Origin of the sequence: Pantoea sp. 1B4 (assembly GCF_016925765.1) — a bacterium.
GTDB lineage: Bacteria > Pseudomonadota > Gammaproteobacteria > Enterobacterales > Enterobacteriaceae > Pantoea > Pantoea agglomerans.
On record NZ_JAEUWZ010000001.1, the window covers coordinates 1,729,295 to 2,652,040 of the forward strand.

General features: G+C 54.5%; 707 protein-coding genes, 9 tRNA genes, 1 other RNA gene, 182 pseudogenes and 2 other annotated features (2 of these 901 only partly in view). Of the genes and pseudogenes, 410 read left to right on the forward strand and 489 right to left on the reverse strand.

All coding sequences use genetic code 11. The annotated features are described in order from the left end of the window. Together sufE and JNO11_RS08405 are read left to right on the forward strand one after the other, a co-directional pair. Positions 1–226 carry the 3' portion of a cysteine desulfuration protein SufE gene (sufE, locus tag JNO11_RS08400; RefSeq protein WP_010245623.1) on the forward strand. It extends 191 nt beyond the left edge of the window, so the window shows 226 of its 417 coding nt (coding positions 192–417); its start codon lies beyond the left edge, outside the window; the stop codon is at positions 224–226. Between the two features lie 57 nt (positions 227–283). After that, the gene (locus tag JNO11_RS08405) at positions 284–1,267 is read left to right on the forward strand and encodes a L,D-transpeptidase family protein (RefSeq protein WP_325177173.1); all 984 of its coding nucleotides are present in this window, start codon (positions 284–286) and stop codon (positions 1,265–1,267) included. A gap of 124 nt (positions 1,268–1,391) precedes the next feature. Here the strand turns inward: JNO11_RS08405 and JNO11_RS08410 are convergent, their stop codons facing one another. From JNO11_RS08410 to JNO11_RS08435, 6 genes and pseudogenes are all read right to left on the reverse strand, one after another. After that, a complete protein-coding gene (locus JNO11_RS08410; RefSeq protein ID WP_003853216.1) occupies positions 1,392–1,628 on the reverse strand; it encodes a major outer membrane lipoprotein in 237 nt (78 codons plus the stop codon). A 304-nt stretch (positions 1,629–1,932) separates the two neighbouring features. Further along, positions 1,933–3,346, reverse strand: a pseudogene (gene pykF / locus JNO11_RS08415) (pyruvate kinase PykF). Positions 3,347–3,690: 344 nt separating this feature from the next. Then, positions 3,691–3,768, reverse strand: a tRNA-Val gene (locus JNO11_RS08420). An 11-nt stretch (positions 3,769–3,779) separates the two neighbouring features. Beyond that, positions 3,780–3,856, reverse strand: a tRNA-Val gene (locus JNO11_RS08425). 3 nt (positions 3,857–3,859) lie between these two features. Further along, a tRNA-Val gene (locus JNO11_RS08430) sits at positions 3,860–3,937 on the reverse strand. 152 nt (positions 3,938–4,089) lie between these two features. Beyond that, on the reverse strand, positions 4,090–5,463 hold the full coding sequence (locus JNO11_RS08435; RefSeq protein ID WP_187507629.1) for an MATE family efflux transporter: 1,374 nt from the start codon (positions 5,461–5,463) through the stop codon (positions 4,090–4,092). Positions 5,464–5,665: 202 nt separating this feature from the next. Between JNO11_RS08435 and JNO11_RS08440 the strand changes: the two are divergent. Further along, a pseudogene (locus JNO11_RS08440) lies at positions 5,666–6,326 on the forward strand (riboflavin synthase). Between the two features lie 313 nt (positions 6,327–6,639). On the opposite strand, the gene cfa reads toward JNO11_RS08440, so the two are convergent. Both cfa and punC read right to left on the reverse strand, forming a co-directional pair. Further along, positions 6,640–7,812 carry a cyclopropane fatty acyl phospholipid synthase gene (cfa, locus tag JNO11_RS08445; RefSeq protein WP_325177174.1) on the reverse strand — a complete coding sequence of 391 codons (1,173 nt, stop codon included), beginning with the start codon at positions 7,810–7,812 and terminating at the stop codon, positions 6,640–6,642. A gap of 310 nt (positions 7,813–8,122) precedes the next feature. Then, on the reverse strand, positions 8,123–9,325 hold the full coding sequence (gene punC / locus JNO11_RS08450) for a purine nucleoside transporter PunC (RefSeq protein ID WP_325177175.1): 1,203 nt from the start codon (positions 9,323–9,325) through the stop codon (positions 8,123–8,125). 107 nt (positions 9,326–9,432) lie between these two features. On the opposite strand from punC, the gene punR reads away from it, so the two are divergent. Next, a complete protein-coding gene (gene punR, locus JNO11_RS08455) occupies positions 9,433–10,338 on the forward strand; it encodes a DNA-binding transcriptional activator PunR (RefSeq protein ID WP_010245598.1) in 906 nt (301 codons plus the stop codon). On the opposite strand, the gene purR is transcribed toward punR, so the two are convergent. Further along, on the reverse strand, positions 10,335–11,360 hold the full coding sequence (gene purR, locus JNO11_RS08460) for an HTH-type transcriptional repressor PurR (RefSeq protein ID WP_010245595.1): 1,026 nt from the start codon (positions 11,358–11,360) through the stop codon (positions 10,335–10,337). The two genes, punR and purR, sit on opposite strands and share 4 nt — an antisense overlap. Positions 11,361–11,641: 281 nt before the next feature. On the opposite strand from purR, the gene JNO11_RS08465 reads away from it, so the two are divergent. Then, positions 11,642–11,731, forward strand: a complete 90-nt coding sequence (locus JNO11_RS08465) for a YnhF family membrane protein (protein ID WP_010245592.1) — start codon at positions 11,642–11,644, stop codon at positions 11,729–11,731. Positions 11,732–11,778: 47 nt separating this feature from the next. Here the strand turns inward: JNO11_RS08465 and JNO11_RS08470 are convergent. Continuing rightward, a pseudogene (locus tag JNO11_RS08470) lies at positions 11,779–12,578 on the reverse strand (C40 family peptidase). A gap of 365 nt (positions 12,579–12,943) precedes the next feature. On the opposite strand from JNO11_RS08470, the gene JNO11_RS08475 reads away from it, so the two are divergent. Further along, positions 12,944–13,279, forward strand: coding sequence for a Grx4 family monothiol glutaredoxin (locus tag JNO11_RS08475; RefSeq protein ID WP_170933470.1), 336 nt, complete (start codon positions 12,944–12,946; stop codon positions 13,277–13,279). Between the two features lie 43 nt (positions 13,280–13,322). Here JNO11_RS08475 and rnt read toward each other — a convergent pair whose 3' ends face one another. The 4 genes from rnt to JNO11_RS08495 all read right to left on the reverse strand — a co-directional run bounded on the left by rnt (position 13,323) and on the right by JNO11_RS08495 (position 16,380). Next, positions 13,323–13,991, reverse strand: coding sequence for a ribonuclease T (gene rnt, locus JNO11_RS08480; protein ID WP_187510835.1), 669 nt, complete (start codon positions 13,989–13,991; stop codon positions 13,323–13,325). Positions 13,992–14,111: 120 nt separating this feature from the next. Continuing rightward, positions 14,112–14,519 carry a lactoylglutathione lyase gene (gene gloA / locus JNO11_RS08485; protein ID WP_010245580.1) on the reverse strand — a complete coding sequence of 136 codons (408 nt, stop codon included), beginning with the start codon at positions 14,517–14,519 and terminating at the stop codon, positions 14,112–14,114. A gap of 116 nt (positions 14,520–14,635) precedes the next feature. Continuing rightward, on the reverse strand, positions 14,636–15,733 hold the full coding sequence (locus JNO11_RS08490; RefSeq protein WP_010245578.1) for an alkene reductase: 1,098 nt from the start codon (positions 15,731–15,733) through the stop codon (positions 14,636–14,638). A 50-nt stretch (positions 15,734–15,783) separates the two neighbouring features. Continuing rightward, the gene (locus JNO11_RS08495) at positions 15,784–16,380 is read right to left on the reverse strand and encodes a TetR/AcrR family transcriptional regulator (RefSeq protein ID WP_010245576.1); all 597 of its coding nucleotides are present in this window, start codon (positions 16,378–16,380) and stop codon (positions 15,784–15,786) included. Positions 16,381–16,554: 174 nt separating this feature from the next. On the opposite strand from JNO11_RS08495, the gene JNO11_RS08500 reads away from it, so the two are divergent. From JNO11_RS08500 to JNO11_RS08515, 4 genes and pseudogenes are all read left to right on the forward strand, one after another. Next, on the forward strand, positions 16,555–16,794 hold the full coding sequence (locus tag JNO11_RS08500) for a DUF1289 domain-containing protein (RefSeq protein ID WP_010245573.1): 240 nt from the start codon (positions 16,555–16,557) through the stop codon (positions 16,792–16,794). A gap of 68 nt (positions 16,795–16,862) precedes the next feature. Further along, positions 16,863–17,760 (forward strand): annotated as a pseudogene (locus tag JNO11_RS08505) (aldo/keto reductase family oxidoreductase). An 84-nt stretch (positions 17,761–17,844) separates the two neighbouring features. Then, complete coding sequence (gene sodC, locus JNO11_RS08510; RefSeq protein ID WP_325177176.1) at positions 17,845–18,363, forward strand: superoxide dismutase [Cu-Zn] SodC; 519 nt, start codon at positions 17,845–17,847, stop codon at positions 18,361–18,363. A 131-nt stretch (positions 18,364–18,494) separates the two neighbouring features. Next, the gene (locus tag JNO11_RS08515; RefSeq protein ID WP_010245563.1) at positions 18,495–18,962 is read left to right on the forward strand and encodes a hypothetical protein; all 468 of its coding nucleotides are present in this window, start codon (positions 18,495–18,497) and stop codon (positions 18,960–18,962) included. On the opposite strand, the gene JNO11_RS08520 is transcribed toward JNO11_RS08515, so the two are convergent. Genes JNO11_RS08520 through JNO11_RS08530 form a run of 3 tightly spaced genes read right to left on the reverse strand, consistent with a single transcriptional unit; the run spans position 18,963 to position 22,059 of the window. Next, positions 18,963–20,963: an FUSC family protein gene (locus JNO11_RS08520; RefSeq protein ID WP_325177177.1), complete on the reverse strand. Its 2,001-nt coding sequence runs from the start codon at positions 20,961–20,963 to the stop codon at positions 18,963–18,965. Next, positions 20,960–21,817 (reverse strand): HlyD family secretion protein, encoded by an 858-nt coding sequence (locus JNO11_RS08525; RefSeq protein WP_033771647.1) that lies wholly within the window; start codon positions 21,815–21,817, stop codon positions 20,960–20,962. The genes JNO11_RS08520 and JNO11_RS08525 overlap by 4 nt, the downstream gene beginning before the upstream one ends. Before the next feature lie 5 nt (positions 21,818–21,822). Further along, positions 21,823–22,059 (reverse strand): DUF1656 domain-containing protein, encoded by a 237-nt coding sequence (locus JNO11_RS08530; protein ID WP_010245554.1) that lies wholly within the window; start codon positions 22,057–22,059, stop codon positions 21,823–21,825. Positions 22,060–22,209: 150 nt separating this feature from the next. Between JNO11_RS08530 and slyA the strand changes: the two genes are divergently transcribed. Next, positions 22,210–22,647 carry a transcriptional regulator SlyA gene (gene slyA, locus JNO11_RS08535; RefSeq protein ID WP_010245551.1) on the forward strand — a complete coding sequence of 146 codons (438 nt, stop codon included), beginning with the start codon at positions 22,210–22,212 and terminating at the stop codon, positions 22,645–22,647. A 40-nt stretch (positions 22,648–22,687) separates the two neighbouring features. Here the strand turns inward: slyA and slyB are convergent, their stop codons facing one another. Then, positions 22,688–23,155, reverse strand: coding sequence for an outer membrane lipoprotein SlyB (gene slyB, locus JNO11_RS08540; protein WP_010245548.1), 468 nt, complete (start codon positions 23,153–23,155; stop codon positions 22,688–22,690). A gap of 283 nt (positions 23,156–23,438) precedes the next feature. On the opposite strand from slyB, the gene anmK reads away from it, so the two are divergent. Beyond that, positions 23,439–24,560: an anhydro-N-acetylmuramic acid kinase gene (anmK, locus tag JNO11_RS08545; protein ID WP_122458590.1), complete on the forward strand. Its 1,122-nt coding sequence runs from the start codon at positions 23,439–23,441 to the stop codon at positions 24,558–24,560. Between the two features lie 47 nt (positions 24,561–24,607). Here the strand turns inward: anmK and JNO11_RS08550 are convergent, their stop codons facing one another. The 3 genes from JNO11_RS08550 to JNO11_RS08560 all read right to left on the reverse strand — a co-directional run bounded on the left by JNO11_RS08550 (position 24,608) and on the right by JNO11_RS08560 (position 26,904). Next, positions 24,608–24,841, reverse strand: coding sequence for a DUF4060 family protein (locus JNO11_RS08550; protein ID WP_010245542.1), 234 nt, complete (start codon positions 24,839–24,841; stop codon positions 24,608–24,610). Between the two features lie 229 nt (positions 24,842–25,070). After that, positions 25,071–26,282, reverse strand: coding sequence for a diguanylate phosphodiesterase (locus JNO11_RS08555; RefSeq protein ID WP_325177178.1), 1,212 nt, complete (start codon positions 26,280–26,282; stop codon positions 25,071–25,073). Positions 26,283–26,382: 100 nt separating this feature from the next. Then, a complete protein-coding gene (locus JNO11_RS08560; RefSeq protein ID WP_010670047.1) occupies positions 26,383–26,904 on the reverse strand; it encodes a GNAT family N-acetyltransferase in 522 nt (173 codons plus the stop codon). Positions 26,905–27,193: 289 nt separating this feature from the next. On the opposite strand from JNO11_RS08560, the gene JNO11_RS08565 reads away from it, so the two are divergent. Continuing rightward, on the forward strand, positions 27,194–27,427 hold the full coding sequence (locus JNO11_RS08565; protein ID WP_325177179.1) for a hypothetical protein: 234 nt from the start codon (positions 27,194–27,196) through the stop codon (positions 27,425–27,427). A 151-nt stretch (positions 27,428–27,578) separates the two neighbouring features. On the opposite strand, the gene JNO11_RS08570 is transcribed toward JNO11_RS08565, so the two are convergent. Together JNO11_RS08570 and JNO11_RS08575 are read right to left on the reverse strand one after the other, a co-directional pair. Further along, a complete protein-coding gene (locus tag JNO11_RS08570; RefSeq protein WP_325177180.1) occupies positions 27,579–28,727 on the reverse strand; it encodes an MFS transporter in 1,149 nt (382 codons plus the stop codon). Beyond that, the gene (locus JNO11_RS08575) at positions 28,724–29,263 is read right to left on the reverse strand and encodes a TetR/AcrR family transcriptional regulator (RefSeq protein ID WP_325177181.1); all 540 of its coding nucleotides are present in this window, start codon (positions 29,261–29,263) and stop codon (positions 28,724–28,726) included. Before JNO11_RS08575 ends, JNO11_RS08570 begins: the two co-directional genes overlap by 4 nt. Before the next feature lie 545 nt (positions 29,264–29,808). On the opposite strand from JNO11_RS08575, the gene JNO11_RS08580 reads away from it, so the two are divergent. Continuing rightward, positions 29,809–30,081 (forward strand): hypothetical protein, encoded by a 273-nt coding sequence (locus tag JNO11_RS08580; protein ID WP_010245525.1) that lies wholly within the window; start codon positions 29,809–29,811, stop codon positions 30,079–30,081. Between the two features lie 114 nt (positions 30,082–30,195). Here JNO11_RS08580 and JNO11_RS08585 read toward each other — a convergent pair whose 3' ends face one another. The 4 genes and pseudogenes from JNO11_RS08585 to treZ form a co-directional block, all read right to left on the reverse strand. Beyond that, complete coding sequence (locus JNO11_RS08585) at positions 30,196–30,960, reverse strand: SDR family oxidoreductase (protein WP_010245522.1); 765 nt, start codon at positions 30,958–30,960, stop codon at positions 30,196–30,198. A 126-nt stretch (positions 30,961–31,086) separates the two neighbouring features. Further along, positions 31,087–33,163 (reverse strand): annotated as a pseudogene (gene glgX, locus JNO11_RS08590) (glycogen debranching protein GlgX). Positions 33,164–33,221: 58 nt separating this feature from the next. Next, positions 33,222–35,750 carry a malto-oligosyltrehalose synthase gene (gene treY / locus JNO11_RS08595; protein WP_325177182.1) on the reverse strand — a complete coding sequence of 843 codons (2,529 nt, stop codon included), beginning with the start codon at positions 35,748–35,750 and terminating at the stop codon, positions 33,222–33,224. Then, positions 35,747–37,531 carry a malto-oligosyltrehalose trehalohydrolase gene (gene treZ / locus JNO11_RS08600; protein ID WP_187507619.1) on the reverse strand — a complete coding sequence of 595 codons (1,785 nt, stop codon included), beginning with the start codon at positions 37,529–37,531 and terminating at the stop codon, positions 35,747–35,749. Before treZ ends, treY begins: the two co-directional genes overlap by 4 nt. 426 nt (positions 37,532–37,957) lie before the next feature. Here treZ and JNO11_RS08605 point away from each other — a divergent pair, with 426 nt between their 5' ends. Then, positions 37,958–38,254 carry a hypothetical protein gene (locus tag JNO11_RS08605; RefSeq protein ID WP_033771662.1) on the forward strand — a complete coding sequence of 99 codons (297 nt, stop codon included), beginning with the start codon at positions 37,958–37,960 and terminating at the stop codon, positions 38,252–38,254. A 54-nt stretch (positions 38,255–38,308) separates the two neighbouring features. Here JNO11_RS08605 and JNO11_RS08610 read toward each other — a convergent pair. After that, a pseudogene (locus JNO11_RS08610) lies at positions 38,309–39,485 on the reverse strand (mechanosensitive ion channel domain-containing protein). On the opposite strand from JNO11_RS08610, the gene JNO11_RS08615 reads away from it, so the two are divergent. Then, positions 39,408–39,590 (forward strand): hypothetical protein, encoded by a 183-nt coding sequence (locus JNO11_RS08615; RefSeq protein WP_325177689.1) that lies wholly within the window; start codon positions 39,408–39,410, stop codon positions 39,588–39,590. The pseudogene JNO11_RS08610 and the gene JNO11_RS08615 sit on opposite strands and share 78 nt — an antisense overlap. Before the next feature lie 198 nt (positions 39,591–39,788). Then, positions 39,789–41,447, forward strand: coding sequence for a methyl-accepting chemotaxis protein (locus JNO11_RS08620; protein ID WP_325177183.1), 1,659 nt, complete (start codon positions 39,789–39,791; stop codon positions 41,445–41,447). A 67-nt stretch (positions 41,448–41,514) separates the two neighbouring features. Here the strand turns inward: JNO11_RS08620 and katE are convergent. Further along, positions 41,515–43,780: pseudogene (gene katE, locus JNO11_RS08625) on the reverse strand (catalase HPII). Between the two features lie 390 nt (positions 43,781–44,170). Between katE and zinT the strand changes: the two are divergent. Both zinT and JNO11_RS08635 read left to right on the forward strand, forming a co-directional pair. Next, complete coding sequence (zinT, locus tag JNO11_RS08630; protein WP_325177659.1) at positions 44,171–44,818, forward strand: metal-binding protein ZinT; 648 nt, start codon at positions 44,171–44,173, stop codon at positions 44,816–44,818. Between the two features lie 104 nt (positions 44,819–44,922). Then, positions 44,923–45,207, forward strand: a complete 285-nt coding sequence (locus tag JNO11_RS08635) for a helix-turn-helix transcriptional regulator (RefSeq protein ID WP_010245485.1) — start codon at positions 44,923–44,925, stop codon at positions 45,205–45,207. A 105-nt stretch (positions 45,208–45,312) separates the two neighbouring features. On the opposite strand, the gene JNO11_RS08640 is transcribed toward JNO11_RS08635, so the two are convergent. Next, positions 45,313–45,678, reverse strand: coding sequence for an MmcQ/YjbR family DNA-binding protein (locus tag JNO11_RS08640; RefSeq protein ID WP_010245482.1), 366 nt, complete (start codon positions 45,676–45,678; stop codon positions 45,313–45,315). A 101-nt stretch (positions 45,679–45,779) separates the two neighbouring features. Here JNO11_RS08640 and JNO11_RS08645 point away from each other — a divergent pair, with 101 nt between their 5' ends. Further along, positions 45,780–46,748 carry a UV damage endonuclease UvsE gene (locus JNO11_RS08645; RefSeq protein ID WP_325177184.1) on the forward strand — a complete coding sequence of 323 codons (969 nt, stop codon included), beginning with the start codon at positions 45,780–45,782 and terminating at the stop codon, positions 46,746–46,748. A gap of 35 nt (positions 46,749–46,783) precedes the next feature. On the opposite strand, the gene JNO11_RS08650 is transcribed toward JNO11_RS08645, so the two are convergent. The 3 genes from JNO11_RS08650 to JNO11_RS08660 all read right to left on the reverse strand — a co-directional run bounded on the left by JNO11_RS08650 (position 46,784) and on the right by JNO11_RS08660 (position 49,091). Beyond that, on the reverse strand, positions 46,784–47,647 hold the full coding sequence (locus JNO11_RS08650; RefSeq protein ID WP_325177185.1) for a glucose 1-dehydrogenase: 864 nt from the start codon (positions 47,645–47,647) through the stop codon (positions 46,784–46,786). Positions 47,648–47,694: 47 nt separating this feature from the next. Next, entirely contained in the window at positions 47,695–48,543 is an 849-nt protein-coding gene (locus JNO11_RS08655; protein ID WP_010670061.1) for a manganese catalase family protein, read from the reverse strand. Positions 48,544–48,833: 290 nt separating this feature from the next. After that, positions 48,834–49,091, reverse strand: a complete 258-nt coding sequence (locus tag JNO11_RS08660; protein WP_022625723.1) for a biofilm development regulator YmgB/AriR family protein — start codon at positions 49,089–49,091, stop codon at positions 48,834–48,836. Between the two features lie 539 nt (positions 49,092–49,630). On the opposite strand from JNO11_RS08660, the gene JNO11_RS08665 reads away from it, so the two are divergent. Next, complete coding sequence (locus JNO11_RS08665; RefSeq protein ID WP_010245468.1) at positions 49,631–49,855, forward strand: hypothetical protein; 225 nt, start codon at positions 49,631–49,633, stop codon at positions 49,853–49,855. A 109-nt stretch (positions 49,856–49,964) separates the two neighbouring features. Here JNO11_RS08665 and JNO11_RS08670 read toward each other — a convergent pair whose 3' ends face one another. Beyond that, a complete protein-coding gene (locus JNO11_RS08670; RefSeq protein WP_010670062.1) occupies positions 49,965–50,216 on the reverse strand; it encodes a hypothetical protein in 252 nt (83 codons plus the stop codon). 336 nt (positions 50,217–50,552) lie between these two features. On the opposite strand from JNO11_RS08670, the gene umuD reads away from it, so the two are divergent. The 5 genes and pseudogenes from umuD (at position 50,553) to JNO11_RS08695 (ending at position 53,759) form a co-directional block, all read left to right on the forward strand. Continuing rightward, positions 50,553–50,972 (forward strand): translesion error-prone DNA polymerase V autoproteolytic subunit, encoded by a 420-nt coding sequence (gene umuD, locus JNO11_RS08675; RefSeq protein ID WP_010245460.1) that lies wholly within the window; start codon positions 50,553–50,555, stop codon positions 50,970–50,972. A 2-nt stretch (positions 50,973–50,974) separates the two neighbouring features. Then, positions 50,975–52,244 (forward strand): annotated as a pseudogene (gene umuC / locus JNO11_RS08680) (translesion error-prone DNA polymerase V subunit UmuC). A gap of 151 nt (positions 52,245–52,395) precedes the next feature. Next, positions 52,396–52,671 carry a hypothetical protein gene (locus JNO11_RS08685; RefSeq protein ID WP_033767133.1) on the forward strand — a complete coding sequence of 92 codons (276 nt, stop codon included), beginning with the start codon at positions 52,396–52,398 and terminating at the stop codon, positions 52,669–52,671. A gap of 270 nt (positions 52,672–52,941) precedes the next feature. Continuing rightward, positions 52,942–53,473: pseudogene (locus tag JNO11_RS08690) on the forward strand (TetR/AcrR family transcriptional regulator). Positions 53,474–53,618: 145 nt separating this feature from the next. Next, the gene (locus JNO11_RS08695; protein WP_223565523.1) at positions 53,619–53,759 is read left to right on the forward strand and encodes a hypothetical protein; all 141 of its coding nucleotides are present in this window, start codon (positions 53,619–53,621) and stop codon (positions 53,757–53,759) included. A gap of 267 nt (positions 53,760–54,026) precedes the next feature. On the opposite strand, the gene JNO11_RS08700 is transcribed toward JNO11_RS08695, so the two are convergent. From JNO11_RS08700 to JNO11_RS08715, 4 genes are all read right to left on the reverse strand, one after another. Next, on the reverse strand, positions 54,027–54,299 hold the full coding sequence (locus JNO11_RS08700; protein WP_022625718.1) for a hypothetical protein: 273 nt from the start codon (positions 54,297–54,299) through the stop codon (positions 54,027–54,029). A 443-nt stretch (positions 54,300–54,742) separates the two neighbouring features. Continuing rightward, positions 54,743–54,973, reverse strand: a complete 231-nt coding sequence (locus tag JNO11_RS08705; protein ID WP_010245445.1) for a YgdI/YgdR family lipoprotein — start codon at positions 54,971–54,973, stop codon at positions 54,743–54,745. A gap of 15 nt (positions 54,974–54,988) precedes the next feature. Then, complete coding sequence (locus JNO11_RS08710) at positions 54,989–55,222, reverse strand: YgdI/YgdR family lipoprotein (RefSeq protein ID WP_039391948.1); 234 nt, start codon at positions 55,220–55,222, stop codon at positions 54,989–54,991. A gap of 373 nt (positions 55,223–55,595) precedes the next feature. Further along, a complete protein-coding gene (locus JNO11_RS08715; RefSeq protein ID WP_003848989.1) occupies positions 55,596–55,799 on the reverse strand; it encodes a hypothetical protein in 204 nt (67 codons plus the stop codon). Positions 55,800–55,988: 189 nt separating this feature from the next. Here JNO11_RS08715 and JNO11_RS08720 point away from each other — a divergent pair, with 189 nt between their 5' ends. The 4 genes from JNO11_RS08720 (at position 55,989) to pdxY (ending at position 59,318) form a co-directional block, all read left to right on the forward strand. Then, a complete protein-coding gene (locus tag JNO11_RS08720; RefSeq protein ID WP_010245432.1) occupies positions 55,989–56,303 on the forward strand; it encodes an MliC family protein in 315 nt (104 codons plus the stop codon). A 25-nt stretch (positions 56,304–56,328) separates the two neighbouring features. Beyond that, positions 56,329–56,985 carry a pyridoxamine 5'-phosphate oxidase gene (pdxH, locus tag JNO11_RS08725; protein ID WP_325177186.1) on the forward strand — a complete coding sequence of 219 codons (657 nt, stop codon included), beginning with the start codon at positions 56,329–56,331 and terminating at the stop codon, positions 56,983–56,985. Positions 56,986–57,125: 140 nt separating this feature from the next. After that, positions 57,126–58,400, forward strand: coding sequence for a tyrosine--tRNA ligase (gene tyrS, locus JNO11_RS08730; protein ID WP_010245429.1), 1,275 nt, complete (start codon positions 57,126–57,128; stop codon positions 58,398–58,400). Between the two features lie 57 nt (positions 58,401–58,457). Further along, positions 58,458–59,318: a pyridoxal kinase PdxY gene (gene pdxY / locus JNO11_RS08735; RefSeq protein WP_010245428.1), complete on the forward strand. Its 861-nt coding sequence runs from the start codon at positions 58,458–58,460 to the stop codon at positions 59,316–59,318. Between the two features lie 32 nt (positions 59,319–59,350). On the opposite strand, the gene gstA is transcribed toward pdxY, so the two are convergent. Both gstA and dtpA read right to left on the reverse strand, forming a co-directional pair. After that, positions 59,351–59,956 (reverse strand): glutathione transferase GstA, encoded by a 606-nt coding sequence (gene gstA / locus JNO11_RS08740; protein WP_033757533.1) that lies wholly within the window; start codon positions 59,954–59,956, stop codon positions 59,351–59,353. A gap of 171 nt (positions 59,957–60,127) precedes the next feature. Beyond that, positions 60,128–61,603 (reverse strand): annotated as a pseudogene (gene dtpA, locus JNO11_RS08745) (dipeptide/tripeptide permease DtpA); the annotation flags it as partial. 661 nt (positions 61,604–62,264) lie between these two features. Here dtpA and JNO11_RS08750 point away from each other — a divergent pair. Beyond that, positions 62,265–62,969, forward strand: coding sequence for a CTP synthase (locus tag JNO11_RS08750; RefSeq protein WP_325177660.1), 705 nt, complete (start codon positions 62,265–62,267; stop codon positions 62,967–62,969). Between the two features lie 39 nt (positions 62,970–63,008). Here JNO11_RS08750 and JNO11_RS08755 read toward each other — a convergent pair whose 3' ends face one another. The 13 genes and pseudogenes from JNO11_RS08755 to ydgT all read right to left on the reverse strand — a co-directional run bounded on the left by JNO11_RS08755 (position 63,009) and on the right by ydgT (position 74,273). Next, entirely contained in the window at positions 63,009–64,352 is a 1,344-nt protein-coding gene (locus JNO11_RS08755; RefSeq protein WP_033767139.1) for an enolase C-terminal domain-like protein, read from the reverse strand. After that, positions 64,330–65,673, reverse strand: a complete 1,344-nt coding sequence (locus JNO11_RS08760) for an MFS transporter (protein ID WP_033771684.1) — start codon at positions 65,671–65,673, stop codon at positions 64,330–64,332. Before JNO11_RS08760 ends, JNO11_RS08755 begins: the two co-directional genes overlap by 23 nt. A 257-nt stretch (positions 65,674–65,930) precedes the next feature. Then, the gene (locus JNO11_RS08765) at positions 65,931–66,650 is read right to left on the reverse strand and encodes an HPP family protein (protein WP_010670074.1); all 720 of its coding nucleotides are present in this window, start codon (positions 66,648–66,650) and stop codon (positions 65,931–65,933) included. A gap of 209 nt (positions 66,651–66,859) precedes the next feature. Further along, a complete protein-coding gene (gene nth / locus JNO11_RS08770) occupies positions 66,860–67,492 on the reverse strand; it encodes an endonuclease III (protein ID WP_010245402.1) in 633 nt (210 codons plus the stop codon). Beyond that, a complete protein-coding gene (locus tag JNO11_RS08775) occupies positions 67,489–68,193 on the reverse strand; it encodes an electron transport complex subunit E (RefSeq protein WP_010245400.1) in 705 nt (234 codons plus the stop codon). The genes nth and JNO11_RS08775 overlap by 4 nt, the downstream gene beginning before the upstream one ends. Beyond that, positions 68,186–68,818: an electron transport complex subunit RsxG gene (gene rsxG / locus JNO11_RS08780; protein ID WP_010245397.1), complete on the reverse strand. Its 633-nt coding sequence runs from the start codon at positions 68,816–68,818 to the stop codon at positions 68,186–68,188. Before rsxG ends, JNO11_RS08775 begins: the two co-directional genes overlap by 8 nt. Positions 68,819–68,821: 3 nt before the next feature. Continuing rightward, positions 68,822–69,826, reverse strand: coding sequence for an electron transport complex subunit RsxD (gene rsxD, locus JNO11_RS08785; RefSeq protein WP_346267496.1), 1,005 nt, complete (start codon positions 69,824–69,826; stop codon positions 68,822–68,824). Beyond that, a pseudogene (locus tag JNO11_RS24795) lies at positions 69,804–69,881 on the reverse strand (hypothetical protein); the annotation flags it as partial. The pseudogene JNO11_RS24795 and the gene rsxD, both read right to left, overlap by 23 nt. Beyond that, positions 69,882–72,229 (reverse strand): annotated as a pseudogene (gene rsxC / locus JNO11_RS08790) (electron transport complex subunit RsxC). Further along, entirely contained in the window at positions 72,222–72,800 is a 579-nt protein-coding gene (rsxB, locus tag JNO11_RS08795) for an electron transport complex subunit RsxB (RefSeq protein WP_325177187.1), read from the reverse strand. The pseudogene rsxC and the gene rsxB overlap by 8 nt, the downstream one beginning before the upstream one ends. Then, positions 72,800–73,381 (reverse strand): electron transport complex subunit RsxA, encoded by a 582-nt coding sequence (gene rsxA, locus JNO11_RS08800; RefSeq protein ID WP_003853423.1) that lies wholly within the window; start codon positions 73,379–73,381, stop codon positions 72,800–72,802. Before rsxA ends, rsxB begins: the two co-directional genes overlap by 1 nt. A gap of 123 nt (positions 73,382–73,504) precedes the next feature. Next, on the reverse strand, positions 73,505–73,948 hold the full coding sequence (locus JNO11_RS08805) for a DUF2569 domain-containing protein (protein ID WP_010245382.1): 444 nt from the start codon (positions 73,946–73,948) through the stop codon (positions 73,505–73,507). Positions 73,949–74,057: 109 nt separating this feature from the next. Beyond that, on the reverse strand, positions 74,058–74,273 hold the full coding sequence (ydgT, locus tag JNO11_RS08810) for a transcription modulator YdgT (protein WP_003853427.1): 216 nt from the start codon (positions 74,271–74,273) through the stop codon (positions 74,058–74,060). Positions 74,274–74,960: 687 nt separating this feature from the next. Between ydgT and ytfQ the strand changes: the two genes are divergently transcribed. The 4 genes from ytfQ to yjfF are packed head-to-tail and all read left to right on the forward strand — an operon-like array spanning position 74,961 to position 79,496. Then, positions 74,961–75,968, forward strand: a complete 1,008-nt coding sequence (gene ytfQ / locus JNO11_RS08815; RefSeq protein ID WP_325177188.1) for a galactofuranose ABC transporter, galactofuranose-binding protein YtfQ — start codon at positions 74,961–74,963, stop codon at positions 75,966–75,968. Positions 75,969–75,983: 15 nt separating this feature from the next. Beyond that, positions 75,984–77,504: a sugar ABC transporter ATP-binding protein gene (locus JNO11_RS08820; RefSeq protein ID WP_010245377.1), complete on the forward strand. Its 1,521-nt coding sequence runs from the start codon at positions 75,984–75,986 to the stop codon at positions 77,502–77,504. Next, positions 77,497–78,513 carry a galactofuranose ABC transporter, ATP-binding protein YtfT gene (gene ytfT / locus JNO11_RS08825; RefSeq protein WP_325177189.1) on the forward strand — a complete coding sequence of 339 codons (1,017 nt, stop codon included), beginning with the start codon at positions 77,497–77,499 and terminating at the stop codon, positions 78,511–78,513. Before JNO11_RS08820 ends, ytfT begins: the two co-directional genes overlap by 8 nt. Then, entirely contained in the window at positions 78,510–79,496 is a 987-nt protein-coding gene (gene yjfF / locus JNO11_RS08830; protein WP_010670080.1) for a galactofuranose ABC transporter, permease protein YjfF, read from the forward strand. Before ytfT ends, yjfF begins: the two co-directional genes overlap by 4 nt. 44 nt (positions 79,497–79,540) lie before the next feature. On the opposite strand, the gene JNO11_RS08835 is transcribed toward yjfF, so the two are convergent. The 3 genes from JNO11_RS08835 to JNO11_RS08845 form a co-directional block, all read right to left on the reverse strand. Continuing rightward, complete coding sequence (locus JNO11_RS08835; protein WP_122888913.1) at positions 79,541–80,008, reverse strand: GNAT family N-acetyltransferase; 468 nt, start codon at positions 80,006–80,008, stop codon at positions 79,541–79,543. Positions 80,009–81,033: 1,025 nt separating this feature from the next. Continuing rightward, positions 81,034–82,533, reverse strand: a complete 1,500-nt coding sequence (gene araA / locus JNO11_RS08840) for an L-arabinose isomerase (protein WP_325177190.1) — start codon at positions 82,531–82,533, stop codon at positions 81,034–81,036. 202 nt (positions 82,534–82,735) lie between these two features. Then, positions 82,736–84,439, reverse strand: coding sequence for a ribulokinase (locus JNO11_RS08845; protein ID WP_010670083.1), 1,704 nt, complete (start codon positions 84,437–84,439; stop codon positions 82,736–82,738). A 365-nt stretch (positions 84,440–84,804) separates the two neighbouring features. On the opposite strand from JNO11_RS08845, the gene JNO11_RS08850 reads away from it, so the two are divergent. The 5 genes from JNO11_RS08850 (at position 84,805) to JNO11_RS08870 (ending at position 90,547) form a co-directional block, all read left to right on the forward strand. Next, positions 84,805–85,788, forward strand: a complete 984-nt coding sequence (locus tag JNO11_RS08850; RefSeq protein ID WP_010670084.1) for an arabinose ABC transporter substrate-binding protein — start codon at positions 84,805–84,807, stop codon at positions 85,786–85,788. Between the two features lie 99 nt (positions 85,789–85,887). Then, positions 85,888–87,408, forward strand: coding sequence for an L-arabinose ABC transporter ATP-binding protein AraG (gene araG / locus JNO11_RS08855; RefSeq protein ID WP_010245364.1), 1,521 nt, complete (start codon positions 85,888–85,890; stop codon positions 87,406–87,408). A gap of 12 nt (positions 87,409–87,420) precedes the next feature. Continuing rightward, a complete protein-coding gene (araH, locus tag JNO11_RS08860) occupies positions 87,421–88,404 on the forward strand; it encodes an L-arabinose ABC transporter permease AraH (protein WP_010245363.1) in 984 nt (327 codons plus the stop codon). 76 nt (positions 88,405–88,480) lie between these two features. Then, positions 88,481–89,398 (forward strand): arabinose operon transcriptional regulator AraC, encoded by a 918-nt coding sequence (araC, locus tag JNO11_RS08865; protein WP_003853440.1) that lies wholly within the window; start codon positions 88,481–88,483, stop codon positions 89,396–89,398. Positions 89,399–89,500: 102 nt separating this feature from the next. Then, entirely contained in the window at positions 89,501–90,547 is a 1,047-nt protein-coding gene (locus tag JNO11_RS08870) for an oxidoreductase (RefSeq protein ID WP_325177191.1), read from the forward strand. An 82-nt stretch (positions 90,548–90,629) separates the two neighbouring features. Here the strand turns inward: JNO11_RS08870 and add are convergent, their stop codons facing one another. The 3 genes from add to malX all read right to left on the reverse strand — a co-directional run bounded on the left by add (position 90,630) and on the right by malX (position 94,547). Next, positions 90,630–91,625: an adenosine deaminase gene (add, locus tag JNO11_RS08875; protein WP_311978686.1), complete on the reverse strand. Its 996-nt coding sequence runs from the start codon at positions 91,623–91,625 to the stop codon at positions 90,630–90,632. Between the two features lie 143 nt (positions 91,626–91,768). Continuing rightward, positions 91,769–92,941, reverse strand: a complete 1,173-nt coding sequence (locus JNO11_RS08880; RefSeq protein WP_325177192.1) for a pyridoxal phosphate-dependent aminotransferase — start codon at positions 92,939–92,941, stop codon at positions 91,769–91,771. Between the two features lie 16 nt (positions 92,942–92,957). After that, complete coding sequence (gene malX / locus JNO11_RS08885) at positions 92,958–94,547, reverse strand: maltose/glucose-specific PTS transporter subunit IIBC (protein WP_325177193.1); 1,590 nt, start codon at positions 94,545–94,547, stop codon at positions 92,958–92,960. 174 nt (positions 94,548–94,721) lie between these two features. Between malX and malI the strand changes: the two genes are divergently transcribed. After that, complete coding sequence (malI, locus tag JNO11_RS08890) at positions 94,722–95,747, forward strand: Mal regulon transcriptional regulator MalI (protein ID WP_325177194.1); 1,026 nt, start codon at positions 94,722–94,724, stop codon at positions 95,745–95,747. Between the two features lie 43 nt (positions 95,748–95,790). On the opposite strand, the gene JNO11_RS08895 is transcribed toward malI, so the two are convergent. Both JNO11_RS08895 and manA read right to left on the reverse strand, forming a co-directional pair. Then, positions 95,791–97,290, reverse strand: coding sequence for a YdgA family protein (locus tag JNO11_RS08895; protein WP_010245343.1), 1,500 nt, complete (start codon positions 97,288–97,290; stop codon positions 95,791–95,793). Between the two features lie 132 nt (positions 97,291–97,422). Next, positions 97,423–98,599: pseudogene (gene manA / locus JNO11_RS08900) on the reverse strand (mannose-6-phosphate isomerase). A gap of 199 nt (positions 98,600–98,798) precedes the next feature. Between manA and fumC the strand changes: the two are divergent. Beyond that, positions 98,799–100,196 carry a class II fumarate hydratase gene (gene fumC, locus JNO11_RS08905; RefSeq protein WP_010245332.1) on the forward strand — a complete coding sequence of 466 codons (1,398 nt, stop codon included), beginning with the start codon at positions 98,799–98,801 and terminating at the stop codon, positions 100,194–100,196. 43 nt (positions 100,197–100,239) lie between these two features. On the opposite strand, the pseudogene tus reads toward fumC, so the two are convergent. Next, positions 100,240–101,170, reverse strand: a pseudogene (tus, locus tag JNO11_RS08910) (DNA replication terminus site-binding protein). A 202-nt stretch (positions 101,171–101,372) separates the two neighbouring features. On the opposite strand from tus, the pseudogene JNO11_RS08915 reads away from it, so the two are divergent. From JNO11_RS08915 to JNO11_RS08925, 3 genes and pseudogenes are all read left to right on the forward strand, one after another. Beyond that, a pseudogene (locus JNO11_RS08915) lies at positions 101,373–102,556 on the forward strand (MFS transporter). 207 nt (positions 102,557–102,763) lie between these two features. Then, positions 102,764–103,219, forward strand: a pseudogene (locus JNO11_RS08920) (Rrf2 family transcriptional regulator); the annotation flags it as partial. Positions 103,220–103,661: 442 nt separating this feature from the next. Next, complete coding sequence (locus JNO11_RS08925) at positions 103,662–104,087, forward strand: type II toxin-antitoxin system HicB family antitoxin (RefSeq protein ID WP_010245317.1); 426 nt, start codon at positions 103,662–103,664, stop codon at positions 104,085–104,087. 237 nt (positions 104,088–104,324) lie between these two features. Here the strand turns inward: JNO11_RS08925 and oqxB are convergent, their stop codons facing one another. Together oqxB and JNO11_RS08935 are read right to left on the reverse strand one after the other, a co-directional pair. Then, the gene (oqxB, locus tag JNO11_RS08930; protein ID WP_010670097.1) at positions 104,325–107,477 is read right to left on the reverse strand and encodes a multidrug efflux RND transporter permease subunit OqxB; all 3,153 of its coding nucleotides are present in this window, start codon (positions 107,475–107,477) and stop codon (positions 104,325–104,327) included. Positions 107,478–107,489: 12 nt separating this feature from the next. Then, a complete protein-coding gene (locus JNO11_RS08935) occupies positions 107,490–108,644 on the reverse strand; it encodes an efflux RND transporter periplasmic adaptor subunit (RefSeq protein WP_010245312.1) in 1,155 nt (384 codons plus the stop codon). A 302-nt stretch (positions 108,645–108,946) separates the two neighbouring features. Here JNO11_RS08935 and JNO11_RS08940 point away from each other — a divergent pair, with 302 nt between their 5' ends. The 3 genes from JNO11_RS08940 (at position 108,947) to JNO11_RS08950 (ending at position 110,075) form a co-directional block, all read left to right on the forward strand. Beyond that, the gene (locus tag JNO11_RS08940) at positions 108,947–109,288 is read left to right on the forward strand and encodes a helix-turn-helix domain-containing protein (RefSeq protein WP_009090299.1); all 342 of its coding nucleotides are present in this window, start codon (positions 108,947–108,949) and stop codon (positions 109,286–109,288) included. 86 nt (positions 109,289–109,374) lie between these two features. Continuing rightward, positions 109,375–109,809, forward strand: a complete 435-nt coding sequence (locus JNO11_RS08945) for a ribonuclease domain-containing protein (RefSeq protein ID WP_010670098.1) — start codon at positions 109,375–109,377, stop codon at positions 109,807–109,809. Positions 109,810–109,811: 2 nt separating this feature from the next. Further along, positions 109,812–110,075, forward strand: a complete 264-nt coding sequence (locus tag JNO11_RS08950) for a barstar family protein (protein ID WP_010670099.1) — start codon at positions 109,812–109,814, stop codon at positions 110,073–110,075. Here the strand turns inward: JNO11_RS08950 and JNO11_RS08955 are convergent. From JNO11_RS08955 to JNO11_RS08970, 4 genes and pseudogenes are all read right to left on the reverse strand, one after another. After that, positions 110,072–112,439, reverse strand: a pseudogene (locus JNO11_RS08955) (virulence factor SrfC family protein). The gene JNO11_RS08950 and the pseudogene JNO11_RS08955 sit on opposite strands and share 4 nt — an antisense overlap. Continuing rightward, complete coding sequence (locus tag JNO11_RS08960) at positions 112,436–115,399, reverse strand: virulence factor SrfB (protein WP_033757570.1); 2,964 nt, start codon at positions 115,397–115,399, stop codon at positions 112,436–112,438. The pseudogene JNO11_RS08955 and the gene JNO11_RS08960 overlap by 4 nt, the downstream one beginning before the upstream one ends. 2 nt (positions 115,400–115,401) lie before the next feature. Further along, positions 115,402–116,763 (reverse strand): SrfA family protein, encoded by a 1,362-nt coding sequence (locus JNO11_RS08965; RefSeq protein ID WP_325177195.1) that lies wholly within the window; start codon positions 116,761–116,763, stop codon positions 115,402–115,404. 172 nt (positions 116,764–116,935) lie between these two features. After that, a pseudogene (locus tag JNO11_RS08970) lies at positions 116,936–118,109 on the reverse strand (benzoate/H(+) symporter BenE family transporter). A 123-nt stretch (positions 118,110–118,232) separates the two neighbouring features. On the opposite strand from JNO11_RS08970, the gene JNO11_RS08975 reads away from it, so the two are divergent. From JNO11_RS08975 to JNO11_RS08985, 3 genes are all read left to right on the forward strand, one after another. Next, positions 118,233–118,790 carry a helix-turn-helix domain-containing protein gene (locus JNO11_RS08975; protein ID WP_060680161.1) on the forward strand — a complete coding sequence of 186 codons (558 nt, stop codon included), beginning with the start codon at positions 118,233–118,235 and terminating at the stop codon, positions 118,788–118,790. A gap of 66 nt (positions 118,791–118,856) precedes the next feature. Continuing rightward, positions 118,857–119,282, forward strand: a complete 426-nt coding sequence (locus tag JNO11_RS08980) for a MarR family winged helix-turn-helix transcriptional regulator (protein ID WP_010245273.1) — start codon at positions 118,857–118,859, stop codon at positions 119,280–119,282. Positions 119,283–119,297: 15 nt separating this feature from the next. After that, positions 119,298–119,858, forward strand: coding sequence for an isochorismatase family protein (locus JNO11_RS08985; protein ID WP_325177196.1), 561 nt, complete (start codon positions 119,298–119,300; stop codon positions 119,856–119,858). Between the two features lie 13 nt (positions 119,859–119,871). On the opposite strand, the gene JNO11_RS08990 is transcribed toward JNO11_RS08985, so the two are convergent. The 3 genes and pseudogenes from JNO11_RS08990 to JNO11_RS09000 all read right to left on the reverse strand — a co-directional run. Continuing rightward, the gene (locus tag JNO11_RS08990) at positions 119,872–120,213 is read right to left on the reverse strand and encodes a contact-dependent growth inhibition system immunity protein (RefSeq protein ID WP_124889951.1); all 342 of its coding nucleotides are present in this window, start codon (positions 120,211–120,213) and stop codon (positions 119,872–119,874) included. Continuing rightward, the gene (locus tag JNO11_RS08995; protein ID WP_010245254.1) at positions 120,182–121,006 is read right to left on the reverse strand and encodes an RNase A-like domain-containing protein; all 825 of its coding nucleotides are present in this window, start codon (positions 121,004–121,006) and stop codon (positions 120,182–120,184) included. Before JNO11_RS08995 ends, JNO11_RS08990 begins: the two co-directional genes overlap by 32 nt. 91 nt (positions 121,007–121,097) lie before the next feature. Then, a pseudogene (locus JNO11_RS09000) lies at positions 121,098–122,972 on the reverse strand (TonB-dependent receptor); the annotation flags it as partial. 212 nt (positions 122,973–123,184) lie between these two features. On the opposite strand from JNO11_RS09000, the gene JNO11_RS09005 reads away from it, so the two are divergent. Then, positions 123,185–124,363: a tyrosine-type recombinase/integrase gene (locus tag JNO11_RS09005; protein ID WP_325177197.1), complete on the forward strand. Its 1,179-nt coding sequence runs from the start codon at positions 123,185–123,187 to the stop codon at positions 124,361–124,363. Here JNO11_RS09005 and JNO11_RS09010 read toward each other — a convergent pair. The 9 genes and pseudogenes from JNO11_RS09010 to JNO11_RS09055 all read right to left on the reverse strand — a co-directional run bounded on the left by JNO11_RS09010 (position 124,344) and on the right by JNO11_RS09055 (position 128,971). Further along, entirely contained in the window at positions 124,344–124,535 is a 192-nt protein-coding gene (locus tag JNO11_RS09010; protein ID WP_325177198.1) for an AlpA family transcriptional regulator, read from the reverse strand. The two genes, JNO11_RS09005 and JNO11_RS09010, sit on opposite strands and share 20 nt — an antisense overlap. 789 nt (positions 124,536–125,324) lie before the next feature. Further along, the gene (locus JNO11_RS09015) at positions 125,325–125,672 is read right to left on the reverse strand and encodes a hypothetical protein (protein WP_325177199.1); all 348 of its coding nucleotides are present in this window, start codon (positions 125,670–125,672) and stop codon (positions 125,325–125,327) included. Further along, positions 125,672–125,962, reverse strand: a complete 291-nt coding sequence (locus JNO11_RS09020; protein ID WP_325177200.1) for an antitoxin PHD — start codon at positions 125,960–125,962, stop codon at positions 125,672–125,674. The genes JNO11_RS09015 and JNO11_RS09020 overlap by 1 nt, the downstream gene beginning before the upstream one ends. Continuing rightward, positions 125,962–126,628, reverse strand: a pseudogene (locus JNO11_RS09025) (hypothetical protein). The gene JNO11_RS09020 and the pseudogene JNO11_RS09025 overlap by 1 nt, the downstream one beginning before the upstream one ends. Positions 126,629–126,827: 199 nt before the next feature. Next, positions 126,828–127,139, reverse strand: coding sequence for a hypothetical protein (locus JNO11_RS09035; protein WP_325177202.1), 312 nt, complete (start codon positions 127,137–127,139; stop codon positions 126,828–126,830). Next, on the reverse strand, positions 127,136–127,525 hold the full coding sequence (locus JNO11_RS09040; RefSeq protein ID WP_325177203.1) for a hypothetical protein: 390 nt from the start codon (positions 127,523–127,525) through the stop codon (positions 127,136–127,138). The genes JNO11_RS09035 and JNO11_RS09040 overlap by 4 nt, the downstream gene beginning before the upstream one ends. Before the next feature lie 27 nt (positions 127,526–127,552). Continuing rightward, the gene (locus tag JNO11_RS09045; RefSeq protein ID WP_325177204.1) at positions 127,553–127,996 is read right to left on the reverse strand and encodes a hypothetical protein; all 444 of its coding nucleotides are present in this window, start codon (positions 127,994–127,996) and stop codon (positions 127,553–127,555) included. 11 nt (positions 127,997–128,007) lie between these two features. Beyond that, complete coding sequence (locus tag JNO11_RS09050; protein WP_033771331.1) at positions 128,008–128,172, reverse strand: DUF1317 family protein; 165 nt, start codon at positions 128,170–128,172, stop codon at positions 128,008–128,010. A 1-nt stretch (position 128,173) separates the two neighbouring features. Beyond that, positions 128,174–128,971, reverse strand: coding sequence for a hypothetical protein (locus tag JNO11_RS09055; RefSeq protein WP_325177205.1), 798 nt, complete (start codon positions 128,969–128,971; stop codon positions 128,174–128,176). Positions 128,972–130,014: 1,043 nt separating this feature from the next. Between JNO11_RS09055 and fumD the strand changes: the two genes are divergently transcribed. Further along, positions 130,015–130,218, forward strand: coding sequence for a fumarate hydratase FumD (gene fumD, locus JNO11_RS09060; protein ID WP_325177206.1), 204 nt, complete (start codon positions 130,015–130,017; stop codon positions 130,216–130,218). A 77-nt stretch (positions 130,219–130,295) separates the two neighbouring features. Here the strand turns inward: fumD and JNO11_RS09065 are convergent, their stop codons facing one another. From JNO11_RS09065 to JNO11_RS09080, 4 genes are read right to left on the reverse strand one after another with little or no spacing between them, the layout of a single operon-like run. Then, entirely contained in the window at positions 130,296–130,691 is a 396-nt protein-coding gene (locus JNO11_RS09065) for a hypothetical protein (protein ID WP_325177207.1), read from the reverse strand. Positions 130,692–130,722: 31 nt separating this feature from the next. Then, positions 130,723–131,115 (reverse strand): DUF3037 domain-containing protein, encoded by a 393-nt coding sequence (locus JNO11_RS09070; RefSeq protein WP_325177208.1) that lies wholly within the window; start codon positions 131,113–131,115, stop codon positions 130,723–130,725. Next, positions 131,112–131,936: a hypothetical protein gene (locus JNO11_RS09075; protein ID WP_325177209.1), complete on the reverse strand. Its 825-nt coding sequence runs from the start codon at positions 131,934–131,936 to the stop codon at positions 131,112–131,114. Before JNO11_RS09075 ends, JNO11_RS09070 begins: the two co-directional genes overlap by 4 nt. A gap of 32 nt (positions 131,937–131,968) precedes the next feature. After that, positions 131,969–132,616, reverse strand: a complete 648-nt coding sequence (locus tag JNO11_RS09080; RefSeq protein WP_325177662.1) for a LexA family transcriptional regulator — start codon at positions 132,614–132,616, stop codon at positions 131,969–131,971. Between the two features lie 108 nt (positions 132,617–132,724). Here JNO11_RS09080 and JNO11_RS09085 point away from each other — a divergent pair, with 108 nt between their 5' ends. The 11 genes and pseudogenes from JNO11_RS09085 (at position 132,725) to JNO11_RS09135 (ending at position 139,210) form a co-directional block, all read left to right on the forward strand. After that, complete coding sequence (locus JNO11_RS09085; RefSeq protein WP_187508842.1) at positions 132,725–132,940, forward strand: helix-turn-helix transcriptional regulator; 216 nt, start codon at positions 132,725–132,727, stop codon at positions 132,938–132,940. Positions 132,941–132,994: 54 nt separating this feature from the next. Next, the gene (locus JNO11_RS09090) at positions 132,995–133,543 is read left to right on the forward strand and encodes a YmfL family putative regulatory protein (protein ID WP_325177210.1); all 549 of its coding nucleotides are present in this window, start codon (positions 132,995–132,997) and stop codon (positions 133,541–133,543) included. 186 nt (positions 133,544–133,729) lie between these two features. Then, positions 133,730–133,912, forward strand: coding sequence for a DUF4222 domain-containing protein (locus JNO11_RS09095; RefSeq protein ID WP_325177211.1), 183 nt, complete (start codon positions 133,730–133,732; stop codon positions 133,910–133,912). After that, positions 133,902–134,795: a conserved phage C-terminal domain-containing protein gene (locus tag JNO11_RS09100; RefSeq protein WP_325177212.1), complete on the forward strand. Its 894-nt coding sequence runs from the start codon at positions 133,902–133,904 to the stop codon at positions 134,793–134,795. The genes JNO11_RS09095 and JNO11_RS09100 overlap by 11 nt, the downstream gene beginning before the upstream one ends. A gap of 13 nt (positions 134,796–134,808) precedes the next feature. Beyond that, positions 134,809–135,147, forward strand: a complete 339-nt coding sequence (locus JNO11_RS09105; RefSeq protein WP_325177213.1) for a PerC family transcriptional regulator — start codon at positions 134,809–134,811, stop codon at positions 135,145–135,147. 93 nt (positions 135,148–135,240) lie between these two features. After that, positions 135,241–135,363: a hypothetical protein gene (locus JNO11_RS09110; protein WP_254920038.1), complete on the forward strand. Its 123-nt coding sequence runs from the start codon at positions 135,241–135,243 to the stop codon at positions 135,361–135,363. Continuing rightward, positions 135,360–136,682: a chromosome partitioning protein ParB gene (locus tag JNO11_RS09115; protein ID WP_325177214.1), complete on the forward strand. Its 1,323-nt coding sequence runs from the start codon at positions 135,360–135,362 to the stop codon at positions 136,680–136,682. The genes JNO11_RS09110 and JNO11_RS09115 overlap by 4 nt, the downstream gene beginning before the upstream one ends. Further along, positions 136,679–137,434: a hypothetical protein gene (locus JNO11_RS09120; RefSeq protein ID WP_235764450.1), complete on the forward strand. Its 756-nt coding sequence runs from the start codon at positions 136,679–136,681 to the stop codon at positions 137,432–137,434. Before JNO11_RS09115 ends, JNO11_RS09120 begins: the two co-directional genes overlap by 4 nt. An 8-nt stretch (positions 137,435–137,442) precedes the next feature. Continuing rightward, complete coding sequence (locus tag JNO11_RS09125; protein ID WP_325177215.1) at positions 137,443–137,808, forward strand: RusA family crossover junction endodeoxyribonuclease; 366 nt, start codon at positions 137,443–137,445, stop codon at positions 137,806–137,808. Beyond that, positions 137,805–138,823: pseudogene (locus tag JNO11_RS09130) on the forward strand (DUF968 domain-containing protein). The gene JNO11_RS09125 and the pseudogene JNO11_RS09130 overlap by 4 nt, the downstream one beginning before the upstream one ends. A 21-nt stretch (positions 138,824–138,844) precedes the next feature. Then, on the forward strand, positions 138,845–139,210 hold the full coding sequence (locus JNO11_RS09135; protein ID WP_325177216.1) for an antiterminator Q family protein: 366 nt from the start codon (positions 138,845–138,847) through the stop codon (positions 139,208–139,210). Positions 139,211–139,231: 21 nt separating this feature from the next. Here JNO11_RS09135 and JNO11_RS09140 read toward each other — a convergent pair whose 3' ends face one another. Both JNO11_RS09140 and JNO11_RS09145 read right to left on the reverse strand, forming a co-directional pair. Next, entirely contained in the window at positions 139,232–139,807 is a 576-nt protein-coding gene (locus JNO11_RS09140; protein ID WP_325177217.1) for a hypothetical protein, read from the reverse strand. Between the two features lie 22 nt (positions 139,808–139,829). Continuing rightward, the gene (locus tag JNO11_RS09145; protein ID WP_325177218.1) at positions 139,830–140,765 is read right to left on the reverse strand and encodes a hypothetical protein; all 936 of its coding nucleotides are present in this window, start codon (positions 140,763–140,765) and stop codon (positions 139,830–139,832) included. A 476-nt stretch (positions 140,766–141,241) separates the two neighbouring features. Between JNO11_RS09145 and JNO11_RS09150 the strand changes: the two genes are divergently transcribed. The 33 genes and pseudogenes from JNO11_RS09150 to JNO11_RS09310 all read left to right on the forward strand — a co-directional run bounded on the left by JNO11_RS09150 (position 141,242) and on the right by JNO11_RS09310 (position 169,267). After that, positions 141,242–141,595: a phage holin, lambda family gene (locus tag JNO11_RS09150; RefSeq protein ID WP_094106117.1), complete on the forward strand. Its 354-nt coding sequence runs from the start codon at positions 141,242–141,244 to the stop codon at positions 141,593–141,595. Further along, positions 141,579–141,995 (forward strand): structural protein, encoded by a 417-nt coding sequence (locus JNO11_RS09155; protein ID WP_325177219.1) that lies wholly within the window; start codon positions 141,579–141,581, stop codon positions 141,993–141,995. The genes JNO11_RS09150 and JNO11_RS09155 overlap by 17 nt, the downstream gene beginning before the upstream one ends. A gap of 13 nt (positions 141,996–142,008) precedes the next feature. Next, complete coding sequence (locus JNO11_RS09160; protein WP_325177220.1) at positions 142,009–142,359, forward strand: Rz lytic protein; 351 nt, start codon at positions 142,009–142,011, stop codon at positions 142,357–142,359. A 621-nt stretch (positions 142,360–142,980) separates the two neighbouring features. Beyond that, complete coding sequence (locus JNO11_RS09165) at positions 142,981–143,178, forward strand: hypothetical protein (protein WP_325177221.1); 198 nt, start codon at positions 142,981–142,983, stop codon at positions 143,176–143,178. Positions 143,179–143,200: 22 nt separating this feature from the next. Beyond that, complete coding sequence (locus tag JNO11_RS09170) at positions 143,201–143,635, forward strand: hypothetical protein (RefSeq protein WP_325177222.1); 435 nt, start codon at positions 143,201–143,203, stop codon at positions 143,633–143,635. Between the two features lie 72 nt (positions 143,636–143,707). Then, a complete protein-coding gene (locus tag JNO11_RS09175) occupies positions 143,708–144,271 on the forward strand; it encodes a hypothetical protein (protein WP_325177223.1) in 564 nt (187 codons plus the stop codon). A gap of 138 nt (positions 144,272–144,409) precedes the next feature. Next, positions 144,410–145,867: a glycosyltransferase family 2 protein gene (locus tag JNO11_RS09180; protein ID WP_325177224.1), complete on the forward strand. Its 1,458-nt coding sequence runs from the start codon at positions 144,410–144,412 to the stop codon at positions 145,865–145,867. Between the two features lie 484 nt (positions 145,868–146,351). Beyond that, the gene (locus tag JNO11_RS09185; protein ID WP_325177225.1) at positions 146,352–146,972 is read left to right on the forward strand and encodes a hypothetical protein; all 621 of its coding nucleotides are present in this window, start codon (positions 146,352–146,354) and stop codon (positions 146,970–146,972) included. Between the two features lie 124 nt (positions 146,973–147,096). Further along, positions 147,097–147,258, forward strand: a complete 162-nt coding sequence (locus JNO11_RS09190; RefSeq protein WP_325177663.1) for an HNH endonuclease — start codon at positions 147,097–147,099, stop codon at positions 147,256–147,258. Positions 147,259–147,434: 176 nt separating this feature from the next. Then, positions 147,435–147,936: pseudogene (locus JNO11_RS09195) on the forward strand (terminase small subunit). A 2-nt stretch (positions 147,937–147,938) separates the two neighbouring features. Continuing rightward, a pseudogene (locus JNO11_RS09200) lies at positions 147,939–149,601 on the forward strand (terminase large subunit). A gap of 57 nt (positions 149,602–149,658) precedes the next feature. Further along, positions 149,659–151,597 (forward strand): annotated as a pseudogene (locus JNO11_RS09205) (phage major capsid protein). A 4-nt stretch (positions 151,598–151,601) separates the two neighbouring features. After that, positions 151,602–151,787: a hypothetical protein gene (locus tag JNO11_RS09210; protein WP_167432822.1), complete on the forward strand. Its 186-nt coding sequence runs from the start codon at positions 151,602–151,604 to the stop codon at positions 151,785–151,787. Between the two features lie 19 nt (positions 151,788–151,806). Further along, positions 151,807–152,496, forward strand: a complete 690-nt coding sequence (locus JNO11_RS09215; RefSeq protein ID WP_325177226.1) for a phage portal protein — start codon at positions 151,807–151,809, stop codon at positions 152,494–152,496. Then, on the forward strand, positions 152,453–153,166 hold the full coding sequence (locus JNO11_RS09220; RefSeq protein ID WP_325177664.1) for a phage portal protein: 714 nt from the start codon (positions 152,453–152,455) through the stop codon (positions 153,164–153,166). Before JNO11_RS09215 ends, JNO11_RS09220 begins: the two co-directional genes overlap by 44 nt. Continuing rightward, positions 153,159–154,145: a phage gp6-like head-tail connector protein gene (locus JNO11_RS09225; RefSeq protein WP_325177227.1), complete on the forward strand. Its 987-nt coding sequence runs from the start codon at positions 153,159–153,161 to the stop codon at positions 154,143–154,145. Before JNO11_RS09220 ends, JNO11_RS09225 begins: the two co-directional genes overlap by 8 nt. Continuing rightward, positions 154,145–154,474 (forward strand): head-tail connector protein, encoded by a 330-nt coding sequence (locus tag JNO11_RS09230; RefSeq protein WP_223565480.1) that lies wholly within the window; start codon positions 154,145–154,147, stop codon positions 154,472–154,474. The genes JNO11_RS09225 and JNO11_RS09230 overlap by 1 nt, the downstream gene beginning before the upstream one ends. Positions 154,475–154,481: 7 nt before the next feature. Next, positions 154,482–154,818 (forward strand): annotated as a pseudogene (locus JNO11_RS09235) (phage head closure protein). Next, the gene (locus tag JNO11_RS09240; protein WP_191939810.1) at positions 154,811–155,194 is read left to right on the forward strand and encodes a hypothetical protein; all 384 of its coding nucleotides are present in this window, start codon (positions 154,811–154,813) and stop codon (positions 155,192–155,194) included. Before JNO11_RS09235 ends, JNO11_RS09240 begins: the two are co-directional and overlap by 8 nt. A gap of 2 nt (positions 155,195–155,196) precedes the next feature. After that, positions 155,197–155,598 (forward strand): HK97-gp10 family putative phage morphogenesis protein, encoded by a 402-nt coding sequence (locus JNO11_RS09245; RefSeq protein WP_191939811.1) that lies wholly within the window; start codon positions 155,197–155,199, stop codon positions 155,596–155,598. 33 nt (positions 155,599–155,631) lie between these two features. Then, complete coding sequence (locus tag JNO11_RS09250) at positions 155,632–156,084, forward strand: major tail shaft subunit (protein WP_010245147.1); 453 nt, start codon at positions 155,632–155,634, stop codon at positions 156,082–156,084. A 56-nt stretch (positions 156,085–156,140) separates the two neighbouring features. Then, positions 156,141–156,509, forward strand: a complete 369-nt coding sequence (locus JNO11_RS09255; protein ID WP_325177228.1) for a phage tail protein — start codon at positions 156,141–156,143, stop codon at positions 156,507–156,509. 241 nt (positions 156,510–156,750) lie between these two features. Then, positions 156,751–160,098, forward strand: a complete 3,348-nt coding sequence (locus tag JNO11_RS09260; RefSeq protein ID WP_325177229.1) for a phage tail tape measure protein — start codon at positions 156,751–156,753, stop codon at positions 160,096–160,098. 2 nt (positions 160,099–160,100) lie between these two features. Next, positions 160,101–160,442 (forward strand): phage tail protein, encoded by a 342-nt coding sequence (locus JNO11_RS09265; RefSeq protein WP_191939815.1) that lies wholly within the window; start codon positions 160,101–160,103, stop codon positions 160,440–160,442. Between the two features lie 53 nt (positions 160,443–160,495). Further along, the gene (locus JNO11_RS09270) at positions 160,496–161,233 is read left to right on the forward strand and encodes a phage minor tail protein L (RefSeq protein ID WP_052271410.1); all 738 of its coding nucleotides are present in this window, start codon (positions 160,496–160,498) and stop codon (positions 161,231–161,233) included. 2 nt (positions 161,234–161,235) lie between these two features. After that, positions 161,236–161,956, forward strand: a pseudogene (locus tag JNO11_RS09275) (C40 family peptidase). Next, entirely contained in the window at positions 161,949–162,572 is a 624-nt protein-coding gene (locus JNO11_RS09280; RefSeq protein WP_325177230.1) for a tail assembly protein, read from the forward strand. The pseudogene JNO11_RS09275 and the gene JNO11_RS09280 overlap by 8 nt, the downstream one beginning before the upstream one ends. 56 nt (positions 162,573–162,628) lie before the next feature. Continuing rightward, positions 162,629–165,837 (forward strand): annotated as a pseudogene (locus JNO11_RS09285) (host specificity protein J). A gap of 311 nt (positions 165,838–166,148) precedes the next feature. Further along, positions 166,149–166,691 carry a hypothetical protein gene (locus JNO11_RS09290; protein ID WP_325177231.1) on the forward strand — a complete coding sequence of 181 codons (543 nt, stop codon included), beginning with the start codon at positions 166,149–166,151 and terminating at the stop codon, positions 166,689–166,691. A gap of 83 nt (positions 166,692–166,774) precedes the next feature. Then, a complete protein-coding gene (locus JNO11_RS09295) occupies positions 166,775–167,158 on the forward strand; it encodes a TonB family protein (protein WP_325177232.1) in 384 nt (127 codons plus the stop codon). Between the two features lie 71 nt (positions 167,159–167,229). Beyond that, positions 167,230–168,489 (forward strand): tail fiber domain-containing protein, encoded by a 1,260-nt coding sequence (locus tag JNO11_RS09300; RefSeq protein WP_325177233.1) that lies wholly within the window; start codon positions 167,230–167,232, stop codon positions 168,487–168,489. 212 nt (positions 168,490–168,701) lie between these two features. After that, on the forward strand, positions 168,702–168,989 hold the full coding sequence (locus JNO11_RS09305) for a DNA polymerase V (RefSeq protein ID WP_325177234.1): 288 nt from the start codon (positions 168,702–168,704) through the stop codon (positions 168,987–168,989). Further along, positions 168,944–169,267 (forward strand): phage repressor protein, encoded by a 324-nt coding sequence (locus JNO11_RS09310; RefSeq protein ID WP_325177235.1) that lies wholly within the window; start codon positions 168,944–168,946, stop codon positions 169,265–169,267. The genes JNO11_RS09305 and JNO11_RS09310 overlap by 46 nt, the downstream gene beginning before the upstream one ends. A gap of 30 nt (positions 169,268–169,297) precedes the next feature. Here the strand turns inward: JNO11_RS09310 and pqqA (JNO11_RS09315) are convergent, their stop codons facing one another. Together pqqA (JNO11_RS09315) and JNO11_RS09320 are read right to left on the reverse strand one after the other, a co-directional pair. Then, the gene (gene pqqA / locus JNO11_RS09315; protein WP_010245103.1) at positions 169,298–169,369 is read right to left on the reverse strand and encodes a pyrroloquinoline quinone precursor peptide PqqA; all 72 of its coding nucleotides are present in this window, start codon (positions 169,367–169,369) and stop codon (positions 169,298–169,300) included. A gap of 163 nt (positions 169,370–169,532) precedes the next feature. Further along, positions 169,533–169,796 (reverse strand): annotated as a pseudogene (locus JNO11_RS09320) (TonB-dependent siderophore receptor); the annotation flags it as partial. 68 nt (positions 169,797–169,864) lie between these two features. Between JNO11_RS09320 and JNO11_RS09325 the strand changes: the two are divergent. Both JNO11_RS09325 and JNO11_RS09330 read left to right on the forward strand, forming a co-directional pair. Continuing rightward, complete coding sequence (locus JNO11_RS09325; protein ID WP_277814418.1) at positions 169,865–170,851, forward strand: NAD(P)-dependent oxidoreductase; 987 nt, start codon at positions 169,865–169,867, stop codon at positions 170,849–170,851. Continuing rightward, positions 170,848–171,627 (forward strand): helix-turn-helix transcriptional regulator, encoded by a 780-nt coding sequence (locus JNO11_RS09330; RefSeq protein WP_033771733.1) that lies wholly within the window; start codon positions 170,848–170,850, stop codon positions 171,625–171,627. Before JNO11_RS09325 ends, JNO11_RS09330 begins: the two co-directional genes overlap by 4 nt. Here JNO11_RS09330 and leuA read toward each other — a convergent pair. Beyond that, positions 171,548–173,265, reverse strand: a pseudogene (leuA, locus tag JNO11_RS09335) (2-isopropylmalate synthase). The gene JNO11_RS09330 and the pseudogene leuA sit on opposite strands and share 80 nt — an antisense overlap. A gap of 231 nt (positions 173,266–173,496) precedes the next feature. Between leuA and JNO11_RS09340 the strand changes: the two are divergent. From JNO11_RS09340 to JNO11_RS09425, 18 genes and pseudogenes are all read left to right on the forward strand, one after another. Continuing rightward, the gene (locus JNO11_RS09340; protein WP_325177236.1) at positions 173,497–174,513 is read left to right on the forward strand and encodes a dipeptidase; all 1,017 of its coding nucleotides are present in this window, start codon (positions 173,497–173,499) and stop codon (positions 174,511–174,513) included. 143 nt (positions 174,514–174,656) lie between these two features. After that, on the forward strand, positions 174,657–174,728 hold the full coding sequence (gene pqqA, locus JNO11_RS09345) for a pyrroloquinoline quinone precursor peptide PqqA (RefSeq protein WP_010245082.1): 72 nt from the start codon (positions 174,657–174,659) through the stop codon (positions 174,726–174,728). Positions 174,729–174,782: 54 nt separating this feature from the next. Further along, positions 174,783–175,700 (forward strand): pyrroloquinoline quinone biosynthesis protein PqqB, encoded by a 918-nt coding sequence (pqqB, locus tag JNO11_RS09350; protein WP_052271963.1) that lies wholly within the window; start codon positions 174,783–174,785, stop codon positions 175,698–175,700. Between the two features lie 3 nt (positions 175,701–175,703). Beyond that, a complete protein-coding gene (gene pqqC, locus JNO11_RS09355) occupies positions 175,704–176,459 on the forward strand; it encodes a pyrroloquinoline-quinone synthase PqqC (protein WP_010245074.1) in 756 nt (251 codons plus the stop codon). Positions 176,460–176,462: 3 nt separating this feature from the next. Further along, positions 176,463–176,741, forward strand: a complete 279-nt coding sequence (pqqD, locus tag JNO11_RS09360) for a pyrroloquinoline quinone biosynthesis peptide chaperone PqqD (protein ID WP_010245072.1) — start codon at positions 176,463–176,465, stop codon at positions 176,739–176,741. Then, positions 176,728–177,871, forward strand: a pseudogene (gene pqqE / locus JNO11_RS09365) (pyrroloquinoline quinone biosynthesis protein PqqE). The gene pqqD and the pseudogene pqqE overlap by 14 nt, the downstream one beginning before the upstream one ends. After that, a complete protein-coding gene (locus JNO11_RS09370; protein WP_325177237.1) occupies positions 177,871–178,053 on the forward strand; it encodes a hypothetical protein in 183 nt (60 codons plus the stop codon). The pseudogene pqqE and the gene JNO11_RS09370 overlap by 1 nt, the downstream one beginning before the upstream one ends. Further along, positions 178,013–180,148, forward strand: a complete 2,136-nt coding sequence (gene pqqF, locus JNO11_RS09375; RefSeq protein WP_325177665.1) for a pyrroloquinoline quinone biosynthesis protein PqqF — start codon at positions 178,013–178,015, stop codon at positions 180,146–180,148. Before JNO11_RS09370 ends, pqqF begins: the two co-directional genes overlap by 41 nt. A gap of 114 nt (positions 180,149–180,262) precedes the next feature. Beyond that, positions 180,263–180,847 carry a YceI family protein gene (locus JNO11_RS09380; RefSeq protein WP_010245067.1) on the forward strand — a complete coding sequence of 195 codons (585 nt, stop codon included), beginning with the start codon at positions 180,263–180,265 and terminating at the stop codon, positions 180,845–180,847. A 458-nt stretch (positions 180,848–181,305) separates the two neighbouring features. Next, positions 181,306–182,288: pseudogene (locus JNO11_RS09385) on the forward strand (6-phosphofructokinase). A gap of 10 nt (positions 182,289–182,298) precedes the next feature. Then, positions 182,299–182,613 carry a PTS sugar transporter subunit IIB gene (locus tag JNO11_RS09390; protein ID WP_010245062.1) on the forward strand — a complete coding sequence of 105 codons (315 nt, stop codon included), beginning with the start codon at positions 182,299–182,301 and terminating at the stop codon, positions 182,611–182,613. Continuing rightward, complete coding sequence (locus JNO11_RS09395; protein WP_050679525.1) at positions 182,606–183,973, forward strand: PTS sugar transporter subunit IIC; 1,368 nt, start codon at positions 182,606–182,608, stop codon at positions 183,971–183,973. Before JNO11_RS09390 ends, JNO11_RS09395 begins: the two co-directional genes overlap by 8 nt. Then, the gene (locus JNO11_RS09400) at positions 183,960–184,802 is read left to right on the forward strand and encodes a class II fructose-bisphosphate aldolase (RefSeq protein WP_325177238.1); all 843 of its coding nucleotides are present in this window, start codon (positions 183,960–183,962) and stop codon (positions 184,800–184,802) included. Before JNO11_RS09395 ends, JNO11_RS09400 begins: the two co-directional genes overlap by 14 nt. A gap of 95 nt (positions 184,803–184,897) precedes the next feature. Beyond that, a complete protein-coding gene (locus tag JNO11_RS09405) occupies positions 184,898–185,167 on the forward strand; it encodes a hypothetical protein (RefSeq protein ID WP_010245053.1) in 270 nt (89 codons plus the stop codon). Positions 185,168–185,176: 9 nt separating this feature from the next. Then, a complete protein-coding gene (locus tag JNO11_RS09410; RefSeq protein WP_010245049.1) occupies positions 185,177–185,614 on the forward strand; it encodes a PTS sugar transporter subunit IIA in 438 nt (145 codons plus the stop codon). Beyond that, positions 185,611–186,236 (forward strand): annotated as a pseudogene (locus tag JNO11_RS09415) (AAA family ATPase). Before JNO11_RS09410 ends, JNO11_RS09415 begins: the two are co-directional and overlap by 4 nt. Beyond that, positions 186,205–186,645, forward strand: a complete 441-nt coding sequence (locus JNO11_RS09420) for a thiol-disulfide oxidoreductase DCC family protein (protein WP_033767195.1) — start codon at positions 186,205–186,207, stop codon at positions 186,643–186,645. The pseudogene JNO11_RS09415 and the gene JNO11_RS09420 overlap by 32 nt, the downstream one beginning before the upstream one ends. Before the next feature lie 114 nt (positions 186,646–186,759). Further along, positions 186,760–187,660 (forward strand): annotated as a pseudogene (locus JNO11_RS09425) (LysR family transcriptional regulator). Here the strand turns inward: JNO11_RS09425 and JNO11_RS09430 are convergent. From JNO11_RS09430 to JNO11_RS09450, 5 genes and pseudogenes are all read right to left on the reverse strand, one after another. Then, positions 187,635–188,445 (reverse strand): annotated as a pseudogene (locus tag JNO11_RS09430) (substrate-binding domain-containing protein). The pseudogenes JNO11_RS09425 and JNO11_RS09430 sit on opposite strands and share 26 nt — an antisense overlap. A 9-nt stretch (positions 188,446–188,454) precedes the next feature. Next, a pseudogene (locus tag JNO11_RS09435) lies at positions 188,455–189,763 on the reverse strand (MFS transporter). A gap of 328 nt (positions 189,764–190,091) precedes the next feature. Continuing rightward, positions 190,092–190,802 (reverse strand): winged helix-turn-helix domain-containing protein, encoded by a 711-nt coding sequence (locus JNO11_RS09440; protein WP_022625675.1) that lies wholly within the window; start codon positions 190,800–190,802, stop codon positions 190,092–190,094. A gap of 4 nt (positions 190,803–190,806) precedes the next feature. Further along, positions 190,807–191,191 (reverse strand): annotated as a pseudogene (locus JNO11_RS09445) (amino acid-binding protein). A 1-nt stretch (position 191,192) separates the two neighbouring features. After that, positions 191,193–191,506: pseudogene (locus JNO11_RS09450) on the reverse strand (antibiotic biosynthesis monooxygenase). A gap of 125 nt (positions 191,507–191,631) precedes the next feature. Between JNO11_RS09450 and JNO11_RS09455 the strand changes: the two are divergent. Further along, positions 191,632–192,527, forward strand: a pseudogene (locus tag JNO11_RS09455) (dihydrodipicolinate synthase family protein). Positions 192,528–192,546: 19 nt separating this feature from the next. Here JNO11_RS09455 and JNO11_RS09460 read toward each other — a convergent pair. The 3 genes and pseudogenes from JNO11_RS09460 to JNO11_RS09470 all read right to left on the reverse strand — a co-directional run bounded on the left by JNO11_RS09460 (position 192,547) and on the right by JNO11_RS09470 (position 194,200). Further along, positions 192,547–193,042 (reverse strand): annotated as a pseudogene (locus JNO11_RS09460) (ATP-binding protein). Positions 193,043–193,364: 322 nt separating this feature from the next. After that, a complete protein-coding gene (locus JNO11_RS09465; RefSeq protein ID WP_010245020.1) occupies positions 193,365–193,604 on the reverse strand; it encodes a hypothetical protein in 240 nt (79 codons plus the stop codon). Positions 193,605–193,870: 266 nt separating this feature from the next. Then, positions 193,871–194,200, reverse strand: a complete 330-nt coding sequence (locus JNO11_RS09470; protein ID WP_010245017.1) for a cupin domain-containing protein — start codon at positions 194,198–194,200, stop codon at positions 193,871–193,873. A gap of 139 nt (positions 194,201–194,339) precedes the next feature. Between JNO11_RS09470 and JNO11_RS09475 the strand changes: the two genes are divergently transcribed. Next, positions 194,340–194,996 (forward strand): RpiB/LacA/LacB family sugar-phosphate isomerase, encoded by a 657-nt coding sequence (locus tag JNO11_RS09475; RefSeq protein WP_325177239.1) that lies wholly within the window; start codon positions 194,340–194,342, stop codon positions 194,994–194,996. Positions 194,997–195,049: 53 nt separating this feature from the next. Here the strand turns inward: JNO11_RS09475 and JNO11_RS09480 are convergent, their stop codons facing one another. The 6 genes and pseudogenes from JNO11_RS09480 to JNO11_RS09505 form a co-directional block, all read right to left on the reverse strand. Continuing rightward, the gene (locus JNO11_RS09480; RefSeq protein ID WP_010245009.1) at positions 195,050–195,814 is read right to left on the reverse strand and encodes an ABC transporter ATP-binding protein; all 765 of its coding nucleotides are present in this window, start codon (positions 195,812–195,814) and stop codon (positions 195,050–195,052) included. 9 nt (positions 195,815–195,823) lie between these two features. Continuing rightward, positions 195,824–196,690, reverse strand: a complete 867-nt coding sequence (locus JNO11_RS09485) for an ABC transporter ATP-binding protein (protein WP_010245006.1) — start codon at positions 196,688–196,690, stop codon at positions 195,824–195,826. Continuing rightward, positions 196,662–197,567: an ABC transporter permease gene (locus tag JNO11_RS09490; RefSeq protein WP_010670128.1), complete on the reverse strand. Its 906-nt coding sequence runs from the start codon at positions 197,565–197,567 to the stop codon at positions 196,662–196,664. Before JNO11_RS09490 ends, JNO11_RS09485 begins: the two co-directional genes overlap by 29 nt. Further along, complete coding sequence (locus JNO11_RS09495; RefSeq protein ID WP_010245000.1) at positions 197,564–198,595, reverse strand: ABC transporter permease; 1,032 nt, start codon at positions 198,593–198,595, stop codon at positions 197,564–197,566. Before JNO11_RS09495 ends, JNO11_RS09490 begins: the two co-directional genes overlap by 4 nt. Further along, positions 198,592–200,223 (reverse strand): ABC transporter substrate-binding protein, encoded by a 1,632-nt coding sequence (locus tag JNO11_RS09500; protein WP_325177240.1) that lies wholly within the window; start codon positions 200,221–200,223, stop codon positions 198,592–198,594. Before JNO11_RS09500 ends, JNO11_RS09495 begins: the two co-directional genes overlap by 4 nt. 123 nt (positions 200,224–200,346) lie before the next feature. After that, positions 200,347–201,503 (reverse strand): annotated as a pseudogene (locus tag JNO11_RS09505) (mandelate racemase family protein). 346 nt (positions 201,504–201,849) lie between these two features. Between JNO11_RS09505 and JNO11_RS09510 the strand changes: the two are divergent. The 4 genes and pseudogenes from JNO11_RS09510 to JNO11_RS09525 all read left to right on the forward strand — a co-directional run bounded on the left by JNO11_RS09510 (position 201,850) and on the right by JNO11_RS09525 (position 206,113). Continuing rightward, a pseudogene (locus tag JNO11_RS09510) lies at positions 201,850–202,966 on the forward strand (ABC transporter substrate-binding protein). A gap of 165 nt (positions 202,967–203,131) precedes the next feature. Then, positions 203,132–203,539 carry a hypothetical protein gene (locus JNO11_RS09515; RefSeq protein ID WP_010244987.1) on the forward strand — a complete coding sequence of 136 codons (408 nt, stop codon included), beginning with the start codon at positions 203,132–203,134 and terminating at the stop codon, positions 203,537–203,539. 12 nt (positions 203,540–203,551) lie between these two features. Further along, a complete protein-coding gene (locus tag JNO11_RS09520) occupies positions 203,552–204,853 on the forward strand; it encodes a sorbosone dehydrogenase family protein (RefSeq protein WP_010670132.1) in 1,302 nt (433 codons plus the stop codon). Between the two features lie 627 nt (positions 204,854–205,480). Further along, a complete protein-coding gene (locus JNO11_RS09525) occupies positions 205,481–206,113 on the forward strand; it encodes a DapH/DapD/GlmU-related protein (protein ID WP_010244979.1) in 633 nt (210 codons plus the stop codon). Between the two features lie 16 nt (positions 206,114–206,129). Here the strand turns inward: JNO11_RS09525 and JNO11_RS09530 are convergent. Further along, a pseudogene (locus JNO11_RS09530) lies at positions 206,130–207,016 on the reverse strand (EamA family transporter). Further along, positions 207,013–208,224, reverse strand: a complete 1,212-nt coding sequence (locus tag JNO11_RS09535) for an MFS transporter (protein WP_325177241.1) — start codon at positions 208,222–208,224, stop codon at positions 207,013–207,015. Before JNO11_RS09535 ends, JNO11_RS09530 begins: the two are co-directional and overlap by 4 nt. A gap of 129 nt (positions 208,225–208,353) precedes the next feature. Here JNO11_RS09535 and JNO11_RS09540 point away from each other — a divergent pair, with 129 nt between their 5' ends. Together JNO11_RS09540 and JNO11_RS09545 are read left to right on the forward strand one after the other, a co-directional pair. Next, positions 208,354–208,809 (forward strand): helix-turn-helix domain-containing protein, encoded by a 456-nt coding sequence (locus JNO11_RS09540; protein WP_033767222.1) that lies wholly within the window; start codon positions 208,354–208,356, stop codon positions 208,807–208,809. 406 nt (positions 208,810–209,215) lie between these two features. Continuing rightward, positions 209,216–210,596 (forward strand): annotated as a pseudogene (locus JNO11_RS09545) (cytosine permease). Positions 210,597–210,688: 92 nt separating this feature from the next. Here the strand turns inward: JNO11_RS09545 and JNO11_RS09550 are convergent. Further along, complete coding sequence (locus tag JNO11_RS09550) at positions 210,689–212,011, reverse strand: MFS transporter (RefSeq protein ID WP_163639373.1); 1,323 nt, start codon at positions 212,009–212,011, stop codon at positions 210,689–210,691. A 191-nt stretch (positions 212,012–212,202) separates the two neighbouring features. Then, on the reverse strand, positions 212,203–213,216 hold the full coding sequence (locus JNO11_RS09555) for a GT-D fold domain-containing glycosyltransferase (RefSeq protein WP_325177242.1): 1,014 nt from the start codon (positions 213,214–213,216) through the stop codon (positions 212,203–212,205). Positions 213,217–213,884: 668 nt separating this feature from the next. Here JNO11_RS09555 and JNO11_RS09560 point away from each other — a divergent pair. The 7 genes and pseudogenes from JNO11_RS09560 to JNO11_RS09590 all read left to right on the forward strand — a co-directional run bounded on the left by JNO11_RS09560 (position 213,885) and on the right by JNO11_RS09590 (position 222,876). After that, on the forward strand, positions 213,885–216,242 hold the full coding sequence (locus tag JNO11_RS09560) for a membrane-bound PQQ-dependent dehydrogenase, glucose/quinate/shikimate family (RefSeq protein ID WP_010670139.1): 2,358 nt from the start codon (positions 213,885–213,887) through the stop codon (positions 216,240–216,242). 307 nt (positions 216,243–216,549) lie between these two features. Continuing rightward, positions 216,550–217,531, forward strand: a pseudogene (locus tag JNO11_RS09565) (TIM barrel protein). 56 nt (positions 217,532–217,587) lie between these two features. Continuing rightward, a complete protein-coding gene (locus tag JNO11_RS09570; RefSeq protein ID WP_031592324.1) occupies positions 217,588–218,628 on the forward strand; it encodes a substrate-binding domain-containing protein in 1,041 nt (346 codons plus the stop codon). 16 nt (positions 218,629–218,644) lie between these two features. Beyond that, positions 218,645–220,149 (forward strand): annotated as a pseudogene (locus JNO11_RS09575) (sugar ABC transporter ATP-binding protein). A 32-nt stretch (positions 220,150–220,181) separates the two neighbouring features. Further along, positions 220,182–221,155 (forward strand): annotated as a pseudogene (locus tag JNO11_RS09580) (ABC transporter permease). Continuing rightward, positions 221,155–222,012, forward strand: coding sequence for a MurR/RpiR family transcriptional regulator (locus JNO11_RS09585; protein ID WP_010244943.1), 858 nt, complete (start codon positions 221,155–221,157; stop codon positions 222,010–222,012). Before JNO11_RS09580 ends, JNO11_RS09585 begins: the two are co-directional and overlap by 1 nt. A 2-nt stretch (positions 222,013–222,014) precedes the next feature. Then, positions 222,015–222,876, forward strand: a pseudogene (locus JNO11_RS09590) (PfkB family carbohydrate kinase). 41 nt (positions 222,877–222,917) lie between these two features. Here the strand turns inward: JNO11_RS09590 and JNO11_RS09595 are convergent. Beyond that, a complete protein-coding gene (locus JNO11_RS09595) occupies positions 222,918–223,949 on the reverse strand; it encodes an NADP-dependent oxidoreductase (RefSeq protein ID WP_033771767.1) in 1,032 nt (343 codons plus the stop codon). 339 nt (positions 223,950–224,288) lie between these two features. On the opposite strand from JNO11_RS09595, the gene JNO11_RS09600 reads away from it, so the two are divergent. From JNO11_RS09600 to JNO11_RS09610, 3 genes and pseudogenes are all read left to right on the forward strand, one after another. Continuing rightward, a complete protein-coding gene (locus JNO11_RS09600; RefSeq protein ID WP_187507575.1) occupies positions 224,289–224,807 on the forward strand; it encodes a hypothetical protein in 519 nt (172 codons plus the stop codon). Between the two features lie 197 nt (positions 224,808–225,004). Beyond that, a pseudogene (locus JNO11_RS09605) lies at positions 225,005–225,112 on the forward strand (VOC family protein); the annotation flags it as partial. 129 nt (positions 225,113–225,241) lie between these two features. After that, positions 225,242–225,703, forward strand: a complete 462-nt coding sequence (locus JNO11_RS09610) for a glutamate racemase (RefSeq protein WP_325177243.1) — start codon at positions 225,242–225,244, stop codon at positions 225,701–225,703. Between the two features lie 53 nt (positions 225,704–225,756). Here the strand turns inward: JNO11_RS09610 and JNO11_RS09615 are convergent, their stop codons facing one another. Beyond that, the gene (locus tag JNO11_RS09615) at positions 225,757–226,506 is read right to left on the reverse strand and encodes a DeoR/GlpR family DNA-binding transcription regulator (protein ID WP_010670143.1); all 750 of its coding nucleotides are present in this window, start codon (positions 226,504–226,506) and stop codon (positions 225,757–225,759) included. Between the two features lie 82 nt (positions 226,507–226,588). Here JNO11_RS09615 and JNO11_RS09620 point away from each other — a divergent pair. Continuing rightward, positions 226,589–227,174: pseudogene (locus tag JNO11_RS09620) on the forward strand (NUDIX domain-containing protein). 45 nt (positions 227,175–227,219) lie between these two features. On the opposite strand, the gene JNO11_RS09625 reads toward JNO11_RS09620, so the two are convergent. Continuing rightward, positions 227,220–228,320, reverse strand: coding sequence for an NADH:flavin oxidoreductase/NADH oxidase (locus JNO11_RS09625; protein ID WP_031592311.1), 1,101 nt, complete (start codon positions 228,318–228,320; stop codon positions 227,220–227,222). Between the two features lie 264 nt (positions 228,321–228,584). Further along, positions 228,585–229,335 (reverse strand): annotated as a pseudogene (locus JNO11_RS09630) (SDR family oxidoreductase). Between the two features lie 153 nt (positions 229,336–229,488). On the opposite strand from JNO11_RS09630, the gene JNO11_RS09635 reads away from it, so the two are divergent. Next, positions 229,489–230,412, forward strand: a complete 924-nt coding sequence (locus JNO11_RS09635) for a LysR family transcriptional regulator (protein ID WP_010670147.1) — start codon at positions 229,489–229,491, stop codon at positions 230,410–230,412. A gap of 14 nt (positions 230,413–230,426) precedes the next feature. Here JNO11_RS09635 and uraH read toward each other — a convergent pair whose 3' ends face one another. After that, positions 230,427–230,849, reverse strand: coding sequence for a hydroxyisourate hydrolase (gene uraH, locus JNO11_RS09640; protein WP_010244915.1), 423 nt, complete (start codon positions 230,847–230,849; stop codon positions 230,427–230,429). Between the two features lie 740 nt (positions 230,850–231,589). Here uraH and JNO11_RS09645 point away from each other — a divergent pair. From JNO11_RS09645 to JNO11_RS09685, 9 genes and pseudogenes are all read left to right on the forward strand, one after another. Further along, the gene (locus tag JNO11_RS09645) at positions 231,590–232,609 is read left to right on the forward strand and encodes an alpha/beta hydrolase (RefSeq protein ID WP_325177244.1); all 1,020 of its coding nucleotides are present in this window, start codon (positions 231,590–231,592) and stop codon (positions 232,607–232,609) included. A 1,737-nt stretch (positions 232,610–234,346) separates the two neighbouring features. Next, positions 234,347–234,865 (forward strand): LuxR family transcriptional regulator, encoded by a 519-nt coding sequence (locus JNO11_RS09650; RefSeq protein WP_223565442.1) that lies wholly within the window; start codon positions 234,347–234,349, stop codon positions 234,863–234,865. 20 nt (positions 234,866–234,885) lie between these two features. Beyond that, entirely contained in the window at positions 234,886–235,431 is a 546-nt protein-coding gene (locus JNO11_RS09655; RefSeq protein WP_033767254.1) for a fimbrial protein, read from the forward strand. A gap of 57 nt (positions 235,432–235,488) precedes the next feature. Beyond that, positions 235,489–236,235 carry a fimbria/pilus periplasmic chaperone gene (locus JNO11_RS09660; RefSeq protein ID WP_010670151.1) on the forward strand — a complete coding sequence of 249 codons (747 nt, stop codon included), beginning with the start codon at positions 235,489–235,491 and terminating at the stop codon, positions 236,233–236,235. After that, positions 236,186–238,437: pseudogene (locus tag JNO11_RS09665) on the forward strand (fimbrial outer membrane usher protein); the annotation flags it as partial. The gene JNO11_RS09660 and the pseudogene JNO11_RS09665, both read left to right, overlap by 50 nt. 123 nt (positions 238,438–238,560) lie before the next feature. Continuing rightward, entirely contained in the window at positions 238,561–238,770 is a 210-nt protein-coding gene (locus JNO11_RS09670; protein WP_325177666.1) for a FimD/PapC C-terminal domain-containing protein, read from the forward strand. Positions 238,771–238,774: 4 nt separating this feature from the next. Then, entirely contained in the window at positions 238,775–240,100 is a 1,326-nt protein-coding gene (stbD, locus tag JNO11_RS09675; RefSeq protein WP_033771784.1) for a fimbrial usher protein StbD, read from the forward strand. Then, entirely contained in the window at positions 240,066–240,782 is a 717-nt protein-coding gene (locus JNO11_RS09680; protein ID WP_010244896.1) for a fimbrial assembly chaperone, read from the forward strand. Before stbD ends, JNO11_RS09680 begins: the two co-directional genes overlap by 35 nt. A gap of 224 nt (positions 240,783–241,006) precedes the next feature. Further along, positions 241,007–241,342 carry a gamma-glutamylcyclotransferase gene (locus JNO11_RS09685; RefSeq protein WP_325177245.1) on the forward strand — a complete coding sequence of 112 codons (336 nt, stop codon included), beginning with the start codon at positions 241,007–241,009 and terminating at the stop codon, positions 241,340–241,342. Positions 241,343–241,550: 208 nt separating this feature from the next. Here the strand turns inward: JNO11_RS09685 and JNO11_RS09690 are convergent, their stop codons facing one another. The 5 genes and pseudogenes from JNO11_RS09690 to hipB form a co-directional block, all read right to left on the reverse strand. After that, positions 241,551–243,596: an FUSC family protein gene (locus tag JNO11_RS09690; RefSeq protein ID WP_052271942.1), complete on the reverse strand. Its 2,046-nt coding sequence runs from the start codon at positions 243,594–243,596 to the stop codon at positions 241,551–241,553. Between the two features lie 75 nt (positions 243,597–243,671). Then, positions 243,672–245,095 (reverse strand): annotated as a pseudogene (locus JNO11_RS09695) (M24 family metallopeptidase). Positions 245,096–245,267: 172 nt separating this feature from the next. Then, complete coding sequence (locus JNO11_RS09700; protein WP_010244885.1) at positions 245,268–245,474, reverse strand: type II toxin-antitoxin system MqsA family antitoxin; 207 nt, start codon at positions 245,472–245,474, stop codon at positions 245,268–245,270. Between the two features lie 104 nt (positions 245,475–245,578). Beyond that, a complete protein-coding gene (locus JNO11_RS09705; RefSeq protein WP_325177246.1) occupies positions 245,579–246,892 on the reverse strand; it encodes a type II toxin-antitoxin system HipA family toxin in 1,314 nt (437 codons plus the stop codon). After that, positions 246,892–247,140 (reverse strand): type II toxin-antitoxin system antitoxin HipB, encoded by a 249-nt coding sequence (gene hipB / locus JNO11_RS09710; RefSeq protein ID WP_022625644.1) that lies wholly within the window; start codon positions 247,138–247,140, stop codon positions 246,892–246,894. The genes JNO11_RS09705 and hipB overlap by 1 nt, the downstream gene beginning before the upstream one ends. Before the next feature lie 180 nt (positions 247,141–247,320). Between hipB and JNO11_RS09715 the strand changes: the two are divergent. Beyond that, a pseudogene (locus tag JNO11_RS09715) lies at positions 247,321–247,760 on the forward strand (GNAT family N-acetyltransferase). 33 nt (positions 247,761–247,793) lie between these two features. On the opposite strand, the gene JNO11_RS09720 reads toward JNO11_RS09715, so the two are convergent. The 4 genes and pseudogenes from JNO11_RS09720 to JNO11_RS09735 form a co-directional block, all read right to left on the reverse strand. Further along, positions 247,794–248,588, reverse strand: coding sequence for an inositol monophosphatase family protein (locus tag JNO11_RS09720; protein WP_033757665.1), 795 nt, complete (start codon positions 248,586–248,588; stop codon positions 247,794–247,796). A gap of 23 nt (positions 248,589–248,611) precedes the next feature. Further along, positions 248,612–249,674: pseudogene (locus JNO11_RS09725) on the reverse strand (ABC transporter ATP-binding protein). Then, a complete protein-coding gene (locus tag JNO11_RS09730) occupies positions 249,671–251,896 on the reverse strand; it encodes an iron ABC transporter permease (RefSeq protein ID WP_325177247.1) in 2,226 nt (741 codons plus the stop codon). Before JNO11_RS09730 ends, JNO11_RS09725 begins: the two are co-directional and overlap by 4 nt. A gap of 87 nt (positions 251,897–251,983) precedes the next feature. Beyond that, positions 251,984–253,009, reverse strand: coding sequence for an ABC transporter substrate-binding protein (locus tag JNO11_RS09735; RefSeq protein ID WP_033757674.1), 1,026 nt, complete (start codon positions 253,007–253,009; stop codon positions 251,984–251,986). A gap of 221 nt (positions 253,010–253,230) precedes the next feature. Here JNO11_RS09735 and JNO11_RS09740 point away from each other — a divergent pair. The 3 genes and pseudogenes from JNO11_RS09740 (at position 253,231) to JNO11_RS09750 (ending at position 257,342) form a co-directional block, all read left to right on the forward strand. Next, positions 253,231–254,266, forward strand: a pseudogene (locus tag JNO11_RS09740) (LacI family DNA-binding transcriptional regulator). A 265-nt stretch (positions 254,267–254,531) separates the two neighbouring features. Further along, positions 254,532–255,425, forward strand: a complete 894-nt coding sequence (locus JNO11_RS09745; RefSeq protein ID WP_010670164.1) for an SDR family oxidoreductase — start codon at positions 254,532–254,534, stop codon at positions 255,423–255,425. Positions 255,426–255,518: 93 nt separating this feature from the next. Beyond that, positions 255,519–257,342: a glycoside hydrolase family 15 protein gene (locus JNO11_RS09750; RefSeq protein WP_033767271.1), complete on the forward strand. Its 1,824-nt coding sequence runs from the start codon at positions 255,519–255,521 to the stop codon at positions 257,340–257,342. Positions 257,343–257,382: 40 nt separating this feature from the next. Here the strand turns inward: JNO11_RS09750 and JNO11_RS09755 are convergent, their stop codons facing one another. The 5 genes from JNO11_RS09755 to JNO11_RS09775 all read right to left on the reverse strand — a co-directional run bounded on the left by JNO11_RS09755 (position 257,383) and on the right by JNO11_RS09775 (position 261,076). Then, positions 257,383–257,757: an RES family NAD+ phosphorylase gene (locus JNO11_RS09755; protein WP_325177248.1), complete on the reverse strand. Its 375-nt coding sequence runs from the start codon at positions 257,755–257,757 to the stop codon at positions 257,383–257,385. 96 nt (positions 257,758–257,853) lie between these two features. Then, on the reverse strand, positions 257,854–258,306 hold the full coding sequence (locus JNO11_RS09760) for an antitoxin Xre/MbcA/ParS toxin-binding domain-containing protein (protein ID WP_010244850.1): 453 nt from the start codon (positions 258,304–258,306) through the stop codon (positions 257,854–257,856). 89 nt (positions 258,307–258,395) lie between these two features. After that, positions 258,396–259,550 carry a class C beta-lactamase gene (gene ampC, locus JNO11_RS09765; protein ID WP_033771792.1) on the reverse strand — a complete coding sequence of 385 codons (1,155 nt, stop codon included), beginning with the start codon at positions 259,548–259,550 and terminating at the stop codon, positions 258,396–258,398. Positions 259,551–259,581: 31 nt separating this feature from the next. Further along, entirely contained in the window at positions 259,582–259,827 is a 246-nt protein-coding gene (locus tag JNO11_RS09770) for a hypothetical protein (RefSeq protein WP_099257375.1), read from the reverse strand. 67 nt (positions 259,828–259,894) lie between these two features. After that, positions 259,895–261,076, reverse strand: coding sequence for a glycosyltransferase family 4 protein (locus JNO11_RS09775; protein WP_325177249.1), 1,182 nt, complete (start codon positions 261,074–261,076; stop codon positions 259,895–259,897). A 621-nt stretch (positions 261,077–261,697) separates the two neighbouring features. Here JNO11_RS09775 and hpxO point away from each other — a divergent pair. After that, positions 261,698–262,855, forward strand: coding sequence for an FAD-dependent urate hydroxylase HpxO (hpxO, locus tag JNO11_RS09780; RefSeq protein WP_325177250.1), 1,158 nt, complete (start codon positions 261,698–261,700; stop codon positions 262,853–262,855). Positions 262,856–262,906: 51 nt separating this feature from the next. Here the strand turns inward: hpxO and dcp are convergent. The 5 genes and pseudogenes from dcp to guaD form a co-directional block, all read right to left on the reverse strand. Then, positions 262,907–264,953: pseudogene (dcp, locus tag JNO11_RS09785) on the reverse strand (peptidyl-dipeptidase Dcp). 61 nt (positions 264,954–265,014) lie between these two features. After that, positions 265,015–265,791 carry a xanthine dehydrogenase accessory protein XdhC gene (xdhC, locus tag JNO11_RS09790; RefSeq protein ID WP_010670170.1) on the reverse strand — a complete coding sequence of 259 codons (777 nt, stop codon included), beginning with the start codon at positions 265,789–265,791 and terminating at the stop codon, positions 265,015–265,017. Further along, a pseudogene (xdhB, locus tag JNO11_RS09795) lies at positions 265,778–268,146 on the reverse strand (xanthine dehydrogenase molybdopterin binding subunit). The gene xdhC and the pseudogene xdhB overlap by 14 nt, the downstream one beginning before the upstream one ends. Further along, positions 268,136–269,579 (reverse strand): annotated as a pseudogene (gene xdhA / locus JNO11_RS09800) (xanthine dehydrogenase small subunit). Before xdhA ends, xdhB begins: the two co-directional pseudogenes overlap by 11 nt. Further along, a pseudogene (guaD, locus tag JNO11_RS09805) lies at positions 269,576–270,905 on the reverse strand (guanine deaminase). Before guaD ends, xdhA begins: the two co-directional pseudogenes overlap by 4 nt. 402 nt (positions 270,906–271,307) lie before the next feature. Between guaD and ydfG the strand changes: the two are divergent. Then, positions 271,308–272,054, forward strand: coding sequence for a bifunctional NADP-dependent 3-hydroxy acid dehydrogenase/3-hydroxypropionate dehydrogenase YdfG (gene ydfG, locus JNO11_RS09810; protein ID WP_033757999.1), 747 nt, complete (start codon positions 271,308–271,310; stop codon positions 272,052–272,054). Positions 272,055–272,085: 31 nt separating this feature from the next. Here the strand turns inward: ydfG and JNO11_RS09815 are convergent, their stop codons facing one another. Next, a complete protein-coding gene (locus tag JNO11_RS09815) occupies positions 272,086–272,412 on the reverse strand; it encodes a YnfA family protein (RefSeq protein ID WP_029519067.1) in 327 nt (108 codons plus the stop codon). A gap of 280 nt (positions 272,413–272,692) precedes the next feature. Between JNO11_RS09815 and JNO11_RS09820 the strand changes: the two genes are divergently transcribed. Next, positions 272,693–273,016 (forward strand): DUF1283 family protein, encoded by a 324-nt coding sequence (locus tag JNO11_RS09820; protein ID WP_010244816.1) that lies wholly within the window; start codon positions 272,693–272,695, stop codon positions 273,014–273,016. Between the two features lie 44 nt (positions 273,017–273,060). Continuing rightward, on the forward strand, positions 273,061–273,357 hold the full coding sequence (locus JNO11_RS09825; protein ID WP_033771805.1) for a DUF1161 domain-containing protein: 297 nt from the start codon (positions 273,061–273,063) through the stop codon (positions 273,355–273,357). A gap of 39 nt (positions 273,358–273,396) precedes the next feature. Here the strand turns inward: JNO11_RS09825 and JNO11_RS09830 are convergent. Beyond that, positions 273,397–274,865, reverse strand: a pseudogene (locus JNO11_RS09830) (MDR family MFS transporter). Between the two features lie 392 nt (positions 274,866–275,257). On the opposite strand from JNO11_RS09830, the pseudogene JNO11_RS09835 reads away from it, so the two are divergent. The 4 genes and pseudogenes from JNO11_RS09835 (at position 275,258) to osmV (ending at position 278,697) form a co-directional block, all read left to right on the forward strand. Then, positions 275,258–275,975 (forward strand): annotated as a pseudogene (locus JNO11_RS09835) (ABC transporter permease). A gap of 17 nt (positions 275,976–275,992) precedes the next feature. Then, positions 275,993–276,904: a glycine betaine ABC transporter substrate-binding protein gene (locus tag JNO11_RS09840; RefSeq protein ID WP_010670177.1), complete on the forward strand. Its 912-nt coding sequence runs from the start codon at positions 275,993–275,995 to the stop codon at positions 276,902–276,904. A gap of 9 nt (positions 276,905–276,913) precedes the next feature. After that, entirely contained in the window at positions 276,914–277,561 is a 648-nt protein-coding gene (osmW, locus tag JNO11_RS09845) for an osmoprotectant ABC transporter permease OsmW (protein WP_010244802.1), read from the forward strand. Further along, positions 277,561–278,697: an osmoprotectant ABC transporter ATP-binding protein OsmV gene (gene osmV, locus JNO11_RS09850; RefSeq protein WP_010244799.1), complete on the forward strand. Its 1,137-nt coding sequence runs from the start codon at positions 277,561–277,563 to the stop codon at positions 278,695–278,697. The genes osmW and osmV overlap by 1 nt, the downstream gene beginning before the upstream one ends. A 430-nt stretch (positions 278,698–279,127) precedes the next feature. Here osmV and JNO11_RS09855 read toward each other — a convergent pair. From JNO11_RS09855 to JNO11_RS09870, 4 genes and pseudogenes are all read right to left on the reverse strand, one after another. After that, positions 279,128–280,505 (reverse strand): annotated as a pseudogene (locus JNO11_RS09855) (nucleobase:cation symporter-2 family protein). Between the two features lie 180 nt (positions 280,506–280,685). Next, complete coding sequence (bioD, locus tag JNO11_RS09860) at positions 280,686–281,384, reverse strand: dethiobiotin synthase (protein ID WP_033767301.1); 699 nt, start codon at positions 281,382–281,384, stop codon at positions 280,686–280,688. Between the two features lie 113 nt (positions 281,385–281,497). Beyond that, positions 281,498–282,716, reverse strand: a pseudogene (locus JNO11_RS09865) (ROK family transcriptional regulator). 130 nt (positions 282,717–282,846) lie between these two features. Beyond that, positions 282,847–283,741: pseudogene (locus tag JNO11_RS09870) on the reverse strand (LysR family transcriptional regulator). A 95-nt stretch (positions 283,742–283,836) separates the two neighbouring features. Between JNO11_RS09870 and JNO11_RS09875 the strand changes: the two are divergent. The 4 genes and pseudogenes from JNO11_RS09875 to JNO11_RS09890 all read left to right on the forward strand — a co-directional run bounded on the left by JNO11_RS09875 (position 283,837) and on the right by JNO11_RS09890 (position 287,533). Continuing rightward, entirely contained in the window at positions 283,837–285,090 is a 1,254-nt protein-coding gene (locus JNO11_RS09875; RefSeq protein WP_325177251.1) for an MFS transporter, read from the forward strand. A gap of 167 nt (positions 285,091–285,257) precedes the next feature. After that, a complete protein-coding gene (locus tag JNO11_RS09880; RefSeq protein ID WP_010244780.1) occupies positions 285,258–285,518 on the forward strand; it encodes a hypothetical protein in 261 nt (86 codons plus the stop codon). Between the two features lie 112 nt (positions 285,519–285,630). After that, positions 285,631–286,174 (forward strand): annotated as a pseudogene (cybB, locus tag JNO11_RS09885) (cytochrome b561). A gap of 174 nt (positions 286,175–286,348) precedes the next feature. After that, positions 286,349–287,533: a sugar transporter gene (locus JNO11_RS09890; RefSeq protein ID WP_010244774.1), complete on the forward strand. Its 1,185-nt coding sequence runs from the start codon at positions 286,349–286,351 to the stop codon at positions 287,531–287,533. A 62-nt stretch (positions 287,534–287,595) separates the two neighbouring features. On the opposite strand, the gene JNO11_RS09895 is transcribed toward JNO11_RS09890, so the two are convergent. Both JNO11_RS09895 and JNO11_RS09900 read right to left on the reverse strand, forming a co-directional pair. Beyond that, positions 287,596–287,853, reverse strand: a complete 258-nt coding sequence (locus JNO11_RS09895) for a YdgH/BhsA/McbA-like domain containing protein (RefSeq protein WP_010670183.1) — start codon at positions 287,851–287,853, stop codon at positions 287,596–287,598. Positions 287,854–287,892: 39 nt separating this feature from the next. Continuing rightward, the gene (locus JNO11_RS09900; RefSeq protein ID WP_031592385.1) at positions 287,893–288,150 is read right to left on the reverse strand and encodes a DUF1471 domain-containing protein; all 258 of its coding nucleotides are present in this window, start codon (positions 288,148–288,150) and stop codon (positions 287,893–287,895) included. A 307-nt stretch (positions 288,151–288,457) separates the two neighbouring features. On the opposite strand from JNO11_RS09900, the gene JNO11_RS09905 reads away from it, so the two are divergent. After that, positions 288,458–289,108 carry a TetR/AcrR family transcriptional regulator gene (locus tag JNO11_RS09905; RefSeq protein WP_010244765.1) on the forward strand — a complete coding sequence of 217 codons (651 nt, stop codon included), beginning with the start codon at positions 288,458–288,460 and terminating at the stop codon, positions 289,106–289,108. A gap of 47 nt (positions 289,109–289,155) precedes the next feature. Here JNO11_RS09905 and rhaM read toward each other — a convergent pair whose 3' ends face one another. The 4 genes and pseudogenes from rhaM to rhaB all read right to left on the reverse strand — a co-directional run bounded on the left by rhaM (position 289,156) and on the right by rhaB (position 293,037). Further along, complete coding sequence (gene rhaM / locus JNO11_RS09910; RefSeq protein WP_010670186.1) at positions 289,156–289,470, reverse strand: L-rhamnose mutarotase; 315 nt, start codon at positions 289,468–289,470, stop codon at positions 289,156–289,158. Beyond that, entirely contained in the window at positions 289,460–290,302 is an 843-nt protein-coding gene (rhaD, locus tag JNO11_RS09915) for a rhamnulose-1-phosphate aldolase (protein ID WP_022625622.1), read from the reverse strand. The genes rhaM and rhaD overlap by 11 nt, the downstream gene beginning before the upstream one ends. A 10-nt stretch (positions 290,303–290,312) precedes the next feature. Next, positions 290,313–291,571 (reverse strand): annotated as a pseudogene (locus tag JNO11_RS09920) (L-rhamnose isomerase). After that, positions 291,564–293,037: pseudogene (gene rhaB / locus JNO11_RS09925) on the reverse strand (rhamnulokinase). Before rhaB ends, JNO11_RS09920 begins: the two co-directional pseudogenes overlap by 8 nt. Positions 293,038–293,328: 291 nt before the next feature. On the opposite strand from rhaB, the pseudogene rhaS reads away from it, so the two are divergent. Further along, positions 293,329–294,151, forward strand: a pseudogene (rhaS, locus tag JNO11_RS09930) (HTH-type transcriptional activator RhaS). Between the two features lie 11 nt (positions 294,152–294,162). After that, a complete protein-coding gene (gene rhaR, locus JNO11_RS09935; protein ID WP_325177252.1) occupies positions 294,163–295,026 on the forward strand; it encodes an HTH-type transcriptional activator RhaR in 864 nt (287 codons plus the stop codon). A gap of 173 nt (positions 295,027–295,199) precedes the next feature. Here rhaR and rhaT read toward each other — a convergent pair whose 3' ends face one another. After that, entirely contained in the window at positions 295,200–296,234 is a 1,035-nt protein-coding gene (rhaT, locus tag JNO11_RS09940) for an L-rhamnose/proton symporter RhaT (RefSeq protein WP_325177253.1), read from the reverse strand. Positions 296,235–296,593: 359 nt separating this feature from the next. On the opposite strand from rhaT, the gene JNO11_RS09945 reads away from it, so the two are divergent. Together JNO11_RS09945 and JNO11_RS09950 are read left to right on the forward strand one after the other, a co-directional pair. Beyond that, positions 296,594–296,917 (forward strand): hypothetical protein, encoded by a 324-nt coding sequence (locus JNO11_RS09945; RefSeq protein WP_010244743.1) that lies wholly within the window; start codon positions 296,594–296,596, stop codon positions 296,915–296,917. A 43-nt stretch (positions 296,918–296,960) separates the two neighbouring features. Further along, positions 296,961–297,059, forward strand: a complete 99-nt coding sequence (locus JNO11_RS09950; RefSeq protein ID WP_008925225.1) for a YoaK family small membrane protein — start codon at positions 296,961–296,963, stop codon at positions 297,057–297,059. 3 nt (positions 297,060–297,062) lie between these two features. Here the strand turns inward: JNO11_RS09950 and JNO11_RS09955 are convergent, their stop codons facing one another. Beyond that, complete coding sequence (locus JNO11_RS09955; RefSeq protein ID WP_010244737.1) at positions 297,063–297,329, reverse strand: DksA/TraR family C4-type zinc finger protein; 267 nt, start codon at positions 297,327–297,329, stop codon at positions 297,063–297,065. A gap of 196 nt (positions 297,330–297,525) precedes the next feature. On the opposite strand from JNO11_RS09955, the gene aldA reads away from it, so the two are divergent. Then, positions 297,526–298,962 carry an aldehyde dehydrogenase gene (aldA, locus tag JNO11_RS09960; RefSeq protein ID WP_325177254.1) on the forward strand — a complete coding sequence of 479 codons (1,437 nt, stop codon included), beginning with the start codon at positions 297,526–297,528 and terminating at the stop codon, positions 298,960–298,962. A gap of 75 nt (positions 298,963–299,037) precedes the next feature. Here aldA and JNO11_RS09965 read toward each other — a convergent pair. Further along, positions 299,038–300,307 (reverse strand): annotated as a pseudogene (locus tag JNO11_RS09965) (MFS transporter). After that, complete coding sequence (locus JNO11_RS09970) at positions 300,304–301,725, reverse strand: M20 family metallopeptidase (protein WP_325177255.1); 1,422 nt, start codon at positions 301,723–301,725, stop codon at positions 300,304–300,306. The pseudogene JNO11_RS09965 and the gene JNO11_RS09970 overlap by 4 nt, the downstream one beginning before the upstream one ends. A gap of 140 nt (positions 301,726–301,865) precedes the next feature. On the opposite strand from JNO11_RS09970, the gene JNO11_RS09975 reads away from it, so the two are divergent. After that, positions 301,866–302,780 carry a LysR family transcriptional regulator gene (locus JNO11_RS09975; protein ID WP_163639317.1) on the forward strand — a complete coding sequence of 305 codons (915 nt, stop codon included), beginning with the start codon at positions 301,866–301,868 and terminating at the stop codon, positions 302,778–302,780. Positions 302,781–303,129: 349 nt separating this feature from the next. On the opposite strand, the gene JNO11_RS09980 is transcribed toward JNO11_RS09975, so the two are convergent. Beyond that, entirely contained in the window at positions 303,130–304,725 is a 1,596-nt protein-coding gene (locus JNO11_RS09980; protein ID WP_191921279.1) for an ABC transporter substrate-binding protein, read from the reverse strand. Between the two features lie 127 nt (positions 304,726–304,852). On the opposite strand from JNO11_RS09980, the gene pepT reads away from it, so the two are divergent. Next, a complete protein-coding gene (gene pepT, locus JNO11_RS09985) occupies positions 304,853–306,079 on the forward strand; it encodes a peptidase T (protein WP_325177256.1) in 1,227 nt (408 codons plus the stop codon). 36 nt (positions 306,080–306,115) lie between these two features. Here pepT and JNO11_RS09990 read toward each other — a convergent pair whose 3' ends face one another. Together JNO11_RS09990 and JNO11_RS09995 are read right to left on the reverse strand one after the other, a co-directional pair. After that, positions 306,116–306,892: a transporter substrate-binding domain-containing protein gene (locus tag JNO11_RS09990; RefSeq protein ID WP_325177257.1), complete on the reverse strand. Its 777-nt coding sequence runs from the start codon at positions 306,890–306,892 to the stop codon at positions 306,116–306,118. Positions 306,893–306,957: 65 nt separating this feature from the next. After that, positions 306,958–308,124: a methionine aminotransferase gene (locus JNO11_RS09995; RefSeq protein ID WP_010244712.1), complete on the reverse strand. Its 1,167-nt coding sequence runs from the start codon at positions 308,122–308,124 to the stop codon at positions 306,958–306,960. Between the two features lie 125 nt (positions 308,125–308,249). Here JNO11_RS09995 and JNO11_RS10000 point away from each other — a divergent pair, with 125 nt between their 5' ends. After that, the gene (locus JNO11_RS10000; protein WP_325177258.1) at positions 308,250–309,131 is read left to right on the forward strand and encodes a LysR substrate-binding domain-containing protein; all 882 of its coding nucleotides are present in this window, start codon (positions 308,250–308,252) and stop codon (positions 309,129–309,131) included. On the opposite strand, the gene JNO11_RS10005 is transcribed toward JNO11_RS10000, so the two are convergent. The 4 genes and pseudogenes from JNO11_RS10005 to JNO11_RS10020 form a co-directional block, all read right to left on the reverse strand. Continuing rightward, on the reverse strand, positions 309,089–310,753 hold the full coding sequence (locus JNO11_RS10005) for a methyl-accepting chemotaxis protein (RefSeq protein ID WP_010244706.1): 1,665 nt from the start codon (positions 310,751–310,753) through the stop codon (positions 309,089–309,091). The two genes, JNO11_RS10000 and JNO11_RS10005, sit on opposite strands and share 43 nt — an antisense overlap. A 218-nt stretch (positions 310,754–310,971) precedes the next feature. Continuing rightward, positions 310,972–312,494: pseudogene (locus tag JNO11_RS10010) on the reverse strand (carboxylesterase/lipase family protein). Positions 312,495–312,925: 431 nt separating this feature from the next. Next, positions 312,926–314,269: a VOC family protein gene (locus JNO11_RS10015; RefSeq protein ID WP_325177259.1), complete on the reverse strand. Its 1,344-nt coding sequence runs from the start codon at positions 314,267–314,269 to the stop codon at positions 312,926–312,928. Between the two features lie 67 nt (positions 314,270–314,336). After that, a pseudogene (locus tag JNO11_RS10020) lies at positions 314,337–315,672 on the reverse strand (aromatic acid/H+ symport family MFS transporter). Between the two features lie 322 nt (positions 315,673–315,994). On the opposite strand from JNO11_RS10020, the pseudogene JNO11_RS10025 reads away from it, so the two are divergent. After that, positions 315,995–316,916, forward strand: a pseudogene (locus tag JNO11_RS10025) (LysR substrate-binding domain-containing protein). Here JNO11_RS10025 and smrA read toward each other — a convergent pair. Next, positions 316,913–317,479 (reverse strand): DNA endonuclease SmrA, encoded by a 567-nt coding sequence (gene smrA / locus JNO11_RS10030; RefSeq protein WP_010244689.1) that lies wholly within the window; start codon positions 317,477–317,479, stop codon positions 316,913–316,915. The pseudogene JNO11_RS10025 and the gene smrA sit on opposite strands and share 4 nt — an antisense overlap. Before the next feature lie 317 nt (positions 317,480–317,796). Between smrA and JNO11_RS10035 the strand changes: the two genes are divergently transcribed. After that, entirely contained in the window at positions 317,797–318,549 is a 753-nt protein-coding gene (locus JNO11_RS10035; RefSeq protein WP_010244686.1) for an FNR family transcription factor, read from the forward strand. 117 nt (positions 318,550–318,666) lie between these two features. Continuing rightward, complete coding sequence (gene uspE / locus JNO11_RS10040; protein WP_010244683.1) at positions 318,667–319,623, forward strand: universal stress protein UspE; 957 nt, start codon at positions 318,667–318,669, stop codon at positions 319,621–319,623. 46 nt (positions 319,624–319,669) lie between these two features. Here the strand turns inward: uspE and pntB are convergent. Then, positions 319,670–321,059, reverse strand: a pseudogene (gene pntB / locus JNO11_RS10045) (Re/Si-specific NAD(P)(+) transhydrogenase subunit beta). A gap of 3 nt (positions 321,060–321,062) precedes the next feature. After that, complete coding sequence (pntA, locus tag JNO11_RS10050) at positions 321,063–322,595, reverse strand: Re/Si-specific NAD(P)(+) transhydrogenase subunit alpha (RefSeq protein WP_122888846.1); 1,533 nt, start codon at positions 322,593–322,595, stop codon at positions 321,063–321,065. Between the two features lie 540 nt (positions 322,596–323,135). Here pntA and ydgH point away from each other — a divergent pair. Continuing rightward, on the forward strand, positions 323,136–324,089 hold the full coding sequence (gene ydgH, locus JNO11_RS10055; RefSeq protein ID WP_010244673.1) for a DUF1471 family protein YdgH: 954 nt from the start codon (positions 323,136–323,138) through the stop codon (positions 324,087–324,089). 206 nt (positions 324,090–324,295) lie between these two features. Continuing rightward, a pseudogene (locus tag JNO11_RS10060) lies at positions 324,296–325,688 on the forward strand (basic amino acid/polyamine antiporter). 127 nt (positions 325,689–325,815) lie between these two features. On the opposite strand, the gene JNO11_RS10065 reads toward JNO11_RS10060, so the two are convergent. Then, positions 325,816–326,229 carry a hypothetical protein gene (locus JNO11_RS10065; protein ID WP_010244668.1) on the reverse strand — a complete coding sequence of 138 codons (414 nt, stop codon included), beginning with the start codon at positions 326,227–326,229 and terminating at the stop codon, positions 325,816–325,818. Between the two features lie 179 nt (positions 326,230–326,408). Between JNO11_RS10065 and rstA the strand changes: the two genes are divergently transcribed. The 5 genes and pseudogenes from rstA (at position 326,409) to JNO11_RS10090 (ending at position 331,725) form a co-directional block, all read left to right on the forward strand. Further along, a complete protein-coding gene (rstA, locus tag JNO11_RS10070) occupies positions 326,409–327,134 on the forward strand; it encodes a two-component system response regulator RstA (protein ID WP_010244666.1) in 726 nt (241 codons plus the stop codon). Further along, entirely contained in the window at positions 327,131–328,432 is a 1,302-nt protein-coding gene (gene rstB / locus JNO11_RS10075) for a two-component system sensor histidine kinase RstB (protein ID WP_325177260.1), read from the forward strand. The genes rstA and rstB overlap by 4 nt, the downstream gene beginning before the upstream one ends. A gap of 19 nt (positions 328,433–328,451) precedes the next feature. Then, positions 328,452–329,939 carry a carboxypeptidase M32 gene (locus JNO11_RS10080; RefSeq protein WP_325177261.1) on the forward strand — a complete coding sequence of 496 codons (1,488 nt, stop codon included), beginning with the start codon at positions 328,452–328,454 and terminating at the stop codon, positions 329,937–329,939. A 159-nt stretch (positions 329,940–330,098) separates the two neighbouring features. Further along, the gene (gene asr / locus JNO11_RS10085) at positions 330,099–330,353 is read left to right on the forward strand and encodes an acid resistance repetitive basic protein Asr (protein WP_325177262.1); all 255 of its coding nucleotides are present in this window, start codon (positions 330,099–330,101) and stop codon (positions 330,351–330,353) included. A gap of 561 nt (positions 330,354–330,914) precedes the next feature. Then, a pseudogene (locus JNO11_RS10090) lies at positions 330,915–331,725 on the forward strand (serine protease). 58 nt (positions 331,726–331,783) lie between these two features. Here JNO11_RS10090 and hrpA read toward each other — a convergent pair. Next, positions 331,784–335,686: an ATP-dependent RNA helicase HrpA gene (gene hrpA, locus JNO11_RS10095; protein WP_325177263.1), complete on the reverse strand. Its 3,903-nt coding sequence runs from the start codon at positions 335,684–335,686 to the stop codon at positions 331,784–331,786. A gap of 258 nt (positions 335,687–335,944) precedes the next feature. Here hrpA and azoR point away from each other — a divergent pair, with 258 nt between their 5' ends. Then, positions 335,945–336,544 carry an FMN-dependent NADH-azoreductase gene (gene azoR / locus JNO11_RS10100; protein ID WP_010244651.1) on the forward strand — a complete coding sequence of 200 codons (600 nt, stop codon included), beginning with the start codon at positions 335,945–335,947 and terminating at the stop codon, positions 336,542–336,544. Between the two features lie 64 nt (positions 336,545–336,608). On the opposite strand, the pseudogene JNO11_RS10105 reads toward azoR, so the two are convergent. From JNO11_RS10105 to JNO11_RS10115, 3 genes and pseudogenes are all read right to left on the reverse strand, one after another. Then, positions 336,609–336,948, reverse strand: a pseudogene (locus JNO11_RS10105) (YdbL family protein). A gap of 11 nt (positions 336,949–336,959) precedes the next feature. Then, entirely contained in the window at positions 336,960–337,148 is a 189-nt protein-coding gene (locus JNO11_RS10110) for a YnbE family lipoprotein (protein ID WP_009090058.1), read from the reverse strand. Then, on the reverse strand, positions 337,145–339,775 hold the full coding sequence (locus tag JNO11_RS10115; RefSeq protein WP_325177264.1) for a YdbH family protein: 2,631 nt from the start codon (positions 339,773–339,775) through the stop codon (positions 337,145–337,147). The genes JNO11_RS10110 and JNO11_RS10115 overlap by 4 nt, the downstream gene beginning before the upstream one ends. A gap of 146 nt (positions 339,776–339,921) precedes the next feature. Here JNO11_RS10115 and JNO11_RS10120 point away from each other — a divergent pair. Continuing rightward, positions 339,922–340,915 (forward strand): annotated as a pseudogene (locus JNO11_RS10120) (2-hydroxyacid dehydrogenase). Positions 340,916–340,946: 31 nt separating this feature from the next. On the opposite strand, the gene JNO11_RS10125 reads toward JNO11_RS10120, so the two are convergent. Next, positions 340,947–341,222, reverse strand: coding sequence for a DUF333 domain-containing protein (locus JNO11_RS10125; protein WP_003853763.1), 276 nt, complete (start codon positions 341,220–341,222; stop codon positions 340,947–340,949). Between the two features lie 185 nt (positions 341,223–341,407). Here JNO11_RS10125 and JNO11_RS10130 point away from each other — a divergent pair, with 185 nt between their 5' ends. The 3 genes from JNO11_RS10130 (at position 341,408) to ttcA (ending at position 344,641) form a co-directional block, all read left to right on the forward strand. Then, on the forward strand, positions 341,408–342,064 hold the full coding sequence (locus JNO11_RS10130) for an MgtC/SapB family protein (protein WP_010244641.1): 657 nt from the start codon (positions 341,408–341,410) through the stop codon (positions 342,062–342,064). A 221-nt stretch (positions 342,065–342,285) separates the two neighbouring features. Then, positions 342,286–342,546 carry a hypothetical protein gene (locus tag JNO11_RS10135; protein ID WP_325177265.1) on the forward strand — a complete coding sequence of 87 codons (261 nt, stop codon included), beginning with the start codon at positions 342,286–342,288 and terminating at the stop codon, positions 342,544–342,546. 1,159 nt (positions 342,547–343,705) lie between these two features. After that, a complete protein-coding gene (gene ttcA, locus JNO11_RS10140) occupies positions 343,706–344,641 on the forward strand; it encodes a tRNA 2-thiocytidine(32) synthetase TtcA (RefSeq protein ID WP_325177266.1) in 936 nt (311 codons plus the stop codon). A 485-nt stretch (positions 344,642–345,126) separates the two neighbouring features. Here the strand turns inward: ttcA and zntB are convergent, their stop codons facing one another. Continuing rightward, entirely contained in the window at positions 345,127–346,110 is a 984-nt protein-coding gene (gene zntB, locus JNO11_RS10150) for a zinc transporter ZntB (RefSeq protein ID WP_010244630.1), read from the reverse strand. A gap of 117 nt (positions 346,111–346,227) precedes the next feature. Continuing rightward, a complete protein-coding gene (locus tag JNO11_RS10155; protein WP_010670219.1) occupies positions 346,228–347,847 on the reverse strand; it encodes a peptide ABC transporter substrate-binding protein in 1,620 nt (539 codons plus the stop codon). A gap of 152 nt (positions 347,848–347,999) precedes the next feature. On the opposite strand from JNO11_RS10155, the gene mpaA reads away from it, so the two are divergent. Then, positions 348,000–348,707: a murein tripeptide amidase MpaA gene (mpaA, locus tag JNO11_RS10160; RefSeq protein WP_191922167.1), complete on the forward strand. Its 708-nt coding sequence runs from the start codon at positions 348,000–348,002 to the stop codon at positions 348,705–348,707. Here the strand turns inward: mpaA and ycjG are convergent. Continuing rightward, entirely contained in the window at positions 348,682–349,629 is a 948-nt protein-coding gene (gene ycjG, locus JNO11_RS10165) for an L-Ala-D/L-Glu epimerase (protein ID WP_325177267.1), read from the reverse strand. The two genes, mpaA and ycjG, sit on opposite strands and share 26 nt — an antisense overlap. A 184-nt stretch (positions 349,630–349,813) precedes the next feature. Here ycjG and tpx point away from each other — a divergent pair, with 184 nt between their 5' ends. After that, a complete protein-coding gene (tpx, locus tag JNO11_RS10170; protein WP_010244619.1) occupies positions 349,814–350,317 on the forward strand; it encodes a thiol peroxidase in 504 nt (167 codons plus the stop codon). A gap of 51 nt (positions 350,318–350,368) precedes the next feature. Here tpx and tyrR read toward each other — a convergent pair whose 3' ends face one another. After that, positions 350,369–351,934, reverse strand: coding sequence for a transcriptional regulator TyrR (tyrR, locus tag JNO11_RS10175; protein WP_031591537.1), 1,566 nt, complete (start codon positions 351,932–351,934; stop codon positions 350,369–350,371). A 229-nt stretch (positions 351,935–352,163) separates the two neighbouring features. On the opposite strand from tyrR, the gene JNO11_RS10180 reads away from it, so the two are divergent. From JNO11_RS10180 to JNO11_RS10190, 3 genes and pseudogenes are all read left to right on the forward strand, one after another. Further along, positions 352,164–352,520, forward strand: a complete 357-nt coding sequence (locus JNO11_RS10180; RefSeq protein ID WP_033769136.1) for a GtrA family protein — start codon at positions 352,164–352,166, stop codon at positions 352,518–352,520. Next, positions 352,520–353,525, forward strand: a pseudogene (locus JNO11_RS10185) (glycosyltransferase family 2 protein). Before JNO11_RS10180 ends, JNO11_RS10185 begins: the two are co-directional and overlap by 1 nt. Before the next feature lie 39 nt (positions 353,526–353,564). Next, a complete protein-coding gene (locus JNO11_RS10190) occupies positions 353,565–354,941 on the forward strand; it encodes a hypothetical protein (protein ID WP_325177268.1) in 1,377 nt (458 codons plus the stop codon). 43 nt (positions 354,942–354,984) lie between these two features. Here JNO11_RS10190 and JNO11_RS10195 read toward each other — a convergent pair whose 3' ends face one another. The 6 genes and pseudogenes from JNO11_RS10195 to pspA form a co-directional block, all read right to left on the reverse strand. Beyond that, positions 354,985–356,046, reverse strand: a complete 1,062-nt coding sequence (locus JNO11_RS10195; RefSeq protein WP_010244604.1) for a YcjF family protein — start codon at positions 356,044–356,046, stop codon at positions 354,985–354,987. After that, positions 356,043–357,441 (reverse strand): annotated as a pseudogene (locus tag JNO11_RS10200) (YcjX family protein). Before JNO11_RS10200 ends, JNO11_RS10195 begins: the two are co-directional and overlap by 4 nt. After that, a complete protein-coding gene (gene pspD, locus JNO11_RS10205; RefSeq protein WP_010670225.1) occupies positions 357,422–357,670 on the reverse strand; it encodes a phage shock protein PspD in 249 nt (82 codons plus the stop codon). The pseudogene JNO11_RS10200 and the gene pspD overlap by 20 nt, the downstream one beginning before the upstream one ends. A gap of 61 nt (positions 357,671–357,731) precedes the next feature. Beyond that, positions 357,732–358,082 carry an envelope stress response membrane protein PspC gene (gene pspC / locus JNO11_RS10210; protein WP_010244595.1) on the reverse strand — a complete coding sequence of 117 codons (351 nt, stop codon included), beginning with the start codon at positions 358,080–358,082 and terminating at the stop codon, positions 357,732–357,734. Next, the gene (gene pspB / locus JNO11_RS10215) at positions 358,079–358,306 is read right to left on the reverse strand and encodes an envelope stress response membrane protein PspB (RefSeq protein WP_010244592.1); all 228 of its coding nucleotides are present in this window, start codon (positions 358,304–358,306) and stop codon (positions 358,079–358,081) included. The genes pspC and pspB overlap by 4 nt, the downstream gene beginning before the upstream one ends. Positions 358,307–358,341: 35 nt before the next feature. Then, on the reverse strand, positions 358,342–359,007 hold the full coding sequence (gene pspA, locus JNO11_RS10220; RefSeq protein WP_010244588.1) for a phage shock protein PspA: 666 nt from the start codon (positions 359,005–359,007) through the stop codon (positions 358,342–358,344). A gap of 164 nt (positions 359,008–359,171) precedes the next feature. On the opposite strand from pspA, the pseudogene pspF reads away from it, so the two are divergent. After that, positions 359,172–360,174 (forward strand): annotated as a pseudogene (gene pspF, locus JNO11_RS10225) (phage shock protein operon transcriptional activator). Positions 360,175–360,266: 92 nt separating this feature from the next. On the opposite strand, the pseudogene JNO11_RS10230 reads toward pspF, so the two are convergent. Both JNO11_RS10230 and JNO11_RS10235 read right to left on the reverse strand, forming a co-directional pair. Further along, a pseudogene (locus tag JNO11_RS10230) lies at positions 360,267–361,504 on the reverse strand (MFS transporter). A 150-nt stretch (positions 361,505–361,654) separates the two neighbouring features. Beyond that, positions 361,655–361,840 (reverse strand): hypothetical protein, encoded by a 186-nt coding sequence (locus tag JNO11_RS10235; protein ID WP_010244578.1) that lies wholly within the window; start codon positions 361,838–361,840, stop codon positions 361,655–361,657. A 172-nt stretch (positions 361,841–362,012) separates the two neighbouring features. On the opposite strand from JNO11_RS10235, the gene sapA reads away from it, so the two are divergent. The 4 genes from sapA (at position 362,013) to JNO11_RS10255 (ending at position 366,190) form a co-directional block, all read left to right on the forward strand. Further along, entirely contained in the window at positions 362,013–363,635 is a 1,623-nt protein-coding gene (gene sapA, locus JNO11_RS10240) for an ABC transporter substrate-binding protein SapA (protein WP_325177269.1), read from the forward strand. Next, a complete protein-coding gene (sapB, locus tag JNO11_RS10245; protein WP_010244573.1) occupies positions 363,636–364,601 on the forward strand; it encodes a putrescine export ABC transporter permease SapB in 966 nt (321 codons plus the stop codon). 151 nt (positions 364,602–364,752) lie between these two features. Then, entirely contained in the window at positions 364,753–364,959 is a 207-nt protein-coding gene (locus JNO11_RS10250; protein WP_010244571.1) for a hypothetical protein, read from the forward strand. A gap of 295 nt (positions 364,960–365,254) precedes the next feature. After that, entirely contained in the window at positions 365,255–366,190 is a 936-nt protein-coding gene (locus JNO11_RS10255) for a hypothetical protein (protein ID WP_325177270.1), read from the forward strand. 231 nt (positions 366,191–366,421) lie between these two features. Here JNO11_RS10255 and JNO11_RS10260 read toward each other — a convergent pair whose 3' ends face one another. Further along, on the reverse strand, positions 366,422–366,643 hold the full coding sequence (locus JNO11_RS10260; RefSeq protein WP_325177271.1) for a helix-turn-helix transcriptional regulator: 222 nt from the start codon (positions 366,641–366,643) through the stop codon (positions 366,422–366,424). A gap of 425 nt (positions 366,644–367,068) precedes the next feature. Then, positions 367,069–367,191: a hypothetical protein gene (locus JNO11_RS10265; protein WP_257026613.1), complete on the reverse strand. Its 123-nt coding sequence runs from the start codon at positions 367,189–367,191 to the stop codon at positions 367,069–367,071. 156 nt (positions 367,192–367,347) lie between these two features. Between JNO11_RS10265 and JNO11_RS10270 the strand changes: the two genes are divergently transcribed. Next, a complete protein-coding gene (locus JNO11_RS10270) occupies positions 367,348–367,551 on the forward strand; it encodes a hypothetical protein (RefSeq protein WP_325177272.1) in 204 nt (67 codons plus the stop codon). Positions 367,552–367,619: 68 nt separating this feature from the next. On the opposite strand, the pseudogene JNO11_RS10275 reads toward JNO11_RS10270, so the two are convergent. Then, a pseudogene (locus JNO11_RS10275) lies at positions 367,620–367,900 on the reverse strand (Arm DNA-binding domain-containing protein); the annotation flags it as partial. Between the two features lie 174 nt (positions 367,901–368,074). On the opposite strand from JNO11_RS10275, the pseudogene sapC reads away from it, so the two are divergent. The 3 genes and pseudogenes from sapC to sapF all read left to right on the forward strand — a co-directional run bounded on the left by sapC (position 368,075) and on the right by sapF (position 370,767). After that, a pseudogene (sapC, locus tag JNO11_RS10280) lies at positions 368,075–368,966 on the forward strand (putrescine export ABC transporter permease SapC). Beyond that, on the forward strand, positions 368,967–369,962 hold the full coding sequence (gene sapD / locus JNO11_RS10285; RefSeq protein WP_325177273.1) for a putrescine export ABC transporter ATP-binding protein SapD: 996 nt from the start codon (positions 368,967–368,969) through the stop codon (positions 369,960–369,962). 1 nt (position 369,963) lies between these two features. Beyond that, entirely contained in the window at positions 369,964–370,767 is an 804-nt protein-coding gene (sapF, locus tag JNO11_RS10290) for a putrescine export ABC transporter ATP-binding protein SapF (protein ID WP_325177274.1), read from the forward strand. 48 nt (positions 370,768–370,815) lie between these two features. Here the strand turns inward: sapF and JNO11_RS10295 are convergent, their stop codons facing one another. Beyond that, positions 370,816–371,583, reverse strand: coding sequence for an HNH endonuclease family protein (locus JNO11_RS10295; protein WP_325177275.1), 768 nt, complete (start codon positions 371,581–371,583; stop codon positions 370,816–370,818). Between the two features lie 4 nt (positions 371,584–371,587). Next, complete coding sequence (locus JNO11_RS10300; RefSeq protein ID WP_325177276.1) at positions 371,588–372,496, reverse strand: DUF262 domain-containing protein; 909 nt, start codon at positions 372,494–372,496, stop codon at positions 371,588–371,590. A gap of 235 nt (positions 372,497–372,731) precedes the next feature. Here JNO11_RS10300 and fabI point away from each other — a divergent pair. Together fabI and JNO11_RS10310 are read left to right on the forward strand one after the other, a co-directional pair. After that, positions 372,732–373,521: pseudogene (gene fabI / locus JNO11_RS10305) on the forward strand (enoyl-ACP reductase FabI). 217 nt (positions 373,522–373,738) lie between these two features. Further along, positions 373,739–374,851 carry an oxidoreductase gene (locus tag JNO11_RS10310; RefSeq protein WP_207253766.1) on the forward strand — a complete coding sequence of 371 codons (1,113 nt, stop codon included), beginning with the start codon at positions 373,739–373,741 and terminating at the stop codon, positions 374,849–374,851. Between the two features lie 5 nt (positions 374,852–374,856). On the opposite strand, the gene JNO11_RS10315 is transcribed toward JNO11_RS10310, so the two are convergent. The 5 genes from JNO11_RS10315 to JNO11_RS10330 all read right to left on the reverse strand — a co-directional run bounded on the left by JNO11_RS10315 (position 374,857) and on the right by JNO11_RS10330 (position 380,148). Beyond that, positions 374,857–375,753 carry a LysR family transcriptional regulator gene (locus tag JNO11_RS10315; protein WP_029519092.1) on the reverse strand — a complete coding sequence of 299 codons (897 nt, stop codon included), beginning with the start codon at positions 375,751–375,753 and terminating at the stop codon, positions 374,857–374,859. A gap of 191 nt (positions 375,754–375,944) precedes the next feature. After that, positions 375,945–376,676: a YoaK family protein gene (locus JNO11_RS10320; RefSeq protein ID WP_250327539.1), complete on the reverse strand. Its 732-nt coding sequence runs from the start codon at positions 376,674–376,676 to the stop codon at positions 375,945–375,947. A gap of 151 nt (positions 376,677–376,827) precedes the next feature. Next, a complete protein-coding gene (locus JNO11_RS10325) occupies positions 376,828–378,351 on the reverse strand; it encodes a methyl-accepting chemotaxis protein (protein WP_346267497.1) in 1,524 nt (507 codons plus the stop codon). A 209-nt stretch (positions 378,352–378,560) separates the two neighbouring features. Continuing rightward, positions 378,561–378,962, reverse strand: a complete 402-nt coding sequence (locus JNO11_RS24800; RefSeq protein ID WP_346267489.1) for a glucose PTS transporter subunit EIIB — start codon at positions 378,960–378,962, stop codon at positions 378,561–378,563. After that, positions 378,853–380,148 (reverse strand): PTS transporter subunit EIIC, encoded by a 1,296-nt coding sequence (locus tag JNO11_RS10330; RefSeq protein WP_346267490.1) that lies wholly within the window; start codon positions 380,146–380,148, stop codon positions 378,853–378,855. Before JNO11_RS10330 ends, JNO11_RS24800 begins: the two co-directional genes overlap by 110 nt. A gap of 261 nt (positions 380,149–380,409) precedes the next feature. Between JNO11_RS10330 and JNO11_RS10335 the strand changes: the two are divergent. The 5 genes and pseudogenes from JNO11_RS10335 (at position 380,410) to pdeR (ending at position 389,463) form a co-directional block, all read left to right on the forward strand. Further along, a pseudogene (locus tag JNO11_RS10335) lies at positions 380,410–382,715 on the forward strand (FdhF/YdeP family oxidoreductase). Between the two features lie 111 nt (positions 382,716–382,826). Then, positions 382,827–384,761: an exoribonuclease II gene (locus tag JNO11_RS10340; RefSeq protein ID WP_172608358.1), complete on the forward strand. Its 1,935-nt coding sequence runs from the start codon at positions 382,827–382,829 to the stop codon at positions 384,759–384,761. A gap of 201 nt (positions 384,762–384,962) precedes the next feature. Beyond that, positions 384,963–387,033, forward strand: a pseudogene (locus JNO11_RS10345) (carbon starvation CstA family protein). After that, a complete protein-coding gene (locus tag JNO11_RS10350) occupies positions 387,026–387,316 on the forward strand; it encodes a CstA-like transporter-associated (seleno)protein (RefSeq protein ID WP_325177278.1) in 291 nt (96 codons plus the stop codon). Before JNO11_RS10345 ends, JNO11_RS10350 begins: the two are co-directional and overlap by 8 nt. A 160-nt stretch (positions 387,317–387,476) precedes the next feature. Next, positions 387,477–389,463: pseudogene (pdeR, locus tag JNO11_RS10355) on the forward strand (cyclic di-GMP phosphodiesterase). Positions 389,464–389,475: 12 nt separating this feature from the next. On the opposite strand, the gene JNO11_RS10360 reads toward pdeR, so the two are convergent. The 3 genes from JNO11_RS10360 to araD form a co-directional block, all read right to left on the reverse strand. Further along, entirely contained in the window at positions 389,476–390,342 is an 867-nt protein-coding gene (locus tag JNO11_RS10360; RefSeq protein ID WP_003853843.1) for a crotonase/enoyl-CoA hydratase family protein, read from the reverse strand. 144 nt (positions 390,343–390,486) lie between these two features. Beyond that, positions 390,487–391,470, reverse strand: coding sequence for a 2-keto-3-deoxygluconate transporter (gene kdgT / locus JNO11_RS10365; RefSeq protein ID WP_010244511.1), 984 nt, complete (start codon positions 391,468–391,470; stop codon positions 390,487–390,489). A 217-nt stretch (positions 391,471–391,687) separates the two neighbouring features. Next, on the reverse strand, positions 391,688–392,386 hold the full coding sequence (gene araD / locus JNO11_RS10370; RefSeq protein ID WP_010244508.1) for an L-ribulose-5-phosphate 4-epimerase: 699 nt from the start codon (positions 392,384–392,386) through the stop codon (positions 391,688–391,690). Positions 392,387–392,733: 347 nt separating this feature from the next. Between araD and osmB the strand changes: the two genes are divergently transcribed. Next, positions 392,734–392,949 (forward strand): osmotically-inducible lipoprotein OsmB, encoded by a 216-nt coding sequence (gene osmB / locus JNO11_RS10375; protein WP_003853848.1) that lies wholly within the window; start codon positions 392,734–392,736, stop codon positions 392,947–392,949. Between the two features lie 77 nt (positions 392,950–393,026). On the opposite strand, the pseudogene yciH reads toward osmB, so the two are convergent. From yciH to pgpB, 5 genes and pseudogenes are all read right to left on the reverse strand, one after another. After that, positions 393,027–393,351, reverse strand: a pseudogene (yciH, locus tag JNO11_RS10380) (stress response translation initiation inhibitor YciH). After that, positions 393,351–394,070, reverse strand: coding sequence for an orotidine-5'-phosphate decarboxylase (pyrF, locus tag JNO11_RS10385; protein ID WP_325177279.1), 720 nt, complete (start codon positions 394,068–394,070; stop codon positions 393,351–393,353). Before pyrF ends, yciH begins: the two are co-directional and overlap by 1 nt. A 198-nt stretch (positions 394,071–394,268) precedes the next feature. Next, positions 394,269–395,438, reverse strand: coding sequence for a lipopolysaccharide assembly protein LapB (lapB, locus tag JNO11_RS10390; protein WP_010244490.1), 1,170 nt, complete (start codon positions 395,436–395,438; stop codon positions 394,269–394,271). A gap of 6 nt (positions 395,439–395,444) precedes the next feature. Continuing rightward, positions 395,445–395,753, reverse strand: coding sequence for a LapA family protein (locus tag JNO11_RS10395; RefSeq protein ID WP_010670247.1), 309 nt, complete (start codon positions 395,751–395,753; stop codon positions 395,445–395,447). A 134-nt stretch (positions 395,754–395,887) separates the two neighbouring features. After that, positions 395,888–396,646, reverse strand: a complete 759-nt coding sequence (gene pgpB, locus JNO11_RS10400; RefSeq protein WP_325177280.1) for a phosphatidylglycerophosphatase B — start codon at positions 396,644–396,646, stop codon at positions 395,888–395,890. 227 nt (positions 396,647–396,873) lie between these two features. Between pgpB and ribA the strand changes: the two genes are divergently transcribed. After that, positions 396,874–397,467: a GTP cyclohydrolase II gene (gene ribA, locus JNO11_RS10405; protein WP_010244482.1), complete on the forward strand. Its 594-nt coding sequence runs from the start codon at positions 396,874–396,876 to the stop codon at positions 397,465–397,467. Positions 397,468–397,810: 343 nt separating this feature from the next. Here the strand turns inward: ribA and acnA are convergent. The 4 genes and pseudogenes from acnA to topA form a co-directional block, all read right to left on the reverse strand. Continuing rightward, positions 397,811–400,494 (reverse strand): annotated as a pseudogene (gene acnA, locus JNO11_RS10410) (aconitate hydratase AcnA). Between the two features lie 601 nt (positions 400,495–401,095). Continuing rightward, positions 401,096–401,254: a YmiA family putative membrane protein gene (locus JNO11_RS10415; protein WP_071778593.1), complete on the reverse strand. Its 159-nt coding sequence runs from the start codon at positions 401,252–401,254 to the stop codon at positions 401,096–401,098. Positions 401,255–401,753: 499 nt separating this feature from the next. Further along, positions 401,754–402,728: an HTH-type transcriptional regulator CysB gene (gene cysB / locus JNO11_RS10420; RefSeq protein ID WP_003853865.1), complete on the reverse strand. Its 975-nt coding sequence runs from the start codon at positions 402,726–402,728 to the stop codon at positions 401,754–401,756. 185 nt (positions 402,729–402,913) lie between these two features. After that, positions 402,914–405,540: pseudogene (topA, locus tag JNO11_RS10425) on the reverse strand (type I DNA topoisomerase). A 371-nt stretch (positions 405,541–405,911) separates the two neighbouring features. Between topA and JNO11_RS10430 the strand changes: the two are divergent. Beyond that, positions 405,912–406,160 (forward strand): YciN family protein, encoded by a 249-nt coding sequence (locus tag JNO11_RS10430; RefSeq protein WP_033757844.1) that lies wholly within the window; start codon positions 405,912–405,914, stop codon positions 406,158–406,160. A gap of 31 nt (positions 406,161–406,191) precedes the next feature. Here JNO11_RS10430 and sohB read toward each other — a convergent pair whose 3' ends face one another. Continuing rightward, entirely contained in the window at positions 406,192–407,238 is a 1,047-nt protein-coding gene (sohB, locus tag JNO11_RS10435) for a protease SohB (RefSeq protein WP_010244469.1), read from the reverse strand. Positions 407,239–407,411: 173 nt separating this feature from the next. Here sohB and JNO11_RS10440 point away from each other — a divergent pair, with 173 nt between their 5' ends. Both JNO11_RS10440 and cobO read left to right on the forward strand, forming a co-directional pair. After that, on the forward strand, positions 407,412–408,173 hold the full coding sequence (locus tag JNO11_RS10440; RefSeq protein ID WP_039386366.1) for a YciK family oxidoreductase: 762 nt from the start codon (positions 407,412–407,414) through the stop codon (positions 408,171–408,173). After that, positions 408,173–408,763 (forward strand): cob(I)yrinic acid a,c-diamide adenosyltransferase, encoded by a 591-nt coding sequence (gene cobO, locus JNO11_RS10445; protein ID WP_010670250.1) that lies wholly within the window; start codon positions 408,173–408,175, stop codon positions 408,761–408,763. Before JNO11_RS10440 ends, cobO begins: the two co-directional genes overlap by 1 nt. A 54-nt stretch (positions 408,764–408,817) precedes the next feature. Here cobO and rluB read toward each other — a convergent pair whose 3' ends face one another. Beyond that, positions 408,818–409,708: a 23S rRNA pseudouridine(2605) synthase RluB gene (gene rluB, locus JNO11_RS10450; RefSeq protein ID WP_010670251.1), complete on the reverse strand. Its 891-nt coding sequence runs from the start codon at positions 409,706–409,708 to the stop codon at positions 408,818–408,820. Positions 409,709–410,489: 781 nt separating this feature from the next. On the opposite strand from rluB, the gene JNO11_RS10455 reads away from it, so the two are divergent. Continuing rightward, positions 410,490–411,137, forward strand: a complete 648-nt coding sequence (locus JNO11_RS10455; protein ID WP_010244455.1) for a hypothetical protein — start codon at positions 410,490–410,492, stop codon at positions 411,135–411,137. Positions 411,138–411,147: 10 nt separating this feature from the next. Here the strand turns inward: JNO11_RS10455 and JNO11_RS10460 are convergent, their stop codons facing one another. Then, positions 411,148–411,768 carry an L-threonylcarbamoyladenylate synthase gene (locus tag JNO11_RS10460; RefSeq protein WP_003853883.1) on the reverse strand — a complete coding sequence of 207 codons (621 nt, stop codon included), beginning with the start codon at positions 411,766–411,768 and terminating at the stop codon, positions 411,148–411,150. Positions 411,769–411,780: 12 nt separating this feature from the next. Continuing rightward, on the reverse strand, positions 411,781–412,698 hold the full coding sequence (locus tag JNO11_RS10465) for a PHP domain-containing protein (RefSeq protein ID WP_325177281.1): 918 nt from the start codon (positions 412,696–412,698) through the stop codon (positions 411,781–411,783). Between the two features lie 120 nt (positions 412,699–412,818). Continuing rightward, positions 412,819–412,920, forward strand: a sequence feature (Trp leader region). A 23-nt stretch (positions 412,921–412,943) separates the two neighbouring features. Here JNO11_RS10465 and JNO11_RS10470 point away from each other — a divergent pair. The 6 genes and pseudogenes from JNO11_RS10470 to JNO11_RS10495 all read left to right on the forward strand — a co-directional run bounded on the left by JNO11_RS10470 (position 412,944) and on the right by JNO11_RS10495 (position 419,976). Beyond that, complete coding sequence (locus JNO11_RS10470) at positions 412,944–414,509, forward strand: anthranilate synthase component 1 (protein ID WP_010670253.1); 1,566 nt, start codon at positions 412,944–412,946, stop codon at positions 414,507–414,509. Then, positions 414,509–416,103 (forward strand): annotated as a pseudogene (trpD, locus tag JNO11_RS10475) (bifunctional anthranilate synthase glutamate amidotransferase component TrpG/anthranilate phosphoribosyltransferase TrpD). Before JNO11_RS10470 ends, trpD begins: the two are co-directional and overlap by 1 nt. Before the next feature lie 2 nt (positions 416,104–416,105). After that, a pseudogene (gene trpCF, locus JNO11_RS10480) lies at positions 416,106–417,469 on the forward strand (bifunctional indole-3-glycerol-phosphate synthase TrpC/phosphoribosylanthranilate isomerase TrpF). 46 nt (positions 417,470–417,515) lie between these two features. Further along, positions 417,516–418,707: pseudogene (gene trpB / locus JNO11_RS10485) on the forward strand (tryptophan synthase subunit beta). Then, positions 418,707–419,510 carry a tryptophan synthase subunit alpha gene (trpA, locus tag JNO11_RS10490; RefSeq protein WP_010670255.1) on the forward strand — a complete coding sequence of 268 codons (804 nt, stop codon included), beginning with the start codon at positions 418,707–418,709 and terminating at the stop codon, positions 419,508–419,510. The pseudogene trpB and the gene trpA overlap by 1 nt, the downstream one beginning before the upstream one ends. A 151-nt stretch (positions 419,511–419,661) precedes the next feature. Then, positions 419,662–419,976 carry a BON domain-containing protein gene (locus JNO11_RS10495; RefSeq protein ID WP_010244430.1) on the forward strand — a complete coding sequence of 105 codons (315 nt, stop codon included), beginning with the start codon at positions 419,662–419,664 and terminating at the stop codon, positions 419,974–419,976. Between the two features lie 58 nt (positions 419,977–420,034). Here JNO11_RS10495 and ompW read toward each other — a convergent pair whose 3' ends face one another. Beyond that, a complete protein-coding gene (ompW, locus tag JNO11_RS10500; protein WP_108912490.1) occupies positions 420,035–420,706 on the reverse strand; it encodes an outer membrane protein OmpW in 672 nt (223 codons plus the stop codon). A gap of 215 nt (positions 420,707–420,921) precedes the next feature. Here ompW and JNO11_RS10505 point away from each other — a divergent pair, with 215 nt between their 5' ends. From JNO11_RS10505 to yciA, 4 genes are read left to right on the forward strand one after another with little or no spacing between them, the layout of a single operon-like run. Beyond that, entirely contained in the window at positions 420,922–421,338 is a 417-nt protein-coding gene (locus tag JNO11_RS10505; RefSeq protein WP_010244424.1) for a YkgJ family cysteine cluster protein, read from the forward strand. 27 nt (positions 421,339–421,365) lie between these two features. Further along, entirely contained in the window at positions 421,366–422,100 is a 735-nt protein-coding gene (locus tag JNO11_RS10510) for a YciC family protein (RefSeq protein ID WP_010244420.1), read from the forward strand. Positions 422,101–422,151: 51 nt separating this feature from the next. Beyond that, positions 422,152–422,691, forward strand: coding sequence for a septation protein A (locus tag JNO11_RS10515; RefSeq protein ID WP_010244416.1), 540 nt, complete (start codon positions 422,152–422,154; stop codon positions 422,689–422,691). A 58-nt stretch (positions 422,692–422,749) separates the two neighbouring features. Continuing rightward, on the forward strand, positions 422,750–423,172 hold the full coding sequence (gene yciA / locus JNO11_RS10520; RefSeq protein WP_010244413.1) for an acyl-CoA thioester hydrolase YciA: 423 nt from the start codon (positions 422,750–422,752) through the stop codon (positions 423,170–423,172). Positions 423,173–423,208: 36 nt separating this feature from the next. On the opposite strand, the gene tonB is transcribed toward yciA, so the two are convergent. Beyond that, on the reverse strand, positions 423,209–423,964 hold the full coding sequence (gene tonB, locus JNO11_RS10525; RefSeq protein WP_029519522.1) for a TonB system transport protein TonB: 756 nt from the start codon (positions 423,962–423,964) through the stop codon (positions 423,209–423,211). Positions 423,965–424,161: 197 nt separating this feature from the next. Between tonB and JNO11_RS10530 the strand changes: the two genes are divergently transcribed. Together JNO11_RS10530 and JNO11_RS10535 are read left to right on the forward strand one after the other, a co-directional pair. After that, a complete protein-coding gene (locus tag JNO11_RS10530) occupies positions 424,162–424,458 on the forward strand; it encodes a YciI family protein (RefSeq protein ID WP_010244407.1) in 297 nt (98 codons plus the stop codon). Between the two features lie 19 nt (positions 424,459–424,477). Continuing rightward, positions 424,478–424,624: a hypothetical protein gene (locus tag JNO11_RS10535; RefSeq protein ID WP_325177690.1), complete on the forward strand. Its 147-nt coding sequence runs from the start codon at positions 424,478–424,480 to the stop codon at positions 424,622–424,624. 324 nt (positions 424,625–424,948) lie between these two features. Here JNO11_RS10535 and ycgZ read toward each other — a convergent pair whose 3' ends face one another. Further along, a complete protein-coding gene (gene ycgZ, locus JNO11_RS10540; protein ID WP_010244401.1) occupies positions 424,949–425,191 on the reverse strand; it encodes a regulatory protein YcgZ in 243 nt (80 codons plus the stop codon). Positions 425,192–425,640: 449 nt separating this feature from the next. Here ycgZ and JNO11_RS10545 point away from each other — a divergent pair, with 449 nt between their 5' ends. Beyond that, on the forward strand, positions 425,641–425,868 hold the full coding sequence (locus JNO11_RS10545; protein ID WP_325177282.1) for a hypothetical protein: 228 nt from the start codon (positions 425,641–425,643) through the stop codon (positions 425,866–425,868). A 54-nt stretch (positions 425,869–425,922) separates the two neighbouring features. Here the strand turns inward: JNO11_RS10545 and JNO11_RS10550 are convergent, their stop codons facing one another. Continuing rightward, positions 425,923–426,096 (reverse strand): YciY family protein, encoded by a 174-nt coding sequence (locus JNO11_RS10550; protein WP_003853917.1) that lies wholly within the window; start codon positions 426,094–426,096, stop codon positions 425,923–425,925. Between the two features lie 170 nt (positions 426,097–426,266). On the opposite strand from JNO11_RS10550, the gene cls reads away from it, so the two are divergent. Beyond that, complete coding sequence (gene cls, locus JNO11_RS10555; RefSeq protein ID WP_010244396.1) at positions 426,267–427,727, forward strand: cardiolipin synthase; 1,461 nt, start codon at positions 426,267–426,269, stop codon at positions 427,725–427,727. 45 nt (positions 427,728–427,772) lie between these two features. Next, complete coding sequence (locus JNO11_RS10560) at positions 427,773–428,096, forward strand: HI1450 family dsDNA-mimic protein (protein WP_003853921.1); 324 nt, start codon at positions 427,773–427,775, stop codon at positions 428,094–428,096. A gap of 48 nt (positions 428,097–428,144) precedes the next feature. On the opposite strand, the gene oppF is transcribed toward JNO11_RS10560, so the two are convergent. The 7 genes and pseudogenes from oppF to JNO11_RS10595 form a co-directional block, all read right to left on the reverse strand. Then, entirely contained in the window at positions 428,145–429,146 is a 1,002-nt protein-coding gene (oppF, locus tag JNO11_RS10565; RefSeq protein WP_010244389.1) for a murein tripeptide/oligopeptide ABC transporter ATP binding protein OppF, read from the reverse strand. Next, on the reverse strand, positions 429,143–430,156 hold the full coding sequence (locus JNO11_RS10570; RefSeq protein WP_010244386.1) for an ABC transporter ATP-binding protein: 1,014 nt from the start codon (positions 430,154–430,156) through the stop codon (positions 429,143–429,145). The genes oppF and JNO11_RS10570 overlap by 4 nt, the downstream gene beginning before the upstream one ends. Before the next feature lie 11 nt (positions 430,157–430,167). After that, a complete protein-coding gene (gene oppC, locus JNO11_RS10575; protein ID WP_010244382.1) occupies positions 430,168–431,076 on the reverse strand; it encodes an oligopeptide ABC transporter permease OppC in 909 nt (302 codons plus the stop codon). A 14-nt stretch (positions 431,077–431,090) separates the two neighbouring features. Further along, positions 431,091–432,012, reverse strand: a pseudogene (gene oppB, locus JNO11_RS10580) (oligopeptide ABC transporter permease OppB). A gap of 92 nt (positions 432,013–432,104) precedes the next feature. Beyond that, positions 432,105–433,745 carry an oligopeptide ABC transporter substrate-binding protein OppA gene (oppA, locus tag JNO11_RS10585; protein WP_157352322.1) on the reverse strand — a complete coding sequence of 547 codons (1,641 nt, stop codon included), beginning with the start codon at positions 433,743–433,745 and terminating at the stop codon, positions 432,105–432,107. Positions 433,746–433,901: 156 nt separating this feature from the next. After that, entirely contained in the window at positions 433,902–435,527 is a 1,626-nt protein-coding gene (locus JNO11_RS10590) for an ABC transporter substrate-binding protein (protein WP_163639287.1), read from the reverse strand. Positions 435,528–436,110: 583 nt separating this feature from the next. After that, a pseudogene (locus tag JNO11_RS10595) lies at positions 436,111–436,759 on the reverse strand (YchE family NAAT transporter). A gap of 460 nt (positions 436,760–437,219) precedes the next feature. On the opposite strand from JNO11_RS10595, the pseudogene adhE reads away from it, so the two are divergent. Beyond that, positions 437,220–439,908: pseudogene (gene adhE / locus JNO11_RS10600) on the forward strand (bifunctional acetaldehyde-CoA/alcohol dehydrogenase). Between the two features lie 68 nt (positions 439,909–439,976). Here adhE and tdk read toward each other — a convergent pair. Beyond that, positions 439,977–440,597 (reverse strand): thymidine kinase, encoded by a 621-nt coding sequence (gene tdk, locus JNO11_RS10605; RefSeq protein WP_010244362.1) that lies wholly within the window; start codon positions 440,595–440,597, stop codon positions 439,977–439,979. A 409-nt stretch (positions 440,598–441,006) separates the two neighbouring features. Between tdk and hns the strand changes: the two are divergent. Beyond that, positions 441,007–441,415: pseudogene (hns, locus tag JNO11_RS10610) on the forward strand (histone-like nucleoid-structuring protein H-NS). 87 nt (positions 441,416–441,502) lie between these two features. Here the strand turns inward: hns and JNO11_RS10615 are convergent. The 5 genes and pseudogenes from JNO11_RS10615 to rssA form a co-directional block, all read right to left on the reverse strand. After that, positions 441,503–442,511 (reverse strand): annotated as a pseudogene (locus JNO11_RS10615) (NAD-dependent epimerase). Between the two features lie 14 nt (positions 442,512–442,525). Continuing rightward, positions 442,526–443,866 carry a UDP-glucose/GDP-mannose dehydrogenase family protein gene (locus tag JNO11_RS10620; RefSeq protein WP_003852248.1) on the reverse strand — a complete coding sequence of 447 codons (1,341 nt, stop codon included), beginning with the start codon at positions 443,864–443,866 and terminating at the stop codon, positions 442,526–442,528. Between the two features lie 22 nt (positions 443,867–443,888). Next, positions 443,889–444,797 (reverse strand): UTP--glucose-1-phosphate uridylyltransferase GalU, encoded by a 909-nt coding sequence (gene galU, locus JNO11_RS10625; protein ID WP_008925296.1) that lies wholly within the window; start codon positions 444,795–444,797, stop codon positions 443,889–443,891. A gap of 193 nt (positions 444,798–444,990) precedes the next feature. Continuing rightward, positions 444,991–446,008: pseudogene (gene rssB / locus JNO11_RS10630) on the reverse strand (two-component system response regulator RssB). 99 nt (positions 446,009–446,107) lie between these two features. After that, entirely contained in the window at positions 446,108–447,013 is a 906-nt protein-coding gene (gene rssA, locus JNO11_RS10635) for a patatin-like phospholipase RssA (RefSeq protein ID WP_010244341.1), read from the reverse strand. Positions 447,014–447,109: 96 nt separating this feature from the next. Between rssA and JNO11_RS10640 the strand changes: the two are divergent. From JNO11_RS10640 to xthA, 6 genes and pseudogenes are all read left to right on the forward strand, one after another. Next, positions 447,110–447,566 (forward strand): annotated as a pseudogene (locus JNO11_RS10640) (YchJ family protein). A 56-nt stretch (positions 447,567–447,622) separates the two neighbouring features. Continuing rightward, positions 447,623–448,471 (forward strand): formyltetrahydrofolate deformylase, encoded by an 849-nt coding sequence (purU, locus tag JNO11_RS10645; RefSeq protein WP_325177283.1) that lies wholly within the window; start codon positions 447,623–447,625, stop codon positions 448,469–448,471. Between the two features lie 145 nt (positions 448,472–448,616). Then, positions 448,617–448,701 (forward strand) — tRNA-Tyr (locus JNO11_RS10650). 38 nt (positions 448,702–448,739) lie between these two features. Beyond that, positions 448,740–448,824: transfer RNA gene (locus JNO11_RS10655), tRNA-Tyr, on the forward strand. Between the two features lie 41 nt (positions 448,825–448,865). Then, a non-coding RNA gene (locus JNO11_RS10660) (RtT sRNA) lies at positions 448,866–448,993 on the forward strand. 160 nt (positions 448,994–449,153) lie between these two features. After that, entirely contained in the window at positions 449,154–449,960 is an 807-nt protein-coding gene (gene xthA, locus JNO11_RS10665) for an exodeoxyribonuclease III (protein ID WP_325177284.1), read from the forward strand. 33 nt (positions 449,961–449,993) lie between these two features. On the opposite strand, the gene JNO11_RS10670 is transcribed toward xthA, so the two are convergent. The 3 genes and pseudogenes from JNO11_RS10670 to JNO11_RS10680 form a co-directional block, all read right to left on the reverse strand. After that, positions 449,994–450,305 (reverse strand): DUF1496 domain-containing protein, encoded by a 312-nt coding sequence (locus JNO11_RS10670; RefSeq protein ID WP_010670267.1) that lies wholly within the window; start codon positions 450,303–450,305, stop codon positions 449,994–449,996. Then, positions 450,302–452,219 (reverse strand): annotated as a pseudogene (locus tag JNO11_RS10675) (DNA topoisomerase III). The gene JNO11_RS10670 and the pseudogene JNO11_RS10675 overlap by 4 nt, the downstream one beginning before the upstream one ends. A gap of 198 nt (positions 452,220–452,417) precedes the next feature. After that, a complete protein-coding gene (locus tag JNO11_RS10680) occupies positions 452,418–452,969 on the reverse strand; it encodes an NAD(P)H nitroreductase (RefSeq protein ID WP_010260634.1) in 552 nt (183 codons plus the stop codon). 173 nt (positions 452,970–453,142) lie between these two features. On the opposite strand from JNO11_RS10680, the gene sppA reads away from it, so the two are divergent. From sppA to pncA, 3 genes are all read left to right on the forward strand, one after another. Beyond that, positions 453,143–455,005 carry a signal peptide peptidase SppA gene (sppA, locus tag JNO11_RS10685; RefSeq protein ID WP_010260631.1) on the forward strand — a complete coding sequence of 621 codons (1,863 nt, stop codon included), beginning with the start codon at positions 453,143–453,145 and terminating at the stop codon, positions 455,003–455,005. 85 nt (positions 455,006–455,090) lie between these two features. Next, positions 455,091–456,104, forward strand: a complete 1,014-nt coding sequence (gene ansA / locus JNO11_RS10690) for an asparaginase (protein ID WP_010260629.1) — start codon at positions 455,091–455,093, stop codon at positions 456,102–456,104. Between the two features lie 16 nt (positions 456,105–456,120). Next, on the forward strand, positions 456,121–456,729 hold the full coding sequence (pncA, locus tag JNO11_RS10695; protein ID WP_010670268.1) for a bifunctional nicotinamidase/pyrazinamidase: 609 nt from the start codon (positions 456,121–456,123) through the stop codon (positions 456,727–456,729). 29 nt (positions 456,730–456,758) lie between these two features. Here the strand turns inward: pncA and JNO11_RS10700 are convergent, their stop codons facing one another. Next, the gene (locus JNO11_RS10700) at positions 456,759–457,040 is read right to left on the reverse strand and encodes a DUF1315 family protein (protein ID WP_003852750.1); all 282 of its coding nucleotides are present in this window, start codon (positions 457,038–457,040) and stop codon (positions 456,759–456,761) included. 5 nt (positions 457,041–457,045) lie between these two features. Beyond that, the gene (gene msrB / locus JNO11_RS10705; RefSeq protein ID WP_325177285.1) at positions 457,046–457,456 is read right to left on the reverse strand and encodes a peptide-methionine (R)-S-oxide reductase MsrB; all 411 of its coding nucleotides are present in this window, start codon (positions 457,454–457,456) and stop codon (positions 457,046–457,048) included. 341 nt (positions 457,457–457,797) lie between these two features. Here msrB and gapA point away from each other — a divergent pair, with 341 nt between their 5' ends. After that, positions 457,798–458,796: a glyceraldehyde-3-phosphate dehydrogenase gene (gene gapA, locus JNO11_RS10710; protein ID WP_003852747.1), complete on the forward strand. Its 999-nt coding sequence runs from the start codon at positions 457,798–457,800 to the stop codon at positions 458,794–458,796. A gap of 74 nt (positions 458,797–458,870) precedes the next feature. Beyond that, entirely contained in the window at positions 458,871–459,770 is a 900-nt protein-coding gene (locus JNO11_RS10715; RefSeq protein WP_325177286.1) for a D-hexose-6-phosphate mutarotase, read from the forward strand. Here JNO11_RS10715 and JNO11_RS10720 read toward each other — a convergent pair. Next, positions 459,767–460,617, reverse strand: a pseudogene (locus JNO11_RS10720) (aldo/keto reductase). The gene JNO11_RS10715 and the pseudogene JNO11_RS10720 overlap by 4 nt on opposite strands. 72 nt (positions 460,618–460,689) lie before the next feature. Beyond that, positions 460,690–461,441 (reverse strand): annotated as a pseudogene (locus JNO11_RS10725) (MipA/OmpV family protein). A 420-nt stretch (positions 461,442–461,861) separates the two neighbouring features. On the opposite strand from JNO11_RS10725, the gene yeaG reads away from it, so the two are divergent. The 6 genes from yeaG to JNO11_RS10755 all read left to right on the forward strand — a co-directional run bounded on the left by yeaG (position 461,862) and on the right by JNO11_RS10755 (position 470,614). Continuing rightward, the gene (yeaG, locus tag JNO11_RS10730) at positions 461,862–463,796 is read left to right on the forward strand and encodes a protein kinase YeaG (protein ID WP_010260606.1); all 1,935 of its coding nucleotides are present in this window, start codon (positions 461,862–461,864) and stop codon (positions 463,794–463,796) included. An 89-nt stretch (positions 463,797–463,885) separates the two neighbouring features. Then, positions 463,886–465,160 (forward strand): YeaH/YhbH family protein, encoded by a 1,275-nt coding sequence (locus JNO11_RS10735; RefSeq protein WP_010260603.1) that lies wholly within the window; start codon positions 463,886–463,888, stop codon positions 465,158–465,160. Between the two features lie 248 nt (positions 465,161–465,408). Further along, positions 465,409–467,136, forward strand: a complete 1,728-nt coding sequence (locus JNO11_RS10740; protein WP_010670274.1) for a potassium/proton antiporter — start codon at positions 465,409–465,411, stop codon at positions 467,134–467,136. A gap of 78 nt (positions 467,137–467,214) precedes the next feature. Beyond that, on the forward strand, positions 467,215–467,448 hold the full coding sequence (locus JNO11_RS10745) for a DUF1480 family protein (RefSeq protein ID WP_010260598.1): 234 nt from the start codon (positions 467,215–467,217) through the stop codon (positions 467,446–467,448). Between the two features lie 378 nt (positions 467,449–467,826). After that, complete coding sequence (gene wbaP / locus JNO11_RS10750) at positions 467,827–469,293, forward strand: undecaprenyl-phosphate galactose phosphotransferase WbaP (RefSeq protein ID WP_029519111.1); 1,467 nt, start codon at positions 467,827–467,829, stop codon at positions 469,291–469,293. 127 nt (positions 469,294–469,420) lie between these two features. Next, positions 469,421–470,614, forward strand: coding sequence for a multidrug effflux MFS transporter (locus JNO11_RS10755; RefSeq protein WP_325177287.1), 1,194 nt, complete (start codon positions 469,421–469,423; stop codon positions 470,612–470,614). On the opposite strand, the gene dadX is transcribed toward JNO11_RS10755, so the two are convergent. Then, positions 470,607–471,677 (reverse strand): catabolic alanine racemase DadX, encoded by a 1,071-nt coding sequence (dadX, locus tag JNO11_RS10760; protein WP_010670275.1) that lies wholly within the window; start codon positions 471,675–471,677, stop codon positions 470,607–470,609. The genes JNO11_RS10755 and dadX overlap by 8 nt on opposite strands. 19 nt (positions 471,678–471,696) lie before the next feature. After that, positions 471,697–472,998: a D-amino acid dehydrogenase gene (locus tag JNO11_RS10765; protein WP_010260588.1), complete on the reverse strand. Its 1,302-nt coding sequence runs from the start codon at positions 472,996–472,998 to the stop codon at positions 471,697–471,699. Between the two features lie 507 nt (positions 472,999–473,505). On the opposite strand from JNO11_RS10765, the gene JNO11_RS10770 reads away from it, so the two are divergent. Then, complete coding sequence (locus tag JNO11_RS10770) at positions 473,506–475,041, forward strand: SpoVR family protein (protein ID WP_022625556.1); 1,536 nt, start codon at positions 473,506–473,508, stop codon at positions 475,039–475,041. 41 nt (positions 475,042–475,082) lie between these two features. Here JNO11_RS10770 and fadR read toward each other — a convergent pair whose 3' ends face one another. Continuing rightward, the gene (gene fadR / locus JNO11_RS10775; protein ID WP_010670276.1) at positions 475,083–475,802 is read right to left on the reverse strand and encodes a fatty acid metabolism transcriptional regulator FadR; all 720 of its coding nucleotides are present in this window, start codon (positions 475,800–475,802) and stop codon (positions 475,083–475,085) included. A gap of 483 nt (positions 475,803–476,285) precedes the next feature. Here fadR and dsbB point away from each other — a divergent pair, with 483 nt between their 5' ends. Beyond that, positions 476,286–476,816, forward strand: coding sequence for a disulfide bond formation protein DsbB (gene dsbB / locus JNO11_RS10780; protein WP_010260580.1), 531 nt, complete (start codon positions 476,286–476,288; stop codon positions 476,814–476,816). A gap of 631 nt (positions 476,817–477,447) precedes the next feature. Here the strand turns inward: dsbB and JNO11_RS10785 are convergent. The 3 genes and pseudogenes from JNO11_RS10785 to JNO11_RS10795 all read right to left on the reverse strand — a co-directional run bounded on the left by JNO11_RS10785 (position 477,448) and on the right by JNO11_RS10795 (position 479,213). Then, positions 477,448–477,894, reverse strand: a complete 447-nt coding sequence (locus JNO11_RS10785) for a YcgN family cysteine cluster protein (RefSeq protein WP_010260578.1) — start codon at positions 477,892–477,894, stop codon at positions 477,448–477,450. Between the two features lie 65 nt (positions 477,895–477,959). Beyond that, the gene (locus tag JNO11_RS10790) at positions 477,960–478,619 is read right to left on the reverse strand and encodes a fumarylacetoacetate hydrolase family protein (RefSeq protein ID WP_033757876.1); all 660 of its coding nucleotides are present in this window, start codon (positions 478,617–478,619) and stop codon (positions 477,960–477,962) included. A gap of 317 nt (positions 478,620–478,936) precedes the next feature. Continuing rightward, positions 478,937–479,213: pseudogene (locus JNO11_RS10795) on the reverse strand (YcgL domain-containing protein). A 155-nt stretch (positions 479,214–479,368) separates the two neighbouring features. On the opposite strand from JNO11_RS10795, the gene minC reads away from it, so the two are divergent. Genes minC through minE form a run of 3 tightly spaced genes read left to right on the forward strand, consistent with a single transcriptional unit; the run spans position 479,369 to position 481,196 of the window. After that, entirely contained in the window at positions 479,369–480,076 is a 708-nt protein-coding gene (gene minC, locus JNO11_RS10800) for a septum site-determining protein MinC (protein ID WP_010260571.1), read from the forward strand. Between the two features lie 33 nt (positions 480,077–480,109). Then, complete coding sequence (minD, locus tag JNO11_RS10805) at positions 480,110–480,940, forward strand: septum site-determining protein MinD (RefSeq protein WP_325177288.1); 831 nt, start codon at positions 480,110–480,112, stop codon at positions 480,938–480,940. After that, the gene (gene minE / locus JNO11_RS10810) at positions 480,927–481,196 is read left to right on the forward strand and encodes a cell division topological specificity factor MinE (RefSeq protein ID WP_008925314.1); all 270 of its coding nucleotides are present in this window, start codon (positions 480,927–480,929) and stop codon (positions 481,194–481,196) included. The genes minD and minE overlap by 14 nt, the downstream gene beginning before the upstream one ends. 53 nt (positions 481,197–481,249) lie before the next feature. On the opposite strand, the pseudogene rnd reads toward minE, so the two are convergent. The 6 genes and pseudogenes from rnd to JNO11_RS10840 form a co-directional block, all read right to left on the reverse strand. Beyond that, a pseudogene (gene rnd, locus JNO11_RS10815) lies at positions 481,250–482,372 on the reverse strand (ribonuclease D). A gap of 98 nt (positions 482,373–482,470) precedes the next feature. Next, positions 482,471–484,149, reverse strand: a pseudogene (fadD, locus tag JNO11_RS10820) (long-chain-fatty-acid--CoA ligase FadD). Between the two features lie 209 nt (positions 484,150–484,358). Further along, a complete protein-coding gene (locus tag JNO11_RS10825) occupies positions 484,359–484,955 on the reverse strand; it encodes a Slp family lipoprotein (RefSeq protein ID WP_033779045.1) in 597 nt (198 codons plus the stop codon). 60 nt (positions 484,956–485,015) lie between these two features. Then, complete coding sequence (gene tsaB, locus JNO11_RS10830; protein WP_010260559.1) at positions 485,016–485,714, reverse strand: tRNA (adenosine(37)-N6)-threonylcarbamoyltransferase complex dimerization subunit type 1 TsaB; 699 nt, start codon at positions 485,712–485,714, stop codon at positions 485,016–485,018. A 44-nt stretch (positions 485,715–485,758) separates the two neighbouring features. Beyond that, positions 485,759–487,676, reverse strand: a pseudogene (locus tag JNO11_RS10835) (ATP-dependent DNA helicase). Positions 487,677–487,918: 242 nt separating this feature from the next. After that, positions 487,919–488,656, reverse strand: a complete 738-nt coding sequence (locus JNO11_RS10840) for a carbonic anhydrase family protein (protein ID WP_325177289.1) — start codon at positions 488,654–488,656, stop codon at positions 487,919–487,921. 1,861 nt (positions 488,657–490,517) lie between these two features. Between JNO11_RS10840 and JNO11_RS10845 the strand changes: the two genes are divergently transcribed. Further along, a complete protein-coding gene (locus tag JNO11_RS10845; RefSeq protein ID WP_325177290.1) occupies positions 490,518–490,958 on the forward strand; it encodes a hypothetical protein in 441 nt (146 codons plus the stop codon). A 622-nt stretch (positions 490,959–491,580) separates the two neighbouring features. Here the strand turns inward: JNO11_RS10845 and JNO11_RS10850 are convergent. Continuing rightward, positions 491,581–491,748, reverse strand: coding sequence for a hypothetical protein (locus tag JNO11_RS10850; RefSeq protein ID WP_167432858.1), 168 nt, complete (start codon positions 491,746–491,748; stop codon positions 491,581–491,583). Between the two features lie 350 nt (positions 491,749–492,098). On the opposite strand from JNO11_RS10850, the gene JNO11_RS10855 reads away from it, so the two are divergent. Further along, positions 492,099–492,458, forward strand: coding sequence for a hypothetical protein (locus tag JNO11_RS10855; protein ID WP_010260549.1), 360 nt, complete (start codon positions 492,099–492,101; stop codon positions 492,456–492,458). Between the two features lie 67 nt (positions 492,459–492,525). After that, on the forward strand, positions 492,526–492,870 hold the full coding sequence (locus JNO11_RS10860; protein WP_003852699.1) for a RidA family protein: 345 nt from the start codon (positions 492,526–492,528) through the stop codon (positions 492,868–492,870). Positions 492,871–492,881: 11 nt separating this feature from the next. Here the strand turns inward: JNO11_RS10860 and JNO11_RS10865 are convergent, their stop codons facing one another. Next, a complete protein-coding gene (locus JNO11_RS10865; protein ID WP_010260545.1) occupies positions 492,882–493,076 on the reverse strand; it encodes a YoaH family protein in 195 nt (64 codons plus the stop codon). A 110-nt stretch (positions 493,077–493,186) separates the two neighbouring features. On the opposite strand from JNO11_RS10865, the gene pabB reads away from it, so the two are divergent. From pabB to JNO11_RS10885, 4 genes are all read left to right on the forward strand, one after another. Further along, the gene (pabB, locus tag JNO11_RS10870) at positions 493,187–494,566 is read left to right on the forward strand and encodes an aminodeoxychorismate synthase component 1 (RefSeq protein WP_111533873.1); all 1,380 of its coding nucleotides are present in this window, start codon (positions 493,187–493,189) and stop codon (positions 494,564–494,566) included. Next, complete coding sequence (locus JNO11_RS10875; protein ID WP_022625545.1) at positions 494,550–495,113, forward strand: CoA pyrophosphatase; 564 nt, start codon at positions 494,550–494,552, stop codon at positions 495,111–495,113. The genes pabB and JNO11_RS10875 overlap by 17 nt, the downstream gene beginning before the upstream one ends. 182 nt (positions 495,114–495,295) lie before the next feature. Then, positions 495,296–496,660: an L-serine ammonia-lyase gene (locus tag JNO11_RS10880; RefSeq protein WP_010260538.1), complete on the forward strand. Its 1,365-nt coding sequence runs from the start codon at positions 495,296–495,298 to the stop codon at positions 496,658–496,660. Between the two features lie 225 nt (positions 496,661–496,885). After that, complete coding sequence (locus JNO11_RS10885) at positions 496,886–498,448, forward strand: cyclic diguanylate phosphodiesterase (protein ID WP_022625544.1); 1,563 nt, start codon at positions 496,886–496,888, stop codon at positions 498,446–498,448. A 139-nt stretch (positions 498,449–498,587) separates the two neighbouring features. On the opposite strand, the pseudogene JNO11_RS10890 reads toward JNO11_RS10885, so the two are convergent. Beyond that, positions 498,588–500,169, reverse strand: a pseudogene (locus JNO11_RS10890) (TerC family protein). Positions 500,170–500,677: 508 nt separating this feature from the next. Between JNO11_RS10890 and manX the strand changes: the two are divergent. The 4 genes and pseudogenes from manX to JNO11_RS10910 all read left to right on the forward strand — a co-directional run bounded on the left by manX (position 500,678) and on the right by JNO11_RS10910 (position 503,917). Further along, positions 500,678–501,640, forward strand: a complete 963-nt coding sequence (manX, locus tag JNO11_RS10895; RefSeq protein ID WP_163798576.1) for a PTS mannose transporter subunit IIAB — start codon at positions 500,678–500,680, stop codon at positions 501,638–501,640. A gap of 63 nt (positions 501,641–501,703) precedes the next feature. Next, the gene (locus tag JNO11_RS10900) at positions 501,704–502,504 is read left to right on the forward strand and encodes a PTS mannose/fructose/sorbose transporter subunit IIC (RefSeq protein WP_010670765.1); all 801 of its coding nucleotides are present in this window, start codon (positions 501,704–501,706) and stop codon (positions 502,502–502,504) included. Positions 502,505–502,519: 15 nt separating this feature from the next. Then, positions 502,520–503,367 (forward strand): annotated as a pseudogene (locus tag JNO11_RS10905) (PTS mannose transporter subunit IID). A gap of 91 nt (positions 503,368–503,458) precedes the next feature. Then, a complete protein-coding gene (locus JNO11_RS10910; protein WP_022625541.1) occupies positions 503,459–503,917 on the forward strand; it encodes a DUF986 family protein in 459 nt (152 codons plus the stop codon). On the opposite strand, the gene rlmA is transcribed toward JNO11_RS10910, so the two are convergent. From rlmA to JNO11_RS10930, 4 genes are all read right to left on the reverse strand, one after another. Beyond that, positions 503,914–504,723, reverse strand: coding sequence for a 23S rRNA (guanine(745)-N(1))-methyltransferase (gene rlmA, locus JNO11_RS10915; RefSeq protein ID WP_307618129.1), 810 nt, complete (start codon positions 504,721–504,723; stop codon positions 503,914–503,916). The two genes, JNO11_RS10910 and rlmA, sit on opposite strands and share 4 nt — an antisense overlap. Positions 504,724–504,860: 137 nt before the next feature. Then, on the reverse strand, positions 504,861–505,070 hold the full coding sequence (cspE, locus tag JNO11_RS10920) for a transcription antiterminator/RNA stability regulator CspE (RefSeq protein WP_003852684.1): 210 nt from the start codon (positions 505,068–505,070) through the stop codon (positions 504,861–504,863). A gap of 656 nt (positions 505,071–505,726) precedes the next feature. After that, complete coding sequence (locus tag JNO11_RS10925) at positions 505,727–506,737, reverse strand: MBL fold metallo-hydrolase (RefSeq protein ID WP_325177291.1); 1,011 nt, start codon at positions 506,735–506,737, stop codon at positions 505,727–505,729. 18 nt (positions 506,738–506,755) lie between these two features. Beyond that, the gene (locus JNO11_RS10930; RefSeq protein WP_325177292.1) at positions 506,756–507,028 is read right to left on the reverse strand and encodes a YebO family protein; all 273 of its coding nucleotides are present in this window, start codon (positions 507,026–507,028) and stop codon (positions 506,756–506,758) included. A 212-nt stretch (positions 507,029–507,240) separates the two neighbouring features. Between JNO11_RS10930 and JNO11_RS10935 the strand changes: the two genes are divergently transcribed. After that, the gene (locus tag JNO11_RS10935) at positions 507,241–507,477 is read left to right on the forward strand and encodes a YobH family protein (RefSeq protein WP_010258788.1); all 237 of its coding nucleotides are present in this window, start codon (positions 507,241–507,243) and stop codon (positions 507,475–507,477) included. A gap of 30 nt (positions 507,478–507,507) precedes the next feature. On the opposite strand, the pseudogene kdgR reads toward JNO11_RS10935, so the two are convergent. Next, a pseudogene (gene kdgR, locus JNO11_RS10940) lies at positions 507,508–508,300 on the reverse strand (DNA-binding transcriptional regulator KdgR). A gap of 187 nt (positions 508,301–508,487) precedes the next feature. Between kdgR and JNO11_RS10945 the strand changes: the two are divergent. Further along, the gene (locus JNO11_RS10945; RefSeq protein WP_022625538.1) at positions 508,488–509,858 is read left to right on the forward strand and encodes an MFS transporter; all 1,371 of its coding nucleotides are present in this window, start codon (positions 508,488–508,490) and stop codon (positions 509,856–509,858) included. 263 nt (positions 509,859–510,121) lie between these two features. Here JNO11_RS10945 and htpX read toward each other — a convergent pair whose 3' ends face one another. The 4 genes from htpX to JNO11_RS10965 form a co-directional block, all read right to left on the reverse strand. Next, entirely contained in the window at positions 510,122–511,003 is an 882-nt protein-coding gene (gene htpX / locus JNO11_RS10950; protein ID WP_003852678.1) for a protease HtpX, read from the reverse strand. A 245-nt stretch (positions 511,004–511,248) separates the two neighbouring features. Next, positions 511,249–513,288: a carboxy terminal-processing peptidase gene (gene prc / locus JNO11_RS10955; RefSeq protein ID WP_031591391.1), complete on the reverse strand. Its 2,040-nt coding sequence runs from the start codon at positions 513,286–513,288 to the stop codon at positions 511,249–511,251. Positions 513,289–513,307: 19 nt separating this feature from the next. Continuing rightward, positions 513,308–514,009, reverse strand: a complete 702-nt coding sequence (gene proQ, locus JNO11_RS10960; RefSeq protein WP_010258776.1) for an RNA chaperone ProQ — start codon at positions 514,007–514,009, stop codon at positions 513,308–513,310. A 96-nt stretch (positions 514,010–514,105) separates the two neighbouring features. Then, positions 514,106–514,606 (reverse strand): GAF domain-containing protein, encoded by a 501-nt coding sequence (locus JNO11_RS10965; protein WP_033787649.1) that lies wholly within the window; start codon positions 514,604–514,606, stop codon positions 514,106–514,108. A 214-nt stretch (positions 514,607–514,820) separates the two neighbouring features. Between JNO11_RS10965 and yebS the strand changes: the two genes are divergently transcribed. The 3 genes and pseudogenes from yebS (at position 514,821) to rsmF (ending at position 520,258) form a co-directional block, all read left to right on the forward strand. Beyond that, entirely contained in the window at positions 514,821–516,065 is a 1,245-nt protein-coding gene (yebS, locus tag JNO11_RS10970; protein ID WP_325177293.1) for a membrane integrity lipid transport subunit YebS, read from the forward strand. Then, positions 516,034–518,668: pseudogene (locus JNO11_RS10975) on the forward strand (MlaD family protein). Before yebS ends, JNO11_RS10975 begins: the two are co-directional and overlap by 32 nt. Before the next feature lie 161 nt (positions 518,669–518,829). Further along, positions 518,830–520,258, forward strand: a pseudogene (gene rsmF, locus JNO11_RS10980) (16S rRNA (cytosine(1407)-C(5))-methyltransferase RsmF). Position 520,259: 1 nt separating this feature from the next. Here the strand turns inward: rsmF and JNO11_RS10985 are convergent. From JNO11_RS10985 to JNO11_RS11000, 4 genes and pseudogenes are all read right to left on the reverse strand, one after another. Then, a pseudogene (locus JNO11_RS10985) lies at positions 520,260–520,908 on the reverse strand (metallophosphoesterase). A gap of 329 nt (positions 520,909–521,237) precedes the next feature. Next, on the reverse strand, positions 521,238–521,450 hold the full coding sequence (locus JNO11_RS10990; RefSeq protein WP_010258758.1) for a DUF1272 domain-containing protein: 213 nt from the start codon (positions 521,448–521,450) through the stop codon (positions 521,238–521,240). Positions 521,451–521,597: 147 nt separating this feature from the next. Next, positions 521,598–522,947: an MFS transporter gene (locus tag JNO11_RS10995; protein ID WP_010670774.1), complete on the reverse strand. Its 1,350-nt coding sequence runs from the start codon at positions 522,945–522,947 to the stop codon at positions 521,598–521,600. 140 nt (positions 522,948–523,087) lie between these two features. Continuing rightward, complete coding sequence (locus tag JNO11_RS11000) at positions 523,088–525,118, reverse strand: choline transporter (protein WP_052270535.1); 2,031 nt, start codon at positions 525,116–525,118, stop codon at positions 523,088–523,090. A gap of 255 nt (positions 525,119–525,373) precedes the next feature. On the opposite strand from JNO11_RS11000, the gene betI reads away from it, so the two are divergent. From betI to JNO11_RS11040, 8 genes and pseudogenes are all read left to right on the forward strand, one after another. Further along, the gene (gene betI / locus JNO11_RS11005) at positions 525,374–525,967 is read left to right on the forward strand and encodes a transcriptional regulator BetI (protein WP_010258750.1); all 594 of its coding nucleotides are present in this window, start codon (positions 525,374–525,376) and stop codon (positions 525,965–525,967) included. A gap of 14 nt (positions 525,968–525,981) precedes the next feature. Continuing rightward, a pseudogene (betB, locus tag JNO11_RS11010) lies at positions 525,982–527,455 on the forward strand (betaine-aldehyde dehydrogenase). 23 nt (positions 527,456–527,478) lie between these two features. Further along, on the forward strand, positions 527,479–529,161 hold the full coding sequence (gene betA, locus JNO11_RS11015) for a choline dehydrogenase (RefSeq protein ID WP_033779020.1): 1,683 nt from the start codon (positions 527,479–527,481) through the stop codon (positions 529,159–529,161). Positions 529,162–529,592: 431 nt separating this feature from the next. After that, positions 529,593–529,943: a multidrug/spermidine efflux SMR transporter subunit MdtJ gene (gene mdtJ / locus JNO11_RS11020; protein WP_062757815.1), complete on the forward strand. Its 351-nt coding sequence runs from the start codon at positions 529,593–529,595 to the stop codon at positions 529,941–529,943. Continuing rightward, positions 529,930–530,259, forward strand: coding sequence for a multidrug/spermidine efflux SMR transporter subunit MdtI (gene mdtI, locus JNO11_RS11025; RefSeq protein ID WP_010258739.1), 330 nt, complete (start codon positions 529,930–529,932; stop codon positions 530,257–530,259). The genes mdtJ and mdtI overlap by 14 nt, the downstream gene beginning before the upstream one ends. Before the next feature lie 200 nt (positions 530,260–530,459). Then, positions 530,460–531,602: an acyltransferase gene (locus tag JNO11_RS11030; RefSeq protein ID WP_010258734.1), complete on the forward strand. Its 1,143-nt coding sequence runs from the start codon at positions 530,460–530,462 to the stop codon at positions 531,600–531,602. A gap of 180 nt (positions 531,603–531,782) precedes the next feature. Beyond that, positions 531,783–532,043: a hypothetical protein gene (locus JNO11_RS11035; protein WP_010258727.1), complete on the forward strand. Its 261-nt coding sequence runs from the start codon at positions 531,783–531,785 to the stop codon at positions 532,041–532,043. A gap of 102 nt (positions 532,044–532,145) precedes the next feature. Then, positions 532,146–532,331 (forward strand): hypothetical protein, encoded by a 186-nt coding sequence (locus tag JNO11_RS11040; protein WP_010258724.1) that lies wholly within the window; start codon positions 532,146–532,148, stop codon positions 532,329–532,331. A 98-nt stretch (positions 532,332–532,429) separates the two neighbouring features. Here JNO11_RS11040 and JNO11_RS11045 read toward each other — a convergent pair whose 3' ends face one another. Then, positions 532,430–532,567, reverse strand: coding sequence for a hypothetical protein (locus tag JNO11_RS11045; protein WP_010258717.1), 138 nt, complete (start codon positions 532,565–532,567; stop codon positions 532,430–532,432). Positions 532,568–532,781: 214 nt separating this feature from the next. Continuing rightward, the gene (adhP, locus tag JNO11_RS11050; RefSeq protein ID WP_325177294.1) at positions 532,782–533,804 is read right to left on the reverse strand and encodes an alcohol dehydrogenase AdhP; all 1,023 of its coding nucleotides are present in this window, start codon (positions 533,802–533,804) and stop codon (positions 532,782–532,784) included. A gap of 963 nt (positions 533,805–534,767) precedes the next feature. On the opposite strand from adhP, the gene JNO11_RS11055 reads away from it, so the two are divergent. The 4 genes from JNO11_RS11055 (at position 534,768) to JNO11_RS11070 (ending at position 538,004) form a co-directional block, all read left to right on the forward strand. Beyond that, positions 534,768–535,226 carry an STM2901 family protein gene (locus tag JNO11_RS11055; RefSeq protein WP_033771981.1) on the forward strand — a complete coding sequence of 153 codons (459 nt, stop codon included), beginning with the start codon at positions 534,768–534,770 and terminating at the stop codon, positions 535,224–535,226. After that, positions 535,220–535,519, forward strand: a complete 300-nt coding sequence (locus JNO11_RS11060) for a DUF1493 family protein (protein WP_284672186.1) — start codon at positions 535,220–535,222, stop codon at positions 535,517–535,519. The genes JNO11_RS11055 and JNO11_RS11060 overlap by 7 nt, the downstream gene beginning before the upstream one ends. Positions 535,520–536,743: 1,224 nt before the next feature. Further along, a complete protein-coding gene (locus tag JNO11_RS11065; protein WP_325177295.1) occupies positions 536,744–537,664 on the forward strand; it encodes a hypothetical protein in 921 nt (306 codons plus the stop codon). A 118-nt stretch (positions 537,665–537,782) separates the two neighbouring features. Beyond that, entirely contained in the window at positions 537,783–538,004 is a 222-nt protein-coding gene (locus JNO11_RS11070; RefSeq protein ID WP_325177296.1) for a hypothetical protein, read from the forward strand. Between the two features lie 36 nt (positions 538,005–538,040). On the opposite strand, the pseudogene JNO11_RS11075 reads toward JNO11_RS11070, so the two are convergent. After that, a pseudogene (locus tag JNO11_RS11075) lies at positions 538,041–539,038 on the reverse strand (phage portal protein). Here JNO11_RS11075 and JNO11_RS11080 point away from each other — a divergent pair. Beyond that, positions 539,020–539,163, forward strand: a complete 144-nt coding sequence (locus tag JNO11_RS11080; protein WP_244637822.1) for a hypothetical protein — start codon at positions 539,020–539,022, stop codon at positions 539,161–539,163. The pseudogene JNO11_RS11075 and the gene JNO11_RS11080 sit on opposite strands and share 19 nt — an antisense overlap. Positions 539,164–539,166: 3 nt before the next feature. Further along, positions 539,167–539,589 carry a phage virion morphogenesis protein gene (locus JNO11_RS11085; protein WP_325177297.1) on the forward strand — a complete coding sequence of 141 codons (423 nt, stop codon included), beginning with the start codon at positions 539,167–539,169 and terminating at the stop codon, positions 539,587–539,589. Positions 539,590–539,593: 4 nt separating this feature from the next. On the opposite strand, the gene JNO11_RS11090 is transcribed toward JNO11_RS11085, so the two are convergent. Further along, entirely contained in the window at positions 539,594–540,898 is a 1,305-nt protein-coding gene (locus JNO11_RS11090) for a DUF3644 domain-containing protein (RefSeq protein ID WP_325177667.1), read from the reverse strand. A 28-nt stretch (positions 540,899–540,926) separates the two neighbouring features. Here JNO11_RS11090 and JNO11_RS11095 point away from each other — a divergent pair. The 4 pseudogenes from JNO11_RS11095 to JNO11_RS11105 form a co-directional block, all read left to right on the forward strand. After that, positions 540,927–541,515 (forward strand): annotated as a pseudogene (locus tag JNO11_RS11095) (phage baseplate assembly protein V). Then, positions 541,512–541,675, forward strand: a pseudogene (locus JNO11_RS11100) (baseplate assembly protein); the annotation flags it as partial. The pseudogenes JNO11_RS11095 and JNO11_RS11100, both read left to right, overlap by 4 nt. 47 nt (positions 541,676–541,722) lie before the next feature. Beyond that, positions 541,723–541,966, forward strand: a pseudogene (locus JNO11_RS24805) (hypothetical protein); the annotation flags it as partial. Beyond that, positions 541,929–542,009, forward strand: a pseudogene (locus JNO11_RS11105) (hypothetical protein); the annotation flags it as partial. The pseudogenes JNO11_RS24805 and JNO11_RS11105, both read left to right, overlap by 38 nt. Before the next feature lie 53 nt (positions 542,010–542,062). Here the strand turns inward: JNO11_RS11105 and JNO11_RS11110 are convergent. From JNO11_RS11110 to copC, 5 genes are all read right to left on the reverse strand, one after another. After that, positions 542,063–542,503, reverse strand: coding sequence for a hypothetical protein (locus JNO11_RS11110; protein WP_191916987.1), 441 nt, complete (start codon positions 542,501–542,503; stop codon positions 542,063–542,065). Positions 542,504–542,524: 21 nt separating this feature from the next. Then, a complete protein-coding gene (locus JNO11_RS11115) occupies positions 542,525–542,995 on the reverse strand; it encodes a hypothetical protein (RefSeq protein ID WP_325177298.1) in 471 nt (156 codons plus the stop codon). 765 nt (positions 542,996–543,760) lie between these two features. Next, positions 543,761–544,108, reverse strand: a complete 348-nt coding sequence (locus tag JNO11_RS11120) for a YebY family protein (RefSeq protein ID WP_201499461.1) — start codon at positions 544,106–544,108, stop codon at positions 543,761–543,763. 28 nt (positions 544,109–544,136) lie between these two features. Then, on the reverse strand, positions 544,137–545,012 hold the full coding sequence (gene copD, locus JNO11_RS11125) for a copper homeostasis membrane protein CopD (protein ID WP_325177299.1): 876 nt from the start codon (positions 545,010–545,012) through the stop codon (positions 544,137–544,139). A 5-nt stretch (positions 545,013–545,017) separates the two neighbouring features. Next, on the reverse strand, positions 545,018–545,371 hold the full coding sequence (gene copC, locus JNO11_RS11130) for a copper homeostasis periplasmic binding protein CopC (protein WP_325177300.1): 354 nt from the start codon (positions 545,369–545,371) through the stop codon (positions 545,018–545,020). A 176-nt stretch (positions 545,372–545,547) separates the two neighbouring features. Here copC and JNO11_RS11135 point away from each other — a divergent pair, with 176 nt between their 5' ends. Both JNO11_RS11135 and exoX read left to right on the forward strand, forming a co-directional pair. Continuing rightward, positions 545,548–545,781 carry a DNA polymerase III subunit theta gene (locus JNO11_RS11135; protein WP_010258692.1) on the forward strand — a complete coding sequence of 78 codons (234 nt, stop codon included), beginning with the start codon at positions 545,548–545,550 and terminating at the stop codon, positions 545,779–545,781. Then, positions 545,778–546,449 (forward strand): exodeoxyribonuclease X, encoded by a 672-nt coding sequence (exoX, locus tag JNO11_RS11140; RefSeq protein WP_325177301.1) that lies wholly within the window; start codon positions 545,778–545,780, stop codon positions 546,447–546,449. Before JNO11_RS11135 ends, exoX begins: the two co-directional genes overlap by 4 nt. On the opposite strand, the gene JNO11_RS11145 is transcribed toward exoX, so the two are convergent. Together JNO11_RS11145 and JNO11_RS11150 are read right to left on the reverse strand one after the other, a co-directional pair. After that, positions 546,443–548,506: a prolyl oligopeptidase family serine peptidase gene (locus tag JNO11_RS11145; RefSeq protein ID WP_325177302.1), complete on the reverse strand. Its 2,064-nt coding sequence runs from the start codon at positions 548,504–548,506 to the stop codon at positions 546,443–546,445. The two genes, exoX and JNO11_RS11145, sit on opposite strands and share 7 nt — an antisense overlap. 126 nt (positions 548,507–548,632) lie before the next feature. After that, positions 548,633–549,289, reverse strand: a complete 657-nt coding sequence (locus tag JNO11_RS11150; protein WP_010258682.1) for a DUF533 domain-containing protein — start codon at positions 549,287–549,289, stop codon at positions 548,633–548,635. A gap of 166 nt (positions 549,290–549,455) precedes the next feature. Here JNO11_RS11150 and purT point away from each other — a divergent pair, with 166 nt between their 5' ends. Beyond that, positions 549,456–550,634 (forward strand): formate-dependent phosphoribosylglycinamide formyltransferase, encoded by a 1,179-nt coding sequence (gene purT, locus JNO11_RS11155; RefSeq protein WP_158131629.1) that lies wholly within the window; start codon positions 549,456–549,458, stop codon positions 550,632–550,634. 34 nt (positions 550,635–550,668) lie between these two features. Here the strand turns inward: purT and JNO11_RS11160 are convergent, their stop codons facing one another. Beyond that, complete coding sequence (locus JNO11_RS11160) at positions 550,669–551,307, reverse strand: bifunctional 4-hydroxy-2-oxoglutarate aldolase/2-dehydro-3-deoxy-phosphogluconate aldolase (RefSeq protein ID WP_010258674.1); 639 nt, start codon at positions 551,305–551,307, stop codon at positions 550,669–550,671. A 213-nt stretch (positions 551,308–551,520) separates the two neighbouring features. Beyond that, positions 551,521–552,997, reverse strand: a pseudogene (zwf, locus tag JNO11_RS11165) (glucose-6-phosphate dehydrogenase). Positions 552,998–553,361: 364 nt separating this feature from the next. Here zwf and JNO11_RS11170 point away from each other — a divergent pair. The 3 genes and pseudogenes from JNO11_RS11170 (at position 553,362) to JNO11_RS11180 (ending at position 557,108) form a co-directional block, all read left to right on the forward strand. Then, positions 553,362–554,241: pseudogene (locus JNO11_RS11170) on the forward strand (MurR/RpiR family transcriptional regulator). A 107-nt stretch (positions 554,242–554,348) separates the two neighbouring features. Next, a complete protein-coding gene (pyk, locus tag JNO11_RS11175) occupies positions 554,349–555,791 on the forward strand; it encodes a pyruvate kinase (protein WP_325177303.1) in 1,443 nt (480 codons plus the stop codon). Positions 555,792–555,875: 84 nt separating this feature from the next. Beyond that, positions 555,876–557,108, forward strand: a complete 1,233-nt coding sequence (locus tag JNO11_RS11180; protein WP_033769237.1) for an MFS transporter — start codon at positions 555,876–555,878, stop codon at positions 557,106–557,108. A 121-nt stretch (positions 557,109–557,229) separates the two neighbouring features. On the opposite strand, the gene lpxM is transcribed toward JNO11_RS11180, so the two are convergent. The 3 genes from lpxM to znuA form a co-directional block, all read right to left on the reverse strand. Continuing rightward, on the reverse strand, positions 557,230–558,204 hold the full coding sequence (gene lpxM, locus JNO11_RS11185; protein WP_033771998.1) for a lauroyl-Kdo(2)-lipid IV(A) myristoyltransferase: 975 nt from the start codon (positions 558,202–558,204) through the stop codon (positions 557,230–557,232). Positions 558,205–558,329: 125 nt separating this feature from the next. Further along, positions 558,330–559,661: a murein DD-endopeptidase MepM gene (mepM, locus tag JNO11_RS11190; RefSeq protein WP_010258653.1), complete on the reverse strand. Its 1,332-nt coding sequence runs from the start codon at positions 559,659–559,661 to the stop codon at positions 558,330–558,332. A gap of 13 nt (positions 559,662–559,674) precedes the next feature. Beyond that, positions 559,675–560,622 carry a zinc ABC transporter substrate-binding protein ZnuA gene (znuA, locus tag JNO11_RS11195; RefSeq protein ID WP_010670802.1) on the reverse strand — a complete coding sequence of 316 codons (948 nt, stop codon included), beginning with the start codon at positions 560,620–560,622 and terminating at the stop codon, positions 559,675–559,677. Between the two features lie 77 nt (positions 560,623–560,699). On the opposite strand from znuA, the gene znuC reads away from it, so the two are divergent. Both znuC and znuB read left to right on the forward strand, forming a co-directional pair. After that, a complete protein-coding gene (gene znuC, locus JNO11_RS11200) occupies positions 560,700–561,455 on the forward strand; it encodes a zinc ABC transporter ATP-binding protein ZnuC (protein WP_325177304.1) in 756 nt (251 codons plus the stop codon). Beyond that, a complete protein-coding gene (gene znuB / locus JNO11_RS11205) occupies positions 561,452–562,237 on the forward strand; it encodes a zinc ABC transporter permease subunit ZnuB (protein ID WP_236351681.1) in 786 nt (261 codons plus the stop codon). Before znuC ends, znuB begins: the two co-directional genes overlap by 4 nt. Here the strand turns inward: znuB and ruvB are convergent, their stop codons facing one another. From ruvB to aspS, 6 genes and pseudogenes are all read right to left on the reverse strand, one after another. Beyond that, complete coding sequence (ruvB, locus tag JNO11_RS11210) at positions 562,238–563,242, reverse strand: Holliday junction branch migration DNA helicase RuvB (protein ID WP_236351680.1); 1,005 nt, start codon at positions 563,240–563,242, stop codon at positions 562,238–562,240. It lies immediately after the preceding gene. 8 nt (positions 563,243–563,250) lie between these two features. After that, on the reverse strand, positions 563,251–563,865 hold the full coding sequence (ruvA, locus tag JNO11_RS11215; protein WP_010670803.1) for a Holliday junction branch migration protein RuvA: 615 nt from the start codon (positions 563,863–563,865) through the stop codon (positions 563,251–563,253). Positions 563,866–563,962: 97 nt separating this feature from the next. Then, entirely contained in the window at positions 563,963–564,490 is a 528-nt protein-coding gene (ruvC, locus tag JNO11_RS11220) for a crossover junction endodeoxyribonuclease RuvC (RefSeq protein WP_003849205.1), read from the reverse strand. A gap of 37 nt (positions 564,491–564,527) precedes the next feature. Further along, positions 564,528–565,272, reverse strand: a pseudogene (locus JNO11_RS11225) (YebC/PmpR family DNA-binding transcriptional regulator). 284 nt (positions 565,273–565,556) lie between these two features. After that, positions 565,557–565,988, reverse strand: coding sequence for a dihydroneopterin triphosphate diphosphatase (gene nudB, locus JNO11_RS11230; RefSeq protein WP_031591430.1), 432 nt, complete (start codon positions 565,986–565,988; stop codon positions 565,557–565,559). Continuing rightward, complete coding sequence (gene aspS / locus JNO11_RS11235; RefSeq protein ID WP_010670804.1) at positions 565,988–567,766, reverse strand: aspartate--tRNA ligase; 1,779 nt, start codon at positions 567,764–567,766, stop codon at positions 565,988–565,990. The genes nudB and aspS overlap by 1 nt, the downstream gene beginning before the upstream one ends. A 211-nt stretch (positions 567,767–567,977) precedes the next feature. Between aspS and JNO11_RS11240 the strand changes: the two genes are divergently transcribed. The 4 genes and pseudogenes from JNO11_RS11240 (at position 567,978) to cmoB (ending at position 571,040) form a co-directional block, all read left to right on the forward strand. Further along, positions 567,978–568,799, forward strand: coding sequence for a DUF72 domain-containing protein (locus tag JNO11_RS11240; RefSeq protein WP_061703863.1), 822 nt, complete (start codon positions 567,978–567,980; stop codon positions 568,797–568,799). 69 nt (positions 568,800–568,868) lie between these two features. Next, a complete protein-coding gene (locus tag JNO11_RS11245; protein ID WP_010258617.1) occupies positions 568,869–569,264 on the forward strand; it encodes an MAPEG family protein in 396 nt (131 codons plus the stop codon). Positions 569,265–569,345: 81 nt separating this feature from the next. Then, positions 569,346–570,074 carry a carboxy-S-adenosyl-L-methionine synthase CmoA gene (gene cmoA, locus JNO11_RS11250; RefSeq protein ID WP_010258614.1) on the forward strand — a complete coding sequence of 243 codons (729 nt, stop codon included), beginning with the start codon at positions 569,346–569,348 and terminating at the stop codon, positions 570,072–570,074. Beyond that, positions 570,071–571,040, forward strand: a pseudogene (gene cmoB / locus JNO11_RS11255) (tRNA 5-methoxyuridine(34)/uridine 5-oxyacetic acid(34) synthase CmoB). Before cmoA ends, cmoB begins: the two are co-directional and overlap by 4 nt. 4 nt (positions 571,041–571,044) lie before the next feature. Here the strand turns inward: cmoB and JNO11_RS11260 are convergent. Further along, positions 571,045–571,666 (reverse strand): annotated as a pseudogene (locus tag JNO11_RS11260) (LysE family translocator). Positions 571,667–571,820: 154 nt separating this feature from the next. On the opposite strand from JNO11_RS11260, the pseudogene JNO11_RS11265 reads away from it, so the two are divergent. After that, positions 571,821–572,919 (forward strand): annotated as a pseudogene (locus JNO11_RS11265) (glycerol dehydrogenase). Between the two features lie 30 nt (positions 572,920–572,949). Here JNO11_RS11265 and JNO11_RS11270 read toward each other — a convergent pair. Both JNO11_RS11270 and cutC read right to left on the reverse strand, forming a co-directional pair. After that, complete coding sequence (locus JNO11_RS11270) at positions 572,950–573,798, reverse strand: hypothetical protein (protein ID WP_010258604.1); 849 nt, start codon at positions 573,796–573,798, stop codon at positions 572,950–572,952. Between the two features lie 423 nt (positions 573,799–574,221). Continuing rightward, positions 574,222–574,975 (reverse strand): annotated as a pseudogene (gene cutC / locus JNO11_RS11275) (copper homeostasis protein CutC). 85 nt (positions 574,976–575,060) lie between these two features. On the opposite strand from cutC, the gene JNO11_RS11280 reads away from it, so the two are divergent. Beyond that, positions 575,061–576,206, forward strand: coding sequence for a PatB family C-S lyase (locus JNO11_RS11280; protein ID WP_045139886.1), 1,146 nt, complete (start codon positions 575,061–575,063; stop codon positions 576,204–576,206). Here the strand turns inward: JNO11_RS11280 and JNO11_RS11285 are convergent. Next, positions 576,203–576,763 carry a VOC family protein gene (locus JNO11_RS11285; RefSeq protein WP_325177305.1) on the reverse strand — a complete coding sequence of 187 codons (561 nt, stop codon included), beginning with the start codon at positions 576,761–576,763 and terminating at the stop codon, positions 576,203–576,205. The two genes, JNO11_RS11280 and JNO11_RS11285, sit on opposite strands and share 4 nt — an antisense overlap. Positions 576,764–577,077: 314 nt before the next feature. Here JNO11_RS11285 and JNO11_RS11290 point away from each other — a divergent pair, with 314 nt between their 5' ends. The 6 genes and pseudogenes from JNO11_RS11290 to JNO11_RS11315 all read left to right on the forward strand — a co-directional run bounded on the left by JNO11_RS11290 (position 577,078) and on the right by JNO11_RS11315 (position 582,177). Next, positions 577,078–577,200 (forward strand): hypothetical protein, encoded by a 123-nt coding sequence (locus tag JNO11_RS11290; RefSeq protein WP_009089698.1) that lies wholly within the window; start codon positions 577,078–577,080, stop codon positions 577,198–577,200. 209 nt (positions 577,201–577,409) lie between these two features. Beyond that, positions 577,410–579,141, forward strand: a pseudogene (gene argS / locus JNO11_RS11295) (arginine--tRNA ligase). A gap of 86 nt (positions 579,142–579,227) precedes the next feature. After that, a complete protein-coding gene (locus JNO11_RS11300; protein WP_325177306.1) occupies positions 579,228–580,163 on the forward strand; it encodes a LysR family transcriptional regulator in 936 nt (311 codons plus the stop codon). A gap of 210 nt (positions 580,164–580,373) precedes the next feature. After that, on the forward strand, positions 580,374–581,372 hold the full coding sequence (locus tag JNO11_RS11305) for an aldo/keto reductase (protein ID WP_325177307.1): 999 nt from the start codon (positions 580,374–580,376) through the stop codon (positions 581,370–581,372). Positions 581,373–581,446: 74 nt separating this feature from the next. Continuing rightward, on the forward strand, positions 581,447–581,764 hold the full coding sequence (locus JNO11_RS11310; protein WP_010670815.1) for a type II toxin-antitoxin system RelE/ParE family toxin: 318 nt from the start codon (positions 581,447–581,449) through the stop codon (positions 581,762–581,764). A gap of 80 nt (positions 581,765–581,844) precedes the next feature. Beyond that, on the forward strand, positions 581,845–582,177 hold the full coding sequence (locus JNO11_RS11315) for a HigA family addiction module antitoxin (protein WP_010258577.1): 333 nt from the start codon (positions 581,845–581,847) through the stop codon (positions 582,175–582,177). 162 nt (positions 582,178–582,339) lie between these two features. On the opposite strand, the gene JNO11_RS11320 is transcribed toward JNO11_RS11315, so the two are convergent. The 18 genes and pseudogenes from JNO11_RS11320 to otsB form a co-directional block, all read right to left on the reverse strand. Then, a complete protein-coding gene (locus JNO11_RS11320; protein WP_010670816.1) occupies positions 582,340–582,732 on the reverse strand; it encodes a flagellar protein FlhE in 393 nt (130 codons plus the stop codon). Beyond that, positions 582,732–584,825, reverse strand: a complete 2,094-nt coding sequence (gene flhA / locus JNO11_RS11325; protein WP_124890046.1) for a flagellar biosynthesis protein FlhA — start codon at positions 584,823–584,825, stop codon at positions 582,732–582,734. The genes JNO11_RS11320 and flhA overlap by 1 nt, the downstream gene beginning before the upstream one ends. After that, positions 584,818–585,969, reverse strand: a complete 1,152-nt coding sequence (gene flhB / locus JNO11_RS11330; RefSeq protein ID WP_033772015.1) for a flagellar biosynthesis protein FlhB — start codon at positions 585,967–585,969, stop codon at positions 584,818–584,820. The genes flhA and flhB overlap by 8 nt, the downstream gene beginning before the upstream one ends. Positions 585,970–586,157: 188 nt before the next feature. Beyond that, on the reverse strand, positions 586,158–586,799 hold the full coding sequence (cheZ, locus tag JNO11_RS11335) for a protein phosphatase CheZ (protein ID WP_003849160.1): 642 nt from the start codon (positions 586,797–586,799) through the stop codon (positions 586,158–586,160). Positions 586,800–586,808: 9 nt separating this feature from the next. Further along, positions 586,809–587,198 carry a chemotaxis response regulator CheY gene (gene cheY, locus JNO11_RS11340; RefSeq protein ID WP_010258559.1) on the reverse strand — a complete coding sequence of 130 codons (390 nt, stop codon included), beginning with the start codon at positions 587,196–587,198 and terminating at the stop codon, positions 586,809–586,811. A gap of 39 nt (positions 587,199–587,237) precedes the next feature. Next, positions 587,238–588,288: pseudogene (locus JNO11_RS11345) on the reverse strand (chemotaxis response regulator protein-glutamate methylesterase). Continuing rightward, a complete protein-coding gene (gene cheR, locus JNO11_RS11350) occupies positions 588,288–589,160 on the reverse strand; it encodes a protein-glutamate O-methyltransferase CheR (RefSeq protein WP_010258551.1) in 873 nt (290 codons plus the stop codon). The pseudogene JNO11_RS11345 and the gene cheR overlap by 1 nt, the downstream one beginning before the upstream one ends. A gap of 80 nt (positions 589,161–589,240) precedes the next feature. After that, complete coding sequence (locus JNO11_RS11355) at positions 589,241–590,917, reverse strand: methyl-accepting chemotaxis protein (protein WP_033778982.1); 1,677 nt, start codon at positions 590,915–590,917, stop codon at positions 589,241–589,243. A 106-nt stretch (positions 590,918–591,023) separates the two neighbouring features. Beyond that, positions 591,024–592,587: pseudogene (locus JNO11_RS11360) on the reverse strand (methyl-accepting chemotaxis protein). A 194-nt stretch (positions 592,588–592,781) separates the two neighbouring features. Further along, positions 592,782–594,455, reverse strand: a complete 1,674-nt coding sequence (locus JNO11_RS11365) for a methyl-accepting chemotaxis protein (protein ID WP_010258543.1) — start codon at positions 594,453–594,455, stop codon at positions 592,782–592,784. Between the two features lie 161 nt (positions 594,456–594,616). Continuing rightward, the gene (cheW, locus tag JNO11_RS11370; RefSeq protein ID WP_010258541.1) at positions 594,617–595,114 is read right to left on the reverse strand and encodes a chemotaxis protein CheW; all 498 of its coding nucleotides are present in this window, start codon (positions 595,112–595,114) and stop codon (positions 594,617–594,619) included. A gap of 23 nt (positions 595,115–595,137) precedes the next feature. After that, positions 595,138–597,120, reverse strand: a complete 1,983-nt coding sequence (gene cheA / locus JNO11_RS11375; protein ID WP_325177668.1) for a chemotaxis protein CheA — start codon at positions 597,118–597,120, stop codon at positions 595,138–595,140. A 135-nt stretch (positions 597,121–597,255) separates the two neighbouring features. Further along, a pseudogene (gene motB, locus JNO11_RS11380) lies at positions 597,256–598,074 on the reverse strand (flagellar motor protein MotB); the annotation flags it as partial. Then, positions 598,071–598,959: pseudogene (gene motA / locus JNO11_RS11385) on the reverse strand (flagellar motor stator protein MotA). The pseudogenes motB and motA, both read right to left, overlap by 4 nt. Positions 598,960–599,091: 132 nt before the next feature. After that, a pseudogene (gene flhC / locus JNO11_RS11390) lies at positions 599,092–599,671 on the reverse strand (flagellar transcriptional regulator FlhC). Further along, the gene (gene flhD, locus JNO11_RS11395; protein WP_010258528.1) at positions 599,668–600,021 is read right to left on the reverse strand and encodes a flagellar transcriptional regulator FlhD; all 354 of its coding nucleotides are present in this window, start codon (positions 600,019–600,021) and stop codon (positions 599,668–599,670) included. The pseudogene flhC and the gene flhD overlap by 4 nt, the downstream one beginning before the upstream one ends. Before the next feature lie 1,020 nt (positions 600,022–601,041). Then, positions 601,042–602,479, reverse strand: a pseudogene (gene otsA / locus JNO11_RS11400) (alpha,alpha-trehalose-phosphate synthase). Continuing rightward, on the reverse strand, positions 602,476–603,264 hold the full coding sequence (gene otsB / locus JNO11_RS11405; protein ID WP_022625498.1) for a trehalose-phosphatase: 789 nt from the start codon (positions 603,262–603,264) through the stop codon (positions 602,476–602,478). The pseudogene otsA and the gene otsB overlap by 4 nt, the downstream one beginning before the upstream one ends. Positions 603,265–603,718: 454 nt before the next feature. On the opposite strand from otsB, the pseudogene eptA reads away from it, so the two are divergent. From eptA to JNO11_RS11435, 6 genes and pseudogenes are all read left to right on the forward strand, one after another. Continuing rightward, positions 603,719–605,348, forward strand: a pseudogene (gene eptA / locus JNO11_RS11410) (phosphoethanolamine transferase EptA). After that, positions 605,348–606,028, forward strand: a complete 681-nt coding sequence (gene pmrA / locus JNO11_RS11415; RefSeq protein ID WP_010670822.1) for a two-component system response regulator PmrA — start codon at positions 605,348–605,350, stop codon at positions 606,026–606,028. Before eptA ends, pmrA begins: the two are co-directional and overlap by 1 nt. Further along, positions 606,025–607,083 (forward strand): two-component system sensor histidine kinase PmrB, encoded by a 1,059-nt coding sequence (gene pmrB, locus JNO11_RS11420; protein WP_033772020.1) that lies wholly within the window; start codon positions 606,025–606,027, stop codon positions 607,081–607,083. Before pmrA ends, pmrB begins: the two co-directional genes overlap by 4 nt. Before the next feature lie 310 nt (positions 607,084–607,393). Next, positions 607,394–607,960 carry a flavin reductase family protein gene (locus JNO11_RS11425; protein ID WP_022625495.1) on the forward strand — a complete coding sequence of 189 codons (567 nt, stop codon included), beginning with the start codon at positions 607,394–607,396 and terminating at the stop codon, positions 607,958–607,960. A 59-nt stretch (positions 607,961–608,019) separates the two neighbouring features. Then, positions 608,020–608,553, forward strand: a complete 534-nt coding sequence (msrA, locus tag JNO11_RS11430) for a peptide-methionine (S)-S-oxide reductase MsrA (protein ID WP_031594591.1) — start codon at positions 608,020–608,022, stop codon at positions 608,551–608,553. A 264-nt stretch (positions 608,554–608,817) separates the two neighbouring features. After that, positions 608,818–608,905, forward strand: a tRNA-Ser gene (locus tag JNO11_RS11435). 170 nt (positions 608,906–609,075) lie between these two features. On the opposite strand, the gene phoH is transcribed toward JNO11_RS11435, so the two are convergent. The 5 genes and pseudogenes from phoH to putP form a co-directional block, all read right to left on the reverse strand. Beyond that, entirely contained in the window at positions 609,076–609,864 is a 789-nt protein-coding gene (phoH, locus tag JNO11_RS11440) for a phosphate starvation-inducible protein PhoH (protein ID WP_010258505.1), read from the reverse strand. Positions 609,865–610,435: 571 nt separating this feature from the next. Beyond that, positions 610,436–611,714 (reverse strand): annotated as a pseudogene (gene efeB, locus JNO11_RS11445) (iron uptake transporter deferrochelatase/peroxidase subunit). A gap of 2 nt (positions 611,715–611,716) precedes the next feature. Further along, positions 611,717–612,832, reverse strand: a complete 1,116-nt coding sequence (gene efeO / locus JNO11_RS11450; protein ID WP_010258498.1) for an iron uptake system protein EfeO — start codon at positions 612,830–612,832, stop codon at positions 611,717–611,719. 52 nt (positions 612,833–612,884) lie between these two features. After that, complete coding sequence (gene efeU / locus JNO11_RS11455) at positions 612,885–613,709, reverse strand: iron uptake transporter permease EfeU (RefSeq protein WP_031593440.1); 825 nt, start codon at positions 613,707–613,709, stop codon at positions 612,885–612,887. A gap of 190 nt (positions 613,710–613,899) precedes the next feature. Further along, positions 613,900–615,384: a sodium/proline symporter PutP gene (gene putP / locus JNO11_RS11460; RefSeq protein ID WP_010670826.1), complete on the reverse strand. Its 1,485-nt coding sequence runs from the start codon at positions 615,382–615,384 to the stop codon at positions 613,900–613,902. 451 nt (positions 615,385–615,835) lie between these two features. On the opposite strand from putP, the pseudogene putA reads away from it, so the two are divergent. Beyond that, positions 615,836–619,784 (forward strand): annotated as a pseudogene (putA, locus tag JNO11_RS11465) (trifunctional transcriptional regulator/proline dehydrogenase/L-glutamate gamma-semialdehyde dehydrogenase). A gap of 1,424 nt (positions 619,785–621,208) precedes the next feature. Here the strand turns inward: putA and JNO11_RS11470 are convergent. The 10 genes and pseudogenes from JNO11_RS11470 to JNO11_RS11515 all read right to left on the reverse strand — a co-directional run bounded on the left by JNO11_RS11470 (position 621,209) and on the right by JNO11_RS11515 (position 631,556). Beyond that, positions 621,209–622,295: pseudogene (locus JNO11_RS11470) on the reverse strand (acyltransferase family protein). Between the two features lie 464 nt (positions 622,296–622,759). Beyond that, the gene (tcyN, locus tag JNO11_RS11475; RefSeq protein ID WP_010247571.1) at positions 622,760–623,512 is read right to left on the reverse strand and encodes an L-cystine ABC transporter ATP-binding protein TcyN; all 753 of its coding nucleotides are present in this window, start codon (positions 623,510–623,512) and stop codon (positions 622,760–622,762) included. Beyond that, entirely contained in the window at positions 623,509–624,177 is a 669-nt protein-coding gene (gene tcyL, locus JNO11_RS11480) for a cystine ABC transporter permease (RefSeq protein WP_003854540.1), read from the reverse strand. Before tcyL ends, tcyN begins: the two co-directional genes overlap by 4 nt. Then, positions 624,177–624,978: pseudogene (gene tcyJ / locus JNO11_RS11485) on the reverse strand (cystine ABC transporter substrate-binding protein). The gene tcyL and the pseudogene tcyJ overlap by 1 nt, the downstream one beginning before the upstream one ends. 113 nt (positions 624,979–625,091) lie before the next feature. Then, complete coding sequence (locus tag JNO11_RS11490) at positions 625,092–626,078, reverse strand: D-cysteine desulfhydrase (RefSeq protein WP_325177308.1); 987 nt, start codon at positions 626,076–626,078, stop codon at positions 625,092–625,094. 218 nt (positions 626,079–626,296) lie between these two features. Continuing rightward, on the reverse strand, positions 626,297–626,800 hold the full coding sequence (gene fliZ / locus JNO11_RS11495; RefSeq protein WP_010247591.1) for a flagella biosynthesis regulatory protein FliZ: 504 nt from the start codon (positions 626,798–626,800) through the stop codon (positions 626,297–626,299). A gap of 50 nt (positions 626,801–626,850) precedes the next feature. Continuing rightward, a complete protein-coding gene (locus JNO11_RS11500) occupies positions 626,851–627,573 on the reverse strand; it encodes an RNA polymerase sigma factor FliA (RefSeq protein WP_003854529.1) in 723 nt (240 codons plus the stop codon). Between the two features lie 144 nt (positions 627,574–627,717). Further along, entirely contained in the window at positions 627,718–628,686 is a 969-nt protein-coding gene (locus tag JNO11_RS11505) for an HNH endonuclease signature motif containing protein (RefSeq protein ID WP_325177309.1), read from the reverse strand. A gap of 307 nt (positions 628,687–628,993) precedes the next feature. After that, positions 628,994–630,196, reverse strand: a complete 1,203-nt coding sequence (gene fliB / locus JNO11_RS11510; protein ID WP_022625487.1) for a flagellin lysine-N-methylase — start codon at positions 630,194–630,196, stop codon at positions 628,994–628,996. Between the two features lie 160 nt (positions 630,197–630,356). Then, positions 630,357–631,556, reverse strand: a complete 1,200-nt coding sequence (locus JNO11_RS11515; RefSeq protein WP_137227759.1) for a FliC/FljB family flagellin — start codon at positions 631,554–631,556, stop codon at positions 630,357–630,359. Positions 631,557–631,891: 335 nt separating this feature from the next. Here JNO11_RS11515 and fliD point away from each other — a divergent pair, with 335 nt between their 5' ends. The 4 genes and pseudogenes from fliD to amyA all read left to right on the forward strand — a co-directional run bounded on the left by fliD (position 631,892) and on the right by amyA (position 635,673). Then, the gene (gene fliD / locus JNO11_RS11520) at positions 631,892–633,304 is read left to right on the forward strand and encodes a flagellar filament capping protein FliD (RefSeq protein ID WP_325177310.1); all 1,413 of its coding nucleotides are present in this window, start codon (positions 631,892–631,894) and stop codon (positions 633,302–633,304) included. Between the two features lie 11 nt (positions 633,305–633,315). Further along, positions 633,316–633,723: a flagellar export chaperone FliS gene (gene fliS / locus JNO11_RS11525; RefSeq protein WP_022625484.1), complete on the forward strand. Its 408-nt coding sequence runs from the start codon at positions 633,316–633,318 to the stop codon at positions 633,721–633,723. Further along, positions 633,723–634,088, forward strand: coding sequence for a flagella biosynthesis regulatory protein FliT (gene fliT, locus JNO11_RS11530; protein ID WP_033758046.1), 366 nt, complete (start codon positions 633,723–633,725; stop codon positions 634,086–634,088). The genes fliS and fliT overlap by 1 nt, the downstream gene beginning before the upstream one ends. 102 nt (positions 634,089–634,190) lie before the next feature. Then, positions 634,191–635,673, forward strand: a pseudogene (gene amyA, locus JNO11_RS11535) (alpha-amylase). 100 nt (positions 635,674–635,773) lie between these two features. Here the strand turns inward: amyA and yedD are convergent. Further along, positions 635,774–636,247, reverse strand: a complete 474-nt coding sequence (gene yedD / locus JNO11_RS11540; RefSeq protein ID WP_010247616.1) for a lipoprotein YedD — start codon at positions 636,245–636,247, stop codon at positions 635,774–635,776. Positions 636,248–636,501: 254 nt separating this feature from the next. On the opposite strand from yedD, the pseudogene JNO11_RS11545 reads away from it, so the two are divergent. Further along, positions 636,502–636,826: pseudogene (locus tag JNO11_RS11545) on the forward strand (DUF6388 family protein). A 202-nt stretch (positions 636,827–637,028) separates the two neighbouring features. On the opposite strand, the gene iraP reads toward JNO11_RS11545, so the two are convergent. Beyond that, positions 637,029–637,328: an anti-adapter protein IraP gene (gene iraP / locus JNO11_RS11550; RefSeq protein ID WP_010247621.1), complete on the reverse strand. Its 300-nt coding sequence runs from the start codon at positions 637,326–637,328 to the stop codon at positions 637,029–637,031. Positions 637,329–637,502: 174 nt separating this feature from the next. Between iraP and JNO11_RS11555 the strand changes: the two genes are divergently transcribed. Further along, positions 637,503–637,742, forward strand: a complete 240-nt coding sequence (locus JNO11_RS11555; RefSeq protein ID WP_003854508.1) for a DinI-like family protein — start codon at positions 637,503–637,505, stop codon at positions 637,740–637,742. A 38-nt stretch (positions 637,743–637,780) separates the two neighbouring features. Here the strand turns inward: JNO11_RS11555 and JNO11_RS11560 are convergent, their stop codons facing one another. The 3 genes and pseudogenes from JNO11_RS11560 to JNO11_RS11570 form a co-directional block, all read right to left on the reverse strand. Then, positions 637,781–638,047 (reverse strand): hypothetical protein, encoded by a 267-nt coding sequence (locus JNO11_RS11560; RefSeq protein ID WP_010670837.1) that lies wholly within the window; start codon positions 638,045–638,047, stop codon positions 637,781–637,783. 151 nt (positions 638,048–638,198) lie between these two features. Beyond that, on the reverse strand, positions 638,199–638,540 hold the full coding sequence (locus JNO11_RS11565) for a hypothetical protein (RefSeq protein ID WP_061703843.1): 342 nt from the start codon (positions 638,538–638,540) through the stop codon (positions 638,199–638,201). After that, positions 638,527–638,911: pseudogene (locus JNO11_RS11570) on the reverse strand (hypothetical protein). Before JNO11_RS11570 ends, JNO11_RS11565 begins: the two are co-directional and overlap by 14 nt. A gap of 137 nt (positions 638,912–639,048) precedes the next feature. On the opposite strand from JNO11_RS11570, the gene JNO11_RS11575 reads away from it, so the two are divergent. Continuing rightward, the gene (locus JNO11_RS11575; protein WP_187494764.1) at positions 639,049–639,681 is read left to right on the forward strand and encodes a helix-turn-helix domain-containing protein; all 633 of its coding nucleotides are present in this window, start codon (positions 639,049–639,051) and stop codon (positions 639,679–639,681) included. Between the two features lie 65 nt (positions 639,682–639,746). Here the strand turns inward: JNO11_RS11575 and JNO11_RS11580 are convergent. Then, positions 639,747–639,996: pseudogene (locus JNO11_RS11580) on the reverse strand (hypothetical protein). A gap of 318 nt (positions 639,997–640,314) precedes the next feature. Here JNO11_RS11580 and JNO11_RS11585 point away from each other — a divergent pair. Continuing rightward, complete coding sequence (locus tag JNO11_RS11585; protein WP_010247636.1) at positions 640,315–640,515, forward strand: hypothetical protein; 201 nt, start codon at positions 640,315–640,317, stop codon at positions 640,513–640,515. Positions 640,516–640,553: 38 nt separating this feature from the next. Here JNO11_RS11585 and JNO11_RS11590 read toward each other — a convergent pair. Beyond that, positions 640,554–641,442 (reverse strand): annotated as a pseudogene (locus JNO11_RS11590) (benzoate transporter). Between the two features lie 469 nt (positions 641,443–641,911). On the opposite strand from JNO11_RS11590, the gene JNO11_RS11595 reads away from it, so the two are divergent. Continuing rightward, positions 641,912–642,268: a hypothetical protein gene (locus tag JNO11_RS11595; protein ID WP_010670841.1), complete on the forward strand. Its 357-nt coding sequence runs from the start codon at positions 641,912–641,914 to the stop codon at positions 642,266–642,268. 177 nt (positions 642,269–642,445) lie between these two features. Here JNO11_RS11595 and JNO11_RS11600 read toward each other — a convergent pair whose 3' ends face one another. Continuing rightward, on the reverse strand, positions 642,446–642,787 hold the full coding sequence (locus tag JNO11_RS11600; protein WP_010247645.1) for a hypothetical protein: 342 nt from the start codon (positions 642,785–642,787) through the stop codon (positions 642,446–642,448). 708 nt (positions 642,788–643,495) lie between these two features. Further along, positions 643,496–643,735: a hypothetical protein gene (locus tag JNO11_RS11605; protein WP_325177311.1), complete on the reverse strand. Its 240-nt coding sequence runs from the start codon at positions 643,733–643,735 to the stop codon at positions 643,496–643,498. A gap of 320 nt (positions 643,736–644,055) precedes the next feature. Between JNO11_RS11605 and JNO11_RS11610 the strand changes: the two are divergent. The 3 genes and pseudogenes from JNO11_RS11610 to JNO11_RS11620 all read left to right on the forward strand — a co-directional run bounded on the left by JNO11_RS11610 (position 644,056) and on the right by JNO11_RS11620 (position 646,852). Beyond that, positions 644,056–644,998: pseudogene (locus JNO11_RS11610) on the forward strand (glycosyltransferase). Positions 644,999–645,399: 401 nt separating this feature from the next. Continuing rightward, positions 645,400–646,014 carry a DUF2142 domain-containing protein gene (locus tag JNO11_RS11615; RefSeq protein ID WP_325177312.1) on the forward strand — a complete coding sequence of 205 codons (615 nt, stop codon included), beginning with the start codon at positions 645,400–645,402 and terminating at the stop codon, positions 646,012–646,014. An 88-nt stretch (positions 646,015–646,102) separates the two neighbouring features. Further along, positions 646,103–646,852, forward strand: a complete 750-nt coding sequence (locus JNO11_RS11620; protein WP_325177669.1) for a DUF2142 domain-containing protein — start codon at positions 646,103–646,105, stop codon at positions 646,850–646,852. Between the two features lie 389 nt (positions 646,853–647,241). Here JNO11_RS11620 and JNO11_RS11625 read toward each other — a convergent pair whose 3' ends face one another. The 6 genes and pseudogenes from JNO11_RS11625 to JNO11_RS11650 all read right to left on the reverse strand — a co-directional run. Beyond that, positions 647,242–647,682, reverse strand: a complete 441-nt coding sequence (locus tag JNO11_RS11625) for a hypothetical protein (protein WP_325177313.1) — start codon at positions 647,680–647,682, stop codon at positions 647,242–647,244. After that, positions 647,682–647,936 carry a hypothetical protein gene (locus tag JNO11_RS11630; RefSeq protein WP_325177314.1) on the reverse strand — a complete coding sequence of 85 codons (255 nt, stop codon included), beginning with the start codon at positions 647,934–647,936 and terminating at the stop codon, positions 647,682–647,684. Before JNO11_RS11630 ends, JNO11_RS11625 begins: the two co-directional genes overlap by 1 nt. A 126-nt stretch (positions 647,937–648,062) precedes the next feature. Beyond that, positions 648,063–648,353: a hypothetical protein gene (locus JNO11_RS11635; RefSeq protein WP_138919679.1), complete on the reverse strand. Its 291-nt coding sequence runs from the start codon at positions 648,351–648,353 to the stop codon at positions 648,063–648,065. A gap of 69 nt (positions 648,354–648,422) precedes the next feature. Further along, positions 648,423–648,560, reverse strand: coding sequence for a hypothetical protein (locus JNO11_RS11640; RefSeq protein ID WP_010670848.1), 138 nt, complete (start codon positions 648,558–648,560; stop codon positions 648,423–648,425). Between the two features lie 2 nt (positions 648,561–648,562). Further along, positions 648,563–649,144: a YmfQ family protein gene (locus JNO11_RS11645; protein ID WP_010670849.1), complete on the reverse strand. Its 582-nt coding sequence runs from the start codon at positions 649,142–649,144 to the stop codon at positions 648,563–648,565. Beyond that, positions 649,135–649,599 (reverse strand): annotated as a pseudogene (locus tag JNO11_RS11650) (baseplate J/gp47 family protein); the annotation flags it as partial. The gene JNO11_RS11645 and the pseudogene JNO11_RS11650, both read right to left, overlap by 10 nt. A 111-nt stretch (positions 649,600–649,710) precedes the next feature. Here JNO11_RS11650 and JNO11_RS11655 point away from each other — a divergent pair. After that, the gene (locus JNO11_RS11655) at positions 649,711–650,730 is read left to right on the forward strand and encodes a site-specific integrase (protein ID WP_325177315.1); all 1,020 of its coding nucleotides are present in this window, start codon (positions 649,711–649,713) and stop codon (positions 650,728–650,730) included. A gap of 31 nt (positions 650,731–650,761) precedes the next feature. Here JNO11_RS11655 and fliE read toward each other — a convergent pair whose 3' ends face one another. Next, positions 650,762–651,073, reverse strand: a complete 312-nt coding sequence (fliE, locus tag JNO11_RS11660; protein WP_003854485.1) for a flagellar hook-basal body complex protein FliE — start codon at positions 651,071–651,073, stop codon at positions 650,762–650,764. A 232-nt stretch (positions 651,074–651,305) separates the two neighbouring features. On the opposite strand from fliE, the gene fliF reads away from it, so the two are divergent. The 15 genes and pseudogenes from fliF (at position 651,306) to JNO11_RS11735 (ending at position 665,188) form a co-directional block, all read left to right on the forward strand. Continuing rightward, on the forward strand, positions 651,306–653,045 hold the full coding sequence (gene fliF / locus JNO11_RS11665) for a flagellar basal-body MS-ring/collar protein FliF (RefSeq protein WP_010247649.1): 1,740 nt from the start codon (positions 651,306–651,308) through the stop codon (positions 653,043–653,045). Beyond that, positions 653,042–654,034: a flagellar motor switch protein FliG gene (gene fliG, locus JNO11_RS11670; RefSeq protein ID WP_010670853.1), complete on the forward strand. Its 993-nt coding sequence runs from the start codon at positions 653,042–653,044 to the stop codon at positions 654,032–654,034. The genes fliF and fliG overlap by 4 nt, the downstream gene beginning before the upstream one ends. After that, positions 654,027–654,722, forward strand: coding sequence for a flagellar assembly protein FliH (gene fliH / locus JNO11_RS11675; protein ID WP_010247652.1), 696 nt, complete (start codon positions 654,027–654,029; stop codon positions 654,720–654,722). The genes fliG and fliH overlap by 8 nt, the downstream gene beginning before the upstream one ends. Beyond that, on the forward strand, positions 654,722–656,083 hold the full coding sequence (gene fliI / locus JNO11_RS11680; RefSeq protein WP_010247655.1) for a flagellar protein export ATPase FliI: 1,362 nt from the start codon (positions 654,722–654,724) through the stop codon (positions 656,081–656,083). Before fliH ends, fliI begins: the two co-directional genes overlap by 1 nt. A 28-nt stretch (positions 656,084–656,111) precedes the next feature. Next, on the forward strand, positions 656,112–656,555 hold the full coding sequence (gene fliJ, locus JNO11_RS11685) for a flagellar export protein FliJ (RefSeq protein ID WP_003854478.1): 444 nt from the start codon (positions 656,112–656,114) through the stop codon (positions 656,553–656,555). Further along, complete coding sequence (locus tag JNO11_RS11690; RefSeq protein WP_325177316.1) at positions 656,552–657,820, forward strand: flagellar hook-length control protein FliK; 1,269 nt, start codon at positions 656,552–656,554, stop codon at positions 657,818–657,820. Before fliJ ends, JNO11_RS11690 begins: the two co-directional genes overlap by 4 nt. Before the next feature lie 127 nt (positions 657,821–657,947). Beyond that, positions 657,948–658,438, forward strand: a pseudogene (gene fliL / locus JNO11_RS11695) (flagellar basal body-associated protein FliL). Positions 658,439–658,442: 4 nt separating this feature from the next. Further along, a complete protein-coding gene (gene fliM / locus JNO11_RS11700; protein WP_003854473.1) occupies positions 658,443–659,450 on the forward strand; it encodes a flagellar motor switch protein FliM in 1,008 nt (335 codons plus the stop codon). Continuing rightward, entirely contained in the window at positions 659,443–659,850 is a 408-nt protein-coding gene (gene fliN, locus JNO11_RS11705) for a flagellar motor switch protein FliN (protein WP_010247669.1), read from the forward strand. Before fliM ends, fliN begins: the two co-directional genes overlap by 8 nt. Before the next feature lie 11 nt (positions 659,851–659,861). Further along, positions 659,862–660,260 carry a flagellar biosynthetic protein FliO gene (gene fliO, locus JNO11_RS11710; protein ID WP_010247672.1) on the forward strand — a complete coding sequence of 133 codons (399 nt, stop codon included), beginning with the start codon at positions 659,862–659,864 and terminating at the stop codon, positions 660,258–660,260. Next, positions 660,260–660,991: a flagellar type III secretion system pore protein FliP gene (gene fliP, locus JNO11_RS11715; RefSeq protein ID WP_010247675.1), complete on the forward strand. Its 732-nt coding sequence runs from the start codon at positions 660,260–660,262 to the stop codon at positions 660,989–660,991. Before fliO ends, fliP begins: the two co-directional genes overlap by 1 nt. Positions 660,992–661,018: 27 nt before the next feature. Next, the gene (gene fliQ / locus JNO11_RS11720) at positions 661,019–661,288 is read left to right on the forward strand and encodes a flagellar biosynthesis protein FliQ (protein WP_003854466.1); all 270 of its coding nucleotides are present in this window, start codon (positions 661,019–661,021) and stop codon (positions 661,286–661,288) included. Beyond that, positions 661,288–662,074, forward strand: a pseudogene (fliR, locus tag JNO11_RS11725) (flagellar biosynthetic protein FliR). The gene fliQ and the pseudogene fliR overlap by 1 nt, the downstream one beginning before the upstream one ends. Before the next feature lie 630 nt (positions 662,075–662,704). Beyond that, a complete protein-coding gene (gene rcsA, locus JNO11_RS11730) occupies positions 662,705–663,340 on the forward strand; it encodes a transcriptional regulator RcsA (RefSeq protein WP_010247685.1) in 636 nt (211 codons plus the stop codon). 141 nt (positions 663,341–663,481) lie between these two features. Next, complete coding sequence (locus JNO11_RS11735; protein WP_325177317.1) at positions 663,482–665,188, forward strand: methyl-accepting chemotaxis protein; 1,707 nt, start codon at positions 663,482–663,484, stop codon at positions 665,186–665,188. A 109-nt stretch (positions 665,189–665,297) separates the two neighbouring features. On the opposite strand, the pseudogene dsrB reads toward JNO11_RS11735, so the two are convergent. Then, a pseudogene (gene dsrB / locus JNO11_RS11740) lies at positions 665,298–665,493 on the reverse strand (protein DsrB). Between the two features lie 62 nt (positions 665,494–665,555). Next, a complete protein-coding gene (locus tag JNO11_RS11745; protein WP_010247691.1) occupies positions 665,556–665,714 on the reverse strand; it encodes a YqaE/Pmp3 family membrane protein in 159 nt (52 codons plus the stop codon). Positions 665,715–666,030: 316 nt separating this feature from the next. On the opposite strand from JNO11_RS11745, the gene JNO11_RS11750 reads away from it, so the two are divergent. The 3 genes and pseudogenes from JNO11_RS11750 (at position 666,031) to JNO11_RS11760 (ending at position 668,659) form a co-directional block, all read left to right on the forward strand. Further along, the gene (locus JNO11_RS11750; protein ID WP_010247694.1) at positions 666,031–666,264 is read left to right on the forward strand and encodes a DUF2525 domain-containing protein; all 234 of its coding nucleotides are present in this window, start codon (positions 666,031–666,033) and stop codon (positions 666,262–666,264) included. Between the two features lie 351 nt (positions 666,265–666,615). Next, positions 666,616–667,408 (forward strand): annotated as a pseudogene (locus JNO11_RS11755) (mannosyl-3-phosphoglycerate phosphatase-related protein). Positions 667,409–667,438: 30 nt separating this feature from the next. Then, entirely contained in the window at positions 667,439–668,659 is a 1,221-nt protein-coding gene (locus JNO11_RS11760) for a glycosyl transferase (protein WP_010247700.1), read from the forward strand. A gap of 85 nt (positions 668,660–668,744) precedes the next feature. On the opposite strand, the gene JNO11_RS11765 is transcribed toward JNO11_RS11760, so the two are convergent. The 5 genes from JNO11_RS11765 to vsr form a co-directional block, all read right to left on the reverse strand. Further along, on the reverse strand, positions 668,745–668,924 hold the full coding sequence (locus JNO11_RS11765; protein ID WP_010247703.1) for a hypothetical protein: 180 nt from the start codon (positions 668,922–668,924) through the stop codon (positions 668,745–668,747). Positions 668,925–669,117: 193 nt separating this feature from the next. Continuing rightward, positions 669,118–669,249 (reverse strand): hypothetical protein, encoded by a 132-nt coding sequence (locus JNO11_RS11770; RefSeq protein ID WP_003854444.1) that lies wholly within the window; start codon positions 669,247–669,249, stop codon positions 669,118–669,120. 33 nt (positions 669,250–669,282) lie between these two features. Next, positions 669,283–670,194, reverse strand: coding sequence for a DUF808 domain-containing protein (locus tag JNO11_RS11775; protein ID WP_033758176.1), 912 nt, complete (start codon positions 670,192–670,194; stop codon positions 669,283–669,285). A 10-nt stretch (positions 670,195–670,204) separates the two neighbouring features. After that, positions 670,205–670,480: a hypothetical protein gene (locus JNO11_RS11780; protein ID WP_010247711.1), complete on the reverse strand. Its 276-nt coding sequence runs from the start codon at positions 670,478–670,480 to the stop codon at positions 670,205–670,207. 52 nt (positions 670,481–670,532) lie between these two features. Beyond that, positions 670,533–671,012 carry a DNA mismatch endonuclease Vsr gene (gene vsr / locus JNO11_RS11785; protein ID WP_010247714.1) on the reverse strand — a complete coding sequence of 160 codons (480 nt, stop codon included), beginning with the start codon at positions 671,010–671,012 and terminating at the stop codon, positions 670,533–670,535. A gap of 190 nt (positions 671,013–671,202) precedes the next feature. Between vsr and dcm the strand changes: the two genes are divergently transcribed. Beyond that, on the forward strand, positions 671,203–672,579 hold the full coding sequence (gene dcm / locus JNO11_RS11790) for a DNA (cytosine-5-)-methyltransferase (RefSeq protein ID WP_325177318.1): 1,377 nt from the start codon (positions 671,203–671,205) through the stop codon (positions 672,577–672,579). A gap of 356 nt (positions 672,580–672,935) precedes the next feature. On the opposite strand, the gene JNO11_RS11795 is transcribed toward dcm, so the two are convergent. Then, positions 672,936–673,217, reverse strand: a complete 282-nt coding sequence (locus tag JNO11_RS11795) for an Arc family DNA-binding protein (protein ID WP_010247717.1) — start codon at positions 673,215–673,217, stop codon at positions 672,936–672,938. A gap of 71 nt (positions 673,218–673,288) precedes the next feature. Beyond that, the gene (locus JNO11_RS11800) at positions 673,289–673,993 is read right to left on the reverse strand and encodes a phosphohydrolase (RefSeq protein WP_010670862.1); all 705 of its coding nucleotides are present in this window, start codon (positions 673,991–673,993) and stop codon (positions 673,289–673,291) included. A 612-nt stretch (positions 673,994–674,605) separates the two neighbouring features. Here JNO11_RS11800 and JNO11_RS11805 point away from each other — a divergent pair. The 3 genes from JNO11_RS11805 (at position 674,606) to JNO11_RS11815 (ending at position 676,417) form a co-directional block, all read left to right on the forward strand. After that, complete coding sequence (locus JNO11_RS11805) at positions 674,606–675,283, forward strand: hypothetical protein (protein WP_010247721.1); 678 nt, start codon at positions 674,606–674,608, stop codon at positions 675,281–675,283. 178 nt (positions 675,284–675,461) lie between these two features. Then, positions 675,462–676,238: a DgsA anti-repressor MtfA gene (gene mtfA, locus JNO11_RS11810; protein WP_171820333.1), complete on the forward strand. Its 777-nt coding sequence runs from the start codon at positions 675,462–675,464 to the stop codon at positions 676,236–676,238. Between the two features lie 103 nt (positions 676,239–676,341). Next, a tRNA-Asn gene (locus JNO11_RS11815) sits at positions 676,342–676,417 on the forward strand. A gap of 245 nt (positions 676,418–676,662) precedes the next feature. Here JNO11_RS11815 and JNO11_RS11820 read toward each other — a convergent pair. Continuing rightward, entirely contained in the window at positions 676,663–676,920 is a 258-nt protein-coding gene (locus JNO11_RS11820; RefSeq protein ID WP_010247725.1) for a LysM peptidoglycan-binding domain-containing protein, read from the reverse strand. A 157-nt stretch (positions 676,921–677,077) separates the two neighbouring features. Here JNO11_RS11820 and JNO11_RS11825 point away from each other — a divergent pair, with 157 nt between their 5' ends. Beyond that, complete coding sequence (locus tag JNO11_RS11825) at positions 677,078–677,338, forward strand: GlsB/YeaQ/YmgE family stress response membrane protein (protein WP_325177670.1); 261 nt, start codon at positions 677,078–677,080, stop codon at positions 677,336–677,338. A gap of 26 nt (positions 677,339–677,364) precedes the next feature. Then, a complete protein-coding gene (locus tag JNO11_RS11830) occupies positions 677,365–677,883 on the forward strand; it encodes a YidB family protein (protein WP_325177319.1) in 519 nt (172 codons plus the stop codon). Between the two features lie 322 nt (positions 677,884–678,205). On the opposite strand, the gene JNO11_RS11835 is transcribed toward JNO11_RS11830, so the two are convergent. Genes JNO11_RS11835 through JNO11_RS11845 form a run of 3 tightly spaced genes read right to left on the reverse strand, consistent with a single transcriptional unit; the run spans position 678,206 to position 680,962 of the window. Then, the gene (locus JNO11_RS11835; RefSeq protein WP_325177320.1) at positions 678,206–678,718 is read right to left on the reverse strand and encodes an O-acetyl-ADP-ribose deacetylase; all 513 of its coding nucleotides are present in this window, start codon (positions 678,716–678,718) and stop codon (positions 678,206–678,208) included. Further along, positions 678,711–678,998, reverse strand: a complete 288-nt coding sequence (locus tag JNO11_RS11840; RefSeq protein WP_325177321.1) for a hypothetical protein — start codon at positions 678,996–678,998, stop codon at positions 678,711–678,713. Before JNO11_RS11840 ends, JNO11_RS11835 begins: the two co-directional genes overlap by 8 nt. Positions 678,999–679,009: 11 nt before the next feature. After that, positions 679,010–680,962, reverse strand: coding sequence for a VENN motif pre-toxin domain-containing protein (locus tag JNO11_RS11845; protein WP_325177322.1), 1,953 nt, complete (start codon positions 680,960–680,962; stop codon positions 679,010–679,012). Between the two features lie 536 nt (positions 680,963–681,498). Here JNO11_RS11845 and JNO11_RS11850 point away from each other — a divergent pair. Further along, positions 681,499–681,729 (forward strand): SymE family type I addiction module toxin, encoded by a 231-nt coding sequence (locus JNO11_RS11850; protein ID WP_033769361.1) that lies wholly within the window; start codon positions 681,499–681,501, stop codon positions 681,727–681,729. Between the two features lie 310 nt (positions 681,730–682,039). Here JNO11_RS11850 and JNO11_RS11855 read toward each other — a convergent pair whose 3' ends face one another. From JNO11_RS11855 to JNO11_RS11915, 11 genes and pseudogenes are all read right to left on the reverse strand, one after another. Continuing rightward, entirely contained in the window at positions 682,040–682,411 is a 372-nt protein-coding gene (locus tag JNO11_RS11855) for a hypothetical protein (RefSeq protein ID WP_033758207.1), read from the reverse strand. 3 nt (positions 682,412–682,414) lie between these two features. Beyond that, on the reverse strand, positions 682,415–684,313 hold the full coding sequence (locus JNO11_RS24810) for a VENN motif pre-toxin domain-containing protein (RefSeq protein ID WP_321166638.1): 1,899 nt from the start codon (positions 684,311–684,313) through the stop codon (positions 682,415–682,417). A gap of 180 nt (positions 684,314–684,493) precedes the next feature. Beyond that, positions 684,494–684,670 (reverse strand): annotated as a pseudogene (locus JNO11_RS11865) (transposase); the annotation flags it as partial. Between the two features lie 126 nt (positions 684,671–684,796). Beyond that, complete coding sequence (locus tag JNO11_RS11870) at positions 684,797–685,000, reverse strand: hypothetical protein (RefSeq protein ID WP_325177323.1); 204 nt, start codon at positions 684,998–685,000, stop codon at positions 684,797–684,799. A gap of 56 nt (positions 685,001–685,056) precedes the next feature. Beyond that, a complete protein-coding gene (locus JNO11_RS11875) occupies positions 685,057–685,473 on the reverse strand; it encodes a polymorphic toxin type 50 domain-containing protein (RefSeq protein WP_325177324.1) in 417 nt (138 codons plus the stop codon). A gap of 289 nt (positions 685,474–685,762) precedes the next feature. Then, positions 685,763–686,296 (reverse strand): immunity 42 family protein, encoded by a 534-nt coding sequence (locus tag JNO11_RS11880; protein WP_033769365.1) that lies wholly within the window; start codon positions 686,294–686,296, stop codon positions 685,763–685,765. Positions 686,297–686,298: 2 nt separating this feature from the next. Beyond that, positions 686,299–697,786: pseudogene (locus JNO11_RS11885) on the reverse strand (hemagglutinin repeat-containing protein). A gap of 15 nt (positions 697,787–697,801) precedes the next feature. Then, positions 697,802–699,470: pseudogene (locus tag JNO11_RS11895) on the reverse strand (ShlB/FhaC/HecB family hemolysin secretion/activation protein). Between the two features lie 413 nt (positions 699,471–699,883). Beyond that, positions 699,884–700,039, reverse strand: a complete 156-nt coding sequence (locus JNO11_RS11900; RefSeq protein ID WP_010670871.1) for a hypothetical protein — start codon at positions 700,037–700,039, stop codon at positions 699,884–699,886. A 147-nt stretch (positions 700,040–700,186) separates the two neighbouring features. After that, positions 700,187–701,300 (reverse strand): annotated as a pseudogene (locus JNO11_RS11905) (beta-propeller fold lactonase family protein). Positions 701,301–701,496: 196 nt separating this feature from the next. After that, a complete protein-coding gene (locus JNO11_RS11915; protein WP_022625464.1) occupies positions 701,497–702,906 on the reverse strand; it encodes an EmmdR/YeeO family multidrug/toxin efflux MATE transporter in 1,410 nt (469 codons plus the stop codon). Between the two features lie 465 nt (positions 702,907–703,371). On the opposite strand from JNO11_RS11915, the gene JNO11_RS11920 reads away from it, so the two are divergent. Next, complete coding sequence (locus JNO11_RS11920) at positions 703,372–704,826, forward strand: AMP nucleosidase (protein WP_031591057.1); 1,455 nt, start codon at positions 703,372–703,374, stop codon at positions 704,824–704,826. Between the two features lie 104 nt (positions 704,827–704,930). On the opposite strand, the pseudogene JNO11_RS11925 reads toward JNO11_RS11920, so the two are convergent. Next, positions 704,931–706,477 (reverse strand): annotated as a pseudogene (locus JNO11_RS11925) (methyl-accepting chemotaxis protein). A gap of 1,203 nt (positions 706,478–707,680) precedes the next feature. Beyond that, positions 707,681–707,974 (reverse strand): hypothetical protein, encoded by a 294-nt coding sequence (locus JNO11_RS11930; protein ID WP_325177328.1) that lies wholly within the window; start codon positions 707,972–707,974, stop codon positions 707,681–707,683. A 294-nt stretch (positions 707,975–708,268) separates the two neighbouring features. Between JNO11_RS11930 and JNO11_RS11935 the strand changes: the two genes are divergently transcribed. Together JNO11_RS11935 and JNO11_RS11940 are read left to right on the forward strand one after the other, a co-directional pair. Beyond that, complete coding sequence (locus JNO11_RS11935) at positions 708,269–708,505, forward strand: hypothetical protein (RefSeq protein WP_325177329.1); 237 nt, start codon at positions 708,269–708,271, stop codon at positions 708,503–708,505. A 101-nt stretch (positions 708,506–708,606) separates the two neighbouring features. Beyond that, the gene (locus tag JNO11_RS11940; protein ID WP_325177330.1) at positions 708,607–708,987 is read left to right on the forward strand and encodes a hypothetical protein; all 381 of its coding nucleotides are present in this window, start codon (positions 708,607–708,609) and stop codon (positions 708,985–708,987) included. A gap of 1,576 nt (positions 708,988–710,563) precedes the next feature. Here JNO11_RS11940 and JNO11_RS11945 read toward each other — a convergent pair. Further along, on the reverse strand, positions 710,564–711,862 hold the full coding sequence (locus tag JNO11_RS11945; RefSeq protein WP_212685931.1) for an NCS2 family permease: 1,299 nt from the start codon (positions 711,860–711,862) through the stop codon (positions 710,564–710,566). 422 nt (positions 711,863–712,284) lie between these two features. Between JNO11_RS11945 and JNO11_RS11950 the strand changes: the two are divergent. Beyond that, a pseudogene (locus JNO11_RS11950) lies at positions 712,285–713,029 on the forward strand (response regulator transcription factor). Here JNO11_RS11950 and JNO11_RS11955 read toward each other — a convergent pair. The 4 genes from JNO11_RS11955 to JNO11_RS11970 form a co-directional block, all read right to left on the reverse strand. Then, complete coding sequence (locus JNO11_RS11955; RefSeq protein WP_325177331.1) at positions 713,030–713,728, reverse strand: D-lyxose/D-mannose family sugar isomerase; 699 nt, start codon at positions 713,726–713,728, stop codon at positions 713,030–713,032. It lies immediately after the preceding pseudogene. Between the two features lie 245 nt (positions 713,729–713,973). Next, positions 713,974–714,912, reverse strand: a complete 939-nt coding sequence (locus JNO11_RS11960; protein ID WP_325177332.1) for an ABC transporter substrate-binding protein — start codon at positions 714,910–714,912, stop codon at positions 713,974–713,976. Between the two features lie 90 nt (positions 714,913–715,002). After that, positions 715,003–715,983, reverse strand: a complete 981-nt coding sequence (locus JNO11_RS11965) for a ribose ABC transporter permease (protein ID WP_010670880.1) — start codon at positions 715,981–715,983, stop codon at positions 715,003–715,005. Positions 715,984–715,993: 10 nt separating this feature from the next. Then, entirely contained in the window at positions 715,994–717,508 is a 1,515-nt protein-coding gene (locus JNO11_RS11970) for a sugar ABC transporter ATP-binding protein (RefSeq protein ID WP_099257521.1), read from the reverse strand. 147 nt (positions 717,509–717,655) lie between these two features. On the opposite strand from JNO11_RS11970, the gene JNO11_RS11975 reads away from it, so the two are divergent. After that, on the forward strand, positions 717,656–720,271 hold the full coding sequence (locus JNO11_RS11975; protein WP_325177333.1) for an ATP-binding protein: 2,616 nt from the start codon (positions 717,656–717,658) through the stop codon (positions 720,269–720,271). On the opposite strand, the gene phnE (JNO11_RS11980) is transcribed toward JNO11_RS11975, so the two are convergent. The 14 genes from phnE (JNO11_RS11980) to phnF form a co-directional block, all read right to left on the reverse strand. After that, positions 720,225–721,109 carry a phosphonate ABC transporter, permease protein PhnE gene (gene phnE / locus JNO11_RS11980; RefSeq protein ID WP_010247767.1) on the reverse strand — a complete coding sequence of 295 codons (885 nt, stop codon included), beginning with the start codon at positions 721,107–721,109 and terminating at the stop codon, positions 720,225–720,227. The genes JNO11_RS11975 and phnE (JNO11_RS11980) overlap by 47 nt on opposite strands. Beyond that, positions 721,106–721,966 carry a phosphonate ABC transporter, permease protein PhnE gene (gene phnE, locus JNO11_RS11985; protein WP_010670882.1) on the reverse strand — a complete coding sequence of 287 codons (861 nt, stop codon included), beginning with the start codon at positions 721,964–721,966 and terminating at the stop codon, positions 721,106–721,108. Before phnE (JNO11_RS11985) ends, phnE (JNO11_RS11980) begins: the two co-directional genes overlap by 4 nt. A gap of 93 nt (positions 721,967–722,059) precedes the next feature. Further along, positions 722,060–722,986 carry a phosphonate ABC transporter substrate-binding protein gene (gene phnD, locus JNO11_RS11990; protein ID WP_010247773.1) on the reverse strand — a complete coding sequence of 309 codons (927 nt, stop codon included), beginning with the start codon at positions 722,984–722,986 and terminating at the stop codon, positions 722,060–722,062. Between the two features lie 26 nt (positions 722,987–723,012). Next, entirely contained in the window at positions 723,013–723,843 is an 831-nt protein-coding gene (phnC, locus tag JNO11_RS11995; RefSeq protein WP_010247776.1) for a phosphonate ABC transporter ATP-binding protein, read from the reverse strand. 78 nt (positions 723,844–723,921) lie between these two features. Further along, the gene (phnP, locus tag JNO11_RS12000; RefSeq protein WP_325177671.1) at positions 723,922–724,692 is read right to left on the reverse strand and encodes a phosphonate metabolism protein PhnP; all 771 of its coding nucleotides are present in this window, start codon (positions 724,690–724,692) and stop codon (positions 723,922–723,924) included. A 65-nt stretch (positions 724,693–724,757) separates the two neighbouring features. Then, complete coding sequence (gene phnN, locus JNO11_RS12005) at positions 724,758–725,294, reverse strand: ribose 1,5-bisphosphokinase (protein ID WP_010247782.1); 537 nt, start codon at positions 725,292–725,294, stop codon at positions 724,758–724,760. Further along, positions 725,294–726,430: an alpha-D-ribose 1-methylphosphonate 5-triphosphate diphosphatase gene (gene phnM, locus JNO11_RS12010; protein ID WP_325177334.1), complete on the reverse strand. Its 1,137-nt coding sequence runs from the start codon at positions 726,428–726,430 to the stop codon at positions 725,294–725,296. Before phnM ends, phnN begins: the two co-directional genes overlap by 1 nt. After that, a complete protein-coding gene (gene phnL, locus JNO11_RS12015) occupies positions 726,427–727,140 on the reverse strand; it encodes a phosphonate C-P lyase system protein PhnL (RefSeq protein ID WP_187492837.1) in 714 nt (237 codons plus the stop codon). The genes phnM and phnL overlap by 4 nt, the downstream gene beginning before the upstream one ends. After that, complete coding sequence (gene phnK, locus JNO11_RS12020; RefSeq protein WP_325177335.1) at positions 727,141–727,902, reverse strand: phosphonate C-P lyase system protein PhnK; 762 nt, start codon at positions 727,900–727,902, stop codon at positions 727,141–727,143. After that, on the reverse strand, positions 727,892–728,740 hold the full coding sequence (locus JNO11_RS12025; RefSeq protein WP_033767655.1) for an alpha-D-ribose 1-methylphosphonate 5-phosphate C-P-lyase PhnJ: 849 nt from the start codon (positions 728,738–728,740) through the stop codon (positions 727,892–727,894). Before JNO11_RS12025 ends, phnK begins: the two co-directional genes overlap by 11 nt. After that, entirely contained in the window at positions 728,733–729,809 is a 1,077-nt protein-coding gene (locus JNO11_RS12030; protein ID WP_325177336.1) for a carbon-phosphorus lyase complex subunit PhnI, read from the reverse strand. The genes JNO11_RS12025 and JNO11_RS12030 overlap by 8 nt, the downstream gene beginning before the upstream one ends. Then, positions 729,809–730,384 (reverse strand): phosphonate C-P lyase system protein PhnH, encoded by a 576-nt coding sequence (gene phnH / locus JNO11_RS12035; protein WP_010247799.1) that lies wholly within the window; start codon positions 730,382–730,384, stop codon positions 729,809–729,811. Before phnH ends, JNO11_RS12030 begins: the two co-directional genes overlap by 1 nt. Next, positions 730,384–730,830: a phosphonate C-P lyase system protein PhnG gene (gene phnG, locus JNO11_RS12040; protein ID WP_325177337.1), complete on the reverse strand. Its 447-nt coding sequence runs from the start codon at positions 730,828–730,830 to the stop codon at positions 730,384–730,386. Before phnG ends, phnH begins: the two co-directional genes overlap by 1 nt. Beyond that, positions 730,830–731,543, reverse strand: a complete 714-nt coding sequence (phnF, locus tag JNO11_RS12045; RefSeq protein ID WP_010247805.1) for a phosphonate metabolism transcriptional regulator PhnF — start codon at positions 731,541–731,543, stop codon at positions 730,830–730,832. The genes phnG and phnF overlap by 1 nt, the downstream gene beginning before the upstream one ends. A 228-nt stretch (positions 731,544–731,771) precedes the next feature. On the opposite strand from phnF, the gene JNO11_RS12050 reads away from it, so the two are divergent. From JNO11_RS12050 to JNO11_RS12060, 3 genes are all read left to right on the forward strand, one after another. After that, on the forward strand, positions 731,772–732,401 hold the full coding sequence (locus JNO11_RS12050; protein ID WP_187491506.1) for a Vat family streptogramin A O-acetyltransferase: 630 nt from the start codon (positions 731,772–731,774) through the stop codon (positions 732,399–732,401). 140 nt (positions 732,402–732,541) lie between these two features. Further along, positions 732,542–733,039 carry an AAA family ATPase gene (locus JNO11_RS12055; protein WP_163798670.1) on the forward strand — a complete coding sequence of 166 codons (498 nt, stop codon included), beginning with the start codon at positions 732,542–732,544 and terminating at the stop codon, positions 733,037–733,039. 579 nt (positions 733,040–733,618) lie between these two features. Further along, the gene (locus tag JNO11_RS12060) at positions 733,619–735,037 is read left to right on the forward strand and encodes a hypothetical protein (protein ID WP_325177338.1); all 1,419 of its coding nucleotides are present in this window, start codon (positions 733,619–733,621) and stop codon (positions 735,035–735,037) included. Between the two features lie 496 nt (positions 735,038–735,533). On the opposite strand, the pseudogene JNO11_RS12065 reads toward JNO11_RS12060, so the two are convergent. Continuing rightward, positions 735,534–736,627: pseudogene (locus JNO11_RS12065) on the reverse strand (mechanosensitive ion channel domain-containing protein). Positions 736,628–737,044: 417 nt separating this feature from the next. Between JNO11_RS12065 and JNO11_RS12070 the strand changes: the two are divergent. After that, a complete protein-coding gene (locus tag JNO11_RS12070) occupies positions 737,045–739,231 on the forward strand; it encodes an EAL domain-containing protein (protein WP_325177339.1) in 2,187 nt (728 codons plus the stop codon). A gap of 107 nt (positions 739,232–739,338) precedes the next feature. Here JNO11_RS12070 and JNO11_RS12075 read toward each other — a convergent pair whose 3' ends face one another. The 3 genes and pseudogenes from JNO11_RS12075 to JNO11_RS12085 form a co-directional block, all read right to left on the reverse strand. Continuing rightward, positions 739,339–740,025: an isochorismatase family cysteine hydrolase gene (locus JNO11_RS12075; RefSeq protein ID WP_311972992.1), complete on the reverse strand. Its 687-nt coding sequence runs from the start codon at positions 740,023–740,025 to the stop codon at positions 739,339–739,341. Then, positions 740,012–741,323: pseudogene (locus tag JNO11_RS12080) on the reverse strand (cytosine permease). The gene JNO11_RS12075 and the pseudogene JNO11_RS12080 overlap by 14 nt, the downstream one beginning before the upstream one ends. Beyond that, positions 741,320–742,756 carry an amidase family protein gene (locus JNO11_RS12085; protein WP_325177340.1) on the reverse strand — a complete coding sequence of 479 codons (1,437 nt, stop codon included), beginning with the start codon at positions 742,754–742,756 and terminating at the stop codon, positions 741,320–741,322. The pseudogene JNO11_RS12080 and the gene JNO11_RS12085 overlap by 4 nt, the downstream one beginning before the upstream one ends. Positions 742,757–743,323: 567 nt before the next feature. Here JNO11_RS12085 and JNO11_RS12090 point away from each other — a divergent pair. Continuing rightward, a complete protein-coding gene (locus JNO11_RS12090; protein ID WP_029519618.1) occupies positions 743,324–743,551 on the forward strand; it encodes a hypothetical protein in 228 nt (75 codons plus the stop codon). Between the two features lie 88 nt (positions 743,552–743,639). Here JNO11_RS12090 and JNO11_RS12095 read toward each other — a convergent pair whose 3' ends face one another. The 27 genes and pseudogenes from JNO11_RS12095 to JNO11_RS12220 all read right to left on the reverse strand — a co-directional run bounded on the left by JNO11_RS12095 (position 743,640) and on the right by JNO11_RS12220 (position 776,448). Then, entirely contained in the window at positions 743,640–744,482 is an 843-nt protein-coding gene (locus JNO11_RS12095; protein WP_010247836.1) for an oxidoreductase, read from the reverse strand. A gap of 98 nt (positions 744,483–744,580) precedes the next feature. Further along, a complete protein-coding gene (locus tag JNO11_RS12100; protein WP_033767679.1) occupies positions 744,581–746,362 on the reverse strand; it encodes a thiamine pyrophosphate-requiring protein in 1,782 nt (593 codons plus the stop codon). Positions 746,363–746,424: 62 nt separating this feature from the next. Next, positions 746,425–748,383 carry a hydantoinase B/oxoprolinase family protein gene (locus tag JNO11_RS12105; RefSeq protein ID WP_325177341.1) on the reverse strand — a complete coding sequence of 653 codons (1,959 nt, stop codon included), beginning with the start codon at positions 748,381–748,383 and terminating at the stop codon, positions 746,425–746,427. 1 nt (position 748,384) lies between these two features. Beyond that, positions 748,385–750,430, reverse strand: coding sequence for a hydantoinase/oxoprolinase family protein (locus tag JNO11_RS12110; protein ID WP_325177342.1), 2,046 nt, complete (start codon positions 750,428–750,430; stop codon positions 748,385–748,387). A gap of 18 nt (positions 750,431–750,448) precedes the next feature. After that, complete coding sequence (locus JNO11_RS12115; RefSeq protein ID WP_060680517.1) at positions 750,449–750,895, reverse strand: GNAT family N-acetyltransferase; 447 nt, start codon at positions 750,893–750,895, stop codon at positions 750,449–750,451. 272 nt (positions 750,896–751,167) lie between these two features. Further along, on the reverse strand, positions 751,168–751,680 hold the full coding sequence (locus JNO11_RS12120; protein WP_010247853.1) for an Lrp/AsnC family transcriptional regulator: 513 nt from the start codon (positions 751,678–751,680) through the stop codon (positions 751,168–751,170). Between the two features lie 291 nt (positions 751,681–751,971). Continuing rightward, positions 751,972–753,288: a 4-aminobutyrate--2-oxoglutarate transaminase gene (gabT, locus tag JNO11_RS12125; RefSeq protein WP_010670905.1), complete on the reverse strand. Its 1,317-nt coding sequence runs from the start codon at positions 753,286–753,288 to the stop codon at positions 751,972–751,974. Positions 753,289–753,401: 113 nt separating this feature from the next. Then, positions 753,402–754,535, reverse strand: a complete 1,134-nt coding sequence (locus tag JNO11_RS12130; RefSeq protein ID WP_129062985.1) for a M20 aminoacylase family protein — start codon at positions 754,533–754,535, stop codon at positions 753,402–753,404. A 1-nt stretch (position 754,536) separates the two neighbouring features. Beyond that, complete coding sequence (locus JNO11_RS12135; RefSeq protein ID WP_129062986.1) at positions 754,537–755,463, reverse strand: glyoxylate/hydroxypyruvate reductase A; 927 nt, start codon at positions 755,461–755,463, stop codon at positions 754,537–754,539. After that, positions 755,463–756,306 (reverse strand): annotated as a pseudogene (locus JNO11_RS12140) (GNAT family N-acetyltransferase). Before JNO11_RS12140 ends, JNO11_RS12135 begins: the two are co-directional and overlap by 1 nt. 11 nt (positions 756,307–756,317) lie before the next feature. Further along, positions 756,318–757,649 carry an FAD-binding oxidoreductase gene (locus tag JNO11_RS12145; RefSeq protein WP_325177343.1) on the reverse strand — a complete coding sequence of 444 codons (1,332 nt, stop codon included), beginning with the start codon at positions 757,647–757,649 and terminating at the stop codon, positions 756,318–756,320. A gap of 134 nt (positions 757,650–757,783) precedes the next feature. Further along, positions 757,784–759,448, reverse strand: coding sequence for an ABC transporter ATP-binding protein (locus JNO11_RS12150; RefSeq protein WP_033772136.1), 1,665 nt, complete (start codon positions 759,446–759,448; stop codon positions 757,784–757,786). After that, a complete protein-coding gene (locus tag JNO11_RS12155) occupies positions 759,445–760,296 on the reverse strand; it encodes an ABC transporter permease (protein WP_010247873.1) in 852 nt (283 codons plus the stop codon). Before JNO11_RS12155 ends, JNO11_RS12150 begins: the two co-directional genes overlap by 4 nt. Next, a complete protein-coding gene (locus JNO11_RS12160) occupies positions 760,293–761,249 on the reverse strand; it encodes an ABC transporter permease (protein WP_010247875.1) in 957 nt (318 codons plus the stop codon). The genes JNO11_RS12155 and JNO11_RS12160 overlap by 4 nt, the downstream gene beginning before the upstream one ends. A gap of 27 nt (positions 761,250–761,276) precedes the next feature. After that, positions 761,277–762,885 (reverse strand): annotated as a pseudogene (locus tag JNO11_RS12165) (ABC transporter substrate-binding protein). A gap of 82 nt (positions 762,886–762,967) precedes the next feature. Further along, positions 762,968–764,245, reverse strand: coding sequence for an FAD-binding oxidoreductase (locus JNO11_RS12170; protein ID WP_129062990.1), 1,278 nt, complete (start codon positions 764,243–764,245; stop codon positions 762,968–762,970). A gap of 10 nt (positions 764,246–764,255) precedes the next feature. Further along, entirely contained in the window at positions 764,256–764,924 is a 669-nt protein-coding gene (locus JNO11_RS12175; RefSeq protein WP_010247881.1) for a haloacid dehalogenase type II, read from the reverse strand. Positions 764,925–764,952: 28 nt separating this feature from the next. Next, positions 764,953–766,422 carry an aldehyde dehydrogenase family protein gene (locus JNO11_RS12180; RefSeq protein WP_325177344.1) on the reverse strand — a complete coding sequence of 490 codons (1,470 nt, stop codon included), beginning with the start codon at positions 766,420–766,422 and terminating at the stop codon, positions 764,953–764,955. A 445-nt stretch (positions 766,423–766,867) separates the two neighbouring features. Then, a pseudogene (locus tag JNO11_RS12185) lies at positions 766,868–768,326 on the reverse strand (NAD-dependent succinate-semialdehyde dehydrogenase). Positions 768,327–768,487: 161 nt separating this feature from the next. Further along, positions 768,488–769,447, reverse strand: coding sequence for an HTH-type transcriptional regulator Cbl (gene cbl / locus JNO11_RS12190; RefSeq protein WP_010247887.1), 960 nt, complete (start codon positions 769,445–769,447; stop codon positions 768,488–768,490). A gap of 187 nt (positions 769,448–769,634) precedes the next feature. Beyond that, positions 769,635–770,087: a hypothetical protein gene (locus tag JNO11_RS24815; protein ID WP_167423409.1), complete on the reverse strand. Its 453-nt coding sequence runs from the start codon at positions 770,085–770,087 to the stop codon at positions 769,635–769,637. Next, positions 770,076–770,432, reverse strand: a pseudogene (locus JNO11_RS12195) (tlde1 domain-containing protein); the annotation flags it as partial. The gene JNO11_RS24815 and the pseudogene JNO11_RS12195, both read right to left, overlap by 12 nt. A gap of 12 nt (positions 770,433–770,444) precedes the next feature. Continuing rightward, the gene (gene tssD / locus JNO11_RS12200; protein WP_010670916.1) at positions 770,445–770,936 is read right to left on the reverse strand and encodes a type VI secretion system tube protein TssD; all 492 of its coding nucleotides are present in this window, start codon (positions 770,934–770,936) and stop codon (positions 770,445–770,447) included. Between the two features lie 692 nt (positions 770,937–771,628). Beyond that, positions 771,629–772,546 carry a nitrogen assimilation transcriptional regulator NAC gene (gene nac, locus JNO11_RS12205; protein ID WP_010247899.1) on the reverse strand — a complete coding sequence of 306 codons (918 nt, stop codon included), beginning with the start codon at positions 772,544–772,546 and terminating at the stop codon, positions 771,629–771,631. 454 nt (positions 772,547–773,000) lie between these two features. Then, the gene (locus JNO11_RS12210; RefSeq protein WP_174819610.1) at positions 773,001–774,026 is read right to left on the reverse strand and encodes an ABC transporter permease; all 1,026 of its coding nucleotides are present in this window, start codon (positions 774,024–774,026) and stop codon (positions 773,001–773,003) included. 23 nt (positions 774,027–774,049) lie between these two features. Beyond that, positions 774,050–775,534, reverse strand: coding sequence for a sugar ABC transporter ATP-binding protein (locus JNO11_RS12215; protein WP_010247905.1), 1,485 nt, complete (start codon positions 775,532–775,534; stop codon positions 774,050–774,052). 32 nt (positions 775,535–775,566) lie between these two features. Next, positions 775,567–776,448, reverse strand: coding sequence for a sugar ABC transporter substrate-binding protein (locus JNO11_RS12220; RefSeq protein WP_325177345.1), 882 nt, complete (start codon positions 776,446–776,448; stop codon positions 775,567–775,569). Between the two features lie 548 nt (positions 776,449–776,996). Here JNO11_RS12220 and JNO11_RS12225 point away from each other — a divergent pair. Then, positions 776,997–777,072 (forward strand) — tRNA-Asn (locus JNO11_RS12225). A gap of 161 nt (positions 777,073–777,233) precedes the next feature. Next, positions 777,234–778,510: pseudogene (locus JNO11_RS12230) on the forward strand (integrase arm-type DNA-binding domain-containing protein). 429 nt (positions 778,511–778,939) lie between these two features. On the opposite strand, the gene JNO11_RS12235 reads toward JNO11_RS12230, so the two are convergent. From JNO11_RS12235 to JNO11_RS12290, 12 genes are all read right to left on the reverse strand, one after another. Then, complete coding sequence (locus JNO11_RS12235) at positions 778,940–780,130, reverse strand: MFS transporter (RefSeq protein ID WP_325177346.1); 1,191 nt, start codon at positions 780,128–780,130, stop codon at positions 778,940–778,942. 11 nt (positions 780,131–780,141) lie between these two features. Beyond that, positions 780,142–781,347 (reverse strand): aminotransferase class V-fold PLP-dependent enzyme, encoded by a 1,206-nt coding sequence (locus JNO11_RS12240; protein ID WP_187491526.1) that lies wholly within the window; start codon positions 781,345–781,347, stop codon positions 780,142–780,144. Further along, complete coding sequence (locus JNO11_RS12245) at positions 781,344–782,936, reverse strand: hypothetical protein (protein ID WP_325177347.1); 1,593 nt, start codon at positions 782,934–782,936, stop codon at positions 781,344–781,346. The genes JNO11_RS12240 and JNO11_RS12245 overlap by 4 nt, the downstream gene beginning before the upstream one ends. Positions 782,937–783,261: 325 nt before the next feature. Then, on the reverse strand, positions 783,262–783,747 hold the full coding sequence (locus tag JNO11_RS12250) for a hypothetical protein (RefSeq protein WP_325177348.1): 486 nt from the start codon (positions 783,745–783,747) through the stop codon (positions 783,262–783,264). Continuing rightward, on the reverse strand, positions 783,713–784,426 hold the full coding sequence (locus JNO11_RS12255; protein WP_325177349.1) for a hypothetical protein: 714 nt from the start codon (positions 784,424–784,426) through the stop codon (positions 783,713–783,715). The genes JNO11_RS12250 and JNO11_RS12255 overlap by 35 nt, the downstream gene beginning before the upstream one ends. After that, positions 784,423–784,782, reverse strand: coding sequence for a 3-oxoacyl-[acyl-carrier-protein] synthase III C-terminal domain-containing protein (locus JNO11_RS12260; RefSeq protein ID WP_325177350.1), 360 nt, complete (start codon positions 784,780–784,782; stop codon positions 784,423–784,425). The genes JNO11_RS12255 and JNO11_RS12260 overlap by 4 nt, the downstream gene beginning before the upstream one ends. A 281-nt stretch (positions 784,783–785,063) precedes the next feature. Then, entirely contained in the window at positions 785,064–785,390 is a 327-nt protein-coding gene (locus JNO11_RS12265) for a hypothetical protein (protein ID WP_325177351.1), read from the reverse strand. Continuing rightward, complete coding sequence (locus JNO11_RS12270) at positions 785,390–786,022, reverse strand: TauD/TfdA family dioxygenase (protein ID WP_325177352.1); 633 nt, start codon at positions 786,020–786,022, stop codon at positions 785,390–785,392. The genes JNO11_RS12265 and JNO11_RS12270 overlap by 1 nt, the downstream gene beginning before the upstream one ends. 37 nt (positions 786,023–786,059) lie before the next feature. Beyond that, complete coding sequence (locus JNO11_RS12275; protein ID WP_325177353.1) at positions 786,060–786,224, reverse strand: hypothetical protein; 165 nt, start codon at positions 786,222–786,224, stop codon at positions 786,060–786,062. A gap of 10 nt (positions 786,225–786,234) precedes the next feature. Continuing rightward, positions 786,235–787,200 (reverse strand): 5-aminolevulinate synthase, encoded by a 966-nt coding sequence (gene hemA / locus JNO11_RS12280; protein ID WP_325177354.1) that lies wholly within the window; start codon positions 787,198–787,200, stop codon positions 786,235–786,237. After that, positions 787,175–787,441: a hypothetical protein gene (locus JNO11_RS12285; RefSeq protein WP_325177355.1), complete on the reverse strand. Its 267-nt coding sequence runs from the start codon at positions 787,439–787,441 to the stop codon at positions 787,175–787,177. The genes hemA and JNO11_RS12285 overlap by 26 nt, the downstream gene beginning before the upstream one ends. Positions 787,442–787,654: 213 nt before the next feature. Next, complete coding sequence (locus JNO11_RS12290; RefSeq protein ID WP_325177356.1) at positions 787,655–788,665, reverse strand: NADP-dependent oxidoreductase; 1,011 nt, start codon at positions 788,663–788,665, stop codon at positions 787,655–787,657. A 698-nt stretch (positions 788,666–789,363) separates the two neighbouring features. Here JNO11_RS12290 and JNO11_RS12295 point away from each other — a divergent pair. The 3 genes and pseudogenes from JNO11_RS12295 to JNO11_RS12305 all read left to right on the forward strand — a co-directional run. Then, positions 789,364–790,207: pseudogene (locus JNO11_RS12295) on the forward strand (MFS transporter); the annotation flags it as partial. Positions 790,208–790,217: 10 nt separating this feature from the next. Continuing rightward, positions 790,218–790,963, forward strand: a pseudogene (gene mobC / locus JNO11_RS12300) (MobC family replication-relaxation protein). A 108-nt stretch (positions 790,964–791,071) separates the two neighbouring features. Then, positions 791,072–791,359 (forward strand): hypothetical protein, encoded by a 288-nt coding sequence (locus JNO11_RS12305; protein ID WP_325177357.1) that lies wholly within the window; start codon positions 791,072–791,074, stop codon positions 791,357–791,359. 162 nt (positions 791,360–791,521) lie between these two features. Here the strand turns inward: JNO11_RS12305 and JNO11_RS12310 are convergent. Continuing rightward, positions 791,522–792,466, reverse strand: a pseudogene (locus JNO11_RS12310) (zincin-like metallopeptidase domain-containing protein). A gap of 625 nt (positions 792,467–793,091) precedes the next feature. On the opposite strand from JNO11_RS12310, the gene JNO11_RS12315 reads away from it, so the two are divergent. From JNO11_RS12315 to JNO11_RS12330, 4 genes are all read left to right on the forward strand, one after another. Then, a complete protein-coding gene (locus JNO11_RS12315; RefSeq protein WP_325177358.1) occupies positions 793,092–794,117 on the forward strand; it encodes a hypothetical protein in 1,026 nt (341 codons plus the stop codon). A 31-nt stretch (positions 794,118–794,148) separates the two neighbouring features. Beyond that, positions 794,149–795,192 (forward strand): hypothetical protein, encoded by a 1,044-nt coding sequence (locus JNO11_RS12320; RefSeq protein ID WP_325177359.1) that lies wholly within the window; start codon positions 794,149–794,151, stop codon positions 795,190–795,192. 84 nt (positions 795,193–795,276) lie between these two features. Continuing rightward, the gene (locus JNO11_RS12325) at positions 795,277–795,984 is read left to right on the forward strand and encodes a hypothetical protein (protein WP_325177360.1); all 708 of its coding nucleotides are present in this window, start codon (positions 795,277–795,279) and stop codon (positions 795,982–795,984) included. Continuing rightward, positions 795,971–796,168 (forward strand): hypothetical protein, encoded by a 198-nt coding sequence (locus JNO11_RS12330; protein ID WP_325177361.1) that lies wholly within the window; start codon positions 795,971–795,973, stop codon positions 796,166–796,168. The genes JNO11_RS12325 and JNO11_RS12330 overlap by 14 nt, the downstream gene beginning before the upstream one ends. Positions 796,169–796,661: 493 nt before the next feature. Here JNO11_RS12330 and JNO11_RS12335 read toward each other — a convergent pair whose 3' ends face one another. From JNO11_RS12335 to JNO11_RS12385, 11 genes are all read right to left on the reverse strand, one after another. Continuing rightward, complete coding sequence (locus JNO11_RS12335; protein ID WP_325177362.1) at positions 796,662–797,252, reverse strand: hypothetical protein; 591 nt, start codon at positions 797,250–797,252, stop codon at positions 796,662–796,664. Beyond that, entirely contained in the window at positions 797,252–797,830 is a 579-nt protein-coding gene (locus JNO11_RS12340; RefSeq protein WP_325177363.1) for an AAA family ATPase, read from the reverse strand. The genes JNO11_RS12335 and JNO11_RS12340 overlap by 1 nt, the downstream gene beginning before the upstream one ends. Beyond that, complete coding sequence (locus JNO11_RS12345; RefSeq protein ID WP_325177364.1) at positions 797,739–798,797, reverse strand: hypothetical protein; 1,059 nt, start codon at positions 798,795–798,797, stop codon at positions 797,739–797,741. Before JNO11_RS12345 ends, JNO11_RS12340 begins: the two co-directional genes overlap by 92 nt. Positions 798,798–798,957: 160 nt before the next feature. Then, a complete protein-coding gene (locus JNO11_RS12350) occupies positions 798,958–799,863 on the reverse strand; it encodes an SMEK domain-containing protein (protein ID WP_103826120.1) in 906 nt (301 codons plus the stop codon). Between the two features lie 201 nt (positions 799,864–800,064). Continuing rightward, positions 800,065–800,997 (reverse strand): DUF3732 domain-containing protein, encoded by a 933-nt coding sequence (locus tag JNO11_RS12355; RefSeq protein WP_325177365.1) that lies wholly within the window; start codon positions 800,995–800,997, stop codon positions 800,065–800,067. 13 nt (positions 800,998–801,010) lie between these two features. Further along, the gene (locus JNO11_RS12360) at positions 801,011–802,048 is read right to left on the reverse strand and encodes a hypothetical protein (RefSeq protein ID WP_325177366.1); all 1,038 of its coding nucleotides are present in this window, start codon (positions 802,046–802,048) and stop codon (positions 801,011–801,013) included. Continuing rightward, positions 802,048–802,542, reverse strand: a complete 495-nt coding sequence (locus JNO11_RS12365) for a three component ABC system middle component (RefSeq protein WP_201499594.1) — start codon at positions 802,540–802,542, stop codon at positions 802,048–802,050. The genes JNO11_RS12360 and JNO11_RS12365 overlap by 1 nt, the downstream gene beginning before the upstream one ends. Before the next feature lies 1 nt (position 802,543). After that, entirely contained in the window at positions 802,544–803,305 is a 762-nt protein-coding gene (locus JNO11_RS12370) for an ABC-three component system protein (RefSeq protein ID WP_325177367.1), read from the reverse strand. Between the two features lie 804 nt (positions 803,306–804,109). Beyond that, positions 804,110–804,412, reverse strand: coding sequence for a helix-turn-helix domain-containing protein (locus JNO11_RS12375; protein ID WP_010247918.1), 303 nt, complete (start codon positions 804,410–804,412; stop codon positions 804,110–804,112). 4 nt (positions 804,413–804,416) lie between these two features. Further along, positions 804,417–804,770 carry a type II toxin-antitoxin system RelE/ParE family toxin gene (locus tag JNO11_RS12380; RefSeq protein ID WP_010670918.1) on the reverse strand — a complete coding sequence of 118 codons (354 nt, stop codon included), beginning with the start codon at positions 804,768–804,770 and terminating at the stop codon, positions 804,417–804,419. Positions 804,771–805,069: 299 nt separating this feature from the next. Beyond that, a complete protein-coding gene (locus tag JNO11_RS12385) occupies positions 805,070–806,158 on the reverse strand; it encodes a YncE family protein (RefSeq protein ID WP_029519619.1) in 1,089 nt (362 codons plus the stop codon). A gap of 512 nt (positions 806,159–806,670) precedes the next feature. Between JNO11_RS12385 and fhuE the strand changes: the two are divergent. After that, positions 806,671–808,717 (forward strand): annotated as a pseudogene (gene fhuE / locus JNO11_RS12390) (ferric-rhodotorulic acid/ferric-coprogen receptor FhuE). A gap of 76 nt (positions 808,718–808,793) precedes the next feature. Here the strand turns inward: fhuE and JNO11_RS12395 are convergent. From JNO11_RS12395 to JNO11_RS12410, 4 genes and pseudogenes are all read right to left on the reverse strand, one after another. Then, positions 808,794–809,197, reverse strand: a pseudogene (locus JNO11_RS12395) (cell envelope integrity TolA C-terminal domain-containing protein). A gap of 98 nt (positions 809,198–809,295) precedes the next feature. After that, a complete protein-coding gene (locus JNO11_RS12400) occupies positions 809,296–809,577 on the reverse strand; it encodes a hypothetical protein (protein WP_010247933.1) in 282 nt (93 codons plus the stop codon). A gap of 185 nt (positions 809,578–809,762) precedes the next feature. After that, positions 809,763–811,077 (reverse strand): annotated as a pseudogene (locus JNO11_RS12405) (LLM class flavin-dependent oxidoreductase). 47 nt (positions 811,078–811,124) lie between these two features. Further along, on the reverse strand, positions 811,125–812,195 hold the full coding sequence (locus JNO11_RS12410; protein WP_325177368.1) for an iron-containing alcohol dehydrogenase family protein: 1,071 nt from the start codon (positions 812,193–812,195) through the stop codon (positions 811,125–811,127). Between the two features lie 252 nt (positions 812,196–812,447). Here JNO11_RS12410 and JNO11_RS12415 point away from each other — a divergent pair, with 252 nt between their 5' ends. Next, positions 812,448–812,993: a GNAT family N-acetyltransferase gene (locus tag JNO11_RS12415; protein WP_325177369.1), complete on the forward strand. Its 546-nt coding sequence runs from the start codon at positions 812,448–812,450 to the stop codon at positions 812,991–812,993. A 79-nt stretch (positions 812,994–813,072) separates the two neighbouring features. After that, entirely contained in the window at positions 813,073–814,383 is a 1,311-nt protein-coding gene (locus JNO11_RS12420; RefSeq protein WP_033778862.1) for an MmgE/PrpD family protein, read from the forward strand. Here the strand turns inward: JNO11_RS12420 and JNO11_RS12425 are convergent. The 5 genes and pseudogenes from JNO11_RS12425 to JNO11_RS12445 all read right to left on the reverse strand — a co-directional run bounded on the left by JNO11_RS12425 (position 814,333) and on the right by JNO11_RS12445 (position 819,419). Further along, positions 814,333–816,676, reverse strand: a pseudogene (locus JNO11_RS12425) (molybdopterin-dependent oxidoreductase). The gene JNO11_RS12420 and the pseudogene JNO11_RS12425 sit on opposite strands and share 51 nt — an antisense overlap. A gap of 33 nt (positions 816,677–816,709) precedes the next feature. Next, positions 816,710–817,472: pseudogene (locus JNO11_RS12430) on the reverse strand (amino acid ABC transporter ATP-binding protein). After that, a pseudogene (locus JNO11_RS12435) lies at positions 817,465–818,389 on the reverse strand (amino acid ABC transporter permease). The pseudogenes JNO11_RS12430 and JNO11_RS12435 overlap by 8 nt, the downstream one beginning before the upstream one ends. Further along, the gene (locus JNO11_RS12440; protein WP_154210390.1) at positions 818,386–819,264 is read right to left on the reverse strand and encodes an ABC transporter substrate-binding protein; all 879 of its coding nucleotides are present in this window, start codon (positions 819,262–819,264) and stop codon (positions 818,386–818,388) included. The pseudogene JNO11_RS12435 and the gene JNO11_RS12440 overlap by 4 nt, the downstream one beginning before the upstream one ends. After that, positions 819,261–819,419 carry a hypothetical protein gene (locus JNO11_RS12445; RefSeq protein ID WP_325177370.1) on the reverse strand — a complete coding sequence of 53 codons (159 nt, stop codon included), beginning with the start codon at positions 819,417–819,419 and terminating at the stop codon, positions 819,261–819,263. Before JNO11_RS12445 ends, JNO11_RS12440 begins: the two co-directional genes overlap by 4 nt. Positions 819,420–819,979: 560 nt before the next feature. On the opposite strand from JNO11_RS12445, the gene JNO11_RS12450 reads away from it, so the two are divergent. After that, positions 819,980–821,902, forward strand: coding sequence for a methyl-accepting chemotaxis protein (locus JNO11_RS12450; RefSeq protein ID WP_325177371.1), 1,923 nt, complete (start codon positions 819,980–819,982; stop codon positions 821,900–821,902). A gap of 243 nt (positions 821,903–822,145) precedes the next feature. Here the strand turns inward: JNO11_RS12450 and JNO11_RS12455 are convergent, their stop codons facing one another. Then, positions 822,146–822,406: a hypothetical protein gene (locus tag JNO11_RS12455; protein WP_010247965.1), complete on the reverse strand. Its 261-nt coding sequence runs from the start codon at positions 822,404–822,406 to the stop codon at positions 822,146–822,148. A 116-nt stretch (positions 822,407–822,522) separates the two neighbouring features. Beyond that, on the reverse strand, positions 822,523–822,825 hold the full coding sequence (locus JNO11_RS12460; RefSeq protein WP_325177372.1) for a hypothetical protein: 303 nt from the start codon (positions 822,823–822,825) through the stop codon (positions 822,523–822,525). Here JNO11_RS12460 and JNO11_RS12465 point away from each other — a divergent pair. Continuing rightward, positions 822,815–823,513 carry an RluA family pseudouridine synthase gene (locus JNO11_RS12465; RefSeq protein WP_325177373.1) on the forward strand — a complete coding sequence of 233 codons (699 nt, stop codon included), beginning with the start codon at positions 822,815–822,817 and terminating at the stop codon, positions 823,511–823,513. The genes JNO11_RS12460 and JNO11_RS12465 overlap by 11 nt on opposite strands. Before the next feature lie 16 nt (positions 823,514–823,529). Here JNO11_RS12465 and JNO11_RS12470 read toward each other — a convergent pair whose 3' ends face one another. Beyond that, entirely contained in the window at positions 823,530–824,069 is a 540-nt protein-coding gene (locus tag JNO11_RS12470; protein WP_010247968.1) for a DUF2058 domain-containing protein, read from the reverse strand. A 151-nt stretch (positions 824,070–824,220) separates the two neighbouring features. Here JNO11_RS12470 and JNO11_RS12475 point away from each other — a divergent pair, with 151 nt between their 5' ends. From JNO11_RS12475 to JNO11_RS12485, 3 genes are all read left to right on the forward strand, one after another. Continuing rightward, positions 824,221–824,853, forward strand: a complete 633-nt coding sequence (locus JNO11_RS12475; RefSeq protein WP_010247970.1) for a TetR family transcriptional regulator — start codon at positions 824,221–824,223, stop codon at positions 824,851–824,853. A gap of 83 nt (positions 824,854–824,936) precedes the next feature. Next, positions 824,937–826,319: a D-arabinono-1,4-lactone oxidase gene (locus tag JNO11_RS12480; RefSeq protein WP_132500078.1), complete on the forward strand. Its 1,383-nt coding sequence runs from the start codon at positions 824,937–824,939 to the stop codon at positions 826,317–826,319. 12 nt (positions 826,320–826,331) lie between these two features. Beyond that, a complete protein-coding gene (locus JNO11_RS12485) occupies positions 826,332–827,162 on the forward strand; it encodes a glycosyltransferase family 8 protein (RefSeq protein ID WP_010247974.1) in 831 nt (276 codons plus the stop codon). Positions 827,163–827,261: 99 nt separating this feature from the next. Here JNO11_RS12485 and JNO11_RS12490 read toward each other — a convergent pair whose 3' ends face one another. Then, a complete protein-coding gene (locus JNO11_RS12490) occupies positions 827,262–828,383 on the reverse strand; it encodes a Gfo/Idh/MocA family oxidoreductase (protein WP_033758329.1) in 1,122 nt (373 codons plus the stop codon). 334 nt (positions 828,384–828,717) lie between these two features. On the opposite strand from JNO11_RS12490, the gene JNO11_RS12495 reads away from it, so the two are divergent. From JNO11_RS12495 to JNO11_RS12510, 4 genes are all read left to right on the forward strand, one after another. Further along, positions 828,718–828,793, forward strand: a tRNA-Asn gene (locus JNO11_RS12495). Between the two features lie 369 nt (positions 828,794–829,162). Beyond that, complete coding sequence (locus JNO11_RS12500; RefSeq protein WP_010247978.1) at positions 829,163–829,507, forward strand: helix-turn-helix transcriptional regulator; 345 nt, start codon at positions 829,163–829,165, stop codon at positions 829,505–829,507. After that, positions 829,492–829,803 carry a HipA N-terminal domain-containing protein gene (locus JNO11_RS12505; RefSeq protein ID WP_325177374.1) on the forward strand — a complete coding sequence of 104 codons (312 nt, stop codon included), beginning with the start codon at positions 829,492–829,494 and terminating at the stop codon, positions 829,801–829,803. Before JNO11_RS12500 ends, JNO11_RS12505 begins: the two co-directional genes overlap by 16 nt. Further along, entirely contained in the window at positions 829,800–830,822 is a 1,023-nt protein-coding gene (locus JNO11_RS12510; protein WP_325177375.1) for a HipA domain-containing protein, read from the forward strand. The genes JNO11_RS12505 and JNO11_RS12510 overlap by 4 nt, the downstream gene beginning before the upstream one ends. 126 nt (positions 830,823–830,948) lie before the next feature. Here JNO11_RS12510 and katG read toward each other — a convergent pair whose 3' ends face one another. The 4 genes and pseudogenes from katG to JNO11_RS12530 form a co-directional block, all read right to left on the reverse strand. Continuing rightward, positions 830,949–833,168 carry a catalase/peroxidase HPI gene (gene katG / locus JNO11_RS12515; RefSeq protein WP_241866648.1) on the reverse strand — a complete coding sequence of 740 codons (2,220 nt, stop codon included), beginning with the start codon at positions 833,166–833,168 and terminating at the stop codon, positions 830,949–830,951. A gap of 188 nt (positions 833,169–833,356) precedes the next feature. Then, positions 833,357–836,452 carry an efflux RND transporter permease subunit gene (locus JNO11_RS12520; protein ID WP_325177376.1) on the reverse strand — a complete coding sequence of 1,032 codons (3,096 nt, stop codon included), beginning with the start codon at positions 836,450–836,452 and terminating at the stop codon, positions 833,357–833,359. After that, positions 836,449–837,547, reverse strand: a pseudogene (locus JNO11_RS12525) (efflux RND transporter periplasmic adaptor subunit). The gene JNO11_RS12520 and the pseudogene JNO11_RS12525 overlap by 4 nt, the downstream one beginning before the upstream one ends. A 445-nt stretch (positions 837,548–837,992) precedes the next feature. Further along, positions 837,993–839,015 (reverse strand): LLM class flavin-dependent oxidoreductase, encoded by a 1,023-nt coding sequence (locus JNO11_RS12530; RefSeq protein WP_010247994.1) that lies wholly within the window; start codon positions 839,013–839,015, stop codon positions 837,993–837,995. 208 nt (positions 839,016–839,223) lie between these two features. Here JNO11_RS12530 and JNO11_RS12535 point away from each other — a divergent pair, with 208 nt between their 5' ends. The 4 genes from JNO11_RS12535 (at position 839,224) to JNO11_RS12550 (ending at position 843,243) form a co-directional block, all read left to right on the forward strand. After that, a complete protein-coding gene (locus JNO11_RS12535) occupies positions 839,224–840,186 on the forward strand; it encodes a fatty acid desaturase (protein WP_062757979.1) in 963 nt (320 codons plus the stop codon). Next, positions 840,179–840,952, forward strand: coding sequence for a PhnD/SsuA/transferrin family substrate-binding protein (locus JNO11_RS12540; protein WP_325177377.1), 774 nt, complete (start codon positions 840,179–840,181; stop codon positions 840,950–840,952). Before JNO11_RS12535 ends, JNO11_RS12540 begins: the two co-directional genes overlap by 8 nt. A gap of 185 nt (positions 840,953–841,137) precedes the next feature. Then, complete coding sequence (locus tag JNO11_RS12545; protein WP_061703791.1) at positions 841,138–842,052, forward strand: ketopantoate reductase family protein; 915 nt, start codon at positions 841,138–841,140, stop codon at positions 842,050–842,052. Between the two features lie 129 nt (positions 842,053–842,181). Then, complete coding sequence (locus JNO11_RS12550; protein WP_325177378.1) at positions 842,182–843,243, forward strand: LacI family DNA-binding transcriptional regulator; 1,062 nt, start codon at positions 842,182–842,184, stop codon at positions 843,241–843,243. Positions 843,244–843,337: 94 nt separating this feature from the next. Here JNO11_RS12550 and tmaR read toward each other — a convergent pair whose 3' ends face one another. The 3 genes and pseudogenes from tmaR to dacD form a co-directional block, all read right to left on the reverse strand. After that, entirely contained in the window at positions 843,338–843,664 is a 327-nt protein-coding gene (gene tmaR / locus JNO11_RS12555; RefSeq protein WP_004571340.1) for a PTS system regulator TmaR, read from the reverse strand. Positions 843,665–843,824: 160 nt separating this feature from the next. After that, positions 843,825–844,884 (reverse strand): annotated as a pseudogene (locus JNO11_RS12560) (FUSC family protein). Positions 844,885–845,149: 265 nt separating this feature from the next. After that, a pseudogene (gene dacD, locus JNO11_RS12565) lies at positions 845,150–846,314 on the reverse strand (serine-type D-Ala-D-Ala carboxypeptidase DacD). Positions 846,315–846,466: 152 nt separating this feature from the next. Here dacD and JNO11_RS12570 point away from each other — a divergent pair. After that, positions 846,467–846,676 (forward strand): annotated as a pseudogene (locus JNO11_RS12570) (type VI secretion system tube protein Hcp); the annotation flags it as partial. Positions 846,677–846,938: 262 nt separating this feature from the next. Then, on the forward strand, positions 846,939–848,366 hold the full coding sequence (sbcB, locus tag JNO11_RS12575) for an exodeoxyribonuclease I (protein ID WP_033758356.1): 1,428 nt from the start codon (positions 846,939–846,941) through the stop codon (positions 848,364–848,366). Between the two features lie 58 nt (positions 848,367–848,424). Here the strand turns inward: sbcB and JNO11_RS12580 are convergent, their stop codons facing one another. The 5 genes from JNO11_RS12580 to ltnD form a co-directional block, all read right to left on the reverse strand. Next, positions 848,425–849,780: a GntP family transporter gene (locus JNO11_RS12580; RefSeq protein WP_163640054.1), complete on the reverse strand. Its 1,356-nt coding sequence runs from the start codon at positions 849,778–849,780 to the stop codon at positions 848,425–848,427. A 126-nt stretch (positions 849,781–849,906) separates the two neighbouring features. Further along, positions 849,907–850,692 (reverse strand): HPr family phosphocarrier protein, encoded by a 786-nt coding sequence (locus JNO11_RS12585; RefSeq protein ID WP_325177379.1) that lies wholly within the window; start codon positions 850,690–850,692, stop codon positions 849,907–849,909. Beyond that, positions 850,692–851,336, reverse strand: coding sequence for an aldolase (locus JNO11_RS12590; RefSeq protein WP_022625000.1), 645 nt, complete (start codon positions 851,334–851,336; stop codon positions 850,692–850,694). The genes JNO11_RS12585 and JNO11_RS12590 overlap by 1 nt, the downstream gene beginning before the upstream one ends. Then, positions 851,329–852,591, reverse strand: a complete 1,263-nt coding sequence (gene otnK, locus JNO11_RS12595) for a 3-oxo-tetronate kinase (protein WP_187508317.1) — start codon at positions 852,589–852,591, stop codon at positions 851,329–851,331. The genes JNO11_RS12590 and otnK overlap by 8 nt, the downstream gene beginning before the upstream one ends. Continuing rightward, entirely contained in the window at positions 852,591–853,496 is a 906-nt protein-coding gene (gene ltnD / locus JNO11_RS12600; RefSeq protein WP_325177380.1) for an L-threonate dehydrogenase, read from the reverse strand. The genes otnK and ltnD overlap by 1 nt, the downstream gene beginning before the upstream one ends. A 267-nt stretch (positions 853,497–853,763) precedes the next feature. Here ltnD and ygbI point away from each other — a divergent pair, with 267 nt between their 5' ends. Beyond that, entirely contained in the window at positions 853,764–854,525 is a 762-nt protein-coding gene (gene ygbI, locus JNO11_RS12605) for a DNA-binding transcriptional repressor YgbI (protein WP_010670952.1), read from the forward strand. A gap of 48 nt (positions 854,526–854,573) precedes the next feature. Here ygbI and JNO11_RS12610 read toward each other — a convergent pair whose 3' ends face one another. Both JNO11_RS12610 and JNO11_RS12615 read right to left on the reverse strand, forming a co-directional pair. Continuing rightward, positions 854,574–855,932 (reverse strand): APC family permease, encoded by a 1,359-nt coding sequence (locus JNO11_RS12610; protein WP_010248042.1) that lies wholly within the window; start codon positions 855,930–855,932, stop codon positions 854,574–854,576. Positions 855,933–856,337: 405 nt separating this feature from the next. Continuing rightward, entirely contained in the window at positions 856,338–857,756 is a 1,419-nt protein-coding gene (locus tag JNO11_RS12615; RefSeq protein ID WP_325177672.1) for a glutamine synthetase family protein, read from the reverse strand. 240 nt (positions 857,757–857,996) lie between these two features. On the opposite strand from JNO11_RS12615, the pseudogene JNO11_RS12620 reads away from it, so the two are divergent. The 3 genes and pseudogenes from JNO11_RS12620 to JNO11_RS12630 all read left to right on the forward strand — a co-directional run bounded on the left by JNO11_RS12620 (position 857,997) and on the right by JNO11_RS12630 (position 860,572). Continuing rightward, a pseudogene (locus JNO11_RS12620) lies at positions 857,997–858,726 on the forward strand (gamma-glutamyl-gamma-aminobutyrate hydrolase family protein). Next, positions 858,719–859,276 carry an HTH-type transcriptional regulator PuuR gene (puuR, locus tag JNO11_RS12625; protein ID WP_010670955.1) on the forward strand — a complete coding sequence of 186 codons (558 nt, stop codon included), beginning with the start codon at positions 858,719–858,721 and terminating at the stop codon, positions 859,274–859,276. The pseudogene JNO11_RS12620 and the gene puuR overlap by 8 nt, the downstream one beginning before the upstream one ends. Positions 859,277–859,294: 18 nt before the next feature. Further along, positions 859,295–860,572 (forward strand): FAD-binding oxidoreductase, encoded by a 1,278-nt coding sequence (locus JNO11_RS12630; protein ID WP_010670956.1) that lies wholly within the window; start codon positions 859,295–859,297, stop codon positions 860,570–860,572. Positions 860,573–860,698: 126 nt separating this feature from the next. Here JNO11_RS12630 and JNO11_RS12635 read toward each other — a convergent pair whose 3' ends face one another. After that, the gene (locus JNO11_RS12635) at positions 860,699–862,099 is read right to left on the reverse strand and encodes an LTA synthase family protein (RefSeq protein ID WP_325177381.1); all 1,401 of its coding nucleotides are present in this window, start codon (positions 862,097–862,099) and stop codon (positions 860,699–860,701) included. Positions 862,100–862,525: 426 nt separating this feature from the next. Beyond that, positions 862,526–863,350, reverse strand: coding sequence for an SDR family oxidoreductase (locus JNO11_RS12640; RefSeq protein ID WP_187492805.1), 825 nt, complete (start codon positions 863,348–863,350; stop codon positions 862,526–862,528). A gap of 179 nt (positions 863,351–863,529) precedes the next feature. Here JNO11_RS12640 and hisL point away from each other — a divergent pair, with 179 nt between their 5' ends. From hisL to JNO11_RS12700, 12 genes and pseudogenes are all read left to right on the forward strand, one after another. After that, on the forward strand, positions 863,530–863,577 hold the full coding sequence (gene hisL / locus JNO11_RS12645; protein WP_100396937.1) for a his operon leader peptide: 48 nt from the start codon (positions 863,530–863,532) through the stop codon (positions 863,575–863,577). Next, positions 863,553–863,673, forward strand: a sequence feature (His leader region). Its footprint overlaps the gene before it by 25 nt. 49 nt (positions 863,674–863,722) lie before the next feature. Beyond that, positions 863,723–864,622, forward strand: a complete 900-nt coding sequence (gene hisG / locus JNO11_RS12650) for an ATP phosphoribosyltransferase (protein ID WP_004571317.1) — start codon at positions 863,723–863,725, stop codon at positions 864,620–864,622. A 3-nt stretch (positions 864,623–864,625) separates the two neighbouring features. Then, entirely contained in the window at positions 864,626–865,930 is a 1,305-nt protein-coding gene (gene hisD, locus JNO11_RS12655; protein ID WP_010670959.1) for a histidinol dehydrogenase, read from the forward strand. After that, positions 865,927–867,003: a histidinol-phosphate transaminase gene (gene hisC / locus JNO11_RS12660; RefSeq protein WP_182504321.1), complete on the forward strand. Its 1,077-nt coding sequence runs from the start codon at positions 865,927–865,929 to the stop codon at positions 867,001–867,003. The genes hisD and hisC overlap by 4 nt, the downstream gene beginning before the upstream one ends. Then, the gene (gene hisB / locus JNO11_RS12665; RefSeq protein WP_010670960.1) at positions 867,000–868,067 is read left to right on the forward strand and encodes a bifunctional histidinol-phosphatase/imidazoleglycerol-phosphate dehydratase HisB; all 1,068 of its coding nucleotides are present in this window, start codon (positions 867,000–867,002) and stop codon (positions 868,065–868,067) included. Before hisC ends, hisB begins: the two co-directional genes overlap by 4 nt. After that, entirely contained in the window at positions 868,067–868,657 is a 591-nt protein-coding gene (gene hisH, locus JNO11_RS12670; RefSeq protein ID WP_008926061.1) for an imidazole glycerol phosphate synthase subunit HisH, read from the forward strand. The genes hisB and hisH overlap by 1 nt, the downstream gene beginning before the upstream one ends. After that, positions 868,657–869,394 carry a 1-(5-phosphoribosyl)-5-[(5-phosphoribosylamino)methylideneamino]imidazole-4-carboxamide isomerase gene (gene hisA, locus JNO11_RS12675; protein WP_325177382.1) on the forward strand — a complete coding sequence of 246 codons (738 nt, stop codon included), beginning with the start codon at positions 868,657–868,659 and terminating at the stop codon, positions 869,392–869,394. Before hisH ends, hisA begins: the two co-directional genes overlap by 1 nt. Further along, positions 869,376–870,153, forward strand: a pseudogene (gene hisF, locus JNO11_RS12680) (imidazole glycerol phosphate synthase subunit HisF). Before hisA ends, hisF begins: the two are co-directional and overlap by 19 nt. Further along, on the forward strand, positions 870,147–870,758 hold the full coding sequence (hisIE, locus tag JNO11_RS12685; protein ID WP_033778806.1) for a bifunctional phosphoribosyl-AMP cyclohydrolase/phosphoribosyl-ATP diphosphatase HisIE: 612 nt from the start codon (positions 870,147–870,149) through the stop codon (positions 870,756–870,758). The pseudogene hisF and the gene hisIE overlap by 7 nt, the downstream one beginning before the upstream one ends. 114 nt (positions 870,759–870,872) lie before the next feature. Beyond that, positions 870,873–871,349 (forward strand): YbaK/prolyl-tRNA synthetase associated domain-containing protein, encoded by a 477-nt coding sequence (locus tag JNO11_RS12690; protein WP_010248074.1) that lies wholly within the window; start codon positions 870,873–870,875, stop codon positions 871,347–871,349. Positions 871,350–871,415: 66 nt separating this feature from the next. Further along, on the forward strand, positions 871,416–872,207 hold the full coding sequence (locus JNO11_RS12695; RefSeq protein WP_325177383.1) for an ABC transporter substrate-binding protein: 792 nt from the start codon (positions 871,416–871,418) through the stop codon (positions 872,205–872,207). A 106-nt stretch (positions 872,208–872,313) separates the two neighbouring features. Next, complete coding sequence (locus JNO11_RS12700) at positions 872,314–873,612, forward strand: succinylglutamate desuccinylase/aspartoacylase family protein (RefSeq protein ID WP_033758378.1); 1,299 nt, start codon at positions 872,314–872,316, stop codon at positions 873,610–873,612. A gap of 37 nt (positions 873,613–873,649) precedes the next feature. Here the strand turns inward: JNO11_RS12700 and gndA are convergent, their stop codons facing one another. From gndA to wbaP (JNO11_RS12830), 27 genes and pseudogenes are all read right to left on the reverse strand, one after another. Beyond that, on the reverse strand, positions 873,650–875,059 hold the full coding sequence (gene gndA / locus JNO11_RS12705; protein WP_010248093.1) for an NADP-dependent phosphogluconate dehydrogenase: 1,410 nt from the start codon (positions 875,057–875,059) through the stop codon (positions 873,650–873,652). Between the two features lie 142 nt (positions 875,060–875,201). Further along, complete coding sequence (locus JNO11_RS12710) at positions 875,202–875,504, reverse strand: hypothetical protein (RefSeq protein WP_325177384.1); 303 nt, start codon at positions 875,502–875,504, stop codon at positions 875,202–875,204. A 106-nt stretch (positions 875,505–875,610) separates the two neighbouring features. Continuing rightward, the gene (locus JNO11_RS12715; protein ID WP_325177385.1) at positions 875,611–875,946 is read right to left on the reverse strand and encodes a hypothetical protein; all 336 of its coding nucleotides are present in this window, start codon (positions 875,944–875,946) and stop codon (positions 875,611–875,613) included. 92 nt (positions 875,947–876,038) lie between these two features. Continuing rightward, positions 876,039–876,932 carry a glycosyltransferase family 2 protein gene (locus JNO11_RS12720; protein WP_072008753.1) on the reverse strand — a complete coding sequence of 298 codons (894 nt, stop codon included), beginning with the start codon at positions 876,930–876,932 and terminating at the stop codon, positions 876,039–876,041. A gap of 118 nt (positions 876,933–877,050) precedes the next feature. Continuing rightward, positions 877,051–879,261 (reverse strand): glycosyltransferase, encoded by a 2,211-nt coding sequence (locus JNO11_RS12725; protein ID WP_325177386.1) that lies wholly within the window; start codon positions 879,259–879,261, stop codon positions 877,051–877,053. Positions 879,262–879,346: 85 nt separating this feature from the next. Continuing rightward, on the reverse strand, positions 879,347–880,507 hold the full coding sequence (locus JNO11_RS12730; RefSeq protein WP_325177387.1) for a class I SAM-dependent methyltransferase: 1,161 nt from the start codon (positions 880,505–880,507) through the stop codon (positions 879,347–879,349). Beyond that, complete coding sequence (locus JNO11_RS12735; RefSeq protein WP_010670970.1) at positions 880,504–881,844, reverse strand: ABC transporter ATP-binding protein; 1,341 nt, start codon at positions 881,842–881,844, stop codon at positions 880,504–880,506. The genes JNO11_RS12730 and JNO11_RS12735 overlap by 4 nt, the downstream gene beginning before the upstream one ends. Further along, positions 881,834–882,298: an ABC transporter permease gene (locus tag JNO11_RS24820; RefSeq protein WP_346267491.1), complete on the reverse strand. Its 465-nt coding sequence runs from the start codon at positions 882,296–882,298 to the stop codon at positions 881,834–881,836. The genes JNO11_RS12735 and JNO11_RS24820 overlap by 11 nt, the downstream gene beginning before the upstream one ends. Continuing rightward, positions 882,219–882,653 (reverse strand): ABC transporter permease, encoded by a 435-nt coding sequence (locus tag JNO11_RS24825; RefSeq protein WP_346267492.1) that lies wholly within the window; start codon positions 882,651–882,653, stop codon positions 882,219–882,221. The genes JNO11_RS24820 and JNO11_RS24825 overlap by 80 nt, the downstream gene beginning before the upstream one ends. After that, a pseudogene (gene rfbC, locus JNO11_RS12745) lies at positions 882,650–883,196 on the reverse strand (dTDP-4-dehydrorhamnose 3,5-epimerase). The gene JNO11_RS24825 and the pseudogene rfbC overlap by 4 nt, the downstream one beginning before the upstream one ends. Then, a pseudogene (gene rfbA / locus JNO11_RS12750) lies at positions 883,196–884,078 on the reverse strand (glucose-1-phosphate thymidylyltransferase RfbA). Before rfbA ends, rfbC begins: the two co-directional pseudogenes overlap by 1 nt. A gap of 44 nt (positions 884,079–884,122) precedes the next feature. After that, positions 884,123–885,010, reverse strand: a complete 888-nt coding sequence (gene rfbD / locus JNO11_RS12755) for a dTDP-4-dehydrorhamnose reductase (RefSeq protein ID WP_159226580.1) — start codon at positions 885,008–885,010, stop codon at positions 884,123–884,125. Continuing rightward, entirely contained in the window at positions 885,010–886,089 is a 1,080-nt protein-coding gene (gene rfbB, locus JNO11_RS12760; protein ID WP_325177388.1) for a dTDP-glucose 4,6-dehydratase, read from the reverse strand. The genes rfbD and rfbB overlap by 1 nt, the downstream gene beginning before the upstream one ends. A 434-nt stretch (positions 886,090–886,523) precedes the next feature. Continuing rightward, complete coding sequence (gene galE / locus JNO11_RS12765) at positions 886,524–887,537, reverse strand: UDP-glucose 4-epimerase GalE (protein WP_010670976.1); 1,014 nt, start codon at positions 887,535–887,537, stop codon at positions 886,524–886,526. Between the two features lie 42 nt (positions 887,538–887,579). Beyond that, positions 887,580–888,482: a UTP--glucose-1-phosphate uridylyltransferase GalF gene (gene galF / locus JNO11_RS12770; protein ID WP_010248118.1), complete on the reverse strand. Its 903-nt coding sequence runs from the start codon at positions 888,480–888,482 to the stop codon at positions 887,580–887,582. 278 nt (positions 888,483–888,760) lie between these two features. After that, entirely contained in the window at positions 888,761–890,101 is a 1,341-nt protein-coding gene (locus JNO11_RS12775; protein WP_010248120.1) for a lipopolysaccharide biosynthesis protein, read from the reverse strand. Continuing rightward, positions 890,098–891,321, reverse strand: coding sequence for a glycosyltransferase (locus tag JNO11_RS12780; protein WP_010248122.1), 1,224 nt, complete (start codon positions 891,319–891,321; stop codon positions 890,098–890,100). Before JNO11_RS12780 ends, JNO11_RS12775 begins: the two co-directional genes overlap by 4 nt. A gap of 4 nt (positions 891,322–891,325) precedes the next feature. Continuing rightward, the gene (wcaK, locus tag JNO11_RS12785; RefSeq protein ID WP_010248124.1) at positions 891,326–892,588 is read right to left on the reverse strand and encodes a colanic acid biosynthesis pyruvyl transferase WcaK; all 1,263 of its coding nucleotides are present in this window, start codon (positions 892,586–892,588) and stop codon (positions 891,326–891,328) included. A gap of 159 nt (positions 892,589–892,747) precedes the next feature. Then, the gene (locus JNO11_RS12790) at positions 892,748–894,964 is read right to left on the reverse strand and encodes a phage tailspike protein (protein ID WP_010248126.1); all 2,217 of its coding nucleotides are present in this window, start codon (positions 894,962–894,964) and stop codon (positions 892,748–892,750) included. Positions 894,965–895,046: 82 nt separating this feature from the next. Continuing rightward, on the reverse strand, positions 895,047–896,081 hold the full coding sequence (locus JNO11_RS12795; protein WP_010670977.1) for a glycosyltransferase: 1,035 nt from the start codon (positions 896,079–896,081) through the stop codon (positions 895,047–895,049). A gap of 46 nt (positions 896,082–896,127) precedes the next feature. Continuing rightward, positions 896,128–896,880 (reverse strand): glycosyltransferase family 2 protein, encoded by a 753-nt coding sequence (locus JNO11_RS12800; RefSeq protein WP_010670978.1) that lies wholly within the window; start codon positions 896,878–896,880, stop codon positions 896,128–896,130. 69 nt (positions 896,881–896,949) lie between these two features. After that, positions 896,950–897,867 (reverse strand): glycosyltransferase family 2 protein, encoded by a 918-nt coding sequence (locus tag JNO11_RS12805; RefSeq protein ID WP_010248134.1) that lies wholly within the window; start codon positions 897,865–897,867, stop codon positions 896,950–896,952. 128 nt (positions 897,868–897,995) lie between these two features. Continuing rightward, positions 897,996–899,134 (reverse strand): annotated as a pseudogene (locus JNO11_RS12810) (EpsG family protein). Between the two features lie 278 nt (positions 899,135–899,412). Further along, the gene (gene wzc / locus JNO11_RS12815; protein WP_010248139.1) at positions 899,413–901,590 is read right to left on the reverse strand and encodes a tyrosine-protein kinase Wzc; all 2,178 of its coding nucleotides are present in this window, start codon (positions 901,588–901,590) and stop codon (positions 899,413–899,415) included. A gap of 12 nt (positions 901,591–901,602) precedes the next feature. Then, positions 901,603–902,037 (reverse strand): protein-tyrosine-phosphatase, encoded by a 435-nt coding sequence (locus JNO11_RS12820; RefSeq protein ID WP_010248142.1) that lies wholly within the window; start codon positions 902,035–902,037, stop codon positions 901,603–901,605. Positions 902,038–902,046: 9 nt separating this feature from the next. After that, positions 902,047–903,186, reverse strand: coding sequence for a polysaccharide export protein (locus JNO11_RS12825; protein ID WP_010248145.1), 1,140 nt, complete (start codon positions 903,184–903,186; stop codon positions 902,047–902,049). A 287-nt stretch (positions 903,187–903,473) separates the two neighbouring features. Beyond that, the gene (wbaP, locus tag JNO11_RS12830) at positions 903,474–904,907 is read right to left on the reverse strand and encodes an undecaprenyl-phosphate galactose phosphotransferase WbaP (protein WP_010248148.1); all 1,434 of its coding nucleotides are present in this window, start codon (positions 904,905–904,907) and stop codon (positions 903,474–903,476) included. Between the two features lie 795 nt (positions 904,908–905,702). Between wbaP (JNO11_RS12830) and JNO11_RS12835 the strand changes: the two genes are divergently transcribed. Continuing rightward, the gene (locus JNO11_RS12835) at positions 905,703–907,274 is read left to right on the forward strand and encodes a TerC family protein (protein ID WP_010248151.1); all 1,572 of its coding nucleotides are present in this window, start codon (positions 905,703–905,705) and stop codon (positions 907,272–907,274) included. A 30-nt stretch (positions 907,275–907,304) separates the two neighbouring features. Here JNO11_RS12835 and asmA read toward each other — a convergent pair whose 3' ends face one another. The 3 genes and pseudogenes from asmA to udk form a co-directional block, all read right to left on the reverse strand. Continuing rightward, complete coding sequence (gene asmA, locus JNO11_RS12840) at positions 907,305–909,128, reverse strand: outer membrane assembly protein AsmA (protein WP_033772204.1); 1,824 nt, start codon at positions 909,126–909,128, stop codon at positions 907,305–907,307. Positions 909,129–909,140: 12 nt separating this feature from the next. Next, a complete protein-coding gene (gene dcd / locus JNO11_RS12845) occupies positions 909,141–909,722 on the reverse strand; it encodes a dCTP deaminase (RefSeq protein WP_004571280.1) in 582 nt (193 codons plus the stop codon). Between the two features lie 81 nt (positions 909,723–909,803). After that, positions 909,804–910,447, reverse strand: a pseudogene (udk, locus tag JNO11_RS12850) (uridine kinase). A 283-nt stretch (positions 910,448–910,730) separates the two neighbouring features. Between udk and JNO11_RS12855 the strand changes: the two are divergent. The 3 genes and pseudogenes from JNO11_RS12855 (at position 910,731) to yegD (ending at position 916,272) form a co-directional block, all read left to right on the forward strand. Further along, positions 910,731–911,345, forward strand: a complete 615-nt coding sequence (locus JNO11_RS12855) for a phosphatase PAP2 family protein (RefSeq protein WP_010248160.1) — start codon at positions 910,731–910,733, stop codon at positions 911,343–911,345. A gap of 161 nt (positions 911,346–911,506) precedes the next feature. Continuing rightward, the gene (locus tag JNO11_RS12860; protein ID WP_325177389.1) at positions 911,507–914,842 is read left to right on the forward strand and encodes a diguanylate cyclase; all 3,336 of its coding nucleotides are present in this window, start codon (positions 911,507–911,509) and stop codon (positions 914,840–914,842) included. A gap of 76 nt (positions 914,843–914,918) precedes the next feature. After that, positions 914,919–916,272: pseudogene (gene yegD / locus JNO11_RS12865) on the forward strand (molecular chaperone). 374 nt (positions 916,273–916,646) lie between these two features. On the opposite strand, the gene JNO11_RS12870 reads toward yegD, so the two are convergent. Beyond that, a complete protein-coding gene (locus JNO11_RS12870; protein WP_325177390.1) occupies positions 916,647–917,990 on the reverse strand; it encodes a carbohydrate porin in 1,344 nt (447 codons plus the stop codon). 210 nt (positions 917,991–918,200) lie between these two features. After that, entirely contained in the window at positions 918,201–919,160 is a 960-nt protein-coding gene (locus JNO11_RS12875; protein WP_325177391.1) for an aldo/keto reductase, read from the reverse strand. 240 nt (positions 919,161–919,400) lie between these two features. Here JNO11_RS12875 and JNO11_RS12880 point away from each other — a divergent pair, with 240 nt between their 5' ends. Further along, positions 919,401–920,639, forward strand: coding sequence for an MdtA/MuxA family multidrug efflux RND transporter periplasmic adaptor subunit (locus tag JNO11_RS12880; RefSeq protein WP_010248177.1), 1,239 nt, complete (start codon positions 919,401–919,403; stop codon positions 920,637–920,639). Further along, positions 920,639–922,746: the 5' portion of an MdtB/MuxB family multidrug efflux RND transporter permease subunit gene (locus JNO11_RS12885; protein WP_033788263.1), read on the forward strand. It continues 1,015 nt past the right edge of the window; the window shows 2,108 of its 3,123 coding nt (coding positions 1–2,108); the start codon lies at positions 920,639–920,641; the stop codon falls past the right edge of the window. The genes JNO11_RS12880 and JNO11_RS12885 overlap by 1 nt, the downstream gene beginning before the upstream one ends.

The window sequence follows — 922,746 nt, forward strand, 5'->3', positions numbered from 1 at the left end:
TGGTTCCATTGCGTTTGAAGGCGACAGCGATGCCGCTATTGTTAAAGGTTTGATTGCTATCGTATTTAGCCTCTATCAGAACCTGCCGCCCGCCGATATCCTGGCGCTGGATGTGCGCCACTGGTTTGGCGAACTGGCACTGATGCAGCACCTGACGCCCACCCGGTCGCAGGGGCTGGAGGCGATGATTCGGTCTATTCGCCATACCGCTCAGAACCTCAGCTAAGTTACACTCCACAGACGCCATCCGGCGTCTGTTTTTTTTATCTGACGAGAAAATTGCATGAAACCTGCTTTACGTTTAGCCGGTGCATTGCTGCTGACCTGCTTTGGGCTCTCTGCACCCGCGTTCGCCACCGAATATCCGCTGCCACCACCTGACAGTCGCCTGATTGGCGAAAACGTCGTGACTCAGGTTCCTGACAATAAGCAACCTCTGGAAGCGATTGCGGCGCGCTACCAGGTCGGCCTGCTGAGCATGCTGGAGGCAAATCCCGGTACCGATCCCTGGCTGCCCAAAGCGGGCACCCAGCTGACGGTGCCGCTACAGATGATCCTGCCCGATACGCCGCGCGAAGGGATTGTGGTGAATCTGGCCGAGCTGCGTCTCTACTACTATCCCAAAGGGGAGGATAAGGTCATTGTCTATCCCATCGGCATTGGCCAGCTGGGTGCGGCCACGCCAGTGATGGTGACGCAGATCAGCCAGAAGATCCCTAATCCCACCTGGACGCCCACGGCGAACATCCGCAAACGCTACGCCAAAGAGGGCATTACGCTGCCTGGCGTGGTCCCCGCCGGACCGGATAACCCGATGGGGCAGTTTGCCATGCGTCTGGCGCGCGGCACCGGCCAGTATCTTATCCATGGCACTAATGCGAAATTCGGCATCGGCATGCGCGTCAGTTCAGGCTGCATCCGTCTGCGTTCAGAAGATATCGAAGCGCTGTTTAACTCAGCGCCGAAAGGGACGCGGGTACAGATCATCAATCAGCCGGTGAAGTACGCTGTAGAGCCGGATGGGAAACGCTACGTGGAAGTGCATCAGCCGCTGTCACGCAACGATAAGGACGATCCACAGACCATGCCGATTGCACTCACTGCCGGAGTGAAGCAGTTTATGAAAAGTGAGAAGAGTGATAGTGCCCTGATTAAAGCCAGCTTAGCGCGACGCTCAGGCATGCCTGTGCTGGTCAGCAGTGGGGAGCCGGTGCAGAGTGATACCGTGCCGCCTGCGGGGCTGGAGAGCGCATCTGTGGGGGGCTGATAGCCCGGTGACACAGGCTGAGGGCAACGCGGTTCAGCCCTGACCGGATAAGTGCCTGTGAAGGGCACTGAATTCGGAGCAAAAAAAATGGCGCCATAAAGGCGCCATTTTTAAACCAGAACTCTTACTTACGGTAAGAGTGAGCCTGGTTGTCCAGACGCTGGTTAGCGCGTGCTGCGTCATCTTTAGCAGCCTGAACGTCTGAACGCACTGCGTTCACGTCGTTGCTCAGCTGGTCAACTTTAGCGTTCAGAGTCTGAACGTCTGAAGACAGCTGGTCGATTTTAGCGTTGCTTGAGCAACCAGCCAGCATAGTTGAAGCCAGAACTACCGCGCCCAGTACCAGTTTAGTACGATTCATTATTTATACCCTCTAGATTGAGTTAATCTCCATGTAGCGTTACAAGTATTACACAAAGCTTTTTAAGTTGAGAATAAATTTTTGATGAGAAGATGCTTAAATTTGATCGTTCGCTCAAAGAAGCAGCGAATCACAGAATATGATAAAAAAATTTAGCGAAAACAGAGAGATTTAATCGGATTAACCTTAATATTAAGAGTATTTGAATAGTTATTTTCGATTGGAATTTTCTGACATTTGGTTTAAGTAGAAATAAAAAAAAGCGCCCGATAAAGGCGCTTCAAAATAATGGTCAGAGAGAGTTTTACAGAACGTGTACAGAAGCGGTGTTGGTAGTTCCGCTTGGTACTAATGCGCCTGACACCAGTACCACGACATCGCCTTTCTGGCCATAGCCACTTTCCAGCGCCGCTTCTTTACCCAGACGATAGAAATCGTCGGTTGAAGCGATCTCAGTCACCAGACGTGTCTCAATCCCTTTGCTCAGGATCAGCTGACGGGCAGTCATCGGATTGGTGGTCAGCGCCAGGATGGTCGCGTTCGGGAAATATTTACGTACGGCTTTAGCAGATTTACCCCCCTTCGGTAGCAACCACAATCAGTGGCGCTTCCAGCTTCTCAGCGGTCTCTACAGCACCACGGCAGACGGCTTCTGTGATACGCATTTTGCGGTTATCACTCTGGCTGTCGATGCGGGACTTCATCACGCGATCGGTACGCTCACAGATGGTCGCCATGATGGTGACCGACTCCAGCGGATAACGGCCTTTGGCGCTCTCACCTGACAGCATGACAGCATCGGTACCGTCAAGAATGGCGTTTGCCACGTCACCGGCTTCTGCGCGGGTAGGGCGCGGGTTCTTGATCATGGAATCGAGCATCTGGGTAGCCGTGATGACCACTTTGCGTGCTTTATTACATTTTTTGATCATCATCTTCTGCGCGAAGATCACTTCTTCAACCGGGATCTCAACGCCCAGATCGCCACGCGCAACCATGATGCCGTCTGAGGCTTCGAGGATTTCGTCGAAGTTGTTCAGGCCTTCCTGGTTTTCGATTTTGGAGATGATCTGGATATGCTCGCCGCCGTTCTGTTTCAGGTGCTCGCGAATTTCCAGCACGTCTGAACGTTTACGGATGAAAGAGGCGGCGACGAAGTCTACGCCCTGCTCACAACCAAAAATCAGGTCGCGCTTATCTTTTTCGGCCAGTGCTGGCAGCTGGATAGAGACGCCTGGCAGGTTAACGCCTTTGTTTTCGCCCAGATCGCCATTGTTCAGGACTTTACACACCACGGTATTTTCAGTGACTTCGGTCACTTCCATACCAATCAGGCCATCATCGACCAGCACCGTGTTGCCGATTTTCAGGTCAGCAGTAAAACCCGGGTAGGTCACCGCAACGCGCTCGCTGTTGCCAATCACGCTCTGGTCTGTAGTAAAGGTAAAGGTCTGACCGGCTTTCAGAGCCGCATCGTTGCCGCCTTCCAGTTTCATGGTGCGGATTTCAGGGCCTTTGGTATCCAGCAGAATAGCGGCCTGACGGCCGGTTTTTTGCATAACGGCACGCATGTTGGTGATGCGTTGGCCATGCTCAGCGTAGTCGCCGTGAGAGAAGTTAAGACGCATAACATTCATGCCAGCTTCAAGCAGCTGAGTCAGCATCTCTTCGGATTCGGTTTTCGGGCCGATTGTACAAACGATTTTAGTCTTTTTCATGACGGATTTTCTGTAAGTTGTGATGGATGAATAAGGGCGGAATCCGATGGCAGCGCATCGAAGTGAAATTTCTGATTGAGACTGAAAAGGGCAGTACTGAGTAAGAATAGGTGACGAAGGCCAGGCGTGCAGGGAAGTTGTGCGGTTACGGTTGGTAACCACCACGCTGTTGTTGCGCAAATCATTTGAGTTATCGCAGTAAGCACGTGATCGCTGAAACCTTTCAAGTAAGCAACGCGGGACAGTATAGACGCTAAGTATGCGAAAACCAATCAAAAAGCAGAAGGGGGAAGCGATGCAGATCAATAAAAGTGGAGTTGCGCAAGCTGAAGGAATTCTGAAAGTGGTGCGCTCTAATGGACTCGAACCATCGACCCCCCACCATGTCAAGGTGGTGCTCTAACCAACTGAGCTAAGAGCGCATACTGAATATTGGTGCGTCCGAGTGGACTCGAACCACCGACCCCCACCATGTCAAGGTGGTGCTCTAACCAACTGAGCTACGGACGCACTTGGTGCGCTCTAATGGACTCGAACCATCGACCCCCCACCATGTCAAGGTGGTGCTCTAACCAACTGAGCTAAGAGCGCAACATGCTGTCAGGGCGACAGCGGGGACGAATATTAACGGCAGCGTGTGAGGCTGGCAAGGGGAAAAATATTTTTTTCGCCATGACTGCACAGCAACTGTGCTAACCGTCGTTTTTTCGTCATTGCGGGCCATGAATGACCCGCCTCGAACGTTATCGCGCTGCACGCGTCAGGATAATCTCCGCCGGAGATTGCTGTAACCGTCTGATGCGCCAGATCATCATCACCGCAGCCGAGGTCAGGCCGATAATAAAGCCGCACCAGAAGCCCGCAGGTCCCATGCGCGGCACCACCCAGTCGGTCAGCGCCAGCAGATAACCGGCGGGCAGCCCCAGCAGCCAGTAAGCGATAAAGGTAATAAAGAAAATCGACCGCGTATCTTTATAACCGCGCAGGATCCCGCTGCCAATCACCTGTATCGAGTCTGAGAACTGATAAATTGCCGCCAGCAGCATCAGCTGTGCCGCCAGCGTCACCACTTCAGGGTTGTCGTTATAGAGCAGGGCAATCTGATGACGAAACGTCACGGTAAAAATGGCGGTCAGCGCCGCCATGCTGATGCCAACACCCTGGGCGGTCCAGGCCGCGACCCGGGCCTGCTCGGTGGAGCCCTGACCCAGACGATAACCGACGCGGATGGTGGTCGCGACACCCAGCGACAGCGGCAATACGAACATCAGTGAACTGAAATTGAGCGCAATCTGGTGACCGGCCACGTTAACGATGCCCAGTGGCGAAACCAGCAGGGCGACAACGGCGAACAGCGTGACCTCAAAGAAGAGTGCCAGCGCCACCGGCAATCCCAGCATCATCAGGCGGCTCAGAATCGGACGGGAAGGGGGTGACCAGCGGCTCTCCATACGGATATCGCGCATGCTACCCATCCGGCGCACCCAGAAGCGCATGCAGATAAACATCACCCAGTAGACCGAGGCGGTCGCCACGCCGCAGCCGACACCGCCCAGGGCTGGCATGCCGAAGTGGCCATAGATAAAGACATAGTTAAGCGGGATGTTGAACATCAGGCCTAAAAAGCCCAGCACCATGCCGGGTTTGGTTTTCGACAGCCCCTCGCATTGATTGCGGAGCACCTGGAAGAAGAGGTAGCCAGGCGCGCCGAACAGCAGGGCATGCAGATAGCCTTCTGCCTTCAGCGCCAGCACTGGATCAATGTCATGCATCGCCCGGATAAGATAACCGGCATGCCACAACAGCACCATAATCAGCAGGGAGACGAAAAAGGCGAGCCAGTATCCCTGGCGGATCTGTTCACCGATGCGTTCGCGGCGGCCAGAACCATTGAGTTGCGCAACGGTGGGCGTCAATGCAAGCAGAAGACCATGACCAAACAGGATGGCCGGTAGCCAGACAGAGGTGCCGACAGCAACGGCGGCCATATCCGTGGCGCTGACTGCGCCGGCCATAATGGTATCCACAAATCCCATTGCGGTTTGAGCCACCTGAGCAAGGATGACCGGAATCGCAAGGGCCAGCAATTGACGCGCTTCTGTTAAATACTTCTGCACGTTAACACCTGACTTATTGAATGAATTAAAAGGGGCAGGAAGCCCGGGGAATTTCGCGAGCTAGTGTAACTGGCGTAACAGAATTCGCCAATCTTTGTCACACAATGCGGTTTGCTCCGCTATAAAGCGGCGGGGCGGGCTGAAATCTAACAGCCGACCTGAGCTGTGATAAACTAGCGTAAACTTCGCAGAGGCAAAGACTATGTTTACCGGTATTGTGCAGGGCACCGCAGAAATCGTGTCCATTGAAGAGAAAGAACTGTTTCGCACCCACACTGTCCGCCTGCCGGAAGAGCTCTTACCGGGTCTGGCGCTGGGCGCATCCGTAGCCCATAACGGTTGCTGTTTAACCGTAACGGCAATTGAAGGCGACCGCGTCAGTTTTGATTTAATTAAAGAGACATTGCGGGTGACTAACCTTGGCGATTTACGTCAGGGCGATGTGGTCAATATTGAGCGTGCAGCGAAATTCAGCGATGAAATAGGCGGCCATCTGATGTCTGGTCATATTATGACCACCGCTGAAATTTGCAAGATTATCCAGTCAGAACATAATCGCGAAGTCTGGTTTAAAATCCAGGATGCGGCGCAGATGAAATATATTCTGCATAAAGGGTTTGTCGGCATCGACGGTATCAGCCTGACGGTAGGCGATGTGACTAAGACTAAGTTCTGCGTCTATCTGATCCCGGAAACGCTGGAGCGAACCACGCTGGGGGGCGAAGACCTTTGGCGATCGGGTGAATATTGAAATCGATCCGCACACGCAGGCAATCGTGGAGACCGTTGAGCGGGTATTAGCACAGCGCGATGCCGCGGCGGCGATGAGCATGCTGACCGGCCAGTCAACGACAGAGAGTTAATAAAAGGCGCGTAAGCACCGCAGACAGCCCAATCGGTTTTACTCTGTCAGCATTATAAAAGCGCAGGGCGCCGGGTCAGAAGAGGAAAGCGTCCCGCCGCCCGGATAAAAACGTCAGGAGCGTTTTTGAACAACGCAAAGCGTTGGCCCGGCAACGTGCGCACCTCAGGATGAGGTGCGTAATCGCGTGGGCCGGGCGTGTCAGGAATGACAGGTTTTGCGACTTTCCGATCTGACCCTGTTCCTGTCGCAACGCTCCCTGTTAAAGCAAAACGGGCCACTCTTATAAAGTCTTTGGCCGAGGCAGCGCTTTCTTAATTGCCCGCTTTTTTAACCCCTACCGCGCCACCCGTAATCCCCCCCTCAACGCCGCGACTGAACACGATCTGCCACAGCTGAATATCACGCGCCCGGAAGGCACCGGCACAGGCATTCAGATAATAGGAGAACATCCGTTTAAAGCGTTCGCCATATTTATCGGCCAGCTCTGGCCAGGCCTGCAAAAAGCGTTCATGCCAGGCCATCAGTGTTTTGTCGTAGTCTGCGCCGAAATTGTGCCAGTCTTCCAGAATAAAATGGGGCTCGCTGGCATCTGCCACATGGCGCATCGAAGGCAGGCAGCCGTTGGGGAAGATATATTTATCGATCCAGGGATCGACACTCATATCAGTTTTAATCGCGCCGATGGTGTGAAGCAGGAAAATACCGTCAGGCTTTAAATTACGATCGACCACGTCAAAATAGGTCGCATAATTTTTCGGTCCGACATGTTCAAACATACCCACCGACACAATACGATCAAACTGCTCATTCAGATCGCGATAATCCTGCAACAGAATCGTGACGTCTAATCCGCTGCAGCGCTGCTGCGCCAGTTTCTGTTGTTCGGCGGAAATCGTCACGCCATGCACTTTAACGCCATAATGACGTGCGGCAAATTCCGCGAGTCCGCCCCAGCCACAGCCGATATCCAGCAGTGACATTCCAGGTTCCAGCGCTAATTTACGGCAGATCATATCCAGCTTGGCTTCCTGCGCCGTCGCCAGTGTCGTCGCCTCTTTCCAGTAGCCACAGGAGTATTGCATATAGGGATCGAGCATCAGTGAAAAGAGATCGTTGCCCAGGTCGTAATGCTCTTTACCGACAATCCACGCCCGTTTTTTTGACTGCAGATTGGTTAAGCGTGCGGCGGCAATGCGCAGCGTATCTTTGAAGTGATGAGGCAGCTGCTGATCGAGTTTATGTTTAAGTACCTGGTGGAAGAAAATATCCAGCCGGTCACACTCCCACCATCCATCCATAAAGCTCTCACCGAGCCCAAGAGAGCCCTCCTGCAGAACACGTTTAAAAAAACCAGGATGATTAATATGAATATCCCAGGGACGTGAACCATTAATTTCGATATCCGCTTTTTCCAGCAGTTCATGAACGATGCGATACCAATGGTTTTCTTCGAGGCTCACTTCTTCTGCATAAGATGAACTCATAGATTTTCCACCACCTGTCCAATCTGAACCTGAACAAAGAGTAGCCAATTTATTCAGGCAATGAGAAACGATGCGGATGGCTCCGCAAACCGGTTATCTGTGTGATAAAGAGGACTGGAACAGCCTGCAGCAGGTCGGGTAAGGTGAGAATAACGCGCGCGAATACCGTCCCGGCAGCAGGGTGCCAATCAGATTATTACGTTATTATATTGTTGATTTATTACAGATTTGTTGACCCGGATGAGTATATGCTCACGCGGGTCAATATTCAATAACTTATTGTTAGGGCGCTAACTAAAAAGTCAGTGTGTCACTGATTATCCTGGCAGGCAGTTTGCGCAGAGGCAACAACAGTTTGTGCGCTTGCGGCACGCTGCATGGCGTAACCCATCAGCGCCAGCACAATTGTCATCGTCATCATCAGTGTGGTGGTAAATAGCGGCTGAGTTAAGCCGGCCGACACCGCCAGGCTGGCAGCGAAACAGAGTCCTAACTGCAGTGTGTTCTGCAACGCGGCGGCTTTACCGGTAGCGGTCGGGAAGGGCATCAGCGCACTGGACACCACAATCGGATAGATCGCGCCGTTAGCCAGCGCCATACCGCAGAACGGTACCATCAGACTCACCAGCGTGCTGCTGCCAGCAAGCGCAACAGCAAACAGCGCCAGAATGCTCAGGCTGTAGACGGCCAGCAGCCAGGGCAGCAACTGTGCGCCGTTAAAGCGGTTGAGCAGGGTGCGACAGCCGAAGCCGCCAATTAAAAAGGCGAGCGTCTGGGGCACATAACTCAGACCGATATCGGCGGGCGACAGACCCAGATCCGCCAGAATAAAGGGCGATCCGGTCAGCCAGGCAAAGAAGCTGGCTGAGCAGGCGGAGTAGATCAGCACGTTGCCGCTGTAGACCCGGGATTTAAGCAGCGTGAAAAAGCCGGGCTGCGCACCTTTTTCTCCCGCTGCCTTGCGCACGGTGGGCAGACGCAGCGTGGTCAGAATCAACGCCACCGCAATCAGGGTCAGCACCAGGAAAATCGAACGCCAGTGGAAGTGGCCGATCAGCCAGGCACCCAGCAGCGGAGCCAGCGCCGGAGAGAGCGCAACCAGCGGCATAATGGTGGCAAAGACTTTGTTAGCGCGCGCTGCAGGATAGCGATCCACCACCAGCGCCTGCCAGCTTACGGCAGCGGCACAGACGCCAATCGCCTGGACAAAACGCAGCGCCAGCATCAGATAGATATCATTCACCCACAGCATGCCTGCGCAGCCAGCGCCAAACATGGCCAGTCCGGACAGCAGCACCGGTTTACGACCGATGCGATCGGAAAGCGGTCCCCAGAAGAGCTGACCCACGGCGAAGCCGCCCAGGAAGAGACTCATACTGGCGCTGATCAGACCGGGTGAAGTGTTAAAGGTTTGCTGCATCGCACCAAAGGCGGGCAGGTACATATCAGTGGCTAAAAAGCCCAGCATGCTCAGCAGGGCAAGGTAGGGCATAAACCCTTTATTCGACAGCATCTGATTCTCATTTTTGCAGGATAAACGCGGCAGAGTGTAAAAGGTGCGTTTGCTGCTGTGAAACGGTAATATTTGCCGATTGCTGTTAAAATTTTTGAAGGCAGATTATGTGGTCAGAATATGCATTAGAAGTGGTTGACGCTGTCGCCCGCGGAGGGAGCTTCAGCGCCGCCGCGCAGGAGTTACATCGGGTGCCCTCTGCCATCAGCTATACGGTGCGTCAGCTGGAAAACTGGCTGGCGGTACCGCTATTTGAACGGCAGCATCGCGAAGTGGTTCTGACCCCGGCGGGTGAGCATTTTGTCCGGGAAGGGCGCAGCGTCATCAAAAAAATGCTTGCCACCCGGCGACAGTGTCAGCAACTGGCTAACGGCTGGCGCGGCCAGCTAAGCATTGCCGTTGACCGTATCGCTAAACCTCAGCGCACCCGGCAACTGGTCAAAGATTTCTATCGCCACTTTCCCGATATGGAGCTGATCATCAGCTATGAAGTCTTTAACGGCGTCTGGGATGCGCTGGCCGATGGCCGGGTGGAAGTGGCGATTGGTGCCACTCAGGCGATACCGGTGGGCGGACGTTTTGCTTTTCGGGATATGGGCACACTTAACTGGCGCTGCGTGGTTGCGCCCGACCATCCTCTGACACAGGCGAGCCAGATAGATGATGACACGCTGCGGAGCTGGCCCTCCCTGGTGCTGGAAGATACTTCTCGCGCACTGCCGCGTCGTATGACATGGACGCTGGATAACCAGCGCCGGCTGGTGGTGCCGGAGTGGCAAACCGGGCTGGAGTGCGTGCAGGCGGGATTGTGTGTGGCGATGGTGCCCGGTCACCTGGCCAGGCCACTGCTCGACAGCGGCGAGCTGGTAGAACTGACGCTGCCGGTGGCGTTTCCGGACAGTCCATGCTGCGTCAGCTGGGCAGAAGATCGCGCATCACCCGCGACAGGCTGGTTGCTCAGCTATCTGGGTGATGCGCAAACGCTTAATCAGGAGTGGTTAAGCGAGCATTAACGGCGATAGTCGCGGAACGGGCCATCGGCCACGGAACGGCGCTCAATCAGCGTGGGATGGACCTCAATCGTTTGTGACACTTCGCGCTTACTGGTAATGCGGTCCAGCAGCATTTCCAGCGCTTTCTCACCCAGCTGGGCTTTAGGCTGATGCACTGTGGTCAGGGCCGGTGCAAAATAACGGGCGTTGCGCACGTTGTCATAGCCGATCACCGAAATATCCTGGGGTACGCGCAAACCCATCTCGTCGGCGGCGCAAATCGCGCCCATCGCCATGATGTCACCGCCACAGAACACCGCCGTCGGACGCTGCTTCTGCGACAGGATCTGCTGCATCGCCTGATAGCCCGACTCCGGCTCAAAGTCACCCTGCACAATCCACTCGGCGCGTGGCTGAATACCCGCTTCTTCCATCGCCTTCAGGAAACCGGCATGACGTCCGCCACCGGTGTTACGCTCCATCTGGCCGGGGATTGCACCAATATCCCGGTGTCCGCGTTCAATCAGATAGCGTCCCGCCAGATAGCCGCCCTGAAAAGCATTATCCAGTACCGTGTCGGTGAAGTCGGCGCGCGATTCACCCCAGTCCATCACCACCATCGGGATATTGCGGTTCTCTTCCAGCATCTGCAGCAGATCGTCCGGATATTCAGAGCACATCACCAGCAGCCCATCGACGCGTTTCTGCGCCATCATGCTGAGATAGGCGCGCTGTTTTTGCAGATCGTTATGCGCATTACCCAGAATCAGCGTATAGCCTTTGTCAAAGCAGTGATTTTCAACCGCTTCGATAATTTCAGCGAAATAGGGCGCTTCGCTGGAGGTGGCAAGCAGGCCCAGCGTCTTGGTGTGGTTCACTTTCAGGCTGCGCGCCACGGCGCTCGGCGAGTAGTGCAGTTCTTTAATCGCCTGCCAGACCGCGTTGCGCGTCTCTTCAGCCACAAAGCGGGTTTTATTGATGACGTGCGAAACGGTGGTCGTTGAGACGCCAGCGCGTTTCGCCACATCTTTAATTGTTGCCATGAAAATCGGACTCCAGTGCTTATCTAACTCTATGATAAGCGTAGTGTTAAACGTTTGCGTCTGCTCAGGGTTTTTTCCGCAAAAATGCAGCTTTCCTGGCCAGGAAACAGGCCGCTGGCGGCGTAAAAGCGCCTGAAAACGTGCGCAAACGGAATCAGGGTTGCGCGCGTTGCGCAACAAAGGCGGGATTCTAACAAGGCTGAACGGATAAAACGAGATTTTTACCGGGCCCTGTGGGAAAATGCGATACCCCTACTGATTGTGTGACTAAGGAGCAAGCAATGAGTACCGATCTTAAACTGGCTTTAATGACCACCGCGGGCTGTCTGCTGATGATTGTGGCCTTTAGTTTTACCGCTATTCTGCACTAATAAAAAAAGCCGGGATTATCCCGGCTCTCTTCTGGTTGTTCTGCTGCTCAGCGTATGGTTTTCGGCGTCATCACCCGACGGGCACCAATATAGTGGCGCTGCCAGTAATCTTCTCCTAACGCGCTGATCTGAATATCTTTGCCGGTGCGTGGCGACTGGATAAACTTGCCATCACCCAGGTAAACGCCGACATGGTCCGCAGTACCGCGTCCATTGATACGGAAGAAGACCAGATCGCCTTTCTCCAGCGACTCACGCTTGATCGGGGCGGCGTCACGCAGGTGGTACATCTCGTTAGCGGTACGTGGGATCTTAAACTTCACCAGATCTTTATAGGCGTACCAGACCAGGCCGCTGCAATCGAAACCGGTATGGGGAGAGGTGCCGCCCCACTGATAGGGTTTACCCAACTGACCCATCAGCTTGGTCATCGCGGTTTCGCGGGCCTTCTGATAGCGCTGACGGTGAGATTTGCTCATCTTAATCGTGCCGGTCTCGCTGGTGGTGACCTCAGCGGTTTTCAGCAGGCGCTGATGACCATAACGTTTTTTCTCTTTGTTCTTACTGAGACGGGCGGTTTTTAGCGAGGTCTTCTTAGCAGGCGTCTGTTTCGCGGTGAGTTCGACTTTTTTCAGTTTTTTTTGTTTTTAGTTTTTGAACCGGGCTGAGGCGAGTCTTTTTCGTCACCGTTTTGACCGGGCGACGCTTGCGACCCTCATCGTCGCGCGCACTCTTTTTTCTCTGCTTTATGCGTACTGACGTTCACCGGCGCGTGAGGCGACGCAGCGGCGATGTTGAAAAACAGTTGCGCAAAGGCCAGCATGAAAAACGTAATGATTAAACGCATAGTCCGTTGATTAGTTAAGTTGTCAGGGCCACTACGCACCGCGACAAAGTTGAGATTAATCTGATCCAGGATCAGCGCCCAGGCCATTCTAGTCCAGTTCTTTTAAAAACTGTAATGCCTTTTAATATTAATCTTTGCAACCCACGCAATTGTGCTGAAAATGAACATTTTCAGCGTCTTATATCAACGAAATTATTACGAATTATTAATCTGTTACCTGCTGTTAATAATCAGGAATTCAGGTGTCCCGGAGCAGGACTTAACAATGATGGCGATTTAATCGGGCAGCGATCAAAATCTCGTTTTCAGTCACGCTGCGAAGTCGCTACAATAAACAAACACGATGTGACGAATTAAGGAAGGCAATTATGAGTACTGTAGAAAAAATTCAGCGCCAGATCGCAGAAAACCCGATCCTGCTGTACATGAAAGGTTCCCCGAAACTGCCAAGCTGCGGTTTCTCTGCACAGGCGGTGCAGGCGCTGTCAGCCTGCGGTGAGCGTTTTGCTTACGTGGATATTCTGCAGAACCCGGACATTCGTGCCGAGATGCCGAAATTCGCTAACTGGCCAACTTTCCCGCAGCTGTGGGTTGATGGCGAGCTGGTCGGTGGATGCGACATCATCGTTGAAATGTTACAGCGTGGTGAACTGCAGACGCTGATCAAAGAGACCGCAGAAAAATTTAAAGAAGCAGAATAAAAAAAGGCCGACATCACGTCGGCCTTTTTCATTGCGGCATCCCTTATGCGGATGTCGTGGCTTCTGCATCGCCTTCCGCGAAGGGCAGTGGCCAGCCGCCTAACCGTTTCCAGCGGTTCACCAGCTCGCAGAACAGCGTTGCCGTCTGCTGAGTGTCATAGAGCGCCGAATGCGCCTGCGTGCTGTCAAACTCCATTCCCGCCGCAATACAGGCTTTCGCCAGCACCGTCTGACCCAAAACCAGCCCGCTCAGGGCTGCGGTGTCAAAGGTGGCAAACGGGTGAAACGGATTGCGCTTCAGGCTGGCTCGGTCCGCCGCCGCTGACATAAAGTTCAGGTCGAAGGTGGCATTGTGCGCCACCATAATGGCGCGATTGCAGCCGCTGTCTTTAATGCCCTTGCGCACCATTTTGAAAATGGCGTGCAGCGCCTCATATTCACTGACCGCGCCGCGCAGCGGATTGCTGGGATCGATACCGGTAAAGGCCAGGGCTTCGGGATGCAGCAGCGACCCGACAAAAGGTTCGACGTTGAAATGCAGCGTCTGGTCAATCTGAATCCATCCCTCTTCATCCATTTTCAGCGTGATAGCGGCAATCTCCAGTAACGCATCGGTTTGCGCATTGAAACCCGCGGTTTCAACGTCGATCACCACCGGATAGAAGCCACGGAAACGTTGATTGAGTGCATTAGGGGAATTCGATTCAGACATCAGGATCTCGTTGCAGAAAAAGGGCAGCGCGTATTATGGCAAAAAACGGGGCCGGGTGCAGCAGATGTAGCGCAGAGAAGGGGATTCAGCCCACCCGACCGGGCAGGCTGACAGGCAGGTTTAGTTGCCGAGGCCGTTACCGGCATCTTTGTTTTCGATTAGCTCGATTTTGTATCCATCGGGATCTTCAACAAAGGCAATAATGGTGGAGCCGCCTTTAACCGGGCCAGCTTCACGCGTCACGTTGCCGCCATCTTTGCGGATACGTTCGCAGGCCGCTGCTGCGTCATCAACGCCCAGCGCAATATGACCATAGGCATCACCGAGGTCATACTTATCGACGCCCCAGTTGTAGGTCAGTTCGATCACCGCACCTTCGCTCTCGTCGGTGTAGCCAACAAATGCCAGGGTATATTTGTATTCGGTGTTTTCGCTCTGACGCAACACGCGCATGCCCAGCACACGGGTGTAGAAATCGATTGAACGTTGCAGATCGCCAACGCGCAGCATGGTATGAAGTAAACGCATAACATCCTCTTTTAAATAAAACGCCATCGCCCGATGACCCAGGCGCTAAGTATAGCGATGAAAATCGCCTTTGAATAATGGCTGCCGTCATCATCCCGGACGGCAGCCCGAACCGGTTACAGCGTCGGGTAGTCGATATAACCTTCCGCGCCGCCGCCGTAGAAGCTTTCCGGACGCTGTGGATTGAGTGGGGCGTCCTGCTGCAGACGCTCAACCAGATCCGGGTTAGCAATGTAATCGCGACCAAACGCAACCGCATCGATCAGGCCGCGACCAATCAGGTCATCCGCTTTCTCAACGGTATAGGCACCGGCACCAATGATGGCACCCGGGAAGAGATCACGCACTTTCTGACGGAAAGCGTCGGTGTAAGGCTGACCGCCGGCCCAGTCTGGCTCAGAGAGGTGCAGATAGGCGATGTTGCGTTTTGCCAGCTCGCCGATGTACCACAGCGCCGCTTCCTCTTCATCCGGGCCGTTGTCCAGATTCTGGAAGCTGCCGATAGGTGAGACGCGAATACCAATGCGATCGGCTGACCAGTTAGCGATCACCGCATCAACCACTTCCAGCGCAAAGCGGCCGCGTTTTTCGATGCTGCCGCCATATTCATCAGTACGCTGGTTTGAGCCAGGTGCCAGGAACTGGTGCATCAGGTAACCGTGCGCCGAGTGCAGCTCAAGCAGGTCAAAGTCCGCTTCACGCGCGTTGGCCGCAGCCTGACCAAAATCTGCCACAATCTGCTTAATCTCTGGCACTGTCAGCTCACGCGGCGTTGAGGTATCTTCGCGATAGACGCTACCATCTTCAGCACGCAGAGAGGTACGGGTGCCAGCGGCAATCGCCGATGGCGCAACCGGTGCTTTGCCTTCCGGCTGTACGCTGTTATGTGAGATACGACCGGTGTGCCATAACTGTACTGCGGTGTGACCGCCAGCCTGATGCACGCCTTCGTTAATCGCTTTCCACGCTGCAATCTGTGGCTGAGTATGTAAGCCTGGCGCACCGGCATAGCCTTTCGCCTGGAAAGAGATCTGGGTCGCTTCGGTGATGATCAAACCGGCGCTGGCGCGCTGGCGATAATATTCAGCCATCATCGGGGTAGGGATGTCGCCTGGCTCAATGCTGCGCAGACGGGTCAGCGGTGCCATAAATACGCGGTTTGGGACGGTAATTGCACCGACTTTTAGCGGACGAAACAGCTGGGTACTCGCCATAATAGCTCCTGATTAGTAGACCAGTCGTCTACAAACATGTTTTTTAAAAATCAGCGGCGTTCAAGCCACTGTTCGATGGTACTCAATGCCAGACGCAGTGGCTGCGCCTCGCGGGAAATTTTGCTCTGCAGGCTGGCACCCAGCCACAGCAGCGACAGCAATTCCGCCATCTGCGCGGGGGGCTGCGGCAGGCTCAGCGACTCCTGCTGCTCTGCGGCAATCAGGGTCCGGGCGTAGAGTGCCGTGATCTTTCCGGCACCCTGCTGCAATGCATCACGCATCGGCTCTGAGAGATCGCACACCTCCGCGGAGACTTTGACGCCCAGACAGCCTACGATGTGGCCCTGCTGAACAAACAGATCAACGGCAGCACGAAAGTGGTTAAGCAGACGCTCCCGCGGCGTGCCTTCGGTCTGGTTAAGCTGCAACGCCACATCCTGCAGGAAACGCGCAAAATAGCGCTCCAGTAACGCCACGCCAAACGCCTCTTTAGAACGGAAGTAGTAGTAGAAGGAGCCTTTCGGCACCGCCGCCTGCGTCAGCAGTTCGCTGAGGCCCATTCCGGTAAAGCCGCGTTGCAGACAGAGTTGCTCACCTGTCTGGAGCAGGTGTTCGCGGGTTTCGTTGCGTTGTAGCGTCTTATTCATAGCAGTGAGATTAGTAGACCAGTCGGTCTAATGCAACGCAACCCTCTCTATTTGGCACAGAGTGTTCACTCCCGAGTCAAAGAACAGGATAATTCTGACCGGGTATGGCTTACTTCCTGCGCAACCAGGCTACGCTTTTTACTGGACTGTTTATTCTGTGAATCCGGAGGCGTGGTGGCCGAGCAGCTTGAGTTTTTCCCGGTTCCCAGCCCCTGTCGCGGCATCTGCCAGACGGATGCGCGCGGCTACTGCCTGGGATGTTTACGCAGCCGCGATGAGCGGTTCAACTGGCTGCGGTTCAGCGATGCGCAAAAGCGTGAGGTCATTCGTCTTTGTCAGCAGCGGCGTCAGCGTCTGCAACGGCAACAGAAAGGTGAGGAGCCACACGCGCCACAACAGCCGGAGTTATTCTGACGACTTTGCGCTTTCCGTTATACTCTCTGACACGCTAATTTCAGCCAACGCGCAACAGGGAGAACGTCATGTTAGAACCGCAAGCCATCGCTTCACAGGGGCCCGATTTTTCACCGCTGGTCATGGGGTACTGGCGTCTGATGGAGTGGGGGGATGTCGCCACAGGAACGGGTCGCCTTTATTGAGCACCACGTGAGACTCGGCATCACCACCGTTGACCATGCGGATATCTACGGTGACTACCAGTGTGAGGCGGCGTTTGGCGAGGCACTGAAACTGGCACCCGGCTTGCGCGACCAGCTACAGATTGTCACCAAGTGCGGCATCGCCACCCGCGCCCAGCCTGAGCATCAGATAGGCCACTACATTACCGACAAACGTCATATCCTGCAGAGTGCTGAAAACTCACTGCGCCATATCCATACCGATCGTCTCGACCTGCTGCTGATCCATCGTCCCGATCCGCTGATGGAGGCTGACGAGGTGGCCGAAGCCTTTATGGCGCTGCATCACAGCGGCAAGGTTCTGCATTTTGGCGTCTCTAACTTCACACCATCACAGTTTTCCCTGCTGCAATCCCGTCTGCCGTTCTCGCTGGTGACAAATCAGCTGGAGATCTCACCCGTGCAGCAAAGTGTGCTGCTGGATGGATCGCTGGATCAGTGTCAGCAGCTGCGTATTCGTCCGATGGCCTGGTCCTGTCTGGGTGGCGGTCGCCTGTTTAACGATCCCCATTTCCAGCCGCTGCGAGACGAACTGGAAGCCGTGCGGCAGGAAACCGGTGCCACCAGCCTTGAGCAGGTGGTCTATGCCTGGATACTGATGCTGCCATCACGCCCGCTGCCAATCATCGGCTCAGGTAAAACGGCGCGGGTCAGCGAAGCCGCCGGAGCACTGAACTTATCCCTGTCGCGTCAGCAGTGGTTCCGTATTCGCAAGGCGGCGCTGGGATTTGATGTGCCCTGAAGCGTAAAACTGCGTCAATCTCCGGCAAAATAGTGCAACAGCGACCAGACTTATCTCAAACCCTGGTATGCAAATGGAGTCACCATGAAAATGAAAGTAGTTGCCCTATTCGCACTGATCGCCTGCGGCTCAGCACAGGCTGCCAGCGAGCAGGTTACGATCCATCATGTTACCGCTGAAGGGATTGGGAAATCGCTGGGCACCGTTAAGATTGACGAGACACAGTATGGTCTGCAGTTCACGCCGGATCTGCAGGGCCTTCAGCCGGGCATTCATGGTTTCCATGTTCATGCTAAAGGCAGCTGTGAACCGGGCGAGTCTGAAGGCAAAGTGGTCGCCGCCGGTGCGGCGGGTGGTCACCTTGATCCAGCCAACAGCGGCAAACATCTGGGGCCTTATGCAGAGGGGCACCTGGGCGACCTGCCCGCGGTCTATGTCGATGACAAAGGCAGCGCTACTTATCCGGTGCTGGCGCCGCGTCTGAAATCGTTAAAAGAGATCAAAGGCAAAGCGCTGATGGTGCACGTCGGCGGTGACAATCATGCTGACCATCCTAAACCGCTGGGCGGTGGCGGGGCACGCTACGCCTGCGGTGTAATCTGAGTTTCCGGGCGGCAGGCGATGGCCGCCCGCTTTTCTCCTGCCTGTTTATGAATTGTTGTACCATCCCTGACATTTCCCCCCCTATGATATTGATTCAGGTAAGAAAGCGTGATGGGGAAAGGAGCAGGAAAATGAAATTCAAGGGCGCATTACTGCTATGTCTGCTGCTGGTGGGATGCGATAAACCCAATGATACGCAACTGGTCACCGAAACCGGACGCGAACTGCAGCGCACCATCGATACCAACCCAATGCGTATCACCTGTGAAAAGATCGCGAAGGGTCGTGAATGGCTGAGCCGCAACATGGTGCGTAAGCTGGAAGCGCAGGGTTGCGATCAGGTCTTTCGCAGCGCCACCGAAACCAATTTCACGGATAGCACTATTTATCGCCGCACCATGACGATGGTGTGCGGTGGCATTCATGGTCAGAGTTTTACCGGTACCGAACTGACACGCCGGTTTATCTTCTCACCCGATGAGAAAGTGCTGGTGATTGAACCGATGACCGAAATGGATAAAACCCGCTTCGAAGGCCATAAAACGCTGCAACAGTTGCAGGATGATTTTAACCGGCAACAGCAGCAATATTGCCAGTGATCACTCCGGCACCGCCTGCTTCAGCTGTGCCAGTGAACAGCGTAACCGCCAGATAATCCCCGCCAGCTCGCTGGCCTCATTGCTTTCCAGTGCCAGTAACGCGGTGATGGTCTCCTCCAGTTCCGTCAGCATCCGATCCAGCGAGCTGTGGCGCACGCCGCGGCTGCTGATAATCTGCTGTAAGTCTTGCAGGCAGTGATCGCGAAACCCCATCAGTGCGGCTGAACCGGCGCGCCATTCACGCAGCTGCCAGACGATATGCGAGCAGTTGAGCAGCACCACGCCCCAGCGCAGTAGCCAGACGCGAGCCTGCTCATCCCGGCTGTGACTGAGCTGGCTGATACGGTGGTAAATCTGCGATTCGAAGCGGCTCTCCCTGAGCCGGGGCCGCTGCCGCAGCTGATCGAGAAACGCCAGCCGCAGCGCCCGGATATGCCGTCGGCTGCGCCGCGCATCGGAGCTGGGTCGCAGAATCTGGAACGCCAGCCAGGCGAGCAGCACCCCGCAGACTTTGGCGATGTTATCGTTAAAGAAGTCCTGATAATCCCATGTGGGCGGGTTAGTCACCGCGATAAACGAGCCCATAAAGACGATGAACTGTCCCCACATCCCGGCGCGCTGTTTCTGTTGCAGCTTAAAGAGTTGCAGCGTCACCAGCAGCGGGAACAGAAACAGCAAAAACTGCCACAGCTGACTGATCTGCACCATAAGCCCAAACTTCATCACAAAACTAAACGCAAACAGCCACAGCAGGGTCTTCAGCAGCAGCGTGACGCTGCCGCCAGGTGAAGGTGATGAAGCGTAGAGCACACAGGCTATGGCGGTTAAGGTAAGCGCGGCTGCACCTGAAGACCATTGCGTATTGATCCAGAAGGCGCAGCCCAGCACGATAACGCTGAAGGTACGCAGGGCGCTCCAGCCCGCCTCGGCGCTGTCACTGTCGCGCGCCAGCGCCGGAACCGGCGGTGGCTGAAAACGGGTGTCGGCATCGGCGCGATCCAGCAGGCGGATCCAGCGCTGCACGTTGAGGTACATCCAGCAGAAGTAGCGCAGCCGCTGACAAAAAGCGCGCTGCCGGTAGTCGCCATCCGCTGCCGGGGTCACGCTGCGCAGGATTTGTGCCAGACGATATTTATCACACGCCGGTTTCGCCAGCTCCGCCATCAGTTGTTGCAGCGCCTCAAACAGCGCCTCAGGCGCGTCGGGCCAGTTCAGCAGCATGCGTCGCAGGCTGGAGAGCACGCTGGTGAGTCGCAGCTGCTGGTGCAGCACATAGTTCAGCACGTTGTTCTGTCGGCGAAAGCGGTAGTGGCTCCAGAACGCCTGAATCCGCAGCAGATTCATGGTCAGAATCTGGCTGATGACATTTTCATGCGCGGTCCGGATGGTCTCGCTGGCTGAGGGCTGCAGCAGTAACACCGCATGTTCCAGCAGCCTGGCATGCATCTGTTTCAGTGAGGTAATCAGCGTCTCACCATCGGAGGTACTCGGCAGTACCATCATCATTAATCCGGCGCAGAGAATGCCGGAGATCACCTCGCAAACCCGTGCCTGAGCGATGGTCCATAGCGAGGTGATATCGATGATGTTAACGCTGCTAAAGGCGATGATGGCGGCGGTGTAGCCCGCCAGCGAAAAGGCGTAGGCAACATTATTCTGGTAGTGGTTCGCTATGCCGGTACAGAGCGCCAGCCAGCCGGCAATGGCAAAGGTAAACAGCCACGGCTCATTAAGCGTATGTCCGGCGATCAGCAGCGCAGCGCTGGCCCCCATCAGACTGCCAACGATGCGCCCCAGACTTTTACTGATCGCGCCGCCGACGGTGGGAAAGCTAATCACGGCAGCAGAGGTCATTGCCCAGTACGGCTCATCCAGATCCAGTGCGTAGGCGATGCTCAGCGCCAGGCACATCGCAATAGCGTTGCGCAACGCATAGCGCCACTGGCCGGCGTTCGCCTTAATCCAGGGCAGTTGATCCCAGGCCAGCCACTGAAAATTCATGGCTGGATGGTGATGGTGCAGCTGGTTCCCGCCACCAGGTCTGCATCGGCAGGAAGCGGGTCGAGACGAATACGCACCGGCACCCGCTGCGCCAGCCGCACCCAGGGCACGTTGGGTTTGATATCGGGCACCAGGCCGCTGTCGGTCTCAATGCTCTGGTCATAGATGGCGCGGCCAATGCTATCCACCTGACCCTGCAGCCGCATACCATTGCTGTAGAGCACCACCTGGGCCGCTGCGCCTGGGTGAATATGGCGCAGTTTGGTCTCTTCGAAGTAGCCCATTACGTAGTAAGAGTGGCTGTCGACCAGAGCAAACAGAGGCGAACCCGCGGTGGCATAGTTGCCGGGACGCAGCGTCAGATTGGTGATCCAGCCATCCGCCGGTGCGGTCAGCGTCGTCTGCTGCAGATTCCAGCGCGCCCGTTCCCACTCCGCCTGTGCCGCTTTGGTGCTGGCGGCCGCCGCGCCGGCGCTTAATCGCGCGGCATCAAGGTCCTCTGCGGAGATGATGTTGCGCGGCAGGCTGCTGCGACGGTTAAATTCATGCTGCGCTTTCGCGAGATCCGCCTGCGCTTTGCTGAGCTGGGCGGCGGCATTGTCGAGCGCGATCTGCCACGGCACCGGGTCGAGCGTTAACAGCTGCTGGCCCTGATGCACAAACTGATTGTCTTTGACCTTCAGTTGCGTAATTCGTCCCGACACCTGAGGCGTGATATCCACCAGCTCTGCCCGTACTTTCCCGTCACGGGTCCAGGGCGACTGCATGTAGTAGTTCCAGAGCCAGCCAGCGGCCAGCAGCGCCAGGGCAAACACGATCAGCGTGGAGAAGTATTTTACCGCGTTAAATTTCATATCGATTATCCGTGACCGATGAGCCAGAGTGCGGCGGTAACGCACAGCACAAACAGGGAGAGATCAAACAGGGTGGGATGCCAGACATCGCCGGAGTAGATCCAGCCACGCACCAGAGGGTGGATCAGCAGCCAGAAAAAGAAGCCGAGGATCACCGCTTTAAATATCGGCGGAAAAAACAGTGAGGCACCCACCACCAGATCGGTCAGCGGATTCGCACCTGAAAAAGCAGGAGTGAGCACGTGATAACATCCTTCGTTAACCCAAACGTCAGACTGAAAGCGCTGCCACGTTATCGTGGCCTGGTCCGGGATTTGTAATTTGTCCTGTAAACTCGCAGAATAGTGTAAAATCTGGCTTGATAGCTAGCAAGCTAATTATAAGGAGATGAAATGGATACGCCCCTCGGAACGGATTTATCTCGCCTGGTGCGCATCTGGCGCGCGTTGATTGATCAGCGGCTGAAGCCGCTTGAGCTGACTCAGACTCACTGGGTGACGTTGCACAATATTCATCAACTGCCGCCCGAACAGTCGCAGATTCAGTTAGCCAAGGCGATTGGTATTGAACAGCCTTCGCTGGTGCGCACGCTGGATCAGCTGGAAGAGAAAGGATTAATCACCCGTTCGACCTGCGCCAACGATCGTCGTGCCAAGCGCATTAAGCTGACGCAGCAGGCCGAGCCGATTATCGAACAGGTTGAGAGTGTGATTGATGAGACGCGGGATGACATTTTGTCCGGCATCAGTCGGGAAGAGATCAGTCAGATGGTGACGCTGATCGCCCGGCTTGAGAAAAACATTCTCGAACTTCAGCATAAAGAGAAATAAAAAAACCGACGCCCAGGCGTCGGTTTTTTTGTTAGCTTCATTAGCGAGGTGAAACCGTCACCTGGCTGCCGTTGGATGCCATCACAACACGCTGGCCAACAGAGTAACGCGTGGCGGCCTGTTTCTGAACCACCATGATGGTGTTGCCATCATCCTTACGGATTTCCAGCTCAACGCCATCGGTTTTATTGACTGCGCCCTGTACGCCCTGGCCTGCTACGCCACCCAGAACCGCACCACCGGCTGTCGCCAGGCTACGTCCGCTGCCGCCACCAATGGTGTTACCCAGGAAGCCACCCAGCACCGCACCACCGATAGCACCGATGACATTGCTCTCATCGCCGCCCTGGATTTTTACCGGACGTACTGAGACTAAGGTACCGTACGAAACGCTCTGCACCTGCTTAGCTTCACTGGCACTGTAGGTATCACCCGACAGCGTACTGGTATTGCTACAACCTGCCAGCATCACACCGGCCAGAGCGACCACAATTACACGCTTAATCATTTGAAACTCCTTTAGTCGAGAAGGTGCCACGTTTACCGCTGTATCCTGCTCACAGTATAAGACACAAACCTGGCAAATTAATCCCTGTCCGAATAAAACACGGCTGGACGAAGCATAGACTATGCAGGATCAACAATAATTCAATCGTGGATTAAAAATAGTCCCATTACGTTATCAGTCAGCACGATTGGATAAAAAAGAATTTAATCATAGAATTAGCGATCATTATTTGTCAGGCTAACCGCAGATGAATCGCACCTCCCGCCGGAAGTAAGGAATGGCTATGAAATCAGGACGCTATATTGGGGTAATGTCAGGCACCAGCCTGGATGGAGTGGATGTGGTGCTGGCTGCCATTGATGAAAATATGGTGGCGCAGCAGGCGAGCTACTGCCATCCGATGCCACCAGAACTGCGTCAGGCGATTCTGGCGATATGTCAGGGACAGTCCCTGACGCTGTCGCAGCTCGGCCAGCTTGATACCCGCCTCGGCCAGCTGTTTGCTGAAGCGGTAGTGACATTAATGAAGCGCGAATCGCTTGAAGCCAGCGATATCACGGCGATTGGCTGTCATGGTCAGACCGTCTGGCATGAGCCACAGAGTGACGCACCCAATACGCTGCAGATTGGCGATCATAATCAGATCGTGGCGGCCACCGGCGTCACCGTGGTAGGAGATTTCCGCCGCCGTGACATGGCGCTGGGCGGGCAGGGCGCGCCGCTGGTGCCTGCCTTTCATCAGGCGCTGCTGATGGATGCTTCTGAACGCCGCATGGTGCTGAATATTGGCGGCATCGCCAATCTCTCGCTGCTGATCCCAGGTCAGCCGGTACGCGGCTTCGATACCGGCCCCGGCAATATGCTACTGGACGCCTGGATCTGGCGTAATCAGGCTCAGCCGTATGACAAAGATGCGCAGTGGGCGCGCAGCGGGTCGGTGATTCCGGCACTGCTGGAGGCGCTGCTACGTGAGCCCTGGTTTGCGTTGCCGCCGCCGAAAAGCACCGGGCGCGAACATTTCAACCTCAGCTGGCTGGAGCAGCATCTGCGCTATTTCCCGGGTCTGGCTGCGCAGGATGTGCAGGCTACGCTGGTCGAGCTGACCGCCATCACCATCACGCAGCAGGTGTTACTCAATGATGGCTGCGACCGTCTGCTGGTGTGTGGCGGCGGCAGCCGCAATCCGCTGCTGATGGCACGACTGGCAGCGCATCTTCCGGGAACGGAAGTAACGACTACCGATGCGGCGGGTGTCAGTGGTGACGATATGGAGGCGCTGGCGTTTGCCTGGCTGGCTTTCCGCACGCTCTCCGGCCTGCCGGGCAATCTGCCTGCGGTGACGGGCGCACGGGAAAAAAGCGTGATTGGCGCAATCTTTCCGGCGAATTCACTCTACCGACGCTAAACGGGGAGTCGGGGGCAATCTGCCCCCCGCAGGATGACAGGTGGCCGTCAGGCGGCGCCGGAGAGATGCGTCAGGTTGCGAACGCCAGTAATCACCGAGGCAACCATGGTTTCACGTCGGGTAATCACCTCAACCTGATAAAACCGGCTGCGGTAGGCGATGGAATAGATAACGGGATGGTACTTATTACCTTCTCCGTAGCGGGAGTAGTGCGCTTCAAGCGCACGAGTCGCTGCGAGAATATGGGAGGGTTCTTTATCACCGCGGATGATTTGCTTCATTCAGTTCCTCAAATGCTGTCCCTGGAGTCACGTCGCACGCATGGCGCGTAGCGCTGGCCTAAACACTGAACATCTGACTGCTAAACATTTAATCACTGACTGGGTAATGACTGACTCTGCCGCGGGAAGATGACAGAAAGATGATCCCCCGGGGCTGTTAATTATTTAGCAGCCGCCGGGTGATCCAGCAAGGCAGGAAATTGCAAATTCATCCAAATCGCAGAGGCGGTCAGATCAGCTCCGGCCAGGCCACGGCCGCAACGCCATTGAGTACAGGTTTTGAGAACAGAAAGCCCTGAAACTGGGTCACGCCTGCCGCTTCAAGCCACATCCACTCTTCCGGCTGTTCAATACCCTCGGCGATAACACCGATCTCCAGCGAGGAGCAGCATTTCAGAATGGCATGAATGATCGCCTGCTTCGGCCCACTTTTATGCACATCAGCGATGATGGTACGGTCGATTTTAATCTTGTCGGGCTGAATGCGCGTCAGCAGCGACAGGCCGGCAAAACCGGCACCGAAATCATCCAGCGCCAGGCTGATGCCGGCCGCCTTCAGCTGCCTGATGGCGGCTTCAAAGGCCTCAGGCTGCGAGATAATTTCATTCTCGGTGAATTCAACCATGATCTGCTCTGGCACCAGTCCCTGCGCAGCAATCTCATCCAGCAAAAACGGGACGGCGTCGGGCACTTCCACCAGCGTCATCGGCAGAAGATTGATCGACAGAGTCATTCCCTCAATCCCCAGCTGCTTCGCCTGGGCGAAGGCGATCTTTTTCGACCTCAGATCGAGCTGATAGAGCTGCTCACGTGACAGTCGGGCAAAATAGTCGAGCGGCGGTTCACCCTGCGGGCCGCGCAGCAGCGCTTCCAGCGAGACGATTTCGCAGGCGAAGGGGTCAACGATCGGCTGAAAAGCAAAGCTGACCTCATCCGCAGCCACCAGCGATGCGTTGCCTTCACGCTGTTCTGACTCGTCACAGATAAACGTCCAGCCGCTGGCGGCCGGGATCTCAAAATAGTTCTCTTTTTCCCGCGCTTCGACAAAGGTGCGCAGGAACTGCAGTGCACGATCGGCATAGGTCAGCTGATACTTTGTGGTGCACTTTGCCAGCACCGCCTCCAGTACCATCTCTTTATCATGCAGCCGCAGATCGAACAGCTCCATACCGACGTGGCCAAAACGGCGTGCCGGGGCGTAATCGCGCAGCAGTTCGACCAGATTATGGTGGCGTGGATCCTGGCAAATCCGGCTGTAAACTGCATTGACCGCCGCCTCCGGACCTTCCAGCAGCTGGAAAAAATGCGTGCCATTGAATAATAAAATTCCGGTGACGCTTGAGGATTTATTGATTTTATTCGCTTTCCGCGCCAAACCATTCAGGATCTCAAGCGGCACATGTTCAGTAATGTGGCTGCGATAGATGATTGTCGACAACATAAAGGTTTCCGGAATTTTTTATTTTTTGTTATGGCACCTTACCAGAAGCTTCTTCCGGGGAAAACGAGGGCCAGTACGTCTTTCTCACTCTGATTCTGTTTTAATCAACCGGCAGCGTGGTATTGCCCGTTCCCAGAGAGCGCTGCATAAAAACGGTATCCAGCCAGCGACCCTGTTTAAAACCTACCGAGCGCAGGATACCTGTCATCTCAAAGCCTGCGGCGCGATGTACGGCAATCGAGCCCTGGTTCTCGCTGTCGCCGACGTTGGCGATCAACTGGCGGAACCCTGCCTGCTCAGCCCAGCGGATTACATGGTTTAACAGGCGCGAACCGGCTCCGCGCTTCTGAAATCCGGGATCGATATAAATTGAGTCCTCCAGCGTATGCCGGTAGGCATGGCGCGGGCGATAAGGCGTCAGATAGCAGAACCCACGTACTTCTCCGTCGCTGACAGCGATAAACCACGGCAGGCCCGCCTGCTGAATCTTCCGCATCCGCTCGCCAATCTCTGCCGCGTCGGGCGGCACTGTCTCAAATGAGCCGGTGCCGTTAAGGACATGCCAGGCGTAGATCTGCTGAATCGCCGTGATGTGGCGTTCATCTGCCTCAAAAATTTCCATTATGCGGTTTTGCCCCGAAAGTCTGCACCTGGTGGAAAAACAACGGTATAGCGGGCGATGTGAGGGCGCAATATAAATATTACGCGCTCATGAAATTTTATGAGTGCGTCATTCTCCAGGATTATTCCTGGCAGGAAGCAGATAAAAAATCACGTCGGTTTAGTGCCACTACTGAATGGTAATTAAGCCTATTCTGAAAACAGCGTCAGCCGGATGATCCGGGCCGGCGTTAAGGCTATTATCGTCGCGGTTCTGATGAGGTTGATTTATTAACTGGAGGCGCAGCGTGATGCGATTTGTTGATTTTCTGAATAGTAAGCAGGGGCTGCGTGCAGCAAGAAATCACTGCTTTGAATTAAATGGTGTGGTACTGGGCCATTTTACTGCGTTATTCCTGTATGATAACCAGATTATTTTTACCAAAGATGGTAAGCAGTGTGCTGTGCCTTATTATCTGGGTCCCGAAGAAGATTTACTTCAGCAGAAAATAAATCCACGCATTAAAAATATCCGCGCGATCTGAACGGACGCCGCGATGAGTTTATCGCTTCAGCCATAACACCTGCGTAATATTTCCTCATTCCCCGGGCGATAATATTGGCACTGTCTGGTAAATAGCATCGACGCTATTTCTAACTTCCCTGTTTTCTGCCAACCTATTCGTTTACGCCTGCTTATTTAGCCGACTCGCTGCTGTTCTGCGCGGGTGCAATAAACAGCAACAGCAGGGCGCTGACCGCAAACAGCGTCAATGCCGTACTGGCACCCAAAGAGGCGTAGAGCTGACCAAACAGCAGCGATCCCGCTACCTGGCCCACCGCCAGCATAAAGAACAGGATGCCGACGCCGGTCGCCGGATCTTCAGCAGTGGCGCGTGCGCCCCACACCAGCAGCACGCCCGATAGCGTGACGTAACCTGCGCCACAGCAGGCAACCGCGATCGCTAAGCCGGTGGATTCGCCCCGACTCCAGGCCAGCACCAGCAGTGGCACTGCCATCCCGCACAGTGAGAATCGGTATACACCCTTCAGCCCGATACGGGCAGCGACCGGCCCGGTTGCCGCACCGACGATGCCTGCGCCTCCGGCAATCAGCCAGAGTAAGCGGGCGGTCTCCTCATCAACACCGACATGCTGTCGCAGCAGCGCTGACCCAAAGCTCCACCAGGCTGCACTGACCAGACCCGAAATCAACGCAATACTCATCAGACGATGCATGGAGCGGCGATAAAGCCGCTGGTGCCAGTGACGCACTCTGGTGGGGCGGCTGGCGGCGTCACCCGATAACACGCGCATCACCGGCAGCACACAGGCCAGCGACAGCAAAGCGAACAGCAGACAGGCGGCACGCCAGCCGCCGGGCAGAACGCTCAGGATGACCACCGTCAGGATAATGCCCGCGCTGGTGCCGGCATTGATCAGGGTATTGATGCGCGGCTGACCCGCAGCAGGAATTCGATCACTGACCGCCGCCGCCAGTGCGGGTGAAGCCAGACCGGCACTCAATCCGGCAATAAAGAGTCCGGCCGCCAGCAGCAGCGTTGATGAGGCACAGGCGAGCAGCAGCAGACCCGCCGTCGCACTGAGTGAGGCCAGCAGCGCCGTCAGCCGGGTGCCATAGCGATCCGCCAGCGCGGCTGCGGTAAGAATGGTGAGGCAATATGCCACAAAGCTGCAGGCTGACAGCATACCCGCCTGCTGCGGGTTGAACGGGATCTCCGCTGAGATAGCGGGCAGCATCAATCCCCATGAGAAGCGCGCCATGCCATAGGTCACGGCGATCAGGCTGAAGCCGGTCAGCGCCAGCGCGATGGGCGATCTCATCCTGTCGCCCTGTTCTGAAGTAACTGACTGACGACCTGCGCCGCCTGTTGAGCAGCGGCGGGACCGGTAATCAGCGCCGTGGTAATGGCACCCTCAAAGAGTATCCAGATAGCATCACTCAGCGACTTATTTTCAGCACCGCGCAGATGCGTCACACAAAGGGTGATATAAGCCCGCATCGTGGCCCGGAAGGCTAGCGCCTGAGCGGCCAGTTCACTGTCCCGCTCGGCATACTCTCCCCAGGCTTTCAGAAAGAAGCAGCCACGGGCACCGTTCGCTGCCGTCCACTCGCCCAGCACCCTGAACAGATGCGCTATCGCATCAGGCTGTTGCGGTGGCAGCAGATCGGCCATAAAGCGCTGCTCGCGCGCGTCGAGTACCGCTGCGGTCAGCGCTTCGCGTGAGGCGAAGTGATGATAGAGCGTGCGGGTAGAGACGCCCGCTTCGCGACAGATATTGTCGGTGCTGGTGGCGTGGAAACCGTGGGTGTAGAAGAGCCGCTCGGCGGCCTGGATGATATCGTTTCTCTTATTCATGCTTTAAAAGTAAACCGATCGTTTTACTTTTTCAAGCCGGTCGCTGTTAATTACGCCCGCTGGTATTGATAAATCCCTGATGCCAGGGGGAGCTGGCGTTCCGCTTAAAGGCACGCTGTGCACCACTTTCACTCTTATTCAGGTTCAGTTTATCAATACTCATAAATACCCCTGCGGGGATGATATTTTTCAGCTTCTGCTCTAATCATATCTGAGTAGCGCGTCACCCCTGGCGCGCAGGTTGATTTTATAAGGTATTGTTTTTAAGGTATTTTTTTTGATTTTTGCTTTTTTTAATGATGCATTAGCAGTATAAATGTAAGCGGGGCGACAGTGAGGGTGAGGGCGTTACAGCGCGTGGAATGCCTGAAGCGACATAAGCAATGAAAAAGGGCATATTCTCAAAGTCAGCCAGACTTACGCAATAAAGTGGTTTTAGGGATAATTCTCAGTTAGTTTAATAAAGCTTCAGATTACAAAAAAAACCTCTTACGAATTTTGGTTCGTTTTTTAAGATACATACAGCAACTATCAGGATGACTACCATGCTCAAAGCCAGCTACTATTATCTGTGCCCGCGTCCCATGGGTGGGTGGATTTTACACAAAGAAGGTTGCGTTAATCTGTCAAAGAACGATAAACGCGTTTTTATTGGTTCGCTTTATACCCGCCAGCAGGCGCTGGCCGTGGCGAAAGTCCATCACGCTAATGCCATACTCTGTAATGCCTGCCTGAGCACTTTTATTTGCCCGACCAGCAGCACGGCAATTAAACCGGCACGCGCGGCAACGCCAACCCGCCATACGCCAAAACATTAATTTGTATGCAGGCAGTTATTGTTCTGCTGTGGCAGAAGGATAATAAAGGGAATTAATGCTGCGGGCCGGTTAGAATAAAAAAAGGCAGCGTAAAGACGCTGCCCTGTTCTTTATTTAAGCCTGTTTAGGCTGGCCATTTGAAGCGGTAATTCCGCCATCGACCGGCAGATTAACGCCGGTAATATAACTGGCTTCATCGCTGGCAATAAAGAGAATGGCACGGGCGATATCATCCGCTTCACCGGCCCGGCGCAGTGGAATACGGTCGTAAAAGCGCTCCAGCAGCGCCTGATCCTGTTTGGCATCTTCGGTCAGATCGGTAAAGGTAAAGCCGGGACAGATTGCATTGACTCGTACGCCATCTGCGCCGTAGTCCATCGCCAGCGCACGGGTGAAGTTGGTAATCGCCCCTTTAGCCGCGTTGTAGATGCTCATGCCCCAGTCGCCGCCTAAACCGGAAACGGAAGAGATGTTAACCACGTTGCCTTTGCTCTTTAACAGGGCAGGCATGAAATAGTGTACGCCGTGGAAAACCCCATCAAGGTCAGTTTTCATCAGGGTTTTCCATGCGTCGAGGTCGACTTCATGGATGCGGCCCTGCACGATGACGCCGGCGTTATTTACCAGTACGTCAACACGGCCATACTTCTTCAGCACGGTTTCTGACAGCTGTTTAACCTGTGCGGCTTCTGAGACGTCGCAGGCAGCCACCAGGTGATCGCCTGGCGTCATGTCGGCCAGCGTCTCTTCCAGTTTCTGCGCGGTACGGCCCACCAGCACCACTGATGCACCCTCTTCAGCGAAGCGTTTTGCGCTGGCTTCGCCAATGCCGGATCCGGCACCTGTCACAACCACAACTTTCTGCGTAAATCTGGACATTATGCCTCCTTTTCAGCATCAATTCTCACTGTTAACAACCGGTTAAGCCTGGCAGCGATCGCCAGAAACACAAGCGCAGCGCGAAATGCGCTGCGCCAGATGACTGCTTTTTAACCGGGTGAGCGGCTATGGACGTCTGAACAGGGCGAAGCTGCGTCCTTCCAGTTCAAAATCCTTCTCTTTGGTGATCACCAGACCGCGCTTCGCGGTGTCGCTGGTGGTCAGTTCCAGCACCCAGCCGCCTTCACCAAACTGCGGGATCTGGAACGGTACATTGCCTTCAAACGGATTGAACAGCATCAGGACGTCGTGCCAGATGCCTTCCTCGGTCTGGAGGTCCGGTCGGCCGATATAGACGCCCAGCGTTGATCCCTCATCCCACTGCTCAGCCTGCTGGAAGCCGCCACCGGCGTTAAACCATTTAATATCCATGCCATCACGCCAGTTTTCACGGCGCAGTAACGGCTGCTGAGCACGTAACGTCAGGATCTGGCGGGTGAACTCGCGCAGCGCCTCGGCAGATTCCGGCAGGTTATCCCAGTGTACCCAGGAGATTTCGCTGTCCTGGCAGTAGCCATTGTTGTTGCCCATCTGGCTGCGGCCAAACTCGTCGCCCGCCAGCAGCATTGGCGTACCGTGTGAGAAGATCAGCGTGGCGAGGAAGTTGCGCTTCTGACGCTCGCGCACCGCGTTGATGCCTTCATCATCGGTCGGGCCTTCAACCCCGTAGTTGTAAGAGCGGTTGTCGTTGTGGCCGTCGTTGTTGTCTTCGCCATTCTCCGCGTTATGTTTGTCGTTGTACGACACCAGATCGTTGAGGGTGAAGCCATCGTGCGCGGTGATAAAGTTGACGCTGGCCCATGGACGACGACCGTGCTGATCGTAGAGATCGCCGGAACCCAGCAGGCGGGCAGCAAAGTCTGTGGAGACGTTGTTGCCTTTCCAGTAGTCACGCACCGTATCGCGATACTGATCGTTCCATTCTGCCCAGCCTGGCGGGAAGCTGCCCACCTGATAGCCGCCCGGACCGATATCCCACGGTTCACCAATCAGCTTTTTCTGCGACAGGACCGGGTCCTGCATGATGGCATCGAAGAAGCCGCCGCGCGGGTCAAAACCATCAGGCTCGCGACCGAGAATGGTACCCAGATCGAAACGGAAGCCGTCGATATGCATTGATTCTGACCAGTAACGCAGCGAATCGAGCACCATCTGCAGCACACGCGGATGCGAGGTGTTGACGGTGTTACCGGTACCGGTGTCGTTAATGTAATAGCGATGCTGGTCTGGCAACGTACGGTAATAGGAGAAGTTATCGATGCCTTTAAACGACAGCGTTGGCCCCAGCTCATTCCCCTCGGCGGTGTGGTTGTAAACCACGTCGAGGATCACCTCAATACCGGCATCATGGAAGGCTCGCACCATATCACGGAAGCCCTGAATGCCGCGCGGCCCAAAGTAGCGGGTGGCGGGGGCAAAGAAGTTCAGCGTGTTATATCCCCAGAAGTTTTTCAGCCCTTTATCCAGCAGGTGCTGGTCATCCGGGAACCAGTGTACCGGCAGCAGTTCGACCGAGGTAATGCCCAGGCTTTTAATGTAGTCGACGGTCGATTTGTGGCTCATGCCGTCAAAGGTGCCGCGCATTTCAGGTGGCAGGGCGGTGTTGAGCTGCGTGAAGCCCTTAACGTGGGTTTCATAGATAACGGTTTTCGGCCACGGCACATTCGGGCGGTTTTTATCCTGCCAGTCGAATTCGTTGGGATCGATCACCCGGCACTTTGGCGTAAACGGCGCGCTGTCGCGGCTGTCGAAGGTCAGATCTTTATCGTCATGATAGAGATCGTAAGCGAAGTGCGCTTCGTTCCACGCGATGTCACCCGCCAGTTCACGGGCGTAGGGATCGAGCAGCAGCTTTGTTCGGGTTAAAGCGATGACCATTTTCCGGGTCATAAGGGCCATAGACGCGATAGCCATAAAGCGCGCCGGGCTGCAGGCCCGGAATATAGCCGTGCCATACTTCATGGGTATATTCCGGCAGCTCCAGACGGGCAATTTCCGTTTTACCGCTGGGATCGTACAGACAGAGTTCAACCCGCTCGGCGTGGGCGCTGAACAGGGCGAAGTTCACGCCCTGACCATCAAAGTTGGCCCCCAGTAAATGGCTGTATCCCGCCGTAATTTCAAAACGCTGACTGTTTGACATTTATGCCTCGTTATTCAATGAACAGATTGACGCGTAATAAAAAAGTTCTTTCCGGAATTCACTGTGCCACCAGCACGGCACACCACTGCGATGCCAGCCCGGTAAGCGGCAACTGGTCGCCCGCAGCCACCGTTTTACCGGTCAGCACATCCTGGTAGCGGCGCTGGCTCAGTACGGTGGGCAGCGCAATGACCGTGTCAGCCCAGCGCGCAGCGGGCGGCTGGTCGAGATTCTCCGGAAGCTGGTTAAAGACCCGGCGTGACACAACCACTATCACCGCCTGATCCTGTTTGGTGCGGGCAAAGGCCAGCACATTATTCTGCTGCTCGCCCTCTGCCGACAGTGCCAGATAGTCACCGTGGCGGAACAGGGCAGGCTGCTGCTGACGCAGCGTCAGCAGCGTCACAATCGCCTGCTGATTGACCTGACCACGCAGCCAGTGCGCCTCGCTGCCGTCGTGCTGTGGCGCGTTAAGCATCGCCGCCAGCGCGTCGAAATCGGGTTCGCGGCGGTTATCCGGATCGACCAGGCTGAAGTCCAGTGCCTCGCTGCCCTGATAAATATCGGGTACGCCAGGCGCCGTAAGCTTCACCACAGTCTGGGTCAGGCTGTTAACCAGACCGGCACGCATAAAGGGTTGCAGCGACTGGCAGAAGTCACTGAGGAAGGTGCTGTTGGCGGGCGCAAGCAGGTGACGGGCATAGTCCAGCACTGCCTCCTCATAGGCGTCGTTGTTGTCGGCCCAGTCGGTACGCAGCTTGGCTTCACGCAGCGCTTTTTCCACATAGACCACAAAGCGGGCTTCCAGCGCCGCCAGACCTTCCGCATCCTGCGGCTGCAGGGTGGTTGGCCAGACGCCCGCCAGCGCTTCATACAGCATCCACTCCACGGCCGGTTCGGGTGCCGGACCATCTTTCAGGCGTACGACCTGATCGTGGTTCATCTCCCGCCAGCGGTTGACGCATTCCGCCCAGCGTTGCGGCGCTTCGGTAAGGGTATAGAGTCGCGCACGCGCATCTTCACCGCGCTTGGTGTCGTGCGTGGAGGTGCCCGACAGCGCATCGGGTTGATGTTCGCGCCGCGCCTGCATTTCAGCGTGAAACTGATCCAGCGAGAAGTGGCGCGCCAGCGGTTCAGCGCCGACTTCATTCAGCGCCAGCGCCATGTGCTGACGGAAGAAGAGGGTATCTTCCACCGATTTCGCCATCAGCGGTCCGGTCAGCTGCTGGAAGCGGGTGCGGAATTGCGTGGCATCGTCGCGAGCGGAGTCGGCAACCTCTGCGCGCAGAATATGGGTCAGGAAATCAAGCGCCTGACTGTCGGGCGCATGGGCACTGGCTTTGACCTCGCTGACCACCTGTTGCAACAGCGCGGTGTCGGCTGGCGTCAGGCCCTGCGGCGTACCGTAGGTGCGATAGACCGGGAACGCCACCAGCAGTTCACGCAGCGCATTCTTCAGTTCCGCCTCCGGCTGTGGCGTGCCTTCTGCGTCGGCAATCTTCAGTGCCAGCTGCAGTAACCGGTTAAATTCACCGGCAAAATTGCGGTTTGCCATCAGCAGTTTGGCGGCGCGTAGCTCCGCTTTCATATCAACGGTTTTACCGATGACGGCCTGATACGCTTTGCGCAGTCCGCTCAGCTGATCGCTGTCGACCAGCAGATTGGCGAGTGCGGCCATAAATTCATATCCGGTGGTGCCGGAAACCGGCCATGCATCAGGCAGCTGTTCATTGTCACCCAGGATTTTCTCCACGGTGAGATAGCAGTCGGGACCGGCAGCCTGGCGTAACTGTTCCAGATAGCCGTGCGGATCGGCCAGGCCATCCACGTGGTCGACGCGTAGGCCCTGCACCGCACCGCTGTGAACCAGCTCCAGGATCAGCTGATGCGCGGCATCGAAGACCGTTTTGTCTTCCACGCGCACGCCTGCCAGACCGGTGACTTCAAAGAAGCGACGGTAGGAGAGATCGTTGGGCGCATCGCGCCACGACATCAGCCGCCACGGCTGCTGGTCATGCAGTTCAGCAATCTCCGCCGCGTCGCGGAGGGCGAGTACCGCTTCTTCCCGATCCTGCCAGGTCTCAGGTGCCAGCGGATAGAAATTGTCGAAGTAGGCCAGCGCCGGTTTGCCGGTCTGCGGATCGCGCTTCACGCTGATCTCGCCGTTGGCCAGCACCGCCTCAAAGGTGTCACCGAGGAACGGCAGCGTCAGGCGGCGTGACCAGTCGATATCGAAGTAATGCGCATAGCGGCTCTGTTCGCCATGCTCAATGACGTCGCGCCACCACGGGTTCTCCAGCGAGGCGGCCATATGGTTGGGCACGATGTCGAGGATCAGCCCCAGCCCGGCCGCTTTCAGCGCAGCAGCCATGCGATCAAATCCTTCACGGCCGCCAATCGACGGCTCGATCTGGTTAACGTCGGTCACGTCATAGCCGTGGGTCGATTCAGCAGTAGCGCTGAAGATCGGTGACGCGTAAAGATGGCTGATACCCAGCTGTTTCAGGTAGGGCACCAGCGCCGCCGCACGGTCAAACGTCATGCCGTTGCGGAACTGAATGCGGTACGTTGCGGTTGGAATATTCATTCTGCTTCTCTCTTAGCCAGGCGAACCACGATAGCGTTGGGAATCAGTTCGCTGGCGGCCTGCGGCCAGGCAAACAGCGTTTCGCCGGGCAGATCGGGGATCGGCTGTGTGCTGTCACCGACGTTCAGCGCCAGTGACAGCGTGCCCTGCGGGAAGTCCCAGCGCACCGCGAGGAAACCTTCCGCCGTTTTCACCACCTGACCGGCATCGCCACCGGCGGTCTGCAGCAGCGGCACGATATGTTGCTGACGCAGGGCCAGCAGCTGACGCGTCAGCGCCAGCCACTGCTGACCTTCCGGCGTTTCTGTTCGCTGCCAGTTAAGCTTCGACTGTTCAAAGGTGGTGACATCGTTGGGATCCGGCACAGTTTCGCCGTGACCGGCATGGCCTTCAAACTCTCTGGCGCGACCTTCACGCACCGCTTTGGCCAGATCGCCGTGGAAATCGGTGAAGAACAGGAACGGCCGGGTTTCGCCATACTCTTCACCCATAAACAGCAGCGGAATATGAGGCGAGACCAGTAACATCGCCAGCAGCACCTGGGTGCGCTCTGCGCCGGCCAGGCTGATGAGCCTTTCGCCCTGCGCACGGTTGCCCGTCTGGTCATGGTTCTGGATGAAGTCGACAAAGGCGACCGGCGGCTGGCTGCTGCTTTTCACGCCGCGTGGCTCGCCCGACTGCGGCGAGACTTCACCCTGATAGACAAAGCCTTCTGCCAGCGCCCGCGCTACCCGCTGTTCCGGCTGGTCGGCAAAATCCTGGTAATAGGCGTGGCTTTCACCGGTTGCCAGCACATGCACGGCGTTGTGGAAGTCATCGTTCCATTCGCCAGTAAACAGCGGAGCGTCCCCGTTTTCGTCACGCGGATGCAGGAAGGTGACGTTACGGCAATCTTCGGTGGTCAGATGAATAGGGCGATCGGTAATCGTGGCGCGGATGCGCTCAGCAATGTCAATCAGCACATGCTTGTCGCTGGGATCGTCAATCTGATCGATGGCGTCAAAGCGCAGGCCATCCAGATTAAACTCCTGCAGCCAGTAGAGCGGCGCTTCCACGATATAGCGGCGCACCGCATCAACGTCATAGGCGATACCGGCGCCCCACGGCGTCTGGCGCTCTTTGTGGAAGAAGTCTGGTGAGAGCAGCGGCAGATAGTTGCCCTCCGGGCCGAAGTGGTTCAGCACGATATCCAGCACTACCGACAGACCGTGGCCGTGTGCTGCGTCAATAAAGGCTTTAAAATCATCGGGTGTGCCGTAGGCGGCATGCGGTGCATAGAGCAGCACGCCATCGTAGCCCCAGCCGCGATTACCGCCGAACTGCGACACTGGCAGCACTTCAATCATGGTAATGCCGGTTTCAGCCAGCGTTGGCAGCTTCTCAATCGCCGCCCGGAAGGTGCCCTCAGGCGTAAAGGTGCCGATGTGCAGTTCATAGACCACCGACTCCTGCCATGGACGACCCTTCCAGCTCGTGTTCTGCCACTGATAAGCGTCAGGATCGATCACCAGCGACGGGCCATTGACCTCTGCTTTCTGAGCGCGGGCGGCGGGATCGGGCACCGCTGTACCATCGGCCAGCACATAATCATATTCGGCATTGGCTGCCACACCAGCGACCTGAGTTTCAAACCAGCCGTCAGCCTGCGGCGTCATCTCAATGTCTTTACCGGAGAGCCGCAGCGTCACGCGTTGCTGACCGGTTGCCCAGAGGCGGAAACGCACCTCGTCGCTGGCAACCCGTTCAGCGCCCCAACTTTTAAAAAAAGATTTGGATTCCATTCAGTTGCCTCATTTAGCCTGGAAATGCGCGATGGTGGCCACCGCACGAAAAGGATGTCGATGACGCAAGCGTCAAAAAATCTTAAAGCTATCAGCGAGACCAGGAGGCCAGGTGGGCTGGCGCGTCTCTTCAGTCAGAAAGCCGGACTGGTATTCAGCGTGGTGTGGCGGAAAACGGGCCGTGAGACCGCTTCCACGCGGCATACAGAGAGTAATCATAGACTAAGATGTTGCAATCGCAGGGCGGCGGGAGGTGGAGAGGCATTAATTTGCGTTAATTGCTGTGAATCTGCATCCGGCGGGGCGAAAGCAGGAACCAGGCGCAGAAAAGCCTGCCGGATGGCGCCGATTCGCTATAAGCTAATGCGCGATGGCGCAGGTCGCTCCGGATGACCTGCGGCGCTGAACACTTCAGAAGGATGTTACGTGAGGAAAAGAGTTCTGTTAGCCGCGTTGTTGTTGCTGGTCTCCGCCTGTTCTAACCGGGTCGGACACAAGCTGGACAGCAGTAATCTGCAGCAAATTCATGCCGGTCAGACGACCAAAGCCCAGCTGATCGCGCTGTTTGGTCAGCCTGACAGTGAAACACCTTACCCGGACGGGCAGCGGTTGCTGAAGTGGACCTACAGCGAGGCGCGCACCCTGAATACCACCGAAGGGCAGACGCTGACCGTGCAGATGAAAAATGACAAAGTGCTGAACTATGCGCTGAGTAAAAGTTAATGCGCTGAGCAAACGTGAATCACGGCGGCGGCAGATCGCCACCGCGTATTCTGGTTACTGCCCGCCGCTCTGCTGTGCATCCCGGCTGTCGGGGCGCGGCTGAGCCAGACGGGCAAAATCGGATCCTGCCGGATGCTGATAAATCTGCAGCTCAAAGTGGCGGGCCATCGCGTAGATATACTCAAAGATCGCTGCCTGAGTATTTTCATAATCGGCCCAGAAAATAGAGGAGGTGAAGCAGTAAATCTCCACCGGCAATCCATCCGGCGACGGTTTCAGCGGTCGCACCACGATATACATCTCTTTCTGAATGTCGTCACGCTGCGCCAGCCAGGCGGTCAGGTATTTACGGAACACCATCAGATTGGTGATACCGTTCTCCATAAACCAGCGGTCGCCCACGGCATTGATATCACGTCCATCCAGCAGCTCAGTGATCGATTCGCCAGCGAGGCGGATCTGGCTCATCGCCTGCAGCATCTCCTGATTCACAAAGGTGATCGACTTCTGATCAAGATAAAAGCTGCGCATGATGCGGCGTGCGCCCGAGGAGAACATCGCCTGCCAGTTGGTGTAGGTCTCGGTCAGGAAGTTCTTGGTCGGGATGCGCGAAATGGTGTTGTCCCAGTTGCGGATGGTGATGGTATGCAGAGCAATATCGATCACTTCACCACTGATATTTCTGTCCGGCATCTCAATCCAGTCGCCCAGTTGCAGCACATCGTTAGAGGAGAGCTGAATATTCGCCACCAGCGACAGCAGCGTATGCTGGAAAATCAGCATCAGCACCGCGGCGACCGCACCCAGCGAGGAGATGATAATCGCCGGCGACTTGTTGGACATAATCGCCAGAATCATGATCGCGGCGATAATATGCACCAGAATTTTGCCGATCTGGATATAGCCTTTGATCGAGTGATTCTTGCGTTTTGATTTGCGCGAATAGGAGTTGTTAACAATCTCCAGCACTTCGTTGAAGAAGATCGACAGATAGACAAAAAACAGGATGCCGCAGATGGTCTGAATCGCCACTTTCAGATTTTCAGGCAGGCCCGGCATAAACTGCAGGAAATTGTAGACCACAATCACCGGCACAAAATTTGACAGCTTCTGAGAGAGGCGGACATCTTTATCCAGCGGCACGCCCTTTTTTGTGGCTGCTGAAAAAGACCTTCCTGATCACTTTGACGATGAAAAATTTGCAGATCAGGTGAGTGACCATCCCGGCCATAATCAGCAGCAACAGGCTGAAGCTGATCGACAGTACCCTGTTTCCCTCAATAAAACTCATCAGACTCTGAATGTAATGCATGATAACCACGTGCAAAAAAGATAAGGGGCGAATTCAACCACAGCACGGGGACGGTTGTTAAGCGCCGAATGCGTTCAGGCTGAGCCGCACCGCTTTTTTTGCGTAACGGCGCGCTGACAGCACCCTCCATCCTGCGGATTGTTACCTTCTCTGGTGCAACACTCAGATAAACGCCGCGCTGGCCGATAACAGCTTTATCTCCTCTGATATGAGCCTGCGGACATGCTTAAAAATCTTAAAATCACTCACGGTATCGCTGCTGTTCTGGTGGTCTTTGTGACGTTACTGACCCTGACCGGATTTCTGTTCTATAACGGCGTCTCAAAAGCCGACAAAAACTTCGTGGCGGCAGAGCAGCTTACGCTGCAGCAGCAGCACCTGAGTGACGCGGTAAAAACCCTGATCAAAACCCGCGTCACCATCAACCGCGTGGCAATCCGTTTCCTGAAAAATCAGCAGGATCCAAAATCACTGGCAGCCATGGCTGCGCTGCTGGAGCAGGCTGGAAAGTCTGCTGCTGCTGCCGATGCGGACTTCAAAGCCTGGCAGGCGCTGCCGCGCAAAGAGGGCCAGGGTGAAGCCCAGGCGACGCAGGTGCAGACCGCCTACCAGCAGATGCGTGACACCATGCTGGCCTCCATTACCTTTCTGAAGCAGGGCAACTACGCGGGCTACGGCAACCTTGAAGCACAGGCGGCGCAGGACCAGCTCGACAGTGCCTATGAGGCCTGGCGTGCAGTGAACATCCAGCTGATGAAAGCGTCCTCGGAGCATAACCAGCGTAGCCTGACGGATGCGCTCTGGGCGCTGCTGACTATTGGCCTGATCACCGGCGTGATTGGGGTCGCGGTCTGGATTGGGCTGCAGAAATTGCTGATTGGCCCACTGGGCAGGCTGACCGACCATATGCGCGCCATTTCAGGCGGCGATCTGACCTCCGATATTCAGCATGAAGGCCGCAATGAGATGGGTCTGCTGATTCAGGAACTGCAGCAGATGCGCGATGCGCTGGTGGTGACCATTACCTCGGTCGATGACGCCACCCGCTCTATCTTTACCGGTGCAGCGGAAATCTCTGCGGGCAGCACCGATCTCTCTTCCCGTACCGAACAGCAGGCTGCCGCGCTGGAACAGACCGCAGCCAGTATGGAGCAGCTCACCTCAACGGTGAAACTCAATGCAGACAATGCGCAGCAGGCGACCACGGTAGCGAAAGAGGCTTCAGCCACGGCCATGCAGGGCGGTGAGACTGTCGCCCGGGTCATCGCCAATATGGATCAGATCAGCGAAAGCTCGAATCAGATTGCCGGTATCATCGCCATTATCGACAGTATTGCCTTCCAGACCAATATTCTGGCGCTGAACGCCGCCGTTGAAGCCGCGCGTGCCGGTGAACAGGGTCGTGGATTTGCAGTGGTAGCGGGTGAAGTGCGCTCGCTGGCCGGACGCAGCGCCAGCGCCGCCCAGGAGATCCGGGGACTGATCGACCGCTCAGCCGAGCGAATTAAAACCGGTGCCGGTCATGCTTCTCAGGCGGGCGTCGCGATGGAGAGCATCGTGACGTCGGTGAGTCGTGTCACGCAGCTGATCGAAGAGATTGCGGCCTCCTCGACTGAACAGACCCGTGGCATTGAGCAGGTCTGCAAAGCGGTCTCGGAAATGGATGGTGTGACGCAGCAGAACGCCGCGCTGGTGGAGGAGTCCGCGACTGCCGCCGCCTCACTGGAAGAGCAGGCGAGCTACCTGCGTAAAACGGTATCGGTATTCAAAACCGGCACTCTGCAGGTGGCGTTCTCTGCTGCGCCGGTGGCGAAAGCCCTTGCCGTGCCAAAACTTCAGCCTGCCCGCCTGGCGGACAACGATAACTGGCAGACCTTCTGATAAAAAAAACCGCCCCAAGGGCGGTTTTTTATTTTGTGACGCGGCATGCGGCATCGTGCCGCTGACATCAGGCCGGGACGGACTGTGCCTTCTGGCTGCGCGACCAGACGCGGTGCGCTTTCATCGCCTGAGTGAACTCAGACATCAGCGCGCTCTCCGCCGAGTCGCCCTGCACAATACCTTCTTCCTGATCCGCATCTTCCAGACCGAACTGCGCTTTAAAGCGGCGCGCTTCCCCCACCAGACCAATCACCTTGAGGTGCTTGTAGGCTTCCAGCAGGAAGTAACGGGCATCGCCGCTCAGCAGCAGGGCATCGATATTGCCATCCGGCACCATCACCGCATCAAAGGTCAGAGAGGGCAGACCGGCGAACGTCGCATCGACCGGCAGCACTGAACCGTCATCGGCGCGCACCTGGCCCATATGCGGAGCCAGCAGTTTGGCGTGAACACCCACCGCTTTCAGCGCCTGCAAAATCGCCAGCACATCAGCCGCCTTCACACCATCGCTGAGCAGCAGTGCGACCTGGCGACCTTTGATCTCGCCATCCGGAATGGCGTAGAGGCTCAGGCTGTCATCTTTAGTCAGGCCATTCACCGGCGCAGGCGGCTGAATGTTGAGCTGCTCATCCGTCAGAGCGAGTCCCAGGTTATCCGCTACGCCCTGCGCCAGTTTAGTATCGATGCGTGCCAGATGATCTACCACACGCTCACGGATATAAGCACGCGCCACTTTACTCAGTTCAAACGAGTAGGCACCAATGATGTGCTGCTGCTCGACTTCAGTCTGGCTCAGCCAGAACAGGCGCGGCTGCGCATAGTACTCACCAAATGAGGGGCTGCGCTCGCGCACTTTATGGCCCTCAATCCGCTCCTGATAGCTCTCGAAGCCGCCGCCTTCTGCAGCAGGTGGAGTTTCACGCGGCCAGTTATCGTTGATCGAGTTCGGCTCGTAGTTCGCCGGATTGGTGTCGATATCCTGACGATGCATGCCCTGACGCTGGAAGTTATGGTACGGGCAGGTCGGACGGTTGATCGGGATCTCATGGAAGTTCGGTCCGCCCAGACGACTGATCTGCGTATCGGTATAGGAGAACAGACGACCCTGTAACAGCGGATCGTTGGAGAAATCGAGGCCCGGCACGATATGGCCCGGGTGGAACGCCACCTGCTCGGTTTCAGCAAAGAAGTTGTCCGGGTTACGGTTAAGTACCATCTTGCCGACAATCTCAACCGGCACCAGCGCTTCCGGGATCAGCTTGGTTGCATCCAGAATATCGAAGTCAAATTTGAACTCATCCTCTTCCGGGATCAGTTGCAGGCCCAGTTCATATTCCGGGAAATCACCCGCTTCAATCGCTTCCCACAGATCGCGGCGATGGAAATCGGGATCGCGACCGGTCAGTTTCTGCGACTCGTCCCACAGCAGCGACGCTTTACCGGCCACCGGCTTCCAGTGGAAACGGACAAAGGTCGCTTTACCTTCAGCGTTAATCAGGCGGAAGGTGTGAATACCAAAACCTTCCATGGTGCGATAGCTGCGCGGAATACCCCGATCAGACATCGCCCAGATAACGTTGTGCATGGTTTCCGGCTGCAGAGAGACGTAATCCCAGAAGGTGTCATGGGCGCTCTGGCCCTGCGGGATTTCGTTATGCGGTTCCGGCTTAACGGCATGCACAAAGTCAGGGAATTTATGCGCATCCTGAATAAAGAACACCGGCGTGTTGTTGCCCACCAAGTCAAAGACACCCTCTTCGGTGTAGAACTTGGCGGCGAAACCGCGAATGTCACGCACGGTATCAGCCGATCCGGCACCGCCCTGAACTGTAGAGAAACGCACGAAAACCGGCGTGGTCTGCTCGGGATCGCTGAGGAACTGCGCTTTGGTCAAATCTTTCAGGGAGCGGTAAGGCTGAAAATAGCCATGTGCGGCTGAGCCACGGGCATGAACAATACGTTCCGGGATACGCTCATGGTCAAAGTGCGTGATTTTCTCACGCATAATAAAGTCTTCTAGCAGCGTCGGACCGCGCGAACCGGCACGCAGTGAGTTTTGATCGTTGGCGATGCGTGTGCCCTGGTTGGTGGTGAGGGCGCGGTCGGTGCCGTTTTTGCGGCTGGCTTCAAGCTGGTCAAGTTTGGCGTTGTGCGTCTGAGGCGCTTTCAGACTGCCTGGGGCGGTGGGCTGCTTGCCTGGCGGAGTCGGTTCGGCTGGGGGGCTGATGCGAACCATCTTTTGGTGCCAGTGAACCCAGACCCGGCTCTGAGGATTCCGGACCGGTGGTCGGGGCGCGCTCGCTCAGGGGTTTCTTCTCTGTTTCTTTCGACATTAATTCATGCTCCAGCTGTTATTTTACTTTCGACGACACTAAATATAGAACAACCTGAACAATACTGAGGTTAAACCGGGCATTTAACTGTGACGACTGTGCCTTTTTTTGTCCGCCAGAAAAGCGCACTTATCTCTCAATCCGGATTATCGCTTCGCTTATTCATGCCTTGTGCCGTCTGGCTTAACGGCTTGCCAGCCCGCGCCTGCTATACGGAAAGTGTGCTTTCAGAGGATGCAGAATCTGCCGCCGCAGGAGGCGCTCATTGCCTGATGCAGGGCATTAACCGATTAATAAAATTAATGCTGACGTTCGCCGCTTTCGGTTGAAATTAGAAATGTTATATCATAACATTTCATTTTGTAACGTTGACCGGGGTATCAGACTTTGATGAATCATGCAGGTAAATGGATTGGGCTACTGGGCGCACTGTTAGTCAGCCAGCCGTCGCTGGCACACGGCACGCATGCACATGGAAAACCGCTGTCAGCCCTGGAGCAGAAAGCGGCAGAAGGGGTTTTTGCTGACAGCGATGTGAAAGATCGTCCGCTCGCTGACTGGGATGGCCTGTGGCAGTCGGTTTATCCGCTGCTGCAAAGCGGGGTGCTGGACCCGGTCTGGCAGAAGAAAGCGCAGCAGGATCACAGCAAAACGGCAGAGGAGTATAAAGCATATTACCGCAAGGGCTACGCCACCGACGTCGATACCATCGGTATTGAAAATGGCGTGATGGAGTTCCACATCGGCGACCAGGTCAGCGCCTGCCACTACCGGTATGCGGGCCACAAAATCCTGACCTATACCTCAGGTAAAAAAGGGGTGCGCTACCTGTTTGAATGCCAGGACGCGGGCAGCAAAGCGCCCAAATATGTGCAGTTCAGCGACCACACCATCGGGCCGCGTAAATCTGCCCATTTCCATATCTTTATGGGCAACGATTCTCAGCAAGCCCTGCTGGCGGAGATGGATAACTGGCCGACCTATTACCCTTACCAGATGATGAACTCACAGGTCGTGGAGGAGATGCTGCACCACTGAGTGCCGTGATCGGATGACCCGCTGGTCAGGGCGGGTACAGAGCGGTTATGCTCAGTTTATCCGGTGGGATAGCCGGGCGCACCGTTTAGAGGAGATGTTAAACGATGAGTAAGAAATCAGTTGCGTGGACGACGGCCCGCAAAGAAATTTTATCTGATCCGGCTGTTCGCGAACATTACGAGGCAGAAGTTCGGGCAGAGCACTTGCGCGAGCAGTTAGCCAAATGGCGGGAAAGCGCCGGAATGACCAGCGCTCAGGTCGCGGAGGCGCTCGGTGTCAGCCCGTCGGCAGTGTCACGCACCGAGCGTCGCGCAGATAAAGCCACAGTTGAAACACTCGCCCGCTATGCCCGTGCCTGTGGCGTTGAAAATCCCCAGATCTCTCTTTGATTGAGAGATGACGGCAGGTGCCAGAACAATGCTGGCCCTGCTATTTATCTTGCCTGCTATCAAGCAAACTTTCTTTCCGGTGCACACGTATCCCCTCCACGGGTTTTATCCCACCCAGGCCGGGCGGCGCGAGGCGGGTATACCCTTAACCACACGCTGATACGAATCCTCAACCAGCTGCTGAATCAAGCCAGGCGAGAGGTCGTCACCGGGATAGGCCGTGATCCAGTGACGTTTATTCATATGATAACCGGCGGTGATCGAGGGATAGATCACCCGGTGCAGCTCCGCCTGCTGCGGTTCGCATTTCAGGGTGATAATCGGCACACCCCGTAGTTCGGTCAGCAGTAAAAACACTTTTCCACACACTTTATAGACCTGATGTTCCGGCCCGAATGGATAGCTGCATTCAGCGGCGGGCAGCCGCTCAGCCGCTTCAATGGCGATGCGCTGGATCTCATGGCCCTGCATAGTGAGTCTCCCTGTAATTATTCAGCCTGAGTCTGCGGCCCGCGACTGGCTGGTCGCCAGGGGCCTGTTACACTTCTGATAAGCATAAATCAGGAGCAGACATGAAATTAGGCTTTGCATGTAAGTATCTCAACAGCGATGGCAAACAGTTTTTCCCGCTTCGCGCCACCACCCGTAAACGGTTTCTGAGTTTATCGCACGATGAACGTCATCAGCTGATCTATGAGATTACCGTCACTAACCTCAACAATCTCTACCTGACGCTTGAGCATCTGGCCACCTTACCTGAGCCACTCAGGATGATGCGTATTGGCAGCGATCTGTTACCGCTCTATACGGTTCCCGAGGCCACGCCACTGTTCACCGAATTTCTGCCCGAACTCTATCCGCTCTTTGCCCGCTGTGGCGAGCTGGCGCGGGCGCATCACATCCGGCTCTCATTCCATCCAGGACAATATACCGTGCTCGCCTCCGATAATCCCGATGTGGTGGTGCGCGCGCTGGAGGATGTGGAGTATCACACGCTCTGCGCCTGTCTGATGGGATATGGCAAGACCTTCCAGGATTTTAAAATCAACATTCATATGAACGGCAAGGCGGGATTCGACGGTTTCAAACGGTCGTTTAATCAGCTCAGCCCGGAAGCGCGGCGGATGCTGACGGTGGAGAATGATGAGATCTCCTGCTCGCTGGATGACGTGCTGCAGGCAGCGCCGCTCTGTCCGGTGGTGCTGGATATTCACCATCACTGGGTAAAAGAGAGTGAGTTTATTCAGCCGGATGACGCGCGTGTTGCCAGAGTGATCGATTCGTGGCGCGGCGTGCGGCCGGTGCTGCACTATTCGATTTCGCAGGAGGGGATGATTCCGCAGGAGGGCTGGCCCGATCAGCAGCAGCTGGGCGTGAGCAAAAGCAAGCTGCGGGCGCACTCTGACTACTTCTTTAACCCGACGCTGAATGCATGGGCACTGTCGTTTCAGGATTTCGATATCATGTGCGAAGTGAAAATGAAGAATCTGGCGCGGGAACAACTCTACCAGTGGGGGGATAACGCAGAAGCTGATAGCTAATCCCCTGGCCGAAGCGACCAGGGAATCGGCGAACGTTAAATAATGGCCACACCGCCCGTCACGGCGATGGTCGCTCCTGAAATGTAGCTGGCTTCATCACTGCCCAGCATCACATAGGTTGCAGCCAGTTCTGCAGGCTGACCGGCACGCTGCAGCGGCACTTCGCTGCCAAAGTTCTTCACCTGTTCAACCGGCATGGTCGACGGGATCAGTGGCGTCCAGATGGGGCCAGGTGCGACCGCATTGGCACGGATACCTTTTTCAGCCAGTAAGGCTGCCAGGCCGCCAGAGAAATTAACGATGGCGGCTTTGGTGGCGGAGTAGGCGAGCAGCTTCGGTTTCGGCTGGTCAGCATTGATCGAGGCCGTATTAATGATCGATCCACCAGCAGGCATATGCCGTGTTGCCGCTTTAGTGATGTAAAAAATCGCGTAAAGGTTGGTCTTCATGGTCCGGTCAAACTCTTCGTCGCTGATCTCATCCAGCGATTCGCGCGTCATCTGATACGCCGCGTTGTTCACCAGAATATTAATCTCACCAAAGGCTTCGACGGCTTTATCGACCAGGGCGTTGCAGTGTGACGCCTCAGTAATATCGCCAGGCACCAGAACCGCTTTCTGTCCCGCTTCTTCAACCAGCCGGGCGGTATCCTGCGCATCCTCATGTTCATCAAGATAGGAGATCAGGACATCGGCCCCTTCCCGGGCAAAGGCAATGGCGACAGCCCGGCCAATGCCGGAATCGCCACCGGTAATAATGGCTTTTTTCCCCGTGAGGCGGCCGGAGCCCTGATAACTCTGCTCGCCGTGATCGGGCTGAGGCTGCATCGCCGCGGTTTTACCCGGTGGCGTTTGTTGCTGTTCGGCAAAAGGGGGTTGCGGGCGTTGAGTCGATGACATGAATATTCCTCCATAAAAATCCGTTAGCGTAAAACAACCGGTGTCAGTTAAGGCTTCGGTGACGTAATGCCGTCAATCTGCTCTGACTGCGCACCCGAACCGGGACGCGCATTGCCGAGCAGCGGCTCATCACCCAGAATCTCTGGCTGCTGTTTCGCGCTGAACTGACCATGGCCATCGTAAGCCGGGCCACTGCTCCAGCGACCTTCCGGCAGCGGTTTATCCAGCGAGGTATTCAGACAGTAGTAAGAGTGCTCCTGCGCCTCATGCTCCTGCGGGAAGCTGTTCGGGATCGGCAGCGACGCGTTCAGTCCGCCCATCTCTTCGATCACCGCCAGCCACTGCTGCTGGTGCATAGTGTCACGGGCGATCAGGAAGGAGAGGAAGTCCTTCATGCCCTTGTCTTCCGTCATGTTATAGAGGCGGGTAGCCAGTACGCGGCCCGTGGCTTCTGCGGTGACGTTAGCCAGCATATCGGCCGCCACGTTGCCGGACGCATAGATATGACTCATATCAAAAGGCATGCCGTTGGCGTTAACCGGCATCGCTGCCAGACCGGAAGAGAGGATATGGCGCGGGTTCATTCCACCCAGAATTGCATTAACTACCGGATCTTTCGCTGACGCTTCCTGGTAAGAGAGCGGGGCGCCTTCAAGGTTAAGCGCCACGGCGTAGCCCAGCATTTCGATATGGCTCAGCTCTTCGGTAGCGGTCGAGATCAGCAGATCACGAATCCGCACATCACCGCGCGCGCCCATCGCCTGGAAAAAGTATTGCATCGCTACACGAATCTCACCTTCGACGCCGCCGATGGCCTGCTGGAGCAGCATGGCAAATTCTGGATCGGGTTTCTCTACACGAACCGGGAATTGAAGTTTTGATGAATGATGAAACATGATTATTTTCCTCGTCTGTGTTTGCAGTGGATGCAGAAAAAGCCTGGACACAGATATCGGATAAATAAAGCGAAACGACAGCAATTAACCGGAATTTCAGGTTGAATAAATGGCGAAAACGGTGTTTTCCGGAGCTATATCTGGTCCGGTGGGGCAGACAATCTTAGCGGTGTGAAGGGGACAAGTGATTCAGAGCAGGAGAAATAAAAAAAAGCCCCATAACAGGGGCTGATTCCGGACGGGAAAAGCATCCATGCTAATTCGCGTTCCCTCATAACAGACACAGATTTTTAGCTGTCGCTGGTCGCCGAAGCGCGCTGCAGAACATGTTCAAGCGCCTGACGGTAGATATCCTGCTTAACCACGTCACGCTCACTCTCCAGGCGGTGAATCAGGCCCAGCACAATGTCTTTATCGGAGACATGGGTTTTCGCATGGGCGAGTTCGGCATGGACTGCGGCGATAACCTGTTTTTCAGTGGTCAGCGCTGTGCCAGAGTTCATGAAGTAATCAGAAATCTGAGACTCTGTATTCATCGTTGTTTGCATGTCAGGCCTCATAAGAAATTGGGGGAAGAACGCGTCGATTCAGATCCGGTCACCGGCTGACGCAAAAAAAAATGCATCTGAAGGTGGAAATCCACAACACCTTCAGATGCGGTGCAAAGCACCTTTCGTTACAAGTGATTTAACATCACGAGACAAAGTTATACAAGAATCGCAAAGTTGTACAATGAAATTTGACAAAATTTAACTGGTCGGTGGTGTATATAAAAAGCATGTTTAAAGTGAAAAAAGAGGTTTTCGATGGTTAATTGAATAAATACAGTGAGTTGGTGAGGTTTTCAGAGGGGTGCGATTTTCAGACCAGCAGGCTGGGGATTGTGCTGACGACACATCAACGCGTTAAAACCGCTTTTTTCCGCAGATTTCAGCCAAAGTTGTACAGGTTTCAGCGCTGGAAAAGTGGCGGGTGCGATTGTGCTGCTGCAATCCTGGCCGTCTGACAGGCCATGCCGCATAATTCACTTCCCACGCCTGATGCAGAAGGCTAAGGTTGACCCCTTATTTATCACAAGGAAATGATCATGGTTCACGACTATTTCGCAATTCCGCCTGCGGGCATGACTCAGGAACAACATAAACGTTCGGTCGCCGTGGCTGCTGCTCTGTCAGTGGCAAAGGAGTCCGTCAGCGCCTCCACCTCTGCAACCGGCTCAAAAACCGCCTGGGATCTGCAGGCCGTGGCGAATGAAGTTGCTAATCTGGCCGACGCGATTCAGGATGCGCTGGAGAGTGACAGCGAGGTTTAAACACTAACCGGTATCGTCTGACGCTGCTGCGGAGGCGGTGCAGGACAGGGCGGTGGCAGCGTTCAGGAGCCGATAAAGTCCGGCAATCGGACGCTGCCGGAAAATCCGCTTATTCCATTGCGGGTGGCTCATATTTAATATACTGACGCAGGGCATCATGGATAGCCTGGTTATTGCCCTCTTCCAGACCGCGTTCGGCATACTCTTTCGCCAGCGCCGCCAGTACATCGTCAAACTTCCCTTTGTAATTGAGATTATTCAGCGCAATTTGCTGACCGAGTATCGCTTTTAATACCGTAGTCTCAACCCTTAACTGCGCAACTGCCTCTTCCAGATGTTTGATTCGATCGTCGTCTGCCATAACCCCTCCATGCTTAAAAAAGCAGAATAACCAGCCCGCCCGTAATATTCAAACCTCTCCGAATGCCAGAGAAGCGTTGTCAGATTTTCCTTAAGTAAAAATAATCAGCCGGTGAATTTATAAGATTCTTTACTGTAAGAAGAAATCGACGATATTCCGGCGGTGCGGCGAAAGTAACCCGTTTCCGCTTACTCTGACGGCAATGCGAAAAAACGTTTAAAAAAAAGTGCATTACCATCAACCCTTTCGCTTAAAGATGTTCCATGTCACTTGATTAAAAGGGGGGATTAGCTATTACTGTGTTTATATACAGTAATCTGAAAAAGGAGCGAAATTATGGAATTCATTAAACCTGCGGACATTCGTGCCGTTATGCCTTTACCACTATATATCGAACGTGTGCCGTGCGGGTTTCCATCCCCGGCGCAGGATTATGTCGAACAACGCATTGATCTCAATGCGCTGATGGTTCAGCACCCCAGCGCCACCTATTTTGTCCGTGTCAGCGGCGAGTCAATGATTGAGGCGGGCATCAATGATGGTGACATGCTGGTGGTCGACAGTTCACTCACCGCCTCACACGGCGATATTGTGGTCGCCGCGGTGGAAGGTGAATTCACCGTTAAACGTCTCCAGCTTCATCCCTGCCTGCAACTGATGCCGATGAATACCAAATTTAAACCGATCGCTATCCAGACCGAAGATGCGCTGGAAGTGTTTGGCGTTGTGACCTTTGTTATTAAAGCGACCCACTGACCATGTTCGCGCTGGTCGATGTGAACTGCTTTTACGCGTCGTGTGAAACCGTTTTCCGGCCTGACCTTAAAGGTAAACCGGTAGTAGTGCTGTCGAACAACGACGGCTGCGTGATTGCGCGCAGCGCCGAGGCAAAGAAAGTCGGCATCAAAATGGGCGCGCCCTATTTTAAAATGCGTGAAGAACTAACGCGTCACGCGGTGCAGGTTTTCAGCTCAAATTATGCGCTCTACGCTGACATGAGCCATCGGGTGATGACCATACTGGAAGAGATGGCGCCGTCGGTGGAGATCTACTCGATCGACGAGGCCTTTATGGATCTCACCGGCGTGCAGAACTGTATGGCGCTGGAGACCTTTGGTCATCAGGTCAGAGAACGAATAGGCAAAGAGACCCATCTGACCGTGGGCGTCGGCATTGCACAGACCAAAACGCTGGCCAAGCTGGCGAATTTTGCGGCCAAAAAGTGGAGCAAAACCGGCGGCATTGTCGACCTGTCGAACCCTGAACGACAAAAAAAGCTGCTGGCGCTGATTGATGTGGCGGAAGTCTGGGGCGTGGGTCATCGGATCGGCAAACGGCTCAACGCCATGGGCGTCATGACGGCGAAAGATCTGGCCGATCAAAGCACCGAGGCCATCCGCAAACAGTTCAGCGTCGTGCTGGAGCGCACTGTCAGAGAGCTGCGTGGCGAATCCTGTCTGGAGCTGGAGTCAGTGACGCCGGTAAAACAGCAAATCATGTGTTCGCGCTCATTTGGCAGCCGTATCTCCGACTACGATCAGATGCGCGAGGCTGTCTGCGCGTATGCCGAGCGCGCGGCGGAGAAGCTGCGCCGTGAGAATCAATATTGTCGTCAGGTAGGGGTATTTGTACGCACCAGTCCGCATGCGACTGACGAACCCTTTTATGGCAATCAGTCGATGGAGCAACTGCTGATTCCGACGCAGGACACACGCGACATCATCAGAGTTGCAATGGCGTGCCTGGATAACATCTGGATTGAGGGACATCGCTATATGAAGGCCGGCATCGTGCTGGGGGGATTTTTTCAGCCAGGGCGTGGCTCAGTTTGATCTGTTTGACGAACATCAGCCACGCCGCAATAGCGAAGAGCTGATGAAGCTGATCGACACAGTCAACAAGCTCGGTAGCGGGAAGCTGTGGTTTGCCGGGCAGGGGATCAACAAAGCCTGGTCGATGAAACGCGAGATGCTGTCGCCTGCCTATACCACCCGGATAACCGATCTGCCTGTGGTTGCGCTTAAGTGAAGGCTGACCCGATGTTCCTCTGCTGCTGAAGCCGCGGCCTCTGCTAAAAGCTTTTTTTATCACGCGATTGAAGTGGCAGGAAGTTATGCTTTGCCTGACCCGATGAGTAGCTTTTCATCGGGTAATTTAAGCAAATTACCAGGTAAATATAATGGATTTCAGGCAGTTTGAAGCCAGAGTGATGCTCTGGCCCGCAATACATTTCACAGCAATCATAAAATCCCGCCATCATGACGAATATGAGATTTATGCGATCGACGATAACAGCAATATAAAAACCCGACTCTTTTTATGTTTTGCTGACAATGAAAACCACGCCAGCCTGCTTATTAAGCAATTTACGTTATGGCTGATAAAAATAAACGCGCTGAAGCGCAGCCAGCAGCGGGAAAAAGGCCGCACAGAGACAACATCCTTATCTGAATGAATCGCGTCCGGCTTGCACCGCAGACCAGACGGCGGCTGGTCAGACAGCGGCGAATCATATTAATGCGTCCGGGAAATAACGGGCCGTCTGCGCGTGACGGGCGACGGACGGCCTGGCTTGTTACCCGCGCCTGGGATAGAATCGCCACTGATTTTGACAGCAACACACCTCCTCAGGCCGGTAACAATGACCACGACAGCCACAACGTATAAAAACAAAGAGCGGGGACGCCCCAGAGAGTTCGGGATCGAACAGGCTCTGGATCACGCCATGATCGTTTTCCGGCAAAAAAGGGTATCATGCGGCCTCAATGAACGATCTGGGTGAGGCGATGCATCTCTCCGCAGGCAGCATCTATAAGGCGTTTAAAGATAAGCGCTCGCTCTTCCTGCTGGTATTCGAACGCTATCTGTTGCTGAGAAATAGTGAGTTGCACCGTCGTCTGGCACCCTGTGCCAGCGGGCGGGGGAAAATAACCGAGCTATTGCAATTCTACCTGGATTCGGCACGTGCCACAGAAGGGCGTTGCGGCTGTCTGGTCGTCTCCAGCGCGATTGCGCTGCAGACGATGGATCAGCCACTCGCGCAGCGCATTGATGAGGTCGTTCAGCGTAATCAACGCTTCCTGGTCTCGCTGCTGGAGCTGGGACAACAGGATGGATCTATCGATAACACGCTGGACAGCGAGGCGGCAGCCGGTTTAATTCTCTGTATTGCTTTTGGATTGCGGGTGGCAGGTAAGGTCAGCGATGTGACTAACGAAGAAAAGACGCTGGCGCTGGCATTGAAAGTACTGGGGTAACCAGGCAAGGCCGCTCAATCAGTAAACAGACTTCCCGGACATGGGCTTCCAGACAGAGAAATTCTGCACTTTCCTTTCCCCCCATCTGATTATGTGCCAGGCTTTCACGCTTTATCCTGTAGCGAAGAAAATTAAGGCGCGTTTCGTGAAAACCTCAATCTTACTGACACTCGTGGCAGCCATTGGCTGTTCTGTTTTTGCCGCCCGTGGTGGGTTTGAAACCACTACAGCGAAACATCCACAAACGCTGCAGGTGACTGAAAACGGGGAGCCGCTGACGCGCTGAGCGTGACGGCAGGTGGGGAGAAGCCGACGAAGGCCGGTTAACGACCAGATGGCCGGCCGATGAGTGCAGAGCAATAGCACTCATCAATCTGCGTGGAAGCCGTTTCAGGCCGACACAGGAGCCGGGTGCAGAGCGTTGCAATTCACGTTCTGGTCACGTTCTGGCCGACATGCACTATTCCACTGCCACGCAGGCCCAGCGTCTCTGGCTGTGAGGCCAGGCGCGTGCCCGGCACCCTAAAAATAAACAGCAATGACCCGCACATGACTAACGATAATCTTTAAGATTAACCGGTGCCTGTCCGGTCTCGACCAGCCAGTTTAATTCGGCACGGTCGCGCGTTGAGGATTCGATAAAACCTTTGAGCCAGTTGCGCGCATCGGCAATCTGCGTGACCCGCTCATCGTTGCGCTCCTGTTCGGCCATTTCGCTCAGCTGGCGAATCAGTGCTACCAGCGTAATCTCCTGTTCGTCAAAAGCCAGATTAATTGCAGCTTCACCAAGAATCATATGACCCGTTGTTTTGTCGTGATAAACCATCTGCACCCTCCTGATTAAGTAGCGATATAAAGAGTCTAGTTAAAGGCGCTCTGGACTAAAAGGTGGGAAACAGCAGGGAGCTATGATTAAAATTTACCGAAAATAAAGTGAACCTTTAATCGAGGCGGTAAACCACTCATATCAAAGCATAAAAACAGGCTAAGGTTTTTTGTGAGAAATAAGATGAGCTATTATGCTGGTTAAAAAAGCTGGGAGTTGCCGGAAATTCAGATAAGGGCGGAACGGCGCATTTTGTTATCAGATTATTATCTGCGTCACTATCCGCACGGTTGCCTGCCATATTATGGCCAAGCCGTAGCGGATATTTCTGATTTATAAACCACCGGGGAATAAAACCAGGACTGTGCACCACTTCGTGCCAGGCGCAGACAAAAATAAAGCCGCCCATGGGCGGCTTTATTCATTGGGTAACAGCGATCGGATTATTTCTTCGGTACTTCAGAGACCGCTTTAACGTCCGCTTTATTAATCTGCTGCTTCACGCCATTTGCATCGGTATAAGCCAGCAGGCCGGCATCCGATTCAGAAGGCTTGCCATCACTAATAATGGTGCGTCCATCGTTAGTCTGAATCGCATAACTGGTACGGGTGCAGCCGGTTAATACGGTCATACCAATCAATGCGGCGAGAGGTAAAATCAGCGCTTTTTTCATCTTATTCACCTTATATTAGTTGTCGAGTTCACTCATATTACTGATCTCATTACGATTGATCTGCTCAGTTTTTCCTGTCTGAGCATCGCGGTAAGAAACCAGACCAGTATCTGAATCAATCTGCGGTTTGCCATCGGTGACAATCGTGCGGCCATCGGTGGTCTTAATCGACTGGTTTGAGGCACAACCTGCCAGCGTACCTAAAGTGAGAGCCAGCAACGCGACGGCTGACAGGGATTTCATTTTCATTTTCATTTTTTCTGCTCCATGAAGTATATCCGAACGTTTACAGCATAGTCGGCTTTATCAGGTTTGCTGGCCCTGTCGCGTCTCGCTGCCTGTTTTTTAAACAAAACCGGAGTGTGTGGTGCTGATTAGGGGGTATGACGGCGTGAAATAGCATTTATTGCAAATGTACCCAGCCGTTCTGTGCCATTTCAGCAGAGGATGCGCTGTACCGAAATAAGATCGATGCTGATGCGGGAAATAAGCACGGCAGCCAGAGCGGATATTTCCGTAAAAGCCAGAATAGCTGTGCGGAAATAGTGAGCAATGGGGTGAATGTCTGGCGGGATTCACAGGTCCGATAACCTGAAGACTATCGGACCCGTGGAGAAGGGGATCAGAGGATGGAGTCTTCGCCCGCTTTGGCGGCCGCTTTTTCTGCTTTCATGGCGCTGACCGGGTCTGATGCGCTCAGCCAGCGGTCAAATTTCTGGTAGGTGTCGATAAAGGTTTTAAAGTAGCTGCTGGCGATGGTGGCATTCTCTTTGTGGTTCATAAACGCCACTGCCAGCTTAAATGCATCTTCGTTATCAAATTTCATGTTTGTCTTCCTCGCTTAAGATCTATAGAGCGTAGCTTGAGAACGCGGCCTGTGCATTCAGACAACCGTCTGAAAAGGCGCAATAATTCAGCCTGACTGACAGCATCTGCCAGATTGGCGTGGATTCCCACTTACTTCGCGCGCAATCCTTCTTATAATGCCAGCTTCACTCGTGAAGGAGACCCGCTTATGTTGAAAGGATTAACCGTTGCCGCGGTGCTACTGCTGTCAGGCTGTAGCCTGATGCATAAACAGCCGCCGTCGCCGCAGACCCTGCACTATCGCTGCGGAACCATGCCCCTGACCGTGACGCTGGACGAGGCGCAGCAGCAGGTCAGTTTCATCATGGATGGGCAGCCTCTGACGCTGAAGCAGACGGTATCCGCGTCCGGCGCACGCTACAGCGATAACACCTATGTGTTCTGGTCCAAAGGAAACGGCGCATTTATCGAACGTAACGATAAAATTGTCGTGAATGATTGTGAGCTGCAACCTGCCAGCTGACTTGTTATCTGAATAGGCGAGCATTATGAGCGACAGCGAAACGCTACACACCATTGCCCATCTGCGGCGTGAATATACCCGCGGTGGATTGCGTCGTAAGGATCTGCCGGACGATCCGATCGCGCTATTTGAACAGTGGCTAAGCCAGGCCTGCGAGGCAAAACTGCCCGATCCTACCGCCATGACTGTGGCAACCGTAGACGAGCAGGGCCAGCCATGGCAGCGTATCGTGCTGCTGAAGCACTACGATGCGCAGGGCATGGTGTTTTACACCAACCTCGGCAGCCGTAAGGCGCCGCAGCTGGCGCACAATCCGCGCATCTCTCTGCACTTCCCGTGGCACTATCTGGAGCGTCAGGTGATGGTGCTGGGTGAAGTGGAAAAACTGTCGCCCCTCGAGGTGCTGAAATATTTCCACAGTCGTCCGCGCGACAGTCAGATTGGTGCCTGGGTGTCGAAGCAGTCAAGCCGTATTTCGGCACGCGGTATTCTGGAAGGAAAGTTCCTGGAGCTTAAACAGAAGTTCCAGCAGGGCGAAGTGCCGCTGCCCAGCTTCTGGGGTGGCTACCGGGTGAAATTTCACACGATGGAGTTCTGGCAGGGTGGCGAACATCGTCTGCACGATCGTTTCATCTATCAGCGCGATCACGACGGCTGGAAAATCGACCGTCTGGCACCCTGAATCTGCACGATTCGCCCCTATCAGCGCTGGCACAGAAAGCGTCAGCGCTTTATGCTATAGCCCTGATTTTTTTCGATTCCGCAACTCAGCGGAAAGCTGTGTACCAGCATAGGTGCAGTCTGATCAATTTGGAGTCAGTAATGACCAGCAGTAACCTGATACAACAATTGCAGGAGAGGGGCCTAATCGCCCAGGTGACGGATGAAGACGCGTTAACAGAGAAACTGGCGCAGGGGCCAATTTCGCTCTATTGCGGCTTTGACCCCACTGCTGACAGCTTGCATTTGGGCCATCTGGTACCGCTGCTCTGCCTGAAGCGTTTTCAGGATGCCGGCCACAAGCCGGTGGCGCTGGTCGGTGGTGCAACCGGCCTGATTGGTGACCCGAGCTTCAAAGCCGCAGAGCGTAAACTTAATACCAGTGAAACCGTCAACGAATGGGTTGAAAAGATCCGCCAGCAGGTGGCGCCATTCCTCGACTTCGATTGCGGCAGCAACAGCGCCATCGCCGCCAACAACTACGACTGGTTTGGCGGCATGAACGTGCTGACCTTCCTGCGTGATATCGGCAAGCACTTCTCTGTTAACCAGATGATCAACAAAGAAGCGGTGAAGCAGCGTCTGAACCGTGACGATCAGGGCATCTCCTTTACCGAGTTCTCCTATAATCTGCTGCAGGGCTATGACTTCGCCTGTCTGAACGAGCTGCACGGTGTGTCCCTGCAGATTGGTGGTTCTGATCAGTGGGGCAACATCACTTCCGGTATCGATCTGACCCGTCGTCTGCATCAGAACCAGGTCTTTGGCCTGACCGTTCCGCTGATCACCAAGTCTGACGGCACCAAATTCGGTAAAACCGAAGGCGGCGCAGTCTGGCTGGATGCGAAGAAAACCAGCCCGTACAAGTTCTATCAGTTCTGGATCAACACCGCAGATGCTGACGTCTATCGCTTCCTGAAGTTCTTCACCTTCCTGAGCATGGAAGAGATCAACGCGCTGGAAGAAGAGGACAAAAACAGCGGCACCGCGCCACGTGCGCAGTACGTGCTGGCTGAGCAGGTGACGCGTCTGGTGCATGGCGAAGCCGGTCTGTCTGCGGCGAAACGCATTACTGCCAGCCTCTTCTCCGGATCCGTGAGCGAAATGACCGAAGCCGATTTTGAACAGCTGGCGCAGGATGGTATGCCAACTATCGTGCTGGGCGCTGACGATGATCTGCAGCAGGCGCTGGTGAAAGCAGAGCTGGTGCCGTCCCGTGGCCAGGCGCGCACCATGATCGGCTCCAATGCCGTTTCACTGAACGGTGAAAAGCAGTCCGATGCGGAGTACCGCTTCAGCGACAGTGACAAACTGTTTAACCGCTATACGCTGCTGCGTCGCGGCAAGAAACATTACTGCCTGATTAACTGGCAGTAAGATTTCAGGGCCGGTTTCCGGCCCTTTTTTTATGGCAAGGCAGGACAGGGCAAACAAGTGAAAAATATTTTAGCGATTCAGTCGCACGTTGTTTTTGGTCACGCCGGTAACGCGGCGGCTGAGTTTCCGATGCGCCGTATGGGCGCAAACGTCTGGCCGCTGAATACCGTGCAGTTTTCCAACCATACACAATATGGCCACTGGACCGGCACGGTGATGCCTGCAACGCATTTAACCGACATTGTTAAAGGCATTGCTGACATTGACCGCCTGAAGACCTGTGACGCGGTCCTGAGCGGTTATCTGGGCTCGGCAGAGCAGGGCGAGCAGATTCTGCAGATTGTCCGTCAGGTCAAAGCGGCCAACCCGAATGCCTGGTACTTCTGCGATCCGGTCATGGGCCATCCGGAGAAAGGCTGCATCGTGGCGCCGGGTGTGGCGGAGTTTCACTGTAAAATGGCGATGCCTGCCAGCGACATTATCGCTCCGAACCTGCTTGAACTGGAGATGCTGAGCGAGCGCACCGTCACAGACGTCGACGCGGCGGTAGACGCTGCGCGGGCACTGATTGCCCAGGGACCACGCGTGGTGCTGGTGAAGCATCTGGCGCGTGCGGGTCGTCGCAGCGATCGCTTTGAAATGCTGCTGGTGACGGCGGAAGATGCCTGGCACATCAGCCGTCCGCTGGTCGATTTCGGTGTCCGTCAGCCGGTCGGCGTGGGCGATCTCACCAGCGGTCTGCTGCTGGTTAATCTGTTGCACGGCAAATCATTGCAGGATGCGCTGGAGCATGTCACCGCAGCGGTATACGAGGTGATGCTGAAAACCCATCAGATGGGCGAGTATGAACTGCAGCTGGTGGCGGCACAGGATGCCATCGCCACGCCGACGCAGCACTTCGCGGCAGAAAAACTGTAACGCATCAGGGCCGGATAACCGGCCCTGTTGACTCAGGCTAAGCCTTCCGCTTTAAGCGCCGCCTGCACCGCAGGACGTTCCGCGACACGATCAAACCACGCGCCCAGCGCCGTAAAGCCGGATAAATCCAGTCCCAGCGCTTTTGCCCAGCGCGTCACCACAAACAGATAGGCATCCGCCACGCTGAAATGCAGCCCCATCAGCCACTGTTTGTCGCGCAGTGACTCATCGACATAGCGGAATTTTGCTTCCAGCTGGCTGCGGGTCTGCGCTTTCACCTCATCGGAGTAACCAGGGCGAAACAGTGGCCCAAAGCTTTTATGCAGCTCACTGCCGATGTAGCTGAGCCACTCCACGGTGTGATAACGCGTCAGGCTGCCAACCGGTGCCAGCAAATGGCGATCGGGCTTCAGATCCGCCAGGTACTGAACAATGGCGACGCCTTCCGTCAGCACAGAACCGTCGCTGAGCTGCAGCGCGGGCACCTGGCCTTTAGGATTGATTTGGCGGAAGTCATCGCCCCGTTCAGTGATTTTTGTGGCCAGATCAACACTCACCTGAGTGAAGTCGAGTCCGCATTCACGCATAACAATATGGGGTGAGAGAGAGCAGGCACCCGCTTTGCAAAACAGTTTCATGACCAGGTACTCCTTGTTGCAATGGGATCCTTGCATAGTAAAGAGTCAAAGCGGGATTACCAGTGACAAAGATCAGGGATCTGCGAAGGGCGTTGCGGCAAGCCATAAAAAAAGCCGGGCAGAGCCCGGCTTAGCTGAAGTGCAGCGTGAATTACGCCTGCACGTTATTTTTTTCGCATCAGGATCCTGCGCCATGCGGTTCAGCATCGGCGCCGTAATCAGCATCAGCAGGGCGATCACCGCCGTCACGATACCAATCTGCTGGAATACGCGGCTGTAGGTCGCCAGCGAAATCAGTGGATCGGTAACGTTTTCAGGCACGGCCATCAGGTTTGCCACTTTACCGGCAATCACCGCCGCGCCAGCGGTAGTCAGGAACCAGGAACCCATGATAAAGCCCATCAGACGCTGAGGCACCAGTTGTGCCACCATCGCCAGGCCGAGGCCAGAGATCATCAGCTCACCGATACTCTGCAGCGCATAGCTCAGGATCAGCCAGTTAACGGAAACGATACCGGCATCGCTGGCGAACTTCGCACCCACCGGCAGCACCAGGAACGCAGCGGAGCAGAGCACCATACCAAAGGCAAACTTGTGCGGCATCGGCAGTTTATCGCCCAGCTTGTTATAGAGCGCCGCCAGCAGCGGACTGGCCAGCATAATCCAGAACGGGTTCAGCGCCTGGAACTGCTCGGGAGCAAAAGTAATGCCGAGAATGGTGTGCTCAACGTTGCGGATAGCAAAGAAGTTGAGTGACGTTGGCATCTGCATATAAAGCACGAAGAACAGAATCGCTTCGACCATCAGCAGGAAGGCAACAATCATCTTACGACGTGCCGCTCCCTGCAGTGCAAAGGCCTCTTTGGCAAACACCAGCACAATACCCAGGGCAATCACCGCCAGCACCAGTCGTGCGATAGACTGGTGATGCAGCATCCAGTTGGCCAGTGCGATCAGTACGACGATGCCGACCAGCGTCATCAGCAGTTTTCCGATCTGCAACGGAGCGAAATCGGGTTTAGAACCGTAATCCTTAACCATGCGTTTGCAGAACAGGAAGTTAAACAGGGTGATGATCAGACCGATAACGCACAGTGAGAAGGCTACGCTATAACCATATTTCGCCGCTAACCACGGTGTCAGCATCATTGAGAAGAGTGAACCGATGTTGATCGACATATAGAACATGGTGAAAGCACCGTCGAGACGCGGATCATCTTTGTCATAGCAGGTAGAGAGCAGCGAAGAGGGGTTTGCCTTAAACAGGCCGCTACCCACCGCGATGGTCGCCATACCGATGTAGACAATGCTGACGTTATGACCGGAGAACGCCACCAGCGCATAGCCCAGCGCCAGCACCAGGACACCCAGCACGATGACGCGTTTGGTACCCAGCACCTTATCACCGAGCCAGCCGCCAATCGCGACCAGACCATACACCAGCGCACTGAATGAAGAGAACAGGGTAATGGAGTCTGATTCAGACAACCCCAGTTGCTTCACCAGGTAAACCGCCATAATGGCCTGCAGGCCATAGAAGCCAAAACGTTCCCATAACTCAATCGAGAAGATTAAGTAGAACGCCTTCGGCTGTTTAAACGCATTGAGACTGACAGCCTCATCAGTGTGTTTGTTTGCAGTTGACACATGTACCTCAGTTTTTTCATACCCTGTTTCGGGACAGGAATTAAGTCCGCGTCATGTGAGTTTTCCATGCGCAAGATTGTTATTAGAAGGGAAAAGCGGCGACTAATTTGGCTGATTACGGGCGGCAGGGCAAGAATTTTCTGACAACCCGCCCGACCCTGGAATGTTGGGTTAAAAAACTTATAGCAAACTGTTAATTGGTTTTTAATTTTGAGTGTAGTGAAAATAGCAGCGCATAAACGCTGGATAAGCGCCTTGCACTGGAGAGTATTAACATTAACTGCTAATGCGCGGTTAACCAGATAAATAGTTTGCTGAATGATAATCAGGCAGCACTAACGGCAGGTTGCTGATTAATTCACAGTCAATCTGCCGAATTATCGGACATTACATGCCTGGCATTGCCGCAAAAACCGTCAAATGATGATCCTGTGCACAAACAGATGATTTATTTCAGAAAGGAAAAAAAGAAACCGGTTGCGTCGTCTCGTCTGACGCGGCAGCTGAGAGTGCTCACAGGCGCTGGCAAGATAAAAATCAGCTCAGCCTGCCGGTGAAAAGCCGCCCGGGCATGTTAAAAAACCTATCAGGATAATCCGCTTTCAGCTCGCCCTCGACAGAAAATTAACATTACTGTAACCTCTCAATTTCCCCGAGAAGGATCTGTTTATGTCGTCCCCCCCTGCGCTTATCCCTGGTTGGTGACTACCGCGCCGATGCGGTTGCCCATCAGGCTATCCCCCGTGCTATTGAACGTGCTGCCCGCTGGCTGAATATCACCGCTGAAGCGGAGTGGATCGCCACTGACCGACTGGATGAGTCAGAACTGCAACTCAGCGATGCCGTCTGGGTGGTGCCAGGTAGCCCCTATCGAAATGATGCCGGCGTGTTTGACACACTCCGCTGGGTGCGTGAAACCGGAAAGCCTTTTCTTGGCTCCTGCGGTGGATTCCAGTATGCGCTGATCGAGTATGCGCGCAACGTACTGGGCTGGCAGGATGCCAGTCATGCCGAGACGGACACCGAGGGGAGGATGGTGATTGCCCCGCTGAGCTGTTCGCTGGTGGAACAGCGCGGCGCGGTGAGGTTCGGACCCGGATCACGCATTGCCAGAGCCTACGGCGTGCTGGAGAGCGATGAAGGTTATCACTGTAACTTTGGTGTTAACCCGGAATTCAGTGCAGCGCTGGGCGATAATACGCTGCGCATTACTGCCTGGGACAACGCGGGCGATGTGCGTGGCGTTGAGCTACCGGATCACCCATTCTATGTCGCGACGCTGTTTCAGTCGGAACGCGCCGCCCTGGAGGACAAAGATTCTCCGCTGGTGATTGCCTGGATGCAGGCGGCGCTGGCGCAACGCTAAACGCGATCACTCTGTGACACTGTCACAGAGTGATGCTCATCAGCGCAGCATGGCCGGACGTTTTGCGTTAAAGGACCAGTTATCGATCAGAAACTGCATGCCCAGCGCATCGTTTCGGTTTTTGTCCGGTAGGGAGTTGTAGAGCGCATGTGCCGCTTCAACCCGTTCCATATTCAGGGTAATCCCCAGCCCTGGCCCCTCTGGTAGTTCCAGATAGCCATCCCGAATCTGCGGCGCATGCTGCGTCAGCTGCTGCCCATCCTGCCAGATCCAGTGGGTATCAAAGGCGGTCAGGCGATCACCGGGTGCGGCGGCCCCCAGATGCGCCACCATCGCCAGCGACACGTCAAAGTGGTTGTTTGAGTGGCAGCCGGTGGTCAGGCCCCACTCATGGCAGAGCTGCGCCACGGTGTGTGCGTTACGCATCGTCCAGAAGTGTGGGTCGGCCAGGGGAATGTCGATGGCATTCAGCTGCAGCGCATGCTGCAACTGTCGCCAGTCATTGGCGATCATATTCGTGGCAACCGGAACGCCGGTGGCCCGCCTGAATTCTGCCAGCGTTTCCCGGCCGGAATAGCCATGCTCCGCGCCGCAGGGATCTTCCAGATAGGGAATGCGGCCCGCCAGCTGTTTGCCATAATAAATGGCCTCATCCAGCGACCAGCTGGCGTTGGGATCAACCGTTACCCGCGCCTGCGGGAAGCGCGCCAGCAGGGCATTGACCGTCTCCACTTCCACTTCGCCGTGATGTACACCGCCCTTGAGTTTGAAATCGCGGAAGCCATAGCGATCCGCTGCCGCCTCCGCCAGCCGCACCACGCCTTCCGCGTCCATCGCTTTCTCATGACGCAGTTGCAGCCAGGCATCACCACCCGCGTGGCCCGCCTGATAGTTCATGCTGGTCAGATTACGGTCGGCGATATAGAACAGATAGCCGAGGACCGGCACCCGATCGCGCTGCTTGCCGCTGGCAAGTAACTCGGCAACCGGCAGATTCAGGTGCTGTCCCAGCAGATCAAGCAGCGCCGCTTCAATCGCCGCGGTGGCGTTGTAAAACTTCTCCGGGTTCATCTGCGGAATATGAATGTCGTCGGTATGCGCGGTCTGCTGGTGTCGTGCGTCGCTGGCAAACAGCGTGGCGATGGTGGCATTCAGCCGCAGGAGTTCGCTGCCCTCAATCTGCGGACGAAAGCGCTCAAGCAGCGCCAGCGTTGAAGCGTGACAGGGACTTTCGCCGACGCCGGTACGGCCAGCCGAGTCAGTCAGGATCACCAGGATACGGGTAAAGTAGCAGTTGTGTGCGCCGCCAATGTTCAGCAGCATGCTGTCATATCCGGCGACCGGCACTACCCGCATTGTTTTAATGACTGGACTGTCTGACATGTTGATTCTCCATAGGATCGAGGGAAGGCGGGGATGGCTTGCGGCGCAGCAGCAGCCACAGTCCGGTCAGCAACGAGACGCTGGTCAGGGCATAGAGACCGCCGGTAGTGGAGCCGGTCTTCATCTCCAGATAGCCAAACACCGTCGGTGCGAAGAAGCCGCCAAGGTTGCCAACGGAATTCACCAGCGCAATGCCGGGCGCGACAATCGAGGCGGGCAGCTCTCCCTGTGGCATCGGCCAGAAAAAGGTCGCGCTGACTTTAGAGCCGATACAGGCCACGATCATCGCCAGGAAGCCAAACCACGGGGAACCCAGCGTGGCCATAAAGGTACCGCAGGCCGCGACCAGCATGGCGACACCCAGCGCTTTATCGAGCTTGTCGCGGTGGCGGTCTGAAAAACGGCTCAGCAGATTAATGGCAATAATGGCGCACAGCCAGGGCACGGCGGTGAGAATGCCGATGCCAAAACTGCTGAAGCCCTGAATGCGCTGAATAATCTGCGGCAGCCAGAACACCAGCGTATAGCCGGTCATGGTCATAGTGAAAAAGATCGCGCAGAAGAACAGCAGGCTGCGATTACGTAGCAGCGACATTTTGCCTGGCTCGCGGTTAAGCTCGTCACGCTGCGCCTCTTCATTCTGCAGCTGCTGTACCAGCGCCTGTTTCTCCGCGGCACTCAGCCAGCGCGCCTCGCCAGGTCGTGACACCAGCACCCAGGCAGCCAGAATGCCGACCAGCACCGACGCACCGCCTTCGAGAAACATCACCCACTTCCAGCCTGCAATCCCCAGGAAATTGTGCATCATCAGGATCGCGCCGGTGATGGGGCCGGAGAAGAGAAAGGCGCCAGCGGTGGCACTCAGCACCATCGCGGTGGCACGGCCGCGCCAGGCATTGGGCACCCACTGACGGAAATAGAACAGCACGCCAGGAAAGAAGCCTGCTTCCGCTACGCCAAGTAAAAAACGCAGCAGGTAAAACTGGATCGGTGAGGTGACGAAACCGGTCAGGACCACCACCAGTCCCCAGGTTATCATGATGCGCGTCAGCCAGACGCGGGCGCCGAAGCGCTTCATCATCAGGTTGCTCGGCACCTCAAACAGCGCATAGCCGATAAAAAAGAGGCCCGCGCCCAGCCCAAAGGCCGCCGCGCTGATCCCGGCATCGGTGTGCAACTCCGCTTTGATAAAGCCAATATTGGCGCGGTCGATCTGGTTAATAATCAGCATCACCACCAGCATCGGGATGATATGGGTGAAGAACTTTTTGATGGCGGAGGCGATCAGCTCATCGTGCTGCGGGGACAAGGCGCTATCCATCGGTCTTCCTCGTGAGAAACGTAAAGAAGAGCAAAGTGTAGGGCGCTGAAAAGGCCAGCTCTATGGGCATCCGCCCAGGAGCCGATGGGCGTACGGCCTGGACGGTTGTGTTATCAATATGTTACGGAGTGGCGTGGGCGAAGCGGCAGAGTAAAACTGTGGCAGCGATCAACTTCTCAGGACCAGGGTTCAGGGGAGACCTGAATGCCAGAAGTCGCGCCGACAGTGAAAGATGTGCCAGTGCGGGCAGACAGGTTTCAGCCACTGAACTGACGGCGCTGGGCAATCTCTTCAGCACGCAGCAGCAGCGCCTGCAAATCATCCTCGTCAATATCCAGCAGTTCACCGTCCTGTAAAGCCTGATGCAGATCGGCGCGCGTCAGCGGGACCGGCATGGCTACCGGATCGGGTTTAACTTCTTCCGGGGCCAGCGGATGCGGATAGCGACGACCGGCCAGATTATTAAACAGCAGAGCCAGCAGGGCCAGGGTCAGTGAATTGAGCAGGATCGGCGTCAGGACAAAGTGATATCCAAGCTGCTGCACCGAAGGGCCGCCCAGAATAGCGGTCAGCGCAACGGCACCGCCGGGCGGATGCAGACAGCGTAGCTGGAACATTAACAGGATCGCCACACAGGCTGCGACGCCACAGGCAAGGGCAGGATCCGGGATCAACTGGCTGACGGTAACGCCCGCCAGCGCTGACAGGCTGTTGCCGCCGACGATTGCCCACGGCTGAGCCAGCGGACTGGCGGGCAGACCAAAGAGTAAAACCGCCGAGGCACCGACCGGCGCGACAAACCACAGGTTCAGCTCGCCCAGCACCCAGTGGCTCAGCAGGCTGGTCAGGATCAAGCCGATACCGGCGCCCAGTCCGGCGATCACTACATGCTTTTTACTCACTGCCAGCGGATGTGGCCAGAGGCGCGCCAGAAACAGGCGCAGAGGATGGCTTCCGGCAGAAGCGCTTTTGTTCATTACTTTACTCACTGTGTCATAACATTTTCTTATCGTCAGGGGCGGCGATTCTCCATCATCAACATCAATGTAACAACCCGACAAACTGTACCGTTATTCGTACGAACAGGGAGAGCAGCGAAAAGGGGGGCTCGGGCAGGAGACGCGTTAGCAGAGGTGATCGCCGGATAATAAAAAAACCCGCCGCAGCGGGTCTTTCATCAGTGCAATCACTCGACTTTGTCGGGATACTCACAGAGATCTTCAATCAGGCAGGAGCCACAGCGGGGTTTACGCGCTACGCAGGTGTAGCGACCGTGCAGAATCAGCCAGTGATGGCAATCAACCTTATACGCCGCCGGAACCACCTTCAGCAGCTTCTGCTCCACCTCTTCCACATTCTTACCCGGCGCAAATTTCGTCCGGTTGCTGACGCGAAAAATATGGGTATCGACGGCTATCGTCGGCCAGCCAAAGGCGGTGTTGAGCACCACATTGGCGGTTTTACGGCCGACACCGGGCAGGGCTTCCAGTGCCGCACGATCTTCCGGCACTTCGCCGTTGTGCTGCTCAAGCAGAATGCGGCAGGTTTTAATCACATTTTCCGCTTTGCTGTTAAACAGGCCGATGGTTTTAATGTATTCCTTCACGCCATCCACACCCAGCGCCAGCATCGCGGCAGGCGTATTGGCCACCGGATAGAGCTTTGCGGTGGCTTTGTTCACGCTGACATCGGTCGCCTGCGCCGAGAGCAGCACCGCGATCAGCAACTCAAACGGCGTGCTGAAGTTGAGTTCGGTGGTCGGATGCGGATTATTCTGCTGCAGCCGACGGAGAATTTCGGTGCGTTTGGTCTGATTCACACCGGTTTCCCGACAGCGTCCTGAGGCGGCGCGGTTTCGGCCGCCTGAGCACGCAGTGCTGCCCGCTGTTTCATCTTCTGATCGATCAGATATTTTCCGGCCAGCATCATGCCCAGGCCGATAAAGGCGCCTGGCGGCAGCATCGCCAGCAGCATTGGCGAGTCGAAATGGACCACTTCGATACGCAGCGACTTCGCCCAGGGACCGAGCAGCTGGTCGGCACCGTTAAACAGCGTGCCACTGCCGATAATTTCGCGCAGCGATCCCAGCACCACCATGGCGCAGGTCGCGCCCATGCCGATGGCGAAGCCATCCAGCGCGGCAAGCGGGATGCTGCTTTTAGAGGCGACGGCTTCAGCACGGCCAACCACGATGCAGTTGGTCACGATCAGCGGGATAAAAATTCCCAGCGACTGATAAAGACCATAGGCATAGGCGTTGATCAGCATCTGTACGCAGCTCACCACCGAGGCGATGATCATCACATATATCGGGATACGAATTTCCGATGGCACCCAGCGGCGCGAGGCGGAAATAAAACTGTTAGTCAGGGTCAGCACCAGCGTGGTCGCCAGACCTAAACCCAGCGCGTTGGTGGCGGTTGCCGTAACCGCCAGCAGCGGACAGAGGCCCAGCAGCTGCACCAGCGCTGAGTTGTTCTTCCATAATCCACCGACCAGCAGGCTTTTAGCTTCACTCATTTGCGTCTCCACATACCGGTAACGAAGAGAGTCTCTCCGGAAGCGTTTTCATTAACAGCGCGGTGCGTTTGGTCGCATTGACCACCGCGCGTGGGGTAATGGTGGCACCGGTGAACTGATCGAATTCACCGCCATCTTTTTTAACCGCAAAAGCTTTATCCGCCGGACCATGAACCACTTTGCCATTAAAGCTGTTGATCCAGTCAGAGATACGCAGTTCGATCTTATCCCCCAGACCGGGCGTTTCGTGGTGTTCAATCACCCGCACGCCCAATACTTTACCCTGGAAATCGGCACCGACCAGCATCTGTATCGCACCAGAATAGCCGTCAGGTGCAGTCGTCTCCAGTGCAGCCGCGACCGGCTGGCCGCCTTTACGCGCCAGGAAGAGATGATGCGGCGCACTGTTGCCCAGCGCTGCATCCGTGACAACGTAACAGTCCTGCTGGATGTTGTTGTCATAAAGCTCAACAGGCACCACCTGGTCCAGCAGGTTTTTCTGCTGCAACAGGGTCTGATGTTCCACCGTCGGCTTGGTTACCGTATTTACCACTGCCGTGGCGGCGGTAGTGATCGCAGCAAAAATCGCCAGCGTAACCCCGTTTTTGCGAATCGTCTCCAGCATCGCTTAATCCTTCTGATGGCCGTAAACGCGCGGCTGGGTGTAGTAATCGATGAGCGGCACGCAGATGTTCGCCAGCAGCACTGCAAACGCTACGCCATCGGGATAACCGCCAAAACTGCGGATCAGCCAGACCAGCAGTCCAATCAGCGCGCCATACACCAGGCGGCCACGGTTGGTGGTTGAAGCGGTCACCGGATCGGTGGCAATGAAGAACGCACCCAGCATGGTGGCACCGGAGAAAAGATGAATCAGCGGGCTGTTCAGCGATTCTGGTGAGAAGAACCAGCCCAGCGTCGCGCAGAAGGCCAGTGACAGCAGCATGGCGGCAGGGACATGCCAGCGGATAGCATTTTTCCAAAGCAGGAACAGGCCGCCGGCCAGATAACCCACGTTAACCCACTGCCAGCCGAGGCCCGCCAGCACGCCGCTGTAAATCGGCTGCGCCAGCAGATGTTCAGCACTGTGCCCCGCGCGTAAACCAGTTTTAAACGTATCAAGCGGCGTCGCCTGGCTGATGCCATCAACACCCATCTGTAACTGCTGCATGGTTTCACCCGCCAGCGTGTGGCCCTGGAACACCATGCTCAGGCTGTCCATCAGCCCGGGTTTGATCGCCTGAAGCGTATCGGGCGGCAACCAGCTGGTCATCTGCACCGGGAAGGAGATGAGCAGGACCACATAGCCGACCATCGCCGGGTTAAACGGATTCTGGCCCAGTCCGCCATAGAGCTGCTTCGCAATGACGACAGCAAACAGGGTACCGATCACCACCAGCCACCACGGCGCCAGCGGCGGCAGGCTGATACCGATCAGGACGGCGGTCAGCAGCGCCGAGTTATCTGCCAGCGTGCTGGCAACGGGCGCTTTGCGCAGTCGCAGAATCGCTGCCTCTGTCAGCCAGGCGGTCAGCGTCGCCAGTAAGACCTGTAAAAAAGGTGCCGTAGCCAAAGAAATAACACTGTGCAGCAAAACCTGGCACCGCGGCCAGCACCACCAGCAGCATGATATTGCCGGTGCTGCGGCGATTATGGGTGTAAGGAGAACTTGCGATACGAAAAGCCATTTAATCCTCAAGCGTCGTAGACGACTGCGCTTTACGCGCTTTGGCACGGGCGATGGCGGCAGCAATAGCGGCCTTGCGCGCATCATCGGGTTGATTCAGTTCAGGTGCCTGTTCAGGTTCTGCATTGGCGTTGTTTGCCTGCTCCTGGGCCTGCTCCGCTTTATCCACCGCAAAATGCGCGGCGGTGGCCAGTGCTGCGGCATCACGTGAAGCGGCATCCGCCTCACTTTCCGCCTGTGCGGCTTTCTTCGCTTTGGCACGGGCGATAGCGGCCTGAACCGCGGCTTTACGCGGATCGGTCTCAGCGGCGGCGTCTGTCGCGGCTTCTGCAGTTTTGTCGCCTGCGGCCTGCGGAGCCTCAGCGGCTTCAGCGTGTGCGGCTTTCTTCGCTTTGGCACGGGCGATAGCGGCCTGAACCGCGGCTTTACGCGGATCGGTCTCAGCGGCGGCGTCTGTCGCGGCTTCTGCAGTTTTGTCGCCTGCGGCCTGTGGTGCCTCGGCGTTTTCCGCCTGTGGTGCCTCGGCGTTTTCCGCCTGTGGTGCCTCGGCGTTTTCAGCCTGTGCGGTTTTTTCGCTTTGGCGCGGGCGATAGCGGCTTCTACTGCGGCTTTACGCGGATCGACACTGGCCTCAGCCTGGTTATCCGCCGCCTCAACCGGCACTGTTTTCTTCGCTTTCGCCCGGGCAATAGCCGCTTCAACCGCCGCTTTACGCGGATCGACGGTCTGACGCGTCACCGGCTGGGTTTCAGCCTGCGCCTCGGCCTGACGCAGACGCGCCTGCGCATGGCGGGCTTCACGCTGGGCTTCAAGCGTTGCCTCATCCGGTTCGGCCGCCTGGCGGGCTTTCACCCGCGCTTTGGCCGCAGCCAGTTCGCTGGTATCGGTGCGGGCAACGCGTTGCTTCGCCTCTTCATGACGCGCTTCACGAGCCTGCTTTTCACGCTCCAGTCGCGCCTGACGGGCTTCGAAGCGTGCTTTGGCTTCCAGCGTGCGTTTCGCTTCCAGATCGATGGCGCGCAGTTCCGCTTTTTCCTGACGGTAATATTGCACCAGCGGAATATTGCTCGGGCAGACATAGGCGCAGGCACCACATTCGATGCAGTCATCAATATGGTGAGCGCGCGCTTTATCGTGATCGCCGCCCTGGCTGTACCAGTAAAGCTGCTGCGGCAGCAGTTTGGCCGGACAGGCATCGGCACAGGCTGAACAGCGAATGCAGGACTGCTCTTCGTCGTTGTTGCCCATCTCACTGGCAGACGGGGCCAGAATACAGTTGGTGATCTTCACCACCGGCACATCCAGCGATGGCAGAGTAAAGCCCATCAGCGGACCACCCATGATCACCATCTGACGCGGCGCAGGCGTGAACCCGACCTGGTGTAACAGATGGCTGATCGGGGTGCCGAGACGACTCCAGACGTTACGCGGCTGGGCGATCGCCTCGCCGGTCAGCGTCACAACGCGTTCGGTGATCGGTTCACCATTAATAATGGCCCGCTTAACCGCCCAGGCGGTGCCGACGTTCTGCATCAGCACGCCGATATCGGAGGAACGCCCGCCGTGCGGCACTTCCTTACCGGTCAGGATTCGGGTCAGCTGTTTGGCACCGCCGGAGGGATATTTGGTCGGGATGACCCGGATGTGCAGATCGCGCTCGCTACCCAGCGCCTGCTTCAGTGCGGCAATGGCTTCAGGCTTGTTATCTTCAATGCCAATCAGCACCTGTTCAGCCTGTAACACCCAGGCGAGAATACGGCTGCCTTCCAGGACTTCGGCAGCGTAGTCCTGCATCAGACGATCGTCAGCGGTGATATAAGGTTCACACTCCGCCGCGTTAATAATCAGGGTTTTAACCCCGCGCAGGCCGCCCTTCAGTTTGGTGGCGGTGGGGAAACCCGCGCCGCCGAGACCGGCGATGCCGGCGTCGTGAATGCGCTGAACAATGTCGGCGCGCGGATGCTGACGGTAGTCAGGCAGCGGATCCAGCGGCATCCAGCGGTCGTCGCCATCTGGCGTCAGGAAAATGCAAAGCTCAGAGAGACCAGAAGGGTGCGCGGTCATATGCTGACCGATATCTTCAATCACGCCGGAGGTGGGCGCATGGACTGGCAGCATGCGGCCAGTGCCAAATGTCAGAGGCTGACCGCGCAGCACTTTGTCGCCAGGCGCAACGCAGATCTCACCTTCATGTCCGATATGCTGTTTCAGCGGGATAATAAAACGGTGCGGCAACGGCAGTTCGGAGAGCGGCGTGCCGTTGGACTGGGTTTTCATTTCCGGCGGATGAATACCGCCCTGAAAATCCCAGACCTTCTCTTTTTTCAGGAAGTTAAACAGATTAAGCATGAGTTTCTACCGGGATCACCCGTAAAGGAATGGTATTTAAATCCCACTTCCAGTTAGCTGGCGTGGTGGCAACCGGACGCATTTCAATACAGTCAGTCGGGCAGGGCGCGACACAGAGATCGCAGCCGGTGCAGACATCGCTCAGCACGGTGTGCATGGCGCGGGTTGCCCCGACAATCGCATCCACCGGACAGGCCTGAATACATTTGGTGCAGCCAATGCAGTTGGCTTCATCAATAAACGCCACGGTGCGCACCGGCTCTTTCGCCGTTTCGTCGCCATCAATCGGCTGCGGTTCAACGTTAAGCAGGGCTGCCAGCTTGAGCATGGTCTGCTCACCACCTGGCGCGCATTTATTGATCGCTTCACCATTGTTACCGACCGCATCCGCATAGGGACGACAACCCGGATAGCCACACTGACCGCACTGGCTCTGCGGCAGGATGGCATCAATCTGCTCAACGATAGGATCTTCTTCGACCTCAAAGCGGCGCGAGGCGTAACCCAGCAGCGCGCCGAACACCAGGCTCAGCGCACTTAATACGGCAACAGCAATCCAGATCGCGGTCATCAGAATTTCACCAGACCGCTGAAGCCCATAAACGCCAGCGCCATCAGGCCCGCGGTAATCAGGGCGATGGAGTTGCCTTTAAACGGGGCAGGAACATTAGCCAGCACCAGCCGCTCGCGCATACCGGCGAACAGCACCATCACCAGCGAGAAGCCGATAGAGGCACTGAAACCATACAGCGCGGCCTGCATAAAGGTGTGGTTAAGGTTGACGCTCAGCAGAGGTACGCCCAGCACCGCACAGTTGGTGGTGATCAGCGGCAGAAAGATACCCAGCAGACGATAGAGCGACGGGCTGGTTTTACGCACCACCATTTCGGTGAACTGCACCACGACGGCGATCACCAGGATATAGGCCATGGTACGCAGATAGACCAGATCCAGCGGCAGCAGGATCAGATGGTTGACCAGCCATGCGCAGATCGAGGCCAGGGTAATGACGAATGTCGTGGCGAGGCCCATGCCAATCGCCGTTTCCAGTTTTTTGGAAACGCCCATAAAAGGACACAGGCCGAGAAACTTCACTAATACGAAGTTATTCACCAGCACGGTGCCAACAAAGAGAAGCAGATAATCGGTCATTTTTTCGCCTGGGAGCCAGAAAGCGGCTTATTATCATTGATAGCGCGGCGTATCTCAACACCTGCGCCATCTGCTGAGCGGCAGACCGCACTCAGAATTAAATTCCTGACATAACTCACAGCGTTATGGCGCGATAAAGGTCGTTTTTACCCGTTTTGAGCGTTTGAAGTAGGGCGCAAACACCGCAGCGGCCAGCAGCGACAGCAGTAATGTCTGGAGGGCACGGCTATCGGTAACCGGCGTAAAGGCAAAGGTTTTCAGTGCCAGCAGCACGGTAATCAGCAGCCAGAGCAGGTAGTGACGCGGCAGGCGGCGGGAGCGCTTAAAGAACAGCCAGCTGATCCAGAGACTATAGGCCCAGACCGCCACGGCGGTGAGCAGGGAAATAGCCCAGTAAGAGAAGAGTGTGCTGCCGTGAGAAAACAGCGCCACACGCCATTCCGGATTAAACAGTGGTGTCAGATACATCGCCAGCACCAGAACGGTGGTTAACAGGGTCATTATCAGCCATGCCAGCGGCAGCAAAAGCCAGCCACCAATACGCGGCGCAGCAACCTGTTCATTCATCGTGGTTATTCCTGTCTCGGAGAGTCGAAGCGCAGCAGAATAACATGTCCAGAGGGGCGCGCCCATCCGGACAAGATCAGCGGGATAAACAGCGATAATCAGCCGGAAATCAGACCACGTAGCGCCACACCGTTTTAGGGACACAGCCGAGATCATATAATCGTCCGCCAGAGACCAGTTCGGCACGTCGGTGATCGGCAGCCCGGTACATATTGATGATTTCCAGATCATTCGTCAGGGAGTAATTAAGATGATCGAAAAGCTTTTCCAGACTGTCTGAATTATTTACTTTGCGGAATTTAAGCAGGTAATCGTGCGCAGTCATCATTGCCATAACAGATAGAAGTAACAAAGGAGTGCTCAGTATAGGGGGCAAGCTTATGCTGTCCAGATCATGTGGCTTAAAAAAGGCGAAAATCAGATAAAAGCACCTTATTAGTCACTAAAACTCCATATCTGGCTTTTTTACTATTGTCTGAGCCAGCAACTCAGCGTCTCTATCTTAAACACCTCACTAAATTATTACGGACAGAACCGGCATAAAGCGTTTAAAAGCAGAGGTTAAATATTATTTTTTTCTTATTCAGCGCTGACACTACATTAGTGGCTTCTTTCTCACCCTTTTAGCCCAGGAAAATTAACCATTCTGCACTTAGTGCCAGAGAAACGTTTCGCCCCTGACTCAGGCCAGCGATCTACTGTGCGGACTATCACAAATCCCATTTTTTGTTCATCGCAGGCCGGATAACCCGTTTTGTACGCCTGGCTGTAATCGTTTCCAGTGGCAGTAAGCATAAGCGATTCTGTTTATTACAATTATTTAACGAGCAGATTTTTTCTACTCAGCCGTTTTATCCATAACTCCCTCGTCAGCCAAACCGTGTGACTACACGTAACCCCTTTAAATTGCTCTGTTTTGTGAAGTGTGTCGCCATTATGCACGCTTTTTTTAGTCCAGTCTAAGCAGGCTCTCTACCCTAAACAGCAAACGCCTTTCAGAGGATTAAAAACTATGTGGAAACGTTTACTTCTGACCACGCTGGTCAGCGCCGCGTTAACCGGCCCGGTACTCGCTGCAGATATGACGGTCGGCTTCTCGCAGGTAGGTTCGGAATCTGGCTGGCGTTCGGCGGAAACCAACGTAGCGAAAAGCGAAGCCAAAAAACGCGGAATCACCCTGAAAATCGCCGACGGACAGCAGAAACAAGAGAATCAGATCAAGGCGGTACGTTCGTTCATTGCTCAGGGCGTTGATGCCATCTTCATCGCACCGGTGGTGCAGACCGGCTGGGAGCCGGTACTGGAAGAAGCCAAAGATGCCAAAATCCCGGTTTACCTGCTGGACCGCGCCATTGTGGTAAAAGACAAATCGCTCTATCAGGCGGTGGTGACGGCTGACAACGTGCTGGAAGGCAAGCTGATTGGCGACTGGCTGGTGAAAACCGTGGGTGACAAGCAGTGTAACGTGGTGGAACTGCAGGGCACGGTGGGTGCCAGCGTGGCAATCGATCGTAAGAAAGGCTTTGCTGAAGCGATCAGCAACCATCCAAACATTAAAGTGATCCGCTCGCAGTCGGGTGACTTTACCCGCAGTAAGGGTAAAGAGGTGATGGAGAGCTTTATCAAGGCGGAGAACAACGGCAAAAACATCTGCATGGTTTACGCGCATAACGATGATATGGCGATCGGTGCCATTCAGGCGATTAAAGAAGCTGGCCTGAAACCGGGCAAAGATATTCTGACCGGCTCGATTGATGGTGTACCGGATATCTATAAAGCGATGCTGGCGGGTGAGGCTAACGCCAACGTGGAGCTGACGCCAAACATGGCTGGCCCGGCGTTTGATGCGCTGGAAAAATTCAAGAAAGATGGCACGCTGCCGCCAAAAGTGATCAAGACCGAATCTAAGCTGTTCCTGCCTGCCGACGCGCAGAAGGAGCTGGATACCAAAAAAAGGCATGGGTTACTGATTCACCGATCAGCCGCAGACCGCCTTACGGGGCGGTTTTTCATGACGTGAGGCGGAGTGAGCAGAATGACCACGCAAAATGAAACACCGCTGTTATCCATCAGCGGCGTCAGCAAAGGTTTTCCCGGCGTCAAAGCGCTGAATAATGTTTCCTTTGATATCCGTAAAGGGGAGATCATGGCGCTGCTGGGGGAGAACGGTGCCGGCAAATCCACCCTGATTAAAGTGCTGACCGGTGTTTACAGCCGTGATGCAGGGACCATCACCCTGAATGGTGAGCCGATTACGCCGCATAATACGGCGCAGGCGCAGGAGATGGGCATCGGCACCGTTTATCAGGAAGTGAATATGCTACCGAATATGTCGGTGGCAGATAACCTCTATATTGGCCGCGAACCGCGCCGCTTTGGCATGATCGACCGTCGCCGGATGGTGCGGGAAGCCGATGCGCTGATGCGGAATTATGGTTTTTCCCTCGATGTGACACGTCCGCTGGGCCACTACTCGGTGGCGATGCAGCAGATTATCGCCATCTGCCGCGCGGTCGATCTTTCCGCCCAGGTTTTGATCCTGGATGAGCCGACAGCCAGTCTGGATGCCAGCGAGGTTGAGATGCTGTTTACCCTGATGGCGCAGTTAAAAGCCAAAGGGATGAGCCTGATTTTTGTGACGCACTTTCTCGACCAGGTGTACCGCATTACTGACCGGATTACCGTGCTGCGTAACGGGCAGTTTATCGCCACCCGCGATACCGCGACGCTGCCGCAGATTGAGCTGATTAAGCTGATGCTGGGTCGCGAACTGCTGGAGACGGCGCTGCAGCGGCAGGGCAGCACGCTGCGCAGCAATCAGCCGGTGGTGTCGTTTGAGGATTACGGCAGGAAAGGCACCATCGAGCCCTTTAACCTGGAAGTTCGTCCAGGCGAAGTAGTGGGACTGGCGGGGCTGCTGGGTTCGGGCCGCACCGAAACCGCCGAGGTGTTGTTTGGTATTCGTCGTGCCGACCGAGGAACAGCGAAGATTAAAGGCAAGGTGCAGCGCATTACTAATCCGGCGAAAGCCTCACAGCTGGGCATGGGTTTTTGCCCGGAAGATCGTAAGACTGACGGGATTATCGGCGCGGCCTCGGTTCGTGAAAATATTATTCTGGCGTTGCAGGCGCAGCGCGGCTGGCTACGGCCAATTAAGAAGCGTGAGCAGCAGGCGATTGCCGATCGTTTTATCAAGAGTCTGGGTATTCGTACGCCGCATGCAGAGCAGCCTGTGGAGCTGTTATCGGGCGGCAACCAGCAGAAGGTGCTGCTGTCGCGCTGGCTGGTGACCAAACCGCAGTTTTTAATCCTCGACGAACCAACGCGCGGCATTGATGTGGGCGCGCACGCCGAGATTATCCGTTTAATTGAATCCCTGTGCGCCGATGGTCTGGCGCTGCTGGTGATCTCCTCTGAACTCGAAGAGCTGGTCGGTTATGCCGATCGGGTGTTGATTATGCGCGATCTGAAGCAGGTGGCAGAAATTCCGCTGGAGCAGCTTTCGGTAGCGTCGATCGTCAATGCTATCGCGGACGGAGGGGTAAAACATGCTTGAGTCCCCTATGACATCTGAAAAAACGCCACGTCGTAAGCTGAAACTCCCGCCAGGGATGCCGCAAATCGCCGCGCTGCTGTTGGTGCTGTTGATTGACAGTCTGGTGGCCAATAACTTTTTTGCCGTGCATCTGCAGGATGGGCGTCTGTTCGGCAGCCCGATCGATATTCTTAACCGTGCGGCACCGGTTGCCCTGCTGGCGATCGGGATGACGCTGGTGATCGCCACCGGCGGCATCGATCTTTCCGTGGGTGCGGTGATGGCGATCGCAGGCGCGACGGCTGCGACATTGACCGTAGCCGGACATGGTGTGCCGTTTATTATTCTCTGCACGCTGGGAACCGGTTTAGTCTGTGGCGTATGGAATGGCGTGCTGGTGGCGTTGCTGCGTATTCAGCCATTTGTTGCCACGCTGATTCTGATGGTCGCCGGGCGCGGAATCGCTCAGCTGATTACGCAGGGGCAGATTGTGACGTTCGACAGTGACAGTCTTGGCTGGTTTGGTAACGGCTCGCTGTGGATGTTGCCGGTCCCGGTCTGGATCACGCTGGTAGTAGCGCTGGCGGTCTGGTTGCTGACGCGCAAAACCGCGCTGGGTCTGTTTATCGAAGCCGTGGGGATTAACCTGCGCGCGGCCCGTAACGCGGGTGTGACAGGCTGGCTGGTGGTGATGTCAACCTACGCCATAAGTGGCGTTTGTGCCGCAGTTGCGGGGCTGATCGTCGCGGCGGATATTCGCGGTGCGGATGCCAATAACGCCGGATTATGGCTGGAGCTGGATGCGATTCTCGCCGTGGTGATTGGCGGTGCGTCGCTGATGGGTGGCCGCTTTAATCTGGTGTTGTCGCTGATCGGCGCGCTGATTATTCAGTCGATGAATACCGGGATTTTGCTCTCCGGCTTCCCGCCTGAGCTGAATCAGGTGGTGAAAGCGGTGGTGGTGATGTGCGTGCTGTTGCTGCAGTCACCACGGTTTATTGCGATGTTGAAACGGAGACGCCCGACATGATTAAACGTCATCTTCCGCTGATGATCACCTTGCTGGTGTTTGTGGCGGGTTACCTGTTTTGTCTGAGTCAGTTTCCGGGCTTTGCCTCCACCCGGGTAATCTGCAATATCCTGACCGATAATGCTTTCCTTGGGATTATCGCCGTCGGCATGACCTTCGTGATTTTATCGGGCGGTATCGATCTGTCGGTGGGTGCGGTGATCGCCTTTACCGGCGTGTTTCTTGCCCGGGCGATCGGTGATTTTCATATCGATCCCTTGCTGGCCTTTGCGCTGATTCTGTCGCTGGGCGCGCTGTTCGGGGCCATGATGGGCTGGCTGATCGATGCACTGAAGATTCCGGCATTTATCATTACGCTGGCGGGGATGTTTTTCCTGCGCGGATGCAGTTATCTGGTGTCGGAGAACTCAATTCCTATCGATCATCCGTTCTACAGCATGCTTTCCAGTCTGGCGTGGAAAGTGCCGGGCGGTGGGCGTCTCAGCCTGCTGGCGGTGATTATGCTGGTGGTAGTGTTTGGCGGGATTATTCTGGCGCACCGCACGCGCTTTGGTAACCGGGTTTACGCCATCGGTGGCAATATGACATCCGCCCAGCTGATGGGCGTTTCGACCCGTGCGACCACCATTAAGATTTATATGCTTTCCACCACGCTGGCGACGCTGGCCGGGATCGTGTTCTCGATTTATACCTCGGCAGGTTATGCGCTGGCAGGGCTGGGTGTGGAGCTGGATGCGATCGCGTCAGTGGTGATTGGCGGCACGCTGCTGTCGGGTGGTGTCGGTACAGTTTTGGGCACGCTGTTCGGTGTGTTGATTCAGGGGCTGATTCAGACCTGGATTAACTTCGACGGTACGCTGAGTTCCTGGTGGACCAAGATCGCCATCGGGATTCTGTTGTTCGCATTTATCGCCCTGCAGCGGTTACTGACGGTCATCTGGGATCGTCAGCAGAACGCGCCCGTTAAGCGATTACCTTCCTGAGTTCTTCAGTACTCCGGTCAATGGCGGCTCGCAGGAGCCGCCTTTTACTGCGCAAGGCGCAGCACCATGACCGTGACTTCTTCACCCGCGATTTGCCGCTGTTCCACCGCCTGCCATCCTGAACGCTGATAGTACGCCTGTTGATCGGGTGTATAGAGCCACAGTTCACCCATCTGCTGTTGTCTGGCTCGCGCAATCGCCTGCTGTATTAACGCTTTTGCCACGCCCTGACCCCGGAATGTCTTGTCCGTCACCACCTCACCAATCCAGAATTCTCGTGCCGGAATGTCATCCAGTTCATAGCGAATGACGCTACAGGTCGCGACCACCGTTTCGCCATCCGGTGTGGCAATAAGAGTAAATTCTGCCGAAGGTTTCTGATTGCGCTGTTTTAAACGCTCAAGGATGGCAGGCGGGTGAGACCATGCAGGAAGGTGTGACCATTCAGTGTGCAACAGTTGTGCGGTTTGTCCGGCGAAGCCGGGATGTTGGTTTAGCTCGGCAATGTGCATGGCGCTGGCGACCTTTGTTTTGTCAGGCTACAAGCAATACAGGCTGGTGGGGGAAAGTGCAAGTTCAAGAAAGGGTTAAGTTATAGCAAAGACTTAGGTTCTCTTTTGTATGACAGGAAAAACAATCGCTATTGGATTTAGGTGCAAGGTCAGGAAAGGTATGCCTGATCGCAAAGGATTCCCGCATCCATGCGGATCGGCCGCGCCATCCCTGGCGCGGACGCTTTGCTCTTCAGGCATATCTTTCCTTCCCGGTTGGGCTGATGCATCGCTTTAAGAAGCAGGACAGTGGATATTTCTATTGATGGTGGATTAATACAAATTGCTTTTGGCTGATGAGAAAGGTCAGGAAAGGTATGCCTGATCGCAAAGGATTCCCGCATCCATGCGGATCGGCCGCGCCCTCCCTGGCGCGGACGCTTTGCTTTTCAGGCATACCTTTCCTTCCCGGTTGGGCTGATGCATCGCTTTAAGAAGCAGGACAGTGGATATTTCTATTGATGGTGGATTAATACAAATTGCTTTTGGCTGATGAGAAAGGTCAGGAAAGGTATGCCTGATCGCAAAGGGTTCCCGCATCCATGCGGATCGGCCGCGCCATCCCTGGCGCGGACGCTTTGCTCTTCAGGCATACCTTTCCTTCCCGATTGGGCTGATGCATCGCTTTAGGAAGCAGGACAGTGGATATTTCTATTGATGGTGGATTAATACAAATTGCTGTTGGCTGATGAGAAAGGTCAGGAAAGATATGCCTGATCGCAAAGGATTCCCGCATCCATGCGGATCGGCCACGCCATCCCTGGCGCGGACGCTTTGCTTTTCAGGCATACCTTTCCTTCCCGGTTGGGCTTGATCATGGCTTTAAAAACATGCGCTGAACTATCAAAATTACGGAACGCCCGTCATTCCCGACTGAATAGCACAGTATTTATCAAAAACTGATGCCACATAATCCTGCGTCGGCCGTTTCATTAACTTACTTAAGAGCGCTGTTAATTAAAAAATTGAACAGCGCCCTTTAGTTATTAACGTTTCAAACGGTAATACGCTTCGTTCCAGCGCAGTGCGTCTTTAAACGCAGGTAAACGCGTGTGCTCATCAATCACCAGCACTTCAATGTCGTTCATCTCACCGTACAGATACATATCATCCAGCGTCAGCGCCTGGCTGAACACCGTATGGTGCGCGCCGCCGCCCAGAATCCACGCTTCGGATGCCGTTGCCAGTGACGGCTGGGCTTTCCATAGTGCGCGCGCAACCGGCAACTTCGGCAGCGGTTTCGGCTGTTCGATAGCATCCACCACGTTAACCAGCAGACGGAAACGATCACCCATATCAATTACGCTGGCGTTAATCGCGCGACCCGCTGGCGTTGAGAAAATCATGCGCGCCGGATCGGCTTTATCACCAATGCCCAGGAACTGCACATCGATCAATGGCTTCTCTTCAATGGCAATCGACGGGCAGACCTCCAGCATATGCGAGCCGAGGACCAGATCGTTACCGGGTGAGAAGTGATAGGTGTAATCCTCCATAAAGGAGGTGCCACCGTTGCGATCGCCTGCCAGCACTTTGAAAATGCGCAGCAGCGCAGCGGTCTTCCAGTCACCTTCACCTGCGAAGCCATAACCCTGACCCATCAGACGCTGAACCGCCAGGCCTGGCAACTGCGTCATGCCGTGCAGCGTCTGGAAGTTGGTGGTGAAAGCGTGGCAGCCTTCTGCTTCCAGGAAACGTTTCAGACCCAGCTCAATGCGTGCGGCATCCAGCACGTTCTGACGCTTTTCGCCGCCGGAAGCGGCAACATCGGTAAAGCGATAAAGGCTTTCATATTCATCGACCAGCGCATTCACGTCGCCATCGCTGACGCCATTGATCACCTCAACCAGATCGCCGACGCCCCAGCCATTCACCGAATAACCGAACTGAATCTGCGCGGCGACTTTATCGCCTTCGGTCACGGCCACTTCACGCATGTTGTCGCCAAAACGCGCGACTTTCAGCTGCTGACTGGCCTGTTTTGTCAGTGCTGCACGCATCCAGTTGCCGAGGCGCTGCTGGCTGGCGCTATCCTGCCAGTGACCGGTCACCACGCTGTGCTGCAGGCCCATACGTGCGCCGATGAAACCGAACTCGCGGCCGCCGTGTGCGGTCTGGTTCAGGTTCATAAAGTCCATGTCCATGCTGTCCCACGGAATCTCCGCATTGAACTGGGTATGGAATTGCAGCAGCGGCTTATTCAGCACGCTCAGGCCACCGATCCACATTTTGGCCGGGGAGAAGGTGTGCAGCCAGGTAATGATACCGACGCACTGCTTGTCATAATTGGCGTCGCGACACAGAGCCAGCGCTTCATCCGGTGACTTAACCAGCGGTTTCAGCTCCAGACGCAGCGGTAAACCGGCCTGATTTAAACCCTCGACCACCTGACGTGCATTCTGTTCAACCTGGCGTAACGTCTCCGCCCCGTAGAGGTGCTGCGTGCCGATGACAAACCACACGCTGTAGCTGTTTGACTGTTCCATAAAATCACTCCTTTACTTTGAGCCTACCTCAATAGGCTATTTTATTTGTCAGTCTGAACCTGGGCAGTGCTCACACAGGCTGCTTTAGCAACCTGAACGCCCGTCAGGGCGGCCCTGAAAGGGCGAGCGTAGCGAGTAATCCTCACGTACTCCGTGTACTACGGATTGTTCCGCGCTGTCCGTGTCCAGACTGCCTGCAACATTACGCCTGCTGAGATAGGCTCTTAGCGGAAGCGGGGCGTGCGGCGTATTGCGGTTCAGCCGCCACGCACCATTGTTGATAGCGTTGATAAAGTTGTTGATAGCGGGCGACGCGCGCCGGATCGGGCTGCAGTGTCACGGCAATCGGGCTGGCCATCACCTGCTGGGCGTCGGGAACGCTGGCGTGCACACCGGCGGCGACGGCGGCGAAAATGGCCGCACCCAGCGCACAGCACTCGTCAGAGGCGACGATATCCAGTGGGCGGTTCATCACATCGCAGCAGGCCTGCATAATCGCCGGGGATTTCCGCGCGATGCCGCCCAGGGTCAGAATGCTCTCGACCGGGATCTGCTGCTGTTCGAAGCACTCCATAATTGCGCGTGCGCCAAATGCGGTGGCGGCGACCAGACCACCAAACAGCGCGGGGGCATCGGTGCCCAGATTGAGGTCGGTAATCACCCCTTTCAGCCGCTGATTGGCATTTGGCGTGCGGCGACCGTTAAACCAGTCCAGCACCACCGGCAGATGGTCGAGCTGCGGGTTTGCGGCCCAGGCCTCGGTCAGATCTTTAATCAGACTCTTTTGCATCTCAGCCAGCTGAGGCTTCAGCTCCGGATGCTGCTGCGCCGCCAGCTGTAGTGGCCAGCCCAGTAAACGGCTGAACCAGGCGTAGATATCACCAAAGGCAGATTGACCCGCCTCCAGCCCGATAGCGCCTGGCATTACGCTGCCATCGACCTGACCACAGATGCCTTTGATGTCGCGATCGCCGACCTTTTCAGTATCCGCAATCAGGATGTCGCAGGTTGAGGTGCCAATCACTTTCACCAGGGTATAGGGTTTGGCACCGCCACCGACCGCGCCCATATGGCAGTCAAATGCGCCACCCGAGAGCGTCACGGTTTGCGTCAGACCAAGACGCTGCGCCCATTCAGGGCTAAGCGTGCCGACAGGCAGATCAGCGGTCCAGGTATCGGTAAACAGGGGAGAGTCGAGCTGTTGCGTCAACAGCGGGTCCAGCGCATTGAGAAAATCGACATCGGGCAGACCGTTCCAGTCGCCGTGCCACAGCGCCTTGTGCCCGGCCGCACAGCGGCCCCGACGCAATTTATCAGGTGCGGTGGTGCCGCTTAACAGGGCTGGCACCCAGTCGCACAGCTCGACCCAGGAGACAGCGGCGTCACGCACGGCCGCATCTTCACGCGACACGTGCAGAATCTTCGCCCAGAACCACTCTGAGGAGTAAATTCCGCCAATATAGCGGCTGTAATCCTGGAAGCGGCCGCTGTGGCACAGCTGATTGATCTCTTCCGCTTCTTCTATAGCGGTGTGATCTTTCCACAACACAAACATCGCGTTGGGGTTGTCGGCGAACTCCGGACGCAGCGCCAGCACGTTGCCGTCGCGGTCAATAGGGGCAGGGGTCGAACCGGTGCTGTCAACACCAATGCCGACCACGGCGTTGCGCTGATCTTCACTCAGTGCATTCAGCACGCCGAGCAGCGCCTGCTCCATGGCGTCGATGTAATCCTGTGGATGGTGACGAAAACGGTTAGTGTGCGGATCGCTGTATAAGCCCTGTTGCCAGCGCGGATAGCTGAACACCGCACTCTGCAGCTCTTTGCCGCTATGACAATCCACGGCCAGCGCACGCACCGAATCACTACCAAAGTCCAGCCCAAGGGTGATGGCTCCAGCACGCATCGGAATCTCCTGTAGTTAGTTAACTCCTGTATCCTGGGTTCGGCGCGCGAAATCAGTTAGTCATCGCTGGCTGACAATATGCACTTTTCTGTCATCGGCAGTGATTTTGTGATCCATTGCAAAAGTTAAGGTCCGGTTAAATTTGCTGAATATATGGATCATTTTGTCGTGATTTTAAGATGTGATACCGCTCTACATTTTTCTTCGCTAATACCGCTAAAACTAGCCCAGCGTCTGGACAGTCTGTCAGCACATGCCAGCCTAACGCACTGATTTATGGCTGTACTCACAAAACAAAACAAACTGGTAGCGTTTACACCGATTCGTTATTAGCAGCGAAAAATAACCTGGTACCGGAGAGCATCATGCATAAATTCACTAAAGCGTTCGCGGTCATCGGCCTGGCAGCGGTTATGTCACAATCCGCTATCGCCGAGACCATGAAGCTGGGATTCTTAGTCAAGCAACCAGAGGAACCCTGGTTCCAGACTGAATGGAAATTCGCCGACAAAGCGGGCAAAGATCTTGGCTTTGATGTCATTAAAATTGCCGTGCCGGATGGTGAAAAAACCCTGAATGCCATCGACAGCCTGGCGGCTAACGGCGCGAAAGGTTTTGTTATCTGTACGCCCGATCCGAAACTCGGCTCTGCCATCATGGCAAAAGCGCGTGGCTACGGTCTGAAAGTCATCGCGGTCGATGACCAGTTCGTCACCGCCAAAGGCAAACCAATGGATACCGTGCCGCTGGTGATGATGGCCGCGACCAAAATTGGTGAGCGTCAGGGTCAGGAACTCTATAAAGAGATGCAGAAACGCGGCTGGGATGTGAAAACCACCGGCGTGATGGCGATTACCGCTAACGAACTCGACACTGCTCGTCGTCGTACCGGCGGCTCCATGGACGCCATCAAAGCCGCTGGCTTCCCGGCAGCGCAGATCTACCAGGTCCCCACTAAATCTAACGACATCCCTGGCGCATTTGACGCCGGTAACTCTCTGCTGGTTCAGCATCCTGAAGTCAAACACTGGCTGATTGTCGGCATGAACGACAACACTGTGCTGGGCGGCGTGCGCGCGACCGAAGGTCAGGGCTTTAAAGCCGCTGACGTCATCGGTATCGGCATCAACGGCGTGGATGCCATCAGTGAACTGTCGAAAGAGAAAGCGACCGGCTTCTACGGATCGCTGTTGCCAAGCCCGGATATCCACGGCTACAAAAGCAGCCAGATGCTCTACAACTGGGTCAGCAAAGGTGAAGAGCCACCGAAATTCACCGAAGTTACCGATGTGGTGCTGATCACCCGTGACAACTTCAAAACTGAACTGGCGAAAAAAGGACTGATGTAACCCTGAGCCTGCCAGGCAGTTTGTCACCTGGCATCCTTAATAGCCAATTTCGCGCCGCCCGCCATAACCGGCCGGTGGCGCGAAAGAGTGAGGAAAAACATGAACACTGATTCAGCATTTCTGTCGTTTCATGGCATCAGTAAAACCTTCCCTGGCGTCAAAGCGTTGCAGGATATCTCCTTCGACTGCCGTGGCGGTGAAGTCCATGCTCTGATGGGCGAGAACGGCGCAGGCAAATCGACGCTGTTAAAAATACTCAGCGGCAGTTATCAGCCGAGCGGCGGTGAGATTCGTATTAAAGGCCAGCCGATGAGCTTTCAGCGCACCACCGATGCGCTGGACGCGGGCGTCGCCATTATTTACCAGGAACTGCATCTGGTGCCGGAAATGAGCGTGGCAGAGAACATCTATCTCGGTCAGATCCCGCACAAACATGGGCTGGTCAACCGTAAGCTGATGCGTTTTGAGGCGGGCCTGCAACTGAAAAATCTCGGCATGGATATCGATCCCGATATGCCGCTGAAATATCTGTCGCTGGGGCAGTGGCAGATGGTGGAGATTGCCAAAGCGCTGGCGCGTAACGCGCGCATTATCGCCTTTGATGAGCCAACCAGCTCCCTGTCGGCGCGTGAAATCGACAACCTGTTCCGCGTCATCCGTCAGCTCCGTGAGGAGGGCCGGGTGGTGCTCTACGTTTCACACCGCATGGAGGAGATCTTCGCCCTCAGCGATGCCATCACCGTCTTTAAAGATGGCCGCTACGTGCGGACGTTTACCGATATGGCTAACACCCATCACGACGATCTGGTGCAGGCGATGGTGGGACGAAACCTTGGTGATATCTATGGCTATTCACCGCGTGCCAAAGGCGCGGTGCGGCTGGAGCTGGACAAGGTCGAAGCGAAGGGCGTGCGGACGCCGATTTCGCTGAAAGTCCATGCCGGTGAAATCGTCGGCCTGTTTGGCCTGGTCGGTGCCGGTCGCAGTGAACTGCTGAAAGGGCTGTTTGGCGGCACGCGTCTGCGCGGCGGTCAGGTGATTCTGGACGGCAAACCGCTGCCGCTGCGGGAGCCGATCGATGCCATCCGTGCGGGCATCATGCTCTGCCCGGAAGATCGCAAAGCCGAGGGCATTATTCCGGTGCATTCGGTGCGCGACAACATCAACATCAGCGCCCGTCGTCATAACCTTACTGCGGGCTGCCTGATTAAAAACGGCTGGGAAAATAAAAATGCCGACAGCCATATCCGCTCGCTAAACATCAAAACGCCCAGCGCCGATCAGCTGATCATGAACCTTTCCGGCGGCAACCAGCAGAAGGCGATTCTGGGACGCTGGCTGTCAGAGGATATGAAGGTGATCCTGCTGGATGAGCCAACGCGCGGTATCGATGTCGGTGCCAAACATGAAATCTATAACCTGATTTATCAGCTGGCGAACCGGGGCATTGCGGTGCTGTTCGCCTCCAGCGATTTACCGGAAGTGATGGGCCTGGCCGATCGCATCGTGGTGATGCGCGAAGGTGCCATTGCCGGTGAACTGCTACACGACGACGCCACGGAACAGCAGACGCTGAGCCTGGCGATGCCCAAAACCACTCAAGCGGCCGCCGTGGCCTGACAGGAGATAATCATGGCTTCATCCACGACCTCAAATACGCCGCAGCCCGCTTCACGCGGCGGCCTGCAGTTAGGTCGCATCTGGGACAACTTCGGCATGCTGGTAGTATTTGCACTGCTGTTTATTGTCTGTGCGATCTTTGTGCCGAACTTCGGCTCGTTTATCAATATGAAAGGCTTAGGGCTGGCAATGTCGATGTCCGGCATGGTCGCCTGCGGCATGCTGTTCTGTCTGGCTTCCGGTGATTTTGACCTGTCGGTCGCTTCCGTCATCGCCTGTGCGGGTGTGGTTACCGCCGTGGTGATTAACATGACCGAAAGCCTGTGGATTGGCGTGGGTGCCGGCCTGGTTCTCGGTATGATCACCGGCTTTATCAACGGCTTTGTCATTGCCCGCCTCAAGATCAATGCGCTGATCACCACGCTGGCGACCATGCAGATTGTCCGCGGCCTGGCCTATATCTTCTCTGACGGTAAAGCGGTCGGTATCGAAGATGAGCGTTTCTTCGAACTGGGCTTTGCCAACTGGCTTGGCGTGCCCGCTCCCATCTGGCTGACTCTGGCCACCATGCTGATCTTCGGCTTCCTGCTCAACAAAACCACCTTTGGCCGTAACACCCTGGCAATTGGCGGCAATGAAGAAGCCGCACGTCTGGCCGGTGTGCCGGTGGTGCGCACCCGCATCATCATCTTTATCCTCTCCGGTCTGGTTTCAGCGGCGGCGGGCATCATTCTGGCGTCACGTATGACCAGCGGCCAGCCAATGACCTCCATCGGCTATGAGCTGGTGGTGATTTCTGCCTGCGTGCTGGGTGGCGTTTCGCTGAAGGGCGGCATCGGTAAAATCTCCTATGTGGTGGCAGGGGTGCTGATCCTCGGCACGGTAGAGAATGCGATGAATTTATTGAATATCTCGCCATTCTCACAGTATGTGGTACGCGGTCTGATACTGTTAGCTGCGGTGATTTTTGACCGTTACAAACAGAAAAAAGCCTGATTGAGCGAGCCGTTGGTCCGCAGAGGCAGAAGCCTCTGCGGGCTATCCGAACAATAACAGACTGAGTGAGGACGCTATGTATCACCGCGAATTACCGGCCGAGCAGCAAAACCCCTTGTTGCCGGGCTATTCATTCAATGCCTGGCTGGTGGCGGGGCTGACGCCGATCACCGCCGATGGTCCGCTCGATTTCTTTATCGATCGCCCGCACGGCATGAAAGGTTACATTCTGAATCTCACTATCAAAGGTAAAGGGCGGGTATTTGACGGCGAGCGGGCATTTGACTGCGAACCTGGCGAAATGCTGCTGTTTCAGCCGAAAACGGCTCACTATTATGGTCGCGCGCCGGACAGCCCGCAGTGGTTTCACCGCTGGGTCTATTTCCGTCCGCGCGCCTACTGGCACGACTGGCTACGCTGGCAGGATGAGCAGGAGGGCGTGGGACGACTGCTGCTGCCTGAATCGCTGCGCGGCGAATTTGATCGCCTGTTTGCCAGTATCGAACAGACCCACAATTCGGGCCGTCGCTTTGCAGAAGAGCTGGCGATGAACCTGCTGGAACGGCTGCTGCTGCGCGCCGTTGAAGAAGATCCACGCAGCCATCAGTTAATTCGCGATCCACGCGTGATTGAAGCCTGCCAGTACGTCACCAACCATCTCGCCAGTGAGGTTAAGATTGAAGAGGTGGCGCGCCACGTCTGTCTGTCACCGTCGCGGCTGGCGCACCTGTTCCGCGAGCAGATGGGCGTGAACCTGCTGCGCTGGCGTGAAGATCAGCGTGTAATCCGCGCGAAACTGCTGCTGCAGACCACCCAGGAGCCGATCGCCTCGGTAGGACGTGAAGTGGGCTATGACGATCAGCTCTACTTCTCGCGGGTGTTCCGCAAGCGGGTCGGCGTCAGTCCCAGCGACTTCCGCCGCCGTAATCAGGATGCGCACGACAGCCTGGCCGCTCAGACCGCCTGGCCGCTGGCGCGAAGTGCTATCTCTTAGTTTTTTCGGGGAATTCCGGCTTGTCGTCATTTGGTTAATAGTCTTAAATCAATCAGGTTATCAACTAAGAGTCTGGTCAATCAGGCTCTGAGAGGAATCCAAATGAGCGATAAATTACGTGTTGGTCTGATCGGCTACGGTTTTGCCAGTAAAACGTTTCACGCCCCGCTGATTGCGGGGACGCCGGAAGTCGAGCTGGCAGCCATTTCCAGTAGCGACGCCAGCAAAGTCCACGCCGACTGGCCCGCCGTTAAGGTAGTGGCCGACCCTCAGGCGCTGCTGGATGACCCGACGCTGCAACTGATCGTTATTCCTACCCCCAACGACACGCACTTCCCGCTGGCAAAAGCAGCGCTGAACGCCGGTAAACATGTGGTAGTCGATAAGCCGTTCACCGTGACGTTGTCACAGGCACGTGAACTGGATGCGCTGGCGAAAGCCAAAGGGCTGCTGCTGTCGGTGTTCCACAACCGCCGCTGGGACAGTGACTTCCTGACGCTGAAATCGCTGATTGAGGCCGGTACGCTGGGTGAAGTGCGCTACTTCGAATCGCACTTTGACCGCTTCCGTCTGGAAGTGCGTAATCGCTGGCGTGAAATGAAAGGCGCAGGCAGCGGAATCTGGTATGACCTGGGGCCGCATCTGCTGGACCAGGCGCTGCAGCTGTTTGGCCCGCCGGTCGCTATCACGGTTGATCTGGCCGAGATGCGTCCGGGCGCGCAGACTACCGACTACTTCCACGCGACGCTGACTTATCCGCAGCGCCGTGTCGTGCTGCACGCCAGCATGCTGGTCGCGGCAGAATCTGCCCGTTATACCGTCCACGGCACGCGCGGCAGTTACGTCAAATATGGTCTTGATCCGCAGGAAGATCGCCTGAAGTCAGGTGATTTCCCGCCGCAGGAAGACTGGGGCTATGACATGCGTGATGGCACTCTGACGCTGGTTGACGGAGATTCCCTGACCGAAACGACCCAGCTGACCCAGCCAGGCAACTATCCCGCTTACTATGCGGGCATCCGCGATGCGATTGCCGGACGTGGTAACAATCCGGTGACAGCGGAAGAGGCGATTCATGTGATGGAGCTGATCGAGTTAGGTCTGCAATCCGCCGAGAAACGCCAGACGATGTCGCTGAAGCGCGTTTAATCGGTCGGTGCTTAAAACGCAATAAGTAAAAAAGCCAAACGGGCCGGATATCCGGCCCGTTTTTTGTCCCTACGCTTCAGGATTACTGCACCCGTGCGCGAAGAGCCGCTTTCTCTGCTTCGTTAAGGAACGCAATCGTCAGACCATTTTCCTGCGCCTGACGGATCTGCGCCGCGCTCAGACCGGCAGCCGGAGCGGCGTGATGATACTCATGCGCCAGTTCAATGCCCTGAACCGCCGGATCATCCGTGTTGATCGTCGCCAGAATGCCATGCTCCAGGAAGGTCTTCAGCGGATGCTGCGCCAGTGATGGCACGGTGCTGGTCTGGATATTGGAGGTCAGGCAGGATTCAATACCAATACGGTGCTCCGCCAGGAAATCCATCAGCGCGCGATCTTCAATCGCTTTCACGCCGTGACCGATACGTTCTGCACCCAGCTCCCGAATCGCCTGCCAGATGCTCTCGGGTCCGGCTGCTTCGCCCGCATGGACGGTCACGCGGAAACCGGCATCGCGCGCCTGGGTAAAGTGGCTCAGGAACTCGCTGCCCGGGAAGCCCAGCTCATCACCCGCCAGATCGACCGCGGTGATGTGATCGCGATGGGCAAGCAAACCTTCCAGTTCGCTGAGGCAGGCATCTTCGCCAAAGGTACGGCTCATAATACCGATCAGACGCACGTCGATATCGTGCTGCTGACGGCCTGCGCGCACGCCATCAATTACCGCTTCAACCACACCGGCAATCGGCAGGTTGTGGGTCATCGCCATATAACCAGGGGAAAAACGCAGTTCAGCATAGTGAATGCCCGCGCGGGCGGCATCTTCGACATTCTCCTGCGCGATCCGGCGGCAGGCATCCAGATCACCCAGCACTTTTACACCCCAGTCGAGCTTCTGCAGGAAGCTCACCAGGTCAGGCTCATTCTGGCCGACCTGCACATGCGGACGCAGCGTCTCCAGCGTGGAAGCAGGCAGGGCGAGGTTAAACTGGCGACCTAAATCGAGAATGGTTTGTGCACGGATGTTGCCATCAAGGTGGCGGTGAATATCAGTCAGAGGAATTTTAGAATCGATCATGGCGCACTCGCTCAGTTGTCGGTGAAGTGCAGAGCATTATAAAAATATCTTGCGCAACAGCGCCAGCTATTTGCGCAACAGCTGCGCCGGATGCTGCTTAATTACGCATAACCGGCGAGCAATGGTTGCCTCGTCGGTTAATGTCAGCCCTGCAACTGATGGATCGCCGCAATCAGGCGTGAAACGCCCTCATCAACTTTGCTGCGCGGACAGCCAACGTTAAGACGCAAAAACCCTTTGCCTGCATCACCGTAGGTCGATCCGGGCATAATTGCGACCCGTTGCTGGATCAGCGCCTGTTGCAGGGCCTCTTCTGGAATGCCCAGCGGATTGATATCGAGCCAGGCGAGATAGGTCGCCTCGGGAATGTGCCAGTTCAGTGCGGGAAACTCAGCGTTAAGGCGATTGGCAACCAGTGTGAAATTATTATAAAGATAGCTGCGTAACGCATCCAGCCAGGGTGCGCCTTGTCGGTAGGCGGCAACGTGTGCCGTGACGGCCAGAACGGCCGGAGACGAAAGGCCGTCAGCATTTTTCAGCGCCTGAAACCAGGCGGCTCTGTCTGCCACATCCGGGATAATTCCCCACGCACCGGTCAGGCCTGGCACGTTGAAGCTTTTCGACGCCGAGGTAAACAGCGCCCAGTCACTGCGCGCCACGCTGGCCCACGGAGTATGGGGCTGATTACCCATAATCATATCCATATGGATTTCATCGCTGATCACCCGCACGCCGTGACGATCGCAGAGCGCCGCCATCTGTTGCAGCTCAGCTGCTGTCCACACTTTGCCGGTGGGATTGTGCGGGCTGCAGAGCAACAGGATTTTACAGCGCGGGCGCGCCAGCCGCGTCTCCAGCGCGGCCATATCACATCGCCAGCTACCGTTATCCCGCTGCAGCGGCATCTCCAGCACCAGTCGCTGATTGCCGCGTACCGTTTTATAAAAAGCATCGTAGGCGGGAGTGTGGAGCACCACTTCATCATCCGGGTTGCTCCAGCGGCGCAGCATCTGCGCCACCATATAGATCACCGAGGGTCCATAAACCAGCGTGTCAGCATCGGGCTGGTAGCCGAAACGGCTGGACATCCAGTGGCAGCAGGCGGAAAGAAAATCGTCATGCTGCCAGCGACTGTAACCCAACACGCCGTGTGCTACGCGCTGCGCCAGCGCCTGCTGAACCGCTGGCGCAGTTCTGAAGTCCATATCCGAAATGGTAAACGGCAGCAGATCGGGGACGCCAAAGCGGTCAGCCACGAAATCCCACTGGGTCGACCAGCTGCCGCGGCGATCGATGACTTCGTCAAAGTTAAACATTATCGGCTCCGGCACATCAGGCAGTGACATTCATCAGGTGTGACAGTTCATCTTTCACCGACTGCACCTGTGGACCGATAACCACCTGCAGGCTGGTCTGATTAAGATGGACCACACCTATCGCGCCGTTGGCTTTCAGCGCCGCATCATCCACTTTACTCATATCCGCCAGGGTCAGACGCAGACGCGTCAGACAATTATCCAGCGAGGTAATATTCTCCACGCCGCCAAGTGCCGCCAGAATAGCCGGTGAGTTATAGCCAGATTTGCCTTTACCGGCATTGCTGACCTGCTGCGCAACCGCACTGGCACTTTCCACTTCGCGTCCCGGTGTTTTGATATTGAAGTGCAGAATGGCGAATCGGAAAATAAGGTAGTAACCGACAAACCATATCGCTGCGACAACGGGTACCCAGTACCATTTGGTCGACAGCCCGTGCAGCACACCAAACACCACAAAGTCGATGATATTGCCGTCTGTATTGCCGATAGTGACGCCCAGTATCGCCATGATGCTGAAGCCAACGCCGGTCAGCAGGGCGTGGATCAGATAGAGGAACGGGGCGACAAACAGAAACAGGAATTCGATAGGTTCGGTGGTGCCGCCGACCACGCAGGCCACCACACCGGAGATCAACAGGCCTTTGATCTTATGACGATTCTCCGGGCGAGCGCAGTGATAGATGGCCAGGGCAGCACCTGGCAGACCACCCAGGAAGGCAGGCATTTTACCCTGTGACAGGAAGCGGGTCGCGCTTTCAGCAAAACCGTGGGTTTCCGGGCAGGCGAGCTGCGCCTGGAAAATGGTTAAGGCACCACTCACGCTCTTGCCACACACATCCAGTGTGCCGCCTGCATCGGTAAAGCGCATGATGGCGACCAGAATATGCTGCAGGCCAAACGGCAGCAGCAGACGTTCGCCGGTTCCAAAGATCATCGGGCCAAAATCACCCGCGCTGTTAATCATCCAGCCTAATCCGGTGATACCCTGCGCGAAAAAAGGCCAGATCAGCGGGACGACCAGTCCCAGTAAACCAATCACCAGCGTGGTGATAATCGGCACAAACCGGGTGCCGCCAAAGAAGGCCAGCGCATCGGGCAGTCGGATGTTATGGAAGCGCTCATGCAGCCAGAACACCACAATACCCACAATGACCGCGCCCAGAATGCCGGTATCGATCGACGGGATCCCCAGGATCGGCTGAACGTTGTTAGCTTTCAGCACGGCGGCATCGGTGGTTGGCAGAATACCGTGGATATTGAGCCAGAAGTTGATGCTGAGGTTTAGCACGGCATACCCCACAAAGCCGGCAAACGCTGCCACGCCCTTGTTCTCGCGCGCCATACCCAGCGGAATCGCAATGGCGAACATCACTGGCAGATAGCTAAAGGCGAACGATCCCAGTTTGGCCATCCAGAGAAACAGATATTGCAGCCAGGGGTGATCCAGCACAGGTAACAGGGTCAGGACATCACGACTGCTCAGCGAACTGCCAATCCCGAGCATGATGCCGCAGAAGGAAAGCAAGGCAACCGGCAGCATAAAGGTTTTCCCCAGACTCTGGAAAAATTCCCAGACGGACATTTTTTGGTGAGAGGGTGACATGAACGCTCCTGGATAAACGGACCACTGAGTGAAGTGGCGGCATGATAAAACGTTTTACCTTGATCTTATGCGCGCTGAATCACACTCTTCAGGTCATGGACGATATAATTTTGACGTCATAAGGTGTAACGTTTTACCTTGTTTTCTAATGCTGTAGTTCAGTTGAGTAATCTGATGAGTAAAATCACCATCAATGATGTTGCGGCGGCGGCGGGCGTGTCGGTGACCACGGTATCGCTGGTGTTATCCGGCAAAGGACGGATCTCTGCGGCAACCATGGCGCGCGTGAACGAGGCCATTGAGCAACTCGGTTTCGTACGTAACCGTTCGGCAACCATGCTGCGCGGGGGTGAGAGTGGCGTGATTGGCTTGATCGTCCGCGATCTCAGCCAGCCATTTTATGCCGAAATGACGGCAGGTCTGAGTGAAGCGCTGGAGAAGCAGGGCAAATTGCTGTTCCTGACGCAGAGCGGCGCCCAGGGACAGCATCTGCATCGCTGCTTTGAGTCACTGGTCGCTCAGGGAGTGGATGGCGTGGTGCTGGGAGGCGGTGCCGATAAGGCCAGCCAGATTGTGACACGGGCCAGAGAGGTGAATATGGCCTTAGTCTGTGCCGCGCGCGCCATTAGCCTGGAGGAGGTGGACGCTATCCGCCCCGATAATGCTCAGGCTGCGCGTCTGGCCACAGAATACCTGATTCGTCAGGGGCATCAGCGCATTGCCTGGCTGGGCGGTCATAGCGCATCACTGACCCGGGCAGAACGTCTTGGCGGCTACTGCGCCACCCTGCTGCAATATGGGCTGCCGTTCCGGCCGGAGTGGATTATTGAATGCGGTAACACGCAAAAAGAGGCGGCTGAAGCAGCGGTACAGCTGTTTCAGCATCATCCGCGGCTGACCGCCGTGCTGGCCTATAACGCCACTACCGCGCTGGGATGCTATTTTGGGCTGTTGCGCACCGGGCGAACATTCGCGCGGGGTGCAGTCGACAGCTATTACGATCAGCAGCTGGCTCTGATGGGCTTTGGCGATGAACCGCAGGCGGAACTGACCGATCCGCCGCTGACGTTTGTCACCAGTTCAGCCCGGGAGATTGGCCGTGTGGCAGCTGAGCGTATCCTGCAACGGATAGCGCAACCGGATGCCGCCCGGCAGAACGTGATTATGCCGCCGCAGCTGGTTATTCGCGGCTCGGCATAAAAAAAGGCGACCCGGAGGTCGCCTTTAAAAGAAGAGTAGAGAATTACTGCGGCATCCCTTCGCTGGTCGGCATACCCAGCATATAGCGGGAGAGGAACTGCTCCAGCGTCATTTTGTCGCCGTTCATGTTCACCTGACCGTTGGTATACTGCAGGCTGGTGACGATATTGTTATCCTGCTGCTGGGTCAGGCGGAACATCTGACCCATCGCCGCCAGTCCTTTCACCTGCTGATCTGCCAGCTTCTGTGCGTCATCGGCCTGATATCCTTCAGCCAGTCCCACTTTATGCATGGTTTCGGTCGCCATTGGCATATTGATGACCAGCTTGCTGTCCAGGCTCTTCAGGACCCGATCAACCATGGCACTGAGTGTCTGGGCTTCGCCGGTCACCGCAGAGGGATCGTTGAAATTAGCGTTCAGGTTAAAGGTGCTTTCACCTTTATCATTTTTCCAGCTCAGCGGGGCGATACTGATCGCAGGTGAGCCCTTCAGCAGCATCGGCAGGTTGCTCATCAGAATCTGATGCACACCCGCCTGGTAGCGGATAGGATCTTCCGCGACGCCAGGCTGGCTCAGCAGTTCCTGCATCTGCGCGTTGTAACGATCGGAGAAGGCTTTTACCGCCTGCGCATCAAACTGTGACAGTTTCATCTTCAGCGCTGCCTGACCAAAATCCTGCTTCTGCAGCTGAATGCCTTCAACTTTGTAGTCGATATTGCCGCCAATCTTACCGGCGCTGTTATCGAAAGAGGAGGTGCCTTTCATTTTGTGCAGCGTCAGGGCGTCCTGACCATTGATGCTGGCATTGACCTTCTCAATATCCACTGACTGGTCGCCAATACGTACGCCTTCCGGGCTGAGATGGGTGTTACCGCTCAGCTTCAGACCATTAATGGTGAACAGCACCGGCTGGCCCATCTCATTTTTACTGGTCAGCGCGAGGCTATCAACGTCACTGTCCAGCGACACTTTGTCGCCTTTGTTATCCGCGCTGACGTTGAAGGTGCCCCCATTGGTGGCAAGACGCTCGCCGCTTTGCGCATTCTGATAATCAACCGGCAGAACGCGCAGCGCCGTATCGGTGGCACCGCTGTAGCCGATACGGGTATCGGCATTAATCAGCGACTTGTTGCCGGTCAGCTCAAACAGCTTTTTCACCGCATCGGTGTTAGCCAGTTCGGTATGAACCGACGCCATGCTCGGGATCAGATTGAAATGCTTCAGCTGAGCAAACGGGAAAGGGCCATGATCGATGGTTTCGTTCAGGATGATGCTCTGGCCTGGTTTCAGCAGGGGATTATCTTCCGTCTGCGAGTTGGCCTGAATCACCAGATTCACTTTGCTGCTGAACACGCCGCGCTGATAGTCCTGATAGCTGATCTTCAGTCGGCTGTTAGGGGCATAAGCATTCAGCTGGGCATTGGCGTTCTGCACCAGCTCATCCCTGTGGCTTTCAATCTGCTTGCCGGTGAACCATGCCGCGCCAGTCCAGACTACGCCCAGTGCGATGATGACACCTACGGCAACATTGGTCTTTTTCATTGCTGATTCGTCCTTATCCTTGAGTCCGCTTATGCCGCAGGTTTACCCCAGCGACTGAAGAAAAACGCCCGCAGGCGTTTAAAAGCTAATAGGTTGAAATAATAGCAGTTAACAGGCACTCCGTCAGCCGCTTCACCCTAAGTCGTTAAATACCCGCGCCAGTCGGCCCGTGCCTGCGACCGTTACGGGGGGATTCGCTGGCGGCAATGAAGCAGGATTCACCTGGTTTCAGCGTCACCTGCTGCTCGCCTTTGGCGATCACCGTCTGGCCTTCGATGCAGAAAAGCAGTGCGGCGCTCTGCTGCGCCAGCGGCTGTGGCTCTGCGTTCAGGGTATGAATGGCAAAGGCAAAATCCTCCACCGGAATCGGGAAGCGCAGCGCGTTGCCCTGTTGCTCTGGCTTGGTCAGCAGGGTGCTGGCTGGCTTCTCTTCAAACTTCAGGTTCGCCATCAGCTCGGCAATATCGATATATTTCGGGGTTAACCCGGCCCGCAACACGTTATCGGAGTTTGCCATCACCTCCAGCGCCACGCCTTTCAGATAAGCGTGCGGGGTCTCCGCATAGAGGAACATCGCCTCGCCCGGTTGCAGCGTGATTACGTTCAGCAGCAGCGGCGAAAACAGGCCGCTGTCGTCAGGATACTCTGCCGCAATCATGCGAATGGTCTGCCACGGCTCACCCTGTTGTGCATCAACCGCGGATTTCAGGATGCCCAGCGCCAGCGATTTCGCCTCACCCTCCAGTGACAGCAGGGTAGAGAAGAGCGCGGCCAGCGTATCCTGATCGGGATGCTGCAGAAAATGGGCTATCTGTGGATGTGCGCCCGCAACCGGCTCCAGCAGTGAGACCATCTCCGTCAGGGTGCGAAAGCCATTCATCGCCTGGAAGGGCGTCAGCGCGAAGACCAGCTCCGGCTTGTGGTTGGCATCTTTATAATTACGCTCAGCAGCTGTCAGCGGAATACCCGCCGCATTCTCACGGGCAAAGCCCACTTCGGCCGCGCGTTTGCTGGGATGGACCTGAATCGACAGTGGCTGATCGGCAGACAACACTTTGAACAGGAAGGGCAGTTCACCAAAACGCTGTGCCACCGCTTCGCCAAGCATGGCGGCAGGCGCGGCATCAATCACGTCACGCAGCGAACGCTCGCTGCCCTGGTCAATCACGGTGGAGGGGCTTTTTGGATGTGCGCCCATCCAGAGTTCCGCCATCGGCAGCCCCTGTGGATTAGCGATTCCGTAAAGCTCAGTCAACGCAGTTTTGCTGCCCCATGCGTAGTTTTGCAGCGTATTGTTCATTTTTTGCATTGTATAACCCTTTATCACGGGAAATTATTGCCAGTATTAAAGCAGAAACTGCCGGTAAAAATACATCTCCAGCGCAAAAGGACGCTAAGCTCTGATAATGTTAAATTATTGTGTATTACTATCCTGACCGCCCGGTAGTCGATCGTAATGACGTACCGGGCGGTCATTCTTTTAAAAACCAGATGAAGGAGACGTATTCATGGCAGCCAATCGCATTGAGAAAGATTCAATGGGCCCCATCGACGTACCGGCAGACAAACTGTGGGGCGCGCAGACACAGCGCTCACTGGAACACTTCCGCATCTCAACCGAAAAAATGCCGACCGCGCTGGTGCATGCACTGGCATTGACCAAGCGCGCCGCGGCCAGCGTTAACCGCGATCTGGGACTGCTGCCCGCTGACCGCGCCGAGGCGATTGTCAGCGCGGCCGATGAGGTGCTGGCTGACAAGCATGCGGATGAATTCCCGCTGGCGATCTGGCAGACCGGTTCCGGCACCCAGACCAATATGAACATGAATGAAGTGCTGGCGAACCGCGCCAGTGAAATCCTTGGCGGAGAGCGCGGAATGGCGCGGCTGGTTCATCCCAACGACGATGTGAACAAGAGCCAGAGTTCCAACGATGTCTTCCCGACGGCGATGCACGTTGCCGCCGTTATCGCCTTGCGCGAACAGCTGATCCCTCAGATTCAGGTACTGAAAAAGACCTTAAGCCAGAAGTCCGACGCCTTCAAAGATATCGTCAAGATTGGCCGTACTCACCTGCAGGATGCCACGCCGCTGACCCTGGGCCAGGAGATTTCCGGCTGGGTGGCGATGCTGGAGCATAACCTGAAGCATATTGAGCAGAGCATTCCGCACGTGGCGGAACTGGCGCTGGGCGGCACGGCAGTAGGTACGGGCCTGAACACCCATCCGGAATATGCGGTGCGCGTGGCGAAGGCGCTGGCCGATCTCACGCAGCAGCCGTTTGTCACTGCGCCAAACAAGTTTGAGGCGCTGGCAACCTGTGATGCGCTGGTGCATGCGCATGGCGCGCTGAAAGGGCTGGCCGCCTCGCTGATGAAAATCGCGAACGACGTGCGCTGGCTCTCTTCCGGCCCGCGTTGCGGCATCGGCGAAATCGCCATCCCGGAAAATGAGCCAGGCAGCTCCATCATGCCGGGTAAAGTTAACCCGACCCAGTGCGAAGCGATGACCATGCTCTGCTGTCAGGTGATGGGTAACGATGTGGCGATCAACATGGGCGGCGCATCCGGTAACTTTGAGCTTAACGTGTTCCGTCCGATGGTAATCCATAACTTCCTGCAATCAATTCGCCTGCTGGCGGATGGCATGGACAGCTTTAATCATCACTGCGCGGTCGGCATTGAGCCGGTGCGTGAGCGCATCGATCAACTGCTTAACGAATCGCTGATGCTGGTGACGGCGCTGAATACCCATATTGGCTATGACAAAGCGGCAGAAATTGCCAAGAAGGCGCACAAAGAGGGGCTGACGCTGAAAGGCTCGGCGCTGAAGCTGGGTTATCTTACAGAAGAGGAGTTTGATGCCTGGGTTCGTCCGGAAGAGATGGTCGGCAGCATGAAGTCTTAGGGTTTGAGTGAATCAGAGGCCAGCGAATGCTGGCCTTTTTCATTTATATCGGACAATCGACCCACAGATGCAGTCTGGGGATTAAAAGATTCAGCGGTTCTGCAGCAGGTTTATAACGATGGTTAATGTTATCGGCATCGTAGTTAAGCAATTCCCCCCAGAACCGGAACCTGGCTGCGATCGCGACAGATAACCAGAATCGGTGAAGGACAGGCCAGCTGAGTTTGTTTTTGTTCATCCGCGCGCCAGACGCGTGCAACCGGCTGGACTTTCACCGGGCGCTTGATTTTCAATCGTGCCGAGGCGGGCAGGGCGCGCACGCTTGCCAGCTCCTCCTGCACTTTTTCCGCCCACTGTTCACGTGACCACGGCGCTTTTGCACGTCCCGACTTCAGGCTTTTTTCCAGCTGGGCGATTACCTCTTCGCGCTTGAGATTCTTGATAATGTGCTTGTTGGCCCAGCCGAAACGCAGGCTATCCGGTGCGCTCAGCAGGGTGATAGTGCGATAGGCATTCAGGGTAATCAGCCCGCGCAAATGCTGGTGGACGAACTCAAAACGCGCCTCACTCGGCAGGCCAGAGTCCACCGTAATCAGCTGCTCCAGCCGTGCTTTCAACTGATTGATGACGTCGACCAGCGAGCCGATCTCCGCCTCCTGCTGCGCGTCGCATTCGATACAGAGCGCGCCAGGCAAGCGCACGGCAGCCTTGGTGCTCAGCTGTTCTGACTGATGCTGCATAAACAGGCGGCAGTAGTGGTCAAGCGCCATCTTTAACGCGCTCTCCCCGAGATGCTGCTCGACGGCAATCCGGGTGATCGCTTCATGTTCGCGACCTTTAACCACCGGCGGCAGGCTGAAGACGCGGGCGATCAGCAGAGGCTGAGCTTCAATCTGCTGACGCAATTCACCCAGCGCCAGTTCCAGGTCATTTACACATTGATGCATATCAGCCACTAAGTCGTAGCGCGTCATGTTGTGCCTCCATAGTTACAACGTCCACAATGTGGCAGAAGCCTGGCGAGGATGCAAGCGTCACATAGTTACAACATACTATAAGTAGTTTACTCAAAACCGTGCGGCCTGCATAGCTGTCCAGTCAAAAGGGCATCACGCATTTTGGCTTATCGCAGAACATGTTATAAAAACGGTTCGCCTGCTAACCAGGAGATTGCCTGTGAATCAGAACAATAAACCCGGCATCGCCGCCATTATTACCCTGGGCTGGGTGCAGATCCTGTCATGGGGCGGGTCGTTCTACCTGATGGCGGTGATGGCGAATCCGATTGCGGCTGAGACAGGCTGGTCACAGCAGTGGATTTATGGCGCACTCTCGACCGGGATTCTGGTATCGGGCCTGCTGTCACCGCTGGCAGGCAGGATTATCGCCCGCACCGGTGGCCGCCTGTTGCTGGCACTAAGTGGCATGGTGATGGCGGTGGGGCTGGTGATCATGGCTTATAGCCACTCTCTGCCGCTGTTTCTGTTTGCCTGGGTAATTATTGGCATCGGTATGGCGATGGGCCTTTATGACGCACTGTTTGCCACGCTCGGCACCTGCTATGGCAGTCAGGCGCGTGCAGCGATCACCGGTATCACCCTGATATCTGGCTTCTGCACCACGCTGGTCTGGCCGGGAACGGCGTTGTTAATCCACGGATTCGGCTGGCGAAACGCGTCGCTGATAATTGCGGCACTGATGGTCGTCTGCGTGCTGCCTGCCTATCTGTTTGCCTTACCCGACAGTCACGCTAAGCGGCCGGAGAAACGACTGAGTCCGCAGCCTGGCTCGGCGGAGATTGCGCCTGCGCTGTTCTGGCTACTGTGTGCCATCTTTACCCTGGCGTCCGTGATCATGACGGCTATTTCCGTGCAGCTTATCGCCTTGCTGCAGGCGAGTGGTCATACGCTGACCTCGGCGCTGGCGATCAGCGCCGTACTTGGCCCGTGTCAGGTGGGATCCCGACTCGTCGATATCGCCTTTAAACGCAGTCATCCCATCCGTACCACCTTTTTTCCGTCGGGCTGGTGGCACTGGGCTTGCTGTTGCTGGCATTGTTTCCGCAGATGGCGTTGCTGAGCATGGTGTTGTATGGCGCAGGAAATGGCTTACGTGCCATCGTGCGCGGAACTTTACCGCTGGCGATGGTCAAACCAGAGTCCTATGCGATTGTGGTGGGTAAAATGGCCCGCCCGGCGTTGATGGGGCAGGCACTGACGCCGCTGATAGGTGGATATGTGTTTGAAAAGATGGGAGCATCGGCGACGCTGTGGTTGCTTTGCGCCCTGGCAATCTTTAACGTGGTACTGGTTATGGCGCTGAAGCAGCGATTGCCGGCGACATCGGCCACCACGGCATAACGGAACGGTTCTCCTTGCTCCGCAGGAAGAGGGCCGTTAGCAGGCTAAGCACCTTGTGCTATCGGGCCTCAGGCTTTGGTGAATACGTGCCTTGTCACCGCCGGTTTGCTTCAAAAAAGCAACAGTGTTTGTTATATTTATTGCTCATTGATTGTTCACTTATGCGGCAATAAAACAATAAGATGCACCGCAACTCAGGATAAAGAAATGCTTGATTACCGCTTCCCGACAGCTTTGCAAATGGTTCTGAGCGTAGCGATGGCGGAGCAAATGGGAAAACGCTCTACCAGCGCGATTCTGGCCTACGGGCTGGAAGCGAATCCCAGTTTCATACGAAAATTAATGGTCCCGCTGACCCGTGACGGCATTATCGTCTCCACGCTGGGCCGTACCGGTTCGATTCATCTGGGCCGTCCTGCTGCAGAAATTACTCTGCGGGATATCTATGTCTCAGTGATCGAAGACAAAAAAATCTGGGCCGCGCGTCCTGACGTCGCGCCGCGCTGTCTGGTCAGTGCCAACCTCTGCTGGTACTTCAAGTCGATAGCCGATGAAGCCGAGCAGGCGTCGCTGGATGTGCTGGCAAAACGCACCGTGGCAGACGCACTGAACGAACTGAAGAAACGCGACACCAGCAACTGCACCGCCGTGCCGGAACCTGAACCCGAAGAGATTGATGATCTCTGCAAAAAAGAGCCGCTGATTAGCGGCTTTTTTTTATGCCTGCTGGTCAGTAACTTCCTGCCTCAAATCTGCCATAAGCCAATAACTCACTTTCCTGGGGTCGGTTATCACGCTGAACCTGATAAACATTTGAAAATTCAGCATCCATCACAACATTAATGTTGTATTGATTATCACCAATGTTATTCTTGCTGTTATACACAGCGAGGGAACGCGATGAAGTACAGTGAATTCAGACGCTGGCTCATTCAGCAGGGCGCTATTTTGACTAAGCACCGCAGTGGAAGCAGCCATTTCAAGGTCTTCCTGTGCGACAGGCAATCCATTTTTCCGGATCACTGAGCAAAAGAAATGCCTGAAGGTACGCGCAGAAAAATTTTAAAAGATCTGGGCCTGTGAGCCCGATCAGAGAGGTAACTCTATGTTTAATTATGCCGTCAGATTAACTCATGACGCCAAAACCGATACCTATGAGGTCTCGTGTCGTGATTTGCCGTTACTGCATTCCGTCGGCGACACCGTTGAGGAAGCACTTGCAGAAGCCGAAGATGGACTGGTGACGGCAATCTCTCTCGAGATGGATACGCGTCGTCCGATTCCGGTTGCCAGTAAACCGCTGGAAGGAGAGTACATCGTCTCTGTGCCTGTACTGGTGGCAATGAAAGCGGCACTTTACAACGCAATGATTGAAACCGGCACCCGTAAAGTCGATCTGGCACGTCAACTGGGCGTGAATGGCCCACAGGTTGATCGACTACTGGATGTAGAGCACTCATCGAAAGTCGAAAATGTGGAGCTGGCGCTGGCTCAGCTGGGGCGCAAAGCCCGGATTGAAATTCGGACCTGATCATCTGCCCGCAAGCAGAACGCTGGAGGTCAAAGATGAATAATAATTCTGATCTGGCTAATGTCGCCGGGCAACCCGCCATGATCAATGAAACCTCGCTGAATGCGTTTATCATTGAAACGCTGAATGAAAGATTAAAGCGGCGCTAACCTGCAAGGCAGAATCTGCCGGCATCTGTGAATCACAGGCAAAAAAAGGGGGGAGATCCTATGATCGCCCCCTTTTAACTTTTACGGTTTACGCCGTCACGGACGATGCACTACCTGACCGGCGCGTCACCAGCTTGCGCAGGGCGACGTAGAACACCGGCGTCAGGAACAGGCCGAACAGCGTCACGCCGAGCATGCCGGAGAAGACCGTAATACCGGTAACGCCACGGACCTCTGCACCCGCGCCTTCACCCAGAATCAACGGTATTGTACCGGCGATAAAGGCGATGGAGGTCATTACAATCGGACGCAGACGCAGGCGACACGCTTCCAGCGCCGCTTCCACAATCCCTTTGCCCTGAATCTCCAGCTCTCGCGCAAACTCGACGATCAGAATCGCGTTCTTACAGGCCAGCCCCATCAGCACCACCAGTCCGACCTGCACGAAGACGTTGTTGTCACCGCCAGTCAGCCAGACGCCAAACAGCGCAGAGAGCATGGTCATCGGCACAATCAGGATCACCGCCAGCGGCAGCGTCCAGCTCTCATACAGCGCGGCCAGCACCAGGAACGCCAGCAACACGGCCATCGGGAAGACAATCAGCGCGGTATTGCCCTGCGTTGACTGCTGATAACTCAGATCGGTCCACTCGATGTTCATGCCGTTTGGCAATAGCTGACCGGACATCGCTTCGAGCTGACTCATCGCCTGCGCCGAGGAGAGCACGCGTGGGTCGGCATCACCAATCAAATCCGCCGCCGGATAGCCGTTATAGCGGATCACCGGGTCGGGACCGTAGGTGGTGGTAATGTTGACCATGCTGCCAATCGGCACCATCTCACCGCGATCGTTTCGGGTACGCAGGTTAGCGATATCTTCGATGCTGTCGCGGAAATCCCCGTCAGCCTGCGCCATCACCCGCCAGGTGCGGCCAAAGCGGTTAAAGTCATTCACATACGACGAGCCGAGATAGGTCTGGAGCGTGCTGAACAGCGCGGTCAGCGATACTCCCTGCGCTTTGGCTTTATCCCGGTCTACCTTCACATCAAGCTGCGGAACGTTGGCCTGATAAGAGGAGATGGGGAAGTGCATCCCTGGCGTCTGCATGATGCTGCCCGACAGCGTATTAATCGCCGTCTGCAGTGCGCCATAACCCAGACCCGCTCGGTCCTGCACATAGAGCGAATAGCCCGAGCCCTGGCCCAGCCCCAGAATCGGCGGTGGCATAATCGAGAAGCCAAAGCCCTGCTGGATTTGAGCGATCTTCGCATTGATCTCAGCGTTGATCTCCGCCGCCGTATGTTTGCGCTCATTAAACGGCTTCAGACCGAAGAACACCGTGCCGCTGTTCGGCGTATTGGTGAACTGCAGTGCATTCAGGCCGGGGAACGCGACCGCATAGGCGACGCCTTCGGTCTGCATACCGATTTCGCTCATCTTACGAATCACAGCATCCGTGCGCGCCAGAGAGGAACCTTCCGGCATCTTCACGCCACCAATCAGGTAGAGCTTATCCTGCGTCGGAATAAATCCACCCGGCACGGTGTGGAACATAAATCCGGCACCTGCCAGCAGCAGAATATAGACGCCAAACACGGCGCCACGGCGACGCAGCGTACGGCCCACCAGCGATTCATAACCATGGGCACTGCGCTGGAAGAAGCGGTTAAACGGCCGGAATAGCCAGCCAAACAGCGCATCAATGATCCGCGTCAGCCGGTCTTTCGGCGCGTGATGATCTTTCAGCAGCATCGCCGCCAGCGCAGGCGAGAGCGTCAGCGAGTTAATAGCAGAGATCACTGTAGAGATGGCAATGGTAGTGGCGAACTGCTTGTAGAACTGCCCGGTGACGCCAGAGAGAAACGCCATCGGCACAAACACCGCGCACAGCACCAGCGCAATGGCGATGATCGGCCCGGAGACCTCACGCATCGCCTGATGCGCAGCGGCGCGCGGCGACAGCCCCATCTCAATGTTACGTTCGACGTTCTCCACCACCACAATGGCGTCATCCACCACGATACCAATCGCCAGCACCAGCCCGAACAGGCTCAGCGTATTCAGCGAGAAGCCAAGCAGATAGAGCACGCTAAAGGTACCGACTATCGAAACCGGCACCGCCAGCAGGGGAATGATGGAGGCGCGCCAGGTCTGGAGGAACAGAATCACCACCAGCACGACCAGAATGACCGCTTCCAGCAGGGTCTGCACCACGGCTTTAATCGAGTCGCGGACAAACACCGTCGGATCGTAAGGCGCGGCCCATTTCACGTCATTGGGGAAGCGGGTCGCCAGCTCATCCATTTTGGCGCGAACCGCATTGGAGAGGTCGATGGCGTTGGCGCCAGGTGCCTGGAAGATGCCGATACCGACCGCATCTTTGTTATTCAGCTGCGAGCGCAGGGCATAGCTGCCCGAGCCCATCTCAATCCGCGCCACGTCACGCAGCCGCACCAGCGAACCATCTTCCGAGGTTTTCAGGATGATATCGCCAAACTGCTGCTCGCTCTCCAGTCGTCCCTGGGTGTTGATTGACAGCAGAAAATCGCTCTGTTTTTTCAGCGGCTCGGCCCCCAGCTGACCGGCAGAGACCTGCACGTTCTGCTCCTGCATCGCCGTCACTACGTCAGAGGCGGTCAGACCACGCGCCGCCACTTTATTGGGATCAAGCCAGACGCGCATCGCATACTCGCCTGCGCCGAAAATCTGGATCTGACCGACACCCGGCAGGCGGGCCAGCTCATCTTTCACCTTGAGGGTGGCGTAGTTACGCAGGTAGAGCGAATCGTAGGTATTGTTCGGTGAGAACATGTGGACGACCAGCGTCAGGGTCGGCGACATCTTCTGGGTGGTGATCCCCAGCCGACGCACATCTTCCGGCAGTCGGGCTTCCGCCTGCGCTACGCGGTTCTGCACCTGCACCTGCGCCTGATCAGGATCGGTGCCTGGACGGAAGGTGACGGTGGTCACCAGCACGCCGTCAGAACCGGCTACTGACTTCATGTACATCATGTTTTCGACGCCGTTGATTGCCTCTTCCAGCGGCGTCGCCACGGAATCCGCAATCACTTTCGGGTTAGCGCCTGGATACTCGGCGCGCACCTGTACGCTGGGTGGCACCACGTCGGGATATTCACTGACTGGCAGCAGCGGGATAGCAATCACCCCGGTCACAAAAATCAGGATCGACAGCACCGCAGCAAAAATGGGCCGGTCGATAAAAAAGCGGGAAAAGTCCATAGCGGCCTCGGGTTATTGAGCGGCTGCCGCACGCATGGCGACCGGCTGAGCAGTGACCGGCATGCCGGGCATAAATACTTTTTGCAGACCGGCGATGATGACCTTGTCGCCGGATTGCAGACCCGATTTAACGATGCGCAAACCATCCACCATCGCGCCAGGCTGGATATCGCGCCGCTGCGCTTTACCTTCGCCATCCACCACGTAGACATACTTGCGATCCTGGTCGGTCAATACCGCTTTATCATCGATCAGCACCGCCTCGAACTGCGCGCTGCCGGGCAGACGCACGCGGGCAAACAGGCCAGGCGTAAACTGACGCTGTTGATTGTCGAGCAGGGCGCGCATACGAATGGTGCCGGTGCTGGCGGTCAGCTGGTTATCCAGAAAGTCAATTTTGCCCTGGTGCGGGAAACCCTGTTCGCCGACCAGCGCAATCTCAACCGGCAGTGCATGGCGCTGCTGGCCCTGACGCGCCATCGCCTGATAGTTCAGGAAGGTGTTCTCATCGACATCGAAATAGACATACATCTGCTGCTGCGACACCAGCGTGGTTAACACACTGGCGCTGTCGCCGGCGGTCACCAGGTTACCGGCGGTGATCATCGCCCGGCTGGCGCGGCCATCAATCGGCGCGGTAACGCGAGTAAAGTCGAGGTTCAGCTGCGCCATATCGACCGCGGCCTCTGCGGCCAGCACATCCGCCTGCGCCTGGCTGGCGGCAGAACGACGCTGCTCCCACGCTTCGCGGGAAATCGCCTGCGTGCCGATCAGCTTCTCGCTGCGACCCGATTCGCTGCGGGCCAGACTCGCCTGACTGCGCGCCCGGGCCAGTTCCGCTTTGGCCTGCTCCAGCGCCGCGCGGTAACTCCGGTCATCAATGGTAAACAGTACCTGACCTTTTCTGACCTCATCGCCTTCACGATAGTTAACGGCATCAATGTAGCCAGAGACGCGCGGACGCAACTGCACGCTCTGCACCGCTTCAACCCGGCCATTGAAATTATCCCATTGACTGACCGGTTTGATCAGCACGGGTGCGGCACTCACTTCAGGCGGCGGGGGAGCGGCGTTTTGCGCCACACCTTTATCGCAGCCGCTCAGTTGCGTGATGAGCAGTACCATCCCTAAGAGGGTTAAACCCTGACGAACCCGGTTCGTAATCATTGTTGTTATTCCGCGATAGATATAAACAGGCGGCCTGCAGGCCAATATTTGCAACTTTTAAGATTGCAATTAATCGCGGTGAGTGTAGGCTTGCGTGGCTGGCAACTGCAAGAATAACAGATACACTTTATGTGCGGTTTAGGGCAGGGTGATGAAAGCCTAAACAACTTAGCTAAAACCCCACAAATAGTGCGGCATTTAATGTACTAATAAAACTTGCATTAAATGGCATAGTCAGCCACCCTTAAGTGTAACTGCAACTGATACTAATACTTTTCGCCACGGCGACAGGAGAGACTGGAATGATGAGTGATGCTTTTATTCACGATTTAATCGACTGGATTGATAACAACATCGAAGCACGTCTGGATCTGGATACCGTTTCAGAGCGCGCGGGCTACTCCAAATGGCACCTGCAGCGCATGTTTAAAGAGCACACCGGTTATCCACTGGGTGAATACATCCGGGTTAAGAAGCTGAAGAAATCAGCCGACCGCCTGACCAGCACAGATGAACCGATTCTCAATGTGGCTATCTCGTTAGGTTTCGACTCCCAGCAATCCTTTAACCGCAGCTTCAAACGCCAGTATGGCGTCGCGCCGGGTGCATGGCGTCGGCACAGCGGGGATTCGCACGCAGCATAACCTCGCCAGGGCCAGCTTGTCTGGCCCGCGCTTTTCTCTGCGCGCAAAACTGGTATCATCTGCGTCCTGTCGTCACGGATGCCATCATGTCAAAAAAACTCTGGATTGGACTTTTTCTCGTCCTCGCGGCCTGTTTCTACGGCCTTAAACCCTATCTGAATTCTGTTTCAGCCCCTGCCCAGGCCGATATCGCCACCCTGACTGACGCCCATACCGTGGCGCGCTGGGTGCTGCAGCATCAGCAACTGCCGGACTACTACCTCACCAAAAACGACGCGCGCAAGCGTGGCTGGAATCCGGCCAAAGGCAACCTGTGTGACGTGTTGCCAGGCAGAGCCATTGGCGGCGATCGCTTTACGAACCGTGAAAAGCGTCTGCCCGCGCGTGCGGGCCGTCAGTGGTATGAAGCGGATGTGAATTATCGCTGCGGGCATCGCGACGCCGATCGCCTGGTTTACTCCTCTGACGGGCTGGTGTTTCTCTCCACCGATCACTACCGCAGTTTCAGGCAGGTGCCCTGATCATGCTTAATCTGACCTTTGACCTGCGTCAGCTCACCACGCGCGCGGCGTTTTATCAGCAGTTTGCTGAGCAGAGCGGCTGTCCGCAGACCTTTGGACATAATCTGGATGCGTTATGGGACTGGCTGACGGGCGGGATGGCGCTGCCTGCGACAATGTGGTTGCAGCACTATGCCGCGCATCAGGCCGATTTAGCGCCGGTGCTGGCGCTGCTGGAAGAGGCGGCGCAGTCGCTGGAGGGCGAACTGCGCCTGATCATTGATTAAGCGCGTAGCGGCTTGAGCAGCGCAACCAGCGCTTCGCGGGCTGCCAGCGGCAGATCGCCGCCGCCGGTGTAACCATTGTTCTCAATGATGACCTGGTTCAGCCCCACCAGCCAGTCGTAGATATAGTAGGCCGTGTGGTTGGCCGGGGCGGCAGAGAGTCTGGTCAGACGCTGACCGGAACTAAAGCTGACGCTGGGAGCCGGAGGCCGCGAGAAAATCACCTGACCCCGGTTAACGCGGCTGGCAGGGCGTTCCGATTCAGGACGCTGTAAAAAACCGAGCCAGGCCACAAAATCCCCCCAGCACCGTCATTGCCCGCGTCACCTGACGATCCGCGCGTGATTCATGGCTGACGCTCTGCGTATCGGGCTCATGCAGCGCCTGCTGCAGCTTTTGCGCGATATCGGTGCGGAATCCGGCCGTGATCAGCTCTTCAACCAGCCACTCCATCGTTGGCTTATCCACGTTCAGCAACGCCAGCAGGCTGCGGTTTTCCGGCAGCTGACGCAGATGATCCAGCCACAGCAGCAGCACCTGACGCGGATACTGCTGCGCGCTCTGCAGACTCTGACGCGGCTGAACCGGCGCTTCAGCCGGGCTCTCACTGAACAGGTCAAATTCAAACCCGATGCCAAACTGATTTTCCGGTGCCTGAATACTGGCCGGTTTGCTGCCTTGTAAGGCGGACTGATTGAGCCACAGCTGACGCAGCGCCTCACGCGGCGGCTGCAGGCGTTCCAGCAGCTCGCCATGCAGGCCGGTCCGATGCTGTAAACACTTCAGTAGCGTATCGGCGATATTCTGTTTGCGTGCCGCCTGTTCCGGGCTGGCACCCGCTTCGGTCCAGGGCAATAAACGCCGCTCCACCACAGTGTGCTGAATCTGCGCCAGCTGAGCCAGCAGCATGTCGCGGCGGGCTTCCGGCTGCATCTCATCCTGCAACCAGCTCGCCATGCGGTCGACGCCCGCGCGATCCAGTGCCAGCATCGATCCCCAGTGCTGACCGGGCTGTCCCATCTGACGCTGCACCGCTTCATCTACATTGACCTGCTGATGGCGGGCATCGAAAGGGGTAATCGCCCAGATCAGACGCGGTTTCTCTGCGGATTCCTGTGCGGGCTGCTGACGCTGCCATTCGCGCAGCGTTTCGCTGGCGAGGTCGGCATCCTGACGCTGGCTGGCTGCGGTACAGACCAGCAGCAGATCAATTGCCTGACGCGCGGCGTAAAAACCGGGCAGCAGGGCTCGTTTCTGCTCCAGCAGTTGGGCACGCAGCGGATCCTGCTGCTGCAGGCGCTGACGATCTTCCTGGATTGCCGCGTCACCGGACTGGCCTGGCGCGGGCAGTTCCAGCATATCGGCATCATCATAGAGCGCGGTTCGCGGTGTGGAACTTAGCGGGACCAGCACTTCCAGCGTCAGCAGCGCCAGTAATCCCAGCGGCACGTTCTGCGCCTTACCGATGCGGTTACCATTCAGCGGGCAGACTTCCACCAGCTGCTGCTGATCCTGCTCACTGGCCGGCACAATCAGCTGCTCGGCCGGCAGCAGTGATGTGTCGGTCAGCAGGCTCAGTGGAGCAAGCACCCGGCTGCTGTTACGCAACTGGTGACGCAGATGCAGCAGGGTGCGCAGCATCTCATTCAGTTCAGGCTGACCAGGCCACAGCAGTGAAAAAAGCTGTACCCGGTCGTCAACGCTGAGCCAGGGCGCCAGCTCAACCGCCTGCGGCCAGAAATGACGATCAAGCCGCGCATCGTGGTGCGCACGGCGACGGCACCAGGACCAGAGTGTCACCAGCGCATCGCCTTCCAGACCCGCCAGCGGCGTGGCGAGGCGATGACGCTGCAGGCGCTGCAGTGCGCTGTCGATCTGTGCGGTGTCGGGCGTTGTCGCGCCGGCACAGGCGACCATCAGCCGTACGATCTCCGCTTCACTCAGCAGCATCAGTTCAACCGGCCACTCGTTTGAAAGCGGCTCGCGCTGATGGCTGAAACGGGTGGCGGTAGCAAAATCGAGGTTGCCGGGATTGATATGCTGAAACCAGTTCAGCAGTTTATCACCCATGCGGGTCACTAACTGGCCCTGTGCATCGGCCACCATTTCGTTCAGCAGCCAGGCCTTACCCGCCTGCGACTGGCCAAACAGCGCCAGCGTCACCGGACGCGCCACCTGTTGCGCCAGCGCCTGAGTCTGCACGCGCGCCTGGCGCAGTTGCAGCGTCAGGGTTTCTGCTTCCAGCGCCAGACGCGGCGACTGCTCACGGCTGCTCTCAATCCAGGCCAGACTGTTATTCAGGGCGTCCTGCAACAGGCCAAGACGTTTTGCCAGCGTTTGCGGCTGACGGGGTTTCAGGGCTTTCATCGTTTACACACGCTCCCGCTGTCAATCCAGTATTGCGCATTGGCATTGCCGGTCGCCGACAGGGTATTCAGCTTAAGACTCAACTGCTCCAGCGGCACGCGGGTGCCATCATCCAGACGGGCATCGCTCAGCACCAGACTTTCCGGGCCGGACGCGTCGGGTCCGGCTTTTACCGCCAGCCGGATGCGCAGCACGCTCTCACCGGCCACTTTACGCGCCAGGGTGGCGTCGTTCAGCGTCAGGCTATAGAGCGGCGAGGCGGGCCAGCGATCGTTATCAAGCTGGCGGAAGCCGAGACAGACGTTGCCGCGAATACGGAAACTGCGCTTTTTATCCAGCACATAGCCGGGATCGTCGAGGTCAATTTCGCTGTAGCAGAGGTTCTCGTCCGTCAGCGCCTGGTTTTCGTCGAGCATGCCAAGATAGCGAATCGTCGAGTAGGGTTCAAAATCGCCTGCGCGGAACCAGAAGCTGCTGAGGCGCAGATCCAGCGCCAGCAGGCAGAGCATCGCGCCGACCGCCGCGGTCGATTTCGGGTTGTCGATGCGGCCATGTTTGTTAAACGGATACCAGTCGCTGGTGTGATAGCCTTCCAGCGACAGTATACGGCTGCCCGGCAGCGGTTGCAGATGACGCACCAGCGCCTGAATGCCCGGGAAGCGCGACGGGCGACCGGTCAGCAGCAGCACGTCACACTGATAGAGCGACACCACTTCACACATTGAACGCAGCGCCGGGATAATCGCCATCCGGTGCTGCATAAATTCCCCGTGCAGCTGTGACAGGCTCACCACCAGCGGTACCTGCAGCAGGTCAAAGCGGCTGTTACCGCCCAGCTCGCGCTGAATCTCGCCGTTGACGAAGGCCAGTACCGCTTCGCCCGGCGGCTGATCGACCAGCTCGCCAAACAGTGCGTTGATCTCCGCGTGGCTCTCCAGCGGATCCCAGTTTTCGTAGCGTTCCAGTACCGCCTGCGCCAGCGGAATAAACAGTTGTAAGGTGATCTGCTGACGCAGCGTGGCCTGACCGTCCATGCGGCTGTCGTGACCAAACAGCTTGTTCATCAGCGGTTCCGCCAGCGTCAGGCCCGCTTTCTGCAGATGCTGCTGCAGCGCCGGTAAAATCCACAGCTGAATCACGTCCAGCAGGATATCGTCGCCCGCGACTTTAAAGCCTTCGCGGAACAGCAGTCGCGGCGTGATTTTGACGTTGTTGCCCTGACCATCATCCAGACGATACTGGGTGATGGCGAGGTCAGTAGTGCCGCCGCCGATATCAATCGAGGCGATGCGCAGGCTCTTGCCTGGCAGTTCGTCAGCATCGCGCGGGCGATCCGGACGGGCCATGCTGCTGAAAAAGTCTTCGGCGCGACCGGCAAAGTTGACCTGGGTTTCATTAAACAGCCAGACCATCTGACCACAGGTCGCTTCATCCCACTCCATCTGCACATCCGGCAGCGGTTTCGGGTTCTGACGTGGCAGTGCTGGTGAAAGGTCATCTTCGTCAGCCAGCCAGCCTTCCGCTTTCCAGACCAGCGCCAGCGCTTCCTGCATCCGGCGGCGGAAAATTTCACGCTCCGGCTTCGGCATCGCTGACGGCAGCGTCAGGATCACATGGCGCAGCTGACGCGGCGCGTGGCTCTGTGGCATCCGCTGACGCTGTGCCGCGCTGTTCATCTGCATCAGCGCCTGAGCCAGCAGCTCACACAGCATAAAGGTCATCAGCGAACTGCGGCTGTAGTGCGGAGAAAAGACCGGCAGACGATCGTCGGGTGCCAGCGTCGAGAGCGGCTGGCCTTCGTCGTTGAGCAGGGTGGTAAAGGGTGCGGCATAGGCCAGCGGTTCAGCCTGCTCGCCGGGCGTGTTAAAACGCCAGCCTGGCTGATAGCGCGCCTCATCCCACAGATAACGGCGCGGGCTGGAGAGGCCGGTGCTGCCTTCCAGTCCCACACGCTGCAGGGCCAGACGGCTCGCTTCACGGCCGACGCGCGTCAGAGAAGGCCACATAAAGGCCTGCTCACGACCGCTCTCCAGCGAGAAGTTCGCTTTGCCAAAACGGGTCTCGGCAAACTCCAGACGGCTGTCAAACAGCTCGTTGTAAACCTGATGCGGCTGCGACAGATCGCGCAGCTGCAGCTCATAGGTCTGTTTCAGGCCGTTGCTCTCTTCCGGGTGATCTTCAACCAGAATGCCGCAGGTATGGGAGTTACCGACATCCAGAATGATATCGACATTGACCGCCGGGGTCTGCAGCGTGGCGGCCTGAATATGGATCTCGCTGAGGTCGAGCTGTTCGCCCAGCAGTTCCAGCAGATTGAGGTAGTGCGCCTGATACTCAAACTCGCGCAGCGCCTGATTAATCGCCTGTTCGCGGCGATCGGAGACGCGGTCGGTAAAGGATTCGCGCAGCCAGCCGTCAACCCAGGTCAGGTCAAGAAAATCACCCAGCTCGTAGTTGTGCCAGGCGAGCGCAAAAGTCACACCGTTCTGAGCATCAGCTGGGCTGAGGCCGAGCTGTTCACCGCCATCCTGTTCCGCCACGCAGCGGGTATCAAAGGCCAGGCTGACGCGATGGGTATTGCCCGCTGCATCGGGCGCGGGCAGCGCAACCAGACGCATCCGCGCCCAGTTTTCAGGACCGCCGATAAAACGACGTCCGCTGGCACAGCGCAGCATCGGCAGCGGCAGCCAGCAGGCTGACAGCAGAGAGAGCGAGTCCGCCAGCGCGATATCAGACTCCGGGCGCACCACTTCCGCAGCGCCGCCATCTTCCGGATAGAGCAGGAACTTGCCGCTGTTGCCATCGACGTTCAGGCGCAGCAGCGGGCCGTTGGCGGTCTGGCGCACAAACTGGCGGCGCGCCGGGGTATCTGAGAGTTGCAGGCCGAAATCCAGAAACTGCACGCCGCTGTTTTCAATCAGCGAAATTTTTTGTTTGTCATCGATCAGGGGAGCCAGCATCGTTATTTACTCTCACGCTTAATCGTCATCGGGAAGACCCGGTCATCAGCATACTGCGCTTCACACACTGCGGCGCCGATACTCGCATGGCAGACCAGCAGTGGCATACGGTAGCGCGAACTGTTCTGGCACTTCGCCGTGTAGCGGCTCTCAATCACCAGGTTACCGGCGCTGGTCATGGCCGCGCTGACATCCGCTTTACAGGTAGTATTGCCCTGGGCGATCTGCACGCTGCCTTTGCCGTTTTTAAACTGGAAGCGCATTACCGGAGGCTTACCGGTTGGCGTCGGCATCTGGTCGATAGTGACACGCCAGCGGCCATCAATCACCCGTACCTGGCCATCGCGCACCGCATCCGGCGTCACGATCAGGTCATCGGGTTTGGCCGGAACCGGCGCCGTCACCGTTGTGGCAAGGGTAGCAGATGAGGTTGCCGGTGCGGTATCGGTGGTGGTGTTGGCCGGTTTCTGCGGCTGCGATTCGGGAAGTTTTTCCGGTGCTGCCTGCTCGGCAGGTGGGGTGACGGACGGTGTCGCCGCAACCGGTGTCGGAGTCGCAGCCGGGGCCGGAGTGGATACCGTCGCCGGGGCTGACGCTGGCTTAGCAGTGGCAACCGGTGTTTTTACGGGTTCTGAACGATGCAGCAACACGGCCACCGTCACGGCGGCAGCAATCGCCACCGGCGGTAACAGATACCAGACGCGGAAACGGCGGCGAGCCGCTACAGGCGTCGCCGGCTGAGCTTCAACGGGTGCTGCAACCGGCAGCGGTTCAGCCACAGGTTCAGGTTCGGGCTCAGCGATCATCACTGGTTCAGCGATGACCGGCGCCGCAGGCAGCTCAGGCAGCGGTTCAACCAGCGCCACCGGCAGGTTCTCTTCCAGCGTGTCACGCAGGCAGGCCAGCGCGTCATCGCGGCTACGCGCCTGGGCATCGACAAAGCCCCAGAAGGTGATGACCGGTTTGCCATCAACCAGATAGACATACTGCTGGTCGGGGAATTGCAGGGTTTTGCTCAGCAGCGCACCAAACAGCCGCATTGATGGATTCTCTGCCGCGCGCGCGCGCGTACTGAGATCCTGCATATCCTGCTGACAGGCGGTGAGTTGTTGCAGCGCCGCGCGACGTTCATGATCGCTGGCACCCAGCCAGGATTTCACCCGGCCGCTAAAAGGGGCATACCAGTCGAGGCGATCGCCCCGTTCATTGGCCTGAGGAATGGCCAGGCAATCTGCCAGTGCGCTCTGACGGCGCAGGCGCAGGGTTTCACGAATTTGCAATGCTGAGGCGTAGACCGGCTGGCCATTTTCACCTAACGCCAGAACTGCATCTAAATTACCGCTGCGCAGAAAAGTTTTTGCCACCTGTTGGGCCCTTATCGGTCGTTGTCTGAGGCAGAAAATCGCGTGTTATCGACGATTAGGTTGATTTTACGCGGGGCAATGACAAATCAAACGGCAGAAAAAGGGGGTAAATCCACTGTTTTTTTCACCGGCTGACGGAAAAACCACCGCTATTTCAGAGAGTATGACGCAATCAGCCGGATTTGCGCACCAGCAACAGGTGGGCGATGACGCCACCCGCCAGTCCCCAGAAGGCCGGACCAATGCCCAGCAGCGAAACGCCGGATGCGGTGATCAGAAAGGTGATCAGCGCGCTGTCGCGTTCGGCAGGCAGATCCAGTGCGCGGTGGAGGCTGCCACCCAGCGTGGCAAGGAGAGCCAGACCCGCCAGCGCCTCAATCAGCACCACAGGCAGGGCACTGAACAGCACGGCGATCAGCGCACCGGACGCGCCCGCCAGCAGATAGAAGATCCCCGCCAGCGCCGCCGCGCGCCAGCGTTGCTGAGGATTTGGGTCGACCTCATCGCTCATGCAGATGGCCGCCGTAATCGCCGCCACGCAGACCGAAAAACCCCCTAATGGCGACAGCAGCAGCGCAATTAATCCGGTCCAGCTCATCAGTGAAGAGACGGGTGGACGGTAGCCGTGCGCCTGTAGCGTGGCGATGCCGGGGGGCGTTCTGCGACGCCATCGTCACCAGGAAATAGGGCACGCCGATCCCCAGCAGCGTGGTGAGCGTAAAGTGCGGCATCACGACTTCCGGCATTGCCAGCCTAATCGGCTGCGGCGGAAAGTGGATGGCGTGCTGTGCCAGCGCGACGGCAACACCCACCAGCAGCGTGACCAGAATTGCATAGCGGGCCAGCCAGCGGCGGGCCAGCAGCCAGGCCAGGCACATGCTGCCGCACAGTACAAAGTTACTTTGCAAATCGGCAAAGGTCTGCAGCCCGAAGCGCAGCAGAATACCTGCCAGCATCGCCGCTGCCAGCGAGGCAGGAATGTAGTTCATCAGCCGGGCAAACAGGCCGGTGACGCCGCACAATACGATCAGCAGGTTGGCGAAAACAAAGACGCCTACCGCCTCATTCAGCGAAATGCCGTGAAAACTGGTCGCCAGCAGCGCAGCGCCGGGCGTTGACCAGGCAGCCAGCACCGGCATGCGGTAGCGCAGTGACAGGCTCAGCGAAGCGATCCCCTGCGCAATGCCCAGCACCGACAGCCAGCCGCCAATCTGCGCGGGCGTGGCGCCCGCCGCCTGAAACATCTGATAGATAATCGCGCCACTGCTGCTGTAGCCCACCAGCACAGCCACAAAGCCGGAAACCAGCATCGGCAGGGTAAAACGGGGAGGTTCCGCTCTCGTCATGGTCAGACTCTTTATGAGGTTGTGCGTTATAGCGCACATGGTCGCATGATGCGCTATAACGCACAAGTGTTACACTATTACCATAACGTCACTCACCAGGATGACGAGAAAGCAGGAGAAAAAATGGCGGATTTTCAGCAACACCTGAGCAGCGCGCTCAGACAGTTGCGGCAGGCCAATGGCTGGAGCCTGACGCTGACGGCGGAGCGAACCGGCGTCAGTAAAGCGATGCTGGGCCAGATTGAGCGCGGCGAATCGAGTCCCACCGTGGCGACGCTGTGGAAGATTGCCACCGGTTTCAACGTTCCTTTTTCCTTTTTTATCGACGGCAGCGTACTGCCTTCAGGCGCCGCGCCTGGATTCAGTCAGCCCAATGCCGACATGTCGGTACGGTCGCTGCTGCCTTACGATCCGCAACTGCGTTTTGATCTGCTGGCGGTGGAGCTGGCAGCGGGCGCGCAGAGTCATTCTTCGCCCCATGAAGCGGGCTGTGTGGAGCAGGTGGTGGTCATCGAGGGCGAACTATTGCTGGGCGTCGGTGACCTCTGGCGACGTCTGCTCGCCGGGGAGGCGTTCCAGTTCAGGGCCGACGTGCTGCACAGTTACCGGAACCCGCTCAGCACGCCGCTGCGCTTCCACAGTCTGATCCACTATCTGCAGCGCCCGGACGTTACAAATTGATACCTGAGCAAACTACACAGGTTACCTTCGTATCTTTATACTTTCGCTTATCGATGGAGACGGGTAATGAGCGATCTGACTGAATCCGCTGCAATGCTGCGCATGCTGGTGGGCAAGCTGGGCCGCCGGTTGCGCGAGTCAGCACCGCCTGGCGAATTAACCTGGTCGCAGGTCGCGGTGCTGGGTCATCTGGTTCGCGATGGGGCGATGACGGTAACGCAACTGGCGGCGGCCGAGGGCGTACGCACCCAGTCAATGGGCGCGACCGTCGCCGGGTTACTGGCGGCAGAACTGGTGACGGGCGAGCCGGATCCCCATGATGGCCGTAAAACCCGCTATCTTCCCACGACGTCCAGCCTGGCGGTGATTACGTCGAGTCGCGCGATGCGCGATGACTGGCTGGTCCGGACGCTGGAAGCGCGACTGAGTCCGGCAGAACAGCAGCAACTGACCGACGTTCTCCCTCTGCTGCAACGACTCACTGACTATTAAATCTGAGGATTCAACATGGCTGTAACCACACTTGATGCAAAAACTGCGCTGATTGTTATCGACCTGCAACATGGCATTGTGGCGCTGCCGCTGGTTCATGAACCGCAGCCGGTGATCGAACGCTGTGCCGGACTGGCTGAGGCGTTTCGCGCGCACGATCTGCCGGTTGTGCTGGTTAACGTGGCCGGTGGGGCGCCGGGCCGCAATGAGCAGGCACGTCACAGCGGCGAATTGCCCGCCGACTGGGCGACGCTGGTTCCGGCGATGACCCCACAGCAGAATGACCTTACGGTCACCAAGAAAACCTGGGGTGCGTTTCACGCCACGGCGTTGCACGATGAGCTGCAAAAGCGCGGCATTACTCAGGTAGTGATTTGTGGTATCGCGACCAGCATCGGCGTGGAATCCACCGCACGACAGGCGTATGAGCTGGGTTACAACGTCACGCTGGCGACCGATGCGATGACCGATCTCAACCTGGATACGCACAACAATAGCGTGAACCTGATCTTCCCGCGCCTGGGTGAAACCGGCAGCTGTGAGGATATTAAGACGCAGCTGAATTCGCGCGCATGATTGGCGTGTGACGTTAAGCGTCGGGCCACCGCGACGGTGGCCCGTTGAGGGCAGCCACAGCTCTTATCAAAAAACTGCGCCACGTTTCTCCCCAGGGGGCCGGACGAAACTCTTCACCAGCAATCGCTGACATAATGACATTCAAATCATCATCCTCATTCTGAAGCAGGATGTTTATTTCATTCCGCGCTTCGATAACAGGCATGTCATGATCAATATAGCTCTGAAGCATTTCTTCGAGGGTATTGCCAAAGTCGTCATGGTGGCAGCTTAAAAACAATCTTAACATGCCGGTTAGCGCCGGGTATTGTTTCTCGGGTTTATCACCCCATCCACGGATAAGACGTGAGAACATAGTAAGGTTTCCCGTTATAAGTTTGCTTAAGCAGCACCACTCGCACAGCGTAACAGGTTTCTTTTGCCGCTTTACCCTGCCTGAATCCATAACCCACAGCAGCCCTGCTACGATATACCAGTTCCAGAGGACTGGCGTTATTCCCCCAGTTCGCCCAATGAATGATCCGTAGTCGGTTAGCTTTCAGGGCTGAGCTGATCGCTTTTTCTGCAATCTGAACTGAATAATATGATGATACTGAGTGCATATTTGGGCTGAGGGCCAGCCTGGCGAGTAAATCATTATCAGAAATTGCGACGTGCTTAGCAATGGTGTGGCCGCCAGCCCTTACTGAGCTGACAGCCTCATGCTCAGCAATTTTAAACGTACCCGCCCGGACGTATACAACACGGGCTGCACTAACAGTAAGTCCAAAGGCAGCTGGAACACCCACATCTATGGCCAGACCGATATTCCATGCTGCTGTGTCGTCAGCGCCAAATTTCTTTGCGAGAGCAACAGCCGTCTGGTAGGTGGCAGTTCGGGTATTCTGGCCGGTCAGCACCCGGTTAGCTGCAGCATTAATGCTATCCATACTGTGAGCACCAACGACAATACATGCTGCCTTGGTTATCCCGGTGGGTTCGGGAGCCATACACAATGCGGTTGCACCAGCCAACTCCAGACTACCCATGAGCAGGTCAAGACCCCCCATAAGACGGTTGCTCATTCCCTCGGATTCAGTAACTGACTTATCGGAAAGCACCGCCGCAAGATGTACCGGAGACATTGCAATTTGTAGCTCGTTGTCCATAACAATCAATCCTTAAAAGAAATTCAATTCGCGCGCCTGATTCGCGTGTGAAGGTAATATCCGGGCCACCACAGCCGTGGCCCAAATTGTTTTAGCGGAAGGCGTAACCCAACGTTAAACCGACGCTGTAATTGCGGCCCGGCGCGGATTCGAAGTAGCGTCCATTACTCTCATTCACAATCACTGAACCCACATAGTGCCGGTCAAACAGGTTATCGACCCGGCCAAACAGATCCAGTGTCCAGTTCTCAACCAGCCACTTATAGCCACTGTTAACCGCTGCAACGGTGTAGGACGGGGTGTTCACGCTATTCTGATCTTCAGCGGCGATCTGGCTCAGATAACGCACCTCACTGCCCGCATAAAAGCCCTGTTCCGGCAGGTAACCGAGTCCGGCGTAAGCCATGTTACGGGCAATGCCAGGAATGCGGTTGCCGTCACAGCTGTCGCTGCCGCAGGCGTTAGTGCGATAGCGCGCATCCAGCAGGGTGTAGGCCATCTTCAGCCGCCAGTCCCAGGCAAACTGCTGATCCAGGCTTAACTCCAGACCGCGACGGCGGGTCTGACCGGCATTTTTATAGGTAGTGCGTCCGCCACTGCTGGCATCCGCCACAATCTCATCCTGGGTATCGATCTGGAACAACGCCGCGCTGATCAGGCCATTGCCGATGCGTTTCTTGCTGCCAATCTCCAGCGTATCGCTGGTGGCCGGTTTCAGCCCCAGATTCAGACCGGTCGCGCCGTCTGAACGGTAAGAGAGCTCATTAATGGTCGGGGTTTCAAAGCCGCGACCGGCGGAGATCCACGCGTTCCAGCCTGGGTCAAAGGCATACTTCAGTGCCGCAGCGGGCAGCCATTTGTGATAGCGCGCATCACCGCTGTCGTCGCCGTTACCGGGCTGAATATAGAAGTCATTAGAGTCAAAGTTAACGGTGCTGAACCGCACACCCGCATCCAGCGACAGCTTATCGGTCAGTTGCCAGGCGGTCTGCAGATAGGGATCGAGCGTCCACATCAGGTTGCGCTCGTTGCGGCGCAGATTGCCCTGTTCGCCCAGCTGTGTCACCCCGTTGCTGACCGTGAAGTTTTCATAGCCCTTGCGGCGCTCGGTCATGGTTTCGTAGTCGAGTCCGCCGGTCAGCGCCACCGGCATAGACAGCAGCGTGTCGCGATGGGTCCAGCGGGTATCGACGCCCTGATAGTGGCGGGTCAGGGCGATCACGCCACCGGGATGAGACGGGTTGCGCTGCACGGCTGCGGGGATCGACTGGAACTGGGTAGTTTCGCGCATGCCCGCATAGAGCATCACGCTGAGGTCGTCATTTTCACTCATCTGGCGCTGATAACGCAGGCCGCCCTGAGTCTGATCGACAGTCTTACGGGTGTTATAAAGCGGGACGTTGCTGACCACCTGACGTGGATTCTCACGCCACTGCGTCTCGGTTAAGCCGCCGGGATCCTGCGCGTCAATGTGAACGCTGTTAAACAGCAGCGTCAGGGTGCTGACATCATCAATACGCACGCCCAGTCGGGCGTTGCCAAGGTTCTTCTGCGCAGCGCTGTGATCACGATAGCCATGAGTGGTGAAGCGGGAGGCGGAGACGGTGTAGTTCACATCCCCGGCATGGCTGCCGTCACCGGTCGCGCCGCTGGCTTTGACGCTGTTTCGCCAGCTGCCGTAGCTGCCGTACCAGCTGCTGGCTTCAAGCGTGGTCGGCTGCTGACCCTGCTGAGTGGTGACATTGATCACGCCACCCGAAGCGTTGCCATACAGCGCAGAAAACGGGCCGCGCAGCACCTCGACATGATCAATCGAGCCGATATCGATATTGGAGGTCTGCGCCTGACCATCCGGCATGGTGGCCGGGATGCCATCCACATAGATGCGCAGACCGCGTACGCCGTAGGTTGAGCGGGAGCCAAAGCCACGCATCGACAGCTGCAGGTCCTGTGCGTAATTTTGCCTCTTATGTTTAGAGTTCTGGCGTTTCCGAATCTAGTGTTCATCTAAAAACAGTAGTGCTTAATAATCACCAATTATGTTCATATCTATTTGATTATAAATATATTATTTTCTCACTTAATTGCACTTGCCATCACTTCTGTACACCTATAAACATCTGTGTACAATGCCATTTAAGTACAAATTGAGTCATGAAATTTTATGGTGAGTACACAATGGCTATTAGCGATACCAAACTGCGCGGGTTACATGGCAAACCTTACAGCGGTCCAGCGGAAATAACCGATGCTGACGGATTAGGGATAAGGATAACCCCTAAAGGGATAGTCAGCTTTCAATACCGGTACAGAATAAATGGCAGACAACACAGACTTGGGATAGGCCGTTACCCCGCGGTATCTCTACGTGATGCTCGTATAAAAGTCGGTGAGTATAAATCTCTCATTGCTGAAGGGATCGATCCTAAGCATCAACTTCTTGTTAAAAAGAAGAAGCCTACCGTACATGAGTGCATCAAGTATTGGTATGACAACTATGTGCTTCAGTCACTGAGAAAAAGCACCGCTGAAGTGTACGAGCGCATAGTGCTTAATGAGATGGAAAAGTATTTTGCGGATATACCAATAGAGCACATCCCGGTCAGTGCCTGGGTAGACTTTTTCACGGAGCAAGAACAGGCAAATCCATTAAAAGCCCGTAAGCTATTGGTGCATTTGCGCGGCGCAATAGCTTGGTGCTCACGAAGACAGTTTATTGAAGACTCATCGCTTCTGAGATTGAATCCCAAAGAATTTGGCAGGAACCCTAAAACCGGCGACACGGTTCTTACCTATCGGCAGTTGGCAAAGATATGGGTTGAGAACGAAAAATCTACCGCAACGTTTTCGAGCAAAATGCTCATTAAGTCCCTCATTTTGTATGGATCACGCAATAGCGAATTGAGAGAGTCACGAAAGGAGGATTTTGATTTTGAAGAGGGTATCTGGACATTGCCCTCAGACCGTAGCAAAACAAATAAAATCATCAGGAGACCGATCTTCAAACAAGTCGAGCCACTACTCAAACAGTCAATCGATAATGGCAATGGCCTGCTGTTTCACGGTGCTTTTGAAAGGAACGTTCCGCTGAGCATTGGTTCTTCAACCAGGTATGTCCGACTTCTGCGCGATCAGGTTAATTTTGGTGATTTTACCGCTCATGACTTCCGCAGAACGATGGCTACTCGTTTGGCAGAGGAAGGGATTGCGCCCCATGTCATTGAGAAAATGCTGGGGCATGATCTTGGAGGAGTGCTTGCAGTTTATAACAAGCACGATTGGTTAGCGGAACAAAAGGTTGCTTATGAACTTTACGCTGACAAGATTTTTGAGCAGATCAAGCTGATCTCTGATTAACGCCGCCGTTTAAAATCCACTGCTCTACCTCAGCCAGTAAGTATTTTTTTGGGCGATTTCTTACTGGCTTGGGGAAGGAATGATGCATCACATAAGTCCTCATTGTTGTCCGCGAGGTAACCCCAATTTTTTGCATCGCTTCGCTTTCGAAGATCATGTCAATATTAGCCATTCTTTTTTCTCCACACATTCCTGCTGCATCAGGATTTTTCAGCCTTGATAGATTTCGGCTTAATGTAATTATTCAAAATCCGCTTAATGGCTTAGTTTTTTAGCCAGCAGATTTTATCTGATTAGAAAAAAAGTCATAAAGCCCTTTGTACTGTCCTTCTAAAACACGCTTATCTTTATCTAAAGTGTCAGCGTTACTTAAGTACTCAGTTAATTTGTCTTTGTGAATGATTTCCTCCCAAATTGAGAATGGAAGCAAATCCCACAAGTAATTTGTTAACTCGGTCTTTTGTGTAGCTAATTTCCTAAAGGTGATATACCTCAGAAAGATTGGCGGAGAGTATTTTTCGATGTATTCGCATGCTTTGCAACAGCTGGTTATCACTGTTCCGATGCTTTCCCTCGACGGATCCAATCCGTTATCCTTTGTGATATCATTGCATCTTTGGATATACAGGTTCAGTGTTTGCCTAGTATGTATGTCATAATTAAACTTGAGCGCTGCACAAGCTACAATGAAACCACATACAGCAGTTATGATAGACATGGTTTTTATAATACTGTCCATAATATTTGTGTCTGATAACATAAAAAAACTCCGATGATTAGCGATAATGGATGTTCAATGTCATTGAAGCACTCTTCCCAATAAGCTCCAAGTTAAACTATTAAGTCTAATACTGTGAACAGTATTCTCCTATCAGTGCGTTTTTGAAGGTGTTGTTGAAATATTAGCAAATATTTTCCTCCACATATTCCCGCTGCATCAGGTTTGTTTAGCCGTGACAGGTCACGGAGTATCGATATTCAATTTCAATTTATGCCAGCCGCTGGTGGCCCAGCAAGCCGCCTCACCCTTGCAAGGGCAGGACTGCACCGGAAGCTGATCGGCACACTTACCGCATTGCTGCTGTGCCAGCGCTTCAATCTGCAGCGCCAGTTCAGCGGCATCTTTGCGGATGAGCAACGCTATGTACTCGTTCAGCTCATACGGTTCACGACCGGGGCGGCGTGCGGCGCAGTTCTGCGCCAGCATCTCCAGTTCCTGACTATCCAGCGCCAGCTCCAGCTTTTTACCACCGGCAGCGGCCTGACGGGCACGCTGCGCTGCTTTGCGTTCGGCGGGTGACTTTGCCATTATTCAGCACCTCTACAAACAGGGCATGAGTTGTCAGCCATTGAATATGGAAAGCTGCTATCCAACTCATCGCACCATTGAAGATGTTCGTAACACCAGAATGGCTCCCACGGCATCCGGTAATACTTCATCTGACAAGTAATGAGGTAAGGGACTGGCAAGGGCGGCAGTTCTTCGGGATAAAGCTTGTCATTCAACTCGCGTTCTGCCCGCGCCAAAAGTTTTTTTAGAGCCTGATTATCCTTTTCCAGCTCATCAACCCTGGCTTGCAAATCTGCCTTGGTGGACATCACTCCACCTCCACGCGCTTAAACTCAATAACCCACACCCACGGGTTAGCCTGCCAGCTGTCAGCGCCGTAGATGGATTGCCAGACATGATGGAAGTGTTCATGTGGCGTGGCGCTGTACATGTAGCCGGGGATAGAGTCGTGACCGCCATTACACCCTTCAGCAAGCGCATCACTCTCGGTCATGCTATTCAACCGCTCCACACGAACGCCGGTAATCTCCAGCGTTATGCGGGAAGCCCAGCGCGGCATGTGGATAGATGGCTTCCAACATGACCGGCCATCAACGTAACCATCATCGTCCCCCCCACGTAAAACCGCCGTCAGCAGCGTAAATAGCGTGACCAGAGTAATAGCCCCTGCCGAACGGCTTCTCATGCACGGCCTTTGCCGGACGGTCAGGAGCGTAATCAATCATCAGACCATCATCATCAAATGCATGGCTAACGACAGACCACGTCTCACGCACCCACAGGCGATCACCAACTTCTCCGAACGGGCAAACCAACTCCTTACCATGCCCGTCTTCAATGCCGGATTTAACGAATGGAGAATTGCGCACTCCGGCGTGTGGCAGCACCTTCATAACCCGGCGCGTCTGGGTCTTTCTGCCGTCGAGAACTGCACGAACCATGTCGGCGTTAAAGAGGATTGGGCGCTCTTTCATGATGGCTCTCCTGCGCGGATAACTGGCTCAGCCAGGCGGAATCTTGATGGTGCCCAGTCGCACACCTCATCTGTAGGGATGTGTCCAAACATCATTGTGCAGCGGCGGCAATGAACGCAGTCACTACATGCCTTTCCTTCAGGCAGATTCATTTTGTCACTGTCATTTTTACGGCGTCGCATTGGCTCACGAGTATCCATCACTCACCATCCTTAATGGCGCGGAGCCAAATACATACTGCACCGTCTTCAGTGTCATGGATGGAGCCAACAAACCAGCCTTCACCTTCAGGGCTTTCAGGTTGCCAGGCAGAGATATCGCAACCATCTACAGTGGGGTCGATCATGTCTTCATCACGGTACTCAACCTTCCACTGCAAATCATGCTCTGAGATCCACTGATCAAACTCAGCGGTAGGGATAAATTCACGACCATCACAGAACGCCAGATAATCTGGATGAGACCAATAGCCATATTGGTCGCGTTTAACTTCTAAGGGCTTAATGCTCATTGAATCTTCTCCTTAACCAGGCATTCCAGATACAGCCCGCTGGCAATCAGACGAGCACGGCGAGCAGCTGCTTCACGGTTACGCTTCTTTGCTTCTTCGGAGCAGTCATTGCTGTGGTTGATCACCATCGGCTTAGCTTGCCCGCGAGCAACACGGCGCGGCTTTCTGGTCAGGGTGTAAGTGCGGTCAACGGAGCCACCACCCAAACTGACCTGGTCAGACGCTTTTATCTGCAGCGTTTCACCGCCATGCTGCATGGTATTAAGGATTAAGCGGTTGAACTCACGCAGGGTCATACCGAGGCGTTCCGCCAGCTCACGGCCCGTTGCCGGGCCTTTTTGATAACTGCCAGGCCAGCTTTTCGCTGAACCCGGCGTTAGGGCCATGACTGCGGCGATACTGAGCTACCTTTTTCATGACACCACCTTCAGCGTTACCGTACGTGAGCGGAGCAAATCCATTTCCATTTGGGAAATGATGTTGATCGCTTGTAAAGTTCCGGGCAGCTGCTGATTACCCATAGTTGCTACAGCCCGGCGTGCTTCACCGAGTGCTTCACCGCGCAGTGTGCAAATCCACTGGCCGCAGGCTGGCGTAGCAAGTGCTGCATTCAGGTCATCAATCAGCGTCAGGTCTGCGCCTGCAGCCTGTAGTGCTGAAATGGTATCAGGCAGCACGCTGTTGATGCGCAGAACCTCTGAAGCCATCAGGCTGGCGCGGACGGTGGCAACATCAAGACGCGTAGCCAAATCACTAACCATCTTTGCCATTTCCAGCAGAGAGGTTTCTTTACCGATGCTCCTGGCGAACTGGTGGCCAGCAGCGACGACTTCTTTATTCGATTTAGAAGAAAGCATGTTGCTGGCCCTCAGTGGATGGTGATGTTGATGGTTTTATTAAGCCGCTCAGCTTCACGCTGCGCCTTAATGGGATTACTGATTACCGAGCCATCAGGCATAATCCAGCCATTCAGGATATGGCTGTAGGGCAGGGTGATGATGCCAACGGTGATATGATCATCTGGCTTTTGCATCTCAGTAGACTCCTGGATAACAAATTTCGTCTGCATCATCAGCGTCGAGAACAAGCAGGCTGTCACCGTAGTAAAGCGCCGCTACCAGCTTTTCGAAGTCGCTACGGAACTGGTGTACCTTCTTGCCCAGCGCATCGCCCTCAAGCGCGCCAGAGAAGAGCCGCCAGACGGGCTTTCCATCGTGCAGCACATCAACCGTTTCCCGGTCTTCATAGGCCGTTTGTTTAGTAAAATACAGGTTGTTATCGAACTGGAACGCGTGGTCCTTACTTCGAGATCGGGTGCTATAGCTGCTGCTTTGCTCTGGTGCCTTCTCCAGTCCGACCATGAAGGAGCCATAGTCGCTGTAAGCCATAAGCACTGACGGGACTTCCCAGCCTTCATGCGTCGCTTCTTCCTCGTGGTCTTTGACGAACGCAGCCCATAGGTCAGATGCCTTGATGTACTGAGGCACCTCATGGGACTTCACGAACTCCAAAACGTGTTCGCGCATCGAGGTGACCAGTCGCTCAGAAACGGCGTTGCCTTCCCACGTCGCGGCCAGTTCCTTCGCCATCAGCAGGTTGTAGCGTGGTAGATCGACCAGTTCGGAGATGTTGGCAGGCAGCGCCTCTTCCAGCGCTTTCTTCACGGCTCGCGGGAACTCGCCCCAGCGGAACGTGTCTTTAATGGCTTCTTCATACAGGCTGGTGACGTGCTTGCGCACCATGTCAGCAAATTCAGGTGACTTTTCAAACTCTGAGCAGTGCGCTGCAATTGCTGTTGCCAGGCTGTTAGCTATATTGTTTTCGTTACTCATTTCTGTCTCCACACACGATTTTTTGTTGCATGAATCCCTTGCCAGTGATGGCAATAAAAAACTTTTGGGATTCGTTAAGTTGGCTGGTGGGTTACTGCAATAACCCACAGCCCGATTACTCCACACACTTGAAAGGTTGCTGCGGTGCCGGGTGCCTCCCGGTGCTCTGGTCAGACTGACAAACACCAGAGCGGAAACTCTTAGACTGTGTGCAATCTTTGTCAGTCTTCCACGCGCGCTGGCCGCATTCACCACAACAGAAATATCACTGCTAGGAAGGCGGCAGATTGGGTTATGAGTCCCGTTACCGCCCAGTGATATTGCTGTTGTGTGCCGGTCTTTCCCGGCTGTCAGTTCTTTATTGCCATCTGAACTCATCGGCCTAACGAGTTTTAACGACCTTTACCGTTTGCATAGTCTTGTCGCCGCTAATATCGGTAGCAGTACCGCTACTTGGTGGACATTTATTGAGACCGTCTTGAAGTAGTAAGCCATCCAGTCTCGTTCAAAGAACTTTCAAAAATTCTTTCAGCGAGGCTTGCTCTAATCTTTTTTAAAAAAGGCGGTTAAACAAACCTTCATGAGTAACCGCCAACACAGCAATTCCTTACTCTTAAAACGCTGGTCCGCGAACCACGTTTTCAACATCACACTGCACACTCACCACACCGGCATCACCACAACAGACAACATCACCATCTGGGAAGAGCCTCAAAAAGGTAATCAGGTCCCTGACCGTTGTGTTCGACATGTTTTTAATCATCTTCACTGTACTGCCCTCACACCACTGCAACTGCTTTAGCGAATCATCCCGAGCTTCTTACGCCTCGGGCGGCTACTTCGTGGGCGTCCTGCCTGTTCGCTGCTGATGAGTTAAATATACACATAATGTGATTTGATGGTCAATCACAAAACGTGTACATGGTATGCGGAACACAATATGTGCATGATTTTTCGTGTGATAAATTATTTTTTTCGGTGATATTTTGAGCGGGATATGATGGTCTCAGGCGGCTGTTTAATGTTTTCAGGCGGGAGTTTTCATGAGCAAACAATCAGATGAGCTTTACGACGAGATGTGCAGAGTGGTCGGTGACGTGGTTTTCACGCTTCACGATTTTGGGGTTGAGTCGAAGCAGATAGTGATAGCAGATGCACTCAGAACGGCACTGGCCTCGAAGAACCCCGCCCGGTCTGAGCTACTGGTTAAAGCAATGGAAGCTGCGGCGAGAGTACTGGATCGGTAGGCATAAAAAAAGCCCGCGCTATGGCGGACTATTGTGGCAGAGTACGCAAACTCAAAATGGCATACTAATGTAAAACGTCAGTTAAAATTTAAGCTCTTTCCAGCTGCAACGAGCATATGGTCATAGTAAGAAGCCATATCATCACTGCTTAATAAATTAAAGACGTTATCAGCATAGCCGCCAACTAAATTCAGCTGTTGAGAATGTGCCTTTTCCTGAGGGATGTCAGCTGCAAAAACTACAAAAGTTTTAACTTCGCTTTTCCAAATAGTTTTTGCTGCATTCATTGTTACAGCTTTAAATGCAGACTCACCCATCTTCTGGCGATTGTTTGAAATCCGTAAATCTAAAGTTTCGGTTAAATGATAGACCCCGTTTTTCAGCAAAAGTTCAGCATAAAGCCCTTCAGATTCAGAGAGCGGATACCCCTGCACCACCTTATGCTCACTGATGTCCTGAAGGTTTTTGCCCATAATACCTTCTTGCTCAAACCTATCTTTTAACTCAGTAATTATTCTTTTTTTGCGAAACCTCTGTTTTCCTCCTTGCACGCTCAGGAGTAATGAAAATCTTATTTAATTCATTGATTTTATTTTCATATTGGCGTTCATCCGCAGCGTTAAACGTACCAACGCTTGATAGAGTAAAGCTACCCTGAAAGAAAAGCGCCGCTTGATCAATACTCAATCCAGAAGTTAGGATTTTCTCAAGCTGCTTTTGACTATTTTCCAAAGCCTCAAGCCCAAACATGTTTGTGATAGCTTTTAACTTTGCAGGGCTATCTATAACGCGTACATCAGGTCCTGAAGGTTTCATCACAACAAGACCTACATTGATCGTCTCGGCACGCACGGGGTTGGGAGTTATTCTGATAATACTGTATTTATATGTACTCATTTCAGCACCTCCCCTTTGACTGTGTCGATTCGCTTAATTCGCCCATCACTTGACCACCAAGTCAATAGAGCATCTCTTTGAAGAGGATTTATCCATGACTCCGGCATGTCTTCGAAAATCCTCTCAACCATACTTGCACTGATTCTGGAAATCTTGTCCAATACTAACAATGCAGGCTCTATACAGGTAAAATCATTATAAGTCAACTGCTTTATCACTTTCCAGCAGTCTGTGGTGTTAAAGCCTGGAGGGATTAGAGCCGATTCAGTTTTGTTAGGCCAGCCCATGACCATGGCAGCAAGGCTGAAATCAAAAGCCTGAATAGTCAAATTCCCATATCGATTTTTTGTGTAAAGGTAGTTCCCAGTATGCCTGTCAACATTGAATACAAACTGGTCAAAGGCGTACACCGACCACACTTGCTTACGGAGGATGGATGGTCCCGACATTAACTCGACTGCAAAATCAATCTCTTCTTGTGGCTTACTAGCAGCTGCAAGATCATACCGCGAGCCAAAGAAATGCTCTTCGGTGTCTGGGTCAATCAAAACCCTACAAGTTGGGGTAGGTAGTCCGCTAAACTCTGCCAGCTTAGTGCATAACCACTCAGATGCTGGAATTTGTTTGGGATGAGGAATTCCAGACAAAGAAGACGCATCACCGTCCGAAACGCCCTTTATTGCATACTCTAATCCATCAGATGCAATGACTGTATGTCTAAGATGGGCAGTTCCCATGGCTGGCCTGTAGTCAACAATTTCAAGAGTAAAAAGAGGCTCTTGAACAGTAATGTTTTTATCAGGTTGTGAGTCTTCTTCCATTTTTACTCCACTACTTGATTATTTATATGAAATTACTGGAATGTCTCTTCAGGCCATTGAGCCTTTACTACCTTACCTATGATGCGGCAGCTGTGATCGCAGTCCAGAATTCTATAGGCAGGATTAAGCGGTACCAGGTAGCTCACTCCTGCATCCTTCTCATACTTTTTGAAAGTAACTTCAGAGTCTGCGTTCGCGGATGCCACACAGAAGTCACCCGTCTCAACAGGTTCTGCTGGGTCAATCAGGATCAGCATACCTTCCGGGAAACTTGGTCGAACGCCTTGAGGTGCAGTCATTGAGTGACCTTTAACTTCCAGCCAGAACGCTTTATCACTGGCCTTCTTAGTTGTCGGAACCCACGCCTTAGCATCTCTTGATGTGAAGCTCCCCACCTCAGAAAAGTCACCAGCCTGGACATAGGTGAACAGGGGGTATTCATACTGCCTAAAGACTGCATCGGCATCTTCACCAAACAGTATCTGTGCTGGAGATGTTCCTAAAGCAGACCCTAATAGAATGGCATCGTCAGAACTAACTTTCCTCGTTCCTGATTCATAATTCCCTAAACGTGACGGAGCTGCCCAGCCACATAATCTGGCAAGCTGCGCCTGACTCAATCCTTTGCTTTCTCTAAGGGCTTTGATCCTTTCCCCTATCAACTCATGCATTGTTTTCATCCCATCAAATTTAACACGCAGTGTGATTACTGTATCTACACGTTTTGTCATTGACTCTTAATCACGAATTGTGTGTAATTGCTTTGTGATTAACTTTTGGAGAAGCCAATGAACACTATCGCTGAGCAAAGAAAGAAGCTCGGTATTTCCCAGTCTGTTTTGGCTGATGTTATTGGCTGGGGCCAGTCGCGCGTAGCCAATTACGAGCTAAGCATCCGTAAGCCAGGCCTTGATGAGTGCCGAATGATTGTTTTAGGACTCAACAAGCTTGGAGCTAACTGCTCTCTGGACGATGTATTCCCGCCCGGCAGAGCAAAGAAATAACAGATTTTAGACGTTCCACTTTCACTTAGTAACCACAGGAAAAAGGGCTTAACCGTGGATGAGAAGCATTGGCAGGTAGAGAAGCAACCGGCATGGCTGGTGGCAGCAATCAAGAAGACTATTTCAAGTCTTCCGGGTGGGTATGCAGAAGCAGCTGAATGGCTGGGCGTGACTGAGGATGCTCTGTTCAACCGCCTGCGTACTAATGGCGATCAGATTTTCCCAATGGGCTGGGCGATGGTCCTGCAACAGGCAAGCGACACCAAGCACATCGCTAACGCGGTGTCCCGTCAGTCAAACAGCGTCAACGTTCCGCTTGTGGGCATTGAGGATGTTGATAACGCAGATATCAATCAGCGACTGATGGAGTCAGTTGAGTGGATCGGTAAGCACTCTGCCTACATTCGAAAAGCAACTGCTGACGGGGTAATTGATGCTGCGGAGCGTGAGCAGATTGAAGAGAACAGCTATCAGGTCATGGCTAAGTGGCAGGAGCATCTGACGCTTCTGTATCGCGTGTTTTGCCCGCCAGAAAAGGTGAACGCCGCAGGATTGCAGCCCGCGGCGTTCGATGCGACTAAATCAACGTGTGTGGAGAACTAATCGCGTGATCAATTTAACCAGATTATCAGGGTTACCGCAATTCCGTTGCCTCCCTTCAGCTGGTGGCCGTTTCAGCAGTGAGCCGCTGCGGTATGTGCTTAATGTACCAGGCGGCGCAGAGGAAGTTAACCACAGCTTTGTTGACTGGGCTGTGGGCGATGCTAACCAGCGAATGAAGGCGACCAAATGCGAGAACTTGACCGCATCTTCCGAGATAAGCGCGGCATCCCTGTGCGGGTCATTCGCTGGGAGCCAGAGAACGACAGGGTTATCTACCTGCGTGACAATTACGAACATGGCGAGTGCTTCAGCTCTCTCGAACGGTTCAAGCAATATTTCAGAGAGGTTGAGGTAAGTAATGAGCGTTAAATTATCTGCATTCGTCTGGGACGGCTGCGCATCATCCGGCATGAAGATCACTATGGTAGCCATCATGGCACGCCTTGCTGACTTCTCAAGCGATGAGGGCGTTTGCTGGCCGTCAATCGCTACCATTGCCCGTCAGATTGGCGCTGGCCCGAGCACTGTTCGTACCTCGATTCGCAAGCTGGAAAGTGAAGGCTGGCTGACCAGCACGTCGCGTCGCAAAGGCAACCGCAACAACTCGAACATGTATCAGCTGAACGTAAAAAAACTCCGCGAGTCGGCTGCTGCTCACCTGTCAGAATCTGAGGCGTCAGAATCTGACACATCAAAATATGACGCTTCAAAATCTGATGCACCGAATTTTGAGGCATCAAATTTTCACCCGTCAGAATCCAGCAAAAATAACAGTTTTGACCCGCCAGAATCTGGCGACGATCCGTCAGTAAATTCAAAACATGATCCATCAGATAAAAAACCCTTTTGTCAGGTTGCGTCGCAACCAGACGATGAGTGGTCAATTCTTAATCGCTCTCGTCAGGTTTTGCGTCACCTGAACAAAGTGACTGGCGCAAAACACACTGAAGCGCAGTCGTCGATGGGTCATATCAAGTCCCGCCTGAAAGACTCCTTCACGGTGGAAGAGCTTTGCCTGGTGGTGGATTACAAACACGCCCACTGGGAAGGCACTGAGGAATACCAGTACATGCGTCCCAAAACGCTGTTCATCCCCGGCAACCTGCCTGGCTATCTCCAGTCAGCTACCAAGTGGGATAAAGCTGGTCGCCCACCACGATCTGAGTGGAATGCCCTGAAGCGCAACATGCAGCGGGATATCACTGTCATTCCACAGCCTGACAGCTCAGTGCCTCATGGCTTTCGCGGTTAACAGGAAAATAATCATGATCAACCACGAATCAAAAATTCTTGAACTGATTACCTGCAATGGCCCGCTGAAGGTTCGCGAACTCTGCAAGCTCACTGGTCTGCATGAGACTTCAGTGAAGCGCTTTATCAAACCGTTGTTCACCAGAGGGCTGCTGAAGCGGGCGAGCGACTGGAGTTATTCGATTAACACTGACCCGTTACCGGCAGAGAGCGAGAAATACAGCCACATGGCGAAGCAGGCCAGCGAACTGGAGGCGAAAGGATTCTGGTTACGTGCCGCGCAGGTCTGGCGTGAAGCGATGCTGGTGGCCCGGTTCGATGCATCCCGCAACGAAGCCAAAAAAGAATTGTGACCGCTGCGCCGTGAAAGGCTCACTTAACTGTGGCAGCTACGGTGGACTCGACACCGGTCGCATCATTTCAGCCAGTGTGAACAGGGATTTGTTATGAAAGCGCACCTTAAGAGCCACTACCAACGCAATGAGATTTTCTACCAGGCCATCCGCACCGCAGCGGTGATGATTGCCGCCCTGATTATTGTCCTGACATGGGAGCTGACCACAGCATGAGCACATTAGCGCGCATTTACGACGACAAGAAAAATAGCGATACCGATATCACTACCCGCAAAACCTACCTGCTGGGCGTTGATGAGCTGTATGTCGAAACTAATTACAACATTCGTGATATCGATCAGACCCATGTCGAGGAGTTCCGCGACGCCTTTATCGCTGGTGAACATGTGCCTCCGCTGGCTGTTAAGGTCACCGAGAAGGGCATTAAGATCATCGATGGCCATCACCGCTATTACGGTGCAAAGCTGGCTCAGGAAGCGGGCTATACGCTGCGCCTTGAGTGCAAAGACTTCGTGGGGAGTGAGGCGGACAGCGTGGCGTTCATGGTCACCAGTAGCCAGGGCCGCGCCCTGTTGCCGCTGGAACGCGCAGCAGCCTATCAGCGTCTCGTTAACCAGGGCTTAGAGCCAGCTGAGATTGCCGCCAAAGTGAAACGTTCGATCACCGATGTTGAGCAACACTTGCAGCTGCTGACCGTTGGCGAACCTCTGATTGAAATGGTGAAGTCCGGTGAAGTGGCTGCAACCACAGCAGTAGCCCTGCAGCGCGAACATGGCGTGAAAGCATCATCAGTAGCACAGGAGCAGATGCAGAAGGCGAAAGCGGCAGGGAAGAAGAAGCTGACTAAGACCGATGCTATGCCGCAGTTCAGTGCTGCCCAGGCACGTAAGCTTGCAGAACTGATTGCTAAACATTCTCAGACAGAGCAGAGCGATGAAGGCGCACGCATTACGCTGACGTTTGAAACTGACCTGCAGGCCGCTGAGCTGATGGATATTATCCTGATCGCCAAAGAGCACTACGGCGTGACTCAATCAGTAAGCGAACAACCGGCCCCGGTTAAGTCAGAGAACGGCGATGGTGATGACCTGCCGCTTCTAAAACACGAAATCCTTGAGCAAAGCGGTGTTGAAGCATGGGCGTGCGTAGTTGCCGCGTTCAAAATGAAAGCTGAGTACACCTACAGCGAATCAAAGTACGCGCATACCTGGGCGGCGGACTCCGTTGAGAACCCTACCTGTGTGACAGTTCCGGCAGAGACCATTGCTAAAGCAGTGCGCCTCATCAAAGAGCATCATGACGATCTTGAACTGAAGCTGTGGGTGTCAGAGCAGTACGATGATCCAGAGCTGGCAAAGGAACAGTTGCAGCGTTTTTCAGCGGTGCTGATTGACGTTCGCCAGGACAGGCCGTGCACGGTTCAGGAGTTTATCGCGCTGGTGGAGCAGACTAGCCGTGATTGCTGGACAAATATCCGCATGCTGCGTCAGGCAATTAAAGAACTGCCCGCTCTGGCTGGGAGGGTTGCATGATCCATTACCATGGTGGACCTATAACACCTGATACATGTGCCATCAGAGCGTGGAAAGCCCGTCACGCTTTTATCTCCTTTGCTCATGCGGGCCAGATAAATCTCGCCTCCGAATGCTGTCAGTCATTTGCTCTTGATAATGGCGCATTTACTGCGTGGAAGGCAGCTGGCCGAAACAAAATCGACTGGGGTGATTACTACGAATTCGTGGCGCGCTGGAAAAATCATCCAGGTTTCGATTTTGCCATCATCCCTGATGTCATCGACGGAGGTGAGGCTGAGAACGAGGCGCTTCTTGATGAGTGGCCACACGGAGATTTCTATGGTGTACCGGTATGGCACATGAACGAGAGCGATGATCGGTTCATCCGGTTGTGCAATGAGTATCCGCGCGTAGCGATTGGTAGTTGCGGAGAGTACGACGTTAAGCGTCCGAACCTTGCTGTAGCGCGTATGAAAGACCTTATTCGTCACGTTACAGATGAGTTCGGTCAGCCCATCGCCAAGCTTCACGGCCTGCGCATGCTCAATCCTCTAATTTTCACAAAATTACCGCTGGCGAGCGCTGACAGCACTAACGTTGCCAGAAATATTGGCATCGATAAGGCATGGTCAGGAGCGTATGCCCCGGCATCAAAAGAGACTCGCGCTGCACTGATGGTCGAACGCATCGAGTCACACAACAGCCCTGGCTCACTGAATTACTGCGAGCAGCGAGACCGGTTCAACATGCAGTTTCAGCTGGCGGTGTAGGGAGAAATATGAAACTTACATTGCCTTTCCCGCCAAGCGTTAACACGTACTGGCGTAACACCAGACAGGGAGTATTGATCAGCGCCTCCGGGCGCTGTTTCCGCTCCAATGCGTTTGCCGCTGTCATGGAGCAACTTAAACGCCGACCACAGCCGATTACAGTGAATGTTGAGGTGAGTGTGCTGCTGTTCCCGCCAGACAAGCGCCAGCGTGACCTTGATAACTACCTCAAAGCATTATTCGACAGCCTCACGCATGCCGGTGTTTGGAGCGACGACAGTCAGATAAAGCGATTCTCGGTAGAGTGGGGCGCAACGACGAAGAAGGGCAAGGCCGAAGTAACGATCACGCCTTTTGAAGTGGTGGCCGCATGAGAGCATTACTTACGCCAGAGGTAGCACCGCGCACCGGGATTGTGTTGTTGAAGCCAGGACCAGACCTGTTGAAGCTGTTTAAGGGAAGGGTGGTGATCAGCACACCGACAATGGATATGGCAGACCTGCCATCAGGGCGGCTTAATGACGGCACCCAGCTGTTACTTGATGAGCCCTCACTGATTCCCTTCTTCAGTCACGAACGCGTGATAAAGGCCGCTGGTGGACCGAATGCGCTGGCATCCTTCGTCCAGTCCTTCGGGTGCTGCCAGTGGGAGCAGTTGGGAGTGTGGCATCACCATGAATTCACAGTGTCAGAAATCGAAAACGGCCTGGTTTCTCTTTGCTATAGCCACGATAATGAGTTCAGGGAAAACGGCGTACCCGGTAGCCTGGAGAATATCGCCAAAGGTAACACCGCACTCTGGATAATCAGGGCGGCATGCAGCCAGATGGCGCTAAACGGTGACCATCAACTGGCCCTGCCGGAACTGTGCTGGTGGGCAACCTTGAATGATGTGATTGACCTGATACCAGAGGCACCGGCCCGGCGCGTTCTGCGTATGCCGAAAGAGACTATCCAGAGCGGCGAGCTTAAAGAGGCCCGTATTGTTCCTGCGCGACCGGCGCGTGAGGTGATCCAGGATGCTGCTGAGTTGGTCAAAAAAGATAATCGACCTGCGCACCGACCCTGAATCACCAGAATCCTTCATGAAGCGCCCCAAGCGAAAGCGCTGGGAAAGTGAGAAATACACACGATGGATAAAGTCGCAGAAGTGCGCATGTTGCGGTGTGAAGGCTGACGATCCTCATCACATCATCGGGCATGGACAAGGGGGGAATGGGAACAAAGGCGCATGATTTATTTGTGATACCGCTATGCAGAGCGCATCACGATGAACTGCACCGGGATATGAAAGCGTTTGAAGCGAAATACGGCAGTCAGATAGAGCTGCTGTTCAGGTTCCTTGATTTCGCGATTGCAGTCGGCGTGATCGGGACAGACAAAAAATAAAGTGTGTGGAGAGGATTAAATATGCGTGACATGTCACAAGTGTTAGATGGGTGGGGCGCGTGGGCTGCTGCTGAAAGTAGCGGTGTTGATTGGCAACCTATTGCCGCAGGGTTTAAAGGATTGATCCCACATGGTAAATGCTCAAGAAATCCATGTTGTGATGATGATGGTTTAATTATTGACGGATGCATAGCTCGGTTAAAAAAGTACAAACCAGAAGAGTACGAATTATTAGTCGCTCACTATGTGATGGGCATATCTCTACGCGCCATCGCCAGAAAAAGAAAATGTTCAGATGGAACAATTAGGAAAGAATTACAAACCGCAGAAGGTTTTGTTGGTGGGTGCTTGGCGATGCTTGATATAACATTCAATGTTGATATTTAATAAAATAAAAGACTAGCTTTGCTAGTCTTTGTTATCATCTGGAATGTTCAGCTTGGCTTTCTCTTCATGCATTTTATCTATCATGAAAAACATACCTAAAGCGGTTGTTGAAAGAATGTTCCCAACTATAGTTAGATAAATAAATATACAGGCGTTTTTAAACCACCCTATAGATGACAAGTGCATTTCCTTAATGCTAGAGCTCGTAAGCTGGATAGCGCCGCCAAGAAAATACATAGCTATACTAATAAAAGCTAAGTATCCAAAGAGATATGTTAGGAATTTTCGACGTGTTAGGTTTTTTCCCCTTAATTTTGGCGGCACTCCTGTCATCACATCATCCATGCCTGGCTTTTGAAATGTTGCCACTGCAGCCATTGAGGCAATGTAAAATCCAGATAATATCTGTAAAATCCCATTAACCAAAGAAACTAAACTATCCTTACCAATGAAAGATATATGCTTAGGCAACAAGTTTATTATCACAACAATTATTCCGGCCGTGAACAATGGTATAACAAAATCAAACCACCTCTTTTCGTTATGAGAGATGTTTAAGTAATCTATCGGCGTCATTACCTTATTGAAAATTGACATCAGATGCCTCCTTTGACGCGTTTTATTTTATCATAAAGGCTAGCATTTTCTTTACTAACTCACTGTGCTGCGCATCCTGGCAGACATTGATAGCTGTGCCAAGAATAGCTTTATCTCGCTGTGCTAACTGTGCTGTCGCTAACTCTTTCAGGCTTCGCTCCGGTGATAAACTGAAACTATCTGTGCCAGTACGCCTGTTTGCGTCTTTATAAGTGATACGCATCGTACCATAACCCATGCCTCGTAACTTATCGTAGGCTTTCTTAACCGCCTGAACAGCTTTTTCACCACGTTTGAACTTCGTGCTGATCTTCAAAATTTCCTCTTCAACTTCAATAAGGCCCTCTTCATCAAGAGCGTTTTTTGAAGCTTTTCTTGAGGCTACTATGCCTGATAGATAACCTGTGGCAAGTGTCTTCTCAAGGGTAGAAGAAGCATGAAAGCTCAAATCTACAATGGGTCTGCATTTCAGATCATTTTTTCCATCGGGTTTTTGATATGTAAAACCACAATCTTTAAAGAAAAACGTCAGAGCCTGCGATAGCAGAGCGCGAGTGATTCCCGGCACTTCCTCAATTACAGCGGCATAAGTGTAAGGGAAAGCTTCGTTGCGAGTAGTTTTCTCAATAAGTACATGAGCTGTAGCTCCGAGTCCTTCATCGGCTGCTTTTTTTGCAATGCGGCTAACACCGGTTTTTAGATTTGCAAAAGCTGGGTCCGAGGCTTCACGGTTAGCATATTGAAACAGCAAACAATAGTGTGTGGTCTGTTCGTCAAGGTTAAGAAGCCGAATGACAGATTGGCCTTTGTTGACCTCATAATGAGCATTACCTTCTTTCAAAAGCTTTCGTAATGTAGGAATGCAATTTCTAAGAAGCATGATTGGTGCATCTTTAGGAAATGGTTCCAGATCTAAATCACACTTGATGATAAAACGTTCGTTGTCACCTAAAAGCATCGACTTTCCTTGATTTGCTTAGCTTGGGACCATCTAGAATGGGGGGGCCCAGATGCCAGATTATTCTTATTTTTACTACTTTAAAATATTAGTAACGCGTACGCAAAAACTATTGTAGTGTGATAAGAGTGGTTTCTACGTAGCACTACTTATCATCTTAAAGTCAGTTCCAAATGTGGATGCCAAAGCGCCTCGGGCCTTACCAGCCTAGAGGCGTTTTTTATTTCAAATATACCCTTTAGGGGATGGCGATTTGCCTATCCCTTTCAGGGGATAAAAATTAACCCTGTTGCCGACGGGCAAGGTACTTACCGCAGTAGCGTCAGGGTTTCAATTACAAAGGGGTCGCCTTAGAGCGGCCCTTTTTCGTTTTTGCGCACACCAATCAGTCTCCACACACACTTTTGACGCCGTGGTGCTGCGCATCTCATTTAACGACAGTCAGCCGCCATCATCCCGGTGGCGGGAATCAGAGCATGCCTCCAGAAAAAGACCCGGGCTTTTGGGCCACAGTGCTGCTGTGGCTGTATGCCCACAAAACAGAATGGGGATATGCCGGGGTAGCAGGCATGTTTTCACTATTACGCAGTGCCTATGCAAAAAGCCCGTGGAGTAAGCGGGTTCTCGACGCTGTCTCCTGCAGCGCGCTGGCGTTCTTTGCTGGCCCGACGCTGCAGGTGATGGGCGCTTTATTTAACTGGAACATCCCCGACGCTGCTGCGCAGGTATTCGCGGTTTACATCGGGTATGTAGGCAATGACTACATCAGCGAAAGGCTTCGCAGGCTGATAGAGAGAAAGGCAGGGGAAACCAATGAAGGTCAGCAATAAATCACGCGGAATCCGCAATAATAATCCTGGCAACATCCGCTGGGGCGATGAGTGGCAGGGACTGGTGCCGCAGACGCAGCGCACTGATAAATCTTTTTGCCAGTTCATTAGTCCGGAGTACGGCATCAGGGCGATGATTATCATTCTGCGTAACTACCAGAGCAAATATGGCCTGAAAACTATTACGGGCATTGTGAAGCGCTGGGCTCCGCCTAACGAGAATGACACCCAGGCTTATATCCGCAGTGTGGCAACGGCTACCGGCACTGATGCTGATAAGCCAATCGACCTGACTGACAGCCGCAAGCTGTTTCCGCTCCTGCAGGCCATCATCAGGCATGAGAATGGCAGTCAGCCCTACGGATTAGATGTATTCATTCGGGCGCTCGACCTCGTCTGATAAAGGAGGCCGCATGGCTGCTATCCAGTTCATCAAAAACTATTCACATCTGCTGGTTATCGCAATTATCTGCGTTTGCCTGTGGATGCTGAATGCCCGCAGCGCGCAACTTGAGGCAACCAATCAGCGCCTGGAGAAGCTGGCGAATAGCAAAGACGAGCAAATTAATGACCTGCGCTCCAAGAACGATGGCCTGGCATCAAGCGTCACTGAGCTGGTAACAGCCGTTAAGCAGCAGAACGTTGTGATGAGTCAGGTCACAGAGCAGCGTGCCGTAACAGCCCAGCAGAACCGGAAACTACAGAATGAAATTAAGCGTTACCTTGCGGCGGACAAGTGTGCTGTTGCTCCTGTTCCCCCCTGATGCTGCTGACAGGCTGCGCGACGCAGCAAAAGCCGCTGGTGGAGTACCGGACAGTAAAACAGCCTCAGCTAAACCTTCCGGCTGAACTGACCAGCCAGATTGATGTTCCAGCCCCATCACAGTATATGACGTTCGGTGACAGCGTAAGCCTCAACGCTGAGTTATATGGCGCTCTGGGGCAGTGCAACATTGACCGCGCTGCCATCCGGCACATAGAAAGCATTCGTCAGTGAAGAAGTGATAATGATCAAATTTTCTTAAGAATAAACTCAGCAGATATTGTGGTGGCGTTAATATGAGCAGGCTGAATTCTCAGCATACCTCATGGGATAGATAGATGGGCCACTACTATTATGTTAATAAAAATGCACAAACCAATGGCGATCATGAAGTACACGTAAGCAGCTGTGACAGATTGCCTGAGGAAAGGAATCGACTCTACCTCGGAATTTTCGAGACCTGCTCACCAGCAGTGAGAGAGGCTAAGAAAACTTATTCTCGATCTAATGGATGTTATTACTGCAGTCGGCCCTGCCATACGTCATGACGTCATAGCAATAAAACACCTCAAGGTCGCCATCGGCGGCCTTTTTTTTATCCCCAAGAAGCAGGAGAAAAAGAATGCTGACAGTAAAGGTTATGTCGCCCGGCGGCGGTGAGGAGATTCACTCTGGTCCGAGCGTCGGGTTCAACCCGGCGCAACAAAGCATCGCGGTGTCCGGTATGGACAGTAACGTTTTCCTTCAGGAGGGTGAGGTTGCTTATGTTATGAATGAGAACGGAAAGACCATCTCTCATTATGAGCATCGGCTTCAGTAACCATCACAAGGCGCATTTGCGAGTGCGCCTGATGATGTCAATCCTGACACCCCCTTTCTCTCTGATAACTTTTGGGCCTATAGTTAAGGAATGTAATGTTTTTTTTGAGGTTTCCGTGGGCGAACAGTTTGATAGTGAACCATATTTGCTTGAAATCAGAAAGTTAGCTGCAAGTTGCCAGCAGGGTGAGCCTTTTATGAGCGTAAAGGTTAAGGTGGAAACTATTGTCGTTTCTTATAAGAAAAAAATAGGAAGCGAAGCAGAGGTGCAGGTTGCAAAGTGGACAGAGCTTTTCAATAGGCTTGGTGATTACCTGAATAACAATGCTGCTCCTGAATGGGTCAGTGTTATCCGCTATGCGCGTAAAATTATTAATTATAAAAAGCACAATGCGATTTTCCGTATGCGACAACTATCTGAACCTGAATCAAGTCTCCCAACAAGGGATAACGTTTAGCAACGCTGTGAAGCGTTGCGACACTGCTAAAACATGCATGATAATGACCTCTTCAACAAACGGAGGTGTCATTTGGAATGGTTCGATAAAAATGCCACAGCACTAATCTCAGCCGGTGCTGCACTGCTTTCTGCATTACTAGCTGGAGGGTTTGCCCTTCTTGGCGCATGGCTAAACAACAGGCAGAACAATCAAAGTCTAAAACTGAAAATTGAGCATGAAAAAATTAAGGAAAGCAGAGGTATTCTGTTAGAGAAGGGTGAGGAGGCTTTCTCCTGTGCTACCAGATGGGCAAGCAACAGCAGAGAACAATTGACTGCTCATATGCGCTATATGTTAGGTAGTATTAGTTTGGAAGAGCGGGATGCGTTGATTAAAGCATGCTCTGACACAGATGCCTTTTATCGATTGCATGTTCTTATACCTATATATTTCCCTCAATTGCATGAAATGCTTAGCCTGTGCGGAAGAAAATTACAAAAAGCAAACCAGATTGCTAATGGATTTGACCCCGATCTGTCCGATATTGATATAGACCGACCGGCTCTTGCTGAAGCTCGCAACCAGTATCGCGAGAGTATAGCCTTATTCAAAATCAAACTTCAGGAAGAGTTAGTCAGTAAAATTAATCAATAACCGCCCAACGGGCGGTTTTATTTTGTGCTGAAAAGTGCATTCAGTGAGTTCACCTTTCAGCATAAACACAATGAATCATCGGTTGGCGTTATCGTCATTGCCGAGGGTTATATCTATCTAACCAGCAGGAAATGCTAAATGGAAGTAGTGATTAACGGTGTTCGATACGCACCAGTAACTGATCGCGCTTCAAATATCGGCATAGCAATAAGCACCCATAATCGCCATGACGTGTTATCCCGAGCCATTGAGCATCAGCTTAAATATCTTCCTGCCGGTGCGCTGGTGGTTGTTATTGATGATGGTTCAGCCAAACCGGTTGTGGTGCCGGAAGGCGTCAGAGTGATTCGACATGAAACCTCACGCGGCATTGTGGCCGCTAAGAACGCCAGCCTTGAGGCGCTGATTGATGCTGGTTGTGAGCATCTTTTTCTGTGGGATGACGATGCCTGGCCCATTGCTGGTGGCTGGGAGCACGCCTACATCGAATCACCTGAGCCGCATCTGGCTTACCAGTTTCAGGACTTTGCAACCGGGCAGAAGCTTAACGATATAGCGGTACTCTACCGGGATGATAAGCACGTCGCGTACACCGGCCAGCGCGGCGTGATGCTTTATTACCATCGCAGCGCGATTGAGAAGGTTGGCGGTTTCGATCCCATCTACCAGCGTGGCATGTACGAGCACTCTGATTTAGCGCTGCGCATCCACAATGCCGGGTTAACGAGCTGGGCGTTCGCTGATGTCGTCGGTTCTGAAAAACTTATTTACTCGCTCGATGAGCACCAGGCCGTTGAGCGGTCAGTTCCTAAGCCTGACCGTGAAGCACAGGTTAAGCGCAATGTGACCATTCACAATGAGCGCCGCAACAGCGGCTATACCGGCTACGCCGAATACCGGCAGCAGCGCAATGTGGTGATTACTACACTACTGACCAGCCAGCCTGACCCGCAGCGCATCACCAAAATGAAAGCATCGCCTGACCTGCTGGCTACGTGGGCCGCTTCGGTAAAAGGTGGTGACGCGGTTGTGCTGGCCGATGAGCTGACTACCGCACCTGCAGGGGCTTCGCTGGTAGCCGTACCTGATGTGAAAATGAACGTCTATTTCCGGCGCTGGCTGCATATCTGGCAGCACCTTCGCAATCACCCTGAATATCACTTCGTCTGGTGTACCGATGGCACTGACGTTGAGATGCTGCGCGAGCCATGGGCAGAGATGCAGCCAGGCCGACTGTATGTCGGTTCGGAGCCAAAGACTTACGCTGACGCATGGGCTTCTGCCAACCACACAGAACGCCCATACGCTGAGTTCATTGCCGCACATCTCAATGACCTGATGCTTAACGCTGGCCTGCTTGGTGGCACGCGTGAGGATGTCATGGCATACGCGCATGCGATCATCCGTATCTGGTACCGCACTGAGTCGAACAGATTCTGGGGCAAAGAGAAGGGTAAGCCATGTGTAGGCGATATGATCGCATTCGGCATCGTTGGTTATCAGCAGCGCGACAAGCTGGTTACCGGCCCGCGAGTACATACCGTGTTCAAAACTGATGGCGTCGGTAAAGAATTCGCGTACTGGCGGCACAAGTGAGCATGCTGAAATTCGGGTAACTAATGAGCATTAATCTTCCTATACCTTACCGTGTGGCTGGAAAGCGGCGACCACAGAGGTCGCCATTGCGCAAGAATTAATCTATAGCTGAGAGCGGTCTAAAACTGCGCTCTTAATCAGTGAGTCACACAATTCCATCGCAGCAAGTAGCTGATGTTGTATATGAGACGGTTGCTTAGGTATTCGTATATCAACCCATAAGTTCATAAGGTTCCTAGAAAATTTAGAGAATTCTTCCTCGCGCATTGTTTTTAGCAGCGCTCGAATGATTGCATCATGCGCTGTAAGTTGAACACAATTAAAGTTTAGCTTATCCATTTTTAGTCCTTACTAGAGGTAATCAGCGTCCCTCATATGCTTTATGCGACCGTTCTCCATACACTGACGGGCTGAATAATCAAGATAACCTTAAGTGTCCATCAGCAACATCCTGATATTCGATCAGTACTTCGAAGGCATACGCATGAGCGAAGAAATCAAAAGCGTTGTTGTCGGTCATCACTCCCGCCGCGACATGGCTATGTGCCTGGCTGAACAACTGGACGCTAACCTTCTGATTGACGAAGAGGGCAATGGCGCGAACTGGAATCATCGGCGCGCTATCGAGTGGGCCAGCCAGCAGCAATGCCGGGTAGTGATACTTGAGGATGATGCGGTTCTGGTTAACGGCTTCACTGAGAAGGTAACAGCCTGGCTGTGCCGGTTCCCCGATGACCTGCTGTCTTTCTATCTCGGCACCGGCAGGCCACCTCAGTATCAGCTTGAAGTAGCGACAAAGCTTATTGACAGCGACCAGCGCCAGACTGATTACATCACCATGAGTAGGCTGATTCACGGCGTCTGTTACAGCGTGCCAACACATAAGCTTCAGCAGATGTTAAGCCGATGGAATCACCGGTCACCTGCTGACTATGCAGTTGGTGATGCATGTGGTGGCTCGGTCATCTATCCGTGTTACTCGCTGGTGGATCATCTGGATAGCAATACTGTCGAAAGACACCCTGATAACACACCGCGTACAGAGCGCCGCAGAGCATGGCGGCTGGATTTAAAGGAACATCATGGCACGACTGACAACGCTTAAGCCTCGGCTCTCAGTTGACCGCACGCAACGCGTGAGGACTGCAACCGTAGCTGAGACGCGCATCACTGGCTGGAAGCTGCAGGCACGTCGTAAGCGACTATGGTCTGCCAACCCATGCTGCGCGATGTGTGGACGCCTGACTGAGTATCCTCACGGCTTCGAGCTGGATCATAAGATTGCTTTGCATCAGGGTGGTGAAGACGCCGATGCCAACTGTCAAATCCTTTGCTGTGGTGCTGATGGGTGCCACCGCAAGAAGACCAATGACGACATGAAAGGCAATTGATAACAATTATCACTCAGCCTGACTGGTAGTTGCATTTGCAATCATTTCAATGGGAATGATATCGGTTATCATCTGAGGGTGGGTGGGGGGGGAGTCCAAAAGATTCAGGACGATTCTCTACGAAACCTCGCCCCCCTCTCACGCACAGAAAATATCCCCTTTTGGAGGGTGTAAACATGTTAACAGCCCAGAAGCGAAAATTCGCGCTGGCGCTGATTTCCGGTATGTCGAAAAAAGATGCGGCTATAAAGGCTGGGTATTCCGCAAACTCCGCACGCTCCAAGGGTTCGCAGCTTGCTAAAGACCCGGAAGTCATCGCTTTTATGAGCCGCAAAAAAGAATGAAAAAGTTGAAGTTGACGACGTGCCAACGCATGGGAAAAAAGTTAATACCCCAGCGATAAACACGCCACTGAATCCTGATCCCGAGCCAGTGCCGGAAATTGTCCGGGCGGCTGGTGAGTATGATGACCCGCTTGAGTTTCTGAAGTCGGTTATGAATGACCGTGCTGAGGATATTGATACCCGCAAAGATGCCGCAAAGGCGATGCTCCCCTACCTACATAGCAAAAAAGGTGAGGGCGGCAAGAAGGATGCGAAGCAGGCTGCTGCTAAGGCGGTTGCCAGCAAGTTCATGGGCATGGCTCCGCCACAGCTGATTGTGAATAACGGGAGATAAAGATGCCTGAATGGTCCACCGCATGCGCTGACTGGGCCAGCAGGCTCATTAACCGTGAGTCAATAATTCCGCCGCCTATTTTCAGAGATTCTGGTGAGCACGCACTGTCTATCTTTAAAGAACTCAGGGTAACTGACCTGCCTGGAAAGCCGACATTTGGCGAGTGTTCAGAACAGTGGGTGTTTGATTTTGTGCTGGCAATATTCGGCGGCTATGACCAGCAAACCGGCAATCAGATGATCCGGGAGTATGGTCTTCTCATCAGCAAGAAGAACACGAAATCAACTATTGCTGCCGGGATTATGCTGACCGCGCTGATTATCTGCTGGCGTGCTGATGAAGAGCATCTGATTCTGGCACCGACAAAAGAGGTTGCCGACAACTGCTTTAAACCAGCTGCCAGCATGGTCCGTGAAGATGAAGAGCTCTCAGCACTTTTTCACGTTCAGGATCACATTCGCACCATTACCCATCGGGTTAATCGCAACAGCCTGAAGGTCGTGGCTGCTGACAGCGATACGGTGTCGGGCAAAAAAGGCCGGTCGAATTCTGGTGGAGGAATTGTGGCTGTTTGGCAAAAATGCCAAAGCGGATGCGATGTTTATTGAGGCGCTGGGCGGGCAGGTGTCGCGTAATGAAGGCTGGGTGATTTACCTGACCACGCAGAGCGATGAGCCGCCTGCAGGTGTCTTCAAAAAGAAACTGGATTACTGGCGTAACGTCCGTGACGGGATCATAAAGGATGGCAAAACGCTCGGCATCCTTTATGAGTTCCCGCCTGAAATGGTGGAAAATGAAGGTTTCCGCAACCCGGATAACTTTTATATCACCAACCCGAACATGGGCCGCTCTGTCAGTAAAGAGTGGCTTGATGATGAGTATCTTAAGCGGTCGCAGGAAGATGAAGGCAGCCTGAGAAAGTTTCTCGCCAAACATCTGAACGTTGAAATCGGCATGAATCTCCGTAACGACCGCTGGGCCGGTGCAGAGTTCTGGGAAACGCAGTCTGATCCGTCTGTGACATTCAAACAGATTTTAACCCGGTGCGAAGTTATCACTGTCGGCATTGATGGGGGCGGGCTGGATGACCTTCTGGGGCTTTCTGTGGCCGGTCGCGATAAGAAAACCCGCGACTGGCTCACCTGGTCTCATGCCTGGTGCCATGAAAAGATGCTGGAGCGCCGCAAAAGCGAAGAAAGCAAACTGCGTGACTTTGAAAAGCAGGGCGATCTTACCATCGTGAAAAGAGTTGGTGATGATGCGGATGAAGTTGCGATGTATGTATCGCAGATTTACGAAGCAGGCCTGCTGGATAAGGTAGGTATGGACCCGGCAGGGATCGGGGTGCTGTTGGATACGCTGATTGATGCAGGAATACCGCAGGATTCAGTTGTGGGTGTCAGTCAGGGCTGGCGGCTGGGCGGCGCATGTAAGACTACTGAGCGCAAACTGGCAGAGGGTGCTCTGAAGCATGCACCTCAGCCTCTGATGAACTGGTGCGTTGGTAACGCCAAAGTTGTCATCAGCGGCAATGCACCACTGGTAACCAAGGGTGCCAGCGGCGTCGGTAAAATCGACCCGCTGATGGCTCTCTTTAATGCCATATATCTGATGGCGCTGAATCCGGCTGCTACCAAAAAAGAATACAGCGTGTTTTTCATTTAGAAATTCCGCTTTCAACGACCCGCTCCGGCGGGTTTTTTCGTTTCTGGAGAAAGGGAAATGAAGAATCAGCACGCCGTCAGCCTTCTGAAGGTAAAGGCGGTCAATGAGGATACGCGGGAAATCACCGGCATCGCGACAACGCCGTCACCGGATCGGTATGGCGACATTGTGATGCCCGAGGGCGCAAAGTTTCAGTTACCCATCCCGCTGCTCTGGCAGCATGACCATCAGTCTCCCATCGGCCAGGTGACCAGCGCCAAGGTTACCGCTGAGGGTATCGAAATCAAAGCCACACTGGCGCAGGCAGATGCACCCAGTCAGCTCGCGGCACGACTTGAAGAAGCATGGCAGAGCATCCGGCTTGGCCTTGTAAAAGGATTGTCGATCGGCTTCCGGCCTATTGAATACGCCTACATCGACGAAGGCGGCATCCGGTTCACGAAGTGGGAGTGGTACGAACTCTCTGTCGTAACGGTGCCGGCCAATGCCGAAGGCACGATCCAGACCGTTAAATCCATCGATGAGAAGCTGCGGGCCGCGTCAGGCGTAGTGCAGAACGACTCGAAAAAAATAAAACCCGCTGGCGCTACAGCAGTTAAAAATTCTCAGACTAAAGGAACCAAGATGAACATTGCCGAGATGATTAAAACTTTCGAAACCAAGCGCGCTACGCTCGATGCTGAGCGTCAAAATGTTATGTCAAAAGCCTTCGATGAAGGCCGCACGCTTGATGCGGAAGAAGAAGATAAGTATGACGAAGTGAGTACGGAAATTAAATCCGTTGATGCGCACCTGGCTCGCCTTCGTGACATGGAATCGACTAAAGCCGCGACCGCTCAACCGGTTCAGAAAGCAGCAGGTGGTACGGTGGTAAACACTGTTGATAACCGCGCTCCTGCGGTGATCCATGTTGAGAAGCCGCTGGAAAAAGGGATCGCTTTTGCGCGTTTCGCCAAGTCACTGGCCGCTGCAAATGGCAGCCGTACCGAAGCGCTGGAGATCGCAAAGCGTCAGTATCCGCGAGATGCCAAGCTTCACCACGTTCTGAAAGCTGCTGTAGGTGCAGGTACCACAACTGATCCGCAGTGGGCTGGCAGCCTGGTGGAGTATCAGGAGTACGCTCAGGACTTCGTCGAATTCCTGCGGCCACAGACCATTATCGGCCGCTTTGGTCAGGGGGGATATTCCTGCACTGCGTCAGGTTCCGTTCAACATCCGCATTCCGGCTCAGACTTCTGGCGGCTCTGCGAACTGGGTTGGTCAGGGTAAAGCTAAACCCCTGACTAAATTCGATTTTGAATCAATCACCTTTGGCTTCTCCAAAGTCGCTGCCATTGCTGTGCTGACTGATGAGCTGATCCGCTTCTCTAATCCTGCCGCTGATGCACTGGTGCGCAACAGCCTGGCTGAAGCGGTCATCGCCCGACTGGATGCTGACTTTGTCAATCCGGCAAAAGCAGAAGTCGCTAACGTGTCTCCGGCCTCTATCACCAATGGCGCGCAGCAAATTCCAAGTGCAGGCAACCCTGACACCGACAGTACTAACGCATTTCAGGTGTTTATCGATGCGGGTCTGCAACCGACCGGTGGCGTATGGCTGATGTCCAGCACTACAGCGCTGGCGCTGTCAAAACGTAAAAATGCGCTGGGCCAGAGAGAGTATCCGGACATGACCATGTTTGGCGGTACTTTCGAAGGTCTGCCGGCCATCGTCTCTCAGTATGTAGGTAATCTTCTGGTGCTGGTTAACGCGCCGGATATCTACCTGGCAGATGATGGTGGCGTTGCGGTTGATATGTCCCGTGAGGCATCCCTTGAAATGGAGAGCGAACCTACCGGCGACAGCATCACGCCGAATCCGACTGAAATGGTTTCCATGTTCCAGACCAACAGCGTGGCAATCCGCGCCGAACGCTGGATCAACTGGAAGCGTCGCCGTACTGCGGCGGTGGCGGTGATTACCGGTGTTAATTACAGCGCTAACGCTGGCAGCTAAGGAGATGCGGGGAGAAATCCCCGCTCTTTTCTCTATGAAACAGGTTCGTTATCTCAAAAACACCCACGATGCACATGCGGGTGAGAAACGCTTTCTGCGTGACGATCACGCTGAGGTTCTCCGCTTAACCGGCCATGTTGAATTTATCGATATTGTCGAGAAAAAGGCAAAGAGCCAGAAAAAGAATTAACGCTCAGGAGAAGCAGCCAATGTTCGGTTTCCGCAAAAAACCAAAGGAAGAAAAGGCGCTTCAGGCTGCTAATGGTGGCTGGTGGCGAAGGATTTTTGAGTCATTTTCCGGCGCATGGCAGCGAAATATAGAAGTAGACAGTACAACAGTGCTGGCTTACCACGCGGTCTTCACCTGTATTTCTCTGATTGCCGCAGATATCGCGAAAATGCCGATATTGCTTAAAAAGAAACTGAGCAGCGGTATCTGGATGGATCACAGCGATGCGAAAATTTCCCCGTTGCTGAGAAAGCCAAACAGCTTTCAGACACGCATGCAGTTCTTCGAGTGCTGGATGAATTCAAAGCTTTCTGATGGCAACACCTATGTGTTGAAGTTGCGTGATGTCAGCGGGAACGTTAAGCAACTGCGCGTGCTGGACCCAAACAAAGTTACGCCTTACGTGACCGATGATGGAGAAATTTTCTATCAGGTCAGGCCGGATAATATTCACGGGCTGGAGCAGCAGGTAATGGTGCCGGCACGGGAAATTATTCACGATCGGTTCAACTGCTTTTTCCATCCTCTTTGCGGACTGTCACCCATTTATGCCTGTGGGCTGACAGCAATGCAGGGCGATGCAATCCTGACAAACTCCGCAAATCATTTTAAAAACGGCGGAAAACCTGGAGGCGTTATTAAAGTTCCGGGGGGCGGTCGATGCAGATAAAGCACGGGAAATAAAACAGAACTGGGACGAGGGTTATTCCGGCGAAAATGCCGGAAGAACAGCATTGCTAGCTGATAATGCATCATTTGAAGTTATTGCTATGACAGCCGTAGATGCTCAGATGGTGGAGCAGTTAAAACTGACTGCTGAAATCATCTGCTCAACATTCCACGTCCCGATTTATAAGGTCAACACGGCATCAACACCGTCCTATAACAATATTGAAGCTCTCGACCAGGGGTATTACTCGCAGTGTCTCCAGACACACATTGAAGGTATTGAACTTCTTCTGGATGAGGCATTAGAACTGGACGCGCAGACCGGGGTGGAATTCGACCTGAATACACTGATCCGCATGGACACTGAAGGGCGTTACAAAACCTACAGCGAAGGCATCGGTGCTGGTTTCCTCACCCCCAATCAGGCACGCAAAAGCGAAAATATGCCGCCTGTTGAAGGTGGCGATACACCATATCTGCAGCAGCAGAACTTTGCGCTGTCAGCTTTAGCCAGAAGGGACGCCAGTGACGATCCGTTTGGCACTCAATCCAAATCTGAAGCGGCCACCACGCCGACACCACCTGTTGACGATGAAAGGAGCAAAGCTCTTACTGAGCATGAGCATTTCATGGTCAAGGCAATGCTGAAAGGACTGCTTACCCATGAATGAACGTGACATGTCACTGCTTAAGGCTGTCAGCGAAGCAGTAAAAGAACAGCTGTTTGCAGTGCAAAAACGCTATGAAACCGCGCTGACGGAACAGGCAGAAGAAATTAACAGGCTTAAATCTCAGGTCGAAGAGTATCAACAGTCAGTACCGGATGAGCAGGCTATTGCCGATTTAGTACTGGCGAAGATTTCTGTTCCTGCCGCGCCGGCACTGCCGGATATCGCGCAGATGGTGAAAGATGAGGTGGCTGAGATTCCGGTGCCGGAATCGCCAGTTCTGCCTGATATTGACGGCATGATACAACGGGCCGTTTCTGCCATTGTGGTGCCGCAACCCGAGCCGCTGCCGGATATCATGCAGATGGTGAAAGATGCGGTGGCTGAGATTCCGGTGCCGGAATCGCCAGTTCTGCCTGATATTGACGGCATGATACAACGGGCCGTTTCTGCCATTGAAATGCCGCAACCCGAGCCGCTGCCGGATATCGCGCAGATGGTGAAAGATGCGGTGGCTAAAATACCTAAGCCGGAAGATGGTGAGCCTGGCGAAGATGGAAAAGACGCGCTTCAGATTGAAATTATGCCGCATATCGATGCTGAGAAATCATACCCGCGTGGCACCTATGCTATTCATCATGGCGGCCTGTGGCGATCATTCCAGAAAACAACGGGTATGAATGGCTGGGAGTGCCTGGTGGACGGTATCAGCGACATTGATATCACTCAGGCCGAAGAGCGTCAATTCACTGTCACCGCGGTGAAATCAAGCGGTGAGAAAACAGAGAAAAAGTTCAGCGTGCCAGTAATGATCTACCGCGACATTTTCAAAGAGGGTGAGAAGTATTACCCAGGTGACAGCGTTACTTGGGGTGGATCGGTCTGGTACTGCCATCAGGAAACAGGCGATAAGCCTGGTGAAGATGGATCAAAAGGCTGGAAATTAGCTGTTAAGCGCGGTCGTGATGCGAGGGCTAAGTAATGCTGGAATTTGTGACGCTCAGCGAAGCCAAAGAGCATCTTCGTATTGACACGGATGATGGTGATTCAGACCTGCAGTTAAAAATTTACTCTGCGAGTGCGGCCGTACTGGATTACATACAGGGGAGCCGTGACAAAGTTGTCGGCGAAGATGGCAAAATCATTGATGCCGCACCTGAACTTCAGCGCGTAAAACAGGCAACCCTGATTCTGGTTGGCATTATGGATCGCGTTCGTGGCGGAGAGGAAGAAAGTCAGTATCGGCAGGGCCATTTACCTTTCTCTGTGACAAGTCTGATTTACTCTCTTCGCTCACCAACTATTTGCTGAGGTGCTTATGAGTGGCTTAAAAGCCGGTGAGCTTAATCAACGCATCAAGGTTCAACGTACTGAGTCAGAGCGCGGGCCGCTGGGTGAAGTGTTACCGGGGCAAGTTGTAATCAGCTCGCCATTTATATGGGCTAAAGCTGAAAACATATCAAACCGCAAAATACGCAGTATGGATCAGCAGCAGATTGTGGAGACATGGCAATTCACCATCCGGCCACGCAGTGATGTTCAGACGGACTGGAAAATAAGCTGGGGGGAATGAGATTTACACAATCAGGGCTGTTGACCGCAGCAGTCGGGATCGTGCTGTCATCACAGCTGAAAGGGATGTGCGTCATGATTGAATCAGGCATCTATAAATCCCTTCAGTCACTTTCCGAACTGGACGTCTATCCACTTCTGATTCCTGACACTGAGCAACAAGGGATTACCTATCAGCGTATTTCCGATCCCGAGATTGAAAGCGGTCTTGTCAGAACATCGCTGGTGGCGGGTCGATTCCAGATTTCCTTTGTGAAAGTCTCTGACTACTCGGGCCTGCTGGCGCTAGATGCCCAACTCTGGCAGATGTGGAAGGGCATCCGGCATGGTGATATTGGCGGCTATCCGGTTCAGTACGTTGAACGCGGTTCGCTACAACAGGATAAATCCACGCTGCCCAACAACGCAGTGCAGTACCGCCTGACCAGAGATTTTATTATCTACTTCAGTGAGGTCTGAGCATGCTGAGAATGGAAGTTACAGGTCTTGATGAGCTTGAGCGCCAGCTGATTGCCTTGGGTGAAAAAGCCGGAACAAAGGTGTTACGTGAAGCTGGCCGGGCAGCTCTCCAGGTGGTTGAGCAGGATATGAAAGAGCATGCGGGTTATGACGAGTCAGCGAAAGGGCCGCACATGCGTGACTCTATCAAAATCCGTTCAACAACCCGGACTAAAGGTAACGCCGTTGTCGTGCTGCGGGTCGGTCCGAGTAAACAGCATTACATCAAGGCACTGGCTCAGGAGTTCGGTACGGTTAAGCAGATTCCTGATCCCTTCATTCGCCCGGCGCTGGATTACAACAAATCCCGCGTTCTCCGAATCCTCGCGGTAGAAATACGGGACCGCATTCAAAACAACGGGTAGCAGCCGCTACCAACTTCAAAGAGAGAGAAAGTCATGGCTGATAAAACTTCGCCAGAATACGCGATGCTGCCTGCAGGAACCGTAGTGAAATGGGGGCCATCCGGTGCCGCTGTCTCAGCGATGAAGCCGCTGATTAACTGTAAGGCGCTGGGCGCTACCGGCCAGACCGGCAGCTTCGTGGATTGCACCACGCTGATTGATAAGAGCAAACAGTTTATTTCTGACCTGCCGGAAGGTCCGGAAAAATCGCTGGGCTTTGTCGACGATCCATCCAACACAGATTTTGCCGCCTTCCTCAATGCTGCGCAAAACCGCCAGACCGTTCAGTTCTACGTTGAACTGCCGAATGGTCGTACCGCCAACATGGTACTGGCGCTGTCCGGCTGGCAGATGAATGAAATCACTGCGCCAGCCAGTGAGGTGATTCAGATTACCGTTCAGGGTAAACAGAACAATATCGAGTGGGGCGTAGTCGCAGGCTCCTGATTTCCATCAGCCACGCCGCCTGAATGGCGGCTTTTACAACCTTACGGGATCAAATAATGTCCGAGAAAAAATTCAGTGCGGCCACGTTAAAGTCAGTTCTGCTACAGCCTAAGTCTACCGCCATCAAAACAGAGCTGCTGGGCGCTCAGGTATACATCCGCCGCCGTACTGCTGGTGAGCTTATCCGCTATGAGGAAGAGATGGATGCGGCGCAGGCGACCGGCAATGTGCGTGCAATTTCAGAAATGAGCGTCCAGCTGGTTCTCGACAGCCTGGTTAATCCTGATGGTTCAGCCATCAAGCCTGAACTGCTTCCGACTGCAGCAGAGCTGCTGGACGCTCACGATAATCCGGCGCTGATGGCCGCTATTGAGCGCGTCAAAACGCATGCCATTGGTAAACTGGACGCCGCCGAAAAAAACTGACCGGCTCGTCATGGCTGCAGCTGATCTTCTGGCTGGCTGACAGGTGGGGTGAGCCTGACCCGTCAGTCATAGCCGCATTACCGTGCGATACGCTGAACCACTGGCGAGCTTACTTTCTTCAGCAGGGCATCCTGACCCGCTCCGAACCCCAATCCCCAAACACCGCAAACGACACCAGGCCGAGCACGCCCACGCACAGCGTGGATCAGCAGTGTGACGCCGTAATGAGGGCGTTAATGTAATGGCTGACGTAGCATCGCTGGCGGTAGGGTTACACCTCAACGCCGCAAATTTTAAAAGCCAGCTCGTCAGTGCCTACGGCGATGCCGGTAAACAGTCCCGCCAGTTCAACAGGCAGGCGCAGGACGATGCGAAAAAAACGGAAGATGCTTACGGGCGCGTAAATTCTGCCGTTCGCGGACTGGCCGGGCGGATCGCCGGGCTGGCTGGCGTAGGGCTGTCTCTGGGTACCATTATCCAGACTTCGCGGCAGTATTCCCAGGCGCTGTCTGACCTGTCATCCATCACCGGCGCAACCGGCAATAAGCTGCGTGATCTGGATGCGGCTGCGCAGCAGATGGGGCGCACTACCGAATACAGCGCCAGCCAGGCTGTTGAGGCGCTGAAACTGATGGCGTCAGCGAAACCGGAGCTGCTTGATACGGCTGACGGACTGCAAAAGGCGACCAACAGCGCACTGCTGCTGGCACAGGCGGGCGCCAGCACGCTGCCCGACGCCACCAGAACACTGGCGCTGTCACTGAACCAGTTCGGTGCCGGTGCTGAACAGGCCGACCGTTATATTAACGTCCTGGCAGCCGGTGCAAAATTTGGCGCTTCCGAAATTAACGATACCGCCGCCGCGATTAAAAATGGTGGCGTGGCCGCCGCACAGGCCGGTATCGGATTTGAAACGCTGAATGCCGCCATTCAGGTGCTGGCATCGCGTGAAGTCAAAGGGGGTGAAGCGGGTACCGCGCTGCGCAACATCATCCTCAGCCTTGAAAAAGGCACAGATAAAACCCTCAAGCCGTCCGTTGTAGGTCTCAGCAAGGCGCTGGAAAATCTGGCCGGGAAAAACCTGTCTACCGCGCAGGCTGTAAAACTGTTTGGCGTGGAAAATATCAACGCCGCGTCAATCCTGACGGGCAATCGCGGCAAAATTGATGAGCTGACCAAATCCCTGACAGGAACTCAGACGGCGCATGAACAGGCAGCAGTAAGGGTGAACAACCTGAACGGCGATCTGATGGGGCTGACCAGTGCTTTTGAAGGGCTGATCATCAAAGTGGGTCAGTCTGGCAGCGGGCCTCTGCGTTCCGGCATCCAGGCGATTTCTCAAGGCATCAATACGCTTTCCGATAACTTTAACGCCGTTGCCTCTGTCGCGCTTTACACGCTTATTCCCGTTCTCTCTACAAAGCTCACCGCGGGGCTGAGGGAAAACATCTCAGGCTGGGCGGCGAACGAAGCCGCAGTCCGAAAGAATGCTTTGCAGCAGGCCGAGACGGCGAAGCAGACCATTGCCGCTGCACAGGCTACGCGCCAGCAGGCACAGGAAGAGGCCCGCTATCTGGGTACGCGCACAGCGGCAAACGCCGCAGCGGGTATCAATGTTGGCTATCAGGAAGAGCAGGTTGCGCTGAGCCGCACTATCCGTGAATCCAGAATTGCGGAAACAGCAGCAACGGAGAGACTGGCGGCGGCTAATGCACAGTTGTCTGTCACTGCCCGCGCTGCCTCTGTTGCATCCGGTCTGGCGCGTGGCGCGCTGTCGCTTATAGGTGGCCCGGTGGGTGCGGCGATGCTTGCCGGTTCCGCGCTGCTTTATTTCCATGAGCAGGCAAAGCAGGCGCGTCAGTCTGCACTCGATCTCAGGGGTGCTGTGGTTGAAACCACCGCCGCTCTGATGCAGCTTTCGGACAAGCAGCTTTCAGTAAAACAGCTCGATCTGCAGGACCAGTATGAAAATCAGGTCACGCAGAGAAACCAGCTGATTAAGGAAATTCAGGACGCTGACAGCCGTATGGACAGCCTGAAGGGGTTTGATCCCTTCGGTCAGCTTGCCGGTGTTGAGAAAGGGAAGACCCGCGCAGAAGCCGACCTTGAATCCGTGAACGGCGGTCTGAAAACGCTTAAAGACAATATGGAGAACGTCGACAAAGCGCGGTTCCTGGTGAAAACGGGCATTGCTGATTCTGCTAAAAACCTCAAAAGCGACGTGCAGGCTGCAACAGCGGCAGCAGCTGAGGCCGGTAAAGTCGCATCGCCGTGGGGCGGAGAGGACCCGGCTAAGGCTGACAAGAAAGGCGCTCAGGCGCTGAAGCAGTTTACTGCGCTGCGTAACGAGATTGAGCAGGCGCACGCCTCAAGCCTGGAAAAAATCAATCTTCAGGAAAAGGTATCGCAGGAAAAAATCCTGAAGGATGCCAAAGCTGCTGGTGTGAGTCAGGCGGAGGTGCAGCGCGTATTGACCCTGAATGCGGCTAATTATCAGCGCCAGCGTCAGGAACTGGCCGAGCAGTACTCACCGGCTAAAGCCATTATCAGTCAGGAGTCCGAAGCCAGCCGCAACCTGAAAGATCTGTATGACGCCCGCCTGGTCACTGAGCAGGAGTACCAGTCAGCCCGCATTACGATGGCAAATGATTCTGCTCAGAAGATGATTCAGGCGCAGGCCAGCCAGGCGGCTGCGCCAAAGCTCAACATAGCCGGAGAAGTTGATCCGGTTGCGCAGCTTCAGAATCAGCTGGTGCAGCAGCAGAGCCTTTATACCGCTTACTATGAAAATAGCAGGCTGAATAAGGATCAGTACGAAGCGCTGATGCAGAAGTCATCACGGGATTCCGCAGACGCTCAGTATCAGGCTGCGCTCAATCTGTATGCCGGGCAGAGCACACTGAATAAAGGGATCGTGAGCCTGGCGGAAACGGCTGCGGAGAGAACGACTAACTCCCTGACCGGTTTGCTTACCGGCACCCAGTCTTTCCGGGAAAGCATTTCAAATCTGTTTGCCTCGCTGGCACAGAGCGTTATCAAAAGCCTGATTGAAATGACCGCGCAGGCACTGCTGACTAAAACAGTGCTGTCATCCTTTATGAGTTTTGGCGGTGCTGCAGTCGGAGCAGTGGGAGCCGGTGCCGCTGCTTCTGCCGGGAGTACCGGCGCAATGGGCATGAGTACCAGCTTTCAGGCATACGATGGCGGCGGATTCACCGGGACCGGTGGCAAATATGACCCGGCTGGCGTGGTTCACAAGGGTGAGTTCGTCTTTACCAAAGAGGCCACCGAGCGTATTGGCGTTGAAAATCTTTACGGGATGATGCGCGGGTATGCCAGCGGCGGGCTGGTCGACGCCCCCATGGAGCGACCCGCTGCGCTGCCCGGCAGTGGCCGCGTGGGTGGCAATACCATTATTCAGGTAGATGCCCCGGTAACGATCATGCAGGAAAGCGGGGCCGGTGACGCATCCGCTACGGGAACCTCGGCGGCTGCCTCACAGCTCAAATCTATCGTTCAGCAGACGATAACGGACAGGCTGAAGAAGGAAATTTCACCGGGCGGCATTCTTTATAGCGGTCGGAGCTGATTATGGCGACAGATACATTTACCTGGGCGACACGCATTCAGGCGAGCGAACAGCTCAGCGTTTCCACCATTCAGGCGCAGTACGGCGATGGTTACAAACAGGTTGCCGGGAAAGGGATCAACGATGCTGCTGAAAGCTGGTCGCTGAGCTGTAACGGTCAGGTCCCCGTTATGGCGTCTGTCCGGGCGTTCCTGAAAACCCACGTCACCACCTCATTCTGGTGGACAAATCCATGGGGCGAGAAAAAACTGTATCGGGTGAAAGCAGATTCGATTAATCCGAAGTTTATCAACGGCGGATTTGCCGAGATCAGTTTTACCTTCGAACAGGCTTTCGCACCGTGACATGTCACGACAGCAACAGGGCGCTTATGCGCCCTTTTTTTATTGGGTGAAAAATGAGTTTCAATCAGGACATTCAGGCGCTGGAGCCGGGGAGTCTGGTCCAGCTGATTGAGATTGACGGTACAGCTTTCGGGCTTGATACCGTGCTGCGCTTTCATGCGTATAACCTGCCGACCGAAGGCTGGCAGTCTTTTGCAGCGGAAAACCTGCCATCAATCATCTGGCAGGGCAATGAGTACGATCCGCACCCGTATGAGTTGACCGGCATGGAGATGAGCAGCACAGGGTCACAGCCGACGCCAAAGCTTTCAGTCGGCAACGTAGGCAACTATGTCACGGCGCTCTGCCTGCAGTTTGACGACATGGTGAAGGCGAAGGTGCGTATCCACACCACGCTGGCAAAGTATCTCGATGCGGCAAACTGGACGGCGGGCAACCCGAACGCTAATCCGCAGGAGGAACGCGTTCAGCTGTTCTACGTGAACGCTAAAACGTCTGAAACGCGCACACAGGTGGATTTTGAACTCTGTTCACCGTTTGACATTCAGAGCCTGCAACTGCCATCGCGCCAGATTACGCCGGTATGCACCTGGTGCATGCGTGGCTGGTATCGCACCGGCACCGGATGTGATTACGCGGGCAACCGGTACTTTGCGAAAGATGGCACGCCCACGAATGACCCGTCTAAAGATGTTTGTGGCGGCCGCCTGGCTGACTGTAAGGCCCGGTTTGGTGAAGACCAGCCGCTGCCATTCGGCGGGTTCCCGGCTGCAAACCTTCAGGGCAAATAACCATGCGTAAAAAAATTCTTGAGGCGATACGTGAACACGTCGCTGCTGAATACCCGAAAGAGGCCTGCGGTCTGGTCATTCAGTCTGGCCGGACCCAGACCTACGTCCCCTGCAGGAATATCGCTGATTCGCCGACTGAGCATTTCACGCTGTCGCCGGAGGATAAGCGGGCAGCGGAAGCGCAGGGTGACATTCTGATGGTCATCCATTCTCACCCGGACGTGCCGCAGCTTATCCCGTCAGAACGTGATCGGGTTCAGTGCGACTTTTCCGGCGTGGAGTGGGGGGGTCATGTCGTGGCCGGATGGCGACTTCTGCACTATCAGCCCGCGTACCGACCGCGACTATACAGGCCGCCCCTGGCTGATTGGCGGTAATGACTGCTGGACACTCATCATGGACTACTACCAGCGTGAGCACGGCATCATCCTGAAAAACTGGTCTGTTGATTATGAGTGGTGGGTGGACGGCAAAGAAAACCTGTATGACGACAACTGGCAGTCGGAGGGGTTTGTGGAGGTTGAACCAGCGGAAATGCGTGAGGGCGACATGATCATGATGCGCATCAGCGCCCCGGTAACGAACCACGCCGCAATTTATCTGGGCAACAATATCATTCTTCACCACAATGCCGGGAGCCTGTCTACGCGGGTGCCTTACGGCGAATACTGGCGTAACCGTACCGTGCGCATCGTGCGCCGAAAGGAGCTGATGGATGCTTAAAACCATGCGACTTAAAGGCCGGATGGCAAAAATGTTTGGTCAGGCTCACCAGTTTCACGTCGCTGATTTGCGGGAGCTGCTGCGTGCGATGTGCTCCCAGGTGCCGGGGTTCAAAAAGTATGTATCGAATGCGCATCTTAACGGGGTTCGCTTTGCCTTTTTCAGCGGCAAAGACAACATCGGCCTGCAGGAATTCAATATGTCTTCAGCCGCGACTGAGTTTGAAATGGAGCCGGTTCTGGAAGGTTCTAAGCGGGGCGGCACGCTGCAGATAATTATCGGAGCCGTTGCCATTGTGGCCGCGTTCTTCACAGCGGGTGCGTCACTGGCTGCATATGGTGCGGCTATCGGTACCACGACCGCAGTTGGCCTGGCGACTACAGCACTGACCAGTATCGGTATCAGCATGCTGCTGGGCGGTGTCGTACAGATGCTGACGCCGCAACCTAAGCTCAACGTGGGTGCGTCATCCAGCACGGACAATAAGCCGAACTATGCGTTCGGTGCGCCGGTGAATACCGTTGCCATGGGCTACCCCGTTCCTGTTCTTTACGGGACGCGTGAAATTGGCGGTGCGATCATCAGCGCAGGTAGCTTTACCAGCGATCAGCAGTAGCAAAACACAGTTAATTCAACAGGCCACCTCCGGGTGGCTTTTTTTATGGGTGAAATATGCGACTTCTCGAAGGTGCCGTGATTCAGGGCAGTAAGGGTGGAGGCGGTGGCAGCGCTCATACTCCGGTTGAACAGCCAGACGATCTGCTGTCTATCGCAAAATTAAAAATGCTGCTGGCTATCTCAGAGGGTGAGATTCAGGGTGATTTAACCGCGCAGCAGATTTACCTGAACGACACTCAGCTGGCGAACGAAGACGGCACCTACAACTTCACCGGCGTAGTGTGGGACTGGCGTAAGGGTACGCAGGACCAGACCTATATTCAGGGCATGCCTGAAGTCGATAATGAGCTTTCTGTTGGTGTTACAGTAACTCAGGCCATCGCCTGGACCCGCCAGTTTTCCAATCTGACTCTGGATGCCATTCGCATTAAGCTGAGCCTGCCGGTGCAGTATCAGTACAAAGACAACGGCGACATGGTTGGTACCGTAACGCAGTATGCCATTGATCTCTCAACTGACGGCGGTTCATGGGTCACGGTGGTGGACGGAAGGTTTGACGGTAAAACCACGTCTGAATATCAGCGCGATCATCGCATCGACTTACCTAAAGCCACTTCCGGCTGGTCAGTCAGGGTGCGTCGCATTACCGCTGATTCCTCTTCCTCAAAGCTGATTAACGCTTTCAAAGTTTTTTCGTTCGCAGAGGTCATCGACAGCAAACTGCGCTACCCCAATACCGCGCTGCTGTATATCGAGGTTGATGCCAGTCAGTTCAGCGGTCAGGCACCAAAAGTAACGTGCAAGCCAAAAGGGCGGCTGGTTCGCGTTCCGACAACCTATGACCCTGTTTCACGCACCTATGCCGGTACCTGGCAGGGTGATTTTAAATATGCCTACACCGATAACCCGGCGTGGATTTTTTATGATCTGGTGCTGGATAAAATATTCGGCATGGGGACGCGTGTTGATGCCACTATGATCGACAAGTGGGAACTTTACAGCATCGCACAGTACTGCGATCAGATGGTGCCTGACGGTGCTGGCGGCACGGAGCCGCGCTTTACCTGTAACGTCTTCATCCAGAGCCAGCAGGATGCTTATACGGTCCTGAAAGACATTGCGGCGATATTCCGTGGTATCACGTTCTGGGGCAACAGCCAGATTTTTGTGAATGCTGACGTGCCGCAGGTTGATTCAGATGGCAACGTAGACGTTGATTTTGTTTACCACGCCGCGAACGTCATTGATGGTCTGTTCACCTATGCGGGGGGGCAGCTATAAAAATCGGTATTCATCGTGCCAGGTAAGCTGGTCTGATCCGATTAATCACTACTCCGACACTGTAGAGGGTGTTTACGATTCTGATCTGGTGCAGCGATATGATGTGCGAGAGATGAGCCTCACGGCCATCGGCTGCACGTCACAGAGTGAGGCGCATCGGCGCGGGCGCTGGGCTATTCTCTCCAATGCCAAAGATGGCACCGTTTCATTTGGCGTCGGCCTGGATGGTTATATTCCGATCCCCGCTGAAATCATCGGTGTGGCTGACCCATTCAGGTCGGGCAAGCAGAATGGCGGCCGCATCAGTTCTGTCAACGGGCTGCGCGTTACTCTTGACCGTCCTGTTGATTACGCAGCCGGTGATCGGCTGGTAGTGAACCTGCCAGATGGTACCGCGCAGACCCGAACGATTGGCAGTATCAGCGCGGATAAGAAAACGGTCAGCGTTAACACCTCCTTCCGTATCACGCCGGTGGCGGGTGCGGTATGGGCTATCGACAGCAATAATCTGGCAATTCAGTATTTCCGTGTGACCTCAGTAGCCGGGAACGATGACGGTACGTTTACCATCACCGGCGTGCAGCACGATCCGAATAAGTACCGCTACATTGACGATGGCGTGCGCATTGAGCCAGCCCCAATTACGGTTACGCCAATCAGCGTTCTGAAAGCGCCGGCCAACATAAAGATCAGTGAGGTCAGCTTTGTTGAGCAGGGCCTTTCTGTCTCCTCGATGCAGGTCACATGGGATCGTGTAGAGGGTGCTATCAGCTACGTGGCTCAGTGGCGAAAAGACAAAGGCGACTGGGTCAACGTCAGCCAGACCAGCGCACAGGGTTTCAGCATTCAGGGTATCTATACCGGCGTTTATGATGTGCGGGTACGCGGCGTTAACGCGGCGGAGGTTTCCTCTCCGTGGGGTTATGCCGATTCAACCTCTCTCAGTGGCAAAGCAGGTAAGCCAGGCACGCCCGTTAACCTGAAAGCAACGGATAACGTGGTGTGGGCGATTGATGTGACGTGGGCCTTTCCGGATGGATCAGGCGATACCTCATATACAGAAGTTCAGGTGGCCACTACGCCGGACGGGCAAAACCCCCCAGTTCCTTGCTTATGTTCCTTATCCCGGCGTCAGCTATCAGCACGGTCCTATGCCCGCTGGCGTTCGCCGCTGGTATCGCGCCCGGCTGGTGGACCGTATCGGCAATACAGGCGACTGGACGACGTATGTTGAGGGCGCAAGCAGCGTAGATGCAACCGCGTTACTGGGCGACATTACCGAACAGGTTCTTAAAACTGATGCCGGTAAGCAGCTTATAGCCAAAGTTGATACCAACATCGATGCCATGCTTCAGAACGCGCTCAACCTCGACGCAAATGTTGATCACCAGATGGCTGAGTCTGGTAAAAACCGTGCTGATATCCTGACGGTCAAACAAACAATCGCCACAAACGATCAGGCTTATGCGCAGAAGTTTGAACAGGTGCAGGCCACAGTTGACCAGAATACTGCCGCAGTTCAGCAGACATCTACCGCGCTGGCCGATACCAACGGCAAGCTGTCAGCACAGTACTCTGTCAAAGTGGCCGTAGACAGCAACGGGCGTCAGTATGCTGCAGGTATGGGTATTGGAGTCGAGAACAGCCCTGCAGGTATGCAGACGCAGGTGCTGTTCCTGGCTGATCGGTTCGCTGTGATGTCACAGGTTGGAGCAACGCCGAAAACTTTCTTTGCCATTCAGAACGGCCAGACCATTATCAACTCTGCCTTTATTGGTGATGCGACAATTACGAGCGCGATGATCGCTGCATACATCCAGTCAACGAACTACGTACCAAATGCTGCTGGCTGGCGACTTGGTAAAGATGGGACTTTTGAGCGGAACGCAGCAAACGGCTCGGGAAGAGTAATCGATACTGGCACGTTGCGGCAGGTATATGACGCAAATGGCACATTACGGATCAGAGACGGTCTTTGGTAAGGAGGTTATATGGCCGGGGGGCTTCAATGCTGGGACGCAACCGGAAAGCTGATCGTCGATATTGGAGACTATAACACTCGGTATCTCGGCAGAACGACTGTCACTATGGCTGCGAATACCAATCAAGTGACTGGTTCATTCGGAGGGCTGACGACATCAGGATCATTTGTGGTTGTCGTTTCTGCCTCAAGTTCTGTTTATTTCACACCCTCTAACTTTGCTGCTCGTGCATACGATGGGGGTTATCGAATCTTTAAACTCTCAGCATATACCGCTGCCGTTACCTTAACTTTGGACATGTACGCATTCATATGAGTGGATATCAGGTATGGAACTCGGCGGGGGCCCTTGTAATCGATTCTGATTTTAAGGGAACCTATTATCAGGACGCGGTTAATTATGCGGGCATCACAGATATCGGTTACTACGATATCTCATGTCAATTGGGAAACTCAACTGACATGGGACACGTAAGCGCCAGCGTTCCACTTGATGATAGCCTGCGATGGTTTAAACCAAATAATAACGCGAAAATGTTTTTCACCGGCCCAGACTGGATGACTGCCAATGCTGGTTCAATGGCGCGCACACGGAGCGACATGCCTGTAGAAAGCGGCTACAGAGATGTATTCAACTCAGCGGGACAGCTTGTCTGGTCTGCAGTGATGGCTGCAAAAATACCACGCATACTGGGATTCTTTGATGTGCCAGCAAACTTTGACTTAGATAACACGGTTTACTCCCAATACATAGGGACCAATACTTGGTTTCTTATTAGTTCGGTTCCTGGTGGAAACATTTCTGACGATGGCTCAGTGACCGGTTTTTCAGGCCCTTTTTTTCAAATTTATTAACGGGACTTTGCAATGTCAGTGGGTGAACAAGAATCAGCAGGCTTGGGCCAATACACTAAAACCATACGGAATGCGCATCCCGTATGGGATACTTTCAAATCTTAGTTAAAAGTATTGATCTACACGATAATTTTTATGACTTGATATTACTTCAATATAGCGGTGATATGCTTCAGATTATGGAGGCATTTATGCGAAAATATATAACGGCTTTGCTCTTTTTTCTTTCAACGGTCGTACACGCAGAAAATAAAATTACTTATCCTGAAAGGGCCGAAATGCTTCGGATCGGTGGTGAGATTAATGTGGCCTATGACATATCCCGTGAAGGAAAAACTGAAAACATCAGGATCATAAGCGTTAATCCCAAATATGTTTTTGACCGTGATGTTAAAAAACAAATAGCAACATGGAATTACCCCAAGAATGACCCGCAAAAAAGATGTTGTTTTGAGAGTCGTTTTTAAAGCGAATTGACGCAATCTAAGTCATGAGAACTCGGCCATTGTGCCGGGTTTTTTATTTTCAGGAGAGCTATATGCCAGCGGGCACTATCGCATTAACCAATAACTCCACAGCTGTTACTGGTACAGGTACTAATTTCTCAACAGAGTTGAAGGCTAACGATTTCCTGGTAGCAATTGTTGGCGGCGTGACTTATACGCTCGGCGTGCAGTCAGTCAATTCGACCACAGGCCTCACGCTGATCACTGCTTACAATGGACCCACAGCAACAGGTGTGGCGTGGACAGCCGTGCCTAATGCGGCGCTGGTTGGGATTACGGCTCAGGTTGCGGCTGACGTTGCCAAAGCCATTCGCGGGCTCAACCTTGATAAAGCTAACTGGCAGCAGGTATACAGTGCATCAGGAAACATTACCGTCACCCTTCCGGATGGCAGTCAATACAGTGGACCGTCATGGAATATCGTTGCCGGATCAGTTACTGGAAAGATGGATAAAAGCCAGAACCTGAATGACGTTGCTGATAAGGCAACAGCTCGCACGAATTTAGGTCTTAAGAACTCAGCCACAAAGGATGTCGGCACCGCGTCAGGCACAGTTGCGGCTGGTGATGATTCCAGGCTAGGTACGGTAGATGGAAAGTCTGGCGGTACTATCACGGGGTCTATTCTCACCTCGAATGGAGGCATCAGAACAGCGGGAAGTACCCCAGCTTTAAGTAACACCAACACATTCGGCTGGGTATCGGGGATGCTGGATATTGTAAATAATCCCGGAGCATCAGAGGGTGCCGCAAAAATTCAGTTACGCATGGTCAATAATTCCAACAGCGGTAATCTTGCAGTTTTCACCCTGCTAAATAGCGGGGTTGGCCTTGCCCCTGGTGGGTGGCAAACAGGTTCAGATGAAAGGATCAAAGAGAATATTCAGGACATTGACCCAGATGAGGCTTTGCAGGCCGTGCTCAACCTTCGACATGTGACATTTAAAATGAGAGACACCCCTGACGGAGTCGGGGGTTGGAGGAAGGGCGGCAGAAGTGCAGGTTATTTAGCTCAGGATTTGGAGAAATATCTTCCAGAGGCAGTTACCACTTCTAAAACGCCAAAAACATTTGATGATGAAGGTAATCAGACTGGTTTTCCTTATCAGTGCCAAGCTGATGATGGTTCCATTCTGGAAATTGAAGATATGAAAAGCGTAGACCCAGGTAAGGCTGCGGCAGCACTTAATGGCGCATCAATCAAGGCCCTGTATCGCATGCTTGATAAGCAAGCAGAAATCATTACGGAACTGCAGAGCCGCATGAAAGCCATTGACGGTCTGGATGCGTAAAAAAAGCCCCGGCGACGGGGCAGAGTTTACCGCGCCTGTCTCAGCGGGCTGCGGGTCTGATTTGAGATTAGTCACTCACCATTTCCATCGCCAATCAAAAACCCCTTACCCCTCAACCTCTTTACAAATATGTGAACTGGTCCGCCTTGATCAAAAGTATCGATCGATATTACTGTTTATCCATACAGTATTTATCAGAGGGGGGATTAATTATGCCGCGCGACTATGAAATCAAACATGCATTTATGAACGCTATGAGGCGAGAGCCGGGGCAAGGCGTTATTGTAACTACTCAGGAGTTTGTCCATCAGCTGGAGTTACTTAACTGGCATTTCAGCCTGCGGGAGGCTAACCAGTGGATAAAGTTCAACACGGTAACGTTCCGCGACGCCTCGACTCAGGAGGGTGAAGCGAAAACTTACAAGCAATTCAACCCGAACGGGGGGAATCTAAAATGGGTTTTCCATCACCGGCAAATGATTACGTTGAAGGCCGCATAGACCTGAACAAACTGCTGATGCCTCACCCGGCCCACATGCTGATGATTGAGACACCGGCCGGATTCGCTATTGTGGACAGAACAGCCAAGGGGCAGACAGGCGATAAAGTTGCATTCCAGCTCGCAGACTATTCGCAACTGGGAAGATTGTTCAGAACGGGGATCATTACTTCTGATGGTGAAACAATCGACGGAGAGGGGCTGGAAGGGATTATCGTGCTGGGGAAGGTCACGGCCGAGATCATTGCTGTATATGAGTCCTGTAGGCCGACCATCTAAAAAATGCCCGCACATTTGCGGGCATCTTCATTAACGGTTAGAAATGTACAAAGTCACTTCTAGACCTAAGCGCATATCAATAAATGCTGGCTTCTTCCACATAGCAATTCCCTCCTAAAAGTAAAATACCACCCAATTATACTTCAAAAATCAAAAATAAATTGAGTACATAAATGAGTACAATCTTTTTCATGACTCATTCTGGGATATCCAGACAAATATAAAGATAACATAGAATTATCCATGATTTTTAAAGGTGAAGTACATAGCTTTGCCTGTTCTGGATCTGCAGACCCGGCACGCTGCTGAGGTTTTCCGACAGGTTAACGCGCGGCGCTGCCTGGCGCATATCGTCGCCACTGACCACGCTCAGGGCCGCAGGCGTATCGAGTTCGTTAAGGCCCGTTTCCGGCGGTGCGGCCGTGACGACCAGGGTATTGTCATTATCCGCCGCCGCCACCAGCAGCGGCAGCGGCAAAATGGCAGGCAACATCAACAGCGTCGCCTGGCGCAGAGAGATTATTTTCATTATATGTGGCCTGAAAAAAGAGAGGATATGAACCAGGTGGAACAATTTCCGCATATGGTAAGGGTTTGATGCGCTGGGGTACATCGTTTCGGGCTGGATTTTTTCTCTGTTTACCGCCAGGCTGGAATCCATCTTTTGCAGTGATCAGGCGTCCGATTCACCCGGATGCAGACAAAAAACTCACGGGAGTCAGCATGAAACAACCTGAAGTGGCGGTTCTGGGATTAGGCGCAATGGGGCACGCATTTGCCGCCAACCTGCTGAAAAAAGGCTTTCACGTTCATGGCTGGAACCGCACCCGCGCGCGCGGCGAAGATCTGCTGGATGCGGGTTTGCAGCTGGCTGACTCGCCAGCTGAGGCGGTGCGTAAAGCAGATGTCGTGATCGCCATGCTGTCTGATGGCGACACCACTGAGCAGGTGCTGCATCAGGTCCAGGAGGCGTTTAAGCAGGGCGCAACGCTCTGCCAGATGGGCACCATCGGCGTAGAAAAAACCGACGCGCTGATCGCCTTTTTCGCAGAAAAACGCCCCGATTTGTTACTGATCGACGCGCCAGTCTCCGGCACCAAAGCACCAGCAGAGAATGCGCAGATTCTGGTGCTGGCCAGCGGCGATCAGAGCCGGGCGCAGGCGGCAGAAGCGGTGTTTGCTGCCATTAGTAAAGGTACCCAGTGGCTGGGTGAGGCGGGAAAAAGCACCCGGATGAAGCTGGTCATCAACAGCTGGCTGATTGGCATGATGCAAAGCCTGGCGGAGAGTACCCGGCTGGCAGAGCAGTTCGACTTTTCCACCGACGATCTCTGGCAGGTGCTGGAGGGCGGTCCGCTGGCCGCACCGTATGCAAAAATGAAGCTCGGGATGATCGCCAGCGACGACTTCACGCCGCAGATGCATCTGGTCTGGGCGCTGAAAGATGCCCGCCTGGCGCTGGATGCCGCAGAGACGCCGCTGCCGGCGCTGGAGAATATCGCACAACTCTGGCAGCAGGCGGTGGAGGCCGGACACGGTGAAGAGGATCTGGCGGTGATCTACCGCTACCTGAAGGCGCAATGAGTCAGCAGCATTTTGACTTCAGCACGCGTCCGCTGGTGCCGCTGGCGCACGATTACCTGCACGGTGCCAGCGAACCCTGGCACCAGCACGCCTGTGCCCAGCTGATCCACACCCTGAGCGGCGTGGTACGGGTGGAGACGGAGTATGGCAGCTGGATTGTGCCGCCGAGTCGCGGCGTCTGGCTGCCCGCATTTACCCGTCATGCGCTGCAGATTACCGGCAGTGTGGCGGCGCGCACGCTGTTTATCGATCCGCTGGCGCGCGCCGATCTGCCCGCCAGTTGTCAGGTGGTGCAAATCTCACCGCTGCTGCGCGAACTGATTGTCACGGCGCTGAGCCTGCCAGAGCGTTACGCCGCAGGCAGTCGGGCCGAGCGGGTGATGGAGTTGATTCTGGATGAAATCCGCGGCATGGACGTGCTGCCCTTTGCGCTGCCGACGCCCGACAGCCCCCGTTTACAGGCGCTGTGCGAGCTGATTCAGCAGACGCCCGGTGAGAGCTGGACGCTGCTGCGCGCCAGCGCCTACCTGAATGTCTCGGGCCGCACTCTGGCCCGCCATTTTATGCGCGAAACCGGCCTGCAGTTCAGCGACTGGGTGCGGCGTGCCCGACTGGCTATCGCCCTGACGCGACTGGCTCAGGGCGACTCCGTGCTGCGGGTGGCGCTGGAACTGGGCTATGAAAGCCCCAGCGCGTTTAGTGCGATGTTTCGTCGTCTGCTGGGCGTCTCTCCGACTGACTATTTTCCGCCTGCAGAAACTGGCCTGCCGCGCTGAGCAGCGCCTGCAGGGCGGCGCGGGCGGTGTCATTGTCGATACTCACTCCCCAGGCTCGCGCGCCACGGGCATCCACGCAGCTGATATAGGCCACCGAGCGGCTGTCACTGCGTCGTCCCAGCGTATGCTCGTGATAGTCCTCAATGGTCAGATGCAGATCAAACGCGCTGCGCAGGGCATTGACCGCCGCCGACAGCCAGCCGTTGCCGCTGCCGGTCAGCATCAGCGATTGCGTCTGATACACCACGCTGGCGCTAATCTGCGTCTGCCCGCCGCTGTCACTCTGGCTGTCAGCCCGCTGTAATGCCACCGCGGGCTGCGTTACGCCATACTGGCGGCAGAAGAGCTGCCACAGCGCGTAGTGCGTCATCTCTCCGCCGTGCCGGTCAGTCTCCTGCTGAACACAGCGGCTGAAATCCTGCTGCAGCGCTCGCGGCATTTGTAACCCGTGATTCTGCTCCAGCAGCCAGGCGGCCCCGCTTTTTCCCGACTGGCTGTTAACGCGGATCACCGCCTCATAGCTGCAGCCAATGTCGGCCGGGTCCAGCGGCAGGTAAGGCATCTGCCACTCTGTTTCCTGCTGTTCGGCGCGGATGGCAAACCCTTTTTTTAATTGCATCCTGATGAGAACCAGAGAAGGCGGTGAAGACCAGCTCGCCCGCATAGGGATGGCGCGGATGAACCGGCAGCTGGTTGCAGCGGGTTACCACTTCAATCACCTCATGCATCTGGCTGAAATCGAGCCGGGGCGAAACGCCCTGGGTATAGAGATTCAGCGCCAGCGTCACCAGATCCACATTGCCGGTGCGTTCACCGTTACCAAACAGACAGCCCTCGACCCGGTCAGCGCCCGCCAGCAGCGCCAGTTCTGCGCAGGCGACGCCGGTGCCGCGATCGTTGTGCGGATGCACGCTGATGCAGACGGCATCACGGCGGCTGAAGTGACGGCAGAAATACTCAATCTGATCGGCATAAACGTTAGGGGTGTTCACCTCCACCGTGGCGGGAAGGTTAATGATCATCGGGCGCTGCGCGTCCGGTTGCCAGACATCGGCCACCGCCTCGCAGATCTCCAGCACAAACTCCGGCTCGGTAAAGCAGAAGGTCTCTGGCGAATATTCAAAGGTCCATTGAGTTTCCGGCTGGGCCTCGCATTCGGCGCGGATCTGCCGTGCACCAGCGGTGGCCAGCGCCACGATTTCCGCTTTGCTCTGTTTAAATACCCGCTCGCGAAACAGCGGCGCGGTGGCGTTATAGAGATGTACGATGGCGCGCGGCACACCCTGCAGCGCCACAAACGTGCGGGCAATCAGGTCCTCACGCGCCTGAGTCAGCACCTGTAACGTCACATCCTCCGGGATACGCTGCTGCTCAATCAGGTCACGGACGAAATCGAAATCCGTCTGCGACGCAGAGGGAAAGGCGACCTCAATCTCCCGGAACCCGCAGCGCAGCAGCAGATCCCAGAAGGCCATTTTGCGTTCCCGATCCATCGGTTCTGCCAGCGCCTGATTGCCGTCACGCAAATCGGTGGAGAGCCAGCGCGGCGCCTGGGTCAGCTGGCGTGAGGGCCACTGGCGATCGGGCAGGGTGATCAGCGGGGGAGGGACGATATTTATCAGCGGGTCGGGTCAGCATAAGAGTCTCCTGTGGTTTTTTTACCAGTCTGCCGACACGCCTCCGGGTCCGCGCGCGCAGGGCTGACAACCTGACGCGCAAAAGTGACAATACCCAGCATGACCAGCATGACCAGCATGACCAGCATGACCAGCATGACCTGCATGACCTGCGTGGCCCTGCGTGCGCTCTGGTTTGGTGAATCCGCCGGGCAGGGTTAGCATGGTCGCCTGTTTATTTGGGTGGACTCTTATGCTGATTTTCGACGGTCACAACGATCTGTTGCTTAACCTCTGGCTGCATCATCGTGATGCGCCCGCGCAGGCGTTTTATCAGGGGATTGAACGGGGCCACCTCGATTTTCCGCGCATTCAGCAGGGCGGGCTCGGCGGCGGGCTGTTTGCAATCTTTGTGCCTCCGCAGGAGTACATTGCCCGCACCGTTCCGGCACGTGCCGACGAGCCGTTTCAACCGCTTCAGATCATGTGGCAACAGCTTGAGATCCTGCAGCAGCTGGCTGATGCGTCAGGCGGGCGGGCGCGACTCTGCCGCAGTCATGACGAAATTGCCGCCTGCCGCGCCGCAGGCGTACTGGCGATGGTGGCACACATCGAAGGTGCTGATGCGCTGGATGAGGAGGGCGAGCAACTGCACGCCTTCTGGCAGGCGGGGGTGCGCAGCATCGGGCCATTCTGGAATCTGGCCAGCCGCTTTGGTGAAGGCGTCAGCGGCACCTTTCCTGGCTCGCCCGACACCGGGCCAGGCCTGACCCGCGCCGGAGAAAGGCTGATTCAGCAGGCGAGTGAGCTGAAGATGATGATTGACGTGTCGCATATGAACGCAAAAGCCTTTTGGGACACCGCCCGGCTCTCCAGCGCGCCGCTGGTCGCCAGCCACTCCAACGCGCATGCTCTCTGTCCTCAGCCGCGTAATCTGACGGATGACCAGCTGGTGGCGATCCGCGACAGCGGCGGTCTGGCCGGCATTAATTTCGGCAACGCTTTTCTGCGCGCCGACGGTAAACGCGACGCTGACACGCCATTAACAGAAATTGTTAAGCATTGTGATCACTTGTTGAAGATAATGGGCAGCGACCATGTAGCCTTTGGCTCTGATTTCGACGGGATTACCCCACCGGCTGCGCTGGGCGATGTCAGCGGATTGCCGCGATTGCTCGCCGCTTTTCAGGAAGCGGGCTATGATCAGACACTGACAGAGAAACTGGCATGGGGAAACTGGCAGCGGGTTTTACATCTGACCGGGCTGTGATAACAATTTCCTGATGTTCCGGGCTTGATCCCGACGCGCCATTGGCGCAACATCTGCCTGGAAATTGTGACGGCGGTCTCATTCAATGCCGGTCACACTGATTTCAGGCAGCTCATTTACTGTTAACCAAGAGGAAGTAACTCATGTGGAAAAAACCAACTTTCGTTGATATGCGTCTCGGTCTGGAAGTGACTCTCTACATCTCCAACCGTTAATCGTTCTGCCCGCCCTCTGAGCGGGCATTTTTTTTCAACTTCTGGTTTTCCTCTATGTTTATCAAAATCCTCGGTTCAGCCGCGGGCGGCGGGTTTCCGCAGTGGAACTGTAACTGCGCCAACTGCCACGGCGTGCGTAACGGCACGATCCAGGCCCAGGCACGCACGCAATCGTCGATTATCCTCAGCGATAACGGCGAAGATTGGGTGTTATGCAACGCTTCACCCGACATCAGCCAGCAGATCCTGCACACGCCCGAACTGACCCGCAAAGGGGTGTTACGCGGCACGGCGATCGGCGCGATTATCCTTACCGACAGCCAGATCGATCACACCACCGGGCTGCTGAGCCTGCGTGAGGGCTGTCCGCATCAGGTGTGGTGTACGGCGGAAGTGCATGGTGACCTCAGCACCGGCTTCCCGATATTTCCTATGCTCACCCACTGGAATGGAGGCTTACAGCACCGTCCCATTGCGCCACTGACGCCGTTCAGCGTCGATGTTTGTGGTGATCTACAGTTCACCGCGATTCCGATTATCAGTAATGCACCGCCTTACTCGCCGTATCGCGACCGGCCGCTGCCGGGCCATAACGTGGCGCTGTTTATTGAAAACCGCGCGAATGGCCAGACGCTGCTCTACGCGCCAGGCCTGGGCGAGCCGGATGCGGTGATCCTGCCGTGGCTGCAAAAAGCGGATTGCCTGCTGATTGATGGCACCGTCTGGCAGGATGATGAGCTGCTGACTACTGGCGTGGGTCATAACACCGGCAAGGCGATGGGCCATCTGGCGCTGGCGGAAGAGCAGGGGCTGATGGCACTGCTGGCGTCGCTGCCGGCAAAACGCAAAATTCTGATCCACATTAACAACACCAATCCGATCCTTAACGAGCAGTCACCGCAGCGTCAGTTTCTGACGGAGCAGGGAATAGAGGTGAGCTGGGACGGAATGGCGATCCACCTTCAGGGCTAAAACATGCAGATCACTGACACGCTGTCGCCGCAGGCTTTTGAACAGGCCCTGCGCGACAAAGGCGCTTACTACCATATCCATCACCCGTATCACATCGCGATGCATAACGGTCAGGCCACGCGCGAGCAGATTCAGGGCTGGGTGGCGAATCGTTTCTATTACCAGACCACCATTCCCCTGAAAGATGCGGCGATCATGGCCAACTGCCCCGATCCGGCTACCCGCCGTAAGTGGGTGCAGCGCATCCTCGACCACGACGGCAGCAACGGCGAAGAGGGCGGCATTGAGGCCTGGCTGCGGCTGGGCGAGGCGGTCGGGCTGACGCGCGAAGAACTACTTTCAGAGCAGCATGTGCTGCCGGGCGTGCGGTTTGCGGTGGATGCTTATATTAACTTTGCCCGCCGTGCCAACTGGCAGGAGGCGGCCTGCAGCTCACTCACCGAGCTGTTCGCCCCGCAGATCCACCAGTCACGGCTCGACAGCTGGCCGCAGCACTATCCGTGGATCAAAGAAGAGGGCTATTTCTACTTCCGCAGTCGCCTGGGTCAGGCGAACCGCGATGTGGAACATGGCCTGGCGCTGGCGCTGGAATATTTCACCACCGCTGAGACGCAGAACCGCATGCTGGAAATTTTGCAGTTTAAGCTCGATATTTTATGGAGCATGCTGGACGCCATGACCATGGCATACGAGCTGAAACGTCCGCCTTATCACACCGTGACTGATAAAGCGGCGTGGCACACCACCCGACTGGTATAACAGATGAATGAAAACTCGATTGCCGCGTTTCGTCGCGGCTACCGCATGCAGTGGGAAGCCGCCCAGGATACCCATGTGGTGCTCTATCCCGAAGGCATGGCGAAGCTGAACGAAACCGCCGCCGCCATCCTTGAACTGGTGGATGGCAAGCAGGATATCGCCGCGATTATCGCAACGCTGGATAGCCGTTTTCCGGAAGCGGGCGGCGTGGGTGCAGACGTTTTAGAGTTCCTGCAATCAGCCTATGAACAGAAGTGGATACAGTTCCGTGACCCCGCATAAACCTGACGTGAATCCGCCGCTCTGGCTGCTGGCCGAGCTGACCTATCGCTGTCCGCTGCAGTGTCCCTACTGCTCTAACCCGCTGGATTTCGCCCAGCAGGAGAAGGAGCTGACCACCGAGCAGTGGATTGAGGTGTTTCGTCAGGCGCGGGCGATGGGCAGCGTGCAGCTCGGATTCTCGGGCGGCGAGCCGCTGGTCCGTAAAGATCTGCCGGAGCTCATCAAAGCGGCGCGCGATCTCGGCTTCTACACCAACCTGATCACCTCGGGCATCGGCCTGACGGAGAAGAAGCTGGATGCGTTCAGCGAGGCGGGGCTGGATCATATCCAGATCAGCTTCCAGGCGAGTGACGAAACCCTGAATGCGGCGCTGGCCGGTTCGAAAAAAGCGTTTCAGCAGAAGCTGGAGATGGCGAAAGCGGTGAAAGCCCACGGCTATCCGATGGTGCTGAACTTTGTACTGCATCGCCATAACATCGACCAGATCGACAGGATCATCGATCTCTGCATTGAGCTGGAAGCGGATGACGTAGAACTGGCGACCTGTCAGTTCTACGGCTGGGCGCAGCTTAACCGTGAAGGCCTGCTGCCCACCCGCGAGCAAATCGCCCGCGCAGAGGCGGTGGTGAAAACCTACCGCGAGCGGATGAGCACCACCGGCAATCTGACCAATCTGCTGTTTGTGACGCCAGACTACTACGAAGAGCGCCCTAAACCCTGCATGGGTGGCTGGGGTGCCATCTTCCTTAGCGTTACGCCAGAGGGCACCGCGCTGCCGTGTCACAGTGCGCGTCAGCTCCCCGGTAGAATTTCCTTCAGTGCTGACGCAAAGTCTGGACGATATCTGGTATAACTCATTCGGCTTCAACCGTTATCGCGGTTTTGACTGGATGCCAGAGCCGTGCCGCTCCTGTGATGAGAAAGAGAAAGATTTTGGCGGCTGTCGCTGTCAGGCTTACATGCTGACCGGCAATGCCGACAACACCGATCCGGTCTGCAGCAAATCACCGCATCACGGCAAAATCCTTGACGCCCGGCGTGAGGCGGATTGCAGCGACATTAAAATTGGTCAGCTGCAGTTCCGTAACCGCAGCAACTCACAACTGATCTATAAAACACGGAACCTCTGATGAAAACGCGTTGCCTGGAGATAAACGGTCTGACGGTTGAACTGGTGCATCAGCCCGATGCCAGCCAGGCCGCCGCCCTGATTCAGGTGGGCGCGGGGGAGTCACGACGAACCCGATCGCTGGCCCGGACTGGCGCATCTGCTGGAACATCTGCTGTTCACCGGCAGCACCGGCTGGCCTGATGAGGGCCGGTTGATGAGCTGGATTCAGACGCAGGGTGGCAGGGTTAACGCCACCACGCTGGCCCGGCGCAGCGCGTTCTTTTTTGAGGTCACGCCGTCGCTGCTGGCTGACGGGCTGGCGCGGCTGCAGGATATGGTCTGCCATCCGCTGCTTGATAATCAGGCAATCGGTCAGGAAGTGGCGGTGATTGATGCGGAATATCAGCTATTGCAGCGTCATCAGCCGTCACGCATTGAAGCGGCACTGCTGCACGCCGCCGCGTCACCTGCGGAATTCCACCGGTTCCATATTGGCAGCCGGGCGAGTTTTGGCGATGAGCTCTCTGCACTGCAGCGGGCGTTGCGCCAGTTCCACCAGCGCTACTACTTCGCCAGCAATATGCGGCTCTGGCTGCAGGGGCCACACTCACTGGATGAGCTGGAACAGCTGGCGCGTAACGTTGCTGCCGCGCTGCCCTCCGGTCAGTGGCGACAGGATCTGCCACCGCCGCAGCTGACCAGCGATACCTGCTGGCAGCTGGCAGAGACCGCACCTGGGGCGCTATGGCGCAGCTGGATACTGGGTAACAGTGACGGTGTCACGTTATGGCGTGAATTTCTGCTGGATGAAGCACCCGGATCGCTGCTGGCTACCCTTCGTGAGCAGGGGCTGGCAGAGTCGCTGGAGCTGAAGTGGATCTATCAGGCGGGAGGCGCGCTCTGGCTGGCGCTGGGCGTTGAAACGCATCAACCCGAAACCGTTAATGTCTTGATCGACCGTTATCTGGAGGCACTGCGCCAGACGAATAAGCCACAACATCAACACTATCACCAGCTGGCAAAGCAGCGATTCGTGACGCTGTCACCGATGGAGCAGTTACGCCAGCGCGCAATCGGCTTTGCGCCAGATGAAGCCGTGCCTGCGTTACAGCCCCTGCTGGCGCATCTCACCGACACGCCGGGCACGCTGCTGTTCTGCACGTCGCACCCGGCTGAGGAAACCCTTCAGACGCAGGGATTCAGCCTTGCGCTGACCGCCTGGCAGCCAGCCCCGTCTGAGGCGCTACCTCCGGCGCATTTCACATTCTATCCGTTCGAGACCGCCTTAACGTCTGAGCCGCTGCCCGCACAGGCGGTGGCATTGCCGCATCATCAGCCTGATGACCTGCAGGCGACGCTGATCCTGCGACCAGAGTTCTGGTCAACGTTCACCGAAGCGGCAGGCGAAGCGCTGGGGCGGCGGTTACGTCCGCTGTTTGCCGCGTTGCGTCATCAGGGCGGCAACGGCAGCTGGCAGGAAGTGGAGGGCGTGTGGCAACTGACGCTACAACTGACGCCGGATGAGGCGGTGGCTGACCGGGCGCTGAGCCAGATTGTCGCCGCACTGACGCTGCCGGTTGAGGCGGCGCAGCCTTCTTCGGGGGAAAGCATCGCGATTCGTGCACTGCTGCGGCAGTTGCCTTATCAGCTGGCCGCCACTATTACGCCACATTGCTGGCGGGCGGCGCTGAAAGGCGGCAACGCGGCACTGCATTCACTGATTGCCCGGCGGCTGAGCGCACTGTCGCTGCCGGTTAACCCTGACACGCCGCCAAAGCGCATGACGACGCAAACCGGTATGACGCGCCTGCCACACAGCAGCGCGGACAATGCTCTGCTGCTGTTTATCCCGCTGCATCGTCCTGAACAGCTGGCGGCGCTACGCGCGCTGGCGCTGATCTACGAGCCGCGCTTTTTCCAGCGCTATCGCGTTGAGCAGCCTATCGGTTATGTGGTCAGCAGCCGCTATATGCGCTGTGCCGATGAAGATGGGGTGCTGTTTGCGCTGCAGTCGCCCGATTACAGCGCGCTGTCACTGCTGCGCTACTGCCGCAACTTCCTGCGGTCACTGAACGAGACGCTGGCGGGTTACGATCTGGCGGCACTGAAAGCGCGTCTTCTGAGCCGGGAAGTGGATCAGCCACTGGCGTGCTTACGCGCAGAAAATGGCCTGGCAGAACCGGATGCGGCGCAGATTGAGGCGCTGACACTTGCGGATCTGCAACAGCTTCACCGCACGCTGATTCAGGATCGCCGCCGCTGGCGGGTGCTGTTCACCGGCGGTGAAAATGTGTAGCGCCCGGTATAAAGTTGCTGAATTTATTTGAAAATTACCGACAAATCTCTTCACTGTCTATTCCGGGCGAACTGGACCACACTCAATTCACTTTGTCCGCATAAGGAATTGACCGTGAAAAACTTCAAACGTATTGCACTGCCCCTGTTAGCCGCTGCCACCCTCTACGCCCCGTTGTCTCAGGCTGAGGCGATGCACTACCAGCTGAATCCTGAGCATACGTCGGTAATTGTTGCCTGGAACCACTTCGGCTTCTCAAACCCTACCGCTGATATCCCTGATGCAACCGGTAACCTGGTGTTTGATAAAGATCATCCAGAGGCATCACGTGTTGACGTGACCCTGCCAGTCAGCAAAATCGACAGCCACGTGGCTGCGCTGACCAAAGAATTCAAAGGCGCTGAGTACTTCGACACCGCTAAATATCCGACTGCGACCTTCCACAGCACCAAAGTGGTGGCGAAGGGCGACAACAAATTTGATGTTGAAGGCAACCTGACCCTGAAAGGAATCACCAAGCCAGTTACGCTGCACGCGACGCTGAACAAGCAGGGCGAGCATCCGATGGTGAAAAAGCAGGCGATTGGTTTTGATGCCACCGGCACCATCAAGCGTTCTGACTTTAAGCTGGACAAATATGTCCCAGCGGTAAGCGACGAGGTCACTCTGACTCTGTCTACTGAAGCCTACGCCAAGTAAGCTTTTTGGGACGTAGCGGCTTGCTGCTACGCCCCTTATTCGTTTTTTCTGCGCCTTCTTCCCCTCTGAAATCTATTCTGCCCGCCTGTTTATCTGCCATAAAATAATCCGGATATCTCCTCATCAACTATTTTCTGAACGCTTTATCTGGCCCGGAACCGGGAAAAATGAGGCGAAAGTCACAAATTTGCAACAGCACGGAATAAGCCACTCTGTGCCGCTGTGTGGCGAAATAAAATTCAGATGTCTTCTGAAATAACTCATTGATTTATATCGTTTCACTCTAATCGGCCTTCCCGCGAATAGTGTGATTTTGATCTCAAAAACCGCCGTTCAGACACGCCTGTCAATAACTCCGCCCAAAAAATACCGCTCGTAACTGTGATCTCCTCTGCAAATAGCAACCCCACGAACCGGAAGAATGGCCCTCAGCAGCTTAAGACAGCGAGGTGAGGGAAATGCGAATTGGAATGGTGATCAGTGGCGGTGATGTAACCGGCATTAATAATTTTGTCTTCCAGTTAGGGCGTCTGACGCAGGCGGAGATCGTGATATTTGATGGTGGCATTCCCGGCCTGCTGGCAAATAACCATCGTGATATCAGCCAGCGTGATCTGCTCGACTTTGCCATCGCCTCAATTCCGGTTATGCAATCGGGACGCACGCAAAAGAAACTGGTGCGCAGCGAATATGAATGTATTGCCCGCCAGCTGAAAAGCGCCCGTATTGAAGTGTTAATTATGGCGGGCGGTGACGGGTCGCTGCAATTTCTCCATACCCTGTCGGAGTCTGGCGTTAATTGTTTCGGCGTCGGCATGACCATCGATAATGATGTCTTCGGCAGTGATTACACCCTGGGTTTTTCCACCGCCTGCGAGCAGGTATTAAAAGAGGTCGCGAAACTGCGGAATACCGGGCGCGCCTTACCTGGCCGGGTATTTATGCTGGAGTTACTCGGTGGTTACTGCGGCGAATTAACCCTGCAGTCGGCGATTAAATCCAACGCGGACATTGCGCTGATCCCGGAGTGCCAGATTCCTTTGCCACAGCTGGCGCAGCGTATCACCCGGCGACTGGCAGAACAGAACAGCGTGATCATTCTCTGTTCAGAAGGCTACACCCGCGAATATTCGCCTGGTTTTCAGGGGGGGCTATCGACACCTTAATCAAACAGCTTGAGCCGCTTATTGGCGTACGCGTCCGTAAAACTATCCTCGGTTACGGGCTGCGGAATGGTGATCCCACCTGCGAAGAGATTTATCAGGGCACCATTATGGCCAGTGAAGTGGTGCGTTGTATTCAGTCAGGCATGCGGAATAAAGCGGTCATTATTAACGGCAGCAATAAACCGATTCCGATTGATTTAATAAGCATGCAAAAACGCCTGGTCGATATTGACGGGCACCATTACAAACTCGCTAAACAACTCAATATATTGTGAGGAGAAAACCATGCTGAAAATATTATGTGTCTGTGGTTGTGGCTTAGGATCCAGTTTTGCGATTGAGATGAGCGCAAAAGCGGTTTTAAAAAAACTGGAGATTGAGGCCGATATCGATCACACCACCATTTCAGAAGCGAATGCCTTTAAGTCGGACATGATTCTGACGCAAAAAGCCTTTGCCGATGTGTTAAATGCCGACGCCAGTCCGGAACAGATTAAGCGGGTCATTATTCTTAACCGGCTCACCGATAAAGCGGAAATAGAGCAGAAGATCCTGGCCTTTTTAAAAGAACGCAACGTAAAGGTCGCCGCCCATGAATAGTGTGATCGACTTCCTGGTAAAAGATCTGCTGGGGCAGGCGTCTATTCTGATCGCCTTTATTGCCCTGATCGGTCTGCTGCTGCAAAAGAAATCCGCAGGCAAGGTGGTGGAAGGCACCTTTAAAACCCTGCTCGGCTTTTTAATTATGATGGCGGGTATCAATATTATTGTGGGAACCCTGACGTTCCTCAATACCATTTTTACCCACGGCTTTGGCATGCGCGGCTATATCACCGATGTTGCCGCCATTGCCGGGCTGGCTAACCGTGAGCTGGGGTCTGAAGTGGCACTGACGCTGCTGGTGATCTTTATCGTCAATATCATTATCGCGCGACTGACGCCCTTTAAGTACATCTTCCTGACCGGCCAGGCCCTGCTGTGGATGGCGACGATTGGCGCGGTGATTGGCTACAAAGCGGGGCTGACCGGTCTGCCGCTGATCCTGACCGGCGGTATCTTTGGCGGGGTCATGGCCGTGGTGATGCCTGCGCTGGCGCAGCCGGTGGTACGACGTATTACCGATTCAGACGACGTTGCCCTGGGTCACTTCTGCACCATTGGTTATCTGGTCACGGCGGCGGTCGCCAAAGTGGTCGGCAAAGGATCGCGATCCACTGAAGATCTGAAGCTGCCCGATAACTTCAAGTTTCTGCAGGATACCTATCTGTCGATGGCGCTGGTGATGGTGCCGATGTACCTGATCCCCGCCGTGGCGGCCGGTCCGGCGTTTATCGCCCAGTACAGCAACGGCATGAACTACCTGATGTACGCCTTTATGCAGTCGATTCAGTTCGTGGCCGGAGTCTTTGTGCTCTACAGCGGCGTTCGTCTATTGCTGAACGAGCTGGTGCCTGCCTTCCGCGGTATCGCCATGCGTGTCGTGCCGGATGCCAAACCGGCGCTGGACTGCCCGGTGATGTTTCCCTATGCCCCGAACGCGGTGATTGTTGGCTTTCTCGCCACCACGCTCGGCTCAATTGTCGGCATGCTCGTCTTCCCGATGTTTGGTCTGGCGATGATCCTGCCTGGCCTGCTGACCAACTTCTTTGCCGGTGGCACCGCCGGGGTATTTGGTAATGCCATGGGCGGACGGCGCGGCGCGATGATCGGCGGCTTCGTCCACGGCCTCTTTATCACCATTCTTCCCGCCATCCTGGTGCCGATGCTGGAGAGCTATGGCTTCACCGGTGTGACCTTCAGTGACTCAGATGTCATCAGTACCGGCCTGGTGCTCGGCCACGCCTTCCAGAATAACTGGCTGTTCGTTGCTCTGTTTATTGCCTTTGTTACCGCGCTTGCCTGGTTTGTTAATGGCAAATCCACAAAACCTCAAGAGGAAAAAATCCATGAAACTTTATAACTTCGCCGATCTGTTACAGCTGGCTAAACAGCGCGACTTTAAAGCGGTGGGTTCTTTTAATCTTCACTGCCTGGAGATGCTGCCCGCCTATTTTAGAGCGGCAGAGAAAACCAATAGTCCGTTAATGATTCAGATCTCCACCGGTACGGCGAAATATCTCGGCCATAAATTACTGGTCGATGCCATTAAATCGCTGTCAGAGAGTATGAATGTCCCGACCTGTCTGCATCTCGATCACTGTTCCGATTTAGCGGCGATTCAGACCGCGATTGATGCCGGATTCAGTTCCGTGATGTATGACGGGTCCCATCTGTCAATTGAGGAGAATATTGCCAATACCCGCCGGGTGATTGATATGGCGCGTCCGCACAATGTTTCGGTAGAAGCGGAGCTGGGCGCGATTGGCGGCTCGGAAGATGGTAAATGCGTGGAAATGGAGGCGATTGCGTTTACGCCGGTGGAAGATGCGCGCCGCTTTGTCGAAGAGACCGGCGTCGATATGCTGGCGATCTCCATCGGCACCGTGCATGGACTTTACACCGGCAAAGCGCATATTCAGCATCAGCGGCTGGCAGATATCACGGCGGCAACCCACACGCCACTGGTGCTGCACGGCGGCACCGGCGTCAGCGATGAAGATATGCGGCTGGCGGTCAGCAGCGGTATTGAGAAGGTCAATGTCGGCACTGAAATGAATGTTCAGTGGGTGGCGCAGTGCAAATCGACCTTTGAAAAAGGCAAGGTCAATGACAGCGTGCGTAATTTTCTGGTGCCGGCCAATGATGCGGTAACCAGTGTGCTGGTAGAGAAGATGCAATTATTCCGGTAATCGCCCGTTTCGCCATCACCGGCTTATTGCGTCAAACCTTTTATAATTACCTATTAATCTGAGCCACCCCGACATGCTACGGGGCAGGAGAGCCTATGTTTGGATTCTTAAAAAAGTCTCCGGCTGTGGAACAACCCAGCGAGCAGCAGCAGGATCATCTGGCGGAATTAAGTCGCGAGAAAATAACGCAACTGGAGCAGCAGCTGGCTATTAATCCGCGTGATGGCGAAACGCAAAAACAATTAATGCTGGAATATAACCGGGCATTAAGCTTATTTGCGAAAAGCCGTCGCTATCGCAATGAAATTGATGCGCTGTTTGTCAAAATCGATGAATTACGCAATGTGGTTCGCCAGTCGATTTAAGGAGAGCTGATGACGATTAAGCAGTTATTGCAAGAGGCAAACGCTATTCAGATTGGTATCGACGCCACGGACTGGCGTCAGGTTATCGCGCTGGCTGCCGAACCCCTGGTCAGTGGCGGCTATCTCGATGCTTCTTATCCTGATGCGGTCATTGCCAATACGCTGGCCCATGGCGCTTACTACGTGTTTGAAGAGGGGATCGCCATTCCCCATGCGCGACCGGACGCAGGGGTGATCCGCGACTGTTTCAGTATGATTCTGTTGAATGAGCCGATCTCGTTTGAGGGCAGTGATAAAGCGGACATTGTGATTATGTTTGGCGCGCGTGACAGCAATGCGCATATAGAAGAGGGGATCCGCGCGATTGTGTCGCTGCTGGAGGATGAGGAGACGCTGGTCCGGTTACGTCAGGCCAGCAGTGTCGCGGAGGTCATCGATATCTTATGACGCAAAACATCCCCCCCCAAACGCGTGGTGCTGGTTAACGGTATTCCGGCATCGGGTAAAAGCACCCTGACGCGCGTGCTGTCACAACAGTTTGGCTGGCCGGTGCTGACGCTCGACAGCCTGAAAGAGCCGTTTATGCACGCTTTTGCGCCGGTCGATCGCCAGCGTAACCGGCAACTGGGCTGCGCGGCCTATCAGGCGATCTGGAACATCGTCGCGCAGGCACCCGCCAGTCAGATCTGGCTGATCGACGCCTGGTTTGGGTTCCAGCCCCGTACGCTGCTGGAGCAGGGACTGAAACAGGCGGGCGTGGAGGAGGCGCTGGAGCTGTGGCTGAAGATTGAACCGGAAGCGGCGGTGGCGCGCTACCAGGCGCGGCTGTCGCAGCGGCTGCCGGGCCATCCGGGGGGCTGAGTATCTGCCGGAACTGCGCCAGCTGGCACAACAGGCCACTCCGATGGCGCTGGGCCAGGTGTATGAGGTTGATGCCTGCGCCCAGGATCACGCTGCCGTCATTCACTGGCTGCAGCAGCAACTGACCAGAACCCGCTACACTTCAGTTCATCATCAGAGGAGTGAGGAGTTGCAGGATGTCGTCGCCCCCTTATCTGCAAACCGGTGAAAGCGCCGTGCTCTACGACGGTGTCTGTAAGCTGTGCAACGGCTGGGTTCAGTTCCTGCTGCGTCACCATCTGGCGCGGCAGGTCCGTTTTGCCTCAGTGCAGAGCGAGCAGGGCAAAGCGCTGCTGCGCTGGGCCGGACTGCCGGAAGAGAACATCAGCACCATTGTCTACATTGCCGATAACCAGCACTGGCTGCGGGCACAAGCAGTGTTCCGCGTGATGCAGCACCTGCCGGCCCCGTGGCGCGGGCTGGCGGTGCTGCGCCACTTTCCCGACGCGATCAGTAACTTTGCCTACGACCGTATCGCGTTAAACCGCTATAAGCTGTTTGGGCGTTACAGCGCCCAGCATGCTATCCAACCCGATTATCCCGGACGTTTTCTGCATCAGGTTGATACAGCTCACTAATCTTTAACAGCCAGTCGCAGGTGGCAATGAGATCAATGAGAACAATGATGTTATTGTTATGTCCACCGAATGTTAGATAAATGTGATGCTTTCAGGAAGCGGTAAGAGGGATGTATGCCGGTTAATTTCGATCTCAACGATCTCTATGCGTTTCGCGCGCTGGTGGAGTTTGGAAATTTTCGCCTGGCGGCGGAATCGATCTGTCTCTCACAGTCGGCGCTGAGCCGCCGGATAGATAAGCTGGAAACCTCGCTGGGGATCAAACTGTTTGAGCGTACCACGCGCCGCGTCACGCTGACGCTGAAGGGGCATGCGTTTGCTCAGCGCTCGGATAAGTTGCTGGCTGATTTTGAGGAGGTCATGGCCGATCTCAGTGAGGTGAGCTTAGCCCGCACGGGACTGATTACCGTAGCCTGCGTGCCGTCAGCCGCCTACTATTTTATGCCCAACATTATCCGGCTGTTTCAGGCGCGCTATCCCCGCGTACGAGTCAAACTGATCGACAGCAGTGCGGCTAACGTTTATGACGCGGTGATTGGCGGTCAGGCCGACTTTGGCATCAGTTTTTCCAGCCGCTCGCAGCCGGATGTGCATTTCCAGCCGCTGATGGATGATCCCTACGTGGCGGCCTGTCGGCGTGACCATCCTATAGCTGGCAAAAAAGAGTCTGAGCTGGCAGGCGTTTTATCAGTATGAATGGGTCGGGCTGGATAAAACCTCCGGCAATCGCAACCTGCTGGATCAGGCGCTGCAGGCGATCATGCCGGAGAAACCCTGTATCTGTGAAACCCGGCACGTCACCACCATGCTGGGGATGGTTGAGGCGGGGCTGGGCATTGCTGCCGTCCCCGCCATGTCGATGCCTGGCTACGATCACGCCCTGCTGATGGCGGTTCCATTGACCGATCCGCAGGTGAAACGCACCGTGGGTCTGCTACGTAAAAATGGCCGGACGCTGTCGCACATTGCGGGCGAACTGGAGAACCTGATTATTGAACAGTATCAGCGTCTCTGACCGGTTTAGACGCTTTCACGGTGTGCAGTCCGCTGGCGTGCACTGTCTGTTGTACCTCAGAGGAGGCGAGCCAGCGCAGCAGCTTTAGCCGCCTCATCCGGCTGCGCTGACTTGCGCACCACGGCACCTGCGAAGCGGGTGGTGTATTGCAGCTTGTCCGGCAGTTCGCCAATAAAAGTGACGCCCGGCACCGGCAGCAGCTCACTGACCTGCTGAAAGCCGATAGCGTATTTACCGGCCGCGACCTCTGAGGCCACCGGGATGCGCTCAACCTTCACCGCTTTCCCCTTAACCTGATCTTCAATGCCCAGGCGGCTGAACAGCTGGCTGCTGACATACTTACCGCTGGCGCTGTCAGAATAGGCGATGGAGCTGGCGTTCAGCAGAGCAGTTCGCAGCGCGCTTTCGCTGCCGATCTTAACCGGCGTGGCACCCTGTCTGATCACCGCGCCGATGCGGGAGTCCGCCAGCTCAACCCGTGAACCCGGCAGCGTCTCGCCCTGTTTTTGCAGATCGCTTAGCGCATCGCCGACCATAATCACCACATCGGCCGGTTCACCGCGCGCCAGTCGGGCCGGAATCGCCTGCGGGGTTTTGCCCATAGACGGACCGGCGACGGTGTTGATAGTGATCCCTTCACGCTGGGCGAAGCGGGGCGAGAGCATATCCCACGCGGCTTTAAACCCGCCGGAGATCATCACCGTCAGCTCTTTCGCCTGCGCCGTGGCGCTGCCCGCAACGCTAAACAGCAGGGCAGCGTACAGCGATATCGTTTTCAGTTTCATCTTCATTCCTCAGCTAACGGTTTCATGGGCAGGTGATACGGCACTGCGTGTACGACGATAGAGATAAAGTGTTGCCCCCCAGGGCGCAGACTGCTGCAAAACTCATCCAGTAGCCTGGCGAGGCTTTATCGCCGGTCATCTCAATCAGGCCGGTTGACATCACCGGCGTAAACCCGCCAAACAGCGCAGTTGCCAGGCTATAGGCCAGCGAGAAGCCCGCCACGCGCACTTCCGCTGGCATGATTTCGGTCAGCGCCGGGATCATCGCGCCGTTGTAGAGACCATAGATCATTGAAAGCCACAGCAGCACGCCCAGCATCATCGAGAAGCCCGGTGCGGCGGCCAGCATGCTCAGAGCCGGATAGGTGGTGACGATCGCCAACAGGGTCATGGCAACCAGCACAGGCTTGCGGCCAAAGCGGTCGGAGATCGCGCCGCCAATCGGCAGCCAGATAAAGTTCGACACCGCCACCAGCAACGTCACCAGCAGGCTGTCAGAGGCGCTGAGCAGCAGCACTTTCTTGCCAAAGGTCGGCGCGTAAACCGTAATCAGGTAAAACGCAGTCGTGGTCATCGCTACCATCAGCATGCCGGCAATCACCACCTGCCAGTTGGCGAGCAGGATGCGGAACACCTGCTTCACATCTGGATGGCTGCGACGGTTGTTGAACTCCTGGGTCTCTTCCAGCTTGCGACGCAGCACGAAAATAAACGGCACAATCAGGCAGCCAAACAGGAACGGAATGCGCCAGCCCCATTCACGGATGGCACTCTCTTCCAGCACCGCATTGAGGATAAAGCCCATCGCCGCCGCCACCATAATCGCGACCTGCTGACTGCCCGACTGCCAGCTGGTGTAGAAGCCCTTGCGGCCTGGTGTGGCGATCTCTGCCAGATAGACCGACACGCCGCCCAGCTCCGCACCGGCGGAGAAGCCCTGCAGCAGCCGACCGATCAGCACCAGCAGCGGCGCCCACAGCCCAATACTCTGATAAGAGGGGATCAGCACGATCATAAAGGTGCCGGCCGCCATGATGGAGAGCGTGACGATCAGCCCTTTACGACGGCCAACCTTATCAATGTACGCGCCCAGCACTACCGCGCCAATCGGGCGCATCAGGAAGCCTGCGCCAAACACGGCAAAGGTCATCATCAGTGAGGCGAACTCACTGCTGGCCGGGAAAAAAGTATGGGCGATATAGGTGGCATAGAAACCGAACAGGAAGAAGTCGAACTGTTCGAGAAAGTTGCCTGAGGTAACACGGAATATTGCGCCAATCCTGGCGCGGTGAGTCATGGGTGAGGTTGTCTGCATCAGTAGCTCCAGTAAGGTATGACGCTTTTTGCCGCGCCTGTCACTGAAGAGTGGATCAGCGCCCGGCGCTAAATAAGTGCAAAAAAGGGCATCGATTAATGTGCCAGCCGCATGATTGCCAGGCGTTATCACTTAAAGTGTTTCGCATTCAACAGGTTAAATGGCGGGATGGTTTTTTTGTGCCTGTTAGTGAGCCTGAGAGGAGTTTGCGGAAATGTGACAGATTTCATAAGCGTGTTGCAGGCGAATAGGGGGGAATCTGGCTTGTCTGAGGCCATCAGCGCAGAGTCTGGCGGCAACAAAAAAGGTTCAGAACGCAGGCAGCAAGGCGTCAGGGAAAGGTTATGCCAAAAATCTGATGTAAATGTCGGACGCCCGCTACGGTAAAAACCACTTCACGGTAGCCAGGCTGCCGGGTTAGCCAGCCTTGCGTTTCAAAGGCACTCAGCAGCGCTGCACCCGCGTAGCCGCCGAGATGGAACCGGCGCTCACTCCAGTCGAGACAGCCACAGCAGGCTCTGCGGCGTCCGGGCTGCGACAGATCAATCTGCAACGCCGCAAACTGCTGCAGACCCAACAGGGTGACAGCGCTGCCTTCCGGCGTGATCCAGCCCTGTTGCGCCATTACGGCATAAATCTGTACCGCAATATCACCGGCCAGATGGTCGTAACAGGTGCGGGCGGTGCGAAGCGATGTTGGGGTGGTGCTCGCCGGCGCGGCAATCCGTCGCCAGGACACGCCCATCATGTTCTCAATCAGCGTAGCGATGTCACTGCCGGTCAGTCGGTAATAACGGTGACGCCCCTGCGCCACGCAGACGATCAAGCCGCTGGTGATCAACCGGTTCAGATGGGCGCTGGCGGTTGAGGGCGCCACGTCGGTGACGGCACTGAGTTCGGTGGCGGTCCAGGCGCGTCCATCCATCAGCGCGGACAGCATCTTCACCCGTGACGGATCGGCCATTGCGGCGGCGACGCCCACAATCGCATTCTCAAGTGCTTCGCTATCGTCAGGTGCGTTATGCGGTTGTGGAGTTGCCATCAGATTACAGTGCCCATTCTGTGGTCAGCCCGGCGGCTGATCGATTGTTATCGGTAATCAGGATCAGCTGGTTAGCGTGATCGCTGTATTGCACCAGGATGTTGATTCCGGCATCGGCAAGGCGTGCAGTGATCGCCCCCAGCTCGCCGGGACGCTGTTGCGGTAACCTGCGAATAAGTGGAACGTTAACTGCCTCGACGGCGATCCCCCCCGGCTTCCAGCACGGCCCGCGCCCGTTCGCCTTCCTCAACCAGAAAATGAGCGTGGCTCTGCTCACCAAAGGAGAACAGGCCGCCGCCTTCCAGGCCAATCCCATGACGGCCCAGCAGCGTGGTGAGCCGGGAAAGTGTGCCTGGACTATTTTGCAGGATGACATGAATATCGAACATGTTAATTTACTCCCTGTTGTGAGGCATATTCTCTGATCAGCGTGACGATGCGAAGACGGTAACCGGCAAAAAGGGTCTCGCGGCCTTCACGCTGTGCGGCCTGGTGACAGAGGTTGCGCTTCCAGGCCAGCACCGATTCTTCATCGCGCCACCAGGAGAGCGAGAGAATTTTTTCTCATCGGTCAGGCTTTGAAAGCGCTCAAGAGAGATAAACCCGCTGTTTTGCATCAGCAGCGGTTTAAGGTCGGCAGCCAGTTGCAGGTAACGCATCTGGTGTTCGGGTCGGGCTTCGGCTTCAAATAGTAGGGCAATCATCGCTATTCTCCTTTGGGTGATAGCGCAAAAATAGCGGGCGGGGCGGGTTGATGCTTCGGCCGGTAACGAAATATGGCTGCAGGGGCGACCTCCAGCCGGTGCAATCTTGTAATGGAGCAGATGATATGTTCAGCGGACTCAGTGCGTTCCCCCCTTACTCCCTTTGCGGCAGGCAAGCCCGATGAAGCGGCTTTTTTTGCGGCTGCTGCGCAGGCTGACTGATGCAAAAGTCGATTCCCTTGGCGTGCTGGGGTCCACCGGCAGCTACGCCTATCTCACCCGCGCGCAGCGCAGGCGCATCGCAGGACTGGCGGTGGAACATGCAGAGTCGATTCCGGTGATGATCTGCATTGGTGCGGTGGGCACTGACGAGGTGCTGTCGCTGGCGGAGGACGCGCAACAGGCGGGCGCGGCCGCGTTACTGCTGCCGCCGCTGGGTTATCAGACGTTGAATGAAGATGAGGTGTTCACGCTTTTCGAGACCGTGACGCGACACGCCTCGGTGCCAGTCTGTATCTATGACAATCCCGGCACCACCCATTTTACGTTTTCCGATGCGCTGCTGAGCCGGATCGCCGCACTTTCCGGTGTCGGGTCAGTGAAAATTCCTGGTGTACCGGCGGAGCAATCTGCGGCTAACGATCGCCTCGCTCAGCTGCGCGGCACGCTGCCAGATTCCGTGTCGATTGGCGTCAGCGGCGATGCTTCTGCCGCCAACGGGCTGATTGCGGGCTGTGATGGCTGGTATTCGGTGTGCGGCGGACTGTTTCCGCGCGTTGCAAAAGCGATGACCGAAGCGGCGGCCGCAGGCGACCATCAGAGCGTCAGGGCGCAGTCCGATCGCCTGCAGCCGTTATGGGCGCTGTTCCGCCAGCATGGCGGCAGTTTCCGGGTGATCAGCGCCGCGGCGGGGCTGCTGGGACTGACCGAACGCGACTGCCTGCCGCGCCCGCTGCAGCCGCTCTCCGATGCGCACTGCCAGCAGATTGCTGACGTGCTCGCGGCACTCGACCTCTCTTAAGATCCCGCGCCAGAAGGCATTAACCGTGGCGCACCAGGTTAAAGCCTTCTTCCTCCTGCGGCGCTTCGAAATAGCGGGTAATCAGCGCGAACTGCTCGTCCGTTGCGGCAAAGGCGTGTTCGCCGCCCTGATTTCGGGCGTGCAGGCGCGATTTACACAGCGCATCCGGTACGTCCAGATAATGCAGACGATGGTCGGCAGAGGATGCCTTAATCACCGACATCATCCAGTCGCGATTCGCCCGGGTGTTGGCAGGAAAATCGAGCACCACCGACACCCCTGCGTTAAGCAGCGCGACCAGATGAGGCGTCATCGCCTTTCTGAGTTTTGCCGCATAGCGCACGTAATCGGCCACCGACTGCATCTCGTCCTGATAAAGCGCGGCGAGCCACTGATCCTCGCTGATCACCACGCAACCGGGGGGCGGCACTCAGCTTCGCCGCCAGCGTCGATTTCCCGGAGGCAATTTTTCCACACAGCAGATGCAGCGTGGCGGGGGCAAAAGTCATGGTCATATCACTCCTGTGTCAGCCTGATAGTGAACCGCGCGCATTACGCGAAGGGAAAGTAAAGCAGGTCTCGCCGAAGCGGGATTCAGGCTAACAAAACAGGGGAGAGATAAGCAATGAGAGGCAAAAAGTTGCTGGTGAGTAAAACCCGGTTTACCGCGCGTAACAGTCTCTGCTGCTGCGGGCGTTACTGCATTCAGAAAAAACCGCGGCTTTCGCTGGGCATGTTGACACGCCTGAACGGGGAAGTGCGGTCAGGCGTTGAGTGCAATATCAGATACGCTTTCAGAAAGGGGGGGAATTGGCGCTGAACAGCTGGCAACTGACTTCATTTTTGTGCCATCAGCAACGTCAGCAGTTCGCGGCAGCATGCCTCTTCTTCTGCACTGTCTGCGGATGCCAGATGGCGCAGCAGTTCCATACAGCTTTTTTCCTTGCCCGCTTCCAGTAACTCTTCGATCAGAAAGTTGAGTTTGTCCTGTTCAGACACGGCAAAGGATGAACTAAACTCATTTTTGACCGGGCCACTGTGATTCACCGGCAACGTGAGGGTGTTTTGCATTGGCATAGTATTGTCCTGTTTCGGGTTAAAAAATGTTCGGCGATTGCTATTAAACTTATACAACGATCCGGAATTTGTACAGGAATCTGCCCGATTGATTTTCAGGACGAAGCTAAGCGCAGCGCGGTTGCGGCGTAAATGTCAGCTAATCATTAAGTTAGCGGGAGAAGGAATTTCAGAAAAATTCTGCGGGCCTGAAGCAGGATGCGGAGACGGGAAAAACCAGGTCAGTCCTGCGTCAGGTCAGCAGGCGGCCCACCGGGCCGCATGCACTATTTAGCGGTCAGGAAATCTTCGCGCTGCGGTGTAAACGTATCCAGTAATGTGCCCGCCTCAAGACAGACACAGCCATGAACCACATTGGGCGCTTTATAGAGCGTATCTCCTGCGCCCACCTCACGCGTTTCACCATTGATGGTGAAGGCAAAACGTCCGCTCAGCACATAGGTCAGCTGCTCGTGGGGATGGTGATGCAGCGGGCCGACAGCCTCTTTCTCAAAAATCACTTCTACCGCCATCATGGTGCCGCCGTACGCCAGCACGCGGCGGGTCACGCCGTTGCCCAGATCTTCCAGTGGTCGCTCTTTATGGTAGATAAACATCGCAATCCTCCTGCGGTTGCCCCTGCTGCGGTGACCGTTTTGTGATGGATCTCACAGCACTCGGGTGAATTAGTTTATGCACTTTAGTGGTTTTTCACTAAAATGAAACGGTGTTTCAATTAATTTATAAGGGTAGATCATGAAAATCGCGTTAATGATGGAAAACAGCCAGGCCGCTAAAAACGTTACCGTGCTGAAAGAACTGGAAGGCGTCGCACAGCCACTGGGCCATCAGGTCTTCAACGTCGGTATGAGCGATGAGCAGGATCACCACCTGACCTATATTCACCTCGGCATTCAGGCCAGCGTGTTGCTCAACAGCCAGGCTGTGGATTTCGTGGTCGCGGGTTGCGGCACCGGGCAGGGCGCGCTGATGTCGCTTAACATTCACCCGGGCGTCGTCTGCGGCTACTGTATCGATCCGGCGGATGCCTACCTGTTTGCCCAGATCAACAACGGTAATGCCTTATCTCTGCCGTTCGCCAAAGGCTTTGGCTGGGGCGCTGAACTTAACCTGCGCTTTATCTTTGAAAAAGCCTTCACCGGCGAGAAGGGCAATGGCTATCCGCCAGAGCGTAAAGAGCCGCAGGTGCGTAATGCCGGTCTGCTGAATCAGGTCAAAGCTGCCGTGATCAAAGAAAACTACCTCGACACGCTGCGCGCCATCGACCCTGAACTGGTGCGTACTGCCGTTAGTGGCCCACGCTTCCAGCAGTGTCTGTTTGAGCATGGCAAAAATCAGGAAATCGTCGCTTTTTTTGCGTCAGCTGACCCACTAACGCATCCGGGGTCATAAGGCCGGTCTGACCGGCCTTTTTTTATTCTCTCTTTCCCGACATCAGCTGAACGTCAGCTCTGCTGCGCCAGCGCCGGATTGTAATGACGACTCGCCTCTACCAGCATCCGGGTGTAGGGCATCGCGGCGCGGTCGGCCACCAGCGTCGGCACATCCAGCGTCTCCAGCACCTTGCCCTGTTGCATAACCGCCACGCGATGGCAGAGGTGCGCCACCACGCCGAGATCGTGCGTCACCATCAGATAGGTCAGGTTCTCCTGCTGCTGCAGATCGCTGAGCAGATTGAGGATCTCCGCCTGCACCGAAACATCCAGCGCGGAGGTCGGCTCATCCAGCAGCAGCACGCGCGGCTCTAAAATCAGCGCCCGGGCAATCGCCACGCGCTGACGCTGACCACCGGAAAGCTGGTGCGGATAACGCGTCTGCCAGGCACGATTCAGCCCGACCTTATCCAGCATTGCCACGACGCGCTGCTGGCGCTGCCCGATACCCTGAATCTGTAATGGCTCTTCAAGAATATCGCCCAGTGTGTGACGCGGATGCAGCGAGCCATAAGGGTCCTGAAACACCATCTGCACCTGACGGCAGCGCGCCCGATCGATGCGGTGCGCCAGCGGCTGGCCATCAATGGTCAGCTCTCCCTGCCAGTGATTAAACAGGCCCGCCAGACACTTCAGCACCGTGGTTTTGCCCGAGCCCGACTCACCGACCAGTCCGAAGATTTCACCCTGTTTAACCTGCAGGCTGACGTCGAACAGCACCTGATTACGGCGACCCTCTTCACCGAAACTCAGGTTGAGATTTTTTACCTCAATCATCGTAACTCCTTAGTCAGTTAGCCAGCTGGCGTGACGTTGTAACACCGGCAGACGGGTGCGCCGCCGATCAAGGTCGGGCAGTGCTGCCAGCAGTCCCTGGGTGTAGGGATGCTGCGCGCGGTCAAGCTCGCTGGCGGCCAGCGACTCCACCACGCGCCCGGCATACATCACCAGCACCCGATCGCAAAAGCTGCGCACCAGATTGATATCGTGACTGATAAAAATCAGTCCCAGACCGCGCGCTTTCACCAGATCATCCAGCAGCGCCAGCACCTGCAGGCGAACCGAGACATCCAGCGCAGAGGTGGGCTCATCGGCTATCACCAGTTCCGGCTCGGTGATCAGCATCATGGCGATCATCACGCGCTGCCCCTGACCGCCGGAAATCTCATGGGGATAGAGCTGATATACCCGTTCAGGATCGCGGATCTGCACCTCCTCCAGCATCGCCAGCGCCCGCTGACGTGCCGCCGATTTCTGGCCGCGATGGTGACTGCGCCAGGCTTCGGCAATCTGCTCGCCAACCCGGATCACCGGATTCAGTGAATATTTCGGGTCCTGCATAATCATCGAGATGCGTTTGCCACGAATGGCGCGCATCTCTGCCGGGCTGGCGTGCAGCAGGTCGATATCGCCAAACTGCATCCGGCTCGCCTCAATGCGCGCCTTAGCCGGATGCAGCTGCAGCAGGGCGCGACCCACGGTCGATTTACCGGAGCCGGACTCACCGACAATCGCCAGCTTCTCCTGACCGAGTTGAAAGGAGACGCCACGCACCGCCGGGGTTATCTGGCGTCCGTTAACAAAGTTCACGTGCAAATCGCGCACGTCGAGCAACGGCGAGGCGTTACTCACTGCGGGGATCGAGCAGGTCACGTAGGCCATCTCCTAAGAAGTTAAATGCCAGGCTATTAATCAGGATCGCCAGACCGGGAACGGTCACCACCCACCAGCACTCCAGCATGTAGGTGCGGCCACTGGCGATCATCGCGCCCCATTCCGGATCCGGCGGCTGCGCGCCCAGCCCGAGAAACCCCAGCCCGGCGGCGGTGAGGATAATGCCCGCCATATTCATGGTGATGCGGATAATTACCGACGGCAGGCAGAGCGGAATAATGTGCTTCCAGAGCACCCGCAACGGCGACGCGCCCTGTAAGCGCACCGCCGAGATAAAGTCCGCCTGACGCAGCGACAGCGTTTCAGCGCGGGCCAGACGGGCTATGGGTGGCCAGGCAGTGAGCGTAATCGCGATCACCACATGCTCCAGACCCGGCCCCAGCGCGGCAACAAAGGCCAGCGCCAGTACCAGGCTCGGGAAGGAGATAAAGATATCGGTGACGCGCATCAGCACGCCGTCGACTTTGCCGCCAAAATAACCGGCGGTGACGCCCAGCAGCAGGCCCAGCGGCCCGACGGTGACCGATACCAGCAGCACGATGTAGAGCGTGATGCGTGCGCCCCACACCAGACGACTGAAGATATCCCGGCCAAACTCGTCGGTGCCGAACCAGTGGGCCGCGCCGGGGGGCGTCAGCGCATTGTTCAGATCCTGAACCAGCGGGTGATACGGCGCGATCCAGGGCGCGAACAGCGCCACGATGCAGAGCACCAGCACTATGCCACCACCAATCGCGGTCAGGGGATTACAGGCCATGCGCCAGAGGAAATAGCCGCAGCGGGCAGCAAAACGCTGACAGCGCACCAGCCGCTCACGGGAATGACTCACAGACGCAGCGTCAAAAGAGATCGTCATACTTTGGTCCTCGGATCGAACACCTGATAGAGCAGGTCGGAGATCAGGTTAAGCAGCACAAAAATCAGGCCCACCACCAGCACACAGCCCATCACCGCATTCATATCGCCCAGCATCAGGCTGCCGGTGAGGTAGGAGCCAAAGCCGGGCCAGGAGAAGACGGTTTCAATCAGCACCGCGCCCTCCAGCAGCGAGCCATAGGCCAGCGCCACCACGGTCAGCAGCTGCACCAGGATATTGCGGAAGGCGTGCTGCCAGATCACCTGCCATTCAGTCAGGCCTTTGACCCGCGCGGTCAGAATGAACTCCTGCGACAGCTGCGCGAGCATAAAGCTGCGCGTCATGCGGCTGATATAGGCCATGGAGTGAAAGCCGAGCAGCGAGGCGGGCAGCACCAGATGATTCAGCGCATTCCAGAACACCTGGCTGTTGCCCGCCAGCAGGGCGTCAATCAGCATAAAGCCGGTGCGACGTGGCACGATGCCATCCAGGCTGAAGTCCACCCGACCTGCGCCGCCGACCCAGCCGAGATGGGCATAGAACAGCAGCAGGCCAATCATGCCGACCCAGAAGATTGGGGTGGAGTAACCGGCCAGGCTGAGCATCCGCACCACATAGTCGATGACGCTGTTGCGACGCGCCGCCGCCAGCACACCCAGCGGCACGCCCAGTCCTGCGCCAATCACAATCGCCAGCGTGGCCAGCTCTACGGTTGCCGGAAAGACGCGCACAATGTCATGCACCACCGGCTGACCGGTGAGCAGCGCATGGCCGAGATCGCCATGCAGCAGCGCGTTAAGGTAGATGCCAAACTGCACCCACAGCGGTTTATCAAAGCCGAGCTGGTGATAAACCTGCTGATAGGTGGCCTGATCGGCATCGGGGCCGACAATCGCCAGCACCGGATCCAGCGGCATTACCCGGCCAATAAAAAAGGTCAGCAGCAGCAGGCCGAACAGGGTAATCACTACCTGCACCGCACGATGGCTGATGCGGCGGCACTGAGTTCGGGTCAGGGTCAGGATCATAGGGCGCCTCCCGCTTTGGCTTCAGGGGTTTTCCAGACATCGCGGAGGAAGGTGGTCGCTGAGGGATGCGGCTGATAAGCCTGCACCCGGTTGCTGACCACTACGGAGTCGAGCATTTGTGAAATCGGCATCAGTGCAGGCACCAGCTGGTCATAGCGCTGCTGGATGGCGTAATAGGCCTGCTGCTGGCGGGTCTTGTCGCGCTCCACCAGCGCCTGATCGATCATGCTGTTGAGCTGTGCGTCGTAGAAACCGGTGCGCCAGCCCTGGAAGTTGGTCAGCCGGGCGCTGTCAGCATTATTCGGGTTATAGACCAGCGCACGCAGGCTGGAGTGGGGATGCGGCTCCACGCCGCTGCCACCGCGCCCGACCAGCAGACTGAACTGGCGATCGCGCATCGCGCCATAGATCTGGTTACCGGTGCCGGTGATGATTTTTGCGCGGATCCCGCCCTGGAGCAGCGTCGACTGAACCGCGATGGCGATGTTCAGAAATGGCTGATCGGCCAGCACCCGCAGCGTGGTGTCGAATCCATCCGGATAACCCGCTTCAGCCAGCAGTGCGCGGGCGCGCGGCACATCGAGCCGGTAACCGGGATCGGGCAGCGTGGCGGGCATGCCAGCCTGAATCGGGCGCTGATGCAGCTCGCCATAGCCGGTCATCAGGCTTTTATTGATGCCCTGATAATCGACCAGGTAGCGTACCGCCTCCCGCACTTTGATATTGTCGAAGTGCGGATCTTTCATGCTCATCGCCAGGTAGTAGATCGTTCCTTTTCTTACCGCATCAATGGTGAGGTCGGGGTCGTGCCGCAGGGCGCGCACGTCGGGGATCGCCATGTTGCTGGCGATATCCAGATCGCCTTTCTCCATCATCAGCCGCAGGGTCTGCGACTCCTGCAGATGGCGGAACACCACCCGCGACATCTTCGCCTCGCCGCGCCAGTAATCGGCCGCACGACTCATGCGCAGCACATCTTTTGCCTGCCATACATCCAGCCGGAACGGGCCGGAGCCCGCTTCATGGGTGGTGAGCCAGCGGTTGCCCCAGTCGCCATCCACCTCATGCTGCTGCACGGTTTTGCTGTCCAGCACCACCATGCTGCCCAGCGCCGCCAGCGAGTAGATTACCAGTTGCGGATCGTTAGGCTTCGGCAGGGTGATCACCAGCGTGCGGTCGTCGGGTGCGGTAATCATCTGGGCTACGTTGTCGCGGCTGAAGCCGTACGATTTCCACACCGACGCCTGCGCCAGGTTCAGATGCAGCACCCGCCGCATCGACCAGACCGCATCGGCGCTGGTGAGCGGATTGCCGGAGTGAAACCTGACGTTGTCGCGCAGGTGAAAAGTCAGGGTGCGGTTATCCGGACTGACTGACCAGCGTTCCGCCAGCGCCGGGCGCACCTCGGTGAGTTGCTGCGGGTTCAGCTCGACCAGTCCGTCATAGAGATTCACGACAATGCCGACCACCTCGTTGCCGGTCATAGCAGCCGGATCCAGGGTGAGCAGGTTATTCATATTCATGCCGACGATCAGCTGGTCATCCGGGGTCTTTGCCTGGATTGACGCGCTGCCCGTCAGCACCAGCAGCGTGATCAGCCACGCGCCACATCGTTGTGTCAGGGTCATAGGTAAAGTCCAGCAGGTCAGAGGTTTTCCCGTTTACGACTCTGCCTGCTGCTGACCACCGGGATGGCAGGCAGCAGGCGGGCGACGGGGTTATTATTGTTTGCCGTACTTCGGTAGTGCGATTTACCAGCGGTTCAGCGTGTGCGTCTCAATCCAGCTGAAGTTAATATCCTCACCCAGCCCGCTGCGGGTGGGCAGGGTGACAAATCCCTGATCGTCCATCGGGTCGATCAGGCTGTTGAGGTAGGCGGGCGGTGTTTCATAATCCAGGAAGGGATGCAGCAGGCCGCGCTCATACCAGCGACAGTTACGGATCGCCCCGACCACCGCCAGGCTGGCCGCACCGTTGCCGTGCACTTCGCAATCCATGCCAAAGGCTTCAGCCAGATTCGCCACTTTCAGGGTGGGCGAGATGCCGCCTACGCCGTTGGCACCGGCTCGCAGAATGTCGCAGGCTCCGGCACGCACCCAGTCGGCGCGGCTGTGATGTTTACCGCCCAGGCTCTCCGGACCAAGCACGTCGATAGAGAGGTTTTCGGCCAGCCAGGCGTAAGAGGCCATGCTCTCTTCCTCCATCGGCTCCTCGAACCAGGCGAAATTAAGCTTTTCCAGCGCCTTGCCGATGGTCAGCGCGTCACTGCGGCTGTACCAGTGGTAGCCATCCAGCATCAGCGCGATATCGGGGCCCACCGCTTCACGCACCGCCGCGCAGGCTTTGATATCCATCGCCGGGCTGGGGGGCGAAGGAGACCGGCGGCATCCAGGTATGTAGCTTGATCGCCTGATATCCGCGCGCCACCAGCTTTTCCGCGAACTGCGCATACTCATCCGGCGTTGATAATCCACCGCTCAGCTCATCACCACACATGGTGCTGCCGTAAGCCGGGATCTTCTCGCGATAGCCGCCCAGCAGTTTATGGACAGGCTGTTTCAGCTTCCGTCCAATCAGATCCCACAATGCCTGCTCCACAGCGGAGAGCGCCCGCTCGGTGAGCTGATGGGCGCTGCCGCGTTGCCAGTGCACCAGATCCTGCCAAAGACGCTCCCGGTCAAAGGCGTTCTGACCGATCAGCACTTTGCGGAAAAAGGCATTAACCACATGGGATCGCACCACTTCCGGCGGCGCAAAGGCGTAACCACAGTCGCCTTCCTCGCTGGTCAGGGTCAGTAGCGCCATCTGCGCATCATTTTCCGGGCCAGGGTGGGAGTGCCCGGCGCTGTCGGCGCAACGCTGGGTGGGATAGGTAAAAAAGGGTGACATCAATGGCGCTGATCTTCACGGTTAAGCTCCTGTGGCAGTCTGTCCTGATGAATTATTAAAACGCTGTTTCATTTTCAATCTAGCCTTCACAATTCATTAACGCATTAGCCAAAACGATACGATTAATGGCTAATATGTGTGCAACTGCCCAGGGTGTTGTGAACATATTCACGAAAGCTGACCGTTTTGTGAGCAGCGACACGCTGCGCTTTTTCCTCTTAAGGGATCTCTTTGAGCGAAACTCCGCCAGTTAACCCCGCCGCAAAAAACATTTAACCGGATGACTTCCCCTGACCCCTGTTTTAGGTGATAGTAACGCCGCTTTACATTAATAATTCTCATTATCATTTGTGCGGGTTTTTACAATGAAAAAATGGTTTTTAGCGCTGGGGCTGCTCACGCTGGCAGGGACGGCTTCGGCCAAATTGATTACCGATGTCGCAGGCCGTCAGGTCGAGGTGCCGCAGGAGGCAAAACGCATCATTCTGGGTGAGGGCCGTCAGATGTATCTGCTGGCGGCATTTGATACTGATGCCCCATTTAAACGGGTGATTGGCTGGCGTGACGACTTCCCGAAAGCGGACTGGGACGGTTATCAGGCTTACGAAAAACGCTATCCGGAAATTAAAAAAATTACCGACCTTTGGCGGGGCGAAAGATGGCACTTTCAACGTCGAGCAGGCGTTAACCCTGAAGCCCGATCTGGTGCTGATGAATCTGGAATCCAAAGCCGCCACCGATGAAGGCAAGCTGATTGAAAAACTGCAGGCAGTAGGCGTGCCGGTGGTGTTTATCGATTTCCGCGAAGCGCCGATGGTGAATGCGGAGAAAAGTATCCGCATCATGGGCGAACTGGTGAACAAACCGGCGCGTGCCCAGGAAATTATCACCTTCCGCCAGCAGCAGATTGACCTTGTCACCTCGCGTCTGAAGAACTTTACCGGCTACCGCCCGAAAGTGATGATTGACCGTGCAGGCGGCTACAGCGACGAGTGCTGCATGTCGTTTGGCAATGAAAACTTTGGTCAGATGGTCGAGATTGCGGGCGGTCGTAACATCGCTAAAGATCTGATCCCTGGCACCTTCGGCACCGTTAACCCGGAACAGATTATCGCCAGCCAGCCGGATGTGGTGGTGGTGACCGGCGCTAACTGGAAGAATTACAATACCGTGGGCAAATGGGTCGGCGTCGGTCCGGGTGCCAATGTCACCGAGGCTACCGCGCGTCTTAAGGGGCTGATGATGCGCGATGCTTTTAAAACCCTGCCGGTGGCGCACAACGGCAATGTCCACGCCATCTGGCATCAGTTCTACGACAGCCCTTACCAGTTTGTGGCTATCCAGGCGCTGGCGAAATGGCTGCATCCCGATCTGTTTGCCGATCTGGATCCGGACGCCACCTTCCGCACGTTCCACGAGAAGTTCCTGCCGCTGCCTTATCAGCCAGGATACTGGGTCACTTTACCCGCTGATAAACCCTGACTGACCGGCGATGACAGGGACGTCATCCGCCTGATTTGCAATTCCTCCCGAATAAACCCTCTGTTTCTCTTCAGATTTACTAATCTTTTACAGGCGCGGAGTCAGTTGCTCTGAGCAGCGCGACGTCTGACGCGGTCCGCATTCACGTTAAAAATGGAGAGAAACATGCGCAATACCCTGGGAAGATCGGCCTTTGCCGTGACGCTGTACGCTCTGCTGGAGCCGGTGCCGCTGGGCTTTTTTGTCGCGGCCTGGCTGTTCGATATTCTCTATAGCCAGACCTTTGTGCTGTTCTGGACGGATGCCGCAGGCTGGCTGATTGCGCTGGGACTGATACTGGCGATTGTGCCGCGACTCATCGCGCTGGTTTATCTGTTCCGCGGCAGTGACAGTGCGGAAAAGAGTCATTTCTGGCTCTGGCTGGTGGCGATTGTGATCGCTATCGTCAATGCGTTTATTCACAGCCGTGATGCCGCCGCTGTCATCCCGCTGGGCGTGACGCTTTCGACGCTGGTGGTAGCGCTGCTGCTGCTGGCGAATGTGCAACTTGCGTTACGTCAGCGTAGCGCTTAAGGAGGAGCCACCATGAAGATACCGCATAAAACGTTGCTCGCGCTTACCCTGACAGCACTGCTGGCAGGCTGTGATGATGGTGCGCTGGTCGATCCGCAGAAGCAGATCGGACCGAATCCTGAACTGCCGCAGGCACAGAACTTCTTTATGCCGCCGATGCAGGTGCCGGAAGGCACGCCATGGAAAGCGGGCGAAATGCCAAAAGTGGCTGACGGGCTGAAAATCGAAAAGATCGCTGACAATCTGCAGCATCCGCGTCAGGTTTATGTGCTGCCGAATAACGATGTGCTGGTGGCGGAATCCAACGGCCCGGCCAAACCCACCACCCGGCCTAAACAGCTGATTATGGGCATTGTGCAGAAAGCGTCAGGTAAGGGCGGCGCTGGCGGCAACCGGATTACGCTGCTGCGCAACGTCAATGGCAAATGGGAGCAGCACCGCTTTATTGAGAATCTGCACTCGCCGTTTGGTATGCAGCTGATTGGCAATACCCTTTACGTCGCGAATGCTGACAGCCTGGTGAAGTTCCCCTATCGCGAAGGGGAGACGGAGATCCGCACCGCGCCTGAAGAGGTGACGGAACTGCCGGGTGGGCCGATTAACCACCACTGGACCAAAGCGCTGTTGGCCAGCCCCGATGGCAGCAAGCTCTATGTGGGTGTCGGCTCCAACAGTAACGTCACCGAGAACGGCATTGGCGCAGAGTATCGCCGCGCCGCGGTGCTGGAAGTGGACGCGGCCAGCGGTGCCAGCCGGATCTACGCCAGCGGATTGCGCAATCCGACCGGCTTACAGTGGGAACCGCAGAGCGGAAAACTGTGGGCCATCGTCAACGAGCGTGATGAAATCGGCTCCGATCTGGTGCCTGACTACATGACCTCAGTGCAGGACAAAGGCTTCTATGGCTGGCCCTACAGCTACTTTGGTCAGCATGTGGATACCCGTGCCGAACCGCAGCGTCCCGATCTGGTTGAGAAAGCGATTAAGCCTGATTATGCCCTGAGTTCGCATGTCGCTCCGCTGGGGCTGCTGTTCTACGGCGCAGATAACATGCCGCAATACCAGGGCGGTGCGTTTATCAGTGAACATGGCAGCTGGAACCGTACGCCGCTGAATGGCTACAAAGTGGTGTGGGTGAAATTTGAAAACGGCAAGCCGGTGGGTCAGCCGCAGACGGTGGTCTCGGGCTTCCTGACGGACGACGAAAAGCAGGTGCGTGGATTACCGGTCGGCCTGGCCAGCGACAAACAGGGCGGTGTCCTGATTGCTGACGATGCGGGTAATACCGTGTGGCGAATCAGCGCCGCGAAGTAAGCATTGCGCTGCTTTTTTAAGCAGAAAGCAGGCATAAAAAAAAGGATTTGGCATTTCGCCAAATCCTTTATTTTTTGTTCGCTACCCGGCTGGTAACCGCGCTGCGAACGAGGTGCTCAGCACTCTCCACAAACAAGATTGTAAAATGTGCGGCTAAGGATTTCAAGTTTCGCCAAAATGCTGTATGTTTATACAGGTGTTGAGTGTTGAGCATCGCCTCATTGTCGACTGGCCGCTCCCGGGGGCACGGTTTTAAAATCCCGGCAGGCATCAGGTGGTGCTGGCCTGTGGCTTTAACCATGAGTGCCGCTCAGCTCTCTCCACAAAGATGTGCTTAGGCGCCCGGCGGGTAGAGTCAAAGCCCTGGTTGCCGAACAGCGCGCTCCTGTAAAAGGAGAAGGAAAGTGATGGAACTGACTAAGCTGATTCTGGATCTTATCCGGGTCATCTTGCAGATCATCGTTGCCCTTATGCAACTGACCGGTCACGCAGGTTAACCGGAACTTGAAACAAGGCGGAGCTAACCACTCCGCCTTTTTTCTTTGTCAATTCTCTGTCATCGGAGGCGGGTAAGGTGGTGCGGCAAAGCACGCCGCCGGGGCGCTGCTTATCCAGACCGGGAGTTTTATGTCCATTGCCGCCGTTATGCCCGCCCGATTAGCGCACACCTGGATTGATGAGAGTGTGAAGATGCGCGAAACCACTGTGGGTCAGCAGTGTGAGATCCTGGCGCACAGCACGCTGGAATATAGCGAGCTGGGTGACTTCTCCTATGTCGGTGAACACTGCTGCCTGGCCGATACCCAGGTGGGGCGCTTCTGCGCCATTGCTAATCAGGTACGCATTGGCGCGCCGAATCATCCCATGGACCGCGCCTCCCAGCATCGCTTTACCTACTGCCCGGAGTATTACCACCCCGACGCCCGGCGCGATCAGGGCTTCTTTTCCGCCCGTCGCGCCGATCGGGTGATAATCGGTCACGATGTGTGGATAGGTCACGGCGTAATTGTGCTGCCTGGCGTCACCATTGGTGATGGTGCGGTGCTGGCTGCGGGTGCAGTCGTGACGAAAAACGTCGCGCCCTACAGCGTCGTGGGCGGTGTTCCGGCCAGGCCACTGCGGGTGCGCTTTACACCGGCTATCGCCGCCCGTCTCCAGCGCATTGCCTGGTGGAACTGGCCGCTGGAGAAACTGCTGGCGAATCTGCCCGATTTTCAGCACGGTGACATCGAAGCGTTCTGCCAGCGGCACGGTGCATAGCCACCCCACGGCGCCGTCAGCCGGTTTGTACGCCGAAATAGCGCACAACCCGCTGGCCATAGAGCCCGACGGCCAGTCCGGCGACGATCAGCAGCAGCGCGGCGATTTTCTGAGGTGAAACCGTTTCGCCAAATATCGCCACTGAACCCAGGATGCCGAACACCGGTACCAGCAGCGACAGTGGCGCGACCGTTGAAACCGGATAGTGTTTCAGCAGCCAGTTCCACACCCAGTAGCCCAGCAGGGTATTGGGATAGACCTGAAACAGTATCGACAACACCGCCTTCACATCCAGCTGAGTGAAGAGTGCGTGATAGCCCGCGCTGCCATTGACCAGCCCGTCCAGCAGGAAGAGTGGAATGGGTGCAAAGGCGCTCGACCAGACCAGAAAAGCAAAAACCTGCCGGGTGCCCGCTTTTTTTATTGATGATATTGGCAATACTCCATGCGACCGCGCCTGCCAGCACCAGCAGCATGCCGGAAAACGTCACCGAACCATCGGTAATGAAAAAAATGCTCAGCAGACCGGCGCAGGCCAGCGCACAACCGGCGATCTGATAGCGGCTGAGACGCTCTTTAAATACCCAGCCACCGAGCAGCAGCGTGAAGAAGGCGCTGAACTGCAGCAGCAGCGAGGCGATGCCCGCCGACAGTCCGGTTTTAATCCCCAGATTCACCAGACCCCACAGGCCAATCCCGAAGACCAGGCCATAGCTGATCAGGTAGCGCCACGGCACGTCCGGTTTCTTAATAAAGAACAACGCTGGCAGGGCGCAGAGCGTAAAGCGGATACCTGCCAGGATAAACGGGTCGACCGCCTGCAGGCCGAGCTTGATAACTGAAAAGTTAACCCCCCCAGATGGCGGTGATCATGACGGCGAGCAGCAGATGCGTTAATTTCATGAGTGACGAACTCCTGACCAGCACAGCAAGGCAGAGGCACTGACCGCTGCACCGGCATAGCAGACAGCCTGCCATCCCCAGTGTGTATAAAGCTGAGTGGCGGCGATGGCCCCCAGCGCACTGCCCAGCGAGTAAAAGCACATATAGGCACCCACCAGACGACTTGCCGCCTCGGGTCGGGCGGCCACGATCAGGCTCTGATTAATCACATGTACCGTCTGGACGGCGAAATCGAGCAGGATCACCCCGAAAATCAGCAACAGTAACGAGGTGTGAAGCGCAGCTATCGGCAGCCAGGAGAAGGTCAGCAACGCCAGGGCTAAGCCGGTGGCACGCTGCCCCAGGCCCAGGTCAGCCCATGCGCCTGCTCTGGAGGCCGCCAGCGCACCGGCAAGTCCGGCCAGGCCGAACATCCCGGTCTGGGTGTGTGACAGTGACAGGGCGGTAAGTGGCAGTACCATCGAAGACCAGAGCATACTGAAGGCTGCAAAAATCAGCAGCGCCAGGATCCCTCGTCTGCGCAGCTGCGGTTCCGTGAGGAAGAGACGGAAAACGGACAGTAAGAGGTGAGGATAAGATGTGCGCCGCGTCTGACCTGCTGTGGCGGGCAGCACTTTCGCCAGGATGAGCGAGATCAGGAGTAACAGGCAGGCAGCCGTCAGATAGACCGCCCGCCAGCCCGCCAGGTCAGCAATCATCCCGGAAACAAACCGCGCCAGCAGGATGCCGATCACGATGCCACTGGTCACGCTACCCACCACCTGTCCGCGCTGTTCTGGCGATGCCAGCATGGCGGCCCACGCCACCATTAGCTGCGTGACCACCGCCATTAATCCCACCAACAGCATTGCGCAGAGCAGCGTCATCAGGTCTGGCGCAACCGCAGCAGTGATTAACGCCAGCACGGAAAGCAGCAACTGGGTAATCACCAGTTTTTTGCGGTTCACGCAGTCGCCCAGCGGCACCAGAAAGATCAGCCCGAGGGCGTAGCCGCTCTGCGTGGCCGTTACCACTGTGCCAATGGTGCCGGTGGAAACCTGCAGGCTGGCGGCTATCGATTCCAGTAGAGGCTGTGCTGAGTAAACATTGGCGACCGCCAGCGCAGAGGTGAGTGAGAACAAAAAGATCATCCGGGACGAGAGCACCGGGATCGCGGCTGGGGGCGAATCGGCTTCAGGATCACGCGCCTTGCCAATCGTACAGGTCATGTTGCTTTCCTTTCTGGTTTTTATTTGAAACTGGATTGGCGATATCTTTAACCGGGATGGTTTTTTTTTGCAACTTCTTTTCGGAGTGGCTAAACTGCCATCATGAGAAAGGCAGCGTGAGAGAAGAGCATGGCTAAGCAGGAATCCCTGAGAACCAGCGAGTGTCCGGTCGCCAGAACCCTGGAGTCGATAGGTGAGCGCTGGTGCATGATGATCGTGCGTGAAGCCTTTGATGACGTCCGCAGATTCAGTGACTTCCAGCGGAATTTGGGGCTGGCGAAAAATATCCTGGCGTCACGCCTGAAGCAGCTGGTGGAGATAGGGGTGTTTGAGATTGCGCCTGCCTCCGACGGCAGCGCCTACAGCGAATATGTCCTGACCGAAAGAGGCCGTTCGCTGTTTCCGGTTGTGGTCGCGATGCGCCAGTGGGGCGAGCGTTACCTGTTTGAGAAGGGCGAAACCCACTCCGTGCTGCTGGATAATGCGGAAGGAAAGCCGCTGCCACGCCTGGAGGTTATCTCTTCACAGGGGCAAAAACTGGAACCGGCCGACTGTCATCGTCAGCGGGTGGTGGCTGAAGGGTAACCGTCAGGGTTTTTCCTCTTCCGCACACTCTGAGACTGGCAGGCCTGACATCGTACGCGTTACCCGATCATCGCTGTCGCCTGTAGCGGTGATCGACCAAAATACCTCACTCCCGTTTTACGCCCCGCCGTAAGGGCGTTATCCCCGGAAACAGGTCCCCGCGCTTCCTCATCCTTTCCTGCCCCGCATCATGACCGGCCTGTCGATATCATCACATTTTCCAATGACCGGTTGCCTTGTAACTTCCCGATGCGCATGACAGTATCGCTGCTTGTATAGACATGTGCTCTCAACCCTGGATTGGGCAAATCACGCTTTCAGTCAACACGTCTCTCACTGTTCCAGCGAGGAATCTATGTCGGTCAAATCATCTGTATCAGATTATTCAGGCTCAGAGAAACAGGGCCTGTCAGAAACCCGCTCCATTGATTACATCCCGTTGGGTGAACGTCATGGTCATCCCTTTAACCAGTTTACGCTCTGGTTTGGTGGCAATCTGCAAATCACGGCTATTGTCACGGGTGCGCTGGCCGTGGTGCTGGGTGGAGACGTCGTGTGGTCTCTTATCGGCTTACTGGTGGGGCAGATTCTGGGTGCAGCGATCATGTCTTTGCATGCGATCCAGGGCCCGCGCCTGGGTTTACCGCAGATGATCACCAGCCGTATGCAGTTTGGCGTGTTTGGTGCTGTTATTCCTCTGGTGCTGGTGTGCATTATGTATGTGGGATTTTCAGCCAGCGGGACAGTATTAGCCGGGCAGGCGCTGGCTAAACTTATCCATGTCAGTCATTCAACCGGGATGATCCTGTTCAGCACCCTCATCGTGATCATTGCGGTGCTGGGCTATCGCGTGATTCATCAACTGGGCAAGCTGGCGAGCGTCATTGGCGTTTTAGCCTTTGCTTATCTGTTTATCACGCTGTTCTCTGCGCATGACTTATCAGCCGTGTGGCAGAATCAGCACTTTACCCCGGCAAATTTCCTGCTGGCGGTCTCCCTGTCTTCATCCTGGCAAATTGCCTTCTGTCCCTATGTCTCTGACTATTCACGCTATCTGCCAGCTGATGCCTCTGCGAAGAAACTCTTCAGTTCAGTCTTTTTTGGCACCGTACTTGGCACGCAGGCGTCAATGACGCTGGGGGGTGATTGTCGCTGCCATTGCCGGAAGTGCGTTTGCAGGCAATGAGGTCGGTTACATCGTGAGCATGGGTAGCACGGCGACTATGGCCATGGTGATTTATTTCGCCATTTGCTTTGGAAAAATCACGTTTACCACGCTGAACGCCTACGGCAGTTTTATGTCACTGACCACCATTGTCTCTGGTTTCCGTCAGCAAACCACGCTGAGTCAGGGTGGGCGCATTCTGTTTGTGGTGCTTATGGTTACGCTGGCCTGCGTCATTGCTCTGCTCAGTGAACCGGCCTTTCTGAAATCCTTCACCCACTTCCTGCTGTTTCTGCTGGCTTTCTTTGTGCCGTGGAGCGCGATCAGCCTGACCGATTTCTATCTGATCACCAGGGGCAGGGTTGATGTCCCGGCACTGTCGCAGCCGGACGGACGCTATGGACGCTGGAACCTGGCCGGTATTACCGTCTATTTTCTGGGCGTGCTGGTGCAACTGCCGTTTATCGATAATCCGCTGCACCATGGATCGCTGACCTGGATTTTTGCCGGTAATGATGTCTCGTGGATCATCGGCTGGTTTGCGACGGCACTGTTATGGCTGATCGCCAGCCGCTGGGATCGTCGGGGCATCCCCGAACAGTCAATTTATCCCGCCCAATAACAAGGTCAGGCCGCCTGAGCGGCTGCCTTTCAGGGAGTGTCACTCTTCGCGGGTGTGTGAACACCCGCGTGTCAGGAAATCCTCTTTTAAGATCAGGCGGCAGAAACGTCCGCTGCGCCGGTCTGCGCCTCGGCCACCAGCGGCTTCTCCGGTTGCAGCAGTGTCATTGCCAGCATACTGCCAAAGGCGATCAGTGCGGTGACGGTAAACATCGCGTTATAGCCGTAATATTCCGCCAGCCAGCCGCAGAGCATCGGAGAGATAATCGCTGCCAGATTGGCTATCGCCAGCGTCATGCCGCTGTAGGTACCCACCGACGCTTTAGGGGTGACATCAATCACCACCGACCAGTAGACATTGTTTACCAGTGCATTCAGCGCATTGCCCAGGGTCATCAGTGCAATAATCCCGGCAGCCGACTGCACATAGGGGATCGCCATAAAGCAGCAGGCGGTGCCGCACAGCGTGACGGCGGCAAACAGATTGCGCGCCAGACGCAGATTACGGAAGCGAGCCAGCAGGGCATCGGCAATGCGACCGCCCAGCAGCACCGTGATACAGGCGCCGCTCCACGGGATCATCGCGACGTACCACAGTGAGTGCAGGTCGTAATGGAAATTATCCTGCAGATATTTCGGCATCCAGGTCACCAGGGTAAAGGTGATGTAGAGGAATGAGAAGTAGCCCAGCGCGTTGCAGACCAGGGTGCGGCTGGTAAAGAAGCGCCACCAGGGCAGTGGTACGCTGTCGCCCGCGCTGCGGCGCTGACCGGTCTGGATAAGCTGACGTTCTGCGGCATTGGTATTTGGACTTTTCTCCGGGCTGTCGCTGAAGGTGCGGGCAAACAGCGCCATCGCCAGCAGGGAGAAAACACCGAGCAGGATAAACATCATGCGCCAGTCATGGGTCAGCAGCAGCAGGCCCACCGCAATCGGGGCGGTCAGCAGCGCGCCAACCTGGGTCGAGAGCAGGCCGATGCCCAGCGCAAAGCCGCGCTCATTATCGGGTGCCCAGTGAGCAATCGCCTTGTTCATCAGCGCATAGGCCGGGCCTTCGGAAAAACCAAACATGATGCGCAGGGCAGCAAAGCCCATAATGGCGGATCCGCCAAACAGCGCCATGCCCAGTTCCCCCGCCCAGGCGGTGGCGATCTCCAGCAGCGACCAGAGTACGCCTGCCAGCAGCCAGACTTTTTTCGTGCCGATACGGTCGGCAAGAAAGCCGCCACACAGCGAACCAAACAGATAGCCAAAGCCAAAGTAGCCCAGCACGGCACCGAGCTGGACTTTGCTGAAGTGATACTCCGCCGCAATAGCGTTGGCCGCAAACGACAGGGCGCCGCGATCGATGTAGTTGATCAGGGCGATCAGGAACAGCAGTGAAAATATGGTGTAACGGTAACGGCTGGTTGTCATCTCACTTCTCCTGATTAAATGTCTCAGGAGAGCAGAAGCAAAATTGATGCCGGAAAGGGCATTTATCCGGCAAACCGCGGACAAGCACAGAATTCGGGCCACTGAGCCCGCCCCGAAGGGGGTTAACTGATCCCGCTAATAATTCGCCTGCGCATCAATGCGGTGCAGCCGCTGCCTGTCGGTGGTGAGGCTCAGGCGGCGTTATGATGGTTGGGGCTGACGTGTGGCAGCGGGATAACCACGGCTTGCGTGACTGCTTCTGTATCAGCCGTCCCGGCCTGGGGTATTTCGCCAACGTGTAGTAAAATCTGCTGCTGATAAGTCGCATCTGCCACCGTAGTCTGTTCACTCAGCAGTACGCCAGCCTCATTGACGTTTTTTCCGTCCACTTTTATTTTACTGGTGGCACTGGCCAGCATCCACTCATATTCAATATCGACGTGGCCGCTATCAATACAGCGGATACCGTGCTGACTTAAATCATATGCCAGCACGGTTGCGGTCGGCCCTAATGAAATCAAGACCAGGTCAAAGTTGACGGCATTCTTTAAAACGGTATCAAACAGACGATCATAGACGGAAAAGGCATTACGGTTCAGCGTCGTAATACGTTTCACTTCGCTGGCTCCCTCCAGTAAATCATTGCCTAATCCCAGACGCGTGCCGCTGCCTTCCACAATTAATACCCGGCGGCCCTGATAGAGCTGTTTAAACTTATCAAATATCGTCCGGGATAATTGCTTGCCTTTATAATCGTGATAGGGACGGGTCACCGAGGTATTTCCATAGTGGTACTGTTTATTCAGCAGGCCCTCATAATATTTAAAATAAAATGATTTATGGAAGAACCAGAACAGGGCCGACCCGCCCCGCATATTACGGGTGGTACGAAAGGCATCCGGCAGACAGATCAGACAGTTCGGGTTGGCTCCTGAATCCTGCTGCAGCAAGGCTTTGAGCCGTGCAGAGAGATTCGGGTCAAATGGCTGAAAACCGATATTTTTATACCAGGTCATTTCCAGTTCACCGTCGCCATAACGGGCCAGAGATAATTGTGGGTTACGTAATAACAGATCGACAGTCTCTTCTATCGACATGACGGAATAACGCTTTACCCGTGCCTGCGCAGCAGGATAGCGAATGGCAGCATTAAGAAACTTAAAAGGGAAACGAAACTTGCGATAAATAGCATGAAGTGCGGTCATAGTTAACCTGCCTGGTTTATTGCTGCCAGAAAAATCCCGCCTGCTGGCCGGATAAACGAATATAAGAGAGCTGATATATATCACAGATAAAATAAGCGTCATGCTACGGAATATCTGAAATCGTTTTCATCGGCAAAATCCCTTTGTTCATTAATCTATTTCCTGAGTGTTATTTTTCAGGAAAATAATAAAAAACGCGTTCAGGCTGGCACAATTAAATCATTTAAACAGCAGCGACACCGCACCAGCGTTGATGAAGCCGCCAATAATAACAGCAGGGCAGTAACATTCCCGATTTCAGCAATAAGAGTTATTTCAGAGCAGAGTTAATAAACCATTATGATTATTTGACTCTGAAAAACTTTCGTCGGGCACACTTTAGCTGGCGTTACAGAAGGGCGGCTTGTCTGTTAATTAATCGCCTTTGAACAAAAGGTGCGGTCGTTAGCAGCCTATGGTTAATTTTTTGTGATGGATATCCCGTAATCAGCCCTTCAGAAAGTAAAAAAAGCGGCCTGACCGCATTAACAGGTGACATTTATAATAAATATTTCTAATGATTAACGCTTATACACGTTTTTACATATTTCGTGCGTAAGTTAAAATCTCGTTGAATTTATGTTTCCAGCTTAACCTTTCAATTGCCGCTAATGACCCGAGGATGGATCATGATCAATAAAATAACCAGTATAATCATGGTGATATTTGCTATCGCCCTGATTTACATGGGAGGACAACTCCTGCTTGCAGGAGGCAGCGCGTTCTATGCGCTGATGGGCGTGGGCGTTCTGCTCAGCGCGATTCTGCTGTTGATGAACAAACGCAGTGCGCTGACGCTTTATGCGCTGCTGATGTGGATCACTCTGTTCTGGACTATCTGGGAAGTGGGCTTCGACAAATGGCAGTGGATCCCGCGCGGCGACCTGTTTGGCGTGCTGGGTCTCTGGCTGGCGCTGCCGTGGGTGGTGCGTCCGCTCTATCAGGGGCAGCGTCGTTTCCATCCTTTCCTCGGGGGTTCCGTCGTCCTGATGGTGCTGCTGGTCATCGGTCTCTGCTTCTACGATCCGCTGCCGCAGCAGGGCGCCATTAATACGCCGCGCAACGCCTCTGCGACCGGCGGTGCCGCTGAAGAGTGGAGCGCCTATGGCGGAACCACAGATGGCCAGCGCTTTTCGGCGCTGAAGCAGATCACTAAAGATAACGTGAAAGATCTTGAAGTGGCCTGGACCTATCACACCGGCGACCTGCGTCAGGGTGATGATGCGACCGAATACACCTTTGAAGCGACACCGCTGAAAGCCAACGGCATGCTCTACTTCTGTACGCCGCACAACGAAGTCCATGCTCTTGACCCGGAAACCGGTGCGGTGAAGTGGAAAACGACGCCGGATAAAAACCGCTCTTATCTGCAGCAGCACCAGACCTGTCGTGGCGTGAGCTACTTCGATGCCGGTCAGCAGGCGCAGGCGCAGACGGGCGCATCGCCGGCCATCTGCCGCAAGCGTATCTTCAATGCCACCACCGATGCCCGCCTGCTGGCGCTGGATGCCGATACCGGTAAAGCCTGTGCTGACTTTGGTGACAACGGTGTGGTGAATCTGCGCGCCAACATGGGCGAGGTGCGTCCGCACGCGCTGATGCAGACTGCCGCGCCACTGGTGGCGGGCAACCTGGTGATTGTCGGCGGTTCGGTGATGGATAACGGCTTCAACAGCGGTAACCCATCAGGTGTGATCCGTGCCTATGATGCCGTCAGCGGTCGTCTGGTGTGGAACTTCGATCCGGCTAACCCGGATAACACCGCACCGGTCGCTGAAGGGGCAACCTATCCGCAGGATACCCCGGTCGCCTGGGCCACCCTGAGCGCCGATCTGAAAAACGGCCTGGTCTATGTGCCGTTTGGTAACGCCTCGCCGGATGAAGTGGGACTTGAACGCGATCCCGCCAGCAACACTGAAAAATTCCGTGATGCGCTGGTGGCACTGGATCTGAAAACCGGTGCGTTCAAATGGCGCTATCAGAGTTCAAACCATGACCTCTGGGATCGTGATAACCCGTCACAGCCGTCGCTGGTGGACATCAACTATCAGGGCAAACCGCAACCGGCGGTGATCCTGCCGACCAAAACCGGCAACCTGTTTGTGCTGAACCGCCTGACCGGCGAACCGGTTTATCCGGTAGAGCAGGTTAAGGTCTCCACGGATGGCATTAAAGGCGAGCAGTATGCGGCGACCCAGCCAGTCTCCAGCCTGAACTTCATTCCGCAGCCGCTGACTGAGAAGTCAATGTGGGGCATTACGCCGTTTGACCAGATGGCCTGCCGCACCACGTTCCGTGAGTTGCGCTATGACGGTAACCCGTGGACGCCACCAACGGAGAAAGGCTCGCTGATCTTCCCGGGCAACATCGGGGTGTTTAACTGGGGTTCAGTAGCGGTTGATCCACAGCGTCAGATGCTGATTGCGGCACCGGTACGCCTGGCTTACAAATACAACCTCATCAGACGCACGCCGGAAACCGAAACCCAGCGTACCTTCACCAAAGATGGTACGCCGTACTGGAATGAGAACTTCCACGGTGACTACGCTATCCACATCCAGCAGATGGCGTCGGGTCTGGGTATTCCCTGCATCGCGCCACCGTGGGGACGGATGGTCGGTGTGGATCTGACCACCGGCAAAACCGAATGGCTGCGTCGCGTCGGCACCACCAAAAACCTCAAGACCAGCTTCCTGCCTGGCCGCTTCCCGCTCGGTTTCCCGATGGGAATGGTGGCGCACGGCGGACCGCTGCTGACGGCGGGTGATCTGGTGTTCCATGGCGCAACGGCAGATAACTTCTTCCGTGCTTACGACAGCACCACCGGCGAACTGCTGTGGCAGACTGAACTGAGTGCCGGAGCGCAGGCCACGCCATCCACCTTTATGGGCAAAGATGGCAAGCAGTATGTGGTGATTGCCGCGGGCGGCCACGGCTCGCTCGGTACCACGGCGGGCGACAGCGTTGTCGCTTTCCGTCTGAAGTGATTTTTTAAAAAACCGACCCGCTGAGCGCCGCCCTGGCGCTCAGCTTTTTTTGCGCTTCTGCCTGTCAGATCTCACGCACGGCTTCGCGCGACAACCTGTTGTATTTCATCTAAATTCTTTCATCTCCGCATTCATAGCATCTGATAACGCATCGAAACCATTTCGTGACAGCGCTCCCGCTTTAACGATTTCTCCTGCCTGACAGACTTGCGCATTAAGCCGCGAGGCGTAGATTAATATATGACTTCACAATTAATCGTGAATACGAAAAGTACTTCACAATACGCACTCTGAAGGATTGATGCTCATGTCGGAACTGAAATTTGCTACCCGTCTTAACTCTTTCGCCTCGGGGGGCGCACCTCTACTGGCCCGATCAGCAGGGCAAGCCCTCTGTGCTGCAGATGGTTGCCCGTGCAGGCAAGGTCAAAGGCTTAACGCATCTCGACCTCAACTTTCCGCAACATCTCACCAGCGATATCCCCACACTGCGCCAGGCGATCAGTGATGCGGGTCTGGCCGTTAACGGTATGCAGATGCGCTGGGACGCGCCGCAGTTCAAAATCGGCGCGTTTACCCATCCCGACGCGAAAGTGCGTCGCGAAGCGATTGAGCTGACCAAGCGCGGCATTGACGCGGGTCGGGAATTTGGTTCACGGCTGATGACGCTGTGGATGGGGCAGGACGGTTTCGATTACTGCTTCCAGGCGGACTATAAGAAGATCTGGGAGGATGCGGTCAGCGCCGTACGTGAAGTGGCGGAGTATGCACCGGACGTTGACGTCAGCATCGAATATAAACCCAATGAGCCACGCGCCTACAGCATCTTTCCCAACGCCACCACCTGTCTGCTGGCCGTGGAAGAGGCGGGCTGCGCCAACCTGGGGATCACCCTGGATTTTGCTCATGTACTGTTTGCCAATGAGATCCCGGCTTACGCCGCCGCTATGGTGGCGCGCCGCTCACGGCTGCTGGGGCTGGACCTTAACGACGGCTGGGGCAAGCGTGATGACGGCCTGATGGTCGGCTCAGTCAACCCTCGCGCCACGCTGGAGTTTCTCTGGCAGATGCAGCGTGATGGTTATCGCGGTGCCTACTACTTCGATACCTTCCCGGATGCCAGCGGTCTTGACCCGATCCGTGAGGCAGAAAGCAATATTGCGACCGTGACCCGTCTGCTGAGGCTGTGTGACCAGCTGCACGACAACGCGGCGTTACTGGCGGCCATCGGGCGTCAGGATGCGGTGGCCTCTCAGCAGATCGTCAATGACATCATGCTGGCCCGCTGACAGCCGATTAATCATAAAAACATCACACCTCTACCCAACACCCTGAGAATAAAAAAATGAAAAAACGCCTGCTTGCTCTTATCGCCTCCTCACTGCTCTGCAGCACGGTTTATGCGGCAGAACTGGCACCGCTGCAATCCGATACTGAACCGGATCGCACCGACTGGACCCAGCTCGACACCAAATATGGCGCACTGCCAAAAGTCGATAAGTCGCTGAAGATTGGCGGGGTATCGAAAACCCTGACCAATGAGTACTGGCGCTCACTCGGCCAGGGCTACCAGAACGCGGCGAAAAAGTATGGTTTCACTGTCGCTTATCAGGCGGCGGCCAATGAAGATGATCAGCTCGGTCAGCTCTCCATTGCGGAAACCCTGATCTCGCAGGGCTTTAACGGCCTGCTGGTTTCGCCGCAGACCGATATCAACCTGGAGCCTGCACTGGAGAGTGCCAACAGTAAAAATATCCCGGTGGTGAACGTTAATGATGCGGTAATGCCGAATGCGCGCTACTACGTCGGCAACGTCCAGAAAGACAATGGCGTGCGGGTAGCGAAATGGTTTATTCAGCACCATCCGCAGGGCGGCAAAGTGGCGGTGATTGAAGGGCAGCCAGGGGTTTATGCCGCCGGACAGCGCACCCGTGGCTTTAAAGAGACGCTGGACAGCGCCGGTAAGTTCACCATCGTGGCCAGCGTACCCGCTAACTGGAGTCGTGAGCAGGCCTTTAACGCCGCATCGACCATTCTGCAGCAGCATCCTGATTTGATCGGCTTCTACGCCAACAACGACACCATGGCGCTGGGCGTGGTGGAGGCGGTACGCGCGCAGAACAAAGCGTCACAGGTGGCCATCTTTGGCACTGACGGTATTTCCGATGCCTACGCCTCGATTAAGCGCGGCGAGCTGACCGGCACGGTCGACAGTTTCCCGGTGCTGACCGGTGAAGTGGCGATGGACGTCATTATCCGGCTGATCAATGGACAGAAACTGTCGCGCGTTGTCTCGACACCCCAGGCGCTGATCACCAAAGAGAATGTCGAAGCGTTCTCAACCAAAGACAACAACCGGTTGCGTCAGCTGCTGGCTCAACAATAAGTCAGCGGGAGCGGGTATGGAACAGTTTCGCTTAATGATGCGTGGCATCAGCAAAAGTTACGGTAACGCCGCCGCGCTGCAGGATGTCGATTTCTCAGTGCGGCCCGGCGAGGTGCACGCGCTGATTGGGGAAAATGGCGCGGGTAAGTCGACGCTGCTGAATATCCTCTCCGGCGTTCGCGGCGCGGACAGCGGAGAGATCAGCGTCAATGGAAACCGGGTGCAGATCCGCAGTCCGCTCAGCGCCCGTCAGGCCGGGATCGCGATGATCCACCAGGAGTTACAGCATGTGCCTGAGCTTTCCGTGGCGCAGAACATGTTTCTGGGTCGCCCGCTGACCCGCGCCGGGGGGCTGGTGGGTGGATAAAAAAGGCCCAGCTGGCGCGGGCCACCCTGATTCTGAAGACGCTGGATCCCACTATCGATCCCGATACGCCGATCAGGAACCTCAAGGTATCGCAGCAGCAGATCGTTGAGATTGCCCGGGCGCTGCTGGATGACGCCAAAATCATTGCCATGGATGAACCGACCTCCAGCCTGACGCCACGCGAATTTGACCGGCTGGCGGAGCTGATTGGCGATCTGAAGTCGACCGGCGTCTCGCTGATCTATGTCTCGCACAAGATGAATGAGATTTTCCGGGTCTGCGACCGCGCCACCATTATGCGTGACGGAAAGCAGGTTGGGGTGGTCAATATCAGTGATGAGGATGAGGAGAGCATCGTCGCCAAAATGGTCGGACGGAAGATCGACAAGCTTGACCATCAGGCCTTTGTCACCGATCGCGAAGTGCTGCGGGTAGAGGATCTGACGCGTGGCAATGAGGTGGTGGCGGCAAACTTCAGCGTTCGTGCGGGCGAAGTGCTGGGCATTGCCGGACTGGTCGGCGCGGGGCGCACCGAACTGCTGAAGCTGATTGCCGGTATCGACAGGCGCACCCGTGGCACGGTGAGCGTCAACGGTGCCGCGGTGAAGAACCACAACGTGCGTGCGGCGATCAAAGCGGGCATTGGCCTGGTACCTGAAGACCGCAAAAAAGAGGGCATTATCAAAGAGCGGGCGGTGAAGATGAATATGGCGCTGCCATCGATGCACCGCTTCACGTCGGCGGGGCTGATGAACCAGGCCAGGCTGGACCGCGAGGCGCTGAAGGTCATGGGCGACCTGAAACTGCGCCCGCTCGACATTGAGAAAACCATCGGCACGCTGAGTGGCGGCAATCAGCAAAAAGTGATCATCGGCCGCTGGGTTGCGGCGGATGCCAATGTGTTTCTGTTTGATGAGCCGACGCGCGGTATCGATATTGGTGCCAAGTCTGAAATCTATCACCTGATTGAAAAACTGGCCCAGGCGGGCAAAGCCATTGTGGTGGTGTCGTCAGAAATGACCGAGATCATGCGCATCTCCGATCGGGTGCTGGTGATGCGCGAGGGCCGGATAACCAAAGAGTTAACCGGCAGCGCGATCACCGAAGAGAACATTGCCCGTTATGCCATCAAAGATATCGACCAGACCGCCTGACCGCTTACCTGACACTATTTAAGGTTATAACTATGACAACTCAGACATCTACCGGGCCGGGTACCCGACCTGCGCTGCGGCTTAAATTTAATCTGCGTGATGCCGGTACCTTAATTGGCTTACTGATTATCGTGGTGACATTTTCGTTTCTGTCGCCGGTCTTTTTCACCCTGCCTAATCTGCTGAATATTCTGCAGCAGTCCTCAATCAACGCCCTGATCGCACTGGGCATGACGCTGGTGATTATCTCCGGCGGGATTGACCTCTCGGTCGGTCCCACGGCGGCGCTCTCTGCGGTGCTGGGTGCAACCCTGATGGCATCGGGCGTGCCGGTGCCGCTGGCGATCCTCGCGACGCTGGGTGTGGGCGCGATGTGCGGGCTGTTCAGCGGCACGCTGATCGCCTATGCCGGGCTGCAGCCGTTTATTGTCACGCTGGGCGGCCTGTCGCTGTTCCGGGCGATTGCGCTGATCTACACCGGCGGCAATCCCATCTTTGGTATTCCGCTGGAATTTCGCAGCCTGATCAACAGTACGCTTTTCGGTATCCCCACGCCGATTGTGATTGTGGCGGTGATTGCACTGCTGCTGTGGACGGTGATGAATAAGACCCCGCTGGGGGGAATATATTCTGGCGATTGGCGGCAATGAAGAGGCGGCGCGGGTCGCGGGTGTGCCGGTTAAGCGCACCAAGGTCACGGTCTATATCTTCTCCGGCCTGCTTGCCTCACTGGCCTCGCTGATTCTGATTGGTCGTCTGGGGGGCTGCCGAACCGACCATCGGCAACCTGTGGGAACTGGATGCGATTGCGGCGGCGGCCATTGGCGGTGCGTCGTTAATGGGCGGCAAGGGGAGTATCTTCGGAACGCTGATCGGCGTGGTTATCCTCGGTGCGTTACGTAATGGCTTGACCTTACTGAACATTCAGGCCTTTTACCAATTGCTCGCTACCGGCCTTATTATTATCATAGCGATGTTGATTGACCGGGCGACCCGAGGCAAGTAATGAAGCAAGATCCGCGAGCCATTGGCGCTCAGATTCGTATGCGTTTGCCCCAGCTGACGCCGTTAGAACGTCGGGTAGCTGAGGCGATAATTGCCCGAACCGACATTACCGAGCAATCCTCATTAAAGGAGATTGCGCGGGAGAATAATGTCTCTGAAGCGATGATCGTTAAGATTACCAAAAAACTTAACTTCACCGGCTTCAGGCATTTCAGAAGTGGCCTGATCTATTACAACCAGTCTGAAGTGGCAGGGCTGCATGCGGAAATTGAGCCGGATGATTCGTCGGAGCAGTTGCTGGCCAAAGTTTTCAGAACCTCTATCCAGGCGATTGAAGAGACCTTATCGATTCTGGATGTTTCTGAATTCAATCGTGCGGCGGACATTATCTTTAAAGCGCGTCATATCGATCTTTACGCCGTGGGCGGCTCTGCCGCCGTGGCGCGGGACCTGTCACACAAGATGCTGAAGATTGGCATTAAGTCGACAGCCTATGACGACGCCCACATCATGCTGATGTCAGCCGCCGTGTTATCTGATGACGATGTGGTTATCGCCATCAGCCATTCGGGTGCTACGCGTGCGGTGAACGATCCGGTCAGACTGGCGGGGAGGAATGGCGCGAAAGTTATCGCCATTACCAACTACGCCGAATCCCCGATCGCGAAGAGTGCGCATGTGGTCCTCAATTCAACCTCTCAGGGATCGCATCTGCTGGGTGAAAACGCCGCGTCACGCATCGCCCAGCTCAATATTCTGGATGCGCTGTTTGTCGCTATCGCCAAGAAAGATCTGAAGCGGGCGGAGAAGAACCTGATGAAAACCCAGCATGCGGTTCAGGATCTGCGGGAATTCTAGCTATGAGCAAAATTGCAGTCACCGGCAGTCTTCACTACGACATTATGCTGGATGCACACCATCGCCCGGAAAAAGGCGAAACGGTGATGGGCAGCGCCTGTCACTATAAGTTTGGTGGCAAGGGGGGGAATCAGGCCGTCGCAGCGGCACGCGCGGGTGCCGCTGTGCGCTTCGCCGGTTCAGTGGGGTGCGATCAGCAGGGGCAATTCCTGCTGGATCATCTGCAGCAGGCCGGGGTCGATTGCACCGCCGTCAGCATCATTGATGCGCTTCCCTCCGGGATGAGCGTGGCGATTACCGATGCCGAAGGAGATTACGGTGCGGTGGTGGTCTCCAATGCTAATCAGCAGATCCCGCTGGAGAACTTTGAGCAGCCCGGCTTCTGGCAGGAGGTGTCGCTGCTGGTGCTGCAAAATGAAGTCCCGGAAGCGGTGAACCTCTGTGCGGCCCGGGCAGCACAGCAGCGGGGGGATTACGGTCTGCGTCAATGCCGCGCCCGCCCGGCCGTTGTCAGCCGCGTTTGAAAACTGTATCGATCTGCTGGTGGTGAACGCCATTGAAGCGCGCGATATGTGCGGGATTAGCGTGCAGGATCTGACGTCGGCGCGCTCAGCGGCAGAATCGCTGGCCAGCCGGTTTGCCAGAGTGGTGGTTACCGCTGGTGAACATGGTGTGGCTTACAGCGAGGCGGGAGAGACGCATACACTGGCTGCGCAGAAGGTGACACTGGTAAGCACCCACGGTGCCGGGGATTGTTTTGTCGGCGTGTTGTGTCAGCGCCTGAGTAGCGGGGTAACGCTGGCAGAAGCGGTGAGTGCGGCAAATAGTGCCGCTGCCGAACACGTTTCCCGGCAGCCGCACTGATTAATGGCGTGCCACGTCAGTGACGCGGCACGCTAACGTCATCAGGCGCCGACGTTCACCACGGTTTTACCGAAGTTTTTGCCATTCAGCATATCGATAAACGCCTGTGGCGCGTTCTCTAATCCTTCAATCATGTGCTCGCGATAGTGGATTTTTTTGTTCTCCACCAGCGGACGCATCGCCTCCAGGAATTCAGGGTAACGGTCACCATAATCCTGGAAGATGATAAAGCCCTGCATACGGATACGGCGTTTCAGAATGCCCGCCATGATCAGAGAGGTTCTGTCCGGGCCTTGCGGCAGCTCACGCTGGCTGTAAGCCGAGACCAGACCACAGACCGGCACGCGCGCAGCGGTGTTCAGCAGCGGGAACACGGCATCAAACACTTTGCCGCCGACGTTTTCGAAGTAGATATCGATGCCATCCGGGCAGGCATTTTTCAGCTGCTCTTCAAAGTCGGCGCTGTGGTGATCGAGGCAGGCATCAAAGCCCAGCGTATCGACGGCGTAACGGCATTTCTCTTCACCGCCCGCCACACCAACGACACGGCAGCCTTTCTGTTTACCCAGCTGGCCGACCGTTGCGCCCACCGGACCGGTTGCGGCGGCAACGACCAGGGTTTCACCCGCTTTCGGCTGACCAATATCCATCAGACCCATATAGGCGGTAAAGCCTGGCATACCGAGAATACCCAGCGCCCATGAGGGATGAGGCAGATCGTTGCCCAGCTTCGCAATCTCTTTGCCATCGGAGACGGCATATTCCTGCCAGCCGCTCTGCGCCAGCACCCAGTCACCGGTCTTAAAGTCGCTGTTTTTCGAGTCGGCGACCTGACAGACGGTGCCGCCCACCATCGGCTGATCCAGCTCTGCCGGCGCGGCGTAGGATTTACCCTCGTCCATCCGCCCACGCATGTAGGGGTCAAGCGAGAGATAGATGGTTTTCAGCAGTACTTCACCCTCTTTGATTTCCGGGACGGGCTGCGCCACATGGCGGAAATTCTCTTTGGTCGGCTCACCGTGTGGGCGTGAAGCCAGTAACCAGGCATGGTTCTGGGTTGCTTGTTCAGTCATATTGTCATCCTTTTATAGCCGGGCAATGCTCAGGGCATCACCATATGAATACCGGGAAAGTGTAGATGACAGCGGCGGGAATGCGTTTAGCGCTGTGAGCGGTAAACTGATTTACCGATAACAGGGCATAGGGTGCTAACCACGGGGACACAGCGGATGCAGGACCATTCGCGTCATGGATTCAGTCTGATGGCTGTTCACATCCGCTTGCAAAAAACGGGCAGGCGAGTCAACAGCAGTGCGGCATGACACGCATCCTGGTCAGAGGGAGGCGACGAATCAGCATAAGTTTGTGACTTGATGATAAAGTAAGTGACCAGTTAAACTTAAGTTACTGATATGCCTTTATACCTTTCAAAAAACTTTCTTGAGTTTCCACACGGCGCGTTGACTGCGCACCGTTTTGATTTCCGTATCGAGCAACATGATTTCGTGATGCTGTTTTCTGAAGTGATAGTGAACGATCCTGATTATCATGCATATCGAAGCGAGGAGGTCGGATTTAACATCCCTCCGGCTTGTTATGACGTTAAGTTTGATCGGCTTGAAAACTTCAACAGCGGCAATTTCTACACACCGCCTCCTGCGGAACTGCGTTCACGTAAACGGCGTTTTGCAGATGAACTGGCTGAAGCTCTTGAAACTATCATTATGCTTCACCATAAGGCTTACAGGGCCAGGGCATATTTTGCTATTGCCGAAACAGAGAAGCTAAAACGCTTCTATGACCGGGTTTTACAGCATCCGCCCCGTGATGTAATATATGAAGTGAATACCGCCATAGGCGAAGGAGGAAGAGGTTATGTACTCAAAACACGATATTTCAACCCTGAAAAAAATGACAGTTGCAGAGCGTAAAGCGGAAGCAATGCGTCAGCTCAAAGAATCTTTTGATCTTGCGGAGCGCTCAGGCACCGTGCGTTCACGCGAAGCAAAGGCTGGTTGACTGTCAGCTTCCTCCAAAACCCGCTAAGGCGGGTTTTTTTATGCCTTTAATCTGTATCAGGGTTCTACAAAAGCAACACCGAAAGAGTTAATGGCTCCATGGATGACAGAGGATTCCTGCATTGAATCCTTACTGGGATCAACGGGGCGTGACATTTATCGACAGGGATGGTTATCGTGTTGTTATCCAGCATGCAGCCTGGCAATCCGCACATTGACCATGCCCATTCAGTGAACCGGAGCTCACCCTGAACATTCTTTGTTTTCACACCGCGGCCAGTAATATCGCGATATTTGATGATGCCGCCAGCGCACTGGCGCGTGACAATCCGCCGCTGAATCATCTGGTGATGCCTGCGCTGCTGGCAGAAGCGGAACGCAGCGGCGGGATGACGACTGCGTTACGCCGCCGTATTGCCCAAATGATTGAAACGTTGCTGCCGCAGTTCGATGCGGTGCTGATCACCTGCTCGACGCTGGGGCCGGTTGCCGGTGATTTCAGCGCGCAGGATCGGGTCATGCGCACCGACGAAATGCTAGCGGAGGCACTGCAGCGTCAGGCAGGGCGCAAGGTTGCGCTCTGTGCGGCAGAATCAACGCTGGCGGCGACGCGGGCACTTTTCTGCCAGCCCGGCAGCCAGGTGGAGGTCGTGCTGGTGGAGGGAGCGTGGACGGCGTTTAAAGCGGGGGGAGACAACACGCTATTTTGCATTGATTGCAGCAGCAGCAGAGCAGGCTTATCAGCAGGGAGCCGTTGCGGTGGCCCTGGCGCAAAGCTCAATGACGCCCGTAGCACAGCAGTTTCCTGACACACAGCGACCATTGACCGGTCCGCATCTTGCGCTGCAGGCCTGCTACGAACTCAGATGACCGTCACACCTTGCTGGCTCAGCGCCTGTCGCAACGCCTCGTCCGGCTGCGTTTCCACGACCAGCGTGCTGGCCAGCGACAGGTCGCCTATGGCAAATGCCGAGGCGGAGTTCAGCTTTTCCGCTGACGCCAGCACCACGGTTTCCGCTGCGCGTCCTGCCAGCGCACGCTTGACCGTCGCCTCTTCGAAATTACCGGTGGTCAGGCCCGCCGCAGGATGCACGCCGGTGACGCCCATAAAAAAGAGATCGGCATTGATGCGGTTGATCGACTCCAGCATCGCTGCGCCCACCGTCACCACTGAATGTTTATAGAGCTGCCCGCCAATCAGTATGATCTCCACGAGTGGATGATCGGCTAACGCCAGCGCCACGCTGGGACTGTGCGTGACCGCGGTAAAGCTCAGCGTGGCGGGTAACAGTCGCACCAGTTCCGCGCTGGTGGTCCCGCCATCAATCAGTACGATCTGCCCCGGCTGAATCAGCGAAACGGCTTTTTGCGCAATAACCTGTTTGGAAGCAGTCTGCACGCTTTTGCGTGTTTCAAAGGTGGCCAGCGCAGCGGAAACCGGCAGCGCGCCGCCATGTACCCGCTGCAACAATCCTTCAGCCGCCAGTTCACGCAGGTCGCGGCGGATAGAGTCTTCGGAGAGGCCAAAGCGCTGGCTGAGATCGCGCGACTGCACCTGTTTTTCCTGGGCGAGCAGGGCGAGAATCGTCTGTTTTCGCTGGCTGGATAGCATGACTGGCCTTTGCATGTTTTTTCTTGAAGTTGCACGATTGTGCATGATAGCGTGATGGCTGTCTACTATCCTGGAGAGCATCATGCAGCAGAACCATCCCCGCGTGCGCATCATCAATGAGCAGTTGCTGTCAGACAACTGGTATACCCTGAAGAAATATACGTTCTCGCTGCTGCGCCGTGATGGTCGCTGGCAGGAGCAGAGCCGTGAAGCCTATGACCGCGGTAATGGCGCAGTGATCCTGCTCTACAACCGTGACAAACGTACGGTGGTACTGACCCGTCAGTTTCGCTTTCCGATTTTCCTGAACGGACATGATGGCTTTCTGATTGAAGCGGCCGCCGGTTTGCTGGATAACGCCTCGCCGGAAGCGCGTATTGTTGCCGAAGCCGAAGAGGAAACCGGTTTTCGTGTCAGCCATGTGCAGAAGGTGTTTGAAGCCTTTATGAGCCCCGGTTCGGTTACTGAAAAACTCTACTTTTTTTATTGCCGAGTATGGCGATCGGCAGCGTAGCGGTGAAGGCGGCGGAATAGCGGAAGAGGGTGAGGATATTGAGGTGCTTGAGATCGGTTCCGACCAGGCGTTACAGGCGATTGACCAGGGTGAGATTGTGGATGCCAAGACCATCATGCTGCTGCAGCATCTGCGGCTGAAAGGCGTTTTATAAGAGAAAATGGGCAGACCGCCGTTAATGCGGTCTGCCCGTTAAAGCTTACTGATCCTGGGTCAGGATGCCTTTTACATCGTGCGGTTCAGAACGCAGATACTGTGGCGGAACCTGGACTTTACCATCCAGCGCAGCGGCTGCGTGCCACGGCCAGCGCGGATCGTAGAGAATACCGCGCGCCAGCGCCACCAGATCAGCTTCACCCTGTTGCAGCAGATCTTCTGCCTGCTGCGGCTCAGTGATTAAGCCGACCGCAATCACCGGAATCGACACCTGCTCACGAATATCGCGGGCGAACGGCACCTGATAGTTGGGTCCGACGCTGATTTTCTGGTCTTCTGACAAACCACCACTTGAGACATGAATATAAGCACTGTTCAGCGCTTCCAGCTCACGCGAAAAGGCGATTGACTGATTGATCTCCCAGCCGCCTTCGACCCAGTCAGTGGCAGAAATGCGCACGCCTACCGGCACGGAAGCGGGTACGGCATCGCGAACGGCTTTGAAGACTTCCAGTGGGAAGCGCATACGGTTTTCCAGCGAGCCGCCATATTCATCACTGCGCTGATTCGACAGCGGCGACAGGAACTGATGCAGCAGGTAGCCGTGTGCGGCATGCACTTCGATGAGCTGAATTCCCAGACGCACCGCACGCAGGGCGCTGTCGACAAAGGCCTGTTTTACCCGCGCCAGATCGTCAGTGTTCATGGCAACCGGTTTCACTTCATCCGCGCTGTAGCTCAGTGCGGACGGAGCCACGGTTTGCCAGCCGCCGGCTTCAGGCGCAATCTGCTTACCGCCTTCCCAGGGTACGGCACACGACGCTTTGCGTCCCGCATGGCCCAGCTGAATACCAACCGGAATAGAGGAGTAGCGGCGGACATCTTCCAGAACCGTTTTCAGCGCAGCTTCATTATCATCATTCCACAAACCGAGATCGCCTGGGGAGATGCGACCAATATCCTCTACGGCGGTGGCTTCAATAATCATCAGACCTGCACCGGAAAAGGCCAGCTGGCCAAGATGGATACGGTGCCAGGCGGTCGCATTGCCCGCCTCAGCGGAGTACTGGCACATCGGCGCAATCACAATGCGGTTATCCAGCGTAAGTTCGCCCAGCGAGACAGTGGAAAAAAGTTGGCTCATGTTATCTCCATGGTTTTTATGACTGACGTGACAGGCAATAACTATAGCGGGGGGATTTGCCAGGCGGGTGTTTCTTCAACGTGACATTTTATGACGGCGTGCCGTATTCAGGTTACAGATCAACGCAGCCTGATGTCTCAGGCAGGCATTGATACGTTAACGGTTCAGCCTGGCGCGCTTTGCTGCTCACGCCCGGCGAACCGGGATTTTACGTAACGGGTAAGGACAATCACCAGGGGCTGATTTTCAGCTACAGGGTGAGTCTCAGACCTGTGCCATTCCGCCATCAACAAACAGTTCTGCCGCATTGATAAAGCTGGCGGCATCCGAGGCGAGAAACGCAACGGTGCGGGCAACCTCCTGCGGTTCACCCAGGCGGCCAAGCGGTATTTGTGCTGCCAGCGCATCAAACAAGCCCTGACGCTGATCTTCACTGACCAGATCACCCAGCCCAGGCGTACGGACAGGGCCGGGGCTCACGACATTGACCCGGATTCCGCGATCTTTCAGATCCAGCGCCCACGAACGGGCAAAATTGCGCACTGCCGCTTTACTGGCGCTGTAGACGCTAAAAGCCGCAGTACCCTGCGCTCCGGCAGTCGATCCGGTCAGAATTACCGATGCGCCATCAACCAGCAGAGGCAGGGCTTTCTGGACGGTAAACAGCACGCCGCGTACGTTAGTGCCAAAGATACGATCAAAATGCTCTTCAGTAATCGCCCCCCAGCGGCAGCATGTCGCCGCCCCCGGCGTTGGCAAAGAGAATATCGAGGCGTCCCGCCTGCGCTGCAATTCTCGAGTAAACCTCATCGAGATCGTGCAGTTGTGAGGCGTCTGCGCGGATGCCGCTGACGGTTCCGCCGATTTCAGCGACGGCGGCATCCAGCTCCGCCTGACGACGGCCGGTTATAAAAACCTGTGCGCCCTGTGCCGCCAGCTCCCGGGCGGTGGCCAGGCCAATTCCGCTTGTTCCGCCCGTAACCAGTGCAATTTTTCCTGCGAGTGATGCGTTCATAAGTTCTTCTCCGGATAGTCTCTTAGACAGTTTGGGTTATTCCCGGTCAGCGGGGCTGCCGGACTGATTGCTACTGTAAGAGAGGAGGATTAGCGGATAAATCCGCTAAAATGAAAATGACTATCCACATGGGTGGATAATAGGGGGGATAGAATGGATCAGCTGCTGGCGATAAAAGCCTTTTCACGGGTGGTGGAAAGCGGCAGTTTTACCCGGGCGGCGGACTCGCTGAATATGCCGAAGGCGACGCTGAGTAAGCTGGTTCAGGAGCTGGAGGCGCATCTTTCCGTCAGGCTACTGCAGCGCACCACCCGACGCGTGACCGTCACCGCAGAAGGGCGTGAATACTATGAGAAAGCGCTGCGCATCCTGCACGATCTCGAAGATATTGATGCCTGTTTCAATTCACTGCGCAGTAAGCCGCGTGGGCAGTTACGCATCGATGTCGGCGGATCTACCGCCAGGGACGTTCTGATTCCGCTGCTGCCCGATTTCTTTGCCCGCTATCCTGATATTACGCTGGATCTGGGCGTATCCGATCGCCCGGTCAATCTTATTAGCGACAACGTTGATTGTGTGATCCGCGGCGGTCCGCTGGTCGATTCCTCACTGATTGCCCGCCTGATAGGGCACGCTACGCTCATTACCTGCGCGACACCCGCCTACCTTAAAGCGTTTGGTGTGCCCGCCTATCCTGATGAACTGCGCAACGGACACCGGCTGGTGAGTTATCTCTCGCCGCAAACCGGCAAGCCATTTCCGCTTCGGTTCGAACGTCAGGGAGAGAAAATTGAGATCACCAGTGCGCATCGCATAGGCGTCAATGAAAGCAACGCGCATCTGGCCGCGGGACTGGCAGGGCTTGGGATCATTCAGACATTTAATTATTCGCTGTCGTCGATTCTGCGGCAGGGAGAAATGGTTGAGATCCTGCACGACTGGCGTCCGGCGGGTTATCCGTTTCATCTGGTTTATCCGCAAAACCGGCACGTAACGCAACGGCTACGGGTATTTATCGACTGGCTGGTGGAGTGCTTTCCGGCGCGGGTAGCGGGAGAGGGGAAATCCGGCACCTGAGTGCCGGATCGGGATCAGTTGCCGCGATAGGTAGAGTAACCAAACGGGCTCAGCAGCAACGGGATATGGTAGTGCTCACCGCTGGCTTCCATATTGAACTCAACCGGGATCTCCGGGAAGAAGGTTTTCTGGTTGTTCTTCTTATAGAAGTCACCGGTTTTAAACACCACGCGGTAGCTACCCGCACTGGCTGTTTTGTCCTGCGGGAACAGGGCGCTGATGCGACCATTGTTATCGGTGACGCCTGACGCCAGTTTCACCCAGTTATCCTGCTGCTTCTGATCCAGTTCAACTTCGATGCCTGCCGTTGGCTGGCCAGTTTGCAGGTTAAGAACGTGCACGCTCAGTGGGTTTTTAGCGGTAGCAGGCTGAGCAGCGATAGCGGATGCGCCAGAGGTCATCAGTAATGTTGCGATCAAGGCATATGAAGTTTTCATCAATGTTTCCTTTATTGATTGTCTGAAGTCGGGTGACAGTGCAGAGAGAGTAATGCGCCTGAGGGCAAAGAGATATTTAGCCGCAGGAAATGTGAAATTTCTGAGAAAGAAGAAAAATTCTTTAGTTACATCATACAAAATCTCTGCTTAATCACAGTCCATCACCTGTGCAGTCATAGCTAATCAGGGAACAGAAGCACCAGATGAAATCCTCTCTGAATTCAGCAATAAAACAAAGCCTGGCCCCTGGCGGGCAACGTAGCGATAGCAATCCTCTGATCTATCCACAGAATCGTCTCGTCAGTTATCAACTGCCGTATATGTGTCGACTCGCGGGCGGGCTGTTTTCTGGCGCGAATGGCGTGAGAAAGTGAATCCGGCACACCTGATCAGCGAGCCGGATTCGTAAAAAAAGTCTGACCGTGACAGGGTGTGTAACCGAACGGACTCAGCAGCGGCAGCGGGATAGGGTAGCGAGCACCGTTGGCGTCCATGCTGAACTTAACCAGAAAAAAACTCTATGCTTTTAACTTTTTCAGGTGCTCAGGCGTCGTGCTTAATTGCTGAAAATAGGTACAGATAGCAGCAAAGTAGTCTGTTAATGACGAAAATAGTCAGAGAGGGTAAAAGCATGATATAAATAGTGTGCTATTTAGTAGTTTACAATCCAGGTTCGCCGTGTCATTGTCCTGCCAACCAGATAGCACACTACTTAATAGCAAGTTAATTGGAACCCTGTGATGAAAATGAAACTGATCGCCAGTGCATTATTGTTAGCCAGCCAGATGAGTACCGCGTTTGCTGCACCCACTGAAAACAGTCCGCAACCGACCGCAGACGTGGCCGCTTTCCTGAAGGCGCTCAACAGCGGTAGTGGTAAACCGATTGAGCAACTCTCCGTCAAAGATGCCCGAGCGGTGTTGACGGGGGCGCAGAAGGGCGCAGAACTGCCGCCGGCACAGATTTCACAGAAGATCATCACCGTACAGGGCAAGCCTCTGACGCTGACCATCGTTAAGCCCGAGCATGCCAGCAGCACCTTGCCGGTGTTTATGTTCTTCCACGGCGGTGGCTGGGTGCTGGGCGATTTTCCGACCCATGAGCGACTGGTACGTGACATGGTGAATGCATCCGGCGCTGCTGCGGTATTTGTCAATTATCAACCATCGCCAGAAGCCCATTTCCCGGTGGCAATTACTCAGGCTTATGACGCCACTAAATGGGTCGCCGAACATGGCGCTGAAATTGGCGTTGACGGAAAACGTCTGGCGCTGGTTGGTAATAGCGTTGGCGGTAACATGGTGGCGGCGGTTGCCTTGCAGGCGAAGCAGTTTAAAACTCCGGCCATCCGTTATGATGTGATGCTGTGGCCGGTTACCGATGCGCGTTTCGATACCGCGTCGTATGATCAATTTGCTGACGGACATTTCCTGACGAAGAACATGATGAAGTGGTTCTGGGATAACTATACCGTTTCGGACAAAGATCGTAATAACATCCTGGCATCACCGTTGCGTGCCACCACTGAACAGCTGAAGGGGCTGCCGCCAACATTGATTCAGACTGCAGAGCTGGATGTGTTACGTGATGAAGGTGAAGCGTTCGGTCGTAAGCTGGATGCAGCAGGCGTGCCGGTTACCGTAACGCGCTACAATGGCATGATTCATGATTACGGTTTGCTGAACGCGTTAAGTCAGGAACCCACGGTCAGAACAGCTATTAATCAGGCGGGTGAAGAGTTGCGTTCGCATCTCAAATAACGGACCGGTCATGAAACCAACCCCGGACCGAATCGTCGTTCGGGGTTTTTCTGACGGTGAGTTTGAAGGGATTAGTGAAAGCGCAGGGCAGTGCGATTGCCGGAACACCAGGAAAGAACGGAGCAGTATCGAAGCGATAAGTGCGCTGTTAGTATCTCATTTAACATAATATACATTATGCGCATATTGATTATGATCGGGAGCGTGATGCTCTATTGTATGGTCTGCTCACCATTTTGGGCTGATCCTGACTGTTTTACTCTTTACAGCAAAATCTGTCAGAAACGATCACAATGTCTGCCTGACCTTGTTACTGTCGCTTATTCTGTTCCGAAACTGAAATAATGTGATGCTACGTTATTCAGCATGGCTTTCCCTGCGGGACATCTTCTTCAGCGACTCTACACGCTATCATCTCATCAACAAACCTGATATCGGAGATTTGCAGCCGGACGCTGCAATGACGACTTCGCCCTTTGCGGCTGGCTGGATGCACTGCTGCGCATTCTGACCGTTTCTCTGCTCAGGTGCTTTGCACAACTTAAGCAGTGACGTCGCTACGTGAAAATTAGCGCATTCATCAGGGCTGTCGGCCACAAAAATGCTGTAGAGGCGTCTATGTGCATCACCGCTTTATGTTCATCCTCGTTGTCTGCCTTGCGTACCATTAAATTGTCGTAAACGCGTCCACGTGTAACTACGCTTTCTTCACTCTGTTCCTTGCCAGGTTAATCCTGTAATGATCAAGAAAGCCTGAGTCAGCTTTCTGCTGGCTGTCTGGTCAGCCGGACTCATACCGGCTATTCGCATTGCGATTGCAAGGCAGTCACCGCAGCGCAGTGATGCTTTTGCCCTGAGCATTGAAAATAAGAGTCAGTGACATCCGGTCGTTTTCAGCACTATCAGCGACACGCAAAATGAGGTGTAACGTCCCTGCTCTGTCCTGTCATCCAATAACTATCTCGTATAATCTGACAAAAAAGCAGAACGTAAATTTCGCACAGCAAGAATGATTCTTCGTATACAAAATCTGAATGATAACGCCCGGGAAAGAAATAAATATAGATCTCTTTTCTTTTAATGACACTGACCAAAATAGTGATGCTTCCATGCACTAAATAACTGATTTAGATCAATATTTATAGTAAGTGCGTCAATTAACATCTTTGTTACCAGGAGTATTCTTAATAAAATGGGATGTGAACTATAAATATCGTCGCTAATTTTTTTATAAAAGCCATTTAAAATGCAGATCGTTTCAATGAAGTAAGGGAGAAAGCAATAATAGAGTCAGTAAAAAAGTCATTTATCAATGCCATCTTAGTGGCCGCTATATACAAAATTGATCACTGAACAAAATTCGCTCATATTTAGCATTGAGTGCGGAATTTTTATTGATCAAAGTGGCGTTATTTGCGAAATATTCCTAACGGACGTAAAAAAATCCTGGTCTTTCAGCACTGCTGAGGGCGTCGTCGCCCTTTTTGTCCCGAATTTTCAACAAATATTACTCCCGCCCGTGGAGGTGACCCCTTAAGAAAAATCCGAATGAAGAAAATAGCGGATAATTTTCATCGCCTTGAAACGCGGAGATTTTTATCGATAAAATAATCACAACTCTCGCAACAACGCCAAAATATTATGATAAAGATAACCAGAGAGGAAATTCGCTGCGCCAGTTGTAAATATGGCTGTGATCTCACCCATCGCGCTTCAGACATTTATAACAGATGTCCGTTGCAAAAAATTACCACCTGGCCTGGAGGGAATCATTTTTTCTCTTCATCCATACTCAGCATGGTCGCTGGAAAATATGAGAGCCTCTTTTGCAGAGGATGTGTATTCGTTGACTTCTCCAGGGAAAATGTCAGGTATTTTACCAATAGCAACTGGATTGAGTATTTGAAACATACGGGATTAATGCTGATTATCGTCAGTGATCGCCATATGGAGCCGCTTGCGGCGTACTGGCAAAAAGAGGACCTGCGTATACAAACTGTGATTTATGCCGATTTGTCCCTGGATGAGATAAACAGACAAATCCAGGGCTGTTATTTCGGTTTAAAAGGCGAGGTCAGGAAAAAAGTGAATGCACTTAAACAGGATGAAGTTCGGTTCCTTGATCTGGCGATGAACGGACTGTCACTACCGATTATTGCCAGAGAAATGGGAGTTGAAGTCAAGCGTGTTTATAACATCAAAGATGCCATTCGCCGGAAAATGGGCATCAGCCTCAATCAGTTATTTTCCGCATAATTATGATAAAGGAGTATTAAATGAACACCAAATTCAGAACGCTTAATCTTGCTGTGTTAATCAGTGCCGGGCTGGTGTCAGCCAGCGTGTTTGCAGCTTCAGATAACACCATCAACTTTCAGGGAGAAGTGACCACTGAAACCTGTTCTGTTTCCGTAAATGGCAACAATGCGTCCCCTGTCGTGCTGCTGCCAACGGTCAGTACTACGGACCTTGCTGCCTCTGGTGCAACTGCGGGTGATACCACCTTCACCGTGGGCGTTAGCGGCTGCGCCGGGGACAGTACCTCGGCCACCAAAATCTCGACGGTGTTTGTGGGGAATAACGTTAGCGCTGCCGGTAATTTATCTAACACCGGAACCGCAAAAAATGTTGAGGTACAAATCCTCGATCCGAAAGATGCGGTGGTTAATCTGACCAGTGGTTATACCGGCAGCGGTGATCTGACACTGCAGACCGGTGAAACTTCTGGCTCTGCCACCTACTCTGCCCGTTATTACGCATCAGGCACGCCAACGGCGGGTACCGTTACCGCATCACTGCAATATGCCGTGACTTACCAGTAATATTTTTCGTGCGTATCTGGATAGCCAGATACGCACGCCACGCTTGAGATATCCGACATGTATTCGCGCATTATGCTGTTCCCATTAAAAATGGTAATACTGATTTTTTTGATGACGTTTATTTCGGATAACGTCCAGGCAAGCGTCACTATTCTTGGCAGCCGAATTATTTATCCGGGTAATGCTCTCTCCGTCGATGTTCAGTTAAAGAACAACGATAATATTCCTTATGTCATTCAGGCCTGGCTTGATAATGGCAATATGGATTCGCAACCTGGCGATAAGAGTGACGTGCCTTTTATTATCACGCCACCGCTGTTTCGGATCCAGCCTCTGACCGGCCAGGTTTTAAGAATCCGATTCATACCTAATGTCTCATTACCACAGGATCGCGAGACGATTTACTGGTTCAACTCCCTGCAGATCCCCCCCGGTAATATTCAGGCGGAATCAGGCCGTAACAGTATTGTTTTAATGTTACGTAACCGCATGAAACTCTTTTATCGTCCTAAAGCGATTGGTCAGCCGGTTAATGTTTTCGACGGTGTAAAAGTAACGATGCAAAAAGAGGGGGTTGAAATCAACAACACTCAACCCTGGTATCTCTCACTTACAGAGGTTGCAATAAAAACAGCAGGCAAAAAAACAGCCTGCGAAGCCGAAATGATTGCACCCTTTGCCAAAAAAATAGTCAGGTGTAAACCGGCAACGCACTCTTTATCAGCTAATAGCGTGATTTCTCTTTCAGCAATGAATGACCAGGGAGCTAAAGTCAGTGAAGACTATCCGATTGCAGGCAGGTAATATCCGCATCTTTTTTTTGCCTCTCTGTGCATCATTTACTTTTTCAACGTATGGACACGCTGATGAGTACTATTTCGATCCTTCGCTGTTTAAAGGTTCCGCCTTTGGCCAGAATATTGATCAGTTTAACCATCAGACTATCGCCCCCGGCAACTATTATGTCGATATCTATGTTAACAATAAGCTGGTTAAAAGCGGCGTCACCCTGAACTTTCTGTCAGCAGAGAAAGGTCAGCCGATAGAACCTTGTCTCCCGCTGACGGTGGCTGAATCATTAAGCCTTAAGTCACTGAATAAATCCTCAGCCAGCGAGGGCTGTCAGCCCTTGCGTCACTGGTCATCAGCGGCCCGCTGGCAATTTGATCAGGCTTCACTGCGGCTGCAGTTCACCATTCCGGATGCGGAGTTAATTCATCTGCCCAGGGGAAATATTCCCGTCGCCGAATGGGATAAAGGGATCTCCGCCCTTTTCATCCGGCATAACACCAATTATAGCTGGACGGAAAATACCGCTTCCGGTTACAGATACCAGTATCTCTGGAGTGGCATCACGGCGGGCACTAATATTGATAACTGGCAGCTGCGCCATCAGGGCAATCTGCGGTTTATCGACAATAACGTTACCGGCAGCGATGTTCGCTACACAACGGTCAGAACCTGGCTTCAGCGCCCCATTGAACCGCTGAACAGTCTGCTGACACTGGGCGACAGCTATACAGAAAGTTCGCAGTTTGGCAGCCTTTCTTATAATGGCATTAAGCTCACTACCGATGAAAGGATGCGTCCGCAAAGCCGGCGTGGTTATGCGCCCGAAATTCGCGGTGTGGCCTCCTCCAGTGCCCGGGTTATCGTCAGGCAGCTGAATCGCGTTATTTATGAGACCAGCGTGGCGCCTGGTCCCTTCGTGATCAACGATTTGTACAATACCCGTAGCCAGGGCGATCTCGATGTTGAGATTATTGAAGCCAATGGCAAAACGTCCTCGTTTACCGTTCCTTATGCCTCTGTGCCTGATTCGGTCAGGCCAGGAAACTGGCATTACTCGGTTGCACTGGGTCGGGTACGGCAATTCTACTCAGTTAATAACACCTTCTTCGAAGGGCTGTTGCAGCGCGGTATCAGTAACCGACTGACCGCTACGGCAGGATCGCGGCTGGCTCAGGACTATCAGGCCTGGCTGCTTGGCGGTGTCTGGACTTCGGCAGCGGGCGCAGTGGGATTAAACACCACCTTTTCTGATGCAAAGGTCGCACAGAACAGAAATGCCTCGGGATGGCGCGCCGAGCTGAGCTACAGCAAAACCTTTGCTACCGGCACCAACCTGGTCCTGGCCGCCTATCGTTACTCAACCAGCGGTTATCGCGACCTGCAGGATGTGCTGGGCGTTCGGCGCCAGCAGGACAATGGCATCAGTTACTATTCAGATACGCTGCATCAGCGTAATAATTTTTCTGTGACCCTGAGTCAGTCAATGGCCGATTATGGCTTAATCAGCCTGAGCGGCAGCACGGCGGATTACTATAATAACCGGTCACGTATTACTCAGCTTCAGTTAGGTTACAGCAACAGCTGGAATAACATCAGTTACAGTCTCAACGTTGCCCGTCAGCGTACGACCTGGGATTATGATCGTTTCGGGCTGAACCTGGACGATGGTGATAACGCATACCGCGAGAAATATACCGAAAATACCGTTTCACTGAATGTCTCGGTTCCGCTGAACTGGGGCAATCACACTACCTCAGTGGCCTATAACTACAACCAGTCTAAAGAAACGCGCAATTCGACGCTCTCACTGACCGGTTCATCTGGCGAGAACAATCAGCGATCCTGGTCCCTGTATGGCGGAACCGAAAATACGCAAAGTAACAGCGGCCACCGTGTCTCGTTCGGCGGAAATATTCAGCAGAATACGCGCGCAGGCGCGGTCAGAGCGAATTATGGTCAGGGGGGGATAATTATCGCCAGGCTGGATTAGGGCTTTCTGGTACGTTGCTGATTCATCGCGGCGGCGTCACCGCCGGACCTTATACCAGCGACACTTTTGCGCTTATCCATGCGGATGGTGCCCAGGGCGCCAGCGTACGCAATGGTCAGGGTGCCGTCATTGATCATTTTGGTTACGCTATCCTGCCGTCGCTGACGCCATATCAGGCCAACACCGTCAGCCTTGATACACGCTATATGAATGCTGATGCCGAATTAAGCGGTGGAAGCCAGCGCGTTGTGCCCTATGCCGGTTCCGTTACCCGAATTAATTTTGCCACGCTGCAGGGTAAGGCCGTCTTAATCGCGCTCAAAAATGAAGATCATGAAATCCCGCCAATGGGCACCGAGGTCCGTGATGCTGATAATACCGTGATAGGTATTGTGGGCCAGGGTGGTCAATTATATGCACGTGTACCGCATGACTCTGGAACCTTAAAGGTAAACTGGGAATATAAGGGCAATAAAACATGTTTTGTTAATTATCAAATAACCGGTCGCGTGAATGAGAATATTGTTCGCCTGGATGCTGTCTGCCATAAGGGTTAATCGTGTGAGAATCGAAAAATATTTCCTGTATATCTTATTATTGCTGTTCAATGTGCCCGCCTGGGCTAATTGCAGTGTTGTTACCGCCACATCCTCGTTGTCTCAAAGCGCGATTGCAGCAGGCTATACCGCCGCCTACTGGACCGGCGCTTGCGACACCTGCTCAGGGAATGTGGGCCTGCCATCTGTGATCAGCATCAATAGCGGAAAGACCTTCCAGCCCTCTGGCACACTGCTGGCCAGCTCGGTAGGCAGCTTTCTGTCATCGGCCAGCAATGTTTCCTACTCAGCTAACCAGATTCTTTACCGCTGCGCCGTGGCAGATGCAGACAGTTTGTATGAGATGTATGCCACCAATGGCGACAGCCCCTATGCCGGTCAATATATTACCTCTGAAGTGGACGGCGCCTATTATGATGTCGCTGCAAATGTTGCCGTCAGGCTAACTAACCTGACAACCGGCGAATATTACAGTCGCTACTGGAAAGCCCGACAGCTGACAGCCAGTGACTGGTATTCTGATGGCACCTATATTTATATTCCGGCCAGTGCTTTCAGCAATGTGCTGTATGAAATGTTTAAAATAGACTCTACGCGCTATTACGCCAGCAACAGCAATCGCTATGTGGACAACTGGACACAACCTCGCGGATATATTGCTTTTAAAGGACCCGGGTTGGATACCAATAATCTGAAAGTGGGCCAGGATAGTCTCTCTTACTGGTATGGTTTTTACCGTAACTGGCCCGCTGCCTGGAGCACCTTCTCAAATGTCACCTATGTGCGTGGCGCGCTATGCGAAGTCCAGGATTATCCTTCGGTGGTGCTGCTGCCTACCGTAAGCGTGAATACCCTTGCCGCGGGCGGGAAAAGTCAGGCTCCTTTTACTATCACTATCCAGTGCGAGTCCGGTGCCATCTCCGGCACCAGTACATCGACGATCACGTCAGCAAATGTCGCTATGGGCTTTCTCGTTAACCAGTCAAATGCGGTAACGCAGGCAAGAAATCTGGGGCTGACTACAGCTGGCGGCGGGTTAACCTGGCTGCTGGATACCCACTATGGTAGCAGCGCTGCCGCCTCCGGCGTCGGTATAAAAATTTATGACAGTCATAATATGGCGCTCAATTTACTGCCTGACAGAACAGTGACGGGCACGGGCAACAGCCGTGGCTGGTATGCCTATAAAGATTTAACGTCGCAAATCTCCTCAGGAGGCGCTGATATTTACAGTGGTGATTTCACCGCCTCTCTTGAAGCGCTCAGCGGGCAAACTATTACAGCAGGAACAGTCAATGCGCAGTTACAGGTTGTGGTCAGTTTTCAGTAACGTCGTTGTGTTATCTGGCGTCCTGCTCTCATTCAGCGTCTGGGCGGTGGTCAATGTGGATAAAACCCGGATCGTTTTCAATCAATCGGATCTGAGCCAGTCTGTTAACGTCGTCAACAGCGGCGGAAACGAAACGTATTTGCAAATCTGGACAGATGACGGTGACCTGACTCTCTCACCCGACGCCAGCATCACGCCCGTCATAGTCATACCGCCGGTGGTAAAAATGTATCCGGGAGAAATGCGATCGTTGCGTCTGGTACTCACTTCACGTCAGGCGCTGCCCGCGGACAAAGAGAGCCTCTACTGGTTAAATATTTATCAGATCCCTGCGCTGAAAAAAGAGCTTAACGCGGCTGAACGTAAAGTGGTGTTACCGCTGCGAATCCGGCTAAAAATCTTTATACGGCCTGAGGGACTAAACGCCCCGCTGACCACCGATCCGGAAAAGCTCCGTTTCGCGGTAAAGGGAAATAAAATCGCCATAACCAACCCTACTCCCTGGTTCATGAGCATGAATGTCTATTCTGAAGGTCAGCCATCAATAAAAAATCTCACTCTTGCCCCACAATCTGATGCTTACATTGACAGTCACACTCCGCCTAAACCCGGTGAGTCAGTGAGTTATGCGGTGATCAATGACCAGGGGATTCCGGTTAACTACACGACAACCTTGAAGTAACCGGACGGGAGTGCCCTCTGCCGACAGGCAGAGGGCACATAAATCTGACCTTTTGCGGCAGTCCAGGGCGTCGCTACATGAATTCTGCGCATCTGATGGGGCTGGCAGTACGCAGAATTTACCTACGCATGGCGTTTTGAGAGGTTCAAGAGGCAGTTCCGCAAGACAATCCATTTTAGCCGCGCTAGAGTTGCTGGCTTCCACTGTTTCAACGACGAGAAAAAATGAAACGCTTATTTGTCTATGGCACGCTCTGTCCGGGACGCGAGAATGCCCATATCCTGGAAAATATTGGCGGAGAATGGCTGGCCGGTTCGGTGAACGGTACCTTCTATCAGCGCGGCTGGGGCGCAGCGGCTGATTTTCCGGGCATCGTTCTGGATGAGCATGGGCCCGACGTGCCGGGTTATCTGTTTCTCTCCGACCAGCTGGACGCCCACTGGCCGATGCTGGATGCGTTTGAAGATGGCTACGATCGCGTTGAGGTTCGCGTTTCTGCCGAGGATAATCGGCAATACAGTGCGTGGATTTATCAGCTTCAGACGCAGGAAAGCCGCTGAGCTATTACCGCTGAACTTTTCCTGCAGTGAGATGCGCGCGCTCTGCTCTTATTGTCTGCTGACTCCATCTTCCTGTCAGACAATATATGCGGGCACGCTGCCTGATTTTTAATTTAATTAAGATCTAATGTATGATGTAACTAAAATGAGGTCGTCCGCTCTGGTCCCGGCAAGCGCTCTCTTAGCCAGCCAGCCCTGTTATACCGGGTTAATCTGGCCAGCGCTGATGTGGAAACAGTGATACCCGAATATTAAACAGATGGATTAAGGGCGCAACAGCCACACTCTCCTCTCGGGCGATCGGCTCCAGTCTTAGCAGCAACAGATCCAGCTCATCCAGCAGATCCTGATGTGGCGCTAACTGCAGCGACTTCATCTTGCGCTTCAGGTATAGCGCCAGTTCGTGAAACATCTGACCACTATCAATCTGATGACTCTCCAGCACCTCACGATAACGTGCGTAGAAGTCATAACAGTTGGCGCCCAGCCAGGTTTCAGTAATCAGATACCCCCCCACCACGATATCCGGCACCGGATCGAGCCTTTTACGCGGCAGAATGATATTCACCCGGTCGAGCATCCGCGCAATAAATTGCTGCCGTGACAGTAGCGTGGCGGAATTGCGCTCCACCATTTTAATAAACCCTAACAGATCGCGCAGCCCTCGTTGCACCGCTCTTCTGGCTATCCATGACGGCCGTTTGTTGCGGATCAACGCCGTCAGCACTACCGCAAACATAATCCCCACCATCGAGGAGATGGCCGCATTCAGCGTGACGATCAGATTCGGGACATAGTGATGGCTTAAGCCGATAAAACCGGGGATCTGGATGGCGACACTCAGCCCTACCAGATTGGTCGCCGGATTGGCAATCACCAGGCTCAGCAGCATCAGACCGGGCAGCAGTATGATCATCAGCGCCTGTAAGGTATTGGCCTGCGGGATCAGAAAAGCGATGTAGAACAGGCTGACCACCAGCGCAATCATCACCCCTTTCACGAACAGCTTCATCGGCGTTACCGGGGAATCGACACCAGCAAAAAATGAACTGATGATCGCCGCCATTAGAGGTGCATTCGCCCCATCGGCCCAGCCGCTGCCGATCCAGAACAGGCTGGAGAGGAAGGTCGCCAGAAATGCCGTCAGCGCGGACAGCCGTAACAGTCCCTTGTCGATATGCCGGTGTTCCCGGATATTGCGGATCGCCGCCCCATCCCCGTGGCTGTAGAGATCCCCTGCGCGCGCACTGACATTCTCATAAGCATCGGCAATGCGCACAAAGTTAGCCAGCCGCTCAAGCAGACCAATCAGCAGCAGGCTCTCTTCGGTTGCCAGCAGCCCGGCCCGCCATTCGTGCTCCAGGGTTGCCTGACTGGCAGCAATCGCTTCACGCAGTCCGGCAATATCGTTAATCCGATCGTGATGCAGCCACAACAGAAACTGCTGAAACACGTCGGTGACGCACGGCGGAAAACGAATATTGAGTTCGGCCAGCACACCCAGCCGTGATTCAATCGCCGTCAGTGTCGGCAGCAGATAAGTCAGATGCTGATACTGTACGCTGACCAGACGGATGACATTACGCGCCGCTTCGCCCTCATAGACGCAGTGGGTCAGCAGCGTTTCAACATTCAACGGATATCCCGCCATCTGAATCAGGATATCTTCGCGCTCCAGCGATTTGTTCTTTGCCATTCCGCTGATCAGTTCATCACAGAGTTTGCGCGCGTTCTGAAACCAGAGATTAACGCTCTGCCCCAGCAGATGATGCATCGAAACCGGAAACACCAGCCGGTGAACCAGCGTGCTGCAAAGGATGCCCAGCGTAATCTCCTCAATACGTGAAACTACGGTGTTGATGATTGCCAACGGTGACTCAACGTCTGGAAATCCCATAATCGCTGCGCTGTAGCCAGCCAGCATAAAGATATAGCTCTTCGGCGTGCGGTCATGCAGAGAGAGCCAGAGGCAAACCGTTACCCACAGCGATACGCACAGGCTGAACAACACTGGCGACTGCACCGTTTCGGGGTAGATCAGCAGAATAAAGATGCCGCCCAGCAGCGTGCCCAGCAGGCGAAACAGCGATTTCGAGACGGTCGATGCTGCATAGAGTTGCGAGGTGACAAATACCGTGGTGAGCGCCCAGGCGGGTTTTTCGAAGTTAAGAACGAGCGCCACAGAGAGTGCGATAAACGCGGCAAAGGAGGTTTTGCAGGCAAACAAAACCGCGTTTTTGGTAAACCATTTCATCGAATGAGAGCAACCAGGAACTTTCTGAGGCGCGTATCCTGACAGATGCGCCTGCGTTTTACTCTCAGTTAAATTTTACAAATTATTACCAGCCGCATCAGGCCGGTTAAGCCCCTGCTGGCGCACCAGCGCACGGCGCTTATCCAGTAAAAAAAGGGCGCAGATAGCCTACCGTGTTCGAGAGCAAAATCACCTCTTCGGCAAGCTCAATCTTCAGCACGTCTGTCAGGTACGCTTTGCGCTGAGTCATTCGCTGCCAGAGATCGGGAAAACGACGCGCCAGCTCATCACGCAATGCCGCGTCCGCCAGTGCGACCGTATCCTCGATACTGCAGCCGCCATAACCCGGCACCGACGGGATAATATCGATCTGCAGCAGCATACCGCTTTTCAGGGTCACGGCTGAATCGGGATAGATGGGCGAGCTTAGCCACTCCTCGTCAGCCACCAGATGCCCCGGATTAAGATGCCAGCCATACTGCGCTTTCGGCAGCACCGTTTCGATAAGCGAATAGAGTTCGCCGCCGGTGATCCCGATCCGCAACTGCTCCAGCCAGCTGACCACCGCATGATAATAGGGGATCGCCAGCCGGGTCAGCCAGTCGGAGACGTTACACTGTAACTCAGAGGCTTCACTGACCACGTAAGCCGAGCGGCTGGTCAGCCCGCCTTTGTAGCCGGTGGTAAGAGAAAGCTTATCACCACGCGCAATCCGTTTATCAGACGGATAGAGCCGGGCCTGGGCGAAACGATCGCCGGTCGCGGCAATCGTCACCACCGTGTTTGGCTGCCCTTCTGCGTTCAGACGTGCGCCTAACGCCTTCTCTGTGACGCCCGGCGCTATGCTATCCAGCGCAGCCAGCATCGCGGTTGAAGCAAGATTAGCCCCCGCCTCATAAAACGCCACTTCATCGGCGCCGTTAACGCAGCGTGCACCGTTGTCAGGCGAGATAAACAATCCGGTGGCGTTTACCAGTTGCGCATCGCCGCCCGCTGCCTGCGCCGCCGAGGCATAGATGAACTGCGGCAGATCAAACATCCCTTGCTCCCTGCCGGTAAATAACTTCCAGCCCACCAGCCCGGTGCGTTCGCCTGCTACAATCCCTGCCTCTGCTAACAGCTGATCCAGGGGCTGCTCCCCCGCGCATAGGCTGGTTGGGCAGAGAAAAGACCGCCGCATGCAGACAGCGTCCCGGATTGCGGGCAAACGGCACCAGCTTGAGGTTCTCATTACCCATGATATAGGTGAGCTCGCCCTGCTGAGTCACCACCAGCAGCGCCTCCTCGAAGCGCGGAATGAATCCCGCCAGATATTCAAAATTGCTGCCGTGCTCTTTGTCGGCATAGATAATCAGTTGCACAATCTGCTGCTGTTCCATCCGCTCAATAATGGCGGCCAGACGGCGATGCAGTGTTTCATCAGACATCACAGGGCTGGCAGCACCGGGAAATGCCGGCGGTGACGGGATTGTTTCCAGGGCATAGCGATTGGCATCCATAACGCACTCCAGTGGCCAGATTGACGCGGTTTGATTTCCGTTACCAGGGTAAACCTGAGGTTTAACCTGTAGGGTGCCACAATCACACAACTTACTCGTTGCGTGTTATCAAAAGAGGGACATCCCCCCTGTAACAGAAACAAAGAAGCCCGCGCTAAGCGGGCTCTCTGTGTTATTTGATGGGCACGCCTGCATTCTCCAGCGCTTCAGCCTTTTCGGGATACAACTCCGACGTTCCGGCATTCATAATCACCGCTCCACAGCGGATGCAGTGATCGCCCTTCACATCTGGCACAACGTCCTCCGGATTACCCGTATTAAGACTGACGTCGCGCGTGGCGTACACAAACGCCTCTCCTTCACATCCCGGACACTTCATACCATGACTCTCCTGTTAAGCCTGTCAGATAAGCATAGCCGACAGGCTTTTAGCCATACACAGGAGGAGAGGTTTTTCAGGATATTGCCAGCTCATAAGCGCCATCACTCTTTGTGCCGCAGCCGCTCCAGCATAATGAGTGAATGACTGAAGATGGCGTCGGCGATGTGCTGCGGGAAATCGGGCGGCAAGGCATCGCGCACCGAGACCACTGCCTGGGGAAAGGCCTTAATAAAGAAGTCGAAGATCTGCTGCAAACTGTCACGATCAAAACTGACGCTTTTTGCCGTGGCGATAAAATGGCGCGGGAAGATTTTGTCGATCTCTGTCTTCTTCCCCTTAGTGGCACGCAGACCCATCGCCAGTTTCAGCGCTCGCTTGTTCAGACCGGTGCCGCCCAGTACCGGATAAGCGGAGATCACATCATAAAAGGGAGTCAGTCGATAACTGCCGCCGCGCTCAATAAACAGTGAGAAGTTCTTGGCGTGACCGTCGGTTGCGCCAATCAGCCACTGAAACACCTGGAACATCATAAAGCGATAGCGATCTTCGATGGCGTTGCTCGATCCCATCAGTATCTGCATGATTTCCGCAATACCCGGCCCGCCATCCGAATCATATTTGGTTGAAGATGGCAGTCCCAGCGCCTGACAGAAATCCTCCTGCGGCAGGCGAATCAACCGGGTTTTATCGCGTGACCAGCGGCGGTCGAAACGTTCTACCGCCAGGGCGCGCATCTGTCCGGCACGAATAATCGTTGCCTGCGGCACGTCGATACCGAGTGCACGGGCCAGCGCCAGACAGAGATACTCATTCTCCACACTTTCTCGCATATCCAGCGTCGCGGCCGGCTGTTTAATCTCTCCGATCGGCAGCTTAATGATGTGCGAGGTGGGCGTGGCACCGGCAGGAATGCTCCAGCCTTCATCGGTCAGCAGCAGTGCGGTTTTCTCCTGCGCTCCCGCGACCGAGATACGGAAATCGGTCTCTTCACGCAGCATCCCCAGCGGGATATCTGACTGATAGGCCGACAGCACGCTTTCGAGCCGGGTTTCATCCAGCACTTCATAGCGGGCCTGCAGTGCGGGCAGTGGCATATCGGGCGGCAGCAGCATAGTCGCCCCGACGCTGTCACGTCCCACTTCCTGCAACAGATCAAACGGCTGACGGGATTTAATCTGGTAACGTGCCACAATTCTGTCGCGAATCAACGGGCTATCCGGCAGCAGGTTATCGAAGAAGTTAATCACGGCGTGTGAGGTGAGAGCCTTAACCTGCAACGGCATCGAAAGTGACAGCGGCCTGGAGAGCGGATTACTCAGCCAGCCGGTATCATACTGAAACTCATGAGCGCCGTTTCGCTGCCGGGTGAGTACGCCTACCCGCTCGCCGTTCATCCACGCAATCAGCCTTTCCATTACCACTCATCCTCATCATGCAGCTGAGGCGCACTGGCCTCCTCTTTCTCCTGAACTTCCAGACTCAGCTCCAGCGACTGTAACAGCTTAAACAGCGTTGCCAGCGAGGTACTGTCAGGGGCATTTTCAAAGTGAGAGATGGTGGCCTGTTTCAGGCCGACCTTTTTCGCCAGTTCACTCTGGGTCCAGCCATTGCGCTGACGAATGAGCTTTAGCCGGTTTGCCAGCTGTAGCGGGCTGTATATCATGGGGTGACTCCTTCTGGATCACAGGCTGTAAGCATAGCGCAGCCGTGTTATCCCCGATAGGGTATAAAATGTCATTTATCCGCTAAAGGGGATAATAATTACTTTATACCCCATAGCGGATAATCGCACAATTATCCTTTGCAGGGGATAAACAGGAACCACGATTAAAAGAGGACGAGGATGAGCACATTTACCCTTACCCATCAGGTCAACGACGACGATCGGGAAGAGTTGCTGGCAGGACTGGGGGGCTTACAACCGGCAATTTATCAGCCGCGATAACTGGGGACCGCTGTCGGTTTCTCACAGGGACGAACAGGGAACGTTGCGCGGGGGGAGTGATCGCCGCACGCAAAGGAAACTGGCTCTGTATCGATTATCTCTGGGTGGACGAAACGCTCCGTGGCAGTGGTCTGGGCAGCGCACTGCTGGAAGCCGCAGAGCAGGAGGCGGTAAAGATGGGATGTCTCTATGCGCTGGTGGATACCTTTAGTTTTCAGGCCCTGCCGTTTTATCAGAAACAGGGTTATCAGCCGCAGATGTCCCTGCCCGATTTTCCGCAAACCGGTATGCAGCGTCATTATCTGACCAAAACGCTACGGCCAAAAGCATCACGCTGACCACAGTACAGTCAGCGTGACAGGGTCACATAATTATAAACCGGCAATGCGCCGCAGATCTGCTTCGGCACCCGGAGCCACAGCCAGGACCTGCGCGCCTTTAGTAATGCGATCGCCTTCGGTGTTAAACGGGTGGTACCAGCCGCCCGCCTCTTTCACCAGGCAGTAACCCGCCAGGCAATCCCAGGCGTGCATATAGGGTTCGTAATAACCCACGACCCGACCGGCGGCAACCCAGGCCAGCATCAGTGCGCCGGAACCAATGCGGATAAAGTTACCGCCTGCCGACAGCAGCGCTGCCACAATCTCGCCTACCTGCTGCGGGCTGACATAACTGTTGGCACCAAAACCGGTAACGTGGTTTTGCAGCGTGCGTGTGGGATCGACCTGCAGACGATGACCGTTGAGCGTCGCGCCCTGCCCCAGTGCCGCCACGTAGCACTCCTGATAGGTCGGCGCGAAAATCACCCCGATGACCGGCACATCGCCGCGCAGTACCGCGACGGAAACACACCAGCTCGGCATCCCATTGAGAAACGGGCTGGTGCCATCGATCGGATCAACCACCCAGGTGTAGTCAGACTCTCCCGCCTGCAGTCCCGACTCCTCACCCAGAAAGCCATCATCGGGAAACGCATCCCGTATACGGCTGGCGATCAGCTGCTCCACTTCACGGTCGGCAATCGACACCACATCCTGCAAATCGTACTTGGTCTCCACCACCAGCGTCTCGCGACGGTTGAAGTAAGATAACGCCGTCGCGCCACCTTCACGGGCAACGGCTTCCGCTAAAGCCAGACGCGCCATTATTTCATCATGCGATTCCATGCGAACTCCTTGAGTTAGTCAGATTAACGGGCAATCAGGGCAAGGCCCTGCGGCTTGAAGTTGACGCCGACCATGGCGGCGAGCGGCAGACGCTGTTCCATCTGCGGATCGATAATGAACAGTGCGCCCAGTTCGGTGGCAACTTCATATTCGATATGGTCGCCCAGCCAGGTGCTGTGAATGACCTCCCCCTGCAGCGCCCCCTGACCGTCGCCGGACAACGTAATAAACTGTGGTCGCACCGCCAGCTGAGCACTGCCGGTTTTTGCTCCGGCACCTCGCACCCGGAAGCGCTGATTACCCAGGCGGACCAGCGCGTCATCCGCATCCGCCTCTTCCACTTCACAGGGCAGAATATTCGCCTCCCCCATAAAGTCCGCGATAAAGACCGAATTGGGCGAATGGTAAAGCGTCTCCGGCGCACCCTGCTGGGCAATATCCCCCCTCTTTCATGACAACAATCTTATCGGAGACCGCCAGCGCCTCCTCCTGGTCATGGGTCACATAAACCGCCGTAAACCCAAGCCGCTGCTGCAGATCGCGGATGTCGGTGCGCACCCGACGGCGCAGACGCTCATCAAGGTTCGATAGCGGCTCATCAAGCAGCAGCACCTGCGGTTCCAGCACCAGCGCGCGGGCGACCGCAATACGCTGCTGCTGTCCGCCAGAAAGCTCCGACGGCAGCCGCTGCCCCTGACTCTCCAGACCCACCAGCTTCAGCCCCTCGCGCGCCCTGTCCTGCGCCTCGCGTTTGTTCATGCCCGAGGAAAGCAGCCCGTAGAGAATATTGTCGATGGCGTTCATATGGGGAAACAGCGCGTAGGACTGAAACACCATCGCCACGTCGCGCTCGTTGGCGGGCAGATGGGTGACATCTTTGCCGCCAATCAGAATCCGCCCTGCGGTGGGATGCTCCAGCCCGGCCAGCAGTCGCAGCGTGGTGGTCTTGCCGCAGCCGGATGGCCCGAGCAGCGTCACCAGCGTACCCGGATCTACGGTGAGCGACAGATCCGGCACGGCAGTAAAACCGGCAAAACGCTTTGCGACATGTTCAAACACCACCGATCCGGCGTTAATGGTCGTCATACGGCTCTCTCCTGAGTCAGAGTGGATGCAGAGGGTGCGGCAATAATCACCGCCGGTTGGGTTGCACGACGCAGGCGACGTTCGCCCACCAGCAACTGGAAGAGGCCAATGATCAGCAGCATCACCACGATCAATACCGAGGAGTAGGCAATCGCCACGCCATACTCACCGTTCTCCACCAGCCCGACAATGTACGAGGTCGCCATGTTGTACTGGGCGCTGACCAGGAAAATCACCGCGCTGATAGAGGTAATGGCCCGCACAAAGGCGTACACCAGCGCGGCGCTGATGGCCGGTTTCAGCAGCGGCAGCACCACTTTGCGCAGGGTACGGAAACTGTTTGCGCCCAGCGTCAGTGAAGCTTCATCCAGGCTTTTATCCAGCTGGCTCATCGCCGCAATACCGCCACGCACGCCGACCGGCATATTACGGAAGACAAAGCAGGCGATCAGGATCATCGCGGTACCGATGATCTCCAGCGGCGGCAGGTTATACGCCATCACATAGCTCACACCAATCACCGTGCCGGGAATGGCAAAGCTCAGCATCAGCATGAACTCAAAGGTCTGACGACCGGCAAACTTCTGTCGCACAATCAGCCAGGCGGTCAGCAGTCCGACAATGGCCGTGAGGGGCGCGGCGATCAGGGCGATCTCCAGCGTGGTCCAGAAAGAGCTCCAGGCAACGCCGCTCCAGACCAGTTGCCCCTGATTAACGCTGACGTTAAAGGCGCGAATGTAGTGATCCAGCGTCAGGTCGTTATTCAGCCCCCAGGACTGCACAAAGCCGCCAATCATGATCATGCCGTAGATCACCAGGGTGAACAGACCCCAGGGTATCACCATGCCATAGACGCTGTAGCGCACCGGACGCGGCAGCATCACATGACGGCCGCCATCGCCTTTGCCGGTGACAGTGGCGAAGCTTTTGCCGGAGAGCCAGACGCGCTGCACCAGAAAAGCGGCCAGGGTGAAGCCCAGCAGGATCATCGCCAGCACCGCCGCGCGACTCGGGTCGTTCTGTGCGCCGACCACGGAGAAGAAGATCTCCGTCGACAGCACGCCGTGACTGCCGCCCAGCACCATCGGGTTACCGAAATCGGCCATGCTTTCGATAAAGCTGATTAAGAAGGCGTTGGCCAGCCCCGGCGCCATCAGCGGCAGCGAGATGCGGGAGAAAGTGCGCCAGCGGCTGGCACGCAGGGTCTGTGACGCCTCTTCCAGTGACGGACTGACGCCCTCGACCACCCCAATCAGCACCAGAAAGGCGATGGGGGTAAAGGAGAGTACCTGGGCAATCCAGATGCCGGTCATGCCATAGAGCCAGCGGCCCGGCTCGATGCCGAACAGCGTCGCCAGCGATTCGGTGACCACGCCGGAGCGGCCAAACAGCAGGATCAGCGCCAGACCGATGACAAACGGCGGCGTGATAATTGGCAGAATGGTCAGCATCCGCAGCGCTTTTTTAAACGGCAGCGAGGTGCGCGTCGCCGCCAGTGCAAACGCCAGTCCCAGCAGCGTAGCGCCACTGGCCGTCATCAGCGCCAGTCCCAGCGTGCGCCAGGCGGTGCCGCAGGTGCCACCGGTAAAACAGCCGAGGCTCCAGATGGCGGGATCCTGCATATTGGCAATCAGTCCGTCAGGTTTAAAACTGCCATCAATATCCTGCACCGAGGCGACAAACAGGCTCAGCACCGGATAGAGCACAAAGGTCGTGACCAGCGCCACCAGCAGCACAATCGACGCCACCACAAAGGCATCGCCTCTCAGCACGCCGCGCTCCGCCAGGGCAAAGGCGAAAATCAGCAAAAATATGGTCAGCAGCAGCAGCGCGCCCGCACCCATCGCCGGTTGCCCCTGCGCCAGCGGGCCGGTGAGGTTCTCCAGCCATAACCAGTTCCAGCCACTGAAACCGATGGCATGCCCTTCCAGCACCAGAAACAGAATGCCGCAGGTGCTGAACAGCAGCAGCAGCGTGCTGCGGGTGCGGCCCGGGGGCAGAAAGGCGCTGCCAGCACAGAGCAGCCACAGCGCCACGGCGATGCCCAGCCAGCTGTGTAACGCGAGCTGCCCCAGCGCAGGCGCATTGTTCTCATCACCCCATAAGCTGAACAGCCAGTCACCCGAGAAGAAGCCCTGCTCCAGGCTATACCAGGGCAGCAGCGTCAGCGCGATGGCGCCCGCCAGCAGCGCGCCGGTTAAGCGACGATTGTGCGCATTCATAAATCACCTCGATCAGGAAGCGGACATCAGGCTTACGCCACCGCGGTCTGGCACAGACCCGGCTCAGGTGGCCGGGGCGTACCACCGTTATTGTGCGCTGGCACCAATCTCTTTATCCCAGCGGCCCAGCAGCGCTTTGCGTTTTGCTGAGTCGCCATAGGTTTTAAAGTCATAATCGATCAGCCTGATGTTCTCGAAGCGCGGTGCATATTCAGAGATCTCCGCCTTGCGGTTAGAGGGCAGCTGGAACGATTTCGCCTCTTTCATATGCGACTGTGCTTCAGCGCTAAGCGCCCAGTCATACCAGGCTTTGGCATTGGCCAGGTTTCGTGCCCCTTTGATGATCGACATCGAACCAATCTCATAGCCAGTGCCTTCACAGGGCGCGACGGGCTTAATCGGGAAGCCATCCACTTCCATCGCGACGGCATCATGCATAAAGACAATGCCGATGGTGGTTTCACCGCGCGCGGCGGCTTTGACCGGAGCAGAGCCGGACTTGGTATATTGCGAGATGTTGGCGTTGAGCTTCTTCAGGTAGTCAAAGGCTTTGTCTTCGCCCATGATCTGCACCAGCGTCGCCAGGGTGTTATAGGCCGTGCCGGAAGAGTTGGGATTGGCGATCTGAATCTCGCCTTTAAAGCCAGGGTCGAGTAAATCCGCCCAGCAGGCAGGCACTTTCTGCTTTTTCTCCGCCAGCAGTCTGGTGTTATAGCCCCAGCCCAGCGCACCGGCATAAACGCCCACGGTGCGATAACCGGAGATCTCCGCCACTTTTTGTGACCAGGGCTGTTGCTGATCGAGCAGTGGCGATTTATAGGCCTGGGTCAGCCCCTCTTCGGCGGCCTGCATATGCGGATCGCCGGTACCGGCCCACCAGATATCGGTACGGGGATTGCGTGCCTCGCTGCGGATACGGGCATAGGCTTCACCGGCAGAGAGCCGCACCATGCTGAGTTTAATATCGGGATGGGACTGGCTGAACAGCGTGGTCATCTGTTCGCACACCACCACATCGGCTGAGCAGATCATATTAAGATTGCCCGCCGCCGAGGCAGCAAACGGCACTATAGGGCAGACGATTACAGCAGCGAGCAGAGAGGAATAACGCATGGTGTTCTCCTGGGCTGGATGACGCAGGCGCGCCAGCTTTTGCACATGTGTGCAAACATATGTGCAGATTAGTACGGCGGCCCTGCTGCAGTGTCAATTTAGTTGTTAAGCAATTGTCAGTCGCTGTCACAAATTTGAAACCTTTCGCCCATCTGTATTTTTTGCACAGCCTTGCAACTTCAGGCAAACTCAGTGCAGACAATGTCAGGCGAGGAGAGAACATGCAGCAGCTAAAGGCGGTGGTGAGTGCGCAGGATGTGGCTGACCGGGCGGGCGTCTCCCGCTCAGCAGTCTCCCGCACCTTTACACCGGGGGGCCAGCGTGTCAGATGCTACCCGTCAGCGGGTGATGAAAGCGGCGGAGGAACTGGGCTATCACGTCAATCATCTGGCGCGCGGCCTGGTGCGCAACCGCAGCGGCATCGTCTGCTTAATTGCCTCCGAGGTTGACACGCCCTACCGTGCCAGCCTGGTGCGCTGGATGACCCAGTATCTGCAGGAAGCGGGAAAAGTGGCGATGCTGATTAACACTGACCGATCCGATGCGCGCGTTTCCGCCGCGCTGCAGCAGGCGATTAATTTTCGCGCCGACGCATCGATTATTCTCTCCGGCATGCCGGACAGCGGTATCACCCGGCTCTGCTACAAACATGGTCAGCATCTGGTGCTGATTAACCGCGACGAATCCCTGCCCGGCACGCTCAGTATCAACCTCGACTCCCGCCCCGCCGCAGAAATGGCGGTTAACGCGTTTGTGCGGGCGGGATGCAGCCGCATCGCCTTTGTCAATTCGCTGGCGGGAACGCCGAGTCTGCTGAAGCGCGAAGCGGATTTTCTGGCCGCCGCGCAGAAAGTGGGCGTCACGGTCCAGGTGGAGCGGTTCGGCACCACCTCTTACGAAAGCGGCCAGATTCTGGCCCAGCGTCTGCTGACGCGTAAAGTTCGCCCTGATGCGGTGTACTGTGCCACCGACCTGCTCGCCTGCGGCTTTATGGATGAGGCGCGTCACCGCTTTGCGCTGCGTATTCCGGACGATCTCTGCATCATCGGACACGATAATATCGCGCAGTCGGGCTGGGCCTCTTACAACCTCACGACTTTTGCACAGCCGGTGGAGCAATTCGCCCGCGACGCCATTGCCTGGCTGATAGAGACGGAAGCGCAACCGGAGACACTGATGCCAAAAAATGAACAGCAGCAGGAGCGGAGAATATATCCGGTAGATGTGGTCTGGCGCGGTTCGGTACGCGGCGGTTAACCGCCCTTTTTTTATTTTCTTCCGCTATGTAATTACGTCCTGAAATAATCCACAACCGATCTTACGCTTCGCTTTAAATATCCCGCCCCTGCACTGAAAAATAATCGGACGCTACTGCACAGTGTTCCGATTTTCTGTCTACGCTTTATCTGCATTATTAAGTTCTTCTGGTTTTAACTGCTCAATGAATCAGCAGTCAGATGTGACAAATATCACATTTGTGCCAGGCTTAATGTCTCAGATAACTCTGTTCAAGGAGCATACAATGGCTACACCAACTAACAAGACGCTCGATCTGGATCAATTTCCTAAACCTCCTTTTGAGGATCAGCCACAACAGGCGCCAGGCCTGGCCAGCAAAATGATCCCGGTTCCCGACCACGGTGAAACCAGCTATCGCGGCACGGGCCGACTGACCGGCCGCAAGGCGCTGATCACCGGCGGTGACTCCGGTATTGGCCGCGCGGTGGCTATCGCTTATGCCCGTGAAGGCGCAGATGTGGTGATTAACTACCTGCCGGAAGAACAGCCCGACGCCGATGAAGTGATTAAATTAATCGAAGCGGAAGGCCGTAAAGTTTTTGCTATTCCGGGCGACATTCGTTCTGAAGAATTCTGTCAGCAGCTGGTCAAAGAGGCAGCCGATAAATTAGGTGGCCTGGATATTCTGGTTAATAACGCCGGTCGTCAGCAATTTAATGAGTCCATCCGGACCCTGAGTACGGAAGATTTTGACGCGACGTTTAAAACCAACGTTTATGCGATGTTCTGGATCACCAAAGCGGCGCTGGAATATCTGCCACGCGGTGCGTCCATTATTAATACCTCGTCCGTACAGGCGTTTAAACCCAGCGATATTCTGCTCGACTATGCGCAGACCAAAGCGGCCATCGTCGCCTTTACCAAATCCCTGGCGAAGCAGCTGGGCGGCGACGGTATCCGGGTTAATGCCGTTGCACCAGGGCCGTACTGGACCGTGCTGCAATCCAGCGGCGGACAGCCGATGGAGAAAGTGAAGCAGTTTGGCGCCGACTCACCGATGGGCCGTCCGGGCCAGCCGGTTGAGATCGCCCCACTCTACGTTACCCTGGCTTCAACCGAGAGCAGTTACTCCTCCGGGCAGGTCTGGTGTTCTGATGGCGGCACCGGTACGCTGTAATCTCACTCAGGTGGCCGCATAATGCGGCCATTTTTTTGTCCCGCTTTTGCCCCGCTTAAGAAACCTCGCCACCGTGATATAAGGAAGCAGATTATGGAAAACCCTATCTTTCATTCGCCGGTCAGAAAAGAGGGCTTTGCGGGCCTGGGTGACTATGCCGCCATTGGTGAAGGCCGTTCAGTCGCGCTGATTGCGCCGGACGGTTCAATTGACTGGTGGTGTGCGCCCAATCTCGACGCAAAGCCCCTGTTTGATCGCCTGCTTGATGCCGGACTCGGTGGCTACTTCCAGATTGTCCCGCGTGCGCCTTATCAGGTCTCACGCCGCTACCGCGATAACAGCAATGTGCTGGAGACCCGCTTCGAAACCCGTGACGGTACCGTGCTGCTGACCGAATCGATTAACAGCACGCTGGCGGGCCGTCTGCCCTGGTGCGAACTGGCTCGCCGCATAGAGGGTGTCAGCGGTGAAGTGGAATTAGCAATCACCCTGCGCTTCGGCACCGCCGCCGAAACCCGTTCACCGTGGGTGGCCGATAATGAGAAAGGCAAGGTGTTTCACATCGCGGAGATCATGGCGATGTTGCGCACCAGTGAAGATATTCAGATCACAGAGCTGGATGACGAGCAGGTCTGCGCTACGCTGCGTACCTATGCCGGTTCCCGCTCGCTCTGCGCGCTGCTGGTGACCGAGAAAGAGCCGCTGGCGGTGCCGCCGCTGGAGGCTATCGATCAGCGGATTGAAACCAGCCACACCGGCTGGACCAGCTGGGTGGAGAGCCTGAGTTATGAGGGCCGCTACCCGACGCTGGTGAAGCGCTCAGCCCTGTCGCTGAAGTTTCTCTGGTACTCTCCGACCGGCGCACTGGCTGCTGCTGCCACCACCTCCCTGCCGGAGGGGATCGGCGGCGAAAAAAATTATGATTACCGCTACGCCTGGGTGCGCGATGCCTGCCTGATTATTAAAGCCTTCGTCTATCTCGGGGCGCTGGAAGATTGTAAGGCGGCCTTTTCCTGGCTGTCGCAGACTATCATGCGCCATGGCGTCAGGCTGCGCGCCTGCTATGCCCTGAATGGTGATGAAGTCCCCGCCGAGCGTTATCCGCCGCTGAGCGGCTATCAGAACTCTCAGCCGGTGCGGGTCGGCAATAATGCCCGCGACCAGCTGCAGCTCAGTATGTATGGCGACATGCTGGTGACAGCCCAGCATTTTATCGAGGCGGGACACGTGCTGGATATCACCACCTCGCGCATGCTGGGCGAGCTGGCGAACTGCTGCGCCGATCACTGGCGGCAGAAGGATTGCGGCATCTGGGAGCTGCCGGAGTTGCAACACTACACCCACTCCAAAATGGCCTGCTGGATGGCGCTGGATCGGGCGGTGGCGCTGGCAGAAAGCCAGCATATCGAACCGACCTGGCTGGGACGCTGGCAGCGGGAACGTGACCGTATCCGCGACTGGATTGAGTCTCACTGCTGGTCAGAGCAACAGCAGGCTTATCTCTTTTACGCCGGCAGTGACGATCGCCTCGACGCGTCGCTGGCGCTGGTTCACAGCTACGGCAACGCGGTCAATCCGCAGCGGATGCTCTCGACCTACCGTGCTATCCGGCAAAAACTGGGTGACGGCAGCGCCATGCTCTATCGCTACAGCGGGGTAAGAGAAGAAGAGAGTACCTTTCTCGCCTGCGCCTTCTGGCTGGTGGAAGCCTGGGCAGAGATGGGTGAGGCGGATGAGGCAGAACAGGCGATGCAGGAGATCCTGGCTACACTGAACGGCCACGGTAATGTCGATATCTTCAATGAGATGTATGACGTCCGCAGCCAGAGCTGGCGCGGCAATATGCCACAGGGGCTGAGTCATCTGGCGCTGATCTGCGCGGCGCAGGCGCTATCGGAATCGCAGGCGCCTGCGTGATGTGAGATGTTGCGGTGAGAAAAGTGGCGAATCCGGCGCCCTATTGCAGCCTGAAACGCGGATCGAAGAAAAATGGCTCTACCACCACCTTACTGATGATGCCAGCCGCTGCCGGATGACGGGGATTGAACAGTGCATTCCACTCACCGGTCAGCGTGCTCGGCACCTTCAGCACCAGGCCGTTATCCGGGCTGGCAAGCCAGTCGTCACCAATTTGCCGCGTGGACGATGGCGCAGGATCGGCCTGCCAGTCATCGGGTAGTGCCTCCAGCGAGAGCTCGGTAATCAGCGATTCAGGGACGCTAATCGACAGCATTGAGTAGTCGTGTGACAGATCCTGAATGGTGAGATGAACCAGCGCCTCAAGTACACAGAGCGCCCGGCTTGATCCCATATAGACACAGACCGTTCCCACGGAATTCCAGCGCCCCCCCGTAAGTGCGGGCACCAAAACCATCAAAGGCGGTTATCGCATACTCACTCTTCACCAGGCGAAAGAAACGTACTGCCATCAGGTAATCACGCCATGCTCAAGCTGGCCAATCAGGTTAATCACCGCTTCTGCACCCGCCACCGTGGTGGTCATCTCCGCCGGTTTCTTACCGCCCAGCGCTTTGGCGGGCGTTTCCAGCCACTGCACCAGACGCTGCCTGTCGTCGCGGAACAGTTTACTGGCGGCAGAGAGGACGCGGATCAGCATGTAGATCCGTCCGCTCTGATCGGGCGAAAAGGTCTGCTGCGGATCTTTAACTTTGCGGTTGTAGGTGGTGCGATCAATGCCCGCCAGACGGCACAGCCAGCCCTCGTCAAAGGTGGACAACGACGCCGTGCGTTTCAGCACGCCGCTGCTGAACCCTACCGCAATACGCTGGTGCGCATCAGGCAGTGTTTCCGGCAGATTCAGGGCATGCAGCAGCGAATTGTCGCGACGATGCTGAGCGGGTGTGTAGATGGCGATAGACATAGCAGCCTCCTGTTCATTTGATTTTTATTTTAGCGCAAATGAACAGGCGGTGCCAGCTTTACCCCGTCGCTGAGCAAGCGTGATGCCTGTTACTCAGGCTTCTCCTGCTGTAACGCCTGCAGAATCTGCCACGCCGCCTTTATACGCAGCGGATTAGGGTAATTCTTGTTGGCGAGTATCACGACGCCGCTGTTCCTCTCAGGAATAAAGGCGATATAGGCACCAAATCCATTGGTTGCACCGGTTTTATGCACCCAGCTGGCGCTCTGCGACGGCCCGACCGGATTGAGCAGCGTTGCCGGGCGGGGTTGCAGCGCAACACCATTATCGCTGTCGCCCATCAGCGTGTCGGCAGTCACCGGCCAGTCGTAGATCTCCCAGCCCAGTCCCTGAAACAGAGTGCCGACTTTGAAGTAGCGCGCCTGCGCGGTGCGAATGGCATTACGCAGCACGGCATTCCCCGAAGAGAGGCGGTTAGGATCCACATTTGCCTGCATAAAGGTGAGCATGTCACGCGCGGTGGATTTAACGCCGTAGGCTTCTGCATCCAGCATGCCAGGTGAAACCCGTACCGGCTGGCCATTTTTATAGCCCCAGGCGTAGTCCAGCATCATCGAGGGCGGCACGGTGATATAGGTGCGCGTCAGACGCAGTGGCTGAAACACATTTCGCGCCATCGCCTGCTCATAATCGCCCTTTACCATCAGCGAACCAAACAGACCGATGCTGGCGTTAGAGTACTGCCGCAGCGTGCCGGGCGCTGACTCTGGCTGCCATTCCTGATAGAAACGCAGCAGCGAAGCCTGATCGGTGACATCATCCGGCAACTGTAGAGGCAAGCCGCCCGCGGTATAGGTCGCCAGATGCAGCATCCGCACCGGACGCCACTGCTCACCGGTCAGCTGCGGCCAGTACTTCTGCACCGGATCGTTAAGGCGTATTTCGCCGTTGCGGATCATGACGCCAGCCAGGGTGCCGGTAAAGGTTTTGCTCACTGAACCCAGCTCAAACAGCGTGTTTTCCGTGACCCGGCGGCGTGATTCGAGATCGGCCACGCCGAAGTTCACAAACTGCGCCCGGCCTTTGTAAAGCACCGCCACCGACATGCCGGGGATCTCCTGCTGCTCCATCAGCGGTTCGATCGCGGCTTTAACCAGAGAAGTAACCTGCTGTGAAGAGAGATCGGCGGCGACACAGCTGGCAGAAAGAGAGAATAACGCGAGATAAAACAAAGACTTTTTCATTGGCAACTAAGGGATTCTTCACTGAATTAAATTATTTACACTGGTCGGCACAGGCCTGCACGCACATCTGAGCCTGAGAACTGCAGCCACCGTTGTCCCGGGTGTTGCAGTGCGATTGTTCTGTGTAGCAGTTGGTCTGACAGGCGGAGACATCGCAGCGGGCAGCGACGGGCGTCAGCTGTGCCAGGGGCGCGCGGGCCGGAAAAAGCAGTGCGGGCTGAGCGAAGGCGCTGCTGCCCAGTAATCCGGACAGCAGCAGGCTGATGATCATTTTCATAAGAGTTCTCCAGAGGGACGCTGCACTAAGTATGGCCAGTCTGGCGCGCCCCGTCAGAGAAATCTAATCAAATTGAGACCACAGGGGGATGTTGAGTGACATTAATCACGCCACGGCTGTAGATATCGTTGAGCCGGGCAATGTAACGCTGGGTGTCATGCTGATCTTTGATGCGCAGAATCGCCGCCTCACCTTTCTCCTGCAGCATCTCAGGACGTTCGATAATAGCGAGCAGTATCGATTTCAGCCCCTCCACCAGCGACTGGCGTAGCTGCGTTTTCTGCTCTGGCGAGGTAATACTGTATTCACGGTCAGCGTTCAGCGGACTCGCAATCACCCAGCCTGCACTGGCGGGATTAATCTCTGGCAACGCGCGCACGTTGCTGGTGATTACCGGGCAGCCGTTAGCCTGCATCTCCAGTACCGAGAAACCGTACGTCTCCTGCCAGGTCGGTAGCAGTCCGGCATCGCTCTGGCCGAACAGCTGCATCAGGGCGCCGTTATCCATCTGTGCATGATGCGTGAAGCAGCGATAGCGTTTGATGCGGTTCTCAATGCCACTATAGAACGTCTCATCATCCTGGAACTGGCGGTGCGCCACGTTACGACGCTTGGCGAGATCGCCAATCAGCTGCACATCCAGCTGCGACTCTTCCAGTTTGCGCTCTTCAATCAGCTCACTGATCGCCAGCACAACTTCAGCCCCGCCTTTGCGGTAGAACTCGTTACCGGCAAAGGTCAGTTTCAGAATACCGGGCTGACGCGGCGTTTTCTGCTGGACAAACAGCTTCTGCGGCGGATGCAGCACCAGGGTTTTACGGCGGATTTGCTGGGCAATATCCGGCCTGAACAGTTTCATCTGAATGTTCAGGGTGGCATCTGAGATGGCAATCAACCCCAGGCAGTTATCTTTTAACAGATAAGGAATGAGGCGTTTCAGCTCGGGGTTGTCCTGCTTGGCGACGCCCGCCACCGGCAGCACACGCGGCAGCTCCGTTTCAAACGACGCGACCCACTTCTGATGGGTTATCGCCACTTCATTGAACAGATGCAGGATGTCAGCCCGCGATGCCCCTGAAAAAGGCACAGGCTGAAAGACAAAGGTTTTATTTTTTTTGAGCAATCGGGTTCGTAGCGGATTAATAAAGTAGAACAGATTGCTCTTTTTCAGATTGATATATTCGTTATCCGGATTAACTAAGATATTACGCTGCTCCGGATACTGGTTATTCGTGATTCCAATTTTCATGTTCGCCTTCCAGAGTCCTTGTGTCCGGAGTGATCTATATCACGTGATCGTGACTGGCGGGTCTGAGCAATATCCTAAAAGCCCGTAATGACGCGGCATGAACGCTTTTGCTAATGATTGCGCACGGTGCTAAAACAGACACAGTTGTGTCTGGTTATGAATTTGCATTTTTTATTAACAGGTGTGTTTAACTGTGTCAGGCTAACCCCTTATTGAATATAACGATTATTTTCCGGGAAATATTCGCGCCAGTTGTTATGTAAATGTTTAATTAATTGTCAGGAATATTAGCGAAGCGGATGAGGATTTTAGTTAATAACTTTTAAAGTAATAAGAATGACCATGCTAAAAAGTACCTGGCGCGTTCCACTGGCTGATGATTAACACAAACACAGACGGGCGTTAATGAAACAAATGATGCAGCACGGTTATATCCGCACCCTTTTTTGCACGCCTGTTTGCCACAATTCAGTGCAACAGTTTAAGAGGATGGCGGGTGCCATGCGCCTCAAATAATGCATTAAGCCTATGATTTACATAATTATTTAAATAAGGCACCCTACAGCCCCCCTCTCTGGTACAAAAGTTGCAGGAAGTGACGTATGCAGACAGGAGAGCATTATGAAAGCAATCGTGATTGGTGGCGGTATAGGCGGCATGAGTAGTGCCATTGCGCTGGAGAAATCCGGAATTGACGTTGAGGTCTTTGAAGCCATAAAGGAGATGAAGCCCGTCGGCGCGGCGATTTCCATCTGGCCCAACGGTGTTAAATGCCTGAATGCGCTGGGCATGAAAACCGCGCTGCGTGAGCTGGGCGGGAACATGGCCTATATGGCCTATCACGATGGCACCACCGGCGCGCCCCTGACCCGCTTCAGTATGGCGCCGCTGGTGCAGCAGGTTGGCGAATATCCCTGTCCGGTGGCGCGGGCAGAACTGCAGGCGATGCTGATTGATACCTTCGGGCGTGAACGGGTGCAGTTTGGTAAGCGGGTGATCCAGGTCGAGCAGACCGGCAGTGGCGTGATTGCCACCTTTTCCGACAACACTCAGGCCACCGGCGATTTCCTGATTGCCGCCGATGGCACCCATTCGGTGATCCGCGAGTATGTGCTGGAGCAGAAGCTGGAACGACGTTACGCCGGTTACGTTAACTGGAATGGCCTGGTCACTATAGATGAGAGGATTGCGCCCGCCGATCAGTGGACCACCTTTGTCGGTGACGGCAAGCGGGTGTCGCTGATGCCGGTCAGCGGCAATCGATTCTACTTCTTCTTTGATGTGCCGCTGCCGAAAGGGCTGCCGCAGGATCGCAGCACGGTGAAAGCGGACTTAACCGGCTATTTTAAGGGCTGGGCGGAGCCGGTACAGCAGCTGATCGCGGCAATCAATCCTGACACCACCAATCGGGTTGAGATCCACGACATCGAACCTTTCAGCCGCTTTGTTAAAGGACGTGTGGCCCTGCTGGGCGATGCCGCCCACAGCACCACGCCCGATATCGGCCAGGGCGGCTGCGCGGCGATGGAAGATGCCGTGGTACTGGCCTCGACGCTGGCTTCTCATTCACTGGGTATTGAAGATGCACTGCTGCGCTATCAGGCGCGACGGGTTGAACGGGTAAAAGATCTGGTGCTAAAAGCGCGCAAACGCTGTGACGTCACCCATGCGCGCGATCCGGCAATCACGGAAGAATGGTATGACTCTCTGAAAAGCGAAACCGGTGAACGGGTGCTGGCCGGAATGTGCGAAACCATTGAAGGTGGCCCGCTGGGCTAACACGAATAAAACCGGGCTGTCAGCGCGACCAGCGCGTGACAGCCCGTTCTGCTATGAATCCGCCAGACCACGATTTTTCAGCATGGGCTCCAGCTGCGGAGGCCCGCCCCGCCAGCTTTCATACAGTGTTTTGAGATCGCTGCTGTTCCCCCCGGGACAGAATTTTCTGTCGGAAGAGGTCGCCGTTCTCGCGCGTCAGTCCGCCCTGTTCCGCAAACCACTGATAGCCATCGTCGGCGAGCATCTGCGTCCAGATATAGGCGTAATAACCTGCAGCATAGCCACCGCCCCAGATGTGCTGGAAATAGCTGGAACGATAGCGCGGCGGCACCGCCGTCAGCGCCAGATTATCGCTCTGTAACGCCTGCTGCTCGAATCCCTCCACGCTTTGCGGCGCGGAATCACGGTTAAGGCTGTGCCAGTGCAGATCCAGCAGCGCGGCAGCCAGCAGCTCGCTCATCTCGTAGCCTTTGTTGAACGTGGCGGCCCGGACGATTTTTTCATGCAGCTCAGCGGGCATCAGCGCCTGAGTCTGATAGTGGCGAGCGTAGTTGCGGAACACCGCTGGCTCGCTGGCCCAGTGCTCGTTGATCTGCGAAGGAAACTCAACGAAATCGCGCGGGGTTTCCGTTCCCGACAGGCTCGGATAGCGCTGGCTGGCAAACAGACCGTGCAGCGTGTGGCCGAACTCGTGAAACATCGTGATGACGTCGTCCCAGCTCAGCAGCGCCGGTTCACCGGCTGGCGGTTTGGTGTAGTTACAGACGTTGTAGATCACCGGTTTGCTGTCGAGCAGCGTGGACTGGTTGACTAAGTTGCTCATCCAGGCGCCGCCGCCTTTGCTGTCGCGCTTAAAGAAGTCGGTGTAAAACAGCGCCAGCGGGGTCTCATCGGCGTCAAAAATCTCATAGACCTGGACGTCGGGATGGTAAACCGGCAGATCCTGTCGCGGCGTGAAACGGATGCCATAGAGCTGCGTCGCCGCCCAGAACACGCCATTCTGCAGCACCGAATTCAGTTCAAAGTAGGGCTTAATCTGGCTCTCATCCAGATCGTAACGGGCACGCCGCACCTGTTCGGCATAAAAACGCCAGTCCCAGGCCTGCAGGGTAAAATCGCCCTGCTGCTGATCGATAGTCTGCTGGATTGCCGCCGCTTCACGCTCCGCACGACCGCGCGCGGCAGGCACGATGTTATGCATAAACGCCAGCGCCGCCTTAGGCGTTTTGGCCATCTGATCCTGTAGCTTCCACTCGGCATAGCTGGCAAATCCCAGCAGCCGCGCCTGCTCGGCCCTGACCTGCGCCAGACGTAACACCAGCTCGCGGGTGTCGTTCTCATCGCCTTTTTCAGTGCGCGTCACGCCCGCCTTAAACAGCGCTTCACGGGTTGCGCGATCGGCCAGGCTCTGTAGTGCGGGTTGCTGGGTGGTGTTTTGCAGCACCAGCAGCCAGTGCTTTTCCAGTCCGCGTGCCTGCGCTTCCGCCTGCGCCACCGCCAGATCGGCCGGTGAGAGTCCCGCCAGCTTCTGCAGATCATCGACGACCAGCCCGCCCGCTTTAGTGGCGGCCAGCAATTTGTTGGTGAAGCGGGTACCGAGGCGGGCCGCTTCCTGATTCAGTGTCTTGAGCTGCTGTTTCTGCGCTTCCGGCAGATTAGCCCCCGCCAGTTGAAAGCGCTGCCAGATCACCTCGACCAGCCGTTTTGATTCGGCATCCAGTTTAGCGCGCTGCAGATAGACCGCATCGAGCCGCGAAAACAGCGGGCGGTTAAGCATGATGTCATCGTTGAGCGCGGTGAGCTGAGGCGCAATTTCCTCATCCACCTGCTGCAGATACGAGCTGGTATGCGCCGAGGTCATGGCACTGAACACCAGATTCACCCGGTTGAGCAGCTGTCCGCTCCTCTCCAGCGCCTCATAAGTGTTGAAAAAGCTGGGCGTGTCGCTGTTCAGTGCGATCGCCTCGATCTCCTGACGCTTCTCCTCAATGCCCGCCTGCAGCGCGGGCAGAAAATCCTGCTCCTCAATCTGGTCAAAAGGAGGAGTCTGGTAAGGCAGTGTGCTGACGCTAAAGAAGGGATTCTGACGGGCGTTCATGGTTCGCTCCTGGTGGGCATCGCAAAGTCTTATCCTGACAGGTTGCCGCGAAAGCGACAACTCAGGCGACGTGCTGCTGATAAACGCTGATGATTTCACCGGCAATCGCCACCGCAATCTCGGCGGGCAGCTTGCCTTTGACGTCCGGCAGGCCAATCGGACAGCGCAGGCGCGCCAGCGGTTCGTTCGCCACACCCTTGCCCGCCAGCCTGTAGCGGAAACGCTGGTTTTTCGTTTCAGAACCGATCACCCCGGCATAGCGGAAATCGCCGCGCTTCAGCACCGCCTCGCACAGTTCGAAGTCGAGGGGATGATGATGGGTCATGATGATGAAGTAGCTGCCTGCGGGTGCCTGTGCTACGCAGTCGAGCGGATCGTCCGGCTGCAGCGTCACCACGCCAGCCGGAACGTGGCTGAACTGCGCCGGGCGACTGTCGATCCAGTTTATGTGACAGGGTAACGTTGACAGCAGATTGACCAGCGCCTGTCCCACATGGCCTGCGCCAAAAAGGTAGATCTCCGGCTGCGCCTGCAGCAGCGGCTCAAACAGCAGCGTGGTTTTGCCGCCGCAGCACTGTCCGAGCCGCGCGCCAAGGCTGAAATCCTCGGTGTGTGGCGCAGTCGCCCCGCTCTGCAGCATCGCCCTGGCCTGGGCGATGCACTCAAACTCAAGATGACCGCCACCGATGGTGAGATAACTCTCCTGCTGCGTCACCACCATTTTGCTGCCGCTGTCGCGCGGCACCGAACCATGCTCACTGAGCACGGTGATTAATACGCAGCTCTGACGTTTTTCACGCAACTGATGCAGCACGCCAATCCAGTCATGATAAATCATCAACCCCTCCCGCCAGGCGCTGCACGCCCCAGAATATGCGCTCCGGCGTGGCGGGCGCGTCCAGCAGTGGGTGCTGCCGGTAATCGGAGACGCTGGCGACCGCATCCTGCAGGGCACACCAGGCGGCGATGCCCAGCATAAACGGCGGTTCACCAACGGCCTTGGAGTGGAACACCGTGTCTTTAGGGTTTTTGCGGTTCTCCAGCAGCGTGACCCGCAGGTCCGCCGGAACGTCGCTGATGGCAGGAATTTTGTAGCTCGCCGGGCCATCGGTCAGCAGCTGGCCTTTATCACTCCACACCAGCTCTTCGCAGGTGAGCCAGCCGACGCCCTGTACAAAGCCTCCTTCAACCTGGCCGATGTCGATGGCCGGATTCAGCGACGCCCCGACGTCATGCAGAATGTCGGCGCGCAGCAGGCGGGATTCACCGGTTAAGGTATCAATCACCACTTCACAGCAGGCTGCACCGTAAGCGTAGTAATAGAACGGCGTCCCGCGTCCCGCGACCCGGTCGTAATGAATCCCCGGCACGCGGTAGTAGCCGGTGGCGGAGAGCGGCACCTGATTCAGCCACGCCAGCTTCGCGACCTCGGCGAAGGTGTAATGTTTATCCCCGGCGCGCACGACCCCGTTGCGGAAGCTCACTGCCGCCGCGTCGCACTGGTGTAGCTCGCAGAGCATGGCGGTCATGCGATCGCGCAGGATCTCAGCACCATTCTGGGCCGCTTTGCCATTGAGGTCAGCCCCGCTGGAGGCCGCGGTTGGCGAGGTGTTGGGCACTTTGCCGGTGTCGGTAGCGGTGATCTGAATTTTATCGATCTCAATCTGCAGCACTTCGGCGACAATCTGAATCACCTTGGTGTTCAGGCCCTGGCCCATCTCGGTGCCGCCGTGGTTAAGCTGCACCGTGCCGTCGGTGTAGATCAGAATCAGCGCCCCCCGCCTGATTGAGAAAGCTGGAGGTAAAGGAGATGCCGAATTTTACCGGCGTCAGCGCCAGACCGCGTTTCAGCAGCGGACTGCGGGCATTAAACGCCTTAATCTCCGCGCGGCGAGCCTGATAGTCGCTGCTCTGCTCCAGCTGTTCGGTAATCTCATCCAGCAGGTTATCCTCTACCTGCTGGTGATAATGAGTGATGTTGCGATCCTGCTTGCCATAGTAGTTACGCTTGCGCAGCGCCAGCGGATCCAGCCCGCGCTCACGGGCGATGTGATCCATGATCTGTTCAATCGCCACCATACCCTGCGGCCCGCCAAAACCCCGATAGGCGGTGTTCGAGGCGGTGTTCGTGCGGCAGCGATAGCCGGTTACCCGTGCATCCCCGAGATAATAGGCGTTATCGGCGTGGAACATGGCACGATCGACAATCGATCCGCTAAGATCCAGCGAATAACCGCAGTTTCCGGCCAGATCGATTTTGATGCCGCACAGACGCCCATCCTCTTCAACGCCCGCTTCGTAGCGCACAAAGAACGGATGGCGTTTGCCGGTGACGCGCATATCGTCGCGACGTGAAAGCCGCATCTTCGCCGCCCGGCCGGTCTGGCGCGCCACGATTGCACAGAGACAGGCGACACCGGCCGCCTGCGTCTCTTTACCACCAAAGCCACCGCCCATCCGGCGCATATCTATCGTCACCTGATTCAGGCTGATGCCCATTACTTCCGCCACCAGTTTCTGCACTTCGGTGGGGTTCTGGGTTGAGGAGAAGACCTGCAACTGCTGATCTTCACCGGGAATAACCATTGCCGTCTGGGTTTCCAGATAGAAATGCTCCTGGCCGCCAATGTGAAACGCCCCACTGACCCGGTGCGGCGCACGCGCCAGGGCCGCTTCCACATCACCGCGCTGGTGAATGTGAGGTTCCTGCACAAAGCTGCCCTGTGCCAGCGCCTGTTCCACATCCAGCAGCGGTTCCAGCACCTCATATTCAATTACCGCAGCGGCCGCGCCAAGACGCGCAGCCTCGGGGGGATTCCGCCGCCACCGCGATCACGATCTGTCCCAGATACTCTACTTTGTCATGGGCCAGCAGCGGGTCGCCCGGCTCCAGCGGCCCGACATCATTGATGCCCGGCACATCCTGCCAGGTCAGGACGCTGACGACGCCGGGAACGGCATAACAGGGCTGAACATCAATATGCAGGATGCGCGCATGAGCATACTCACTCAAGCGCGGACAGAGATGCAGCAGACCCGGCAGCTCCGGCTTATCGTCGATAAAACGCGCCTCGCCGGAGACATGTTTTTCCGCGCTCTCATGGCGGTTACTGCGACCGACGCCGCTCTGTAAATCAGCGGCATACTGCGCCTTAATGACCTCTTCGTTGAGTTCAGGACGGTTATGAGACATAGCGGGCCACCTCGATACAGGTTATTTCGCCGTTGTGGCGATGCCAGTAGCGTCGCAGTAGGTTGCGTGCGACCTGCAGACGATAGTCACTGCTGGCGCGGAAATCGGAGAGCGGCTGGAAATCCTCTGCCAGCGCCGCGGCTGCGCGTGACACTGTCACGGCATTCAGCGGCTGACCGATGAATGCCTGTTCACAGTGACGGGCACGCTGCGGTGTTGCCGCCATGCCGCCAAAGGCGATGCGGGCACTGCTGACTACGCCCTGTTCAATCTGCAGATTAAAAGCGGCGAACACGGCGGAGATATCATCGTCCAGCCGTTTGGACACTTTCCAGGCCACAAAATCAGGTGACACCGTCACTTTATCGATGCGAATGGCGCGAATAAACTCCCCTTTTTCGAGCCGGGTCTGGCGATAGCCGGTAAAGAACTGATCCAGCGGCAGGCTGCGCTGCTGCTCACCGCGCTGTAACAACAGGCTGGCGTTCAGGGCCAGCAGCACCGGCGAGGCGTCGCCAATGGGGGGAAGCGTTGCCGATGTTGCCGCCTAATGTGCCCTGCAGACGGATTTGCAGCGAGGCAAAGCGTTGCAGCATCTCGCTGACGCCGGGAATGCGGCTGGCAAGAAATTCGCTGACCTGCTGCAGCGAAGCCCCTGCGCCCAGCAGGTAGTGGTCATCAAATTCGCTGCAGACTTTGAGCGCGGCAACCTGCTCCAGCGCAATCAGCAACGGTATTCTTTTATGCTGCTGGGTAATCTGCAGGCTGAGATCGGTGCCACCGGCAATCAGCCTCGCCTCGGGATGTGCCAGATAGATCGCCGCCAGCTGAGCCGGGGTTTTGGGCAGGAAGCAACGGCGGCCCTCACCCCCTAATTCCTGCATCTCCGGGGCTGCCAGCGCCTCAAGCCGCTGCACGGTTGCGGCGGCACCTTGATCGAACTGGTCTGTCACCGGCTGCGAGCAGAGCTGTTCGGCGGCGGCCATAATCGGCCGGTAACCGGTACAGCGGCAGAGGTTGCCCGCCAGCGCAGTTTCCGCCTGATGGCGATCCCAGCCCGAAGCGGTTTTTTGCAGGCTGAACAGCGACATCACAAAGCCCGGCGTGCAGAATCCGCATTGCGAACCGTGGCAGTCGACCATCGCCTGCTGCGCCGGATGCAGTGCGCGGCCGTGACGCAGATCCTCAACCGTAATCAGCTGCTTGCCCTGTAACGCGGAGACCAGCGTCAGGCAGCTGTTGACCGTTTCATACTGCATTGTTCCCCCGACGGCTTTGCCCAGGGTCACACTGCAGGCGCCACAGTCGCCAGATGCACAGCCCTCTTTGGTGCCAGGGCGTTGCTGACGGGTGCGCAGGTAGTTGAGCACCGTGAGGTTGGGGTCGAGCGCGTCCTCGCTGACCAGCTGGTTATTTAACAGAAACTGGATCATGCGGCTTGCTCCTGTGCGTCGCGCTGCCAGACCGGACGACCGGCTACCCAGGTCTGGGCAATATTGCGGTCGTCGCCGAGCGTCATTAATACAAACAGTTTTTCCCAGATATCTTTGCTGTTGCCGATGCGCAGTTGCTGCAGGGCAGAAACCGCCGGGTCCAGCACCACAAAGTCTGCTTCTTTACCGATGTTGAAATTTCCGATCACGTGGTCGAGATCCAGCGCGCGCGCCCCGCCCAGCGTGGCGTGATAAAAGGCTTCGGCCGCGCTGAGCCGGTAGTGCTGCAGCTGGCCCACCTTGTAGGCTTCGCCCAGGGTCTGCAGCATATTAAAGGTGGTGCCCGCCCCGACATCGGTGCCGATCCCCACTTTTACCCCCCTGCTGCCAGCTGCGTTTCAGGTTAAACAGGCCGCTGCCGAGAAACAGGTTTGAGGTGGGACAGAAAGCAATGGATGAATCGGTATCGTGCAGACACTGCCATTCGTTCTCTTCCAGATGCAGACAGTGAGCAAAGACGCTGCGGCGGCCGGTCAGCTGGTGATGATGATAAACATCCAGATAGCCTTCACGCTCCGGGAACAGTTCTTTGACCCAGGCGACCTCCTGCGGGTTTTCGCTGAGATGGGTATGCAGCCAGGTATCCGGGAACTCCTGACGCAGCTGCTGCACTTTTTCCAGCAGCTGTGGGGATGAGGTCGGCGCAAAGCGCGGCGTCAGGGCGTAGCTCAGGCGTCCGCGCTGGTGCCAGCGCTCAATCAGCGCCCGGGTCTGCTGGTAGCTCTGTTCAGGGGTTTCGATCAGGTTGTCGGGCGCATTGCGATCCATCATCACTTTCCCGGCAATCAGCCGCATGTTCAGCGCTTCGGCGGCGCTGAACAGCGCCTCCACCGATTGCGGATGGACGGTACCAAACACCAGCGCGCTGGTGGTGCCGTTGGAAAGCAGCTGATGCAGGAAGAAGGCGGACATCCGCGCAGCATGATCGGGACAGTGATACTGCGCTTCAACCGGGAAGGTGTAGTGATTCAGCCACTCCAGCAGCTGCTCGCCAAATGCGCCAATCATCTCTGTCTGCGGATAGTGAATGTGGGTATCGACAAAGCCCGGCACGATCAGTCTGCCGCGCAGGTCGATGACCGGATGCCCCGCCAGCATCGCCTCGCTATTCTCCCAGCTATCCAGCCCCACTACGCATCCATCACGCAGCAGCAGCACCGCATCCTCAAGATAGCGGGCCTGGCCGGCCAGGTCGTCGGGACGATCCACCACGCCGGTAAAGTCAAAGAAGCTGGCGCGTATCGCCGTGTCGGTTGCTGAAAGCATGGGTAGTCCTTTCTGAAAGCGCGATGTTATATCTGCAGATGATTATCTGAATAATCCTTTGCAACCTGCGTGCCAGAATTGAAATAGAATAAATTCTTTAAATATCAGTTAAATAAGCTAAACAGAGGGAAGTTGCGCAACAAACAAGGACTGAGATGGCGTAGCAACCGTTTGCGGAACGGATGCAAACGGTTGCTACGCAATATTGCGCGCCCTGGTCATTTTGAGTATGGCCGGTTACCCGCAAACCTGCCCTTTAACGGTGCAATCTGCCCTGAAAAGGCGCAGCTGGCTACCCGTTAAAATCCGTTTACAGGTCAGGCAGTTTTTCCACGCGCAGAAGCGGAAATGAAATGCTATGGTGAAGCCATCGACTCTGAAAATGGCATAAGGAACAGTGAGATGATTATTTTTGTCACCGGTGCGACCGCCGGTTTTGGTCAAAGCATCACCCGTCGCTTTATTGAGAATGGTCATAAAGTGATTGCCACTGGACGACGGGCTGAACGTTTAAAAGCGCTGAAGGAAGAACTGGGCGAGAATATTTATACGGTACAGCTCGATGTGCGTAACCGTGCCGCCATCGAAGAGGCGGTGGCGCAGTTACCGGCGGAATGGCGCAATATCGACGTGCTGGTCAACAACGCCGGTCTGGCGCTGGGCGTCGAACCGGCGCACAAAGCCAACGTCGAAGACTGGGAAAACATGATCGACACCAACACCAAAGGCCTGGTCTATATGACCCGCGCCCTGCTGCCACAGATGGTGGAGCGTGATGTCGGTCATATCATTAATATCGGATCGATTGCCGGCAGCTGGCCCTATGCCGGCGGCAACGTCTACGGCGCCACCAAAGCCTTTGTGCGCCAGTTCAGCCTGAATCTGCGAACCGATTTACACGGCACCGCGCTGCGCGTGACCGACATTGAACCGGGTCTGGTCGGCGGCACAGAGTTTTCCAACGTGCGCTTTAAGGGCGATGATGACAAGGCGGGTCAGGTCTACGAAGGGGCTACCGCCTTAACGCCGGAAGATGTGACAGAAGCCGTATACTGGGTGGCCACACTGCCTAAACATGTCAACATCAATAGCCTTGAGATGATGCCGGTCAGCCAGACGCTGGCGGGGCTGAAAGTGCATAAACCTTAACTCCCTGCAGCGCCAGCCCTCACGGCTGGCGTTACCCGCGCCCCCAACCCATGACGATAATCAGCATGCCGCTGAATGCGATCAGAGCCCCGCTCCAGTCCCACACACTTAACTTCACGCCATCCACCACCCGCAACCAGAGCAGCGCGGTAAGCACATAGACGCCACCGTAGGCGGCATAAACCCGTCCGCTGGCCGCGGGATGCAGCGTCAGCAGCCAGACAAACAGCGCCAGACTTGCTGCCGCAGGGAGTAGCAACCAGACTGAGCCGCCTTTTTTCAGCCATAACCACGGCAGAAAGCAGCCGGTAATCTCCGCCAGCGCGGTAATAAAAAACAGCACGGCGGTTTTAATCAGCATCCTTACCTCTCCTTAACGTAAACAAACGACTCACTGCTGGTGAGCAAAGAAACGGCGATGATATACTAAGAGCCAGGCCCATCAGGCTGTTTTATTTGTCCGTCTGAACCTGGGCAGTGCTCATCCTCCTCACGTACACCCTGTACGCGCCGGTTGTCATGCGCTGTCTGTGTCCAGACTGTCTGCCTCAATGACCCCTGATGAGCCAGGCTCTAAGCATGCCCGCTGCAACCGCTGTCGTGGATGGCGATGTTTGCGTCAACTAAAGGATAGTGTGATGAAAAAAATGATCCCTGCCGTGCTGATGGTTCTCCTCTCCACTGCGGCATTCACTGCCACTGCGAATACTAATCGTCTGATTATCGAAGATGGCAGTTCCGCGCTGAGCAATGAAGCGGCGCGCCAGGATAAAGAGCAATGGAATGACACGCGCATGCTGCGCAACAAAGTGAACACCCGCGTCGAAAAAGAGTTTGATAAAACCGATCGTGCGTTTGATACCCGCGACAAGTGCGAGCAGAGCCTCAATCTCAACGCCTACTGGGAGCCCAACACCCTGCGTTGTCTGGATCGCCGTTCCGGTCGCCCGGTAGCGCCGTAAATTTGAGCTATAGTAATGACGACGACTAACATAAGGAAGACGTGATGAAGCTACAGAGGGTTTTGTTAAGCGCGGCGTTATTTGCTCTGCCGCTAATGGCGCAGGCATCCTGTGAATCGGTAAAAACCGAAATCAGCCAGAAAATTATTCAGAACGGTGTGCCTGAGTCGGGTTTTAGTCTCGACATCGTCGCCAACGATCAGGTTGATCAGGCGGGTGGCCAGGTCGTCGGACATTGTGAGAACGACACACAAAAAATTGTTTATAAGCGCTCAGGCAGTGACAACGAAGCCAGCGTACCTGCCAGTGCCGGCAGTTCGCAGGACTCATCTGCCCAGTAGTTCTGTTCAAATCAGGGCGACATCCTGTCGCCCTGCCTGTTAGTCCGCCTGTTCCGGCCGCTGACGCGGCATCATCCATGCCACACCCACCGCAAACAGCGCAATCACCAGTGCCACCACGAACACCCAGTGCAGTGAGACGGCAATCGACCCTACCATCTGCTGCAGGGTTTCCGGCTGTAACTGCTGACGACTGGGTTCGGACATAATCTTCTGCACCGGATCCTCGACCTGCGGCAAACGCCACTGCAGATTGAGATTCAGCACCGCGCCCATGATCGCCGTCCCTACCGCCGACCCGATCATCCGGCTGAACATAATTGAAGCGGTACAGATGCCGCGAATCTGGTAATCCGCCTGATTTTGCACTGAAACCAGGAACGTGGTGCTGGTCATTCCCATGCCGGTACCGATCAGAAACGCCGTAAAGCCCGCCTGATAGAGTGAGCTTGCGGGCTGTAAAAACAGCAGCAAGGCACTGCCGGTCACCAGCAACAGCGCCCCAAGCTGGGCGGTGAAGCGGTAGGAGGTGTGCAGCATCAGTCTGCCGCTGAGGGTGCTGGCCAGCGGCCAGCCAATCGACATCATCGCCAGCACACTCCCCGCCTGTAACGGTGAACCGCCGCTGATCCCCTGAATCCAGGTGGGCAAAAAAGGCGCTGATGCCCATCATGGCCGCCCCGATGATGAAGTTGCCCGCATTGCCCGCCACGATAAGCCGGCTGCGCCAGATTATCAGCGGAAACAGCGGTGCCGCTGAATTCAGCTCGTGGCGTCTGAGCTGCCAGCCAGCGAACAGTGAGAAGAGCAGAAACGGCACCAGCCAGACGCCCAGCTGTTCCGCCTGCAACAGCGCAATCAGCAAGGCCGTCACGCAGAGCATCAGCCAGCCGCTGCCCGCCAGGTTCAGCGGCTGCGATTTCTCCTCCTTCTGGTGCGACGGTAGCCAGCGCCACAGCATCAGCATGCTGATCAGGCCGATGGGCAGATTGACCCAGAAAATCACCGACCAGCTAAAGTGCTGTACCAGCCACGCGCCGGTCAGCGGCCCCACTATCGCCGCTACACCCCAGACGCTGGAGAGCCAGCCCTGCACGCTGGCGCGTTCACGCGGCGAATAGATATCCGCCACGATGGTGGAGCTGAGGGGCATGATCGCCCCCCGCCCCCAGGCCCTGAAACGCCCGGAACAGGATCAGCCAGGTCATGGTATGGGCAAAGCCACACAGCACCGACCCCACCAGGAAAATCGACGTGCCGACAAAAAACATCGTTTTGCGACCCACCATATCCGCCAGCCGCCCATAGAGCGGCACGCTGACCGCCTGGGTCAGCAGATAGATCGAGAAGACCCAGCCAAACTGCGAAAAACCGCCGAGGTCAGCAATGATGGTGGGCATCGCGGTGGCCACAATAGTGACTTCAATGGCCGCCATAAACATCGCCAGCATGCAGGCGATTAAGATCCAGTGGCGATGTCCGGTCCGGAGTTGTGCGCTTTCAGTCATAGGGTTCCTTTTTTAATCTGCAAGGCTAGCTGAAAAACAGACAATGCAGTTTCCCGCGCGTGCGCATTTTCTGCGCCATCTGTGACAGTGTCACCAGAAGTCGATGAAAATTTTTTATTGTCGCATTAGCCCAGCGGCTACGCGGCTTTAACACCATTTTAACCTGTTTCTATCTCTCTGATTTGTGGCTTAAAAGCTGGCTTGTGCAATAAAGGGCTGCTATAGCATTACACCATCTTATTCAGTATTCACTGAAAAAGAGTGGGTAAACAGTCATTTTATCTACATTTTATCGCAGTTTCGGTATTGGGCGCGGCGGCATTTTTTGCCGTACCTGTCGGGCTGTTTATGGTTGTTATAACAATTGAGATCGTAATCAGGGAGATTCTCCGATGCAAAATGCTTCACTGGCCCGACGCGCCGGTCTGGCACTGCTTGCAGTGGTCGCGGTGATCGCGGTGCTGATCTGGGGCCTTGGCTGGGATCAGCTGGTCGCACGTAAAGTCGATCTGCTTTATCTCGGGCAACAACACCTCTTCTTAGTCTTCTGGTCAATGCTGTTCGCTTTGCTGGTCGGTATCCCCAGCGGCATCCTGCTAAGTCGCCCGTTTGCACGTCGCTGGGCAGAGTACGTGATGCAGATTTTCAATGTCGGTAACACCCTGCCACCACTGGCGGTACTGGCTCTGGCGATGGTTATTATCGGGATTGGCGACCGTCCGGCGCTGATTGCGCTGTTTCTGGCTTCGCTGCTGCCTATTGTCCGCAACACCTTCTCTGGTCTGAGCGCAGTTCCCCCCGTCGCTGATTGAGGCGGCCAACGGCATCGGCATGACCAAATGGCAGCGTCTGCGTCAGGTAGAGCTGCCGAATGCCTTGCCGGTCATCCTCTCTGGCGTGCGCATCGCCACCGCCATCAATGTCGGCACCGCCCCACTGGCGTTCCTGATTGGCGCCAGCAGCTTTGGCGAGCTGATCTTCCCGGGCATCTATCTGAATGACTTTCCGACGCTGATACTCGGCGCCGTCGCCACTGCACTGGTGGCACTGGTACTGGATATGATGCTGGCCGCGCTGGGCCGCTTTCTGAGTCCGCACGCTGCGGCCTGACCACAAGGAGCTTTGCAATGCTAACGCGTTGGATTAAGAAAAGCGTTGTCGCGCTGACCGCGACACTGCTGTTAAGCCAGACGGCACAGGCTGCTGCACCGCTGGTGATGGCGACCAAAAGTTTTACCGAGCAGCATATCCTGTCAGCAATGACGGTGCTCTGGCTGCAGAAGAAAGGCTTCGAGGTGGTGCCTAAACGCAATATCGCCACCACCATTGGCCGTAATGCGCTGCTGAATAAGCAGATTGATATGGTCTGGGAATATACCGGCACCTCGCTGATCATCTTTAACCATATCAACCAGCCGATGTCTTCACAGCAGGCGTATGAGACGGTGAAAAAGCTGGATGCCAGACTGGGGCTGGTCTGGCTTAACCCGGCACCAATGAACAACACCTATGCCTTTGCCATGACCCGTGAACGGGCCGAAAAAGAGGGCATCAGCACCATGTCGCAGCTGGTTGCGAAGATTGAGCAGGTGCGTAAAACCGACCCGGATCATAACTGGCGACTGGGCCTGGACCTGGAGTTCTCGGGTCGTTCAGACGGCATGAAGCCGCTGCAGAAAACCTACAACCTGACGCTGGATCGCCCGCAGATCCGCCAGATGGACCCCGGTCTGGTCTATAACGCGATTCGCGACGGATTCGTGGATGCCGGTCTGATCTACACCACCGATGGCCGGGTTAAGGGCTTCAACATGAAAGTACTGGAGGATGATAAGCACTTCTTCCCAAGCTACAACGTGACGCCGGTTGTGCGTCAGGATGTGCTGGCGAGTCATCCGGGGCTGGATACCGCGCTTAATCAGCTTTCTGCGCAAATCACCGATGAGGCGATAACGGAGCTGAACAAGCGGGTCGATATCGATCATCAGTCACCGGAAACCGTGGCGCGTGATTTCCTTAAATCCAAAAACATGCTGTAAGGAGGCACTGTGGATACCCTTCACTACATCATGGATAACTGGAGCACCCTGCTCACCTTAAGCTGGCAGCACAGCTGGCTGGTACTGGTCGCGGTCGGACTGGCAATTGTGATTGGCGTGCCGCTTGGCATTCTGATCGTGCGTGTAAGATGGCTGGCAACGCCGATTCTCGGTATCGCCACCGTGGTGCTGACTATTCCCACCATTGCGCTGTTTGGTCTGATGATCCCGCTGTTTTCACTCATCGGTCAGGGCATTGGCGCGCTGCCGGCGATTACCGCCGTGTTCCTCTACTCGCTGCTGCCGATTGTGCGCAACACCCACACCGCGCTGGAGAATCTGCCGGACGGTCTGCGAGAAGCGGGCCGTGGTATCGGCATGACGTTCTGGCAGCGCCTGCGCTGGGTTGAAATCCCGATGGCGCTGCCGGTGATCTTCGGTGGCATCCGTACCGCCGTGGTGATGAACGTTGGCGTCATGGCGATTGCCGCCGTGATTGGCGCGGGCGGTCTGGGCCAGCTGCTGCTGGATGGTATCAGCGGCAGTGATATTCGTATGTTGATTGCCGGGGCATTGATGATCTGTCTGCTGGCTATTTTTCTTGACTGGCTGCTGCACCGTTTGCAGCAGGCGCTGACTCCAAAGGGGATTCGATAATGATTACGCTGGAAAACCTGACGAAAACCTTTACCCAGAAAAACGGCACGACCAATAAAGCCGTCGATAACGTCAGCCTGCACGTGCCAGCCGGTGAGATGTGCGTGCTGCTGGGACCGTCGGGCTGCGGGAAAACCACCACGCTGAAGATGATTAACCGCCTGATTCCCGCCACCAGTGGCCGGATCCTGATTAATGGCGAAGATACCAGTACACAGGACACCACCACCCTGCGCCGCAACATTGGCTATGTTATCCAGCAGATTGGTCTGTTTCCCAACATGACCATCGAGGAGAACATTACCGTGGTGCCACGCATGCTGGGCTGGAACAAAAAGCAGTGCCACGAGCGGGCTACCGAGCTGATGAGCATGGTAGCGCTGGATCCCACCAAATTCCTGCATCGCTATCCGCGAGAGATGTCCGGCGGTCAGCAGCAGCGTATCGGGGTGATTCGTGCCCTGGCGGCGGATCCACCGGTGCTTCTGATGGATGAGCCGTTTGGCGCCGTTGACCCGATTAACCGCGAAGTGATCCAGAACGAGTTTCTCGACATGCAGCGTCAGCTGAAAAAAACCGTGATGCTGGTGAGCCACGATATTGACGAGGCACTGAAGCTCGGCGATCGCATTGCGGTATTTGGTCAGGGTAAAATCGTGCAGTGCGCCAGCCCGGATGAACTGCTGGCGACCCCTGCCAATGAGTTCGTCGGCTCGTTTGTGGGTCAGGACCGTACGCTTAAGCGCCTGTTACTGGTGCAGGCGGGCGATGTGACTGACCAGCAGCCGACCATCACCGTCCGCCGCTCTACTCCGCTGGAAGAAGCCTTTGGCACCATGGATGAGAACGATATGCGGTCGATTACCGTGGTCGATGAGGATGGCAAACCGCTGGGCTTCGTGAAGCGTCGCGAGGCGCGTAACGTCAGTGGCCGCTGTGAAGAGCGACTGCACACCTTTAAGGTCACCGGTAAAGCGGAAGAGAACCTGCGCGTGGTGCTGTCAAAACTCTATGAGCACAACACGGTCTGGATGCCGATTGTCGATGAAGAGGGTCGCTACAGCGGTGAGATTTCGCAGGATTATATTGCGGATTACCTCAGTTCTGGTCGTACCCGCCGTCGTCTGAATCCATAATTTCGTCACCTAAATGGGTCTTACCGGCCCATTAAAACAGCAGATATAAGCAGATATACCCAAGCCTGGGTAAATCAGACAGCAACAAACAAGCTTAACGCGCAGGGAACCGGGTCAGAGGAGGAAAGCGTCCCGCGCCAGGACGGCGCGGGCCGAGCGTGCCACGGATGGCGGCTTTTGCGACTTTCCGATCTGACCCTGTTCCCTTCGCAGACTCCATCTTAAAGCCAGTTAAGTCACGGCCTGTCCTGTCTGTCAATTCAGGTAGTAGCTCAGGGAGCATACGCCTGTAGCAAAGACGCAAAAGATGCCATCCATGGCATGCTCAGCGCGGCCCATCCCTGGTCCGCGATGCTTTGATACAGGCATATGCTCCCATCGCTTTGGATTTTTGAGCCGTATGTGAGAGATACATCGGCTCTTCTGCTTTTTAGCTCTCCGTCAGCGTTTCCGCCTCCACCTCTGCCACCACAGGCGCCTCGTCCGGCAGCACCATGTTCAGCACAATCGCCAGAATACCGCCGGTCGTCACCGCATGACCAAACAGACTGTTAATCAGCGGCGGGAACTGCTTCAGCACATCCGGCACCGCCTCCACGCCCAGACCAATACCAAAAGCGATCGCCACAATCAGCATCTCGCGGCGACCCAGCGGCGTCTGGGTCATCACACGGATGCCCGCAGCAACCACGCTGCCAAACATCACGATTGTCGCCCCGCCCAGCACCGGCGGCGGGATCTGCTGCAACAGGGAGCCAATAAAGGGAAACAGCCCCAGCAGCGCCAGCATGATTCCCAGCAGCATACCGACGTAACGGCTGGCGACGCCGGTCATCTGGATAACGCCATTGTTCTGCGCAAACGTGGTGTTGGGAAAGGCGGAGAAGACCGCTGCCAGCACACAGCTCAGGCCGTCGGCGACAATGCCACCCTGCAACCGCTGCTGAAAAGGTTTGCCGGTGATCGGCTGCTGTGAAATCAGGCAGTTAGCGGTAAGGTCACCGACGGCTTCAATTACCGCGATCACTGACACCAGCGCGATCGGCAGGAAAATGGTCCAGTCAAAGGCAAAACCAAACCGGAAGAACGCGGGCAGCACCAGCCAGTTGCTCTCCGGCGCAACATTAAGTTGCAGATGACCGGTCAAGGCCGCGGCAACGCATCCCACCGCGATTCCGGCCACCACCGCCACCAGTCGCGCCCAGCGATTTCGCGAGCGGTTCAGCGCCACGATCACCAGCAACGTCAGCGCCCCCCAGCGCCAGATTTCCCGGCGATCCAAAATCTGTGGCGTTGTGCCCGCCCGCCCAGTCGGTAATGCTGACTTTTATCAGGCTGATGCCAATCAGGGTGATCACCGTGCCGGTCACCACCGGCGTCAGAACTTTGCGCAGCGAGCCAACGCAGCGGCTGATCAGAATCGGAATCAACGCCGCCACCAGGTTACAGCCAAACAGCATCGCCATAATCTCTTCCGGCGAACCACCGCGCCCTTTCACCATCAGACCACCCGAGAGGATCACCCCCAGAAACGCGAAGCTGGTGCCCTGCAGACAGATCATGCCCGCCCCGATGCCATAAAAGCGTCTGGCCTGCATAAACGTGCCTAAGCCGGAAACGAACAATGACATGCTGATCAGATAAGGAATATAGGCCTGCAACCCCAGAACGGAGCCAATAATCAGCGGCGGCGTGATGATTCCCACCACGCTGGCCAGCAGATGTTGCAGTGCGGCGAAAAACGCCGGGGCGGGGCCGATGCGGGCTTCAAGCCCATATAACAAACCTTTCTCGTGCGAGTGCGACATGATGGGGCTCCAGCTCAGTGTGATAAGCGGAGTTAATGCATTTTCTGCGCCATGACGCCACGATTTCGCGATATCCGAGCCAGGTCTTTCAATTCTAAATGGAAATAGTTAAAGACAGCCGACAACAAGCCTGAAACTTTAGGCTCATTGCCGACTCAGATGACTTAGTTTGTTTCATAATCAGGCGATCTTTGCACTCACAGCGTGCAGATTGTTCTGCTCCAGCAGAGAAATATCGATGTAAGGCGTCAAATCACGCTGTTCTGCACGCGGCAGATAAGGCAGCTCGCCCAGCAGCGGCGCACTAATTTTTTCACGCAGAATCTCAATAATATCGCTGTACTGCGCCAGTCCCGGATTGATGCGATTGGCCACCCAGCCCACCAGTGGCAGTCCATCCTGCGCTATCGCTTCTGCTGTTAACAGGGCGTGACTGATACAGCCCGACTGGATACCGACCACCAGCACCACCGGCAGCTGCTGCTCAACGACCCAGCAGGAGAGCGGACGTCCATCGTTCATCAGGCTGCGCCAGCCGCCGGTGCCCTCCACGACCACGCGATCGGCCTGCTGCGTCAGGCTGCTTAAGCCCTGTGTCAGCAATGCGTAATCAATGATCTGGCTCGGATGGGTGCAGATCTCCTCTTCCTGAAAGGCCAGCGGATTGATCGCCTGATAGGGTAAATCGATAGATGAAGCGCTTTGCAGAACCTGTGCATCTTTGTTACGCAGGCCGTCAGCGGTTTTGACCGCGCAGCGCGCGACGGGCTTGTAGCCGACGGCACTGAGCCTGGCCTGGATAAAACTTTGTAACAGGGCGCGTGACACCACCGTTTTGCCCACTGCGGTGTCAGTGCCGGTAACAAATAGTCTATTCACTCAACTTCTCCTCTCGAACCGTTGCGGTTAATCGGTGATTAACCTTGCTGCGAACCGGCATTTTAAGGAATGGAGGATGAGAACAGATTGCGTTAGCGCAAGATTAGGCCCGCTTAACCTTGCAACAGTTTCACTAACAGGTGTCCGTTATAGAGCGCGTCTTTGATCAGGGCTGCGCCGCCTAACGTTCCCGGTTCGCTAAATTCGGTAGGTGCCAGCTGGATACTCGCACTGTAGGCCGGGAGTGATTGCTGCAGAATGGTGTTGCTCACGGCCGGAAACAGCACATCCGCGGCGGCATTAAGGGGGGGAACCGATAAGAATATGTTGAGGATTGAAGATGTTGACCATCATCGCCAGAATCCGGCCAACATGATGACCCACGCTGGCGATGGTGTCGCGCGCCAGACGGTCGCCAGACTGCGCCGCCGCGCACAGCGACTCAAGCGTCAGCGGCTGATTATTGAGCAGGCTGTCGGGCTGGGCCGGCAGACGCTGCGCCGCCAGCGCCAGCAGACTGCCGGTGCTGGCCACGGTCTCCAGACAGCCATGATTACCGCAGTAGCACTGCTGGCCATACGGGTCGATCTGAGTATGCCCGATCTCGACCAGCGCCCTGCCACTTTTATGCAGCAGCTGACCGCCACTGATCACCCCGGCTCCCACGGTTTCATCAATCACAATCTGAATCACATCCTGCGCCCCACGTGAGGCACCAAACAGCGACTCCGCCAGCGTCCAGGCTGAAATATCGTGCTGCACAAACACCGGTAAGCCGGTTCGCGCCGCCAGCGCATCGCCCAGCGGCATATCGCGCACCTCATAACCCGGTAGCCGATGCACCACACCTGACGCGGCGTTGATCAGCCCTGGCAATGTAATGGCAATGGCCGTAAGACGTTCCAGTTTCTTCTGATGACGAATAAAGAAGGCATCAACCTGTTCAATCAGCGCGGTAAGTAACGGCTGAGCAGACTCATCAGGCAGCGGCAGGCTCTCTTCCACCAGTTCCTTGCTGCTGAGATCGCGCAGCGTAAACGTCATGGCGCCGCGATGCAGGCGAATAGCCAGATAGTGCCAGGCGTCGGTATCCAGTATCAGGCCTATCGCCGGACGACCACGACTGCCGGGATCCTGAAACTCGGTCTCCTGCACTAAATGTGCGTCCAGCATTTCACGCACAATTTTGGTAATGCTGGCCGGAGCAAGCTGGGCACGGCGGGAAAGTTCGATACGCGAAATGGGACCATAACGGTCAATTAATCGATATACGACACCTGCATTAGTCTGCTTGATCTGGTCAATGTGGCCAGGTTGACTGTCCGGATTCACAACCCTGCTCCCGGTTATTTTCGCGCTTCTAAATAAACATGCGCCATGGTGAGCCAGATCCGGCGACAGCGTCAAATATTTGATTAGAAATGTGATTTATCGCACAGATTGATGCGGTGTTGCCCGCGCATCAGGGCCGGTTTCGCCGCAGCAACGCCATCATGTTTTCCATCTGCGCATTTATTTCGCGTCCGGCTGACCAGACCAGCCACAGCTCTGAAATGGCATCCTCTTCCGTTAAGGGCAACCAGACCAGATCGGCCAGCCGCGCCCGTCGAAATGAGGCAGGCAGAATGGAGACGCCTAACCCGGTTGCCACCAGCCCCAGTATGGTCATCGCCTCACCCACTTCCTGAGTAATAAAGGGCTTGATATGGTAGCGGTGCAGCAGCGCCAGAATATCGCTGTAGAGCGCGGTTCCGCCCTGAGGATCAAAGAAGACAAAGGGTTCCGCCGCCAGGGCAGTGACAGAGATTTTATCGGCGTCAGCCAGCGGATGCGCCTTATGCACCACGGCATAAAGCGGCTCACTCAGCAGCAGCTGATGACGCAGATCGGCGGGAAGTGGCGTGTTGCGCATCACGCCAAGATCGAGCCGTCCATCATGAAGCGGTGCCAGCTGCTGGCGGGTATTAATCTCCTGCATCTGAATATGTACCTGCGGCCAGCGCTGACGAAACCGGAATAGCGCGTCAGAGACCACGGCGGTAAACGGGGCCGAGGAGGTAAAGCCAATCCGCAGCTCCCCCCTCTTCACCACGATGCAGGCGGGCGGCGCGATCGGCCGCCTGCTCGACCTGCAACAGAATCGCGCGGGCGTCACTCAGCAGTTGCTGTCCGGCAGCGGTAAGCTGCACGCTGCGGTTAGTGCGATTGAACAGCCTTGCGCCCGTTTCTGTTTCCAGCTGAATAATCTGCTGGCTGAGCGGCGGCTGAGAAATGTTCAGTCGCTGGGCCGCCCGCCCGAAATGTAATTCTTCCGCCACTGCAACAAAGTAGCGCAGATGACGCAGTTCGATATTCATATCTTAAACGTCTCATTTGAGATTATTAATATATTAGACATCATAATGCCGCTTTCCTAAGCTGACGACAGGTTTTCTAAATTTGAGGAAGATGTGTGAGTCGCTCAACACATGCTGTCACAGTGGATGAGAAGGCGGTCTCTGCGCCGCCAGAGTCAGTTGCCGCTTCAGGTCATATCCGCCGGGATTCGCCACAGTTTATGCGCGTGACGCTGGCGCTTTTCTCCGCCGGGCTGGCGACCTTTGCCCTGCTCTACTGTGTGCAGCCGATTCTGCCGGTGCTGTCACAGCAGTTTGGTATCTCTCCGGCAACCAGCAGCCTGTCGCTCTCCATCTCGACCGGCCTGATGGCGCTGGGCCTGCTGGTCACCGGGCCGCTCTCTGATGCTATCGGTCGTAAATCGGTGATGGTCACAGCCCTGATGCTGGCCGCCATCTGCACGCTGATCTCGGCTACCATGACCAGCTGGCACGGCATTCTGATTATGCGGGCGCTGATGGGATTGTCGCTGAGTGGCGTGGCGGCGGTCGGCATGACCTACCTCAGCGAGGAGATGGATGCACGGGTCGTCGCCTTTTCCATGGGGTTATATATCAGCGGTAACTCGATAGGCGGGATGAGCGGTCGACTGCTGAGCGGCGTATTGACTGACCTCTTCTCATGGCGACTCGCCGTGGCGGTGATCGGCTGTTTTTCGCTGGCCTCGGCGCTGATGTTCTGGAAAATCCTGCCTGCGTCGCGCCATTTCCGGCCCATTACGCTGCGTCCGCGTAATCTGCTGATTAACTTCCGGCTGCACTGGCGCGATCCGGGCCTGCCCTGGCTGTTTGCCGAAGGATTCCTGCTGATGGGAGCCTTTGTCACCCTGTTTAACTATATTGGCTACCGTTTACTGGATGCGCCCTGGCATCTCAGCCAGGCCGTGGTCGGACTGTTATCAGTGGTCTACCTCACCGGCTCATGGAGTTCGCCTAAGGCGGGCGCGCTGACCAACCGGTTGGGTCGGGGACCGGTGATGCTGGGTGCTACCGCCATCATGCTGCTGGGTTTGCTGATTACCGCCTTCAACTCCCTCTGGCTGATCCTGCCTGGGATGATGCTGTTCACCGCCGGTTTTTTTGCCGCCCACGCGGTCGCCAGCGGCTGGATTGGCCCCCGGGCGCGCCGGGCACGAGGCCAGGCCTCTTCGCTCTATCTGTTCAGCTACTACGTGGGTTCCAGCGTCGCGGGTACGCTGGGTGGCGTGTTCTGGCATAACTTTGGCTGGAGCGGGATTACGCTGTTTATCAGCGTGCTGCTGATCCTGGCGTTACTGGTTGCCTGGCGTCTGCACAGTAAAAAACTCTGAGAACGTCTTCTCATGCCAGGCCTGGCTTCTCCTGCGGGCCTGGCGGTTTATCACAATAAACGCGCTATTCAGAGCCACAGCAAACAAAATGCAGGTTTCCCGCTATAATCGTTTTTATTGTAATAATTCATCTGCTTTGCCTTTTAACACGGCAACAAGGAACGCCTGTGGCTCTCTACTACTACGTCAATAAACAATCAGGATATAACAATAATCATGTGGTTCATGCCGCAGGCTGCCCCCATCTTCCCGACATCGATAACCGTATGTTTCTGGGCAGTTTTTACCATGTGAATGCCGCCATCCTGCAGGCTAAAAAATATTATGCTGGCGCAATCGGCTGTGAAAACTGTTGTCCTCTCAAAAATGTTGACCAGCAGGCCACCCAGCTCAGCGTGGCCCTGAAGCACACCCCGGCTTCGCGTTAATCTGATCCACCTGGTAAGGGGGGAAAAATTTTTCCCGCTGCGCTAATTTGTTAAGAATTACCGCTGTTTTCCGTTATGTTAATCTTCCTGATTCTCTTTAATGGAATGCACAATGCGGGATAAGTTTGCGCGCGCTCAGATAGCCCTTCACTGGCTCACCTTTTTTACTGGTGGTGACGGCCTACGCCACCATTGAACTGCGCGGTTTTGCACAGCGCGGATCCTGGCAGGGTTATGCCATGATCATTACCCATTTCAGCGCCGGCGCGACCATCCTGGTATTGATGCTTGCCCGCCTCTTTTTACGCACACGGCATCGCACACCGCCCATTACTCCCGCTCCGCCGCGCTGGCAAACCGGGCTGGCACATCTGACTCATACCCTGCTCTATACCCTGTTTATCACTCTGCCGATCCTCGGCCTGACATCGCGTTATCTTAAAGGTCGGGAATGGTGGCTGTTTGGCATCAGCATGCCGGTCGCGCCTGAACCTGACTTTGATATGGCGGATATGCTGATTGGCTGGCATGAAACCCTGGCACCGCTGGGTTACTGGCTTATCGGACTGCATGCTGCTGCCGCACTGTTCCATCACTATCTGCTTAAAGACAATACTCTGCTGCGAATGATGCCCGCCCGGCGTCGCGGTCAATAACCTCAGGCTATCGCCCTGTGATGGGGCGATAAAAAAATTTCAGCATTAAAAGGCGTTTATAAGGTTTCTCTTCCCGCTTTATTCACTACAATGGTCAGTAATTTGTGACGCAGGTCACTTTCGCTGGATGTTTCTGCCGCATCCGATTCGCTGTACTGACTGACTTGACTCCTCATGCAACCAACTACTGTTTCACGTAAAACTGCCTGGCTACGCGTGGTATTGCTGGCCATCGCCGCCTTTGTATTTAATACCACCGAATTTGTGCCGGTTGGCCTGTTGTCTGACATCGCTGCTGACTTTTCAATGCAGACGGCTGACGTCGGGATCATGCTGACCATCTATGCCTGGGTGGTCGCACTGCTCTCACTGCCGCTGATGCTGCTGACCCGCAATATTGAGCGACGACTGCTGCTGGGTGTGTTGTTCCTGATCTTTATCGTCAGCCACGTACTTTCTACCGTTGCCTGGGATTTCCGGTCGCTGATGGTGTCACGCGTGGGTATCGCCCTGTCTCACGCGGTGTTCTGGTCGATCACCGCCTCGCTGGCGATTCGCGTCGCTCCGGCCGGTAAGAAAACTCAGGCGCTAAGTATGCTGGCAACCGGTACCGCGCTGGCGATGGTGCTGGGCGTGCCGATTGGCCGCGTGGTGGGTCAGTATCTTGGCTGGCGTACGACCTTCGGCGCGATTGGCCTTTCGGCACTGGTGCTGATGATTATGCTGGTGCGCATCCTGCCGCGTCTGCCGAGTGAACATACCGGCTCGCTGAGCAGTGTGCCGATGCTGTTTCGCCGTCCGGCGCTGGTCAGCATGTATCTGCTGGTGACGCTGGTCGTTACCGCGCATTACACCGCTTACAGCTATATCGAGCCCTTTATGCAAACCGTGGCCCATTCCAGTGGCAACTTCACTACCCTGCTACTGCTGCTGTTTGGCTCTGCGGGCATTGTGGGTAGCGTACTGTTCAGCACACTCGGTAATAAGTTTCCCTCCGGACTGCTGATTGCGGCCATCGCGCTGATCACCCTGTGCATGGGCCTGCTGATTTTTGCTGCCGTTCGCCCTGCGGCTATCTCAACGCTGTGCGTTGTCTGGGGAATGGCGATGATGATGATCGGACTGGGTATGCAGGTGCGGGTGTTGTCGCTGGCACCGGATGCCACGGATGTGGCGATGTCGCTGATGTCCGGTATCTACAATATCGGTATCGGCGCGGGTGCGCTGCTGGGTAATCAGGTCAGCCTGCATCTGAGCATGGCGGAAGTCGGCAATGTCGGCGGGATGATTGGCCTTGTGGCGTTACTCTGGTGTGTTTATATCTTCCGTCGTTATCCACAGTTACGCAGTAACGGATAATAAAAAAAGGCTTCAGATAAGCGGGTTATCTGAAGCCTGTTCAGGGTTATTTACCGATCACTTTATCTATAAAGAACGGCTGTGCCATGCAGGTTGTTGCTGCCAGAGGTCGAAGTGATGCGGAAAGACTTTGCTCCTGCATCGCTGGCCTTTTCTGACAGCTGCTGCTCCAGCGAAAGCAGATTAGTACTGCCCGTTGCGCTGATAACACCGATTTTTTGCTGATCCAGCGGTGTGCTGCTGACCTGCTGGGCCGCTACGCTGGCAAATGACAGACCACTTAGCACAGCCGCCACGACCATCATATTGATACTTTTCATAACGAACCCCTTCTCACTTATTCTGTTGAAAAACAAAAATTACTGATAAATCACAGCCGTGCCGTGCAGTTTGTTCTGGCCGCTGGTTGAGGTGATGCGGAACGATTTCGCACCCGCTTCATCCGCTTTAGCACTCAGCTGCGCTTCAACAGAAGACAGATTGGTGCCGCCCAGTACAGAGATGGTGCCAACTGGCTGCTGATTAACAGGTTCGCTGGTCACCAGGTCAGCGGCAGATGCGCCAAAAGTCAGAGTAGTCAGTGCCAGCGCTGCCAGGGTGGTTTTGATGTTTTTCATAATAATCTCTCTATTCAATATTGAAATTCGGTTGGTCTGAATGGGTTGTCACTATTTAATTAATGACCGTTAAACAAATGATAGACCCCGATACGGTTTGTCGTCAACATTTATTTAATGAGCGTTATTTTATTCGGTAAGTGGCGTGATTATGGGCTTCAGCCTCTTTTCTGACTTAACCTAAGGGGCTGTAATAATGCGCTGGCGCACAAAATGGCAACCCCTGCCGGCGACATCCACGCCAGGCCTTGCACATTTTTATAATGATCGGTAATTTAATAGGGTGTTTTACTGTCAGTGAGGATGTATGAGTCAGGTTCAGGATTGCGATGTAAAGAAATGCCGCGGCCGACCAAAAGTGTTCGATCGCGAAGCAGCGCTCGATAAAGCTCTGACCCTGTTCTGGACGCACGGTTACGAGGGAACTTCTCTTGCCGATCTGGTGGCCGCAACCGGCGCGAAAGCGCCAACCCTCTACGCCGAGTTTGTTAATAAAGAGGGGTTGTTTCGCGCGGCGATGGAGCGCTATGTGGAGAAGTTCAGTGCATGGCGTGAAGCGGCATTGGGCGATGACCAGTTACCGGTGGATCGGGCTATTGAAGCCTATTTCCGCGCCACCGCGGCCTGTTTTACCGAACGCGACTCTCCCGGCGGCTGTTTCTTTATCTGCACCTCGACCGCCCTGTCGGCGGCTTCAGCAGAGATTGCCACCATGCTGCAACAGCAGCATCAGTCGCAGGAGCATGTGTTAAAAGATTTTCTGCTGGCGCGTCAGCAGCGTGGCGAACTGAGTGCGTCAGTAAACATTCCCGCGCTGTCACGTTATCTGAGTTGTATGCTGCAGGGCATGTCGGTGCGAGCGCGTGAAGGCGTTGAGCGTGACGATCTGGAGAGCATTATTGATACGCTGATGGCGATGTGGCCGACACTCACCGGCCTGTGTCAGGCTAAGCGTTAAAAATATCAGGGCGGCGATGCCGCCCTTTTCATCTTTTATTCCCGATTTTATTCCAGAAAGAAAACCGGTTTTAACGGCTCACTGATCGGGCTGTTATCTGCATTAGACGGCATCAGATCTTTCATTGATGCCCACCAGCGCTGACAGACCTCCGTTTCCGCCACCGCGTTCCAGCGCTCCTCAGATTCAATCTCAACACTGGCGAACAGCAGATGCCGCTCGGCGTCCAGCCAGATGGCATAGTTGTGCGCGCCGTGCGCTTTCAGGGTTTCGGCCAGTTCTGGCCAGATCGGTGAGTGCCGACGCTCATACTCTGCATGGCAATAAGGATTCACCTGCATCACAAAGGCTTTACGCAGCATTAGCAGGCCCTGCATCCAGCGCCGGTTGCCACGGCTTCACACCAAAGCGCTCACCCAATGCAACCAGCTGTTCTGTGGTGATACTCTGACGAATACCGCCCATCGACAGCACTTTGACGATCACTTCTGACGATTTCTCCGCCGTATCAATCAGACCAAAAGTCTCATCGAGTGTCGGGCCCGTGCCAAAGACACCGTGGAATGGCCACATCACAAGGGTATGTGACTGCATCTGTCCGGCGGTCGCGGTGCCGATTTCATCGGTGCCGGGTACCATCCAGGGTAAAACACCCACACCGTCCGGGAACACCACCAGACATTCGGTACTCCCTTCCCACAGCAGGCGGGTAAAGCGGGCGGAATCCATCTCAACTACATAGCTTAAGGCCATAAAGTTGGTAGCGTGACAGTGCATGATCACCCGGTCTGCACCCTTGCTGACCGCTTTACGCACCGCGTGAGACTGAAAGTGTGACGCCAGCTCGGAGGTGGGCAAACCGCCATTCGACAGGCCCCAGTGAATTTTATAAGAGAGCCCTTTGTCATCGACCTGCAGCAGTGCCAGACAATCCGCCGGATCAAGCTGGACATTACGCATGAATTTTCCTGACCCGGTCACCAGAAACCAGTCGTTCGCCAGCGCCGGCGCGGGTTGTGTCAGCTCAATACAGCGCGGTTGCAGGCAGAAATCAGCGGCAAAAGGTTTAACCTCCTCTTCCAGCAGACGCAGGCTGACGTTGCCGCCATTACGTTCGTCCCAGCCCTTCAGCCACATATCGCTGGTTGCTTTGACCATTCCCTTAACAAACCCGGAAGAAAGAATGCTTTGCATAGTGAAATCCTTAACGTTGGCTCAAAATCTGTTGTTCATAATGGCGGACGTCGCCTAACCAGCTGGCATCAGCCGGGACGTCATGGCGCAGGCACCAGGCTTCCCATACCGCCTGCCACGGCAATGATTTTTGCTCTTCCAGCAGCGTCAGCCGCGCGGTGTAATCGCCCTCGTTCTCGGCCTGGCGCAGACGGTCGGTTGGCTCCAGCAGAGCACGCAGCAGCGCTTTTTTTGGTGTTACGGGTGCCGATAACCCAGGCGGCAATCCGGTTGATAGAGGCGTCGAAGAAATCGAGTCCGATATGCACTTTGTCGAACAGCTGATGGCGGACGATCTCACTGGCGATCGCCTGAGTTTCATCATCCAGCAGCACCACATGGTCGCTGTCCCAGCGCACCGGGCGGCTGACGTGCAGCAGCAGACGCGGTACATAGAGCATCGCGGCGGAAATTTTGTCGGAGATCACTTCGGTGGGATGGAAATGTCCTGCATCCAGGCATAGTGCCGTCTGGCGGCTGGCGGCGTAACCAAGATAAAACTCATTGGAGCCCACGGTGTAGCTCTCTGCGCCAATGCCAAACAGCTTGCTCTCAACCGCGTCGATATGGTGCTGCGGATTCAGTTTTTCTGAGATGACCTCATCCAGTGCGCTCATCAGACGCTGACGCGGGGCCAGGCGATCCACGGTAATATCTTTCATGCCGTCCGGCACCCAGATATTCATCACTGACGGCGTGCCAAGCTGCTCACCAAACGAAGCGGAGATGCGGCGACTCGCTTTACAGTGATCGATCCAGAACTGACGCACGGTTTTATCACTGTGCGACAGCGTAAAACCGTCGGCACTCATCGGATGCGAGAAGCAGCTGGGGTTAAAATCCAGCCCTAAGTTGTGCTCTTTCGCCCAGGCGACCCAGTTGGCGAAATGGGCAGGTTCAATGGCATCCCGATCGACTGGCTTGTCACTTTCCAGATAGATAGCGTGCAGGTTCAGACGTTTTGCGCCTGGGATCAGAGACATCGCCTTGTCGATATCGCTGCGTAATTCACTGGCATTGCGTGCCCGCCCCGGATAGTTGCCGGTCGCCTGGATGCCACCAGTCAATGCGCCCTGTGGGTTCTCAAAGCCCCGGACATCGTCCCCCCTGCCAGCAGTGCATCGAGACAGGAATGCTGTCCAGCTGGCGAATGGCCTGTTCAACATCAACTCCATTGTCAGCGTAGCGTTGTTTAGCCAGTTCAAAAGCCTGTTCAATCTGCTTAGTCATAAGCGGGTTCCTTAGCGGGTTGACTCAGCGTCGCGAAGCGTGCCTGACTGGCACTGAAGACGCTGTGAGTTTGCGGTTCGAATTTTTCCAGTGGGAAGTTGTTGATGACGCTGCAGCGGAAATCAGCCACATCGATCAGTTCGCCAAGCGCAATCAGCTGGCAACCGACGTTACCCAGCGTGGAGGCTTCAACCGGACCTGCCAGTACCGGAATCTGGCAGGCATCGGCACAGAGCTGGTTAAGAAAACGGTTCTGGCTGCCGCCCCCCTACCACGTGCAGCTGGCTGAAAGGTTTGCCTCGCAGCTCTGCCAGCTCCTGGATCACCTCGCGATAGAGCAGTGCCAGGCTGTCAAATATGCAGCGGGCCAGCGCGGCGGCAGATTGTGGCACCGGCATTCCCTGCTCTGCGCAGGCGTTCTGAATCTCGTTAACCATGCTGTCGGGATTGATGAAGCGCGCATCGTTGGGACTAATCAGTGAAACACAGGCGGGCTGGCGGGCCGTCTGATCAATCAGTGCGCTGAGATCGTCAATCTGAAGTTCGCCGCAGATGCGCTGCAACAGCCATAAGCCCATGATATTTTTCAGTACGCGGTAGCCTTCTGCGCCGCCCTCATTGGTGATATTGGCGCGTAACGCGGCATCGCAGGCATAAGGCTGCAAACTTTCAAAGCCCATCAGCGACCAGGTTCCGGAACTGAGATAGGCCGCATCGTCCTGCATCAGCGGCGTTGCCAGAACCGCGCTGGCGGTGTCGTGGGTGGCGACGGCAATCACCGGGACCGGGACACCCGCGCTATTGACCCAGTGGCCGACGATGTTGCCCGATGCCTGCGGCTGACCGAACCATTCAGGAGCAACGCCCGCCCAGGCGAGCAGCTCACGATCCCATTCGCCGCTGTGAATATTGAGCATTTGCGTGGTGGTGGCGTTGGTGTATTCCCAGTTGAGATTACCGGTCAGGCGATAATGCAGATAGTCCGGCATCATCAGCGCATGCGCCACGCGGGCCTGCCAGTCGGGCTGCTGCTGATGCAGGGCGCGCATCTGATAGAGCGTATTGAATGGCAGAAACTGAATGCCGGTTCGGGCGTAGATGGCACTGCGGCTCAGTTCGTGCTGCGCCTGCTCCATCAGGCCGTGGGTGCGCGCATCGCGGTAGCTGACCGCCTCACCCACCGGCTCGCCCTCTGCATCCAGCAGCACCATATCAACGCCCCAGGTGTCGATACCGATACTGTCTGGCACAATCTTCTCTTCATCTAACTGAGCCAGCCCGGCGCGTATCTCCTGCTCAAGCATCGTCAGATCCCAGCAGTCATAACCGGCACGACGCTGGCGCTTATTTTTAAAGCGCCGGACCTCACGAAGCGCGAGCTGGCGCTGCGCAGCATCCCAGCTTGCGAGCATGACCCGCCCGCTGGATGCCCCGAGATCAATAGCAACAATGTTTCTCCTGGTCATGGCGACTTTTCCCTGTGATTGAGTGGTCACAGAGTAAAAACCTGGCCGGTTAAAGACCTTCCCCGGAGTGCCAGCGGCTGATAAGCCCTGGCAGACTTGCAAAGAACTTCGTGAGAGAGATCACAGAGGCGAAAGGCGGGAGGATGTGACCCCTGCCGCAAATCTGTTAACTGCTGAGGATTTCTTGAAAAATCAGCATGATTCCTGCTGAGTCAGGCTGAAAATTCAAGGTAAGGTTAGAGCGTGCTGATTAGACTGCGTTACGGTTTTGTTAAGCAGCGAGAGATGACCATGACCATATTGCACAGTGCGGATTTTTTCCCCGAAGGCGATTACGCCATTGCGATTGAACCCCGCGTACCCCAGGCCGCCTTCCCGGAACATCATCATGATTTCCATGAAATTGTGCTGGTTGAGCAAGGCTCTGGCATTCATGTGTTTAATGGTCAGCCACAAACGCTGTGCGCCGGTTGCGTCTGCTTTGTGCGCGATCACGATCGTCATCTTTATGAGCAGACCGACAACCTTTGCCTGACCAACGTGCTTTATCGCAGCCCCGGCGCGTTTCGCTTTCTCTCCGGGTTACAGGCTTTACTGCCCTGCGATCAGGACGGGCAATATGCTTCCCACTGGCGCATCAATCAAAAGGTGATGACGCAGGCGCTGAGTGTGGCGGCGCAGATGCAGCCGGATGATACCTGGTCGATGGAAAAACAGGCGCGTCAGGAACAGCTCTTTTTTACAGTTGCTGGTGCTGTTGCGTGAGGCGTGCATTGATGGACAGAGTCAGGATCAGGAGGCGCGGCTGCATCGTCTGCTCGACTGGCTGGGTGAGCATTACAGTGATGAGATTATCTGGGATGAACTGGCTGACCGCTTCTCCCTGTCGCTGCGTACCCTGCATCGGCAAATGAAGCAGCAAACCGGCAGCACGCCGCAGCGCTACCTGAACCGTGTGCGGCTGTTGCAGGCCCGTCATCTGCTGCGTCACAGTGATATGCGAATTACCGATATCGCCTTCCAGTGTGGATTTGGTGACAGCAACCATTTCTCAACCCTGTTCAGGCGCGAATTTGGCTGCGCACCGCGAGCGGAGCGCCAGCAGATGATGTAAAGGAGCCAATCATGGCGTTGATACTCAGTCGGGATGACTATTTTCCCGCCACTACTCTACCGGTGGCGGTCGCCGAAAGGATGCCACAACTCTCTTTCCCGCCGCATCGACACGAGTTCAGTGAAATCGTGATTGTCTGGCGCGGCAATGGCCTGCACGTCCTCAACGATCGGCCCTGGCTGATTACCTGTGGCGACGTTTTTTATATCCGCGACAGTGACTGCCACAGCTACGACAGCGTTAACGATCTGGTGCTGGATAATATCCTCTACTGTCGTGATCGCTTTGGTCTTGCTCTTGACTGGAATCAGCTGCTGCCGCAACAGGGCCCGGATGCGCCTGGCGGCTGGCGGCTGACCACGCGAGGGATGGCGCTGGCCCGTGGGGTGATCAGCCAGCTGGAGCGTGAAAGCCGAAAAAGCGATCCCCTGTCAGTTCAGCTCTCGGAGGCGCTGTTTTTACAGCTGGCGCTGATTCTGCGCCGCCACGGCTACGCGGCCGACCGCCCCTGGGCGTTGCCGGAGGGCGAACAGCTCGATCTGCTGATGTCAGTGTTGCAGGGTGCGATTGCCCGCCCCTTTGATCTCGCGGAGTTTTGTCAGCAGAACCAGCTCAGCGAACGGGCGCTGAGGCAGCTTTTCCGTCAGCAGACCGGGATGACCATCGGTCATTACCTGCGTCAGCTACAGCTCTGTCAGGCAAAATATCTGCTGCGCACCCAGGATTGTCTGATAAGTGAGGTTGCTGCCCGCTGCGGCTTTGATGACAGTAACTATTTTTCGGTGGTCTTCACCCGTGACACCGGGTTGCCTCCCAGCGCCTGGCGACAGCAATTTATCGCGCCACGCCAGGCGCTGAAAAGTGCCGAGTCTTAATAAAACGGGCCTGCATAGCAGGCCCGTTGAGGTAACAGAGAAAAGCTGTTCCACATTGCCGGGAAACAGTGCCTGCGAATTAAACTAATGTGTTGTTGTAAGTAAAACCCCGACGGAGTGAGCCATCAGTCTGGCAGGCCCCGCCTGCATAAAGACAGAGTCACTATTCGCGATCAGGCCGCCATGCCAAGTCCCACAATATTGGCGGCAATGATAATCACCACACAGCCGATTGATAACACGCTTACCGGGCGGCGTCCCGCAGACTTCCACTCCTTCAGCAGCAGCCCCACCAGACCACCACACAGGACGTATAGACTCATGTGCAGCATCCAGCTGACATAGTCATACTGCGCCGGGATTCTGGCATGGCCCCAGGCATAGAAGAAGAACTGCAGATACCACATGGTGCCGCCGAGCACCGCAAAAGCGGTATTGGTAATCAGCAGCGACTTCCCGACCGAGAAGTCTTTACGCACCGACAGCTCTGGCCGGGTGGCCAGCCGCCAGAAACAGAAGGCCAGATTAACCAGAGCCCCGCCGCCCATAATGATCACGTAGCTGGGCAGAGCTACATACAGCGGATCGATGCCAAGATTAGCGGCGGCCTGATGCATGGGCTTAGCCGCATCCATGGCAAAGGACATACCCGCCGAGAAGATGCCGCACATCACCGCCAGCACCAGTCCTTTTCTGAGATTAAACTCTTCTGCGTTAATCCCCAGCGCCCGCTCTTTTAACAGCCCGGCACGCGACACAATCCCGACGCCAATCAGTGCCACCAGTACGCCCAGCAGGGTTAACCGGCCACCCGCCGACGCGAAGAGCTCACCAAAGCGCCCCTGCAGAAGCGGTGTCATCAGCGTGCCGACCACCAGGGTAATGCCAATCGCGATACCGATCCCCATCGACATGCCGAGATAACGCATGGTCAGGCCGTAGTTGATATTGCCTATGCCCCACATCGCGCCAAACAGAAATACCGGTGTCAGCTGGGACAGCGAGAAGCTGCTGTAATAGGCCATAAAATCTGGCAGTAAAATGGCACTTACCGCCCACGGCAGGATCAGCCACGACATCAGGCCACCGATCGACCACATGGTTTCCCATGACCATCTTTTCACCTGTTTAAAAGGCGCGTAGAAACACGCGGCGCTGGCAGCTCCGACAAAATGCCAGAAGATACCCGCAATAATGGCACTGTTCATTGTTATTCCCCGGTTAGGTTGAGGCCTGTCGGAAACCTGTCTGCTTCCGCTCAGCAGGCAGTCTACGTTCAGCAGGAATTCCTCAGCCTTTGGATAAATGCCGGAAGCCACAGTGAAGTGGCAATATTTACCCGTTGTGCCCATCAGGGATCACAATTTCACCGTTGTCAGAAAACCGGACGATTAGTTAAGTAAGTAACTTATTATTCAATGTTTTTTTCATTTTTGCTGTGTGGCGCAGCACAATTCTGATCTGACTGCCATTCACAAGGGAAGGTTGGCAAATGTGCAAAGAAGCCTTTCATTAACGCGGGCAAGGTCGTATAAACTGGGGAAAATTGATCGGATCAGGGAATGGGATGACGACAAAGTGGTTAACGCTGTTTCTTTCGCAGTCAGTCAGCCAGGTAATGCTGGATGATCTGCGCGCGATATTACCTGCAGATGCGATAAAGGTGTTTGTGAATGGCCTGGATGAAACCCACTATGCCACCCTTGAGTGTGTGCAGGCGGATCAGCATTGCGCCCTGATCGCCTCAGCGATAGTGGTCTGGCGTCAGCTCGGGCATGTTCACCATATTCTCTATAAAAAAGGTGAGGTGTTGCGGGAGGAAAATGATGCAACGCAGTTCCAGCTGTTCACTCTGCTGAAAACCCACCGCGCCGTATTGCAGATCTCATGATAAGATCGCAGCCCCTGAAATCGCTGTTTGCAGCAGGTAAATTATGAGAATTGGAATTCTGTTTCCGATCGCCATCATTGTGGCGGGCGTGGGCTTTCTGGCGTGGTTTATTGGCAGTGGCCTGGCGATGCCAGGCTCCTGAGGGTCAGCGCAACTGACTGTCTTTACTGCCCCGACGGTTATATAAACTGCTGGTCTGCTGCTGCTTGTCGATTTTTTCCTGACACGCCACACAATAGTGCACGCCTTTAAGCGCCTGACGACGCGCTTCGGGGATCGGCTCGCCGCAGAGCTCACATTCGGTGGCGCTTTCGCCCTGTCCAATCGACTGTCTTACCCGCTCAATGCCGTCATTGACGGTGCTATCGATCTGTTCCTGTACTGCGCCTTCTGACGCCCATCCATTTGCCATGATTTAACCCCTTTATTACCACTTCACTCCTTTAAATCTACAACATATTGACGTTTTTGCCGCAGAACTCACCGATATCTGTGATTGGCTGCCAAGCGCAACCGGCAGCTGGCAATCAGCTAAAGGTAGCCCTGAGCAATCTGTTTCACCCTGCTATCACATTACTGCAACGTATCGATAGCGGAGAGCTAAGCGAATGACAACACATCATCAACATTACATTAATGGCGAATTTGTAGCCCACCAGGGTGACCGGTGGATTGAAGTGATCAATCCGTCCACGGAGGCGTTGCTGTCCCGTATTCCCCAGGGCAGTCGTCAGGATGCCAGCCTTGCCATCAGCGCCGCAGAAGTGGCTCAGCCTGGATGGGAAGCGCTGCCTGCAGTAGAGCGCGGCGTCTGGCTGCACAAAATTGCCACCGCCATCCGCCAGCGTGAGCCTGAACTGACGGCAACCATTGTGGCTGAGGGTGGAAAAACCCAGGGGCTGGCGAAGACCGAAGTGATGTTCACCGCCGACTACCTCGATTACATGGCGGAGTGGGCGCGGCGCTATGAAGGTGAGATCATCAACAGTGACCGCCCCAACGAAAACATCTTCCTGTTTAAAAAAGCGATCGGCGTCACTACCGGAATACTGCCGTGGAATTTCCCCTTCTTCCTCATTGCCCGCAAAGCGGCACCGGCCCTGATCACCGGAAACACCATCGTGATCAAACCCAGTGAGCTGACACCGAATAATGCGGCACTTTTTGCCGACATCATACAAACGCTGGGCCTGCCTGCTGGCGTCATTAACTTTGTTTATGGTCTGGGACCGGAAGTAGGACAGGAGCTGGCGGCAAATCCCGGGGTCGGTCTGGTGAGTCTGACCGGCAGCGTTGGTGCGGGCATTGCCACCATGGAAGCCGCGGCTAAAAATGTCACCAAAGTGTCGCTGGAACTGGGTGGCAAAGCCCCCGCCATCGTGATGGATGATGCCGACCTCGAGCTGGCTGTGCGGGCGGTCGTCAGCTCGCGGATCATTAACAGCGGCCAGGTCTGCAATTGCGTGGAGCGGCTCTATGTGCAGGAAGGCATTTACGATCGTTTTATCAGCGCGCTGACCGCCGCGTTTCAGCAGGTGACATTTGGCGATCCGGCCGAACGTAACGATATCGATATGGGTCCGCTGATTAATGCCGCAGCACGGGATCGGGTGGAGCAGAAGGTGGCAGAGGCCGTCGCCGCAGGGGCGAAAGTGGTGCTGGGCGGCAAGCGCGCCGGAGACAGAGGCTTCTTTTTCCAGCCCACCTTGCTGACTGATGTGCGCCAGGAGATGGCGATTATGCAGGAGGAGATTTTTGGCCCGGTTCTGCCGGTGATAAGTTTTAAAACGCTGGATGAGGCGATTAAGCTGGCCAACGACTGCGAATATGGGCTGACCTCCTCGATTTATACGCAGAATCTGAATACCACCATGACCGCGCTGCGAAAGCTGAAGTTCGGCGAAACCTACGTTAACCGTGAAAACTTCGAAGCGATGCAGGGATTTCATGCCGGGTGGCGTAAATCGGGTGTCGGTGGTGCCGATGGAAAACATGGTCTGGAGGAGTATCTGCAGACCCATGTTGCCTATTTACAGTTCAGTTAAGCACTGGCTCGATCTTACCCCCTCCCGTACCTGACGTTGTCAGTACCAGAGTGGGCCAGTAATCGGCCCATTCTGTTATGCCACCCGCTTACTGCAGCGCAGCAGCGCGATACCACTCAACACCGCCACGGCCATCAGGTAGTATCCAGGCGCCAGACTACTGCCGGTGGCGGCAATCAGCATGCTGCAAATCAGCGGCGCAAACCCGCCAAATACCGTCACGGCCACGTTGTAGCTGATCGCCATGCCGCTGGCGCGCGTGGTCGCCGGGAAGAGATCGGCCATCACCGACGGCACCGTGGAGAAATAGACCGACTTGAGTAGCGCCATCCACGCCACCAGCAGGATCAGCGTGGTGGGCGTAGTGTGATCGACCATCCATTTGAAGGCGGGATAGATGGTGACCATCAACAGCAGCAGCGATCCCCACATCAGCGGCAATCGGCCAATCCGCTCCGCCCACAATCCCATTATGGGCGTCACCACCGTCAGGATAATCCCTGCGACCAGCGTGGCGGTAAAGGCTACCGACCCCGGCAGATGCAGCGTTTTGGTGGCGTAGGTCGGAATGTAATTGAGCATGTAGTTGACCGCGGTCGAGATCACCATCACCCCAATCGCCAGGGTGATCAGCGCTTTCTGCCGCCCGAACAGCGTTTTCAGCGGTGCGGCTTCCTTCTCCTGCGTCGCAAAGCTGGCGGGCTCCTGCACGTGACGGCGAATGTAGATCCCCAGCGGCCCAATCAGTAAGCCGAAGGCAAACGGGATACGCCAGCCCCACGCCTGAATCTCACTTTCGCTCAGCCAGTGTGTCATCCCGAGGCCGAACGCCGATGCCATCAGAGTACTGGCGCCCTGTGTGGCGAACTGCCAGCTGGCGATAAAGGCTTTGCGCTCGGGAAAGTGCTCTACCAGGAAAGCGGTCGAACTGCCAAATTCGCCTCCAGCAGAGAAGCCCTGAATCAGACGCGCCAGGATAATCAGCAGCGGCGCCGCCAGACCAATAGTGGCGTAACCCGGCATAAAGGTAATGATCGCCCCACCCAGCATCATCAGATTGATTGAGAGCAGCAGCGCTTTTTTTACGGCCATGACGGTCGGCATAGTTGCCCAGCACGATGGCACCCAGCGGACGGATCAGGAACGAGATGCCGAAGCTGCCGAAGGTCAGCAGCAGCGACACCGACGGATCGCTGACCGGAAAGAAGACGTGCGCGATGTAGCTGGCGAAGAAGCCATACACCGCGATGTCGAACCACTCCAGCGCGTTACCAATGCAGGTAGCGAACAGCGTTTTGTGCAGGCTCGGTTTCACCTGCGGAGTACTCTGCGCGATGCTGCTCATTGTTCACCTCTCCGCCACTGATGGTGGCGCGACATCAGTTGTTCGCCCTCTTCACCCAGTTGCCAGAAAAGGCGGGTCATGATCGCCAGCCCTTCACGTGCAACAGAGGTGAGCATGTGTTCGTTAACGCCGTGCTGGCCGCAGGCCGGATAGGAATGGGGCACCCACAGCGTCGGAAGGCCGAGGATATCGGCAAATACCTCATTGGGCAGTGAACCGCCGAGATTGGGCAACAGCGCCGGTTTTTTACCGCTGCTGCGGGCCAGCGTGTCCAGCGCCCAGGCCACCAGCGGATCCTGCGGATCGAGTCGCGTCGCAGGAGAACCGCGCATAAACTCCACGCTGACGTTATCGAAGCCGTGCTGATGCAGGTGACTGTCGACATGCCGGACCAGATTTTCCCAGTCGGTGCCGACCACAAATCGCAGCTGACACACTGCCGTGGCGCTGCCGGGGATGGCGTTCATCGGGCGCGCCGGGTTACCGGTTTCAAACGCCAGCACCTCCAGCGTGTTCCAGCCATAAAGACGCTCCGCAGGCGTCAGGCCAGGTTCTCCCCAGCCGTCGGCCAGCGCCGGATCGCCCGGCATTCCGCCCACCTCAATATCACTGAGGATGGCGCGCACCGCATCGGTCAGGGAGTCCGGTTTCAGCGCGGCGACCTGCAAAACACCCTTTGCATTCACCAGGCAGGCGAGCGCATTCGCCAGCTGGGTGCCGGGATTACTCAGCAGTCCGCCCCAGTTGCCGGAGTGATAGGCGTTGTCGCGCGCCCTGATAGTCAGACGAAAGTTCGCCGCGCCACGCGAACCCAGGAACAGTGTCGGCCGCACCGCGTTCAGTCGCGGGCCATCAGAGGCGATAAAGAGGTCGGCCTGTAACAGCGCCCGCTGCTGCTGACAAATCTCCGCCAGCCCCGGTGAACTGATCTCTTCACCCATTTCAAACAAAATTTTGCAGTTGAAGCCCAGTGCGCCACCGCGTGCCTGCCACACCTGCTCCAGCGCCGCGAGATTGATGCAGTGCTGGCCTTTGTTGTCCGCACTGCCGCGCCCATACAGGCGGTCATCTTCAGCCGTGAGTTGCCACGGTGATAAACCGTCGCGCCAGTTCTCATCGTCGCCGAACACCACATCGCCGTGGCCATAGCAGAGCAGCGTCGGTCTGGAGGGATCTTCAATGAGTGTGGCGATCAGAAACGGCGGGCTGCAGGGCTGCGGATTCTCAAACGGGTGCAGCGTAAAGCCCATCGCCGCCAGCTGCGGGCCGATCTCCTGCTGCAGATAGTTCTCAAGCTCCACCTGCCTGCTGGCGTGCTGGCTTTCGGTCACGCAGGAAATTCGTCGTGCCAGCAGCTGCTGAAACTCGCCACTGTCGAAATAGTGCATCGCCTGGTCAACGGTCTGTTGCTCTGTCATGTTTGCCCTGTCTGTTCTTTTTATCGTGCTTTATCTTTGACAAACTTCTCTCTTTGCCACAATTATTAATTTATCGAGTGAGCCTTGCTTTTAAAGCAAGCCACGCCTGCCCTTTTATGATGCGTTTTGCCGGAGTGACCATGTTAAGCAGTGAGATCCGCTATTTCCTGGCGGTCGTACAGTGCGGATCGCTCAGCGCCGCCAGCGAGCAACTCTTTGTGGCGGTGTCGGCGATTAGTCGCCAGATCCAGCGCCTGGAAACGCAGGTGGGTGTGCCGCTGTTTGAGCGGCATGCACGCGGCATGGTATTGAACGAAGCCGGTGAAATATTCGCGCATCATGTGCGCAAGAGTCAGCTCGATATGGAATATGCGCTGGCGGAGATTAAAGGGCTGAAAGCAATACGGCGCAGCCTGATCCGCATTGCCTGCACCGACGGAATGGCGTTCAGTCTGCTGCCGGGTCTGCTGGCGGAGTTTCGTCAGGCCAATCCCGGCGTGCTGTTTGCGCTTAATGTGACGCACTCGCAGGGCGTGGCGGCATGCGTCAGAGCTGGGGAATGCGATGTTGCGCTGCAGTTCAGTCTGCAACCGGAGCGCAGCGTTGAGGTGCTCGGCTCGTGGCCGGCGCCGGTGTTACTGGCGATGCATCAGTCACATCCGCTGGCGTCGCGTCAGGTGACGCTGGCCGATCTGCATGGCTGGCCGCTGGCGTTGCCAGGTCAGCATACTACCGTGCGGCAGTTGTTTGACCTCTCCTGTCAGATGAACGACTGCGTGGTCGAGCCGGTGCTGACCTGCGACTATTTCGCTACGCTCTACCACTTTTTGCTGCATACCCCGCAGGCAGTAACCATTTGCAGTGCGTTTACCCTGTTGTTTGAGCGCGACACGCAAAATCTGGTGTTGCGTTCGATGGGGGTGGATCAGCTGAGTCAGCGAACGTTGCAGCTTCAGACGGTGTCCGGCCGCCAGCGGAATGCGGCGCTGACGCTGTTTCTGCAGTTTTTGCAGGAGCGGTTGACGGAGATGGATCAGCAGGTGAGGATGGGATGAGAGGTACAGGCTTAAAGGAGTTTGGTTGTTAAAGTCTGCGCTGGATGGCTGTCAGATAGTGCTGGCTTAGGGAACACGACCCGATCGGAAAGTCGCAAAAGCCGACCTCCATGGCATGCCCGGCCCACGCGATTACGCACCTCATCCCTGAGGTGCGCCTGTAGCCGGGCCAACGCTTTGCGTTGTTCAAAAACGCTCCCGGCGTTTTTATCCGGGCGGCGGGACGCTTTCCTCCTCTGCTCGTGTTCCCTTCGCGTTGAGCTTTATCATTGCGGTCATATAAACCCTGACTTTAGTGCATAAGCTTAGCCCCACTCGGAAGTGGGGCTCTGGTTTTAGCGGCAATCACTTACTGCTTAATATCAACCTGATAGAAGATGTGTTTGCCGAACGGATCGACCTGATAGCCGCTGACCGATTTGCGCACCGGCTCAAAGATGGTGGAGTGCGCAATCATCACCGCAGGCATCTGGTCATGCATCATCTGCTGTGCCTGCAGATAGAGCGCGGTGCGTTTGCCCTGATCCGGCTCGGCGCGGGCTTCGGTGATTAACTTCTCGAACGGCTGATAGCACCATTTTGAGGAGTTGGAACCGCCCTGTGCAGAGGTACAGCTGTAAAGCGGGCCAAAGAAGTTGTCCGGATCGCCGGTGGCGGTGGTCCAGCCCATCAGCGCCGCCTGATGCTCGCCGCTGCGCACGCGTTTCAGGTATTCGCCCCACTCATAGCTGACGATATTGGCTTTGATGCCCACTTTAGCCCAGTCCGACTGAATCATCTCCGCCATGCGGCGCGCATTCGGGTTGTAAGGCCGCTGAACCGGCATCGCCCAGAGCGCAATTTCGGTACCCGGTTTCACACCCGCCTGTTGCAGCAGGGCTTTGGCCTTCTCTGGATCGTAGTCGTAATCTTTAAGATCTTTGTCGGCGCTCCAGACGCCCGGTGGCAGGATATTTTTCGCAACCGTGCCGGTGCCTTTAAAAATCGCATCAATGATCGCCGGTTTGTTGATCGCCATCGCCAGCGCCTGGCGCACTTTGACGTTATCGGTTGGCGCCTTAGTGGTGTTAAACGCCAGGAAGCCGGTATTCAGACCCGCCTTCTGTTCCAGGGTGATATCCGGGTTAGCGCGCATCTTTTCAAGATCGGCGGGATTAGGGAATGGCATTACCTGACACTCATTCTTCTCCAGCTTGGCATAACGCACGGAGGCATCCGGCGTGATGCTGAACACCAGCCGATCGAGTTTCGCCTTGCCCTGCCAGTAGTCCGGGAACGCTTTGTAGAGAATGCGGGAATCTTTCTGATACTGCACCAGCTCAAACGGGCCGGTGCCGATCGGGTTCATATCGACCTTCTCCGGCGTCCCCGCTTTCAGCATCGCGTCTGCATATTCCGCCGAGTGGATCGAGGCGAAGTACCAGGCGAGATCGGCAAGGAACGGCGCTTCCGGATGGGACAGCGTAAAACGTACGGTGTGGTCATCGACCCGGTCAATACTTTTAATCAGCGTGGAGAGCTCCAGGCTTTCGAAGTTGGAATAGGTGCCGCCAGAGACATTGTGGTAGGGATTTTTCGGGTCCATCTGGCGCATAAACGAGAAGATCACATCGTCGGCGTTGAAGTCGCGGCTGGGTTTGAAGGCTTTATTGCTCTGAAACTTCACGTTCTTGCGCAGATAGAAGGTGTAAACCGTGCCATCCGGGTTGATTTCCCAGCGTTCCGCCAGGCTGGGCACCAGATTGGTGGTGCCGGGCGTAAAGTCCACCAGCCGGTTAAAGACCGGCACCGCACTGGCGTCAACGCTGGTCCCGGAGGTATAGAGCTGCGGGTTAAAGTTCTCTGGCGATCCCTCAGAACAGAAGACCAGCGTTTTGGCGTTAACGCTGCCAGCCAGCGCTATCCCAGCCGTAACAAGCGCTAAGGTGGCTATCTTGATTTTCATTATTATCCTCGCTTTGTATTGACTTCCGGTGATCACAATATCTAAATGAATCATTCAGATGCTTCATTGATAGCACGATTCGGCACCATAACGAACCCCGCTGGTGGCTGACTAATAAGGAATAGTGATGACAGACAAACTTGAGTCGCAGCTCACAGACCGTTTTTTCCGTTACCTCGCCATCAGCAGTCAGAGCGATGCCAAATCCACCACCCTGCCCAGCACGCCGAGCCAGCACGCCATGGCGGAACTGCTGGCGGATGAGCTGCGCGCGTCAGGGCTGGATGAGGTGGTGATTGATGAACATGCCACGGTGACGGCGGTGAAACGCGGCAACCGGCCTGACGCGCCGCGCATCGGGTTTATTACGCATATCGATACCGTTGATGTCGGTTTGTCGCCCGATATCCACCCGCAGATCCTCACCTGGCAGGGCGAAGATCTCTGTCTGAATGCAGAGCAGGATATCTGGCTGCGCCGCGATGAACATCCGGAGATCGCGCCCTACGTCGGTCAGCAGGTGATCTTCAGCGACGGCACCAGCGTGCTGGGCGCGGACAACAAAGCGGCGGTCACCGTGGTGATGACGCTGATGCAGAACCTTAACGGCGACCACGGCGACATCGTGGTGGCCTTTGTGCCGGACGAAGAGATTGGGCTGCGCGGCGCGAAAGCGCTGGATCTGGAAACGCGCTTTAATGTTGATTTCGCCTGGACCATCGACTGCTGCGAACTGGGCGAAGTGGTGTATGAAAACTTCAATGCTGCCGCTGCAGAAATTGTGTTTACCGGTGTACCCGCCCATCCGATGTCGGGCAAAGGGGTGCTGGTCAATCCGCTGCTGATGGCGCATGACTATATCAGCCTGTTTGATCGGCAGCAGACCCCGGAGCATACCGAAGGCCGTGAAGGCTATATCTGGTTCAATGAGATTCAGGCCAACGCCAGCAAGGCGACGCTGAAGGCCTCAATCCGTGATTTTGATCTGACCAGCTTTGCGGCACGTAAGCAGCAGTTGCAGCAGGCAGCAGAGGATCTGGCGGCGCGTTACCCCACCGGCAAGGTGAGCGTGGGTATCAGCGATACTTACAGCAATATCAGCAATGCCCTGAGTGAAGATCGTCGGGCGATTGACCTGATCTTCAGTGCCTTTGCCGCGCTGGAGATTGAGCCGAAGGTGATTCCGATGCGTGGCGGTACAGACGGTGCCGCGCTGTCAGCCAAAGGTCTGCTGACGCCGAACTTCTTTACCGGCGCGCACAACTTCCATTCACGCTTCGAATTTCTGCCGGTAACGTCGTTTGTGAAGTCCTATCAGGTGGCGGAAAAACTCTGTTATCTGGCGGCGGAATAAGCGGAGGAATCGGGCGCAGAACGCGCCCGATTGCGATTATGGCTTCGCGCTGACATCAATGCCTGGGAAATATTTTTCAGCCAGCTTTTTGATGGTGCCATCGCCCTGCACTTTAGCAATCGCCGCATCCAGTGACTGCTTCAGCTGCGCGTCATCTTTGCGCAGGCCGTAGCCGATGCCTGAACCAAGAATCGCGTCATCTTCGACTGGCTTGCCAACAAACCCAAAGCCTTTGCCCTGCGGTTTATCGAGGAAGCCAGACTGACCGGCAGCGGACATCACCAGTGTGCCATCCAGACGGCCCGCGACCATGTCGTTGTAAACCTGGTTTTGATCCTGATACGAGGTCACGGTCACACCCTGCGGCTCCCAGTGCTTCTTCGCATAGGTTTCCTGGATGGATCCCTGTAATACACCGATGTTCTTGCCCTTCAGACCTTCGGCAGTCGGTGCCAGATTTTCACCGGTCTTCGCCACTAACATGGTCGGAATACGGTAGATCGGCTGCGTAAACGCAATGCTTCTGGCGCGCGCTTCGGTGATGTTCATCGCCGAGTTAATGGCGTCGAACTTTTTCGCCTGCAGTGCCGGGATCAGCGCATCAAAGCTGCTCTCAACCCATTGGCAGCTGAAGTTGCCCGCCTTACAGATGGCATTGCCCAGCTCGATATCAAAGCCTTCCAGTTCCCCTTTAGCATTGCGGCTTTCAAAAGGCGGATATTGTGACTCCACGCCGTAGCGTAAATCCTGTGCCAGTGCCTGTACCGATGTCATCATGCCCAGAGCGAGAAAAAGCGCGTTCAGTTTCTTCATTATGTTATTTACCCCGAAAAGTCCTGGTTACCTGTTCCCCGAGCTGCCTCACGCGGTGGCGTGAATCAGTGAGAAAAAGCACATAGCGCAGCCGCGCCAGCCTCAAGTGTCGCCTCGTCTTTAGCAAAAGAGAGCCGAATCAGTTTGTTATCTGTGCCATCCATATAAAACGCCGACAGCGGTATGGTCGCCACACCGTGATCGACGATAAGACGTTTTACCATTTCACTGTCCGGTTCGTCACTGAAATGTCCATAGCTGGCGAGCATAAAGAACGAACCAGCACTCGGCAGCAGCCGGAACGGGGAGTTCTGCATCAGGGCAATCAGCCGATCGCGCTTCTGCTGATAGAAGGCACTGAGCGACAGATAGTTCTCTGGCGTCTGCAGATAGTGTGCGAAACCGACCTGCATCGGTGTATCGGCGGCGTACATCATAAACTGATGCACTTTCACCAGCTCAGTCATCAGCTCTGCCGGTGCCAGACAGTAGCCTACCCGCCAGCCGGTGACGTGGAAGGTTTTGCCAAACGAAGAGACAATGACGCTGCGGGCTGCCAGCTCCGGATGCGTCGCCATCCCACAATGCGGTCGCCCATCAAACAGAATATGCTCGTAAACCTCATCGGAGAGCACCACGATATCGGTGTTGCGGATTAAGGCTGCCAGCTGATTCAGGTCGTCGGGGGTCAGCACCTGCGCGCTGGGGTTATGCGGCGTATTAATAATGATCATCCGGGTGCGCGGCGTGATTGCTGCCCGCAACTGATCCCAGTCGATAGCAAATGACGGCACCTGCAACTTCAGGCCAATCGGTTTACCGCCCTGCAACCGCACCACCGGCGCGTAGCTGTCAAACGCCGGTTCAAAGAAGATCACCTCATCGCCCTGATGAACCAGCGCGGTAATCGCCATATAGAGCCCCTGGCTGGCGCTGCCGGTGATCAGCACTTCACTGGCGGCATCATATTGTTGTCCATAGAGCGCCTGCACTTTGCTGGCAAGCGCGTCGCGTAAGGCGGGCAAGCCCATCATGGCGGCATACTGATTATGTCCTTCCTGCATCGCGCGGCTGACTGAGTCGACCAGCGCCGGATCACAGGGGAAATTGGGCGCGCCCTGCGACAGGTTAATCGCCTGATGCTGCGCCGAAAGCTGGCCAATCACGCTGAAAATAGTGGTGCCGACGTCCGGCAATTTTGAGTGGATAGCGACAGGCGTTTTCAGGGACATACTCTCTCCGTCAGGGGCTTAACCGCTCAGATGCGGTAAATAGCTATTCAACGGGCTGCGACTTGAGTCGGCAAGCGAAATGTCGTCATAATAGCCATGACAAAAATGCATAGCTGAGGTTCACCGTGTCACGCTTATCGCTGCCGCTTAATGCCATTCACGCCTTTCTGGTGACCGCCCGACATCTCAATCTGACCCACGCTGCCCGCGAACTTTGCCTGACGCAGGGCGCCGTCAGTCGTAAGATTGCCGCCCTGGAGCAGTGGCTGGGCGTGACGCTGTTTGACCGCCACGCGCGCGGTCTGCGCCTGACCCCTCAGGGCGCGGCGCTGCTGCCCGACTTACAGCAGGGTTTTGAGCTGATGGTTAAGGCCAGCGAGAAGGTCCGCCGTAGTCAGGTCAGCATTCGCCTGAAAGCGCCAACCTGTGCAATGCGCTGGCTGGTGCCCCGGCTGATGGCGCTGGAGCATCAGCGACCTGAACTGCATGTAGCTCTGACCACCACGCTGGATCATGCCGCGCAGCTGGAGAACTTCGATGTGGCGATTGTCTATGGTAAGCCGCACCCTGACGGAATTTGCCTGTTCAGTGAGTCGCTGACGCCAGTGATGGCAGCCGATCAACCCCGCCCGGACTCCCCGGCGGCACTGGCCACAATGACCTTTTTGCATCCGACGGCAGATACGCGTGACTGGCAGTGCTGGCTGCAGGCGCAGCAGGTGACACTGAACATGAAGCGGAACCAGCATTTTGCCACCATGGACTTAGCGATCAGTGCAGCGATTCAGGGGTTTGGTGTGGCGATGGCCGACAGCAATCTGGTGGAGAGTGATATAGCCAGCGGCAGGCTGATTAAGCCGTTCGCTGGCGAGGCAAAAACCGGTGCGGTTTACAGTTTACTGAAACGGCCCGCGCAGGATGCGCCACCGTTCCTGGCGGAGCTGGTGGCGTGGCTGTGCAGGGATCAGAAGGTGACCCAGTCGCCGTTATCCGCCGGTTTAGCCTGAGGCGCATTCAGCACGGTTGCTTTCGGCGCGGCAGGTTTATTCGTGATGACCGGTGCGGTCTGGCGGTTGCTGGAGAGACGGAACTTCGACACAGAAGCCTGCAGCGCTTCCGTCTGCAATGCCAGTGCGCTCGCCGCGGCAGAAACCTCTTCAACCAGTGAGGCGTTCTGCTGGGTCACGCTATCCATTTCGGTTACCGCAGCACCCACCTGAGAGATGCCTTTGCTCTGCTCTTCTGAGGCGGAAGCAATCTGTTTCATGATCGCATCAACATCCTGCACCGATTTCAGAATATTGTTCATGGTGCCGCCGGTGGTGCTGACCAGCTCGGCGCCTTTACCTACACGCTGAACCGAATCTTCAATCAGCGTCGCAATCTCTTTCGCGGCATTGGCGCTGCGCTGTGCAAGGTTACGCACTTCAGAGGCAACGACCGCAAAACCCCGCCCCTGTTCGCCAGCACGTGCCGCTTCGACGGCGGCGTTCAGCGCCAGAATATTGGTCTGGAAAGCGATGCCGTTGATCACGTTAGTGATTTCAGCGATTTTCTTCGAGCTGCCTGAGATGCCATCCATAGTGCTGACGACTTCACTGACCAGCTGACCGCCACGTTGTGCCGTGGTGGTGGCGGTTTCTGCCAGCAGGCTGGCCTGGCGGGCATTATCGGCGTTGAATTTTACCGTGGCCGTCAACTGCTCCATGCTGGCCGCAGTCTGTTCGAGCGCAGCGGCCTGCTCTTCGGTACGTGAAGAGAGGTCGTTGTTACCGGCAGAAATCTCTGCGGCACCGCGCGAGATATTCTCAGTGCCGCTGCGAATGGCGCTGACCGCTTCACGCAGGCTATCCTGCATGGCGCTCAGCAGCGGCACCAGTTTACCGACGCAGTTGCGTCCGAAATCGGATACCGGCTGACTCAGGTCGCCCGTGGCAATTACCGCGAAGTGGGTACGAATACTTTCCAGCGGACGGACCAGCATCGCCACCAGATAGCGGTCGGTAAACAGCAGAATAAACAGGCCGATAATTACCGTGATGGTAATAATCGTTTTGGTCATCGCGGTGAGGTGATCCACTTCAACCCGGGTTGCATCCAGCTTTTCAGCTGCGCCCTGGCTGAATTTCTCTGCGCTGATGCCAAAGGCACGACTGAGTGGGGGCGTGACATTATTTGCCTGCTGACGATAAGCATCAGGCGAGGCCTGACGGGCCAGCTGCAATTGTGGCGTAACGCCCGCATCCAGCAGCTTTTGCCAGCTCTGAATCACCCCATCCACGACATCCGGGTTCATCGGGCCGGGTGCCAGTTGTTTAAAGCGCGCCAGTTGCTGGGTCATGCTGTCCAGCGCCTGCTGCACCGGAGCATAAGCCTCATCGTTCAGGGTCTGACCTGCGGCTTTGCTTTCCATCACGCGGGATAAGCGCGTGATAACACGAAAATATTGATCGTTGCCTTTGCTCAGCACCGTCATTTGCTCAACCAGATGACGGTCCACATCATTCCCTTCGCTGAGCGCGCCAAGAGAGTGAATGCTATACAGCCCGACGCCGCTCCACAGTAAACAAAACAGTCCCAGAATAGAGAGCATCACTGCGCGAATGGTAAAATTTTTGAGCATTCCCATACCAAAATCCTATACACGTTGACCCGCAAGCGTCGGGCATAGGAGGTTTATCGGCATGCGATTGTGAAGATGTAACTGTTTTGTTACCTAATATTTTACAGCGTCCCTAAGGCAAATTTCACTTTATAGCCTTTTTTATTCAGCAGGTTAACCTTTAAAAAGCAGATTAATTCCATTCGCGCAATTTGATGGTTAGCAGGCTAACCATGAGCTGCCGTTTAAAGCCTATCCATACGACTCATTAATAGCCGGAAAAGCCGCATACGGGCGCGCATAAAGTTCCGCTTCAGAACCAGCCCGCTCTTCCGATCATCACCGAGTGACATTGTCACGTCAGAGCCTGGGTGCCAGGCTGGCCACACGACTTCCCCCTCCAGCTGATGCTTGTATTCCGTAGCATCACGGGCAAAGGTAAACCAGTACTCGCTGACCCGTGCCGCAAATGCCCGATCGGCCTCACTGAAGGGTCGTTCTTCGTTGGGATCCGGCATCTGACTCAGCGTGTTCAGCACATAAGGCACTTCGTTGCCGTGCCAGGTGCCGTGCGGATAGAGGTCACGGGCATGTTCAGAGACATAATCAAACCAGTAGCGCCAGCCTGGCATTCCGGCATTGTGCTGCGCCCGCATCACCAGCCACGGCACCAGGCTGAATGCCATATCGCGCGCCACGGCACGTCCCAGCCGCTGATCGTCATGAATGTCATACATCCATTTAAGCGTCCGGTAAGTGAGACGATTTTTATCGCGTAACTGATGCAGCACCGCGGTGGCATCCACGCCAAAATATTCCAGCACGCTGGCTTCATCGCTGTTGCTGCCCGCCATCAGCGGCAGACGGTGCTGTTTTGCAGCCATAAAGGTTTTCAGCATCGGCTCAGGCAGGACAGCGTCACCCGCAATCGGCACCGGCGGGATCGCCAGCGGCCCTTCCAGCGACCAGAAGGCATCGGCAGGCAGTGCGCGCAGGTCATCAGCGCTGGCATCGGGCGGCAGACCGAAATGGCGGGCCACCGCCATACCCTGCTGACGCGCTTTTTTCAGCGGCGTATCAGGCAGGCTGTAGGCGCTCTGCACAATCCCTTTATGAAACAGCCCTTCGGCCAGTGGCGAACAGCAGAGTGACAGCACGCTGCGTGCGCCTGAGGATTCACCGAAAAGTGTCACATTGCGGCGGTCGCCGCCAAAGGCAGGAATGTTGCGCTGCACCCACTGCAGTGCGGCAATCTGATCCAGCAGGCCAAAATTGTTGACCGTGCTGGCAACAGGGTATTCAGCATCCAGGGCCGGATGAGAGAAGAAACCGAGATGGCCGAGCCGGTAGTTGAGCGTCACCACCACCGCGCCGCGTGAAGCCATCGGCTTGCCGTTGTAAGGTGCCAGCCCGCCAGCACCAATGGTGTAGCCACCACCGTGCAGCCATACCATCACCGGCAGGGGTTTCACGGGCGCGACATCGGGCGTCCAGACATTAAGGTAGAGGCAGTCTTCGCTGAACTCACCCGGATCGCCACCGCCCACGGCCTGGCAGTAAGTGCGATTTTGCCAGCCGGAAGCCCCAAACGCGGTGGAGTCGCGCACCTGCAGCCAGGGCGTAACCGGCTGTGGCGGACGCCAGCGCAGCGCGCCAAGTGGTGCCGCCGCATAAGGTATGCCTTTGAATACGAAAAGGTCATCGTCCATGCATCCACGCAACTCCCCCCCTCAGCAGTCATGATCCTCAGACCTGTTTCGTTTTTCATTCCTGTTTCCCTGTTCAAACGTCCCTCCATTATTTGCAGGCCCGCCAGCATTGTCCAGGTACGGAAGGGATTTGCAGAATAAGCCGAAGCGTGAGGGGCAGGCGTGAACATGCTCATCAACAGGTTCAGAGAGTCAGTTACGGTTATGATTCAACGTTGTTTATCTTTTCGCGATTGGTCAATGACGCTGCCTGCGCCGGAGTGGCGCGTCGTTGCTCTGTTATCACGTGCGGTTGTGCTGCTGTTAATCAGTCAGTCTGCTAATAGATTAAGATACTCACGCGGGTAAACCTGCGCTGAGCGGTAAAGCGTTGTTTTTCCCCAGTCCTGTCAGCATATTACCCGCGTTGCTCTACTTCAGGTCCACTGGCCTTAGCAGGGCGGGTGCGGAGAAAGCGTTGCGGGCAACGCGCCTGTTGCCCGCAGAGGCGTCAGTCTGGCCGTAAGCCGCACTGCACCAGCGAGCGTTGCTGCCGCTCTTCGTATAGCGCCATCTCATCCAGCACGACAGCGCCCAGCGCGGCTTCAAATGCCTGGCGGCTCGCCTGTCCCGCCGAACGAACCTGCGCCCGATCGCCGAGGTTGGACTGGAAAATGCCCGCCGCGCTGACGGGCAGAAAATCTTCGTAGATGATAGGGTCTGCCAGCACACGACCTTCTTCGACGAGGGTCTCCAGCGATTCTCCCTGAGCCGGCGGCGTCGCGATGCCCTTTTCACTCAGGCGATAATGGAACCAGGCCAGCTCCTGCTGGCGCAGCGTGGTTTCGTCGTCGGGGAAGTCACGGAAAATCGCCGCCAGATGTTGCTGATGCTGCTGATTATCCTGACCGCTTCCCGCCTCGCTGAGTAGCCGATCGTAGAGCGCACGGCCCTGAGGCGTCAGCGCCACGCCGCGCTGCTCAATTTCACCGAAGCGTGCAGTATGGGTTCCCTGATGCCCATCCTGAAAGATGATCGGCTCTTCCAGCGCTTTGAAGCTGGTCTGACGTAACAGGATCGGCACCTGACGACGCGGTGGTCCCTCGATCAGGGTTTTCGGATCGATACCGCGCGACGGCATCAGTTGCTGTACGCGGTCAATATCGAGCGTGCGCGGCGTGAGATGGTTGATGTGGCAGCCGGGAAAGCAGACCACGTCAGCGATCAGCCGATGCTGCTGGTTCAGCGCCTGATAGGTCTGACTGTCCACGCTGCTATGGGCATGCCAGCGGAAGGTTTCCAGTGCTTCGGTAACAAACTCAGTGGCCTGCTCGTCGGTTAATCCGCCCTGCTGCTGATGCAGTTCCAGAAGCGCCCGGCATCGGGGGGTGAAAATGTCGCGCGCGGCAAGAATCTCCGCCGCTTTTTCACGCAGCGCGTGGTCGTCGATCAGTTCAGGGCGTAACAGCGAGGTAAAGACCCGAAAGGGATTGCGGCGCAACGCCGCATCGGTGATCGGCCGGAACGCCGTGGAGTGCACCGGCACACCAGCCTGAGAGAGATCGTAATAGCCAACCGGGTGCATTCCCATCACCGCAAACAGCTGCCGCAGTGTGGCTAATTCGTCTGCCGTGCCCACACGGATCGCACCGTGACGTTCCAGGTTGAGTCGGTCGATCTCATCGGCTGCGGTGAGACGATCTTTCAGCGCGATATCCGCTTCCAGCGCGCGGTCGTTGACGGTCGCCACCAGTTGCATCAGCGTGCCATATTGTGGCACTTCCTGCTGATACATAGCTGACATCGCCTGAGAGAAACGGGTGCGGATGAGATCCGCACTGAGAAAGTTGTCCATCTTATCCACCTGACACCGTTAGCGTTGCTGCTAATGTAATGCAACATGCTGGCCTCAGCGGAAAAAATCACGAATCTGTGATCGGCTTAAAGCCGTAGCGGTTTTTTAACAGCAGCATCAGGGTGGTGATCACAGCCGGTATTGCCAGCAGCAGAAAGATTACGCTGAAAGACCATCCAAGAGACATCATCTCTGCGCCAACGAAGGCGCTTAAAATCGCGCCGATGCGGCCCACTCCATGCATCCAGCTGGAACCGGTAGCGCGGGCGTGGGTAGGATAATAGCTGGCGGATAAGGCATTCATACCGGTATTGGCCCCGTTGAAACAGAAGCCACTGCAAAAGGCGATCGCACTCATCATGCCCACTTCCGCGGGTGAAAAGCCCAGTGCCACAATAAACAGACCGCCGCAGCCGTAGATCGCCGCCAGCGCCAGATTAGCGTTGAAGCGATCCATCATCCAGCCCGCAAACAGGGAGCCCAGCGTCCCGCCCGCCTGATACATCGCGGTGATAATCGCCGCTTCGGTCACTGACATGCCCAGGGTGTTGACCAGCGACGGCAGCCAGTTGCCAATCAGGTAAACCATGAACAGCCCCATAAAGTAGCCGCCCCACAGCATAGTGCTGCCAAACAGATAGCGGCGTGAAAGTACGGTGCCTATCGCGCCGCTCACCGGCATGGTGGCCTCAGGCGCGTGAAACGCACAGTCGGGCGCGGTTTTGCCCGGCATCATCCGGTCGAGGATGGCGTGAATGCGGGCAGCCGGTGCGCCACGGCTGATAAGAAATCGCACCGACTCCGGCAGGCCGCGGATCAGTAATGGCAACACCAGCAGCGGCAGAATACCGCCCAGCAGCAGCACGGAGTGCCAGTCATAGCGCGGTAACAGCCAGGAGGCAGCAAATCCCCCCGCTGGCGGCACCAAAGGTAAAGCCGCAGAACACCACCGTGATGATAAAAGCCCGCCGCCGCTCAGGTGCATATTCCGCCACCAGCGTGCCGACGTTGGGCATCGCCGCACCCAGTCCCAGCCCCGTCAGGAAACGGAACAGCATCATCTGCTCAATGTTTTGTGACAGCGCCGTTGCCAGCGTCCAGAGACCGAAAAAGAAGACGCTGAGTATAATCATCATGCGACGGCCATAGCGGTCAGCCAGCGGTCCTGCCACCATGGCACCCAGCGCCAGCCCGATTAACGCTGCGCTGATGACGACCCCGAGCTGATGATTACTCACCCCCCACGCGGCTTTCAGTGTCGGCGCAATAAATCCCATGATCGCAATGTCCATGCCATCGAGTGCCACCACGATAAAACAGAGCGCAATGAGCCGCTTTTGCCAGTGGCTCAGCCCCTGCTGGTTGATAAGCTGGCGGACATCTACCGCCTCGACGCTGGTCAATGAACACTCCTCTGGAGTAACGAAATCTGACATCAGTTTAAGTAAAAAAAACGGCGCTAATGATAGCCGATCGTTAACCTTAAGCGGTCAGATTTTTATATGATATTGAGAATTATTCAACTTTAAGCCGTTAAGTTATTGATATACCGTAGTCAGAGGATGGCGTTTTTCAGAGGCATACCCGGCTGAGCGCTTTTTAATCAGAGAGTTAAAGGGTAGCGCGGTCATTTCAAATCGTTTGTTAAAATAAATTTGCAGCAAAGTTAACAGAATTCATTTTTAACAGTTGCCTGAAGCCGGTCATTCTCATTAAGTTTAGGATATGGAAAAAAATATCCTTTTCAATCAGCGCATTCGCTTGCGCCATCTACATACCTTTGTTGCGGTTGCGCAGCAAGGCACACTGGGCCGGGCGGCAGAGACGCTTAGCCTCAGCCAGCCTGCCCTTTCCAAGACCCTGAATGAGCTGGAGGAGCTGACTGGCGTTCGTCTGTTTGAACGTGGCCGGCTGGGCGCGCAGCTGACCACCATGGGAGAGCAGTTTCTGACCCATGCGGTGCGGGTACTCGACGCGCTAAACCATGCCGGACAGAGTTTTAATGAGCAGCCGGGCGATGCGCCGGTGATTATCCGGCTGGGGGGCATTGACCACTGCCGCGATGGGGATGCTGCCACGCATCCTGGATCGTTTTCATCAATTGCAGCCCAACACCACCATTCAGGTGGCGACACTTCACAATAATGTGCTGCTGGCGGGCTTGCGCGGCGGTGAGTTCGACATCGGCATTGGCCGGATGGCGGACAGCGCCATGATGACCGGGCTGACCTATGAATTGCTGTTTCTGGAGTCACTCAAGCTGGTAGTCAGGCCGGAACACCCGCTTTTAAGTGACAACGTCACGCTTTCGCGTGCTATGCAGTGGCCGGTGGTGATATCGCCCGAGGGCACCGCTCCGCGCCGGATTGCCCAGCAGATGCTGGATGAACAGGGCTGCACCCTTCCGCCTCACTGCATTGAGACCTCTTCGACTTCACTGGCACGCCAGCTGGCTCTTCGCTACGACTACATCTGGTTCGTCCCTTCCGGGGCGATTAAAGAGGATCTGAGCCACAACGCGGTTTGTGCGCTGCCGATCGCCTCTTCCGGGCCGGGCGAACCGGTGGGCATCATTACCCGCACCGGCGCAGAACTGAGCCTGAGTGCTGAAGTGCTGATGTCCACCATCCGTAAGTTTCACAGTTAGCGGCTGCGTTTCGCATGCCGCTCGCGGTTTTCAAGCCGGGCTTTATCGGTTTTGCGCAATCCGACATAAAGCGCCCCGGCCCCGCCATGCCGGGTCTGGGCCACGCAAAAGGTCTGTACGTCATCAAACTGCTTTAGCCAGCGCGCCAGATAGCTGCGAACAATGTTGGCATGCGATTCATCATCACGACCTTTACCGTGGATGATCAGCAGATTGCGCAATCCCTGTTTGTGCGCCTGCATCATAAAGTTAAAGAGCGCCTGACGACAGGTTTCGACCGGTTGCCGCAACAGATTGAGGCTGGCATCCAGCTGATACTCTCCTCTGCGCAGTTTATCCAGAATCCCCTGCTGAATGCCGTCGGCTTTATATTCCAGCGGGGTATTGAGTGGAACGATCTCCAGATCGCCCCGGGTCAGGAAATTCTCTAGCTCCGATTCACCTGGCGGTTTTCGTGGCGCCTTCGTTGAGGGTGCTTTAAGCCACAAGGTTGTGGTGGTGTCTTTTAACGGCGTGACATCGCCCATGGCATCCCGAAAGAGATCATTATCATCAAGGTTCATGGTTTTCTCACACCTGGTTAAAATTGATGGAATGTGCAAATCACGCTTTACCCGTTAGCGTAGCAAAAGCTGGAATCACCGGCCCACACCACTTTTTCGAAAGTCACTGCCAGTGCAGAAGCGTGTGACAGATCACATAAGCGGAAAGTTTTCTTGACAGTCGGCCCTGTTGGGATTCTGAGAAGCCCGTCACATCAGCGTTTGTCGTTGTGTGCTTAGTCCATAATATTTGTAAGTGTAAAACTGCTCGGATGAGTTCCCTTCAGCACAAAAAATGTTAAAATTGACCCCAGTCAATAATCGTCGAGCAAACCATTATGATCCCTGAAAAACGCAGCATTCGTCGTATTCAGTCGGGCGGTTGTGCCATTCACTGCCAGGATTGCAGCATCAGTCAGCTCTGCATCCCCTTTACGCTAAATGAACATGAGCTGGATCAGCTCGACAATATCATTGAGCGTAAAAAACCCATTCAGAAAGGGCAAACGCTTTTCAAAGCAGGCGATGAACTCAAGTCTCTGTATGCGATTCGCTCCGGCACCATTAAAAGCTACACCATCACTGAACAGGGTGATGAGCAGATCACCGGTTTCCATCTGGCGGGCGATTTAGTCGGCTTTGACGCGATTATGGGCTCCAGCCATCCCAGCTTTGCGCAGGCGCTGGAAACGGCAATGGTGTGTGAGATCCCTTTTGAAACGCTGGATGATTTGTCGGGCAAAATGCCGGCCCTGCGTCAGCAGATGATGCGTCTGATGAGCGGTGAAATCAAAGGCGATCAGGACATGATCCTGCTGCTGTCGAAGAAAAATGCTGAAGAGCGCCTGGCGGCGTTTATCTGGAACCTTTCCCGTCGTTTTGGCCAGCGCGGCTTTTCACAGCGCGAATTCCGCCTCACTATGACGCGTGGCGATATCGGTAATTACCTGGGCCTGACGGTTGAAACCATCAGCCGCTTGCTGGGGCGTTTTCAGAAGTCCGGTATGCTGGCGGTGAAAGGCAAGTACATCACGATTGAAAACCATGCCCTGCTGGAAGAGCTCGCCGGTCAGAGCCACCAGGCCGCCTGATCCTCAGCCGGATCAATAAATCTTATTTTGTTGATCCGGCAGTAACTTTTTCACTTCTTCCGCTGTGCAACATAGGCTATCTTTATTCCAGTCGCTCTGGTTTAAGGAGAACGCCTCATGTCCCAGTACCAAAATGTTCTGGTCGCCATTGATGCCCAGCAAGACGATCAGCCCGCGCTGCGACGTGCGGTCTATCTGAATCAACGTCTTGGCGGAAGAATTAAAGCCTTCCTGCCTATCTATGACTTCTCATATGAGATGACCACCCTGCTTTCGCCGGATGAGCGCGCGTCGATGCGCCAGGGCGTGATCAGCCAGCGTACCGAATGGATCCGCGAGCAGGCCCGCGCTTATCTTGATGCCGGTGTCGAAATTGACATCAAAGTGATCTGGCACAACCGTCCCTACGAAGCCATTATTCAGGAAGTGCTCGCTCACCAGCATGACCTGGTGCTTAAGATGGCGCATCAGCATGATCGCCTTGAGTCAGTGATTTTCACTCCAACTGACTGGCACCTGCTGCGTAAATGCCCTTGTCCGGTGTGGATGGTCAAAGATCAGCCGTGGCCGGAAGGCGGTAAAGCGATTGTGGCGGTCAATCTTGCCAGCGAAGAGCCGCATCACGATGGCCTGAATCAGAAGCTGATTCGTGAAACGGTGATCCTGGCGGAAAAGGTGAATCAGACCGAAGTGCATCTGGTCGGTGCTTACCCGATTACCCCTATCAATATTGCTATCGAACTGCCCGATTTTGATCCCAGCGTCTACAACGACGCGATCCGTGGTCAGCATCTGGTGGCAATGAAAGCGCTACGGCAGAAGTTCTCGATTGGTGAAGAGTTCACCCATGTGGCTAAAGGCCTGCCGGAAGAGGTCATCCCCGATCTGGCGGCACATCTGGGAGCTGGTGTGGTGGTGCTGGGAACGATTGGACGCACCGGACTGTCGGCGGCATTCCTCGGCAATACGGCGGAACAGGTGATTGATCATCTGCGTTGCGATCTGCTGGCGCTTAAGCCGGACGATTTCAAATCGCCGATTGACCTGGATGATGAAGAGGATGAGGAGGACTAATCCTCCTCAGAAACAGAGAGGGCGGCTGATTAGCCGCCCTTTTTTATTACAGCGCTTTGAGAATCGCTTCCACGCTGGCTTTGGCATCACCAAACAGCATCTGGCTATTCTCTTTGAAGAACAGCGGATTCTGCACCCCGGCATAGCCAGTGTTCATTGAGCGTTTGAACACTATCACGTTGTGCGCCTTCCACACTTCCAGCACCGGCATGCCCGCAATCGGACTGCGGGGATCATCCTGCGCCGCCGGGTTGACCGTGTCGTTAGCGCCAATGACCAGCACCGTGTCGGTGTCACTGAAATCGTCGTTGATCTCATCCATCTCCAGCACCACGTCATAAGGCACTTTCGCCTCTGCCAGCAGCACGTTCATGTGACCCGGCAGACGCCCCGCCACCGGATGGATACCGAAGCGCACTTTGATGCCAAGCGCACGCAGTCGGGCAGTCATTTCCGCGACCGGATACTGCGCCTGCGCTACCGCCATGCCGTAGCCTGGGGTGATAATCACCGAGCTGGAAGCCTTGAGCATCTCAGCGGTCTCTTCAGCCGTAATCTCACGATGCTCCCCCCGCTTCCTGACTTTCATCGCCACTGCTGGCTTCAGTACCAAAGCCGCCCGCTATCACGCTGATAAACGAACGGTTCATCGCTTTGCACATGATGTAGGAGAGGATCGCACCGGATGACCCCACCAGCGCACCGGTCACAATCAGCAGATCGTTGCTCAACATGAAACCAGCAGCGGCGGCGGCCCAGCCTGAATAGGAGTTAAGCATCGAGACCACGACCGGCATATCCGCGCCGCCAATCGACGCGACGAGATGCCAGCCAAACGCCAGCGCAATGACCGTCATCAGCAAGAGTGCAAACACCTGCACAGCCGTGCTGCTGGTGTTAACAAACCACAGCAGCAGCAGGAACGAAACCACCAGCGCCAGCAGATTCAGCTTGTGACGATGCGGTAACGCTAACGGCCGTGAAGAGATTTTGCCGCACAGTTTGCCAAACGCCACCAGCGAGCCGGTGAAGGTGACGGCACCGATAAAGATACCGATAAACACTTCACTGAGATGGATATTCTCCATCACCGCTGGCAGGCCAGGCGCATGGTCGATATAGCTGTTGATGCCCACCAGCACTGCGGCCAGGCCAACAAAGCTGTGCAGAATCGCCACCAGCTCTGGCATTTCCGTCATTTCGACTTTCTTCGCCAGACGAATGCCGATAGCGCCGCCGATGACCATCGCCAGCAGGATCCAGACCACATTACCGCTGTCCGGGCCAAATATGGTGGCGATCAGCGCAATCGCCATACCGCTGATACCGAAAATATTACCCCGCTTAGAGGTCTCATGACGCGAAAGACCAGCAAGGCTACAGATGAACAGAATCGCAGCCACAATATAGGCTGCAGTGACTAATCCGCCAGACATGTGTTACCCCTTACGAAACATTTTCAGCATGCGCTGGGTGACGGTGAAGCCACCAAAGATATTGATGCTGGCAATCAGCACGGCAATAAAGGAGATAAAGGTGACCCAGCCACCGTGGCCCATCTGCAAGACCGCACCGATAACAATGATGCCGGAAATGGCATTGGTTACGGACATCAGCGGTGTATGCAGCGCATGACTGACGTTCCAGACCACGTAATACCCCACCACGCAGGCGAGCGCGAACACGGTAAAATGGGAGAGGAAGTCGGCCGGTGCCACGTTTGCCAGGCAGCCAAACAGCACAATAGCCATGGCGATCAGCAGATATTTACGCCACGGTGAAACGGGCTTCGCCTCAATCTTTTCTGACGGCTTCGCGGCGGCAGCGGCAGCCTGTGGGGCGGCGGAGACCTGAATCGGCGGGGCTGGCCAGGTCACTTCGCCTTCGCGTACCACGGTGACGCCACGCACCACCACATCTTCGAAATCGACCTGGATTTCGCCATTCTTCTCTTTACACAGCAGCTTGATCAGATTGACCAGATTGGTGCCGTAGAGCTGGGAGGATTGTGTCGCCAGACGGCTGGGCAGATCGGTGTAACCGATGATTTTCACACCATTCGGCGTGACGGTAACCTGGTCAGCAACGGTCAGCGCACAGTTGCCGCCGGTCTGCGCCGCCAGATCAACAATGACGCTGCCCGGCTTCATGCTGGCGACCATCTCTTCGGTGATCAGTTTCGGAGCCGGTTTGCCTGGGATCAGCGCCGTGGTGACAATGATGTCCACGTCTCTGGCCTGACTGGCAAACAGCGCCATCTCAGCTTTGATGAAAGCCTCGGACATGACCTTGGCATAGCCGTCGCCGCTGCCCGCTTCCTCTTCAAAGTCGAGCTCAAGGAATTCGGCGCCCATACTCTGCACCTGCTCTTTGACTTCGGGACGGGTATCAAACGCCCGCACAATCGCGCCCAGGCTGCCCGCTGCGCCAATCGCGGCCAGCCCGGCAACACCGGCCCCAATCACCATCACTTTTGCCGGTGGCACTTTACCGGCTGCCGTGATCTGACCGGTAAAGAAGCGACCAAATTCATGGGCGGCTTCGACAATGGCGCGATAACCGGCAATGTTCGCCATAGAGCTCAGGGCATCCAGCGACTGCGCCCGTGAAATACGCGGCACTGAATCCATTGCCATTACCGTGACCTGACGTGCGGCCAGCTTTGACAGCAGTTCGGGATTCTGTGCGGGCCAGATAAAACTGACCAGCGTGCTGCCCGCACGCGTCAGCGCAATCTCTTCGTCATCCGGCGCATTCACCTTCAGCACGATATCGGACTGCCAGACCTGCTCTCTGTCGCTGAGTGTGGCACCGGCTGCGATATAGCTTTCATCATCGAAGCTGGCGCGTTTACCGGCGTCATGCTCAAGGGTGACGCTGAAACCCAGCTTGATGAGTTGTTCCACGGTCTTAGGCGTGGCGGCCACGCGCGACTCGTTTGGCAACCTTTCCTTGGGTATTCCAATTAACATAGTGTTTCCTTTCATCGGTTAAAGGTTGATGGCCCGAACCTGCACCACGAGAGCGCGACTGAAACGCGATTTCAGCCGCTTTTAGACGAAACGCAGGTATTTCAAAGTGTTTATAACCTACTGAAAATGTGACGAGCGATCTACAGCGACTACGCAGAGTGATGACATTCACCCAATTATGCAGTGTTCTGTTAAGAAACCTGCGTTATCCCACTGCAAAATAGTCTCACAGGCAGATAATCTGCCAGAGATAATTGTACCCGGACGAATTAATCAACAACAAAAACCTTTATTTAACAATGCATTAACTATTTTATCGCTAACAGTTACCGCTTTTAGTGGTAACTGTCACTAAAACTGGCCATAACTGCGTTTGATGACAAACAAATGAAAAAATCATGGTTGAATAACGCGATCTGACACAAAAAATCGCTGCGACAGTCTGTTTATAACATGCAATAATCAGCGGCTATTCTGTTATACATCAAGAGTCCAGCACGTTTTCGTACTCATTTTTGCGTAAGGCGAAGGATTATTTTTATGAAGCTGAAGAACACTATTCTGGCGACCACTCTGTTGTCCCTGCTGGCAGCCAACGCATTCGCTGCGCAGGAACTTACGCCAGAAAAAGCGGCCGCGTTGAAGCCATTCGAACGTATTAATATTACCGGCCGTTTCAACGCAATTGGCGACGCTGCCGATGCGGTATCTAAGCGTGCAGATCAGATGGGCGCTGCCTCTTATTACATCCAGGCGATCAACGACAGCAACGGTAACAGCGGTAACTGGCGCGTTACGGCTGACCTCTATAAAGCCGATGCCCCGGCAGCCACAGAGTCAACGACTTACCGTCGTTTCAACGGCGTAAACGAACTGCCAAAAGCAGAAGCGTATAAACTCGAACCGTTCGATACCGTTTCGGTCAGCGGCTTCTTTGCCAGCCAGCCGGATGTAAACGACGCAATTTCGAAAGCCGCAAAACAGAAAGGCGCAGCCTCCTTCTTTATCGTTCGCCAGATCGATGCCAACAGCGGCGGCAATCAGTATGTCACCGCCTATGTCTATAAAGCGGATGCTAAAGAGCGCGCAGTGCAGACACCGAATGCGATTCCTGCCGATTCAGAAGCGGGTAAAGCCGCTCTGGCTACCGGTGGCGCTGCGGCGGCTAACGTAGAGATTCCAGGCGTGGCCTCGTCTGAAACGCCAAGCAACAAAGTGGGCCGTTTCTTCGAAACCCAAAGCTCTACCGGCAAGCGCTATACCGTTAATCTGCCAAACGGCAAATCGGTGCAGGAAGTCAACGCCATTACTGCTGCGCAGATGCAGCCGTTCGATACCGTAACCTTCACCGGTCACTTCGGTACGCCAACTGAGATTTCAGAAGAAGTGGCGAAGCGTGCGGCGGACAAAGGTGCCAAGTTCTACCACGTTACCCGTCAGTGGCAGAACCAGAGTGGCGGTAACCTGACCGTCACGGCTGACCTGTTTAAGTAATCCTTCTCAGGGCGGCGCCTGCCGCCCTGCTGTTTGCATAATTCCTGCGCTGTTTTGCATAGTCACGCATTGCCATCCCCTGCCACACTCCGTAAAATCCTCCGCCTGTTTTACCGAATATTGTCCCTGTATTATGCCTTTGGTGTGACATAACCCAGCGACAGAATCCGATTTACCCAGCCATATATGCTAGCGGGAAGGTTGTTTTGGAGAAAAAATTAGGTCTCGGTGCGCTGACGGCGCTGGTGCTCAGCTCAATGCTGGGCGCAGGCGTGTTCAGTCTGCCGCAAAATATGGCTGCAGTGGCTGGTCCGGCGGCGCTGCTGCTGGGCTGGCTGATTACCGGCGTCGGCATCATCTTTCTGTCGCTGGCGATGCTGCTGCTGACCCGCCTTAAACCCGAGCTGGATGGTGGCATCTTTACCTATGCCCGTGCCGGTTTCGGCGAGCTGATGGGCTTCTGCTCCGCGTGGGGCTACTGGCTGTGCGCCGTGATCGCCAACGTCTCCTATCTGGTGATTGTCTTCTCTGCCCTGAGCTTCTTCACCGATACGCCGGACCGGATTATCTTTGGCGATGGCAACACCTGGCAGGCGATGCTGGGTGCATCCGTGCTGCTGTGGCTGGTTCACTGGCTGGTGCTGCGCGGCGTGCAGACCGCTGCCAGCATTAATCTGATGGCGACGCTCGGCAAGCTGGTGCCGCTGCTGCTGTTTATTGTGCTGGCGGTGATGGCGTTCAACTATGATCGCTTCCGCTTTGACTTTTCCGGCGTCACGCTAGGGCAACCGCTATGGGAGCAGGTCAAACAGACCATGCTGATTACCCTGTGGGTCTTTATTGGCGTCGAGGGGGGCGGTGGTGGTCTCTGCACGCGCGCGCCAGAAAAAGGATGTGGGCCGGGCTACATTATTCGCCGTGCTGGCAGCGTTGCTGGTCTATCTGCTGGTGACACTGCTGTCGCTTGGCGTGGTTCCACGTGCTGAACTGGCTCAGATGCGTAACCCCTCCATGGCGGGATTGATGACCCGACTGATGGGCAACTGGGGCGATGCGGTGATTGCGGTGGGTCTGGTTATCTCGGTGTGCGGTGCCTATCTGAGCTGGACGATTATGGCCGCTGAAGTGCCGCTGATTGCCGCGCAACAGGGTGCATTTCCACGCAGTATCGCCCGGCAAAACCGCCATAACGCGCCAGCCGCCTCACTGTGGCTGACCAACGGCAGTATTCAGCTCTGCCTGATCCTGATTGCCCTGACCGGTGCGAACTACAACAACCTGCTGACCATCGCCTCTGAGATGATTCTGGTGCCCTATCTGCTGGTGGGGTTATATCTGATCAAAGTGGTACGCGGACAGCATAAACCGCTGGCGATGGCGACCGGTATCGGTGCCAGCCTGTATGGCATCTGGCTGCTTTACGCCTCGGGGCCATTGCACCTGATGATGTCTGTGGTGCTCTATACACCGGGCCTGCTGCTGTTTCTGTTTGCACGACGCGGTGGCCGCGCAGAGTTTGCGCTGACTTCGCTGGAGCGGATTGCAATGGGATTGCTGATTGCCGCGACGCTGCCCGCCGTGTGGCAGCTGACGACTTAGCGCCTGGCCCGGCAGGCGTAATGGCTGCAGGCAGTGCGAACCCGGCCAGCGCGGAGCAACCAGGCGTACAGACAGTACGTGAGGATGGTGAGCACTGCCCAGGTTCAGAGCCTGATGGGAGAGGTTCTCAGTGTGACTGCACAGGTATTGAGACACACAGCAGGTCATCCTGCTGTGTCAGATTCAGCGGCCTGGAATATTCATGATGGATCGCGTCCAGCTGCTCCGCCGAAAGCGGATAAGGAAGCTGAATATCGAAGCGACTAATCTGCTGTTGTTCCGCAAGGGTAATCAGGCGCGCGATATTAATTTCGTCGCTGACCTGAGTAGAAATGATTTGTAATGCTAATTCTTTTAACGGGTCGTCACTGCCCTGTAAGCGGTGTGCCGATTTACGTGTCACCATGCCAAATATCGGCATCACACCATAAATAGCATCGACGAAGCTCCAGCGCTTTTTGCAGGAAGCGGAGAGAAAGTCACTGTAATTGAAGCAGATGCGGTCGGGGTATATGGCTGATGCCAGCTCTTTATCAGACACACTAACGCTCCTCATGATAATCATCAATATCCCAAACCTGGCGCAAAAAAGGCCGCGCTAATGATTGCACATTTTGCCGGTTATATACCAGCAAGCCACGGATATTTCGTGCGGTAACGTAGAGCTCAGGACCAGGAAAAGATATGCTTCCGTCCATCCCTGTCTCTGCTTTGTGAACTATGAACAAAATTGTTTATGTAGAAGATGAACCCGAAGTGGGCTCACTGATTGCGGCCTATCTGGGTCGTCATGATATTGAGGTGATTGTCGAGATGCGCGGCGACCGTGCTGAAGCGGTCATTGCCGAACAGCAGCCCGATCTGGTGATGCTGGATATCATGTTGCCAGGCAAAGATGGCATGACTATCTGCCGTGACCTGCGGGCCAACTGGCAGGGGCCGATCGTGTTGCTCACCTCACTGGACAGCGACATGAACCATATTCTGGCCCTGGAGATGGGTGCGCAGGATTACATTCTGAAAACCACGCCGCCAGCGGTGCTGCTGGCCCGCCTGCGCCTTCATCTGCGTCAGTCGCAGCAGGGACAGCCGGACGATGCGCCCAGCGCACCCGCCGCCAACCGTATGCTGCGTTTTGGCTCGCTGACCATCGATGCGCTGAACCGCCAGGTCACGCTGTTTGACGAGCAGATCGCCCTTTCCACCGCGGATTTCGATCTGCTGTGGGTACTCGCCAGCCATGCGGGCCAGACGCTTAACCGTGATGCGCTGCTGAAAACGTTGCGCGGGGTCAGCTATGACGGCCTTGACCGCAGCATCGACGTGGCCATCTCCCGGTTGCGCAAAAAGCTGCACGACAGCGCCACCGAGCCGTTCCGCATTAAAACCATTCGTAACAAAGGCTATCTGTTTGCGCCCCAGGCCTGGGATACCCGCGGACTATGAGAAAGCTTTTTATTCAGTTTTATCTGCTGCTGTTTGTCTGCTTTCTGGTGATGGCGCTGCTGGTGGGGCTGGTCTACAAGTTCACCGCTGAACGTGCGGGCCGCCAGTCAATGAATGACCTGATGGCCAGTTCGCTCTACCTGATCCGCAGCGAACTGCGCGAGATCCCGCCGCGTGACTGGAATAAAACCATCAAGAGTCTCGATCTCGGCCTGTCGTTCGACCTGCACATCGAGCCGATGAATAAATATCAGCTTGATGAAGGCAACATGCGTCGGTTGCGCGCCGGAGAGATCGTGGCGCTCGACGATCAATACACCTTTTTGCAGCACATTCCGCGCAGCCACTACGTATTGTCAGTCGGGCCGATTCCCTATCTCTTCTATCTGCATCAGATGCGACTGCTGGATATTGCCCTGCTGATCTTTATAGGGATGTCACTGGCGCTGCCGGTGTTTATCTGGCTGCGCCCCCACTGGCAGGAGATGCAGCGACTGGAAAAAGCGGCTCAGCGCTTTGGCCGTGGCGAGCTGGACGTGCGCACCCATTTCGACAGCACCTCCAGCCTTTTCCGGCTCGGCATCGCCTTTAACCAGATGGCCGAGAACATCAATACGCTGGTTGCCAGTAAGAAGCAGCTAATAGACGGTATTGCGCATGAGCTGCGCACACCGCTGGTGCGCCTGCGTTACCGGCTGGAGATGAGCGACAACCTCTCGGATGGCGAACGGGTGGCGCTGAATCGCGACATCGGCCAGCTCGAAAGCCTGATTGAGGAGCTGCTGACCTATGCGCGTCTTGATCGGCCGCGCGTCGATCTCAATCTGAAAACACTGGATTTGGCCAACTGGCTGCGCGAGCGGCTTGACGATTTCCGCACTATCAATCCCGACGTGCGGCTCGACCTTGAGCTGCCGCAGCGTGAAAACATCGGCATTTCTGATACGCGCCTGATGGAGCGGGTACTGGATAACCTGGTCAACAATGCGCTGCGTTATGCGCAACAGCGGCTGCGCGTCAGTTTGTGGTTCGACGGTCCGATAGGGTGTCTGCAGGTGGAAGATGACGGTCCCGGCATTCCGCCTGAAGAGCGTGAGCGGGTTTTCGAACCCTTTGTCCGGCTGGACCCCAGCCGCGATCGCGCCACAGGCGGCTGCGGACTGGGACTTGCGATTGTGCACTCTATTGCCCAGGCGCTGAGCGGCAATGTGACCATTGAGTCCAGTCCACTGGGCGGCGCCAGCGTTCGCTTTTGCTGGCCGGTTGATCTAACCTTGCGGGAAATTCCGCTGCGTTAAAAACCACAAGGAGTCTTACGTGACCTCAGCGTATCAACAACTTACCAAGACGTTCCAGCGCCTTTCCCGTTTCAGTCACGTCACGGCCATCGCCGGATGTGACATGCAAACCACCATGCCGCCGGGCGGCAGTCAGGCGCGTGGTGAAGCGCTGGCCGAAATGAGCGTGTTGCAGCACCAGATCCTCACTGCCCCTCAGGTTGGTGAGTGGCTCAGGGCTGCAGAGCAGCAGTCACTCAACGATGTTGAGCGGGCCAATCTCAACGAGATGCAGCGCGCTTACCAGCAGGCCACCCTGCTGCCTGATGATTTTGTTGAAGCCAAATCAATCGCCGGTTCGGTATGTGAACATGCATGGCGCACTCAGCGTCCCGCCAACGACTGGCAGGGCTTCGCCGCCAATCTCAAAGAGGTGGTGCGTCTGAGCCGCGAAGAGGCCCAGCGCCGCGCCGACGCCACTGGCTGCTCGCGTTACGATGCGCTGCTGGATCTTTATGAACCGGGGATGACCCGCGCCCGGCTGGATGAAACCTTTGGCGAACTGAAAACCTGGCTGCCCGATCTGTTACAGAAGGTCGTGGAAAAACAGGCGCAACAGACTGTTGTCACGCCGCAGGGACCGTTCGCCCTGCCTGCTCAGCGTCAGCTCGGCCTGAGCATCATGGAAACGCTGGGTTTCGACTTTAACCATGGCCGGCTGGATATCAGTGCGCATCCCTTCTGCGGTGGCGTGCCGGAAGATGTGCGCATTACCACCCGTTACAACGAGAATGAGTTTCTCAGCGCCCTGATGGGCGTGATCCACGAAACCGGCCACGCCCGCTATGAGCAAAATCTGCCGCAGCAGTGGCGCGGGCAGCCGGTGGCGCTGGCGCGCTCCACCGCTATCCACGAATCACAAAGCCTGTTTATGGAGATGCAACTCGGTCGCAGCCGCGAATTCCTGCAGCGCATTCTGCCGCAGGTGATCGCCACCTTTGGCGATCAGCCTGCCCTGCAGGCGGATAATTTTGTGCGCCTGACCCAACAGGTTAAGCCTGGCCTGATCCGGGTTGACGCCGATGAGCTCAGCTATCCGGCGCATGTCATTCTGCGCTATGAAATCGAGCAGGCGCTGATTGAAGGCGAGATTGAGGTTGAGGATATCCCGGCGCTGTGGGATGAGAAAATGATGCAGTCGCTGGGTCTGGATACCCGGGGTAACTACCGTGATGGCTGTATGCAGGATATCCACTGGACCGACGGCGCCTTTGGCTACTTCCCGACCTATACGCTGGGCGCGATGTACGCCGCACAGCTGTTCCGCTCAGTACATCTTGCGATTCCTCAGCTCAGCGAGCTGATTCAGCACGGTGAGCTGCAGCCGGTATTCGACTGGCTGCAACAGAACATCTGGCAGCACGGCAGCCGTTTCTCCACCGACCAGCTGCTGATCAACGCCACCGGCGAAGCGCTGAATCCGGCTTTCTTCCGCCAGCACCTTGAACAACGTTACCTGAATAGCTAAGCTCTCGGGCGGTCAGCTGACCGCCCTTTCCCGCCTTTGTACAATCGGTTACACGCCGATACCAAACACCCACGGACACCGTTCATTGATAACCCTATAGTCTCTTCACCGGCCCCGCAGTGGGCTACACATGAAAAAATAGTCTTCGAGGGATTTGCAATGAAAAAATTATTTGCACTGGTTGTCGCCGCTGCTATGGGTATGTCTTCTGTTGCTTTCGCTGCTGACACCACAGCTGCTCCAGCTGCTGCGCCAGCCGCAACAACCACTACTACCGCTGCAGCACCGGCTAAAACCGTTCACAAAACTGCGCACAAGAAACACCATAAAGCGGCTCAGAAAGCGCAGGCTGCTAAGAAACACCACAAAAAAAGCTGTGAAAAAAGATGCCGCGCAGAAAGCGCAGGCTGCTAAAAAAAGTTCACCACAAAAAAGTAGCTAAACCTGCTGCACAGAAAGCTCAGGCCGCTAAAAAAAGTTCACCACAAAAAAAGTCACTAAACCAGCTGCTCAGAAAGCCCAGGCCGCTAAAAAAAGTTCACCACAAAAAAAGCCACTCAGCCAGCCGCTCAGAAAGCGCAGGCTGCTAAAAAAAGTTCACCACAAAAAAAGTAGCTAAACCTGCTGCACAGAAAGCTCAGGCTGCTAAAAAAAGTTCACCACAAAAAAAGTTGTGAAACCAGCAGCTAAAAACTAAGGTCGCCTTCAGCGCACGGCCACGAGATGATGATTAAAAACACCCGGTTCTGCCGGGTGTTTCTTTACTGGAGTGGATGATATGGTGCGTCGCTATCGCTTCGAAATTATTCTGCTGGTGATGATCCTGTGTGGCATTGTTGCGGCAAGCTTTTTTTGTTTAACCGCTGTAGCGTACTGATTAACCAATAAAACTCCCTTTTTCAACGCTCACCGACTATAGTTACCGTACTTACGTAATAACAATAACGTTAATTTTTTCTCGCCATTGAGATTTCTATGCGCCTGGCTACCCTGTTAATGGTTGGACTCTTCAGCTTTGCCACCACGGTTCATGCCGATGATGACGATGACTCGCCTACTCCTGCTGAAATTAAGATGCTGTTTTTCGGTAAGGATCATCGCCAGGCAATCACCGATATTACCGCTGCCCCCTGGGATGCCATTGGTCAGCTGGAAACCGAAAGCGGCAACCTCTGTACTGCCACGCTCATCTCTCCGCATCTGGCGCTGACCGCCGGACACTGCCTGCTTGCCCCGCCGGGTAATTTCGATAAGCCGGTTGCGCTGCGATTTATGGCCAGCGATAAAGGCTGGCGCTACGAGCTTCATGATATTGATGCGCGGGTTGAACCCTCGCTGGCGTCAAAGTTAAAAGCGGATGGTGAAGGCTGGATCGTGCCGAGCAGTGCAGCCCCCCTATGATTACGGCATCGTGATTTTACGCAATCCGCCCTCAGCGATTACGCCTATTCCGCTGTTCGATGGCTCACGCAGCGATCTCACTGCGGCGCTGAAGCTGACCGGACGCAAAGTGACGCAGGCAGGCTATCCGGCTGATCATCTGGACACGCTTTACTCCCACAGCGATTGCCTGATCACCGGCTGGGCGCAGCGCGCCGTGCTGTCGCATCAGTGTGACACCCTGCCAGGTGACAGTGGTTCGCCACTGCTGCTCAACAGCGATAAAGGCTGGCAGTTAATCGCGGTACAAAGCTCAGCACCGGCTGCGAAAGATCGCTACCTGGCTGATAACCGCGCGATTTCGGTCACCTCGTTTAAAGATAAGCTGGAATCCCTCGCGCAGTAATCCGCACTCTCACTCCCCATCATCGGATGCGCGCCGGTTACGGCGCGCATCCCGGCGTTTAACCCGCTATCTGCTCCATCATCTGCAGAATACGCTTATCTGAGATGGGATAAGGCGTACCCAGCTGCTGAGCAAAGTAACTGATACGCAGCTCTTCGATCATCCAGCGGATGCTCTGCACCTCTTCATCATCCTGACGCTGCGGCGGCAACTTGTTGCGCCACGCCTGATAAGCCTGCTCCACTGCCTGCACTTTTAACATCCGCGCACGATCGCTGTGCGGATCGGCAGGCAGTTTTTCCAGTCGGCGCTCAATCCCATGCAGATAACGCAGCGTATCGGCCAGTCGCTGCCAGCCGTTGCCGGTGACAAAGCCGCGATAAACCAGACCACTTAACTGCGCTTTGATGTCAGATAACGCCAGCGCCATGGTCATATCGACCCGGCCCTTCAGACGCTTATTAATGTTGAAGACTGCCGTCAGGATCTGCTCGACCTGCTTCGCGATGGTCACCACGGTTTCGTTAAGTTCGCCGCGCACTTTGTCACGCAACTGCTCAAAAGAGGTTTGATCCCAGGCCGGTCCGCCCGCTTCCCCCATCAGCTTGTCGATGCCACAGGCGATGCAGTCGTCAATCAGCTCCAGCACTTTGCCATAAGGGTTAAAGTAAAGTCCGAGCTTGGCTTTGTTCGGCAGCTTCTCGTGCAGATACTTAACCGGTGACGGCACATTCAGCAGCAGCAGACGACGCTGACCGCGCCACATCATTTTTTGCTGCTCCTGCTCGCTGTCAAACAGACGAATAGCAACGCTCTCTTTCTCGTCGACCAGCGCAGGCCAGGCTTTAACCTGGTAGCTGCCGCGCTTCTCTTCATAACTGCGTGGCAGATCGCCAAAACTCCAGATATGCAGCCCGCTCTGCTCCAGCCCGTCATCCGCCACTTTCGACAGCGTTTCCTGCACTTTGTCTTTCAGCTGTGCCTTAAGCGCAGTGAGATCTTTACCTTCCAGCAGTTTACGGTTGTGCTCGTCGACTACCCGGAACGTCATTTTCAGATGATCGGGCACCTGTTCCCACTGCCAGTTTTCCCGCTCCAGCGTGACGCCGGTCATGCGGCGAAATTCCCGCGCCAGCGCATCAGGCAGCGGCATCTCCATCGCTTTCACCCTTCCCAAGAACGCCTCGGCGTAGTTGGGCGCAGGCACCAGGTTACGGCGCAGCGGCTTAGGCAGCGACTTAATCAGTGCGATGATCAGTTCACGGCGTACACCGGGTATCTGCCACTCAAAACCGCTATCTTCAACCTGATTCAGCAGCGGCAGCGGAATATGTACCGTCACGCCATCCGCATCTGCGCCAGGCTCAAACTGATAACTCAGCTTAAGTTTGAGGTTGCCCTGATGCCAGAAGTTGGGGTAGTCGAGCTGACTGACTTTATCCGCACCCTCTTTGATCAGCATCTGCTTGTCGAAATTCAGCAGTTCTGCGTTTTCGCGACTGGCCTGTTTCCACCAGCTGTCGAAATGCTTCGCCGAGACCACCTCTTTGCCAATGCGCTGGTCATAAAAAGCAAACAGCGTTTCGTCATCAACCAGAATGTCGCGACGACGGGATTTGTGTTCCAGATCTTCCACTTCGCTGCGCAGCTTCTGGTTTGCGCGGAAGAAGGCATGTCGGGTCTGCCAGTCGCCCTCCACCAGCGCGTGACGAATAAACAGTTCACGGCTAAGGGTGGGATCGATGCTGCCATAGTTAACTTTACGGGCGGCGACAATCGGCAGGCCATAGAGCGTGACTTTTTCGGTGGCCATCACCGCGCCCTGCGATTTCTCCCAGTGCGGTTCACTGTAGCTGCGCTTGATCAGATGCTGTGCCAGCGGCTCAATCCACTCTGGTTCAATACGGCCCGCCGTGCGGCCCCACAGGCGGCTGGTCTCGACCAGTTCCGCCACCATGGTCCACTTCGGCGGCTTTTTAAACAGCCCGGAGCCAGGGAAGATCGCGAAGCGGGTATTGCGCGCGCCGGTATACTCCTGCTTATCGGTGTCTTTCTGCCCGATATGCGACAGCAGACCACTTAACAGCGCGCAGTGGACAGGCTGCAGCTCAGCCGGTTCACTGTTAACCGGAATGCCCAGTTCACGCACCACCTGCCGCAGCTGGGTGTAGATATCCTGCCATTCCCGCACGCGCAGATAGTTAAGGAAATCGCTTTTGCACTGGCGGCGGAAAACATTCCCGGACAGCGCTTTCTGCTGCTCCGCCAGGTAGTTCCAGAGATTCACATAGGCGAGGAAGTCGGAGTCTTTGTCGGCAAAGCGCCGGTGCTTCTCATCGGACGCCTGTTTTTTATCTGCCGGACGCTCACGCGGGTCCTGAATCGACAGGCCTGCGGTGATAATCATCACTTCGCGCACGCAGCCAAATTTCTGCGCTTCCAGCACCATCCGCGCCAGGCGGGGATCCACCGGCAGCTGCGCCAGCTGACGCCCGGAACCGGTGAGCTTGTAGTGACCGGTCTCTTCGTTCAGGGTCAGCGCGCCCAGCTCTTCCAGCAGGCGGACGCCATCCTGGATATTGCGCTTATCGGGCGCTTCCACAAACGGGAAGGCGGCGATATCGCCGAGGCCCAGCGAGGTCATCTGCAGGATGACTGACGCCAGGTTGGTGCGCAGGATTTCAGGATCGGTAAAGGCCGGACGACTCAGGAAGTCATCTTCTGCGTAGAGACGGATACAGATACCGTCTGAAACACGGCCGCAACGCCCTTTACGCTGGTTGGCAGACGCCTGTGATATCGGTTCAATCGGCAGGCGCTGCACTTTGGTACGGAAACTGTAACGACTGATACGCGCCGTACCGGGATCGATCACATATTTAATCCCAGGCACCGTCAGTGAGGTTTCCGCGACGTTGGTCGCCAGCACGATACGACGGCCACTGTGCGACTGAAACACCCGGTTCTGTTCGGCGTTCGACAGCCGTGCATAGAGCGGCAGCACTTCGGTGTGTGGCAGATCGCGTTTGTTCAGCGCGTCGGCGGTATCACGTATTTCACGCTCACCACTCATGAAGATCAGGATATCGCCCCGACTTTCCCGGCCCAGCTCATCTACGGCATCAAAAATCGCCTGCAGCTGGTCACGATCGCCGTCATCCGCCTCTTCGATCACCGGCCGATAGCGCACTTCAACCGGATAGGTCCGGCCTGAGACTTCAATCACCGGCGCATTATTGAAATGACGCGAGAAACGCTGTGGATCGATGGTGGCGGAAGTGATAATCACTTTCAGATCCGGGCGACGTGGCAGCAGCTCACGCAGATAACCGAGCAGGAAATCGATATTCAGGCTGCGTTCGTGCGCTTCATCAATAATGATGGTGTCATATTGCATCAGCAGACGATCCTGCTGGATCTCCGCCAGCAGAATCCCGTCGGTCATCAGTTTAATCTGCGTCAGGTCACTGACCTGGTCGTTAAACCGTACTTTATAGCCGACGCAGCCGCCCAGCGAAGTGCTGAGCTCATCCGCAATGCGATTCGCCACGGTACGTGCGGCCAGACGGCGCGGCTGCGTATGACCAATCAGACCCGTCACACCACGTCCCAGCGCCAGACAGATTTTCGGCAGCTGCGTGGTTTTACCCGAGCCGGTTTCACCGGCGACAATCACTACCTGGTGATCGCGAATCGCCTCAGCAATATCCTGCTGCTTCTGACTGACCGGCAGATTGTCCGGGAAGGTAATGGCTGGCGTGGCCGCACGGCGCTGGGCCACGCGCTGCTCGGCAGCGATAAAGTCCTGCTCAAGCTCGCTGGCAATGCCCTGCTGTGCCTCAGGATTTTTAGCTTTTCTGGCACCCTGTAAACGGCGCTGTAACCGCTGGCGATCGCGCAGCATTACACCGTCGAGGCGTGACCAGAGCGCTGCCAGTGGGGAAGTATCGGGAGATGACATAATAGTGACGTACCTTACTCAGACGGTGTCGCTGCCTGAAGCAGCGCCCTGCAAGCCGGGATAACCAGCTGATTCAATAAAAAATAATTGCGCGCATCATAGCACATTCTGAACTGTTCCGGCGGCTGGCCCCGGTTACGCTTATTCAATAAATTCGAACATGGGTCTCGAAATATTGCGCTTTCACCGCGCCATCGATAACCGTAGAGTGTAAACCATTGAGCGGAAAGTCTTCCGCGTAACAGACAGGAAACCACCATGAGCAAAGTTTTAGTTCTGAAATCAAGCATTCTTGCAGGCTACTCACAATCAAGCCAGCTCGCTGACTTCTACATCGAACAGGCAAAGGCCCAGGGTAAAGAGGTTACCGTACGTGACCTGGCGGCTAACCCGATCCCGGTACTGGATGGCGAGTTAGTGGGTGCAATGCGTCCCTCTGATACCCCGCTGTCACCTCGCCAGCAGGAGGCTCTGGACCTGTCTGATGAACTGATTGCAGAACTGCAGGCTCATGATGAAGTGGTGATTGCCGCGCCAATGTACAACTTCAACATCCCGACGCAGCTGAAAAACTATTTCGACCTGATTGCCCGTGCTGGCGTGACGTTCCGCTACACCGAAGCAGGCCCGGAAGGTCTGGTTAAAGGCAAAACGGCAGTCGTTATCTCCAGCCGTGGCGGCATTCATAAAGATACCCCAACTGACCTGCTGACCCCTTACGTCAAGCTGTTCCTGGGCTTCATCGGCATCACTGACGTTGAGTTCGTGTTTGCTGAAGGCATCGCTTACGGTCCGGAAGTGGCCAGCAAAGCGACCGCTGAAGCGAAAGACGCTATCAAGCAGATCGTGACGGCATAAGTCTCACTCATCTCAGGATGACGCTGTAAAAGACCGGGCCATGCGCCCGGTTTTTTTTCGCCGGTTACTGACTGCTCTCTGCCGTTTTTCTCAGCCACTGACCGTTAATGCCGCGCACATATTCCCCCCGCTGCCGCACGGCTCACCAGCTTCTGTCCGGCAATACTGGCGACATCGGCCGTGGAGAGATTATTCTGTTCTGCCAGTCGCTGATACTCCTGCTGACGTCCGGCATTAATACGCTGCACCAGTGCCAGCGTTTCACTATCCTGCGCACGTGCCGCCAGATAGCCGGAGAGCGTTTCACCTGCCCGCCCCGATTGCCGCGCCTGATCCAGCGTCAGTGCCCAGGCAGGCTGCGCCATCGTCAGGGCGAGGAACAGCACCGCGCTTATGCGTTTCATCGTTGCTCTCCTCAGAACAGACCGCTCTGGTTTTTCAATAGCGCTTCCACGTCTTTATCGACTTTGATGTGGATCTCATGTTCGATTTTCACGTTCATGTTGATGGTGATGGGATCTTTAGGTGCCGTGACTTCAATGCGCGGCACGCAGCCGATGCTCAGCAGTCCGGCTGCCAGAACCAGTAGTGCCCTCAGGCTCATGGTGAAGTGTCCTTGTTGGATGGCAAATTCGCATGTTGCTCTAACCAGGATTGCAAATTATCGCCAAAGCGCAGGCTGCGCCAGAGCTGAAACAGGTTTTCCTGATGATGATAGTTGAGATTGACTGTCTGACGACGGTTACTGAACTGGCTGACGCCCTGCACCTGCGCCTCCATGGTGAGGTCGCCAAGATTATCCAGATTGATCGTGGCCCAACTGCGGGAGACTTCCATATAGCGTAACCAGTCCAGCGCGGCGCCCGTCGCCACGTTATTGCGGGTAATCGCATCCGCCATATCTTTATCCAGCCGGAAGGTCAGCGGACCGCTGTTGGCAATCCACCCTTTCTCCACCAGCCAGTGTGGATTATTGAGCCACAGCGGCAGCTCACCGTTGACCTTGCCCGACATGGCAAACTGTTTAGGTTTCAGCGCCGTCACCAGCTCGCTGAGGCTGATATTGCGCAGCGACACCCGGGCTGGCTCATGCTGCGGCATGCGCAAAGCGGGCAGCGTAATTTGTCCGCCCAGCAGATCAAGGCTGACATCCTGCAACGTCAGCGGCGCCTGTTCGGACCACGGCCAGTTACCCTGCAGGTCAGCGCGAATATTCTGCATCGCAAACTGGTTCTTAACCTCGGCAATGCGCAGTGATACCGGGCCATGCTGACCAAATTGCCATTGCTGCTCATGGAATCTGAACGGCAGCGAGAAGTCGATACCGTTAACCTGGCTGTCAGGCGTCCAGATGCTGCCCTGTTTTACCGTCCAGTGGCCTCCCGCCTGGAAACCCTGTTCACTTGCGGCGGAAAAAGCGACCTGTGCCTGCAAACGGCCGCCCTGGATCTGCATTTTCATGTCGGGGCTGAGCAACGGCTGAAACACCGTCAGCGACTGTGCCGGCCACCAGGCCTGGCCGCGCAGCCGTTCGCCATCCCAGCGGCCGTTAACCCGCAGCGGGCCAACCTTGCCCGCTTGTAAACTGCCTCGCCAGATAAAATAGCCGGGATCACGACCTTTAGCCTCAAAGTCGAGCGTGGAATCTGCCAGATGTCCGCCATAGCTGAAGCGGGTCTCTCCTGCCTGCAGGCGGAAATGCCCATTGAACGCCGGATGCGCCGCATCACGCTGCCAGTTTACCGGTTTAGTCAGTGTCAGACGCGGTTTTGCAACGTTGACACTGCCATACGCCAGCTGATTAAAACCGGTAGACAAGGTATCCAGATGGATCAGGGTGTCGTGCCAGCCGCCCGTGCCTTTAACGTCCCAGCGCGCCTGCAGCGGCAGCATCTCGCCACCTCCCCAGTAGCGCCAGTTCCATTCGCCCTTATCGGGCCAGAAATCATTGGCGCGGCCATCAAGATGCAACCGGAAGCGGCCAAAACTGGCATCGTGCGCATTGAGAATGGCCTGCAGGCGGCCATCAATACCCTGCGAGGAGAGTCGTACGCCCGCCAGCGGCCAGCGCGCTTCGTCCACTTCCAGCGTTGACAGCAACCGGCCCCGCAGGCGCAGCAGCGATTTAGGTTGCAGCAGCAGTTGAGGATCGAGCAGCGAGCCGCTGAGCACGCCCGGGATAGAGCCGTAAAGTTGCAGATTGGCCAGCTTGCTTTCGCCCGTTAGCTGAAACGGCAGGTTGCTGTTGGTCAGGCTGAGGTTGCCGGGCCCGACGCCGAGCACCACGTTGCCCTTGCCGCCGCGTCCCTGGGTCAGCAGGTTAACGCGACCGCTAATCTGGCTACTTTCAAGGCCTGACTGCCAGTTATCCAGCGTCAGGTTAACAAACCCTGATAGCGGCTGAGCCTCCAGCGGCCAGAAATATTCGCCCTTTTCAATGCGAATCTGATCGCGGCTGATCTGCCACGGCAGTCTGAGAAGCGGCCTGGTCACTTCGGCCATTGCCACGCGTAGCTCGCCCTGCTGCTGCTGCCAGTTAAGCGTCAGCTTCAGGGGATGCGGCAGCGCGTCCAGCGCCAGCTGTCCGGTCACCTCGCCATTCACCGGCAGATCAGTGGCAAAGGTGGGTAACGCCAGATGACCACTCAGCGTGACGGGTTCAGGAAGTGCAGGATGGGTGAGCGTCAGGCGACTGATAGCGAGCTGCTGACCGGTCAGCGTTGCCGCCAGCTGCAGATTATCGCCCTGGTAACTGAGTTGCTGGCGATCTTTTTCCAGCGTCAGATCCAGCGCGCCCGCATACGTCTGCCACGGCGTAACAATTAATTTGCCCAGATGAACGTCGGCGCCAGGCAGCATTGCCTGCCATTCGGCCAGCGTTTTGGGGGCTGCCGTGCTGTCATCACTGGCCGGTAATTTTTGCAGGCAGGTGCTATCCAGCGTCAGCTCTGACGCATTCAGTTTCCAGCGCGACTGATGCCAGCCCAGCGATACCCCCTTTACCGTTGCCAGGGAGCAATCCCCTGCGAGATAACGAAGTTGTGGCAACCACAGGCCACCTTCCCGCCAGCGCGGTGCGCCCGACAGCTCAATGCGGGTATCTTCAGGTAGCCAGATGCCGACCAGCCGCGGCAGCCATTGCGTTACAGTCAAGATCAGGCCGAGCAGCAGCAGAATCAGCGCCAGAATGGCGGCCAGCCGTCGCCGGAACATCCGTGGCATAAAAGCCATAATCCTTTTCCTTACAGTATCCTGACAACGATGATGGCATGTAATCTGCCAGAGGTGAAGGTCTGCGCCGGACACAAGTCAGCTGTTTCAGCAAAGTCAGTCAGAAAACGTTATCCTTGCTCTATCACCTCTGCAGGAGCACAACGATGAAAATCGCGGTTTACAGCACCAAACATTACGATCAGAAATACCTTGAGCAGGTCAATCAGCAGTTCGGCTTTGAACTGGTGTTTTTTGACTTTTTTACTCTCTGAAAGCACCGCCAAAACCGCTGTGGGTTGCGATGCTGTCTGTATCTTTGTAAACGATGACGGCAGTCGCCCGGTGCTGGAAGAGCTGGCCGGGCTGGGTGTGAAATATATCGCGCTGCGCTGTGCCGGTTTCAATAATGTTGATCTGGCTGCTGCAAAAGAGCTGGGTCTGGAAGTAGTGCGCGTGCCGGCCTACTCACCGGAAGCAGTCGCTGAACATACTATCGGCCTGATGATGACCCTGAATCGCCGTATTCATCGCGCTTATCAGCGTACCCGTGACGCAAACTTTTCGCTCGACGGCCTGACCGGTTTCAACATGCATAACAAAACCGCGGGTGTTATCGGTACCGGTAAAATCGGGATCGCGACGATGCGGATTCTGAAAGGTTTTGGTATGCGGCTGCTGGCGTATGATCCCTACCCGAGTGAGCAGGCGCTGGAACTGGGCGCGGAATATGTCGATCTGAAGACGCTGTTTGCTGAATCCCACGTCATTACGCTGCACTGTCCGCTGACGCCGGAGAATCATCATCTGCTCAACGCCGACGCGTTTAAACAGATGCGTGATGGGGTGATGGTTATCAACACCAGTCGTGGTGGCCTGATTGATTCACAGGCGGCGATTGACGCGCTGAAACAGCAGAAAATCGGCGCGCTCGGCATGGATGTTTATGAGAATGAACGTGATCTGTTCTTTGAAGATAAGTCGAATGATGTGATTCAGGACGATGTGTTCCGCCGTCTGTCGGCGTGCCATAACGTATTGTTCACCGGCCATCAGGCGTTTTTAACCGCCGAAGCGCTGACCGCCATTTCTGAAACGACACTGAATAATCTCAGCCAGCTCGACCGGGGTGAAAACTGCCCGAACCGGCTCTCTGCCTGACTGTGCGGGCCGGAGCAATCCGGCCTGATCATCAGCGCGCGCAATTCCCGCCAATTAACGCCTGCTCATCACAGCGACGGCCATTCACTAACTGACACATCCCCACTCGCGAGCCATCCAGCTGATGCGAAAATGCCAGCGTTCCGCCCGCATTCGAACAGGTGCTTTCTGCCAGGGAAGACATCACCACCCGTGGCTGGATGTGGGCGGCGGTGGCTTGTTGCGGTGGCTCGTTATCATCACTGTTGCTGCTGCAGGCAGAGAGTAATAATGCGGCACCGGCCAGCAAAAAAGTGGCTGCTTTCATCAGTCGGACTCCGGGAAGTGGGGGAAAAGGCTGGCTCAGCATATGTCAGGCAGCACAACGGGTCGAGAGGTGAAACAGCTTTTTTACAAAATTCTCCGGCGTCATTTGCAAGCAGAATTATCTTGTTTACCTGTTATCGCTGAACTGTCACCCTTTTTCGGCCCTTATTAATTCGGAGTAAAGCCATGTTAATGGATATGTTAATTCGCATAGCGCTGGCCGGTATTCTCGGCGGCCTGATCGGCATGGAGCGCCAGATGCGGGCCAAAGAAGCGGGACTGCGTACCCATATTCTGGTCGGTATCGGCAGTGCGATGTTTATGCTGGTATCGAAATATGGCTTCGCCGATATGCTCAATAGTGACCATGTGGCACTGGATCCCAGCCGTATTGCTGCCCAGGTAGTCAGCGGCATGGGTTTCCTTGGCGCAGGCACCATTATGATTCAGAAGCAGGTGGTGAAAGGCTTAACCACGGCGGCGGGATTATGGGTGACTGCGGCGATTGGTCTGGTGATTGGTAGCGGCATGTATGAGATAGGCATTTATGGCACAGTGCTGGCACTGGTGGTGCTGGAAGTCTTCCGCCGCCTGAGCCATTTTCTCATCGGTAAACATCATACGCTGCTGGTTTTTCTTAAGCCCAAAAGTGTGCCGCTGGTGCTGCTGGTCATGCAGCGGGAAGGCATTCGCTATGGCAATGTGACGGTGATTAACCGGGATGAGGAGAGTGGTCTGTGTGAGCTCAGTGTTCAGGTGACGCTGTCCCGCAAGTCAAACGATGCTCACCTCTACGATAAGGTCATGGAGATCAAAGGAGTTCAGTCGCTGGAGATGATGTAAATTCCTTTCCATAAAGATCATTCCTGCTGAACACAGGCCGGTCAGCGCCAGGACGTTGCAGAAGGCAGTTATCGGTACTCACTGCCTTCAGCCCTCTCCATTAAATTTATCTATTATCAGAATCAGAAAAACATGCAGCATGACCTGAGATATAGAGCCCGCCGGGAATTAATGTCATAATCCGTGATTGTTTATTAAGGTAACAATTTATCCGGGGAAAAATGCGCCGAAACTCTGACCATCGTGACGAAACCCTGTCCGCTTCTGTACGTAAAAGTAGCTGGCCAGTACTGAGCATGCTTATCTTTACGCTGATTGCGGGCGCTATGGCCATCATGATGATCCTGGATCATCGTAATTCCGTAAATAATGCGCTTGAGACCGGACAGTGTCTGGTGGGGGAAGGCGCTGAAAGTTTGCTGGAAGTGCTCAGACATTTTTTACATCATGCTTATCGCTGGATTTTTAAAGCCTGTGGCTAGCAATAATAAATTCAGTGCAGCAGGAAATGCAGTAATCCGTGTCGGTTTACCAGCAACAAAACGCCGCAATACATGACTGCAACATAGCAGAGTAAAAAAGAGTATCAGCGTCAGTATAAATCGGACACCATAATTTTTTATATCGTGAGTGTTTTCCGGATGTCTCATCGAATTTAAAGTTTGCTCCGTCCTTATTCACATATATAGCCAGCAATTTAACGATTTGTTACGCTGCCCGCATTACCATGATGTGCGGAACGATGAAGTCACAGCTGGTCTCTCAGGAAAAACAGTTATGAGTGTAAAAATTAAAGCCGCCCTTTTTAACTTTCACATTCATTTTAATTGCTTTAATTTCACTCGTCTGCTTTGAAAAGCAACAGTTTTGGACGTGGCGATATGTGCCAGTAAAATCGATTCACATTTAATGGGATACAAAAAAACAGTGATGCCTGTGCATCTTACGTATTCACAATTATAACCCGGCAGTGTCAACGCATATTCAACAGCAGCGTTTTTCAGATTCAGGCGTTAATAAAATTAACAGTGCATCAGGATATTTAACCCCCCTGCGAATTTGCAGCAACAATTCGAAGGAAAATTTCAAATCAGATAAGCATAAACAGGACTCCGTTTAGGCATGATTGATTAATAGCGGTGCATGCTCTTTTTTTTGTTGACTGGTCGCTCTGATGAAATATCTGTTAATTATCTCAATCATTTTTATGACTGCGGGTTGTGCGGCAAAAAAAAGAGAATGCGCGGGCTGATGCTTACCAGGCATCACTGCCATCCTGTTCTGCGCACAATGATGAAATCGATTGCCAGTGGAAAGATGTGCCAGCCAGCTGACATCGCATAGTTGAACGCTATCCGTGACACATCAGCCCGCAATTTTTGGGTAATGACCTGGTAAGGCCCGCCCTCATTTTTCACTGAGTACCGCCGCATCGATTTATGTTGCTGCCCCCCTTAACGGGTAGTCTCTGCCGGATTCCCCGGGCGGCTATCCGCTGATTACTTCACTCCAGTACTGGCATTCGCGGCAACAATCCGTACCATACGCTGCATATTCGTGACACCGCAGTGAAGTATCTGGCTGAACGCGCACGGCAATTTGCCCTTTAGCTACGCTTTCTGGATTTTGAGATAGGTAAAAATGCAAGATAATCAAACGGTTGACAAGAAAGAACAGTACAACCTCAATAAACTGCAAAAACGTCTGCGTCGTAACGTCGGCGAAGCCATTGCAGATTTTAATATGATTGAAGAAGGCGACCGCATCATGGTCTGCCTGTCGGGCGGCAAAGACAGCTACACCATGCTGGAAATTTTGCGCAGTCTGCAAAAAAGCGCGCCGATCAACTTCAGTCTGATTGCCGTTAACCTCGACCAGAAACAGCCGGGCTTCCCTGAGCATATCCTGCCGGAATATCTTGAGTCGCAGGGCGTTGAGTATCGGATTATCGAAGAAGATACCTACTCCATCGTCAAAGATAAGATCCCGGAAGGCAAAACCACCTGCTCACTCTGCTCGCGCCTGCGCCGTGGCATTCTCTATCGCGTCGCAACTGAGCTGGGCTGTACTAAAATTGCGCTGGGCCACCATCGCGATGACATTCTGCAGACGCTGTTCCTGAACATGTTTTACGGCGGAAAAATGAAAGGCATGCCGCCAAAGCTGATGAGCGACGATGGCAAGCAGATTGTGATCCGTCCGCTGGCTTACTGCCGCGAGAAAGATATCATCCGCTTCTCAGAAGCGCGTCAGTTCCCGATTATTCCGTGTAACCTCTGCGGTTCTCAGCCGAACCTGCAGCGTCAGGTGGTGGCCGATATGCTGCGAGACTGGGATAAGCGCTATCCTGGCCGTATCGAAACCATGTTCAGCGCGATGCAGAATGTGGTGCCGTCACATATGGCGGATATCAACCTGTTCGATTTTAAAGGCATTAAGCATGGCGATGCGGTGGTTGACGGCGGGGATCTCGCCTTTGACCGGGAATCTCTGCCGCTGCAGCCAATTGGCTGGCGGGCTGATGAAGAGGATGCCCCGGATACCAGCGCGCGTCTGGATGTGATTCAGATTAAATAAGTGCTGGAAAGGTTAAGGGCGTGCTGCTGGCAGCACGCCCTTTTTTTATATGTTGCGATGCGGTGGTGGATCCATTATCGGCGGAAATTCCGGATCTGTCGGCGGATCAGGCTGGGGTTGTGGCTGAGGAATAGGCTCAGGAATCGGGATCGGATCCGTGGGGATCGGCTCGCTGTTAAGAATCGCGCTCATGCCGTACTCCTTTTGTTGGGAATGGACTTTAAGCTTAGGTAAGGAACGGCGTTACAGCCAGGCGGGCAAAAAAAAGCCGGCACACGGGCCGGCATGTTTCGAATTAAATGTGCTATGCATTAATTCTAAATTAGGAAGTAAGACAATATGGAGCGCAACGCCCATCGCTTGACGTTGCATTCACCTGCGGGAGAGAGTTTGCGTCAGCAGCGACAATGGGTTCTTGATGTCGATCAGCTTTTGCGTCCTTTACGGGATTTTCAGCGCAGATAACCGATACGCTACGCATAACGCTAGAGCCAGCGCCGTTTGCGCAGGTACCCCGCTACCCCGACGGCCAGTGCCACCAGCAGCAGACAGAAGATAGAGAAACCGTATCGCCATTCGCCGCCCGGAATACCGCCCAGGTTGACGCCAAACAGGCCGGTCAGGAAGGTGGCTGGCAGAAAAATCATCGCCATCAGTGACATGGTATAGGTACGACGGTTCATCGACTCCGCCATCGCAGAAGCAACCTCATCAGCCAGAATCGCGGTACGCGCCACCCCCGCATCCAGATCATCCAGCCCGCGTCCCAGCCGATCGGCGATTTCCTGCATCCGGCGGCGTTCGGTGTCATCCATCCAGGCCAGTTTTTCACTGGCCAGCCGCGCATAGACATCCCGCTGCGGTGCCATATACCGCCGCATCACAATCAGCTGTTTGCGCAGCAGGCCGAGTTCACCTCGTGCCGGCATCCGCTGGTCAAGCAGCGCATCTTCCAGCTCAATGATTTTGTCATGTAAATCTTCGATAAACTCGCTGGTGTGATCGGTCAGGGCATCACAGATATCGACCAGCCAGCTGCCGCAGTCAATCGGGCCGTTACCATTCTGCAAATCCGTGAGGACTTCATCGACGGCAGAAACTTTACGCCGCCGGGTCGAGACGATGAGCTTATCGTTGATAAATACCCGCATCACCACCAGCTGGTCGCGACGCGCATCGCTGTTGTGGTTGACGCTGCGCAGCACGATCATAAAGCCGTCGCCCAGCCGGCTGACGCGTGGACGCATACTGTCGCCCGCTAAGGCGTCACGCACGGCATCAGGGATCTGTGTCGTCGACTGCAGCCATTCCGCGCTCTTACGGTGGGTATAGTTCAGATGGAGCCAGCAGGGCTGCTCACACTGGATGACTTCATCTTCAGCAATCGGGATCATCCCGCCCTTGCCATCCAGCTGGCAGGAAATTATGGCATCTGAAACCTGTAACGCTTTTCCTTCAATTACGTCCACACCGTCGCCTCACCACTAAAATCAATACGATACAGTCTAGCGTGACGGTGTTGAGTTGCAATCTCCGGGCTGTGTAGAAAGATGTCAGAGGGTGGCCGGTTGACCGGCCACCTGCACTCAGTGCTTTTCAATCCACAGTTCGCGACTGTAGGCGACATCTTCAGGGTTAGTGATGGGATAGCCTTTGACCCAGGGTTTAATCAGGCGGCCATTGGTGTACTGATAGATGGGGGCGATCGGAGCCTGCTCAGCCAGGATCTGCTCGGCACGGTTGTAATCGCTGTTACGTACCTGATCGCTGGTCTCCCGGCTGGCTTTGGCGATAACCGCATCATAATCCGCGTTGTTAAAGCGCGCGATGTTGCTGCTGTTGCCCGACGTCAGCAGATTCAGGAAAGTGGAGGGTTCATTGTAGTCACCGACCCACGAGGCGCGGATCACATCGAAGTTTCCGCTGTTACGGCTGTCGATATAGGTTTTCCACTCCTGGTTCTCCAGCGTGACATCCACACCGAGGTTCTTTTTCCACATCGAGGCCACAGCAATCGCAATCTTCTGGTGGCTCTCAGAGGTGTTATAGAGCAGTTTGAGTTTCAGCGGCTTGCCGGGACCGTAACCGGCAGCAGCGAGCAGCGATTTGGCCTGTGCATTCAGGCTGTTCTGATCGTGCTGTTGCATGAACGTGGGCAGTGGCTTAAAGCCTGCTGTCACATCTGGCGTAAAGTGCCACGCCGGTTTCTCACCAGTGCCCAGCACTTTTTCAGCAATCACTTTCCGGTCGATAGACCAGGAGAGCGCTTTGCGAACCCGCACATCGGCCGTCGGCCCTTTCTGCGTGTTAAACGCGTAGTAATAGGTGCCTAACTGGTCAGGTGTGTAGACCTCTCCGGGCAGAGTTTTCTTCAGTAGCGCATACATGTTTTTCGGGAAGGATTCGGTGATATCAATATCGTTGGATCGATAACGTTTAGTGGCGCTCGACTCTTCATTAATCGGCACGAAAGTCACTTTCGTCAGCACCGAATGGGCATCATCCCAGTAGTGAGGATTACGTGTCAGTACGATTTTTTCATTCACTACGCGTTCGCTGAGCTGATAGGCCCCATTGCCCACCAGTTTGCCGGGTGACGTCCAGCTGTCACCCTGTTGCGCAATAATTTTCTGCGGCACCGGGAAAAGCGCCACGTTAGCCACCAGCGCCGGGAACCACGGCACCGGACGATCCAGCGTCACCTTAAGCTGGTTTTTACTCTGTGCGACCACACCCAGCTTGTCGGGCGTCATTTCACCTTTGGTTATCGCTGCCGCATTTTGAATACCGCTTAAGCCCGCGAACCAGGCAAAGGCTGAACTGTTTTTTGGATCGACCAGGCGCTGCCAGCTGTAGACAAAATCCTGAGCCGTGACCGGATCACCGTTCGACCAGCGCGCGTTATTACGCAGCGTAAAGACCCAGGTTTTGTTATCACTGCTGCTCCAGCTCTGCGCCACGCCCGGCACGATTTTGCCCTGCGCATCCTGATTGGTCAGCCCTTCAAACAGATCGCGTATCACCTGAATTTCAGGCAGTCCTACCGCTTTAAGCGGATCGAGCGAAGCGGGTTCATCTTTAATATGGCGAACGATCTGCTGCTGTTCAGCCAGCTGTGCGCCAGCGGGTGGATTCGCCGCGATGGCGGGTGTGATGATGCTGCTCAGGCTGATTGCTGCCAGCGTCATGCGAAAGGTCTTGACCATTATCACTCCTTTACCCCAAAGAAGCGCTGCATCAGTCTGTTGCCGATGCAACTTGTGCAGGGCACTTTAGCGCAAATGGCTGACAGATAAATAGCTATTTTCCGCGCACGGCTTTTCCGCTACTTTTAGTAAAACCCTTTGAGGAAATAACTATGTCGCCACTCCATCCACGTCCCCTGCGCGGCAAACTGGACGTCCCCTATCAGCAGTATGGCCGCTCAGTGCTGGGCGCGCCGCTGCTCTGGTTTCCGGCGCCGCTGGGCGATCCCGAGAGCGGGTTGATTCTGGCGGGCACTCACGGTGATGAGAATGCGGCCATCGCCACCCTCTCCGCCGCATTACGGACGCTGCCTGATGGAATGCGTCGGCACCACGTGGTGTTGGCGGTCAATCCTGATGGCTGTCAGCTCGGACTGCGCGCGAACGCAAACGGCGTCGATCTCAACCGCAACTTTCCGGCGGCGAACTGGCAGTCAGGCGAGACGGTGTATCGCTGGAACAGCGCTGCCGATGAGCGTGATGTGGCGCTCTCGACCGGGACTCATCCGGCTTCTGAACCGGAAACCCAGGCGCTCTGTGCGCTGATTCATCAGCTGAAACCACGCTGGATCGTCTCATGGCATGAACCGCTGGGCTGTATCGACGACCCGCATCAGACAGAGATTGGTGGCTGGCTGGCCAGCCACACCGGCCTTCCGCGGGTCAGCAGCGTTGGTTATGACACGCCAGGCTCATTCGGCAGCTGGTGTAAAGATCTCAGCCTGCCCTGCGTCACTGCTGAAATGCCGGTGATTTCAGTGGATGAAGCCACTGAAACCTACCTGGAGATGATGGTTAACCTGCTGCGCTGGCAGCAATGATCAGTTGACCGTTGCGCACTTTAATCGCCGGTTCTGCATCCACCGCCAGCCAGGTCGGCCCGTCGAGATCGGCAAAGCGAGTCTGCGGCACCAGCGGCAGTGCGGCGCGTATCGCCCGCGAGGTGCAGAGCATGCAGCCGAGCATGACCGCAAACCCCTGCTGCTGAGCCGCATCGGCCAGCGCCAGCGCCTCGGTCAGCCCGCCCGCTTTATCCAGCTTAATGTTGACCATCTCATAACGACCTCGCAGTGCCGCCAGACTTTCGCGGGTGTGACAGCTCTCATCGGCGCAGATCGGTAATGGATGGATAAAGTTCTCCAGCGCCGCATCCTCACCCGCTGGCAGGGGCTGTTCCAGCATCGCCACATTGATGTCCGCCAGCAGCTGACAGCGCGCCGCCAGACCTTCAGCGTGCCAGGATTCATTGGCATCCACAATCAGGGTCGCGTCCGGCACGGCGGCGCGAATCGCCATCAGCCGTTCGGTAATGAAATTATTATCCAGCTTAATCTTCAGTAGTGTTGCCCCATGCTGCCACAGCGCCAGCGCGCTGCTGGCCATCGCCTCGGGAGTATCAATGCTGACGGTCTGCGCGGTCACCACATCCTCAGGTGCGGTTACGCCGCTAAGCTGCCAGAGGCTTCTCTGCTGCTGATGTGCGGCGAGATCCCACAGAGCGCTGTCAATGGCGTTGCGCGCCGCCCCGGCTGGCAGCGCCTGTTGTAACGCCTCGCGCGTCATGCCCTGTTGCAGCGCGGGCAGCAGCGCGGCGATTTGCGCCAGTACCGACGCCTCGCTTTCACCATAGCGCGCATAAGGCGTCGCTTCGCCAACGCCTTTTACTCCGTCTTCCTCAATTTCAACCACCACCACTTTGACTTCAGTCCGGGTTCCACGGGCAATGACAAACGGCGTATGCAACGGCCAGGCTTCGGGATAACTTTTTTACCGTTCTCATTTCCACTCCACAATGTGCGACGCAGTGGCAGACCGCCACGTTAAATTCCACAATTGAACTCGTAAACCCTTAACATTTATGTCATAAACAACGGCTATCTTTTGCCGTTTTGTGTCAGATCTTTTTTTATCATTAAAAGGAATCACTATGTCTCAGACTGTTCATTTTCAGGGTAACGCCGTACCGGTTGCTGGTCAGTTTCCTCAGGCTGGCGATAAAGCCAAAGCTTTCACGCTGGTAGCGAAAAACCTTGTCAACGTCGCGCTCTCTGAGTATGCAGGAAAACGCAAAATTCTGAACATTTTCCCGAGCGTAGATACCGGTGTCTGTGCTTCATCGGTGCGCAAGTTCAATCAGGCTGCAAGCGAACTGAATAACACCGTGGTGTTATGCATCTCTGCCGATCTGCCGTTTGCCCAGTCGCGCTTCTGTGGCGCAGAAAACCTGAACAACGTGGTGACGTTGTCGACCCTGCGCGGCTCAGAGTTTAAATATGATTATGGCGTGGAAATTGCCGATGGTGCGCTGGAAGGTCTGACCGCACGTGCCGTAATTGTGCTGGATGAGAACGATAAAGTGATCTACAGCCAGCTGGTTGATGAAATCACCACTGAGCCAGATTATGACGCTGCGCTGACCGCGCTGAAATAATAAAAAAAAGCGGATAACCAGGTTATCCGCTTCTCATCTTCTGTTTGCCGTTTATTCGCTTTCGGTGCGCTTCTGCCCCAGACCATACTCCCGCAATTTATTCGCAATCGCCGTATGCGACACACCAAGCCGTTTTGCCAGTTTTCGAGTGCTGGGATAGGAGAGATAGAGCCGCGTCAGAATCGACCGTTCGAAACGACTGGTGATCTGATCCAGCGTCCCTTCCAGCGCCTCATCGCCCAGTGACACATCCAGTGCCTGTTCAGGCAACACGATATCCTGCGGACGCAGTTCGTAACCTTCGAGTTGGGTTAACGCCCGATAAAGCGCATTTTTCAGCTGACGCACGTTGCCAGGCCAGGCGTAGCGAGTCAGAAAAGCGTTAAGCTGCGGCGAGAGTCGCGGACGCGCCATCCCCTGCTCATCCGCAAAGCGGGCAACAAACATCTCGGTCAGCGGCAGAATATCCTGCGGACGATCGCGCAGAGGCGGCAGTTGCAGCGTCAGCACATTGAGCCGGTAAAAGAGATCCTCGCGGAATTCTCCGCGCTGCACCAGCTCAATCAGGTTTTTCTGCGTAGCGCAGATTACCCGCACATTGACATGGACTTCATGCTCTTCACCGACGCGGCGGAAGGTACCATCATTGAGAAAACGCAACAGCTTGGTCTGCATTCTCGGCGACATCTCACCAATCTCATCCAGCAGCACAGAGCCGCCATTAGCCTGCTCAAAAAAGCCCTTCTTACCTTCCAGCGCATTCGGATAGGCTCCGGCGGCATGACCAAACAGCTCGCTTTCGGCGACGTCATCGGGCAGAGAGGCACAGTTCAACGCCAGGAAGGGATTCTTGCCGCGGGCACTGCGCAGATGGCAGGCGCGTGCCAGCATATCCTTCCCGGTGCCGGTGTCGCCAACGATCAGTAAGGGCGCATCGAGCATCGCCAGTTTACGCGCCTGATCCACCACCTGACGCATCTTCGGCGTGACAGCAATGATATGGTCAAACTCCGATTCATCGGTGACCACCAGATTCTGCAACTGACGACCCATGCGGGCTGTCGACTTCAGCATCACCATCGCCCCCACTGGCCTGTCGTTCTGGCCCTCTTCGCCCGGCAGATAAATAGGACGCGCTTCCATCAGAAAATCGCGGCCCTCAATGACCACATGCTGCGCCTGCGCTTCAACCCGATCGCTCTCCAGCCAGCGCATGAAGTTGAAGCCGTTAATCAGGTTACCGGCGCTGAAGTTGCGCATCTTCTCTTCATCGAGATTAAACAGGTTCTGTGCGGCCGGATTAGCCAGTTCAACCTTGCTTTTCAGATCGATGGAGAAAACCGGATCCGGCATCGCCACCAGCAGGGCGCTCAGCGCACGATGCTCGCGTTCAGAGGGCATGTACGCTACCGTGCGCACATCTGTTACGCCCGGTGTACGCCGGATTTCAGCCATCAGATTGCTGAAGGCATCAAACTCCAGTGCAGAAAAGTTCAGGTAGATGCGGCCCAGCGCCGTGATTTCGATACCGCGTAAATCAATGTTGCGTGCCACCAGCAGATCGAGCAGTTCACGCGTCAGACCGAGTCGGTCCTGACAGAACACTTCCAGACGCATTGCGTTCGCCTTAATCAGGTTCAGATAAGACAATAATACGCTAAGTCGCGCACCTGCAGAAAGGGATCTGTCAGGAAAAGTTGACAGCTTCGACGCGTATGGCGGACTTTTGTACTGCTCTGCTTGATCAGCCGATCCCCCACTAATTGTCAGCCTTTGTCAGCACCAGACTGTTGATTGCTGGCGGATTGCTGTATATTTTGCCCAACCGATTAGAAATGATTATAATATGCTGACTTTCTTCGCAAAATATCTGACTGTGGGTCTGGTAAATACCCTGATTCATTGGGTGACCTTTTTTATCTGCCTCAGTCTGGGGCTGTTCCAGTCGACCGCGAACCTGATTGCATTTTGTCTGGCCGTCACCTTCTCTTTCTTTGTTAATGCGCGCTGGACATTTAACCAGCAGGCGACAGCGTGGCGATATATTCTTTACGTCGTTTTTATGGGCGCGATGGCATTCAGCGTCGGTTATCTGGCTGATCGATTCGGCCTCTATCCGATTATTACGCTGATCACCTCATCGGCTATCAGTCTGGCGTGTGGCTTTCTTTTTTCCCGCTTTATCGTATTTAAAGGAGAATAATGAAAATCTCTCTGGTGGTACCGGTATTTAATGAAGAGGAGGTCATCCCTCTTTTTTTATGACGCGGTCAGAAAATATGAAGCGCTGGCAGCCTGGCAGGTTGAGATTGTTTTTGTTGATGATGGCAGCACAGATGCAACGCATGCGCTGATTACCCAACTGAGTCAGAGCGATCCGCTGGTACGTAGCCTGTCGTTTATTCGTAATTTCGGCAAGGAACCCGCGCTGTTTGCCGGCCTGGAAGCCGCAACCGGCGATGCCGTTATCCCGATAGATGTGGATTTACAGGACCCCATCACTGTTATCCCTGAGATGATCAGCAAGTGGCTGGCGGGTGCTGATATTGTTCTTGCCAAGCGGATGGACAGAAGTGCCGATGGCCACCTCAAACGCAAAACCGCCCGCTGGTTTTACAAACTGCATAACAGCATCAGCCATCCGCAGATAGAAGAGAATGTCGGTGATTTCCGGCTGATGTCGCGTGAAGTCGTCGAGAATATTAAGCTGCTGCCCGAGAAGAATCTCTTTATGAAGGGGATTCTGAGCTGGGTCGGCGGAAAGACTGATATCGTAGAATATGTGCGTACTGAGCGGATCGCGGGCCATAGTAAATTCGGCGGCTGGAAACTGTGGAATCTTGCGCTGGAGGGACTGACCTCATTCTCTACGGTTCCACTTCGCATCTGGTCATATCTGGGTTTTCTGGTGGCCTCGCTAGCTTTTCTATATGGACTCTGGATGATCCTGGATAAGTTGCTGTTTGGTAACCCGGTGCCAGGCTACCCCTCTATTCTGGTTTCCGTGCTGTTTCTTGGTGGCGTTCAGCTTATTGGGATTGGCGTGCTGGGTGAATATATCGGCCGCATTTACATGGAAACCAAAAATCGTCCTCGCTATATTTTGCGAAAATCCGCGCCGAAAAAAATTAACTCCCCCTCAGAATACCGACTAAATTGCCCACTCAGGGGCAGAGAAGATGGACAGATTAATAAGGATGACAGATGATCGCCACTGATACCGGCATAACCCGCCGTCAGGTCTTTTTTGCTTTTTGTGATAGTTTTCCTGATTGCTTACAGTCCTGCTTATTTAACCCATTACGCCTACACCGATGACTGGACGAACCTCTACTGGGCTAATTTTGACAAGCTGAGTATTTTAAACTGGGACACGTTATCCGGCAGGCCGGTATATGGCATTATTCAGTACAGCGCCTCTTTTCTGGTGGAGAGCGTAGAACGCCTGGCACTGCTGCGTTCTGTCGCAATTGTTCTGCTCATCTTTACCGGATACTACATCTATACCCTGTGTCAGAAATATGCGCTGATGGAGAATCAGGCTCAGCGGATCACCTTTGCGTTATTGCTTTGTCTGCTGCCCTCATTCCAGGTTTATATTGCATGGGCATCCTGCTTTCCCTATATCGCTGCAATTCTGCTGGCAGGTGCCAGCTACCGCTTCTCGATAAAACCGGGCATCACAGGTCGCATTATAGCGGTCTGCCTTCTGACCATGGCCTTCTGTCTTTATCAACCCGCAGCGATGAGCTTTACCTTCTTTGCCGCACTGGATTTGTGCCTTTCAGAGCGAAAAATCGATAAGAAGCGTGCGGTAATCTCTCTGATAGTGCTGGGCGCAGGAATGTTCGCAGCGCTCATTGCCTCGAAGGTACTGCCTGTCCAGATTTATGGTCATTCGCTGCCGCGTTCCGCATTCAGCTACGACGTTCCGGTTAAACTGAAATGGTTTTTCAGCGAATACCTTAAGAACGTTATCTGTAACTTTGACCTCGGCGCAAAATCCGTGTCGGTGATCATCTCATCGATCATTATTGGCTTTGGGCTTAAGAAAATTAAAGCAGCAGGCAACGACAAATTTTATCTGATGTTTATCTTATTGCTGATTGCCGCGCTACCTAATCTGATTGTCAGTGAAAGTATGGCGGCCTACCGGACCCTGATTGCCGGTGCGCTGATCACCACCAGCGCGTTTATCCTGGGCCTGTTTGAAATCAGCAAAAAGTTAAAATGGAAAAAAACCTTTTATGCACTGCTGGTGATAGCTGCCGCCTCGCTGTCGATAAGTCACCTGATTAATGGCTACTCGGTACCCGCCCGCAAAGAATTTGCCCTGCTTGAGCAGGCAATCACTCAGCATGTACCTAAAGATTTTCAGGGTGCGCTCTATTATCGGCTGACCGGGGAGTATCTGCCCAAGGTTGCGACGCTACGGAAATATGATGATTTCGGCGGACTGGGGTTAAGCATGTCATGGACATTCGGCGGGATGGCGCATTTTATCAGGGAGAAAAATGGAATGGCCTACACGCTGCCAGCGGATCCGGTGATCACTGATGAGTCGGGCTGTCCGGGTGAGTGTCTGGTCATCGACTCCCGACAGGTGCTGCGCCAGCCACACTAAAGAATAAAGGCGGCAATGCCGCCTTTAATTTGTCACGAGAGCGTCAGGCTGACTTATTGCCACCCTTCTGCAACGCCTCTTTCAACTGGCCCAGCAGCTCACGACGGAAATCGCCGAGCCGTGGTTTATCCTGCTCCAGCCACGGCAGTGGACGGCACAGCTCCATCGCTTTGATGCCCAGCCTTGCAGTCAGCAAACCCGCGCCAATGCCCTGCGCGGCGCGCGTGGAAAGCCGGGCGGCAATATCCTGCGACATCCAGTCCATACCCACTTCCCGCACCAGTTCGGAAGCCCCGGCAAAGGCCATGTTGAGCAGCACCAGACGGAACAGCCGGATGCGGCTGAAGTAACCCAGCTCAATGCCGTAAATAGCCGCGATGCGATTGACCAGCCGCAGATTACGCCAGGCGATAAACGCCATATCCACCAGCGCCAGCGGGCTGACCGCAATCATCAGCGTGGCTTCAGCAGCATGACGGCTGATTTCGCGCCGCGCCTGCCGATCCAGCACCGGCTGCACCAGTTGCGCATATAAACGGACAATTTCACTGTCATTGTGGGTTTCGTGCAGCGATGCATGCCAGCGCTGCAGGGCCGGATGCGCCTGATCCAGCTCGGCCTGCTGCGCCAGTTTTTCGCAGAAGGCCCGGCCTTTGCCGATGCCATGACTGTGCAGCAGCTCACGGCCCACATCCCGCTCCTCGGCGCGCTGACGCAGCTGATAGAGACGGCGCCACTCGGTGGTCAGCGCACCCACACCCGCCAGGACGATCAGACCACCCGCCACGCCGCTGCCCAGTGAAAACCAGTCGCGGGCCAGCCAGGCGTCATGTGTCCACTGGACACCCTGCGCAATCACGCTGACGCCAAACAGCAGCGCGCCAGCGGTCACCAGTTTGCGCCACAGGCTGCGCTTAGGTTTCAGCGCAGCCTCCACCGCCCGTTCACCTGCGCCCTCCTCTTCGACAGCGACTTCTTCATCCTGCACCGCCAGAAACGCCGCCTGCGCTTCCGCTTCAAAAGTCTGTGCCGGGCGCAGCGGCGTGGCGCTGCTCTCATCCAGCGGACGGGCAAAATCGATACGCGGCTTCAACGGATCACTCATCGCAATTTATCTCCCAATAAAAATTCCAGCGCGGCATCCATGCGGATATGTGGCAGCGGGCGATCGACGTCAAGCTGCTGCGGCCGGAACTGTTCAAACTGAAAACCCTGTTGTTGCCAGAAGGCATTACCAGGCAGACGCGGCGGGACTTCACCCGGATAGACGGTGAGCGGCTCACCATCATCCAGCCGGTTTCCGCGCAGGGCCGGGATCTTCTCGCCCCGGTGATCGACCAGCCCGCTCTGCGTCGCCTGCACCGACGCCAGCCCGATGCAATCCATGCTAATCCCCCTCAAACGCCGCGTTCTGCCAGGCATCCTGCACCAGCTGCTGCAACAGTGACACCATATTGCCGTGCTGATCGCTGGTGATGTGATCGGCCTTGGTGGCGGCAAACAGCAATTTGTCGATTACCGGTGAAAAGAGCCGACGAAACAGGGTTCGCTGACCGTAATGAAAACTCTGCATCAGCTGCGTCAGTGCCAGCCGCATGTCGTTAAACGCCTGGGGTCCGCTGTTAAGCGGTTGCAGGCAGTCAACCAGCACAATCTGACGGTCAAAACGCAGGAAGTGATTTTTATAGAAACCTTTCACCACATGCTGACAGTAGTAGTTAAACCGCTGCTGCAGCATGCTGAAGTTACTGCCCTTGTCCGCCTGTGCCAGCTTAGTGAGTTGCGCTTCATCAGCCGTCGGCCAGGGGAAGAACTGCAGCGCGGGAGCGCCTGCCATATCGCCAGGCAGCACGAAGCGACCGGGCTGAATAAAGTGTAAGCCTTCAGATTTGCAGCGATGCAGATAGTCGGTCCAGGCAGCGGCAATCTCTGCCAGCTGGGTTTCATCGGCGGGTGCAAGCGGGTCGAGTTTTTCGCAGAGGGTTCGCCATGGCTTTGCCCACTCAGCACGATCGCCCTGCAGCAGACCGTTCATCTGCCGGGACCAGGCGAGATAATCCTGCGCCAGCATCGGCAGATCCAGCAGCCATTCGCCGGGATAGTCGACAATCTCCAGATAGAGTGTCGCGGTCTCTTTCAGGTGACGCAGCAGCGAATCATTGGGACGATAACGCAGCGCCAGGCGCATTTCGCTGACGCCGCGTGTGGGTGTGGGCCAGGCAGGCGGCGTGCTGTAGAGCTGTGCCAGCCCTTCGTCATAGGTGAAACGGGCCGTGCCCATGTCACGCTGGGGTACCCGCTTTACGCCTAACAGGCGCTCATCCCGCACCACGGAAAACAGCGGCAAACGCGCGCCGCTGTGAACGGTTAAAAGCTGATTAACCAGTGAGGTGATGAAGGCGGTTTTGCCGCTGCGGCTTAATCCGGTTACCGCCAGCCGCAGGTGGCGATCAACGCCACGGTTCATCAACGCCATCAATTCAGTTTGCAGTCTTTTCATCTTTCTCCCTGATGAAGCGCGATGCCACCCGGTTCATCACGCGTTTCAGCAATGGCTCAAGCGCCACAGCCAACAGCAGACGTAACGGGCGTCGCGCTACCGATTTCACTGCCCAGCCAGTGACACCGGCGGGACCGTAGGTAACAGCATTAATAATGATGAATTTAGCGGCCGACTTCAATGCAGGTGCCGCGCGGTGACGAAAAGCAGTGGATCGCGAAAAAGACATCAACACCTCCATTGAGTGAGCGAACGGGCCTGAGACAGGCCCGGCAATAACAGTAGCAGAATCAAATCTGGCGGAAGCGGCTGCGCACGCTGAAGGTTTCAGACGTCACATAGCGTTCCAGGTCGCGCACGCTGCGCTCATCCCGTTGCAGGGTGCTCTCCAGCTGATCCAGCAGTTCACTGGCACTGGGCTGGCGCTCAGTCTGGGAGGCAGAGGCGGGTTTCACATCCAGTACAAAACCCAGCACAAAGTAGGCGATCACCGTAAAGAGAAACAGGCCAAAGAACAGTGATAACACCACGATGACACGCAGCAGACGAACCGGAATATCGAGATACTCTGCCAGGCCTGCGCAGACACCCATAAATTTCCCTTCATCTGGCTTGCGCCACAACTTGCGTCCTTTAATCATGGCTGCCTCCAGTTTGGATGTTCAGCGTCCAGAATCGCTTCCAGCGCGTCAATACGTTCGCGCATCCGCTGCGCGTCCTGGGTCACGCGCTGCAGGCGCTGGATTTCGCTTTGCGACAGTTCCGAACCGCCGTTGCGTTTGTTGTTGTAATGCAGCCATAACCAGATCGGTGCGACAAACAACACGAAGATCGTTAACGGTATGGCGAAAAAAAGTGCGCTCATTGACTCTCCTTAATCACTTATCGCAACGTCGATGATTACTCACTGCGGTTCATTTTGGCTTTCAGCGCATTAAGCTGCTCGCTGATTTCATCGTCCGCTTTCAGGTCAGTAAACTCCTGGTTCAGCGTCTTTGGTTTACCAAAACCGTGGCTTTCTGCTTCCGCTTCCATATGGTCGATGCGACGTTCAAAAGATTCAAACCGTGCCATTGCTTCATCGATCTTACCGCTGTCCAGCTGACGACGAACATCGCGTGATGAAGAGGCCGCCTGATGACGCAGCGTCAACGCCTGCTGACGGGCGCGTGTCTCACTCAGTTTTTTCTCCAGCTCGCTGATTTCGCCTTTCATGCGCTCCAGCGTCTCTTCAACATGACCCACTTCCTGTTTCAGGGAGGCGATAAGATCGGTGAGTTTCTGTTTTTCAATCAGCGCCGAACGGGCCAGATCATCTTTATCTTTGCGCAGCGCCAGCTCCGCTTTTTCCTGCCACTCAGCCTGCTGAATCTCCGCCTGATCAATACGGCGTGACAACTGTTTCTTTTCAGCCAGTGCGCGTGCAGAGGTGGAGCGCACTTCAACTAAGGTGTCTTCCATTTCCTGAATCATCAGCCGGACCAGTTTCTGCGGATCTTCCGCACGCTCCAGCAGAGAATTAATGTTGGCATTAACGATGTCGGCGAAACGAGAAAAAATACCCATAATGATGTTCCTCTTTTAATGTTTTAAAACGTGAAGTCCTGCTGAGTTAATACAAAATGCGTGCCAATTTTATAATTTATTGATTTTTATCATATTTTAAATTTTACAGCCCTTCCCGCTTGTTTTAAGATAGTCAAAATGATTAAGGGGTGGCGAAATTCATCATGACAGGCACTAGCGATAATCTTCTGGGGGGAGTCGAACAATTTTCTTGAGGTGCTGGAGCAGGTTTCCAAACTGGCTCCCCTTGAGAAACCGGTACTGGTGATTGGTGAGCGTGGAACGGGCAAAGAGCTGATTGCCAGCCGACTGCACTATCTCTCTGACCGCTGGCAGGGGCCGTTTATCTCGCTGAACTGTGCCGCGCTGAATGAAAACCTGCTCGATTCTGAACTGTTTGGTCATGAGGCTGGCGCCTTTACCGGGGCGCAGAAGCGCCATCTTGGCCGTTTTGAGCGTGCTGACGGCGGCACGCTGTTTCTCGATGAGCTGGCAACGGCACCAATGCTGGTTCAGGAAAAGCTGCTCAGGGTAATTGAATATGGACAGCTGGAGCGGGTCGGCGGCAATCACTCCCTGCAGGTAAATGTGCGACTGGTCTGTGCGACCAACGAAGACCTGCCCGCGCTGGCGGCGGCGGGAAAATTCCGCGCCGATTTGCTGGATCGTCTGGCCTTTGATGTGGTGCAGTTACCGCCACTGCGCGAACGACGCAGCGATATACTGGTGATGGCCGACCATTTCGCTATCCAGATGTGTCGCGAGCTCGGCCTGTTACTTTTTCCCGGCTTTACCCCACGGGCACAGCAGGCTCTGCTTGATTACCACTGGCCCGGCAACGTTCGCGAACTTAAAAATGTGGTGGAGCGCTCGGTCTATCGTCATAACAGCAGCGAGCAGCCGCTGGATAATGTGATTATCAACCCGTTTGCTTCACGCCCTGAACCGATTGCTGTCATCCGGACCAGTCAGGAGGCGGATAGCAGCGCGCTGCCTGCCCTGCCGCTGGATCTGCGTCAATGGCAGAATCAGCAGGAGCGGGATCTGGTGGAAGCCAGCCTGCAACAGGCACGTTATAACCAACGCCGTGCGGCTGGCTTATTAGGCGTCACCTATCATCAGTTGCGCGCAATGATGAAGAAGCACGATATAAAAGCAGAGAGTTAATTAACGCCGCCCCAACCTATGATTTTTCTCTGCTTTGTGAATTAACAACCCGGTATAAACCGGGCTTTTTTTCACGTTGAGCCACCTATCCATTATGTGCTGTGCGACTTAGTCCCCATTTTTTCAGGTTGCCTGATGGCAGGAACCAGACCGACGCCAGCGGTAGCCATCACCACGGCCAGCGCTGACATCAGCAATACAGCACTCATACCAAAGTGTGTTGCCAGCGGCCCCGCGACCAGTTGTCCAAAGGGAATGGCGATAAAGGAACCCATCGCATCATAAGCGTACACGCGAGCCAGCTTATCCGGTGGGATATGAGTCTGTAATGAGTGCGCCCAGGTTACGCCGAACAGGCCCAATGACATGCCAGCAATGAAGAATCCCACTATCAGCAGTGCTGCTGACGCATTCTGGCTCAGCATAAATATTGGAAGTGCGCAAAGACCCGCCAGCATCGCGCCAATCAGAAGGTCACGACGTGGATGCCATTTCATGGCCAGAAATGAACCTGCAATTAAACCTACGCTATGAGCAGCCACAATAATTCCCCATCGCGCCCGCCCGAAAGAGGCGTCGGCAATCATCGGGCCAAATACCTCTACAATTCCATTGAACGCGACGTTGATAATGGCGAACTGAAGGACTATCGACCAAATCCAGCTTCGTCCGGCGAACTCTGCCCAGCCTTCTTTGATATCGCGCAGGATATTGCCTTGCGAATCCGCGGCTTTATTCGATTTCACACGGATCAGGAAATAGAGCGGCGCGGAAACAGCAAAACCCAGCGCATCAATTGCCAGCCCCCAGCCCGGCCCGACAGCGCTGGTGATAATTCCCCCCCAGCGATGCCCCCATTACTGTACCGCCATAAATACCCAGCTGAATTAACGCGTTAGCCTGACGCAAATCCGTTGCAGGAACTACCTGCGGAACCAGCGCAGACGATGCAGGCAGTGCGATGCCTGCCGCCGCACCATTCAGGGCACCCAGCAAAGTCAGGCTAATGACAGTTGCGGAGCCATCGAGTACAGACCAGGCGACGATAGCCTGAGAAACAGCGGCAACTACTGCCGATGAAACTAATACCCGACTGCGTGAGTAGCGATCGGCGACCACACCGCCCACCAGCAGGAAAAGCACGTTACACAGTGAACGGGACGCAACCACTATCCCTAAATCAGAAGCAGACCCGCCAATATCCAGTACCGCGAAAGCCAGCGCAATGGGTGCAATCCCATTGCCCAGCACGGTGAACAGGCGTCCAAAAAAAGAGATAGCGAAAGGATGTATGCTGAAAAGCCTGAACGTTTTTTTGGAATTTATTCATTGCCAGGAATGGGTGACCAGAAGATGAGCTTATAGTACCTGCGTTTTTGTAATAGTTAAGTGCGGTTTAATTCAGGACCCGCTTAGTTAAACGGGAGGCCAGCAGAGATAACATCAGCATTACCTCACTTTTCTCTCCCTTTTTTCATCGCTACACCGCATTCAAAGCGCCGGCTCTTTCAGCAGCTTTCCCTTCCCCGTCCAGGCAGACATGCCACTCTGCAAAAGCCAAAAAAAAGCCCGCCAACAGGCGGGCAACGATACTGGAAGCAATGTGAGCAATGTCGTGCTCTTCTTCGGCAGAGCTACCGTCGAAGCGCAGATGAATAATAATCATTCTTATTATCATCTGTAAACAAGTTATTGAGAATTTTTCTCATTACCACACCTTCTGTACGCTCTTTTTTACCGCCGCGATGATGAAAATCAGTCTGGCAGCGGTTGCAGGTTTTGGGACAATGCCCGCTTTGCGATACACTCTGTTTAATGCCTCAAAATCGTTGAGTTCTATGTCAAAACTAATATGTTCGCTGTTGCTAAGCCTCAGCGTGTTGAGTGCCCCTGCGTGGTCAGCGCCTGCGAGTGATATCCGCCAGACCGGCTTCGTCTATTGCGTCAGCGGCACGCTGAACACCTTTAATCCGCAGATGGCCAGCAGCGGGCTGACTGTCGATACGCTGGCGGCACAACTCTATGACCGCCTGCTGGATGTCGATCCTTACACCTATCGTCTCAAGCCCGATCTGGCGTCCAGCTGGGAAGTGCGCGATAACGGCGCAACGTATCGCTTTCATCTGCGCAGCGGCGTGCAGTTTCAGCAGACGAATCAGTTCCGCCCCACCCGGGCGCTGAACGCCGACGATGTCGTGTTCAGCTTCGCCCGGATGTTTGACCGCAATCACCCCTGGCACAACGTCAACGGCGGCAACTATCCCTACTTTGACAGTCTGCAATTCTCCGACTCCGTGCAGAGCGTGAAGAAAATCGATAACAGGACGGTTGAGTTCAGGTTAAACAGCCCGGATGCGTCGTTCCTGTGGCACATGGCGACCCACTATGCACCAGTGCTGTCGAAAGAGTATGCCGACCAGCTTACCGCGCAGGGCCGGCAGGAAGAGATGGACAGACAACCGGTTGGCACCGGTCCTTATCAGCTCAGCGAATACCGCACCGGTCAGTACATCCGCCTGGCGCGCAATCCTCACTACTGGAAAGGGGTGCCGCGTCTGCAACAGGCGGTGATCGATCTCGGCTCGGGCGGCACCGGGCGGCTTTCCAAGCTTCTGACCGGTGAATGTGACGTGCTTGCCTATCCCGCGGCCAGCCAGCTCACCATCCTGCGCGATGACCCGCGCCTGCGGATGACGCTGCGTCCCGGCATGAACATCGCCTATCTGGCCTTTAATACCCGTAAGCCGCCGCTCGACCGCCCTGAGGTGCGTCACGCGCTGGCGCTGGCGATCAACAATGAGCGGTTGATGGAGTCAATCTATTACGGCACCGCCGAAACCGCCGCCTCGATATTACCTCGCGCCTCATGGGCATATGATAATGATGCGCGCATCACCAGCTATGATCCGGAGAAGTCCCGTGCCGCACTGGCGGCTCTGGGCATCAGCGATCTGCATCTGCGGCTGGTGGTGCCTGCCGCGTCGCAGTCGTGGAATCCCAGCCCGCTGAAAACCGCCGAACTGTTGCAGGCGGATCTGGCGCAGGTCGGCGTCCGGCTGACCATTGTGCCGGTTGAGGGCCGTTTTCAGGAGGCGCAGCTGATGGCGATGAATCATGATCTGACACTGTCAGGCTGGGCCACCGACAGTAACGATCCAGACAGTTTCTTCCGGCCGCTGCTCAGTTGTGCGGCGATTCGCTCGCAGACCAATTACGCGCACTGGTGCTCGCCGGCCTTTGACGAAACGCTGCAGAATGCGCTGTTATCACAACAACTCTCTGGCCGCATCGACAGTTATGACAAAGCGCAGCAGATTCTGGCGCAGGAGTTGCCGGTGCTGCCGCTGGCATCCTCTCTGCGACTGCAGGCGTTTCGTCATGATATTAAAGGGCTGGTCCTGAGTCCGTTTGGCAACGCCTCGTTTGCCGGGGTTTATCGTGAAAGCGATAAGGAAAAGTAAGTGATTATCTATATTTTGCGGCGCCTGCTGCTACTGATCATTACCCTGTTTCTGCTGTCGCTGGTGAGCTTCAGCCTGAGCTACTTTACGCCTGACGCCCCGCTGGAAGGCGCGGCGCTCTCGGACGCCTGGTGGTTCTGGTTTAAAGGGATGCTGCAGTTTGATTTCGGCGTCTCCAGCACCAACGGTCAGGAGATTGGCCTGCAACTGCGTGAGGTTTTCCCGGCCACCATGGAGTTGTGCATCCTGGCGTTTCTGTTCGCGCTGCTGGTCGGGATCCCGCTGGGGATCTGTGCCGGCGTGATGCGCAATAAATGGCAGGACAAAACCATCAGTGCACTGGCGCTGATTGGCTTTTCTGCGCCAATTTTCTGGCTGGCGCTGCTGCTGACGCTGTTCTTCTCGCTGACGCTGGGCTGGCTGCCGGTGTCCGGTCGTCACGACCTGCTCTATCCGGTGCAGAGTGTCACTGGCTTTGCGCTGATTGATGCCTGGATGAGTCCTTCGCCCTGGCGACATGAGATGATAATCAGCGTCCTGAACCACCTGATTTTACCGGTGCTGGTGCTGGCGATGGCGCCGACGACGGAAGTGATCCGCCTGCTACGCAACAGCACCAGCGACGTGATGGACAAAAATTATGTCAAAGCGGCGGCCACGCGGGGTCTTTCGCCGTTTACCGTGATCCGCCGCCACGTGCTGCACAATGCGCTGCCGCCGGTGATCCCGCGTCTGGGCCTGCAATTTTCCACCATGCTGACGCTGGCGATGATCACCGAGATGGTCTTTAACTGGCCGGGTCTGGGACGCTGGCTGATCAACGCGATTCGACAGCAGGATTACGCGGCGATCTCCGCTGGCGTGATGGTGATTGGCGGGCTGGTGATTCTGGTCAATGTGATTTCTGACGTGATTGGTGCGGCCATGAATCCGCTGAAACATAAGGAATGGTATGCCCTGCGCTAACGCTCAGGGCGCTAAGGCAAACATAGAATAAACATATGACTTTTGTCTTTCAGAAGTCGTGCTGCAAGCAGGAATTGATGTACACGAATATTGTTCCTGCAGAAACCGATTTAAGTTCGAAGCGTAAACATTAATGAGGAGATGAACATTTATGGATGAAGTTGATCTGGCACAGGAGCGTGAAGAAGCGCATCTCGCTGCCTCTCTGGCAGCTCGTAAGGCCAAACTTAAAAGCCCAAACGGCTTATGCATCTGGTGTAAAGATGAGCCCGTAGTGGCTGAAACTGCTTTCTGTTCAAGCGAGTGTGATGAGGATTATCACAAGCATCGCCGGGAGCAGAGCCAGCGGATTGTTTGAAAGAGAATGAAGTCACCCGGTCAGGCTATTACGCGGGTGACTCAGATAAACTTGATATAAATGTCAGGCAGCCCTCACAAATATAAAGCAATAAAACGACATCGCTTGATAGATTCTTGATATTTCCTTGTCTTTACGTTGATAAAATAAATGCATAATGCCCTGATTAAAATGTTACAGCAGAGACCATCTGTCCGGAGTTAGTGACAGGAAACAAAATAATATAGGGCGGCTGACATTCAGGAACCATCTTTTAACTCGATTTATCAGAGCGACTATCAGGTTTAACATTTATATGAGCCACTTCAAAAGAATGCTTTACGGCTGGGAAAAATCCGACGCTGGCATTTATGAGCACTGTTTTAACCGTTTTGGCGGGAGTGTTAATATGCATCCTGACGTGATCAGGTTTTTCTCATCTCGCACAGGTCATGAAGCAACGTATTTTCATAAAGAAAAGCAAGGTGGCTATATTGCCGCGTATGCCCTGCTGGATCACTCACAGATAGGTGTCGATCAATGGAAAAAATTCCCGCTATCTTATGATGAGATCATGGTGCCGGCGGCTAAAAATGCCTCTATGTGTTTCCCTGAAAGAACCAATAAAATGTCACATTTCAACAAGCACAATTTCATAAATTTTAACTTTTCTTTTGCCCGAAAAAATAAAGTGTGCTTTGTAAAAGAGAGCTATTCAGTTAAAACAGAAAAAAATCGCCGCAACGAATACAACCGGTTCATACGTGCGGGTGGCCGCTGCTGTGATATGAATCAATTCAGCCCTGAAGAGCTGGCAGACTATTATATCTTCCTTTTTAAATCCCGTTTCTCTGACAGCATAACCTGTTATTCCAGAGAGAACCTGATCACGCTTATTATTGCCATGAAAAGGATGCTCTTCGGCTATATTCTTTTTGTTGGGAACGAGCCATGCGCGATGGATCTGCTCTTCATGGCTGAGAGTGAACACATCATCTATTTTGATGTGCCAAACGGCGGCGTTAACATGAAATATTCGGACCTTAGCCCGGGAAGTTTACTTATGTGGAAAAACATTGGTGCGGCAAGGGACTTCTGTAAACAGACGGGCAAGGAGATGAGGCTTTCAATCGGTTCACTTGATAAAGAATGGACGTATAAGCTTCGCTGGGCGGATGCGCACTCCACGGGGAAAATAATTTTTTTAATCTTTCTTAGGAATCAGGCTTATTTTCTGCAACAGAGCGGCTGAAAATTAGCACAAAACGGCGCGTTCCTGAATTGCCAGGCACCCATGAAGGGTGTTTAAAGATAAAACGTTTAATCTCAGGGCCGATTTTAATTTTTTATGCATCGCGGTCCTTCCCCGCCGTCCTGTAGATAATAATTTGCTGCGGATACAATCCGGTAAACCTACGGCATTACGTAAGCTATTAACCTCTGCCTGAAAATGGTGTCATCGCTGGGGAAGCAGAGAGAGTTTTTATCTGATTTTTTTTGCAGCATCAGTGACTCGCCAGATGCCAGGAGGCATACCAAAATGTCGCGAGAAGGCGCGCGTGAACGTTTGCTGTGAGTCGTAGTTGAACTGATCAGCTACCTCTGCAATAGTGGCTTCAGTAAACCTTAAACTCAGCGAGGCCGCCTGCATTCTGGTGTTATTAATATATTTCCCGAGGCTGACTCCGCAATGTTTTGTGAACATTCTGTTAAGGTGCCATTTTGAATATCCACTTTTTTTTAGCAACTTTATCCAGGGTTATTTTTTCATCCGCATGATCATCAATCCATTTTATTAATGCATTAAAGAAGTTTTTATCTGTCATGCCATCCCCCTTTTGCGTTTTTTGCGGTCTCTTTTAATTCAAATCCATTATCACACAAAATTTAATTCTATATTGATCGTTTGCAATTCCCTTGTCTAAGCTCCTTTCATTTTATTCTCGTCACCGATTTATCTCCTTTAGTAAAAGGCTCTATCTCAGCACGAGACTATCCCTCAAAGTCATCAATGAACAATCAGGAAATGATGAAGAATCTGTCAATGCTGCACAAAAAGTGATCTCTGTTGAGGCGAACGTCTTAGGTGTTGGATGATCCGTCTTCCGTGGAAGATTTACGGTGTATTACTCATGCAGCATCATGAACGATTTCCTGTGCGGGTTCCGGCAGGGTTTCAGTAGTGAGCCATTCGCGCATAGCGTCTGCACCTGAAACCGCCAGGCGGGCATGCTTCCACAGCGGTCTGAACACCGGGACACCTGAAGCCAGTCGGTAATCGCGCATAATATCGGCATGAAGTAATCCACTGAGATGCCTGATATTTTCAGGATAGTCTAAAATTCTTTAAGTAGGCGTCAGCAACAAACCTCGCGGTAACGACGCGGTTTATCAGAAAGAGGACGAAAAATGAAATTCGCTGTAATTTTTGAAGATACCGGCGTTGAAGAGGAACATGAGTTTGACACCAAACCTGTGGCCGGAGATTTAGTGACGTTAACGCGCGATGGGATAGGTAAAGATTATATCGTAATCATTGAGCCGGATCCTGACCACACCCATGACGATGGGCCTGACGGACACCCGACAAAGGCCAGTGTCCGGCCAGCGTAGCCTCCGCTAAGATCTACTCCGCCGCCCAACAGGGCGGTTTTTATTGCCTGTTATCCGGAGGTGAATATAACTTTTTTCAGGCTGTTCAGGATGATATGCCGACGCGGATCATAACCCTTTGCAATCCAGAGCCGAAATTGCTGACGCCGTTTCCTTGCCTGTAACAGGGATATCGACGGATAATCCCCTGTAGACAGCTGACGGGCTAACCCTCCCAGCGCTAACGGTAGAAAAATGTCACGCCGCCTCGAATGGAGAGCCTGACATTCAGTCCGGACGAGTTGAAGATAACCTCTGCTTTGTCGCGGCGCTTACCCAGCGCTTTCCTGAGCTTAGTGTCTGTCTGCAATGTGTACATCTTCTTTGCGTCTACGCAGAGGCGTACACAAAACACATAAATTACCGCTACTCAGAGTCAGCCATGATAAAGAAACATAAAGCATGTCCTTAGGATAACCCTCTGATATGAATGATTTTTATAAAGAAACGTTGTCCGAACTCAAGCACAATAAAGTGAAAGCGTATGCCCTCCGATAATATCTACGCCGAAAAACGCCTGCCCAGCGCGTTTCGTCAGAGCTGGCACCATTTCTATGGCAACCCGATTTCGATGGTCGGGCTGTATGGCTTTGGCGCACTGCTGCTGCTCTGTCTGTTTGGCGGGCTGATAGCGCCATACGATATCGATCAGCAGTTCCTGGGTTATCAGTTGCTGCCGCCATCCTGGTCACATTATGGCGATGTTTCCTTCTTTCTCGGCACCGACGATCTGGGTCGGGATGTGCTGAGCCGCCTGCTGAGCGGTGCGGGCCCGACGGTGGGTTCGGCGATTCTGGTGACGCTGTTCGCCACGCTCGGCGCGCTGGTGCTGGGCGTACTGGCGGGCATGACGCATGGCATACGCTCGGCGGTGATGAACCACGTGCTGGACACCCTGCTCTCTATTCCGTCGCTGTTACTGGCGATTATCGTGGTGGCGTTTCTCGGACCACGACTCGAGCATGCATTGCTGGCGGTCTGGCTGGCGCTGATTCCACGTCTGGTGCGCGAGATTTACAGTGCCGTGCATGATGAGCTGGAAAAAGAGTATGTGGTGGCGGCACGTCTTGACGGTGCCAGAGGCCGCAACATCCTGCGCTACGCCATTTTGCCTAACATTTTACCGTTGCTGATCACCGAAATTACCCGCGCGCTATCGATGGCGATTCTGGATATTGCCGCACTCGGATTTCTCGATCTGGGCGCGCAGCTGCCTTCGCCCGAATGGGGAGCGATGCTGGGTGATTCGCTGGAGCTGATCTACGTCGCCCCCCTGGACCGTTATGCTGCCGGGTGTGGCGCTGATGGTCAGCGTATTAATTGTTAACCTGCTCGGTGACGGCATACGTCGCGCCGTCGAAGCGGGAGTGGAATAAATGCCGTTACTCGATATCCGTAATCTGACCATTGAATTTATGACCGCTGACGGACCGGTCAAAGCGGTCGATCGCGTCAATCTGACGCTGGGCGAAGGTGAAATCCGTGGCCTGGTCGGTGAGTCCGGCTCCGGTAAGAGTCTGGTTGCCAAGGCGATCTGCGGCGTAACTAACGATAACTGGCGTGTCACCGCCGATCGCATGGTATTTGATGATGTCGACCTGCTGCGCCTGTCGTCGCGCGAGCGCCGCCGCATTATCGGACATAACGTCTCGATGATTTTTCAGGAGCCGCAATCCTGTCTGGATCCCTCTGAAAGCATCGGTCGTCAGCTGATGCAGGTGATCCCGCGCTGGACGTATAAAGGTCCGTGGCTGAAACGCTTCTGGTTCTGGCGCAAAACCCGCGCCATCGAACTGCTGCATCGCGTCGGCATTAAAGATCACAAAGATTTAATGCGCAGCTTCCCCTATGAGCTGACCGAAGGCGAATGCCAGAAAGTCATGATCGCGATTGCGCTGGCTAATCAGCCGCGTCTGCTGATTGCCGATGAGCCGACGAATGCCATGGAACCCACTACGCAGGCGCAGATTTTCCGCCTGCTGAGCCGTCTGAACCAGAATAACAACACCACCATTCTGTTGATCAGTCATGACCTGCGCACCATGAGCCAGTGGGCGGACCGTATCAACGTGATGTACTGTGGTCAGACGGTAGAAACCGCCCAGAGCGAAGATTTAATGAGTACGCCGCACCATCCTTATACTCAGGCGCTGATTCGGGCGATGCCCGATTTTGGACGATCCCTGCCGCACAAAAGCCGTCTCAATACCCTGTCAGGGGCGATCCCGTCGCTGGAGAGCCTGCCGATTGGCTGTCGTCTGGGGCCACGTTGCCCTTATGCGCAGCGCAAATGTATTGAAACGCCACGGCTCACCGGCAGCAAAACGCATCTTTATGCCTGTCATTTCCCGCTGAATATGGAGGGCCAGTAGCATGGAGACCCTGCTGGAAGTGCGCAACCTGAGTAAAACCTTTCGCTATCGCACGGGCCTGTTCCGCCGTCAGCACGTTGAGGCGGTGAAGTCGGTCAGTTTTACCCTACGCGAGAGGCAGACGCTGGCGATAATCGGCGAAAATGGCTCCGGCAAGTCCACGCTGGCGAAGATGCTCAGCGGCATGGTCGCCCCTACCGAAGGTGATATTCTGATAGACGATCATCCGCTGACCTTCGGCGATTATGGCTATCGCAGTCAGCGCATCCGCATGATTTTCCAGGACCCCTCAACCTCACTGAATCCGCGTCAGCGTATCAGCCAGATTCTGGAGTTCCCGCTGCGGCTCAATACCGATCTCAGCGCGGAGGATCGAGAGAAACGCATTATCGCTACCCTGCGTCAGGTGGGATTACTGCGCGATCACGCCGGCTATTATCCGCACATGCTGGCACCCGGTCAGAAGCAGCGTCTGGGGCTGGCCCGCGCGTTGATTTTGCAACCCAAAGTGATTGTGGCCGATGAAGCGCTGGCCTCACTGGATATGACCATGCGTTCCCAGCTGGTGAATCTGATGCTGGAACTGCAGGAGGAGCATGGTATCGCATACATTTATGTTACCCAGCATCTGGGGATGATGAAGCACATCAGTGACAAGGTGCTGGTGATGCATCAGGGCGAAGTGGTCGAGCGCGGCGGCACCGCTGATGTACTGGCCTCCCCGCTGCACGATCTGACCCGACGACTGATCAGCAGCCACTTTGGCGAAGCATTGAGTGCCGAAGCCTGGCGGCGGACTAAATGATGTCTATACGTATTTATATGTACAGACATCATTTTTTTCGAAGTTAAGTTAAATAGACCATACGGCTTTGGCTTGCTTAGCTAAGTAAGCCTGCCTCAATCTTATCGTCTCCGGGGTCCAACTCTGATAACCAAACTTTTTAGATAATTCATATTTACTTTCTTGATAGGCTTTTGCTTTAACATTAATCATTCCATTTGCAACAGTCTTATTTTTATTTGCTTCAAGTAAAGTAAAGTTTCCAATTCTATAAATAAAACTCTCTTGAGTGTCAACCGGAAAATCTATCTCCCAATCTACTGAAGGATTTTCAGGTAAGATATGCTCTAATGTTCCCGGGTCATTTTCATAATCTTTATATGAGGAACTTAAATGGCTTTCAATTGTATAAAGGATATACCTGGCTAGTTTAGCAGACCGCTTTGTCTTAATGGATTTCTCCTCAAAGTTTCTTGTAAATTCATCATCCGAAATATATAAACCTTTTAGTTTATCAAAAACTTCCTGAGCCCTAGTTATCCTTCCTGAGCTTATAAGAATTGCTGTGTCTGCATAAATTTTCTCCATGGCATTTGGATTCTGCCCAGATATTATCAAATATCTAAATGAGATAACTGTACAAATCCTTAATACTTTCGTAAACTCATCGCTATCAAGATGTTGATTAGCAGCCATGAGTAAAGGGAAACATTGTGAAACCTTAAAAAGATCTAGTTCTTTAACGTGTTTTTTATTCTTTGAATTATTTTCCCAATATTCATTATTTGGTTCGTTTAACGCTGAATAAACACTAGCCATCCCCTCCAATTGTTTCATGAGTTCAAAGGCTTGCGAGGGGGGATTTAACTTCTTGCTTTATTGTTTTGAACAATTCTTTTTCTTGAATCAATCCTTTCGTAACCATCCATGAGTGTCGTAGAAATTTAGGGAAGTTAGAATATGAAACTTGATTAATGATCGACTCCCATAAATATTTTATATGCTCACGGTCATCTTCACTCACAATAGAAAATATATAATTTTTGAGTAAATCCGTAACAGACAACTCCAAACCTCTGTCATTTAAAGTCTCAAATATCAAAAATGCACTGAGATCAGTTGTCGCAGTGATTTTTATGAAAAGCAGGTTGTCAGAAATATATTCCACAAAATCGATAAGAGATGCAACTCCTCCAGAATTCACAATCTCTTTCTGGAGTTTATCTTTAAAGAAAAGATAGCAAGAATAAAGTTGTTTGTTACTTTTTAATTGGTTTCTAAGATTTACTGGCTTTCTCAATGGGAGAAGAAACGTTGTAAAAAATGGATCATTATTTTCATTAAGCTTAAGCTTGTTTATTGTAGTTAATGAAGATAATGATTTTTTACCAATATAATTATCCATCAGAATATCTTTTCTTTGCTGATTTTCTTCAATATCAGTCCCCTGCTCAATCATATCATTAACAATCCCTATAGCAGATAAAATAACTAGTGAAAGGGTTGTTAATCTCTGCTGTCCATCAATGACTTCAAAACTTTTCTTTTCTCTCGGTATAAGGACAACTGATCCCATGTAGTGTTTGGATTCAACAGTCCTGTTTGCTTCAATATCGTTCCATAAATCTTCCCAATTTGCTTCCTCCCAAGAATAGTCTCGTTGATACATCGGAATAACAAACCTACTGTCACTTTTGATAATTTTACCAAAAGACTCAGCACCAGCACTCAAAAGGCTATCAGCACTCATCAAAACTCCTTAATATTATTGCAATTTTCTCAATTTCATTGGATTAAGCCACTTCCACCCAGACTTTCTGGCATCATTTTTTCTTAAGTATTTTGATAGTTCAACTTATATTTTGACCAACTGTCTTGATTAACTATGTAAAGCGAATGTGCTAGAATCCGCACGTCGATTAACGTCGGTCGCTCACTTTTTAACCATGCGGCCGCCAACTACAATGACCATAAGGATTACAGCTATGGGTTTTCTTTCCGGTAAGCGCATTCTGATTACTGGCGTTGCCAGTAAACTTTCCATCGCCTACGGTATTGCACAGGCGATGCACAAACAGGGCGCAGAACTGGCTTTCACCTACCAGAACGACAAATTAAAAGGTCGTGTGGAAGAGTTTGCCAAAGATTTGGGTTCAGACATCGTGCTGCCATGTGACGTAGCCGAAGATGAGAGCATCAAATCTCTGTTCACTGAACTGGCAAAAACCTGGCCGAAATTTGACGGTTTCGTTCACTCTATCGGTTTCGCCCCCTGGCGAGCAGCTGGTTGGCGACTACGTGAACGCCGTTACCCGCGAAGGCTTTAAAATCGCGCATGACATCAGTGCTTACAGCTTCGTCGCGATGGCCAAAGAGTGCCGCGAGATGCTGAATCCACACTCTGCGCTGCTGACACTCTCTTACCTGGGTGCTGAGCGCGCGATCCCGAACTACAACGTGATGGGTCTGGCGAAAGCGTCGCTGGAAGCCAACGTGCGCTACATGGCAAACGCCATGGGCCCGGAAGGCGTGCGTGTTAACGCCGTTTCTGCCGGTCCAATCCGCACCCTGGCAGCATCAGGCATCAAAGATTTCCGTAAGATGCTGGCACACTGCGAAGCGGTCACCCCGATTCGCCGTACCGTTACCATCGAAGATGTCGGCAACTCAGCAGCATTCCTCTGCTCTGACCTGGCTGGCGGCATCACCGGTGAAGTGGTACACGTTGATGGCGGCTTCAGCATCGCCGCAATGAACGAACTGGAACTGAAATAAGTTCTGCAAGGGTGAGCCTGGCTCGCCCTTCTCTTTGCTCCCGCCTCGCCCTTCCTGCCTGATTTCGCTGCCGTTATACCGTAACGCTATTAATTATCACCGATCAATCTTTTGCCCCGGACTGGCCATCAGCGACGATAAGCCTGCCCTTCGGTTTATGCACATTTTCAGATTCTGCCGCCTGCATACCGAACCCGAATTTGCAAAAGGATTGATCATGGAACAACGCCGCTATCCGGGCCATAACCACTGGTTTTACGAGAGCCAGACCAGTCCACGTACCTCACAGGCCGCACCGCTGGTGCCCGAGGCCGCCCATATCGATGACCGTTTTTTGCTGGGATGTTACGCCGATGACAACGTGGTGCAGTCACTGCTGCGCACCAATCAGCCCGCCCTGCTGGCGGCGCGCGATCTGGCACAGCTGCTGTTCCCCGACCGCGTCGTCACCACACTCACGCATACCTTAACGCTTTACGATCGCCTCAGCACGGCGCTGACGGTGGCGCAGGTGGCGGGTGTACAGCGGCTGTGTAATCACTACTCTGCCCGCCTCAATCCGTTGCCCGGGCCCGACTCCTCACGTGAAAGTAATAATCGCCTCACCCAGATTACGCAGTATGCACGCCAGCTGGCGATGCAGCCTGAGCTGATCAGCGCCAGCGCAATCACTGCCCTGGATGCAGTCGGCCTGACAGAGCCCGATATTGTGACGCTGAATCAGGTGATCGGCTTTGTCAGTTATCAGGCGCGGGTGGTCGCCGGTTTACAGGCGCTGCAGGCACAGCCGGTACGCTGGCTGCCCGGCAGCACTGCACCACCCGATGCAGAGGCCACAGGTTTTGATCATCCTGCCCGCTGGCAGCCGGTGCTGAAACCGCTGGAGTTGCGGTATGCCAGTGCTGAGCAGCTCGCTGCCATTACCCGCTGTCAGTCGCTGCCGGGAATGCAGGACGCGGTATGGCTGCTGGCACACGATCCCTCAGTGCTCTATGGCTGGGCGCAACTGCGTCAGCATCTTACTCAGGACAATACTCTGGCTGAAGCGACGGCCGCCCGTATTCTGGGCAGTCGCTGGGCGTTCCGGCTGCTGGCCGGAAATGAGATCTTAATTGAGGGCGTGGATGACGCGGCGGCAAAAGAGGAAGAGCAGCAGATTATTGCGCTGGCGGCGCAGCTGACCCGTTCGCCAGAGCGTTTCAGCGCGGCCCATCTGCAGCCGCTAATGGAGGCGGGCTGGGAAGCTGATGCGCTGTTCGCGCTGATACAGAGCGTGGCGATAGGCAACTGGAACAGCCGCCTGTTTTACGCCCTGGGCGAATCGCAGTAACCGCGTTAAACCGGCAGCAGACCGCGCGCTTCGTCGAAAAAGTGCTGTGCAAGCGGTGTGGCACGGCCAGGCTCAGCGATGACCAGCGCCGCCTGGCGCGCCATCGGCGGCAGCGTAATAGCGCGCTGCTGCAGCCCCTGTAATGAAGCGGATAGGAGATGACCGACCGGCGACACCAGCAGCCCGAGACCGACCTGCGCGCATTGCATCAGTTGCATGACAGAGGCGCTCTCTACGATCACCCGGGGTACCAGCGCCGCCTCGCGAAAAGCCATATCAAGATAACGCCGGAAATAACGCGTCGGCTCCGCCAGGCAGAGCGGCTGTTGTGCCACTTCATCAAGCGTCAGCGCGGTTTCCCCCACCAGCTCAGGGAAATGGTCGGGATGGAATATGGCTTCAACGCCCCGATCTGCCAGCATCTCGGTCTGAAAATGGAGTTCACGCAGGGTTGCCATCTCGAAAAAACCGATCCCGACATCCACGGTGTGGCTGTTGAGCGCTTCCAGCAACTGGTCAGCACTGAGTACCGCAATGCGATAGTCGAGCTGAGGATAACGCGCCTGCACCGCTTTCAGCAGCAGCGGCAGTGCCATGCTGCACTGCGGCACCACGCCAACCCGCAGCGTACCGTTCACCCCATGTTTCAGCGATTCCACTTCCAGCTTCAGCCCCTGATAGACCGAAACGATTTCCCGCGCCCACGCCAGCACACGGTCGCCCTCTGGGGTAAATCCGGCAAAGTTATTGCTGCGGTTAATCAGCGGCAGGCCCAGCTCGCGCTCAAGATTTTTCAGGCGCATAGAGAGGGTTGGCTGCGTAACAAAACTGGCTTCCGCGGCCCGCCCGAAATGGCGTTCACGTTCCAGGTTACACAAGTAAATGAGTTGTTTAATGTCGATGTTAATTATCCATCAGCAGGTTGAAGGCTGTTCGCATTACTGTCTCGTTCGCAGGATCAACCAGAGTATAAGGCTGAATGTTACCCCGCGCAGGCTCGGATGTTTTAACCGCACGGTTCATTTGCACAGGCGGATCGATGAAATCAACACTACGCGCCGCCCTGGTTTACGCATCAGTGAGGGTAGCGCACTTAAATCATCGCGCCCTGTTGTTTTGCTGGCTTAGTAAAGATGGCATTCAGCGCCAGACAGATTAACCCGAACCCTACTGGCAGCAGGAAATCGTAGCTAAGCAGCCGGTAAAGCCCGATTCCGGCTATCCCTCCTGCAAGGAAAGAAAGCAGGGTCAGACAGTGCAGTCGCAGCCGGCTCAGATAGAGCGGCGCCTCTTTCGGTGACGCTGTGCGCCGCAGCACCTCAAACAGCATTGCCAGCTCAATCCCGATATCGGTCGCCGTGCCGGAGATATGGGTAGTGCGAACGCGGGCATTGGAGATCCGCGTCACCACCGCATTCTGCAGCCCCATTAAAAAGCTCAGGCTCATGATTAACACTACACCAGGCGACTGCGGCGGAAAGTGATTTTCAATCACCCCCAGTGCAATCAGCGCGCCGCCCTCAATCAGGATGACAAAGGCATAGATGGTGCGGATATTTCTGCGGTGCCCGGCATTAATGATCAGCGTTGAAAACAGGGAACCCGCAATAAACAGAAGAACGATCGACAAAAAAAACAGGCCAGGCCCCAGATTCGCTTTTGCCAGATGATCGGACAGCAGCGAGACATTACCGGTCATGTTGGCTGAAAAAAAACCGACGATCTCAAAGGCTGCGGTATTCAGTGCGCCTGCGGCAGCGGCAAGCGTACAGGCCAGTCGGGTATCCGCGCTGTTGCTACGGGCACTTTCCGTGCTGATTAGCATGACCACCCCATATTTACTGGAAAGCCTTATAATCCGCCGATTAGCCCTGCGCCACAAGGCACTGCATCAAACTCTCCCTTCTCTGTCGGGCATTACTCAGCATCGGGGCTCCGGACTCCGCGCTGCATAAACTCAGCGCGGAGAGCCCTGATTAACTGTTTGCCAAACGGAAGGTAGAGACCGACTGTGTCAGATACTGCACCTGCTCTTCCAGCGAGGCAGATGCCGCGGCAGACTCCTGCACCAGCGCCGAGTTCTGCTGTGTGACGCTGTCCATCTCGGTAACCGCCTGCTCAATCTGACCGATACCGCGACTCTGTTCATCAGAAGCGGTTGAGATGTGCTCCATCAGCAGATTCACGCGGCTGACAGAGGAGATAATGGCGCTCATCGCCTCACCGGTCCGGCTGACCTGATCGGAACCGGCGTGGATGATCGAAACAGATTCCGCAATCAGCCCCTCAATCTCTTTGGCTGCGGTAGCGCTGCGCTGGGCCAGATTACGGACTTCCCCTGCCACCACCGCAAAACCGCGACCCTGTTCACCCGCCCTGGCGGCTTCCACTGCCGCGTTCAGCGCCAGAATATTGGTCTGGAAGGCGATGCTGTCGATCACGGTGGTGATCTCCTCGATCTTCTTCGAGCTGGCATTAATCAGCGCCATCGATGTCACCACTTCCTGCGAGACCTTTTCGCCGCTTTCCGCGTTTTTCACCGCTTCACTGGTCAGGCGGCAGGCTTCAAAGACGTTTTCAGTGTTCTGTTTCACCGTTGCGCCCAGCTGCTCCATGCTGGCAGCGGTTTCCGTCAGCGCGGCAGCCTGCTGTTCGGTTCGCGAGGCGAGATCGATGTTGCCCGCCGCAATCTCCTGAGAGGCGGTGGAGACTGAGCGGGTTGAATCGCGCACCTGGAGAATAATGGCAGTCAGCGCGCTGCGCATCTGCTCCAGCGAGCCCATCAGCAACTGAATTTCACTGCGCGAACCGGCTTTGACCGGCACCGTGGTATCCAGGACGCCCGCCGCAATCAGCTTGCAGTGTTCCTGCGCATCATTGATCGGCGAAAGCACATAGCGCTTCATGAAGATGTAAATGGCGACGATGATGGCGAAAAACAGCACCCCAAACAGCCCCAGCAGGGTAATGCCGGAGGTAAAGTGACTCTGTGCATCGCTGTTAAGCTTTTTGGCATAGGTTTCATGCTGAGCCAGCACCCGGTCCAGAATGATTTCATACTGACGATCAAGGCGAACCACGGTGGCGATCTGATTTTTAAAGCGCACCTGATCGTGTGCCTCTGCCGCCTCAATCAACGGCTGTAAACCCTGCTGACGATAGGCCTGATAAGCCTGGCTATAGGCGTCGGCTTCCGCCTCTTCGCCCGGCAGACGCGGCGCATTCATATAGGCCTGAAATGCAGCATCCGCTTTGCTGGCCACGGTCCGAACGCTGTCCAGCGTGGCGGGATTATTTGCGTCACTGCCCTCAATCTCCTTCATGTACTCCATCAGACGCACACGCAGCGTGCGGCTGTGGTTGATTGGGTCAATCACCGAGAGCACCACGCGGATCTCTTTGTTAACCGCATTCAGCGAGTGATTGCTCTGAATTAGCAGCCAGGTACTGATTGCCACGCTGGTAAGAAACAGCGCCAGCAGGAAGGAGAAGATAATCAGGGAGGATTTTTTTTAACGACATCGCGGTGTTCCGAAAAGTAAGAGGATTAGTCGCTATATCGGCAGAAAGGTACGCCCCATTAGGGCTGGGCTTTTTTTTAGTTACAATAAGCGGGACGGCAGCGGGCGGAGCGCCTCCGGGAACAGGCGCTAACCGCCCACGGGCGTCGGGCGGTTAGCGTTGTGACGAAGAGTGAGACAGGCTGCCGTTAAGCGACGCCCAGCGCCATTTTTACCTCGTTGGCGATCTTCTCGACCTGCGGGCCGTAGATCACCTGAATGTCGTGCTCGCTGACGCGATTGACCCCGTTGGCACCGGTGCTCATCAGCGTCTGATCGACCACCTGATTCATCTCTTTGACCCGCACGCGCAGCCGGGTAAAGCAGCAATCGACATCCTCGATATTGGCCTGCCCGCCCAGCCCGCTGATAATGACCTGAGTTCGTTCATCCGCAGCGACCTGTTGCGGTTTCTCATCCTCCGATTCACGGCCCGGCGTTTCAACATTCATCCGGGTGATCACCAGCCGGAAAGCGTAGTAGTAGATCGGCGCATAGATCACGCCCAGCGCCAGCGTCCACCACCAGTGGGTTTTTGCTCCACCCAGCATGCCGAACACCACCAGGTCGATAACACCGCCCTGCACGTTGCCAATCATCAGATGCAGCATCGACATCAGCATAAACGACAGGCCGGTCAGGAAAGCGTGCAGCAGATAGAGCACCGGCGAGACAAAGATAAAGCAGAACTCCAGCGGTTCGGTGATGCCGGTGGTGAAGGAGGTCAGCGCCCCCCGCCATGACCAGTGCTTTGACCCGCTGTTTATGCTCGGGTCGGGCGGTGTGATAGATCGCCAGCGCCGCGGCGGGCAGGCCGAACATCATCACCGGAATCTTGCCCTGCGCCAGAAACTGCGTGGCGGTGCGCAGCGTCTCATCGGGGATCGATCCCGGATGAGTCAATGACGCGTTGAAGATGTTCAGTGCACCAACAACGGTCTGACCATCGACCACCGCCATGCCGCCAATAGGCGTGAAACGCACGGTTTCGTTAAGGATGTGATGCAGGCCGGTGGGGATCAGGATGCGCTCAAAGGCCCCCAGCAGAAAAGCGCCATACTGCCCGCTTTTGCCAATCATCTGTCCAATCCAGGCGATACCGTCGCCAATGGTCGGCCAGATCAGCGCCAGCAATACCCCAATCAGTGGCAGACAGACCACGGTCACAATCGGCACAAAACGCCGTCCGCCAAAGAAGCTGATCGCGGTAGGTAATTGCTGGGTATAAAAGCGATTGTGCAGCGCCACCGTTACCAGTCCGGCAATCACCCCGCCCAGTACGCTCATGTTGTAGGTAAAGACGCCCAGCATGTTGATATATTCCGCCGAGGTCATCATGGCGGTGGTCTGATCCATCCCCGCCTGCTGCAGGGCTGCAGGTGTGGTGGTGGCGGCGGTGATCCCCTTGGCCGCCAGCGTCGCGCTGATACCAACGTTCATCACGATATAGCCAATCACCGCGGCAAAGGCGGCGGTAGGTTTTTCCGCTTTCGCCAGTCCGATGGTACTCGCTACCGCAAAGAAGACCGGCAGATTAGCGAATAGCGCTCCGGCAACCTTGCGAATAAAGCCGATAATTAACTGCGGCACCTGCATCTGCGCAAAGGCATCGCCGGTGACCGCCGGGTTCTGCATGGCCGCCGCCAGCCCAAGGAAGATACCTGCGGCAGCGATGACCGAGATTGGCATCATCAACGCTTTGCCAAATGCATGGATCTGGCTGGTCAGCTGTTTCATGGAGTCGTGCCCTCTCTGATTGTGAACAGCAAGTATTAGCCTGTTGTCGGGAGAACTCCCGTTATCAGCAGGTTAAAGGCGGGTAAAATCTGACCAGCATCACATTTCTGGCTTATGCACGATAAACGCCAGCTATCGCACCATTAAGTCAATCAATTAGACAAGGTATGAGGATAGCTGCAGACTTCCTTTCACCATCAGGATATAACCTGATAACAAACACCAAACAATAATTCCTACTATAAAAAGCCTGCACTCAATATGAAATTTAAACGCCAAATCAAACCCTATCGCGCGGCAGCGGGCGGCTGGGGTTCACTGGAAGCCACCACGCGTTTCGTTCTTGACAGCAAAGCGGCCCTGAAAAATATGCGCAACCTGATGCGCATGAACAAAGCACGCGGTTTTGACTGTCCAGGCTGCGCCTGGGGTGATGACAATAAAAGTACCTTCAGCTTCTGCGAGAATGGCGCCAAAGCGGTGACCTGGGAAGCGACACGCCGGATGGTCGACACCGACTTTTTCGCCAAACACAGCGTAACCACGCTCTATACTCAGAGTGACTACTTCCTGGAGTATCAGGGACGTCTGACTCATCCGCTGCGCTACAACGCGGAAACCGACCACTACGAGCCCATCAGCTGGGATGATGCGTTTGCGCTGATCGCGCAGCACATCAAGGCGATGGATCATCCGGATCAGATGGAGCTTTACACCTCCGGTCGCGCCAGCAATGAAGCCTCCTGGCTCTATCAGCTGTTTGGTCGCCTGATGGGGACCAATAACTTCCCTGACTGCTCCAATATGTGCCACGAAGCCAGCGGCACCGGCCTGAAGCGCAGCATTGGCGTCGGTAAAGGCACCATTCGTCTGGATGATTTCGACCACGCAGATGCCATTTTTGTCTTCGGTCAGAATCCCGGCACTAACCATCCGCGTATGCTGCACAGCCTGCGTCACGCTGCCGATCACGGTGCGAAAATCGTCACCTTTAATACCCTGCGTGAACGCGGTCTGGAACGTTTTGCCGATCCGCAGAAACCGCTGGAAGTGGTGACTTCGAAAGCGGGCAACATCAGCTCCTCCTATTACCAGCCGAACCTGGGCGGTGATATGGCAGCGGTGCGCGGCATGGTGAAATCCCTGCTGGAAACCCACCGCGCGCGTCTGGCGGCTGGCGAAAGCGGCCTGTTCGATCAGACCTTTATCAATGCTAAAACCAACGGCATTGAGGCGTATCTCGACGCCGTGGATAACACCAGCTGGATGCAGATTGTGGCGCAGTCGGGCCTGACGCAGGCGCAGATCCGTGAAGCCGCGGCGATCTACCAGAGCGCTGACCGGGTGATCTGTACCTGGGCGATGGGTATCACCCAGCACAAACACTCTGTCGACACGGTGCGCGAGATCACCAACCTGCAGTTGCTGTTTGGCCAGCTGGGTAAAAAAAGGCGCAGGCCTCTGCCCGGTTCGTGGTCACAGTAATGTGCAGGGCAACCGCACCATGGGCATCGATGAGAAACCGGCGAAAGCCTTCCTGGATGCGCTGGGGAATCATTTCAATTTCGAGCCCCCCGCGTGCGGCAGGCCACAACACCGTGGAAGCGCTGAACGCCATGCTGCGTGATGAAGTGAAAGTGCTGATCGCGCTGGGTGGCAACCTTGCGGCGGCCGCACCCGACTCACCGCGCACCGAAGAGGCGATGTCACGCTGTGGTCTGACCGTGCATATCAGCACCAAACTGAACCGCAGCCATCTGGTGCCGGGTCACGATGGGCTGATTCTGCCGACGCTGGGCCGCACCGAGCGCGATCTGCAGGCCACCGGCAATCAGTTTATTACCGTGGAAGACTCTTTCAGCATGGTGCACGCCTCTGAAGGGATCGGTATTCCGCTGGCGGAAACACAGCGTTCAGAGACCTGGATTGTTGCCGGTATCGCTGAGGCGGTGCTGGGTGATGAAAAAGTGAAATGGCGCGAGCTGGCGGGTGATTATAACCTGATCCGTGAGCATATCGCCGCGACGATCCCGGGCTTTGCCGACTTTAACGCCAAATGTGACATCCCGGGCGGTTTCTATCTGGGCAACGCAGCAGCCGAGTTGCGCTTCTATACCCCGAGCCAGAAAGCGGAATTTAACGCCTCAGCGCTGCCGACCTCACTGTTCCCGAATCTTGATCAGGACGTGCCTTTTACCCTGCAGACACTGCGTTCGCACGACCAGTACAACACCACCATTTACGGCCTCGATGACCGTTACCGTGGCGTGTTTGGTCAGCGTGAAGTGGTGTTCATCAACCCGGACGATATGGCAGACCTGGGCTTTACCGAAGGCCAGAATGTCGATATCGAAACGCTGTGGAATGATGGCATTACCCGTCGCGTCAGCGGATTCAAACTGGTTCCCTACAATATTCCGCGCGGTAACCTGGCTGCCTATTATCCGGAAACCAACCCGCTGGTGCCGCTGAACAGCTTTGGTGATGACAGTGGTACACCGACCTCTAAATCGGTGCCGGTGAAGCTGGAACTTTCTGAGGCACTGGCCGATCAGCGCATCGCCTGACAGCCCTTCACTCCCCCCTAAAAAGCCGGCTCGTCCGGCTTTTTGCCTTGCCGCGCGACGTCGATTCGCGTAAAACTGTCAGCCGCAATCAGCCAACGAAACGTAAAAATTATGTTCCAGGATAACCCGCTGCTCGCGCAGCTGAAAGAGAAGCTCCATTCGCAAACGCCTCGTGCTGAAGGCGTCGTAAAAGGCACTGAAAAAGGCTTCGGCTTTCTGGAAGTCGATGCGCAAAAAAGTTACTTCATTCCACCACCGCAGATGAAGAAAGTGATGCACGGCGATCGCATCACCGCCGTGATCCACAGCGATAAAGATCGCGAAAGCGCTGAGCCGGAAACCCTGGTTGAGCCGTTCCTGAGCCGCTTTGTTGGCCGGGTACAGAAGAAAGACGATCGCCTGTCTATTGTGCCGGATCATCCCCTGCTGAAGGATGCGATCCAGTGTCGCCCTGCGCGCGATGTCAGCCATGAGTTTGAAAATGGTGACTGGGCCGTGGCGGAGATGCGTCGCCATCCGCTAAAAGGCGATCGCGGCTTTTATGCCGAACTCACCGATTTTATTGTCAAAGCTGATGACCATCTGGCGCCGTGGTGGGTGACGCTGTCGCGTCATAACCTTGAGCGTGAAGCGCCCGATGTCAGTTTTGGCGAGATGCTGGATGAAAATCTGACGCGTGAAGATCTGACCGCGCTGGATTTCGTTACCATCGACAGCGCCAGCACCCAGGATATGGATGATGCGCTCTTTGTGGAGTCCCTGGACGATGGCGCCCTGCGTCTGACCATCGCTATCGCCGACCCTACCGCCTATGTGCCGGAAGGCAGTCAGCTCGATAAGCTGGCGGCGCAGCGTGCGTTTACCAACTACCTGCCGGGCTTTAACATTCCGATGCTGCCGCGCGAACTCTCTGATGATGTCTGCTCGCTGCGCCCCAATGTGCGCCGTCCGGCCCTGGCCTGCCGCGTGACCGTGGCAGCCGATGGCAGTTTAGGTGATGACGTTGAGTTCTTTGCCGCGTGGATCGAATCCAAAGCCAAGCTGGCGTATGACGACGTCTCTGACTGGCTGGAAAACAGCGGCGCATGGCAGCCGGAAAGTGAGGCGATTGCTGAACAGATTCGCCTGCTGCATCGCCTCTGCCTGGCGCGCAGCGAGTGGCGTCAGACTCACGCGCTGGTGTTTAAAGATCGCCCGGATTACCGCTTCCTGCTGGGTGAAAAAGGTGAAGTGCTGGAGATTGTGGCTGAACCGCGCCGCATCGCTAACCGCATTGTCGAAGAGTCTATGATTCTGGCCAACGTCTGCGCGGCGAAAGTGCTGCGTGACCGTCTCGGTTTTGGTATCTACAACGTCCATGCCGGTTTCGATGCCACCAATGCTGAACAGGCCGCGGCCGTGCTGGCCAACCATGGTATTACCGTGGATGCGCAGGCGATCACCACGCTGGAAGGTTTCCGCGTGCTGCGTCGTGAGCTTGATGCCCAGCCGACCCAGTTCCTCGACAGCCGGATCCGTCGCTTCCAGACCTTCGCTGAGATCAGCACCGAGCCTGGCCCGCACTTTGGCCTGGGACTTGAGGCTTACGCCACATGGACCTCACCGATTCGTAAGTTCGGTGACATGGTCAACCATCGTCTGCTGAAAGCGATTATTCGCGGTGAGCAGATCGCTCGTCCGGATGATGCGCTGACGGTGACGATGAGTGAGCGCCGCCGCCTGAACCGCATGGCGGAACGTGATGTTGGCGACTGGCTCTACGCCCGTTATCTGGCGCCGTTTGCAGCAACCGACCGTCGCTTCAGCGCCGAGATTATCGATGTGTCACGTGGTGGCATGCGTGTTCGCCTGCTGGAGTTTGGCGCGGTCGCCTTTATCCCGGCGCCGTTCATTCACGCGGTGCGTGATGAGCTGGTCTGCAGCCAGGAAAATGGCAGCGTTCAGATCAAAGGCGAAGTGGTTTACCGTGTGACCGATGTGATTGATGTCACTATCGCCGAAGTCCGCATGGAAACCCGCAGCGTCGTGGCGCGTCCCGCCGTCTGAGTAGTGATGTTCTGAGCAGTCAATCGGGCGGGATAACTCCGGTTATCCCGCCTGTTTCCGCCCCGCCCGCATTGCAAAAAAGTTAAATTTGTACCCCGCTTCACACTTCTCCACTGATTAACTTTCACTTACATTCCATTACATTAAGTTTGACTCGTTGTTTTCGATCGCTTTCCTCTCGGTCCTCACAAGGAGTTAGTCATGAAAAACGTCAAAACCAGTGCGATCTGGTTAGTGGTGGCGTTAATCGGCGCGGGCGCTTTCGCCATGCTGGCCCTCAGCCGCGGCGAACACGTCAACGCAGTCTGGCTGGTGATAGCCGCTGTCGCCTGTTACAGCATCGCTTATCGCTTCTACAGCCTGTTTATCGCCCGCAATATTTTCGAACTGGACGACCGCCGGATGACGCCTGCCGAGCGGCTGAGCGACGGGCTCGATTATGTCCCGACCAATAAATGGGTGCTGTTTGGCCACCACTTCGCGGCTATAGCCGGTGCCGGCCCGCTGGTGGGTCCGATTCTGGCGGCGCAGATGGGCTTTCTGCCGGGCACCATCTGGATCCTGGTCGGGGTGATGCTGGCGGGTGCGGTACAGGATTTCCTGATCCTGTTTATCTCAACCCGTCGTGATGGCCGTTCACTGGGCGAGATGGCACGACAGGAGCTGGGTGCGTTTGCCGGTGTGGTAACCATGCTCGGCGCGCTGGGCGTCATGATCATTATCCTGTCGGCGCTGGCGCTGGTGGTGGTCAAGGCGCTGGCGAACAGTCCGTGGGGACTGTTTACCATCGCGGCCACCATTCCGATTGCGCTGTTTATGGGCGTCTACATGCGCTTTATCCGGCCCGGTAAAATCGCCGAAGTTTCACTGATTGGCTTTGTGCTGATGATGGCGGCGATTATCTATGGTGGTGACGTAGCCCAGCATCCTTACTGGGGGGCCCTTCTTTACCCTGAAAGGCACCTCACTGACCTGGGTGCTGGTGATCTACGGCTTTATTGCCTCCGTGCTGCCGGTCTGGCTGCTGCTGGCTCCGCGTGACTACCTTTCGACCTTTCTTAAAATCGGCGTGATTGTCGGGCTGGCGGTGGGGATTGTCTTTGCCATGCCAGAGATGAAAATGCCGGCGGTCACCAAATTTATCGACGGTACCGGCCCGGTCTTCTCCGGCGCGATGTTCCCGTTCCTGTTTATTACTATTGCCTGCGGCGCCATCTCCGGCTTCCATGCGCTGGTCTCCAGCGGCACCACGCCAAAACTGGTGGAGCGGGAAAGTCATATCCGCTTTATTGGCTATGGCGCGATGCTGATGGAATCCTTTGTGGCGATCATGGCGCTGATTTGTGCCTCGGTACTCGATCCGGGCGTCTACTTTGCCATGAACTCCCCGGCTGCGCTGATTGGTACCACCGTTGAAAGCGCCTCTCAGGTGATCAACGGCTGGGGCTTTGTCGTCACGCCGGAAATGCTGAGCGGCATCGCCCGTGACGTGGGTGAAGGCTCGATCCTGTCCCGCGCAGGCGGCGCGCCAACCTTCGCGGTGGGAATGGCCCACATCATTACCGAGATCTTTAACAGCCGGGCGATGATGGCGTTCTGGTATCACTTCGCCATCCTGTTTGAAGCGCTGTTCATTCTGACGGCGGTCGATGCCGGTACCCGCGCCTGCCGCTTTATGGTGCAGGATCTGGCAGGCACCGTGGTGCCTTCAATGGCGAATAACCGCTCCTGGCTGGGCAATATGGCCGGCACGACCGTGGCGGTGGCGGGCTGGGGCTTCTTTGTCTATCAGGGCGTGGTCGATCCGCTCGGCGGCATTAACACTCTGTGGCCACTGTTTGGTATCGGCAATCAGATGCTGGCGTCCATGGCGCTGATCCTCGGCACCGTTGTGCTGTTCAAAATGAAAAAGCAGCGTTACGCCTGGGTGACTATCCTGCCAACTGTCTGGCTGTTTATCACCTCGATGACCGCAGGCTGGCAGAAAATCTTCCATGAAAAACCGTCGATTGGCTTCCTGGCGCAGGCGAATAAGTTCCGCAAAGGGCTGGATGAAGGCGTGATCATCGCCCCGGCAAAAAGCGTGGCGGATATGCAGACCATCGTCTTCAGCAATCAGATTAACGCGGCCCTGTGCGCCTTCTTTATGCTGGTGGCGGTCACGATGCTGATCTCTGCGTTCTTTGTCATTCGCCGGGCGCTGCGCAGCGATCTTCCTACTACGCATGAGTCCGTTGTGACGCTGCGCAACAAGGAGGTGCGTCATGTCTGATGCTATTCATCAGTCCCGGCGTCCGCAGGGAGAGTGGCAGATTATCCGCTGCCAGCCTGCCGCCGCCCCACAGCCACAGACATTCAGCTGGCGGGGATTCTGGAGCGGCCTGCAACAGTGTTTTCGCTTAATGGTCGGGGTGCAGGATTATCAAAAATATCTGCAGCATATGCGACTCCATCATCCCGATCAGGCGCCGATGAATGAGCGCGATTTCCACCGTTATTGTCTGGATGCCCGCTTCCCCAGCCAGGCAGGCAAACTGGGTAAATGTCCCTGCTGACCGCACTAAACAGCCCCGCACCGTCGGGGCTTTTTTTGTGCCATTCTTATCTGGATGGGAAAATATATTCGGTTTGCATCTTGTGCTGGCGTCAGATGATGAATACTGTTGCTAAAATAATGAGATAACGCCTGCAGAGCACTTCCCGGAGGAAGTTTCCATGACCGATGAACAAGGGCAAACGTTGTTGTACACCCTTTTCGGTACAACCAGCCCTCATTGGCGTCTGACCGCGGACAGCGATGCGTTGCATTTTGCCGAAGATGAGTCGTCACAAACTAATATCGCCCTGCCGTTAACCCCCGGCCAGGCAGCCATGATACGCGCGATGCCGGTCATCACTTCAAGCATCAATCTGACCATGACGCTGCAGGGCATTGATGTTCCGATGCATTTTGTCGGACGCAAAGTGAACCAGGCGACCTGGGCAGGAACCGCTTCTGCCTGGGGCGATACCTCAGCAGTCGCCCGCGACTTAACCCTGGGTCTTTCATTCGCCGAACAGGTGGTTTCTGAAGCCAACTCGGTGATTGTGATCCTCGATCAGCGCGGCAATATTCAGCGTTTTAACCGTCTTAGTGAAGAATATACCGGTCTGAATGAGCATGAGGTTATTGGCCGTAACGTCTTTCAGCTTTTTTATGACCAAACAGGAGGCTTCTCAGTCACGACGCAACATTGCGGGCTTCTTCCGTGACGGTAACTCCTATGAAGTAGAGCGCTGGGTTAAAACCAAAAAAGGTCAGCGACTGTTTCTGTTTCGTAATAAGTTTGTTCACAGCGGCAGTGGCAAAAATGAAATTTTCCTCATCTGTTCTGGCACCGACATAACCGAGGAGCGACGCGCCCAGGAACGCCTGCGGGTGCTGGCAAACACCGATACGGTGACCGGTTTGCCTAATCGCAACGCAATTCATCAACAGATTAGCCTGGCGCTGGAGCGATCTGAGCGCGATGAGACCGGCGTGGTCTACCTCGATCTCGATAATTTCAAAAAAGTGAACGACGCCTACGGTCATATGTTCGGCGATCAGTTACTGCAGGCGGTATCACTGGCGATTCTTAGCTGTCTGGGTAAAGACCAGACCCTGGGCCGGCTGGGTGGCGATGAGTTTGTGGTGCTGGCTGAGCACACCAGCCAGGCTGCGCTGGAGGCGATGTCCTCCCGCATTCTTGAGCGCCTGCGTCAGCCTTTCCGTATCGGACTAATCGAAGTGTACAGCGGCTGCTCTATCGGGATAGCTTTCGCGCCGCTGCATGGTGAAGATCGCGAGAGCCTTATTCGCAATGCTGACACCGCGATGTATCACGCCAAAGAGAACGGTCGTGGCAAGTTCTGTGTCTTCGCGGCAGAGATGAACCAGCGGGTCTTTGAGTACCTGTGGCTGGATACCAATCTGCGTAAAGCGCTGGAGCTGGATCACCTGCTGGTGCATTACCAGCCGAAAATCGACAGTGATGGTGAAGTCCGCAGCGCCGAAGCGCTGGTACGCTGGAACTCACCCGAGCGCGGCCTGGTCTCCCCTGCTGATTTCATTCCCTACGCCGAAGAGTCGGGACTGATTGTGCCGCTGGGACGCTGGGTCATGCTCAATGTGCTGAAACAGATTATCGTCTGGCGCCAGCAGGGCATTTTTCTGCGCGTCGCCGTCAACGTGTCGGCACGTCAGCTGATTGATCAAAGCATCTATACTGACCTGAAACAGGCACTGCATGAGGCGAATATCACCGACTGTCCTATCGATATTGAGCTCACAGAAAGCTGCCTGATAGAGAATGAAGCTGAAGCCCTGCGGCTGATGAAGCAGTTTCAGGAGCTGGGCGCACAGGTTCATCTGGATGACTTCGGCACGGGTTACTCATCGCTTTCTCAGCTCGCACGAGTGCCGATCAATGCCATCAAGCTCGACCAAAGCTTTATCCGCGATATTAATAAACAGCCCGTCTCACAATCGCTGGTACGAGCTATTGTCGCCGTCGCCAAGGCGCTCGATTTGCAGGTGATTGCAGAGGGTATTGAGACCCCGGATGAAGAGAAGTTTGTCCTTAACAGTGGTGTCGATGGGCGTCAGGGCTACTACTACGCAAAACCAATGCCCGCGGAACAGTTTGGGCATTGGCTGGCTAAGCATCCTGCCCGCGTTTAACGCTAATTCAGATTAACCCGCTTTACGCAGTGATGCGCTGTGGCGGTTTTGTAACTGAACCAGGCGTTCCATGTAAGCAATGTCTTTAGGTTCGATGGTAAAGGCGTAATCGACCCAATCTTCGGTAATATCCATCAGCTCAGCGCGTGACAATTGCAGCACGCGCTGACGCGCTTTCAGCATAGCCCGCACGCCATTGAGTTTAGGACGTAACGTATCGATAAAGGTGCGGGTGGCGCGGTAACTGTCGCCAGGCTGGAAGACTTTATCCACCAGTCCGCGCGTTTCATACCACTCTGCGCTGTGGGACTCCCCTTCACAAATTAACTCCTCTGCCAGTTTCATGCCGGAACGACGCGCGACCAGTGAGTAGCCGCCCATGCCGGGAAAGAGGTTAAAAGCAATTTCCGGAAAGCCCATCCGCGCGTTGTTCTGCGCCAGAATGAAGTGATGCGCCAGCGCCGCTTCGAATCCGCCGCCTAAGGCACTGCCCTCAATCATCGCCAGCGTCACCGCGCCGGTATCAAACCCCCGTGCTGCCGAATGGATGCAGTCAACGCAGGCACGGGCATAGGCCCGCAGCGCCTCACGGCGGTTATTGCGAATGCACTCGACAAAGAAGCGCAGATCGCCACCGGCGTTGAACATCTGTGGCACCAGAGAGCCGGTAACCCAGAAGTCGATCGGCAGACCGGAACGCTGAGCGGCGTAGCTCAGATTCATGATCTCCTCAATCAGTTCATGGTTGAAGCTCGGACGGGGCTGTGCACGCAACATCATCCACATAGTACGACGCCCTTCTTCGTAATAGGCGACTAACTGCGTGGTGTTGCCGACTTCGGTAAATAATCTGCACGTTGCTTGGTTAATAACTGTCATTGTCTCATCCTCTGTTTATATTTGATGCGTTAAATACGCCACATCAGCGTAATGCAGAGTGAGGCCAGACCAAATGAGAGATTGATTTACAACACAAAATCCAGAGTGATCCCCGACTCGCGCGTCGGGGATTGATTAGGCGGGTTACTTAATAGCGGCACGCTGCTCCACGGCAACATGAAGACGCTTAACACGTTTTGAATAGATGGCCGTGATGATCGGCACCAGCACGGAGGTCACAATCACGGACGTTGCCACCAGCGCCGTGGCAGCAGGGGCAATCGGTTTAAACTGCGGCAGCATCTCGGCAATCAGCACCGGTGTCGCCACCGCTGCGCCTGCCGTACTGGATGCAGCTATGCCAGCCGTGCCATCCCCGCCCCCAATCAGTCGATCGGTCAGAATGAGTGGGATACCTGTAATGATGATCACCGACACGCCCAGCATGATGCCCAGCAGTCCGGTTTCCGCAATGACACCCAGGTTAATGGTGTTACCCAGAGCAAAGGCGAAGAAAGGAATCAGCGTATGGACCGCTTTTCCGAAGAAGTCGCGCAGCTCCGGATCAAGATTCCCTAATGCAAATCCCACAATAAACGGCAGGACCGCCCCCACAAACACGTGCGGCTCGAATGAGGCGATGCCGGCGGTGCCCAGGATAACCATGGTCATTAATGGCCCGGACTCCAGAGACATCAGCACAAACGCACCCGCCTCCTCTTTGGAACCATATTGCTGCATGATCGAGGCATAAAGGCCGCCATTGGTCATATCCATGGCAGCCACCAGCGCCAGCGTCGATAACCCGGCAAACATCCCTACTTCTACGCCATTCTCCGGCATCACCCGAGAGGCGATGGCAGCCACAACCCAGGCGACGGCAATCTTGGTAAGCACCAGCGTGCCCGATTTACGCAGTACCGTCCCGGTGGCGCTGAGTTTAATCGACGCGCCCATACAGAAAAACCAGACGGCCAGAATGGGCACCGTACCGGTCATCAGGCCGTTGGTGAAAGAACCGAAATATTTTCCGGCGCCTGGAGAAAACGTATGACAGAGTGCGCCGATAAAGAGCGGAATGAGCATCATACCGCCCGGAATTTTGTCTATTGCACGTTTGATATGCATATGGATGTCACCTTTGCTATGCCAGAGGATGGAGCAGGAAGTGCCCGAAGGCGATGCAAGCAAAGTAGTGACTTGAGGTAATCAAAACAGTGATCGCCTCGATAAAATGAAACGCTGTTTTATTTTTAATGACCTGTTGTTTTGATAACTATGATGGAGATCGCCATACCAGTCTCAGATGAGACTAAAAAAATGGGACGCCGTGGCGTCCCGCTCGCTATTTTTGCCCGTACCAGGCGTTCTCGCCATGCTTTCGCAGGTAGTGCAGGTCAAGCAGCGTCTGGTTAATCGGCGGCAGATTAGCGGTCAGCTGCTGGCTAAACAGGCCCATATACGCCACCTCCTCCAGCACAACCGCGCTGTGCACCGCAGCGTGGGCGTCTTTCCCCCAGGCAAACGGGCCATGAGAGTTGACCAGTACCGCCGGGATTGCCGAAGGAGACAACCCGCGTTGCGCAAAAGTTTCGATAATTACCTCACCGGTGTTCCACTCGTAGTCGTGCTGAATCTCTTCATTGCGCATCGACCGGGTACAGGGGATCTCACCATAGAAGTCATCGGCGTGGGTGGTTCCCCAGGCAGGAATCGGTCGTCCTGCCTGGGCCCAGATGGTCGCATGCCGCGAATGGGTATGGACAATGCCACCCACCTCCGGCCAGGCGAGGTAAAGCGCGCGGTGCGTCGCCGTGTCCGATGAGGGGCGTTTATCCCCTTCCACCACGTCGCCACTCGCCAGATCGACCACGACCATGTCGTCGCGCTTCATCACTTCATAGCGCACGCCGGAAGGTTTAATCACCAGCAAACCCTGTTCGCGATCAACAGCGCTGACATTGCCCCAGGTGAAGGTCACCAGGTTGTATTTGGGTAGATCCAGATTCGCTTCCAGAACCTGTTGTTTCAGGTGTTCCAGCATCTATTTTCTCCTGCTGACAATCGTCCCTGAATTTTGCGGAGTCGGACGCGAAAGGGTTATGGAGCAAATGGCTATAAACGCAGAAGGAATGGCTGTGAATGCAAAAATGTGTCGTGATTTCAGAATTTTCTATCTTCGGAATTTAACCAGAACGCTTAGAATCCTCTCAGGCAATGCGTGGCCCTGTCGGGCTTGCATTGTGACTCTCTCGCTACAAACGGTTTGTCCATGGTGATCACATTTCCATGCCGACACGGATGCGGCAATGATGCGACACAAGCGGGCTGAGGAAATATCGGAGCTATACTAAGAGTGTTGCCTCTGTGAGCACATCAAAGGAGAAGTGTATGACAACAACAATGAAACGAATCACTGCCGTTGTACTGGCGACCACGTTAGCTGTTGCACTGAGCGGCTGTTCTAACTGGTCTAAACGTGACCGCAACACCGCTATTGGCGCGGGCGCGGGTGCGATTGGGGGTTCAGTATTGACCAATGGTAGCGCACTCGGCACAGTCGGTGGCGCCGCTGTCGGTGGTATTATCGGTCATCAGGTCCACTAAAGACCTTATTAAAAGAATAATCGGCTACGCTAAGCATCTACACAACAATCGGGCTACTTCGGTAGCCCGATTTTTTTTCAGCCACCCGCCAGTTTGACCTTCATGCCTTTGGCTTCCAGCAGGCTTTTCAGTAAATCGCGCTTATCCCCCCTGAATCTCGATAACACCCTCTTTCACCGAACCCCCGCAGCCGCACTTCTTTTTGAGTTCGGCCGCCAGCAGCGTCAATGCCGCGTCGTCCAGGTCGATACCGGTGATCAGACAGACGCCTTTTCCCTTGCGACCACTGGTCTGACGCTGGATGCGCACAATGCCATCCCCTTTTGGCTGATCCTTCGCTGGCTCCGGCTGGGTAATGCGCCCGCTGTCGGTTGAGTAAACCAGTGGATTATCCTTCGCCATTATTGTGTCTCCAGACTGTGCAGGATCGCCTGCAGAGTGGCGGCAGGATCGGCGGATTGGGTGATCGGACGCCCGATAACCATATAGTCCACACCCGCCTGCTTCGCCTGCTCAGGTGTCATGATGCGACGCTGATCGCCTACATCACTGCCTGCCGGGCGAATCCCCGGCGTAACCAGCGCAAACTCCTGACCTAAAACCTGTTTGAAGCGGACAGCCTCATGGGCGGAACAGACCACACCATCCAGCCCGCACGACAGTGTCAGCTTCGCCAGTCGCTCTGCCTGTTCGGCAGGCGAAAGCGTAATGCCCAGCCCTTTGAGATCCTCTGCATCCATACTGGTCAGTACAGTCACCGCAATGAGCAGGGGCGCCTCTTTCCCAAAGGGAAGCAGCGCCTCACGCGCCGCGTTCATCATCCGAGCCCCGCCACTGGCATGGACGTTGACCATCCAGACCCCGAGATCGGCAGCGGCCGCCACGGCATGAGCGGTGGTGTTGGGAATATCGTGGAATTTAAGATCGAGGAAGATTTCAAAGCCGCGCTGCTGCAGAGTGTTAACCAGCGAGGGGCCAAATAGCGTAAACATCTCTTTGCCCACTTTTAGGCGGCAACTGCGGGGATCGATCTGGTCGACGAAACGCAGTGCGCTGTCGAGGTCATGATAATCCAGCGCTACCAGAATCGGCGAAGCGGTCACGTTGTGGGGTGAAGGCATGGCATTTCCTCTGCAACAGGCGCCCGCAGGCGCAATAGACAAACGGCAAGCATTCTACCTGCGGTGTCTGACCATCACAATCGCCATTGCCCTCCTGCCTGGCAAATTATGCACTGTCGCTGAGGTCTGTAAGCTAACCCGCCTTATAGTATGTTGTAACTATAATGGGCTATTAACAGTGCAGCTGTAACGGCCGGTTTACTGGCCGTCGAGGCCACGGATGGGCTTAACTGAAGACCAGGTGCGGCAGGATGGGCAGTGCCAGTAGAGTGCGTGGGCGGTAAAGCCACACTTCTGGCAGCGATAGCGCGGCTTGGTGCGGATCTGTTCGCCAACCATGTCGCGCAACACCATCAGGCTCTCTTTCGCCCGGCCATCTTCCGCCTCATGCAGGTTTAAATCCATCAGGCGGTGGAACACCCGCATGGTAGGATGACGCTGCAGCTGACGGCTGATGTAATTCTGGGCCGCTTCGGGCCCCTGCTGCTGCTCAAGGATGTCAGACAGATAGAGCTCCGCAGCCGCGCCGGTGTTCTCTTCAACACAGCGATGAAGAAACTCTGACCAGGCGTCGGGCTGATTGAGCTGCTGGAAACAGGTCTCCAGCATCCCCAGCGTTTCACTCACCAGCTCTTTATCCTGGTCCAGCACCCGCTGCAGATGGCCCACCGCTTTGGCGTAATCCCCTTTTTCCATCAGGATACGGCCCATCATGATCGAGATACGTGCGCTGTTGCGATCGGCCGACTCCCCTTTCTTCAGCAGGCTCATGGCACGATCGAGATCGTCGCTGCTCATCGCCTGCAGAGCCAGCTCGCAGTAGAAGTGGGCTATTTCGCCTTTCTGCTTCTCTTTGCCAAGCTTAACCAGCCGCTCTGCGACTTCAATCGCCTGCTGCCAGTCGCTGGTTGCCTGGTGGATCAGCAGCAGTTGCTGCAGCGCACCCACCCGAAAGTCAGTTTCATCGGTGAGCTGCTTAAACATGTCTTCCGCGCGGTCATATAAGCCCGCCGCCATATAGTCGCGGCCCAGTTGCTGTACGGCGAGCAGTCGCTGCTCATAGCTCAGGGAGGCGCTTTCCATTAAAGCCTGATGGATGCGGATGGCGCGGTCGACTTCCCCGCGCGAACGGAACAGATTGCCCAGCGTCAGGTGTGCTTCAACCGTACCGCTGTCCTCTTTCAGCATCTCAAGGAAGAGGTCGACCGCTTTGTCCTGCTGATTGGAGAGCAGGAAGTTTACGCCAGCGACATATTCACGTGACAGTCGGTTGGCTTCCTGTTGCTTATCCTGATGCGCGCTGCGACGGCCCATATACCAGCCATACGCTGCCGCCACCGGCAGTAACAGAAACAGCAATTCATGCATCAGGGATTATTCCCGGCCAGCCGGAGAAGATGGCGTGGTCGCCAGGGTAGTACTCTGCTCGATTTGGGTCTGCATACGCTTAATTTTCCGGTTGGCATTCGCCAGGGAGACGCGGGTCCGTAACCAGAACAGACCGCAGATGATCCAGCCAAGCACGAAACCTGCGCCAAACAGGGATGCCAGTAAGGTCGAGATGCTGAACTCACCCTGCGCCAGCAGATAGTTAAATGTAATGACCTGATCGTTATGCGCACCCAGGGTGACGGAAATAATGAAAATGACCAGTACCACTAAAAAAATCAGCAAATATTTCACAGTGCATCCTGTTGTGAGGTTGTCGGGTAGAATTATGCCAAAACTCCAGCAAAAATGCTGCTCCCAGCAGCATCGGGCGGGTCGCTTTTACGCAGGCCCGTCTAATAATATGGGGTCTTACGGGTGAATTACAATCAGGGCTCCCGCTGCGCCACCTCTTTTTGCTCTTCCGGCGGCAGCGTCAGCGGGCCACAGAATCGCTGCGCCAGCCAGGTGGCAATGGTGACCAGTAGCCAGGAAAGTATGGTTGCCATCGCCAGATCCCGTGGCCAGTGCATGCCCAGCAGCAGACGACTCGCCATTACGCCAGTGGCCCACAGAAAGATCACCACCACGGTTTTATAGTGCCGACGCGGCCAGAGCAGACCCAATGCCAGCAGCGCCCAGCTGGCGGCAAACATAGTATGTCCCGACGGGAACGCGAAACCGGTTTCAAACGCCCAGTGCCGTTTCAGCCAGCCGGGGATCTGTGTCTCATCGGCAATCAGTGAGGTTACCATCTCGCCACGCTGTTTGCGCTTCAGCTCGTAGAAGGTCTTTTCATCCAGCCCGTGATGCTGTTCCAGCCAGATCACATAGGGACGCGGCTCCTGAATCTGCTCTTTGATATAGGATTTGGTGTATTGCCCGGCCAGAATGGTGGCGTTCATGATCAGCAGCAGCAGGATGGCTGGCTTCAGCCGAAAGCGCAGGCACCAGAGCATCCAGGCACTCAGCATGACGCTGGTAACAATGCCCCAGGGGTTGGTGACGGTCTCGGTCATCCAGAAGAGACCTTTCAGCAGCGCATTGCTTTCACCTGGTTGCCAGCGCCAGCCGCTCAGCCAGACTGCAACCGGCATGATCAGCAGCAGCAGCATTCCAAAGGTGGTACGACGTGAAATCTTAAACATCCTCTTCCCTTATCCCGGCGTCAAAAGAGAGCAATTGCATAACTTTAGCTTAAAAAAGAATAACATAACCGTTGCCGATTGGATAATTGTGCTTTATCACTGCAATTGGTATCAGAGATTACCAGCCCGCTTGCGGGTTGTGGCACAATATTGCACGTTTGTCGGGCCACACTGGCCTGTGCACTATCATGATGATAGTGCATCCTCTGAAGGTTCTGGAGAGTCACATGCAGCTTAAACGGGTGGCAGAAGCCAAACTGCCCACGCCATGGGGAGATTTCCTGATGGTTGGTTTTGAAGAACTGGCAACCGGACATGACCACGTTGCACTGGTTTTTGGCGATATTAATGATAACGAGCCGGTACTGGCGCGCGTTCACTCTGAATGCCTGACCGGCGATGCACTCTTCAGCCTGCGTTGCGACTGTGGTTTTCAGCTGGAAGCCGCCCTCAATGCCATCGCAGAAGAGGGTCGCGGCGCACTGCTCTATCACCGTCAGGAAGGCCGTAACATCGGTCTGCTGAATAAGATCCGCGCCTATGCGTTGCAGGACAAAGGGTATGACACGGTAGAAGCGAACCATCAGCTGGGCTTTGCCGCCGATGAGCGCGACTTCACGCTGTGCGCCGATATGTTCAAACTGCTGGGCGTCAATGAAGTGCGACTGCTGACCAATAACCCGCGTAAAGTGGAGATCCTCAGCGAAGCCGGTATCAACATTGTTGAACGCGTGCCGCTGGTCGTGGGACGTAATCCGAAGAATGCGCACTATCTGGATACGAAAGCGGAAAAGATGGGGCATCTGCTGCCGAAGTCATAAATAAGCTGGGATTCACTGGCATCTGACCCTTGAAGAAGCCCAATCTGAGAGAATCCTCAAGCAACGGATTAGCTCAACGCGCAGGGGGCACGGTCAGAAGAAGAAAGCGTCCCGCCGCCCGGATAAAAACGCCGGGAGCGTTTTTGAACAACGCAAAGCGTTGGCCCGGTACGGGCGCACCTCAGGGATGAGGTGCGTAATTGCGCGGGCCGGGCATGTCATGGATCACGGCTTTTGCGTCTTTCCGATCTGACCGTGCTCCCTGTGCAGCCACGGTCTCACAGCTTCTTATTACAGACGTTGTAAGCTACATAAAAAAAGCCGGGTTTCCCCGGCTTTTTTTTCAGTCCAGCATATTGCGGATAACGTAGTGCAGGATGCCGTCATTGCGGTAATAGGTCAGCTCATTACCGGTATCGATGCGACAGCGGGTGTCCAGCTCTTCCTTACTGCCGTCAGCACGGGTCAGCGTCACTTTAACGCTGCAGCCAGGCGTCAGTGCCTGAAGATTTTCCACGTCAATGCGCTCCTCACCGGTCAGCCCCAGGCTTTTGCGGGTCACGCCCTGCGGAAACTCCAGTGGCAGGATGCCCATCCCAATCAGGTTTGAGCGGTGAATACGCTCAAAAGATTCCGCAATTACTACCCTGACCCCCCTGCAGACGTGGTCCTTTCGCCGCCCAGTCGCGACTTGAACCAGAGCCATACTCAAGACCCGCGATGACCGCCAGCGGCACGCCTTCCGCCTGATATTTCATTGCCGCATCATAGATGGCCAGCTGTTCGCCACTTGGGTAGTGTCGGGTATAACCGCCCTCCACGCCGGGCACCATTTCATTACGGATACGGATGTTGGCGAACGTGCCGCGCATCATCACTTCATGGTTACCGCGACGCGAACCATAGGAGTTAAAGTCTGTACGCTCCACGCCGTGTGACAGCAGATACCGGCCGGCCGGACTTTCCGCTTTAATGCTGCCCGCCGGTGAGATATGGTCAGTGGTAACCGAGTCGCCCAGCATGGCCAGCACCCGCGCACCGCGAATATCCTGCACCGGCTTAGGCTCTTTCTCCATATCGTCAAAGAAAGGCGACAGACGAATGTAAGTCGATCCCTCATCCCAGTCGTAAGTCGCGGCTTCACTCACCTTAATCTCCTGCCACTCTGGCGTACCGTCGAAGACTTCAGCGTACTCTTTATGGAACATGTCGCTGGTGACCTGCTGCACGGCCGTAGCGATCTCTTCCGGCGAAGGCCAGATATCTTTCAGGTAGACCGGCTGGCCCTGACGATCGTGGCCCAGCGGCTCGGTCTGCAGGTTGATCTTCATGTTACCCGCCAGCGCATAGGCCACCACCAGCGGCGGCGACGCCAGCCAGTTGGTTTTAATCAGCGGATGAATACGGCCTTCAAAGTTGCGGTTGCCGGACAGCACAGCACCTACTGTAAGGTCGCCTGCTTTGATCGCAGACTCGATCTCATCTTTCAGCGGGCCGGAGTTACCGATACAGGTGGTGCAACCATAACCAACCAGATTGAAGCCGAGCTCGTCGAGATAAGAGGTCAGTTGCGCGACGGCCAGGTAGTCTGAGACCACTTTAGAACCGGGTGCCAGTGAGGCTTTGACCCAAGGCTGACGTTTCAGACCCCGCTCGACCGCTTTCTTCGCCAGTAAACCGGCCGCCATTAAGACGCTGGGGTTGGAAGTGTTAGTACAGGAGGTAATCGCACTGATCACCACCGCTCCATCGGTCAGCTTATGCGTCAGACCGGTATCACTGTCGGTATACTCAACGATTTTATGGGGTTTCTGCGCCTGATTCACTTCCAGCTCGTTGCTGGCATCAAACGCGGCGGGCACATCGCCCAGCGACACCCGATCCTGCGGACGTTTTGGTCCCGCGAGACTCGATTCCACCTCATTCATATCCAGCGCCAGAGTGCTGGTAAAACGCGGCTCATCGCCAGGGTTGCGCCACAGACCCTGCGCTTTGGCATAGGCTTCCACTAACGCTACCTGTTCGGCATCGCGTCCGGTCAGGGTCATGTAGCTCAGCGTGACGTCATCAACCGGGAAGAATCCGCAGGTTGCGCCATATTCCGGTGCCATATTGGCGATGGTCGCGCGGTCTGCCAGCGGCAGATCGGCCAGGCCATCACCGTAAAATTCAACGAATTTACCGACAACGCCGTGCTTACGCAGCATCTGGGTGACGGTTAACACGAGGTCGGTTGCCGTAATGCCGGCCCGCAATTTGCCGGTAAGTTTGAAACCCACCACATCCGGGATAAGCATTGAGACAGGCTGACCGAGCATGGCGGCTTCGGCTTCGATTCCCCCCTACTCCCCATCCCAGCACGCCAAGCGCGTTGATCATGGTGGTGTGAGAGTCCGTACCGACCAGCGTATCGGGCCAGGCATACTCTTCACCATCAACGGTTTCATGCCAGATTGCCTTGCCGAGATATTCCAGGTTCACCTGATGGCAAATACCGGTTCCCGGCGGCACCACGCGGAATTTATCAAACGCTTTCTGGCCCCAGCGGAGAAAGACGTAGCGCTCATGGTTTCGCTCCATCTCCAGCCGGACGTTCTCTTCAAACGCGTCATCATTGCCAAAATGGTCGACAGTCACCGAGTGGTCGATGACCAGATCAACCGGTGACAGCGGATTAACTTTCGCCACATCGCCGCCTAGCCGATTCACTGCTTCTCGCATCGCAGCAAGGTCGACTACCGCAGGCACGCCAGTAAAGTCCTGCATCAATACACGGGCTGGCCGGTAGGCAATTTCACGATCGGCGTGGGCATCTTTTTGCCAGTCAACCAGCGCCTGGATGTCCTCCGTCGTAACAGAGTCACCATCCTGATAGCGCAGTAAATTTTCCAGCAGGACCTTGAGGGATTTTGGCAGGCGATCGATATTGCCAAGGTGTTGAGCAGCATGGGGAAGACTGAAGATGTGATATTTTTTGGTGTCGACCTGCAGTACTTCCTGACTCTGCTCGCGTAGGGTAGACGACATAGCTCCTCCTTTCATTCATGGTCTTTAAACCTCAGAGAGACAAAGGTTTATGTTAAAGATAGACCACAATTTCGTTAACGTTTTGATTACAACACAAATTGCTACAATCGATCGCAAACGAAAATGCCCCGTGAAGTCACGAGGCATCATGAAAAGGTGATTTTAATTCAAATTACAGGGTTATCCACACCGCCGCAGACCAGAACGCAAAGGAGAATGCATACGCGCTGAGCCAGGACATTTTAATAATATTCATTTGGTTCACTCCTTCGCCGGAATCGGGCGTAAAAGTTTTTGCGGTCACCTTATAGAAAGAGGCGACACCCTTTGGTCGAACAGGATGTGGTAAGGGCATTTATAGGCCCACCGGAAATTCCGGTTTTAAAAGAACAGTGACGAAGAAATGGTCTGACAACGTTATTTGTTTTTAGGGTCCAGAAACGACTCAATAAAAAGTCTCTGGTTATCACTCAAATCCCATGAATCGGGGATAGACACTTTTTCGTCCTTTGCAAGGGGTTCTTTTCCTTTACAGGAGACCGTCTTGTGCTGACCCGAGGTCAGGGAACGTTTATGGCTGAGTGTATTTGCCCACATGGCTTTAGCCCCAGATACGCCAGATCATTAACGCGACAACTACCCAAAACAGCGCAGAGGCAGCGAATACGGTTAACCAGGCTTTGCGACGAGTGTTGCCGGTACGCTCAACCTTGGTGCTTTTTGCCGGGAAACCCGGTTGTACAGTCAGTCGTGTATTCATAGTTTTTGATAATCACTCTCAACAAAATGATTGATAACATCGATTAAGATTTAGGAGGAATCCTAAACGCGTTAAGGCCAAAAATCCAGTTATTTTTATTGAGTACAACGATTAACGGTATTAATCAATGAGCCCAGGTAACGTAAGAAATCATTAATACCGGAACTAATATTTAATTAAAAAAACCCGCTAAAAAATTTGAGTTAATTTAAAAACAGATCCACTCAAAACTATAGATAACACTTAAGAACCTTATGTTTACTGGCTTCCCACGTTAGCTCTTAACTGGAGTATGGGAATATTCCTGGCAAGCCGCAAAGTGACATAGTTAAAAATGTGTTGTAATTCGCATTTAAGAAAGCCCGATGAGGAAACATGTGATCAATGTTTCATTTACAAAAAAAATCATAAAAACTTTTGAGTCTCATTTGGCGCTAAAGCCTGGAGACAAAAAAAGGCTGCACCAGGCAGCCTTATGTTTACGCGGGGAGGTTAAATTCTATTTAAACGGCAGTTTGATATCTTTAAACATCGCTTCAATGTCTTCATTGGAGCGCAACGCAACCGCAGTATCTACCACATCGCGCGTCAGGTGCGGCGCAAAACGTTGGATAAAATCATACATATAGCTGCGCAGGAAGGTGCTGCGGCGGAATCCAATCTTAGTGGTGCTGTTGGTAAAGATATCGGCGGCTTCAATGCGAATCAGGTCAGGATCGGCCACCGGATCTACTGCCATGCTGGCGATAACACCAACCCCCAGACCTAAGCGGACATAAGTTTTGATAACGTCGGCGTCGGTCGCGGTAAAGACGATGCGTGGCGTTAAACCTGCACGATTGAAAGCCGTATCCAGTTCTGAGCGCCCGGTAAAGCCAAAGGTGTAGGTCACCAGCGGATATTCGGCCAGCTCCTCAATGGTGACCTGCCCTTTTCCGGCCAGCGGATGGTCGGCAGTCACCACAATCGCCCGATTCCAGTGGTAGCACGGCAGCATGATTAAATCGTCATAGAGATGCAGGGCTTCGGTGGCGATGGCAAAATCCGCATTACCTTTGGAGACGGCTTCGGCGATCTGGGTCGGAGAACCCTGATGCATGTGCAAAGAGACGCGAGGATAGCGCTCAATAAATCCTTTGATCACACCAGGCAGCGCGTAGCGAGCTTGGGTGTGCGTGGTTGCGACATAGAGCGAGCCTTTATCAGGCCAGGTGTGTTCACCGGCTACCGATTTAATCGCATCCACTTTGGAGAGAACTTCTCGCGCTATACGGATGATCTCTTCCCCTGCAGGCGTGACCTGGGTGAGATGTTTACCGCTGCGGGCAAAGATTTGCACGCCCAGTTCATCTTCCAGCATACGCACCTGTTTACTGATGCCGGGTTGAGAGGTGTAGAGACCTTCCGCCGTCGAAGAGACGTTGAGATTGTGATTGACCACTTCAACGATATAGCGCAACTGCTGTAATTTCATATCTATTCCATCCCGGTAAGTTACAGAGTCGCATCCCCGGTTGACGTATAGTCGCGAGGGTAAAAAAGATGCTATGCATCAGGAAAGGTCGGAAATGCTATAACAACTATATCAGTTTAAGTGAGAGAGTAGAACGGATTGATATAAGGCTCAGAAAAAGGCCAGCGAGCGCTGGCCTTCAGGGATTACTTTTTCGCTTCCTGCCATTTGCCATCTATATAGAAGGCGGACCAGCCGGTTGCCTTGCCCTCTTTTTCTGAGGAGACATACTGCTGTTTGGTCTTGCGGCTGAAACGCACCAGCGTTTTGTTGCCTTCCGGATCGGCTGCTGGCGCGTCGGCCAGATATTTCAGCTTCTCAGGCAGACGATCTTTGAAGCGCTGAAGCTCTTCCACCAGCGGCGCACGCGTCTCGCGTGATTTCGGGAAGGTGTTGGCCGCGAGGAAAACGCCCGCCGCACCGTCACGCAACACGAAGTAAGCATCTGACTTCTCACACGCCAGCTCTGGCAGCGGAACCGGATCCTCTTTCGGCGGAGCAACTTCACCACTACGCAGGATCTTGCGGGTGTTTTTGCACTCTTCATTGGTACACGCCATGTACTTACCAAAGCGTCCCATCTTCAGGTGCATCTCCGAACCACACTTCTCGCACTCCACTACCGGGCCGTCATAGCCTTTGATGCGGAATTCGCCCTTCTCAATCTCGTAACCATCACACTCCGGGTTATTACCACAGACATGCAGTTTACGTTCGTTATCGATCAGGTAGCTGTCCATGGCCGTGCCACACTTCTGGCAGCGACGACGGGCACGCAGGGCGTTGGTTTCAGCATCATCCCCTTCCAGAATATTGAGAACTTCATTTTCCGGGATCAGGTTGATGGTCTGTTTGCAGCGCTCTTTAGGTGGCAGCGCATAGCCGGAACAGCCCAGGAAGACGCCGGTACTGGCAGTTCGAATCCCCATCGGACGGCTACAGGTCGGGCAGTCAATCGAGGTCAGCACCATCTGGTTCGGCTGCATCCCGCCCTCTTCAGGATCTTTCTCAGCCAGTTCAAGCTGCTGGGTAAAATCGGTGAAGAAGTGGTCGAGTACCGCTTTCCATTGCGCCTGGTTATTGGCAACCTGGTCAAGGTTGCTCTCCATGCGGGCGGTGAAATCATAATTCATCAGTTCGCGGAAGTTCTCTTCCAGACGATCGGTGACGATTTCACCCATTTTTTCCGCATAAAAACGGCGGTTTTCAACCCGTACGTAGCCACGATCCTGAATCGTCGAGGTAATGGCGGCGTAGGTGGATGGACGACCAATTCCGCGCTTCTCCAGCTCGCGCACCAGTGACGCTTCGCTGAAGCGCGCCGGTGGCTTGGTGAAGTGCTGACCGGGCAGCAGTTGTTGCAGGTCCAGAACATCACCCACGCTTACCGCAGGCAGCGTACGATCTTCATCATTCTTACGCAGCGCAGGCATCACTTTGGTCCAGCCGTCGAAACGCAGAATACGGCCTTTCGCTTTGAGCCGGAAATCACCGGCGGCGGCAGTAATGGTGCTGGAGTCATATTTTGCTGGTGTCATCTGACAGGCAACAAACTGACGCCAGATCAGCTGATAGAGTTTCTGCGCATCCGCTTCCATATCTTTCAGCTTTTCCGCCACCACTTCCACATCAGAAGGACGAATCGCTTCGTGCGCTTCCTGGGAGTTCTCTTTGCTGGCGTAAGTTATGGCGTTTTCAGGCAGATACTTTTTTACCGAAATTGCTTTCGATATAGCCACGCGCCATGGCGACCGCATCCTGACTCAGGTTAGTCGAATCGGTACGCATATAAGTAATGTGGCCCGCTTCATACAGCCGCTGGGCCATCATCATGGTCTTCTTGACGCCAAAGCCGAGACGGGTGCTGGCAGCCTGCTGCAGTGTCGAGGTGATATAAGGCGCGCCCGGCTTGCTGCTGGTCGGCTTATCTTCACGATCCACGATCTCATAGCGCGCTTTTTCCAGCAGCGCGACGGCGGCATACGTCTCGTCGCGGTTGACCGGACGGAAGGCTTTATCGCCTTTGTGCGTCACATCCATCGACAGCTCATCGCCTTTCGGCGTGGTCAGCGCGGCATTAACTTCCCAGTACTCTTCGGGAACAAAAGCTTTAATCTCACGTTCACGTTCCACCACCAGGCGAACGGCAACGGATTGCACACGTCCGGCAGAGAGACCACGGGCGATCTTTTTCCACAGCAGTGGCGAGACCATGTAGCCCACCACGCGGTCCATAAAGCGACGCGCCTGCTGAGCATTAACCCGATCAATATTCAGTTCGCCCGGCTTTTCAAACGCCTGACGAATCGCATTCTTGGTTATTTCGTTAAACACGACGCGGCTGAAGCGCGAGTCATCACCACCAATCACTTCCCGCAGGTGCCAGGCAATGGCTTCCCCTTCGCGGTCAAGGTCGGTTGCGAGATAGATGTGGTCAGCATTGGCGGCTAACGCCTTCAGTTCGGCGACCACTTTCTCTTTGCCGGGCAGAATCTGATAGTCCGCTTCCCAGCCGTGATAGGGGTCAACACCCATGCGGCTGACGAGTGCGGCCTTCTCATCTTTTTTTAACTTTTTTGACTTTCTTGTCAGTCGAAGCGTCTTTGACTTTCTTATCTGTCGAGGCGTCAGCACTTTTCTTCGCGGTTGAACCACTGGTCGGCAGATCCCGGATATGACCCACGCTGGATTTAACCACGTAATCACTACCCAGGTATTTATTGATTGTTTTAGCCTTTGCCGGGGACTCAACAATAACGAGTGCTTTACCCATATTTACCTTTACCTAATGAAAACATCCTGCTTAACGGGAGAGGATTGGATGCCCAAAAACCCAATGGGTTCAATATTGCTGCGCCTGTTTAACATTTCAAGGCGGAGGGGTCAATCTCAGATCAGATGATGTGGCGTTATGCAACTGCATGATAAAGAGTGCTTTTTCTATCTGAACTCATCGCACATCCTGGTGCAAAATCCCTGAAATCGGAATCGCCCACACTCTACCTGATAAAATCTGTTACGCAACTTAATTAGCACTCAGCCCGGACTTACGCCAGGTTTTCATCGATTACACCGATTTGTCACAGCGTGTGACTCGCCAGTAATATAGAAAGGATTGGAGTACTGTCAAACAGGAGTCAATAAATGCAGAGTTCAACTCAGGCTATTTCCCGCCAGGCGTTGCTGGAAAAGGCCAATGCGCTGATCAAAGAACATGATGATTATTTAGCGGGAATGCAGGCGGATGAGGTGATTCAGCAGGGAGAAGTGCTGGTATTTCGCGGACCGTTTTTTCTCGATGCCGATGGAGTGCCGACGGCTAAAACCACGGCGGTGTTTAACGTGTTCAAACACCTTGCCGTAGTGCTGTCGCCGCTCTACCACCTGGAATGAAAAAACCCGGCGCAGGCCGGGTTTCGCATCATCAGAGCAGGGGCTTTTCGCCGCGCTGCCAGAGTTTCAGCAGCAGGCGCTCTGCCACCGAGCCGGCGCTCTGCGTAAAGCGATCCATCACCTTACGGCGGCGGGCATAATGCACGCCGAGCACGCTGAACTTATCCATCTGACGGATGATTAGATCATCGCTGGTGCCGATTTCGTCAACCAGGCCGAGGTCCAGCGCCTGGCGGCCATACCAGTGTTCACCGGTTGCCACCTGATCGATGTCGAGTGACGGGCGCATCTGGTGGACAAACTGCTTGAATAGCAGGTGCGTTTCGTCGAGATCTTCCTGGAATTTCTCACGTCCCTCTTCGGTGTTTTCACCAAACAGCGTCAGCGTGCGCTTGTACTGTCCGGCGGTATGCAGCTCAATATCAATATCGTTCCGTTTCAGCAGGCGGTTGAAATTGGGGATCTGCGCGACCACGCCGATGGAGCCAATAATCGAGAAAGGTGCCGCCACAATACGATCGGCTACGCAGGCCATCATGTAACCGCCGCTGGCCGCCACTTTATCCACGGCCGCCGTGATACGCAGACCCTGATCGCGCAGACGCTGCAGCTGCGAGGCTGCCAGGCCATAGCCATGAACCACGCCGCCAGGGCTTTCAAGACGCAGCAGCACTTCATCGCCAGGCTGCTTGACGGCCAGCACGGCTGAAATCTCTTCGCGCAGTGAAGTCACCTCATGGGCGTCCATGCTGCCTTTGAAATCGAGTACATAGAGCGTGGGCTTCGCACTGTCTGTCTGCCCCTGCTTCGCCGCCTGCTTTTCCGCTTTGGCTTTCAGCTTTTCACTTTTCTTATGATTTTTCAGCCAGACTTTTTGTGCCTGAGGCTTCATTTTTGCCAGCTGCAAATCCTCTTTCATCTGTTGATAGTCATCATCCAGATGAGTCAGTCGAAGCTGACCGTTTTGTGCCCGTTTGCGTAATGCGGCATTCATCACAATCATGACAATCACAGCGACGGCAACCACCAGTGTCACCACTTTCGCTAAAAACAGTCCATACGTTGAAATAAAATCCATAGGTCGCCTTAGTAAACTGAGAATCAAAAACAGTTCGCCAGTTTAGCCGTTTTGCCCCGCTTCGTCGCCTGAAATGCCAGCAGCTGGCACAGAATGCGTGGGTTGGCGATTGCGCCCATTCGTAAATTCAGGCATAAAGCGGAATCATGCTGTTTTCGCTGGAGGACCCCGCTGTGCATTATCAACCGAAAAGCGACCTGCTCAATCATCGCATTATCCTGGTCACTGGCGCTTCAGATGGCATTGGCCGGGAAGCGGCGCTGACTTATGCCCGCTATGGCGCAGAAGTGATCCTGATGGGCCGTAACCCTGAGAAGCTTCAGCAGGTCGAACAGGCGATCAATCAACTCAATCTCTGCCCGGCTCACACTGTGGTGTTCGATCTGGCCGAAGCGACACCGGAACGTTGCCAGCAGTTGGCAGAACAGCTGGCACAGCAGTTCCCGCGTCTCGACGGCGTGCTGCATAACGCCGGTATCCTCGGTGAGATTGTGCCGCTGGCTGAACTCGACCCACAGGTCTGGCAGCAGGTGATGAACATCAACCTGGACGCCACCTTCTTCCTGACGCAGGCGCTGTTGCCGCTGCTGTTAAAATCGGATGCCGGTTCACTGGTGTTTACCACCTCCAGCGTGGGCCGTACCGGTCGCGCGGGCTGGGGGGCTTACGCCGTCTCTAAATTTGCTACCGAAGGCATGATGCAGGTACTGGCTGATGAGTATAAGAACCAGTCGCTGCGGGTGAACTGTATTAATCCGGGCGGGACGCGAACCAAAATGCGTGCCAGTGCGTTCCCGCAGGAAGATGCCAATAAGCTGAAAACTCCTGCCGATTTGATGCCGCTCTACCTTTATCTGATGGGTGATGACAGCCGTCGTAAAACCGGGATCAGCTTTGATGCCCAGCCAGGCAGAAAACCGGGAGCCGCTGAATAATGGCTGACGATCGTCATCAACAGCGTCAGCAGCGGTTAAAAGAACAGGTAGATGCGCGTATTGCTGCAGCCACAGAGGTTCGTGGCATCCTGATGGTCTTTACCGGCAATGGCAAAGGCAAAACGACTGCGGCCTTTGGCACCGCACTCCGCGCCACCGGTCATGGCAAACGCGTGGCGGCTATCCAGTTCATTAAAGGTGACTGGCCGAATGGCGAGCGAAACCTGCTGGAACAGCACGGTGTTGAATTTCAGGTAATGGCAACCGGCTTTACCTGGGATACGCAGAACCGCGAAACGGATACCGCTGCCTGTCTGGCGGTGTGGCAGCATGCAAAACGGATGCTGGCCGATGAGCAGCTGGATCTGGTGGTGCTCGACGAAATCACCTATATGGTCAGCATGGATTATCTGCCACTGGAAGAGCTGATAGCGGCCCTGCAACAGCGCCCGGCGCATCAGAGCGTCATCATTACCGGACGTGGCTGTCATCGCAGCCTGACTGAGATGGCGGATACGGTGACTGAGATGCGGCCGGTTAAGCACGCTTTTGATGCCGGGATACAGGCTCAGCAGGGAATTGACTGGTAACAGAAAAAGAAAACGCAGCCCTGGGGCTGCGTTTTTAGCGATCGGGCAACGTGATTAACCGGAGTTACGTTTGCTGCCCGGATTGCGGCGTGGTGCACGTGGGGTGCTGCTCACTTTACTGTGACGTTTCACGGCACGACGAATCTGGTTCGCTTTGGTGCGACGACGATCTTTTTCGACCACCAGTTTGGTAACCGTTTCATCATCCATCTCCACCAGATTACGCAGGTAGTTAACCGCAGGCAGATCCAGTTCGGTCCAGCCACCGCGTGGCAGGCCTTTTGGTAAGGTGATATCGCCGTAGCGAACACGCATCAGACGACTGACCTGCACGCCGACCGCTTCCCATAAACGACGCACTTCACGGTTACGTCCTTCGGTCAGGGTCACGTTGTACCACTGGTTGATCCCTTCTCCACCGCCAAATTTCAGGGTTTTAAAGGCAGCCGGGCCATCTTCCAGCTGAACGCCCTTGCTCAGCTGACGAATTTTATCATCGTCGACCTGACCAAAGACGCGCACCGCATATTCACGTTCCACTTCACGGCTCGGATGCATCAGGCGGTTCGCCAGTTCACCGTCAGTGGTGAAGAGCATCAGACCACAGGTGTTCACATCCAGACGGCCAACGGCAATCCAGCGTGAACCGCGCAGACGAGGCAGACGGTCAAATACCGTTGGGCGCCCTTCAGGATCGCTGCGGGTACAGAGTTCACCTTCTGGTTTGTAGTAAGCCAGCACGCGGCAAACTTCGGTTGCTGATTCAGCAATCGAGACCAGATGGCCATCAATACGGATTTTCAGAGATTTGCTGCTTTCAACGCGGTCGCCCAGGGTGGCGATCTTGCCGTCGACGCTGACACGGCCAGCGGCAATCATTGATTCGATTTCACGACGCGAGCCATGACCGGCACGCGCTAAGACTTTCTGTAACTTTTCGCTCATTGAGCTTCCTCTTTGTCGCCTTCCCAGGCGTCACGGTAGGGTGATAATTCTTTCTGAATCAACAGGTTAACCTATTAATTCGGCCCCATTATACAGGCATTTACCCCTGAAGTAACGCGCTTTATGAGTGGGTCTGAAGCGAATTAAGAAGGGTCAGCCTCTGATAGTTTTAGATCTGATAATATCTGACGCTGATTTAAATAATCCCCGTGCATCTGACAGGAATAAGATTAATAAAATGCATGTATTAAAAACTTTATAGCTGATGACAATTAAATTTTCTAACCACTTTAGTTTCATCAACGTAATGTTCTGGTGATAAAAACCTTAACACTATCTTACACTTTCGCTGGTTTTCCCTTGCTTTTATTCTTCTTAAAAAAAACATTAAAGTTAGCACAAACAACTGTTTTAATGACTTAATCCATTATAACCGCTCGGTAAATACAAAAAACCCAGATTTTTTCTAACGAAGATTTATTTAAGGCCTTATTTTCAAGGACATTTGATTCTTATTAGCTTTAATAAATTGTACGACACTATTAAGCTGATATACTTTATTCCTGTAGCACAATAAAAAGCAGGACTCACGACAGAGGGGTCCTGCAACAATGAAGTCCGGCTTTTGTTATTCGTTTATAAAAATAGTCTTTTTTAGATTAATCCAATAAACCGGCGCATCCGGAGTTGTTGCGTTAATACGGTTCAGTGATGAACCTTGCTTGCATGTCAAAAATCTTCACCAGGGATTTCCCGACATGCCTGAATAAAGAAACCCATCATGAAAAACCTGTTGCTGTGCCCGGTGCTTGCTGCACTGGTGCTGAGCGGGTGTTCTGTGGGCCATACTGAGTACAGTCGTACGGCGATGCAGCACGTAGATATGAGCGTGACTGGCATTCCGACGATCCTCGGTCTCGGCACACTGGGCACCAGCATTCCTCTGACGCCTGAATATAGCCTGACAGCTGCGCACGTTGCCAAAACTGCCGTGCAGCGCGTCAAGTCTTATCACCCTTATTGCGACCTTGCGATTATTTATCACAAGAATGACGCCAGCACGCTGACTAAGTTCCGCAGCAGCGACATCGGCGATCCGGTTAAAATGTATGGCTACAGTTTTATTTCAGCGATGCCGGTTGAATCGACCGGAGTTAATTTAGCCCGTACGGCTATTCGGAATAACTGGAATAAAAGTCCCTGTATAGCCATGGCCTCCAATGCAGGTGTTGTTCAGGGGATGTCGGGCGGCGGCGTTTATAACCGTGATGATACGCTGGGCGGCGTGATTGTTGGCTATTCTGACTCGATTAAAAATGGGCGTAATAACAAAGTGATCCTGAAAGATGTGTCACTTTATATTCCTTACGGCCAGTTCAAAAGCTGGTTAGAGTCGAATCTGGCCCAGACACCGACACGCGGTGCCTGAGCCTGAGGGCTTACAGGAACGGGCGAGTATCACCTACTCCTTCACGCACAATTTCCGGCGCATCGGTGGTCAGATCGACCACCGTGGTCGGCTGCTGGCCCAGCGTGCCGCCGTCGATAATCAGATCGACCAGCTTGCCGATGCTGTGCTGGATCTCTTCCGGATCGGACTCGGTGAAATCGTTGCCCGGCAGAATTAATGAGGTCGACATCATCGGCTGATTCAGTGCTTCCAGCAGCGCCAGCGCCACGGGATTAGAGGGCACGCGCAGACCAATGGTCTTACGTTTTTCATTCATCAGGCGGCGCGGCACCTCTTTGGTCGCCTTGAGAATAAAGGTGTAGTTGCCTGGCGTGTTGTTTTTCAGCAGGCGAAATGCTGAGTTGCCCACCTGCGAATAGACCGACAGCTCAGAGAGATCCCGGCACATCAGGGTAAAGTTGTGGTGCCCGTCGAGCTGACGGATACGACAGATACGCTCCATCGCGCCCTTCTCCTCCAGCCGACAGCCCAGCGCATAGCCGGAATCGGTTGGATAAACAATGACGCTGCCTTTGTTCAGGTAGTCAACCGCCTGATTAATCAGGCGAGGCTGCGGGTTGTCCGGATGAATATGAAACAATTGACTCATAGAAACCTCGTGTCACCTTTCCGTGATTGCCAGGCTGGGAGCCAGATCCGGGAAGCGCTCCCAGACCGGCTCAACCGCCGCGGGCAGCCAGAGTTTGCGGCCCAGTTCAATCCACGGACAGGGTTGATGAAAATCAGAACCTTGTGATGCGGCCAGTTCATTATCTCTGGCGTATTGCGCCAGCGTCGTGCGCTCATTAGGTGGCTGCTGGCACTGCGCGACTTCCATCGCATCACCGCCCACTTCGCGGAAATGGGCGACCAGCCGTTTGAGCCACTTTGCCGATAAACCGTAACGGCCAGGATGCGCCAGCACGGCGCAGCCACCAGAATGATGAATAGCATCAATAGCTTGTTTAATTGTACACCATTGTGGCGGCACGTAACCGGTTTTGCCACGCGCCAGATAATTTTTGAACACCTGCGCCATATTTTCTGCTTTACCCTGCTCAATCAGGAAGCGGGCAAAGTGACCGCGGGTAATGATGCCGCCATCAGCCAGTCGCGTGGCTCCCGCCAGCGCATCCGGGATACGTGCCTTCGCCAGTCGCTCACCAATCTCTTCTGCACGTGCTTGCCGACAGGCATGTTGTCCGGTCAGAAACGCCACCATCGCCGGATGGCGGATATCAATGTTCAGTCCCACGATATGAATCTCATGGTTTTCCCACAGGGTGGAGATTTCTGCGCCTGCCAGCACTTTTATCGGTAAATCGTGATCGATTGCCGTTTGCTGCGCTTCATCTACCCCTGCAACGCTGTCGTGATCGGTGATCGCCAGTACGCCGACGCGCATCTCAACCGCTCGCTGCACCAGGGCGGCTGGCGTCAGTAAGCCGTCGGAGGCACGCGTGTGGCTGTGTAAATCATAAACCGGGAAACGGGCGATATCGCTCAAGAGAACTCCTGCAAAAACTAAACCGGCCAGCATGATAACGATTTTCACGGTCAGTGAAAAAGTGTATTGACATTTCCGCCCTGAACCCGTTAACTAGTACACAAGTTCACACGTAACGGGTATTCAATCATGGCTGTTGTAATCACGCATTTAAACGGTTGGCGCGATGTTCCCGAAAACGGGCGACAGGGTCGTGCACACTTTGCGTAAACGCTGTGCTAATACCTGAGCCCGCCACCGAGCGGGCTTTTTTTTGAGCGAAATTCAGAGAAATCATCATGCCAAATGCGAAACCTACAGTGAAGTTGATTACCGGCACCGCACCCTACCGCGAAGATCCGGCCGCAGTGTTTCACCAGCTGTGCGGCGCACGTCCGGCAACCCTGCTGCTTGAATCCGCTGACATCGACAGCAAGCGCAACTTAAAAAGCCTGCTGATTGTCGACAGCGCGCTGCGCGTCAGCGCAATGGGCAACAATGTCACCGTTCAGGCGTTGTCAGAAAATGGCCGCGCCCTGCTGCCGCTGCTGGATGAGGCCCTGCCTGCGTCGGTCAGCAATCAGGTTCGTCCCGATGGACGCGAGCTGACTTTCCCGCAGAGCACCGACCATCAGCAGGATGAAGATTCCCGCCTCAAGGCACTGTCGGTGTTTGATGCTTTGCGTCTGATTCCACAACTGGTCAACTCCCCTGCCGATGAGCGCGAAGCCGTGCTGCTGGGTGGCCTGTTTGCTTATGATCTGGTTGCCGGTTTTGAAACCCTGCCGGAGCTGGATAATCAGCAACGCTGCCCCGACTACTGTTTTTACCTGGCAGAAACCTTACTGGTGATCGATCACCAGACCCGCAGTGCGCGTCTTCAGGCCAGCCTGTTCTGCCCGTCCACCAGCGAGTTCCAGCGCCTGCAGCGTCGCATCGAGCAGTTGCACGGCCAGATGCTTCAGCCGGCACCGGCTCTGCCGGTCCAGCCGGTTGAACAGATGACGCTGACCACCAGCCAGAGTGATGAAGAGTATTGCGACGTAGTACGCACCCTTCAGCAGGCGGTTCGCATCGGCGAAATTTTCCAGGTCGTGCCGTCACGTCGCTTCTCGCTGCCGTGCCCGTCGCCGCTGGCTGCTTATGAGACACTGAAAAACAGCAATCCCAGCCCCTACATGTTTTTCATGCAGGATCAGGATTTCTCATTGTTTGGCGCGTCGCCGGAGAGTTCGCTGAAGTATGACGCCACCTCCCGTCAGATTGAGATCTACCCGATTGCCGGTACCCGCCCGCGTGGCCGCCATGCTGATGGCTCACTGGACCGCGATCTCGACAGCCGCATTGAGCTGGAGATGCGTACCGACCATAAAGAGCTGGCTGAGCATCTGATGCTGGTGGATCTGGCGCGTAACGATCTGGCGCGTATCTGCGTGCCCGGCAGCCGTTACGTGGCTGACCTGACCAAAGTCGACCGCTACTCGTTTGTGATGCATCTGGTTTCCCGCGTGGTGGGTACGCTGCGCGCGGACCTCGATGTGCTGCACGCTTATCGTGCCTGTATGAACATGGGCACGCTGAGCGGAGCACCAAAAGTTCGCGCCATGCAGTTAATTGCCGGGGCTGAACGCACCCGTCGCGGCAGCTACGGCGGCGCGGTGGGCTACTTCACCGCCCAGGGCGATCTCGATACCTGTATCGTTATCCGCTCCGCCTATGTAGAAGATGGCGTCGCCACCGTTCAGGCGGGCGCTGGTGTGGTGCTGGATTCTAATCCGCAGGCTGAAGCTGATGAAAGCCGCAACAAAGCGCGCGCCGTACTGCGCGCTATCGCGACTGCCCATCACTGCAAGGAGATCTTCTGATGGCCGATATTCTGCTGCTCGATAACATCGACTCTTTTACCTATAACCTGGTTGATCAGCTGCGGACCTTTGGTCACAACGTGGTGATTTACCGCAACAACCTGCCCGCCGAACTGCTTATTGAACAGCTGCAGCGGATGGAGAACCCGGTGCTGATGCTCTCTCCCGGTCCCGGCGCGCCAAAAGATGCTGGCTGTATGCCGGAGCTGCTGCGGGTGCTGCGTGGTCGTCTGCCAATTATCGGTATCTGTCTGGGTCATCAGGCGATTGTCGAAGCCTATGGCGGCCATGTGGGCCAGGCAGGCGAGATCCTGCACGGCAAAGCCTCTTCAATCGACCATGACGGCGAGGCGATGTTTGCCGGTCTGAGCAATCCGCTGCCGGTGGCGCGCTATCACTCGCTGGTGGGCAGCAACACGCCGGAAGAGCTGACGGTGAACGCCAGTTACAACGGGATGGTGATGGCCGTTCGCCATGAAACCGATCGCGTATGCGGGTTTCAGTTCCATCCTGAATCGATTTTGACTTCTCAGGGCGCGCGCCTGCTTGAGCAGACGCTGGCCTGGGCGCTGGCGAAGTAACAGGGAGAATAAACATGCAACAGACACTGGAAAAACTTTACCAGGCGCAGACGCTGAATCAGGCTGAGAGTCATCAGCTGTTCAGCGCCATCATTACCGGACAGCTGGAGCCAACGCAGCTCGCTGCCGCGCTGATCGCCATGAAGGTGCGCGGTGAAACGCCGGAAGAGATCGCCGGAGCCGCCACCGCGCTGCTGGAAGATGCCAAACCTTTTCCCCGCCCTGATTATGGGTTTGCCGACATTGTGGGCACCGGCGGCGATGGCAGTAACAGCATTAATATCTCGACTGCCAGCGCCTTTGTCGCCGCGACCTGCGGTCTGAAAGTGGCGAAGCACGGTAACCGCAGCGTCTCCAGCAAATCGGGCTCCTCCGATCTGCTGGCCGCCTTTGGCATCAATCTCGATATGCCCGCTGACCGGGCGCGCCAGGCGCTGGACGATCTGAATGTCTGCTTCCTGTTTGCGCCGCAGTATCACACCGGTTTTCGCCACGCAATGCCGGTCCGCCAGCAGCTTAAGACCCGTACGCTGTTTAACGTGCTGGGCCCGCTGATCAACCCGGCACGCCCGCCACTGGCAGTGATTGGTGTTTACAGCCCGGAACTGGTGATGCCGATTGCTCAGACGCTGAAAGTGCTGGGTTATCAGCGCGCGGCGGTGGTTCACGGTGGCGGAATGGATGAGGTGGCGCTGCACGACGTGACTCATGTGGCCGAACTGCGTGAAGGTGAAATTACGCGCTACCAGCTCTCGCCAGAGGACTTTGGTTTTGGCTTCCATCCCAAAGAGGCGCTGGCGGGCGGCACGCCGGAAGAAAATCGTGACATTCTGACCTCTTTACTCCAGGGTAATGGCCAGCAGGCCCATGAGGAGGCCGTCGCCGTCAACGTGGCGATGTTGCTTAAAGTATTCGGTCAGGAAGATCTGCGTGAAAACGCACAGCAGGCGCTTAACGCCATCCGCAGCGGACAGGCTTATGAGCGTGTCGTCGCACTGGCAGCAAGAGGATAATCATGAAAGGCACCGTGTTAGAAAAAATTGTTCAGGACAAAGCGATTTGGGTTGAAGCCCGTCAGCAGCAGCAGCCTCTCTCTACCTTTCAGAACAGCATTGAACCCGCCAGCCGTCATTTCTACGACGCGCTGCAGGGTGCAAGAACCGCGTTTATCCTGGAGTGTAAAAAAAGGCCTCTCCCTCGAAAGGCATTATTCGTGAGGATTTCGATCCAGCCGCCATTGCCGGGGTCTACCGCCACTACGCTTCCGCGGTATCTGTGCTGACCGATGAGAAATATTTTCAGGGCGACTTCGCCTTTCTGCCGATTGTCAGCGCGGCCATCACCCAGCCGGTGCTGTGCAAAGATTTTATCATCGACCCCTATCAGATCTATCTGGCCCGTTACTACCAGGCGGATGCGATTCTGCTGATGCTGTCAGTGCTGGATGACGAGCAGTATCGTCAGCTGGCCGCCGTGGCGCACAGCCTGAAGATGGGCATTCTGACTGAAGTAAGCAATGAAGAGGAACTGGAGCGGGCTATCGCGCTGCAGGCCAAAGTCGTGGGTATCAACAACCGCGATCTGCGTGACCTCTCTATCGATCTTAACCGCACCCGTCAGCTGGCACCGCGCCTGTCACACGGCGTCACGGTAATCAGCGAATCAGGCATTAACAGCTATGCCGATATTCGCGAGCTGAGCCATTTTGCCAACGGCTTCCTGATTGGTTCTGCACTGATGGAAGAAGCCGACCTGACCGCAGCGGTGCGTCGGGTCACGCTGGGCAGCAATAAAGTGTGCGGCCTGACCCGTGCCGAAGATGCGCGTGCCGCCTATGAAGCCGGGGCAATCTATGGTGGGCTGATCTTCGCGGAAGGTTCCCCGCGCCAGATTGACACCGCTACGGCGCAGACCGTTATCGCTGCGGCCCCGCTGCGCTACGTCGGCGTGTTCCGCAATGCCGCTGTGAGTGACATTGTCACGCAAGCCGGTGCGCTTTCACTCTCTGCGGTGCAGCTGCATGGCAACGAGACGCCGGCGTTTGTGGCTGAACTGCGTGCGGCTCTGCCAGCAGAGATTCAAATCTGGAAGGCGCTGCGCATTGAAAGCACCTTACCGGCGCGCGACTGGCCTCATGTTGACCGTTATGTGTTTGATAATGGCGACGGCGGAACCGGACAGCGTTTCGACTGGTCGCTGTTGCAGGGGCAGACGCTCAACAACGTGCTGCTGGCCGGTGGCCTGAGCGCGGATAACTGTGTTGAAGCCGCGCAGCTCGGCTGTGCCGGACTGGACTTCAACTCTGGCGTGGAAAGCGCGCCTGGCATCAAAGATGCCCGTAAAATTGCCGCTGTGTTTCAGACACTGCGAGCCTACTGATTTGCCTGGCCTGCTCAACGGCGGGCCCGAGAAAGGAAGATAAAAAATGACGTTACTTAATCCCTACTTTGGCGAATTTGGCGGAATGTATGTTCCGCAAATCCTGATGCCAGCCCTGCGCCAGCTGGAACAGGCGTTTGTCGACGCCCAGAAAGATCCTGAGTTTCAGGCCGAGTTTACCGACCTGCTGAAGAACTATGCGGGTCGTCCTACCGCCCTGACGCTGTGCAAAAACCTGACTAAAGGCACCAAAACCCGCCTCTATCTTAAGCGTGAAGATCTGCTGCACGGTGGCGCGCACAAGACCAACCAGGTGCTGGGTCAGGCGTTGTTAGCCAAACGCATGGGCAAAAAAAGAAATTATTGCCGAAACCGGTGCGGGTCAGCACGGCGTAGCTTCAGCGCTGGCCTGTGCGCTGCTGGGCATGAAATGCCGCATCTATATGGGCGCAAAAGATGTGGAGCGTCAGTCACCCAACGTCTTCCGTATGCGTCTGATGGGCGCAGAAGTGATCCCGGTGCACAGCGGCTCCGCCACGCTGAAAGATGCCTGTAACGAAGCGCTGCGCGACTGGTCCGGCAGCTACGAGACATCACACTATATGCTCGGCACCGCGGCGGGTCCGCATCCCTTCCCGACGATTGTGCGTGAGTTCCAGCGCATGATTGGCGAAGAGACTAAAAAGCAGATTCTGGAAAGAGAGGGGCGTCTGCCCGATGCGATCCTCGCCTGTGTGGGCGGCGGCTCCAACGCCATCGGCATGTTTGCCGACTTTATCGATGAGACCAGCGTGAAGCTGATCGGCGTAGAGCCTGCGGGCCACGGCATTGAGACCGGAGAGCATGGCGCGCCGCTCAAGCACGGTCGCGTCGGCATCTACTTCGGTATGAAATCGCCGATGATGCAGACCCATGATGGCCAGATTGAGGAGTCTTACTCGATCTCTGCCGGCCTCGACTTCCCGTCGGTAGGCCCGCAGCATGCGCACCTGAACAGCATCGGTCGTGCGGAATATGTCTCTATCACCGATAACGAAGCACTGGCCGCCTTTAAACAGCTCTGTCGCGATGAAGGTATCATTCCGGCGCTGGAGTCATCCCACGCCCTGGCGCACGCTATGAAGATGATTCAGGCCGAGCCGGAAAAAGAGCAGTTGATTGTGGTCAACCTCTCTGGCCGCGGCGACAAAGATATTTTCACCGTTCATGACATTTTGACAGCGCAGGGAGAAATCTGATGGAACGTTACAATCAACTGTTTACGCGTCTGTCAGCGAATAACGAAGGGGCTTTCGTTCCTTTCGTTACGCTGGGCGATCCGTCACCGGAGCTTTCACTGCGCGTGATTGACGCCCTGGTTGAAGGAGGCGCGGATGCACTGGAGCTGGGTATTCCCTTCTCCGATCCCCTTGCAGATGGCCCGACCATCCAGAATGCGACGTTACGTGCCTTTGCGGCGGGCACCAACACCAGCCAATGCTTTGAAATGCTGGCCACTATCCGCCGTAAGTATCCGGATCTGCCGATTGGATTGCTGATGTACGCCAACCTGGTCTTCACCAACGGTGTGGATGAGTTCTATGCCCGTTGTGCAGAGGCGGGTGTGGATTCGGTGCTGGTGGCGGATGTGCCCGTTGAAGAGTCCGCGCCCTTCCGTCAGGCGGCGCTGCGTCATGGCGTGGCACCCATCTTCATCTGTCCGCCTAACGCCAGCGATGAGCTGCTGCGTGAGATCGCTTCACACGGACGGGGTTACACCTACCTGCTGTCGCGCGCGGGCGTGACCGGTGCTGAAAACCGCGCCAGCCTGCCGTTGCAGCATCTGATCGACAAGCTGCGTGAATACCATGCAGCCCCGCCGCTGCAGGGCTTTGGTATCTCTGAGCCTGAACAGGTGAAGGAAGCGATCGCTGCGGGCGCTGCGGGTGCGATCTCCGGCTCTGCGATTGTCAGAATCATCGAAAAACATCATTCAGAGCCTGAGGTGATGCTGAGCGAGCTGAAGAACTTTGTCAGCCGTCTTAAAGCCGCCAGCCGTTAATCCTGCCAGCATGCCTTATCGCGCGATAAGGCATGATTTGTTTCCTTTTTTTTTCATTCCCCCCATTTGCCCTTTTTGCAAAATCTGCACCACAATGACAATGCGCCGTTACGGTAACGTCGCATCCATTTTGTGACAGGGAGAGAAAGCAATGAAATTCGTTAAACTGCTGACAGGTGCTGTACTGGCGGGCGTGGTTGCGCTGACACTGAGCGCCTGTGCGCCAACCGCAACCAAAGAGGGAACCGGTGGCTATATTGATGACACCGTGGTGACCACAAAAGTTAAAGGTGAACTGCTGAAAGATGACTCGCTGAAATCAACTGAAATCAACGTAGAAACCTTTAAAGGTAAAGTTCAGCTGAGCGGTTTTGTTTCATCACCACAGATGGCTAATCGTGCCGTTCAGGTTACGCGCAGCGTGGCGGGCGTGAAGTCCGTGGTAAACAATATGCAGATCAAATAACGTCTTAACAGACAAAAAAAGGCCGCTGATTCAGTGGCCTTTTTTATCATCTTTATCATCAGAAACGGTAACCCGCTCCGAAGAAGAAGACCCAGGGATCGATGCGCATATTGATATTCTGCTGCTCGCCACCCGCTTTAAACTTCACTTCCGTATCAATATCCATGTACCACACCGACGCATTCAGCATCCAGTCACGGTTAATCTGATAATCCAGACCGACCTGACCCGCCACACCCCAGGAATCCTTCACGCTGAGATCGGTCAGGCCCGCATCGCGGCCCGTCTGGTTGAAATCGGCATCGTAAAAGGTGGTGTAGTTGATACCCACGCCAACGTAAGGACGCGCTTTGCTCTTGCTGTCAAAGAAGTAGTACTGCGCCATCAGCGTAGGCGGTAACTGGCGTACCGTTGCCAGTGTTCCGGTCGGGCCCAGGCCCACTTTGTGACGGAACGGTGTGGCGGCCAGTAATTCGACACCAATGTTGTCCGTTGCCATGTAAGTAAAGGTCAGGCCCAGTTGCGTGTCGTTGGATGCGCTGAACTCGCCCATCCCTAACACATTATCGGAACCTTCGGTGGGCCGGACGGTGGCACTACCGGCACGCATAAAGAAGTCGCCTGCTTCGTGGGCCATCGACAGCTGGGGAAAAGCCAGAGCCAGCAGCATCGCGCATTTTGCCAGTTTCATCATCACTCCTTTGCTTAATGTTAATGTCGCGAACGTCATCGCTTTTTTGCTGGCAAATATTTAACGTGATTTACAGAAAATTGCACTCTGTACCCTTCAGATAAATTACTTAAAAAACAATGAATTGATTTAGATCAATTTCGGCTCAGGCTGGCGCAGCAAAATTCCCCCTTGCTGAATAATTTCGCCGGGCCTATTTTGCTTATCTTCTCTGGTGATTTTGGTTCGATGCCCTGGGAGGGGCGGGTGATCAAATGAGTGAAATAACTAACCCTTGTGTCAGCTGTGGCGCCTGCTGCGCCCATTTCCGCGTCTCATTTTACTGGGCCGAAGCCGATGATGCCGGCGGCCCGGTGCCGACCGCATTAACCGAACCGCTCAGCCTGTTAATGCGCAATATGCGTGGAACGAACGATCGCGCGCCGCGCTGCGTTGCCCTTGAGGGCGACATTGGCGGCTGTGTCTCCTGCGGAATTTACGAACAACGTCCGACGCCCTGTCGGGAATTTTCGATGTCGGGCGAAGCAGGTATCCACAATGAAGCCTGCGATCGCGCCCGCGCCAGATATGGTCTTCCCGCCCTTTTTTCCCCATCTTTACCTGTCATGACAGAAAGTTATGCCGCAGCGGGTGCCAGCGAGCTGCCAGAACATGTACAATCGCCGGGTTAATTAACCCGGTTCCTCAAAGGAGTGTACATGTCTATCACGGCAAGCTCGTTATACCGTGACACAGGAAATTTCGCGCGCCATCAACTGGCTACGGTGCTGTTGATGTCGCTGCTGGCCGCTTTTATCACCGTCATGCTGGTGCATGTGCTGACGCCAGGTGCCGATCAGATGGCCCTCCTGCAACAGGGTGACGATAGCGCCGGTTCGCTGTTTGAGATGGTGCAGAATATGTCACCGGAACAGCAGCAGGTGCTGCTGCGCGCCTCGGCGGCCAGCACCTTCGCTGCGCTGATGGGGAACACGCTGCTGCTTGGCGGAATGCTCTATCTGATCCCGATGGTCTCTTCCGGCCAGCGTGTCAGTGCGTTGCGGGCGATTGGTGCTTCAGCGCCGCTGCTGCCAAAGCTGCTGCTGCTCACCTTCCTGATGACGCTGGTGGCGCAACTGGGCTTTATGGTGCTGGTGGTGCCAGGCATTCTGCTGACGATTCTGCTGTCGCTGGCTCCGGTGATGGTGGCCAGTGAGAAGATGGGTGTCTTTGCCGCTATGCGGGCCAGCATGCGGATGGCGTGGAAGAATGTGAAGCTGATTGCCCCCGCTATTCTGCTCTGGCTGCTGGCCAAAGTGGTGGTGATGCTGTTCTTCTCTTCGCTGACGGTTTTACCGCTGAATGTCTCGTCGGTGATTTTCACCGCGGCAGGCAATGTGGTTTCGGCGATGTTGATTATCTATCTTTATCGGCTCTATATGCTGTTACGTTGATTGACGATGTGCCTTCGGGCACATTTGCAGCCAACTCTGAATGGAAAAACTATGAAGCAGCTACTCGACTTTCTTCCCCTGGTGGTCTTTTTCATCTTCTACAAGCTGTATGACATTTTTGTCGCCTCGGGCGCGCTGATTGTCGCGACCGGTCTGGCGCTGGTTGTCAGCTGGGTGCTCTATCGCAAGCTGGAAAAGATGACGATTTTCACCTTTGTGCTGGTGGCGGTTTTTGGCACCCTGACGCTGGTGTTCCACAACGATGAGTTCATTAAGTGGAAAGTCACGGTTATCTACAGCCTGTTTGCCGCCGCCCTGCTCTACAGCCAGTGGTTTATGGAGCAGACGCTGATTCAGCGCATGCTGGGCAAAGAGCTGCAGCTGCCCGACGCGGTCTGGCGCCGGCTCAACGTTGCCTGGGCGCTGTTCTTCTTTATCTGCGGCCTGGTAAACATCTATGTCGCCTTTTGGTTATCTCAGGCGTTTTGGGTTAACTTTAAAGTGTTCGGTCTCTCCGGTCTGACCTTACTGTTTACCCTGCTCAGCGGGCTTTACATCTGGCGACAGATGCCGCAGCAGGAACAAAAATAATCATCTGCCCGGTCCGCCGGGCATTTTTTTAGCATTCACCTGCATAGAAGTGGAAGCAATGGGCGAAAAACATACATTGCCGAAAGGCGAAATGGTGCTGCGTACGCTCGCCATGCCAGCAGATACCAACGCCAACGGCGATATTTTTGGTGGCTGGCTGATGTCACAGATGGATATGGGTGGCGCTATCCTGGCGAAAGAGATCGCTGAAGGACGCGTGGTGACGGTTCGCGTCGACGGCATGTCATTTATGAAGCCCGTCGCGGTGGGCGATGTGGTGAGCTGCCATGCGAGCTGTCTTCGTACCGGCAACAGTTCCATGACGATTAATGTGGAAGTGTGGATCAAAAAAGTGTCGTCTGAGCCGATTGGACAAACTTACATTGCGACGGAGGCGGTGTTTATTTATGTGGCGGTCGACAATGAGGGTAATTCCCGTCCTCTGCCAGCCGGTCGTGCCAACCAGCAACCCGGCGAATGAAAAACAGGTCAGGCTGTTTCAGCCTGACCTGACGCTTTATTCCAGGCTGGCCCCACCATTAATCTTAAACACGATATTCATGGTCAGACCCTGCCCTGGCCGTCCGCTCTGATAGCGCCACTTTTTCATCGCCTGCTTAACTTCACGCTCAAACATATTGCGCGGCTCAGCAGAGAGGATCTGGATGTTATCCACCCGTCCCTCACTGTCCACATCAAACTTCACCCGTACCCGCCCCTCTACACGCAGTGCAAATGCGCGTTGTGGATAGCCAGGCTTACTGACGTTCAGTGCTTTTGGGCCGGTTGAGGCCGATGAGGTGGGTGACGGCGTAGATTTTGGCGCCGTGGTCGGTTTGTTCTGCGTCGCCGGGGCTTCCTGCTTAAACGGATCGGCCTGCGGTTTGCTTTCCTGACGCGGCTTCACCTCGCGTTTAGGCTGCTCCCGCTTGTGCTCTGGTTTCGGTTTGGGCTTTGGCTTAGGCTCAGGTTTGGGAATCGGCACCGGCTCCGCTTTCGGCGGTTCGGGCACGGGCTGAGGTTCCGGCACCGGTTCAGGTTCTGGCTGAGGTTCTGGCTGTGGTGCAGGCGGCTCCACGATGGCCGGTGCAGGCTCAGGCTGGACTTCAGGGGCGACCATGGTAACGCTGATGGGCTGCGACGCTTTGGGCACCTCAATCACCTGCTGGAATGAAGCATACAGAATTCCGGCTATCACGGCCCCATGCAAAGCAACAGACAACAACATGGAGACAGGCGTGCGTTTAGGTAATGGCATAGTCAGCGTGGTCATAACAGTCGCAGTGATTGAATGAAGCAGCGATTTTAAATGCAAATAGCAATCAGTTTCAATAACTCCCGCCATCCCGCCTGAAGAAAAGCGCTTTTTAGCCCTTTATGCTGAGCCTTTCACCACTCTGAGGTTTCGTTTGCACTCTGAGGGGCAATCCCTTAACGTGTTGCGAAATTCTGGTTAATGGGAGTTCCTTAGTGCTTTACGTCATTTATGCAGAAGATACTGCAGATTCACTGGAAAAACGTAACGCCGTGCGCCCTGCCCATCTGGCACGGCTCAAACTGCTGCAGGAAGAGGGACGCCTGATCATTGCAGGCCCGATGCCTGCTGTCGACAGCAACGATCCTGGTGTAGCGGGCTTTACCGGCTCAACCGTGATTGCTGAATTCCCGTCATTAGAAGAAGCACAATCCTGGGCACAGGATGATCCCTACTTCGCCGCGGGCGTCTATAAGCAGGTTTCGGTTAAGCCGTTTAAACGCGTCTTCTGATCGTGACTCAGCATTGAAAATGGCTTCTGTGCCTGGCACAGAAGCCATTTTTATTTTGATCGTTCAAGAGAGGAAAGATGCAGATAATCATTCTGGGGCTATTGGCCATTATCGCTTTACTGATCGGAAGCGCGGTTTATCTCTGGCGAACTCAGGGCTGGCGTAATAAAAAAGCAGTGGATTGTCATGCTGATCGTGCTGGCGGCGGCACTGCAGCTGGTGAACGTAACGCTGATGATGACGACACAACGTCTCGCTGGTTAATCAGACCTGAGGTTTCATTGCGACAGAGCAGCACATCACTCTCTGTCGCAGCAACCGGCCGGTCTGAATATTCTGCCTCGCGAATAAACGCAGCGACCAATTGATCTTAATAAATTAAAGCGTTGTTCTGAACGACATTGATAATAAACCGGCAGTACACCGGCCTGGTCTTTCAGTAATACACGCTCTCTTTAATATCCCGCCACTGGCTATTTTCAGCGATGAGTTAACCGCGATCCAGAATCAGGCCAATCAGCGCATGATAGTGCTGTTCTTCTTCCGGGCTGGTGACATGCTGTAAGCGGCCGATCAGTTTTGAGCAGATCGCTTTACGATTCAGACTACGACCCGAACTGATAATTTCCGTCACGACGGAGCCAAGAATGGCCTGTTGTGATGGCTGCGCGGCGCTATGTAAATAGGCGGAGATGTCAGAGACTGAAGCGGGAATACGAACGTTAGTCTGCATGGTTGACCCTCATAGGATTCATTTAAGATTAATAACCGATGCGATAAAGTTATACAACAACGAGCTATCTGTACAGATATTTAGCTTAAAAAATCAGATCGTCACGTCTTAATGACAATAAACTCATAAATAACAGCACATTACAACATTGTAAAGTTGTACAACTTGTTAGCCTGCGGTTTTTATCCTGTTAATATTCCCTCTTTAGTCCGCGCCTGAATGACCTGTTTTACTATTAAAATATGATCTTTCCGCCCTTTTTTTTAGTATTAAAGAGGAATTATCTCGCAGAGCTGTCTACATTTACCCCTTGTGAGTTGAACCTCTGAATGGATGCACAGCACAGTCGCGGGCACATTATGCATAAAACTTATTCTGGCCAGTCCCTTACATTGCTCGACCCGCTGTTATCCCGGCTCCTTTCTATTGTTGACCCCAAAATAGAAGTAATGAGTGGTTACCCTGCTAATTGCTCAGTGTGGCTCACTGTTTATTATCAGCGTAAATCGCGTAAGTGGTCTTACGAATGGTACGATCGTGTGGGTTACCACAGGCCGACTGAGCTGGGCAGCTCAATGGAATGTCTGATGCGCGAAGTCAGCGATTGTGGCGCGTCGCATCAGGAGCACCTGATAGCGCGACGGGCGATGGCAGAATCGGTTTTTTTTGAAGCCTGATTTGAAGTCTGAATAGCCTGCTTTGTCCGACAGGCTGAATTCACCGGGCTTTCGCTATATTATCTGCGTAATAAACAGAATCGAACGACGCTGCTGTTGTGCCAGCTGATGGCGAATGCAGTGGATACGCTTATACCGCCGCGACTGCCCTTCCAGCCAGCGTGAGCGGCGGCGATGCACTTGCCGTAACATTCTCCAGCGCGCCACTTCATTTCTGCTTCGTTTCATCACTTCCTCTCTGACGTCATACACACGAGATATACGCGAGGGCATTATAGAGATCTCTGCGGTAATGCCAAATCGGATCCTTCATCGAGGATGTCCGGGATAAAGGGTTCCGTTAGCCGTCATCTGCACGTAAACTTGCCGGACGAAAGCGCGAACGGGATGTCCACTTTATGACCACTTTTTATACCCTGATCAGCTGGTTGCTGGTGTTTGGTTACTGGCTGCTGATCGCCGGGGTTACGCTGCGCGTATTGATGAAGCGACGGGCAGTGACATCCGCGATGGCCTGGCTACTGGTTATCTATATTCTGCCGCTGGTAGGGATTATCGCTTATCTCTCTTTTGGCGAACTCCATCTGGGTAAACGTCGTGCGGAGCGCGCCCGCACCATGTGGCCATCCACTGCCCGCTGGCTTACTGACCTTAAGCAGTGCCGTGAAATTTTTGCCACCGAACACAGCGACGTTGCGCGTTCGCTGTTTGAGCTTTGCTACCATCGTCAGGGCATCGCCGGGGTCAAGGGCAACCAGCTGCAGCTGCTCACCAGCGCCGACGACGTGATGCAGGCGCTGATTCGGGATATCCAGCTGGCCCGCCACAACATTGAGATGGTGTTCTACATATGGCATCCCGGCGGTCTGGCGGATGAAGTGGCGGAATCTCTAATGGCGGCATCACGCCGTGGCGTTCATTGCCGTCTGCTGCTCGACTCTGCGGGCAGTGTTACCTTTTTCCGCAGTCCCTGGGTCGGCATGATGCGTAATGCCGGAATCGATGTGGTGGAAGCGTTGCAGGTCAGCCTGCTGCGCGTCTTCCTGCGACGGATGGATCTGCGTCAGCACCGCAAAATCGTACTCATTGATAACTACATCGCTTATACCGGCAGCATGAACCTGGTCGATCCCCGCTTCTTTAAACAGAGCGCGGGTGTCGGTCAGTGGATTGACCTGATGGCGCGAATGGAAGGCCCGGTGGCGACGGCGATGGGGATTGTTTTCAGCTGCGACTGGGAGATAGAGACCGGCAAACGCATTTTACCGCCGCCACCCGATCGCAACATTATGCCGTTTGAACAGGAGAGCGGCCACACCGTGCAGGTGATCGCCTCCGGTCCCGGCTTCCCGGAAGATATGATCCATCAGGCGCTGCTGACTGCGGTCTATTCGGCACGTGAACAGTTGATCATGACCACGCCCTACTTAGTGCCGAGCGACGATCTGCTGCATGCTATCTGTACGGCGGCGCAGCGTGGCGTCAATGTCAGCGTGATTGTGCCTCGTCACAATGACTCGCTGCTGGTTGGCTGGGCCAGCCGCTCCTTCTTCAGTGAGTTGCTGGAAGCGGGCGTGAAAATTTATCAGTTTGAAGATGGCCTGCTGCACACCAAAAGCGTGCTGGTCGACGGACAACTGAGCCTGGTAGGAACCGTGAATCTCGATATGCGCAGTTTATGGCTGAATTTTGAAGTGACGCTGGTGGTTGATGATGCGGGTTTTGGCAGCGATCTCGCCTGTGTGCAGGATGACTATATCGCCCGTTCCCGCCTGCTGGATGGCAAGCGCTGGGCAAAACGTGCCTGGTGGCAACGCATCGTCGAACGACTGTTTTACTTCTTCAGTCCTTTACTGTAAAACGAGCCAGATTGTGTAAATGGCCGCAGGCCGACAGGACAGACTATGGATTTAAATAATCGCCTTACCGAAGATGAAACGCTGGAACAAGCCTACGATATTTTTCTCGAACTGGCAGTCGACAATCTTGATCCGGCAGACGTCATTCTCTTCAATCTGCAGTTCGAAGAGCGCGGTGGCGCAGAGCTGTTCGATCCCTCTGAAGACTGGAAAGATCATGTCGATTTCGATCTGAACCCGGACTTCTTCGCCGAGGTGGTGATTGGGCTGGGTGAAGCGGACGGTGAACCGATCACCGACGTCTTTGCTCGCGTGCTGCTGTGCCGCGAGAAAGACCACAAACTCTGTCATATCCTGTGGCGTGAGTAAGCGTCAGATTTGATAAGAAAACGCCGGGCGATTGCCCGGCGTTTTGCATTATAGCGGGTCGACTTTCAGACAGGAGACCGCGTGATTGAAGCTGCCTTCCAGCAGCGGCCGGGTTTTCGCACACTCCGGACCGGCAATCGGACAACGGGTGCGGAACACGCAGCCTGATGGCGGATTGATCGGCGACGGCAGCTCCCCTTCCAGCAGCTGAATCTGCTTGTTCTTCTCCTTGTCCGGATCGGGGATCGGCACCGCGGACATCAGCGCACGGGTATAAGGATGCTGAGGATTGCTGTAGACCTCTTTGTAGGTGCCCAGCTCCACCGCATGCCCCAGATACATTACCAGCACCCGGTCAGAGATATGTTTCACCACCGCCAGATCGTGCGCAATGAAGATCAGTGATAAGCCCATTTCGCGCTGCAGCTGCTGCAACAGGTTAACCACCTGGGCCTGAATCGAGACGTCCAGTGCGGAGACCGGCTCATCACAGATAATCAGCTTTGGCTCCAGAATCAGCGCGCGGGCGATACCGATACGCTGACACTGACCGCCCGAGAACTCGTGCGGATAGCGGTTAATCAGGTTAGGCAGCAGCCCCACCTTCATCATCATATTTTTAACGCGGTCTTTCACTTCCTGACGCGCCATTTTTGGATGATAGGTACGCAGTGGCTCTGCGATAATATCGCCGATGGTCATACGCGGGTTCAGCGACGCCAGCGGATCCTGGAATATCATCTGGATATCGCTTCGCGCCTTGCGCCACTCCTCTTCACTTTGCCCCAGCAGATCACGGCCTAACCAGGCGACCCGACCTTCGGTCGCCTTCACCAGCCCGATAATGGCGCGCGCCAGGGTCGATTTACCACAGCCAGACTCGCCTACCACGCCCAGGGTTTCCCCCTCATACAGACGCAGGCTGACACCATCGACTGCTTTCAGGGTTTTTGATGGCTGCCAGAACCACTGCCTGCCATCTTTGATGTCGAAATGCACCTTGAGGTCGGCGATTTCCAGTAACACTCTTTTTTCAGCTACGGTGCTCATACTAACTCCTCCACCGGCTTAAAGCAGGCGCGCAGACGGCCTTCGCCAAAGGGTTCCAGCGGTGGTGCCTGGGTGCAGATATCCATAGCGTGCGGGCAACGCGGCTGGAAGGGGCAGCCCTGCGGCAGACGCAGCAGGTTGGGTGGATTACCCGGAATCGTCGTCAGGCTTTCCCCTTCCGCATCCAGACGCGGCACCGCATTAAGCAGACCAATCGAGTAAGGATGTGACGGCTGATAAAAGACATCGCGGGCACGGCCATACTCCATGGTGCGTCCGGCATACATCACCAGCACTTTGTCGCAGATCCCTGCCACCACACCCAGATCGTGGGTGATCATGATAATGGCGGTGTTGAACTCGCGCTTGAGGTCGTTGAGCAGCGTCATAATCTGCGCCTGGACGGTAACATCCAGCGCAGTGGTCGGCTCGTCGGCAATCAGCAGTTTGGGACGGCACAGCAGCGCCATGGCGATCATGACGCGCTGACGCATGCCGCCGGAGAACTCATGCGGGTACATCTTCATCCGCTTGCGCGCTTCCGGCATTTTCACCGCATCCAGCATTCTCACCGACTCTTCAAACGCCTGCGCGTTGTTCATCCCTTTATGCAGCTTAAGCACTTCCATCAGCTGCTCGCCCACCCGCATATAGGGGTTCAGCGAGGTCATCGGGTCCTGGAAAATCATCGCAATCTGTTCGGCGCGCAGTTTATTGAGCTTGTTCTCGGGCAGATTCAGGATCTCTTTGCCATTGAACATCGCCGAACCGCCAATGCGGCCATTTTTCGCCAGCAGCCCCATCAGGGCAAAGGCGGTTTGTGACTTGCCGGAACCGGACTCACCGACAATGCCCAGCGTCTCACCGGCGCGCAGCGAGAAGTTCAGGTCGTTAACGGCGGTAACATCACCATCGTGCGTGCCGAAGGTAACGCGTAAATCTTTGACCGTAAGTAGCTGTTCGCTTCCCGCGCGGGCCGCCATTGCTGGCTGGAATTCATGAATAGTCATCGGGAAACTCCTTAACGATCTTTCGGGTCGAGGGCATCACGCAGGCCATCGCCGATAAAGTTGAAACAGAACAGCGTGACCACCAGGAAGCCTGCCGGATAGAGCAGCAGCCACGGCGACACTTCCATCGAGTTTGCCCCGTCGCTGAGGAGTGCGCCCCAGCTGCTCAGCGGCTCCTGCGTACCCAGGCCCAGGAAGCTCAGGAAGGATTCAAACAGGATCATGCTCGGCACCAGCAGCGAGGCGTAAACCACCACCACGCCCAGCACGTTCGGCACGATGTGGCGCACCACGATTTTCCAGGTCGATACCCCACCCACATGGGCCGCTTCGATAAACTCTTTGCGCTTCAGGCTCAGCGTCTGGCCGCGCACAATACGCGCCATATCGAGCCACGAAACCATACCGATGGCGGCAAAAATCAGCAGGATATTGCGACCAAAGAAGGTCACCAGCAGGATCACGAAGAACATAAACGGGAAGGAGTTAAGGATTTCCAGAATACGCATCATCACCGAGTCTGTTTTACCGCCGAGATAGCCAGCAATCGAGCCATAGAGCGTCCCGACAATCACCGCGATCAGCGCAGAAGCCACGCCCACCATCAGCGAGATCCGGCCACCGATAGCCACACGCACCAGCAGGTCACGACCCGAAGAATCGGTGCCGAACCAGTGACCAGAGGTGGTATCGGGCGGCGAGGACATCATAGCCCAGTCGGTATCGTCGTAGGTGAACTGCGCCAGCATCGGCGCAAAGATCACGAACAGGGTGATCAGGAACAGCACCAGCAGGCTGATGGAGGCAGCGCGGTTATGAATAAAACGACGACGCGCGTCCTGCCAGAGACTACGCCCTTCTACTTCCAGTTTCTCACTGAACGCATCAAGAGCTTCGCTGTTTTTCTTACTTAACATCATGGCGAACTCCGCAATCAGTAACGAATTTTGGGATCGATAACGGCATAGAGCACGTCAACAATCGCGTTGAATACGATGGTCAGCAAACCCACCAGAATGGTCAGGCTCATCACCAGTGAGTAGTCACGGTTCAGGGCGCCGTTCACAAACAGCTGACCGATGCCCGGCAGACCGTAGATCGACTCAATCACCATCGACCCGGTGATGATGCCGACAAATGCCGGTCCCATGTAGGAGATCACCGGCAGCAACGCCGGTTTCAGTGCATGACGCATTACAATGCGGCGCAGCGGTAACCCTTTGGCGCGCGCGGTGCGGATAAAGTTGGAGTGCATCACTTCAATCATCGATCCACGGGTGATACGCGCGATACTGGCGATGTAAGCCAGCGACAGCGCCACCATCGGCAGCAGCATGTAGTTCCACTGCCCGCCGTTCCAGCCGCCGCCCGGCAGCCACTTCAGGGTGATGGCGAACAGCAGAACCAGCAACGGCGCGACCACGAAGCTGGGTATCACCACGCCGGTCATTGCCACCCCCCATCACCGCAAAATCCCACAAGCTGTTCTGTTTGAGCGCAGCGATAACTCCGGCCGTGACGCCAAGTACCACCGCCAGCAGAAACGCGGCCAGGCCGAGTTTGGCCGAGACCGGGAATGCATGCGCGACCAGATAGTTGACCGAATAATCTTTGTATTTAAAGGATGGGCCGAAGTCGCCGTGCGCCAGCTGCACCAGGTAATCGACATACTGCTTACCGATAGGATCGTTGAGGTGATATTTCGCCTCAATGTTGGCCATCACTTCCGGTGCCAGGGTGCGCTCGCCAGTAAACGGGCTGCCGGGTGCCAGTCGCATCATAAAGAAGGAGATGGTAATCAGGACGAACAGCGTCGGGAGCGCTTCAAGCAAGCGACGCAGGATGAATTTTAACATTGCCGTACCTACCAGGCTGTTGCTTCACAACATATAAAAAAAATTAAAAGGCGGCGCCAGACGCGCCGCCACTGCTGATAGCCTGAATGCTATTAGTGTTTGATGATGTAGAAGTTTTTATCGAGCGTTTTATCCAGTGGATCTTTACCGGTATAACCGCCGACATAAGGTTTCACCAGACGGGTGTTCACGTAGTAGTAAACCGGGACGATGGTGCTGTCTTTATCCATGATCTGCTCGGCCTGCTGATAGTCAGCTGCACGGGCTTTAGCATCCGGGGCCTTAATCGCGTCGCGAATCACTTTGTCAAACGCATCGCTCTTATAGTGCGAGGTGTTACTGCTGCTGTTGGACAGCATGGTGTTCAGGAAGGAAGTCGGTTCATTGTAGTCCGCACACCATGCCGCACGGGAAACATCGTAGTTACCCTGATGACGGGTATCCAGGAAGGTTTTCCACTCCTGGTTTTCCAGCTTGATGTTCACGCCGATATTTTTCTTCCAGATCGACGAGGCGGCAATTGCCAGCTTTTTGTGCAGATCGGAGGTGTTATAGAGCAGGTTAAAGGTCAGCGGTTTGTCGGCGGTGTAGCCCGCTTCGGCCAGCAGCTTTTTCGCCTCGGCATTACGCTTGTCCTGTGACCATTTGAACCAGTCTGGCGGCAGAATGTCCATGCCGTCGGTCGCTGGTGGCGTGTAGCTATAGGCAGGTTTCTGGCCCTGCGCCAGCACTTTATTCACCATGATGTCACGATCCAGACCCAGCTTCAGGGCAGCGCGCACGCGCGGATCGGTGAATGGCGCTTTCTGGTTATTGATTTCGTAGTAATAGGTGCAGAGATATGGATCGACGTGCAGCTCTTTACCGTTGTCACGCTGCAGCTTTTTAAACAGCTCAATTGGCAGGTTGTTATAGGTCATGTCGCTGCCGTTCTCGGAGAAGTAGCGGTTAACGTCACTGACTTCTGAACTGATCGGCAGGAAGGTGACTTTGTTCAGCACCGTATGCTCATTGTCCCAGTAGTTCGGGTTACGCACCAGGGTGATACGTTCGTTAATCACGTGCGCTTCAAGCTTAAAGGCACCGTTGCCGACCCAGTTCTGCGGCTGCGTCCACTGATCGCCAAATTTCTCAATCGCCGGTTTGTAAACCGGTGACATGACGGAGTTAATCAGCAGCTTATCAAAATAGGGAACCGGCTCACTCAGGGTGACTTCCAGCGTGTGGTCATCAATAGCTTTGACGCCCAGATCGGTAACTGGTTTTTTACCGGCGATGATGTCATCGACGTTCAGGATATGACCATACTGCGGATAGCTGGCATACGGTGAGGCGGTTTTAGGATCGACCAGACGCTCCCAGCTGTAGACGAAGTCCTGCGCGGTGACCGGCTCGCCATTGGACCATTTGGCATTTTTACGTAAGTGGAAAGTCCACACTTTGAAGTCTTTGTTTTCATAGCTTTCCGCTACGGCCGGGATCGGTTTACCGTTGCTGTCATTGACCAGCAGACCTTCGTAAAGATCACGCGCCACGTTATCTTCCGGAACACCTTCAATTTTGTGCGGATCGAGCGACTGCACTTCATCGCCATTGCCGCGAACCAGCTCCTGTTTAGCGGCCAGCTCAACGCCCGCAGGCACCGTAGCTGCGAAAGCCACATTCCCTGCCAGCGCACTCACTGCGGCGAAAACGCCCGCTGCAATCAGGCTTTTTTTCGTGATGTTGTTCATTATTACACTCCAGTTTTATTATCGTCACCGTGGCGATGCTCTGCCCCGGCGTCCCCCGTCTGCGGGCTCCCTGGCCTGTTACCAGGGAGATTGACCCCAAAAAGTGGTCTGTTTGCTGATGCGCTTTCCGACTGTCTCGCCGAACAGGCGATCAGATCAGTGTTTTTTGATGAAATAGTACTTCAGGTCTGTCATGTCCTGCGGGTCTTTGCCCGTGAAGCCGCCAACCCAGGGCTTCACCAGGCGCACACTTACGCGGTAGTAAACTGGCACAATTGGTGAGTCTTTGTCGAGTTGTGTTTCAGCCTGCTGATACAGGCTGGCGCGCTGCGCCTCGCTGCCCGCCGTCAGCGTCTCCGCCATCAGACGATCAAAGGTCGCGCTGCTGTAAAACGCGGTGTTGATCGAGGCGTTGCTGATCAGCATGTTCAGGAAGGTTGAGGGTTCGTTGTAGTCGGCACACCAGGTGGCGCGCACCACGTCATACTGCGCCTGATGACGGGTCTCCAGCATGGTTTTCCACTCCTGATTCTGCAGCGTCACCCTGGCACCCAGGTTTTTCTGCCACATCGACGCGGCCGCAATCGCCTGCCGTTTGTTCTGATCGGAGGTGTTGTAGAGCAGCGTAAAGGTCAGCGGATGGGCAGCATCAAAGCCGGCCTCTGCCAGCAGCTTCTTCGCGGCTTCATTACGCTGCGCCTGCGTCCATGTGAACCAGGCAGGTGGCGTGAGTTTGATACCGGCGGTGAAAGGCGGCGTCAGGCTGTAAGCCGGAATCTGCCCCTGGGCCATGATCTTATTGGCAATAACCTCGCGATCGAGGGTCATCTTCAGCGCGGCACGCACCCGCGCATCGGTAAACGGCGGCTTTTTGTTATTAATCTCGTAGTAAAAGGTGCAGAGCAGCGGGCTGACCTTCACTTCATCGCCCAGCTCTTTGCGCAGCTTGCCAAACATCTCTGGTGGCACCGCACTGTTGGTAATATCCGTGCCGCCGCTGCGGTAGCGATTAATATCGCTGTTTTCAGAGGCGATCGGCAGGAATGTCCCCTGTTCAATCACGGTGTGCGCATTATCCCAGTAGCGAGGATTGCGCTTCACGACAATTTTTTCATTCACTACCCAGTCGCTCAGCGTGTAGGCGCCGTTGCCGATGTAGTGACCCGGGCGGGTCCAGGCTTCGCCCCACTGCTTAATGGCTGGCGCATAAACCGGCTTCATCGCCGTATGCGCTAACATCGCCACCAGGTAAGGCACCGGCTCACTCAGGGTAATTTGCAGCCGATGGGCATCCAGCGCCTTCACGCCCAGCTGATCGGGTGACGCTTTGCCGGCAAGGATGGCATCGATATTGGCAAAATGGGCTGCCTGAAGATAGCTGGAGTAAGGCGACGCGGTTGTCGGGTCCACCAGACGGCGCCAGCTGTAGACGAAATCAGTGGCGGTAACCGGCTCACCGTTGCTCCACTTCGCATCCTCCCGCAGATTAAAAATCCAGACGGTGGGTTGCGGGTTTTCCCAGCTTTTAGCGACGCCAGGAACGACCTGCCCGCTGTTATCGGTATTGACCAGGCCGTCCAGCAGGTTGTGAATAATGTTGGATTCCGGCACGCCTTCGGTTTTATGCGGATCCAGCGAGGAGACTTCACTGCCGTTATTGATCACAATCTGTTGCTGCGCGGTCAGTGTTGTACCCGGCGGCACCGTGGCGGCATAGGCCGGAGAAAATGCCATTAACAAAACGACTGCGAGTTTTGACCGCTGCTGCTGCAAATTCTTCATCCCAATCATGCGAAACGCCAACCTTAAATTAAGTATCCCGACAGGCTTAAGCAAAAAGCGTTCTCACTTTGGGCTTTCGGAGAAAAAATTTTACGTTGGGCCAAAAATTATCAGAAGCCGTGAAGGCGCGCCAAAGCAAAATAGCTAAAATGTTAACTAATTCTCTTTTATCATGAGAAGTCAGGCAGCGGAAGTGTTAATTTTCGTCCTGAAAATATCATATCGATATGAAAAATAGACTATTTAGCTGAAAACCCTTCTTAAGAGCGGAAAGCAGCGACAAACAGCCTCTTTTTTTGGCACTTATATTGGGGAATGTGGCTTCAGCGTGATGAAATTTAAGATAGCGTGATTATTCTGGCAGTTTGTGAGGCTTACACGAAAATAGAGAGCAGAATATCGTGTGAAAATAGTGACATTATTTCGCAGAAAAAAGTCTGTGAGCCAGCGCGCAGTAATGAAATTTATAATTGCCTGATTCTGTTAAGCACAACGAATAATTGCATCGTAATGGTGCATAAAATGCCCCTCCTGTACCATTACGGATCATTATTTCACTTCACTCTCTGAAATAAGTGAGCGTTTAATTGAGTAAGCCGGGAAAAATGGACTTCATGCCGGTGACAACAAATTCGATGCCCAGTGCCATCAGTAACAGACCCATAATACGCGTAATGACGTTGATACCGGTCTGGCCAAGAATACGCACCATTAACGGCGCGGCCCGAAAGAGTAACCAGCAGCAGAATGCAAAAATGGCAATCGCCAGGGTGAACCCCAGCAGATTTATCCAGCTGTGGTAGCGGGTGCTCCAGACAATGGTCGAGCTGATAGCACCCGGCCCCGCCATCAGCGGCAACGCCAGCGGCACAACCCCCACACTTTCACGAATCGCCGTTTCTGACTTCTCCTGCTTATTCTGCTTATCTTCGCCCAGCTTGCCGCTGATCATCGACATCGCAATGGTGACGACCAGGATCCCACCCGCGATGCGGAAGGAGTCAATCGAGATACCAAACACATGCAGAATCGCATCACCAAGGAACAGTGACGTCCAGAGAATAATAGCAACCGCCAGATTGGCAGTGAGGTTGGTTTTGTTACGCTCAGCCACCCCCCTGATAACGGGTCATGCTGATGAAGACCGGAATAATTCCCACCGGATTGACCAGCGCAAAGAGCCCGACAAAAAATTTTATATAGCCTGATAAATCTAACAGCGCAGGGTTCACGACTTTACTCCGTACCACAGGGGGGGAAAACGCGCCTAATGTATGTGAAAACAGGCACGGACGCCAGATGCTGACTCAGCTATTTATACTGTTGAATGACGGCGCATCCAGCGCGTTACCCCAGAGATTAAAAAGTGACTGGATTTAGCCGCTACCAGGCAGATGACGTGAAGAGGTAACCAATTTGATAAACAAAGGGCGTAAAGGGGAGCTGAAAGGTGTCAGCTTGCGGTTAAATTGATCTGCATCAAAATTGCCCTACCCCAAACCAGGTAATCTTTTCGCAACGGAAGTATTAGCGGCAGCGAAGAAAATCTCACTGACTGCAACAGAAGACTAGTTCAGTAAACAGTTGAAAATCCGGGCGTTCTGACCCAGTCCAACGCCTTATGGCAACGTGACTATACTCAGGGCGCAGGATTGTTTACTAAAAAAGTTTAACTTCCTTCAGGAGAACACCATGGCCGTAACCAATGTCGCCGAACTTAATGCACTGGTTGAACGTGTAAAAAAAAGCCCAGCGTGAATATGCCAACTTTTCTCAACAACAGGTCGACGCCATCTTCCGTGCCGCCGCCCTCGCCGCCGCAGACGCCCGAATCCCGCTTGCCAAGATGGCCGTTGCCGAATCAGGTATGGGCATCGTCGAAGACAAAGTGATCAAAAACCATTTTGCTTCAGAATATATCTACAACGCTTATAAAGATGAAAAAACCTGTGGTGTGTTAGCCACGGATGATACTTTCGGCACCATTACCATCGCCGAACCTATTGGCCTGATTTGCGGTATCGTCCCGACGACCAACCCCACTTCAACCGCCATCTTCAAAGCATTAATCAGCCTTAAAACCCGTAACGGCATCATTTTCTCTCCCCATCCACGCGCCAAAGATGCGACCAACAAAGCTGCAGACATCGTATTGCAGGCGGCGGTGGCTGCCGGTGCGCCAAAAGATATTATCGGCTGGATCGACGCACCTTCCGTTGAGCTGTCAAATCAACTGATGCATCACCCTGACATCAACCTGATTCTCGCCACTGGCGGTCCGGGCATGGTGAAAGCGGCTTACAGCTCCGGTAAACCTGCGATTGGTGTCGGTGCGGGTAATACGCCGGTCGTGATTGATGAAACCGCCGATCTGAAACGTGCGGTTGCGTCGATTCTGATGTCGAAAACCTTTGATAACGGGGTTATCTGCGCCTCTGAACAATCGGTGATTGTGGTCGATTCAGTCTATGACGCGGTGCGTGAACGTTTCGCCAGCCACGGCGGTTATATGCTGCAGGGTGCCGAACTGAGTGCGGTGCAGAATATCATTCTGAAAAACGGCGGCCTGAATGCGGCTATCGTAGGCCAGCCAGCGTTCAAAATTGCGGAGATGGCCGGTATCAGCGTGCCACCGAGCACTAAGATTCTGATTGGCGAAGTGAAGCTGGTGGATGAGTCTGAGCCGTTCGCTCATGAAAAACTCTCACCAACCCTTGCGATGTATCGGGCGAAAGATTTCCAGGATGCGGTCGCGAAAGCAGAAAAACTGGTCGCCATGGGCGGTATCGGCCACACCTCCTGTCTCTATACCGATCAGGACAATCAGACCGAACGCGTTCACTACTTCGGCGACAAAATGAAAACCGCGCGTATTCTGATCAACACCCCCGCCTCGCAGGGTGGTATCGGCGACCTCTACAACTTTAAACTGGCGCCGTCTCTGACGCTGGGTTGTGGTTCGTGGGGCGGAAACTCTATTTCAGAGAACGTCGGTCCAAAACATCTGATCAATACCAAAACTGTCGCCAAGCGAGCTGAGAATATGTTGTGGCATAAACTTCCAAAATCCATCTACTTCCGTCGGGGTTCACTGCCAATTGCGCTGGAAGAAGTGGCAACGGATGGCGCGAAACGTGCCTTTATCGTCACTGACCGCTTCCTGTTCAATAACGGCTATGCCGACCAGGTGACCCGCGTACTGAAATCACACGGCATTGAAACGGAAGTGTTCTTCGAAGTTGAAGCTGACCCGACGCTGAGCATCGTGCGTAAAGGTGCTGAGCAGATGAACAGCTTCAAACCGGATGTCATCATCGCGCTGGGCGGTGGCTCACCGATGGATGCCGCGAAAATCATGTGGGTGATGTACGAACATCCGGAAACTCACTTCGAGGAGCTGGCGTTACGTTTCATGGATATCCGTAAACGTATCTACAAGTTCCCTAAAATGGGTGTCAAAGCGCGCATGATTGCCATCACCACCACATCCGGTACCGGTTCTGAAGTCACGCCGTTTGCTGTAGTGACCGATGATGCGACGGGTCAGAAATATCCGCTCGCTGACTACGCACTGACGCCTGATATGGCGATTGTCGATGCCAACCTGGTGATGGATATGCCGCGTTCACTCTGCGCCTTCGGCGGTCTGGATGCCGTAACCCACGCGCTGGAAGCTTATGTTTCAGTGCTGGCGAATGAATACTCTGACGGACAGGCACTGCAGGCACTGAAACTGCTGAAAGAGAATCTGCCAGCCAGCTATGCCGAAGGCGCCAAAAATCCGGTGGCGCGTGAGCGCGTACACAATGCCGCCACTATCGCCGGTATTGCGTTTGCCAACGCCTTCCTCGGGGTTTGTCACTCAATGGCGCATAAGCTGGGTTCAGAGTTCCATATCCCACACGGCCTGGCCAACGCCCTGTTAATCTCTAACGTTATTCGCTACAACGCGAATGACAACCCGACTAAACAGACCGCTTTCAGCCAGTACGATCGCCCTCAGGCGCGCCGTCGCTACGCCGAGATTGCTGACCATCTGGGTCTGAGCGCACCAGGCGACCGCACCGCGCAGAAAATTGAGAAGCTGCTCGCCTGGCTGGATGAGATTAAAACTGAACTTGGTATTCCAAACTCTATCCGTGAGGCGGGTGTGCAGGAAGCGGACTTCCTGGCGAAAGTCGATAAACTGGCCGATGATGCGTTTGATGACCAGTGTACCGGCGCTAACCCACGTTATCCGCTGATTGCTGAACTGAAACAGATTATGCTTGATACCTACTACGGTCGTGAATTTGTCGAACCGTTCTCAAGCGTAGCCGAAGCCATTGCTGAGCAGCCGGTAAAAGGTATTAAGCTTGAGAAGAAAGCCAAAAAAGTCTGATAGCGCCGTTCTGACTGTCTGATAAAAAAACCCGCCTCGGCGGGTTTTTTATTGCCTGAACAATAGGGTTAATTCAGCGGAGTCTGAGCGCCATGGATCGCCTGCAACGATCCCTGCTCTATCGCCTGTTTATAATGCTTACGGCAGACTGAGATATAACGTTCGTTACCGCCAATCACCACCTGCTCACCCTCACTGAAAGGTTTGCCCTCGCTATCCAGTCGCAGAACCATACTGGCCTTGCGCCCACAGTGACAAATAGTTTTGAGTTCAACCAGCTTATCTGCCCACGCCAGCAGATACTGACTGCCAACAAACAGTTCACCGCGAAAATCCGTTCGCAGACCATAACAGAGCACCGGAATATCAAGGTCGTCTACGACATCTGACAGCGCTTTAACCTGCTCACGGGTCAGGAACTGACTCTCATCAACCAGCACGCAATGGACAGGCTGAACGGCATGTTCAGCAGCGATGTCGCTGTAGAGTGATGTCTCTGCGTTGTATAGCAAGGCCGGTGACGATAGTCCGATACGGGAACTCACCTGCCCGGCACCAAAGCGATTATCGATTTCAGCGGTGTAAACCAGTGAACGCATGCCGCGCTCATGATAGTTATATGAGGATTGTAGCAGTGCGGTTGATTTCCCTGCATTCATGGCAGAGTAATAGAAATAGAGTTGAGCCATCGGCGCGTATCTTCATCAGGACTGAATGGAATGGCGCGCATATTACCACAAAGCGGCGGCAATACGTTGCGGTTGATGAGTGAATAAAGTGTAACGGCTGGCCGTTTATTCCTCTGCATGCCGTTTCCAGCGCCTGTTATGTACAGTGCCGAACGGGATAAGTTTTGCTTATTTTACCCGCAACAAAATCAATGACATTTTTGTTGCTGACCTGAATACATTAAATTTATTTGATATCGGACTAAAGGAAAATATTTTTATTCTGCACTACTGTGCAATTTTCTGGTGAAAATTATTTTTAGTCACCTGGGTAATTAGTGATATACATATTTTTATGATTGCAGTTATTTTATGTCGCCACTACTATTAGCGGGCAACACAACTTTTCCCTTATTCAGAGACCAGGACAATGAGCGAAGCACTAAAAGTTCTTAATAATATCCGTACGCTGCGCGCCCAGGCCAGAGAGTATTCCGTTGAAATACTGGAAGAGATGCTGGAAAAGCTGGACGTAGTAGTAAAAGAGCGCCGCGAAGAAGAGTCTCATTTTCAGGCAGAAAATGAAGAACGCACGCGTAAACTTAATCAGTATCGTGAAATGCTACTGGCTGATGGTATTGACCCGAATGAACTGATTAACACGCTGACCGACACACGGACTGCGGCAAAAAGGTAAACGCTCAGTACGTCCGGCTAAATATGGTTACACCGATGAAAAAGGCGAGTCCAGAACCTGGACCGGTCAGGGCCGCACACCGGCCGTGATTAAAAAAGCGCTGGAAGAACAGGGTAAAAAGCTGGACGATTTTTTACTGTAAAAAACCGCAGTGTGACTGCCTTCCTGGCAGCCTGATGCGCAATAAAAAAGGAAGCCGGAGCTTCCTTTTTTTCTTTTAAGCAGATACTCAGACGCGGTAAAAGTCGCGGTACCAGTCCACAAAGTTTTTAACGCCCTCTTCGACCCCGGTCTGCGGTTTGAATCCAATTGCCTTAAACAAGGCTTCGGTATCCGCACTGGTTTCCAGTACATCTCCAGGCTGCATTGGCATCAGATTTTTCTTCGCAGTAATGCCCAGGGCTTTTTCAATCGCTTCGATATAGTTCATCAACGTGACAGGCTGACTGTTTCCAATATTATAAACACGATAAGGCGCTGAACTGGTTGCCGGCGATCCGGTTTCAACTGTCCAGTTGTCGTCCTGTTGTGGAATAACATCCTGCAGGCGAACAATGGCTTCAGCAATATCGTCAATATAGGTAAAGTCGCGTTTCATCTGGCCCTGGTTATAAACGTCAATCGCTTCACCGGCAATCATTGCACGGGTGAATTTGAATAACGCCATATCCGGGCGGCCCCACGGGCCATAGACCGTAAAGAAGCGCAATCCAGTGGTCGGCAGCTGATAGAGATGCGAGTAAGTGTGTGACATTAACTCGTTGGCTTTTTTTGGTCGCTGCATATAAAGAAACCGGATGATCAACGCTATCTTCGGTTGAGAACGGCATCTTGCGATTCAGACCATAGACTGAACTGGATGAGGCGTAGAGCAGATGTTCAATTTTATGATGACGGCAACCTTCAAGGATATTGAGGTGACCCGTCAGATTGGAGTCTGCGTAGGCATGAGGATTTTCAATGGAATACCGGACACCAGCCTGAGCACCAAGATGGATAACGCGCTGGAATTTTTGCTGATCGAACAGTGACGCCATTGCGTCACGGTCCGCCAGGTCCATCTCAATAAAAGTAAAACCAGGATCGGCCTTAATTAAATTGAGACGGGCATGCTTGAGATTTACGTCGTAATAATCATTCAGGTTGTCGATACCGACAACCTGGTGACCGGCGGCCAGCAGACGCTGGCTGACATGAAAACCAATAAAACCTGCGGCGCCGGTGACCAGAAAGTTCATAAATCCCTCGTTAATTATGCAGTTTGAATAGACGCTCCGCGGCCGATTGCATAATAAACGAAACCGCGTTTGCTGATACGCTCTGGATCATACAGGTTACGACCATCAAAAATCACGGCTTCTTTCAGTGCATTTTTGATGATGTCGAAGTCAGGCGCACGGAAGTTTTGCCACTCCGTACAGATGACCAGACCGTCAGCGCCCTGCAGTGCGGCTTCTTTGGTACCCATCAGCTTAAGATCGCTGCGGTGACCGTAGATACGCTGTGCTTCATCCATCGCTTCAGGGTCAAACGCCTGAACAGATGCGCCAGCTTCCCACAGCGTTTCCATCAGCACACGGCTGGAGGCTTCACGCATGTCGTCAGTGTTCGGCTTAAATGACAGGCCCCAGAGCGCAAACGTTTTACCTTTCAGATCGTCACCAAAATGACGTTTGATAAAGGTTGGCAGCTTGTTTTTCTGGTTGTCATTCACATCTTCCACGGCCTGCAACAGACGTGGCTGATAGCCAATTGACTCAGCGGTACGGATTAACGCCTGCACATCTTTCGGGAAGCAGGAGCCGCCGTAACCACAGCCAGGATAGATAAAGTGGTAGCCAATGCGGGGATCGGAACCGATGCCCTGGCGTACTTTTTCAATATCCGCGCCTAAACGTTCAGCCAGGTTAGACATCTCATTCATAAAGCTGATTTTGGTGGCCAGCATGCAGTTTGCTGCATACTTGGTCAGCTCTGCGCTGCGGATATCCATCATGATCATACGATCGTGGTTACGGTTAAACGGCTCATAGAGCTCGCGTAACAGTTCTACCACGTCGTCGTTGTCAGTACCGACAACGATACGTTCTGGACGCATACAGTCATTGACTGCAGCACCTTCTTTGAGGAATTCCGGGTTAGATACCACATCAAAGGTGATGTTGGCGTCACGCGCTTTCAGCGCTTCCGTCATTACCGCACGAACTTTGTCTGCTGTGCCAACCGGAACGGTTGATTTGTCGATAACCACTTTGTGATCGTTCATATGCTGCGCAATGGTGCGCGCTACGGCGGTCACATATTTCAGATCGGCAGAGCCGTCTTCATCTGGTGGAGTACCAACTGCAATAAACTGCATAACACCATGGTTTACGCCCAGCTCAGCATCAGTGCTGAACTTCAGACGACCCGCTTCGTAATTGGACATTACCAGCGGCGTTAAACCTGGTTCGAAAATAGGAATGATGCCTTTTTTCAGATTTTCGACTTTGTTTTCGTCGACATCAATGCAGAGAACGTCATGTCCGACTTCGGCTAACACCGCAGCCTGAACCAGACCGACATAGCCGATACCAAATACAGTGACTTTCATCGAGTTATCCTGTGTTTATGAATTACTTTTTGTTGCCAACTGCGCCATCGAGCCATTCAGAAAAATCTTTGCCCAATACCGGATGACGAACACCGTACTCAACGAAAGCCTGCATGTAGCCCAGTTTGTTACCACAGTCATGGCTGACGCCTTTCAGGTGATATGCTTCAACTGTCTCTTTTTCCATCAGCATTGCAATGGAGTCAGTCAGCTGAACTTCGCCGCCTGCACCTGGAGGCGTTTTAGCCAGCAGTGGCCAGATCTCTGAAGAGAGAACATAACGACCTACAACGGCCAGGTTTGATGGGGATTCTGACGCTTTAGGCTTCTCAACCACACCGACCATTGGTGCGCTGTCGCCTGGGTTCAGTTCTGCGCCCTGGCAATCGACAACACCGTATGCAGTCACATCGGCAACCGGCTCAACCATGATCTGGCTGCGGCCAGACTCTTCATAACGGCTCAGCATCTCTGCCAGGTTATCTTTGGTTGGGTTAGATTCATATTCGTCGATGATGACGTCTGGCAGGATAACCGCAAACGGCTCATCACCGATCAGTGGGTGTGCACACATTACAGCGTGACCCAGACCTTTAGCGATGCCCTGACGAACCTGCATGATGGTGACGTGTGGCGGGCAAATTGACTGGATTTCATCCAGCAGCTGACGCTTAACGCGTTTTTCCAGCATTGATTCCAGTTCGAAGCTGGTATCAAAGTGGTTTTCGATGGCATTTTTTGATGAATGCGTTACCAGCACAATTTCGTTGATGCCAGCAGCGATACACTCGTTAACGACATACTGGATTAACGGCTTATCAACCAGCGGTAACATTTCTTTAGGAATCGCTTTGGTAGCCGGGAGCATACGCGTACCCAAACCCGCTACCGGGATTACCGCTTTTTTTACTTTGGTATTATTGGCAGACATTAAGATACCTCTCTTATAGGCCGTTCAAGTTAATACTTGATATGTCGGTTTAAAATCGGAAATGAGTATATCAGTTAGTATCGAACGGATTTATCCTGGAAGGCACCAAACCGTCGAAATTAAGACTATTACCCAACTGTAAAGCTAAACTCTGGCCCTGTCCTCAGCGCCAGAATTCCTCTGTTTTTACGGCTTATTCTTCCGTCGATAGCATCAGCCGAATGCGCCCGCCCGCGCCCCAGACGTGGCATTGCCAGTTTTCTGCGCGCTGACTGATCTGGTTAAGATGGGTGCTGCCCATAGTGCCAAGGGGGGACACCATTGCTGAGCTGAATCTGATGGGCATGAACATGAAGTGTGGCGTTCAATCCGGCCGAAACCAGAATTAAGTTCTTTAATCCGCGATGATAGTACCCAACCAGTAACGGGAACTGGCCGCTCAGGTTCGCCTGGCGCAGTAAAAGATTGACCTGTCTGAGCAGCCCATTGAGTTCCGGCAGACGCTGTTTCTGCCCGGTCAGTTGCTCCTGCAGCAGGCCATTGAACAGCGCCCGCAGCAGCAACGCTGCCAGCACGCCATTATCACCGGCACGGGTCACGTCCAGACAGTAGAACGCCAGATCTTTATCGGAGAGCGCCGCGATATCAAGCACCAGCCCAGGCTGCTCGGCCATCGTCAGCTGACGATAGTTAACCCGGCAGTTGGCAATAGTCTGCTGCACCGGTGGCTGGAGTTGCTTGAGCAGCTTGGCAGCCGCTTTAGGATCACGAACCAGCGCATCCCAGTCCTGGAACAGTTGTTCATCCTCTTCCACTTTCGAAGTGAACATAGAGGGATAGAGACACTCATAGACCGCTTCACGGAAGCGCTCAAAGTTTTTAAGTGGTTTAAGCAGCACATCCTGCACCCCAAGACGCAATACATGCGCAATATCCGACATGTTCTCGGTAGCTGAGATGATTAAAATCGGCACGATGTTGCCGCGGGTACGAATGTGCTCAACGAACTGGATGCCGCTCATGCGGGGCATTTCCAGATCGCAGATAATCAGGTCGACAGTATGCTGTTGTAGTTGTGCAATTGCTTCCAGACCATCTTCCGCTTGTAACGTCACAGCACCCATCGATAACAAAAATTGGTCCAGCAACGAACGGAAAACAGCCTCATCTTCGACAATGAGTATCTTTTTGCCGAGTAGTGGTTTTTCCATTCTTTCCCCCTGCGTACCAGATATTTCAATAGTGGTTCATAAAACGCAGTTGCGCCTTTAAGAATTGGCTGAAGTCACCGCTTTGAATGAACAACCTGATTATCTGCCACGGACCAGTGGTAATAGTTCATCCATTTTCTTCTCTACGGCGGCCTTGCCTGCTTCAATGGCTTCCTCAGCACGATGAAAGTCCAGCGTCGAAATTTGCGGACAGACCGGCTGAATCAAAACATCGGGCGGATCGCCTGCCATGCGATTCCGCTTCAGGCGATTTTCCAGCACCTGGATAGAGGTGGACATAATCTCCATCGCGCCAGGTGACTGAGACGCACGGCGCTGGCTGAAATTCACCAGACGCTGACGCAGCTTCCCACCCCAACTCAATGCCGCTGCGGCGGCTTCTTCTTCGCTATTCTGTGGTGTCACGGAAAAGAGATCCTGCTGCATTAAATGCGCGTCATGCTGCAAGTCAACGGCGATAACAATGTCTGCCCCCAGGGCACGGGTAAGTGAAATCGGCACCGGGTTGACTACGGCACCATCCACCAGCCAATACCCATTGTAGCCCACCGGCGGTAATAAACCTGGCATACTGCATGAAGCGCGTACTGCCTGATGCAGATCGCCCTCTGTCAGCCAGAGTTCACGACCGGTACTGAGGTTAGTCGCCACCACGCCAAAGGGTTTATGACAGTGCTCTATCGTGTCATTGGGGATCAGCTGACGAACATGGCTAAAGACCCGCTCACCGCGCAGCAGTCCGCCACGCTGCCAGGAGACATCCATCAGGCGAATAACATCCCAGTAGCGAAATGCACTGACCCATTTTTCCATCAGCGGCAGACGGTTATTCACATAAGCAGATCCGACTAATGCCCCGACAGAGCAGCCCGCAACGACGTCGATCTCAATACCTGCACGCTCCAGCGCGTTGATCACGCCGATGTGCGCCCATCCTTTGGCCGCTCCAGAACCCAGAGCCAATCCAATTTTTACCTTTCTCATTTCTGTCTGGTCCTGCCGTCAATACGTAGCATCACAACACGGGGTCAGCTAACATAGCGCGCTTGTAAAATCGACCCATCATTCCCGGGAGATAATGTGTCAGAAACCTGCCCATGTTGTAGCGGAGAGCAGTATAGCGTATGTTGCGAGCCCTTTCTTCAGGGTAACCAGATTCCTGTTACAGCTGAACAACTTATGCGATCCCGTTATTGCGCTTATGTTCAGCATAATGCGGACTATCTGGTTGCGACCTGGCATCCTGAGAAGCGTCATCCGGCGCTGTCAGGGCTTTTATCTGAAAGTTTTCCAGGAACCGACTGGCTCAGCCTGAATGTAACCCGTTGTAATCATGGAAGCCATGAGAACGAAGCTTTCGTTACCTTTTTTTGCGCGATACCGCGAGAAAACCAACATTCAGGCCATTCATGAATGTTCACGCTTTCTTCGCGAGGATCAACGCTGGTACTATGTTGACGGTACAGCACCGCCCGTGGGGCGTAATGATCGCTGCCCGTGCGGCAGTGAAAAAAAATACAAAAAATGTTGTGGTTAAGCTGACGATTACCCCAGCGGTTTTACCCCTAATGCTTTGACAGGACTCTGATTGAGATGCAAGCGCAAACCATGCAAAGAAAAGTTTTACGAACCATTTGTCCCGATGCAAAAGGTCTGATCGCCAAAATCACCAATATTTGTTACAAGCACGAACTTAATATCGTGCAGAACAATGAGTTTGTTGACCATCGCACCGGGCGTTTTTTCATGCGTACCGAACTGGAAGGGATCTTCAACGACAATACCCTGCTCGCCGATCTCGACAGCGCCCTGCCCCAGGGTTCAGTCCGGGAACTGCACAGCGCCGGTCGTCGCCGCGTGGTGATTCTGGTCACTAAAGAGGCTCATTGCCTGGGCGATCTGTTAATGAAGAGCGCGTTTGGCGGCCTGGATATGGAAATTGCGGCGGTATTAGGTAACCACGACACCCTGCGTTCGCTGGTTGAGCGTTTTGACATTCCGTTTGTGCTGGTGAGCCATGAGGGACTGACGCGGGAAGAGCACGATAACCGCATGGTGGAAGAGATTGAGCGCTATCAGCCCGATTACGTGGTGCTGGCAAAATATATGCGCGTCCTGACGCCCGCCTTTGTGCAGCGTTATCCGAACCAGATTATCAATATTCACCACTCCTTCCTGCCCGCCTTTATCGGTGCCCGTCCCTATCATCAGGCTTATGAACGCGGCGTGAAGATCATCGGTGCCACCGCGCACTATGTGAACGACAATCTCGATGAAGGCCCAATCATCATGCAGGATGTGATAAACGTTGATCACAGCTACACCGCCGATGAGATGATGCGCGCCGGTCGCGACGTAGAAAAGAATGTCCTGAGCAACGCACTGTATAAAGTGCTGGGGCAGCGCGTGTTCGTTTACGGCAACCGCACGATTATTCTTTAATCAGCCAGTGCGCTGAATTGTCTGCAGATTCAGCGCTACGCGTAAAAAAGTGGGCAAACAGTTGCGGTTTTGCCAGTGGGCGCTTTACACCCTTATCGCATTTGGTATGATGCGCCCCGCTTTAAGAGAGAAAGATTCAGGCCATGGTGGGATTCCCGAGCGGCCAAAGGGAGCAGACTGTAAATCTGCCGTCACAGACTTCGAAGGTTCGAATCCTTCTCCCACCACCATCTGAATCTGAATCATCTTAAGCCACATTACTATCCCAGGTGGGATTCCCGAGCGGCCAAAGGGAGCAGACTGTAAATCTGCCGTCACAGACTTCGAAGGTTCGAATCCTTCTCCCACCACCATCTCGCATGTTGCACACCATCCCCAAAATAATACCTAAGCTTCCTGTTCTGCGGGGAGAGGGATGAGAACCTTCGATCAAGGTTCGGGTCGAGCATCGCGAGACAACGCGCTTCAGTGCGGCCCGCAGGGTGAGGCGCAACGCGCCGAATAATCCTTCTCCCACCACCATCTCGCATGTTGCACACCATCCCCAAAATAATACCTAAGCTTCCTGTTCGCCCCCCACATTCCTGCCCGCTTTCACACAATCTCAGCCTGTTCCGCCATGACTTTTTCAGCAAAAATCGCTACCATCTCCGCCTGACATTTCTGAACAACGGTCGATCTCATGAAATTTGTTTCATTTAACATCAATGGGTTGCGTGCCCGCCCGCATCAGCTTCAGGCACTTGTCGAACAGCATCAGCCCGATGTTATCGGTCTGCAGGAAACCAAGGTCCATGACGACATGTTCCCGCTGGAAGAGGTATCAAAGCTCGGCTATCACGTCTTCTATCATGGACAGAAAGGTCACTACGGTGTTGCCCTGTTAACCAAAGCTGAGCCAGTGTCAGTGAGCCGGGGTTTCCCGGGTGATGACGAAGAATCCCAGCGCCGCCTGATCATCGCGGAGCTTCCCAGCCCGATTGGCGACATCACGGTAATTAACGGCTATTTTCCGCAGGGCGAGAGCCGCGACCATCCCACTAAGTTTCCGGCTAAAGAGAAATTCTATCGCGATCTGCAACGTCTGCTGACCGAAGACCTGCCTGCTGATAAGCCGGTTCTGATTATGGGCGACATGAATATCAGCAGCACCGATCGGGATATTGGTATTGGTGAGGAGAGTCGCAAGCGCTGGCTGCGCACCGGCAAATGCTCCTTCCTGCCGGAAGAGCGCGAGTGGATGGACCGCCTGCTGGGCTGGGGACTGGTTGATACCTGGCGTGAGCACAATCCGGAGGTGGCGGATCGCTTTTCCTGGTTCGATTACCGTTCGAAAGGGTTTGATGATAATCGCGGGTTACGCATCGATCTGGTGCTGGCGAGCAAAACCCTGGCGCCGCACTGCGTTGAGACCGGCATTGATTATGAGATCCGGGGCATGGAAAAACCATCTGACCACGCACCCATCTGGTCAATCTTCCGCTTTTAACTGACGGTCGCGTGGCAGAGCGCCACGCGACGGCTATTTCACTATTTTCCAGATCAGGTTATTGGTGCCGATGGAGTGTTCATCACGGGTACATTGCAGCAACACCCCTTCTGATTTCACCACCGCGCCTTCCGTGTAGTTACGGTTCTCAAAGATACAGCAGCGGAGACAGTCTGGCTGACGTCTCTCTGCCTGTGTCCATGCCTCGGGTGGCATATCCACCACGACATCGGTGTTGCCACCGTTGCTGCCCTGCTGTGGCATTGACTGATAACGACTGTTGGCCTGCGCCACGCTGGTCGCCAGCGACAGGGCCACGAGCAGTAATACTGAATAACGCCTCATTCCGTCTCCTTTACTTTACGCCTGGTTTTGCGCACCGGACGTTTCTGTCCGGTGGACGGTAATCCCCGAAATGCATGCGCCGCAGGCTCCTGTCGCGCCTGCTGGATCAGACCGGTTAAGGTCTGCACCAGCGGCTGCATGAATTCATCATAGCGGCAGGCCTTTTCGCTGATACGCGTCAGTGTCGATTCCCACTGCGCCGTCATATCCGGGCGTGCTGCCAGATCGGGCAGGGAGTGAATCAGGGCGCGTCCGGCATCTGTAGAATTGATATAGCGGCCCTTCTTCACCAGGAAGCCACGACGAAACAGTAATTCGATAATGCCGGCACGTGTGGCTTCCGTTCCTAAACCATCGGTCGCACGCAGTACTTTCTTTAATTCTTTATCCTGAACGAAACGGGCAATGCCGGTCATTGCAGAAAGAATGGTGGCATCGGTAAACGGGCGTGGCGGCTGGGTTTGCTTCGCCAGCACCTCTCCGCGCTCACACAGCAGCTCATCCCCTTTCGCTACCACCGGCAACGGCATGCCGTCGTTCTCTTCATCCCGCTCTTTGTTGCCCAGCAGCGCACGCCAGCCCGCTTCCGCCAGGAAGCGCGCTTTCGCCACGAATTTTCCGCCGGCAATATCGAGATCGATGACACATTTGCGGAATACCGCATCCGGGCAGAACTGCATCAGATACTGGCGCGCTACCAGTTCATAGATATGCTGCTCGTTTTCACTGAGCTTCACCGCGCTGGAACGGGCCGTTGGAATAATCGCATGGTGGGCATCCACTTTTTTTATCATCCCAGCAGCGATTTCTGCGATCGGCATCGAAATCTGCCGGTGGGGTCAGCTGTGACTGATGCGCCTGTATCGCCTTTAACACCGCATGACGACCGGCAAAATGCTCTTCAGGCAGATAGCGGCTGTCCGAACGGGGATAGGTAATCAGTTTGTGGGTTTCATAAAGCCGCTGGCAGGTATCCAGCACCGTCTGCGCACTCAGCCCGTAACGTTTAGCGGCCTCGATCTGCAGGCTGGATAAGGAAAAGGGCAGCGGCGCCACCTCATTTTCGCGCTTATCGCTGTAAGCAGTGACGATCGCTGGCTGGCCCGTAATACGCGCCACCACATGCTCCGCCAGGGCGCGTTTGAGCAGGCGGCCCTCTTCATCCTGCCACGGTTCACAGGCTTCACTGGGGATCCAGCTGGCGATAAATCGGGCGCCGTCAGGCGTGAGGATTTGCGCTTTCACTTCGAAGTAATCTTTCGGCACGAAGTTCTCGATCTCTTCATCGCGCCGGACCACCAGCCCAAGCACCGGCGTCTGCACCCGGCCCACCGACAGTACGCCATCATAGCCTGCATTGCGTCCCAGCAGCGTCCAGGCGCGGGTCATGTTAATGCCATAGAGCCAGTCCGCCCGGGCGCGGGCAAGCGCCGAGACGCACAACGGAATAAACTCGCGATTTGCACGCAGGCGGTTCACTGCCCGATCCACCGCCTGAGGATTGAGGTCGTTAATCAGACAGCGCTGCACCTTGCTGCTTTTTTCAGCCGGCAGGTTCAGGTAGTCGAGCACCTCATCCACCAGCAACTGCCCTTCCCGATCCGGGTCACCGGCGTGCACCACTTCATTCGCCTGCGCCAGCAAGCCCTCAACCACTTTCAGTTGCTTAGCAACCGAGGGACGCGGTTTTAGCTGCCATTTTTCCGGAATGATGGGTAAATCCGCCAGCGACCAGCGCGCATAACGGCTGTCATAACTGTCGGGTTGCGCCTGCTCCAGAAGATGGCCTACACACCAGGTGACGATCTGATCGTTGCCGCAGGCAATGAATCCATCACCGCGTCGATGCGGTTTCGGCAGCACATCTGCGATAGCACGCCCCAGGCTCGGTTTTTCCGCAATAAACAAACGCATTGAATCAGGTAATCCTTAACATCAGGGGGGAACGCAGTGATAACCGGTTGTCCGCTGTCGGTTTGAATACTGGGGCTATGTTAGCCTGGCAGGCCCGCTGGCGTAAGTGTGATGCGCGGCGTTAGCGATCGTTCGCACAGGAACCGTGCAAAAAGCAGGGCTGAAATGCACCCTGCCTGAACCGGACAAGCATTGTAGTCAGAAGTAACGAACGAAAGGCGCCGTGTCAGGTGGGAGCACCGTGGTGCTGGATTTCAGTTGCGGGGTGCCCAGATAGAGAAAGCCGACGATGGCATCCTGTTCGCGGCAGCCAAACCCCTGGCGTACCTGCTCGTCATCGGTCCAGGGACCACTGCGCCAGATACCGTTGTAACCCTGAGCGACGGCCGCCATCTGCATGGCCATCACTGCACAGCTTGCCGAGGCGATCTGCTCCCAGCGCGGCACTTTGTGGTGCGCTTCACAATGTGCCACCACCGTAATGATCATCGGTGCGCGAAACGGTGACTGGCTCGCTTTGTTAATCGCCTTTTCATCCAGCTGTTTATCGCGTGCTGCCTGCTCCAGCAGCTGGCTCAGACGGTCGCGCCCCTCATTTTCCACAATGATAAAGCGCCAGGGTTGCAGCGTGCCGTGATCCGGGGCGCGCATGCCAGCCCGCAGGATATTTTCCAGTGCGTCACCCGCAGGTGCCGGCTCAGTCAGGCGTGAGGCCGAACGTCGGTTGACCAGTAACTCCAGTGCGTCCATGTTTCTCTCCCGATCTCTGTAATGTTGCAGTTATCCTGGCACAGGCAGATTTTTTGTAACAGTGCGCAGTGATTTCCTGCTGACTTTTAACACGCCGCTCTTTAGGATGAGCTCGTCGGGGAAGTCTGGTCCGCGCGGCGGCCACTTCCTGCTACATATTTATGGAGAGTCTGATGCGCACATTGTGGCGAATAATTGCAGGTCTGTTCCGCTGGAGCTGGCGGGTACTGAATTTTATCAGGGAATTTATTCTGAATATTTTCCTGATTTTGTTGATTGTGGTGGGTGTAGGGATCTGGCTGCAGGTCAGCGGGTCGGGCGGCAGTTCAGCGCCGATTCAGCAAGGCGCACTGAAAGTGGATCTCAGCGGCGTGCTGGTGGATAAACCGTCGGTAAGCAATCGTCTGAGCAAAATTGGCCGCCAGCTGCTGGGTGCCAGCAGTGACCGCTTACAGGAAAATTCGCTGTTTGATGTGGTCGACGCTATTCGTCAGGCAAAAGATGACAGCAACATTAAAGGCATGGTGCTCGATTTACGCGAATTTGCCGGTGGCGATCAGCCTTCACTGCAATATGTGGGTAAAGCGCTGCGCGAATTCCGCGACAGCGGCAAGCCGATTTATGCACTGGGCGACAGCTACAGCCAGGCGCAGTATTACCTTGCCAGCTACGCCACCAAAATCTATCTGTCGCCACAGGGCACCGTAGATCTGCATGGTTTCGCTACTAACGGACTCTATTACAAAACCCTGCTGGAGAAGCTGAAAGTCACCTCACACGTCTTCCGTGTCGGGACCTACAAATCAGCGGTTGAGCCGTTCCTGCGTGACGACATGTCCCCTGCCGCACGGGATGCAGACAGCCGCTGGGTCGGTCAGCTGTGGCAGAACTACCTGAACACCGTGGCAGCGAACCGCCAGATTACGCCGGAGCAACTCTTCCCCGGTGCTGCTGCGATTATTGCCGGATTAAACGCCGTGAAAGGCGATACCGCGCAATATGCGCTGGATAACAAGCTGGTCGATGCCCTGGGTTCACGTGCGGCAGCCGATCAGGAGCTGGTAAAAACCTTTGGTCTGGATAAGCAGAGCAACGATTACCGTAGCGTCAGCATCTATGACTACAGCGTGAAAACCACCTCCACGCAGCAGGATGGCAACATCGCGGTAGTCATGGCCAGCGGTGCCATCATGGATGGTGAAGAGACGCCAGGCAACGTCGGTGGCGACACGACGGCGGCGCAGATCCGCGATGCGCGTCTCGATCCGAAAATCAAAGCGATTATTCTGCGGGTGAACAGCCCGGGTGGCAGCGTCACCGCCTCGGAAGCGATTCGTGAAGAGCTGGCGGCAGCGCAGGCGGCCGGTAAGCCGATTGTGGTCTCGATGGGAGGCATGGCGGCGTCCGGCGGTTACTGGATCTCAACGCCTGCCAGCTACATTGTGGCGAATCCCAGCACGCTGACTGGCTCGATTGGCATCTTCGGCGTGATCAATACGCTGGAGAACAGCCTGGACAGTATTGGCGTGCACACCGACGGTGTTGCGACCTCACCGCTGGCGGATATCTCAACCACCAAAGCGCTGCCAACAGAAGTGCAGCAGCTGATGCAGCTGACTATCGAAAATGGCTACCGCAACTTTGTCGGACTGGTGGCGAAGTCACGTCATAAAACGCCAGAGCAGATTGATGCCATTGCACAGGGCCACGTCTGGACCGGCAGCGATGCGAAAGCCAATGGTCTGGTTGATGCGCTGGGTGACTTCGATGATGCCGTGAAGAAGGCGGGCGAGCTGGCGAAAGTCAGTAATCCGCAGCTGAGCTGGTATCAGGATGACCCGAGCTTCCTGGATATGATGCTGAGCCAGATGAACGCGTCGGTGCAGGCTGTCCTGCCTGATACGCTGAAAGCCTGGCTGCCAGCACCGATGCTGGATGTGATGAGTGCTATGAAAGCCCAGCCTGGTCTGTTCGACAAGCAGAACGATCCTCAGAACCGTTATGCATTCTGCCTGAACTGCGGCGAAGTGCGATAAACCTCGCAGCCCGGCCGCTGGTCGGGCTGCTTTTCCCCGCTATTCCCCTTATACTGCGCGTTTTATGGCGAGTCTGAGTTCTCTAATGCAAAAGAAAAACATCTACGTAGCCTACACTGGCGGGACGATCGGTATGCAGCGTTCGGCGCAGGGTTATATTCCCGTCTCCGGACACCTGCAGCAACAGCTGGCTAACATGCCGGAGTTCCACCGCCCTGAGATGCCTGATTTCACCATTCATGAGTATCAGCCGCTGATCGACTCTTCCGACATGACCCCGCAGGACTGGCAGTCTATCGCAGAAGATATCCGTCAGAACTACGATCGCTATGATGGTTTTGTGATCCTGCATGGCACCGACACCATGGCATTTACCGCCTCAGCACTCTCCTTTATGCTGGAAAATCTGGCCAAGCCGGTTATCGTCACGGGCTCGCAGATTCCGTTAGCGGAATTACGTTCAGATGGTCAGCAGAATCTCTTAAATTCGCTCTATGTGGCGGCCAACTATCCGATCAGCGAAGTGTCGCTGTTTTTCAATAACACGCTCTATCGCGGTAACCGGACCACCAAGGCACATGCAGACGGCTTCAACGCCTTTGCTTCGCCTAACCTCTCTGCGCTGCTGGAAGCGGGCATTCATATTCGTCGCCTCAATACACCGCCAGCCCCAGCCGGTCAGGGCGAACTGAAGGTTCACACCATTACGCCTCAGCCCATTGGCGTGGTCACCATCTATCCCGGCATTTCAGCCGACGTTGTACGTAACTTTCTGCGTCAGCCAGTCAAAGCATTGATCCTGCGCTCCTATGGTGTGGGTAATGCACCGCAGAACAAGGAATTTCTGGCAGAATTGCAGCAGGCCAGCGAGCGTGGCATCGTGGTGGTAAATCTCACCCAGTGTATTTCCGGCAAAGTGAATATGGGCGGATACGCTACCGGCAATGCGCTGGAACATGCTGGTGTCATCAGCGGATTTGACCTCACCGTGGAAGCGGCGCTGACAAAGCTACACTTTTTACTCAGCCAGGATCTTTCGGCCGATCAAATCCGAGCCAGAATGCAGCAGAATTTGCGCGGCGAACTGACTGAAGACTGAAACGGAGCGATATGTAATGAAGCGGGCACTCATCATTATTGATATTCAGAACGATTTTTGCCCCGGCGGCCCGATGGCAGTCCATGAGGGCGACCATACGGTCGAGGTGGCGAATCGTTATGCGCGACTGTTCCGTGAAAACGGTGAATGCGTACTGGCGCTGCAGGACTGGCATCCGGCCAATCACGGCAGTTTTGCCTCGGTTTCCGGCGAGCCGGTTTACACGCTGGGCGAGCTAAATGGTCTGGCCCAGATCTGGTGGCCCGATCACGGCATTCAGGGCTCAACTGGCGCTGATTTTCATCCGGGTCTCGATCGCTCACTGTTCGATGCGACGTTCCATAAGGGCCAGGATCAGGATGTCGACAGCTATAGCGCCTTTTTTGACAATGGCCATCGCCGTAAGACCGAGCTGGACAGCTGGCTGCGTGAGCGTGGGATCACCCATCTGGTGATGCTGGGGCTGGCTACGGATTACTGCGTAAAATATAGCGTGCTGGATGCGCTGGAGCTGGGTTATCACGTTGAGGTGGTTAAAGAGGGCTGCCGGGGCGTCAATCTGAATCCCGAGGACAGCGAAATTGCCTTTGCCCAGATGACCGCTCAGGGCGCGATTCTGATTTAAAATGGAGCTGGCATGACGCCAGCTTTTTTTTAATGCAGATGGATGCGGGTCACGTCAGGGTCAATTCCAAACTCTTCTTTGAGCTCTTTTTTCGACTTCATCACCATTTCGCCACCTTTGCCGATGGTCATGTGCTGGGGCGCGTCGTTGTGCCGCGCCTGCCACATCATGACCAGCTGCAGGCAATTGTCGCGCTGCTCCTGGGTCAGTGCCACGCCATCCGGCCATTTACCAATCTCAACCGCCGTGGCAAGACGCTGATAGACTTCAGGCGTCATCGATGCAAGCATTGCTTCAAGCTGTTCCTTCATCGCCATTACCCTTTGGTCTGTTCGCCCTGCTCGTCGGTGAAATTCAGCGAGGCGGAGTTAACACAATAGCGTTCGCCGGTCGGCTGCGGGCCGTCAGGGAAGACATGTCCCAGGTGCGCATCGCAACTGCCACAGCGGATCTCAATACGCTGCATGCCGTGTGAATCATCTTCAATATAGCGAATCGCATCATCACTGACCGGCTGGTAGAAACTGGGCCAGCCACAGCCAGAGTCATACTTCGTCTCAGAGAGAAAAAGTGGCGCCTCACAGATCAGACAGTGGTAGATCCCTTCCTGCTTGTTGTGCAGCAGTGCGCCGCTGTAAGGCGGTTCCGTTCCGCGTTGCTGAGTGACGTAGCGTTGCATTTCAGTCAACTGTGCAATTTTTACTTCGGGTGCGGTGTCTTTAGCCATTTTAGGATTCCGGGCAGTGCCATTCTGAAAAATTCGACTATTATTCTAACAAATGATCAACATAACCCGGGTCTTTTTTTGTGCTCACCCTTTCAGCCTGCTCTCTGCTAAGCGGATTTGTGACATCGATCACCTTTTATCCGGAGCATCCCTATATATTCGGCGATTGATTCAACGAAGCGCGATATCATTGGCGGCGCGCAAGCGGTTGCGCATCGAATAATTCCTTTCAGGCGAATTGATTTGTCGCAACAATTGACACGATTCCGCTTGACGCCTGGTAAGGTTTTTGTAATTTTACAGGCAACCTTTTATTCACTAACCAATAGCTGGTGGAATATATGACTATCAAAGTAGGTATCAACGGTTTCGGCCGTATCGGTCGCATCGTTTTCCGTGCTGCTCAAAAGCGTTCTGACATCGAAATCGTTGCTATCAACGACCTGCTGGACGCGGATTACATGGCGTACATGCTGAAGTATGACTCTACTCACGGTCGTTTCGACGGCACCGTAGAAGTTCAGGATGGCGCACTGGTGGTTAACGGTAAAAAAATCCGTGTTACCGCTGAACGTGATCCGGCCAACCTGAAGTGGGATGAAGTAGGCGTTGACGTTGTTGCTGAAGCAACCGGTATCTTCCTGACCGACGAAACCGCGCGTAAACACATCACCGCAGGTGCTAAGAAAGTCGTTCTGACCGGTCCATCTAAAGATGACACCCCAATGTTTGTTCGTGGTGCAAACTTCGACAAATATGATGGCCAGGATATCGTGTCTAACGCATCCTGTACCACTAACTGCCTGGCACCGCTGGCAAAAGTGATCAACGACAAGTTTGGCATCGTTGAAGGTCTGATGACGACCGTTCACGCCACCACTGCTACCCAGAAAACCGTTGATGGCCCGTCTCATAAAGACTGGCGCGGCGGCCGCGGCGCATCGCAGAACATCATTCCTTCATCAACTGGCGCAGCTAAAGCCGTTGGTAAAGTTCTGCCAGAGCTGAACGGCAAACTGACCGGTATGGCATTCCGCGTACCAACCCCTAACGTTTCCGTTGTTGACCTGACCGTGCGTCTGGAAAAAGCGGCTTCTTACAAAGAAATCTGTGCTGCAATTAAAGCGGCTGCAGAAGGTGAGATGAAAGACGTTCTGGGCTACGTTGAAGATGACGTGGTTTCTACCGACTTCAACGGCGAAATCCTGACTTCAGTGTTTGACGCTAAAGCCGGTATCGCGCTGAACGACAACTTTGTGAAACTGGTTTCCTGGTACGACAACGAAACTGGCTACTCAAACAAAGTTCTCGACCTGATCGCACTGGTTTCTGCTAAATAAGGCAGCCAGACATCATTGAGAATAAGGGCGACTTCGGTCGCCCTTTTTTTGATCCGCTCAGGAAGGAATCGAACATGCAAGATAAACTGTTTTCTCTGCCGGTGGTCACGCAGATCTCCCCTTACCTCACCCAGCGCCAGATAGGTGAACTCCCCGCCATTGTTGTGAGTCACCCTAAAGTGCGGGCAGCCATTACGCTTCAGGGCGCGCACCTCATCGCCTGGCAACCCAGCGGCGAAAAGCCGGTACTCTGGCTGAGTGATAAGAGTCTCTTTGCACCGGGTAAGGCGATTCGTGGCGGCGTTCCGATCTGCTGGCCGTGGTTCGGCCCGGCGGGCGAACCGGCACACGGCTTTGCGCGGGTTCAGCCGTGGAAACTCACGGCGCATGATGAAAATGAAGATGGCGTCATGCTGACGCTGGTGCTGGAGAGCAACGCCCAGACGCTGAAGCTCTGGCCGCATGAATTCACCCTGATTGCCCGCTTCCGGCTGGGCCAGCATTGTGAGATTGAGCTGGAAGCCTATGGTGACTTTGAAGCGACGGCGGCTCTGCACAGCTACTTTACCGTCAGCGACATCAACGGTGTGGAAGTCTCGGGTCTGGGCAATAGCTATATCGACAAAGTGAATAACGGCGAGGTGGCCAGCAGCGACGGCAAACAGCGTTATCCTGGACGCATCGACCGTATCTTTACCGCAGCAGAAGATTGCTCAGTGATTAATGATACTGCGGGCGAGCGGCAGATCGAGGTGTACCACCATCATCATAGTGACGTTGTCACGTGGAATCCGGGTGTGGAACTCTCCTGCAGCATGACGGATATGGCGAATGAGGGCTATAAGACCATGGTCTGTGTGGAGACGGCGCGTATCAGCAAACCGTTACGCAGCGCGGGAGAAAAACCGGCACGACTGGCCACGACGTTCCGCCTCAAAAAGAAAGCCACAGCCAGCAACAACGTTAACGGCTAAACAATATCCAGCGGCAACTTATGCTGTGGCGCTGGCCAGGCGCGATCGATGAGCTGCAAATCCTCATCGGTCAGTTCCACCTCCAGCGCCGCCGCATTTTCCTGAACGTGGGCCACGGAACTGGCTTTAGGAATGGCAATCACCCCTGGCTGACGAATCACCCAGGCCAGCAGTAATTGCGCCACGCTGATGCCCTTCTGCTGTGCAATCTGAGTCAGTGCGGATCGGTAAAGAGTGAGTCACGTAGCCGTCCGGCCTGGGCCAGCGGACAGTAGGCCATGACTGGTACGCCACGCTGCTGACATGCCGGCAGCAGATCAAATTCAATGCCGCGTGAAGCCAGATGATAGAGCACCTGATTGGTCGCACAGGCCTCGCCCTTCTCTTCATCCCACAGTTCCGCCATATCATCGGTGTCAAAATTCGATACGCCCCAGTGCCGAATTTTGCCCTGCTGCTGCAGGCGTTCCATGGCGCGCAGCGTCTCTTCCAGCGGAATATTGCCGCGCCAGTGCAACAGGTAGAGATCGAGATAATCGGTTTGCAGACGGCGCAGGCTGCGCTCACAGGCTGCAATGGCATCCACTTCGCCCGCATTCCACGGATAAACTTTGGAGACCAGCAGCGCCCGGTCGCGACGGCCCAGCAGTGCCTGCCCGACCACCTCTTCGGCTCCGCCATCTGCATACATTTCAGCGGTATCGATAAGCTGTAATCCGCACTCAAGACCCGCCTGCAATGCAGCGACTTCATCAGCCCGCTGCGCCGGGTTTTCACCCATATACCAGGTGCCCTGACCGATCACCGGCAGATCGCCAAAACCGGCAAAGTTAATCGTGTTACGCATTCTGCTCTCCCGCCCCATTCTGAGGCCCTGTAAAAGAACAGAGGGCAATAAATGCCCTCTTTTGGTGCGTTATCAGAAGGTATAGCTGACACCCGTCCAGATTAACGCCTGCCCACTTTTATCAATCATCGGGCTGTCTTTGATTTCGCTGTCGAAGCGGACGTAACGTCCCATGACGCTGGCATTCCACTGTGGCGCAATCTGATAGCTGGCGCTCAGTTCCACATAAGGTGACCAGCTATCATCCGGATTGTAACGGCTGATGCCGGTACGGGCGCTTTCATGCCCGGATACCCCATAGTAATAACGGTTTTGATTGGCGCTGTTCCACGTGGCCCCGATGCCCGGCGTCAGGCTGAAGTCACCCATCTGGAAGCGATAGAGGTATGTCAGGTCCCAGATCATCCCATTGCTGTTATTGAGCACATCCCCCCAGCAATGAGGTACGGACAATCCCCCCAGTCAGCAGTGTGACGATAGGTTGCACCACCCATCAGCGTCATGCGGCGTTTATCCAGCCCTTTCATGTCGCCCAGGTCGTTGTCGCTGGGTTTGTACTCCTGCGGTGAACCCAGCAGCGTCAGTGACAGCTGGTTCTGAGGATCTTTCCACAGGTAGTAGCCGCCCTGCAGGCTGCGGAACCAGAAGTCTTCACCCTCATAATTGATAACCGGAAGCGGGATATACCGGTCCTGGCCGCCGCGATAAGGTGAATCGGCATAGATCACCGATGCGCCAATGGAAAGCGGTGCGGCATTCGCGTGCGTGGCCAGTAAATAACAGGGCAGAAGTGCAACAAGCGTCTTAAATTTGAATTGGTTCACAATTTATTCATTCCATAAATATAACAATCAAACAGGAAGTCTAACGTTTTTTCACGGCTGGATTAACTTATATCGAAATCCTTTAAGTGACTGATCGATGAAAGTGGCATTAAAGGTTAAAAACACGTTAAGTTAAAGCATCACCCATAAGAACGCATCTCACAACAGACCCGCTGTACAGTTGATCTTCCCCTCATTAACCCAAACCCGTGGAGGAAATTTCCTAGAAGCCATCTACAGTTAGAAGTAACAGCAGACATTTTGTACGAGCAGAGTAACCATAAAAGTTGTGTATCCCGATAAGAAAGATCAGGTTGGCATAAGGGTTGCTGTACTCAACAGAGAATATCTTCCGGGAGCTGCTATAAGCCTCTAATTACGCTCCTTACCTGTGCTAAAAACGAAAGGACGGGCATCGCTATGAATATATTCGATCACTATCGTCAGCGTTATGAAGCTGCCAAGGACGAAGAGTTCACACTGCAGGAATTTCTTGCTATCTGTAAGCAGGATCGCAGTGCATACGCCAACGCTGCAGAGCGACTGTTAATGGCTATCGGAGAGCCGGTAATGGTCGATACTGCTCAGGAGCCACGCCTTTCCAGAATATTCTCCAACCGTGTGATGGGACGCTATCCGGCGTTCGAGGAGTTTTACGGCATGGAGGAAGCGATTGAACAGATCGTCTCCTACCTGAAACATGCCGCTCAGGGACTGGAAGAGAAGAAACAGATCCTCTATTTACTGGGGCCGGTAGGCGGCGGTAAATCCTCACTGGCGGAACGGCTTAAGTCGCTGATGCAGCGGGTACCCATCTATGTACTGAGCGCCGACGGAGAACGCAGCCCGGTTAATGACCACCCTCTCTGCCTGTTTAACCCGCAGGAAGATGCGCATATTCTCGAAAAAGAGTATGGCGTGCCGCGTCGTTATCTCGGCACGATCATGTCGCCGTGGGCCGCTAAGCGACTGCACGACTTTGGCGGCGATATCTCGCGTTTCAAAGTGGTGAAAGTCTGGCCGTCAATCCTGGAACAGCTGGCGATTGCCAAAACTGAACCGGGTGATGAGAACAACCAGGATATCTCTGCGCTGGTCGGTAAAGTGGATATCCGTAAACTGGAAAACCACGCGCAAAACGATCCTGATGCTTACGGTTACTCCGGCGCACTCTGCCGTGCGAACCAGGGCATCATGGAATTCGTTGAGATGTTCAAAGCGCCTATCAAGGTGCTGCACCCCTTACTGACGGCGACGCAGGAAGGGAACTACAACGGCACCGAGGGGATTTCGGCGCTGCCGTTTAACGGCATTATTCTGGCGCACTCCAACGAATCAGAGTGGGTGACGTTCCGTAATAACAAGAATAATGAGGCGTTCCTTGACCGTGTCTATATCGTCAAGGTGCCCTACTGCCTGCGGGTCTCTGAAGAGATCAAAATCTACGACAAGTTACTTAATCACAGTGAGCTGGCGACCTCGCCCTGCGCACCGGGTACGCTGGAAACGCTGGCACGCTTCTCTATCCTGTCACGTCTCAAGGATCCGGATAACTCCAGCATCTATTCCAAAATGCGGGTCTACGATGGTGAAAGCCTGAAAGATACCGACCCTAAGGCGAAGTCCTGGCAGGAGTATCATGATTACGCCGGTGTGGATGAGGGGATGAACGGCCTTTCAACCCGCTTTGCCTTTAAGATTCTGTCGCGGGTGTTTAACTTTGACCACGCCGAAGTGGCGGCCAACCCGGTGCACCTGTTCTATGTACTGGAGCAGCAGATTGAGCGCGAACAGTTCCCACAGGATCAGGCCGAGAAATACCTTGAGCACCTCAAAGGCTATCTGATCCCCAAATATGCTGAGTTTATCGGCAAAGAGATTCAGACCGCCTATCTGGAATCTTACTCTGAATATGGTCAGAACATCTTTGACCGCTATGTGACCTATGCCGACTTCTGGATTCAGGATCAGGAGTATCGCGATCCCGATACCGGACAGCTGTTTGATCGTGAATCGCTCAACGCGGAACTGGAGAAAATCGAGAAACCCGCTGGCATCAGTAACCCGAAAGATTTCCGTAATGAGATCGTCAACTTCGTGCTGCGCGCCAGGGCACACAATAACGGTCGCAACCCGAACTGGACCAGTTACGAGAAATTACGCACCGTGATCGAGAAGAAAATGTTCTCAAATACGGAAGAGTTGCTGCCGGTGATCTCGTTTAATACCAAGACCTCTACCGATGAGCAGAAAAAGCATGATGATTTTGTCGATCGCATGATGGAAAAAGGCTATACCCGCAAACAGGTTCGCCTGCTGTGTGAATGGTATTTGCGTGTGCGTAAATCGTCCTGATAAGAGTCTGTAAGCTTGCCGGTAAGTGATACCGGTCTGACAAGGTCGGGTTCGCCCGGCCTGCTTACAATGTAGTTTGGAGGAATACCATGGCCTATTTCATCGATCGCCGACTCAACGGCAAAAACAAGAGCGCGGTAAACCGCCAGCGCTTCTTGCGCCGTTATAAGTCGCAAATTAAGCAGTCGATCTCCGAGGCCATCAATAAACGCTCGGTGACCGATGTAAGCAGCGGTGAGTCTGTCTCTATCCCGATTGACGACATCAATGAGCCAATTTTTCATCAGGGACGCGGCGGCAACCGCCATCGGGTCCATCCGGGCAACGACCATTTTGTGCAGAATGACCGGGTCGAGCGACCGCAGGGTGGTGGCGGCGGCGGCAGTGGCCAGGGCAATGCCAGTCAGGATGGTGAAGGTCAGGATGAATTTGTCTTTCAGATATCGAAAGATGAGTATCTGGACCTGCTGTTTGAAGATCTCGCCCTGCCTAACCTGCGCCGGAACCAGCATCGTCAGTTGAATGAGTATAAGACCCACCGTGCCGGCTTCACCTCCAACGGTGTGCCTGCCAATATCAGCGTCGTACGTTCGCTGCAGAACTCGCTGGCGCGTCGTACGGCGATGACGGCGGGTAAACGCCGGATGCTGCACGAACTGGAAGAAACGCTGCTGGAGATTGAGAACTCTGAACCGGCTCAGCTTCTGGAGGAGGAGCGGTTGCGCAAAGAGATCGCCGAGTTGCGGGCGCGTATCGAACGGGTGCCTTTTATCGACACCTTCGACCTGCGCTACAAAAACTTTGAGAAACGGCCGGAGCCTTCCAGCCAGGCGGTGATGTTCTGTCTGATGGATGTATCCGGATCCATGGATCAGGCCACCAAGGATATGGCGAAACGCTTCTATATCCTGCTTTACCTGTTCCTGAGCCGCACCTACAAGAATGTCGATGTGGTTTATATTCGTCATCACACGCAGGCCAAAGAGGTGGATGAACAGGAGTTCTTCTACTCTCAGGAGACCGGTGGCACCATCGTTTCGAGTGCGCTGAAACTCATGGATGAGGTGGTGAAAGAGCGCTATGACCCGGCGCAGTGGAACATCTATGCTGCACAGGCGTCGGATGGCGATAACTGGGCCGACGATTCACCGCTCTGTCACGAGATTCTGGCGAAGCATATTCTGCCGGTGGTGCGTTATTACAGTTATATCGAGATTACCCGCCGTGCACATCAGACGCTGTGGCGCGAGTATGAGCATCTGCAGTCGACGTTCGATAACTTTGCTATCGAACACATTCGTGAGCCGGAAGATATCTACCCGGTGTTCCGATCGCTGTTCCATAAACAGGCAACGGAAGCCTGATGCACTAAGCCGGCTCATCGCCGGCTTTTTTTATCTTCCGAATAACCTGCTAAAACAGTCTGTTTTCTGCCGCTTGCCTGCCAACCCCCTCATTCTTCACATTAATCTGATTCCATACGCTGTTAAGCAATTCGTATAATGATCATTTTCACAATGACAACTCCTTGATAAAACATTATCTTTCAGAGATAGCATGGATATTTGTCACCAGTCGCTGCACCGCACTGTCATATCTCAGGAGATCGGGTTTGAACCACACTATTGTCTACAGTCTGTTTATCATCGGTTCCGTGCTGGTCGCATCGAGCATTCTGCTCAGCTCTTTCTCATCCAGACTGGGTATCCCCATTCTGGTGATCTTCCTCGCTCTCGGCATGCTGACCGGGGTTGATGGTATCGGCGGCATCGCCTTTGATAACTATCCGGCGGCTTACTTAATCTCGAACCTGGCGCTGGCGATTATCCTGCTGGATGGCGGCATGCGGACCAAAGCCAGTTCATTTAAAGTCGCCCTGGGGCCAGCGCTGTCGCTGGCGACCGTCGGGGTCATGATTACCGCAGGCTTAACCGGTGTGGTCGCCGCCTGGTTGTTTAACCTGGATATGATGCAGGGCTTCCTGATTGGCGCGATCATCGGCTCCACAGATGCCGCCGCCGTCTTCTCCCTGCTGGGTGACAAAGGTCTGAATGAGCGCGTCAGCTCCACGCTGGAGATTGAATCGGGCAGTAACGATCCGATGGCGGTGTTCCTGACCATTACGCTGATTGAGATGATCGAGCAGGGCCGCAGCGGCCTTGACTGGATGTTCCTGGTGCATCTGGTGCAGCAGTTTGGTCTGGGTATCGTGCTGGGCCTGGGCGGCGGCTGGGCGCTACAGCAGCTGATTAACCGTATCAGTCTGGCCGGTGGGCTCTATCCGCTGCTGGCGTTGAGTGGCGGCATTCTGGTGTTCGCCCTGACCACGGTATTAGAGGGCAGCGGCATCCTGGCGGTCTATCTGTGCGGCTTTTTACTGGGCAACAGGCCGATTCGCAACCGTCACGGCATTCTGCAGACCTTTGACGGCATGGCGTGGCTGAGTCAGATTGGCATGTTCATCGTGCTGGGACTGCTGGTAACCCCGTCTGATTTGTGGCATATCGCGGTTCCGGCGATGATCCTCTCGCTATGGCTGATTCTGGTGGCGCGCCCACTGTCGGTCTTTATTGGTCTGCTGCCGTTTCGCAGTTTTACTACACGCGAACGCGTCTTTATCAGCTGGGTCGGTTTACGCGGCGCGGTACCGATTATCCTTGCGGTCTTCCCGATGATGGCCGGATTAGAAAACGCGTCGCTCTATTTTAATATCGCCTTCTTTGTGGTGCTGGTCTCCCTGATGTTGCAGGGCACCTCGCTGGGCTTTGCAGCGAAAAAAGCCAAAGTGGTGGTGCCGCCTACCGCATCGCCTATCAGCCGTATCGGTCTGGATATCCACCCCGAAAATCCGTGGGAGCAGTTTGTCTACCAGCTCAGCGCTGACAAGTGGTGCATCGGTGCCGCACTGCGTGACCTGCAGATGCCGCGTGAGACCCGCATCGCCGCCCTGTTCCGTGACAATGTGCTGATGCATCCGAATGATGGAACGCGTCTCAGGGAGAACGACGTCATCTGCGTGATTGGCCGTGAGCGCGATCTGCCGGCGCTGGGTAAGATGTTCAGCCAGTCGCCGCCGGTTTCCCTCGACCAGCGTTTCTTTGGTGACTTTATTCTGGATGCTGAAGCTCGCCTGCGCGATATTGCGCAGATTTACGGACTGGAACTGGATGAGAACACCAACGATCAGCAGTCGCTGGGACAACTGGTGCTGAGTATGCTGGGCGGCGCGCCAGTGGTTGGCGATCAGGTTGAGTGGAATCAGCTGACGTGGACCGTCGCGGAGAAAGAGGATAACCGTATTGTGAAGATTGGTGTCCGTCCGGCTGAAGAGAAGGAATAATCCTAATCATTCAGCCACGTTATTTTCTGTCGATACGCTAAGCTTAGAAGTCTATGCCAGCAAAAACGGGAGAAATGAATGGGACACGTGGTTAAAATTGGTCGTTATGAGATTGTTGATGCCGATCTTGACAGTGAGAACCTCGACACCGTCAGCATCCCCTGTCACACCAATCCCGGCTTAATTACCCAACTTGATGGCTGGGATCGCGATACCAGCGTCCCGGCATGGATTGACGGAGAACCGGTGGATCTGCAGATTGGTCATTACGATAAACAGCAGGACCGCTGGATTTTAAAAAAACCTGCCTGAGTCCGTTATCACTACCGCCAGTCGTAAGATTTGGCGGTAATTCCTAAAAAGCGTCTTAAACAGTTTGGTTATAACCAACCCCCGCCTTATTTTATCCAGTAAAAACCAAAACTTAGCCATTTAAAACTTTAATCACTTTTGATGTTTTCAGATTTTTTCCGTATTAACTCTGTCAAATAACTCCTGCATACTCATTCTCAATGCTGCAACATTTCGTGAGTACTCTCACGCTTTAGCCGTTATCTTTTTTTGCAGCTGCACTGGCTTTACTGACTGCAACAGACTGAAAATTATTTTTTAATTTTTCAGAAGCCCACCCCTGAGCGCGTACATGATTCTGGTCAGGCCATCTTTTACTTGAGAAAGAGAGCAGGTTTTATGGCAAGTACATTGATAATGAATAGCCCGAGCCGCTCGTGGAGCGGCACGCGTAAAAATATCATCGTGAAATTCGCCCTGAGCTTTTCCGATCTGATTGCACTTAACCTCGCACTGTTTTTATCTGCCGCGACGATACAGGGTATTTGGGGCGAGCTGGATACCTTTATTCCACCTCATCAAATTGAATATCGTTTTGTGGCACAGTTTATTATGTCAGTCATGTGTACCGGCTGGTTCTGGGTACGCCTGCGTCACTATACCTATCGCAAACCCTTCTGGTTTGAGCTGAAAGAGATCATTAAAACATTATTTGTTTTCTCGCTGCTCGACCTCGCGTTGATTGCCTTCTCTAAATGGGACTTCTCCCGCATGGTGTGGGTCTTCAGCTGGACATATGCCCTGCTGCTGCTGCCGCTGATGCGTGCTCTGGTTAAACGCGCCATTCACAAGGCGGGTCAGTGGCAGAAAGAGACCATCATTATTGGCTCCGGCAGAAACGCCACCGAAGCTTACGCGGCGCTGCAGAGTGAAGAGATTCTGGGCTACAACGTACAGGCCTTTATCTCGGTCGATGATGTTCCGGCTCAGCAGAGCGTGAATGGCGTGCCGGTGATCACCTGGAAAGATATCAACTGGCAGACCATTGACCGTGACAACGTGCAGTTTATTGTGGCTATGGAGTATGAGCAGCAGCCGATGCGCGATCGCTGGCTGAAATTCCTGTCGAAGATGAACTGCCGTTCAGTTTCAGTGATCCCAACGCTGCGCGGCGTGCCGCTTTACGGCACCGACATGTCCTTTATCTTCAGCCATGAAGTGATGATTCTGCGTGTCAGCAACAACCTGGCGAAACACTCCTCCCGCTTCATGAAGCGCGCCTTTGATATCGTGGTGGCGTCGATGCTGCTGCTGTTCCTCGGCCCAATCTTCGCCCTGCTCTGCTATATGGTGAAACGTGATGGCGGTAATGCCATTTATGGTCACGAGCGTGTGGGCCAGAATGGCAAAAAATTCAAATGTCTGAAATTCCGTTCCATGGTGACCAATTCCAAAGAGGTGCTGGAGAAATTACTGGCGACCAGCGAAGAGGCGCGGATTGAGTGGGACAAAGATTTCAAACTGAAGAATGACCCGCGCGTGACCCGGATTGGTAGTTTCCTGCGTAAAACCAGCCTGGACGAGTTGCCGCAGCTGTGGAACGTGATTCGTGGCGAGATGAGCCTGGTTGGTCCGCGTCCGGTGATTGAAGCTGAGCTGGAGCGTTATGCCGGTGATGTCGACTACTACCTGATGGCCAAGCCGGGTATGACCGGTCTGTGGCAGGTCAGCGGACGTAACGATATCGACTATGATACCCGCGTCTATTTTGACTCCTGGTATGTCAAAAACTGGGCGCTCTGGACCGATATCGCGATCCTGTTCAAAACCGCAGGCGTGGTGTTACGACGCGACGGCGCTTACTAATCAGACCTCTGCGATGCCTGTTTACAGCAGGCATCGCACTTTCCGCACGACTTCCTCTATCTTTTTTGCCGCTGAATCATTACCCTCTGCGATCGTTTTTTAACAGAACGCTTACCCTCTGGTTGTTATGCAAAAATTTACTCTGCTGTTATTAAGCCTGGTGCTGCTGGCACCCTTAGGCATCGATCTCTATTTGCCCACGCTGCCACAAATCGCAGAAGGGCTGGATACGCCGGTTAATCTGGTGCAAACCACCATTCCCCTGTTTCTGCTGATTATGGGGCTGGGACAACTGGTGACCGGCCCGCTGGTGGACAACTATGGCCGTAAGCCGATTGCCCTGCTGGGCCTGGCGCTTTACATCACGGGGAGTGCCATCGCCGCCACCGCCACCTCATTCCCGCTGTTCGTCCTTGCCCGTCTGGTGCAGGGCTGTGGCGTCTGCTGCAGCGCGGTCGTGGCCTTTAGCGGCGTGCGTGACCGCCTGAGCGGTGATGATGCCGCCCGTGCGTATGGCTTCCTGAATGGCGCATTAAACATCGTCCCGGCCCTGGCTCCGCTGCTGGGCGGTTTGCTGGCAAGCGCCTTTGACTGGCGCGCACCCTTCTGGTTTCTCTGCGCCTACGGCGTGCTGATTACGCTGCTGGTGATTATCTGGCTGCCAGAGACGCGCCCGGCGGATACCCTGCGGGTGAAAGGATTACCGATTAAACAGTATGCCGCGATCCTGCGTCAGCCGCGCTTTCTGGCGTTCGCGTTCGCCAATGCCGGTGCGCTGGGCATGGTGCTGACCTACGTGTCGCTGGCACCGCAGGTATTAATGACCGAAGGCGGGCTGACGCCAATCCAGTTCTCTTTTGCTTTTGGCGCCAACGGTTTCTGGATCATGTTTGTCAGCATGTTCGTGAATAAAGCGATTCGCAAAGCGGGTCGCCATTTCTGCCTGGCGATGGGATTCTTCACTATGCTGCTGGGCGCGGTGCTGCTGGTAGCGGGGATGCAGATCTTCCCGGCGGAGATGCAGACGCACTGGGCGCTTTACATGTTCCCGGTGGCCGTTTCAGTTGCCGGGCTGGCCTTTACGGTGGGACCGGCCACCAGCTATGCGCTGGAGCCCTATCAGCAACAGGCGGGCGTGGCGTCCGCCTTGCAGGGATTCATTCAGATGGCCGGTGGCGCGTCAGGCAGCCTGGTCATTGTGGCGCTGCCGGTGGCGGAGAAGCTGTCGCTGAGTCTGATGATGCTGCTGGGTGCAGCGCTGGCCTTTATCGCCTGGCGCTGCAGCAGAAAGATGCGCGGCAGCCTGACCGCGCTTAAATAACCGTGACCGGAACGCGGGGTGCCAGCGCGCACATCAGCTCGTACCCTACCGTTCCGGCCGCTTTTGCCACCTGATCGATTTTCACCTGCTCACCCCACAGCTCCACGGCTGAGCCAATACCGGCCTGGGGACAGGGGGTCAAGTCGACGGTGATCATATCCATCGAAACCGCACCAACCACCTGAGTCATCACACCATCGACACAGACGGGCGTACCCGTCGGGGCATGCCGTGGATAGCCATCCGCGTAGCCACAGGCCACCACACCAATTCGCTGCGCTGCACTGGCGTGATAGCGGTAGCCGTAACCCACGCCATCGCCCGCCTGTAGTTGCTGGACCGCAATAATCTCACTGCTTAAGGTCATCACTGGCTTCAGGCCACTGCCTGCAATGTCCTGCCAGTCACCGCTGGGCGACGCACCATACAGAATGATGCCGGGACGGACCCAGTCAAAGTGCGCTTCAGGATGCCACAGGGTGCAGGCGGAGTTGGAGAGCGATCGCGGGCAGTTCAGCCCCTCAGCCGCCTGCTCTACGCGCTGCAGTGGCGCAATCAGACCCTGCGGATTTTCCGCATCGGCAAAATGGGCCATCAGCGTCATCTCACCTACCGTGCTTAGCGCCCGCAGCTTTTGCCATGCACCGTTGACCTGTTCCGGGCGAAAACCCAGCCGGTTCATCCCGCTGTTCATTTTGAGATAGATATCAACCGGTGCTGCAAGTCTGGCACTGGCCAGCGCGTTGATTTGCCAGTTACTGTGTACGCTGGTGGTGAGACGATAACGGTCAATCAGCTGCAGATCCTCTGGCTGGAAGAAACCTTCCAGCAGCAGAATCGGCTTTTTCCAGCCCTGTTCGCGCAGCTGGATCGCCTCTTCCATATTAAGAAGCGCGAAGCCGTCAGTGGCAGATAACGCCTCGCGCACGCGATCAATGCCATGGCCATAAGCATTAGCTTTCACCACTGACCAGACGCGGGAGGCGGGTGCCGCCTGGCGAACAACAGTCAGGTTATGACGTAACGCCTGCTGGTTGATGGTAGCGACAATCGGACGTGACATCCTCTCTCTCCCTGAATACTTAACGAGTTGCGTTGGCGTTACGCAGCGGCGATGAGGTCGCCGCGAAACCGGGTAAGTAGCGGAACACCGCTAAGTCATCCGCCGCAATGGCCGGCTTTTTACCGGAGATGAGATCGGCCAGCAACTGACCAGAACCACACGCCATCGTCCAGCCCAGCGTACCGTGACCGGTATTGAGCCAGAGATTAGAGATCGGTGTGGCGCCCACAATCGGCGTACCGTCTGGCGTCATCGGACGCAGACCGGTCCAGAAACTCGCCTGCGCGAGATGACCGCCTTCAGGATAGAGATCACTGACCACCATCTCCAGCGTTTCCCGCCGCGCTTCGGTGAGTTTGGTGTTAAAACCAACAATTTCCGCCATGCCGCCGACACGAATACGATCGTCAAACCGCGTCACCGCCACTTTGTAGGTCTCATCCAGGATAGTTGAAACCGGTGCGGCATCAGGATTTTTAATCGGAATAGTGAGTGAATAGCCTTTCAGCGGATAGACCGGAATATCGATGACATTTTTTAACAGCGCGGTCGAGTAGGAACCAAACGCCACCACATAGCTGTCCGCCTTGATGATCTCATCACCGCACTTCACGCCATAGATGCGATTGCCATCGCGCAGCAGGTGGTCGACCGGAGTATTAAAGCGGAAGACCACGCCCGCCTCTTCGGCCATTTTTGCCAGCCGCTGAGTAAAGAGCTGACAGTCGCCGGTTTCATCATTGGGCAGGCGTAATCCGCCGGTGAGTTTATGCTGGGTTGCCGCCAGTGCCGGTTCAACGCGAGACAGTTCATGCGCCTGCAGCAGCTCATAGGGCACGCCCGCGTCGCGCAGCACCGCAATATCTTTGCTGGCGCTGTCGAACTGCTGCTGGGTACGGAACAGTTGCAGCGTCCCGCCCTGACGGCCCTCATAGGCGATGCCGGTTTCACTGCGCAGCGCTTTCAGACAGTCACGGCTATATTCGGCAATCCGCACCATGCGGCTTTTGTTCTGCTGATAGTGATTGATGTCGCAGTTGCGCAGCATGTGCCACATCCACTCCAGCTGAAAACTACTGCCATCCAGGCGGATAGCCAGCGGCGCGTGACGCTGAAACATCCACTTCACCGCTTTCAATGGCACGCCGGGCGCTGCCCAGGGTGCGGCATAACCCGGTGAAATCTGACCGGCATTCCCCGCACTGGTCTCCATCGCTGCGGCGGGCTGACGATCAATGACCGTCACCTGATGTCCGGCACGCGCCAGATACCAGGCACTTGCCACCCCGACCACACCACTTCCAAGAATTACAACGTGCATAGCTCCCCCCACCCGACCTGTAAAAGCATAATTCACTGTTCAACTGATGATAGTCAGCGGATTTACACAGCAGACACCACCACAGAATTTCACCATCCATTTCACATCTTTTTTTACTTTTCAGGTAACTAAAATCTTGTCGCACGGCCAATTTCAGCGCTTTATGCGTCTTAATCCTTAAACACAGAAATAAATGACAACGAAGGCAGTTAAATCTGCCTGTTGCAGGAGATTCATTCAACCCCATACATTCCGCTTATAAACAGGATTAGATTCCGCAATTTATAATAAGACCAGTATTAAAGGCTGTTAAATTCTCTGCCGCACCACTCTTAATGATTTTGTGCCAAAGAATTCGTTTGAGTTCGCATTTCGGATAAGCGACAGTGGGCTATCATTGTTGTGTTCGCTCAGTTTTTTTCGGGTTCCCTTTTTCAGGATGAAGCCTTAAATAACCAGAACGGGTTGTCTTTCGGGTCAGCCGGTTTGCAAAAAAAGAGGTGCGCTATGACGACAATCTTTGACGAAGCCATCAGAGACAGCAAACGACTCAATGACGGACCAGACTGGACATTCGAACTGCTTGATGTCTACTTAGCCGAGATCGACCGGGTGGCTAAACTCTACCGGCTTGATACCTACCCGCACCAAATCGAAGTGATTACCTCTGAACAGATGATGGATGCCTACTCCAGCGTCGGCATGCCAATCAACTATTCACACTGGTCATTCGGCAAAAAGTTTATCGAGACCGAGCAGCGCTATAAGCATGGTCAGCAGGGTCTGGCCTATGAGATTGTCATCAACTCTAATCCCTGCATCGCCTACCTGATGGAAGAGAACACCATGACCATGCAGGCGCTGGTGATGGCGCATGCCTGCTATGGCCACAACTCTTTCTTTAAAAATAACTATCTGTTCCGCAGCTGGACGGATGCTGGATCGATTGTCGATTACCTGTTGTTCGCCAAAAACTATATCAGTGACTGCGAAGAGCGCTATGGCGTCGAAGAGGTAGAGCGGCTGCTAGACTCCTGCCATGCCTTAATGAATTATGGCGTCGACCGCTATAAACGCCCGCAGAAGATCTCTCTGCAGGAGGAGAAAGCGCGGCAGAAAAGCCGTGAAGAGTATCTGCAAAGTCAGGTGAACACCCTGTGGCGAACGCTGCCACGGCGTGAGAAAGAGGCCGTGACCTTTGAAGCCGCGCGCTACCCCTCTGAGCCGCAGGAAAACCTGCTCTATTTTATGGAGAAAAACGCCCCGCTGCTGGAGTCATGGCAGCGTGAGATCCTGCGCATTGTGCGCAAGGTGAGCCAGTATTTCTATCCGCAGAAACAGACCCAGGTAATGAATGAAGGCTGGGCAACATTCTGGCACTACACCATCCTCAATCACCTCTATGATGAAGGCAAAGTGTCGGAACGCTTTATGATGGAGTTCCTGCACAGCCACACCAACGTCGTGTTTCAGCCGCCCTATAACAGTCAGTGGTATAACGGCATCAACCCCTATGCTTTAGGGTTCGCGATGATGCAGGATATCAAGCGTATCTGTCAGTCGCCGACCGAGGAGGATCGCTACTGGTTCCCGGATATCGCCGGTTCCGACTGGCTGGAAACGCTGCATTTTGCGATGCGCGAGTTCAAGGATGAGAGTTTTATCAGCCAGTTCCTGTCGCCGAAAGTCATGCGTGATTTCCGTCTGTTTACCGTACTGGATGATGACCGCAACAATTATCTCGAAATCGCCGCGATCCACGATGAGGCGGGCTACCGGGCAATTCGCCAGCAGCTCTCTGCGCAGTACAACCTGAGTAATCTCGAACCGAATATTCAGGTCTATAACGTCGATCTGCGCGGTGACCGTTCGCTGACCCTGCGTTATGTGCCGCAGAGCCGCACGCCACTGGATAAGAGCCGTCGCGAGGTGCTGAAGCATGTGCATCGTCTGTGGGGATTTGATGTGATTCTGGAACAGCAGAACGAGGATGGCAGCGTAGAGCTGCTGGATCGTAATCCACCACGCGGTTCATCACTCTGATGGGATAAAAACAAAAAACCGGACGCGATGTCCGGTTTTTTTTAACGCTTACTGCCGAGATCGTCGGGCAGATTCTTCTGCATACTGTGCCAGATTTCACCGCTGCGGCGGCCGTAGTTGCGCACCACGTCCACAATCTCATCCTGTCCGGGCTCTTTGTCGCACAGTTCCAGCAGTTTAAGATAGAAATCGCGCGCGACCTGACGGGCTTCCGGATTAGAGAAGTAGTGGCGGCCAACGCGGGTATAGAGCCCTTTCAGGCCATTCAGAATCAGACCGTAAATCGGGTTACCTGACGCAAACGCCAGACCGCGGAACACCCGGTAGTCGAGTTCGGTATAGGCATCAGCCTGATCGGCAGCCGCACTGACCGTTTCCAGCACTTCGCGCGCTTTGTCCGGATGATGGCGCAGCGCACGGCTGATAAAGATCGATGAAATGTTGCTGCGTACCGACAGCAGGTTGTCGATCAGCACCGGAACGCTGTCGTGATCGAGACGGGCTAGCGTTTCCAGAATATTCAGGCCGGACGTCTCCCAGAAATCGTTCACCCGCGTTGGTTTACCGTGCTGAATAGTCAGCCAGCCATCGCGCGCCAGCCGCTGCAGCACTTCACGCAAGGTGGTGCGCGTCACCCCAATCAATTCAGAAAGCTCACGCTCAGCAGGAAGAATCGACCCTGGCGGAAAGCGACTGTTCCAGATGCTTTCAATAATATACTCTTCAGCAAATCCCGCTGGACTCTGAGCCTTTATAACCATAGCAATGTGTTCTCGTTGCTTTTCTAATCATGATGGGCACTCATCATACCAGACGCCCTATAGCGGATATAGCCTGCGTAACCATTAAAACCGGGCGCAGGCGCATATTTCAGCATGGCTGACCGCAGTATCAGCGGCTTCGGGATCACGGGCGGGCTGAATGGCTTTCTGCGCTGAAATGGCGCGTGCCACAGCACCGCTGAGTGTCAGCGTTCAGCCACCCTGAAAGCGCAGGACTTTGACAGCATATAACCCGCGCCTGCCGTTTCGCCTCCTGCCGCATGCGATCGCCTCTGTCGCCACTGCGGCTCTCCCCGCTCTTCACTGACCGGCGTTCTGCCGATAAGGTCTGGCTTATCCTCATTTAACCTGCTCTGGATCAGAATCAGGTCATGTTTGCACACGATTTTTCCCTGTCCCTGGCTGGTTTGCAAACGCTTTTGGTTTACACTGCGTGGCATTAACGTTTACATGGAATGCAATATGTTGCGATATCTGAATCAATGCTCACGTGGTCGCGGAGCCTGGTTACTACTGGCACTGACTGCACTTGCACTGGAATTAACAGCACTCTTTTTTCAGCACGTAATGGGCCTGAAGCCCTGCGTGATGTGTATTTATGAGCGCAATGCGCTGTTTGGTGTGCTGGGCGCGGGTCTGGTTGGTGCGATTGCGCCAAAATCGCCGTTGCGTCTGGCAGCGCTGGCGTTGTGGATCTACAGTGCCTGGGAAGGTCTGCGTCTCTCTTATGAACATACCATGATTCAGCTGCACCCTAACCCCTTCACCACCTGTGATTTTGCTGCCCGCTTCCCCAGCGGCTTACCGCTGGATAAGTGGCTGCCGTCGGTGTTTCTTGCCAGCGGTGACTGTGCAGAACGCAGCTGGACTTTCCTGACGCTCAGCATGCCGCAGTGGATGATTGTGGTGTTCGCCGGTTATCTGCTGGTCGCGGCGCTGGTGCTGATAGCCCAGCCGCTGAAACCTAAACGCCGCGATCTCTTTGGTCGCTGAGATCAAAAAAGGCTGCCACTGGCATAATGCTGGTCAGTTAAGCGACAGGTGATAACGCAGTCTGGTGCCGGGCAGGGGCTGGCGGTCCTCGCGCCGCTGCGCGGTTCCTTCACTTCATTCCTCTGCCTGACGGACCGCCGGGGATGGCACATCCTGTGCCGCCCCGCCTTTCGCCCGCGTCCTGCGGGCTCTCCTGGCAGACTCATTCTGTTCAGCGCTGCGGATTGCCTGCCCCTGCCCGGCACCAGCCTGCTCTGAAACTTCAGTGTGTATTGTTAAAAAGGGCACGAGAGTGGAGGCCTGAGCGCCTCTGCTGCTGAAAGGGCTATCCGCAGCGCTGAGGCGTGACGGTGGGCCAGAAGTCCACGCCGGGAAGCGTGGACAGGTCGGGGCCGGCCAGGGAGGGCCGATCCCCGAACGGTTCGTCGGCACGACGTCAAAGCCGAAGGTACCGCGTGAGCGGCGCGAGGACGGCCCGGCAGCAGCAGAGGTGCGCAGGCACGCGCTGCGGCTTGCTCGCCCGGAAAAAAGCTGCCACGTTTGACCGTGACAGCCTTTACAAATCTAATCTTAACTGACCAGCATTATGCCACTGGCAGCCTTTTTTCTGTTCCGATTGATAGCGCGGCACTCAGCCGTTGCGATCGGGGCGATCAATGATGTGATCTTCCCAGTCCCGCACTTCACTCTCACGCACCGCAATATACCGCACCGAAATACGCTGCGCATGCATCGCTGTTTTCGAACCGGCCCGCAGCGGATGCCATACGGGTAAATCTTTGCCCTCACCCAGCAGCCGGTAGGCGCAGGTGCGCGGCAGCCAGTTGAAGGTCGTCAGATTTTCGCGCGTTAACTTGATGCAATCCTCTTCAAGCTCGAAGCGGCGCTCATAGTTACGGCACTGGCAGGTTTTAATATTGAGCTGATCACAGGCGACATTGGTGAAGTAGATCTCATCGGTGTCGGCGTCCTGCAATTTGTTCAGGCAACACTGTCCACAACCATCACACAAGGATTCCCATTCCTCATCGCTCATTTGTGCCAGGCGTTTTTGTTGCCAGAAAGGGGTGTCAGTCATGATGATTTGTCCGGATTGTGCCTAAACCGCACCTTATAAAGCCTATGCGACGGTGATGCAAGTTTTTAGAGTACGCGCGTGCTGATGCCGTGACCCGCCAGTGAAACTTCCAGCTGATCACCCGAGCGCATCGGGCCTACCCCTTCTGGCGTACCGGTCAGAATCACATCGCCTGCACGCAGGGTGAAGTAGTGGCTCATATGGGCAATCAGCGGCAGGATTTTATGAATCATGTCTTCGGTATTGCCGTGCTGACGCACTTCACCGTTCACCAGCAATTTAAGCTCGACGTTCTGTGGATCGCCACTGAATTCCGTCACCGGGATAAAACCGGAGACAGGACAGGCGTTATCAAAGCCTTTGGATTTTTCCCACGGCTGGCCCGCTTTTTTCAGCCCGGACTGCAGGTCACGCAGTGTCAGATCCAGCGCCACGCCATAACCTGCAATCGCCTTAGCCACATGCGCATCGGTCGCCTGCTTCAGTGTCGCGCCGATCAGCACCGCCAGTTCAACTTCATGATGGACCTCGCCAAATGCGTCAGGAATAGAGAGCGGCTGACGCAAATCACACAGCGCCGTTTCCGGCTTGATAAAGATCACCGGTTCGGTTGGGGTTGCGCTGCCCATCTCTTTAATGTGCTTTGCATAATTACTCCCAACGCAAACCACTTTGCTGACCGGAAAATCTAACAGAGCGCCTTGCCAGTTACGATGCTGATACATGCTCATCCCCTGTTCAGGTTAGGTGTGATGCCAGCGCTGCTGGCGGGTTGATGTTTGCTCATGCGTTGATCGAAATGCCAACCTCATAGCGTGATAATAAGATCCTTTTAACGGTCCGGGGTGCGTAATTTGTCAGAAAGCGTAAATGCAGGGGTTGAAGCGCTGAATAATCGTACAAATCGGGAGAAAAAATTGAGCAGGGAATTTAAAAAAGGGGTGAAACAGATAAGCTGCACCGTTAATTTTGCGCAGCATCAGGGCAATATTATCCTGCCAGGATCGCACCGACAGGATTTATATTTACAGAAGAATCCGAGTTAAAGTTTTTTATCGGCCTGTAAATGAATGTTGAGGAGACTTTCAATCGGCGGAGGGAGCTGTAAATAATAGCCCTGCTCGCTCAATCCCTGCTTAACTTTATTGATATCCGCATTAGCCAGCCTGTCCCGCCCCGCCAGCTTAAGCACCATCGCCAGCTGCGGCTTGCCAAAGCCTTTCAGCAATTCTTCCGGAACGCGCGAGAAATCGTCCTTTTTTTTCAACATAGAGATAAGTCTGGTCACGTAACGGGCTTCTGTAGATCACACAAAACATATTTTTTACTCGAATTAACCGGCGTTGAGGCTTGTCTGAATATAGCTGTAACTATAACATGCTTGCAGAACTTCGAATATTCACCGTTAGCGCTTCCACGATGATTTTATCATCGCCAGGCTTTCGGTAGTGAAAACAGGACTGAGTCGGGACAGATGTCGCAAACGCCAATCGAATTCAAAGGTAGCAGTTTCACCCTGTCTGTCGTCCATTTGCATCACCATGACCCTGCGGTGATTCGCAAGGCACTCCAGGACAAGATTGACCAGGCTCCAGATTTCCTGAAAAACGCGCCGGTGGTACTTAACGTCTCGACATTAAGTGCCGATGTTAACTGGAAACTGTTGCAACAGGCGGTTCTCGCCACCGGTTTACGCATTGTCGGCGTAAGCGGCTGCAAAGATGAAGCGCTGAAACGTATGATCGCCCGTGCCGGCCTGCCCGTGCTGGCAGAAGGTAAAGAGGCCAGACCGCAAGCCGCCGCGCCGCAGCCGATACCAGAACCACTGCCGGCTGTAACCGAAACGGTAGCAACGAAAACCCGCATCGTGAACACCCCGGTGCGCTCGGGCCAGCAGATTTATGCGCGTGACGCCGATTTGATCATCACCAGCAGCGTCAGCGCCGGCGCCGAACTGGTCGCCGATGGCAATATTCACATTTACGGCATGATGCGCGGTCGCGCCCTGGCGGGTGCCAGCGGTGATCGCAACTGCCAGATTTTTTGTACCAACCTGGCTGCCGAGCTGGTCTCGATTGCCGGAGAGTACTGGATCATGGATCAGATCCCGCAAGAATTTTTTGGTAAAGCTGCGCGCCTGTGCCTGCAGGATGGCGCGCTGACTATCCAGACACTTAATTAGGCCCCTTTTCTTTTGTTAAGGAAATCAACATTTATGGCACGCATTATTGTAGTTACATCCGGTAAAGGGGGCGTTGGTAAGACCACGTCAAGCGCGGCCATCGCCACCGGTTTAGCGCAGAAAGGCAAAAAGACAGTTGTGATCGATTTTGATATCGGTCTGCGTAACCTGGATTTGATCATGGGCTGTGAGCGCCGTGTGGTCTACGACTTCGTTAATGTAATCCAGGGCGATGCCACACTGAACCAGGCGCTGATTCGCGACAAACGCACGGAGCAGCTCTACATTCTGCCTGCGTCGCAGACCCGTGATAAAGATGCGCTGACCCGTGAGGGTGTAGAAAAAGTTCTGAACGATTTGGCTAAGATGGAGTTCGATTTCATCGTCTGTGACTCACCGGCAGGGATTGAAACGGGCGCACTGATGGCGCTCTACTTTGCCGATGAAGCCATTATTACCACCAACCCGGAAGTCTCTTCTGTCCGCGACTCCGACCGCATCCTCGGCATCATCTCATCCAAATCCCGTCGCGCTGAAAACAGTCAGGACCCGGTGAAGGAGCATCTGCTGCTGACCCGCTATAACCCTGGCCGGGTGAACCGTGGCGATATGCTGAGCATGGAAGATGTGCTGGAGATCCTGCGCATTCCTCTGGTCGGCGTGATCCCTGAAGATCAATCGGTGTTACGTGCCTCTAACCAGGGCGAACCGGTGATTCTTGACGGCGAATCTGATGCTGGCAAAGCCTATGCCGATACCGTTGAACGGTTGCTCGGTGAAGTACGCCCCTTCCGCTTTATCGAAGAAGAGAAGAAGGGTTTCCTGAAACGCCTGTTCGGGGGGATAAACCATGGCATTACTTGATTTCTTTTTATCCCGGAAGAAGAACACTGCCAATATAGCCAAGGAAAGGCTGCAGATTATCGTGGCAGAACGGAGAAGGGGCGACAGTGAGCCCCACTATCTTCCGCAACTTAAGCGCGACATTCTGGAAGTGATTTGCAGATATGTGAAGATCGATCCAGAAATGGTAACGGTTCAGCTCGACCAGAAAGGTGATGATATCTCGATTCTGGAGCTGAACGTGACGCTGCCGGAAACGGATGAAGTGACTAAATGACGCTGACCGTTTGCTGAATTTCCCCTGCGCTCTGGCAGGGGAAATTTAACCGGTTAACAACCCGCCAGAATCTCCTCAATGCCGGGTTTCAGCAGTTCGCCCCGCCATCCGGTGAGTAACTCCGGCTGACGTCCCTGTGGCTTCAGGCCCCAGTGCTGACTTAATACCTGATTAATCTGACGTCGTGACGCCAGCAGCTCCTGACTGAATCCACTCTGCTCACTCACCTGCTGCACCAGCGCTTTCATCGCTTTAAACACTGGCTTGTAGTGCGGATGGTCAATCAGATTGCCCAGCGGAGCCGGCAGTTCGCTCTCATCCAGCGCCTCAGCTTCTGCCACCAGCGCCACCAGCGCTTTGCCGTGGAAACGAATTTCGTGGCCTGACAGCCCCAGATGATCCAGCTCGCCCAGCGAGCCGGGCATAAAGCGCGCCACTTTCCACAGGTGCTCTTCGCGCACCACAAAGTTAACGGCCATATCTTTTTTCACGCGCCAGCTTCAGACGCCAGGCCGCCAGTCGCTGTAACGCCGCCAGCTGACGCGGGCGCAACTGCCAGGCATTGGTAATATCCCGCCAGGCTTCATCCGGCAACAGGCTATCCAGACGACGCTGACACAGGTTATCGCACTCACTGAGTGCCGCCGACATATTGCCGGCCTCTTCCGTATTGATCATCAGCTGACGCGCAATTGGCAACAGATAGTGAACGTCCGCCGCCGCATACTCGCACTGACGCTGGGTCAGAGGGCGCGCCAGCCAGTCCGTGCGTGATTCACTTTTATCGAGTTCGACCTGAGTGAAATGTGCCACCATTGAGGCAAAACCCCAGGAGAGCGGCTGGCCAGAAAAGGCAGCCAGAATCTGGGTATCGATCATGGGCGTCGGCAGCACGCCGAAACGGTGCAGGAAGACTTCCAGATCTTCACCCCCGGCATGCAGGAATTTGGTGACGCTGGTGTCGGTCAGCAAGGCAATAAAGGGTGACCAGTCAAGGATATTCAGCGGGTCAATCAGCACCAGTTGCTGATCGTCGAACAGCTGGATCAGGCCAAGCTGAGGGTAGTAAGTGCGGGTGCGGACAAATTCGGTATCCAGGGCCACCGCCGCGTGCTGGCGCGCTTTCTGACACACGTCTGCCAGTTGATCATCCTGGTCGATAAGGGAATAGTTCACGTCTGATTTCCACCGCAGCCAACAACGCGCGGCGCTCCATGTTAAAAACAATAAAAACGCCGGACATGCCGGCGTTCAACCTCAATTTCTGCCCGGATTCAGCTCGCGCCGGGTTTCGCCTCGTCGCGCAGCTCACGCCGCAGGATCTTGCCGACGTTGGTTTTAGGCAACTCATCACGAAACTCAATGATTTTCGGCACCTTGTAACCGGTCAGCTGACGGCGACAGTGATCGAGCACCTCTTCTTTGGTGAGCGATGCATCTTTTTTCACGATGCAGACTTTTACCGCTTCGCCAGAAAGATCGCTGGGCACACCGATAGCCGCGGCTTCACGCACTTTAGGATGCTGCATCAGCACGTCTTCGATTTCATTCGGATAGACATTAAAACCTGATACCAGAATCATATCTTTTTTTGCGGTCAACGATGCGAATAAAGCCTTCCTGGTCAACGGTAACAATATCACCGCTGTGGAGCCAGCCATTTTTCAGCACTTCCGCTGTCGCTTCCGGATGCTGCCAGTAGCCCAACATCACCTGAGGGCCGCTGATGCAAAGTTCGCCCGGTTCACCCGGAGGAACTTCATTGCCGTCGTCATCCAGAATCAGCACATCGGTCGAGGGCACCGGCAGACCGATACTGCCGGTATGACAGCTGATGTCATAGGGATTGACTGACACCAGCGGAGAACACTCTGTCAGGCCATAGCCTTCCAGCAGATAGTGTCCGGTCAGTTTTTCCCAGCGCTCGGCCACCACTTTCTGCACCGCCATTCCGCCACCGGCAGAAAGACGCAGCGTTGAAAAATCGAGTTTATTAAACTGCTCATCGTTGAGTAGCGCGTTAAACAGCGTATTCACGCCGGTAATGGCGGTAAACGGAAATTTCCCCAGCTCTTTAACAAAGCCGGGGATATCGCGCGGATTGGTGATCAACAGATTCTGACCGCCCAGCTCCAGGAACAGCAGGCCATTCACCGTTAAGGCGAAGATGTGATAAAGCGGCAGCGCGGTGACGACACATTCTTTACCGTCGCGCAGCACTTTGCCGTAGGTCGCGCGGGTTTGCTCAAGATTCGCCTGCATGTTGCGATGGGTCAGCATCGCCCCTTTGGCCACGCCGGTGGTGCCACCGGTGTATTGCAGGAAGGCGAGATCGTCATTGGAAACCGTCGGGCGCTGATAATTGAGCGTTTCGCCGACTTCCAGTACGTGGCGAAATGAGATTGCCCCGGGCAGATGGTATTTGGGCACCAGCTTTCTTCACATACTTAACGACAAAGTTAACCAGTGTCGCTTTTATAGGCGCCAGCTGATCGCCCATCCGGGTCAGGATGACGTGCCGCACAGCGGTTTTCGCCACCACTTTTTCCAGCGTGTGCGCAAAATTCGAGACAATAACAATCGCACTGGCCCCACTGTCATTGAGCTGATGCTGCAGTTCGCGCGGCGTATAGAGCGGATTCACATTGACCACGACCATACCGGCACGCAGCACACCAAACAGGGCCACCGGATACTGCAGTAAATTCGGCATCATCAGTGCCACACGGTCACCCGCTTTCAGGCCCAGCTGTTGCTGAAGATAGGCGGCAAAAGCGCGGCTCTTCTCTTCCAGCTGACGATAACTCATCTTCTGACCCATGTTCAGGAAAGCGGGTTGATCGGCGTAGCGTTTTGCGGCCTGCTCAAACAGATCCACCAGCGAGGTGTAACGATCTGCACTTATTTCGGCAGGCACATCTGCCGGGTAGCGTTTCAGCCAAACCTTATTCAAGGATCCACCCCGATAATTATGTTGTATTTCCATCGCTGCCTCAGCCAATCTGGTTTGTTAACAATATTTTAACTGATTGTACCAGTTTGCCTGTTTTGGCATGTTGAGGTTGCGAAGTGCATCACTAAATTTCGTGCTGATAAAACAGGCAAATAAAAAAGCCCGGCAGCGAGCACCGCGACCGGGCTGATAATTAAATGTTTTTTCACTTACTCGGTCAGAATGGTCTGCACCTCTGCCGGCCCACTGTTCATCATTCCCCAGTAGGGATTCGGACCCCAGTATCCACCGCGATGGCGGGTCGGACCATACCAGATCCAGGGATCCATCGGCTGGGGTGGTGCTGTCACCTGCTGGGTAAGTCGCCAGCGCTGATAACCGCGCACATCGATGACCGCAAATTTGTAATCTGCTTCGCCAATTTTGCCCTGCTCTGTCCCTTTCAGGGTACCCAGCACCGTCACATACTGATTTCTGACATCCACCGGATCAACAAAACCTCGGATATCGGCATAAATCCGACCGACCGAGGCCGCACCCAGACGTGGTCTGGCGCTTTCATCCAGCGGCTGCGCAGCAATCTCAAGCCGGGTTTTGCCGTTCAGGTTAGTAACATTCACTACCTTGCCGCCAAAGCGCGATTCCTGCCCGACAAAGAGCGAAGGATTGCTCATGACCCGCAACAGATCCTGCTGCGGCTGAGGTGAGCTGCCCTGCAGCGTGTCAGGAATTGAGACACAACCGGTTAACGCCAGCACACAGGTCAGCAGAAGACCTGAAAGCCCTTTACCACACATTGACGACATAGACGTTCTCCCGTTAGGTAAAGAGTTAGACTGGACGCATAACAATAAGTTGCGTGCATTTTACCGGCCAGGTAATTTTTTCCAGGCGACTTCATTACGCAGATAAGTGGGCTCCGCTGTTTCCGGCAGCAGCGTCTTCCCCTGCGCCAGCGCAAGGGTCGCCAGCGGCAGCATATCTTCTGCAGCGGGCAGCGTAACGTCACTGGCGTTCAGGGTAAGCTCGTGTCCCTGCTGCAGGGCAGGATAAGCCTGCCAGCCGGTGCCTGCGGTCATCCATTCGCCAGAAAGCGCCTGCATCCGGGCCAGTGCCGCTTCGGGCGACAGCACGCTTTCGCTGGCCTCACCCTGCCAGGCACCCTGTTCATCACGCTGATATTCGGCCCAGTAGACCTCGCCCATCCGCGCATCAATAGCGGTTAATACCCGGGTAGCACCGTGCAGACGCCATGCGCCTTCCGCCAGCGTTGCCAGCGTGGAAACCGCGATCATTGGCAGAGAAGCGCCCAGTGCCAGTCCCTGCGCAATACCAATGCCAATCCGCACGCCGGTAAAACTGCCAGGGCCGCGACCAAAGGCGAGCGCGTCCAGGTCGGTCAGTTCCAGCTGCTGTGCCAGCAGTAGCTCTTCGATCAGCGGTAAAATACGCTGGGTGTGATCGCGCGGGGCAATTTCGAATCGGGCATCAATCTGTTGCTGATTCAGCAAGGCGGCTGAACAGGCTTCTGTCGCCGTATCCAGCGCTAAAATTCGGGCTGACATGACTACCTCAGAAGAAAGAAAACGGCGCGCATCTTAGCATAAAATTACGCGTCTGGTTCGGGTTGCTGGCGGATAAAGGCGATGGCGCGGGCAATGTCCCGGGTGCGCGGCGTCGGTGGCAGGCTATTGAGAAACAGCGCGCCATAAGGACGAGAAACCAGACGCTGATCGCAAATCACCAGTACGCCACGATCGTCGGTATCGCGGATTAAACGTCCCACGCCCTGCTTCAGGGTGATCACCGCATCCGGCAGCTGCACATCCGTAAAGGGATCGCCGCCACGAATCCGGCAATCTTCCATTCTGGCTTTCAACAGCGGATCTTCCGGTGAGGTGAACGGCAGTTTATCGATGATCACCAGCGACAGCGCATCACCCCGCACATCCACGCCTTCCCAGAAGCTGCTGGTCGCCACCAGCAGGGCATTGCCCTTATCGATGAACTGTTTCAGCAACTGACCCTTGCTGGTTTCACCCTGCACCAGCACGGGCAGCGTCATTGAGGCGCGAAATTCTGCTGCCAGCTCACGCATCATCAGATGCGACGTGCAGAGAAAGAAACAGCGGCCTTTATTAGCATCAATCAGCGGCTTCATCATTGCGGCCAGCTGGCGTGCACCACCCGGACGGTTAGGCTCAGGCAGATTGCGCGGAACGCAGAGCAGCGCCTGCTTCGCAAAATCGAACGGGCTGTTCAGAATCAGGCTTTTTGCTGCATTCACACCCAGCCGTTCGGCGAAGTGTGCCATTTTCTCATCCACCGCCAGGGTGGCTGAGGTGAAGATCCAGGCAGCCTTACGATTATCCATTACTTCACGGAAGCGTTCTGCCACCGAGAGCGGCGTCAGCGCCAGGATAAAGTGACGTGAGGTACATTCATACCAGTAGCTGTAGCCCGGCTCGTTAATCGCCCGCAGCCGTTTTAACCGGCCACGGTAGAGCGCGGCTCGCTCGAAGGCGGCATCCAGCAGGGCTGAACGGCCCAGTGAGAGTTTGATAACGTCGTAACAGAGCTCAAGCGCATCATCCAGCAGCGTAAACATCCGCAGGATGTTGTTATCGCTCAGCAGTTCACGCAGGTTACCGCGATAGCCGGGATCGCCTAATGACAGGCGAAAATCCTGCGCGCACTGCGCCAGGCGGTCAGCGGATTTCTGCAGCTGCTGAGCATCACGCACCTCGGTGCGGTAGGCGGTAATAATATCTTTGGCGAGATCGAGTAACTGGCGGCTGGAGAGCTGCTGACCAAAATACTGACTGGCGATATCGGGCAGCTGATGGGCTTCATCGAAGATCATCACATCAGCTTCGGGAATAAGTTCGCCAAAGCCGCCCTCTTTCACCACCAGGTCAGCAAGAAACAAGTGGTGGTTCACGACCACTACATCGGCGTCCATCGCGCGCTTACGCGCTTTGACCACAAAGCACTCTTTATAGCGCGGGCAGTCAGTGCCGAGGCAGTTATCGTTGGTGCTGGTGACCAGCGGCCAGACCGGGCTGTCTTCGGTCACGCCCGCACAGCTGCTGATGTCGCCATCTTCCGTCTGCGATGACCAGCTGCGCAGCGTCACCAGATCGGTCAGCCCCTGCGCGGTGAGATCGCCGCCCGCCATCGATTGCTGTTCCATGCGTTCCAGGCAAAGGTAGTTGGAGCGTCCTTTCAGCAAGGCCGTTTTACCTTTAAAATCCAGCGCCTTGATCATCGTAGGCAGATCGCGGCCATAGAGCTGATCCTGCAGCGCCTTGGATCCGGTGGAGACAATGACTTTTTTTACCGGCCCTCAGAGCGGGAGCCAGGTAGGCATAGGTTTTTCCGGTGCCGGTACCGGCCTCGACCACCAGTTCACCCTGCTGTTTTACGGCTTCAGATACCGCCTGCGCCATCTCACGCTGTGCTTCACGCGGCTTAAAGCCTGCGATCGCCAGCGCCAGCGCGCCATCCACTGCAAAATCGTCTGCCACATACCCTCACTAAGAACGGCAAAAACACTGTAATTATGTCAGTATTGGATCAACAAAGCAAAATTGATAATTATCAATAGCTTATCTATTTTTAGCCGTTGGGAGTGTGGCAACCAGTGGCTCAGGATCGCGTCTGAAAGATGGGACAAAGGCGGCAGGTGGCCGCCTGAAGAGAAGCGCTCGCAGCACCGGGATGCCTGATGGAAAAGTTGCACCGCGAAAGGCAGCAGAAATCGCTGTGACTACTCTACAATCATGCGCCCATTGAGATGCTGCAACGGACGATTATTGGTGGTTTTCAGCGCCTGTTTAAAGGCGTCGAGCTGCGCCTGAGAGAGCGAAACCGGCTCTTTCATCACCAGCCAGCGAATCCCTTCGCTGCAGGGTGGCGTCGTCAGGGAGCCGCTGAAACGATAATAGTGCAGATCTTCCGGGAAGAGATCGCGTAAATTTACCTGGCGATTAATGGTTACCTGCTGGTTTTCCTGTTTCGGCATAGCGTCGATCAACGGTGCCAGCGCCGGATTCTCTTCACCGACCTTAAACATCACCGCGACCACGGCCAGATCGCCATCCTCTTTGCTGTGTACAAAGTGGGCTTCAAGGGGAAAGGTGTGCCCATTGATCTGGTTCTCACTCGGCGTATGGAAGTGATACTGACGCAGCGTGAACTTTTCCCGATCCAGTACAAAATCATCTTCTTCATCAACGGTCACCTGAATCGTGTGGCCATTGTTGATCACCTTCTCAGCCGACGTATGGTAGGCCAGATCGAGTGCCTGTAAATGTCCCTCAATCGGATCTTTAATATTGATAGGCGACTGGGACTTACCTTCGTGGCAGATGTGGAAGTCGCTGGTCAGTTCGCTCCAGTGTTCCGGGCCAGCTTTGCCTTCGTACGTCCAGTGTGGTTCCGCCGCACCGGCTACGTTGAGGGTAGAAAGCGCCACAACCAGACTTAACATTTTTGGTAATTTCATTTTTATCCCTGCTTTATAAGCTTATTTGCGGCAGGGATACTATTCCGCTGACTAGTGAATCAGCAAGGTGACAAAATGCGTTAAATCAAAATCAGAACGAATAAAGAGTTTATAATTACAATCAATGTTAATTTAATTAACAAACATCACGATGTGACGTTTTTAAGCACTTCAGGAAAGGGTTGATATCAATCTCTCTGAATAAAAGAGTTTCATTTTTCTGTATTTATCATTTTGATCGTCGAAACGAGCCGGGAGGGAAATTTTTCACTAAATTCAGGCGACGTAAGAAACCGCAAAACTGCACGCAGGCGGTTTTGCGGTGCAACGCGATAACGCGTCATAAAAGATTATGCAGGTGACGCTAGACATCCTTTTCTAGTGGTTCCTCTTCTTCATCTTCTTCCTCATCTTCAGGATAAATCTCAGCGTCATCGGGCAGCGGCTCATCGTAATCAGGGCGTTCAGACATAATTTCCTCCAGTGTCAGATAGCAATTTTGCTATGCCCTTTGAGTGTAGCTTACTCCTGCCATCTGTTTTGCAAGGCTCGCAAAAGATATCAGAAATGCGGGCGCTGCCGCAGACTCTGCTTCGCCATTGCGTGAAACAGCCTTGCGTCACAGCCGGTGCTGATAGCGTACCGGTTAATCGGATGCCCATTCGCCTCCTCCAGCCGCGTTATCATTGACGTCAGTCTGATAGCGGGTTTAATAATTCGCCGTTAAAAAACCTCTGTTTTCAAAAAAAACCTCTTACTCGTTTAATGAATAAAAGGCCGGAACTTAACTGCCTATAATACAGGAACACGAAAAGTTAATGATGCGATTCAAAGCACAATTATGCACAAAGAAAGGTAACATTAAATAAAAACTCAACAGGAGTAGCATTAAACATCGTTATGTTGTTATAAGAAAAAATCCCTGATATAAAAGAGACAGAATTTAAACGCAATCTGTGAGCATTAGCGGATTGAATATTTCCTCTGATGCAGCCACGCTGACTTAACAGATGGTAGAGAGGTAATTAAAAATTCAGAAATTATGTTTTCTTTCACAGGCAATAAAAAAATTGTCGCCGGATGAGTCACATCACAATAGAAACCATGCCCCACGGCATCCGTCCTCTTTAAAAGGCCGTTTAAGACTATCTCGCTAAAGATATCCGTTAATGTAAATGAAGTGGGGTTTTATATTATAAGTTAAGTGGGATGTAATCTGGCTGTTGCTACCCTGTTGCATCTATCCGTCAAAATGGACACCATTACCTCAACAAGGAGAAATATCATTGTTCCCTAAATTACCCCGGTATAGCTTAGTGATTCTGACGCTGAGCGGTTGTGTTACCAACGATGAGGTCAAACTTAACCCAGTTGGTCAACATAGTGAACCTGTCATGCCGCATATAAACCAGGGAATCAGCCCTGCACAGCGGCGCGCGATTATGTCCGGCGAACAACCAGACTGGTCTGACGTTTATCCTCAGCGAATCAATAAAAACTCGTCAGCTGTCAGGAAATGATCTGCACGTCGTAGCAGTTAACGTCGTTACTCCACCACTCACATAGCGTAAAAAACACTGTGGAAAATAATCAACACGTCGATGATGTCTCCCTATGGGATTGGATTGTCACATTAATTTTAACCGGCATACCCGTATTAAATCTTTTTTATGCTGCTTTACTGGTCCTTAAACCGAAGGACTAAACGTTCAAAGAAAAACTACGCCAGGGCGAGTTTATTATTGATATTCATCGTACTCATCTTCTATATCATTACCCTGGAAGTTACAACGGGCTATTTTCTTTTTAAACATTACTGATCCTTAAACTGACAGCGTCATACCCTTAAATGGAGTTTTTTATGGTGCGTTATTTCACTTTTCTATTATTGGGCGTCACTTCCGCTTGCTGCATAGCGAAAACGTCAGTGGTGATGAATAACACCCTGAAAGCGCAAGAGATAAAATCGGCAAAAATTGTTTACATTGGCGAGGTTAATGGCACTAAAGTGGCAGAATTGATGGCAGGCATCGATGATATTAATGCAAGTTACCCCGCTGTAAAAGAAATATCGCTTTATATAAACAGCTTTGGCGGCGACATGGAAGCTGGCTATATGGGCGGCCAGGCCGTCAGGGGGGTCAAGGATTCCTATAAAAACCATCAATGCCGCAATGACGGGTTCGGCGGCTACCCTGATTTATTGCTCAGGGGCGCAAAGGGAAACATTACCCAGCGCGACATTTTTAATCCATCCTGCAGCGAGTCAAAACATTCAGAGCAACTATCTGAAAAAAAATGAAGTCATTTTACTCAGCAGAGATATCGATAATGTCAGTAAACTATTCAGGGACACCTATGCATCCTGTTTCAAAGATGACGGGAAAGAGATAGATAAAGCCCTATTCAGTGAAGACAACCGTATTTACCTGCGTTTTCCAGAATCTGTAAAACAGGGTATTGCACAAAAACGTGTTGAAGGAATCGCCCCCCGCTGATATCGCCTATTACATTTTCACTTCAGAGGCCAGCGGCTAGCAAAAATAACGTTAATCATGCCTGCTGGACGAATACTTTTTTATCAGATATGCGCCGCCTGGACAGATGGGCGTGCTGGCGGGGGAGACATATCGAGCCGTTAGCGGGTAATCCAGAGAAGAACATAATGCAGACGACGTTCAGATGGGACGCCGCAGGATCTCACCATCAATATCACGGTGGATTTTCGCAGTAAGCGCTACCCTTGCATGGTGAGTTTTTTGAGCAGCAATAGCAGGGGTGATTCAACACTGGGCCAGATAAAAAAGCGCGAGATAAAGCAGGCCGCTCAGCCAGATACGGCTCATTCTGGTACTGGGCGTTTATCTGTTTCTGGCTGGTGACCTGATATCACGATTATTGGCGACGCTGCTGTTGCGACCTGCTTATAAGCGGACGTACAACGCGCCCGCCAGCATAACGATGAACAGAATAGCGAAGGTAATAAAGCCCTGCTTAGTGCCACGGGACAATCCAACAAACGCCGAAACCACAATAAACAGCAGCGTCAGTGCGCCGACCATCACCCAAAAAAGATACTGCGTATTCGCCATGCCTGAATCCTCATCCGTAGCGCGATTTATCTGCTGTTTTATAACATTTTTATGCCGCGCGTGCCCTCACTTCTCCCGCTCTTTCGACGCTTTATGCTGCTTTAGTGCAGCAGGGCTGCAACAGTGACAACGTCCGCGGCTCATGATCATGATGCAGACAGTGTGATGCAGTTAGCAAATGCAGAGGAACGCAGCGAGTAAACAAACGCGCGGATTATAATGATTAAATCAGCTTACCGTTGGGATGTGGCACCCGTAGGCTGACGTGCTGAGACTGGTTTAACATTGCCGATCAGGCGGTGTTAAACAGATGGCCTTAACCCGACTGCCTGACTCAGGCGGAGGAATGTATGAACTGTTTCCGCATCGGCTCTCTGGCTGGCGTGCTGCTGCTCTGCGGCTGCCAGGCACCCACGCCTGATCAGGCTCGTCTGCAGCAGCCTGTTTTTCAGGGTCAAAGCACCCGCACCGTCCCTCAGCTCAGCGACTGTATTTATCGCGGCTGGTCCACCACCAGCGTCATTGCCAGAGATAACACCACCCACACCCAGCCCAACGGCAGCGAGATCAGCGTTTTTACCTGGGAAGATTCGATTTTTGCGGATGTGTCGCCCCGCCGAAAAGGGGCTGAGGTGAAATATTTCACGACTTTCCGGATGGCGCCTCAGGTGATGGCGGACAGACAGGCGATTGTTGAGCGCTGCCTGTAAAGCGTAAGGGGTGACAGCGATGTCGGGAGTGTGCCAGGCTAATGCGCAATTAACCAGGGAGAAACCGATGAGTATTACCCGCATTGACCCGGAACATCGTATGTCCGAAGCCGTGATCCACAACGACACGATCTATTACACCAGTGTGCCTGAGAATCTGGATGCCGACGCAGAAGCGCAGACAGCCAATGCGCTGGCAGTGATTGATGCGATTCTGACACGGCTCGGTAGCGATAAAAGCAAAATCCTTGATGCGACGCTGTTTCTGGTGGATAAGGCCGATTTCCCCGCGATGAACCGCGCATGGGACGCATGGGTCTCTCCAGGTAATGCGCCGGTGCGCTGCACGGTACAGGCCGGGCTGTTGAATCCGAAGTACAAAATCGAAATTAAAATTATCGCTGCACGTTAAAACGCCGGGCGTTATTCCTCTTCGTTTTCTTCATCTTCGTCTTCGAATAGCGCCCGAATCCGTTCGCCCTTGAAATTTTGTCGGATCTCCTGCGCCACCTGGGTGATCGCTTCACCGCTCGACAAACCTCCCGCCATCAATTCCTGAATACGTTCGACGGCCTGCTGCTGCTGCTCATGAGAGAGAGCCGGTATTCCTATAAACATGTTTCACTCCTGCGTTGGGGCAGACAGTATCCCACGCGGAACTAACAGGTGCCAGTCAGGAAAAAATATGGCAGTCTGACCGCCTCTTTGCTCTCTGATTTCTCTGCCCGATGATTGTTGAAACCCTCAGTCTTGATTATACCCCGGATGCGCTGATTCAGCGTTTTGCCCCGATTGCCCATCTGCCCTGGGCGATGCTGCTCTCCTCCGCGCAGGCGAACCACAGCGACAACCGCTTTGATATTCTGACTGCCGATCCCCGCGCCACCCTGGTGACCCGCGGTGCGATGACTACCCTCAGCGACCCGACCGGCACGACCGAATCAACCGCCGATCCCCTGCTGCTGGTGCAGCAGCAGTGTGATGCGCTGGGCGTGACGCCGGCTGCCAGCGATGCCCTGCCGTTTCAGGGCGGTGCGCTGGGCCTGTTTGGTTATGATCTGGGCCGCCGGTTTGAGTCCCTGCCTCAGCAGGCCGCAGCCGATCTCACCACGCCTGACATGGCGGTGGGTATCTATGACTGGGCATTGATTGCCGATCATCATCAGCAGACCCTGACGCTGGTGGCGTTAAAGAACGCGGAAGAACGCGCCGCCTGGCTGGCGCAATGGCCGGCGCGCGAGGCCGTGCCCTTTTCACTGACCAGCCGCTGGCGCTCCAACCTGAGCTATGCAGATTACGCTGCGCGTTTTGCGGCGGTTCAGGCCTATATTCAGGCGGGTGACTGTTATCAGGTTAATCTGGCGCAGCGTTTTCAGGCCGGTTACCAGGGTGATGAGTGGCAGGCGTTCAGTATACTCAATGCGGCTAACCGCGCGCCGTTCAGCGCTTTTCTGCGTCTGCCCGAGAGCGCGATCCTCAGCCTGTCGCCGGAGCGCTTTCTGTCGCTGAATAATAAACAGATCGAAACCCGACCGATCAAAGGTACCCGGCCACGCTGTGACGATCCGATTGCTGATGCGCAACAGGCTGAGTCGCTGCGCCATGCGGAAAAAGATCGGGCCGAAAACCTGATGATTGTCGATTTACTGCGTAACGATATTGGCCGCGTGGCGCTACCCGGCTCGGTCACGGTGCCGGAACTGTTTGTGGTTGAACCCTTCCCCGCCGTGCACCACCTGGTCAGCACGGTGCGGGCGCAGCTGCCTGACACCCTGCAGGCCACCGATCTGCTGCGCGCCTGTTTTCCGGGCGGCTCGATTACCGGTGCGCCCAAGATTCGGGCGATGGAGATTATTGATGAACTGGAGCCGCAGCGGCGCAATGCCTGGTGCGGCAGCATCGGTTATCTCAGCCTGTGTGGCCGGATGGATACCAGCATCACCATTCGCACGCTGATCGCTGAAGGTCAGCAGCTCTACTGTGCGGCGGGCGGCGGGCTTGTTGCAGACAGCGATCCCGAAGCGGAGTATCAGGAAACACTCGATAAAGTCAGCCGGATCTTACCGGCACTGGAACAAACCGGAGGTTCAGTTGGCCCTGACGCTTGATGATTTTCGCAGCCGTTTTCTGTTGCAGCAGCCAGCCCGCAGCACACAATTGCTATCCGGGCGCCATGCGGCGGTGCTGGTGCCGATTGTGGCACGGCCTGAACCCGGTCTGTTGCTGACGCAGCGCTCACACGCCCTGCGCAAACATGCCGGACAGGTCGCTTTTCCCGGCGGGATGCAGGATGACACTGACGCATCGCTCATCGCCACAGCACTGCGTGAAGCACAGGAAGAGGTTGGCATTGAGCCGCATCAGGTCGAGGTATTAGGCGCACTGCCCGCCGTGACCAGCAGCACCGGCTTTCAGGTGACGCCGGTACTGGGGATCATTCCGGCCGATCTGCGATTAACGATTAATCCGGATGAGGTGAGCAGCGCCTTTGAGATGCCGCTGGCCGAGGCTTTGCAGCTCAGCCGCTACAGCGCGCTGGAGGTGCATCGGGCTGGCGTTCGCCACCCGGTCTGGCTGTCGCGCTATCAGGATTATCTGGTGTGGGGCATGACCGCGGGTATTATCCGATCACTGAGTGCTCAGATCGCATTCTGAAACCTTTCTCGTTTTTCTCTCTCCGGCCCGTCAGGTTACTGGCGCGCTGCACTATAATTTTTTCTATAAGTTTTGATAAGTTTATTTCATGCGAAAAGCTGCTCTTTCCTGGTGCATGACCATTACTATGGGCGCCATAAACTGCCCCGGCAGACTGAGAATAATTGTGAGGAGTGTCACCTGTGATTAGTGTTTTTGACATGTTCAAAGTGGGCATCGGCCCCTCAAGTTCGCATACTGTCGGCCCGATGAAAGCAGGTAAACAGTTTGTGGATTTGCTGTGCGAACAGGAAAAGCTGCAGGAGGTCACCCGGATCGCCGTGGATGTTTACGGTTCTCTCTCTCTGACCGGCAAAGGCCATCACACTGATATCGCCATTATTATGGGTCTGGCGGGTGAATCGCCGGATACGGTGGATATCGATGCGATCCCCGCCTTTATTAAAGATGTTGAGCAGCGTGAGCGACTGCTGCTGGCGAAAGGCGCACACGAAGTGGATTTCCCGCGCGAAGGCGGCATGGTATTTCGCAGTGAGAACCTTTCGCTGCATGAAAATGGCCTGCGCCTGCTCGCGTTTGCCGGCGATCTGCTGATCCTGTCAAAAACCTATTACTCCGTTGGCGGCGGTTTCATTGTTGATGAAGAGCATTTCGGACAGTCGGCACTGGATGAAGTCTCTGTGCCCTGGCCGTTCCACTCCGCTAAAGATCTGCTGGCTCACTGTCGTGAAACCGGCCTGTCACTCTCAGGTCTGGTGATGAAAAATGAGCTGGCGCTGCACAGCCGCGATGAGATCCATGCCTATTTCACTAACATCTGGCAGACGATGCAGGCCTGTATCGATCGCGGTCTGAATACCGAAGGCGTGTTGCCAGGGCCACTGCGCGTGCCGCGCCGTGCTGCCTCCCTGCGTCGCCTGCTGACCTCCTCTGACAAGCACTCCAGCGATCCGATGATTGTTATCGACTGGATCAATATGTATGCGCTGGCCGTTAACGAAGAAAACGCCGCGGGAGGCCGCGTGGTGACCGCGCCAACTAACGGTGCCTGCGGTATCGTGCCTGCGGTGCTGGCTTACTACGATCACTTCATTGAACCAGTGACACCCGATATTTTCCTGCGCTATTTCCTCGCCTCTGGCGCCATCGGCGTGCTGTACAAAATGAACGCCTCTATTTCAGGCGCGGAAGTGGGCTGTCAGGGTGAAGTGGGTGTCGCCTGTTCTATGGCGGCGGCCGGTCTGGCTGAACTGCTGGGCGGCAGTCCGGAGCAGGTCTGCGTGGCGGCTGAAATCGGCATGGAACATAACCTTGGACTGACCTGTGACCCGGTAGCCGGTCAGGTTCAGGTGCCCTGCATTGAGCGCAATGCTATCGCCTCGGTTAAAGCGATTAATGCGGCGCGCATGGCACTTAGGCGCACCAGCGAACCCCGCGTCTCGCTGGATAAGGTTATCGAGACAATGTATGAAACCGGCAAAGATATGAACGCCAAATACCGTGAAACTTCGCGTGGCGGTCTGGCGATTAAAGTTCAGTGCGATTAAGCGAAACGATTAACTGACTAAAAAACGTGCAAACGTAATAAAATCCGCATCCTGCGCTATCTCAGCGCAGGTTAAACCGGTAGAGTGATTTCCGCGCAGCCGTCCGGCTTACGCAACTTTCCAGACCCGCTTTTCTGCATTCCGGCCTCAATGTTGATCTGACCGTGCCGATACTCACCCCGTTGTGTTTTGCTTTTTACTGGCTTTTTGGGAAGGTGAATACAGATGTTTATGGCCCAGCAATCTGTTGGACAATTCAGACGCAAGCGTGTGCTGATAGCGCTTTCTATCGCCACCGTGGTGCTGATATTAACCCTGGCCTTTCGCTATATCGAAGAGAAGTCACGTATTGAGCAGCAGGCGATGGATTTCGCCGATAAAGCGATTATGCGGTTTGACCGGATGTTTTCACCGCTTGAGGTTTCAGCCAATAATACGCTGGGTCTGGTCGGCGTTCCCTGTCAGGATGTTCGCTTTCCACTCATCGAAAAAATCTCTTCCCTGCAGACGGTCCGGGCGATCCTGCTGGTGGATAACGACGTGCTCTACTGCTCCAGTATCTACGGGCCGCGCACCATCCCCTTTAGCCAGACTTACCCTGACTTAGCCTTTAACAGTCAGCGCATGACGCTGGCAACCGATGAGTACCTGCTGAAAGGCTCGCCCATTTTACTGCTGTGGACGCCAAAGAGCCTGGATAACCGCTCCGGGATTTTGCAGGTGATCAACATCGAAATGATGAGCAATTATCTGCTGGAGCCGCAGTTGCCCTGGGTGGAACGCGCTGTCTTTAACGTCAACGGGGAGAGCCTGGAGTATGGCAATCCACTGATCGAGCCCACGGTGCCGTCAGAAGACGAAGTGAGCTATGAGCAGGGCTCGCTGCGCTATCCGTTTACGCTTACTCTCTATGGCCCCTCTCCGACCCGCCTGGCGCTGGCGACGCTTCCCTCACAGCTCCCGCTGGCGCTGCTGCTGAGTCTGCTTATGGGTTACATCGTCTGGCTGGCGACCGCAAATCGTATGAGCCTGAGCTGGCAAATCAGTTATGGCATTACGGCCCGTGAGTTTATGGTTTATTGCCAGCCGCTGATCAACACCAAAAGTGGTGAGTGCGACGGTATTGAGTTACTGCTGCGCTGGCATAATCCCCGTCAGGGCTGGATTGCCCCGGATGTCTTTATTCCCCTGGCCGAACGACAGAACCTGATCAAACCGCTGACGCGCTTTGTACTGAATGAGGTGGTGAGTCAGTTACCGCAGTTGCCCGACGATCCCGCGTTCCATATCGCCATTAATGTTGCCGCCAGCCACTTCCGCGACCACGCCATTCTGGAAGATCTGCACAACCTGTGGTGGCCTGCCAATCCGGTGCCGAAACTGGTGGTGGAGCTCACCGAGCGCGATGCCCTGCCGGTCGTGGATCAGTCGGTGATTGCGCAACTGCACGACATCGGTGTCCGGCTGGCGATTGATGATTTTGGCACCGGTCACAGCTCGCTATCCTACCTGAAAGATCTGCAGCCAGATGTGCTGAAAATCGACAAGATTTTCACCGCAGCCATCGGCACTGACGCGATTAATGCCACGGTGACGGATATGGTGATTTCGCTGGCCCAGCGCCTGAATATCAGTCTGGTGGCCGAAGGCGTGGAGACGGCTGAGCAGGCGGCCTATCTGCGCGAACGCGGCGTGGATCATCTTCAGGGCTACTATTTTGCCCGCCCGATGCCGCTGCAGGACTTCCCGGCGTGGCTGGCGCAGCATCAGGCTGATGCCCGCAGGTGACAATCGCCTGAGCCCCGTTTCGTCCTGCCTGATGACCTTACGCCACAGAAAAAAAACAGCCGCGGCAATGAGCCAGCGGCTGTCGGAGAATTCAGCGCGGCCGGTAAACCCGGCAGCGCCTCTGCATCAACGAGAACGATTAGCCCTCTTCATCCTCATCATGCCGTTTATCTTTAGTGACACGCACCAGATCGATACGGTAGTCAGTCGCTTCGATAATCTGGAAGTGCAGCGGAGTAATATCAATTACATCGCCAGGAAGCGGTAACTGCCCTTTCTGCTCAATCAGCAGGCCCGCCAGCGAGGCGTGGTCTTCTGTCGGGTCGACCAGCTCATGGAAGTCGAGCAACTGCTGCAGCGAGTGCAGATCGGTCCCCCCCTTTCACTAACCAGCCATCACCATCCGCAATAATATCGGGCGTTTCATCTTCATCCGGGAATTCACCCGCAATCGCTTCCAGCACGTCCAGCGGCGTAATCAGACCCTGAACCACACCAAACTCATTGGTGACAATCACGAAGCTGCCTTTGGCACGACGCAGCACGCCAAGCAGGTTGATCGGATCCAGCGTCTCCGGCACCACGATAGTCGGTGTATTGGCCGCAAAGGTCGCCACATCCACACCGTGCTCCAGCGCCACCAGCAGCTCTTTGGCTCGCACTACGCCGACAATTTCATCCAGTTCACCCCGACAGACCGGGAACAGGCTGTGTGGCGTATCAAGCAGCTGACCGCGAATCTCATCTACCGGACGATTCGCATCGACCCAGGAGATTTCACCGCGCGGCGTCATGATGCTGCGAATCGAGCGGGAAGCCAGCGTCAGCACGCCATTAATCATATAGCGCTCTTCATCTTTAAACGCTTCCTGCGGCATCGCTTCCGCCAGCGCAGCCTCTTCGCTGCTGCTGGTGTTGCCATTGCTGGCGGTCTGGGCACGGTTGCGGCCCCCCATCAGGCGTAAAATCGCTTCGGCGGTGCGTTCACGCATCGGGCGATTTGACTGATGGCGGATAAAGTTACGACGTGCAACCTGGTTGAACAGCTCAATCAGAATCGAGAAGCCAATCGCCGCATAGAGGTAGCCTTTAGGAATATGGAAACCAAAGCCTTCTGCCACCAGCGACAGACCGATCATCAGCAGGAAGCTCAGACAGAGCACCACCACAGTCGGATGCGCGTTAACAAAGTTGGTTAACGGCTTAGATGCCAGCAGCATCACACCCATCGCAATCACCACGGCGGTCATCATCACCGGCAGGTGGTTCACCATACCCACGGCGGTAATCACAGCATCCAGCGAGAAGACGGCGTCCAGTACCACAATCTGCGTCACAACAGCCCAGAAACTGGCATATCCCCGATTACCGGATCCGTCGAGCTGCCGGTTCTCCAGCCGCTCATGCAGCTCCATGGTCGCTTTAAACAACAGGAACAGACCACCCGCCAGCAGAATTAAATCACGACCGGCAAAGCTGAAACCGCCTACGCTAAAGAGAGGCGTCGTCAGCGTCACCATCCAGGAGATCAGCGACAGCAGACCCAGACGCATGACCAGCGCCAGTGACAGGCCAATCAGGCGTGCTTTATCACGCTGCTTCGGCGGCAGTTTGTCGGCCAGGATGGCAATAAACACCAGGTTATCAATGCCGAGTACGATTTCCAGCACCACGAGCGTCAGTAAACCCGCCCAGATTGAGGGGTCGAATAAAAATTCCATTATTTATGACTCCAGAACAGGGAACAGAACGCGGTGCCGCTTATCAGCGCAGCAAAGCGTGACATGCAGGTAGTCGGGAAAGCGGTGGAAACGCCGTGAGGCGAAGGGTGACGCGCCAGCAGGCGCAAAGAACAGATTAAGCGACGTCGGTGACGATCCATAAAGGTGGGCTGAAGCCCGTTACTCCTGAGTAATAAACAGAACGTTAATGTATCAGGTCGGCGAATTGCGTCAAAAAATTTTCTTATTTTTACAATCTGCCTGACGGATGATCAGGCGCATAAAAAAGAGTTACTGGCCGCTTCACACGATGAATAGCTGACAGACATCACATAATTTATTTTTTCGATCACTAAAATAAATCGCGACTTTACCGCCTTGACGTAGTTAACCCATGTTTTTTCGAGGCTATACCGATAATTCGAATCATCCGGTTAAACAGATCATCAAAGCACTTCAATACAGTTCATTGACTCAGATGAGCATCTCTAGCGAACGGAGGTAGCACGTGACCATTGCGATAGTAATTGGTACACACGGCTGGGCAGCGGAACAACTGCTGAAAACTGCAGAAATGCTGTTGGGCGAGCAGGACAATGTCGGCTGGATAGATTTTGTCCCCGGTGAAAATGCAGAAACGCTGATTGAAAAATATCAGGCACGACTGGCAGAACTTGATACGACGCAGGGAGTCCTGTTTTTAGTTGATACCTGGGGTGGCAGTCCGTTTAATGCGGCCAGTCGCCTCGTGGTCGACAAACCGCAGTATGAGGTCATCGCCGGGGTCAATATCCCGATGCTGGTCGAAACCCTGATGGCGCGCGATGACAATCCCGGTTTTGACGAGCTGGTCGCCGTGGCGGTGGAGACCGGCCGTGAAGGCGTCAAAGCCCTGAAAGCCAAAGAAGAAGCGCCGGCGCCAGCGGCGGTGAAACCGGCCGCTGCGGTGCAACCGGCTAAGCCGATGGCGCCTGGTGACCACATGAAAATCGGGCTGACACGCATTGATGACCGTCTGATTCATGGGCAGGTGGCAACGCGCTGGACCAAAGAGACCAATGTTCAGCGCATTATCGTAGTCAGCGATGAAGTGGCCAACGATCATGTGCGCAAGACTCTGCTGACGCAGGTCGCTCCGCCCGGCGTCACGGCCCATGTGGTGGATGTTGATAAGATGGTGCGGGTGTGGAACAACCCGAAGTATGGTCAGGATCGCGTGATGCTGCTGTTTACCAACCCCACCGATGTACTGCGCGTGGTGGAACAGGGTGTCGATATTAAAACCGTCAACATCGGCGGTATGGCGTTCCGCCAGGGGAAAACTCAGGTCAATAATGCGGTCTCGGTCGATGAAAAAGATATTGCCGCATTCCGCAAACTCCATGAACGCAATATTGAACTGGAAGTGCGTAAAGTTTCCAGTGACCAGAAACTGAAAATGATGGATCTGATTGCAAAAGTTAACGCGTAACAGAAGCACTTATGCGCCTGCGTTTCCGGGCTCCTGGTTATCCTGCTGAGGACAAGAAGTATGATGGAAATAACCTCGCTACAAATTATTTTGATTTTTATTGTCGCCTGTATTGCCGGTATGGGGTCGATTCTGGATGAGTTCCAGTTTCACCGTCCCCTGGTGGCCTGTACCCTGATTGGTATGGTGCTGGGTGATATGAAAACCGGCATTATTATCGGCGGTACGCTGGAGATGATTGCGCTGGGCTGGATGAACATCGGTGCCGCCGTTGCGCCTGATGCCGCCCTCGCCTCCATTATCTCGACCATCCTGGTTATCGCTGGCGGTCAAAGTGTGGGTGCCGGTATTGCGCTGGCGATTCCGCTGGCCGCCGCCGGACAGGTACTGACCATTATCGTGCGTACGCTGACCGTCGCCTTCCAGCATGCGGCTGACAAAGCCGCAGAGAAAGGTAATCTCACGGCCATCTCCTGGATCCACGTCTCTGCCCTGCTGTTACAGGCGATGCGTATCGCTATCCCGGCGCTGATTGTGGCGATTTCGGTCGGCACCAGTGCGGTTCACGCCTTACTCAGCTCTATTCCGGACGTGGTGACCAACGGCCTGAATATCGCCGGTGGCATGATTGTGGTGGTCGGTTATGCGATGGTCATCAACATGATGCGCGCAGGCTACCTGATGCCGTTCTTTTACCTGGGCTTCGTCACCGCGGCCTTCACCAACTTTAACCTGGTGGCGCTGGGCGTCATTGGCGTGGTCATGGCGGTGCTCTACATTCAGCTCAGCCCGAAATACAACCGTGTGGCGGGAGCACCAACAGGTGCTGCGACCGCAAACGATCTTGATAACGAACTCGATTAAGGAACAGGTGAGCACATGGTTGATATTACGAAAGTCGAAAAGAAACTGACACCCGGTGATGTTCGCGCCGTCTTTCTGCGCTCTAACCTGTTCCAGGGTTCATGGAACTTTGAACGCATGCAGGCGCTGGGCTTCTGCTTCTCAATGGTGCCGGTGATCCGCCGTCTCTATCCTGAGAACAATGATGATCGTAAGCAGGCGATCAAGCGTCATCTGGAGTTCTTTAATACCCATCCTTATGTGGCCGCGCCGGTTCTGGGCGTGACTATGGCGATGGAAGAGCAGCGTGCTAACGGCGCCCCGATCGACGATGGCGCGATTAACGGCCTTAAAGTCGGCCTGATGGGACCGCTGGCCGGTGTTGGCGACCCGATCTTCTGGGGTACGGTGCGCCCGGTGTTTGCCGCGCTGGGAGCCGGTATCGCCATGAGTGGCAGTCTGCTGGGTCCGCTGCTCTTCTTTGTGCTGTTTAACCTGGCACGTCTGCTGACCCGCTACTACGGCGTGGCCTATGGCTATCGCAAAGGGATCGATATCGTCAGTGATATGGGCGGCGGTTTCCTGCAGAAACTCACGGAGGGGGGCGTCGATTCTCGGCCTGTTTGTCATGGGGGGCGCTGGTCAACAAGTGGACACACGTAAACATCCCGCTGGTGGTGTCACGTATTACCGACTCGACCGGTAAAACCACCGTCACCACCGTACAGTCGATCCTCGATCAGCTGATGCCGGGCGTGGTGCCGCTGCTGCTGACCTTTGGCTGTATGTGGCTGTTACGCCGTAAAGTGAACGCGCTGTGGATTATCGTCGGCTTCTTTGCCATCGGTATCTTTGGTTACTGGATCGGCCTGCTCGGTCTGTAATTTCACCCGGCCGGGAGCCTGCGCTCCCGGCTTTTAAGCGTGGTGAGCTGAGCCACAACCGGCTGAGCTCACCCTGTTTGAGGTAGCTGTGATGTCATTAACCGATGCGCTGATTGCGTGTTGTATTGCCGCCCTGATGGGGTTTGCCATTTATCATGAGGCGATTCTGCCGCGTCGCCACGGCCCGACCCGCTTACGGGTTGCGCTGCGAAGGCAGCATAAGCTGGATAGCCTGATTTTCATCGGCCTGCTGCTGATCCTGCTGTGGAACAACGTCAGTCATCACGGCCCGCAGCTCACCACCTCACTGCTGATGGTGCTTAGTTTTCTGGCGTTCTGGTTATTCTGGCTGCGAAAGCCAACGCTGCTGATGAAAAGTGAGGGGTTGTTTTACGCCGGTGTCTGGATCGATTACCGGCGAATTCAGGGCATGAATCTCTCTGAGGATGGCATTCTCGTGATTCAGCTGGAACAGCGTCGGCTGCTGATCGCGGTGCAGCAACTCGACGATCTGGAGCGCATCTATAACACCCTGGTCGAGGCGCGCTAGTCGCGCTGCCACACAGTCAGGGTAAAGTCTGCGTCGCAGCTGAACTGCTCGCTCTGCTGCAGGGTCTGCCAGACCTCTTCACGCGCCCGCCAGGCGAACGGCGTCATCTGAAGCAGGGTCGTCGCGGCTGTGCCGGTTAATGCCATCGGGTAACGCAGCGCATGCTGCTCCACCTGGTGGAATCCGGGATACGCTTTCTGCTCCGGCACATGCAACTGCACTTCGCGGTAAATCAGCGCCTTGAACTGCTGCAGATGATGCGGGCCCGGTGTCACGGTCAGTACCAGGCCACCCGGCTTCAGCACGCGCGCCAGTTCCGCTTCATTGCAGGGTGCGTAGATTCGGACAACCGCATCCAGGGCGTGATCGGCAAAGGGTAAGCGCTGGCTGGAAGCGACGCAGAAGCGCACCGCCGGATAGCGCTTTGCTGCCAGCCGGATCGCCATTCTGGCGACATCCAGCCCATAGACCTGCCCGGCCTCGCCTGCTGCGTCAGCCAGTGCGGCGGTGTAGTAACCTTCGCCACAGCCGATATCCAGGATTTTGCACTCCGGCTGGCTCAGCGCGGGCGCAAGCAGGCTGACGACCCGATCACGCAGCGGCTGGTAGTAGCCTGCCTCAAGAAATTCGCGTCGTGCCTGCATCATCTCTGCACTGTCACCCGGTTCACGCGACCGTTTATGCTGAACGGGCAGCAGATTGACATACCCTTCTTTCGCCTGGTCAAACTGATGGCGATTCTCGCAGCACCAGCTGCGCGAAGTAAAGGCGAGAGGAGAGTGACAAAGAGGGCAAATCAGGGACATAGGGTGCTCCGGCATCAGATAACGCGGCGCAGTGTAACCTTAACGTTTACGCATCGGAAGCATAAAGAAAGCCCCGGCTGAGAAGCCAGGGCTTTGAGATTTCATGTCAGGGTGCAATGCACCGAGGCGGAGTTGAATCAGATAGCCGTAACGTTAACGGCTGCCGGGCCTTTCTGGCCGTCCTGAATTTCGAACTCAACGCTCTGGCCTTCAGCCAGGGTTTTGAAACCATTGCCCTGAATAGCGGAGAAGTGAACGAACACATCTTTGCTACCGTCAGCAGGGGTGATAAAACCAAAACCTTTAGACTCGTTGAACCACTTAACCTGACCTTTAATCTTTGCCATTTTGCAAATTCCTTTAGATGTTTATTTAGCCCGAAGGCTGTCGTACAGAAAAACCAGAGACATTACTGCATGAGGCACTAATTAAGGTTCGGCAAGGAAGCGGTATTCAACGTCAACGTCTTTACTCGTTCTTCTTTACAGACTTCTTTACAGAAGATGCCATGCATAAACAGAACTGTACCTCGTTTAACTCAGGATTTGTTATCACATATCCTAAAAACAATGGCAAGCCATTTTTAAGGGCCTCAGCCAGCCTGCGCACATAATTGCCAGAAGGCTCACATTGCCTGTTCTGTGGCGCTTACAAATGCCGATGCAAATTAAGCACGCTCTCCGGCCAGACCCCTCTCCGGCCTCTGTTGTCGGGTCTAACCCAATGGATACCATAAGAAATTAATATTTCACAAATATGGCAATAACAGAATGAATAAGCGAAGCGCGAAAAGTTGAAAATATCAATAATCCGGCTTCAATCCTGTACAGCGCCTTTTATTTCGTACAGATAACACTTTTTTTGCACCAAAAGCAGGAGCCAGACAGTCGTCCTGCTCCAAATAAAAGCATTGAGCCCGATTTTACTTATTAAGAATTTAACTTTTGATTTGAAAAATTGATATCAGATAATAAAAACGGGCTTTTGTTTTAACTCTGATGTTTTAGGATAATTCCTGGGTATCCTTATTCAGCCCGCGGCTTTCGCCTATTCGCCACGGTGCGAAACCGCCCTTTTGCTCGTTTGCCCGCAGCAGCGCATCCGCCAGTTCTTTGGTTGGTGCATCAAGCGACTCATCGGCCAGTTCGAACACGCCCCAGTGGATGGGCAGCGTCAGTGGCCTGCCTGCTGCCTGCCACAGCGCCACCGCCTGATCGGGATTCATATGTTGGCCCGCCATGAACCATTCAGGTGCATAAGCGCCAATCGGCAAAGCCGCCAGGCTGAACTGGCCGAGTCGGGCAGCAATCTCCGGCAGGCTATCGCTGTAGCCGCTGTCGCCTGAGAACCAGAAGCGCACGGAGGCAGAACGCACGACCCAGCCGCACCAGAGCGAACGGTTTCGATCGCGCGGCGTTCGCATACTCCAGTGACGTGCCGGCACCGCATCAAAACAGAGGTCGCCGACAGTAAACTGTTGCCACCAGTCGAGCTGATGGACCTGTTTCACGCCCCGCGCCCTGCACCATTTTTCCAGGCCCAGCGGCACAATGAAGGTCGCCTGCGGAAAACGCCGGACGATCGCTTTAACCGTCGGCCGATCAAGATGATCGTAATGGTTATGTGAAATAAGCACGACATCCAGACGCGGCAGATCAGCGATGCTAAGCGGTGCTGGCGTTTTTCGCTGCGGCCCGGCAAAAGAGAGTGGCGAGGCGCGTGACGAGAGTGCGGGATCGATCAGGATATATTGCTGGTTCAGTCGCAGCAGCACGGCGGCATGTCCCAGCCACCAGATGCGATCGTCACTGCCGCTGATATCAGCGGGCTGCCACCACTGTTCGGTGAAAGCCCTGTAGCCCTGCTGCGGTGGCAGCGGCAGTCCCTGTGCTTTGCGCTCCCTGCGCCAGCGCTGCAGATCGCCCGGCTTGCGCCGTTCCGGTTCAGGATTGCAGAATCCCTCGGGCGTGTGATGCGCTTTGCTGCTGTCATACCACGGATTTTTCCAGACCATCCCGCCTCTCTGCTGTGATTATCGTTCCGGAATCAACCGGATAAAGTCGCGTTTCTCGCGTTCGTCATCGGTTTTTTTACTCTCTGCCCCTGGCTGCATCTCAATCAGACGGCGCAGCAGCTGATTCTGTTTCTTCTGCTCTTCCAGCAAAGATTCCAGTAAGCGGATTTGCTCACCGGCGCGCACGCTGGCGCGGTTGACAAAGAACCAGGCGATAAACGCCACAATCAAAATAATGACCAGCAGGCCATAGCTGACCAGTGGGCCCGAATTTGCGGCTAACTCATTCATAACTGCCTCGTAAAACTAAGTGGAAACGCCAGAACATGGCAACCGCCCATTCTACCTGTCGCAATCGCAAAAGATAATGGGGTTAACATCAATGCAGAATTTGCCGTTTCAGTTATCTCTGATCGATCCCACCAGAAAAGCGAGGCATGCTGATATCATCATAACCGGCGGCACCAGGTGGAGCGCTGAGTTATCTTTCACAAGGAGACATAATGAAACTGTTTATTCGTACGGTAGGCTTGCTGGCGGTGATCTGGCTGGCGATGCTGTTTACCGGCTATGGCGTATTAACCGGCAGTACTAAAAATGCCGCCGGCCTTGGCCTGCAGTGCAGCTATCTGACCGCTCGCGGTGTGATCAGTGCGCAGTATCTGCATACTGACAGTGGCGTGGTGGGCGTGACTGATTGTCCGTTGCTGAAGAAAAGCGGAGAAGTGATCGATAATTAACAAAACAGCGGGCCACATGGCCCGCTGTTTTCAGAACGGATAGTCGTGATAGCCCATCTCTGAGGAGAGCGTACGCGCCGCCCGATGCAGCATGGCCACGTAATCCTGGCGGGCATCTTCTGAAAAGCGAATGGTGGGAAAAGAGATACTCAGTCCCGCAATCACCACGCCAAAACGGTCAAACACCGGCACAGCGAGGCAGCGTAAGCCCTCTTCCTGCTCTTCGTTATCTTCACCATAGCCCTGCGTTCTTACCTGATCCAGCGCCGTAATCAACGCCTCCGCGCTTAACAGCGTATTGGCCGTGCTCCGTTTGAATTCGACATCCCGCAGGATCTCCTCAACTTCGCTGCGATCGCGCCAGGCGAGCAGAACTTTTCCAATCGCGGTGGTATGCAGCGGATTACGACGGCCAATGCGCGAATACATACGCAGGTTGTAGAGGGAGTCGATTTTGTGGATGTAGACAATACTGTCCTCTTCCAGCGCCCCCCAGGTGAATGGTCTCTTTGGTCAGACGCGAAAGCTCACGCATCTGCACATCCGCACTGCGGATTAAATCGACGTTCTGCAGCGCTTTAGCGCCCAGTTCAAACAGCTTCAGTGTCAGTGAGTACTTCTCGCTCTCACCTTCCTGCGTGACATAACCCAGCGACTTCATGGTCTGCAGGAAACGGTAAACGGTGCTTTTTGACATCATCACGCGCTGCGCGAGCTCAGTAATACCGTGATCGCGCTCTTCACCCAGCGCCTGCAGAATGCCGAACACTTTAAGTACCGAAGAGACGGAATCGGGCTGTTTATCATTTTCAGCAGAGGACATCGCGCACCTTGTTAAACCTGTTTCAAAAAAAATGGAACGGACTGTCAGTATAGAGTGAGGCATACGAAGGCAGCAATGCTTTAACCATTACGTCATATTTAAAGACAGTTTTTTATCCGTCAGATCGCTGCATTTCAGCGTTAATTTCATTAGCATGATGATATTCACCCTCTTTAGTAATTAACTTATGACACTCTCTCCTCCTCAGGATGGATTACCCGCGCGTCAGCGCTATATGGCAATCGTCACCATCGCGCTGGGTCTGACCATGGCGGTGCTGGATGGCGCGATAGCCAATGTCGCCCTGCCCACTATCTCGCGCGAACTGAATGCCAGCCCGGCGCAGTCGATCTGGATAGTGAACGCCTATCAGATTGCGATTATCGTCTCGCTGCTGTCGCTCTCCTTTCTGGGCGACATGCTGGGTTATCGCCGCGTCTATCAGGCGGGCCTGGCGCTGTTTATTGCCACTTCGCTGTTCTGCGCCTTCTCCACCACCCTGACCATGCTGACTTTCGCCCGCGTGCTGCAGGGATTAGGAGGTGCAGCGCTGATGAGTGTGAATACCGCGCTGATACGCATTATCTATCCGCAGCGTCATCTGGGACGCGGCATGGCGATCAACTCGCTGGTCGTGGCGGTTTCAACCGCGGCAGGCCCGACGGTCGCCGCAGCGATTCTTTCGGTGGCAAGCTGGAAGTGGCTGTTTCTGATTAACGTCCCGCTGGGTGCCATTGCGCTCTGGCTGGCGCTGCGCACGCTGCCTGATAATCCGCAGAAAGCGACGGCGCAGAAATTTGATGTTCCCAGCGCGATCATGAACGCCCTGTTCTTTGGTCTGATCATCTCTGCGCTGAGCGGGTTTGCACAGGGACAGAGTCATCTGCTGGTGCTGTCGGAGGTCATTGCTCTGCTGGTTGTGGGCTGGTTCTTTATTCGTCGTCAGTTAAACATGGCGGTGCCGCTGCTGCCGGTTGATCTGCTGCGTATCCCGATTTTCAGCCTGTCGATGGGAACGTCGGTCTGTTCGTTCTGCGCGCAGATGCTGGCGATGGTGTCGCTGCCCTTCTTTCTGCAAAACGTCCTGCAGCGTGATGAGGTGGCAACCGGTTTACTGCTGACGCCCTGGCCGCTGGCAACCATGGTATTTGCGCCGATTGCCGGCCGGCTGATTGAACGGGTGCATGCCGGGCTGCTGGGCGGCATCGGGCTGGCCATGTTCGCCCTGGGGCTGTTTCTGCTCGCCTGGCTGCCGGCCAACCCGGGTGATGGCGACATTATCTGGCGTATGATGCTGTGCGGTGCCGGTTTTGGACTGTTTCAGTCACCCAACAACCACACTATTGTCACCTCTGCTCCGCGTCATCGCAGCGGCGGCGCCAGCGGCATGCTGGGCACCGCGCGCCTGCTGGGCCAGAGTATGGGTGCTGCACTGGTCGCGCTGATGTTTAATCTGTTTGATGAACGCGGGACGCACGCTTCGCTGCTGCTGGCGGGCAGCTTTGCCGCCGTGGCCGCGCTGGTCAGTGTGTCACGGATGACGCAGACCCGCGCCTGATGGCAGAAACAGAAAAGGCGACCACCTGACAGAGTGTGACCCGATTCGCTGTAAGGCCGAGCCTTCACAGGGAACCCGGTCAGATCGGAAAGACTTCTGTCATCCATGACGGTCGGCCCGCACCATCCATGGCGCGGGACGCTTTCCTCCTCTGCCCGGGTTCCCTGCATGTTGGGCTAAGATATTGCTGTCAGATTCAGTCTGATTATGGTTTCTAAACAGAAAAGGCGACCCAGGGTCGCCTTTTTTTGCTCTGCTTAACGCTACTTCAGATACTGACCGCTACGCAGTGCTTCAATACGCTTATCTAACGGCGGATGCGACATAAACAGCTCGCTGAACGATTTGCCTTTACCGTTGATACAGAACGCCATCATGCTGCTCGGCTCCTGCGGTTCGTAGCTGGTTTTCAGGCGCTGTAACGCCGCAATCATCTTCTCACGACCTACCAGCTTCGCTGAACCGGCATCGGCATGGAACTCACGGTGACGCGAGAACCACATGGTGATGATGCTGGCGAGAATACCAAACACCAGTTCCAGCACCATCGACACCGCAAAGTAGACCAGCGGGTTGCCGTTGCTGCTCTCCTCACCATCGCGGTTGCCGGACATAAAGCCCGCCGCGATCTGCGCCAGAATACGTGAAACGAAAATCACAAAGGTGTTCACCACACCCTGGATCAGCGTCATGGTGATCATGTCGCCGTTGGCGATGTGTGACACTTCGTGTGCCAGCACCGCTTCCGCTTCATCACGGCTCATGTTCTGCAGCAGACCGGTTGAGACAGCAACCAGTGAGGCGTTACGCCGTGCGCCAGTCGCAAAGGCGTTGATGTCAGGTGCGTGATAGATCGCCACCTGTGGCATCGCAATACCCGCCTGCTGTGCCTGACGGCCAATTGTATCCACCAGCCAGCGCTCGGTTTCGTTGCGTGGCTGTTCAATCACTTCACCGCCAACCGATCGCAGTGCCATCCACTTCGACATCAGCAGTGAAACAAACGCACCGCCGAAGCCAAACAGGCCTGCCATGATCATCAGGCCCTGAACACTGCTTGACTGGATCCCTGTCAGGCTGAGAATCAGCCCGAATACCAACATCACAGCCAGGTTGGTCATCAGGAAAAGAGCAATACGCATCATTTTTGTTAATCTTCCTCAGTAGTTCACGCGCCTATACGCGGATCCATATCCTATGGGCATTGGGCTGCTTTTCAAGCAACCTTAACGTTTAAGTGCCTAAAAAAGACATAACTTTACATTCTGACACGCCTGATGAGGAGCCCAGCCTTCAGGCACCTTCACCAGCGCTAATCATTGCTTACTGGAAACTTTTCTGAGTACAAAAAAAAGCACCGCTGAGCGGTGCTTTTTCTGGCAACAGCGGATTATTTAGCCGCTGGCGCCTCTGGCTGGGATTTCTCCAGCTGCGCAAGATCGTTAGCGATCTTCACCGTCTCATCAAGATAGGGATCCGGCTCTTTATAATCTTTCGGCAACTCATCCAGGTTTTTCAGCGGTTTTTTGCCTTCGGCCTGATAGCGCGCGTTGATCCGCTCCAGACGAGACGCATCATCTTCGTGGTTCTCTTTCTCGCGCTGAGCGAGATTAAGCGACACGATGTTGCGCTTATCTTTCAGGGCATTGTAACGGGCAATGTCCTTCATGATGTACTGGAACTCGCGATCCTGAGCTATGCGGTCAGCATGCTGCTTAGTCAGCTGCACTACCAGCGGTTTCACATCACCGGTTTTGACATAGGTCGCCGCTTTGATGCTGTCCCACGGCAGTGCGTTATCTTCAAATTTCTCACCGGTTTCAGCCGCTTCAACGCCGGTTGGCATCAGCAGATCCGGCGTGACGCCTTTACGCTGTGTACTGCCGCCGTTAATGCGATAGAACTTCTGAATGGTGTAAGAAACGGAGCCTAACGCAGGCCACTCCGGACGCAGCATCTGATCGTAAATGCGGTTCAGAGAGCGATACTGCTGAACGGTGCCTTTACCAAAGGTTGGCTCGCCAACAATCACCGCGCGACCGTAATCCTGCATCGCGGCAGCAAAGATCTCAGAAGCTGAGGCGCTGAAACGATCGACCAGCACCACCAGCGGTCCTTTGTAGTAGACAACGCCGTCGTTATCGCTGTCTTCACGAATCCGACCATTGTTGTCGCGTACCTGAACTACCGGACCACTCGGAATAAACAGACCTGAAAGCGAGACTGCTTCGGTCAGCGCGCCACCGCCGTTGGTACGCAGATCGATTACCACACTGTCGACGTTCTGTTTCTGCAGTTTCTGCAGCTGTACTTTCACGTCGTCGGTGAGGCCGACATAGAAACCAGGAATATCGAGCACGCCCACTTTCTGCTTGCCGACATTTTTGATGGTCAATTTAACCGCGCGATCTTCCAGACGGATTTTCTCACGCGTCAGCGTCACAGTACGGGTTTTAGTACCCTTACCGGCTGGCAGAACTTCCAGGCGCACTTTGCTGCCCTTAGGTCCTTTAATTTTTGCCACGACATCATCCAGACGCCAGCCGATCACATCTTCCATCGGCTTGCCTGGCTGACCCACACCGACGATGCGATCGCCAACGGTAATGGCTTTGCTCTTCGCGGCCGGGCCGCCTGCGACCATCGAGTTGATCACCGTATAGTCGTCATCCATCTGCAGAACCGCACCGATGCCTTCCAGTGACAGGCTCATCTCGGTGTTGAACTGCTCGGTGTTACGCGGCGACAGATAGCTGGTGTGCGGATCGATTTCGCGGGCAAAAGCGTTCATCACCAGCTGGAAAACATCTTCACCGTTGCTCTGGGCCAGACGACGGATAGCGAAGTTGTAACGCTTAGTCAGAACGTCGCGGATCTCGTTATCATCTTTACCCGCCAGCTTCAGACTCAGCTGATCATATTTGACCTTGGCATCCCACAGCGCATTCAGTTCAGACTGATCTTTTGGCCAGGGTGCTTTCGCGCGGTCAATGTCGATAGTGTCATTGCCGCTGAAATTCATCGGACGAGCCAGCACCGTCAGCGCATATTGATAGCGCTCAAAACGGCGTTTCTGCGCCAGATTATAAATATCGTAAAAGAGATCCAGCTTGCCACTGCGCAGCTCATCGCCGACGGTGGTTTTTTTGCTGGCAAACTGCGCCACATCTGACGCCAGCAGCACATTGTGGCTGTAGTCGAGCATGTTCAGATAGCGATCAAAAATTTTCGCTGAAAAGTTCTGATCCAGGTCGAACTGGCGATAGTGGGAACGGGTAAAGCGCGAGGTTACGCGCTCACTGACCGTCGGATCCTGCGGATCTTCGTGAAGCTGGGGAATCTGATCGGCACGGGTAATGTTCTCCGCGCCGAAGGTTGGGCCTGCTAATAGCAGGCCCGCAATAAGTCCAACTTTAAAAAGGGTGTTCATGCCGGGGTTAGCCTCCGTTTCAGAACTGCAAGTGTTCTGCGCGCACAATCATTGCCATGCCGGAAGCGAGCTGGACCCGAACGCCGTCTTTTGATACTTCAAGAACGGTAGCGTCCATCGCACTTTTGCCTGCTTTAACTTTAATACTCTGGCCGGGTTGCAAAGTTGAGGTATCAGTGATGGGTCGGGCTTCCTGCTCCGGACGTGGGGCTGGCTTGCGATGCTGTGAGGCGGTCGCACGCGGTGCAGTGGTCTGCGGACGCGGTTTACGCGCGGCTTCGCCTTCTGCAGGCTTACGTGCCGCGGGCTTGCGTGGACGACGCGGTGCCGCGCCCTCTTCGCTTTCGCCTGCTTCACGACGCGCGGCGCGCTGCTGGTCACGCTGCGCCTGGACGCGTGCTTTCGCTTCTTCCAGTTGCTTGCGTGCATGCTCAACGTGTTGCTCATCCAGCACGCCACAGGCGTTACCGTCGAGATCGACACGGATAGCACCGGCTTTGATGCCGTACAGATAACGCCAGCTTGACGTATAGAGACGCAGCGCGGAACGCAGCTGTGTTTTGCTCAGACCCATTTCGCCCTGAACACGCTCGACCAGATCCTGAAAGATACCGATTTTGAGCGGACGCGCTTCACCTTCAGCGCTAAAGCAGTGCGGAAAGCGCTCCGCCAGAAAAGTGATGACTTCTTTACTGCTATTCAACTTAGGTTGATTTTCCATGAAATTTCCTGATTACAACGGGTTTGCCGACCAGCGCAGGCATGAACAGGCGACATTATAATGACAACATCGCTAAATGCCATGTGATCCAGTCGATTAGCTGCGCGTCAGCTGCAGATATTTTTCTAAGTCGCTGTTCGCAAGCACTTCACAAAGCCCATCAGTCAGTGTGACCAGCCCCGATTCGTCGTCGCTGTCAAAGCGATTGTACGCCACGCTGTCGATGTCCAGCACCCCAACCACAGTGCCATTCACTTTCAGAGGAATCACAATCTCAGCATTGCTGGCAGCGTCACAGGCGATGTGGCCCGGGAAGGCATGCACATCATCTACGCGTTGCACTTTTTCTTCTGCCAGCGCCGTGCCACACACACCTTTACCGACCGGAATGCGCACACAGGCGATTTTGCCCTGGAACGGGCCCAGCACCAGCGTATTCGCTTCCGTCAGCAGGTAGAAACCTGCCCAGTTCACGCCATCGAGACGTTCGTACAGCAGCGCGCTAAAGTTTCCCATCGCGGCGAGGAACGCCGTTTCTCCCGCCAGTAAGGCGCGCATATCGCGATTCAAATCGGCGTAAAAGGCAGTTTTGTTCATTATTCAACCGTTACCAATGACATCTGAACGGGGCATTAAAGACCGTTCGTTAAAAATAAGTTTTAAATATCCAGAGCCACAAGGTGAATCATAGCGTTAGTTGCTATACCCTTAGCATTCTGTGGATCGAAGCGTGATGCCCGAGACAGGCACACAGACAATGTCTTTATGACCGATATCTGTTACTTCTGAAGAGCGAAGATTGCATCACCCTATGAAAATTCACGCTATCAGCCAGACATTGCCTCACGCACGTTATCAGCGTTGCCCGCAATGCGATACCCTTTTTTCCTTACCGGATGTGAAATCGCATCAGTCGGCACATTGCCCACGCTGTAACGCCGAAATTCTCAGTGGTCGTGACTGGCCGATGACCCGTCTTATGGCGATGGCCGCCACCATGATTGTGTTAATGCCCTTTGCTTTCTCCCTGCCGCTGGTAGATATCCGGCTGCTTGGCATGCGCATCAATGCCAGCGTACTGGAAGGCATCATCCAGATGACCCAGCAGGGTGATGTACTGACGGCCTCAATGGTGGCGTTCTGCACCATCGGCGCGCCGGTGACGCTGGTGGCGGGTATCTGTTATCTCGGTATCGGCCACCGGCTCGGCATGAACCTGCGTCCCGTGCTGCTGATGCTGGAGAAGCTGAAAGAGTGGGTGATGCTCGATATCTATCTGATCGGCATCGCCGTGGCGTCAATTAAAGTGCAGGACTATGCTTCGCTTGAGATTGGCTACGGGCTGGCGGCTTACATCGCCCTGACGGTGCTGAGCGTGCTGACACTGATCCATCTGAATATGGAGCAGCTGTGGGAGCATTTCTACCCACAGACGCCTGGCAATATGGCCCGTGACGATATGCAGGTCTGCCTGAACTGTCACAACACCAGCATACCCGATGAACGTGGCCGCTGCCCGCGTTGTCACACGCCGCTCGACTTCCGACGCCGCCACAGCCTGCAGAAATCCTGGGCCGCGCTCATCGCATCAATTGTGCTGTTAATCCCCGCGAATCTGATGCCGATCTCCGTGGTCTATCTTAATGGCTCACGGCGTGAGGACACCATCTTCTCCGGCATCCTGGGGCTGGGCGAAGGCAATATTCCGGTGGCGGCGATTGTTTTTATCGCCAGTATTCTGGTGCCGTTTATCAAGGTGCTGGTGATGCTGACTCTGCTGATCAGCATTCATTTTCGCTGTGAACAGGGGCTGAGAACCCGCATCCGCTTGCTGCGGTTTGTCACCTGGGTTGGCCGCTGGTCAATGCTCGATCTGTTTGTCATTTCGTTAACCATGTCGCTGGTCAACCGTGATCAGCTGCTGGCTTTTACCATGGGACCGGCGGCGCTGTTTTTTGGCGCGGCCGTCATCCTGACCATTATGTCTGTTGAGTGGCTGGACAGCCGCCTGCTCTGGGATGCACATGCAACAGGAAACGCCGACTACACCGACTAACGCAACGCTGCGCAATAAGCGCAAAATTTCGCCCTTCTGGCTGCTGCCGATTATTGCGATGCTGATCGCCTGCTGGCTGCTCTGGACCAATTATCAGGAGCGCGGCACCACCATCACCATCAATTTCCAGACGGCGGATGGTATCGTGCCGGGTCGCACCCCGATCCGCTATCAGGGCGTGGAAGTGGGCACCGTGCAGGGCATTAATCTCAGTGATGATTATCGCAGCATTCAGATTAAAGCCAGCATAAAGAGCGACATGCGCGATGCGCTGCGTGAAGATACGCAGTTCTGGCTGGTGACGCCTAAAGCCTCGCTGGCGGGTGTGTCGGGGCTGGATGCGCTGGTCGGTGGTAACTACATCGGGATGATGCCAGGTAAAGGTAAACCCAGCGAGTCATTTACCGCGCTGGATACGCAGCCTAAATATCGGGTGAATACCGGCGAATTGATGATCCATCTGCATGCGCCCGATCTCGGCTCGCTCAACACCGGCTCGCTGGTCTATTACCGCAAAATTCCGGTTGGCCGGGTCTATGACTACAGCATTAACAGCAAATCCGATGGCGTGTCGATTGATGTGCTGATTGACCGTCGCTTTATCAATCTGGTGAAAACCAACAGCCGTTTCTGGAATGTGTCAGGCATGAATGCTGACGTCAGCCTGAGCGGGGCTAAAGTGCAGCTGGAGAGTCTGGCGGCGCTGGTCAATGGCGCGATCGCGTTTGACTCACCACAGGGTGCGGAAACGGCCAAAGCTGAGCAGAATTACCGGCTTTACCCCGATCTGGCACATAGTCAGCGCGGCGTGCAGATCACACTGGATCTGCCTAACGGCAACAATCTCAAGGCGGGCAGCACCCCGCTGATGTATCAGGGACTGGAAGTCGGCACGCTGACCAAACTGAACCTGCAGGATGGCGGCAAGGTCACCGGCGAACTGACCATCGATCCCTCTGTTGTCGGTCTGATGCGCAGCGGCACCCGCATTGAGATGCACAGTCCGAAAATCAGCCTGACGGATACCAGCCTCAGCGCGCTACTGACCGGCAACACGCTGGAACTGGTGCCAGGTGAAGGCGAGCCGCAGCAGCACTACACCGTGCTGGCGTCCAATGAGACTCTGCTGCAGAAGCCCAATGTGCTGACGGTAAAACTCAGCGCGCCAGAGAGCTATGGTATCGATCAGGGCCAGCCGCTGATGCTGCACGGCATGCAGATTGGTCAGGTGATGTCGCGTACGCTGGATGAAAATGGCGTGAATTTCGTGGTGGCGGTCAATCCTGAAAATCGCAATCTGGTGCATGGCGACAGCAAATTTATCGTTAACAGTCGGCTGGATGTGAAGTTCGGTCTTGATGGCATGCAGGTATTAGGTGCCAGCGCCCGTGAATGGGTGGATGGCGGTATCCGGCTGGATCCGGGCAAAAAAGGGTGAGCCAAAAAGTGCCTATCCGCTGTTTGCCGATGCTGAAAAAGCGGAAGAAGGCATTACCGGCGATGGCCCTTCTACCACGCTGATGCTGACCGCCAACAGTCTGCCTGACGTGCAGGCCGGCTCTGTCGTGCTTTACCGCAAATTTCAGGTGGGTGAGATTGTCAAAGTCACGCCGCGCGCTGACGCCTTTGATATTGCGGTACATATTCAGCCGGAATATCGCAAGCTGCTGACCAGCGAAAGCGTGTTCTGGGCTGAGGGTGGCGCACGCGTCAGCCTTAACGGCAGCGGCCTGACGGTGCAGGCATCGCCGCTTAACCGCGCGCTGAAAGGCGCGATCAGTTTCGACAATATGAGTGGTGCGCAGTCGGCCAAAGGGGCCAAACGCGTCCTCTATCCGTCTGAAACCGCCGCCCGCGCGGTGGGTAGCCAGATTACGCTGCACACCTATGACGCCAGCAAGCTCTCTGCCGGGATGCCGATTCGTTACCTGGGTATTAATGTCGGCCAGGTGGAGTCACTGTCGTTAAGCAAAGATAACAATCAGGTGGTGGCGAAAGCGGTGCTCTATCCGGAGTATGTCAACGATTTCGCCCGTCTCGGCAGCCGTTTCTCGGTGGTCTCACCGGAGATTTCCGCTACCGGCGTGAATCATCTGGAAACCCTGTTGCAGCCTTACGTCAACGTGGATCCCGGTAAAGGTGGCGCCGCGCGCACGTTTGAGCTGCAGGAGAGCACCATTACCGACTCCCGCTACCTTAATGGCCTGAACATTTATGTTGATGCCACTGAGGCCGGTTCACTGTCGCTGGGTACGCCGGTGCTGTTCCGTGGTGTGGAAGTGGGTACCGTGACCGGCACCTCATTGGGTAATATGGCGGATCGTGTGCAGATCGCCCTGCGCATCAGTAAGAAGTACCAGCATCTGGTGCGTAATAACTCGGTGTTCTGGCTGGCATCCGGCTATAACCTGGACTTCGGTCTGGTGGGTGGCGTAGTGAAAACCGGGACCTTCCAGCAGTTTATTCGCGGTGGCATTCAGTTTGCGACGCCGCCGACGGTGCCGCTGGCGCCACAGGCGAATCCGGATAAACACTTCCTGCTGCAGGATGAAGCGCCGAAAGATTGGCGTAACTGGGGAACGGCGATCCCGTCTCCTCGCTAAAGGCTATCTCAAACGGGCAGCCTGGCTGCCCTTTTAGGCGTTTAAAGTCAGCACCGGCTCAGGGATCATACGCCTTATTCACTCCCTCAAACGGGCAGCCTGGCTGCCCGTTTCCTTTCCTCATGGTACACTGCCGCCTTTGCCTTAACTGGAATGTGCCCGTGTCAGATGCTTCTTCGCTTTTCCCCGCCGATTTTCTCTCGTTAATTCGCCAGAGCCTGCCCGATGAGGCGAGCCTCGCGCAATTTATTGCCTACAGTCAGCAACCCCTGCGCCGCAGTATTCGCGTCAATACCCTGAAGATCAGCGTGGCTGACTTTCTGAGTCAGACGGCTAATTATGACTGGAAGCTGACGCCGGTGCCGTGGTGCGAAGAGGGATTCTGGATCAGTCGGGAAGATGAGAGCCTGCCGCTGGGCAGCGTGGCTGAGCATCTCAGTGGCCTGTTCTACATTCAGGAGGCCAGCTCCATGCTGCCGGTCACTGCCCTGTTTGATGCTCAGCCAGAGGTCAGCGCCGTGATGGATATGGCGGCGGCACCGGGTTCTAAAACGACCCAGATTGCTGCGCGGATGGGTAATCAGGGCGTTATCCTGGCTAACGAATTCTCCTCCAGCCGGGTAAAAGTATTGCACGCCAATATCAGCCGCTGCGGCGTCAGCAACAGTGCCTTAACGCACTTTGACGCGCGGGTCTTCGGGCCAGCCCTGCCGGAACAGTTCGACGCCATCCTGCTCGACGCTCCCTGCTCCGGCGAAGGGGTGATTCGCAAAGATGCTGATGCGCTGAAAAACTGGACGCTGGCAAGTACGCATGAGATCGCCGCGACCCAGCGCGATCTGCTCGACAGTGCCTTTCATGCACTCAAACCCGGCGGCACGCTGGTTTATTCCACCTGTACCCTGAATCAGATTGAGAATCAGCAGGTCATTGCCTGGCTGCTGGAGCGCTATCCGGACGCTGTTGAGGTTGTAGCGCTCGATGGGCTGTTTGAGGGTGCCGGACAGGCCGCGACGCCCGAGGGCTATCTGCATGTCTTCCCACAGATGTTCGACAGCGAAGGCTTTTTCGTTGCGCGGCTGTGTAAAACCGCGTCGGTCGAGCCCTTACCGCTGCCGGGCTACAAAGTGGGTAAACTGCCCTTCTCCCACCTCAGCCGCAAGCTGGAAAGTGAGATAGCCCAGGCCGCCGCCGCTGTCTCTCTTAAATGGGATGCGTCGCTGGAGCTGTGGCAGCGTGATAAAGAGATCTGGCTGTTCCCGAAGGCCGTCACCCCGCTGCTGGGTAAAGTGCGGTTCTCGCGCATCGGCCTGAAGCTGGCAGAAACCTTTGCTAAAGGCTATCGCTGGCAGCATGAAGCGGTAATTGCGCTGGCAAAACCGGATGCGGCGCAGACTTTTGAGCTCACCGCAGCAGAGGCGGAAGAGTGGTATCGCGGCCGGGATATCTACCCGGAAACGGAACCTACCCGTAATGAGATGATTGTCACTTATCAGCAGCAGCCGCTGGGGCTGGCTAAAAAAAGTCGGCAGCCGTATCAAGAACAGCTATCCGCGGGAGCTTGTGCGCGACGGACGCCTGTTCCGCTGAGTCACTTTATTTGCAGCATCGTCAGATGATTGCCAAACACTGCGCCGGTATCGATGTAATGCAGATTGGCAATCGTCAGCGACTGTTTCAGCGGCGTGTGTCCGAAGTAAAAGGCGTCTGCGCCACGGATGCCCGCCCGTTCGCCTGACTCCATCGCCTCCAGCCGCTGACGGCTCCAGACCACCTGCTGCCAGTCGAGTGGCTTATTCAACGCATATTCCCGGGCCGGATAATCAGCATGAGCAATCACAATAATTCGCTCTTCGAGTTGCAGATGGAGAATCAGCGGCAGCTCACGGCAACGCTGCAACGCGTGACGCGCCGCAATCAACGCTGCACCACGCAGCCGAAAGAACCAGTCGCCACCGTTCATCTGCCAGAGCGCCATTTCCTGCCCCTGTAATGCTGATAGCGCCATCTCCTCATGATTCCCCCCGCACGCAGCGAAACCAGGGCTCCTCCAGCAGCGCCAGACAACCCAGGCTGTCGGGACCGCGATCGATGATGTCACCTACCGAAATCAGTAAGTCCTGCTGCGGGTCAAACTGATGCTGCTGCAACAGCGAATCCAGTTCGCGGCGGCAGCCATGCAGATCGCCGACCACCCAGATCCGTCGCCACGCTGCGCCATTCAGGGATTGGTAATACATCGCTGCACCCGGCCTTTGTCTGCTGAAAACATCTTCAGAGTATAGTCAGGGCTGACCCTGTACTGGCATGACGCGCTGGAAAGCAGAATGCAAAGGAGGCTGGGTGCAAGGGAGCAAGGGAGCAAGGGAGCAAGGGAGCAAGGGAGCAAGGGAGCAAGGGAGCAAGGAGGCCGGGCGAAGCGATTAAAGAGAGATGAAAGGTACGTCCCTCCCGGCGCTTATCTCCGGCACTCAGTAAAGGTGGTAGCTCTGTCAGGGACGAAATACATCATAATGCGATCAGGCGCGACAGGCTATTCTGCCCCAACCATATCTGTAGTCATTTGGGATCAGCTACGCATTTTAGCCGGATATTTCTGCAGTTTCTCTGCCGGACGCACCGGGCGGCGCACCAGCTCACCGCCGCAGTTAGGGCAAAGATGAGTGAGATGCTCAGCACAGTCAGCGCAGAAAGTGCATTCAAACGAGCAGATGCGTGCCGCCAGAGAAGATGGCGGCAGATCAACGTCGCAGCGTTCACAATTGGGGCGAAGTTCCAGCATGGTGTGACTCCTTAAAAAAGCGGTATGTGCCAGCTTCGCGGTTGCTGACCCGAATGTCGAGCCAGCAACCGGACAAGAGTGTGTCAGATCCGGACATCCTGCTTTAACGGTACAGTCAGCGGCGAATGGCATCCTGCTGTGCCGCTGCTATTTGTCCCGCTGATCCTCAGGAAGGTCATCGGGCAAATCCTCTTCGTCAGCTGTGTCATCGAACTCAGCACTCTCCTCTTCCGGCTCCTGACCGCCCATCGACGCATGAATCACCTCCTCTTCCAGCGTCGGGATCAGCGCGGCACCCAGTGGCGAGGTCGCCAGACTGTCAGGCATCACCACATGCGGCAACGGCACTTCGGTCGTCGGAAGCGGACCCGGCGCACGCACATAACTCAGTCCGCCAATCACCAGCGCACAGAGCATAAAGAAGAGATAGAGCATATTGCTGCCCAGCGGCTGCATCAGCGCACCGACCACCAGCGGGCCGATACTGGCGCCAATACCAAACGCCATCAGCAGACAGGCGGTTAACGAGACACGGCGATCGGCGGCGACCTGATCGTTGGCCAGCGCCACCTGCAATGGATAGAGCGCAAACTGCATCATGCTGGCGGCAAAGGCGATACCAATCATCCAGTGGAAGGTCAGATGCGGCAGCACCACCAGCGGCACGCAGGCCACGGCAAAGAGCATGGCAATAATGAATAACAGCCGCTGGCGGTCGTAGCGGTCAGAGAGCCAGCTTAGCGGAAACTGCGACACCAGCCCGGCAAAAATCGTGAGACTCATAAAATAACCGGTCTGGCTGGTGGTGAAGCCTTTACTGCTGCCATAAACCGGTGCCAGGCCATAGAACGCGCCAATGGCCATGCCGGTCACCAGGGTGGTGCCGAGCAGTTTGGGAATAGTGCGGATAAAATAGCCCAGCTCCATCGGCGCCGGTGTCATGGGCCGGACGTGAGTGCGGGTGGTCAGTGCAATCGGCACCAGACAGAGCGCGAAACAGAGCGCCACAATCAGCAGCGTGCTCACGCCAAACCCCGATTGCAGGCTCAGTATCACCTGTCCGCCACTGAGTCCAAGGTAGGTGGCGACCATATAGAGGCCGAAAATCATGCCGCGCTGGGAAGATTCCGCCTGATCGTTGAGCCAGCTCTCCAGCACCATGTACTGGCACATCATGCAGAGCCCGATAATCAGGCGCAGAAAGACCCACAGCGGAATAAAGTCCGTCAGCCCGTGACCTACAACCGAGGCGGTAATAATCCCGGCACAGGCCACGTAGGCACGAATATGGCCGACGCGGGCAATCAGGTTGTGCCCCACCTTGCCACCAATCACCAGCCCGATATAGTTAGCCGCAATAATCGCGCCGATCAGCGCACCATTAACCTGCTCACTGGCCAGCCGTAACGAGACGTAGGTAGTCAGTAAACCTGAACCCAGCAGCATCAGAAGCGTAGTGGTATAGAGCGGCAGAAACGTACTGAATATTTTTCCCATATGACTCCCTGTCTACGCTTTTCAGGCATCAGGCCAGCAAAGCCCTAAAGATAGTCGATTTCGGCAGGTGAAGCGGTATTGTTCATGACGACGGTAGCGAAAAAAAGCCCGCCAGCAATTGCTCACTGACGGGCCCTGATTTAAGCGCTTGGGAAGCTGATGTTGCTGCCCGGCGCTTCACGGTTGAGATGGATGAAGTTCAGGTGTCGCTCATACTGATCCAGTATGTCGATGATCACCTGCTCTTTGCTGTAATCCATTAAGTCATTACCCTGGCTGCCTTCCATCAGGAAGGTTTCCAGCCGGTAGTAGGTCGACTTACCGCTGCGGGCGCGATAGGTAAAGCCCGGAATCGAATATTGCTGCGGCCAGACCTGATAGATAAAGTCCTGCTCCTCGCCCAGATGGACGCGCAGATCCAGATAGCCAATCGGGTTGCTTTCATCCGCCTCAACGCTCTCAAGCGTGACCCGGCCATCCCGCAGCTCCAGCTCTTTCGCCACTTCCTGCATCGCCGGATAGATGGTTTTTTCCATCATCTGCTGGGTATAACGCGAGCCAGGGTAGTTCATCAGGCGCGACAGACGCTTCTTCCAGGTCAGGCGATCGGTCGCATGAGCCAGATAGGGCGCGGTGTCGCGCGTGGCGCTGGCCCGACGGTGATCTTCAATCTTCAGGGATTTAAACAGCCCCGCCATGACAAAGAAGATAACAAAGCTGAACGGCAGCCCCATGATCACCGTGGTGTTCTGCAAGGCAGTGATACCGTTGGTCATCAGCATGCTCAGGGTCAGTACCCCAATCGCCACAGACCAGAAGATACGCAGCCAGTTCGGTGCATCACTGTTGATATCTTTCAGTCGCGAGGTGAAGTTACCCAGCACCAGCGAGCCGGAATCCGCCGAGGTGACGTAGAACAGCATACCGGTGATCGTCGCGACCGAGGCGCTGAGTTTAAACGCCGGATACTGCGCCAGCAGGCTGTAGAAGCCGCGCTCCGCATGGTTCATCACTTCCTGCGCAAACTCCGTATTGCCGTGAATGATCTGATACAGCGCGGCATTACCGAACACTGACAGCCACAACAGCGTAAAGGTGAACGGAATAATCAGCGTGCCCAGCACGAACTCGCGGATGGTACGACCGCGCGAAATACGCGCCAGGAACAGGCCGACGAATGGCGACCAGGCCACCCACCACGCCCAGAAGAAGAGCGTCCAGCTGTTCATCCACTGGGTCGGACGATCAAAGGCAAAGGTATTGAGCGTCATGCCCATGAAGCGATTGATGTAATCCCCGACGTTCAGCACCAGCGCATTCAGCAGGAACTCGGTGTTGCCGAAGAACAGCACAAACAGAATCAGGCCCAGCGCCATGATCACGTTCAGCTCAGAGAGAATACGGATCCCTTTATCGACGCCCGACGTGACAGAAATGGTGGCGATCACCACGGAGAGGACAATCAGCGCGGCCTGCGCGGTCAGGCCTTCAGGGATATCAAACAGCACTTTGAGGCCATAGTTAAGCTGCACGACCCCGATGCCGAGCGTGGTGGCGATACCAAAGATGGTGCCGACCACGGCGGCGATATCTACGGTGTGGCCAATCGGGCCATAGATGCGTTTACCAAAGATAGGATAGAGCGCGGAACGGATGGTGAGCGGCAGGTTATAGCGATAGCTGAAGTAGCCCAGCGCGATGCCCATCAACGCATACATTGACCAGCCGGTCAGTCCGTAGTGGAACAGCGTCCAGACCATCGCCTGGCGGGCCGCTTCCATCGTCTGCCCTGCCCCCTCCGGCGGCTGCATATACTGCGTCACCGGCTCGGCGACCGAGAAGAACATCAGGTCGATACCGATCCCGGCGGCGAACAGCATGGCAGACCAGCTAAGGACGCTGAACTCGGGTTTAGAGTGCTCCGGCCCGAGCTTGATCGAACCAAAGCGTGAGCAGGCCATATAGAGCACAAAAACAATATAGAGCGTGGCAGCCAGCATGTAGTACCAGCCGAAGGTGGCGGAAACCCAGTTTACCGCCTTGAGGATCCAGCTCGCGGCCAGTTCACTGTAGAGAATCGTCACGAGTGAAAACGTCAGAATCAATCCGGCAGAGGTATAAAATACAACGGGATTGAGTCTGTCTTTTTCACCGGCAGGTGGATTATTCATCGGTTACCTCTGGTTAATGTCCTGAAAATACGCAATGGATAAGTCTTGCCGTCCACGGCTTTCCGGCCGTGCGGCCCTGTTTCGTTCTGTCACTTCCTGTTAATCGCTCAGGCAAACCAGCCTATTTTAGCACTCATTGCCGTTTCGCTTTCGCTACATTTAAAGAACAGCATCCTAACAAATTTTCTTTTTATATTGAACGTGCAATCAAAAAAAGTTTAAATAGGGGCTCGATTTGAGGGTGGAGCTGGAGCTATGCCAAAGGTAGGGATGCAGCCGATACGTCGTCGGCAACTGATTGATGCGACCCTGAGCACGATTAATGAAGTGGGGATTAATGATGCCACTATCGCCCAGATCGCCCGTCGGGCGGGGGTATCCACCGGCATCATCAGTCACTATTTCAAGGACAAGAACGGCTTACTGGAAGCCACGATGCGTGATGTGACGCGTCAACTGCGAGAGGCGGTACTGTCGCGGTTAGAACCGCTGGCCGGTGCCTCTGCAGAACAGCGGTTGTGTGCCATCGTTGAGGGTAATTTTGATGATACCCAGGTGCACACGGCAGTGATGAAAGCCTGGCTCGACTTCTGGTCGAGCAGCATGCATCAGCCCCAGCTTAATCGCCTGGAGCGGGTCAGCAGCCGGCGGCTCTACTCAACGCTGGTGGTCGAATTCCGGCGTGAACTGCCGCTGGAGAAGGCACGTCTGGCCGCACACGGGCTGGCTGCCCTGATAGATGGTCTGTGGCTGCGCGCCGCGCTGAGCGGTAAGCCATTTAACCCGGTCATCGCCCTCACACTGACCACCCAATTCATCCGTCAGCAACTGGCTGGCGAGCACGAATAACGGAAGGAGAAAACATGTCCCGATTCACCGAGCAGAAACTCTACATCGATGGCGCTTATATTGCCGCAACGTCTGGCGAAACGTTCCAGACGATTAACCCGGTCAACGGCGAAGTGCTGGCAGAGGTTCATGCCGCCGGCCAGGAAGATGTCAATCGCGCCGTTGCTGCCGCCAGAAAAGGCCAGAAAGTCTGGGCCGCGATGACCGCCATGGAGCGCTCGCGCATCCTGCGTCGCGCCGTCGATATTCTGCGTGAGCGTAATGATGAGCTGGCAGAGCTGGAAATGCTCGATACCGGTAAGCCTTACAGCGAAACCTCAGCGGTCGATATTGTCACCGGCGCAGACGTACTGGAGTATTACGCCGGTCTGGTTCCGGCGCTGGAAGGTCAGCAGATCCCACTGCGTGAAACCTCCTTTGTTTACACCCGTCGCGAACCGCTGGGCGTGGTAGCCGGTATCGGTGCCTGGAACTACCCGATTCAGATCGCCCTGTGGAAATCCGCGCCCGCGCTGGCAGCGGGTAACGCGATGATTTTCAAACCGAGTGAAATGACCCCGCTTACTGCCCTGAAGCTGGCGGAAATTTACACCGAAGCGGGCCTGCCGGATGGCGTATTCAACGTGCTGCCGGGCATCGGTTCGGTCACCGGTCAGTTGCTCACTGAGCATCCTGGCATCGACAAAGTCTCCTTCACCGGTGGCGTCGTCAGCGGCAAAAAAGTGATGGCCAATGCAGCAGGTTCAACGCTGAAAGAGGTCACCATGGAACTGGGCGGTAAATCACCGCTGATCATCTTTGATGATGCCGATCTCGATCTGGCCGCCGACATCGCCATGATGGCGAACTTCTACAGCTCGGGTCAGGTCTGCACCAATGGCACCCGCGTCTTTATTCCTGCAAAACTGCAGGCCGCATTCGAGGCGAAAATCAGCGAATGCGTTGCCCGCATTCAGGCAGGCGATCTGCGTGACCCGGCGACCAACTTTGGTCCGCTGGTCAGCTTCAGCCATCGCGACAATGTGATGCGTTATATCGAATCCGGCATCGCTGAAGGCGCTCGCGTACTGTGCGGCGGCAAACGTCTGACCGGTGGCGATTTCGACCAGGGTGCATGGGTTGCACCAACCGTATTCACCGACTGCCGTGATGAGATGAAGATTGTGCGTGAAGAGATCTTCGGACCGGTCATGTCGATCCTGAGCTACGAAAGTGAAGAAGAAGTGATCCGCCGCGCCAATGACACCGAATTTGGTCTGGCCGCCGGACTGGTGACGCAGGATCTCAATAAGGCGCACCGCGTGATTCATCAGATCGAAGCAGGTATCTGCTGGATTAATACCTGGGGCGAATCAGCCGCAGAGATGCCAGTGGGGGGGTTACAAGCACTCCGGCATTGGCCGTGAGAATGGCCTGATGACGCTGCAGAGCTACACCCAGGTGAAGTCCGTGCAGGTTGAGCTGACGCGTTTTCAGTCAGTTTTTTAATCACTTAACCTGAGGAACGATGAATGGAATTTGATTACATTATTATTGGAGCCGGATCCGCAGGAAACGTTCTGGCTACCCGTCTGACCGAAGAGAGCAACGTGAGCGTCCTGTTGCTGGAAGCGGGCGGCCCGGATTACCGCTTTGATTTTCGCACCCAGATGCCTGCGGCCCTCGCCTTCCCGTTACAGGGCAAACGCTATAACTGGGCTTATGAAACCGAGCCAGAGCCTTACATGAACAATCGCCGCATGGAGTGTGGACGCGGCAAAGGTCTGGGCGGTTCATCACTGATTAACGGCATGTGTTATATCCGCGGCAATGCGATGGATCTCGATAACTGGGCCAGCGAACCTGGGCTGGAGAACTGGAGCTATCTGGACTGCCTGCCTTACTACCGTAAAGCGGAAACCCGCGATATCGGCCCGAACGATTTCCACGGCGGCGACGGCCCGGTGTGTGTTGCGACGCCTAAAGCGGGCAATAACGTGCTGTTTGAAGCGATGATTGAGGCGGGCGTGCAGGCAGGTTATCCGCGCACTGACGACCTTAATGGCTATCAGCAGGAAGGTTTCGGTCCGATGGATCGTACCGTCACACCAAATGGTCGTCGCTCCAGCACCGCGCGTGGCTATCTCGATATGGCCAAAGGCCGCGCCAACCTGAAGATCATCACGCATGCCACCACCGATCGCATCATCTTCGATGGCAAGCGTGCGGTCGGCGTGGAGTATCTGCAGGGCGACAGCAACACCATTAACAAAGTGACCGCGCGCCGTGAAGTGCTGCTGTGTGCCGGCGCTATCGCCTCGCCGCAGATCCTGCAGCGTTCTGGCGTGGGTTCTCCTGAGCTGCTGAAACAGTTTGATATCCCGGTGGTGCACGACCTGCCAGGCGTGGGTGAAAATCTGCAGGACCATCTGGAGATGTATCTTCAGTATGAGTGTAAAGAACCGGTCTCAATCTATCCGGCTCTGAAGTGGTGGAATCAGCCGAAAATCGGTGCGGAGTGGATGTTTAACGGCACCGGTATTGGCGCCAGCAACCAGTTCGAAGCGGGTGGCTTTATCCGCAGCCGCGAAGAGTTCAGCTGGCCGAACATCCAGTATCACTTCCTGCCGGTGGCGATTAACTACAACGGTTCCAACGCGGTTGATGCCCACGGCTTCCAGTGTCACGTCGGCTCGATGCGTTCTCCAAGCCGCGGTCATGTACGCCTGAAGTCACGCGATCCGCGTCGTCATCCGGCCATTCTGTTTAACTACATGTCGCATGAGCAGGACTGGCATGAGTTCCGCGATGCGATTCGCATCACGCGCCAGATCATCAATCAGCCGGCGCTGGATAAGTACCGTGGCCGTGAAATCAGTCCGGGACTGGATTGCCAGACAGATGAGCAGCTGGATGAGTTCGTGCGTAACCACGGCGAAACCGCTTATCACCCGTGCGGCACCTGTAAGATGGGTAACGACCCGATGTCCGTCGTTGATGGCGAAGGTCGTGTGCATGGACTGGAAGGCTTACGCGTAGTGGATGCGTCGATTATGCCGCTGATCATCACCGGTAACCTGAACGCCACCACTATCATGATTGGCGAGAAGATTGCCGATAAGATTCGTGGACGCGATCCGTTGCCGCGCAGCACCGCCGCTTACTATGTTGCGGGTGATGCGCCCGTTCGCACGGTTCCGCAGCGCGCTGAATGATACGTGACAGCGTCACTTAATAATAGCCGGGCACTTCTGTTGCCCGGCTATTTTTTTCATTACGGTTTACCACACATCCTTTTCCACACTTCACCCTTTTCAAATCATCAAACCTTAACAGACATCAAACAAAGCAGCATCTGCTGTTGATTTGGTGATGTGCAGAATGCTATAAATCCAGCGTCTATTTAACCGGAGGCACTATCCGTCCACTGATGAGAAGCAACAATGTGGATGTGTTGTAAATTTTATGAGCAGAATGTTCATGTCAAACCCCCCTGCATTCCCCCCTCTTGCCTTTCTGGCTGGAACGCCGCCGATCAGCACTGGCGTAACGCCCTGTAGTCCCCTCACCACTTCGAACTGTTCTGAGTCTGCCCGCACGTTGTGCGTTGTTGCAGGTCGTCATTTATCGTTGCTGGAGAGCACCCATGCGCGCCTGGGTTTTATTATCACTCGCTATTGTTACTGAAATTATTGGTACCCTTTTTATGAAATGGTCCAGCCTCAATGGCAGCCATTCCGGCTACCTGATGATGCTGGGCATGATTGCCTGTTCTTATATTCTGCTGAGTTTCGCCATTAAACGTATCGCCCTGGGCGTGGCTTATGCGCTGTGGGAAGGTATCGGCATCATGCTGATTACGTTATTCAGCGTGCAGCTGTTTGGTGAAACGCTGTCAGCGCTGAAGGTCTGTGGGCTGGTGACGCTGATCGTCGGAATTGTGTTGATCAAAACCGGCACCCAATCATCAGCGGAGATTAATCATGCTCATCGCTGATCTTGTTCATGCGTCCTGGCTGGCGCTGGCTATCGTGCTGGAGATTGCCGCCAACATATTCCTTAAATATTCTGATGGGTTTAAGAAACCGCTTTACGGTCTGCTTTCACTTTGCTGTGTCCTGCTCGCGTTCAGCGCACTCGCTCAGGCGGTCAAAGGTATCGATCTCTCGATCGCCTATGCGGTCTGGGGCGGTTTTGGGATTATCGCCACTGTCGCGGCCGGATGGGTGTTGTTTGGCCAGCGGCTGAACCGCAAAGGCTGGGCCGGCCTGACCCTGCTGCTGGCCGGTATGATCCTGTTAAAACTGGCCTGATCGGCCATCTCAATCAGTGATATTGATTAAGGGTGTGCCACTGCACGCCCTTAACTTCCTGTGCTTTCCCGCCCTGTTTCGGTTGATTTTTCCCTCTTACCTGTGCTCGGAATCTTCTTACTTTTGTAAAGGCCCGTTTACATATCTGTTGCCTTAGGGCTTAGTGAGCGCCGAAGGTCGGATAAAAACGAGGAATAGTTATGTCTGCAACACGAGGTTGGTCTACGGAGCTGGAGGGATTACGCGGCATCGCTTCTCTCTGGGTATTAGTTGGCCATATCAGCTTACTGGTTCATTGCCACATCACGCTTATTTCATCCCCTGGCATTGGGGTCGATCTTTTTATTCTGTTATCGGGTTATCTGATGGCGAAAAACTACGTCGAGCGTCAGCAGAAAGAGCCGTGGCAGAGCACAGAGACCATTAAGAAGTTCTGGATCCGGCGCTTCTTCCGCATCGCCCCGCTCTACTATCTGCTGTTAATCATCGCCCTGATTTATGGCCCGTGGTTTGGCGAGATGCGTGACACCATTGCTCATTTCTATTCCGGCACCGCCACTGAGTCGTCGCGTTACAACGACCAGTCGCTGGCAAACATCCTGACCCACTTCAGTTTCCTGTTCGGCCTGCTGCCCGAATATGGTTTTAATACTGTGCTGCCTGACTGGAGCATCGGGCTGGAGATGCAGTTCTATCTGCTGTTCCCGTTCATCATGCTGGTGACGCTGCGCTTTGGTTATGCCGCCTCGCTGATTGGCATCATGGCGCTCTGCTGCGCTGGCCGGTATGTGCTGGCAGATTATTATGAGGCGTTTGAGATGCCTTCAATGATCCTGATAAAGCTGAATATGTTCCTGTCGGGGATGCTGCTGGCCGAGGCGATTCGCCGTAAATCCCTGCTCTACGTCGCTTTTGCGCTGCTCGGCCCGGTCGCCAGCGTGGCGATGGGCCTGGGCGCGATTAAGCTGCAGGTGATTATGGAGGCGCTGATGATCGTCGGTATGACGGCGATTCTGTGGCAATACCCGCAGGGCAGCCTGATGGCAACGCTGATTGCTCTGCCGCGTAAGCTGCTGAACAACCGTCTCAGCACCTGGCTGGGCGACGTGTCGTTTTCGGTCTACCTGCTGCATCTGCTGATTGTAATCCCGCTGATCGCACTGCTGCTCAATCACACCGACATCGAGTTTAAGAGCGACATGATGCGTTTCCTGATTGTCTGCGTCTCTGCCATCCCGGTGACCTATGCGCTGGCCTCTTTACTCTATAAGTATGTTGAGAAGCCCGGCATTCAGATTGGTAAGCGCGTGCTTAAGCCGAAGCTGGCCGATCAGACCAGCTGAGTTTTTAACGCAGGCCATCCCTTTCTTAAAAGCCCCCGACTTCGGGGCTTTTTTTTGCCAGGAAAAGCGCAATTGGCTGTGATAACGAGCCTGCTCAGGCATTGATTAAGCCCGTCGCCAGCACACCCGCTGAGGTGAACTACACTTTGCCGGTTAGCAATCTGACTCAGAGGAGAGAACATGAGCATTCAGCATCTGCTGCTATCCACCGACGGTGGCGCAGTGATCATTGAAGCAGAACAACTCGAAAGTGAGCTGGTTATCCCGCCCCACCTGCAGACCCTGACCGGCGGTGAAGCTGACAGCGATACCGGCCATCGGGTGGCGGTAACAAAGCACTACTGCAAGGGACGCTACTATGCGGTTGCCCTTGATCGTCATGCGGCCAGTAATGAAATTGACGACGTGATCGACCTGCTGCATCCGGCCCCGCTCGATTAGTCTTTGTCAGACCGAACCCGTACATTTTCCGCTGAACTGCTGGCGGGAAAGCTCAGTATTGCCGGTGTGCGGCATTTACCTATTCAGAAGAGGATAAGCATTATGCAAAAGAAGAAGTGGTTTGTTTCTTACGTGATTAAGCCCAAAGGTGAAAATCATGTCACGACTCACGCCTTTATCGAGGGCGACGATGTCGAGGAGGCGCTGGAAGCCTTTATGTTCGAAACCAAAAAAAGCCTGTCGCTGGAAACCGAAGAGCTGACTCTGCTTTCGGTGAGCCTGGTGTAGACTCTGATTAACCTCGCGATTGCGGGGTTTTTTTATGTCCTGTATCAGGATCGGTTATCTATTTATATTATTTATAATTTCCCTGGTGCGGCACTCAATTACTTACTGGGATACGGCCAGGCGTGATCAACGCCAGTTGATGACAGCAGACCGGTAACCGCCAGATACGCCAGTATCAGGACAAACAGCACAATCGCTGCAATTTCAATGGATTTTAGTAAGTGATGCTTAGCCATAAATAACCCTCCTTCAGATGTGTGTAATCAGACTTCACCCCATAAACTATAATGTTACCGGTAAAGTTCAAGTGAAAATCACATCATGAAACATAAAGCCGCGCTTATTAATGCTTTAACGGAATGTGCTCTTACGCATTCAGAGGGAGGGAACTGGCCTTACAGGCATAAAAAAAGCCCGCACGGCGCGGGCTTCTGCGATTATCAGCACGGATTATTCAGCAGACTGACCGCTAAAGTCGATTACCATCCTGCCGCGGATCTTGCCCTGAATCATCTCATCGAAGATGGCATTGACCTCACCAATCTTCCTTTTGGTCACCTTCGGCACCACCTTCCCTTCTGCCGCAAACTGGAAAGCTTCCGCCAGATCGTTACGCGTCCCGACCAGCGATCCTACTACCTGAATGCCATCGAGCACCAGACGTGGAATATTCAGGCTCATCGCTTCCGGCGGCAGTCCGACAGCCACCACCCGACCACCGGCCCTGACCGCATCGACAGCAGAGTTAAACGCTGCTTTGGCAACCGCCGTTACCACAGCCGCATGCGCCCCACCGGTTTGCTCCTGAATAAAGCGAGCCGCATCTTCGCTGGCCGAGTTTACGACCAGGTCGGCACCCATCTCTTTCGCCAGTGCCAGTTGCTCATCACTCACGTCAACTGCGATCACTTTGGCGTTAAAGACATTTTTTGCATATTGCAGGGCGAGATTTCCCAGCCCGCCAAGACCGTAAATCGCCAGCCACTGACCCGGTTTTACCTCGGACACTTTCACCGCTTTATAGGTGGTGACACCGGCGCAGGTGACACTACTGGCGGCGTATGGATCGAGCCCGTCAGGGACTTTGACCGAATAGTCTGCAACGACGATACACTCTTCAGCCATGCCGCCATCGACGGTATAACCGGCATTGACGACCTCTCTGCAGAGCGTTTCGTTACCGGAGTTACAGTATTGGCAGTGTCCGCAGCCCTTAAAGAACCATGCCACACTGGCACGATCGCCTGGCTTGAGTGAGGTGACATCTGGCGCGACTTCCTCAACAATACCGATACCTTCATGGCCCAGCGTTACGCCGGTTTTATCACCGAAATCACCATTCTTCACATGCAGATCGGTATGGCATACGCCACAGCATTCCATCCTGAGCCGTGCTTCGCCCGTTTTGAGAGGACGTAGCGTCTTCTCAACCACTTCAACCTTGTGTTCACTGTTAGCAATTGCCGCTTTCATAAACGTTCTCCTTTTGATTGAAGACTTAAGGATAAGCCAAACCGGTGTGATGACAAAATGACAGGTAAGCTTTGGGTGCGAGGCTGGCAGGTTGTTTCTGCTTTTGCGAGTGGGGTGGGTTTTTGGGATGGAGACCGGGCACCTTAAGCTAATAGGGTTATTTTGCGTTCGCTTTTCAACCCAAATTTTAAGCTCACTAATATGTCAGGATTTTATCAACACCATCGGTTAAATTTAATATACACATAAGAAACTACAATAACCCATGCAAAACTAAGAAGTGCTGCATACTGCGGAACAAAGCAGATGAAGATATACACGCCAGCCACAATAAATGCAGCAGGAACTAAATAGAAAAATGACTGAATCAGCCATAAAATAGCACGCTTCATTTATGCAGAATCTCATATAGAGCATCAGCAATTTTCCCTTCGCTGTTAGACATAGCCTGCACCCAATATTTTTTGATGTTTACCTTCAATTTCAAGAACCTATATGAATTAAAGATTTCATAAGTAAACATCCTGTAATGCAGCCATAGAGCACCCCATAACTTATATTTACTTTTTTCACAAATCAACCTATTGGTTTCGCAATAACTAAATATCTGTTATGAGGCGCGTTGACCTTTATATATTAACAGACTCTTTGCTTTTTCTTCTCGCTGGCAAAACCTGCCATAGTAGCAATGATGAGATGAACGTTAGTAAAACTGCATTCAAAGCATGCATCAAGTGATCCGCCATTGCGATGCTAGCTACTGTGGGCTGAGGAATAAGATGCATAGATCATGCTGCGTCAACGACCCGAGCGTGCGCATCGTGATCGTTTGATACCAGCGGAGCGACAACTATGGCTTTGAGAGTCGCAAAATGCATCAGATAGCGCCAGCCAGCATCTGGCAGTGACCGGAATTGATGTGATACAGTTTTGACCATTACAGTACCCATTTAAGGGAATGGTATGGATACAACGGAGCAGTTAAACGGAACTTACTTCTATGGCGGACTTACTAACCTTTCTGCAGGAGAGCTTTATTTCTGGATAATGATTGATGTGACTGCAGAGCACTTCAGCGGTAAAAAGGATATCATCGCTCTGGTTGCGATTTACTCGGGACAAAATACGATTGACGTATCCGGTAAGCTAAACGGAGCATGGAAAGGCACCTCTTATGCTTCGGTCTATTCTCGAAAGCTGTTACGGGATTACCGTCTTCCATTCAGATTACCTACGTGGATACAGAACCCTAAAAACCCTCTTCAAATTAAAATGTTAATGACTCACAAGCTGGGGACGTTCGTCGGTCGTACAATCCCGGTTTTAGGCTGGGTAATTATGGCCGCTGATGTGGCAGAAATTGGCTGGAAAACTACGGCAAAATATAACCTTCTTGCTCATAAGGAAGACAAGATATGGTAAACGAGGATATAGAGAAAGCTGTATTTGCGCTGGTTGAAGATTATAACGGCAGAAGTTTGTTTACGTTCAGACGCTATAAGCTTGAACTGGATACCGATCTGAACAATGACTTTCGCATGGATCCTCTTGACGCGTATGAATTGCTAGAGCGGTATGCTGAAACATTTGGCATTAATCCCGGCACTATCACGTTTGCCGAATATTTCCCGGAAGATTTCACCGCGCCGCACGATCCGCTGACTATTCGTCTGTTAATTGAGTCTGCACAGGCCGGACGCTGGTTGGGTAAATAATTCACGCCCGAAAATGCAGGCGTCTATATCTTCGGTTTGTTGCGGCAACTTCCAGAGGACAAGGATGGAAAACGTACCGTTGATTTGGGTTTTGAATTTAAGGACGCGTGCGCGTCCTCTCAGAGTTCTGTCAATAACTGTATGGAGCCAACAGGCTCTGAAGCTGCTATCAATTTCTCTAAGCCCCCCTACTCACGCCGAGCGAAGAAGGATTTTTAAACGATTAAGAGGAATGTCACCGCTACAACAGTTGGTGCCGGACAAATATCACTCTGAACTAAGTCAGTACATAGAACGGGAGCCGTTGAAAAGAGTTTCTTTGAGATCTCCAGGTTAACACTGTCCGACGGTGAAGCTGTGCGCATGATAAAAGGTCACAAAATCAAGGTTGGGGAGCTTACTTACTGGAGCGGTACAAGCGGCTATCTGTTCCATAGACGGAACAAGAATCCTACTCCCTTAAAAAGATTTAATGCTCTTGCGAAAAAAAGCGGCATACCTGTGCCTGATTAATAAAACGGCAGCCGGACTAATCTGAGCCGCACGATTCTTTACGATTCCAAAACGCCATGATACTGTTTATACATACAGTATACTTTGAATAGCAGGATTTAATCATTTGATAGACATAGATAATCTAAGCGAGACGGTTGCACGCATCCAGTTCATTGTTGACGTATCACTGATCGCAAACTGCAAAGAAGATGAATTAAAAATGGTACTGTCGATGATCAGTGATATGACACGTACAATCGACACATCAGTTTTCGAAGCTGCCATATACCGCCAGGCTGAATGATTAATTGCCCCTTCCCTATCCTTCACTAGCCACCTTTAAGGTGGCTTCTTGCTTCTGCATCAAAGTGCATAAGCTTGCATGAATCCGCATGATCCAAATTGGATCGCTAAGCGTTTGTAAGGCCAGAGCTGGTGCGTTCAGAGGTAACACATGCACCTGCATGAAAAGCGATGCATAAAGCGGGCAGGCGTGGCGGGGATAGCATTGCGCGCGCGGGGTGCAAACATGTTTGAACATGCTTGCCAGACACTGAAAATCGTATCGCTACCGATGCTGTAGTAAATGGCAAAGAATCCAATGTAACTTATATGACTGAAATTATTATAAAATATGGAATTTTAAGGAAGTGTATTGCACGATTTGAGCAAATGGTGTTAATTTCATATTTGATAAGTTACGTTAACCAATTTGAAAAGGATTTATGAATGGTGTTAAAACATAGAGCATCTAAAGTTTTTGTGCCTGGTGGAATGCCGCAGCTTACATATATTGAAAGAACGGAAGGTGAAATTAGAAAAAAACTGGAGGAGGTCAAGGATAACCTTTGTAAGTTAATTACTTTAACGGGGCAAACAAAATCAGGCAAGACCGTATTAACTCAGACTGTGTTCCCTAGTTCAGATGATGAAAATATTTGGATAGAAGGCGGCAGCGTAAATGACGAAAATGATTTATGGTCTCAAATTCTGGTTGCTCTAAACGCCTGGCATTTGTCTGAGGTTTCATCTGGCGATAATAGTGCTACAGCGGTAAGTGGGAAAGTAAGTGCAGCTGCCAGTGCTTTAGTTTTTAAAGGCTCCGGCGAGGCGGGAATTTCTCAAACAGATGGTAGAAACTCAGCTATAAAAGAAAGCAGAAATATTTCATCAAAAACTGCCGCTCTTAAAGCATTACAGTCTTCACAAGTAAGTTTAATTATTGATGATTTTCATTATTTACCTAGAGAGCTTCAAGGAAACTTTGTAAGAGCCATAAAGCCTTTAGTTTTTCATGGCGTTCCTATAATTTTAATTGCAATACCCCACCGCCGGTATGATGCGATTAAGGTTGAGAGAGAGATAACGGGAAGATTGGAAAATATCCAAATTCCTTACTGGACTCTCTCTGAGTTAAGGCAAATAGCAGAGCGAGGCTTCCCCTTGTTGAACATGAATCTTTCAGATTCTGTAATGGATAGACTTTGCATCGAAGCTTTGGGTAGCCCTCATTTAATGCAAGAGTTTTGCCGTGCGCTATGCCAGTCATATGATGTTATTGAGTCTTCAGAAAGAGTGATTGAAGTTGATAATATCCATGATGATTTGTTCAAAAAAAGTAGCAGAGTCGACGGGGAAGTTGATTTTTGATAAGTTAGCTACTGGTCCTCGACAACGCTCTGACAGGATGGCGAGAAAGTTAAAAAATGGCGAGCAAGTTGATATATATAAAGTAGTTCTTTATGCTCTATCTAATATGGAACCGGGAATGGATACTATTCAATATGAGGCATTGCGTGCTTCAATACGAGATATAGTTGCCGATGCTCCACCGCAGGCTCATGAGGTTACGCGCGTTCTTGAGAAAATGAGTGAGATTGCTTCTAATGACGAAGCATCAACGCCGGTAATCGATTGGGAAAAGGAAGAGCAAAAATTACATATTACCGATCCATTTTTCGCCTTTTATCTTAAGTGGCGTCAAAAGTGAAATGAAGCCGACCTATAATGGTCGGCATAGCATCTATTATTCTAGACTGTATGTGCGAAATCTTATGACTTCTTCATCAATCCAATAATTCATCTCTTTAAGGCGTTCCTGCAAAGGCGTTAGTTCATTTCGCACAAACACCTGAGATGCTTTCACTGCATCACCGAATCCGCCGGAGTTGTCCGGGATAATCCCCATCATCTGCGGCGGCAGGCGGTGGGCGCTTAACAAATCATCGCGCCGGGCCTTCTTGATGTTAAAGAAATCGTCTTTTGTCGCCACCTCACTCAGCGGCAGAATCTTGATCCCGTTCGGCGCGTACATGAACAGGTTACAGAAGTCGCCCAGGCCTTTCGTGTCGCGCATCGCCTGGCGCATCCGTTCAACGTCGCTGCTGCTCTGTGCCGCATCGGTCATGTAACGGATGTAACCGGCGTGTGTGCCTTTCTGATAATACTTACGACGGAACAGCGTTGCCGCCTCATTCAACCAAGCGGAGTTAAGCACGCTGAGATATTCCGGCAGGCCGTAAAGCTCCTGATTTATATCCGGCTCCAGCAGGTGAAAAACGCTGCCAGCCGAAAACTCATGCGGATCTTTCCAGTCGTTAACAAACCAGTAAACGCCCTCATTCACGCCCCTGCGGGTAAATTTGGCCAGGGTGGTTTCAAGGCCATTGCGGCGCAACTCGGCAAAGGCGTTACCAAAAACCACATAATCCAACGCAAACTTGCTGAACTCCTGCTGGCTCATCATCGGGTGCGGAATAAAGGTCGAGGCCAGAATGTTGCGCTTCACGTAAATCGGTGAACTGTGATGCACAGCCGAGCGCAGGCTTTTAGCCAACCCCTAAAGCTGACCGGCGGCTCAAACCAGCGCCCGTTACCGATGCACTCGGCGTAATCCAGAATGTCGCGCTTATCCATGACCGGCGTCGGCTCGCCGAAAGTAAATGCCTCGGCCTGCTGCTGTGGTGCGGTTGCCTTTTCAGTATTGAATTGAGCAGCAGCTGAGCGTGATCGTGAAGCAGGCAGACAGCGCGATGCACGTAACACACGTCGGCGAGAATCTGCTGCCGGAGAGTGACGCGCGGCCGGTGCAGCTCTATGTTCACGGTGAGCTGGTCAGCGAGTGGCAGTCATCAGCGACCTGCAGCTGATAAATGCTCCTTGGAAGCGCTTCCAGCAGCCTGTCAGCCCCGGCACGTAAACAAATAGCGCGTAACATTGGCCGCAAGCTGCGCGCAAGGCAGCAGCGGAACATTAAGCGCCAGCAATCACCTGACGACACGCCGTTTAAGCCCCGCAAAATGCAGCCGGTGCGCAGCAAAAAGGGCCGCATAAGGCGCGAGCTGTTCGCAAAGATGCGCACGGATAAATACATGATGACACAGGCAAGCCTGAATGAGGCTGTTATTGAGTTTACGGGTAACGTGCAGCGCATGGCCCGTGTGCATTACGGGCAGCGCGTCCGGCCATCGTGTAAAGGTAAAGGGGTACAGTATGAATCGCGGCTGTTACCAAGTCTTAAAAATGATGATTATGAGGCAATAATTAACTGCCTCATGGAGTTTCTTTCAAAATGAACCTTCATTTTCTTGTATAATGTGCATCCATAAAATTCAGTACGGATTCACTATAGAAAAACTTAAAAATACTATTTGGATTTGAGGGTTCTAACCTTCTTTCTCGGCAGTATTTTTCACCTGAGTTTTTTATTTGCCGGTGCAATTCATGGAATTTTGCATTCCTTAAGAAATCACTATATCTTGAACTTAATTTTTGAGTAAGTGCATCATATGTGAGAGGATATCTTTTCAACATATCCTCTTCTGTAAAGGTTATTTGTGTAGCTTTAGAATCATTAGTCATCATAAATTCGATGGCTTCATCTGATGATGTTTTTATCAATTTAGTTGAGAGGCGCAAAGAAATGCTAAAGTTTGGATCTGCATCATCCTTGTGAGACTCTTCCATTTTCTCCAAATAGGATTTCAGATTATCAGCCGAGTGATTTAACACGCTAAAACTCTCAATATCACTAAGATGGTAAAGAGAGACTGGCATTAGGAAAAAATTATACTTTCTAAAATCATAATCAAACCAATCAATAGATAATGTCATATAGTTTTTTAAAGATGCTGTTCCTATACACTGTATTTTTGTGCTAAGTGACATATCTTCATGGATAAAATGAACTGAATGGTCGCGAATTTCAATTAATAACTTAATGTTGTCTTCAACAATCTTTTTAAGGCATCCATTAGCTGATAAAATATTTATTGCTTTGGATATGCTTATAGTTTTAGGTGAACCTGACTCAGATACTTCAATCGCCCCCTTAGACTTCAAGTAAATTGAAGTTTTATCATCTCCATTTAGTGATAGAATCTTCGCCTTTAGTAGTAACTCCCACGCGTTTATCATCAGGATTGAAAAGCTCTCTTCTCTGAATTTAAAATCTGGTTTGTTATAAACCTCAATTGCTGTAATGCATGCGGAAATTGACTTTTCTAAAATGCTTTCATAAAAAGTCTTGGGTGTATTTTCATTCTGGCTATGATGCTTAATAAAAGACGATAAATTAAAAGAATCAAACTTTGGAGAGACGAATAATTCATTGTTTTCTTTTATTATAAATGTTGACCATTTTTTTGATAGGTAAGTTTTAACGGTACTTTGACCCCAACCGGTTTTGTTAGCGATTTCATCTACTGTGAAGTATTGCTTGGAACGTTTTTTCTCTGAAAAAAAATTGAAAGCAAGTTCTATCTTTTGATTTTTATTGAAACTGGAAGGGTTTGGCTTCGTTTCCATATGCTGTAATCCCATATCTCTTATTGAATTTAAAAAAAATGTACGCTCATTGCTAAACAAACAGCGTTGGGTAGTCATTGTTTGCAAACAGATTCATCCTACTCACATGAACTCATTCGATCAAATTTCCGAAATTCAGCGCCTGCTGCGCAACCTGATCCGCATAGCAACCGTTTCGGCCGTCAATCTCGACGGCGAGTTATGCCCCGTCGATACAGGAAAAAACACAACCAACTGGCTGCACTGGCTGAGCACCCTCGCGGGTAAAAGCCGTTCTTGAAATGCGCAGTCAGTGGGTGAGCAGGTGCTTGTTCTCTGCCTGGGCGGCGAACTCGATACCGGTTTAGTACTTCCGGGCATTTCTCAGATGACAACCCTGCTCTGTCTGCCTCGGCCAATGCGCTGCACTGGTGATTTCTCGACGGCGTGGTGATCGAGTACGAGCCGGAAACCGGTGCTCTGACCGCAACCGATATACAGACGGCACCCAATAAAGCAGCGGTAAAATCCTGTTCGACTCGCCAGAAGCTGAATGCACAGCGCTGCTTAATACTGCACAGCTGGAAGTCACCCAGGGCGGCACGATTAAAGGCGGCGTTGTGCATACCGGCGGCAATCTTTCCTCAAAAGGCAAGGTGCTGCATTCGCATATCCAACCGGGCGACAGCGGTGGGAAAACGGGCGCGCCAGTATGACAACCGTAAAATATATTGGGATGGACAGGGAAACCGGTGGCACTTTGACTGGCCTCCATCACATCAGGCAATCTGTGCGTGACATTCTGCTGCCCCCTGTCGGCACCAGAGTGATGCACCGCCAGTATGGTTCTCTTTATCCACACTGATTGACCAGCCGTAATACGAGGAGCTGCGCCTGCAGATTATGTCGGTTAACTATAGGGTGCCTTTGAGGCGAAGCTCACCGCATACGTTATCGCGCAAAAAAGGACTTGGCCGCGACCATTCGCCTGTCTGCGCTCTATGCCGCCATACACGTTGAGAGCGTGCAGCGCGTCAACCTTATCAAGCCTTCCGCTGACGTGGTGCTCGACAAACGCAGACCGCTTACTGCACGGGTTACACGCTGACCTTGGGAAACATCGCTTACGGCATGGATGAACTACATGCAGGCAGTACAGGTACTTGATACTGCCGCATCGAATATTGCATGGACGGAAAAACCTGAATAAAAATCCATTTTACGCCCGAATTTTTCAGTTAAAACTTTTCAATGGAAAAATGTTTAATTCTGCCATTGAATCATTTCATCCAGCCTCTTCAGAATGTCGGGGAAATAGCTTTCGTTAAGGCCAAAGCTGCCTTTAACCTGAACGCTGTCGGCATGAGGCTCCGGTCGAAGGATAAAATCAATAGTAACGCTATCAATAGTATTTTCATTTGTCAGTATCATATCAAGCTGATGAATATCGCTCTGATATTTAAACGACTTTAACTTTTTCTGAGCATTTATCGCCTGATGAAAAGCTGAAAATTCTTTCTTCAACATTTTCAACTCTCCAACAGTGAACTTAGTCTTAAACGCCACCTTCAGGCCGCTTACCGAGAATTCTATCCAGGACTGTATCCAATCCCAGTGATGATTAACCGGATCGACTTCGTTATCGACAACCCGTTCAAAAGGCGACACCGCAAAAACGAATTCTTCATCTCTGATATCAAACATATGTACGTTCCTGTCGGTTAATCAAAAATACCTAAAATGAGTTATCGTCCAATCTGATACCCTTACCACAACCTCAAGAGTGTACTTCTTATACTCAGTGATATTTTTCTTACGGTGTAATTTATACATTTCCGTTTCATAACGATACATACCCTCTCCGTTGCGAGGATCGGCCATGCGTCTGCCATAGCGGATAGCTCTTTCCTGAATATGTAACGGAACATAGCGACCCGGCTCATACATGTGCCTCGCCGCTGTTTCGGTCATTTTCAGGTTACACGCCGATAAACCCGTTTTTAACCTGGCACGCAGGAACATTATTGTTGCCTGGCTGAGTCTGACACTTATAGCAGCCCGTGTACCAGCCTCCAATAATGCGCGGCCAGCGCGGAAAATTCGAAATACACCAAACGCAAGAAGCGCTATGTCTGTAGGATCAATCAGTGGCGTTTCGAGAGGTGCCTCTTCAAGTCGAACAAAATGCCCCTGCACATCGTATATCTGCCACAGACCGGGAGCCTAAGCCACAGAATAACCAATGCACATGCCGCTGGACTCATCCAGCACCGGCTGTGCGTTTCGTGGCAGCACACGTGGTCTCAATTCAAAAAATACGTTGCCCGATAGTGGTGACTGAAATGTGTAATATCTGCCAGGTTCTGTGATTGCATTCCCTGCATTCATTATCGTTCCCTCATTTTCATGTGACTTAATAGAGTGCCACAGGATAGTAGAGCGGTCATTACCGAGTACTGCAACGCCGTTCACTCAGCAAACTTCTCTCGCACGGGCTGCACAGCCTATACCTGATGCTCCTGGCAGGGCTTCAACCATGAGTAAAACAGGTGGCCGATTATCACCACGGTGTCCCTTTCATAGAGAGGTAATAAAGCATGGTTGTAACTTTTGAATAGGAAAAATGGCAATGACATAATGGAATGGCGTCTTGCAGAAGAGTGGAGAAGAACACAACGGAAAAAGACTAAGTTATTGATTGAAAATCATTAACTGATGGGCGGCATCTGACAAAAAAAGACCGAATACGATTCCTATATTCGGTCCAGGGAAATGGCTCTCAAGGAGCCGTGCGCTAAAAGTTGGCATTTATGAAGGCGATGTCGCCTTGCCATTTAACATTAGAACAGCGCGGTGGAATTGCCAGCAAACGGAAGGCGCAGGACCATAAACCGGATCAGTTTGTGATCGCAACGGCAAAAAAGAGGGGTTGGGCGCAGCGCGGTGCTGCACCCGACAGGTTTATTTACCGCACAGCGCCTGGGTGCGCTCAACAATCGGCTGCAGACTCATCATCTGGCCCGGATGCGCTTTATCTTCAACCTGAATCACGCTGATCGGCTGCGCTTTCACCTGTTTGTTTTTGAACAGTGTGTCGGCGATATCGTTCAGGGGGTATGTCATCAGCGTGCTCGGGTTGATGGCAAACATCGCACCATCTTTCTCGCAGGTCAGCATCACCTCTTCACGATTAAACGGCCACTTCTCTTTACCGATCTCAAAGCGGCTGACGGTAATGATTTGTGCCGCCAGCGCCTGGCCGCATACGGATAACAACAGGATTGAGGGGATCACTTTCTTCAGCAACATAACTACCCTTTTCTCTCTTAAACCACATTCAGACTGGCGACAGCGTGGCAAATACGCTGACCAGCCCAACCACTCCACACGCCAGCAGCAGTTCAAGCTGCGTCATGCGAATAAATTTTTGCTGCGTCCCGCTGCCAGCCAGGCGGAATCGCGGCACCAGCCAGTATCGGTTAATCAGCGCCACCAGCACCATCAGGGCAACCAGCAGCACTTTACACAGCAACAATACAATGTAGCGTGAATCGTGCCACGTCAGCGGCCAGCCCGCGATCATCACGCTGTTTATCAGGCCGCTCAGCAGCGTTAACGCCACCGCCAGATGACCATAGCGCGAAAAGCGCATCATGGTGCGGATAGCGTCGGTGCGGCGATCGATCTGGCGCGCCTCCCGCATCAACAGCAACAGAGGCAGTAATCCGCCCGTCCAGAACGCCGCGGCAATCAGATGCAGTGCATGATTGAGCTGCTGAAACAATCCCGGCCAGCCATCGCGCATCGCGGCATGACCTATCAGAGCCATGCAGGCCAATTGCAGAACGCCCGCCAGCAGTAACACCTGCTGACGCAGCCGCCCGGTCAGTAACAAACCGGCAACGGCCAGCAGGCTAAACAGGATTTCCCACAGCCACACGCCACCGAAGTGCGTGCCAATCACCGCCAGCCAGATATCGACATCGGCCAGATTGGCGCTGTCGCCGCTCATCAATACATTCTGGCAGGCCAGCATCGCCAGCGCACTCAGCAGCGCCAGCCAGGCGCTCCCTTTCACCAGCGGGTTTAATCTTAGCGCCAGTAGTGGTCGATAGCGTCCGGGTGCCAGCAGCGCACTGTAACAGGCGCTGCCGGTCAGCAGCATCACGGCGGCAAAATGCAGCGCGCGCAACAGGATCCAGAGGGTGGCCACCGGCGTTACTTCACGCTAAAGCGATAGCTTCCTGCGGTTTTATGTCCATCCACCGACAGCACATGCCAGTTAACCTGATAGCTGCCCGCTCGCAGCGGCTGAGAGAGGCCCACAATCAGTCGGTTTTTCTGGCCAGATTCAACGCGGGCTTTAGCGGTGGCGACAGGCTTCTGTTTACTATCCAGCAGCGTGACGCCGCTGAATGCCGCTTCAATATCTTCACTGAAGTTCAGCGTCAGCGCATCGGTGGATGTCGTTACCTGCGCTTTGGCCGCCGGGATAGAAGACTGGAGATGCGCATGCGCCGCTGCCAGCGAACTGAATGTCATCAGTCCGGCTGCCGCCAGCGCAATAACCATGCGGGAAATCAGTTTTTTTATGCATAAGATCATCCTTTTAACCGCCGCCAGGGCGATAAACGTGGCAAAAGGATACGCTGCTGTATTTGCACTGTCGAGGCCAGCGATGCGATCCTTTATCCTTGATTCAGCCCGCCGAAAACATTACTTTTGCCCGCTATCGTCAGGAGAATATTATGAGCCATAACCTTGCCCTGCTGTCCCAGGAAGAGAAAGACAAGATTAATGTCGATTTGGCGGCAGCGGGTGTGGCGTTTAAAGAGCGCTATAACATGCCGATTGTCGCCGAAATGGTGGCGCAGGAGCAGCCCGAAGCACTGCGTGACTGGTTTCGTCAGCGTCTGATGCACTACCGCCAGGCATCGCTCAGCCTGTCGCGCCTACCTTATGAACCGAAGATGAAGCAATGATATTTCGCGTTATTGATACCGAAACCTGCGGTCTGCAGGGTGGCGTGGTCGAAGTGGCGTCCGTGGATGTGGTCAACGGCCAGATTGTGAATCCGATGAGCGATCTCACCCTGCCCGACCGCCCTATCAGCCGTCAGGCGATGGCCGTGCATCGCATCACCGAAGCGATGGTCGCCGGTAAGCCGACCATTGAAGAGGCGATCCCACGCTATCACGGCAGTGCTTTTTACGTGGCGCACAACGCCAGTTTTGATCGCCGGATGCTGCCGGAGATGTACGGAGAGTGGATCTGCACCATGCAGCTGGCGCGTCAGCTCTGGCCGGGCATTAAATATGGCAATCAGGCACTGCGTCATTCGCTGAAGCTGGATGTCACGCCGCCCGCCGACCTGCATGCCCACCGCGCGCTCTATGATTGCTATGTTACGGCGGCGCTGCTGATTCGTATTATAGAGACCTCCGGCTGGAGTGCCTCCGAGATGATTGTGCGGTCACAACCGGCAGCCCAGCGCGACGACGTTCTGCCGTTTGGCAAATACCGCGGCCAGGCGATCGCGGTCGTTGCGCGCAAGGATCCGGGCTATCTGAAGTGGATGCTGGATAACGTCAGTGATCTGCGCCCGCCATTGCGGCAGGCGCTGCGTAAGTACCTGACCGAATCTCAGTAATCCTGGGCTGGCGGTAAGGTGCCCTGCGCCAGTCCCAGCAGGAAGGTGTATTCCATCGCGATCCCTTCATAGGCTTTGTAGCGCCCCGACTTGCCGCCGTGACCCGCATCCATGTCGGTGCAGAGCAGCAGCAGGTTATTGTCGGTTTTCATCGATCTCAGCTTCGCCACCCACTTGGCTGGTTCCCAGTACTGCACCTGCGAATCATGCAGGCCGGTGGTGACCAGTAGATGAGGATAGGCTTTCGCCTCGATGTTGTCATAAGGGCTGTACTGGCGGATATAACGGTAGTACTCAGGATCATTAGGGTTGCCCCACTCGTCATACTCGCCAGTGGTCAGCGGAATCGACTCATCCAGCATCGTGGTCACCACATCCACAAACGGCACCTGGGCAACCACGCCGTGGAACCGCTGCGGTGCCAGGTTAATTACTCCGCCCATGAGCAAGCCACCCGCGCTGCCACCCATGGCATAGAGTCGTTCCGGGTGTCCGATGCCACGCGCCACCAGCGCGTTAGTGACATCGATAAAATCGGTGAAGCTGTTCATTTTGTTCAGCAGGCGACCGCCGTCATACCATTGCTGCCCCAGCTCACCGCCGCCGCGCACCTGTATCAGCGCATAGACAAATCCGAGATCCAGCAGGCTCAGGCGGCTGACGCTGAAATCGGCATCCATACTGCTGCCGTAGGCACCGTAGCCATACACCAGCATCGGATTCTGACCGGGCTGATAATGTTTGCGGTGATAGACCAGCGATACCGGCACTTCGGTGCCATCGCTGACTTTGATCCAGTGGTGTTCGCTTTTGTAATCTTCCGCGTTAAAGCCTTTCACCGCGCTCTGCTTGAGGATGCGGCGTTCACCGGTATCCATATCCAGTTCAAACAGCGTGGTCGGCGTGGTCATCGATGAATAGCCGTAGCGCAGTTTGCTGGTGCGCGGCGTCGGATTGTAGGCCAGCCAGGTCACATAGGTCGGGTCGTCGAAGGCGATGCCGCTGGTTTCACCGCTGGCCCAGTTGATCTGCCGCAGGCTGGTTAAGCCGCGCTGGCGCTCCTCGACCACCAGCCAGTCCTGAAACAGCTGAAAATCTTCCATCACCACCTGTTCCCGTGCCGGGATCAGGGTTTCCCAGCGTGACTCGTCCAGATAGCGGCTGCGGTACAGCCCGAAGTTCTCGCCTTCCCGGTTGGATCGAATGAAGAACTGATGATCGTAGTGATCGATGCTGTACTCATGATCGCGGCGGCGCGGCAGAAACACATGCGGCTGCGCATCGGGGAAGTTCGCATCAATCAGCTGAATTTCGCTGGTGTTGGTGCTGTAGAGCGCAATCATGATGAACTGCTTGGAGGTGGTCTTATGTACGCTGAGATGATATGTGTCATCCTGCTCTTCATAGACCAGCTGATCGTCGAACTGCGGCGTACCCAGTTCGTGTCGCCACACCTGATAAGAAAGCAGCGTCTGCGGGTGTTTTCGCACATAGTAGAGGGTGCGCGAATCATTACCCCACGCGAAGCTGGAAGAGGCGTTGCTCAGCACTTCAGGGTACCAGCTGCCACTCTTCAGGTTACGGAAGCGGATGCCATATTGCCGGCGAGACAGGAAATCTTCAGCCAGCGCCATGACCCGGTTATCCGGACTGATATGCAGCGCGCCCATGGTATAGAAATCACTGTGCGAGGCGCGCTGGTTGGCATCCAGCAGCAGGCTCCACTCGCCAGACTCATCGCTCGCGGCGGGCTGGCGGTAATAGGCCGGGTATTCGTTACCGCTCTGATAACGGCTCTGATAACGGTAGCCATTTTTCACATAGGGCACTGAGTGATCTTCAGGCGGCAGCCGATCGATAATCTCTTTTAATACCCGGTCCTGCAGTGGCTGCTGTGACGACATGATTTTTTTGCCGTAGTTGTTTTCGGCACGCAGGTAATCAAGGACCTCGCTGTTTTCGCGCTTGTCGTCGCGCAGCCAGTAGTAGTCGTCAACGCGCGTCTCGCCGTGCAGCGTCATCTCGTGGGGTATTTTTTTTGCGATGGGTGCTTTCATCCATCCGTCTCCGTGAACGTAATGATCTGTAAGCGTAACACTTCAGCAGCGGGAAGCCAGGTATAGGTTGAGAAGCAGTCGCTGGCGGATCACATCCTGTGACCCGCCAGCGGAATATCAGAGGGATTAACTGGCGGGTAAACGGGCTTTCTCAGCCTCAAGATCCTGCTGGATGCCGTCGCGAACATCCTGGGGAATTTTCAGCGCGTCGCCCAGCGCGGAGAGATAGCTGCGCTCCATGAAGTGATCAACGTCGATGGCGGCACAGCTCAGGAAGTAGAGCTCAAGCGCCTCCTCCTCGTTTTTCACATCGGCGGCCAGCCACTGCGGATCCAGCGGGCGGTTCATCGCTTTCTGGATCAGCTGTTCCGCTTCCTGACCGTAGCCGGACTGATGAATATTCTGCTCAATCGCTGCCCGTTCCTGATCGTCAATGTGCCCGTCGCTTTTGGCGGCAAACACCAGCGCCGTCACCAGACGCTCAGCCCGCAGGTTAACCGGCGTTTGCGCCACGCCAAAGTCAGGTTCATTCTGGTGTGCTTCGCTGACCCGCTGCTTGTATTTGTTCCATAGCACCGCGCCCGCAGCCGCACCACCGCCGATAATCAGCGCCTTGCCGCCATATTTAGTGAGCAGTTTGCGCGACGATTTACTGGCAATCAGCATACCGGCCAGGCCACCCAGCGCACCCGGCGCCAGCATGTCGCTTAAGCCGCCGCCCGATTTGCCCTCACCGCCCTTCTTCGTCAGTACCGACTGAATTTGTTGCAACCAGTTATTCATCATCCACTCCTTTTAAGATGTCAGTCCGCTATCCTGACGAAAAGGATGTCAGGAAACGTCAGAGCGGGAAAAGTAAGGCAAAAGGTCGTGTCAGATGGACGAAAGATGAGAACGCAAACGTTTTCGTTTATACTTGCGCGCGAATTTTGACAGCTTAGGTGAATGTATGACGACTCTCGGAACAGCGCTGCGTCCGGCAGCAACGCGTGTGATGCTATTGGGTTCAGGTGAACTGGGTAAAGAGGTGGCGCTGGAGTGTCAGCGTCTGGGTGTGGAAGTGATCGCGGTTGATCGTTACGCCGATGCCCCGGCGATGCACGTCGCCCATCGCAGCCATGTGATTAACATGCTGGATGGCGCGGCACTGGCTGCGCTGATTGCTGAAGAGAAGCCTGATTTTGTCGTACCGGAAATCGAAGCTATCGCCACGGAGACACTGGTTGAGCTGGAGCAGCAAGGCCAGCGCGTGGTACCGACTGCCCGTGCCGCGCGGCTGACCATGAACCGCGAAGGCATTCGTCGGCTGGCGGCTGAAGAGCTCTCTCTGCCGACCTCCCGCTATCGCTTTGCCGATAGCAAGGCACGCTTTGATGAAGCGGCTACCGAAATCGGCTTTCCCTGCATTGTGAAGCCGGTGATGAGTTCATCCGGCAAAGGTCAGAGCTTTATCCGCAACGCCAGCCAGCTCGATAACGCCTGGGACTATGCGCAACAGGGTGGCCGCGCGGGTGCCGGACGCGTCATTGTCGAAGGCGTTGTCGACTTCGATTTCGAGATCACCCTGCTGACCATAAGTGCAGTCGATGGCATTCATTTCTGTGCGCCAATTGGTCACCGTCAGGAGGATGGCGATTACCGTGAATCCTGGCAGCCGCAGCAGATGAGTGATGTGGCGCTTCAACGGGCGCAGGATGTTGCCGCGCAGGTGGTTAAGGCGCTGGGTGGCTATGGCTTGTTTGGCGTTGAGCTGTTTGTCTGCGGTGATGAGGTGGTGTTCAGCGAAGTTTCTCCGCGTCCTCACGACACCGGCATGGTGACGCTGATTTCGCAGGATCTGTCAGAGTTTGCGCTGCACGTGCGGGCGTTTCTCGGTCTGCCGATTGGCGCGATTCGCCAGTATGGTCCGTCAGCGTCCGCCGTTATTCTGCCGCAACTGACCAGCCAGAATGTGCAGTTTGTGAATGTCGAAGCGGCGCTGGGTGCCGGTCTGCAACTGCGCCTGTTCGGCAAGCCGGAAATCAGCGGCCAGCGTCGGCTGGGCGTGGCGCTCGCCAGCGGTGACAGCACCGATCAGGCGATTGCGCGTGCCGTTGCCAGCGCAGCAGCGGTCACGGTTCAGGGATAAACGTGTGCGGTGAGCAGACGCTCACCGCCATAACTTACTTCGCGCCTTCAACAGCTTCGCGTGCCAGGCGGGTGATGCGATCCCAGTCGCCCGCTTCCAGCGCGTCGTTGGGCACCAGCCAGGAACCGCCGATGCACAGCACGCTTTTCAGCGCCAGATAGTCACGGTAGTTCGCCGGAGAGATGCCGCCGGTCGGGCAGAATCGCACCTGCGGGAAGGGTCCGCCAATCGCCTGCAGCGCTTTAACGCCGCCGTTTGCTTCTGCCGGGAAAAACTTGAACTCGCGCAGACCGTAGTCCATACCGGTCATTAGCTCAGAAACGGTGCTGATGCCGGGAATCAACGGTACCGGCCCTTCAACCGCCGCTTTCAGCAGCGACTCGGTGACGCCAGGACTGATCACAAACTGCGCACCGGCATCGGTCACTTCCTGTAACTGCTGCGGATTAATCACCGTTCCCGCACCGACGATCGCATCCGGTACTTCTTTAATCATCGCACGTAAAGCGTCCATCGCCACTGGCGTGCGCAGCGTCACTTCCAGCACTCTGACACCGCCTGCCACCAGCGCTTTTGCCATCGGCACGGCGTGTTCCAGTTTGTTCACAACGATGACCGGCACCACAGGTCCGGTGGTCAGAATCTGTTCTGCACTCGTTTTCCAGTTTTTCATCAGTTCCCCTTGCTTGATAACACCGGGATTGCGACCCGGTCATGGAGCATCGGCTCCTGCCCTGTAAATTGCGTCACTACCATACATGATCAACTTCCTGAGCGTCTATCATCCTGCGACCAATTTGAAACGGCAGTTCAATTTTATTCGTGTCGGTTGGCCCGGTTTAAGGGCGAAAAAAAGCCCGCGTTGCGGGCTTCATCATCACTTCCGTTATTCGAACTCGTTCCACGAACGGCCATCGCGGGTAATCATCGCCACTGAGGCCACCGGGCCCCAGGTGCCCGCCTGATACGGCTTGGAAGAGTCGCCATCCGCAGCCCAGGCGTCGATAATGGAATCGACATAGGTCCACGCGGCTTCCACTTCATCGCGGCGCACAAACAGCGCCTGGATACCGCGCATGCTCTCCAGCAGCAGACGCTCGTAAGCATCGGCAAGGTGCGACTGGTTAAAGGTCTCGGAGTAGCTCAGATCCAGCTTGGTGGTCTGCAGTTTGTGCTTGTGATCAAGGCCTGGCACTTTGTTCAGGATCTCGATATCAACCCCTTCGTCCGGCTGCAGACGAATCGTCAGCTTGTTCTGCGGCAGCTCGGAGTAGGAGTCTTTAAACAGGTTCATTTCCGGGTTTTTGAAGTAGACCACGACTTCTGAACACTTGGTCGGCAAACGCTTACCGGTGCGCAGGTAGAACGGCACGCCCGCCCAGCGCCAGTTGTCGATATCGACACGTATTGCCACGAAGGTCTCTGTGGCGCTCGACTTATTGGCCCCCCTCTTCTTCCAGGTAGCCAGGCACTTTTTTGCCCTGCACAAAGCCGGCGGTGTACTGGCCGCGAACGGTTTTCTCACGCACGTTGGTCTGATCGATGCGGCGCAGCGAGCGCAGCACTTTAACTTTTTCGTCACGGATGCTGTCGGCGCTGAGATCGGACGGCGGCGACATGGCGATCATGGTCAGAATCTGCAGCAGGTGGTTCTGGATCATGTCGCGCATCTGGCCCGCTTTATCGAAGTAACCCCAGCGGCCTTCGATACCCACTTCTTCGGCCACGGTAATCTGGACGTGGTCAATGGTGCGGTTATCCCAGTTATTCACGAAGATAGAGTTAGCAAAGCGCAGCGCCAGCAGGTTAAGCACGGTCTCTTTGCCAAGATAGTGGTCAATACGGAACACCTGGCTCTCATCAAAGTACTCACCAACGCTGTCGTTGATCTCCTGCGAGGTTTCCAGTGAGGTGCCCAGCGGCTTTTCCATCACTACGCGCGCCGGTTTAGCATTCAGCTTCGCGGTGCCCAGTCCCTGACAGATGGCGCCAAAGGTGCTGGGTGGCATGGCGAAGTAGTTGATGGTGGTGCGATTTTTCTGGTCCAGCATCTTGCCCAGTTTCGGGAAGTGCGTGGTGTCGTTGACATCGAGGTTGCAGAAGTCGAGACGATTGCTGAGTTTGTCCCACAGCGCTTCGTCAATCTTCTCCTTCATGAAGGTTTCCAGCGCTTCACGTACCACTTTGGTGTATTCCGCTTTATCCCACTCGGCACGGCCGACACCAATAATGCGGGTTTCCTCGTGGATCTGCCCCGCTTTCTCTAACTGGTACAGTGAAGGCAACAGTTTACGGCGTGCAAGATCGCCTTTGGCACCGAAAATCACCAGATCGCATGCCTGGGCTGTTTGTGTTACCGCCATTTTCCTCTCCTCGTTGCAGGATAGTCCGGTGGTGATGCATCCTCTGCCACCGGGTCCAGGTTATTATTTTCTTTGAGCACAATGTACTTTTTTCCCCGCGCCAGGTAAACCGACTCGCCGGGTCAACCGCATTAACTCTGTACCGGATGTGCTAAGCGCGTGTGATGACACGTGCGGATTGCCGGTTTTTTCTGTGTCTGTTGGTGTCAGGAAAATCAGGCACCGGTCAAAGTATCCCAAAAAAAAGGGCAATCGGCTTGTCCGCCGTTGCGCCTGGCAGGTGCTGACACGATATAGTCTCTGTTAATCGACTCTGACGACAGGGATAATTGAAATTGGTAAAAGTGATTATGGTCATCGGCTTATGAATATGCTGGAAAAAATTGAGGCGCAGTTTGCCGCGCTCAGCAATGCGGAACAGAAAGTCGCCCGGCAGATTCTGGCTGCGCCTCAGGCGGCGATGCACTCCAGCATTGCGACCCTGGCGCGCGAAGCGTGCGTCAGCGAACCCACGGTAAATCGCTTCTGTCATCGACTGGGCGCGCGCGGCTTTCCCGACTTTAAGCTGCAACTGGCGCAGAGCCTGGTGAAAAGCAGCAACTGGGTCAGCCGGGGCGTGGAGGACGATGACAGTGTGGAGAACTACAGCCACAAAATCTTTGACTCGGCGCTGGCAGGGCTGCAGCGGGTACGGGATCAGCTGGATAGCGCCCAACTGCAGCAGGCCGTCACCCTGCTTACTCAGGCTGACAAACTCGCCTTTTTCGGGCTGGGGGGCTTCCGCTGTGGTAGCACATGACGCCTTTACCAAATTTCTGCGCTTTAATCTGCCGGTCATCTGGTCAGACGATATTGTGATCCAGCGCATGAGTTGCATAAATAGTCGAGCCGGTGACGTTTTTGTTCTCATTTCGCATACTGGACGCACAAAAAATATGGTAGAACTGGCTCGCCTGGCCCGTGTAAACGGTTCCACCGTTATAGCCATCACCTCTGCCGATTCTCCCCTTGCCCATGAAGCAGCGATAGCTTTAGTGCTTGATGTACCGGAAGATACGGATATCTATTTGCCGATGGTATCGCGCCTGGCGCAGTTGACCGTGATCGATGTGTTGGCGACCGGTTTCACCCTGGAACGGGGTGCGCCCTTCCGGGAAAACCTGAAACGCGTGAAAGAGGCGTTGAAAGCGTCGCGTTACGAAAAGCACACCATTCGGGAAAAGGATGAGCAGCAAAAAAATTAACATCACATTTACAATGTGAGTCGTATCACAACCCGTCGATCATATAGAATAGATAACCATGCTGTGTCCACAGACCAGGGCACGCTTAAATGTTTACGGAGTCCTCGATGTCAAGACGTCTCAGAAGAACCAAAATCGTTACAACCCTCGGCCCGGCCACCGATCGTGATAATAATTTAGAAAAAATCATCGCTGCCGGCGCGAACGTTGTACGACTCAACTTCTCTCACGGCACGCCAGAAGATCACCAGATCCGCGCCGATAAAGTGCGTGAGATTGCCGCAAAACTGGGTCGCCACGTGGCCATCCTCGGTGACCTCCAGGGTCCAAAAATTCGTGTTTCAACCTTCAAAGAAGGCAAAGTTTTCCTGAATATCGGCGACCGCTTCCTGCTGGATGCCAATCTGGGTAAAGGCGAAGGCGATAAAGAGCGCGTCGGTATCGACTATAAAGGCCTGCCGGCAGATGTGGTGCCGGGCGATATCCTGCTGCTGGATGATGGCCGCGTGCAGCTGAAAGTGCTGGAAGTTCAGGACATGAAAGTGTTCACAGAAGTCACCGTGGGTGGCCCGCTGTCGAACAACAAAGGCATCAACAAACTGGGCGGCGGACTTTCAGCTGAAGCGCTGACCGAAAAAGATAAAGCGGATATCATCACTGCCGCCAGAATCCGCGTCGACTATCTGGCCGTCTCTTTCCCACGCTGTGGCGAAGATATGAATATGGCACGTCGTCTGGCGCGCGAAGCGGGTTGTGACGCCAAACTGGTCGCAAAAGTAGAACGTGCTGAAGCGGTCGCCAGCCAGGAAGCGATGGATGACATCATTCTGGCTTCTGATGTGGTGATGGTGGCGCGTGGCGATCTGGGCGTTGAGATTGGCGATCCGGAACTGGTCGGCATTCAGAAAGCATTGATTCGTCGTGCCCGCCAGCTTAACCGCACCATCATTACCGCGACCCAGATGATGGAGTCGATGATCACTAACCCGATGCCGACCCGCGCAGAAGTGATGGACGTGGCGAACGCCGTGCTGGATGGCACCGATGCCGTGATGCTCTCTGCGGAAACCGCAGCGGGTCAGTATCCGGCTGAAACTGTCTCAGCGATGGCGAAGGTCTGCCTGGGCGCAGAGAAGATCCCGAGCGTCAACGTCTCCAAGCATCGTCTGGACGTGCAGTTCGACAATGTCGAAGAAGCGATTGCTATGTCATCCATGTACGCCGCGAATCACCTGCAGGGCGTCACCGCGATCATCACCATGACCGAGTCGGGCCGTACCCCGCTGATGACCTCACGTATCACCTCAGGACTGCCGATTTTTGCCATGTCACGCCATGAACGCACACTGAATCTCACCGCGCTCTATCGCGGCGTAACGCCGGTGTTCTTCGACAGCAATAACGACGGTGTGGCTGCTGCACACGATGCGGTTAACCTGCTGCGCGACAAAGGCTTCCTGGTCTCTGGCGATCTGGTCATTGTGACGCAGGGCGATGTGATGGGCGCAACCGGCACCACCAATACCACCCGTGTGCTGCGCGTGGATTAATTGAGCCCGGGTTTACAATGTCGGTGTAGAATAAACGACGCGACTGCCTTGCAGTCGCGTTTTCTTTTCTGACAAGGAGGCCAGATGGCCCGTTTCCACCCCATCAGCCAGCTTACCGGCCGAATTTTACTCTTTCCTCTGGCGTTAGTGCTGTTCGAGTTTGCCACCTATATTGCTCATGACATGATCCAGCCTGGCATGCTGATCGTCACCAGCGAATTTTCCGTCGGCCCTGAATGGGTCTCCACCTCCCTGACCGCCTACCTGATTGGCGGCGTGGTGCTGCAATGGCTGCTGGGTCCTCTCTCTGATAAATTTGGCCGGCGACCGGTAATGCTCTTCGGCATCCTGTTTTTTGCCGTCGCCTGCATGCTGATGCACTGGGTCAGCTCGATTGAAGAATTTGTCAGCCTGCGCTTTATTCAGGGTATCAGCCTCTGCTTTATCGGCGCGGTCGGCTATGCCGCAATTCAGGAAGCTTTTGATGAGGCGCTGGCGGTGCGCATGATGGCGCTGATGGCCAACGTGGCGCTGCTGGCTCCGCTGGCGGGTCCGCTTGCCGGTGCAGCCTGGCTCACCATTGGCAGCTGGCGCAGCATGTTCTGGCTGTTTGCCGCCTGCAGCCTGGTCGCCTTTGTGGTGCTATGGCGTGTAATGCCTGAGACCGCAGGCGACCGTAGTCACTCCATCGCCCTGCCCAATCTGGCCCGCAACTATGGCCGGCTGATGAAAGACCGGCTGGTGATGTTTGGTTCCTTCGCTATCGGGCTGGTGTTTATCCCGATCCTCACCTGGGTTGCCCTTTCGCCGGTGATCCTGATGCACGACGAAGGTCTGTCACGCATGCAGTACGCCCTGCTGCAGCTGCCGGTGTTTCTGGCGATGATCGCCGGTAACCTGACGCTGAGTAAGCTGGCGGGACGCGTGCCGATTGAACAGCCGGTGAAGTTCGCCGCCTGGCCGATTCTGATTGGTCTGAGCCTGGCGCTGGTGGCGAGCCTGATGAACAGCCACGGTTATCTGCTGATAACCGCTGGTCTGAGCCTCTACGCCTTTGGCGCGGGCATGGTCAATGCCGGACTGTATCGCCTGACGCTCTACGCCAGCGATGAAGGCAAAGGCAGCGTGGCAGCGATGCTGGGAATGATCAGTATTATGACGCTGGCGGTGGGAATTGAGCTGGCGAAAAGCGGCTACTTCAGCGGCGGCACGCTGTGGTTCTGCCTGGTCAATTTTATCAGCGGCGTGCTCTGGTTTGGCCTGGTGATCCTGTTTATGCGCGAGCGTAAACGTCGCAGCAGGCTGGAAGCGTTATAAACAGGCAGCGCAGCCACAGGTTTGCCCTGAGCAGGCAGCTCAGAAGCTCAAAGCGACGGGAGCATACGCCTGTAGCCAGCGATTAAGTGATAAGAAAAGGCCGCTTTCGCGGCCTTTTTTGCTATTTGCGCGGATAGAGATCTTTGCGCGAATAGGGCTCGATGTCACCCTCTTTACGGGTCTTCAGCAGCTTGAGGATCCAGGTGTACTGCTCGGGATGCGGGCGGACAAACACTTCCACTTCTTCATTCATCTGGCGAGCCAGCTGATGATCGTCGGCTTCCAGCAGATCGTCCATCGGCGGACGCACGTAAATCTCAAGCTTATGCGATTTGCTGTTATAAACCGGGAACAGCGGCACCACACGCGCGCGGCACACTTTCATCAGTCGCCCTACCGCAGGCAGCGTCGCTTTATAGGTAGCAAAGAAATCGACGAACTCACTCTGCTCCGGGCCATGATCCTGATCGGGCAGATAGTAGCCCCAGTAGCCCTGGCGGATTGAACTGATAAAGGGTTTGATTCCGTCGTTGCGCGCATGCAGCCGTCCGCCATAACCGCGGCGTGCGGTGTTCCACGCATAGTCCATCAGCGGATCGCTCTGGTTATGGAACATCGCCGCCATCTTTTGACCTTCTGACGCCAGCAGCATGGCGGGGATATCCACCGCCCAGCCGTGCGGCACCAAAAAAATCACATTCTGCTGCTCCGCTTTCATCTGGTCGATAATTTCACGACCATGCCACTCTACACGTTCACGGATACGTGCCGGATCGCGCAGCACCAGCTCAGTCATCATTGCCATCGCCTGCGGTGCCGTCGCAAACATCTCATCGACCAGCGTTGCACGCTGCGCCTCGCTGAGTTCCGGCAGACAGTAATAGAGGTTAATCAGCGCACGGCGCCGTGCACCCTTTGCCAGCTTACCGGCGAATTTGCCTAACCGACCCAGCAGCGGATCGCGCACTTTCGGCGGTAGCATCGCCATCGCGGCCAGACCACCAATCGCCAGCCAGCTGCCCCAGTATTTAGGTTTGAGAAAAGAACGTTCAAAAACGGGAATAAATTCAGTGTTATTTTTTTTACGGGTTTCCATGCACTCGCCTCAAGCAATGACCGGCTAATGATAGTGACGACCTGAAAATTTGCAATCATCCTGCGCCATATAGCAAAAAACCGACGGGAAACCCGTCGGTTTTTGCGCGATTTGACGAAATTCGCTTACTTCAGACCCAGCTGAGGCAGCCAGGATTTAACCTGTGCCATGTAATCGCTGCGATCTTTACCGGTCAGGCCTTCCATCCGCGGCAGTTTCGCCGTTAATGGGTTGACCGCCTGATTATTGATCCAGATTTCAAAATGCAGATGCGGCCCGGTGGAACGTCCGGTGTTGCCTGACAGTCCAATACGGTCGCCACGCTTCACTTTCTGACCTGGCTTCACCAGCACTTTCTTCATGTGCATATAGCGCGTCATATACTGACGGCCATGACGAATGGCGACATAGTTACCCGCGGCACCGCCGTTCTTCGCCACGACAATCTCACCATCACCCACTGCCAGCACCGGCGTACCGATCGGCAGCGCAAAGTCGACGCCTTTATGAGGCGCAATGCGGCCGGTAACCGGGTTGAGACGACGCGGATTAAAGTTAGAGGAGACACGATACTGCTTAACCGTCGGGAAGCGCATAAAGCCGCGCGCCAGACCGGAGCCGCTGCGATCGTAGAACTTGCCATCTTCGGCGCGGAAAGCGTAATAGTCTTTACCCCCGCTGCGCAGGCGCACACCCAGCAACTGGCTTTGCGCACTCTTGCCATCCAGCATTTCGCGTGACATCAGTACGCTGAACTGGTCACCCGCACGCAGCTTACGGAAGTCCATCTGCCACTGCAGCGCTTTGATCACGGCGCTGGCTTCGGCACTGCTCAGTCCGGCACGCTGGGCGCTGGCGGCAAAACTGCCGCGTACTTCGCCCTGCATCACGCTGTTGCGCCATTCGCCCTTCTGCATCTCCGCATCCATCTTAAAGCCACCTTTAGGGGTGCGCTCATAGGTGCGGGTTTCACGGCGGGAAATTTCCCAGCTCAGGGTTTTCAGGCCGCCATCATCATCCAGCGTCCAGCTCAGCTGCTGACCAACCTGCAGATTACGCAGATCGCGGTCGCTCATCACCAGCGCATTAATGTCACTGATGTCGATGCCATACTGATTCAGGGCACTGCTCAGAGTATCGCCGGATGAAACGGTGTAGTCGTGAACACCGGCCGTTTCGGGCACGTCGGTGTCCACATCGTCCGCAGGCAATTCTTCTTCCGGTTCCGGTGTGCTCTGATCGATAGGCTCACTGGCTTCCGGCAACAGCGTGCGGAACGTGTTCTTATCCAGTTCAATGTTTTTGACGATGGGCGTCACATCATCCGAAGGATGATAAACGTAAGGCCGCCAGACAGCGACGGCCAGAGTGACTACAGTTAAAGAACCCAGCATTACGCGGTGGGGGCGCGGCAAATTATTAAATGCGAGGGCGACAGAGCGGGCTATCTGCTGCACTTTTACCTATTCCTCATGCTCCATTCAGGCAGCTTTCATACTGGCTCGACAGTTGTGAGAGGAATTTCACATAGCTGTCTTTGGCTAAGCTGATGTCTGTTCCCAGGGGATCGAGCGTGCCTTTACGCACCTGCGTTCCGCGGGCGACAGCATCGATGACTGCTGGCCTGAATTGTGGCTCAGCAAAGACGCAGACCGCCTTTTGCTCAACCAACTGTGTTCGTATCTGATGTAAACGCTGAGCGCCCGGTTGAATTTCAGGATTGACGGTAAAGTGCCCGGTGGGCGAGAGACCGTATTGTTTTTCAAAGTACGTGTAAGCGTCGTGAAAAACGAAATATCCTTTATTTCTGACCGGAGCGAGTTGTGCGCTAACGCGTTTGTCCGTGTCCGCCAAAGCTACCTCAAACTGCTGGAGGTTGGCGTCAAGTTTGGCTTTATCTTGCGGCATAAGTTCCAATAATTTTCCATGGATTGCAACCGCGGTCTTGCGCGCAATCTCTGGCGACAACCACAGGTGCATATTAAACTCGCCGTGATGATGGTGATGGGCATCGGCGTCCTGTTCTTCGGATTTTTCCGCTGTGTGTTCATCTTCATCTTCACCACCGCTAATCAATAACGGTTTTACCCCGTCGATGTTCACCATCGCGAGGTTTTTTTGGGCCGGAAGTTCAGCCGCAGACTTCGCCATAAAGGCTTCCATTTCAGGCCCGACCCATACGACTAAGTCCGCGTTTTTTAAGCGTTTTGCATCTGAGGGCCGCAGGGAATAATCGTGTTCAGAGGCACCGTCCGGTAGCAGAACGTCAACCGGTGTGACACCATCGGCAATGGCCGCAGCGATAAACCCTACCGGTTTGAGTGAAGCCACGACATTCGCCTGAGCTGGAAGGGTTAACGAAGCTGTAACGGAGAAAGCAGTTAAGGCGAAAATTGCGCCCTTTTTATTATGTAACATATTGCGTCATTCCATCGTGACCATGAGGTGGAATGTGATATTATAACATTCGAAATTCTGTGCAACCTGTAAATACTATGACCTCACTTGTCACACTCGATAATGTTTCGATAAAGTTTAACCAGCGCAATGTGTTATCCGGTGTCAGCCTGGCACTGCAGCCTGGCCGCATCCTCACCCTGCTGGGTCCTAACGGTGCCGGAAAATCAACGCTGGTGCGTGTGGTGCTGGGACTGCTCGCTCCCACCAACGGTAGCGTTAAGCGTGATCCCGCACTGCGAATTGGCTATGTGCCACAGAAGCTGCACATCGACCCGACCCTGCCGGTGACGGTTGAACGCTTTATGCGTCTGACCCGTGGCAGCAAAAACGCTGAGATCCTGCCGGCACTGAAACGCGTGCAGGCGGGTCACCTGCTCAACGCCCCGCTGCAAAAGCTTTCCGGTGGTGAAACCCAGCGTGTGCTGCTGGCGCGCGCCCTGCTGAATCAGCCTCAGTTGCTGGTACTCGATGAGCCTACCCAGGGTGTGGATGTGAATGGTCAGGTGTCACTCTATGACCTTATCAATCAGTTACGCGTTGAACTGAACTGCGGCGTACTGATGGTCTCCCACGATCTGCATCTGGTGATGGCCAAAACCGACGAAGTGCTGTGCCTTAACCATCACATCTGTTGTTCCGGCACCCCGGAAGCGGTATCGCAGCATCCGGAATTTATCGCCATGTTTGGTCCGCGCGGCGCGGAGGAGCTGGCGATTTATCGTCATCATCATAATCACCGTCACGACCTTCAGGGACGTATCGTTTTACGCAAAGGACAGGGTCCATCATGATTGAGTTGTTATTACCGGGCTGGATAGGCGGTGTGATGTTAGCGCTGGCTGCCGGTCCGCTGGGATCGTTTGTTGTCTGGCGCAAGATGTCCTATTTCGGCGATACCCTGGCGCATGCCTCTCTGCTTGGCGTGGCATTTGGCCTGCTGTTTAACGTGAATCCTTACTACGCGGTGATTCTGGTCACGGTCTGCCTGGCGCTGGGACTGGTCTGGCTGGAGCGTCGTCCACATCTGGCTATCGATACCCTGCTGGGGATTATGGCGCACAGCGCGCTGTCGCTGGGCCTGGTGGTGGTCAGCCTGATGAAGAACGTTCGCGTCGATCTGATGGCTTATCTGTTTGGCGATCTGCTGGCGGTGACGCCAGACGACCTCTGGATGATGGGTGGCGGCGTGGTGATCGTGCTGCTGGTGATGGCGTGGCAGTGGCGGTCGCTGCTGTCGATGACCATCAGCCCGGAACTGGCACAGGTGGACGGCGTCAATATCCAGCGTACCCGACTGATTCTGATGCTGGTCACGGCACTGACGATTGGGGTGGCAATGAAGTTCGTGGGTGCGCTGATCATCACCTCACTGCTGATTATCCCCGCTGCGACTGCTCGTCGCTTTGTGCGTTCACCGGAAGGCATGGCGGCCGTCGCCGTGGTCATCGGGGTGATTGCCGTCACCGGCGGCCTGACCTTCTCCGCCTTCTACGACACGCCTGCCGGGCCGTCAGTGGTGCTCTGCGCCGCCATCCTGTTTATTTTCAGTATGGTCCGGAAACCAGCATTCTAGTTACTCTTGACGCGTGATGCCGAAGTGACGATAAGCGTGCTGCGTGGCCATTCGGCCACGCGGTGTGCGCTGAATGAAGCCCTGCTGAATCAGGAAGGGTTCAATCACATCTTCGATGGTTTCGCGCTCTTCACCAATAGCCGCAGCCAGGTTATCCAGCCCCACCGGCCCACCCATAAATTTGTCGATGATCGCCAGCAGCAGTTTACGGTCCATATAATCGAACCCTTCGCTATCTACGTTAAGCATATCCAGCGCGCTGCAGGAGACTTCACCGCTCAGGTCACCGTTTGCCCGCACTTCGGCGAAGTCACGAACGCGGCGCAGCAGGCGGTTGGCAATACGCGGTGTGCCGCGTGCGCGACGGGCGATCTCTAACGCCCCTTCGTCACTCAGCGCCAGACCCAGACAGGCGGCGCTGCGGCCTACGATGTGCTGCAAATCTTTAACCTGGTAGAACTCAAGCCGCTGAACAATGCCGAAACGATCGCGCAGCGGCGAGGTCAGCGAGCCAGCACGCGTGGTGGCGCCAATCAGGGTAAACGGCGGCAGATCGAGCTTGATTGAGCGCGCAGCCGGGCCTTCGCCAATCATGATATCCAGCTGATAATCTTCCATCGCCGGGTAGAGTATCTCTTCCACCACCGGTGAGAGACGATGGATTTCATCGATAAACAGGACGTCATGCGGTTCAAGGTTGGTCAGCATCGCCGCCAGGTCGCCCGCCTTTTCCAGCACCGGACCTGAAGTAGTGCGAAGATTAACGCCCATTTCGTTGGCCACGATGTTCGCCAGGGTGGTTTTACCCAGTCCCGGCGGACCGAAGATCAGCAGATGATCGAGCGCATCGCCGCGCAGTTGCGCTGCCTTGATGAAAATCTCCATCTGCTCACGCACCTGCGGCTGACCGACATACTCGGTCAGCATCTTCGGGCGAATAGCGCGGTCAATAACCTCTTCTTCGCTGATACTGGCAGCGGAGATCAGGCGGTCGGCTTCTATCATGAATTACCTCAAATGGCGGCGCGTAGCGCTTCGCGGATCAGGGTTTCGCAATCCGCATCCGGTCGACCGACTTTACTGATCATACGGCTCGCTTCCTGCGGTTTATAACCCAGTGATACCAGCGCGGCAACCGCTTCGGCTTCCGCATCATTGGTTTCCGGCTCGGCGCTCGGCGTGGTCAGCGTAAAGGCAGAATCGCCGCCAAACAGGTCGCCGTGCATTCCTTTGAAGCGGTCCTTCATCTCGACCACCAGACGCTCTGCCGTCTTTTTGCCCACGCCTGGCAGTTTCACCAGTGACGCGATCTCCTCTTTCTCAACAGCGGTCACAAACTGCTGCGCCGACATGCCGGAGAGGATCGCCAGCGCCAGCTTGGGTCCGACGCCATTCACTTTAATCAGTTCGCGAAACAACGCGCGCTCCTGCTTGCTGTTAAAACCAAACAGCAGCTGCGCATCTTCACGCACCACGAAGTGGGTAAAAATCACCGCTTCGTGCTGAAGTTCAGGCAACTCATAAAAACAGGTCATGGGCATATAAATTTCATAGCCGACGCCGTGTGCCTCAAGCAGTACCAGTGGCGGCTGCTTTTCCAGAATATTGCCCCGTAAACGACCTATCACCTGAACGCTTCCTTAACTAACGAATGTGGCGGATTTTATAACATAAAAAAAGGCTGGATGAATATCCAGCCTGTGAGTGCGACCTGAGCGATGACGGCTAACCTGAGCGTAACCGTCCACGCGTCAGCACCAGCTTGCTGTCACTCATGCGAGCCGCATTCTGAGCCACATGACAGTGCGTAATGGCAATCGCCAGCGCATCGGCGGCATCTGCCTGCGGGTTCGCCGGCAACTTCAGCAGGGTTCGCACCATGTGCTGCACCTGACTTTTCTCGGCGCTGCCGATGCCAACCACGGTCTGTTTAACCTGACGGGCGGCATACTCAAACACCGGCAGATCGTGGTTAACCGCGGCAACAATCGCGGCACCGCGGGCCTGGCCCAGCTTCAGTGCGGAGTCTGCATTCTTCGCCATGAACACCTGCTCAATGGCGAAGAAGTCGGGTGAAAACTGCGTAATGATTTCACAGACGCCCGCATAAATCAGCTTCAGACGGGCGGGCAACTCGGTGGTATTAGTGCGGATACAGCCGCTGCCCAGATAAGTGAGCTGGCGGCCAGTCTGACGAATAACACCATAACCGGTGATGCGTGAGCCGGGATCGATACCCAGGATAATCGACATTACGCCTCTTTGGTTAAAGTGATTACGGCAGACGCCATTACAGCGTTTCCGCTACCTCGTCGGAGATTTCACCGTTGTGATAGACCTCCTGCACATCGTCGCAATCTTCCAGCATGTCGATCAGACGCAGCAGTTTAGGTGCGGTTTCCGCATCCATCTCTGCTTTGGTGGTCGGGATCATTGCCACTTCTGCAGTGTCCGCTTTCAGGCCGAGCGCTTCCAGTGCATCACGCACCGTGCCCATCTCTTCCCATGCGGTGAAGACATCAATCGCGCCGTCGTCATAGCTGACCACATCTTCTGCGCCCGCTTCCAGAGCCGCTTCCATCACCGCATCTTCATCCTGACCCGGCGCATAGGAGATCACGCCTTTTTTTGTTGAACAGGTAAGCCACGGAGCCGTCGGTGCCCAGATTCCCGCCGGTTTTGGTGAAGGCGTGACGCACTTCGCCCACGGTACGGTTACGGTTGTCACTCAGGCATTCAATCATGATGGCCGAGCCGCCAGGACCGTAGCCTTCATAGATGATGGTTTCCATGTTGGCATTGTCATCGCCGCCTACACCGCGCGCAATAGCGCGATCCATGGTGTCACGCGTCATATTGTTCGCCAGCGCTTTATCCATCGCTGCACGCAGGCGCGGGTTTGAGCCCGGATCGCCGCCGCCCAGCTTGGCCGCTGTCACCAGTTCACGAATGATTTTGGTGAAGATTTTGCCGCGCTTGGCATCCTGCGCCGCCTTACGGTGTTTGGTATTTGCCCACTTACTGTGTCCTGCCATTTTAAATTTTCTCCGATCTTTTACAGGGTGCAGGCTATCCTGCTTGCGAGCCTGTTTACCGTCCGTACGCATACAGGTGACTGACAACCTGAATACCCCGAGGGCGAGCGTCGCGAAGCATCCTCACGTACAAGCGTACGCTGACGACGTCGCGCGGGCGGTGAACAACCTCACGGTGCCGATTACGCCTGACTGTTCAATATGTTGGTGAAGTCCTGTTAAAACTCACCAGATTCATAAAATTTAATCTATCCGCCGCCGGAATACCGGGCGATGGCGAGCATTCAGATAAATTCTTCAATTGCCTGGCGGTTACTCCATGATCGGGTTAATGCTGCAGCGTCAGCGGGTGCCAGCCAGCGAAACGCCAGATGCTCGGTGAGCATCACATTGCGCTCCGTTGGCAGTTGCAGGCGAAACCAGTGCTCGTGATTATGGGTGACATCAGGGGCATAGCGATGGCGGAAATGGGGAAAGATTTCAAAGTCGATCTGACGCTGACAATCCTCCACCTCCAGCCGCTCGGCCAGCACGTCGATGCCGATTTCCTCATTCACTTCACGACACGCGGTCGCCAGCGGTGACTCTCCTGCCTCCAGGCTGCCGGTGACCGACTGCCAGAACGTGGGATCGTCACGCCGCTGCAGCATCAACACCCGGCCAGTATCGCGCGCCGAAATGACGACCAGCACTGAAACCGGGTGTTTATAGCCCATTATTTATTCTCAGGCTTTTCTTTTTTAACGACCTGAATGCCGAGCTCCAGCAGGGAAGCCGGATTAGCTTCGCTTGGCGCTTCGGTCATCATGCAGGCGGCCGCCGTGGTTTTCGGGAACGCAATGACGTCACGAATATTATCGGTGCCGGTCAGCAGCATGGTCAGACGATCCAGACCAAAGGCCAGGCCCGCATGCGGTGGCGTACCGAACTTCAGCGCATCCAGCAGGAAGCCAAACTTCTCACGCTGCTCATGCTCTTCGATACCCAGAATGCTGAACACCGTCTGCTGCATTTTGCCGTTGTGGATACGCACTGAACCGCCGCCCACTTCATAACCGTTGATCACCATGTCGTAGGCGTTCGCCACGGCACGGGTTGGATCGGCGGCCAGCTCTTCTGCGCTCATCTCTTTTGGCGCCGTGAACGGATGGTGCATCGCAGCCAGACCGCCCTCTTCGTCCTCTTCGAACATCGGGAAGTCGATCACCCATAGCGGTGCCCAGGCTTTCTCATCAGTGATGTTCAGCTCGCGGCCCACTTTAAGACGCAGCGCACCCAGTGCATCCGCGACCACTTTGGCGCGATCGGCACCAAAGAAGATAATGTCGCCATCCTGAGCACCGGTGCGGCTCAGAATGCCTTCTACAATCTCCGCATTCAGGAATTTGGCAACCGGGCTCTGCACGCCTTCCAGGCCGTCAGCACGGACGTTAACCTTCATCCACGCCAGACCTTTGGCGCCGTAAATCTCCACGAACTTGCCATATTCATCAATCTGCTTACGGCTCAGCTGTGCGCCGGTCGGTACGCGCAGCGCGGCAACACGGCCCTTTTCATCGTTAGCCGGGCCAGAGAAGACCTGGAACTCCACGTTTTTCAGCAGGTCGCCGACGTCCACCAGCTCCATCGGGTTACGCAGATCCGGTTTATCTGAACCGTAGCGATGCATTGCTTCCGCAAAGGTCATTTGCGGGAACTCACCGAGATCAACGCCCTGCACGTCCTGCCACAGATTGCGGATTAAACGCTCCATGATTTCACGCACCTGTGGCGCGGTCATAAAGGAGGTTTCCACGTCGATCTGGGTAAATTCTGGCTGACGATCGGCGCGTAAATCTTCGTCGCGGAAGCATTTAACGATCTGATAGTAGCGGTCAAAACCGGACATCATCAGCAGCTGTTTGAAGAGCTGAGGTGACTGCGGCAGCGCATAGAATTTGCCTTTATGTACCCGGCTTGGCACCAGATAGTCACGCGCGCCTTCCGGCGTCGCTTTGGTCAGCATCGGGGTTTCGATATCCAGGAAACCTGCGTCATCCATAAAGCGACGAACGAAGCTGGTGATTTTTGCGCGGGTTTTCAGACGCGTCACCATCTCAGGGCGGCGCAGATCCAGATAGCGGTACTTCAGACGCGCTTCTTCGCTGTTGGTCTGATTCGAGTCCAGCGGCAGTGGCTCAGAGCGGTTAATAATAGTCAGTGCCTGGGCAAACACTTCCACTTCACCGGTCGCCATGTCGCTGTTTTTGTTCTTCTCATCACGCGCACGCACGGTACCGGTGATCTGGATACAGAATTCGTTACGCAGTTCAGAAGCCAGCTTAAATGCGTCCTGGCGATCGGGATCAAAAAACACCTGCACGATGCCTTCACGGTCGCGCATATCGATAAAAATCAAACTGCCCAGATCGCGACGGCGGTTTACCCAGCCGCAAAGCGTGACTTGCTGACCCACATGAGACAGATTGAGCTGTCCGCAATATTCTGTACGCATAACACTATCCTTTTAACTTCGCCGCTGCATCTGACAGCATCCGGCCGCGTTACCTGTTGCGATGCTGTCGCAAAAATGGCGGTCATTATAATGGAAAAAGCCAGACAGGATAAGCAGATCCGCGCCAAAGCGCCGATTTCCTGTGTGCATTTGCCCCCCAGCCTGACCATAGCGGATAATGGGGTATCTTAATCTGCAGCCAGGAGCGCGCGTGACACTTCGTATTGGCCTGCCCCAGTGGCAGCATTCACACTGGAAACGCTGGGGCATCGAGAGCCTGGCGGACTATGCCCGCTATTTCCATTGTGTAGAGGGAAATACCACGCTCTATGCGCTGCCGAATCCGGAAACGGTGATGCGCTGGCGCGATATGACGCACGATGCGTTTCGCTTCTGCTTTAAGTTTCCCAATACCATCAGCCATCAGGCGGCGCTGCAGCACAGCGACGACCTGCTGACCGATTTCCTGCGCCTGATGGAGCCGCTGGCCGATCGCATCGGTCAGTACTGGCTGCAACTGCCTGCCAGCTTCTCCCCGACGCAACTCGACGACCTGTGGCGCTTTCTCGACAGCCTGCCGCGCCGTTTTCACTATGGCGTCGAAGTCCGCCATCCCGCTTTCTTCGCTAAAGGGGATGCTGAACGGGCGCTGAATCGCGGCCTGCTGGCGCGCGGCATCAATCGCGTGATGCTCGACAGCCGTCCGGTTCACGCCTCCACCTCGCAAAGTCCGGCCGCGCTGGTGGCCCGCGCGCAAAAACCCCGGGTGCCGCCTCATGCGCTGCGAACCGGCTCACAGCCGATGGTGCGGTTTATCGGCAGCGACAGTGTGGAAGAGAGCGTGCCGCTGTTTCAGATCTGGCGTGACAAACTGACAGATTGGCAGCAACAGGGCGACGCCATGCTGTTTCTGCACACGCCCGATATGGGTCAGGTCTTTCCGCTGGTGCAGGCGCTCTGGCCGCAGCTACAACAGATCGATCCCGGCATAGGTAGCGGACCGGACTGGCCGCAGCAGACGTCACTGTTTTGATTCCTGCCCAGGACAGCGGGCTGCACGCCCGTTAGAATAGAAGCATTATGGACAGTCGCAGGGGTGGCAATGGTTAGCGCGTTATATGTGGTGATGGGTGCATTACTGGTGATGAAATTCACGCTGGACGTGGTCCGCTATCGCCGATTCTACCGTGTGGCGTATGGCGATGGCGGCTACCATGACCTGAAAATGGCGATTCGCATTCACGGCAACGCCATCGAAACCATTCCGCTGGCGCTGTTCCTGCTGGTAATGATGGAGATGAACGGCGCCGATATCTGGATGGTGCATCTCACGGGTCTGCTGTTCTTTATCAGTCGCCTGCTGCACGCCTGGGGTTTGCGCAGCAGCGCAATGGCAGGCCGCAAATATGGCATGCTGCTGACGCTGTTTTCCCTCTGCGGCATGGTGATTTTTAACCTGATCTATATGCCGTGGGAACTGGTGCTGACGCTGCATTAAGCTGGCCTGGGTTAAGGGGTGCAGCCCGCCCCACTTTCTGCGAGAATAGCGCCCTTTCCGTCGTCTCTTCGGATTTTCGATATGTCTGACCGCGATCAACTTTTCTCAGCGCCCATTGCAAAACTGGGCGACTGGACTTTTGACGAGCGTGTAGCTGAAGTCTTTCCTGACATGATTCAGCGCTCGGTGCCGGGCTACTCCAACATCATTTCGATGATTGGCATGCTGGCAGAACGTTTTGTTACCCCGGACAGCAAGGTTTATGACCTGGGCTGCTCGCTGGGCGCGGCCACCCTGTCGGTGCGCCGCAATATTCAGGTGCCGGGTTGCCAGATCATTGCAGTGGATAACTCCCCGGCGATGGTGGAGCGCTGTCGTCGGCATCTTGATGCGTTTCGCGCGGACACGCCGGTAACGGTGCTGGAAGCGGATATCCGCGACATTGAGATTGAGAACGCCTCTCTGGTGGTACTCAACTTTACGCTGCAGTTTCTGGAACCGCCTGCGCGTCTGGCGCTGCTGGAAAAGATCTGGCAGGGACTGAAACCGGGCGGCGCGCTGGTGCTGTCAGAAAAATTCAGTTTTGAAGATGCCGAAGTCGGTGAGCTGCTGTTTAACATGCATCACGACTTCAAGCGCGCCAACGGCTACAGCGAACTGGAAATCAGCCAGAAACGCAGCATGCTGGAAAATGTAATGCTGACTGACAGCGTTGAAGCTCATAAAGCCCGTCTGAAACAGGCCGGTTTCTCGCACGCCGAACTCTGGTTCCAGTGCTTTAATTTTGGATCTCTGGTGGCGTTGAAATGATCGACTTTGGCCGTTTTTATCAGCAAATTGCGGTGGGACCGCTGGCGAAGTGGCTGGAAGTGTTACCGGCGCAAATCAGCGAGTGGCAGCGTGAAAACCTGCATGGGCACTTCCGCGACTGGTACAAGTCGCTGGAGTATCTGCCGCTGCTGGAGCCTCAAAAACTTGACCTGTTGCACAGCGTTACTGCCGACCGCGATGACATCAGCGATCGCCATCGTCAGGGTATTGAGAAATTACTGCGCAACCTGATGCCGTGGCGTAAGGGGCCCTATTTCCTTTATGGCACCCACATCAACACCGAATGGCGATCTGACTGGAAGTGGGAGCGCGTGCTACCGCACATCTCTCCGCTGGCCGGCCGCACAGTGCTCGATGTGGGCTGCGGCAGTGGCTATCACATGTGGCGGATGATTGGCGCGGGTGCCCATCTGGTGGTCGGCATCGATCCAATGCAGCTGTTCCTGGTGCAGTTCGAAGCGGTGCGTAAAGCTGCTGAACGACGATCGCCGGGCGCATATGCTGCCGCTGGGCATTGAGCAGTTACCGGTATTGCAGGCGTTCGATACCGTGTTCTCGATGGGCGTGCTCTATCACCGCCGTTCGCCGCTCGATCACCTGTTACAGCTTAAGAATCAGCTGGTCAGCGGTGGCGAACTGGTGCTGGAGACGCTGGTGATTGAGGGCGATGTGAATCAGGTGCTGGTGCCCGGTGAGCGATATGCGCAGATGCGCAATGTCTTCTTCATTCCGTCAGCTGAAGCGCTGAAAAGCTGGCTGGAAAAAAGCGGCTTTGTCGATGTCCGGATTGTCGATTTCGCCCTCACTACCACTGAAGAGCAACGCCGCACCGACTGGATGACCAGCGAGTCTCTGGCTGAATTCCTCGATCCCGATGACCCCAGCAAAACAGTCGAGGGCTATCCGGCGCCTCTGCGCGCCGTGCTGGTCGCCACCAAACCGTAATGCCCTAGCGGCGAGACAACGCCAGTTTCGCCGCAAATCCTATAAACACACAGCCGGTCAGGCGATCCATCACCTTCAGCACCCGCGGTTTGCGCAAATGACCGGCGAAATAGTGGCTGCCGCCAATCAGTACCGCATTCCAGATCAGCCCCAGCAGCATGTGTGCCAGCGCCATCAGACTACACCAGAGCGCCACCGACGCCCCCCGCCGGGATAAACTGTGGCAAAAAACTCACATAGAAGATCCCCACTTTGGGGTTTAGCAGATTGCCCAGCAGCCCGCGGCTGAAGCAGGCAAGATAGCCCTGCTGCAGCGACGGTTGTTGCGTGTCGATTGCTGTTTGGCGGGGTTTCAGCAACAATTTCAGCCCCAGATAAAGTAACCAGGCGGCACCCAGCCACTTAAGCAGGTTATAGGCCATTTCGGAGGCCAGCAGCAGCGCGCCTAAACCGAATCCCACCGCGACACCCCAGACCAGACAGCCAAGCGTGATACCCAGTGCCGTCACGCTGGCGCGCTTTGCACCCTGAGCGACTGCTGAGCGCAGCACCAGCGCAGTATCAAATCCCGGCGTCAGCGTCAGTATGGTGATGGCAAACAGAAATGAAAACAGCGTGGTGGTCATGGCGTTCTCCCTGGAGGTAACAGCCGGTCAGCAGCGTATGGGTGTCCTGCCAGCGTAACAGGCCCGTCGAATTATCTCACCCTGGATACTCTCCCTGTTCGTCAGCGTGTGCCAGGCTAAGGGCGGTTTAACTTCATATTAAGGAGCTGTGATTATGAGTAAATTTATCTTCTCTTCACCCCGTAAATATGTGCAGGGCGCGGGCGTGCTGGACGAGCTGGGCCCCTACGTGGCCGAACTGGGTGATAACGCTTTCCTGGTTGCGGATGATGTCGTCTGGAAATTGATCGGCGAACGCGCCCAACAGGCGCTGCAAAAGGCGGGCGTTACCTTCAACTGGCACCAGTTCAACGGCGAGGCGTCGAGCAATGAGATCACCCGCCTGAGCCAGCTGGCAAAAAGTCAGGGCTGTAATGTGGTTGTCGGACTGGGCGGCGGCAAAACGCTGGACACCGTTAAGGCGGTGGCGGATGAGCTGAAGCAGCCGGTAGCCATCGTGCCTACTATCGCCTCCACTGATGCCCCCTGTAGCGCGCTGTCGGTCATCTATTCTGATAGCGGCGTATTTGAGAGCTATCGCTTCTACAGCAAAAATCCTGATTTGGTGCTGGTGGACACCGCAGTCTGCGCCAGTGCGCCAGCACGACTCTTTGCCTCCGGCATTGCCGATGGCCTGGCGACCTGGGTTGAAGCGCAGGCGGTGGCGCGTTCGCATTCAAAATCAATGGTTAATGGTGATCCGACAATTGCCGGGCTGGCGATTGCCCGTGCCTGTGAAGAAACGCTGCTTACCTGGGGTTACAGCGCCTATGTTGCCGTCACCCAAAAACGAGTGACGCCCGCCGTGGAAGCGGTGGTTGAGGCGAATACGCTGCTATCAGGGTTGGGCTTTGAAAACGGAGGGCTGGCAGCTGCGCACGCTATTCATAATGGTTTCACCGCGATTGATGGTGATATCCACCATCTGACCCATGGCGAGAAAGTCGCCTACGGCACACTGACGCAGATGGTGCTTGAGAAGCGTCCGGATGAGGAAATTGCGCGCTATATCCGCTTCTATCGCTCGATCAACATGCCGACCACGCTCCGGGGAGCTGCATCTGGAAAATGAGAGCTGGGAGAATCTGGTCAAAGTGGGTGCACTGGCGAACAGTGAGGGCGACACGCTGAAAAACCTTAATCCAAACCTTTCACCGGAAGATATTGCAAACGCACTGCTGGCGCTGGATGCCTTTAGTCAGACGGTTAAATAGTCACACGACAGGCGATCATCCGATCGCCTTTTACTCCGCCGCCGCTGGCTGGTCCCAGTACTCATATTTATAGGCGGAACTGAGATGGCGCTCAATAGTGCCGCGCGTGAAGATTTCGGTCTCGTGCAGATAACTCAGGGTACAGTTACCCACCTGATCCCAGGACTGACACTCATCTACTGACCGGATGGTGCTCAGCGGTGTGGTCGCCGTGCCGTTGAGCCGCACTTCACGCCATTGGGGATCGTAGGTATAACTGTCGGTGCTGCGGGCCGATGTGGTGCGGGTCACCAGACCCTGCGGATTCCAGTGGTAATGATTTTCACCGTTGGTCAGGGGATCGCTGCCGCGCGCCACGCTCTTCTCCAGCCTGAACTGCCGATCATAACGGTAAGTCGTGTCGGTAAAGCCGCTTTTACCCATGCTGGTAAACCTGTCGGAGGCGCTGGTAATGTTGCCATGCTGACCTTTCTGCCAGTTAATCGTCCCCTGTCGGTTATCGACCACCACCTCTTTGCCCTCTTTCAGCACTTTTACCAGATACGCATATTCCGCCACCCAGCCGCCCTGCACCCGGGCAATGTGTTGCTCCATACTGAGAATAACGTTGCGCTCACTTTTGTCATAGCTGACGTCGGCAACCGTCAGATCGCCACAGGCGTCAAACTGCCCCAGTACGCGCTTTTGCGAGTTCACATCTTTGCCAAACTCACCCGCAACCACCTGCTTCACCGCGCCTTTCGCATTCCCGCCCAGCAAAATCAGGTTATTGCTGTTAGCCACAGCAGCGTTGTTCGGGCTGCATGCGCTGGCCGCAGCGCTGCCACTGCAGAGAGCAGTCAGGATCAGAGTCAGGACAGCAATCGGATTGGGTTTCATAGGATACTTTTCCAGGCGACGTTGCTTTCAGTGTAAACGCTGCGGTGATGAACAGCGGCAATCTGTGAAGATTTCAGCCTGCATCGCCTCTTAAGGTTTTAAGGACCGGAGAGGCGACACGGTTTCAGCATAACGAATAAAGCGGGTGATTACGTTGCTGCCGGGCCTGAAAGTCCTGGATGACATGTAATGATTAATAAGGGGCAGGTGATTTTTATCGAGCCAGGCGAAAGAGTGATAACTTCGCTGCAGCCAGATTTTAGATCCCTCTGACATCAATAACATGCCAGAGAAGCGCAAAACAATTTAACCGGGACGGAGTGTGTTTTGCACAAAAAAGAACCCCAGCAAGGATACTGGGGTTTGGTACTTGCAAACACCACGTCAATGATCGGCGTGCTGCGCGGCAAAATCTGTTGTAGTTCAGGCGACCCGAACGGTGCTCATCTGCATCACGCTTTTCATCGCCTCAACCACATCGCCGTCTACACAGTAGCGGCTGAACTCGTCAGTCTCGGCTTCTGAACACATGGAGACCCCCCGCTTTGCGGTAGCGCATCGGCGACGCGACAAGGCGGCTGGCCGAGCTGTGAACTTCATCAATCCCCATGTCGAGAAACTTTTGCAGGTTGCTGAGACGTACCCCGGCACCCGCCATAATAATAGGACCGGTGCTGGCCTCATTTAGTTCCCTGAGTAATGCAATTCCGTTTTCAGCGCTCTGCTGCTGACCGGATGTCAGAATACGCGCCACACCCAAATCCGTTAGTTCTTCCAGCGCACGCTTAGGGCTGTGACAGAGATCGAAGGCGCGATGAAAGGTTACGGCCAGGCCGTCACACAGCGCCATAATCTGCCGCATCTGACCATGATGAATGTGAGCATCTTCATCCAGCATCCCAATCACCAGGCCAGGAAAACCGAGTTCACGGATTAACGCCACATCCGATTTCATCGCTTCAAATTCGCGTGCGGTATAACAAAAATCGCCACCACGTGGCCGGACAATAGGATGAACCGGAATCGAAACTTCTTGCCGGGCGGCATTCAGCATCCCCGCTGATGGGGTCAGGCCGCCTTCACGCGGTGCGGCACAGAGTTCAACCCGATCGGCGCCCGCCTGTTGTGCGGTCACAGCGCAATCCACGCCATAGCAGCAAATTTCCAGTGTGGTCATTCTCTTCTCCTTTACATGACTCTGGTTCAAGGCAGATTCATCAGTTAGTCTGGCTGCTGGAATGAGTTTACCGGGAAAGTTAACTATGGCATTCAATTTCGACCAACGGATAGACCGTCGTCACAGCGATAGCCTTAAATGGAACAAATATGCGGACCAGGACATTCTGCCGTTGTGGGTGGCAGACACCGATTTCCGATCGCCTGACTGCGTCATCGATGCGATTAAAACCCGTGCCGAACATGGGATTTTTGGCTATGGCGACACGCCAGTGGAATTTATCGATAGCGCGATAGCCTGGCTCGCCTCACGCTATCAGTGGCACGTTAATCCGGAATGGATTGTGGTTTTGCCGGGTGTCGTAAGCGGTCTGAATCTGGCAGTGCGCGCTTTCACCGCGCCTGATGAGCTGACGATTGCGCCAACACCCATCTATCCGCCGTTTCGCGGTGCAGCAAAACTGGCAGAGCGCGGTCAGATCACGCTGCCACTGACGCTGCAAGAGGGACGCTGGCTGCTGGATCTGGATGCGCCGGAAGGTCAGCTGGACGATAAAGCGCGGCTGTTAATGCTGTGCAACCCGCAGAATCCGGGCGGCACCGTCTATCGCCGCGAGGAACTGCAGGCGCAGCTGGAATTTGCGCAGAAGCACGATTTGATTGTCTGTTCCGACGAGATCCACAGCGATCTGCTGCTGGAACCCGGCGTTAAGCACATACCCTTTGCTTCACTGAGCGAAGATGCAGCCCAGCGTAGCGTGACGCTGATGTCACCCTCAAAGTCCTTTAATATTGCTGGTCTGGGGGCTTCCATCGCCATCATCCCCAACGCCGGGCTGCGCGCGCGCTTCAACCGGGTACGACGCGGCATTGTGCCGGATGTTGATATTCTGGCACTCACGGCGGCAGCAGCGGCATGGCGCGAGGGTGAGCCCTGGCTGAATGCGCAGAATGCCTATCTGCGCAGTAACCGTGACTGGCTGGTGTCGCAGGTCAATAAGATGACCGGCCTGTCACTCGCCTCACCGGAAGCGACCTACCTGGCCTGGATCGACGCCAGCGCGCTGGGTGTGGCCAGTCCGGCGCTCTATTTTGAAAAGCACGGGCTGGGCTTAACCGCCGGACGTGAGTTTGGCAATGACCAGTTTGTCCGGCTCAATTTCGGCTGTACCCGCGCGCTGCTCGACGAAGCCGTTGCGCGCCTGAAGCGTGCGTTAGCCGCCCGCCTTTAGTTCTGTTCGCTGGCGACAATCTCCTCCAGTCGCCACGGATGGAACTTGATTGTCGTCTGCCCATCCGTAACCGCCAGGGTCGGATTGGGCAGGCGCTCATTCTCGCCCTGTGGTGAACTGGTTTTAAATGAGATACCCGGCTGCGTCAGCGCCTCATCTGACAGCAAGGCCATCGCGCGCACGCCCAGCGTCTGATGATCGCCGCGTAACACCACCTCAATATGCTCCCAGCCTTCATGGCGATAACGCTTTTCACCCGGCCATGGCAGTTCAACCACATCAATCTGCCTGCCTGCGACAATCAGCGGGTCATGGAGTTTAAACAGGCAAATCTGTCTGCCATTGATCATCGCCGCCGAAAACTGCGTGCCAATCTGCTGCAAACCTTGCTGCCAGCGCATCGCCGTTGTGTCCTGATGGCAACGCACTGCGATATGGTCCACCTCCAGATCGGTAAGACGCAAGCCGAGCCGCTGCGCAAAATTTTGCAACGATTCTTCAAAACGTCCTAAATCTGTCTTTAAATCATCCAATTCTGCCGGAAAAGATCTCTTCACTACCCCACTTCCTCTCAATTTGTTTAGCATTTATAACCCGCCTGGCTTTTGGCGCGCCGCGTGCTGAGCATCACATAATGATAAGATTCATCTTATTTGGCCCGAAATTTAACGCTAATCCTTATAATAACATCTTTCATTTCGGATTTATCTCCTGTTTAGGACCATGAGTTCCTTGATGAAAGCATGTTAACTGTATGATTATTATCAACTTCTTTAATACAATAAGATAACTCTCATTTACCTGGCAAACAATTGCAGCCCACCCCGCCTTCCTATAAATTTGACCTAACACAACCAAAAGGAATGGCTCTATGTCTATGCTCATCGTTGTCGCTGTCCTGATCGCACTGATGGGATTTGCAATCTCCCGCCATTGGAAGGTGCGTGAAGATAAAAGCGTAAAGAACCCACGCCGTCATCTGCGACGTCGTTAATGCTTCAGGGAAACATCTATTAAGCTCTGTTTCCCCGCTTCATCCAACTGCTGACGCCCACTGACATTTCACGTATACTTTTCCCCTCATTTTTTTCCGTTTTGTCTGCCCCATCCGTTTCTGCCTCTCCGTGACGCGATGCGCTCAGGCAAGATGATGACAGCCCGGCTTTCTGGTCCGGGCGTTGCTCAGCACATGAAGGTAACTCGGTGAATATTCAGGCACTTCTTTCCGCAAAAGTCAGTCAGGCAATGGTTTTAGCCGGCGCACCCGCCGATTGCGAACCCCAGGTTCGTCAATCCGCCCGGGTTCAGTTTGGAGACTATCAGGCCAACGGCATTATGGCCGTGGCGAAAAAGCTGGGACAGGCACCGCGACAATTAGCGGAAACGGTGATTCAGCACCTCGACCTGACCGGCATCGCCAGCAAAGTCGAAATTGCCGGGCCGGGCTTCATCAATATCTTCCTTGACCACAACTGGCTGGCCAGTCATGCCCGGGAAGCGCTGCGTCTGCCGCGCCTTGGCGTGCAACTGGCCGAGCCCCAGACTATCGTCGTCGACTACTCTGCGCCTAACGTTGCGAAAGAGATGCATGTGGGCCACGTCCGCTCCACCATCATTGGTGACGCGGCGGTGCGTACGCTGGAGTTTCTCGGACATAAAGTGATCCGAGCGAACCACGTTGGCGACTGGGGAACGCAGTTCGGTATGTTGATCGCGTTCCTGGAAAAGCAGCAGAATGAAGATCATGCAGAGATGGCGCTGGCCGATCTCGAAGGCTTCTACCGTGAAGCCAAGCGCACTTATGATGAAGATCCTGAGTTTGCCGAGCGCGCGCGCAGTTATGTGGTGAAATTACAGGGCGGCGATGACTATTGCCGCCAGATGTGGAAGAAGCTGGTCGACATCACCATGAGTCAGAACCAGAAAATCTATGACCGCATGAACGTCACGCTGACGCGCAATGATGTTATGGGTGAAAGTCTCTATAACGATATGCTGCCTGGCATCGTCTCCGATCTGAAACAGAAAGGCTTAGCGGTAGAGAGTGAAGGTGCGACCGTGGTGTTCCTGGATGAATTCCAGAACAAAGAGGGTGAACCGATGGGCGTCATCATCCAGAAAAAGGATGGCGGCTACCTCTACACCACCACCGATATCGCCTGTGCGAAATATCGTTACGAAACGCTGAAAGCCGATCGTGTGCTCTATTACATCGACTCACGTCAGCATCAGCATCTGGTTCAGGCCTGGACTATCGTCCGCAAAGCGGGTTATGTGCCGGAATCTGTTCCGCTGGAGCACCATGCATTCGGCATGATGCTGGGCAAAGATGGCCGTCCGTTCAAAACCCGCAGCGGTGGCACCATCAAGCTCTCCGATCTGCTGGATGAAGCCTATCAGCGTGCCTACACGCTGGTGCGTGAGAAGAACCCGGAGATGAGCGAAGCGGAAGTGAAAACGCTGGCGGAAGTGGTTGGCATCAGCGCGGTAAAATACGCCGACCTGTCAAAAAAGCCGTACCACCGATTACATTTTCGACTGGGACAACATGCTGGCGTTCGAAGGCAACACCGCGCCTTACATGCAGTATGCCTATACCCGCGTTCTCTCCGTGTTCCGCAAGGCGGGCATTGATGCCGATTCGCTGGATGCGGAGATTGTGATCAGCGAAGAGCGTGAAGCGCAGCTGGCCACCCGTCTGCTGCAGTTCGAAGAGGTCATTACGCAGGTCGCTCGTGACGGCACGCCACACGTGATGTGTGCCTATCTCTACGATCTGGCCGGTCTGTTCTCCGGATTCTACGAGCACTGCCCGATTCTCACCGCAGAATCAGACACAACCCGTCTGAGCCGACTGCAGCTGGCCGCGCTGACCGCGAAGACGCTGAAGCAGGGCCTGGATACGCTGGGCATCGACACCGTCGAGCGCATGTAATCTCTGAAACGGAGAGGGGTTTCCCTCTCCGTTGCTGAATTCGTATATCCGCTCTGATCCCTCAAACTTCGCAGCAGGATGGTGTTATGTCTGTAGCCGCGCACCTCATCAGCAGCCACCTTCCCACCATAAAACAGTTACAGTGCTTTCTGGCTGTTGCGCACGAGCTGAATTTTCGCCGGGCCGCAGAACGTCTCAGCATGACGCAACCGCCGCTGACCCGTCAGATTCAGAGTCTGGAAGATCTGCTGGGCCACTCGCTGTTCAGCCGCACGACCCATGAGGTAACGCTCACCGATTCTGGCCGTGCGCTGGTCGCGAAGGCGGAAGCGATCCTGACTGCGCTGAATGCCCTGAAGCAGGATGCGCAGCCCGCCGCAGCACGGCTACGCATCGGGCTGACCCGCACGCTGAACTTTGAACTGATTTCGCCACTTAACCGGCAGCTCGCCGCTTTTCATGCCAGCGAAGAGATGGAGATGCCCCGCCTGACCTCCCCTCAGCTTTTGCAAAGCCTGGCCAAAAACAGTCTGGATTTGATACTCACCGGAGAAAAGGGGTCGGATACGGAAGACACCATTCAGTACGCCTGGGTTTACCGTGAGCCGCTGCTGATTGCCATACCGTCGGCGCATCCTGCCAGTGTGGCGGAACGGGTCTCGCTGGAAGCGCTGGCCGATCTGCCGCTGTTCTGGTTTGCCCGCAGCGCCAATCCGCTGTTTTACGATAAATGCGAGCGCTACTTCGCCACGCTCAGCGTCACGTTGAAACGGGTGAGAGAGCCGGACGATTCCCTGCTGATGCTGTCACACATCGCCAGAGGAAAAGGGTTCGCCCTGATGCCGCAGTCAAAATGCACCTTTAATCAGGCAGGTCTCTGTTATCGCCCGCTGACAGAAGATGCGGCACAGCCGCTGGCGATTGATGTTTACGCGGCGATTCGCGCCGATGAAAAAAATGAGGCGGTTCTCAATGCGCTGAGAGAACTCTCTCATCCCGGGGATGCGATAAAGTCCGCATGATGCCGCATCGCTGAAACGCAGTGAAGCATCCCCCCTCTTCTTACTTGTTAATCCCCGCTCAGCCTGTTGCTGAGATCTTACTGTATCGACATGCCGGATGGATGTCTGAAGCGCTTTCATTCGCCTGATACCTTTTTTGCATGACGGAAAGAGCAATTCATTGCTTTCACGCGGAGTGAAACAATCGCGTCTCACTTACGAGGAGCGACAATGAAAAAGCGAACGTTAACTCAGGGTCTGGACGTCAGCGCAATCGGCTATGGTGCGATGGGGCTCAGCGAATTTTATGGTCAGACCGATGACCGTCATTCCCTGCAACTGCTCAATAAGCTGCGCGATCTGGATATCACCTTTGTCGATACCGCCGATCTTTACGGGCGCGGTCACAACGAGCAGTTGATAGGTCAGTTTCTTGCCGGGCTCAATCAGGCCGAACGGCTTAAGTTCACCGTGGCCACCAAATGTGGGATTGAGCGTCCTGCTGACGAGGCCTATGCCCGCACCATTAACAATCAGCCGGACTACATTACCCGCTGCTGCCATGGATCACTGAAACGGCTGGGTGTTGAGCGCATCGATCTCTTTTATCTGCACCGGATCAGTCCGGCGACACCGATTGAGGAGAGCATGCAGTGTCTCAGCCGTCTGGTGCAGGAGGGAAAGATTGCCCGGATTGGGCTGTGTGAAGCATCGGCTTCAACACTGAATCGGGCGCAGGCGATCCATCCGCTGGCCGCGCTGCAGACGGAGTATTCACTCTGGACGCGTGACATCGAAGAACAGATTCTGCCGACGGTGAAAAAGCTCGGTGTCGGACTGGTGCCCTATTCGCCGCTGGGCAGAGGATTCCTGACGGGTAAATACCGTAAAAACAGCGATTTTGCCGAGGGTGATTTCCGCAAAAATAATGACCGTTTCCGGCAGGAAAATATCGATCACAATCTCCAGCTTCTTAACGCGGTGACGCCACTTGCTGAGAAATATCACGCCACCACCGGGCAGATTGCGCTGGCCTGGCTACTGGCACAGTATGACAAAATTGTGCCGATACCGGGCACCAAACAGATCGCTTACCTTACTGAAAACGCGCAGGCCGCAGATATTGAGCTGGAAGAGGAAGATATCGGGATGCTGAACGCTGTTCATCAGCAGATTGAAGTTAAAGGCAGTCGCTACTCTGAGGAGGGAATGAAGGGGGTGAACGCCTGAATACAAACTACGCACTTGCGCACTGTGCATCGGTGCGTTAAATTGTTTTCAGTGTGATACAGGGAGGTAATGAGGTGGCGACGTTAAGGAATATTGAAAGTTTCAGGGATGACTGGCTTAAGGATTATTTTTTATATGGCAAATTTTCCAAAAGAATACCGTCAAGCCTCTCATCAGCGCTGGCGCGAAAGCTCGACATCATCAATGCGGCGATTAGCTATAAGGATTTAAAGTCGCCGCCTGGCAATCGTTATGAGGAACTAAACCCGCCTCTCAAGGGGTATGCTTCAATCAGGGTCAATGAGCAATATCGGCTGATCTTTAAATGGATAGAAGGTAAGGCCGTTGACCTTTATCTGGATGCTCATAGTTATAAAACGCACAAGCGATGAAAACTGAGCCTGGCTGCATCAGGCGCTGTAAGACAGCATGTAACACATCAACCTCTGTCAGTAATAAAGAGAGCAAGACTATGAACCAGGCGACCCGCAAACCGACCACTGTCGGTGACGTATTACTTTACGAATATCTGGAGCCAACCGGCCTGAAGATTCTCGACTTAGCGGAGATGCTCAAAGTGCACCGCAACACCGTCAGCGCTCTGGTCAACAATAACCGGAAGCTGACGCCGGATATGGCTTTCAGGCTGGCTGCAGCTTTCGAAACCAGCGTTGAGTTCTGGCTTAATCTGCAAAACAGTGTCGATATCTGGGAAGTGATGCATGATGCCAGGGCACAGGAGGAGATCAGTCGCGTAACACCGTTGAAGGATTTTCTGGTGCAGAAAGAGAATCAGCTGGCGTGAAAAGCTTTATAACGCACTGGTCATGACGGGATTTGAAACGGGTCAATTATCTGTCAGCCGCTGGGTCAGGGTTAGCATCGGTTTACAGCCAGGGTCATCACGTAACAAGGGAGCCAGGAGGCGATCTCCGGCTCGCCTTCAGTCAATTCAGCAACGATACCCTTACTCGTAATTGACCATCACTTCACTGCTCACCACCCTTAATCCGGGTGGTAGCGCCCCGCTTCCGGCAAAACCAAACACCATGTGCAGGGTCTCACTGGCGCTCAGATGTGCCAGCCCGCGCGTGGTGCCGCTGGCCCCCTCCAGGGAAGTGCAGCGCTGTTCGCCGCACAAGCGCACCTGCAGGCCGGACGGGGCCGGTCTGCTCAGCTGGTAACGCCAGTTAATGACGCTGACCTCCCCGCCAATGTCGGCGGGCGGCGTCAGCGGCTGCGCCCGTTGCCAGCTGCCGCGGTTCGCCAGCAGCGGCCCATTGGCCGTGGCGCTCCACGCACCACCGGCCGCCTGCGCCATCAGTGGCAGCATCACGAATGCCATCACCAGCCAGCGCATTATTTGCCTCCGATGGTGGCAGTCATGCGGATCTGACGGTTGTCGCTCAGCTCCAGATTAGAGAGCACCACCAGCTGTGGCAGATTGCGGCGCAGGAAACGCGCCAGCAGCGCACGCAGCGGATGATTGACCAGCAGCACCGGCGGCGCGCCCAGCATCTCCTGACGCTGTAATGCCGCCTGTGCCTGACTTAACAGCCGATCGGCCAGACCCGGCTCCAGTCCGCCACCGCCCTGCAACGCCTGTAACAGCAGGCGCTCCAGCGTGGAATCGAGCCCGATAACCTGCACTTCGTCATTACCCGGGAACCACTGCTGAGTAATCGCACGGCCCAGCGCCACACGCACCACGCTGGTCAGCTCCTGCGGATCGCTCTGCACCGGCGCATGTTCCGCCAGCGTTTCGATAATGGTGCGCATATCGCGAATCGACACCCGCTCCACCAGCAGGTTCTGCAGCACCTTGTGCAGGGTGGTCAGCGAGATCACTCCCGGCACCAGATCTTCGGTCAGCTTCGGCATCTCCTGAGTCACACGATCCAGCAGCTGCTGCGCTTCCTGACGGCCAAACAGCTCGCTGGCGAACTGGCCAATCAGATGGTTGAGGTGGGTTGCCACCACGGTACTGGCTTCAACTACGGTAAAGCCCTGAATCTGTGCCTGCTCTTTCAGCGCGCTATCAATCCAGACCGCCGCCAGTCCAAAGGCGGGATCAACGGTCGCTTCGCCTGGCAGACTTCCGGCAGCCGTGCCCGGGTTAATCGCCATCCAGCGGCCAGGATAGGCATCACCGCTGCCAATCTCCACCCCTTTCATCAGGATGCGATAGCGTGCCGGTGGCAGCTCCATGTTGTCGCGGATATGCACCACCGGCGGCAGGAAACCGACATCCTGAGCGACTTTCTTACGGATACTGCGGATACGTCCCAGCAGCTCACCGTTTTGCTGATGATCGACCATCGGAATCAGGCGATAGCCCACTTCCATGCCCAACGTATCTTCCAGCTGCACATCGGTCCACGACGCTTCAGTGGCGGCTGGCGTGTCCGCCGTTTTGGCGATGCCGCCCGTGACTTCCACTTTCTTCTTCGGCTGCATTTCGCGGCCGCGCAGCCACCAGGCCAGACCCAGTAAGGCGGCGGTGAACAGCAGGAAGACGAAGTTCGGCATGCCCGGCACCAGACCCAGCAGACCAATCACGCCGGCGCTCAGCATCAGCACGCGCGGATCTTTGAACAGCTGAGTGACCATCTGTTCGCCGACATCCTGATCGGTGGCAACGCGCGTCACGATAACACCGGCTGCGGTAGAGATAACCAGCGCCGGGATCTGCGCTACCAGACCATCACCGATGGTCAGCAGCGTATAGGTCTCTGCGGCATGACCCACATCCATACCGTGCTGCACCACGCCCACCAGCAGGCCGCCGATGACATTGATCACCATGATCATAATACCGGCGACGGCATCACCACGAACGAACTTACTGGCACCGTCCATCGAACCGTAGAAGTCCGCTTCCTGGGTCACTTCGGCACGGCGGCGTTTGGCGTCCTCTTCACCGATCAGACCGGCGTTAAGGTCGGCATCGATGGCCATCTGCTTACCGGGCATCCCGTCCAGCACAAAGCGCGCGCCCACTTCGGCGATACGACCGGCACCTTTGGTGATAACCATAAAGTTGATGATGACGAGGATGATAAACACCACGATACCGATGGCGAAGTTACCGCCCACCAGGAAGTGACCGAACGCTTCAACCACCTGTCCTGCCGCGGCGGCACCCGTATGCCCTTCCATCAGGATGATACGGGTTGAAGCCACGTTCAGCGCCAGACGCAGCAAGGTAGAGAACAGCAGAATGGTCGGGAACGCCGCAAACTCCAGGGTCCGCTGGGTGAACATCGCCACCAGCAGGATCATGATCGACAGCGCAATGTTAAAGGTGAACAGCAGATCGAGGATGAACGGCGGTAATGGCAGAACCATCATCGACAGGATCATCAGGATCAGTACCGGCCCGGCCAGCACCTGCCACTGCATATCTTTAAAGTTGCCCGGTAAACGTAGTTTTGCGGCCAGGTTATTAGCCATCGTTTTTGCTCTCTCCTGCAAAGTCCATCTCTGCCGGAACCGGCAGGTTTTTTGGTTTGGTTGGGATCAGGCCGCCTTCGCGCTTCCAGCGACGCGACTGCCAGACCCACGCCAGCACCTCGGCCACGGCGGCATAGAGCGCGCCGGGAATGTGCTGACCAATTTCAGTATGTCGGTATAACGCACGCGCCAGCGGCGGTGCTTCCAGAACCGGGATGCGGTGTTCGGCAGCCAGTTCACGAATTCTCAGGGCGATCTCACCTGCGCCTTTCGCCACCACTTTCGGCGCACTCATCTTCTTCTCGTTGTACTGCAGTGCCACCGAGTAGTGCGTCGGGTTGGTGACGATGACATCGGCTTTCGGCACATCCGCCATCATTCGGCGTCGCGCTGCGGCGCGCATCTGCTGCCGGATGCGCCCTTTAACGTGCGGGTCACCTTCCTGCTGCTTATGCTCGTCGCGGATCTCCTGCATCGACATCTTCAGCTTTTTAAAGTGGCTGTGCAGCTGCCAGAAGACGTCATATCCGACCATCGGGATCAGCCCCAGCATCACCAGCGAACAGCAGACTGCGATCATCTCCATGCCGTGAATCAGCGCGGTGACGGGCGCTTCGCTAATCAGCCGCAGCATCTCGGGCCAGTGGCTCCAGATGTACCACCAGCCCACCGAGCCAACCAGAATAGTCTTAAGGATGCCTTTAAACAGTTCGGTCCAGGCCTGCGCCGCAAACATTCGCTTGAACCCAGCCATCGGGCTCATCTTCTTCGGGTCGAACTTGATCGATTTACCGCTGAAAACGATACCGCCCAGCAGCATGGGCGCGGCGATTGCCACCAGCACCAGACCGCCCATCAATGGCAGCAGCGCCATCAGTGCCTGCGTGATCAGGCTGCCGATGTGGCTGACGATAATTTTGTCATCTCTGACCATGCCGTGGTCAAAACGGAGTCCGGTGGCGACCATCGCCGCCAGCCGGTGCGCCATCATGTTGCCGCCCATCCACAGGATCATGATGCCGGCCAGCAGCATCAGTACGGATGTGAGTTCGCGCGAACGCGGAATCTGGCCCTCTTCACGCGCTTTCTCAAGTCGGTGGGCCGTGGGCGATTCTGTTTTGTCTTCGTCGCTATCTTCAGCCACGACAAACCTCGGTTGGCAGGAATTCTGAGCATAGGATGACAAATCTGGCTTAAGTTAAAGCGGAGATAAGATGAAGAAAACAGGCGTTCTTTCGGGGATGGGTCTGACAATGCGGAAAGGGGCCACCCGAAGGTGACCCTGTTTATTATAATCTGCAGCTGTTTCACCCGCCCGCAGGCGGACGAAACCTAGAACCCTAAGCTGTCCAGCAGGTCATCAACCTGATCCTGGTTCGCCACCACGCCCGGTGCATCGGCGTGAATCTGGGGCCCGTTCAGCAGGCTGGTGCCTTCCTGACGCTTCTCAGCGCTGACTTCTGGCATATTCTCCAGCAGCACCATTAACAGCTGGCGCTCAATTTCCTGGATCACATCCATCATGCGCTTGATCACCTGACCGGTCAGGTCCTGGAAATCCTGCGCCATCATGATTTCAAGCAGCTGCTTGTTGGTAAAGGCGGTATGCTCTGGCACGGCGGTGAGGAATGCGCGCGTATCCGTCACCAACTCCCGCGCATCACCCAGTTCAATCGGGTTCTCAAACCACTCATCCCAACGCCCTTTCAGCTGGGTTGCCCCGGCTTCCATCTTATCCTGATGGGGTTGTGCTGCTTCAACACAGTTCAACGCACGGTCGGCGGCCTGCGCCGTCATCTGCACAACATAATCCAGACGGTCGCGGGCATCAGGAATGGCTTCAGCCGCATCGGCTATGGCTTTATCCAGCCCCAGCTCGCGCAGGCTGTCGCGCAGCATGCGCGTCAGAGAGCCAATACGTGAAATGATGTCGTGTGCCGCGGCATCCTCAGTTGGTTTCGGAAAGTCGCTCATCACATCCCCTTACATGCCCAGTTTTTCGAAAATTTTACCCAGCTTTTCTTCCAGGGTTGCCGCAGTGAATGGCTTCACGACATATCCGCTGGCACCGGCCTGGGCGGCGGCGATAATGTTCTCTTTCTTCGCTTCCGCGGTCACCATCAACACCGGCAGCGAACTCATTGCCGCGTCGGCACGAATGGTCTGCAGCAGCTGCAGGCCATCCATGTTTGGCATGTTCCAGTCGGAAATCACGAAGTCGAAACCACCCGCTTTCAGTTTGCCGAGGGCGTCCACACCATCTTCCGCTTCTTCTACGTTATTGAAGCCCAGCTCTTTCAGCAGGTTACGCACAATACGACGCATCGTATTGAAGTCGTCTACTACCAAAAAGCGCATGTTTTTATCAGCCATATCTACTCCTGAGTTGTCTCGCCCGGCGGGACGGGCCTGTTAAATACGCAATGCCTGTCCGGCGCTAATTTTCGCCAGCATATGCTGGCTGATGTTGCTTAAATCCACGACTTCGCTCACGCCGCCTGTGGCAATGGCCTCACGCGGCATGCCAAATACCACACAGCTGGCTTCGTTCTGGGCAATAGTCCAGGCGCCTGCCCGATGCATTTCCAGCATCCCGGCGGCACCGTCGTTGCCCATGCCGGTGAGGATGACCCCCCACCGCATTTCGTCCGGCGTAAGTTGCCACCGATTTAAACAGCACATCCACAGAGGGTTTGTGCCGGTTAACCGGTGGTCCTTCATTCAGTTTCACCACATAGTTGGCGCCACTTCGGGCCAGCTCCATGTGCATTGCGCCTGGCGCGATGTAGGCATGGCCTGGCAGAATACGCTCACCATCTTCAGCTTCCTTCACCGTGATCTGACACAACTTGTTCAGACGCTCGGCAAAAGAGCGGGTAAAGCCTGGCGGCATATGCTGGGTAATCAGCAGTGCCGGGCTGGTCGCCGGTAACGGCTGCAGCACATGGCGAATCGCCTCGGTACCCCCGGTTGAGGAGCCAATCGCAATCAGCTTCTCACTACTCAGCAGCGGGCCCGCTTTCAGCGTCGCCGGCACCGGCATCGCTGCACGGTTGTGCAGTCGGGCACGGGAAGCGGCACGAATTTTGTCGCCAATCATCTGGCTGTAAGACAGCATCCCTTCGCGGATACCGAGCTGTGGCTTGGTGACGAAATCCACCGCTCCCAGCTCCAGCGCGCGCAGGGTAATTTCAGAGCCTTTCCCGGTCAGCGATGAAACCATCACCACCGGCATTGGCCGTAACCGCATCAGTTTTTCCAGGAAATCGAGGCCATCCATGCGCGGCATTTCCACATCCAGCGTCAGCACCTGCGGATTGAACTGCTTAATCAAATCGCGGGCGACCAGCGGATCGGGCGCCGTAGCGACCATCTCCATATCCGGATGGCTGTTGATGATTTCAGTCATCAACTGCCGCATCAGCGCAGAGTCATCTACGCACATCACGGTGATTTTGCTCATCATCTTTCCTTCGTCAGTCCATAGACGGTTTGCCCGCGCAGCCAGAACTCTTTACTGATCTGACTGAAGTTTTCTGAGTGCCCGGCGAACAGAATGCCACCCGGCTTCAGGAGCGGGACAAACCGACGCAGAATCTTCTCCTGCGTCTCTTTATCGAAATAGATCATCACGTTGCGACAGAAAATAGCGTCGAACTGACCCGGCAGCGCCCAGTCATTGGCCAGCAGGTTAAGCTGCGCGTAAGTGACCATATTGGTCAGCTCGGGACGCGCCCGCACCATACCGGCATGAGGACCGGTGCCGCGCAGGAAGTAGCGCTGCATTTGCGCGGGTGACAGCGTGCGCAGCTCCTCCTGGCGATAAACACCCGCCACCGCTTTTTCCAGCACCTGGGTGTCGATATCGCTGGCATGAACCTGGAACTTGCCCGGTCCGGTGCCCAGCGCTTCCGCCAGCGTCATGGCGATGGAGTAAGGCTCTTCGCCGGTTGACGCTGCGGTACTCCAGACGCTGAAGTTGCCCTGTCGCTTACGTGCATGCTCCGCCAGAATCGGGAAGTGATGCGCTTCGCGGAAGAACGCGGTCAGGTTAGTGGTCAGGGCATTGATAAACGCCTGCCACTCGGCACTGTTCGGATCGGACTCCAGCAGCGCCAGGTAGCGACCGAAATCATCGATATTCAGCGTACGCAGGCGACGAACCAGACGGTTGTAAACCATCTCACGCTTGTGATCGGCCAGTACGATACCGGCACGCTGATAGATCAGCTGGCTGATACGACGAAAATGCGTATCGGAGAGCGGTAAACGCTGCACCATTTGCGACAGCAGCGTTGTCGTCTCATTTTGATCTAAAATTGTCGATTTTTTCATCTCTGCACCTGGCCCGAACTCAATACATTATTTGTCTGCTGCGATGCCCGGCGGCTCAATGGCGGCCGGGCCACGGGCGTTTAAAAGGTTTCCCAGTTGTCGTCGCTGCGGGTAGCAGGCGAACGACCAACGGCTAACGGTGCATCTGACTGGAGAGTTTTCATCGCCGTTGTCTTGTTAACGGCCTGAGCGACAAATTCTTTACCAATATTGAACACTGATACCGCTTGTTTTAAGTGACTTGCCTGATCTTCGAGCGCTGCAGCCGCTGCTGCTGACTCTTCGACCAGTGAGGCGTTCTGCTGGGTGACGCGATCCATCTCGGTCACGGCAAGCCCCACCTGGTCAATGCCACGGCTCTGTTCGTCTGACGCTGAGGCGATCTCACCCATGATGTCGGTGACGCGGGTGACCGCGCTGACGATGTTGCTCATGGTGTCACCGGCGCTCTCTACCAGCACCGAGCCGGTATTAACGCGGCTAACCGAATCTTCAATCAGACCTTTAATCTCTTTGGCGGCCTGGGCGCTGCGCTGCGCCAGGCTGCGCACTTCACCAGCAACGACCGCAAAACCGCGACCCTGCTCACCGGCACGCGCCGCTTCAACGGCGGCATTCAGCGCCAGGATGTTGGTCTGGAAGGCGATGCCATCAATCACACTGGTGATATCGGCAATCTTCTTGGAACTGCCCGCAATTTCTTTCATGGTGGTGACCACGCCATCCACCACTTTGCCGCCCTGCTGCGCGGTTTCAGAGGCGGTCAGCGCCAGCTTGGACGCCTGACGGGCGTTTTCGGCATTCTGCTTCACGGTCGCGGTGAGCTGCTCCATGCTGGCAGCGGTCTGCTCCAGCGAAGCGGCCTGCTGTTCGGTACGCGAAGAGAGATCGTTATTGCCGATGGAGATTTCGCTGGCACCGGTATAGATGGCATCAGAGCCGTCTCGTACGGTACGCACGGTGCGGACCAGCTCCTGCTGCATGTGCTGCAGCGAAGTGAGTAACTCACCGATTTCGTTACGCACGCTAATCTCAACCGGCTGGGTCAGATCGCCCCGTGCGATGTGCTGGATATGCTCAATACTCTGACGCAGCGGACGGATCAGCACCGAGCGCATCACGTTCCACACCAGGATAATCATCAGCAAGGTCACTGCCAGCGTGGCGATGACAATAGTGATGGAGCGGTTATACGCGTGCTGGTTGGCTTCCACACCCTGCTGAGACAGCGCTTTATTGTGCTCAAGCCACTCGCTGTAATCTTTCTGGAACTTGTCCTGGTAGCTCTGGGTCGGCTGATCCACAAAACCTTTGAAATTGCCGGCGGTGAAGAAGACCATCAGCTCCGCCAGCGCATCGTGATAGGCCTTGTAGTTCGCCTGTAACGCCCGGACGTTTTCGGCCGTTTTACCTTCTTCTGACAGGTTATCGTTGAATATCTGATAGCTGACTTCAGCCTGCTTCAGCTCCTCACCCGCCAGGGCGACCAGCTCTTTCACGCTGGCACCCGAGCCCGACATCTGTGCATCCTGCAGAAAACGGATACCGGCGCGGTTAAGGGTGTTACGCGCCTGAACCAGCGAAACCCATGAGGTGCCCATCGCCTGTTGCAGAGTATTCAGGCGCTGGTTGTAGGCAAAATTCTCTTTATCTGAACTGACAGTTTTGAAAAACATTCCGCCGGAAAACAGCTGCAGCAGCGCAAACAGCGCCAGCACACACAGCAGGCCGGAGACGACTCGTACTCGACTAAACATAAACACCTCATTGGTTGGCGATTCGTGTGTATTTATCGGCGGAGACGGGGGGGAACTTTATGCATGGCGACGGCTTTACGCCGCCGCCATGTTGAAAGAGGGAAAATCAGGCGCGGGAAATTTTGAAAACGGAGACGGCCTGGGTCAGGACGCTGGCCTGCTGCTCCAGTGCGGCCGCAGCGGCGGCAGATTCCTCAACCAGCGAGGCGTTCTGCTGTGTCACGCGATCCATTTCGGTAACGGCCAGACCGACCTGCTCGATACCGCGGCTCTGCTCATCGGAAGCCGAGGCGATCTCACCCATGATGTCGGTAACGCGGGTCACGGCACCCACAATCTCATTCATGGTGCTGCCGGCGCTTTCAACCTGCAGTGAACCGCTGTTGACGCGTGACACCGAGTCTTCAATCAGGCCTTTAATCTCTTTGGCGGCCTGAGCGCTGCGCTGGGCCAGACTGCGCACTTCACCGGCCACCACCGCAAAACCGCGACCCTGTTCACCGGCACGTGCCGCTTCAACCGCCGCATTCAGCGCCAGGATATTAGTCTGGAAGGCGATGCCGTCGATCACGCTGATAATGTCCGCGATCTTCTTCGAGCTGCCGGCGATCTCTTTCATGGTTGTGACCACGCCATTCACCACTTTACCGCCCTGCTGCGCGGTTTCGGAGGCGGTCAGCGCCAGCTGGGATGCCTGACGGGCGTTGTCAGCATTCTGCTTCACCGTGGCGGTGAGCTGCTCCATGCTGGCGGCGGTCTGCTCCAGCGAAGCGGCCTGCTCTTCGGTGCGGGCCGACAGGTCGTTGTTACCGGCGGCGATTTCGCTGGCACCGGTAAAGATGGCATCAGAGCCGTCACGCACATTCCCCACCGTCATCACCAGCGACTGCTGCATCTCATGAATGCCTGCTGCCAGCTGGCTCATCTCATTACGCCCCTCAACCACAATCGGCTGGGTCAAATCGCCGGAGGCAATAGCGCGAATCTGTGCCAGCAGCTGTTGCAGCGGCTGAATCAGCACCTGACGCAGGCCAAACCAGCAGGTAATAATCACCGCAAGCACCGCAACACCAATCGCGGCCAGCAGCCACATCATCTGTTTAAAGGCTTTCTGGTTCTGCGCCATTCCCTGATCGGAAAGCTCAGTCTGACGCGCACGCCATTTGTTGTAGCTCTCCTGCATCGCGACCTGTTTCTGCTCAATGTTCTGTTTAAACATCCCTTCCAGGTCACGCGCCTGCAGACTTTTTTACCATCGCCTTCAGGCCGTTTTCGTAGTTAGCGTAATCGGCTTCAAGCGTGTCGCCCATGGTTTCGTCAAGACCCGACGTGGTTGGCAGATGGTAATAGATTTTAAAGTGGCGATCGGCTTCCGCTAACTGGGTATTGGCTTTGTTGATCAGCTCATCAAGCTGACCGCCGTTCATCTGCGAGGCCATGCTGGTCTGTAAGCGCAGCATGCCGCGGTTCAGCGTGGTACGGCTGTTGTTCAGTGAAATATAGGCGTCAGTCATCTCGGTGACATTGCGATTAGAGACCTGAGACAGCGCAAAGGACTCTTTGTCTTTATTGAGGGCTGACCAGAAAAGGCTGCCAGCGACTAGCTGGAGCGCGCCAAAGATGACCAGGACTGCGATTAAACTGGTCACCACTTTTATTTTTTTTAACATCTTGTTCCCCTGCAGGTTAATTTAGGTGCAGCGGCTATATCGGCGATGTAACAGGATTAATTAACGCTATTCAGCGCTTTCAGGAGAGAAGTGGCTTTTGTAATTATTTTTATCAGCATGAGCTGCTGAGTTTGGCTTTACGCAGAGGAATCGCGAGGGGTTGCTGCGCATCCCGCAGGATGCGCAGCGTGACATCAGAAGGTTTCCCAGTGAGTATCACTGACCGGCGCCGTCAGGGCTTTGCGTGGTGCCAGCGCCGCCGTAGCGGGTGCGGCAATCGGCAGATGCTTTGTCAGCGTCTGCTGCAAGGCGCCGCGTTTAATTTTGAAGACCGACACTGACTGACTTAACCGGCTGGCCTGATCTTCCAGCGAAGCGGCTGCCGCAGCGGACTCTTCTACCAGCGAGGCGTTCTGCTGGGTAACGCGATCCATCTCAGTGACCGCCTGCCCGACCTGATCGATACCGCGACTCTGCTCGTCCGACGCCGAGGCGATTTCACCCATGATGTCGGTGACGCGCGTAACCGCACTGACGATATCGCTCATGGTTTCCCCGGCGGTGCCGACCAGTTGCGAACCGACATTGACCCGGTTCACTGAGTCATCGATCAACCCTTTGATCTCTTTTGCCGCCTGGGCGCTGCGCTGGGCCAGATTACGCACCTCGCCCGCGACCACGGCAAAACCGCGACCCTGCTCTCCGGCACGCGCCGCTTCAACGGCGGCGTTAAGCGCCAGAATATTGGTCTGGAAAGCAATGCCATCAATCACGCTGGTGATATCGGCAATCTTCTTCGAACTGCCAGCGATTTCGCTCATGGTTTTCACGACACCCGCCACCACGTTGCCGCCTTTTTCTGCGGTTTCTGAGGCGCTGAGTGCCAGCTGTGATGCCTGGCGGGCGTTTTCGGCGTTTTGTTTCACCGTGGCAGTGAGCTGCTCCATGCTGGCCGCCGTCTGCTCCAGTGACGCAGCCTGCTGTTCTGTGCGGGCAGAAAGATCATTGTTTCCGGCAGAGATCTCGCTGGCACCGGTGAAAATCGCATCCGAGCCGTCACGCACATTGGTCACCGTGCGCACCAGTGACTGCTGCATGTCATGCAGACTGGCCGCGAGCTGAGTCATCTCATTGCGCCCTTCCACCACAATCGGCTGGGTTAAATCGCCCTGGGCGATATGCTGGATGTGATTAATGCTGCTGTTGAGGGGTGTCATCACGATTTTGCGCAATCCAAACCAGCAGAGCACGATCACGGCGACCACGACGGCCATGATGGTGGAGAGGATCCACATCATACGGCTGTAAGCAGAACTGTTCTCTTCAACACCAAGCGTAGTCAGGCGATTCTGATCGGCTCGCCATTCACGGTAAACCGTCAGAAACGCACTCTGGCTTGGCGCCACCGGGGCTTTACCGGCCGCAATCAGATCGTTTGCCTGTAGCGCCGTCTGCAACTGATCCAGCGCAGCGCCATAGTCGCTGTAGCGCTGCTCCAGCTGGTTGTTTAACTCACTATTCTGTCCCGGCGTATCGGGTGTCTCTTTAAAGACTTTGAAAAAACCGGCGGCCGCCTGCTGAAAGTTTTTGCTGTCGTCAAACAGCGTGGCGACATCGGCCGTTTTGCCTTCCAGCTTACTGGTGGCGAAACGCAGCTGAATACGGGTCAGCAGCACCCGGCTCTGGTTAAGACTCATATAGGCGTCGTTGAGCGACTGCGTATTTTGCATCGCCAGCTGCGACACGGCGAAGCTTTGCTTGTCGTGGCTTAATGCGGAGTAGAAAACAGAACCGGAGAAGGCCTGTAACAGCCCAAACACCAGCAACACCAGTAACAGGCTGGTGACAACACGGATTTTCGTTAACATGAGTAACCCTGAAGAAAGTAGGTAATTAAAGTGACTGAGGGATTATCGGCAGGTGACAGCGGGAAATTAGAGTGCAATGCGGCTTTATTCTATGAATAGAAAGGAATTATCGCTCAGTGAAACTATCACGGGCCAGCCATAACCGGCCCGTGATGATTCAATTACGCGCTACGCAGGTTATCCACCAGCGCCATCTCGTCGCTGCTCAGCAGCTTCTCAATGTCGACCAGAATCAGCATGCGATCGCCCAGCGCACCCAGACCGGTCAGGTACTCGGTGGACATGGTCACAGCGAACTCTGGTGAAGGACGGATCTGATCCTGGGTCAGCGACAGCACATCAGAGACGCCGTCAACCACGATACCGACCACGCGATTTTCCAGATTCAGCACGATAACCACGGTGTTTTCATTGTACTCAACATCGGGTTGCGCAAACTTCACGCGCAGATCGATAATCGGCACGATTACGCCGCGCAGGTTAGTGACGCCGCGGATAAATTCAGGGGTATTTGCGATACGCGTTACCTGATCGTAACCGCGAATTTCCTGAACTTTGAGGATATCGATGCCGTACTCTTCGTCGCCCAGCGTGAAGACCAGAAACTCCTGACCCACAGTTTCGCCAGCGATTTTTGTCACGGTTGCCATTCCATTCATGTTATTTACCCTTTCGTTATCAATCAGGCGGCAGCGCCAGCCACACGTTTTTCACGGTTAAGTGATTGCAGTGCTGAAACATCAACAATCAGCGCCACGCTACCATCGCCAAGAATGGTGGCGGCAGAGATGCCCGGCACTTTGCGATAGTTACTTTCCAGGTTCTTCACCACCACCTGATGCTGGCCAATCAGCTGATCGACCAGTAGCGCGTAACGTTTGCCCGCGCTTTGCAGGATTACCACGATGCCCTGAGTGGCCTCGGTTTTGGCATCCTGCACATCAAAGACGTTCCACAGCTCGACCAGTGGCAGATATTCGCCACGCACTTCCAGCACGCACTCGCCACCGGCCAGCGGTTTCAGCTCTTCGGCGCGCGGTTGCAGCGACTCCATCACCGCATTCAGCGGCAGAATAAAGACTTCATCGGCCACACGAACGGACATCCCATCAAGGATGGCCAGGGTCAGCGGCAGCAGGATACGAATGGTGGTGCCTTTGCCCTGCTTCGAGGCGATCTCGACGTGACCGCCCATCTCCTGAATATTTCGTTTCACCACGTCCATACCGACGCCGCGTCCTGAAACATCTGTCACCTGCTCTGCGGTGGAGAAGCCCGGTGCGAAGATCAGCATGCCGACCTCTTCGTCGCTCATGTTCTCGTGAACCGGCAGGCCCGATGAGAGGGCTTTAGCCAGAATACGTTCACGATTCAGACCGGCTCCATCATCAGACACTTCGATGCAGATGTTGCCGCCCTGATGTTCCGCTGAAAGCGTCAGGTTACCGGTTGCCACTTTACCGGCCACCAGACGTTTCTCTGGCGTTTCGATACCGTGGTCAAGGCTGTTACGCACCAGGTGCGTTAATGGATCGATGATGCGTTCAATCAGGCTCTTATCGAGTTCGGTTGAGCTGCCCAGCAGCGTCAGTTCGACCTCTTTGCCGAGTTTGCTGGCCAGGTCACGCACCAGACGCGGGAAGCGGCTGAAGACATATTCCATTGGCATCATACGAATCGACATCACCGATTCCTGCAGATCGCGGGCGTTACGCTCCAGCTGACCCATGCTGTTCAGCAGGTCGCCGTGCGCGACCGGATCGAGTTCGCCGGAACGCTGAGCGAGCATTGACTGGGTAATCACCAGTTCGCCCACCAGGTTGATCAGCTGATCGACTTTCTCCACCGCAACACGGATGCTGGTGGATTCGCTCGATTTGGCAGGGGCCGCGACGCGCTTACTTTCACGCTTCACTGCGGCCACCGGCAGTTCGGTGACGGTGGCGGTGTGAGCGTCTTCCACCACCGGTTCGGCCTCGGCTGCAACAGCAGCTGGCGCGGCAACGGCTTCGTCAGCTGCCGGGAAGCGGATCTGTGCTTCGTCGATGACGAAGCAGAGCACCGCCACGATGTCATCTTTACCGACACCATCAATGCAGACATCCAGCGTGGTGCTGCCCTTCTGCACGTTGGTCAGGGTGCCGAGATTACTCATCTCTTCCAGCATCAGATCGACCTCTTTCTCTTTGAGATCGATCAGCTGTACACGCAGGCCGCTGGTGCTGGCCGGTTCTGCGCTGGCAGTGGCAACACTGGCCGGAACATCAACCGGCAGACCTTTGGCCTCTAGCGCCAGCTGGCGCAGCGCTTCACAGATATATTTGAAGCTCTCCGCGTTAGGCTCCTGCGCGGTTTTATAAGCATCGAGCTGTTCCTGCATAATATCTTTGGTTTCCAAAAACAGGTTGATGATGTCGGTGCTGAGCTGCATCTCGCCGCGACGAGCACCATCCAGAATGTTTTCCAGGATATGAGTCGTTTCCTGTAATACCGTAAAACCAAAGGTTCCGGCCCCACCCTTAATGGAGTGAGCGGCACGGAAGATGGCGTTAAGCTGTTCCGAATCTGGCTCCTGCGGGTCTAAGCCCAACAGGTGTTGTTCCATATCCGCTAATAGCTCATCGGCTTCATCAAAAAACGTCTGGTAAAAATCGCTGATGTCCATACTCACGGGAATCACCTCGGCTGTGAGGGGGGCTGCTGTATTCACCGCGCCGCCTGGTGTTGCAGGTGCGGTAATCTGTTCAATGGCCGCCGGATCGCTGATCTGGACGGCATCACTTTCTGCGTTCTCTTTTTCTATTGCCGCTTCGGTGTCGTGGTTCAACACCAGCAGGCTGATGCGGCGGTTAACGGCGTCATTACCGCCACGATTTTTCAGGCGCATGGTGTCGGCCATACCCAACACCCGTAAAATTTTTCCGCTGTCTAAGCCGCCCATCACCAGTTCACGGCGTGAGGCGTTAGCACGGTCTGTCGACAGTTCCCAGTTGCTGTAGCCTTTGTCACCGCTGGCATACTGAAAATCATCGGTATGTCCGGCCAGGCTGATGCGGTTCGGAATGTCGTTAAGGACTGGCGCTATCGCACGCAGAATATCGCGCATATAGGGCTCAACCTCGGCCCGACCGGTCTTAAACATCGGGCGATTCTGGCTGTCGATAATCTGAATACGCAGCCCCTCTTCCACCATGTTGATGATCAGATGCGGGCGCAGCGCTTTCAGACGCGGATCCGCTTCAATCAGCTGGTCGAGCTTTTCACGCAGCCGGTTAAGGCGAATCTCATCCAGCTTGCGTTTCTGGGCGTCCATATCGACGACTTTGTTCACTTCGCCAATCTTTTTGGTCGGATCATCACCACCGCCGGGGATCGGGCTCTCGCTGTCGCTGCTGCGCGCCCCGCCGGTAATCGCTACCTTCAGCGGTGTTTTGAAGTAGTCTGCTATCTGCACCAGCTCCTGCGGGTTGGCGATTGAGAGCAGCCACATCACCATAAAAAAGGCCATCATCGCCGTCATAAAGTCGGCGTAGGCAATCTTCCACGATCCGTGGCTGCCTTCATGGCCTTTATGTTTGCGCTTTTTGATCAGCACAATTGGGCGATTGCCGTGTTTCATGAAGCCTCGTCTGAAGTCTGTTTAGCCGGGTTCTTGGCGTTACGTACGTGCTCTTCCAGTTCGCTGAACGACGGGCGCTCGGCGGAATAGAGCGTCTTACGACCAAATTCCACCGCAATCTGCGGCGCGTAACCATTCAGGCTCGACAGCAATGTCACCTTAATGCACTGCATCATCTTGGTGGTTTCCGCACACTTTTGACGCAGCACTGACGAGAGTGGAGAGACAAACCCGTAGGCCAGCAGGATGCCCAGGAAGGTGCCCACCATCGCATGCGCGACCAGCGCACCGAGTTCAGCGGCCGGACGATCAGCCGAAGCCAGTGCATGGACCACGCCCATTACCGCGGCGACGATACCGAATGCCGGAAGACCATCACCCACTGCAGCAATACTTTGCGCTGGTACGTCACACTCGTGTTCGTAGGTCTCAATCTCTTCATCCATCAACGCTTCGATTTCAAAAGCGTTCATGTTGCCGCTCACCATCAGGCGCAAATAGTCAGTAATAAAATCCACTAACTGTTTATCGGCAAGAATGCGGGGATAATTAGCAAAAATTTCACTCTGGCTGGGATCTTCAATATCGCGTTCCAGCGATAACATACCCTGCTGACGCGACTTCGCCATCAGGCGATAAAGCAGCGCCATCAAATCCATGTAAACCGCTTTGTTGTACTTGGAGCCGCGAAATAACTTAGGCAGCGCCTTCAGCGTTTTTTTAATCGACTTACCGTTGTTGCCGACTAAAAAAAGCACCGGCACCGGCACCGCCGATCATTAATAATTCGGCTGGCTGATAAAGCGCGCCCAGATGGCCACCTACCAGCGCATATCCGCCCAACACGGAGCCTAAAACAATCAGGTAACCTATAATTATCAGCACAAAAAAATCCTTACGTCCGTAACGTGTTGGTGGAAGTTAAGCCAGAGAGCCGCAGATGTTATTCCTGAACCGCAAGCAAAAAAAAGCAGCGGTATTAACCGCTGCTGGATGGCTTCCACAGTGCGAACAAACTTAAACGGCGTGTTTAACCTGTTCATCCAGCAGTTGTGGAAACATATCGGCAGGTTCTGCAGAAAGTTTACGTCTTTTTTACTGCCCGTGATGGTGGCTGGCACAGGCTGCAGGTAAAGCTGCCAACCGGCTGATGCGCATGATTAATAAAGCTGCCGTTGCAGCTTTTACAATCTGCCAGTTCCAGCATACCGCTATCAACGAATCGGACCAGGGTCCAGGCACGAGTCAGCGCCAACAGCGGGCCCTCGTCCGATTGAGGACACTGTTCAAGATACAGGCGGTAAGCTTTAATCACGGCATCGACGCCGCTGCACAACCCGGTTTTCAGCAAAAACTTCCAGGCGTTACAGAACATAGAAGCATGAATGTTCTGCTCCCACGTCATAAACCAGTCCGTAGAGAACGGCAGCATACCTTTCGGTGGCGGACTGCCACGTAATTCTTTATAGAGCTTAATGAGACGACCGCGGCTCAGCTGGGTTTCGCTCTCAAGCATCTGTAAGCGGGCACCTAATGTAATGAGCTCCATCGCGAGATGAATATCACGTGCTTCCTGAACAATACTTTTCTCACTCATGACATTGCTCTCTTTTTAGCAGGTGCATCATCTTTAGACGCATTACGCAGTAAACGGCTCGATAATAAAATGCCGGTGTGGATTTGTTGTAAATCATCCACGCGTGATTCCTGCGTCAGGCGATTAATGGTGCTGCTATCGGTAAAACGAAACTGGCAAACCAGTTGATTGGTTTCCGCCATTTTTACCATCTCAGGCAATGTTAATTCAGATAATGCATTCGCCATTTTCTCGTCAATTCCGAGGCGAAACATTGCAGAAGCTTTATCCTGGTTAATTAAACGCTGCGCAAGCAGTAAATAAGACAAGTTGAGATCGTAAATATGTTTCAGTACTTCAGAGGTGCCCATTATTTTTCCATCCTGAGAGATGCGACGTAACTGTATCGCAGAATAAATCTGCGGTTCGAGCTGCTGTTTGTTAAATCAAAAGATGGCAAAAAAAACTTTACGTAACGTTAATGTCACCGTTTTCGCCTTCCATTTTTGTGTGGGTTTCAGACCCACCGAAGGTCGAAAATCCATGCCATTTTATTTTCGAGTTCTGGACATCTTCCGTGACGTCTTCTTACATTTTTTAGGACTATTCCGAAAACAACGCAAATCTATATCGTCTGATTTCGACATACAACGACAGTGATGTGAAATTTTAGATAAAGTGTGACGCAGATCACACTTTTAACGCAAATTTCTTCAGCAACCCTTTACCATTACTTACCGACTGGTCATTTTTTGAGCAAAAAAAGCCCGATTTTAAGTCCAATTGGTCCTGAGAAAGGTTTAATAGGGGGGTAAAAGCATCGCTATTTGACGCTTTGCGCAGTCCGGAATGAATATCGGGTGTTAATCGCTTTAACACCCTATTTAGAACCACCCAAAGAAAGGTTATCAGCATATTATGCTGCTGCGACCTGCAGGTATTTGCTTTTAAATTAGTTACTTAAGGGGAGTATCGCAGAGGGTGAGTAATGAAATCGTTAAGGTTTATACGGCAGCAGGTCAGATTTCTGGCAACCTGACGTTAACAGTGGTGGTGGGGTGTACAGACTCTGATTCCCACTGTAACAAGGGGTTATATAAGAAAGTCGAATGAATTAACGAAGGGTTATGCGTTGGCACTATCACTATCGGCAGCCTGAAGAGAAACTTGAGTAAAGAAGGTAAAGAAAGCGGCAGGGGCTGACAGGACGGGGATTTCCGGGCTTACCTGCATTTATCGGGCCACTCCGGGCAGCCACTGACGTTATCAGCGTAGAATCGTAGCAAACGGTCATTAACAGATAGCAGGCAAGTTTTCTGTGACCTGGGCCGAAAAAAAACAGCGACGCCGTAGAGGCGCCGCTGCTTTCATAACCTGAGTCAGAAGAGATATCAGGCGAGTTTTGGGAAGGTCGCGACCTTGTTAACCGTGTTGTGGTCAACGCTGCGCGGTTCAATGCGCTCCAGGTCTTTCAGGAAGCCTTCACGCCAGGCGGTAATATCATTTTTACGCAATACCGCCATCATGTCGTTGTAGCGTGAAATCCTTTCGGTACGCGGCATAGTAATCGCCCTATCCAGCGCGGCTGCCACTTCATCACGGTCATACGGATTTACAATCAGCGCGGAGGTGAGCTCGTTAGCCGCACCCGCAAAGCGCGACAGCACCAGTACACCGGGATCATCCGGGTCCTGCGCAGCCACGTACTCTTTCGCCACCAGGTTCATACCGTCACGCAGCGGCGTAACCAGACCGACATCGGTCAGACGGAAGATTTTCATCAGCAGGCGACGGTCAAAATGCTGGTTAAGGTAGTAGAGCGGGGTCCAGCCCAGCGTACCGTATTTACCGTTGATGCGCCCTGCTTCGGTCTCCAGCTGATGACGGATATCCTGATACGCCTGCACATCGCCGCGCGAGGTCGGTGCAATCTGCGAGTAGCGAATTTTGCCGCGATGCTGCGGGAAGTTCTCCAGCAGCGCTTCATAGGCAAGAAAACGCTCAGGCAGACCTTTGGAATAATCAAGACGTTCGCAGGCAATAATATTGCGTGCATCGCCCAGCTCTTTCTTCATGGCGGCCATTTTCGGTGGCAGCGGCCCTTCGGCCATCTCTTTAATACTGTCTGGCTCAATCCCGATGGGATAAACCTCAGTCATAAAGGTGTTGCCAAAGGCGCGATGTTTTTTGTCGCCCTTATTCTGCAGCTGAGTGAGCTGGCTGACGCTGTCGAGGAAGGCCACCCGATCCGATTCGGTCTGGAAACCCAGCAGGTCATATTCGCACAGCATTTCCAGAAGCTCTTTGTGCGGCGGCAGCGCATTAAATATTTCAGGCGTCGGGAACGGAATATGCAGGAAGAAGCCGATGCGGTTATTAATGCCCGCCCGACGCAGCGCGGCTGCAAACGGTAAAAAAGTGATAATCGTGGATCCAGACAATATCATCCGGCTTGATCAGCGGTTTTAAACGCTGTGCCACCGCATCGTTAACGTCGCAATACCCTTCCCAGGCTTCCCGCTGGAACTGAACCAGGTCAAGGCGATAATGGAATGCGGGCCAGATGACAGTGTTTGAGAACTGGCAATAGTAGAGATCGTAATCGTTCTGGCTCAGCGGGAACGAGGCATACTCAATACCTTCATGTTCCTGAACCGTGACTTCTTCTACCTCTTCGCCTGTGTACTCGCTGATTTCACCGTTCCAGCCAAACCACAGTCCACCGGTGCTTTTCAGTGCATCGAGAATACCGACGGCCAAACCGCCAGCGCTGGTTTTTGACCCATCGGGCATGGCGACACGGTTAGATACAACCACTAAACGACTCATAACCTAAACTCCTTACCGACGTTGTCTTGATCTGATAGTAATAATGTTCTTTCCAGCCAGCCGTAAACCGCATCGACATCATGAAGCCGATAATGGGCCTGGGTGGAACCTTCTCCGACTTTGATCGAGACGCCCTGCCGTGCGTTCACGGCCAGAAAGCCCTTCTCATCCGTCAGATCGTCGCCAATAAAGACCGGCGTACGTCCGGCAAAAGGGGGCTGCTGCATAAAGTCGCTGATTGCGGCGCCTTTATCGATACCTGCCGGTTTAATCTCAACCACACATTTCCCCGGCTGAAGCGCCAGTCCGGGAAAACGTTTCACTGACTGTTCAGCCAGTCGCATCACATCCTGCTCATGCTGCATCGCCTGGCGGTAGTGAAGTGCGAAAGCCATGCCTTTTACCTCCAGCTGGGTGCCAGGCCAGGATGCCATGGCATCCTGCAATTCCGCCCTGAGCGATTGCTCCACCTCGACCGGCAGGCTGATGCGTTGCAGATTACCCTCTGCATCACGGCGCTCAGCACCATGTACGCCCGCAGCCGGGCCGTACCAGGGAGCGGCCAGGGCATCGAGTTGTTCTATGGGTCTGCCGGAGACCAGCGCCAGCGCGCCCTGCGAGAGTGCAGAGAGCTGCTGCAGTTGCGCGATGACCTGCTCAGGAATAAATACCGCTTCGGGACGGGACTGAATCGCTGCCAGCGTGCCGTCGACATCAAAAAAGAAGGCGTACTGCCCGCCGCTTAATGTCGGGTACCTGGCATGGGTGTCTGCCGCTTGGGTCACGTTACTTCTCCTGAAAATCGAATTTTAATAAAACATTGAGTTAAAACAAGAATGTCCTGACGCAGTCAGGTCAGCAAGCGGGAAATTCTGATAAAGCGGTGATTGAGGGATAAAACGCGGTAACGGGATAGGTCACTCTCCTCAAACTTGCAAGCGCATTGCTGACAATACTGGCTAACTGAGAACATCTTCACAGTAAGTGTAGTCATTAACAGGGGTTATGCCAGAAAGATGCAGGTTTCATGCCAGCCGCTGCGGTTAAGTCAGCATAAAAGCGCCATTCAATTCTGCTTCGCTTCCGATGATCAGGCCAGACACGATCCGCTGCTGACTGGAGTCACGCACGTATCGCACCCGGCAGAGTCGGCACTCCTCAAACCTTAAGCTTCTTAAGGTATTCCTAATATTGAAAGCGCATTCTCGTGACACTTTTATTACTCTGGTTCCTGCTCACATGGCGTTTACCCTGAAGAGGCCGCTGATTAGCCGCCTTACGTTGCTGATTCTGGCTGCGGTTTACATCGCGGTTTTCCTTAACGTTGCCTATTACCGTCAGGTCCTGGCAGTGATGCCACTGAACGACCTGCACACCACGCTGGTCTTTTTTATCGATGCCGCTGGTCGCCTTTAGCGTAATCAATATCGTGATTACGCTGGCCTCGTTTATCTGGCTGGATCGGCTGCTGGCCTCGCTGTTTATTCTGCTCTCCGCCTCGGCACAGTTCTTTATTCACACCTATAACATCGTGGTCGATCGCTCAATGATCACCAACATGATGGATACCACCGCCTCGGAATCCTTTGCGCTGATTACGCCACAGCTGCTCGTAACCCTGCTCACCTCGGGCGTGCTGATGGCGTTGCTGCTGTTCTGGCCGCGAATCAAAAAGCAGCAGTGGCGCGGCGTGCTGGCGCGACTGCTCAGCGTATTGCTGTCAGCAGCGCTGATTGTGCTGATCGCCCTGCTCTTCTATAAAGATTACGCCTCGCTGTTCCGTAACAACCGCGAGCTGGTAAAAGCGCTGAGCCCCTCTAACAGCATCGCGGCGACGCTCTCATGGTATAAGCATGAGCAGTTACAGAACGCGCCGCTGATACGCATCGGTGAAGATGCGCACCTGCAGCCCAGCCGCAGCAGTGGCAAACCTAACCTGACGATTCTGGTGCTGGGCGAAACCTCGCGTGCGCAAAATTTCTCGCTGGGCGGTTACAGTCGTTTGACCAATCCCTTGCTGGCGAAAGATGATGTGATCTATTTCCCGCACACCACCTCGTGCGGAACGGCGACGGCGGTTTCCGTGCCCTGCATGTTCTCCAACATGCCGCGCGCCCACTATGATGATGTGCTGGCCGCCCATCAGGAGGGATTGCTGGATATTATTCAGCGCGCCGGGATCAGCGTGTTGTGGAATGAGAACGATGGGGGCTGTAAAGGGGCCTGCGACCGCGTTCCGCATCAGGACATGACCAGCCTGAACCTGCCCGGCATGTGTATTGATGGTGAGTGCTACGACGACGTGCTGTTCCACGGTCTGGATGAGTACATTGGTCAGTTAAAAGGCAACGCGGTGATTGTGCTGCACACCATTGGCAGTCATGGCCCGACCTACAGCCATCGCTATCCGCCACAGTTTCGTCAGTTTGAACCGACCTGCGACACCAACCAGATCCAGGACTGTTCGCAACAACAGTTGATCAACACCTATGACAATACGCTGGTCAATGTGGATCACATCGTCGATAAAGCCATTAACGTACTGCGTGCACATCAGGACCGCTTCACCACCAGCCTGGTCTATCTGTCTGACCACGGCGAATCGCTGGGTGAAAATGGTGCTTACCTGCATGGCCTGCCCTATGCTATCGCGCCGGACACCCAGAAACATGTGCCGTTGCTGATCTGGCTCTCCGATGATTATCAGAAACGTTATGCGGTTAATCGCGGCTGTCTGAATAAACTGGCGGCGACAGACGATTTTTCTCAGGATAATCTGTTTTCAACCATGCTGGGATTAACCGGCACCGCGACCCACGAATATGTGCCTGCGGATGATATTTTGACGTCGTGTCGGAGCCAACCTTAATGAAGATACTGATTGTTGAAGATGATGCCCTGTTGCTGCAGGGTCTGATGCTGGCGCTGGAAGGCGAAGGCTACGTCTGTGATGGCGTTACGCGGGTGCGGGATGCTGAAGCGCATTTCGCCAGCGGCCTGTATAGCCTGGTGGTGCTGGATCTTGGCCTGCCGGATGAAGATGGACTGCATTTTCTGATACGACTGCGGCGGCAGAAGAAGATGACGCCGGTGCTGATCCTGACCGCACGCGACACCATCAGCGAACGCATTGCCGGACTCGACGCAGGCGCGGACGACTATCTTATCAAACCGTTCTCGCTGGATGAGTTGCTGGCGCGTATCCGCGCCCTGATTCGCCGCCACGTCAATCAGGGCGACAGTCATGTCAGAGTGGGTGCGCTGGCGCTGGATATGACCCATCGCCAGATTACGCTCAGCGACGTACTGCTGGATCTGACACCCAAAGAGTTTGCGATTCTGTCACGGCTGATGCTCAAGGCCGGGAATCCGGTTCACCGTGAAATTCTCTACCAGGATATCTATAACTGGGAGACCGAGCCTTCTACTAATACCCTGGAAGTGCATATCCATAATCTGCGCGACAAAATCGGCAAAAGCGCTATCCGCACCGTGCGCGGTTTTGGCTATGCGCTGGTGACGCAGGATGGCGTTCGTGAGGCAACATGATAAGACGTTTCGATCATCGCAGTATGCGCTTTCGTCTCATCCTGACCATCGGTCTGATCCTGCTGGTTTTCCAGGTGATCAGCGTGGTCTGGCTGTGGCATGAGAGCAAAGAGCAGATTCAGTTTCTGGTGGAAGCGCAGCTGCAGAAGCGCAACATGGACAGTCACGTTAAGCGTGAAGTGCATGAAGCGGTAGCCAGCCTGGCGGTGCCAAGTCTGGTGATGATTACCCTGACGCTGCTGCTCTGCTATCAGGCGGTGAAGTGGATTACCCGGCCGCTTTATCAGCTGCAGCGTGAACTGGAGAGTCGCAGCGAAGAGAATCTTGATCCCGTCGCCTGCCACAGTCAGGTTCAGGAGATCGATGCGGTGACGCAGGCGATAAACCAGCTGGTCGCGCGTCTGAACAGCAGTCTGGAGCGCGAACGGCTGTTCACCGCCGACGTGGCACATGAGCTGCGCACGCCGCTGGCGGGATTGCGGCTGCATCTGGAGTTAATCGAACGTAACAGCGATGTCAAAGTTCAGCCGCTGGTGCAGCGCCTGGATCAGATGACGCACAGCGTGTCGCAGCTGCTGAATCTGGCGCGCGCCGGGCAGTCTTTTACCTCTGGCACCTATCAGAACGTGGGGCTGATTGAAGATGTGATCCTGCCAATGGAGGCAGAGCTGAGTATTATGCTGGAGGCGCATCAACAGACGCTGGTGCTCGATCTGCCGCAGGAGCAGTTTGTGCGTGGTGATGCCACGCTGCTGAAGATGTTGCTGCGTAACCTGGTCGAGAACGCCTATCGCTACAGCCCGGATAACAGCACCATCAGTGTGCAGCTGGTGTTAGCTCCTCAGCCGATGCTGGTGGTGGAAGATCAGGGCCCGGGAATTGATGAGAGTAAAAGTGGCGAGCTGAGTAAAGCGTTTATCCGGATGGACAGCCGCTACGGCGGTATCGGACTCGGGCTGAGCATCGTCAGCCGCATCGTCCAGTTACACCGGTTTCAGTTTTTCTTAGAGAACCGCCGCGACCGAAGCGGTTGTCGTGCCGTGGTGAAGTTTTAAGCGCTGAACCAGGCGGAGAGGAACAGAACGACCGTGGCTGCGGCAATCAGCAGTGCAGCATATTCACTCATCGGACGCGGAGCAGTCACAGACAGGGCAACAGGAGCAGTTTTCATAGCATCATCCTCAGTTAAAGCAGGCAGTATCGCGATTGCATATTAAGGAAACCTTAAGCTCGCGACACTGCCGCTAAAAATGTCTGCGCTGCCAGACGCCGCCATCAACCTCGCATTTCTGCCCGCTGACACGCCTGCTGCATCCGCCCGGTGCTCTACACTTAATGGCTACGTTCCGTTACAGGAGTTACGCCATGAGCCAACGCATGCACAAATATGCTTTTCCGGTCAGCAAAGCCCGCAAATACCTTGAGCCCGGACCGGTGCTGCTGCTCAGTTCGCAGTACAAAGATCAACATGACATCATGACGCTCGGCTGGCACACGGTGCTGGAGTTTTCTCCGTCACTGGTCGGCTGCATGATTGCCGGTATGAACCACAGCCATGAGCTGATCCGCAACAGCGGTCAGTGCGTGCTGAACATTCCTTCTGCCTCGCTGATTGATGAAGTTGTGGCAATCGGCAACAGCCACGGCGACAGCATTGATAAGTTTGAGGCCTTTGGCCTGACGCCGGAACCCGCTCAGGTGGTTGGCGCGCCGATGATTGCCGAATGTTTTGCCAGCTTTGAGTGTCAGCTTTATGACGATTCGATGGTCGCTAACTACAACCTGTTTATTTTTGAGATTGTTAAAGCGCACGTTGCCGAGCAGCCGGAATACCCCACTACCCTGCACTACACTGGCGAAGGCCGGTTCAGCGTGATGAGCGACAAAATACTGGATAAGAGCGGCGATTTTAAACCGGAGATGCTGATCTAGTTGAAAGCGCTCTGCCGCGCCCCCATTCACCTCTTTCGACCTGACAGGAGTAAATTATTATGGCAATCGAATACGCAGTTATCGCTGGCGGCTGTTTCTGGTGTACCGAAGCGGTATTTAAGGATGTGATCGGCGTAGAGTCGGTGGAAAGCGGTTATACCGGTGGTGCCCGTCCTAATCCGACTTATGAGCAGGTCTGCAGCGGTGCGACCGGTCATGCAGAAGCGATCCGCATTGGCTTCGACCCGGAGAAAGTCAGCTTTGGCGATCTGCTGGATATCAGCTTTGTGACGCATGATCCGACCCAGCTTAACCGTCAGGGTAATGATATTGGCACCCAGTATCGTTCCGCCATTTTCCCGGCCAATGCAGAGCAGGAAGCGGAGGCACGCGCCGCCATTGCCCGCGCTCAGGCTGACCATGATGTGCCGGTGGTGACCACTATTGAGCCGCTGAAAGAGTGGTATCCCGCTGAAGCTTATCATCAGGATTACTGGGAAGGCGCGGGCCAGCGCAACGGCTACTGCATGGCGGTCATTCCACCGAAACTGCAGAAGCTGCGGAAAAGTTTCGCTAACAGAGTAAAGAGCTGATTCCGGCATCAGTCGGGGCGGCGTCTGACCAGTAACGAGGGTGAGAACGCCGCTCCGGTTTATTTGCTGCCATAAAACTCACCTGACCGGGCTCATCAGGATGGCGGGATGTGGCCGGTAAAACGGCGGGTTTTATGCCGCAGTAAATCGATTCGTTCAGAGCTTAAGCGAATAGATCAAAAGAGAAAAATAGTGCTTGACCGTTTTCAGTCGACTCCCTATAGTACCGCCCCGTTGACCCATCGCGGTCAGCGAAGTAAATCTGGTGAGGTGTCCGAGTGGCTGAAGGAGCACGCCTGGAAAGTGTGTATACGGCAACGTATCGAGGGTTCGAACCCCTCTCTCACCGCCATCTTCAAAGAAGAGCCTGAACTTTTGTTCAGGCTCTTTTTTTTGCATATTTCACGCTGAGAGAGCGTGATAACTCCCGCCTGGGAACGACCACGTGCGCAGCCGCTGACCCACAATAAGAAAACCCGGCCGGAGCCGGGTTTGGGCGCTACACTTCTACTCAATCAAACGCTAGCTATACGCGTGCAGGGTGCGCTGACACAGCGCAGAACGCACACAATCTTCTTTGCCGAAGCGTACAATGCCAACCATCTCGTCCTCTTCGAAACGCGCCAGCGCGTCTGCGAGACCGGAAGGCACCCCAGCGGGCAAGTCGCACTGGGTAATATCGCCGTTAACAATGACCGTGACGTTTTCGCCCAGTCGGGTCAGGAACATTTTCATCTGCGCGGCGGTGACGTTCTGCGCCTCGTCCAGAATTACCACAGCATTTTCGAAAGTGCGACCACGCATATAGGCGAACGGTGCAATCTCTACCTTGGCAATTTCCGGACGCAGACAATATTGCATAAAGGATGCGCCAAGACGTTTAACCAGAATGTCATAAACCGGGCGGAAATAAGGCGCGAATTTCTCAGAAATATCGCCGGGAAGGAATCCCAGATCCTCATCTGCCTGCAGTACCGGGCGCGTAACGATAATCCTGTCGATATCCTTATTAATCAGGGCCTCAGCCGCTTTTGCGGCACTGATCCAGGTTTTACCGCACCCGGCTTCACCGGTTGCGAAGATCAGCTGTTTTCTCTCTATGGCGTTAAGATAGTGCGCCTGAGCTTCATTACGGGCTTCAATCGGCAACCGGTCACGCGTATCGCGCGCCATGCCAATGGCATCCAGTCCACTCATATGCACCAGCGAAGTGACCGACTCTTCTTCACGCTGACGATGACTTCTTGAGTCACTACGAAGCACTCTTCTTGCTTCACGACGCGCTTTGATCACTGCTTTCTGTCTTCCCATAGTGGCACCTTTCAGTTGGTTTCATTTCCTGCGTCAGGCCGGTGGCCCGTTGCGATAACGTGAACGCTTTAGAGGTTTCAGTTGGCTTCCTTTTGAGCCATGACAGGACAGGATAGTGGGTATGCAGCAGCGCAATAGCGTAGCTGAACACCGGATAAAACAGGATGCGATAAAACAAAAGAGATGGTTGAAGGAAGGAAGAAATAACGAGGCAGAATTGCCCTCGCGGTCAGGCGCAATCTATTTACTGACAGTGACTTTCCATTAAAGACTCGACCCATGCGCGAACTCCAGTGTGATACATCAACACATCCGATTACGCCTGTTTAATAAAGTGCACCATTTTGTTGGGCCTTTGCAATAGTAATTTTACCTGCTGGCAAAAGAATTGCTAATCACGTGTATGTATTTCTTTTAAGGCAAAATGTAAAAGCGTTTTATTACAGTGAATTAGCTTATTTTATATATGCCAGACAACCGCTAAAACTCAGTTTAACCTCAGTCAGCAAAGCACGAAAACCGTAAAACGTGGGCGACCAGAACAGGGACGCCCACAGTGGTTGAATTTTAATCAGGCTTCCAGCAACGACTGCGCTAAATAATGGCTGGCGTCTGGTACACCGGGCAAAACAAAAAAAGTAACCGCCGCCAAAAGGCCGGATATATTCTTCCAGCGCTTCGCCGTTCAGGCGCCGCTGCACCGTGAGAAAGCCGCGTTCCAGATCGTGCTGATAGCAGACGAATAGCAACCCCATCTCCAGCTGTCCCGATGCAGAGATACCCGCGGAGTAACTGTAGCCGCGTCGCAGCATCAGGCTGCTTGCCGTCTCTGGTGTGCGGGGATTGGCAAGACGGATGTGCGCATCCAGCGCAATTACCTCACCGTCCGGATCACGGGCGTAATCCGGAACGTCGCGCTCATGCTGCATCCCCAGCGGCGCGCCACTTAATTTCTCGCGACCAAAGATAGTCTGTTGCTCGCCCAGCGGCGTGCGATCCCACATTTCGACGTGAAAGCGGATTAACCGTACAGCCTGATAGCTGCCATTGCGCGCCCAGACCGGTTCGTCCTGATCGTCGGTCACCCACAGCAGCTGATTCATCAGAGCAGGGTTGTGGGTATCCGGATTGGCGGTGCCATCTTTGAAACCCAGCAGGTTGATCGGGGTCTCCTGCCCCTGACTGCGCGCGGCATGATCGGAGATAAAGCCTTCGCGCCGCCAGCGTACGCCAAGCAGGTCAGGCGTATGCTTGATGATATCCCGCAGGGCATGAATCACCGTATCCTGGGTGTTGGCACAGAACTGCAACAGCAGATCGCCATGACACTGACTGGCATCCAGCGAATCATTGGGAAAGCGAGTCATCGGCTGCAATTTTTTCGGTTTGTGCGGCGCCAGACCAAAGCGTTCATCAAACAGTGAATTGCCGACCGACACGGTAATCGTCAGATTATCAGGCGCGATAGTCGCCCCAAGAATACCGGAATCCATTGGCGGCAACCGCGGATTGGTGACTACCGGTGCCGGACCGCCCGTGGTCAGGAAGGCAATACGCTGGGTCAGCAACCGGAACAGACGCACCAGCTCCGCTTTATCGCTGCTGAGCAGATCAAACGCCACCAGCATCATCGATGCCTGCTGTGGCGTCGTGATACCCGCCTGATGCTGACCATAAAACGGCTGCATCTGCTGTCGGGCCTGCGGCGTAACCGTCCCCGGCGAAAAGCTGTCGGCGGCGGCTGCATGGAACGGACAGCCGCCGCCCAGCGCTGCCGCGCCACCCAGCAGCCCCAGCCCTTTTAGTAACCGACGACGCGCAGGCTGCGCGTCATCTTCCTTGCGACTCATGATTAATCCAGACCCAGGGTGCCACGAAGTAATGAAAGATCTTCCGCCAGTGCGGTGATCGGTCCTTTCAGCGCGTTACGGTCGGCGCTGGTCAGTTTCTCATAGGATTCAAAACCGGTTTGGGTGCGGTACTTACTCAGGATCGCATCCACTTTTTTGAAGTTGGCGTCAACCTTGGCCAGCAACTGAGGATTGGCTTTGCTTACCATGGGTCGCAGCAGCTCAACGATTTTCTGCGCGCCATCAATGTTCGCCTGGAAGTCCCACAGGTCAGTCCGGCTGTAGCGATCTTCTTCACCGGAAATTTTGCTGGAAGCGACCTCTTCAATCAGGCCGGCTGCGCCGCCGACCACTTTGGCTGGCGGGAAGGCCAGTTCGCTGATGCGCACCTGCAAATCTTTCACATCTTTATTCAGCTGCTCAGCGTAGTCCGCCATGCCTTTCGTGCTGTTATCAGCAAACAGCGCTTTCTCCAGACGGTGGAAACCGGTGAACTTAGGATCGGCCGCTTTTTTCTCATAGTCATCTTCACGGGCGTCAATGCTGCCGTCGAGATCGGAGAAGAGCTCAGCAATCGGCTCAATGCGCTCATAATACTGACGGGTCGGAGCAAACAGCGCTTTGGCTTTTTCAACATCACCCGCTTTAACGGCGTCAGTAAAGGCCTGGGTGTTGCTCACCAGCTGGTTCACCTGGTCGGTCACATAGGCTTTATATTCGGTGATCGGGCCTTCCAGTTGCATACGTGCTGAGGTGCCACTTTTCGCCGCACCCTCACCTGCCTGCACAATCAGCTTGCCTTTTGGATTGCTCAGCAGCCCACAGGTCATCTCATATTCGCCCGCCTCCAGATTGGCGGTCAGTTTCTGACTGAAGCCCGGCGCGATATTCTCACGCTCTTCAACCACCATCACGCCTTTGAGGATCTCCCACTCCAGCGCTTTCTGGCTGTTGTTTTTAATCAGGAACTGGGTCTTACCGGCCTTGACCGTTAAGCTCATCGGCTCGCACTGCTTGTCGGTGACGCTTACGGTAACCTGAGGAACCGCCGCGGCCGCCGTTGCGGAGATCGCCAGCAGAGGAAGCAGCAGTGCCTTGCGGCGGAAACGCATTGTCATCTCTCTTTCCCTATCATGTTGCAGGCGTAAGATGCGCCCGTTAAATGTCAAATTACACAGTGGCCGAAGCAGCAGAACGCGCAGGCATAAAGAACAGAATCAGAGCCGGGATCAGGTAGGCGAAGTAAACGGTCACTTCACTGACGCTTGGGGTCTCCTGATAACCCAGCACCCCTTCCAGCAGGGTGCCGAACAGCGAATGGGTCGATAAGGTATTGCTGAGATCGAAGGCGACATCCTGAAAGCGATTCCATAAACCCGCTTCGTGGAAGGCGCGGATGGCGCCCGCTGCCAGACCCGCGGCGACAAACAGGATGAATACGCTGGTCCAGCGGAAGAAATGGGCCATGTTAAGACGGATACCGCCCCAGTAGAGCAGCATGCCCAGCACGACCGCGGTTGCCAGACCCAGCACCGCGCCAATCGGCGGCGCATAACCGACATCCTGGGTAAACGCCGCCAGCAGGAAGAACACCGACTCCAGCCCTTCGCGCGCCACGGCAAGAAACACCATCAGCACCAGTGCCAGACCGCCACGACCTGAGCGTTGCAGCGCCTGATCGACAGCCTGTTCAAGCTCGACCCTGATGTTGCGGGCGACTTTGCGCATCCAGAAAACCATTGAGGTGAGGATCACCACCGCAATCAGCGCCACGATGCCCTCAAACAGCTCCTGCTCTTTCTGCGGGAACTCACCGGTGGTGGCATTGATGAACAGACCCAGGCCCAGACAGAGCCCGGCGGCAATAAACACGCCAGCCCACATCGCGGGAAACCATTGGGTGCGCTGGGTGCGTTTGAGATAGCTGGCTATCAGGCTGACTATCAGCGCGGCTTCAAGCCCTTCGCGCAGCATGATGAGAAAAGGAACAAACATCGCCAACCTCTTGAATGTTAAGCAGCGTCAATAAACAGTAAAATAAGGTAAAGTGTAAACGATACCGATTATCATTATCGCTGAGAAAAAAACAAGTTGCCGGTGGAGATAATTTCATCTTTGAGTGGTTTATCTTTGTAACAAAAAAAGCCCGCCCCTTTCGGGACGGGCCAGGCGATTAACGCCTCGCTTATTTTGTCTGGAACTCCGCCTCTGCAGCAGCAAAGCGCTGCTGCGCTTCTGCTGAAGGCTCACGGCCCATCAGCGTGAACACCACAATGGCGATGCTGGCGAAAATGAAGCCCGGGATGATTTCATACAGTCCCAGCCAGCCATATTGTTTCCACACCAGCACGGTCAGCGCACCGACGATCATGCCCGCCAGCGCACCGTTGCGGTTCATCCGCTTCCAGCAGACACCAAACAGTACTACCGGACCAAACGCCGCACCGAAGCCCGCCCAGGCGTAGCTCACCAGGCCCAGCACGCGGTTTTCCGGGTTAGCCGCCAGCGCGATCGCAATCAGCGCCACCAGCAGCACCATCAGACGCCCTACCCATACCAGCTCTTTCTGGCTGGCATTTTTACGCAGTAAGCCTTTGTAGAGATCTTCGGTAAGGGCGCTGGAGCAGACCAGCAGCTGACAGCTCAGCGTTGACATCACGGCTGCCAGGATCGCTGACAGCAGAATACCGGCAATCCACGGGTTGAACAGGATACGCGCCAGCTCGATAAAGACCCGCTCCGCATTGGCGTTAACGCCAACCGCCAGCGTCGGGTTGTTCTGGAAGTAGGCAATACCGAAGAAGCCCACCGCCACGGCACCGGCCAGACAGAGCACCATCCAGGTCATACCGATACGGCGAGCGGTACGGATTGAACGATGCGAATCTGCCGCCATAAAGCGCGCCAGAATATGGGGCTGCCCGAAGTAGCCCAGGCCCCAGCCGAGCAGGGAGATCACCGCGACAAAGTTCAGTCCCTTCAGCATGTCGAGGTTTTCCAGGCTCTTCGCTTCAATCACCGCCAGCGAATCAGACCAGCCGCCGACCGCGATAATCACAAACACCGGCGTCAGGATCAGCGCAAAAATCATCAGGCTCGCCTGAACGGTATCGGTCCAGCTCACCGCCAGGAAACCGCCCACCAGCGTATAGAGAATGGTCGCCGCTGCACCCGCCCACAGAGCGGTCTGGTAACTCATACCAAAGGTGCTTTCAAACAGACGCGCACCGGCTACCACGCCTGAGGCGCAATAGATGGTGAAGAACACCAGGATCACAATGGCGGAGATCACGCGCAGGATTTTACTGTGGTCCTCAAAGCGGCTGGTAAAGAAGTCCGGCAGCGTCAGGGCGTTGTTGTGATGTTCAGTCTGAACCCGCAGGCGACCGGCCACGATTTTCCAGTTCAGCCAGGCACCGATCGTCAGGCCAATCGCAATCCAGCTTTCAGAGATACCGGAGATGAAGATCGCACCCGGTAAGCCCATCAGCAGCCAGCCGCTCATATCGGATGCACCGGCAGAGAGTGCCGTGACCACGCTACCCAGACTGCGGCCACCGAGGATGTAATCATCAAAGTTTTTGGTTGAGCGATAAGCTACAAACCCGATTAATACCATCCCAAGAATATAAACCAAAAAGGTCACCAGCAAAGGTGTACTTACACTCATCTGTCTCTCCACTTATTATTTGATATCCCAGAGAAATCGCCAGCTACCCGCCTGCCGGAACGGGGCAAAGCGGGCCGATTTTCTTCGTCAGGGCGTCACTCATTTCCCAGCGGCGCGGTATCCTGCCGGAAAGGCGTTGTGCGCACAATGGATTTAACACAGGCGTTACAGTGATTTCACTAACCGTTTGTGAAAACGTGCTCATAGGTTGCACTCGCTCACAGTTATCCGGTTGCACCATCGTATTACCTGCCTGAAACCCGCTTTTCATCGGGTCTGCCAGACTGGCGAGGATCTTGCAGCAATATCCGTGCCGCATTGCGGGATTTAACAATCGTCGACGTTAAAAGGGTGTTAACTGGCTCACATTTAACACGGTTGCACAAAGTTGCAACTTAAGTGATAGTGCAGCCAACGCCGTATCGAACCACTATCAAGGAGCTCTGGAGTCATGGCTACAACTACCATGGGTGTAAAACTGGATGACGCGACACGCGAGCGCATCAAACTGGCTGCGCAGCGCATCGATCGCACGCCACACTGGCTGATTAAACAGGCGATCTTTAACTACCTGGGCCAGCTGGAAACCGGCGATACCGTGCCGGAGATCCCGCTTTCTGCCCAGGCGGCCGCGGAGTCCGACGACACCCAGCCAGAGGAGACGCACCAGCCGTTCCTTGATTTCGCAGAGCAGATTTTACCTCAGTCAGTGACCCGTTCAGCGGTGACCGCCGCATGGCGTCGTCCGGAGACTGATGCGGTGCCAATGATGCTGGAACAGGCACGTTTACCGGCGGCGCTGGCAGAGAAAACCCATCAGCTGGCTTACCAGCTCGCCGACAAGCTGCGGCACCAGAAAGGGGCAACCGGACGCGCTGGCATGGTGCAGAGCCTGCTGCAGGAGTTCTCTCTCTCCTCCCATGAAGGTGTGGCGCTGATGTGTCTGGCTGAAGCGCTACTGCGTATTCCCGACAAGCCAACGCGCGATGCGCTGATCCGCGACAAGATCAGCAACGGCAACTGGCAGTCACATCTGGGACGCAGCCCGTCACTGTTTGTCAACGCGGCGACCTGGGGCCTGCTGTTTACCGGCCGCCTGGTCTCGACCCACAACGAGTCGAATCTCTCAAGCTCGCTTAACCGCATTATTGGTAAAGGTGGCGAACCGCTGATCCGCAAAGGCGTGGATATGGCGATGCGTCTGATGGGCGAGCAGTTCGTTACCGGTGAAACCATTGCCGAAGCGCTGGCTAACGCCCGCAAGCTGGAAGAGAAAGGCTTCCGCTACTCCTATGACATGCTGGGCGAAGCGGCCCTGACGGCAGGCGATGCCAAAGCCTATCTGCTCTCTTATCAGCAGGCGATCCATGCCATTGGTAAAGCGTCGAATGGTCGCGGCATCTATGAAGGTCCCGGCATCTCTATCAAGCTCTCAGCACTGCATCCCCGCTACAGCCGCGCGCAGTATGAGCGCGTGATGGAAGAGCTCTACCCTATTCTGAAATCGCTGACGCTGCTGGCCCGCTCCTATGACATCGGCATCAACATCGATGCAGAAGAGGCGGACCGGCTGGAACTGTCGCTGGATTTACTGGAGAAACTCTGTTTCGAGCCAGAGCTGGAAGGCTGGAACGGCATCGGTTTTGTGATTCAGGCCTACATGAAACGCTGTCCGTTTGTGATCGATGAGCTGATCGATCTGGCGCAGCGCAGCCGCCGTCGCCTGATGATTCGTCTGGTGAAAGGCGCGTACTGGGACAGCGAAATCAAGCGCGCCCAGATGGAAGGCCTGGAAGGCTATCCGGTCTACACCCGCAAGGTTTACACCGATATCTCTTATCTGGCCTGTGCCCGCAAACTGCTGGCCGTGCCAAGCCTGATCTATCCGCAGTTCGCTACCCATAATGCCCACACACTGGCGGCGATTTATCAGCTGGCGGGCAACAACTACTATCCCGGTCAGTATGAGTTCCAGTGCCTGCACGGCATGGGCGAACCGCTCTATGAGCAGGTGGTCGGCAAAGTGGCGGACGGCAAGCTTAACCGCCCCTGCCGTATCTATGCGCCGGTCGGTACCCATGAAACCCTGCTGGCCTATCTGGTGCGCCGCCTGTTAGAAAACGGGGCCAACACCTCCTTTGTTAACCGCATTGCCGATACCTCGCTGCCGATTGATGAACTGGTGGCCGATCCGGTGAGCGCGGTGGAGAAGCTGGGTGCCAGCGAAGGTGCCATTGGTCTGCCGCATCCAAAAATCCCCCCTGCCGCGCGATCTGTATGGCGATAACCGTGTTAACTCTGCGGGTCTGGATATGGCCAACGAACACCGTCTTGCCTCCCTCTCCAGCGCCCTGCTGAGCAGCGCCGCACAGCCCTGCCTGGCCGAGCCGATGATCGACGGTGAAGCGGGTGCCGGCGAGTTGCGCGACATTCTGAACCCGGCAGCGCCTGGCGACCGTGTAGGTCAGGTCCGTGAAGCCACAGAGCAGGAAGTTTCTGTGGCGCTGGATGCCGCGGTGAACAGCGGGCCAATCTGGTTTGCCACACCGCCGCAGGAGCGTGCCGCCATTCTGGAACGCGCCGCACAGATCATGGAAGGCCAGATGCAGCAGCTGCTAGGCATTCTGGTGCGTGAAGCGGGCAAAACCTACAACAACGCCATCGCGGAAGTGCGCGAAGCGGTTGATTTCCTCTATTACTACGCCGGAATGGTGCGTGACGATTTCGACAACGAAACCCATCGTCCGCTGGGCCCGGTGGTCTGCATCAGTCCATGGAACTTCCCGCTGGCGATCTTTACCGGTCAGATTGCGGCTGCACTGGCAGCGGGCAACAGCGTGCTGGCCAAACCGGCCGAGCAGACACCGCTGATTGCCGCACAGGCGGTTCAGATCCTGCTGGATGCGGGTGTGCCGCCAGGCGTGCTGCAACTGCTGCCTGGCCAGGGTGAAACCGTTGGTGCACAGTTGACCGGTGACGTTCGGGTACGTGGCGTGATGTTTACCGGTTCAACTGCGGTGGCGACACTGCTGCAGCGTAATCTGGCGGGTCGCCTTGACCAGCACGGTCGTCCTGTGCCGCTGATTGCTGAGACCGGCGGGATGAATGCGATGATCGTCGATTCTTCCGCGCTGACTGAGCAGGTGGTGATCGATATCGTCGCCTCTGCCTTCGACAGTGCCGGACAGCGCTGTTCTGCCCTGCGCCTGCTCTGCATTCAGGAAGATGTCGCCGACCATACCCTGAAGATGCTGCGCGGCGCGATGGCGGAGTGCCGCATGGGCAATCCGGAACGCTTCTCGACCGACATCGGTCCGGTCATTGATGCCGAAGCGAAAGCCAATATCGATCGCCATATTCAGGCTATGCGTAATAAAGGCTTCACGGTCTATCAGGCGGTGCAGGATAACCCGCAGGACAGCAAAGAGTGGAATAGCGGTACCTTTGTTAAACCGACACTGATTGAGCTGGGTCAGGTCAGCGATCTGGATAAAGAGATTTTTGGCCCGGTGCTGCACGTGGTGCGTTTCACTCGCAATAACCTGCCGCAGCTGGTTGAGCAGATCAATGCGTCTGGCTATGGCCTGACGCTGGGCGTACATACCCGCATCGACGAAACGATTGCACAGGTCACGGCGAACGCCCGAGTCGGCAATCTCTACGTCAACCGCAATATGGTGGGCGCGGTGGTCGGCGTACAGCCGTTTGGTGGCGAGGGCTTATCCGGTACCGGTCCGAAAGCCGGCGGTCCACTCTATCTTTACCGCTTGCTGGCGCATCGTCCGGATAGTGCGCTGCGTCTGACTTTTGATCGTCAGGATGCAGAACGTCCGGCGGACAGCACGCTGCGTCAGTCACTGCTGGCACCGCATCTGGCACTCAGCAACTGGGCTAAGGATAAGCCTGAACTGGCTGAACTCTGCCAGCACTATGGCGATCTGGCGCAGGCGGGCGTGGTCCGGCTGCTGCCTGGCCCGACAGGCGAGCGCAATACCTTCTCACTGTTGCCGCGTGATCAGGTGCTCTGTCTGGCTGATAACGAGCAGGATGCGTTAATCCAGCTGGCCGCGGTGACCAGCGTCGGCAGTAAAGCACTGTGGCAGGATGATGAGCTGCATCGCGCCCTGCTGGCCTCGCTGCCGGATGCAGTGAAAGCGCGCATCACGCTGGCGCGTGACCCGTTAGCGGCAGAGTTTGATGCGGTGATCTATCACGGCGATGCCGATCAGCTGCGTACCCTGTGTGAACAGATTGCCGCACGTGAAGGTGCGATTGTGTCGGTGCAGGGCTTTGCCCGCGGCGAGACCAATCTGCTGCTGGAGCGTCTGCTGATTGAGCGTTCGCTGAGTGTGAATACCGCTGCGGCTGGCGGTAATGCGAGCCTGATGACCATAGGGTAGCGCTGAAGCTTAAGGGGGTTGTTCGCTGCGCGAACGGGGCTGGGATTGTTCGCTGCGCGAACGGGCTATGAGAAGGTTTCGTTCGCCTGGTAAGCCGGGCAGTTTCAGATTCGCCTCTGCAGGCGACCGACAAGGGGGCGCCAGTCGCCGCGCCCCCTTGACCCCGGGCTCCGGCCTGCTTCACCGCCGCTTCGCGGTTCCTTCGCCTCTTCAGGATTTCTCACGGACCAGCGGGACGCGCCATCCATGGCGCGAACCCGCCTCTTCGCGACATCCCTGTCGCTCGTCCTGAAATCCCTCATCCGCTCAGCGGTTCTGACGGCCTCCCCACCCCCTCGCTGTTATCTTTTCTTTTTATGTTGGGTTCGCTGTCGCTGTAACTTTGGGAATTGCCTCTGACTTTTGGCTCAGCAGACCGAATGTTATTCAACCCACCCGCTGTTATCTCTGCTTTTTATGTTGAGTGCTTTATCGCTGTGGTTTTCTGGGATTGCCTCTGACTTTCGGCTCAGCAGACAGAGTGGCATTCGATCCTAACCGCTGTTATCTCGTTTTCAGGTCACTAAGAGTGTTGCGGTGAGATTCCGGAATTGATACTGGCTTTCGGATCACCAGACAATGCTGCACTAAAGAAAACACAAAGAAATCACCGGCAGGGGTTTACCAGAGGCGTCCGGAGCGCTAAGGAACAATCGGAGGCCAGGATGAGCCGACAGGACGTCGGCGAAAGGACGGTACGAGCCAGGGATGGCGAGTCCGGACGGTCCGTCGGCCGCAGGGCGTGACGAAGGCACCCCGTACAGCGGGGCGCGCAGGCAGCCGGACGCCGGGATTGTTAAGGGGCGGGCGTCCGCCCCTTGACGCGTCCGCCTGCACAGGCAACCTGAAACTCCCCATCGCCTGGCGGGCGAAACCCGCTCAGTGCTAACGCGCGGCTAAATGACCTGAAACTCCCCTCGCCTTGCAGGCGAAACCGCTCAGTGCAAGCCCGCTGCAAAGCGAAACCTTATGTATCTTTCCCCGCTTTCAGCGGCCTGAGCCCAGCCAGTCCGGGTGACAAACCCACCGGCAGGGGCTTACCAGAGGCGTCCGCAGCGCTGAGGAACAACCGCAGGCCAGGATGAGCCGACAGGACGTCGGCGAAAGGACGGCACGAGCCAGGGGATGGCGAGTCCGGACGGTCCGTCGGCCGCAGGGCGTGACGAAGGCACCCCGCACAGCGGGGCGCGCAGGCAGCCGGACGCCGGGATTGTTAAGGGGCGGGCGTCCGCCCCTTAACGCGTCCGCCTGCTCGGGCAACCTGAAACTCCTCATCGCCTGGCGGGCGAAACCCGCTCAGTGCTAACGCGCGGCTAAGTGACATGAAACTCCCCATCGCCTGGCGGGCGTAACCCGCTCAGTGCAAGCCCGCTGCCAGGCGTAACTTACCCACCGCTCGCGCCGCCAGGCGCCCTTTTCATTAACGTCGGGAACACAAACAGCGACTGCCCGACTCCGCGATTGGTCAGCGACCAGATGGCAACTGAACAGAGCGAGCAAAGCCCCACAATGGCCACCGGATAGAAACAGGCCCAGAGAAACGAAAACCACGCCTGCTCGAACAGATGATGCCGCTGCGCGAACAGAATCGCAGACATACCAAAGAACTCGATAAAAATACGGTGGATGACGTAAATCTGCAGCGTATTGCGCCCAACCCAGTTGAGATAGCGCATGCTGAAGTGCTGATTCAGCCAGCGACAGGCCGCGATACTGAATAACACCGCCAGTACACACAGGAACAGACTCTTATCCAGACCGAATAGCACATGAATCCCGGCGGCTGCCGCCAGAAGCGCCCAGGGCATCAGATTCTCCCGCCGCCATTCACTCAGGCGCAGCATCGTCTGGCTCCAGAATGCCCCTAGCAGGAAGAACACAAAATATTGGGCCAGGCTCTGTGGTCCCCAGAACGGGATCACTTTTTCTGCCGCCAGATAATTCAGCAGGATCGCCACCGCCACCAGGGCCAGCTTATATTGACGGAAAACTTTGGCACAGAGGAAATAGAGTCCCAGCCCATACAGATACCACGAGGTACTCATGGCCATAAAGGTCAGCTTGAGAAACTCAAATAGTGAACCCGCATAGGCGGCATTAAGATTCTGCGAAATACGCTGGCCGGTAATTTCAGTAGAGATACCGATAATTGACCACCACTGAATAAACCCCCACAGAATATAGAGATAAAAAAAGATTGGTGATGCGACTGGTAAATACCTGCTTCCATGGCCGGTTCAGAATGCCATTGGTCGCCAGTAATCCCGAGACAAAGAAGAAGGCGGGCATACGCAGCGGCGACAGTACCGTATTAAACTGTATCCATATTTCGGCGGGGATCCATCCGGCAGAGAGATATTTCATCGTCCCTTCAAAGCCGGGTAAAACCGTGTGGTACAGGACCACCAATAATATGCAGGCGCCCTTCAGGGTATCTACCCACAATATCTGATCTGACTTAGTCTGGTTCATTCAATGACTCCTGCTGTGTAGGTCAGAATGCTGGAAAGTAAAAGCGAGGAAATCAGTATTGCTTTTATGATTATCCGGCAATTATTCGCCATTGAACCGGTGATGAATGTAGCGAAACTCTTAAAAGCCGCTGCGTGGCCCTGTTACCACAGTTATTTACTCAGCAGAACGTTTCCTTACACTTACTAATATCGACGCAACACACTAATTAGCAGTGCCGCAGCCAGCTTAAAGGATAATATTGCTTCATAATTCAGAGAATATAATTAAGAGAAAGTGGCAACGGGAAAAGCCAATATATTCCCGATGAACAGAAAAGATTTGTCAGATGTGCCAAAAGGTTTAACAGCGGCAGAGTTATTTATGATACTGCGCCTGTTAATAACGTGACCATAGCCATTTTCAGCTTAAAAAATGAGGGTTTTAAACAGGTTAAAACTGCCTTCCTGGGAAGGCAGTGTGGATTACTGATTCAGAAATTTATCAAGGAACTGACGGGTGCGCGGCTGCTGAGGGTTACTGAACAACGCTTTCGCTTCGCCCTGCTCCACAATCCGCCCCTGATCCATAAAAATGGCGCGGTCAGCCACATCGCGGGCAAAGCTCATCTCATGCGTGACGATGACCATGGTGCGTTTCTCTTCGGCCAGCGCGCGAATGGTGCTGAGCACCTCGCCCACCAGCTCCGGATCCAGCGCCGAGGTCGGTTCATCAAACAGGATCACTTCCGGCCGCATCGCCAGCGCACGCGCAATCGCCACGCGCTGTTGCTGCCCGCCGGACAGACGGCGCGGATAGCTCTCTTCTTTGCCGTGCAGCCCGACCTTCTCCAGCAGCGTGCGGGCGCGGGCTACCGCATCCGCTTTCGCTTCGCCTTTGACAATAACCGGCCCTTCAATAATGTTCTCCATCACTGAACGATGCGGAAACAGATTGAAGTTCTGGAAGACAAACCCGACCTGCTGACGCAGACGACGCACCTGCTCTTTCTGCTTACTCTGGGCCAGCGCCGCATCAACGGTAATCTCTCCGACCCGGATGGTGCCGCTATCCGGCACTTCCAGCAGGTTGATACTGCGCAGCAGCGTGGTTTTACCTGATCCGCTGGGGCCGATAATGGCCACCACTTCACCGGCGGCCACATCAAGGTCGATGTCGTGCAGCACCGTCTGGCCGTTAAAAGACTTCACCAGCTTTCTGACTTCGATGGCGCTCATTTCGACTCCGAATCCTGACGATTAACATGCTGTTCCAGCCGGTTCTGCAACGCAGATAACACCGTTGCCATGACCCAGTAGATCAGCGAGGCTGCCAGATACATGGTAAAGACTTCCAGCGTGCGTGAGGTAATCAACTGCGCCTGACGGAACAGCTCCGGCACCTGAATGGTCGCCGCCAGCGAGGTATCTTTCACCAGGCTGATAAAGCTGTTACCCAGCGGGGGCAGCGCGGTGCGAGCTGCCTGTGGCAGGATCACCCGGCGCAGGGTTTGCCAGCGCGTCATGCCAATACTTGCCGCCGCTTCCCACTGCCCGCGCTCAATCGATGAAATCGCGCCGCGCAGTGACTCTGAGGCATAGGCTGCGGTATTCAGGGAAAGACCAATCATCGCGGAGGGGATCGGATCCAGTTCAATGCCAAACTGCGGCAGGCCGTAATAGATCATAAACAGCTGGGCGATCAGCGGCGTGCCACGAAAGATCGAGACATAGATCCGCGCCAGCCAGCGAACCGGCCAGAAGCGCGACAGACGCATCAGCGCCAGAATAAAGCCCAGCAGCAGGCCAAAGAACATGCCGCCGATGCTGAGCTGCAGCGTAAACAGCGCGCCTTTTAATAAAAAAGGTGCTGAATCCAGCACCAGTTGAAGACTTTCCTGCATTATTTCGTTACGTCCGCGCCAAACCATTTCTGAGACAGCTTGCTCAGCGAGCCATCTTTCTGCATGTCAGCAATGGCCTGGTCGATCGCTTTCAGCAGGTCGTCGTTGCCTTTACGTACCGCCACGCCCGATTCCTGACGGGAGAACGCATCACCCGCGACCGCCATGGTATCGCCCGTTTTCTTCACCAGATCCAGCGCAGCCAGACGGTCAACCAGAATGGCATTCAGACGGCCAGAGCGCAGATCCTGATATTTGGTCGGGTCATCATCATAGGTACGGATGTCCACGCCCTTCACATTCTCACGCAGCCACTGCTCGTAGTTGGTGCCCAGACCGACGCCCACTTTTTTTACCGGCCAGGTCAGCAGGTTTGGTGATGGTGTTCGCATTGGCTTTCATGGTCAGCGCCTGAATGCCGGAGACCGTGTATGGCGTGGAGAAGTCATACTTTTTCTTACGCTCATCAGAGATGGTGACCTGGTTGATGACCACATCGATGCGCTTCGCGTCGAGTGAGGCCAGCATGCCGTCCCACTTGGTCGGTTTCAGGCTCGCCTTGACGCCCATGTGCTGTGCCAGCTGTTCCGCGAATTCCACTTCAAAGCCGGTCAGCTTGCCCTTTTCATCCTGGAAGCTGAATGGCGGATAGGTGCCTTCCAGACCCACCAGCAGCGTGCCGCGCTCTTTAATTTTGTTCAGCAGATTTTCCGCTGCAAAGGTTTTAACGTTGACGCCAGCAATCAGCGCCACGGCCATGACGCCCATCATCATCTGACGACCTGCACGAGAAAAGGACATATTCACCCCATTATTGACAGTATTGTGTGTGTGTTCTTATAAGGGCAGCACGGCTTGTCGCTGCCAGTCCAGTAGGATAACCCACGGAGTATAAACTGTTTTATTCGCTTGTCTCAGACCGAAGGATGATAAGCAAATAACGCCGGTGCGCCACCCGTATGAATAAACAGCAGCGGACCTTCACGGCGGAAACGATTCTGGCTGACGCCGTCCAGCAGTCCGGCCATCGCCTTGCCGGTGTAGACCGGGTCCAGCAGGATCCCTTCCAGCCGCGCCAGCAGTTTCACCGCAGCCATGCCTTCATCATTGGGTTCGCCGTAGCGCGGCGCAAAGTAGTCATCCCACAGGGTAATCGGTGCCTTAGCCTGCACTTCCAGCGTCTCTGCCAGCGACTGACGCAGCCGCTCCAGCAGCGGCAACTGCGCCTCAACCTGGCGTGAAACGGTAACGCCCACCAGCTCGGTCTCCGGCAGCAGATGCTCCAGACCCACCGCCAGTCCGGCATGGGTACCAGCACTGCCCGAGGCCACGACCACGGCGGCGAAATCGACCACACCCTCGCTCTGATGAGCAATCTCCTGCGCGCACTCTACATAGCCTAGTGCACCCAGCGCATTTGAGCCGCCGACCGGCACGATGTAAGGACGATAACCCTGGGCTCCCAGACGCGTGGCCTGTTCAGCCAGCTGTTCCGCAGGGTTATTCAGTGCATCCACCATGACCACTTCAGCGTCCATCAGATGCAGTAACAGTCGGTTGCCGTTGCTCAGGTAGTTGTCTGCGTGGGTGCCAATCGGGTTTTCCAGCAATGCCACGCACTTCAGGCCAAGCCGGGCCGCCACCGCCGCCGTCTGACGCACATGATTGGACTGGATTGCGCCCGCGGTCAGCAGCACATCGGCGCCTTCACGCAGCGCGTCCGCCGCCAGAAATTCCAGCTTGCGCAGCTTATTGCCGCCCATCGCCACTGGCGTGAAATCATCGCGTTTGATGAAAATATCGCGACCCAGGTAGTCAGAGAGCCGTGGCAGATGTTCTAACGGCGTGGGTGCGCCCAGCAGTTCAAGACGTGGGAATTGGTGTAACAGATGTAAAGACAATGCTGCCTCCGTTCGGGCATTCAATTTATCCTTACAGTGTTGCAGAAGATGCGAAAAGGATCACCCTGATTCAGGTGTCAGCAGATGCGGTGAGACAGATGCGTAGTGAAAGTTGCAGGAGAAAGAAGCGCCGTGCTCCCCCTTCCCTTCTACCCGGCTGGCGGGCAAAAGGGGAACGTGCCGCAGGCACGCGGAGGAGCAATCGGTGCAGATCAGGGTTAACCCTGCTGCCAGCCTAAGAACTGATCGTACTTGCGCAGCGCGATGCGGTAATTGTTATTACCGGCATCGGGCAGATCGCTTTCCAGACACTGATGCCAGCTATTTCCCTGAAGCCTGTCGGCCGGGAAATTTCTGGCTTTCAGCATCTCATCCAGACGACGCAGCCGCACCACATATTCACGAATTGTGCTGGGGCTCATCTCTGTCTGTTCAAACAGATACTGTTTAAACGCCATTATGTCGAAGTAATTAGGATGGGTATTACAAAAAATATCACTGCAAAAACGACAAAGCGCGGTCAGTTCGGGCTGAAGTTTCAGCCACAGCTGCTCATCAATCATCTGGTCCATCCGAGCGATGGCCTCTTTATTGATGATCTGGCCACGAAAAACGAGCGCCATTCGATCTAATACCTTGCCACAGTGTGAACAGTTGCTCTGGCTGTGTTTATAGTCTTTAAGATAACGACTTAACGGTCTGGCCTTGGTCTTGGCTCCCATTACTGAGTCCCCGGTTTTTTATAATTTTGAATCGCCAGGAACTGATACTGCTAGCGCGCTCCCGCAAGTCGGGCACGCAGGCGTTTAATCGCCTGACTGTGCAGCTGGCTGACACGGGATTCACCCACATCAAGCACCGCCCCAATCTCTTTCAGGTTCAGTTCTTCCTGGTAGTACAGTGTCAGCACCATCTTTTCACGATCGGGTAACGCTTCGATCGCCTCAATGACGCGCTCACGCAGACTCCCTTCAAGCAACTGATGAAGCGGATTAGCCTCTTCATGGCCTTCCGTCACCAGCTCCGCGCTGTCGCCGTGCTCTTCCCGATACTCGTCGTAGGAGAAAAGTTGACTGTTGTTGGTGTCCAGCAGGATCTGCCGGTACTCCTCCATGGAAACATTCAGCTGCTGCGCCACTTCCTGCTCAGAGGCAGAACGCCCCAGCGACTGTTCCACTCTGTGCATTGCTCCGGCCACCTCGCGTGCATTACGACGCACACTGCGCGGTGCCCAGTCCCGACTACGAAGCTCGTCGAGCATGGCGCCACGAATACGCTGCACGGCATAGGTGGTAAAGGCTGTACCCTGGAGCGCGTCATAACGCTCTACGGCATTTAACAGCCCTATCCCACCCGCCTGCAGCAAGTCGTCAAGCTCAACACTGGCCGGCAGGCGAACCTGCAGACGCAACGCTTCATGGCGCACCAGCGGCACGTAGCGCTGCCAGAGCGAATGCTTGTCCATCACGCCTTCGGCGGTATAGAAATCGTTCACGTTGACTACCCTGCGTTAATGAAGTTATCGGCATGATTATCCAATTCTGTAGCGTTTTCGATTGGCTGAATAGGCGGGGTAAAACGAGGCTATTTCATTTTTGTTACCTCAGAGTGCAGATCCTTCTGCACTCTTCAGCGGAGATTAACGACGGGCGCGCAGCCGTTGCCGGGTGGCGGGCGGCACTGCCGCCCACAGGCTGCAGATGCGACCTTCCAGTTCCTGATACCAGGGCGCCAGATGCTGCTGCGCCTCCTCGCCAGGATGCACCAGAATCTCGCCCGATTCACCATCAATGCTAATCAGTCGGTTAATAAACAGCCGCTGCAAATCACTGCGTAAAAACAGGCCGTTATCGATGCTGTTATCTGCCAGTACACCGTCATCCCCTTCCTGCGTGTCGATATGGCAGGCTTCCACCCAGGGCCAGTTATGCCGTTCGGTCAGCTCGGTACCGGTCATCACACAGGCGCCGTAGCGGGCTTTGACACCGGCGCTGAATTCCGCCTGGCTGGCGCGCTGCAGCACCCGGGCTTTAACACGACGCCCGACCTCAGTTCCCGGCATCACCGCCGCCGGAACTTTGTGCTGCGGCGTACTCAGCACCACGATGAACTGAATGCGCTGCGACTGCGGAAAACAGGGATCTGCCTGTGGATTGAAAAGCTGCCAGTAAGCGTCTTCATCATCCTGATGCATCAGCACCAGTTTGTAGCCGCGACTGTTCAGCAGATTCTGTGCCGTGGCGGATTGCGGATCGATCATCGCGAAGACCTGGCTGCTGCCCATCACTTTCCACAGGTTGTCGCGCTTCTCGCTATCGCTGCGACGGAAATAGAGGAAGGAGAGATTCTGCTTAAGGTAGTGCTCAAAGCGACGCAGGTAATTTTTACGTTCGTTGTCATGGGAGATGAACAGCAGATCATCCAGCGGGCTGTTGCTCTCTTCCTGCGCGAACACCGCGCGGATTTTCAGCGTGCGCAGGCCGGTTGACGGACTCAGCAAGGCGCGCGCCGTCAGCTCTTTATCATCAGGGTATTGCAGAGCATAACGCCGGGCGATCTCTTCAAAGGTCAGCCGCTCACCCGGTAACAGGTCATAATTGAAGCGCATAGACACTCCACAAAGTTAAAATCAAAAATTATGTTGTTCTGTGAGGAGTTATCGGCAGTCTGTGGGGGGAACTGTAACGGGCTGGGGGGGATTGCCTGGGATTGAGAGACAGGCAGCCTGCAAGGTTGTAGTCAGGAAACCGGTTTGAAGGAAGCGGGTGTTAAATTGCGTTGCATTGCCTGGAGCTGCTGGCATAAAAATAAGCCAGCACACCAGCCGCAATTCTTTTAGCGATTAGCTAATGCCCGCCCGTAGCTATCAGGGACAAATGGGCGATGCCGATGATGCGAAACTGCATCGCCTCAGATCATTTAAGCAGATAAATCAGCGACAAATCGTCATTGACCTTGACCTTATCAATCTCGGCCAGAAACGCCATCACCGACTGTGGCGTATGTTTTGTTATTGAGTGGTAGCTGTAGATGATATTAATAATATCCTCTTCACTGACGGTTCCGACCAACTCAACATTGGCCGCAATCAGTGATTTAAGCAGGAACCATTCTGCCGTCAGAAGATATAAGCTCAGTAACGGGCTGCGATTTTCGTTATTAGGGAAGAAATCATCATAAATGCGGTACTGAATATAGTTATTCATTATCCATGGCCGTTCAGCAAGCCAGGGCATAACCTGCTTCTGCCAGACGTTGTCCAGCCGGATCATTGGCTGACTGACGTCATCGGTTTTGGCCCCTTCGGCCTGAATGTAAATCAGCTTATTAACGTAGTGATTCAGGGTAGGAAAGGCGCGCTTATCGGCCATGGTGCTGAACCAGCTTTGCAATCTCAACAGTAAAGACCATTGCAGGTTATAGTCAGGTTTAACCTGGTCAAGCTGCAGCCTGATTTCACCCTGTGTCAGGTTGTTGAGGACATCAGAAAAATGATGCTCCATCTGGACCAGCCAGTCTTCTTCAGGGCTTACTCTTTCCGCACCCAGCAGAAAGCTGGCAAGCGCGTAAAACCCTTCATCAAGATGAATGCCGCTGAATTTAATGATGTTAAGACACATCAGATTCAGCAGTTTCTTTTGCTGATCGAGATCTTTAGCTTTATTGCCATAAGGTTGTTGCCTGATGCTCTCCCCGAACAGCATCGCGTCAGGTGAGGCTAATAATTGCCGGGTCGCCTCCGGACAGGAGAGCGCCAACGTTTTTTGCTGTTCATATTTAAAGGTGTTCGCCGCTCGGGGATAGGTCGCACAGGTGTTGCTCAGTGCGGCAGCACCCAGCCGGGAATGCACTTTGCACAGGCGATTTTCATCCATAAATGCACAGTTGCCAGAAGCATTAAGCTTCATAGTTCCCCAACTGGCAAAGCTTTTGCGGGTGGTGGTGATGTTTTCAACTGCCAGCGTTTTGATTTCAATCAGCGAGGATTTTAAATAGCGATTGACCGTGGGCTTATCCAGGTGGATATCCCAGCCCTTACAGCAGTGATCGCGACACTCACTGCCAATACATTTGAAGGCGCTGACAAAGAGCGGTTCCACGACAGTAATATTTTTCATTATTTACCTGCTCAACAAAGGCATTTAAAAAAGAGTCTTACTGTGAGGATAAAGGAACGCGGGGGAGATTGATTGGCAGAGAAACAGGGCAAAAACAGGCTAATCGCAGGCATAAAAAAAACCCCGCCGAAGCGGGGTTTGTCTTTTATAAGTTGGGTGATTAGCCCTGCAGCAGAGACAGAACCTGCTGTGGAACCTGGTTAGCTTTAGCCAACACTGAGTTACCAGCCTGCTGTACGATCTGCGCTTTAGACATGTTTGAAACTTCAGTTGCGTAGTCAGCATCCTGAATACGAGACTGTGCTGCAGACAGGTTAGTGGTGGTGTTGTTCAGGTTAGTCACGGCTGAGTTCAGACGGTTCTGAATCGCACCCAGTGAAGAACGGAACTTATCAACGCTGGCAATCGCTTCGTCCAGCTTTTTCAGTGGATCAGAAGTTGAACCCGAGGTCACGTTAGACAGGCTCATGTTAGCCGTATCCAGTGTGAACGCAGCGGTATCGCCACCAGCAGTCGTTACTGCAGCCTTCGCATCAACTGCAACGTAGAAGTCCTGGTTTGCACCGTTAGCAATGTCAAAACCGTTCGCTTTCAGGCTGTTGGTTTCTGCATCGCTGGCTGATTTCACGTTAACTTTAGCGAACAGGTTGCCGTTGTCATCTTTATAGACTTTGTCTGCAGTAACAGTGACGTTTGCGTTAGCAACACCCAGACGAGTCGCCAGGCTGTTAGCAGTACCTTCTGCAACAGTGGCTTTAGATACGTTACTGGTAGAACCGTAAACGCTCTGGAAGTCAGCAGCTGCAGCAGCAGTAGGTGTACCCTGTGGACCATTCACGTTGAAAGTGTTCAGTTTCAGCGTAGAAGAGTCAATTTTCTTCAGGTCGATGGTGATAGTTTCGCCATCGTTAGCGCCAACCTGAATTTTCATTGAGCCATCTTTAGCCAGCACGTTCACGCCGTTGAACTGAGTCTGACCAGATACGCGGTCGATTTCGCTCAGACGGGATTTGATTTCGTCCTGGATTGAAGATTTGTCAGAAGCTGAGTTGGTACCGCTTGAAGCCTGTACAGTCAGTTCACGAACACGCTGTAAGTTGTTGTTGATTTCTGACAGTGCGCCTTCAGTAGTCTGCGCAGCAGAGATACCGTCGTTAGCGTTACGAGCAGCCTGAGTCAGGCCCTTGATGTTAGAGGTGAAACGGTTGGCAATTGCCTGACCAGCAGCGTCATCTTTCGCGCTGTTGATACGTAAACCAGAAGACAGACGCTCCATTGAAGTAGACAGAGCTGACTGGTTCTTGTTGATGTTGTTCTGAGTGATCAGCGAGAGGCTGTTGGTATTAATGACTTGGGCCATGATGAATTTTCCTGTTAATCAAGTCTTTCGGTTAAGGTGTGGGCTTCAACCCGCCGGCTTCAGCGCCGTCAAAGTTGTTATCGTCTGCCGTTTAACAACCTTTAGAATTTTTTTAGTACCAGGCGAATTTTTCTGCTTCAACCTGTCACGTTTTAAGTTATCGCCACCCGCCCGAACTTCTTTAGGCTTAATTCATTAATTTTCTAGCCGCTGAATTACCCTTCTCTATAGTGCTTATTTACCTCATTACCCTAAGGCAAATAACCTTAAACTTTCCTTATTCAAGGCCGATAACCCAGGTATCAATTTTCTGTCGACCTTATAAAGGAATTAATATGGCTAGTATAAGCAACCTCGGTGTGGGTTCCGGCCTGCCACTCAGTACCATGCTTGACAGTTTGACTACCGCTGAAAAAGCTTCACTCAAACCTATTTCTACTCAGCAGACAGCTTATACGGCCAAGCTCAGTGCTTACGCCACCCTGAAAAGTTCACTGACAACTTTCCAGGCTGCTAATACCAAGCTGAACAGTGCTGACCTGTTTACCGCTACGACTGCGGCCAGTAGCTCCACAGCGTTCAGCGCGACCACTTCTGGCAGCACCGTAGCCGGTAAATATGCCATTAACGTCTCGCAGCTGGCACAGGCGCAGGTTCTGACCTCAGGCGTACAGAGTAGTAACACCGCCGCGCTGGGCGACAGCTCCGTGGCCAGCCGCAGCATCGCGATTACCTTAAAAGATGGCACCAGCAAAAGCATCACGCTCTCCAGCGATCAGACTTCGCTGACCGGCATGCGTGACGCCATCAACGGCGCCAATGCCGGCGTTACCGCCAGCATCATTAAGGTATCAGACGGCAGCTTCCGCCTCTCAATGAGCGCCAATAAAACCGGCAGCGACAATGCGGTGGCAACAATCGCCGTCACTGGTGACAGCACGCTACAGGGGATTGTGGGCTTTGACGCCAGCGCCAGCAGCAACGTGATGACCCAGAGCGTCGCTGCGCAGAATGCCAAACTGACGGTCAACAATGTTGCGATTGAAAACAGCAGCAATCAGATTAGCGATGCGCTGGAAGGGATTACTTTAAATCTGACCGCGAAGACAGTTGGCGATGAGACGCTGACGATTACCAAAGACACCTCAAAATCCTCCAGCGCCATCAGCGCCTGGGTGGATGCCTACAATACTTTGCTGGATCAGTTCAATACCCTGACCAAATTCACCAAAGTGGATACCAACAGCGATGCACAGGACTCCAGTAATGGTGCCCTGCTGGGTGACAGTACGTTACGGACGATTGAGACGCAGCTGAAAAGCATGCTCACTAATTCGCAGAGCACATCTACCTTTAAATCACTGAGTCAGATTGGTGTCACCACCGATCCCACCACCGGTTCATTAAAACTGGATTCGACCAAGCTGAGCAGCGCACTGGATAAAGATGCTGCGGGCGTGAAAGCAATGATCGTAGGTGACGGTAAAACCGGTATCGCCGCTAAAATCGACAGCAAGCTGACTGACTGGCTGGCTACTAAAGGGATTATTCAGTCCGCCACCGATGGCGTGAGTAAAACACTGAATAAGTTAACCACCCTCTATAACACCACCAGCGATCGCATTGATGCCGATATCGCACGCTATAAAACGCAATTTACTCAGCTGGATATGGCCATCAGTAAACTCAACTCGACCAGCACCTATCTGACGCAGCAGTTCGACACGTCCGATTCGTCTAAAAAATAACAGGAGTGACCATGTACAGCGCTACAGGCACCAAAGCCTATGCAAAAATTGGCGTCGAAAGCGCCGTGATGAGCGCCAGCCAGCAGCAGCTGGTTGTGATGCTGTTCGACGGTGCCCTGAGCGCGTTAATCCGCGCCCGCTTGTTTATGCAGGATGGCAATATTGAAGGCAAAGGCAACTCGATCTCCAAAGCGATCAATATTATCGAAGCGGGCCTGAAAGAGGGCCTGACTGAAAACCGTGGTGATGAGCTGGCCGATAATCTGCTGGATCTTTACAACTACATGACGCGTCGCCTGTTGCATGCCAACCTGCACAATGATGTTGCAGCGGTCGAGGAAGTCGAAGGCCTGCTGCGCAATATCGCGGACGCGTGGAAAGAAGTGGTTCAACCTAACCTGATTCAGGACGCCGTTTAATGACTACTGCACCGCATCTGATTACCGTTTACCAACAGTTACTCGATCTCAGCCAGGGAATGCTGCGTCATGCAGCACAAGGCGAATGGGATGAATTGATCAGCAGGGAGATGGAATATGTCAGTGCGGTGCAGAGCTTAGCCCAATCGACGGAAGCCGTGTCGCCGTCGGCACAGACTCAGGAGCAGTTACGTCCGGTGCTGCGCCGTATTCTCGATAACGAATGTGAAGTGAAACGTCTGCTGCAGGCGCGGATGGATGAGCTGGCCTCACTGGTGGGTCAGAACAGTCGCCAGAAATCGGTGATGTCCGCTTATAGCAATCAAGGCGGCGTTGTTATGGTGCCGCACGAAACCCTCTCCTGACCCCCTGCTCTGTCACGCCGCCAGATTTATTTTTCTGCGCGGCGTCTCTTTTTTTGCCGCTTACTCCATACTTGATTTTCATCATCCCCTGGAGTGTGGTACATGCAAAACCCAACGTTATTACAGTTTTTCCATTGGTATTACCCGGATGGCAGCAAACTGTGGCCGGAAGTCGCCGATCGTGCGGCCTGGCTCAGCGAAATAGGTATCACCATGGCGTGGTTGCCACCGTGCTACAAAGGGGATTCGGGGGGGCTATTCTGTCGGTTACGACAGCTACGATCTGTTTGACCTGGGTGAATTTGATCAGAAAGGGGGTGTTGCCACCAAATATGGCGACAAACAGCAGTTACTGGCGGCAACAGAAGCCCTGCGCAGTCACAACGTTGGGGTGCTGCTGGATGTGGTGCTGAACCACAAAATGGGTGCCGACGAAAAAGAGACGATTAGCGTTAACCGCGTCAATCCCGATAACCGCGATGAAATCTACGACGAAGTGGTCGAGTGCGAGGCCTGGACGAAATTCACTTTTCCGGCACGCGCCGGAGAGTTTTCGAAATTTGTCTGGGACCACAAATGCTTTAGCGGCGTAGACCACATCGAAAATCCGGACGAAAACGGCGTATTCAAAATCATCAATGACTACACCGCCGAAGGCTGGAACGACCAGGTTGATAACGAGCTGGGTAATTTCGACTATCTGATGGGCGCCAACATCGATTTCCGCAACAACGCGGTCAGGGAAGAGCTGAAATACTGGGCGCGCTGGGTGATGGAACAGGTGCCCTGCACCGGCTTTCGTCTGGATGCGGTAAAACATATCCCGGCCTGGTTCTACAAAGAGTGGATTGACCATATTCAGGAGGTTGCTGAGGAGCCGATGTTTATCGTCGCGGAATACTGGTCGTTTGAAACGGAGAAGTTGCAGGAGTATGTGCATCAGGTGGAAGGCAAAACCATGCTGTTTGATGCGCCACTGCACATGAACTTCCACCAGGCCTCAACCGCGGGCAGCGCCTACGACATGAGCCAGATTTTTGCTAACTCGCTGGTGGTTGCTGATCCGTGGCATGCCGTGACGATCGTGGCTAACCACGACACCCAGCCGCTGCAGTCGCTGGAAGCACCGGTAGAAGCCTGGTTTAAACCGCTGGCCTATGCGCTGATCCTGTTGCGTGAGCAGGGTGTGCCCACCATCTTCTATCCCGATCTGTTCGGGGCGACCTATGAAGATGAAGGCGGCGACGGCGAGAAGCACAAAATTGAGATGCCGGTGATCCCTGAACTGGAAGGATTGATCCGGGCGCGCCAGCAGTATGGCTGGGGTGTGCAGACCGACTATTTTGATCACCCAAACTGCGTGGCCTTCAGCCGCAGCGGCACCGAAACACAGCCAGGCTGTGTGGTGATCATGTCGAACGGCGATGCCGGTGAGAAAAGCGTGCCGATGGGAGAAGGTTTTGCCGGTAAGGTCTGGCGCGATCATCTGGGGAATCGGGAAGAGACCATTACTGCCGACGAGCACGGCACGGCGGTCTTTGTCTGTAACGGTGGCAGTGTCAGCGTCTGGGTGGTGGCAGAATAAGCTCGTTGCCGAAGAAATGACTCAAAACTCAAACCGCCCCGGCAGGCAGAAGCGTGAAGTGCGCTCTGCCCGTAGGGGCGGTTTTGTTATGGTCCGGCTGTTATGACTTCGCGTTGTTTTCTGTAATCGGTGTGCGCAGCAGTTGCGGTTCGATGTTCTGAATCACGGCGGCTTTCGGCTGTTTCGCCACCTCTTCCAGCGCCTGCTGACACTCAACGGTCGGACGCGCCACTTTACGCAGAGTCATCCTGTCATAGCTCAGCTCGCCATTCTCCACGACCAGCGGCATCACCCGCACCTGACGCGTGACGTTGACATAATCGCCGCTTAACCGGGTCAGTTTGCCCGGCTTCGCAATCACCCGCATCCACTGACGGCAGTCCAGCGTGCTGCCATCCGCATTGATGATCACACTGGCTATCGCCTTATCGCTGATCAGGCTGCTCTGTGGACCGACGGTTTGCCAGGTTCCCTGCAGATCAGCGGGCGCCGGCGTTTGCACCGCATTTTCATAATCGTTGATTTGTGCACAGCCACTCAGTGCCAGCGCGGCAATCAGCATCCACTTTTTCATGTTTAATCCCTAAGATCCCATCAATGGCGGCTACGTTATAATTTTTCCACCGCGTTGCGCAAGGTATCTGGGTGTTCAAACACTACGCAGACCCTGATTGCGCCAGAATTTATCCCGCAATGAGCTCCACGGTCAGGTTTTTGACCGGAAGTTCAGAGGCTGAACTGATGCAAACTCCGGCCTTTGTCACGCCTGACAAGCGGAAGACAACCCGCTACACTGACGCGCTGCAACAGACTTTCAGGAATATGAATATGAAAACGCCAGAAGCCTACTATGCCCAGGCGCGCGAGATGTTTTTTACCGCGCATCCCGACTTTCAGTCTGCACTTGATGAATTAACGGAGAGCGATGCCCGTGCGGCTAACCTGTCACTGCGACAGCTGCGCGAATGGCATGCCGAACGCATCTATGCGGCCTTTTTTGCGGCAGAAGAATCTGGATGGAATGATCTTTTCTATTCAGCTCGCTGAGCCGGATAAAGCGGTGGCGGCTGAAGCTATCGAGACTTATCTCAAATCTCATGCTGAGTCGCTGGGGATGAGCTGGGAAGAGTTTTGCATCAAAAACGAGCTCTAATCAGGGCCGCGCTGAAGTTGTATATTGCAAACACCTCCAACCAGTTCCGGCACTGCAGATAAAATTGTACTAACCGGGGGAAAGTGTATAACTTCGGCGTGCGACTCAGGTCGTGATTGTCCTTTAACGAATAGTGCTGATGCACTGCCTCTGCAGGTGTTGTCTCAATTCCACCTCCAGAGGCGAATTTTTTTATCCGCCCCTACCCTTCACCTTCCGTCGCTTTACCCTTTACTTCAACATAACTCGCTACCGCCAGCAGACGATTAATATGCGTCAGCAGCAGATCCACATCAGACTGCAGAAACTCGGTCGAAGATTGCGAAGCGGTAACAATGGCATCCTGCACCGTTTCTGAAATAGTCAGCGAGTTGTCCTGTTTCGCCTGCACCAGCAGCGCCGCAACCAGCAGGGACTGCGCTTCAAGTTGCGCCGTCAACTCTTTTGCATCGACGTCCATCTTTGCCAGTTTTAGCAGAATATCAATTACCAGTTGTCGCATCGCGGACCTCCTAAAAGTAAGCCGCCATTATGTCGCGATGCGTGCGCATTTTGCTAGTCGAAGATTGAGGTTTATGCGAGATAAAAATTTACACGAAATCAGGCGCGCTGCCTTGCTACTGTTTTTATTTACAGTATTATATGTCAGCGATTTTGCCCTGAATGGATTGCCATCATGTTTGTTGAGTTGATTTATGACAAGCGCAACGTTGCCGGTTTACCGGGTGCTCGCGAGATGATTCGTGAGGAGCTGGAAAAGCGGGTGCATCGGGTGTTTCCTGACATTGAAGTTAAGGTCAAGCCGATGGAACGTAACGCGATTGATACTGATTTGAGTAAGAACGATAAAGCGACGGTTGCGCGGATTGTTGAAGAGATGTTCGACGAAGCGGAAATGTGGCTGGTGGCCGATTAATCCCTTAACGGCCACCACATCAGTTAGCGGGAGATGACTTAGCTCTCCTGCTCGCTGTGATTAACTTCAATCTCGATGTCCTGAATCGCGGCATCCAGATCTTCCAGCAGTTTACCCTGCTTATTCAGCAACGCATCGATTCGGTCGGCGTTGGTCTTGTCTTTATACTCACCCGCATCAAACGCTAACCATTGGCTGGAAAGGGTTTCGGTGTTGGTCTGAGCATAGTGACGCATCTCTTTTAGCTGAGAAGTCACGTCACGCAGATATTCAGTTTTGGTCTTGGTTTCTGTTGAATCGCTCATGCTAAATTTCCTTCTGGTCATCTATCCAAAGTGAGTAGGCTTAGCGGTTCATCAACCGGCCAATCAGCGGGCCTGCATTCAGGTACAAAATGTTGCCCGGATATTTAAAACTAGTCGATAATAGCGAAGCCGCATTAAGAATAATCGGAAGTTATGGTTTATGACCGGATTTCACGGCTGGCACCTCACTCTCAGTGACGACCTCTTTGACTTTTATGACCGTTTTGTCGGCTATGCGATCCGGTATTGCATCCAGCTTGTGCTGTATTGCTGCAACCTGATCGGTCAGCAGCTCCACTCTGTCATCACGCCGCGCCGCAATTAAGCGGTAATCCGCCCGAATCTCCTCGACCCGCTTGTTTGCGGTGTTACTGACGTAGAGAAAAATGATCGTCATCAGGATGCAAATCATCGAACAGCTCAGCAATACGCAGCCGAGAATAACTTTGCGCCGGTAAGACATCGGTGTCTTAGTGCTATTAATCGTGGCCATCACTGCGATCCTCCAGAGTTGAGATAAGCCGATCAATCTCATTACGAAATTTATCGTTCTGATCGGTTTCGGTCATTGCCAGTAAAATCCCTACCGCATTCTTGATTAACCGAAGATCCGTTTCGAGTGTCGAGATACGCCGCAGATTCCTGTCGTGCCGTTCGCGTAATTCATCGTTCTCCTCCCGTATCAGCAGGTTGCTCTCTTTCAGCAACACCACCTGCTCTTTGTAGCTGGTAATAATTTCGCCGCCGGCTCGATTACTGGTTACGATTGACGCAATTCCCGCCAATAACGGTTTCCAGAACAGTGCTGCTGCCCCCCCCACCCAGAACTAACGCACCCATACTGGTAATCAGACTACTTTCCATGCCACACCCCTTTGTACGGTAAGGTCTCTGGAACTTACTGCGTGCTGCTTAGCCACGTCCCCCCGCATGAAATTTAAGATTGCTTAAATACCAGGCTTAAGTATACTTAAGTCACTCTCAACCAAAAAGTCAAGCTTATGAAAAACGAAACGCTGGGTGACCGCATCCGACTCCGACGTAAATCGCTGCAGTTAACGCAGAAGCAATTGGCGCAACAGGTAAAAGTGTCCCATGTGGCGATTTCGCAATGGGAAAAAGAAGAGACGCTGCCGCGCGGTGAGAACCTGCTGCGGCTCGCCGAAGCGCTGGGCTGCGCACCGGCTTTTCTGATAGATGGGGATGGTCCTGTTTTCAGCGAAAGCGCCTGGAGTGGTCTGCACCAGATCCCACTGCTTGCACAGCGCGACGTGTCGCGATGGCTGAGCGAGGCCGGGTCTGTCAGGCATGAACTGCTGATGCACAACGACATGGCGCTTTCACAGCAGAGCTTTGCCTTCCGGGTGGAAGAACAGGCGATGACGCCCGCGATTCTGCGAAATGATGTGGTGATCATCGATCCCACGCAGTCACCTCAGCCCGGCGACTGCGTGCTGGCATTGCAGCAACAGGTCGTGCTGCTACGCACCTGGCGTCAGCGCGGCAGTGAAAATGGCGTCATGCAGTTTGAACTGGCACCGGTCAATATCAACTTCCCTGAGCTGCAATCCAGCCGGGACAGCCTGAAGCTGATTGGTACGCTGGTGGAACTGCGACGCTACCGCCAGCCATAAAAAAACCCGCCGGGCGCGGGTTCACTTTTCATCGTACAACAGTGGCTGAGATTATAGCCGGGCAACTACAGGGCATCGGTCAGTTGATCTACTACCACTTTGCCCTGCAGATCGGTCTGCATAATGCGATAATTGACGGGCCATGAGCGGCGGGTACTGAGTTTATCGAACAGGGTTACGCCGCCTTTTTTTAACTCCCTGGCTATTTACAATAATCCATTCGGTGACCTCTTCCTGACCACGATTTTTCAGGCTCAGCGAGCGTTGTTCGATTAACTGATCTTCAGCTTCAATCTTTAAATAGTCTCTTAACATAATTTCTATCTCCTGGTAACGCAGGCCACTATATGCCTTTTGCTAATCCGTTCAATCGAATTTATTTATCGATCTGTTTATCGACGGGAATGTGACCTGCCGCAAGCGACATGACAGGTTTGTCCATTACAGGATCAGGGATTCCCGGTTAGCATGAACCTGCTGTACACACCCAAACATCGAAAAATGACGTGTTCAGTATGAGAGAAACTCCGATTAGCCCGCCGCTGGCGGGCTTTTTTTCTTCATTAATCCGCTGCGCATGCGGGATGTCAGTGCTGGTCTAAACTTAAGAGACTGGAATAAAAGGAGAGAGTTATGTTTAAGCACAATACGAATGAAGAACGTAAGAAAGAAGGTGATGTCAGCAAAAGCCTGCCGGAAGCCGCGCCAAACGCTGGTAATGCATACGAGGAAGATGATCATCCCGCTACTGATGCGCCGAAAGATCATGGTGAAGTGCCGCGCAAAAATGATGACAGCCAGGATGACAAAAAAGATCCTTACAAGGCAAGCTGATGTGCGAGAGGCGCGCCCGCTGGGCGCGCTGGTCAGCGTTAAGATTTAATGAGATCGGCAAGCTGGTGCTGATTCTCAACCAGCCAGGCTGGAAAATGTTCGGATGTCACCGGCACGATCTCCATCCTTCGCGGACGGTTCCAGATATCAATATTGTTCTCAACGCAGCGCCGTATATGATCCGGATTGTTAAATTCGGGACAGTTACGTTCGGTATGAGAAATCGAAGACATTTTTTCACTGATGCGCTCATCGCTCATTACCCAGGAAAAATGCCATCCTGCGTTCTTAATGGTTTTCGTCCGGAAATTTAGCCACTTCCAGCGCAACCAGTTCTCGCGTATCGGTGTTCCACGACGCTTAACATTGCGAAGCAATTCCGGTTGTCCCATAAAAAAAGTTTCGCAGCGTTTTACAGGTCACCATTTTTGCCAGGGTGGCACAGCGCGGTGTGCCGTCGTCATTTAAAACCCGGACATTAAATTTAAAATTGAAATATTGCTGATGCAGCGTCGTGCAAAGATGTTGAGGACTGAATGCTTTTATCGCCTCGGGTCGGGGAATTTCATCGACGTCTGACACAATAACAATATCATCATCCTGCGCGCCGGCCAGCCCCTGCATAATCTGATTACGTGCAGTGGCTTCATTTTCCCAGGGATCAGTCTCACCCGCATTAACCAGAGAACTATTCGATTTAAAGGCTTCCTGATAAAATCTGGGCGCAATATCGTTAACAATATAAATAATTTTATCGCGGAAACGATCGAACTTCTCAATATCAAAATGAAGCTTTTCCCGGCGTTTTCCGGTAAAGGTATAGCGTGATTCCACAATGACAAACCGATCAACAACATGCTCAAGCGTGTTCAGACGCATCTCAAGCAAGATGTCTTCATCGTAGTACAAAAAACAGTCATAAATCATAATATTCAGAGGCACTTAAGTAGTAAGGATTTTCATCAGGACACCTCAACATGCGTAACACAACAGAGGTATAACGCCTTTTACTGGGTCGTTTTTTTAGTGAACCTGATGTGTGTGTAATGTACTGCGTAAAACTATCCATGTTTATAATAAACTGGCTAACAAAGGCTGCAGGCAATGATTTTCGGGCATCCACCTCAAAGCAGACTAACGATATGATGAGCAACGGGTATAGAGTGATATTTACCTGACATTCACCTGACAACGGTTAACAGCAGCAGGCAGCGTGAGTCATCTGATGCGGCTACCTTTTGTTTATGCTCATTGCTTACATCATAATGCGTTGCGAAGAATGTTACATTTAGTCCGTAACGCTAGCAATATTAAGCGCAGATTTTTGATTAAAATGAGCGATACGATCAATATCCGGATATTATTGGCCAACAAAATAACCATGATGGTTTAGTTCATGAAGAAGATCATTATTGCCCTGAGCATAAGTCTGATGGGCGGATGCGTAGATATGGGACGGGTTGGATTACACCCGACAACAAAAACCGCTTATTTCGACGGTCATCCTTTTCAGGTTGAATCCTGCCTTAGCGTAGCAGCACAGGATCAAAGACTCTATCTGGAGCAGGATGAGCCTCTGCCGGATGGCACGAAGCGATATAACCTTGAGCAGGATAATGAAACCGTGGCCTGGGTTGAAATTGCAAAGTTCAGCCCTCATCAGACCAGTGCGACATTTTACTATGATCCAAAAGCATCAGATATCAGCACAGCAGTTTCAGGGATGATCGCGCGGTGCAAAACATCGAGTTAGAGGCATCGTCGCCATGTGCGTGATGCAGGATAGACGACCAGGAGACAGAATAAGTTGTCAGGCCAGCCCGAGCATAAGCGCTTGCCTGACAAACTTTCGCACTCTTATACTCAAAGGCTTTTATCACGCCCGCTTCCGGGCTATGCCATGTTCAGCAGTAGGCAGTCGAAGCTCAGCCTATTTAGCCGGTTCGCAATCATAGGCGCCTCGTATGCGGATCTGACTCTGGCTGGTGCGGACGATTTCAGCTCTTAACAGCCCTTTACCCTCACGGTTCGTCAGTTCCATATCCACCATCCCCGGCGCTTTGCTGTTTTTCACCAGCAGTTTGACCGTCGCGTTGTCGTAATCGCCCTTCTCTTTCGCAAAGGTGACTTTCTGCGTTTTTGCGCGTTCTCCATTCACCGAGAACCAGCCGCTCTTGTCAGGTTTAAGATAGAACGGCCCGCATTGCGTGGCAGCAAAGGCTGGAAGAGATAAGCTGATTAACGATGCGATAAGGATAAGTTTTTTTAGCATTGGGCTGGCGTCCTGCTGATAGGTGATGAGGGGTCGGGTCGTCTGCACCGAAGAGTGAGTTCCCTGCTGCACGGCTCGTAATAAAGAGCAGTATAGTCAATGACACCTGCATTATCGCCAGTACAGGGTCATAGACTCAGCAAAGTGATCGGCCTTGATGCTGGCAATCCACTGCCCTAATCGCTACCACGCAGGCGTGCCTTGCTCAATGGAATCAGCTCACTAAACCTGCATATTCATAATTTCACTTTGAATATTTAGCATATCAGGTTGCTGTGCATTGAAGCGTGGTTTTACAGAGACATACCGCAAGTCACAAACTGCCGTAGTGGTGGTTTTGAGGTGATTTGCGGTATTTTTTTGTGCTACATGTGTGCTACGGTTAAATCGTCGGCCGCAGCGGTTCATAGACGGACACGACCTCGGCCGTCACCTTCCCCAGCACGATAATCCCTTCCATGCCCTCTCCGTCGATCGTCTCGCCGTCTCAGGTGATGATGCCTGTAGTGAACAATCTGCCCAGTTGCGGGAACTCACCTATATGGAATGCGATTTTGTCTCCCGGCGCTGGCTTAAGTGATTTGTCAGCCAGCGAGAACCCGTCAGGTGTCTCGATTAGCAACATGTTGTTCCGGTGAGGCATCAGCACGTCGTTGAGGTCGATGCGCCGCTCTATTTAGTCCAACGCAGGTGATGGAAATCCCATATCTACCTCACATATCCCATGTTGCGTAACGACCAGGTTTTATTCTCGCTTTCCTCGGTAACCAGCTCGAAGAAGAAGTTCTGGTAACGCCGAATCCACCGGTTGCACTCTGCCAGCGTCCATACGTGGTTCAGGTCATCCAGCCGCTTCTGGAATGCCGCAGTGGTGACAATCTGCCGCCCCTTGCTGTCCTTCGTTATCGCTCCAACGAAGGTCGCATGTATGTCACTCTCTCTCGCCATAACAAATCCTTCCTTGACAAATACTGTATTAATAAACAGTAATATCGATCGGTATGTTTGATCAAGCAGACAAGTTCTCAGATTTGTAAGCATTTGAGGAATAAGAGTTTTACACAGGTAGGGGCAACGAAAAGGTTCTAATCTCAAATCTTGCAAACCTATCCTCGAAGAAATAAGCGCCATGCACTCCTCTTTCGAGAATATTTTAAAGTAAACAATACATTAACCCAATTTTTATTAAAAAAAATTAGTAGGGTTGCACGACAAAATTAATATTTTTTAGTAAAATTTCTTCAAGATCACATTAAGGAAAGCATGAAATGCATTATCGTGGGTTAAAAATAGCTTTGGTAGTACCATGCCATAATGAAGAAACAACTATTTTTCAAGTAGTTACTGACTTTAAAAAACACATGCCTGAGATTGAGCCTTATGTTTTTGATAACTGCTCTACTGATAAAACCAAAGAAGAAGCCTTAAAAGCCGGGGCAACGCTAATCTCTGTGTATGAAAAAGGTAAAGGCAACGTTGTAAGAAGAATGTTCGCTGACGTTAACGCAGATGTCTATGTAATGGTCGATGGTGATGCCACATACGATGCATCCTCAGTCCATAAATTAGTCGATAAGTTAATTGATGATAACCTTGACATGGTAGTTGGTTGTCGAAAAGTTGTGTCTGATAAAAAAAGTTAAAGCATACCGGTTAGGCCATGAGTTTGGTAATAAGATGCTAACAAGCAGTGTTACATCTATTTTCGGCGGTAAGTTTACAGATATGCTTTCAGGGTATAGAGCATTTACTCGAAGATATGCAAAATCTTTTCCAGCATTATCTCAAGGCTTTGAAACTGAGACTGAACTTACTGTTCATGCCCTTGAATTAAGAATGCCCTATGGTGAAGTTTCAACTTTATATGGAGAAAGGCCAGAGGGTTCAGTAAGTAAACTTTCAACTTATAAAGACGGATTAAGAATTTTAAAAACTATTATAAAGCTTTTCATGCGAGAAAAACCTTTGTATTTCTTTAGCATTTTGACCGTATTACTTTCAACAACATCAATTATTCTTGCTATACCGATTTTCTCCGACTATTTTCTTACCGGATTAGTACCCAGATTACCAACAGCCGTTCTATCTGCAATGCTCATGCTTGCCGGGCTAATGACATTATCCTGCGGTCTTATTTTAGATAACATTAACGTTGCTCGTCATGAGAGCCGGAGACTTTCATATTTACTCATTACCAACTCATTAAGCTAAAATATGAGCAAGGTCATAACTGAAATAATAAAATTTGGTGCTGTAGGGGTATCAGGCTTTTTAGTCGATACTTTTTTTTGTACTGCTATTGAAATCATATGCTGGCGCATATGGTGCCCGAATTATTTCTTTCTCATTCGCAGTAATTACCACTTGGTTACTTAATCGCAATATCACATTCAAAAAAGCTAATAGAAGTGATGGGCTCATCACTGAGTTCTCCAAATATGCAGTAAGTATGTGTATAGGTGGGTCAGCTAACTTGATATGTTACAGCTTAATAATATCTTCAAGACCGCATACTACAGAGAATATTATATTCGCCACCGCAATAGGTAGCATTGCCGGATTGGTTTTTAACTTTACATTATCTAAAATATTTATTTTTAAGGAAAAATAGCGTGCGAGTAAGAACTGGGGTCATAATTTTCCTGGCATCTATGTTACTTTTTTCATGGGTTTTAACTGTGAAGCCCCCTTTTAGCTCACCTGATGAAGGGTTCCATCTGAGCCGGGCAGACGGTATTCTCCAAGGATATTTTATACTTAAGCCAATATCTCCAGATGGTTCATCCGGCGCAAAAGTTGATATATCATTAGATAAAATGGCTAATCTCTTCAATTCAACATTGAGTGCAACACACCTTGGAGATCTCAATGATTCATTAGAAGAAATGAAAAATCTTAAGTGGAGCCATGCTTATTTAGCTAAAGGGATGCCCAACGTTAGTTTTTATACTCCCAGCGTTTACCTGCCACAGGCTCTCGGCTTTTACATTAGCAAAGCCTTAGATCTCAACCTTTACTCATCATATTTATTTACTAATGTAGTAACTTTTGCAGCATGTTTAATAATACTAATTCTTGCCTATTATATTTACCCCATACCATTATTAACCCTTGTTTTTTTAACAATCCCAATGTCTGTCTTTCAGTTGATGTCACCAACTATTGATGGCCTTAGTATGGCATTTACTGTTCTAGCCATGTCATGCTTTATGAGGCTTCTTTTTTGACAAAGAGATAAAAAACTACAACGGGCTTGCTCTCTTAATGTCGATTTGTATATTTTCAGCAGTTGGTAGTCGCGCAAACTTGTTATTAATGTCATTAATGCCTTTGTGGCTTTTTTATAAAAACAGGAAACTTTCAAATCTTTTATTTCTGGCACTATGTTTAGTTACCACCCTCTCATGGACCACATATAATCTTTTGAATGTACACGACGCTGGCATGGGTCGACATCCTGGTTATAGCAATACTGAGTTAGTCATTTTTTACCTGAAAAATCCTTTAATCTTCTTTAAAACATTCTTCAATACTATAACTGACGTCAATACATTAATATTCTATTTAACATCTATGATAGGTGTGCTAGGTTGGCTTGATGCGCCAATTTCTAAAACTTCTTTTTCTTTATTTTTTGTTATAATTTTGACTGCATTAGTAATCTCCGTAATGTCATTTAGAAAGTCGAATGACAAAGCAACATCGTATTTTATTTTCATCTTATCAGCACTTTCATTATTATTGATTTTTCCCGCCTTACTTGCTCAATGGAACTCATTCCCTACCGAGAAGATAGTTGGTGTCCAAGGAAGGTATTTTATCATACCTGCACTTATATTTGGTTATTGCTTTCACACTTATGAAAGGATGAATCTGGAAAAATTACTAGTATTGTCATCAATTTTAGTTGCATCAACTTACACAGTTCATTCAGCAATCAGCAATCATTATATTCACCCTAAATTTACATTTGAAACAATCAATTCTCCTGACGAATTGAAAAACTCAAGACCCATAAATATTTTGGGGAGCTCACAGCCCCCCTTATGCCCTTTCAGTGCCTAATGGGAACATTAGCAGTATGCTCATCTATTTTGGAAATTATAATAACAAAGCTAAAGGCACGGTAAATCTTAAGGTTTGCAGCGTAGAGAAATGCCAAGAAACTTTTGTTAACACACACAAACAGCAGGATAACTCTTTTTATGAGTTTAACCTACCGCAGGGTTTAAAGGTAGAGAATAGAAAAATCACATTAAAATTTAATTTTTTTTGAAGATGACAATTCATCCCCCCCTAGCTTTGTGGGAATATAGCCCAACAAACGAAAATAACTCATTTTCTCCACGAATTAAAATAAATTATATCAACTAAAAGTCCGGGCGGCATGTCCGCCCTTATCTCCGTCTACCCTCCCTGTTTTAAAGTCTCATTTTTACTTTCTCAGAAGACTTTCACATTATTAGCTTATTAACAGGCCCTTTTGGAAGAACATCTCGACCAGATGCTTCAGCAATATAGGCTCTCAGAGCTTTGCGGTAAGCAGTCAATTCAGCTTTTGACTTTGCCACCGCCGCTTCCGTTAACTCGCCGCTATAATCCTCATCTTCAATTCGCTGGTTGAGAGCGGTGATCTGGGCTGACGCGTGATTGTATTCCGACTGCGCAATATTGAGGTTTTTCTGTGCCCGCTCTTCCGGGGTGATTTCAACTACCGGAGCAGTAAATACCCAGCTACCTTTTTTGTCCTTCTCTGCAGTAAAGCTTGGGCCGACCTGATCCTCCTCTTTTATCTCGTAAGTTTCATACTCAGGGAAAAGGTCACCTTCTCCGTTCCACAGGACTGCATTTACTACAACGCCGTCTTTAATCAATGCGTAAGATGAAACTGACATTATGCATACTCCCAGATAATGACAATGCCATCAGCACCCGCGCCACCTTTGTAGCCGGTTAATGCATTGTTAGGTCCGCCAACTGCGCCGCCTCCACCAGAACCTAATCCATTGGCATCGTTTCCGACTGAGTTGTTATTTGCCCGACTGAAACCACCTTTATCGAAAAACGAATCTCCGCCTTTACCAACAAAGTTTGATCCGGTACTAAGAGATACGCCGTGTTCAGAACTCCCTCCGGGGGGTGTTAACAATGTTCCCGCCCGTTGCGTTACCACCCAGAACACCCGTACAGGTGAACGGCGGTATTGACTGCTCTTGGCCGTAACCACCGCTGCCACCCTTACATAAAATAAGGCTGCCTATTGAGGAGTCGCCTCCTACGCTACCCGATGCGGGTAATCCACTATTCGATTTGCCCTCGTACCTACTGTAATAAGTTGTCCGTCAATCTGATCTACTGATAGTTTTGATTTTGCATAACCACCTGCACTACCGCCGGTAGCCAGGGAAACGGTTGATGACCCTGAATACCCAGTGTTGCCTCCCGAACCACCTGCGGCCTGAACCTCGGAAATAACATTTATCGTACCTGGCGTTTTTTTATAAATGGCACTGGTTTTAAAAATCTGTACATTGATCAGCCGTCCGGGTCCGACCACCGTGTTCATGGCGGCGAGCAGCTGCGCCCTGTTAGATTTGGTAAGCGTCAGGCCCCCCGCCTCAATAACCGCAGCTATTTATTCCTGAACTGAATCAAAAAAATCTGCATTCAGCGCAGTAGGCAGTTCACCGGCCTGAGGATTACCGCCGGTAAAGCCATTTTTACCCGCGCCAAATTTATCCACCTGCGCGGTAGATGTGTCAATACGATGCATTTTTACTCCGGGTATCTGAAAATAACGTAGGTATGTGACAGTGCCTGGTTGTTAAGTATGCATTCAGCGATAGTGTCTCCCCACGTTCTAAGACTGTCCGTGCAGTTACTGATGGCCGTCATTGGGGTTATCTGCGTGGAAGCAGGCATGTTTACCTGCCAATAGTACCGCCACTCATCGCTGTAAAGTGAGTCAGTACAAACAGACAGGCAGGTAAACTGGCTTTTGTTGTAGCGAGTAATGGTGACGCCGGTGTAACCCAACGCCTCAAGCTGGGCCAGGTAGAATGCCTCATTGATACCGCCAGCCAGATTAAGCTTTGCATCCAGCCGCTGCCGCCGCTGCTGAAGCGTCCGAACACCTGCAGGTGCGCAGCTGTCAGGCAGTCCACTGATGTTCTCATAGCGATCAATCAACTCCGTCACTGAGTGCGGGTCCGTTTCCAGCATCAGTGCATCACCGCGACCATGTACCTCTGCCAGTGACGGTGCCAGCCCGGTTAGCAGCAGGTCTTCACTGTCCCACGCAGGGCCGCGTGGCAGCAGTGCGCCCAGCATCCGGCGATACTGCGCCGTTAATTCCATGAGATAGTCCCCACCACACCCACCTCGCCTTTACCGATGGTGATATCAGCTGCAGGACTGACCAGCGTGTGGCTGTACTCGCCGGTTGCGATGCTGATGGCCTCACTGATGCGTGACGGCTTCAGCACGTTCTCAGGACCGCCATCGCGCAGCATCATTGAGCGGAGCTCAGTCTCAACGGCATAGCGCACAGTTGCGGTGTCCGGGTTGAGTCGAATCTGGAAGTTAACCGTGTGCTGCGTAGGTGCGAAAACATAAATGTCTGCACCGGCTACCGGGGCCAGTGGTTCAATATAGGCTTTGACGGCGGCCACCGTGGCGGCATCCGGGATCGGATTAATCAGGTCGCTGTTCGCCACCATGATACCGACTGTTCCCCGCCCGCTCCAGTGACGGTATGTCCAGGCGCGGGTAATGCCTGCCACTTCTTTAGCCCACACCTCATAATCGCCGTCTACCGCATTAAGACAGGGACGTTTGATTACAGGAGTGAGTTCCCAGACTCACCACTATTTAAGAACCAGGCTGGATCGTCAAAGTCGATAGCTATCAGGGAGATTGCTGATTTGTGGCTGAAGCTCAAAAAGCCTGACTGGGCCAATAGCTCTTATGTCACGACAGAACGTCGCGCCAGGGTGACGCTGGATATCATCGGCAACGGAAAGGACATCCGGTCGATCATGCAGAAGGACCTACTCAACCTACGCATTGAACTTCTTAATGGCAACTACTTCACGGGCAGGAAGATGAATATAGAAAAGAAAGGGAGGACAGCGGCCACGGTTAACTCCAGCATGGCAGATCTGAAAGCTATCTTCGCCTTTGCTCATGGCAACGGGTATATAGATGCAAACCCGATGACCGGCATCAAGCCTCTGAAGAAGTCGAATAAGCGGCCGGACCCGATAACGCGGGAGGAGTACCCTCGCCTCATCAATGCATGCGCAACGCGACAGACGGCAAACATGTGGTCTCTTGCCATCCTGACGGGATTGCGTCACGGAGAGATATGCGCTCTGGCCTGGGAGGATGTGGACCTTGAAGCGAAGAAGCTGACAGTCAACCGTAACCTCACGCCACAGGGTTTGTTTACGTCGCCGAAGACGGAAGCGGGAAACCGTGTCATATGCCTGATAGATGCAGCCGTTGATATTCTGCGTGACCAGCGAGAGTTGACGCGAATGTATCCACAGACCTCTTTCACTTTTCATACCAGGGAGTATGGCGAGCGAATTGAGGAGCAGAAGACGTTCGTGTTCAATCCAAGCGTGAACGCAGTCAATGGCAGGTCGGGAGCATATTACTCAACAGAGTCACTGGGACAGATATGGACCGGCGCACTGAGGCGTGCAGGCCTGCGTCACCGGAAAGCATATCAGTCCCGTCATACGTTCGCGTGCTGGGCTCTTTCAGCAGGCGCAAACCCGAACTACGTTGCATCGCAAATGGGTCACTCCGATGCGCAGATGGTGTACCGGGTTTATGGCGCCTGGATGTCAGAGAACAATACTGACCAGCTATCACTCATCAACACGAAAATGAGCGATCTTGTGCTACATACGTGCTCCACTAAAGTGGCAGTGTGATAAACCTTAACAGCTTCAGACAGTTACCCGCCTAAACCTGCATATTCATAATTTCACTATACGCCGACACCAGCTTGTTCCTGACCTGAATACCCATCTGCATTGAGATGGACGATTTCTGCAGATCGACCATCACGTCATTAAGCGCGATACCCGGTTTCCCCATCTCAAAATCCTGCGCCTGGGTGCGGGCGGTGGTCTGCGTCTCGCTGATCTTATCCAGCGCCGCTTTCATAGTCGCACCAAAATCGATCTGATTAGGGGCTTCACTACTGCGGTTGCTGGCCTGCAGTGAGGTCGCCTGTAGCTGCTGCAGTACGCCATCAATTGCCTGAATGGACATGAACGATACCTTATTAAAGAGGATGACATTTTTGATGTGAGCAAAAGTTAGCACGTTGTCAATGAGACAAAGCCGCTAAATGACATCAAAAACCCTACCTTATCCAGGCATCGAATTTTGCTTATCACCTAATAATGCCTGGCATTGAAGTGGAAATTTTATCTACGCAGGTCAGGGAGTCTGTTTTGCCATCTCAACTTACCCGGTCAATTACGTCAGGCAGGAAACGGTCATGAATGCGAGTACAGCCGCCACAACAGAACAAGAAAAGAAAGGCTTCGGTGACCTGCTCGCTCGCCTGCGCGCAAATCCGCGTATTCCTTTAATCGTCGCTGCCGCCGCCGTTGTAGCGATAGTGATCGCGATGGTGCTCTGGGCAAAGCAGCCCAGCTATAGCGTCCTTTATAACAACCTTACAGATGAAGATGGCGGTGCCATCGTCACGCAGCTGACGCAGATGAACATCCCTTATCGCTTCGCCGAAAATGGCGGCGCGCTGATGGTGCCGGAAGCGAACGTGCATGAGCTGCGTCTGCGTCTGGCTCAGCAGGGTCTGCCGAAAGGCGGCTCGGTGGGTTTTGAGCTGCTGGATAAAGAGAAGTTCGGTATCAGCCAGTTCAGCGAGCAGGTTAACTACCAGCGCGCGCTGGAAGGCGAACTGGCTCGTACCATCGAATCACTCGGTCCGGTTAAAAGCGCCCGTGTTCATCTGGCGATGCCAAAACCAACCTTATTTGTGCGTGAGCAGAAAGCGCCATCCGCCTCTGTTACCTTAACCCTGCAGCCTGGCCGTGCGCTGGATGAAGGCCAGATTCAGGCCATCGCCCACATGGTCTCAAGCAGCGTCGCCGGTTTACCGCCGGGCAACGTCACCGTGGTCGATCAGACCGGTCGCCTGCTGACCCGCTCTGACTCCGCCGGTCGCGACCTGAATGATGCACAGCTCAAGTATGCCTCTGAAGTTGAAGCTCGCTACCAGCAACGTATCGAAGCGATCCTGAATCCGATTCTCGGTCAGGGCAATGTGCATGCGCAGGTTACCGCGCAGATTAACTTCGACACCGCCGAGCAGACCGACGAGAAATATCAGCCTAACGCTAACCCGTCGAACTCAGCGATTCGTTCGCGTCAGACCAGCACCAGCGACCAGTCAGGCAGCCCTTATCCGGGCGGCGTGCCGGGCGCGCTCTCTAACCAGCCTGCGCCAGCAAACACTGCGCCGGTGACGACGCCGAACAATAATGCCGCCAATGGCCAGAACGCCAATGGTCAGAATGCTAACGGTCAGAACAACGCGGCGAATAACGCTAACCAGACCACCAGCACCGCAGCGGCCAGTGCCGGACCGACCAACTCGCGTCGTGACGACACGGTGAACTACGAGCTGGATCGCACCATTCGTCATACCAAGGTCAACGTTGGTGACGTACAGCGCCTGTCGGTGGCGGTCGTGGTGAACTTCCGTGCAGATGATAAAGGCAAAGCGGTTGCGCTGAACGAACAGCAGCTGAAGCAGATTGAAGATCTGACCCGCGAAGCGATGGGCTACTCCCAGAACCGTGGCGACAGCATCAACGTGGTGAACTCGCAGTTCAACACCACTGAACCAGTGACCACCGATCTGCCCTTCTGGCAACAGCAGTCGTTCTTTGATCAGCTGATGAACGCCGGTAAGTGGCTGTTGATTGCCCTGGTCGCTTTCATCCTCTACCGCAAACTGGTTCGTCCGCACCTGGTTCGCAAGCAGGCCGCAGAGAAAGCCGCCGCGGAAGCCGTTGCCGCTCGTGCGACTGAGCAACCGGAAGAAGAAGCCTTTAATGTGCAGCTCAGCAAAGATGAGCTGGATCAGGAACGTAAGTCTAACAACCGCATGAGCGCAGAAGTGATGAGTCAACGCATCCGCGACATGTCAGAAAACGATCCGCGCGTTGTAGCGCTGGTAATTCGCGAATGGATGAGTAAAGAGCTATGAGTCTGACCGGAACCGAAAAAAGCGCCATCCTGATGATGACCATTGGCGAAGAGCGCGCCGCGGAAGTTTTCAAACACCTGAACCAGCGTGAGGTCCAGCACCTGAGCGGCGCGATGGCCAACATGCGTCAGGTGTCGCATAAACAGCTGACTGAAGTGTTGCGTGAGTTCGAAGCGGATGCTGAGCAGTTCGCGGCGCTGAGCCTGAACTCCAACGAATACCTGCGTTCGGTGCTGACCCGGGCACTGGGCGAAGAGCGCGCCTCCAGCCTGCTGGAGGACATTCTCGAAACGCGCGACACCACCAGCGGCATGGAAACGCTCAACTTTATGGAGCCGCAGGCTGCTGCCGACCTTATTCGCGACGAGCATCCACAGATCATCGCCACCATCCTGGTCCACCTCAAGCGTGCCCAGGCCGCCGATATTGTGGCGCTGTTCGACGAACGTCTGCGTCACGACGTGATGCTGCGTATCGCCACTTTCGGTGGTGTCCAGCCAGCCGCGCTGGCCGAACTGACAGAAGTACTGAACGGCCTGCTGGATGGCACCAACCTCAAGCGTGCGAAGATGGGCGGCGTGAGAACCGCAGCCGAGATCATCAACCTGATGAAAACGCAGCAGGAAGAGGCGGTTATCGAAGCCGTACGCGACTTCGATGGCGAACTGGCGCAGAAAATTATCGACGAGATGTTCCTGTTCGAAAACCTGGTGGCAGTGGACGACCGCAGCATCCAGCGTCTGTTGCAGGAAGTGGAGTCCGAGCAGTTGCTGGTTGCACTGAAAGGTGCCGAACAGCCACTGCGCGAGAAGTTCCTCAAAAACATGTCAGCCCGTGCGGCGGATATCCTGCGCGACGATCTGGCCAACCGTGGCCCGGTGCGTATGTCCGCAGTGGAAAACGAACAGAAAGCGATCCTGCTGGTGGTACGCCGCCTGGCCGAGTCAGGCGAGATGGTGATTGGTGGTGGCGAGGAAACTTATGTCTGATGCATTTTCTGCGCGCCCCTGGCAGCTGTGGCAGCCCACGGATTTAGGCCGTTTCGATGAGCCTGCTGAACCGGAGCTGCAGCCAGAAATTTACGAAGCTGAAGATGGCGTTGATGAGCAGCAACAGCAGCTCGAACGCCTGCAGCAGCAGATGCGCAAAGAGGCACAGGGCCAGGGTTACAACGAAGGCTATCAGCAGGGTGTGACCGAAGGCCAGAAAGCCGGCTACGACGCCGGTTTTCAGCAGGGTCTGGCCGATGCCCAGCAGCAGCAGGCGCCCCTTCAGGCGCGTATGCAGCAGCTGGTAACCGAGTTCCAGAACACGCTTGAATCGCTGGACAGCGTGATTGCGGCCCGTCTGATGCAACTGGCGCTGGAAGCGGCACGTTCGGTGATTGGTCAGGCGACCACGGTGGATGGCACCGCCCTGCTGCGCCAGATTCAGGGGTTACTGCAGCAGGAACCGATGTTCAGCGGCAAACCGCAACTGCGCGTTCACCCGGATGACTTACAACGCATTGAGCAGACCCTGGGGCCGACGCTGGATCTGCACGGCTGGCGGCTGATCGCTGACAGCACCCTGCATCCTGGCGGCTGCAAACTCAGCGCAGAAGATGGCGATCTGGATGCCAGCGTCGCGACGCGCTGGCAGGAACTCTGCCGTCTTGCCGCACCGGGAGAATTGTAATGACCACTCGTCTGAATCGCTGGCTCGGCTCGCTCGATGCCTTTGAGAAACGCATCGCCCAGGTGCAGCCGGTGCGCCGTTATGGCCGCCTGACCCGCGCCACCGGCCTGGTGCTGGAAGCAACCGGCTTACAGTTGCCGCTGGGTGCGACCTGCGTAATCGAACGCAACGATGGCAAAACCATCAGTGAAATCGAAAGCGAAGTGGTGGGATTCAACGGTCAGAAGTTGCTGATGATGCCACTGGAAGAAGTGGACGGCATTTTACCGGGTGCGCGGGTCTATGCGCGCCAGAACGGAGAGAACCCGCAGGCAGGCAAACAGATGATGCTGGGGCCGGAACTGCTGGGCCGCGTACTCGATGGCAGCGGGCGACCGCTGGACGGCCTGCCGTCTCCGGATACCGGCTATCGCGCGCCGCTGAACACTCCGCCGTTTAACCCGCTGCAGCGTACGCCGATCACCGACGTGCTGGATACCGGCGTGCGGGCGATCAACGCCCTGCTGACGGTCGGTCGCGGACAGCGTATGGGCCTGTTCGCCGGTTCGGGCGTGGGTAAAAGCGTGCTGCTTGGCATGATGGCGCGCTACACCAAAGCGGACGTTATCGTGGTCGGTCTGATTGGCGAACGTGGCCGCGAAGTCAAAGATTTTATCGAGAACATTCTCGGCGCTGAAGGCCGCGCCCGTTCGGTGGTGATCGCCGCCCCGGCCGACGTTTCGCCGCTGCTGCGTATGCAGGGTGCCGCTTACGCCACGCGTATCGCAGAAGATTTTCGCGACCGCGGCCAGCATGTGTTGCTGATTATGGATTCCCTGACCCGCTACGCCATGGCGCAGCGTGAGATCGCGCTGGCGATTGGTGAGCCGCCGGCCACCAAAGGCTATCCGCCTTCCGTATTCGCCAAACTGCCTGCGCTGGTTGAGCGTGCCGGAAACGGCATCGACGGCGGCGGCTCGATCACCGCTTTCTATACCGTCCTGACCGAAGGCGACGATCAGCAGGACCCGATCGCCGACTCCGCGCGTGCCATTCTCGACGGCCACATTGTGCTGTCGCGTCGGCTGGGCGAAGCGGGTCACTATCCGGCCATTGATATAGAAGCCTCGATCAGCCGAGCGATGACCTCGCTGATCGATGAGAACCACTATGCGCGGGTGCGCCAGTTTAAGCAGTTGCTCTCCAGTTTCCAGCGTAACCGCGATCTGGTCAGCGTCGGTGCTTATGCCGCGGGCAGTGATCCGATGCTTGATAAAGCGATCACGCTCTATCCGCAAATGGAAGCCTTCCTGCAACAGGGCATCTTTGAGCGCAGTGATTACGACGACGCCAGCCTGCATCTGCATGCGCTGTTTGGCTAGTCACACGAATTAACGCGAGGTAACGGCAATGAAAACTGCAAATGCCATCGATACGCTGCGCGACTTAGCGGAGCAGGATCTCGAACGCGCTGCCATCTATTTAGGCGATATGCGTCGCGGCCAGCACGCCGCGAACGAGCAGCTGACCATGCTGCTCGACTATCAGGACGAATATCGCAACAAGCTCAACGATGACATGTCGTCGGGCATTGCCAGCACCCGCTGGACCAACTATCACCAGTTTATTCAGACGCTGGAAAAAGCGATTGAGCAGCACCGCAACCAGCTTAATAACTGGAATCAGCGGCTGGAACAGGCGCTGATCAACTGGCGTGACAAACAGCAACGGCTGAACGCCTATCAGACGCTGATTACGCGCGCAGCGGAAAATGCATTACGACAGGAAAACCGTCTCGATCAGAAACGGATGGACGAATTTGCCCAACGGGCCGCATCGAGGAGAGGTGAATGATTACGCTGCCAAACATTGCTATGAAAGCGACGGTAAAAACCGACGCAGAACCCTCAGTCTCAACTGACCTTGCTGCGGGTGCCGATGCCCTGCCGCAGGACTTTCTGACCGCACTGGGAAACCAGTTACTCGGCCTGGCTAAACAGCAGGGAAAAGCGGCGCAATCCGCTGACGTCAAAGCAGAAATTGCCGATGACGCCCGCCCGAAAGCCCCGCTGAATGCCCTGATGGCAGCACTGGAAAATCCTGCTGCGCTGACCGCTCTGTTTAAGCCGGAAAATATTAAAGGTGGGTCAAAATCAGCCGATGATAAAGACAAGCCGGACGTTGCACCCTTAAGCGCCAGCGATATGCAGAATATGCAGGCGCTGTTCGCCATGTTACCGGGTGTAGCGGCTGTTACAGCCACCACGTCGACCCCGGTCAGCAGTGAAGCGGGCGAGATGATCGCCCAGACCGATACCGGCCGGAAAAGCCAGAGCTCGCTGATGCAACTGCTGGACAGCGCGCAGCAGAGCCACGCACCGGGCGAAGATGAAAAGTCTGACGCCAGAAGCGACGTACAGAGCAAACCTGCCGTCACCACTGCCGCCAGCCAGAGTAACAACACGGCGCAGAGTGCGACCAGTAGCGGCCTGACGCTCGACAGCAGTTTCCAGCAGGCGCTGAGCAACATGGTTAAGCAGGATGATCAGGCTGCGATTAAAGCCAGCGCCAGCGATAACGCGGTCAACGCTACGCCAATCGCCACCGCCAGCAGCCTGCCCGCGCCGGTGACCGCCTCCGCGACCACCAGCACACCGTCAACGCCGATGCTGAACTCACAGCTGGGCAGCGACGAGTGGCAGCAGGCGCTGAGTCAGCAGATTGTGATGTTCAGTCGCAACGGCCAGCAGAACGCGGAATTGCGTTTACATCCGGAAGACCTTGGCGCTATCCAGATCAGCCTGAAACTGGATAACGACCAGGCACAAATTAATCTGGTTTCCAGCCATAGCCACGTCAGAGCAGCACTGGAAGCCGCGATACCGCAGCTGCGCAGCGCGCTGGCAGAGAGCGGTATCAACCTGGGCGAGAGTCAGGTGAGCAGTGACAGTTCCGCGCAGGGTCAGCAATTCCAGCAGCAGCAGGAGGCGCGCCGCGATGGACAACATGGCCGCTTCTCCCTCACCCAGGACAGTGACACCGACATTACGCCGATCGCCGTTCCCGCCGCCCTTCAGGCTCGCGTTAGCGGCAACAGTGCCGTCGACACTTTCGCCTGACAGCGGCAAACGCTGAAGGTAAGCGTAAAACCCGCGTCTTTTCTACCCATTGGTTTGACTTAAGACGCGGATAATCTGTCTCGTGAGCCGAGAGGCTTGCCCATAATTCACAGGAAGTAACTGCACCATGTCTGATAACGCGAAAGCAAAAAAAGGCAGCAAACGTAAACTCTTAATACCAGTGTTGCTCATTTTGACGCTGGCCGCTTGCAGCGTGGCAGGCTATGCAGTCTGGCGAATGATGAATAAACATGAGGGCGATAAGCCTGAGGTGGCGAAAGTTGAACCGCCTCCCGCTCCGGTCTTTTTTTGCACTTGATACATTTACGGTTAACCTGGTCAATCCCGACAACGATCCCGACCGCGTGCTTTACGTAGGCTTTACCCTGCGTCTGGCCGATGAGGATACCCGGCGTCGGATGAACGACTATCTGCCTGAGGTGCGCAGCCGTTTGCTGCTGCTGCTCTCGCGTCAGAGCGCTACGGCGCTGGCGACAGAGCAAGGAAAGCAGGCGCTTGTTGAACAAGTCAAACAGGCGCTGACACCCCCCGCTGGTAAAAGGTCAACCTCCGCAGGCTGTAAACGATGTGCTGTTTACTGCCTTCATTTTGAGGTGAATCAATGGGCGATAGCATTCTCTCCCAGGCTGAAATTGACGCCCTTTTAAACGGCGACAGCGGCAGTGCGGAAGAAGAAAAGAAACAAAACGGACCGGAAGGCGATATTCGTCCTTACGATCCGAACACCCAGCGCCGTGTGGTTCGCGAGCGTTTGCAGGCGCTGGAGATTATTAATGAGCGTTTTGCCCGTAGTTTCCGTATGGCGCTGTTTAACCTGCTGCGCCGTAGCCCGGATATCAGCGTCGGGGCGATCAAGATTCAGCCGTACCACGAGTTTGCACGCAATCTGCCGGTGCCAACCAACCTGAACCTGATCCACCTGAAGCCGCTGCGCGGCACCGCGCTGGTAGTGTTCTCACCGAGCCTGGTGTTTATCGCTGTCGACAACCTGTTTGGTGGCGACGGACGTTTTCCGACTAAAGTCGAAGGCCGTGAGTTTACCCATACCGAGCAGCGCGTTATTCGCCGCATGCTGAAGCTGGCGCTGGATGGTTACAGCGACGCATGGAAGGCCATTTATCCACTGGACGTCGAGTATGTACGTTCAGAGATGCAGGTAAAGTTCACCAACATCACCACTTCACCGAACGACATCGTGGTTAACACGCCGTTCCAGGTGGAGATTGGTAACCTGGTGGGTGAGTTTAATATCTGTATCCCGTTTTCAATGATTGAACCGCTGCGCGAGCTGCTGGTGAATCCACCGCTCGAAAACTCACGTCAGGAAGATAACCACTGGCGCGACAACCTGGTCAAACAGGTGCAGCACTCTGAGCTGGAACTGATCGCTCACTTTGCCGAAACCTCACTGCGTCTGTCACGGATTTTGCAGTTGAAACCCGGTGATGTGCTGCCGATTGAGAAGCCGGAACGCATTATCGCCCATGTCGATAGCGTCCCGGTCTTAACCAGCCAATATGGCACGATGAATGGTCAGTACGCGCTCCGTGTCGAACACCTGATTAACCCGATTTTGAATTCGCTGAACGAGGAACAGCCCCATGACTGACAGTAATAAACCGTCTGACGATATCTCTGCGGACGATCTGTGGGCTGAAGCGATGAATGAGCAGGTCGGCAGCGGCAGTGCGCCGCAGACCGACGAAGTCTTTAAATCATTCGACAGCGGCAACGTCGCTGGATCGCTGCAGGATATCGATCTGATTATGGATATCCCGGTGAAACTCACCGTGGAACTGGGTCGCACCAAAATGACCATCAAAGAGCTGCTGCGTCTGGCGCAGGGTTCAGTGGTGGCACTGGATGGCCTGGCGGGTGAGCCGCTGGATATCCTGATCAACGGTTATCTGATTGCTCAGGGTGAAGTGGTGGTGGTGAACGACAAATATGGCGTGCGCATCACTGACATCATCACCCCATCTGAACGTATGCGTCGTCTGAGTCGCTAAAGAGTTACATTATGAATAGCCAGAATCAAACGCTGCAACCGGCTGCACCGCACGCTCAGGCGATCTCGACCGGCTCCATGCTGGCCCAGGTCAGCAGCGTGTTAGCCGTGATTATCTTATTGATTCTGGCCTGCGCCTGGCTGGCACGCCGTGTCGGCTTCGCGCCGAAAAAGGTCAGCGGCCAGGAGCTTAAACTCACAGCCAGCGTTTCAGTGGGCCAGCGCGAGCGGGTGGTGATTGTCGATACCGCCGATGCGCGTCTGGTGCTGGGCGTCACCGCACAGCAGATTACCCATCTGCATACTTTGCCGCCGGGTGAACCGGTCTCTGTGACGCCGGTTAACAGTGCGCCACAGGATTTTCGTCAGCTGTTACAGAACCTGGTTAAACGTCCCGGAAAACCACAATGATGCGTCGACTGCTTCCTTTATTGCCACTGTTGTTACTGGCACCGGTTGCCCATGCCCAGCTGCCGGGTCTGGTGAGTCACTCGCTGCCGAATGGCGGTCAGAGCTGGTCACTGCCGGTACAGACGCTGGTCTTTATCACTGCGCTGACCTTTATTCCGGCCGTGCTGCTGATGATGACCAGCTTCACCCGTATCATCATTGTGTTTGGTTTACTGCGTAACGCCCTGGGCACGCCCTCTGCGCCGCCTAACCAGGTGCTGCTCGGACTGTCGCTGTTTCTGACCTTCTTTATTATGGCGCCGACTTTCGACAAGATTTATCAGGATGCTTACCTGCCGTTCAGCCAGGACAAGATCAGCATGGAAGTGGCGATTGATAAAGGTGCCCAGCCGCTGCGCGAGTTTATGCTGCGTCAGACCCGTGAAGCGGATTTAGCCCTGTTTGCCCGTCTGGCGAATACCGCCCCGATTGCCGGTCCTGAAGCGGTGCCAATGCGTATTCTGCTGCCTGCCTATGTTACCAGCGAGCTGAAGACGGCTTTCCAGATAGGCTTTACCGTCTTTATTCCGTTCCTGATCATCGACCTGGTGGTTGCCAGCGTGCTGATGGCGCTGGGGATGATGATGGTCCCGCCAGCGTCCATCGCGCTGCCGTTTAAACTGATGCTGTTTGTTCTGGTCGATGGCTGGCAACTGCTGGTCGGTTCACTGGCGCAAAGCTTCTACTCCTGATCCCCCCTTTTCTTACCGGAGCAACACATGACACCCGAATCAGTAATGGTAATGGGACAGGAAGCGATGCGCGTCGCCCTGATGCTGGCCGCCCCGCTGCTGCTGGCCGCACTGGTCAGCGGTTTGCTGATCAGCCTGATCCAGGCCGCGACCCAGGTCAACGAACAGACCTTATCCTTTATTCCTAAGATTCTGGCGGTTGCCACTACCGGTATCATTGCCGGCCCGTGGATGCTGAATCTGCTGCTGGACTATATCCGCACCGTCTTTACCAACCTGCCTTACATCATCGGCTGATGATTACTCTCGACAGCAGCCAGCTGGTTCAGTGGGTCAGCCAGTTCTTCTGGCCTCTGGTGCGCATCATGGCGCTATTCGCCACCGCACCGATCCTCAATGAACGATCCGTCAGCAAACGTGTCAAAATCGGTCTGGCGGTAATGATCACCTGGCTGCTGATGCCGCTGTTACCTGCGGTCAATGTCACCCTGTTTTCCCCTGAAGGCTTCCTGCTACTGATTCAGCAGATGCTGATTGGTATTGCACTCGGCTTCACCATGCAGTTCGCTTTTGCTGCCGTGCGCCTTGCCGGGGAAGTGATTGGTTTACAGATGGGCATCTCGTTCGCCACCTTTTTTTGATCCTGGCAGCCGTCTTAATATGCCGGTTCTGGCCCGTTTTCTCGACATGCTGGCGATGTTACTGTTCCTGACCTTTAACGGACACCTGTGGCTGATCTCGCTGCTGGCGGACAGTTTTCATACGCTGCCGATTGGCGGTCAGCCGCTAAATGCCAATGCGTTTATGGCGCTGGTGAAATCTGGCGGATTAATTTTCCTTAATGGCATGATGTTAGCGCTGCCCTTAATCGTTTTGTTACTCATGGTAAATCTGGTACTGGGTTTGTTAAACCGTGTTTCACCACAGTTATCAATCTTCGCAATTGGCTTCCCGATTACCTTATCAGTCGGAATTTTAACCATCAGCTTGCTGATGCCTCTGCTAGCCCCGTTCTGTGAGCATTTGTTCGGTGAAGTATTTGATTTACTCGCCGTGTTCCTGACAGAACTATCCCGTCCCTGAACATTAAGTTTCTAACTATCTTTGCATAACGATACTTAAGTATCGCAAAACCATCCGTGCATTTTCCGAACCATGTTTTCCAGAATGCAACTAAGGAAATTCTGATAAACGTGCGGAGAGTCTGAAAATAATTCTTATTAAACCGGGCTTCGCGTATTTTAGTGGGGTGGTTCACAGGAGCGGTCAGACTGTGAATGTGCAGGCAAAATCGACAAGACACTGAATTTACAAGAAAAAAATCTTTAAGTGATTTTTCTTGTTAAAAAAATGTTTTTTCCGGCATTGTCAACGCACGCTGAGACATCACACTTTCGTAAAACAAATGTTTTTGAGAATTGTCCTATCAGAAAACTCCGCGTTTTCAAGGATAGTGACCTGGCTCCCAAAAAAATGAGTCTTACTTAACCTCCGACATTTCACTGGCATTCCCCGCCATGGCCGGAGAATGTGTGACGTCATGGCAGCACAAATTTTTTGCAGAACGGGTCAGGGATGAAGACTTTTACGGGCGTTTGCCTGTTGCCAAACTGCACGAGCAGAATAAAAAAAGTACCTAAGAAATCTCTCTCGTACCGCAACGCGTATTCATCGTTGATTTAAACGGATAACAAATTGGTGAGGGTCGCTATTATGCCAACTATTATTATGGATTCCTGCAACTACACACGCCTGGGATTATCAGACTACATGTCTTTAAAAGGAGTTAAGAAGAAGAATATCTCTTCTGTCTCCGATATTGAGCAACTACAGCAAAAATGTGAGCAATTAAACCCTGGTGTCGTCTTTATTAATGAAGATTGCTTCATTCATGAATCCGATTCCAGTGAACGTATCCGCAGCATTATTACGCAGCATCCTGATACGCTGTTCTTTATATTCATGGCGATTAGCAATATCCATTTTGAGGAATATCTCTACGTTCGTAAGAACCTGATTATTACATCAAAATCGATGAAGACATCGACCCTGGACTCCTTACTCAGCACCTATTTGCAGAAGAAGCTTAACCAGTCTGCGCGTATCTCTTCGGGCATGGATGTACATCCATTAACGCTGAGCCAGACTGAGTCAAACATGCTGAAGATGTGGATGTCAGGTCATGATACCATCCAGATCTCAGATAAAATGCAAATTAAGGCCAAAACGGTATCGTCACACAAAGGTAATATTAAACGCAAAATCAAAACCCATAATAAGCAGGTTATTTATCATGTGGTGCGTTTAACGGATAATGTGACTTCAGGTATTTACGTTAATATCCGCTGATCATAACATCTGAAGAACCGGCCTCTCTGGCCGGTTTTTTTTTGCCCGGAATTGCGATCCAGATCTCACTCTTACCGCTAAGCCTTTACGCTCTTTTGCCGATGTTATGCCTTATAACAACAGCCTCAAGAGAGCAAGGATATGAACACTGCACGAGATAATAATGGACAAAAAAGCGCAGGCATCTGGCAGAATCTCCGCCTGGTGCCGCTGTTTAGCCTGATCTTCGGCGGCATTTTGCTGCTGTTCGCACTCTGTATTGGTGTCGCCAGTTACTTTCTGATTTCCGGCAATCACTCCCTCGATGATGCTACGGACGAAATTCAGGTTCGTATGGGCCTCTCTAACAGTTCAAACCACCTGCGTACTGCGCGCCTGACCATTATTCAGGCCGGTGCCGCCGCGCGTATTGGTGAAATGGACGAGTTTCGCGCCAATATTGCCGCCGCCGAAAAACGGATCCAGCAGGCAAAAGATGGCTTCGCGATTTATCAGGCACGTGAAGTTAAGACGCCCGCGGATATGGAACTGGATGCCACGCTGCAGGCTCGCTTCAACGATTACATTACCAAAGGCCTGATACCGATGATTGAATCCGGTAAACAGGGCAGCTTTGAGGGCATCATCGCTCAGGAGACCGATGTCACCCGCAAGCTGGATGACGACTATAACGCGGTGTTGCTGAAGGCGATCAAGATCCGAACTGATCGCGCCAATGCCATTACCGCCCAGGCCGATCAACAGTCGCGCATCGGCTTTATCTCCATGGCCGTGGCATTCAGTGCCGCCCTGGTGCTGGTGCTGTTGACCTTTGTCTTCCTGCGCCGCGTGGTGATTAATCCGCTGCGTCAGTCGGTGCTGCGTATTGAACGCATTGCGCAGGGTGATCTGACCTCCGCTCCCCTGCCCCATGGCCGCAGCGAGATTGGTACGCTCATCCATAACCTGCAACTGATGCAGCAGGCGCTGGTAACCACCGTTGGTACGGTGCGTGAAGGCGCTGTCGCGATTTATCAGGGCTCCAGCGAAATTTCAGCCGGCAACACCGATCTCTCTTCACGCACCGAGCAGCAGGCTGCGGCACTGGAGCAGACCGCAGCCAGCATGGAACAGCTTACCGCTACGGTGAAGCAGAACGCCGAGAATGCGCATCACGCCAGCCAGCTGGCCGCGGATGCCTCGGGCAAAGCGCGCAGCGGTGGCGAGCTGGTGAGCAGCGTCGTGAAAACCATGACCAATATTTCCGGCAGCTCGAAAAAAATCGCTGAGATCACCAACGTCATTAACAGTATTGCGTTTCAGACCAACATCCTGGCGCTGAATGCGGCGGTAGAAGCGGCGCGTGCCGGTGAGCAGGGTCGTGGCTTTGCGGTGGTGGCCAGCGAAGTGCGTAATCTGGCCCAGCGCAGTGCGCAGGCGGCGAAAGAGATTGAATCGCTGATTGCTGAGTCCGTCACGCTGATCAATGACGGTTCGCATCAGGTTGGCGCAGCCGGTAGCACCATGGGTGAGATTGTCGAAGCCGTACGACGCGTTACCGATATTATGTCGGAGATCGCGGCGGCGTCAGACGAGCAGAGCCGTGGTATTCAGCAGGTGAGCCAGGCGGTCACCGAAATGGATAACGTCACCCAGCAGAACGCCTCGCTGGTGGAAGAAGCCTCCGCCGCAGCGGCCTCGCTGGAAGATCAGGCGGGTAAACTGACGCAGGCGGTCGCGGCATTCCGCCTGCAGGACGCCCCTGCAACCGCAGTTGTGGCTGCACGCGTCTCTTCACCGGTAAAAACACCGGCTCTGGCACCCCGTCCGGCGCTGGCAGGCGGCAGCGATAACTGGGAAACCTTCTGAGGTCATACCGGTTAACCGTCAGCGGCTGATGTCAGCCGCGTAATCTCCGACAGCAAAAAGCCGCCTTTCCGGCAAACGGAAAGGCGGCTTTTTTTATTGCGCGTCAGGCTCAGGCTTCGTGGTAAGGCTCGACGAAAATCCCATCCGGCTGCTGCGTCTCGTTAAAAAAACCAGATGCCCAGCGGATAATCTTCCAGCGCCACCAGGAACATGGTGCCTTCATTAAACGGCTCCATAGCCAGAATGGTGCCAACACGACGCGGGCCGCCATCGGTTTTGACGCTGACGCGGTCATTTACCTTCATTTCGGTTCTCCAGATTATTGACTGAGTACAGTCTAAACGAAGAACCGTGGTGATGCAGCGCGTTAGCGGCGGGCAATGACCCAGACGGCGTGGATGATACCGGGGATATAACCACAGAGTGTCAGCAGGATGTTCAGCCAGAAGGCGCCGCCAAAACCGACCTGCATAAACACGCCCAGTGGTGGCAGCAGAATAGCGATAATAATTCGTAAGATGTCCATAACCATTCCTTTAGGTATTGATAAAAATCAGCTTTATCGTTAACTATAGCTGAATCTGCTCTGTTTAGTCGAAAAGTCAGGTAAATCTGAGTAAGGAGGAACTTTTGCAATTCCTTAACATTTCACCGCAAGACTTCTTACGCGTCAGACCTTTAAACTCTTCTCACTGCACCACCCCATAGGTGCAGCCAACCTGAAAGTAACAAGGATTTTGCCCGCGCAGCGCGGGCTTTTTTTTTGCCTGCGATCTCTCCGCTCCCGCCTTTCTGCCCTGCGTTCTATACTGATTACTCTGTTTGCTCTCAGGAGTCAGAAAATGACAGACGAAAAACAGCACGGCGATGCTCAGCCATCCGATCTGCAGATTGATGTCGAAGGTTTACTGGCGGCAATTCAGGCCAGAACGTCGGGAGAGGTACGGGAGTATATGGAGCAGGATCAGACGCCACGGCTGGAAGTAGAAGGCCGGGTTTTCCACTCCTATAGCGAACTGGCGGAGGCGTTTGAAATTGATATTTGTGATTATCGCGCCTATGAAGCGAACCGCTGAAATCGATTTCAAAAAAAACCCGGCGGGAAGGCCGGGTAAAAAATCAATTCGTTACACCAGGGAATTCTTAACACCTCTGCAGATTACCCTTTCCCGACTCCGAAACAAGCATCAGATATGCACGTTTCTGCAACCGATCGGGTAATTATGGAGCGGCTGTTACCAAAAACACCGCGCCCGCCAGTCACTTAGCCCTGCACACTTCTTGCATACTCACTTTTACTGCGGTTTCGTTTTAAGAATTATCCTGGATTTCCAGCCAGCGTGGCAGGAAAAAAGTGTGAGCCATATTCAACTATAATATTGAAAAATCGCCGCTTTAGCCGCGAATGTGATGAAAGGAGCCTGTAAATGCCCGATCTCCACCAGCCGTTAATGATAATTACCGATCTGGATGGTTCGTTACTCGACCATCATACCTATCGCTGGGATGCGGCCACCGAATGGCTCACCACGCTCAGGCAGTACGCTGTTCCGCTGGTGATCTGTTCCAGTAAAACGGCAGCCGAGATTATTCCGCTGCAAAAAAAGGCTTGGCATCAGCGGTTCACCGTTTATTGCTGAAAACGGAGCCGTGGTGCAAACGCACGATCAGCAGCGTATCCGCCTGCCCGATACCACCCTGACCTATGACGCTATCTGCCAGCGGCTGGCTGCCTTGAAAACAGCGTACCGTTTTACCGGCTTTCATGACTTCTCTGATCCGGAAGTGGCCGCAATGACCGGCCTGAGTGAGGCGGATGCAGAACTGTCGCGTCAGCGCGATGCGTCAGAAGTGATTGTCTGGCGCGACAGTGACGAGGCGTTTGACCAGTTCCATGATGCGTTGCGTGCAGAGGGCCTGGCCCTGACCCAGGGCGGGCGTTTCTGGCATGTGATGCCTGCGGGCAGCGGCAAAGGCGAAGCCCTGCGCTGGCTGCTGGCGCATTCACCCGGTGAGACACGCGTGACCATTGGACTGGGTGACGGACCTAACGATGCGCCGATGCTGGATGCGGTTGATTATGCGGTCGTAATTAAGGGCTACAGTAAAACACCGGTGACACTCAGCCGGTCCGATCAGCAGCAGATCTATCACACCGCTCACCATGGCCCAGAGGGCTGGCGTGAAGGACTGGACTATTTTTTGACTCAACCTCAATGAGCTGCCCACGGGCATTAAAAGGATGATGCGATGAGTGACTTTTATCAGAATGGCGTAATCACCAACTTTCACAACCTCACCCACCGTAGCGTGGAGTCGCTGGAAAAAGAGATGGTACGCTTTGCCCGCAAACGCAAAATGGGGCTGATCCTGCCATCGCTGTTTTCCGAACTTGAAGGCCCGGCGCTGACGAAAATCGTCGATGAGCTGGCTAAAGTCCCCTATCTGGATGAAATTGTGATTGGGCTGGATCGCGCCGACCGCGACCAGTTCCTGTTTGCCCGCGAGTTTTTCTCCCGTCTGCCGCAACGGCATCGCATTCTGTGGAACGATGGCCCGCGCCTGAAGGCGATTGATGCCGAGCTGGATAAAGAGGGTCTGTCACCCACTAATCCCGGCAAAGGACGCAACGTCTGGTTCTGTACCGGCTATACGCTGGCGTCAGACCGTACCAGTTGTGTGGCTCTTCATGACTGCGATATCGTCACCTATGAGCGCGGAATGCTGGCACGCCTGCTCTACCCGGTGGCGAACCCGGCGTTTCAGTATGAGTTCTGTAAGGGGTTCTACGCGCGCGTCGCGGATGGCAAGCTTAACGGCCGTGTGGGACGTCTGCTGGTGGGTCCGCTGCTGCGATCGCTGCAGAAAGTTTATGGCCATTCAGAATACCTGGAATATCTGTCGAGCTTCCGCTATCCGCTCTCCGGGGAGTTCGCCATGCGGACGCATGTGCTGAACGGGATTAAAATCCCCGGCGACTGGGGGCTGGAGATTGGCGTGCTGTCGGAGATTTACCGTAACTACACCACCCGCCAGTCTTGCCAGGTTGAGATCGCCGATAACTACGATCACAAGCATCAGCCGCTGGCTGAAGATGATGGCACCGGCGGCCTGAAGCGCATGAGCAGCGATATCGTCCAGTCACTGCTGCGCAAGCTCGCCACCATGGGTGTACCGCTGACCAGCGACTCGTTCCGGGTGCTGAAGGCGACCTATTACCGTAATGCGCTGGATATGATGGAGACCTATAACCATGAGGCGGCGATGAACGGGCTGAAGTTTGATCAGCATGTGGAAGAAGCAGCGGTAGAGATGTTTACCCAGTCGATTCTGGAAGCGGGTCAGGCGTTTATTGAGCGTCCTAACGATAAGCCGTTTATACCGAGCTGGAGTCGCGTCCAGTCAGCCTTCCCGGATGTGCTGCAGCGGATCTATCAGGCGGTTGAAGAGGATAACGACGGTAACGTCTGAAAACAGAGCGGCACAGGGAGCGTGCCGGGCCAGAAAAAGCAGAAACCGGGCCTGGCGGGTCGCAGAACCCACAGGCCTGATGCTGTCAGCCCGCCAGTTGCTGCGCGGGATTCAGAGCGCAGAGCTCATCGCTGCGAAAGGCTTCGCTGCGCACGGCATAGCCATCATACCAGCGGCACTCCACCATGCCACTCGCGTAGCCGGTCACCACCATCGTCTGCCCCTCTTCCTTATGCTGTACTTCTTCACTGATTGCGAAAACCATGATGCGCTCCTTTTATTAACCTGAGTGTTATTAACCTGAGTGATTATTTTCTTTATAGCAGGCGAATAACGTTCCTGCCTGTTAAGGCAAGCAAAAAAAAGGGCAAATTCGGAATTAATCAGCTGGATATGCGGAAAATAAAAAAAAGCGGATAAAAAAACTTATCCGCTTTGATGAAGTATTGACGCTGACGTCAGATTTTACAGCCTTCGCAATCGGCTTCGTCGCCGAGATCATCCGGCACTTCGCTGGCTTTTTTCTCTGCTTTCGCTTCAGCCTGCTCCAGTTGTGCGTCGATATCAAATTCAAACATGTCGTCGTTCATCGTCATTCTCCTGACCGTAAATCACAGTGCGCTTTATACCGATTTTCCGCGCACTCTGGCAATAAGGTTGACCACTAACAGCACGATCGACCCAATGATAAAGCCGAGCACCAGGTTGGCGCCGTTGCTGAGCAGCATAGCGATCCAGCCGCTGAAGCCACTGCTGACTTCCTCGATCAGATGATGCAGCGGTGCGATACCGTGCACCACAATACCGCCGCCGACCAGGAACATGGCGATGGTGCCGACCACCGAGAGGATCTTCATCAGCCAGGGCGCGGCAGTCAGCAGCACGCTACCCAACCCCTGGGCAAGGCGTGACGGTTTTTCACGCAGCCAGAATCCGAAGTCATCAATTTTGACGATGGCCGCCACGATGCCGTATACGCCCACCGTAACCAGAATAGCGATGCCCGCCAGGATAATTACCTGGTTGAGCAGCGGCGATTCCGACACGATGCCTAAGGTAATCGCGACAATTTCGGCTGACAGAATGAAATCGGTGCGCACCGCGCCTTTGATCTTCTTCTTCTCAAACTCTGCCGCATTCTGATTCGCCAGCGAATCGAGTCGCTGCTGACGCGCTTCCGGTGATTTGCTCTGCTTGTCATGCTGCAAACTGTGCATCACCTTCTCCACGCCTTCGTAGCAGAGATAGGCACCGCCAATCATCAGCAGCGGCGTAATCAGCCAGGGCGCAAACGCGGAGATAATCAGCGCCAGTGGCACCAGGATCAGTTTGTTAAGAAACGATCCTTTGGCAACGCCCCATACTACCGGCAGCTCACGGTTGGCTTTCACGCCGCTGACCTGCTGAGCATTCAGCGACAGATCGTCGCCCAGTACGCCAGCGGTTTTTTTCGCCGCCACTTTCCCCATGACGGAAATATCGTCCAGAAGTGTTGCAATATCATCAAGTAAAGTCAGTAAACTGGTTCCCGCCAAAATCTTATCCTTAGTCTGGTTCGTTATGTTGACAACATGGGCAGCGCTCAATTTCCGTAACGGTCATCTCGGCGATGCCCTCACAATCCCACTCTACCCGCACCGTCTCGCCTGCTGCTCCTTCAGCATGCAGATATTTGCTGACCGGGCTTTCGGTCATGCCGGTGATCTCCTCCGTGGCGACAAGCCTGTCACCGCAGTAAACCCGCGCGGTCGCTTTGGTATTCACCATCCGCTCGTCACGAATCTGGTAAAGGCGTTTTACCGTCAGTTTTATGCTGCTCATTTCAGGCTCCTGGCCACGGAGAAAGCGCAGATCTAACCAATTATGTCTGTGATTAGCAATCGGCGTTGTAATGATGAATGCCCTGATGGTCGACTTCGGCACTCTCCGGCATCGCCAGCAGCCACTCCTCCAGCCGCTCCAGCAGGTCCTGATCCGTCAGGCGCAGTTTGCCACGTAGCGCACACTCCCAGATGATCAGCACTTTCCAGCCGCTCTCCTGCAGCTGGCGCACATAACGCCGATCACGTTCAACGTTGCTGTTGATTTTTCCGGTCCAGAATTCTGTGCGCGTCGCTGGCAGTTTAAACAGATAGCAGTGATGACGATGCCAGAAGCAGCCATGAACAAAAATAATTGCCTGATGTTCTGTCAGAACGAAATCGGGCCGACCCGGCAGGTTTTTATCCTGCACGCGAAAGCTGAATCCCCGATCTTTCAGCAGCAGCGCAATACGTTGCTCAATGGCCGTATCCTGAGCGCGAATGGCACGCATATTTTTGCTGCGTATTTCGCTGGAGTGAACATCAGCCATAACCTCTCCTTTTTTGCTGGTACTTCAACTTTAGCCTGCGCCACGAAAAGCGAAAGCCGCCGCCCGACGACTTCACACAGTGCGCCGCAAAAACAGAACATTCCGGGGGGCTGACACAGGGCACATCCAGGCAATTTCCTCACAGCGTCTGGAGTGATAGCATAGGCACCTTACTGTTAAGGAAAAACGCATGCATCCCGCCGCCCTTGCTGAACCACTCTCTGCTGCACTTTCATCTGCTGATGCGTCTGAACTCTTTCAGCAGGTGCTGGCAATCTATTCGGTTCGTGATCTCACGGCCCGCCTGCAGCAGGCAGGATTTTCCTGCTGGACGCCGGCACTACTGAACCGGATTCGTCAGGGTAAAACCGCCCTGCCACCGTTATGTGAGGCGGAACTGTCGCTGTTACAGGGGCTGCTGCCGTCCCGTCCCGCCCATTATGATAATCCTGAATTTCGTTTTATCGATCTTTTTGCCGGTATTGGCGGCATTCGTAAGGGGTTCGAGGCGATCGGCGGCAAGTGCGTATTCACCAGTGAATGGAATAAAGAGGCGGTCCGCACCTATAAAGCTAACCACTACAGCGATCCGCTTGAGCATCACTTCAATACCGATATCCGCCAGGTCACCCAGCCAGAAGGTCTGACCGACGATGAAGCGATATACCGCGCGATTGATGCGGCGATCCCCGATCATCAGGTGCTGCTGGCCGGTTTTCCCTGTCAGCCCTTTTCGCTGGCGGGCGTCAGCAAGAAAAATGCGCTGGGTCGTGCACATGGCTTTGAGTGTCAGGTACAGGGCACGCTGTTTTTCGATGTGGCCCGTATCCTGGCTGCCAAGAAGCCGCCGTTCTTTGTGCTGGAGAATGTGAAAAACCTCAAGAGTCATGACAAGGGCCGCACCTTCGCCATTATCATGGAGACGCTGGATGAGCTGGGCTATGACGTTGCGGATGCGGGTGCCAGCAGCCCGGATGCCAAAGTGATCGATGCGCGTCACTTCCTGCCGCAGCATCGCGAACGCATTGTGATGGTGGGTATTCGCCGTGATCTGAAAAAGCAGGATTTTACACTGCGCGATATCCGCCGTTTCTACCCGGCGCAGGTACCCAGCCTGCAGAGCCTGCTGGAGAGTTCGCCGGACGACAAATATATCCTGTCACCAGTGCTGTGGCGCTACCTCTATCAGTATGCGAAAAAACATAAAGCCAAAGGCAATGGCTTTGGCTTTGGCCTCAACGATCCGCATAATCCTGACTGCTGCGTGCGTACGCTGTCAGCACGTTACTACAAAGATGGCTCAGAGATTCTGATCGATCGCGGCTGGGACAGTGCGCTGGGCGAAGCGGAGTTTCAGGATGCCGATAACATGGCGCGTCGGCCACGCCGCCTTTCCCCGCGCGAGTGCGCCCGTTTGATGGGCTTTGATGTGCCAGGCCGCGAGCCGTTCCGCATTCCGGTTTCGGACACCCAGGCTTATAAGCAGTTTGGTAACTCGGTGGTAGTGCCTGTGTTTGCAGCGGTGGCTCAGCTGTTACTGCCACATATCCGTCAGCTGAAGTCGTAAGCACCGTGAAATGAAAAAACCCGTCTGGCGACGGGTTTCAGGCTGATGAAGAACTCACATCAGGCGAGTCTCACAGCAACAAATAAGCTTAACTCGCAGGGAACACGATCAGAATAGGAAAGCGTCCCGCGCCAGGGACAAAAACGCCGGGAGCGTTTTTGAACAACGCAAAGCGTTGGCCCAGATATGGGCGCACCTCAGGGATGAGGTGCGTAATCGCGCGGGCCGAGCATGTCATGGATGACGGCTTTTGCGTCTTTCCGATCTGACCGTGTTCCCTTCGCAGGCACAGTCTCACAGCGAAAAGGTCCAGCCTTTCTCCAAAGTAAAAACCCGTCTGGCGACGGGTTTCTGTTTTATTTCTTCTTCTTGCTCTGCTTCTTCAGCAGTAGCCGAATCTGCTTCAGCTCTGTTGCACTTAGTGCATCGGTCTTCACGTCAGCGGCACTGGATCCCTCAGTCCCCTCTTCAGTGATGTCCTGATTATCAATCGCCGGATGTGGATGCGTTTCCAGACTGGCCTGTAAACGTTGCACAATCTCCTGGCTCATCGAAATCTGATTTTCCAGCGCCAGCTGTTTAATCGTTTCTTTCAGCTCAGGATCAATTTTAATTGTTAAATTAACAGTTTCAGTCATCGGGCAGCTCCTTTTTTTTATTGCTACAAGCTACCGGATGACCGTTTCGATTAATACACTGTCACAAAAATTTAATATTCGGTTTGCAAAGGTGTGAAGTCCCGCAGCACACCCTCATCCATTCCCACCAGATTGCCCTGCAGCTCGGCATAAAGCTTAGCCATATAGCGTACCAGGAAATCTGCGTTATGCTCAGCCAGCATGCGGCCGGTTTCAGTGTGCATAGTTTCCGGCAGACGCAGCAGCTTCTTCTGGAAATGATCCAGCGTCCACTTAACATCATTCAGTTCGCGATCTTTACCCAGCGGGTCCTGGCTGTCGAATAATGGCCGATTCAGCGCACCGGCGGTGTAGAAGACCCGCGCCAGCCCGATCGCGCCCAGCGACTCCAGCCGGTCAGCATCCTGTACAATTTTAGCTTCCAGCGTCTGAGGCGGTATGCCGGCGCTGAAACTGTGGGTTTTAACGGCATGCATCACGGCATCAATCTTTTCAGCCGGGAAATCGAGAAAATCCTGCTGCAGAATGCGCTGGGTTTCCGTCGCGGCATAGGTTGAGGCGAGATGGCGTTCCGGATGGTTCTTCGGCAAGTTCACCACATCGTGAAAATAGCAGGCGGTCAGCACCACCAGCGGATCAGCGGGCGTGCCGTTCATGATTCGCTGTGCGCTCATCCAGACACGCCGCAGATGGGCGATATCGTGCGCGCCGTCGTCGTGGATCCAGTTCGCCTGAAACCAGCTTTCATAGCGAGATTGCCAGAGTGTGAGTGACATAATCTATCTCCCTGTAGTGATCGACAGCAGTTTTTCTGTCGCGATCAGTGCGCAAACGGCAAGCCATCATAGCGACTGGCTAATGACACTTTTTTTACAGTGCAGTTGAAAAGAGCAGCGCTGCCAGCAATTCCGGGCAGAAAAATGAGATCTGGATCATCTGTATAGCATCTCTGTTACACAATAACCGCAATTTCGGCTGTTTTCAGTCTTTCCTCAGTGAATTGCTGCTAAGAAAATTAGTTTAACAGGCGTAATGTTTGGTTCGATCTTAACCAACTTCCTGCCTCATGCTCAGCGTTTTTTTGTCACGCGATTAAGTGTAAAACTGCACGTTATGACAGGTGAAAAAGTCTGAAAAGGTTCCTATTTTTACGGTTATAACGTACTGTATCCGGGCTATTCGTCGCTTTTTGCCAGTTGCGTGATAAGCTTTGGTGCGCTTTTTGCATTTTGCTGCTTTTTAACTACTAAAGTGACAATTATACAGTGACAGTCAGCCGACAAATTATTAAGCAAAATGATTTAAAGCTTTTATGATAACTCTCAGATGTGAAGCAAATGGACTTTTACAGCAGTAACCGGGTTCTACTAATAAAAAAGAGGTAATCCATGAAAGAACGGCCGATTCTTTTTTCCGAACAGCGTGTTCGTGCCCTGTTGGTTGGCCAGCAAACGCAAACCCGGCGCATTATGAAAACTCAGGCTTTCGGTCCGGGACAGGATCATCACGAGGGCGTACACGCTTTCGATGTGAGTGCTAATCATCTGCATGGTTATAAAATGATGTCGATGACGGACATCAGCTATCAGTGTCCGTACGGTAAACCGGGTGACGTGCTCTGGGTGCGTGAAACCTGGCGTGGCCCGATGGTACCCGAGCAGTATCTGGCCGATTATGAACGCGACCCGACGCCCTTCCGCCAGCCAGAATATTGCCAGTATCGTGCAGACAGCAACGAGCTGGGCCAGCATGCACTGAGCACGCCGGAAGCGGAACAGTTTGGCTGGCAGACTGCCATTCATATGCCGCGCTGGGCCAGCCGCATCAATCTGGAGATTACCGGCGTGCGAGCCGAGAAAATTCAGGACATCAGTGAAGATGACATTATGGCGGAAGGTGTGCAGACCGATTCGCACTTCCTCAACAACTTCTTCACCATGAACGTCAATTCTGAATCGCCTAAAGAGGCGTACCGCAAAGCCTGGGAAAAACAGTATGGTGCGACCAGCTGGGAAGTGAATCCCTGGGTGTGGGTGATTGAGTTTCATCGTATTGAGCGCAACTGACGCCCCGGCCCCACGCTTTGCGGGCTGAATCACAGACAACGACCGTGCTAACGGGTTGAATAGACGGCCCTTAGCCCTGTCGCCAGATGAACAGTGCCAGCATGGTGTTTCGATGCTGGCATTTTTATGTCTGCCGCGTCAGGATAGCGAAATAGTCCGGTTCTGTGCGGGAGTTGCGATGTTTAAATGGCCCTGGAAAACGCATAACGACGCCACCCTGGCCGCGCTGCCATGGCAGCACGGGCTGGCGCAGCCGATATTCAGCCAGCTGGATGAGGCTGAACAGCAGGCGCTGGTTGAGCTGGCGCAGCGCTTTCTGCAACAGAAAAAACTGGTGCCGCTCGACGGTGTTCAGCTGGATGAACTGCGCAGTGTGCGGATCGCCCTGCTGTTCTGCCTGCCGGTACTGAAACTGGGCCTGGAGTGGCTGGACGGTTTCCACGATGTGCTGATCTATCCCGAGCCGTTCGAGGTCGACGATCAGTGGCAGGATGACGATGGGCTGGTTCACAGTGCGCCTGCGGTTCATGCCGGACAGAGCTGGACGCAGGGGCCGGTCGTACTCAACTGGCTCGATATTCAGGACTCGTTCGATCTCTCCGGCTTTAATCTGGTGATCCACGAAGTTGCGCACAAGCTGGATGCCCGCGGCAGCGGTTACACCAGCGGTATTCCGGTCATGTCGCTGCGTGACGTCGCACTCTGGGAGAAGGATTTGCGTGCCGCGATGGCGGAGATTGAGAGTGAAGTTGAACTGGTGGGTGAGCAGGCCGCCACGATCGATCCCTACGCCGCCAGCGATCCCGCTGAGTGCTTTGCCGTGCTCTCTGAATATTTCTTTACGGCTCCGGTTCTGCTGGCCGAACGTTTTCCCGCCATGTATCAGCATCTGCGCCAGTTTTACCAGCAGGATCCCCTGGCCAGAATCGCCGCTGACACTGCGCAAACTGCTTAAATCACGATCGCTTTGCGTTAAAGCTAGCCAGTTGAATGATAATGTATTTTTTGCTGTTGACACCTTAGAGCGACGCCGTTAATATTCGCCTCGTTCACACGATTCCTCTGTAGTTCAGTCGGTAGAACGGCGGACTGTTAATCCGTATGTCACTGGTTCGAGTCCAGTCAGAGGAGCCAGATTAGAAAAACCCGCTCAGGTTTCCCTGAGCGGGTTTTTTTGCTTTTCAGCGATCCCAGTTTTCTCTTCCTGTCTGACTGTTCATCTCAGCTCGTCTGCGGCTCCTATTACCGAGACCACCGTTAAGTCTGGATCAACGCATGCTGTATGGCGCAACCCTGTCATGGTGTTATGACGAGCTGGCTTTAAATAAAAAACCAGCCGGGCAATATTTGCGAGGCTGGCTCATACTAATGACGAATTATCACTCAGGAATGGTCAGTACCTGACCCGGTGCAATTTTATCCGGACTGCTGAGAAGGTTTTTATTCGCCTCAAAGATTTTCATGTATTGGGATGCATCATTGTAAAACTGCTTGGCGATGGCGCTGAGCGTGTCGCCTGATTTAACCGTATATGTACGATTACTCCCTGCGGCGGTGACAGACTTATCTTCAACATTTTTATCCACAGCATGTAACAACTCATCGCCTATATTTTTAATATTATCCAGAATGCTCATATTTACTCCCCTATCGTTTCTGATACGTTTAGTTTGATAAAGAAAACAGGATTGCCAGGCAAATACTGCTCGGCGTACGATACACCTGCTTTTAATTCATGGGTTAAACCACTGCTAAACGTTGCTGTAATTAATATAAAAACAGAGGATATTAATGATGGGTATATTGTCATGGGTTGTATTCGGATTACTTGCCGGCATTATCGCCAGATGTATTATGCCAGATAAAGAACATATGGGCATTTTCATGACCATTATTCTGGGTATTATCGGTGCGCTGATTGGCGGTGTCGTCAGTACCGCTCTGGGTTTTGGCAAGGTCGATGGCTTCAATATTTACAGCATTGCTATTGCCACCGTGGGTTCAATTATTGTGCTGTTTGTCATTCATAAAATCAGAGCGTGTAAACAGTCTTAACAGATTAAGTTAAAGAGGATAACAGAATGAGTTTACTGGAAACAGTACTGGCCATGTGCGGCCTGAATAATCAGACCAACCAGGAAGTGAAAGGTGTACTGGAGTGGGTTGAGCAGCAAGGCGGTTTACATACTATCGTGAGTCATCTGCAGAGCGGCGAGTACAGTGAGGTGGTTAACTCCTGGCTGGGTGATGAGCAGAACGTTGCGCTGAGCAGCGACCTGGTGCAGAAGATGATTAACTCTGAGGCGATTGAGCAACTGGCTGTGCGGATGGGCATCAACACCAGCGATGCACTGAACCTGCTGGCAAAATATCTGCCGCAGCTGGTGGATAAAGCGTCAACGGCGGGCGTCGTGGATAAAAAAAGCCGATCTTACCGGACTGGTGAGTCAGTTAATGCACTAAGCATGATGCTAGTGAAAGATAAAAGCCTGGTACTTAAGTATTGGGCTTTTATCTTTTTATCTTTTTATCTTTTATCTTTTGGGTTTTGGGTTTTGGGTTTTGGGTTTTGGGTTTTGGGTTTTGGGTTTTGGGGATAGAGATAATGGGAAGGAGTAACTGTCGAGCGATTTCAATAAGCAATAATGATCCATGTAACAGATGCTACAACATCGCACACTGCAAAATTTAGATCAGCATATTTATTCTGTAGATGATGCTACTTTCTCTTTGGACATGAGGCCGTATCCCACAAACGCCGGGGCAACTGGACTTCAGTATTACTTAAGGTACTACCATACAAGCCTTATGCTAGAAAACACAATATTTTTTACTGATGCTTTATCCGAAACACATCCCCAGACATTAAAATGATGAACATTAAATAAAATTTGAAATTAAATTTAGACATTCAATTTAATTTCAAATTTTTTCAAAATACAAATTATAGTTAACCCTATCGAAACATAATAAGTTTACAAACTCAATTTCATTATTTTCTCGCAAGCAAGAATCAATAACCTCCAATGCGATTTTGGCAGCTAACTCTTTAGGAAAATTGTATATTCCTGTACTGATGTTCGGAAAAGATACGGTTTTAATATGATATTCATTAACTAGCTTAAAACAACTATGATAGGCTTTCTTCAACAGCTCAACTTCGCCATTACATCCATCACTCCAGTATGGCCCAACAGCATGTATTACATAATCTGCAGGTAAATTCCCAGCATTTGTAATGACAGCATTACCAACTTTGCAACCACCTTGTCGATTCCTTATTTCCTGGCACTCAGCCAAAATTTTTGGCCCACCAGCCCTATGAATGGCCCCATCTACACCGCCACCACCAAGCAAAGATGAATTAGCCGCATTCACAATAGCGCCCGCAGTAAATGTCGTTATATCCCCTTGAATCAAGCGAACTCTATTCATTTTCTTCCAAAACTTGAATAAGTTTTTGCATGGCTTTTTTTTGCTCTTCTGACTCATCGGGGCTTAGCAGCAAATTAATTAATTGGGTATCCAAAGCACTGCTGTAGACATCAAGACTCATCCAGCCTTGAGACCAAAAATCAACAGTTCCTAGCTTATCCTCTTTCTCAAATTCAACACGATCTAAGTCACCAAAATCACCATTGCTGTAAAAACTGTATTGAAGTTCATACCCGGTTAAACGTGGGGCTATTTGGGTTTTAAAAAAATCGATATTCATGACTGACCCCTTTATTTTTTATCTACAACTTTTAGATTTTTAACTTCTGGCAGCTGGTTACCGCCTTGTTTATTGAGCATAAACTGTTGTGATTTACTAGCGTCTGGACCGATTAGCTTGAACCACCCATCTTTCCCGCCCTGTAACAAACTATTTGTAGGTACATCAAACTCAACGTAGACAGAGCCCGCGGGTGCTGTTGCCTTATAGTCCGAAACACCATTAGTAGAAATAAATGTCTGTCCACCACCACCTTGAATCACTTTGCCGCTATTTTGCATTTGGGCTAACTCATCCGAAGACATCCATCTACCCACACGAGTAACATTGACATCATTGATAAGCGCATTCTGACCAAGTTTGAGTTCGGGAATAGTGTCGGCTATTACACTTTTTGCACCCGTATGTTCAACTGTTGCAACTGTACCTGGTCTTTCAGCTATAACACTCCCCGCACCTAATGCACCATATACCAGGTTACCTAACCCATCGGCTCCGGTCTTCAGCAATGATGCTTCAAGCCAGCTACACTTACCTGCGCATTTATCAATGATATCTGCATACCATTTCGCCGAGTCTTCATAAGTCCGGCCCGCCATATTGTCCTGCTGACGCAGTTCAGTATACGCTTTTTCATAAAGTTCTATTTTAGAACGCGTATCTGCTACACAGGTTGCATTACCAGCATCCCAGCATGATTTCAGCTTCTGAATGTTCTCTGCTGACTCCTGTGCCATATCCTTACGGATGCCCTGCTCACAATCAGCATTTCCGTTACATTCTTTATATTTATCAGTGTATTTCTTAGGACCTCCCTTGCTCAAGAAGTTATTCTCAACCGCATTCTTACCGGCAACCGCGCCCTGAATCCCACCTTCAACAGAACCAGAAGTCACTCCCGCGGACAGTTGCGCAGCCAGCTGGCCGAGCGCGCTGACAACCTGCTTTTGTTCCTGCGTCAGTTCGCTGGCCTGCTTGCCGGGATACATTGAGCTGAGGATAGCTCTGGCCATCAGCTCGCCACCCGCAGCACCGGCTGCACCCGCTGTTGCGTTGTTGCCCGCCAGCTGCGCCAGTACGGCACCCGCAACCGCGTGCGCCATGGTGTTAGCCAGGACGTTAGTCTGCTCCTGTCCGTCGACAACTTTGCTGGTAGCTTGCTTAATTTTATTGGCGATGTAAGGCGCCATTCCACCTGCTGCAGCAGCACCGAGGTTACTTGCGCCAAGGCCACCCAGCACACCAGTTACCGCTGCTGCTGCCATGGAATAGCTGCCACCAGTGCCCCACTTTTCTGCCACGGCCTTATAGCCCGCATCATTTACAATGAGATTGTTTAATTCTGCTTTGGAATAACTGGCATATTGCGGGTTTGCTTTCAGCAACCTTTCTCTGGTTTCATCTTCAGCAGCCTGCATTTTGTAGCTGCTGACATCGCCTGCTACACGCTGACCCAGCTCCTGCATTCCCTGTGCAAACTCAAGCTTGCGTGCGACCTTATCCTTGTCGAATATCTTGTCGATATGGCCGTTGGCGTTGTCGGTATCTCTGCTCAGGTCGGCGACGTTCTGTGTCTGAGCCTGACCGTTACGTACCGTGATGGTACCGTCCGCCACGGCTGAACGGGTGGTGCCAGATGCACTGCCATGGGTATTAGCAGAGGTTGGTATCGCACCGCCTGACATTTTATTATCTTCGTTACCTCCACCCATGCTGATGGATGAGCTACTGGCTTTGTATGAAGCGTGGTTGTCGATGTCAGACCAGCCCAGTGTACCGGTGGATAGCGCATTGTTCGCGGACTGCGCCGTTGAGGCGATCACCGCGCCATTCAGCTGAGTGTGGTTGCCAACATAGATGTCATAACCACCATTCCCTGCAAACAGGCCGCTCTGATCGCCGACGCTGGCATACTCACTGTTCACTTTGCTCTGGCTCAGACTGAGGCCAGCGGAGCCGGTCATGCTGCCGAACGTGAAGCTGAAGCCGCCGCTAGCGGTGATGCATGTTCCGGCATCAGTCTTCTGTGTGCCATCTGGCGGCGTGACGGTCTGATTAACAAATCGCGGATCGATCCCGCACAGATAGTAGCTGTCACTTCCGGGCTACCGCTGACGGAAGCGCTCATTGCAGCCGCTATCTTCACCAGCAGGGAAATCTTTTCGTTATCATTTTCGGCGGCGATACGTGCGTAATCAGGAAGACAGACTGAAGACAGGTTAACGCGGATTTACAGCATGAAAGCCCGCCCACAACTGATATTTCAGAAGGCTACAGGACGAAGGAATAAGTGAATTGCAGACCGGGAAAAAGAATCCATTTTTCAGAGGCGACTCGCATTTTATGTCTTAGCTTTCAGCGAGTTTTCCCGGCATAAGGTGTATCTTTAAACAGGTAAAAACGGAACAGGAAGAGCCCAAGAAGAGATTTTTAGCGCGGCTGAAGCGGGGGGGCAACCCGCAGCAGCCGCTGACCACAACTAACTATACGGGAGTTAATTATGGCTGATAAGCATCATAAGTCAGGAACACGCACGGCCACAACCGCTGCGCATTATTACAGAGTCGGATATCGGCCTAATAGGGGCCAGCCGAATCCCCTGCCCCAACTCACTATTAAGGGCCGCTGGCTGGAGCCGCTGGGCTTTACCACTGGCCAGCGGATCGAGGTGATCACCGAGCCGGGTCAGTTGATCATTCGCATCACGTCCGACACGGAGGGAACCGCATGAACATCACCTTTACCCCTAAGCCGATACTGGCAGGCGGCGCGTTGGCCGCATTGGGATTTACCACCGGCACTCCGATACAACAGACGCTTTAGCAGCATACTCTATGGATCTCTATCGTTACCAACAACGCCACTTAGGAAGCACTGTGCGGAACCAGCCAGGACTGACAGGATTTGGGTAGTGACTGGCTCATCGAGTCCGGCATTACCAGTGCTGAACAGTTTGAGTTGACCGCTGCTCCCAATGCGCTCCAGTTACAACGGCGAGAAGTGGATGTTTTTAAGGTATTAACGCCAAAATCCCCGGCTAACTAGCCGGGGCTCCTATCTTCACTTTGTTGTTGATAACGTTCATCTTGTTGAATTAATGGCTCTATCTCTTCTTCCCATATACGTTTTTGGTATAACTGCCCTTCACTGGTTTCCTTGCGAGCTGCTAAGTATTCTCTAATAACCTTAATAGATGTATTGAATTCAGACTTATTCAACTCATTGAAATTTATCTGGTCAAGAACCTGAACTTCCATGATTTTTTGATGTATTACAGGATAATTATCCTGTAATACTTCATCAAGTAACGCCTCCAATACATCGGATGCTTGACGATTTAGCACTACACTTAAATTTCGCTCACCATAGTTATTATTTAGGGCTCTATAACCAATACCAAAATAAGCACCCATGACTCACCTCATAATAATGATTTTATCTTGTTGTGATTTAGGCAATGTCTTTATGAAATCCATAAAGATCGCTTGGTTTTTTTGAGTCAGTACACTGAAGTCTACAGGGACTAAATCTGCTTTCTTCAGATGTTGTAAGATCTGATCCTGTCCATGAGGTATGTCTCCTGGCGATTTCGATGTTGTCATATTCTTTTCGTAAAACTTATTGATCCCATCAATTTCTTTTTGAGATAGATTTTTAGTTGTATACATTAAGTCTACTGTTTTTCCTGCGTTCGGCCCGCTTGTAATAATGAAGTCAGCATTCTTATCAGTCGAAGAGTTCGTTATCCTGTCAAGTTTACCTATAGCGGTTTCCAACCTTGCAGCCGCCGCCGCTTCTGCAGGATTATACTTCCCATTACCCAGTAAATCTGGCGTATTCAGGCGGTCATGGCCTTCCAAAGGCGTTAAATTTATTTTTACCTCATAAATTCCATCAGCATTCTTAACAAGTGAACTTGCTGCCCCTGAAGCCGAAGCTTTATTGTTGAGCGCTACATCCTTTCCAAACTGCTTCGCCAGTGCACCAGACGCGACTACAGCACTCACTCCACTCGCGATGTACATGGAACCAACATAAGCTCCAGCTCTCGCTTTGGCCTCATCCTCCGTGTACCCAAAAGACATGAATGCTTGAGTATACCCTTCCAGAATATTGAATACTTCCTTCGCATTCGGATCTGTAGAGTTCAGCAAATTCACTATCTGCTGATAACCCGCCTGAGCCTCTTTCGGATTCTGGTAAGTCTGGTTGAAGTAGGTATCTTGCGCGGCTTTCGCTTTTGCTCTTTCTGCCTGACAGCCAGCTCCTGTGCCATTACAGGCCGCATAAACCGCCATATCGCTTTCCAGATCCTTACGATTTAACCTCTCCTTATCTTTCTGCTCTTCTGGCGTCAGGTTCTGTTTGTTGTTGAGATATGTCTGGCGGCTCTTCTCCGTGCTGCTCAGGTAGTTATTCTCAACCTCAGTTCTACCGGCAGATGCCCCGCTACCCACCCCAGCGCTGCCATCAACCGCACCGCCCGCTGCTGCGCCTGCCAGGGTTACAATGTTGGCAATCAGCATCTTGTCATCGGCTGACAGTTCCGAAGCATCCTTGCCGTATAGCAGGTGGCTGAGCGCGTCGTTATAGCTGAGCATTCCTGCAGTCAGTCCACCCGCTGCGCCGCCAATGGCGCTGCCACCCTGCGCTTTAGCAATCAGCCCTGACGCCAGCGTGTGCAACAGCACGCGCATAGGCTCGTTACCCTGCGATACCTGCTTGACCATCTGCGCCAGCAATGGAGCTGCGCCTGCCGCCACCGCGCCGCTGACGTTACCGCCCGCCAGCCCGGCAAACAGCCCGCTGATAGCCTGTGCCGCAATCTGCAGGTCTGACCCGATACCGTACTTCTCTTCAACATTCTGATCGATTTTATCGAGTGCTTTTTTCTGATCCGCCTCTGAAAGCTTATTGAACGCAGCATCGTTTTTAAGCTTGTTTCTCTCCTGCTCCTTCTCCTGCTTCTTCAACGCATCAAAGGTCTGCTGAATCGCCTGCTGTCCGAGTACGGCCATTTCACGCTGGATGGCAAGGCTGCCTTCTGCTTTTTGCACATCAAACTTATCTTTCAGCACATTCTCCGCCGCGGCGGTGTCGCGGCTGATTTGGGACACATCCTGCTTCTGCGCATCCGGATTGCGGATCTCAATCGTTCCCGGTGAGATGGCGCTGTAGGTGGTAGAACTTGCCCTGTCTTTCGTCTGCTGCAGCGTGCCCATGGGCAGCGAGTTATCGCCCGACTGCTGGGACTGACCAGATTTTGATGTGTCGTTCCCTGAACTGTCAGATGTATGAGTAGTGTTTTTTCCCATGCTGCCGCTGACAGCTGCGCTGAAGCCGCTGCCGCCCGCATTGGCGTGGTTTTCAAGCGAGCTGATTATCAGCGGTGACCGGCTGACCGGCTGACCGGCTTCGGTCTCACTGAGGCGGGACAACTGGAGATTACCGCTGCGCCCAGCATGATTCGGGTGAAACGGCGTTAAGCAGAATAAGGCAGGCAGCTTTTTGAGTCTGGTGTTCTCTTCCTCAGGCGACTTCAGGCGCTTAACCTCGGGCATCTCCATACCACCATACTTCTTACGCCAGGTTTAGAAGGTGGCGTCGGAAATGGCGTGCTTACGGCAGAACAAGCGTGATGACGGGCATTTTGCGTAGGGGCTGATAAAAATATCCCGGCGATATCAGGCCGGGATACTCTTATAAAGCACTTTTTGCTTTAAATGGCCATTTATAATTAGTTCTCTTTTCTTTGAAAAACACTATAACCCTGGCCTAGAATAATTGGCTCTGGACAGTCAATCCTTTTTTATAATCGTCTCTATGTCAAAATCATCCTCAAAATCTGCTATGACCTCTGTTTCAATTATAGAGATGTTCTCTTTATCATCATCTTGAACTTGTCCATCAATAAAAAAATACAGCAAAATTTTATTTTCATAAATATCTACAGCTATGTTTCTCATATTTTCAGTAACAGCACCAAGCAGAGCTGATTGCATTGATAACTTTAATCTTTTTTATATATTCGTAATTATTTTTCATAATAATCTCCCGTTCATGGACGCGCAGGTACTATATGAGCACCATCCTTTCCATAATGAACAATTCCTTTTGTCGTAGACACAGACAAACCAGTATCTTTATCGACAAAAGTTCCAATAGCCTTACCAAAATCAATTCGCTCTTTAGAACCAGCTAAACCCACCTCTACCTTCCCTACCTGCTGCCCTTTTCCTAATTGAGGCAACAAAGATTGTGGGTCAGCCGTTAAGATACTACGTTGACTTCCTGATGAAGCGGCCGCAGTTTTATACTCATTAGTGCCAAGGATATGTTTATTCTGCTGGCCTTTATTAATAGTAATAACCTTGCCGCCGGATACCTCTACATTTCCTGCATCATCCACTATTCCTGTTTTCATTGGATTTATCGGGATGACTTTTACCGGGCGATTGCCATGTTCACGCTGCAACTCCTCATCATCACTTCCAAGCGCATTATTCTCAACAACAACTTTATCCAGTGCGGAGTTAGCCAGCCAACAGCATTTTTCCTATTACACTCAGCAAATTACAACTAGTTTTCCCCTGTGCATTCTGGACCAGGCAACTTTTTTCCCAGACGCGCTTTTTCAGGCCGTTACGCCATTTTTCCCATCGTTGTTAAAGAGCGGACTACCCATCACATCAGCCATCGCCGCACCCAGTGTGATCCAGTTGCGACGGTGTGAAGTGGAAGTATTTCAAGACTAAAAACGACTACTAAAATAAATAAGTTGAATATTTTTTCAAGCTTGTAATTATTTCACTTATCTCATTTTTTGGAATGGTTATATCCTCAATGAGCGGACGCTCTATATTTTCCCAAACCCTTCCATTATCCCCATCAACTAATTTCGTTATTTTACCTCCAACAATTCTCACCGAACTTTCATTTGAAACAGCAAAAAAATATGCCCCAGAGTCGTTAATGATCGTGGGGGAAGCACAAAAATCAAACACTTGCTCTGGGTATTCATCATCTTGTGTCGACTCTGGGTATGCCAGTTTAAACAGGGCATCAAAAGCTTCATTTGTTGGTGCATTGAAAATCTCATCATTGCATGGCAGAGAGATAAGAGCATTTTTTTCATCAATGACATCATAAAAATCAACATCTAACGTTGATGTCCTGACATCTTCTGGATACATATTTCCATTTACAAAAAAATAAAAAAAACCATTCTTATAGGAGTCACTCCACTGAGGAATACTTTCTACCCAGATAGCAAAACGATACGGATCACCGAAAATCATATTTACCTCCATTTCCCGGGCAACCCAAACTCTTTTTTAACAGCGTTTGGTATATCACTTTTTTTCAATGGAACGGATGCATCTCCCGTACTTCCTGACCAATGCCATGAACCATCATTTGTATTCGTAAATTGATGCACGTTACCTTTTTCGTCCAATGCATACCTCTTTTTCCCATTTTCTACTGAGTTGCCAAACAATTGAATAGAGTTTGTAGGTTCGGTCCCGGCGTTTCTATTATATCCAACTTGACCTGGAGTATGCTTCCCATTCGACTGATAAACCAACCCATTGGCAGCTTTCGTTGGGGTAGGTATAGGCATCGCGCTTCCCTTACCTTTACCAATCCCAGCAGCAATTCCCGCAGCGCTTGTCCCTGCCACCTGCGCTAACGAATTGATAGCAAGCTGCTTCGCTTCAGATGAATCGCCGGACATTAGCGCGTTGTGGATCGCAGCATTTCTGTCTGCTTCCAATTGGATAGTAGTTACCTGAAGAATAGATAATTCGTTCTGGTCTTCCGGGCTTAAACTACCGTTAGCACGCGCTTTCTCCATCAACTCATTGGTGCGTTTAGCATAATCTGCCTGTAGCTTGCCAACATCATTAGCCTTATCGACACAGTCCTGAGCGCCGGTACAGTTCACAACACTTTCATGCTGTTCGGCGTTAATCTTCTTGTATTTCTCAACTACGGCGGTGCAAGCCTCACGTCCCTGACACTGAGTCATTTCTTTGGCGCGGTCTTGGTTTTCCGGCACACTCAGCGCATTATTCTCAACCGCATTTTTCCCCGCAACCGCGCCGCTCGTCGCCGCAGCACTGCTGTTGCCCGCCATGCCGCCCGCCAGTCCTGCCGCCAGCGTGCCGAGCAGGCTCAGCTGCTCGCGGTCTTCCTGTCCCAGCGCCGCTATCTTCTCCGGGGTATCTGCGCCCCAGTATTTCTCTGCGATGTAGCGTGTGGCAAGCTCGCCGCTGAAGGCACCTGCCGCGCCCGCTGCCGCACTTCCCCCGGACATCTGCGATGATACCGCACCCCACACCGCATGTGCCATGGCATTGGTTGCCACATCAACGTTTCCGGAAGCGTCGGTCGTTTCCTTCTTAATCAGCTGAGCTGCCCACGGATTAAGGCCGCCTGCGACCGCCTGGCCTGCATTGCCGGTCACCAGCCCCGTCAGAATACTGCCGACCGTCTGTGCGACCTTCTGCGACGTGCTGCCGATGCCCCACTGCTTCATCTCCGCCTGATACTCTGGCGAATCACGCATTTTCTCCAGCCACTCTCTCCGCTGTTTTTCCGTTGCTCCGGCGGGCAGCGTCTCGGCGTTCTTCGCACTCCGCGCCTTCTCAAGCCCTTTGATATCGCCCATGGTCGTGACGATATTTGTCATCTGACCGCTGATTTCACCGGCTAACTGAGCCGTCTGAAGCCGCTTCTGCTCTTTCTCTTTGTCAAAGATCGCACTGATGCTGTCATTGGCATGTTCGGTGTCACGGCTGAGGTCTGCCACATCCTGCTTCTGGTTGACCCGGTCGCGGATGATCACGGTGCCGTTTGCCACCGCCGACTGCGTGGTGCCTTCGGCATGGCCGTTGTTGTTCAGGCCCGACAGCAGCGTGCTGGCGGCATTGGACGCCACGCTGGACAGCATCTGCGCACCCATGCCGCCACCGCTGGACAGCGCGATGCTACCGCCGCTGTGGCTGACGCTGTAGTCCGCCGCATTGCCGATATCGGTGAAGCCGAGCGTACCGGTATCCAGACGGTTGTCTGCCGCATCGCCCTGGCTGGCAATCACTGCACCGTTCAGCTGGGTATGATTGCCGACGGTGATGTCAAAGCCGCCGTTACCGGCATAGATACCGCTCTGCTCCTGCACGCTGTCAAAGTTGCTGTGCATTTTGTCCTGGTTGACGCTGGCATAGCCGGACACCGACATTGAGCCAAAGGTAAAGCTGCCGCCCGCGCCGTAGCTGGTCTGTTTTGAATCGTAACGGTCGCTGTCCTGCTGGCTGGTGATGGTCAGATCCCGGCCCACATCGGCCGTCACCTGATTACCGCTGACCTGCGCGCCGTTGAGCGTGGTATCTCTTCCACTGTTCAGGCTTACCCTGCCGCCGCTGTCCAGGGTGGTTTCAGACCAGCGCGTACCGTTGCCGCTCTCCTTACCTTTGGCGCCGTTAACGCTGGCAAAAATGCTGATACCCGCGCTGCCCTGTCCGGCACCAAAACTGATGCCCACGCCGCCGCCGCCGCTGCTGTTTTTACCGTTGCTTTCCTGAGTGTTGGCCGCCCCGCTCAGCACAATGTCCCTGGCAGCATTGAGGCTGCTGTCACTTGCGGCTTTCAGCTGGCTGCCGGCGATAAGAATGTCGCCGCTGTGCTCGCCACGGCCCTTACCGGCAGAGGTAATGGAAAGATTCTTACCGGCATTGAGCGTGGATCCGGCGACGCTGTCGGACGCCTGATGTTGCTGCGATTTTGATTTCTGTGTGGTCAGGGAAAGGCTGACGCCCAGGCCGTTGTTGGGATCGGCGCTCGCTTCCGCCAGCTGCCCGCCCAGCACGGCCTGCACGCCTGAAAGCGCGGCTTTGGTAGCCTGCAGGGCAGCAAGGCGACCGTCACTCTCTTTTTTCGATGTCTGCGCCGCCGCAACCGCGTTATTAATGGCTTCACCCACCACCCCGGAGAGCGCCAGTGTCAGCCCGCTCTTCTTCTGCTCAAACAGTTCATCATGAGTCCGTTTATCATGACCCGGATCGATGATCACGCTGTCGCCGGTAATGGCGAGATCGCGCCCCGCCACCAGATCTGAGCCGCTGACATGAGCCTGTCCGCCCGCAACAATGCTGACATTACCGCCCGTACTGCCCACCGTGCTGGCACTCTGGCTCTGGGTGGTGCCCTTGTCACGTAAGTCATGGACCGATTTACTGCTGCCTACAGTGATGCCGATGCCACCGGTTCCCATCAGGCCGCTTTTCTTAGTTTCCGAAAAACGCCAGGTTGAGTCCGAGTTGGTCGCAGCAACGATATCCACGTTGTTACCGGCCCTGAGCGCTACCGTGCCATCGCCTACGACCTGAGAACCCTGGACAAGTAAATTGTTGCCCGCATTAAGCGTGACATTATCGCCGCTCAGTAAGGTGCCATTTTCACGGGTGTCACTGTCTTCGCTGATGGTATGCGTGGTCTTTTTTACTCAAAAATCCTTTTTTGGTTTTGGTCTCTTCTTTGTAGGCATAATCGCTTTCAGTGGCGGTGGTCAGGTTGATGTCGCGTCCGGCACCCACTGCGATATTACCGCTGGCCGTAACCTGAGCCGCTTCACTGTTAACATCCTGACCCGCTTTAACCGTCGTACTCCCGCCACTGGCAATTTCAGTGCCCTGCTGGCGTACCGACTCATTGATCTCAACCTTCTTGCCGGATTTGTAGCTATTACCAGAACCGGTTTCAGCCGCCAGCAGATTGACATCACGCCCCGCCTGTAAGGTCACGTCTTTGTCTGCGGCGATGCCTGCCGCCTGGCTATTGAGATCGCGTCCGGCCTGAAGTGCTAAATCGCCTCCGCTGGTCAGCGTCGTGCGATCCAGCCCGGTTGAATGGGTTTCACGTTTGCCCTTCACATCATTCTGGCTGGTCGTCGCGCTATTGAGATTAAGATCGTTACCGGCTGCCAGCGCCGCGTTTTTACCGGCAGTGATGCTGCTGGCGGTAACCGTCAGATCGTGGCCCGCCTGCATCGCCATATTGCCGCCTGCGGCGATCTTGCTGCCGACTGTGGTGACGGTAGTTGTGCTGGTTAGGTCAACTTTTTGCCAGCGGTTTCCGAAGCCGGATTGCGCGCTGCCAGTGACGTTCTGGTTCCCGGTTATAGCAATATCATTCCAGGCGTTCAGCAGCAGCTTCGCCACCCGCTTTGAGGTTAGCGCCGGTGACGGCAATATCGTTGCCCGCCTTGAGGCTCAGAGAATCCAGTGACGTGATGCTCGCCGTTGGCCCGCTGAGGGTTTCGGTATAGGATTTCTTCGCACCCTTACCGTTGCCTGCATCCAGATGCCAGAGCTGTGAAGTAGTCAGGTTGTTGATGTCACCGTTAACACTCTCCAGTGCCACCTTTTTTACCGCTGATAGTCGCGCTGACGTTGTTGATATCATTCAGTGCGCTAAGCTGCAGATCGCCACCAGCATGAAGCAGACCGGCGTTGAGGTTACTGAGCGTGTTCTGACTGTCGATAGTCAGATCGTTTTTGGCCATTACGCTACTACCGGTATTGGTGATGTTCCCGCCTTTCAGCGTCACGTTGTTACCGGCAATTACGCTGCCATCGCGCATCTCCACATCTTTTGTCGACAGATAGAGCTTCGGCACCATCACCGTTTCACCGTTGATGGTGGTGGCTTCCCACCAGACCATACTCTTGTCTAAAGAGGCGAGTTGCCCGGCAGAGAGTGAGACACCAAACTCCAGTCCCAGCGACTTTTGCGCCGCCGCAGCGTTGTCCATCAGATAGCGCATCTGGGCGAGATCGGATCCCAGGCCATTGATGTAGCGATTACCGGTCTGATTCAGTACCGCATTGCTGACGTAGCGGGTATCAAACGCCGCATCGCCGAGAAAACGATAATCATAATCTGGCTTCAGGTTAAGGCGATCAAGCATATATGAGGAGCCGAGGAAGGCGTTCTCGTCTGTGTATTGAGGGCGCTTTTCCTGTAATGGCGTGGTGGCAGGCTGTTTGCCCAGTTTTGCATTCAGCTCGCCGAACAGGCTCTGATCCAGCTGACCCAGGCCATTAAGTTTGGGGTTAACGGTAATCAGATAGCGGCTATTGGTGTTCGACGCAACAAAGTAGCCGTTTTCACCAGAAGGTAATGGATAGGCGCTGATATCAACCTCAGCGGCCTTATAGTTATGCAGCGACGCAGGACCCTGAGAAGCGTTCGTCAGGTTAACGGCTTTACCCAGCGCTGCGTTGTTTTTACCCGCAGTTGCATATTGCGTCAGCGATGCGCTGCCCTGTGATGCGGTCTCCAGCGCACCTGCGCTATTGACCTGCTGCAAGGCATTCTGGAGCTGATCGCGCCATTGCGGGGTATTGATTGCGGCTTTGTCGGCGGTTGCCAGTTGCTGATGGGACTGCGCGCCTGCGGTGCCTGCAGCGGTTAAGCCGCGTAAATTTGGGGCAGAAAGCGTATTACCGCTCCGGCCGGCATTCGCGGTGGTGTTGGTGTTGCTGATATTGCCGCTGAAATTTGCAGAGACATTGCCTCCGGCCTGGATAACGGCGCGGTAGATTTGAACGGGCCCAACGTCTTCATAACTGGGCTGGCCTGTAAGTACATACTTAACCTGAGTGCCAGTAGTATTTTGTCGAAAACAACACCGCTGAGATTTGGGATCGAAAAACGCAAGGTCGATATTTTTAGTAAACTTCCCACCAATATTTCCCGAGTATTTATAAGTTGTATACTCATTCTGCTGTCCGTCCTGGAAAGACTGATTATTTAGTTGATTACCAGATAAAACAATATCGCCATTAGCGAGAATATCGCTGGCAAAATTTTCTAACTTTTGAGCTGAAATTTGCAACCCGCGAGCTGATGCAATCCGGCCAGCACCATCATTTGCATTAACATGATTAAATATGGTGTTAGTTAAATATTTTTTAAGGGCACCCTTGGCATTAGGTGCGAGATAATAATGATCATCATCGGAACCATTCCCCTTACCCGGGCTGCCTCCTGACCTAACATGTTTGGTATAGAAGCCAAGCTCATCAGCCTTTAAGGATCCCAGTGTGATATAAACAGTATCCTTACCTAACCATGAAGGTAAATCTGGACTCTTTTGAATTGATGTTGAGGTGCTCAACCCATCCCTTGTATTCAGCAAATGTCCCGTATTAATCGTGATATCGCCGTTCTGCGTTTCGATGGTGCCGGAGTTATTAACGACCTCGCCGTTAGCGTTCCCCGCCGCATCGCCCTGCAGCCACATACTGCCGCCTGCCAGCATATCGGCACGCTGGTTGCGAATACTGTTGGCAAAAAGAGAGAGATTGCCGGCCGCATAGAGCAGCGCGTTATTGACGATGCTGCCCGGTGCGCTGAGGGTCAGATTGCCCAACGTACCCGTAAAACCATCAACAGTGATATCGCTGCGGCTGGCTAAGTTGATGTTACCGCCGCCTTGCAGACTGCCATTCCCGTTCATGGCGATACGGTTGCCGCTGAACGCACTGTCACCCGAACCGGTAGTGAGCTGACCATTATTAGTGAGATCGCCGCCTGCACTTAGCGTCAGCGCCCCGCCCTGCATCGTGCCCTGGTTGTCTATCGCGCCATTACTGCTGACGGTGAGTCGCCCGCCCGCAGCCAGCACATCGCGACCGGTAAAACCATTCGCGATCTCCAGCGTGGCATCACCCAGCGCCACAACCTGACCGGTCTGGTCAAAGCCATTGCTGTGAACCAGCAAACTGCCGCCACTGAACAGGCGACCACTGCTTTGCTGATTGACCTGAGCGCCCATCACACTCAGCCGGTTGTTACCCAGCAGCGTGCCGCTGTTGTTTACCTGCTGATAATTGACCTCAAGGTTACCGCCCTGGGCCGTGCCCTGGTTGCTGAAGCCATTGCCAGTCAGCGTACCCTGTCCGTCGGCCAGCAGCGTACCGTTGTTGCTGGCATTGGTCGCATTGAGAATCAGCTGCGACGCCTGTAACCAGCCGTTGTTATTCAGCTGCGGCGTATTCAATGTCTGCGCGCCACCCGAGAGCCACCGGCCATCGTTTTGCGTTAAACCGGTTAATGTCGCGACACCGTTGCCATTGCCCTGAATCAGGCCATAGTTGAACAGTTCTGGCCCGGTCAGCGTCAGGGCGTTTTGCGTGATCATGGCGCCATTGCCGCCGTTGGTGATGCGTCCACCAGCATTGACCAGCAGGCTGTTGTCACCCTGTAAGCGCCCGTTGTTATCAACCGCGCCCGTGGTGATCTGCAGGTCGCCGCCCTGCACGCGTCCGGCATTATTGAGCGAGGAGGACTGAAGCGTCAGCCTGCCTGCGCTGAGCAGCGTTTTATCCTGCTGCTGGGTCAGTGCACCGTTAAGGCCAACCGTCAGCGCGTCGACACCGGTGACGGCGCCGTTATTGTTTAACGTGTCGCCCCGTAGCGTCAGGTTTCTGGCAATCCATTCACCCTGATTGGTCAGCGTCAGTGCCTGCAGTGCCGCAGTGCCATTCGCTGAAATCTTACTGCCAGCGCCCGCATCAAGGCGATCCGCCAGAATCAGTTGCAGCGCATCCGCACTCTGGATCGCGCCATTATTGGTCAGTTGCCGGGCATTCAGCAGGATCTGCTGTCCCTGCCAGCTGCCGTTATTCACAACGTCCCCGCCGTTGATGTTCAGCGTGCCCTGCGTCAGCAGCGATCCGCCCTGATTATTGATCAGCTGACGTGACGGCGCGGCCAGCGCTCTGAGCAGCATTCGCCCGGCCACCTGTGGCGCAGCGGCAAACGTTAATGCCTGCAGACCAATCAGGCTGCCCTGATTAATGACGCTGGCGGGTGAAATGGTCAGAGTTTTGCCCTGCACCGATCCGCTGTTATTCAGCGCGGCACCGTTCAGCACCATCGCCCCTTCACTGAGCAGTGAGCCGCTGTTGTTCAGCGTGTTCGCCGTAACCTGTGCGGTGTTCTGACTCATCAACGAGCCGGTGTTATGCAGTTCATTGCTGATACTGGCGTTCAGATCTTTGCTGCCCAGCAGCGATCCCTGATGCAGCCAGTTATCAGCGTTAACCGTTGCCTGCTCGCCCTGCAGCGTTCCCTGGGTGTTGAGCTGACCCGCGGTCAGCGTCAGTGTTCCGCCGCTCAGCGTTTTGCCACCGGCAGATTGCGTGATGTTATCGGCCTGAGCAGTCAGCGCCGTGTTGCCCTGTAACAGACCGTCGTTGTTCAGGCTGGTGCCCTGCAACCCCAGGCGGTTCGCCATTATTTTGCCGCTGTTGCGCAGCGTGGTGGCATTAAGATCGCTCTCTCCCTGGCTGATCAGCGTGCCGCTGTTGATCAGATCGCTGGCGATGTTACCGCGCAAAGCGCTGATGCCATTGAGGCTGCCGCGATTGTCGAGAGAATCCAGCGTGACGTCGAGTTGCTGGCCCTGCCAGCTGCCATCATTGATCGCGCTACCGCCCTTGATGATCAGTCGATCGCCGCTCAGCAGTTGCCCATTGTTGTGGTTGAGGGTCTGAGCAAATCCGAGATCCAGTAGCGTGTCGCCCTGAAGCAGCCCGCTGTTTTCCAGCGTATTACCGCTGGCGCTGAGTTGCTGTGCAGCAATCTGGCCGCTGTTACTGAGCGTTTGGGCATGCATGTCGGCCTGCTGGCCGGTCACGATCTGTCCCGTGCTGCTGTTATTCAGCGTATCGGCAATCTGAAGGTCGAGGTCATCGCTCAGCAGGCGTCCGCTGTTGTTGAGACGGTTGCCGTTGACTGAAAGCGCACCGTTAACCTGCAGCAGCCCGTCGTTATCCAGTTGGTCTAACGTCAGCGTCAGCGGTCCTCCTGCGATTAACTGGCCGCCCTGGAGGTTGTGGAGTTGCTGATGCTCCAGCGTTAAGGTGCTATTGCCCTGCAGCAGACCGCCGTTACTGAGCACTGGCGCATGCAGGCTGAGGTTATCCGCCGCCAGTGTGCCTTTGTTATCGATCTCCCCAGCCTGTAAATTCATCTGCTGCTGGCTGATCAGACTTCCGCTGTTATCCAGCACACCCCCGACCTGGGCTGTCAGTGCTTTTCCGGCGCGAACAGTGCCACTGTTCTGCAACGCCTTCGCGTTTAACGCCATCTGATCGGCCTGCATTGCGCCGCGGTTATTCAGTGAAGTGATGTTGCCATTCAGGGTGCCGTCACTCAGCAACTGCCCGCCCTGCTGATTATCCAGCTGGTCGCCTTCCAGCGTAATCTGCTGATTGCCCTGAATCAGGCCACTGTTAATCAGGTCGCCCCGCAGCGTCAGCGCCTGGGCAATCAGCCAGCCGCTGTTGTCAGTGTGATTCGCTTTTAGCGCGATGCCCTGTTGTCCCAGAATCTTGCCGCTATTGACCAGCGTGTCGCTTTGCAGGTCGGCGTCGGCTTCACTGAGGGCATTGCCGCTGTTTTGCCAGCGGTCAGCATTCAGTGTCAGCTGTTTGCCCTGCATCAGTCCGCTGTTGTCCAGCGTCTGCTGTTTCACACTCAGCTGACCTGCGCTGAGCAGCGTGCCGCTGTTGATTAACCCGCTGCCCTGCAACGATACTGCCTTGTCGCCCTGGATTGTTCCGCTGTTATTGATCTGGCTGACATCGCTATTCAGCGTTGCGGCGGCGATGATGCCCTGATTAGTCAGTACATCGCCGTGCAGCTGGAGTGGGTCACTGGCCAGCAGTTTGCCACCCAGCTGATTATCCAGATGCCCGTACCGGGCGCTGAGGCTGGCAGCGTTGATTTCCCCGCTGTTGTTCAACTGGTCGCCGCTGACAACCAATGTTTTGCCGCTGGTGATCAATCCGCTGTTATTAAGCTGTGGCAAATCGAGCGCAAAATCGTTATCGGAGCTGATCGTCCCCGCAGCAAGGTTATCCAGCTGTCCGGCATGTAAAGAGAGCTGATTAGAGCCCTGAAGCAGGCCGCCGTTACTGATTTGCGCGGCGATCAGCGTCAGATTCGGTGCGGTTAACGAGCCCATGTTACGCAGTTGTGCACTGTTCAGGATGAGTGCGTTCTGACTGCTGATGGCCCCCCTGATTTTCCAGCCTGCCACGAGCGGTCAGTTGCGCGTCACCGCGTGCAGTGATGGAGCCGTTTTGTTGCAGCGTATCGCTGTTAATCACGGCATCGCCATGACTCATCATCTCGCCACTGTTATTCAGGGTCGGGGCATCGATTTGCAGACGCTTACTGACCAGATTGCCGCTGTTGCTGAAGGTGTCCGCAACACTGAATAGTGTGTTGCCCTGTGCGGAGAAGATCCCATCCTGATTCAGACGATTAGCCGTGATCGTGGCATCACCCGTACTGATCAGTTTGCCGCTGTTATCAAGAGTGCCGCTTTGAATGTTCAGGCTGCTGCCACTGATTTCATCGCGGTTAGTCAGCTGTCCGCTAACAGCCAAAGTATTTTTACCCTGAGCCAGCAGCTTACCGTTCTGTTGCAGAGTGTTAGTGCGAACCTGCACGTCACCATTACTGGTCAGGCTGCCACGGTTAGCGATCTGCGCGGCCTGGATATCGAGTGTTTTTGCGGCGGCGAGCTGACCGGCATTGTCCAGCTGAGAGGTGGCAGAGAGCTGCAGCGCGTCTACCGCACTACCGCTGCTGCTGTTATCAACACTCAGGTTAGCACCGCTGAGACGCACATTCTGGCCTGCTTTAACGCTGCTGCCTTTAAGCGTGATACTGCCCTGAGTGTTGAGATCCAGCGAGGCGTCGCTGCCCAGCGAGGCCGCGTTTAAGGCGATATCCTGCTGTGCTGTCAGCGCGACATTACCACCCGCTTTATGTTCACCCTGCAGGGCAATGCTGCTGCCTTTTGCAGTCAGGGTGCCGCTGGTCAGGCTATTGTTGATGCTTAACCGACCCTGCGCATCCAGCACCATATCGCCCTGACGGGCATTAAGATTGCCGAGATTGACGCCAACGCCGTTTTCGCTGGAGACCAGATGGATGCGGTTTGCGTACATGCCGCCCAGCGCGCCGGTATCTACGGCGACCGATGGCGCAGCACCCTCGCCCGCGATGGGTGTCACGCTGCCATCAGCACCGACCCGGTTTGCGCCCAGCGTCACATTAAGATCTTTGGCATGGATGCCTGCGTTGATTTCGGTTGCGCGTGCGATGATCGAGACAGCATCAGCCTGGCTGCCATCCAGTCCTTTACCCTCAATACTGATTGCGCCTTTCGTCACTTCCAGCGATTGCAGATTGCCCTGCGCATCAAGCTGCGGTTTACCGGTAGTCAGCGTAACGTTGGGCGTATTGATAAAGCCGCAGCCGTTACAGGTAATGCCATAAGGGTTAGCGACCATCACATTGGCCGCTTTACCCGCTACCTCGGTATAGCCCTGAAGCTGTGAACGGTTAGCACCCACCACCTCATTGATAATGGCCCGGGCTTCCTGCCCTGCTTTGAGATTCGGGTTGTTCTGGACAAGTCCACCCAGTTGGGTCTGCGTCAACCGGCCGGTTGCGTTGTTCAGGATCAGCCCTTCCTGGCCCACGTTGTAATTCTGATACTGGTTATGTGACAGGCCCGCCGCATTCGGCGTCGCGATATTAATGACCGGCACGCCATTACCGGCAGCATCGACTTTGGTCCCTGGTGTGACGGGCGCTATCGCCGCAGAAAAGGCGGGCAGCAGTGGCTGAAACGCGATCAGCGAGCAGATGAGATAGCTCAGCAAACGACGCGGCAGTGAAAGCTTTAATTGATCATCCATAATCGGGGCCTTTGTTTAAAAAACGAGTCCAACACGCGCGTAAACGCTGAGGCGATCGGGCGCAAGATAATTGGGGTAGCTGACAGGGATACCCAGCGACAGCTGAGTGGAAACATGCGCGTTACGGGTGCCAAGTCCCAGCGAACTGCCCCACAGCGTGCCTGCTGCGTAGCGATCCTGTTTGTCGCTCTGGAGCCACCCGCCGTCCAGCGCCAGGGTGGTGCTGACCTCGCCGATTGCAGGCAGGGTAAACAGCGAGTAATTCAGTTCGTTACGCAGATAGCCGCCAACATCGCCGGAAAGGTATTGCTCCTTGTAGCCGCGAACCGAGTTCTCGCCACCAATCGTCAGGCGTTCGCTGCCATAGAGGCGATCCGGCGACCACTGAGCGTAAAAACTGCTGAGCCACCACATTTTCTGAGTGACTGGCCGCTGAAAGCTGCTGCTGACGCTCCATTTGCGGAATTCAGCTTTCGGAAAATCGTCGCTTTTACCCTTGTCGCTTTCCGCATCAAACCACGGCATCCCGCGGCTCAGCATCGGGTTCAGGGTGGCCACCCCACCTGCAATTTTTTGCGTATGGTTAAAACCGATCTGCAGACTGGTCAGTTTGCGGCTGCTGCTTTGAAGCAGGGTCTGATTCAGCCAGTTATGGCTGGCATAATGGTTCAGCCCAAGCTGAACACCAGTTTTGATTTGCCCGTTGCGGAACAGCACCCACGAGCCGCTGAGGCGGTTAGAGATGTTGTCGCCGTTGCTATACCAGTCGAAACTATTGGCGTTAAAGCGGCTGTGATAGTTGCTCCAGCTATAGCTGTAATCCAGCAGCCCATAGCCATAAGGCACGCTGACACCCGCCTGGAAATTTTGCGCATCGCGCCAGTCGCTGAAAGCGCTGCTGCGACCACCGCTGACAAACCAGCGATCGGCAACACCCAGCAGGTCATTACCCACCAGCGAGCCGGAAAGCTGACCTATGCCGGTGCTTCGCTGGCCGCTATTGTCCATATTCAGCCCCAGCGTCAGAGGAAACTCGGGGGGTGCTGGTCAGATTAACAATGGAATAGCCCGGCTGAGTCGAGGGAATGATTTCAATCTGAACCGGCGTAGTACGAAGCCGGTTTATCTGCTCCATACCCTGTTCAATGTCACGTAAATTTAAAATACGACCTGCACGGGTCGGGAACGCCATGTTCAGCTGACGTGCACTGGCACCCTGCAAATGAATCGCCTCAAGCTTTCCTTCCAGTACGGTGATATTTAACGTCCCGTGGGAAAGATTCTGTTCTGTCAGGAACGCCCGGCTGGTTATATAGCCGCGCTGTACATACCACTCTGAAATAGCGCGTACCAGCTGATTAATACGGTCCAGACTCAGGCACTGATTGATATAGGGAGCGACAAGTCTCTTCTGTGTATCAGGCGTGATTAAGCTCGCCTGTTGCAGTGAAATCTGGTTGATTTCAAAACAGGGGCCGCTGGCTGGCGCCGATTCGGTTTTTTGCAGCTCAACCTGATGCGCCTGTGTTAATGCGTCACGCTGCTGCTGATCCTGCTGCAACCGCTGCTGCTGCTGGTTTTGAATAACGTCAAGATCACCCGGCGTGACCGGTGCAGCCATGACATTGCTGATAAACAAACTGGCTCCGAAAACCAGCCACTTCCCTGTTTCAGGCATTTTCATCGAAGGATTAACAACGCTTATTGTAAGTTTTGTGTAAGCACAGGCGTGCAGATTACCACCTTAACAATCGGAAGTTCCTTATTGACTTAAAATAATGATGTGGTTTTACAAAAAGTAAAATTAGCGGTGATAAAACGTTTTCTAAGCCAAATTTGTAATGATTTAGCCACTTTCTATGTGTGGAGGTCATTTTCGAGTGTTAAGGGAATGGATGTAACGGCGTGCACTGATGAATATAGATCCGTGCCGGATTACTCATTCATATAACGGCGCTGGGGTATTAAGTGGGATAAAAAATAATGATATTGCTGTTTTTCGTGGTGAAGCCTGCTGGCTGAAATGACTCGCGCACTACAGATGCAAAAAAGGCCCGCAACGTAGCGGGCCTTTAACCAGACAACATACAACAACCGTTATTTTTCATGGTAGCGATGCACTGCCGGATAATATTCCAGTCCATACAGCTGGCTCAGCGGCAGCAGCAGTTCCACGTTAATATCATGCACACGTTCACTCGCCACAGGGCCGCTCAGCAGCTGTTCAAACCAGGCTATCAGTTTCTGTTTCATTTCAGGCTCTCCGCATCAGTTGATGCTCTGAGTTAACCCGCTTACACGCCCAATCTGAAGCAAAAATTTCTGCGCTGCTTATGCCGGAAATGGCATAAGCAGCCCCCATCTGTTTAGCCAGTGCCAGACACCGGCTGCTCAAAACGGTTACTGCCTTATCAGCGTCACCCAGTTCGCGCCTTTACCAGCCGGGGCTTCAGCAACCCGTTTGAGTTCACCGCTGGCGTAATCGATAGCGTAACTGCCAATCACCGCGCTCTTCTCCCCGCTGACGATCAGCCATTTACCCTGCACATCAATCGCAACACTGCGCGGCTGTTTTTCAACCGGCCAGCTGCCGATAAGTGTTAACTCACCCGACTGTTTATCAACCCGGTAGCCGCTGACGGTACTGGAGGTGCGCTCGGTGACATAGATAAATTGTCCGTCCGGGGTGATTTTAATGTCTGCCGCCCAGATGCGCGGCGTGGGATCGCTGTAGCCCGCCGGGCGCTGCTCGCCATGCTGCAGGTTATATTTCTTCGCCACCGCATTCGGCCAGGTTTTCAGCTCCGTCAGCGACCCATCCGCCGCGCGCCGGAACTGCGTAATAGTGCCGCTCATCTCCGCGAGGTTATAGAGGAAGCGATTGTCGGGCGAAATCACCGAATGTCGTGCGCCGCTGTTCTTCTCACCCTGAACAAATCCGGTTCCCAGCGGCGTTATCGCGCCGTTATCGGCAAACGCATATTGCAGTACGCGATCCGCGCCAAGGTTGCCAACGTAAAGTGAATGATTGCTGACGTCGGTAATCACCGAGTGGGCATGCGGCCCGGTTTTCACCTCGCCCGTGACCTGGGGTGTCACAACTCCTTTGTCATCAATCCGGTTGCTGGTGACGATATCGCTGTCATAGGAGGCAGCCAGCAGATAGCGCCCACTTTTGTCGGTGGTGATCCACGGAAAGCTGGCTGCAACCGGCGTCACCGCCAGTTTCTGCAAATCACCGTGCGAACCCGAGACGCGCCAGCTGATGATCGAATAAGGCGGACTCCGCAGCGCACCATAGAGCCGTTTACCATCCGGGCTGGCCGCCAGCGGCATAATCTTTTTTACCGGCAGGCGTATCGCCACGCCATTGCAGGCTGCCATTCGCCTCGCTGAGCTGATAGCGGGAAACGGTGCCGGATTCAGCATTGGAGACATAGACAAAGGTTGTCGCCCATAACGGGGCGCTACACAGCAGCGGCAGGAGTGCCAGCGCCGTTTTCAGACGGATCATAGGGTCACCTTGATAAGTAGTGTCTGCGTCGGTGCGCAGCAGGCATTACGCTAACCCTGTCCGGGGAGGCTGGCTTTGTGCAACTGTCTGAAATTCGGTTCGAAAGTCTGGAGATGTGACGGAGATGTTATTTTTAATGGTGCTGAAAGAGGTAAGACGCCTTTCCCCACGGCGGGTGAAAGGCGTTAACAACGCGCTAACCGGTTTTCGCGATCATTTTTCGATAGCGGTTGAGCCACTTGCCGCTGTTAAGTCGCCACCAGAAGAAGATGCCACGCACCGTCCAGTCGAGGAACATCCCCAGCCAGACGCCGGTCACGCCCATCCCCAGTTCAATCCCGAGCAGGTAGCCGACCACCACGCGGGCGCCCCACATGCTGAACATCGACACATACATGGTGTAACGCGCATCGCGTGCGCCCTTGAGACCGGCAGGCAGTACCCAGGAAGCGGCCCATAACGGCATAAACAGCGCGTTAAGCCAGATCAGCTGCTTCGTCACGTTAATTACTTCCGGGTCGCTGGTATAAAACCGTGCCAGCAACCCGGCCAGCGGCACCGTCAGCAGGGCCATCACGGTCAGGCAGACCGTCGCCAGCCAGAAGACGTGCCGCACCTGGCGTTCCGCCTGAAACACCTGATTCCTGCCCAGACGGGTACCGGTGATAATCGTTGAAGCCGAACCCAGCGCATTGCCTGGCAGGTTGATCAGTGAGGCGATAGAAAAAGCGATAAAATTACCGGCAATCTCGCTGGTGCCCATTCCGGCAACAAACACCTGTGTCAGCAGTTTGCCGCCGTTGAACAGCACCGACTCGATACTGGCAGGCACGCCTATTCCTAAAACTTCCATCAGAATGCTGCTGTTCCAGCGCCGGAAATAGCTCGACAGCGTAATTTTCAGTGAGGCGTTAAAGCCGATCATCAGCACGTAAATCACCGCGATCGCCCCGATATAGCGGGTGATGGTCAGTCCGAGCCCGGCACCGATAAACCCTAAACCGTCCCACGAGAAGCAGCCATAAATCAGCACGCTACTGATGATGATGTTGAGGATGTTCATGCCGCCGTTAATCAGCATCGGAATTTTGGTATTACCTGCACCGCGCAGCGCCCCGCTGCCAATCAGGGTGATGGCGGCGGCCGGATAGCTCCAGGCGGAAGTCTGCAGATAGCTCAGCGCCAGCGCTTTGACTTTCGGATCGGCGGCACCGGCAATCGCATCGACGATCAGATGGCCCCAGAACTCAATGGCGATGACCAGCACAAAGGCGAGTATCGTCATCATGGCCAGCGACTGACGCGTGGCGGCACGGGCGCGCTTGCCGTTGCGTTTTGCCAGGCTGAATGCCACCACCACCGTGGTACCGAGATCGATGGCAGCAAAGAACGAGATGATCACCATGTTGAAGCTGTCGGCCAGGCCCACACCCGCCATCGCCTCTTTACCCAGCCAGCTGACCAGGAAGGTGCTCAGTACGCCCATCAATAGCACACAGGCGTTCTCGAAAAAGATAGGCACTGCTAATGGCGATATCTCACGCCAGTAGAGCGTGCGATACGAGCGGCGTTTCGGGTACCACGCCGTGCGCTTGATCGCCTGCATCACTGCTACGCCGGGATTTTGCAAAGGATTACCAAATCAGAAGAGACTGGACAGGAGTTCTAATGATGATAGTGGGCAGAGAAATATGCAAAGTCTTTCCGGTGCAAATTAATCATGGTTACAAACTTTTTAATGCCGCCACGGCACAATCTGCCTCACTGCCCCGCCCGCTGTAGCAAACCTGATTATTTCCCTGACGTTATGATCGGTTGGCCATGCTTTGCTGCTGGCGCTTTTTCCGCCCTCTCCTCATCGGTAACGCATTTAAAAGTGGCGGATCACCCCTTCTGATCGTAAAGATTTTCTTACTGGATTTCAGTGCAGCGAATCCTCATTTAAAACAGCACTGCTCAGAATTCGCGCTTCGCTGGCGCAAAAAAACGGCGATCACAGATTCTTCACCAATCTCCGCAACAAACCCGCTAAGCTTGGGGCAAATTGCGGAAAAAAATGGAAGGAGAAACCATGCCGACACTACGGAAAAACCTGACCAGCCAGCAGGCGCTGGATGAACTCGAACGCCTGTACGATGGCGCCGTCGATGCGCTGCGCGAGGCGATTAAAGCCTTTACCGAAAACGGCACGCTGCCCGATGCCGCCGCACGGGCGCAGGGACTATTTGTTTACCCGGAGCTGCGCATCACCTGGCGCGGCGACGGTCCGCAGCAGAACCGCACGCGTGCCTGGGGACGTTTCACCCACACCGGCAGTTACAGCACCACCATCACCCGCCCGGCGTTGCTGCGCCACTATATTTCGGAACAGCTTCAGATGCTGGAGAAGGAGTATCAGCTGGAGATCGACGTGGGGCCCTCCAGCCAGGAGATCCCCTATCCTTACGTGATCGACGGTTCCGACCTGTCACTGGATCGCACCATGAGCGCCGGGATTGCGCGCCACTTCCCGACCACCGAGCTGTCGCAGATTGGCGATGAAACCGCCGATGGCCTGTTCCACGCCGATGCAAAATCCCCTCTGTCGCACTTCGACGCGCTGCGAACCGACTTCTCGCTGGCCCGCCTGCGCCACTACACTGGCACCAGCGTAGAGCACTTCCAGCCGTTTGTGCTGTTCACCAACTACACCCGTTATGTTGATGAGTTTGTGCGCTGGGCGATCGAGCAGGTGCGCGATCCCAGTACCCCTTACGACAGCCTGGCCTGCGCGGGCGATGTGGTGCTGACCGCCGACACCGCTGACAGTGAGTCGATGCTCTCGGATCTGGCGTGGAAGAAGCACCAGATGCCCGCCTGGCATCTCACCTCGCCGAATCGTCGCGGTATTACGCTGATTAATATTGGTGTTGGCCCGTCGAATGCCAAAACCATCTGCGATCATCTGGCGGTGATGCGTCCACATGCGTGGCTGATGATTGGTCACTGTGGCGGTCTGCGCGAGAGCCAGCGGATTGGTGATTATGTGCTGGCCCATGCCTATCTGCGCGACGATCACGTGCTGGACAGCGTGCTGCCGCCTGATATCCCGGTACCCAGCATTGCCGAAGTGCAGCGCGCGCTGTATGACGCCACCAAATCAGTGAGCGGCATGCCAGGCGAAGAGGTGAAGCAGCGGTTGCGTACCGGCACCGTGGTGACCACGGACGACCGCAACTGGGAACTGCGCTACTCCGCTTCGGCACTGCGCTTTAACCTGAGCCGTGCGGTGGCGGTCGATATGGAAAGCGCCACTATTGCCGCACAGGGTTATCGTTTCCGGGTGCCATATGGCACGCTGCTGTGCGTTTCAGACAAGCCGCTGCACGGTGAGATTAAGCTGCCCGGTCAGGCGAACCGTTTCTATGAAGGGGCGATTTCGGAGCATCTGCAGATTGGTATTCACGCTGTTGAGCTGCTGCGCGCCGAGGGCGATAAGCTGCATTCGCGTAAGTTGCGTACCTTTAATGAGCCGCCTTTCAGGTAAGCGTTTAACCACCTGATGCGAGGAATAAGGCCGGTACTGCTGACAGGCAGTACCGGCCTCCTGCTTTGGAATTTACCCAACGCGCATGTCAGTGCCGGGACAATTTATACTTTAAAGGTCTCTACAATCAGCCTGAGAGACTGCGCTTGCTCAGAGAGAGACTGAGAAGCACTTGATGATTCTTCTACCAGAGCAGAGTTATTTTGCGTCACCCCATCCATCTGGCTGACTGCAATACTCACCTGAGAAATCCCCTGCATCTGTTCAGCCGACGACAGCGCAATAGCATCCATGGATTCAGCCAGTTCATCCACTAAATGCACGACTTTGAGAATACTCAAACCCGTATCACTGGCAACAGTGACGCCGCATTCAACCTGTCCGACAGCCTGCTCTATTAACGCTTTAATATCTTTTGCGGCAGTCGCACTACGTTGTGCAAGCGTTCTGACTTCAGACGCGACGACAGCGAAGCCCCTTCCCGTCTCTCCCGCTCGTGCCGCTTCAACGGCTGCGTTCAGGGCAAGAATATTAGTCTGGAATGCGATGCTTTCGATGACGGCGGTGATATCTCTGACTTTAGACGCGCTTTTTGAAATATCACTCATCGTATCTGACATTCGTTTGACGTCCGTTTCCCCTCGTTTTGCAATCGAGGCGGTATCTCTCGCTGAGTTGGCTGTGTCCCTGGCAGTTTTGCTGTTATTTTGTACCGTAGCGGTGAGCTGTTCCATACTCGCAGCCGTTTCCTGCAAGGCAGCGGCCTGCTGTTCAGTGCGGGATGCAAGCTCATTGTTTCCTTCAGAAATCTCATTCGCAGAAAGGGCGACTGAAGAAGAGCCTGATTTAATTTCTGAAACGATATCCCGTAACCGAACCTGCATGCTGTTTAAAGAGGCCATGAGACTGAGAGTGTCATTTTTCTTCAAGCTAACCGGTGTGGTCAGATCCCCATTAGTGATCGCATTAGCAAGTTTCCGCGCTGTACTCGGTTCATCGCCAAAGCTCGCTCATGAGTTTACGAATAAGATAGATGCTGGTGCCCGTGCCGAACAAAATAGCCGCAACTAAAAGCGCCACCAGGATGATGTAGGCTCTTTCGGTATTTTTCGCGTTTTGAATAACTGAGTCATCCGACTGCTTTGCCAGGATTTCACTCATCAGGGTAAGACCTTCAAGCAGCGGAACCTGTGCGGGCCTGACTTTTTCCAACAGATACTTAACGGTGATATCACTGTTTTTAGCCAGTGCCAGCGGAACGGTGTTACTGAAGGCATCCAGAGCATTTTTCTCGCTGTCACTGATCTTCGCAAAGGCTTTATATTCTTCCGTATCGCCAGACTGGCTGATCATCGTATTCAGTTGATCCCTGCTGGCTGCAAATTTAGCCTTCAGTTTAACCAGACGATCAGACTGCTCCTGGATAAGAGCCTGATCTGAAAAGAGTGATAAATTCCTGACGGTTATTGCCATATCGCGCTGCGCCAGGGTAAGTTCATTGATTAATTTTGTTTTTTTTCATATCACCCTGAACAACTGACTCAAGCGTGCTTTTAGCCTGATATAAAGAGTGAATAGCGACAACGATACATATGGAGAAAAAGATGATTAACGTGCCAAATCCGGAACCGAGGCGCGTAGAGATTTTCATTAACATTCCTTGAAGGGGGGGCGGCGATATAGATCTATCGGCATCTCTTTTTTTTAACTTCAATGAATATTTATCACATAAATAATATTAACCAGAATTAATGGCACCGCTGCAAAGCATCACAAAAACTCATAAATTTGTCAGGCTTCGATGATTTCCAGTTCAACCAGAAATCGTTTTTTGTGCGTTATAAACAATCAGAACCCTTATGCTTACCGTTGTCTTAACTTATTACTGCGTTACGCTACACTGGTTTGCATGTCATAAAAATTTCATTTAACCCTTGCAGGCGCGGCTTTTAAGGCTGCTACAACCTGGATGCTTTTCGCATGCAAAAAATACCGCAATAAAAATCAGGAATACATAAATTATAATTATAAATAACGTCAGGAACTTCTGTAGATCACTTTAAACGCGGGCCGGTTCTGTGACGTTTCGCAGGATATGAATGCTTTATTAGTTCGATGAATATGGCAGAACAGACCGGCATAAGGATGCTTCAGCCCGGCCGTAGCAATCCAGCCTTCAGGCAGAAAACGCGCTGAATGCGTTGATGAGCGTGCCCGTCTGCACGATAGCCCTGGTCTGATATGCATCACGAATAAACTCTCCATCATCAGCCCTTGATACGAACGGATAGCCCGGGCAATCGCAGAGAGAAATAGATTTGCCTGACTCGCGCATCAGCTGCAGTAACAGATGAAATTAAAAGCCGTAACATAACTGAAGCATATTGCAGACGAAATATAAAAACATACACAGCAACAAAAAACATCATTATTGAGCTTGTCACTCCATAATTGCTGTGCAATATAAATAACAGCAGACTGTAGAAGCTATTTCTTAAAATTAGTGCCACATACTGGCAATGTATTCCCGCCTTTCACATAAAATAAAATAAAGGACGCATAAAGAAACTCCAAAATGTAGGAAGACTGACAAGAATTATTTGAGGAAAATTAACATACCTTTGGCAGCGCAGATAATAAATTTAATTACTCACTTAAAGAGGATTCATTGTGAAAGTTAAAAATATGACTGTGTTAGCGAGTATGGTTTTATTCTACTCCGCTCAGGGTATGGCCAGGCAATTTGATATCAGTGCAGCAAACATTGACGTCAATACCTCTAAGTCTTCCTTCATTCTTACAGGTGCGGGAGGTGCCGGCGGCGCAGGTGGCGCGGGGGGGTGCAGGAGGAGCGTTAGGCGGGCAAGGTGGTGCCGGAGGTGTTGGAGGCGCCGGAGGTGCTGGCGGAAGTAATGGTAATGGCGCCGCTAACGCCAGCCAGAATGGTAATAATTCCAATAATGATAACGGCAGTAAAAACGGCAACGGTTCTGATCAGGGTAATAACAGTAATAACGGCACCGGGAATGCTAACGGGAGTGGTGACGGTAACGGAAATGATGCAGGCAACGGCGGTGGTAATGGAGGAGGTGATGGTGGTGGTGATGGCGGCGGTGATGGCGGCGGAGACTGATAGTCTGGCGTCCATTAACTAAAAAGCTCCTGTTTGTAACCGTTATAGCAGGAGCATTATCACTGTTAGCACAGGAACAGCACATGAAACTTACCAGAAGTTACCCATTATTTTTAGCCACCGTACTGACAGTGGCATGTCCGTTTTACTCCCTGGCTCAGACTGCCAGCGACATGAATACTTCATCTTCAAATACCTCCCTCCAGCCCTCAGCAGGTAAAGACGGACAACAAGGCAATGGTGAAAACGGAGGCGCGGGAGGCAAAGGAGGCGTTCCGGGAGAAGGTACTAACGGAGGAAAAGGAGGTAATGGCGGCAATGGCGGCAATGGCGGCAATAGTGGCAATAGTGGGAGTGCCGATAATCCCGATACATCAAGTAAAAGCGGTGCGGGCGGCGCAGGTGGTGCAGGCGGTGCGGGTGGCGCAGGCAGTGCGGGTGGCGCAGGCGGTGCGGGTGGTGCGGGTGGTGCGGGTGGTGCGGGCGGCGCGGGCGGTGCAGGCGGTGCGGGTGGTAACGGAGGGACCGGTGGAGAAAGTTTTCTGAAAAGGATTTTCAAATGAAAACAATCCCTTTGTTAGCTTCGCTAATCATCATTCCGTATGCGCATGCTGAGTACAAAACGGATATGTTGAGTTCACACCATAATGTCATTCTCATTGATGCCGCTGGAGGTTCTGATGGCGGACCGGGTCAGAACGGCGGTGCCGGGGCCAATGGCGGTCCGGGTGAAAATGGAGGACGAGGGGGAAACGGAGGTATCGGCGGAAATGGAGGGCCAGGAGGAAACGGTGGTGCCGGAGCCAATGGCGGTGATGGCGGAAATGGCGGCCTGGGAGGAAGCGGTGGAAATGGAGGGAACGGAGGTGCTGGACAGAATGGCCAGGCCGGAGGCAATGGCGGGAATGGAGGAAGCGGCAGTATGGGGGGGAGATGGCGGAAACGGTGGAAATGGAGGGGATGGCAGCAATGGTAGTGCTGGTGGCGCAGGGGGGGAACGGAGGGAATGGTGGCAGCACGGGAGGTGACGGCGGTGCGGGAGGTAACGGTGGTGACGGAGGAGATGGCGGCGACTAAATTCAACCACGCCTTAATATCTCTTCTCTCCTGGCAGCAGGCTTATAAAACAGGCCAGAACAGCAATTATCACGGGTTAATTCACAGCTAAAACAGGCATTTTAATAACTCTGATTCAGCGTAAGAAAACTTTCCGTTAGCTCCGTCAGCTCAACATTAAAATCAGCTTACCTGAATTAACTAAAACGCTCAGAGATCCTGTCAACGCTGAGTATGTGTGAAACTCCTCTTTTTTTACCATCAGGGAAATGCAACCTGGAGTTGGCGTACAGTGGAGCCCCGGATTTTTGATAGCCATGATGTGAGAAATAATGGAATTAAATACACCGCTGAAATGGAGTAACGAGTAACAACAAACGCCACAAGTGAAATGCTTTTATAATTTAACCGCACAAACGAGAACAGCCGCGAATAACAACAGCTCCGCCATATTCGCTCTATTGCAATGTTTCGCAGTGTATCAGACACCGCCTGCCCCATAGCCTGGCCGACGAAACCCGCTCAGTGTTAACGCGCGGCTAAGTGATCTGAAACTCCCATACGTCTGGCGGGCGAAACCCGCTCAGTGCTAACGCGCGGCTAAATGACCTGAAACTCTCCTCGCCTGGCGGGCGAAATCCGCTCAGTGTCAGCCTGCTAAAAGCGAAACCTTATGAATCTTTCCCCGCTTTCAGCGGCCTGAGCCCAGTCAGTCCGGGTGACAAACCCACCGGCAGGGGTTTCCCAGAGGCGTCCGCAGCGCTGAGGAACAACCGGAGGCCAGGATGAGCCGACAGGACGTCGGCGAAAGGACGGCACGAGCCAGGGATGGCGAGTCCGGACGGTCCGTCGGCCGCAGGGCGTGACGAAGGCACCCCGCGTAGCGGGGCGCGCAGGCAGCCGGACGCCGGGATTGTTAAGGGGCGGGCGTACGCCCCTTAACGCGTCCGCCTGCACGGGCAACCTGAAACTCCCGAACGCCTGGCGGGCGAAACCCGCTCAGTGCTTACGCGCGGCTAAGTGATCTAAAACGTTCCATCGCCTGGCAGGCGAAACCCGCTCAGTGTCAGCCTGCTACAAAGCGAAACCTTATGAATCTTTCCCCGCTTTCAGTAACTTGAGCCCCGCCCATCCGGGTAACAAACCCACCGGCAGGGGTTTGCCAGAGGCGTCCGGAGCGCTGAGGAACAACCGGAGGCCAGGATGAGCCGACAGGACGTCGGCGAAAGGACGGCACGAGCCAGGGATGGCGAGTCCGGACGGTCCGTCGGCCGCAGGGCGTGACGAAGGCACCCCGCGTAGCGGGGCGCGCAGGCAGCCGGACGCCGGGATTGTTAAGGGGCGGGCGTACGCCCCTTAACGCGTCCGCCTGCACGGGCAACCTGAAACTCCCGAACGACTGGCGGGCGAAACCCGCTCAGTGCTAACGCGCGGCTAAGTGATCTAAAACGCCCCATCGCCTGGGCAGGCGTAACCTGCTCATAGCCAGCCCGCTGCACAGCGAAATCCGCCCGCTGCTAAGCGACCTTCCCTGCCGCCAGGCAACAACTAAGCACTCAACCATCCCAGCTTAATCACAAACAGAATCGACAGGATCACCAGCGCCGCATTCACCTCTTTCGCGCGTCCGCTCAGCAGCTTCACCAGCGTCCAGGTAATAAAACCAAACGCGATACCGTTAGCGATCGAATAGGTCAGCGGCATGGTCAGCGCGGTGACGGTGACTGGCGCGGCGGTGGTGATATCTTTCCAGTCAATCTCTGCCAGACCCGATGCCATCAGCACCGCTACAAACAGCAACGCAGGCGCGGTGGCATAAACCGGAACACTGGAGGCCAGCGGCGAGAAAAACAGGGCCAGCAGGAACAGCACGGCGACCACAATCGCGGTCAGGCCGGTACGGCCACCGGCACTCACGCCTGCCGCCGATTCCACATAACTGGTAGTGGTCGAGGTGCCGAGCAGCGAACCAAACAGCGCAGCCGCACTGTCGGCAATCAGCGCACGGCCCATCTTCGGCACGTTACCCTGCTCATCCGCCAGACCGGCGCGTTTGGTCACACCCAGCAGCGTGCCCGTGTTATCAAACACATCAACAAACAGGAAGGCAAAAATCACGCTGATCAGGCCGACGTTAAACGCGCCGGCAATATCCAGCTGCATAAAGGTCGGTGCAATCGACGGCGGTGCAGAGAAGACCCCGGCAAAGGGCGACAGACCAATGCCCATGGAGATAAAGGTCACCAGCAGAATACCGATCAGCACTGCGCCCGTCACCCGACGCGCTTCCAGTACCACGATAACCACAAAGCCAAGCATCGCCAGCAGCGGACCCGGTTTAGTCAGGTCGCCAATGCCCACCAGCGTCGCCGGGTTATCGACCACGATACCCGCCCCTTCCAGCGCAATCAGCGCCAGAAAAAGCCCGATACCGGCACCAATCCCGGCGCGCAGCGGCAGCGGAATACTGGCAATAATCCATTCACGAATCTTAAATAGCGACATCGCGAAGAAAATCACCGCCGAGAGAAACACCGCACCCAGCGCAATCTGCCACGTGTAGCCCATGTGCAGCACAACGGTGTAGGTGAAGAAGGCGTTCAGTCCCATACCCGGAGCCAGCGCAATCGGATAGTTGGCGATCAGCCCCATCAGCACGCAGCCAATCGCCGCCGCCAGACAGGTGGCAACAAATACCGCGCCCTTGTCCATGCCGGTCGCGCCCAGAATGCTTGGGTTCACAAACAGAATATAAGCCATCGCCAGGAAGGTGGTGATCCCGGCGATAATCTCAGTACGAACCGTCGTGTTATGCGCTTTGAGTTTGAATAGTTTTTCTAACATCATCATCTCTCGATACAGGAGACATCAGTCTCACTTGCCAAAGGGGTTTGCATGCTGATTATTCTGTTTCCGGGACACTGATGCCGGACGCTGCATACTTGCGTGCCAGAATCGCCTGAAATCCCTGACTTACCCACTGCCCAAAGCAATTGCCATGCCAGCTACCGACGCAATCGATTACCTGGCAGAGCCGGGTACGCCTAAGAGAATTCCGAACCAAAACGAGGCGCGATTATGGTGCAATGCACCGATGCCGCGCAATCGTTTTCCTGCGGCAAACAGGCAACCCCGAAAAACTCTGCGCCAGCGCACGCTTCCGCACTCTCACAGGCGAAGCTGGTCACGTTTCAGCACGCTGCCTCAGCAAGCTTTTCTGGCCTGTGTAGACTCCTGAATTAACTCTTTAGTAACACTGAGGCCGCGCAATGAAGCCAGCAATTTTGGTGGTGGATGATGATCCTGCAGTCTGCGACGTCTTGCAGGATGCGTTAAGTGAACATCTGTTAACGGTCTACCGCTGTCATCAGGGACGCGAGGCGCTATCGATGCTCAGCGAACACCCGGAAATCTCGCTGGTGATGCTGGATATGATGCTGCCCGATACCAACGGGCTACTGGTGTTGCAGCAGCTTCAGCGTCAGCGACCCGAAGTGCTGGTGATTATGCTGACCGGTATGGGTTCTGAAGCGGAGATGGTGGTGGGCCTTGAGATGGGCGCAGATGATTACATCGCCAAACCCTTTAATCCACGCGTGGTAGTAGCGAGAACCCGGGCGGCCCTGCGTCGCAGCGGACGCATTGCCCAGGCCGACCCTGAACAGGAGGGCTGGCGTTTTGGCGGCTGGCAACTGGATGATGGCCGCTGCCAGCTGTTTAATCCGCAGCGCGAGCTGGTGCCGCTGACCCAGGGGGGAATATAGCCTGTTACGCGCGCTGGTTCGCCACGCCCGAAAAGTGCTGACCCGCGATCAGTTGCTGGAGCTGACCCATAGCGAAAGTCTCGACGTGTTTGATCGCACCATCGACGTGCTGATCATGCGGTTGCGCCGTAAAATCGAAATCAATCCGCACCAGCCCAACCTGATCCGCACCATTCGCGGACTGGGTTATGTCTTTTCGGCCGATGTGGTGAAACCCGATTCAACAACGCGTGCCAGTCAGATTGCCTGATTACGCCTGCCGCGCGCAGGATAGCCAGTGCGCGTAATCGTTGCACAGCAGCCAGCGCGGCGCTTCATCTTCCTCCAGTGGGTTGAAACGAGCCAGCGGCGTCAGAAACACATTGTCGTTTTCATCATCGTTGGGCATCGACACCTCGCCCACCAGCACGTCGCCGAAGCCACTTTCCCCCCAGAAACTGTGCCAGATGCCCGCCTCCAGCGTCACGCTTTCACCCGGTGAGAGCCGGAGCTGTGAACCGGCGGCATGGGTCTGGCGCAGGCCATCCAGCGACACCGCCACCAGAGAATCAGCCAGCCCGTCACCTTCGCGGTTATGCAGTTCGACAATCAGATTCCCGCCGCCGCGATTAATGATGTCTTCCATCTTGCGCGGATGGTAGTGCATCGGCGTCTGCTGCCCTTCCCGCACATGCATTATTTTCTCGGCGTAGGGTTTATGCCACGGCTGCCCGCCTGGTGAACCGTTGCGCAGGGTAAACAGTGTCAGCCCGGTCTGCAGAAAATCAGCCGCGCCAAAACTGGTGAGATCCCAGCCCAGCCGCAACGCCAGAATCTCCTGCGCCACATCACGATCCTGAGCCCGCCACTGGCTCACATCGAAATCGGCCCACGGCGGCAGATGCACATCCTGCTGTCGGAAAAACTCGCGCGTATGTTGCAGGTAATAATTAACCTCTGAACGTTGCATGGTGGCCTCCTGAGGGTACTGACAAAGTCTGGCCCGGGTTAGCTGTAAGAGCGAGCCTGCGCAGAGAGCCCGGTCAGATCGGAAAGTCGCTAAGGCCAATCCCTGGCCGCTCGGCCCGCGCCGTCCCTGGCGCGGGACGCTTTCCTCCTCTGACCGGGTTCCCTGCGCGATAAGGTTATTCGTTGCTGCCAGATTCACCCTGATTTAAGTCTGTCAGAAGTCTGAAGCGGGTGCCGCACTAAAGCTTATTTCACCGTCCAGCCCTGGTAGCTGCCGATATTATTACGATCGATCAGTTTCACCGGGATCAGTACCGGCTTATCGGGTGCCGGTTTGCCCTGCAGGATGTCATAACCAATCTCGACCGCTTTGGCGGCCATGACCTGCGGGTCCTGCGCAGGCGTCGCGACGAACAGTGAATTCTTGCGCTTCAGCGCCTCTTCACCGTCCGGCGAGCCATCGACGCCAACGATAAAGAACTCATTGCGCTGCGCCTGTTTCGCCGCTAAGTCTGCGCCAATCGCTGTCGGGTCATTGATGGCAAACACCGCATCAATCTTTGGATTAGCAGAGAGCAGACCGGTCATGACTTCCAGTCCGCCTTCACGACTGCCTTTGGCGTTCTGGTTGTATGAGAGCAGCTTGATGTCCGGATGGGTTTTCAGTTCGGTCATACAGCCTTCAACGCGGTTCTGCACCGCAGAGACCGGTGGTCCGTTGATGATCACCACGTTGCCTTTGTTCTTCAGGCGGTCAGAAATATATTTACAGGCCATCGCGCCCGCCTCGGTGTTATCGGAGGTGATGGTCGCATTCGCGCCATCGGCCGCCACGTCGACCGCCACCACGACGATACCGGCATCACGCGCCCGCTTCACCGCCGGGGCGATCCCTTTAGAGTCGGCGGCGTTGAGAATAATCATGTCGACTTTGGCCGCAATAAAGTTATCAATCTGGCCCACCTGCTGACCGAGATCGTAACCGCTGGAGACCAGCGTCACATTCACTTTATCGCCCGCCAGCTGACGCGCCTTCATCTCAGCGCCTTTGGTGATCTGCACGAAGAAGGGGTTTGCCAGATCGCCGACCGTTACGCCGATAGATTTGAGTTCTTTTGCCTGAGCCAGGCCGGTACTGAACAGCGTCGCCGCCAGCAGCCCGGTTACAATCGGATTAAAACGCATAGACCTTCTCCTGCTGTTTTCAAGGTGCCAACCACTTAATGGCGTTTTTTAGGTGGCGGAGGTGAAATGGCACATCCGCCCTTATAAGACTCAACTCACATGATGACGGGTACGGTATTTGTCGATCAGGACCGCGATGATGATGACCGCGCCCTTGATCACCAGCTGCCAGAAGTAGGAGACCCCCATCAGCGTCATGCCGTTATTCAGCGTGGCGATAATCAGTGCACCAATCAGGGTGCCGGTGATGGTGCCGATGCCGCCGACAAAGCTGGTGCCGCCGAGGATCACCGCCGCAATCGCATCCAGCTCATAGCCAACCCCGAGGTTGCCGTTGGCGCTGTAAAGCCGCGAGGCACTCATCAGACCGCCCAGCCCCGACAGCAGGCCGCTCATGCCGTAGACAAACAGCAGCACCATTCCGACCTTGATACCGGTGAGACGCGCCGCCTGGATATTGCCGCCGACCGCGTAGATATGTACGCCCAGCGTGGTGCGGCGCAGGATGAACCAGCAGATGGCGATCACCGCAAAGGCAATCACAATCAGCCACGGCACCGGCCCGAGATAGCCGTTGCCGATCCACTCAAAGTTAATATCGGAGTTGATTACCGTGGTGCCATCCGCCAGCAGGTAAGCGGCTCCGCGCAGCGCGGTGTAGGTGCCAAGCGTGACGATAAAGGGCGGCAACCCGGCCCAGGCGACCAGGATGCCGTTGAACAGCCCCATCACCAGGCCTGCGCCCAGCGCCATCGGAATGGTCATGGAAGCCAGCATCGGATCCAGCGACGCTACCAGCGCCACCACCGCGGTGGTCCCCAGCATTGACCCCACCGACAGGTCGATGCCGCCGGTGAGGATCACAAAGGTCATGCCCGCCGCCAGCACGATATTAATCGACGCCTGACGGGTGATATTGAGCAGGTTTGCTTCGGTGAAGAAGTTCGGCGTGACGAAACCAAATACCGCCACGATCAGGATCAGAATCGGCAGGATACCCACCGTTTGCAGCAGATCGCCCATCAGGGCGCGTTTCAGCGTCGGTGCTTTGGTGCGGGCCAGTTGTGTCATGGTGGTCTCCTTAGATTTCGCCTGCTGACGCGCTGTGCGCACCGGTTGCCAGCGTCATAATATTTTCCTGACTGATGTGGCTGCCCTCCAGCTCACCGACGATGGTGCCTTCGTGCATCACGTAAACGCGGTCGCTCATCCCGACCACTTCCGGCAGTTCGCTGGAGATCATCAGAATCGCCACACCCTGCCGCGCCATCTCCTGCATCATCCGGTAGATCTCACTTTTCGCCCCGACATCGACGCCGCGCGTCGGCTCATCGAGGATCAGAATGCGCGGACCAATCGCCACCCAGCGTGAAATCAGCAGCTTCTGCTGGTTACCGCCCGACAGACCGCCCGCCCGGACCTGAGCGTGAGGAACGCGAATATTGAGTGAAGCAATCGCCTCATTGGCGATGGTCTGCCCTTTGCGTCTGTTCAGCATCCCGTAACTGGCGTCACGTTCCAGCGTCGCCATCACGATGTTCTCCTGCGCCGCCATCTCCAGAAACAATCCCTGCTCTTTGCGGTTTTCGGTGAGAAAACCGATGCCGCGTGCAATCGCATCGCGCGGTGAATGGATGGTGACCTTCTCGCCATCGATCCAGATCTCGCCCTCTTTCGGCTTGTGCACGCCAAAAATCAGCTGTGCCAGTTCGCTGCGGCCTGCGCCCACCAGCCCGGCCAGGCCGACAATCTCTCCGGCCCGCACTTCAAGACTGCTGGGATGCACTTTGCCGCCGTCGGTAAGGTGATTGACCGCCAGCCGGATGTCGCCCAGTGGGATAGTACGGTCTTTGTTAAACAGGTCGCTGAGCGGCCGTCCGACCATCATCCGCACCAGTTCGCTGGCGTTAAGCTGGTCACGGGTCAGGCTGCCCACATACTCCCCGTCGCGCAGCACGCTGACGCGGTCGGACAGCTCATACACCTCCGCCATGCGGTGGCTGATATAGATGATCGCCATGCCTTCGCTGCGCAGCCGTTTGATCAGGGCGAACAGCTGTTCGGTTTCGCGGTTGGAGAGCGCGGCGGTCGGCTCATCCATCACCAGAATGCGGCTGTTGCGCTGCAGCGCGCGGGCGATCTCCACCTGCTGCTGCTCGGCGATGCTCAGACGGCTGACCAGATCCCAGGCGCTGAACTGCGCGCCGAGCCGGTCAATGACCCGCTGCGCCTCTTCGGCCATCTGCCGCCGCCTGACCAGCCCGCCGGGCGCGATTTCGCTGCCGAGAAAAATGTTCTCCGCCACCGTCAGGTTAGGTGCCAGGTTGATCTCCTGATAAATCAGGGTGATCCCGGCGGCCAGTGCCTCTTTCGGCCCTTTCAGCGCCCAGGGCTTGCCTTCAATTAAAATTTCCCCGCTGCTGGCGGTATAGGCACCGGCCAGAATCTTCATCAGTGTGCTTTTACCCGCGCCGTTCTCCCCCATCAGCGCGTGGACCTCACCGGGATAAACCGTGAGATCGACGCCCTTCAGGGCATAAAAGCTGCCGAAGCGCCGGGTAATTCCCCGCATTTCCAGTATCGGTGTGGCTGTCATCGCCTCGCTCCTGCGGACTGTGGATAGCCGTCAGTAAAGCAACGCCAGATAAACGGAAAATGTCAGCGCCCATTCATATTTGTCATAAACGCCTGCCTGCACGCTCCTATACTCGGCCCATCGTTGCAGTGAATAAGAGGTCGTGGGATGCAGCGCACTTATCCGTGGCAGGCCGGGGCACGTGGACGCCTGTTGCTGTTCAATCTGCTGGTGGTGTCGGTCACGCTGATGGTCAGCGTGGTGGCGATCTTCGGCTTTCGTCATGCCGGGGCGATTCAGGAGCAGGCACAGGCGCAGACCCTGGCCGACATGAACGGCAGCCTGGCGCTGGCGCGGGATACCGCCAACGTGGCGACAGCGGCAGTGCGGCTGTCACAGGTGGTGGGCGCGCTGGAGTACCAGAGCGAATCACAGCGGCTGCAGCAGAATCAGCAGGCGTTGCAGCAGTCGCTGAGCCTGCTGGCCAGTGCGCCGCTGGCGGCACGTCAGCCGGAGCGCATCGCCCGGATCCGCGCCCGCAGCCTGATGCTGGAACAGACGATTAACAGCCTGCTGCTGACCGGTCACCAGCGTCATCTGCAGCGCAACAACATGCTGAGCGACCTGTGGCAGACACAGATTCTGCTCAGCCATATCGACCAGCTGGTACAGCGGGAACAGCGGACGCTACCGGATGCCGCGCTGCGGGAGCAAACCGAACGGCTGATCACCATCGCGATCCGCACACCCTCGCCCATCGCCGTCATCGAACAGCTCCAGCAGGTGATGGCGCAGTGGCGCAACGTGCCGCTGACGGGCGTGACCGGCGAAAACGTGCAGCGACTGCTGGCTACCCAGCAGCGCCTGCTGCCGCTGGCAGAGGCGCTGGAGCAGAGCGACCTGGCGATCGCCTATGCCACCTACCGGATTAAAGCGCTGGTGGCGATGCTGAATGAAGATATCAGCGCCTCGGTGCAGCAGGTGGCGTTACAGAGTGAGGCGCGCACCCTGGCGACCCACCGTGAGCTGGATTCCATCATCGGCTTTATCGCGCTGTTTGCGCTGCTGGCGCTGGCAATCACCGGCTATGCCGGTATCTACATCTATCGCAATCTCGGGTCGAGCCTGACGGCGATTGCCGGAGCCATGACGCGGCTGGCGCAGGGCGAGCAGAACGTCAGCGTGCCAGGGCTGCAACGCCGCGACGAGCTGGGCGAGCTGGCGCGGGCGTTTAACGTCTTTGCCCGTAACACCGCCTCGCTGGCTCACACCTCACGGCTGCTGAAAGAGAAGAGTAATCAGCTGGAGTCCACCTTTCTGGCGATGCGGGACGGCTTTGCGCTGTTTGATAACAACGGTCAGCTGGTGGTGTGGAATGCCCAGTATGCGGAGCTGCTCGGCATCGCACCGCATGAGCTGCATCGCGGCGTTCTCTGGCAGCAACTGCTGGCGCCGCTGGCGGTGGATCTGCACGATCCCGGTGAACCGCAGGAGATCCGGCTGGCCGATGGTCGTACGCTGGAGCTGCGCTTCAGCCCGATTCCGCGGCGCGGCATGGTCAATACCGTGCTGGACCGGACCTCGCGTAAAACGCTGGAGGAGGCGCTGCAGCATAGCCAGAAGATGAAGGCGGTCGGCCAGCTGACCGGCGGACTGGCGCACGACTTCAATAATCTGCTGGCGGTGATTATCGGCAGTCTGGCGCTGACCGAAGGCCAGCTGACGCCCGGCCCGCTGGCCAGCCGGATTGAGCGGGCGCGGCAGGCGGCCGATCGCGCTGCCCAGCTGACCCAGCGGCTGCTGGCGTTCTCACGCAAGCAGGCACTCTATCCCCGTGCGGTGTCGGTGGTGACGCTGGTGGATAACCTGCAGGGGCTGCTGCTGCACTCGCTGCTGCCCGGTCAGCAGCTGATTATTGATGCGCAGCGTCCCGGCTGGCCCGCCTGGATTGATGCCAGCCAGCTGGAAAATGCGCTGATGAATCTGGTGGTGAATGCCCGCGATGCGATGCATCAGCAAAGCGGTGAAATCCGGCTGCGCATCTGGAATCAGCGCCGTCTGGAGGGCGATGAAAAGCGTGACAGGGTCACAATCGAGGTGATAGACCACGGCTGCGGCATGTCGGCCGGGGTTCGTGAGCAGGTGTTTGAGCCTTTTTTCACTACCAAGGCTACCGGCAGCGGCAGCGGGCTGGGCCTGTCGATGGTTTATGGTTTTGTACGGCAGTCAGGCGGCCAGATCGAACTGGAAACCGCGCCAGGCCAGGGCACAACGGTGCGGCTGCTGTTGCCACGCGCGCCGGAAGCTGCCGTCGCGGCAGTGATCACCCCGCCATCGCCTGTGCACATTGAGACGGACATTGCGGCGGCCAGTAACCGGCTGGTGCTGGTGCTGGATGATGAACCGGCGGTGCGCCAGACGCTCTGTGAGCATCTGCATCAGCTGGGCTATCTGACGCTGGAGTGTGGTGACGGTGAAGAGGCGCTGGCGCTGCTGCGCCAGACACCTGATATCGACCTGCTGATCAGCGACCTGATGCTGCCCGGCGAGATTAACGGTGCGGAGGTGATCCGCGAGGCGCAGCAGAACTGGCCGCAGCTGGCGACGCTGCTCATCAGCGGTCAGGACCTGCGCCACCAGCCGGTGACGCTGCCGCTGTGCGAACGGCTGGCGAAGCCCTGGCAGCAGGCACAGCTGGTGCAGGCGTTACAGCGCGCCTGGCAGCGCAGCAAAAGGCTTAATCGCGCGCAGCAGGCTGCCACAACGGCACCGGCTTCCCACTGATGTAGCGCTTGCGCAGGCGGCTGGAGATCACATCCATCACCATCACTACCACCACCAGAATCAGCGTAAGGAACATCACCACATCCCAGTTCCAGAGGCGCATATTCTCAGCGTAAACCAGACCGACGCCCCCGGCGCCGACAAAGCCCAGCACCGCCGCTGAGCGGGTATTGGACTCTATCTGGTAAAGGCTCAGCGCCAGAAACTGCGGGAATGACTGGGTGAAGATGCCGAAGCGGTGTTTCTGCAGGCTGTTGGCGCCGACGGCGCCCAGTCCGCGACCCGGTGAACGCTCCACCGCTTCGTGCCCTTCGGCGTAGAGTTTGCCGAGCAGACCGACATCCTGCAGGATAATTGCCAGCACCCCGGCCAGCGGCCCCATGCCGACCGCCCGGACGAAGATCAGCCCCCAGATCGCCATGTCGATGCCGCGCAACACGTCAAACAGACGGCGCATCAGAAACGCCAGCGGTTTCGCGGTTCGGCTGTGCATCACGTTGCGCGCCGCCAGAAACGACAGCGGCAGCGCCAGCAGCGAGGCAGTCAGCGTACCGGCAAAGACAATCCCTAAGGTGATACCGACCTGCGACAGATAGTAGCCAAACGGCCAGTTCAGGAAGTCGTGCCAGACAAACATCCGCAGGAAATAGCGCCCCAGCTGCTGACAGCCCATCAGCAAACGCGACCACTCCAGACCAAACACCGAAAAGAAAAAGAGGTAATAGAGCAGCACCGCCAGTGTCATCAGCGCCAGGCGACGCAGATAGCGCGGCTGTGCGGCGAAGAGTTCACGATGCTGCTGCTTCATTAGCGCGATATCGGGAACGGTGCTTATCATGTCCTGTCTCCTGTCACACGGCGACGAAGCTGGCCGGAGAGCGTATCCAGCAGCGACACCACAATCAGGATCAGCAGCAGAGTAATACTGACCTGATCGTAGCGGTCCAGTTTGATGTTGGTCATCAGCTCCTGGCCGATGCCGCCCGCCCCGACCAGCCCAAGGATGGTTGAGGAGCGGAAGTTAATCTCCAGCCGCATAAAGCTATAGGAGAGAAAGACCGGCTTGACCTGTGGCCAGAAGGCGAAACGCATCCGCTGCAGCTTGCTGGCTCCGCAGGCCGCCAGGCCGCGCACCGGCTTATCCGACGCCGACTCAATCGCCTCGTAAAACAGCTTGGTCAGGCTGCCCACGGTGTGCAGCGCCAGCGCCAGAAAACCGGGGATCGCCCCGATGCCAAAGGCCATCACAAACATCACCGCCCACGCCAGCTCTGGCATGGTGCGCAGGAAGGCGACAAAGGCGCGAATCGTCATCCGCACGCTGACCGGCGTCTGAGTGTTGTCGGCGGCGAAAAAGGCCAGCACCGCGGCCAGTGCCACCGCCACCAGCGTCGAAGCCAGCGCCAGTTGTAGTGTTTCCCAGATCAGCGGCAGCTGGATCGGCAGACGGTAGCCCCAGTAAGCCAGCGAGCCTTCGGTCTTGCCGTCTGCAAACAGCAGCGGCAGATGCAGCACCGGCAGGATTTCGTGCAGGTAGTCAAAGAAGTGCGGCAGCGACTGCCAGACGGTGAGCAGATTAAATTCTGCCACCCTGCCCGCCGCCAGGTAGAGTGCCACCAGCAGCAGTGACCAGAGCAGCGTGTCTCGTTTCTGCTGACGACGGATGCGTTGATAGTAGTGTTCGAATTCGGTCAAAGGGGATCTCCGGCGCTAAAGCAGCGGGACGCAGGCGAGTTTGCTGCGTCCCGCTTTCCCCGCCTGAGCGGAGAAGATAAGAAGTAGCTGGATTTAGCCGCGGCTGCCTTTCATCAGGTCGCGCTTCATATCGATGATGTTCTGATAATCGGCAACCGTCGCCTGACCGATGTGCTGCTCGCCGCCCACCGCTTTCACGAAGCAGGCGTGATCTTCCTTATCCAGCTTTTTAATCGCCGACACCACTTTCGCTTTAAAGTCAGCGGGCAGCTTGTTGCTGACCAGCACCGGACCGTTGGGGATCAGCGGTGACTGCCAGATAATGCGGATCTGCTTCATCAGATCAGGATGGTCCATGCGGATCAGACGGCCAAACGCGCCAGAGGTATAGCCGCTGTTGTAGTCACCGACCAGTGAGGTCCAGGTCACAGCGCCATCAAACTGGTTGTTCAGCACGCCCAGAATGTCCTGCTCATGGCCGCCGGAGAAGGTCACGCTGGAGAAGGTGTTGTTATATTTGTCATCCACTGAGCCGCCGAACATCTTCTTAAACGCCTGGTTCGGCATCAGGAAGCCGGACGTCGAGTCGGGATCGGCCATACCGAAAGATTTCCCTTTCAGGTCTTCCAGCTTTTTGTAGGGGCTGTCCGCTTTGACGATCACCACCGAGTGGTAGCCGCGTGACTGATCTTTGTCATCCACCACAATGCCAACCACATCCACCGCTTTCGGGTCCTGAATGTAGACCGACGCAAACGAGGCTGGCGACATGCTCAGCACCATATCGATCTTGCCACCCAGCAGACCCTGAATCACGCCAGAGTAGTCGGAGGCGTTGCGCATCTGGGTATCCACACCCAGCTCTTTATCAAAGAAGGTCTTCACACACTGATTATCGCCAATCTGCTGGGTGGCGTTCTGACCGCCCAGAATCCCCAGATTAAGCTGTTTCGGCGCATCCGCTGCGCTGACACCAAACGCCATTACACTGGTCAGGAGTGCTAAAGAAGTCAGTTTCATTCGGGGTTGTTCTCTTGCTGTGGAAGTTAATGGATTTGGTTAAGTTCATCGCCGTACAGCTGGTGCAGCAGGCTGTCGGTCAGTCCTGAAGGATGGCCGTCAAACAGCACCACGCCGCGCTGAATGCCAATCACCCTGGTGCAGTAGCTTTTCACCAGCTCAATCGAGTGCAGGTTGACCATCACGCTGATGCCCTGCTCGCTGACCTGACGCAGCACATCCATGATGCGCTTGGTATTTTTGGGATCGAGTGACGCCACCGGCTCATCGGCCAGCAGGATTTTGGGGTTCTGCATCAGGGCACGGCAGATCGCCACACGCTGCATCTGACCGCCAGAGAGGTTTTCCGCCCGCTGCAGCGCCTGCGGCAGCATGTTCATCCACTGCAGCAGTTCGATGGCGTGCGCCCGGTCATTGTCGGAGAAGATTTTAAAGAAGGATTTCAGCGTACCGGTCTGGCTCAGACGGCCCAGCAGCACGTTGGTCAGCACGTCGAGGCGTGGCACCAGACAGAAATCCTGAAAGATCATGCCGCACTGGCTGCGCCATTCGCGCAGCTGGCGGCTGTTGAGCGTAACCACGTTACGATCCGCTTCGCCATGATGCAGACTGATAATCGCGCCGGAAGTCGCTTCAATCGTGCCGTTGAGCATGTGCAGCAGGGTCGATTTACCCGCGCCAGAGCGGCCAATCACCGCCACCAGCTCACCGGCGTGCAGGTCGAAGCTGACCTGATCCAGCACCTGAGTGTCGCCGTAGGCTTTGCTCAGTTTCTGCACCGACAACACTTTTTGTCCGCTAAGGCTGGCCGGTGGCAGGTCGTTGTCGACCACCGTTTTCAGAAGTGCCTGTGCCATGGTTTCTCCGTCATCGCTGATTGCGTTCTGCGGGTTATTAAGGCGTGACGCGATGAACACGAGATGACAGTCAGATGATCAAACCGTGACAGGCCAGTGCGTGCCGCACAGCAATGTCTGGCCGTCACGGGCAGCCAGCACACCGTCCGGCAACGGGTTCTCAGCTAACCAGTTATCCATCTCATGACTGAGATGGGTGAGCCAGGTCTGACGCGGCTGGAGCATCTCTGCTATCGCCAGCGCCTGGGTCACATCATTATGGTTACGCGGTTCTGCTTGCGGCGGATCGTTGCAGTCAATCACCAGCTGGTCCAGCGGCTGACCGCGCAGGAAGTCGGCGGTGTCGGGTGGCAATCCGCAGGTATCACACAGCCAGGCGAGCCGGGTGCCGTGCCAGTCGAACAGATAGCCATGCGTCAGCTTCGAGTGCTGCAACGGCAGCGGCGTAACCTGCAGTTCACCAAAGGCGTGTGCTACAAACGGCGTTAAGGCGGGACGGAAATCGAGCAGGCCTGGATGTTTATAGAGATCGTCACAGCCTCGCGGATCGGGTGGACCCCAGACCGGAACCGGCGCGCCCACTCCCCAGCGCAGTGCAAAAAGCCCTTGCACATGATCCATGTGGTAGTGAGTCAGCAGAATGCGTGTCAGTGTGCCGGGCGGGAAGCGCGACGCCAGCAGCGGCAGACCGGCATCCAGCAGGATGCGCTCGCGACCAAACTCAATCAGCGCGCTGCAGGGTGCACGCGCGTAGTCGCTGTTGAGCTGCGCACGCTGACAGGCGCGACAGTCGCAGCCCGGCAGCGGTGCGGCAGTGACCCCGCCAGTACCCAGAAAAGTGAGTTTCATTGATGCGCCTTTGGTAGCGGATGTCGATGCCGGACTGTCACCGCCGGTGCCAGGATAAGAGAGTTTCATTGATGCGCCTCCAGTATCTGACGCAGCAGGCACACGGTATCCGCCAGCGCGCCGTCGTTGTTGAGGATAAGGCAGCCATCGGGCTGCGGCTGTGCGGCGCGCGCCAGCCGCCGGGCGATCTCCGCCTCATCTTCCCGTCCGCGCTGGCGCAGCCGCGCTGCCAGCACGGCGGGTGTGACCTGCAGACAGACCGGCAGCAGCTGCGTGCCGAAACGGGCCTGCGCCTGCGCCAGATGCAGCCGCGAACCGTTCACCACCACATTCTGCCCGCGCAGCAGCCACTGCTCCGTCTCACAGCCAATGCCATAGCTGAAACCGTGCGCCTGCCAGCTCACCGCGAACAGTCCCAGCGCGGCGCGGCGGGCAAACTCCGCCTCGGTCAGCGCCACATGGTTTTCACCGCCCGCATCGGCGGCGCGGGTAATGTAGCGATGGGCGATCAGGAGCCGTGGCGGAGGTGCCGCCCGCAGCGCATCCAGCAGGCTGTCCTTACCCGAACCCGAAGGACCAGTGAGCCAGATCAGCCGCGCCATCAGTACACCTGCCGGCCTTTGCTCCAGACGTGCCGCACGTGCGGGTAGCCGTGTGCGGTATGCGCCAGCACCAGATCGGCGCGGCAGCCTTCGGCGATTACCCCGCGATCTTCGAGCCCTAAGGCGCGCGCCGGGTTACAGGTGACCAGCGCGATCGCCTGCGCCATGCCGAGGCTGTTGCGCTCATCATCTGCCAGCCGGAACGCTGCATCCAGCAGGCTCGCCGGATAGTAATCGGAGGAGAGAATATTCAGCAGGCCGTGTGACGCCAGCTCCCAGGCGGCGACGTTGCCGGAGTGCGAGCCGCCACGCACGATGTTTGGCGCGCCCATCAGCACCTGCATATTGCGATAACGCGAGGCGCGTGCCGCCTCCAGCGTGGTAGGAAACTCCGCGATGCGGCTGCCTGCCGCATGGGACTCCTCCACGTGTGCCGCGGTGGCATCATCATGGCTGGCAATGGCGATGCCATGTTCCCGGCAGAGTCCGGCAATCGCCTGACGATTGGGCTGTGACCATTCTGCCGCCAGGGTGAGCTGGTCATGCTCGAACTGATCCATCTCCGCGTCGTTGAGCTGATATTTGCCCTGATAATATTCGCGATACTTCGTCAGGGATGCGTACTGACGCTGACCCGGCGAATGGTCCATCAGCGACACCAGCGCCAGCTCCGGCGTGCCCATCAGCGCTTCAAACAGCGGCGTAGTGGTGGGATGCGGCAGTTCACAGCGCAGATGCAGCAGATGCTCGGCCCGGTTCAGTCCTTTGCGGTTGCTGTCGCGGATGGCGTCGATCATCTTGCTGAGGTTATCCAGCCGGTGCCCGCCGTCGCGCACATCCCCGACGCCAATCGCATCCAGCACCGTGGTAATGCCGCTGGAGACCATCAGCGCATCGTGGCTGCTCATCGCCGAGTGTGCCGGCCAGTCCACTTTCGGACGCGGCGTGAAAAACTTATCGAGGTTATCGGTGTGCAGCTCCACCAGACCCGGCATCAGCCAGGCGCCCTCGCCATCCAGCGCGCCCGGCTGCTGGCTGGTGGTTTCGCTGAAGCTGCTGATGCGCTCGTCGCGAAACTCCAGCGATCCGGTTACCACTTCGTTTTCCAGCACCAGTCTGACGTTATTGATGATCATGCCTGCGCTCCTGTCTCGATTGGGTGCATCAGGTGCAGCCGGTCCGCTACCCGCTCGCGCACCGCCCGATCGTGAAAAATACCGACGATGGCGGCACCACGGGCGCGCGCCTGTTCAATTAGGCTCACCACCGCCTCGCTGTTGACACTGTCGAGCGAGGCGGTGGGTTCATCCAGCAGCAGCACCGGATAGTCGGCGATAAAGCCGCGAGCGATATTGACGCGCTGCTGCTCTCCGCCAGAGAAAGTGGACGGGGCCAGCGACCAGAGACGCTGCGGCACGTTGAGCCGGGTCAGCAGTTCGGCGGCACGTGCTTCACATAAGGCGCGCTCGACGCCGCGCTCCAGCAGCGGCTGCATCACAATCTCCAGCGTCGGCACGCGCGGGATCACCCGCAGAAACTGGCTGACCCAGCCCAGCGTGTCGCGGCGCAGGGCGATAATCTGGCGCGCCGATGCCTGCGCCATGTCGATCCACTCGCCCTGATGCGCGACCCGAATGTGGCCGCTGTCGGGCTGATAGTTGCCGTAAAGCGCGCGCAGCAGTGTGGATTTACCGCTGCCGGAATGACCGTGCAGCACGACGCATTCGCCCTCGCCTGCCGTCAGGCTGGCGTTATGCAGCACCGGCAGCGCCGCGCCTTTCTGGTTATGCAGCACAAAGGTTTTACACAAATTCTCTACCCGCAGGCGCGGAGTGATAGTTGTCATTTAATTGAGCACCGAAGAGACCAGCAGTTGAGTGTAAGGATGATGAGGATCGTCCAGCACGCGGTCAGTCAGACCGCTCTCCACCACCCGCCCCTGCTTCATCACCAGCAGGCGATGCGCCAGCAGTCGCGCCACGCCGAGATCGTGGGTGACAATCACCACCGCCAGATTAAGTTCGCGCACCAGCGTCCGCAGCAGATCCAGCAGTCGCGCCTGCACCGACACATCCAGCCCGCCGGTCGGCTCATCCATAAACATCAACTGCGGCTGCGTCACCAGATTCCGGGCGATCTGCAGCCGCTGCTGCATACCGCCGGAAAAGGTGGTGGGCAGATCGTCGATGCGACCGGCGTCAATCTCCACCGCCTGCAGCCAGCGGCTCGCCTCGGCGCGGATGTCGCCATAGTGGCGCTGTCCGGTCGCCATTAGCCGTTCGCCGATGTTGCCGCCCGCGCTGACCTGCGAACGCAGCCCGTCCATGGGATGCTGATGCACCACGCCCCATTCGGTGCGCAGCAGGCGACGGCGATCGCTTTCACTCATCTGATAGAGGTCGCGATTCTGATAGAGGATGCTGCCCTGCTGCGGCGTCAGACGCGCCGACAGGCTCTGCAGCAGCGTGGTTTTACCGGAGCCGGACTCGCCGACAATGCCCAGCACTTCGCCGGGAAAGAGATCAAAACTGACCTGCTCAAACCCTTTGCCCGGCGCATAAAGATGGGTGAGCTGGTTCACCGCAAGCAGCGGCTTTTCACTGTGCATGTTGCTGTTCCTGCTGCTGATGGCAAAAGTCGGTGTCGGAGCAGACAAACATCCGCGTTCCCTGATCGTCCATCACCACCTCATCGAGATAGCTGTGGCGCGAGCCGCACAGCGCGCAGGGTTCATCCCACTGCTGCACGGTGAACGGATGATCGTCGAAGTCCAGGCTTTCCACACGGGTGTAAGGCGGCAAGGCGTAGATGCGCTTTTCACGCCCGGCACCAAACAGCTGCAGCGCGGGCATCATGTGCATCTTCGGGTTGTCGAATTTGGGAATGGGCGAAGGATCCATCACGTAGCGATCGTTGACCCGGACCGGATAGGCGTAAGTCGTCGCGATGTGGCCGTAGCGGGCAATATCTTCATACAGCTTCACCTGCATGATGCCGTACTCCTCCAGCGCATGCATGGTGCGGGTTTCGGTTTCGCGCGGCTCAATAAAGCGCAGTGGCTCCGGGATCGGCACCTGGAAAATCAGGATCTGATCCTCTTCCAGCGGCGTTTCCGGGATGCGGTGCCGGGTCTGGATCAGGGTGGCATCGGCGGTGTGCTCGGTGGTGGCAGCATTGCTGACCCGCTTAAAGAACTGGCGGATCGACACCGCATTGGTAGTGTCATCTGCGCCCTGATCGATCACCTTCAGCACATCCTGATCGCCAATCATGCTGGCGGTGATCTGGATGCCGCCGGTGCCCCAGCCGTAGGGCATCGGCATCTCACGTCCGGCGAACGGCACCTGATAGCCGGGGATCGCCACCGCTTTCAGGATGGCGCGGCGGATGGTGCGTTTGGTCTGCTCATCGAGATAGCCGTTGTTATAGCCGGTGAGTTCAGCCATGGTTGCGCTCCTGATAATCGTGCTGCAACTGTTTCAGCAGTTCCAGTTCCGCCTGGAAATCGACGTAGTGCGGCAGCTTGAGATGCGAGACAAAGCCTGCGGCTTCCACGTTGTCGGCGTGCGACAGCACAAACTCCTCATCCTGCGCCGGGCTGGTAACACGCTCATGCTGTTCGCGGCTTTGCAGCGCCCTGTCCACCAGCGCCATCGCCATCGCTTTACGTTCGGCGCGGCCAAACACCAGCCCATAACCCCGGGTAAAGTGCGGCGCCGTGTCGTCGCTGTGGGCAACGCCGTTGACCATTTCACACTCCGTCAGCAGCAGCTCACCGATCTCCAGTTCAAAACCCAGCTCTTCTGGACAGATACTGACGCTGAGAGTGCCGGTGCGGATCTCGCCGGCAAACGGATGGGTGCGGCCATAGCCGCGCTGGGTCGAATAACCCAGCGCCAGCAGAAAGCCTTCGTCGCCACGCACCAGCTGTTGCAGGCGGGCGGCGCGTGAGGCGGGAAAACTCATCGGCTCGCGAGTGATATCGACAGGCTCGCTGCCGTCATCCATCTCAGCGGCAGCCAGCCCTTCATCGCTCATCATGCTGAACATGTGCGGGCACTGATCAGGCACCGAACGATCGTCACGCGGCGCGGCAGGCGTTTCGCCATTGGCCAGCAGGGTGAAATCGAGCAGACGGTGGCTGTAGTCGTAAGTTGGCCCCAATACCTGGCCGCCCGGCAGATTTTTATAGACCGCCGAGATGCGGCGTTCGATGCGCATCGCACCGGTCGCCAGCGGCGTGCTCTCCGCCAGGCGTGGCAGCGTGGTGCGATAGGCGCGCAGCAGAAAGATCGCCTCGACCAGATCGCCGCTGGCCTGTTTAATCGCCAGCGCCGCCAGTTCGGGATCGTAAATTCCGCCTTCGGTCATCACCCGATCCACCGCCAGTCCCAGCTGCTGCGCCACCTGATCGCAGCCGAGTTCGGCTACCGCCCGATCGCCGCGCCGCAGATCGGCCTGCAACTGGTGGGCATTTGAAATGGCTTTTTCGCCCCCTTTCACCGCGACATACATCAGCACACCTCCACAACGGTGGTGCGCGGCACGGCCATGATCGCTTCGCCACAGGTGAAGATCAGATCCACGCCCTGTGGAAACGGATGCGGACGAGTGCGCAGATATTCCAGCACGCTTTCGGGCAGCTGTGGCGCGATGGCGCGGGTTTCCCGCAGGCCAGGGCCGGAGAGGCGCAGCGTCAGGCCGCCATTCAGCGACGGCACTTCGATAATCAGCGTGGTGCTTTTTTCTGGTGACATGTTGTCACCGGCCGCGAACTGCGTCGGATCGGGCTGCGCCGCCGCATGGCTCAGGGCAAAAGGCGCATCCTGCTGTGTGGTGATCGGCGCGCCGGTATGGAAGCGCAGATTGTTGCGCAGCTGTTCGTTGTCGATTTCCGCATCCAGCCAGACCGGGCTTTCCTGATCGACCAGCGTCAACAGCAGCGCCGTGGCCGCCGGTGACAGTGCGCCCCAGCCCTGTTGCAGCGGCAGCGAGACCATCACGCCCGGTTCGCTCATCGCTTTCAGAATGCGGCGAAACGCGCGCTGCGCATCCGCCACCGGATGGTTAAAACTTGCCAGTAAAGTCATCAGTTATCTCCGCGAACCAGCGTAAAGAAATCCACTTTGCTGCTGGCGATCTCGCGGGCGCGCAGCTGTCGCTGCTCATCGCGCCACGCCGCCAGCGGGGTAATAATCTTCTCTTCCAGCAGTTGCCGGGTTTCCGGCTGCTGCAACAGCGCATCCAACAGGGCGCAGCGTTCGGCATGGGCTTTGTCACGCCCTAACAGATAGCTGTAACCCAGTGTGCCGTCGCTGAGCTGCACCACCACGCGCGTCACCGTGGCATCACCCATCACGAAGCGTTTGCCGGTGGCCCCCATCCGCGCCTGCAACCGTGTCAGCCCGATCTCTGCCGGACGGATCAGGGTAAAGGCGGGCTGGAGGTTAAGCGCCTGCCAGTGCGTCTCAAGCAAGGCGGCGCTGCTGTGCGCCAGCACCGACAGCCAGCGCTGGCGATCCGTTTGCTGTTCCATTAGTGCTCCAGAGTCAGTTCAATCATGTCGCCGCGCGTCAGGCTGACGGAGTATTCCGCCACCGCGCCATCACTGGTTTTGTTCAGGGTCCGCACGCAGAGCAGCGGCGAATGCAGCGCGATGTCGAGCTGCCGACACTCTTTGGCCTGCGCCCGGCGGGTGCTGATGCGGGTCTGGGTGCGAACCAGTTGCTTGCCGGTGTGCTCCACTAAGAAGTCGTGTAGCGACCCGCTGTTAAATTGCTGAAGCTGTGGCCACCAACTGAGGTCGGCGAGGAAATGGTTGATCAGGCAGAGCGGCACGCCGTTGGCGCGACGCAGGGTGCGCAGATGAATGACGTTGTCGCCCTCTTTCACGCCCAGCGCATTGGCAACGTCGTTGCTGGCCGGACGCAGCACCGCCAGCAGCCGTTCGCTGGTGGGATGACTGCCCTGCTCCAGCAGGTTCTGGCTGAATCGCGCCTGAGCATGCAGCGGATAGTCATAAGGGCGCATCAAAACCAGGATGCCGACGCCGTGACGGCGCTGCAGCAGCCCTTTGTGCACCAGCTCATCCACCGCCCGACGCAGCGTGTGGCGATTCACCTCATAGTGATCGGCCAGTTGTTGCTCGGAAGGAAGATAGTCGCCGCAGCGGTAGCGCTCTTTCAGCGCCTGCTCCAGTTGTGCGGCAACAGCCTGATATACAGTGGTCGGATGTCTGGATAACTCCATCACGATGAAATCCTCACGGGTTACAGAGTGGGAACGCAGTGAAAAGACGCTGCGGGATGGTGTTAGCTTGAGGGGATCAGATGACAGAACCGTGACGCGGGGGGTGAAGGAGAGGTGAATGTGGTAGTCAGGGATTTACAGCAAGCAGGCATTGAGCCTGTTCGCATAGAACGACTGGCTGCCTGGTGTACACTGGAACGAACTAACGTTGCGCTTAATGGAGAGAATATGTACGGACCGGATCCCGCCAATCCCCATCCAATGGAAGGCTTCCCACAGGTTTGTTTTATCAAAAATACGGTGAAAAACCCCAACATCATAATCGGGGATTTTACTTATTATGATGACCCTGAAGACTCAGAAAACTTTGAGCGCAATGTCCTTTATCACTTCCCTTTTATTGGTGACAAACTGATCATTGGTAAATTCTGCGCGATAGCCAGAGGCGTTCAGTTCATCATGAACGGGGCAAACCATAACATGGCGGGTTTCTCCACTTTTCCGTTTTACATTTTCGGAAATGGATGGGAAACAGCCCAGCCTCAGTCCGGCGATCTGCCCTATAAAGGCGATACAGTGATTGGTAATGATGTATGGATGGGTTATCAGGCGCTGATTATGCCAGGCGTTAAAATCGGCAACGGCGCAATAATCTCGTCACGTTCTGTTGTGACGTCGGATGTCCCGGCCTATTCGATTGTGGGTGGCAACCCGGCCAGAGTGATCAGGCAGCGTTTTACTGATGAAACCATATCCCGACTAGAGAAGCTGGCCTGGTGGGACTGGCCGGTAGAAAAGATTACTCAAAACCTACCGGCAATTATCTCCGCAGACCTTGAAGCACTGCCAGATGAATAGCCGGGCAGAAGTGGAATAAACACTGCCCGCTGCTGGCAAAGGGTGGCGGTCATCCGAAACGAGTTCGCATAATTTCGCGCAGACTGATGTATCAATGTGTTTGATTTACCGCCGGAGTGTGGGTTTAAACAGGAGTCGTTATGCTCTACATCTTTAGTGGCCTTCCGGGTTGCGGAAAAAGCACTATCGCTAAAATGTTATCTGAAAAATTGAAAGCGGTGTATTTACGCGTCGACACAGTTGAACAGGCTCTGCGTAATAGTTCAGCAACTTTCAGGGATATTGGCCCTGAAGGCTACTTCATCCTTTATGAGCTTGCGCGGGACAATCTGCAACTAGGGTCAACTGTTGTCACTGACTCGGTGAATGACCTTAACCTGGTGCGCGATAGTTTTCGTGATATCGCACTATCATCAGGTGTTCCCTTTCTGGAAATTGAAATCCTCTGTTCGGATCCAGAACAGCATCGTGCCCGTGTAGAGAACAGAATCTCAGATATTCCTGGTTTAAAAGTGCCTGACTGGCAAGCCGTTGTGGATCGTGTTTATGAACCGTGGACCAGAGACCATCTGCTGTTGGATACCGCAGAATTATCGCCTGCTGAGTGCGTTGATATCATTATCCAGACAAGCATTTAGCCCTGACCGCGTTCAGCCCGCACCCTTAACGGCAATCAACGTTTTAACCTGAGGCTGCACCGATCAAAACAGTTGTGGGCACTCTAAGTACTTAGACCTGAGCGGCAATATCAGCAGGGTTATGAAGAAGATGGGTAAGGCAACCCGGGTTGCTCTAGGGTCAGGTCTGTTATGAGCAAGGACCGGACATTTCTAACATCGCGGTATATTAATCATCGGGGAGCAGGTATCAGGAAGTGGCCAGGCGCGTAACAGAACCTTTACGGCCCTGCTAAGCAGCGCCAACCTTGATAGCTTAATGTCTATCGATATCTGTATTTATTGAATGATTGTTCTTATGTATTAAAGTTCTTGAGACCTTTTTTTAACGAGTTCATTGCTCACACTGCGAATGGATGACAGAATGAAAATCGATAAGCGTTCCGAGCTAAACCTGTTGTAAAACCTACCGACACCCCCTTTTTTGATGCATAATGTTTTCACTCTGTTACTGACTAAAGGTCATAGAAGTTAGCAACCCCTTGTTAGACAGATCATGGATTATCACTTAAGTGAATATGGAATAAATAAGGTTTACGAATGACGGCCCCAAACTCCGCAAGCTATCCCATTCCTGCTGATTGGCAAAATTTTGAGAGACTCTGCATCACTTTGATGAGCGAAATCTATGGTTGCAAGTTTCAGGCCTATGGCCGTAGCGGGCAGCGGCAGAACGGCGTAGATGCGCTTGGCATTCTTCCAAATGGAGATGTAATCGCAGTTCAGTGCAAAGGTAGGGATCAAGGTTATGGTAGTAGACTTAAACCAAAGGATATTCATACCGCAGTTAGAGAAACTAATAATTTCAAGAATAGAATCGCTCACTTCTACATTCTGTCGACCTGCCCAAATGATGTCGCTCTTGAAGATGAAGCCGTGCAGATTACCCAGTCGCATTTGCTTCAAGGACGCTTTCCGGTAACGTTTTGGGGGTGGCAGACACTTGAAAATCAAATTAGGAGGTATGAATCTGTACAGCGGGAACATTTTGGGTATTGGTTCAAGCGTCCATCCAATCTACAGTGGGCAATGCGAATTGCTATTGGATGTCTGTTGATCATTAGCAGTATTTATGTAGTTCATCAGTATCTGACTTATCACAATGCTCAGGTTGATCTCAGAGAGAACACGGATAAAGACATCTCTCAGTTTTTAACTCTGACCAATAAACTGGATCATGCATACAGCACATGTCTGAAGACCCTTGATGAAAAACCATTTTTATCATCATGGGAACTGGATACATTCTGTGCAAAACCTGTGTCAACATCGCTGGGGGAAATTGAATCTCAAGTGAAAGAAACTGGTTTAAATATAGACGCGCGTGCTTTTGATAATCTGTCCGCTATTTTAAAGATATTTCGTGAAGATTATAGGCAAGTGCTAATTGCGTCTGACAGAACCCGTTCATTTGAAAAAAATGTATTACATAATATGAAAGCTCTTTGTCCGCCACTCAAGGATAAGGAGATAATGGCCCGTATGTTTATAGAGCTCAGAGAACCTGCAGAAGCTGCACAAATAAGCCAGCTTGAGTTTTACTTTGTTCTCAGAGATTTCATAATGCCAAGTTTAGATGCGGTAAGGGCACAGGTTCTTGTCTCTACCAGACAGATAAATAACCAGCAGATACCACAAACCCTTATGGAAGAAGCAAAAGAACTGAACCAACTTATCAGTGAGCGAAATAATTATAATATCGAACCACCACAGGCCCCATTTAGTCTGGCAGTAGTTAAGTCAATGAGCTCGCGGGCAATAACAATGACTGGAGAGATGCCAGATCAAGTAGAGGAGGCTCGTTGGGCCGATTTGATGTTGGGAAGCATGACTTTTGCAATGGAGGGCAATCCAAAAGAGGTTGACGAATTGGTTCAATGCGGTTTATATAAACCAGAAACACCTAATATTATAAAAAGTAGGAATCAAGAGAAAATTCTAAAATCAAAAATTCAATAATTGCAATGAGAAGTGAAAATATATTTTATTTTGAGAGTTATGCATTGCAAATAAAAAATACCCCAAGGAGTTGACATGTCAGGAGCATATATAATCTTGAAGTAAGAGATTGATGAAGTTGCCGAAAAGGCGATTGAAGCATTTAAGTTATCTTATTACAAAACTGCTCATTCAAATCTTCATGACCCATTAATTAGATGGTGTTATTTTATTAATTCCGACCGTCGCTGTGCACTGGACCACACTCCCTCGCTCAGGCTGGCAAGGCTGTAACAAGCACCTTCGGCGGCCATGTCAGCGCTCCGGATTGGGTCGGAATATGCACTTTATGTTTGCGATTAGTGATCTGCTCACCAGTAATTACTACAAAATGCTGTAACAACTTCAGCTCTTGGCACCAGGCGGACAAACACACCATCGCCTGCCCTGAAAGAACAACGGAGCAACAGCCATCAGGATGCACACACCCACGCAGACTGCCGCTCCCAGCTTGCCCCTATTCTGCCGTCCCTATTCCCACCTTCTCACGCCCGGTATCCGTCAGTGATGCTCTCACCTGCGGCAGGCTTTCCGGGTAATTCTGCTGAATAAACTCAATCATCTTCTCACGCACGTAACAGCGTAAATCAAAGGCGATCGGGGAGTTCTGCGCGGTCATCAGCATCCTGATGGTCATGGTTTTCTCGGTGGTGTCGGTCACCTGTAGCACAGACGTTTCCTGATCCCAAAGCTTGGTTTCGCTCAGCACCTTTTCAAAATGCTTGCGCAGCGGCTCCAGCGGCATGGAGTAATCCACGTAAAGGAACACCGAGCCTAAGATCTGGGCGTTATTGCGCGTCCAGTTCTGAAACGGATTTTCGGTAAAGTAGGTGATCGGCAACACCAGCCGACGCAAATCCCAGATGCGCACCACCACATAGGTCAGGTTGATCTCCTCAATCCAGCCCCACTCTTTTTCTACCACTACCGCATCATCAATTTTAATAGGCTGGGTAAAAGCGATCTGAATACCGGCGAACAGATTGACCAGCGACTTCTGCAGCGCAAAACCAATAATGATACCGGCAACACCCGCACCGGCCAGAATGGTGGTGCCGAATTTCCGGACGCCGCAGGGAAGCTGAGCAGAATCAGCGAAACACAGAACAGAACCAGGATGACAATAACCACTTTTTTGACATAGATAATCTGCGTGCGAATTTTACGCGCACGAAGGTTATTGGAAATATTAATGTCATAGCGGATATAAAGCATATCCTGCGCCACATTGGTCAGCCGGATTAAGACCGAGCAAAATGACATAATAATAAAGACATTGATGATATTGGTGATTAAAGAGAGAGATTCCGGTTGGAAATCGATGTAATTAACGCCGACATTAATCATTAATAACGGAATAAAAAAGAACATCGAGCCGCTAAGATGCTTCTCAAGGGATTTAAACAGTTTTCTGTCACGAATCTGCCAGTAGCGGATGAACCGGAGCAGGATAAGGCGGGCCAGAAATCCCAGCACAAAAGAGAGCGAGACGAGTAATACAACAGGCACCCATGACGGGAAACCAGATAACTCACCGAATAACAATGGCATTATTTTCCCTTATAGTAAGCTGACAACCTCAGGCTGTCAGATAAGTGACAAACTCAGTAACCGTTGTCTTCACGGCTATCCGTTCGTAACACAATCAGCGCACATGAGTATGAACCATAGCGGCGAAGTTAACAGGAAATGCACGGTGATGCGTCCAGAGAGGCTGTCGCGCGCCAGCCTTATGGCTACTGATACAGAGGCCGAATGTTGGCCCTCATGTCACCGTCCAGCCAGCTAACCCCATTAAAATATCTGATACAACACGGCCACTTTTTCACTCCCCTTTTTTTTAGCCAGCCCTGATCATCCGGCAACAAAAACGTTGCCAGAATCACTAAGCGCAACGCTTTGCGTGGACGTTTTTGTGCAATCTGCTAATTTTTAAGCTGTTCCCCTGCTGCTGAGAAAAACAACAATATGATTAACACCCTTAAACTTTCCTCTGATTTTCGTCGCAGTTTCCTGCGTGAGGTATTGGTGCCGCTGGTCGCTATCTTATTGCTGACGTTTGTAGGTGCAGGGGCTGCGCTCTTTGTTGGCACCTCACTTACCAATACGGAGGCCCGGCATCAGCAGCAACGGATGATTGAGGCCTCTTTTTCACAGAGCCTGAATGAGCATCTGCGCCAGCTACATAGCCTGTCGCGCTGGGGACCCTTTGAGCAGCATCTGGAGGAGGGCAACAGCAGCAGGTGGCTGGATGAGAACATTGGGCTGTGGCTGTATGAGATGTTCGGCCATCAGCTGATTCTGGTGCTGGACCAGCAAAATCAGATCGTCAGAGTCTGGCGCGAAGGCCAGCCGGTCTCCGCCCCTGAAGATGACCCGCTGATTGGTGAGGTGCTGCAAAGCCCGCTGGTCAACGATCCGGCCCGCCACGATAACGCCGATTATGCCCGTGTGACAAACCGGGCCGCCGCGCTGGCAGTAGGTAACATCCAGCGGGAGAGCAATGCCCTGCCGCGTTTCCGGCTGGTGAGCCTGAAATTTCTTGATGACGGCTATCTGGCGGGCCTGGCGGAACGCAATCAGCTGCAGGGGCTGCACTTCTCCGACGGCACGCCACAGCCGGGAACCGGCGCGCGCTATCTGCTGATCGCGCAGGCGGGTGAGGCGGTTGGCTATCTGAACTGGATCCCCTCCCGTCCCGGTGCGCAGATGCTGCGCACCATCGGGCCATCTACCGGGCTGGCGGTACTGGCGATATCCCTGCTGTGCCTTTATATGGTGCGGCGACTCTGGAACTCGTCGGTGAACCTCTCGCAATCCATGCTCAGGCTCGGCGCGTCGGAGGCTCAGGCACAGCACCTGGCGTTTCATGATGTGCTGACCGGCCTGCCGAACCGCGCACTGGTCGAAGACCGCTTAACCCAGGCGCTGGCTCTGGCGACGCGCCACGATCAGCGGGTGGCGCTGCTGCTCATCGACCTCGACCGCTTTAAAACCATCAACGACACTCACGGTCATCATGCCGGAGATGAACTAATCATCGCGGTCGCACAGCGCCTGAGCCGTATCGTGCGGGCCAGCGATACGGTAGGACGCATCGGCGGTGATGAATTTATCGTGGTGATGCCAGATGTCGATAATATCGGCCAGGTGCATAGCCCGGCGCAGCGCATTATCGATGAACTGAGTGAGCCTTTTACGCTGTTTGGCAGCGATGTCTGGAGTGGCGCTAGTATCGGACTGGCGCTGGCACCCAAAGATGGGGTTGATCGGCTGGAACTGATGCGCAAAGCGGATATTGCGCTGTATGAGGCCAAAAGCGGCGGGCGCGGCACGTATCGACAGTTTGAACGGGCGATGGATGAGTCGGTGCGGACCCGACAGACCATCGCTGCCGACCTGCGTACGGCGCTGCATACCCATCAGGGGCTGGAGGTTTGGTATCAGCCGCTGATGGATATTGGCGGCCAGCAGATGGTGGGCATCGAAGCGCTGCTGCGCTGGCACCATCCAGCCCGCGGCCTGATTGCGCCCGGTGAATTTATCGCGATTGCCGAAGAGACCGGCCTGATTATTCCGCTGGGCGAATGGGTACTGGCTGAAGCCTGCGTCACTCAGCAGCGTTTTCCCGAACTGCTGGTGGCGGTCAACGTCTCGCCGGTGCAGTTCCGCTCTACCGGCTTTGTTGAGCGGGTGATGGCGATTGTCAGCCAGAACGGCGGCGATCCGAAGCGCCTGGAACTGGAGATCACCGAAGGGGTGTTAATCGAAGATGAACGTGAAGCACGCGCCATTATTGTGGAGCTGCGTGATGCGGGCTTCCGGGTTGCGCTGGATGACTTTGGCACCGGTTACTCCAGCCTGAACTATCTCAGCAACTTTCCGGTGGATAAAATCAAAATCGATCGCTCATTCACCCAGTCGCTGGGCGTGGCGGAAAATTCAGTGGCGATTGTTGAATCGGTGGTGAAGCTGGGTCATGCCATGGGTCTGATGGTGACAGCAGAAGGCGTCGAGACGCCAGGACAGATGTCTGCGCTGGCAGATGCAGGCTGTAATCAGTTGCAGGGCTATCTGTTCAGTCAGGCGGTGCCCGCCGATCAGCTCGCGGCGCTGATGAAAACTATTGCGCCAGACAATGCGCAGCATGAGTGATACTGATGTGGAAAGCCTGAGCGCAGCTCTGTGCTCAGGCTTTCCGGCTGCGTGATGCATCTGAGATCAGAAGATCAACATCACCCTTCACCCGTTGTTGCGGGAAATTAAACCCCCAGGCTATCCAGCAGCGCGGCAGAATGGGCGACCGCGCCAAAGATGCCGCCCTGCATATGGATCATGCTCAGCGCCGCCTCATGATGATGCTGCTCGGTCGCAGCACAGCAATCAGACAGCACCAGGCACTCAAAGCCGCGATCGTTGGCTTCGCGCAGCGTGGTGTGGACGCAGACGTCGGTGGTAATGCCGGTGAGGATCAGATTACGGATGCCGCGACTGCGCAATATCAGCTCCAGATCGGTGGCATAAAACGATCCCTTACCCGGCTTATCAATCACCACTTCACCCGGCAGCGGTGCCAGCTCCGGGATAATCTCCCAGCCCGGTTCACCGCGCACCAGAATACGGCCGCACGGTCCGTCATCCCCGATCCCGGCGTTCATTCGCCGCGAGCGCCAGCGTTTGTTGGCGGGCAAATCACTGAGATCGGGCCGGTGCCCTTCGCGGGTATGAATAACCGGAAACTGCCGGGCGCGCATCGCCGCCAGCACCTGCTGCAACGGGACAATGGGGGCGCGGGTCAGACTCACGTCATAGCCCATGCTGTCGACATAACCGCCCACGCCACAGAAGTCGGTCTGCATATCAATCACGATCAGCGCGGTGTCAGCCGGCGTAAAAGTGCCGTCAAACGGCCAGGCGTAGGGGGTTGAATTAACGCTATAGTCGGACATTGCTGTTCTCCATTACCGGGCGCGGCATGCGCATTTTGCTGATCACGCTGTAGCTGATGGCGGCGGTCACCAGACCAATAACCGCTTCACCAAATTGAGGGAAAGCGACGTGGGCGATCACCGCACACAGGCTGCCAATCGCCCAGGCGGCAAACGCATTACCACGAAAACGCTGCGCCGGACGCTGTTCGCTGATGCGCGCCATAAAAATTAAATCCACGATCATCACCGCACCAAACGGCGGCACCACAATGCCGAGCAGGCTGAGCCACTCCAGGAAGTAAGACCAGACGCCCGCCAGCGCCAGCACGCCGCCAATGGCACCCAGGATCAGCGTCCAGAGCCGCATTTTACTGCTGAACAGATGACTGAAGCCCACCGCCCCGTTATAGAGGCAGTGTGTGCAGACCGATCCGAGATTGATAAAGACAAACAGGCAGGCCACTACCGACAAAAAAGGCGCTGTGCCCCATCAGCATCGGCAGGAAGTTGCCGCCATTGGTCAGCGGATCAACTGCTGCGCCCACGGCCACAATCACCACACCGAACAGGTAAGAGATGACGTTAGCGACCGGAAAGGCAGAGAACGCGGCGATCACCGCCGAACGGCCATTCTTCGACCAGCGGGTAAAGTCAGCGGTCATGGTGCCGGAGTCAGCAAAACCGGCCACCACCATGGTGACGGCGGTGCCCATACTCATTGCACCGGCTGCGCTGGCGCTGCCCTTCCACTGCGTCACCACGGAGAAGTCGTGCTGTTTACTAATCAGCCACAGCGCCACCATTCCCAGCACCACAAACAGCGGCGCGGCGATCATTCCCAGCACCGACAGCGCCCGCACGCCCAGGAAGGTAATGCCGGTATAGAGGATCATGGCAAAGGCCGTCACCGCCAGCGCATTCCAGCCGAAGGTCTGATTAATGACCGTGCCGGTAAGGCCGGTCTGGAAGGCGTACCAGCCGATCACAACCGTCGAGAGAAAACCCGAGACCAGGATGTAGCCTTTGCTGCCAAAGGTGCGTCTGGCCTGCAGGGCGAAATTCATTCCGCTGTTACCGGCGTACCAGCTCAGCGCGCCGACATAGGCGAACAGCACCAGGTTTCCCAGCAGAATAGCGATCAGCGCAGGCCAGAACCCCAGATGCCAGGTGATGATGCCGCCAAACAGCGCATTGGTGAGGATCATCGGAAATCCAAACCAGACGGCCGAGACGGAGCGGGTAGAATGACGGTGCGACAGCGGTACCGGCTCATGTTCAAACTCCTGCTCCAGCGCAGGCGTAGTAGACGTTTTCATTGGGCGATTCCGGGTTGAAGGTGATTCCACGGCTGAATGCGCTCGAAAGCGGCACTGGCAGCCAGCACTAAGGCATCATCAAGATGACTTCCGACAATCTGCAGACCGACGGGCAAGCCGCTGGCGGTAAAACCGGCGGGCACGGACGCGGCGGGCTGACCGGTGAAGTTGAACGGGTAGCAGAACGAGAGCCAGTGATCGCTGCGGACCATGCGGCCATCAATGATCTCCGGTCCCTGCATCCCCAGCGGAAACGGCGGCACCGCCAGCGTTGGGGTAATCAGCAGGTCAAAGCGCTGCATAAAGCGCCACAGGCAGTTGCTGACCGCTTTTCGGGTGGTGATGGCATCGGTGAAGTTTTCCGCCCGCCAGTCGCGCTGCAGCATAGCGACCAGATGCGGCGACATCTCGCTGCCCTGCTCCGCCAGCATCCGGCGCATACCGGTGAGATCGCTCTCCATCGCCACCAGCGCGCCAAAGGCCGCCGACGGATCAGGGAAGCCCGGATCGGCCAGTTCCAGTTCAGCACCGATTTCAGCGGCAAAACGCTGCACCGCCGCGCTGACCACTGCCCGCACTTCCGGGTCAACAGCCACATAGCCAAAATCCGCGCTGAAGGCGATGCGCAGTTTGCCTGGCAGATGGTGTGGCGCACCCAGCCAGTCGACATCGCTGCAGGGAATCGAGTGGCGATCGCGCATATCCGGTCCGGCCATCAGTGACATCATCAACGCGGCATCGCGCACGCTGCGCGTCATCGGTCCGATGTGCTCCAGCGACTCCCAGCTCGAGACGCCAGGGTAGCGTTCATCACGACAGCCGGGCCAGAGCGGCACCCGGCCCATCGACGCCTTGAAGCCGAAAATACCGCAGTGCGCCGCCGGAATACGTACCGACCCGCCGCCGTCGCTGCCCAGTGCAATCGGGCAAAGCCGCGCCGCCACCGCCGCACCCGAACCGGCGCTGGACCCTCCTGGCGTCATGCTCAAATCCCAGGGATTCCGTGGCGACGGAAACAGCGGATTGTGCCCGACCCCGCTGTAGCCAAACTCCGGTGCGGTGGTTTTGCCAAGCAGAATGGCGTCGGCGGCCAGCAACCGTTCCACCGTGATGTCATCATCTTCCGGCACGAAATCTTTGTACGCCGCCGAACCGGAGGTGGTTCTGACGTTTGCGGTGCAGATTAAATCTTTCACCGCCAGCGGTACGCCTGCCAGCGCGCCCAGTGTTTCACCGCGTGCCCGTCGGGCATCCACGGCTCTGGCCTGTGCCATTGCCAGTTCAGGCGTCGGGGTACAAAAAGCCTGTATCGCCGGTTCCCGCTGTTCCATCCGTGCCAGCGCCGCCCCGGTCAGCTCATAAGCCGACACGTCCCCGCTGCGAATCAGAGCGGCCATCGTGGTGGCATCTTCGTCTAATAAGGAGTCAAACATGGGTTACCTCGCCAAAAGTGTACCTGTCAGCTAGTGCATGAAGCGTGCCAGTTAGCGGTGAATCATCCGGTCTGAAACGGGGATGCCAGATGGAATACGGGCTGGGATACAAGATCGAATTCTTATGATGCCAGGTGCAGGCGGCTGTTTATTTTTCCAGCACGATGATGGCGCAGGGCTGCGCGATAAGGGGGGCGTAATAGCTGAATGGTTAACGGGCTGGCTGAAGTCTGTTTTGACGTGTTCGATGGTCTGGAGTGCATGGGCGATTTCCGCCATATCAGCTTTGCAGGATTAGGCAGTGCTGTCGTTTCAAAAGCGTACTCCTGGCGTTAATGGCACACCATGAAAGCTTCTTTATAGGCGGTTTTGTTTTCCAGGCTGCATCAGGAGAGATCGTTGACCGCAATCGCCCGACACCCCTTGAGGAGATCTACGATGCTTTGCTTGGGTTAAAAAATGAACTACGCTACAATCGCCGGACAGGGTTGCCAAAGAAAGCGCCGCAACCTTTAATCCCGGACTGTTTCCGGGCTTATAAAGTAGTGACTACAGGGAGAGCTTGCTATGTCGTTTTACAATAAACACGATGAAACAACCCCTTTGGCTCCGGTCGAAACCAGGTATAAGGAGTTAAGGGCACTATTGATTGCTGAATGGCTGGCCAGACCCGATCTGCCCGCCATTAAAGCCCAGTTAGCTCAGAGGAAAAAACGCTCGTCGTCTGCCCTGTTACGCCGCAAGTTGAAAGAGCTGAATGCGCGCGAAATGCAGAAAGCTAAGATCAGCGCTTAACGCTTAAAGGCCCGATAACGGGCCTTTCGTATTTTTATCAGCTTCTGGCTCACTCGCAGACGGCTTTTCGCCACCCGCAACTCACCTGTTACTCCGGAAAATCCGTCTCCACTGACGTCTGTTTCCACGCTTCGATCTCAGCCAGCCGCTCTTTAAGCTTACTGGTCACGGCATCATGGCCCCAGGCGCCCATCACCAGATGGCGTGGCGGGTTGTCATGCTCAGTGATGGCGATCATTGCCGTGGCGGCTCGCGCCGGATCGCCCTTCTGAGTGCCGCTGTATTCGGCGGTGGCTTTCATCCGTGCGGCTGCAGTCTCTGCATAGTCTGGCAGCGTGCTCGGCGTCTGATGCAGTGAGCGTCCGGCCCAGTCGGTGCGGAACGGACCTGGCTCGACACAGGTAACGCGAATGCCCAGCGGTCCCGCTTCCAGCGCCAGCGAATCTGACCAGCCTTCCACCGCATGTTTGCTGGCAGAGTAGTAGCCTGAGCTGGCAAAACCAATTAAGCCTGCCACCGAGGTAATGTTGATGACGTGGCCGCTGCGCGCCTTTCTCATCGCGGGCAGCACGGCGCGGGTCAGTGCAAACAGGCCAAAGACGTTGGCATCAAACTGCGCGCGGATTTCGCTTTCCACACCCTCTTCCACCGAGCTCTGATAGCCGTAACCGGCGTTGTTGACCAGCACATCAATGGTGCCGAACGTGTCGAGTGCCGTTTTGACGGCCTGGTCGATGCTCGCCTGGTGGGTCACATCCAGCGCTACTGCCAGCGCGTTGTCGTGTCCCTCAACCAGATCGGCAATGGAAGAGGTATCACGTGCCGTCACGACGACCTTAAAACCACGCGCGATGGTCTGCTGCGCCAGTTCACGACCAAATCCGGTCGAACATCCCGATATTAACCAGACAGGGCTGGAGTGAGCAGTCATGGTAAGACTCCCGTTGATGATGATGAAGTGACTGGAGACCCGGACGCGAGTGCATCCGGGATTTAAGGTTAGCGAGGCGCGACCGCCCCACTTAGCCCTTAATGCTTTTTATTGAACAGCTGGCTGGCGGTGTCGCTGATGATCTGTGCCGCACCGCGATCGCCTTTCACCATCGACGCCATAAAGGCTTTCGCCTGTTTAAAGGTGATGTGCGGCGGTAACGGGGCAACTTCCGGATCGGTTTTCACCTCCAGCAATACCGGGCGATCGGCGCTGAGCGCACGCTGCCATGCCGCCGCCAGATCGTCAGGATTATCGACAAAAATACCGACCATTCCCAGCGACTGCGCAAACTCAGCATATTTCACATCCGGCAGTTGCTGCGAGGCGTCAAAGCGGGGATTCCCCTCCATGACCCGCTGCTCCCAGGTGACCTGATTGAGATCCTGGTTGTTGAACACGCAGACGATCAGGCGTGGATCGGCCCACTGCTGCCAGTATTTCTGGATGGTGATCAGCTCCGCCATGTTGTTCATCTGCATCGCACCGTCACCCACCAGCGCCACCACCGGTTTGTCGGGGTGGGCAAATTTTGCGGCAATCGCATAAGGCACCGCCGCGCCCATACAGGCCAGACCGCCGGAGAGCGAGGCGCGCTGACCCTGCTTAACCCGATAGTCGCGGGCGAACCAGTTGGCACAGGAACCGGAGTCCGAGGTGACAATGGCGTTATCCGGCAGTTGTGGCGACATCTCCCACACCACCCGCTGCGGGTTGACCGGATTAGCCGGTGCCATGGCGCGCTCTTCCATCAGCGTCCACCAGTCGCGCACCTGAAGCGCAATATCTTCCTGCCAGCTGCGATCCTCTTTGTGCTCCAGCAGCGGCAGCAGGGCGCGCAGGGTTTCAGCCGCATCGCCATGCAGGTTCACTTCGCTGGGATAGCGCAGGCCGAGCATGGCGGGATCGATGTCGATCTGCACCGCACGCGCCTTGCCCTCTTCCGGCAGGAATTCTGTCCACGGGAAGCCGCTGCCGATCATCAGCAGGGTGTCGCAGTTCTGCATTAAATCGGATGAGGGCTTCGTGCCCAGCAGGCCAATCGAACCGGTCACAAACGGCGCATCGTCCGGCAGCACATCTTTGCCCAGCAGCGCTTTTGCCACGCCCGCACCCAGCACATTGGCGACCTGTACCACCTCGACGGCGGCGTTACGTGCGCCTGCGCCAATCAGAATCGCCACTTTTTTGCCGGCGTTAAGCACCTCAGCGGCGCGTTGCAGATCCGCTTCATAAGGGATCACTTTGGGACGCTGATAGCCGCTGCCGGAATGGGTAAAACCGTGCAGATGCTGCGGCGGCTGCCACTCTTCATCCTGAATATCTTTAGGGATGATGATCACCGCCACGCCGTTTTGCGCTTTGGCGATGCGCACGCCCCGGTCGAGCAGATGGCGCACCTGGGTCGAAGTCGAGGCTTCCTGAACGAAGTTGGCAACGTCCGAGAAAATGCGATCCAGGTTCATCTCCTGCTGATAACTGGAGCCGCGCGCGGTCGCTTCCGCCTGTCCGGCAATCGCCAGCACCGGAGCATGATCCATTTTGGCGTCATAGAGTCCGGTCAGCAGATGGGTCGCGCCGGGCCCGCCGGTAGAGAGGCAGACGCCCAGCTCACCGGTGAATTTGGCGTGTCCGGCCGCCATAAAGGCCGCCATCTCTTCGTGGCGTACCTGAATAAATTCGATGCCGTCGCCTTTGGCGTTAGCACGCTGAATGGCACCCAGCACCCCGTTGATGCCATCTCCCGGATAGCCGTAGATGCGTGTGACGCCCCACTCTTTCAAGCGCTGGACAAAAAAATCACTGGTTTTCATGCTCATCGTCGCGTTTCCCCTTGTAGTCCATGCAGACTTAAAGCGTAGTAGACGATGAGCAATCGCCGTTAATTGTTCGCCATTGCCGGGTATCGCTGACGCAAATCACTGAATATTTGTGCCATATCCGCCGTTTCGCCTATCTCTGCCACTACCCGGAATACCTGGGTTTTCAGGAAGTGACGCCAGCTCACCGGCGCGCTTGCCAGAAAGGCGGTCAGTAACTGATAACGCTGTGGCGTCCAGAGCGTTTCGAAGCGACTCCGTGCTTCGCCGTGCTCAAAATGGTGCGCAGCCTGCTGCGGCATCGTGGTGCGCAGGTGCTCCGTTGCTGCCCGATCCACGTGGTGATCAACCACCACCACGCCATACTGCGTCCTGGCTGCCGCGACGCTGAGATAACCGCAGCGCACATCCTGCATCACCGCATCGGCATCGCGCTGTGCCGGCAGGCCATAACCGCCCGCGCCGGGCCCGCGCACTTCAACCACATCACCCGGCAGGCATTGGATCACATCAGTGTTGCCGTGATTGATGACCTCACCGTCGCGCCGGGTACGGAAGTAAGAGAGCGCCCCACTCTGGCCGCCGACGACGCCCGCCGAGGCAAACACCGATCGGTTACGGTTGCGCGCGGTAATGGTGGTATTGGGCGAGAAAATCTCAAATGCCATTTCGGTGGCTAAACCGCCGCGATAGCGACCGGCTCCGGCGCTGTCCTGGGCCAGTCCGTAGCGATGAAAGCGGATCGGCACTTCCGCTTCGTTGATCTCAATTGGGGTGTTTTTCAGAAAGGCTGAAAGACCGCCGGAGCCGTCAGGCCCGTCGTGACGCGGCGTGCCGCCCGCGCCGCCGCCCACCGGACCCAGCGAGGCAACCACGCTGCGATTCTGCGTCTGGGTACGGATGTTCATGATTGAGTTGCCGCCCGGTGAATTCGCGGGCAAACGCTCCGGCATCGCCAGCGAGAAGACGCCGATAGTGGCAATCTGCGACAGTGCACAGGTCAGCGAGCGCATCCCTACCGCTGCGGGCGCTTCACAGTTCATGACCGTTCCAGGCGGCAGGATTGCCCGGGTGGGTCGCAGCGTACCGGCGTTAAGCAGCAGTGAGCGGTCCAGCGTAGAGAGCACATAGGTAACACCCACCAGCGCCAGCGGATGCCGCTCACGTCCGCCAGTCGGCATATTCAGCGACGAGGCCAGTTGCGGATCGCTGCCGGTGTAGTCCAGCTCCAGCTGATCGCCCTGCACCCGCAGAGTAATGGCGATACGGCAGGGATAACCGCCCTCGCCATCTTCATCGGCGTAGTCGGCATAGAAGTATTCCCCGTCGGGAATGGTTTTGATAATGCTGCGCGCCTGCGCTTCGGCGTAATCGAGAATGCCCTCAATGCCCTGCAAAAAATCGGCGATGCCAAAGCGGGCAATAATGTCGTGGATTTTACGCTCGCCGACGTTCACAGACGCCAGCTGGGCTTTGAAATCGCCCCAGTTCTGATCCGGCACCCGCACATTGAGCCGCATGATGCTGGCGACCTCTTCGTTGAGCTGACCCTGCCGCATGATCTTCAGCGGCGGGATGCGAATCCCCTCCTGCACGATATCGGTCAGCGAGCGCGACAGCGAGGCAGGCACCGCGCCGCCGACGTCGGTGTTATGAATGTGGCCCACCACGAAGCAGACAATTTCACCCTGGTGGAACACCGGTTTCCAGATGTGGATATCGGGCGAGTGGGTCGCCACATTGCCGGCGTAGGCGTCGTTGGTAATGCAGATGTCGCCGTCAGCGTACTCTTCAATCAGCGCCAGTACCGGCGCATAGTCGATGCCGCTGTACCAGGGCGCGCCAAAGCTGCGCGGCGAGGCGAACGCCAGGCCGCTGCGGCTGACAATCTGACAGGAGAAATCTTCCGTCTCTTTCACAAAGGTGGAGTGCGCCGTGCGCATCAGGGTAAAGGCCATCGCATCGGCAGCCGCGGCGCAGTAGTTCGCCAGGATCTGTAAGTTACGTCCATCAATCGCCATGTTATGCCTCGTTCGCCGTGATCAGCAGATTACCGAATGAATCGACCGTGACGCCCATGCCGGGCGGCACGCAGGTGGTGCAGTCATCCTGGGCGATGATGACCGGGCCACTGAGCTGATGGCCGGCACGCAGCACCGAACGCAGCACTAAATCAACCTGATGCCAGCCGCCGTCGATCCACGCCCTGGTCTGTTTCAGTACCGGCACCGGTTCCGTGGCCGGAGCCAGTGGGTTAATCACCGGTTTCGGCGTCGGTGATGCAATCACCAGCCGCAGGTTGATCAACTGCACCGGCGCCTGCGGGTCACAGTGACCAAACAGCTGCTGGTGCTGGCGATCAAAGGCGTCATGCAGCGCAGTGAAATCCGCCTGCGCCAGCCAGTTCGTCTCCAGCGGTACATCGATCTCAAACGACTGACCGCGATAGCGCATATCCGCGCTGAACTGCAGGCTGTAAGGCATATCGCTGCCGTGCTCCTGGGCCAGCCAGCCACAGGCGCGCTGCTGTAATGCTTCGGCTTCACTGGCCAGGGTGTCGGCCAGGGCGGGTGTCAGATCGCCGTAGAGCGTGCGGATAAAATCGTTGCGGATATCTGCTACCAGCCCGCCCAGCGCGGACAGCACGCCCGGCGTCGGCGGCACAATCACCCCTTTCATATTCAGTTCGCGGGCCAGAAAACAGCCCATCATCGGACCTGCTCCGCCAAAGGCGAGGAACCAGAATTCACGCGGATCGAGTCCAAAGCGCGACAGCAGCCCGCTGGTGTCGCTGTACATGCTGGAGATCGCCAGCTGGATGGCGGTTTCTGCCGTTTCCTGCACCGTGACGCCAAGCGCATCCGCCAGCGGCTGCCAGGCCGCGCAGGCGGCGTCCACATCAACAGTGACGGCGTTATAACCCAGCGCGCCATGGCCCATCATGCCGCAGGCGGCGAACGCATCGGTGGCGGTGGGTTGCGTGCCGCCGCGCTGGAAGCAGACCGGGCCAGGCAGCGATCCGGCACTGTCCGGGCCCATCTGCAGCACGCCCTGACCATCGATCCACGCCAGCGAGCCGCCGCCCTGACCCACCGAAGTGACGGCGACAGAAGGAATAAAGATCGGGAAATCCCCGATGATTTCGCCGTTGCCCTGCGCCACTTTGCCGTCGATGATCACCGCCACGTCGGCGCTGGTGCCACCGATATCCAGGCTGAGGATTTTGTCAAAACCGCAGGCGCTGGCGAGATAGCTGGCACCAATCACCCCGGATGCGGTGCCGGAGAGCACCATCTGCACGCATTCGCGTTTCGCCTGATCGACGCCCATCACCCCGCCGTTGGATTTGGTGATGCGCGGCGGCGGCCTGACGCCGAGCCGTTGCAGCGCCTGCTCAAAGGATTCCAGGTAGTGGATCACCATCGGCTGCACATAGGCATTAATGGTGGCGGTAATGGTGCGTTCATATTCACGGATGATCGGCCAGATGTCAGCGGAACAGGAGGTCAGCAGCTCGGGTGCCACCTCGTCGATAATCGCCTTCACCGCCGCTTCATTGTGCCGGTTGCGATAGCTGTGCAGCAGCGACACCACAATGCCCTGACAGCCTGCCGCGCGTGCCTGAGCGATTGCGTCGAGCACGCTCTGGCGATCAGGCGCGTGCAGCACGTTGCCGTGCGCGTCACTGCGTTCACGGATGGCAAACACCCGATCGCGGGTGATTAGCGGAGCAGGACGCCGGGAGAAAAGATCGTGAATATGCGGGATTTTAAGCCGGGCCAGCTCCAGGACATCGCAGAAGCCCTCCGTGGCGAACAGTGCCAGCCGCACGCCACGCCGCTGGATCACCGCGTTAATGCCTACCGTGGTGCCGTGGGTGAAGTAGCCAATCTCAGCGGGGTCAATGCCCTGATTCTGCTGAAACTGCGCCAGTCCGGTAACGATTTCGCTGCCTGGCTGATCCGGTCGCGACAGGACTTTCAGGGTGTGAATCTGGTTCGTTTGCTGATCGAGCACGGCGAAATCGGTAAAGGATCCACCAATATCCACGCCAACGCGGTATCGCATATCGGGGTAACTCCAGTGTCAGGAAGGGGGAAATTCCATCAGCGCCTCGGGATGCTGCACCACACGCCAGCCGAGCCGCTGATAGACCTGATGGGCATCCTGGGTTGAGAGCATCCAGCGATGCACCGTTTGCAGCTCCGGGTGTTCACGGACGCAGGTTGCCAGCCAGCTGCCCAGCCCGTGACCGCGCCAGTTTTCATCAATCATTACGTCACACAGCCAGCCAAACCGGGTGTAGTCAGTAATCAGTCGGGCAAAGCCAATCTGGCTCTGCTGGTGATAGAGGCCAAACGGCAGCGAACCGGCAATCGCCCGCACGGTTTTGGCCAGCGGCTGGCCTTTGGCCCAGTAGGATTTCTCCGCCAGCTGGATGTGGATCCACGCCAGGTCGAGCCGCTGGCGGCTGGTGGAGACAGTGAACGCCTCGCGCTGCCACTGCTGGTCAGCAATCTGCAATGAGTCCATGACAACTCCTTGTATCGGTTGAAAACAGTGTAAAAGGGTTCGCCCAACGGTTGAGGCTGTAGCGCGCCACAGAACCGGCTGTTGCGACTGAATTTTGCGTCATGAAGAAATTTTATGCTGAGGGGGGCGTCTGGCACATTAACGGGAGAAGTGAAGCGGATGGGCGAACAAAAGTGCTGCTGGGGTGAATCGCGAAAGAGTAAGCAGAAACAAGGCAGGTGACGGCCCTCTCTCCACCGGTAAACATGGCGAGGGCGACGCCTGGCCGCCCGCTACACGCCGAACTCCACCGAATTGTGCTTGCCGATCAGCGATCGCAACGGCACGCTGCTTTTCATGATCGGGGATTTGATCACGATATAGCTGAAGTACTTATCGATGCCGATCTGAGCGTCGAGCATCTTCTCAATCACTTCCTGGTAATGTTCAATGCTGCGGGTAATAAAGCGCAGCAAATAGTCATAGCCGCCGGTAATCAGATGGCACTCCATCAGCTCATCGACGTCGCGCATCGCACTTTCAAATTTCATAAAGTCTTCGCGGCGATGGCCTGACAGGGTGACTTCGGTAAAGACCGTCACCGAATCGGTAATGCGGGTGAGATTAATGTGCGCTTCATAACCGGTGATAAAACCGGCCTGTTCCAGACGTTTGACCCGTTGCAGACAGGGACTGGGCGAAAGGCCTACGGCGTCGGCGAGGTTAACGTTGCTGATACGGCCATCTTTCTGGAGTTGCACCAGGATGTTGATGTCGATGCGGTCGAGTTTCATTAAGCCGTTCATAGCACCCCCCCTCATTGTCAGAGTCTGTCCCACCAGGCGTCATTGTTGCAGGCAGTCTGGAGACGGACAGCGCGGAACAACCGGTGCGTACATGGCGTACGTGAGGATTGTAAGCACTGACCAGGTTCAGACTGACAAATGAAATAGCCTGATGGGATAGACGCTTAATTAAATGTGCAGAACCTCCCGAAGGTATATCACGCTTTACCGTAAACGCGCCAGCGCTTCGCAGTGGTTATACCAGCGGGAGATTTTCAAATTACTTTAACAATATCAATGAGGAATCGCACTTTACCCCAACCGGCCTGTGGCGCGGGCCAGCGCAATATCGAAGATATGCAGAGCCTCTTCAAGCTGTGAGTCGGTGGTGACCAGCGGCGCCAGGAAACGGATGGTGTTGCGATGCAGGCCGCATTTGATCAGCAGCAATCCCTCCTGACAGGCGCTGTCGAGGATCTTCTGGGTTAAGGCCGCATCCGGGCGACCGGTTTCGAAATCGAGGATCTCCACCGCCTGCATAAAGCCCACGCCGCGGACGTCACCGATGCAGGCATATTTATCCGCCAGCTGCCGCAGTCGTGCATTGAGTTGCTCACCAAGCTGGCAGGAGCGCTGCAACAGGTTTTCCTGCTCAAACAGATCCAGTACCGCCAGCGCCGCCGCACAGGCCAGTGCGTTGCCGCCATAAGTACCGCCTAAACCGCCAGGCGTCGGTGCATCCATGATCTCCGCACGCCCCACCACACCGGAAATCGGCAGACCGCCGCCCAGGCTTTTCGCCAGCGTGACTAAATCGGGTTTGATACCCAGTTGCTGGAAGGCGAACATCGTGCCGGTACGCCCGAAGCCGGACTGGATTTCATCACAAATCAGCAGAATACCGTGCTGGCTGGTGATGCGACGCAGCGCCTGCATAAATGCCGGGCCAGCGGGCAGGAAGCCGCCGTCACCCTGAACCGGCTCAATGATAATCGCCGCGACCCGCTCCGGCAGGATCTGCACCGCAAACAGCTGATCCAGCGCTTTCAGGCAGTCCGCTTCAGTAATACCGTGCAGCGGGTTCGGGAAGGGCAGACGGTAAATATCGCCGGGGAACGGGCCAAAATTCTGTTTGTAAGGCGCGGACATGCCGGTCAGGGTGATACCCAGCAGGGTGCGGCCATGAAACGCACCATCAAAAGCGATAATGCCAGAGCGCTGGGTGTGTGAGCGGGCAATCTTCACCGCATTTTCCACCGCTTCGGCGCCGCTGGTAAAGAAGACGCTTTTGTACGCCTCATCGCCGCCCACCAGTTTGTTCAGCCGCTGCGCCAGCTCGATGTAGCCCGGATAGGCCACCACCTGAAAGCAGGCATGAGACACCAGACCGAGCTGGCGGGTCACCGCATTGACCACCGCCGGGTGATTGTGGCCGACATTCAGCACCCCGATGCCGCCGACAAAGTCGAGATAGCGATTGCCCTCCACGTCCCACACTTCACTGCCTCTGGCGCGTTCGATCACCAGCGGATGGGCGGTAACTACGCCGCGCGGCACGTTCTGCTCGCGTGCATCCAGTAACAGGCTGTTATCGGAGTATGCTTGCTGCTCTGCCATGACATTCTGCATTTTAAACCCTCATCCACGTAACGTTCGGTTGGCTCAAGTATCGCAACCCGCTGGTTTGTCACGCTGCCGTAATTCCCCAGACAGCGGCATTTCCTGTCAAAATCCTGCGGCATTCAGCAGGGAAATTTCTCTGCCAGCGCCTGACGAATCAGCGTGACAAAAACGTTAACGCCATGCGGGATCAGCGCATCGTTGAAGTCGTATGCAGCATGATGCAGCGGCTTGCAGGGTGCCGATCCCAGCCACAGATAGGCACCGGGCCGCGCCTGCAGCATAAAAGCAAAATCTTCTGAGGTAAGTGCGGGCTGGGGCGCGGCCTCAGCCGTAATGCCCGCCTGCGTCAGCGCCTGCAGGCAAAACTGCGCTTCAGCATTACTGTTCAGGGTCGCCGGGTAGTAGCGCAGATAGCTGACCTCTGCGTGCAAACCGTGGGCGGCGGTGATGTGCTCCGCCATCTGACGCAGTCGTGCTTCAATCGTCGCCTGCGCTGCCGGGCTGAAAGTGCGCACCGTGCCGGTGATGTTCGCCTCCGCCGGGATCATGTTGTGCGAAAAGCCGCCCTGCATCCGGGTGACGGTGAGCAGCGCCGTTTCGCACGGATCCAGGGCGCGCGAGACCAGAGTATTCAGCTGCACCACCAGCTCGCTGGTCGCCAGCAGAGTATCGCGCGTCAGATGCGGCTGCGCGGCATGACCGCCTCCGCCCAGTACCCGGATATCAAAACGGTCAGCCGCTGCCATGATCGCGCCAGGGCGGGTCTGTACCTGGCCGAGCGGCAGTTCAGGCCAGTTGTGGATGGCGTAGACCGCCTCACAGGGAAAACGGCTGAAGAGGCCATCGTCAATCATCGCCTTTGCGCCCGCCAGCCCCTCTTCGGCGGGCTGGAAGATAAAGCAGACGCTGCCATCAAAGCTGACGTCGCGCGCCAGTTTTTCTGCGGCTCCCAGCAGCATCACGGTGTGACCATCGTGGCCGCAGGCGTGGCTCACCTGCTCCGCGCGGCTTTGCCAGTCGGTGCCGCTCTGATCCTGCATCGGCAGCGCATCCATATCAGCCCGCAGGCCAATCATGCATTCACTGCTGCCCTTTTTCAGTATCCCGACCACGCCGGTTTTACCGATGCCGCGATGCACCTCAATGCCCAGCTGTTGCAGAAAGTTCGCCACGATGTCGCTGGTGCGCTGCTCCTGAAAGCCCAGTTCCGGGTGCGCATGCAGGTCGCGGCGCAATGCCACCAGATGTTCCATCTTAATATCCTCGCGAACGATCAATCTCACCGTACAGCGGCTCGCCACGCTGATGGCGCCGCAGGTTTTCCAGCAGTGCCGCAATGGCGCTCTCATTCTGCGTCTGGCTGGCGATGTGGGGTGTGAGCCAGATGGCGGGATGGTGCCAGAAGGGATGACCCGCCGGTAACGGCTCCGGGTCGGTCACATCTATCACGGCGGCACGGAGCTGACCGCTCTCCAGCGCCTGCAGCAGATCGTCCTGATTCAGCTGGGGGCCGCGCCCGGCCTGCACCAGCGCCGCACCCTGTGGTAGCTGATTAAACAGGGTTCGGTTAAGCAAACCCTGTGTGGTGTCAGTCAGCGGCAGCAGGCAGACCAGAATCTCGCTGTGCGCCAGAAACGCCCCGAGCTGATCGTCACCGTGCCAGCAGCGGACGCCGGGAATCTGGCGCGGTGTGCGGCTCCAGCCAGCGCAGTCAAAGCCCAGCGCCACCAGCTGTTGCAGTGCGGCCTGGCCCAGTTCGCCCAGCCCCATGACGCCTACCCGACGCTGCGCGGCAGGTAATACCGCGTGTGCCAGCCACTGCTGCTGGCGTTGCTGATGAAAATAGCGCGGCATGTCGCGATGCAGGCCGAGTACCGCGAAGGTGACATACTCCACCATGCCCTGGGTCAGGCCTGGCTCGATCATTCTGATCACCGGCAGGTCGGGCGGCAGCGCGCCAAGGTCAAACTGATCGGCCCCGGCACCCACGGAGAACAACAGTTTCAGCCGGGGGAAAAGCACTGTGATGTCAGCCGGTGGCTGCCAGGCGACCAGCGCCTCAACCTGCTCTGGATCGCCGGTCTCAGGCCAGATATGCAGCTGAATGTCAGGCGCATGCGCTGCCAGCCAGCGCTGCCAGATCCGGCCACGTTCCGGCTCCGATTTATAGACGATATGCATCAGGCCATCGCCTGCGTCATCAGTCCAAACGCCTGCATACCCTGCGGTGTCCAGGGCGTGCCGCGCACCATAGTCGCAGGCGCATCGACCTGAGGGATGCCGAGGCTCTGTAGCCAGGCGGCCATCGGCAGCGCGGCATCGGTGTCGATGCGGAGAAACTCCCCCCTGCAGCGTCTGCATCAATTTGGCGACCAGTGCCTGCGCTACCGCGAAGTCTCCCGCGATGATCGGGCCTATCGCCCAGCCGTGACCAAAGCGGCGCAGGCTGGCGAAGCCCTGAATTTGCTGATGATCATCCTGCAACAGCACCGTCTGGCAGTCGCGCAGCAGGTGGTCGAACAGTGCCGGACGAAGCATACCGTGCGCCTGCTGATCCAGCGTCACCAGTGTGGCGTGATCGGCCAGTGTTGCCGGACGCAGCTGCAGTCCCGCCGGGATCACGACGTCTGGAAGGGTGGTCACTTCGCGGGTCTGGTGCTGGCGAATCTCACCGCAACTGACAAACCCGAGTTTTTCATACAATCCTTTGCCCATTTCGGTGGCGTGCAAACGCACGTTATAGTCAGGCAATTTTTCCAGCTGCGCCAGCATCAGCTGTTTGCCCAGGCCACGCCCCTGCTGCTGGTTATCGACGATTACCAGTCCCAGCGTGGCGGCGCGCTCGCCCCAGCGCCAGAGCACCGCGCTCGCTATCAGCTTGCCCTGCTCTTCAATCACCGTACCCTCGCCCAGCTGCAGCGCCAGCGCCCAGTCTTCACGTCGGTGGGGCCATTTCAGTGCCTGCGTTAAGGTGAAACAGGGGTCGATATCGTCCGGCGTCATTGCGCGTATTTTCAGGCTCATTGCAGGTCTCCTTACATCATGCCTGGCGTTTCAAGTCCGCTGCCGTCAACCAGACGGCTGTAGCGATAAGGGGTGGGATCTACGACTGGCGTGGCTTCGGTCGCCAGATCGGCTGCCAGTCGTCCGGCACCCGGTCCGATACCGAAGCCATGGGCGCTGTAGCCCGCCGAGAGCACCAGCCCCGGCAGTTTCGCCACGGTGGAGATCACCGGAATCGCGTCCGGGGTGCTGTCAATCATGCCGCCCCAGGACTGCGCCAGCCGCAGGTTCGCCAGCGCCGGATATTCACGCCGCATCGCCGCCAGCCCCTCTTCCACGATCTTTGCATCGGCTGCCGGATCGAGTATGCGCATGCGCTCAAACGGCGACTCGCGGTCAAATGCCCAGCCACCCATCGCTTCCGGGCCATTGAAGAACGGCGACAGGCCAAGATTCAGGGTGAGATTCTTGCGGCGACTTTTAAAGGTCGGATAGAACTGGCGGGCATAGCGCAGCCCCTGCGCGCCAGGTTCCAGACGCCCGCGACCCGAGACGGAGACGGTGTAACTGCCGTCCATCTGTGGCCGACAGGCAAAGCCAGGTGTGTAGAGTGGCATGGCAATCGCCTGCTCAATGGGCTGCGTGCGGAAGGCGGTACCAATCACGTTGCCCAGCGGCAGATCGATACCGTGACGACGGCAAAACATGGAGGTCCAGGCCCCGGCGGCACAGATCACCCGACTGGTTTTGATCAGGCCGCGCTCGGTCCAGACGCCGCTGACCCGTCCGGCGGCGATATCCAGCCCGCGCACCGCGCATTGCTGAAACAGCAGCGCCCCTTTTTTCAGCGCGCCCGCCACCAGCCCGGGCGCGGCCAGCCGTGGTTCGGCGTGACCGTCGGTAGGCGCTGAGAGACCGCCCCGCCAGCTTGTGGTGCTGCCGGGCGTCATCGCTTTGGCCTGCTCCGCCGTGAGGATCGAACTGCGCACGCCATAGCCTTTTGCCATCTGGATCCACTTATCCCAGGCCGCGATGTCCGACTCTTCCTGCGTGGCGTAGACCAGCCCACTGCGGCGGAAACCCAGCTCTTCGCCGGTTTCATCGTTAAGCTCACCCCAGCGTTGCAGCGCATAAATAATCAGCGGCAATTCACGTTCATCACGGTTCTGCTGGCGACACCAGCCCCAGTTACGGCTCGACTGCTCCGCTCCTACCAGGCCTTTTTCGATTAGCACGACCTTCAGTCCCTGCTTCGCCAGCTCCCAGGTGGCGGCGGCTCCGGCGATACCGGCGCCAATCACCACTACATCGGCGGAATCAGGAAAATTCGCACTGTCCTGTACATAACGAATCGGTGCAGGCATAACAAGACTACCTCTGTTGTCAGTATCTGATCAGCGCAAAGCGATATCACCGCTGTGTGCTGACCCGCGCCGCCCGCGCATTACATCAGTGCTGTGCAGGCGGATTAATCAGGGTGCCCGTTGCTTCAGGCAACTCACTCTGCTTTTAAAATCTCTTCATGCTCATCCAGCCAGCCCTGACGCAACTCCGGCACCGCGCGTTTCAGCCGCTCGAAATACAATTCGCTGGTCGGCTTGTCGTAGTCGCTGCGCGCCAGCTGGGTGACGATGCGACCGCTCTTCATCACCACGATTTCATCACACACCGCGCGTACCGCATGCATGTCGTGGCTGATGAAGATCACCGAGAGTCCCAGTTCGCGCCGCAGTTCGCTGATTAAGTCGAGAACGGCGGCGGCAACCACTGTATCCAGCGCCGAGGTCACTTCATCACACAGAATCAGATCCGGCTCAGCCGCCAGTGCGCGCGCCAGATTGACGCGCTGCTTCTGCCCGCCGGAGAGCGCCCAGGGACGCCGCCACAGCACGCTGCGCGGGAGCTGCACCAGATCCAGCAGCTGATAAAGCCGCTGCTGTCGGGCCGCACCGTTCAGACCGTGAAACAGCGTCAACGGACGCGACAGGATGCGTTCAACGCTGTGGGCCGGGTTCAGCGCGGTGTCTGCCATCTGGAACACATACTGAATGCGGCGCAGCTCATTGTCAGGCCGTTTTTGCATATCGCCCGAGATGTAGTGGCCGTTAAACAGAATATGGCCGTGGCTTGGAGCGTTGAGTCCGGCAATGGCATGCGCCAGAGTGGTTTTGCCTGAGCCTGACTCACCAATGATGCCAATCGCCTGCCCTTTCCACAGCCTGAGGTTGATATCCTCCAGAATGCGTATTTTCGGGTAGCCATCGCTGCCGCGCGGACCATAACCTGCGCTGAGGTCGCGCACCTCAAGCAGCGGCTGAATATCGGCGGCAACCGGGCACCAGTTGCTGGGCCGCTCTTTCTGCCGTGCCGCCTCCATCAGTAAACGGGTGTACTCCGCCTGCGGTGCGCCGATCAGATGCGCGGTGCTGCCATACTCCGCCATTCTGCCGCGCAGCAGCACCAGTATCCGGTCTGCCATCTGCGCCACCACGGCTAAATCGTGACTGACGTAAATCGCCGTGACGCCGCGCTGCACCACCACGCGGCGAAACGCCTTCAGCACTTCCACCTGCGTGGTCACATCCAGCGCGGTAGTAGGTTCATCAAGGATTACCACGTCAGGATCGCCAATCAGCGCCATCGCCGTCATCAGACGCTGTAACTGACCACCCGACACCTGGTGCGGGAAGCGGTCGCCAATGGTCTCGGGGTTGGGCAGCGCCAGTTCGCGGAACAGCTCAATCGCTTTGGCTTTTGCCGCTTTGCGGGTCAGGGTGCCGTGGATAACCACCGGCTCAATCACCTGGTCGAGGATCTTCATGCCCGGATTAAACGACGCTGCCGCGCTCTGGGCGATATAAGCGACTTTGTTGCCGCGAAAGGCGCGCAGCTGCCCTGGCGTCAGGCTGTTAACGTCGGTGCCGGCAACGTGAATGTTGCCGTCGGCGATGCGGCAGCCGCTGCGGGCGTAACCCATCAGCGCCATCGCGATAGTGGTTTTACCTGAGCCGGATTCGCCAATCAGCGCCAGCACTTCGCCCTTCTGCACGGTAAAGTGAATGTCGGAAACCAGGTCGATCTCTTCGCCGCGATCGGTCTGCGCAGTGACGCGCAGTTTATCCACCGAAATCACCGGCATGGCGGTATGTGGTGTCACGTTCATGCTCCCTCCTTCGCCAGCGTCATCGGACGCATCGCCTGCAGGCTGTCAATAAACAGGTTGGCGCCAATGGTCAGGCTGGCAATCGCCAGCGCGGGCATCAGCACCGCAGGCGAGCCGTCAAACAGCCCCTGCATATTTTCACGCACCAGCGTGCCCCAGTCGGCGTAGGGCGGCTGAACACCCAGACCGAGGAAGCTAAGGCCGCTCAGCAGCAGCACGATGTAGACAAAGCGCAGACCAAAGTCAGTCAGCATCGGGTGCACCATATTGGGCAGGATATCGTGAATGGCGATATACCAGCGGCTTTCGCCCCGCAGCCGTGACGCCCGGACGTAATCCATGCTGCGCAGCGAGCTGGCCATGGCAAACGCGATACGAAATGCGCCCGGCCAGTAGGTGAAGACCGCCGTCAGGATCAGCATCGGCAGCGAGGAGCCAAATACCGCGACTATCATCAGCGACAGCACTTTGCCCGGCAGCACCAGCAGCGCGTCGTTGACGCGGCCCAGTACTTCCTCCAGCCAGCGCCCCGCCACCGCTGCCAGCAACGCCAGCAGCGTGCCGATCAGGCTGGCCAGCAGCGCCGCACTCAGCGCCAGACCGATAGAGAACTTCGCGCCATAGAGAATGCGGCTCAGCATGTCGCGCCCAAGGTAGTCGGTGCCCAGCAGGTTATCGGACGTCAGGCCGCCCATCAGCGGGCCGCCGCCGATGTCATCAATGCTGTGCGGGGCCAGCGGGGTGCCGAATACCGCCATCAGCAGCCAGAACAACGACATTATCAGACCCAGCCGTCCCGACCAGGAGAGCGACTGTAAGAAACGCCAGGGCAACGAGAGAATATTCATGCGCTTCTCCATTTCGGGTTAAAGGCGATAGTCAGAATGTCTGCCGCCAGCAGCAGGACCAGGTAGCAGGCGGCGAACAGCATCACGCAGAGCTGCACCACCGGCAGATCGCGATTACTGACCGCATCCACCAGCTGGCTGGCGAGACCGGGATAGCTGAAGATGGTTTCGATGATGATCACCCCGCCAAACAGATAGGAGAGGCTGAGTGAAATGGCATTGGCGATGGGGCCGACCGCGTTAGGCAGTGCGTGACGCAGTACCGCTCTCAGCGGTGAAACCCCTTTCAGCAGCGCCATCTCCAGATAAGGACTGTCGAGCTGGTTGATAATGGCTGCCCGCGTCATACGTGCCATCTGCGCCACCAGCACGCAGCAGAGAGTCAGCACCGGCAGCGCATAGGCTTTGAGGTAACTCAGCAGGTCGCTATCCGGGCTGCCAAACGACATCGCCGAGACCCAGTGCAGCTTGACGGCAAAAATCAGCACCGCCACCGTCGCCACCAGAAACTCCGGCACGGCAACCGTCGCCATGGTGCCGATGACCAGCGCCCGATCGAGCCGGGAACCGCGATTCATCGCCGCAATAATGCCGATAATCAGCGCCAGCGGCACGCAGATCAGCGTGGTGATACCCGCCAGTTCAAAGGTGGCGGGAATGCGCTGCGCCACCAGCTGCGAGACCGGCAAATGGCTGGCAAACGAGGTGCCAAAGTCGCCCTGCACCATGCCTGTCAGCCAGTGGAAGTAGCGCATCAGCAAAGGCTGATCGAGACCCAGCTGCTGCCGTAACGCCGCCACCGTTTCCGGCGTGGCGTTCTGGCCGAGGATCATCTGCGCTGCGTCGCCCGGCAGCAGGCTGGTGATGAAAAACACCACCGCCGAGACGATAAGCAAAGTCAGGATGCCGGCACCAATTCGCCGGGCAATCAGGAACAGCATGTATCGGTTCATCGGCGTACTCCTTCCTCAAATAACGTATCAGGCGCTCAGCCACGCAAATTCATGGAAGCGATAGCCCATCATCATGCCTGACGGCCAGGCCTCCACCCCTTTGACCTTTTTGTTGTAGCCATCTGTGGAGCTGATAAAGGTCGGGATAAGGGTGCCGCAGTGGTCATAAATCAACTTCTGCATGTCGCCATACATCTGCTTGCGTTTCGCCTGATCGCGCTCACCGCGTGCCGCGACCACCAGTTGATCAAACTGAGGATTTTTCCAGCCCGATTCGTTATTCGGTGCGGTAGAGAGATAAAACTGTGAGAAGAGCATGTCGAGCGTCGGACGCGGGTTTATCGAGCCATATCCCACCGGATCTTTCATCCAGTGCGAAGACCAGTAACCGTCATACGGCACACGTCGCACTTTGATGTTCAGCCCTGCCCCGCGCGCCATCTGCTGGATCATCTGACCGCCTTCATTTGCCCCTTCGATATTCGGCGTGGTGATGATCTCCACCGTGGAGCCCGCCATGCCCGCTTTTTTGATGTGGAACTTCGCTTTTTCAATGTCCAGCGCACGCGGTTTGAGATCGGCGTTATAGAGCGGATGCCACGGCGGCACCGGGGTGTCATTACTGACGTCGCCGTAACCCTGCAGCACCGTTTTCACCAGCATTTCACGTGGCTGCAGATATTTCATCGCCAGCACGAAATCTTCGTTGTTACCCGGCTTCACATCGGTGCGGATAATCAGGTTGGTGTACATGCCCGATTTACTCTCCAGCACGCCAAATTCGCTGCTGGCTTTGATGCGCTTGCAGTCGGCAGCGGTCAGCGTGGAGACCATCTGCAGATCGCCCGACATCAGGGCATTAACGCGCGCTGCGCCGTCGGTGACGCCAATCAGCTCTACCTCATCCAGATGTGGCAGACCAGGTTTGTAGTAGTTGGGGTTTTTGGTGCCGATGGTGCGCGTACCCGGCATAAATGTTTTGCAGACAAACGGACCGGTGCCGATGCCTTTGCTGAAATCTTTGGTGCCGTCCGGCACGATCAGAAACGGCGGTGTCGCCAGCATATAAGGGACGTCGAAGTTAGCGCTGCTCAGCTCCAGCTGCACCTCGTTATCATTGACCGCGCTGAAGGTTTTAAACTGATCGGCCAGCTTAAAGGCGATAGAGGCGATGGCCGGATCTTTGTGACGGCTGAGCGAGTAGATGACATCTTTGGCGGTCAGCGGTTTGCCATCATGGAAAGTGACCCCCCTTACGCAGTTTGATATGCCAGGTAATGCCGTCGCTGGATTCCAGCGATTCGGCCAGCGCCGGTTGCGCCATCAGGTTTTTATCCAGCTCGGTCAGGCCGCTGTAGAACATGAACTGGCGGGTGTAATCCGCACTGTTGTTACTTTTGGCCGGATCAAGTGTATCGGTGGCCGAGGCATTCGACATCGCCGCCCGCAGTTTACCGCCCCTGACCGGCTTGTCATCCGCCAGTGCCGCTCCTGAAAAAGTGATCAGGCCGCTGCTCATCACCGCACCGGCTGAGAGCATTTTCATCAGACTGCGACGTGAAAGTGAGCCTTCTGTGATCATGCGCGTCAGTGCCGGATTTACCGCATCAGCGTCGTTATTATCAAATTTACTCATCTCTGTACCCTCAATAGTCAGGCGAACCGGGGATCATGTTCTGGCGGTGCTGATAACCTGGCGGTCAGCACCCGACGGGACGTTATGAAAGGCGATCCTTTGCTTTGTAATAGAGTCCTGCGAGCGGTAAAAACCATGGCTTGCCGTGATAGCCGGGCAGCGCGGGCCATGTGTCGCGCTGCCAGGGATTTTCAGTGCGCTTTTCAGCCAGCAGACTGGCCATGACGCGTCCCATCCACACCGACATCTGGGTACCGTGACCGCTGTAGCCCAGCGAATAGAAGAGGCCATCCTGTTCACCCGCGTGCGGCAGACGGTCGGCCGTCATATCAACCATACCGCCCCAGCAGTAATCCACCTGCGACTGGCCAAGCTGTGGCAGCATCTGCGTCATCGCCCGGCGCAGGATCTCGCCGCTACGCGAATCTGACGTCGGGTTGCTGACGGCAAACCGCGCCCGCCCGCCAAACACCAAACGGCGATCGGCCGTGGTACGGAAGTAGTTGCCGATATTCAGTGAGGTGACGTAGGTGCGATCGTTTGGCAGCACCTGGCGCAGCAGCGCCGGGTCGAGCGCCTCCGTCACCACGATAAAGCTGCCAACCGGCACAATGCGGCGCTGAAACCAGGGAAAAGGGCCGACGTTGGAGCAGCCGGTCGCCATCAGCACTTTGTCCGCCAGAATGGTGCCCTGCGCGGTCTCTACCCGATGCTGATAACCCTTCAGGCGTGCTAACTTCGTCACGGCGTGGTGCGGGAAAATCTTCGCGCCGCTGCGGGCGGCGGCCTCAGCCAGCCCGACGCCGAACTTGCCCATGTGCATCTGACCGCCCCGTTTCTGCAGCAGGCCGCCGTGGAAGTTATCGCTGGCGATCTCGTCGCGTACCGCCGTTTTGTCGAGCAGTTCGATCTCCGGGTCAACGGTGCGGCGCATCAGTTCATACGCTTCCTGCAGCCCGGCCACATGCGACGCTTTGCTGGCGAGCTTGAGTTTGCCGCACAGCCGGAAGTCGCAGTCGATCGCTTCATCCTGGATCAGTTGCTGGACATAGCTCACCGCCTCATCAAACGCCCGGTAGAAGCGGCTGGCCTGCTCCAGACCCTGGCTCGCCACCAGCGAGGCGAAGTTCTGCGCCACACCGGTGTTGCAGTGGCCGCCGTTGCGCGCCGAGGCCTGACTCATCACGTCGCCACTCTCCAGCAGCACAACGCTGATGCCGCTGCGCGCCAGATTCAGGGCCGCTGAGATGCCGGTGAAGCCACCGCCAATCACCACCACGTCCGCCTGTGCGGGCAGCGGTTCGCGTGCGGCACCGGTAAAGGCCGGAGCGGTGGCCTGCCAGAACGATTCCAGTTTCATGGGGTGTTCCTCAGAGTCCGACGACGCCAGGCAGGCCGCCGATATCGTTGATTTCGGTGTACTGGTAATACGGATTCGCCGGTTCATGACCGCGATTGACCCAGACTTTGTTTTTGATGCCGAGATCGTGGGCAGTCATCAGGTCATAGCGGAAGCTGGAGGAGACGTGCAGGATCTCCTCCGGGCCGCAGCCGAGCTTATCCAGCATGTACTCGAAGCCCTTCATCTGTGGTTTGTAGGCCCCCGTCTCTTCTGCCGTGATAGCCATATAGATTGGCGCGCCCAGACGCGGTTCGTGATGCGGGATCAGGTCTTTCATCGAGTTGGTCAGCAGCACCAGCGGAAACTCCTTAGCCACCTTTGCCAGCCCGGCGGGCACGTCGGGATGCGGACCCCAGCTGGCGCAGTCGGTGTAGATAAAGTCGCTGTCGGCTTTGTCCCAACGGACGCCCCACTTTTTGCAGGTGCGCTGCAGGGCATTACTCACCACGTCGTAATAGGGTTTCCACGCGCCGAGTACCTCATCCAGCCGGTAACTGGAAAAGTCGGTAGTAAAGGCGTGCATTGCGTCCGGGTCGACGCGGTCGCTGAAACAGCGCTGCGCGGCACCCGCCATATCGAAGCGAATCAGCGTGCCGTAACAGTCAAACGTGATGAATTTCGGTTTAAACAGTGCCATGTAACACCCTCGTCATTGTCAGTTGCGCTTAGAAATCGATGAGTACACTCTTCTGGCGCTGGCAGGCCTGAAACGCCTGGCGGCCTAAATCTTTACCAATGCCGGAGCCGAGAAAGCCACCAGTCGGAATGATGAAGTCGCCGGAACGCCCATAGCGGTTGATCCAGACGGTGCCCGCGTCGATGGCGCGCATTGCCCGCAGCGCGCGCGGCAGACTCAGGGTGTGAACACCGGCGCAGAGGCCATAGGTGTCATGGGCGGCCATCGCCAGTCCCTGCTCTTCATCATCAAACGTCTGCACCGTCAGCACCGGACCAAAAATCTCCTGCTGGACCGCCGGGTTATCCTGCGTCACGTGACTCAGCAGCGTGGGCTGCCAGAACCAGCCGTCGTCGGTGTTGGCAAAACGCTCACCGCCCACCAGCACTTCTGCGCCCTGCGCTTTTGCCGCCTCAATAACCGAGCAGACTTTGTTGCCCTGTCGTTCGTCGATCAGCGGCGCGTAGCGGCTGCCCTCCTGCCAGGTGACACCCGGTTTAACCTCCCGGCAGAGTTGAGCCAGCCGCTCAACCAGCGGATCGGCAATGTTGCGCTGCACAATAAGACGGGTGCCCGCCACGCAGGCCTGACCGCCGTTGGCGGTGAAGCCGCGCAGAATCCGCTGGGCCAGCACCTCAAGGTCACCCGCGTCATCAAACACCAGTTGCGGACTTTTGCCGCCCAGCTCCAGCGTCACCGGCTTCATGCCGTTTTGCGCGGCATCGCTCATGATGCGCGCGCCGGTCAGGGTCGAGCCGGTAAACGAGACTTTGCGCACCAGCGGATGTTTTACCAGCGCGCTGCCGGTCACCGCGCCACTGCCTTGTACAATGTTCAGCACGCCCGCCGGTAAGCCCGCCTGAATGGCCAGTTCGGCCATGCGCACGGTAGAAAACGGGGTCAGTTCAGAGGGTTTAAGCACCACCGCATTGCCCGCCGCCAGCGCCGGTCCGCATTTCCACGACGCCATCGACAGCGGGAAATTCCACGGGGTAATCGCGGCGATAACGCCATAAGGTTCGGCAATCAGCATGCCCAGGCTGCTGTCGCGGGTGGGAAAGAGATCCCCGCTGTATTTGTCAGCGCATTCGGCATAGAAGCGAATCGCTTCGGCGGTAAAAGGAATTTCGTGCAGCACCACGTCATTGATCGGCCGGGTGGAGCCCAGCGCTTCCAGCTGTGCCAGCAGCGCGTCCTGCTCAATCAGATCGGCCCAGCGGCGCAGTACCCGTCCGCGTTCGCGCGGCGGACAACCGGACCAGCCGCTGCTTTTCAGCGCCTGATGCGCCACAGTCACGGCACGATCAACATCCTGCAGCGTGGCGTCCTGCAGCGTGGCATAAACCCTGCCATCCGAGGGACGTTTAACCTCAAAGGATGCGCCCTGGCTCTGGCAGTGCTGGCCGCCAATATAATGGCCAGTCGGGAGAGAAACTTTTTCCGGGTCGAAACTTAACATGGAAGAATTCCTTATTTGTTACACCCATCAGTTGCTGGTTTATTAGCGTTTAAAACTGCCGGTTTCTGCGCTGTTAATAAGCTAATGCAGAAAGTATGCCAGCCGGGCAAAAAATAAAAATGCGTTTAAAACAGCGCAAAAAAATTTTCTGCCGTATTGGCGGTAGATTTTTTTGTGGAATTGCCGAACAATTAAACAGATGATTTACTTCACAAAATTTATGCGCCCTGCTGGTGCAACCTGCACGGAAATTGCACCAAAGCGGATATTTCGGGTCAGGCGGCTCATTCCGGTTCACATGACCCGCCGATTTAACGACCCGCTTCACATCCCTGATAAATTCTTTAATTTTTTCAGAACAATTATTTGACGCCGGTAAGTTTTTACGGAGCCTCAGGCAAAAAAAAGCCAGCCGGATTATCCGGCTGGCTTTTTTCATTTTTAGTTACAGACTGCCAATGTGAAATGTTTTCTGTTCCAGATATTCATCAATTCCGTAGCGGGAACCTTCCCGGCCAATACCGGAGAGTTTCACGCCGCCAAACGGCGCGACCTCCAGGGAAATAGCGCCGGTATTAAAGCCGACCATGCCAAACTCCAGCGCCTCCGCTACCCGCCATGCGCGCCGGATGTTCTCGGTAAAGAAATAGGCACCCAGGCCGTAGGGCGTGTCATTTGCCATCGCGATTGCCTCCTCTTCATCGTCGAAGATAAACAGCGGCGCGACCGGACCAAACGTCTCTTCATGGGCGATGCGCATGGCGGCGGTGACCTCACCGAGCACCGTGGGCTGCACAAAGGTCCCGTTGCCCTGGCTGATGCCGCCGGTCAGCAGCGTTGCACCCTGACTGAGGGCATCGTCGATATGACCGTTCACTTTCTCCACCGCGCGGCTGTTGATCAAAGGGCCAATAGTGCTGTCGGGCGCAAAACCATCGCCCACTTTCAGAGTGGCGACCGCCTCCAGCAATCGGGCGGTGAAACGCGGATAGATACTTCGCTGCACCAGGATGCGGTTAGCGCAGACGCAGGTCTGCCCGGCGTTGCGGAACTTGCTGAGCATGACCCCCCGCGACGGCAATCTCAATATCGGCATCATCAAACACGATCAGCGGCGCGTTGCCGCCCAGCTCCAGACTCAGGCGCTTGATGCTGTCGGCGCTCTGTTGCATCAGCAACTGCCCGATGCGGGTTGAACCAGTAAAGGAGATTTTACGTACCGTGCGGCTTTCAGTCAGCGTCGCGCCAATCTCCGTGGGCAGGCCGGTCAGCACCTGCAGCACGCCGGACGGGAAGCCCGCGCGCTCTGCCAGTACCGCCAGTGCCAGCGCCGACAGCGGTGTTAACTCGGAAGGTTTAACAATAATCGGGCATCCGGCGGCCAGCGCGGGCGCCACCTTGCGGGTGATCATCGCAATCGGGAAGTTCCACGGCGTGATTGCGGCGGCAACGCCTACCGGCTGTTTCAGCACCAGGATGCGCCGGTCCTCGCTGGGCGCGGGAATGGTGTCGCCATAGATTCGGCGTGCCTCTTCCGCGAACCATTTCACGAAGCTGGCTCCATAGAGCACTTCGCCTCTGGCTTCCGCCAGCGGTTTGCCCTGCTCGGCGGTCATGATAATCGCCAGGTCGTCAGCGTGTTCAATAATCAGTTGATGCCACTTTTCCAGCAGCGCGGCACGGCTGGCATTGGTAGTTTTGCCCCAGCTGATGCGCACCGTTTCCGCATAAGCTATCGCCTGCCCGGTTTCTGCCCGACCCAGTGCCGGAATCGTCGCCAGGGTTTCGCCCGTGGCGGGATCGATAACCGGCAGCGTGGCGCCCTGATGCGCATCCTGCCAGCGTCCATTAAACAGCGCCTGCTGGCGCAGCAGATCGCTATCGTTAAGTTGTAGTCGCGACATATCATCCCCTTGTGGTCAGCTGATTCCACTTTATCGCGCCGGGTCAGCGCAGGATGTTGTTGTGCGGGGTGAGAAAGGTCGATAGGGGGAGATTTTCGCAATGATTTGAAATTTTATGCCGTGCGGAAACAGGCGCGCATCCGGGTGGATGCGCCGTGTGCTTAAATCTGGAAGTCGATAACCGGTTCGTCGTCATTGCTGTAAGAGAGCGCCTGACGCTTGATCTCTTCCAGCGACAGGTTGGCGTTGCAGAGTTCCAGGAACTGCCAGACGTAGTTGCGTTGCAGCTGGCCGCGCTTGAGGCCGAGCCATACGGTGCTGGCATCGAACAGATGGGTGGCATCGAGGCGTACCAGCTCTTCACTCTCTTCAGTTTCACACGCCTGATCGGCCAGTATCCCCACGCCTAAACCGAGTTTGACGTAGGTTTTCACCACATCGGAGTCCTGAGCGCTGAGCACGATATCTGGTTTTAAACCGGCCGTCTGAAACGCACGGTCAACCCGCGAACGTCCGGTGATACCCTGCCGGTAGGTGATCAGCGGATAGCGGCTGAGGGTGCTCAGTGAAACCGGCTGATTCTGCACCAGTTCATGCCCTTTCGGCACCAGTAAGGCGTGATGCCAGCTGAACCAGGGGAACGCCGCCAGGCTGCTGTTGTTGACCAGTAATTCACTGGCGATGCCAATGTCCGCCTCACCCGCCAGCAGCATGGTGACAATTTCCTGCGGCGAACCCTGATTAAGTTCAAGCCGGACGTTAGGATAGAGCTGACGAAACGCTTTGATGACTTTCGGCAGGCTGTAGCGCGCCTGAGTATGGGTAGTGGCTATGGTCAGGATGCCGCTGGTTTCATTGGTAAAGACATCGGCCAGACGTCGCACTTTGCCCGCTTCATCCAGGATACGCTCAGCGATGGTCAGCAGCGCTTTGCCCGGCTCGGTCATCCCCAGCAGGCGCTTGCCGCGACGGATAAAGATCTCAACCCCGAGTTCATCTTCCAGGTCACGAATGTGCCGACTTACTCCCGACTGGGAGGTAAACAGCGTATTAGCGACTTCCGTTAAGTTAAACTCACAGCGGGCCGCCTCGCGGATGATTTTAAGCTGCTGGAAATTCACGGTATTTACCTCCCTTTACATAATCTGATTATCTGATGGTAAGAACTATTATTGATAACCGGAAATACTAAAAAATTCGGATTTATGACTTTAGGGAATAACGGGGTGGGTTTTGGGGGGGGGCAGAGAGGTTTGAGATGGGCGGCCGGACTTCAGAATTTGACTGAAACCCGGCCTGGGGGAGAGGCTATTTTACAGAAGGCGATAGATTACGCATTCTGGCGCTCTCTGCTTTCATCTCTTCATAGCTTGCTTCCAGGATCCACAGACAGGTCGCACCCTGGTCAGTTGCCAGTAGCGCCAGACGGGTTTGTTGATAAAAATCCTCTATAAAGGCTGTAGGTTGCTCAGCCGGAACGCTGCAGACAATGTCTGTACCTGCCATATGGGGCCAGGATCTGGCGTCAATAACCCGGAGCGTCTCCAGCACGCCCGGGGTATTCTTTGCTAACGCCGAGGCAAGGGCATCCTCCATCCGGGTTGCCTGCTGAACATCAGCCGTAGCTGCCAGTTGGGGCACTTTTGCAAGCCAGGCTTGCTCTCCTGACGCGATGCCCTTCAGCGAATTTTCCCAGTCGGATGTATTCGCTCCAGCCCAGACCGCGAAGGGCATAAGGCCAATCAATATCAGATATTTCATCGGACCACCTCCAGCGTCCCGCAGCACGCGTCGCCGGGTTGCAAGTGACATAATGATGCAGCCTTCTGAGGCGAAGCCCGCTGGCTTATTGACCCTTTCGCCATGAATGCGAAATGCCGAACGGCCAAAAGACTCTCCGGAAGTCTGCACCAGAATAATGGTCAGGGGTCCTTTTGATGTGGAGTGCCCTGCAATTCTGTACGTTCCCTGAGGAAGGGGCCCCATCCCTCTTACATGCTGGCGATCGGGATTATTTTTGTTAGTCAGACTACCTGAGTAGCCGGCCTCAATAAATTCACTGTTGTGGTATAAGTGACCCGTGCTTTGCTCATATGTCCATGTCATCGTTATATTCCTTTATGCTGTCACTCGATCATTCCAGCTGTCCGAGTGGACGATATTTCCGTCTGCATATCGCCAGGTAATTTTTTCGTAAATCAGCTCTACAGTTTCCAGATGATCCCGCGCCTCACCATAGCGGGATTTAACGTCATACATCATCGGGCCCACACAGATAACGGTTACGCCTTCCATCAAAGTATTGAAATATTCCACCTCCTGCCCCGCGTCATTTATCCGGTAAAATCTTATTTCCGCTGAGCAAAGCTTTTGACCTGAGGTCACAGCCCTGTAAAGGCAGGGACTGGACTTATCGATCTCTTTATCAAAACTGTAAGAAGCGTGTTCGCGGACAGCGGTTGTTTTACCCGTCACGTTGTCTGTGGAGAGCATGACGCCGTGATTCAGGCCGAGGACTTCAATAGCGCCTTCACGACCTGCCACGTCGACTGATCCGACAATAATGTTGTTACCGTCATCTTTAAGCCAGAGATAAGCTGGAATAGCCATCGTTTTAAACTCCATTTTAAAAAGAGAAAGCCAGCCTGTTTTCTGCTGACAGGCCCACTGCTTTCACAGCCTGATTAAACTATCTTCCGGCAAACATCAGATCAATTTTCATACAGCGTGAAATCAACCTGATTGAAGTTTTATTGTTTCAGATATAGAGATCGCGGAATAACCCGGTATCAGAGAAAAAAAACGTGCCCAAAAGCTATTCAGAATAATTTAAAAGTCGCATCAGCAATTCTTCACGCCAACATGGATTTATCATTCGTGCTATGAAGTTCACATTGTGTCGAAATGGAAAGATAGAACCTCTTCCTGTCCAGCCAGTAAACAGCTCTGTGCAGCAAATAAATACAGAAATTACAGACGAAGGTTTACCAGAGGCGTCCGCAGCGCTGAGGAACAACCGGAGGCAAGGATGAGCCGACAGGACGTCGGCGAAAGGACGGTACGAGCCAGGGGATGGCGAGTCCGGACGGTCCGTCGGCCGCAGGGCGTGACGAAGGTACCCCGCACAGCGGGGCGCGCAGGCAGCCGGACGCCGGGATTGTTAAGGGGCGGGCGTAAACCGCTCAGTGCTAACGCGCGGCTAAGTGACCTGAAACTCCCATACGCCTGGCGGGCGAAACCCGCTCAGTGCAGCCCGCTGCAAAGCGAAACCGGCTGGTTGCCAGCCCGCTGCAAGCGCCCTCTTAACTCACTAACATTAACTCCCGCTCCTCACTCAGCGGCTTATTCAGCAGCGACAGCAGAATGTTCTTCACTGCCTGCGCTGAAGGTGACAGCGGCAACCGGGCGGAGACGTTCAGTGACAGCGGCAGACTCAATGACGGGCTGTTGATGCGTGACATCCAGGCATCGGTGGATCCCACCAGCGAACGGGCGGCGGACTCAGGTAATACGGTCACGCCCATGCCGCTGGAAATGGCTGCGGTCAGGGTTGAAATCGATTCGATCTCACCGATGATGCGTGCACTCAGCCGACGCAGCGAAAAGGCCTCATCGACCCGCTTGCGCACTGCGCTGTAATCGCGCGGTAAAAACAGACTCATCTGCGCCACATCGGCCAGATCGACGCTGGCTCCCGGGTAATCGGTGGCGCCTACCAGAAACAGATCCTCTTTCATCAGCGGCATGCTGGTGATCCCGGCAGTGGGCGCGCGATCGTACAGCACCGCCATATCCAGCTGACCGTTCATCACTTTCTCATTCAGCACGCTGCCGCTATTTTCGTGCAGGTAAACCAGCACTTCCGGAAATTGATCGCGCACGGTCTGTAACAGCGGCATGGTCAGCGATGAAGCCGCTGTCCCTGGGGCCAGCCCAATCGATACCTGTCCACTCAGCACCTGACCGGCGTTAATTACCGCAGTCTGGGCCTGCTCACACTGGCGCAGAATGGTGCGCGCATGACCATAGAGAATCTTACCCGCCTCAGTTGGCGTAACGCCGCGCTTGGTACGAATCAGCAACTGCTGATCAAGTTCATTTTCCAGCGTCGCGACCTGCTGACTGAGTGCAGGCTGGGCGATGTGCAACACTTCTGCTGCCTGCGTCAGACTGCCGATATCGACGATTTTCACAAAGTACTTCAGTCGTCTTAAATTCATCTTGCCTCCGTCACTCACCCCGAATAGCGAAATGGGTCTGATCCCATCGCCCTGATAACAGAGATTTTGCAAGATGCAGGCCAGGTTTAAAAAATTCAGGCCATCAGGCAGCCAGATTTTTCCTAACGGCCCGGAAAATAAGCGTTTCTGATTACCTCTTATGGGTTAATAAGGATCAGGAATGGCTGAGAAGAGAGAGTAAAGCCGTCAGGCGCACTGTGACAGTGCAGACGCTGCGAGTCAGACGTGCAGAAAAGTGATGACAGGTTGTACAGTTTGAGTGCAGTGGAAACGCATTGCACCTGATGAAGGCTGGCAGGGCCTGAACAGAGGAGTAAAAAACAGGGAGTGAATGTAACCGCTATCAGCAGGATTTCTTATCACTGACGAATGCCGGATGATAAAAAGCAACCGTTGCCCTCTCCCGCATCCGGAAGAAGGCAACGCCTGCTGATTAACGTTTTTTGCGGTTACGGTGCATGTCGATAGAGACCGCAGCCACAATAATCATCCCTTTGATGATGTCCTGAATGTACGCATCGACACCAACGAAGGTGAATCCGCTTTTAATCAGGCCAAGGATCACTGCGCCAATCAATGTACCGGTGATACGGCCCACGCCACCCATCAGGCTGCTGCCACCGATAACGGCTGCAGCAATGGCATCCAGCTCGTACGACATCCCCATGCTCGACTGACCGCTGCTGACGCGCGCCGCCAGTACTACACCCGCCAGGCCAGAGAGCGCGCCTGCAATGGTGTAGACGATAATCAGATACTTATTAACGTTGATACCGGAGACTTTCGCCGAGGTCATGTTGCCGCCGATGGCGTAAACATATTTACCGTAGCGGGTATGCTTCAGGGCGATATGGAACAGCAGCGCCACCACCAGGAAAATGACTACCGGCATGGCACCCTGTCCGATTGAGGTGAAGCCATCGGAAAGGAAGCTGATCGGATTGCCCTGGGTGTAATACTGCGCCAGACCACGTGCCGACACCATCATGCCCAGCGTGGCAATAAAGGGCGGAATGCCGGTGCGGGTAATCAGTACACCATTGACCACGCCCGCCAGCAAACCGACGCCGATACCGGCCGCAATAGGGATCACCGCAGGCATATTCACCAGCGACGGATACATTGGCGACAGGCTGTCAGAGGTCTGCGCCAGGCTCGCGGCCACCACCGCCGCCAGGGCAATAATGGATCCGGAGGAGAGATCGATACCGGTGGTGATGATGACCTGAGTCACGCCGACGGCGATAATCCCGATAATCGCCACCTGCAATACAATCAGGATCAGACGGTTGGTGTTGAGCAGGAAAGACTGGTCACGCACGTACCAGCCGAACATTTCAAAAATTAACGCAATCCCCACCATCACCACGAAAATGCCGGTATCTTTCGGCAATTTATGACGCAGGCTGGCAAAAAAAGAGGGTTGCTGCGGGGCTGCCGGGGTGGCAGTAGCTTTCATATTGCTCATAGTGGTCTCGCGCCTCACTCGGATGCCAACGACAGAATGGTTTCCTGATCGGCTTCTTCTTTATCGAGGATGCCGGTTATACGCCCGCCGTGCATGACCATTACCCGGTCGCTCATGCCAAGAATTTCCGGCAGTTCAGAGGAGACCATGATGATAGCCACGCCACGGTTGGCAAGTTCACTGATTAAGCGGTAAATCTCCGCTTTCGCCCCGACGTCAATGCCGCGCGTCGGTTCGTCCAGAATCAGAATCTTCGGTTGCGCCAGCAGCCAGCGGGCAATCAGGACTTTCTGCTGATTACCGCCGCTGAGGTTATTGATGATTTGATCCATGGTTGGCGTTTTAATGTTGAGACGACGGATTTGATCCATGCAGTCCTGCGCCATCTTCACATGGCTGACAAACCCGCTTTTACCGCTGTACTCCGGCATGTTAACGATGCTCATGTTCTCCATTACCGATAGCACCAGAAACAGGCCGGACTTTTTACGGTCTTCGGTGAGGAACGCCATGCCCTTTTCAATCGCGGTTGAGGGTGAGTCGATCGTCACCGGCACGCCATCAATCAGGATCTCGCCGCTGTCGAAGCTCTCCATGCCGAACAGGCTCTCCATCACCTCGCTGCGACCCGCACCCACCAGTCCGGCGACGCCGAGGATCTCCCCCCGGCGCACACTGAAACTGACGTCGGTGAAACGATCTTTGCAGGTGAGATTGCGCACCGTCAGCACCTCTTCACCAATTGCGCTGTTGAATTTCGGGAACAGCTGGGTCAGTTCGCGTCCCACCATCTGGGTAATCAGCGACTGACGGGTATATTTCGACGTCTGATCGCTGGCGATCCAACTGCCGTCACGGAAGATACTGACTTCGTCGGTGATGGTGAAAATTTCATCCATCTTATGGCTGATGTAGATGATCGCTTTGCCCTGCTCCCGCAGGTCACGAATGATGGTAAACAGATGCGCCACTTCGGTTTCTGTCAGCGCGGAGGTGGGCTCATCCATAATCACGATATCTGAATCCCATGACACTGCTTTGGCAATCTCAACCATCTGCTGTGACGCGATGCTAAGCTCGCCCACCATCCGATCGGCTTTCAGACGGATATTGAGGCGGTTGAGCAGTTCCTGCGTCATCTGATTAAGCCGGGCGTGATCGACAAAGCCAAATCTCATCGGCTCGCGACCCAGCCAGATATTCTCGGCGACGGTCATGTAAGGCACCAGGTTGAGTTCCTGGTGGATCATTGAAATGCCGGAACGCAACGCGTCCATGGTGTCCTGAAACTGCACCGGCTCCCCTTTAATTTTGATGGTGCCCTGATCGGGACGATACATCCCGATCAGGCACTTCATTAAAGTGGATTTGCCCGCGCCATTTTCGCCCATCAAGGCATGTACCGTTCCCGGACGCACCCGCAACGAGACGTTGTCGAGGGCTTTAACGCCGGGGAAGAACTTGCTGATGCCTTCGGCTTCAAGCGCAAAAGCGTTCATACATCACCTCCGTACAGCTGGGTCGGGAACGACTATTTCAGGTTACGCTTGGTAAACTGTTCCATGTTTTCTTTAGTAATCAACTGGTAGGGGATATTGATGACTTTCTGAACTTTCTCGCCATTCACCAGTTTGATTGCCGTCTGCACCGCACCTTCACCCTGGCCCTGCGCATCCTGGAATACCGTGGCGACCATCTTGCCCTGCTTCAGCATCTGCAGCGCATCGGGTGTGCCATCGACGCCAGCGATCAGGATTTTGTCCGGATTTTTACCCAGTGCCTGCAGCGCACCGATCGCCATTTCATCGTTGTTAGAAGCGATGGCATTGATCTCATCACCGGCGGTCATCCAGTTACTGACTACGTCTACCGCATCGTTACGGGTAAATTTGGCGGTCTGTTTCTGAACAATTTTGATGCCAGGGAATTTAGCCGCAACCTCTTCCACACCTTTGGTACGGTCACGGGTCGCTTCATTCGCCAGGTCACCCATCAGGATGGCAACATTGCCTTTGCCGTTCATCGCTTTAGCCAGCGCTTCCATCTGTAAGCGTCCGGCCAGTTCCGAATCTGACCCGACATAGGCCATTTTGCCGGTCAGCTCAGCCTGTGGACGGCGGTTGACAAAGATCAGCGGGATACCCGCTTTGCTCGCCTGGTCCATAATCGGTTTCACCGCATTGGTATCGACCGGGTTGACGATCAGCGCATCAACCCCCTGACCGATAAAGTTCTGAACCTGCTGCAGCTGCTGTGAAACGTCGCCTTTTGCATCCTCAACCTGCCCTTTAACGCCATCTTTCTGCATCTCTTTCTGCATTGAGGTACGCAGAATGGTGAGGAAGTTGTCATCAAACAGCGCCATGGAGACGCCAACTGAGATATCTTTTGCCATAACCGCGGCAGGTAACATGCAGGCTAACAGTGAGGCGACAATCGTTTTTTTTAATGTTCATAGGGACCCTTCTTATTTGTTAACTTGCTCAGCGGCTGTGACCGCGAATGAAAAATATCTTTTACATTCACCCAGCCTGTCTGGCGTCTGTTTCGGGAAATTTGAGGTAAGACTTCAGGTTCTGACTATTTTTGTGATCGACCACTCCTTTTCACAATCACTTGATCTGCAAACAGTTAACTTCAAAATAGCGTTTCACTTTCAGACGATAATGACGACCGTGATGATAAGCAGTTTATTTATTCCATATAATCACTTTTTGAAATTTTTATCATAAAAGCACTGAAACGGTTGTTTTAACATCGGCAAACAACAAAACTTTGACATGCCTCTAACATCTGCGGAGAAATGCCCGCAAAGTGAGATCCTGTTGGCAGTTTGAAAATCCAGCAGAATCGGGTAAAAATCGCCAATCCGCTGCTTTTACGAGCATCTGAACGCAATTCGGTAAACAGGGCTTTGACAAGCGGGATCTGCGCCGCTAATATTCGCCCCGTTCAAGCGATTCCTCTGTAGTTCAGTCGGTAGAACGGCGGACTGTTAATCCGTATGTCACTGGTTCGAGTCCAGTCAGAGGAGCCAAATTTATGTTTTCATGCATCTTCACGAATCTTTATACGATTTAGATTCAACGAGTTAGTGTGAAAAGTCTTCCCGATGCATTTTCAGTTTTCCCTCCGCATCGGGAGAATTTGGTGGTCAGATTTGGGGTCATGTTGGTTCGATGACGCAGCGACCCCCAAATGTCTCTTAACGACTCAAAAATCCGCAACTTAAAATCATCTGCAAAACCCTTCAAAATTTCCGATTGCCATGGTCTGTACCTGTTGGTTAATCCAGGCGGTTCACGTCTCTGGTATCTCAAATATCGTATCAATGGTAAAGAATCCCGCCTCGGCTTAGGGGCCTATCCCGATGTTTCTTTGGCTTACGCCCGACAGCAACGTGATGGCATACGCAAAGCTGCTGGCGCAAAATATCAATCCAGCCCAGCAACGTATCGCAGAGAAAGCTGGCCGCTCACCGGAAAAAACATTTAAGCACGTTGCATTGAACTGGCATAAAAGCAACAGAACATGGTCACAGAACCACTCTGCCCGCCTGCTTGCCAGTATGACAATCACCTCTTCCCCGTTATTGGACATTTGCCGGTAGCTGAACTGAAACCTCGTCACTTTATCGACCTGCTAAAAGGCATTGAACAAAAAGGTCTGCTGGAAGTCGCAGCACGTACCCGGCAGCATATGTGCAACATCATGCGGCATGCAGTGCATCAGGGGATGATTGAGAGCAATCCCGCGTCGAATCTAGAAGGTATCATCGCAGCACCGGTTAAACGACACTACCCCGCCCTTCCCCTTGAACGACTTCCCCAACTGTTGATCCGCATTGACGGCTATCATCAGGGACGGGAATTAACCCGGCTGGCTGTTTCTCTTACCCTGTATGTCTTTATTCGCTCCAGTGAACTGCGGTTTGCCTGCTGGACGGAGATAAGTCTCAGAAACAAAATCTGGACTATCCCCGCCACACGAGAACCCATCCCCGGAGTCCGCTATTCCGACAAGGGGGGCGAAAATGCGCACGCAGCATATTGTACCGCTGTCACAACAGGCCATCGGCATACTGAAGCAGATAAGAGAAATCTCCGGTGATCAGGCGCTGGTGTTCCCCGGCATCCATAATCCATCTAAACCAATGAGTGAAAATACGGTTAATAAGGCGCTGCGGCTGATGGAATATAATACTAAAGAGGATGTCTGCGGCCACGGATTCCGGGCAATGGCCTGCAGTGCCCTGATTGAATCAGGCCTCTCGTCACAGGATGCGGTGGAGCGTCAGATGAGCCATCAGGAGCGCAATAGCGTGGGCAGCATACGTTAACAAGGCGGAGCATCTGGAAGCCCGCAAGGCGATGATGCAGTGGTGGTCAGATTATCTGGATATGTGCCGGAAAGAGTATGTGCCGCCTTATATTTGTGTGAAGGGGAGCATCTACACAATGAGCTATCCCTTCTGACGAAATAAACCACAAAAAAAGGGCCGTATCAGTCTGCACTGGTACGGCATTTTTCTGGCTTCAATTCGGAGAAATTGTTAAGCCGTTTATGAACATCTTCAGCCGAGCTTGAAAGGGACACTCTTCATCCGCACCATCATTCAATCCCGGTGCCACCATACCGCGTATGACCTCTATCCCCCCAAGATGCCAGATTTTCAGCAACAATCGCTGAGGTTCTTACGTCTTCAAAAGCGATTTCTGAATACTGATTAATATCATGGCTAAATGAAACAAGCTCCGGAACATAGCTGGAAATAATAAGGAGTAACGTGCGGTGCAACCTGCTCAAGGGTTTTACCGACAATTTTTATATATTTCATTAAGGATAGACTAAGCATTTAATGAAAAGGGATATAGGGAAATAACAGCATTATGCACTCTTTTTGTTCAGGATTTATCCACTATGGTTACGGCCCGTTTTTGGCGGATCCCGATGAGGTAGAGTGTGCATCCCAACGCGGCAAACAGCATCAGGAAATAGAATATCGCCGAGGGCCTGGTAAGATGGCTTTCAAGTAAATAGCCAAACAGTATTGCGTTCGCACCTCCGCCTAACATCGAAATATTCTGTACGCCAAAGTAGGCCCCTTTCATATCGTCTCTGGCAATCGCATCGATAAAAAGAAATTCGGAGGGAACAATAATCACCTCACCCAGTGAAAAGAATACGGTGGCGATAACCCAGAATATAGTCAGCTCAGATACCTGATAAAACAATAGCCCGCATATCAACAAACCGCTGCCAATCATTACGCTGAACACCATATTCTTATGGGTTATTCTTTTACCTATAACGTATTGTAGCAAAATAACGGTCGCGGCATTAATGCTCACGATCAGCGTAACCAACCTTAGCGCCTCGGACTCACTGGCCACATACCCCAAATACTGCGACAAATAAGTGGCAAATCGCGCATATACCAGTGCACTAAACAGGCCTCCGAACATAAAAAGTTGCAGCCGATTATCAGTCACTAACACTTTTAAAGTCTGCTTCAGGCTGGCTTTCTGACCGCTTTGCGGACGAACTTCCCGCAGATGCACATGATAGCGTCGATAAAACATCAGCAGGATCAACAAAGAAATAAAACTCAATCCTCCCGAAAACCACATCGGGGCACGAACGGCATACTGGCTAATGGTGATGCCAAGAATCGGCCCACTGCAAAAGGCAATATTAATAAGCGTGTAACTAACCGAATACGCCGCGCCACGTTGTTCAGCGGGCAATAAACCGGTCAGAAGTGACTTGACCGAAAGGTGCATTGTCGTGAAGGCCACTTCAATAATGACCAGCAGAATAAACACCTGAGTAAACTGGCGAGAAGCGGGCAGCACGGCATAGACCAACACTGAAACAAAAATAGCCAATAGCAGCGCGCGCAAGGGGTTAAATTTGTCTACCAGGATACCGCAATAGACTCCCGCCAGCGTGGCGATCACCAAACTTCCACCCAGCGCGTAGCCTGTCAGTAGCGGATTAAAGCCCAGCGTATGAGAGAGATAAATCGGGAAAAAAGTGAAGGTCAACGCACGGCTAAAATGTAAAATAAAATCCAGAATAAACAGCGGCGTCAAAAAAAGAATTTCTAATCATATTTCAACAACTCCCTGTGACCAAACTGTAACGATACTGCATCAATAGCTCCTACCAGATCAACGGCATGCCCCAATGCTTCAAGGGACTCACCCAGCGCATTGACCAAACGAAGTACGTTTGCAGGACGGCATTGTTCACCCATTTGACCAATGCGTAGTAACGGAGATCCGAAAGAGGCGGAAATCTCGACACGGTGCTGCTGCAACAGATGGTCGATTAACGCCGCCGAAGAGAGCCAAATCGGCAGATGAAATCCAACCACCGCATCCAACCGAGTTGGAACCGGTGCCGTCAACATCAGTCCAAACTTCTCAATTGCCTTTTGTACCCCGAGTGAACTCCGCCGATGGCGTTCAATACGCAGGGGAAGCGTCTCTTCGTTTAGAAGCCGCAGCGCCTCGTGCAGAGCAAAGATACCGTTCACCGGTGCCGTGTAGTGATATCGATGGTGATACCAGAACTCTTTCGCCAGCAATGCGTCATAGCACCATTGTGTCGGGGTAAATTTACGCTGGACCACGCTCTCCCACGCCTCGGGCGAGAAGGCTATCAGCGACACTCCGGGGATCGACGACAATCCCTTTTGCCCTCCGCAGAACACCACGTCCAACTGCCAGTTATCCATCAATACTTCGGTTGTTCCAAGTGTGCACACTGTATCAACCACCACCAGAGCGCCATGCTTTTTACATAGTGCAGCAATCGAAGAAAGGCTGGGGTTAAGAGTTGTAGACGATGTCTCGCCGTGTACCAGCGTCACCACGTCAAAATCCTGCAGTTCCAGCAGTGCGTGAAGCCGCTCCAATGGGAATTCATCCTTGCCGTCGAACTCAAAGAGTAGCACCGTGGCCTGATGCCGCTGTGCCATCTCGAACATGCGCAAACCAAAATGCCCGGAACTGATTGCCAGCACGCGCGATCCACGATGAACCAGATTACCGATTGCCATTTCCGCCGCCGCCGAGCCGGGACCGGAAAGGCCAAAAATCCAAGGGGTAATCGTTTGAAAGGCATAGCGCGCCATTGCCTTTAGTTGCTCAACCACCTCATCCATTCTTTCTCCGAGATGGCTGGCAATGTGCGTGTTCGCCTGCCTTACGGTTGGTGGTTGTGGAACGGGCCCCGCCCCCATCAGCAAGGTTTCATAAGGAAAAAAACTACTTTCCAACGCAGGGAAGTTGTTTGCAGAGATCATGCGATTTCCTCGGGACGAGAAAAACGCAGGTCCTCTACCAAACGGATTTTTCCGCTTACCGGATGACGCGCAAGTTTTTCGACTTGCACGACCCTGACTTGAAAATCCAGCAGCTCAATTGACACGCCATCACCCGGGCGCAGGGAGGGTAAGGCTGCCTGCAAATTTTGCTCAAGCGCCTGTGTATCCACAGGCTGGGGAGCCTCAATGCTTACCTGCAACATTTCCCGATGCCCTTTTTGACTGATGGTCAGCTGCAGCTGAGCTATACCAGCCTCAGATAAGACGTTAGCAACATCTTGATAATAAAGTGACTGGCGACCATTAAGGACGATTAGCCCATCGCTACGCCCCAAAAATTCGAGTACTCGACCGCCATCCCGCTGCGGTACAATGCGCCCAACGTCACCGATTTTGTAACGAATTAGCGGGTATTCAAATTTTTGCCAATTGGTCAATAAAATATGCCCACGCTCGCCGTCGGCCACGGGATTTCCGAGGTCATCAACTATTTCAACATAGTTATAATCATCAACCAGATAATGCTCGACACCCTGCAATGGCGGAGACTGGTAGCCAATCTGCGCACCGTCATTGGCCGCCAGAATACTGTGAAACGTCTTAATACCCAGCGTCTCGATCAACCATTTTTTGCGGTGTTCAGGCCACAGTGCCCCACCATAAATTACTTTTTCAATATGGAACTGTGGGTCGATTTGTTTTGCCTGTGACAGAAGCGTGTCAAGTAAGCTTGGGATGCCAACAATAGCATTGATATCAAACGTCTGATGTAAATAAACCAACTCGTGTGGCGTAATATTCTGACCTACTGTATAGGCCTCAACCGGCATCAGCGCCAGCTCCTGAGAAGAAGTCAGCATGCCGCCATACATATGGCCGCCGTAGAGCGTGTTAACTACTCGGTCACCCGCCACCAACCCGATGTCATAAAGGGTTTGTACCGCTTCATGGATCATGCTTTGCCAGTCATCGCGCGAGTAAGGAATATAGCGCGTCTTGCCGCCGCTAGACCCTGACACTAGCACCTCGCCGGAAGGAAGTGCCTGAGACGCCATTGCTCTGCCATACGGCGGCGAGCCGTGTTCCAGCGCCTGCTTGGTCAACACCGGTAATTGGTGCAGTTCTGCCACAGTTTGCGGCTGCGCAACCTGCTGGTAATGAGGTAGCCGTTGGGTCTTATAGAGTAGGAAACGCAGCCGACTGTCGAGCCGCTGGCGACGTTCGTCGGGACTTAATTGACGGCGAACTTCGCTTAGGGAAACGCCTGCATGATGCACTTTTACAATCAGCGGTGCGGTCCAGGCATCCAGTAAATCCACAGACAGTGCATAAGGCGCGCTTGCTCCCGGAGCAACCTGATAGCGGATCCCAGCTTTCCCCTGCACGCTGGCGAGGGCCTGTTCGGGAATAAAAATGACCGGCGCAGAGTCTTGCGGCGCATGGGTCAGCGTAAGATTGAACGGAGCAAACGTCTGCAGCCGAGATGCCCTTTCAATTATTTGCTTCCAAAATGGTTCAAAGCCGCTGGCCAGAGAGACCTGATTACCGGTGAGCCACGCGAGCAGCACTCCGCGCACCTCACCTTCCAGACTGGCGCTTTTCAAGGTTACAGACCCGAGGGGCACCAATTCGGTTACCTCATTGGTGTAGGGATAATAGACCCACGGAAGTGCATGCAAATTTCCTAGCCTTATCTGCACCACCTGCTCTAACGCCGTTGCATCCAGCAGCGCCCTGATCTGCTCAGCCTGCCTGGGGGTGAGGGGGATCCGCCCACTCGGCGTGTTGTTGTAAATCGTCGAACAGCGCCGCAAGTGTGATAATACGATCGGTCAAAAATTGCATGATGTCACCCTGCTAAAGTTATTGAATAAATTATGTTTTTCGGTGAACTCAGTGAGTCGAAATTTCCGTTAAACATCGCTGCAGGAAGAGTTGTAATTGGTGTGGCGTCTCTGCGCGAGCAATCAGTGACAGAGGCAGAAGGTCTTCGTTATAGGTAAGAATATCGGCTTGTGCGCCTGTACGTTGAAAACTGACCAGATGAGGGCTGCTCAATATTCCCTCAGGGATATTGAGCGTTTGCGAGTCGAGCAAGTGATGAGCTGGATAGAGCAAAAATCCAAAATAGTGCGTTGAAGCCGGCTGTTGACGAGGCAAAGGCAGTGCAAGGTAATCGCTTATTTCCACCGAAGGCAGATGAACGCCGGTTCTTGAGCGATGTGTCTCTACGATACGGGCACCGCCGAGGCGATTGGCAGCCTCAAGAAATATGCATGTTTCTCCATCGTAAAATGCCTCGATGTGAAAGCAACCGCGCACTATTCCAAGTGCGGCAATCACTTCATCGATGAACCGGCGAAACGTATCGTTTAGCACCACCTGGAAAGATCCCACTGGCACCCCGGAGAGATACTCTAACGGTGAATTGATATAGCGACTGGCCAGCAGGTGCTGAACCTCCCCCCGCGATAACTACGCCGTCAAAATGATAAAGCGGTGCATCGATAAACTCTTCAAGCTCGTAGTTGTTCCATCCCGGTTTATCCTCAACATACTCTACTGCTGCCGCAAAGCTTTCATGCAGGGTGATCCCCTGACTCGAAGCCCCGTCACGCGGCTTACTGATAGTTTTCCCCGTCCAGCCTCCCTGGATAACTTGCTCTGGGGCATCAATAAAACGCGGGTAACGCAATGTGCCCCGAGCAGCGATCCGCTGCTTCATTTTTACCTTGTCTCGAACCACCTCGATTTGCTCATAGGACGGTCCGGCCAGCCCCAGTTCTTCGCGAATATGGCAAGCCTCAAGGATGCCATATTCCGACAGGGCAAGCAGTGAGGAGTAGTCATCACTCGGACTCACCCGAGCCAGCACTTCAGACACCAGATTCTGTTCCGACGCGGGCGGGAGCACTATTTTTTGATAACGCAACGCCTCAGGCAGGTCACTCAGATGCTTTGCTAATCCGATATAGGTGACCTGATGCTGCTGGTGATCGATGACATGGTCATAGCGCATCTTTTTGAAAGGGGCCTGGTGCAAAATCAGTATTTTCATCGAGTCACCTCAAACAGGGAAATTCCCCAGCTGAATCCCATCGCACTGGTAGCCATCGCCAGCATGTCGCCCTTTTGCAATCGTTCCGTTTTCAGCAGCTGGCGCAGCGCTATCCAGTTATCACCGCCGCCCAGATGACCGTTGGCATGATAGTTAAATACGCTGCGCTCATTGGGCAATGCCAGTCGCGTAAGCAAGGCGTTATGGACATTGATATCGCCCTGATTAATGAGCAAAAATTTAATATCGAGCAAATTCAAACCCGTTTTTGACAGGCTGCGGTCAAGTAATTGGCTGAGCATCTCCACATAAACCTGGAGCAGGCCTTTACGGGTATAGTTTTTACGCGCAAGCACCCGCCCCTGGCGATACTCCCCCCTGATACATATCGCACCATGTGGGGTCAGTCTGCATATCGCAGGCCGACAGAGTAAGCAAAGGACATTCGATGCCAACCAGCAGCGCCGTCGCGCTGTCGCCAAAATTAAACAAGGCACGAGATGCGGAGTCAGCATGGTCTATCAAACCACTTAACCGATCGCAGATAATCACCAGCGCCGTTTTCTCGGGATTGGCATTAACCCAGCCGGTAGCAATGGCAATACCCGTTGCTCCCGCATTACAGAAGTTAACGACTTCAAAACAGTGCGCCTGAGTCGCACCTAACTGTTCTGCGACTTTGGCGGCGGGAGACCAAAAAAGGCTTATCCCACACGCCGGAGCCGCAGTAGATAATCCAGTCCAGCTGCGATGCAGCCATATTCCCCTGCTCCAGCACCCTCTGCGCAGCCTTGGTCGCATACTCCCAATCGCTTTTGTCGGTGTCGAATATAGAGAGAAAGGGAGCAGGAAGAATTTCCTCCAGCTCTTTAGCGTCTACACCCGACAGCCGTGCAATATCCTGCCGGGACACATTGCCCGGCGGGATGACGGTTTCAAACGCGGTAATGCCTGCGCGCGTCATTATTTCACCGCCACTCGGTGAACCGTTCTTGACTGATTATCTTCGACGTCGGTCACTGCATGGTAGGCCGTCTCGGTTTTCCACAGCAGCAGGTCGCCCTTAGTCCACTTATGTCGATAGCCGTGACCAGGATCGGTGACTAACTCTTCGACCAAATTGAGAAACTCCTGATTTTCGTTGGCATCAAAACCAATAACGTAGTCGAGATAGTCTTTAGCACCGTATAAATACGGTAGTTTGGTATAAGGATCGATTTTCACCAGTGGATGAGTGACGGGAGGATGGAGTTCGTCGGCCTTTTTCATTAATTCGGTAATTGAATATCCGGCATGCTCCGGGCGGATTTTGAAACGTTTCCTGACCGTATGAACCGCATCACGTCCGGAAATTTTGTCTTTCCAATGCTGTGAGAGCCTGTCATAAACATTCCCCGCACTGGAAAAAAGCGTGTCCCCGCTCCATCGCGGAATGTTAATACCGTGCAACAGCGTGTAGGTCGTCGGATTATCGGTATAAGACGAATCCTGATGCCAGAAATTACCCACTCTCGGCACACCGTAAGCCTTACCGTTAACCACCTCATTGGAGGAGATCATTATCTCCGGGTGTTCAGGGTGACGATATTGACTCATCACAAAGGGTACCGGCTCCCCAATTACACGTGCCAGCTCAACCTGATCCCCCCGGGGAAATATCGAGACCTTTAAAAATAAGCAGCTCATTTTCGTGTAATGCATGCAGTACGCGGTCGCGAACTTCAGGCACACGAATATCGCTAATAGAAACATCATGAATTTCTGCACCGATATAATTGCTAACTTTTTCAATTCTCATTTTTAATTCCTCAAGAAAGATCGAGTGCACTTTTTAAGGCGAAGGCAAAACGTTCTATCTGCTCAAGTGAATGATCTGGCGTCACGGTCACGCGAAAACGCTCTTGTCCGCGCGGCACGGAAGGATAATTAATGGGTTGAACATAAATTTTAAAATGTTTGAGAAGCTTATCGGAGACGGCTTTTATTCTGGCCAATCCAGGAATAATAATGGGCAAGATATGGCTTTCTGCATCAATAAAATCTATCTGGTGCTTAGCCAGTGCTGCTTTCAAATGGCGTACGTTTAGAAATAATTTCTTTCGCCTGTTGGATGCGGCCACTACCTTATTGATGCTGGTCAGCGTGGCCTCCAGTAATGCCGGTGGTAGTGATGTGGTGAAAATAAAACCCGGCGCAAGGCTGCGGATGCAGTCAACTGCATCTCTGTCGCCGACAATAAACCCGCCCGTGGTGCCTATAGCCTTGCCAAACCCACCCTGAATAAAGTCAATATCTCTAACCTGCAGCGCTTCAATTAATCCTAATCCGCGCTCACCTAATACACCGAAAGAATGTGTTTCATCGATAAAGGTTAAGGCATTATATTTCTTAGCCAAGCGTACAATATCTTCGACGGGTGCTAAATCACCGTCCATGGAATAAATAGACTCAAACACAATAATCTTAGGTCGTTCAAAAGGCTCAAGAGAAAGCCCAATCTCTAGATGTTTTAAATCATTATGTTTGAATATATACTTCTCGGCCTTACTCTTTTTAAGCCCCTCAATAATAGAGCGGTGATTCAGTTCATCGGAGTAAACCTTAATGTTATCAAATAGCGCTACCAGAACACCTAAACTTTCCGTATTGGCTAAATATCCATTATTAAAAACCAGAGCACTCTCTCGCTGATAAAGATCGGCCAATCTCTTTTCCAGAGCTACGTGCGCCAGGGTGTTCCCCGAGATATTACGTGACCCCCCCAGAACCCGCACCGTACCTGCTCAGTGATGCCTTGAAGTCATTAATAACTTGCTGATCCTGCCCCATTCCCAGATAGTCGTTACTGCACCAGACTTCAATCTTTTCATTCTGATAATCGGCCAGAGGGAAATGGCCGGCACTGCGAGAGAACTCGAGGAAGTGACGATATGCTTCCGTAGATTTCAAATGCTGCAATGTATGGAAAAAGATATCACTATAAACATCTTTATTCTCAACCTCAATCATCGACATGGCTCACCTCTGTTATAAAGTACACCCGCTAATAAAGCACACCCCTTTACAGTTCGACGATACCCCCCTTAAGTTAAATTTATTTAAATAATTTTAATAGATAAGCATTATTATTTACCACAAAAGATAATAACATCAAGAATTAATGACTAATTGCAGACAAATGCAAATAGCGCAATGTAAATTGCGCTATTTACTTACCTATTTATATCATTACTCTATACTGACGATCGCCTTACCAATATTTCCACCTTTAAGCATGGAAAGAAAAGCGTCTACAATATTATTAAAACCGTGGGTAACAGTGTCTTCTGGCACCACCCTTCCAGTTTGAATGTGAGGAATAATGAATTCCTCCAGCTCGTCCTGAAAATCTTTATAGTCGCGCACCAGGAAGCCTTGCAGAGTTAGGCTCTTACCCACAATATCAAACAGGTTATAAGGGGCAGTGGGCGGCGTTAACGCGCTGTATTGCGCGACCGCGCCGATAAGTGCCGCGCGCCCAAAATCTTTAAATGCAGCAATAGCAGCCTCGAGCTGTTCACCGCCCACATTGTCCAGATAAACATCGATGCCTTCAGGAATGACATCACGTAACTGCGCGCTTATCTTGCCAGATTGATAGACAAACGCATCGGTATAACCGAGTCTCTCAGTCAGAATTTTAGACTTTTCAGCATTGCGTGTGCTACCAACTATGCGTTTTGCACCAAGCAGTGCCGCAAACTGGGCTGCTGCCGAGCCAACTCCGCCTGCCGCCGAGGAGATATAAAGTGACTCACCGGGCTGCAAACGAGCAATTTTGGTCAGTGCCACCCAAGCGGTAAGTCCAGTACCTCCTAGCAGACTCAGCCATGCCCGTAACGGCACGCCCGCAACGGGGGCAATGACGCGGCCTTCCTCCGGCGTCACCTGTGCATAGGTCCGCCAACCTTTGCGATGAAATACCCAGTCACCTGAATGCAGGGCTGGCGTATTCGAGCGTATCACTCGCCCAATCGTTCTGCCTTCTAATGGTTCGTTTAATTCCCAGTCACCATCCATACACTCCCGCATATAAGGATCGACCGAGAAGTGGACGTTCTCGACCCATGCAGCCCCTTCTCCCAAGGGTTCCAGCGGCTGCTCAACGAAGCGGAAGTTCTCTGCCAGAGGTTCGCCGTGGGGCCTGGAAATTTGATGAACAAAAATATTATGCTGACTTATAAATTTATCACTACTCACATTAACTGCCTTGTTAACATTTAACCAGAAAGGTAACTGTAGTATCGGTTGGGCAAGGAGTTAAATGCGGATTAAGCAATAATTATTAAGTAATTTGCATAAACCCGCTTTATCTGGGTCTTTACGCTTTTACGGTCCACCACTTTTTTTTGGATTAAGGAGTGAAGGAATGCAGGCAGTAACAATGAGGCAGCGGACAGAATTATTTTCGCGGGTTAAGGCGCGAAAATAGTTAAGGCACTGCGCCTCATCGGCAAACAGCCGCACCCACGCAGATTTTGCCAGCCGGGGGGGAGCCGAATAAATTTCGCTGCCCCAGCGAGCGAAAAGCTGTCGCCCACGACAGCGGTTTATTTGGGGGGCATAGCCCCGCACACCGTCGCGGCTATGTTACAGGCCAAAAGCCGGTAGCGTGACGCGCCCCCCTCTTGAAAGGTCAGCTTCCCTTTTATCGTCGCTGCGAGGAACGAGCAAAGGGAAGAAAAAGGCGAAAGCAACCGTCATAAAGGTGGGGCGTAGTTGGCGACGATGTGATAGTGAGATCTGAACGACTGTGTAGAAGCGGGTCAAGTATTCAATCTGTTGATGGATCTTTATAATTCATGATTTTACGGTTAAGGATTTATGGCTCTGGTTGACGTGAAGTGTCCTTTTTGTGAAAGCTTATATGCTGTTAAAAAACAGGGCAGCGAATTGTAGAGCTGGCCTTGCTCAATGCCATCAATGCGCCGACAGGATTTCCACTTAATACGATATTTGAGGAAGGTGGTTGCTGTTATGTGATTGGCTCAATGTGCAACAGCAAAATCATTACCGCTCAGCGCATGCTGCTGGTTCGCCTGTATCAACTGGCGGAAAAGCGCGAGCGAGTGAAAAAAGTACCCCGCCCCATTGCTAATTATCTTTCCGAACTGAAATACCATTTATCCAGGCCAGCGCTGGAAGGTTTGGGCGCGGCACGCGATAAAGGCGTGCATATTAATTTAAAAGACTGCCCGGCAGATTTGAAAGGTGACGCCGTAGTGGGCGCGGTCGTTGAGAACGCCAAATTCAAACTGGTTTATCGCGTCATGCATCCGGATATCGCCGAATGGGTGGCAAGAATGTCCGGTACTATATTAGTCGATGATGAGGTCCGCAAAGCGAAAACTGACGCCGTGCTGACAGAGACTATCGACGATGAACGCACCATCAGGCAGGCCGAGCGTTTCTTTACCGACAGCAATATGATTCTGAACTTACCCGATTTTGTCAGCTTCATCTTCACGACAAAAGCACTCCCGTCTGCTTCTCTGATTTCGCCCATCAGGGTGAAAAAACGCGAACTGGAGATCAGTGCCGTGTCGCCCGCGATTGCCGCCACCGCCGCAACGGTTAACATATCCTTGGATTTTAGCGAGGAGGAAACATCCCCCCGACCCCGCATCAACGCCGAATATCACCACAACGCGGCCCGATCTTTTTTTTGATGAGACGGATGAAAAAGACACGACAACACCGAATACCAATAAAGAGGAAAACCCGGCATTGCTGGATTTGTAAAGGGGGAATGATGCTGATCACCTCATACAACGAACGCCAGACGCGACGCCGCGAAAAAATACAACGACTGCTGAATTTCCTGAAGGAAGAAACGTACAGTGATTTTAAAACGCTGATGCTGCTGTTTGGCTTCAGGGATCATAAATCGCTGTATTCCCTTCTTTCAAAAGTCGAGGGCATGGGCTTAATACAAAAGCACGTCCTGGTATCGCGCACGATGAAAATTTCATTGTGGGGCATAACCAGTGACGGGATAGCCGTCGTGTTAACCCCCGACGATGCGCTTTTCCCGGCGCGGTTTGAGCCTTCAAAAATTACCGGCTGGACGCTGGAGCATCACCTTGATAATCAGACAGCCCGCATCATCCTTGAGCAAAAAGGCGCATACGGGTGGATAAATGGCGATCGCACGACCTTCCTCAGTCGTTACCAGGTCAGTCACCGCCCAGACGGACTGATTACCCTCCTCGGCGGCACGGTGATCGCCATTGAGACCGAGCGACGCCTGAAAACCAGAGCCCGTTATCAGTCGATCATCGCCAGCCATTTACTGGCCCGGACCGTAAAAACTGGATTTACGTTTTTTATATCGTGCCGGACCCGCAGAAAAAGCGCGGTCTTGAACGGCTGTTTGACAGTATCAGACACGTCATCGTTAACCATCAGCACATCCCGCTGGAAACCCGCCACCGAAATGTCTTCCGCATCTACACGCTCGACGAGTTGCAACGGCTGGATTTAGGCAACTGCATATAGTTGTTCTGTATCACTAACTGCCCCAACCCGCCCACCAGCAGCGCAACGACCGGAAGTAATGCCCTACCGAAATACTCCCCCCATCATCAGAACAGACAGGACACCAGAATGAACAGAGAAACTGACCGACTTGCGGACGTACTGACCGAAATGAGCGCAAAAGCGCTGGTGACATGGATGACGCATTCCGCATTACAGGACATACCGCGCGAAGCATTACTGACTCGCGGCAGCGATTTTGTGTATACCTTACAAGCAAATTTTGTGCTGCTGCGGGATGTTCTGTCAGAAACACTGGAAGATATTGAGCAGCAGAGTCATGGCCTCGAAGAAAGACTGGATAGCCTGGAACAGCGGCTGCAGATGCTTCAGAGAGATACTGATAATTTAGAATAATTACCCATTAGTCTCTATCCGCGTAACTTCTTTATTCCGCTGAAGGGAAATGACTGTTCGGTGCTCGCCTTGGCTGCTCTCCGCCTCATTCGTGTCTCTACAGCGTTACTGTTTTAAGCGGCCCTACACGCAAAGCCGCATTCCGTTGCGACTCCTTTCTGCTCAGATTTTATCCATCAAATAACGATGCGCTTTGGATGCCGCGCTGGCGGCCTTGAAAATATAGCGTTTGTCGTTCCTCAGTGCTTTCAGCCAGGAAGCAATATAACTTTCATGCTGAACCTCTCCGACAATCCCCAGGTCCGCCATTAGGAACGCGCTTCCAAGCTCGGCGATCAACTCCTCAAAAGCATAATCCTCACTGCCAAACTTCCCTTTCATTTCACGATTCAGCCGACTTTTGGCTCCACTCCAGTGAACCAGCTCATGCATACCCGTAGCGTAGAAATTGGCAGCATCGCTAAAAAGACGACGTTCCGGTAAATGGATTTCGTCGGTTGATGGTGCGAAAAAGGTGTTCTGCCCCTTCTCAATGATGGTTGCACCACTGTTACGGAAAAGCGCTTACGCCTGCGGTAACGGCTCAAAGGTTTCTGCCGGGAAAACGGCTTCATCACTCAGAGGCAAACCGTCAATTTGCTCAACATTAAACACGGTGAAAGTCTTAAGCATAGGAATATAGTCAGTTTCTCCTTCGTTATTTTCCCTTTCCAACATGGTATAGAAAATAGCTGTTGTGCCATGTTCGCCTTTACGCACCTGCCCGCCTTCCGCTTGCGCCTGTTTGTAAGTCATCCAGCGGGAATCGCTGAATCCCTGTTTAGATGCGCTGCACCACAGCAACATGATATTCATGCCACTATAAGCCACACCAGTGGCGTAATTGGAAGGCAGACCAGACATGCCATCTACACGTTGCCACGGGCAAGACCACGGTTTTACACCGGCTTCTAGCGCAGAAATGATGCTGTCAGTGACGGTCTGATAAATGTCGGTTCTGGTTTGAGAAAATTTCGTTTTTGAGGAGCCTGACTGCTCCAGCGGGGATACGCTGGTCGTCGCTGCGGTGTTAGGGGCGCTAGTCTTGTTATGCAGGGAAATAGTCATGATTTTTTCTCCGTCAGTGATGTGATTTTCGTCTTCGTATCGCCTGACGGTTCGCTTTCACGGCATCGTTCTGTCCTGCAAGGGCGCAGCATGCGTGCCATTTACCCTTGCGGGACAGGTTGTGTTGGGAAACGATTAACCGGAAGCTGATGCGGGAAGATAAATCACGCGGGAGAAAAAATGCCCCTGCATAGTCGGGCGTAGCGCCCCTTGGTTCGTAGCGGTGAAATGTAATCGTCGTAGTAGGTCCATGTTCACGACTCAGCCGTTCAATGGAACGAGCGACGACTTAAGACATGACACAGTATCTAAATTGAAAACCAAATTCTGAAGCGGCAATTGCTATGATTGGAGAGCTATATTACTGACATCGCCTCTGTTCAATCCAATGCTTAACGTAAGCAATTGATTAACAACACACAAAATCATTTATTAAAAAAATTCTACTGAAACCTGTATAGTAATAATAGTATCTTCTCATCATCAACAGTTAGGGTCTATCTTTGTTCACACGTTACGCAGCTATAAGTAAGGATAATGTGGAAGTAAGCTAACCTAAAAAAGTAAATATGATCAAACCAGTAAAGCATTAGGATTAACCATAAATAATTGTGAGAGCGAAAAAGTGAAAAGCAATAATTATTCTCGTGGTTCAGAATGGCGTAAATGGGACTTACATATCCACACTCCTGCATCATTTCATTGGGAAGGACAAAAATTTAACTCCACCCCTAACCCAGCTGATAATATACGGCTTATAGATGAAATGATTCAGGCATTGAATACAGCCGAACCTGCCGTATTTGCGATCATGGATTACTGGACTTTTGATGGGTGGTTTGCCCTAAAGAAACGTTTATTAGACCCGGACGCACCTAAATTAAATAAAACTGTCTTCCCTGGAATTGAATTACGATTAGTGTCACCGATGGAGAGTCGGCTCAATGCTCATGTGTTGTTTTCAGATGAAACAAATGATCAAGTATTAAAAGATTTTCTTGCTGGATTGAGAGTCGCACTTATTGAACGGCCATTATCTGAATATTCGTTAAAATGTCTTGCACGTCAAGTAGGTGAAGATTTACTACGTGAAAAAGGCTTTAAAAAATCGGAAGTTATGAGCGTTGATGATACAGCATTGCTTGCTGGTTCAACAATCGCTGAAATAACATATGAAAGTTACAAACAAGCGATAAAAAATGTTCCTGATAATATGGCCTTGGGATTTATGCCATTTAATACTAACGATGGATTAGCTGATGTAAAATGGCAAGAACATTATGCCTACGTCCTTGGGTTATTTGAAACCTCCCCTATTTTTGAAACGAGAACACCAGATTTGTGGGCTGCTTTTTCTGGAGTCAAAACTGATACAAATAAAAAATGGATTTCAGATTTTCAGCATGCCTTAAAGAATATACCAAGGCTTGCTGTTTCAGGAAGTGATGCGCACCGATACTATGGCAAACAAGGCAGTAATGATTGCCGAGGATATGGCGACTACCCATCGGGAAAAGCTACGTGGATAAAAGCAGATCCAACATTTGAAGGTTTGAAGCAAGCGATCAAAGAGCCAGCAAAACGTTCGTATATAGGAGCACTCCCACCTAAACGTAAATTAGTCAGCGAAAATAGAAGCCTTTTTTATTGATAAACTTGAAATATCAAAAAAAAATGATGCAGTGATACCTGATAAATGGCTTGATCAAACGTCTATTACTTTGAATCATGATCTTGTGGCAATAATAGGTAACAAAGGAAGCGGTAAAAGCGCTTTAGCTGATATTACGGCGCTACTAGGTAACTCCCAACAAAGTCAGCATTTTTCATTCCTTAAAAATAATAGATTTAGGGGTAAAGTTGGTGAGCCAGCTAAAAGTTTTGAAGCAAAAGTGACTTGGGGTGATGAGAAAATATTAACAAAAAATTTGAATGAGAACCCCGCTTTAGAGAAAGTGGAACTTGTAAAATATATACCTCAAGGGCACTTTGAGTCATTATGCAACGCTCACGTGTCTGGAGAATCAGATGCCTTTGAGAAAGAACTCAGGTCTGTAATCTTCTCTCATTCTAGTGATGCCATTCGCTTAGGTGCACTTAGTTTCGAACAATTAATTGAAGAACAAGAAAGTCCGTTACGCAGTCGAATAGAAAGCTTCCGTAGTGAACTGCATAAACTTAATCGTCAAATCGAAACTCTTGAAAACCAAATGAGTGAAGAAGCACAAAAGGCTCTTGCTGAGCAATTAGTTCAAAAAGAAAGACTTCTAGAAGAGCTCATTAAAATAAAACCAGCAGAAATAGCTGAGCCAACCAATAGTTTATCACCTGAGCAACAATTAGTTTCAGAGAAACTTTTAGCTATAACAACTCAGTTAGAAAGAACTATTAGTAATAAAGAATCTAATACCGAAGAGCAAACAAAAATAGCAGCCAAAAAAAAGGCATGCAAAAATATAAGAGAAGGAATCGAAGTAGTTAAGAGATCGATCAAACAATTCAATTCAGAGTTTGAGTCTGCAATAGAGTTGCTCAACTTAAAGCCTCAACAATTAATCAGTCTTGATATCAACGAGAACATAATCGATGAGATTGAGGACAATTTGATTGTTCATGATAACTCAATTAAAGAAATCAATATAAATCTGAACAGTGAAGAAGAATCTCTTTTAAAACAGAAATCAAGTCTTAGTGAAAAGTTAAATGCACCACAGCAGGCTTTTTAAGAATATAAAGAACAACTAAAGGTATAGGAAGATAAAATCATATCTTTACAAGGTTCTAAAGATGAACCAGATACGCTCGAGGGGTTGAAACACCGTAAAAATATATTGGATACTTTACCAAACCAACGACTTCAACTTATGGAACAAAGATTATCATTAGCTAATCAAATACTCTTAATACTAAATGAACAAAAAGCTAACCGCGAAGCCCTCTTTGAACCCGTACAATCATTAATACAAAATAACTCATTGATACGTGAAGAATATAAGTTACAGTTCATGGCAGAACTAAGTTGCACAGCCGATCAAATTTATAACAAATTATTTTCTATCATTAAGCAAACCTCTGGAGAGTTTAGAGGTGAGTCGGAAAGTTTATCAGTTATTAAAGACCTTATAGATAAACATGATCTAAACGATATAGATTCTACACTTAGTTTCATAGATGAACTTCATCGTAAACTCGAAGCTTCTTCTAAAAATAATGTTGGTATAGCATCCTTATTACGGAAGGATCGCACCTCCAATGAGGTATATGACCTAATTTTTGGATTAGAATATATTGATCCTAGATATACCTTAATGTTTCAGGATGCGCAAATTGAACAACTCTCGCCTGGGCAACGTGGTGCATTATTATTAATTTTTTATTTGCTGGTGGATAAAGGTAATACTCCCATAATACTCGACCAACCCGAAGAAAACTTAGACAACGAAACCATTGTCAGTTTGCTTGTACCTGTTTTAACGGAAGCAAAGCAAAAAAAGGCAAATCATTATGGTTACGCATAATCCAAACCTTGCCGTTGTTTGCGATGCGGAGCAAATAATTCACTGTGAGCTTGACCGAAAAAATGGGCATAACATTACATATACCTCAGGAGCAATAGAGTGTAATGTGATTAATAATAAGGTTGTAAATGTCCTTGAAGGCACTATGCCCGCATTTGATAACCGTCGTGCAAAATATATGTGATACTATTTTTAAAATGATGCCGGAAAAATAAAAATCAAAGGACAGTTCAAACTTAAGAGTCACTTTATTTTTAAATAATGTGGCTCTTTAATAGTTGAGTGTAAAACGACCGTTTCCATACTCAGCAAAATTAAATCATAAGCATAAATGAGAACAATAATAAAAACCCTTTGCTTATAATTTATAAAAGTATGTATTTGTGAGAACAGTTGAGCATTTGAAATAAATTAATTCCATTAGGTAACATTAAACCCACCATTGCAAAACCAATCCGATTTTTCTAATGCATAGTAAGTTGCAGTTTGCCATGAATTAAGTCGCGCATGCATGCAGCTTTTGAGCTTTGTCTATGAGGTGGTCTCTAACGTTTTTTGCAGAATTTTCACCAACCGCAATTCTTTGCAGAGAATATCGTATGTTAGTAATTTCCACAGCAGCATGAGTTGCATAAAGCGCGGCTAATCCAAATGTTTTGAAGTGTGCTAAAATGCGTTCAGATATAACGCCCCCCCCAATGTGCTGGAGGCTCAATATAAAACTGGAGTGCAGGAGGTTGTGTTTCAATAACAGAAGCATAAAGCCATCTTTCATTATCTATATCATCAAAATATGGATGTAGAGTCTGTTTATTCGCTGCATCAGCTACATAGATAGATTTTCGTTTATTACAGTCTGCGCAAGCTGGTATCAAATTAATTGGGCTAACCCCATAAATCGGGAAACAAGAAATTGGTAGGTAATGATCTAACTGGTAAACAGTTCCCTGCCCACAAAGGGGGCATATGTCATTTTCACATGCTTTTTTCAGCTGATCATATATAAGACGTGTTTTATTACTTTTAACAAATGTATTATTATAAACACGTTCCATCTGTTTCCCAGTAAAATGCTCTCCAATATTTTCATTTGCTTTAATTAAATACAACTCTTCTGCAATTGCGTGCTTCCTATATTCCACTTCAGCATTGTCTACGTCAACTTCAATTAAACGAAGGTTTACTTTCAATGTCTCATTTCTTATACTTGAGGAACATAGTCTTAATATATCAACTGCTATTATAGTTGGAATCGGTAGTTTCCTCATTACAATTCCCCATCTCTTTGTATTATTAATGCTTGGATAATAGCTTTAGCTTCTTCGCCTAACTGTTTATCAAAATCACGAATAATTTGACGGTAACTTTTTCCATCATTAACCTCTTCGCGCAAAATTCTATGGAAGCCTGACTGGGTTACTTGCAATCCAAAAACTTCTCGCGTCAGTATGCCAATATTTTCACCAAATGTTTCAAGTAAAGGACGCTCAACAACTGTAACGGCATGGCTACGACGTAATTTCCATGCGCATGATCGCGGTACTTCTTGTAAAACAACCGGCGAATGAGTTGCAATTATACCCACACCATTCCTACTAATCAGAAGGTCTGAAAGTGTTCTAACAAAAGATGAGAGTAGAGGAGGATGTAAATGCCCTTCGGGCTCATCAATCAATACAAGCGTACCTTCATCTACAAGATCAACTAATCGAGTAATGGTTAAAAGTACAATTGAATGTCCAGAACTGAGTTTCTTAAATAATTTTCTTGCTCGTAATCGCCATTGTGCTGGTGACTCTGCATCTTCTAGTAAAGATGTAACATTTGCTTCCGCAAAAAAGATCATCTTCCTCCAGCGTTTTCATCGCTCTTATCCATCGTTGTGCTTTAACACCCGATTTACAGCGCTGCAGGCATTTCGCAAAATCGGAGCTTATCGAATTGTCCTTTTTAGATGGGGATAATGATTCTGTCGAAATGATCGATGTTAAGCCAACTTGATGAAATATAAAATTGTCTTTTTCTGATGCTTTTAACTCAAAATCATCAAATGCACTAAATGAAACCAATATTAACCCTGAAAACGCAATTTCTCCTATTGCGCTACTATGATTCATTTCAATTAAACCTGGTGATGTATTTTCTTCTGTTTTTCTTCCCAAGATGGATAGAGCTATATTTTTCATAGCTCGTGTTTTTCCTACACCATTACGCCCGATCAAAACATGAACGTTAGTAGGTGGTTTGGATTCAGGTATGACCTCAAATAAAATTTTAGGCTGCTTCTCTTCATTAAAATCAGGGAATGTATACGTGAAAGCATACTCTGTCAATTGAGCATCACCACGACTCAAACGATTTAATTTCCCTCTCACATTTTCCTTCCGAATATCCCGCAATAAAGATTCAACCATAACAGTTTCATTAATATATTTTTCAAATATTGTTAAATTCGCTGCACAATCGCGTAATCCTGAAAAAACTCTTGTCCGAAGTGACTCACTTAATTTATTTAGTGATTCATAATAATCTTCGCTTTGTCCCAGCGAAAAGTAATCACCCTTTAAAATATCAAAATGCTTATCAAGCATTGGACAGCGATGGTTATCTGATTTTTTTTGCGCTGGAAGAAGTCCTTTCTGTCCTATTTTTACTGAACCAATAGTATGCTTATCCCCATTTTCATCGATTACAATTAGGGTGAACATTGTTCGGTATTTTGCCCAGTCATCCCAATAATCGACTAAAAGATACGCTTTTAATGGATTATTATATGATATCTTTTCATTCTTTTCGATAACGGTAAAGAACATTAGATAAACCCTATAATTTATTGAAACCTAGGTTGAATAATCTATTTCTTGGATAAGAAAAAATCACTCACTCTTCTACAAAGATTATTATATAACCATCTAGATGACCTGCCCCCCTCTAGAGTTGGGCTTAGCTTATTGTTATATACGTCAACGAAAATCAATCTATTTCATGCATTCCCAATTGTATATCAATACCGTAGTCAACAGCTACATGCTGGGCTGCTATTATCATTTCCCGTTTCTGATTATCAATTTTCTTCATATCATGCTCGTCAAGGAAGACAAAACCATCCCGGCTCGCATGATTGATAATCGCAATTATGCTACCAATTTTGCTCATCACCTGCCTCAAAAAACTCGCGATATTCTGATCTTCAAATTCGTGGTGGGCCTTTGACTTCTGTCTACCATTAACAGTACCTTTTCCGATTAGCTCCGAGATTTCCTTGAGGCCTTTTGTCATATATTCAATACTTCCTTCACAGGACATGTAGTGCCTGACCGCATTTCGACTCACATAACCTAATATGATTTTCAAACAGTCAATATCATCGTAGGGGTGGATAGAAGAATAGTCTACATGGCGACGCATAGAATCGATAACAACCTGTATCTTTTCTTCATCATCAAAGTCAATAAGCCTGTTAAGGAAAAAACCCGGCTCCACAACCTTACAATAATTTGGAACTATCACACCCTTTGAGATCTTACAGAAACCAAAAATGTAAAGAACCGCGTATCTGTCCCTCAAGGATTTACCGTTTTTATCCTTTTTCTCGAAAGTCTCAATTGTTTTTTTTATCTTTACTGCATTAGCTACTGAGGTTACCTGGACAGCTATTCCGCCATTCATGTTATCATCCGCAGCATCAATGGCTGGAAAGTTAACTCTAATCTGGTTTTTACTTTTGAGGTTGGCAATACCTAATGCTTTGAATAACTGTATAGAAATTGCCTCAAGTAGCCGTGACATATCGTTAAAACCCGTGTCCTTATCTCTCTCGACACGAAGTTGAAGAATAGCAATATCCTGATTTAAATTTTTTATCAGCGATTCGATCAAAATAGCTCCTTAACTTGATTGGCTCCGACTAAAATTCAGCGGCATAGTGAAATAATATCCAACCGACTAAAGAAGAGGAAAGTAACTACATGGACATCCTAAAAAATTTACTCTATGAATAAACACCGATATATCATCATCGTTAAGCCCTATGTTCATATATACGAATGACATCTTTCTTCGAAGTGGAAATTTTCGCTGCTAAATTTCACTAAACCATTCCATTGGGACCAATTTGGTACCATCACGCCATTCCGGCAAGCCGACAACTCCAGCAATTTCGCCCCACACTACACTCGAAGCATGGTCTAGAACGATGAGTTGGAGATTTCCATTTTCCTGAAGCACGACATTGCCCATAACTTCGAATGCCTTCCGGACAGCTTCCACGTCTTCATCCCGAACCTTGGGTTCTTCGTCTAAAATAATGTCTTGATGCACCGTGGGTTTGGGAAAGTAAACTTGACTAGGTTGATCAAGCACAAGAAATCCTGGTACAGGGCTGCTTCGTTGGCCCAGAAAGAATTGGTGAAGAGAGAGCAATACTGCCAAATGATAGGAAAGCCAATTCGAACCGCTTCCTATTTCTGAAAGATAGTCATCGCGCTCAGCCCCAAGGACTTTGATAGTTAGATCATCGACTTCTAAAGAAATCGGGTCGTGTGGATTCTCAACATCTAGATAGGGGAGAAGCTTCCCAGCGTTTGTGTTGATAATTCGCAGAGCTTTATGCTTACGAGCCTCGATATCTTGTTCGCGGAGTTCCCCTTCTAATGTTTGTACCGATTCCTTGAGCATCCGCACCTCTTCGACAAGTTCGCTGTCGCTGCCCAATTTGCGATGTAGATCCAATGACGATTCAATGTTGCCTATAAAACGCTCGGTACGCTTCGCAGAAAATTGCTGGTCATTAGCTTCCTTCGATCTACTCGTCAACGCTCTTTTGCGGATTTGTACGGATCTCAGTCGCTCGGTCACGCTATCAACCTCTGCAGTAACGCGCTGAAACTCACGATCGAAGGCGGCAGGTATTTCTTTGTCCTTATCTGCGCCCGCAGCTAACTCGACTTCTTCCAGACGATGAGCCAGAACCCGCAGTTTTCGTTTGGCTGAATCATTATGGCTACCACACATGGGACAATCCGATTCATCGTTTGCATGCGACACCAACCAACTCGATAGTTGAAGCCGCCCCCCTCTGCACTGATAATGCCGTCTGATACTGTTGCACACCTGTTCGCATTCGGTTCATTTCTTCCAAGCGATGACGAAGCGTAGTAAGTTCGCGCGAAACAACTCGCTCTTCACTTTCCAAATCATTCAGCTCACTTAGTGCATCTGAGATCGTTAATGTGCTAACAGCCAAAGTTAGGTCTGTTCGAGTGATTATTTCGTCAAGATGTTTAATCATTTGGTTTCGCGATATTTCATCCTCCAGCTCGGGGATCAAACCAAGTTCCTGCGCCTCACTGTACTTAGATCTCAAGTCGGCAAGCCACCGCGCGGAGACATCTTGGGCATCCCTGAGTTCTCGCTCTTTACGACGTAGAAGTTGGCGGGCTCTGTTCAGCTCGAACTGCTTAGCCATCAATGCTGATGTGACTGCACCAAGTATATAGGGGAAGATCTTCCTCAACTTTTCACGGTGCTCGTAAGTGTTAGTCTTAAAAAATAGAACATCCGGATTGGCAACTACGTTCTGTGGTTGAAATGTGAAAGCAGCCAAATCTCGAAAAGCCGGGCGCCCATCGAACCCCGAGACATCCTCTCCACCAGAAAAATCAAGATTAGACAGATTGGCTAGGTCATCAAGTAGCCTTTTGACTGCTATAACGTTTGTATTTTTACTAAGACGGCTGGGAATCTTGGTTATATTCTCTGCTTCCAGCAGGAACATATCATTGGTGCTACGCTGAGACCCAGGCTCCTTTCGGGCCAAGAGTTTGTCACCTTGCTCGGTCGCCACAACGATGCCGAACCATTCACAGTATTTGCGAATGGTATTTACAGGAATAGAGCAAGTGCTTGCGCCGAGACAGTAGTCTATGATTGGAATGACCGCTGATTTACCCGTACGTGAGGCTCCACTAATGACGTTGACTTTACCAAGTTCAAAACGCAACTTGCGAGGTTGGAATTTTTTGTTCCGCGGCCAAAGTACGATACCTCGAATTTGAAAATACATTAGAGCTTCACCCTCAATGTTGTTACGACTTCATGCACGGTGAGTTCACCGAACCAAGCACCAAGTTTTTCTGCCAAATCCATAAGTTGCCTCACCTCATCGGATAACCCCCTCGCCTTAGTCTGCGATAATGGAATTACCTCGCCGTTTTCTTCAAGTTTGATCAGTTTTCCAGCAACCGCGAGTTCAATGGACAGCAGGCTGAGCTTGCGCCAACGAATAGCGCGCTCTTGAATTTGCAACAACAAGTCCTGTTTGGATACAGATGAGTCCCCGAACTTTGCCGCAAACGCCCGTAAGCCCGAACTTTTGAAGGTACGCTTTACAAATTCTGAGGTTGCTTGATGAAGAATAATAGGGAGCACTAGAAATAGAAGAGGTAGAGGGGGTGAGGCACTTATACGATTTGTCTCGACATATCCACAACAAAAACGCCAGACGATTGCTGCGCCTAGTGCCGGATTCTGAACATTTTGAACTTCTCTTGCCAGCATATTACGCCACCTTCTTGCCCTTCAACTGAGTTTGGTAGTTAGGATGCCAGCCTACAACCAACTCATCGGCAAGCATGTGGAAGCAACCAGGAATGAAGTGCCCCGGCGTAGACATTGCCTGAACTGGAGCAACGAACTGCATGCAGTCTGAATAAAGAAATTGCCCTTGCTCCTGCTCGGATCTTTCTCTGTGATTCAACCTACAAACCCGCTGTTTATTCTTCCATGAGCGCTTAAGGACATCATTTAGATCGTCAAAAGAGCTCTCGTCAACTTCTCCCCGGACAGCCCAATCTGTCCGATCGAAGGAAGCCATTAAGAAATCACTAACAGCTCCGAGTTTCTCTTCGTATGGCAGACCAATGATATCTAGTTGTCGAATGAAATTATCAGGAAGATATTCCCGTGATATTTCCTCTGATGGTGGATGCGCACGGCTCGATAGGACCGTTTGTCGATCAATTTTTTGTACGAACGATGTGTACCAGACATGGAAGTCATTGCGTGCAATGACTGCGGGCTTTCCCGTCTCTAGTAGCATATCGATGTGGCGCTTCACCTGACCGCAAAGATGGTTGGTGATATCTCCAACCTTAGATGGTGATACGGGGTGACTTCGAACTAGCGCCTCAAGATCTGCCTGAGGACTGCCGCTGCCCTGCGTCAGTTGAAAATTGCAAATAAGTCGTTCTGAAAGATCCGGGTCGGCTGTAAACACCTTTTCGACGTATGTAGCAATTTCTACAGAGACACTTTTCTTCATATCGTAATCTGGAGCACTCCCCCCATAACAAAGTGCGAGCCTGTGCGATGGCTAATCTAGCACTTTCAGGAGTATCAGCCTTTGCGAAACTTTCAACGATCAGCCCTTCAACTGGGCGAGAAACATAAAGCTCGAAAATAGCTTTGTCTATTTCAAACCCTGGTGATGCTGCAAGCTCAATCCAATTTGAAAGCGTTTTCCATAGTGATTTCGCTCGGTCAGCCACAGGATTAGCTGTAAGTGCGCTTTTACTCTGAACCAGTATAACGCCGCCATCGCCATCCTCTTGGGCTACATCGTCAAGAAGCTCCAAACTACACAAACTACCCTCGGGCGCTTGAAGCAACAAATGAGTAAGTCGTGTAAATTGGAGGCTGTATCCTAACGCCTGGCCCGGAACCTCGGTTCTACGCTTGACTCGAGATTGACCTTTCGTTCTTGAAGTCGTCATCCTGTTTCCTCCAAATAGATACCAACTCACACATTTTGCTAAACTTTACAAGAAGCCAATAGAGAAAAGCTAGGTAATACCCTGTAGCCCACGCTAAATTCCCTGACATTACATTGATCTTTCTACAACCATAGTCACAATGCTACTGTATTACAGCTTTCACGGAAGGTGGTCATTCTCGGGGTCTTGACAGAAAGGGAATTCATGTTTAGCTTACTTATTAGCCATTTACTGGCAAAGGCGATCCCAGTCAGAGGAGCCAGAATTAGAAAAGCCCGCTCAGGGAAACCTGAGCGGGCTTTTTTGCATTTATGTTTTCGGTCACGGCGGCATGACATCCCCGCCTGAATGGCTTACACCTCAAACCCGTAGTGCGAGCCGTCCGGCAGTTCCACCACCAGCCGCAGCTTACCCCCCGCCGCATCGATATAGCGCTTGAGCGTGGAGAGCTTCAGGTCGCGGCCCGGCTTTTCCATACCCGCCACGGTAGGCTGTGTAATGCCCAACGCCTTTGCCATTTCGACCTGTGTTTTCTGCACTTTCTCGCGCAGCTCGGCAAGGTGAATGTTGAGCAGGATATCCGTCGCCATCGCCTGTGCGTCGGCAACGACTTCCGGTTTTTCATCCGCAATAAGCTGTTCAAGCGTTCTGCCCATCTGGTTACTCCTCATCTTTAAAACTATTCAGCCAGTGTGTAAATTCCCGATCGGCAACCGGAAGCATCTCCTGATAAAAACGCTTTTCATTGCCCACCTTATTTCCGGCACAAAGCACAATCGCCGTTCGGTTTGGGTCAAAAGCAAAGAAAGCCCTTATCGGATCGCCGCGACTCTGAATACGCAGCTCTTTCATGTTGATATAAACAGAGCCTTTTAGCGTATCCGCGTATGGCCTGGACAACCCCGGCCCCTTTTCGCGCAACACCATTAATGCTGCCAGTACGCAGGCGCGATCGCTCTCATTAAGCAAGGTAAACCAGCGATCAAACCTCTCCGTCGTTTTAATCATCCACACGGGATCTCCTTATCAATATAGGTCAAATACTATATAGGTGTAAAGCGATAATCGACTGTGATGCAGGGGGGATTTCAGATGCCTGTGCTTTTAGTGCAAAGTGAGAGAAGCGTTCAGCCGGGTCAGTGATGAATCCACACAACCTTCATCGTTTTGCGAGCTGTACCGGATTGGTTATGGGGTGAGATGATGTGAGGCGTTGTTATCAATAAGAAAGCCCGCTCAGGCTTCCCTGAGCGGGCTTTCACTTTGTTTGCATCGCTTCCCTGCCAATGCAGAGTGACGCTTTTAGCGCGTGATTACGGCAGCGCGATACGGGCAATCTCGTCAGTGCCTTTGGTGGAGGAATCTTTGTTGAATTCCGCCTTAAGCGTGACATAGAGCGTATTGTTGTCCGGGCCAATCAGCAGGCTGTTTGGGTTCTTGTCAAACGACCAGCTGTTTTTCACCGCGTAGGTGGTGGCATCCAGTTGCAGCACTTTCTTCGATTCGCGCTGGCTGATGTAAAGCTCATTGCGTTTAGCGTTGAACTTGATGCCCATCGCATCGCCTTCGATGCGCTTGATCACTTTGCCGGTGCGCTCATCAAAGATCAGCGTGGCTTTGCCTTTGGAGTCGTCAGTAACAAACAGGCGACCGGTAGCAGGATCTTCCGCCATGTTCAGGAACAGATACTCTTTGCCATCGCCTGCGGTCCAGCGCTTCTCGATTTTATGGCTGCGTGGATTGATCACCAGAATTTCACCCGAGCCGTTAGCCGCATAAATGCGCTCAGTCAGCGGGGAATAGATGATACCGGTGACCCATTTCCCGGCGTTTTTAATCTCGGTTTTCAGCTTAAAGGTTCGGGTATCTACGACGGAGATATAGCCCGGTTCGGCTACGCGACCGACATAAAGCTCGTTGCCGTGCCACAGGACTTCACGCGCACCCGCCGGATAGCCCTCTTTACTGATCTTGCCCGGGAACACCAGACGCTGCAGCACTTTGCCACTCTGGGCATCCACTTTGGAGATCGCGCCATCCAGTGAGTTGGTGGTGTAGAACACCTGACCGTTTTCATCGATAGCGGTACCGAAGTTTTTCATGTCGGTATGCGTTTCGCCTTTGGTCGTCAGCGTGGCCGGATCGAGACGATAGATCATGCCGCCGTTCACATCCTTAAACGCCTGCGCGCTGGCGACAAACAACGCTTTTGACGCAGGGGAGTAAGCCATTTCGTACAGACCATCACCCAGAGCGCGTTGTGTCACTGCGGTATTAACCGGTTTTGGGGCTTCAGCGGCAGGCGCATCGGCTTTTTTAGCTGGTGCCTGACACGCTGTCAGGCTAAAGGCAGCGGCAACTGCCATGGCAACAGCGGCTTTGCGCGGGCTTAACGATTTCATGCTGAACTCCGTCAGGAAATAAAGAATGAGAATCATACGCATTAACAGCCAGTAATCAAATGACGACGCTACTATCCAGACCTGTCCGGTCATTTTACCCGCGTTAAACCGCTTAACTGCCCCGTGAAATTCCACCTGAATGCCCTTTTTCTGCTTTCAAATCTGATAAACACCAGCAACTAAAAGGCTTTAAATTTTCCTATCACATTGAATTATAAATAATTAACATAAAGTTACACTTTCGATTGAATCCTTTGAAGAATATATAAAGCAAATGATTATCATTGGCGTTCTCATAACTGGCTGAGCGTCTTTCTCCAGAAGATGAGTGGATAAAAAATAACAACCAAAGACACAACGGTTTAACTCAATACCAATTTTTAATGGAAAATTTTATGGCTCGTAGTGGCAGGGAATCAGGTTTCAGAAACAGCTTTAGCGTCTCATTACTGACACTGGCGATACACGCCCTCTTCCACCCCGCCCTGGCGGCGGAGGAGACATCGCAGGATATGGTGGTCAGCGCCACGCCTGACGAAACCAGTGACAGCGGTAAGCAGAATTACGCGGTGCAGACCACCCGCGCGGGCACCAAATTAATGCTGACACCGCGAGATGTGCCTCAGTCACTCAGCGTGGTGACGCAGCAGCGAATGCAGGATCAGGATCTGCAATCGGTTAATGATGTGCTGACCAACGCCACCGGTATCTCCACCAATCTTATCGACAGTGAACGCTCCGAGTACTATTCACGCGGCTTCAAAGTCAGCAACTTCACTTTCGATGGCATTCCGACCTCGGTTAACGATACATGGAATTACGGCGACGCGGCGTCCGACACGGCAATCTATGACCGTATTGAAATCGTGCGCGGTGCGACCGGCCTGATGACCGGAGCGGGCAGCCCTTCGGCCTCGATCAATATGGTGCGTAAACATGCTGACAGCAAAACCGCGACCGGCACGCTGAGTGCCAGCTATGGCAGCTGGAACAAGCAGCGCTACGTGGCGGATCTCTCTGCCCCGCTTAACAGCGATGGCAGCCTGCGCGGCCGTGTGGTGACCGGTTATACCGATCAGGAGAGCTGGCTGGATCGCTATCAAAAAACCAAAAAATTCATCTATGGCGTGATTGATGCGGACCTTACCGACAAGACGACGCTGTCACTGGGCTACGACTATGAAGATGACAACACCGGCAATCCAACCTGGGGTGGCCTGCCGATGTTTTACAGTAACAACGCCACGACACATTACGACCGCAGCCTGAATTCATCAGCTAACTGGGCGCGTTACAACACTAATTCGCGCAAAGTCTTTGCGGATATCGACCATAACTTCGATAACGGCTGGAATATTCATATCAACGGCACGCATGCTGAGAATACCTTCAGCGATAAAGCTGCTCTATGTGATGGGCAATCCCGATCAGGAGAGCGGTGAAGGCACTACCGGTTATGGCAGTATGGATCGCGGCAAGCGTAAAATGGATTCAATCGATGGCTTTGCCAGCGGCCCGTTTGAACTACTGGGTCGTCATCACCTGTTGATGGCCGGGGCAAGCTACAGCCGCCAGCATAATGCCGCCTACAGTCAGGATGGATTCAGCGATGCGGAGGCGGGTGAAATCACTGCCGCCGATATGGGGATTTTCAATAATAGCTGGACCGGTAACGTAGCGAAACCTGAATGGCAGGGCTGGTATCTCAACGATGATGACACTGTTCGTCAGAAATCGGTCTATAGCGCTGCACGCCTGTCGCTGGCCGATCCGCTGTCGCTGATTATTGGCGCTCGCTATACCCAGTGGAGCACCCATGGCAGCAGCGGAGAGATGACCAAAAATAACACCACGCCTTATGCAGGGCTGGTGTATGACATTAATGACACCTGGTCCGCCTATGGCAGCTATACCGCCATTTTCCTGCCGCAGACTTATCGCGATACTCACGGCAGTTACCTCTCACCGGTGACAGGTAAAAGTTACGAGACCGGTCTGAAATCCGCCTGGAACGATGGCCTGCTGACCGCCAGCGTAGCAATTTTCCGCATCGAGCAGGATAACGTTGGACAGGCAATTGATGGCGTTTATCTGAGCGGCAATGAGCAGGCCTATGACGCCGCCAAAGGTGCAGTGAGTAAAGGTGCCGAGTTCGAGCTGAATGGCGCACTGACCGATAATCTGCAGCTGACCTTTGGCGCAACCCGCTATGTGGCACGCGATAAAAGTGGCCGGTTCAACAGCTATCAGCCGCAAACCTCATTCAAGCTTTTCACCCGTTATCAGCTGGACGCAATCCCCGAGCTCACCGTTGGTGGCGGAATTAACTGGCAGAACCGGGTGTTTAAAGATGTGACCAATGCCAGCGGCGACAGCGTACGGGTATATCAGGGCAGCTACCCGCTGGCCTCGTTGTTTGCCCGCTATCAGGTGAATAAGCAGGTTGCCGTACAGGCCAACGTCGATAATCTCTTTGACCGTGAATATTACAGCTATATGAACAGCTACGTTTACGGTGAGCCACGTAACGTGAATGTCAGCGTGTCTTATCAGTTCTGATAATGGTGAGCTGAGAGGCCAGACAGCCCGCGATTGCGGGCTGTCTGGTGGGCTGATTTAACGGGCATGATGCGTGTCAGGGCTGTCCTTCCATATTCCAGCGCGCTGATCCCATCACATCGAAAACATGCTGGTCGGTGAAAGCCGGAAATCTGGCGCGTTTTGCCGCCACTTTGAGCGCGTTGCAATAATCTTTATCGCCCCCCTTTGATAATAAAATTATCCAGGGTGCCATCAATTTTGAAATCCAGATGGGCATTACAGCGTTTCCCCTTCCAGGCGTGCGGCTCTGATAGTGCAGCATCCAGCGCTTTTTTTATGCCAGATGCCTGCTGACCATAGATATCGTTGTCCCCGACTTTTCCTGAACGGTTATAGCTGCAGGTTTCGAGTGCGCTTTTTTTTAATGCATTCGTGTGGAGTGAGAGGCGCACAACCGGCTAACAGGGCACAGCAGAAAATGGGAATGATCTTTTTCATGGATAAGTCCTTTTAGGTGAAAAGGGAACGGCGTCCTGCTCCCTGGTTATTCTGATATCAGGCTAAGCTAAACCCCTGCAAAGTGAATCAACACAGGGTTATTTTCCCGTTTTTTTTCGCCAGAAGAGAGAGAAAGCAATCGCTGTTAATACGCCAATCAGGGGCATCGTGGCCGCGCCCGCCAGAAAGTTGTGCTGGTCGATGCGTTTGTCCCTGCGGATATCCGCGAAGCGTGCGAGTGCCTGTTTTTCATCTGAGGCACGAACTTCCTCGAACTGTTTTTTATAACCCTGCTCTGTCAGATCGAAAGCTCGTGTTACGTCCGATCTTTCAAGTGCAACAGTGTATTTGCCTTTGGTATAGAACCTGTATTCTGACATTCAGCGATCTCACATCCCAGAGGATAGATTTGCACTATATCGGGTATGAATGGGTTTGCAGAACGCTTTTGGAAAATAGTGCGGCACAATACAGGCTCCAGCCTCCCTGCTGAGTTAACCGCATCTCCTTTTCCAGCAAACTGCATGCAGTATTGCGGTAATATTTCCCGTGATGACCGTGGCTGTTAACTCTCTTCGGTTATCACTTCAAGCCCCAGATTCTCCCGCAGCGTAGCAAACTCATACTCATCGCGAAACAGTCCGCGACGGCGCAGTTCCGGGATCACCAGCTCCACAAACAGATCCAGCTGTTCCGGCATAATGGCTGGCATGATGTTAAAGCCGTCCGCCCCGCCCTGCTCCAGCCACTGCTGGAAGTCGTCGGCGATATCTTCAGCGGTACCGACAATCACGCGGTGTCCTCGTGAACCGGCGGCGACGGCGGCCAGCTCACGCAGCGTCAGATTCTCGCGCTTTGCCATATCGGTCATCAGCTTAACGCGGCTCTGATTACCTTCGCCCAGCGGAACCTCCGGTACCGGGCCATCCAGTGGATATTGGCTGAGATCCATACTGAACCGCAGTGAAAGCTGACGAAGCCCGTTCTCGATATCCACCAGCGTATTCAGCTTTTTCCACAGCGCCTTCGCCTCCTCACGCGTGCGGCCAATAATCGGCATGACACCGGGCATGATCACGACATGATCCGGGTTACGCCCGGCGGCAATGACCTGCTCCTTTTGAGTGCGATAGAACGCTTGCGCTTCCTCCAGACTGGCGGAGGCGGTAAAGATCACTTCCGCTGTCTCAGCCGCCAGCTTTCTGACCATCAGCAGAAGAACCTGCTTCGATAATCACCGGACGTCCCTGTGGCGAACGCGTGATGTTCAGGGGGCCTTGTACCTGAAAATGCTCGCCCTGATGGTTGATCGGTTTGATCTTCTCATCAACAAAATAGTCCCCGGTCGCTTTATCAGGCTGCACTGCCCCCGCTTCCCAGCCCCGCCACAATTTGTCTGCCACCTCAAGGAACTCCCGCGCACGGGCATAGCGGGAAGCGTGGTCGGGCATATCGCTGCGGCTGAAGTTACGTGCAACGTCAGTGGAAAACGAGGTCACGACGTTCCACGCGGCCCGGCCACGGCTGATGTGATCCAGTGACGAGAAACTGCGCGCCAGCGTAAAGGGATCGCTGAAGGTGGTAGAGGCGGTTGCAGCCAGGCCAATACGTCTGGTGTTGACCGCCAGCGCCGCCAGCATCGTCAGCGGTTCAAGGCGTGCCATGGTCGACGGCAGACGATACATGCTGGTTGCCAGTGCATCACCCACAAAGAACAGGTCGAACTTACCCGCTTCGGCTTTTTTAGCCAGCGTGATCAGCCAGTCGATGTCAGTGGGATCGCCCAGCTGTTCAGTCAGACGCCAGCCGCTCACGTGCTGACCCACCGGTTGAACAAACAGGCCGAGCCGCAGGCGACGTGATGGAGTGAAATGATTCATGAACGATTCCTGGTCTGTAAGGTGAAAAGGCGCGCCGCAGCGCGCGCTTAAAAAAGGGTGTCCGTCGCCAGCAGCGCCTGCTCCAGCGCGCGGGCAGAGACGCTAAACGGCAGCCGTTCTGCGCAAGCCTGGGGGAATTTAATCTGCTGCGCGAGGTTGCGCAGCGCGCTATGGCGATCGCCGCCTAACACCGGCAGCTTCAGCGGCATATCGTAGTGACGCAGCAGCGTAAGGAGTTCCCCATCCGCGACGCCGTCATGTTCCATCAGCGACTGCACCAGCAGGCTGAAGCCGACTTTCTCACCGTGCAGCCAGTGATGCAGCTCCGGCAGGTGCGTCAGTCGATTGTGAATGGCGTGCGCAAAGCCCGGCGTCGGCAGCAGGTCGCGCACACTGTTCGCCAGCCCGGCGAGCACGATAGTGGCATCAATGACTCTGACCAGTTCAGGCGTGACCCGCTGCTGCTGGCAGGCCAGGATCGCGGCGTCTCCCTGCTGCCGGAAAGTGTCAAGCGCCTGCCGCGCGGTCATCACCTTAAGATCCAAAGCCAGATCATCAGGGTTGTGCTGCTGGTAAGGCCGGAATTCATAATATTTGGCCAGCGCATCCACAATACCCGCTTTCAGGTAGCGCACGTCGCTCCGGGCGATCACTTCACTGTCTACCAGCACCAGCTCCGGCATTTTCCCCAGCGGCTGGCTGCGCAGATGGCCGCCTTGCTCGTTATAGATGATGGCAATCGGTGACCAGGCCGCGCAGGTTGCCGCCTGGGTCGCAAAGTTAACCAGCGTGACCGTCGGCAACTGGCTGGCAGCGGCTTTAGCCGCATCCAGCACGCGTCCACCCCCAATCGCCAGCAGCAGTTCTGCGCCCTGCTGTGCGATATGATGTTTTAAGCTGGCGATGGCCTGTTCGGTACATTCGCCCTCTAAATAGTCGAGCTGCCAGCGGATGCCATTTTCTTCAAGACTCTGGCTTAATTCCGGATTAACCGCCTGCCACGCCTGAGGAGAGGTAAAAATACGAATATGGGTGGCATAGGGTTTAATAAACTGACCGGCGCGGATGCGCAGGCCCGCCTCATGCGCATAGGCTCGCGGAGATGTAATGGCTAACACAGCAGCATCCTGATTATATAAAATAGAAAAAGACTTTTATTACAGTGAGTTAATAGCGTTTCATGGAATTTAATTTCTTTTCTGAATACTACGACAAATAACAATTTAAGCAATCAAAAACCGGCCATTTCATATTCACAAATCCGCATTAGGTTAGTTATTTTTCACACATAGCGACCCGGCTTTTACTGTTAATCTCTCATTCTGGCTGAATGAATTAACTGCCTGCCTGGCAGTTTTCCGGGAAATATTATGCAACTCGATTTTCGTCAGGTCAGAGAAGATGAGGTAGATGTTTATCTGGCGCTGATGCATGCCGCCTATGCACCCGTTAAAGCACTGGGCATTAAATTTGATGCCGCCACGGCTGACCGCGCTACAGCATTACGCCATCTGCAGAATCATGGCGTGTATGCGCTCTACATGCGTGACCAGATGGTTTCATCAGTGACCGTTCGCTATCCCTGGGGGCCGCTGCCCGGCCCGTTTGGGCTGCCGCATATCTGCTGGTTTGGCGCGCATCCCGACTATCCCGGCCACCATTTTGGTCGCCAGGTTCAGGATCGGTTAGAGCAGGAAATCCTGATCGATCAGTTGCATGCCCCTGCGGTCTCGCTGGGCACCGCCACCCATCACCCCTGGCTGAAAGAGATGTATCTGAAACGTGGCTTCCAGCCGATGCATACCCGCGATCTCGGTAAAGGTCACATCACCCTCTATATGAAAAAAGTACTGGACCCGGCGGCACATGATGCCTGGCTGAGCCGCCAGACAGCAGCAGAAGGAAACCCGCTATGAGCAACGATAATGCCGCATCACTGGGCGAACAGCCGATCGCGTTTCGCCACGAACTGCACCGTTTTCCGGAGCGACCGCAATGAACCTGAGCGCAATGCTGGCTGAACATATCCTTTATAGTCAGCCGGATGAGTCAGCGCACCAGCACGCGCGTGAAGGCGTGCGGGACTTCCTGGCGGTGAGCTGGCCGGTGTTACAGGGCAAGGTGCCAGATAGCGGCTTACCGGCACTGCGCACAATCTACCGCGACGGCAGCGTGCGCTCGCAGGCGCTGCTGCTGGGCTATGCCGGACATGCGCTGGACTACGATGATTTTCATGCCGATTTTCGCGGTCATCCCAGTGTAGTGATCCTGCCCGCCCTGCTCGCCTGGCAGCAATATCAGCCAAAGCGCCTGAACCGTTTTCTGGATGCTTACGTCACGGGTGTGGAAATGGCTGGTCGTCTGGGACTGGCTGTCAGCCAGCAACATTACGCGCTGGGCTATCACAACACGGCAACGCTGGGCACCCTGGCAGCGGCGGCGGCACTGGCGCGTTTGCTGGCGCTGGAAAGTGATGCAACCGCGACCCTGCTGGGGATCGCTGCCACCCAGGCCAGCGGGCTACGCGCGCAGTTTGGTTCGGCGGTGAAACCACTGCACGCTGGTTTTGCCGCAGAACGTGCGGTGTCAGCGGCTCTGCTGACACTGGCCGGAATAGATGGCCGTCAGGCGGGTGTGATTGAGGCTTTTCTGGCAGCCAGCAGTTCGGGTCAGGCGCAGCCGGAGAAATTGCTGGAAAACTGGGGCCGCCCCTGGCGGATTAGCGCGCCCGGACTGGAGTTCAAACCTTTCCCAACCTGCGCAGGCACCCACAGCGCAGCGGAAGCGGCACAAATGCTGCGCCAGCAGTGGCTGGCAGCCGGCAAACCTCTTGATGCACTGCTGAGCCAGATTGTCGATATCACCGTCGCCTTCCCGCCAGGCGGTGACATCGCCGCTTCCATATCCGTTCCGACGCACGGCATTGAAGCGCGTTTCAGCCTGGAATATGTGATTGCTGCGATGCTGATCTACGGCGATCTGCGTTTGCAGGATTTCGCCGAAGGCGATCTCAATCATCAGATTATGCCGCTGGCCGCCCGCGTCCGTCGTACTCCCGATAACAGCGCGCCGCCCGATGCGATTAATCCCGCCCTGCGCTTCCATGACGTCTCGCTGACGCTGAGTGATAGCACAAAGCTGCATCAGCGCCGCACGCGCCAGCAGTCACTGGCAGAGAGTGTGGATGTAAACAGGAAACTGCAGCTGGCGCTGCAGGCGTCGTCGACCGATCTGCTGGCAGCCAGTGAGCTGCGTTCAACGGCAGATTTGCAGGCGCTGGGGCGCGCAATGCTGAGCGCCCTGTAACCGACTCATAACGGGGGGAATAAAGGCCTGCACCGGCGTGACTTCCCCGGCAAATTTACGCACCTGTACCACCGTAATCTGCCCGCTACATCCCTGCGCCAGAGATGACGTCCCGATATCCAGCGTCAGCACATTGGGATTACCGTGACGACAAAGCGGACGGGCGGCAGTGGCGTCGACCGGATCGTACCAGGCACCGGTTGGCAGCTGTACCACGCCAGGCATAACCGTGTCGGTGAGACGTGCGCTGGCGAGCACATGGCCCCGATCGTTATAAAGCTCAATGATGTCGCCATCCGCGATAGCCCGGGCTGCCGCATCCTCGCTGTTGAGGCTACAGACTTCACGCCCGCCACGCTTGCCACTCTGACTGAAATCACCAAAATCGAGCTGGCTGTGCAGGCGCGTCACGGGCTGATTAGCAATCAGCCAGAATGGGTAGTCGGCGCTGGGTTTTTGCTGCGGTTCACGCCATACCGGATGGCCGGGACAGTTGTCATAACCAAAGCTGGCGATAGTGGCGGAGAAGATCTCAATTTTGCCGCCTGCTGTGGGCAGCGGTGCAGCATCAGGGTCAGCGCGAAACGCATTCATCATCCGTCCACCATCCTTCACCTGCGGCAACGCCAGGATGCCCTGCTGCCAGAACTGATTGAAATCCGGTGTCTGCACCTGATGCGCCGCCAGTTTTTCCTGTAGCTGATGGTAAAGATGCTGCAACCAGCCTCGCGCATCGCGCCCTTCGCTAAACGCTTCTTCCCGGCCAAGTTGCCGGGCCAGATCACGGAAAATCGTGTAATCGTCCCTGGCTTCGGCGTAAGGCTGTGCCACTGGCTGCATGGCGATTAAATGGCGATCGGTCGGCGCACCGCCGATATCCTCTCGCTCCAGGGTCATGGTGGCGGGCAGGACGATATCAGCATGACGCGCACTGGCGGTCCAGACGCTCTCATGCACTATGAACGTATCCAGCTGGCAAAATGCCTGACGCAGCCGGGCCAGATCCTGATGGTGGTGAAACGGATTGCCGCCCGCCCAGTAAGCCAGCCGGATATGAGGATAAGTAAGCTGACGGCCATTGTAGTCAAACCTGGTGCCGGGATTGAGCAGCATATCGGCAATACGTGCTACCGGAATAAAGCGGTCGATACCATTTTTACCCTGCGGCAGGGACGGAAAGCTGACCAGATTGTGATGTTTGCCATAATGGCCCAGCGCACCCAGTGCATAGGTATAGCCGCCGCCGGGCAGCCCGGGCTGTCCGAGTGCCGCCGCCAGCACCAGGCCAAGCCACACCGGTTGTTCGCCATGCTCGGCGCGTTGTAAGGCATGGGCGACCGTAACCAGTACGCGCTTGCCGTGCAGCTGTCGGGCGAACTGCCTGATCAGGTCGCTGCTGACGCCACAGATCGCGGCCGCCCACGGCGCGTCACGCACCACGCCATCCTCTTCACCCCGGATGTAGGCCACCATCTGAGGCCAGCCGACACAGTAGCGCGCCAGAAATGCCTCATCGGTTAACCCTTCGGTGATTAATACCGCCAGCAGGCCGAGTATAAACGCCGCATCCGTTCCGGGTCGCAGCGCCAGCCACTCACCCTGTGCTTCCTCTGGCAAATCGCTTTTCAGTGGGCTTACCGAGATAAAACGGGTGCCGCGCTGTGCTGCACGCTGCATAAAACCGCGCTCGGTATGCTCACTCAGGCCGCCGCTGGCCACCTGGGCATTTTTCAGCGCCAGCCCGCCAAACGCCAGCACCACCTCGCTGTGACCGGCAATCTCTTCCCAGCTCACGCCACGCCGGGCGACTTCATTCATGTCGCCCACAATATGCGGCAGCAAAACCGATGCCGCGCCGGAGCTGTAGCTGTTAACTGAGCGAACATAGCCGCCCAGCGTGGTGTTCAGGAAACGGTGCACCTGACTTTGGGCGTGATGGAAACGGCCTGCGCTTGACCATCCGTAAGATCCGCCAAAAATCCCCGCCGGGCCGTAAGCCTCACCGACCCGCTTAAGCTCCAGTGCAACCCGATGACTGGCTTCCTCCCAGCTAACCGCGACATATTCATCTGCCCCACGACGCCGATCCGGGCCAGGCCCGTTTTCCAGCCAGCCACGCCGTATCATCGGCCGTGCGACGCGTGCCGGGTGATTAAGTGCATGACGGAAGTTTTGCAACAGCGGACTGGGGTCGGGATCGCCCCCCGAACGGCTCAATAAGCAGTTGATCGCCGCTGCGCTCAGCGTGAAAAGCGCCCCAGTGGGCGCTGTGCATTACCGGTTTTTGCGTCATCCTGCTTCCTGGTTATCACAAAAGAAACGGTGCTCAGAGCACCGTTGCGATAAAGTTTCTGACGCGTCCGTTGTCCGGATCGTCGAGTACCTGCTGCGTCGGGCCAGCCGCCACAATTTTGCCGCTCTCCATAAAGACGATGTTATCGGCGACCTCGCGGGCAAATCCGATTTCATGGGTGACAACCACCATGGTGATACCGGAATGCGCCAGCTGTTTAATGACCTGCAGCACTTCACCCACCAGTTCCGGGTCAAGCGCCGAGGTCGGTTCATCAAACAACATAACGCCAGGATCCATCGCCAGTGCGCGGGCAATCGCAACGCGCTGCTGCTGACCACCGGAAAGGTTTTGCGGCCACTCATCTTCGCGACCAGACAGCCCCACCTGTTTCAACAGCGCCAGTGCTTTGCTGGTCGCCTGATGGCGGCTCTGCTTTTTCACCCGCATCGGCGCATCCGTGATGTTCTGCAACACGGTACGGTGCGGGAACAGGTTGAATTGCTGAAACACCATGCCGATTTCCGCCCGCTGGCGTGCAATTGCACTGCTGTTGAGTTCGTGCAGCGCCTGGCCTTTTTTGTCGGTATCCCACCATCTGGCCGCCGATACGGATGGTGCCACCATCCAGCTTCTCAAGGTGATTAATGCAGCGCAGCAGCGTGGATTTACCGGAGCCGGATGGCCCCAGAATCACCGTGACCGACCCGGCAGGTATATCCAGGTTAACGTCGTCGAGGATGGTCACGCCAGAGAAGCGCTTAGTGACCTTGCGCAGTGCAATTGCTTCAGCCATTGCTCACACTCCTTTGGGTTTTCGGCAGCGAAAAGCGCGGCAACGACGGCCAGAGGCTGCGCTTTTCACGTCGCGTGACACCGCGGCCAAAATAACGCTCCACGTAATACTGGCCCACCGACAGCACTGAGGTCATCAGCAGATACCACAGGGTGGCGACCAGCAGCAGCGGGATCACTTCATAGGTGCGCTGATAGATAATCTGCGCCGAAAACAGCACATCCTGCAGAGAAATCACTGACACCACTGCCGTGGTTTTCAACTGGCCAATGATCTCGTTACCCGCTGGCGGCATAATGGCGCGCATCGCCTGCGGTAAAACGGTATGACGGAAAATCTGAGCCGGGCGATATCCAAGCGCGCGTGCCGCTTCAATCTGCCCATTACCCACGCTCTGGATACCCGCGCGCACAATTTCTGCGGCATAGGCGGACTGATGCATGACCAGCGCGATCACTGCCGCACTAAACGGGCTGACCAGCGCGTTGGACTGTGCACTCCAGATCTCACCTAAACCGGGAATCGACAGCGCTATTCTGGGATAGAGCGCCGCGATGTTGTACCAGAGAAACAGCTGCACCAGCATCGGCACGCCACGGAAAAACCAGGTGTAGGCCCAGCTCACCGCAACCAGAACCGGATTTGATGATAGACGCATCAGCGCCAGCACCGTGCCGAAGGCAAAGCCCAGCACCACTGAAATGGCGGTGAGCTGCAGCGTCATTAACACCCCCTGCAGAATGGAGGGCGCAGTGAAGTTTTCTGCGATGATCCCCCCACTCAAAGCGCGGATTGTTAATCATCGAATGTGCCATCGCCACCACGCACAACAGCACCACCAGCGCACTCAGCCAGCGTCCGTAGTAGCGTTTACTGACGATTTTCAGATCGTCAGTGTGGTTCTGAATCTCACTCATTTAAAAATCTCTTCGTTGCGTCGGGCTTCGGTCACAGCACCAAATCCGATTCCCCAGTTATCGAGGATTTTCCGGTAGCTGCCATCTTTGATTAATGAGTTCAGCGCGGCCTGCACGGCAGGTTCAAGTGGAGAGGCTTTTGGGAAAGCGACAGAGACCGGTGCATCGTTAACGGTGATTTCGCCGCTCATGGTCAGCGGTTTGATTACCTTAACCTGCCACAGCAGCCCCTCATAGGGACCCAGGAACAGCGGTACGCGACCGCTGACCACCGCCTGCACGCCAGCCGGACGATCCGGGAATATCGCTACCTTGATGGGCTGTTTACCTGCGGCCTCACAGTCTTTACTGGCTTCTTCCAGCCGCGTAACCTGGGTGGTACCGGAACCGGCGCCGACCTCTTTGCCGCAAACGTCACTGAGTGATTTAAACGGGGCGATACTGGCGTCTTTTCGGGAAATAATTCCCAGCAGGCTGGCGTTGTAGTAGCCGACAAAGTCGATCTGTTTCAGGCGGGTCGGTGTGGCGTTGATGTTCGACAGCGCCACATCGTAACGTCCGGTTTTCAGACCGGGAATGATGTTGTCGAAGCCGCCCGTGTCGCGCCACTCTACCGCGATACCCAGACGTTCACCCACCGCATTCATGATGTCGATTTCGCGACCGGCCAGCGTCTTATTATCTTCTTTATAAAAGGTAGTTGGCGGCGTATTCGGGTTTGTTCCTGCCACAATGTAGCCACGCTTGAGGATATCCGCAGGAATCAGCGTTTTCAGCGCCGGATCGGCTTTGACATGTATGCTGCTGTCAGCAGGCACTGAGGGTTCTGCCGCAAAGCTGACGGATGCGTTGAGCACGAGTGTGAAAAGGGTCATTCTTTTTTATCAATTTCACCGGAACCTTTCTCCTGATATTTAAAATGTTCCCCCCAGAGGGAAAAGCGATCGTGACCTGTTGTCAGCGCTGAAAGAAAGCCAGATAAGCGGCGGGCTCCAGAGCTTTTATCATCCTCGTAACGTTCTGTTGTCATTCTCAGTGAAGACCGGCGACGATCACAAATGCTAAAACCGGGAATATTTTGCTGGAATATGGCAATGGCGCGCCTTGCCAGCCTGTTGAACAGGCGCTGGCATCCTGTGACCGAAGAGATGAGCAGTTTGGTAAGGATTGGCGAGGCGAGAAAACGTCATACTGCGGTTAATTAATTGGCACAGCCAGGCTCTGATGATTAATAAAAATATAATTTCATTGATAAGTATTTATTGAAAAATCATCCCTCTGCGCCTGACCGATTCTTTTATCCGGGACTTATTTGATCAAAATCAATAACTATTTATTCAGGTAATGTAAAGACTGCAGCAGGCACGGGAATCATAATTTTAATCAAAATTATCAATACATTACACGAAGCAAATCAAAGATTAGCAGGCAGATAGTTTCCCTTGAGAATAATGAAAGCCTCATTAATCAGATCATTGATTAAGCATAAATAATATTAAAGCTTCGTCTGGCACTGACGATAAAAAGATCATCTTTGAATTATTTAACAGCCTCTTCTCTGCTTCTGATATCTCACTAAAGGTGAACCTTATGGGCCTTGCTCAACGCATCTCCGATATTAAAATTGGGAAAAAACTGGGCGTCGGTTTTATCGTCGTCATTGCTGCCTCCCTCGCCATTACTTTTATCGCTTTCGATTGTTTTCGCAGTATTAAAGACAACTCCGCCCGGCGCACGATTACCGTGGAGATGGTAAACACGTTAAGCAAGGCACGCCTTAACCGCACCCTCTACCAGTACACCAAAGACCCCAAATTTGCCACGCAGAACGTTCAGGCCCTGAAGGAGTTAGATGCCCTTTATAAACGGCTGGATGGATTTAAATGGGATGAGATGGGCCAGCAGAAAGTCGCACTGATGGGGCAGTTACTTAACGATTATCAGAATCAGCGCCAGACATTCGTAACTGCTGCGCAGGCGACAAGCGGTGCCTTTGATGCCATTAAACCGGGTGCCCTGATTGCGCTTGCGCATCAGTTTGAATCACTCGATATGGCTCTGACACCCGACGCGGCGCTGCCGGTCATGCACCTGGCCGCAGCGCTGTTTGATGCGGCCAATGTTGAAAAAGCGTTTCTCGATAAGCCGTCTGAGGCCAGCAGAGAGGCGATTCTTGAAGAATACACCGCTATCAACACCCTGAGCGAGCAACTGGATATTTTCGCCCAGCCGAATATTAATGACGTAACGCGAAATGTGCTCAGCACTCTGACGCAGCAACGCCAGGCTTTAACGCGCTATGTCGATGCGACAGAGAAAGAAAAGAGCGAATCGGCGGGCCTGACCACCACCGCAGAGCGGCTCAATGCGGTGGTTTCCGATACCTTTGCCTATCAGTCCCAGCTATCCTCTGAATTTATCAAACAGGCGGAGTGGCGCATTGCTTTTGCCGCGCTGATTTGTGTGGTTCTGAGTCTGCTGATTGCCTGGCGGATCACCCGCAACATTACGCTGCCATTAAAAGAGACGCTGAACGCAGCGCAACGTATTGCCAGCGGTGATTTAACAACCTCACTGAAAACCACACGTGGTGATGAGTTAGGTCAGCTGATGCAGGCGGTAGATGCAATGAACATCAGCCTGCAGAATATCATCACCAACGTGCGTGATGGCGTCAGCAGCGTGGCGCGTGCCTCGGCGGAAATCGCGGCAGGTAATACCGATCTTTCATCCCGCACAGAACAGCAGTCTGCCGCAGTGGTTCAGACCGCGGCCAGCATGGAAGAGCTCTCTTCAACGGTGAAACAGAATGCGGAGAACGCTCACCATGCGAGTCAGCTGGCGACAGACGCGTCAGTGAATGCCGGACGTGGTGGCGAGATTATCCGTGACGTTATCGAAACCATGAACAACATCAGCCAGAGTTCGGGCAAAATCGGCGAGATCATTCACGTCATCAACAGCATCTCTTTCCAGACCAATATTCTGGCCCTTAACGCCGCCGTCGAAGCGGCACGAGCCGGAGAGCAGGGTCGCGGATTTGCGGTAGTTGCCGGTGAAGTCAGAAATCTGGCCCAGCGCAGTTCACTGGCCGCCAAAGAGATTGAAACGCTGATACGCGAGTCACTTGATCGGGTTCATGATGGTTCTGAATTTGTGGAACGCGCCGGTACCACCATGGATGACATCGTCCGCTCTGTCAGTCAGGTTAAAGATATTATGGGTGAGATTGCTGCCGCCTCTGACGAGCAAAACCGCGGCATTTCTCAGATCGCCACGGCAATGGCCGAGATGGATACCACGACGCAACAGAACGCCGCGCTGGTTGAAGAGTCCTCCGCCGCAGCCAGCTCACTGGAATCTCAGGCAGATGAACTGGAAAAAACAGTGGCCGTATTCCGTCTCTCTCCTGGGGAGAGCAGTAGCAGCCGGGGCGCACCTGCCCTGTCACCGCGTTTAGTACCCGCTGTGCCCGTTAATGCATCCGCAGACTCAAGCTGGGAAAGCTTTTAACGGTTAGCGAAGCGTTAATTCTGTCTGACTGTAAATAGAGCCAGCCTTAATTATTGAGGCTGGCTTTGAAATGAGGGTAGATAAGAATCGCGATCGGTCTGTACAGAAAGCGATGGAGAGAGAGTTGTCGTCCCTGACAGCTTCTCCGGCCGGTATACGCTTTCGCGCAACCGATGAGGTCGTCCGCTTCGTCGTTTTCCGGCCGGAGCCGGACTACGTCCATTGGCATCAGTTCCGTTACTGCTAGTTCAGCTCTTCGTTCAGGCTTGCAAGCGTCTGCAGGTACGGCACCTGCTGTTGAGCAATCGCCGGTGACTCAAAACTACTCAGCCAGCTTCTGGCTTCGGCGATTTTCGTCAGCCGATCCGCGTTGCTTTCAGATTTCGCCATATAACCCAGTTGGGTAAAGAGTGTTGCGATACTGATTTCTTTTTCACCAAGGGCAAGGCTTAGTGCCGCTTCGCCAATAATGACGTGGCCTTTCTCGTCGTTTTGAAATAACACAGAAAATCCTCCATTAGATACGAATTGATGACAACCTCACCAGAGACTGTAGTCGTAAAAGAGAGAACTGCCCGAATTTATCACTAAAAATCGCGCAACTTGCTGAACAAATGTTCTTAATGTTTTTTTTCCGGATTGTTCTGTTTGTCTCTGCCGCCCTTCCTGTCAGACTTGCTTTTAAATTCACGATGGGATGTCACCATGAAACTTTCCATTCTCCTTACGCTGCTGGCTGCGACGGTCTGCTCCGTTTTTGCTGCCCATGGCAAATTTGAAACGCAGCAGGCTGGCCAGTCACTCTTCACGCAAAGCGGGGAAACGATCAGCGAAGAATAATGGCTGCGCGCAGTATCGTCAGTGACCGGCCAATCGGTTATGATCCGTTGCCATTTACCTGCCGGTTGCCCGATGTCTGCCATTATCGATACGTTTATCGCCCCGCCCTGCTTTGATGAGATAACCCTCCTCTTTCAGGACGACCATCTGCTGGTGATCAATAAACCCAGCGGCTTGCTGAGCCTGTCAGGCAAAAATCCGCAAAACCTCGATTCGGTGCATCATCGGCTGGTGAAGCTTTTTCCTGGCTGCGCGCTGGTTCATCGGCTCGATTTTGGCACCTCCGGGCTGATGGTCGTAGCACGGAGCAAAGCGATTAACGCGGCACTCTGCCAGCAGTTCAGCCAGCGCAGCGTGCGTAAAACTTATCAGGCGCTGCTGTGCGGGCACCTTGCCGATGACGAAGGCGTTATTGATGCCGCGATATCGAAAGATCCGGCGCAGTTTCCCCGGATGGTGATTTGCCCGATCCAGGGGAAACCTGCGCGCTCACGCTACCGGGTCATAGAACGCGGTTATTATCAGGAAAAAAAGGGAAAGGGATTGCCGGTCACGCGGGTTGAACTGATGCCGGAAACCGGGCGCACCCATCAGCTGCGCATTCACTGTCAGCAACTGGGGCACCCGATTCTGGGCTGTGATCTCTACGGCGGGCTTTTGCTGCCTGGCGCGGATCAGGCAGAGAGACTGATGCTGCACGCCAGCGGATTGACGTTTGTTCATCCTGTCAGCGGCAGCACGCTGCAACTCTCTGCCGACAGCCCGTTCTGAATGCGTCAGCGCGCTGTTACCACATCAAATCATCGGGCACTTTGAAATCAGCATAAGGATCATCTTCGTCCTGTGCTTCTTCGCTTAATGCACTGTTTAATACGATGGCACTGGCATCACGCTGCGCAATTTTATCCGCTACGCTGGCCGGGATGATGGCGTACTGGCTCTCGCCATTATTGTCAGCTGCCAGGCGGGCAATGGCGAGACGCCCATTGATCAACTGAGTCTGCGTCAGCTTATCCACCATAATCTTTTTGATCAGGTTATTGTCGGTGAAGTTGAAGCTGATGTTGCCTCTTGCCACGTCAATTTTGTTCATTTCGATCAGCTGTTTGACCTGCGCTTTGTACTCTTTAGACAGCACAGCCAGCTTCTGCTGCTCGTTCAGCTGCTTATCCCGCTCAAGCTGCGCTTTTTTGTTATCTTCCACCGCAGCTCTGGCTTCGCGTGCCTGAACCCTGGATTTCTTCGCTGTCCGCTGAACCTTGTCCATTTTTTTGCTGGATACTAATCCCGCTTTCAGCATCTGCTCTTGCAAGGTGAGTTTTGTCATTGTCGTCTCTGAACCCGTGAAATAATGTCCGGGATTATACCTGTAATCATCCGGGCTGTACCAGGTTGCCGCACCTGCCGCGCCCGCGATTGCGGGCAGCCTCTCAACACTGTGCTAACATTCCCCGGTCAAAATCACCTTATTGAGCACCATGTCAGAGCTAACAAAACGTAAAAATGACCCTGAAGGGCTGAAAAAACGCATCATCGCAGGCGCACTGAAAACCTTCGCGGAGTTTGGTATGCAGGGTGCCAGGCTGGAGCAGATTGCTGAGCATGCGCAAACCACTAAACGCATGGTGGTCTATCACTTTGGCAGTAAAGAGCAGCTTTATATCCACGTGCTGGAGCAGGTTTATCAGCAGATACGTCAGCATGAAACCGGCCTGAACCTGGCGGCGATGGAGCCGGAACTGGCCATGACCCGCCTGGTGGAAGCCAGTTTTGATTACCATGTCGAGCATCCCGATTTTATCCGGCTGGTCTGCAGTGAGAACCTGTTGCGCGGGCGCTACATCACCCAGTCGCCGCAGATTAAAGCCCTTAATCGCAGCGCGCTGGATCTGCTGGATGACATTCTGGCACGCGGTCAGCAACAGGGCGTGTTCACTGCCGATGTGCAGACCATCGATGTCCATCGCCTGATCAGCAGTATCTGCGTTCATCACGTCTCAAACCGCTACACCTTCAACGCCCTTTTCAGCCCGGACAACAGCGAAGCAGAGAGTATCCGCCGCAATCGTCAGCTGGCTGTAACCGCAACGTTACGCTATATCCGCAAATAATTGCCCGCAGGCCGGGCTGCGCTTAGCCATAGTCTACGCTTACTGATACTTGTCACTAAAATGCAATAATAAGGAATGCTGTTGTGAGCAGAGATGCACGCCTCTATCCGCTTCGTCAGACCCATGTTGAACCCGATGATGATGCGCTGTGGAACTGGGCGCAGAACGCGCAAATCGGCAGCCGTCACCAGGTTCAGCGTCCCGCCAGTGAAGCGGAATTACAGAGACTTATCCGGGAGTCACACGGCCAGATTCGGGTGATCGGCAGCAAGCTGTCGCCTGGTCGTATGCTGCATGTCAGTGATGACGATGTGCTGCTCGATCTCAGCGCCCTGAGCGGCCAGCTTGCCAGTGATGAACAGAGCGTGACCTTTGGTGGTGCGACCCCGCTTGAGCAGGTCTATCGCAGCCTGACCGAAATGAACCGCATGCTGGCTTCATCGCCAGGCGTGATTGCGATTCAGACACTGGCGGGCGCGATGGCGACCGGAACGCACGGCCAGGGATTGCAGCAGAGTTCGATTGCCGACGAAGCGCTGGCAATCAGAATGGTGCTGGCCGATGGCAGCGTGCGCGAATTTGTTCGTGGCGACGCTGACTTCCCGGCAGCGCAGGTCTCACTGGGCGCACTAGGCATTGTTACCGCGGTAACCCTGCGTACCCAGCCGTTTAGCATCTTCACCTGCCACAAATATGCCGTCTCTGCCGATACCCTTGAAGAGGATCTGCTGCGCTGGAACAACGACTATCCGCTGAGCAAAGCCTGGTGGTTTGTCGATGACAACCTGATGCACGTCTGGAACGCCCATGAGGCGAGTGATGAAGAGCGTCAGCGCTACGAAGCGCAGGGTCGTCAGGTGGTGGAACATGAGGGCGACGTTGACGAAAGCCTCAACGACACCATCGACCAGACGCTGGCACATATGCACCGCGATACGCAGATTGAGGGCAAAGGGGGAAAACAGTTTCGCACCGTCACCCGTTTTCGTGATTTCACCGATGTTACCGGTGACATTTACCAGCTCTTCTGCCGCGGCATTGCGGTGCCGCAGATCAATGTGGAAATCGGCGTGCCGCTGGCAAAAACCCCGGCCATCATTCGCCGCATCAAGCAGTGGTATGCCGAGAACCGTCCGCATATGCACTACCCGATTATCCTGCGCTGCACCGGTGCATCATCGGCCTGGCTCAGTCCGGCCGCTGACCAGCCAACCTGCTTTTTCGGCTTCGTGGTCTATTACGCCGACGATGGTTCGCTGTCGCAGGAAGGCCTGCACTTCCTGACTGAAGTGGAAAAACTGCTGGCCGAAGAGGGCGGACGCCCGCACTGGGGCAAATATTACGATGAAGAACGTTACAACTGGCGTGAGATCTATCCGCAGTGGGACGCCTTCCGCGCCCTGCGCAGCCAGCTCGACCCAAATGGCCGACTGGGTAACGACTACATCACGCCACTTTTTGACTGATTGAGGAAAGCTATGTTTGCCTGGGTAACGCTGTTAACTCAACCCGATTATCTGGTGGGCGTGAAAGCGCTGCACCGTTCGCTGCAACAGAGCCACAGCCAGTGGCCGCTGGTGGTGATGACCACGCCGGCGATTTCAGCGTCTGACTGTCAGATTTTGCAGGATGAGGGCTGTGTCATTAAACCGGTCGACCCCCTCTATCCGCGCGACGATCTGGATCAGCACTACGCATCGGCGCAGTTCGGCGAAGTCTGGACCAAGCTGCGCGCCTGGCAGCTAACCGATTATGAGCGCGTCGTGTTTCTGGATGCCGATATGCTGGTCCTTCAAAACATGGATGAGCTTTTTACCCTGGATCTGGGCGATAACCCGCTCGCCGCCTGCCACGCCTGCCGCTGTAATCCCAACCAGATTGCCTCTTATCCGGCAGAGTGGCAGCCTGAGCAGTGCCACTATACCTGGCAGGCGCGCGGTGAAAAGGCGCCAGAGAGTGTGGATCTTTACCTGAACGGTGGTTTTCTGGTGCTGAAGCCCGATAATGCGATGTTCGACGCACTGGAAAAGCGTATTGCCGCCATCGATGATCTCAGTAACTATCCCTTCTCCGAGCAGGATCTGCTGAACGAAGTGTTTGCCGATCGCTGGAAGCCGCTCTCTTACATCTACAATGCATTGAAAACGCTGCCGTTTCAGCATAGCGGTCTCTGGCACGATGATGAGGTGAAGAACCTGCACTATATTCTGGCAAAACCGTGGAAACGCGATCTCAGCCAGCCCGAGAGTCAGCGCGATCGCTTTTATGCGCTGGATAAATTGTGGTGGGAAAAAAGCGGTCTGATCTGATCGGCTATGGGCGGGAAGCCAACGTTTCCCGCCCTGCCCGCCTGGGTTAATCAACACATCGGCAATCCCCTCTGTCCCCTCTATCCCTCTGATTCTGCCCTATACCTCAATCCAGCGGCGTTGCACCGCTGAGTGAGCAATCGCTTCCAGCACCTTCTGAACCTGCAATCCCTCTGCAAAATCGGGCCACATGCGATCGCCCGCTGCGATGCCGTTGATCAGGTCGCGAATCTCCACCGTTTTCTGATCGTTAAAGCCGATGCCGTGTCCGGCAGAAACACAGAAATTTGCGTAGTCAGGGTGTGCTGGTCCGGTCAGGATAGTTTTAAATCCCTGACGCCCGGCCGGTTCATCATGCAGATAGAGTTCCAGCTCCGCCATGCGCTCCTGGGTGTAGCGCAGTGTGCCTTTGGTGCCGGTGACAACGTAAGTCAGTCCCATCTTTGCGCCACAGGCGATGCGTGAGGTTTCAATCACGCCGTGCGCACCGTTATGGAAGCGAAGCAGCGCACTGGCCTGATCTTCGTTCTCGACCGGTAACTGCCGCGCAGGCTCTTTCGGGTCAGGCCGTGAGGCGATCACCGTCATCATGTCGCCGCTGACCTCAGCAATGTCACCAACCAGGTAGTGCGCCATATTAACGATATGCGCCGCCAGATCGCCAAGCGCACCGAGACCTGCCAGCGCTTTCTGACAGTGCCAGTCGAGCGGCGTTTCCGGTCTGGCGAGATAATCCTCGTTATGGGTGCCGTAGAAATGCACCACGTCGCCTATCTCACCATTGGCAATGATCTCTTTCGCCAGCTGGCTGGTAGGGTTTTTCATATAGTTGAAGCCCACTAGCGTTTTGACTCCGGCCGCATCGGCTGCCGCCACCATCTCCTGCGCATCCGCCACGCTTAATGACAGCGGCTTTTCTGAATAAACGTGTTTGCCATGGCGTATCGCCTCCAGCGCCATCTCTTTATGCAGGAAGTTGGGGGCGCAGATATCCACGACATCAATCGCCGGGTCGCTGACCAGCGCGCGCCAGTCACCCGTCGAGCGCGCGAAACCAAAGGTCGCCGCCTGACGGGCGGCCAGCTCGGGGTTCACTTCAGCCAGCATCTCCCGCACGATTTTGCCTTTTAATGCAAATACGGTGGGGGCCTGCGCATAAGCAATCGCGTGGCAGCGTCCGATATAGCCGCTGCCAATCATGCCGATTCTGACTTTGTTCATTTCAACTCCAGAGATTCAGTTCAGGGTTGAAATGGAATCTACGTTTCGTTTTTATTGCTGACAAAGCCAGAATCCACACTTTGTGACGCCCGTAAAAAAACTATCCGGTTAAATCACGCGCCTGGCCGCCTGACAAGGGCTAGACAGCGCCATAACACCTCATAAACACCTCAGTTTTACACGTGCCGTTTTGCCGGATGAGTCAGCCGCACAGGCCGCTCTTTCAGTGCTTAAAACGCCATAGTGGCGACTATTTCAGCAGTCGCGCTAATTTATGAAAAAGAGCTTTGACATGGCCCGGCGTGGCCGTTACTATGCGCCCCGTTCAAACGATTCCTCTGTAGTTCAGTCGGTAGAACGGCGGACTGTTAATCCGTATGTCACTGGTTCGAGTCCAGTCAGAGGAGCCAAATTAGAAAAGCCTGCTTAGGAAACTAAGCGGGCTTTTTTGCTTTTCATACTTCTGATAAAATTTTTGCGTCTTACTCAGTCTGTTTACTCTTCAAATTCCCGGTTCTTTTCGTTAGTGCCTGATACTTAGACATTCGGTGCCGCCCTCACTTAAAGGTTCATTTCTGACCCCTACATCTCATACTCTCTTTAACAAATGCATTAATAGTGACTTAAAGTGTCATAAATGACCTTTCATCCGCATATTTCACAGTCTGGCTGTAAGCTGAGAAGATGATACCGGTAAATAGTTCAAAAATGACCCTTTTAGTACTATAGTCGGAACATATCGTTTCAAAAACGTACTGAAATTGCAGAAAAGGTCAAAAATGAACCTTGATGAGATTAAATCTTCGCTGCTAAGCCTTTCTGAGTCAGATCGGCAAAAGGTATTGGCGGGGTTAGCTTTGAGTAGAGAAGTCACAACAGAAGCAATAAATGCGGACAAACCGGACACCCGATCGGAGCTGAGTGATCTGACGTTTCCGACACTGCCACAACTACTGGCCAATGAACTCAAACAACAAAACATCACCTATGAAGAGATGGCGATTCAGATTGGTGTATCACTCTCAACATTTAAACGACTGATTGCTAAACCATCTTCTGCAAAGGCAATAAATCTTCACGCCTTGCTTAAAGAACTGGGTATAAAAGTATGGCTCGAAAAATAGAAGTGTGGCTTTACAACACGCTGGCAGGAACGCTGAGTGAAGGGCAAAACGGTTATACTTTCTGCTACCTGCCCACTTATGCTGGTTGTGCGATATCTATCAGCATGCCGGTAAGACCTGAGCCCTATTTAAGTGAAGAGCTACATCCCTTCTTTAAAGGTTTAGCGCCGGAAGGCTGGTTGCGAAAACGCTATTCTGAAATTCAAAAAATTGATGATAAAGATCTGTTCGGCTTACTGATGGAAAATGGTAACGATTTGCTTGGGGCAGTCGTCTTCAAAGAGATAACATCATGAATTCAGAACGCTGCCTGATCACATTAAAACGGCTTAAAGAATCTGAGCTAAAAACCGGCTACTCAACAAAAGGCATCCGACATCTGCTGGGTAGTCTGAATGTGGCTCTTAGCCTGCCGTTTACGCGCAGTCAGTTTATTCAGGAACTCCCTGAACGTCAGAAAGGCATGAGCATTTCAGGCTATCAACCCAAACTGTCGCTTCGCCTGGCAAAGGGAGAACTGGTGGTCGTCAGCAATGATGGCACCTATATCCTGAAACCCTCTCCGGAAGAATACCCACACCTGGCAGAAAACGAGCATGCCACTATGTGCGTTATGCAGCGTCTGAAATTTGACGTACCCCCATTCGGGCTGATGCCATTCAGACACGATGAAAATCGGCCAGGGGAACTGGCGTTTGTCATTAAAAGGTATGACCGGACAGCGTCAGATAACGCGAGATTACATCAGGAACAGCTGGATGGCGCGATGGGTCTCGGCGATAAATATGGCAGGATTGATAATCATAAGGCCATCAGTTACGAGAAAGCCGCTAAATTCCTGAATACCAGAGTGAACAGCAGTTTAAAGAGTAAACGTGACCTCTTTTTGCGCATCGTGTATGCCTATGTGCTGGGAAACAATGATTTTCATCTGCGCAATATCGGGATTATCCTGCCTCCGCAGGGTTCACCCTGGCTGGCCCCGGTTTATGACTTTATCAGCGTTGTGCCCTACCCTGCAGCGTTTGGAGAGTATTTAGCTTTGCCCCTGCTGGAACGTGAAGAAAATGATGCAGGAAACGCACCGGGGATGAATTCAGAGTACGGAGAATATCTGGGTGCAGACTTTATCCTACTTGCCCAGGGTATGGATATTAATCCGACACTGGCACGAAAATGGCTTTCCGAGGTGGTGAGTCATCATCAGCTTATTATCGATACTTATAATGAAAGTCATATGCCTGAATCGCAGCGGGAAGCCGTACTTGACTACGTGGCCCGAAGGATCACGTTACTGGCAGTGACCGAAATTTAAATGATGCCATTAACCTGTTGTACCTGGGTTGTAAAAGGATAGTTAAGCGGTCGAATTACTCACCTGCTCTCATAAAAAAAACCCGCTAATATCAGCGGGTTTCAGATTTTACAACGTCAACAGCAATCAGAGTTCAAACCGATCCAGATTCATCACTTTGGTCCAGGCTGCAACAAAGTCTTTGACGAATTTTTCACGGGCGTCGCTGCTGGCGTAGACTTCCGCCGAGGCGCGTAACACCGCATTGGAGCCAAACACCAGATCGGCGCGCGTGGCGGTGAAACGGGTTTCGCCAGTGACGCGATCCCGTCCAATGAATTTCTCATTGGTCGAATCAGCGGCTTTCCACTCGGTGCGCATATCCAGCAGATTCACGAAGAAGTCTGTGTTCAGCGTCCCTGTGTGGTGCGTGAAGATGCCGTGCTGACTGCCATCAAAGTTAGCACCCAGCGCACGCATTCCGCCAACCAGCACCGTTAACTCCGGCACGGTCAGGGTCAGCTGCTGCGCTTTATCGATCAGCAGATTTTCGGTGGTGGTTTTGCCGAAGCCAGTACCGTAGTTACGGAAACCATCTGCACGCGGTTTCAGCAGATCGAACGACTCGATATCGGTCTGATCCTGACGCGCATCAACACGGCCCGGAGTAAATGGCACGTCAATTTCAACACCAGCTGCTTTCGCCGCCTGCTCAACGCCGACCACACCCGCCAGCACAATCACATCTGCCAGTGAAGCCTTGTGCGCTTCACGCTGCACCGCTTCCAGCGTCGGCAGCACGCGTGCTGCGACGGCATTGACGTCCCACTCACGCTGCGGCAGCAACGCCAGGCGGGCACCGTTGGCACCACCACGTTTGTCGCCGCCACGGAAGGTTGATGCCGAAGCCCAGGCAACCGAAACCAGCTCGCTGACGCTGAGGCCGGTTGCAGCGATTTTCTCTTTCAGCTGCGCGATATCCGCCACGGTTGGATGATAAACCGGTGCAGGCAGCGGATCCTGCCAGATCAGATCTTCCTGCGGGACTTCAGGTCCGATGTAGCGCGCTTTTGGCCCCATATCACGGTGAGTCAGTTTAAACCAGGCACGGGCAAAGGCTTCGTTGAACGCCTGCGGATCGTTGTGGAAACGACGCGAAATCTTTTCAAACTCCGGGTCAAATCGCAGCGTCAGATCGGTCACCAGCATGGTCGGCTTGTGTTTCTTCGCGGCGTCAAACGCATCCGGGATAATATCCGGCGCATCAGCTGCCACGAACTGGATGGCACCCGCCGGGCTGCGCGTCTGAACCCACTCATATTTGAACAGGTTCTCGAAGAAGTAGTTACTCCACTGGGTTGGCGTCTGAGACCAGATCACTTCCAGACCGGAGGTAATCGCATCTGCGCCAACGCCCGTGCCGTGGTTGTTGACCCAGCCCAGGCCCTGCGCCTCAATCGGTGCGGTTTCCGGATCAACTCCGACGTGGCTGGCCGGTGCGGCACCGTGGGTTTTACCCAGCGTATGTCCACCAGCAATCAATGCCACGATCTCTTCGTCGTTCATGCCCATGTTGCCGAAAGTGGCGCGAATAGCCGGGGCCGCAGAGGCAGGATCGCCGCTGTGTTCCGGCCCTTCCGGGTTCACGTAGATCAGACCCATTTCGGTAGCGCCCAGTGGTGACTGCGCCAGGGATTCCGGGTGACGGTGTTCCAGCCAGGCGGCTTCTTCACCCCAGTTCACATCCATATCCGGTTCCCAGACATCTTCACGTCCGGCACCAAAGCCAAAGGTACGGAATCCGGAGTTTTCCAGCGCGACGTTGCCCGCCAGAATGTAGAGGTCGGCCCAGGAGATCTTCTGACCATATTTCTGTTTAACCGGCCACAGTAAGCGGCGCGCTTTATCCAGACTGACGTTGTCTGGCCAGGAGTTTAAGGGGGCGAAGCGTTGCTGACCACGACCTGAACCACCGCGTCCGTCCACGGAGCGATAGGTTCCGGCGCTGTGCCAGGCCATACGAATAAACAGGCCGATGTAGCTGCCCCAGTCAGCGGGCCACCAGGCTTGTGACTCGGTGAGCAACCCTTTGATGTCAGCTTTCAGCGCTGAGTAATCTAATTTGGCAAATTCTTTACGGTAATCGAAGGATTCATCAAGCGGGTTCGAACGCGATGAGTGCTGGTTCAGCAGGTCAACCCGGAGTTGATTAGGCCACCAGTCGCGGTTGGTTGTTCCGCCGCCCGGCGCCTGATTAGCCTGAGGTGGCTTACCAGCATGAAAAGGACATTTGCCCTCAGGCGCCTCGCGATCGGCTTCGACAATAGGCTTTGCATCTTTTGCATCTTCATCAATGGAATTGCTCATGGTCACACCTCTTTTTTTGTATTTTCATCGCTACTCTATAGAGGATTTTCAGGAACGCACACCTGTCTCATCCTATCTGTTTGATAGCTTTTACCTTTTTATACACCTTCTTCAAAAGCTTAAAACAATGAATTGACGGTTGCTGCCAGGCTGCAGAGAGCAGCGAAGCGGCAACCGTCACCCTGAGACTATTCCGACAGCGCCGGTTTCACAACTGCCGTTTTGCTGCCCGGCAGGCGGATGCGGAACCAGATAGCGTACATTGCGGGCAGGAAAACCAGCGTGATCAGGGTGCCGCCCAGCGTGCCACCAATCAGGGTATAGGCCAGCGTTCCCCAGAACACCGAGTGGGTCAGTGGAATAAACGCCAGAATCGCCGCCATTGCCGTCAGCAGCACCGGACGGGCACGCTGCACTGTCGCTTCGACCACGGCATCAAAGGGTGCCAGACCCTCCTGTTCATTGTGGTGAATCTGCCCTATCAGAATCAGCGTGTTACGCATCAGGATGCCCGACAGGGCAATCAGCCCGACCAGTGCATTAATACCAAACGGCTGACTGAACAGCAGCAGCGTCGGCACGACGCCAATCAGCCCGAGAGGCGCAGTCAGAAAGACCATGATCATCGCCGACAGAGAACGCACCTGCAGAATGATGATCAGCAGAGTGATCGCAATCATGATCGGGAACAGCGGGGCCATCGCCTGGGTCGCTTTACCGGACTCCTCTATTGAACCGGCCAGTTCAATGCGGTAGCCCGCGGGCAGCGTCGCGATGATCGGTTGCAAGGCTTTGTTCAGCGCCGTCGAGACGTCAGGCGGCTCCAGGGAATCGGCGATATCACCCCGAACGGTGATGGTCGGCGTGCGGTCGCGCCGCCGCAGCACGGGATCTTCCATTTTCACCTGCACATCACCAATCTGCGATAAGGGAATACGCTGACCCGCGGCGCCCACCAGCGTGAAGTCGGCGATTTTAGCCGGATCGAGGCGGGTTTGTCCGGCCGCACGCCCCACCACCTGGACCGCGCGGATATCTTCCCGCACGGTAGTGACAGGCACGCCCGACAGCAGAAACTGTAATTGCCGGGCGACGTCACTGGATGTCAGCCCCACTGCCTGCAGCCGGTTCTGATCCAGTGAGAAATGCAGCGTCGGCACGGGGGCGCCCCAGTCGGTGTTCACCGTCCTCATCATCGGGCTGGCCCGCAGGACCGCTTCCACCCGATCGGCAATCGCGCGCAGGCGGGCCGGATCGGGCCCCATCACCCGCCACGCCACCGGATAAGGGGAGTATGGGCCAAACACCAGCTGCGTCACACGAACCTGCGCTTCAGGCACCAGACCGCTGGCAATGGCGGCGCGCAGCTGCGTTTTCAGTGCCTCACGCGCGTCCTGACTGTCGGTCAGTACCACCAGCTTGGCAAAGGCCGGATCGGGCAGTTCCGGTGCCATCGCCAGATAAAAACGCGGTGGCCCCTGACCAATATAGGTGGTGACGATTTTTGCCTGCTGCTGCTGTTTAAGCCAGGTCTCAACCTTTTCAGCCGCTGCGCGGGTCTGTTCTATGGCGCTGCCGTAGGGGAGCTGAACTTCAACCAGCACTTCAGGCCGGTCTGAGGTCGGGAAAAACTGTTTTTTCACCAGCGCCATACCGAGCACAGCGGCGATAAACAGGGCAATCACCACGCCTGCCACCCAGCCTTTACGGGCAATCACGCGGGTCAGCAGGCGGCGAAAGCGGTTGTAGTGGCGGGTGTTGTAGATCGCTGCGTGGCCGCCTTCTACCGTTTTGATGGCTGGCAGCAGCTTTACGCCAAGATAAGGGGTGAACACCACCGCGACGATCCAGGAGGCGATCAACGCGATGCCGACTATCCAGAACATATTGCTGGTGTACTCGCCCGCCGTGGACTGCGCAAACCCATTGGGCATAAACCCGACGGCCGTAACCAGGGTGCCTGCCAGCATTGGTGCCGCCGTATGACTCCAGGCATAGGCAGAGGCCTTGATGCGGTCGTAGCCCTCCTCCATTTTCACTACCATCATCTCAATGGCGATAATGGCGTCGTCCACCAGCAGGCCCAGCGCCAGAATCAGCGAACCGAGCGTGATGCGGTCAAAGTTTTTGCCGGAAGCCTCCATCACCACAAACACCACCGCCAGGGTGAGCGGCACCGCAGCCGCGACCACTACCCCGACACGCCAGCCCATGCTGACAAAGCAGACCACCATCACCACCAGCAACGCCACGACGAACTTAACCATAAATTCATCAACCGCCGAGCGGATATTGACGGACTGATCGGTGACCTGAGTCAGTGAGAGCCCCAGCGGCATCGCCTGGTTAATGCGGGCGGTTTCAGCCGCCAGTGCCTTGCCGAGTTCCAGACCGTTCCAGCCTTCACGCATTACGATACCCAGCAGCAGCGCCGGTTCGCCCTGATTGCGCACCATAAAGGTGGCGGGATCTTCGTAACCCCGGGTCACCGTAGCCACGTCCGCCAGCTTCAGGCTTCTCCCCTGCGCCACAATCGGCGTCTCACGGATTTTATCCAGTTTATCGAACGCGCCATCCAGCCGTATAAAGACCTGCGGCCCCTGCGTATCAATCGATCCCGCTGGCGTCAGGACATTCTGATCGTTCAGCGCAGCAAAAATTGCCTGCGGGGTGATGCCGAGTGTCGCCAGTCTATCGTGTGAAAATGACACATAGATGCGTTCACTCTGCTCACCGATGATATTGACCTTTTTCACGCCAGGCAGATGCAGCAGTCGCTGACGCAGTGATTCCGCTTCACGAACCAGCAGGCGCTGCGGCTCCCCTTTTGCCTTCAGCGCCAGCAGTGCAAAGGTCACGTCGGAGAACTCGTCGTTGATCATCGGCCCGATGACCCCGGCAGGCAGATTTCTGCTCTCATCACCCAGCTTCTTACGCGCCTGGTAAAACTCCTCCTGAACCTGGGAAGGCGGCGTTTTGTCCTGCAGGGATAACATAGTGAAAGCCAGACCGGGGCGCGTGTACGTCTCGCTACGGTCATACCACCTCAGCTCCTGCAGACGCTTTTCCAGCGGCTCGGCCACCTGATCCTGCATCTCCTGAGCCGTCGCACCTGGCCAGGCGGAGATAATCGTCATCTGTTTTACGGTGAACGGTGGATCTTCTGCCCGTCCCAGTTCGAAAAAGGACAAGACGCCCGCCACGGTAATCAGGATGATCAGAAACAGCGTAATGGCGCGCTCGCGCACGGCCAGCGCTGACAGATTAAAGCGTCCCTGGCTCATGGCTGGCTCCCGGCAACGGCAGCGTCATCGGGGCGCACGCGCTCCCCCCTGCTGCAACAGATGCGCGCCCAGCGCCACTATCTGATCGCCAGCATTAAGCTGACCCGTGACGGTGGCCGCCTCATCACTTATCGACACCACCGTCACCGGCCGCCAGGCAACGGTAGCGGGCTGGCCGGTAATATCCCAGACGCCTGGCCCTTTACCGGCATCGTAGATCGCCGCCAGCGGAACCTGCAGCAGCGGTTGCGACGGTTTATTCGGCAGCGTGATTGTGACGGTGGCTCCCAGCGGTGCGCTGGCCAGTGCGCCCTCCAGCACATATCTCGCCTCAAAGGTGCGCGTCATCGGATCGGCCACATCAGCCAGTTGGCGCAGCCGGGCAGAAACCGGCGCACTGCCCGCACCATACAGCGTTGCCTTTGCCTCACTTCCCACTGCCGGGCGCAGGGTCTCCGGCAACTGAACACTTGCCTCGCGCTGTCCGGCTCTGGCCAGTCTGATGACAGCCTCACCGGCACTCACAACCTGACCCGGCTCCGCCAGCGTTGCCATCACCACGCCATCGTCATCAGCCAGGAGCAGCGCATATCCGCTGGCGTTACCTGCCACGCTGGCCTGCGCCTGGGCGGCTTTCAGCTCAGCCTGAGCGGTGGCCGCAGCGGCCCGAATCTGGTCGTATGCCGACGCAGAAACTGCCCCGGTTGCCACCAGAGTGCGGTAACGCGCCTGATCGGCGCTGGCCTGTCTGACGCGTGCCTGCGCGGCGGCAACGGCCTGCTGCTGAGCCTGGGCCTGCAGCCGGAGATCTGCCGGGTCGAGCCGCATCAGCGGCTGACCGCGCTTCACCCGCTGGCCGCTATCCACCAGCCGTTCGAGGATTTTTCCTGAGACCCGAAAGCCGAGGTCGCTCTGAACCCGGGCAACCACGACGCCACTAAACGCACGGCTGCCATCGGTGGCGCTGATGACCTTTGTGACCCTGACCAGCGGCGGCTGCGTGCGCGGATCGTCTTTGGGTGAATTATCCCGGCAACCCGCCAGCGCCAGTGGCAGCAGACAAACAACCAGAATGGCAGGATTGAACCTGAGCATAGATTACCTTCAACAGTGAGCAGGAGAGTGCCGCCATTCTCTTATCATGTGACCAATACTGTCAATAGTCACAAATTGCGTAAAGGCATTGTCCATTCATACAGGTTATGAAAACACGTTAAACCAGGGAAATGCGTTGATGAAGGGTTCAGACCCACCCTGAGCAGAGGAAACATCCTATTCAGCAATAAGTGACGAAATAAACCATAAGTCACAAAATCTGCATATTCCGGACATTGGGAACAGAGTAACGAAAAGGCTCTGCCAGGGCCTGGAATGGCTCTGCCAGGGCCTGGAATGGCTCGTCAGAGAGAAGTTCAGAGAGGATAAAGCAGAAAAAGCGGGGAGTGATGACGCGCGTTTACAGCAGAATCACCGCAGGCGCTTTGTCATCTGCGCCTGCGGTGGATCTCACAGCGCCCTGCTCTTCAGGGCGCTCTGTCACTTAACGCCAGCCGAGTTCCGGGGCGACATACTTCAGGATCGCCTCAATCACATGGGCGTTATAGGCGACACCAAGCTGGTTAGGCACGGTAAGCAGCAGGGTGTCGGCTTCGGCAATCGCCTCATCCTGCGCAAGCTGCTTAATTAACGCCTCTGGCTCTGCGGCATAGCTGCGGCCAAAGATAGCGCGGGTTTTCTCATCGAGAAAGCCGACGGAATCCTGGTCGTTACCGCTGCGGCCAAAGTACGCGCGGTCCATATCATTCACCAGCGCAAAGATGCTGCGACTGACGGAGACGCGTGGCGCATGCTGATGCCCCGCCGCTTTCCAGGCCTCACGGTAGGCGCGGATCTGTTTAGCCTGCTGAATGTGGAACGGCTCGCCGGTCTCATCATCTTTCAGGGTTGAACTTTGCAGGTTCATGCCCATTTTTGCCGCCCATTCTGCGGTGGCGTTGGAGCCGGATCCCCACCAGATGCGGTCGCGCAGGCCTTCAGAGAGCGGCTCAGGACGCAGCAGGCCTGGCGGATTGGGGAACATGGGCTGTGGATTTGGCTTAGCAAAACCTTCGCCGCGCAGCACCTCCAGAAACTCTTCGGTGTGACGACGGCCCATATCCGCATCACTTTCTCCCGCTTTCGGTTCAAAGCCGAAGTAACGCCAGCCATCGATTACCTGCTCAGGTGAACCGCGGCTCAGACCCAGTTGCAGACGACCATTGGAGATCAGGTCTGCCGCGCTGGCGTCTTCCACCATGTAGAGCGGGTTTTCGTAGCGCATGTCGATGACACCGGTGCCGATCTCAATCGTTTTAGTGCGCGCTGCAACGGCAGCCAGCAGCGGAAATGGCGAGCTGAGCTGACGGGCAAAATGGTGGACGCGGAAGTAAGCGCCATCTGCGCCCAGCTCTTCGGCGGCGACCGCTAAGTCGATCGATTGCAGTAACACATCCTGCGCGGTACGGGTGGCGGACTGCGACGAGGGCGTCCAGTGACCAAAGGATAAGAAGCCAATATTTTTCATCTGTATTTCTCCTGACAGGCGGTAAACGCCCGTGGATGCAATGCGATTTCTGATAGAGAAAGGTTACGCCCCCGGAGCCGCCACTGATAGTCAATATCTTTCAGCGCCATATTCAGGAATTTCGACATAGCTAAGCAGATTATCCACTTTGCCTTTGCCCGCCCTTTCTTTCACTGTTCAGATTCCCGCTTCCGCTGTCAGGTGAATCATGCACACCGGTTATCTCTCTCTACAGCAGCGCGCCTGGCTTAAAGCGCGCGCACGCAGCTGGCTCTGGCGCAGCGAACTGCCGACCTGGCTGCTAATCGGTGTGATCTATGGCGGCTGGTTTGCGGTGATGCTGAACGCGCAGACGCTGGGACGGCTGCCCGCCACCCTGCTGCTGATCGTCTTCACTGGCTGGTATATGTCGCTGCAGCATGAGCTGATTCACGGGCATCCCACACGCTGGCCGCGGGTGAATCAGCTATTTGGCACCCTGCCGCTGGCGGTCTGGTATCCCTACGGACTCTATCGCGATTCTCATCTGGCCCATCATCGCAATCACACCCTGACCGAGCCGGATGAAGATCCGGAAACCTACTACCTCTCCGCTGCTCGCTGGGCGAAGTTACCGCGCTGGCAGCAGCAGCTGATTCATCTGCGTAACACTTTTTTGGGACGGTTGCTGCTCGGCCCGCTGCTGGATGTAGCGGCGACCTTCGGCGGGATGTGGCAGGCACTGCGCCGCGGCGATCGGCCCGCGATAGCGATGTGGCTGCTGCACGGGACGCTGCTGGCACTGCTGTTTTTCTGGATGGCGCGGCAGGGATTTTCACCGCTGTGGTATCTGCTGGCGGTGAGTTATCCGGCGCTGGCGCTGACCAAAGTGCGATCTTTCTATGAGCATCGTGCGGCGGACGATCCGCTGGCACGGTCGGTGAATAATGAAGCGGCGTGGCCGTGGCGCATGCTATTCCTGAATCTGAACTACCATTCAGTACATCACGACCTCCCCGGCGTCCCCTGGTATGGCCTGCGTCGTCTCTATCTGCGCGATCGCGAGCATTACTACCAGCGCAATCATGGCTTTCGCGTGGCGGGCTATCGGGTCTGGCTGCGTCAGTTCTGGGTCAGACCGGTCGGGGTCAATGTCCATCCGGGACGATCAGCGGAGAAAACGCATGAATAACCTGCTCGCCTTGCCGATGTATGCGATTCACCCGCCCGCCACACGAGCACTGATGCAGGCAGTGGTTACCCTGCTGACGCAGCACGGCATCGCTACGCAGCTGGTCTGGCCTGAGGATCTGCTGACACACTGGCAGGATAATCGATTGCTGCTGAGCCAGACCTGCGGCTATCCGCTGGTCAGCCAGCTTCCTGCGGTTCAGCTGGTCGGCACCTTTCACTATCAGGCCCCAGGCTGCACCGGCCGTGACTATCGCAGCTGGCTGGTGGCGCGGGACAAACAGGCGACGCTGGCCGATTTTAACGACCAGCGGGCCGTAGCTAACAGCCTGGACTCTCACTCCGGCTATAACGCGCTGCGGTTTGTGGCAGCGCTTCAGGGCGTGAGATTTTCGCAGCTACTGCTGAGCGGTGGGCATCGTCAGTCGCTGGCAGCACTGCGTGATTCACAGGCGGATATCGCGGCTATCGACTGCGTCAGCTGGGCGCTGCTGGCGCGCTATGAGCCGGATGCGCTGCGCGGCCTGCATATCATCGGTGAAACGCCAGCCGCGCCCGGATTGCCGTTGATTACGGCAGCCCCGACGTCAGTGGACCGGCTGGAGAGACTCCGCTCGGCGCTGCATCAGCTGGTGAACGATCCCGCCTGGCGCACCGTCTGCGACGACAATTTGATCGGCGGATTCAGCCCGGTGCAGCGAGACGATTATCAGGGCGTGCTGGCGTGGGAACAGCAGGCTGCCGCGCTGGGCGTCACCCGGCTGTAACACACCCCTCTGTTTCGCCCTGCTGACCGGGCAGGGAAAATCTGATTTCTCTGCATCGTCCCCTCCCTGCCCGCGCTTTCCCGGCCTCTCATTTCATGCTCCCCGATGCGCTCTGACCCAGGCTAAGACTGGTAAGCCCGGTCACGGCGTTCTAAGGTAGAGGTTTTCAGCAGAGGGAGAGTGGGATGCGCATTCTGATGGCAGGCGCCGGCGCGACCGGTGGATATTTTGGTGCACGGCTGGCTCAGGCGGGCCAGGACGTGACTTTTCTGGTCCGTGAACGGCGTTATCAGCAGCTTCAGGCCAGCGGTCTGGTGTTGCAGACGCCACAGGGCACTGAAACGCTAAAACCGCAGCTGGCTCAGGCGAGCAGCCTGACGGGCCACTATGATCTGATTATCGTGACGGTGAAGAGCTTTGCCCTTGATCAGGTGATGGAGGATATTGCACCTGCAGTGGGTCCGGAAACGCTGATCATGCCGATTCTGAACGGATTGCGGCACATCGCGACGCTGCAACAGCGTTTCGGCGAAGATAAGGTGATTGGCGGCCTGTGCAAAATCAACGCGACGCTGGGTGACAATGGCGAAGTAATCCAGATGACGCCGCTGCATCAGCTCTATTATGGCGCGCTGGATGGTAACAACGATGCGCGACTACAGCGGGTTGATGCGGCGCTGCGTGACTGTCAGGTCGATACCCAATTCAGCGATAACATCATGGATGAGCTGTGGGAGAAGTGGCTGCTGCTGAGCACGCTCGGCGCGGTTTGCTGCCTGGCGCGCGGAAATACCCAACAGATACTCACCTCGCGCGGCGGCGAAGCGCTGTTACAGGGTGTTTTCTCGGAGATTCTGTCAGTCATTACTGCCGAAGGCTATCAGACGCGTCCGGCGGCCACTGCCCGCATTCTTGAGCTGTTAAGCGATCCGGCCACCCCGATGACCTCCTCAATGTACCGCGATTTAACCCAGGGCTTTGATATCGAAGCCGATCAGGTGATAGGTGACCTGCTGCTGCGGGCGAAACGCCATAGTCTCGCCACGCCACTGCTTAACGCGGTGGATGTGAACCTTCAGGTCTATCTGCAGCAGCGTTAATGGCCCTGCCAGATACCGTGACCGGGTGCTGCAACGGACCCGGTTTTTGTGGTCGTGAAAGTGTGGTGTGCAGCAGCAGTGCAGCAGGAAAATTTGCTACACTCGTCGCTTCATCTTTTGGAGAGTTCAATGACTTCCCGCTCCGTGACCCTCGATGATGTCGCTCAACTGGCCGGCGTCTCATATCAAACCGTTTCACGTGTTTTAAATCGTTCTGAACAGGTGTCAGCCCGCACGCGGGAAAGGGTTGAGGCGGCGATGCTGCAGCTCAATTATGTGCCCAATCGTGTGGCGCAGCAGCTGGCCGGTAAGGCGACGCGAACGCTGGGTCTGGCCACCAGCGACCTGGCCCTGATGGCTCCTGCGCAGATCGCCTCAGCGATCCAGCAGCGCGCCGCCGGGGCGGGTTATCATCTGGTGATCGCCATGGACAGTGGTAACGATGCGGCAGCAACGGTGAATGAACTGCTGGCACAGCGGGTCGATGGACTGCTGATCAACCTGCCGCTGGAGGCAGATGAGGCGCAACAGATCCAGTTGCTCTGCGGCAGCAAACCGGTGCTGTTTCTGGATGTCGAACCCCAGGCGGCGGTAGCGCAGTGTCAGTACCCGAATGAGTCTGGCGCCCGTGCCGCCGTTGAACATCTGGTGGCGCTGGGTCATCGTCATATTGGTTTGTTAAACGGGCCGCAGCGCTCGGTCTCGGCCCGTCAGCGTGAAAATGCATGGCGTCAGGCGCTGGCCGATCATCAGCTGACACCGCACTGTTCTTTACGCGGGGACTGGAGCGCGCAGTCGGGTTACCAGGCGCTGCTGGCGCAGCTTCCCGACGATCTGCCGCAGGCGCTGCTGGTGGCGAACGATCAGATGGCGTTGGGTGCGATGCGGGCGCTGCATCAGTATGGCGTAGCCATTCCTGGCGAGATATCGGTGATTGGATATGATGACACCGCCGAGAGTGCGTGGTATCAGCCGCCGCTGACCACGGTGCGGCAGGATTTGCAATTTCTCGGCGCGCAGAGCGTCGAGCGGATGCTGGCCCGGCTTCAGGGAGCAGAGGCGTCAGACAACGCGCTGGAAACCACGCTGGTGATCCGGGAGACCACCGCCCCGCCTGCTGATGAGCGGGTCAATTTAGTGGCGCTGTCACAGCAGTTACAGGTGATCGCCCGCAGGCTGGCGGGAAAATAACCCTGCGCTGACGCAGGCAATAAAAAAACCCGCCCCACCGGAGTGGATGCGGGTTTGCATAGGACGTCTGGCGCTTGCGCGCTGCTGTCTGCCCTTACGCTTTCGGGTGTTCGCCCACGCCCATCGCTTTGATCTTTTTCGACAGCTCGCGACGCTCTTTAGACAGGTCGGCGTTTTTGATGATGTACTCATCCACGCGATCTTCATAATCCACACGCATGCTGGCGATGATTTCCTGAATAGCCTCAACGCTCATGCCGGGTTTGATATATTCGCTCAGGTTGTCGAGCAGCAGTACACGCTTCTGGTTGTCGCGAATTTTTTTCTCGTTGTCGACAATTTCACGCTGCAGTTTGTTTTTGCGGCGGAACATACGCACGAACTCCAGTACGTCCTGAAATGATTGCTTGGCATTTTCCATGATGGCACCTTTCTTTGAGCCTGCTGACGCAGGGAGAGAGTCAAAACGATCAGCTTAGCGGCTAGCCCGCCAGGTAAGCAATTTTCACAGCTAAATTCAGACTGGCTCTTATCTTAGCGCAAAGAAACCCTGTTTCACATTAAGTCATTGTCTGAGGTGATTATTTGCGCAGCGCCATCCGCATCAGGTCGGTCATCCGTTCCAGCTGTTTTGCCAGTTCCAGTGTCAGCCAGACGTAGCCGTAGATCGGCGTCTCCTCCAGACCTTCGCTGCCCGCTTCCGCGATCAGTCGCCGCAGTTCGCCACTGATTTCGGTCAGCTCGTGACTGTTAGCCACCACCTCTTCCGTTTCCCCTTCAATCGCCATGACCGACAGCGCCCGCAGCGTGTTCTCAGTCATCTGCTGGGTGCGGCGCAATGCAGGCGCGTTAAGCATAATCAGATGGCTCTCGCGCGATGCCCACCAGGCATTAATCTGCATCTCAATGGTGTAAACCATATTACGGTTGATGGTCTGGATCGCTTCAAGCACCGATTTTGGAATGCGCGTCTCTTTGCTTGACGGCTCCAGCAGCGCCCGCATTTTGATCACGCTGCTCAGCAATTTGCCCAGCGGCTTGTTAAGACGCGGCTTTTCAACCAGATTTGGCGAGAAGCCGGCGTGATAGATTTTTGCCATTTCCGCCAGCGCGTCGGAGAGCTGAATGCGCCAGTGTGTATAGGCACGCTGCGCCCAGATAGCGGTAAACAGCAACGCCATCAGCGAGCCCAAGATCACATCACCGCCGCGCCACAGTGCCATCGTGAAATCGCCGGTTGGCGCGCCCACGACCACGCTCAGCGTAATCCCGATCAACAGCGCCATGTAGGGATGTTTGCCCAGCGTCAGGTAGCCGCTGATCATCATGATGATGCCGCACCAGGCCAGCATTATCGGCATCGAGATCAGCTCCAGCTTCAGGGCAATCAGACCGGATATTGACCCGGCGACCGTGCCGCTGATGCGCTGCAGTGCACGTGGAAAGACATTTCCCCAGGTGGAGATGGGCCCCATCACCACCACCAGCGTAATCAGCGGCCAGGTGCCTTCAGGGATATCGGTCGCCCGCACAAAGATAAAGCAGAGCAAAAAAGGCGATGGCAATACGCACACCGTGGACGGAGCGATAATGGCGATAAAACCAGAACTCCAGTTTTGATATGGGCTTATCGGGACGCAAAATGACTTTCCGGTTGCGGGAACATGGTGTGGCTATCTTAACGCTGAACGCGGCTCAGGCTTAGCGCGGGCCGGATATTTAAAACAGTTTTGACGTTCGCTTACAATTATCAACATCCGCCTCACATACTTTCCCGGAAGTTAAAAACAACTTAATGCGATTTTTTAACCTTTATCGGCTCTCAGTAACACGCTCAGAGCAGCCAGCGTGCAAGTAAAAACGGGCAGCCCGCAGGCTACCCGTTTTAGTGCTGACAATCGGCTAATCAGAACTTCTGCCTGAGATAATCCGTCAGGCGGGTAATAACCCCTGCGGGTTCAACCGCACTCAGCGCCACCAGCGGATAGTGGGCAATCTGCTGATCTTTATCCATCACCTGAATTTCACCGATGACTTCGTTGGCTTTCAGCGGGGCTTCCAGATCTTTGCGATCGATGACGTACTTCGCCTTCACGTTCTGCACTTCACTGCGCGGCAGTGACAGATAAACATCTTCTGCGGTACCCACATCCACCTGGTGAGGATTGCCATACCAGACGTTTTCGCTGCCAATCTTCTTACCGGCATGGAACAGCTGAACGGTATCAAAGGTGTTCTGGCCCCAGACCAGCAGTTTCCGCGCCTGTTCTTCGCGGCCTTTCGGGCTTTTACCGCCCATGACGACGGCGATCAGGCGATGCTTGCCCACCACATTCGAGGCGATGATGTTAAAGCCCGCGGTCTCAGTGTGACCGGTTTTCAGCCCATCAACGTGGAGATTATTATCCCACAGCAGGCCATTACGGTTGTTCTGGGTAATGCCATTCCAGGTCAGGGTCTTCTCACTGTACATGGCATAAAAATCAGGCTCACCATCAATAATGGCGCGTGACAGTTTCGCCATATCCAGCGCGCTGGAGAACTGACCCGGCGCATCCAGACCATGAACCGTTTCAAAATGGGTATTCTGCAGGCCGAGCTTTCTCAACGTAGTGATTCATCATGCCGACGAAGTTCGCTTCGCTGCCCGCCACATAATCAGCCAGGGCAACGCAGGCGTCGTTACCGGAGTCGATGATAACGCCACGGCTTAAATCCCGGACGCTCAGCTTATCGCCTGGCTTCAGGAACATCAGCGAGGAGCCTTTGAACACCGGATTACCCGCCGCCCAGGCATCTTTTCCGACCGTAACCATGTCGTCACGGCTGATTTTCTTCTGGTCAATGGCGCGATCAACCACGTAACCGGTCATCAGTTTGGTCAGGCTGGCGGGATTACGGCGTTCATCGGGATTGCCAGCGGTCAGAACCTGTCCTGTGGTGGCATCCATCAGCACCCAGGAAGCCGCATCAATCGCTGGTGGCGTCACAGGAAAGGGAATCGCATCAGCCTGTGCCAGCGAGGCCCAAAAAACAGTAGCGGTAACGGTGAACAGCAGACGCCTTTTCAACACTTCATCCTTAATTGCACGGGAGAGAAAATTTCTAAAACGAAACGGAAACAGCCGCACGTTTTACGGCAAAAGCGTTGTGAAGGTTTGAATAAATTGAAAAAAAGTATGAACTGCGACGGATATGGCTGATGCCTGCAGGGGGGAGGTAACGGCTAATTGATGCAGGAATTGAGACTGAATATTTCAATATCATCCTGAAAAACGTTAATGTCACCACGGTATCGCCCTGCCTTGCACCCAGCGGCATGAGCAGCACGCATCTGGAAACACCGGAATTACGCTATGCAGCAATAACCTGGAAATATGTCGAAGGGAATATTATCTATCGTGACTCATGGAATGAGCGAGCTACAGCCTGAGAGGTAAAAAGTCCGCTTTACTCCTTGCCCCTGACCGCTCAGTCAGATACTACGCCCCCCCCGCTACCATCCGAAACTTCAGGCCAGTGGGATTATGGTTTACCATGTAGTAAGTGAAGCCTGAGCATGAATGACCTTGCCCGGCAAAGGCACCGCTCTCGCACCAGCAGCCAGGCGCCGATGAAGAAAGGCATCCAGCGAACGGGAAGCCTGATGACTTTCTGTTCATCAGTTTAGTGAACGCAATGAACGGATATGAAATTTGAATAACGACCGCGTACAGCCCACTTTCCTCTTCCACGATTACGAGACCTTCGGCACCAGCCCCTCTCGTGACCGGCCAGCCCAGTTTGCCGGCCTGCGCACCGACAGTGAGTTTAATCCGGTCGGCGAACCCGAAGTGTTCTACTGCCGTCCGCCTGATGACTATCTGCCACAGCCCGAAGCGGTAATGATCACCGGCATTACCCCGCAGATAGCAATGAGCCGCGGCGTGATCGAAGCTGAGTTCGCTGAACGCATCCACGCGTTGTTCACCACGGAGCAAACCTGTGTGGTGGGCTACAACAACGTGCGTTTCGATGATGAAGTGACGCGCAATATCTTCTATCGCAACTTTTACGATCCCTATGGCTGGGCCTGGCAAAATGGCAACTCACGCTGGGACCTGCTCGACGTGATGCGTGCCTGCTACGCGTTACGGCCAGAAGGGATCAACTGGCCGGAGAATGAAGAAGGTTTTCCCAGTTTCCGGCTGGAGCATCTGACCAAAGCGAACGGCGTCTCCCATGAAAATGCGCACGATGCAATGTCCGACGTTTACGCCACGCTGGCGATGGCGAAGCTGGTGAAGGAGAAGCAGCCAAAACTGTTTGAGTTTTTGTTTACCCATCGTAACAAAAACAAGCTGATGAACCTGATTGATATCCCGCAGATGAAACCGCTGGTTCATGTCTCCGGTATGTTCGGTGCCGCGCGCGGTAACACCAGCTGGATCGTACCGCTGGCCTGGCATCCCGATAACCGCAATGCGCTGATTGTGGTGGATCTGGCGGGCGACATGTCACCGCTGCTGCAACTGGATGCCGACACGCTGCGTGAGCGTCTTTACACGCCGAAAAACGATCTCGGCGATCTGCCTGCGGTGCCGGTCAAACTGGTGCATATCAATAAGTGTCCGGTGCTGGCGCCTGCCAGTACGCTGCGGCCGGAAGATGCGGCCCGGCTGAATATTGATCGTCAGCACTGCCTGGCGAATCTGGCGCTGCTGCGTCAGCAGCCCGACGTGCGGGAAAAACTGGTCACGCTGTTTGCCGAAGCGGAGCCGTTTGCACCGTCAGATGATGTGGACACACAACTCTATGATGGCTTCTTCAGTGATGCCGACCGGGCGGGGATGAATATTATCCGTCAGACCGCGCCCGCGAATCTGCCTGCGCTGGACCTGAGCTTTGAGAGTGCACGGGTAGCGAAACTGCTGTTCCGCTACCGGGCGCGTAACTTCCCCGGCACGCTGGACGATGCCGAGCAGCAACGCTGGTTGCAGCACCGTCGTGACGTGCTTAATGCCGATCGGGTGCAGGCGTTTATGCAGGAACTGGAAGCTCTGGCGAATCTGCATGAAGCGGATGCAGAAAAGGTTGGGCAGCTTAAAGCGCTCTATCTCTATGCGCAGGAGTTGGTTTCCTGAAGCACTAAGAGTCTGACCCGGTATCGCCTGCCGGGTCAGACTTTCTGATGCTGCTTAATCAGAGCAAGGTCCACGCCAGCCAGGTCAGCGCAAAGCCGCTCAGCCCCATTAGCGTTGTCAGCACCGTCCAGGTGCGTAAACCGTCGGCCACCGAAAGTCCCAGATAACGGGTCACCACCCAGAATCCCGCATCATTGACATGCGACAATCCCAGACCACCAAAACAGGCCGCCAGGGTGACCAGTACCCGTTGCATATCCGTCACGCCGGTCACCGCCTGCGTCAGCAGCCCGCTGGTGGTCAGGATCGCCACCGTGGCGGAACCCTGTGATGCACGCAGCGCCAGCGACAGGATAAACGCCGCGGGCACCAGCGGCAGATGCAGCGTTTCAAGCGTGACCGCCAGCGCTTTACCCACGCCCGACTCCACCAGCACTTTGCCGAATGCACCACCGGCCCCGGCCACCAGAATCACGCTGGCTGAGGTGGGAATGGCCCGGCCGGTCAGATCTTCCAGCTTATCTTTGCTCCAGCCACGCCGTACGCCCAGCAGCCAGGCCGCCAGCCCTAAGGCAATCAGCAGGGCAATCGGCGGTGTGCCGATCACGGTCATCACACTACGCAGCAGACTCCCTTCAGCCAGCAGTGTGTGTGACAGAGTTCCCAGCACGATCAATACAATCGGGACCACAATCAGGCCGCTGATGGTGAGCGCACCGGGTGGTGCCGGTTCATTCTTCTTTTCCTGCCCTTCCGGCCTGGCCATCTGCAACTGTTCCAGCACCTCCACCGACAGAGGGTAGTGGCGACGGTTCATGAATTTCGCTACGTAGTAGCCGATGATCCCGACCGGCACGGAAATCGCGATCCCCAGTATCATCAGCCATCCCATGTCGGTGTGCAGGATCCCGGCTGCTGCCGCTGCGCCCGGATGGGTCGGCAGCGCCACGTGCACCGTCAGCATCACGCCCGCCATCGGCAGGCCAAACTTCAGCGGCGAGACCCGCGCCACTTTGGTAAAGCCATAAATCAGCGGAATAACAATGATAAAGCCGACTTCAAAAAATACCGGGATGCCAAGGATAAAGGCCGCCATGGTCAATGCCGCAACGGTACGCTTCAGCCCCAGCGTTTTACTGAAACGCTGCGCCAGCGACTCGGCACCGCCCGAGGCTTCAATGATCGCCCCGAGCATGGCACCAAGCACGATGATGATGGTGATGTGACCAAGCAGGCCGCCCATCCCGGTGATAATCGTCTCCATGATTTTTTCAGCCGGAATGCCGGTGGCGATGGCCACCAGCAGACTGACAATTAACAGGGCGACAAAGGGATGAACTTTGGCTTTGATGACCAGCAGCAGCAGGATCACGATGCTGGCGGTCGCTATGGCTAACAGCAGTGCGGTGGACATAGTAAACCTCAGAAATTGTTATATTTTTTAGGTTATCGGCGTACAGAATAAACAGGTGCAGGGTCAGATAAAGGACGAAAAAATCTCAACCGGTGCCTAAACACCGGTTTTTTTTAGCCCGTTAAATCAGGTTTTTCTCGCCCAGGGCGCAAACCAGCCAAGACCAGCGGTAGTGCTGCCGCGCGGGATATATTCGCAGCCCACCCAGCCGGAATAGCCGACCTCATCCAGCAGTGAGTAGAGATAGGGGTAGTTGATTTCACCCTCATCCGGTTCATGACGATCCGGTGCCGAAGCAATCTGCACGTGCCGATAGCGTCCGGCATAGTGGCGAATCAGATGGCTGAGGTTGCCATCCACCCGTTGCGCATGGAACAGGTCGAGCTGAGTGAAGACATTGGGTCGATCGATCTGTTCGACCATCTCCAGCGTCTGATACTGGCTGGCATAAAGATAGTTGGGTTTGGTTGTGGGATTCAGCGCCTCAATCAGCAGGATGATGCCGTGCGGCGCAAAGCGCTCAGCCGCATAACGCATATTGCTGATAAAGGTCTCAACGTAGCGCCGACGGTCAGCGTCGGGCGGCACCGTCGCCGCCATGATGTGCACCTGCGGGCAGTTCAGCGCCAGCGCATAGCTCAGGGCGCGATCAATATCCGCCTTTGCTTCTGCTTCACGTCCGGGGATGGCGGAGACGCCCCACTCACCCGCTGCGACGTTGCCGGGTGCGGTATTAAACAGCACCAAGTCCAGCTGGTTATCATCAAGCCACTGTTTGATCTGCGTGGCGGGATAGTCATAAGGGAACAGAAATTCGACGGCGGTGAAACCGGCTTTCGCCGCTGCAGCGAAGCGTTCAGCAAACGGCAATTCAGTAAACTGCGTCGAAAGGTTAGCAGCAAACTTCGGCATTATCGGCTCCTTAATTCCGCCACTTCGGCATCATTGAGATAACGGATCGGGCGGTCTCCCAGGGTAAAGATCAGCCGGGCGGTCTCCTCCAGCTCTTCAGTGTTGTCTGCCGCTTCCTGCAACGATTTCCCCACTACTACCGGGCCATGATTCGCCAGCAGGAAGGCACGGTAACGTGGAGCCAGCGCCGCGAGATCCTCGGCCAGTCGCCCATCACCCGGCTTGTAGTAAGGCACAACCGGCACATCACCGACACGCATCACCACATAGGGGGTAAACGGACGGATGCAGTTGTCCGTGTCCAGCCCCTGTAAACAGGAGAGCGCCGTCAGGTAGTGGCTATGCAGATGCACCACCGCCCTGCAGTCGGGATTATTCAGATAGAGCGCGCGGTGAAACGCAATCTCTTTGGAGGGTTTATCGCCTGAGAGCCATTCGCCGTCAGGCGTGACTTTTGCCAGCCGGTCACCCTGTAATTCACCCAGGCATGAACCGGTGGGAGTCGCCAGCAGATTGCCATCCTCCAGCAACATTGAGAGGTTGCCCGCCGAGCCGGTGGCATAGCCGCGCTGAAAGAACGAAGCGCCAAGACGCACCATCTCGTCACGCGCCTGCTGTTCCGTTAAAGAGAAAGATTCAGACATCAGTAAACTCCGTTTGCGCGCGGCGGAAGAAATCTTCATCGCCAAAATTGCCCGACTTCAGTGCCAGAGAGAGCGGCTGATGAATGTCGCGCACCCAGGGCACGCCGGGCGAAATCGTCGGGCCGATGTGAAAGGCCGTCACGCCCAGGCTCTGTGCGACCACGCCGGAGGTTTCGCCACCCGCCACGATAAAGCGCTGCCATCCGCGCCGTTTCAGCTCGCGGGTGACGGCAGCAAACAGTTGCTCAACCGCTTCGCTGCTGCGCTGAGCACCATAACGCTGTTGAATCGCCTGCAATTGTTGCGCGTCAGCGGTGGCAAACAGCAGGGGTGCCAGCGTCTGATCGCTGTTCGCTTCCACCCAGTCGCATAACTGCCGGGCATAAGCCCCGGCATCTTCCAGACAGCGTTCAGTCTCCACTTCGCAGGCCGGTGCCAGCTGGCGGTACGCGGCGACCTGACGATTGGTCATCTGTGAACAGGAACCGGAAAGCACCACGGCGCGATCGCCCTGCGGACGGCCTGCCTGCTCCGCTTTTGCATCACTCTGAGCCGTTGCCCACTGCCGTGCCAGACCGATGGCCAGCCCGGAACCGCCGGTGACCAGGCGCAGATCGCTCAGTGCTTCGCCCAGGGTCAACAGATGTTCCTGATGCAGGGCGTCAGTTACGACGTAGTTGATCCCCTGCACCGCCAGCTGACCCAGCGCCTGCCGTACTGACTCAGCGCCCTGATCGACCTGTGCCGCAGCGATCAGCCCGGCTTTGCCCGTCGCCTGTGATGTCATCAGTCGCAGCAGGTTACTGTCGTGCATCGGTGTGACCGGATGATGCCGCATACCGGAATCTGACAGCAGCTGATCGCCGACAAACAGGTAGCCCTGATAAACGGTGCGGCCATTCACCGGCAGCGCCGGACAGATTACCGTCTGCGTTTCACCCAACGCCTGCAGCAGAGCGTCGGTTACCGGACCGATATTGCCCTGCGCGGTGCTGTCGAAGGTGGAACAATATTTGAAGTAGAAACGCTCACAGCCCTGCGTCTGCAGCCAGGCCAGCGCAGCCAGCGACTGAGCAACCGCCTGGTCTGCCGGACAGGAGCGGCTCTTCAGGCTGACCACAATCGCCTGCGCCTCTGTGGTTTCCTCGCTGTCAGGAATGCCGTTGAACTGAATAGTGGTCAGCCCGTTCTGCACCAGAAAACTGGCAATGTCAGTCGCACCGGTAAAATCGTCCGCTATCACGCCAAGCCGCATCAGATTTTCTCCTCTGCCTGCGGCAGCGTGATGCCGCTGAAGATTTTAATTACTGCACTGTCATCTTCACGGCCGTAACCGGCGTTGCTGGCTTCGGTGAACATATTGAGGGCGGTTGAGGCCAGCGGCAGCGGGAAGTGCAAGGCTTTCGCGGTATCGGCCACCAGGTTGAGATCTTTCACAAAGATATCGACCGCCGATTTCGGGCTGTAGTCGCCATCCACCACATGCCGCATGCGGTTTTCGAACATCCATGAATTGCCTGCGGCGTTGGTGACCACTTCATACATGGTTTCCAGCGGGATGCCGGCACGCGCCGCCAGCGCCATCGCTTCTGCCCCGACCGCGATGTGAACACCTGCCAGCAGCTGATGGATAATTTTGACGGTTGATCCGAGGCCGATCTCACTGCCCACGCGATAAACTTTGGCTGCCACGGCATCCAGTACAGATTGCAGTTGCGTAAAGGCCGCTTCACTGCCGGACGCCATCACCGTCATCTCACCGCTGGCCGCTTTAGCGGCACCGCCGGAGACTGGTGCATCCAGCATCAGCAGCTGATATTGCGCCAGCTGTTGTTCAATCTGCTGCGCATCCCGGGCGGACAATGTGGATGAGACCATGACCACGGTGCCGGGACGCAGTTTTGCGGCCAGGCCCTCTTCACCAAACAGAATGGCGTTAACCTGCTGCGCATTTACCACCAGCAGCAAAACGGCATCAAGCTGGTCTGCAAAGGCGGATGCTGAAGGCTGCGCATCACGCGCGCCTGCCTGGCGTAAGTTCTTAAGCGCGGCGGGATTCAAATCGACACCCCAGGTATTGAGACCGGCACGCAGGCAGGATTTCGCGGCACCCATGCCCATGGAACCTAACCCGATAACGCAGATATTTTCAGCTGGCACGATACGCCTCCACTGTTAATTTAAGTGATTATTTGTTTGTTACTGTTAATCCTGCCAGTTTACTGCCGGCAAAAATGTGTTACCGCTCACAAAAAAATATTCCCGATGTGAACCAGAACAATTTTTAACATTACCAGATTGGCAGCACCGGCACTGCCGCAGTGCAGTTACCGCCGCCGTTGCCGGGATTGCCGCTGTTATTATTTGTTCTGGTTAACCGGCAGATACTTTATAATGTGAAAAAATGGTAATCATCAGGGAGCCGATATGATTCCGGTTGAACGTCATCAACAGATTCTTGCGCTGGTGGCCGATCGTGGCGTGGTGAGCATTGCAGAACTCACTGAACGGCTGGGTGTGTCACACATGACCATACGCCGTGATGTGCAGAAACTGGAGGAGCAAGGGGCCGTGCTGTCGGTCTCCGGCGGCGTGCGCTCAGCCGACCGGCTGGCGGCTGAGCCGTCACATCTGACGAAAAGCGCCCTCTACAACGAGGAGAAGCGCGCCATTGGCCGCACCGCCGCCCGACAGATCCCGCGTAACAGCTGCATCTATCTGGATGCCGGAACCACGACGTTAGCCCTGGCAAGAGAAGTGGTGGATCGCGATGATTTACTGGTGGTGACCAATGATTTTATGGTGGCGAATCTGCTGATGGAGGCCAGTCAGTGCCGGGTTATTCACACGGGCGGCACCGTATGCCGGGAGAACCGCTCCTGTGTCGGCGAGTCGGCGGCACGCAGCCTGCGTCATCTGGCCATTGATATTGCCTTTATTTCCGCCTCCTGCTGGGGGCCGCGTGGCTTGTTTACGCCGGATGAAGATAAAGTGATGGTGAAGCAGGCGGTGAGTGAGGTGAGCAGTAAGCGGGTATTGCTGAGTGACAGTTCGAAGTACAACAGGATCGCGACGTTTCTGGCTTTACCTCTGGAGAGCTTTGATCGGGTAGTGACAGATACGCATCTGAGTGAGTCGGCGCGGGAGTTGTTAAGTGCGGGAAGCTGTGAACTGATACTTGCTGGTTAAGCTGTCGCCGCCTTCCCTGAGACCGGGAAGGCGGCAACGTGAGCGTAATTAAACTTCTTCGCTGAACTGCGGCACCGGATTACGGAAGCTGCGGGTTACGAACGCCAGGTAGATAATCCCGATGGCGGCCCAGATCAGGCCCAGCTCCATAGAACTCTCTTCCAGGTTCACCCACAGCGCACCCACCGTCAGCGCGCCAAGCAGCGGCAGCAGCAGATACTGAACGTGATCTTTCAGCGTGCGGTTACGCTTCTCACGGACCCAGAACTGCGCAATCACCGACAGGTTAACGAAGGTAAACGCCACCAGCGCACCAAAGTTAATCAGCGCGGTTGCGGTCACCAGGTCGAAGTTAATCGCCATCAGTGCAATCGCACCCACCAGCAGCACGTTGAGCGACGGAGTACGCCATTTCGGATGGATGTAACCGAAGAAACGCTCCGGGAACACACCATCACGGCCCATCACATACATCAGACGCGAGACGCCAGCGTGCGCCGCCATACCGGATGCCAGCACAGTGACCACCGAGAAGATCAGGATGCCGACCTGCAACGCTTTACCGGCCACGAACAGCATGATTTCAGGCTGCGATGAGTCCGGGTGCTGGAAGCGTGTGATGTCCGGGAAGTAGAGCTGCAGGAAGTAAGATGCCGCGATAAAGATCACCCCACCAATCAGCGCGGTCAGGAAAATAGCGCGCGGAATGGTGCGTTCTGCATCTTTGGTCTCTTCCGACAGCGAACTGATGCCATCAAAGCCGAGGAACGAGAAACAGAGTATCGTCGCACCGGTAATCATCGGCACCACATGCGCATTCTCAGACCAGAATGGACGGCTGCTCACCAGCGTGCCGGAACCTACGCCGCTTGCCACACCGTAGATTACCATCGCGGTAATCCCGACCATGACAACCACCTGCAGCACCACAATCACACTGTTGAAGTTGGCGACGGTTTTGATGCCCTTGAGGTTAGAGAGCGTCATAAACCCGACCAGCAACACCACAAAAATCCACGACGGAATGCCCGGCACCAGCGATTCGAAATAGTTTTTAGCCAGCAGGATGTTGATCATCGGCATGAACAGGTAGTCCAGCAGTGATGACCAGCCGACCATAAAGCCGACGTGCGGACTGATCGCCTTCTGAGCGTAGGTATAAGCGGAGCCCGCAGAGGGGAAGCGGCGTACCAGCTTACCGTAACTCACGGCAGTGAACAGAATCGCAATCAGCGCGAAAGCATAAGCGGTGGCGACGTGACCTTCGGTCAGCCCGGAAACGATGCCAAAGGTATCGAACAGGGTCATAGGCTGCATGTAGGCTAAGCCCATCATGACGACCGGAAGTAACGTGAGTGTTTTTTTGAGTTGCGCACGCTGCGGTGCGGCGGAGGTATTAAGCGACATGCTTCAGTCCCCCATGTGCGACAACCTGGCTGGGCTGGGTCACAGGGCAACTGCGCATTAAGCGACAGGGAGTAAGGTTAGCGGTTAACGCGGCGCCGTAGTCATCACGAAAACGCGTACCAGCGTTGGCTGGCAGAGTGTAAAACATCCCCATCTTTGTCATCCTCAATCTCACGCTTATGCGTGTTTTCAGTGTTTATCTATCCGGGTGCGTGCCCGGCCTCGGTTAAGTCAGCAAAAAACGCTCTAATAAAACTGGATGCAAAAAAATAACCGGCGCGGTTAGCGTCGGTTATCATCTGATTTTGCAGGCCGCGTATTCTGCCCTAACCCGTGGCAGGAATACAAGCCATCGGGGCATCTTATGCAAAAAAAAGCGCGTCAGATGACAGGTAAAAAAACCTGTCAGGCATTTTTCAGCATCCAGTCAATCTCGGTAGACGTAATCAGCCGTTCAAACTGCATCAGTTCATGATGCTTACAGCTGTGCCAGACACTGGCAAAGCGTTCGCCCAGTAACTTCTGCAGCGGATAGCTGTTGTCAAACTCATACAGCGCATCGCTCTGGCGGATCGGCAGTGCCAGACCCTCGGCATGGTGACCGTTGCCGGTAACCGGATGCGGCAACGGCAACTGGGTATCCAGCCCATGCAGCATCCCGGCAAGAATAGCCGATACCACCAGGTAGGGATTAGCATCCGCGCCCGCAACCCGGTACTCAATACGATGATTGTCGATATCCCCGCACGGCACCCGCAGCGCAACGGTCCGGTTGTTATGGCCCCACGATGCCTGCAACGGCACATAGGCGTCCGGAACAAAACGGCGATAGGCATTCACATTGGGTGCCAGCAGCGCCATTGAGGCGGGCATCAGATCGATCATCCCAGCCAGCGCCCGTTTCATCAGCGGCGAATCACTGCCGTCATCGCAGGCGAAGGCGTTGTGATCGGCGGCATCCAGCATGCTGATATGCACATGCATGCCGCTGCCCGCATACTCCTCATAGGGCTTCGCCATAAACGTCGCGGTCATACCGTGGTTTTCTGCCACCTGACGAATCAGTCGCTTCAGCTGCACCGCATGGTCACAGGCCCGCAGCACGTCGCGGGTATGATGCAGGTTAATTTCAAACTGTCCGGGCGAGGCTTCCGCCAGCGCACCATCGGCCGGGATGCCCTGCTGACGGGCCAGATCGTCGATGTCACGCAGCACATCGGCGAAATGATCGAGGTTATCTACCGAGTAGACCTGGATCTGCATATTGCGTTCATCACTGCCGGGCGAACACGGCGGCTGGATAAAGCCTTCGGCATCGCGCTTTTTGTCCACCAGATAGAACTCCAGCTCTACCGCTACCACCGGAAACAGACCTCGGTTACGCAGCTGTTGCCACAGCCGGTTAAGGACATTTCGGGGTTCAACGTCAAAGGGAGTGCCATCTTGGTTGCACATGGTTAACAGCAGTTGCGCAATGTGCTGAGGGTCAGACGCGGAGGGAACTAAAGTACCGGTGACGGGCAGGCAGAGATTATCGGGTTCGCCCAGTGACTGACCGAGTCCCGCTTCTTCTACTGTGTTGCCGAGGATATCCATGGCAAACACCGAGGCGGGGAAATAACACCCTTTTTCCAGCTTAGGCAGCGCAGAGACCGGAATGCGCTTGCCGCGGAACACACCATTTAAATCATTTAACAGGATGTCGACATACTGCGTGTCAGGATGGCGCTCCAGCCAGGTTTTCACCTCAAGCTGGAACGCGCTGGTTCGTTTCTCTTCACTGTGAAGCGTGAAGTCTTCCACTTCTACCAGGTTAGTCATGATCTCACCCGCCCCTATTAGGTTTGCGTAATGCTCAAAATAACAGCCACACCACTAACATAGCGCCAACATAAAAAGTGTGCAAATGTAACAAATCTGTTTGAAGAACAAACAGCAGATTGCTAGATTGAAAAAATATTGCACACTTAACCGCCAGACGTGCCCTTTCGGTAGATATTTCGAACAGCGATGCGAGGACGTGAGATGGGCATTATTTTTGACAAGCCGTTGATTGGCGTAGTGATGTGCCAGAAGGATCTGGGAGGCCATCCGAGCCAGACGGTTCACAATAAGTATACCGATGCGGTTGTCCTTGCGGGTGGCGTACCGCTGGCCCTGCCCCACAGCCTGATGAATGCGCCTCATCTATTAGAAAACGCTATGGCTGTTCTGGATGGCCTGCTGCTGACCGGCAGCCCCAGCAATATCGAACCCTGGCATTATGGCGAGGCGGGCGAAGAGCCGCATGCCGATCCGGGCCGTGACCATATCGCCTTTCAGCTGATCACCTGGGCCACCAGCCACAAGATGCCGATGTTCGGGATCTGCCGTGGGCTGCAGGAGCTGGTGGTGGCGAATGGTGGCGCGCTTTGGCGAGAGCTCAGCGGGCAGCCGTCGTTTCAGCGTCACCATGAAGATGAGACGCTGCCGCTGGAGCAGCAGTATGCTCAGGCGCATCCAATCACTATTGAACCCGACGGCCTGCTGGCGACGCTGCTGGACAGCAACAGTCCGCTGGCGGTCAATTCACTGCATCATCAGGGGGGTACGCGAACCGGGCCCGCAGTTGCGCGTTGAAGCGCGCGCGCCGGATGGCCTGATTGAGGCGGTGAGTCTGCGCCATCATCCCTTCGCCCTGGCGGTGCAGTGGCATCCCGAGTGGCAGCCGGAACACACAGCGGGATCGCAGGCGCTCTTCAGCGGCTTTATTCAGGCCGCCATTCGTTATCACAAGGAAAAAGAAAATGAGTGATGCCACGCTGGCGCCGGGACGACGGCTGGCGCAGATCCGGCAGACACTGGGGCTGTCGCAACGCCGTGTCGCCGAACTGGCCGGACTGACCCATAGCGCCATCAGCACCATTGAACAGGATAAGGTCAGCCCGGCGGTCAGCACCCTGCAGAAGCTGCTGAAAGTCTATGGGCTCTCGCTGTCAGAGTTCTTCTCGGAACCCAAACCGGATGCGGAACCGAAGGTCATTGTCCGCGCCAGCGACCTGCTGGAGATTGGCAGTCAGGGGGTTTCGCTGAAGCTTATCGACAATGGCCGTGCACAGCGCACGCTGGGCATGCTGCTGGAAACTTATCAACCCGGTGCCAGCACCGGCGAGAAGCTGCGTCATCCGGGCGAAGAGACCGGCACGCTGCTGGAAGGAGAGATTACGCTGGTCATCAACGGAGAGCACTATCATCTCTCCGCCGGAGAGAGCTACGTCATTGATACGGGCTTACCACACAGTTTCACCAACCGTGCTGAAATCCCCTGCCGCATTGTCAGTGCCCATACGCCAGCCAACTTTTAGGCGCTTCCGGAGGTTGTTATGAATTACGTGGAGAGTTATTACGCAGCGACCGCCAATCCGCATGCGCCCTGGCCGACATTACAGGAGAGCATTCAGTGTGACGTCTGCATTATTGGTGGCGGTTTCACCGGTCTTTCGGCGGCGCTGCATCTGACCGAGGTAGGCTATGACGTGGTCGTGCTGGAAGCGGCGCGGGTCGGCTTTGGTGCCAGCGGGCGTAACGGCGGTCAGGTGGTGAACTCCTACAGCCGCGACGTGGATGTGATTGAACAGCGCTACGGTAAAGAGAGCGCCCGTATGCTGGGCAGCATGATGTTTGAAGGCGCTGAAATCATCCGCGATCGCATTAAGCGGTACGCGATCGACTGCGATTACCGGCCTGGCGGCGTTTTTGCGGCCCTGAATGCGCGCCAGATGGCGCATCTGCGAAAACAGAAAGCGTTATGGCAGCAGTATGGGAATCATGATCTGGAACTACTGGATGAGCGAGCCATCCGCCGTGAAGTCGCCACCGAACGCTACGTTGGCGGGCTGCTGGATCGGCGCGGCGGCCATCTGCATCCGCTGAACCTGGCGCTGGGGGAAGCGGAGGCGATCCGTCGACATGGCGGACGCATCTATGAACAGTCCGCGGCGACCAGTGTGGTTTATGGCACACCAAACCGGGTAAAAACCGCCCAGGGCGAGGTCAGCGCAACCTTTGTGATCTTCGCCGGGAATGCCTATCTGGCCCCGCAGCTGGAACCGCGACTGAGCAGGAAAAGCATGCCGTGCGGATCGCAGATTGTGGCAACCGAACCGCTGTCACCCGACCAGGCGTTGTCGCTGATGCCGAACAACTACTGTGTGGAAGATTGTAACTATCTGCTGGATTACTTCCGTCTGACTGCGGATAACCGGCTGCTCTATGGCGGCGGCGTGGTTTATGGCGCACGGGAACCGGCCGATATTGAAGCGTTGATCCGGCCCAAGCTGCGCCGCACTTTCCCGCAGTTGCAGAACGTGAAGCTGGACTTCAGCTGGAGCGGCAATTTCCTCCTGACGCTGTCGCGCATGCCGCAGTTTGGCCGGCTGGAGAAGAATGTCTATTTTATGCAGGGTGACAGCGGTCATGGCGTAACCAGTACGCATCTTTCCGGCAAGCTGATCAGCGAAGTGTTACGCGGCGACGCCGAGCGTTTTGATGCCTTCGCCCGCCTGCCTCATCTGCCGTTTCCCGGTGGGCGACGATTTAAGGTGCCGCTGACGGCGATGGGCGCAGTGTGGTATGCGTTGAGGGATCGGTTAGGGGTGTGAACCCGTGTAACTAAAATCAAAACGACCTTTAAGATCATTGGTTATCTAAATTGTAACTGCATTAGATAGCTTGAGTCTTTATTCAACCCTGATTATGGGGGTTCCCCCCCCCATAACTATGAATGTTTAATGAGTATTGTCAGTCATTTTGTATCCCTTCCAGACCCACTCTTTACCTTGTGTAAATTGATCTTTAAGATAATCTGGCATGGCAAACTCAGGATAAACATCGTGCTTATCCGTTATAAAGAAACTGTCACCATATGCGCTGATATTCGCTACGGGATGGCAATTGTTGTCAAGGAGTGAGCATCCCATAAAATAATTTTTAGCCTTTGCTATTTTTAAAACATTGAGCAATGTTGGCGCAAAATTCACACTATTCTTTCCTTCGGCATCAATCACCTGATGCTGAACACCTTCCCAATACATAAGTAAAGGAATTTTATCAATAAAATAATTCTTTGGAGTATCAATGACCGATGTAAACTCTGGAGCCGGGAATGAGGCATGGTCAGAAGTTAGAACGAAAATGGTGTTTTTCGACATCCCACTGTCCTTAAGATATTTAATATAACGACCAACCTGCGCATCTAAATTATGGAATCTATTCAGTGCAATACTTCGTCCATCTTTGTATTTAATGTCAGGGCTATCAATAGTAAGATGAGTACCAAAATTATAAAGACCAATAAAGAATGGTGCTTTATCACTTTTGGTTTTTTTGATTAGGAAATCAATAAGTGCTTTATCACTTAATGGCTCTGTAGAGGAACCTTTAAACTGCATATCATCTGCACGTGTATAAACGCGGTCAAAACCTAGAGATGCCAGCATAGTATTAAGGTTAGCACCTTGATAATGAGGACTGATGAAGTAGGTGTTATAACCCTCGTCACGCAGAATATTTGGCAGTGTAGTTAACTTATTTAATGTATGAAGCACTACCTGTTCGGATGACAGTTGATCAAGACCTTTAGCTAATGAATCTGTCCCGCCTATATATTGATAGGTAGATGTCAATTGTCCTCGCAATCCCCGGAAAGTGGCAGCAGTATGATTGTAATAGTTTTTAAAAACCAGAGAAGAGTTAGCTAATTGATCAATATTAGGGGTAAGATCTTTGTATTTACCACCATAATAATCAATGATATTTGCTGACATACCTTCGACAAAGAAAACTACCACATTCGGTTTATGTGGTATTTTACTAAATAACTCTTCATCCTTTCCTTCTGACGGATAGATAGTGTAATGTTTAAATTCATTATATATCTTTTCACGCTCTGAACCATTTTCTTTCATAGCATCCAGCTTTCGGTTCATCTCTATATAATTATGCATTGTTGTCACAATAGAAAGCAAAGGCGAACGCCATTCTGAAAAAGAAGGTTCATGCTGGACATTCGCATAAACAATACCACAATATGATAATATAGCCCCAATACTAACTGCTTTAGTGAATTTTTTATTAATATAGCCTGAATTAGGACGACAAATTAAAAAAAAGAACAAGAAAAACAGCAAAAGGAAAATAACTTGATGCTGAGATATTTATAAAATCAGCGGAATCTCTATTCCACAGTGATAAAACGGTTATAAATGCACCAGACTTCTGAACAAACTGAAGTTGTAATAATATGAAAAAAGCTAAAATTACAGAAATAAACCTAACTATGGAAAAATGTAATTTTGCAAACTTGACAAATAAAAAAAAGAGTTACTTGAATAAAAAAAGATCTCAACAAGTGTTGGAAGTATATAAACCACTAAATTATATTGAACATACGTAACTGATGCATATACAGCAAGTAACAACCACACAAAACCCCAGCGACAATTGAACAGAAAATTCATTTTACAATCATTATTAGTTAAGTAATTTTTAGTATTATAATGCTTATGAGAGTTAGTGTGAACCCCCCATAAACATCACGTATATACAAAATTTTTTTAGATAGGCATTTTAACCGGATCGTCATAGCGGTACTCAAAACCGAGTTCGCTACAGATGCGGGAACCATCAATCAGCTTGCCGCTATTCTTTTCCGGCTCGGGTGCGAACTGCGGCGGCAGCAGCCCAAGCTGGTGCGTGACCGCAGGATAGAAGGTGTCACGCGAGGGATGTTTCGAGGCACACAGATTATAGACCCGGCCCCCTTTGGGCGACTGCAGTAGCAGCGTGATCGCCTCAACGACATCATCCAGATGCACCAGATTGACGCCCTGCGAGCCATTGGCCACATCCTGCTTACCGGCGAGGAAGCGTCCCGGATGGCGCTTTGGTCCTACCAGACCGGCCAGCCGCACAATATCTACGCTGGTGCCTGGCAGATCGTGCAGCCAGTTCTCCAGTTTAACCAGCGTCTTTCCGGCCACCGTTTCTGCGTCCAGCGGGCTGTTTTCCCGCTTAGCGCCGGCGCTGCTGCCATAGACTGAGGTGGAACTGGTAAAGATAATGCGCGGTACCTTATAAACCAGCGCCGTATCGACCACATTCTGCACCGCCTGCAGATAGGCTTCGCCACCTTCCGCAGTGCGGCTGGCGGGCAGTGTAACGATCAGCGCATCGACGTTGAATAGCGGCTCAATATCGGCGGCATCACAGAGCAGTTCCGGCGTCAGTTCCAGCTGGAACGCCTCAATGCCGCAGCGGCGTGCCGCGTCTACACCGTCTGGCGTGGTTTTGCTGCCGGTGACCTGCCAGCCTCGCGCAGTTAACGCCGTGGCCAGCGGCATGCCTAACCAGCCCAGTCCCACAATCGCGACCTTCTTCATTTTGACTCCTGACGTGAAACATCAACCCTGACTTCACCGTAGTTTGCCCCCGGATTGCAAACCAGAACAACCTGTTTCAGCGCTTTCCGAACCGCCCGTTTAAAAAAGTGTTGCCAAGCGCAGCCATCTTCGCTAGGTTAAACCCCACAAATGAATACTCATTCATCGACGAGATTATTATGACACGCGTTCAGTTCAACCATCATCATCACCATCATCCTGACTAGTCTTTCAGGCGATTGGTGCTGGAAGACTTTCAAGATCTTCCAGTGGTGTGAACGCAAGAGAACCCCCGGAAGATCGTCTTCCGGGGGGTTTTTTTATGGGCTGACGTAACCACACATTCAGGACCGAATTAAGAGGACAGGAACCATGTTAGATAACACCCGTTTACGCATAGCTATGCAGAAATCTGGCCGTTTAAGTGATGATTCACGCGAACTGCTGGCGCGCTGCGGCGTTAAAATCAACCTTCAGCAACAGCGCCTGATTGCGTTTGCGGAGAACATGCCGATCGACATCCTGCGCGTGCGCGATGACGATATTCCTGGCCTGGTGATGGATGGTGTGGTCGATTTAGGCATCATCGGCGAGAACGTGCTGGAAGAAGAGCTGCTGTCGCGCCGTGCCCAGGGTGAAGATCCGCGCTACTTTACGCTGCGCCGCCTCGACTTCGGCGGTTGCCGTCTGTCACTGGCGATGGCGACAGATGCCGAGTACACCGGCCCGGAATGCCTGGATAAATCCCGCATCGCCACCTCCTATCCGCACCTGTTAAAACAATACCTCGACAAAAAAGGCGTCAGCTTTAAGACCTGTTTACTGAACGGTTCCGTAGAAGTGGCGACCCGCGCCGGTCTGGCTGATGCCATCTGCGACCTGGTCTCTACCGGTGCTACGCTGGAAGCCAATGGCCTGCGCGAAGTTGAAGTGATCTATCGTTCAAAAGCGGTGCTGATCCAGCGTGACGGCGAGATGCCTGCCGCCAAGCAGGAGCTGATCGACAAGATGATGACCCGTATTCAGGGCGTGATTAAAGCGCGTGAATCGAAGTACATCATGCTGCACGCGCCGAGTGAGCGTCTGGAAGAAGTGATCAGCCTGCTGCCTGGCGCAGAGCGCCCTACCGTGCTGCCGCTGGCAGGCGATGTCAGCCGCGTGGCGATGCACATGGTCAGCAGCGAAACCCTGTTCTGGGAAACCATGGAAAAACTGAAAGCGCTTGGTGCCAGTTCGATTCTGGTGCTGCCTATTGAGAAGATGATGGAGTAAGCCATGGCCTTTTCTACCCCGATTGAGTGGCAGCAGTGCACCCCCGAACAGCAGCAGGCGCTGCTGTTACGTCCTGCTATCGCCGCCTCTGAAAACGTGACGCTGACGGTGCGCGATGTGCTGGAGCAGGTAAAGCTGAACGGTGATGACGCTCTGCGCCAGTTCAGCGCCCGCTTCGACAAAGCGCAGGTGGATAACCTGCGTGTTACCGCGCAGCAAATCGCAGAGGCCAGCTTACGTCTGAGTGACGAGCTGAAGCAGGCGATGGCTGTCGCGGTGGGCAATATCGAAACCTTCCACAACGCGCAGATCCTGCCGCCGGTGGATGTGGAAACCCAGCCAGGCGTACGCTGCCAGCAGATTACCCGTCCGGTGAAATCGGTCGGACTCTATATTCCTGGTGGTTCCGCCCCGCTCTTCTCCACCGTGCTGATGCTGGCGACCCCGGCCCGTATCGCTGGCTGTGGCCGCGTGGTGCTCTGTTCGCCGCCGCCGATTGCCGATGAGATCCTGTATGCCGCCCAGCTGTGCGGCGTAGAAGAGGTGTTCCAGGTAGGCGGCGCGCAGGCCATCGCCGCGATGGCCTTCGGCACCGAAACCGTGCCACGCGTGGATAAGATTTTTGGCCCGGGCAACGCCTGGGTGACAGAAGCGAAACGTCAGGTAAGTCAGCGACTCGATGGCGCGGCGATTGATATGCCAGCGGGTCCTTCTGAAGTGCTGGTGATTGCGGATGAAGGCGCCACGCCCGCGTTTGTCGCGTCTGATTTGCTTTCACAGGCAGAGCATGGTCCCGACTCGCAGGTGATTCTGCTGACGCCTTCATTAAAGCTGGCCGAGGCGGTCGCGGTCGCGGTTGAGCAGCAGCTGGCGCAGTTGCCGCGGGCTGCCACAGCGCGTCAGGCGCTGGAAAGCAGCCGCCTGATCGTGGCGCGTGACCTTGAGCAGTGTGTCGCAATCTCTAATCTCTACGGCCCGGAGCACCTGATTCTGCAAACGCGCCAGCCGCGCGATCTGGTGGAGTCGATCACCAGCGCCGGTTCGGTATTTTTAGGCGACTGGTCGCCGGAGTCCGCGGGCGATTACGCCTCTGGCACCAATCACGTGTTACCGACCTACGGTTACACCTCGACCTGTTCCAGCCTGGGCCTGGCCGATTTCCAGAAACGCATGACGGTGCAGGAGCTGACGCCGCAGGGCTTCCTGAACCTGGCCGCCACCATTGAAACCCTGGCCGCCGCCGAGCAGCTGGATGCCCATAAGAATGCCGTCACCCTGCGCGTTGCCGCACTGAAGGAGCAAGCATGAGTCAGGATATTGAGCAGCTGGCGCGCGCCAATGTGCGCGCCCTGACGCCCTATATGTCGGCGCGTCGTCTGGGTGGCAACGGAGATGTCTGGCTCAATGCCAACGAGTTTCCGCTGCCGGTGCCGTTTGAGCTGTCGCAGCAGACGCTGAACCGCTATCCGGAATGTCAGCCTAAACTGGTGATTGAGCGCTACGCTGCTTATGCAGGCTTAACGCCGGAGCAGGTGCTGGTGAGCCGTGGCGCAGATGAAGCCATCGAACTGATCATGCGTGCCTTCTGTGAGCCGGGTCAGGATGCGATTCTGTTCTGTCCACCGACCTATGGCATGTACAGCGTCAGCGCCGAAACCATCGGCATTGAATACCGCACCGTCCCGGCCCTGACCGACTGGCAGCTGAACCTGCCTGCCATTGCAGAGCAGCTGGATGGCGTCAAAGTGGTTTACCTCTGCAGCCCGAACAACCCGACCGGCAACCTGATCAAGCAGGACGACATCCGTCAGCTGCTGGCAATGACCGCCGGTAAAGCGCTGGTAGTCGCAGATGAAGCCTACATTGAGTTCTGCCCGCAGGCGACCCTGACCGGCTGGCTGAAGGATTATCCGCATCTGGTGATCCTGCGTACGCTTTCTAAAGCCTTTGCGCTGGCTGGCCTGCGTTGCGGCTTTGCGCTGGCGAATAAGCCGGTCATCGACCTGCTGATGAAGGTGATCGCGCCCTACCCGCTGGCCACACCGGTGGCCGATGTCGCCGGTCAGGCGCTGAGCGACCAGGGAATTGCGCTGATGCGTGAGCATGTGGCACAGCTGAATGAGAACCGTAGCTGGCTGCAGGCTGAACTGGCTCAGCTGGCCTGCGTTGAGCAGGTTTTCTCCAGTGAAACCAACTATGTGCTGGCGCGCTTTACCGATTCACCAAAAGTCTTCAAAACCTTATGGGATCAGGGCATTATCCTGCGTGATCAGAACAAAAATCCGGGCCTGTCGGGATGCCTGCGCATCTCCATCGGCACGCGTGAAGAGTGCGAACGAGTGATCGCCGCGCTGCAAGCCTTTTCTGTGGAGCAAGCATGAGCCAGAAGACCCTTTTTATTGACCGCGACGGTACGTTAATCTCTGAGCCGCCTGAAGATTATCAGGTGGACCGCATGGATAAGCTGGCGTTTGAGCCAGATGTTATCCCGGCGCTGCTGGCACTGCAGGCCGCCGGTTATCGCCTGGTCATGATCACTAACCAGGATGGTCTTGGCACCCCGGGTTTCCCGCAGGCCGATTTCGATGGCCCGCACAATCTGATGATGCAGATCCTGACCTCGCAGGGCATTGCGTTTGACGATGTGCTGATCTGCCCGCACATGCCGGACGATCACTGCGACTGTCGCAAGCCGAAAACCCGAATGGTGGAAGCCTGGCTGGCCGAAGGCGCGCTGGATACCGCCAACAGCTACGTGATTGGCGATCGCCTGACCGATGTCCAGCTGGCGGAGAACATGGGCATCCAGCCTATCCGCTACGGTGCTGACGGCCAGAACTGGCAGACTATCCAGCAGCGTCTGACCCAGCGTGACCGCCATGCGCTGGTGCAGCGCAACACCAAAGAGACACAGGTGCGGGTAGAACTGTGGCTGGATCGCGAAGGCGGCAGCAAGATTAATACCGGCGTGGGTTTCTTCGACCACATGCTGGACCAGATTGCCGTACACGGCGGGTTCCGCATGAACATCGAAGTGAAAGGCGATCTCTATATTGACGATCACCACACGGTGGAAGATACCGGTCTGGCACTGGGCGAAGCGCTGCTGAAGGCGCTGGGCGACAAGCGTGGCATTGGCCGTTTCGGTTTTGTGCTGCCGATGGATGAATGTCTGGCGCGCTGCGCGCTGGATATCTCCGGCCGTCCGCACATCGAGTTCAAAGCGGAGTTCAACTATCAGCGCGTGGGCGACCTCAGCACCGAGATGGTCGAGCACTTCTTCAGCTCACTCTCCTACGCCATGATGAGCACCCTGCATCTTAAAACTAAAGGCAAGAATGACCATCACCGCGTCGAGAGCCTGTTTAAAGCCTTTGGCCGTACGCTGCGTCAGGCGATCCGCGTTGAGGGCAATACGCTGCCAAGCTCGAAGGGAGTGCTGTGATGAACGTGGTGATCATGGATACCGGTTGCGCCAACCTGTCGTCGGTGAAATGGGCGATTGAACGTCTGGGCTACACCCCGGAAGTGAGCCGCGATCCCGATGTGGTGCTGCGTGCCGATAAACTGTTTCTGCCCGGCGTAGGCACCGCGCAGGCGGCAATGAATCAGCTGGAAGAGCGTGACCTGATCGATCTGGTCAAAGCCTGTACCCAGCCGGTGCTGGGGATCTGCCTGGGTATGCAGCTGCTGGGTCGAGGCAGCGATGAAAACGGCGGCGTGCCGACGCTGGGGATTATCGATGAGCCGGTGTCGTTAATGGACACGCACGGCCTGCCGCTGCCACACATGGGCTGGAACCAGATTACCGCGCAGGCGGGCAATCATCTGTTCCGTGGCATCGACGAAGGCTGCTATTTCTACTTCGTCCACAGCTATGCCATGCCGGTCAACGCCAGCACCATCGCACAGTGTCACTACGGTGAAGCTTTCACCGCCGCGGTGCAGAAAGATAACTTCTTTGGCGTCCAGTTCCACCCGGAACGCTCGGGCAAAGCGGGCGCGCAGCTGCTGAAAAACTTCCTGGAGATGTAATGATTATCCCCGCGTTAGATTTAATTGACGGCAAAGTGGTTCGTCTGCATCAGGGCGATTATGGACAGCAGCGCGATTACGGCAGCGATCCGCTGCCACGTCTGCAGGATTACGTTCGCCAGGGCGCGACCGTGCTGCATCTGGTGGATTTAACCGGCGCGAAAGATCCGGCGAAACGCCAGATCGCGCTATTGAAAACCCTGCTGGATGGCGTTGATGTGACGGTGCAGGTCGGTGGCGGCATTCGCAGCCGTGACGATGTTCATGCGCTGCTTGAAGCCGGAGCGAGTCGTGTGGTGGTTGGTTCCACGGCGGTGAAACAGCCTGAAGAGGTAAAACGGTGGTTTGCGGAATTTGGCGCAGAGGCGATTGTGCTTGCGTTAGATGTGCGCATTGATGCCAGTAACCGCAAAGAAGTGGCAATCAGTGGCTGGCAGGAAGCGGCGGGTGTCACGCTGGAAGAGGTGATTACCGACTTTCAGCAGGTGGGCCTGAAGCACGTGCTGTGCACCGACATTTCTCGCGACGGCACCCTGAGCGGCTCCAATGTTGCGCTCTATCAGGAAGTGACGGGGCGCTTCCCGACGATTGCTTTTCAGTCCTCGGGTGGCATTGGCGACCTCAATGATATCGCCGCCCTGCGCGGCAGCGGCGTTCAGGGCGTAATTGTCGGACGTGCGCTGCTGGAAGATAAATTCACTGTTTCGGAGGCGATCGCATGCTGGCAAAACGGATAATTCCCTGCCTGGACGTACGTGACGGCCAGGTGGTCAAAGGCGTACAGTTTCGCAATCACGAGATCATCGGCGACATCGTGCCGCTGGCGCAGCGCTATGCCGCCGAAGGTGCCGACGAGCTGGTGTTCTATGATATCACCGCCTCATCCGATGGCCGGGTCGTCGACAAAAGCTGGGTATCGCGGGTTGCGGAAGTGATCGATATCCCGTTCTGCGTCGCGGGCGGCATTAAAACCCCGGAAGACGCAGCGCGCATTCTGGAGTTTGGCGCAGATAAGATTTCGATTAACTCGCCGGCGCTGGCCGACCCCACGCTGATCACCCGCCTCGCGGACCGTTTTGGCGTGCAGTGTATTGTGGTCGGGATCGATACCTGGTTTGATGAAGCCAGCGGTAAATATCAGGTGAATCAGTATACCGGCGACGAAGCGCGCACCCGCGTGACGCAGTGGGAAACGCTGGAGTGGGTGCAGGAAGTGCAGAAGCTGGGCGCAGGCGAGATCGTGCTGAACATGATGAATCAGGATGGCGTGCGTAACGGCTATGACCTGGTGCAGCTGAAGAAAATGCGTGAAGTCTGCAACGTCCCCCCTTATCGCCTCTGGCGGCGCAGGCACCATGCAGCACTTCCTGGATGCGTTTACCGAAGCTAACGTGGATGGTGCTTTAGCCGCCTCGGTATTCCATAAGCAGATTATTAATATTGGTGAGCTGAAGAGCTTTCTGATCGACAACGGAGTGGAGATTCGCGCGTGCTAACTGAACAACAACTGGCCCTTCTCGACTGGGATAAAACACAGGGCATGATGCCGGTCATTGTCCAGCACTTCGTCTCAGGCGAAGTGCTGATGCATGGCTACATGAACCCGGCCGCGCTGGAGAAAACGCTGGCAGAAAGCAAGGTCACCTTTTTCTCCCGCACCAAAAATCGCTTGTGGACCAAAGGCGAAACCTCCGGCAACTTTTTGCAGGTCGTGAGCATCACGCCTGACTGCGACAATGACACCCTGTTAGTGCTGGCGGATCCTATTGGCCCGACCTGCCATCTGGGCACCACCAGCTGCTTCTCACCGGCGGTCCCTGAGTGGACGTTCCTCTATCAGCTTGAGCAGTTGCTGGCTTCGCGCAAAACCGCCGATCCTGAAAGCTCCTACACCGCACGACTCTACGCCAGCGGCACCAAACGCATCGCGCAGAAAGTGGGTGAAGAAGGCGTTGAAACCGCACTGGCCGCCACGGTCAACGATCGGGATGAACTCACCAACGAAGCTTCTGACCTGGTCTATCACCTGATGGTACTGTTGCAGGATCAGGATCTCGACTTCCGCGCCGTGATCAACAACCTGCGTGACCGCCATAAGTAACTGTGCAATATGCTGCTCAGAATGCCGTTTTTATGCGGATTCTGAGCAGTCTTCAGCTCATTCCTCACGTCCATCCGGCACAAAGACGGCAACTCAAACCTCAGGGAGAGAACCGTGACCACCCATGAGAAATTAATCGCCCTGCTCGACCAGCACCAGGCACGCTATCGCCTGATGGAGCATGAGGCGACCGGTAAATGTGAAGCGGTCGCGGCGATACGCGGCACCGAAATCGGCCAGGGTGCTAAAGCGCTGGTCTGTCATGTGAAAGGCAACGGCGTTAAACAGCATGTACTGGCGGTTTTACCTGCCGATCATCAGGCCGATCTGGGCAAAGTCGCGGTAGCAGTCGGGGGAAGACGCGCCTCACTCGCCAGTCCGGCGGAAACCGATCTGCTGACCGGCTGCGTATTCGGGGCGATACCACCGTTCAGCTTTCATCCCGACCTCAGACTGATTGTTGACCCCGCGTTGTTTGAACGTTATCCGGAGATCGCGTTTAACGCCGGTCTGCTGGAACGCTCAGTGATCCTGAATACCGAAGATTATCGCGCGTTATGCGCGGCTGACGTGGTGAAGATTACGCAGTAATTGCCATCCCGGCAGCCCGGCGATACTCTGCATAATCACTCATCACGACAGAATAAGAGCAAAATCATGAACATTTTCACTCAACGCCTGCGTCAGACGCTGGCTGTGGCCGTTATGGCAGGCTGCGCTTTTGGCGCGCAGGCAAAAATCGAACAGGTGCGTTTCGCGGTCGATCCGACCTATCCGCCATTCGAATCGAAAACGCCACAGGGCAAGCTGGTCGGCTTTGATATTGATCTGGGCAATGCGCTTTGTACTCAGATGCAGACAAAATGTGTCTGGGTTGAAAGCCAGTTTGACGGCATGATCCCGGCCCTTAAAGCGCGTAAATTTGATGCCATTCTGTCCGACATGGGCATTACCGAAGAGCGCCTGAAGCAGATTGATTTCACCGCGCCGCTCTATGACACCCACACCCAGCTGATTGCCCGTAAAGGTGCTGGCATATTGCCCACCGTTGAATCCCTGAAAGGAAAAACGGTCGGCGTAGAACAGGGAACGGTTCAGGAGCGCTATGCGCTGGCGAAATGGCAGCCTCACGGTGTGACCGTAGTGCCTTATGGCGATCAGGCACAGGTTGAAAGCGATCTGGTTTCAGGCCGACTGGATGCGGTATTCACCGATGCGGCACAGGCGGCCATCGGCTTCCTGAAGCATCCGCAGGGCAAAGATTTTGAACTGGCTGGCCCGATTATACAGGATCCGATCATCGGCCCCGGCACGGCGATTGGCCTGCGTAAAGGCGATACCGAGCTGAAAACCGCACTGGATAACGCCTTCGTCGAAATCAAAAAGAATGGCACCTTTGACCAGATTCAGAAGCGCTACTTCGCCACGGATATCTCTATCCAGCCTTAACCTCGCGGTCGCCCTTTTTCATCCTCACCGCGATCCGGCACTATACTCTAACTATTTCGGGACGGCGCGCTGTCGTCCTTTGCCGATTAAAGGACATTAACACGGTATGCATCAACAACATCATCCACTGTTAAGCGCCTCTTTAGGCACCCAGCGTGAAATCATCAGTTTCCATTTCGCGGAAGACAACGAGCGTCAGGTCTACATTCAGGCTGCGCTGCATGGCGACGAACTGCCCGGTATGGCAGTGGCGTGGTTTTTAAAGCAGCGACTACAGGCGCTGGAGTCCGCCGGTCAACTTAAAGCCGCCTTTACCCTGGTACCGGTTGCCAATCCCCTGGCGCTGGGACAGCACTGGCATGGCACCCATCTGGGCCGATTCCATACGCTCTCTGGCCAGGACTTCAACCGCCGTTTCCCGTCACTGGGCGCAACCCTGGCGGCCGGGCTGGCTGAGAGTCTGACCCAAAGTGAAACGCAAAATAAGAGCCTGATCCGCGAGGCGATTGATCGTCACTATCGTGATACCGTGCCAAAAACCGAGCTGGATGCGCAACGCCACACGCTGATGCGGATGGCCAGTCAGGCCGATCTGATGATTGACCTGCACTGTGACTGGGAAGCCGTGCCACACCTGTACACCACGCCGCACGCCTGGCCGGACATTGAGCCGCTGGCGCGCTGGTTAGGCAGCGAGGTGCAGCTGCTGGCGCAGATCTCTGGCGGTGAACCGTTCGATGAAGCCTGTTGCGAACCCTGGCTGACGCTGGCGGAACGGTTTGGCAAAGATTATCCGATGCCACGGGGATTGCTGCCTGTGACGCTGGAGTTGCGTGGCGTGCGTGATGTGTCGCCTGAACAGGCAGAGAAAGACGCGGAGGCGATTATTTCAGCGCTACAGGAAGGGGGTTATATCGGCTACAGCGAGCCTGCGATTTCCGTGGAAGTGGCGGCGCCCGTGATTGGTGGCGACGAACTGGTCCCGGCGAGCGCGGGCGGTGACGATATCGTGGCTATCAATGACGGCCCGATTGGTTTAAACGTGCCAGATATCGCTGAAGCACCTGGAGAAGCTGGCGTCATCAAAGAGCGTCACAGCGAAGGATCGGCGGCGGCCTCCCCTGCCCTGAAAAATCCACCTACGCCGTTAGCGGGCTGTGAATATATTCATTCGCCGGTATCCGGACTGATCCTGCATCGTAAACCGCTGGGCGCAAAGATTCGGCCGGGAGAAGTGGTGGCGGAGATTGTTGACCCGATAACCGACCAGATCACCCCGCTGGTGACGGAACATGGCGGTATTCTCTATGCAAGACACTGGGCTAAATTTGCAACGGCAGGCATGCTGGTGGTGAGACTGGCAGGTGAGCGAGAGATTCGGAGCGGGGATTTGCTGGTAGGATAAAAAAAAGGGCTTCCCGAGGGAAGCCCTTTTTTAGTGATTAATCTAACCACTCGGTGTGGAACACACCGTCTTTATCAATGCGCTTGTAGGTATGCGCACCGAAGTAGTCACGCTGCGCCTGAATCAGGTTAGCAGGCAGCACTTCTGAACGGTAGCTGTCGTAGTAAGCGATCGCCGCAGAGAAGGTTGGCGTCGGGATACCGTTCTGAATCGCGTAGGAAACCACATCACGCAGCGCCTGCTGATACTGATCGGCGATATCTTTGAAGTACGGTGCCAGCAACAGGTTAGCAATGCCTGCATCTTCTGCGTAAGCATCAGTAATCTTCTGCAGGAACTGGGCACGGATGATGCAGCCAGCGCGGAAGATCTTCGCGATTTCACCGTAATGCAGATCCCAGTTGTTCTCTTCTGACGCGGCACGCAGCTGTGAGAAGCCCTGAGCATAAGAAACGATTTTACCCAGATACAGAGCGCGACGAACTTTCTCGATGAACTCCGCTTTGTCACCGGTGAAGGCCTTCGCCTGTGGACCGCTCAGTACTTTAGAGGCTGCCACACGCTGGGTTTTCAGCGAGGAGAGGTAACGAGCGAACACAGACTCAGTGATCAGTGACAGAGGTTCGCCGAGATCCAGTGAGCTCTGGCTGGTCCATTTACCGGTGCCTTTATTCGCTGCTTCATCCAGAATCACATCAACCAGGTATTTACCTTCTTCGTCTTTCTTGGTGAAGATATCTTTGGTGATGTCGATCAGGTAGCTGCTCAGCTCGCCGTTGTTCCACTCAGTGAAGGTCTCAGCCAGCTCTTCGTTGTTCAGACCCAGCGCGCCTTTCAGCAGAGCGTAGGCTTCTGCGATCAGCTGCATGTCGCCATACTCGATGCCGTTGTGAACCATCTTCACATAGTGGCCCGCGCCGTCCGGACCGATGTAAGCCACACAGGCTTCGCCATCTTCTGCACGTGCAGCAATTTTATCCAGAATCGGAGCAACCAGCTCGTAGGCTTCTTTCTGACCGCCAGGCATGATAGATGGGCCTTTCAGTGCGCCCTCTTCACCACCGGAAACACCGGTACCGATGAAGTTGAAGCCCTGGTCAGAAAGCTCTTTGTTACGACGGATGGTATCTTTGTAGAAGGTGTTACCGCCATCGATCAGAATGTCGCCTTTATCCAGGTGTGGAGTCAGGGAGGCGATAGTCTTATCGGTCGCTTCACCCGCCTGAACCATCAGCAGGATACGACGAGGTTTTTCCAGCGATTCGACAAACTCTTCAACGGTGTAAAAAGGAGCAAGTTTCTTGCCCTGGTTCTCGGCGATGACTTCATCAGTCTTTTCGCGTGAACGGTTAAAGATAGAAACAGTGTAACCGCGGCTCTCAATGTTAAGAGCCAGGTTGCGGCCCATCACTGCCATACCTACAACGCCGATCTGTTGCTTGGACATCTTTTACTCCTGTTATATAAAACGTAATGAATACGTTTAGAACTATATATCACATAGAAGATAATAACTTACTGAATGAGAAGATAAATAGCATTTGGTGCCATTAGTTAAAATCTTAACAGTGCGCTGACGGCAATTTTATTTAGAAAAACTTCCATCCATGTTTATTAAAGAATTTAAACATCGAATGTGAGAAAAGGAGTATATGCTTAAGACCTTTCCTGGAAACATTACCACCATGGTGGATTATTTTCACATCCGGAACATAAGCAACCTCAGTAACCTGACGAGCTCGTAAACTCAGGTCTGTATCTTCAAAATATAAGAAAAAGTTTTTATCAAAACCATTCAGTTGCAAAAGAACGTTATTTCTGAAAAACATAAAACAGCCACTAACACTATCTGGCTGCCACAAAACTGTCTCAGATTGCGTTTCTTTCATCATGCAGTATGTTTCAAGTTTACTTTTGAATAAATGATGGAGTGATTTTGGAAGAAAAGCGCGAAGAAATAATGTGAAAACATTTGGATAACGCTTGCAAAGATATTGCCTATCGCCATTTCTCCAAAAAAGCCTGCGGTGATAACAAGCCACAGGCTTTATTTTTTTCCATAAAAACCAGAGCATTAGACAAAGAGTCATCTGTAAAAATAACATCAGGATTAAGAATCAGATGATAATCATAATCTTCAGAAAAAGTAACATTATGGCCCCGACCATAGCCCAGGTTTTCACCACTTATGATGATTTCACAAAACTGGAATTGTTCAACAACTTTGTTATGAAGTGGCTTTAATTCTTTATAACCGTTTTCTACAATCACAAAATCGTAACGCAGATGATCAATGTAAGATGCGGCCTTTTTTAAATGATTCAAGTAATTCAAGTATATCATCATCAATATAGTAACAAACAATTGAAACTCGCAAAGAAATCTCACGTTCGGGATTGTTGGAGTTTATTTCATTTGTTTGAGAATTATTGACTGTATCTTCCGTGGATGCCACGTAAACCATGCATAACTCCCCTGAAAATCATCTTTAACTCGAGCGACTTGTTTCGAGATGCAATAATGTAAAAGGACATCTTTACTATTAATTTAAATGCATCTACCACTTTCCAGTTAAAAGGGATGTAGTTACGCTTGTATAATAGCAAAGCATTTCGAGCCTGATAGTAGTGTCTGAGGGGAGAATGAATAGCAATTGAGTTACTTAAAAAATTAACTCTTTCATCGCCTAACGTATGTGTCATATGGGCGTTACAAGCTCCATAACTCTTAAAGCCTTTACTCTTAGCCCTTAATGCCCATTCAACATCCACATAATCAATAAAGAGCGTATCGTCCATCAAGCCAACTTTTTGAATACTTTCGACGGATATTAATGAACCAGAAGAAATTAGATGATCAACAATAACACATCCATTATCATCTGGCTGAAGTTCTTTATCAATCTTTAACCCTCTAATTTGGATAAAGCGTGACCGCACATTGTTATTTACGTCTAAAAATTGTGGTCCCACCGCTGCAGCATCTGGGTATTTAACCAAAACTTCCTGTAAGGAAGACACCATATCATTTGCAGGTAAACTATCTTGATCCATCAGTAATATATTTTTATATCTATTGATGATGGCATGGTTTATACCTATATTTTGAGCTGCCGCAATTCCTAAGTTGCTATCGCACAAGATAACTTCAATGTGCTTATCAAATTCGAAAGCCATATTTTTCAGTGCATAATTATTATCCGAAGCATTATCAACAATAATAATATCGACATTACTTTTTGACAATATATTAACTTGAGACATTAATTGCTCAAGCTGTGGATGATAAGTAACAATGATTGCGAGGGTGTTATTTGGCATGTGATTATCTAATAAAAGGGCCAAAGGCCCTTATTTGATACAGCTGCGATAGATATCTTTAAGCTCTTCGTATTGCTCGCCGAATGATCGTATGTGTGAATGAGGCAGTTGTACTACGTCAGTTTGTGGCAAATAGGAGAAATGCGCTATGGTTTTTTTTAACACATTCCAGAAGCGTGCCACCATCATTATTAAAAGGGATAATAAACCCATTTTCGCCGGGTATAATATCTTCTACAGCACCACCCGCATCTGAGGTAATAACCCAGACGTTTCTGATTAGCGCTTCACGTACAGTCAATCCGAAACTTTCTTTAGACTGAGTTGGATATAAAAGAACATCGATAGAATTGAAAAATTCGTCCATGTTATCCTGTGAAAAAGCAGGCACAACTTCAACATTTTTCAATCCGGCTAGATCGCTCTCATGGAAAGACTTAAAACCGAGGTTAAGTGCATTATCAACGATTATTAACTTACCTTCATTTTCTGCTATATGATTAAATGCATATTTTATTAAGTGATAACCTTTTATGTCTGTATTTCCTCCCGCATAACCGAATCGTAATGGTCGGCCAGGAACTTTAGGCGAAATACACTGAGGATAAGTAACTCCATTTTTATTAAGCAGAGCTTCAGTAAAACCTTCTTTACGATAAAGCTCAGTGGTAAACATACTTGGAGAAATTATCTTAGTAGCAAGAGATAGTGCATCTCTTTTCTTCATTTCCAGATAGTCCATTTTTGCTGGAATGTTGCCATTCGTATCGTCACTACTTCCACGGGACTTGTGATCTTCTTTAAAGCTCAATATAAATTGATGCTCATATAACCACCAATAATCATGTGTAGTTACAACGATGGGGATATTACGTTCAGCGCATATCCGTAGCATAGTAATGCCAAGCCCTTGAATAGAATGATAATGTACAATATCTGGTTTAACTAGATCCAGTACATCTGTAAACGCTTTATCTATATCAGGGTTAATAACCTGACGGTTTTCAGAAAGTAAGTTGGGCAAAACTATACCATAACAATCCTGGCCGTAGGCTTCGTATCGTCGAAGAGTATTAGCAGCACCATATTCTTCTGGTAAAGAAGTTAATATATGAATATTAAATTCTTTATCATTAACGAAGGATTTATTCAAAGCCTCTGCTACAACAGTCGCTCCACCAAAAGAACGTGGATTATAATAGCAATTGACAGAGAGAACATGCTTAACCTTATTATTATTTAAACGTTCAAAATCCTTAATAATTATGGAAGCTTGTTCACGGGCAATGCTTTCAGGTGAATAGTGTTTCAAAACAGACTTTTTAGCGTTTTCACCGACATTCTTTCGTAATAAAGGATCTTCAATAAGCATCTTAAATGATGCCTCCCATTCTTCTGTGTCATAACAGAGAAAACCATTCACTCCATTTTCTATTACGGAAATAAAGTTTGGACGAGGAGAGCAAACACTTGGCAAACCTAAGATTGAAGCTTCCAGATACTTAATATTTGATTTTGAGTCGTTGAAAATATAATTTTCAAGTGGCGCAATACTAATATCACACTCAGCAAGGATCCTTAAATAATCTGCATAAGGACAAAATCCTATTCTTTCTATTTGATTTTTTACTTTATCAAACTTGTCAGGTAGTTCTAACATACCCGCTAAACGTAAATGAACATTAGGAGAAGAAACAAGAATATTATAGATGGCATCTGAAGCTTCTAGAAAGTCTACATTATGAGTACTTGTTCCAGACCCATAGACAATACGAATTATACCATCAGTTTCACTTTTTCTTATTTCTGGGATAGATCCTGCTGTTTCAATTGTTTCAGGATCAAGCGCATTTTCAATGACTATTGATTTACTAGCTCCTGATTTTAACATAGCTTCTGCCAGAGGCTCAGTCGATGCAATGACGCCTTTACAACGCATCATTGCATCATGGTATAACCTGGCACCATCTATTAACCCTTTAAAGGTTTCTTTATCAAGCTCATTTAACGTTTTACTTTTAAGAAGTATGTCTTCATCGAATATCAGATCATCGACTTCCCAGTATGTTTCTAAATTTAAACGTTTACACTCATCAAAGAGTGTCATCACTGTTTCAAACGCAGGTACACGATAAAAAATGATTATCGAATGATACTGTAAAGCCTCCATACAACCAATTAAGTCGGTCCAATTCAGAGTTTTGACAGGAATTCCTAGCTGTTTAAATAAATCGACTTTCTGATCTACACGATATTTCTTACACTGAGGAATAGACATTTCAGCAATAATAAGTACTCGTGGTAAGAGCAAAGATTCGTTATTTAACATTACAGCTGGGAGAGTTTTAGCTGATAAAACACTTTGTGACGCGGATTGTAAGTTATTAATATGATATATCTTGCGAACAATCCCTTTAAGCCCATTCTTTTTTATATAGAGAAAGTGTTCGATTCACACTTCCTTTTATGCCATAACTAGAGACCACACTTTTTGCAACTTTAGCCGCTTTCTTAACGCGACGCGCGTTAAGAACTGCCTTTCTCATAGGCGCAGTAATTTTCCAGCTAGTGGAGGTCAGCAGAGCATTATTTTCAAAGGATAATCTATTTGCTAGCTCAGACTGATTGTTTAGTTGCGCCTTAAGATCGTCAATTTCAGTTCGTAGTACATCTTCAATTCTTTTATAAAGATTAATTTGCCTTGCGCTTACAGATAACTGATCGGATAAGCTGGTATTCTGAGTAACAAGTTCTTTCCACTCCATTTCCGGAAAGACACTTAGGTTACTCCATGGGTTTTCTGTTTGTTCTGGCGCTTTAAATACGCTGCCATTTAACTCGAGATTACCAACTACTACTTCTTCATCCTCACCAACAACGTGACGTAGACCTAATAAATTCTCTTTTCTGGATTTTTTTGTAATTATACATAATGAATTTATGAAAGTGACGGAGTGAATTTCTGAATAATCAACATTATCTAGTTCTGCACTATGATAATGTTTAAATAATGAAGAGAGGTAGTCTGAAGCAGAACGCTCAATACCCCAGTGTTCAAAATTGGTAATATCAGCAAGTTTTTTCAAAAAGGCCATAGAAGAATATGGGTCATAAAGTCCTCCTTCCCATTCTTGCCAGTAACTACAGTGTAGGTCTTCAACAATATAAACACCATCCTGCTCCAGCATAGGGAAGTAAAGTAAAAAAGACTTTATTATATCTGATGAATTGTGCGAACCATCATCTATTATCAAATTATATGAAGGGGTAATTTCACTAATTTTGTTTTTAATTTCTAATGTAGAAGAGTTCCCGATCAAAACTTTAATCGATTTATTTTCGTATTCAAGACGAGCACAATCAGGATTAATATCACAACCCACTATGTTTTCAGCATTTGGAAAATATTTACTCCATATTTCCAAGGACCCGCCATTCTGGACACCAATTTCAAGAAGATTTTTTAGAGTTTTTTGTTGTCTGGAAAGGATATTATGATAAGTTTCAAGATAAATATCCCATTTATCGGATGATTTACCATGATGCTCCTGATAGAGCTCTTTTAAATTTTTCATTCTTGTCTCAGCTTAACTTTATCAAATTTAATTCCAACCAGTCCCCAGCGTACTTCACTGGATGATACATTAATGATCATAGCATCATGAAGCCAGTGATGCTGAACATGATTATTCAAATCTCCGTTTGCAAGGGAGACCATTAGTGCATATTCACCATTAGGTAGCATTGGCAATGTAAATTCAAATGTGGCATGAATCTTACTATCCGCAGAAGCAACCAACGGTTTTTCAGTAGTGAAGGGTAACGTATTTTCTCCAAATAATACCTGCCCCAAACGGTCCTTTACTAAAAAACCAATAATTGGCGAGTCAAAATCCTGATAAATGTTAGCCCTGACAGATAACTCAACTTTTTCGCCTCCTTTAAAGAGATTCTTGCTTTTATGATCTTTATTGATAAATGACACATCTGTTATTTCTGCAGCACCTGTTTTCCATCCATTAGCTTCAGAAAGGTTGTTAGCAATCCCATATTGAACCTTATAATCGATAGCTGGGGTTTCATTTAATTCTTTAGGGGTTAAATGCTTGTCGTTTTCTTCTAATGTTGCTTCACTATCTTGTTTGATACTTTCGAGATGTGTTTCATCTCCATAAACTTCCTGCAGAGTATATTGCAGATATTTTTCTGCAACTTGCTTCGCCGTTCCTGAAGTTATCATTTCACCTTTGTGTAGCCAGATAGCTTTATCACACAGGTTAATGACAGAGTTAGTATCGTGGCTAACGAAAAGTAATGTTCCATTTTCTTTAAATTTTCGTATAAATCGCATGCATTTCTGTGTAAAAACTGCATCACCTACGGCAAGCGCTTCATCGATAACCAATATGTCTGCATCTACATGTGCGATGACAGCAAATGCAAGACGCACATACATACCACTTGAATAGGACTTAACCGGTTGATCTATATAATCACCAATATCAGCAAAGGCTAATATTTTTTCATATCGATCGCGGATCTGTTCATTGGTTAATCCGTATAGCGACGCTGCCATGAACACATTTTCATGCCCGGTAAACTCAGGGTTAAAGCCCGCACCAAGTTCGAGCAATGCAGCAATACGTCCATTGACTGTTACACTGCCATTCGTCGGAGTCAGTGTTCCACATATCATCTGCAGCAGCGTCGATTTTCCCGATCCATTCCGTCCGATGATGCCTACTGTTTCCCCCTTTTTGAGGGAAAATGTTACATCCCGAAGCGCCCAGAATTCTCGATACATTTGTTTATGCGATCTATAGAACATCTGCATAAGACGATGCTGAGGTGATTCATAAATCTGATAACATTTACTCAACCCAGCGACTTCAATGATATTATCAGATGACATCAGCAAATCCTTTACGTGTTTTCTGAAACCACAAATATCCTAACCATGCCAGAATCGCATTTATAATTAATCCTTTAATATAAGGGATTATTTCAGGAACTTTTCCCCAATACATAACATCACGCGTTTGCTCGATAAAATGGGCTAACGGATTTAAAGATAAAAGCGGTCTTACTGAATCTGGCAGTGCCGAAGTAGGGAAAAAGATAGGTGATAAGAACATTAAAACCATCGTTAAAATCCCGACGATTTGACTCACATCTCTTAGGTATACTCCAAGTGAAGCTAGTATCCAACTGATGCCCATTATCATAAACATCAGAGGAAGCAAAATAAAGGGTAACAGCAGAATTGTTAAATGTGGCATCCCGACTTCAAATACATAGAATGTTATCCATACAATGCAACTGATCGCAAAATGAAACAATGCAGCGCAAAGATTTACCCATGGCAATATTTCTAAGGGGAAGATAACCTTTTTTTACATAGTTTGAATTGGCAAGAATGATGCCAGGCGCCCGGTTTATGCATTCCGAAAATAAATTAAAAATTATTAATCCGGAAAATAACAGTAACGCAAAAGACGATTTAGAAGTATGACCTTCACTCCACTTAGCCTGAAACACTACGCTAAAAATAAACGTATAAACGACTAACATTAATACAGGAGTGAAAAACGACCATAACAAACCCAATACTGAGCCCCGATAGCGGCTAATAACTTCTCTTCTAGTCAGTGTATAGATTAATCTTCGATTAGACACTGGCGATTTAACACATTGCCACGTCATTTTAAGAAGCGAATTCATTCAAAGACCTCAGCTCCGGAAAATAAAGAAGCAAGCTTATCTTTTTCTGATAGCAGGACCTCATTTTTCGGCCACTCAATATTGATTGAAGGATCGTTCCAGACAATGCTACGCTCATTTTCTTTTGAATAAAAGTTAGTGGTTTTATAAACAAATTCAGTATTATCAATGAGTGTTAAAAATCCATGTGCAAAACCTTCCGGTATCCATAATTGCCTTTTATTTTCACTGCTAAGTTCAACACCAATCCATTGACCAAAAAACGGAGATTGCTTGCGTATATCAACCGCTACGTCAAACACAGCTCCCGCAACACAACGTACTAGTTTACCTTGCGCATAAGGATTAAGTTGATAGTGCAAACCGCGCAAAACACCTTTGCTTGATTTAGAATGGTTGTCCTGTACAAAATCAACATGCCTGCCGACAGCTTCATCAAATTTTTTCTGACTAAAGCTTTCAAAAAAAGAACCCACGTTCATCGCCAAACACAGCAGGCTCAAAAATTTTAACATCAGGAATTTTAGTATCGATAATCTTCATTATAAACGCCCTTCCACCAGCGCCATCAAATATTTGCCATATTCGTTTTTTAGATACGGCTTAGCAAGTTCCTGTAATTGCGCTTTATCAATAAAGCCCATTCTGAAGGCAATTTCTTCCGGACAAGCTACTTTCAGGCCCTGTCTTGATTCTATAGTCTGAATAAAGTTGTTCGCTTCCATCAGACTCTGATGCGTACCGGTATCAAGCCAGGCATGACCGCGGCCCATAATTGATACAGAAAGTTTGCCTTGCTCCATGTAGATACGGTTAATGTCCGTAATCTCGAGTTCACCACGAGGTGAAGGCTGCAGGTTTTTCGCCATTTCCACAACACTGTTGTCGTAAAAATAGAGCCCAGTAACGGCATAATTACTGCGAGGGTTCTCAGGTTTTTCCACCAGCGAAATAGCTTTACCCTCCTTATCAAATTCTACAACACCATAACGCTCAGGATCGGTAACGTGATAAGCAAAGACGGTAGCGCCATCATCCTTCAATGACGCAAGCTTCAAGCTGCTTGTAGAGGTCATGCCCGTAGAAAATATTATCGCCGAGGATAAGTGCGACTGAATCATCACCGATGAACTCTTCACCAATGATGAACGCCTGAGCCAGGCCATCCGGACTCGGTTGCACTTTGTACTGAATTGAGATGCCCCACTGAGAGCCATCACCTAGTAGGCCTTCGAATCGCGGCGTGTCCTGCGGTGTGCTGATAATCAGGATATCGTTAATTCCTGCAAGCATCAGCGTGCTGAGTGGATAATAAATCATCGGCTTATCATAAACCGGAAGCAGTTGCTTACTGACTGCCATTGTTACCGGGTAAAGACGCGTTCCTGAGCCGCCAGCGAGAATAATACCTTTATTCTTTTTCACAATTTCACCTTACATGAACAGGCAGCTTTCGCTACCTGTTTAAATTATTTAAGAGTTTCAAGCAACATACGTTCAACACCCAATTTCCAGTCAGGCAGGGTCAAACCAAACGTATGTTGAAACTTCTCAGTATTGAGCCGGGAATTTGAAGGACGTCTGGCAGGCGTAGGGAATGCACTTGTTGGCACAGGATTAATCACCTGAACATTAAGCTCAACACCCTGCAATTTTGCAAAGTCGATTACGCTCTTAGCATAAGCATGCCAGGTCGTCTCACCTGCTGCAATCAGATGGTAGATGCCAGCAACTGCATTATTATTCAATGCCACTCTGATTGCATGTGCAGTGCTGTCTGCGATCAGTTCAGCGCCAGTTGGCGCACCAAACTGATCATTAATCACTGACAATGAATCCCGATCTTTAGCAAGCTTCAGCATCGTCTTAGCAAAATTATTGCCCTTTGCTGCGTAGACCCAGCTGGTACGGAAAATAAGGTATTTCGTCATGGTGCGGACGATTGCCTGCTCCCCTTCCAGCTTAGTCTGTCCATAGACATTCAACGGGGCTGTTGCATCATCCTCACACCAGGCACGATCGCCCGAGCCGTCAAAAACATAATCGGTAGAGTAATGGACCAACCACGCGCCGATTTCTTCAGCGGCCTCTGCCAAAGCCTTAATTGAAGTGGCGTTAACAAGGCGAGCCTTATCCTGCTCTGATTCAGCTTTATCAACAGCGGTGTAAGCTGTCGCGTTCACGATTACAGCTGGTTTTATCCTGCGAACCGTCTCAGCCAGCCCCTGTGGGTTTTCGAAATCGCCGCAATAGTCAGTAGACTGACGATCGACCACAATCAAATTGCCCAATGGCGCCAGCGCACGCTGTAATTCCCAGCCGACCTGGCCATTTTTACCAAAAAGGAGAATATCCATTAGCTACGTTTCTCGTAATTTTCTTCGATCCAGTTCTGGTACGCGCCACTCTTCACATGCTCAACCCACTGTGAATTGTTAAGGTACCACTCAACGGTTTTCTTCAGGCCCGTTTCAAACGTCTCTTCCGGTTTCCAGCCCAAATCCTTTTCAATCTTAGCGGCATCAATCGCGTAGCGACGATCATGTCCCGGGCGGTCCTGAACATAGGTAATTTGATCACTGTACGGAGTCGCTTTTGGACGCAACTGATCCAGCAGTTCGCAAACCTTCATCACAACATCGATATTTTTCTTTTCGTTATGTCCGCCGATGTTATAGGTGGTGCCATTCTTCGCATTTTTAACTACGGTGTAAAGCGCGCGCGCGTGGTCTTCAACATAAAGCCAGTCACGAATCTGATCGCCTTTACCGTAGATAGGTAGTGGTTTGCCTTCCAGCGCATTACTAATAATCAGTGGGATCAGTTTTTCCGGGAAATGATAAGGGCCATAGTTGTTCGAGCAGTTGGTGACAATCACCGGCAGCTTGTAAGTGCGGCCCCAGGCGCGAACCAGATGATCGCTGGCAGCCTTGGTAGAAGAATAAGGGCTGCTGGGTGCATAAGGCGTTTCCTCAGTGAACAGCGGGAGGTCGCCATCCATTTCATCCGGATGAGGTAAGTCGCCATAGACTTCATCCGTTGAAATATGGTGAAAACGGAATGCTGATTTACGCTCATCAGGCAGCGCACTCCAGTATTGGCGGCTCGCCTCTAACAGAGCATAGGTGCCCACCACGTTAGTCTGAACAAATTCAGCCGGACCGGTGATCGAACGGTCTACATGGCTTTCAGCGGCCAGATGCATGATGGCATCAGGCTGAAATTTATTTAATGCTTCAGTGATAGCCTGACCGTCGCAGATATCGATCTGTTTAAAGGTATAGCGTGGATTGCTGCTCACCTCTTTAAGAGACTCAAGATTGCCTGCATAGGTTAGTTTATCAACGTTAATGACTTCATCGTTCGTATTGTTGATAACATGACGCACAACCGCTGAACCGATAAAACCTGCACCACCAGTGATAAGAATCTTCATAACGTATTTATTCCTGACAAGCTATCTGAGGCATGGGTGCCTGAATAAAAAGCAGACAATCATAGGCGTTTTAAGAGCACGCTACCGCCCCTGGGTTACAGCTCCCACGATGCTGATTATCTTTGACCGAATGAGTATGCTGACAACATGAATCCGCCAGATGTTCAGCATTCAGTTGATTGATATCACTTTATTAATGAAATTGTTTAAGTGGGTTTATCATTCAACAATCGTAAATTCTATCACTCAGGTATAGCTATTACGAATAAAATGCGTTTATGTCGCAGGTGTTAGTTCAACTAATGAGCACTTTTCTGGCGCAGGAGATGGTTGCTGATGCCTCAGGGTGATGCAATCAGAATTATGAGAAAGGTCTGATAAGATATTTCAAATCAAATATAAAAAAAGGCGAACCTGAGTTCGCCTTTTTTCAACTACCGAAACCCATCCGGGTTCTTGCTCTGCCAGTTCCACGTATCGCGCATCATCTCATCGATGCCGCGCGTCACGCGCCAGTCGAGCGTGGTGTTTGCCAGTGACGCATCGGCCCAGAACGCAGGCAGGTCGCCATCGCGACGTGGCTTTATCTCAAACGGGATCGCCTTGCCGGATGCCTTCTCAAAGGCTTTGATCATCTCCAGCACCGAGAAGCCTTTGCCGCCGCCCAGGTTAAAGGCGGTGTAGCCCTCAACTTTGCTCAGATAATCCAGTGCTTTCAGATGCCCTTCCGCCAGGTCAACGACATGGATGTAGTCACGCAGACAGGTGCCGTCTGGCGTATCGTAATCACCGCCAAACACGCCCAGCTTCTCCAGACGGCCAATCGCAACCTGTGCAATGTACGGCAGCAGGTTGTTTGGGATGCCCGCCGGATCTTCACCGATTTCGCCTGACTCATGCGCGCCAACCGGATTGAAGTAACGCAGCGCAATCGCCTTGAACTTCGGCTCCGCTTTGGCGAAGTCGCGCATCACGAATTCGGTCATCAGCTTAGAGGTGCCGTATGGACTGGTGGTGCCGCCAATCGGGGTGGTCTCAACGTAAGGAACCGGGGCATCTGCGCCATAAACGGTTGCTGATGAGCTGAAGATAAAGTTCCAGACGCCGGCATCACGCATCTCTTCCAGCAGCACCACGGTGCCCGCGACGTTGTTCTCGTAGTACTCCAGCGGCATACGCGTAGATTCACCGACGGCTTTAAGCGCAGCAAAGTGGATCACGGCTGAAATGCTGTTGGATGCAAACAGGTCACGCAGACAGGCGCGATCACGGATATCGCCTTCAACGAAGGTCGCTTTTTTGCCTGCCAGTTTCTCAACGCGGTTAATCGCTTCGCGTGAGGCATTGCAGAGGTTATCCAGAACCACAACATCATCACCGCGCTGCAACAGCGCCAGTACCGTATGGGAGCCGATATACCCTGCTCCGCCCGTGACTAAAATTGCCATGTGAGCTCCTTTCAATCTGCCGCGCAGGACGCGGCAAATAAATTACTGTTGTTTTGCGAGGATGGTCTGGATAGCTTCGCGGAAATCGCGACCCTGCGCGTTGCTGCGCAGGCCGTAAGAGACAAACGCCTGCATGTAACCGAGCTTACGACCGCAGTCAAAACTGTGACCGGTCAGCAGCGAAACATCAACGGTTTTATGTTTGCTCAGGCTGGCAATCGCATCGGTCAGCTGGATACGGCCCCACGCGCCTGGCTCAGTGCGCTCCAGTTCGGCCCAGATATCAGCAGAGAGGACATAGCGGCCTACCGCAGCCAGGTCAGAGTTCAGTCCGGCGGTATCTTCAGGCTTCTCAACGAAATCGGTAATGGTGCTGATGTCGCCAGGGTGATCAATCGGCTCTGCAGTGGTGATTACCGAGTACTCAGTGAGATTGGACGCGGGCATATGCTGCGCCAGGACCTGGCTGTGGCCGGTCTCTTCAAAACGGGCAACCATCGCCGCAAGGTTATAACGCATGTGGTCAGCGGTAGAATCATCCAGCAACACGTCAGGCAGCACGACCACAAACGGATTATCACCGATCATCGGACGGGCACAGAGAATCGAGTGGCCCAGACCCAGCGGCTGCGCCTGGCGCACGTTCATGATAGTCACGCCTGGCGGGCAGATAGACTGCACTTCGCTCAGCAGCTGACGCTTCACGCGCGCTTCAAGCAGCGCTTCGAGCTCATAGGTGGTGTCGAAATGGTTTTCTACGGCATTTTTCGATGCATGCGTGACCAGCACAATCTCTTTAATACCCGCGGCAACACACTCGTCAATGATGTACTGGATCATCGGTTTGTCGACGACAGGCAGCATCTCTTTCGGAATGGCTTTAGTCGCAGGGAGCATATGCATACCGAGGCCCGCAACCGGGATTACTGCTTTAAGCTTGGTCATATTTATTCCGTTTAATAAAATGAAGATGTGGGTCGATTATGCAGGATCGGCCGGAAGAGCAAGTATAATCTTTATCTGAAAATCGGACAGTAACTCTCTGTCATAACTTGGAAATTCGGCATTTTGCCCATTGCCAGCAACGGCATAAACTGAATAAAGACAATCAGTAATCGAATATCGCCTCTGTTATTTCAACCCCTGGTCGCCGCACGGCTGAGACCAGCCATAAATGAAAACGGGCGACCCTGAGGCCGCCCGTTGATATAACGCAATTGTGATTACAACCAGCCTTCAAACCACTCCGGCATCACAAACAGATTAAAGTGATTGACCAGCAGCATTATGCCGACAAATACCACCGACACCGCCACCCACTGCCGGGCATAAGGGATAAACCGAATGCCAATTACCGGCTTGATAAAGAACGGATGAGCCAGTGCCGAGATCAGAATCTGCGAGATGGAAAGCGTCAGCGCCACATAGAGCACGTTCGGCCAGATAAAGGTGGTTGCCAGCACCGCCAGAACCACAATACTCGCCACGATGTTCCAGTAGAACTCAACGTTGGTCCGTCCGTTGGCCTGGGAAATCGCTCCGGTCAGTCCGCCCATCGGCCGCAGCATACCAAACAGCAGCATCAGCGGAATCAGATGATAGACCTGCTCGTGGGATGCGCCGTAGAGCACACGAACGATAACCGGCGAGAAGATGCCAATCACCAGGTACATCGCGCTGCTGAACAGCATAATCCCCAGCGTGCCTTTGAGGAACAGCTTCTTCAGCTGCTCGGCATCGTGCTGCTTCTCTGCAAAGCGCGGCAGTGCCAGACGGTTAATCACCGGCGTCACCAGCTTCAGCGGTTGCAGCACCAGCTCTTTCGCCAGCGAGTAGACACCCAGCATCTCGGCACCCATCACTTTACCCACTACCAGCGCATCGGCCTGGGTTCGCAGCTGGTTAATGGTCTGCGAGCCGAGCTGATAGCTGCCGTAGCGAATCGCGCCAATAAAGGTCGCTTTATCAAACTCCCAGGTCGGACGCCACGACTTCTCACCCAGCGCAATCATGCAGAGGATGCGGGTAAAGGCGTTAATGAACAGACCGAGAATCGCCGCCGCTACGGTGAGCGAGGTGAACTCCAGCATCGCCACCACACAGAGGAAGGCAAACAGCTTGGTGCCCATCTCAATCTTCGCCAGCGAAACCATCCGCTTGGTTTTGATGTAGTGCGCCTGATACTGCGACAGATGCCCCAGCACCAGGAAGTTGAGGCTGGTCAGCATGATCAGACCTACCAGCTCCGGCAGGTGATAGAACCAGGAGACCGGGAAGGCGATCAGCAGCATGATCAGGCCAGTACATAAGCTGAGTGAGACGTTCACCCAGTAGATAGTGCTCTGCTCACGACGGGTAATGTTCTGGCGATGCACCAGATAACTGCTCATCCCCATATCCTGCAGCACACCCGCCACCGCCAGGATGGCGTTGATGATGGCTAACAGACCCAGCTCGTGGGTTTCCAGTTTGCGGGCGAGAAAGCTTAGCTGTGCAACCTGCAGCACTGCCGAGAAGCAGGTGCTGCCGAACAGCCAAATCGCCTGTGACTTAAATCCACTCACACCAGTCGCTCCAGAATCTGTGCCAGTTCGCCGTAGGCGATATGCTGATTAAATTCAGTCTCAACTTTGTGACGGGCGGCCGCGACCACGGGCGCCACATCCACTTCACCCTGAGAGAGCTTCAGCAGCGTCTCCGCCAGCGCCTCAGGATCGTCCTCTTCCACCAGCCAGCCAGATACGTTGTTTTCGATCAGCTCCGGAATGCCGCTGTGGAAGGTTGAGACCACCGGCAGGCCGACCGCCATCGCCTCCATCAGTGCAACCGGAATACCTTCCATATCGCCATCTGCGGCGGTTTTGGAGGGCAGCAGGAAGATGTCAGCCTCACTCAGCGCGCGACGGATCTCCTCCTGCGGTTTAAAGCCCGGCATGCTGACGCAATCTTCCATCCCCTCGCGGGCGATGAAATCACGCATCATCTCATCCTGATCGCCGTTACCGATAATGGTGTACTGAAACTGACCGCCACGCTGCTTCAGGATGGCGCTGGCTTTGACCGCCACATCCAGCCCTTTCTTCTCGGTCAGACGTGCCACCGAAACGATACGCAGCGGCGTCTGAAATGCCTGGCGCGGCTGGAAGTTAAACTTCTCCGGCTCAATGCCCATACGCGTAACGTGAATTTTTTCCGGCGGGCAGCCCATCTCAATCAGCTTGTTCTTCCACAGATTGCTGATAGGCAGCATCAGCTCACTCTGGCGGAACAGATTCACATAGTCGAGTTTGTGCTCTTCCAGAATGTGACGACGGGAAATATCGGCGCCGTGAAACACGGTCGCCTGTTTACCCTTGAGCACGCCCAGCTCACGCAGCTTGTTCGCCAGGGCACCGGCATAGCCGAAATGCACCAGGAACACATCTGCGGTGAAGGTCTGTTTAGCATTCGCCACAATCGACGGCAGCAGCAGTTTGCTGGACTGTGCGCCATAACGGCGCACATTCAGCGAACGCAGCAGCGACGGCTTCGTCACTTTTGGCAGCACCAGCTTGATGCGCTGGTTCAGCTTATCGACAATCGAGATCTTCTCTTCCGGCAGCAGATAATGCGTCTTCGCCGCCAGACCATACTCATCAAAAGCGGCATGCCGGTTCACTAAATCGCCGGGAAAGACTGAAATAATCTCCACCTCGTAACCGGCATCAATAAAGTGGGTTACCTGATTTAATACGAATGTCTCAGAGGCAACCGGGAAACGCATGGTGAAAAAAGTCAGTTTCATCACATTACCCTAATACTTTGAGAATCTCTTCAGTGATCCGGTTGCCAATTTCCCTTTCATTCGCAACGGCCGTGTCGACCTTAAGCTTGATGTTGTCGTAATCGGCAAGCACAGTTTTCACTTTGTCGATTAGCGAGCCATCCATCAGGCTTTTCACATCGGTTGCCATCTGCGGCAGACCAAGCTGGTTCATCACACCCATCGACTTGTGCTCGTAGTTGATCGCCACAGCCGGGGTGCCAAAGTTCATGGAGATAATCGCCGAGTGCAGGCGGGTACCAATGGTCAGATGGCAATGATTCAGCAGGATGCCCAGTTCCAGGTCATTAAACTCATCCATAATGACATGGTAATGTTCAGGCTGCGTCACGTGGTCACGCAGGGTCAGTGCAACCATGCGGTCATCTTTGGCATAGCTGTCGATGCCGGTACAGGTTGAGAACGCCACAACCTGATAGCCTTCAGCAATCATGGCATTGATCACCCGGCCAAATGCCGCTTCATACTCTTTCTGCGTCACACCCAGACGTTTATCAAACGGTGCCAGTTCACGCACGGTGATCGCGATGGTTTTACGGCCATCGATAATGCCCTGCCAGTAGAGCAGGTTATGGCTCGGATTTTCGACTTCGCGTGCGCGCACCAGGAATGCGGTATCAACGCCAGACGCGACTTTAGAACTGGTCACGCCATCGCGCTTCATCAGGTCAAGACTCACCGATTCACGCAGCACCAGGCTGTCGACCCGATCAAAGACAAAGTTTGCCAGCGCATTGACGCGCGGGTTCTGGAACGGCCCCACCGAGTGACCGATCAGGTAGATCGGCTTTTTCGCCATCAGTGCACAGAGGGCATGGTCAAACTGGGTCACACCATAGAGGTCAACGAAGAACGATCCGCCAACCTGAATAATCGCATCATATTTTGCCAGACTGTCAGTAAACGCTTTCAGGTGCGGGGGTACAGCGAACGACTTAAAGATCCCGCCCTTGCCCAGATGCGCCATCATGATATCAGGCATCAGGCGGTTCGCGACTTTACGCTTGAACGAACCAACCAGACCTTTGCCTGATTTGCTGTTGTGCAGATACAGCGCATCCTGCTTAATATCCTGCTGAAGCAGATAACCGGAGCTGGTTGGATAACGGCTTATAACATCAATTTCTAAATCACTGCGTGCAGACTTCATTGAATCAATCAGTCCACGAAGAATCGCGCCATCCCCGCGATTTCCACACGTATGGTTACCCACCAATAAAATTTTCATAACAACTCCGAATGAATTTTTTTAATTCTGTAAGCCGCCCAGATCCGCAATGGGCAAAATGAACTCTGTTTAAAGTAATGCTTTACGGGATAACGCACCCAAAGGTAGTGCTCCTGTTAAAACCGGCCGCCTCCATTGTGGCGGCCGTGATGCAAGGGATTACGACTTGATTGCGAAGTAAGGCAGTGCGACCTGTTTGCCGTTGATCACGACGGAAACAAAGCCTTCCGGCTTGCTGGTATCGACCTGATCGGCGGAGAGCGGACGGGAAGCCATCAGCAGGTCGCCCTGTTCATTAGCGCCCACGCCCGCTTTGCCGTTGTGCAGGCTGAAGCGCTGCGGCGCGCGTTTAGTCGCGTCGCCCGCCGGAGGATTGCCCTTCTCCATCTTCGCGTTAACGCGCGCACAGCGACCGGTGACAAAGCGATCTTTACCGGTGGTTTTCACCAGCACGGCCACCGACGGCGTCCAGCCCGCCAGTTTGACGAAGATGCGGACATCGGTGTCATGCTCAGCCACATAGCGCACATCGACAATCGGGCTGCTGCCTTCGGCCGACCAGCTCGCTTCAGAGCGATCTTTTTTGCGCTGTACGTGGATCATCGCGCGGCCACCGGTGGTCTTGTCACCGATCAGGTCCATCAGCGGCTTATCGCCACTGCCGTTACTGAACTGCGACTGACCAAAAATTTCGATCTCCCACGAATCACCCACGGTCGGGGAGTAGAGGCTGCCGAGATCAAACCAGGTTTCCTGATTCGTGTTGTTCTCTAAACGCCAGCGCGAGGTAATGTAGTTGTACTTCAGGCTGCCATCGAGCGCGACGCCATAGGACTCCACGCGGGTCGATCCCATCTCCCAGATGCTGAGCAGACGGTCGCCCTGCATGGAGTTGTCGATCCAGCTGCCCGACTGCAGGCTGGTCTGCCGCATATTCAGGCGCGTGTTATGCGCGATCAGCGGATTCTTACAATCTTCCAGGCTCAGCGCATCGACAATCCACTGGCCGTTGGAGAGATCGCCTGGATTATCACAGTGCTCAATCCAGCCGTTATGGATAATCGACTGGCCGCAGCGCGGCAGATTGAGGACTTTGCCACCACGACAGTACTGCGCATTAAAGTTCGACAGCTCAATCGCGGTGCTGTGGTCCCATTTGCCCTGCTTCTGACCTGACCAGCCCGATTTGATCACATCGCCGCTGCAGCGTGAGGCGTACCACTGGTCGATTTTACAATCCAGAGTATCCTGCAGGCTGATGGCGGTGCCGCCAACTGCGTTAAAGCGCAGGCAGGCACCACGGAAATATTGTCCGCCAGGGCAGTTGTTATGGAAAAAGCCCTGCTTGTTGGGGCTTTTATCGCTGTTGCCGTTAAAGTTCAGGTTGGAAAGCTCAACCCGACGGGCATTCATCTCAAAGACGAACTCTGACTTACCATCCGAGACAATCGTGGTCGCCGGGAAGTAGCCGAAGTTTACCATCGCACCGGACATGCGGAAGAAGTTGAGATACTTATCGCCAAGGTTACAGGCTGAGACCATGAAGGTACCGGCCGGGAACTGGACACAGATCTGCTGGTTTGCCTGCTGTGACCACTGGAACATCGCCATAATGGCGGGTGCCGTATCGGTTTTGCCATCGGCAATCGCACCGAAATCAAACAGGGTCAGGCGGTTAAAATCGTCTACCACGCGACGCCAGGAAAAGCCCTCACCGGCAAAGTTTACACCGCCATCATTCTGAGCAGGCTGGAAGCTGCCGACAAACTCGCCGCCGCCGACTTCCCGTCCTTCATGCCAGCTTTTCAGCTTAACCTTGGCCCCTTCAAACAGCGGACGGGTTTTGCGTAACTCCGCTACGGACGGGATCTCACCAATCAGCTGATAACCCGCTGGCTGCGCCAGACGCTGGCTGAAATCTGCAGCGCCCGGACGGCTGACATCCGCGATGTTGAACAGCGTCTGACCGCTGCTGTCCTCGACTGCCATCGAATGCGACGGATTGGCAATCAGCGCAGCATTGTCCTGAATAAACTGGGCAAAGTTACCTTTGTTCAGCGCGATAGGCTGAGCAATCTCCGACACTTTGCCGCTGGCATCACGCAGGAAGACCGGGATCTGGTTGCCCGGTTTGCTGGCATCTGCACCTGCTTTACCAATCCAGAGTTTGCCTTCAAAACCCTGCCAGAACTGCGGTGGCATGGCGTAGACATTTTCCGGGGTCAGAATTGGCACGTCGCCTTTAGGCACGTCAGTGGCATCAACCGGCTTCAGGGCGATACCGTTACTTTTTGCAGCGTAGCTGGAAAAGGTGCTCACGGAGAGAGCCCCCACCAGAGCGGAGGCGGCGGTCTGTAAAACTTCTCTTCTTTTCATGCATCAATTCCCGTAGTCAATAAGGCCATTGGCCATGGCGGTGTCCCTGAGGCACGTCGCAAGTGAGCTTTTCCAGCTCCGGTTAAACCAGTGACAGCCAGCTTTGCTTAATCTGATTACCGTCGAATTTCAGCGCGGTCTGTTTCGTTTTTTCGCTCATGGCATAGAACAGCGCGTCATCGCTGGCGAGCTGCTCCATTCGGGCCAGAAACGTGGCTTTGTCGTTCATCGGAACCAGGAAACCATCTTCCCCGTGATTGATGATCTCCTGTGGACCGGTCGGGCAGTCATATGCCACTACCGGCAGTGACCAGGATTTTGCTTCCAGCAGTACCAGTGGCAATCCTTCATAGCGCGAGGTCATCAGCGCCATATCGCTGTCGCGATAGTAGTCGTTGATATTGCTGACCTTACCGACAAACTTCACGCTGTCGGTGATGCCCAGCACCGCCGCCTGGTCATGCAGTTGCTGACGCAGTTCACCGTCACCGGCAATCACCAGCGTCCAGTCAGGATGGCTGCGGGCGAAGTCGCGCCAGATATCCAGCATCAGGTCAAAGCCCTTCTGGTTATCCAGACGGCCTACGGCCAGCGCCTGGCGATGACGGGTCTGGCGCTGATAGTCTTTGTAAACCACCGGGTTGGGGATTTGCTTGCTGGGAATGCGCCAGCGGCTGAACACCTGATGATCTTTGTCGGTCAGAACAATCACGCGGTCGTAGTAGCGCAGCAGCAGAAACTTGAGGAACTTAATCGGTTTGCTGAAGGAGTTAATGGCGATGTGTTCGCAGGCGTAGGCTTTGCCCCGCTTCTTCTTCATCGCCAGCAGATTCCAGAAAGCGAACATCACGCTCAGGCGACCCATGCTGATCAGGAAGACGGTATCGAAACCCTCTTCGTGAATCCGGGCAACCGCGCTTTTGATCGGATTGCTCTGCCCTTCAAAGCTGACGATCTGTTTGACGTGCTCAAACGGGTAAAAGGTTTTTCCACTGCCTTCCAGCGAGTAGATGGTGACTTCATGGGTCTCGCCAAGACACTCTGACATGAAGTTACAGATGTTCTCGGTGCCCGCATACGAATAAGCATCTTTGATCACCAGGACAATTTTTTTCATGAAACGCTATCCACCTCAAATTTTAAAGACAATCCTGCCGACAGGCTTAACGATGCTTAAGGGTAAACAGCACACCATTCACCATATACCAGGCGTAATAGTAATAGATTTTTAAAGGATTGTTTTTATAGATAATTCTTAATAATTCAAGGTGCCACTGGGCCGCTTTGTTCTTATTACGGGAAAGGGAATCGCCTAATTCGTAATAGTTGACCAGAATCGTCTGAATTACGCGTGCCTGCTTATAGCGGGTGAATAATTCATACAAAAACAGGAAATCTTCGTGGCCTTTGCGCTGGAAGAAAAGCCCCTGCGGCGGGCGGCGGAAACAGACGGAGGAGAAGCAGACGCGATACTGCTTCTTCACAAAGTTTTCCTGCTGCAGGTAAGGTTTGCCGTAGGTAATGTCGTGCTCAGCCTTGCGGGTTTTATAGTGATATTCGGTAATCACAAAATCATCACCGGCCGCGATGGCAGCGACCTGCTGGGTCAGCTTATCCGCATGCCACTCATCGTCGCTGTCGAGAAAGGCGATAATCTCTTCAGTGGCCGCGCGCAGCCCGACGTTACGGGTTTCTGCTGCGCCCATGTTGACCGCGTTATCCAGAATGGTAATGCGCGGATCCTGACAATGCTCACGCACAAATTCCAGCGAGTCATCGGTCGATTTATCGTTGACCAGATAGAGATGCCAGTCGGTATAGTGCTGATTGATAACCGATTGCACCGCGCGTAACACCGTCTGACGTGCATTATACATAGGCATGACAATGCCAACGGTTCCAACAGAAGTATTCATCTTCAACCCTGAATTAATCGTAAAAAGAGTCGCTCCTGGCATCAGGAGCAGAGCGAGGCGCGGCGCGCGTCAGGAGATCGCTTTCTCACCGCCGAAACGTGCTTTGACCTTGTCTTTAACCCGGTTCATAAAGTAAGCACGGTTGTCTTTGTTGGTGAGGAAGAAGTAGCGCGCAAAGCTCAGGCTCGCCATCAGCGACTTACCATCCATCTTGTAGCGCAGCGGCAGCTTAAAAGCTTTGTAAGTGTGGATGTCACGCGGGGTCAGATGCGGCTTCATGCTATCGAGCCAGAACATCGAGTAGTTCACCGATTCGCCTTTGTGTTTCGAGCCAAACTTAGTGACCAGATGGTAGTTCGCCAGCGGTGCGGCGATCATCACAAAGTCATAGCCCATGCGGTCGGCACGTATGCAGAAATCATAGTCCTGATGACGGATGTAGCGGGTATCGAACTGAATTTTCGCCGCGTCTTCCCGCTTCAGCACAATGGTGCTGGTCTGGATAAAGCCGTAGCAGCCGAACAGATACTCCGCGACCGTTTCATTTTTGCCTGGCGGCTGCATCGGCATCACTTTCAGGAACGTGCCATCCTGATAGATATTCACCTGGCTGAAAATGACGAAATTCTTTTTGCCCTGCGCGTCCAGCTGAGCAATTTTTTCGCTCACCTGCTGCAGTTTGTCCGCCGCCCACTCATCATCGGCGTCAAGGAAGCTGACGTAGTCACCGGTCGCCAGCTCAATGCCTTTGTTACGTGCACCGGCTCCGTTGAGTTTGACCTCGGAGAGCACCAGATTGATATCGAGATCCCGGTAGCGTTCGCTGCGCACCACATCCGCCAGCGCGGCGGCATCCGCAGATTTATCATCAACGATGATGACTTCGAAATTGCGATACGTTTGTGCTTTAACGCAATCCAGCGTCGTGACAATCGATTCTGACGCGTTATAAGCCGGAATTACGATGGAGAAACGAATGTCCTTCATTGCCAGCACCTCATTAAAGTAGTTCAAAAATAAACAGTTCATTCGACAACGGTCGATGAAAAACCTGTGTTCTGACCGGCGACCGCCCCTGGGTGAAACTCGTCACCCAGAGGCGGTCGTCAGATTGATTAGTGGATCAGCCAAAACTCCCGCGCCACTTCATAACCGGTAACGGCCTGTTTGGTTGAAATGGTGTTGTAGTAGAGGTAATAGAGCAGGAAGAACACCAGCATGGCATACAGCGCTGGCTTACAGGATCGCCTTGCCTGATAAATCAGCGAGGTCAGGATGATCGGCTCAACCTGTTGCAGATAGTTGGACAGGCGCGAACCTGACGGGAAGTTGTACAGGAAGATCCTGATCGCCCCGCCGATGGCAAAACTTAAAATCAGCAGATAGTTAAGGCGATACTGGGCGTAATTCTCGCGCTTCAGCTTATCGGTCAGCATGAAATAGAAGAAGACAAACACCAGCATGATGTTTTTCAGGTTCGATACGGCCAGGATGCTGCCACCCATTGCATAGGAGGGGTCATTGTTATAGCCCGATGCCCTCTCTCCCAGCGATCCCAGATGACCGGCAATCAGGGCAATAAAGCCCGAGCCACCCACAACCGATAGCGGCAGACTGGCAACGATGATAATGACCGGCCACCAGCGCCAGTCCCGGATAAACAGGAACGGCACAAGCGTCACCACCATGACACCGGTGTTATGGCTCGTGAACGACAGAATAAAGAAGGCAAATGCCCACCAGTAGCGCTTGAGATAGATCGACCAGAGAACGCCAAGGAACAGCGCAGAACTCAGGCCAAAGCGAATCTGGTTAATGTCTTTGTTGATAAAGATGTGCGCCGAATAGAGCACCAGCGCCAGCACCGGATACGGAGACATCTTCCTGAAAAACCAGGTATTGATGGAAACGGCAATGGCGCAGAAGACAAACAGGAAGATGCTGGCATTGTGCGAAAACAGGCTGGTGAGCCAGGCCATCGCAAAAATCAGCGGTTCGTAACGGAAAAACGCAACGGTATTAAAGAAGCCATTAATCTCAATACGTCTTACAAAGTCTTCGAAGAAGCTCCGGTACTGAAAGTCATCCATGCCGGTACCAAGACCACGTATTCCCCCGAAAATAATCAAAGTCACGGCGGCAAAACAGAGTAGCCAGGTCAGAATATAATTTGTGCGTTCGTCTTTTTTTTAACGCTATTTCAAACAGCGAAAGCAGCAGTAAAAAAGCCTGATACATACCAATATGGAGCCATGGTGTGATTCCTTAATTCCACAAGTTCTCATGCCAGCAATAATCACGCTTCGCCTTACCGACTGGCTTTACAGCGAGTCTGATTGCACGGTCACAAATTGCGTGCGGGCGATGCCTGCTGGTGATGAATTCTGTTGAGTGACGCTCGCCATGCGATTTATAGATGTATCGCTTTTGTGGGTTTGGACAGAATAACCTGTGTAAATTGATGCGTGTCGTCATTCAAAGGGACGATAAAAAAGGGGCGGTCAGACCGCCCCCTGTTTTATTGCTCAATGATCAGCTTTTGTTCGTCTTGCCGTAGTCATAGGCGTAGTAGTCATACCCATAGCCATACGCATTAGCGGCTTTACGCACCACGGCGTTGAGGATCACACCTTTAATCTCAATACCGTTCTGGGCAAAGCGTTTGAAGCTGACGTCCACTTCTTTGGTGGTGTTGGCTTCGAAACGCGCCACCATCAGTGAGGTGCCGGCCAGCTTACCGATGATAGAGGCATCGGTGACGGCCAGGATTGGCGGCGTATCGATTAACACCAGGTCGTAGTTCTTGCTCGCCCACTCCAGCAACTCACCCATGCGACGATGCATCAGCAGCTCAGACGGGTTCGGCGGAACCTGACCACGTGGCAGGAAGTCGAAACCGTACACGCCCTGCTGAATCAGCGCCGGGCTGAACTCAGTTTTACCGGACAGCACGTTGGACAGACCTGATTTGTTATCTGCGCCCAGCAGTTCGTGGGTGTAACCACGACGCATGTCGCCATCGATAAACAGAACACGCTGACCCGCTTTCGCGACCAGGGTCGCCAGGTTGGCACAGATAAAGGTTTTACCAATACCCGGGCTGGCACCGGTGATCATCAGGATGTTGTTTTTCGCTTCCATCATCGCGAAGTGCAGGCTGGTACGCAGGCTACGAATCGCTTCGATGGAGAGGTCAGTCGGGTTACCCAGCGCCAGCAGCGTTTCGTGCGGATCGGTTTTCACCTTGCTGCCACGACGCGCCAGGGCTTCGGTATCCTTCTTACGCTGCCAGTCTGACAGTGGAACGCTGGCATAGACATTCATGCCCAGCTCTTCCAGCTGATCCGGGTTCTCGATGCCGTGATGCAGCAGCGCTTTCAGCAGAACCAGACCCACTGACACAAACAGACCGAAAATCAGGCTCGCGGCGATGATCAGCAGCTTCTTCGGTGCAACAGGCGAGTTAGCGGTTTGCGCGCCATCGATGATGCGGACATCACCCACGGTGCTCGCTTTACTGATACCCAGCTCCTGCTGACGGTTCAGCAGCTGCATGTAGATCTCCTGACCAGACTGAACGTCACGGGTCAGACGCAGGATTTCCTGCTGAGTCTGTGGCATGCCAGCAATTTTCTTGTTCAGCTGAGCCTGCTCACCTTCCAGCGTTTTGCGTTTTTCAAGCAGCGCGCGATACGTCGGGTGATCTTTGGTAAACAGCTGAGAGACTTCGGCTTCACGGAAGGTCAGTTCGTTCAGCTGACTCTGCACGCTGACAGAGGAGTCCAGAGCGGATTTCGCTTCCAGTGACAGGTCAACAGATTCGTTCTGACGACGGAAGGTGTTCAGCTTGTCTTCCGCTTCATCCAGCTTGCTGCGCACGGCAGGCAGCTGAGTGCGTAAGAACTCCAGGCTTTTCTCTGCCTGCGCTGACTTGCGCTCAACGTTCTGTAACAGATAGTTATTCACAATCTGGTTCAGCACTTTGCTGATCTGCTCTGGATCTTCACCCAGATACTCCAGACCCAGCACGCCGGTATCTTTACCTTTGTCTGCCACGGTCAGGTTAGAGAGCACTGAACGGATCGCCTGCAGGTTATTCAGCTTGGTCACGGTGAAGCTGGTGCCTTCATCAGCGTGGATCTCGCTGACCAGCATGCTGATGTCGCCGTGCGACTCCAGCTGGCCGACTTTACCTTTGAACAGCTCATCGCCATCTTTTGAGACGGTGTAGCTATCCGGACCGGTCACTTCCAGTTCAACGTTACGTTTGTCGATAGTGCGTGGGATTTCCAGGCGCGAAATCGCGATACTGGCGGGTTTGTTGCCCATCAGGCGCGACAGACCTTTACCGATAACCGGGAAATAGTTCTGCTCAACGACGGTATCCAGACCCAGATCGTCAACGGTTTTGCCGATGACCATACGGGATTCCAGAATCTCGATTTCCGTATCAGAGGCTGGTGTCGGTGGCAGAATGCTGTCAATTTCGTTCAGAACGGTGCTGGCATTCTTCTGCTCAACCTGAACTAACGCATCTGCGCTATAAATGGGTGTTGCAAACAGTGTGTAGAGTGTTCCCGCCAGCATGAAAAAAGCGGTAACGGCAACAATGATCCAGCGATGATCAATTAGCTGTCCCACAAGATGCGCCAGATCCCATCCATTCGAATCCTCTCCCGGCGCGGTTCTGACCTTATTTTTTATATTCATGGATAATCCCAACTATCGGCTTAATACGTTCACCCACTTCTGGGTAGCGTTTTCCAGTAATCCGTAAATCTCTTCAAAGGCCTCACGGCTTTTTCTGTACGGATCCGCAATTTCTTTCTGATTGAGCCAGTGCCCAAGCAGCATGGTTTTGCCACGCGCGGCCGGGTCGATGCGATTCACCTGTTCAATATGTCGCTTTTCCATCACCAGAATCAGGTCAACGTTGCGGCACATCTCTGCCGTCAACTGTTGCGCCTCATGTCCTTCCAGCGACAGACCCTGCGCAGCAGCGACTTCAGACGCCGTCTTGTCGGCCGGGTGGCCGACCAGCGCCCCCAGGCCGGCAGAGCGAACGTCTAAATCAGGCAGCGCACGTTTAAACAGGCGCTCTCCGGTAGGAGAGCGGCAGATGTTGCCGACGCAAACGACTAACACGGACTTAATCATGATGGGACCTTAATTACCCCAGGTACGGATACGCGATGCGGCCTGTGTTGCATCGTTGATACCTGCGATGGTCGGTATCAACTGCCCAATCACACGGTTCCAGCGCGTCAGCGGCGTAGAGGTGACATAAACGATGTCGTAAGGCTGGAGCTGGAAATCGGTTCCCATCACCATGGATGCCGCATCTTTGGTGTTCAACTGATAGATGTTGGCAATCTTGTTGCGATCGGTGCCGTGCAGTGGACGGATAACGAATACACCGGTGGCGTCAGAGGTGGTTTGATCCATCCCGGCCGCATTGCCCAGTGCTTCCGCCAGCGTCATGCCGCTACGGTCCATTTTCAGGGTGGTCTGCTGCTTCACTTCACCCATCACGAAGATTTTCAGATCATCGTTACGCGGAACGTAAAGAATATCGCCTGGATAGAGGAGGTGGTTCTGGCTCAGGTCACCATTCTGCATCAGTGCCTGCAGAGAGATGCGCTGTTCACGCCCGTTGTGCGTCAGCACCACGTTGCGCCAGTCAGCATCAGCGGCCAGGCCGCCAGCGGCGTTGATCGCATCCAGCACCGTCAACGGAACGTTGGTGATGGGCTGCTGACCAGAAGTGGTCACTGAACCCGTCACATAAGTTTTCTGTGATTTGAACGAGGCGATGCTGACATCAACCTGTGGGCTTTCAATGTACTGAGCCAGACGACGTGACACTTCGTCACGCACTTCGCCGACGGTACGGCCCGCTACACGCACACGACCGATGTAGGGATAGAAAATGGTGCCGTCAGAATGTACCCAGTTACCGGTGTCGCTGGCGCTACGGTACTGACCCGCTGGGGTGGTCAGTTCCGGGTGATCCCAGACCGTTACGGTCAGGACATCGCCCACACCGATACGGTATTCGTAGTTCTGAATTTCGTTCTGCAGGGCAGGATTCGTCTGAGCCACCAGTGGCTTCGGACGCATCCTTTCAACCAGTGAAGGCGTTAACGGGAAGACGTTGACATATTTATCGATGTCAAAGTTGCTATCCTGCTGTTCAACAACATCTTTTCCTGATGTAGAAAGGTGAGAACCTGGTTCGATCGTACACCCGCTAAGGAATGTGGCGGATACCAGCAAGGGTATCAATTTCATTTTGATTGTAATCATTTAGATCTTCGCTATCAGTTATTTATTGATAGAGGCGAAACCGCCGCTGTGTAAGCGTCCAACAAAAAGTAAATCCTACCTGACTTAAGCACTGAACCTGTCGTTCATTATCCTTGCTCCACTTGTTATAAGTAGCGGCCATCTACCAGGGTGTACCCTGAACGCCACGCATCATAGCGGACTATGGATGCACAGCGATATCCCTGATGATGGCCACTATCAACGACACGCCTGACAACGGCAAAACACCTCTGAGCGCGCATTAACGCGCTCATTCCGACTCACGATTAATAGGCACCATCGCGTTTCAACACCACGCCCACTGTTTTAAACAGAATCGCGATGTCGTTCCACAGTGACCAGTTTTTCACGTACCACGAGTCGAAATAGACGCGGGTTTCATAGTCAACATCATTACGACCGCTGACCTGCCACAATCCCGTCATGCCTGGCTTTGCCATCAGGTAATAATCAACATCACCGGCATAACGACAGAGTTCATCTTCAATGACCGGACGCGGTCCGACCAGACTCATATCACCGCGCACCACGTTCCAGAGCTGAGGGAGCTCATCGAGGCTTGTTTTACGGATGAAGTGGCCCACTTTAGTAATACGTGGATCATTTTTGAGTTTGAAATCTTTATCCCATTCCGCACGGGCAATCGGATCAGTGCGCAGCACCTCTTCCAGCACTTCTTTTGAATTAATGACCATCGAGCGGAATTTCAGACATTTGAATTTACGGCCATTCATTCCCACACGCTCGTGACCATAAATCGGTGGTCCACCGTCACGACCCACCAGGAAGCCCAGTACCAGCAGCGCTGGCATCAGCATCAGGATAATCGAGAGCGCACCCACGATATCGAATGCCCGCTTCAGGAAGCGCGACGTGCGTTTAGCCAGGTTGTTCTGAACCCGCAGGATCATCACTTCATGGCTGAAGATATAGGCCATATCGGTACCGTAGAGCGGTACACCACGCAGGGTTGGGATCACTGACACTGAACGGCAGTTGTGCATCGCCAGCGATTTAAGCCAGACATCACGGTACTGACTCTGCTCGTACTCAACGGCAACGATAAACTGCGTTTCGCTGTTGGTGAGGCTCCAGAGCTCCTGCTCGTCGCGCAGCACCGGCACGCCGTTCATGATCTCCTGCGGACAGGTTCCATCAACGTCATAGAAGGCGATAACGTCAAAACCCATGACCTCTTCGCTTTGCAGCGCCTGCCAGGCTTCGTGCGCATTTTTGCTGCTGCCGATAATAATGGTCTGTTTTTTCCACAAGCCATTTTTATTCAGCAGACGTTTAGAAAGCGCGCGGCAGGTCGGAATTAAAATCAGCGCCAGGATCCAGGTCAGTAACCAGACGAAACGCGACATCTGCCACTGCGACAGAGCGGTAATCGACAGGTCGATAACAGAAAATATAAGAATGGTACGAAAAACTTCTTTTAATTCGAACCAGAAAGGTTTGCGGTAAGTGTAGTGACGCAGCCTTACCCAGAACCAACCAATACAAATTACCGACAGACAAATGTGTGTGGCAATTTTTAAATTCATTTCTTTTTCAGAAATATCTGCCAGCGGCGAATCTGACTGCAAATTAATTAGCATCATCGCCAAAAAGAACGCTGCGTTGAAACAAATTAAGTCTGAACATGCCAGCATTAATTTGGTAATAAGACTTTTAAACGTAAATTCTGTATCGCGCATATTTAACTCTTTATTTTATTTCCTTAAACCCGCAACGGCTATCGCCTGTTTAATCATTAAGCGACGAAACCTCTCCAGAGTGAGCCGTTTCTAAGGGGAGCTCCTGCGGCGTTTACGCCAATGATCTTAACCATGAAACCAATAATATCGTGATGAATACCAACAGATTACTCTGACTTAACCACCGCCAGCGCTGCTCACTTTATCAACAAAAACGCGATTCGGGCACGCTACCGCCCTTGGCTGTCGCTGCCAATATCGCTGTCATCATTCATAATGCTCCCCGTAATGTGTTAGCGTTACCGCAACGCATCATACAGACGTTCACAGGCGAATTACTCATTCGTGACATTGCGATTAATGTCGAATAGGTACGCAGATTACGACTCTGGGGCAGAGTTTGCTAACTTGTTGCTATACTAGTTATTACTGGCTTGTTTACAAGCAGGTCCCGCCATCCCTGGACTATTTTAGGAAAAAGACTACCAGCAATTAGTATTGAGGCCTGACGGGCAGTGCAATCCTTTCTTCACAATTCGGATTAATGCCATACTCCCGATGAGATAAATCGCATAAGCCCGACAGGTGAATATCTCTTTCCTGTCAGCCAATGACTAAGAATTATCTCTACTGCGTCCTGTGAAGTTAATCAAAGCGTCACACTATTATGTTCATATTTTGCACGATATAGCGCGGTTATCTGAGAACATGCCCCCTGCCCTGCCATTTGTACGTGGCTTCGCACTCCACTATCATCAGAGAAAACTCAATTTAAGACATTCAGGTGAACAACGCATGCTGGAGGTAATTGCAGATCCCTCGCTATGGGCGGGATTAGTAACGCTAATCGTTCTGGAACTGGTTTTAGGCATCGACAATCTGATCTTCATCGCCATCCTGGTGGAGAAGCTTCCAGGGCCGCTTCGCGACCGCGCGCGCGTGATTGGACTGCTGCTGGCGTTATTGTGCCGATTATTGCTGCTGGCATCGCTTTCCTGGCTGGTTACGCTGAAAGAACCCTGGATTACGCTTATGGGCCATCCCTTCAGTGCGCGCGATTTACTGCTGCTGACAGGCGGGATTTTCCTGCTATTTAAAGCCACCACAGAGTTGAATGAGCGTCTTGAAGGGGATGATGAGGCGTCCGGTCAACAAAAAGGCGGCGCTAAATTCTGGCCGGTGGTGGCGCAAATCGTGGTGCTGGATGCCATCTTCTCGCTGGATGCGGTGATTACTGCCGTCGGCATGGTTAATGACTTACCGGTCATGATGATTGCGGTCACCATCGCCATTCTGCTGATGCTGCTCGCCAGCAAGCCGTTAACCCGCTTCGTGAACAACCATCCTACGATTGTGATCCTCTGCTTAAGCTTTCTGCTGATGATCGGCTTCAGCCTGGTGGCGGAAGGCTTTGGCTTTGTGATTCCCAAAGGCTACCTCTATGCGGCAATCGGCTTCTCGGTGGTCATTGAGGCACTGAACCAGCTGGCGCACTTTAATCGTCGTCGGGTGCTGTCGGCCGGTCGTCCGCTACGCCAGCGCACGGCGGAAGCGGTGTTACGGCTGCTGCGCGGCGCGGCAGAACCGGCGGAACTGGATGCGAAAACTTCGTCACTGATTGCTGACAGCGATGACAGCATGCTGTTTAACCGGCAGGAACGGGTGATGATTGCCCGCGTACTGGGCATGGGTCAGCGCCACATTAACAGCATCATGACCTCGCGCCACGACGTCGAACATATCGATCTCAGTGATGATCCGGCAGAGATTATGTCGCGCCTCGACCGCAATCAGCACACGCGAATACTGATCACAGATCACTCCAGCGAACCGCTGGGCGTGGTTCACGTTATCGATCTGCTGCACCAGTCACTGCACCACAATTCCCTGGATTTACGCGCCCTGATTCGACAGCCGCTGGTCTTTCCTGAACGGCTGACGGTGCTGCAGGCGCTGGAACAGTTTCGTCAGGCCCATACTCACTTTGCCTTTGTGGTTGATGAGTTTGGTTCGGTGGAAGGCGTGGTGACGCTGAGCGATGTAATGGAGACCATCGCCGGCAATCTGCCGAATGAGGCGGGTGAAATCGATGCTCGCTACGATATTCAGATTCAGGATGAAGGTCACTGGATTGCTAACGGTCATATGCCGCTGGAAGATCTGGCGCTCTATGTGAAATTGCCGCTCGATGAGCAGGGTGACTATCATACGCTGGCGGGATTACTGATGGATAAGCTGCAACACATCCCTCAGGAAGGCGAAGTGTTGCAACTGGGTGACTATCTGCTGCGAACGCTGCAGGTCGAAAATCATCGGGTGCAGAAAGTCGAGATCCTGCTGCAGCCCGATATCAGTTACGAGGTCTGAGTGGTTAGCTGGCAGAAGGGAATGCGCCCGCTACGGGCGCATGATTTTCTTCAGGTTCTCTTTGTTCTCGCCCTCTTTCTGGCGATCGATCCACTGATTCAGCCGTGATTTCGCCTCACTCTGCAGCCGGTTACGCAGAACGTCATCCACCGGCAGAGAGTATTGCAGGCTGTCCCAGCGACCATACATGCGCAGCGGAACCGGCTGACTGGAGAGCGCTTTCACCAGCGCATCATCGCCACGCCAGCCGCTGATTTTTAGCCCCAGGGTCATATCCAGCTGTTGCTGCACCATGTCAACTTTGCCCGCACCCTGCAGGCCCAGATTCTGGCCGTTGCCATTGATATCGCTGAAACTGAGTACGCCCTTATTCAGCGCCACCTGTGCGCTGATCGACTCAATCCCCTCATCCACCGCCTGATCGCTGCTGACCTTATCGCTGACCCGCGCCACGGCACGCTGCACCATCTGCTGCAGATTCAGCTCTGCCAGCTTCAGGTTGCTGGCGCTGATGGTCGCCCTGCCCTGCCAGCGATGTTTGGCTGCTTCGACCGTCAGCGTATCACCCGACAGGTCGCCATCCAGACTCAGGTTCCCCTGCACACTTTCCGGCAGTTCAAACGCTTTAAGCAGCGGCTGAATCGCAATTAAACGGAGTTGGGGTTTAAGGCTGACCCGCGTCTCTGGCTGACGGATATCGATACTGCCAGGAATGGAGAAACTGCCATTGCCCAGCTTGCCGCTGAGCGTCTTCAGCGTCATCACTCCCTGCTGATTGCTGGCGTTCACCGAAAGACTGGTCAGAGAGAGTCCGCGCCATACCGCATTGTCAGCCTGTAACTTCAGCGCCAGATCCAGGTCATTCAGCGGAGAGTCGGCGTTGCTGCGTTCCCGCGGCGCAGCAATCACCGGCGAACGGGCTACGGTGGCGTGCTGCACGCCAGGTGCGTCAGAGACGGGCGCACTGGTGAGTAAATTATCTACGTTAAGGTTGCTGGCTTTCAGATCCAGCGCCAGCTGCTGCGGTGGCGCAATATGACCACTGCCCTGCCCGGTCAGGGTGCTGTCATTGGCGGTGAGCTGCAGATTACTGAAGGAGAGCTGCTGGCGGTCACCATCCCACTCGCCCTGCAGGCTCAGCGAGCCTTTGATCCCCTGTGCCGGAATGTCGGCGCCGGACAAAGTGTAATCAAGCTGCTGCAACTGGCCGCTGAGGCGATGGGGATATTGCGCGGCATCCAGCTGGCCTTTGAGATTCAGTGTGGCGTTGCGCTGGTTGCGCATCAGCGTAGTGCTCAGCGACAGCGTCGCCAGCTTGTTCGCGTCCTGTTCCATATTAATGTTGAGGTCGCGGAAATTATATTCGTCGCCGCCTGGCTGCTGCCAGATCAACAGACTGTCTGCTACCCGCAGTTTAGCGATATCAAATGACCAGCCGCTGGAAGGCGAAGCCGGCTCCGCATCACGCGGACCCTGGGGCGCATTTCTGGCACGCTGCGCGCGGCTATCTGGCGTCACCCGCACTATCGCATTTTTCAGCATCACCTGGCTGACGCTGAGCTGATGAGACAACAGTGGCCAGAGATCAACATCCAGCCGCATGTTTTCCGCCGAGACCATTGGCTGGCTGGCACCCGGCGCGGTCAGGCTCATCCGGCCGGCCAGAATGCTGAGCTGAGGCCAGACGTGCCAGCGCAGATCGCTGCTGACCTCAAGGCGATAACCACTGCGTTGTTCGACCTGCTGCACCATATAGGCACGAAAGTCGTTGGGATTGACCAGCAGCACCAGCGCGCTCATTCCCGTTACGACCACCACTAACAGGATGGCCAGCGTGGTTATCACTCTTTTCATTACATCCTCAGATCAGTCTTTGTCGATACGGCTGGCATCAGCGCCCTGCTGACCGCGATATTTCGCATCTTCACGCCGGTTGTAGGGACGCGCAGCCGGGCCTGAAAGCGGTTCAAAACTCAGCGCACCGATCAACATACCGGGACGCAGAGCCAGCGGCAGTTTACCTGAATTGTAGAACTCCAGCACGATACGGCCCTGCCAGCCAGGATCGATGCGGTGAGCCGTAACGTGTACCATCAACCCAAGTCGCGCCAGCGATGAACGGCCATCCAGCCAGCCGACCAGATCGTCAGGCAGCGTCACGGACTCCAGCGTCACCGCCAGCGCCAGCTCTCCCGGATGAAGGAAAAAGGCCTCGCCATCAGGCAATACGATCTCATCGCTCATGACCCGATCCAGTGCCGCGCTCACTTCCTGTTTCGGGCCGCTCAGATCGATAAAGGCCGCGGTATGACCGCTGAAGGTGCGGAACTGATTACCCAGACGCACATCGACGGTGGCCCCGTTAATGCGCTCGACCGGCGGGCGTGGCTCAATGGCCAGTTTGCCATTGTCCAGCCAGGCTTCAATATCGCGATCGCATAATCTCATTGCGGTAACTCCATGGCATTAGTGTAGCAAACCGGCATGCGTGCCTGCCGTCGGTCTGCACCACGTCCGGACGGACGTGTGTTATTCAAAAAACTGGTTGATTTTCGCCTTGAGGATATCGATGGCGATACGGGTTTTTTCCGCCGCGCGGCACAATGATATCGGCGTACTGTTTTGATGGCTCGATAAACTGCAGGAACATCGGACGAACGGTCTTCTGATACTGACTCATTACCGAATCCATTGAGCGGCCACGCTCATTGACGTCACGTTTCATACGACGCATCAGACAGATGTCGAGCGGCGTGTCCACGAAGATAGAGAAGTTGAGTTCCTGGCGCAGACGGGCATCGGTTAACAGCAGAATGCCTTCAAGGATGATGACCTTTTTTTGCGCTCAGATGATGCGTTTGCTGGGTGCGGGTGTGCTCAACGTAGCTGTAGACCGGCAGCTCAATATCCTGACCGGCTTTGACCGCCTGCAGATGCTGCAACAGCAAATCATGATCCATCGCACTCGGATGGTCATAATTGGTTTTAACCCTCTCTTCCATGGTGAGGTGACTTTGATCTTTGTAATAAGCATCTTCCGGGATGACCCCGATGTGCTCGCCACCTACCTGATCACGGATTTCACGATAGAGCGTGCTGGCAATTAAACTTTTACCGGATGCGGAAGCGCCGGCAATGCCTACAATCACGCACTGATGAGACTTGTCAGTCATACTTTTTTAAGACCTGATAACTGGAGCCTGCCACTGGTCACACATTACGCGGGCAGCGGACGGGCCGAAATGGAGAGGGTGTGTTCGCGCTAAGTATAGGGATTTCGGCCTTTTGATGCCAGAGAAATGGCGTCGGCGACTTTTCAGACTTTCTCCTTTGGACGCCACTCATTTCACCGATAAACTAGCGGCACACCATACTATAAAAAAAATGGCCTGCGCGGCGCGCTGTTCAGACAACGCGTGTCGCTAACGTGACGACCGAAGATGCATCAGGAGTGGTATGCACTGGAAGACTTTGACCTATTTTGGCGACAGCATGCTGTTGATTCCAACAGCGGTGATTATTGCGCTGATTTTGCCGTGGAAGAGTGATAATCGTCATACGGTCTTTTACTGGATTGTAGCATTTGGCCTGGCTGGCCTGACCGTCAGCATCTCTAAAATTCTGTTTCTGGGGTTTGGCATCGGCAGCGCCCGCTTTAATTTTACCGGTTTCAGCGGTCATAGTGCCATGTCCGCCACGCTGTGGCCGGTCATGCTGTGGCTGATTTCCGGGCGCTGGTCCGCGATGTGGCGCATTGCGGCGATTGGGGTTGGCTATCTGATTCCCCTGATGGTCGGTTTCTCCCGCCTGGTCATCCACGCACACTCAAAAAGTGAGGTGGTCACCGGGCTGCTGCTGGGCTTCACGCTGAGCACGGCGTTTCTGATATCCCAGCGTCGCACCTCGCTCAAAGGCTTCAGCTGGCCGCAGGTCGGTGCTGCGCTGTTAGTGCCGTTTGTATTGATGAGTCACGGTCGTGTCGCCACCACGCAGCAGTTCCTGGAGCGTTTCGCCGCCAGCCTTGCGGGCATGGAGAAACCCTATACCCGCGCCGATCTTTTCCGCCAGTAATCAACGTGCTGGCAATCAATCTTAGCGTGCCCGTCAATTCGCCGAATAACGGGCAATATTGATTTCACCCCTTTTTTTTGCCGGATGTGCTAGCATGCAGTGAGAGAATGACTGGTGCCTGATACGCCATTGTGGAGCGCTGCACCCTGCCGGAAGTCCGCATGACGATAGAGATCCTGTCCCCGCAAAATAGCACGCCAAACCGCTGGCTCTCGGCGCTGCTCCTTGGCTGCGTGGTGTTTGTCCTGACACTCTTCTGTCTGGAACTGATCGTCGTCAGCGGCAAAATCTCCCCGCTCTGGTTTCCGACTACGTTAATGACCGTCGTGGTTTTCCGCTGCCCGTCACGCCAGCTCCCGCTGCTGCTGACAGCCTGCGTGCTTGGCACCGCCGGGGCTAACGCCATCATCATCGGGCCTGCCCTCTCGAACATTAAATTCGCCCTGCTCAATCTTATCCAGGCCGGTGTGGGTGGCATGCTGCTGCGCGCCCTGCTGGATCGGCGCGCGCCGCTGGATTCACTGCATGACTGGGCACGGATGGTACTGTCGGTGGGCATCGTGACGCCGGTGCTCGGCGGCCTGCTGGCACTCTGGACGCTACAGGTCAGCGGCCACGCCTCGTTTCCCTTCTTTTATACCTGGGTGATCTCCGAAATCATCGGCATGCTGGTGTTAGGCCCGATGCTGTTACTTCTGCCGTGGCCGCTGCGTCGCACGGGGTTCAGCAATCTGCGCCTGGCCGAAGCTCTGCTGACGCTTCTTCTCACCCTCGGGGCCAGTTATCTGGCGCTGCGCTTTTTGCCGTGGCCCTTTACCTTTATTGTGGTGATCCTCTTCTGGTGCGCGGTCCGCCTGCCCAAGCTGCAGGCGTTCGTGCTGTTCTTCCTGAACGCCAGTTTTATCTCGATACTGCTCGCCTTTGATCTGGTCACCGTGGTGAACAACAACAGCGCGCTGGGCCCGGTCTCCAGCTGGCTGCCGTTCCTGCTGGTGCTAATCCCCAGTCACATTATGTCGCTGGTGATGGATGCGTTCCGGCGCGAAAAGCTCCATATCACTGACAGTGAAACCCGCTTCCGTCACGCCATGGAGTACTCCGCCATCGGGATGGCGCTGGTGGCGCCCCACGGCAGCTGGTTGCAGGTCAACCGCTCGCTGTGCCAGATCCTGGGCTACCCGGCTGAGGAGCTGAAGCGGCTGACCTTTCAGCAGATCACCCATCCCGACGATCTCAGCCTCGATTTGCAACATGCGAACCGACTGCTGGCGGGTGAGATTGATACCTACACCTTTGAGAAGCGCTATTTCCGCAAAGATGGCGAGATTGTCTGGGCGCGGCTGACGGTATCGCTGGTGCGCGATGGTAACCAGGAACCGCTCTACTTTATTGCGCAGATTATCGATATCTCTGAGCTGAAGCAGAGCGAGCAGGTGAATCGCCGGCTGATGGAGCGTATTACGCTGGCCAACGAAGCGGGTGGCATTGGCGTATGGGAGTGGAACCTGCTGACCGGCGAGATGTTATGGGACAAGCGCATGTACGCGCTGTTTGGTCTTGCCCCGCATGAGTCACCCAGCTATGACCTCTGGATCCATCTGCTGCATCCCGCCGATCGCGAGTATGCCGCACTGACGGTGCAACAGGCGATTGAGCTTCGCAGCGCGTTTCACATGGAGTACCGCGTGGTCGATGACCAGGGACATCGCTGGGTGCGCACTCAGGCCAACCGGCTGCTGAGTAAAGAAGGCCGCATTGAGCGTATGCTGGGCATCTGTCAGGACATCACGCCGCTACGCAATCTTAACGAGGCGCTGTTTCAGGAGAAAGAGCGCATGGCGATCACCCTGGATTCGATCGGCGAAGCGGTCATCAGCACCGATAAAGAGATGCGCGTTGCCTTTATGAACCCGGTGGCGGAGAAAATGAGTGGCTGGTCGCAGGAGCAGGCCGCCGGTCAGCCGCTGAGTGAGCTGCTGCATATCACGCAGGGACGTAACGGCCCTGAGGTAGAGAGTTTGCTGTTATGCCAGCTGCCGCCGGAAAAAGTCACCCCCGGTCTCGCTGAAGATCTGGTGCTGCATACCCCGGACGGCGGCCATATCGATATTCACTACAGCATCACGCCGCTGCGTTCAGAAGCGGGTCTGGAACAGGGGGCGGTGATGGTCATTCAGGATGTGAGTGAGTCACGCAAACTGATGAAGCGCCTGAGCTACAGCGCGCTGCATGACACCCTGACCCGTCTGCCTAACCGCGCCAGCTTCGAACTTCAGCTTAAGCGTCTGCTGTTTGATGCCGCTGAACATCAGCATCAGCACGTGCTGGTGTTTATCGACCTTGATAAGTTTAAAGCGGTCAATGACAGCGCCGGGCATGCTGCAGGCGATGCGTTACTGCGCGAACTCTCCGATCTGATGCAGCACCCTCTGCGCAGCAGCGATTTCCTTGCGCGACTGGGCGGTGATGAGTTTGCGCTACTGATGCCCGATTGCGATATCGCACAGGCACATGATGTGGTGCAGCGCATTGTCGCCGCGGTAAATGATTACCGGTTCCAGTGGCTGGGACGCCTCTATCAGGTCGGTGCCAGCGCGGGCGTGACGCAGATTTCAGCAGAAAACTGTCAGAGCAGCGACGTGCTTTCGCAGGCGGACATCGCCTGTTACAACGCCAAACGCAGCGGGCGCGGACGGCTGGTGGTCTACGAACAGCATCGCTTACCGCTGTCGGGCAACCATCAGGGCATGGATGCGGCGATGATTGATGCGCTGCAGATCGAACTGCCCGCCTGGGCCGTTGCCCCGCCAAAAACGCCGCAGGCCGCCTTTATCTGGCTGCTTGAGGTGCAGCTGTTAACCGCTGACGGATTGCTGCTGGATGAGACACTGTTACGCAATAACCTGCCTGATGAAACGCTGCGTCGCCGGCTGGATAACAATATTCTTGAGGCTTTTTTCCGCCACGACGTGCAGCGGCTCAATAACAAAGGCATTCCGGTGATTCTGCCGCTTAATGCCCAGGTGCTGAGTGATGCCGCCTTTGTGCAGCAACTCTGTCAGCGCTTTGTCGCTGCCGGTCTCTCCAGCAGCGGCTGTGGTTTTGCTTTCCCTGCCGCCAGCGTGCTGAGCCAGGGCGATCAGCTCTATGCCGCGCTGCTTCAACTGCGGCAGTGCGGCTGCCGCATCGTATTGCAGCATTTTGGCCGTAATCTGGATGCCTTCAATCTGCTGAGTGACGAGGTGGTCGATTATCTGGTGCTGGCGCCTGAACTGGTTGCCAACGTTCACAATAATCTGATGGATGAGATGCTGCTGACCATCATTCAGGGCCAGGCCACACAGCGCAATATCTCGGTGCTGGCCGGTCCGGTTTCGGTACCGGCCCTGCTCAGCACCCTGGCTAACCTTGATGTTAATGGCGTCTGGGGCAGTGCCGTGGCTGAGCGCCAGCCGTTGCGTTCACTGGCTGAAGATCACATCTTCGCTATTCGTTAATTCCGGCGCTGCCCGCTTGCCACCCTGCTGAAGCTGCGCTAAAGTCGCCCCCTTTTTTCCGGCATGGGGGGCGAAAATGTTCATAGGATTCGATTACGGCACGGCTAACTGCTCTATTGCAGTCAGCGAAAATGGCACGCCACGTCTGTTAACGCTGGAAAATGATCAGCGCCTGCTGCCGTCGATGATCTGTGCGCCGACCCGCGAGTCGATCAGCGAATGGCTCTATCGTCATCATCAGGTCGCGACACCTGACAGCGAAACCACGGCGCTGCTGCAGCGCGCGCTGCGATATAACCGCGAAGAAGATATCGACGTCCAGCCCAATAGCGTGCAGTTTGGCCTTACCGCGCTGCAGCACTATATGGTCGATCCCGAAGATGTCTGGTTCGTTAAATCCCCCCAAATCATTCCTCGGTGCTACTGGCCTGAAGCCACAGCAGATTGCCCTGTTTGAAGATCTGGTCTGCGCCATGATGCTGCACATCCGCAAGCAGGGTGAAAGCCAGCTTGATCAGGCTATCGATCAGGCGGTAATCGGCCGACCGGTCAACTTCCAGGGTTTAGGCAGTGAAGAGTCTAACCAGCAGGCTGAAGGTATTCTGCTGCGCGCCGCCCACCGCGCCGGTTTCCGCGACGTAGAGTTTCAGTTCGAACCGGTAGCGGCCGGACTCGATTTCGAAGCCACGCTGCAGCAGGAGACGCGGGTACTGGTAGTGGATATTGGCGGTGGTACTACCGACTGCTCAATGTTGCTGATGGGGCCGAAGTGGCGTGATAAAGCTGACCGCCGTGAAAGCCTGCTGGGCCACAGCGGTTGCCGTGTCGGCGGTAACGACCTGGACATCATGCTGACGTTTAAGACCCTGATGCCGCTACTCGGTCTGGGAGGTAACACTCAGAAAGGCACCGCCCTGCCTGCGCTGCCGTGGTGGAATGCGATCGCCATCAATGATGTTCCGGCACAAAGTGACTTTTACAGTCCCGCCTGCGGAAAGTGGCTGCGGGATTTAGTGCGTGATGCGGAACAGGGTGACGTGGTGGCTCGCCTGCTGAAAGTGTGGCAGCAGAAGCTCAGTTATCGCCTGGTGCGCGCAGCGGAAGAGAGCAAGATTGCGCTGTCAGCCAGCCCGGCGCATACCGCTTCCCTCGACTTTATTGCCGCCGAATTAGAGACAGAGATTGGAGTGGATCAGCTGCAGGACGCTATCAGTCAGCCGCTGGAGAAAATTCTGGAACAGGTGCAGCTGGCATTGGCCACCAGCCAGATTAAGCCTGATGTGATTTACCTGACCGGCGGCAGTGCGCGTTCGCCGTTGCTGCGCGCGGCGCTGCAGCAGACGCTGCCGGATACACCGATTGCGGGCGGCGATGATTTCGCCTCCGTCACCGCTGGGCTGGCCCGCTGGGCGGAAGTGATGTTCCGTTAATTCTGCTTTACGCTGCGCTGCAATAAAAAAACGGCACCTGAGGGTGTAATGCCAGTCAGTTAAGCGACAGGTGATAACGCAGTCTGGTGCCGGGCCTGCTCTGAAGCTTGAGTGCATGTTGTCAGAAAGGGCACGATGGTGAAGGCCTGAGCGCCTCTGCTGCTGAAAGGGCTATCCGCAGCGCTGAGGCGTGACGGTTGGCCAGAAGTCCACGCCGGGAAGCGTGGACAGTTCGGGGCCGGCCAGAGAGGGCCGATCCCCGAACGGTTCGTCGGCACGACGTCAAAGCCGAAGGTACCGCGTGAGCGGCGCGAGGACGGCCCGGCAGCAGCAGAGGTGCGCTGGCCCGCACTGCGGCTCGCTCGCCCGGAAAATCAGAATGCAATATTGGCGCTGATACCGCCGATAAACGCATCTTTCACTTCACTGACTGCGCCTGGTGCAACCACATACTGCAGGTTAGGTCGCAGTGACATCCAGTTAGTTACTTTGGCGTTGTAGTAAACCTCATAGTTGTACTCTGAACCTTCCTGAATCGGCAGATAGGTCGGGCTGTCAAAGCGGCTCTCGCCATTAGCCTGATTCTGCTGACGCAGTGAGCGGGTATAGTCGCTGTTCACATGAACACGTGATGCGCCCACGCCGATCTCATCCTGAGGACGAGCATCAAACGGTCCTGTCCAGGTAAACGCAATAGACTGATAGTTGTCGGTCTTTGAGGTCTTGTGATCGTTCATCACCGCCTGCACCCGCACGCCCAGACCGCGATTCACATCGCCATCCTGCGCGGTCAGCTGTTGCTGTAACAGCAGATAGCCGCCATAGGAATGGGCCTGATCCTGATAGCCGCCGTTGCGCCAGCTGCCATAAACATCGCCATCCACCGAGGAATAGTAATAGCCGATGCGGTAGTTACCCGGTAATCTCTCCGGCCCGAAGGTCGGTTTCCAGCCCAGTTCGACCGGCACCAGATTCCCTTCTGAATTGCTGGTATCCAGACGGAAGCCATCACCGCGATCGTAGTTAGCGCGGTTCTGATTATAGAAACCGACCTGGAAGAAAACGTCCGGCGTGATATTGAATTTCACCCGGCCGCCCCACTGCGAGACCGGCCAGTTAAACCAGCGATCGCCGCGCCAGTTACCCGCCTGCCCGCTGCCCAGAGCCAGGTTCTGGAACAGATTGCCATCGAAGTTATCGAAGTCTTCCCCTACCGTCACCCGCCCGGCTTTCACATCGACCACATCGTTAAACAATCCTTTGCGTAACCAGAACTGGGTCAGACGCCAGGTCTGGCCGCGACCGTAAACCTCCTGCACCGAGGAGAGCATACCGGTGCGTTGATCCGCGACCTGTTCAGAAAGATTCTGTCCGTTACGACTGGTCACGGTCATCTGGAACTCGGCATCCTGCCAGTCCAGCAGCTTCTGCAGATCGAAATTGGTGCCGAACGACCACTGATCGCTGTAGCGCATGGTGGTATTGGTATCTGCCCCGCCGCCTAAATTCGCGGCGCTTTCCATGGTGTAGTTAACGTCAAACTTAATGCCGTCGTCCTGCAGCTGCGTTCGGTACCCGCCCCAGTCACCAAACATCCATTCGGAGTCCGGACTCAGGGCGTCAGCGGCCAACGCCTGCGCGGAAAACATGGCCAGGATCAGGGTGCCGGTTGCCACACGGCGCAGCGGGAAACGCTGCTCTGCTTTTCTGTTTTTCATCTTGCTTATTCTTATGTAAGTTACGGAAAATGACGCGCAGAGGATAGTGCTGGATAACCTCTGTTTTTTGTAAATACGTGCGCATAATTACCCGTAACATCCGTTTATTAACGCATTTGTGATCGGGATCGCTGATTGGTTATTCTCTGGGCGGGGTGCGTATTTTTTGACAGGTGCAGCGTAAAAAAGGGGCGCTATCGCCCCTTGTGTTTACTGGCTTGCCTGATTCAGTTGTTCAATCTGCGCCGGGGTCAGCGTCAGCTGCATCGCGCCACTCAGATCGTCGAGCTGTTTCAGCGAGGTGGCACTGACAATCGGTGCGGTGATGCCGGGACGGGCGATCAGCCAGGCCAGCGCCACCTGCGTCGGCGTCACCTGATGCGCTTCGCTGATAGCATCCAGCGCGTCCAGGATCCGCAAACCGCGCGGGTTAAGGTATTTATCTACGACACCCTGACCGCGCGCGCTTTTACCGGCATCCGCCGCCTCGCGGTATTTGCCACTGAGAAAGCCGCTGGCGAGTGAATAGTAGTTAATAACGCCCAGCCCCTGCGCCATCACCACCGGCTCCAGCTCCGATTCATAGGGCTGGCGGTCATAAAGGTTGTATTCAGGTTGCAGGGTTTCATAGCGCGCCAGCCCCTGCGTTTCACTGACCTGCAACGCCTCCTGCAGCCGTGCCGCGCTGTAATTGGAAGCACCAATCGCCCGCACTTTGCCCTCTCTGATCAGGCTGTCGAAGGCGCTCAGGGTTTCCGCCAGCGGCGTATCCTGATCGTCGCGGTGCGCCTGGTAGAGATCGATATAGTCGGTCTGCAACCGGCGCAGTGAATCTTCAACTGCCTGACGGATATATTGCGGTTTCAGCCCGGTTTTCTCCGGCGACAATTCCATGCCAACCTTGGTTGCCAGCACGATCTGGTCGCGTTTGCCGCTTTTTTTCAGCCATTCACCCATAATGGTTTCCGATTCACCGCCTTTATTGCCCGGTGCCCAGCGGGAATAGACGTCGGCGGTATCGATAAACCACAGGCCTCGATCCACCAGCGCATCCAGCAGAGAAAAGGAGGTGGTTTGATCCACTGTCCAGCCAAACACGTTGCCGCCAAACGTCAGCAACGGCACCGCGATACCACTGTCACCCAACTGCCGGGTTTGATTCTGACTCATTTCCTGCTCCTTATTTGCCTGAAAAAACCGTCTGTCTTTCAGCATAGCAAAGTGATTTCACGGCTTTATGACGATTGTGATGCGATTAATGAAAGAACAGGCATAATTACCCCGCCCTGACAGATATCCTTATTTCCTTCAACTTCTGCCCGTCAGAGGCGGCTACACTCTGTCATTTGCAGGCTACCCATTTGATGCCTGCGCCTGGGACTACGTCACTGCTGGAGAGCACCAACAATCATGAGCACCCGACATCCTGTTATGAAGAAAACCCTTATCGTGCTGGCCCTGATCGCCGTGGCCGCTGGCGGCTATTATGCCTGGCAGCGCCATGCCCAGCCGCAGAGCAGCAGTCAGAGTGACGCACCTGCGCCACGTGGCGGCAAAGGCGGCGGTGATGGCGCCCGTCGTCCCCTCGCGCCGGTTCAGGCCGCTACGGCCACCAGCCAGAGCGTGCCGCACTATCTGAGTGGACTGGGTACGGTGACCGCGGCTAACACGGCAACGGTGCGCAGCCGGGTCAATGGCGATCTGCTGGCAATCCACTTCACCGAAGGGCAGCAGGTAAAAGCGGGCGAGCTACTGGCAGAAGTCGACCCGCGGCCTTATCAGGTGGCGTTAACGCAGGCGCAGGGCCAGCTGGCGAAAGATCAGGCGACGCTAGCCAACGCCCGTCGTGACCTGGCGCGCTTCGAGAAGCTGGCAAAAAACTCGCTGGTGTCGCAACAGGAGCTGGATACCCAGCGCTCACTGGTCAGTGAAACGCTCGGCACGCTGAAAGCGGATGAGGGAAGCGTCGCCAGTGCGCAGCTCAATCTTACCTACAGCCGGATCACCGCACCGATTGCCGGCCGGGTCGGGCTGAAACAGGTGGACGTCGGCAACTACGTCACCAGCGGCGACACCACCGGTATCGTGGTGATCACCCAGACGCACCCGATTGATGTGGTTTTTACCCTGGCTGAGAACAGCATCAGTTCCATTCTCAAGGCGCAGAAAAGCGGTGAATCGCTGCTGGTGGAGGCCTGGGATCGCAGTAATCAGAATCTGATCGCCAGCGGCAAACTGCTAAGCCTCGATAACCAGATTGATGTCACCACCGGCACCATCAAAATTAAAGCGCGTTTTGATAATCAGGACGACACGCTGTTCCCCAATCAGTTCGTGAATGTGCGGCTGAAGGTCAACACCCTGCAGGATGCGATTGTTATCCCACCTGCCGCGCTGCAGATGGGCAACGAAGGCAACTTTGTCTGGGTGGTTAACAGTGACAACAAGGTCAGCAAGAAAAGCGTGATTGCCGGCTTGCAGGATAGCGAGAAAGTGGTGGTCAGCGCCGGTCTGGAGGCGGGCGAACGTGTCGTGACCGATGGGCTGGATCGCCTCACGGAAGGCGCAAAAGTCGAGGTGGTCGCGCCGCAGAGCAACGCACCGCGCGCTACCCGCGCCACCCTGCCGTCAAAAGGAGAGCGTGAGTAATGCAGGTCATGCCTCCCGATCATAGTGGCGGACCGTCACGCCAGTTTATCCTGCGGCCGGTCGCCACCACGCTGTTGATGATTGCGATCCTGCTGGCCGGGGTGCTGGGCTACCGCTTCCTGCCGGTCTCGGCGCTGCCGGAAGTCGACTATCCGACGATCCAGGTCGTCACGCTCTATCCGGGTGCCAGCCCGGATGTGGTCACCTCCTCCATCACCGCGCCGCTTGAGCGCCAGTTTGGTCAGATGTCTGGCCTGAAACAGATGGCGTCACAAAGCTCCGGCGGTGCCTCGGTGGTGACGCTGCAGTTCCAGCTGACGCTACCGCTGGATGTCGCAGAGCAGGAGGTGCAGGCTGCCATTAACTCCGCCACTAACCTGCTGCCCAACGACCTGCCTAATCCGCCGGTCTACAGCAAAGTGAATCCTGCCGATCCACCGATCATGACGCTTGCCGTCACCACGCGCAGCATGCCGCTGACGCAGGTGCAGGACATGGTGGAAACGCGGGTGGCGCAGAAAATCTCTCAGGTCAGCGGCGTCGGACTGGTGACGCTATCGGGCGGTCAGCGTCCGGCGGTGCGGGTGAAAATGAATGCGCAGGCGCTGGCTGCGCTGGGTCTGACCAGCGAAACGGTGCGGACCGCCATCAGCAATGCCAACGTAAATTCGGCCAAAGGCAGCCTGGATGGTCCGACCCGCTCAGTTACCCTGTCAGCCAATGATCAGATGAAATCAGCGGAGGATTATCGCCAGCTGATTATCAGCTACAAAAACGGCGCACCGGTGCGTCTTGGCGACGTGGCGACCATAGAACAGGGAGCAGAAAACAGCTGGCTCGGCGCCTGGGCCAACCGCGATGCGGCGATTGTGCTCAACGTTCAGCGTCAGCCTGGTGCCAATATCATCGCCACAGCAGATAATATCCGTGCCATGTTGCCCGCCCTGACCGCAGCCCTGCCGAAGTCGGTGGAGGTTAAACTGCTCACCGACCGCACCACCAATATTCGTGCTTCGGTCAACGACACGCAGTATGAGCTGATGCTGGCGATGGCGCTGGTGGTGATGATCATCTATCTGTTTCTGCGCAATGTGCCCGCCACGCTGATCCCGGCGGTTGCGGTGCCTCTGTCGCTGATCGGCACCTTTGCGGCGATGTACTTCCTCGGCTTTTCAATTAACAACCTGACGCTGATGGCGCTGACCATCGCCACCGGCTTTGTGGTCGATGATGCCATCGTGGTGATTGAGAACATCTCACGCTATATCGAGAAAGGGGAAAAGCCGCTGACCGCCGCGCTGAAAGGTGCCGGCGAGATCGGCTTTACCATCATCTCCCTCACCTTCTCGCTGATTGCGGTCCTGATCCCGCTGCTGTTTATGGGCGACGTGATCGGCCGTCTGTTCCGCGAATTTGCCGTGACGCTGGCGGTGGCGATTCTGATTTCAGCGGTGGTCTCACTAACCCTGACGCCGATGATGTGCGCCAGGATGCTGAGCGCGGAGTCGCTGCGCAAACAGAACCGCTTTTCGCGGGCCAGCGAAGCGATGTTTGATCGTATCGTGGCCGCCTATGGCCGCGGCCTGAAACGGGTACTTAATCATCCCTGGCTAACGCTGTCGGTGGCGCTTGGCACCCTGGTGCTGACGCTGTTGCTGTGGATGATCATCCCGAAAGGCTTTTTCCCGCAGCAGGACAACAGCATTATTCAGGGCACGCTGCAGGCACCGCAGTCAGTCTCCTATGCCAGCATGGCGCAGCGCACCCGCGACGTCGCCTCCATCATCATGAAAGATCCGGCGGTGGAGAGCATGACTTCGTTTGTCGGCGTGGATGGCACCAATGCCTCGCTGAACAGCGCGCGTCTGCAGATCAACCTCAAACCGCTGGATCAACGCGACGACCGTATTCCTGCCATTCAGCAGCGCCTGCAACAGCAGGTCAGTGAGGTACCGGGCGTGCAGCTGTGGCTGCAGGCGGTGCAGGATCTCACCATCGATACCCAGGCGAGCCGCACGCCCTATCAGTTCACGCTGCAATCGGGTTCACTGTCTTCACTCAGCACCTGGGTTCCGGCGCTGCTGACCCGGCTCAGCACCCTGCCACA

Bases quoted from the DNA above. Each gene is read 5' to 3' on its own strand.
- azoR (WP_010244651.1), top strand. From the start codon at position 335,945: ATGAGCAAAGTTTTAGTTCTGAAATCAAGCATTCTTGCAGGCTACTCA.
- wzc (WP_010248139.1), bottom strand. From the start codon at position 901,590: ATGAATATAAAAAATAAGGTCAGAACCGCGCCGGGAGAGGATTCGAAT.
- JNO11_RS12610 (WP_010248042.1), bottom strand. From the start codon at position 855,932: ATGTCGCTTAATACCTCCGCCGCACCGCAGCGTGCGCAACTCAAAAAA.
- JNO11_RS11425 (WP_022625495.1), top strand. From the start codon at position 607,394: ATGAGCCAACGCATGCACAAATATGCTTTTCCGGTCAGCAAAGCCCGC.
- JNO11_RS08490 (WP_010245578.1), bottom strand. From the start codon at position 15,733: ATGGCGAGTACCCAGCTGTTTCGTCCGCTAAAAGTCGGTGCAATTACC.
- JNO11_RS11935 (WP_325177329.1), top strand. From the start codon at position 708,269: ATGGCGGCAATGGCGGCAATGGCGGCAATAGTGGCAATAGTGGGAGTG.
- hisC (WP_182504321.1), top strand. From the start codon at position 865,927: ATGAGTCAGGATATTGAGCAGCTGGCGCGCGCCAATGTGCGCGCCCTG.
- rsxG (WP_010245397.1), bottom strand. From the start codon at position 68,818: ATGCTGGAGACGATTCGCAAAAACGGGGTTACGCTGGCGATTTTTGCT.
- JNO11_RS08720 (WP_010245432.1), top strand. From the start codon at position 55,989: ATGTTGAAAGGATTAACCGTTGCCGCGGTGCTACTGCTGTCAGGCTGT.
- JNO11_RS08580 (WP_010245525.1), top strand. From the start codon at position 29,809: ATGCTCAAAGCCAGCTACTATTATCTGTGCCCGCGTCCCATGGGTGGG.
- JNO11_RS12030 (WP_325177336.1), bottom strand. From the start codon at position 729,809: ATGTATGTCGCGGTGAAAGGGGGCGAAAAAGCCATTTCAAATGCCCAC.
- JNO11_RS10515 (WP_010244416.1), top strand. From the start codon at position 422,152: ATGAAGCAGCTACTCGACTTTCTTCCCCTGGTGGTCTTTTTCATCTTC.
- JNO11_RS09160 (WP_325177220.1), top strand. From the start codon at position 142,009: ATGGCTGCTATCCAGTTCATCAAAAACTATTCACATCTGCTGGTTATC.
- purU (WP_325177283.1), top strand. From the start codon at position 447,623: ATGCAAGCGCAAACCATGCAAAGAAAAGTTTTACGAACCATTTGTCCC.
- JNO11_RS09140 (WP_325177217.1), bottom strand. From the start codon at position 139,807: ATGTCAATTTTCAATAAGGTAATGACGCCGATAGATTACTTAAACATC.
- JNO11_RS08895 (WP_010245343.1), bottom strand. From the start codon at position 97,290: ATGAAAAAGACCAATGTTGCCGTAGGTGTCATCATCGCACTGGGCGTA.
- tyrR (WP_031591537.1), bottom strand. From the start codon at position 351,934: ATGCGTCTGGAAGTGTTCTGTCAGGACCGACTCGGTCTGACGCGTGAA.
- JNO11_RS11040 (WP_010258724.1), top strand. From the start codon at position 532,146: ATGCAAAAGAAGAAGTGGTTTGTTTCTTACGTGATTAAGCCCAAAGGT.
- JNO11_RS12820 (WP_010248142.1), bottom strand. From the start codon at position 902,037: ATGATTAAGTCCGTGTTAGTCGTTTGCGTCGGCAACATCTGCCGCTCT.
- JNO11_RS09735 (WP_033757674.1), bottom strand. From the start codon at position 253,009: ATGCGTTATTCCTCTCTGCTCGCTGCTGTAATCGTCTGCCCTATAGTG.
- JNO11_RS09155 (WP_325177219.1), top strand. From the start codon at position 141,579: ATGAAGGTCAGCAATAAATCACGCGGAATCCGCAATAATAATCCTGGC.
- JNO11_RS12135 (WP_129062986.1), bottom strand. From the start codon at position 755,463: ATGCATATCGTCTATAAATCGGAGCCGGAACGTGGCCGGATCTGGCAG.
- ytfQ (WP_325177188.1), top strand. From the start codon at position 74,961: ATGTGGAAACGTTTACTTCTGACCACGCTGGTCAGCGCCGCGTTAACC.
- JNO11_RS10935 (WP_010258788.1), top strand. From the start codon at position 507,241: ATGAAACTGTTTATTCGTACGGTAGGCTTGCTGGCGGTGATCTGGCTG.
- JNO11_RS10015 (WP_325177259.1), bottom strand. From the start codon at position 314,269: ATGGACAACTTTCTCAGTGCGGATCTCATCCGCACCCGTTTCTCTCAG.
- JNO11_RS08525 (WP_033771647.1), bottom strand. From the start codon at position 21,817: ATGAAATTTAACGCGGTAAAATACTTCTCCACGCTGATCGTGTTTGCC.
- JNO11_RS12520 (WP_325177376.1), bottom strand. From the start codon at position 836,452: ATGAGCCAGGGACGCTTTAATCTGTCAGCGCTGGCCGTGCGCGAGCGC.
- JNO11_RS12075 (WP_311972992.1), bottom strand. From the start codon at position 740,025: ATGTCCGACTATAGCGTTAATTCAACCCCCTACGCCTGGCCGTTTGAC.
- JNO11_RS10860 (WP_003852699.1), top strand. From the start codon at position 492,526: ATGAGTATTACCCGCATTGACCCGGAACATCGTATGTCCGAAGCCGTG.
- yeaG (WP_010260606.1), top strand. From the start codon at position 461,862: ATGAATATATTCGATCACTATCGTCAGCGTTATGAAGCTGCCAAGGAC.
- phnK (WP_325177335.1), bottom strand. From the start codon at position 727,902: ATGCACAGTGAAAAGCCGCTGCTTGCGGTGAACCAGCTCACCCATCTT.
- cheA (WP_325177668.1), bottom strand. From the start codon at position 597,120: ATGGACATCAGCGATTTTTACCAGACGTTTTTTGATGAAGCCGATGAG.
- JNO11_RS12420 (WP_033778862.1), top strand. From the start codon at position 813,073: ATGAACCTGAGCGCAATGCTGGCTGAACATATCCTTTATAGTCAGCCG.
- JNO11_RS12485 (WP_010247974.1), top strand. From the start codon at position 826,332: ATGTTTGCCTGGGTAACGCTGTTAACTCAACCCGATTATCTGGTGGGC.
- pdxH (WP_325177186.1), top strand. From the start codon at position 56,329: ATGAGCGACAGCGAAACGCTACACACCATTGCCCATCTGCGGCGTGAA.
- JNO11_RS08980 (WP_010245273.1), top strand. From the start codon at position 118,857: ATGAGCGATCTGACTGAATCCGCTGCAATGCTGCGCATGCTGGTGGGC.
- pepT (WP_325177256.1), top strand. From the start codon at position 304,853: ATGACAGACAAACTTGAGTCGCAGCTCACAGACCGTTTTTTCCGTTAC.
- JNO11_RS12640 (WP_187492805.1), bottom strand. From the start codon at position 863,350: ATGAAGAAGGTCGCGATTGTGGGACTGGGCTGGTTAGGCATGCCGCTG.
- JNO11_RS09700 (WP_010244885.1), bottom strand. From the start codon at position 245,474: ATGAAGTGTCCGGGATGTGAAGGAGAGGCGTTTGTGTACGCCACGCGC.
- JNO11_RS11245 (WP_010258617.1), top strand. From the start codon at position 568,869: ATGGTTAGCGCGTTATATGTGGTGATGGGTGCATTACTGGTGATGAAA.
- cheW (WP_010258541.1), bottom strand. From the start codon at position 595,114: ATGAATGGAATGGCAACCGTGACAAAAATCGCTGGCGAAACTGTGGGT.
- cspE (WP_003852684.1), bottom strand. From the start codon at position 505,070: ATGGCAAAGATTAAAGGTCAGGTTAAGTGGTTCAACGAGTCTAAAGGT.
- hrpA (WP_325177263.1), bottom strand. From the start codon at position 335,686: ATGTCATCTCCCGATACTTCCCCACTGGCAGCGCTCTGGTCACGCCTC.
- tcyN (WP_010247571.1), bottom strand. From the start codon at position 623,512: ATGAGCGCCATCGAAGTCAGAAAGCTGGTGAAGTCTTTTAACGGCCAG.
- rsxA (WP_003853423.1), bottom strand. From the start codon at position 73,381: ATGACCGATTATCTGCTTCTCTTTGTTGGCACCGTGCTGGTGAATAAC.
- gapA (WP_003852747.1), top strand. From the start codon at position 457,798: ATGACTATCAAAGTAGGTATCAACGGTTTCGGCCGTATCGGTCGCATC.
- fliJ (WP_003854478.1), top strand. From the start codon at position 656,112: ATGAAAACTGCAAATGCCATCGATACGCTGCGCGACTTAGCGGAGCAG.
- JNO11_RS09840 (WP_010670177.1), top strand. From the start codon at position 275,993: ATGCTAACGCGTTGGATTAAGAAAAGCGTTGTCGCGCTGACCGCGACA.
- JNO11_RS11110 (WP_191916987.1), bottom strand. From the start codon at position 542,503: ATGTTTGATATCAGAGATGAAGAATTCGTTTTTGCGGTGTCGCCTTTT.
- JNO11_RS09095 (WP_325177211.1), top strand. From the start codon at position 133,730: ATGCGAGAACTTGACCGCATCTTCCGAGATAAGCGCGGCATCCCTGTG.
- JNO11_RS12835 (WP_010248151.1), top strand. From the start codon at position 905,703: ATGCTGGAGGTAATTGCAGATCCCTCGCTATGGGCGGGATTAGTAACG.
- putP (WP_010670826.1), bottom strand. From the start codon at position 615,384: ATGAGTGTAAGTACACCTTTGCTGGTGACCTTTTTGGTTTATATTCTT.
- otnK (WP_187508317.1), bottom strand. From the start codon at position 852,591: ATGCGGCTTGGCGTGATAGCGGACGATTTTACCGGTGCGACTGACATT.
- JNO11_RS09890 (WP_010244774.1), top strand. From the start codon at position 286,349: ATGCAACCAACTACTGTTTCACGTAAAACTGCCTGGCTACGCGTGGTA.
- JNO11_RS11625 (WP_325177313.1), bottom strand. From the start codon at position 647,682: ATGTCAGTTTCATCTTACGCATTGATTAAAGACGGCGTTGTAGTAAAT.
- JNO11_RS09040 (WP_325177203.1), bottom strand. From the start codon at position 127,525: ATGGCCCTAACGCCGGGTTCAGCGAAAAGCTGGCCTGGCAGTTATCAA.
- hisD (WP_010670959.1), top strand. From the start codon at position 864,626: ATGGCCTTTTCTACCCCGATTGAGTGGCAGCAGTGCACCCCCGAACAG.
- JNO11_RS11805 (WP_010247721.1), top strand. From the start codon at position 674,606: ATGAAAGAACGGCCGATTCTTTTTTCCGAACAGCGTGTTCGTGCCCTG.
- JNO11_RS12155 (WP_010247873.1), bottom strand. From the start codon at position 760,296: ATGAATATTCTCTCGTTGCCCTGGCGTTTCTTACAGTCGCTCTCCTGG.
- JNO11_RS10270 (WP_325177272.1), top strand. From the start codon at position 367,348: ATGAAATTCGCTGTAATTTTTGAAGATACCGGCGTTGAAGAGGAACAT.
- JNO11_RS09045 (WP_325177204.1), bottom strand. From the start codon at position 127,996: ATGCTTTCTTCTAAATCGAATAAAGAAGTCGTCGCTGCTGGCCACCAG.
- rhaR (WP_325177252.1), top strand. From the start codon at position 294,163: ATGGCGTTGATACTCAGTCGGGATGACTATTTTCCCGCCACTACTCTA.
- JNO11_RS11850 (WP_033769361.1), top strand. From the start codon at position 681,499: ATGGCTGATAAGCATCATAAGTCAGGAACACGCACGGCCACAACCGCT.
- JNO11_RS09230 (WP_223565480.1), top strand. From the start codon at position 154,145: ATGCTGGAATTTGTGACGCTCAGCGAAGCCAAAGAGCATCTTCGTATT.
- JNO11_RS12275 (WP_325177353.1), bottom strand. From the start codon at position 786,224: ATGAGAATTGAAAAAGTTAGCAATTATATCGGTGCAGAAATTCATGAT.
- JNO11_RS11515 (WP_137227759.1), bottom strand. From the start codon at position 631,556: ATGGCCCAAGTCATTAATACCAACAGCCTCTCGCTGATCACTCAGAAC.
- JNO11_RS09180 (WP_325177224.1), top strand. From the start codon at position 144,410: ATGGAAGTAGTGATTAACGGTGTTCGATACGCACCAGTAACTGATCGC.
- JNO11_RS09475 (WP_325177239.1), top strand. From the start codon at position 194,340: ATGAAAATCGCGTTAATGATGGAAAACAGCCAGGCCGCTAAAAACGTT.
- JNO11_RS12285 (WP_325177355.1), bottom strand. From the start codon at position 787,441: ATGTCGATGATTGAGGTTGAGAATAAAGATGTTTATAGTGATATCTTT.
- JNO11_RS10505 (WP_010244424.1), top strand. From the start codon at position 420,922: ATGAGTGAAATAACTAACCCTTGTGTCAGCTGTGGCGCCTGCTGCGCC.
- phnG (WP_325177337.1), bottom strand. From the start codon at position 730,830: ATGGAACAGCAAACGGATCGCCAGCGCTGGCTGTCGGTGCTGGCGCAC.
- JNO11_RS10765 (WP_010260588.1), bottom strand. From the start codon at position 472,998: ATGCACGTTGTAATTCTTGGAAGTGGTGTGGTCGGGGTGGCAAGTGCC.
- JNO11_RS12470 (WP_010247968.1), bottom strand. From the start codon at position 824,069: ATGACAAAACTCACCTTGCAAGAGCAGATGCTGAAAGCGGGATTAGTA.
- pqqB (WP_052271963.1), top strand. From the start codon at position 174,783: ATGTTTATCAAAATCCTCGGTTCAGCCGCGGGCGGCGGGTTTCCGCAG.
- JNO11_RS12365 (WP_201499594.1), bottom strand. From the start codon at position 802,542: ATGCTGGCAAGAGAAGTTCAAAATGTTCAGAATCCGGCACTAGGCGCA.
- JNO11_RS11145 (WP_325177302.1), bottom strand. From the start codon at position 548,506: ATGAAAGCACCCATCGCAAAAAAAATACCCCACGAGATGACGCTGCAC.
- JNO11_RS12880 (WP_010248177.1), top strand. From the start codon at position 919,401: ATGAGCACCCGACATCCTGTTATGAAGAAAACCCTTATCGTGCTGGCC.
- fliH (WP_010247652.1), top strand. From the start codon at position 654,027: ATGTCTGATGCATTTTCTGCGCGCCCCTGGCAGCTGTGGCAGCCCACG.
- JNO11_RS08925 (WP_010245317.1), top strand. From the start codon at position 103,662: ATGTTTAATTATGCCGTCAGATTAACTCATGACGCCAAAACCGATACC.
- JNO11_RS10330 (WP_346267490.1), bottom strand. From the start codon at position 380,148: ATGAAACAGCTGACCAGCCAGATCCATGCATTTGGCAAAGCGTTGATG.
- osmV (WP_010244799.1), top strand. From the start codon at position 277,561: ATGATTACGCTGGAAAACCTGACGAAAACCTTTACCCAGAAAAACGGC.
- JNO11_RS10620 (WP_003852248.1), bottom strand. From the start codon at position 443,866: ATGAAAGTCACTGTATTTGGTATCGGCTATGTCGGTCTGGTTCAGGCT.
- JNO11_RS10845 (WP_325177290.1), top strand. From the start codon at position 490,518: ATGGTGCGTTATTTCACTTTTCTATTATTGGGCGTCACTTCCGCTTGC.
- JNO11_RS08570 (WP_325177180.1), bottom strand. From the start codon at position 28,727: ATGAGATCGCCCATCGCGCTGGCGCTGACCGGCTTCAGCCTGATCGCC.
- pmrB (WP_033772020.1), top strand. From the start codon at position 606,025: ATGATAAGACGTTTCGATCATCGCAGTATGCGCTTTCGTCTCATCCTG.
- JNO11_RS12450 (WP_325177371.1), top strand. From the start codon at position 819,980: ATGGGCCTTGCTCAACGCATCTCCGATATTAAAATTGGGAAAAAACTG.
- JNO11_RS08565 (WP_325177179.1), top strand. From the start codon at position 27,194: ATGCGATTTGTTGATTTTCTGAATAGTAAGCAGGGGCTGCGTGCAGCA.
- JNO11_RS08520 (WP_325177177.1), bottom strand. From the start codon at position 20,963: ATGAATTTTCAGTGGCTGGCCTGGGATCAACTGCCCTGGATTAAGGCG.
- JNO11_RS09400 (WP_325177238.1), top strand. From the start codon at position 183,960: ATGAAACTTTATAACTTCGCCGATCTGTTACAGCTGGCTAAACAGCGC.
- dadX (WP_010670275.1), bottom strand. From the start codon at position 471,677: ATGTCACGTCCGATTGTCGCTACCATCAACCAGCAGGCGTTACGTCAT.
- JNO11_RS11290 (WP_009089698.1), top strand. From the start codon at position 577,078: ATGTCTATGCTCATCGTTGTCGCTGTCCTGATCGCACTGATGGGATTT.
- JNO11_RS12110 (WP_325177342.1), bottom strand. From the start codon at position 750,430: ATGCGATACCGCGTTGGCGTGGATATTGGTGGATCCTTTACCGATTTC.
- galE (WP_010670976.1), bottom strand. From the start codon at position 887,537: ATGGCAATTTTAGTCACGGGCGGAGCAGGGTATATCGGCTCCCATACG.
- JNO11_RS12795 (WP_010670977.1), bottom strand. From the start codon at position 896,081: ATGAAAAAAATTGTCCTGGTGATCAAAGATGCTTATTCGTATGCGGGC.
- tdk (WP_010244362.1), bottom strand. From the start codon at position 440,597: ATGGCTCAACTCTATTTCTATTACTCTGCCATGAATGCAGGGAAATCA.
- cls (WP_010244396.1), top strand. From the start codon at position 426,267: ATGACCACTTTTTATACCCTGATCAGCTGGTTGCTGGTGTTTGGTTAC.
- rfbB (WP_325177388.1), bottom strand. From the start codon at position 886,089: ATGAAGATTCTTATCACTGGTGGTGCAGGTTTTATCGGTTCAGCGGTT.
- JNO11_RS12160 (WP_010247875.1), bottom strand. From the start codon at position 761,249: ATGAACCGATACATGCTGTTCCTGATTGCCCGGCGAATTGGTGCCGGC.
- JNO11_RS09395 (WP_050679525.1), top strand. From the start codon at position 182,606: ATGAATAGTGTGATCGACTTCCTGGTAAAAGATCTGCTGGGGCAGGCG.
- JNO11_RS08575 (WP_325177181.1), bottom strand. From the start codon at position 29,263: ATGAATAAGAGAAACGATATCATCCAGGCCGCCGAGCGGCTCTTCTAC.
- JNO11_RS10825 (WP_033779045.1), bottom strand. From the start codon at position 484,955: ATGTCGTCAATGTGTGGTAAAGGGCTTTCAGGTCTTCTGCTGACCTGT.
- JNO11_RS10260 (WP_325177271.1), bottom strand. From the start codon at position 366,643: ATGTTCACAAAACATTGCGGAGTCAGCCTCGGGAAATATATTAATAAC.
- JNO11_RS11945 (WP_212685931.1), bottom strand. From the start codon at position 711,862: ATGATGTTAGAAAAACTATTCAAACTCAAAGCGCATAACACGACGGTT.
- JNO11_RS12540 (WP_325177377.1), top strand. From the start codon at position 840,179: ATGAATAACCTGCTCGCCTTGCCGATGTATGCGATTCACCCGCCCGCC.
- iraP (WP_010247621.1), bottom strand. From the start codon at position 637,328: ATGCGACAACTGGTAATTGATATTCTGCTAAAACTGGCAAAGATGGAC.
- phnD (WP_010247773.1), bottom strand. From the start codon at position 722,986: ATGAAACTGACTTCTTTAGCACTCCTGACCAGTGTAATGGCGTTTGGT.
- tmaR (WP_004571340.1), bottom strand. From the start codon at position 843,664: ATGGAAAATGCCAAGCAATCATTTCAGGACGTACTGGAGTTCGTGCGT.
- JNO11_RS11575 (WP_187494764.1), top strand. From the start codon at position 639,049: ATGAAAAACGAAACGCTGGGTGACCGCATCCGACTCCGACGTAAATCG.
- JNO11_RS10995 (WP_010670774.1), bottom strand. From the start codon at position 522,947: ATGGGAAAAATATTCAGTACGTTTCTGCCGCTCTATACCACTACGCTT.
- JNO11_RS10350 (WP_325177278.1), top strand. From the start codon at position 387,026: ATGTCTGATGCTATTCATCAGTCCCGGCGTCCGCAGGGAGAGTGGCAG.
- JNO11_RS10900 (WP_010670765.1), top strand. From the start codon at position 501,704: ATGGAAATAACCTCGCTACAAATTATTTTGATTTTTATTGTCGCCTGT.
- treY (WP_325177182.1), bottom strand. From the start codon at position 35,750: ATGAATATTCCAACCGCAACGTACCGCATTCAGTTCCGCAACGGCATG.
- tcyL (WP_003854540.1), bottom strand. From the start codon at position 624,177: ATGCAGGAAAGTCTTCAACTGGTGCTGGATTCAGCACCTTTTTTATTA.
- gabT (WP_010670905.1), bottom strand. From the start codon at position 753,288: ATGCAGAATGTCATGGCAGAGCAGCAAGCATACTCCGATAACAGCCTG.
- JNO11_RS12330 (WP_325177361.1), top strand. From the start codon at position 795,971: ATGGTTACGCATAATCCAAACCTTGCCGTTGTTTGCGATGCGGAGCAA.
- copC (WP_325177300.1), bottom strand. From the start codon at position 545,371: ATGGTTATTGCGCTGGCGGCAGCCGGACTGATGACATTCAGTTCGCTG.
- JNO11_RS12120 (WP_010247853.1), bottom strand. From the start codon at position 751,680: ATGAACGGCTTAATGAAACTCGACCGCATCGACATCAACATCCTGGTG.
- JNO11_RS10470 (WP_010670253.1), top strand. From the start codon at position 412,944: ATGCCAAATGCGAAACCTACAGTGAAGTTGATTACCGGCACCGCACCC.
- gndA (WP_010248093.1), bottom strand. From the start codon at position 875,059: ATGTCCAAGCAACAGATCGGCGTTGTAGGTATGGCAGTGATGGGCCGC.
- fliI (WP_010247655.1), top strand. From the start codon at position 654,722: ATGACCACTCGTCTGAATCGCTGGCTCGGCTCGCTCGATGCCTTTGAG.
- sapA (WP_325177269.1), top strand. From the start codon at position 362,013: ATGTCAAAACTAATATGTTCGCTGTTGCTAAGCCTCAGCGTGTTGAGT.
- JNO11_RS12050 (WP_187491506.1), top strand. From the start codon at position 731,772: ATGTACGGACCGGATCCCGCCAATCCCCATCCAATGGAAGGCTTCCCA.
- JNO11_RS12725 (WP_325177386.1), bottom strand. From the start codon at position 879,261: ATGTTAAATAACGAATCTTTGCTCTTACCACGAGTACTTATTATTGCT.
- JNO11_RS12340 (WP_325177363.1), bottom strand. From the start codon at position 797,830: ATGATCTTTTTTGCGGAAGCAAATGTTACATCTTTACTAGAAGATGCA.
- JNO11_RS12535 (WP_062757979.1), top strand. From the start codon at position 839,224: ATGCACACCGGTTATCTCTCTCTACAGCAGCGCGCCTGGCTTAAAGCG.
- JNO11_RS12150 (WP_033772136.1), bottom strand. From the start codon at position 759,448: ATGAACGTGACACCACATACCGCCATGCCGGTGATTTCGGTGGATAAA.
- JNO11_RS08960 (WP_033757570.1), bottom strand. From the start codon at position 115,399: ATGCTGGCTCCCCTGATCGATGACAAACAAAAAATTTCGCTGATTGAA.
- JNO11_RS12860 (WP_325177389.1), top strand. From the start codon at position 911,507: ATGACGATAGAGATCCTGTCCCCGCAAAATAGCACGCCAAACCGCTGG.
- JNO11_RS09520 (WP_010670132.1), top strand. From the start codon at position 203,552: ATGAAGATACCGCATAAAACGTTGCTCGCGCTTACCCTGACAGCACTG.
- JNO11_RS11070 (WP_325177296.1), top strand. From the start codon at position 537,783: ATGGATACTATTCAATATGAGGCATTGCGTGCTTCAATACGAGATATA.
- JNO11_RS12585 (WP_325177379.1), bottom strand. From the start codon at position 850,692: ATGCCGAAGTTTGCTGCTAACCTTTCGACGCAGTTTACTGAATTGCCG.
- purR (WP_010245595.1), bottom strand. From the start codon at position 11,360: ATGGCAACAATTAAAGATGTGGCGAAACGCGCTGGCGTCTCAACGACC.
- purT (WP_158131629.1), top strand. From the start codon at position 549,456: ATGACGACTCTCGGAACAGCGCTGCGTCCGGCAGCAACGCGTGTGATG.
- JNO11_RS12590 (WP_022625000.1), bottom strand. From the start codon at position 851,336: ATGTCTGAATCTTTCTCTTTAACGGAACAGCAGGCGCGTGACGAGATG.
- pncA (WP_010670268.1), top strand. From the start codon at position 456,121: ATGAAGCGGGCACTCATCATTATTGATATTCAGAACGATTTTTGCCCC.
- flhD (WP_010258528.1), bottom strand. From the start codon at position 600,021: ATGGGCACCTCTGAAGTACTGAAACATATTTACGATCTCAACTTGTCT.
- JNO11_RS10235 (WP_010244578.1), bottom strand. From the start codon at position 361,840: ATGATTATTATTCATCTGCGCTTCGACGGTAGCTCTGCCGAAGAAGAG.
- JNO11_RS10910 (WP_022625541.1), top strand. From the start codon at position 503,459: ATGTCATTAACCGATGCGCTGATTGCGTGTTGTATTGCCGCCCTGATG.
- pmrA (WP_010670822.1), top strand. From the start codon at position 605,348: ATGAAGATACTGATTGTTGAAGATGATGCCCTGTTGCTGCAGGGTCTG.
- JNO11_RS12400 (WP_010247933.1), bottom strand. From the start codon at position 809,577: ATGTCAGAATACAGGTTCTATACCAAAGGCAAATACACTGTTGCACTT.
- punC (WP_325177175.1), bottom strand. From the start codon at position 9,325: ATGCTGTCGAATAAAGGGTTTATGCCCTACCTTGCCCTGCTGAGCATG.
- rnt (WP_187510835.1), bottom strand. From the start codon at position 13,991: ATGTCTGAATCGAATTCCCCTAATGCACTCAATCAACGTTTCCGTGGC.
- fliS (WP_022625484.1), top strand. From the start codon at position 633,316: ATGTACAGCGCTACAGGCACCAAAGCCTATGCAAAAATTGGCGTCGAA.
- pgpB (WP_325177280.1), bottom strand. From the start codon at position 396,646: ATGTTTAAGATTTCACGTCGTACCACCTTTGGAATGCTGCTGCTGCTG.
- htpX (WP_003852678.1), bottom strand. From the start codon at position 511,003: ATGATGCGTATTGCTCTTTTCCTGATGACCAACCTGGCTGTGATGTTG.
- phnC (WP_010247776.1), bottom strand. From the start codon at position 723,843: ATGGCACAGGCACTTCTGAAAACGGTGGTCGACAACGACCTGCCACCG.
- JNO11_RS11845 (WP_325177322.1), bottom strand. From the start codon at position 680,962: ATGACCGGCTCCGCTGGCCTCAGTCTGAGCCAGAGCAAAGTGAACAGT.
- JNO11_RS09745 (WP_010670164.1), top strand. From the start codon at position 254,532: ATGGCTACACCAACTAACAAGACGCTCGATCTGGATCAATTTCCTAAA.
- exoX (WP_325177301.1), top strand. From the start codon at position 545,778: ATGATATTTCGCGTTATTGATACCGAAACCTGCGGTCTGCAGGGTGGC.
- JNO11_RS11640 (WP_010670848.1), bottom strand. From the start codon at position 648,560: ATGCATCGTATTGACACATCTACCGCGCAGGTGGATAAATTTGGCGCG.
- JNO11_RS09730 (WP_325177247.1), bottom strand. From the start codon at position 251,896: ATGAATGCGCACAATCGTCGCTTAACCGGCGCGCTGCTGGCGGGCGCC.
- msrB (WP_325177285.1), bottom strand. From the start codon at position 457,456: ATGGCTAAAGACACCGCACCCGAAGTAAAAATTGCACAGTTGACTGAA.
- znuA (WP_010670802.1), bottom strand. From the start codon at position 560,622: ATGTTACATAATAAAAAGGGCGCAATTTTCGCCTTAACTGCTTTCTCC.
- JNO11_RS09615 (WP_010670143.1), bottom strand. From the start codon at position 226,506: ATGCTATCCAGCCAGCGAAAACAGACGATTCTCGCCCTGCTCGCCCAG.
- JNO11_RS12170 (WP_129062990.1), bottom strand. From the start codon at position 764,245: ATGAAACTGGAATCGTTCTGGCAGGCCACCGCTCCGGCCTTTACCGGT.
- JNO11_RS09750 (WP_033767271.1), top strand. From the start codon at position 255,519: ATGGAAAACCCTATCTTTCATTCGCCGGTCAGAAAAGAGGGCTTTGCG.
- pabB (WP_111533873.1), top strand. From the start codon at position 493,187: ATGATTGTTGAAACCCTCAGTCTTGATTATACCCCGGATGCGCTGATT.
- cysB (WP_003853865.1), bottom strand. From the start codon at position 402,728: ATGAAATTACAGCAGTTGCGCTATATCGTTGAAGTGGTCAATCACAAT.
- ydfG (WP_033757999.1), top strand. From the start codon at position 271,308: ATGATTATTTTTGTCACCGGTGCGACCGCCGGTTTTGGTCAAAGCATC.
- JNO11_RS11090 (WP_325177667.1), bottom strand. From the start codon at position 540,898: ATGACTACCCAACGCTGTTTGTTTAGCAATGAGCGTACATTTTTTTTA.
- JNO11_RS09820 (WP_010244816.1), top strand. From the start codon at position 272,693: ATGAAAAAAATGATCCCTGCCGTGCTGATGGTTCTCCTCTCCACTGCG.
- gstA (WP_033757533.1), bottom strand. From the start codon at position 59,956: ATGAAACTGTTTTGCAAAGCGGGTGCCTGCTCTCTCTCACCCCATATT.
- JNO11_RS09295 (WP_325177232.1), top strand. From the start codon at position 166,775: ATGGGATACTTTCAAATCTTAGTTAAAAGTATTGATCTACACGATAAT.
- fliO (WP_010247672.1), top strand. From the start codon at position 659,862: ATGAATAGCCAGAATCAAACGCTGCAACCGGCTGCACCGCACGCTCAG.
- phnH (WP_010247799.1), bottom strand. From the start codon at position 730,384: ATGACTTTACTGGCAAGTTTTAACCATCCGGTGGCGGATGCGCAGCGC.
- katG (WP_241866648.1), bottom strand. From the start codon at position 833,168: ATGAGCAATTCCATTGATGAAGATGCAAAAGATGCAAAGCCTATTGTC.
- JNO11_RS09470 (WP_010245017.1), bottom strand. From the start codon at position 194,200: ATGTTTATCTACCATAAAGAGCGACCACTGGAAGATCTGGGCAACGGC.
- JNO11_RS09970 (WP_325177255.1), bottom strand. From the start codon at position 301,725: ATGACAGAGCAACAGACCGTTGACCAGGCGATGCACTATTTCGACAGT.
- JNO11_RS09370 (WP_325177237.1), top strand. From the start codon at position 177,871: ATGAAAACGCGTTGCCTGGAGATAAACGGTCTGACGGTTGAACTGGTG.
- asmA (WP_033772204.1), bottom strand. From the start codon at position 909,128: ATGAAAAGAGTGATAACCACGCTGGCCATCCTGTTAGTGGTGGTCGTA.
- betI (WP_010258750.1), top strand. From the start codon at position 525,374: ATGCCAAAGGTAGGGATGCAGCCGATACGTCGTCGGCAACTGATTGAT.
- JNO11_RS09600 (WP_187507575.1), top strand. From the start codon at position 224,289: ATGCCTTTATACCTTTCAAAAAACTTTCTTGAGTTTCCACACGGCGCG.
- JNO11_RS09050 (WP_033771331.1), bottom strand. From the start codon at position 128,172: ATGCAAAAGCCAGATGATCATATCACCGTTGGCATCATCACCCTGCCC.
- JNO11_RS09980 (WP_191921279.1), bottom strand. From the start codon at position 304,725: ATGAAAATCAAGATAGCCACCTTAGCGCTTGTTACGGCTGGGATAGCG.
- rstA (WP_010244666.1), top strand. From the start codon at position 326,409: ATGAACAAAATTGTTTATGTAGAAGATGAACCCGAAGTGGGCTCACTG.
- JNO11_RS11135 (WP_010258692.1), top strand. From the start codon at position 545,548: ATGAGCCATAACCTTGCCCTGCTGTCCCAGGAAGAGAAAGACAAGATT.
- JNO11_RS09310 (WP_325177235.1), top strand. From the start codon at position 168,944: ATGGGTTTTCCATCACCGGCAAATGATTACGTTGAAGGCCGCATAGAC.
- ydgH (WP_010244673.1), top strand. From the start codon at position 323,136: ATGAAGCTGAAGAACACTATTCTGGCGACCACTCTGTTGTCCCTGCTG.
- JNO11_RS11150 (WP_010258682.1), bottom strand. From the start codon at position 549,289: ATGAATAACTGGTTGCAACAAATTCAGTCGGTACTGACGAAGAAGGGC.
- JNO11_RS09225 (WP_325177227.1), top strand. From the start codon at position 153,159: ATGAATGAACGTGACATGTCACTGCTTAAGGCTGTCAGCGAAGCAGTA.
- JNO11_RS09125 (WP_325177215.1), top strand. From the start codon at position 137,443: ATGAAACTTACATTGCCTTTCCCGCCAAGCGTTAACACGTACTGGCGT.
- JNO11_RS11030 (WP_010258734.1), top strand. From the start codon at position 530,460: ATGTCTGCAACACGAGGTTGGTCTACGGAGCTGGAGGGATTACGCGGC.
- JNO11_RS09975 (WP_163639317.1), top strand. From the start codon at position 301,866: ATGTTAAGCAGTGAGATCCGCTATTTCCTGGCGGTCGTACAGTGCGGA.
- tyrS (WP_010245429.1), top strand. From the start codon at position 57,126: ATGACCAGCAGTAACCTGATACAACAATTGCAGGAGAGGGGCCTAATC.
- JNO11_RS09685 (WP_325177245.1), top strand. From the start codon at position 241,007: ATGAAACGCTTATTTGTCTATGGCACGCTCTGTCCGGGACGCGAGAAT.
- JNO11_RS11825 (WP_325177670.1), top strand. From the start codon at position 677,078: ATGGGTATATTGTCATGGGTTGTATTCGGATTACTTGCCGGCATTATC.
- JNO11_RS09945 (WP_010244743.1), top strand. From the start codon at position 296,594: ATGACGACAAAGTGGTTAACGCTGTTTCTTTCGCAGTCAGTCAGCCAG.
- JNO11_RS11645 (WP_010670849.1), bottom strand. From the start codon at position 649,144: ATGGAATTAACGGCGCAGTATCGCCGGATGCTGGGCGCACTGCTGCCA.
- JNO11_RS11855 (WP_033758207.1), bottom strand. From the start codon at position 682,411: ATGGGTGCTTATTTTGGTATTGGTTATAGAGCCCTAAATAATAACTAT.
- JNO11_RS11305 (WP_325177307.1), top strand. From the start codon at position 580,374: ATGAAAAAGCGAACGTTAACTCAGGGTCTGGACGTCAGCGCAATCGGC.
- JNO11_RS09540 (WP_033767222.1), top strand. From the start codon at position 208,354: ATGGCTAAGCAGGAATCCCTGAGAACCAGCGAGTGTCCGGTCGCCAGA.
- JNO11_RS09625 (WP_031592311.1), bottom strand. From the start codon at position 228,320: ATGAGCCAACTTTTTTCCACTGTCTCGCTGGGCGAACTTACGCTGGAT.
- JNO11_RS08670 (WP_010670062.1), bottom strand. From the start codon at position 50,216: ATGGCAGACGACGATCGAATCAAACATCTGGAAGAGGCAGTTGCGCAG.
- JNO11_RS10250 (WP_010244571.1), top strand. From the start codon at position 364,753: ATGGATGAAGTTGATCTGGCACAGGAGCGTGAAGAAGCGCATCTCGCT.
- JNO11_RS12115 (WP_060680517.1), bottom strand. From the start codon at position 750,895: ATGGACTCATTGCAGATTGCTGACCAGCAGTGGCAGCGCGAGGCGTTC.
- rhaM (WP_010670186.1), bottom strand. From the start codon at position 289,470: ATGCTGCGTAAAGCCTTTGTGATGCAGGTGAATCCTTATTGCCATGCA.
- JNO11_RS09070 (WP_325177208.1), bottom strand. From the start codon at position 131,115: ATGAGTACATATAAATACAGTATTATCAGAATAACTCCCAACCCCGTG.
- hisG (WP_004571317.1), top strand. From the start codon at position 863,723: ATGTTAGATAACACCCGTTTACGCATAGCTATGCAGAAATCTGGCCGT.
- efeO (WP_010258498.1), bottom strand. From the start codon at position 612,832: ATGACAATGCGTTTCCGCCGCAAGGCACTGCTGCTTCCTCTGCTGGCG.
- JNO11_RS11970 (WP_099257521.1), bottom strand. From the start codon at position 717,508: ATGACAGCCACACCGATACTGGAAATGCGGGGAATTACCCGGCGCTTC.
- JNO11_RS12305 (WP_325177357.1), top strand. From the start codon at position 791,072: ATGAACAGAGAAACTGACCGACTTGCGGACGTACTGACCGAAATGAGC.
- JNO11_RS11770 (WP_003854444.1), bottom strand. From the start codon at position 669,249: ATGAACGACGACATGTTTGAATTTGATATCGACGCACAACTGGAGCAG.
- pspC (WP_010244595.1), bottom strand. From the start codon at position 358,082: ATGATTAAAGGACGCAAGTTGTGGCGCAAGCCAGATGAAGGGAAATTT.
- fliN (WP_010247669.1), top strand. From the start codon at position 659,443: ATGACTGACAGTAATAAACCGTCTGACGATATCTCTGCGGACGATCTG.
- JNO11_RS12255 (WP_325177349.1), bottom strand. From the start codon at position 784,426: ATGAAAATACTGATTTTGCACCAGGCCCCTTTCAAAAAGATGCGCTAT.
- JNO11_RS09085 (WP_187508842.1), top strand. From the start codon at position 132,725: ATGAACACTATCGCTGAGCAAAGAAAGAAGCTCGGTATTTCCCAGTCT.
- JNO11_RS09775 (WP_325177249.1), bottom strand. From the start codon at position 261,076: ATGAAAATTGGAATCACGAATAACCAGTATCCGGAGCAGCGTAATATC.
- ruvC (WP_003849205.1), bottom strand. From the start codon at position 564,490: ATGTCGATTATCCTGGGTATCGATCCCGGCTCACGCATCACCGGTTAT.
- JNO11_RS09670 (WP_325177666.1), top strand. From the start codon at position 238,561: ATGGGCACCGAGGTCCGTGATGCTGATAATACCGTGATAGGTATTGTG.
- JNO11_RS09150 (WP_094106117.1), top strand. From the start codon at position 141,242: ATGCCTCCAGAAAAAGACCCGGGCTTTTGGGCCACAGTGCTGCTGTGG.
- JNO11_RS08550 (WP_010245542.1), bottom strand. From the start codon at position 24,841: ATGAAGCAAATCATCCGCGGTGATAAAGAACCCTCCCATATTCTCGCA.
- yebS (WP_325177293.1), top strand. From the start codon at position 514,821: ATGAAAATTCACGCTATCAGCCAGACATTGCCTCACGCACGTTATCAG.
- umuD (WP_010245460.1), top strand. From the start codon at position 50,553: ATGGAATTCATTAAACCTGCGGACATTCGTGCCGTTATGCCTTTACCA.
- JNO11_RS08555 (WP_325177178.1), bottom strand. From the start codon at position 26,282: ATGTTGTCGACAATCATCTATCGCAGCCACATTACTGAACATGTGCCG.
- JNO11_RS09490 (WP_010670128.1), bottom strand. From the start codon at position 197,567: ATGACGATCTCTTTTGACGCTGCGTCTGTGAGTCATTCCCGTGAGCGG.
- JNO11_RS09595 (WP_033771767.1), bottom strand. From the start codon at position 223,949: ATGACTGAACAAGCAACCCAGAACCATGCCTGGTTACTGGCTTCACGC.
- minE (WP_008925314.1), top strand. From the start codon at position 480,927: ATGGCATTACTTGATTTCTTTTTATCCCGGAAGAAGAACACTGCCAAT.
- mtfA (WP_171820333.1), top strand. From the start codon at position 675,462: ATGTTTAAATGGCCCTGGAAAACGCATAACGACGCCACCCTGGCCGCG.
- JNO11_RS10535 (WP_325177690.1), top strand. From the start codon at position 424,478: ATGGCTTCTGTGCCTGGCACAGAAGCCATTTTTATTTTGATCGTTCAA.
- JNO11_RS10510 (WP_010244420.1), top strand. From the start codon at position 421,366: ATGTCTATCACGGCAAGCTCGTTATACCGTGACACAGGAAATTTCGCG.
- oppF (WP_010244389.1), bottom strand. From the start codon at position 429,146: ATGAGCACCGTAGCTGAAAAAAGAGTGTTACTGGAAATCGCCGACCTC.
- adhP (WP_325177294.1), bottom strand. From the start codon at position 533,804: ATGAAAGCGGCAATTGCTAACAGTGAACACAAGGTTGAAGTGGTTGAG.
- sapF (WP_325177274.1), top strand. From the start codon at position 369,964: ATGGAGACCCTGCTGGAAGTGCGCAACCTGAGTAAAACCTTTCGCTAT.
- JNO11_RS12505 (WP_325177374.1), top strand. From the start codon at position 829,492: ATGGCTCGAAAAATAGAAGTGTGGCTTTACAACACGCTGGCAGGAACG.
- JNO11_RS08560 (WP_010670047.1), bottom strand. From the start codon at position 26,904: ATGGAAATTTTTGAGGCAGATGAACGCCACATCACGGCGATTCAGCAG.
- JNO11_RS09020 (WP_325177200.1), bottom strand. From the start codon at position 125,962: ATGTCCACCAAGGCAGATTTGCAAGCCAGGGTTGATGAGCTGGAAAAG.
- JNO11_RS08660 (WP_022625723.1), bottom strand. From the start codon at position 49,091: ATGCAAACAACGATGAATACAGAGTCTCAGATTTCTGATTACTTCATG.
- rhaT (WP_325177253.1), bottom strand. From the start codon at position 296,234: ATGAACAGTGCCATTATTGCGGGTATCTTCTGGCATTTTGTCGGAGCT.
- cmoA (WP_010258614.1), top strand. From the start codon at position 569,346: ATGTCTGACCGCGATCAACTTTTCTCAGCGCCCATTGCAAAACTGGGC.
- rlmA (WP_307618129.1), bottom strand. From the start codon at position 504,723: ATGTCCCTGATTTGCCCTCTTTGTCACTCTCCTCTCGCCTTTACTTCG.
- puuR (WP_010670955.1), top strand. From the start codon at position 858,719: ATGAGTGATGCCACGCTGGCGCCGGGACGACGGCTGGCGCAGATCCGG.
- anmK (WP_122458590.1), top strand. From the start codon at position 23,439: ATGAAATCAGGACGCTATATTGGGGTAATGTCAGGCACCAGCCTGGAT.
- JNO11_RS12180 (WP_325177344.1), bottom strand. From the start codon at position 766,422: ATGTTAAGTTTCGACCCGGAAAAAGTTTCTCTCCCGACTGGCCATTAT.
- JNO11_RS10550 (WP_003853917.1), bottom strand. From the start codon at position 426,096: ATGAAACGAAGCAGAAATGAAGTGGCGCGCTGGAGAATGTTACGGCAA.
- JNO11_RS12465 (WP_325177373.1), top strand. From the start codon at position 822,815: ATGTCTGCCATTATCGATACGTTTATCGCCCCGCCCTGCTTTGATGAG.
- JNO11_RS10195 (WP_010244604.1), bottom strand. From the start codon at position 356,046: ATGAGTGATCCGTTGAAGCCGCGTATCGATTTTGCCCGTCCGCTGGAT.
- JNO11_RS11620 (WP_325177669.1), top strand. From the start codon at position 646,103: ATGTCATTAATGCCTTTGTGGCTTTTTTATAAAAACAGGAAACTTTCA.
- rcsA (WP_010247685.1), top strand. From the start codon at position 662,705: ATGCCAACTATTATTATGGATTCCTGCAACTACACACGCCTGGGATTA.
- JNO11_RS12025 (WP_033767655.1), bottom strand. From the start codon at position 728,740: ATGGCTGAACTCACCGGCTATAACAACGGCTATCTCGATGAGCAGACC.
- JNO11_RS09110 (WP_254920038.1), top strand. From the start codon at position 135,241: ATGAAAGCGCACCTTAAGAGCCACTACCAACGCAATGAGATTTTCTAC.
- JNO11_RS10930 (WP_325177292.1), bottom strand. From the start codon at position 507,028: ATGAATGAGTTAGCCGCAAATTCGGGCCCACTGGTCAGCTATGGCCTG.
- fumC (WP_010245332.1), top strand. From the start codon at position 98,799: ATGGCAGCCAATCGCATTGAGAAAGATTCAATGGGCCCCATCGACGTA.
- tpx (WP_010244619.1), top strand. From the start codon at position 349,814: ATGTCTCAGACTGTTCATTTTCAGGGTAACGCCGTACCGGTTGCTGGT.
- JNO11_RS11315 (WP_010258577.1), top strand. From the start codon at position 581,845: ATGAACCAGGCGACCCGCAAACCGACCACTGTCGGTGACGTATTACTT.
- JNO11_RS10465 (WP_325177281.1), bottom strand. From the start codon at position 412,698: ATGCTGGCCGGTTTAGTTTTTGCAGGAGTTCTCTTGAGCGATATCGCC.
- oppA (WP_157352322.1), bottom strand. From the start codon at position 433,745: ATGAACAACATCACGAAAAAAAGCCTGATTGCAGCGGGCGTTTTCGCC.
- JNO11_RS09290 (WP_325177231.1), top strand. From the start codon at position 166,149: ATGAGTGGATATCAGGTATGGAACTCGGCGGGGGCCCTTGTAATCGAT.
- JNO11_RS09280 (WP_325177230.1), top strand. From the start codon at position 161,949: ATGCTTAAAACCATGCGACTTAAAGGCCGGATGGCAAAAATGTTTGGT.
- JNO11_RS09265 (WP_191939815.1), top strand. From the start codon at position 160,101: ATGGCGACAGATACATTTACCTGGGCGACACGCATTCAGGCGAGCGAA.
- JNO11_RS11605 (WP_325177311.1), bottom strand. From the start codon at position 643,735: ATGGCGAGAGAGAGTGACATACATGCGACCTTCGTTGGAGCGATAACG.
- JNO11_RS08760 (WP_033771684.1), bottom strand. From the start codon at position 65,673: ATGGATAGCGCCTTGTCCCCGCAGCACGATGAGCTGATCGCCTCCGCC.
- JNO11_RS09950 (WP_008925225.1), top strand. From the start codon at position 296,961: ATGAGAATTGGAATTCTGTTTCCGATCGCCATCATTGTGGCGGGCGTG.
- JNO11_RS11000 (WP_052270535.1), bottom strand. From the start codon at position 525,118: ATGAATAATCCACCTGCCGGTGAAAAAGACAGACTCAATCCCGTTGTA.
- JNO11_RS11065 (WP_325177295.1), top strand. From the start codon at position 536,744: ATGGTGTTAAAACATAGAGCATCTAAAGTTTTTGTGCCTGGTGGAATG.
- oqxB (WP_010670097.1), bottom strand. From the start codon at position 107,477: ATGGACTTTTCCCGCTTTTTTATCGACCGGCCCATTTTTGCTGCGGTG.
- JNO11_RS09770 (WP_099257375.1), bottom strand. From the start codon at position 259,827: ATGAAAATGATCATCAGCCTGCTGCTGTCCGGATTACTGGGCAGCAGC.
- JNO11_RS08775 (WP_010245400.1), bottom strand. From the start codon at position 68,193: ATGAGTGAAGCTAAAAGCCTGCTGGTCGGTGGATTATGGAAGAACAAC.
- JNO11_RS11795 (WP_010247717.1), bottom strand. From the start codon at position 673,217: ATGACTGAAACTGTTAATTTAACAATTAAAATTGATCCTGAGCTGAAA.
- xdhC (WP_010670170.1), bottom strand. From the start codon at position 265,791: ATGATTTATCATGACTGGATTGGCGTGCTGCATCAGTTGCGTGAAAAA.
- rfbD (WP_159226580.1), bottom strand. From the start codon at position 885,010: ATGGATATTCTCCTTTTTGGTAAAAATGGCCAGGTCGGCTGGGAATTA.
- JNO11_RS08715 (WP_003848989.1), bottom strand. From the start codon at position 55,799: ATGAAATTTGATAACGAAGATGCATTTAAGCTGGCAGTGGCGTTTATG.
- JNO11_RS09480 (WP_010245009.1), bottom strand. From the start codon at position 195,814: ATGATTGAGGTAAAAAATCTCAACCTGAGTTTCGGTGAAGAGGGTCGC.
- pspD (WP_010670225.1), bottom strand. From the start codon at position 357,670: ATGTCTTTTTCGCGATCCACTGCTTTTCGTCACCGCGCGGCACCTGCA.
- sapD (WP_325177273.1), top strand. From the start codon at position 368,967: ATGCCGTTACTCGATATCCGTAATCTGACCATTGAATTTATGACCGCT.
- wbaP (WP_029519111.1), top strand. From the start codon at position 467,827: ATGGCAAGTACATTGATAATGAATAGCCCGAGCCGCTCGTGGAGCGGC.
- JNO11_RS10035 (WP_010244686.1), top strand. From the start codon at position 317,797: ATGATCCCTGAAAAACGCAGCATTCGTCGTATTCAGTCGGGCGGTTGT.
- JNO11_RS09100 (WP_325177212.1), top strand. From the start codon at position 133,902: ATGAGCGTTAAATTATCTGCATTCGTCTGGGACGGCTGCGCATCATCC.
- osmB (WP_003853848.1), top strand. From the start codon at position 392,734: ATGACAACAACAATGAAACGAATCACTGCCGTTGTACTGGCGACCACG.
- cheR (WP_010258551.1), bottom strand. From the start codon at position 589,160: ATGAAAAAATCGACAATTTTAGATCAAAATGAGACGACAACGCTGCTG.
- JNO11_RS12460 (WP_325177372.1), bottom strand. From the start codon at position 822,825: ATGGCAGACATCGGGCAACCGGCAGGTAAATGGCAACGGATCATAACC.
- hisA (WP_325177382.1), top strand. From the start codon at position 868,657: ATGATTATCCCCGCGTTAGATTTAATTGACGGCAAAGTGGTTCGTCTG.
- fliF (WP_010247649.1), top strand. From the start codon at position 651,306: ATGAATGCGAGTACAGCCGCCACAACAGAACAAGAAAAGAAAGGCTTC.
- JNO11_RS08990 (WP_124889951.1), bottom strand. From the start codon at position 120,213: ATGTTCTCACGTCTTATCCGTGGATGGGGTGATAAACCCGAGAAACAA.
- JNO11_RS12445 (WP_325177370.1), bottom strand. From the start codon at position 819,419: ATGACAACAGAACGTTACGAGGATGATAAAAGCTCTGGAGCCCGCCGC.
- pntA (WP_122888846.1), bottom strand. From the start codon at position 322,595: ATGTTAATTGGAATACCCAAGGAAAGGTTGCCAAACGAGTCGCGCGTG.
- JNO11_RS09555 (WP_325177242.1), bottom strand. From the start codon at position 213,216: ATGACCGCACTTCATGCTATTTATCGCAAGTTTCGTTTCCCTTTTAAG.
- araH (WP_010245363.1), top strand. From the start codon at position 87,421: ATGGCTTCATCCACGACCTCAAATACGCCGCAGCCCGCTTCACGCGGC.
- JNO11_RS11035 (WP_010258727.1), top strand. From the start codon at position 531,783: ATGAGCATTCAGCATCTGCTGCTATCCACCGACGGTGGCGCAGTGATC.
- JNO11_RS11870 (WP_325177323.1), bottom strand. From the start codon at position 685,000: ATGCAATCAGCTCTGCTTGGTGCTGTTACTGAAAATATGAGAAACATA.
- JNO11_RS12055 (WP_163798670.1), top strand. From the start codon at position 732,542: ATGCTCTACATCTTTAGTGGCCTTCCGGGTTGCGGAAAAAGCACTATC.
- JNO11_RS08665 (WP_010245468.1), top strand. From the start codon at position 49,631: ATGGTTCACGACTATTTCGCAATTCCGCCTGCGGGCATGACTCAGGAA.
- JNO11_RS08765 (WP_010670074.1), bottom strand. From the start codon at position 66,650: ATGAACAAAAGCGCTTCTGCCGGAAGCCATCCTCTGCGCCTGTTTCTG.
- JNO11_RS11180 (WP_033769237.1), top strand. From the start codon at position 555,876: ATGGCCCGTTTCCACCCCATCAGCCAGCTTACCGGCCGAATTTTACTC.
- JNO11_RS10180 (WP_033769136.1), top strand. From the start codon at position 352,164: ATGCTGACTTTCTTCGCAAAATATCTGACTGTGGGTCTGGTAAATACC.
- JNO11_RS12175 (WP_010247881.1), bottom strand. From the start codon at position 764,924: ATGGCACTGTTTAAACCGAAATTCATCACGTTTGACTGTTACGGCACG.
- JNO11_RS10455 (WP_010244455.1), top strand. From the start codon at position 410,490: ATGAAAAACCTGTTGCTGTGCCCGGTGCTTGCTGCACTGGTGCTGAGC.
- JNO11_RS10735 (WP_010260603.1), top strand. From the start codon at position 463,886: ATGGCCTATTTCATCGATCGCCGACTCAACGGCAAAAACAAGAGCGCG.
- JNO11_RS12875 (WP_325177391.1), bottom strand. From the start codon at position 919,160: ATGAGTCAGAATCAAACCCGGCAGTTGGGTGACAGTGGTATCGCGGTG.
- JNO11_RS12735 (WP_010670970.1), bottom strand. From the start codon at position 881,844: ATGTCATCTGATAATATCATTGAAGTCGCTGGGTTGAGTAAATGTTAT.
- nac (WP_010247899.1), bottom strand. From the start codon at position 772,546: ATGAATTTAAGACGACTGAAGTACTTTGTGAAAATCGTCGATATCGGC.
- JNO11_RS10755 (WP_325177287.1), top strand. From the start codon at position 469,421: ATGCAAAAATTTACTCTGCTGTTATTAAGCCTGGTGCTGCTGGCACCC.
- phnM (WP_325177334.1), bottom strand. From the start codon at position 726,430: ATGATCATCAATAACGTCAGACTGGTGCTGGAAAACGAAGTGGTAACC.
- JNO11_RS12210 (WP_174819610.1), bottom strand. From the start codon at position 774,026: ATGAAAGCTACTGCCACCCCGGCAGCCCCGCAGCAACCCTCTTTTTTT.
- JNO11_RS10135 (WP_325177265.1), top strand. From the start codon at position 342,286: ATGCGCCGAAACTCTGACCATCGTGACGAAACCCTGTCCGCTTCTGTA.
- JNO11_RS08655 (WP_010670061.1), bottom strand. From the start codon at position 48,543: ATGTTTCATCATTCATCAAAACTTCAATTCCCGGTTCGTGTAGAGAAA.
- fliE (WP_003854485.1), bottom strand. From the start codon at position 651,073: ATGTCCATTCAGGCAATTGATGGCGTACTGCAGCAGCTACAGGCGACC.
- JNO11_RS12265 (WP_325177351.1), bottom strand. From the start codon at position 785,390: ATGACGCGCGCAGGCATTACCGCGTTTGAAACCGTCATCCCGCCGGGC.
- JNO11_RS12345 (WP_325177364.1), bottom strand. From the start codon at position 798,797: ATGTTCTTTACCGTTATCGAAAAGAATGAAAAGATATCATATAATAAT.
- JNO11_RS12440 (WP_154210390.1), bottom strand. From the start codon at position 819,264: ATGACCCTTTTCACACTCGTGCTCAACGCATCCGTCAGCTTTGCGGCA.
- JNO11_RS10865 (WP_010260545.1), bottom strand. From the start codon at position 493,076: ATGTTTATAGGAATACCGGCTCTCTCTCATGAGCAGCAGCAGCAGGCC.
- JNO11_RS09300 (WP_325177233.1), top strand. From the start codon at position 167,230: ATGCCAGCGGGCACTATCGCATTAACCAATAACTCCACAGCTGTTACT.
- phnE (WP_010247767.1), bottom strand. From the start codon at position 721,109: ATGATAAGCACCGTTCCCGATATCGCGCTAATGAAGCAGCAGCATCGT.
- ribA (WP_010244482.1), top strand. From the start codon at position 396,874: ATGCAGCTTAAACGGGTGGCAGAAGCCAAACTGCCCACGCCATGGGGA.
- JNO11_RS09900 (WP_031592385.1), bottom strand. From the start codon at position 288,150: ATGAAAAACATCAAAACCACCCTGGCAGCGCTGGCACTGACTACTCTG.
- JNO11_RS11840 (WP_325177321.1), bottom strand. From the start codon at position 678,998: ATGAATATCGATTTTTTTAAAACCCAAATAGCCCCACGTTTAACCGGG.
- ytfT (WP_325177189.1), top strand. From the start codon at position 77,497: ATGCTTGAGTCCCCTATGACATCTGAAAAAACGCCACGTCGTAAGCTG.
- JNO11_RS11085 (WP_325177297.1), top strand. From the start codon at position 539,167: ATGCTCCTTGGAAGCGCTTCCAGCAGCCTGTCAGCCCCGGCACGTAAA.
- JNO11_RS10360 (WP_003853843.1), bottom strand. From the start codon at position 390,342: ATGACAGTTATTAACCAAGCAACGTGCAGATTATTTACCGAAGTCGGC.
- JNO11_RS10680 (WP_010260634.1), bottom strand. From the start codon at position 452,969: ATGGACGCACTGGAGTTACTGGTCAACCGACGTTCGGCCTCACGCCTG.
- JNO11_RS12870 (WP_325177390.1), bottom strand. From the start codon at position 917,990: ATGAAAAACAGAAAAGCAGAGCAGCGTTTCCCGCTGCGCCGTGTGGCA.
- JNO11_RS09035 (WP_325177202.1), bottom strand. From the start codon at position 127,139: ATGAGCATTAAGCCCTTAGAAGTTAAACGCGACCAATATGGCTATTGG.
- JNO11_RS12790 (WP_010248126.1), bottom strand. From the start codon at position 894,964: ATGAAAAGAAGAGAAGTTTTACAGACCGCCGCCTCCGCTCTGGTGGGG.
- JNO11_RS09585 (WP_010244943.1), top strand. From the start codon at position 221,155: ATGAAGCAAGATCCGCGAGCCATTGGCGCTCAGATTCGTATGCGTTTG.
- hisB (WP_010670960.1), top strand. From the start codon at position 867,000: ATGAGCCAGAAGACCCTTTTTATTGACCGCGACGGTACGTTAATCTCT.
- JNO11_RS08700 (WP_022625718.1), bottom strand. From the start codon at position 54,299: ATGGTTTATCACGACAAAACAACGGGTCATATGATTCTTGGTGAAGCT.
- JNO11_RS08710 (WP_039391948.1), bottom strand. From the start codon at position 55,222: ATGAAAATGAAATCCCTGTCAGCCGTCGCGTTGCTGGCTCTCACTTTA.
- araG (WP_010245364.1), top strand. From the start codon at position 85,888: ATGAACACTGATTCAGCATTTCTGTCGTTTCATGGCATCAGTAAAACC.
- JNO11_RS12375 (WP_010247918.1), bottom strand. From the start codon at position 804,412: ATGGGCAGAACGCTTGAACAGCTTATTGCGGATGAAAAACCGGAAGTC.
- JNO11_RS08880 (WP_325177192.1), bottom strand. From the start codon at position 92,941: ATGTTTAACTTTGACGAAGTCATCGATCGCCGCGGCAGCTGGTCGACC.
- JNO11_RS09210 (WP_167432822.1), top strand. From the start codon at position 151,602: ATGCGGGGAGAAATCCCCGCTCTTTTCTCTATGAAACAGGTTCGTTAT.
- pspA (WP_010244588.1), bottom strand. From the start codon at position 359,007: ATGGGTATTTTTTCTCGTTTCGCCGACATCGTTAATGCCAACATTAAT.
- JNO11_RS08850 (WP_010670084.1), top strand. From the start codon at position 84,805: ATGCATAAATTCACTAAAGCGTTCGCGGTCATCGGCCTGGCAGCGGTT.
- JNO11_RS09305 (WP_325177234.1), top strand. From the start codon at position 168,702: ATGCCGCGCGACTATGAAATCAAACATGCATTTATGAACGCTATGAGG.
- JNO11_RS09255 (WP_325177228.1), top strand. From the start codon at position 156,141: ATGTCCGAGAAAAAATTCAGTGCGGCCACGTTAAAGTCAGTTCTGCTA.
- pspB (WP_010244592.1), bottom strand. From the start codon at position 358,306: ATGAGCGCACTTTTTTTCGCCATACCGTTAACGATCTTCGTGTTGTTT.
- JNO11_RS12085 (WP_325177340.1), bottom strand. From the start codon at position 742,756: ATGTTTGACTCCTTATTAGACGAAGATGCCACCACGATGGCCGCTCTG.
- JNO11_RS10495 (WP_010244430.1), top strand. From the start codon at position 419,662: ATGAAATTCGTTAAACTGCTGACAGGTGCTGTACTGGCGGGCGTGGTT.
- phoH (WP_010258505.1), bottom strand. From the start codon at position 609,864: ATGGGAAGACAGAAAGCAGTGATCAAAGCGCGTCGTGAAGCAAGAAGA.
- fliQ (WP_003854466.1), top strand. From the start codon at position 661,019: ATGACACCCGAATCAGTAATGGTAATGGGACAGGAAGCGATGCGCGTC.
- JNO11_RS09515 (WP_010244987.1), top strand. From the start codon at position 203,132: ATGCGCAATACCCTGGGAAGATCGGCCTTTGCCGTGACGCTGTACGCT.
- dcd (WP_004571280.1), bottom strand. From the start codon at position 909,722: ATGAGATTATGCGATCGCGATATTGAAGCCTGGCTGGACAATGGCAAA.
- JNO11_RS09440 (WP_022625675.1), bottom strand. From the start codon at position 190,802: ATGGCAACTCCACAACCGCATAACGCACCTGACGATAGCGAAGCACTT.
- JNO11_RS09120 (WP_235764450.1), top strand. From the start codon at position 136,679: ATGATCCATTACCATGGTGGACCTATAACACCTGATACATGTGCCATC.
- JNO11_RS08945 (WP_010670098.1), top strand. From the start codon at position 109,375: ATGTCAAAAAAACTCTGGATTGGACTTTTTCTCGTCCTCGCGGCCTGT.
- JNO11_RS11830 (WP_325177319.1), top strand. From the start codon at position 677,365: ATGAGTTTACTGGAAACAGTACTGGCCATGTGCGGCCTGAATAATCAG.
- fliD (WP_325177310.1), top strand. From the start codon at position 631,892: ATGGCTAGTATAAGCAACCTCGGTGTGGGTTCCGGCCTGCCACTCAGT.
- JNO11_RS10855 (WP_010260549.1), top strand. From the start codon at position 492,099: ATGAACTGTTTCCGCATCGGCTCTCTGGCTGGCGTGCTGCTGCTCTGC.
- JNO11_RS10430 (WP_033757844.1), top strand. From the start codon at position 405,912: ATGCAGAGTTCAACTCAGGCTATTTCCCGCCAGGCGTTGCTGGAAAAG.
- JNO11_RS09405 (WP_010245053.1), top strand. From the start codon at position 184,898: ATGTTTGGATTCTTAAAAAAGTCTCCGGCTGTGGAACAACCCAGCGAG.
- JNO11_RS12070 (WP_325177339.1), top strand. From the start codon at position 737,045: ATGATTAACACCCTTAAACTTTCCTCTGATTTTCGTCGCAGTTTCCTG.
- JNO11_RS10965 (WP_033787649.1), bottom strand. From the start codon at position 514,606: ATGAACAAAACTGCCTTTTACGCCGATTTGAATCGCGATATGCGCGCC.
- JNO11_RS09270 (WP_052271410.1), top strand. From the start codon at position 160,496: ATGAGTTTCAATCAGGACATTCAGGCGCTGGAGCCGGGGAGTCTGGTC.
- JNO11_RS08975 (WP_060680161.1), top strand. From the start codon at position 118,233: ATGGCGGATTTTCAGCAACACCTGAGCAGCGCGCTCAGACAGTTGCGG.
- JNO11_RS08515 (WP_010245563.1), top strand. From the start codon at position 18,495: ATGAAATTCAAGGGCGCATTACTGCTATGTCTGCTGCTGGTGGGATGC.
- slyA (WP_010245551.1), top strand. From the start codon at position 22,210: ATGGATACGCCCCTCGGAACGGATTTATCTCGCCTGGTGCGCATCTGG.
- JNO11_RS11780 (WP_010247711.1), bottom strand. From the start codon at position 670,480: ATGAGCAGCATAAAACTGACGGTAAAACGCCTTTACCAGATTCGTGAC.
- JNO11_RS09645 (WP_325177244.1), top strand. From the start codon at position 231,590: ATGAAAATGAAACTGATCGCCAGTGCATTATTGTTAGCCAGCCAGATG.
- JNO11_RS10460 (WP_003853883.1), bottom strand. From the start codon at position 411,768: ATGAGTCAATTGTTTCATATTCATCCGGACAACCCGCAGCCTCGCCTG.
- treZ (WP_187507619.1), bottom strand. From the start codon at position 37,531: ATGGAATCCAAATCTTTTTTTAAAAGTTGGGGCGCTGAACGGGTTGCC.
- JNO11_RS09680 (WP_010244896.1), top strand. From the start codon at position 240,066: ATGCGCAGTTACAGGTTGTGGTCAGTTTTCAGTAACGTCGTTGTGTTA.
- JNO11_RS08495 (WP_010245576.1), bottom strand. From the start codon at position 16,380: ATGAATAAGACGCTACAACGCAACGAAACCCGCGAACACCTGCTCCAG.
- JNO11_RS09240 (WP_191939810.1), top strand. From the start codon at position 154,811: ATGATTGAATCAGGCATCTATAAATCCCTTCAGTCACTTTCCGAACTG.
- lpxM (WP_033771998.1), bottom strand. From the start codon at position 558,204: ATGGAAACCCGTAAAAAAAATAACACTGAATTTATTCCCGTTTTTGAA.
- ompW (WP_108912490.1), bottom strand. From the start codon at position 420,706: ATGACGTTCGCGACATTAACATTAAGCAAAGGAGTGATGATGAAACTG.
- aspS (WP_010670804.1), bottom strand. From the start codon at position 567,766: ATGCGTACAGAATATTGCGGACAGCTCAATCTGTCTCATGTGGGTCAG.
- JNO11_RS10840 (WP_325177289.1), bottom strand. From the start codon at position 488,656: ATGAAATTACCAAAAATGTTAAGTCTGGTTGTGGCGCTTTCTACCCTC.
- pqqC (WP_010245074.1), top strand. From the start codon at position 175,704: ATGCAGATCACTGACACGCTGTCGCCGCAGGCTTTTGAACAGGCCCTG.
- JNO11_RS09465 (WP_010245020.1), bottom strand. From the start codon at position 193,604: ATGCCAATGCAAAACACCCTCACGTTGCCGGTGAATCACAGTGGCCCG.
- malI (WP_325177194.1), top strand. From the start codon at position 94,722: ATGAGTAAAATCACCATCAATGATGTTGCGGCGGCGGCGGGCGTGTCG.
- JNO11_RS10925 (WP_325177291.1), bottom strand. From the start codon at position 506,737: ATGGTCTGGAAAAATCCGTGGTATGACAGCAGCAAAGCGCATCACACG.
- JNO11_RS24825 (WP_346267492.1), bottom strand. From the start codon at position 882,653: ATGAATTCGCTTCTTAAAATGACGTGGCAATGTGTTAAATCGCCAGTG.
- minC (WP_010260571.1), top strand. From the start codon at position 479,369: ATGTCGCAAACGCCAATCGAATTCAAAGGTAGCAGTTTCACCCTGTCT.
- nudB (WP_031591430.1), bottom strand. From the start codon at position 565,988: ATGGGCTATAAACACCCGGTTTCAGTGCTGGTCGTCATTTCGGCGCGC.
- JNO11_RS09005 (WP_325177197.1), top strand. From the start codon at position 123,185: ATGGCTATTAGCGATACCAAACTGCGCGGGTTACATGGCAAACCTTAC.
- JNO11_RS11955 (WP_325177331.1), bottom strand. From the start codon at position 713,728: ATGCAACGTTCAGAGGTTAATTATTACCTGCAACATACGCGCGAGTTT.
- JNO11_RS11365 (WP_010258543.1), bottom strand. From the start codon at position 594,455: ATGTTAACGAAAATCCGTGTTGTCACCAGCCTGTTACTGGTGTTGCTG.
- JNO11_RS09705 (WP_325177246.1), bottom strand. From the start codon at position 246,892: ATGGAAAGGCTGATTGCGTGGATGAACGGCGAGCGGGTAGGCGTACTC.
- JNO11_RS08935 (WP_010245312.1), bottom strand. From the start codon at position 108,644: ATGATTACGAACCGGGTTCGTCAGGGTTTAACCCTCTTAGGGATGGTA.
- ydgT (WP_003853427.1), bottom strand. From the start codon at position 74,273: ATGACTGCGCACGATTACCTGCTTAAATTCCGCAAAGTAAATAATTCA.
- rhaD (WP_022625622.1), bottom strand. From the start codon at position 290,302: ATGCAAAGCATTCTTTCTTCCGGGTTTGTTAAGGGAATGGTCAAAGCA.
- prc (WP_031591391.1), bottom strand. From the start codon at position 513,288: ATGAACACCCTTTTTAAAGTTGGACTTATTGCGGGCCTGCTATTAGCA.
- JNO11_RS10255 (WP_325177270.1), top strand. From the start codon at position 365,255: ATGAGCCACTTCAAAAGAATGCTTTACGGCTGGGAAAAATCCGACGCT.
- JNO11_RS10320 (WP_250327539.1), bottom strand. From the start codon at position 376,676: ATGCTAATCAGCACGGAAAGTGCCCGTAGCAACAGCGCGGATACCCGA.
- JNO11_RS11280 (WP_045139886.1), top strand. From the start codon at position 575,061: ATGGCATTCAATTTCGACCAACGGATAGACCGTCGTCACAGCGATAGC.
- JNO11_RS09165 (WP_325177221.1), top strand. From the start codon at position 142,981: ATGCTGACAGTAAAGGTTATGTCGCCCGGCGGCGGTGAGGAGATTCAC.
- phnN (WP_010247782.1), bottom strand. From the start codon at position 725,294: ATGGCGCGGCTGATCTGGCTCACTGGTCCTTCGGGTTCGGGTAAGGAC.
- JNO11_RS12780 (WP_010248122.1), bottom strand. From the start codon at position 891,321: ATGAAACTGACTTTTTTCACCATGCGTTTCCCGGTTGCCTCTGAGACA.
- JNO11_RS10670 (WP_010670267.1), bottom strand. From the start codon at position 450,305: ATGAGGCGTTATTCAGTATTACTGCTCGTGGCCCTGTCGCTGGCGACC.
- JNO11_RS11835 (WP_325177320.1), bottom strand. From the start codon at position 678,718: ATGAATAGAGTTCGCTTGATTCAAGGGGATATAACGACATTTACTGCG.
- JNO11_RS09115 (WP_325177214.1), top strand. From the start codon at position 135,360: ATGAGCACATTAGCGCGCATTTACGACGACAAGAAAAATAGCGATACC.
- ruvB (WP_236351680.1), bottom strand. From the start codon at position 563,242: ATGATAGAAGCCGACCGCCTGATCTCCGCTGCCAGTATCAGCGAAGAA.
- JNO11_RS11595 (WP_010670841.1), top strand. From the start codon at position 641,912: ATGAAGAAGATCATTATTGCCCTGAGCATAAGTCTGATGGGCGGATGC.
- JNO11_RS11820 (WP_010247725.1), bottom strand. From the start codon at position 676,920: ATGAGCATTCTGGATAATATTAAAAATATAGGCGATGAGTTGTTACAT.
- JNO11_RS09010 (WP_325177198.1), bottom strand. From the start codon at position 124,535: ATGGCTAATATTGACATGATCTTCGAAAGCGAAGCGATGCAAAAAATT.
- JNO11_RS10125 (WP_003853763.1), bottom strand. From the start codon at position 341,222: ATGAAAGCAGCCACTTTTTTGCTGGCCGGTGCCGCATTATTACTCTCT.
- JNO11_RS11045 (WP_010258717.1), bottom strand. From the start codon at position 532,567: ATGGCTAAGCATCACTTACTAAAATCCATTGAAATTGCAGCGATTGTG.
- JNO11_RS12415 (WP_325177369.1), top strand. From the start codon at position 812,448: ATGCAACTCGATTTTCGTCAGGTCAGAGAAGATGAGGTAGATGTTTAT.
- JNO11_RS12695 (WP_325177383.1), top strand. From the start codon at position 871,416: ATGAACATTTTCACTCAACGCCTGCGTCAGACGCTGGCTGTGGCCGTT.
- JNO11_RS09495 (WP_010245000.1), bottom strand. From the start codon at position 198,595: ATGATCCTGACCCTGACCCGAACTCAGTGCCGCCGCATCAGCCATCGT.
- JNO11_RS11800 (WP_010670862.1), bottom strand. From the start codon at position 673,993: ATGTCACTCACACTCTGGCAATCTCGCTATGAAAGCTGGTTTCAGGCG.
- galU (WP_008925296.1), bottom strand. From the start codon at position 444,797: ATGTCTGCCAATAATACCAAAGTAAAAAAAGCGGTAATCCCGGTAGCG.
- JNO11_RS12510 (WP_325177375.1), top strand. From the start codon at position 829,800: ATGAATTCAGAACGCTGCCTGATCACATTAAAACGGCTTAAAGAATCT.
- JNO11_RS08985 (WP_325177196.1), top strand. From the start codon at position 119,298: ATGGCTGTAACCACACTTGATGCAAAAACTGCGCTGATTGTTATCGAC.
- JNO11_RS09420 (WP_033767195.1), top strand. From the start codon at position 186,205: ATGTCGTCGCCCCCTTATCTGCAAACCGGTGAAAGCGCCGTGCTCTAC.
- JNO11_RS09075 (WP_325177209.1), bottom strand. From the start codon at position 131,936: ATGGAAGAAGACTCACAACCTGATAAAAACATTACTGTTCAAGAGCCT.
- JNO11_RS09015 (WP_325177199.1), bottom strand. From the start codon at position 125,672: ATGGCAAAGTCACCCGCCGAACGCAAAGCAGCGCAGCGTGCCCGTCAG.
- JNO11_RS12370 (WP_325177367.1), bottom strand. From the start codon at position 803,305: ATGAAGAAAAGTGTCTCTGTAGAAATTGCTACATACGTCGAAAAGGTG.
- JNO11_RS09325 (WP_277814418.1), top strand. From the start codon at position 169,865: ATGCGCTGGGGTACATCGTTTCGGGCTGGATTTTTTCTCTGTTTACCG.
- JNO11_RS09560 (WP_010670139.1), top strand. From the start codon at position 213,885: ATGATCAATAAAATAACCAGTATAATCATGGTGATATTTGCTATCGCC.
- JNO11_RS08620 (WP_325177183.1), top strand. From the start codon at position 39,789: ATGCTTAAAAATCTTAAAATCACTCACGGTATCGCTGCTGTTCTGGTG.
- ampC (WP_033771792.1), bottom strand. From the start codon at position 259,550: ATGAAAAAGTCTTTGTTTTATCTCGCGTTATTCTCTCTTTCTGCCAGC.
- araC (WP_003853440.1), top strand. From the start codon at position 88,481: ATGTATCACCGCGAATTACCGGCCGAGCAGCAAAACCCCTTGTTGCCG.
- JNO11_RS12710 (WP_325177384.1), bottom strand. From the start codon at position 875,504: ATGATGAAAGAAACGCAATCTGAGACAGTTTTGTGGCAGCCAGATAGT.
- JNO11_RS12385 (WP_029519619.1), bottom strand. From the start codon at position 806,158: ATGAAATCGTTAAGCCCGCGCAAAGCCGCTGTTGCCATGGCAGTTGCC.
- oppC (WP_010244382.1), bottom strand. From the start codon at position 431,076: ATGATGTTAAGTAAGAAAAACAGCGAAGCTCTTGATGCGTTCAGTGAG.
- JNO11_RS11900 (WP_010670871.1), bottom strand. From the start codon at position 700,039: ATGAAACAGAAACTGATAGCCTGGTTTGAACAGCTGCTGAGCGGCCCT.
- JNO11_RS09525 (WP_010244979.1), top strand. From the start codon at position 205,481: ATGTCCATTGCCGCCGTTATGCCCGCCCGATTAGCGCACACCTGGATT.
- JNO11_RS09245 (WP_191939811.1), top strand. From the start codon at position 155,197: ATGCTGAGAATGGAAGTTACAGGTCTTGATGAGCTTGAGCGCCAGCTG.
- JNO11_RS11745 (WP_010247691.1), bottom strand. From the start codon at position 665,714: ATGGACATCTTACGAATTATTATCGCTATTCTGCTGCCACCACTGGGC.
- JNO11_RS12730 (WP_325177387.1), bottom strand. From the start codon at position 880,507: ATGAAAAATTTAAAAGAGCTCTATCAGGAGCATCATGGTAAATCATCC.
- JNO11_RS09080 (WP_325177662.1), bottom strand. From the start codon at position 132,616: ATGAAAACAATGCATGAGTTGATAGGGGAAAGGATCAAAGCCCTTAGA.
- JNO11_RS10745 (WP_010260598.1), top strand. From the start codon at position 467,215: ATGGGACACGTGGTTAAAATTGGTCGTTATGAGATTGTTGATGCCGAT.
- JNO11_RS08820 (WP_010245377.1), top strand. From the start codon at position 75,984: ATGACCACGCAAAATGAAACACCGCTGTTATCCATCAGCGGCGTCAGC.
- fumD (WP_325177206.1), top strand. From the start codon at position 130,015: ATGAGCAAACAATCAGATGAGCTTTACGACGAGATGTGCAGAGTGGTC.
- araA (WP_325177190.1), bottom strand. From the start codon at position 82,533: ATGGAACAGTCAAACAGCTACAGCGTGTGGTTTGTCATCGGCACGCAG.
- JNO11_RS12700 (WP_033758378.1), top strand. From the start codon at position 872,314: ATGCATCAACAACATCATCCACTGTTAAGCGCCTCTTTAGGCACCCAG.
- JNO11_RS10770 (WP_022625556.1), top strand. From the start codon at position 473,506: ATGACGACAATCTTTGACGAAGCCATCAGAGACAGCAAACGACTCAAT.
- JNO11_RS11270 (WP_010258604.1), bottom strand. From the start codon at position 573,798: ATGAAACCCAATCCGATTGCTGTCCTGACTCTGATCCTGACTGCTCTC.
- JNO11_RS09905 (WP_010244765.1), top strand. From the start codon at position 288,458: ATGAGTCAGGTTCAGGATTGCGATGTAAAGAAATGCCGCGGCCGACCA.
- rstB (WP_325177260.1), top strand. From the start codon at position 327,131: ATGAGAAAGCTTTTTATTCAGTTTTATCTGCTGCTGTTTGTCTGCTTT.
- JNO11_RS08995 (WP_010245254.1), bottom strand. From the start codon at position 121,006: ATGGACAACGAGCTACAAATTGCAATGTCTCCGGTACATCTTGCGGCG.
- JNO11_RS11585 (WP_010247636.1), top strand. From the start codon at position 640,315: ATGTTTAAGCACAATACGAATGAAGAACGTAAGAAAGAAGGTGATGTC.
- phnP (WP_325177671.1), bottom strand. From the start codon at position 724,692: ATGAAACTCACTTTTCTGGGTACTGGCGGGGTCACTGCCGCACCGCTG.
- JNO11_RS12550 (WP_325177378.1), top strand. From the start codon at position 842,182: ATGACTTCCCGCTCCGTGACCCTCGATGATGTCGCTCAACTGGCCGGC.
- uspE (WP_010244683.1), top strand. From the start codon at position 318,667: ATGTCCCAGTACCAAAATGTTCTGGTCGCCATTGATGCCCAGCAAGAC.
- JNO11_RS11505 (WP_325177309.1), bottom strand. From the start codon at position 628,686: ATGCGCTTCAATTATGACCTGTTACCGGGTGAGCGGCTGACCTTTGAA.
- tonB (WP_029519522.1), bottom strand. From the start codon at position 423,964: ATGACCACGCTGACTATGCCATTACCTAAACGCACGCCTGTCTCCATG.
- JNO11_RS08845 (WP_010670083.1), bottom strand. From the start codon at position 84,439: ATGCGTGCTGGAGCCATCACCCTTGGGCTGGACTTTGGTAGTGATTCG.
- JNO11_RS09410 (WP_010245049.1), top strand. From the start codon at position 185,177: ATGACGATTAAGCAGTTATTGCAAGAGGCAAACGCTATTCAGATTGGT.
- fliG (WP_010670853.1), top strand. From the start codon at position 653,042: ATGAGTCTGACCGGAACCGAAAAAAGCGCCATCCTGATGATGACCATT.
- JNO11_RS11760 (WP_010247700.1), top strand. From the start codon at position 667,439: ATGAGTGACTTTTATCAGAATGGCGTAATCACCAACTTTCACAACCTC.
- JNO11_RS12270 (WP_325177352.1), bottom strand. From the start codon at position 786,022: ATGAGTCAATATCGTCACCCTGAACACCCGGAGATAATGATCTCCTCC.
- JNO11_RS12090 (WP_029519618.1), top strand. From the start codon at position 743,324: ATGTCGTTTTACAATAAACACGATGAAACAACCCCTTTGGCTCCGGTC.
- znuC (WP_325177304.1), top strand. From the start codon at position 560,700: ATGACCTCACTTGTCACACTCGATAATGTTTCGATAAAGTTTAACCAG.
- JNO11_RS10310 (WP_207253766.1), top strand. From the start codon at position 373,739: ATGGAACAACGCCGCTATCCGGGCCATAACCACTGGTTTTACGAGAGC.
- JNO11_RS10715 (WP_325177286.1), top strand. From the start codon at position 458,871: ATGCAAGATAAACTGTTTTCTCTGCCGGTGGTCACGCAGATCTCCCCT.
- wbaP (WP_010248148.1), bottom strand. From the start codon at position 904,907: ATGCGCGATACAGAATTTACGTTTAAAAGTCTTATTACCAAATTAATG.
- JNO11_RS09260 (WP_325177229.1), top strand. From the start codon at position 156,751: ATGGCTGACGTAGCATCGCTGGCGGTAGGGTTACACCTCAACGCCGCA.
- JNO11_RS09535 (WP_325177241.1), bottom strand. From the start codon at position 208,224: ATGACCTGTACGATTGGCAAGGCGCGTGATCCTGAAGCCGATTCGCCC.
- galF (WP_010248118.1), bottom strand. From the start codon at position 888,482: ATGACCAAGCTTAAAGCAGTAATCCCGGTTGCGGGCCTCGGTATGCAT.
- sohB (WP_010244469.1), bottom strand. From the start codon at position 407,238: ATGGATTTTATTTCAACGTATGGACTGTTTTTAGCGAAAGTGGTGACA.
- JNO11_RS10340 (WP_172608358.1), top strand. From the start codon at position 382,827: ATGTTCCAGGATAACCCGCTGCTCGCGCAGCTGAAAGAGAAGCTCCAT.
- hisH (WP_008926061.1), top strand. From the start codon at position 868,067: ATGAACGTGGTGATCATGGATACCGGTTGCGCCAACCTGTCGTCGGTG.
- cfa (WP_325177174.1), bottom strand. From the start codon at position 7,812: ATGAGTTCATCTTATGCAGAAGAAGTGAGCCTCGAAGAAAACCATTGG.
- JNO11_RS10885 (WP_022625544.1), top strand. From the start codon at position 496,886: ATGTTTATGGCCCAGCAATCTGTTGGACAATTCAGACGCAAGCGTGTG.
- JNO11_RS12475 (WP_010247970.1), top strand. From the start codon at position 824,221: ATGTCAGAGCTAACAAAACGTAAAAATGACCCTGAAGGGCTGAAAAAA.
- JNO11_RS11565 (WP_061703843.1), bottom strand. From the start codon at position 638,540: ATGGCCACGATTAATAGCACTAAGACACCGATGTCTTACCGGCGCAAA.
- JNO11_RS11120 (WP_201499461.1), bottom strand. From the start codon at position 544,108: ATGTTGCTGAAGAAAGTGATCCCCTCAATCCTGTTGTTATCCGTATGC.
- JNO11_RS08870 (WP_325177191.1), top strand. From the start codon at position 89,501: ATGAGCGATAAATTACGTGTTGGTCTGATCGGCTACGGTTTTGCCAGT.
- JNO11_RS12215 (WP_010247905.1), bottom strand. From the start codon at position 775,534: ATGAACGCTTTTGCGCTTGAAGCCGAAGGCATCAGCAAGTTCTTCCCC.
- kdgT (WP_010244511.1), bottom strand. From the start codon at position 391,470: ATGCATATCAAACGTGCAATAGACAAAATTCCGGGCGGTATGATGCTC.
- JNO11_RS10155 (WP_010670219.1), bottom strand. From the start codon at position 347,847: ATGGTCAAGACCTTTCGCATGACGCTGGCAGCAATCAGCCTGAGCAGC.
- JNO11_RS09145 (WP_325177218.1), bottom strand. From the start codon at position 140,765: ATGCTTTTAGGTGACAACGAACGTTTTATCATCAAGTGTGATTTAGAT.
- cobO (WP_010670250.1), top strand. From the start codon at position 408,173: ATGGCTGACGATCGTCATCAACAGCGTCAGCAGCGGTTAAAAGAACAG.
- JNO11_RS11965 (WP_010670880.1), bottom strand. From the start codon at position 715,983: ATGACACAACTGGCCCGCACCAAAGCACCGACGCTGAAACGCGCCCTG.
- JNO11_RS11160 (WP_010258674.1), bottom strand. From the start codon at position 551,307: ATGAAAAACTGGAAAACGAGTGCAGAACAGATTCTGACCACCGGACCT.
- JNO11_RS11765 (WP_010247703.1), bottom strand. From the start codon at position 668,924: ATGGTTTTCGCAATCAGTGAAGAAGTACAGCATAAGGAAGAGGGGCAG.
- hipB (WP_022625644.1), bottom strand. From the start codon at position 247,140: ATGATATACAGCCCGCTACAGCTGGCAAACCGGCTAAAGCTCATTCGT.
- JNO11_RS09055 (WP_325177205.1), bottom strand. From the start codon at position 128,971: ATGAGTAACGAAAACAATATAGCTAACAGCCTGGCAACAGCAATTGCA.
- JNO11_RS09660 (WP_010670151.1), top strand. From the start codon at position 235,489: ATGTATTCGCGCATTATGCTGTTCCCATTAAAAATGGTAATACTGATT.
- JNO11_RS08465 (WP_010245592.1), top strand. From the start codon at position 11,642: ATGAGTACCGATCTTAAACTGGCTTTAATGACCACCGCGGGCTGTCTG.
- JNO11_RS09655 (WP_033767254.1), top strand. From the start codon at position 234,886: ATGAACACCAAATTCAGAACGCTTAATCTTGCTGTGTTAATCAGTGCC.
- JNO11_RS09760 (WP_010244850.1), bottom strand. From the start codon at position 258,306: ATGTCTATCGCCATCTACACACCCGCTCAGCATCGTCGCGACAATTCG.
- tssD (WP_010670916.1), bottom strand. From the start codon at position 770,936: ATGGCTATTCCAGCTTATCTCTGGCTTAAAGATGACGGTAACAACATT.
- JNO11_RS08635 (WP_010245485.1), top strand. From the start codon at position 44,923: ATGAGTAAGAAATCAGTTGCGTGGACGACGGCCCGCAAAGAAATTTTA.
- minD (WP_325177288.1), top strand. From the start codon at position 480,110: ATGGCACGCATTATTGTAGTTACATCCGGTAAAGGGGGCGTTGGTAAG.
- JNO11_RS10005 (WP_010244706.1), bottom strand. From the start codon at position 310,753: ATGGGAATGCTCAAAAATTTTACCATTCGCGCAGTGATGCTCTCTATT.
- ttcA (WP_325177266.1), top strand. From the start codon at position 343,706: ATGCAAGATAATCAAACGGTTGACAAGAAAGAACAGTACAACCTCAAT.
- JNO11_RS11055 (WP_033771981.1), top strand. From the start codon at position 534,768: ATGGATACAACGGAGCAGTTAAACGGAACTTACTTCTATGGCGGACTT.
- JNO11_RS11940 (WP_325177330.1), top strand. From the start codon at position 708,607: ATGTCATTCTCATTGATGCCGCTGGAGGTTCTGATGGCGGACCGGGTC.
- JNO11_RS08585 (WP_010245522.1), bottom strand. From the start codon at position 30,960: ATGTCCAGATTTACGCAGAAAGTTGTGGTTGTGACAGGTGCCGGATCC.
- JNO11_RS09065 (WP_325177207.1), bottom strand. From the start codon at position 130,691: ATGGGCAAAAACCTTCAGGACATCAGTGAGCATAAGGTGGTGCAGGGG.
- JNO11_RS24810 (WP_321166638.1), bottom strand. From the start codon at position 684,313: ATGGGAAAAAACACTACTCATACATCTGACAGTTCAGGGAACGACACA.
- punR (WP_010245598.1), top strand. From the start codon at position 9,433: ATGTGGTCAGAATATGCATTAGAAGTGGTTGACGCTGTCGCCCGCGGA.
- JNO11_RS24815 (WP_167423409.1), bottom strand. From the start codon at position 770,087: ATGAAATATCTGATATTGATTGGCCTTATGCCCTTCGCGGTCTGGGCT.
- JNO11_RS08950 (WP_010670099.1), top strand. From the start codon at position 109,812: ATGCTTAATCTGACCTTTGACCTGCGTCAGCTCACCACGCGCGCGGCG.
- tsaB (WP_010260559.1), bottom strand. From the start codon at position 485,714: ATGTCAGCCCGAATTTTAGCGCTGGATACGGCGACAGAAGCCTGTTCA.
- xthA (WP_325177284.1), top strand. From the start codon at position 449,154: ATGAAATTTGTTTCATTTAACATCAATGGGTTGCGTGCCCGCCCGCAT.
- araD (WP_010244508.1), bottom strand. From the start codon at position 392,386: ATGCTGGAACACCTGAAACAACAGGTTCTGGAAGCGAATCTGGATCTA.
- JNO11_RS10590 (WP_163639287.1), bottom strand. From the start codon at position 435,527: ATGAAGAATTTGCAGCAGCAGCGGTCAAAACTCGCAGTCGTTTTGTTA.
- JNO11_RS08685 (WP_033767133.1), top strand. From the start codon at position 52,396: ATGGATTTCAGGCAGTTTGAAGCCAGAGTGATGCTCTGGCCCGCAATA.
- lapB (WP_010244490.1), bottom strand. From the start codon at position 395,438: ATGCATGAATTGCTGTTTCTGTTACTGCCGGTGGCGGCAGCGTATGGC.
- JNO11_RS10945 (WP_022625538.1), top strand. From the start codon at position 508,488: ATGACACTCTCTCCTCCTCAGGATGGATTACCCGCGCGTCAGCGCTAT.
- JNO11_RS11880 (WP_033769365.1), bottom strand. From the start codon at position 686,296: ATGATTTTCGGTGATCCGTATCGTTTTGCTATCTGGGTAGAAAGTATT.
- JNO11_RS11915 (WP_022625464.1), bottom strand. From the start codon at position 702,906: ATGCAGGCGATCAAGCGCACGGCGTGGTACCCGAAACGCCGCTCGTAT.
- fliZ (WP_010247591.1), bottom strand. From the start codon at position 626,800: ATGGGAGCCAAGACCAAGGCCAGACCGTTAAGTCGTTATCTTAAAGAC.
- betA (WP_033779020.1), top strand. From the start codon at position 527,479: ATGGAATTTGATTACATTATTATTGGAGCCGGATCCGCAGGAAACGTT.
- mdtJ (WP_062757815.1), top strand. From the start codon at position 529,593: ATGCGCGCCTGGGTTTTATTATCACTCGCTATTGTTACTGAAATTATT.
- JNO11_RS12355 (WP_325177365.1), bottom strand. From the start codon at position 800,997: ATGTGTGGTAGCCATAATGATTCAGCCAAACGAAAACTGCGGGTTCTG.
- JNO11_RS08835 (WP_122888913.1), bottom strand. From the start codon at position 80,008: ATGCACATTGCCGAGCTAAACCAACATCCCGGCTTCGCCGGACAAACC.
- JNO11_RS10110 (WP_009090058.1), bottom strand. From the start codon at position 337,148: ATGAGCCTGAGGGCACTACTGGTTCTGGCAGCCGGACTGCTGAGCATC.
- JNO11_RS10785 (WP_010260578.1), bottom strand. From the start codon at position 477,894: ATGACTGACACCCCTTTCTGGCAACAAAAACGCCTGGCACAAATGAGC.
- uraH (WP_010244915.1), bottom strand. From the start codon at position 230,849: ATGAAAACTTCATATGCCTTGATCGCAACATTACTGATGACCTCTGGC.
- JNO11_RS10300 (WP_325177276.1), bottom strand. From the start codon at position 372,496: ATGAGTGCTGATAGCCTTTTGAGTGCTGGTGCTGAGTCTTTTGGTAAA.
- JNO11_RS09995 (WP_010244712.1), bottom strand. From the start codon at position 308,124: ATGTCCCTGAAAACGCCTGTCGCTATCCACTCAAAATTGCCGGACGTC.
- JNO11_RS09185 (WP_325177225.1), top strand. From the start codon at position 146,352: ATGAGCGAAGAAATCAAAAGCGTTGTTGTCGGTCATCACTCCCGCCGC.
- mpaA (WP_191922167.1), top strand. From the start codon at position 348,000: ATGTCGCCACTCCATCCACGTCCCCTGCGCGGCAAACTGGACGTCCCC.
- JNO11_RS12100 (WP_033767679.1), bottom strand. From the start codon at position 746,362: ATGAGCATGAAAACCAGTGATTTTTTTGTCCAGCGCTTGAAAGAGTGG.
- yjfF (WP_010670080.1), top strand. From the start codon at position 78,510: ATGATTAAACGTCATCTTCCGCTGATGATCACCTTGCTGGTGTTTGTG.
- JNO11_RS08755 (WP_033767139.1), bottom strand. From the start codon at position 64,352: ATGTCAGACAGTCCAGTCATTAAAACAATGCGGGTAGTGCCGGTCGCC.
- JNO11_RS10545 (WP_325177282.1), top strand. From the start codon at position 425,641: ATGAGTGGTTACCCTGCTAATTGCTCAGTGTGGCTCACTGTTTATTAT.
- JNO11_RS11300 (WP_325177306.1), top strand. From the start codon at position 579,228: ATGTCTGTAGCCGCGCACCTCATCAGCAGCCACCTTCCCACCATAAAA.
- JNO11_RS09390 (WP_010245062.1), top strand. From the start codon at position 182,299: ATGCTGAAAATATTATGTGTCTGTGGTTGTGGCTTAGGATCCAGTTTT.
- JNO11_RS12530 (WP_010247994.1), bottom strand. From the start codon at position 839,015: ATGAAAAATATTGGCTTCTTATCCTTTGGTCACTGGACGCCCTCGTCG.
- cheY (WP_010258559.1), bottom strand. From the start codon at position 587,198: ATGGCTGATAAAAACATGCGCTTTTTGGTAGTAGACGACTTCAATACG.
- fliM (WP_003854473.1), top strand. From the start codon at position 658,443: ATGGGCGATAGCATTCTCTCCCAGGCTGAAATTGACGCCCTTTTAAAC.
- dsbB (WP_010260580.1), top strand. From the start codon at position 476,286: ATGTTGCGATATCTGAATCAATGCTCACGTGGTCGCGGAGCCTGGTTA.
- JNO11_RS12720 (WP_072008753.1), bottom strand. From the start codon at position 876,932: ATGCCAAATAACACCCTCGCAATCATTGTTACTTATCATCCACAGCTT.
- JNO11_RS08410 (WP_003853216.1), bottom strand. From the start codon at position 1,628: ATGAATCGTACTAAACTGGTACTGGGCGCGGTAGTTCTGGCTTCAACT.
- JNO11_RS08805 (WP_010245382.1), bottom strand. From the start codon at position 73,948: ATGAATGAACAGGTTGCTGCGCCGCGTATTGGTGGCTGGCTTTTGCTG.
- JNO11_RS24800 (WP_346267489.1), bottom strand. From the start codon at position 378,962: ATGCTGGGTGGAGCAAAAACCCACTGGTGGTGGACGCTGGCGCTGGGC.
- JNO11_RS08650 (WP_325177185.1), bottom strand. From the start codon at position 47,647: ATGTCATCGACTCAACGCCCGCAACCCCCTTTTGCCGAACAGCAACAA.
- JNO11_RS12360 (WP_325177366.1), bottom strand. From the start codon at position 802,048: ATGTATTTTCAAATTCGAGGTATCGTACTTTGGCCGCGGAACAAAAAA.
- yciA (WP_010244413.1), top strand. From the start codon at position 422,750: ATGGGCGAAAAACATACATTGCCGAAAGGCGAAATGGTGCTGCGTACG.
- vsr (WP_010247714.1), bottom strand. From the start codon at position 671,012: ATGGCTGATGTTCACTCCAGCGAAATACGCAGCAAAAATATGCGTGCC.
- JNO11_RS11060 (WP_284672186.1), top strand. From the start codon at position 535,220: ATGGTAAACGAGGATATAGAGAAAGCTGTATTTGCGCTGGTTGAAGAT.
- JNO11_RS11635 (WP_138919679.1), bottom strand. From the start codon at position 648,353: ATGAACACGGTGGTCGGACCCGGACGGCTGATCAATGTACAGATTTTT.
- JNO11_RS08640 (WP_010245482.1), bottom strand. From the start codon at position 45,678: ATGCAGGGCCATGAGATCCAGCGCATCGCCATTGAAGCGGCTGAGCGG.
- trpA (WP_010670255.1), top strand. From the start codon at position 418,707: ATGGAACGTTACAATCAACTGTTTACGCGTCTGTCAGCGAATAACGAA.
- JNO11_RS12095 (WP_010247836.1), bottom strand. From the start codon at position 744,482: ATGACTGCTCACTCCAGCCCTGTCTGGTTAATATCGGGATGTTCGACC.
- pyrF (WP_325177279.1), bottom strand. From the start codon at position 394,070: ATGCCTTCACCCCACAACGTGACCGCTTCGCCGATTCTGGTAGCGCTG.
- JNO11_RS12060 (WP_325177338.1), top strand. From the start codon at position 733,619: ATGACGGCCCCAAACTCCGCAAGCTATCCCATTCCTGCTGATTGGCAA.
- JNO11_RS10560 (WP_003853921.1), top strand. From the start codon at position 427,773: ATGGATTTAAATAATCGCCTTACCGAAGATGAAACGCTGGAACAAGCC.
- JNO11_RS12490 (WP_033758329.1), bottom strand. From the start codon at position 828,383: ATGAACAAAGTCAGAATCGGCATGATTGGCAGCGGCTATATCGGACGC.
- dcm (WP_325177318.1), top strand. From the start codon at position 671,203: ATGCATCCCGCCGCCCTTGCTGAACCACTCTCTGCTGCACTTTCATCT.
- flhA (WP_124890046.1), bottom strand. From the start codon at position 584,825: ATGGCTAATAACCTGGCCGCAAAACTACGTTTACCGGGCAACTTTAAA.
- JNO11_RS11920 (WP_031591057.1), top strand. From the start codon at position 703,372: ATGCCGACACTACGGAAAAACCTGACCAGCCAGCAGGCGCTGGATGAA.
- JNO11_RS12855 (WP_010248160.1), top strand. From the start codon at position 910,731: ATGCACTGGAAGACTTTGACCTATTTTGGCGACAGCATGCTGTTGATT.
- JNO11_RS09190 (WP_325177663.1), top strand. From the start codon at position 147,097: ATGTGTGGACGCCTGACTGAGTATCCTCACGGCTTCGAGCTGGATCAT.
- JNO11_RS09955 (WP_010244737.1), bottom strand. From the start codon at position 297,329: ATGGCAAATGGATGGGCGTCAGAAGGCGCAGTACAGGAACAGATCGAT.
- JNO11_RS11320 (WP_010670816.1), bottom strand. From the start codon at position 582,732: ATGCGCTGGCTGGTGATGGCATTCGTGATGCTGCCACTGATGGCGCAG.
- zinT (WP_325177659.1), top strand. From the start codon at position 44,171: ATGAATCATGCAGGTAAATGGATTGGGCTACTGGGCGCACTGTTAGTC.
- ansA (WP_010260629.1), top strand. From the start codon at position 455,091: ATGCAAAAGAAAAACATCTACGTAGCCTACACTGGCGGGACGATCGGT.
- JNO11_RS09720 (WP_033757665.1), bottom strand. From the start codon at position 248,588: ATGGAATCGCATGATGAAATAATGGCGCGTCTGGCTTTAGCGGAAGCC.
- fliB (WP_022625487.1), bottom strand. From the start codon at position 630,196: ATGAAAAATATTACTGTCGTGGAACCGCTCTTTGTCAGCGCCTTCAAA.
- JNO11_RS12105 (WP_325177341.1), bottom strand. From the start codon at position 748,383: ATGGCGATTGATGGACGTAACTTACAGATCCTGGCGAACTACTGCGCC.
- JNO11_RS10850 (WP_167432858.1), bottom strand. From the start codon at position 491,748: ATGGCGAATACGCAGTATCTTTTTTGGGTGATGGTCGGCGCACTGACG.
- ycgZ (WP_010244401.1), bottom strand. From the start codon at position 425,191: ATGCAGACTAACGTTCGTATTCCCGCTTCAGTCTCTGACATCTCCGCC.
- JNO11_RS08940 (WP_009090299.1), top strand. From the start codon at position 108,947: ATGATGAGTGATGCTTTTATTCACGATTTAATCGACTGGATTGATAAC.
- aldA (WP_325177254.1), top strand. From the start codon at position 297,526: ATGACAACACATCATCAACATTACATTAATGGCGAATTTGTAGCCCAC.
- JNO11_RS12545 (WP_061703791.1), top strand. From the start codon at position 841,138: ATGCGCATTCTGATGGCAGGCGCCGGCGCGACCGGTGGATATTTTGGT.
- JNO11_RS09570 (WP_031592324.1), top strand. From the start codon at position 217,588: ATGAAAAAACGCCTGCTTGCTCTTATCGCCTCCTCACTGCTCTGCAGC.
- JNO11_RS09990 (WP_325177257.1), bottom strand. From the start codon at position 306,892: ATGAAGAAACTGAACGCGCTTTTTCTCGCTCTGGGCATGATGACATCG.
- fliT (WP_033758046.1), top strand. From the start codon at position 633,723: ATGACTACTGCACCGCATCTGATTACCGTTTACCAACAGTTACTCGAT.
- JNO11_RS09340 (WP_325177236.1), top strand. From the start codon at position 173,497: ATGCTGATTTTCGACGGTCACAACGATCTGTTGCTTAACCTCTGGCTG.
- slyB (WP_010245548.1), bottom strand. From the start codon at position 23,155: ATGATTAAGCGTGTAATTGTGGTCGCTCTGGCCGGTGTGATGCTGGCA.
- pqqD (WP_010245072.1), top strand. From the start codon at position 176,463: ATGAATGAAAACTCGATTGCCGCGTTTCGTCGCGGCTACCGCATGCAG.
- JNO11_RS09825 (WP_033771805.1), top strand. From the start codon at position 273,061: ATGAAGCTACAGAGGGTTTTGTTAAGCGCGGCGTTATTTGCTCTGCCG.
- JNO11_RS10295 (WP_325177275.1), bottom strand. From the start codon at position 371,583: ATGAAACAATTGGAGGGGATGGCTAGTGTTTATTCAGCGTTAAACGAA.
- asr (WP_325177262.1), top strand. From the start codon at position 330,099: ATGAAAAAATTATTTGCACTGGTTGTCGCCGCTGCTATGGGTATGTCT.
- JNO11_RS09330 (WP_033771733.1), top strand. From the start codon at position 170,848: ATGAGTCAGCAGCATTTTGACTTCAGCACGCGTCCGCTGGTGCCGCTG.
- wcaK (WP_010248124.1), bottom strand. From the start codon at position 892,588: ATGAAAATTTTATTGGTGGGTAACCATACGTGTGGAAATCGCGGGGAT.
- JNO11_RS09135 (WP_325177216.1), top strand. From the start codon at position 138,845: ATGCGTGACATGTCACAAGTGTTAGATGGGTGGGGCGCGTGGGCTGCT.
- JNO11_RS08645 (WP_325177184.1), top strand. From the start codon at position 45,780: ATGAAATTAGGCTTTGCATGTAAGTATCTCAACAGCGATGGCAAACAG.
- JNO11_RS11690 (WP_325177316.1), top strand. From the start codon at position 656,552: ATGATTACGCTGCCAAACATTGCTATGAAAGCGACGGTAAAAACCGAC.
- rsxB (WP_325177187.1), bottom strand. From the start codon at position 72,800: ATGACCGCGATCTGGATTGCTGTTGCCGTATTAAGTGCGCTGAGCCTG.
- msrA (WP_031594591.1), top strand. From the start codon at position 608,020: ATGGCAATCGAATACGCAGTTATCGCTGGCGGCTGTTTCTGGTGTACC.
- JNO11_RS11355 (WP_033778982.1), bottom strand. From the start codon at position 590,917: ATGTTTAGTCGAGTACGAGTCGTCTCCGGCCTGCTGTGTGTGCTGGCG.
- JNO11_RS11560 (WP_010670837.1), bottom strand. From the start codon at position 638,047: ATGAGCGATTCAACAGAAACCAAGACCAAAACTGAATATCTGCGTGAC.
- add (WP_311978686.1), bottom strand. From the start codon at position 91,625: ATGATCGATTCTAAAATTCCTCTGACTGATATTCACCGCCACCTTGAT.
- JNO11_RS10570 (WP_010244386.1), bottom strand. From the start codon at position 430,156: ATGACTATTCATGAATTCCAGCCAGCAATGGCGGCCCGCGCGGGAAGC.
- JNO11_RS11750 (WP_010247694.1), top strand. From the start codon at position 666,031: ATGACAGACGAAAAACAGCACGGCGATGCTCAGCCATCCGATCTGCAG.
- gloA (WP_010245580.1), bottom strand. From the start codon at position 14,519: ATGCGTTTACTTCATACCATGCTGCGCGTTGGCGATCTGCAACGTTCA.
- phnF (WP_010247805.1), bottom strand. From the start codon at position 731,543: ATGGAGTTATCCAGACATCCGACCACTGTATATCAGGCTGTTGCCGCA.
- yedD (WP_010247616.1), bottom strand. From the start codon at position 636,247: ATGAAAAAGTGGATGCTGATTGCCGCGCTGGCACTGAGTGGCTGTGCA.
- JNO11_RS09500 (WP_325177240.1), bottom strand. From the start codon at position 200,223: ATGACCCTGACACAACGATGTGGCGCGTGGCTGATCACGCTGCTGGTG.
- rluB (WP_010670251.1), bottom strand. From the start codon at position 409,708: ATGAGCGAAAAGTTACAGAAAGTCTTAGCGCGTGCCGGTCATGGCTCG.
- JNO11_RS10700 (WP_003852750.1), bottom strand. From the start codon at position 457,040: ATGAAGGAACAGCTTGAAGCAATGCTTGCATCGATGACGCCTGAAGTC.
- JNO11_RS11930 (WP_325177328.1), bottom strand. From the start codon at position 707,974: ATGGACGCCAGACTATCAGTCTCCGCCGCCATCACCGCCGCCATCACC.
- fliP (WP_010247675.1), top strand. From the start codon at position 660,260: ATGCGTCGACTGCTTCCTTTATTGCCACTGTTGTTACTGGCACCGGTT.
- cheZ (WP_003849160.1), bottom strand. From the start codon at position 586,799: ATGAGCGACTTTCCGAAACCAACTGAGGATGCCGCGGCACACGACATC.
- JNO11_RS11960 (WP_325177332.1), bottom strand. From the start codon at position 714,912: ATGCGTTTTAATCCGATTGTAACCGGGCTGCTGGCGGCGACGCTGTTC.
- sppA (WP_010260631.1), top strand. From the start codon at position 453,143: ATGCGCACATTGTGGCGAATAATTGCAGGTCTGTTCCGCTGGAGCTGG.
- JNO11_RS09250 (WP_010245147.1), top strand. From the start codon at position 155,632: ATGGCTGATAAAACTTCGCCAGAATACGCGATGCTGCCTGCAGGAACC.
- JNO11_RS11975 (WP_325177333.1), top strand. From the start codon at position 717,656: ATGCAGCGCACTTATCCGTGGCAGGCCGGGGCACGTGGACGCCTGTTG.
- JNO11_RS12805 (WP_010248134.1), bottom strand. From the start codon at position 897,867: ATGAAGGACATTCGTTTCTCCATCGTAATTCCGGCTTATAACGCGTCA.
- smrA (WP_010244689.1), bottom strand. From the start codon at position 317,479: ATGAACCTTGATGATAATGATCTCTTTCGGGATGCCATGGGCGATGTC.
- JNO11_RS10115 (WP_325177264.1), bottom strand. From the start codon at position 339,775: ATGGCTTTTATGCCACGGATGTTCCGGCGACGGCTGGCCGCCATTCTG.
- mdtI (WP_010258739.1), top strand. From the start codon at position 529,930: ATGCTCATCGCTGATCTTGTTCATGCGTCCTGGCTGGCGCTGGCTATC.
- hpxO (WP_325177250.1), top strand. From the start codon at position 261,698: ATGAAAGCAATCGTGATTGGTGGCGGTATAGGCGGCATGAGTAGTGCC.
- JNO11_RS12630 (WP_010670956.1), top strand. From the start codon at position 859,295: ATGAATTACGTGGAGAGTTATTACGCAGCGACCGCCAATCCGCATGCG.
- malX (WP_325177193.1), bottom strand. From the start codon at position 94,547: ATGTCACCCTCTCACCAAAAAATGTCCGTCTGGGAATTTTTCCAGAGT.
- JNO11_RS12240 (WP_187491526.1), bottom strand. From the start codon at position 781,347: ATGATCTCTGCAAACAACTTCCCTGCGTTGGAAAGTAGTTTTTTTCCT.
- sodC (WP_325177176.1), top strand. From the start codon at position 17,845: ATGAAAATGAAAGTAGTTGCCCTATTCGCACTGATCGCCTGCGGCTCA.
- proQ (WP_010258776.1), bottom strand. From the start codon at position 514,009: ATGGAAAATCAACCTAAGTTGAATAGCAGTAAAGAAGTCATCACTTTT.
- JNO11_RS11555 (WP_003854508.1), top strand. From the start codon at position 637,503: ATGTTTGTTGAGTTGATTTATGACAAGCGCAACGTTGCCGGTTTACCG.
- JNO11_RS12580 (WP_163640054.1), bottom strand. From the start codon at position 849,780: ATGTCCACCGCACTGCTGTTAGCCATAGCGACCGCCAGCATCGTGATC.
- efeU (WP_031593440.1), bottom strand. From the start codon at position 613,709: ATGTTTGTTCCTTTTCTCATCATGCTGCGCGAAGGGCTTGAAGCCGCG.
- JNO11_RS12145 (WP_325177343.1), bottom strand. From the start codon at position 757,649: ATGCCTGCACCGATTCGTTATGTACAGGACAGTGCGAATTTTCCTGAT.
- ygbI (WP_010670952.1), top strand. From the start codon at position 853,764: ATGATTCCGGTTGAACGTCATCAACAGATTCTTGCGCTGGTGGCCGAT.
- JNO11_RS08705 (WP_010245445.1), bottom strand. From the start codon at position 54,973: ATGAAAAAAGCGCTGATTTTACCTCTCGCCGCATTGATTGGTATGACC.
- JNO11_RS10130 (WP_010244641.1), top strand. From the start codon at position 341,408: ATGTTAATGGATATGTTAATTCGCATAGCGCTGGCCGGTATTCTCGGC.
- JNO11_RS12500 (WP_010247978.1), top strand. From the start codon at position 829,163: ATGAACCTTGATGAGATTAAATCTTCGCTGCTAAGCCTTTCTGAGTCA.
- JNO11_RS11600 (WP_010247645.1), bottom strand. From the start codon at position 642,787: ATGCTAAAAAAACTTATCCTTATCGCATCGTTAATCAGCTTATCTCTT.
- pyk (WP_325177303.1), top strand. From the start codon at position 554,349: ATGTCAAGACGTCTCAGAAGAACCAAAATCGTTACAACCCTCGGCCCG.
- JNO11_RS09895 (WP_010670183.1), bottom strand. From the start codon at position 287,853: ATGAAAAGTATCAATATGATGGTCGTGGCGGCTGTGCTAAGTGGTCTG.
- JNO11_RS12130 (WP_129062985.1), bottom strand. From the start codon at position 754,535: ATGGAACATCTGGTGGCATTGCGCCGCGACCTGCATGCGCACCCGGAA.
- JNO11_RS12800 (WP_010670978.1), bottom strand. From the start codon at position 896,880: ATGAATACTTCTGTTGGAACCGTTGGCATTGTCATGCCTATGTATAAT.
- JNO11_RS08405 (WP_325177173.1), top strand. From the start codon at position 284: ATGAAACCTGCTTTACGTTTAGCCGGTGCATTGCTGCTGACCTGCTTT.
- JNO11_RS09690 (WP_052271942.1), bottom strand. From the start codon at position 243,596: ATGAAATGGTTTACCAAAAACGCGGTTTTGTTTGCCTGCAAAACCTCC.
- JNO11_RS10415 (WP_071778593.1), bottom strand. From the start codon at position 401,254: ATGAATACACGACTGACTGTACAACCGGGTTTCCCGGCAAAAAGCACC.
- JNO11_RS09215 (WP_325177226.1), top strand. From the start codon at position 151,807: ATGTTCGGTTTCCGCAAAAAACCAAAGGAAGAAAAGGCGCTTCAGGCT.
- fadR (WP_010670276.1), bottom strand. From the start codon at position 475,802: ATGGTTATAAAGGCTCAGAGTCCAGCGGGATTTGCTGAAGAGTATATT.
- JNO11_RS09635 (WP_010670147.1), top strand. From the start codon at position 229,489: ATGGATCAGCTGCTGGCGATAAAAGCCTTTTCACGGGTGGTGGAAAGC.
- JNO11_RS09550 (WP_163639373.1), bottom strand. From the start codon at position 212,011: ATGACAACCAGCCGTTACCGTTACACCATATTTTCACTGCTGTTCCTG.
- JNO11_RS11735 (WP_325177317.1), top strand. From the start codon at position 663,482: ATGAACACTGCACGAGATAATAATGGACAAAAAAGCGCAGGCATCTGG.
- JNO11_RS12335 (WP_325177362.1), bottom strand. From the start codon at position 797,252: ATGAGGAAACTACCGATTCCAACTATAATAGCAGTTGATATATTAAGA.
- JNO11_RS09105 (WP_325177213.1), top strand. From the start codon at position 134,809: ATGATCAACCACGAATCAAAAATTCTTGAACTGATTACCTGCAATGGC.
- phnL (WP_187492837.1), bottom strand. From the start codon at position 727,140: ATGACAACTATCACTCCGCGCCTGCGGGTAGAGAATTTGTGTAAAACC.
- JNO11_RS12825 (WP_010248145.1), bottom strand. From the start codon at position 903,186: ATGATTACAATCAAAATGAAATTGATACCCTTGCTGGTATCCGCCACA.
- JNO11_RS12220 (WP_325177345.1), bottom strand. From the start codon at position 776,448: ATGTTACCTGCCGCGGTTATGGCAAAAGATATCTCAGTTGGCGTCTCC.
- znuB (WP_236351681.1), top strand. From the start codon at position 561,452: ATGATTGAGTTGTTATTACCGGGCTGGATAGGCGGTGTGATGTTAGCG.
- rssA (WP_010244341.1), bottom strand. From the start codon at position 447,013: ATGAGAAAGGTAAAAATTGGATTGGCTCTGGGTTCTGGAGCGGCCAAA.
- JNO11_RS10990 (WP_010258758.1), bottom strand. From the start codon at position 521,450: ATGCTGGAACTTCGCCCCAATTGTGAACGCTGCGACGTTGATCTGCCG.
- JNO11_RS10790 (WP_033757876.1), bottom strand. From the start codon at position 478,619: ATGTATCAGCATCGTAACTGGCAAGGCGCTCTGTTAGATTTTCCGGTC.